Source organism: Janthinobacterium svalbardense (assembly GCF_002327145.1).
Taxonomy (GTDB): Bacteria; Pseudomonadota; Gammaproteobacteria; order Burkholderiales; family Burkholderiaceae_D; genus Janthinobacterium; species Janthinobacterium tructae.
Map to the genome: position 1 here is coordinate 4,067,646 of NZ_CP023422.1, position 914,185 is coordinate 4,981,830.

General features: G+C 61.6%; 827 protein-coding genes, 20 tRNA genes, 11 pseudogenes and 2 riboswitches (2 of these 860 only partly in view). Of the genes and pseudogenes, 308 read left to right on the forward strand and 550 right to left on the reverse strand.

Annotated features, from left to right (window positions below):
* Positions 1 to 1,252: the 3' portion of a penicillin-binding protein 1A gene (locus CNX70_RS17975; RefSeq protein WP_096235836.1), read on the forward strand. Its footprint begins 1,073 nt before the window's first position; the window shows 1,252 of its 2,325 coding nt (coding positions 1,074-2,325); the start codon falls outside the window, past its left edge; its stop codon occupies positions 1,250 to 1,252.
* Between the two features lie 72 nt (positions 1,253 to 1,324).
* On the opposite strand, the gene CNX70_RS17980 is transcribed toward CNX70_RS17975, so the two are convergent.
* Positions 1,325 to 2,038 carry a TetR/AcrR family transcriptional regulator gene (locus tag CNX70_RS17980; protein ID WP_096235837.1) on the reverse strand — a complete coding sequence of 238 codons (714 nt, stop codon included), beginning with the start codon at positions 2,036 to 2,038 and terminating at the stop codon, positions 1,325 to 1,327.
* A 319-nt stretch (positions 2,039 to 2,357) separates the two neighbouring features.
* Between CNX70_RS17980 and CNX70_RS17985 the strand changes: the two genes are divergently transcribed.
* Positions 2,358 to 3,272: a lipase family alpha/beta hydrolase gene (locus tag CNX70_RS17985; protein ID WP_096235838.1), complete on the forward strand. Its 915-nt coding sequence runs from the start codon at positions 2,358 to 2,360 to the stop codon at positions 3,270 to 3,272.
* 10 nt (positions 3,273 to 3,282) lie between these two features.
* Positions 3,283 to 4,209, forward strand: coding sequence for a lipase secretion chaperone (locus tag CNX70_RS17990; RefSeq protein WP_096235839.1), 927 nt, complete (start codon positions 3,283 to 3,285; stop codon positions 4,207 to 4,209).
* A gap of 3 nt (positions 4,210 to 4,212) precedes the next feature.
* Here CNX70_RS17990 and CNX70_RS17995 read toward each other — a convergent pair whose 3' ends face one another.
* The 4 genes from CNX70_RS17995 to CNX70_RS18010 form a co-directional block, all read right to left on the reverse strand.
* On the reverse strand, positions 4,213 to 6,990 hold the full coding sequence (locus CNX70_RS17995; RefSeq protein WP_096235840.1) for an ATP-binding protein: 2,778 nt from the start codon (positions 6,988 to 6,990) through the stop codon (positions 4,213 to 4,215).
* Between the two features lie 51 nt (positions 6,991 to 7,041).
* Entirely contained in the window at positions 7,042 to 7,938 is an 897-nt protein-coding gene (locus CNX70_RS18000; RefSeq protein WP_167389677.1) for a putative bifunctional diguanylate cyclase/phosphodiesterase, read from the reverse strand.
* Positions 7,938 to 9,536, reverse strand: a complete 1,599-nt coding sequence (locus CNX70_RS29140; RefSeq protein WP_096235842.1) for a methyl-accepting chemotaxis protein — start codon at positions 9,534 to 9,536, stop codon at positions 7,938 to 7,940. The genes CNX70_RS18000 and CNX70_RS29140 overlap by 1 nt, the downstream gene beginning before the upstream one ends.
* Positions 9,537 to 9,869: 333 nt before the next feature.
* A complete protein-coding gene (locus CNX70_RS18010) occupies positions 9,870 to 11,624 on the reverse strand; it encodes a methyl-accepting chemotaxis protein (protein ID WP_096235843.1) in 1,755 nt (584 codons plus the stop codon).
* Positions 11,625 to 11,962: 338 nt separating this feature from the next.
* Here CNX70_RS18010 and CNX70_RS18015 point away from each other — a divergent pair, with 338 nt between their 5' ends.
* From CNX70_RS18015 to CNX70_RS18045, 7 genes and pseudogenes are all read left to right on the forward strand, one after another.
* Positions 11,963 to 12,907, forward strand: a complete 945-nt coding sequence (locus CNX70_RS18015) for a 5'-nucleotidase (protein ID WP_096235844.1) — start codon at positions 11,963 to 11,965, stop codon at positions 12,905 to 12,907.
* 87 nt (positions 12,908 to 12,994) lie between these two features.
* Positions 12,995 to 16,437, forward strand: a pseudogene (gene mfd / locus CNX70_RS18020) (transcription-repair coupling factor).
* A gap of 31 nt (positions 16,438 to 16,468) precedes the next feature.
* A complete protein-coding gene (gene serB, locus CNX70_RS18025; RefSeq protein WP_425269192.1) occupies positions 16,469 to 17,335 on the forward strand; it encodes a phosphoserine phosphatase SerB in 867 nt (288 codons plus the stop codon).
* A 91-nt stretch (positions 17,336 to 17,426) separates the two neighbouring features.
* Complete coding sequence (locus tag CNX70_RS18030; protein ID WP_157751100.1) at positions 17,427 to 18,155, forward strand: nucleotidyltransferase domain-containing protein; 729 nt, start codon at positions 17,427 to 17,429, stop codon at positions 18,153 to 18,155.
* Positions 18,152 to 19,066 (forward strand): TIGR04222 domain-containing membrane protein, encoded by a 915-nt coding sequence (locus CNX70_RS18035; RefSeq protein ID WP_096235846.1) that lies wholly within the window; start codon positions 18,152 to 18,154, stop codon positions 19,064 to 19,066. Before CNX70_RS18030 ends, CNX70_RS18035 begins: the two co-directional genes overlap by 4 nt.
* Positions 19,056 to 19,913, forward strand: a complete 858-nt coding sequence (locus CNX70_RS18040) for an MbnB/TglH/ChrH family RiPP precursor modification enzyme (protein WP_157751102.1) — start codon at positions 19,056 to 19,058, stop codon at positions 19,911 to 19,913. Before CNX70_RS18035 ends, CNX70_RS18040 begins: the two co-directional genes overlap by 11 nt.
* On the forward strand, positions 19,910 to 20,167 hold the full coding sequence (locus tag CNX70_RS18045) for a hypothetical protein (protein WP_096235847.1): 258 nt from the start codon (positions 19,910 to 19,912) through the stop codon (positions 20,165 to 20,167). Before CNX70_RS18040 ends, CNX70_RS18045 begins: the two co-directional genes overlap by 4 nt.
* Before the next feature lie 4 nt (positions 20,168 to 20,171).
* Here the strand turns inward: CNX70_RS18045 and CNX70_RS28585 are convergent, their stop codons facing one another.
* Positions 20,172 to 22,037 (reverse strand): serine hydrolase domain-containing protein, encoded by a 1,866-nt coding sequence (locus CNX70_RS28585; protein WP_167389678.1) that lies wholly within the window; start codon positions 22,035 to 22,037, stop codon positions 20,172 to 20,174.
* A 92-nt stretch (positions 22,038 to 22,129) separates the two neighbouring features.
* On the opposite strand from CNX70_RS28585, the gene CNX70_RS18055 reads away from it, so the two are divergent.
* A complete protein-coding gene (locus CNX70_RS18055) occupies positions 22,130 to 22,492 on the forward strand; it encodes a DUF4870 family protein (RefSeq protein ID WP_096235849.1) in 363 nt (120 codons plus the stop codon).
* 36 nt (positions 22,493 to 22,528) lie between these two features.
* On the opposite strand, the gene CNX70_RS18060 is transcribed toward CNX70_RS18055, so the two are convergent.
* Both CNX70_RS18060 and rimO read right to left on the reverse strand, forming a co-directional pair.
* A complete protein-coding gene (locus tag CNX70_RS18060; protein ID WP_096238531.1) occupies positions 22,529 to 23,695 on the reverse strand; it encodes a cystathionine beta-lyase in 1,167 nt (388 codons plus the stop codon).
* A 96-nt stretch (positions 23,696 to 23,791) separates the two neighbouring features.
* On the reverse strand, positions 23,792 to 25,147 hold the full coding sequence (gene rimO / locus CNX70_RS18065) for a 30S ribosomal protein S12 methylthiotransferase RimO (protein ID WP_096238532.1): 1,356 nt from the start codon (positions 25,145 to 25,147) through the stop codon (positions 23,792 to 23,794).
* Between the two features lie 310 nt (positions 25,148 to 25,457).
* Here rimO and CNX70_RS18070 point away from each other — a divergent pair, with 310 nt between their 5' ends.
* Positions 25,458 to 27,053, forward strand: a complete 1,596-nt coding sequence (locus CNX70_RS18070; RefSeq protein WP_157751104.1) for a hypothetical protein — start codon at positions 25,458 to 25,460, stop codon at positions 27,051 to 27,053.
* Between the two features lie 91 nt (positions 27,054 to 27,144).
* Here CNX70_RS18070 and phaR read toward each other — a convergent pair whose 3' ends face one another.
* Positions 27,145 to 27,708 carry a polyhydroxyalkanoate synthesis repressor PhaR gene (phaR, locus tag CNX70_RS18075; protein ID WP_071076767.1) on the reverse strand — a complete coding sequence of 188 codons (564 nt, stop codon included), beginning with the start codon at positions 27,706 to 27,708 and terminating at the stop codon, positions 27,145 to 27,147.
* 225 nt (positions 27,709 to 27,933) lie between these two features.
* Positions 27,934 to 29,649 carry a class I poly(R)-hydroxyalkanoic acid synthase gene (gene phaC / locus CNX70_RS18080; protein ID WP_096235851.1) on the reverse strand — a complete coding sequence of 572 codons (1,716 nt, stop codon included), beginning with the start codon at positions 29,647 to 29,649 and terminating at the stop codon, positions 27,934 to 27,936.
* Between the two features lie 248 nt (positions 29,650 to 29,897).
* Here phaC and CNX70_RS18085 point away from each other — a divergent pair, with 248 nt between their 5' ends.
* A complete protein-coding gene (locus CNX70_RS18085) occupies positions 29,898 to 30,122 on the forward strand; it encodes a hypothetical protein (protein WP_243420269.1) in 225 nt (74 codons plus the stop codon).
* A gap of 16 nt (positions 30,123 to 30,138) precedes the next feature.
* Here CNX70_RS18085 and pgeF read toward each other — a convergent pair whose 3' ends face one another.
* Both pgeF and CNX70_RS18095 read right to left on the reverse strand, forming a co-directional pair.
* Positions 30,139 to 30,924 (reverse strand): peptidoglycan editing factor PgeF, encoded by a 786-nt coding sequence (gene pgeF, locus CNX70_RS18090; RefSeq protein WP_096235852.1) that lies wholly within the window; start codon positions 30,922 to 30,924, stop codon positions 30,139 to 30,141.
* Positions 30,924 to 31,949: an RluA family pseudouridine synthase gene (locus tag CNX70_RS18095; RefSeq protein WP_071076764.1), complete on the reverse strand. Its 1,026-nt coding sequence runs from the start codon at positions 31,947 to 31,949 to the stop codon at positions 30,924 to 30,926. Before CNX70_RS18095 ends, pgeF begins: the two co-directional genes overlap by 1 nt.
* Before the next feature lie 89 nt (positions 31,950 to 32,038).
* On the opposite strand from CNX70_RS18095, the gene CNX70_RS18100 reads away from it, so the two are divergent.
* Positions 32,039 to 32,842 (forward strand): outer membrane protein assembly factor BamD, encoded by an 804-nt coding sequence (locus CNX70_RS18100; protein ID WP_071076763.1) that lies wholly within the window; start codon positions 32,039 to 32,041, stop codon positions 32,840 to 32,842.
* A 37-nt stretch (positions 32,843 to 32,879) separates the two neighbouring features.
* Here CNX70_RS18100 and yaaA read toward each other — a convergent pair whose 3' ends face one another.
* Entirely contained in the window at positions 32,880 to 33,650 is a 771-nt protein-coding gene (gene yaaA, locus CNX70_RS18105; protein WP_096235853.1) for a peroxide stress protein YaaA, read from the reverse strand.
* A gap of 30 nt (positions 33,651 to 33,680) precedes the next feature.
* Here yaaA and CNX70_RS18110 point away from each other — a divergent pair, with 30 nt between their 5' ends.
* The 3 genes from CNX70_RS18110 (at position 33,681) to CNX70_RS18120 (ending at position 36,528) form a co-directional block, all read left to right on the forward strand.
* On the forward strand, positions 33,681 to 34,115 hold the full coding sequence (locus tag CNX70_RS18110) for a putative toxin-antitoxin system toxin component, PIN family (protein ID WP_096235854.1): 435 nt from the start codon (positions 33,681 to 33,683) through the stop codon (positions 34,113 to 34,115).
* A gap of 83 nt (positions 34,116 to 34,198) precedes the next feature.
* The gene (locus CNX70_RS18115; RefSeq protein WP_096235855.1) at positions 34,199 to 35,377 is read left to right on the forward strand and encodes a pyridoxal phosphate-dependent aminotransferase; all 1,179 of its coding nucleotides are present in this window, start codon (positions 34,199 to 34,201) and stop codon (positions 35,375 to 35,377) included.
* A gap of 47 nt (positions 35,378 to 35,424) precedes the next feature.
* Positions 35,425 to 36,528 (forward strand): HD-GYP domain-containing protein, encoded by a 1,104-nt coding sequence (locus CNX70_RS18120; protein WP_096235856.1) that lies wholly within the window; start codon positions 35,425 to 35,427, stop codon positions 36,526 to 36,528.
* A gap of 39 nt (positions 36,529 to 36,567) precedes the next feature.
* Here the strand turns inward: CNX70_RS18120 and CNX70_RS18125 are convergent, their stop codons facing one another.
* Positions 36,568 to 37,026 carry a nuclear transport factor 2 family protein gene (locus CNX70_RS18125; protein ID WP_157751106.1) on the reverse strand — a complete coding sequence of 153 codons (459 nt, stop codon included), beginning with the start codon at positions 37,024 to 37,026 and terminating at the stop codon, positions 36,568 to 36,570.
* 262 nt (positions 37,027 to 37,288) lie between these two features.
* Positions 37,289 to 38,080, reverse strand: coding sequence for a DUF2625 family protein (locus CNX70_RS18130; protein ID WP_244198847.1), 792 nt, complete (start codon positions 38,078 to 38,080; stop codon positions 37,289 to 37,291).
* A 183-nt stretch (positions 38,081 to 38,263) separates the two neighbouring features.
* Here CNX70_RS18130 and CNX70_RS18135 point away from each other — a divergent pair, with 183 nt between their 5' ends.
* The gene (locus CNX70_RS18135) at positions 38,264 to 39,115 is read left to right on the forward strand and encodes a helix-turn-helix transcriptional regulator (protein ID WP_096235859.1); all 852 of its coding nucleotides are present in this window, start codon (positions 38,264 to 38,266) and stop codon (positions 39,113 to 39,115) included.
* 29 nt (positions 39,116 to 39,144) lie between these two features.
* On the forward strand, positions 39,145 to 40,179 hold the full coding sequence (locus CNX70_RS18140) for a serine hydrolase domain-containing protein (protein WP_096235860.1): 1,035 nt from the start codon (positions 39,145 to 39,147) through the stop codon (positions 40,177 to 40,179).
* Between the two features lie 7 nt (positions 40,180 to 40,186).
* On the opposite strand, the gene CNX70_RS18145 is transcribed toward CNX70_RS18140, so the two are convergent.
* From CNX70_RS18145 to CNX70_RS18230, 18 genes are all read right to left on the reverse strand, one after another.
* Complete coding sequence (locus CNX70_RS18145; RefSeq protein WP_244198848.1) at positions 40,187 to 40,987, reverse strand: alpha/beta hydrolase; 801 nt, start codon at positions 40,985 to 40,987, stop codon at positions 40,187 to 40,189.
* Positions 40,988 to 41,115: 128 nt separating this feature from the next.
* On the reverse strand, positions 41,116 to 41,763 hold the full coding sequence (locus CNX70_RS18150; protein WP_157751108.1) for a hypothetical protein: 648 nt from the start codon (positions 41,761 to 41,763) through the stop codon (positions 41,116 to 41,118).
* Between the two features lie 53 nt (positions 41,764 to 41,816).
* On the reverse strand, positions 41,817 to 42,908 hold the full coding sequence (locus tag CNX70_RS18155) for a tetratricopeptide repeat protein (protein ID WP_244198849.1): 1,092 nt from the start codon (positions 42,906 to 42,908) through the stop codon (positions 41,817 to 41,819).
* 17 nt (positions 42,909 to 42,925) lie between these two features.
* Positions 42,926 to 43,831, reverse strand: a complete 906-nt coding sequence (locus tag CNX70_RS18160; protein ID WP_096235864.1) for an ExeA family protein — start codon at positions 43,829 to 43,831, stop codon at positions 42,926 to 42,928.
* Positions 43,832 to 45,613 (reverse strand): pilus (MSHA type) biogenesis protein MshL, encoded by a 1,782-nt coding sequence (mshL, locus tag CNX70_RS18165; RefSeq protein WP_096235866.1) that lies wholly within the window; start codon positions 45,611 to 45,613, stop codon positions 43,832 to 43,834. It abuts the gene before it with no gap.
* Between the two features lie 13 nt (positions 45,614 to 45,626).
* The gene (locus tag CNX70_RS18170) at positions 45,627 to 46,025 is read right to left on the reverse strand and encodes an MSHA biogenesis protein MshK (RefSeq protein WP_244198850.1); all 399 of its coding nucleotides are present in this window, start codon (positions 46,023 to 46,025) and stop codon (positions 45,627 to 45,629) included.
* On the reverse strand, positions 46,010 to 46,732 hold the full coding sequence (locus CNX70_RS18175; protein WP_096235870.1) for a type II secretion system protein M: 723 nt from the start codon (positions 46,730 to 46,732) through the stop codon (positions 46,010 to 46,012). The genes CNX70_RS18170 and CNX70_RS18175 overlap by 16 nt, the downstream gene beginning before the upstream one ends.
* Positions 46,729 to 47,403: an MSHA biogenesis protein MshA gene (locus tag CNX70_RS18180; RefSeq protein WP_096235872.1), complete on the reverse strand. Its 675-nt coding sequence runs from the start codon at positions 47,401 to 47,403 to the stop codon at positions 46,729 to 46,731. The genes CNX70_RS18175 and CNX70_RS18180 overlap by 4 nt, the downstream gene beginning before the upstream one ends.
* Positions 47,400 to 48,344, reverse strand: coding sequence for a type IV pilus biogenesis protein PilM (pilM, locus tag CNX70_RS18185; protein WP_096235874.1), 945 nt, complete (start codon positions 48,342 to 48,344; stop codon positions 47,400 to 47,402). Before pilM ends, CNX70_RS18180 begins: the two co-directional genes overlap by 4 nt.
* Positions 48,345 to 48,512: 168 nt before the next feature.
* Positions 48,513 to 52,232 (reverse strand): LamG domain-containing protein, encoded by a 3,720-nt coding sequence (locus CNX70_RS18190; protein WP_096235876.1) that lies wholly within the window; start codon positions 52,230 to 52,232, stop codon positions 48,513 to 48,515.
* Between the two features lie 23 nt (positions 52,233 to 52,255).
* The gene (locus CNX70_RS18195; protein ID WP_096235878.1) at positions 52,256 to 52,705 is read right to left on the reverse strand and encodes an agglutinin biogenesis protein MshP; all 450 of its coding nucleotides are present in this window, start codon (positions 52,703 to 52,705) and stop codon (positions 52,256 to 52,258) included.
* Positions 52,702 to 53,592 carry a prepilin-type N-terminal cleavage/methylation domain-containing protein gene (locus CNX70_RS18200; RefSeq protein ID WP_096235880.1) on the reverse strand — a complete coding sequence of 297 codons (891 nt, stop codon included), beginning with the start codon at positions 53,590 to 53,592 and terminating at the stop codon, positions 52,702 to 52,704. The genes CNX70_RS18195 and CNX70_RS18200 overlap by 4 nt, the downstream gene beginning before the upstream one ends.
* Positions 53,589 to 54,218: a PilV family protein gene (locus tag CNX70_RS18205; RefSeq protein WP_244198851.1), complete on the reverse strand. Its 630-nt coding sequence runs from the start codon at positions 54,216 to 54,218 to the stop codon at positions 53,589 to 53,591. The genes CNX70_RS18200 and CNX70_RS18205 overlap by 4 nt, the downstream gene beginning before the upstream one ends.
* Positions 54,205 to 54,783: a pilus assembly FimT family protein gene (locus tag CNX70_RS18210; protein ID WP_096235884.1), complete on the reverse strand. Its 579-nt coding sequence runs from the start codon at positions 54,781 to 54,783 to the stop codon at positions 54,205 to 54,207. Before CNX70_RS18210 ends, CNX70_RS18205 begins: the two co-directional genes overlap by 14 nt.
* 123 nt (positions 54,784 to 54,906) lie before the next feature.
* Positions 54,907 to 55,392 carry a type II secretion system protein gene (locus CNX70_RS29145; RefSeq protein WP_096235886.1) on the reverse strand — a complete coding sequence of 162 codons (486 nt, stop codon included), beginning with the start codon at positions 55,390 to 55,392 and terminating at the stop codon, positions 54,907 to 54,909.
* 61 nt (positions 55,393 to 55,453) lie between these two features.
* A complete protein-coding gene (locus CNX70_RS18220; protein WP_167389680.1) occupies positions 55,454 to 55,975 on the reverse strand; it encodes a prepilin-type N-terminal cleavage/methylation domain-containing protein in 522 nt (173 codons plus the stop codon).
* A 26-nt stretch (positions 55,976 to 56,001) separates the two neighbouring features.
* Positions 56,002 to 57,234, reverse strand: a complete 1,233-nt coding sequence (locus tag CNX70_RS18225; RefSeq protein ID WP_096235890.1) for a type II secretion system F family protein — start codon at positions 57,232 to 57,234, stop codon at positions 56,002 to 56,004.
* A 1-nt stretch (position 57,235) separates the two neighbouring features.
* On the reverse strand, positions 57,236 to 58,939 hold the full coding sequence (locus CNX70_RS18230) for a GspE/PulE family protein (RefSeq protein WP_096235892.1): 1,704 nt from the start codon (positions 58,937 to 58,939) through the stop codon (positions 57,236 to 57,238).
* Between the two features lie 233 nt (positions 58,940 to 59,172).
* Here CNX70_RS18230 and CNX70_RS18235 point away from each other — a divergent pair, with 233 nt between their 5' ends.
* The 3 genes from CNX70_RS18235 to CNX70_RS18245 all read left to right on the forward strand — a co-directional run bounded on the left by CNX70_RS18235 (position 59,173) and on the right by CNX70_RS18245 (position 65,191).
* A complete protein-coding gene (locus tag CNX70_RS18235) occupies positions 59,173 to 59,538 on the forward strand; it encodes a YgiW/YdeI family stress tolerance OB fold protein (RefSeq protein ID WP_096235894.1) in 366 nt (121 codons plus the stop codon).
* A gap of 233 nt (positions 59,539 to 59,771) precedes the next feature.
* On the forward strand, positions 59,772 to 64,271 hold the full coding sequence (locus CNX70_RS18240; RefSeq protein ID WP_157751112.1) for a PAS domain-containing protein: 4,500 nt from the start codon (positions 59,772 to 59,774) through the stop codon (positions 64,269 to 64,271).
* Positions 64,268 to 65,191 (forward strand): diguanylate cyclase domain-containing protein, encoded by a 924-nt coding sequence (locus CNX70_RS18245; protein ID WP_096235898.1) that lies wholly within the window; start codon positions 64,268 to 64,270, stop codon positions 65,189 to 65,191. The genes CNX70_RS18240 and CNX70_RS18245 overlap by 4 nt, the downstream gene beginning before the upstream one ends.
* Before the next feature lie 363 nt (positions 65,192 to 65,554).
* Here the strand turns inward: CNX70_RS18245 and CNX70_RS18250 are convergent, their stop codons facing one another.
* The 10 genes from CNX70_RS18250 to aceE form a co-directional block, all read right to left on the reverse strand.
* Positions 65,555 to 66,763, reverse strand: a complete 1,209-nt coding sequence (locus CNX70_RS18250) for a PDDEXK-like family protein (RefSeq protein WP_096235900.1) — start codon at positions 66,761 to 66,763, stop codon at positions 65,555 to 65,557.
* 300 nt (positions 66,764 to 67,063) lie between these two features.
* Positions 67,064 to 67,519 (reverse strand): MaoC family dehydratase, encoded by a 456-nt coding sequence (locus tag CNX70_RS18255; RefSeq protein WP_096235902.1) that lies wholly within the window; start codon positions 67,517 to 67,519, stop codon positions 67,064 to 67,066.
* Positions 67,512 to 68,000 (reverse strand): MaoC family dehydratase, encoded by a 489-nt coding sequence (locus CNX70_RS18260; RefSeq protein WP_096235904.1) that lies wholly within the window; start codon positions 67,998 to 68,000, stop codon positions 67,512 to 67,514. Before CNX70_RS18260 ends, CNX70_RS18255 begins: the two co-directional genes overlap by 8 nt.
* Entirely contained in the window at positions 67,997 to 69,142 is a 1,146-nt protein-coding gene (locus CNX70_RS18265) for an acyl-CoA dehydrogenase family protein (RefSeq protein WP_096235906.1), read from the reverse strand. The genes CNX70_RS18260 and CNX70_RS18265 overlap by 4 nt, the downstream gene beginning before the upstream one ends.
* Before the next feature lie 16 nt (positions 69,143 to 69,158).
* Complete coding sequence (locus CNX70_RS18270; RefSeq protein ID WP_096235908.1) at positions 69,159 to 70,349, reverse strand: acyl-CoA dehydrogenase family protein; 1,191 nt, start codon at positions 70,347 to 70,349, stop codon at positions 69,159 to 69,161.
* 239 nt (positions 70,350 to 70,588) lie between these two features.
* Positions 70,589 to 70,978 carry a hypothetical protein gene (locus CNX70_RS18275; protein WP_096235910.1) on the reverse strand — a complete coding sequence of 130 codons (390 nt, stop codon included), beginning with the start codon at positions 70,976 to 70,978 and terminating at the stop codon, positions 70,589 to 70,591.
* Between the two features lie 174 nt (positions 70,979 to 71,152).
* Entirely contained in the window at positions 71,153 to 71,368 is a 216-nt protein-coding gene (locus CNX70_RS28285; RefSeq protein WP_157751114.1) for a hypothetical protein, read from the reverse strand.
* A 212-nt stretch (positions 71,369 to 71,580) separates the two neighbouring features.
* Complete coding sequence (locus tag CNX70_RS18280) at positions 71,581 to 73,170, reverse strand: aspartate:alanine exchanger family transporter (protein WP_071076735.1); 1,590 nt, start codon at positions 73,168 to 73,170, stop codon at positions 71,581 to 71,583.
* A gap of 241 nt (positions 73,171 to 73,411) precedes the next feature.
* Complete coding sequence (gene gstA, locus CNX70_RS18285) at positions 73,412 to 74,038, reverse strand: glutathione transferase GstA (RefSeq protein ID WP_096235912.1); 627 nt, start codon at positions 74,036 to 74,038, stop codon at positions 73,412 to 73,414.
* Positions 74,039 to 74,056: 18 nt separating this feature from the next.
* Positions 74,057 to 76,723 (reverse strand): pyruvate dehydrogenase (acetyl-transferring), homodimeric type, encoded by a 2,667-nt coding sequence (gene aceE / locus CNX70_RS18290; protein WP_096235914.1) that lies wholly within the window; start codon positions 76,721 to 76,723, stop codon positions 74,057 to 74,059.
* A gap of 134 nt (positions 76,724 to 76,857) precedes the next feature.
* Between aceE and CNX70_RS18295 the strand changes: the two genes are divergently transcribed.
* The gene (locus tag CNX70_RS18295; protein ID WP_096235916.1) at positions 76,858 to 77,337 is read left to right on the forward strand and encodes a MarR family winged helix-turn-helix transcriptional regulator; all 480 of its coding nucleotides are present in this window, start codon (positions 76,858 to 76,860) and stop codon (positions 77,335 to 77,337) included.
* Here the strand turns inward: CNX70_RS18295 and CNX70_RS18300 are convergent.
* Positions 77,322 to 78,443, reverse strand: a complete 1,122-nt coding sequence (locus tag CNX70_RS18300) for a transketolase-like TK C-terminal-containing protein (RefSeq protein ID WP_096235918.1) — start codon at positions 78,441 to 78,443, stop codon at positions 77,322 to 77,324. The genes CNX70_RS18295 and CNX70_RS18300 overlap by 16 nt on opposite strands.
* A gap of 137 nt (positions 78,444 to 78,580) precedes the next feature.
* Between CNX70_RS18300 and CNX70_RS28290 the strand changes: the two genes are divergently transcribed.
* Complete coding sequence (locus CNX70_RS28290) at positions 78,581 to 78,769, forward strand: hypothetical protein (protein WP_157751116.1); 189 nt, start codon at positions 78,581 to 78,583, stop codon at positions 78,767 to 78,769.
* Positions 78,770 to 78,878: 109 nt separating this feature from the next.
* Here CNX70_RS28290 and ltrA read toward each other — a convergent pair whose 3' ends face one another.
* From ltrA to alaC, 3 genes are all read right to left on the reverse strand, one after another.
* A complete protein-coding gene (gene ltrA, locus CNX70_RS18305; RefSeq protein WP_096235920.1) occupies positions 78,879 to 80,246 on the reverse strand; it encodes a group II intron reverse transcriptase/maturase in 1,368 nt (455 codons plus the stop codon).
* A 574-nt stretch (positions 80,247 to 80,820) separates the two neighbouring features.
* Positions 80,821 to 81,723, reverse strand: a complete 903-nt coding sequence (locus CNX70_RS18315; protein ID WP_096235922.1) for an HNH endonuclease — start codon at positions 81,721 to 81,723, stop codon at positions 80,821 to 80,823.
* A gap of 262 nt (positions 81,724 to 81,985) precedes the next feature.
* Entirely contained in the window at positions 81,986 to 83,203 is a 1,218-nt protein-coding gene (gene alaC / locus CNX70_RS18320) for an alanine transaminase (RefSeq protein ID WP_096235924.1), read from the reverse strand.
* 309 nt (positions 83,204 to 83,512) lie between these two features.
* On the opposite strand from alaC, the gene CNX70_RS18325 reads away from it, so the two are divergent.
* Positions 83,513 to 84,196: a pentapeptide repeat-containing protein gene (locus CNX70_RS18325; RefSeq protein WP_244198852.1), complete on the forward strand. Its 684-nt coding sequence runs from the start codon at positions 83,513 to 83,515 to the stop codon at positions 84,194 to 84,196.
* Between the two features lie 164 nt (positions 84,197 to 84,360).
* Here CNX70_RS18325 and CNX70_RS18330 read toward each other — a convergent pair whose 3' ends face one another.
* On the reverse strand, positions 84,361 to 85,581 hold the full coding sequence (locus CNX70_RS18330; protein WP_096235928.1) for an MFS transporter: 1,221 nt from the start codon (positions 85,579 to 85,581) through the stop codon (positions 84,361 to 84,363).
* A 114-nt stretch (positions 85,582 to 85,695) separates the two neighbouring features.
* Between CNX70_RS18330 and CNX70_RS18335 the strand changes: the two genes are divergently transcribed.
* Complete coding sequence (locus CNX70_RS18335) at positions 85,696 to 86,622, forward strand: LysR family transcriptional regulator (protein WP_096235930.1); 927 nt, start codon at positions 85,696 to 85,698, stop codon at positions 86,620 to 86,622.
* A 158-nt stretch (positions 86,623 to 86,780) separates the two neighbouring features.
* Here CNX70_RS18335 and CNX70_RS18340 read toward each other — a convergent pair whose 3' ends face one another.
* On the reverse strand, positions 86,781 to 88,478 hold the full coding sequence (locus CNX70_RS18340) for a glycosyltransferase family 39 protein (protein ID WP_096235932.1): 1,698 nt from the start codon (positions 88,476 to 88,478) through the stop codon (positions 86,781 to 86,783).
* A 130-nt stretch (positions 88,479 to 88,608) separates the two neighbouring features.
* Positions 88,609 to 90,879: a carboxy terminal-processing peptidase gene (locus CNX70_RS18345; RefSeq protein WP_096235934.1), complete on the reverse strand. Its 2,271-nt coding sequence runs from the start codon at positions 90,877 to 90,879 to the stop codon at positions 88,609 to 88,611.
* A 518-nt stretch (positions 90,880 to 91,397) separates the two neighbouring features.
* On the opposite strand from CNX70_RS18345, the gene CNX70_RS18350 reads away from it, so the two are divergent.
* Entirely contained in the window at positions 91,398 to 93,368 is a 1,971-nt protein-coding gene (locus CNX70_RS18350) for a methyl-accepting chemotaxis protein (RefSeq protein ID WP_167389681.1), read from the forward strand.
* 50 nt (positions 93,369 to 93,418) lie between these two features.
* Positions 93,419 to 93,691, forward strand: coding sequence for a putative signal transducing protein (locus tag CNX70_RS18355; protein WP_046684157.1), 273 nt, complete (start codon positions 93,419 to 93,421; stop codon positions 93,689 to 93,691).
* A 1-nt stretch (position 93,692) separates the two neighbouring features.
* On the opposite strand, the gene CNX70_RS18360 is transcribed toward CNX70_RS18355, so the two are convergent.
* Entirely contained in the window at positions 93,693 to 94,211 is a 519-nt protein-coding gene (locus CNX70_RS18360) for a thymidine kinase (RefSeq protein WP_096238536.1), read from the reverse strand.
* 333 nt (positions 94,212 to 94,544) lie between these two features.
* The gene (locus CNX70_RS18365) at positions 94,545 to 94,835 is read right to left on the reverse strand and encodes a helix-turn-helix domain-containing protein (protein WP_341865521.1); all 291 of its coding nucleotides are present in this window, start codon (positions 94,833 to 94,835) and stop codon (positions 94,545 to 94,547) included.
* A 135-nt stretch (positions 94,836 to 94,970) separates the two neighbouring features.
* Between CNX70_RS18365 and CNX70_RS18370 the strand changes: the two genes are divergently transcribed.
* The 4 genes from CNX70_RS18370 to CNX70_RS18385 all read left to right on the forward strand — a co-directional run bounded on the left by CNX70_RS18370 (position 94,971) and on the right by CNX70_RS18385 (position 99,055).
* On the forward strand, positions 94,971 to 95,684 hold the full coding sequence (locus tag CNX70_RS18370; RefSeq protein WP_157751118.1) for a hypothetical protein: 714 nt from the start codon (positions 94,971 to 94,973) through the stop codon (positions 95,682 to 95,684).
* Between the two features lie 809 nt (positions 95,685 to 96,493).
* Positions 96,494 to 97,642, forward strand: a complete 1,149-nt coding sequence (locus tag CNX70_RS18375; RefSeq protein ID WP_157751120.1) for a hypothetical protein — start codon at positions 96,494 to 96,496, stop codon at positions 97,640 to 97,642.
* Between the two features lie 95 nt (positions 97,643 to 97,737).
* The gene (locus tag CNX70_RS18380) at positions 97,738 to 98,328 is read left to right on the forward strand and encodes an HAD domain-containing protein (protein WP_096235940.1); all 591 of its coding nucleotides are present in this window, start codon (positions 97,738 to 97,740) and stop codon (positions 98,326 to 98,328) included.
* 205 nt (positions 98,329 to 98,533) lie between these two features.
* Complete coding sequence (locus tag CNX70_RS18385; protein ID WP_096235942.1) at positions 98,534 to 99,055, forward strand: HAD domain-containing protein; 522 nt, start codon at positions 98,534 to 98,536, stop codon at positions 99,053 to 99,055.
* Between the two features lie 343 nt (positions 99,056 to 99,398).
* Here CNX70_RS18385 and CNX70_RS18390 read toward each other — a convergent pair whose 3' ends face one another.
* Both CNX70_RS18390 and CNX70_RS18395 read right to left on the reverse strand, forming a co-directional pair.
* Complete coding sequence (locus CNX70_RS18390) at positions 99,399 to 99,560, reverse strand: hypothetical protein (protein WP_157751122.1); 162 nt, start codon at positions 99,558 to 99,560, stop codon at positions 99,399 to 99,401.
* A gap of 119 nt (positions 99,561 to 99,679) precedes the next feature.
* A protein-coding gene (locus CNX70_RS18395) for an IS3 family transposase (protein ID WP_244198854.1) occupies positions 99,680 to 100,932 on the reverse strand; the annotation gives its coding sequence in 2 pieces (ribosomal slippage) (positions 99,680 to 100,653 and positions 100,653 to 100,932; 1,254 coding nt in all).
* A gap of 134 nt (positions 100,933 to 101,066) precedes the next feature.
* Between CNX70_RS18395 and CNX70_RS18400 the strand changes: the two genes are divergently transcribed.
* A complete protein-coding gene (locus CNX70_RS18400; protein ID WP_096235946.1) occupies positions 101,067 to 101,612 on the forward strand; it encodes an RNA 2'-phosphotransferase in 546 nt (181 codons plus the stop codon).
* A gap of 179 nt (positions 101,613 to 101,791) precedes the next feature.
* Here the strand turns inward: CNX70_RS18400 and CNX70_RS28590 are convergent, their stop codons facing one another.
* Complete coding sequence (locus CNX70_RS28590) at positions 101,792 to 101,965, reverse strand: hypothetical protein (protein WP_167389682.1); 174 nt, start codon at positions 101,963 to 101,965, stop codon at positions 101,792 to 101,794.
* Between the two features lie 47 nt (positions 101,966 to 102,012).
* Positions 102,013 to 103,140 carry a Fic family protein gene (locus CNX70_RS18405; protein ID WP_208624441.1) on the reverse strand — a complete coding sequence of 376 codons (1,128 nt, stop codon included), beginning with the start codon at positions 103,138 to 103,140 and terminating at the stop codon, positions 102,013 to 102,015.
* 1,601 nt (positions 103,141 to 104,741) lie between these two features.
* Between CNX70_RS18405 and CNX70_RS18410 the strand changes: the two genes are divergently transcribed.
* Entirely contained in the window at positions 104,742 to 105,308 is a 567-nt protein-coding gene (locus CNX70_RS18410) for a hypothetical protein (protein WP_157751123.1), read from the forward strand.
* A gap of 313 nt (positions 105,309 to 105,621) precedes the next feature.
* A complete protein-coding gene (locus tag CNX70_RS28965) occupies positions 105,622 to 105,828 on the forward strand; it encodes an RNA 2'-phosphotransferase (protein ID WP_279629359.1) in 207 nt (68 codons plus the stop codon).
* A gap of 224 nt (positions 105,829 to 106,052) precedes the next feature.
* Here CNX70_RS28965 and CNX70_RS18415 read toward each other — a convergent pair whose 3' ends face one another.
* Positions 106,053 to 106,409 carry a hypothetical protein gene (locus CNX70_RS18415; protein ID WP_096235952.1) on the reverse strand — a complete coding sequence of 119 codons (357 nt, stop codon included), beginning with the start codon at positions 106,407 to 106,409 and terminating at the stop codon, positions 106,053 to 106,055.
* 431 nt (positions 106,410 to 106,840) lie between these two features.
* Here CNX70_RS18415 and CNX70_RS18420 point away from each other — a divergent pair, with 431 nt between their 5' ends.
* On the forward strand, positions 106,841 to 107,917 hold the full coding sequence (locus tag CNX70_RS18420) for a type VI immunity family protein (protein ID WP_096235954.1): 1,077 nt from the start codon (positions 106,841 to 106,843) through the stop codon (positions 107,915 to 107,917).
* A gap of 174 nt (positions 107,918 to 108,091) precedes the next feature.
* Here the strand turns inward: CNX70_RS18420 and CNX70_RS28300 are convergent, their stop codons facing one another.
* The 5 genes and pseudogenes from CNX70_RS28300 to CNX70_RS29290 form a co-directional block, all read right to left on the reverse strand.
* The gene (locus CNX70_RS28300) at positions 108,092 to 108,406 is read right to left on the reverse strand and encodes a hypothetical protein (protein WP_157751125.1); all 315 of its coding nucleotides are present in this window, start codon (positions 108,404 to 108,406) and stop codon (positions 108,092 to 108,094) included.
* Between the two features lie 331 nt (positions 108,407 to 108,737).
* Complete coding sequence (gene trfA / locus CNX70_RS18425) at positions 108,738 to 109,565, reverse strand: plasmid replication initiator TrfA (protein ID WP_096235956.1); 828 nt, start codon at positions 109,563 to 109,565, stop codon at positions 108,738 to 108,740.
* A gap of 1,008 nt (positions 109,566 to 110,573) precedes the next feature.
* Positions 110,574 to 111,730, reverse strand: a pseudogene (gene istA, locus CNX70_RS28970) (IS21 family transposase); the annotation flags it as partial.
* A 275-nt stretch (positions 111,731 to 112,005) separates the two neighbouring features.
* On the reverse strand, positions 112,006 to 113,160 hold the full coding sequence (locus CNX70_RS18435; RefSeq protein WP_341865522.1) for a sensor histidine kinase: 1,155 nt from the start codon (positions 113,158 to 113,160) through the stop codon (positions 112,006 to 112,008).
* 149 nt (positions 113,161 to 113,309) lie between these two features.
* Positions 113,310 to 113,510 carry a helix-turn-helix domain-containing protein gene (locus CNX70_RS29290; RefSeq protein ID WP_157751129.1) on the reverse strand — a complete coding sequence of 67 codons (201 nt, stop codon included), beginning with the start codon at positions 113,508 to 113,510 and terminating at the stop codon, positions 113,310 to 113,312.
* Positions 113,511 to 113,985: 475 nt separating this feature from the next.
* On the opposite strand from CNX70_RS29290, the gene CNX70_RS18440 reads away from it, so the two are divergent.
* The 9 genes from CNX70_RS18440 to CNX70_RS28320 all read left to right on the forward strand — a co-directional run bounded on the left by CNX70_RS18440 (position 113,986) and on the right by CNX70_RS28320 (position 121,891).
* Positions 113,986 to 115,431 (forward strand): AAA family ATPase, encoded by a 1,446-nt coding sequence (locus CNX70_RS18440; RefSeq protein WP_096235960.1) that lies wholly within the window; start codon positions 113,986 to 113,988, stop codon positions 115,429 to 115,431.
* Positions 115,432 to 115,475: 44 nt separating this feature from the next.
* The gene (locus tag CNX70_RS18445) at positions 115,476 to 116,291 is read left to right on the forward strand and encodes an AAA family ATPase (RefSeq protein ID WP_096235962.1); all 816 of its coding nucleotides are present in this window, start codon (positions 115,476 to 115,478) and stop codon (positions 116,289 to 116,291) included.
* A 67-nt stretch (positions 116,292 to 116,358) separates the two neighbouring features.
* On the forward strand, positions 116,359 to 116,667 hold the full coding sequence (locus tag CNX70_RS18450; RefSeq protein ID WP_208624442.1) for a type I restriction enzyme subunit R domain-containing protein: 309 nt from the start codon (positions 116,359 to 116,361) through the stop codon (positions 116,665 to 116,667).
* Between the two features lie 76 nt (positions 116,668 to 116,743).
* Entirely contained in the window at positions 116,744 to 118,231 is a 1,488-nt protein-coding gene (locus CNX70_RS18455) for a DUF8370 family protein (protein WP_096235964.1), read from the forward strand.
* A 701-nt stretch (positions 118,232 to 118,932) separates the two neighbouring features.
* Entirely contained in the window at positions 118,933 to 119,331 is a 399-nt protein-coding gene (locus CNX70_RS18460; protein ID WP_096235966.1) for a hypothetical protein, read from the forward strand.
* Between the two features lie 487 nt (positions 119,332 to 119,818).
* A complete protein-coding gene (locus tag CNX70_RS18470; protein WP_157751131.1) occupies positions 119,819 to 120,181 on the forward strand; it encodes a cupin domain-containing protein in 363 nt (120 codons plus the stop codon).
* Positions 120,182 to 120,293: 112 nt separating this feature from the next.
* On the forward strand, positions 120,294 to 120,698 hold the full coding sequence (locus tag CNX70_RS28315) for a hypothetical protein (protein ID WP_157751133.1): 405 nt from the start codon (positions 120,294 to 120,296) through the stop codon (positions 120,696 to 120,698).
* A gap of 193 nt (positions 120,699 to 120,891) precedes the next feature.
* The gene (locus CNX70_RS18475; protein WP_096238539.1) at positions 120,892 to 121,287 is read left to right on the forward strand and encodes a VOC family protein; all 396 of its coding nucleotides are present in this window, start codon (positions 120,892 to 120,894) and stop codon (positions 121,285 to 121,287) included.
* A 181-nt stretch (positions 121,288 to 121,468) separates the two neighbouring features.
* On the forward strand, positions 121,469 to 121,891 hold the full coding sequence (locus CNX70_RS28320) for a hypothetical protein (protein WP_157751135.1): 423 nt from the start codon (positions 121,469 to 121,471) through the stop codon (positions 121,889 to 121,891).
* A 216-nt stretch (positions 121,892 to 122,107) separates the two neighbouring features.
* On the opposite strand, the gene CNX70_RS18485 is transcribed toward CNX70_RS28320, so the two are convergent.
* Both CNX70_RS18485 and CNX70_RS18490 read right to left on the reverse strand, forming a co-directional pair.
* The gene (locus CNX70_RS18485; protein WP_096235974.1) at positions 122,108 to 122,623 is read right to left on the reverse strand and encodes a glycine zipper 2TM domain-containing protein; all 516 of its coding nucleotides are present in this window, start codon (positions 122,621 to 122,623) and stop codon (positions 122,108 to 122,110) included.
* 37 nt (positions 122,624 to 122,660) lie between these two features.
* Positions 122,661 to 123,188, reverse strand: a complete 528-nt coding sequence (locus tag CNX70_RS18490; RefSeq protein WP_096235976.1) for a glycine zipper 2TM domain-containing protein — start codon at positions 123,186 to 123,188, stop codon at positions 122,661 to 122,663.
* 197 nt (positions 123,189 to 123,385) lie between these two features.
* Between CNX70_RS18490 and CNX70_RS18495 the strand changes: the two genes are divergently transcribed.
* Positions 123,386 to 123,967, forward strand: coding sequence for a DUF4337 domain-containing protein (locus tag CNX70_RS18495; protein ID WP_244198856.1), 582 nt, complete (start codon positions 123,386 to 123,388; stop codon positions 123,965 to 123,967).
* A gap of 360 nt (positions 123,968 to 124,327) precedes the next feature.
* On the opposite strand, the gene CNX70_RS18500 is transcribed toward CNX70_RS18495, so the two are convergent.
* The 8 genes from CNX70_RS18500 to CNX70_RS18535 form a co-directional block, all read right to left on the reverse strand.
* Positions 124,328 to 125,722: a hypothetical protein gene (locus tag CNX70_RS18500; protein ID WP_244198857.1), complete on the reverse strand. Its 1,395-nt coding sequence runs from the start codon at positions 125,720 to 125,722 to the stop codon at positions 124,328 to 124,330.
* A gap of 51 nt (positions 125,723 to 125,773) precedes the next feature.
* Positions 125,774 to 128,152, reverse strand: a complete 2,379-nt coding sequence (locus CNX70_RS18505; protein WP_096238542.1) for a heavy metal translocating P-type ATPase — start codon at positions 128,150 to 128,152, stop codon at positions 125,774 to 125,776.
* Positions 128,153 to 128,383: 231 nt separating this feature from the next.
* A complete protein-coding gene (locus tag CNX70_RS18510) occupies positions 128,384 to 129,283 on the reverse strand; it encodes a CopD family protein (RefSeq protein ID WP_096235978.1) in 900 nt (299 codons plus the stop codon).
* On the reverse strand, positions 129,284 to 129,652 hold the full coding sequence (locus CNX70_RS18515; protein ID WP_096238543.1) for a copper resistance CopC family protein: 369 nt from the start codon (positions 129,650 to 129,652) through the stop codon (positions 129,284 to 129,286).
* A 21-nt stretch (positions 129,653 to 129,673) separates the two neighbouring features.
* A complete protein-coding gene (locus tag CNX70_RS18520; protein ID WP_096235980.1) occupies positions 129,674 to 130,003 on the reverse strand; it encodes a copper-binding protein in 330 nt (109 codons plus the stop codon).
* A 28-nt stretch (positions 130,004 to 130,031) separates the two neighbouring features.
* A complete protein-coding gene (locus tag CNX70_RS18525; protein ID WP_096235982.1) occupies positions 130,032 to 131,423 on the reverse strand; it encodes a multicopper oxidase family protein in 1,392 nt (463 codons plus the stop codon).
* On the reverse strand, positions 131,420 to 132,793 hold the full coding sequence (locus tag CNX70_RS18530; RefSeq protein WP_096235984.1) for a TolC family protein: 1,374 nt from the start codon (positions 132,791 to 132,793) through the stop codon (positions 131,420 to 131,422). Before CNX70_RS18530 ends, CNX70_RS18525 begins: the two co-directional genes overlap by 4 nt.
* A 1-nt stretch (position 132,794) precedes the next feature.
* On the reverse strand, positions 132,795 to 133,139 hold the full coding sequence (locus CNX70_RS18535) for a hypothetical protein (RefSeq protein WP_157751137.1): 345 nt from the start codon (positions 133,137 to 133,139) through the stop codon (positions 132,795 to 132,797).
* A 1,265-nt stretch (positions 133,140 to 134,404) separates the two neighbouring features.
* Here CNX70_RS18535 and CNX70_RS18545 point away from each other — a divergent pair.
* A pseudogene (locus CNX70_RS18545) lies at positions 134,405 to 135,455 on the forward strand (DMT family transporter).
* 45 nt (positions 135,456 to 135,500) lie between these two features.
* Here CNX70_RS18545 and CNX70_RS18550 read toward each other — a convergent pair.
* Positions 135,501 to 136,668 (reverse strand): annotated as a pseudogene (locus CNX70_RS18550) (IS3 family transposase).
* Between the two features lie 141 nt (positions 136,669 to 136,809).
* Here CNX70_RS18550 and CNX70_RS18555 point away from each other — a divergent pair.
* The 4 genes from CNX70_RS18555 (at position 136,810) to CNX70_RS18570 (ending at position 143,225) form a co-directional block, all read left to right on the forward strand.
* A complete protein-coding gene (locus CNX70_RS18555) occupies positions 136,810 to 137,190 on the forward strand; it encodes a hypothetical protein (RefSeq protein ID WP_096235990.1) in 381 nt (126 codons plus the stop codon).
* A gap of 70 nt (positions 137,191 to 137,260) precedes the next feature.
* A complete protein-coding gene (locus CNX70_RS18560) occupies positions 137,261 to 138,577 on the forward strand; it encodes a TolC family protein (protein WP_096235991.1) in 1,317 nt (438 codons plus the stop codon).
* Positions 138,574 to 140,085: an efflux RND transporter periplasmic adaptor subunit gene (locus CNX70_RS18565; protein WP_096235992.1), complete on the forward strand. Its 1,512-nt coding sequence runs from the start codon at positions 138,574 to 138,576 to the stop codon at positions 140,083 to 140,085. The genes CNX70_RS18560 and CNX70_RS18565 overlap by 4 nt, the downstream gene beginning before the upstream one ends.
* Positions 140,082 to 143,225: an efflux RND transporter permease subunit gene (locus CNX70_RS18570; protein WP_096235993.1), complete on the forward strand. Its 3,144-nt coding sequence runs from the start codon at positions 140,082 to 140,084 to the stop codon at positions 143,223 to 143,225. Before CNX70_RS18565 ends, CNX70_RS18570 begins: the two co-directional genes overlap by 4 nt.
* Positions 143,226 to 143,506: 281 nt before the next feature.
* Here the strand turns inward: CNX70_RS18570 and CNX70_RS18575 are convergent, their stop codons facing one another.
* On the reverse strand, positions 143,507 to 143,800 hold the full coding sequence (locus tag CNX70_RS18575; RefSeq protein WP_096235994.1) for an H-NS histone family protein: 294 nt from the start codon (positions 143,798 to 143,800) through the stop codon (positions 143,507 to 143,509).
* Between the two features lie 189 nt (positions 143,801 to 143,989).
* Here CNX70_RS18575 and CNX70_RS28325 point away from each other — a divergent pair, with 189 nt between their 5' ends.
* Together CNX70_RS28325 and CNX70_RS18580 are read left to right on the forward strand one after the other, a co-directional pair.
* Positions 143,990 to 144,223 (forward strand): hypothetical protein, encoded by a 234-nt coding sequence (locus CNX70_RS28325; RefSeq protein ID WP_157751139.1) that lies wholly within the window; start codon positions 143,990 to 143,992, stop codon positions 144,221 to 144,223.
* Between the two features lie 1,384 nt (positions 144,224 to 145,607).
* Positions 145,608 to 146,126 (forward strand): glycine zipper 2TM domain-containing protein, encoded by a 519-nt coding sequence (locus tag CNX70_RS18580; protein ID WP_096238544.1) that lies wholly within the window; start codon positions 145,608 to 145,610, stop codon positions 146,124 to 146,126.
* Between the two features lie 905 nt (positions 146,127 to 147,031).
* Here the strand turns inward: CNX70_RS18580 and CNX70_RS18585 are convergent.
* On the reverse strand, positions 147,032 to 147,436 hold the full coding sequence (locus CNX70_RS18585) for a hypothetical protein (protein ID WP_096235995.1): 405 nt from the start codon (positions 147,434 to 147,436) through the stop codon (positions 147,032 to 147,034).
* A 387-nt stretch (positions 147,437 to 147,823) separates the two neighbouring features.
* On the opposite strand from CNX70_RS18585, the gene CNX70_RS18590 reads away from it, so the two are divergent.
* From CNX70_RS18590 to CNX70_RS18600, 3 genes are read left to right on the forward strand one after another with little or no spacing between them, the layout of a single operon-like run.
* Positions 147,824 to 148,405, forward strand: coding sequence for a PAAR domain-containing protein (locus tag CNX70_RS18590; RefSeq protein WP_244198858.1), 582 nt, complete (start codon positions 147,824 to 147,826; stop codon positions 148,403 to 148,405).
* 59 nt (positions 148,406 to 148,464) lie between these two features.
* On the forward strand, positions 148,465 to 149,133 hold the full coding sequence (locus CNX70_RS18595) for a VRR-NUC domain-containing protein (RefSeq protein WP_244198859.1): 669 nt from the start codon (positions 148,465 to 148,467) through the stop codon (positions 149,131 to 149,133).
* A gap of 9 nt (positions 149,134 to 149,142) precedes the next feature.
* Positions 149,143 to 150,219, forward strand: coding sequence for a type VI immunity family protein (locus tag CNX70_RS18600; RefSeq protein WP_096235999.1), 1,077 nt, complete (start codon positions 149,143 to 149,145; stop codon positions 150,217 to 150,219).
* A 171-nt stretch (positions 150,220 to 150,390) separates the two neighbouring features.
* Here CNX70_RS18600 and CNX70_RS18605 read toward each other — a convergent pair whose 3' ends face one another.
* A complete protein-coding gene (locus tag CNX70_RS18605) occupies positions 150,391 to 151,053 on the reverse strand; it encodes an SOS response-associated peptidase (protein ID WP_096236001.1) in 663 nt (220 codons plus the stop codon).
* 1,893 nt (positions 151,054 to 152,946) lie between these two features.
* Between CNX70_RS18605 and CNX70_RS18620 the strand changes: the two genes are divergently transcribed.
* Together CNX70_RS18620 and CNX70_RS18625 are read left to right on the forward strand one after the other, a co-directional pair.
* Positions 152,947 to 154,716 (forward strand): ATP-dependent nuclease, encoded by a 1,770-nt coding sequence (locus tag CNX70_RS18620; RefSeq protein ID WP_244198860.1) that lies wholly within the window; start codon positions 152,947 to 152,949, stop codon positions 154,714 to 154,716.
* On the forward strand, positions 154,703 to 156,127 hold the full coding sequence (locus CNX70_RS18625; RefSeq protein ID WP_096236005.1) for a UvrD-helicase domain-containing protein: 1,425 nt from the start codon (positions 154,703 to 154,705) through the stop codon (positions 156,125 to 156,127). The genes CNX70_RS18620 and CNX70_RS18625 overlap by 14 nt, the downstream gene beginning before the upstream one ends.
* Before the next feature lie 92 nt (positions 156,128 to 156,219).
* On the opposite strand, the gene CNX70_RS18630 is transcribed toward CNX70_RS18625, so the two are convergent.
* From CNX70_RS18630 to CNX70_RS18640, 3 genes are all read right to left on the reverse strand, one after another.
* Complete coding sequence (locus CNX70_RS18630) at positions 156,220 to 158,016, reverse strand: hypothetical protein (protein WP_096236007.1); 1,797 nt, start codon at positions 158,014 to 158,016, stop codon at positions 156,220 to 156,222.
* 2 nt (positions 158,017 to 158,018) lie between these two features.
* Positions 158,019 to 160,595, reverse strand: coding sequence for a phospholipase D-like domain-containing protein (locus CNX70_RS18635; protein WP_096236009.1), 2,577 nt, complete (start codon positions 160,593 to 160,595; stop codon positions 158,019 to 158,021).
* 277 nt (positions 160,596 to 160,872) lie between these two features.
* Positions 160,873 to 161,277: a hypothetical protein gene (locus CNX70_RS18640; protein WP_096236011.1), complete on the reverse strand. Its 405-nt coding sequence runs from the start codon at positions 161,275 to 161,277 to the stop codon at positions 160,873 to 160,875.
* Between the two features lie 241 nt (positions 161,278 to 161,518).
* Between CNX70_RS18640 and CNX70_RS29295 the strand changes: the two genes are divergently transcribed.
* Together CNX70_RS29295 and CNX70_RS28330 are read left to right on the forward strand one after the other, a co-directional pair.
* Positions 161,519 to 161,749: a type VI immunity family protein gene (locus tag CNX70_RS29295; protein ID WP_096236013.1), complete on the forward strand. Its 231-nt coding sequence runs from the start codon at positions 161,519 to 161,521 to the stop codon at positions 161,747 to 161,749.
* Between the two features lie 696 nt (positions 161,750 to 162,445).
* Positions 162,446 to 162,955, forward strand: a complete 510-nt coding sequence (locus CNX70_RS28330) for a hypothetical protein (protein ID WP_157751141.1) — start codon at positions 162,446 to 162,448, stop codon at positions 162,953 to 162,955.
* Positions 162,956 to 163,018: 63 nt separating this feature from the next.
* Here CNX70_RS28330 and CNX70_RS18655 read toward each other — a convergent pair whose 3' ends face one another.
* From CNX70_RS18655 to CNX70_RS18675, 4 genes are all read right to left on the reverse strand, one after another.
* Positions 163,019 to 166,183: an error-prone DNA polymerase gene (locus CNX70_RS18655; RefSeq protein ID WP_096236017.1), complete on the reverse strand. Its 3,165-nt coding sequence runs from the start codon at positions 166,181 to 166,183 to the stop codon at positions 163,019 to 163,021.
* A 3-nt stretch (positions 166,184 to 166,186) separates the two neighbouring features.
* Positions 166,187 to 167,656, reverse strand: a complete 1,470-nt coding sequence (locus tag CNX70_RS18660; protein ID WP_096236019.1) for a Y-family DNA polymerase — start codon at positions 167,654 to 167,656, stop codon at positions 166,187 to 166,189.
* The gene (gene imuA, locus CNX70_RS18665) at positions 167,589 to 168,332 is read right to left on the reverse strand and encodes a translesion DNA synthesis-associated protein ImuA (RefSeq protein WP_096236021.1); all 744 of its coding nucleotides are present in this window, start codon (positions 168,330 to 168,332) and stop codon (positions 167,589 to 167,591) included. The genes CNX70_RS18660 and imuA overlap by 68 nt, the downstream gene beginning before the upstream one ends.
* A gap of 530 nt (positions 168,333 to 168,862) precedes the next feature.
* Entirely contained in the window at positions 168,863 to 169,216 is a 354-nt protein-coding gene (locus CNX70_RS18675; RefSeq protein ID WP_157751143.1) for a helix-turn-helix domain-containing protein, read from the reverse strand.
* A 219-nt stretch (positions 169,217 to 169,435) separates the two neighbouring features.
* Here CNX70_RS18675 and CNX70_RS18680 point away from each other — a divergent pair, with 219 nt between their 5' ends.
* The 4 genes from CNX70_RS18680 to CNX70_RS29300 are packed head-to-tail and all read left to right on the forward strand — an operon-like array spanning position 169,436 to position 173,694.
* On the forward strand, positions 169,436 to 170,470 hold the full coding sequence (locus CNX70_RS18680; protein WP_096236027.1) for a CBASS cGAMP-activated phospholipase: 1,035 nt from the start codon (positions 169,436 to 169,438) through the stop codon (positions 170,468 to 170,470).
* Positions 170,463 to 171,596, forward strand: coding sequence for a CBASS cGAMP synthase (locus CNX70_RS18685; protein WP_096236029.1), 1,134 nt, complete (start codon positions 170,463 to 170,465; stop codon positions 171,594 to 171,596). The genes CNX70_RS18680 and CNX70_RS18685 overlap by 8 nt, the downstream gene beginning before the upstream one ends.
* Positions 171,593 to 173,224: a ThiF family adenylyltransferase gene (locus CNX70_RS18690; protein WP_096236031.1), complete on the forward strand. Its 1,632-nt coding sequence runs from the start codon at positions 171,593 to 171,595 to the stop codon at positions 173,222 to 173,224. Before CNX70_RS18685 ends, CNX70_RS18690 begins: the two co-directional genes overlap by 4 nt.
* 11 nt (positions 173,225 to 173,235) lie before the next feature.
* Positions 173,236 to 173,694 (forward strand): Mov34/MPN/PAD-1 family protein, encoded by a 459-nt coding sequence (locus CNX70_RS29300; RefSeq protein WP_167389683.1) that lies wholly within the window; start codon positions 173,236 to 173,238, stop codon positions 173,692 to 173,694.
* A 173-nt stretch (positions 173,695 to 173,867) separates the two neighbouring features.
* On the opposite strand, the gene gmtX is transcribed toward CNX70_RS29300, so the two are convergent.
* The 4 genes from gmtX to CNX70_RS18715 form a co-directional block, all read right to left on the reverse strand.
* Positions 173,868 to 174,497 carry a gamma-mobile-trio protein GmtX gene (gene gmtX, locus CNX70_RS18700; RefSeq protein ID WP_096236035.1) on the reverse strand — a complete coding sequence of 210 codons (630 nt, stop codon included), beginning with the start codon at positions 174,495 to 174,497 and terminating at the stop codon, positions 173,868 to 173,870.
* Complete coding sequence (gene gmtZ / locus CNX70_RS18705; RefSeq protein ID WP_244199190.1) at positions 174,481 to 177,618, reverse strand: gamma-mobile-trio integrase GmtZ; 3,138 nt, start codon at positions 177,616 to 177,618, stop codon at positions 174,481 to 174,483. Before gmtZ ends, gmtX begins: the two co-directional genes overlap by 17 nt.
* Positions 177,619 to 177,633: 15 nt before the next feature.
* A complete protein-coding gene (gene gmtY / locus CNX70_RS18710; protein WP_096236039.1) occupies positions 177,634 to 179,010 on the reverse strand; it encodes a gamma-mobile-trio recombinase GmtY in 1,377 nt (458 codons plus the stop codon).
* 156 nt (positions 179,011 to 179,166) lie between these two features.
* On the reverse strand, positions 179,167 to 179,721 hold the full coding sequence (locus CNX70_RS18715; protein ID WP_096236041.1) for a thymidine kinase: 555 nt from the start codon (positions 179,719 to 179,721) through the stop codon (positions 179,167 to 179,169).
* A 518-nt stretch (positions 179,722 to 180,239) separates the two neighbouring features.
* Here CNX70_RS18715 and CNX70_RS18720 point away from each other — a divergent pair.
* Both CNX70_RS18720 and CNX70_RS18725 read left to right on the forward strand, forming a co-directional pair.
* A complete protein-coding gene (locus CNX70_RS18720) occupies positions 180,240 to 181,631 on the forward strand; it encodes a pyridoxal-phosphate dependent enzyme (RefSeq protein ID WP_425269193.1) in 1,392 nt (463 codons plus the stop codon).
* Entirely contained in the window at positions 181,628 to 182,809 is a 1,182-nt protein-coding gene (locus CNX70_RS18725) for a trans-sulfuration enzyme family protein (protein WP_096236045.1), read from the forward strand. The genes CNX70_RS18720 and CNX70_RS18725 overlap by 4 nt, the downstream gene beginning before the upstream one ends.
* A gap of 66 nt (positions 182,810 to 182,875) precedes the next feature.
* On the opposite strand, the gene CNX70_RS18730 is transcribed toward CNX70_RS18725, so the two are convergent.
* Complete coding sequence (locus tag CNX70_RS18730) at positions 182,876 to 185,095, reverse strand: penicillin acylase family protein (RefSeq protein ID WP_096236047.1); 2,220 nt, start codon at positions 185,093 to 185,095, stop codon at positions 182,876 to 182,878.
* A 15-nt stretch (positions 185,096 to 185,110) separates the two neighbouring features.
* Positions 185,111 to 185,950, reverse strand: coding sequence for a hypothetical protein (locus CNX70_RS18735; RefSeq protein WP_096236049.1), 840 nt, complete (start codon positions 185,948 to 185,950; stop codon positions 185,111 to 185,113).
* 112 nt (positions 185,951 to 186,062) lie between these two features.
* Here CNX70_RS18735 and CNX70_RS18740 point away from each other — a divergent pair, with 112 nt between their 5' ends.
* From CNX70_RS18740 to CNX70_RS29150, 4 genes are all read left to right on the forward strand, one after another.
* On the forward strand, positions 186,063 to 186,509 hold the full coding sequence (locus CNX70_RS18740) for a DUF2939 domain-containing protein (protein WP_096236051.1): 447 nt from the start codon (positions 186,063 to 186,065) through the stop codon (positions 186,507 to 186,509).
* Between the two features lie 125 nt (positions 186,510 to 186,634).
* Positions 186,635 to 187,138 carry a DUF2939 domain-containing protein gene (locus tag CNX70_RS18745; RefSeq protein ID WP_157751147.1) on the forward strand — a complete coding sequence of 168 codons (504 nt, stop codon included), beginning with the start codon at positions 186,635 to 186,637 and terminating at the stop codon, positions 187,136 to 187,138.
* Positions 187,139 to 187,187: 49 nt separating this feature from the next.
* A complete protein-coding gene (locus CNX70_RS18750) occupies positions 187,188 to 187,400 on the forward strand; it encodes a hypothetical protein (RefSeq protein WP_099763360.1) in 213 nt (70 codons plus the stop codon).
* Between the two features lie 336 nt (positions 187,401 to 187,736).
* On the forward strand, positions 187,737 to 189,467 hold the full coding sequence (locus CNX70_RS29150) for a methyl-accepting chemotaxis protein (RefSeq protein ID WP_096236055.1): 1,731 nt from the start codon (positions 187,737 to 187,739) through the stop codon (positions 189,465 to 189,467).
* 101 nt (positions 189,468 to 189,568) lie between these two features.
* Here the strand turns inward: CNX70_RS29150 and CNX70_RS18760 are convergent, their stop codons facing one another.
* Entirely contained in the window at positions 189,569 to 190,939 is a 1,371-nt protein-coding gene (locus CNX70_RS18760; RefSeq protein WP_096236057.1) for an HD-GYP domain-containing protein, read from the reverse strand.
* Between the two features lie 497 nt (positions 190,940 to 191,436).
* Here CNX70_RS18760 and CNX70_RS18765 point away from each other — a divergent pair, with 497 nt between their 5' ends.
* Complete coding sequence (locus CNX70_RS18765; protein WP_096238547.1) at positions 191,437 to 193,719, forward strand: TonB-dependent receptor; 2,283 nt, start codon at positions 191,437 to 191,439, stop codon at positions 193,717 to 193,719.
* A gap of 196 nt (positions 193,720 to 193,915) precedes the next feature.
* Positions 193,916 to 194,371, forward strand: a complete 456-nt coding sequence (locus tag CNX70_RS18770; RefSeq protein WP_096236059.1) for a hypothetical protein — start codon at positions 193,916 to 193,918, stop codon at positions 194,369 to 194,371.
* 253 nt (positions 194,372 to 194,624) lie between these two features.
* On the opposite strand, the gene CNX70_RS28335 is transcribed toward CNX70_RS18770, so the two are convergent.
* A complete protein-coding gene (locus tag CNX70_RS28335) occupies positions 194,625 to 195,410 on the reverse strand; it encodes a hypothetical protein (RefSeq protein WP_167389684.1) in 786 nt (261 codons plus the stop codon).
* A gap of 181 nt (positions 195,411 to 195,591) precedes the next feature.
* Here CNX70_RS28335 and CNX70_RS18775 point away from each other — a divergent pair.
* Positions 195,592 to 195,678: transfer RNA gene (locus tag CNX70_RS18775), tRNA-Leu, on the forward strand.
* A 354-nt stretch (positions 195,679 to 196,032) separates the two neighbouring features.
* Positions 196,033 to 201,075, forward strand: coding sequence for a diguanylate cyclase domain-containing protein (locus CNX70_RS18780; RefSeq protein WP_096236061.1), 5,043 nt, complete (start codon positions 196,033 to 196,035; stop codon positions 201,073 to 201,075).
* Between the two features lie 27 nt (positions 201,076 to 201,102).
* Here CNX70_RS18780 and CNX70_RS18785 read toward each other — a convergent pair whose 3' ends face one another.
* The 3 genes from CNX70_RS18785 to CNX70_RS18795 all read right to left on the reverse strand — a co-directional run bounded on the left by CNX70_RS18785 (position 201,103) and on the right by CNX70_RS18795 (position 203,799).
* A complete protein-coding gene (locus CNX70_RS18785; RefSeq protein ID WP_244198861.1) occupies positions 201,103 to 202,602 on the reverse strand; it encodes a nucleobase:cation symporter-2 family protein in 1,500 nt (499 codons plus the stop codon).
* 276 nt (positions 202,603 to 202,878) lie between these two features.
* On the reverse strand, positions 202,879 to 203,307 hold the full coding sequence (locus CNX70_RS18790) for a hypothetical protein (protein ID WP_071076698.1): 429 nt from the start codon (positions 203,305 to 203,307) through the stop codon (positions 202,879 to 202,881).
* 81 nt (positions 203,308 to 203,388) lie between these two features.
* Positions 203,389 to 203,799 (reverse strand): FeoC-like transcriptional regulator, encoded by a 411-nt coding sequence (locus CNX70_RS18795; protein WP_157751151.1) that lies wholly within the window; start codon positions 203,797 to 203,799, stop codon positions 203,389 to 203,391.
* 149 nt (positions 203,800 to 203,948) lie between these two features.
* Between CNX70_RS18795 and CNX70_RS18800 the strand changes: the two genes are divergently transcribed.
* The gene (locus tag CNX70_RS18800; protein ID WP_096236065.1) at positions 203,949 to 204,662 is read left to right on the forward strand and encodes a S24 family peptidase; all 714 of its coding nucleotides are present in this window, start codon (positions 203,949 to 203,951) and stop codon (positions 204,660 to 204,662) included.
* 44 nt (positions 204,663 to 204,706) lie between these two features.
* On the opposite strand, the gene CNX70_RS18805 is transcribed toward CNX70_RS18800, so the two are convergent.
* The 7 genes from CNX70_RS18805 to CNX70_RS18835 form a co-directional block, all read right to left on the reverse strand.
* Positions 204,707 to 206,593 (reverse strand): propionate--CoA ligase, encoded by a 1,887-nt coding sequence (locus CNX70_RS18805; RefSeq protein WP_096236067.1) that lies wholly within the window; start codon positions 206,591 to 206,593, stop codon positions 204,707 to 204,709.
* Positions 206,594 to 206,695: 102 nt separating this feature from the next.
* A complete protein-coding gene (gene prpF / locus CNX70_RS18810; RefSeq protein ID WP_096236069.1) occupies positions 206,696 to 207,895 on the reverse strand; it encodes a 2-methylaconitate cis-trans isomerase PrpF in 1,200 nt (399 codons plus the stop codon).
* Positions 207,896 to 208,009: 114 nt separating this feature from the next.
* A complete protein-coding gene (gene acnD / locus CNX70_RS18815) occupies positions 208,010 to 210,604 on the reverse strand; it encodes a Fe/S-dependent 2-methylisocitrate dehydratase AcnD (RefSeq protein ID WP_096236071.1) in 2,595 nt (864 codons plus the stop codon).
* 23 nt (positions 210,605 to 210,627) lie between these two features.
* On the reverse strand, positions 210,628 to 211,782 hold the full coding sequence (prpC, locus tag CNX70_RS18820; RefSeq protein WP_096236073.1) for a bifunctional 2-methylcitrate synthase/citrate synthase: 1,155 nt from the start codon (positions 211,780 to 211,782) through the stop codon (positions 210,628 to 210,630).
* Between the two features lie 75 nt (positions 211,783 to 211,857).
* Complete coding sequence (prpB, locus tag CNX70_RS18825) at positions 211,858 to 212,745, reverse strand: methylisocitrate lyase (protein ID WP_096236075.1); 888 nt, start codon at positions 212,743 to 212,745, stop codon at positions 211,858 to 211,860.
* A 339-nt stretch (positions 212,746 to 213,084) separates the two neighbouring features.
* Positions 213,085 to 213,333, reverse strand: coding sequence for a hypothetical protein (locus CNX70_RS18830; protein ID WP_096236077.1), 249 nt, complete (start codon positions 213,331 to 213,333; stop codon positions 213,085 to 213,087).
* Positions 213,334 to 213,456: 123 nt separating this feature from the next.
* Positions 213,457 to 213,693 (reverse strand): hypothetical protein, encoded by a 237-nt coding sequence (locus tag CNX70_RS18835; RefSeq protein WP_096236079.1) that lies wholly within the window; start codon positions 213,691 to 213,693, stop codon positions 213,457 to 213,459.
* 165 nt (positions 213,694 to 213,858) lie between these two features.
* On the opposite strand from CNX70_RS18835, the gene CNX70_RS18840 reads away from it, so the two are divergent.
* The 4 genes from CNX70_RS18840 to CNX70_RS18855 all read left to right on the forward strand — a co-directional run bounded on the left by CNX70_RS18840 (position 213,859) and on the right by CNX70_RS18855 (position 220,008).
* The gene (locus CNX70_RS18840; RefSeq protein WP_096236081.1) at positions 213,859 to 214,716 is read left to right on the forward strand and encodes an MBL fold metallo-hydrolase; all 858 of its coding nucleotides are present in this window, start codon (positions 213,859 to 213,861) and stop codon (positions 214,714 to 214,716) included.
* Between the two features lie 141 nt (positions 214,717 to 214,857).
* Positions 214,858 to 216,993 carry a T6SS effector phospholipase Tle3 domain-containing protein gene (locus tag CNX70_RS18845; RefSeq protein ID WP_096236083.1) on the forward strand — a complete coding sequence of 712 codons (2,136 nt, stop codon included), beginning with the start codon at positions 214,858 to 214,860 and terminating at the stop codon, positions 216,991 to 216,993.
* Entirely contained in the window at positions 216,986 to 218,452 is a 1,467-nt protein-coding gene (locus CNX70_RS18850; protein ID WP_096236085.1) for a virulence factor, read from the forward strand. Before CNX70_RS18845 ends, CNX70_RS18850 begins: the two co-directional genes overlap by 8 nt.
* Before the next feature lie 122 nt (positions 218,453 to 218,574).
* A complete protein-coding gene (locus tag CNX70_RS18855) occupies positions 218,575 to 220,008 on the forward strand; it encodes an MFS transporter (RefSeq protein ID WP_096236087.1) in 1,434 nt (477 codons plus the stop codon).
* A 19-nt stretch (positions 220,009 to 220,027) separates the two neighbouring features.
* Here CNX70_RS18855 and CNX70_RS18860 read toward each other — a convergent pair whose 3' ends face one another.
* Together CNX70_RS18860 and CNX70_RS18865 are read right to left on the reverse strand one after the other, a co-directional pair.
* Positions 220,028 to 220,933: a LysR family transcriptional regulator gene (locus CNX70_RS18860; RefSeq protein WP_096236089.1), complete on the reverse strand. Its 906-nt coding sequence runs from the start codon at positions 220,931 to 220,933 to the stop codon at positions 220,028 to 220,030.
* Between the two features lie 6 nt (positions 220,934 to 220,939).
* A complete protein-coding gene (locus CNX70_RS18865) occupies positions 220,940 to 222,388 on the reverse strand; it encodes a M20/M25/M40 family metallo-hydrolase (RefSeq protein WP_096236091.1) in 1,449 nt (482 codons plus the stop codon).
* 173 nt (positions 222,389 to 222,561) lie between these two features.
* Between CNX70_RS18865 and CNX70_RS18870 the strand changes: the two genes are divergently transcribed.
* From CNX70_RS18870 to CNX70_RS18880, 3 genes are all read left to right on the forward strand, one after another.
* Entirely contained in the window at positions 222,562 to 223,092 is a 531-nt protein-coding gene (locus CNX70_RS18870) for a GNAT family N-acetyltransferase (protein ID WP_096236093.1), read from the forward strand.
* Positions 223,093 to 223,212: 120 nt separating this feature from the next.
* Positions 223,213 to 223,659, forward strand: a complete 447-nt coding sequence (locus CNX70_RS18875; protein ID WP_096236095.1) for a glycine zipper 2TM domain-containing protein — start codon at positions 223,213 to 223,215, stop codon at positions 223,657 to 223,659.
* 140 nt (positions 223,660 to 223,799) lie between these two features.
* Positions 223,800 to 224,750 (forward strand): PP2C family protein-serine/threonine phosphatase, encoded by a 951-nt coding sequence (locus tag CNX70_RS18880; RefSeq protein ID WP_096236096.1) that lies wholly within the window; start codon positions 223,800 to 223,802, stop codon positions 224,748 to 224,750.
* Here CNX70_RS18880 and CNX70_RS18885 read toward each other — a convergent pair.
* Complete coding sequence (locus CNX70_RS18885) at positions 224,731 to 225,150, reverse strand: DUF2177 family protein (RefSeq protein ID WP_096236098.1); 420 nt, start codon at positions 225,148 to 225,150, stop codon at positions 224,731 to 224,733. The genes CNX70_RS18880 and CNX70_RS18885 overlap by 20 nt on opposite strands.
* 336 nt (positions 225,151 to 225,486) lie before the next feature.
* On the opposite strand from CNX70_RS18885, the gene CNX70_RS18890 reads away from it, so the two are divergent.
* The 5 genes from CNX70_RS18890 to CNX70_RS18910 all read left to right on the forward strand — a co-directional run bounded on the left by CNX70_RS18890 (position 225,487) and on the right by CNX70_RS18910 (position 232,269).
* The gene (locus CNX70_RS18890; protein ID WP_244198863.1) at positions 225,487 to 227,085 is read left to right on the forward strand and encodes an FHA domain-containing protein; all 1,599 of its coding nucleotides are present in this window, start codon (positions 225,487 to 225,489) and stop codon (positions 227,083 to 227,085) included.
* 391 nt (positions 227,086 to 227,476) lie between these two features.
* Positions 227,477 to 228,070, forward strand: coding sequence for a metal-dependent hydrolase (locus CNX70_RS18895; RefSeq protein WP_096236100.1), 594 nt, complete (start codon positions 227,477 to 227,479; stop codon positions 228,068 to 228,070).
* 115 nt (positions 228,071 to 228,185) lie between these two features.
* A complete protein-coding gene (locus CNX70_RS18900; protein ID WP_244198864.1) occupies positions 228,186 to 228,704 on the forward strand; it encodes a sigma-70 family RNA polymerase sigma factor in 519 nt (172 codons plus the stop codon).
* Entirely contained in the window at positions 228,704 to 229,672 is a 969-nt protein-coding gene (locus CNX70_RS18905) for a FecR domain-containing protein (RefSeq protein WP_167389685.1), read from the forward strand. Before CNX70_RS18900 ends, CNX70_RS18905 begins: the two co-directional genes overlap by 1 nt.
* 113 nt (positions 229,673 to 229,785) lie before the next feature.
* Positions 229,786 to 232,269 (forward strand): TonB-dependent siderophore receptor, encoded by a 2,484-nt coding sequence (locus tag CNX70_RS18910; protein WP_096236106.1) that lies wholly within the window; start codon positions 229,786 to 229,788, stop codon positions 232,267 to 232,269.
* A gap of 9 nt (positions 232,270 to 232,278) precedes the next feature.
* Here CNX70_RS18910 and CNX70_RS18915 read toward each other — a convergent pair whose 3' ends face one another.
* From CNX70_RS18915 to CNX70_RS18930, 4 genes are all read right to left on the reverse strand, one after another.
* Complete coding sequence (locus tag CNX70_RS18915) at positions 232,279 to 233,166, reverse strand: pirin family protein (protein ID WP_096236108.1); 888 nt, start codon at positions 233,164 to 233,166, stop codon at positions 232,279 to 232,281.
* Positions 233,163 to 233,561, reverse strand: coding sequence for an OsmC family protein (locus CNX70_RS18920; protein ID WP_096236110.1), 399 nt, complete (start codon positions 233,559 to 233,561; stop codon positions 233,163 to 233,165). Before CNX70_RS18920 ends, CNX70_RS18915 begins: the two co-directional genes overlap by 4 nt.
* A 159-nt stretch (positions 233,562 to 233,720) precedes the next feature.
* Positions 233,721 to 236,042, reverse strand: coding sequence for an SUMF1/EgtB/PvdO family nonheme iron enzyme (locus tag CNX70_RS18925; RefSeq protein WP_096236112.1), 2,322 nt, complete (start codon positions 236,040 to 236,042; stop codon positions 233,721 to 233,723).
* A gap of 19 nt (positions 236,043 to 236,061) precedes the next feature.
* Complete coding sequence (locus CNX70_RS18930) at positions 236,062 to 238,377, reverse strand: coiled-coil domain-containing protein (RefSeq protein WP_096236114.1); 2,316 nt, start codon at positions 238,375 to 238,377, stop codon at positions 236,062 to 236,064.
* Between the two features lie 363 nt (positions 238,378 to 238,740).
* Here CNX70_RS18930 and CNX70_RS18935 point away from each other — a divergent pair, with 363 nt between their 5' ends.
* The 3 genes from CNX70_RS18935 to CNX70_RS18945 all read left to right on the forward strand — a co-directional run bounded on the left by CNX70_RS18935 (position 238,741) and on the right by CNX70_RS18945 (position 241,008).
* On the forward strand, positions 238,741 to 238,977 hold the full coding sequence (locus CNX70_RS18935) for a hypothetical protein (RefSeq protein ID WP_096236116.1): 237 nt from the start codon (positions 238,741 to 238,743) through the stop codon (positions 238,975 to 238,977).
* A gap of 187 nt (positions 238,978 to 239,164) precedes the next feature.
* Positions 239,165 to 239,863 (forward strand): YXWGXW repeat-containing protein, encoded by a 699-nt coding sequence (locus tag CNX70_RS28985; protein WP_244198865.1) that lies wholly within the window; start codon positions 239,165 to 239,167, stop codon positions 239,861 to 239,863.
* Between the two features lie 116 nt (positions 239,864 to 239,979).
* Positions 239,980 to 241,008: a transporter gene (locus tag CNX70_RS18945; RefSeq protein ID WP_208624444.1), complete on the forward strand. Its 1,029-nt coding sequence runs from the start codon at positions 239,980 to 239,982 to the stop codon at positions 241,006 to 241,008.
* A 56-nt stretch (positions 241,009 to 241,064) separates the two neighbouring features.
* Here the strand turns inward: CNX70_RS18945 and rnk are convergent, their stop codons facing one another.
* On the reverse strand, positions 241,065 to 241,472 hold the full coding sequence (gene rnk / locus CNX70_RS18950) for a nucleoside diphosphate kinase regulator (protein ID WP_167389686.1): 408 nt from the start codon (positions 241,470 to 241,472) through the stop codon (positions 241,065 to 241,067).
* A 580-nt stretch (positions 241,473 to 242,052) separates the two neighbouring features.
* On the opposite strand from rnk, the gene CNX70_RS18955 reads away from it, so the two are divergent.
* The gene (locus tag CNX70_RS18955; RefSeq protein WP_096236120.1) at positions 242,053 to 243,945 is read left to right on the forward strand and encodes a putative bifunctional diguanylate cyclase/phosphodiesterase; all 1,893 of its coding nucleotides are present in this window, start codon (positions 242,053 to 242,055) and stop codon (positions 243,943 to 243,945) included.
* A 62-nt stretch (positions 243,946 to 244,007) separates the two neighbouring features.
* On the opposite strand, the gene CNX70_RS18960 is transcribed toward CNX70_RS18955, so the two are convergent.
* Positions 244,008 to 245,696, reverse strand: a complete 1,689-nt coding sequence (locus CNX70_RS18960) for a peptide chain release factor 3 (protein WP_373629862.1) — start codon at positions 245,694 to 245,696, stop codon at positions 244,008 to 244,010.
* A gap of 162 nt (positions 245,697 to 245,858) precedes the next feature.
* Here CNX70_RS18960 and CNX70_RS18965 point away from each other — a divergent pair, with 162 nt between their 5' ends.
* Both CNX70_RS18965 and CNX70_RS18970 read left to right on the forward strand, forming a co-directional pair.
* The gene (locus CNX70_RS18965) at positions 245,859 to 247,916 is read left to right on the forward strand and encodes a methyl-accepting chemotaxis protein (RefSeq protein WP_096236122.1); all 2,058 of its coding nucleotides are present in this window, start codon (positions 245,859 to 245,861) and stop codon (positions 247,914 to 247,916) included.
* 226 nt (positions 247,917 to 248,142) lie between these two features.
* The gene (locus tag CNX70_RS18970) at positions 248,143 to 248,952 is read left to right on the forward strand and encodes a Crp/Fnr family transcriptional regulator (protein ID WP_096236124.1); all 810 of its coding nucleotides are present in this window, start codon (positions 248,143 to 248,145) and stop codon (positions 248,950 to 248,952) included.
* A gap of 60 nt (positions 248,953 to 249,012) precedes the next feature.
* Here the strand turns inward: CNX70_RS18970 and CNX70_RS18975 are convergent, their stop codons facing one another.
* The 12 genes from CNX70_RS18975 to CNX70_RS19030 all read right to left on the reverse strand — a co-directional run bounded on the left by CNX70_RS18975 (position 249,013) and on the right by CNX70_RS19030 (position 259,737).
* Complete coding sequence (locus CNX70_RS18975) at positions 249,013 to 250,428, reverse strand: sensor histidine kinase (protein WP_096236126.1); 1,416 nt, start codon at positions 250,426 to 250,428, stop codon at positions 249,013 to 249,015.
* Positions 250,429 to 250,572: 144 nt separating this feature from the next.
* Positions 250,573 to 251,205, reverse strand: coding sequence for a response regulator (locus CNX70_RS18980; protein WP_096236128.1), 633 nt, complete (start codon positions 251,203 to 251,205; stop codon positions 250,573 to 250,575).
* Between the two features lie 197 nt (positions 251,206 to 251,402).
* The gene (locus CNX70_RS18985) at positions 251,403 to 251,807 is read right to left on the reverse strand and encodes a MerR family transcriptional regulator (protein WP_096236130.1); all 405 of its coding nucleotides are present in this window, start codon (positions 251,805 to 251,807) and stop codon (positions 251,403 to 251,405) included.
* 10 nt (positions 251,808 to 251,817) lie between these two features.
* On the reverse strand, positions 251,818 to 252,165 hold the full coding sequence (locus CNX70_RS18990) for an integration host factor subunit alpha (protein WP_010399205.1): 348 nt from the start codon (positions 252,163 to 252,165) through the stop codon (positions 251,818 to 251,820).
* A 169-nt stretch (positions 252,166 to 252,334) separates the two neighbouring features.
* Entirely contained in the window at positions 252,335 to 254,761 is a 2,427-nt protein-coding gene (pheT, locus tag CNX70_RS18995; RefSeq protein ID WP_096236132.1) for a phenylalanine--tRNA ligase subunit beta, read from the reverse strand.
* A gap of 78 nt (positions 254,762 to 254,839) precedes the next feature.
* Positions 254,840 to 255,856 carry a phenylalanine--tRNA ligase subunit alpha gene (gene pheS, locus CNX70_RS19000; RefSeq protein ID WP_010399212.1) on the reverse strand — a complete coding sequence of 339 codons (1,017 nt, stop codon included), beginning with the start codon at positions 255,854 to 255,856 and terminating at the stop codon, positions 254,840 to 254,842.
* 145 nt (positions 255,857 to 256,001) lie between these two features.
* Positions 256,002 to 256,361, reverse strand: coding sequence for a 50S ribosomal protein L20 (rplT, locus tag CNX70_RS19005; RefSeq protein ID WP_010399214.1), 360 nt, complete (start codon positions 256,359 to 256,361; stop codon positions 256,002 to 256,004).
* A gap of 26 nt (positions 256,362 to 256,387) precedes the next feature.
* A complete protein-coding gene (rpmI, locus tag CNX70_RS19010) occupies positions 256,388 to 256,585 on the reverse strand; it encodes a 50S ribosomal protein L35 (protein ID WP_010399216.1) in 198 nt (65 codons plus the stop codon).
* 227 nt (positions 256,586 to 256,812) lie between these two features.
* Positions 256,813 to 257,373, reverse strand: coding sequence for a translation initiation factor IF-3 (gene infC, locus CNX70_RS19015; protein ID WP_373629882.1), 561 nt, complete (start codon positions 257,371 to 257,373; stop codon positions 256,813 to 256,815).
* 12 nt (positions 257,374 to 257,385) lie between these two features.
* Positions 257,386 to 259,293 carry a threonine--tRNA ligase gene (gene thrS / locus CNX70_RS19020; RefSeq protein WP_096238553.1) on the reverse strand — a complete coding sequence of 636 codons (1,908 nt, stop codon included), beginning with the start codon at positions 259,291 to 259,293 and terminating at the stop codon, positions 257,386 to 257,388.
* 211 nt (positions 259,294 to 259,504) lie between these two features.
* Positions 259,505 to 259,581: transfer RNA gene (locus CNX70_RS19025), tRNA-Val, on the reverse strand.
* 79 nt (positions 259,582 to 259,660) lie between these two features.
* Positions 259,661 to 259,737 (reverse strand) — tRNA-Val (locus CNX70_RS19030).
* Between the two features lie 148 nt (positions 259,738 to 259,885).
* On the opposite strand from CNX70_RS19030, the gene CNX70_RS19035 reads away from it, so the two are divergent.
* Positions 259,886 to 260,350, forward strand: a complete 465-nt coding sequence (locus tag CNX70_RS19035) for a hypothetical protein (RefSeq protein ID WP_096236134.1) — start codon at positions 259,886 to 259,888, stop codon at positions 260,348 to 260,350.
* Positions 260,351 to 260,353: 3 nt separating this feature from the next.
* Here CNX70_RS19035 and CNX70_RS19040 read toward each other — a convergent pair whose 3' ends face one another.
* On the reverse strand, positions 260,354 to 261,466 hold the full coding sequence (locus tag CNX70_RS19040) for an acyltransferase family protein (RefSeq protein WP_167389687.1): 1,113 nt from the start codon (positions 261,464 to 261,466) through the stop codon (positions 260,354 to 260,356).
* A 137-nt stretch (positions 261,467 to 261,603) separates the two neighbouring features.
* Here CNX70_RS19040 and CNX70_RS19045 point away from each other — a divergent pair, with 137 nt between their 5' ends.
* Positions 261,604 to 262,566 (forward strand): M14 family metallopeptidase, encoded by a 963-nt coding sequence (locus tag CNX70_RS19045; protein WP_096236135.1) that lies wholly within the window; start codon positions 261,604 to 261,606, stop codon positions 262,564 to 262,566.
* Here CNX70_RS19045 and CNX70_RS19050 read toward each other — a convergent pair whose 3' ends face one another.
* Positions 262,567 to 262,896, reverse strand: coding sequence for an SMR family transporter (locus tag CNX70_RS19050; protein WP_070280339.1), 330 nt, complete (start codon positions 262,894 to 262,896; stop codon positions 262,567 to 262,569).
* A gap of 23 nt (positions 262,897 to 262,919) precedes the next feature.
* On the reverse strand, positions 262,920 to 263,240 hold the full coding sequence (gene sugE, locus CNX70_RS19055; protein WP_070217981.1) for a quaternary ammonium compound efflux SMR transporter SugE: 321 nt from the start codon (positions 263,238 to 263,240) through the stop codon (positions 262,920 to 262,922).
* A 194-nt stretch (positions 263,241 to 263,434) separates the two neighbouring features.
* Between sugE and CNX70_RS19060 the strand changes: the two genes are divergently transcribed.
* The 3 genes from CNX70_RS19060 to CNX70_RS19070 all read left to right on the forward strand — a co-directional run bounded on the left by CNX70_RS19060 (position 263,435) and on the right by CNX70_RS19070 (position 265,375).
* Complete coding sequence (locus CNX70_RS19060) at positions 263,435 to 263,797, forward strand: DUF1304 domain-containing protein (protein ID WP_425269194.1); 363 nt, start codon at positions 263,435 to 263,437, stop codon at positions 263,795 to 263,797.
* Positions 263,798 to 263,957: 160 nt separating this feature from the next.
* Entirely contained in the window at positions 263,958 to 264,254 is a 297-nt protein-coding gene (locus tag CNX70_RS19065) for an ArsR/SmtB family transcription factor (RefSeq protein WP_096236136.1), read from the forward strand.
* A gap of 56 nt (positions 264,255 to 264,310) precedes the next feature.
* Positions 264,311 to 265,375: an alkene reductase gene (locus CNX70_RS19070; protein WP_096236137.1), complete on the forward strand. Its 1,065-nt coding sequence runs from the start codon at positions 264,311 to 264,313 to the stop codon at positions 265,373 to 265,375.
* A gap of 49 nt (positions 265,376 to 265,424) precedes the next feature.
* On the opposite strand, the gene CNX70_RS19075 is transcribed toward CNX70_RS19070, so the two are convergent.
* A complete protein-coding gene (locus CNX70_RS19075; RefSeq protein ID WP_157751152.1) occupies positions 265,425 to 265,646 on the reverse strand; it encodes a hypothetical protein in 222 nt (73 codons plus the stop codon).
* A 250-nt stretch (positions 265,647 to 265,896) separates the two neighbouring features.
* On the opposite strand from CNX70_RS19075, the gene CNX70_RS19080 reads away from it, so the two are divergent.
* Complete coding sequence (locus tag CNX70_RS19080) at positions 265,897 to 266,508, forward strand: 1-acyl-sn-glycerol-3-phosphate acyltransferase (protein ID WP_096236140.1); 612 nt, start codon at positions 265,897 to 265,899, stop codon at positions 266,506 to 266,508.
* Here CNX70_RS19080 and CNX70_RS19085 read toward each other — a convergent pair.
* The 12 genes from CNX70_RS19085 to tssK (CNX70_RS19140) all read right to left on the reverse strand — a co-directional run bounded on the left by CNX70_RS19085 (position 266,505) and on the right by tssK (CNX70_RS19140) (position 281,523).
* Positions 266,505 to 267,065 carry a HupE/UreJ family protein gene (locus CNX70_RS19085; RefSeq protein WP_244198867.1) on the reverse strand — a complete coding sequence of 187 codons (561 nt, stop codon included), beginning with the start codon at positions 267,063 to 267,065 and terminating at the stop codon, positions 266,505 to 266,507. The genes CNX70_RS19080 and CNX70_RS19085 overlap by 4 nt on opposite strands.
* The gene (gene ureG, locus CNX70_RS19090) at positions 267,062 to 267,700 is read right to left on the reverse strand and encodes an urease accessory protein UreG (protein ID WP_096236144.1); all 639 of its coding nucleotides are present in this window, start codon (positions 267,698 to 267,700) and stop codon (positions 267,062 to 267,064) included. The genes CNX70_RS19085 and ureG overlap by 4 nt, the downstream gene beginning before the upstream one ends.
* 22 nt (positions 267,701 to 267,722) lie before the next feature.
* A complete protein-coding gene (locus CNX70_RS19095; RefSeq protein WP_096238556.1) occupies positions 267,723 to 268,403 on the reverse strand; it encodes an urease accessory protein UreF in 681 nt (226 codons plus the stop codon).
* The gene (gene ureE / locus CNX70_RS19100) at positions 268,403 to 268,927 is read right to left on the reverse strand and encodes an urease accessory protein UreE (protein WP_096236146.1); all 525 of its coding nucleotides are present in this window, start codon (positions 268,925 to 268,927) and stop codon (positions 268,403 to 268,405) included. Before ureE ends, CNX70_RS19095 begins: the two co-directional genes overlap by 1 nt.
* A gap of 13 nt (positions 268,928 to 268,940) precedes the next feature.
* Complete coding sequence (gene ureC, locus CNX70_RS19105; RefSeq protein ID WP_096236148.1) at positions 268,941 to 270,641, reverse strand: urease subunit alpha; 1,701 nt, start codon at positions 270,639 to 270,641, stop codon at positions 268,941 to 268,943.
* Position 270,642: 1 nt separating this feature from the next.
* Positions 270,643 to 270,972: an urease subunit beta gene (locus tag CNX70_RS19110; protein ID WP_071076649.1), complete on the reverse strand. Its 330-nt coding sequence runs from the start codon at positions 270,970 to 270,972 to the stop codon at positions 270,643 to 270,645.
* Positions 270,973 to 271,002: 30 nt separating this feature from the next.
* Positions 271,003 to 271,305: an urease subunit gamma gene (locus CNX70_RS19115; protein ID WP_034751936.1), complete on the reverse strand. Its 303-nt coding sequence runs from the start codon at positions 271,303 to 271,305 to the stop codon at positions 271,003 to 271,005.
* Between the two features lie 23 nt (positions 271,306 to 271,328).
* On the reverse strand, positions 271,329 to 272,171 hold the full coding sequence (locus CNX70_RS19120; RefSeq protein ID WP_244198868.1) for an urease accessory protein UreD: 843 nt from the start codon (positions 272,169 to 272,171) through the stop codon (positions 271,329 to 271,331).
* Between the two features lie 160 nt (positions 272,172 to 272,331).
* Entirely contained in the window at positions 272,332 to 274,536 is a 2,205-nt protein-coding gene (locus tag CNX70_RS19125) for an EAL domain-containing response regulator (protein WP_096236150.1), read from the reverse strand.
* Between the two features lie 175 nt (positions 274,537 to 274,711).
* Positions 274,712 to 276,877 (reverse strand): sensor histidine kinase, encoded by a 2,166-nt coding sequence (locus CNX70_RS19130; protein ID WP_096236152.1) that lies wholly within the window; start codon positions 276,875 to 276,877, stop codon positions 274,712 to 274,714.
* Entirely contained in the window at positions 276,874 to 279,954 is a 3,081-nt protein-coding gene (locus CNX70_RS19135) for a PAS domain-containing hybrid sensor histidine kinase/response regulator (protein WP_096236154.1), read from the reverse strand. The genes CNX70_RS19130 and CNX70_RS19135 overlap by 4 nt, the downstream gene beginning before the upstream one ends.
* Positions 279,955 to 280,116: 162 nt before the next feature.
* The gene (gene tssK, locus CNX70_RS19140) at positions 280,117 to 281,523 is read right to left on the reverse strand and encodes a type VI secretion system baseplate subunit TssK (RefSeq protein ID WP_341865523.1); all 1,407 of its coding nucleotides are present in this window, start codon (positions 281,521 to 281,523) and stop codon (positions 280,117 to 280,119) included.
* Between the two features lie 115 nt (positions 281,524 to 281,638).
* Between tssK (CNX70_RS19140) and tssF the strand changes: the two genes are divergently transcribed.
* The 7 genes from tssF (at position 281,639) to CNX70_RS19175 (ending at position 290,895) form a co-directional block, all read left to right on the forward strand.
* Positions 281,639 to 283,444 carry a type VI secretion system baseplate subunit TssF gene (gene tssF, locus CNX70_RS19145; RefSeq protein WP_096236156.1) on the forward strand — a complete coding sequence of 602 codons (1,806 nt, stop codon included), beginning with the start codon at positions 281,639 to 281,641 and terminating at the stop codon, positions 283,442 to 283,444.
* Entirely contained in the window at positions 283,441 to 284,433 is a 993-nt protein-coding gene (tssG, locus tag CNX70_RS19150) for a type VI secretion system baseplate subunit TssG (protein ID WP_157751157.1), read from the forward strand. Before tssF ends, tssG begins: the two co-directional genes overlap by 4 nt.
* A gap of 28 nt (positions 284,434 to 284,461) precedes the next feature.
* Positions 284,462 to 284,716, forward strand: coding sequence for a PAAR domain-containing protein (locus CNX70_RS19155; RefSeq protein ID WP_096236160.1), 255 nt, complete (start codon positions 284,462 to 284,464; stop codon positions 284,714 to 284,716).
* 12 nt (positions 284,717 to 284,728) lie between these two features.
* Positions 284,729 to 287,326: a type VI secretion system Vgr family protein gene (locus tag CNX70_RS19160; protein WP_096236162.1), complete on the forward strand. Its 2,598-nt coding sequence runs from the start codon at positions 284,729 to 284,731 to the stop codon at positions 287,324 to 287,326.
* Positions 287,323 to 289,245 carry an esterase/lipase family protein gene (locus CNX70_RS19165; RefSeq protein WP_096236164.1) on the forward strand — a complete coding sequence of 641 codons (1,923 nt, stop codon included), beginning with the start codon at positions 287,323 to 287,325 and terminating at the stop codon, positions 289,243 to 289,245. The genes CNX70_RS19160 and CNX70_RS19165 overlap by 4 nt, the downstream gene beginning before the upstream one ends.
* Positions 289,246 to 289,334: 89 nt before the next feature.
* The gene (locus CNX70_RS28600; RefSeq protein ID WP_167389689.1) at positions 289,335 to 290,354 is read left to right on the forward strand and encodes a T6SS immunity protein Tli4 family protein; all 1,020 of its coding nucleotides are present in this window, start codon (positions 289,335 to 289,337) and stop codon (positions 290,352 to 290,354) included.
* A gap of 64 nt (positions 290,355 to 290,418) precedes the next feature.
* Complete coding sequence (locus CNX70_RS19175; protein WP_096236166.1) at positions 290,419 to 290,895, forward strand: GNAT family N-acetyltransferase; 477 nt, start codon at positions 290,419 to 290,421, stop codon at positions 290,893 to 290,895.
* A 4-nt stretch (positions 290,896 to 290,899) separates the two neighbouring features.
* On the opposite strand, the gene CNX70_RS28340 is transcribed toward CNX70_RS19175, so the two are convergent.
* The 6 genes from CNX70_RS28340 to CNX70_RS19200 form a co-directional block, all read right to left on the reverse strand.
* Positions 290,900 to 291,073, reverse strand: a complete 174-nt coding sequence (locus tag CNX70_RS28340) for a hypothetical protein (RefSeq protein ID WP_157751159.1) — start codon at positions 291,071 to 291,073, stop codon at positions 290,900 to 290,902.
* A complete protein-coding gene (locus CNX70_RS19180) occupies positions 291,066 to 291,443 on the reverse strand; it encodes a DUF2750 domain-containing protein (RefSeq protein WP_096236168.1) in 378 nt (125 codons plus the stop codon). The genes CNX70_RS28340 and CNX70_RS19180 overlap by 8 nt, the downstream gene beginning before the upstream one ends.
* Positions 291,433 to 291,726, reverse strand: coding sequence for a hypothetical protein (locus CNX70_RS19185; protein WP_096236170.1), 294 nt, complete (start codon positions 291,724 to 291,726; stop codon positions 291,433 to 291,435). Before CNX70_RS19185 ends, CNX70_RS19180 begins: the two co-directional genes overlap by 11 nt.
* 1 nt (position 291,727) lies before the next feature.
* Positions 291,728 to 292,117, reverse strand: coding sequence for an Imm1 family immunity protein (locus tag CNX70_RS19190; protein WP_096236172.1), 390 nt, complete (start codon positions 292,115 to 292,117; stop codon positions 291,728 to 291,730).
* A complete protein-coding gene (locus CNX70_RS19195; protein WP_096236174.1) occupies positions 292,114 to 293,754 on the reverse strand; it encodes a SulP family inorganic anion transporter in 1,641 nt (546 codons plus the stop codon). The genes CNX70_RS19190 and CNX70_RS19195 overlap by 4 nt, the downstream gene beginning before the upstream one ends.
* A 66-nt stretch (positions 293,755 to 293,820) precedes the next feature.
* Positions 293,821 to 294,390, reverse strand: a complete 570-nt coding sequence (locus CNX70_RS19200) for a TetR/AcrR family transcriptional regulator (protein ID WP_096236176.1) — start codon at positions 294,388 to 294,390, stop codon at positions 293,821 to 293,823.
* A 125-nt stretch (positions 294,391 to 294,515) separates the two neighbouring features.
* Here CNX70_RS19200 and CNX70_RS19205 point away from each other — a divergent pair, with 125 nt between their 5' ends.
* The 3 genes from CNX70_RS19205 to CNX70_RS19215 all read left to right on the forward strand — a co-directional run bounded on the left by CNX70_RS19205 (position 294,516) and on the right by CNX70_RS19215 (position 298,806).
* Complete coding sequence (locus CNX70_RS19205) at positions 294,516 to 295,493, forward strand: SDR family oxidoreductase (RefSeq protein WP_096238560.1); 978 nt, start codon at positions 294,516 to 294,518, stop codon at positions 295,491 to 295,493.
* Between the two features lie 3 nt (positions 295,494 to 295,496).
* Positions 295,497 to 296,372 carry a non-homologous end joining protein Ku gene (gene ku, locus CNX70_RS19210; protein WP_096236178.1) on the forward strand — a complete coding sequence of 292 codons (876 nt, stop codon included), beginning with the start codon at positions 295,497 to 295,499 and terminating at the stop codon, positions 296,370 to 296,372.
* Positions 296,373 to 296,493: 121 nt separating this feature from the next.
* Positions 296,494 to 298,806 carry a PAS domain S-box protein gene (locus tag CNX70_RS19215; RefSeq protein ID WP_157751161.1) on the forward strand — a complete coding sequence of 771 codons (2,313 nt, stop codon included), beginning with the start codon at positions 296,494 to 296,496 and terminating at the stop codon, positions 298,804 to 298,806.
* Here CNX70_RS19215 and ligD read toward each other — a convergent pair.
* Positions 298,790 to 301,279 (reverse strand): DNA ligase D, encoded by a 2,490-nt coding sequence (gene ligD, locus CNX70_RS19220; RefSeq protein WP_096236180.1) that lies wholly within the window; start codon positions 301,277 to 301,279, stop codon positions 298,790 to 298,792. The two genes, CNX70_RS19215 and ligD, sit on opposite strands and share 17 nt — an antisense overlap.
* Before the next feature lie 217 nt (positions 301,280 to 301,496).
* On the opposite strand from ligD, the gene CNX70_RS19225 reads away from it, so the two are divergent.
* Positions 301,497 to 301,820 carry a hypothetical protein gene (locus CNX70_RS19225; RefSeq protein WP_096236182.1) on the forward strand — a complete coding sequence of 108 codons (324 nt, stop codon included), beginning with the start codon at positions 301,497 to 301,499 and terminating at the stop codon, positions 301,818 to 301,820.
* 74 nt (positions 301,821 to 301,894) lie between these two features.
* On the opposite strand, the gene CNX70_RS19230 is transcribed toward CNX70_RS19225, so the two are convergent.
* Both CNX70_RS19230 and CNX70_RS19235 read right to left on the reverse strand, forming a co-directional pair.
* Positions 301,895 to 302,629 carry a LytR/AlgR family response regulator transcription factor gene (locus CNX70_RS19230; protein ID WP_096236184.1) on the reverse strand — a complete coding sequence of 245 codons (735 nt, stop codon included), beginning with the start codon at positions 302,627 to 302,629 and terminating at the stop codon, positions 301,895 to 301,897.
* On the reverse strand, positions 302,629 to 303,924 hold the full coding sequence (locus CNX70_RS19235) for a sensor histidine kinase (protein ID WP_096236186.1): 1,296 nt from the start codon (positions 303,922 to 303,924) through the stop codon (positions 302,629 to 302,631). Before CNX70_RS19235 ends, CNX70_RS19230 begins: the two co-directional genes overlap by 1 nt.
* A gap of 253 nt (positions 303,925 to 304,177) precedes the next feature.
* Between CNX70_RS19235 and CNX70_RS19240 the strand changes: the two genes are divergently transcribed.
* The 5 genes from CNX70_RS19240 to CNX70_RS19260 all read left to right on the forward strand — a co-directional run bounded on the left by CNX70_RS19240 (position 304,178) and on the right by CNX70_RS19260 (position 306,903).
* Positions 304,178 to 304,534 (forward strand): hypothetical protein, encoded by a 357-nt coding sequence (locus CNX70_RS19240; RefSeq protein WP_096236188.1) that lies wholly within the window; start codon positions 304,178 to 304,180, stop codon positions 304,532 to 304,534.
* A 40-nt stretch (positions 304,535 to 304,574) separates the two neighbouring features.
* Positions 304,575 to 304,907, forward strand: coding sequence for a hypothetical protein (locus tag CNX70_RS19245; protein WP_096236190.1), 333 nt, complete (start codon positions 304,575 to 304,577; stop codon positions 304,905 to 304,907).
* Between the two features lie 213 nt (positions 304,908 to 305,120).
* The gene (locus CNX70_RS19250) at positions 305,121 to 306,140 is read left to right on the forward strand and encodes a serine hydrolase domain-containing protein (protein WP_157751163.1); all 1,020 of its coding nucleotides are present in this window, start codon (positions 305,121 to 305,123) and stop codon (positions 306,138 to 306,140) included.
* Between the two features lie 115 nt (positions 306,141 to 306,255).
* Complete coding sequence (locus CNX70_RS19255; RefSeq protein ID WP_096236194.1) at positions 306,256 to 306,609, forward strand: hypothetical protein; 354 nt, start codon at positions 306,256 to 306,258, stop codon at positions 306,607 to 306,609.
* Between the two features lie 42 nt (positions 306,610 to 306,651).
* Complete coding sequence (locus CNX70_RS19260) at positions 306,652 to 306,903, forward strand: hypothetical protein (protein WP_096236196.1); 252 nt, start codon at positions 306,652 to 306,654, stop codon at positions 306,901 to 306,903.
* A gap of 66 nt (positions 306,904 to 306,969) precedes the next feature.
* Here CNX70_RS19260 and CNX70_RS19265 read toward each other — a convergent pair whose 3' ends face one another.
* The 6 genes from CNX70_RS19265 to CNX70_RS28345 form a co-directional block, all read right to left on the reverse strand.
* The gene (locus tag CNX70_RS19265; RefSeq protein WP_208624445.1) at positions 306,970 to 307,527 is read right to left on the reverse strand and encodes a fasciclin domain-containing protein; all 558 of its coding nucleotides are present in this window, start codon (positions 307,525 to 307,527) and stop codon (positions 306,970 to 306,972) included.
* A gap of 177 nt (positions 307,528 to 307,704) precedes the next feature.
* Positions 307,705 to 309,147 (reverse strand): efflux transporter outer membrane subunit, encoded by a 1,443-nt coding sequence (locus tag CNX70_RS19270; RefSeq protein ID WP_096238562.1) that lies wholly within the window; start codon positions 309,145 to 309,147, stop codon positions 307,705 to 307,707.
* A 44-nt stretch (positions 309,148 to 309,191) separates the two neighbouring features.
* The gene (locus CNX70_RS19275) at positions 309,192 to 312,389 is read right to left on the reverse strand and encodes an efflux RND transporter permease subunit (protein WP_096236198.1); all 3,198 of its coding nucleotides are present in this window, start codon (positions 312,387 to 312,389) and stop codon (positions 309,192 to 309,194) included.
* A gap of 2 nt (positions 312,390 to 312,391) precedes the next feature.
* On the reverse strand, positions 312,392 to 313,636 hold the full coding sequence (locus tag CNX70_RS19280; protein ID WP_096236200.1) for an efflux RND transporter periplasmic adaptor subunit: 1,245 nt from the start codon (positions 313,634 to 313,636) through the stop codon (positions 312,392 to 312,394).
* Positions 313,637 to 313,917: 281 nt separating this feature from the next.
* Complete coding sequence (locus CNX70_RS19285; RefSeq protein WP_096236202.1) at positions 313,918 to 314,778, reverse strand: alpha/beta hydrolase; 861 nt, start codon at positions 314,776 to 314,778, stop codon at positions 313,918 to 313,920.
* A complete protein-coding gene (locus tag CNX70_RS28345) occupies positions 314,775 to 314,987 on the reverse strand; it encodes a hypothetical protein (RefSeq protein WP_157751165.1) in 213 nt (70 codons plus the stop codon). The genes CNX70_RS19285 and CNX70_RS28345 overlap by 4 nt, the downstream gene beginning before the upstream one ends.
* A gap of 149 nt (positions 314,988 to 315,136) precedes the next feature.
* Here CNX70_RS28345 and CNX70_RS19290 point away from each other — a divergent pair, with 149 nt between their 5' ends.
* The 3 genes from CNX70_RS19290 to CNX70_RS19300 are packed head-to-tail and all read left to right on the forward strand — an operon-like array spanning position 315,137 to position 317,531.
* Complete coding sequence (locus CNX70_RS19290) at positions 315,137 to 316,096, forward strand: LysR family transcriptional regulator (protein WP_096236204.1); 960 nt, start codon at positions 315,137 to 315,139, stop codon at positions 316,094 to 316,096.
* On the forward strand, positions 316,093 to 317,076 hold the full coding sequence (locus tag CNX70_RS19295) for a D-2-hydroxyacid dehydrogenase (protein ID WP_096236206.1): 984 nt from the start codon (positions 316,093 to 316,095) through the stop codon (positions 317,074 to 317,076). Before CNX70_RS19290 ends, CNX70_RS19295 begins: the two co-directional genes overlap by 4 nt.
* Positions 317,073 to 317,531: a hypothetical protein gene (locus CNX70_RS19300; RefSeq protein ID WP_096236208.1), complete on the forward strand. Its 459-nt coding sequence runs from the start codon at positions 317,073 to 317,075 to the stop codon at positions 317,529 to 317,531. Before CNX70_RS19295 ends, CNX70_RS19300 begins: the two co-directional genes overlap by 4 nt.
* A 3-nt stretch (positions 317,532 to 317,534) precedes the next feature.
* Here the strand turns inward: CNX70_RS19300 and CNX70_RS19305 are convergent, their stop codons facing one another.
* The 7 genes from CNX70_RS19305 to CNX70_RS19335 form a co-directional block, all read right to left on the reverse strand.
* The gene (locus CNX70_RS19305; RefSeq protein WP_244198869.1) at positions 317,535 to 318,047 is read right to left on the reverse strand and encodes a DUF1993 family protein; all 513 of its coding nucleotides are present in this window, start codon (positions 318,045 to 318,047) and stop codon (positions 317,535 to 317,537) included.
* A complete protein-coding gene (locus tag CNX70_RS19310; protein WP_096236210.1) occupies positions 318,044 to 318,508 on the reverse strand; it encodes a hypothetical protein in 465 nt (154 codons plus the stop codon). The genes CNX70_RS19305 and CNX70_RS19310 overlap by 4 nt, the downstream gene beginning before the upstream one ends.
* Positions 318,509 to 318,602: 94 nt before the next feature.
* On the reverse strand, positions 318,603 to 319,478 hold the full coding sequence (locus CNX70_RS19315) for an extracellular catalytic domain type 1 short-chain-length polyhydroxyalkanoate depolymerase (protein WP_096238564.1): 876 nt from the start codon (positions 319,476 to 319,478) through the stop codon (positions 318,603 to 318,605).
* A gap of 73 nt (positions 319,479 to 319,551) precedes the next feature.
* Positions 319,552 to 320,769 (reverse strand): sensor histidine kinase, encoded by a 1,218-nt coding sequence (locus CNX70_RS19320; protein WP_096236212.1) that lies wholly within the window; start codon positions 320,767 to 320,769, stop codon positions 319,552 to 319,554.
* Complete coding sequence (locus tag CNX70_RS19325) at positions 320,766 to 321,467, reverse strand: response regulator transcription factor (RefSeq protein ID WP_096236214.1); 702 nt, start codon at positions 321,465 to 321,467, stop codon at positions 320,766 to 320,768. Before CNX70_RS19325 ends, CNX70_RS19320 begins: the two co-directional genes overlap by 4 nt.
* Complete coding sequence (locus tag CNX70_RS19330; RefSeq protein WP_244198870.1) at positions 321,464 to 321,988, reverse strand: GNAT family N-acetyltransferase; 525 nt, start codon at positions 321,986 to 321,988, stop codon at positions 321,464 to 321,466. The genes CNX70_RS19325 and CNX70_RS19330 overlap by 4 nt, the downstream gene beginning before the upstream one ends.
* A 20-nt stretch (positions 321,989 to 322,008) precedes the next feature.
* The gene (locus CNX70_RS19335; RefSeq protein WP_096236218.1) at positions 322,009 to 322,572 is read right to left on the reverse strand and encodes a GNAT family N-acetyltransferase; all 564 of its coding nucleotides are present in this window, start codon (positions 322,570 to 322,572) and stop codon (positions 322,009 to 322,011) included.
* Positions 322,573 to 322,750: 178 nt separating this feature from the next.
* Between CNX70_RS19335 and CNX70_RS19340 the strand changes: the two genes are divergently transcribed.
* From CNX70_RS19340 to CNX70_RS19350, 3 genes are all read left to right on the forward strand, one after another.
* Positions 322,751 to 323,518 carry a CPBP family intramembrane glutamic endopeptidase gene (locus tag CNX70_RS19340; RefSeq protein WP_157751167.1) on the forward strand — a complete coding sequence of 256 codons (768 nt, stop codon included), beginning with the start codon at positions 322,751 to 322,753 and terminating at the stop codon, positions 323,516 to 323,518.
* A gap of 9 nt (positions 323,519 to 323,527) precedes the next feature.
* Positions 323,528 to 324,175, forward strand: coding sequence for a hypothetical protein (locus CNX70_RS19345; RefSeq protein ID WP_096236222.1), 648 nt, complete (start codon positions 323,528 to 323,530; stop codon positions 324,173 to 324,175).
* A 164-nt stretch (positions 324,176 to 324,339) separates the two neighbouring features.
* Positions 324,340 to 324,846, forward strand: a complete 507-nt coding sequence (locus CNX70_RS19350; protein WP_096236224.1) for a P-loop nucleotide/nucleoside kinase family protein — start codon at positions 324,340 to 324,342, stop codon at positions 324,844 to 324,846.
* Here the strand turns inward: CNX70_RS19350 and CNX70_RS19355 are convergent.
* Together CNX70_RS19355 and CNX70_RS19360 are read right to left on the reverse strand one after the other, a co-directional pair.
* Positions 324,843 to 325,988, reverse strand: coding sequence for an alpha-hydroxy acid oxidase (locus CNX70_RS19355; protein ID WP_096236226.1), 1,146 nt, complete (start codon positions 325,986 to 325,988; stop codon positions 324,843 to 324,845). The two genes, CNX70_RS19350 and CNX70_RS19355, sit on opposite strands and share 4 nt — an antisense overlap.
* 104 nt (positions 325,989 to 326,092) lie before the next feature.
* Positions 326,093 to 327,049: a phytanoyl-CoA dioxygenase family protein gene (locus tag CNX70_RS19360; RefSeq protein ID WP_096236228.1), complete on the reverse strand. Its 957-nt coding sequence runs from the start codon at positions 327,047 to 327,049 to the stop codon at positions 326,093 to 326,095.
* 115 nt (positions 327,050 to 327,164) lie between these two features.
* Here CNX70_RS19360 and CNX70_RS19365 point away from each other — a divergent pair, with 115 nt between their 5' ends.
* Positions 327,165 to 328,037, forward strand: a complete 873-nt coding sequence (locus tag CNX70_RS19365; RefSeq protein WP_096236230.1) for a helix-turn-helix domain-containing protein — start codon at positions 327,165 to 327,167, stop codon at positions 328,035 to 328,037.
* Positions 328,038 to 328,092: 55 nt separating this feature from the next.
* Here the strand turns inward: CNX70_RS19365 and CNX70_RS19370 are convergent.
* The 4 genes from CNX70_RS19370 to CNX70_RS19385 all read right to left on the reverse strand — a co-directional run bounded on the left by CNX70_RS19370 (position 328,093) and on the right by CNX70_RS19385 (position 328,720).
* A tRNA-Arg gene (locus CNX70_RS19370) sits at positions 328,093 to 328,169 on the reverse strand.
* A 160-nt stretch (positions 328,170 to 328,329) separates the two neighbouring features.
* Positions 328,330 to 328,406 (reverse strand) — tRNA-Arg (locus CNX70_RS19375).
* Between the two features lie 78 nt (positions 328,407 to 328,484).
* A tRNA-Arg gene (locus CNX70_RS19380) sits at positions 328,485 to 328,561 on the reverse strand.
* Between the two features lie 82 nt (positions 328,562 to 328,643).
* A tRNA-Arg gene (locus tag CNX70_RS19385) sits at positions 328,644 to 328,720 on the reverse strand.
* Between the two features lie 425 nt (positions 328,721 to 329,145).
* Here CNX70_RS19385 and CNX70_RS19390 point away from each other — a divergent pair.
* Together CNX70_RS19390 and CNX70_RS19395 are read left to right on the forward strand one after the other, a co-directional pair.
* Entirely contained in the window at positions 329,146 to 331,623 is a 2,478-nt protein-coding gene (locus CNX70_RS19390; RefSeq protein WP_096236232.1) for a hybrid sensor histidine kinase/response regulator, read from the forward strand.
* A 309-nt stretch (positions 331,624 to 331,932) separates the two neighbouring features.
* Positions 331,933 to 332,916, forward strand: a complete 984-nt coding sequence (locus CNX70_RS19395; RefSeq protein ID WP_096236234.1) for a GGDEF domain-containing response regulator — start codon at positions 331,933 to 331,935, stop codon at positions 332,914 to 332,916.
* Between the two features lie 75 nt (positions 332,917 to 332,991).
* Here the strand turns inward: CNX70_RS19395 and CNX70_RS19400 are convergent, their stop codons facing one another.
* Positions 332,992 to 333,387, reverse strand: a complete 396-nt coding sequence (locus CNX70_RS19400) for a hypothetical protein (RefSeq protein ID WP_096236236.1) — start codon at positions 333,385 to 333,387, stop codon at positions 332,992 to 332,994.
* Positions 333,388 to 333,696: 309 nt separating this feature from the next.
* Here CNX70_RS19400 and CNX70_RS19405 point away from each other — a divergent pair, with 309 nt between their 5' ends.
* A complete protein-coding gene (locus CNX70_RS19405; protein WP_096236238.1) occupies positions 333,697 to 334,410 on the forward strand; it encodes a sensor histidine kinase in 714 nt (237 codons plus the stop codon).
* A gap of 50 nt (positions 334,411 to 334,460) precedes the next feature.
* Positions 334,461 to 334,976 (forward strand): DUF6265 family protein, encoded by a 516-nt coding sequence (locus CNX70_RS19410; protein ID WP_096236240.1) that lies wholly within the window; start codon positions 334,461 to 334,463, stop codon positions 334,974 to 334,976.
* 42 nt (positions 334,977 to 335,018) lie between these two features.
* On the opposite strand, the gene CNX70_RS19415 is transcribed toward CNX70_RS19410, so the two are convergent.
* The 16 genes from CNX70_RS19415 to CNX70_RS19490 form a co-directional block, all read right to left on the reverse strand.
* Positions 335,019 to 336,317, reverse strand: coding sequence for an NAD(P)/FAD-dependent oxidoreductase (locus CNX70_RS19415; protein ID WP_096236242.1), 1,299 nt, complete (start codon positions 336,315 to 336,317; stop codon positions 335,019 to 335,021).
* Positions 336,318 to 336,337: 20 nt separating this feature from the next.
* A complete protein-coding gene (locus CNX70_RS19420; RefSeq protein WP_096236244.1) occupies positions 336,338 to 336,832 on the reverse strand; it encodes a hypothetical protein in 495 nt (164 codons plus the stop codon).
* A gap of 92 nt (positions 336,833 to 336,924) precedes the next feature.
* Positions 336,925 to 337,692 (reverse strand): transporter, encoded by a 768-nt coding sequence (locus tag CNX70_RS19425; RefSeq protein WP_244198871.1) that lies wholly within the window; start codon positions 337,690 to 337,692, stop codon positions 336,925 to 336,927.
* An 83-nt stretch (positions 337,693 to 337,775) separates the two neighbouring features.
* Positions 337,776 to 339,431: a methyl-accepting chemotaxis protein gene (locus CNX70_RS29155; RefSeq protein ID WP_157751169.1), complete on the reverse strand. Its 1,656-nt coding sequence runs from the start codon at positions 339,429 to 339,431 to the stop codon at positions 337,776 to 337,778.
* A 192-nt stretch (positions 339,432 to 339,623) separates the two neighbouring features.
* On the reverse strand, positions 339,624 to 341,003 hold the full coding sequence (locus CNX70_RS19435; protein WP_096236246.1) for a multicopper oxidase family protein: 1,380 nt from the start codon (positions 341,001 to 341,003) through the stop codon (positions 339,624 to 339,626).
* Between the two features lie 2 nt (positions 341,004 to 341,005).
* Positions 341,006 to 342,364, reverse strand: coding sequence for a TolC family protein (locus CNX70_RS19440; RefSeq protein WP_244198872.1), 1,359 nt, complete (start codon positions 342,362 to 342,364; stop codon positions 341,006 to 341,008).
* 1 nt (position 342,365) lies between these two features.
* Complete coding sequence (locus CNX70_RS19445; RefSeq protein ID WP_096236250.1) at positions 342,366 to 342,698, reverse strand: hypothetical protein; 333 nt, start codon at positions 342,696 to 342,698, stop codon at positions 342,366 to 342,368.
* 113 nt (positions 342,699 to 342,811) lie between these two features.
* Positions 342,812 to 343,240 (reverse strand): hypothetical protein, encoded by a 429-nt coding sequence (locus CNX70_RS19450; RefSeq protein ID WP_096236252.1) that lies wholly within the window; start codon positions 343,238 to 343,240, stop codon positions 342,812 to 342,814.
* 41 nt (positions 343,241 to 343,281) lie between these two features.
* A complete protein-coding gene (locus tag CNX70_RS28605) occupies positions 343,282 to 343,845 on the reverse strand; it encodes a hypothetical protein (protein WP_167389690.1) in 564 nt (187 codons plus the stop codon).
* Positions 343,800 to 343,943, reverse strand: a complete 144-nt coding sequence (locus tag CNX70_RS29305; protein WP_096236256.1) for a DUF2474 domain-containing protein — start codon at positions 343,941 to 343,943, stop codon at positions 343,800 to 343,802. Before CNX70_RS29305 ends, CNX70_RS28605 begins: the two co-directional genes overlap by 46 nt.
* A complete protein-coding gene (gene cydB, locus CNX70_RS19465; protein WP_096236258.1) occupies positions 343,943 to 344,950 on the reverse strand; it encodes a cytochrome d ubiquinol oxidase subunit II in 1,008 nt (335 codons plus the stop codon). Before cydB ends, CNX70_RS29305 begins: the two co-directional genes overlap by 1 nt.
* Positions 344,940 to 346,355, reverse strand: a complete 1,416-nt coding sequence (locus CNX70_RS19470; protein WP_096236260.1) for a cytochrome ubiquinol oxidase subunit I — start codon at positions 346,353 to 346,355, stop codon at positions 344,940 to 344,942. Before CNX70_RS19470 ends, cydB begins: the two co-directional genes overlap by 11 nt.
* 156 nt (positions 346,356 to 346,511) lie before the next feature.
* Positions 346,512 to 348,137: a sensor domain-containing diguanylate cyclase gene (locus CNX70_RS19475; RefSeq protein WP_341865525.1), complete on the reverse strand. Its 1,626-nt coding sequence runs from the start codon at positions 348,135 to 348,137 to the stop codon at positions 346,512 to 346,514.
* An 81-nt stretch (positions 348,138 to 348,218) separates the two neighbouring features.
* Positions 348,219 to 348,776 carry an NADPH-dependent FMN reductase gene (locus tag CNX70_RS19480; protein ID WP_096236264.1) on the reverse strand — a complete coding sequence of 186 codons (558 nt, stop codon included), beginning with the start codon at positions 348,774 to 348,776 and terminating at the stop codon, positions 348,219 to 348,221.
* 89 nt (positions 348,777 to 348,865) lie between these two features.
* Positions 348,866 to 349,993: an alanine racemase gene (gene alr, locus CNX70_RS19485; protein WP_096236266.1), complete on the reverse strand. Its 1,128-nt coding sequence runs from the start codon at positions 349,991 to 349,993 to the stop codon at positions 348,866 to 348,868.
* Between the two features lies 1 nt (position 349,994).
* A complete protein-coding gene (locus tag CNX70_RS19490) occupies positions 349,995 to 351,284 on the reverse strand; it encodes a D-amino acid dehydrogenase (protein ID WP_096236268.1) in 1,290 nt (429 codons plus the stop codon).
* 105 nt (positions 351,285 to 351,389) lie between these two features.
* Here CNX70_RS19490 and CNX70_RS19495 point away from each other — a divergent pair, with 105 nt between their 5' ends.
* The 3 genes from CNX70_RS19495 to CNX70_RS19505 all read left to right on the forward strand — a co-directional run bounded on the left by CNX70_RS19495 (position 351,390) and on the right by CNX70_RS19505 (position 353,325).
* Entirely contained in the window at positions 351,390 to 351,890 is a 501-nt protein-coding gene (locus CNX70_RS19495) for an Lrp/AsnC ligand binding domain-containing protein (RefSeq protein ID WP_034754979.1), read from the forward strand.
* Positions 351,891 to 352,037: 147 nt separating this feature from the next.
* The gene (locus CNX70_RS19500) at positions 352,038 to 352,385 is read left to right on the forward strand and encodes a hypothetical protein (RefSeq protein ID WP_096236270.1); all 348 of its coding nucleotides are present in this window, start codon (positions 352,038 to 352,040) and stop codon (positions 352,383 to 352,385) included.
* A gap of 79 nt (positions 352,386 to 352,464) precedes the next feature.
* Positions 352,465 to 353,325 (forward strand): tetratricopeptide repeat protein, encoded by an 861-nt coding sequence (locus tag CNX70_RS19505; RefSeq protein ID WP_157751171.1) that lies wholly within the window; start codon positions 352,465 to 352,467, stop codon positions 353,323 to 353,325.
* Here the strand turns inward: CNX70_RS19505 and CNX70_RS19510 are convergent.
* Positions 353,308 to 354,270 carry a GlxA family transcriptional regulator gene (locus tag CNX70_RS19510; protein WP_096236274.1) on the reverse strand — a complete coding sequence of 321 codons (963 nt, stop codon included), beginning with the start codon at positions 354,268 to 354,270 and terminating at the stop codon, positions 353,308 to 353,310. The genes CNX70_RS19505 and CNX70_RS19510 overlap by 18 nt on opposite strands.
* 142 nt (positions 354,271 to 354,412) lie before the next feature.
* Between CNX70_RS19510 and CNX70_RS19515 the strand changes: the two genes are divergently transcribed.
* Together CNX70_RS19515 and CNX70_RS19520 are read left to right on the forward strand one after the other, a co-directional pair.
* Complete coding sequence (locus CNX70_RS19515) at positions 354,413 to 355,051, forward strand: cysteine hydrolase family protein (RefSeq protein WP_096236276.1); 639 nt, start codon at positions 354,413 to 354,415, stop codon at positions 355,049 to 355,051.
* Positions 355,052 to 355,105: 54 nt separating this feature from the next.
* Positions 355,106 to 355,666 carry a YdcF family protein gene (locus CNX70_RS19520; RefSeq protein ID WP_244198873.1) on the forward strand — a complete coding sequence of 187 codons (561 nt, stop codon included), beginning with the start codon at positions 355,106 to 355,108 and terminating at the stop codon, positions 355,664 to 355,666.
* A 135-nt stretch (positions 355,667 to 355,801) separates the two neighbouring features.
* Here the strand turns inward: CNX70_RS19520 and CNX70_RS19525 are convergent, their stop codons facing one another.
* Positions 355,802 to 356,728 (reverse strand): viperin family antiviral radical SAM protein, encoded by a 927-nt coding sequence (locus tag CNX70_RS19525; RefSeq protein WP_208624446.1) that lies wholly within the window; start codon positions 356,726 to 356,728, stop codon positions 355,802 to 355,804.
* 203 nt (positions 356,729 to 356,931) lie between these two features.
* Between CNX70_RS19525 and CNX70_RS19530 the strand changes: the two genes are divergently transcribed.
* Positions 356,932 to 359,670: an ankyrin repeat domain-containing protein gene (locus CNX70_RS19530; protein ID WP_157751173.1), complete on the forward strand. Its 2,739-nt coding sequence runs from the start codon at positions 356,932 to 356,934 to the stop codon at positions 359,668 to 359,670.
* On the opposite strand, the gene glpK is transcribed toward CNX70_RS19530, so the two are convergent.
* The 8 genes from glpK to glpD all read right to left on the reverse strand — a co-directional run bounded on the left by glpK (position 359,671) and on the right by glpD (position 368,887).
* On the reverse strand, positions 359,671 to 361,164 hold the full coding sequence (glpK, locus tag CNX70_RS19535; protein WP_096236282.1) for a glycerol kinase GlpK: 1,494 nt from the start codon (positions 361,162 to 361,164) through the stop codon (positions 359,671 to 359,673).
* Positions 361,165 to 361,244: 80 nt separating this feature from the next.
* The gene (locus CNX70_RS19540; RefSeq protein WP_096236284.1) at positions 361,245 to 362,972 is read right to left on the reverse strand and encodes an ABC transporter substrate-binding protein; all 1,728 of its coding nucleotides are present in this window, start codon (positions 362,970 to 362,972) and stop codon (positions 361,245 to 361,247) included.
* Between the two features lie 72 nt (positions 362,973 to 363,044).
* Positions 363,045 to 363,320: a DUF2160 domain-containing protein gene (locus CNX70_RS19545; protein ID WP_096238567.1), complete on the reverse strand. Its 276-nt coding sequence runs from the start codon at positions 363,318 to 363,320 to the stop codon at positions 363,045 to 363,047.
* A gap of 31 nt (positions 363,321 to 363,351) precedes the next feature.
* Positions 363,352 to 364,158, reverse strand: coding sequence for a carbohydrate ABC transporter permease (locus CNX70_RS19550; protein ID WP_096236286.1), 807 nt, complete (start codon positions 364,156 to 364,158; stop codon positions 363,352 to 363,354).
* The gene (locus CNX70_RS19555) at positions 364,155 to 365,039 is read right to left on the reverse strand and encodes a carbohydrate ABC transporter permease (protein ID WP_096236288.1); all 885 of its coding nucleotides are present in this window, start codon (positions 365,037 to 365,039) and stop codon (positions 364,155 to 364,157) included. The genes CNX70_RS19550 and CNX70_RS19555 overlap by 4 nt, the downstream gene beginning before the upstream one ends.
* Positions 365,039 to 366,130: an ABC transporter ATP-binding protein gene (locus CNX70_RS19560; RefSeq protein WP_096236290.1), complete on the reverse strand. Its 1,092-nt coding sequence runs from the start codon at positions 366,128 to 366,130 to the stop codon at positions 365,039 to 365,041. Before CNX70_RS19560 ends, CNX70_RS19555 begins: the two co-directional genes overlap by 1 nt.
* Before the next feature lies 1 nt (position 366,131).
* Positions 366,132 to 367,226 carry an ABC transporter ATP-binding protein gene (locus CNX70_RS19565; protein WP_096236292.1) on the reverse strand — a complete coding sequence of 365 codons (1,095 nt, stop codon included), beginning with the start codon at positions 367,224 to 367,226 and terminating at the stop codon, positions 366,132 to 366,134.
* Between the two features lie 74 nt (positions 367,227 to 367,300).
* Entirely contained in the window at positions 367,301 to 368,887 is a 1,587-nt protein-coding gene (gene glpD, locus CNX70_RS19570) for a glycerol-3-phosphate dehydrogenase (RefSeq protein WP_244198875.1), read from the reverse strand.
* 194 nt (positions 368,888 to 369,081) lie between these two features.
* Between glpD and CNX70_RS19575 the strand changes: the two genes are divergently transcribed.
* The 3 genes from CNX70_RS19575 to CNX70_RS19585 all read left to right on the forward strand — a co-directional run bounded on the left by CNX70_RS19575 (position 369,082) and on the right by CNX70_RS19585 (position 371,698).
* Positions 369,082 to 369,840, forward strand: a complete 759-nt coding sequence (locus CNX70_RS19575) for a DeoR/GlpR family DNA-binding transcription regulator (RefSeq protein ID WP_096236294.1) — start codon at positions 369,082 to 369,084, stop codon at positions 369,838 to 369,840.
* A gap of 357 nt (positions 369,841 to 370,197) precedes the next feature.
* Positions 370,198 to 370,701, forward strand: a complete 504-nt coding sequence (locus tag CNX70_RS19580) for a MarR family winged helix-turn-helix transcriptional regulator (protein ID WP_096236296.1) — start codon at positions 370,198 to 370,200, stop codon at positions 370,699 to 370,701.
* Between the two features lie 79 nt (positions 370,702 to 370,780).
* On the forward strand, positions 370,781 to 371,698 hold the full coding sequence (locus tag CNX70_RS19585) for a pyridoxal-phosphate dependent enzyme (protein ID WP_096236297.1): 918 nt from the start codon (positions 370,781 to 370,783) through the stop codon (positions 371,696 to 371,698).
* A gap of 6 nt (positions 371,699 to 371,704) precedes the next feature.
* Here CNX70_RS19585 and CNX70_RS19590 read toward each other — a convergent pair whose 3' ends face one another.
* The 7 genes from CNX70_RS19590 to CNX70_RS19620 all read right to left on the reverse strand — a co-directional run bounded on the left by CNX70_RS19590 (position 371,705) and on the right by CNX70_RS19620 (position 382,458).
* Entirely contained in the window at positions 371,705 to 373,705 is a 2,001-nt protein-coding gene (locus tag CNX70_RS19590) for a diguanylate cyclase domain-containing protein (RefSeq protein ID WP_167389692.1), read from the reverse strand.
* Between the two features lie 19 nt (positions 373,706 to 373,724).
* On the reverse strand, positions 373,725 to 374,255 hold the full coding sequence (cysC, locus tag CNX70_RS19595) for an adenylyl-sulfate kinase (protein ID WP_096236299.1): 531 nt from the start codon (positions 374,253 to 374,255) through the stop codon (positions 373,725 to 373,727).
* Between the two features lie 62 nt (positions 374,256 to 374,317).
* Positions 374,318 to 376,987 (reverse strand): nitrate reductase, encoded by a 2,670-nt coding sequence (locus CNX70_RS19600; RefSeq protein ID WP_096236300.1) that lies wholly within the window; start codon positions 376,985 to 376,987, stop codon positions 374,318 to 374,320.
* 11 nt (positions 376,988 to 376,998) lie between these two features.
* Complete coding sequence (locus CNX70_RS19605; protein WP_096236301.1) at positions 376,999 to 378,225, reverse strand: NAD(P)/FAD-dependent oxidoreductase; 1,227 nt, start codon at positions 378,223 to 378,225, stop codon at positions 376,999 to 377,001.
* Positions 378,222 to 378,575 (reverse strand): nitrite reductase small subunit NirD, encoded by a 354-nt coding sequence (gene nirD, locus CNX70_RS19610; RefSeq protein WP_096236303.1) that lies wholly within the window; start codon positions 378,573 to 378,575, stop codon positions 378,222 to 378,224. Before nirD ends, CNX70_RS19605 begins: the two co-directional genes overlap by 4 nt.
* A 12-nt stretch (positions 378,576 to 378,587) precedes the next feature.
* Positions 378,588 to 381,140 (reverse strand): nitrite reductase large subunit NirB, encoded by a 2,553-nt coding sequence (gene nirB / locus CNX70_RS19615; RefSeq protein ID WP_096236305.1) that lies wholly within the window; start codon positions 381,138 to 381,140, stop codon positions 378,588 to 378,590.
* Between the two features lie 10 nt (positions 381,141 to 381,150).
* Positions 381,151 to 382,458: an MFS transporter gene (locus CNX70_RS19620; RefSeq protein WP_096236307.1), complete on the reverse strand. Its 1,308-nt coding sequence runs from the start codon at positions 382,456 to 382,458 to the stop codon at positions 381,151 to 381,153.
* A 335-nt stretch (positions 382,459 to 382,793) separates the two neighbouring features.
* On the opposite strand from CNX70_RS19620, the gene CNX70_RS19625 reads away from it, so the two are divergent.
* Positions 382,794 to 384,494 (forward strand): CehA/McbA family metallohydrolase, encoded by a 1,701-nt coding sequence (locus tag CNX70_RS19625; RefSeq protein ID WP_096236309.1) that lies wholly within the window; start codon positions 382,794 to 382,796, stop codon positions 384,492 to 384,494.
* On the opposite strand, the gene CNX70_RS19630 is transcribed toward CNX70_RS19625, so the two are convergent.
* Complete coding sequence (locus CNX70_RS19630; RefSeq protein ID WP_096236311.1) at positions 384,478 to 385,410, reverse strand: LysR family transcriptional regulator; 933 nt, start codon at positions 385,408 to 385,410, stop codon at positions 384,478 to 384,480. The two genes, CNX70_RS19625 and CNX70_RS19630, sit on opposite strands and share 17 nt — an antisense overlap.
* Positions 385,411 to 385,553: 143 nt before the next feature.
* On the opposite strand from CNX70_RS19630, the gene CNX70_RS19635 reads away from it, so the two are divergent.
* The 4 genes from CNX70_RS19635 (at position 385,554) to CNX70_RS19650 (ending at position 389,699) form a co-directional block, all read left to right on the forward strand.
* Positions 385,554 to 385,982, forward strand: a complete 429-nt coding sequence (locus CNX70_RS19635; RefSeq protein ID WP_096238569.1) for a RidA family protein — start codon at positions 385,554 to 385,556, stop codon at positions 385,980 to 385,982.
* A 118-nt stretch (positions 385,983 to 386,100) separates the two neighbouring features.
* Positions 386,101 to 386,736 (forward strand): hypothetical protein, encoded by a 636-nt coding sequence (locus CNX70_RS19640; RefSeq protein ID WP_096236313.1) that lies wholly within the window; start codon positions 386,101 to 386,103, stop codon positions 386,734 to 386,736.
* 12 nt (positions 386,737 to 386,748) lie between these two features.
* A complete protein-coding gene (locus CNX70_RS19645; RefSeq protein WP_157751175.1) occupies positions 386,749 to 387,408 on the forward strand; it encodes a hypothetical protein in 660 nt (219 codons plus the stop codon).
* Between the two features lie 179 nt (positions 387,409 to 387,587).
* A complete protein-coding gene (locus tag CNX70_RS19650) occupies positions 387,588 to 389,699 on the forward strand; it encodes a prolyl oligopeptidase family serine peptidase (RefSeq protein ID WP_096236317.1) in 2,112 nt (703 codons plus the stop codon).
* A 153-nt stretch (positions 389,700 to 389,852) separates the two neighbouring features.
* On the opposite strand, the gene CNX70_RS19655 is transcribed toward CNX70_RS19650, so the two are convergent.
* On the reverse strand, positions 389,853 to 390,476 hold the full coding sequence (locus tag CNX70_RS19655) for a glutathione S-transferase family protein (RefSeq protein ID WP_096236319.1): 624 nt from the start codon (positions 390,474 to 390,476) through the stop codon (positions 389,853 to 389,855).
* A 210-nt stretch (positions 390,477 to 390,686) separates the two neighbouring features.
* Here CNX70_RS19655 and CNX70_RS19660 point away from each other — a divergent pair, with 210 nt between their 5' ends.
* A complete protein-coding gene (locus CNX70_RS19660; protein WP_096236321.1) occupies positions 390,687 to 393,392 on the forward strand; it encodes a M1 family metallopeptidase in 2,706 nt (901 codons plus the stop codon).
* A gap of 539 nt (positions 393,393 to 393,931) precedes the next feature.
* Positions 393,932 to 394,678 carry a YceI family protein gene (locus CNX70_RS19665; protein WP_244198877.1) on the forward strand — a complete coding sequence of 249 codons (747 nt, stop codon included), beginning with the start codon at positions 393,932 to 393,934 and terminating at the stop codon, positions 394,676 to 394,678.
* Here CNX70_RS19665 and CNX70_RS19670 read toward each other — a convergent pair.
* Positions 394,641 to 395,270 carry a LysE family translocator gene (locus CNX70_RS19670; RefSeq protein ID WP_096238570.1) on the reverse strand — a complete coding sequence of 210 codons (630 nt, stop codon included), beginning with the start codon at positions 395,268 to 395,270 and terminating at the stop codon, positions 394,641 to 394,643. The two genes, CNX70_RS19665 and CNX70_RS19670, sit on opposite strands and share 38 nt — an antisense overlap.
* A 154-nt stretch (positions 395,271 to 395,424) precedes the next feature.
* On the opposite strand from CNX70_RS19670, the gene CNX70_RS19675 reads away from it, so the two are divergent.
* Positions 395,425 to 398,316 (forward strand): hybrid sensor histidine kinase/response regulator, encoded by a 2,892-nt coding sequence (locus CNX70_RS19675; RefSeq protein ID WP_244198878.1) that lies wholly within the window; start codon positions 395,425 to 395,427, stop codon positions 398,314 to 398,316.
* Positions 398,317 to 398,371: 55 nt separating this feature from the next.
* On the opposite strand, the gene CNX70_RS19680 is transcribed toward CNX70_RS19675, so the two are convergent.
* Entirely contained in the window at positions 398,372 to 401,515 is a 3,144-nt protein-coding gene (locus CNX70_RS19680; RefSeq protein WP_244198879.1) for an NAD(P)-binding protein, read from the reverse strand.
* Between the two features lie 193 nt (positions 401,516 to 401,708).
* On the opposite strand from CNX70_RS19680, the gene CNX70_RS19685 reads away from it, so the two are divergent.
* Positions 401,709 to 402,251: a phosphohydrolase gene (locus CNX70_RS19685; protein ID WP_096236323.1), complete on the forward strand. Its 543-nt coding sequence runs from the start codon at positions 401,709 to 401,711 to the stop codon at positions 402,249 to 402,251.
* 362 nt (positions 402,252 to 402,613) lie between these two features.
* Positions 402,614 to 403,213 (forward strand): response regulator, encoded by a 600-nt coding sequence (locus CNX70_RS19690; RefSeq protein ID WP_244198880.1) that lies wholly within the window; start codon positions 402,614 to 402,616, stop codon positions 403,211 to 403,213.
* Positions 403,214 to 403,641: 428 nt separating this feature from the next.
* On the opposite strand, the gene CNX70_RS19695 is transcribed toward CNX70_RS19690, so the two are convergent.
* The gene (locus tag CNX70_RS19695; protein ID WP_096236325.1) at positions 403,642 to 403,851 is read right to left on the reverse strand and encodes a hypothetical protein; all 210 of its coding nucleotides are present in this window, start codon (positions 403,849 to 403,851) and stop codon (positions 403,642 to 403,644) included.
* 220 nt (positions 403,852 to 404,071) lie between these two features.
* Between CNX70_RS19695 and CNX70_RS19700 the strand changes: the two genes are divergently transcribed.
* Together CNX70_RS19700 and CNX70_RS19705 are read left to right on the forward strand one after the other, a co-directional pair.
* A complete protein-coding gene (locus CNX70_RS19700; protein WP_096236327.1) occupies positions 404,072 to 404,665 on the forward strand; it encodes a chromate transporter in 594 nt (197 codons plus the stop codon).
* A complete protein-coding gene (locus CNX70_RS19705) occupies positions 404,662 to 405,246 on the forward strand; it encodes a chromate transporter (RefSeq protein WP_096236329.1) in 585 nt (194 codons plus the stop codon). Before CNX70_RS19700 ends, CNX70_RS19705 begins: the two co-directional genes overlap by 4 nt.
* A 1-nt stretch (position 405,247) precedes the next feature.
* On the opposite strand, the gene urtE is transcribed toward CNX70_RS19705, so the two are convergent.
* The 6 genes from urtE to CNX70_RS19735 all read right to left on the reverse strand — a co-directional run bounded on the left by urtE (position 405,248) and on the right by CNX70_RS19735 (position 411,788).
* Positions 405,248 to 405,946 carry an urea ABC transporter ATP-binding subunit UrtE gene (gene urtE, locus CNX70_RS19710; protein ID WP_096236331.1) on the reverse strand — a complete coding sequence of 233 codons (699 nt, stop codon included), beginning with the start codon at positions 405,944 to 405,946 and terminating at the stop codon, positions 405,248 to 405,250.
* A 2-nt stretch (positions 405,947 to 405,948) separates the two neighbouring features.
* Positions 405,949 to 406,779 carry an urea ABC transporter ATP-binding protein UrtD gene (urtD, locus tag CNX70_RS19715; protein ID WP_096236333.1) on the reverse strand — a complete coding sequence of 277 codons (831 nt, stop codon included), beginning with the start codon at positions 406,777 to 406,779 and terminating at the stop codon, positions 405,949 to 405,951.
* A complete protein-coding gene (urtC, locus tag CNX70_RS19720; protein ID WP_096236335.1) occupies positions 406,776 to 407,891 on the reverse strand; it encodes an urea ABC transporter permease subunit UrtC in 1,116 nt (371 codons plus the stop codon). The genes urtD and urtC overlap by 4 nt, the downstream gene beginning before the upstream one ends.
* Positions 407,888 to 409,471 (reverse strand): urea ABC transporter permease subunit UrtB, encoded by a 1,584-nt coding sequence (urtB, locus tag CNX70_RS19725; RefSeq protein WP_096236337.1) that lies wholly within the window; start codon positions 409,469 to 409,471, stop codon positions 407,888 to 407,890. Before urtB ends, urtC begins: the two co-directional genes overlap by 4 nt.
* 88 nt (positions 409,472 to 409,559) lie before the next feature.
* A complete protein-coding gene (gene urtA, locus CNX70_RS19730; protein WP_096236339.1) occupies positions 409,560 to 410,813 on the reverse strand; it encodes an urea ABC transporter substrate-binding protein in 1,254 nt (417 codons plus the stop codon).
* A gap of 186 nt (positions 410,814 to 410,999) precedes the next feature.
* Complete coding sequence (locus CNX70_RS19735; protein WP_096236341.1) at positions 411,000 to 411,788, reverse strand: DUF4349 domain-containing protein; 789 nt, start codon at positions 411,786 to 411,788, stop codon at positions 411,000 to 411,002.
* A gap of 296 nt (positions 411,789 to 412,084) precedes the next feature.
* On the opposite strand from CNX70_RS19735, the gene CNX70_RS19740 reads away from it, so the two are divergent.
* Genes CNX70_RS19740 through CNX70_RS19750 form a run of 3 tightly spaced genes read left to right on the forward strand, consistent with a single transcriptional unit; the run spans position 412,085 to position 417,305 of the window.
* Positions 412,085 to 412,663, forward strand: a complete 579-nt coding sequence (locus CNX70_RS19740) for a DUF2760 domain-containing protein (RefSeq protein WP_096236343.1) — start codon at positions 412,085 to 412,087, stop codon at positions 412,661 to 412,663.
* Positions 412,660 to 414,531, forward strand: coding sequence for an Hsp70 family protein (locus tag CNX70_RS19745; RefSeq protein WP_244198881.1), 1,872 nt, complete (start codon positions 412,660 to 412,662; stop codon positions 414,529 to 414,531). The genes CNX70_RS19740 and CNX70_RS19745 overlap by 4 nt, the downstream gene beginning before the upstream one ends.
* Before the next feature lie 2 nt (positions 414,532 to 414,533).
* Positions 414,534 to 417,305 (forward strand): Hsp70 family protein, encoded by a 2,772-nt coding sequence (locus CNX70_RS19750; RefSeq protein ID WP_096236345.1) that lies wholly within the window; start codon positions 414,534 to 414,536, stop codon positions 417,303 to 417,305.
* 24 nt (positions 417,306 to 417,329) lie between these two features.
* Here the strand turns inward: CNX70_RS19750 and CNX70_RS19755 are convergent, their stop codons facing one another.
* Both CNX70_RS19755 and CNX70_RS19760 read right to left on the reverse strand, forming a co-directional pair.
* On the reverse strand, positions 417,330 to 418,898 hold the full coding sequence (locus tag CNX70_RS19755) for a CHASE2 domain-containing protein (RefSeq protein ID WP_096236347.1): 1,569 nt from the start codon (positions 418,896 to 418,898) through the stop codon (positions 417,330 to 417,332).
* 79 nt (positions 418,899 to 418,977) lie between these two features.
* Entirely contained in the window at positions 418,978 to 420,174 is a 1,197-nt protein-coding gene (locus CNX70_RS19760; protein ID WP_244199191.1) for a serine hydrolase domain-containing protein, read from the reverse strand.
* Between the two features lie 368 nt (positions 420,175 to 420,542).
* On the opposite strand from CNX70_RS19760, the gene CNX70_RS19765 reads away from it, so the two are divergent.
* Together CNX70_RS19765 and CNX70_RS19770 are read left to right on the forward strand one after the other, a co-directional pair.
* Positions 420,543 to 421,685, forward strand: a complete 1,143-nt coding sequence (locus CNX70_RS19765) for a sigma-54-dependent Fis family transcriptional regulator (RefSeq protein ID WP_096236351.1) — start codon at positions 420,543 to 420,545, stop codon at positions 421,683 to 421,685.
* 143 nt (positions 421,686 to 421,828) lie between these two features.
* Positions 421,829 to 423,637, forward strand: coding sequence for an NAD(P)/FAD-dependent oxidoreductase (locus tag CNX70_RS19770; RefSeq protein WP_096236353.1), 1,809 nt, complete (start codon positions 421,829 to 421,831; stop codon positions 423,635 to 423,637).
* Positions 423,638 to 423,766: 129 nt separating this feature from the next.
* Here the strand turns inward: CNX70_RS19770 and CNX70_RS19775 are convergent, their stop codons facing one another.
* A complete protein-coding gene (locus CNX70_RS19775; protein ID WP_096236355.1) occupies positions 423,767 to 424,333 on the reverse strand; it encodes a YceI family protein in 567 nt (188 codons plus the stop codon).
* A 273-nt stretch (positions 424,334 to 424,606) separates the two neighbouring features.
* Between CNX70_RS19775 and CNX70_RS19785 the strand changes: the two genes are divergently transcribed.
* The 5 genes from CNX70_RS19785 to CNX70_RS19805 all read left to right on the forward strand — a co-directional run bounded on the left by CNX70_RS19785 (position 424,607) and on the right by CNX70_RS19805 (position 427,965).
* On the forward strand, positions 424,607 to 424,846 hold the full coding sequence (locus CNX70_RS19785; protein ID WP_157751177.1) for a hypothetical protein: 240 nt from the start codon (positions 424,607 to 424,609) through the stop codon (positions 424,844 to 424,846).
* Complete coding sequence (locus CNX70_RS19790) at positions 424,846 to 425,304, forward strand: YbaN family protein (RefSeq protein ID WP_096236361.1); 459 nt, start codon at positions 424,846 to 424,848, stop codon at positions 425,302 to 425,304. The genes CNX70_RS19785 and CNX70_RS19790 overlap by 1 nt, the downstream gene beginning before the upstream one ends.
* Before the next feature lie 324 nt (positions 425,305 to 425,628).
* On the forward strand, positions 425,629 to 426,438 hold the full coding sequence (locus tag CNX70_RS19795; protein ID WP_096236363.1) for a methionine ABC transporter ATP-binding protein: 810 nt from the start codon (positions 425,629 to 425,631) through the stop codon (positions 426,436 to 426,438).
* A complete protein-coding gene (locus CNX70_RS19800; RefSeq protein ID WP_096236365.1) occupies positions 426,431 to 427,105 on the forward strand; it encodes a methionine ABC transporter permease in 675 nt (224 codons plus the stop codon). Before CNX70_RS19795 ends, CNX70_RS19800 begins: the two co-directional genes overlap by 8 nt.
* 32 nt (positions 427,106 to 427,137) lie before the next feature.
* Entirely contained in the window at positions 427,138 to 427,965 is an 828-nt protein-coding gene (locus CNX70_RS19805) for a MetQ/NlpA family ABC transporter substrate-binding protein (protein WP_096236367.1), read from the forward strand.
* A gap of 211 nt (positions 427,966 to 428,176) precedes the next feature.
* On the opposite strand, the gene CNX70_RS19810 is transcribed toward CNX70_RS19805, so the two are convergent.
* Positions 428,177 to 428,794: an OmpW/AlkL family protein gene (locus tag CNX70_RS19810; protein WP_096236369.1), complete on the reverse strand. Its 618-nt coding sequence runs from the start codon at positions 428,792 to 428,794 to the stop codon at positions 428,177 to 428,179.
* A gap of 379 nt (positions 428,795 to 429,173) precedes the next feature.
* Here CNX70_RS19810 and fur point away from each other — a divergent pair, with 379 nt between their 5' ends.
* The 7 genes from fur to CNX70_RS19845 all read left to right on the forward strand — a co-directional run bounded on the left by fur (position 429,174) and on the right by CNX70_RS19845 (position 433,898).
* On the forward strand, positions 429,174 to 429,614 hold the full coding sequence (gene fur / locus CNX70_RS19815; protein WP_071076512.1) for a ferric iron uptake transcriptional regulator: 441 nt from the start codon (positions 429,174 to 429,176) through the stop codon (positions 429,612 to 429,614).
* Between the two features lie 74 nt (positions 429,615 to 429,688).
* A complete protein-coding gene (locus tag CNX70_RS19820) occupies positions 429,689 to 430,054 on the forward strand; it encodes a MerR family transcriptional regulator (protein WP_096236370.1) in 366 nt (121 codons plus the stop codon).
* 59 nt (positions 430,055 to 430,113) lie between these two features.
* The gene (locus CNX70_RS19825; protein WP_167389693.1) at positions 430,114 to 430,704 is read left to right on the forward strand and encodes an NAD(P)H-dependent oxidoreductase; all 591 of its coding nucleotides are present in this window, start codon (positions 430,114 to 430,116) and stop codon (positions 430,702 to 430,704) included.
* Positions 430,705 to 430,895: 191 nt separating this feature from the next.
* Positions 430,896 to 432,110 (forward strand): SpoIIE family protein phosphatase, encoded by a 1,215-nt coding sequence (locus CNX70_RS19830; protein WP_208624447.1) that lies wholly within the window; start codon positions 430,896 to 430,898, stop codon positions 432,108 to 432,110.
* Positions 432,111 to 432,175: 65 nt separating this feature from the next.
* Positions 432,176 to 432,733 carry a SiaB family protein kinase gene (locus CNX70_RS19835; RefSeq protein WP_096236374.1) on the forward strand — a complete coding sequence of 186 codons (558 nt, stop codon included), beginning with the start codon at positions 432,176 to 432,178 and terminating at the stop codon, positions 432,731 to 432,733.
* Between the two features lie 22 nt (positions 432,734 to 432,755).
* Positions 432,756 to 433,154, forward strand: coding sequence for a DUF1987 domain-containing protein (locus CNX70_RS19840; RefSeq protein ID WP_096236376.1), 399 nt, complete (start codon positions 432,756 to 432,758; stop codon positions 433,152 to 433,154).
* A gap of 3 nt (positions 433,155 to 433,157) precedes the next feature.
* Complete coding sequence (locus CNX70_RS19845) at positions 433,158 to 433,898, forward strand: GGDEF domain-containing protein (protein WP_096236378.1); 741 nt, start codon at positions 433,158 to 433,160, stop codon at positions 433,896 to 433,898.
* 14 nt (positions 433,899 to 433,912) lie between these two features.
* On the opposite strand, the gene CNX70_RS19850 is transcribed toward CNX70_RS19845, so the two are convergent.
* From CNX70_RS19850 to CNX70_RS19865, 4 genes and pseudogenes are all read right to left on the reverse strand, one after another.
* Positions 433,913 to 434,626 (reverse strand): substrate-binding periplasmic protein, encoded by a 714-nt coding sequence (locus tag CNX70_RS19850; RefSeq protein WP_244198882.1) that lies wholly within the window; start codon positions 434,624 to 434,626, stop codon positions 433,913 to 433,915.
* 84 nt (positions 434,627 to 434,710) lie between these two features.
* A pseudogene (locus tag CNX70_RS19855) lies at positions 434,711 to 435,424 on the reverse strand (LysR substrate-binding domain-containing protein); the annotation flags it as partial.
* Between the two features lie 17 nt (positions 435,425 to 435,441).
* Positions 435,442 to 436,662, reverse strand: coding sequence for an IS256 family transposase (locus tag CNX70_RS19860; RefSeq protein ID WP_096236382.1), 1,221 nt, complete (start codon positions 436,660 to 436,662; stop codon positions 435,442 to 435,444).
* A 66-nt stretch (positions 436,663 to 436,728) separates the two neighbouring features.
* Positions 436,729 to 436,917: pseudogene (locus CNX70_RS19865) on the reverse strand (helix-turn-helix domain-containing protein); the annotation flags it as partial.
* A 144-nt stretch (positions 436,918 to 437,061) separates the two neighbouring features.
* Here CNX70_RS19865 and CNX70_RS19870 point away from each other — a divergent pair.
* Together CNX70_RS19870 and CNX70_RS19875 are read left to right on the forward strand one after the other, a co-directional pair.
* Positions 437,062 to 437,487 (forward strand): VOC family protein, encoded by a 426-nt coding sequence (locus tag CNX70_RS19870; RefSeq protein WP_096236384.1) that lies wholly within the window; start codon positions 437,062 to 437,064, stop codon positions 437,485 to 437,487.
* Positions 437,488 to 437,545: 58 nt separating this feature from the next.
* On the forward strand, positions 437,546 to 438,802 hold the full coding sequence (locus tag CNX70_RS19875) for a cation:dicarboxylate symporter family transporter (protein ID WP_096236386.1): 1,257 nt from the start codon (positions 437,546 to 437,548) through the stop codon (positions 438,800 to 438,802).
* Between the two features lie 46 nt (positions 438,803 to 438,848).
* Here the strand turns inward: CNX70_RS19875 and CNX70_RS19880 are convergent, their stop codons facing one another.
* A complete protein-coding gene (locus CNX70_RS19880) occupies positions 438,849 to 439,094 on the reverse strand; it encodes a hypothetical protein (RefSeq protein WP_096236388.1) in 246 nt (81 codons plus the stop codon).
* A gap of 72 nt (positions 439,095 to 439,166) precedes the next feature.
* Positions 439,167 to 439,550, reverse strand: coding sequence for a nuclear transport factor 2 family protein (locus tag CNX70_RS19885; RefSeq protein ID WP_096236390.1), 384 nt, complete (start codon positions 439,548 to 439,550; stop codon positions 439,167 to 439,169).
* Positions 439,551 to 439,782: 232 nt separating this feature from the next.
* Between CNX70_RS19885 and CNX70_RS19890 the strand changes: the two genes are divergently transcribed.
* The 3 genes from CNX70_RS19890 to CNX70_RS19900 are packed head-to-tail and all read left to right on the forward strand — an operon-like array spanning position 439,783 to position 442,075.
* Positions 439,783 to 440,886 carry an alkene reductase gene (locus tag CNX70_RS19890; RefSeq protein WP_096236392.1) on the forward strand — a complete coding sequence of 368 codons (1,104 nt, stop codon included), beginning with the start codon at positions 439,783 to 439,785 and terminating at the stop codon, positions 440,884 to 440,886.
* Between the two features lie 25 nt (positions 440,887 to 440,911).
* The gene (locus CNX70_RS19895) at positions 440,912 to 441,421 is read left to right on the forward strand and encodes an SDR family oxidoreductase (protein ID WP_096236394.1); all 510 of its coding nucleotides are present in this window, start codon (positions 440,912 to 440,914) and stop codon (positions 441,419 to 441,421) included.
* A gap of 18 nt (positions 441,422 to 441,439) precedes the next feature.
* A complete protein-coding gene (locus CNX70_RS19900) occupies positions 441,440 to 442,075 on the forward strand; it encodes a TetR/AcrR family transcriptional regulator (protein ID WP_096236396.1) in 636 nt (211 codons plus the stop codon).
* A 25-nt stretch (positions 442,076 to 442,100) separates the two neighbouring features.
* On the opposite strand, the gene CNX70_RS19905 is transcribed toward CNX70_RS19900, so the two are convergent.
* From CNX70_RS19905 to CNX70_RS19920, 4 genes are all read right to left on the reverse strand, one after another.
* Positions 442,101 to 442,601 carry a nuclear transport factor 2 family protein gene (locus CNX70_RS19905; protein WP_244198883.1) on the reverse strand — a complete coding sequence of 167 codons (501 nt, stop codon included), beginning with the start codon at positions 442,599 to 442,601 and terminating at the stop codon, positions 442,101 to 442,103.
* Between the two features lie 109 nt (positions 442,602 to 442,710).
* Positions 442,711 to 443,094: a nuclear transport factor 2 family protein gene (locus CNX70_RS19910; protein WP_096236398.1), complete on the reverse strand. Its 384-nt coding sequence runs from the start codon at positions 443,092 to 443,094 to the stop codon at positions 442,711 to 442,713.
* A gap of 56 nt (positions 443,095 to 443,150) precedes the next feature.
* Positions 443,151 to 444,320: an NADH:flavin oxidoreductase/NADH oxidase gene (locus CNX70_RS19915; RefSeq protein WP_096236399.1), complete on the reverse strand. Its 1,170-nt coding sequence runs from the start codon at positions 444,318 to 444,320 to the stop codon at positions 443,151 to 443,153.
* A 95-nt stretch (positions 444,321 to 444,415) separates the two neighbouring features.
* Entirely contained in the window at positions 444,416 to 445,435 is a 1,020-nt protein-coding gene (locus CNX70_RS19920; protein ID WP_096236400.1) for an alpha/beta hydrolase, read from the reverse strand.
* A gap of 110 nt (positions 445,436 to 445,545) precedes the next feature.
* Here CNX70_RS19920 and CNX70_RS19925 point away from each other — a divergent pair, with 110 nt between their 5' ends.
* Positions 445,546 to 446,517 carry a LysR family transcriptional regulator gene (locus CNX70_RS19925; RefSeq protein WP_096236401.1) on the forward strand — a complete coding sequence of 324 codons (972 nt, stop codon included), beginning with the start codon at positions 445,546 to 445,548 and terminating at the stop codon, positions 446,515 to 446,517.
* Between the two features lie 108 nt (positions 446,518 to 446,625).
* Here the strand turns inward: CNX70_RS19925 and CNX70_RS19930 are convergent.
* The 8 genes from CNX70_RS19930 to CNX70_RS19965 all read right to left on the reverse strand — a co-directional run bounded on the left by CNX70_RS19930 (position 446,626) and on the right by CNX70_RS19965 (position 458,376).
* Positions 446,626 to 446,721: transfer RNA gene (locus CNX70_RS19930), tRNA-Sec, on the reverse strand.
* Positions 446,722 to 446,740: 19 nt separating this feature from the next.
* Complete coding sequence (gene selB / locus CNX70_RS19935) at positions 446,741 to 448,696, reverse strand: selenocysteine-specific translation elongation factor (RefSeq protein ID WP_096236402.1); 1,956 nt, start codon at positions 448,694 to 448,696, stop codon at positions 446,741 to 446,743.
* On the reverse strand, positions 448,693 to 450,102 hold the full coding sequence (selA, locus tag CNX70_RS19940) for an L-seryl-tRNA(Sec) selenium transferase (protein ID WP_096236404.1): 1,410 nt from the start codon (positions 450,100 to 450,102) through the stop codon (positions 448,693 to 448,695). The genes selB and selA overlap by 4 nt, the downstream gene beginning before the upstream one ends.
* The gene (gene fdhE / locus CNX70_RS19945) at positions 450,099 to 451,166 is read right to left on the reverse strand and encodes a formate dehydrogenase accessory protein FdhE (protein ID WP_167389694.1); all 1,068 of its coding nucleotides are present in this window, start codon (positions 451,164 to 451,166) and stop codon (positions 450,099 to 450,101) included. Before fdhE ends, selA begins: the two co-directional genes overlap by 4 nt.
* A gap of 97 nt (positions 451,167 to 451,263) precedes the next feature.
* On the reverse strand, positions 451,264 to 451,947 hold the full coding sequence (locus CNX70_RS19950; protein WP_208624448.1) for a formate dehydrogenase subunit gamma: 684 nt from the start codon (positions 451,945 to 451,947) through the stop codon (positions 451,264 to 451,266).
* Positions 451,934 to 452,857, reverse strand: coding sequence for a formate dehydrogenase subunit beta (fdxH, locus tag CNX70_RS19955; protein ID WP_096236408.1), 924 nt, complete (start codon positions 452,855 to 452,857; stop codon positions 451,934 to 451,936). Before fdxH ends, CNX70_RS19950 begins: the two co-directional genes overlap by 14 nt.
* A 13-nt stretch (positions 452,858 to 452,870) precedes the next feature.
* Entirely contained in the window at positions 452,871 to 455,942 is a 3,072-nt protein-coding gene (fdnG, locus tag CNX70_RS19960) for a formate dehydrogenase-N subunit alpha (protein ID WP_096236410.1), read from the reverse strand.
* A gap of 283 nt (positions 455,943 to 456,225) precedes the next feature.
* Positions 456,226 to 458,376 (reverse strand): TonB-dependent receptor, encoded by a 2,151-nt coding sequence (locus CNX70_RS19965; RefSeq protein WP_096236412.1) that lies wholly within the window; start codon positions 458,374 to 458,376, stop codon positions 456,226 to 456,228.
* Between the two features lie 381 nt (positions 458,377 to 458,757).
* On the opposite strand from CNX70_RS19965, the gene CNX70_RS19970 reads away from it, so the two are divergent.
* Entirely contained in the window at positions 458,758 to 460,473 is a 1,716-nt protein-coding gene (locus tag CNX70_RS19970) for a methyl-accepting chemotaxis protein (protein ID WP_096236414.1), read from the forward strand.
* A 23-nt stretch (positions 460,474 to 460,496) separates the two neighbouring features.
* Here the strand turns inward: CNX70_RS19970 and CNX70_RS19975 are convergent, their stop codons facing one another.
* From CNX70_RS19975 to CNX70_RS20130, 34 genes and pseudogenes are all read right to left on the reverse strand, one after another.
* A complete protein-coding gene (locus CNX70_RS19975) occupies positions 460,497 to 461,297 on the reverse strand; it encodes a S41 family peptidase (RefSeq protein ID WP_096236416.1) in 801 nt (266 codons plus the stop codon).
* A 145-nt stretch (positions 461,298 to 461,442) separates the two neighbouring features.
* Entirely contained in the window at positions 461,443 to 462,417 is a 975-nt protein-coding gene (locus tag CNX70_RS19980) for a S41 family peptidase (protein WP_157751179.1), read from the reverse strand.
* A gap of 23 nt (positions 462,418 to 462,440) precedes the next feature.
* Positions 462,441 to 462,893: a hypothetical protein gene (locus CNX70_RS19985; RefSeq protein WP_096236420.1), complete on the reverse strand. Its 453-nt coding sequence runs from the start codon at positions 462,891 to 462,893 to the stop codon at positions 462,441 to 462,443.
* A gap of 33 nt (positions 462,894 to 462,926) precedes the next feature.
* On the reverse strand, positions 462,927 to 464,414 hold the full coding sequence (locus tag CNX70_RS19990) for a SulP family inorganic anion transporter (RefSeq protein ID WP_096236422.1): 1,488 nt from the start codon (positions 464,412 to 464,414) through the stop codon (positions 462,927 to 462,929).
* 257 nt (positions 464,415 to 464,671) lie between these two features.
* Positions 464,672 to 464,745: transfer RNA gene (locus tag CNX70_RS19995), tRNA-Cys, on the reverse strand.
* A 40-nt stretch (positions 464,746 to 464,785) separates the two neighbouring features.
* Positions 464,786 to 464,861, reverse strand: a tRNA-Gly gene (locus CNX70_RS20000).
* A gap of 97 nt (positions 464,862 to 464,958) precedes the next feature.
* Positions 464,959 to 465,034 (reverse strand) — tRNA-Gly (locus CNX70_RS20005).
* A 56-nt stretch (positions 465,035 to 465,090) separates the two neighbouring features.
* Positions 465,091 to 465,166 (reverse strand) — tRNA-Gly (locus CNX70_RS20010).
* 70 nt (positions 465,167 to 465,236) lie between these two features.
* Positions 465,237 to 465,312 (reverse strand) — tRNA-Gly (locus tag CNX70_RS20015).
* A 92-nt stretch (positions 465,313 to 465,404) separates the two neighbouring features.
* A tRNA-Gly gene (locus tag CNX70_RS20020) sits at positions 465,405 to 465,480 on the reverse strand.
* A gap of 163 nt (positions 465,481 to 465,643) precedes the next feature.
* The gene (gene pgsA, locus CNX70_RS20025) at positions 465,644 to 466,228 is read right to left on the reverse strand and encodes a CDP-diacylglycerol--glycerol-3-phosphate 3-phosphatidyltransferase (protein WP_071076491.1); all 585 of its coding nucleotides are present in this window, start codon (positions 466,226 to 466,228) and stop codon (positions 465,644 to 465,646) included.
* 127 nt (positions 466,229 to 466,355) lie between these two features.
* Positions 466,356 to 466,536 (reverse strand): annotated as a pseudogene (locus tag CNX70_RS29310) (helix-hairpin-helix domain-containing protein); the annotation flags it as partial.
* Positions 466,537 to 466,550: 14 nt separating this feature from the next.
* A pseudogene (locus CNX70_RS29315) lies at positions 466,551 to 466,731 on the reverse strand (helix-hairpin-helix domain-containing protein); the annotation flags it as partial.
* Between the two features lie 14 nt (positions 466,732 to 466,745).
* Entirely contained in the window at positions 466,746 to 468,626 is a 1,881-nt protein-coding gene (uvrC, locus tag CNX70_RS20030; RefSeq protein ID WP_096236424.1) for an excinuclease ABC subunit UvrC, read from the reverse strand.
* 7 nt (positions 468,627 to 468,633) lie between these two features.
* Positions 468,634 to 469,035, reverse strand: coding sequence for a holo-ACP synthase (gene acpS / locus CNX70_RS20035; RefSeq protein WP_096236426.1), 402 nt, complete (start codon positions 469,033 to 469,035; stop codon positions 468,634 to 468,636).
* Positions 469,036 to 469,058: 23 nt separating this feature from the next.
* Positions 469,059 to 469,820 carry a pyridoxine 5'-phosphate synthase gene (gene pdxJ / locus CNX70_RS20040; protein ID WP_096236428.1) on the reverse strand — a complete coding sequence of 254 codons (762 nt, stop codon included), beginning with the start codon at positions 469,818 to 469,820 and terminating at the stop codon, positions 469,059 to 469,061.
* A gap of 42 nt (positions 469,821 to 469,862) precedes the next feature.
* Positions 469,863 to 470,725 (reverse strand): annotated as a pseudogene (gene recO / locus CNX70_RS20045) (DNA repair protein RecO).
* Between the two features lie 28 nt (positions 470,726 to 470,753).
* Positions 470,754 to 471,656, reverse strand: a complete 903-nt coding sequence (gene era / locus CNX70_RS20050; protein WP_096236430.1) for a GTPase Era — start codon at positions 471,654 to 471,656, stop codon at positions 470,754 to 470,756.
* Position 471,657: 1 nt separating this feature from the next.
* The gene (rnc, locus tag CNX70_RS20055; RefSeq protein WP_086140332.1) at positions 471,658 to 472,473 is read right to left on the reverse strand and encodes a ribonuclease III; all 816 of its coding nucleotides are present in this window, start codon (positions 472,471 to 472,473) and stop codon (positions 471,658 to 471,660) included.
* A gap of 74 nt (positions 472,474 to 472,547) precedes the next feature.
* Positions 472,548 to 473,465 (reverse strand): signal peptidase I, encoded by a 918-nt coding sequence (lepB, locus tag CNX70_RS20060; protein WP_096236432.1) that lies wholly within the window; start codon positions 473,463 to 473,465, stop codon positions 472,548 to 472,550.
* 3 nt (positions 473,466 to 473,468) lie between these two features.
* On the reverse strand, positions 473,469 to 475,259 hold the full coding sequence (gene lepA / locus CNX70_RS20065) for a translation elongation factor 4 (protein WP_096236434.1): 1,791 nt from the start codon (positions 475,257 to 475,259) through the stop codon (positions 473,469 to 473,471).
* A 315-nt stretch (positions 475,260 to 475,574) separates the two neighbouring features.
* A complete protein-coding gene (locus CNX70_RS20070) occupies positions 475,575 to 475,820 on the reverse strand; it encodes a glutaredoxin family protein (RefSeq protein WP_096236436.1) in 246 nt (81 codons plus the stop codon).
* Positions 475,821 to 475,873: 53 nt separating this feature from the next.
* A complete protein-coding gene (locus CNX70_RS20075) occupies positions 475,874 to 477,370 on the reverse strand; it encodes a DegQ family serine endoprotease (protein ID WP_096236438.1) in 1,497 nt (498 codons plus the stop codon).
* Positions 477,371 to 477,628: 258 nt separating this feature from the next.
* The gene (locus CNX70_RS20080; protein ID WP_096236440.1) at positions 477,629 to 477,952 is read right to left on the reverse strand and encodes a sigma-E factor negative regulatory protein; all 324 of its coding nucleotides are present in this window, start codon (positions 477,950 to 477,952) and stop codon (positions 477,629 to 477,631) included.
* A 71-nt stretch (positions 477,953 to 478,023) separates the two neighbouring features.
* Positions 478,024 to 478,647 carry an RNA polymerase sigma factor RpoE gene (rpoE, locus tag CNX70_RS20085; RefSeq protein WP_167389695.1) on the reverse strand — a complete coding sequence of 208 codons (624 nt, stop codon included), beginning with the start codon at positions 478,645 to 478,647 and terminating at the stop codon, positions 478,024 to 478,026.
* Between the two features lie 85 nt (positions 478,648 to 478,732).
* The gene (locus tag CNX70_RS20090; RefSeq protein ID WP_096236444.1) at positions 478,733 to 479,251 is read right to left on the reverse strand and encodes a hypothetical protein; all 519 of its coding nucleotides are present in this window, start codon (positions 479,249 to 479,251) and stop codon (positions 478,733 to 478,735) included.
* A 130-nt stretch (positions 479,252 to 479,381) separates the two neighbouring features.
* Complete coding sequence (fabF, locus tag CNX70_RS20095) at positions 479,382 to 480,632, reverse strand: beta-ketoacyl-ACP synthase II (protein WP_071076479.1); 1,251 nt, start codon at positions 480,630 to 480,632, stop codon at positions 479,382 to 479,384.
* Between the two features lie 29 nt (positions 480,633 to 480,661).
* Entirely contained in the window at positions 480,662 to 480,901 is a 240-nt protein-coding gene (acpP, locus tag CNX70_RS20100) for an acyl carrier protein (RefSeq protein ID WP_008449912.1), read from the reverse strand.
* Between the two features lie 178 nt (positions 480,902 to 481,079).
* Complete coding sequence (gene fabG, locus CNX70_RS20105; protein WP_096236446.1) at positions 481,080 to 481,823, reverse strand: 3-oxoacyl-ACP reductase FabG; 744 nt, start codon at positions 481,821 to 481,823, stop codon at positions 481,080 to 481,082.
* A gap of 49 nt (positions 481,824 to 481,872) precedes the next feature.
* Complete coding sequence (gene fabD, locus CNX70_RS20110) at positions 481,873 to 482,814, reverse strand: ACP S-malonyltransferase (RefSeq protein WP_096236448.1); 942 nt, start codon at positions 482,812 to 482,814, stop codon at positions 481,873 to 481,875.
* Positions 482,815 to 482,925: 111 nt separating this feature from the next.
* Positions 482,926 to 483,924: a beta-ketoacyl-ACP synthase III gene (locus CNX70_RS20115; RefSeq protein WP_096236450.1), complete on the reverse strand. Its 999-nt coding sequence runs from the start codon at positions 483,922 to 483,924 to the stop codon at positions 482,926 to 482,928.
* A 15-nt stretch (positions 483,925 to 483,939) separates the two neighbouring features.
* Complete coding sequence (gene plsX, locus CNX70_RS20120; RefSeq protein ID WP_071076475.1) at positions 483,940 to 485,007, reverse strand: phosphate acyltransferase PlsX; 1,068 nt, start codon at positions 485,005 to 485,007, stop codon at positions 483,940 to 483,942.
* Positions 485,008 to 485,217: 210 nt separating this feature from the next.
* Positions 485,218 to 485,400, reverse strand: a complete 183-nt coding sequence (gene rpmF / locus CNX70_RS20125; RefSeq protein WP_010399517.1) for a 50S ribosomal protein L32 — start codon at positions 485,398 to 485,400, stop codon at positions 485,218 to 485,220.
* A gap of 199 nt (positions 485,401 to 485,599) precedes the next feature.
* Positions 485,600 to 486,097: a YceD family protein gene (locus CNX70_RS20130; RefSeq protein WP_071076474.1), complete on the reverse strand. Its 498-nt coding sequence runs from the start codon at positions 486,095 to 486,097 to the stop codon at positions 485,600 to 485,602.
* Between the two features lie 222 nt (positions 486,098 to 486,319).
* On the opposite strand from CNX70_RS20130, the gene CNX70_RS20135 reads away from it, so the two are divergent.
* Entirely contained in the window at positions 486,320 to 486,928 is a 609-nt protein-coding gene (locus CNX70_RS20135) for a Maf-like protein (RefSeq protein ID WP_096236452.1), read from the forward strand.
* Positions 486,929 to 486,945: 17 nt separating this feature from the next.
* Positions 486,946 to 487,695 (forward strand): SAM-dependent methyltransferase, encoded by a 750-nt coding sequence (locus tag CNX70_RS20140; RefSeq protein WP_096236454.1) that lies wholly within the window; start codon positions 486,946 to 486,948, stop codon positions 487,693 to 487,695.
* A gap of 181 nt (positions 487,696 to 487,876) precedes the next feature.
* Here the strand turns inward: CNX70_RS20140 and CNX70_RS20145 are convergent, their stop codons facing one another.
* Positions 487,877 to 488,794 (reverse strand): 23S rRNA (adenine(2030)-N(6))-methyltransferase RlmJ, encoded by a 918-nt coding sequence (locus CNX70_RS20145; RefSeq protein ID WP_096236456.1) that lies wholly within the window; start codon positions 488,792 to 488,794, stop codon positions 487,877 to 487,879.
* 277 nt (positions 488,795 to 489,071) lie between these two features.
* On the opposite strand from CNX70_RS20145, the gene CNX70_RS20150 reads away from it, so the two are divergent.
* A complete protein-coding gene (locus CNX70_RS20150) occupies positions 489,072 to 489,500 on the forward strand; it encodes a thioredoxin family protein (protein WP_096236458.1) in 429 nt (142 codons plus the stop codon).
* A 6-nt stretch (positions 489,501 to 489,506) separates the two neighbouring features.
* Here the strand turns inward: CNX70_RS20150 and CNX70_RS20155 are convergent, their stop codons facing one another.
* Positions 489,507 to 491,780, reverse strand: coding sequence for a xanthine dehydrogenase family protein molybdopterin-binding subunit (locus CNX70_RS20155; RefSeq protein ID WP_208624449.1), 2,274 nt, complete (start codon positions 491,778 to 491,780; stop codon positions 489,507 to 489,509).
* A 10-nt stretch (positions 491,781 to 491,790) separates the two neighbouring features.
* Positions 491,791 to 494,928 carry an EAL domain-containing protein gene (locus CNX70_RS20160; RefSeq protein WP_096236460.1) on the reverse strand — a complete coding sequence of 1,046 codons (3,138 nt, stop codon included), beginning with the start codon at positions 494,926 to 494,928 and terminating at the stop codon, positions 491,791 to 491,793.
* Between the two features lie 261 nt (positions 494,929 to 495,189).
* Here CNX70_RS20160 and CNX70_RS20165 point away from each other — a divergent pair, with 261 nt between their 5' ends.
* Complete coding sequence (locus CNX70_RS20165) at positions 495,190 to 495,696, forward strand: DUF1993 domain-containing protein (protein WP_071322895.1); 507 nt, start codon at positions 495,190 to 495,192, stop codon at positions 495,694 to 495,696.
* A gap of 156 nt (positions 495,697 to 495,852) precedes the next feature.
* Here the strand turns inward: CNX70_RS20165 and CNX70_RS20170 are convergent, their stop codons facing one another.
* Positions 495,853 to 496,047 carry a DUF1289 domain-containing protein gene (locus CNX70_RS20170; protein WP_096236462.1) on the reverse strand — a complete coding sequence of 65 codons (195 nt, stop codon included), beginning with the start codon at positions 496,045 to 496,047 and terminating at the stop codon, positions 495,853 to 495,855.
* The gene (locus CNX70_RS20175; RefSeq protein WP_425269197.1) at positions 496,047 to 496,625 is read right to left on the reverse strand and encodes a DUF1415 domain-containing protein; all 579 of its coding nucleotides are present in this window, start codon (positions 496,623 to 496,625) and stop codon (positions 496,047 to 496,049) included. Before CNX70_RS20175 ends, CNX70_RS20170 begins: the two co-directional genes overlap by 1 nt.
* 333 nt (positions 496,626 to 496,958) lie before the next feature.
* Between CNX70_RS20175 and CNX70_RS20180 the strand changes: the two genes are divergently transcribed.
* From CNX70_RS20180 to CNX70_RS20200, 5 genes are all read left to right on the forward strand, one after another.
* Complete coding sequence (locus CNX70_RS20180) at positions 496,959 to 498,371, forward strand: transglycosylase SLT domain-containing protein (RefSeq protein ID WP_096236464.1); 1,413 nt, start codon at positions 496,959 to 496,961, stop codon at positions 498,369 to 498,371.
* A 103-nt stretch (positions 498,372 to 498,474) separates the two neighbouring features.
* A complete protein-coding gene (gene fabI / locus CNX70_RS20185) occupies positions 498,475 to 499,263 on the forward strand; it encodes an enoyl-ACP reductase FabI (RefSeq protein WP_096236466.1) in 789 nt (262 codons plus the stop codon).
* 72 nt (positions 499,264 to 499,335) lie between these two features.
* The gene (locus CNX70_RS20190) at positions 499,336 to 499,614 is read left to right on the forward strand and encodes a hypothetical protein (RefSeq protein WP_096236468.1); all 279 of its coding nucleotides are present in this window, start codon (positions 499,336 to 499,338) and stop codon (positions 499,612 to 499,614) included.
* A gap of 5 nt (positions 499,615 to 499,619) precedes the next feature.
* The gene (locus CNX70_RS20195; protein ID WP_096236470.1) at positions 499,620 to 500,141 is read left to right on the forward strand and encodes a helix-turn-helix transcriptional regulator; all 522 of its coding nucleotides are present in this window, start codon (positions 499,620 to 499,622) and stop codon (positions 500,139 to 500,141) included.
* A gap of 382 nt (positions 500,142 to 500,523) precedes the next feature.
* Positions 500,524 to 501,930: a DEAD/DEAH box helicase gene (locus tag CNX70_RS20200; protein ID WP_071076465.1), complete on the forward strand. Its 1,407-nt coding sequence runs from the start codon at positions 500,524 to 500,526 to the stop codon at positions 501,928 to 501,930.
* An 88-nt stretch (positions 501,931 to 502,018) separates the two neighbouring features.
* On the opposite strand, the gene CNX70_RS20205 is transcribed toward CNX70_RS20200, so the two are convergent.
* The 4 genes from CNX70_RS20205 to CNX70_RS28615 all read right to left on the reverse strand — a co-directional run bounded on the left by CNX70_RS20205 (position 502,019) and on the right by CNX70_RS28615 (position 503,652).
* Positions 502,019 to 502,477, reverse strand: a complete 459-nt coding sequence (locus tag CNX70_RS20205) for an acyl-CoA thioesterase (protein WP_096238581.1) — start codon at positions 502,475 to 502,477, stop codon at positions 502,019 to 502,021.
* Positions 502,478 to 502,604: 127 nt separating this feature from the next.
* Entirely contained in the window at positions 502,605 to 502,973 is a 369-nt protein-coding gene (locus tag CNX70_RS20210; RefSeq protein ID WP_096236472.1) for a hypothetical protein, read from the reverse strand.
* Between the two features lie 129 nt (positions 502,974 to 503,102).
* A complete protein-coding gene (locus CNX70_RS28610; protein ID WP_167389696.1) occupies positions 503,103 to 503,240 on the reverse strand; it encodes a hypothetical protein in 138 nt (45 codons plus the stop codon).
* Between the two features lie 238 nt (positions 503,241 to 503,478).
* Positions 503,479 to 503,652: a hypothetical protein gene (locus tag CNX70_RS28615; RefSeq protein ID WP_167389697.1), complete on the reverse strand. Its 174-nt coding sequence runs from the start codon at positions 503,650 to 503,652 to the stop codon at positions 503,479 to 503,481.
* Between the two features lie 248 nt (positions 503,653 to 503,900).
* On the opposite strand from CNX70_RS28615, the gene pepA reads away from it, so the two are divergent.
* Positions 503,901 to 504,734 (forward strand): flocculation-associated PEP-CTERM protein PepA, encoded by an 834-nt coding sequence (gene pepA, locus CNX70_RS20215; RefSeq protein WP_096236474.1) that lies wholly within the window; start codon positions 503,901 to 503,903, stop codon positions 504,732 to 504,734.
* A gap of 78 nt (positions 504,735 to 504,812) precedes the next feature.
* On the opposite strand, the gene CNX70_RS20220 is transcribed toward pepA, so the two are convergent.
* From CNX70_RS20220 to CNX70_RS20240, 5 genes are all read right to left on the reverse strand, one after another.
* A complete protein-coding gene (locus CNX70_RS20220; protein WP_341865526.1) occupies positions 504,813 to 505,934 on the reverse strand; it encodes a nitroreductase family protein in 1,122 nt (373 codons plus the stop codon).
* Complete coding sequence (locus CNX70_RS20225) at positions 505,931 to 506,800, reverse strand: ThiF family adenylyltransferase (RefSeq protein ID WP_096236476.1); 870 nt, start codon at positions 506,798 to 506,800, stop codon at positions 505,931 to 505,933. The genes CNX70_RS20220 and CNX70_RS20225 overlap by 4 nt, the downstream gene beginning before the upstream one ends.
* An 82-nt stretch (positions 506,801 to 506,882) precedes the next feature.
* Positions 506,883 to 508,469, reverse strand: a complete 1,587-nt coding sequence (locus tag CNX70_RS20230) for a methyl-accepting chemotaxis protein (protein ID WP_096236478.1) — start codon at positions 508,467 to 508,469, stop codon at positions 506,883 to 506,885.
* Between the two features lie 144 nt (positions 508,470 to 508,613).
* Positions 508,614 to 508,811, reverse strand: a complete 198-nt coding sequence (locus CNX70_RS20235) for a hypothetical protein (RefSeq protein WP_010399555.1) — start codon at positions 508,809 to 508,811, stop codon at positions 508,614 to 508,616.
* A gap of 93 nt (positions 508,812 to 508,904) precedes the next feature.
* The gene (locus CNX70_RS20240; RefSeq protein WP_096236480.1) at positions 508,905 to 511,739 is read right to left on the reverse strand and encodes a M16 family metallopeptidase; all 2,835 of its coding nucleotides are present in this window, start codon (positions 511,737 to 511,739) and stop codon (positions 508,905 to 508,907) included.
* A 183-nt stretch (positions 511,740 to 511,922) separates the two neighbouring features.
* Positions 511,923 to 512,073: riboswitch (FMN riboswitch) on the forward strand.
* 95 nt (positions 512,074 to 512,168) lie between these two features.
* Between CNX70_RS20240 and ribB the strand changes: the two genes are divergently transcribed.
* On the forward strand, positions 512,169 to 512,816 hold the full coding sequence (ribB, locus tag CNX70_RS20245; protein WP_096236482.1) for a 3,4-dihydroxy-2-butanone-4-phosphate synthase: 648 nt from the start codon (positions 512,169 to 512,171) through the stop codon (positions 512,814 to 512,816).
* 7 nt (positions 512,817 to 512,823) lie between these two features.
* On the opposite strand, the gene CNX70_RS20250 is transcribed toward ribB, so the two are convergent.
* Entirely contained in the window at positions 512,824 to 514,194 is a 1,371-nt protein-coding gene (locus CNX70_RS20250; protein WP_096236484.1) for an MFS transporter, read from the reverse strand.
* 143 nt (positions 514,195 to 514,337) lie between these two features.
* Between CNX70_RS20250 and CNX70_RS20255 the strand changes: the two genes are divergently transcribed.
* From CNX70_RS20255 to CNX70_RS20275, 5 genes are all read left to right on the forward strand, one after another.
* Positions 514,338 to 515,192 carry a LysR family transcriptional regulator gene (locus CNX70_RS20255; RefSeq protein WP_244199193.1) on the forward strand — a complete coding sequence of 285 codons (855 nt, stop codon included), beginning with the start codon at positions 514,338 to 514,340 and terminating at the stop codon, positions 515,190 to 515,192.
* Positions 515,193 to 515,262: 70 nt separating this feature from the next.
* A complete protein-coding gene (locus CNX70_RS20260; RefSeq protein WP_096238583.1) occupies positions 515,263 to 516,078 on the forward strand; it encodes an MlaE family ABC transporter permease in 816 nt (271 codons plus the stop codon).
* Positions 516,079 to 516,133: 55 nt separating this feature from the next.
* A complete protein-coding gene (locus tag CNX70_RS20265; RefSeq protein WP_096236486.1) occupies positions 516,134 to 517,165 on the forward strand; it encodes an MlaD family protein in 1,032 nt (343 codons plus the stop codon).
* Positions 517,162 to 517,833, forward strand: coding sequence for a hypothetical protein (locus CNX70_RS20270; protein WP_096236488.1), 672 nt, complete (start codon positions 517,162 to 517,164; stop codon positions 517,831 to 517,833). Before CNX70_RS20265 ends, CNX70_RS20270 begins: the two co-directional genes overlap by 4 nt.
* Before the next feature lie 87 nt (positions 517,834 to 517,920).
* Positions 517,921 to 519,246, forward strand: a complete 1,326-nt coding sequence (locus CNX70_RS20275) for an ATP-binding protein (RefSeq protein WP_096236489.1) — start codon at positions 517,921 to 517,923, stop codon at positions 519,244 to 519,246.
* Here CNX70_RS20275 and nosR read toward each other — a convergent pair.
* From nosR to CNX70_RS20315, 8 genes are all read right to left on the reverse strand, one after another.
* On the reverse strand, positions 519,243 to 520,568 hold the full coding sequence (gene nosR / locus CNX70_RS20280) for a response regulator c-di-GMP phosphodiesterase, NosR family (protein WP_096238584.1): 1,326 nt from the start codon (positions 520,566 to 520,568) through the stop codon (positions 519,243 to 519,245). The two genes, CNX70_RS20275 and nosR, sit on opposite strands and share 4 nt — an antisense overlap.
* 14 nt (positions 520,569 to 520,582) lie before the next feature.
* Positions 520,583 to 522,064, reverse strand: a complete 1,482-nt coding sequence (locus CNX70_RS20285; protein ID WP_244198885.1) for a PAS domain-containing sensor histidine kinase — start codon at positions 522,062 to 522,064, stop codon at positions 520,583 to 520,585.
* A complete protein-coding gene (locus CNX70_RS20290) occupies positions 522,061 to 522,900 on the reverse strand; it encodes an HDOD domain-containing protein (protein ID WP_096236491.1) in 840 nt (279 codons plus the stop codon). Before CNX70_RS20290 ends, CNX70_RS20285 begins: the two co-directional genes overlap by 4 nt.
* Positions 522,897 to 523,241 carry a hypothetical protein gene (locus tag CNX70_RS20295; RefSeq protein ID WP_096236493.1) on the reverse strand — a complete coding sequence of 115 codons (345 nt, stop codon included), beginning with the start codon at positions 523,239 to 523,241 and terminating at the stop codon, positions 522,897 to 522,899. The genes CNX70_RS20290 and CNX70_RS20295 overlap by 4 nt, the downstream gene beginning before the upstream one ends.
* Positions 523,238 to 524,071: a response regulator gene (locus CNX70_RS20300; RefSeq protein ID WP_096236494.1), complete on the reverse strand. Its 834-nt coding sequence runs from the start codon at positions 524,069 to 524,071 to the stop codon at positions 523,238 to 523,240. Before CNX70_RS20300 ends, CNX70_RS20295 begins: the two co-directional genes overlap by 4 nt.
* A gap of 171 nt (positions 524,072 to 524,242) precedes the next feature.
* Complete coding sequence (locus CNX70_RS20305) at positions 524,243 to 524,713, reverse strand: hypothetical protein (RefSeq protein WP_157751181.1); 471 nt, start codon at positions 524,711 to 524,713, stop codon at positions 524,243 to 524,245.
* 87 nt (positions 524,714 to 524,800) lie between these two features.
* The gene (locus CNX70_RS20310) at positions 524,801 to 526,063 is read right to left on the reverse strand and encodes a DEAD/DEAH box helicase (protein ID WP_096236498.1); all 1,263 of its coding nucleotides are present in this window, start codon (positions 526,061 to 526,063) and stop codon (positions 524,801 to 524,803) included.
* Between the two features lie 79 nt (positions 526,064 to 526,142).
* The gene (locus tag CNX70_RS20315; RefSeq protein ID WP_167389698.1) at positions 526,143 to 527,201 is read right to left on the reverse strand and encodes an Lnb N-terminal periplasmic domain-containing protein; all 1,059 of its coding nucleotides are present in this window, start codon (positions 527,199 to 527,201) and stop codon (positions 526,143 to 526,145) included.
* 72 nt (positions 527,202 to 527,273) lie between these two features.
* Between CNX70_RS20315 and CNX70_RS20320 the strand changes: the two genes are divergently transcribed.
* The 4 genes from CNX70_RS20320 (at position 527,274) to motA (ending at position 530,014) form a co-directional block, all read left to right on the forward strand.
* A complete protein-coding gene (locus tag CNX70_RS20320) occupies positions 527,274 to 527,795 on the forward strand; it encodes a hypothetical protein (protein ID WP_157751183.1) in 522 nt (173 codons plus the stop codon).
* 27 nt (positions 527,796 to 527,822) lie between these two features.
* Positions 527,823 to 528,527 carry a hypothetical protein gene (locus CNX70_RS20325; RefSeq protein ID WP_096236504.1) on the forward strand — a complete coding sequence of 235 codons (705 nt, stop codon included), beginning with the start codon at positions 527,823 to 527,825 and terminating at the stop codon, positions 528,525 to 528,527.
* 135 nt (positions 528,528 to 528,662) lie between these two features.
* Positions 528,663 to 529,019, forward strand: coding sequence for a glyoxalase superfamily protein (locus CNX70_RS20330; protein WP_096236506.1), 357 nt, complete (start codon positions 528,663 to 528,665; stop codon positions 529,017 to 529,019).
* Between the two features lie 131 nt (positions 529,020 to 529,150).
* Positions 529,151 to 530,014, forward strand: a complete 864-nt coding sequence (motA, locus tag CNX70_RS20335; RefSeq protein WP_071076441.1) for a flagellar motor stator protein MotA — start codon at positions 529,151 to 529,153, stop codon at positions 530,012 to 530,014.
* 81 nt (positions 530,015 to 530,095) lie between these two features.
* Here the strand turns inward: motA and CNX70_RS20340 are convergent, their stop codons facing one another.
* The gene (locus CNX70_RS20340; RefSeq protein ID WP_096236508.1) at positions 530,096 to 530,695 is read right to left on the reverse strand and encodes a TetR/AcrR family transcriptional regulator; all 600 of its coding nucleotides are present in this window, start codon (positions 530,693 to 530,695) and stop codon (positions 530,096 to 530,098) included.
* A 199-nt stretch (positions 530,696 to 530,894) separates the two neighbouring features.
* Between CNX70_RS20340 and CNX70_RS20345 the strand changes: the two genes are divergently transcribed.
* A complete protein-coding gene (locus CNX70_RS20345; RefSeq protein ID WP_096236510.1) occupies positions 530,895 to 532,118 on the forward strand; it encodes an MFS transporter in 1,224 nt (407 codons plus the stop codon).
* Positions 532,119 to 532,295: 177 nt separating this feature from the next.
* On the opposite strand, the gene CNX70_RS20350 is transcribed toward CNX70_RS20345, so the two are convergent.
* Together CNX70_RS20350 and CNX70_RS20355 are read right to left on the reverse strand one after the other, a co-directional pair.
* Positions 532,296 to 532,781, reverse strand: coding sequence for a hypothetical protein (locus tag CNX70_RS20350; protein ID WP_096236512.1), 486 nt, complete (start codon positions 532,779 to 532,781; stop codon positions 532,296 to 532,298).
* A gap of 2 nt (positions 532,782 to 532,783) precedes the next feature.
* On the reverse strand, positions 532,784 to 533,479 hold the full coding sequence (locus tag CNX70_RS20355) for a CPBP family intramembrane glutamic endopeptidase (protein ID WP_096236514.1): 696 nt from the start codon (positions 533,477 to 533,479) through the stop codon (positions 532,784 to 532,786).
* Between the two features lie 322 nt (positions 533,480 to 533,801).
* Here CNX70_RS20355 and CNX70_RS20360 point away from each other — a divergent pair, with 322 nt between their 5' ends.
* Both CNX70_RS20360 and CNX70_RS20365 read left to right on the forward strand, forming a co-directional pair.
* Positions 533,802 to 536,276, forward strand: coding sequence for a mechanosensitive ion channel family protein (locus CNX70_RS20360; RefSeq protein ID WP_096236516.1), 2,475 nt, complete (start codon positions 533,802 to 533,804; stop codon positions 536,274 to 536,276).
* Between the two features lie 104 nt (positions 536,277 to 536,380).
* Positions 536,381 to 536,932, forward strand: a complete 552-nt coding sequence (locus CNX70_RS20365; protein WP_096236518.1) for a hypothetical protein — start codon at positions 536,381 to 536,383, stop codon at positions 536,930 to 536,932.
* 95 nt (positions 536,933 to 537,027) lie between these two features.
* On the opposite strand, the gene CNX70_RS28360 is transcribed toward CNX70_RS20365, so the two are convergent.
* From CNX70_RS28360 to CNX70_RS20375, 3 genes are all read right to left on the reverse strand, one after another.
* Positions 537,028 to 537,174, reverse strand: coding sequence for an ASCH domain-containing protein (locus CNX70_RS28360; protein WP_157751186.1), 147 nt, complete (start codon positions 537,172 to 537,174; stop codon positions 537,028 to 537,030).
* Between the two features lie 400 nt (positions 537,175 to 537,574).
* Positions 537,575 to 539,392, reverse strand: coding sequence for a DUF4153 domain-containing protein (locus CNX70_RS20370; RefSeq protein WP_096236520.1), 1,818 nt, complete (start codon positions 539,390 to 539,392; stop codon positions 537,575 to 537,577).
* 102 nt (positions 539,393 to 539,494) lie between these two features.
* Positions 539,495 to 539,932, reverse strand: a complete 438-nt coding sequence (locus CNX70_RS20375; protein WP_096236521.1) for a hypothetical protein — start codon at positions 539,930 to 539,932, stop codon at positions 539,495 to 539,497.
* Positions 539,933 to 540,012: 80 nt separating this feature from the next.
* On the opposite strand from CNX70_RS20375, the gene CNX70_RS20380 reads away from it, so the two are divergent.
* Positions 540,013 to 540,408: a MerR family transcriptional regulator gene (locus CNX70_RS20380; protein WP_096236522.1), complete on the forward strand. Its 396-nt coding sequence runs from the start codon at positions 540,013 to 540,015 to the stop codon at positions 540,406 to 540,408.
* 52 nt (positions 540,409 to 540,460) lie between these two features.
* Here CNX70_RS20380 and CNX70_RS20385 read toward each other — a convergent pair whose 3' ends face one another.
* The 3 genes from CNX70_RS20385 to CNX70_RS20395 form a co-directional block, all read right to left on the reverse strand.
* Positions 540,461 to 541,102 (reverse strand): choice-of-anchor C family PEP-CTERM protein, encoded by a 642-nt coding sequence (locus tag CNX70_RS20385; protein WP_244198886.1) that lies wholly within the window; start codon positions 541,100 to 541,102, stop codon positions 540,461 to 540,463.
* 152 nt (positions 541,103 to 541,254) lie between these two features.
* Entirely contained in the window at positions 541,255 to 541,749 is a 495-nt protein-coding gene (gene rraA, locus CNX70_RS20390) for a ribonuclease E activity regulator RraA (RefSeq protein WP_096236524.1), read from the reverse strand.
* Between the two features lie 32 nt (positions 541,750 to 541,781).
* Entirely contained in the window at positions 541,782 to 543,032 is a 1,251-nt protein-coding gene (locus CNX70_RS20395; RefSeq protein ID WP_096236526.1) for an MFS transporter, read from the reverse strand.
* A gap of 100 nt (positions 543,033 to 543,132) precedes the next feature.
* Here CNX70_RS20395 and CNX70_RS20400 point away from each other — a divergent pair, with 100 nt between their 5' ends.
* The gene (locus tag CNX70_RS20400) at positions 543,133 to 543,933 is read left to right on the forward strand and encodes an AraC family transcriptional regulator (RefSeq protein ID WP_167389699.1); all 801 of its coding nucleotides are present in this window, start codon (positions 543,133 to 543,135) and stop codon (positions 543,931 to 543,933) included.
* On the opposite strand, the gene fliD is transcribed toward CNX70_RS20400, so the two are convergent.
* From fliD to alr (CNX70_RS20420), 4 genes are all read right to left on the reverse strand, one after another.
* Positions 543,930 to 545,315: a flagellar filament capping protein FliD gene (gene fliD, locus CNX70_RS20405; protein WP_096238586.1), complete on the reverse strand. Its 1,386-nt coding sequence runs from the start codon at positions 545,313 to 545,315 to the stop codon at positions 543,930 to 543,932. The genes CNX70_RS20400 and fliD overlap by 4 nt on opposite strands.
* 232 nt (positions 545,316 to 545,547) lie before the next feature.
* Positions 545,548 to 545,868, reverse strand: coding sequence for a PilZ domain-containing protein (locus tag CNX70_RS20410; RefSeq protein ID WP_279629320.1), 321 nt, complete (start codon positions 545,866 to 545,868; stop codon positions 545,548 to 545,550).
* Between the two features lie 131 nt (positions 545,869 to 545,999).
* On the reverse strand, positions 546,000 to 547,376 hold the full coding sequence (gene radA / locus CNX70_RS20415) for a DNA repair protein RadA (protein ID WP_096236532.1): 1,377 nt from the start codon (positions 547,374 to 547,376) through the stop codon (positions 546,000 to 546,002).
* 85 nt (positions 547,377 to 547,461) lie between these two features.
* Positions 547,462 to 548,553, reverse strand: coding sequence for an alanine racemase (gene alr, locus CNX70_RS20420; RefSeq protein WP_096236534.1), 1,092 nt, complete (start codon positions 548,551 to 548,553; stop codon positions 547,462 to 547,464).
* A 246-nt stretch (positions 548,554 to 548,799) separates the two neighbouring features.
* Between alr (CNX70_RS20420) and lplT the strand changes: the two genes are divergently transcribed.
* Positions 548,800 to 550,062 (forward strand): lysophospholipid transporter LplT, encoded by a 1,263-nt coding sequence (gene lplT, locus CNX70_RS20425; RefSeq protein ID WP_096236536.1) that lies wholly within the window; start codon positions 548,800 to 548,802, stop codon positions 550,060 to 550,062.
* 35 nt (positions 550,063 to 550,097) lie between these two features.
* Here the strand turns inward: lplT and CNX70_RS20430 are convergent, their stop codons facing one another.
* Genes CNX70_RS20430 through tsaB form a run of 4 tightly spaced genes read right to left on the reverse strand, consistent with a single transcriptional unit; the run spans position 550,098 to position 553,114 of the window.
* The gene (locus CNX70_RS20430) at positions 550,098 to 551,036 is read right to left on the reverse strand and encodes a DUF1853 family protein (RefSeq protein ID WP_096236538.1); all 939 of its coding nucleotides are present in this window, start codon (positions 551,034 to 551,036) and stop codon (positions 550,098 to 550,100) included.
* Positions 551,029 to 551,886: a uracil-DNA glycosylase gene (locus CNX70_RS20435; RefSeq protein WP_096236540.1), complete on the reverse strand. Its 858-nt coding sequence runs from the start codon at positions 551,884 to 551,886 to the stop codon at positions 551,029 to 551,031. The genes CNX70_RS20430 and CNX70_RS20435 overlap by 8 nt, the downstream gene beginning before the upstream one ends.
* Positions 551,883 to 552,392, reverse strand: a complete 510-nt coding sequence (gene rimI / locus CNX70_RS20440) for a ribosomal protein S18-alanine N-acetyltransferase (RefSeq protein WP_096236542.1) — start codon at positions 552,390 to 552,392, stop codon at positions 551,883 to 551,885. Before rimI ends, CNX70_RS20435 begins: the two co-directional genes overlap by 4 nt.
* Positions 552,389 to 553,114 carry a tRNA (adenosine(37)-N6)-threonylcarbamoyltransferase complex dimerization subunit type 1 TsaB gene (tsaB, locus tag CNX70_RS20445; protein ID WP_167389700.1) on the reverse strand — a complete coding sequence of 242 codons (726 nt, stop codon included), beginning with the start codon at positions 553,112 to 553,114 and terminating at the stop codon, positions 552,389 to 552,391. The genes rimI and tsaB overlap by 4 nt, the downstream gene beginning before the upstream one ends.
* Positions 553,115 to 553,339: 225 nt before the next feature.
* Here tsaB and dapC point away from each other — a divergent pair, with 225 nt between their 5' ends.
* From dapC to CNX70_RS20490, 9 genes are all read left to right on the forward strand, one after another.
* Positions 553,340 to 554,569, forward strand: a complete 1,230-nt coding sequence (gene dapC, locus CNX70_RS20450) for a succinyldiaminopimelate transaminase (protein ID WP_096236544.1) — start codon at positions 553,340 to 553,342, stop codon at positions 554,567 to 554,569.
* A 17-nt stretch (positions 554,570 to 554,586) separates the two neighbouring features.
* Entirely contained in the window at positions 554,587 to 555,414 is an 828-nt protein-coding gene (gene dapD, locus CNX70_RS20455) for a 2,3,4,5-tetrahydropyridine-2,6-dicarboxylate N-succinyltransferase (protein WP_070223998.1), read from the forward strand.
* A gap of 121 nt (positions 555,415 to 555,535) precedes the next feature.
* Positions 555,536 to 557,083 (forward strand): FAD-dependent monooxygenase, encoded by a 1,548-nt coding sequence (locus tag CNX70_RS20460; RefSeq protein WP_096236546.1) that lies wholly within the window; start codon positions 555,536 to 555,538, stop codon positions 557,081 to 557,083.
* A gap of 114 nt (positions 557,084 to 557,197) precedes the next feature.
* Positions 557,198 to 557,905: a hypothetical protein gene (locus CNX70_RS20465; protein ID WP_096236548.1), complete on the forward strand. Its 708-nt coding sequence runs from the start codon at positions 557,198 to 557,200 to the stop codon at positions 557,903 to 557,905.
* Between the two features lie 10 nt (positions 557,906 to 557,915).
* Positions 557,916 to 558,524, forward strand: coding sequence for an RES family NAD+ phosphorylase (locus CNX70_RS20470; protein ID WP_157751188.1), 609 nt, complete (start codon positions 557,916 to 557,918; stop codon positions 558,522 to 558,524).
* 149 nt (positions 558,525 to 558,673) lie between these two features.
* Complete coding sequence (locus tag CNX70_RS20475) at positions 558,674 to 559,030, forward strand: ArsC family reductase (protein WP_096236552.1); 357 nt, start codon at positions 558,674 to 558,676, stop codon at positions 559,028 to 559,030.
* 34 nt (positions 559,031 to 559,064) lie between these two features.
* Positions 559,065 to 560,201 (forward strand): succinyl-diaminopimelate desuccinylase, encoded by a 1,137-nt coding sequence (gene dapE / locus CNX70_RS20480; RefSeq protein ID WP_096236554.1) that lies wholly within the window; start codon positions 559,065 to 559,067, stop codon positions 560,199 to 560,201.
* 54 nt (positions 560,202 to 560,255) lie between these two features.
* Positions 560,256 to 561,146 (forward strand): 50S ribosomal protein L3 N(5)-glutamine methyltransferase, encoded by an 891-nt coding sequence (prmB, locus tag CNX70_RS20485; RefSeq protein WP_096236556.1) that lies wholly within the window; start codon positions 560,256 to 560,258, stop codon positions 561,144 to 561,146.
* Between the two features lie 104 nt (positions 561,147 to 561,250).
* Complete coding sequence (locus CNX70_RS20490; RefSeq protein WP_096236558.1) at positions 561,251 to 563,254, forward strand: ATP-binding cassette domain-containing protein; 2,004 nt, start codon at positions 561,251 to 561,253, stop codon at positions 563,252 to 563,254.
* Between the two features lie 41 nt (positions 563,255 to 563,295).
* Here the strand turns inward: CNX70_RS20490 and CNX70_RS20495 are convergent, their stop codons facing one another.
* A complete protein-coding gene (locus tag CNX70_RS20495; RefSeq protein WP_096236560.1) occupies positions 563,296 to 563,766 on the reverse strand; it encodes a chemotaxis protein CheW in 471 nt (156 codons plus the stop codon).
* 196 nt (positions 563,767 to 563,962) lie between these two features.
* On the opposite strand from CNX70_RS20495, the gene arfB reads away from it, so the two are divergent.
* A complete protein-coding gene (gene arfB, locus CNX70_RS20500) occupies positions 563,963 to 564,361 on the forward strand; it encodes an alternative ribosome rescue aminoacyl-tRNA hydrolase ArfB (RefSeq protein WP_034779396.1) in 399 nt (132 codons plus the stop codon).
* Between the two features lie 3 nt (positions 564,362 to 564,364).
* On the opposite strand, the gene CNX70_RS20505 is transcribed toward arfB, so the two are convergent.
* Positions 564,365 to 566,224 (reverse strand): flagellar assembly protein A, encoded by a 1,860-nt coding sequence (locus tag CNX70_RS20505; protein ID WP_244198887.1) that lies wholly within the window; start codon positions 566,222 to 566,224, stop codon positions 564,365 to 564,367.
* A gap of 161 nt (positions 566,225 to 566,385) precedes the next feature.
* Entirely contained in the window at positions 566,386 to 566,775 is a 390-nt protein-coding gene (locus tag CNX70_RS20510) for a hypothetical protein (RefSeq protein ID WP_096236564.1), read from the reverse strand.
* Between the two features lie 264 nt (positions 566,776 to 567,039).
* On the opposite strand from CNX70_RS20510, the gene ompR reads away from it, so the two are divergent.
* Both ompR and CNX70_RS20520 read left to right on the forward strand, forming a co-directional pair.
* Positions 567,040 to 567,741, forward strand: a complete 702-nt coding sequence (ompR, locus tag CNX70_RS20515) for an osmolarity response regulator transcription factor OmpR (RefSeq protein ID WP_244199194.1) — start codon at positions 567,040 to 567,042, stop codon at positions 567,739 to 567,741.
* A gap of 13 nt (positions 567,742 to 567,754) precedes the next feature.
* Complete coding sequence (locus CNX70_RS20520) at positions 567,755 to 569,113, forward strand: sensor histidine kinase family protein (RefSeq protein ID WP_096236568.1); 1,359 nt, start codon at positions 567,755 to 567,757, stop codon at positions 569,111 to 569,113.
* Positions 569,114 to 569,144: 31 nt separating this feature from the next.
* On the opposite strand, the gene CNX70_RS20525 is transcribed toward CNX70_RS20520, so the two are convergent.
* The gene (locus CNX70_RS20525; protein ID WP_096236570.1) at positions 569,145 to 569,627 is read right to left on the reverse strand and encodes an Imm26 family immunity protein; all 483 of its coding nucleotides are present in this window, start codon (positions 569,625 to 569,627) and stop codon (positions 569,145 to 569,147) included.
* Positions 569,628 to 569,720: 93 nt separating this feature from the next.
* Entirely contained in the window at positions 569,721 to 570,026 is a 306-nt protein-coding gene (locus CNX70_RS20530) for a ferritin family protein (protein WP_244198888.1), read from the reverse strand.
* A gap of 142 nt (positions 570,027 to 570,168) precedes the next feature.
* On the opposite strand from CNX70_RS20530, the gene CNX70_RS20535 reads away from it, so the two are divergent.
* Both CNX70_RS20535 and CNX70_RS20540 read left to right on the forward strand, forming a co-directional pair.
* The gene (locus CNX70_RS20535) at positions 570,169 to 571,326 is read left to right on the forward strand and encodes an iron-containing alcohol dehydrogenase (RefSeq protein ID WP_096236574.1); all 1,158 of its coding nucleotides are present in this window, start codon (positions 570,169 to 570,171) and stop codon (positions 571,324 to 571,326) included.
* Positions 571,327 to 571,392: 66 nt separating this feature from the next.
* Positions 571,393 to 571,490, forward strand: a riboswitch (TPP riboswitch).
* Positions 571,491 to 571,576: 86 nt separating this feature from the next.
* Entirely contained in the window at positions 571,577 to 573,721 is a 2,145-nt protein-coding gene (locus tag CNX70_RS20540; RefSeq protein ID WP_096236576.1) for a TonB-dependent siderophore receptor, read from the forward strand.
* On the opposite strand, the gene CNX70_RS20545 is transcribed toward CNX70_RS20540, so the two are convergent.
* The 3 genes from CNX70_RS20545 to CNX70_RS20555 all read right to left on the reverse strand — a co-directional run bounded on the left by CNX70_RS20545 (position 573,718) and on the right by CNX70_RS20555 (position 575,481).
* Positions 573,718 to 574,266 (reverse strand): AAA family ATPase, encoded by a 549-nt coding sequence (locus CNX70_RS20545; RefSeq protein WP_096236578.1) that lies wholly within the window; start codon positions 574,264 to 574,266, stop codon positions 573,718 to 573,720. The two genes, CNX70_RS20540 and CNX70_RS20545, sit on opposite strands and share 4 nt — an antisense overlap.
* Complete coding sequence (pnuC, locus tag CNX70_RS20550) at positions 574,266 to 574,877, reverse strand: nicotinamide riboside transporter PnuC (RefSeq protein WP_096238588.1); 612 nt, start codon at positions 574,875 to 574,877, stop codon at positions 574,266 to 574,268. Before pnuC ends, CNX70_RS20545 begins: the two co-directional genes overlap by 1 nt.
* A gap of 85 nt (positions 574,878 to 574,962) precedes the next feature.
* Positions 574,963 to 575,481: a DUF2867 domain-containing protein gene (locus tag CNX70_RS20555; protein WP_096236580.1), complete on the reverse strand. Its 519-nt coding sequence runs from the start codon at positions 575,479 to 575,481 to the stop codon at positions 574,963 to 574,965.
* A gap of 67 nt (positions 575,482 to 575,548) precedes the next feature.
* Between CNX70_RS20555 and CNX70_RS20560 the strand changes: the two genes are divergently transcribed.
* Entirely contained in the window at positions 575,549 to 576,196 is a 648-nt protein-coding gene (locus tag CNX70_RS20560; protein WP_096236582.1) for a TetR/AcrR family transcriptional regulator, read from the forward strand.
* A 39-nt stretch (positions 576,197 to 576,235) separates the two neighbouring features.
* Here the strand turns inward: CNX70_RS20560 and CNX70_RS20565 are convergent, their stop codons facing one another.
* From CNX70_RS20565 to CNX70_RS20660, 19 genes and pseudogenes are all read right to left on the reverse strand, one after another.
* Positions 576,236 to 576,844, reverse strand: a complete 609-nt coding sequence (locus CNX70_RS20565) for a hypothetical protein (protein ID WP_167389701.1) — start codon at positions 576,842 to 576,844, stop codon at positions 576,236 to 576,238.
* Positions 576,845 to 576,892: 48 nt separating this feature from the next.
* Entirely contained in the window at positions 576,893 to 577,645 is a 753-nt protein-coding gene (locus tag CNX70_RS20570) for a substrate-binding periplasmic protein (RefSeq protein WP_157751190.1), read from the reverse strand.
* Positions 577,646 to 577,775: 130 nt separating this feature from the next.
* Positions 577,776 to 579,284, reverse strand: coding sequence for a tetratricopeptide repeat protein (locus CNX70_RS28365; RefSeq protein WP_157751192.1), 1,509 nt, complete (start codon positions 579,282 to 579,284; stop codon positions 577,776 to 577,778).
* Positions 579,285 to 579,395: 111 nt separating this feature from the next.
* A complete protein-coding gene (locus CNX70_RS28370; RefSeq protein WP_157751194.1) occupies positions 579,396 to 580,994 on the reverse strand; it encodes a tetratricopeptide repeat protein in 1,599 nt (532 codons plus the stop codon).
* Between the two features lie 2 nt (positions 580,995 to 580,996).
* Positions 580,997 to 583,054, reverse strand: coding sequence for a phospholipase D-like domain-containing protein (locus CNX70_RS20590; protein WP_096236594.1), 2,058 nt, complete (start codon positions 583,052 to 583,054; stop codon positions 580,997 to 580,999).
* Between the two features lie 25 nt (positions 583,055 to 583,079).
* On the reverse strand, positions 583,080 to 585,851 hold the full coding sequence (locus tag CNX70_RS20595; protein WP_244198889.1) for a type VI secretion system Vgr family protein: 2,772 nt from the start codon (positions 585,849 to 585,851) through the stop codon (positions 583,080 to 583,082).
* 144 nt (positions 585,852 to 585,995) lie between these two features.
* Positions 585,996 to 588,143, reverse strand: coding sequence for a S46 family peptidase (locus tag CNX70_RS20600; RefSeq protein ID WP_425269199.1), 2,148 nt, complete (start codon positions 588,141 to 588,143; stop codon positions 585,996 to 585,998).
* 85 nt (positions 588,144 to 588,228) lie between these two features.
* A complete protein-coding gene (locus CNX70_RS20605) occupies positions 588,229 to 590,358 on the reverse strand; it encodes a sensor histidine kinase (protein ID WP_244198890.1) in 2,130 nt (709 codons plus the stop codon).
* Complete coding sequence (locus CNX70_RS20610; protein ID WP_244198891.1) at positions 590,355 to 592,910, reverse strand: chemotaxis protein CheB; 2,556 nt, start codon at positions 592,908 to 592,910, stop codon at positions 590,355 to 590,357. Before CNX70_RS20610 ends, CNX70_RS20605 begins: the two co-directional genes overlap by 4 nt.
* 155 nt (positions 592,911 to 593,065) lie before the next feature.
* The gene (locus CNX70_RS20615) at positions 593,066 to 594,490 is read right to left on the reverse strand and encodes an efflux transporter outer membrane subunit (RefSeq protein WP_096236598.1); all 1,425 of its coding nucleotides are present in this window, start codon (positions 594,488 to 594,490) and stop codon (positions 593,066 to 593,068) included.
* Complete coding sequence (locus CNX70_RS20620) at positions 594,487 to 597,726, reverse strand: efflux RND transporter permease subunit (protein WP_096236600.1); 3,240 nt, start codon at positions 597,724 to 597,726, stop codon at positions 594,487 to 594,489. Before CNX70_RS20620 ends, CNX70_RS20615 begins: the two co-directional genes overlap by 4 nt.
* Entirely contained in the window at positions 597,723 to 600,842 is a 3,120-nt protein-coding gene (locus tag CNX70_RS20625; protein WP_096236602.1) for an efflux RND transporter permease subunit, read from the reverse strand. The genes CNX70_RS20620 and CNX70_RS20625 overlap by 4 nt, the downstream gene beginning before the upstream one ends.
* Positions 600,839 to 602,214, reverse strand: a pseudogene (locus CNX70_RS20630) (efflux RND transporter periplasmic adaptor subunit). The gene CNX70_RS20625 and the pseudogene CNX70_RS20630 overlap by 4 nt, the downstream one beginning before the upstream one ends.
* Positions 602,215 to 602,650: 436 nt before the next feature.
* Positions 602,651 to 602,815 carry a hypothetical protein gene (locus CNX70_RS20635; protein WP_157751196.1) on the reverse strand — a complete coding sequence of 55 codons (165 nt, stop codon included), beginning with the start codon at positions 602,813 to 602,815 and terminating at the stop codon, positions 602,651 to 602,653.
* Between the two features lie 94 nt (positions 602,816 to 602,909).
* A complete protein-coding gene (gene sppA / locus CNX70_RS20640) occupies positions 602,910 to 604,784 on the reverse strand; it encodes a signal peptide peptidase SppA (protein ID WP_096236606.1) in 1,875 nt (624 codons plus the stop codon).
* A 63-nt stretch (positions 604,785 to 604,847) separates the two neighbouring features.
* Positions 604,848 to 606,326 carry a sodium:solute symporter gene (locus CNX70_RS20645; protein ID WP_096236608.1) on the reverse strand — a complete coding sequence of 493 codons (1,479 nt, stop codon included), beginning with the start codon at positions 606,324 to 606,326 and terminating at the stop codon, positions 604,848 to 604,850.
* 68 nt (positions 606,327 to 606,394) lie between these two features.
* Positions 606,395 to 607,612 carry a YeeE/YedE family protein gene (locus tag CNX70_RS20650; RefSeq protein ID WP_096236610.1) on the reverse strand — a complete coding sequence of 406 codons (1,218 nt, stop codon included), beginning with the start codon at positions 607,610 to 607,612 and terminating at the stop codon, positions 606,395 to 606,397.
* A gap of 145 nt (positions 607,613 to 607,757) precedes the next feature.
* Entirely contained in the window at positions 607,758 to 609,758 is a 2,001-nt protein-coding gene (locus tag CNX70_RS20655) for a PhoX family protein (protein ID WP_096236612.1), read from the reverse strand.
* Between the two features lie 130 nt (positions 609,759 to 609,888).
* A complete protein-coding gene (locus CNX70_RS20660) occupies positions 609,889 to 611,100 on the reverse strand; it encodes an MFS transporter (protein ID WP_096236614.1) in 1,212 nt (403 codons plus the stop codon).
* A 144-nt stretch (positions 611,101 to 611,244) separates the two neighbouring features.
* On the opposite strand from CNX70_RS20660, the gene CNX70_RS20665 reads away from it, so the two are divergent.
* On the forward strand, positions 611,245 to 611,481 hold the full coding sequence (locus tag CNX70_RS20665) for a DUF3820 family protein (protein ID WP_071076391.1): 237 nt from the start codon (positions 611,245 to 611,247) through the stop codon (positions 611,479 to 611,481).
* Between the two features lie 17 nt (positions 611,482 to 611,498).
* On the opposite strand, the gene CNX70_RS20670 is transcribed toward CNX70_RS20665, so the two are convergent.
* The 4 genes from CNX70_RS20670 to CNX70_RS20685 form a co-directional block, all read right to left on the reverse strand.
* Positions 611,499 to 611,882, reverse strand: coding sequence for a glutaredoxin (locus CNX70_RS20670; RefSeq protein WP_071076390.1), 384 nt, complete (start codon positions 611,880 to 611,882; stop codon positions 611,499 to 611,501).
* A 109-nt stretch (positions 611,883 to 611,991) separates the two neighbouring features.
* Positions 611,992 to 612,639 carry a GNAT family N-acetyltransferase gene (locus CNX70_RS28375; RefSeq protein ID WP_157751198.1) on the reverse strand — a complete coding sequence of 216 codons (648 nt, stop codon included), beginning with the start codon at positions 612,637 to 612,639 and terminating at the stop codon, positions 611,992 to 611,994.
* Positions 612,640 to 612,706: 67 nt separating this feature from the next.
* Positions 612,707 to 613,537 carry an APH(3') family aminoglycoside O-phosphotransferase gene (locus CNX70_RS20680; RefSeq protein WP_096236617.1) on the reverse strand — a complete coding sequence of 277 codons (831 nt, stop codon included), beginning with the start codon at positions 613,535 to 613,537 and terminating at the stop codon, positions 612,707 to 612,709.
* A gap of 4 nt (positions 613,538 to 613,541) precedes the next feature.
* Complete coding sequence (locus CNX70_RS20685; protein WP_096236619.1) at positions 613,542 to 614,030, reverse strand: Lrp/AsnC family transcriptional regulator; 489 nt, start codon at positions 614,028 to 614,030, stop codon at positions 613,542 to 613,544.
* A 77-nt stretch (positions 614,031 to 614,107) separates the two neighbouring features.
* On the opposite strand from CNX70_RS20685, the gene CNX70_RS20690 reads away from it, so the two are divergent.
* On the forward strand, positions 614,108 to 614,998 hold the full coding sequence (locus CNX70_RS20690) for an EamA family transporter (protein ID WP_096236621.1): 891 nt from the start codon (positions 614,108 to 614,110) through the stop codon (positions 614,996 to 614,998).
* Between the two features lie 3 nt (positions 614,999 to 615,001).
* Here CNX70_RS20690 and CNX70_RS20695 read toward each other — a convergent pair whose 3' ends face one another.
* The gene (locus CNX70_RS20695) at positions 615,002 to 616,225 is read right to left on the reverse strand and encodes an MFS transporter (protein ID WP_208624450.1); all 1,224 of its coding nucleotides are present in this window, start codon (positions 616,223 to 616,225) and stop codon (positions 615,002 to 615,004) included.
* A gap of 97 nt (positions 616,226 to 616,322) precedes the next feature.
* Here CNX70_RS20695 and CNX70_RS20700 point away from each other — a divergent pair, with 97 nt between their 5' ends.
* Positions 616,323 to 617,237, forward strand: a complete 915-nt coding sequence (locus CNX70_RS20700; protein ID WP_096236625.1) for a LysR family transcriptional regulator — start codon at positions 616,323 to 616,325, stop codon at positions 617,235 to 617,237.
* On the opposite strand, the gene CNX70_RS20705 is transcribed toward CNX70_RS20700, so the two are convergent.
* On the reverse strand, positions 617,234 to 619,393 hold the full coding sequence (locus CNX70_RS20705; protein WP_096236627.1) for a putative bifunctional diguanylate cyclase/phosphodiesterase: 2,160 nt from the start codon (positions 619,391 to 619,393) through the stop codon (positions 617,234 to 617,236). The two genes, CNX70_RS20700 and CNX70_RS20705, sit on opposite strands and share 4 nt — an antisense overlap.
* Before the next feature lie 165 nt (positions 619,394 to 619,558).
* Positions 619,559 to 620,485 carry a LysR family transcriptional regulator gene (locus tag CNX70_RS20710; protein ID WP_096236629.1) on the reverse strand — a complete coding sequence of 309 codons (927 nt, stop codon included), beginning with the start codon at positions 620,483 to 620,485 and terminating at the stop codon, positions 619,559 to 619,561.
* 167 nt (positions 620,486 to 620,652) lie between these two features.
* On the opposite strand from CNX70_RS20710, the gene CNX70_RS20715 reads away from it, so the two are divergent.
* From CNX70_RS20715 to CNX70_RS20730, 4 genes are all read left to right on the forward strand, one after another.
* Positions 620,653 to 621,354 carry a pirin family protein gene (locus tag CNX70_RS20715; protein ID WP_096236631.1) on the forward strand — a complete coding sequence of 234 codons (702 nt, stop codon included), beginning with the start codon at positions 620,653 to 620,655 and terminating at the stop codon, positions 621,352 to 621,354.
* 236 nt (positions 621,355 to 621,590) lie between these two features.
* Positions 621,591 to 622,244: a GTP cyclohydrolase II gene (ribA, locus tag CNX70_RS20720; protein WP_096236633.1), complete on the forward strand. Its 654-nt coding sequence runs from the start codon at positions 621,591 to 621,593 to the stop codon at positions 622,242 to 622,244.
* A 76-nt stretch (positions 622,245 to 622,320) separates the two neighbouring features.
* A complete protein-coding gene (locus tag CNX70_RS20725) occupies positions 622,321 to 623,700 on the forward strand; it encodes a S1 family peptidase (protein WP_096236635.1) in 1,380 nt (459 codons plus the stop codon).
* Positions 623,697 to 624,677: an FHA domain-containing protein gene (locus CNX70_RS20730; RefSeq protein ID WP_096236636.1), complete on the forward strand. Its 981-nt coding sequence runs from the start codon at positions 623,697 to 623,699 to the stop codon at positions 624,675 to 624,677. The genes CNX70_RS20725 and CNX70_RS20730 overlap by 4 nt, the downstream gene beginning before the upstream one ends.
* A gap of 98 nt (positions 624,678 to 624,775) precedes the next feature.
* Here the strand turns inward: CNX70_RS20730 and CNX70_RS20735 are convergent, their stop codons facing one another.
* Positions 624,776 to 625,432, reverse strand: a complete 657-nt coding sequence (locus CNX70_RS20735) for a CCXG family PEP-CTERM protein (RefSeq protein WP_096236637.1) — start codon at positions 625,430 to 625,432, stop codon at positions 624,776 to 624,778.
* A 461-nt stretch (positions 625,433 to 625,893) separates the two neighbouring features.
* On the opposite strand from CNX70_RS20735, the gene CNX70_RS20745 reads away from it, so the two are divergent.
* Positions 625,894 to 626,232 (forward strand): MmcQ/YjbR family DNA-binding protein, encoded by a 339-nt coding sequence (locus CNX70_RS20745; protein ID WP_096236640.1) that lies wholly within the window; start codon positions 625,894 to 625,896, stop codon positions 626,230 to 626,232.
* Here CNX70_RS20745 and CNX70_RS20750 read toward each other — a convergent pair whose 3' ends face one another.
* On the reverse strand, positions 626,233 to 626,853 hold the full coding sequence (locus tag CNX70_RS20750) for a TetR/AcrR family transcriptional regulator (protein WP_096236642.1): 621 nt from the start codon (positions 626,851 to 626,853) through the stop codon (positions 626,233 to 626,235).
* Positions 626,854 to 626,945: 92 nt separating this feature from the next.
* On the opposite strand from CNX70_RS20750, the gene CNX70_RS20755 reads away from it, so the two are divergent.
* Entirely contained in the window at positions 626,946 to 628,154 is a 1,209-nt protein-coding gene (locus tag CNX70_RS20755) for an MFS transporter (protein ID WP_096236644.1), read from the forward strand.
* A gap of 10 nt (positions 628,155 to 628,164) precedes the next feature.
* Here CNX70_RS20755 and CNX70_RS20760 read toward each other — a convergent pair whose 3' ends face one another.
* The 32 genes from CNX70_RS20760 to CNX70_RS20910 all read right to left on the reverse strand — a co-directional run bounded on the left by CNX70_RS20760 (position 628,165) and on the right by CNX70_RS20910 (position 654,987).
* Positions 628,165 to 628,467: a hypothetical protein gene (locus CNX70_RS20760; RefSeq protein ID WP_167389702.1), complete on the reverse strand. Its 303-nt coding sequence runs from the start codon at positions 628,465 to 628,467 to the stop codon at positions 628,165 to 628,167.
* Positions 628,468 to 628,524: 57 nt separating this feature from the next.
* Positions 628,525 to 629,688, reverse strand: coding sequence for a PQQ-dependent sugar dehydrogenase (locus tag CNX70_RS20765; RefSeq protein ID WP_096236648.1), 1,164 nt, complete (start codon positions 629,686 to 629,688; stop codon positions 628,525 to 628,527).
* A 35-nt stretch (positions 629,689 to 629,723) separates the two neighbouring features.
* On the reverse strand, positions 629,724 to 630,224 hold the full coding sequence (gene ispF / locus CNX70_RS20770) for a 2-C-methyl-D-erythritol 2,4-cyclodiphosphate synthase (RefSeq protein WP_096236650.1): 501 nt from the start codon (positions 630,222 to 630,224) through the stop codon (positions 629,724 to 629,726).
* A gap of 17 nt (positions 630,225 to 630,241) precedes the next feature.
* Positions 630,242 to 630,952 (reverse strand): 2-C-methyl-D-erythritol 4-phosphate cytidylyltransferase, encoded by a 711-nt coding sequence (ispD, locus tag CNX70_RS20775; RefSeq protein ID WP_096236652.1) that lies wholly within the window; start codon positions 630,950 to 630,952, stop codon positions 630,242 to 630,244.
* Positions 630,953 to 630,968: 16 nt separating this feature from the next.
* Complete coding sequence (locus CNX70_RS20780) at positions 630,969 to 631,679, reverse strand: hypothetical protein (RefSeq protein ID WP_071076368.1); 711 nt, start codon at positions 631,677 to 631,679, stop codon at positions 630,969 to 630,971.
* On the reverse strand, positions 631,676 to 632,233 hold the full coding sequence (locus tag CNX70_RS20785) for an NUDIX domain-containing protein (RefSeq protein WP_096236654.1): 558 nt from the start codon (positions 632,231 to 632,233) through the stop codon (positions 631,676 to 631,678). Before CNX70_RS20785 ends, CNX70_RS20780 begins: the two co-directional genes overlap by 4 nt.
* 58 nt (positions 632,234 to 632,291) lie before the next feature.
* Positions 632,292 to 632,615: a DUF2818 family protein gene (locus CNX70_RS20790; RefSeq protein WP_070288753.1), complete on the reverse strand. Its 324-nt coding sequence runs from the start codon at positions 632,613 to 632,615 to the stop codon at positions 632,292 to 632,294.
* A gap of 3 nt (positions 632,616 to 632,618) precedes the next feature.
* Complete coding sequence (nuoN, locus tag CNX70_RS20795) at positions 632,619 to 634,121, reverse strand: NADH-quinone oxidoreductase subunit NuoN (protein WP_096236656.1); 1,503 nt, start codon at positions 634,119 to 634,121, stop codon at positions 632,619 to 632,621.
* A gap of 16 nt (positions 634,122 to 634,137) precedes the next feature.
* Positions 634,138 to 635,637, reverse strand: coding sequence for an NADH-quinone oxidoreductase subunit M (locus tag CNX70_RS20800; RefSeq protein WP_096236658.1), 1,500 nt, complete (start codon positions 635,635 to 635,637; stop codon positions 634,138 to 634,140).
* A gap of 29 nt (positions 635,638 to 635,666) precedes the next feature.
* A complete protein-coding gene (nuoL, locus tag CNX70_RS20805) occupies positions 635,667 to 637,751 on the reverse strand; it encodes an NADH-quinone oxidoreductase subunit L (RefSeq protein WP_096236660.1) in 2,085 nt (694 codons plus the stop codon).
* Between the two features lie 46 nt (positions 637,752 to 637,797).
* Positions 637,798 to 638,106, reverse strand: coding sequence for an NADH-quinone oxidoreductase subunit NuoK (gene nuoK / locus CNX70_RS20810; protein WP_010399724.1), 309 nt, complete (start codon positions 638,104 to 638,106; stop codon positions 637,798 to 637,800).
* Positions 638,103 to 638,735 (reverse strand): NADH-quinone oxidoreductase subunit J, encoded by a 633-nt coding sequence (locus tag CNX70_RS20815; RefSeq protein ID WP_096236662.1) that lies wholly within the window; start codon positions 638,733 to 638,735, stop codon positions 638,103 to 638,105. The genes nuoK and CNX70_RS20815 overlap by 4 nt, the downstream gene beginning before the upstream one ends.
* A 66-nt stretch (positions 638,736 to 638,801) precedes the next feature.
* Positions 638,802 to 639,290 (reverse strand): NADH-quinone oxidoreductase subunit NuoI, encoded by a 489-nt coding sequence (gene nuoI / locus CNX70_RS20820; RefSeq protein ID WP_096236664.1) that lies wholly within the window; start codon positions 639,288 to 639,290, stop codon positions 638,802 to 638,804.
* Between the two features lie 14 nt (positions 639,291 to 639,304).
* Positions 639,305 to 640,387, reverse strand: coding sequence for an NADH-quinone oxidoreductase subunit NuoH (nuoH, locus tag CNX70_RS20825; RefSeq protein WP_096236666.1), 1,083 nt, complete (start codon positions 640,385 to 640,387; stop codon positions 639,305 to 639,307).
* A complete protein-coding gene (nuoG, locus tag CNX70_RS20830; RefSeq protein WP_096236668.1) occupies positions 640,387 to 642,720 on the reverse strand; it encodes an NADH-quinone oxidoreductase subunit NuoG in 2,334 nt (777 codons plus the stop codon). The genes nuoH and nuoG overlap by 1 nt, the downstream gene beginning before the upstream one ends.
* A gap of 22 nt (positions 642,721 to 642,742) precedes the next feature.
* Positions 642,743 to 644,038: an NADH-quinone oxidoreductase subunit NuoF gene (gene nuoF, locus CNX70_RS20835; protein ID WP_096236670.1), complete on the reverse strand. Its 1,296-nt coding sequence runs from the start codon at positions 644,036 to 644,038 to the stop codon at positions 642,743 to 642,745.
* Positions 644,035 to 644,514: an NADH-quinone oxidoreductase subunit NuoE gene (gene nuoE, locus CNX70_RS20840; RefSeq protein WP_071076360.1), complete on the reverse strand. Its 480-nt coding sequence runs from the start codon at positions 644,512 to 644,514 to the stop codon at positions 644,035 to 644,037. Before nuoE ends, nuoF begins: the two co-directional genes overlap by 4 nt.
* A gap of 12 nt (positions 644,515 to 644,526) precedes the next feature.
* A complete protein-coding gene (locus CNX70_RS20845) occupies positions 644,527 to 645,780 on the reverse strand; it encodes an NADH-quinone oxidoreductase subunit D (protein ID WP_010399731.1) in 1,254 nt (417 codons plus the stop codon).
* Positions 645,780 to 646,373, reverse strand: a complete 594-nt coding sequence (locus CNX70_RS20850; protein WP_096236672.1) for an NADH-quinone oxidoreductase subunit C — start codon at positions 646,371 to 646,373, stop codon at positions 645,780 to 645,782. The genes CNX70_RS20845 and CNX70_RS20850 overlap by 1 nt, the downstream gene beginning before the upstream one ends.
* A gap of 17 nt (positions 646,374 to 646,390) precedes the next feature.
* A complete protein-coding gene (locus CNX70_RS20855; protein ID WP_010399733.1) occupies positions 646,391 to 646,867 on the reverse strand; it encodes a NuoB/complex I 20 kDa subunit family protein in 477 nt (158 codons plus the stop codon).
* Positions 646,868 to 646,870: 3 nt separating this feature from the next.
* Positions 646,871 to 647,230 (reverse strand): NADH-quinone oxidoreductase subunit A, encoded by a 360-nt coding sequence (locus tag CNX70_RS20860; protein ID WP_071076971.1) that lies wholly within the window; start codon positions 647,228 to 647,230, stop codon positions 646,871 to 646,873.
* A 177-nt stretch (positions 647,231 to 647,407) separates the two neighbouring features.
* Positions 647,408 to 647,492: transfer RNA gene (locus tag CNX70_RS20865), tRNA-Leu, on the reverse strand.
* A gap of 212 nt (positions 647,493 to 647,704) precedes the next feature.
* A complete protein-coding gene (gene secG / locus CNX70_RS20870) occupies positions 647,705 to 648,109 on the reverse strand; it encodes a preprotein translocase subunit SecG (RefSeq protein WP_071076357.1) in 405 nt (134 codons plus the stop codon).
* Between the two features lie 28 nt (positions 648,110 to 648,137).
* Complete coding sequence (gene tpiA, locus CNX70_RS20875) at positions 648,138 to 648,887, reverse strand: triose-phosphate isomerase (RefSeq protein WP_096236674.1); 750 nt, start codon at positions 648,885 to 648,887, stop codon at positions 648,138 to 648,140.
* Positions 648,888 to 648,959: 72 nt separating this feature from the next.
* Entirely contained in the window at positions 648,960 to 649,940 is a 981-nt protein-coding gene (locus CNX70_RS20880; protein ID WP_096236676.1) for an NAD(P)H-quinone oxidoreductase, read from the reverse strand.
* Positions 649,941 to 650,013: 73 nt separating this feature from the next.
* On the reverse strand, positions 650,014 to 650,622 hold the full coding sequence (locus CNX70_RS20885) for a tetratricopeptide repeat protein (RefSeq protein ID WP_096236678.1): 609 nt from the start codon (positions 650,620 to 650,622) through the stop codon (positions 650,014 to 650,016).
* 62 nt (positions 650,623 to 650,684) lie between these two features.
* Complete coding sequence (locus CNX70_RS29000; RefSeq protein WP_425269200.1) at positions 650,685 to 650,987, reverse strand: GIN domain-containing protein; 303 nt, start codon at positions 650,985 to 650,987, stop codon at positions 650,685 to 650,687.
* Entirely contained in the window at positions 650,897 to 651,445 is a 549-nt protein-coding gene (locus CNX70_RS20890) for a GIN domain-containing protein (protein WP_244198893.1), read from the reverse strand. Before CNX70_RS20890 ends, CNX70_RS29000 begins: the two co-directional genes overlap by 91 nt.
* 108 nt (positions 651,446 to 651,553) lie before the next feature.
* On the reverse strand, positions 651,554 to 651,763 hold the full coding sequence (locus CNX70_RS20895; protein ID WP_096236680.1) for a hypothetical protein: 210 nt from the start codon (positions 651,761 to 651,763) through the stop codon (positions 651,554 to 651,556).
* 154 nt (positions 651,764 to 651,917) lie between these two features.
* Complete coding sequence (locus tag CNX70_RS20900; RefSeq protein WP_167389703.1) at positions 651,918 to 653,864, reverse strand: methyl-accepting chemotaxis protein; 1,947 nt, start codon at positions 653,862 to 653,864, stop codon at positions 651,918 to 651,920.
* A 121-nt stretch (positions 653,865 to 653,985) separates the two neighbouring features.
* Positions 653,986 to 654,285: a hypothetical protein gene (locus CNX70_RS20905; RefSeq protein ID WP_157751200.1), complete on the reverse strand. Its 300-nt coding sequence runs from the start codon at positions 654,283 to 654,285 to the stop codon at positions 653,986 to 653,988.
* A gap of 6 nt (positions 654,286 to 654,291) precedes the next feature.
* Positions 654,292 to 654,987 (reverse strand): hypothetical protein, encoded by a 696-nt coding sequence (locus CNX70_RS20910; RefSeq protein ID WP_096236684.1) that lies wholly within the window; start codon positions 654,985 to 654,987, stop codon positions 654,292 to 654,294.
* Here CNX70_RS20910 and CNX70_RS28380 point away from each other — a divergent pair.
* Positions 654,986 to 655,195, forward strand: coding sequence for a hypothetical protein (locus CNX70_RS28380; protein WP_157751202.1), 210 nt, complete (start codon positions 654,986 to 654,988; stop codon positions 655,193 to 655,195). The genes CNX70_RS20910 and CNX70_RS28380 overlap by 2 nt on opposite strands.
* Here the strand turns inward: CNX70_RS28380 and pnp are convergent.
* Positions 655,192 to 657,309, reverse strand: a complete 2,118-nt coding sequence (pnp, locus tag CNX70_RS20915; RefSeq protein WP_071076349.1) for a polyribonucleotide nucleotidyltransferase — start codon at positions 657,307 to 657,309, stop codon at positions 655,192 to 655,194. The two genes, CNX70_RS28380 and pnp, sit on opposite strands and share 4 nt — an antisense overlap.
* 221 nt (positions 657,310 to 657,530) lie before the next feature.
* Positions 657,531 to 657,800, reverse strand: a complete 270-nt coding sequence (rpsO, locus tag CNX70_RS20920; protein WP_071076969.1) for a 30S ribosomal protein S15 — start codon at positions 657,798 to 657,800, stop codon at positions 657,531 to 657,533.
* A gap of 185 nt (positions 657,801 to 657,985) precedes the next feature.
* Between rpsO and bamE the strand changes: the two genes are divergently transcribed.
* Positions 657,986 to 658,483, forward strand: a complete 498-nt coding sequence (gene bamE / locus CNX70_RS20925) for an outer membrane protein assembly factor BamE domain-containing protein (protein WP_096236686.1) — start codon at positions 657,986 to 657,988, stop codon at positions 658,481 to 658,483.
* An 8-nt stretch (positions 658,484 to 658,491) separates the two neighbouring features.
* On the opposite strand, the gene CNX70_RS20930 is transcribed toward bamE, so the two are convergent.
* The 9 genes from CNX70_RS20930 to CNX70_RS20970 form a co-directional block, all read right to left on the reverse strand.
* Positions 658,492 to 660,036 (reverse strand): 2-isopropylmalate synthase, encoded by a 1,545-nt coding sequence (locus tag CNX70_RS20930; protein ID WP_096236688.1) that lies wholly within the window; start codon positions 660,034 to 660,036, stop codon positions 658,492 to 658,494.
* A 48-nt stretch (positions 660,037 to 660,084) separates the two neighbouring features.
* Positions 660,085 to 660,936, reverse strand: a complete 852-nt coding sequence (pssA, locus tag CNX70_RS20935; RefSeq protein ID WP_096236690.1) for a CDP-diacylglycerol--serine O-phosphatidyltransferase — start codon at positions 660,934 to 660,936, stop codon at positions 660,085 to 660,087.
* 156 nt (positions 660,937 to 661,092) lie between these two features.
* The gene (locus tag CNX70_RS20940) at positions 661,093 to 661,857 is read right to left on the reverse strand and encodes an SIMPL domain-containing protein (RefSeq protein ID WP_096236692.1); all 765 of its coding nucleotides are present in this window, start codon (positions 661,855 to 661,857) and stop codon (positions 661,093 to 661,095) included.
* 113 nt (positions 661,858 to 661,970) lie between these two features.
* Complete coding sequence (locus tag CNX70_RS20945; RefSeq protein ID WP_096236694.1) at positions 661,971 to 662,726, reverse strand: SIMPL domain-containing protein; 756 nt, start codon at positions 662,724 to 662,726, stop codon at positions 661,971 to 661,973.
* Positions 662,727 to 662,932: 206 nt separating this feature from the next.
* Positions 662,933 to 664,159: an MFS transporter gene (locus tag CNX70_RS20950; protein WP_096236696.1), complete on the reverse strand. Its 1,227-nt coding sequence runs from the start codon at positions 664,157 to 664,159 to the stop codon at positions 662,933 to 662,935.
* 180 nt (positions 664,160 to 664,339) lie between these two features.
* On the reverse strand, positions 664,340 to 664,789 hold the full coding sequence (locus CNX70_RS20955; protein ID WP_096236698.1) for a hypothetical protein: 450 nt from the start codon (positions 664,787 to 664,789) through the stop codon (positions 664,340 to 664,342).
* Positions 664,790 to 664,871: 82 nt separating this feature from the next.
* Positions 664,872 to 665,888, reverse strand: a complete 1,017-nt coding sequence (gene ilvC, locus CNX70_RS20960) for a ketol-acid reductoisomerase (RefSeq protein ID WP_096236700.1) — start codon at positions 665,886 to 665,888, stop codon at positions 664,872 to 664,874.
* A 76-nt stretch (positions 665,889 to 665,964) separates the two neighbouring features.
* Positions 665,965 to 666,456, reverse strand: coding sequence for an acetolactate synthase small subunit (gene ilvN / locus CNX70_RS20965; protein ID WP_071076341.1), 492 nt, complete (start codon positions 666,454 to 666,456; stop codon positions 665,965 to 665,967).
* 2 nt (positions 666,457 to 666,458) lie between these two features.
* A complete protein-coding gene (locus CNX70_RS20970; RefSeq protein WP_096236702.1) occupies positions 666,459 to 668,189 on the reverse strand; it encodes an acetolactate synthase 3 catalytic subunit in 1,731 nt (576 codons plus the stop codon).
* Positions 668,190 to 668,684: 495 nt separating this feature from the next.
* Between CNX70_RS20970 and CNX70_RS20980 the strand changes: the two genes are divergently transcribed.
* From CNX70_RS20980 to CNX70_RS21000, 5 genes and pseudogenes are all read left to right on the forward strand, one after another.
* Positions 668,685 to 669,254, forward strand: a complete 570-nt coding sequence (locus CNX70_RS20980) for an RNA polymerase sigma factor (protein ID WP_034750048.1) — start codon at positions 668,685 to 668,687, stop codon at positions 669,252 to 669,254.
* Positions 669,251 to 669,655 (forward strand): DUF3619 family protein, encoded by a 405-nt coding sequence (locus CNX70_RS20985; RefSeq protein ID WP_071076339.1) that lies wholly within the window; start codon positions 669,251 to 669,253, stop codon positions 669,653 to 669,655. The genes CNX70_RS20980 and CNX70_RS20985 overlap by 4 nt, the downstream gene beginning before the upstream one ends.
* Positions 669,656 to 669,657: 2 nt before the next feature.
* Positions 669,658 to 670,401 (forward strand): DUF3106 domain-containing protein, encoded by a 744-nt coding sequence (locus CNX70_RS20990; protein WP_096236706.1) that lies wholly within the window; start codon positions 669,658 to 669,660, stop codon positions 670,399 to 670,401.
* A complete protein-coding gene (locus CNX70_RS20995; protein ID WP_096236707.1) occupies positions 670,391 to 670,936 on the forward strand; it encodes an RDD family protein in 546 nt (181 codons plus the stop codon). The genes CNX70_RS20990 and CNX70_RS20995 overlap by 11 nt, the downstream gene beginning before the upstream one ends.
* A gap of 125 nt (positions 670,937 to 671,061) precedes the next feature.
* Positions 671,062 to 671,427 (forward strand): annotated as a pseudogene (locus tag CNX70_RS21000) (group III truncated hemoglobin); the annotation flags it as partial.
* On the opposite strand, the gene CNX70_RS21005 reads toward CNX70_RS21000, so the two are convergent.
* The 12 genes from CNX70_RS21005 to CNX70_RS21060 form a co-directional block, all read right to left on the reverse strand.
* Positions 671,424 to 672,182, reverse strand: coding sequence for an rRNA pseudouridine synthase (locus CNX70_RS21005; RefSeq protein WP_096236708.1), 759 nt, complete (start codon positions 672,180 to 672,182; stop codon positions 671,424 to 671,426). The pseudogene CNX70_RS21000 and the gene CNX70_RS21005 sit on opposite strands and share 4 nt — an antisense overlap.
* Positions 672,183 to 672,264: 82 nt before the next feature.
* Positions 672,265 to 673,182 (reverse strand): class I SAM-dependent methyltransferase, encoded by a 918-nt coding sequence (locus CNX70_RS21010; protein WP_096236709.1) that lies wholly within the window; start codon positions 673,180 to 673,182, stop codon positions 672,265 to 672,267.
* Positions 673,169 to 673,363, reverse strand: a complete 195-nt coding sequence (iscX, locus tag CNX70_RS21015; RefSeq protein ID WP_071076333.1) for a Fe-S cluster assembly protein IscX — start codon at positions 673,361 to 673,363, stop codon at positions 673,169 to 673,171. The genes CNX70_RS21010 and iscX overlap by 14 nt, the downstream gene beginning before the upstream one ends.
* 1 nt (position 673,364) lies before the next feature.
* The gene (fdx, locus tag CNX70_RS21020) at positions 673,365 to 673,706 is read right to left on the reverse strand and encodes an ISC system 2Fe-2S type ferredoxin (protein ID WP_035820570.1); all 342 of its coding nucleotides are present in this window, start codon (positions 673,704 to 673,706) and stop codon (positions 673,365 to 673,367) included.
* A 67-nt stretch (positions 673,707 to 673,773) separates the two neighbouring features.
* Complete coding sequence (hscA, locus tag CNX70_RS21025; RefSeq protein ID WP_096236711.1) at positions 673,774 to 675,654, reverse strand: Fe-S protein assembly chaperone HscA; 1,881 nt, start codon at positions 675,652 to 675,654, stop codon at positions 673,774 to 673,776.
* Positions 675,655 to 675,742: 88 nt separating this feature from the next.
* The gene (hscB, locus tag CNX70_RS21030; RefSeq protein ID WP_096236713.1) at positions 675,743 to 676,258 is read right to left on the reverse strand and encodes a Fe-S protein assembly co-chaperone HscB; all 516 of its coding nucleotides are present in this window, start codon (positions 676,256 to 676,258) and stop codon (positions 675,743 to 675,745) included.
* Between the two features lie 66 nt (positions 676,259 to 676,324).
* Positions 676,325 to 676,645, reverse strand: coding sequence for an iron-sulfur cluster assembly protein IscA (iscA, locus tag CNX70_RS21035; protein ID WP_010399774.1), 321 nt, complete (start codon positions 676,643 to 676,645; stop codon positions 676,325 to 676,327).
* Positions 676,646 to 676,696: 51 nt separating this feature from the next.
* Positions 676,697 to 677,086, reverse strand: coding sequence for a Fe-S cluster assembly scaffold IscU (gene iscU, locus CNX70_RS21040; RefSeq protein WP_010399775.1), 390 nt, complete (start codon positions 677,084 to 677,086; stop codon positions 676,697 to 676,699).
* A 54-nt stretch (positions 677,087 to 677,140) separates the two neighbouring features.
* Positions 677,141 to 678,397: an IscS subfamily cysteine desulfurase gene (locus CNX70_RS21045; RefSeq protein WP_096236715.1), complete on the reverse strand. Its 1,257-nt coding sequence runs from the start codon at positions 678,395 to 678,397 to the stop codon at positions 677,141 to 677,143.
* A 42-nt stretch (positions 678,398 to 678,439) separates the two neighbouring features.
* On the reverse strand, positions 678,440 to 678,916 hold the full coding sequence (iscR, locus tag CNX70_RS21050) for a Fe-S cluster assembly transcriptional regulator IscR (protein WP_034779566.1): 477 nt from the start codon (positions 678,914 to 678,916) through the stop codon (positions 678,440 to 678,442).
* 200 nt (positions 678,917 to 679,116) lie between these two features.
* Positions 679,117 to 679,668 (reverse strand): riboflavin biosynthesis intermediates N-glycosidase, encoded by a 552-nt coding sequence (locus CNX70_RS21055; protein WP_096236717.1) that lies wholly within the window; start codon positions 679,666 to 679,668, stop codon positions 679,117 to 679,119.
* 38 nt (positions 679,669 to 679,706) lie between these two features.
* Positions 679,707 to 680,486, reverse strand: a complete 780-nt coding sequence (locus tag CNX70_RS21060) for a uracil-DNA glycosylase family protein (protein ID WP_096236719.1) — start codon at positions 680,484 to 680,486, stop codon at positions 679,707 to 679,709.
* Between the two features lie 265 nt (positions 680,487 to 680,751).
* Between CNX70_RS21060 and CNX70_RS21065 the strand changes: the two genes are divergently transcribed.
* Positions 680,752 to 682,491 carry a GGDEF domain-containing protein gene (locus CNX70_RS21065; RefSeq protein WP_244198894.1) on the forward strand — a complete coding sequence of 580 codons (1,740 nt, stop codon included), beginning with the start codon at positions 680,752 to 680,754 and terminating at the stop codon, positions 682,489 to 682,491.
* 27 nt (positions 682,492 to 682,518) lie between these two features.
* Here the strand turns inward: CNX70_RS21065 and maiA are convergent, their stop codons facing one another.
* Genes maiA through CNX70_RS21080 form a run of 3 tightly spaced genes read right to left on the reverse strand, consistent with a single transcriptional unit; the run spans position 682,519 to position 684,796 of the window.
* On the reverse strand, positions 682,519 to 683,169 hold the full coding sequence (gene maiA / locus CNX70_RS21070) for a maleylacetoacetate isomerase (protein ID WP_096238594.1): 651 nt from the start codon (positions 683,167 to 683,169) through the stop codon (positions 682,519 to 682,521).
* 20 nt (positions 683,170 to 683,189) lie between these two features.
* A complete protein-coding gene (locus CNX70_RS21075; RefSeq protein ID WP_096236721.1) occupies positions 683,190 to 684,212 on the reverse strand; it encodes a fumarylacetoacetate hydrolase family protein in 1,023 nt (340 codons plus the stop codon).
* Positions 684,213 to 684,262: 50 nt separating this feature from the next.
* Entirely contained in the window at positions 684,263 to 684,796 is a 534-nt protein-coding gene (locus tag CNX70_RS21080; RefSeq protein WP_070311278.1) for a VOC family protein, read from the reverse strand.
* Between the two features lie 126 nt (positions 684,797 to 684,922).
* On the opposite strand from CNX70_RS21080, the gene CNX70_RS21085 reads away from it, so the two are divergent.
* From CNX70_RS21085 to CNX70_RS21115, 8 genes are all read left to right on the forward strand, one after another.
* A complete protein-coding gene (locus CNX70_RS21085; protein ID WP_096236723.1) occupies positions 684,923 to 685,858 on the forward strand; it encodes a LysR family transcriptional regulator in 936 nt (311 codons plus the stop codon).
* 53 nt (positions 685,859 to 685,911) lie between these two features.
* Positions 685,912 to 686,496, forward strand: coding sequence for a gamma-glutamylcyclotransferase (locus CNX70_RS21090; protein WP_096238595.1), 585 nt, complete (start codon positions 685,912 to 685,914; stop codon positions 686,494 to 686,496).
* 231 nt (positions 686,497 to 686,727) lie between these two features.
* Complete coding sequence (locus CNX70_RS21095; protein WP_244198895.1) at positions 686,728 to 689,130, forward strand: sigma-54-dependent transcriptional regulator; 2,403 nt, start codon at positions 686,728 to 686,730, stop codon at positions 689,128 to 689,130.
* Complete coding sequence (locus CNX70_RS21100; protein ID WP_096236727.1) at positions 689,105 to 690,325, forward strand: DUF917 domain-containing protein; 1,221 nt, start codon at positions 689,105 to 689,107, stop codon at positions 690,323 to 690,325. The genes CNX70_RS21095 and CNX70_RS21100 overlap by 26 nt, the downstream gene beginning before the upstream one ends.
* Positions 690,322 to 691,035 (forward strand): aspartate/glutamate racemase family protein, encoded by a 714-nt coding sequence (locus CNX70_RS21105; protein WP_096236729.1) that lies wholly within the window; start codon positions 690,322 to 690,324, stop codon positions 691,033 to 691,035. The genes CNX70_RS21100 and CNX70_RS21105 overlap by 4 nt, the downstream gene beginning before the upstream one ends.
* 293 nt (positions 691,036 to 691,328) lie before the next feature.
* Entirely contained in the window at positions 691,329 to 693,245 is a 1,917-nt protein-coding gene (locus CNX70_RS21110) for a PatA/PatG family cyanobactin maturation protease (RefSeq protein WP_208624451.1), read from the forward strand.
* A 153-nt stretch (positions 693,246 to 693,398) separates the two neighbouring features.
* Entirely contained in the window at positions 693,399 to 693,575 is a 177-nt protein-coding gene (locus tag CNX70_RS28385; protein WP_157751204.1) for a hypothetical protein, read from the forward strand.
* A gap of 112 nt (positions 693,576 to 693,687) precedes the next feature.
* Complete coding sequence (locus tag CNX70_RS21115) at positions 693,688 to 693,939, forward strand: hypothetical protein (RefSeq protein WP_096236733.1); 252 nt, start codon at positions 693,688 to 693,690, stop codon at positions 693,937 to 693,939.
* Positions 693,940 to 694,025: 86 nt separating this feature from the next.
* Here the strand turns inward: CNX70_RS21115 and CNX70_RS21120 are convergent, their stop codons facing one another.
* From CNX70_RS21120 to CNX70_RS21175, 12 genes are all read right to left on the reverse strand, one after another.
* On the reverse strand, positions 694,026 to 695,213 hold the full coding sequence (locus tag CNX70_RS21120; RefSeq protein WP_425269201.1) for a PA0069 family radical SAM protein: 1,188 nt from the start codon (positions 695,211 to 695,213) through the stop codon (positions 694,026 to 694,028).
* Between the two features lie 80 nt (positions 695,214 to 695,293).
* The gene (locus CNX70_RS21125) at positions 695,294 to 695,986 is read right to left on the reverse strand and encodes a tRNA-uridine aminocarboxypropyltransferase (protein ID WP_096236736.1); all 693 of its coding nucleotides are present in this window, start codon (positions 695,984 to 695,986) and stop codon (positions 695,294 to 695,296) included.
* Between the two features lie 71 nt (positions 695,987 to 696,057).
* Positions 696,058 to 697,809 (reverse strand): methyl-accepting chemotaxis protein, encoded by a 1,752-nt coding sequence (locus tag CNX70_RS21130; RefSeq protein WP_096236738.1) that lies wholly within the window; start codon positions 697,807 to 697,809, stop codon positions 696,058 to 696,060.
* A 268-nt stretch (positions 697,810 to 698,077) separates the two neighbouring features.
* Positions 698,078 to 698,590 (reverse strand): lipocalin family protein, encoded by a 513-nt coding sequence (locus CNX70_RS21135; protein WP_096236741.1) that lies wholly within the window; start codon positions 698,588 to 698,590, stop codon positions 698,078 to 698,080.
* Between the two features lie 20 nt (positions 698,591 to 698,610).
* On the reverse strand, positions 698,611 to 699,402 hold the full coding sequence (locus CNX70_RS21140; RefSeq protein WP_244198896.1) for a substrate-binding periplasmic protein: 792 nt from the start codon (positions 699,400 to 699,402) through the stop codon (positions 698,611 to 698,613).
* A gap of 42 nt (positions 699,403 to 699,444) precedes the next feature.
* Positions 699,445 to 700,476, reverse strand: coding sequence for a type VI secretion system protein TssA (tssA, locus tag CNX70_RS21145; RefSeq protein ID WP_096236744.1), 1,032 nt, complete (start codon positions 700,474 to 700,476; stop codon positions 699,445 to 699,447).
* A 20-nt stretch (positions 700,477 to 700,496) separates the two neighbouring features.
* On the reverse strand, positions 700,497 to 703,136 hold the full coding sequence (gene tssH / locus CNX70_RS21150) for a type VI secretion system ATPase TssH (protein WP_096236747.1): 2,640 nt from the start codon (positions 703,134 to 703,136) through the stop codon (positions 700,497 to 700,499).
* The gene (tssE, locus tag CNX70_RS21155; protein WP_096236750.1) at positions 703,133 to 703,606 is read right to left on the reverse strand and encodes a type VI secretion system baseplate subunit TssE; all 474 of its coding nucleotides are present in this window, start codon (positions 703,604 to 703,606) and stop codon (positions 703,133 to 703,135) included. Before tssE ends, tssH begins: the two co-directional genes overlap by 4 nt.
* A 67-nt stretch (positions 703,607 to 703,673) precedes the next feature.
* Positions 703,674 to 704,165 (reverse strand): Hcp family type VI secretion system effector, encoded by a 492-nt coding sequence (locus CNX70_RS21160; protein ID WP_034750126.1) that lies wholly within the window; start codon positions 704,163 to 704,165, stop codon positions 703,674 to 703,676.
* A gap of 31 nt (positions 704,166 to 704,196) precedes the next feature.
* Positions 704,197 to 705,687 carry a type VI secretion system contractile sheath large subunit gene (gene tssC / locus CNX70_RS21165; RefSeq protein ID WP_096236752.1) on the reverse strand — a complete coding sequence of 497 codons (1,491 nt, stop codon included), beginning with the start codon at positions 705,685 to 705,687 and terminating at the stop codon, positions 704,197 to 704,199.
* Position 705,688: 1 nt separating this feature from the next.
* Complete coding sequence (gene tssB, locus CNX70_RS21170; protein ID WP_096236755.1) at positions 705,689 to 706,198, reverse strand: type VI secretion system contractile sheath small subunit; 510 nt, start codon at positions 706,196 to 706,198, stop codon at positions 705,689 to 705,691.
* A gap of 37 nt (positions 706,199 to 706,235) precedes the next feature.
* Positions 706,236 to 706,826: a tetratricopeptide repeat protein gene (locus CNX70_RS21175; RefSeq protein WP_244198897.1), complete on the reverse strand. Its 591-nt coding sequence runs from the start codon at positions 706,824 to 706,826 to the stop codon at positions 706,236 to 706,238.
* Positions 706,827 to 707,101: 275 nt separating this feature from the next.
* Here CNX70_RS21175 and tssJ point away from each other — a divergent pair, with 275 nt between their 5' ends.
* Genes tssJ through icmH form a run of 3 tightly spaced genes read left to right on the forward strand, consistent with a single transcriptional unit; the run spans position 707,102 to position 709,890 of the window.
* Complete coding sequence (tssJ, locus tag CNX70_RS21180; RefSeq protein ID WP_096236760.1) at positions 707,102 to 707,686, forward strand: type VI secretion system lipoprotein TssJ; 585 nt, start codon at positions 707,102 to 707,104, stop codon at positions 707,684 to 707,686.
* A gap of 51 nt (positions 707,687 to 707,737) precedes the next feature.
* Positions 707,738 to 709,108 (forward strand): type VI secretion system baseplate subunit TssK, encoded by a 1,371-nt coding sequence (gene tssK / locus CNX70_RS21185; RefSeq protein ID WP_096236763.1) that lies wholly within the window; start codon positions 707,738 to 707,740, stop codon positions 709,106 to 709,108.
* Positions 709,105 to 709,890 carry a type IVB secretion system protein IcmH/DotU gene (icmH, locus tag CNX70_RS21190; RefSeq protein ID WP_096236766.1) on the forward strand — a complete coding sequence of 262 codons (786 nt, stop codon included), beginning with the start codon at positions 709,105 to 709,107 and terminating at the stop codon, positions 709,888 to 709,890. Before tssK (CNX70_RS21185) ends, icmH begins: the two co-directional genes overlap by 4 nt.
* 14 nt (positions 709,891 to 709,904) lie before the next feature.
* On the opposite strand, the gene CNX70_RS21195 is transcribed toward icmH, so the two are convergent.
* The 4 genes from CNX70_RS21195 to CNX70_RS21210 form a co-directional block, all read right to left on the reverse strand.
* Complete coding sequence (locus tag CNX70_RS21195; RefSeq protein ID WP_096236769.1) at positions 709,905 to 710,690, reverse strand: OmpA family protein; 786 nt, start codon at positions 710,688 to 710,690, stop codon at positions 709,905 to 709,907.
* Between the two features lie 9 nt (positions 710,691 to 710,699).
* On the reverse strand, positions 710,700 to 711,680 hold the full coding sequence (gene tagF, locus CNX70_RS21200; RefSeq protein WP_096236771.1) for a type VI secretion system-associated protein TagF: 981 nt from the start codon (positions 711,678 to 711,680) through the stop codon (positions 710,700 to 710,702).
* Positions 711,677 to 715,489, reverse strand: a complete 3,813-nt coding sequence (gene tssM / locus CNX70_RS21205; RefSeq protein ID WP_096236774.1) for a type VI secretion system membrane subunit TssM — start codon at positions 715,487 to 715,489, stop codon at positions 711,677 to 711,679. The genes tagF and tssM overlap by 4 nt, the downstream gene beginning before the upstream one ends.
* 195 nt (positions 715,490 to 715,684) lie before the next feature.
* Positions 715,685 to 716,524, reverse strand: a complete 840-nt coding sequence (locus tag CNX70_RS21210) for a M15 family metallopeptidase (RefSeq protein WP_096236777.1) — start codon at positions 716,522 to 716,524, stop codon at positions 715,685 to 715,687.
* 139 nt (positions 716,525 to 716,663) lie between these two features.
* On the opposite strand from CNX70_RS21210, the gene CNX70_RS21215 reads away from it, so the two are divergent.
* Entirely contained in the window at positions 716,664 to 717,332 is a 669-nt protein-coding gene (locus tag CNX70_RS21215; RefSeq protein WP_244198898.1) for a hypothetical protein, read from the forward strand.
* A 24-nt stretch (positions 717,333 to 717,356) separates the two neighbouring features.
* Here CNX70_RS21215 and CNX70_RS21220 read toward each other — a convergent pair whose 3' ends face one another.
* On the reverse strand, positions 717,357 to 718,160 hold the full coding sequence (locus CNX70_RS21220; RefSeq protein ID WP_096236780.1) for an alpha/beta fold hydrolase: 804 nt from the start codon (positions 718,158 to 718,160) through the stop codon (positions 717,357 to 717,359).
* 338 nt (positions 718,161 to 718,498) lie between these two features.
* On the opposite strand from CNX70_RS21220, the gene CNX70_RS21225 reads away from it, so the two are divergent.
* Positions 718,499 to 718,882, forward strand: a complete 384-nt coding sequence (locus CNX70_RS21225; protein ID WP_244198899.1) for a hypothetical protein — start codon at positions 718,499 to 718,501, stop codon at positions 718,880 to 718,882.
* Positions 718,883 to 719,034: 152 nt separating this feature from the next.
* On the opposite strand, the gene CNX70_RS21230 is transcribed toward CNX70_RS21225, so the two are convergent.
* A tRNA-Asn gene (locus CNX70_RS21230) sits at positions 719,035 to 719,110 on the reverse strand.
* Positions 719,111 to 719,367: 257 nt separating this feature from the next.
* Here CNX70_RS21230 and CNX70_RS21235 point away from each other — a divergent pair.
* On the forward strand, positions 719,368 to 720,075 hold the full coding sequence (locus CNX70_RS21235) for a GntR family transcriptional regulator (protein WP_096236786.1): 708 nt from the start codon (positions 719,368 to 719,370) through the stop codon (positions 720,073 to 720,075).
* A gap of 82 nt (positions 720,076 to 720,157) precedes the next feature.
* Here CNX70_RS21235 and CNX70_RS21240 read toward each other — a convergent pair whose 3' ends face one another.
* From CNX70_RS21240 to CNX70_RS21285, 10 genes are all read right to left on the reverse strand, one after another.
* Positions 720,158 to 721,456, reverse strand: coding sequence for an NCS2 family permease (locus CNX70_RS21240; RefSeq protein WP_096236789.1), 1,299 nt, complete (start codon positions 721,454 to 721,456; stop codon positions 720,158 to 720,160).
* 75 nt (positions 721,457 to 721,531) lie between these two features.
* On the reverse strand, positions 721,532 to 721,933 hold the full coding sequence (locus CNX70_RS21245; RefSeq protein WP_096236792.1) for a GtrA family protein: 402 nt from the start codon (positions 721,931 to 721,933) through the stop codon (positions 721,532 to 721,534).
* Positions 721,934 to 722,188: 255 nt separating this feature from the next.
* Positions 722,189 to 723,649: a c-type cytochrome gene (locus CNX70_RS21250; RefSeq protein ID WP_341865527.1), complete on the reverse strand. Its 1,461-nt coding sequence runs from the start codon at positions 723,647 to 723,649 to the stop codon at positions 722,189 to 722,191.
* On the reverse strand, positions 723,646 to 725,304 hold the full coding sequence (locus CNX70_RS21255) for a GMC family oxidoreductase (RefSeq protein ID WP_096236795.1): 1,659 nt from the start codon (positions 725,302 to 725,304) through the stop codon (positions 723,646 to 723,648). The genes CNX70_RS21250 and CNX70_RS21255 overlap by 4 nt, the downstream gene beginning before the upstream one ends.
* Entirely contained in the window at positions 725,301 to 725,960 is a 660-nt protein-coding gene (locus CNX70_RS21260) for a sugar dehydrogenase complex small subunit (RefSeq protein ID WP_096236798.1), read from the reverse strand. Before CNX70_RS21260 ends, CNX70_RS21255 begins: the two co-directional genes overlap by 4 nt.
* Positions 725,961 to 726,364: 404 nt before the next feature.
* Positions 726,365 to 726,440 (reverse strand) — tRNA-Asn (locus tag CNX70_RS21265).
* An 88-nt stretch (positions 726,441 to 726,528) separates the two neighbouring features.
* Complete coding sequence (locus tag CNX70_RS21270) at positions 726,529 to 726,855, reverse strand: Dabb family protein (protein ID WP_096236802.1); 327 nt, start codon at positions 726,853 to 726,855, stop codon at positions 726,529 to 726,531.
* A 123-nt stretch (positions 726,856 to 726,978) separates the two neighbouring features.
* A tRNA-Asn gene (locus CNX70_RS21275) sits at positions 726,979 to 727,054 on the reverse strand.
* Positions 727,055 to 727,186: 132 nt separating this feature from the next.
* A tRNA-Asn gene (locus CNX70_RS21280) sits at positions 727,187 to 727,262 on the reverse strand.
* Positions 727,263 to 727,393: 131 nt separating this feature from the next.
* A complete protein-coding gene (locus CNX70_RS21285) occupies positions 727,394 to 728,608 on the reverse strand; it encodes an amino acid aminotransferase (RefSeq protein WP_208624452.1) in 1,215 nt (404 codons plus the stop codon).
* Between the two features lie 112 nt (positions 728,609 to 728,720).
* Here CNX70_RS21285 and uvrB point away from each other — a divergent pair, with 112 nt between their 5' ends.
* The gene (gene uvrB, locus CNX70_RS21290; protein WP_096236805.1) at positions 728,721 to 730,808 is read left to right on the forward strand and encodes an excinuclease ABC subunit UvrB; all 2,088 of its coding nucleotides are present in this window, start codon (positions 728,721 to 728,723) and stop codon (positions 730,806 to 730,808) included.
* Positions 730,809 to 730,941: 133 nt separating this feature from the next.
* Here the strand turns inward: uvrB and CNX70_RS21295 are convergent, their stop codons facing one another.
* The 4 genes from CNX70_RS21295 to CNX70_RS21310 all read right to left on the reverse strand — a co-directional run bounded on the left by CNX70_RS21295 (position 730,942) and on the right by CNX70_RS21310 (position 733,334).
* Positions 730,942 to 731,892 carry an alpha/beta hydrolase gene (locus CNX70_RS21295; protein ID WP_244198900.1) on the reverse strand — a complete coding sequence of 317 codons (951 nt, stop codon included), beginning with the start codon at positions 731,890 to 731,892 and terminating at the stop codon, positions 730,942 to 730,944.
* Between the two features lie 12 nt (positions 731,893 to 731,904).
* Entirely contained in the window at positions 731,905 to 732,561 is a 657-nt protein-coding gene (locus CNX70_RS21300; protein WP_244198901.1) for an SdpI family protein, read from the reverse strand.
* Complete coding sequence (locus CNX70_RS21305) at positions 732,558 to 732,842, reverse strand: autorepressor SdpR family transcription factor (protein ID WP_096236809.1); 285 nt, start codon at positions 732,840 to 732,842, stop codon at positions 732,558 to 732,560. The genes CNX70_RS21300 and CNX70_RS21305 overlap by 4 nt, the downstream gene beginning before the upstream one ends.
* A 93-nt stretch (positions 732,843 to 732,935) precedes the next feature.
* The gene (locus CNX70_RS21310; RefSeq protein WP_096236812.1) at positions 732,936 to 733,334 is read right to left on the reverse strand and encodes a DUF3224 domain-containing protein; all 399 of its coding nucleotides are present in this window, start codon (positions 733,332 to 733,334) and stop codon (positions 732,936 to 732,938) included.
* Between the two features lie 152 nt (positions 733,335 to 733,486).
* Here CNX70_RS21310 and CNX70_RS21315 point away from each other — a divergent pair, with 152 nt between their 5' ends.
* The gene (locus CNX70_RS21315) at positions 733,487 to 734,329 is read left to right on the forward strand and encodes a helix-turn-helix domain-containing protein (RefSeq protein WP_244198902.1); all 843 of its coding nucleotides are present in this window, start codon (positions 733,487 to 733,489) and stop codon (positions 734,327 to 734,329) included.
* A gap of 36 nt (positions 734,330 to 734,365) precedes the next feature.
* Here CNX70_RS21315 and CNX70_RS21320 read toward each other — a convergent pair whose 3' ends face one another.
* Positions 734,366 to 735,280 carry a LysR family transcriptional regulator gene (locus tag CNX70_RS21320; RefSeq protein ID WP_096236818.1) on the reverse strand — a complete coding sequence of 305 codons (915 nt, stop codon included), beginning with the start codon at positions 735,278 to 735,280 and terminating at the stop codon, positions 734,366 to 734,368.
* 109 nt (positions 735,281 to 735,389) lie between these two features.
* Between CNX70_RS21320 and CNX70_RS21325 the strand changes: the two genes are divergently transcribed.
* From CNX70_RS21325 to tcuC, 3 genes are read left to right on the forward strand one after another with little or no spacing between them, the layout of a single operon-like run.
* Positions 735,390 to 736,481, forward strand: coding sequence for a porin (locus CNX70_RS21325; protein WP_096236820.1), 1,092 nt, complete (start codon positions 735,390 to 735,392; stop codon positions 736,479 to 736,481).
* 17 nt (positions 736,482 to 736,498) lie between these two features.
* Positions 736,499 to 737,302: a substrate-binding domain-containing protein gene (locus tag CNX70_RS21330; protein ID WP_096236823.1), complete on the forward strand. Its 804-nt coding sequence runs from the start codon at positions 736,499 to 736,501 to the stop codon at positions 737,300 to 737,302.
* Between the two features lie 32 nt (positions 737,303 to 737,334).
* A complete protein-coding gene (tcuC, locus tag CNX70_RS21335) occupies positions 737,335 to 738,669 on the forward strand; it encodes an MFS transporter (protein ID WP_096236826.1) in 1,335 nt (444 codons plus the stop codon).
* A 2-nt stretch (positions 738,670 to 738,671) separates the two neighbouring features.
* Here the strand turns inward: tcuC and CNX70_RS21340 are convergent, their stop codons facing one another.
* A complete protein-coding gene (locus CNX70_RS21340; RefSeq protein ID WP_096236829.1) occupies positions 738,672 to 739,298 on the reverse strand; it encodes a flavin reductase family protein in 627 nt (208 codons plus the stop codon).
* 207 nt (positions 739,299 to 739,505) lie between these two features.
* Here CNX70_RS21340 and CNX70_RS21345 point away from each other — a divergent pair, with 207 nt between their 5' ends.
* Positions 739,506 to 740,567: an AI-2E family transporter gene (locus CNX70_RS21345; protein ID WP_096236832.1), complete on the forward strand. Its 1,062-nt coding sequence runs from the start codon at positions 739,506 to 739,508 to the stop codon at positions 740,565 to 740,567.
* A gap of 30 nt (positions 740,568 to 740,597) precedes the next feature.
* Positions 740,598 to 741,305: a hypothetical protein gene (locus CNX70_RS21350; protein WP_096236835.1), complete on the forward strand. Its 708-nt coding sequence runs from the start codon at positions 740,598 to 740,600 to the stop codon at positions 741,303 to 741,305.
* A gap of 29 nt (positions 741,306 to 741,334) precedes the next feature.
* On the opposite strand, the gene CNX70_RS21355 is transcribed toward CNX70_RS21350, so the two are convergent.
* The 19 genes from CNX70_RS21355 to ndk form a co-directional block, all read right to left on the reverse strand.
* The gene (locus tag CNX70_RS21355) at positions 741,335 to 741,640 is read right to left on the reverse strand and encodes an NIPSNAP family protein (RefSeq protein WP_096236837.1); all 306 of its coding nucleotides are present in this window, start codon (positions 741,638 to 741,640) and stop codon (positions 741,335 to 741,337) included.
* Positions 741,637 to 742,554, reverse strand: coding sequence for a WD40 repeat domain-containing protein (locus tag CNX70_RS21360; protein ID WP_096236838.1), 918 nt, complete (start codon positions 742,552 to 742,554; stop codon positions 741,637 to 741,639). The genes CNX70_RS21355 and CNX70_RS21360 overlap by 4 nt, the downstream gene beginning before the upstream one ends.
* Positions 742,555 to 742,559: 5 nt before the next feature.
* Positions 742,560 to 743,069: a GNAT family N-acetyltransferase gene (locus tag CNX70_RS21365; RefSeq protein WP_096236841.1), complete on the reverse strand. Its 510-nt coding sequence runs from the start codon at positions 743,067 to 743,069 to the stop codon at positions 742,560 to 742,562.
* A gap of 67 nt (positions 743,070 to 743,136) precedes the next feature.
* On the reverse strand, positions 743,137 to 743,682 hold the full coding sequence (locus CNX70_RS21370; RefSeq protein ID WP_034752020.1) for a phosphoribosyltransferase: 546 nt from the start codon (positions 743,680 to 743,682) through the stop codon (positions 743,137 to 743,139).
* A 66-nt stretch (positions 743,683 to 743,748) separates the two neighbouring features.
* Positions 743,749 to 745,062, reverse strand: coding sequence for an adenylosuccinate synthase (locus CNX70_RS21375; RefSeq protein ID WP_096236844.1), 1,314 nt, complete (start codon positions 745,060 to 745,062; stop codon positions 743,749 to 743,751).
* 3 nt (positions 745,063 to 745,065) lie between these two features.
* Positions 745,066 to 746,238 carry an ATP phosphoribosyltransferase regulatory subunit gene (locus tag CNX70_RS21380; protein WP_096236847.1) on the reverse strand — a complete coding sequence of 391 codons (1,173 nt, stop codon included), beginning with the start codon at positions 746,236 to 746,238 and terminating at the stop codon, positions 745,066 to 745,068.
* A 282-nt stretch (positions 746,239 to 746,520) separates the two neighbouring features.
* Complete coding sequence (hflC, locus tag CNX70_RS21385) at positions 746,521 to 747,408, reverse strand: protease modulator HflC (protein ID WP_096236850.1); 888 nt, start codon at positions 747,406 to 747,408, stop codon at positions 746,521 to 746,523.
* Positions 747,408 to 748,703 carry an FtsH protease activity modulator HflK gene (hflK, locus tag CNX70_RS21390; RefSeq protein WP_096236853.1) on the reverse strand — a complete coding sequence of 432 codons (1,296 nt, stop codon included), beginning with the start codon at positions 748,701 to 748,703 and terminating at the stop codon, positions 747,408 to 747,410. The genes hflC and hflK overlap by 1 nt, the downstream gene beginning before the upstream one ends.
* Positions 748,704 to 748,705: 2 nt before the next feature.
* Entirely contained in the window at positions 748,706 to 749,929 is a 1,224-nt protein-coding gene (gene hflX, locus CNX70_RS21395; protein ID WP_096238603.1) for a GTPase HflX, read from the reverse strand.
* A 114-nt stretch (positions 749,930 to 750,043) separates the two neighbouring features.
* Positions 750,044 to 750,280 (reverse strand): RNA chaperone Hfq, encoded by a 237-nt coding sequence (hfq, locus tag CNX70_RS21400; protein WP_008450615.1) that lies wholly within the window; start codon positions 750,278 to 750,280, stop codon positions 750,044 to 750,046.
* Between the two features lie 240 nt (positions 750,281 to 750,520).
* Positions 750,521 to 751,867 (reverse strand): ribosome biogenesis GTPase Der, encoded by a 1,347-nt coding sequence (der, locus tag CNX70_RS21405; protein ID WP_010399874.1) that lies wholly within the window; start codon positions 751,865 to 751,867, stop codon positions 750,521 to 750,523.
* 4 nt (positions 751,868 to 751,871) lie between these two features.
* Complete coding sequence (gene bamB, locus CNX70_RS21410) at positions 751,872 to 753,017, reverse strand: outer membrane protein assembly factor BamB (RefSeq protein ID WP_096236856.1); 1,146 nt, start codon at positions 753,015 to 753,017, stop codon at positions 751,872 to 751,874.
* A gap of 85 nt (positions 753,018 to 753,102) precedes the next feature.
* On the reverse strand, positions 753,103 to 753,771 hold the full coding sequence (locus tag CNX70_RS21415; RefSeq protein WP_092710303.1) for a YfgM family protein: 669 nt from the start codon (positions 753,769 to 753,771) through the stop codon (positions 753,103 to 753,105).
* A 54-nt stretch (positions 753,772 to 753,825) separates the two neighbouring features.
* Entirely contained in the window at positions 753,826 to 755,187 is a 1,362-nt protein-coding gene (gene hisS, locus CNX70_RS21420) for a histidine--tRNA ligase (protein ID WP_096236860.1), read from the reverse strand.
* A gap of 33 nt (positions 755,188 to 755,220) precedes the next feature.
* Positions 755,221 to 756,489: a flavodoxin-dependent (E)-4-hydroxy-3-methylbut-2-enyl-diphosphate synthase gene (ispG, locus tag CNX70_RS21425; RefSeq protein WP_096236863.1), complete on the reverse strand. Its 1,269-nt coding sequence runs from the start codon at positions 756,487 to 756,489 to the stop codon at positions 755,221 to 755,223.
* Positions 756,490 to 756,527: 38 nt separating this feature from the next.
* Complete coding sequence (locus CNX70_RS21430) at positions 756,528 to 757,439, reverse strand: helix-turn-helix domain-containing protein (protein WP_341865528.1); 912 nt, start codon at positions 757,437 to 757,439, stop codon at positions 756,528 to 756,530.
* Between the two features lie 67 nt (positions 757,440 to 757,506).
* The gene (gene pilW, locus CNX70_RS21435; protein WP_157751206.1) at positions 757,507 to 758,238 is read right to left on the reverse strand and encodes a type IV pilus biogenesis/stability protein PilW; all 732 of its coding nucleotides are present in this window, start codon (positions 758,236 to 758,238) and stop codon (positions 757,507 to 757,509) included.
* Positions 758,239 to 758,294: 56 nt separating this feature from the next.
* Positions 758,295 to 759,470 (reverse strand): dual-specificity RNA methyltransferase RlmN, encoded by a 1,176-nt coding sequence (rlmN, locus tag CNX70_RS21440; RefSeq protein ID WP_071076956.1) that lies wholly within the window; start codon positions 759,468 to 759,470, stop codon positions 758,295 to 758,297.
* A 125-nt stretch (positions 759,471 to 759,595) separates the two neighbouring features.
* Positions 759,596 to 760,012, reverse strand: a complete 417-nt coding sequence (ndk, locus tag CNX70_RS21445) for a nucleoside-diphosphate kinase (protein WP_070223377.1) — start codon at positions 760,010 to 760,012, stop codon at positions 759,596 to 759,598.
* Positions 760,013 to 760,245: 233 nt separating this feature from the next.
* Here ndk and CNX70_RS21450 point away from each other — a divergent pair, with 233 nt between their 5' ends.
* The gene (locus tag CNX70_RS21450; protein WP_411268305.1) at positions 760,246 to 760,920 is read left to right on the forward strand and encodes a Bax inhibitor-1/YccA family protein; all 675 of its coding nucleotides are present in this window, start codon (positions 760,246 to 760,248) and stop codon (positions 760,918 to 760,920) included.
* Between the two features lie 72 nt (positions 760,921 to 760,992).
* On the opposite strand, the gene CNX70_RS21455 is transcribed toward CNX70_RS21450, so the two are convergent.
* From CNX70_RS21455 to CNX70_RS21550, 20 genes are all read right to left on the reverse strand, one after another.
* Positions 760,993 to 761,838 carry a LysR family transcriptional regulator gene (locus CNX70_RS21455; protein WP_096236872.1) on the reverse strand — a complete coding sequence of 282 codons (846 nt, stop codon included), beginning with the start codon at positions 761,836 to 761,838 and terminating at the stop codon, positions 760,993 to 760,995.
* A gap of 28 nt (positions 761,839 to 761,866) precedes the next feature.
* Positions 761,867 to 763,024: a cyclopropane fatty acyl phospholipid synthase gene (gene cfa, locus CNX70_RS21460; RefSeq protein WP_096236875.1), complete on the reverse strand. Its 1,158-nt coding sequence runs from the start codon at positions 763,022 to 763,024 to the stop codon at positions 761,867 to 761,869.
* Between the two features lie 287 nt (positions 763,025 to 763,311).
* Positions 763,312 to 764,358, reverse strand: a complete 1,047-nt coding sequence (locus CNX70_RS21465) for a cupin-like domain-containing protein (protein WP_096236877.1) — start codon at positions 764,356 to 764,358, stop codon at positions 763,312 to 763,314.
* Positions 764,359 to 764,433: 75 nt separating this feature from the next.
* Positions 764,434 to 766,404 (reverse strand): glycosyl hydrolase family 18 protein, encoded by a 1,971-nt coding sequence (locus tag CNX70_RS21470; protein WP_279629323.1) that lies wholly within the window; start codon positions 766,402 to 766,404, stop codon positions 764,434 to 764,436.
* Between the two features lie 482 nt (positions 766,405 to 766,886).
* Positions 766,887 to 768,227 carry a 23S rRNA (uracil(1939)-C(5))-methyltransferase RlmD gene (gene rlmD, locus CNX70_RS21475; RefSeq protein ID WP_096236880.1) on the reverse strand — a complete coding sequence of 447 codons (1,341 nt, stop codon included), beginning with the start codon at positions 768,225 to 768,227 and terminating at the stop codon, positions 766,887 to 766,889.
* 132 nt (positions 768,228 to 768,359) lie between these two features.
* The gene (rpoS, locus tag CNX70_RS21480; RefSeq protein WP_096236883.1) at positions 768,360 to 769,391 is read right to left on the reverse strand and encodes an RNA polymerase sigma factor RpoS; all 1,032 of its coding nucleotides are present in this window, start codon (positions 769,389 to 769,391) and stop codon (positions 768,360 to 768,362) included.
* A gap of 8 nt (positions 769,392 to 769,399) precedes the next feature.
* On the reverse strand, positions 769,400 to 770,317 hold the full coding sequence (locus CNX70_RS21485) for a peptidoglycan DD-metalloendopeptidase family protein (protein WP_096236886.1): 918 nt from the start codon (positions 770,315 to 770,317) through the stop codon (positions 769,400 to 769,402).
* A 42-nt stretch (positions 770,318 to 770,359) separates the two neighbouring features.
* Positions 770,360 to 771,250, reverse strand: a complete 891-nt coding sequence (locus CNX70_RS21490) for a protein-L-isoaspartate(D-aspartate) O-methyltransferase (RefSeq protein WP_096236889.1) — start codon at positions 771,248 to 771,250, stop codon at positions 770,360 to 770,362.
* Between the two features lie 9 nt (positions 771,251 to 771,259).
* Positions 771,260 to 771,997 carry a 5'/3'-nucleotidase SurE gene (surE, locus tag CNX70_RS21495; RefSeq protein ID WP_071076269.1) on the reverse strand — a complete coding sequence of 246 codons (738 nt, stop codon included), beginning with the start codon at positions 771,995 to 771,997 and terminating at the stop codon, positions 771,260 to 771,262.
* A gap of 94 nt (positions 771,998 to 772,091) precedes the next feature.
* Positions 772,092 to 774,560 carry a tetratricopeptide repeat protein gene (locus tag CNX70_RS21500; RefSeq protein WP_096236893.1) on the reverse strand — a complete coding sequence of 823 codons (2,469 nt, stop codon included), beginning with the start codon at positions 774,558 to 774,560 and terminating at the stop codon, positions 772,092 to 772,094.
* A gap of 19 nt (positions 774,561 to 774,579) precedes the next feature.
* On the reverse strand, positions 774,580 to 775,185 hold the full coding sequence (locus CNX70_RS21505) for a toll/interleukin-1 receptor domain-containing protein (RefSeq protein WP_096236896.1): 606 nt from the start codon (positions 775,183 to 775,185) through the stop codon (positions 774,580 to 774,582).
* Between the two features lie 283 nt (positions 775,186 to 775,468).
* Entirely contained in the window at positions 775,469 to 777,523 is a 2,055-nt protein-coding gene (gene yoaA / locus CNX70_RS21510) for a DNA repair helicase YoaA (RefSeq protein ID WP_425269202.1), read from the reverse strand.
* A gap of 43 nt (positions 777,524 to 777,566) precedes the next feature.
* Positions 777,567 to 777,767: a YdcH family protein gene (locus tag CNX70_RS21515; RefSeq protein ID WP_071076266.1), complete on the reverse strand. Its 201-nt coding sequence runs from the start codon at positions 777,765 to 777,767 to the stop codon at positions 777,567 to 777,569.
* Positions 777,768 to 777,913: 146 nt separating this feature from the next.
* On the reverse strand, positions 777,914 to 778,636 hold the full coding sequence (locus CNX70_RS21520) for a hypothetical protein (RefSeq protein ID WP_244198904.1): 723 nt from the start codon (positions 778,634 to 778,636) through the stop codon (positions 777,914 to 777,916).
* Between the two features lie 16 nt (positions 778,637 to 778,652).
* Complete coding sequence (gene zapE / locus CNX70_RS21525) at positions 778,653 to 779,750, reverse strand: cell division protein ZapE (protein ID WP_096236902.1); 1,098 nt, start codon at positions 779,748 to 779,750, stop codon at positions 778,653 to 778,655.
* Positions 779,751 to 779,820: 70 nt separating this feature from the next.
* On the reverse strand, positions 779,821 to 781,251 hold the full coding sequence (lpdA, locus tag CNX70_RS21530) for a dihydrolipoyl dehydrogenase (RefSeq protein WP_096236905.1): 1,431 nt from the start codon (positions 781,249 to 781,251) through the stop codon (positions 779,821 to 779,823).
* Positions 781,241 to 781,612: a PspC domain-containing protein gene (locus CNX70_RS21535; protein ID WP_096236908.1), complete on the reverse strand. Its 372-nt coding sequence runs from the start codon at positions 781,610 to 781,612 to the stop codon at positions 781,241 to 781,243. Before CNX70_RS21535 ends, lpdA begins: the two co-directional genes overlap by 11 nt.
* A 94-nt stretch (positions 781,613 to 781,706) precedes the next feature.
* Positions 781,707 to 782,963, reverse strand: a complete 1,257-nt coding sequence (odhB, locus tag CNX70_RS21540; RefSeq protein WP_096236911.1) for a 2-oxoglutarate dehydrogenase complex dihydrolipoyllysine-residue succinyltransferase — start codon at positions 782,961 to 782,963, stop codon at positions 781,707 to 781,709.
* Positions 782,964 to 783,080: 117 nt separating this feature from the next.
* A complete protein-coding gene (locus CNX70_RS21545; RefSeq protein WP_071076261.1) occupies positions 783,081 to 785,933 on the reverse strand; it encodes a 2-oxoglutarate dehydrogenase E1 component in 2,853 nt (950 codons plus the stop codon).
* Between the two features lie 256 nt (positions 785,934 to 786,189).
* Positions 786,190 to 787,164, reverse strand: coding sequence for a LysR family transcriptional regulator (locus CNX70_RS21550; protein WP_096236914.1), 975 nt, complete (start codon positions 787,162 to 787,164; stop codon positions 786,190 to 786,192).
* A 118-nt stretch (positions 787,165 to 787,282) separates the two neighbouring features.
* Here CNX70_RS21550 and CNX70_RS21555 point away from each other — a divergent pair, with 118 nt between their 5' ends.
* On the forward strand, positions 787,283 to 787,738 hold the full coding sequence (locus tag CNX70_RS21555; RefSeq protein ID WP_096236917.1) for an MBL fold metallo-hydrolase: 456 nt from the start codon (positions 787,283 to 787,285) through the stop codon (positions 787,736 to 787,738).
* Between the two features lie 11 nt (positions 787,739 to 787,749).
* On the opposite strand, the gene CNX70_RS21560 is transcribed toward CNX70_RS21555, so the two are convergent.
* The 9 genes from CNX70_RS21560 to CNX70_RS21600 form a co-directional block, all read right to left on the reverse strand.
* Positions 787,750 to 788,292 (reverse strand): NAD(P)H-dependent oxidoreductase, encoded by a 543-nt coding sequence (locus CNX70_RS21560; RefSeq protein WP_096238606.1) that lies wholly within the window; start codon positions 788,290 to 788,292, stop codon positions 787,750 to 787,752.
* Between the two features lie 223 nt (positions 788,293 to 788,515).
* Positions 788,516 to 788,857: a winged helix-turn-helix transcriptional regulator gene (locus tag CNX70_RS21565; protein WP_096236920.1), complete on the reverse strand. Its 342-nt coding sequence runs from the start codon at positions 788,855 to 788,857 to the stop codon at positions 788,516 to 788,518.
* A gap of 93 nt (positions 788,858 to 788,950) precedes the next feature.
* On the reverse strand, positions 788,951 to 790,252 hold the full coding sequence (gltA, locus tag CNX70_RS21570) for a citrate synthase (RefSeq protein ID WP_096236923.1): 1,302 nt from the start codon (positions 790,250 to 790,252) through the stop codon (positions 788,951 to 788,953).
* A 122-nt stretch (positions 790,253 to 790,374) separates the two neighbouring features.
* On the reverse strand, positions 790,375 to 790,656 hold the full coding sequence (locus tag CNX70_RS21575; RefSeq protein WP_034752073.1) for an FAD assembly factor SdhE: 282 nt from the start codon (positions 790,654 to 790,656) through the stop codon (positions 790,375 to 790,377).
* Positions 790,657 to 790,773: 117 nt separating this feature from the next.
* Positions 790,774 to 791,484, reverse strand: coding sequence for a succinate dehydrogenase iron-sulfur subunit (locus CNX70_RS21580; protein WP_096236926.1), 711 nt, complete (start codon positions 791,482 to 791,484; stop codon positions 790,774 to 790,776).
* A 9-nt stretch (positions 791,485 to 791,493) separates the two neighbouring features.
* Complete coding sequence (gene sdhA / locus CNX70_RS21585; protein ID WP_096236929.1) at positions 791,494 to 793,275, reverse strand: succinate dehydrogenase flavoprotein subunit; 1,782 nt, start codon at positions 793,273 to 793,275, stop codon at positions 791,494 to 791,496.
* A gap of 2 nt (positions 793,276 to 793,277) precedes the next feature.
* On the reverse strand, positions 793,278 to 793,643 hold the full coding sequence (gene sdhD, locus CNX70_RS21590) for a succinate dehydrogenase, hydrophobic membrane anchor protein (protein WP_071076254.1): 366 nt from the start codon (positions 793,641 to 793,643) through the stop codon (positions 793,278 to 793,280).
* The gene (gene sdhC / locus CNX70_RS21595; protein WP_096236932.1) at positions 793,643 to 794,065 is read right to left on the reverse strand and encodes a succinate dehydrogenase, cytochrome b556 subunit; all 423 of its coding nucleotides are present in this window, start codon (positions 794,063 to 794,065) and stop codon (positions 793,643 to 793,645) included. Before sdhC ends, sdhD begins: the two co-directional genes overlap by 1 nt.
* A gap of 306 nt (positions 794,066 to 794,371) precedes the next feature.
* Complete coding sequence (locus tag CNX70_RS21600) at positions 794,372 to 795,253, reverse strand: GntR family transcriptional regulator (protein ID WP_096236934.1); 882 nt, start codon at positions 795,251 to 795,253, stop codon at positions 794,372 to 794,374.
* Positions 795,254 to 795,557: 304 nt separating this feature from the next.
* Here CNX70_RS21600 and CNX70_RS21605 point away from each other — a divergent pair, with 304 nt between their 5' ends.
* From CNX70_RS21605 to CNX70_RS21625, 5 genes are all read left to right on the forward strand, one after another.
* Complete coding sequence (locus tag CNX70_RS21605; RefSeq protein WP_096236936.1) at positions 795,558 to 796,547, forward strand: malate dehydrogenase; 990 nt, start codon at positions 795,558 to 795,560, stop codon at positions 796,545 to 796,547.
* Positions 796,548 to 796,658: 111 nt separating this feature from the next.
* Positions 796,659 to 797,657, forward strand: a complete 999-nt coding sequence (locus CNX70_RS21610; protein ID WP_096236939.1) for an HpcH/HpaI aldolase/citrate lyase family protein — start codon at positions 796,659 to 796,661, stop codon at positions 797,655 to 797,657.
* A 13-nt stretch (positions 797,658 to 797,670) separates the two neighbouring features.
* Positions 797,671 to 798,225, forward strand: coding sequence for a hypothetical protein (locus CNX70_RS21615; protein ID WP_096236942.1), 555 nt, complete (start codon positions 797,671 to 797,673; stop codon positions 798,223 to 798,225).
* An 88-nt stretch (positions 798,226 to 798,313) separates the two neighbouring features.
* Positions 798,314 to 801,034 carry an aconitate hydratase AcnA gene (gene acnA / locus CNX70_RS21620; RefSeq protein ID WP_096236945.1) on the forward strand — a complete coding sequence of 907 codons (2,721 nt, stop codon included), beginning with the start codon at positions 798,314 to 798,316 and terminating at the stop codon, positions 801,032 to 801,034.
* 214 nt (positions 801,035 to 801,248) lie between these two features.
* Positions 801,249 to 802,502, forward strand: a complete 1,254-nt coding sequence (locus CNX70_RS21625; protein WP_096236948.1) for a DUF2863 family protein — start codon at positions 801,249 to 801,251, stop codon at positions 802,500 to 802,502.
* Positions 802,503 to 802,764: 262 nt separating this feature from the next.
* Here the strand turns inward: CNX70_RS21625 and CNX70_RS21630 are convergent, their stop codons facing one another.
* Both CNX70_RS21630 and CNX70_RS21635 read right to left on the reverse strand, forming a co-directional pair.
* Complete coding sequence (locus CNX70_RS21630) at positions 802,765 to 803,229, reverse strand: CYTH domain-containing protein (protein WP_096238607.1); 465 nt, start codon at positions 803,227 to 803,229, stop codon at positions 802,765 to 802,767.
* 12 nt (positions 803,230 to 803,241) lie between these two features.
* A complete protein-coding gene (locus CNX70_RS21635; RefSeq protein ID WP_096236951.1) occupies positions 803,242 to 804,363 on the reverse strand; it encodes a M14 family metallopeptidase in 1,122 nt (373 codons plus the stop codon).
* A gap of 313 nt (positions 804,364 to 804,676) precedes the next feature.
* On the opposite strand from CNX70_RS21635, the gene CNX70_RS21640 reads away from it, so the two are divergent.
* Positions 804,677 to 805,327 (forward strand): TetR/AcrR family transcriptional regulator, encoded by a 651-nt coding sequence (locus CNX70_RS21640; RefSeq protein WP_244198905.1) that lies wholly within the window; start codon positions 804,677 to 804,679, stop codon positions 805,325 to 805,327.
* Positions 805,328 to 805,407: 80 nt separating this feature from the next.
* On the opposite strand, the gene CNX70_RS21645 is transcribed toward CNX70_RS21640, so the two are convergent.
* Positions 805,408 to 806,901 carry a succinyl-CoA:acetate CoA-transferase ScpC gene (locus CNX70_RS21645; protein WP_096236956.1) on the reverse strand — a complete coding sequence of 498 codons (1,494 nt, stop codon included), beginning with the start codon at positions 806,899 to 806,901 and terminating at the stop codon, positions 805,408 to 805,410.
* 159 nt (positions 806,902 to 807,060) lie between these two features.
* On the opposite strand from CNX70_RS21645, the gene CNX70_RS21650 reads away from it, so the two are divergent.
* A complete protein-coding gene (locus CNX70_RS21650) occupies positions 807,061 to 807,954 on the forward strand; it encodes a LysR substrate-binding domain-containing protein (RefSeq protein ID WP_096236959.1) in 894 nt (297 codons plus the stop codon).
* 51 nt (positions 807,955 to 808,005) lie between these two features.
* On the opposite strand, the gene fucP is transcribed toward CNX70_RS21650, so the two are convergent.
* Positions 808,006 to 809,307: an L-fucose:H+ symporter permease gene (gene fucP, locus CNX70_RS21655; RefSeq protein WP_096236962.1), complete on the reverse strand. Its 1,302-nt coding sequence runs from the start codon at positions 809,305 to 809,307 to the stop codon at positions 808,006 to 808,008.
* Between the two features lie 304 nt (positions 809,308 to 809,611).
* Between fucP and CNX70_RS29320 the strand changes: the two genes are divergently transcribed.
* Together CNX70_RS29320 and CNX70_RS21665 are read left to right on the forward strand one after the other, a co-directional pair.
* Positions 809,612 to 809,845 carry a DUF3563 family protein gene (locus tag CNX70_RS29320; RefSeq protein WP_096236965.1) on the forward strand — a complete coding sequence of 78 codons (234 nt, stop codon included), beginning with the start codon at positions 809,612 to 809,614 and terminating at the stop codon, positions 809,843 to 809,845.
* 98 nt (positions 809,846 to 809,943) lie between these two features.
* On the forward strand, positions 809,944 to 810,471 hold the full coding sequence (locus tag CNX70_RS21665; RefSeq protein ID WP_096238608.1) for an NADPH-dependent FMN reductase: 528 nt from the start codon (positions 809,944 to 809,946) through the stop codon (positions 810,469 to 810,471).
* 58 nt (positions 810,472 to 810,529) lie between these two features.
* On the opposite strand, the gene CNX70_RS21670 is transcribed toward CNX70_RS21665, so the two are convergent.
* From CNX70_RS21670 to CNX70_RS21685, 4 genes are all read right to left on the reverse strand, one after another.
* Entirely contained in the window at positions 810,530 to 812,236 is a 1,707-nt protein-coding gene (locus CNX70_RS21670) for a lactate permease LctP family transporter (RefSeq protein WP_096236968.1), read from the reverse strand.
* Between the two features lie 93 nt (positions 812,237 to 812,329).
* A complete protein-coding gene (locus CNX70_RS21675) occupies positions 812,330 to 813,775 on the reverse strand; it encodes a LutB/LldF family L-lactate oxidation iron-sulfur protein (protein WP_096236971.1) in 1,446 nt (481 codons plus the stop codon).
* The gene (locus tag CNX70_RS21680) at positions 813,772 to 814,488 is read right to left on the reverse strand and encodes a LutC/YkgG family protein (RefSeq protein WP_096236975.1); all 717 of its coding nucleotides are present in this window, start codon (positions 814,486 to 814,488) and stop codon (positions 813,772 to 813,774) included. Before CNX70_RS21680 ends, CNX70_RS21675 begins: the two co-directional genes overlap by 4 nt.
* Entirely contained in the window at positions 814,485 to 815,282 is a 798-nt protein-coding gene (locus CNX70_RS21685; RefSeq protein WP_096236978.1) for a (Fe-S)-binding protein, read from the reverse strand. The genes CNX70_RS21680 and CNX70_RS21685 overlap by 4 nt, the downstream gene beginning before the upstream one ends.
* Positions 815,283 to 815,436: 154 nt before the next feature.
* Here CNX70_RS21685 and CNX70_RS21690 point away from each other — a divergent pair, with 154 nt between their 5' ends.
* The 11 genes from CNX70_RS21690 to CNX70_RS21740 all read left to right on the forward strand — a co-directional run bounded on the left by CNX70_RS21690 (position 815,437) and on the right by CNX70_RS21740 (position 826,088).
* The gene (locus CNX70_RS21690) at positions 815,437 to 816,135 is read left to right on the forward strand and encodes a FadR/GntR family transcriptional regulator (protein ID WP_244198906.1); all 699 of its coding nucleotides are present in this window, start codon (positions 815,437 to 815,439) and stop codon (positions 816,133 to 816,135) included.
* A 108-nt stretch (positions 816,136 to 816,243) separates the two neighbouring features.
* Positions 816,244 to 817,266, forward strand: a complete 1,023-nt coding sequence (locus CNX70_RS21695) for a GGDEF domain-containing protein (protein ID WP_157751208.1) — start codon at positions 816,244 to 816,246, stop codon at positions 817,264 to 817,266.
* An 82-nt stretch (positions 817,267 to 817,348) separates the two neighbouring features.
* Positions 817,349 to 818,368: a helix-turn-helix transcriptional regulator gene (locus tag CNX70_RS21700; RefSeq protein ID WP_096236987.1), complete on the forward strand. Its 1,020-nt coding sequence runs from the start codon at positions 817,349 to 817,351 to the stop codon at positions 818,366 to 818,368.
* A gap of 63 nt (positions 818,369 to 818,431) precedes the next feature.
* The gene (locus CNX70_RS21705) at positions 818,432 to 818,854 is read left to right on the forward strand and encodes a hypothetical protein (protein WP_096236990.1); all 423 of its coding nucleotides are present in this window, start codon (positions 818,432 to 818,434) and stop codon (positions 818,852 to 818,854) included.
* 241 nt (positions 818,855 to 819,095) lie between these two features.
* Positions 819,096 to 819,887, forward strand: coding sequence for a TorF family putative porin (locus CNX70_RS21710; protein WP_244198907.1), 792 nt, complete (start codon positions 819,096 to 819,098; stop codon positions 819,885 to 819,887).
* A gap of 56 nt (positions 819,888 to 819,943) precedes the next feature.
* Entirely contained in the window at positions 819,944 to 822,022 is a 2,079-nt protein-coding gene (locus CNX70_RS21715) for a methyl-accepting chemotaxis protein (RefSeq protein WP_096236996.1), read from the forward strand.
* A gap of 149 nt (positions 822,023 to 822,171) precedes the next feature.
* Positions 822,172 to 822,789, forward strand: coding sequence for a hypothetical protein (locus CNX70_RS21720; protein WP_096236999.1), 618 nt, complete (start codon positions 822,172 to 822,174; stop codon positions 822,787 to 822,789).
* Positions 822,790 to 822,933: 144 nt separating this feature from the next.
* Positions 822,934 to 823,962, forward strand: a complete 1,029-nt coding sequence (locus CNX70_RS21725) for an acyl-CoA dehydrogenase family protein (RefSeq protein ID WP_157751210.1) — start codon at positions 822,934 to 822,936, stop codon at positions 823,960 to 823,962.
* 1 nt (position 823,963) lies between these two features.
* Entirely contained in the window at positions 823,964 to 824,734 is a 771-nt protein-coding gene (locus CNX70_RS21730) for a PIG-L deacetylase family protein (protein ID WP_096237005.1), read from the forward strand.
* Complete coding sequence (locus CNX70_RS21735; RefSeq protein ID WP_096237008.1) at positions 824,731 to 825,375, forward strand: class I SAM-dependent methyltransferase; 645 nt, start codon at positions 824,731 to 824,733, stop codon at positions 825,373 to 825,375. Before CNX70_RS21730 ends, CNX70_RS21735 begins: the two co-directional genes overlap by 4 nt.
* Positions 825,372 to 826,088, forward strand: a complete 717-nt coding sequence (locus CNX70_RS21740; RefSeq protein ID WP_096237011.1) for a glycosyltransferase family 2 protein — start codon at positions 825,372 to 825,374, stop codon at positions 826,086 to 826,088. The genes CNX70_RS21735 and CNX70_RS21740 overlap by 4 nt, the downstream gene beginning before the upstream one ends.
* Here the strand turns inward: CNX70_RS21740 and CNX70_RS21745 are convergent.
* The 4 genes from CNX70_RS21745 to CNX70_RS21760 form a co-directional block, all read right to left on the reverse strand.
* The gene (locus tag CNX70_RS21745) at positions 826,085 to 828,097 is read right to left on the reverse strand and encodes a S9 family peptidase (protein ID WP_096237013.1); all 2,013 of its coding nucleotides are present in this window, start codon (positions 828,095 to 828,097) and stop codon (positions 826,085 to 826,087) included. The genes CNX70_RS21740 and CNX70_RS21745 overlap by 4 nt on opposite strands.
* Positions 828,098 to 828,352: 255 nt before the next feature.
* Positions 828,353 to 828,760, reverse strand: a complete 408-nt coding sequence (locus tag CNX70_RS21750; protein WP_096237016.1) for an RNA polymerase sigma factor — start codon at positions 828,758 to 828,760, stop codon at positions 828,353 to 828,355.
* Positions 828,697 to 829,203, reverse strand: coding sequence for an RNA polymerase sigma factor (locus CNX70_RS21755; RefSeq protein WP_096237019.1), 507 nt, complete (start codon positions 829,201 to 829,203; stop codon positions 828,697 to 828,699). The genes CNX70_RS21750 and CNX70_RS21755 overlap by 64 nt, the downstream gene beginning before the upstream one ends.
* Before the next feature lie 2 nt (positions 829,204 to 829,205).
* A complete protein-coding gene (locus tag CNX70_RS21760; RefSeq protein ID WP_096237023.1) occupies positions 829,206 to 829,868 on the reverse strand; it encodes a TonB C-terminal domain-containing protein in 663 nt (220 codons plus the stop codon).
* A gap of 196 nt (positions 829,869 to 830,064) precedes the next feature.
* On the opposite strand from CNX70_RS21760, the gene CNX70_RS28620 reads away from it, so the two are divergent.
* A complete protein-coding gene (locus CNX70_RS28620) occupies positions 830,065 to 830,472 on the forward strand; it encodes a site-specific integrase (protein WP_167389587.1) in 408 nt (135 codons plus the stop codon).
* Complete coding sequence (locus CNX70_RS21765; protein WP_244198908.1) at positions 830,432 to 830,650, forward strand: hypothetical protein; 219 nt, start codon at positions 830,432 to 830,434, stop codon at positions 830,648 to 830,650. Before CNX70_RS28620 ends, CNX70_RS21765 begins: the two co-directional genes overlap by 41 nt.
* Before the next feature lie 188 nt (positions 830,651 to 830,838).
* Here CNX70_RS21765 and CNX70_RS28390 read toward each other — a convergent pair whose 3' ends face one another.
* Positions 830,839 to 832,179, reverse strand: a complete 1,341-nt coding sequence (locus CNX70_RS28390; RefSeq protein ID WP_157751212.1) for a helix-turn-helix domain-containing protein — start codon at positions 832,177 to 832,179, stop codon at positions 830,839 to 830,841.
* A 482-nt stretch (positions 832,180 to 832,661) separates the two neighbouring features.
* Here CNX70_RS28390 and CNX70_RS21770 point away from each other — a divergent pair, with 482 nt between their 5' ends.
* Positions 832,662 to 834,089, forward strand: a complete 1,428-nt coding sequence (locus CNX70_RS21770) for a tyrosine-type recombinase/integrase (RefSeq protein WP_096237027.1) — start codon at positions 832,662 to 832,664, stop codon at positions 834,087 to 834,089.
* A 55-nt stretch (positions 834,090 to 834,144) separates the two neighbouring features.
* Complete coding sequence (locus tag CNX70_RS28725; protein WP_208624453.1) at positions 834,145 to 834,435, forward strand: excisionase family protein; 291 nt, start codon at positions 834,145 to 834,147, stop codon at positions 834,433 to 834,435.
* Positions 834,436 to 834,874: 439 nt separating this feature from the next.
* On the opposite strand, the gene CNX70_RS21780 is transcribed toward CNX70_RS28725, so the two are convergent.
* From CNX70_RS21780 to CNX70_RS29010, 4 genes are all read right to left on the reverse strand, one after another.
* Positions 834,875 to 835,117: a hypothetical protein gene (locus CNX70_RS21780; RefSeq protein WP_096237029.1), complete on the reverse strand. Its 243-nt coding sequence runs from the start codon at positions 835,115 to 835,117 to the stop codon at positions 834,875 to 834,877.
* 10 nt (positions 835,118 to 835,127) lie between these two features.
* Positions 835,128 to 835,310, reverse strand: a complete 183-nt coding sequence (locus tag CNX70_RS21785) for a hypothetical protein (protein WP_167389704.1) — start codon at positions 835,308 to 835,310, stop codon at positions 835,128 to 835,130.
* A gap of 68 nt (positions 835,311 to 835,378) precedes the next feature.
* Positions 835,379 to 835,849 carry a hypothetical protein gene (locus CNX70_RS21790; RefSeq protein ID WP_157751214.1) on the reverse strand — a complete coding sequence of 157 codons (471 nt, stop codon included), beginning with the start codon at positions 835,847 to 835,849 and terminating at the stop codon, positions 835,379 to 835,381.
* 31 nt (positions 835,850 to 835,880) lie between these two features.
* Positions 835,881 to 836,063 carry an SOS response-associated peptidase family protein gene (locus CNX70_RS29010; RefSeq protein WP_244198909.1) on the reverse strand — a complete coding sequence of 61 codons (183 nt, stop codon included), beginning with the start codon at positions 836,061 to 836,063 and terminating at the stop codon, positions 835,881 to 835,883.
* Positions 836,064 to 836,358: 295 nt separating this feature from the next.
* Here CNX70_RS29010 and CNX70_RS21800 point away from each other — a divergent pair, with 295 nt between their 5' ends.
* Together CNX70_RS21800 and CNX70_RS28395 are read left to right on the forward strand one after the other, a co-directional pair.
* On the forward strand, positions 836,359 to 836,649 hold the full coding sequence (locus tag CNX70_RS21800) for a hypothetical protein (protein ID WP_157751216.1): 291 nt from the start codon (positions 836,359 to 836,361) through the stop codon (positions 836,647 to 836,649).
* Positions 836,650 to 836,779: 130 nt separating this feature from the next.
* A complete protein-coding gene (locus CNX70_RS28395) occupies positions 836,780 to 837,067 on the forward strand; it encodes a hypothetical protein (protein WP_157751218.1) in 288 nt (95 codons plus the stop codon).
* 688 nt (positions 837,068 to 837,755) lie between these two features.
* Here CNX70_RS28395 and CNX70_RS21810 read toward each other — a convergent pair.
* The 28 genes from CNX70_RS21810 to CNX70_RS21940 all read right to left on the reverse strand — a co-directional run bounded on the left by CNX70_RS21810 (position 837,756) and on the right by CNX70_RS21940 (position 863,055).
* Positions 837,756 to 838,052 (reverse strand): hypothetical protein, encoded by a 297-nt coding sequence (locus tag CNX70_RS21810; RefSeq protein WP_096237039.1) that lies wholly within the window; start codon positions 838,050 to 838,052, stop codon positions 837,756 to 837,758.
* Positions 838,049 to 838,444, reverse strand: coding sequence for a hypothetical protein (locus tag CNX70_RS21815; protein WP_096237041.1), 396 nt, complete (start codon positions 838,442 to 838,444; stop codon positions 838,049 to 838,051). Before CNX70_RS21815 ends, CNX70_RS21810 begins: the two co-directional genes overlap by 4 nt.
* Positions 838,441 to 838,905 (reverse strand): D-Ala-D-Ala carboxypeptidase family metallohydrolase, encoded by a 465-nt coding sequence (locus CNX70_RS21820; protein WP_096237043.1) that lies wholly within the window; start codon positions 838,903 to 838,905, stop codon positions 838,441 to 838,443. Before CNX70_RS21820 ends, CNX70_RS21815 begins: the two co-directional genes overlap by 4 nt.
* Positions 838,902 to 839,141: a hypothetical protein gene (locus CNX70_RS21825; protein ID WP_096237045.1), complete on the reverse strand. Its 240-nt coding sequence runs from the start codon at positions 839,139 to 839,141 to the stop codon at positions 838,902 to 838,904. Before CNX70_RS21825 ends, CNX70_RS21820 begins: the two co-directional genes overlap by 4 nt.
* A gap of 2 nt (positions 839,142 to 839,143) precedes the next feature.
* Positions 839,144 to 839,476, reverse strand: a complete 333-nt coding sequence (locus tag CNX70_RS21830) for a peptidase M48, Ste24p (RefSeq protein WP_096237047.1) — start codon at positions 839,474 to 839,476, stop codon at positions 839,144 to 839,146.
* 67 nt (positions 839,477 to 839,543) lie between these two features.
* Entirely contained in the window at positions 839,544 to 840,698 is a 1,155-nt protein-coding gene (locus tag CNX70_RS21835) for a tail fiber domain-containing protein (protein ID WP_096237049.1), read from the reverse strand.
* Positions 840,699 to 841,553, reverse strand: a complete 855-nt coding sequence (locus CNX70_RS21840; protein ID WP_096237051.1) for a hypothetical protein — start codon at positions 841,551 to 841,553, stop codon at positions 840,699 to 840,701.
* A gap of 1 nt (position 841,554) precedes the next feature.
* Complete coding sequence (locus CNX70_RS21845) at positions 841,555 to 844,143, reverse strand: hypothetical protein (RefSeq protein WP_096237053.1); 2,589 nt, start codon at positions 844,141 to 844,143, stop codon at positions 841,555 to 841,557.
* A complete protein-coding gene (locus CNX70_RS21850) occupies positions 844,140 to 845,609 on the reverse strand; it encodes a hypothetical protein (protein ID WP_096237055.1) in 1,470 nt (489 codons plus the stop codon). Before CNX70_RS21850 ends, CNX70_RS21845 begins: the two co-directional genes overlap by 4 nt.
* On the reverse strand, positions 845,606 to 850,783 hold the full coding sequence (locus tag CNX70_RS21855) for a tape measure protein (RefSeq protein ID WP_096237057.1): 5,178 nt from the start codon (positions 850,781 to 850,783) through the stop codon (positions 845,606 to 845,608). Before CNX70_RS21855 ends, CNX70_RS21850 begins: the two co-directional genes overlap by 4 nt.
* Before the next feature lie 66 nt (positions 850,784 to 850,849).
* Positions 850,850 to 851,239 carry a hypothetical protein gene (locus CNX70_RS21860; RefSeq protein WP_096237059.1) on the reverse strand — a complete coding sequence of 130 codons (390 nt, stop codon included), beginning with the start codon at positions 851,237 to 851,239 and terminating at the stop codon, positions 850,850 to 850,852.
* A gap of 35 nt (positions 851,240 to 851,274) precedes the next feature.
* Positions 851,275 to 851,700, reverse strand: coding sequence for a hypothetical protein (locus CNX70_RS21865; protein ID WP_096237061.1), 426 nt, complete (start codon positions 851,698 to 851,700; stop codon positions 851,275 to 851,277).
* 115 nt (positions 851,701 to 851,815) lie between these two features.
* Positions 851,816 to 852,268: a hypothetical protein gene (locus CNX70_RS21870; protein ID WP_096237062.1), complete on the reverse strand. Its 453-nt coding sequence runs from the start codon at positions 852,266 to 852,268 to the stop codon at positions 851,816 to 851,818.
* 81 nt (positions 852,269 to 852,349) lie between these two features.
* The gene (gene gp17, locus CNX70_RS21875) at positions 852,350 to 852,757 is read right to left on the reverse strand and encodes a tail completion protein gp17 (RefSeq protein WP_096237064.1); all 408 of its coding nucleotides are present in this window, start codon (positions 852,755 to 852,757) and stop codon (positions 852,350 to 852,352) included.
* Positions 852,754 to 852,972: a hypothetical protein gene (locus tag CNX70_RS21880; RefSeq protein WP_096237066.1), complete on the reverse strand. Its 219-nt coding sequence runs from the start codon at positions 852,970 to 852,972 to the stop codon at positions 852,754 to 852,756. Before CNX70_RS21880 ends, gp17 begins: the two co-directional genes overlap by 4 nt.
* A gap of 7 nt (positions 852,973 to 852,979) precedes the next feature.
* Positions 852,980 to 853,465: an HK97-gp10 family putative phage morphogenesis protein gene (locus tag CNX70_RS21885; RefSeq protein ID WP_157751220.1), complete on the reverse strand. Its 486-nt coding sequence runs from the start codon at positions 853,463 to 853,465 to the stop codon at positions 852,980 to 852,982.
* Positions 853,465 to 853,812 carry a head-tail adaptor protein gene (locus CNX70_RS21890; RefSeq protein ID WP_096237070.1) on the reverse strand — a complete coding sequence of 116 codons (348 nt, stop codon included), beginning with the start codon at positions 853,810 to 853,812 and terminating at the stop codon, positions 853,465 to 853,467. The genes CNX70_RS21885 and CNX70_RS21890 overlap by 1 nt, the downstream gene beginning before the upstream one ends.
* The gene (locus CNX70_RS21895) at positions 853,812 to 854,153 is read right to left on the reverse strand and encodes a head-tail connector protein (RefSeq protein WP_096237072.1); all 342 of its coding nucleotides are present in this window, start codon (positions 854,151 to 854,153) and stop codon (positions 853,812 to 853,814) included. The genes CNX70_RS21890 and CNX70_RS21895 overlap by 1 nt, the downstream gene beginning before the upstream one ends.
* Positions 854,154 to 854,156: 3 nt before the next feature.
* Positions 854,157 to 854,318 (reverse strand): hypothetical protein, encoded by a 162-nt coding sequence (locus CNX70_RS28625; RefSeq protein ID WP_167389705.1) that lies wholly within the window; start codon positions 854,316 to 854,318, stop codon positions 854,157 to 854,159.
* Between the two features lie 52 nt (positions 854,319 to 854,370).
* A complete protein-coding gene (locus tag CNX70_RS21900; protein ID WP_425269203.1) occupies positions 854,371 to 855,657 on the reverse strand; it encodes a phage major capsid protein in 1,287 nt (428 codons plus the stop codon).
* Positions 855,654 to 856,505, reverse strand: coding sequence for a head maturation protease, ClpP-related (locus CNX70_RS21905; RefSeq protein WP_096237074.1), 852 nt, complete (start codon positions 856,503 to 856,505; stop codon positions 855,654 to 855,656). Before CNX70_RS21905 ends, CNX70_RS21900 begins: the two co-directional genes overlap by 4 nt.
* Positions 856,483 to 857,796 (reverse strand): phage portal protein, encoded by a 1,314-nt coding sequence (locus CNX70_RS21910; protein ID WP_096237076.1) that lies wholly within the window; start codon positions 857,794 to 857,796, stop codon positions 856,483 to 856,485. The genes CNX70_RS21905 and CNX70_RS21910 overlap by 23 nt, the downstream gene beginning before the upstream one ends.
* 3 nt (positions 857,797 to 857,799) lie before the next feature.
* Positions 857,800 to 859,491, reverse strand: a complete 1,692-nt coding sequence (locus CNX70_RS21915; protein ID WP_341865529.1) for a terminase large subunit — start codon at positions 859,489 to 859,491, stop codon at positions 857,800 to 857,802.
* Positions 859,488 to 859,901 (reverse strand): hypothetical protein, encoded by a 414-nt coding sequence (locus CNX70_RS21920; protein WP_096237078.1) that lies wholly within the window; start codon positions 859,899 to 859,901, stop codon positions 859,488 to 859,490. Before CNX70_RS21920 ends, CNX70_RS21915 begins: the two co-directional genes overlap by 4 nt.
* A 203-nt stretch (positions 859,902 to 860,104) precedes the next feature.
* Entirely contained in the window at positions 860,105 to 860,512 is a 408-nt protein-coding gene (locus CNX70_RS21925; RefSeq protein ID WP_096237080.1) for an HNH endonuclease, read from the reverse strand.
* Between the two features lie 316 nt (positions 860,513 to 860,828).
* The gene (locus tag CNX70_RS21930) at positions 860,829 to 862,331 is read right to left on the reverse strand and encodes a hypothetical protein (protein WP_096237082.1); all 1,503 of its coding nucleotides are present in this window, start codon (positions 862,329 to 862,331) and stop codon (positions 860,829 to 860,831) included.
* Entirely contained in the window at positions 862,328 to 862,852 is a 525-nt protein-coding gene (locus CNX70_RS21935) for a hypothetical protein (RefSeq protein WP_096237084.1), read from the reverse strand. Before CNX70_RS21935 ends, CNX70_RS21930 begins: the two co-directional genes overlap by 4 nt.
* Entirely contained in the window at positions 862,849 to 863,055 is a 207-nt protein-coding gene (locus CNX70_RS21940) for a hypothetical protein (protein WP_096237086.1), read from the reverse strand. The genes CNX70_RS21935 and CNX70_RS21940 overlap by 4 nt, the downstream gene beginning before the upstream one ends.
* Positions 863,056 to 863,256: 201 nt before the next feature.
* Between CNX70_RS21940 and CNX70_RS21945 the strand changes: the two genes are divergently transcribed.
* Together CNX70_RS21945 and CNX70_RS28400 are read left to right on the forward strand one after the other, a co-directional pair.
* Entirely contained in the window at positions 863,257 to 863,619 is a 363-nt protein-coding gene (locus CNX70_RS21945) for a DUF2513 domain-containing protein (RefSeq protein ID WP_096237088.1), read from the forward strand.
* A 649-nt stretch (positions 863,620 to 864,268) separates the two neighbouring features.
* The gene (locus tag CNX70_RS28400; RefSeq protein ID WP_157751222.1) at positions 864,269 to 864,472 is read left to right on the forward strand and encodes a hypothetical protein; all 204 of its coding nucleotides are present in this window, start codon (positions 864,269 to 864,271) and stop codon (positions 864,470 to 864,472) included.
* A gap of 194 nt (positions 864,473 to 864,666) precedes the next feature.
* Here CNX70_RS28400 and CNX70_RS21950 read toward each other — a convergent pair whose 3' ends face one another.
* From CNX70_RS21950 to CNX70_RS21985, 8 genes are all read right to left on the reverse strand, one after another.
* Positions 864,667 to 865,170: a hypothetical protein gene (locus CNX70_RS21950; protein ID WP_096237090.1), complete on the reverse strand. Its 504-nt coding sequence runs from the start codon at positions 865,168 to 865,170 to the stop codon at positions 864,667 to 864,669.
* Positions 865,171 to 865,192: 22 nt separating this feature from the next.
* Positions 865,193 to 865,585, reverse strand: a complete 393-nt coding sequence (locus CNX70_RS28730) for a hypothetical protein (RefSeq protein WP_208624454.1) — start codon at positions 865,583 to 865,585, stop codon at positions 865,193 to 865,195.
* Entirely contained in the window at positions 865,582 to 866,385 is an 804-nt protein-coding gene (locus tag CNX70_RS21960) for an ATP-binding protein (protein WP_096237092.1), read from the reverse strand. The genes CNX70_RS28730 and CNX70_RS21960 overlap by 4 nt, the downstream gene beginning before the upstream one ends.
* Positions 866,369 to 867,211 (reverse strand): phage replication initiator YdaU family protein, encoded by an 843-nt coding sequence (locus tag CNX70_RS21965; protein ID WP_096237094.1) that lies wholly within the window; start codon positions 867,209 to 867,211, stop codon positions 866,369 to 866,371. The genes CNX70_RS21960 and CNX70_RS21965 overlap by 17 nt, the downstream gene beginning before the upstream one ends.
* Positions 867,212 to 867,396: 185 nt before the next feature.
* The gene (locus CNX70_RS21970) at positions 867,397 to 867,681 is read right to left on the reverse strand and encodes a DUF6440 family protein (protein WP_157751224.1); all 285 of its coding nucleotides are present in this window, start codon (positions 867,679 to 867,681) and stop codon (positions 867,397 to 867,399) included.
* A gap of 5 nt (positions 867,682 to 867,686) precedes the next feature.
* On the reverse strand, positions 867,687 to 868,025 hold the full coding sequence (locus CNX70_RS21975) for a hypothetical protein (protein WP_096237098.1): 339 nt from the start codon (positions 868,023 to 868,025) through the stop codon (positions 867,687 to 867,689).
* Entirely contained in the window at positions 868,022 to 868,717 is a 696-nt protein-coding gene (locus CNX70_RS21980; RefSeq protein WP_096237100.1) for a KilA-N domain-containing protein, read from the reverse strand. The genes CNX70_RS21975 and CNX70_RS21980 overlap by 4 nt, the downstream gene beginning before the upstream one ends.
* Positions 868,714 to 868,971: a helix-turn-helix domain-containing protein gene (locus CNX70_RS21985; protein ID WP_096237102.1), complete on the reverse strand. Its 258-nt coding sequence runs from the start codon at positions 868,969 to 868,971 to the stop codon at positions 868,714 to 868,716. The genes CNX70_RS21980 and CNX70_RS21985 overlap by 4 nt, the downstream gene beginning before the upstream one ends.
* A 127-nt stretch (positions 868,972 to 869,098) precedes the next feature.
* Between CNX70_RS21985 and CNX70_RS21990 the strand changes: the two genes are divergently transcribed.
* From CNX70_RS21990 to CNX70_RS22030, 9 genes are all read left to right on the forward strand, one after another.
* Positions 869,099 to 869,929: a helix-turn-helix domain-containing protein gene (locus CNX70_RS21990; protein ID WP_096237104.1), complete on the forward strand. Its 831-nt coding sequence runs from the start codon at positions 869,099 to 869,101 to the stop codon at positions 869,927 to 869,929.
* A 141-nt stretch (positions 869,930 to 870,070) separates the two neighbouring features.
* A complete protein-coding gene (locus CNX70_RS21995) occupies positions 870,071 to 870,484 on the forward strand; it encodes a helix-turn-helix domain-containing protein (protein ID WP_096237106.1) in 414 nt (137 codons plus the stop codon).
* Positions 870,481 to 871,182: an ORF6N domain-containing protein gene (locus CNX70_RS22000; RefSeq protein WP_096237108.1), complete on the forward strand. Its 702-nt coding sequence runs from the start codon at positions 870,481 to 870,483 to the stop codon at positions 871,180 to 871,182. Before CNX70_RS21995 ends, CNX70_RS22000 begins: the two co-directional genes overlap by 4 nt.
* 155 nt (positions 871,183 to 871,337) lie before the next feature.
* Positions 871,338 to 871,790, forward strand: a complete 453-nt coding sequence (locus CNX70_RS22005) for a hypothetical protein (RefSeq protein WP_096237109.1) — start codon at positions 871,338 to 871,340, stop codon at positions 871,788 to 871,790.
* A complete protein-coding gene (locus CNX70_RS22010; protein WP_096237111.1) occupies positions 871,787 to 871,975 on the forward strand; it encodes a hypothetical protein in 189 nt (62 codons plus the stop codon). Before CNX70_RS22005 ends, CNX70_RS22010 begins: the two co-directional genes overlap by 4 nt.
* Complete coding sequence (locus CNX70_RS22015; protein ID WP_096237113.1) at positions 871,972 to 872,652, forward strand: hypothetical protein; 681 nt, start codon at positions 871,972 to 871,974, stop codon at positions 872,650 to 872,652. Before CNX70_RS22010 ends, CNX70_RS22015 begins: the two co-directional genes overlap by 4 nt.
* A gap of 44 nt (positions 872,653 to 872,696) precedes the next feature.
* Entirely contained in the window at positions 872,697 to 872,975 is a 279-nt protein-coding gene (locus CNX70_RS22020; RefSeq protein ID WP_167389706.1) for a hypothetical protein, read from the forward strand.
* Positions 872,972 to 873,556: a hypothetical protein gene (locus tag CNX70_RS22025; RefSeq protein WP_096237117.1), complete on the forward strand. Its 585-nt coding sequence runs from the start codon at positions 872,972 to 872,974 to the stop codon at positions 873,554 to 873,556. Before CNX70_RS22020 ends, CNX70_RS22025 begins: the two co-directional genes overlap by 4 nt.
* An 18-nt stretch (positions 873,557 to 873,574) precedes the next feature.
* Complete coding sequence (locus CNX70_RS22030) at positions 873,575 to 873,766, forward strand: AlpA family phage regulatory protein (protein WP_096238612.1); 192 nt, start codon at positions 873,575 to 873,577, stop codon at positions 873,764 to 873,766.
* Between the two features lie 119 nt (positions 873,767 to 873,885).
* On the opposite strand, the gene CNX70_RS22035 is transcribed toward CNX70_RS22030, so the two are convergent.
* The 5 genes from CNX70_RS22035 to CNX70_RS22055 all read right to left on the reverse strand — a co-directional run bounded on the left by CNX70_RS22035 (position 873,886) and on the right by CNX70_RS22055 (position 880,587).
* Positions 873,886 to 873,962: transfer RNA gene (locus CNX70_RS22035), tRNA-Pro, on the reverse strand.
* Positions 873,963 to 874,065: 103 nt separating this feature from the next.
* Entirely contained in the window at positions 874,066 to 874,680 is a 615-nt protein-coding gene (locus CNX70_RS22040; RefSeq protein WP_096237119.1) for a TetR/AcrR family transcriptional regulator, read from the reverse strand.
* Between the two features lie 68 nt (positions 874,681 to 874,748).
* A complete protein-coding gene (adeC, locus tag CNX70_RS22045; protein WP_096237121.1) occupies positions 874,749 to 876,197 on the reverse strand; it encodes an AdeC/AdeK/OprM family multidrug efflux complex outer membrane factor in 1,449 nt (482 codons plus the stop codon).
* Position 876,198: 1 nt separating this feature from the next.
* Positions 876,199 to 879,363 (reverse strand): efflux RND transporter permease subunit, encoded by a 3,165-nt coding sequence (locus CNX70_RS22050; RefSeq protein ID WP_096237123.1) that lies wholly within the window; start codon positions 879,361 to 879,363, stop codon positions 876,199 to 876,201.
* A gap of 15 nt (positions 879,364 to 879,378) precedes the next feature.
* The gene (locus CNX70_RS22055; protein WP_096237125.1) at positions 879,379 to 880,587 is read right to left on the reverse strand and encodes an efflux RND transporter periplasmic adaptor subunit; all 1,209 of its coding nucleotides are present in this window, start codon (positions 880,585 to 880,587) and stop codon (positions 879,379 to 879,381) included.
* Between the two features lie 423 nt (positions 880,588 to 881,010).
* Between CNX70_RS22055 and CNX70_RS22060 the strand changes: the two genes are divergently transcribed.
* Positions 881,011 to 882,519 (forward strand): ATPase domain-containing protein, encoded by a 1,509-nt coding sequence (locus CNX70_RS22060; protein ID WP_096238613.1) that lies wholly within the window; start codon positions 881,011 to 881,013, stop codon positions 882,517 to 882,519.
* A gap of 8 nt (positions 882,520 to 882,527) precedes the next feature.
* Positions 882,528 to 884,069 carry a hybrid sensor histidine kinase/response regulator gene (locus CNX70_RS22065; protein ID WP_096237127.1) on the forward strand — a complete coding sequence of 514 codons (1,542 nt, stop codon included), beginning with the start codon at positions 882,528 to 882,530 and terminating at the stop codon, positions 884,067 to 884,069.
* Positions 884,070 to 884,072: 3 nt separating this feature from the next.
* Here the strand turns inward: CNX70_RS22065 and CNX70_RS22070 are convergent, their stop codons facing one another.
* The gene (locus CNX70_RS22070) at positions 884,073 to 885,959 is read right to left on the reverse strand and encodes an MFS transporter (protein WP_096237129.1); all 1,887 of its coding nucleotides are present in this window, start codon (positions 885,957 to 885,959) and stop codon (positions 884,073 to 884,075) included.
* Between the two features lie 254 nt (positions 885,960 to 886,213).
* On the opposite strand from CNX70_RS22070, the gene CNX70_RS22075 reads away from it, so the two are divergent.
* Both CNX70_RS22075 and CNX70_RS22080 read left to right on the forward strand, forming a co-directional pair.
* Positions 886,214 to 889,417: a DUF2339 domain-containing protein gene (locus CNX70_RS22075; RefSeq protein ID WP_244198911.1), complete on the forward strand. Its 3,204-nt coding sequence runs from the start codon at positions 886,214 to 886,216 to the stop codon at positions 889,415 to 889,417.
* The gene (locus CNX70_RS22080) at positions 889,414 to 890,868 is read left to right on the forward strand and encodes a DUF3999 family protein (RefSeq protein WP_096237133.1); all 1,455 of its coding nucleotides are present in this window, start codon (positions 889,414 to 889,416) and stop codon (positions 890,866 to 890,868) included. The genes CNX70_RS22075 and CNX70_RS22080 overlap by 4 nt, the downstream gene beginning before the upstream one ends.
* A gap of 22 nt (positions 890,869 to 890,890) precedes the next feature.
* On the opposite strand, the gene CNX70_RS22085 is transcribed toward CNX70_RS22080, so the two are convergent.
* A complete protein-coding gene (locus CNX70_RS22085; RefSeq protein ID WP_071076149.1) occupies positions 890,891 to 891,634 on the reverse strand; it encodes a helix-turn-helix domain-containing protein in 744 nt (247 codons plus the stop codon).
* 160 nt (positions 891,635 to 891,794) lie between these two features.
* Between CNX70_RS22085 and CNX70_RS22090 the strand changes: the two genes are divergently transcribed.
* From CNX70_RS22090 to CNX70_RS22100, 3 genes are read left to right on the forward strand one after another with little or no spacing between them, the layout of a single operon-like run.
* Positions 891,795 to 892,214 carry a hypothetical protein gene (locus tag CNX70_RS22090; RefSeq protein WP_096237134.1) on the forward strand — a complete coding sequence of 140 codons (420 nt, stop codon included), beginning with the start codon at positions 891,795 to 891,797 and terminating at the stop codon, positions 892,212 to 892,214.
* Between the two features lie 25 nt (positions 892,215 to 892,239).
* Complete coding sequence (locus CNX70_RS22095) at positions 892,240 to 892,650, forward strand: hypothetical protein (protein ID WP_096237136.1); 411 nt, start codon at positions 892,240 to 892,242, stop codon at positions 892,648 to 892,650.
* A gap of 5 nt (positions 892,651 to 892,655) precedes the next feature.
* Entirely contained in the window at positions 892,656 to 893,441 is a 786-nt protein-coding gene (locus tag CNX70_RS22100) for a DUF2145 domain-containing protein (protein WP_096237138.1), read from the forward strand.
* A gap of 48 nt (positions 893,442 to 893,489) precedes the next feature.
* On the opposite strand, the gene CNX70_RS22105 is transcribed toward CNX70_RS22100, so the two are convergent.
* The 5 genes from CNX70_RS22105 to CNX70_RS22125 all read right to left on the reverse strand — a co-directional run bounded on the left by CNX70_RS22105 (position 893,490) and on the right by CNX70_RS22125 (position 899,669).
* The gene (locus tag CNX70_RS22105) at positions 893,490 to 894,563 is read right to left on the reverse strand and encodes an ABC transporter ATP-binding protein (protein ID WP_096237140.1); all 1,074 of its coding nucleotides are present in this window, start codon (positions 894,561 to 894,563) and stop codon (positions 893,490 to 893,492) included.
* Between the two features lie 29 nt (positions 894,564 to 894,592).
* Positions 894,593 to 896,383 (reverse strand): ABC transporter permease, encoded by a 1,791-nt coding sequence (locus tag CNX70_RS22110; RefSeq protein WP_096237142.1) that lies wholly within the window; start codon positions 896,381 to 896,383, stop codon positions 894,593 to 894,595.
* A 78-nt stretch (positions 896,384 to 896,461) separates the two neighbouring features.
* Positions 896,462 to 897,559 (reverse strand): ABC transporter substrate-binding protein, encoded by a 1,098-nt coding sequence (locus CNX70_RS22115; protein WP_096237144.1) that lies wholly within the window; start codon positions 897,557 to 897,559, stop codon positions 896,462 to 896,464.
* A gap of 46 nt (positions 897,560 to 897,605) precedes the next feature.
* Positions 897,606 to 898,604, reverse strand: a complete 999-nt coding sequence (locus tag CNX70_RS22120; protein WP_425269204.1) for a Bug family tripartite tricarboxylate transporter substrate binding protein — start codon at positions 898,602 to 898,604, stop codon at positions 897,606 to 897,608.
* A 3-nt stretch (positions 898,605 to 898,607) separates the two neighbouring features.
* Positions 898,608 to 899,669, reverse strand: a complete 1,062-nt coding sequence (locus tag CNX70_RS22125; protein ID WP_096237148.1) for a porin — start codon at positions 899,667 to 899,669, stop codon at positions 898,608 to 898,610.
* Positions 899,670 to 899,871: 202 nt separating this feature from the next.
* Here CNX70_RS22125 and CNX70_RS22130 point away from each other — a divergent pair, with 202 nt between their 5' ends.
* The 4 genes from CNX70_RS22130 (at position 899,872) to CNX70_RS22145 (ending at position 903,325) form a co-directional block, all read left to right on the forward strand.
* Positions 899,872 to 900,594 carry a response regulator gene (locus CNX70_RS22130; RefSeq protein WP_096238615.1) on the forward strand — a complete coding sequence of 241 codons (723 nt, stop codon included), beginning with the start codon at positions 899,872 to 899,874 and terminating at the stop codon, positions 900,592 to 900,594.
* Positions 900,591 to 902,084, forward strand: coding sequence for a sensor histidine kinase (locus tag CNX70_RS22135; RefSeq protein ID WP_244198912.1), 1,494 nt, complete (start codon positions 900,591 to 900,593; stop codon positions 902,082 to 902,084). The genes CNX70_RS22130 and CNX70_RS22135 overlap by 4 nt, the downstream gene beginning before the upstream one ends.
* Positions 902,085 to 902,252: 168 nt before the next feature.
* Positions 902,253 to 902,813 (forward strand): outer membrane beta-barrel protein, encoded by a 561-nt coding sequence (locus CNX70_RS22140; RefSeq protein ID WP_096237150.1) that lies wholly within the window; start codon positions 902,253 to 902,255, stop codon positions 902,811 to 902,813.
* Positions 902,814 to 902,959: 146 nt separating this feature from the next.
* Entirely contained in the window at positions 902,960 to 903,325 is a 366-nt protein-coding gene (locus CNX70_RS22145; protein WP_096237152.1) for a ribonuclease E inhibitor RraB, read from the forward strand.
* Between the two features lie 63 nt (positions 903,326 to 903,388).
* Here the strand turns inward: CNX70_RS22145 and CNX70_RS22150 are convergent, their stop codons facing one another.
* Both CNX70_RS22150 and CNX70_RS22155 read right to left on the reverse strand, forming a co-directional pair.
* Positions 903,389 to 904,711 carry a homoserine dehydrogenase gene (locus tag CNX70_RS22150; RefSeq protein ID WP_096237154.1) on the reverse strand — a complete coding sequence of 441 codons (1,323 nt, stop codon included), beginning with the start codon at positions 904,709 to 904,711 and terminating at the stop codon, positions 903,389 to 903,391.
* 73 nt (positions 904,712 to 904,784) lie between these two features.
* Complete coding sequence (locus CNX70_RS22155; RefSeq protein WP_071076139.1) at positions 904,785 to 906,014, reverse strand: pyridoxal phosphate-dependent aminotransferase; 1,230 nt, start codon at positions 906,012 to 906,014, stop codon at positions 904,785 to 904,787.
* 422 nt (positions 906,015 to 906,436) lie between these two features.
* Between CNX70_RS22155 and CNX70_RS22160 the strand changes: the two genes are divergently transcribed.
* The 8 genes from CNX70_RS22160 to CNX70_RS22195 form a co-directional block, all read left to right on the forward strand.
* Entirely contained in the window at positions 906,437 to 906,829 is a 393-nt protein-coding gene (locus CNX70_RS22160; RefSeq protein WP_096238617.1) for an Mth938-like domain-containing protein, read from the forward strand.
* Positions 906,826 to 908,499 (forward strand): glycosyltransferase family 39 protein, encoded by a 1,674-nt coding sequence (locus tag CNX70_RS22165; protein WP_096237156.1) that lies wholly within the window; start codon positions 906,826 to 906,828, stop codon positions 908,497 to 908,499. Before CNX70_RS22160 ends, CNX70_RS22165 begins: the two co-directional genes overlap by 4 nt.
* A 195-nt stretch (positions 908,500 to 908,694) precedes the next feature.
* Positions 908,695 to 909,831: a DegT/DnrJ/EryC1/StrS family aminotransferase gene (locus CNX70_RS22170; RefSeq protein ID WP_096237157.1), complete on the forward strand. Its 1,137-nt coding sequence runs from the start codon at positions 908,695 to 908,697 to the stop codon at positions 909,829 to 909,831.
* 11 nt (positions 909,832 to 909,842) lie between these two features.
* Positions 909,843 to 910,838, forward strand: a complete 996-nt coding sequence (locus CNX70_RS22175) for a glycosyltransferase (protein WP_096238618.1) — start codon at positions 909,843 to 909,845, stop codon at positions 910,836 to 910,838.
* Positions 910,838 to 911,755, forward strand: a complete 918-nt coding sequence (locus CNX70_RS22180; RefSeq protein WP_096237159.1) for a formyltransferase — start codon at positions 910,838 to 910,840, stop codon at positions 911,753 to 911,755. The genes CNX70_RS22175 and CNX70_RS22180 overlap by 1 nt, the downstream gene beginning before the upstream one ends.
* A gap of 21 nt (positions 911,756 to 911,776) precedes the next feature.
* The gene (locus CNX70_RS22185) at positions 911,777 to 912,829 is read left to right on the forward strand and encodes a bifunctional UDP-4-keto-pentose/UDP-xylose synthase (protein ID WP_096237160.1); all 1,053 of its coding nucleotides are present in this window, start codon (positions 911,777 to 911,779) and stop codon (positions 912,827 to 912,829) included.
* Complete coding sequence (locus tag CNX70_RS22190) at positions 912,829 to 913,788, forward strand: polysaccharide deacetylase family protein (protein WP_096237161.1); 960 nt, start codon at positions 912,829 to 912,831, stop codon at positions 913,786 to 913,788. The genes CNX70_RS22185 and CNX70_RS22190 overlap by 1 nt, the downstream gene beginning before the upstream one ends.
* A gap of 76 nt (positions 913,789 to 913,864) precedes the next feature.
* Positions 913,865 to 914,185, forward strand: the 5' portion of a protein-coding gene (locus CNX70_RS22195) for a peroxiredoxin (protein ID WP_167389708.1). It continues 150 nt past the right edge of the window; only the first 321 of its 471 coding nucleotides appear in the window; it begins with the start codon at positions 913,865 to 913,867; its stop codon lies beyond the right edge, outside the window.

Sequence of the window (914,185 nt, forward strand, 5' to 3'; positions counted from 1 at the left end):
GGACAGCGATGGCCTGATCGCCGCCGTCGTCACGGACGTTGCCAGCGGCAAGGTGGTGGCCGACACGGGCGACGGCGACGCCAAGGCCATCACGGGTGAGGGCCTGCGCTTTGCCGCCCCTGCCCTGTCCGCCAAGGCAAGCGCCGGCATCAAGCTGCGCCCGGGCGCCGTGATCCGCATCAGCCAGGATGCCAAGGGCAACTGGGCCATCACGCAAGTGCCGCTGGTAGCCGCCGCCTTCGTCTCGCTCGATGCCGACACGGGCGCCTACCACGCCATGGTGGGCGGCTTCGACTACAACCTGCAAAAGTTCAACCACGTCACGCAGGCCTGGCGCCAACCCGGTTCGGCCATGAAGCCCTTCGTGTATTCGGCGGCGCTGGAAAAAGGCTTTTCACCGGCCACCCTGATCAACGACGTGCCCCTGGAAATGCAGGCGGGCGGCAAGGTGTGGGCGCCGCAGAATGACGACTTCAAGTTCGACGGCCCGATCACCATGCGCTATGCGCTGGCGCAATCGAAGAACGTGGCCTCGGTGCGCATCCTGCGCGCGCTGGGCGTGTCGTACACGCACGATTTCCTGGAAAAATTCGGCTTCGACCCTGCGCGCCAGCCCAGCAACCTGACCATGGCGCTGGGTACGGGTTCCGTCACGCCGGTGCAGATGGCAGGCGCCTATGCCCTGTTCGCCAATGGCGGCCACCAGGTGGAACCGTATCTGATCGACCGCATCGTCGACGCCAAGGGCACGGTGCTGATGCAGACCAAGCCGCCCGCGCCAAACGACGACAAGACGCTGGCGCTGGACCCGCGCAACGCCTTCGTGATGGACAGCATGCTGCGCGAAGTGGCCCGCACCGGCACGGGCGCGGCGGCGACGAAAAAACTGGGGCGCAGCGACATCGCCGGCAAGACGGGCACCACCAGCGATGCCGTCGACGGCTGGTTCGCCGGCTACGGCGGCGGCATCGTGGCGGTGGCGTGGATGGGCTATGACGAGCCGAAATCGCTGGGCGGGCGCGAATTTGGTTCCACCCTGGCCATGCCGATCTGGATCGACTACATGCGCACCGCCCTGTCGACGCGCCCGCAAGTGACGCGCGCCGTGCCGGCAGGCCTGAGCCAGGTCGATGGCGAGTGGCTGTACGACGAGTTCATCGACATGAATGGCGTCAAGACGCTGGACCTGGACGTGGAGACGCCGACGGATCCGGCGGCAGTGCCGGAGACGGTGCCGGTTGAGGCAAATTAAAGCCTGACGAACCCGTAGGTCGGGTTAGCCGGAACGGCGTAACCCGACAAGCCGCCGTCGGCTCTTGTCGGATTACGCTGCGCTAATCCGACAAGAGCCGCCCATATTCAAATACCCGCGCACCGTACTGACGACGCTGTCGGCGAAATCGTCGACATTGACCTTCGCTGCGCGGTACTTCCAGCGCTTCACGTACCAGTCCTGGAACAGGGCCAGGCAGTGGGCGGCCAGCAAGGTGGGATCGCCCTGCGGCTTCGGCTCGATTTCCCCGATGGTGGCGGCGATCAGGGTCTGTACATACAGCTCCGAATTCTTCGCCATGCTGCGCTGCTCCACCTGCAGCACGCGCGAATCCATGAAGACAAAATAAAACCACGGCTGCAGCACCTCGGACAGGTAGATCGACGAGCGTATCATCGCCTCCAGCCGGTCCAGCGGCGACTTCACTTCGGCAAACAGCAGCGGCAAGGCTTGCGTGGCGTGGCGCACCACGTCCTCGATCATTTCGGCCAGTTGGTCCTTGCTGGTGATGTAGCCATACAGGCCGCCCATCGACAGCCCCGTCTCGCTGCACAGGTCGCGCAAGCTCATGGCGCGGAAGCCCACGTCATTGGCCAGGCGGAAGGTGGCGACGAAGATGCGTTCGAGATTTTCCAGCGCCGGCTTGCGGCGTTTGACGCCAATACGTTCCGCGTGGCGGTCAAGAATATATTCCCAGATGTTTTCGCCATTTAAAGGCGTCATCTGCTGAAACTGTTCAAAATTGAAATGGGTCGACAAGTGCATTCCCAAGTAACGGTGTATGAGCAATGTAAGACAGCGCCTGAACGGCGCTGCAAGACGGCGGGACGGCTGATGCCGGGCCGATTATAGCTCAGGAAAACAACTATTTGACCTTTCAACTATGCAATGGGCATAGACGCAACGCCAAATTCCCACAGTTATTGCGCTGCACCATGCAATTCACAGCAATTTAAATTCAGCGGTGCTACATTCAAAAAACCGAGCGCTCGCTATATTTAATGCATCGATAGAATGTACAGCGGCGCACGGCACATCGCTACAGCATCGACATTTCCATACTATTTCAAATAACGGAGACAAAATGAAGACACGCTTTTGGCAACTGCTGTCCACCCTGCTGCTTTCCCTCGCCATCCTGCCCGGCAGCGCCAGCGCCGCCGGCTACACGCAAACCAAGTACCCGATCGTGCTGGTGCACGGCCTGTTCGGCTTCGACAAGCTCGGCCCCGTCGAATATTTCTATGGCGTGCCCGCCGCCCTGCGCAGCGGCGGCGCGCAAGTGTACGTGACCACCGTGTCGGCCGCCAACAGCACGGAAGTACGCGGCGAGCAGCTGCTGTCGCAGGTGCGGCAAATCCTCGCCGCCACGGGCGCGGCCAAGGTCAACTTGATCGGCCACAGCCACGGCGGCCCCACGGCCCGCTATGTCGCTTCCGTGCGGCCCGACCTGGTGGCGTCCGTCACCAGCGTGGCCGGCGTCAACAAGGGGTCGAAAGTAGCCGACATCCTCAGCGGCGCCATTCCCAACACCAGCGGCGCGCTGGGCAATGCGCTCGCCTCCCTGATCGGCATTTTGTCCGGCAACAAGGGACTGCCGCAAAACGCGGGCGCCTCGCTCACCTCCCTGTCCACGGCCGGCTCGCTGGCCTTCAATAGCCGCCATCCGCAAGGCGTGCCCACCTCGGCCTGCGGCGAAGGCGCCTACCAGGTGCAAGGCGTGCATTACTTTTCGTGGAGCGGCGCGCAACCGTACACGAATGTGCTCGACGTGGGTGACCCGGCCCTGGCGGCCATCAGCCTGGCCTTCGGCGGCGTCAAGAACGATGGCCTGGTCAGCAGCTGCTCCAGCCACTTGGGCAAGGTGATCCGCGACGACTACGCCATGAACCACCTCGATGAAGTCAACCAGTTCGTCGGCATCGTCAACCTGTTCGAGACGAACCCCGTCACCGTCTTCCGCCAGCAGGCCAACCGCCTGCAAGGCCTGGGACTGTAAGGAGGCAACGATGCGCACGAACGCGAAATGGATCATCGGCGCCAGCCTGGCGGCCCTGGCCCTGTATCTGGTACTGCGCCCGGGCGAACCGCCCGCTCCGCCGCCGGAAAAAACGGAGCCGGACCTGTTCGCGTTCGTGCGCTCGATGCAAGGCACGCGGCCCGACGGCAACGTGACGGTGGCCCCAGGCGACAAGCTGGTGGTCGACGCGGAACTGGGCCACCTGTTCGACTACTATCTGGCGGGTCTCGGCGAAAAGCCGCTGGCCGCCATCCGCAGCCAGATCGAGGCGGAACTCGACAAGCGCCTGGCGCCCGTTCCCGCCCGCGAAGCGAAGCGCCTGCTGGGCGCTTACCTGGCCTACAAGCAGGCGCTGGCCGGCACGGAGCAAGCCTTGCCGGCGCAAGCCGATCCCGCCCTGGCGGCGCGCGTGCGCCTGCAAGCGATGCGCGCCTTGCGCGGCAATTACTTCACAGCGGAAGAAAGCGCGGGTCTGTTCGGCGCCAGCGACGCGTATGACGACGATGCCGTAGCGCGCATGGCGATACTCGGCGACGCCACGCTGGACGAGGCGCAGCGCCAAGCGCAACTGGCCATGCTGGACCAGAAAATGTCGCCGGCCCAGCGCGCCGCGCGCGATGCGCCGCTGCAGGTGGCACAGCTGGATGAATCCGTGAAGGCGCTGCGGGCCCAGGGCGCAGGCGAAAATGAAGTCTACCGCCTGCGCGCCAACACCTTCACACCGGCGGCGGCAGCACGCCTGGCGGAACTGGACCGCGAGGAATCGCAGTGGCAGCAGCGCATCCTCGCGTATCAAGCGCAGAAGGCGCAGCAGGCGGGCCTGCCCGGCGGCGCACAGGATGCGGCAGCGCTGCAACAGCTGCGCGACGCCAGTTTCACGCCGGAGGAACAGCGCCGGCTGGGCGCCTACGAATAGCCATCAAGCCAGTTGTGCCAGCAAAGCTGCTGCCGCCATCACGTCCGTCGTGTCGTGCCCCTGCGCGTAGCCGGCATGCACAGGGGCCAGCAAGGCATGTGCGGCGGCGCCGTGGCCTTGCGCCTGCAGCACGGCCGCCAGGCTGGTGGCGCAGCGCAGCTCCCAGCCCGGCGCCTGCTGGCCCCTGGCCAGCTGCAGCGCCTCTTCCAGCTGCACGCGAACCACTTCCAGGCCGGCCGCATCGCCTGGCGCCAGCGCTCGCCAGCGGTGATGCGCATCGCGGCGCAGCACTTCCGGCGCGCTCCACGGCGCCTGCCCCGTGCGTGCGCGCCGCAGCGCCTGGCTATCGGCGGCGGCGTCGTGCAAGGTGGCCATCAAATCGATCTGTATCGGCCAGCTGCGCACCGAGGGCCAGGGAAATTCCGTCATCGCCTCGCCCGCATCAAGCAGGCGCTGGTAGGCGGCGCCCCAGGCGCTCCAGTACAACAGGCCATAGCGGGCCGCATGCTCGCACAGCAGGCAAGTCCAGGCATGCGCCAGTCCCCGCTGCCCGCACCACAGGGAGACGGGGATGGCATTGATGGCCAGCGCCACGCACAGCGTGACGCCATTGTGTTCGAAGCCCACCGTCACCGCCTCGCGCGCCAGCGCCAGGGCATCGTCGGGGCGACCCTGCATCCACAGGCAGCGCGCCAGCGTGCCGCGCAGGCAAACCTGGTGATCGGCCAGCAAGGCACTGTTAAAGCCAAGCTGTCCGGCGCCCTCGGGGTGCGCCAGCACCATGCGCGCCAGCGCCGCCGACTGCGCGTAGCGCCCGCGCAGATACGCGCCCGCCGAGCGCATGCGCGCCAGTACCAGCCGCATCGCCGTGTCATCACGCGCTGCGCACAGGGCGGCCAACTGCTCCACGTAACTGTCGGCGCCCTGAAAATCGGCCATCTTCAGGCTGCAGATCCACATGCCGCAAATCGCCTCAAAACGGCGGCTGTCGTCGTCCGTGCGCATGGCCAGCGCATAGCCGTGCTGGAACGAACGCAGCATGGTGCCAGTGACGCCCTGCGTATGCAGCAGCAGGTGCGCCAGCGAGGCGTGCAGCTGCATCTCGCTGTCGGGGTCCTCCAGCGCATGCCTGTGCATGCATGCGAGCGCCCGCTCGACGCGCACGCGGTACTCATCCATCAGCGACAGCTGATAGAACAGGGTTTGCGTGGCCAGGGTCAGGGCCACGCCCAGCGCCACGTCGCCGTCCTCGCCGAAAGCCCAGTCGATGGCGGCGCGCAGGTCATCGACATGGCGGCCATAGCGCGCGCTCCAGTGCGCCGGTGCCATGCTTTCCCAGTCGGCAGCGATGCGGCTTGCGAGGCCCAGGCAATGGCGCGCATGGCGCAGCAGCACGGCGCCGGCGCCCCCGCTCCCCGACAGCTGCGCCGCAGCGTAGGCGCGCGTGGTGTCGAGCAGCCGGTAATACACGTGCTGGCGGCAAAACTCGATGCTGACCAAAGACTTGGCCGCCAGGTCGGCCAGCGTATCGAACACGTCGCAGCCCGCCACGGCGCTGGCCGACTCCAGGCGGAAACGGCTCTTGAACACGCTCAGCGCCTGCAGTACCTGGCGCTCTTGCGCATCGAGCAAGCCGTAGCTCCAGTCCAGGGTGGCGCGCAGGGTCTGGTGGCGCAAGGGCATGTTGCGTGCGCCGCGCGTGAGCAGGCGAAAGCGGTCATCGAGCTGGCGGCGCAACTCGTGCAAGCCGAAATGGCCGATGCGCCCGGCCGCCAGCTCCAGCGCCAGCGGGATGCCATCGAGGCGCCGGCAGATATCCACCACCACGGGCACATCGGCGTCGGCCAGCACGAAAGCCTCGTCGACGGCCGCGCAGCGTTCGCAAAACAGCTGCACCGCGGCGAAATGCCGCGCCGCAGCCGCATCGGGCACGGCATCGGCCGGCGGCAATTCCAGCGCCGGCAGGCGTAGCAGCTGCTCGCTGGTGATGCGCAGCGGCTCGCGGCTGGTGGCCAGCACGTGCAGCAGTGGTGCGCCCTTGAGCAAGGCATCGACCAGCGTGGCGGCAGCGCCGATCACGTGTTCGCAGTTATCGAGCACGATCAGCATGTGGCGCTGGCGCAGGTAGGCCAGCAGGACCGGCATGGCGTCGCCGGCCGGCACCGCCACACCCAGCGCCGTGGCCAGCGCCAGCGGCACCAGGCGGCCCTCGTCCAGAGGCGCCAGGTCGACGAAACACACGCCGTCGGCATAGCGGCGCAGCACGCGCGTGGCCAGGACGACGGCCAGCGTGGTCTTGCCGATGCCGCCCGGACCGGCAATGCACAGCAGGCGCAATTGCAGCAGCTGGTTGGCCATCGTTTGCAGTGCCTCGGCGCGGCCCAGCATGCGCGTCAGCATGACGGGCAGGTTATGCCGCGGCTCCACGCCCGCCATACCGGGCGCCGGCCGGCCCGTGTGCGCCAGCGGCGCCAGGAAGCCGTAGCCGCGCCCAGGGATGGTGGTGATGTAGCGCTGGCCATCACGGCCATCGCCGAGCGCCTTGCGTAGCGCCGCCAGGTGCACGCGCAAGGTCGCGTCATCGACCACGGCATGGGGCCAGACGATGGTCACCAGTTCATGCTTGTCGACGATGTCGCCGGCGCGCTCCAGCAGGGCCAGCAGCAAGTCCATGGCCCTGCTGCCCAGGCGCAGCGCGCGGTCGCCCTCGAACAGCAGCCGCTCCAGCGGCAAAAGGCGAAACGGGCCGAAGACATAGGCCGGGACGGGACTGTTTATCATTCTTGCGTGGGGGAGTAGGTGTTAAAGCACGCGGCTTGCAGAGGACCTATTTTACTGAGCATCCGCGCCATGCCGCATGGCGCCTTGTTGCGACGCTGTTACACGGCCGGCCGGCGCGCCAGCGGCCAGCAGCGCGGCCACCTCGGCCACGGGCGCCGGCCGGTGCAGGTAGAAGCCCTGGACCTGGGGGCAGCCCAGGCGCCGCAGCTGCGCCAGCTGTTCGCCGTCTTCCACGCCCTCGGCCAGCACCTGCAAGCCCAGGCCGCGCGCCATGGCAATCGTCGAGGCGACGATCACAGTGTCACAATCAGCGCTGCCACCGCTGCCCAAGTCGCGGATGAAGGAGCGGTCGATCTTGATGGTGTGAATCGGCAGCATTCTGACATGACTCAATCCCGCATGACCGGTGCCATAATCGTCGAGCGAAATGGCCAGGCCCAGCGCGCGCAGCCGGCGCAGGCCCAGCGTCGCCTGCGCCATGTCGTCGATGCAGCAGCTTTCCGTCACTTCCAGCTCCAGCAGGCCGGGAGGAATGGCATGGCGCTGCAGGCAGCGCAGCACGAAGTCGGGCAAGTGCGCCTGGCACAGCTGGCGCGCCGAGACATTCACGGCAACAGGCACCAGGGGCAAGCCCGCCGCGCGCCACTGCACCAGCTGGCGGCAGGCGGCGTCGATGCCCCAGTTGCCCAGCGCGACGATGGCGTCAGTCTGCTCGGCCAGGCCGATGAAGGCGTTCGGGTAAATCAGGCCATGGCGCGGATGGTCCCAGCGCAGCAGCGCTTCCAGGCCGACCAGGCGCAGTTGCGCCGTATCGAACTTGCCCTGGTAGTGGAAGCAGAATTCGCCGTTGTCGATGGCGCTGTCCAAGCGCGCCTGCAGCTCGCGCGCCTGGCGCCGCGCCCGCCACAGCGCGACGCAGCCGAGCCAGAACCTTGCCAGGCGCGCCACTAGGCCAGCAGGCGCGGCACGGCCGGAGCGCGCCCGCGTGGCAAGGTGCGCGCCGGCGCCTGCTGCAGGCGAAATACGCTGACCACCTGCTGCAGCTTCGCCGCCTCGCCTTCCAGCGATTGCGATGCGGCGGCCGCCTCTTCCACCAGGGCGGCATTCTGCTGCGTCACTTCATCCATCTGCAGCACCGCCTGGCTGACCTGGCCGATGCCCGTGCTTTGCTCGGCGCTGGCGGCCGTGATGTCGGCCACCATCTGGCTCACGCGCCCCACGGCCGCCACCACTTCCTGCATGGTGGCGCCGGCCTGCGCCACCAGTGCCGTCCCCACATCGACCTGTTGCGTGGAATTGGCGATCAGGGCGCGAATATCGCGCGCCGCCGCCGCGCTGCGCTGCGCCAGGCTGCGCACTTCCGTCGCCACGACGGCAAAGCCGCGCCCCTGCTCGCCTGCGCGCGCCGCTTCCACGGCCGCGTTCAGCGCCAGGATATTCGTCTGGAAGGCCAGCATGTCGATCACGCCGATGATGTCGGCAATCTGCGCCGAGGACGCGCTGATGGCGTCCATCGTGTGAATGACCTGCCCCACGGCCTGCCCGCCGGCACCGGCAATATTCGCCGCCTCGATGGCCAGCACGCTGGCATGGCGCGCATTGTCCGCGTTCTGCTGCACGGTGGAGCTCAGTTCCTCCATCGCCGACGCGGTCTGTTCGAGCGCGCTGGCCTGCTCCTCGGTGCGCGAGGACAGGTCGATATTGCCGGCCGCGATCTGCAACGAGGCCGTGGCGATGGTGTCCGTGCCGCCGCGCACCTGCTGCACGATCTCGAGCAGGTTGCCGTTCATGCTGCACAGCGCGTCGAGCAGCTTGCCCGTTTCATCGCCGCCATGGCCGCCGAAGGTCGATGTCAGGTCGCCGGCGGCCACGGTCTGCGCCACGTTCAAGGCATAGTGCAGGGGCTTGACAATGCTGCGCGTGACCAGCCAGGCCGTAACGAGCGAGAAGAGCACGGCCAGCGTGCTCAGCGCCAGCAACATGTTGCGCGCCGTGGCGTATTCCGCGTCCACCTGGGCACCGGCCTCCTCCATCAAGTCATGCTGGTACGTGATGAGCGTTTCCAGCGCCGCCATATAGCGCAGCTGCTCGCCGCGCACCGTGCCGAGCAGCAAACTGGCCGCTGCGTCGCGCGCGCCCTCTTGCAGCAGGGCCAGTACCTTGTCGCGCCCGCCGTTGAAGGCGGCGCCCGCCTGCTTCACGGCCACCATCATCTGGCGGCCCTGCGGCGACAGCACCACCTTTTCCAGCTGCGCCAGTTCCTTTTCCGTTTCGGCGCCCGCGCGGGCGATGCGGTCGCGTTCCTGCGCCAACTGCTGCGGCTCGCTCATCAAGAGCAGATTGCGCGAGGAGCGCGCGATGATGTTGACATTCTTGATGATGTCGTTGGCCAGCACGGTTTTCGGATATTTGTCATCGATCACGTCGCGCATGCGCAGTTCCAGGCTCGACAAGCGCAGCATGCCCAGCACGGCAGTCGCCAGCAGCAGCAAGGTCAACAACGCAAAGGAGCAGCGCAGACGCGTGCCGATTTTCATATTTGCCATCTATTCGCATCCTTCAGTATGGTGCATCGGTCATCGCGCCTGACTCGCATGCAAGGCTGACGGCAATGGCTGCCGCCTGCCACGTATGGCCGGACGCAACAGGCGAAGGGGTCAGCCGGGATGTGGCCGAGACGGAAACAAGGGGTAGTACGGCAGGCAGTGTGAGTTATCTCACAAGCAATGTCGCGTTAAGTTTTGAAAAGATTTGCTTAGATGACAAAACAGCTATTCTCATAACGATATTTTTTTAACAAATATCAACCGCAGTGCGCGCAGGTAAAAACGGCCGCACAAGGCGGCCGTCCGGTAGCGCAGGCTGGCGCCGTCACGCCATCAAAACACTTCCCACTCGTCATCGCGCGGCGCGCTCTGACGCTGGGATGGTACGGCGTGCAGGGCCGGGCGTCCCGCGGTGGGACGTGGCGGCGCCGGACGCTTCGGCGCGGCGCTGGCGACCACGCGGCGCGGCGCGGCCGCTTTGGCATGCGTGGCCGGTGCCAGTGCGCCATCGAGCTTGAAGACGCTGACCACCCCGGCCAGCTGGCCCGATTGCTCCTGCAGCGATTCGGCCGCGGCGGCCGCCTCTTCCACCAGGGCCGCATTTTGCTGCGTCACCTGGTCCATCTGGCCGATGGCCTGGTTGATCTGGTCGATGCCCGAGCTTTGCTCCTGCGTCGCCAGGCTGATTTCCGCCATGATGTCCGTCACGCGCTGCACGCTGGAGACGATTTCGGCCATCGTGCTGCCCGCCTCGGCCACCAGCTTGCTGCCCGCGTCGACCGCCACCACGGAGTCGCCGATCAGGGTCTTGATTTCCTTGGCCGCCGCCGCCGAGCGTTGCGCCAGGTTGCGTACCTCGCTGGCCACCACGGCGAAACCGCGCCCCTGCTCGCCCGCGCGCGCCGCTTCCACGGCCGCATTCAAGGCCAGGATATTCGTCTGGAAGGCAATGCCGTCGATGACGGAAATGATGTCGACGATCTTGCGCGACGAATCGTTGATGGCGTCCATGGTCTCGACCACCTTGCCCACCACCTCACCGCCCTTGACGGCAACGCCGGAAGCGGAGAGCGCCAGCTGGTTGGCCTGCTGGGCATTGTCGGCGTTCTGCCGCACGGTGGCCGTCAGCTCCTCCATCGACGATGCCGTCTCTTCCAGCGAACTGGCCTGCTCTTCCGTGCGCGAGGACAGGTCCAAATTGCCGCTGGCAATTTCCGACGACGCCGTGGCAATGGTTTCCGTGCCGCTGCGCACCTGGCCGACGATGTTGACCAGGCTGGAATTCATGTCTTTCAGCGCCTGCAGCAGCTGGCCCGTCTCTTCCGTCGTGTGCACCTCGATGTGGCTGGTCAGGTCGCCCGAAGCCACCGTTTGCGCCACTTTCACGGCCGCATTGATCGGCTGCGTGATGGCGCGCGTGATGTAGGCGGCGCAACCCATGCCCAGCGCGGAGGCCAGCAAGCCGAGGATCAGCATCAGGCTTTCCGAGCGGATCACTGCCGCTCTGCCATCCTTGACGCTGGCGTCGGCCACGCCGTTATTGAGCTTGATGATCTCGTTGAGCGTGGCTTCGGCCTTGCCGAACAGGCTGCGCGAAGCCTGGTACTGCTGGTAGAACGCCACGAACAGCTCTTTCTGCCGCGGCTCGTCGCGGTTCTCGGCCAGCTGGCGCAGGATGGCGCGCACCTTGTCGTCGTCCGCCTTCCAGGCAGTCCACTCGCCCTGGAAGCGCTGCCACAGCACGGCTTCCTCGGGCGTTTGCGGCAGCGGCTCGTACAGCTTGCGGCCCGCCTCGATATTGCTCCAGGCCTTGGTGCGCAACTGCAGCGCTTCCGCGAACTTGTCTTGTGCCTGGTAATTGTTTTCATAGATGGCGGCCGTCAGGGTAGCGGCGGCGACGGCCGTCTGGCCCTCGTTCATCATCATCAAGCCCTGGATCGACGGCAGGCGCACCACGCCGATCTCGTTGACGGCGTTGCCCACGGTGGCGATGCCCGTGTAACCGCAGATGCCCACCACCAGCATTGCCGCCATCATCACGGCGACGAGGGTCGCCAACTTCCATTTGATCAGTAAATTCTTAAACATGGCTAGGTCCTTTATTAGTCAAAACTGCTGCTGGCAAGGCTGAGGCTGGCATGTTCAGGTAAAACGGCTGACATTTGTATAAAGGTGGCGGGGGTGGGGCGTACGCTTCGTTACAATTGGCGAGAATTCATAATTGCAAGCATAGAGGAAAAATATCTTTCTGGCTGCTACATACTTGATACAGAACAAGATTTATTTCTTTGCTGTGGCGCGCCTTGCACAGCGGACAAAAAAATGGCCTGGCGCCCTGCTTTGGTGCAAAAAATCGCCGCGTGCCACTATTGGCTGCGCAGTTGATAGTCGTATAAGATGCGCAACAAGCAAACAACAGGCAGACCATGGCATATCCTATTGAACACAAACTGGTGATCGGGGTCGCTTCCAGCGCCCTGTTCGACCTGGCCGAATCGCATCAGGTCTACCTCGACAACGGCCCCGAGGAATACCGCAAGTACCAGGAAACGCATATCGACACGGTCTTGCCGCGCGGCGTGGCCTTTCCCTTCATCCGCCGCTTCCTGAACATCAACAAACACTATCCGCGCCAGTCGCCTGTGGAAGTGGTGCTGTTTTCGCGCAATTCGCCGGAAACGGGTTTGCGCGTGATGCACTCGATCGCCCACTACGGTCTGGATATTTCGCGCGCCGCCTTCATGACGGGCAAGTCGCCCTACCCCTACCTGCCGGCCTTCAACGCCTCGCTCTTCCTCAGCGCGAATGAACACGACGTGCGCAGCGCGCTGGCCTGCAACTATCCGGCCGGCCTGGTGCTGCCGTCGCGCACGGAAGACGACGAGAACGACGAAGAGCTGCGCGTGGCCTTCGATTTCGACGGCGTGATCGCCGACGACGAAGCGGAAACCGTGTTCAAGCGCAACAATGACGTCGATGAATTCCACGCCCATGAAACCCTGAACGTGGGCACGCCGCACCGCCCTGGCCCGCTGGCCGACCTGTTCCAGAAGCTGGCCACCATGCAGCGTCTGGAAGAAAAGGCGCAGCGGCGCGACCCCGGCTACAAGAAGATCCTGCGCATCGCCATCATCACGGCGCGCAACGCGCCCTCGCACGAGCGAGTCGTGACGACCCTGAAAAGCTGGGGCGTGGCGGCCGACGAGACGTTTTTCCTGGGTGGCATGGACAAGTCGCGCGTGCTGTCCGTGTTCAAGCCGCATATCTTCTTCGACGACCAGCTGAGCCATTTGAAGTCAGCCGGCGGGACGATACCGATGGTGCATGTTCCTTTCGGGATTGCAAATATCCGCGCTGGCGATGGTCTATAATCTCGCCTGTCAGCGCCGTCACTGGCGGCGCTGCGCGCACCACAGCTGTTCCACTCAACTGCCTCTGCCACTAGTGTCATCGCCTGCATGTCCTTAGACTTAACAAAAGCCCTCCCCAAGCCCGGCAACCGCTACGCGCTGCCCGCCCTGTATGGTTCATCCGACGCCTATGCCCTGGCGCTGGCCGCTTTGGCATTGAAAGCGCGGGGCCAGATGCTGGCCGTGGTGGTGGCGCAGGCCAGCGACGGCCAGCGCCTGCTCGATGAAATCCCGTGGTTTGGCGGCAAGGAACTGCGCTGCCATCTGCTGCCGGACTGGGAAACCCTGCCCTACGACGCCTTTTCGCCGCACCAGGACCTGGTCTCCGAGCGACTGGCCACCCTGCACGAAATCCAGACACGCCAGTGCGACGTGCTGATCGTGCCGGCCACCACGGCGCTGGTGCGCCTGGCGCCGCCGTCCTTTTTGGCGGCCTACACCTTCTTCTTCAAGAAGGGCGAAAAGCTCGACGAAGCACGGCTGAAGTCGCAGCTGACCCTGGCCGGCTACAGCCATGTGTCGCAAGTGATGTCGCCCGGCGAATACTCGGTGCGCGGCGGCTTGCTCGACCTGTTCCCCATGGGTTCGGCCCTGCCCTACCGCCTGGACCTGTTCGGCGACACCATCGAGACCATCCGCACGTTTGACGCCGACACCCAGCGCTCGCTGTACCCCGTGCACGAAGTGCGCTTGCTGCCGGGGCGTGAATTCCCCATGGACGAGGCGGCGCGCACCACTTTCCGCAACCGCTGGCGCGAACAGTTCGAGGGCGATCCTTCTCGCTCGGTGGTCTACAAGGACATCAGCAGCGGCATCGCCTCGGCCGGCATCGAATACTATCTGCCCCTGTTCTTCGAGCAGACGGCCACCCTGTTCGACTACCTGCCGCCCGACGCTTCGCTGGCCCTGGTGGGCGAGATCGACGCTGCCATCGGGCGCTTCTGGACCGATACCCAGTCGCGCTACCGCTTTTTGAAAGCGGACCGCGAGCGGCCTATTTTGCCGCCCGAATCGCTGTTCCTGTCCGACGAGCAGTTCTTCGGCCTGGCCAAGCCCTATCCGCGCCTGGCGATTGCGAAATCGAACGACGCGCTGGCCTCCGAACTGTCGGCGCCCGTGCCGAACATCGCCGTCAACCGCCGCGCCGACGATCCGCTGGCCAACCTGCGCAGCTATCTGCTGCAAGCGGGCCGCCGCGTGATGATCTGCGCCGAATCGAACGGCCGCCGCGAAACCTTGCAGCAGTACTTCACCGAATACGATCTGCACCTGATGCCGGTGGAAGGCAGCGACGGTTTTCTGCAGTCCGACGCCAAGCTGATGCTCGGCGTGGCGCCGCTGCATTCGGGCTTCGAGCTATTCACGCCCGAGGGCAATCTGGCCTTCATCACGGAAACGGAGCTGTATGCCGGTTCCGGCCGCAGGGTCGGCAGCAAGAAGCAGGAAGGCGTGACGCAGGTCGAATCGATGGTGCGCGACCTGTCCGAGCTGAAAATCGGCGATCCCGTGGTGCACATCAACCACGGCATCGGGCGCTACATGGGCCTGACCAGCATGGACCTGGGCGAAGGCGAGACGGAATTTTTGCACCTCGAATACGCGAAGGACACGAAACTTTATGTTCCGGTGTCGCAGCTGCATGTGATCTCGCGCTACTCGGGCGCTTCGCCGGAAGACGCGCCGCTGCATTCGCTCGGCTCGGGACAGTGGGAAAAAGCGAAAAAGCGCGCCGCCGAACAGGTGCGCGACACGGCCGCCGAGCTGCTCAACCTGTATGCGCGCCGCGCGCTGCGCCAGGGCCACTCCTTCGAGTTCTCGTCGCACGACTACCAGCGCTTCGCCGACAGCTTCGGCTTCGACGAGACGCCGGACCAGGCCGAGGCCATCCGCAACGTCATCAAGGACATGACCTCGGGCAAACCGATGGACCGCCTGGTATGCGGCGACGTCGGCTTCGGCAAGACGGAAGTGGCGCTGCGCGCGGCCTTCATCGCCGTGATGGGCGGCAAGCAGGTGGCCATTCTGGCGCCCACCACCCTGCTGGCCGAGCAGCATGCGCAAACCTTCGCCGACCGCTTCGCCGACTGGCCGGTGCGCATCGCGGAATTGTCGCGCTTCCGCAGCGGCAAGGAGATCACGCAGGCGTTCAAGGGCATGGCCGACGGCACCATCGACATCGTCATCGGCACGCATAAACTGCTCTCAAGCGACGTGAAATTCACGCGTCTGGGCCTGGTCATCATCGACGAAGAACACCGCTTCGGCGTGCGCCAGAAGGAAGCCTTGAAAGCCTTGCGCGCGGAAGTGGACGTGCTGACCCTGACGGCCACGCCGATTCCCCGCACCCTGGGCATGGCGCTGGAAGGCTTGCGCGACTTTTCCATCATCGCCACGGCGCCGCAAAAGCGCCTGGCCATCAAGACGTTCGTGCGCAGCGAAGGCGAAGCCATCATCCGCGAAGCGTGTCTGCGCGAACTCAAACGCGGTGGCCAGATCTACTTCCTGCACAACGAGGTGGAAACCATCCAGAACCGCCTGGCCATGCTGACGGAACTGCTGCCCGAGGCGCGCATCGCCGTGGCGCACGGCCAGATGCACGAGCGTGACCTGGAAAAGGTCATGCGCGACTTCGTCGCCCAGCGTTTCAACATTTTGCTGTGCACGACCATCATCGAAACGGGTATCGATGTGCCGACGGCGAACACCATCATCATGCACCGCGCCGACAAGTTCGGCCTGGCGCAGCTGCACCAGTTGCGCGGCCGCGTGGGCCGTTCGCATCACCAGGCCTACGCCTACCTGCTGGTGCACGACGTGCAAGGCCTGACAAAACTGGCGCAGCGCCGCCTGGACGCCATTCAGCAGATGGAAGAACTGGGCAGCGGCTTTTACCTGGCCATGCACGACCTGGAAATCCGCGGCGCCGGCGAGGTGCTGGGCGAGAGCCAGTCGGGCGAGATGACGGAAATCGGCTTCCAGCTGTATTCGGACATGCTGCACGAAGCCGTGCGCTCGCTGAAGGCCGGCAAGGAGCCGGACCTGGCCGCGCCGCTGGCCTCGACGACGGAAATCAACCTGCACGTGCCGGCCCTGCTGCCAGCCGATTTTTGCGGCGACGTGCACGAGCGCCTGTCGATCTACAAGCGCCTGGCCAACTGCGCCACGCCAGAGAAGATCGACGATATCCAGGAAGAGCTGATCGACCGCTTCGGCAAGCTGCCCGACCCCGTGAAAGCGCTGATCGAGACGCACCGCCTGCGCATCGCGGCGAAAACCGTGGGCATCGTCAAGATCGACGTGCATGGCGAAGCGGCCACCCTGCAATTCATGGCCAAGCCCCCATCGACCCGATGCGCATCATCGAGCTGATCCAGAAGAACCGCCATATCAAGCTGCATGGCCAGGACAAGCTGAAAATCACGGCCGCCATGCCGGACCTGGCCGCGCGCGTGACGCAGATCAAGAGCACCATCAAGCAATTGACGGTGTAGACCATTTCGACCATTTATGCAGGATAGCCCCATGACCAACACGACTTCCATCACCATGAACCTGATCCTGCAGGGCCTGGACGGCGACACCGCCCGCCTCGATCGCATAGCCGCGCTGGCCGCGCCCACGTCCGTCACGCGCCTCGGTCCGAACGCCGTGCGCTGCGAGCAGATCGCCTATTCGCCCGCGCTGCGCCCCACCATCGAAGTGGCGGCCCAGGCGGCGCAGCTGGACGCCACCTACATGATGGGCCAGCGCGAACTGAGTGAATTCAAGCTCGTGGCGATGGACATGGATTCGACCCTGATCACCATCGAGTGCATCGATGAAATCGCCGACATGCAGGGCCTCAAACCGCAAGTGGCGGCCATCACGGAAGCGGCCATGCGCGGCGAGCTCGATTTTGCGGCCAGCCTGAAGCAGCGCGTAGCCCTGCTCGAAGGCCTCGATGCATCGGCCCTGCAGCGCGTCTACGACGAACGTTTACAACTGTCGCCGGGCGCGGAAACCATGCTGGCAGCCGTGCAGAAGGCCGGCCTGAAAACCCTGCTGGTGTCGGGCGGCTTTACCTTCTTCACCGAGCGCCTGAAGGAACGCCTGGGCCTCGACTACACGCACGCGAACGAACTGGAAATCGTCGACGGCAAGCTGACGGGCCGGGTTTTGGGAGGCATCGTCGACGCCGAGGAAAAACAGCGCACGGTGGAGCGCGTGTGCGCGCAGATGGGCATTACGCCAGCGCAAGCCATCGTCATGGGCGACGGCGCCAACGACTTGAAAATGATGGGTATCGCCGGCCTGTCCGTGGCCTTCCGCGCCAAGCCCGTGGTGCGTTCGCAAGCCGATGTGGCGCTGAACTTCGTGGGACTCGATGGCTTGCTGAACGTCTTGACCTGAGTTGGCGCCTGGCGGTGCGCGCACGATGGCATATTTTTGCTATATTGCAAACTTGTGACTACCAAGCTTGCCCATCGTGAAAGAACACCGCATGCCGCCATCGCTGCCAGAAGAGATACAACGCCACCTGGATGTGTTCGTCGCCGCCGCGCAAACGGCCTTCGGGGATGACCTTGCCGCTGCCGTGCTGTTTGGCTCGGCCGCCGATGGGCAGGTACGCGCCACCTCCGACGTCAACCTGCTGTTGCTGCTCAAGCGCTTTACGCCGCAGGCGGCCGATGCGCTGCGCGGGCCCTTGCGCATGGCGCACGCCGCCATCGATTTGCAGGTCATGTTCCTGCAAGAAGACGAATTGACGCAGGCCGCCGAGGCCTTCGCCGTCAAGTTCGCCGACATCATCGCGCGCCATCGAGTACTGCTGGGCAATGATCCTTTCGCCAGCCTGCACACCAGCCGCGACGCCGTGCTGCGCCGACTGCGGCAAGTGCTGCTGAACCAGCAGGTGCGCATGCGCGAACGGTATATGCTATTGAGCCTGAATGAAGAACAGCTGGCCGGCGCCATCGCCGACGCGGCCGGCCCGCTGCGTGCGGCCGCCGCCTCGCTGGCGCAGCTGGAGGGCAAGTCGGCGCAGTCCGGCAAGCAGGCGCTCGAAGCGTTTGTCGACCAACTGGGCGACCCGGCCCTGCACACGGCCCTGCAAGCCATGTCGGAGGCGCGCGAAACGGCGCGCCTGGCGCCGGGGCAGGCCCTGCCCGCCTTCACCAGCCTGATGGCCATTACCGGACACTTGCGCGAACACGCGGAGACCATGCGGTGAACGGCGTCAATCCGTTCGACTGGAGCGGTCCCTGGTTCCTGCTGGCCTACCTGATCTTCGGCGCGCTCGTGTATTACAGCGTGCGCGAACTGCTGATCCGCATGGAATTGCGCAATCCGCATGCCCAGCTGTCGCTCGCCGATGATCCCTACCGCATCGCTTTTTTGCGCGGCGGCGCCCTCGAAGCCGTGAAAATCGCCGCCATCGTACTGGTCGACCGCGGCTTGCTGCGCGCCGATGGCCCGCTGCTGGAAACGGCCAGCGCCGACAGCCTGCGCTTTGCCACTCACGACATCGAACGCGACGTGCTGCGGCTGTACCTGGGCCGCCAGGGCCACAGCAAGGAACTGGCCGCGCAGGCAGACATGCTGCCAGCGTGCCGCGCCTACCAGGACAGCTTGACGCAGCAGGAATTGCTGGTCGGCCCGCCGCTGCTGCGCCGGCGCGAACGCATCACCTGGCCCGCGCACTATTTGCTGCTGACGGTGGCCGCCGTCAAGGCCGTCATCGCCATCAGCCGCCAGCACTACAACCTGCTGTTCCTGGCGCTGCTGCTGGCGATCTTCCTGCTCATGCTGCGCGGCTTGCGCACCCAGCCGACCAGCTGGAGCGCGCAGCGGCTGCTGACCGACTTGCGCATGCTGTTTGGCCGGCTGAACCAGCGCGCGTCGCGCCTGCAGGCGGGCAGCAGCAGCACCGACATGGCCCTGCTGGCCGCCATCTTCGGCCTCGGCGCCCTGCCCTTGTCCGTGTACGCGTATGTCGCCGAGCTGTACCCGGTATCCCGGCAAGGCACGGGCAGCGACTCCACGTCCGGCAGCACGGACGACTCGTCATCGGGCGGCGGTGATAGCGGCGGCGGCGATGGCGGCGGCAGCGGCTGTGGCGGTTGCGGCGGCTGTGGCAGTTAGCCAGGAAACCGCGCGCGACCGCGTCGGCCTGGGCTGGCGCGGCGAACTGGCTGCCGGCATCCTGTCCAACCTGGCGCAGATCGATGTGCTGGAAGTGATCGCCGACGATTATTACCGCGCCTCGCGCGCCGGCATCGCGGCCTTGAGCAGCCTGGCGCGCCAGGTGCCGGTGAGCCTGCACGGCGTCGGCATGGGGCTAGCCTCGACGATTCCCGCCGACCCGCGCCGCCTGCATGCGATGGCGCGCCTGATGAAGACGGTACAGGCGGAGTCGTGGTCAGAGCACCTGAGTTTCGTGCGCGCCGGCGGCGTGGAAATCGGCCACCTGGCGGCGCCGCCGCGTACGCCGCTCAGCGCCGCCGGCGCGATCGCCAATATCGCACTGGCCACGCGCATCGTCGGCAGCGCGCCGCTGATGGAAAACATCGCCACCCTGGTCCAGCCGCCCGCCAGCACGATGGACGAAGCCGCATGGCTGGCGCAGATTATCCACGGCGCGCACGTGCCGCTGCTGCTGGACCTGCACAACCTGTATGCGAATGCCGTCAATTTTGGGGAAGCGCCGGAGCAATTGCTGCTGCGCCTGCCCCTGCACCGGGTCGGCGCCGTGCACCTGAGTGGCGGCCACTGGATCGAAGCACCGGACGGCGCCGGCAAGCGCTTGCTGGACGACCATCTGCACGACGTGCCGCCCGCCGTCTTCGCTTTATTGACCCAGCTGGCGCGCCATGCGCCGCAGCCCCTGACGGTGATCGTCGAACGCGATGGCAATTACCCGTCGTTCGAGCATGTGCTGGGCCAGCTGGAGCTGGCGCGCGCTGCCTTGCGCGCGGGGCGAGACGCATGAGTTCTGCCGCACTGGAAACCTATTTGGCAAGGCTGTACACGGACGACGCCCTGCGTACCGCCTTCCTGCTCGATCCCCGGGCGCAAGCCTTGCTGCATGGCTTGTCGCCGCAGGAAGCGGAGGCGATGGCGGCGATGGATCGCGTCGGCCTGCAAATGGCGGCAGCCAGCTATCGCACCAAGCGGGCCGCGCACGGTAGCAGGGCCTCGCCGGCGCAGCGCTGGTGGCGCCGGCTTCTGGCTGCCTGGACCTGAAAGCCTACAGCTGCCACAGACGCAGCGGCAGCAGTCCCCACCAGGCCAGCACCAGCAGCAGTTGCAGCGCCGCCAGCAAGGCGATCCAATCCCATTTCGCCCACGAGCCCGCCTCGGCAGCCGTGCCACGGCTGCGCCAGCAGCGCGCCAGGCCGAACGCCATGGCCAGCGGCAACGCGCCCGTGACCAGCGCCAGCAGCACGCTGGCCACGCTGACATCGCCCAGGCGCAGGTAAGACTGAAAATAGAAAAACGGCAGCGGCAAGAGCAGCGCCAGCTGCGACAGCAGGGGCGCGAACAGATGGTCGCCCCGCCCCAGGCGGCGCAGCGCGGCGCGCCAGACGCCCACCACCAGCACATACAGCAAGCCCGCCATGCCCAGCGCCAGGCTGCCCCACAAGACCAGCATGCGCAGCATCGACACCCGCTCATAGCTGCGCAAGCCGTCGCTGAGGATATGCTTGCCATCCTCCTGCAGCAGCACGTGCGATGGCGTGCTGCGGTCGCTGGCGCGGAACAGCAAGCCGCCCACCGGTTCCAGTTCCTTCGGCTCGCCCTGGAACGGGATCAGGAACAGCGACTCGCCATCCCATTTCAGGCGCGTGAAGCCGAAAACGGCATCGACCCAGGCCATGCTGGCCATGGGGCTGGGTGACGGCACATACACACCCTGCCAGTTTTCCACCGTGGGCGCGGGCGTGCCCTGCGGGGCTGGCGCGCGCAGCGGCAGTTCCAGGTCGCGCAGCAGCAGGCGGTTGAAGCGTTCATAGTCGGCCTGCTCGGCATCCGTATTGAAGGCCACGAAGAAGGCGCTGTCCTGCTCCGGATAGATGCACAGCATGGCGCGAAAACCCACGGCCGTGCCAGGGTGGCAGGCGCCCACCACGTTGTGGCGGTCGCGCACGGCCAAGGCCAGGCCATGGCCCGTTTCCAGGCCCGCCTGCGCCGCATCCGTGCCGGCCGGTGCGGACAAGGCGCCCATCAGCGCCGGGTCGATGAAACGCTTGTCCTGCAGCTTGCCATCGCCCATCAGGAATTGCGCCAGCTTGCCCATGTCGGCCGCCGTGGTGGTGAACTGCGCGGCTGGCCGCAGGTACTGCGGTACGGCCGCTTGCGCCACGCCATGCTCGAAGTGGCCCATGGCCAGGCGCGGATCGGCATGCGATCCCGCCTGCGTGACGAAAGTAAAAGTGCTGTCCGCCATGCCCAGCGGCTGCAGCAGTTGCGCATCGAGGTAGCGTTCATACGGCTGGCCCGTGACCTTCTCGATCACCATGCCCAGCAAGCCATAGCCCATGTTCGAATATGCGTAGCGGCTGCCGGGCCGCGCGCGCACGCGCAGCAGATTGCGCCCGCCGTCAAAGGCGGCGGCCAGCGGCGTCTGCGGCGCCGGGTTCAGGCTGAACGCCTGCCAGAAGCGCACGTTATCGAGGCCGGACGTGTGCGCCAGCAGGTGGCGGATGCGCACGGGGTCGCTGCTTTGCCACGGGTTTTTCAGCGCCAGTTCCGGCAGCACCTGCTGCACGGGCGTGTCGAGCGTGAGCCGGTCTTCGCTGACCAGGCGCAAGACGCCCAACGCCAGCGCCACCTTGCCCACGGAGCCCACTTGCACGCGCGTGTCCGCCTGCATGGGTAGGTGCTTGGCGGCATCGCGCTGGCCCGACGCGCCGACTTTGACTGTGCCATCGGGCAAGACTTCGCTCCAGACGGCGCCCGCCAGGCCCTCTTCCTTCAAGCCAGCGGCAAACTCCGCCTCCAGGGTGGGGCCGGCGGCATGGGCCGCCGTGGCGCACAGCAGCAAGGCCGGCACGGCGCGCCGCAGCCATGACCCGGCGCGCGCGGCCCAGGTGGGATGTGGATGTGCTTTCAACAATGTATTTCGCCTTTTTCCATGGATTGCGCTCCCGTTCAACAGAGCTTGTTACAATAAAAACCTGAGCAAACAATCAAGCAGGAGCCTGCATGTCACAAGATATTATTCTCGATAGCCAACTCCAGCAGAGCAAAAACCTGGCCTGGTGGTTGTACCTGATACATGGCGCCAGCTTCGTGTTTTCGCTGGGCGCGTTTTCCTTCATTCCGCTCATCATCAATTATGTGAAGCGGGACGAGGCGGCCGGGACCTTCGTGTACAGCCATCACAGCTGGATGATCCGTTCCTTCTGGTGGTACGTGGCCTGGATCGTCGTCGGCGCCGTGCTATGGATTACCATTATCGGCATTCCGCTGGCGTTCCTCGTGTGGGGCGTGGCCTGGCTGTGGAAAGCCTACCGCTTGCTGCGCGGCTTCCTCGATCTGAACAACAACACCCCCGTACCCATGTAAAAGGTACTTCGCGGCAAGCCAACGGCTTGCCGCTGCCTACATCGCCGCGAACGCCCGTTCGATATCGGCGATCAAGTCCTGCGGATCTTCCAGCCCCACATTCAGACGCACCAGCTGGCCCGGCAACTGCCAGCCCTTGCGCATGGCGGCGATGCGGTACGGCATCACCAGGCTGTTCGCGCCGCCCCAGCTGTAGCCTATCTTGAACAACTGCAAGGCGTCGACGAAACGGTCCGTCTGCTGCTCCGTGTAGCGGGAATCGAACAGCACGGAAAACAGGCCGCCCGCGCCCGTGAAATCGCGCTGCCAGATGGCGTGACCGGGGCAATCCTCGAAGGCCGGATGCAGCACCGTGGCGATCTCGCTTCTTCCCTTGAGCCAGCTGGCCACCGTGTGCGCGCCCGCATCGTGGGCGTCGAAGCGCAGCTTCATGGTGGGCAAGCCGCGCAGCACCAGGTAGGCGTCATCGGCGCCCACGCCCATGCCTAGGCGCATATGCGCCAGGGCCAGGCGCTCGTGCAGCGCCCTGTCCCGCGTGATCAGAGCGCCCATCAGCACGTCCGAGCCGCCCGACTGGTATTTCGTCAGCGCCTGCATGATGATGTCCACCCCCAGCTCAAAGCCGCGCAGGGCCAGACCGGCCGACCAGGTGTTGTCCAAAGCCACCAGCACGCCGCGCGCGTGGGCGGCCGCGCAGATGGCGGGCAAGTCCGGCACTTCCATCGTCACGGAACCCGGCGCTTCCGTCCAGATGAGTTTGGTATTCTCCTGGATCAAGGCGGCGATGCCGGCGCCGATCAGCGGGTCGTAATAGCGTGCCGTGATGCCGAAATCCTGCGCCAGCCAGCGTCCCAGTTCACGGTTCGGGTTGTAGATATTTTCCGGCAACAAAACGTCATCGCCCGTTTTCAGCAGCGCAAAATCCGCCATGGCGATGGCCGCCAGGCCCGATGGCGCCAGCAGGCAGTACTTGCCCCCTTCGATCTCGGCCAGCCGCGCTTCCAAGGTGAACGTGGTAGGCGTGCCGTGCAAGCCGTAGGTGTAGGCGTTCTTCTCTTTCCAGTCGCCCGAACGCATGGCCGCCACGTCCTTGAACAACACGGTCGATGCGTGATGGATGGCGTTGGGAAAGGCGGCAAAGCCTTGCGGCGCCTGGTAATCGCTGTGGATCAGCGCCGTCTGGGGGGATTTGATTGTGGTCATGGCGTCGGGAAATAAAAAAAGGCGGGCCAGCAATTGCTGGTCCGCCTTGATTGTAAGGGCTTTACGCCCTGTACGCCGTACGACTGTTACACCTGCTTACTCGGCAGCGCCCCACAGGTCGTGCGCGTCCGCTGAAGTAATTTTTACATCAAAGAACTGGCCCACGGCCAGCTTGCGGTGCGGCTCGAACGGCGGCTTGACATATACGACGCCATCGATTTCCGGCGCGTCGGCGGAGGAGCGGCCCACGCCGCCGGAGCGGGTGACTTCATCGATCAGCACGCGCACGGTCTTGCCGACCTTGGCTTGCAGACGTTTCTTGGAAATTTCTTCCTGCAGCAGCATCACGCGGCCACGGCGCTCTTCACGCAGCTCTTCCGGCACGGGATTTTCGATCGCATTGGCCGTCGCGCCTTCAACAGGCGAATAGGCGAAGCAGCCGAGGCGGTCGATCTGCGCTTCCTTGAGGAAGTCCAGCAAGTACTCGAATTCCGCTTCCGTTTCGCCAGGAAAACCGGCGATGAAGGTCGAGCGGATGGTCAGGTCCGGGTTGATGGCGCGCCAGGCCTGGATGCGGTCGAGGTTTTTCTCGCCGCTGGCCGGGCGCTTCATGCGTTTCAGCACGTCCGGGTGCGCGTGCTGCATCGGAATATCGAGGTAGGGCAGGATGTGGCCGCCGCTCATCATCGGGATGATCTGGTCCACGTGCGGGTACGGATACACATAGTGCAAGCGCACCCAGGCGCCGTAGGTCTTGGCCAGCTCGCCCAGCGCTTCCGTCAACTGCGTCATGTGCGTCTTCACGGGACGGCCATTCCAGAAGCCGGAACGGAATTTCACGTCCACGCCATACGCCGAGGTATCTTGCGAAATGACCAGCAATTCCTTGACGCCGGCCTTGAACAGGTTTTCCGCTTCGATCATCAGTTCGCCGATCGGACGCGAGACCAGGTCGCCGCGCATCGATGGGATGATGCAGAAGCTGCAACGGTGGTTACAGCCTTCGGAAATTTTCAGGTAGGCATAGTGCTTCGGCGTCAGCTTGATGCCTTGCGGCGGCACCAGGTCGAGGAAGGGCGCATGCGGCTTCGGCAGGTGAAAATGGACGGAATCCATCACTTCGGCCAGCGCGTGCGGACCCGTGACGGCCAGCACTTTCGGGTGCACCTTCATGATGATGTCGTCGCCGGCAGCATCTTTCTTCGCGCCCAGGCAACCGGTCACGATGACCTTGCCGTTTTCAGCCAGCGCTTCGCCGATGGCGTCGAGCGACTCTTGCACGGCAGCATCGATAAAACCGCAGGTATTGACGATCACCAGATCGGCGCCAGCGTAGGATTTCGCCGTTTCGTAGCCTTCGGCGCGCAGTTGGGTCAGGATTTGTTCGGAGTCGACCAGCGCTTTCGGGCAGCCGAGCGAGACAAAGCCCACTTTCGGCGCCGCACCTGGCATGGCCAGCATGGCCTCTGGCTTGGCGGAAGGAACGGGAATACGGTGAATTTCAGACATAGTTGGCAGCTAGTAAAATGGTGAGGCGAATCGGCTATTGTACCCCGAGCCGCCCCTTGCTGTCAGCGCCGGCTTCTTTTGCTGGCGCATCTGCAACGCTACCACCCCAGCTTTGTTCCGGCCGCTGCCATCGTGGCGATGGTCGAACAAGGCCCGGCCACACATTCCAGGTATCAAGAAAGTCAAAATAATGCCTAAAGGAAATTAATGGCATGACATATAATTTTGTTTTTTATAAAACTAAATGAATCCCATGTCTTTTTCCTTTTCCAATTTGACAGCGCGGCGCCGGGCTGTCGCCGCTTGCGGCTTGACTGTATTGCTACTGAGCGGCTGCGTCGTCAACACGGCGGTGGTTGATCCACTGAAAATGAGCGCACAATCGGGAGAAACCCCGGTGGTGGTCAGCATCACGTCGAATACCAAAGATATTTACGGTTTCAACACCATCAAGTTACGCCGTGTGGTGGCGGGGGAGCAGCGCAGCGATTTCAAGCTGGTCTCCGCAAATCTGGTGATGAAAAAGGTCGAGAGCGCGATGGCAGGCGATACTTCCCTGTTCATTGGCGCACTACCGCCTGGCGAGTATGAGTTTGTCGAACTGATCGACACGCGGGCCAACAAGCTCTTGCATGTGTACTCGAGCATCGTGGGAAGCTTCAACATCGAAGCGGGAAAATCGGCGGATCTGGGGCGGCTGATTGTGACACGCGGCGATTTCGGCGTGCAATACGGTCGCAGCGCGCAGGTAGTATCCAATGCGCAATTGCTCCAGCGCTTTGCCCCCGACTACAGCAAGCTATTCGGCGCTGCTGCCAGCCCAGGCTGGAGCACTCCGCACCACGCGCAGGACGATGTCGAGCAATTTGCCCGCGCCCACCCGGCCGGGGCCGAGTGCGCCACTGAAATGCCCGATGGCCGGGTGGCTGCCGCCAGCCGCATGGGCGCCGTCCTGCTGCGCTCGACGCAAGGGCTATGGAAGATCATCAATGCGCCCTCGGTGGAGTCGCTGTCTTGCGTCTTTCCCGTAGACCTGCCCAATGCCGAGTTGATCGCGGTAGGCGAATCGGGCTCCCTGCTACGCAAAGCGCGTGACAGCGACAAGCTGCTTCCTGTCGATACAGGCAACCTGCCGCCCGGCAATCTGCTGCGCATCGGCGGCAACCCCCAGGATGGCTGGTACGTGATGCATCACAAGGGAGATGAATTGAACATTTTCCGTGCGAATCAACTGGACGCCGGCGACTGGCGATCCGTGTACCACTCCACCTTGCCCGGATCGTGGCTGCATGGCCCGGGCTTATTGTGGACGTGGCAAGACGCGGAGCGGATCGGCTATGCGCTGGAAAGCGGCTTGATCGGCGAACTCGATTACCGCACGGGCAAGTTGACCGAGCGCTTTAGTCCGCACAAGAAAAGCTTGACGCAGTTTATCCATCAAGCCAATGGCACGCAAAGCGTTCTGGTAGCGGCTGGTCTGGGAGGACGCTTTCCCGACGCCTATGTTTCACGGGATCGCGGCCAGAACTGGACGACTATCGTTTCGCCCTTCAAAGTCCTGATGTCGCCAGTGGCGCCGCTCAATGACGGCCGCTTGCTGATGGAAGCCGGCATGTATAACGAGGGCGCCCTGCTGGTCAGCAGCGATGAAGGCAAGACCTGGGCGCCGTATGTCCCATACAGTCTGCGCAACGCCCCGTTGATATTCCCTTCCGGCCTGGCGCTCAATATCCAGGAAGATTTCAAGGGTAACGTCAGCATTTACAGCTCCATGGACAATGCCAGGACATGGAAGCTCGAGCATTCAAACCAGGACCTGCTTTCCACGCTGCAACAACGGAAGCAATAACATGCAGCATCGGCAGCCGGCGGCATGACGCCCGCAAAGCACAACGGCACAGGAGATCCTGTGCCGTTGTGTGGCCCGCATTGGATGCGGCTTACTTTTTGTCGGTCGGTGGGACCGGCGGTACGAACGGGAACGTGCCGAACAGATTCTTGCTCTGGCTCTGCATCTGTTCCTGCATCTGCACGAACAGGCTCTTGCTCTGGTCGATGTAGTTGTTCATCATGCCTTGCATCATCGGGCCCTGGACATTCATGAACTGGGTCCACATTTCCGGGCTGAATGGCTTGCCTTCGAAACTGCCGGCCGACGTGCCCGTGAATTTGTGCTGGATATCGGTGAACGCTTGCACGTTCTTTTCCAGGTAGGATCCCATCATGCCCTGCATGGCGTGGCCATAGTAGCGGATGATCTGCGACAACACGCTGCTCGAAAACATGGGCGCGCCGTTCGCTTCCTCTTCCAAAATGATTTGCAGCAAGATGCTGCGCGTCAAATCTTCACTGGATTTGGCATCGACGACGGTAAACACCTCATTGTCCAACACCAGCTGCTTGACGTCCGTCAAGGTGATGTAGGAACTGGTTTGCGTGTCATACAGACGGCGGTTGGGATATTTTTTAATCAGGCGGTCTATACTTTTTTTTGCACTACTCATCACAAGTTCCACTTATTGCGCCGCAGCGCATACTGAGTTAATCCGAAAAAAAAGCGAACGTGGGTCCGCTTTCGCACCTGCCTACTTTTTCCATTATAGAGTGGAAAACGGCTCCATTACACATCAGGGTAGTAGATTCCCGCATTTATTGCAACGCAACTAAAAGTAGATTCCTGACAAGACCGATGATTACGCCGGCCTTGCCAGGCAAAAACGCTTTGTGACTTAATCTGCCCTGACTTTAACATACCGCCCCGGCGCCGGCTCGATTGCCGCGTGCCGTTTGTTGCCCGGCTTGCCGGGTGCCCTCACCTGCGCGCCGCCGTGTTCGGCCAGGAAGGCCGCCCATTCGGGCCACCAACTGCCCGCGTGCTCGGTCGCACCTTCCATCCACTGCTCGGCGCTCAAGGGCTTGGCTTTCGCCGTGCGCGGCTGGTCATTGCTCCAGTAACTGCGCTTTTTCTTCGACGCCGGATTGATCACGCCGGCGATATGGCCCGAAGCACCCAGGATAAAACGGTTGGCTTTCGGCTTTTTCGGGTTCAGCAGGGCCGTGCTGGCGTAGGCCGCGCCCCAGGGCACGATATGGTCTTCGCGCGAACCGTAGATGAAGGCGGGCGCATCGATGCTGCTCAGGTCGACCTGCTCTCCGGCCACCGTCAGCTTGCCCGGCACTTTCAGGCTGTTTTCCAGATAAGTATTGCGCAGATACCAGCAGAACATGGGGCCCGGCAAGCCCGTGCCGTCACCATTCCAGTACAGCAAGTCGAACGCGGGCGGCTCCTTGCCCTTCAGGTAATTCGACTGCACGTAGTTCCACACCAGGTCGTTCGGCCGCAGGCTTGAGAAAGTGCTGCCCAGGTCGCGGCCCGACATCAGGCCGCCCTTGGCCAGACTCTGCTCGCGCAGCGCCACTTGCTGCTCGTCAATAAAGACGTCGAGCGCGCCCGTGTCGCAGAAATCGAGGAAGGTGGTCAGCAATGTCAGGCTGGCGGCAGGATTCTCGCCGCGCGCCTTGAGTACGGCCAGCGCCGTCGAGACGATGGTGCCGCCCACGCAAAAGCCGAACATATTGAGCTTGTCCTGGCCGGAAATGTCCTGCGTGACACGGATGGCTTCGATCACGCCTTGCTCGACGTAATCGTCCCACGTCAGGTGCTGCATGCTCAGGTCCGGATTGCGCCAGGACATCAAAAACACGGTATTGCCCTGCTCTACCGCATAGCGCACGAGCGAGTTTTCCGGCTGCAAGTCAAGGATATAGAATTTATTGATGCATGGCGGCACCATCAGCAGCGGCCGCTGGTGTACCGTGGCCGTCGTCGGCGTGTACTGGATCAGCTGGAACAGGGCATTTTCAAACACTACCGTGCCCGGCGTGGTGGCCACGTTGCGGCCCACTTCGAAGGCCGACTCATCGGACTGCGAGATGCGGCCCTTCTGCATATCGGCCAGCATGTTCGTCAAGCCCTTGGCCAGGCTTTCGCCCTTGGTCTCGATCAGGGTTTGCTGGGCGTCAGGGTTGGTGGCCAGAAAGTTGGCGGGCGACATGGCGTCAACGATTTGCTGCACCGCAAACGCAATCTTTTGCTTCTGGTGCGGCGTCGCTTCGACGGCATCGGCCATGGCGCTGAGAAACTCCGCGTTCAGCAGGTAGGCGGCCGCATTGAAGGCTGACAGTGGGCTGGCGTGCCAGGCGGGCGCGGCGAAGCGGCGGTCTTTCAGCTCCGGCGCCTTGCCGGCCATAAAGTCAGCCCACAAGCCCGTCAGCTTGGCCACATAGGCATTTTTCAGTTGCTCGATCGCTTCCGGCTTGATGCTGGCGCCCGCATCCTGCAAAATGCCGGCAATTGGATTGCCCTGGGGCTGCGGTACCATGTTGAACCACGTCTTCCACTGCTCAGGATTGCTGATCTGCGCCATCCATTCCTTGGTCATCATTTGAGGATCGGGCATATTCATAGATATATGTAAGTCCATTCAAGATTGAGGGACGCCGAACAAAACCTACTGCGCGTCGGTGTAGGCGGCCTGCGATGCTCACCGTACTAGAGTACGGTTGCGCTTCTTAGCCACCTCTCCCTTCCGCTCGCTACGGTTTTGTTAGGCGCCGAAACGTAGTCGAAAAATAAATACTTTTGGATCACCTGCATGCAAACTCTTACTGACTGCCAATACCAATGATGCTCATGACCGCTGTTGCCTGGATCTATGTCGTCGGCCTCATGGCGCTGACGGAACCGTCCATCGTTGCCGGGGTAATGACCTTCGTGCTGTACTGCGTCATCCCGCTGTCCATCCTATTCTATCTGACGGGCTCGCGGCGACGCAAACGCAAGGCTGAGCGCGTCGCTGAATTGAAGGCGCGCGCGCTCGCCTCAGCAGACGATAAAACAAAAACGGCAGACACATAAGTGTCTGCCGTGCAGATTATTTGCGCCAGATCAAACTGGCCTGTCTTCCTGTGACGCCATCGCGCCGGTACGAGTAAAACTGCGCCGCATCGCTGACGGTGCAATATTCCCCGCCCGCCACTTGCGCCACGCCATCACGCAGCAACATGGTGCGCGCCAGCGCATAGATATCGGCCAGGTACTTGCCCGGCTTGCCATCGATGGCGGCGAATGCATTCGATAACACTTGCCGCTCGGCAGCGTCGCGCGCACCGTCGCGAAACGCTTGCAGCACGTCCTGTCCCACTTCGAATTGCTGCGGGCCAATCGCTGGCCCCAGCCAGGCGAGGATTTCCCCCGCGCCCTGCGCCCGCATGCTGGACACCGTGTGCTGCAAGACGCCGTTGGCCAGGCCGCGCCAGCCCGCGTGGGCCGCGCCAACGACCAGGCCGTCCGTCGAGCAGAACAGCACGGGCAGGCAATCGGCCGTCATCACGACGCACACGGCGCCAGGCTGCGTGGCGATGCTGGCGTCGGCATCGGGCACGCAGCCGTCCAGGCTGGCCGCGTCCGCCACGGCCACGCCATGCACCTGCGACAGCCAGGCCGGTGCGGACGGCAGCATGGCCGCCAGCCGCGCGCGGTTGGCCGCCACGTGCGCGGGCTCGTCGCCCACGTGCGTGCCCAGGTTCAAGCCACCGCCGCCCTGCCCGTCACCATATGCTTCCTGGCTGACGCCACCCGCGCGCACGGTCGCCAGCGCGCCCACGTTCGCGGGCAGGCCGGGCCAATGGGGAGTAATGCAAGGCAACGGTGACGTCATCAGACCTGTTCCGGCTCGGGAATGCCGGCGGTGGCAATCAGTTGCGCAAAATCATCGGCCAGCGGCACGATCCATTCGCACGCTTCCAGGGTGCCCGGATGCACGAGGCCCAGGCGGCGCGCCTGCAATGCCTGGCGCGAGAAGACGGATACCAGGTGCTGCTTGCCGTACACGGAGTCACCGACCAGCGCAAAGCCCAGGTGCTGCATGTGCACGCGAATCTGGTGCGTGCGGCCTGTTTCCAGACGGCATTGCATCAGACTCACGGGACGGCGGTCGAGTTCGCCGCTGCCGATCAATTCATAGTGCGTGATGGCAGGCTTGGCGGTAAAGTTTTCCGAGACAGCCATCTTGACCCGGTCGCGCGGGTGGCGCGCGATGGAGGCGTCGATGGTGCCCGCCATTTTCGGCGTGCCCCACACCAGCGCAAAATACTCGCGCTTGACGGTGCGCGCCTGCAACTGGCGCACCAGGTCCGTCTGCGAAGCGAGGGTCTTGCCGACCACCATCAGGCCGCTGGTATCCTTGTCCAGGCGGTGCACGATGCCGGCGCGCGGCACGCCCGCCAGTTGCGGACAGTGGTGCAGCAAGCCGTTGAGCAAGGTGCCCGACCAGTTGCCGGGGCCCGGATGCACGACCAGTCCGGCCGGTTTGTTGATCACGATGATATGCTCATCTTCGTGCACGATGTTCAATTCCATCGCTTCCGGCTTAAAAGCCTCGTCTTCCGGCGCGCTTTGCGGCAGAATGACGATCTTCTCGTCGCCATAGGCGGTCATGTTGCGTTTGGCAACTTTTCCATCGACGGTCACGAAACCGGCTTCCAGCCACAGTTGCAAGCGGCTGCGCGAGTATTGCGGCACCAGCTGGGCGATGACTTTATCGAGGCGGTGGCCGCAGGCGTCCGGCGTCAGTTCCAATGTAATCGGGGCCATGATCTCGAAGGCGTCGTCGGCGGCAAAATCGCCGTCAAACGCATCTTCGGCGCCATGGTCAGAAAGGGAGTCAAACGCGGAGTCAGCCAAATTAGGCTTCGGAGTTAATATCACAGCATTCCCATCGGCTATAATCAGCCTATTGTAAAATCTTGGTTAAAACCTTCTTGCAAAACGTCATGCAAAAAAAATTATCGTTGGTAGTCGCTTCAGTCGTTCTGCTCGGCATGTCCGCTTGCAGCTTGTTGCCTGAAAAAGTGGATGAGACCAAAAACTGGTCCGTTACGAAATTATACTCGGAGGCGCGTGAAGAAATGGCCGGGCAGCACTATGAAGCTGCAATCGGCCTGTTCCAGAAGCTGGAGGCTAACTATCCTTTCGGCAACTATGCCCTGCAAGCGCAGATGGAGATCGCTTACGCGTATTATAAGGCGGGAGACCAGGCGCAGGCACTGGCTGCCGTCGAACGCTTCATCAAGTTGCATCCGAACCACGCCAATGTAGACTATATGTACTACTTGCGCGGCCTGATCAGCTTTAACGACCAGATCAGCTTCCTGAACTTCCTGTACGAGCAAGATCCGACCGAACGCGACCCGAAAGCCACGCGCGAAGCGTTTGCGGCCTTCAAGCAACTGGTCGACAAGTTTCCAAATAGTAAATATGCGCCCGATTCGCTGGCCCGCATGAACTATTTGATCGATGCAATGGCGAAATATGAAGTGCACGTGGCGCGTTATTACTATCGCCGCGGCGCCTACCTGGCCGCCGCCAACCGCGCACAAACGACGGTCAGCGACTTTGCCGCTTCGCCCGCCATCGAAGAAGCGCTGTTCATCATGTACCGCTCGTATGACAAGCTGGGCTTGACCGACCTGCGCGACGACACCTTGCGCGTGCTGACCAAGAACTACCCGAACACGGCATTCCTCAGCCCGGAAGGGGTGAACAAGGAACGCAAGTGGTGGAAATTCTGGCAGTAAGCTGCAATAAAAAACCGGGCTAGCCCGGTTTTTTTACTTATTCAGCTACTTTGCGCCGGAACACCCAGCTCTTGTCGTTTGACGCTTCCGGCACGAAACCGTAGCCATCGACGTCGAACTGCTTCAGCTGTTCGGGATCGCGGATGGCGTTGACGGCAGCATAGCGGGCCAGCATGCCGCGCGCGCGCTTGGCATAGAACGAGATGATTTTATATTTGCCGTTCTTCCAGTCCTCGAACACGGGCGCGATGACGGGCACGTCCAGCTGGCGCGGCTTGACGGATTTGAAGTATTCTTCGGACGCAAGATTAACCAGCACTTTCGCGCCCTGCTCTTGCGCAGTACGGTTCAGGCCGTTGGTGATGGTGTCACCCCAGAACGCATACAAATCCTTGCCGCGCGCAGTCGACAAACGCGTGCCCATTTCCAGGCGGTGCGGGTGGATCAGGTCCAGCGGGCGCAGCAAGCCGTACAGGCCCGACAGGATGCGCACGCGCGACTGGGCATAGTCGAGCTGGGCCGGCTGCAGGCTGCGCGCGCCGAAGCCCGTGTACACGTCGCCATTGAAGGCCATGATCGCCTGGTGCGCATCGGTCAACTGCGGTGTCCAGGACGCGTAGCGGGCCACGTTGAGGGCCGACAAGGCGTCGGAAATACCCATCAGGCTGCCCACTTCGCCAGGAGAAAACTGGCGCATGCGCTCGATCAGCTGGGCAGAATGGTCGAGAAAATCGGGGGTGCTGTGCAACGTGGTCGTTGGCGGCGTCTCCAGGTCGAGACTCTTGGCGGGCGAAAGCACGATCAACATAAATTATCACTACAAAATAGAATTGCCGACATGATACCTGCTCCACAAAAACTCGTCCTCGACACCAACGTTTGCCTCGACCTGTTCGTCTTCAACGACCCGCGCTGGGCGGGCCTGCTGGCAGCCATGGAAAGCGGCGCCGTGCACGCCATCACGCGCGAAGATTGCCGCGCAGAATATCTGGTCGTATTGCATTACAAACATCTGCCGCTCGATGAAGCCAGCCGCGCCGTTGCCGCCGCCCGCTTCGACGCCCACATCAGCGTGGTGGCGCCGCCCGTGTCGGGCGTGCGCCTGCCCGTCTGCACGGACAAGGATGACCAGAAATTCCTCGAACTGGCACGCGACGCCAACGCCGACATCCTCATCACCAAAGACAAGGCGCTGCTGAAACTGGCCCGCAAGACGGCCAAGGCCGGCATGTTCAAGATCATGCTGCCGGAAGGCTGGGCCTTGCCAGGCTGAGCCGCCAAAGCCCCACACGCGACGGGGCGCGCTGCGCTAGAATGGGACACGATTCCACTTTACGCACCGCGACCCTACCGTTCATGAACAGCCCGTCCCTGCCCTGCACGACTCCCACCCTGACCTCGCGCCTGCCTCTCGTGGGCACCACCGTGTTTACCCGCATGTCCAGCTTGGCGGCCCGGCATGGCGCCGTCAACCTGGGCCAGGGCTTTCCCGACTTCGATTGCGACCCGGCCCTGGTCGATCTCGTCAGCGACGCCATGCGCGCCGGCCACAACCAGTACCCGCAGATGACGGGCGCCGCCCCCTTGCGCGAGGCGATTGCCGCGAAGATCGCCAGCCTGTACGGCCACGGCTATGATGCCGGCACGGAAATCACCGTCACGGCCGGCGCCACGCAGGCTCTCACCACGGCCATTTTGTGCTGCGTGCACCCGGGCGACGAAGTCATCGTCATCGAACCGGCCTACGACAGCTATCTGCCGGCCATCGCGCTGGCCGGCGGCGTGCCCGTGCTGGTCTCCATGGAGGTGGGTGAACAGGGCTACAGCGTGCCGTGGGACAAGCTGGCCGCTGCCGTCAGCGCAAAAACGCGCCTGATCATCATCAATACACCGCACAATCCGACGGGCACCATCCTGCGCCCTGCCGACGTGGCCGCGCTGGCCGACATCGTGCGCGGCACGCAAATTTTGATTTTGTCCGACGAAGTCTACGAGCACATGGTGTATGACGGCGTGCGCCATGAGTCGCTCGCGCGCCACCCGGAACTGGCGGCGCGCAGCTTCATCGTTTCCAGCTTCGGCAAGACATATCATGTGACGGGCTGGAAAGTCGGCTATGTGGCGGCGCCCGCAGCCCTGACGGCGGAATTTCGCAAGGTACACCAGTACAACGTATTTACCGTCAACACGCCGATGCAGCACGGCATTGCCAGCTACATGGCCAAGCCGCAGCCCTACCTGGACTTGCCCGCGTTTTACCAGCGCAAGCGCGATTTGTTCCGCGACGGCCTGGCGGGCAGCCGCTTCAGCCTGCTGCCGGCCGACGGCACGTATTTCCAGTGCGTGCGCTACGATGCCATTTCGCAAGAGACCGAAGCGCAGTTCGCCGAATGGCTGACGGCCGAGATCAAGGTGGCCGCCATCCCCGTCTCCGCGTTTTATGCGCAGGGCAAGGAATCGGGCATCGTGCGTTTCTGCTTTGCCAAGCAGGACGACACCTTGCGCCTGGCGCTGGAACGCCTGCGCAGCATATAACCGAACACTGAGCATGGCTTCGCCACGGCGGAGCAAAGGATGACAGCATGGTACAGCGTCGCATCGGCCCGGCCGACCTGGTTCCCGGCGAACCCCTGCCCTGGGATCTGTTTCTGGCTGACCAGAGTGCCGGCCCGCAACTGCGCAAGGGGCAGATCATCACGGATGGCGCGCAGCTGGGCCGCTTGCTGCAACTGGGTCTGTACGTGGGCACGCCGGAGCAGCCGTCCGTCTTGCGCTTGCTCAATGAAGCGGCGCAGCGCCTGGAACGCTTGCTGCTGGACTTGCGCAGCGAAAGCAATGCCGAGCGCGATGTGCGCGACATCGCCCGCGACCTGCTGCGCGCGCTCGGGCACGATGCCGATATCGCCCTGGCCAGCATCCTGCTCAACCAGATCGCCGGTACCTACGCCGTGCGCCACTGCATCGAAACGGCGCTGCTGGCCATGCTGGTGGGGCGCAGCATGCACAAGTCCCACGATGAACTGTTACTGATCGGCGCCGCCGCGCTGACGATGAACGTGGGCATGCTGCGCCACCACGACAGCTTCCAGGACCGGCGCGGCCCCCTGAATGACGAAGAAATGCGCATCGTGCGTCTGCACCCGCAGGAAAGCACGGAACTGCTGCGCTGCGCCGGCGTCGACGACGAGGAATGGCTCAGTTGCGTGCTCTTGCACCATGAAAACGACGACGGCAGCGGCTACCCGCAGGGGCGCACGGCCGATGAAATCTTGCAAAACGCGAAATTGATCGGCCTGGCCGACCGCTACTGCGCCCGTGTCTCGGCGCGCAACTACCGCCGTTCCATCGTGCCCGACCAGGCGCTGCAGCACATCTTCCTCGAGCAGGGCCTACCCATCGACCCACTGCTGGGGGAGCAGTTCGTCAAGCTGCTGGGCAAATATCCGCCCGGCACATTAGTCCGCCTGCGCAGCGGCGAACTGGGCGTCGTCACGCAGCGGGGCGCCGCCCACGTGCATCCACTCAGCGACCCGCTGGGCGCGCCGCTGCCTGCCGCCCAGTTGGCGCAGATGACGCCGCGCGACACGGGCGACAGCCAGTTCGCCATCGTCTCGTCGCTGCATGAAGACGATGCGGGCGTGCATTTCAGCATGCGCAATGTGTGGGGCGATGAGGCGCGGCTATAGGCTGCCTGGATAACGCCGGGCGCCAGACCAAATGTCAGCTCACGGTTTCGGTGGACGGATGCCCGTGTACTGTGCGCTGACGAGTAGCCATTGCTTGTCGACAAGCCGAGCCACATACCCGGCGCGCAGGGCGAAGGTACGGACAGCCGCGTCCTGATTGACGCGGTAGGACAGCCGTGTCGAGATGACCGCCGTATCGCCAAAAAGACGCACCACCGGCTCATCGACTTGGAGTTGAGGACTCGGCCGTTTCTGCTCTGGCGCATAGAAGGAGAGCATTTTTTCACGCCCGTCCACCTCGCCGACCGGCGATATTTCCACATAATTCTCGACCGTGGTGGCTCTCAAGGCGACTTGATCAAAATTATTCTGCGCCTGTGCATGGCGCTGCACCAAAGCCAGCAGTTCGGCATCGGCGGGAGCCGCCTGCGCACCACCGATCGCGCCCAAGGTGCCAAGCAGGCAGGTAGAAAGAATATGTGAAAGGGTCAATTTCATGCGTATTTCATCCAGGTCGAGGTCATGAAGAAGCATCCGTTGATGACTGCGGCAGCGCCAGTCTCGAACACTCGCTTGCGGCCAACTCATCATGAGGAAGCCCACTGTATGCTATCCGATTGCCATTTTCTGGCACATGCCAGTGCGACAAACTGCTCAATTGGGGGATTGAAACGCCATTTCGCCGCATCGATTGCACGCTCGCCATTGCGGTATCGGGATGCTCACCGCGATGCTTTCAAATACGCCCGCAAGCCATGCGTCAGCTCGCGCTAACAGGTGCATCCAGCAACTTCTGTTTCAGATCAAGGTTGAGCGCCCACTGCTCTTCCACCGGAATGGCGCGCCGCGAACTGGTCTTGAGGGAACCCTCTTGCGTCCACAGAAATGGATAAAAATTCAGGCATAGCTCGCCGGACAAGGGCAATTCTTCAAAGCCATCCGCATCGCCAGGCTGCCGGCCGTAAAACTGCCGCAACTGGCTGGTAAAGGCCCATTCGACAAACGTCGTGAAGCCCATCTCCAGCGCTTCCCACTCCAGCGTCTCGGGGGCCAGGTAATACATATTGCCCTGATCGGGCCCGAGCGCGCCGCCATTGATGGCGAAAAAGCCGCCGAGCACGTCATCGGCCACCAGCAGAAAACCCTCGACCTTTCCTTCATTCCACATAGCAATGTTCCGGGCCAGCTTGCCATGACCAGACCCCAATATGCGTAACCAGCCATCGTCCACTAGGATGCCCCCGGTTTCATAGGCAATCGCGCCGAGGGGAGAACGCGTGCTTACCTGCAGGCTCAGCAGCACGTCCTCCCTGCCGGCCGAGGGAGGCAGCAATTCCACCGGCAAGTCGGCCTCGCTGGCCCATTGCCTGATCAGCGGAAACGCCGGGTCTTCACTCTCCAATAATTCATTCAATGTACGCATTGCACCGGCCCTTATCGACGACCGCTCCCGGCGGTCGGAGAATACATGACGAAGCTGGCACTGTCTGGCGCTCACCGCCAGGCATTCCTGCCGCTCGCCCCTGGCGCGATCCAGTATCGATGACGACATCTGAATGCTCCGCAGATTTTACACATACCCTTCCCTGCACGGCTGCCGCCGGCCCCGGAAAGCCGGCTCGGTGGCGCCGTCCGACATCCCGCGCATTCCCCTGAATCGACCGCTCATCCTGCGTCTGGCGCTATTCGTCGGCCCGCGCTCGCCCATCCGGGCGGGCGCACATACCATGCCGATATGACCACTCCACTCCAGTTCAAGTCCGGCCAATTCTATGGCGATGTGCATCACGGAGCGCGCGGCAGCATCTTCGATATCCGCCGCCTGAAGGCCACGCGTGGCGAGGACGAAGTCGAAACGCAACGGCATGACGATGCCCACTTCGTCTTCGTGCTGTCCGGCACGTATATTTCCAGCGCCCTCCACGCCCCGGCACGCGCGCCGTCACCCACCCTCGTCTTCAATCCTGCAGGCACGACGCACCGCGACCGCTTCGTCGATGGCAAAGGCGGCTTCATGACTGTATCGCTCGACCCAGCCCAGCTGTCGGGCGCCGAAGAATTGCATGCGGCCCAGGAATGCGCCACCGTGTTGCGCGATACCGCCAGCGCGGCTGCCGCCTTCCGGCTCGCGCGCGAAATCGGTCGCGGCGGCGATGCCGCGCTGCTGGAAGCGGGCGCGTGGGAGATGCTGGCCAGCCTACACAGGACGCCCCAGAAGACGCGCCCATCGCTGCCCGCCTGGGCCCACCAAGCCTATGAAGCGGTGATGGACCTGGCCAACGACAGGCATCTGCGTATTGCCGACGTGGCCGCTGCCCTGGGCGTGCATCCCGTGCACCTGGCCCGCGTCTTCCGCCAGGCCTGGGGCTGTTCGCCGGGAGACCTGCTGCGCTGGCGCCGCGTCGATCAAGCCTGCGGCCTGCTGCACCGTCCGGAACTGAGCATGGCCGACGTGGCGCTGAGCGTGGGCTTCGCCGACCAGAGCCACATGAGCCGCGCCTTCCAGGCCCGCTACGGCATGACACCCAGCAACTATCGCCGCCAAATGTTTCAAACGTCCAAGACAATGCTTGGTTTGCAAGACTAGACTGGCCTTTTCCAACTCAGGAGTACACCATGTTGCGATACCTCCCCCTTCTTCTGGCCTGCGGCAGCAACGTCCACGCGGGCGAACTGGACGGCGTTACCACCGCCATCGACGCGGGCGACTTCAAGCAGGTCACCAGCGTCGTCGTGGCACAGCATGGCAAACTGCTCTACGAACACTACTTCGACAAGGATGGCGCCGACAGCCTGCGCAACACGCGCTCGGTTGGCAAGACGGTGGCGGGCATGCTGGTCGGCCTGGCCATCGAGCGCAAGCTGTTGCGCGCCGATACTCCCGTGCTGCCACACTTTCCGGAACTGCGGCCGCTGGCCCATGCCGACCCGCGCAAGGACAAGATCACGGTCGAGGACTTATTGACCATGAGCTCGCTGCTCGAATGCGACGACGACAACCAGCATTCGCGCGGCAACGAAGAGCGCATGTATCTGGTGGAAGACTGGAGCCGTTTCGTGGCCGACCTGCCGATCCGCGGCTTTCCCGAATGGCAGCCCCGCCCCGAGCAATCGCCGCATGGCCGCGCCTGGAGCTACTGCACGGCAGGCGTAACCCTGCTGGGACCGCTGCTTGAAAAAGTGAGCAGCCAGAGCGTGCCGGACTTCGCTGCCGCCAACCTGTTCAAGCCGCTTGGCATCGACAAGGTGAAATGGCAACTCCAGCCCAAGGGCAGCGCCATGACGGGCGGCGGACTGCAACTGCGCAGCGTGGACCTGATGAAGCTTGGCCAGCTCTACCTCGACGGCGGACGCTGGAATGGCAAGCAGGTGATACCGGCTGAATGGGTCAAGCGCTCGATCGCGCCCCATGCCAACGCGCGTGAAGGCATGGACTACGGTTATCTGTGGTGGTTGCAACCGTTCACGGCCAATGGCCGCACGGTGCAAAGCTATGGGATGGCAGGTTCTGGCGGCAATAAAGTGCTCGTCCTGCCGGAACTCGATGCGGTGGTCGTCATCACCACGACCAACTTCCAGGTACGCGACGCCCACGCGCTCAGCGAAAAATTGCTGACCAAGCTGATCATGCCGGCATTGATGCGCCCCTGAGCGCCTTTCATTTTGCGGACGTCAAATACGCCCGCAAGCCATGCGTCAGCACAAAAGGAAACACGCTCGCGTGATCTTCATCCTCGAAGACGCGCAGGCGCGTCTTCAGGCCGGGGTACTTGTGCGATTTCCACTTCCCGTCGAACTCGCGCACGTCCGCCAACATGTCGGCCTCTTCCTCCGAACGCGAACGCTTTTTGCCTGGCGCCAGCTTTTCCAGGCCGCCGATGCCGAAGAACACGGACGCGGGCAAGTCCTTGTGGCTGGCGGCATACGCCTGCTCGCGCTCGAACATGATGCCGGCGTCGTACCACAGCGACGGACTGCCGAGGATGTAGTGCTCGAAGGTGCGCGGTTCGGTGAGCAGAAATTGCAGGCCCAGCAGGCTGCCGTAGGAGTGGCCGATAAACACCTTGCGCTGCATGTTCACGCGGTAATGTTGGGCAATGAAGGGGAACACCTCGCCCGAGACGAACTGGCCGTAGGCCTTCGCTTCGCCGAACGCCGGTTGCCGCCCCGGCATGTCCGAGCGGTAGTCGTGCTTGCGCGGCGTGGTCGGCGTGTAATCGCGGCGGCGGCTGTACACCCCGCCATCGCCGTTGGCGTACGACAGGCCGACCACTACCACCTCTTCCATTCCCGCATGCCTGTTCAGGCGCTGCGCGATATTGCGCACGATGGCGAACGCGTAATTGGCGTCGACGACGAACAGCACCGGATAGCGATTATTTCCCTGCCGATAGGAATCGGGCAAGGCGACATATACCTGGTAGTCGCGCTTCAAAGCTTGCGCTCTGATGTCGCGCACTTCCGTATTGTCCAGAACGTAGCTGGCAGGGGCAGCCAAAGCGCCATTGGAAAAAAAACACACCGCAATGAGCAGGCCTGCGGTAACGAAACAGGCACCTTCGCGTTCGTGTCGCACGGCGCTTCCTTTCATGCCTGTTCACGAGCAAGGTCTGCCACATGCACGGGATGAAACGCGATCAGGTCGCCGTATCTGGCGGCCAAATGCTGTGGATCATTCTCGATGGTGCCGGTGTAGCAGCCTTCCTCTTCATCGATACCGGTCACTCGTACCCACATTCTTTCGCACTGGCCATCAGCGCGCGCACCTTCTTCGGCGGCGAAGCGAAAAACCAGTTTTACGTACGCACCGATGGGTAGCGCATCGCGTACTGCGGCCGGCGGTGGCTGGATATCTGTCAAGTACTGGGCAAGCCAGATGGCGTCTTCCAGGTAATAGCCTTGCTCGGCAAACGAGGGAAATGGATGGTCCTTGAAACGCTCCCAGTTTCCCGCGCCAGCATTCCAGTGCGCGCTCCAGCCATAGGGCAGGTCATGCAGGTCTGCCAGCAAGTCATTCGTGCCGATCAGAGCAGCCAGACTGGCGATCTTGGCGGAACTCGACGCCGTTGCGTCGGACGCGCCGTAAAATTGCCAATCCCCTTCGTAATCATGGGAGACATGCACGATGGGAGCACCGTTCAATACTTCCGTGGTCGTGAAGCAGGCAGTGTTGGGAGCATCGTGGAATTTCCAGGCAGTGGTCATCTTGTTTGCGGAGTCACCCGTTTCAGTCATGTGGTACAAGTCCGCCCCACAGCCCGCGATGTCGCTTGCGGTGGAGGTGAAAGTTACTTCGTCGCAGCCGCCGTCAACTGCACCAGCTTGCGCTCGACAAACGCCTGCAACTGGGGCGACAGGGTTTGCAAGCCCTTGGCCCGCTCGAACGCCTGGCGCGCCTGGGCCGGGTGGTTGTCCGCTTGCAAGGCGATGCCCAGGCCCATCCACCAGACGCTGTTGTCGGGCGCCGTCTGCAGGGCCAGCTGATAGTGTTCGGCCGCTTCGCGGTAGCGCTGCTCGCGCTGCAGCACGCCGGCCAGGAAGGCGCGGTAATCGCCGTTATCGGCGGCGTACGGCAGGCTGCGCGTGAGGGTATCGAGGGCCGCCGCACCGCCGTTGGCTTTGTCCAGCTGCAAGCGGGCCAGCATCATCGCCTGCGCCGGCTGTTTCGGGTCGAATGCCAGACTCAACTGCAATTGGCGCGCCGCGTCGTCGGGGCGCTGCGCTTCGAGCAGCAGACGCACCAGGGTTTCGCGCGCGCCCTGGTGGCGCGGGTCCAGCTGCAGGGTCTGCTGCAAGCCGGCCAGCGCTTCCGAGACGCGGCCATCCTGCAACTGGCCCAGCGCGCGCCGGTATTCATTCTCTACGCGCTGCTGCGGCGTGACTTGTTTGCCGTCGAGGATGCGTTCGCTGGCGGCGGGCGCTGGCGTCTTCAGCACGGGCGCGGCGGCAGGCCTGGCGGGTTGTTGCGTGATGCGGCGCATTTCGGCAGCGCGCAGCTTGGCTGGCGCGACCGTCTCCGCGGCCTGCAACACCGGCTCGGGTGCCAGCGGCGCCGTAGCGACCGGCGCCGGCGCAGCGACCGGCGCAACCACAGGCGCAGATACCGGTACGGGTAGCGGCACGGGTAGCGGTGCCGCCACCGGCAGCGGCGTGTTGGCCACGCTGACCAGCACGGGCGGCACGGCCGGGCGCTTCAGGTAAACCCAGCCGAGGGCGATGGCGGCAGCCGTCAGGCCGGCCGCGCCGCCGAAGACCAGCGCGCGCGAAACGCCCCGGCCCCGCTCGCGTTCGGGCACGGAGCGGATGCCGGCTGCGTCGCCGCGCCCATCGGGGGTGCCGCGCGCATCGAGGTCTTGCAACATCTTGTTAATCAGGCTCATCTACAGGCTCATCTTCGTCATCGGTTCAATAAGGTCCAGCTCACGCCGCAGGCGGCGGCCAGCACGCCGGTGCCAGCCAGCCAAGGCCACGGCCGCTGCCAGAAGCGGCGCGGCTTGCTGGCCAGAGTATCGCTGGCGGCCAGCGCCACGTGGCGTGCGCTGACCTGCTGCCGGCCTTCGCCGTACGCCACCATCAGCGCCTTGTGCGCCATGATGTTGATCAGGCGCGGGATGCCGCCGGAAGCCTTGTACAGCTTGCTCACGCCGCCACGGCTGAACAGGCGCGCGCCATCGAAACCGGCCACGCGCAGGCGGTGCGACACATAAAAATCCACGTCGTCGCGCGACAAGGGCCCCAGGTGATAGTGAAAGGTGATGCGCTGCGTCAGCTGGCGGATTTCCGGCAGGGCCAGCTTGACGTCCAGCTCGGGCTGGCCGAACAGCACGATTTGCAACAGCTTGCGCTTTTCCGTTTCCAGGTTCGTCAGCAGGCGCAAGGCTTCCAGGCTGTCGACGGGAATCGCCTGCGCTTCATCCAGGCACAGCAGCACGCGCTTGCCCTGCGCCGCCAGGTTGAGCAAACGCAAGTTGAGCGACTTGAGCAGCTGATGCTGATCAGCATCTTTCTCCAGCAGCACATCGAGGTCGTCCGCCAGGGCCCTGATCAGCGAACGGGGCGGCAAGTTCGGATTCGGGATGTAGGCCGTGACGAAATCCGGCCCCAGCGATTGCATGAACTTGCGGCACAAAAAGGTTTTACCAGTACCCACTTCGCCAGTGATCTTGATGAAGCCCTCGCCATTGCGCGCCGCCACCAGCAAGGTGTTGAGCGCCTTTTGCGACTGCGGGCCGTTGAAGAAGAAACTGGTATCGGGCGTGAGGCCGAACGGCGCCTCGCGCAAGCCGAAATGGGCCTGGTACATTTAGCGCCGCTCCGATGGACGGCGCGGGTCGAGCGCCTCGATGCGCTTGCCCGAATCGAGCAAATCCTCGTTCCAGCTGTTGGCGCCCTCGACGATGGTCGGCTTGATCAGCACCACCAGTTCGCGCTTCTGTATCACTTGCCCCGTGTTGCGGAACAAGGCGCCCAGTACGGGAATATCACCCGCGCCCGGCACTTGCGAGCGGTCCGAGGTGGTGGCCTGGCGCATCAGGCCGCCGATGGCGACGATGCGTCCATCCTGGCTGCGCACCATGCTGTCCATCTCGGACGTGCTGGAGGCGGCCAGCGGCAATTTCAGCGAACCGGCGCTGCCCAGGTCGATTTGCTTGTTGACGGTGGTGACCTGGCTGACGGACGGATGCACGTGCAGGATGATATTGCCCTGCTCGTCGATCTGCGGCGTCACGTCCAGCACCACCCCGGAAAAGAAGGGCTGCAGGGTGACGTTCGGGCTGGAGGTGGTGCCGCCCGCAGTGCCGGTCGACGTCACGGTGGTGCTCACGCCGGTGACGAAGAATTCGTCCGTGCCTATCTTCAGCACGGCCTTCTGGTTGTTCATGGTGGCGATGCGCGGGCTCGACAGCACGTGCACGGCACCTTGCGATTCCAGGAAGGTAATCATGGCGGCAAAGTTGGCTGTCTGGAAGGCCAGGCCGAACATCGAGCCGGCCGCCGTGGCTGCCGAGCTCAAGCCAAAACCACTGCTGGCCGTCAGGCCGCTGCCATTCGTCATGTTCGGCGGCTGGCCGCCGTTGAACGGCAGCGGCGCCAGGGTACCGCCCGGCTGGATGAATCCCGTCGAGATGCGGTTCGTGTGGCCGCTCTTGATGGAGGCAAACGAGGCCCAGTTGATGCCGGTCTGGAAATTATCGTTCAGTTCCACTTCGAGAATCTTGGCTTCCAGGATCACCTGGCGGTCCACCGACAACTGCGTCGCCTTCAGGTACAGATCGACGGCGCGCAATTCGTCGGGCATGCCGCGCACCACGACGACGCCGGACTGCGGGCTGATCACCACCTTGCGGCCGTCGGCCGTACCGCCAATGATGGCGCCCAGCGACTCCTTCAGTTCGACCCAGAAATTGCTGTCCGACGTGGTACTCAGGTTGGAACTATCGAGCGCCACCTGGCTGCCGGGCTGGCCTGGCTGGCCTGGCTGCTGCGGCTGGCTCTGCTGGCTGGACTGCCCCGACTGGTTATTGCTGGGACCGGCATTCCCCACTGATGTCGATGAGACGCGCAAATTCGACGTGCCCTTGCGGTTGCCCGTCAGGTAATTGACCTGGAACATGCGGGTTTGCATGGTCAGGGGCCGAATCGCAATGCGCGTGCCATCGACCTTGTAATCATAGCCATACATCTCGCGCACGGCGTCGAGCGCCTCGAACAGCGTCACATCTTTCAGGTTGGCGGAAATGTTGCCCTGCACATCCGGATGCACGAGCATGTTGTAGCGCGTGCCGTTGACCAGCGAGTGAAAGAACTGGCGTGCCGGGACGTTGTTGAATGCGACATTGAAACGCTCGTCCAGCACGCCGCGCGCCTTGGGCAACTGCGCTGCCAGCGCGGACGCCGGCGGCAGCAGCGCGTTTTCCACCGCTGCCGACTGCGCCGCCGGGCTGGTGGTGGCCACTGCGCCGGCCACTTGCTCCTTGATCGCATTGTAGGTATCGCGCTTCACAGGCGCGACGTTGCAGGCGCACAAACCCGCAGCAAGTCCCAGGACGCTTGCCCGCTTGCTTATTTCAAATATCTTCCGCATTCCCGCCTTGTGTTTATTGGGTGACATGAACCTGTTTCCTTCGTACATGCATTGCATCATTGGCGTCGACCGTCTGCGGAGTCAGCCGCAGCGTTTCCAGGGTCTTGCCGCGCCGCAGCACCACGCTCGCTTCGCCTATGCTGACGACGACTGCACCGCCCACCTTGTCACCCGCGCGCACGCTGCGGCCATCGATCACGGCCAGGCGCCGCCCGCCAGGCTGATTCGAAATGAGCACCGATTGCAGCTGCGGCCGCGCCGCGCCGGCAGAGGCCGCACTACCGAGGACAGGCGCCGCATCGGGCGGCCGCGTGGGATCGGCCAGCGCCTGGGCAAACACCCCCGGCGCCAAGGCCAGCAGCGCGCCCGCAAGGAGCACGCAACGACGGGCGCGCATCACAGCGCGATCCATTTCTCGTCCAGGCTGAGCGTGTACAAGGTCAGGCTCAGCGTGGCATTCGGGTACTGCTCGACTTGCATATTGAGCTTGCCCCAGAACACATGGGACGGCATGGCCTCCACGGCATCCATATAATTCACCATATCCAGATAATTTCCACGCAAGACGATTTCCACACCATGACGGTAGAGCACGGCCGGCGCCTTCGCCGGCTCGGCGTCCGCTGGCGACTGCCCGACAGGCGCGGCGGCAGATGCGGACGCCGCCGCCTTGCTGGCGACATGGCCGCCCTGCCCCATGGCGCCGGATGGCAAGGTGGCCAGCGACACCAGGCGCAAATTGGCCTGCTGTTTCAGCAATTGCTGCAGCATCGGCACGATGCGCTCGGGCGCCACCAGGCCGTTTTGCGTCGATTGCAGGGCCTGCCGCATCTGCTGCACTTCCTGCCTGATCCGTTCGAGCCGGATGCGGTCCTGCAAGTTGGGGTCGCCCGCATGCGCGGCCATCCTTTGCGCCATCTCGGTATCGATGGCCGCGACGGCCAGTTGCCGCTGGGCAATCGTGTCGGTCAGCGCCTTGCGCTTGGCCAACTGCGGATTGACGGCCAGATACACAACCATGAAAATCAGCAGCGCGGCACTGGCGCCAAAGACCATGAACCGTTCCCGCACGCTGAGCGCATCAAATTTCAGGGCAAATTGTTGCCATTGCTGTTTCATTGCTTGACCGCCCCTGCGCCGCTGGCGGGTGCCGCCGACGATTGCAAACTGAATTCGATAAAGCGCGGCGCCGGTGCTGCCACGCCAGCGGCCGGCGCCGACATGGCGCCCGGGGCAGGAAGCTGCGCGGTGGCCATGTCCAGGCGCGCGAAGGATTTGCCCTGCAACGCCGATTCCCTAGACAAGGCGCTGATGTACTGGGGCAGCAAGTCCGGCTGCACGACGCGCCCCTGCAAGCCGATCTCCTTGCCGGCGCCGGCGATGCTCGCTCCCGTCAGCCACAAGCCATTGACCCTGGCGCGTGCGAAGGCGCGGAAATAATCGGCATAGCCGTGTGTATTGCCCAGTTCGCCGCCCTGCAGAATTTGCCCGGCTTCCAGCAAGGCGCTGCGGTCAGCCTCTGCCTGGCCCAGCGCGCCCGCGATCAGCGGGTCCTTGCCGGGCACGGGAAACCGCGCGAACACATCCGCCCGCTTCGCCTCGCGTGCATCGAGCACGACCTTGGCGTCGGCCGCCGTCCGCTCCAGCGCGGCCACCTGGCGCGCGCCGAACCAGACCACTGCGGCACTGGCGGCAAGGACCAGCCCCAGGCCCCGCAGCAAGCCCACTGCCGACAGCGCCTGCTTGCGTTTTTCAAACGCAGGGTTGAACAGATTGATTTGCTGGCTCACGCTGGCATCTCCTCTTGCCGCAGGGCCGCACCCAAAGCCAGGAAAAAGCGCGCCTGGCCGGCAACGGCCAACAGCTCCGGCACTTTGGAAAAATCAAACAGGGCCGTCAGATCCAGCACCTCGACCGGCATGTACAAATTGTCCGCCAGGTAAGCATGCAGGCCGTCGCTGCCGGTCGGCGCCAGGACCAGCCTGGCAACGGAAATAAAATGGAATTGACGGTCGAAGTGGTCAAAGGAACGCTGCAGTTCCAGCGTGATCTTGTCGTAATACTGCTGCCGCTGGGCGTCGCTGGTATCGGCCAGCTGCACCACGGTGACGTCGATGCGGCGCGCCAGGTACAGTTCGCCATCGAACGTCACGGTCAACAGCCCCCCTTCGCCATCGAAAGACAGCATGGCCAGGCCGCGGCCCTGCGTTTCCATCAAGCCCGCGATATTGCGCTGGGCCATTTCCGGGATATCGATGACCGACAGGGCGATCTTGCATTCGCCATACAGCGCCTGGCGCTGGGCCACGGCAATGTTGCGCGCCGCGACGGCGAACAGCGATTGCGCGCGTCCCGGCCCGTTCTTGTCGGCGGGAATATCGATGACGTCGACGGTGGCGTCCGCCGCCGGAAAGTCGAGCATGTCCTTCAGGCGCCAGCGCACGGCGGTTTTGAGCTCTTCCGGCGGCACGTTCGGCGCGTCGAGCGTCAGTATCTGATACTCGCCCGCGCCCAGCAAAGTGGTGTTTCGATATGACTGGGCATGCATATCCCGGTGCATTTTTTCCAGGGTCGCCGCCGCCAGCGGCTTGCGTCCGGGATACATGACCGCCGCCTGCACCAGCGGCTTGTCGTCCGCGCGCCGCTTGACCACGGCAGCGCACACACCTTCCGCTGAAAATGATGTAGCCAGCCAACCCTCGTGTTTTTTTGCTTTTGCGAATAAACCCATGCCACCGATCCAGATAATGAAATGCTACGACAGCGGTGCCGTCCGAATGATGCATTGAATCAATTTTAATTCATAGCAGGTATGAACAGGCTAAAAAAGAAATAATTGACAACATATTTTCAGGAAAACACCACGATTGTCACAGCGCGCCAAAAAATCACGCGCCCTTCAATATATTTCACGCATGAAGAACATAGGCTCGCTCTTGAATGCGCCTATGGTTTCGCGCGCCTGTCCCGGCAGGTACGGTATCAGCGACTGTAGCGTAAGCGTGGCTTTTTTCGTCACGGGTGCGGCGGGTTTAGCCATCAGCACGCTGCCGCCGCCCTGCTGCAGCAAGCCACTATCGAGCGGCAAGGTGCTCGCGGCCGGCAACTGCGCATCCGTCAGGTTGAGATAATCCTTCAAGACGAAATTCTTGCGCAGCAAGGCCGTGCAATTGTCCAGCGTATTGGCGGCATAGGCGCTGCCGTTCCAGTACTGCGCGACCAGGGGCACCCGCAGCGCGCGCTGTTCCGAGCCATACATATTGTTGATGCGCAAGCGGCCATGACGCAGCCGGGTATCGCCGATGGCGACACTGGCGGCGGGCGCGACCGCCAGGCCATTCACGCTGGAAATGAGCGCGCCGTCGCTGTCGCTGATGCCCACCACCAGCGAAAAATCATCGTACGGGCCATCCTGGCCGCTGGCCAGCCGGTCAAAGCTGTGCAGTACCGTGATGCCGGTCGCGCCGCTGGGAATCGCCTGCTGCAGGCCAGGCGCGGCGAGCGTGATGCTGCCCGCGCCGGCAGTGCCTGCCTGCACCGTGTAGATGGCACCGTCGCCGCCAAATTTGATCAGTTCGCCCGCCGACAGGCCGCCGCTGCCTGCCACCACCACTTGCGTGCTGCCGGCGGCATACGCGCCACCATCGGTCGTGTAGGAACGCCCGCTGCGCCCCTGGTTCCAGGCAAAGGTGGGCAAGGCTGGCGCCAGGCGGCTGATGGACAGTGCCGCGCCGGCATTGCCGGCGCCCACGCTGACGCTGGCGAGTCCGGGATAGGCGCTGCCATAGCGCGCCAGAATCTGCTTGCCCTTGCTCAATGCCGTCGCGCCCAGCACGACACCCAGTTCGCGCTGGCCCAGGTAGGTGAAGTCGCCGCAGGCCGCCGTCAGCGCACCCGTGAGCGCGTAGTGGTCAGGGAAAAAGCGGCCGAAGACGGGGACCGGGCTTTGCGCCTGATTGGCGATATTGCAGCCGAACTTGCCATTCACGGCCGTATTGTTGCTGCTGCCGATCACGCAGTCGCCAGGCTGGTCGACGCTGGTGTAGGCATTGTCGAGCACCGCCTCGGGCAGCATGCGGAAGGTGCCGACATCGCCGTACGTCACGCCGCTGTTACTGGCCAGGCCACTGGCCAGTACCGCCTGCCCCAGCGGGAACGGGCTGGCATTGGATGTCGACGCGAGGCGGTCGGTGTAGTCGGTGGCACTGAGGAAACCGGTGATTTTCTGGCCGGCCACGGAATTGTCGACCAGCGGCGTGCCGTCATAGCCGGCCGCCGCGGCAGCGGCCAGGGAAAACTGGGCGCCCGCCGCCAGGCTGGGCGTACCGCTCAGGGCGCTGTTGCTCATGTTGGAACTGAGCGTGAACTGCTGTGGACGCACGGCGAAATTATCGGTCGAACAACCCACATTGGCCGTGCCGCACACGGCCGCGGTGCAAGTCACGCGCACGCGCACGTCACGGTAGGCGCTGTACCTGGGCGCCACGGCGCTGATGGCGGTGGCCGGGATGCTCACATTCGCGCTCGAATAGCCACCCGTAAACGCCACCAGGCCCAGCGGAATCACGGCCGTCTGGGTGAGCGGGCAGTTATTCGCCCCCAGCGTGACGCCGGTGGCGGTATTGACCAGCAAATCCACCGTGGCCGCGCCAGCGAACGTCGTTTCCAGGCTGGCATCGGTCTTCAGCTTGACCAGGTCGAGCTTGAAGGCCGTGTCGGCCAGCTTGGTATTCAGGCGGGCATAAGTGATGCTGCTGGTACTGGGCACGCAACGGGGCGAAGTTGCCTCGCAGGCGTTGAAGCGCGCCACCGCACAGGCCTTGATCACCAGCGACTGGTCTTCCTGCTCCGTGAACTGCCCATCCGTCACATTCACGCTGACGGTGGCGGCCGTGCCGCTGCTCAGGCCAAACACGGCCTGGTACTCGCCGTTGAACAGATAGGTCGCCACGCCGTCGTTCAGCGTGCCATTCGACAGCACACCATAGCCCGCGATCAGGGCCCAGTCGCCGATGCCGTTCGAGGTAGTCAGCAGGATTTGCGTGGTGTTGTTCGGCATCACGATATTGTTGTGATTGACGTCATGCGCCGTGACCGTGAGCGTGCTTTGCTGGCACGTCAGGCCCGACCCCGTATTCGTCACAGCGTAATGGCTCAGGCAGCCGGCCTGGCTGAGATTCTGGTCGCGCTGCACCAGCGCCAGGCCGCCCTCATAATTATAGGCACGCAATTCGTCGATGGCGCCATCGGTGGAATTGCCGCTGCCGTTCTGTCCCGTCACCGCGCTGCGGTTGTCGCCAATGAACAGGCTGCCGATGCGCGGCGAGACCACCGCTGCGGTAGTAAACGCCGACTCCTTTTGCAGCACGCCATCGACGTAGATGCGCAGGCGGTCGCTATTGGAGGCCGCCAGCGCATTGAAGCTCCAGCTCACTGCGATATGCTTCCAGGTGCCGGCGGGCACGCTATTGGCAGCCGTTTCCACCACGCGCACGTTGCCCAGGCTGTCCGTGACGACGAAGCGCAGGGCGCCCGTACTGCGCCGCACGAGAAAAAACCACTCATTGTTCATCTGCGTGGCGTCGAGCAGTTGCGCATCGCGCGTGCCGCTGCCGGACCAGGCCGTGTTGGCCTTGTACCAGAAAGTGATGGTACCAGCGCCGCCCATGGTGCCGGGCACCGACAGCCCGCTGTCGACCGCATCGATGGCGGCGGTGCTGGTATTGAGGGGGAAACTGGCGGCGCGGCAGACGCGGCCGGCAGCGATCGTCTGCGCGCCACCCAGCACCGTGCCGTCGCGCCCGTTGCCGCTGGTATCTGACACCTGCCCGGGTGTATTGTTCCAGCTGGGCTGCTCCATGCGGTACTCGACCACGGGGCGGGGAATGTAAAACTTGATCGCCGAATTGGTGACCGGAAAACCGGTTTGCGGCGTGTCGTAATCGTTGCTGTCCGCCTGCCAGCCGATCTGCCCCAGCTTGGCGGAAGGTCCCGCCACTGCCGTGCCGTACTGGTAGATGAATTCGCCGTTTTCCTGCAAGATCAATTGCAGGCTGTAAGAGCCAGTGGTACTGGTGCCCGTGGTCCATTCCGGCACATTATTCCAGGTCACCACGAAGCTGCGGTACGGCGCCGTGCCGATGGTGGCGTAGCTGACGTAACAAGTCAGGCGGCTGGCGCAGGCGGTATTGTAGGTGGGTACTTCCAGTTTCGAGGTGGGATCAAGGTCGTTGCCATAAATGCGCATGGTGTAATTCAAGCTGCTGTTCGGATACGGCAGCGTCTGCACCGGGCTGCCATAGCCGCAGGTGACATTGTTATTGAACTGCACCCGGCCGTTCGTCATCACGCGCAGGGTGCTGAAGGCCACGCCCGAATACATGAAACTGAAACCGATGGGCAAGGCATCGCTGAGCGTGTCGTCGAGGACGGGCGGCGAGGTACCGCAGCCGGCGGAACCGTTGAATCGGTAGGGCGTTGTGTTATAGCCGAGCTTGGCATGATTGCTGGCGTCGATCCAGCTGTAGGCAAAACTGGTGTTGGCGTAGGTTGCCGCCTGGACCGGCGCGCAAGCAAGCAGGGCCACAACGGCTATCCATACGGCGATGATTGCCTGCATATTGCTCCTTGAGAGTAGCGTGTTTAAAACTCCGCCTGCACGACGCGCTGCACATAATCGGGATTATTGGTGGCATTGGCAGTGGCGCAAACGCCACCCACAGGCTGGTTGCAGGCGGTGGCAATCACCTGGAAACGGGGCAATGCGCCTGCCGCCTGCGTGCAGCGCACGGTGACCCTGAAACCGTTCAGTGCGCCATTCGCGGGCAAGGCAAAATCGCTGCTGGTAATGCATTTGCCGTCGACGCGCTGCCGGTACACGCCCCACTCCATGCCGGCGCGGGCCGCCTGGTAGGCGCGCGCGCCCTGCACGTCCAGCGCCGACTCGGCATGCTGCATGGTGGAGATGGAGAGCAGCGCCACGCCCAGCGCGGACAGCACCACCAGCAGGAAGATGGCGGTGACGATGCTGAAGCCGCGCGCCGGACGGCCTGGCCGCCGTCTACGCGGCATGGAGAATAGGGATATGCTCATGGCGAATTATTGACCTGTGCCTGTTGCACCAGCGTGATCTGGCCTGCGTTGCCGCCGGGCGCGCCCAGGGTCAGGCTGACACTGACCAGGCCGCGCTGCAGGTTGGGCAGGGTATCGAAGGAAAAGTCGCAAGCGGCCACCTGATTGGCCATCAGCGCCGCGGACGGCGCGCCGGTCAGCGCCGCTGTGCTCACCGGCTGGGCCGCCTGGATCACATAACCGGCATAGCGCGTCAGCGTGCCCGTGCCGTTCGCATTCGGCGCGCAATGATAGGTGACGACCGTACTGACCACCTGGAAACGATAGCTGAGGGAAGGCATGGACGGCGTTTGCGCGACAAAGGGATTATTCACCAGCGTGACGTTGCTGCCGCTGATGGAAGCGACCTGGGCGCGGTTGCACTGTCCGCTGCAATCATAGGCGTCCACAGGAGGCTGAGCGCCCAGATTGTTGACAACGATAAAGTCGCCGGGAACGATGGTCTGCACGCCGGACGGCGCGGCGCCGACGATGGTGAAAATATCCCGGTTGACCACCGGCGTGCCGGGATCGAAAGCCAGTACATTGCCCGGTATCGTGTCCGGGTCGTCTTCCGACAGATAGCGTCCGCCCGTCTTGGTCAGCAGCAGCTCCAGAAAACTGCCGCTGCTATTGCTCGTCACGCGCACGCTGTTGGGCAAGGCCAGGCGCACGTCGCGCGTGATGCGGCGTGTCGCCAAATCAGCCGAGTCCGCCAGCTCGGCGCGGGCGGCTACATCCAGGTAACTTTGCACGGGGGCACGAATGAACAGCGTCACCATGCCGGCGACGATGGCCGTGATGACGATCACCACGATCAGTTCGATCAAGGTAAAACCGCGCTGCCGGGGGCGTAAAGAAATCATCATGGGACGGCATTGCCTGCGTAGCGCGTGCGGTAGCCGGCCAGCACGAGCTGTTGATTCGTGGCATAAGTCACGGTGACCGTGATGCGCAAGACATTCATGTTGATCGGCGTGGCGTCCGAAGGCAGCATGGCGGCTGCCGGCCCCAGTCCCGCGTCGGGGCTGATGGTCACGCTCACCTTATAGCCGGCAGGAAAGGCATTCCCGGCCGCGTCGTCCGTGTAGCTCACGGCAGTGTTGAAGGCACGCACATAGTCGCTGACGTTGTAATACGGCCCCCTCGTGTCGGGCGCCGTCGCGCTGACATTTTGCGGCGTGTTGCAGCCGGTGGGATTGGTGGCACTGTCGAACGGTGCGGCATTCGTCGCCATATCGGCGGCCGGATCGGCGAGCGGATCGCAAAACGTAAAGCGTGCCCCTTCGATCTCATCGAGCATGGCTTCGGCGATAGCCAGCGCCTGCTTGCGCAATTGCGGATCGGCGCTGCTGGCCGTGGTGCGGGCGAAAATTTGCAACAGGCCCACCACGGCGATGCTGACCACCACGATGAAAATGACAAGCTCGATCAGGGTCACGCCGCGCTGCGCCGTCCCGCGCGCCGCCATGGCGACGCCCTTAGTAATGGACATAGCCGGTCTCCCCTTCGACCACGATAGTACGCGGGATGCCGCCGCCGCTGATGCCGATGCTGACGCGCGCAGGAAAGGTCGAGACGGGTTCGGTGTCAGTGGACTTGTAAGGACGCCCCAGGGCATTGAAGTAAAAAGCGGCGGCGCCCAAAGGCACGCTATAGCTGATCTTGTTGGGCGCCGCTTCGCACAGCCAGGCCGTGGCATTCCCGCAGGCGGCCAGGGTGGCCGTGCGGCCACTGTTGCCGCCCGCAGGCGGCAAGACGCGGTTGGCCGCGTCGCAGGCAGTATTGAAACACAGGGCGATGCGGCTGCCGTTGAGCAAGACGAAGACGGGCCGGTTTTGTGCGATCGCCAGTTTTTGCGCATAGCGCAGCATGCTCACGTTTTGATCGGCAAAGCTGCGCGCATCAAAACTGTCTTGCTGAAAGAAACGCGGCATGGCGACGGCTGCCAGCAGGCCACCCACGATCAGCACGACGATCAGCTCGACCAGGGTGAAGCCGCGCTGCTGGCGCCCACGGCTGGCCGGTCCGGCAAACATCAAACCTGCTGCAGACAGCATCGTGGACACCTGTGGCAATGAGCGGCATGCCGGCTGAAGCATGCCAGGAAGAATAAAAAACGCCTGGCGAACCAGGCGGATTGCATGCGGCGCGACCTGCCGCCGCATGCGGGGCTTACGCTATTAACAATCTGTCTTGGCAGCGGCAGCAGTAGGTGCAGCACTCACCGCCGGCGCGCCATTGGCTGCGGCAGCCGCATAGGTGAACGAGCAGGCGGTATGGGTGGCGTCAGCGGCGATTGTTAACGGCCCCGTGCCCGTCACGCTAAAATCCGGTGCCCCGATGCCGGCCGCCGCGAGGATGCCGGCGGCGTCAGCGGTAGGATAGCCGTTCGCCAGAGTAACGGCAACGCCTTCCATTAGCACCGAGGGAGCCGCGGCGACCGCACCATTGACCAGCCATTGCGCATGGGCCAGGGCTGCGCCTGCCTGGACCGATGCACGGGCGCCATTGATTTTCGCCAGACGGGCATCAGCCGACAAATTGATAAAACGGGGAATCGCGGTGGCCGCCAGTATGCCCAGGATGACGATGACGACGATTAACTCGATCAGCGTAAAACCCGCTTGGCTACCTTGTTGAAAACGACGAATTGACTGCAGTTTCATGCTGATCTCCAAAAAATCAAAAAAACAATGCTGGCAAAATTTGCCCGCAGAATAAAAAAAGCTATTTCAGCCCGCCCGCCTCGCCCAACTGTATCAGCGCCACCTCGGGCGCATCAACCGGGCTTGAGGACTGGACTTGGGTAGCGGATGCTTGCCGCAAGCTTACCTTGAATCGAAGCAACTCGGAATGCCTGGCAGCGAAACTGTTGCTTCGATTTAATATATATATCAATTCTGCATTACTTCTATTAAAAAACCAATGACTTTGGGGAAGTTTTTCCATCTCCAGTGCGCCATATGCGCCCAAATAGTTGGCCGGCTTTTCAGCCAGCCAATCGATGGGGTTTTGCCCCGCCAGCGCCGGCACCTGGTTTTGCCGGTCGGACGCATACAGTTCCAGCACTTGCATGCGCAGCCCCGCGCGCAGCGCCAGCAGCGTTTGCTGCACGGCGACCCGTTCCGCTTCCTGCTGTACCACTGCCATGCGGCCCAGCAGCACGACCACCAGCACGGCGATGACGGACACGGCGACGGCCAGTTCAAACAAGGTAAAGCCGCGCTGCCCTGCCTTGCCAGCCAACATGTTGTTTTTTGGCGAAATGCGCGGCTTCATTTATGCAAGGCAACCTTGCCCAGGTCCCACACGGGCAGGAAGATACCCAGCGCCAGCACCAGCACCATGAGGCCAAGAAAGGTGATCAGGATCGGTTCGATCTGCGCGGACAAGGTCTTCAATTCGTAATCCACTTCGCGTTCGTACATCTGGGCGATTTCATCCATCAGCTCATCCAGCGAACCGGACTCTTCACCGACGGCGATCATTTGCAGCACCACCGGCGTGAAGACGCCTGCCGTCACCGAAGTGCGCAAGATGCTGTCGCCGCGCTCGACGCCGTCGCGCATCTGCTCGACGCGGGCGCACAGATAGGCGTTATCCACCGTCTGTGACACCACCGTCAGTGCCTGCACGATGGGCACGCCGCTGGTGCTGGACAGGGCGAAGCTGCGCGCGAAACGCGCCATGGTGCCTTTCAGGATGATCTTGCCGGCGATGGGAAATTTCAACTTGTAGCGATCCCACGTATAGCGGCCGGGAATGGTGCGCAACCAGGCCCGGAAAGCGGCTATCGATGCAATAGTCGCGACCAGCAACACAGGCCAGTAGTTGACCATGAAAGCCGACGTGCCGATCAGGATGCGCGTCATCAAGGGCAGTTCGGCGTTGAAGCTGGCGAACACTTTCACGAACTGGGGAATCACGAACATATTGACGATGACCATGGCGACGAGCATGGCCACGATCACGAAACTCGGGTAGCGCGTCGCCGACTTCACGCGCGCGCGCATGTCGCGGTCGAACTCCAGGTGGTCGAACAATCGCAGGAAGACTTCATCGAGGCGCCCCGTCATTTCGCCCACGCGCACCATCGACAGGTAAAACGGCGTAAACACGGCGGGGTGGCGCGCCATGGCGGCCGACAGTTCGCGGCCCGCGTCGAGCGATTCGCGCACATCCTTGATGATGCGCCCGAACGCGGGGCTGATGGCGGACTCCTGCAAGCCGGCCAGGCCGCGCATGATGGGCACCCCCGCCTTGAGCAGGGTGTACAGCTGGCGGCTGAACAGCTGCACGTCCATCGAACTGACTTTTTTCTCCGTCAGTTTTTGCCACCAGCCGATATCGGCGCCGGTAGTGGCGGCTTTTTTGGTCACCAGGATTTCCACCGGCGTCGCACCGGTGGAAAACAACTGATCGGCCACGGCGCCGCTGTCGGCGCCTTCCATCACGCCGGTCAGCAGCTCGCCGCTGGCGTTGCGCGCCTTGTAAGCAAAAAATGGCACCTCAATCCTCGCTCTGGTTGCTGATGCGCATCGCTTCCATCACCGTCGTGCGGCCCTGTACCACCAGCTGCACGGCGTGGCGGCGCAGGGTGTCGCCCGCCATCTGCGCCGTCGCCACCTTCATGAAGTGGGACGGATCGGCATGATTGGCGGCATCGGCCACGGCGCGCGTGATTTCCAGCAATTCGTACACGCCCGTGCGCCCCCGGTAACCCATGCCATTGCAATGCGAGCAGCCCTTGCCATGGAAATACTGGTTACGCTCGACCAGCTCGCCCAGCTCCAGGCGCAGCCATTCGTATTCGTTCGGCGTGGGCACGTAGGGCGTGCTGCAGCTTTCGCAGATCACACGCACCAGGCGCTGTGCCAGCACGGCTTGCAGCGAGCTGCCCACCATATAGCGTGGCACGCCCATGTCCATCAGTCGCAGCGGTGTGCTGATGGCGTCGTTGGTGTGCAGGGTCGACAGCACCAGGTGACCCGTCATGGCGGCGCGCAAGCCGATTTGCGCCGTTTCCTGGTCGCGCATCTCGCCGACGAGCACGATATCGGGATCTTGCCGCAGGGCTGAACGCAGCACGCGGGCAAAGCTCAGCTCGATCTTCTCGTTCACTTGCACCTGGTTGATGCCGGACAAGCGGTACTCGACGGGGTCTTCCACCGTAATGAGCTTTTTTTCCACGGAATTGAGTTCGGCCAGGGCGCAGTACAAGGTCGTCGTCTTGCCGCTACCGGTCGGCCCCGTCACCAGCACCAGGCCGTTGGGGCGGTTGACGATGGCGCGGAAGCGTTCCACCAGCTTGGGCGGCATGCCGATGGCGTCCAGGCGCAAGGTCGTGCCGCCCTGGTTCAACAGCCGCATCACCACCGATTCGCCGTACTGCGTCGGCATGGTGGAGATACGCACATCGATGCGCTGGTTTTTCACGCGGATGGCGAAGCGGCCATCCTGCGGCAAGCGTTTCTCGGAAATATCCAGGTCCGACATCAGTTTTAGCCGCAGCGCCAGCGAACTGGCGATCTTGCTGTCCGCTTCCGTCTGCAGGTGCAGCACGCCGTCGATGCGGAAACGGATCTGCAGCCGGCCTTCCTGCGGTTCGATGTGGATGTCCGAGGCGCGCACCTGCGTGGCATCCTCGAACACAGATTGCAGCAGCTTGACGATGGGCGCCTCTTCCAGGCCCGGATTGGCGGCCAGCGCGCCAAAGTCGACCGACACGTCGCCCAGGTCCTGCTCCAGCTCGCGTGTCAGGGTGGAGATATCTTCCGTGCGGCGGTAGATGCGGTCGATGGCGGCCAGCACTTCCGTTTCATTGACGACAGCGAGCTCGATATGGCGCTTGACCAGGCGCGAGATTTCATCGTACGCGAACAGGTCGGTGGGATCGGACATACCGACCAGCAAGCCCTCGCGCCGGTCTTCCAGCACCAGCGCGCGAAAGCGCCGCGCCTGGGTTTCCGGCAACAGCCGCACCAGTTCGGGATTGATGTTGAAAAACTTCAGGTTGATGTAGGGAATGTCGAGCTGGCGCGCCAGTGCGCCCGAAATCTGCTCTTCCGTGACAAAGCCGTGCTCGACAAAAACGCGGCCCAGCTTGCGCCCCGAGCGCTTCTGTTCCGTCAAGGCCTGGCCCAACTGTTCTTCCGTCAGCAATTTCTGCTGCACCAAAATTTCACCGAGCCGGACTTTCTCTGGCCTTGCCATGCTTGCTCCTCGACAAATTCTTCAGACGATGCACGCCAGCGGCGTGCGGGGGTATTTTATTCCAGAACCTGTTGTTTCTTAAAGAAAATACATTCCGTGGCTTGATTTTCGCGCATTTCAACACCCTGGGCACGGGCAGCGTGCGGGCGAACGTAGCCTAGAGCAATACCGGTGCTATCATTTCCCATACCGCCGTGTTTTTCTGACAAGGCCGTCACTATCAAAGGAATACCATGTCTCTGCACCGCAAACTCATCGTCTCCCTGGCCGCCGCCAGCGCCTTGCTGGCCGGCAGCGCGCAAGCCCAATACGTGGGGCCGACAGCCGGCGCCACCGCGCCCAGCAGCGTGGCCGCCATCCTGAAAAATCCCGTCGATGACCAGGCTGTCGTGCTGCGCGGCCATTTGCTGCGCAAAGTGAGCAAGGAAAAATACACCTTCTCCGATGGCACGGCGGAAATCCGCGTGGACATCGATGACAAGGTCTTCATGAACCGCAAGATCGACGCCAAAACCCAGGTGGAAATCCGTGGCGAAGTGGAAAAAGACTTCATGGAAAGCCCGGAAATCGATGTCGATGTGCTGACCGTCGTCCCGTAAGCTGCATTGCCATCCCGCCGCCACGGCGGGATGGGTGTCACCCCTCTTCTGTATACCTTGCACAAGCTTTTTTCCATCACAGAAACTAGGCTTGTCAGCGCAATCAATTTCGTCTAGCATCTTTTCATTCAAGATCAGCCAGCGCCAGCGTGAGCCTGCCTGTCGACTCATCCATTCTGGGAGCTTTCCGGGTGCAAGATTTGCCTTCGATACGCTCAAGAATTTCATGGCTGGTGCTCGCCTGGGTCATGCCGACGGCGCTCGTGTTTCTGCTGCTCGTGGCGCAAAGCTACACGCGCGAACGCGAGCATGTCGTCAGCGAAACGGCGCAGGCGGCGCGGGCAGTCGCCGCCGCCGTCGAACGCGACATGAACGGCGCCCAGATGGCCGCGCGCATCCTCGCCGCCTCGCCCGCCCTGCAAGCGGACGACATCGGCGCCCTGCGCATCCTGGCCGACAGCCTGTTGCAGCCAGGCATGGCCGTCAGCGCCTTCATCGTCTCCGACGCCAGGGGACGCCAGCTGATCAATACTGCCCTGCCCGCCAGCCAGGCACCACCTCCCTTGCCGCAAAAATGGGCCGCCAGCATGGAACGCACGCGCGAGTACGGCAAGCCGCGGCTGACCAGCCTGCTCATGGCGCCGGACGAGGTGCCGCGGCTGGCGCTGAACCTGCCCTTGCCGCGTGCCCAGGGTGCCGCCCATGTATTGATCGCGCTGTACCCGCCCGACTACCTGCCCTTGCTGCTGCGCGAACTGCACCTGCCTGCCTACCTGGGTGCGGCCATCATCAATGCCGACGGCATCAACGTGGCGCGCACCCTGGCGCCGCAGCGCTACGTGGGCCAGCGCAGTGTGGCGCCCCTGCTGGAACAGATACGCCAGGCGCGCGAAGGCGTGCTGCGCCATGCCACCCTGGAAAACCTGGACGTCTACACGGGCTTTCGCCGCGCTCCCGACGACAGCTGGACGGTGACCGTCACCATGCGCACCAGCACGGTGGCCGAAGCGCTGCTGGGCTCGGTAGTCACGGGTTCCGTCATCCTGGCCCTGCTGCTGGGTGCCGGCTTTGCCCTGGCCTGGCGCGTGGGAAGCCGCCTGGCCCACACCCTGCAGGAACTGACCTTGCAGATCCACGCGCTGGCGCAGGGAAAAGCCTTGCTCTCGAACAAACACGCGGACCGCGAATCGGCCGACATGGCCAGTGCCTTGGGCGCGCTGGAACGCGACCTGCGGCGCCACCGCACGCAGCTCGAGAGCCTGGTGGCCGAACGCACCTTGGCCCTGGAAAAATCCACGCGCCTGCTGGAAACCGTGTACGCGACGGCACCCATCGGCATGCTGTTCGTGGGCCTGGACTTGCGCATCGTCATGATCAACCACTACCTGGCCGCCATCCACGGCGCCAGCGTGACGCAGCATCTGGGCCGTCCCGTGGGCGCCATGCTGTGCGACGACGCCGTGCGCGCAGACGTGGAGCGCTGCGTGCGCCAGGTGCTGCAGACGGGCATGCCCATCGTCGACATCGAATTGAAAGGCCACAGCGGGCAGCAGCGCGAACAGCTGAGTCACTGGATCGTCTCGTATCACCCGATTTTCGGTCCCGAGCAGCAATTGCTGGGCGTGTCGGGCCTGTGGCTGGACATTACCGAGCGCAAGCGCAGCGAAGCGGAATTCCGCCGCTCGAAACATCTGTTCGGCACCATCATCGAAAACATCCCGGCCATGGTCTTCGTCAAGCGCGCCGACAAGCTGAGCTTTGAAATGGTCAACCGCCACGCGGAACTGACGCTGGGACGCTCGCGCGAGCAATTGCTGGGCAAGACCGACCACGACTTCTTCCCGCCGCAGCAGGCTGCCGCCTTCGTCAGCGCCGACCGCAAGTTGCTGGCCACGGGGCAGATGGTGGAAATCGAACAGGAAGCGATCAATACGGCCGACGGCACCACGCGCTACTTCACCACGCGCAAGGTGGTCTTGCGCGACGATGCGGGACGCGCCAGCCACGTGCTGGGGGTCTCGATCGATATCACGGAACGCAAGCGCGCCACCGAGGTGCTGCATGCCACCACCTTGCGCCTGGAACAGAACGAGCGCTTCATCCGCACCGTCACCGACAACCTGCCCGGCATGGTGTCGTACTGGGGCGCCGATCTGCGTTGTCGCTTCGCAAATAAATTCTATAACGAATGGTTTGGCCGCAGCAGCGCCGAACTGGCCGGCATCCACATGCGCGAATTGCTGGGGCAGGAACTGTTCGACGTGTATGCACACCATGTCGAAGGCGTGCTGGCGGGCCGGCCGCAAAGCTTCGAGCGCGACCTGCTCGATCCCACGGGCCAGGTGTGCCATACGTGGACCAACTACATCCCCGATGTCGACGACAGCGGCGGCGTGCGCGGCTTCTTCGTGATGGCCTCGGACGTATCCGAACTCAAGCGCACGGAATTGCGCCTGCACGAACTCAACGAGCAGATGCTACGCGCACGCGACAAGGCCGAGGCGGCCAGCACGGCGAAGAGCGAATTCGTCGCCAACATGAGCCATGAAATCCGCACGCCGATGAACGCCATCATCGGCCTGGCACGCCTGCTGGAAGAGTCGCCGCTGGAACGGCGCGAGCGCAGCTATGTCGGCAAGATCCAGATGGCGACCCAGTCGCTGCTCAATATCGTCAACGACGTGCTGGACTTTTCCAAGATCGAGGCGGGACAGATGGTGCTGGAACAGCGTCGCTTCCAGCTCGATCGCCTGCTGGGCAGCGTCAGCGTGCTGCTGGCCAACAGCGCCTGGGCGCGCGGCGTGGAGCCCGTCTTCGTGCTCGACCCCGGCGTGCCGGAAGAACTGATCGGCGACGCCCTGCGCGTGGAACAGATCCTCCTCAACCTGGTGGGCAACGCCGTCAAATTCACCGCGCATGGCGAAGTGGTGTTGTCCATCGGCATGGTGGCCGAGGATGCGGCCAGCGCCACGCTGGAGTTTTCCGTGCGCGACACGGGTATCGGCATAGCCGCGGCCGAACAGGAACGCATCTTCGAGGCGTTTTCCCAGGGCGACAGCGGTACCAGCCGCAAATACGGCGGCACGGGCCTGGGGCTGGCCATCTGCCGGCGCATGGTGGAATTGATGGGGGGCAAACTCAGCGTGACAAGCGCGCTGGGCCAGGGTTCCGACTTCCGCTTCAGCTGCCGCTTCGGGAAGGTGGCGCCGCCACCCGAGCCGCCCGGCAAGAGTACACCCAGGGCCCTGTCGCTGCTGATCATCGACGACAATGCCAGCGTGCGCGCCATGCTGGAAGACTGGTGCGCGGCGCAGGGCTGGCACAGCCGCAGCGCCGACAGCGGCGCGGCCGGCCTGGCGCTACTGCGCGCCAGCGCCAGCGGCCTGGACGGCTTGCCGCCGGCCGCTCACGTGGATATTGTGCTGCTCGACGCGGCCATGCCCGGCATGGATGGCATTTCCATGCTCACCGAGGCACGCACCGACGAACACCTGGTGCTGCCGCCCGTGATCATGCTGGTGGCCGACCAGGACAGCGAAAACCTCGAACGCCTGGCCGACAGCCTGATGCTGGCCGGCATCGTTTCGAAACCGGCCACGCCGGCGCGCCTGCTGGCGGCCGTGACGGCCGTGCGGGATGGACGCAATGGCCGCAGCGCCCCGTCCGCGCAGCCCGTGTCCACTCCCCTGTCGGGCTTGCTGGAAGGCATGCGCGTGCTGCTGGTGGAAGACAATGAAATCAACCAGGAAGTGGCGCAGTACATCTTGCTGCACTCGGGTGCGCAGGTGGCCATGGCCGCTAACGGCCAGCTGGCCGTCGACTTGCTCACCAACACGCCGCACGCCTGGGACGTGGTGCTGATGGATTTGCAGATGCCCGTCATGAATGGCTATGACGCCACGCTGGCCATCCGCGCGCTGGGCTTGCCGGACTTGCCCATCATCGCCATGACGGCCAATGCCATGCACGAGGACCGCCTGCGCGCCATCGCCAGCGGCATGAATGCGCACGTGGCCAAGCCCATCGATGTCGACGAAATGATCGAGACCCTGATCCGGCTGGTGCCGGCGCCCTTGGGTGGCGGCGACAACGCCGTGCAGGCAGGCAACGCCGTCGCGGAAACGCCGGACCTGCCGGCCACGGTGCCCGGCATCGACCTGGCAGCGGCCCTGCAGCGCTTCGGCGGCGACTACGGCGCCTTCCTGGCCCTGCTCAAGCGCTTTGAGAATTCGCAAGGCGATGCAGTCGAGGAAACCCGGCGCCTGCTGGCCGCTGGCCAGACGCAGCAGGCGGCCCAGTTGCTGCACCGCGTCTGCGGCGTGGCGGCCAACCTGGGCGCCACGCACGTCGCCCGCCTGGCCGCCGAGGCGGAAAAGGCGCTGAAAACGGGGCCATCGCACGCCACGGCCGCCTTGCTGGGGCAGCTGGAACTGGCGATGGCCGAAGTCATCAAAGCGACGCGGGCCCTGCCCTCGCCCCTGCGGCGCGGCCAGCCGCCAGTTGCCGCGCACGGCAGCGCGCCACTCGACGTGCGCGCCGGCCTGGCCGAACTGCTTGTATTGATCCGCAACAATAACCTGAAGGCGCTGGCGCACTTCCACGCCCTGCAGCCCGCCCTGCAACAGTCAGACCGGGAAGCGGCGCTGGCGATGGCAAACGCGATCGAGACCTTGAATTTTTCCGAAGCGGAAAAACTCGTGCTCGATCAGCTGAAACGAGAGGAAAACAAGTGAGCTGGACCAACCTTGCCATGAACGGGCGCATCCTCATCGTCGATGACGCCATGGAAAACATCCAGATCCTGCACCAGTTGCTGCGCGAGGAACACGAGGTGCTGTTCGCCCTGAGCGGTGTAAAGGCGCTGGAAATTGCGCAGAATCAACTGCCGGACCTGATCCTGCTCGACGCCGTCATGCCCGGCATGGATGGCTATGCCGTGTGCAGCGCCTTACGCGAATCTGCCCTCCTCTGCGCCATTCCCGTCATCTTCGTCACGGCCCTGAACCAGCCCGAAGACGAAACAAGGGCGCTGGAAGCGGGTGCCGTCGATTTCATCACAAAGCCGTTCAACGCAGCCGTCGTGCGGGCCCGCGTGCGCAGCCAGCTGACCATCAAGCGCCAGGCTGACGCCATGCGCGAACTGTCGCTGACGGACTCGCTGACGGGCGTGGCCAACCGGCGCAGCTTCAACGAAACCATGGACAGCGAGTGGCGGCGCTGCGCACGCGACGGCGTGCCGATGGCCCTCATCATGGCCGATATCGACCACTTCAAGGACTACAACGATACGTATGGCCACCAGGCGGGCGACCTGTGCCTGCAGCAGGTGAGCGCCGCCCTGCGCCGCTGCGCCGTGCGCCCGCCCGACCTGCTGGCGCGCTATGGCGGCGAGGAATTCATCATCCTGCTGCCGCAGGAAACGCGCGACGGCGCCCAAGTGGTGGCCCAGCGCATCCTCGAGGAAGTGCGCGCCCTGGAAATTGCCCACGCCAGGTCCAGTGTCGGCCCGCACGTCACCGTCAGCCTGGGCATGGCCAGCGTCATGCCGACCGAAGGCATGGACCCCAGCACCCTGATCCGCGCCGCCGACGCCCTGCTGTACCGCGCCAAGCAGTCGGGGCGGGACAGGTATTGCGCGTCGGAGGGGGAGTGATCAGGCAGGCTATCGGCTCTTTGCAGGCGGGGCGTTGGAGCGCTTGCCGCCGGATGGCCGTCCCGTTGTACTCGGCCAGCCGCCCGCATTGCCCGGACCGGGACCTCTGCCCGTAGCGCTGCCGCCCTTGGCGGCCTCCTTGCCAGCGCCACGGCTTCCACTGCTTGCGTTGCTAGACATCATCCACTCCTTCGCCGGAAAGCGCCGACGCGCCACCAGCGTACACCTGACGCACGCACAAAAGCGCACGATTGTCTGCATGCGCGCCGCCGGCCACGACACTGTGCAGTCAAATGAGCTCTCCCGCCAGACGCGGGTTTCGTATCGCCGTCGCGTGCCATGGTTACTGCGCAGGTATGAGCTTTACTTACTATTCACGAACACACGCCAAAGCTCGATAACATCTTCCGCACAGGTGCTGGCGAACTCGCGACGTTTTTTTTCATCACATAACATTGCCAACGTCGTTTCATCCGGGTCCTGGAGATTATATTGCCCAGGAGACCAGCGCCAGAATGGAGCGCCGGCATTATGTTGTCCATGAATATCTGCATCAGCAAGCATTTTTTTTGCCTGTTCATACCCTGCTGGCTGCTGCAGACCATCGCAAATTACGGCGGAATAGAGGCTCGATTCAATTTCAATTCCTATCGAAACCAACGGAAATTCAGGCGGCGAAAAATACAAACCATAATGTTTATTGTTGCGCGCACCGGGTCGATAAAAGTTATTAATCAGTGATTTCCGCTCAGCCAACACATTCAACGAAGCCGTTGTCGGGTATTCAGTAATTTGAGCATCGATATCACTCAATGCGGCCTCGATATCAGTCCACAGCCTGTCTTGTAATTCCACCAGACCATGCGTATAGGCTGAACGGACATCTCGCGCCAAACGCATATTTTCACCAATGAGCAATGTTTCAACGAGTCCGTTCATATATGTCTCTTCTTGATCACTTCCGGTTAAGCTATTGATGACTGCCAGGTATTGCGAAATACTTTCTCTGACAGGGATATCCCGTGTCGCCATACGCTCGCCACTTTCCAACCATCCACGTATGTGTTTGGCGTAGCTGATGCACTGGTAGCCATTATCTGGAAGTTCCTTATCCAAGCCGGACAAGCTATCTTCTGCTGGAGCATGACCATCAATCGTAAGATAACGCACAAAAACAGGGGAAAATTTCCGCGCCAAAAGCTCGTCATGATAGCGACGTAGTTGTTTTTCTTGGTCGCCCGCAAATATTTTATTTTCAATCAATACAGCCTGACGATCCGCATTGGTGATCAGCAGATCGATTCCCATATGTTCGACCTGGACCCTCAGTCCAAGAAGGGAAAAGCTGTCCGGCCCGGCGATCGGCACTTCAATTTCCCGTAGAAAATTAATCAACAATTCATGCCCTAAAACATGATTTTCAGGATCGAGCAAAGCACCAATAAAGCGTGAATGGAGTCGCACTTCATCCCCGGCGCCGCGGAGAGCTAAAAAAAGGTTAAAGCGTGGGGTTTTCGGTACGCTGCGGCGCAATAACGCCACAAGCAGCAAGAGGTCGGTATGTTTTTGCATTAAATTCTTATTTTTTGATCGACTGACATATGGAAACCAGCAAATTAAGCGTGAAATACTCCCCTTAAATATGGCCACGCTCGCATCACGTGGCAAAATTTTCCTCAATCATCAAAACAATTTTTTTATCAACCAAATATTATCGTGAGAAATGTCTGATATCCCATTTCTACAAAAAGGAACTTCGCCACCACTACCATGGCTCCGTTAGAAAGCCAGCCTTCGACGTTGAACATTGAAGGCTGGCTTTGGAGATAGCGCACATTGTCGACCATCGACCTCTGCACCTGCCAGCAATTGTTATGGATAGCAGCGCATCAGGAACTCCGCCACGCACACGGGTTTCGTGTCGCCTTCCCGCTCCATGGTGACGGCCCAGTTCACTTGCGCGCCTTCCGGCAGGTCGTCTACGGAGAGGATGTCGAGTCGCGCGCGCAGGCGGCTGCCGACGGGCACGGGCGCGGGAAAGCGCACCTTGTTCAGGCCGTAGTTGATGGCCATGCGGATGCCGGCCATATTCAAAGCGCCCTGCAGCATGGCGGGCAGCAAGGACAGTGTGAGAAAGCCGTGCGCCACGGTGCAGCCATATGGCGACTCGCGCGCGCAGCGCTCGGCGTCCACATGAATCCACTGGTGGTCGTCCGTGGCATCGGCGAAGGTGTCGATGCGCTGCTGGGTGATGGTGAGCCAGTCGGAGACGGCCACGTGCTGACCCTCCAGCGCCTGAAAACCGGCGATGCCGGCGATATCACGCATGCTTTTCTCCTGCCGGACGGCGGCCGAACATGCCCATGCCTTCGACGGTGGTCACCACCTCGCCATGCTGGTTGCGCACGCTCCACACGGAAATGACGATGCCGCGGTCTGGCTTCGACGTGGATGGCCGCACTTCCTTGACCTGGTAGGTCAGCTGCAGGGTATCGCCGGCGCGCACGGGTTTGAGCCAGCGGATGCTGTCCAGGCCGGGCGAGCCCATGCTGGACGAGTGCTTGAGCAGGTTGTCCACCACCAGGCGCATCATCATGCCGCAGGTATGCCAGCCGCTGGCGATGACGCCCTTGAAGATGGTTTTCTCCGCAGCGGCATGGTCAACGTGAAACGGCTGCGGGTCGAAATCCGTGGCGAAGGCGATGATTTCCTTCTCCGTCACGTGGCGCTGGCCCAGGTCGATTTCCAGGCCCTGCGTAAAGTCTTCGAAATACCAATGCTTGGGTTTAATTTCCGTCAATGCGGTCATGCGGTCTCCGTCGGCAAAAAGCCCGGCTGGGCGATAAAGCGCTCGATATGGTGCTCCACGTCGCCCAGGGTCAGGGCGATCATGCTCAAACGCTTGAAATGGTGGGCGGCGGGCAATTCGTCCGTCACACCCACGCCGCCATGCAATTGCACGGCTTGCTGGCCGACAAATGTGGCCGCCAGTCCCACGCGTGCCTTGGCGGCAGAGACCGTGCGGCGGCGCTCAGACGCATCCGCGCTGTCGACCTTGGCGGCGGCCAGCATGGCCATCGAACGGGCCTGCTCCAGGTGAATGAACATGTCGGCCATGCGGTGCTGCAAGGCCTGGAACTTGCCGATTGGGGCGCCGAACTGCTGGCGCGTCTTCAAGTAGTCGAGCGTGGCGGCAAAGATGGCATCCATGGCGCCCACGGCTTCCGCGCACAGCAGCGCGGCGCCATAGTCGAGCGCGGCGTCGAGCACGGGCCAGCCCTGCCCCGCCTGGCCCACCAGCGCGTCATGCCCCAGCACCACTTGCACCAGAGTCACGGTGGCGGCGCGCTGGCCGTCGATGGTGCGGTAGTCGCGCACGGAAACGCCGGGCGCGTCAACGGGCACGAGGAATAGCGAAATGCCATCCGTGTCATCCTGGCTGCCACTGCTGCGCGCCGAGACGATCAACGCACCCGCCTGCGCGCCATGGATGACGACGGTTTTCTCGCCATCGAGCACGAAACCGTCGCCGCTGGCGATGGCCGTGGTGGCGATAGCGTGCATGTCGTGGCGCGACTGGCGCTCGCCCAGTGCGCAAGCGAGCTTCAGGCTGCCGCTGGCCACCTGTTCCAGCACGCCATCGTGGCCGCCCGCCAACGTGAGGAACCGCGCGCCCAGCACGGTGGCGAAATACGGTTCGACCACCAGGCCACGGCCCAGTTCCTGCATCACCAGCAGCATGTCGACGGCCGTGCCGTCGAAGCCGCCCGCGCCGGCCGGCAGCGGCAAGGCCGTCATGCCCAGCTCGGCCAGGGTGGCCCAGGCCGCGTCGGACGTGCCCGTGGCCGAGTGGACGATCTGCTTGCGCGTATCAAATGGGTAATCCTTGTCGACCCAGCGCCTGAGCGCGTCGGCAAATTGCTGCTGTTCCTGATTAAAATGGAAGTCCATGTCGTCTCCTTCTGGCTTACAGGCCCAGGATCATCTGCGTGATGATGTTTTTCTGGATTTCATTCGAGCCGCCATAGATCGATGTCTTGCGGTAGTTGAAGTAATACGCGGCCAGCGGCGCGGCCAGGTCGTCGCCGCCACTGCTGTGCGGCTCGCTGCCGTCAAGAAATGCCGGGTCGAAGGGCAAGGCTTGCGGGCCGATGGCTTCCACCATCAGTTCCGTCAGTTGCTGCTGCAGCTCCGAGCCGCGCACCTTCAGCATCGAGGCCTGCGGTCCCGGCCCCTTGCCTTCGTCGCTGATGACGCGCAAGACCGTCATTTCCAGCGCCATCAATTCGATTTCCAGGGTAGCGACCTTGGCGGCAAAGGCGGGATCGTGCAACAGCGGCGCACCGCGCTTGCTTTGCTGCATGGCCAGCTGCTTGAGGAAAGTCAGCTCGCGCTTCGAGCGTCCCACGGCGGCGATGCCCGTGCGCTCGTGGCCCAGCAGATACTTGGCGTAAGTCCAGCCCTTGTTTTCCTGGCCGACCAAGTTGCTGACAGGCACGCGCACGTTGTCAAAAAAGACTTCGTTCACTTCATGTTCTTCATCTAGCATGATGATGGGGCGCACGGTGATGCCCGGCGTTTTCATGTCGATTAGCAAGAAACTGATGCCTTCCTGCTTGCGCACCGTGCTATCCGTGCGCACCAGGCAAAAAATCATGTCGGCGTGCTGGCCCAGCGTGGTCCAGGTTTTCTGGCCATTCACGATGTAATGCTCGCCGTCGCGCTCGGCCGTGGTTTTCAGGGAAGCCAGGTCGGACCCGGCACCGGGCTCGGAATATCCCTGGCACCACCAGTCGTCGCAGTTCAAAATGCGCGGTAAATAATATGCTTTTTGCTCCGCGTTAGCGAAAGCCATGATGACGGGCGCCACCATGTTGACGCCGAAGGGCAGGATGGGCGGCGTGGCGGCACGCGCGCACTCATCTTCCCAGATGTGGCGCTGCACGGACGTCCAGCCCGTGCCGCCATGTTCGACGGGCCAGGCCGGCGCGGCCCAACCTTGCTGCGCGACAATCTTGTGCCAGCGCACGTAATCATCCTTGGCCAGACGCAAATGCTGGCGCACCTTGCGCTGCAAGTCCGCCGGCAGATGGGTGTCGAGGAAGGCGCGCACCGTGTCGCGGAAAGCCGTCTCCTCGGCCGTGTAATGCAGGTCCATGTCTGTCTCCTTGTTCTTATCGGTTGCCGTGATGAGTGCACGCAAGGAAGCTCAGCGCACAAAAAAGCACGACCGTTCTCAAGGATTGTACAACAGATTGGGAATGGCGCCAGCGGTTTTACATGGGCTGGCGCGAAGAGGAAAATTTGACTGGAATTGGCCAGCCGCCGCAGACGGCGACCAGTGAGCGCATGCCTGACTGTAATGGCAGACACAGCCGCCATAGCTTCGCGACACAGTCAGGAATGCATATCCCAGAGTGAAGGAATAGGCCAAAACGGCATGTACTCATGCCAACCCACGAAGAATGAGAAGACTGCGTGGATTGCCGGCGACGAAGCAAAGGCCAGCAACACATACCAAGCGAACTCGCTGCGATGCATGCGGAACGCCAGCGGAGGAAGCACAAGTGTTGCGGCGGCCGGGACGCCATAGTAGACCGGCCATGGCAACCCGGTGGTCGCACCGAACTTGGCAAAACACATGCCGACAACTACGACGACGAAAGCAATGCCGCAAGTGAGGCCAGCGGTAGGCATAACCGGTCTGGCGCGCAAGGTCCAGCGCAGGATGCCGATGAATACGAGCAATGAAACCACAATGAAGATGAAGAAACGCGTCGGTGGCAAGTTTATTCCTTCAAATAGGTGTTCATTACAGCCCGCTTTTGGCCGATAGTCGAAGTTCTCAGGAGCCTCGCCCACGCGTGTCGGTATTTACTGGCGGTTAACTGGCCTTATTGTCGATCGATGGCCGAAAAAATCATGGCAAACATGGGTATTGCGGGAATATTCTCTCGCAGCCTACGGATGATCTTGAATGCACTTTACGCCCTCGGCGACGTGCTCCGCCCAACCGGTTTTATGCGTTGCAAACCATGCCTCAATTTGTGGCTTTGTAGCACCACAATCCAAGGCAATTTTTTCAATTTCTTCCGGACTCTTCTCGGGCGGAGATTCGCTACATCCGGAAATGAAAGATACCAAAATAACAGTACCCAGCCATAAATTATTGCTCATCAATTTCCTTCCTGCTTCAGTAGCACCACCACAGTAGATCCACCAGCGCGGTCATCAGTTTGAGCGGCTCCGGCAGGATGCAGCCCCAGAGCTTAACGAATTACCAATAAGAAAAATTCACACATTGTCACTTCGATGCGAATATCTGCTGTTGGCCTATTGCATTGAAAGACGCGGGTAAGCTGAAGTTCAGATAGAAATCCAGGCCAGAATCACCCATACAAATGCAGCAGCACCTGCACGGCGACGATCTTGACGATGGTCATGCTGGGGAAAATCATGGCGTAGCCCAGGTTCGGGCGGTCCGACTTGGCCAGGCGGTTGGCGAATACCAGCACGGCCGGGTTGCCGGTGGCGCCGGCCGCGATGCCGAGCAGTTCAGGAAACGGCAGGCGCAGGAAGATCTTGCCCAGAATCACCACCAATGCCACCACCACCAGCACTGTCACGGCACCGAGCACCAGCATGGGCAAGCCATCGGCACCCACCTGCTGCACGAACGGCAAACCGGAGGCCATGCCGACGGAGGCGAGGAAAATCGTCAAGCCATAGTTGCGCATGACCAGGTTGGCTGACAGCGGCAAGCGCCAGCTGATCTTGCCGACACGGCCCAGGCGCCCCAGGATCAGCGCCATCACCAGCGGTCCGCCCGCCAAACCCAGGCTGAACGAGCCTATCCACGGCAACGGGATCGGCACCAGGCCCAGCAGCACACCCAGCACCATGCCCATGCCCAGCGAGACATAGCTGAACTCGGCCGTGGCCGTGATGGAATTGCCGAACAGCTTGCGCACGTCGGCCGCGTGTTTCGCTGGCGCAATGGCCATCACCCTGTCGCCGAATTCCAGCGTCAGGAACGGGTGCGGCAAGATCATGGCGTCGCCACGGCGGATGAACGCGATCTGCAGGGGGAAGTCTTTTGCCAGGTTCAGCTCACCCAGGGGCACGCCGACGATTTCCGCGTCCGACACGAACACTTCCGTGCCGTCGAACGCGCTGCGGTCCTTCATCAAGCGGCCCGGATCCAGGTGGCCCAGCGCCGTGCGCGCCGCTTCCACGCCCGCCACCGTGCCCGACACCATCAGCGCGTCGCCCACACCGAGCACCAGGCCCGGATCGGGCAAGCGGTTCTGGTGGCCCTGGCGCACGCCGATCACTTGCACGCCCGCCAGCGGGCCATCGGCCAGTTCGGACAGGGCCGCGCCCGCCAATTTCGCTTCGTCGATGGTAATTTCCGACACGACGATGGGCGCGGGCGGCGGCGTCAGCACGGGTTTCAGTATGCGCCCGGCCAGGTACAGGCCTAGCATGGGGCCGACCACGCCGAACGGATACGCGACGGCATAGCCGACGGCCGCATCGCCATTGCCGTGCGACGCTTCCAGCGCCGCCTGCAAGGCCGCTGTGCTGGTCATGGCACCGGCAAACACGCCGCTGGCCATGCGCAGCGAGATATCGATCCACTGCCCGCCCCAGACGGACACGGCCAGGCCGCCCATGACGGCGGCAAAGGCGATCAGATTGTGTTTCTGCCCCGCGCCGCGCAAGCCGGCGAAAAATTGCACGCCATACTGCACGCCTATGCCATACAGAAACAACAGCAAGCCGATGGAGCCGACCATCGGCGGCGGTACGGCCCCGGGAGCAAAGGCGCCCAGCGCCAGCCCCGCGAACAGCACGCCACCCACGCCCAGCGAAAAGCCGAACACGCTGATGCGCCCCAGCGCATAACCGGCGCCGATGACGAGAAACAGGGCGAGGATCGGTGTGGACTCCAGCGTGTGGCGAAATAATTGAAGCATCAAACAACCTTGATCTGGAGAAAGCCCAGTTTAGCATGCACAAAAGCAACACGATGACCATGATGACAAGCAAGCGTGCGCACGTTGATGCGGTCAAAAACGCACAAAAAAAAGCCCGCTACGGGAGCGGGCTGAATCTAATTCCTGTGAGGAAGTAGAGGAGACAGGTGCAATGATGCCGCGTTGCAGCATATAAGTCTAATTGTATGTTGTGATGATAGAAATATGCTTTATCAATATCTCACGCCCGTTGCCGCGATGCTTCCCTGTGAATGGCTTCGCGCACGGCCGGTCTGGCGCCTATGCTTGCCAGCAACGCCCTCACCTGCGGGAAAGCGTCCAGGTCGACTCTGGCAACATCCGACCAGCTGAGGATGGTGTACAGATAGGCATCGGCCACGGTAAAAGTGTCACCCAGCAGGTATGGCCCGCCGCTGGCCAAGTGCCGCTCCACATGGTCGAGCCGGGCGGCGATGCGCGAGCGGGCCACGTCCTGCGCCTGGGTGCCGTATTCCGGGTGGAACAGCCAGGGACTAAAGGCCTTGTGCAGCTCGGTGGCGATAAACCCCAGCCACGCTTGCAGCCGCACGCGCGCCAATGAGCCCGGCGGCGGCGCCAGGCCGCTGTCCGGCGCCAGGTCGGCCAGGTACTGCACGATGGCCGTGCCTTCCAGCAAGATAGTGCCATCGTCCAGCGCCAGTGCGGGCACATACAGGTTCGGGTTCACCTGCGCGTAATCGGCGCCCGTTTCCGTGACGCGTGGAATCTTGCGGATATCGACTCTTTCCAGCTCCAGCGCGATGCCCGCCTCGATGGCCACGATGTGCGGCGACAGGGAGCACGTTCCCGTTGCGTAATACAGTTTCATGCTGCACTCCTCGAAAAGTTAGACGGATGTGGGATCAAGTTTTTCCACGTCGATGCCGTATCGGGCGATGGCCTCGCTAACCTTGCTGCGCGGCAGTTGTCCTCCGTCGGCCAGTGCCGTCAGCGCGGCCAGCACGATGAAATGGCGGTCCACCTCGAAGAAGGTACGCAGGGATTCGCGCGTATCGGAACGGCCGAAGCCATCCGTGCCCAGGGCAACAAAGCGCCGGTCCGTCACGAAGGGGCGCACCTGGTCAGCCACGATCTTCATGTAGTCGGTGGCGATCACCACGGGGCCTTGCCGGCCGGCCAGGCATTGCTGGATATACGGCACGCGCGGTTCGCTGCCAGGGTGCAACATGTTCCAGCGCTCCACCGCCAGGCCGTCGCGCCGCACTTGCGTCAGGCTGGTGGCGCTCCACACATCAGCCGCCACGCCGAAATCCTGCTGCAGCAGCGCGCTGGCTGCCTGCACTTCGCGCAGGATGGAGCCGCTGCCCATCAGCTGCACGCGTGGCACAGCGGCTTCCGGGCTTTCCTGCAGCAAATACAAGCCCTGCAAGATGCCCGCCTCGGCTCCTGCCGGCATGGCCGGATGGGGATAGTTTTCGTTGAGCAAGGTGATGTAATAAAAAATGTCTTCCTGCTCGGCAAACATGCGGCGCATGCCATCCTGGATGATCACCGCCAACTCGTAGGCATAGGTGGGATCGTAGGAAATGCAGTTGGGAATCACGGATGACAGCACGTGGCTGTGACCATCGTCGTGCTGGAGGCCTTCGCCCATCAGCGTCGTGCGGCCCGAGGTAGCGCCCAGCAGGAATCCCCGTGTGCGGGCATCGGCCGCTGCCCAGGCCAGGTCGCCCACGCGCTGCAAGCCGAACATCGAATAAAAGATGTAGAACGGAATGGTCGCCAGACCATGGTTGCTGTAGGATGTGCCGGCCGCGATCCACGAGGAAATCGCACCCGATTCGTTGATGCCCTCCTGCAAGATCTGCCCATCCTTGGCTTCCTTGTAATAGCTGAGCTGGCCCGCATCCTGCGGCGTGTACAGCTGGCCCAGGTAGGAATGGATGCCGATCTGGCGGAACAGGCCCTCCATGCCGAAGGTGCGCGACTCGTCCGGCACGATGGGCACGATGATCTTGCTCAAGGCGGGGTCTTTCAGCAGGGCGCCCAAAATGCGCACGAAGGCCATGGTGGTGGACGCGCCCCGCTCGCCGCTATCCTTGAGCTGGGTGGCGAATGTGGACAGCGGCGGTATGGGCAGCGGCGCCACCTTGCTGATGCGGGCGGGAATGTAGCCGCCCAGCTGCGCCCGGCGCGCGGCGAAGTAGCGCGCTTCCTCGCTGTCCGGCGCCGGTTTCAGATACGGCATCTCTTCCAGCTGGGCATCGCTGACGGGCAGCGCGAAGCGGTCGCGGAACGCGCGCACGGCGTCGGCGCTCATCTTTTTCAGTTGATGGTTGATGTTCTGCCCTTCGCCCGCCTCGCCCATGCCGAAACCCTTGACGGTTTTCGCCAGGATCACGGTCGGGCGCCCCGGCGTGCGCATGGCTTCCGCGTAAGCCGCGTGGACTTTCTCCGGGTCGTGGCCGCCGCGCGTCAGTTGCCAGATGTCGTCGTCGGACATGTGCGCCACCAGCGCCAACAGTTCCGGATACTTGCCAAAGAAATGCTCGCGCACATACGCGCCATTCTGCGATTTGAAGGTCTGGTAATCGCCGTCCACGCATTCCATCATGCGCTGGCGCAACAAACCGCTCGTGTCGCGCGCCAATAAGTCATCCCAACCGCTGCCCCAGATAACCTTGATGACATGCCAGCCCGCCGCGCGGAAGGTGCCTTCCAGTTCCTGGATGACTTTGCTGTTCCCGCGCACGGGACCGTCCAGGCGCTGCAAGTTGCAGTTGACGACGAAGATCAGGTTATCCAGGCGCTCGCGGCCGCCCAGGGAAATGGCGGCCAGCGATTCCGGCTGGTCCATCTCGCCGTCGCCGAGGAAAGCCCACACCTTGCGGCCCTGGTGCGGCTTCAAGTCGCGGTACTCCAGGTAGCGCATGAAACGGGCCTGGTAGGCGGCCGTCAGCGGCCCCAGTCCCATCGATACCGTGGGGAATTGCCAGAAATCGGGCATCAAACGGGGATGCGGATACGAGGACAGGCCCTCGCGCCCCGCTTCGCGGCGGTAATTGTCCAGCTGCGCTTGCGTGATGCGGCCTTCCAGATAGGCGCGGCCGTAGATGCCCGGCGCGGAATGGCCCTGGATGTAGACCAGGTCGCCGGCAAACTGGTCCGTATGACCGCGGAAGAAATGGTTGAAGCCCACGTCGTACAGCACGGCCGCCGACTGGTAAGTCGCGATGTGGCCGCCCACGTTCGAATGCTTGGCCGCGCGCAACACCATCACCATGGCGTTCCAGCGGATGTAGGCATTCAGGCGGCGCTCGATGGCCAGGTCGCCAGGGTATGCGGGCTGGCGCGCCGTGGCGATGCTGTTGGTGTAGGCAGTGGTGACGCGGCCGTGCATGCCGCCGTGCTGCGCGGCATCAATATCGACCAGCTGGTCGAGCAGGTAGTGGGCGCGCGGACGCCCTTCCACGGCGACGACGGCCTGCATCGCCTCCAGCCATTCTTTGGTTTCCTGCGGATCGATATCGGGTACAGCAAGGGATGAGGTCATGGCAGTCTCCTGGGGGTGGGCATTCATCGTCATGATCGATTGCTACTGCAATCATTGCATTTGCAATCGTTATGCCGGCCATTGTATAGCGCTATAATTGCATTTGCAACTGTGATCGTTTTGGAGGAATACCGATGTCCGCAACTGAGTCTGCAAGCAAGTCTGCAACCGCGCCCGACCTGTGGTTTTCGTTCGTGCGCACGCACCGTTTGATGATCCGCGAGATCGAGCGCCGCCTGGCGGCGGCCGACCTGCCCGTGTATGCGTGGTATGACGTGCTGTGGGGACTCGAAAGCGGCCCGGACGGTTCGCGCCGCATGCACGAACTGGCCGACGCGCTGGCCATCGAACGCTACAACCTGACGCGCCTGGTAGACAAGCTGGAAACGGACCGGCTGGTGACGCGCACGCGCTCGCAGGAAGACGGGCGCGCCGCCTTCGTGTCCATCACGGAAGATGGCAAGGTCTTGCGCAAGAAGATGTGGACCGTGTACCAGGCCACGGTAGCCGACCTGTTCCTGGCGCAATTTACCGGCGGCGAGCAGCAGGACTTCAGCGCCGCCCTGGCCCGCGCCGCCGAGGCGGCACGCGGCGCCGCTCAGAGCAAGGCGTAACGCCGCAGCGCGTATTCGACGAACTGCAGGGGCAGCGCACCATCGTCGGCCAGGGCCTTCAAGGCGGTGACGGCCAGCCATGGCGCGCTGACCTCCATCATGGCATCCGCGCCGACGGCGATGAAGCGCCCGCGCACATGGCCGCCGATCTGCCCCGCGATGTGCTGCCCGTAGCCGGTGACGGCGATGACGGGTGCGGCACTGTCGTCGAGGCAGCGCCGCACATGGGCCAGTCTTGGAGCGGCGCGCGGGTGACGCAGGTTCCACTGCTCCGCCGCCTGTGCATCGCGCGCCAGGCGCGTGTAGCTGGGGCAACTCCACACTTGCGTGGCGATATCCCAGTCCTCCTTCAGCAAGCGGGCGGCATCGGCAACGACGGCCAGCATCCTGCCTGCTCCGCACAGGCGCACCCGGCATGGCGCCGGACTCGGCGGCGACACTCGGTACATGCCAAGACTGGCCGCTGCCGCATCGGCGGCCGACAAGGGCGCCGTCGCATCTTCATCCGCACCTTCGTCCGCATCTTCGTCATGTATGGCCAGATAGTAATAGCCTGACTGCTGCTCCACGTACAGCGTTTCCAGCGCCGAGCGCAGGATGGCGCGCACTTCCTCGCCCGTCGCCGGATCGAACGGGGTGCAATTGTGCTGCGCGGCCAGCCAGGCGGGCAGTGCGGGCTGCACGCCTTTCGGCCAGCGCGAGGCGTGCGTTTCCGCATCATTGCAGACGATGCCGCGCTCACCCGACTCGACCAGCAACCCGCGCAAGGCCTGCAGCGAGGCGGGGCTGCACAGGTAGAGCAGCGGCTTTTCCGCTTGCGTCGCGGCCGGGCGATAGCGCACAGCCCAGGCGCCCGCGGACGCTCCCACCTCCCACGCGTCCCCGTCCAGGCATGGCGGCGCCTGCGTACCCACGCTGCGCATCCGCGCCACCAGCGCACCGCCCTGCTTCAGGCTGCCGGCCAAGGCGCCCAGCGCGCGGCGCGGCGAAGCAGGTGGTAGTGGCAAGCCTGACGTTGGCACCAGCGCGGCCAGGCAGGCTTGAAAGGCGTGGCCCGTTTCGCCGCCTGGCAGTGGCGGCTGGGAAAATGAAGGGGGCATATGCATGGCGGCTCCTGTCTCGGTATCGCTTGCGCATGGCAGACATTGCCTATACGATTGCAACTACAATGATTGTAATTGCAATCCTTTGCGCGAGCAAGGGACACACGAGCCAACCGAAATTCCTGCCTTCAAGGTGAACAATGACACTGAATAATTCTGAAACCGTGCGCATGGCCTATGCCGTGAAGCTGACGGATGCGCAAGTCGAGGCGGCCAAGCGCCTGTATGCCGCGCATTTTGGCAGCACGGACAACCCGCAGGCGCTGGCCGCCATCATCGCAGCGCTGGCGCGCAACTACAGTTCCGCCGTGGCGGCGAACGTGCTGTAGCGAACGACGCATGACGCGAGCATCGGCATAGGGGCGGCCAGTAATTGACCGGTCCCCTGCCACACCACCCGGCATGCGGGTCCGCACCGGGCGGTTCGAGTAGTTGAGGTTATGAGAGGCGAGGCACGCCAAGACCATCAAAGTAGGCAATCGTCAGCACGTTGTTCAGCGCCAGACGACTGTTGTGCCACCAGCGGCGGCTGTTCGCCGCCACCAGTCGCGCCACCTTTGCCGAAGCCCCCAAGGCCAGCAATTCACGATACATCGTCTTGCCACGTTTCCAATGCTTGAGCTGAATCGCCCGCAATCGGTGACGTATCCATTCATCCAGCCTGCGCCAGACTCCCGGTGTTTGCGCCAATCCAAAGTAGGCTTTCCAGCCGAGCATGTAGCGCCGCAGCGGTTCGATCAGCTCGGTCATGCTGCGCCCACAGGTGCGCCGGGTCAGTTCCCGGATACGCTGCTTGAACGTTGCCTGCGCCTTATACGATACCGCACGTTTGATCTCGTCTCTTGGGCCTTGCCATAGCTCGTACCCCAGAAACTTGCGGCCGAACGCACTGGCCACCGCGCTTTTCGATACATTGATCGTCAGGCGCAGCTTGTCGTATAAACGCTTGAGCAGGGCCATCACCCGTTCGCCCGCTTTCCGGCTGCGTACATAAATATTGCAGTCATCAGCATAACGGGCAAAGCGATGCCCCCGGCGTTCAAGCTCCCGATCCACCTCGTCGAGCAACACATTGGCCAACAGCGGTGACAGCGGCCCGCCTTGCGGCGTACCCCGTTCGCGCTCGGCCAGCACGCCGTTGTGCATGATGCCGGCGTTCAGAAATGACCGGATCAGCCGGATCATGCCGGCGTCCCCAATGCGTTTCATCAGTCGCTCGATCAGCACATCGTGATTGACGCGATCGAAGAACTTCTCCAGATCGACATCGACCACCACCCGGTAGCCTTGCTGCACGTACTGCTGTGCGGCGAGCACGGCGTCGCGTGCGCGACGCCCCGGACGGAAGCCGTGGCTGTGTTCACTAAAAGTAGGATCGAGCAGCGGTTGCAACACTTGCAGGACGGCCTGTTGAATCAGCCGGTCGACCACGGTGGGTATCCCCAGTTCACGTTCGCTGCCATCGGGCTTGGGAATGCCGACGCGACGCACCGGACTGGGCCGGTACGTGCCTGCCATCACTTGATCGCGGATGGTCGGCAATGCGGTTACCAGATAGCGGCCGGTCGCGGCGATGTCCAGACCGTCCACGCCTGCTGCACCTTTATTCGCCTTCACGCGTTTCCACGCGCGTTGCATGTTCTCTCTCGCCAACACCTGCGCAAGCAGGTTTGGTCCTGCGCCCACGGTGCCATGCCGCGTGGGACGAGCTTCATCGCTGCGTGCTCCAACGATGGCTTCACCATCGCCTGCCGCACACCGCTCCGCTGACGCGGACATCTGATGCAATGCCTTTCCCATCGACATGGTGTTTGACGCTCCTTCTCGTTCGGCCCTTCACCTAAAAAAAAAAAAAACCAGGCTACTATGGCCTCTGCTGACTTCTCGCTCCGGCTTCCGCCGTCGCCCTTTCAGGCATGAGGCGAGATCTCTCCAGGTAAGAACGCACTCCTTCTCTGCACAACCGCCGGATTTACGACGCCGGGCCTTGACCACAAGAGCTTCGCGGTTTCTCGCCCGCTCGCCCTGACCGGCACCGCCTTCTATCCGATTCTTGTACATCGGCTCGCAGATTCGCTCCACGCTTCCTCTCCACGGTCGGTCACCCTTCCGCAGTTGCGCTTCACTTCGTTCGCTGTGGCCAACTCACGACGGGACTTGCACCCGCAAGAGTGCGTCCATGCTGGACGCACAAAAAAAAGCCCGCTGCGGGAGCGGGCTGAATCTATTTTCTTGGAGGAAGATAGAGGAGACAGATGCATGATGCCGCATTGCAGCATATCAATCCAATTACATGTTGTGATAGCGGAGATATGAATTATCCATATCTCGTACAAGTTGCGAAACAGGCAGCGACATCAACGGCAGTTGCGGCCACTATTCAATCCTGGGGCGGCGAACAAAAGGCAAAGCGTTGCCGATGCATGCGCAGATAATATTTCTGTTCTTCCCTCAAAACGATACGCAACGGAGCAGGTAAACCGATGAGTTCACGATGCCGCCCCAGCAGCGAGGGGGAGCAGAACATGGCACCATCATCAGCAAAGCTGATCAGGCCCCGATCGAACAAGGCATCCAGGGTCGCGATCAGCGGCAAGCCATTATGCGGATCAAGGCGCTGCTGATCAGTGGCCCCTTGCCAGGACAGCGCATGCGAAGCACGCAGAACCGGCTCAAGATCGCACCCCGTCACCGCACATTTTCTATCCCACAATGCGAGCAATTCGTCCCGATACCTGCCTTGGCCCCGCCGGGCCTGGCACAGTATTTCTATCTCCGTTGATCGCCCCTTCCCCCTCGAAAGCAAATCATGGATATCATTTTGCTCCACCCTGCTGGCGATCAATGCGAGGATGGCTTCCTTCCCTTTGTTCAAGGCCCCGAAAGCTTGTCGGGGATTGGTGCCGTGAAAAACGACGACTTCGGCCGAGGAAACAGGCGTACTGCGCAGATCAGCATACCAGCGCACCATGCGGTGATACTCTTCTGGTTCATTCGGACTGACCACTCCTCCGCCGCGATACACGATGACTGGCGCGTCATCGAGCACTGTGCCAGCAGCAACGATGCCTATCTTGTTTACCCATAACAGCAGGGTGTCACCGCGCTTGGGCCGCTTGATCTTTTCCAGGAACTCGGGGCCGCCACTGGTCACCGCAACGCCCCTGACTAACCATTCGTTATGAAAACTGAACTCATTATTGGACGTTGCATCGCTATTGATGAAAAACGTGTCCGCCTCAGGAACTTTTTGCTGTCCTTTGCTCAGATTTTCATGTGCCATGTCGGACTTTCATAGGAGGATAGCCGCGCATTGAAACATGCATTGCCACCAACGTCCACAGAATACTCTTCAGACAACAAATATGAATTTCCAGGCAAAAAAAGCCCGCTGCAGGAGCGGGCTGAATCTATTTCCTTGGAGGAAGATAGAGGAGACAGATGCATGATGCCGCGTCGCAGCATATAAAACCACTTTATATTCGTGATGTCAGAAATACGCGGCAGTGATATTAGGGGCAACAATTAATTCCATGCGGCAATTTTTATGCTGTCGCTTCCGTTTTTGCGTCGCCGGAGCGCAACATATTCTTGATGCCCCGCAACGCCTGCCGCACGCGGGCCTCGTTTTCGATCAGGGCGAAGCGCACGTATTCATCGCCGTATTCGCCGAAGCCGATGCCGGGCGAGACGCTCACCTTGGCTTTTTGCAGCAGCAGTTTGGCAAACTCCAGCGAACCCAGGTGGCGATAAGCCTCGGGGATATGCGCCCAGATGTACATCGAAGCCTTCGGCTTTTCCACCATCCAGCCCGCTTCATGCAAACCTTTCACCAGCACGTCGCGGCGGCGCTGGTATTGCGCGCAGATTTCCGTCACGCAGCTTTGATCACCTTCCAGCGCGGCAATGGCCGCCACTTGCACGGGCGTAAAACTGCCGTAGTCGTGATAGCTCTTGATGCGCGCCAGGGCCGACACCAGTTCCGCGTTGCCGACCATGAAACCGATGCGCCAGCCCGCCATGTTGTAGCTTTTCGACATGGTAAAGAACTCCACGGCCACATCGCGCGCGCCGGGCACCTGCATGATGGACGGCGCCTTCCAGCCATCGAAAGTGATGTCGGCATACGCCAGGTCATGCACCACCAGAATATTGTGCTGCTTCGCCAGCGCGACGACGCGCTCGAAAAACTCCAGTTCCACGCATTGCGCCGTGGGGTTGGACGGAAAACCCAGCACCATCATCTTCGGTTTCGGGTAGCTTTCGCGGATGGCCCGTTCCAGTTCGGCAAAGAAATCCACGCCCGGCCCCATGCGCACGGAACGGATATCGGCGCCCGCGATCACGGCGCCCCAGATGTGAATCGGGTAGCTGGGATTGGGTACCAGCACCGTATCGCCACGATCGAGCGTCGCCAGCATCAAATGCGCCAGGCCCTCTTTCGAGCCGATGGTGACGATGGCTTCGCTGTCCGGGTCGATATCGACCTCGTAGCGCTTCTTGTACCAATGGGCAATGGCGCGGCGCAACCGCGGAATACCTTTTGACGCGGAATAGCCGTGCGTGTCGGGGCGTTTCACCGTTTCGATCAGCTTGTCCACGATGTGGGCCGGGGTGGCGCCATCGGGATTGCCCATCGACATGTCGATGATGTCCTCGCCACGGCGGCGCGCGGCCATCTTGAGCTCGGCGGTGATATTGAAAACGTAGGGGGGAAGGCGATTGATGCGCGAAAAGCTGCGCGGAGCTTGGCTGTCGGTCATGATATCTCTATACGTAAGCGCCCGGATCCGTCCGAGCGACGTTGGCACAATGAGTGCGCCTGCAACGATACTAACGCAGTTTATCCGGCACTGGCAAGGGTGCTGCAGAGCCGTTACAATGCAGGCTGATCGAAAATGAGCGCACCGGTTGGTAACCCGGTAAGTGCCCGGCACAGTCCGGCATGCTCCCGCCCACGCGGACCCACGGCGCTGACCCTTGGCTGTACCACCAGCCGGGGAGGTGTTCTGGTTCGTGCATTTCCCGCCGCGCCATCCCTCCCCTGCTTTTTTACTTTAGGAATGAGACGGATGGCAACACACGACACCGCAGCAAGCAGCATGACCCTGGACCGCGCCGGCATCGAGCAGCAACTGGCGCAATCAGTGCACCACTTCATCGAGTGCGCCTTCGACGGCGAAGACTTGTCGCGCCTCGATTTGCAGGGCTGCACGTTTGAACGCTGCACCTTTGCCGAAACGAACTTGTTTGCCAGCAAGCTGGCGCGCAGCACCTGGCGCCGCTGCCGCGCCGGCAGCGCCGATTTCGAATCCGTCGACGCCGTCGACGCCACGTTCGAAGGCTGCGACCTGAACAACACAAAATGGCGGCGCGCCAAGCTGGCCTCGGTCACCTACCGGGGCTGCAAGCTGACGGGGGCGTCTTTCGAGGAAGTAGCCCACCTGGGCCTCACCTTCGAAGACAGCCTGCTGGTGGGCGCCGATTTGCGCGGCTTCTCGTTCCGCAAGGCCATCTTGAAACAGCTGGATTTTTCCGATGCCTACCTGGCCGGCTGCGACTTCCGCGACGCCGTCTTCGAAGGGGGCAGCTTGCGCAACGCCACCATCAAACTGGCAAAGTTCCAGGGCGCGGACTTGCGCGGCGCCGATATCGACGGTTTCAAACTGAGCGAAGCGGCGCTGCTGAAAGGCGCCGTCATCACGCATGCGCAGGCAGCCAACTTCATGCGCGCGCTCGATCTGGTGGTGATTTAATCTGAAAAGACAAAAAAAAAGCCCGCTGCGGGAGCGGGCTGAATCTATTTCCTTGGAGGAGATAGAGGAGACAAGAGCATCTTGCGGCATCGCGGCATATCACGCCACTTTATATTCATGATGATAGAAATTCCTGGCAGTGATAATGAGACGGCATCAGGGTTTCAAGCCGGGCGGCGCGTGGCCAGCGGTAAAAATTCTGCCAGCCACACCAGCAGGGCCAGGCCCGGAAATGCCATGCCGGTCAGCAAGGTCGCCGGCCAGCCGTAGCTGGCATACACCCAGGCACCGATGGCCGAGCCGGCCGCGCCGCCGGCAAAGAACAGCGCAAAATACAGACCGTTCAGGCGGCCCCGCACTTCCGCACCCAGACTGAAGATGGCGCGCTGGCCCAGCACCAGATTCGCCGCCACGCCCATGTCGAGCACGATAGAAGCCACCACCAGCAAGCCCAGCGCCAGGTGCTTCGATGTTGGCGCGAACATCGGCAAGGCAAACGCGACGATGCCCAGCGCCAGCGCGGCAGCCGTGGCCGGCAAGGTATGGCCCGCATCGGCCAGGCGGCCGGCGATGGGCGAGGCAATGGCGCCCGCCATGCCCACCAGGGCAAAGATGGCGATGCCCGTTTGCGACAGGCCGAACGCGGGGCTGGCCAGCACCAGCGGCGTGACGGTCCAGAACAGGCTGAAGGCGCCAAACAGTCCCGCGTGATAGGCGGCGCGGCGGCGCAGCACGGGTGTGCCCAGCAGCAAGTGCCACAGCGAGGCCATCAGGGCCGGATACTTCATGTTCGAGACAGGCTGGCGTACGGGCAAGGCGCGGCGCAACACCAGCGCCAGCAGCAGCATCAGCACGGCGGCGCCGCCAAACACCACGTGCCAGCTGGCGTGCGCGGCCACCAATGACGCCACGGGACGGGCCAGCATGATGCCCAGCAACAAACCGCTGACCACCTTGCCCACCGTCTGGCCCCGCGTCGCTTCCTGCGACAGGTGGGCGGCAAACGGCACGATCACTTGCGCCGCCACGGAACCCAAGCCGATGGCCAGCGCAGCGGCCAGGAACACGATGGCGCCCGTGCTCATGGCCGCGACCACCAGGGCGGTAGCCGTCACCAGCAAGGCCGTGATGATCAGGCGGCGGTTTTCCAGCAAATCACCGAGGGGCACGACAAACAGCAGCCCTAGGGTATAGCCCACTTGCGTCAGGGTAACGATCAGTCCGGCCGCCTTGGCCGACAGGCCCGTCGAGGCGCTGATGGGCCCGACGAGGGTTTGCGCGTAATACAGATTGGCCACGATCAGGCCGGAAGCGACGGCCAGCAGCAGCACCATGGCGGGCGCAATGTCGTGGGGAGTAATAGATGAAGATGAGGCCTTGTTCATGTTGTTTCCTCGGTTCGGTAGAGATGTTGCCATTCTAGGCAAAACCGGGGCAAAGATAATTAGCGCATAATCCACCTACACTTTTCACATAAGATGAACAACGGAAGCTATCCTATGGACAAGATCAAGGCCATGCAGACCTTCGTGCGCATCGTCGAAGCCAACAGCTTTTCCAAGGCGGCCGAGACATTGAATTTGCCGCGCGCCGCGCTGACGGCCACCCTGCAAAAACTGGAAGCCTACCTGGGCACGCAATTGCTGCAGCGAACCACACGCCGCCTGTCCCTGACGCCGGAAGGGGCCGAGTACTTTCGCCACTGCATCGATATCCTGAAGGCTGTCGACACGGCGGAACTGGCGTTTCGCGGCCCCGACGCGAAAAAACCGCGCGGCTTGTTGCGCATCAACTTGCCCAATACGGTAGGCCGCACGCTGGTCGTGCCGCATATCGCGCATTTCCACGCCGCCTGGCCGGACGTGCAATTGCAGCTGAGCCTGACGGACCGCCTGGTCGACCTGACGCAGGAAGGCATCGATTGCGCCTTGCGCGTGGGCACCTTGCAAGATTCCGCCTTCATCGGCAAGCAGGTCGGCCTGATGCGCTTTGTCACGTGCGCCTCGCCGGCCTACCTGGCGCAGCACGGCACGCCGCACACCCTGGCAGACCTGTCCACGCACAGCGGCGTCATGCATTACTCGGGCCGCACGGGACGCGCTTTCGACTGGGATTTTCAACAAGGCAAGGAGGTCGTGCGCGTGCAGATGGCCGGTCCCATCGCCGTCAACGATGCCGACGCCAGCGTCGCCTGCGCCTTGCAGGGGCTGGGACTGGCGCAGGCGGCCGTGTACCAGGTACGCGAGCACCTCGACAGCGGCGCGCTGGTCGCCGTACTGGCCGACCACCCGCCGACGCCCATGCCCATGTCGCTGCTGACGCCGCAAGGGCGGCTGGCCACGCCCAAGCTGCAAGCGTTTGCCGGCTGGCTCACGGCACTGCTGGCCGCCCAGCACGACGTGCAGTTGCCCACACACAAAATCTGAGGCAAAAAAAGCCCGCTACGAGAGCGGGCTGAATCTATTTTCTTGGAGGAGAATAGAGGAGACAGACGCATCATGCCGCAGCGCCGGCAGCAACGCCAATTGTCATTGATGATGAGGATCATATGAACTGGTGATAACGGCTGCCCCCACCCCACTCATCACTGCGGCATGACATAGGCGATGCCAAACTGATGCGGCAGCTTGCCCGTGACCGTCACCGACGGTTGCAGCACGGCGCCAGGGAAGCGGCTGGCCAGATAGGCAGGCAGCGCCGCCCCTTCCAGCTTCACATTCCACACGATGACGGCGCCGGCTTGCCGGACGTCACCGGCCTCGGCCCAGGGACTGAGGCGCTGATCTCCATGGGAAAAAATCACGGAGGGCCGGTCACGGGCATAGAACGCCACGTTGCCGGCAGTCCAGGTATTGCCCACGACATATTTCAAGGGCCGTCCAGTCATCGTCCTCCAGCGCGTATTGATGGCCTGTCCAAGACTGTTTCCCGGAAAGTTGACGGCCTGCTCGTTGCCCGTGATGGCCGTGCCAAATTTCTTTTCCGCCACAAAATACACCATCGGAAACAGCAGCAGTAGCAGCCAGGCGCGGCGCAGGCAGTGCAGGCGTTGCCGCGTGATCACGGGCCTGAGCAGCAGGACGATGAACAGGCCCAGGAAAAGCCAGAGCGGCGCGCCCCACATTGCCCGCAGGGGCCGCTGTGCGGAAAACGAGAGCACGAGCGAGAATACGGCCGGTCCCAGCGCCAGCGTGGCGATATACGAAAAATCAAAATCCTCCCAGCGCACGCGCAGCCAGTGCTTTGTCGCCCGCCAGCGCCACAGCAGTAGCGACACCAGCAGCAAGGGCAGCAAGGCCAGCACTTGCGCGCCGATAAAGGCCATGTATTGCGTGAGGAAGCTCACGGTATCGTGGACTTGCGGCGCCCTGTGGCCCACATATTTCAGCGATATAAAATCGGTTTCAACAATCCAGTACAGATGCGGCAAAAACAGCAGCGTGCAGACCAGAATGAGGAACCACGGGCCCTTTGAACGCAAACGGCTGCGGGAAAAAGGATGGATCACGGCGAAGATGGCGATTGGCACGATGTAAGCGCCCATGGAATAGCGCGACCACAGGCCCAGGCTGGCCACGACGCCGGCCAGTATCCAGTCGGCCAGCCTGTCCGCGCGTATCGCCTTGTGCAGCAGCCAGCCGAACAAGGCGGAAAATGGCATTTGCAGGACGATGTCGTTCAATTCCAGCGTGGGCAGGCTCAGGTAATACACGCCTTCGAGCAGCAAGGCGCCGATGAGCGCTTCCAGTACCGAAGCGACGCGCTGCCCAAGCTGCCAGACAGCAAAGAAGACCGTGGCAACGCACAACTGCCCCGCCAGATAGCTGATCCACAGTCCCTTGCCGGACCATTGGGTGAGGACCTGTATTACCCAAGGAAACAAGGGTGGATCTTTCTCGTATCCCAGCTGCCACTCCTTGCCCCACGCCAAGCCCTCCAGCATGTCCAGCGCCGCGTTGCTTTGCAAAAATAACGGCAGCACGGTCCAGCAGAAAAGGTGCGCCAGCACGGCGATGACGAAGTATTTCCTGACGGTGGCGGGGCTGATATCAGCCTGTGGCTGCTGCACCTGCATCATTGCTAATCTCATAGACTCTGCATTTTTAAATATCTCTCTCACGACACGAAAATCAATCGTATCTTCCATGGCAATACGCTCGGCGGCCGAGCGTCCCGGCGCAAGCTCGGCGACCGGCAAATCATAGTGAGCAAAAATGGAGTATCGATGAAGGTAAGATGAATTTTTCCTGAATGCCAAATTGGAAAATTGACACGCATTCATCGTCTTGCCCGTGTAGCGCAGGGCAAGAAGCGCCAGTCAAGGGAGACAGGCGCTGCCCCAATGGGGCGGGACGTCAAAAAAAAGGGCCGCCCCATACGGAGCGGCCCCATTCGGCACCGTCAAACCAGCGCTATTTCGCTGTCGCCGCCACCGGACTGACCTTGCCGTCTGCACCATACGGCAAAACCTTCGATGCCATGCGGGTATCGGCCTTGATCAGCGCCACTTCGTCGGCCAGGATGCGCGCCGCTTCGTTCAGCAGCACGTCCTTGGCGCTTTTCGCGGCCGTTTCGGCATCGAGTTCCGCGCTGAGGGCCCGCTCGTCGCCCTGCAAGCCGTCGTCGGTGCGCAAGGCGCCCTTCACGGCGGCGATCTGCTTGGCCGTCTTGCTTGCCGCTTTCGTACCCTTCAGCACGTCTTTCGGATCCGGAATCACCACCAGATCTTCGGCAGGATTCGAAATTTGCGCGATCAGGCGTTTTTCACGCGCCTTGGCGCGCGCTTCCTGGGCATCGCGCTCCTTGCGGCGCACGGTTTCATTGAGCGAAATCTGGTTTTCCTTGCGCTGCTTGACGACCAGAGCTATGTCATCGAGCAAGTACTGGAAATCCTTGTCCTTGGCCACGCGCGCTTCATGTTTCTTGTCCAGCAGCGGCACGATATCCTTCAGGTCGCCCGTCGGTATGTAGGGCGCCGGCTTGATGGCCACCCATGGCAAGGCATTGTCATAGCTCGATTCGCCAAAGTTTTCCGTGTCCGACATGGCTGGCAGCTTGATGTCGGGGGTGACGCCGCGCAACTGCGTGGTGCCGCCATTGATGCGGAAAAATTGCGCGATGGTCATTTTCAACTCGCCGAAGCGGGCTTTCTCGCTGCCGCCGAAACGGTCGAGGTTGAACAAGGTTTGTACGGTACCCTTGCCGAAGCTGCCTTCGCCGATGATGACGCCACGGCCGTAGTCCTGCACGGCGGCGGCGAAAATTTCGGAAGCGGAAGCGGAGCCTCGGTTGATCAGCACGCCCATCGGGCCGTCCCAGGCCAGGCCCGCATTCGTATCGCTTTCCACGTCGACCTTGCCTTCGGCATTGCGCTGCATCACGACCGGGCCCTTGTCGATGAACAGGCCCGTCAGTTCGACGGCTTCGTTCAGCGAACCGCCGCCGTTGTTGCGCAAGTCGATCAGGACGTTGTCGACCTTATCCTTCTTCAACTCGGCCAGCAAACGGCTGACGTCGCGCGTGGCGCTTTTAAAGTCTTTGTCGCCACGGCGGCGCGCTTCGAAGTCCTGGTAGAAGGTCGGCAGCGCAATGACGCCGATGCGGCGCTTGACGCCGTTTTCCCGCACTTCAATGACCGATTTCTTCGCCGCCTGCTCTTCCATGCTGATTTTCTTGCGCACCAGCGGCAAGACCAGGTGCTTGGCGTCCGGGCCGGCGTCGGCCGGCAGGATGTCGAGGCGCACCACGGAATCCTTGGCGCCGCGGATCAGCTGCACCACGTCGTCGATGCGCATGCCCAGCACTTCGGTGATGGGGCCGCTTTCGCCCTGCCCCACGCCGACGATGCGGTCGCCCACTTTCAGCTTGCCCGACAAGCCGGCCGGGCTGCCCGGCACGACTTCGCGCACCACCGTGTATTCATCGCGCGTCTGCAGCACGGCACCGATGCCTTCGAGCGACAAACGCATGGCGATGTCGAAGTTGTCCGAAGCGCGCGGGCCCAGGTAATTGGTATGCGGCTCGATCGACATGGCGTAAGCGTTCATGAAGATCTGGAACACGTCTTCGCTGTTGAGCTTGCGCGAACGGGTCGTGTAGCTTTCATAGCGCTTGTCCAGCGTTTCGCGGATGGCCTTGTCTTCCTTGCCCGCCAGTTTCAGGCGCAGCCAGTCGTTCTTGACACGCTTGCGCCACAAGTCGCGCACTTCTTCGTCGTTCTTCGGCCAGGCAGCCTTTTCGCGGTCGATCTGGTAGCTCTCGTCGGCCGTAAAATCGAACTTGGTTTTGAGTAATTCACGCGCATACGCCATACGCTCATCGAAACGCTGCTGGTACAGGTTGTAGATGGCAAACGGCGCCGTCAGATCTTCATTGATGATGGCGTCATCGAGCCTGGTGCGCAGCGGGGCGAAACGGTCGATGTCGGCCTGCACGAAAAACAGTTTTTCCGCGTCCAGGGATTTGAAATAGCGGTCGAAGATTTTCTCCGACATGGCGTCATCGAGCGGCATGGCCTTGTAATGGACGCGCGTCAAGACGCGCGATGCCCACAAGGCGGCCTGCGTTTGCTGGGCCAGCGGCTTCATGGTGAGCGGAGGAGCGGCGCTCTTGTCCGTCTGGGCTGCGCCAGCGTGGGCTGACAGGGCAAGCACCAGGGTGACCAGCATCATTTGCTTCTTCATCGGCTTCTCCGAGTTTAGTTGAATCAATTCCAGGCGGCGCAGCTATGCATGCGCCAGCCAGCAAGACAGTAAGGGGAATACACGACTGGTCTGCATATTATTCTACAGGATACGGCCAGGCAGTCTCCCATGGAAGATCAGTTTCTTCCTGGAAGCTTAAACGCGGATTAAAGGCCGCGTCTCATTCATTACAAAGTGAAACATTCGTGACAAAAATCGCATCCCCCGCCAGCGGCGAATATCAACATGCTCCATTAAAATCAAAAAAGTCAATAGGCCGCTTTCGCGATCCTTGATGCAGACGATGTTTTTACGCGAAAAATTGATTCCTGCGGGAAACACTTAGTAACAAAAGGCAAGCAACATGCTATCATCGCGCCCTGAAATTTTGCTTGCCTGCGCGCAGCTCCCGAACGGGCACGCCTCCGCTTCAAGCGCATTCCCACCAGATCCCCTCCCCGCGTGTCATGTCATGACCAGGAATGGCCGAGCTGATTACCCTTTGCCAGACTCAAACTATGCCTACAAAATCGTTCTCCCCCCGCCACTGGAGTGTCGGGGGCAAGATTACCGTCTTCACGTTTGCGCTCGTCAGCCTGATCCTCGCCAGCCTGACGACCTTGATCGGTATCCGCACCTCAAATGTCCTGGAACAGCGCGCTGAAGCGGCCGTCACCAGCGAACTCAATAGCGTCATGACGACTACGCAAGTGTTTCATACCGCCATGGTGAACGAGGCGGCCAGCTTCGCGCGCCTGTTCGCGGCCGAATTTCCCGGCCCATTCACGGTCGACACGGGCGCCATGGTGGCCGTGGCCGGCAAAGCCACGCCCGCCCTGGCCAACGGCGGCAAGGTGCTCAACCTCGACACGGCCGTGGTCGACCGCTACACGGCGCAGACGGGCGTGATCGCCACCATCTTTGCCGCCAACGGCGATGAATTCGTGCGCATCAGCACCTCGCTGAAAAAGCAGGATGGCGAACGGGCCATCGGTACCCAGCTCGACCACAATCACCCCAGCTATGCGCCGCTGTGCGCAGGCCAGCGCTTCGTTGGCATGGCCACCTTGTTTGGCAAGCAATACATCACCCAGTACGACCCCGTGCGCGATGCGGGCGGCAAGGTGGTGGGCGTGCTGTTCATCGGCCTCGATATCAGCAAGAATCTGGCCATGCTGAAAGAGAAGATTCGCCAGGTCAAGATCGGCCAGACGGGCTACATCTATATCGTCGACACGGCCCCCGGCGCCAATTACGGCCACCTGGTGCTGCACCCGAACAGCGAAGGCAAGAGCGCGCTCGAGTTCAAGGCCAGCGACGGGCGCCTGTTCATCCAGGAAATGCTGGCGCAAAAAGACGGCGCCATGCGTTATACGTGGACGGCGCCGGGCGAAACGAGTGCCAGCGCGCGCGAAAAGCAGCTGTATTACCGTCAATTCAAGGATTGGCAATGGATCATCGCGGGCGGCACGTTCACGGACGAGATCACCCTGGAAGCGCGCCAGCTGCGCAACCAGCTGGCCATTTCCGGCTTCATCGCCCTGCTCGTCTTCGCCCTGTTGCTGTACTGGCTGGTGCGCACGCTCGTGTCGCGCCCGCTGGCCGCCGCCGAAACGGCCGCCGCGCAAATCGCCGCCGGCGACCTGACGGTGCACCTCGATACGACCAGCCTGGACGAAATCGGCCGCCTGCTGCGCGCCATGAACCGCATCAGCGACAAGCTGTCGCAAGTGGTCGGCAATGTGCGCGGCAGCGCCGGGCAGATCGCCACCGCGTCCGGTGAAATCGCCAGCGGCAACCTGGATTTGTCTAGCCGCACGGAACAGCAAGCCAGTTCGCTGGAAGAAACGGCCGCCTCGATGGAAGAACTCAGTTCCACCGTGCGCCAGAACGTCGATCACGCGCAGCAGGCAAGCCGGCTGGCGCGCGATTCGTCGACCCTGGCAGCCGAAGGCGGCGCGGCCGTGGCGCAAGTGGCCAGCACCATGGACGCCATCCGCAGCTCCTCAAACAAGATCGCCGACATCATCGGCGTCATCGACGGCATCGCCTTCCAGACGAATATCCTGGCCTTGAACGCGGCCGTGGAAGCGGCGCGGGCCGGCGAGCAGGGACGCGGCTTTGCCGTCGTCGCCACCGAGGTGCGCACCCTGGCGCAGCGCTCGACGGCCGCCGCGAAAGACATCAAGGATTTGATCCAGGCGTCCGCCAGCACGGTGGACCTGGGCCACGCGCAAGTGAGCGAAGCCAGCGCCACCATGGACACGGTGGTGGCCAGCGTGCAGCAACTGAGCACCATCATGGCCGAGATCGCGCAGGCGAGCGACGAGCAGCGCAGCGGCATCGAGCAAGTCAATCAGGCCATCGCCCAGATGGACCAGGTGACCCAGCAGAACGCAGCCCTGGTGGAGGAAGCGGCCGCAGCGGCAGACGCCTTGCAGGAGCAGGCGCAGGAGCTGAACCAGGTGGTGGGCGTGTTCAAGCTGTAGTTCAAACCTGATGCTAAGATGGGGACGAATCCACCTTGCCAGGAGGCACCATGCATGACGACTACGTTTTAATTGCCCGGCTGATGATCCCCACGGATGCGCACGTCATCCGCGGCTGCCTGGCAGCGGCCGGCATAGACGTGCTGCTGACGGACGACCAGCACATGCAGGCCGACATGCTGCTGGCGGCCGCCATCGGCGGCGCCCGCGTGATGGTGCGCGAACACGACGTGGCGCGCGCGAATGAAATCCTGGCCGCCTTCGAGCGGGGCGACTTGGCCCTGTCCGACGATGCCGATGTAGGCGCGCCCGTCGCCGATTAATTTACGAGTAGAAACAGCGCCCGCACGCCTGGCGGTAACTCTCGTTGCCGCCAATACTGATCTGCTCGCCTTCCTTGATGCGGTGGCCCTGCTCATCCACGCGGATGTTCATCGTGGCCTTCTTGCCGCAGGTACAGATATTTTTCAATTCCTCGATATCGTCGGCCAGCGCCAGCAGATAGGCCGAGCCGGGGAACGGTTCGCCCTTGAAATCCGTGCGCAAGCCGTAGCAGATGACGGGCACGCCCTTCACTTGCGCCAGCTGGTGCAGTTGCTGCACCTGCGCCGTGCTGAGAAATTGCGCCTCATCGACCAGCAAACAAGCGACCTGGGGTATATCGTCGAGGAAATTCGTGTCGGCATGGAAGATATCGACCTGGCGCTGCGGGCCCAGGCGCGAGGTGACGCGGCCTACGCCGTAGCGGCTGTCGATGGCGGCCGTGTACAGGCGCACCTGCTGGCCCTGCTCTTCATAGTTGTGCGCGACTTGCAACAAGGCCGTCGACTTGCCCGCGTTCATGCTGCGTATTAATCCCAAATAATACATAGATAAGGCTCACCAGTCAGCTTCCCCCTAACAATCATGGACTTATAAAATTCTATAGCACAATGCATACATACATTGATATACATTGTTTGACCATGGCAGGACTCCACGAAACCTTGACGACCTCAAGCGCAGCGCAGGGTGTCAGCGTTACTAAACGGCCTTTGATAAGTATCGTCGACTATCTCCATTTTTTAAGTAGAAAGGGGCATTGAATCCGACCGCGTCACTCATGTAGTTGCCATCGTGGTATAGCGAATCAAGCATTCGATATCGGCGTATTAGAGGGGCAGCTAGCTTGAATTGCTAGTGATGCAACAAATCTAAGATATCAACCTTCAGCACCTCGGCCAATTTCTCAATATTGTCGAGAGACACGGTCTCGAGAGCTCCCTCGATGCGAGAAAGAAACACCCGGGAAAGACCCGAATGCTCTGCCAAAACATCTTGGCTCATACCTCTTTTTGCACGCCAATCCCTTAGATTACGAGCGAGTCGTTCTCGGGCTGTTTTGACTGTGTAAGGGCTGCTCATGACAGCCATAGCATGAGTTATATACTTTACTCGGTCTATAAAGTATACGATACAATATTTCATAATGCGGCAAACCAAGCTTGCGGCGTCCTTCTACGCCTGTTCTCCGCTCGGTTTTTTCTGCCGCCATAGGGGTAAAGAAGTTTGGCGCAGTTGTGCTCCTTCTCATTTACTAGCAGAACGCATCCACATAACGCTTTGACCAAGGCAATTTTTAACTACGAAATGACTTCAGCTCAATTCCTTTCTTCCTACTGCATTTTTTCAGCTGCAGTGGGTGCATCCCGTGCAGGCCTGCCCTCGGGCCGGGCCGACGCCGATAGCAAAGCGGTGGCAAAAGCGTTCAAGGAGGCCACCAAGGGGCTGGCACGGTCAGACTTGGCCAGCATCACGGAGTACTTGCATTGGATAACTACGCAGCCTGGGTGCGTTGAAAGTAACCTGACCCAGGCCTATGCGACTGAGTTCCGTCTCGACCGTGCCATGGGAAGACGTGGGCCTGAATTAATTGAGGATGGCACCTTAATCACCGCAACTGAGCTGTGTCTTCGTGCTGGCTTCACCGAAGCTCGCCTACTCGAGTTGGTACGTGAACGAAAGTTCTTCACGATGCCGCATTGGGTTGACGGTGTTTTCGGCGATGACTATTACCCCGCTTTTTTTGCTGAATCGCAGTACGACCCGGCCTGTCTTGCCGCTGTCTCAAAAGGACTACTTGGCATTGACGGAGTTCGTAAGTTTCGTTTTTTCACAACCGAGCACGCGGACTTGGGCAACCAGACACCGTTAAAAATATTGGAGACAGCTGGGGCGCATGGTGGTGCCGTAGCGTACGAGCAGAGACTTGAGCAGGTGCTGCTGGCAGCAAAGCAATTTCGACGACGAGTACCTAAAGCGAGGTTAAGCCTATGACACGGCATGACGGAGCTCACTCTCTTTGCACATCCGCAAATCTTGCGGACGCCGGGATGGAACGCGAAGTACGCAGTCATCAGCTTGGCTTTGCTAGGAGGGGCTGGCGGTTTCTGCTGCTATTAGTGGCTACCCTCACCCCGCTGGCCAGTCAAGCTTACACCGCCATTGCACAGGTCGACGGAATACCACACGGCACGATTTACGCCGCGTGGGGTTACGCAACTCAAAAAGGGGCTGACTTGGCTGCAGTAAAAGGATGTAGAGCCTATGCAAAAGAAAGCGGCCTGGCTAAGAGGGCGGCAACGTGCGCCGTAATACATAGGCAAAAAGGATTCGGCGGCGGTGCGATGGTGTGCGGGGTAAGAGGATGTGCAATGAGCACAGGTGTCGACACGCAGCAGGACGCCGTAGACCGAGCATTTCGCCAATGTGAGGAAAAGAAGCTGGGTGATTGTCAAACTACTGATGTCACCAGTTGGTGGGACGAGGCAGGATATATCCAGCCAAGTACGCCGAAGCGGGAGGCAAAGTCGAATTGCGGCCCGCCACCAGGACGAACAGTTCGGTCTACCTACCAGTGCATTAACGGCGACTGCGTACGTACCTTTGAAAATGGCTGCACGCAGCGGTTCCAAGCTCAGTATTGCCACGACCCCATCAGTGGGAAATGGGACTGGAAACCGGATGGATGCTAGCCAAAGGTGCGCTTCAGCCGCCCTAAGCGAAACAATTCTTCACCGATGACCTCAGCTACAAAAGTCATACCTCTGCCCGCGAGGGCCTACGCTTGTCCATCCTTAAGAAAAATGAAAACTATACAAAAAATTTCAGCAACCGCCGCCATGCTTATCATTGCTGGATGCGGCGGAGGGGGTTCCAGTAGCAATGCCGGCCCGTCCGCGCCACCAACAACGGTGACACCGCCAGTAACGGCGGCGCCAACGACCGTAACCAACATTTTGACCGGCGCGGCTGCGCCAGGCGTCGCTACCCAGACTATTCGAGGCACCGCATATGTCGGCGCCTCCGTGACCGCGTACAGCGTGCAGGCGGATGGCAGCTCCGGGGCAGCCTTGGGCGCGCCGGCTAATGCGGACGTCAACGGCCAGTTCGCCATCACAGCAACCGCCGCCCCTTTGGGACCGGTACGCCTTGTGGCGGTTGGCGGAACAGTAGCCCGTGCTGCAGACAACACAATCCAGCCTGGCGGTTCGCTGGAACTGATAACGCCGTTCGTGACCACTGAGTACAACAACTTCAAAATTAGCCCGCTAACTGATATCGCGGCTAATGCGATGACGGCGAGCGCACGGAAAGGTGCGCCATTGGCCAACGCATTTGTCGAGGGTATGCAGCGCCTGCTCGAGCTAGATGTTGCGAACGCCGTTTTCCTGCAGGACAAGTCGGTATACCTGAATGTGCTGAAAGGGTCAGTCAAGAGCGACACGACATTTTACGGTGCCCAATCATTGCAAGGCCAAGAACTGCTGAATGGACTGGAGTACCTCGGTGTGATGCTGGACCTGCCAGCCACAGCGGTGGTCAAGGCCGTCGGCGCCTCAGCTCAGAGCAGCTACGCGTTGGCCAATGTCGATGGCTCGGGCTCGGCCGTCAGTGTCGGGACATGGGCGAACGGCGCGTTTAACCCCGGAGCGACAGTGACGCTGAAGGCCCTTCGAGACGCTAAAACGCCCGATGCACAAAAAGTAGCGGGGCCTGCGGGTACTAGCGTTGCTCCTCGGCTAAACGAATACGTGAGTCGCTACTTGATTATGGACTTCGTCATGGATACTGCGTGCCGCAGCAATGCATCGCTGTATTTCACTAGCCGCTATCCGTACTACCAGGTTGATGCTCAAGGAAAAATGCCCGCAGCCGATTGCAGCGCGGCAGCGCAGCGCATCGCTGACATCAAGGCCCGCATCGCAACTAACAATAGCACTCGAATGAAGTAACAGGTTCAGGCGCGATGCGGCTGCCATCACCGCGGAGCGATATTTGGAAGCGCTTTGTCGCAGGCGCACAGTAACGAGCAAATCAAAGGAGAGCTGTGAAGCCGCTGGTATTTCTCGATTTTGACGATGTCATTGCTATCCACCCTGACTACACGTCAGGAGTGGTCGTGGCAGCGCTCAGGTCCGGCAATCCGCATCTGGCAATAGAGCTCTGGGCAAACGTATTTCATCAAGAATTGAGGGCTAACCTAGCGCGGCTTCACGATGAGTTCGAACCTAGTTACGTAATCAGCTCGACTTGGTCGACATATCTGTCACGCGACGAAATTCAGGAGGCGCTCATGCGAGGTGGTCTAGGTTTCGTCGCCGCGTCGTTGCATTCAAACTGGCGGAGCGCAACTGAGGTAGGCTCATATCGGGTTACAGATATCGTGGCGTGGTTACAGGCAAACGGTGCCACGCGACCGTTTGCGTACGTCATCCTCGACGATTTCTCGAGCGGCCGCACTCTGCTCGACTCGGTCTTGGGGCCAAAGACCGTGTTCTGCGATGAATGGGTTGGGTTCACAGAAATCCAATTGGAGCGTGCCAGAGCAATTCTCCTGGCACAACGGAAGCATGAGCCGACACAGGGGGATACCGCCACGTTGGCCAAAGGCGTTACCTTTAGAATGCCGGGCTCATGATGCATTACCGGCGTTGCCAAATGCAACTGATGCGCGACAGTGAAAGCGCAGGTCAAGAGAAGCTCTGGGTCTGCTACTGTGATTTCGACGAACTATGCAGTCTTTCTGGAGTGTTGCGAATTTTTCAGGGGCGCCCCAACCTTTCGTTGGCCAAGGGCCTTGCCTTTGCAGTTAGTCACTTTTGTTGCCTTACTGGAGCGTCAAAATGCAACAGTTGAATGGCCATGAAGGCGTGCCTGGTGGGCCGTTATGGGTCTGCTATTGCGACTTCGACGGAGTGACGCATTTTGACTCTGTCTACGTAAGTTCCAGCCGTGGGATTCATATGACGGCGCACGGACACGAACTTTTCGAATGGGCACCGATTTTGGAACGGCTGCTACAACCATTTCCAGAAGTTGAAATCGTACTGAGTACATCGTGGGTGCGCGCCCGAAGTCTTGAGTTTGCTAAGGCTCAGCTTTCCCCAGCACTTCAGGCAAGAGTGGTTGGTGCAACCTTCGACAATCGCGTAACCCAAAAGCTGGATTTCGACCTGATGCCGAGAGGCCTGCAGGTATGGCGGGACGTCGAGCGCCGCAAGCCAACAAGGTGGTTCGCGATTGATAATGACGACCGAGGCTGGCCAGCGTGGTGCAGAGACCGTCTCATTAAAACGGAAGACCATCTTGGACTGAGCGACATCGGTGTGCAGAAAGCAATTCGCAAGGTCTTAGCTTCTTTCTGATTCGTCCGAGATTATCGCTGCAAGGGGTATGTTCCTAATCGAATGAAGGGTACCGGGATACACGCATGGAATCGCCTGCAGCAACTGTCGCTGCGAGTCAGCCAGCTCAGTCAGCGTGGTCCTCGCCAGCGCCTGACAGAGGTCCGCCATCGGCGGCGGATACTGTTGAGTCGGCGACGCACGAGCGCGGCCGCAAAGTGAAACGACCAGTGTTGGCCGACCACTAAGCCTTGCGGTGCACGCCGCGCCGTGACGCTCTTACAAACCGACGGGCGGGTGGTTATCGTCTCGTCACACTCTAGGACTCCGGAGCAGCGAGTGAGACCACGGAACCGCCTTTGCTCTATCTCAATGCCAGCCAACGATTCACTGTGTCGAGCTTGCCCCGCTTGGCGTACCCGCCATAAATCCATAACCCGTAGGAGAAATAAATATGTGTGCAACCGCCCTCAAAAAAGCCGCCCAGCGCGGCCGTGTTCTCCTGCCACAGCAGTTCGAGTGTCACGCCCTTGCTCCTCAGTTCGTTGTGTACTGTCGGCTGAGCTGATGCCAACGGCTGCACAGACGACTGTTCGCCTGGCGGCATAAAGTGGATCCATCAGTCAAGACACTTTGCCGACTAATTTAAGCTGTGCCCGTTTCCACTGCTTCAGCTGCCCGGCGCTGACCCGTATTGCTCTTTTCCTGTGACTTTTTATCGTCGTCACCGAACCGGTCGACGATCAGCGCACCGCCGCCGACGCCGTCGCGGTAGACTTGGTCGGGCGTCTGGTAGCTGAGCGACTGGTGCGGTCGCTCGGCGTTATAGAACGCGAAATACTGCGCCAGGCCCACCATCAATTCCGCCATATTGGCGTACCCCTTCAGGTACACATCCTCGTACTTCACGTTGCGCCACAGCCGCTCGACGAAGATGTTGTCCAGCGCTCGTCCACGCCCGTCCATGCTGATGGCGACGCCTTCGCGCTTGAGCACATCGGTGAAAGCCGTGCTGGTGAACTGCGAACCTTGATCGCTGTTGAACACCTCAGGCCTTCCATGGCGGCGCACGGCATCGTCCAGGCAGTCCACGCAGAACGACGCGTCCATGCTGTTGCTGATGCGCCAAGACAGCACCTTGCGGCTGTACCAGTCGATGATTGCCACCAGATACGCGAAGCCCCGCGCCAATCGAATGTAAGTGATATCTGTCGACCACACCTGGTTCGGCCGCGTCACCGGCACGCCGCGCAACAGGTACGGATAAACCTTGTGCAGAGGATGCGCACGGCTCGTGTTAGGCCCCGGCGCCATACCCGCCAAGCCCATGCCGCGCATCAGGCGCTGCACGCGCTTGCGGTTGACCACGTAGCCGGCCACACGCAAGGACACAACCATCCGCCTGCTGCCATAAAAAGGCCGGCTGGTGTATTCCTCGTCGATCAGCGTGCGCAGCTGCAGGTCGCTCTCGTCTTCACATGCCTGCCTGGATGCAGCGTCGATCTGCCGGTACACCGTCGCGCGCGGCACGCTTGCCAGCTCGCATTGGCGCGTCACGGGCAGCTTCTCGTGCCCGGTTTCGATCCAGCCCAAGCGCTCCTCCCGGCTCACGGCCCCAGCTTTTTTTTAAGCCAATCCACTTCCATCTTCAGCCGACCGATCTCACCGTACAGCTTATCCTCGGGGCTGCTTTCATCGATCGGCTTGGGGCCGCGCTTGGTGTCGAACAGCACCCCCGCGTTCTCCAGGATTTCCTTTTTCCACTGTCCCACCAGCACCGGATGCACGCCGAACTCTTGCGCGATCTCCGTCACCGTCTTGACACCGCGAACGGCCTCCAGACCGACCTTGGCCTTGAACTCAGCCGTGTGTACCCGACGTTTTTTTCCTTCACTCATTTGCTGTCATCCCTTTCGCGGACCACAGCTTAAACCATCGTCTCAGATTCGGGATCCACTATAGCAAGAGCAGCAACTCCAAGTGAATTCCGAAAAACGCAGGGCGCGTTTATGAATTGAAAGCGAAAAACGAAATGACCACTTTGGAACAGAAAAGCAAATTGTTGTCCCGCTGGCTTCGTCACCGGCCGGACGCTATCGGTCTTGAAATAGATAAACGTGGATGGGTTGACGTTGCTGAGTTGCTTGTGAAATCAGCGGGCGCCGGCATCGCACTCACTCAAGACGAGCTGATGCAAATAGTGGCCGAGAGCGACAAGCAGCGGTTTTCGTTGAGTGAGGACCGGATGCGTATCCGCGCGGCACAAGGGCACTCTGTCGACGTTGACCTGAAGCTTCCGGTTAAAACTCCGCCTCCGGTACTATTTCACGGTACGGTGCAAACGTTTATGGCATCGATTCGCCGGCAAGGTCTGCTGCCAGGAACTCGGCGAGACGTACATCTGTCTGCGACGAAACAAACTGCAGAAGAAGTAGGTGCGCGACGCGGTATGCCGGTTGTGCTCCTCGTGGAAACATTCCCTCTGCTCCGTGATGGGTACCAGTTCAGATGCTCGGACAACGGCGTGTGGTTGCTTCCAAACGTCCCTCCAAAGTACATTAGGTTTCCAGATAAATAAATGCATTGGCGGCTTACTAGGGCGGCGTTGCGACACGAGTTAAACGCTCGACTGTAAGCACTACTTGCGAACAAGGTCGCTGTGGCAGAACGGCATCCTGCGCATCGATAGCATCTTTCACCAGGTCCGCCTCGTCGAGGTTGACTATAAGACCTAAGATGTCGCCAAGGCCTACGTGACTACCAGTAGCGACTTTGGGCGACGTGCCACGCTTTGCAGCCGTCACCTAATTGGCCGGCGTGCCCTTGGGGATGGTCAGGCGCAGTTGCGCCTTCCAGCGTCAGGCCCTGCGTCCTGACCAGTTTTACCGCTTCTTCACGAAGCGCCGGTGTGTAGGTTTTTGAGCGTGTCATAAGTTCTCCAGTTGGTTAAGTTTGCCAAACCAGAGTGTCCGAAAAAGTCACGGTACCTCAGGGGTTAGTAACCTGAACCGCGTCAATGATTTTTCGAACGCATTGCAGGCTTTCATTTCAGCAATCACTTTATCGACATCCTCGTAGTCAAATGCACTTGTCCACTTGTGTATCTTTTGCATTGCGTCCAAGAAGGGAACAGGATTGCCTTCGCGTGTCAGTACGCGCAAGCAATCGAGGTACTCCTCCCGAAACAAGGTTGGGACAATAATCCGGCAGATGCCCATAACTGATAGCTCCGCGTTCATCACGAGTCGCGCCAGCCGGCCATTTCCATCGCTGAACGGATGGACTTCGGAAACAAGAAACATCGCAAACAGTGCTCTTGCGATACCTGGCGGCACGGTGGGGAGGAGTTGTGAGCCTTCCGTCAGCGTTCCTCGAACAAGGCGCGGCACCACAAACTCAGTATTTCCCGCCCGGTTCGCTGTCGCTTTGAATTCCCCTGGCCCCACCTCGGGTCGCTCCCTCATCTGGTCGGCATGTCGCTCTTGCAATTGCGTGAGGATAGAGCGTCCGGAGCTTAACGTCTGATTGGCCCAACCTTGGTTTAGCGCCTGACGGAAGACACGGAGAATGTCATGCGAGTCTTTCGGCCTTTCTGTGATTGGCTTGCCTTCCAAGACAAAACCCTTTGCTTCCGCAACTTCGAATTCCGTTCCTTCTATGAAGTTGCTGAAATAGGACTCGAGGAACGCGAAGTGCGTTCGGCCTTGCTCCGTTTTTACGACGGTGGGTGGTTGAGGCAAAGGAGTGGAGCGAAGGTGCTGAGCAAGCTTCTCAAAAAGGGCTAACCTGTTGGCATCGTAAGGAATCGTGGCTACCATTGCCTTGCCGGCGACGGTGGACATCTCCGATTTTCTTGTGCCCAGAATTCCTCCGATGAGCCCGTCAAGGATAGCGAACTCTCGCTCCAACTTAATTGTCGGCGCCAGAGCCCTTGCGCTATCGCGCAGAGCGCCAAGTTGCTCCTCACCACGAGCTTCGCAGATTTCAATAAGGCGCTGCTCAACGGCAGCTCGGCCTACAGACTTCTGGACCTTTCCCCGAGAAACTGTGAGGTTTTCGAGAAGGACGCGCGCGCCGGAAGGGAAATAGAGCTGACGACCCATCATGGGCATATCTCCCGGCGCCGGCGCCGGCCCATCTAGTAATTGCACAGCCAACCCCGGCAATTGCACACGTTTTGTGTACGTGTATGAGAGATAGATAACTCCGTCGCTCGGCGCTCCCCCTGAAAAGGCGCTCCGTGGACCGATAACTGCATCTGGGTATAGAGCAGCTAGTACTCGTATCCGCTCGCGAGCGATTAGGGCAGGCCAAGACCCTTCAGGGAGGCAGGTGAGAATACCGGTGGCGACCCGTTTTAGCTCACCGCTTTTTTGACGCCGTTGAGCAGCTCGAATGTCCGATGGTGTCAGCTCTGCATAGAGTACTAGCGTGTCGTCTATTGTCGTTTTTTTTTGTGATTGAGCCATATCCGGTCCTTTTTTTTCGTGTTTTTTTAATTTAAAATCTTTTATTGTCGCGTTTTTTTATTTTTATCATCACAGGTGGCACGACATGGGCCGGTCGCATTTTTTCAATGTAGGGAACACAGCAACCACTACTTGTCGCGTTAATTATATTATAAGGAATATTTTGTCGTAAATACTTAAATAAATGGACGATTACTTTACCTATAATTAGCAAGGTGCTGACCTATTAACGACGGGGCTTCTTGTACCGCTCCTGATGTGGACCCGCCGGCATAAAAGGGAGTCGTATACGCGATTGTTGGAGGAGACGGCTCGACACATCGCAGCCGACAGACGTAAGCGCGCCAAGCGGGATATCAAGGGTGCACACTGGGCAGAAGCTAGCGGTAGGGACGGGCTACTCCGTCTGAAGTCTGGCTTAGTCCTGGCACAGTTGCGCGACCTAGGATGCTCGTTTGGTTTGGCTCAAGCATTGCCAACCCATCCGCTCAATTTGCGATGTTTGCGCTACGCAGACTGAAGGGGCACTCTGGCGCGGGATACGACTTCTACAACAATAAGCTTGTTTGATAGTTGCATAAGAAGAAATGATTTTATTCTTATAACCGAGTGCTGTGACCAAGAAGCGTACGGGGTGCCCATCGTGCATTTGGTACAGAGGCACGCAAGGTGCACTCACGTACCAAGCCGCAGGCTTGCCGAGCGTGCGCGGCAGCGTGTGAACGCATGGCGGCTACCGCCTAACGTCTAGCGTACTCGGTATCCTCGGCGGCGGAGTCGGGTTGAGCTTCGCCCGCCGCAGGCGCAACGCAAGCGCTTCGCCATCGCGTTCGGTCTCTTCGTGTTCGACCAGCAGGCCAAGGTGCGAGCATTTCCTCGCGCCATTCGTCGTTGACTTCAATAGGCGTGCGGAACCAGTCGAACGAAATTTGTCGAGACACCGTGATGTAGTTGACAAACATGTTCAATCTCCGTAATCCCTGCTCGGTTTTTGGAAGGCTAACACACGCGGTGCTCTTTTGGCTTTGGAGGGAGCTTACTTAGCTGTGCTGGTTGGTGACTTAGTTGACGGTGCCAGAGCCGAGCACAGGTCGGGTCTAGTAGCAATCGCGCAGAAATTCGGAAGTCAGAAGCAGCCGCCTCAGCTTGAAGTCAAAGTTGTAGGCAAGTTAATCACCACTCAATAAATAGAAAAACCCTACCTATTTTTTTTGATGTAAGACCTTTGTCGGGATATAGTGATTATCCTTTCCGCCGGAGAATACATTATGGGATACAAGGTTGTAGGTACCAACAAAGATGATTTTTCTAGGCGTATGCTTAAACGACAGGACATTTCGCCATCCGAATATGAACTCGTTCCACGCTGGAAGAAAACAGGGATTGCTGTTCGCAAAAGCAAAGGTTGGAATCGACGTGTAATTAACGAAAAGACGGTTCCGCGCCTCGATGCTGATGCCAATGTCACCACGTTCATTCAGCAGGCTTATGACACCTGCTCAACGGACGTGCAGGGTGAGGGTATTACTTTTCACGTCATCGATAAGGCAACAAAGAAGTCTGTTGACGGTAACACGCACATGAAAAACATCCGTGCAAAGCCAGAAAATGAGCGTGAGCCTACCGATATGGATGGCTTAGTAGAGTTTCTCGATAACCTCGGGTTGGGTGAAGTTTCCTTAGGTGAGCTTGGAGAGCTTCATGGGGTGTTGCAAGACCTCGTGGGTAAGGAATTAGATGCGCTACTGGTGAAGTATGCCAAGAAAATGCGCCGACGCCGACGCCACGAAGATAGTTCAGCCTAACTCATCTTGGTGGCCCGACGTCTTGCTATTGCCGTTGCACATTGGTATTAGAGTTAAATCTTTATTGGCGTGTAATTTAAACGTCGTAATGGGCAGTACTCTGCTATGCGGACTCGATGCTCCAAGGAGGCAGGACGACACCAATCCCGTGATGTGCTTGATGGTAAGAACAATCCGATTCCCGCCTCGTTATGATGAGCGTAGCAATTGTTGACGTCGCCGCTGACGCAGGGCATACCTCATCTGTGTACGCTGCGCGCAGGCCTCGGACGGCCGCAGTAGACGTTCAGGGTCTGCGGAATTGGCATTTAAATTGCTGCCAGGCACGCGACGAGACGTACATTTGTCTGCAACGAAACAAACTGCATCCGCGGTAGGAGCGCGACGGGGTACGCCGGTCGTGCTCCTCGTGGAAACATTTCCACTGCTCCGTGACGGGTACCGATTCAGGTGCTCGGACAACGGCGTGTGGTTGATTCCGAACGTCCCTGCTAGATACATTCGGTTTCCAGATAAATGAATGCACTGGCGACGCTCAAAGCCTCCGTCGCGCCATGACACTTTTGCACACCGACGGCCCTCAGTTTCACCACTAAACCCATGACTTGTCCTCGTCCGATGCAGTGGGATGCATCAAAGGGAGCGGCGACGGGCGCGAGAAAATATGAGGGACATGCTGGTAGCACGCCCCTCATCAAATTATTAAATATCCTTCAACATGATTTCATCGGTGCCTTACTGAGTTTACGGCGCACCGAAGGTTGCAGATTTTCGGGCTTCCTCGAGCGCGTGAAAACACTTCTTTGCGGCTTTATGGGCATTTTGATATACCGCGTCAGCGTGCCGGTGCGAGGCTTCTGTCTCCCGCTGCATAATCATCAGCACACGGTAAACAGGGGTATAAGCCTCTTCACTTTCAAGAAGCCTATTCTTCTCCAATGCACGCTGCAAATTGATGGCGTGCTCACACACCTCCAATGTTGTGCGAAAGCGGAAGTCGGCCGAGTTTGCCGTTTCTCTTGCAGCACTAAGGTTTTCAACTGCAGCGTTGTATTCAGTTTCGAGTTTAACGAGGTTCGACAGGTCGGAGGTTGTCAGCATAATTTTGTCCTTTGGGAAATTATTTTCGGGGCGCAAGAGGCGCCTACCTTTGGTATAGGCACAAGGGAGCGAATTTTGTTATATGCGTTGAAAATATTTTTTATCGGCCGATTCATTGGAAATCCGGAGGCCAATGCGGTCTGCCGTGCTGCGCAGTGCCCTCGGAACGCGTTTCCGCTAGCGGCGGCTCGGTGGAGCCAGTCACGAAGGCTGGGCAGTCATGTGACGCGCCGGGAGGCCTGCGTCCAGCGGGACGGCGTTTTCGTTATAGGCATCGGAAGAGACTTGGCCGCTCCCGCTTGGCCAGTCTGAACGGGAATCGAGACTGGTCGGAGCCGATGCACTGGTTCAAAGGATATTCTTGGGATAATCGACATGGTTTCTTTAAAAAACCACCGCCTGGCGGCGTGCCCGCATACTGAGGATTTGACATGACTGACTTGCCATTTGCGCTGCTGACACGGATGCGTGAAAACCCGGAGACCATGAATATACCTGGAGGCTTGCTTACCAAGAAGGGGCCACAGGACTATGTCGGTGGCGTGCCGGCAATTGCCGGCACGCTTTTTTTCAAGGATGCACATCTGCCAGCCGTCCGCGATGCCATCAGCGCTTGTTTCGAAGAGTTCCTAGCCAGGGCAAAACCTACGCTGACCTGGCTCTACCGGGAGGAACCGCCAGAGGGCCCGGAAAAAATGACTTATGTGAAGGCAAAACCGCTGAACAAAATGCTGGCGGCTATGGACGCGGACGATGCTGTGAGTTTTCACTACACCAGTGGCGTGAAGGCGCAGGACGCGGGTCCATGGGAGTTTCAAGTCGTCGGTGTTCGGGCCTGGCGAGCGGCGATGGGAGGTTGGGGATTGTGCGGGCTGCGATTCAGCCTTCCCGTCTTGTTTAGCGAAGAAAATCCTGGGCTTTTCCAGGAGCTGTTCGTCAGCTTCGCGCGTCGCCTGTGCGCTGTACACGGGTATGGCGGCTACAGTCTCATCCTGTCGGCAACTCGCTATGACGAGAACCAGGCATTTGAGACATTTCTGTCGTCAAAGTTCAAGGGGTTTGATGCAGGCCATCTTGTCGCCGGCTCAGCCACTGCGCACTTGGGCATCAAGACGGTAAGCTGGCTCACGGCCATAGACAATGATTACGTAGAAAAAGTCGGAGGCATATCAACCATTCGTTCGGAATTACCCATGGACTGGTTTGGCCTGTTTGACTATGGAACTGGGCTTGTCATTCAGGGCGGCCCCCAACCCGACGCCGCGCCTGCTGACTTGCCGATGCCCGCACGGTTGGTGCTTCCCGATATGCTCCTCAAACCCTTCAGAACCACGAAGCCTCGAATGCATTACGCATCTGCGGGGATTGAGCCGCGATTGATTGGTGCGGCTGCTGATGAATGGATGAAACGCTTCGATGTCGAAGACAACGAGCTAATGGCGTACAAGGCTAAACTGCTGGACGAGCCGAAATTTACTGAGCTACCAACGCTTCCGACTCTCCGCTGACTGTTTAAACAGCGGGAATTGACCCTGGCCGACATGAAAAACCTCCACGGCGGTGAGCACGTGGAGGTGGAATTTTCCGGTGCGCCCACGGCAGCTTGCCTAAGAATGTCCGGTCAGGCGCCGAGCACGAACCCGCTTGTACTTGGTCCAAGAACCTTGGCCATACCCGATGGGTCAGCCATCACACAATAAATTGCTATTGACTCGTAGGTTGTAATCGCCGTCCAGCCCCGCGATGAACAGCGCTTGCTCCCCGCTTTCAACAAGCGACTGTACTGAAAATAGATTTCCTAGTGTGAACGGAAAGCTGCACTCGAATCCGTTTTTTGTGCCCATGACCTGCAGTTTTTTTATCGCATGAGAGTGCAGAGCTGCGTTAATTTCGGCAGGATGAATCGACGTCAGGTTAAGGCGGCCGAAGATGCATACGTGCCCGACTGCGGTGCCGTCATCCTCAGACGTAAGCGATAATACTGCGGTATTTTTCATAATTGATGACCTTGTAAGAGTTAGAACCTCGTGTAGCGGATGGATTTATATGCAGGCAGCGACTCGTCTAGTCAAGGTAGCCAAATGCAAGGATGAGTGTTCTATATATAGCTCCAAACTAATTTACCAGGGTGCCGCAAGGCACCAAATCGAGGAAATGGGCGCCGACAAGTGCCGGGATGCGTCATCAAGTGACAGCCCGGGTAGCGGACGGATTTATATGCGGATTTTTGGGCTTGGCGGACACTCGCACATACATGAATTTGAAGCCGCAGGCGTATCGAGTGCGCGCGTACGCCGCTGGGATGACGACAGGCGAGTGGAGCGCAACCTAAGCGGTGGTACTTTTCAGCTGTTTCCCGTGTTTTTTGGTGACAAGCACGCCACGCTTTTTCGAGTGTCCGCATTTAGCAAGCTCGAACTTAACGATGGCGCCAGCCGCGACGAGGCGGCTGAGCGCCGCCCTGACGTAGTCGACAAATTGTTTCGGGTCTTCGTCCGGTCGTCCGCAGGCCTCGCGCAGCGCGGCGTACGTCATCACCATCTTGCAATCGTTGGAGCTGATGTAGTCGTACAGCCAGGTTTGCAGGCCGGTCGTCAACTGCTTACGAGTGTCAATGTTCAGGTAAGTGTAATGGCGAGTTGGAAACAAATTCGTAACTTCGTCGTGCAGGGCGGCTGTCCATCTGTCGCCGTCCCACTTGAAGTCAGATAGCAAGTGAAACATAGCACCACTGGTTGTGGTCTTGTCGAGGCGGAGTGTGCCTTCAGTCAAGCGCTCAAGACACTTACGCAAACGCTCGCTGCTCTCGCTGTTGCGGGACCAGCCCATGCGTGCGAATAGCTTGGACGGCGCAAATTCTATTTCGCCAGCAAACATGTTGCGGCGCTGGTGAATCAGTTCGAGCAGGACTGCTTTGTCGTCTTGACGCAGCTCCGGACCTTTGTAAGTAACACGTCCGCCGTTGGTGGCGTCGAAGACCTTCTTAACGTACTCAAGGCGCTCTAGGCTACGGAGGGTGCCGAAGACGGCGCAGCAGTTCATGGTCGTGTTCATGCCGTAGGTTGAGGCTGATAGGCGTGGGAGAGTAGCTGGGCAATCGCCGTCCGGAGGGGCTTTCCTTTTTTCGGCATCAGCCTGCGCTTTGAGGGCGAGCATTTGTTCGGCGGTAAGATTTGGGGTAAAAACATGCGACGAGCTCTTGTTTATTGTTGGCGATTCTCCGTATAGTTACGCCGCCCAATATTTTGCTAAAAGTTTCCGCCACGATGCAGGAATATGCCCGCATGAGCCAGCAGCGTGGTGCGCTTTTACACCCCCTTTCAGTCCAAAAATCAAAAAAAACGTGCGCTTCTACACCCCCATGGATGCGCTTCTACACCCCCACAAATGCGCCTTTACACCCCTCCGAAACACCGGGAAGCCTTATTGCATCAGGGCTCCCAGCGGGGTAATCCTAGTAATCCTCTTTAATCCAGGCGGCGCGGCATGAGCGGGCAGGGCTATCCGTGCCACTCGCATTTCGGGTGCCGACGATGAGGCTCCGCCTCCTCCCGAGACCCCCTCAGCTGCGGAACGGGAGCTGGAAAAAGTAGTCGGCGTGAGGTAAGCGTGGTTTGTGTAAAAGCAGTGGTGCTGGCGTGAGCTGCGGCGCAGTGGTTTTTATGAGAGTGGGTGCTAGGAACGAGTTGCTCCGCGTCACAACCTTGGCATACCGGTTTTAGAGGCAGTTGGCCAAGCGTTGCGGTTGCGCGTATCGGCATCGGCATCGGAACAGCTTATCGCCATTCGGCAGCTGGTAAACCGTAGTTCGCTAACACCACTCCTGAAAAAATTAGGCTTTTGAGTCATTCAGCTTCCCCCGCCGAAAAACACGTCGAGGACAGAGTAATCCAGGCATCTCTTTTTCAGAATAGTGCGCTACTCCGCGATGGTGAGATGCGCCGCATTTGGGCCGGCGAGCGCGCACCGGTAGCCGGCACAGGCCGTAGTGCTCAGCCAGGTAGCGACAAGTAGGGTTGACGCCCGGTTTGTGGTCCGATGCATTTGGCACGTCGCTGTGCGGGTTGCCGGTCAACCGGTAGCCGCGATGCTCGTCCAGGTCGGAAGGGTTTCAATTCTGACATGTATTGTTCGGAGAAGGTGGTACTACGCCGCATTCTGCACCAGTGACATCACGCCCAGGCAACTGCTGTATGCATGCTGAGGATGTTGCATCTGACCCAGCAGCGCGCAGCGCGGCCCCGCCGCTTCGGCCCGCACCGTCAGCGTCTGCGCGTTTCAGCCGGCCACTTCGCGATGCGCCGGTGGCATGTGCGCGGCCACCGTCGTGTGGCGCCCCTTGAAGGCGCACTGGGCGTGGCTGGCGATGCGCTGGCCGCGCGGAAACACCTCGACCGTGGTGCGCGTCATACGTACATCGACCTGAGCTCGCGCACGCTGGCACGACACCGAGTAGTAGTGGCCGTCGACCTCGACGTGGTAGTCGACGCCGACCCGCGCCACCTTCCATTCGGCGTATCCTTAGCGCCACTCCGGCGGCGCGCGCAGGGCCGGTTGGTCCATCTCGGCAAAGGCGCTGGCGCGGCTGCCGGGCAACTTCTTTAAGGGCCGCTGGTTCAGGTCGGCGAGCAGCGTGCGCAGCGACCGGTTTAGTTCGTTCAGGCTGAAGAAGCGCTGGTGGCGCAGCCGCGCCAGCACCCAGCGCGTGACCACCAGCACGCCGTTCTCCACCTTGGCCTTGTCCTTGGGACGGCGCGCGCGGGCCGGCAGCACCGCCACGCCGTAATGCTCGGCCAGGTCCTGGTAGGTGGGGTTGACGTCCGGCTCGTAGCGCGAAGCTTTCGACACGCCGCTGCGCAGGTTATCGGGCACCCACAGCTCGGTGCAGCCGCCGAAGAACGCCAGCGCCTCACGTGGCTGCCTGTCCAGTCTGGCAGTTGCTGGCTCAAAGTGGCTTCGATGTAGGTGTAGTTCGACGCACCCAGCACGTCCACGAACACCTGGGCGCTGCGGATTTCGTCGGTGCTGCCGTCGGTCACGCCGACGGTCTGTCCGGCGTAATCGATGAACAGCCGCTCGCCCGGTGTTTGGGTTTGCCGCATCGATGTCGTCAGTTACTGGCGCCAACGCCAGTATTGCTCGCAGAACGCGCTGTACTGGTAGCCGTCCGGCTGCTCGGCTTTGTACTCCTGTCACAGCAGTTCCAGCATCACCCCTTTGCGACGCAGCTCGTTGTGCACGGTCGGCCAGGCTGGCGCGGGCCGCTGCACGGACGATGGCTCGCGGGGCGGGAACAGCAGCCGCTTCAGGGGCGCGTTGTTGCATGGACGTAGTAGCTCGACATTGCGAGGGTAACTGTTTCGTCGACTTGTGCCTTTGTCCAACCGGCAGCACACGCGGCGCAGCCGAAATCGGCGAGCTGTTCTTGAATCGGACGCCTATCAGAGAACCGCAAGCGTCTTCGCCCCGCCGGCATCCATTTACTGTCGCGTTAGTAGGTAGTTTTAAATGCACGCGAATTGGCGTTGAAATCTGCCGCTCCCTGTTTTTGTCTGCGCCCAGGCAATGTGCATTGTTGTGATTCTGAGTGTAGTCGTTAAGCGTCAGGTTTGTCTCGAATTTGAAGCGAATGACGTGGAAGGCTAATTGTAAAAACGCACCCGACCGTCGGCAGGTTTTCTACAGTCAAGGACCCTCCGCTGTTCATAACACTTTGTCGAGCAATTGTAAGGCCAAGTCCCAAGCCTGTCTTGTCGTCGCTTCGTTGAGTAAATGGCGTGAACATCCGCTCTGCATTCCCTTCCGGGAGCCCGCCGCAGTGGTCGCTCACGTCAATGAGTATGAGTTCGCCATGTGCATGCGCTCTCAGCGTAACCTGTGAATGAGGAGCGGTGAACTTGAACGCGTTATGTAGCAAGTTGGCAAGCGCGGCGAGCAGTAAGTCCCTATTTCCGACTATTCCAAGGCTCGACTCGACTGAAACCGCCATGAATTTACAGCCGCGCCTTGTGGCGTCAAATTGCGCTGATTCAGTTGCCTCGCTTATGAATTCTGCTAACGAAAATACGGTGGTAAGTTCTGATTCGCGACCGTTGCTACGTACCTCGTCGAGCGAATTCTCGATGAGTCGTACCATCGCGGCATGGCTCCGCTTTAATACACTTCCAGTTGCGCCCCCGATTGACAGTCCTCCGGCCTCAAGAGCTCTAACAGCCATCGTCGCGACGTTTAGCGAATTGCGAAGCTCGTGCACTAGAAAGCCCAATCGCTCATTTACGTCAACAGACTGCTGAAGGGCTACCGCAACATCTCGCTGAAAACTGAATTCCGTGACTGCATCAGCAATCGCATTATCCAAACAGCGGTTTAATGTACGAAATTCATCAACCGTGAACGGCGCGTCACGCTCCACCGCCAAATCGGTGATTGCTTGGCAAAGGTCTCCATAGTCGTGAACAACTTGGTCGACCGTATAGCCCAACTCGAGTAAAGCTGTTCCGTGCGCAGCAGCAGCGACCCCCATCTCAGAGAGCGCTGTTCCATCTCCACCAGAGGCGCCTGATATTACTTTTCCCGCAGCAGCGCCATCTTCTTGTTCCGCTTCTAGGGTGCGCGTCAGCTGCTCGAGAAACATAGGTATTCCATTGCGAAGCTGCTCCTCTGTTGCGTTTCGCTTCGGGCGTTGTGCAACTTTGTCAACACACCGCTCGATAAGTTCGCTGCGATTGTTAGCGAGAAAATCATGCATCATGGCAGACCTCATTTTAGGAGTGGACCGCGCGGGTTTGACAGCGGTAGGAGCAAAATCAGCGTCGATTGTAACCCTATTCACGTCACTGCCTAAGGCTCAGAACGCGCTGTACTGATAGCGGATGGATTTATATGCGGGCAGCGACTCGTCTACCTGTTCCTGCCAGCTCGGTATTCTGTTTCAGCTACCCAGGAAACCACTTCCGTACGTCGCCATCGCAGAAGTTCCTCAAACCCGTGCGCCCTGGGCGGTAACTCCCACGCTCGCCACCGGAGCCGTCTCCGTACGGTCGCGACGCTCAGGCCCAACATCTCCGCCAGTTCGACGACATCAAGGTAATTTGTTGGCATTTGGTCTCGAAGAGGCGCGTTCAGTTGAAATTGTTACCTCGTGTAGAGAGCTTATTTATCGGCGAACACAAGCTACCCGCAGCAGCGGTATTCAGCGAATGGCTGGTTGGCATCGGCGCTAGAAGCCTCGGAGCGTTACGGCGCCTGCCACGAAACTTGCGGTCGTCGCCGCCGGAATCGCCTAGGCTACGAATTCAGTGCCTGAGGTGGTTATTTGTGAAGTTTTGCTTGAGAGCAATGTGCTATTGTTGTGTGCTTACGCGAGGGCACTCCTCATAGCTGAGGCGCTCCTGCGGTCACTGACCTCAATGTTCAAGGACCGCTGGGTAGCCTTGCACCGCTCCGGGTCACTCAGATTGTTGAGGTGCTTAACCAAATACGTGAACGGGCTGTCGCATAGCTTGCTAGGTGACGGCGCTCGCATATGTCGTTATTGTTGCGGCCACAACAATGAACCGGACTAATCGGAGGGGCAGTGCTCGAAAAAATCATTAGCATCGACAACATCGGTGTCATCAAAAGCGGTGTCCCTCGTCCGCTCGCTCTAGAGAAAGTCACACTTGTCTACGCAGATAATGCACGGGGCAAATCAACCTTAGCGGCCTTGCTGAATGCGTGTGCGTCAGCGAACGCACCTGAGCTCGTCAGACGCAAGACGGTTGGCGTTCAAAAAGACCAGAAAATCCTGTTGCGATTTAAGGCGCCTGCAGGTGATTTTAATGCCCAATTTGATGGCAAAGTGTGGGCCGGCCAGCAGCCGAACCTGCACGTCTTCAACCAGGATTTCGTTGAACGGAATGTTTACGCAAGCGCCGGTGTGACTCCCGAGCAGCGTGCTTCGCTGCTTGAGCTGGCTATTGGTGATGCTGCGGTTGCCGCACAAGCCGAGTTCTCCAAGCTAAGCGAACTACAGCGGATTAAAGCGGGCGAAGTCCGGGAGGCTGAGGGGGCTCTGACCGGCTTCTGCGGTACCCTGCCTGTAGGCCTTTTCATTGCGCTAGCTGAGACGCCCAACGCTGCTGCCGAAATCCAGGTCTTGGAGAAACAAATCGCGGATGCCGAAGGAATGGCAGCCATCCTCGCTAAGCCTGACTTTAAGAAATTGACTGCACCGACGTTCGACCTGGCGCAGTTCAAAGGAATCGCGAGCAGCGAGTTGGAACAATTGCAAGACGGTGCCGATGCGTTGGTGAAGAAGCACTTAGAAGCTCATCTAGGCGCGGCGACAGAGCGCTGGGTCTCCACTGGGTTGCATCACAAACCTGAGCCAGAGTGTCCGTTCTGTGGCCAAAATACTGATGGACTTGAACTCATCCAAGCTTACAGGACCTATTTCAATCAGGCTTACAAGGGGCATTTGGCGCAAGTCGAATACATGAAAGACCTGGTGAATCAAGGTGTTTCTGTAGCCTCTATCTCAAGCTGGGGAGGCATTCTGGCCTTCAATGAAGGCGCGATGGGCAACTGGGTCGGTATTATAGAGTTTGCACTTCCGACCGTCGACATCGATGCGGCGGAGAAGGTCATCCAAGGGGTTCAGCAGTCTCTGGTTGAGATTGCCGAGTATAAAAAGGCGTTTCCGCTCGAAGCCATCAAAGGCAGCCTCGTTGCCGAGATTGAGGCTAAACTCGCCACCGTCATCGAAATGGCGGAAACCTTCAACGCTGAAATCGATGCTGTTAACCAGAAGATTGGCTCTTACAAGAAGACAGTATCCGCTATCGACGTGCAGGCGCTGGCAACTAAGCAGACGACGATGAAGCTTCAGATGGTTCGCCATGACCCGAAGGTGAAGGTTCTGGTGGAGGCGGTGATAACTGCACGAAACGAATATAAGAATACGGAGAAGGCTAAGAACGATGCCAAGGCCAACCTCAATGGCTTGATGGTTAATTTGCTTATAACCTTCCAGGGGCTATAAACAATTGGTTGATTCGTTTTGGCGTGCCGTTCAGCATAGAGAAAATGACGACGTCTTATGCGGGTGGAGACCCTCGCGGTCACTATGTAATCAACGTGCGTGGGGCAAAGGTCAACGTCGGTCCCGGCGCAGACGGCGAGATTTCTTTCCATGCGGCGCTGAGTGAAGGTGACAAGCGCACCTTGGCGTTTGCATTCTTCCTGGCCAAGCTCTTTGCTGACCCGAACCGTGCCCATGCTGCCGTGGTGCTTGACGACGTATTCACCAGCTTGGACCACCACCGCCGACACAACACCGCAGAGGCAGCAATCAAGATGGCCCAGGAGTGCGCCCAAGTCATCGTTTTAGGGCATGATGCTCACTTCTTGCGAGACCTGCGCAAGCGAGTGAAGCGCAAGAACGTAGGGGAGACCTTGGAGCTTTGTCTGCATCGCGACGCCGAGAACTACAGCTTGCTTGCGGAATTTGACCTAGACGAATTTTGCGCTTCGGACTACTACAAAAACTATCTCTTGACGGAGAGGTTTCTTGCCGGAGAAGTGCCGCCGGAGAATCTTCTGGATGTAGCTAAGGCGCTTCGTCCGCTGATTGAAGGGCACATGCACAAGTCATTCCCTAAGCGCTTTAAGGACGGGCAGACGGTTGGACAAATGCTTGACTTGGTGAGAAACGCCACCAGCCCCAATCCATTGGTGTCTTTGCAACCGCTGCATGAGGACCTTTGCGACTTCAATGACTTTGCTGCTTCCTACCACCACGACACATCTGGGGGCCATCCGCGTGCAGATATCAATGATGCCGAGTTGCGGCAGTACGCGCTGGCCGCCTTGAGCTTCATCCAATCTCGTAAGCTCCGATAGCCGAAAAGCCGCTGTTCGGTACAAACTTGCTTTCGACAAGTACATTAAAGAACGTGGTTACACGGACTTGCAGGCGCTCGTGGCGTATTCGGGCAAGATGTCCGATGAAGAGTCCGGCCCAGGCGAATTTACTGAAGCTAACATGAACCTAGGCATTGGCGGTCGGGAGCCTTCCGAAGCGTTCAAAGAGGACCAGTACCGCGTCCCCCTCGTGGCGAACAAGTATCAAACCGGCTTCGACCAGCCCCTGCTTCACACGATGTACGTGGACAAGCGCCTGTCGGGTGGCCGAATATTCGCTGCCATGCAGGCCATGCAGGCCATGAGAGCCTCTGCGGTCGACAAGGTCTTCCAGGCGAATCGGGCGGGGCCATGAGTGGCACCCGGCCTCTGGAGCCGGCGCTGCTTAGCCCTACCTTGCTGCTGTCTGTGCGTAATTCTTTGGAGCCAAAATGATTGGTCGTGAATACATTCCTCAAGTTTACTTTTCTGACGTTTTCCAAGTGAGCGCAGAGACTGTCGATGCGTACGGGGCGTTTGACGTGGCGTTAGTCAACGACCTCCCGCTGTTCGTGGACCCGTTTCTTCTCTTTGACAGTGAGGATGACAAGTACAAGGAACTGCACAGCTCAATCATTCGATACCTGGTTTTTCTTCGGGACCGGGCTTGCGCAGATGACTTGACGGAGGGCAACATCACCCATTGGCTTTTGTTCAAAGAGGTGAAGCAGAACTGGTTGGGGTTCAGCAAGGCAGGCAACCGAGGCACTGGCCTCGGCCGAACTTTTGCGAACGCGTTGGCTCGAAATTTGAGGTCCGTGTTCAAGAATTTCGGAACGGAAACCCTGACGTCGAGTAGCCACATTGAAAAGCTCAGCCTTCTCAACGGAGGCGTCGGCCGTGACCATCTCAGCGATTTCACAACGAACCTAATTTTTGGTTTTCTCCTCGACTACACCGAGAAGTTCGCCAAGACACATCTGCGACCCGACCAGTACCGCCGCTTCAGGCTCGACAAAGTGGTCTTTGACTACGACACCCGGCGCTGGAAATCTGCGTACTTTGACCTGCCGTTCTTCGAAGGAGATTTCGTACTGCTAACGCCCAAAGACATGCTCACCCGGGACGAGTCGTGGATTAACCAAGGCGATTTGATTCACCAGTTCACCCAAATCCGGAAGTCGCTTCCAGATTCATTTCTCCGCAGTCAAGTCGATGAGCACTTCTACTCACAAATAGACAACTTTTCTAGTGCTGAAGAGCGGAAGGAGGCGGTCTTACGTACCGTCGAAAAATACCCTGATGTACTCGACTACTACATCTTGAATAAAGAGGAGAACGCGCCTGCGGCACATGCATTGAGCGACCTGAAGGTGAACGAGACTCATGTTCAGTTTGTCGAGAACGTCAAGGAACTCATTGGCGACCACCTGTCCAAAACCGCTTTCTACGAAGTAGGCGACTCATACGATGAGTGTCATCAGCGCATTGCGTACCTCAAACATGTGATTGAAGACAATGACGGGTATCGTCTGTTTTACCTCAAGGGTGTCCCGATGAAGCGCGAGTCGGACCTCCAAACCTTGTTCCGATTGACTTGGTTCAGAACGACGTACGACGTCAATAGCGAGGTGAACAACGGCCGCGGTCCGGTGGACTACAAGGTATCTCGGGGCCGGAAAGACGCCTGCCTAGTTGAGTTCAAGCTGGCAAGCAACTCAGGCTTGAAGCGAAATCTCGCCCATCAAGTGAATGTTTACGCCAAGGCCAATGAAACCAGTAAGGCAATCAAGGTCATCCTGTATTTCTCTGACGCAGAGCGTGAGAAAGTGCTGAAGGTACTCAAAGAACTTTGCCTAGAAAAGTGCCCCGATGTGGTTTTAATCGATGCAAGCCCCGAAACCAAGGCGTCTGGCTCGAAGGCTACGAGCTCGGATTGAGTTGCGAGCTACATTAAGAGTGTCCCTCTTGTGCGACGTCAGGCTGATACCGATGCGAGAGCCCCTGCAACGCTTAGAACTATCACGAGCGCCGTAGAATTTCGCCTTCAACAGGGAGGCGATGGTATACCAGCCAGATGTCACGTAGCAGAATTCAAGCGACAGCACTGCGAATTGAACGGTTCACAACGGCCATTGAGTCATCCCGGGTATGGGTCGCATGCAGGTTTTTCAACTGGTTCCGAACATGCAAGTTCACAATCGCAGCAGACCACCGATACCCCCCCGGAAGGACTCAAACCTAGCAATTCCGGCCTTGGGTATCATTCCCAGCAGTGATACATCTCATTACAAATGATGATTGGCGAGATATGGCGCAGTGCAGCATAATGCACCTGTCTCCTCCAGTTCCTCCAAGAATTGGATTCAACCCGCCCCAGTTGGCGGGTTTTTTTTAGCCAAAAATTTCAGCTTCGGGGCGGATGCCGGTGGCCAGCAGGAGGCCGGGGGGGCGTGGCGTCGGGCTGCGTTCAGTAGCCAAGCGGGACAGTGACTTACTGTGATGCAACGTACTGGATGCGGCAACTGCACTGGACGTTCCGAAAGAGATGCCCCTGGGAATTGAAAAGTCGGCTCAGCCGTATCCGAAGTGCTAGACTGGACTGAGCAAGCAATTCCGTTTTGCATACGGAGATGAAGCTATGGCTGTCTGGCAGTTCGACCTTCACCTGATACCGGTCAACATGCGCGCGCGTGATGCAAGCAACGAAGGTTGGGGAACGCCTGCACTGTCGCAAAAGCAGGTGCGCACTCTACAGGAGACGTTGGCGCATTATTTTGGGCCTCCTTGGTTGATGCTAGAGGACTGGTTAGTGTTTGGCCCTGAAAATGGTAACCGGGCCGACATTGAGTTCGACGATGTTGGCGCCAGTATGTTTGTGCGGTGTGATGTGCGTATAGAAGCACCGCAGTTTCTTGTACTTGTGGCCGAACTGGCGCGTTCAAACGGATGCCGATTCCTTCGCCCGGCAACCGCAGAATTAATTGAACCTGAATTGCATCAACTTCTTCAAGCTATGGCTCGTGCTCGTCTAAGTTAGCAGTAACTGAAAGGTACTGATGCACGACGATTTTGAAACGTTTGGCGTACCTGCCGAAAATATTACGGCCGCTCAGAAGTGGGCAAATCTGCACGGCAAAAGGTACGAGTACATACCCAAGTTCCTACAAGAAAAGAAGTTCTTACGTTACCCATTCAGTTATTATCACCTTTACTCATCGGTTGGATGGTGCATAGCCCTATCGAAATTGTTCCTAGTCGCATTCAAGTCGAACAGGTAATTGCGCTCTTACGACAACGTGCGGACGCAGAGGGGCTGAAAAATCTGCTCGATATGTGTCGACACTACGCGAACAATGAGTGAGCCTGTGAATAGCCACGATTCCACTAGACCCCGCTGAACTGCTCACAAGCTTTTACCGAGCGTCGGATGCAAACGGCAAGCAAAGAGTGCGTTGAGGTGGAATATGCTAACGACGCCAGCCGGCCAAGAGCTGTCGTTCACATACCTATGACATGGAGCTATATTGATTCATCATCGAAAACTGCCTAACTACTCGACGTTGTTGCCCGGACGATTACCGCCTGATGACGTTGGCTTAAAATCAAGCCAGTTTCAGATTTGGTATAACAATACCAACGAGAGTTGGGTCGGTGACGGTGAACGACTTCATTTTCATACATCCAGTGATGAATGTTTTATTGTGCTCAAAGGAGCTATAGAGGTCGAGGTGGAAGGGGTACGCACAATTATCAAAGAAAGAGAATTTTGCTTTTTTCCCGTCGGCGTTTTTCACACAGTGACGAAAGTATTTCCTCCAGTTGAGACCTTAATGCTGCATGCCCCCTCGGTCGAAGACAAGATATATCAGGAGGAAAAGCCGCTTTAATTTTATTTAAAATTAATCAACTTCTGCTGTGGGGCTTAAGCCACCAACGACAGCAGCTGGCCAGAAGCAGACGGAGCCAAACACTGCCAGTAATTAATTTTCGGAGATTCTTATGTCGTATGACTTAACGGTATATCTAAAACGAAGCGATATGCCGGCGCCTAGTGTATGGAGAGAAGCGATAACCGATGCAGGTTTTTCGGTTATTTTGGACGATGATTTTGATGTTTTTTCTTTCACTGGTTTTCTTCCTTGCCCCGTCAATGGAGAGCTAGCGGGGTTTGAATATTACGTTGCTCCGACCTCTTCGGAGGATATAGCCGAACTTGGATTGGCACCTGAACTGGGCTTCTCTGTTCAGTTTGTCATCGGTTCTCGACCGCTGGAATTGACTGCTGCACTTGCCGCTTCAAGCGTGCTCGCATCGATATCCGGCGGTGTTCTTGTTGACCCGCAAGAGGGCGAAGTTATAGGTGCAAACGACGCCATAAATTGGGCAAACGTTCAGCTAGGGTGAGTCAGCCGTAATCGGCCAGGAGCGGTCACTCGTGTTTTTGTGATAATGTATGAGTTTTTCGTTTTGATAGTTTTCTATCCTCTATGGCTGCTGTTTGCAGCCAGCACTGAACTGTTGATAACATCTGAAAATCTCATGAAAATTCACCAACCCGATACTTTCGTTTTACTTAACCTAATGCAAAGGTGAGTTGATGCAATTATCCAATTATCTTTTCTTTACTACGACTTGCGAACAAGCACTGGCGTTTTACACTCAGTGCGGGCTAGGAAAAATAACCGATGTATCGCGATTTGGCGTTGATGGTATGCCGGTCCGTAATGAATCCATGCGAGGGAAAGTCATGCATGCAAGATTTGAGGGTCCAGGTGTTTTGTTCTTCGCTTCTGACAATGATGATGCGGAGCCAATGCGAGGGTCTGCACATATTTTGCAGATGAATGACCGGCAGTTAACGAAACAGATTTTTGACAAGTTGGCGGATAGAGGTGTGGTCACTACACCTCTAGATATACAGATTTGGGGTGATTACTTCGGTAAATTGACCGACCAGTTTGGTGTGCAGTGGATGCTGAACTGTTCGCCCTGAATTACTCTTACTGAGAGTGACCAGGTCTGATGTCAGGAAGCGGCCAAGAGCAGCCATTCGCGTTGACGTGACAATGCGTGGCTTTTCTCGCTCGGCATTTCGCTATGCTCATGGGCCGCTAGCGGCCAAAAGCGATTCACGCGACTTTATTAATTACCATCAGTCAGGTTTGGGGCCATTCATGATTCAAGTAGAAGTTCTCGACGAAAGCGTTTCATGGCCATTCACAATTCCTCCCGGCCGAAGCAATAACGAAGGGGTTCCTCCGCGTGTGGCCGAATTCAGTGTAAATACCAAGTCTTGGCATTTAATCGGGTGGAATGACTGTAGTTCGAACTCAATTGGAATAGCCAGAAAAAACCAAGTAATTTCAATTGACGCTGAAAACGTAGAGGCCTTATCGGTCTGCTTCATGCGCAGAGAAAAGGGTCCCGGCTTTGTTTCATTTGAGGTAAAGATGCTGGAAAATCGACGCCCTGTGGTCTTCTTCGTTGCGGACCATTTTAATGAGGATGCGTTACTCTGGCTTCAGAGCAATACCGATAGACTTGCGGCCTTATTTGGTATGCCGATTACAATCAACGACTGTGGCTTGGACTACTAGCTATCAGTCCAATCGCGAAGTTCGGCTTTGGGGCGCAAGCTGCCAATAGCTACAATTGGTCGCGGATTCAATCAGGTAGACCAACGCCGCCTGGACAGGCTGAGCATGGACAGGGTAAATCACAGGGGCACCAAAAGCTAACCGTCTCAGGTAGCGACCTCGAGACAGATATGTGAAGTGCTCGCCGCCTAGTAGAAAGTTGACGAGCCACCTGGATTAATCTTCGTCTTCATGGTGGTGGCGGTGCTCATCTCGGTCATGGCGCCGCTCATGCCAACCGTCGTGGTCCCAGTGCTCCCGACGTTCGCGTTCGCCAGGCCGAACGTAGTAGTACTCCGCGCGCGGTACGTACACCGGTTGCTCCTCAACCCATACCTGGGCTGGTTCGCGATAGACTGGTACTTGAACACGTTCAATGACGGTGCGGCAGCGTTGCACACTCTGGGTGTAGTAGCTTGGCTGGGACGACATACGCTCACCGACCATTGCGCCTGTTATCGCGCCAACGGCGGTGGCTGCGGTGCGGCCGTTTCCATGGCCGACCTGGTTGCCGAGCAAACCTCCAGCAATGCCTCCAATGATTGTGCCGCCGGCGTCGTAGCCACGCTGCTGCACTTGAACTTGTTCGTTCCAGCACTCTTGGCGAGGACGTTCAACTGTCCGATATTCGGTTGCGAAGGCCGCCATCGGTAGAGCGAGGGCTAAAAGTGCCAAGCTGGATTTGGTTTTCATGATGCTTCCTCACATTCTTTCTGACGTCGGTCCGGCGTTATTGCTGGCCGACGAACTGGTTACGCTTGGCGATTTCGTTGCCCACATAGCCGCCGCCAACGGCGCCGGCTATTGCTGCCAAGGTGCGGCCGTTGCCGCCACCAACATGACTACCGACCAAGCCGCCGACCAGGGCACCAATGCCTATGCCAAGCGGGCTGTTCTGGGCGACAGGAGCTGGCTGCTGATATGCCGTAGTCTGCCGATAATCGCGAGATTGGTCAGCTTGAGCTAACTGGGCGTGGTCGCTGTCACGGGTGGACTGGTGACGACGGGGATACTCATGGTGCACGACGGTTTTGTATCGCACAATTTCCCGCACGACCGGGGCGGGTACGGACTGCTGTGCCAGCGGGGCACTACTACTGCTCATTTGTTCTGCGGTCGGACTAGTGACGGCTGCGCTATGAGAGTTTGGCAAAATCCCTGCAATCGCGGCGGCACCGACCAGGCTGACCAGAGTAAGCGAGACAGCGGCGGCGGCCATCAGTGGATGAATGCGATTCGACGTGGTGGTAGTTTCCATTTTTGTTCTCCGGTATGGCGCTGACGTCGCGCTTATAGAGCATTAACGGATGAAGCCGCGAACGGGATGTATGGGAGATGTTTCTGGGGTAAGCATACGTAACAAAAACAATGTCAAATTATGGTCAAATGCGCAGCGGCCGGATGGAAATTGCACGCTGAGACCCAGGTTCGCGGGATGTGCCGCACGTATGGTCCATGTCGACGCTGCCGTTTACAATGCTGGCTTTTTCAATGAAGAGGCAAGCGATGGCGGAAGAAATCAAGGCACCCTGGCTCAATACGATGGCGCTTGCGACGGTAATCCTTGCAGTGTGCGCGACCTTGTCTACCTTTAAAGGTGGCGGGTATTCCACCCAAAGCGTGATAAGCCAGGCTCTGGCCTCGGACCAGTGGTCGTTTTACCAGGCGAAAAGCACCAAGCAGCATCTGTATGAATTGCAAGCAGAACAACTAAAATTGCAGGCCATGGCGCTGTCAAAGGGAAATCCTGCGAGTGCCGCCTATGCTGAAAAAGAGGCTGAGTACCGTGCTGCCATCGGTCGCTATGCTAGCGAGAAACAGGGCATTCAAACGCACGCACACGAGCTTGAACAGCAGCGCGATGCCGCCAAGCAACACGGCAAGCCATTTGGTATCGCAGTGATATTCCTTCAGGTATCGATTCTGCTTAACTCCATAGCGGGGCTGATGAAGGCTCGGCGTATTTGGTGGGCTTCCATTCCGGTAGGTATTGCAGGCGTAGCGTGTTTTGCTGACGGTTTCCTGATGCTTGTATAAAGTAAGGGCGATGCATGTACGGCTGGGCCCGGCTCATCCCTGTTATTAGGATTGTGGGAGCGGTGGTTTTGTCCGTCTGGGCAAAAGGCCTTATCGTTTAGAAATGTAAGGTGCCACTGGACCCGTAAATGGACCATCCAGTGGTCACGGAAATTCGCGAAGCAGTCGAGACGATAGCACGCGGCCATGGGCCAAAGGTTGTTGACCTCCATGTCTGGCAGGTTGGGAAAGGCTCGTACTCATGTGCACTGAGCATCGTCACAAGCGACCCGACATTGCTTCCGCGGAGGCTACGCGAACAAATAACCATCCACGAAGAAGTCGTTCAAACTACCATCGGGGTACATCATCAATGAAATTTCACGAACAGTTTCCAATGCAGCAGTTAAGGGACTCGCTCGACTTCGACCCAAGCGCATCAAGTTCGGCTTTGGCACACTCGTCAGCCAAGCTGTAGACTGGCGCGAATCCACCACCTGGTGTGCGGAAGTTCGTAGTCTGGCCTTGATACACGCGTGCAGCAGTCCACTGCACGCTGCCATGGTAGACGTAGCAGCGCAGCTCAAATTTGAGTGATTCTGGGTTGGCCGACGTACCATTGATGCGTTCGCCAGGTGGGACGAGCATCTGCGCAATGTAGTTCCCAGCAAGGATATCCCCCCAGACGCGCTTCGTAAGTTTTTCACCTCTGTAAGCAGCCTTACCTCCATAGCCCGCTGTCGGCTTGAAGAATAGTTTTCTGCGGTTCGCCCAGAGTTGGTCCGCATTGTCTGCCGTGACCAGCTCAGTCGGCGGGACACTTTCAAGAAGGACTTGCCGAACTTCGCTAGCGACGCCGAGTTCCACGAGCTTAGCTTCATTTGACAGCAGCACCAGATTGCCCTTGTTCGCGTACAGAGCATGCGCCTGGGGATGAGGGGTAAGGACAACCGCCTGCTCGCGATAAGCATCGCGAAGGGGCTGGTTCACTGCTGCTTCAAGCATGAAGTCGGTAAGCCGGTTGTACACCAAGTCGATTGCCACACCTTGGCAACGCAACACACCACCTTGGAACGTTAGCTCGCCTGGTGCCGCGATAACGGCCTGCACGCCATGCCGTTCGAACAGACGCTGAAAAAGGAGGAACTCCGGATACAGGTACTGCTGCTCGGGAGCGTCGTCCACGATGGCGATTGTACGGAGCGGGCGCTGATGCATCGAGGTGCCCCACTCAGCTTCGAACATCTTAAAGATACTATCCTCTAGCGCGGCGCCGGATGCGATGGCTGCGGCTAGGGCCGGAGCGCTCAAGCAACAGGACCGATGTGCCTTGGCCGTAACAGCGTTAAGCATCGCACCACCGGCGTTGGTGTTAATCTCGATAAGCGCTAAGACACCACCGTTTAAATGGAAATCGTAGCCGAAAAACACACCCTTTGCACCGCCCGGGTCCTGCCTCGCGATTTCGGGGGCATCTGCCAGCACCTTGGCCCGGTAGGCTGGCATGCTGATGACCGACTCAAGGGCTTCAATGACTCGTGCGATGCGAGCGGACTGGCTATCTGAGACAAACACAGGCCTGGAAGAAAAGAGATACGGACACCGGGATTCGACGAGTTCGAACAGTTCGGGGGAATCCAGGTCATCCGACAGTGCCTGACGAAGGGCATCCCTATCCAGGCTGCTGCAGAAGCACCCAGAATTGAGCATCTCCGCGGGCAGTAAAGCGCCGGTGGCCATGGTCTCGCCGGCGAGTTCGAATTTGAGCGCTTCCAATACTTCCTCCTATCTCTCGGCGGAGTGCATGCCCGCCGCCGTTTGTATTCGCTACTTGGCCTTACGCAGCCGCAGAGCGTTTGTAATCACAGACACTGAGCTCAAGCTCATCGCTAGAGCTGCAATCATGGGAGACAGCAGCTGGCCGGTAAAGGGATAGAGCACGCCGGCAGCCAAAGGTATTCCAAGCGCGTTGTACACAAACGCAAAGCCCAGGTTCTGCCACATGTTGCGTACGGTATCGACCGAAATGGTACGCGCCTGTGCTATGCCCCGGAGGTCGCCTTTTACCAGCGTCAAGTGCGCGCTGTTGATGGCGACGTCTGTTCCGGTACCCATCGCTATGCCGACGCTAGCCTTGGCAAGTGCCGGCGCGTCGTTGATACCATCGCCGGCCATTGCGACCACCTTGCCCTCTTTTTGCAGCTTCTCGACCAGTGCGAGCTTATCCTTCGGCTTGACCTCCCCATAGTACTCCTTGATACCGAGCTTGCTTGCGACGGACATCGCTGTAGTAACGCCGTCGCCGGTAGCCATAATTACGGTCAGTCCATCAGCCAGCAGCCCCTGTAACGCTTCTTGAGCGCTAGCCTTGATAGGGTCGGACACTGCTATCAGGCCTATCAAACTGCCCTGAGACGCCAAATACATGACGCTTGCCCCCTCAACTCGCAGGCTTTCGGCTGCGTCAGACAACGGCTTCCAATTAACACCTTCGGCGTCCATAAGTGCAGTGTTTCCGAGGGCTATTTTATCTCCATTCAAAACTCCGCGAACACCGATTCCGCTGGCTGACTCAAAGGCATCTGGTTTGGTCAATACCATCTTCCTCTTGTTAGCCTCGCTTACGATGGCGTGTGCCAACGGGTGTTCACTACCCTGGTCAATACTCGCGGCAATCTGCAAGACATCGTCTTCCTTGAAACCCAAGGCGGCTACTACTCTGTTAAAGGATGGCTTGCCTTCTGTAAGCGTTCCTGTCTTATCGACAATAAGCGTATCGACTTTCTTCAGGTCCTCGATGGCAGCAGCGTCTCGGAATAGAATTCCCATTGTAGCTGCGCGTCCGGTAGCCGCCATGATTGACATCGGCGTGGCCAGCCCTAACGCACATGGACAAGCAATGATGAGCACCGCTACGGCATTTACAAAGCCGAACACCCAGCTAGGTTCGGGGCCGTACACACCCCAAACTATAAACGTAAGTAAAGCTATGCCTACCACTACAACCACAAAGTAGCCGGCCACGCTGTCAGCTAGGCGCTGCATCGGCGCACGTGAGCGTTGTGCCTGGGCGACCATCTGCACAATTTGAGACAGCATTGTGTCACTGCCTATTTTCTCCGCACGCATGATAAGACTGCCGCTGGTATTGATGGTTGCGCCAATCAATTGGTCCCCGGCGCGTTTGGTAACGGGCAGCGGTTCTCCGGTCAACATCGATTCGTCCAAAGAGCTCTCCCCTTCGGCGACAACACCGTCAACCGGGACTTTTTCACCAGGACGGACACGAAGCGTATCACCAACGTGGACATTTGCGAGTGGAATGTCCTCCTCCGTCCCATCATCGCGAATACGGCGCGCTATCTTGGGGGCTAAACCGAGTAGAGACTTGATTGCAGCAGATGTTTGAGAGCGCGCGCGTAACTCCAGTATCTGCCCTAAGAGCGTCAGCGAGACGATGACTGCTGCTGCCTCAAAGTAGACGTCGACACTGCCGTGAGCAGCAAACGCCGGCGGGAATATCTGCGGCGCAAGAGTTGCTAGGACGCTGTATCCGTAAGCAGCGATAACGCCGGTGCCAATGAGCGTCCACATGTTGGGGCTCATACGAAGCAGTGATTTTGCCCAACGCTCGAAGAAGGGCCAACCCGCCCAAATGACCACCGGAGTGCTCAACGCAAATTCAATCCAATTCTGGCCGGGCAAAGCTCCCTGGAAAAGCATGTGGCCGAACATCGCCAGGGTAAAAACGATAGCCGTGAAAGGTAATGTCCACCAAAAACGATGTCGAAAATCGACCAGTTCGGGATTTTCTTCATCTTCCAAAGTAGGCATTAAAGGCTCAAGAGCCATACCGCAAATCGGGCAGCTGCCAGGCGCCGCCTGCCGAATTTCAGGATGCATCGGACAGGTGTACACGGTGCCATTTTGCAACGTCGCCGCTGGCGGTACTTCCGCTTTTTCTTTTGCGAGATAGGCCTCTGGGCTGGTGCTGAACATCTCCATGCACTTCGCACTACAAAAATGGTAGACCACGCTGTTGTACGAAATCTCTCGCTCCCTATCAGGCCCCACCTTCATCCCGCATATTGGGTCTGTGAACGGCTTATCGACAACAGCCTGTGGACCAATGTTGTCCACAGATTTCATGGTGTCATGGTTATTGCCGTGTTCATTTTCTCGTTGCGGAATTTCGTTGCCGTTCATGAGCCACCCCTCATCAATTTGTGAACCAGACCGTACTTGCATCTTAGACGCAACCTGTTTGGGGAAGCGCGTGTTTGGCCGAAGGGCTACTTGGCGGCCACCACGAATTGCCCCTTTATACCCGCCTCAAGGTGTCCCGGTTGCAGACATGCGAATCTACTTTGCCCGAATTCCCGAATTTCGAGAGGATGCTTCCTGCCTTCCCTGGCGCTACTCGAAGCTGCAACTTCATTAAATTGCGGCTGGTGGCTGTTGAGACGTAAGAATTGCGGCAGCAAAAAGAGCACCGAGTAACAGAATGCTTTCAATCCGCAGGGCCACACGAACTAACCTAACGCCGGCGTGTGAGCGACTTGCGAAAGGCAATCCAAAAAATTTGTTATAGCCTCCCAGCGCGATAGCCATTAAGACTAGACTTACCTTTACCAGCAGCGTCATGCCATAGGAGGTATGAAATAGATGGTTCGAAGTTCCTACTCTGTGCCATGCACTAAAAGTGCCAGTGACAACAATTCCAATCACGGCGACCATCGCAGCTTGCGACATCAGGTCCAGGTATCGGTCAGCGGCACCAATTTCGAAGGCGGCTATTCGCATCTCACTAAGTGCGAACCAAGCCGAGACCAGAACTGCGCCTGTCCACAATCCGATTGCGGAAAAGTGTACGGCTTCTGCTGCCAATGCTATCGTCCAGAAGCCTTCTTCACCCGCATGCCCCATCGATGCACGAGTCACAGCGAATGTAGTTAAGGTCAGTGCCACTGCAATATCGCTCGAGCGACCAGCGCTACCCATCCACCGAATACAAAACAGGATAGTCATGGCCAAGGTCGCGATGGAGCCCGCATGCCCATAGTCTGTGCTCGATACCATCATCCAAAACATAGGGCAGGCTTCTCGCAGTCCGACACCGCCCATCACGGCAGTCGCAGCCAGAAGCGCAGTTGCGCTGCCGACTGCACTTAGTCCCGAAGCCAGTAAGTCGAGCTTGCGAAGCGCCGGCTCAAAACTGTCACGTCTGGTTCCGTTTGCCCCTATCCAGTAGCGTGCAAACCATGAGCCGACGAGCCAAGCGAACCCGGCGTTAAGCAAAAATGCCGAACCTATCTGTAGCAACGAAACCGCATCCATTTATTTCACCGTGAATTTAAAATCACCCTTACGGCGGTGGCCATCGTGTCCGGCAACCGCCCAGGTCACAGTATAAGAACCCGCCGACAGTGCCGGAACATCCATGCGCAAAATGGCAGGATTTGCCGCGTCGACTTTTGCCTTTTCTGCGGTGACTACGTTGCCTTGACCGTCAGCCAAGGTAATGGTGCTAAAAGCGACTTCAACTTTCTCGTTGAAGGTGAGCGCAATCTCCTTTGGTGCCACAGGAAGTGTGGTGCCAGCCACTGGGTTGGAGCTCTTCAAGCTTGCATGTGCCGAGGCAAACGGGCTTGCGAACGTTGCCGTTGTCACAGCAGTTGCAAAAATCATGGTTTGTAGTGCTTTCATTCTCATTTCTCCTTGTTGAAATCACTTTCCTGTTTCAATTGCGGTGACCATGAGTGCGCCGCCTACTTTTTCCGCGACGAAACGAACTTTGTCTCCCTGTTTTACCCGTTCCAACATGGCAAGGTCTTGTACCTTGAACACCATCGTCATTCCGGGCATACCCAGATTTTTCAGTTCGCCGTGCTTGATGGTGAGTTTCCCGGCGTCCTTATCAATTTTCTTAATTTCACCCTCGCTCATCGCAGCTTGAATAGCGGGGGAGGACGCTTGCTGGGCGTAGGCCACGGAGCCCGCCGAAGCGAACGAGAAGCCGAGGGCGGCGGCGAGGACAAATTTTTGTAGATGATTCATGGTTCTTCCTTTTGAGTAAAATAGAAAACTAGTGTTCGCCATGTCCAGACGGCTTTCGGACCGTCATCTCGACATTTGGCTTATTCATTGCCGGCATAGATTGGCCTCCAGCATTGGAGTTGCGCTGAGGCTCGGGCAGTGCGCCGGTCCATTCGTACGCTAATGTCCCTGTGGGATGCTTGTACCAGCCCGGGTCAGAGTAGTCGCCGCGCTTCTGGTCCTTACGAACCTTCAACACGGTAAACATGCCGCCCATCTCAACCCCGCCGAATGGCCCCTCGCCTGACATCATCGGCAGCGTGTTTTCTGGAATAGGCATTTCCATACCGCCCATCGAAGCGCCTTTGTCTCCCATCGCCATGTAGTCGGGCACAATCTTGTTAATCTTCTCGGCCACCCCTCGCTGGTCCACGCCTATCATTGTTGGGACGTCATGTCCCATCGCGTTCATCGTGTGATGGGACTTGTGGCAGTGGAAGGCCCAATCGCCCAAGTCTGTGGCGACGAATTCGATGGCGCGCATCTGGCCCACTGCGATGTCCGTAGTGACCTCTGGCCAGCGAGATGCAGGTGGTGTCCACCCACCGTCGGTACCGGTGACGAAGAACTCGTGCCCATGCACATGGATTGGGTGATTTGTCATCGTCAGATTGCCGACACGAATACGCACCTTATCGCCCTGCCGCACGGGCATCGAGTCGATGCCTGGGAAGACTCGACTGTTGAAGGTCCACAAATTGAAATCCAGCATCGTGTTGATTTTCGGCGTATAGCTTCCAGGAGAAACGTCATAGGCGTTGAGCAGGAACACAAAATCTCGGTCGACGGCATGCAACAATGGGTCTTTCGGGTGAGTGACCCAGAACCCCATCATTCCCATAGCCATCTGCGCCATTTCGTCCGCGTGCGGGTGATACATAAACGTACCTGGGCGCTTCGCCACGAACTCGTACACAAACGTCTTGCCCGGGGTGATGCCAGGCTGCGTCAAGCCCGTTACACCATCCATGCCGTTAGGCAAGCGTTGGCCATGCCAATGCACGCTGGTATGTTCAGGCAGTTTGTTGGTCACGAAAATACGCACGCGGTCGCCCTCAACCACTTCAATCGTTGGACCGGGTGACTGACCGTTGTAGCCCCACAAATTGGCCTTCATTCCCGGCGCAAGTTCGCGCACCACGGGCTCGGCGACCAGGTGAAACTCCTTGACACCGTTGTTCACGCGCCAGGGAAGCGACCAGCCATTCAGCGTCACGACAGGATTGAAGGGCCGGCCGTTGGGCGGTAGCGGGGGAACTTGCGTATTCGCGTGGTTCATCAACATAGCTTCGGGCAGCGTCGCTGCGCCAGCTTTGCTGACAGCTGCAGCGCTTACCGCAACTGCACCCGCACCTTTGAAAAAATCTCTACGTGAAATCATGGCATGGTCCTCGTGTCGGTAGTGCTCGCGCCGCCGATGGCGGTTTGCAGCTTGGTTTCGGCTATCCAGAAATCGCGCTGGGTCTCGATAGCGGTGTTCACACTCATGAGTTGTTCACGCGAATCGGCCAACAGCTCAAATACGCTTGCCAACATGCCGTTGTACCGAAGGAGCACCTCGTCAGATATTTTCTTACGAAGAGGGACCACGTCGTCCCGATAGTGGCGCGCGATATCGTAGGTGGTGCGGTAAGAGGAGTAGGCTTCCCGCACCTCAGAACGAGCGCGTACGGCAGTGTCTGTGGTCCGGTGTACAGACTGCATGTATAGGGCCTGAGCCCGGGCCACCTTTGCACCGCCCCAATCAAAAATGGGTAGCTCAAGAGACACTTGGTATCCGTTCTCACGCGGCAATCCTGATGTACTTTTATTTGCGTAACCAGCGTCGAAGACGTTGATAAACGCTGTTGCCTTTGTCAAACCCAGTGCGGATGCCGTCGCTTCAGTGTCACGCCGAGCTGCCAGAACATCCAATCGCTGCGACATCGCCCACGCTTCTGCATTGGTCATCTCTAGTGGCTGAACAGGTAGGTCAGGGAGCCGGTCGGGCAGCGTGAATTCCTGCTGCGAGCCCCAAAGGCCCAACAAACGAATGAGCTGCTCGCGACTTGCTGTAGCGTCATTCCTCGACCTGGCTAACTGTGTGACCGCGTCTTGGTAGAAGGCCCTCTCACGAGCCTGGTCAAGCTTACTCCAATTGCCCACCTTGGCCATGCTTTCAGCGAGTTCGGATGAGGCTTCAGCTGCACCGCGTACTTGTTCGGCGAACGCCGCAGACTGGGCGGCAGCGACGGCGACGAAATACGCCCGACGAGTGTCGGAAGCCAGTTGTATCGCTTGCGCAGCGGCTTGCAGTTTGGCCTGTTCGAACCGCCCTTTTTCAATGCGAGTTCGTGTCGGCAGCGTCAATAGCCCCGCAATGTCGAACATCACACTTCGGTCGATTTCGGCGTCACCTCCGCCTCTTACACGTCCAAAGCTGAAACTTGGATTCCGCATGCGGCCTGCCTGGACAAAATCGGCTTCCGCGACACCCAACTCAGCAAAGGAGGCCTTCAATGCAGAATTGTTGAGCAGAGCAATCTGAACAGCTGAATCAGCACTCATCGGCTTACCCAGCAGTACCTGAATTTCATTGTCGTTGTTGCGGTCGTCTTTCTGGAACTGGATGGACTGACCTATTCGACTTTTCGTCAGGGAGGAGACGTCATCCAACCCGCCATCGGAAGAAAGGCTGGCGCATCCTGCGAGGAAGATGGTGGACAGGCCGACCGCCGTGCGGCCAAGCAGAGTCATATGAAGTCGGAGCATGTTATTGACCTTTCATATTCATGTGGTGCTCTTTATGAGGGTCGGCGGCGGGAGCCGCGGCTGACTTGGGCGACTCCTTTAGCAGAGGCGACATCTGCATTGACGTACCTGCATGGGAACCGTGCTCAGACTGTCCAGAGACCTCCTTATTTGCATCAATCCATACCTTGTCTGGGGTGGATTGAGACTCTGCAGATGGTTTGTAGTCGGTGTAGGCAGATTGATATTTCTGCCGTGGTACTGCGGCGTTGGCATCCGTCACAGCAGTCGAAATTCCAACCGGCTGTGCGTGAATGACCAATGGCGCGCTTACCAATGCAAGAAGCATTAGATGGAAGCGTTTCATGATAGCCCTCAAAAATGTACTGTTACCTGGGCGCATTAACCCATAGCGTTGCGGACTTCAGTCCACGACTTCAGCGATTTAGGAGTGACGACGAGGCGGTCGCTCGAGAGTGGCGGGGATATAAGCAGTCATCGCAGGTTCAACTGCGACTGTGGCGAAGGTGGAGAACGTGGCAGGCAACAGCTCGGACGGGATAGCAGGTGGCGCCGCAGCGCCCACGCAGCAGCTCGCACAATGGCTACATTTGCCATGTTGGCTCCCTGCATGGTCGGAACCACTTTCGCCGCAATGCCCGTGATACGCATCAGCATGAGCCTCGGTAGTGCCGTCGTCTTTATGATGCGGCTGCGGGTCGGTTTGTCCGGAACCGGGGTTGCAAGCCATGAAAGCAACAGCTCCCCCTTGCAACGGGAGGGTTGCTATCAAAATCCAGAGCAGGTAGCGGACAAATAAACGCATAAGTTTCGAAATGGTACGTCAGACAAACGAACAGTGCTAGCCACTCAAAGTACACCTTCCCACAGGAGGAAGGTCAAGGGTTTCTTTAGGGCGCCAACGTATATCGGCATTGCCAGAGCTTCTGGAATGCTCTCACGACGGTACAACCGTTCTTTTATTTGTAGAAGTTACATCCCTCGGGCCAAAGTGCCCCCTACCATTTGCACTTTGCAAACGTCGCACGTTGACCCGATGGCTTAGCGATACTTTCAGCCAAACCACACGAGCATTCTGGGTCACGCAACTGCGCCAGAACCGTAAGCCAGACTTTAAGCGGATGTTGCCCACTCCTACCTCACCTCTAGCTTCTGCCCAGTGCGCGCCCTTGGTATCCCGCTTGGCGCTCTTACTTCTGTCGGCCGCGGGGTATCGAGCCCTCTCCTCCAACAATCACGTATACGATTCACACTTATATCCGTCGGCATTCCCTCTAAGTGCAAAATCCTTCTCAAAACCAAACGTCTGTGGAACATACCTAGCAGCCCAACGAAATTGCCAATAAGTAATTTTTCACGATATCTCATTTTTATGTGTTTCATACAACTAATTGGTTGTCGGCGTAAGTTACCGCAATGGCCAACTAGGCGGCGCGCACTGCGTTCATGACGAAGCCCGCTTGATGCCTGTGCGTCTTTCTGCTGCAGGATGGGAGAGCATTCTTCTCCAACGAGATGGGAATGAATCGTCTGTTTATGTCCCGCGGGAATCCGTTGCCTGTGACGAAGTTTGGCATACAATTACAAAGCCCAACCAACGAGCTAACCAATATGCGAAAAGGTGTCACCTACGCGCTTCTTGCCGCCATCACCTTCGGAGCCAGCACTCCTTTTGCAAAGCTGCTAGTAGGTCAAGTAGCACCACTCGAGCTTGCTGGACTCCTGTACCTCGGAAGTGGTATTGGGCTGTCAATCTGGTTCGGGATTCGTGCCCTAGCTACCAACCGCCAAAAGACCTCCGGCGACCGAATCAACTCCCGTGACGTACCATGGTTGGCTGGAGCGACCCTGTTCGGTGGGGTTGCAGGTCCCGCGCTCCTTATGCTTGGCCTAGCGCTCACTCCGGGCTCGTACGCATCCCTGCTTCTCAACATGGAAGGGGTATTGACCTCGCTACTTGCCTGGTTCGTATTCAAAGAAAATTTTGACCGCAGAATATTTATCGGCATGTTGCTGATAGTCGCTGGCGGCGTAGCACTGACCTGGGACCAAATACCTGCAGAGGGACTACCATGGGGCTCGTTTGCCATTATTGGCGCCTGCCTTTGCTGGGGCATCGATAACAACCTCACTCGCAAGGTCTCCGCCAGCGACGCGGTGCAAATAGCTGCAACAAAAGGATTGGTCGCCGGCGCGGTAAATCTTGCCATCGGCGCCTCGCTAGGGCTTAAGTTACCTGCGTTTACAACCGCGTTGATGGCGGGCTTGGTCGGTTTCTGTGGATACGGCCTTAGCCTGGTGCTCTTTGTCCTTGCCCTTCGTAACTTGGGGACCGCCCGCACCGGCGCGTATTTTTCGGCCGCACCCTTTGTTGGTGCCATGGTTTCACTCATGCTGCTTGGTGAAACGCCAGCCGCCGGATTTTGGCTAGCTGCGGCGCTGATGGGGGCCGGCATTTGGCTGCACCTCACAGAAAGTCATGGCCACGAGCATACCCATGAGGAAATGGAGCATGCTCACCAGCACTCACACGACGAACACCATGAACATGAACATGATTTCCCGTGGGATGGCAAAGGCTCGCATACTCACCCATAGACATTTCCCGCAGACACATATGCACGCACACTACCCGGACATCCATCACCGACATCGTCACTGAGCCTAGTCAAAGTGAGGTGTACTGTCAATAGCGGACACTCTTGTTTCAAGCCGCCCGTGGCTGTTTGCTGAATTTTTCAGCGAACAACGCGGGCGGAACATTGCCGAGGCGCGAGTGGCGCCGCTGGCGGTTGTAAAAGCTTTCGATGTATTCCTGTATTGCGGCTTTCGCGTCTGCCCGGGTGGCGTAACGTTGATGGTGCACCAGCTCGTTTTTCAGGCTACCCCAGAAGCTTTCCATGGGCGCGTTGTCATAGCAGTTTCCCCTGCGCGACATGGACGGCTGCATGCCGAACTGCTTCACCAGTTTTTGATAGTCATGGGCGCAGTACTGACTGCCACGGTCGGAGTGGTGAATCAGGCCCGGCGAGGGGCGTTTGTTGCGCACGGCTTTCCACAGCGCCGTTGCTGTCAGCGTTTGTGTCATGCGCTCGTCCATCGCGTAGCCCACCAGCTCGCAGGTGAACACGTCCTTGATGCCGGCCAGGTAAAGCCATCCCTCGCCGGTGGCCACATAGGTGATGTCAGTCACCCAGGCTTCGTTCGGCCGGGTCGGTGCAAAGGTCTGATTGAGCAGGTTATCGGCCACCGGCAGGTCATGATTCGAGTTCGTAGTGGCCTTGAACTTGCGCTTCTGCTTGCAGCGCAAGGCGAGTTCGCGACGCAGGCGGACGATGCGGTCACGCCCCGCCGGAAAGCCCTGCGACGTCAATTCCGGCTGCATGCGCAGAGGGCCGTAGGTCTGCCGACTCTGCGCGTGCACCGCCTCGATGGCCACTTTCAGGCGTGCGTCGTCCTGTGCCCGCTGCGATGGTTTGCCATTCGCCCAAGCATAAAAACCACTGCGCGACACGTCAAAGACGCGGCACATGACGGTGACGGGAAATTCGAATCGCAACGTCTTCATGAACGCGTACTTGGCAGCGACTCCCGCGCAAAGTACGCTGCCGCCTTTTTTACGATATCGCGCTCCATGCGGGCTTCTGCGAGCTCTTTGCGCAGCTTGCTTACCTCGGCCTCAAGCTCCGGCACCGAGCGGCTCCCGGGGCTACTTTGGGCGAGGTGCCGCGCTTTGCCGCCGTCACCCAATTGGCCAGCGTGCCCTTGGGGATGGTCAGGCGCAGTGCCGCGTCTTCCAGCGTCAGGCCCTGCGTCAGGACCAGTTTTACCGCTTCTTCACGAAGCTCCGGTGTGTAGGTTTTTGAGCGTGTCATAAGTTCTCCAGTTGGTGAAGTTTACCAAACTAGAGTGTCCGAAAAAGTCAGGGTACCTCAAAGAATGACCGTCCCCCCATAAAGAGTGCATGCTCCCAAAAATTTTCCGAAATTTACATGCTCTCAGTTTAGAATGTACGCATGCTCCGCGCCTTTCCTTCACTTTTTCGCTTGATTTCATTGTTCCTGGTCATGACCATCATGAGCTCGGGAATGGTGATGGCCGCGTACGTCTGCCCGCAACTGACGACGAGTCCGGTACAAGCGCGTCTGATGGCGGGGATGCCGTGCGCCGACATGGACAAAGAGAGTCCTGCACAGTGCGCGGAATATAAGTCCGGCGCCAAAGCCTCCTCCGACCACTTGAGTTCCCCTCCAGTGTTGGCGCCAATCTCGGTGGCGTTCATTACTCCAGCATCCGCCCTCATCGTTCCCACCAAGGTCGAAGCGGTTCTGACAGACATCATCGCATTACCTGGTACTGACCCGCCCTACCTGCAGACTCAGCGCCTCAGAATCTAAGACTTCCCTGATTGGTCTCCTCGCCGGCTTGCTGCCGGCGTCGGTGTTCGTCTTCAATCATGAGGCTTTTATGTTCTCAAAATTCGCAACGCATTCATTCGCAAGTTCGCATTTCAAAAAAGCGAGCTTTAATGCCGTAATCGCGGCTTGCGCTTTTATACCAGTCTTCTCCTACGCCGAATCAGCAAGCCTGACACTGGACCAGGCGCTTCAGATGGCAACGCTGGCCTCGGCGTCGAACAAGGCCGCGCAAGCATCCGTGTTGGCCAGCACAGAGGCCTCAGCGAAGGCCAACCAATTGCCTGACCCGACACTGAAGGTCGGCCTGGATAACCTTCCTGTGACCGGGCGAGATAAATTCAGTACCACTGCCGACTTCATGACCATGCGCCGCATTGGTATCGAGCAGCAGTGGGTCTCTTCGGACAAGCGCAAGGCCCGCCTGGACCGCTCTAAACGAGCTATTGAGGCCGAGGAAGGCGGTTACCTTGAGAACGTAGCCAAGGTCCGCGAAGAAGCCGGCAGCGCTTGGATTTCCGTCTTATACGCCCAGCGAGCCGCCGGGCTTTATAAGCTCATTGAGAAGGAGATGGCCGAGGACCTCAACGCGGCCCAAGCTTCACACCGGAGCGCCAAAGGAACAGCAAGCGACGTCCTCCAATCACAGTTGGAACTGGTTCAGGGAAAGGACGATACCCGCAAAGCCGAACAGGCTTCCAGGGCGGCCCGCATTGGACTATCCCGCTGGCTGCGCGTGCCGGTTGATTCCGTGGCAGATGAAACCCCAACACTGGTTACGCATGTTGCCGACATTCCGCTCGCTGACCTGGAGAAATACCACCCGATAGTTCTCTTGGCCCGCCGCGCGGTAAGCCTCGCAGATGCCGACACCAATGTGGCCGCCAAGGAGCGCAGTCCTGATTGGTCGTTTGAGGCCGGATTCGCTCAGCGGGGAAGCCAATATTCAAACATGATTTCCATCGGTATCAGCATCCCACTAACCGTGAATAGACCCCAGCGACAGGACCGGGACATTGCGGAAAAGTCGGCGATGGGAACGAAAGCGCGCCTGCAATACGAAGACGCCGTATTGGAGCAGCAGACTCAAATTCAAATGCTTTCGGCAGACTTGGAGAGCCTCAAGGAGCGCATCTCTGAGTTGAAATCGACCCTGCTCCCGCCATCCCGTCAACAAGTTGATTTGGCCGTTGCAGCCTATCGTTCTGGTGCTGGCACCTTGACGTCCGTGTTCAAGGCGAAACGCGCATCGCTCGAGAAGCAATTGCTAATAAACGAACTTGAAAAGGAGGCGGCCCTGACTTGGGCAAAGCTGGAGCTCCACGTTATCCCCCACGACATGCCTAGTTCGACAAGGAACGTACAATGAACTCAAATTTCAATTTGAAGGCAATAGCGTTGGTTATAGCCGGTGTGGCTCTGGCTTCGGGCGGTTACTGGGTAGGGTCCCGTGGCAATTCGGACGCAGGAAGAATGGCTCCGCCCGGCGACACTGGCCTCGACTCCAAAACTGGGAAGAAAGTCCTCTATTGGCATGACCCAATGGTGCCTGCGACCAAATTCGACAAGCCTGGTAAGAGCCCCTTCATGGACATGCAGCTTGTGCCGGTCTACGCCGATGGCGGGGGCGAGGAAGTAGGTGTAAAAATTTCATCGACGCTTCAACAGAATCTGGGTATCCGTTTCGCAAATGTACGTCGCGTAGACAGCAGAGACTCCCTTGAATTGGTTGGTACAACCCAGTTTGATGAAAGCATCGCGGAAGTCGTGCAGAGCCGAGTTACAGGCTACATTGACCATCTCTATGCCCGTTCGCCCATGCAGCGAGTCAAGCGAGGCGAGCCAATAGCGTTGCTGTTCGTTCCCGACTGGATAGCGCCGCAGGAGGAGTACCTCGCGCTCAGACAAAGTGGCAACGAGACCCTTGCCGGCGCCGCGCGCCAGCGCATGCGCACGATGTCAATTCCGGATGCACTTGTTGCGCAGGCAGAACGCACTGGCAAGGCTCAGAGCCACTTCACACTTGTCTCTCCTGTAAGCGGCATCGTCTCGGAGTTGGGGGTGCGTGAAGGTGCAATGGTTTCGCCAGGCATTACCGTGGCGAAGATTGCGGGCACAAACAAGGTATGGCTGCTGGCAGAAGTTCCGGAGGCGTTGGCCAACCGCGCACGTGCTGGGATGTCCGTGACCGCCATATCCTCGTCGGACCCTCTTCGTAAATATACAGGTAAGGTGCGCGAAATAATTCCGGGAGTGAGCACAGCCACGCGCACCGTCCAGGCACGTCTGGAATTGGACAACAAAGATGGGAGCCTTCTTCCAGGACAGCTGATGCGAATTCAGCTGGAAGCAGCAACGTCTGTCTCGCGCCTGGTAGTCCCTTCCGAAGCCGTCATCACAAGTGGAAAACGGTCAGTCGTATTGGTCGCGGACGCCAGTAACAATATGCGACCGGTCATTGTCACGCTCGGTCGAGAGAGCAGCGGGGATACCGAAGTCACCAGCGGGCTTATTGAGGGTCAGAAGGTTGTCGCCTCCGGGCAGTTCCTGATTGACTCCGAAGCGAATCTGAAAGGCATTTTGCCGAAGTTCTCGAACGTTGACGAGATGAAGCCAGCGCAAGCCGCACCGATGGAATCCGGCCCCGTTCTTCATGGCGTAGCCAGGATTGAAAAAGTATCGAATGACGCACTTACGCTGTCGCATCAGCCGATTCCTGAACTCCAATGGGGAGCTATGACAATGGATTTTAAGAAGCCGCGGCCGGATTCCTTTGCAGGCGTTAAGCAAGGGGACAATGTCGAGTTCTCGTTCAGGGATGGTAAGGACGGTTATACCCTGGAGAACGTGAAGATGACCGGCGGAGGCAAGAAATGATAGCCAGGATAATTCGGGAATCCATCGCCAACCGAATCTGGGTCCTGATTGCTGCAGTGCTCATAGCAGGATGGGGGCTAATATCCCTGCAAAAGACGTCACTGGACGCGCTGCCAGACCTGTCGGACACTCAAGTCATCATCCGCGCACAGTACCCCGGGAAAGCACCGCAGGTCGTCGAGGACCAGGTCACCTATCCGCTGACGACAGCGCTACTGTCGGTTCCGGGCGCGAAGACGGTCCGCGGATATTCATTCTTCGGTGATTCGTTCGTTTACGTTCTTTTTGACGATTCGACCGACCTATACTGGGCCCGCTCTCGCGTAGTCGAATACGTCAACCAGGTCCAGAGCCGCCTGCCACAAGGCGTGCGTGCTGAACTCGGGCCGGATGGCACCGGCGTTGGGTGGGTCTATGAATATGCGCTCGTAGACCGCACGGGACGCAACGACCTTGGTCAACTGCGTGCGCTAAACGACTGGTTCCTCAAGTTCGAGTTGAAGACCGTACCTGACGTAGCGGAGGTGGCCAGTATTGGGGGAATGGTCAAGCAGTACCAAATCGTGTTGGACCCGGATAAGCTGCGTGCGTTCCGGATGTCTCACGCCAAGGTACTCGATGCTGTGACTAAGGCGAACCAGGAATCCGGCGGGTCCGTAATCGAAATGGCGGAAACCGAATACATGGTGCGCTCACACGGCTATCTGCGGTCGCTGGACGACTTCAGGAATATACTGCTGTCGGCAAGCGATGCCGGCACACCGGTGCTACTCAAGGACGTAGCCATCATTCGCCTCGGTCCTGAGATGCGCCGCGGTATCGCTGAGTTGAACGGTGAGGGCGAAGTCACCGGCGGCGTTGTAGTCATGCGCTCAGGTAAAAATGCGCTTGACACTATCAAGGCCGTCAAGGCCAAGTTGGGCACGCTCAAGGCGTCACTACCGAAGGGCGTCGAAATTGTGACTACCTACGACCGCTCTACGCTGATATCAGCGTCCATTGACAATCTAAGCCATAAACTGATTGAAGAATTCGTGGTCGTCGCAATCGTCTGCGCCGTCTTTCTATTCCACATCCGGAGCGCCCTGGTAGCAATCGTTTCGTTGCCACTCGGCGTGCTCGCCGCATTTATCGTCATGCGTTACCAGGGCGTTAACGCCAACATCATGTCTCTGGGGGGAATAGCCATTGCAGTCGGCGCAGCGACCGACGCAGCGCTCGTGCTCATTGAGAATGCCCACAAGCATCTTGAAGCTTTTGCGCACGAACATCCTGGAAAGCCAATTTCTGGCGACGAACGCTGGCACATCATCACCAAAGCATCCGTCGAAGTGGGGCCGGCACTCTTTTTCTCGCTACTCATTGTGACCCTGTCCTTCATCCCTGTGTTTGGCCTTGAGGCGCAAGAGGGCAAGCTCTTCGCGCCTCTGGCTTACACAAAGACCTATACGTTGGCAGCTGCAGCAGGGCTCGCGATTACGCTTGTGCCCGTGCTGATGGGATACCTCATTCGTGGGCGAATTCCGAGTGAGGCCTCCAACCCAATCAACCGCGCCCTCATTCGAGCGTACCGACCGCTGCTGAATGCGAGCCTTAAACATCCTGGCTGGACTATCGGAATCGCAGTAATCGCACTGATTGCGACCGCCATACCCATCTCGCGCCTGGGCGGAGAATTTCTCCCTCCATTGAACGAGGGTGATTTGCTTTACATGCCCTCTGCACTGCCCGGTCTATCGGCAGCAAAGGCGAGTGAGCTCCTGCAGCAGACTGACCGGCTCATAAAAACAGTACCGGAGGTCGCGACAGTTTTTGGTAAGGCAGGTCGAGCGGAAACTGCAACCGACCCCGCGCCTATGGAGATGTTCGAAACGACTATTCAGTTCAAGCCGAGGGAACAATGGCGTGCAGGAATGACACCGACAAAGCTAATCGATGAGCTCGACCGGGTCGTAAAGGTCCCAGGCCTGTCAAACGTCTGGGTTCCGCCAATTTTCAACCGCATCAGCATGGTATCCACTGGAATCAAGACCCCTGTGGGGGTCAAGGTTTCGGGTGCCAGTCTCGACGAAATCGACAAAATAACGACCCAGATTGAAGCAGCAGTGAAGGGCGTACCAGGGGTGACCTCGGCGCTTGCGGAGCGCCTAAGTGGTGGGCGTTACATTGACGTCAGTATCGACCGCCTGCGCGCATCTCGTTATGGGCTAACGGTTACCGACGTTCAGTCTGTCGTCTCGTCTGCTATTGGCGGCGAAACGGTTGGTGAGGTGGTAGATGGCCGCCAGCGGTTCCCCATCAACGTGCGCTATCCGCAGGACTACCGCGACTCAGTTCAATCCTTGCGAGAGCTGCCGATTGTGACTGAACGTGGTGCACAAGTACGTCTCACGGACGTGGCCGATATTGTGGTCAATGATGGGCCTCCGATGATACGCAGCGAGAATGCGAGGCTCTCTGGCTGGGTCTATGTCGACGTTCGAGGGTCCGACCTGTTGACCGCTGTGCGAGCGATGCAGGCCCGAGTTGGCCAACAGGTCAAACTGCCGCCCGGTTATTCGATTGGCTGGTCGGGACAGTTCGAATACCTGGAGCGAGCGACGGCGAAGCTCAAGACCGTTGTTCCCTTGACCTTGCTGGTAATCTTCTTGCTGTTGTACTTCGCCTTTAGGTCTACTGCGGAAGCCGCTCTGCTGATGCTGACAGTGCCATTCGCGCTCATCGGTGGCTTCTGGTTCATCTGGCTGCTTGGCCACGCCGTGTCTGTCGCTACAGCCGTTGGTTTTATCGCGCTCGCGGGGCTCGCCGCAGAATTTGGAGTCGTCATGCTCGTCTATCTACGCAACGCGTTAGATGCACGTTTAGCCGCTGGCCGGCCAATGACATCCGAGCTGATACTAGAGGCGATACGGGAAGGGGCCGTACTCCGGGTCCGCCCCAAGGCGATGACTGTCGCCGTCATCTTGGCAGGTCTGCTGCCTATGCTGTTCGGGAGCGGCGCCGGGTCCGAGGCGATTGCACGCATCGCAGCACCTATGGTCGGGGGCATGATTACGGCCCCACTGCTTTCCCTGTTCGTCATACCTGCGGCGTGGCAGATGCTACAGAATTGGAAGTTGCGCCGCAGTGTCCCGAACTAGTGGTTCACATGTTTTAGAACTGACTGCATACTTTCCGAGTTCGGAAGCGTGCAAGCGGTCGGTGAACGTTCGCATTCTCACAATTGCTTAATTGTCCGCTTCGCCTCAAGCAACTGCTCGTTGCTCCCTAGCCGACCCGGCTTCGGCGATGATGATGTCTCGCGAGTAGGGCCGACGGTAAGGATGTTCTTCCACTCACCGATGAACGCTTGCCCAGTCGCTAAATACGAAATGCAGAAATTTAAATATGGATTGAGAGTTGGGTCGGCCGCTCAAAACCATCAATTCGCGATGCGGAACTGTTCCTTGTCCTTGCCATCCAGCCACCGCGGTGCTCGGCCACGCCCAGTCCACGTATCACCTGTTTCAGGGTTCTTGAATTGCGCAGCAACCGAGCCCTTGGCTTTTGCTGGTTTCGCACGTCCTCCGGCGGCGAGGTCCTCCACGGTAATTCCATGCAGCTGCATCAGTTCCTTAATTTTCTGAATTGCGCCACTGAGTTCATCTTTGCGGGCAGCTTCGGCGAGAGATTGCAATTTTGCGATTTGTTCAACATACTCTGCATACGACGTCATAGTTTCTCCAAGCGATAGGTGATTCAAACGGTTTGAATATAGGCGCAATCTAACACAGCACCGCACATAACAAGATGCAAAACCTTAAGCAAGCAAGATACTACATTGTATGGCGCTGGCCGGATACGGCCAAAAGCAGACCTGATTTAATACTTTACAACGCGCTTACTCAAAGGGAACGGGGTCAATATGAACTATCAGAAAGTCGGCAAATTCATCTATGGAGCATGCCGAAATGGCGCCGTACCGATGGATATTGAGAATTGGATGGCCGACGATTTAGGGGTTGCTCGCATACAAGCTGGCGATGATGTTGCAGCCGGTAACCTAATGAGTGCGTTTTTTGCTAAGTACGACGGGAGTGAAAAGCTTCAGGCAAACTACGACAATTTCGTAGAAGCACTAAACAGCCGAAATCCATAACGCTTCCTGGTATGCCCTTCAGGGCGCAATCTGCCAGCGGCAGCAGTCGGCGAGAAGCGGGCCTGCCTCTTCGCTGCCTTAACCCGACAGGAAAAAATGATAACTAAATTACACCTGCTTTGCGCTTTTGTGCTTTGTTTAACAGGTTGCTACTCTGTAGACGACCAACGTTTTTCTGCGCACGTTGATACCCTTGTGCGACCTACCATGCCTCTAAACGAGGCCATTTTCACACTTCAAAACGATGGGTTTAAATGTGATTCAATGCTTCCAGTGCCGTCAAAAACTTGCAGCAAGACGCGCCAGCGAATCTTGCCATCAACATGTATTGAACGGGTAAATTTGTATACATCCGCCAATCGTCCTGATGTTGAGCGTGTAGAAGTAGAAAAAATCATGTGCGCGGGCTTTTAACTCATGTCTGCTGTGGGACCGAACCGGCCAACGACGACAGTCGGCCAAAAGCAGCCACTTCATCAAACTCACTCGTTTCACGTCTACATGTCTGAACACATCCATAGTTTTGATGCCTGGCCTTTTCCTGACGACGTACAAACCGCTGCATACTGCACGGCCAAAGTCGCGCGTGAGCGTTCCCCGCGCTCCAAGCGTCGCACGACCATGGCGGCGACTGGCAATTTCTGGATGCAACCACAGATGAGCCAAGCGAGTGCTTCTTGCTATGCTTGGGCTGTGTCTACGAAAGAGATTCAACCTTGTCAGAAGTCGCAGACCTACCGCGAGGTTGGATTGCATTTCGTCCCAGCCTATATGCGACGTGGGAGCGTTGGGAGAACCCGCCTGAGGCGGACGACGTCGATGAATTGGAATAGTTGACGAACTGAACCCAGCGAGAAGGACTTCATTGGGGCATTATCAGTCCCTCGCGATAAGCACAATCCGGCTACCATGACTCAAGCCGTCACAGCGCGAAGGTTGGCTCGTACCAGTCCGTCATACTCGCCTCTGATTACTAAAAACACCGGGCGTTGGCCCCGGCGTAAGGCGTTCGACTGCGGTGCTGCGGCATTGCACATTTTGGGTGTGGTAGCTTCGCTGCGACGACCTAGCTTTCCTTAAATTCCTGGCGTCTTCAGTAGTTACAACTGCTTACCAGTGATACAGCTCTACGGCTACCGAGTTGACGTGGTGCGTATTACTCTGTCTGTACACTACATCACATGTACATTCACTGGGGTCCCGGCAAGAAATGAATCAAATTGTTGCGGCCACCGATAGACGGATATGTTGGCAGTGCCGCCAAATGCAATCCCTAAATTTAATCCAAACCAATGCTGCCCCCCCCCAACCGACGAATTTTCCAGGATATCGATGCGATGGTGATTAGGTTGCCGAACCGTTTCAAATTTATATGATTGCCCCTATGCTAAAAACTAAACTCGGCTGGATAGCTGTCCTCGGCCTGTCCTTGACGGGCTGCGCCACCCAATATCGGAGCGCGGAACAGCCCTGGCCCCGATATGGTACCGTTGGACAGCCGGAATACCAGACCTTCGAACAACCACGAACCGAATATCGAACCGTCGAGTCCCCTCGGCAGGATTGCTGGAATGAACAAGTTCCGGTCCAATCGGTGGACTCGGGCTACGGCGGTGCCATTCTCGGCGGTATTGCCGGGGGAATTCTGGGAAATCAGATTGGCCGCGGTAATGGCAAGACAGCCGCCACCGCGGTAGGTGCTATCGCCGGCGCAATGGCCGGTGACCGCATATCTTCGGATTCGGCCGGCTACAGGACGGTTCAGCGGTGTCGCACGGTGATTGACCGTAAACAAATCCCTGTGGTAATCGAACAGGGGCGGGACCTTCGCCAGGCTCCTGATGAGGAGTGTTATTACAACGACCGCGATGACCGCCGCCGGCGCAATGAAGGGAGCTATTGAGTATTCGAGTGTCCCGTGACGCGGGCAGGCAGGTGACTGGCGATTCCGCCCAGAAGGAAGGCGGAAGTTTCCGCTTTTTGTTGTCGGCGAAGTAGTAAAAGCCGTGGTTCTTCAGTTTCGCACTGTGCGGTTTCCTGACATTAAACAAACGGCTGTCAAATTCGCTATCCACATCCAAACCAGCCCGAAAAGCTTGCTGCGGGATTCACCAGGGTGCCGGTATTGCCAGAGCTTCTGGAATGCTCTCGCGACGGCACACCCATTCTTTTATTTGTAGAAGTTACATCCCTCGGGCCAAAGTGCCCCCTACCATTTGCACTTTGCAAACGTCGCACGTTGACCCGATGGTTTAGCGATATTTTCAGCCAAGCCACACGAGCATTCTGGGTCACGCAACTGCGCCAGAACCGTAAGCCAGACTTTAAGCGGATGTTGCCCGCTCCTACCTCACCTCTAGCTTCTGCCCAGTGTGCGCCCTTGGTATCCCGCTTGGCGCTCTTACTTCTGTCGGCCGCGGGGTGTTGAGCCCTCTCCTCCAACAAACTCGTATACGATTCACAGTTATATCCGGCGGCCTTCCCTCCAGGTGCAATATCCTACTCAAAACCAAACGGCTTCCGATAGCGCAAGCAGCGACCTAGCTCAAAGGTAGTGTGACCTGCGCAAACGCCATTTCAAGGAGTTTGCACCGTCGATGTCCCACTTTGAAGAAGCATCGATGGCGCGTACTCTAAAAAAAGTTCTCGAAAAGTGGCTGAGCGAGATGGAAATGCCGGAGACGATTGCACCCTAAGCCCAAGACATAAATGACGAAGCCACCTGAGGGTGGCTTTCGTTTAACTCACGGCGGCTTGGTACGGATGTGGTCGGATTATCATCGCCATGTGCTCCGGTCATGAAGCAAGTCAGGGGAACGCGGATGGCGGAACCTGCCATCCGACCAGTTCGGCGGTTCGGCGCATTACCCACTTGGCCTCTGGCTCGGATACCCAGCCCGTTGCAATCAGCCGCGGCAAATATTGGTCGAGAATCTCAGTCTCTGACATGTGCGAGCGCGCCCCGGCTTTAGACTCAAGGGACTTAACGGAAAGCTGTTGTGCTAGGTCTTCGCAGTTGTTCCAGCGCTCGAGTAGCTCCGGCGGCGTGCAGCCAGGGCTGTAGAACCGGCCTTGGTAGCGAGTCATCGAGAACTTGGCCTGGGCGCCTGAAACGGCGCCTAGGTTGGTTGGACGTGGGAAATCTGATGGCAGAGCGGCAAAGAGCGCCGCTTCCGATTCGTCTTGCGGCTTATCGCCGAGTTCAATATTCATAGTGCCTTTTGCCTCGATATTAGCCTCTCGCCATCATACTCCAGCGTCGAGTTGTCGGCCTAGAAGGCGGCGATGAATACTCTCCGCTATCCTCAATCGATTGACCCGACTCGGCACACCCACGACGGTGGCCACGGGATAACTCAATCTGGGGTCTAGGTACGACGCTATCAATTTATTTGTGCAACATAGCCATCTGAATCGGTCAAAAAGCATGTTTTAAAAAGATGCCCGACTAGGGGGGGGCGAGTCTGCGAACCTCGGCACAGAATGCGAGTTGCCGGCCGACGGCATTTCGCTGTGGGATTTCGACCATAGAGGTGACGTAAACGTCGAGATTAACAATTGTGCTAATATTGCCTAAAAAATATTGAAAGGAAAAAAATCTTGAGCAATCCCGTAATCGTGCTGGGCGATAAGACGAGCCACGGTGGCACCGTCGTCACCTGCTCACCGTTATCGGATACTCATGGCAAAGGCTGGGCTCGTGTCGGTGATATGGTCTCTTGCCCCCGGTGCAAGGGAGTGTTTCCCATCAGCCAAGGTGACACCAGCCTCATCGATGCGGGCAAGGCTGTGGCCTACCATGGCTGTAAGACCGCTTGTGGCGCCACGCTACTCTCGAGCCAGCTGTACACCCTTACGACACCATCGGGCGGCGCCGCGCCGGGCGCCCACGGCAGTCTCCCACCGATGGCCCTGATGCAGGGCTTTGGTATTATCCACACCGGGTTGGCCAGCAGGTATCAAGATGAGCCCGTGGCGGATGAAGCTGAACGCTTTCGCGGCCGCTTTCAGGTGGTCGACGCTACAACAGGTGACCCCGTGCGCAGCTTGGCTGTACGCGTACGGTCGACCGATGGCCAGTACATCACGGGCAGTACGGACGAGGAGGGCTTCACCCAGTGGGTGGAACGGGACGGCCTTGAGTCGCTTGCATTCGACTTGATTCAGGATGGTGACGCATGACGGGGCCGAATAACACCCCGCCCGCAGGGCAAGCGCCGTTGGCCGTGGGAGGCATGAGCATGGAAGGCGCCACGACCGTCGTGCCGATTAACAAGCCGCAGCTCGATTTCTCTGATAAGAAGGTCTTGTGCTCGGCCGTGTGCAAATGCAAAAGCATGCCGGCAATCGGTGCAGACGGCCGGTCGCTGAAACAAGAATGCGTCTCGGCTCGATTGAAAGCTCTCGATGTGGTTCTTGACCACCGAAGTCTATACAAGGCAGAGTTCACATACGATATGACGAAACGGCCGCCAGAGCCTTTTCTGGATAAGGTCGTGGATACGAAAAGCAGAACCCTATGGCCCGGCTGGACGAAAACACTTTGGCCGAAAGACTCAAGCCACCCTGTGCCTTATAAGCCCGGCCGGGGCTACACACGGAGGCCTGACGTCATTATCGTCAAGGACCCGATGAAGCCCCCAACGCAGGACAATATCAAACAAGTCGTGGAAATAAAATTCCCTGGAGACCCGTTCCGCCCCCGCCAGCGAGAGGACTATATCGTCATCGCCGGAGACGAAATGAAAATGGTGCCGTTGGCATCTGATGAGTGCGACTGCGACCGGGCCGAGCTCGAGCCCTCAAAAATCCCGGTCGAGCAGCTCGGGAAGGCAGCCGCTCTTCTTAGGTTAATCTATATGGTTGTTGTTACGAAACGGCCACCGCTTGGTGGCCTGCCCGCGTATTAAGGACTGAACATGACTGAATTACCATTGGACTTGCTGGAACTTCTGCGCGAGAACCCTGATGCAATGAATGTACCTGGGGGCTTGCTCACTAAGCAGGGGCCACAGGACTATGTCGGCAGCGTACCTGCAATCGCTGGCACGCTCTTCTTCAAGGATGCGCATCTCCCGGCGGTTCGCGATGCCATCAGCGCTTGCTTCGAAGAGTTCCAGGTCAAGGCTGAGCCTAAATTCACCTGGCTCTACCGGGAAGACCCGCCAGAAGGGCCGGATAAGATGGCCTACGCGGAGGCAAAACCGCTGAACAAAATGCTGGTACGTATGGACCCAGACGATGCGGTGAGTTTTCATTACACCAGTGGCGTGCTGGCGCAGGACGCGGGTCCATGGGAGTTTCAGGTCGTCGGCCTACCCGCTTGGCGGGCGGAAATGGGAGGCTGGGGCTTATGCGGGCTGCGGTTTAGCATGCCCATTTTGTTCGTCGAAGAAAATCCCGGACTTTTCCAGACGCTCTTCGTGAGCTTCGCCCGACGCCTATGTGCCGTCCACGGGTACGGCGGCCACAGTCTAATACTGTCGGCCGCTCGCTATGACGAGAACCAGGCATTCGAGGCATTCCTGACGTCCAAGCTCCGAGGGTTTGATGCCGGCAACCTTGTCAGCGGCGCAGTCAATGCGCACCTGGGCATTAAAACAGTGGGCTGGCTCACAGCGATAGACAATGATTATGTCGAAAAAGTCGGAGGTATATCGGCCATTCGTTCGGCATTACCGATGGACTGGTTTGGCCTATTCGACTATGGAACTGGACTTGTAATCCAGGGCGGCGCCCAACCCGAAGCCGCACCTGCTGACTCGCCGATGCCCGCGCGGTTGGTGCTTCCCAATATGCTCCTCAAGCCCATCAGGACACCGAAAGTCCGGATGCATTACGCATCCGCTGGGAGCGAGCCGCGGTTGATTGGCCGAGCTGCGGAGGAATGGCTGAATCGTTTCGATGTCGCGGACAATGAGCTATTGGCGTACAAGGCTAAACTGCTAGACGAACCGAAATTTGCTGGGCTACCAGACCTTCCTACTCGCCTCTGATTGCTTAAAACGGCGGGCATTGGTCTCGGCCGACATGAAAAGCCTCCACGGCGGTGAGTACGTGGAGGAGAGGTCTGGTGGTGCGCGCGCCGGCCACGCCTCCAATGATTGCTGCACCGTGATATATCACTTGAACCTGCTCGTTTCTCCACTTTAGCGACAAAGTTCGGCTCAAAAAAGTTCGCGTTGCTTGAAAACAGGTGTCTTCGGTGCCGGCTCTCCACACATCAAGTCGGCCGGATACGGCTGAAGATATGTCCTTGCGCGTTCTGGGTCCTTGCAACCAAGCCATTCGTCGTATTCGCAGGTTGGGACAATGACTAACGAACGCTTCTCCTCTCCAGGGCGATGGAAACGATTCATAAGGGGATTGTTATCGGCGTTAATGGTCAGCTGGGTGAACGAAAATGTTTGCGTCCCATCCTCCTCGACCCATTCCCGGTATAGGCCGGCGACGGCAAATGGTTCGCCGGTGGCCATTCCAATAGCCCATCGCACATGCGTTGGTTGTTCCCAGTTTGGCTCGAAGAAGCGGAGCATTGGAACGAGGCAAAGTTGAGACTTGGCCCAAGCGGACTTGTACGTCCTCAGTTGGCCAACTGTCTCTGCGCGGGCGTTCATCGTCGTGAGGCGCTGGCCAGGTGGCATGTGCCGCTTGGGGATGAATCCGTATGTGCCAGTCAGACCGTTGCGATTGCCGGCTTCGTCATGAACGATGATTGGGCCAACGTAGTCCTGGTAGAGCTCATCACGCCAATCTTCGCTTTCCTCCATTGACGTGCGGAAGAAGTCGAAGGCCAGTTGTCGTGAGACAGTTACGTAGTTGACGCACATGGCGTTCTCCGGGTTGAATGCAGATATTCGATTTTATCCAAGTATCTCGTCAGGAACTATCCATCTATGATGGCGCTCGTCTATTCCGAACTGGACCAGGCGACTACCAAGAAGCATTTCGACAACCTATTGTTGTGCGGTACCGCGGAGCCGTTCCGACCATCGGTTCCCTGCCAGCAGCAGCTATTCATGTTGACGTGACAATGTGTGACTTTTCCCGCATGGCAATTGGTTATCCTCATGGGCCGGGAGCGGCCATTAGCTGCCGTTGGCGTGAGAATCTGAATCCGCTTCAAGAAATTGATTATATGGAGTACTCAATGCGAGCCAAATTTTACTTCCTTTTGTGCCTCATGTTGTGCTTCTCACTGGCTTTCGCCGGACCAAGAGGTAGTGGCGCACCAGTCGCCGTCAGAGGGTATGTCAAAAAAGACGGAACCTATGTCCAGCCTCATATGCGGTCTGCTCCTGACGGTAACTTTTCCAACAACTGGAGCACGGTAGGCAACGTGAATCCGTACACAGGTGCCGCAGGTACGAAGACCACGCCGTCGAGCTCTTCTCCCGAATCCAATAGCGCTTCTGTGAGTCCGGGACCGGAAGCGCAATCAGGCATCAGTTTAGTGCCTGGCACATATTCCCCGAATGTAGAACCAATATCTGGTAGTGCCTCGGCGGCCCCACCGGCAGGACATTCAAATAGTTCTAAACTGCCGCCCCATGCTAAGCTCAATTACTTAGGTAATGATTGGGAATGCATGCGCGGATATTATCGGACTGCGCAGCAATGTGTCGCCGTTGCATTGCCCTCAAACACAAAACTGAACTACCTAGGCAACGGATGGGAATGTGTCCCTGGGTATCGCCAATCCGGTCAGGAATGTGTCGCGGTTAAGCTGCCTGCGAACGCGAAGCTGAACTACTTAGGCAATGGGTGGGAATGCCAGCGCGGTTATCGGCAGTCTGGGCAAGAATGTGTCATTGTTGGGTTGCCTATGAACGCGAAGCTGAACTACTTGGGCAATGGATGGGAATGCCAGCATGGCTACCGGCAGAGTGTTGGAGAGTGTATCGCCGTTGCATTGCCCCCAAACACGAAGCTGAACTATCTAGGCAACGGATGGGAATGTGTCCACGGATATCGCCAATCCGGTCAGGAATGTATCGTTGTCGAGTTGCCTGTGAACGCGAAGTTGAACTACTTGGGCAATGGGTGGGAATGTCAGAGGGGCTTCCGGCAGAGTGGTGGAGAGTGTGTCGCCGTTCGCTAACGGTTGCAACATCTTTTTTAGTTCGTTGCGAGCCCCAGTAGCAGACCTTTACCTCCTAACAACCTAGGCCTCATATGTTCCCGCGCATCCTGTACGTAAACGAAGAACGCTCCTTGGAGATGAATTGGTTCGGTTTGGGCGCGCTCCAAATGCGAAACCGGCAGGGAGGTCTCCGGCGGGCCCACCCTATTCAGAGGGCGCTATTTCTACGAGTGATTCAGGTCTTCGAGAGCGCGGGCCAGCCTGTGCACCCATCAAATCCGAGATGCTCTGTTTTAATGAAAGATTTTGCCGAGCTTTTGGAGCAACCTATATCCAGTCTGACATGGCAAACAATGCTTGCGGCCGACCACACTGAAGTTGGCAGGTCCTATGCGCAGGAATAGTTGTGCCAGGACTGATGGGCTGGTTAGGCGCGGCTAAGAGGTTTAGTGCCCCCTTCGGAACGGAACCGGCCAATTACGGCAATCGGCCAAATGCAGAAGTTCGCTAAGTCAACTTTAACGTCGGATGTGGGCTGCTTGTGATGCGTGGACAACTGGACTCCCGGCGCCGGTTTTCCTAAGGGAGTTGCGTTCGGAGAATCTGACGAGTACTTGTGCCCCCTTGAGCAGCTTTTGTCATGTGGAATTACCTGTTCGACTACCAGAGAGAGCTTATGACGCGTATCCGCCGTATCGAAATTCAAAATTTCCGTTCGATACAGACGTTCGACTGGGCACCATCCAACGGCGTGAACTGCCTTATAGGCCCAGGTGACAGCGGCAAGTCGACCATCCTTGATGCTATCGACCTTTGCCTAGGAGCGCGGAGGAACGTACCTTTCGGCGACACGGACTTTTTCGCCCTGGACGTAACCAGAACCATCGTGATTGCGGTCACGATTGGTGCACTACCCGATGCGCTGAAGAATATCGACACCTACGGAGAGTTCCTTCGTGGATTTGACTTTGCTACTGGGCTTCCTGAAGACGAGCCGCGCGCAGGACTGGAAACAGTTCTGACGCTGAAGCTCGAGGTCAACGCCGACCTCGAACCGAGTTGGACGCTTCATTCCGACCGAGCCGCTCGGCAACAACTGGAGCGGTTTCTGGCCTGGAAGGACCGTAGCCTCCTAGCACCAGCCCGAATCGGCACCTATGCAAACACGAACCTTTCTTGGGCTAGGGGCTCGGTGCTGAACCGGCTCACGGAAGAGCGCGCTAATCTTGGCTCGGAACTCGCCGACGCGGCACGCGCCGCCCGAGCCACCTTCGGCGCACAAGCTGGCCCTCAGCTCGCTCAGACCCTGCAAGTGGTCACCCAGACAGCTACCACTCTTGGCGTAGCTATCGGTGCGAGCGCTCAGGCGCTACTTGATGCTCACTCGGTGTCGATTGGCGACGGTGCTATCGCCCTCCACAGCGAGACCGGCATTCCTTTGCGGTCGCTGGGTACCGGTTCGGGGCGACTCCTTGTAGCGGGTTTGCAGAGGGCCGCAGCGGCGGCTGCCACCGTCGCCTTGGTAGACGAAGTTGAGTACGGACTCGAGCCTCACCGGCTCATGCGCCTACTCGACTCGCTCGGCGCGAAGGACACGGCCCAGCCGCTGCAGGTCTTTATGACAACCCATTCGCCAGTAACGCTCAGGGAACTCGCTGGCGACCAGCTTTTCGTCGTGCGCCAGCGTCCGGGTCTCCACACGGCCACATGCGCGGGTACCGACGACGGCATTCAGGGTACTTTGCGAAAATCGGCCGAGGCCTTTCTGTCCAAGTCTGTCATCATTTGCGAAGGCGCTAGCGAGGTCGGATTCGCTCGCGGGATGGACCAGTGGTGGGTTCAATGTGGTGCCACGTCATTCTTGGCCCTTGGAGGCGCATACGTGGACGCAGGCGGAGGAAGCCCTGACCAATGCTTCACCCGTGGAGAGGCGTTCCTCAAGTTGGGCTATCGTGTCCTTGTCTTCGTTGACGCGGACAAGCCTGTTTCGACAGTCGGATTAATTGAGAGATTCGTCGCAGCTGGCGGTCTGTTCGTCACTTGGCGTGCCGGCTTGGCGCTCGAGGACGAGTTGTTCCTCTATTCAAGCAATGACGCGGTGCATGCGCTGCTGAATAAGGCAGACGAGATGGTCGGCCGCGAGCTAATGGCTGAGCACGTAAAATCGAAGTCGAACGGACAAGTCACCTTGGCTGCAATAGAGGCCGAAAGAATGAATGGCGGTTACACACCGGCTAGTCGAGCATTGCTTGGACTTGCCGCCCGCAACAACAAGAACGGCTGGTTCAAGTCGGTAACGGGTTTTCAAGAAATCGCTAAAGATATCGTCGGCCCCCACATTGTGAACGCAGACCCGGGCTTCGTCGAAATTACGGACAAACTATGGGGGTGGACGAGTGCCGCAGCCTGAAATCGACATCTTTCAAGCGCGTCTGGGCTCAGTTACCGCCCCAGCCGGATGCGGCAAGACCCAACTCATCGCGGACGCATTGACTCAACACACCGACAGCAAACCAGTCTTGGTGCTAACGCACACCAACGCTGGAGTCACCGCGCTACGTGCCAGGCTCCAGCGTGGTGGTGTCGCGAGCTCGGCGTACAGAGTGTCGACCATCGACGGTTTCGCTATGCGGTTAGCGGCAAAGTTTCCACTACGTGCTGGGCTCAACGCACGCGTTCTCGAACTAGCCAACCCGAACGCTGACTACCCAGCCATTCGAGTAGCCGTGCAAGGGTTCTTACAGGCAGGTCACATCAGTGACCTCATCGCCTCGACTTATTCACGCTTGCTGGTGGATGAGTACCAAGATTGCAATGCCGCACAGCATGCCATCATCTGTTCCATCGCACAGACGCTGCCCACTTGCGTTCTCGGAGACCCAATGCAGGCGATATTTGGCTTCCGCGACCCACTTGTTCACTGGGCACGTGAGGCTCAGGCTGCGTTCCCGCCCATCGGCGCGCTGCAGACCCCTTGGCGATGGCGGCTCGCAGGCATGGATGAACTAGGCGCTTGGCTACTTCAAGCCCGAGTTTCATTGCAGGCGGGGCAGCCTGTAGACCTGCGTGAAGCGCCAGAGGGCGTCCAGTGGGTTCAACTGACCCAAGGTATGGAAGTGCAGCAGCGACTGGTGGCCGCCCGGACGGAGGCGCCAAACCGAGATGGACGGGTTCTTGTAATTGGCGACTCCATGAATGTCAATGGTCGCCATCAACTCACCATGCAGACGCCGGGCGCTACCTCCGTCGAGGCGGTCGACCTGAAAGACCTATTGAACTTCGCGCGCCAGTTCGACTTAGCGAGTCCCAATGCGCTGCGGCTGCTGGCCGAGTTCGCCACTTCGTTGATGACCGAGGTGGGGACTGCAAACTTGCTCGCGCGGGTAGAAACAATACGAGGAGGCCGAGCTCGCACGCCCGCTACGCCTGCGGAAGCCGCAGCAGTGACTTTCGTGACGACTCCCAACCACACGACCTCGATTGACCTCCTCCAGTCGCTTGCAGACCAACGCGGTGCGCGTGTCTACCGCCCGGAAGTACTGCACTGCTGTATCTCAGCGCTGAGAGCAGCTGGGGGAGAGGGCGGGTTTACTGGCGCGGCGATGCAGATGCGCGAGCGCAACCGCCATCTGGGTCGGCCGCTGGGCCGGCGCGCCGTTGGAAGCACACTTTTACTGAAAGGGCTGGAGGCTGATGTTGCGGTCATTCTTGAGCCCGAGCGAATGACCGCGCAACACCTCTACGTGGCCCTCACGCGAGGCGCGAGGCGAGTCGTGGTTTGCTCGTTGACACCTCTACTAACGCCCGCCGCTGGCCGCTAGCGAAGCTAATTCAACGACTCTTGCATCTGGTGACGGTCGGGCCTTCAACGACCGCTCCGCGACCAAAATTGGCTATATGCTGCTGATGAATGCTACTCGGTCTCGTCGAGTCCTTCGTTTTCATTTTGCGCTTCGAGCTCATCTTTTTCTAATTCACCTAGATTGCCAGATGAATTGAGCTCTTCGATTTCCTCCGGAGACAAGGGCGGTTCATACTGAGCAACGCGCTCAAGGCCTTCTTCAGTGATAGCAAACAGACCTTCGTCATCGAGCTTAACCAGGCCGCATTGGTCAAGGAGATACAGGGCGTGTTCGAGTAGGTCCTGGAGCTCGGCGGGTTCGTAGAGATTGCTCGCGTGAAGGGCTCGTTCCAATCCATTGTCGCCATTCATGAATCGGAAGCGGTTGTGGAAGTCTTGAGTACGGCGGCGAATGACCTTGAAGTGCTGGGAGATGATGTTGTGTTGAACAACATGCGCCATTAGCTGAGCAGGAGACTTGTTCTCGAAGTTGCGTAACATTTTGCAAAACGGGGCCAAGGGCAGGTCTTCGGTGCCTTTATGTTGCAACATAAAGTGCGGGTTTTTCTCAAGGCTTTCTACTTCCAGCATGCAAAACAGTAGTGTGTAGTAGGCAATACTCAAGGCTTCCGTTTCCTCATCCGACCCGGTGGTGAAGGACTCCAAGTTGCGCAGCTTCTCCTGGAAATTCCAGAGGCGCAACTGCGGTACGGTAGGAGCTGCCGCGCCCATAGAAGGGAAATCCCCGCGCAGCTCTTCGAACATAGTGATGGTGCGGGATACGAAGGAGCGGTGTTCCTCAGGTAGAGCCTGCTCGAGCTTCAGTCCGAGGCTTTGCGCACAGTCCGGAATCTGGCGGGGCCTTTGATAGATTTCCGCGTCTTTAATCCAGCTTTCGACACAGCGAACCAGCACATCCATCGCTTTCCGAAATACTTGCCGCAACTGTAGACTAGACCAGATGCCATGGATGCCTTCGATGTTCGTCAGGTCCAACGGCTTGCCATCGCGCGCGATGCCTGAAGCCATCGTGTGCCGAATAACATCCATGTTGACCGGGCGACCCTTGCTGTGACTGTTTTCCACTGTCTCAGCTGCCGCTGCGCGTAACGCCAGGGTGAGGCCCGCATGGCGGTTTCGCCAGTTGGGAGCCCGAAACCTGTAGTCCGCCGCCGGGTAGTAGTGTGTGAGAAAGGCCTGCTTCTCGCCCGGGGAAGGTTCCAGCAGGTTCAGCATCTTCGACATCTTCTTGACGTCCTCGTACGATGCAAAGTTCTTACTCAAGTCCCCCAGCCAAGCGCGAAGCGGGTGCTTGCCGATTGCATTCTCGTACGCTGCGGCCATTTCTTCGCCGGAAGGATTGAGGTGATACGTGCCGTGTACTTGGCGGGACATCTTTACGAACGCAAAACCGTTTATTAGGCTGGGGCGATATTGGGCGGCTTTGAGGAAGTGGCCGCCTTCTGCGATTTTTGCGTCGGGGTTCATCTCCAGCGCGATACGAGCGTTGTTGTCCAGCAGCGTATGAAAACGTAGCTCCACGGGAACCGCGTCCTTGGTGAAGACACGGCCGTTGCCTGCCAGACCTTTGAGTCCTTGGCCCCAATAGTGCCACGAGATAAGGAGCTGGATTTTCTCAAGGCCGATGTTTGTGAGCTCTAGCAGTGACTTACTCCTATCACGGGAAGCAGTCTCCTGAATGATGCCAATCATCCAGCAAAGCGCACTGTACACGCGGATGAATTCGATAACGTTATTTACCGCCGGCAAGGTGGTGCGATACAGCATCTCATTAACTGGGGAGGTGCCGAGCGGGTCACCGCCGCCAGTCACGGGCGGTATTTGGCCAAAGCGAGGATGGTCGAGCATAGTTAAGTAGTCCTGAAGTGGTCGCCCAAGCCGAGCTCTTTGAGTTCAGTCGTGGGAAGACCGTAGAACAGTGGTGTTTGACACCTGACGTCGCTGCACTTGAAGTAACGGTTCACCCGCAATGAGCGCATGTCTTCTTTGCTGATGGTGCTGCTACATACCGGGCAGTGAGGGTTTGACTCGTCTGCGCTTTGGACAACGGCAAACTTCTTGTTTCCGAGCCGCGTGCTCTTGGCCCGGCTCCGGAGCTCCACAAACGCTGGGGCGTAAGTGTCAGGCACTCGGGTCGAGGTTGCACCATAAATAAAGAGGTCTCGCAGCAGCGTGGTGAGTTGATGTGTGACCGTCATTGCCTCGGAAATCTGAGTGGCCATTCCGATGATAGCATCGTGGTCCGCCGAGGGCACGCGACGGAATCCGGCGGAGGTCAGCCCCAACCGTGCTGAGGCCCTTATCTCTTCCGCTGGTACGAACCTCTGGGCCAGCGCCTGGATGGCTTCGTTAAGCGTCTCAGGTGCCGTATTGGGATTGTAATGCAACGTGGCGCATGCCAATGCGCAGAATGTTGACAGTAAGCCATCGCGATTGCGCGGGCTATAGCTGAACTTCGAGTATTTCGTAAGCCAGAATTCCGTTGCCCGGCGAACGATGTAGCGTGCGTCTCCTTTATCGACACCTGGGTATGGCAGAGGTGTGGCAAGCGTGCGCTTTAGGGCTTGGCCAGCCGATAGCATTACAACCATTGCAGCCATTGCTGATGCGTTGTCGCGCTCCAGAGCCCAAGGAACGCTCTCAAGCAGCTTGTTGTACAGCTCCTCGCCTTTGAGGTTCGCCTGCTCCTGTTTGTTGGCCGACGAATCATTCGGGCGGTATTCGGACCTAGCAGTGTCCAGCAGATTGATATCACTTCCGAGGGACGGCTTTGTCTTTGGCTCTGAATCAGTTTTCTTCGCGGGAGCTTTATCGGCAGAATGAGGCGACAAGTCGCGATTGAGCCAAGCATATGCCGCAGCCATGCTTATTCGTGTCACGTTGACTGTGGATGCACCATAGTTGTCGGTGAGCGCCTCGCGGAACCATTCATCGTAATCGTCAAGCGTCGTTACCGTCGTGGAAACGTCTTCGACCGTTTGCTCACCGCTGCTGGACTTCGTCCTTGAGGAACCTGAGTTGACACTGCGTGCAAGCAAACTTTCCATCCACGCGAAGAGGGTTTTGAGTTCGACTTCTGAGAAATCGCCCGAGAGGAGCTTGTTTGCCGACCTCAACAGACTTCTGTCTAAAAGAGAGCCTCCCAGGGCGTACTCTATGTTGAGCCAACCGCGCGCACAAAGCTCTGCATCTTCCAGTTGGAGGACCAATGCGTCTTCCGTGTTCGGCACGGTCGTCATCCGAACCTTGAATGCCCCGTCAGCTGTCACCGCAATATGCTCATGCGTGGTGAGGCACGTGTCACCGTCCCAGATAGACAAGTCCATAGTCCGGGCCGCCTTGGCAGGCGTGAGCGTACCCTCGACCCAATTGGTGCTGGTCCACGAGGCTTGAAGTGCGTACAGGTTCTCTGTGTTCGTTTCGTCCCTGAATACGCAAGGTTCAAAACTTGCCGGGGTAACTTCTTTCCAATCGAGCAGCGACACCGGCACTTTACGAACTAGGGAAATCTCAACGTTCTTACAGGTCTCCAAGCTCTGCACCGTGGCGTTGACGGAACCGGTCATCAGCAAGGAGGCTTCTGCGGACCGCACTTCAAAATGCTTGGCGTGGGCGAACCGGTCGCCATTAGCAGTCAGCGGGATGACATACTTGACGTCATCAGGAAGTTCAAGACTGTCTTCCTCAAAGGGGGCAACCGAGCGGCCGCCACTCAGTGCGATAGAGATGTCGGTAACCCCGATTTCGCGTGCCAGGTGCGCGACAGGACTGCCTGACGGTGCATGGTAAGGAGCCAGCACCCTAAGAAACTCCGGATGTTCTAGCGTTCCCATCACGAGGTCGGCAAACTGACTCGAGGCTGGATGACTCAAGGAGTGGATGAGCCACGTTGTGCGGGACTCGTGGTCCGCAGGCAGGTCGGTCTTACCTTTGAGTCGCGCGCGAGCTTCGAAGTGTCTTAGAGCCTTCAGGTTCTCCGTGGAGAACTGGCAGCGCGCTTGAAGCTCGGCCATAAAATCAGCGAACTCACCGAACACATGGGGATGCCGGTCATGAGCTACGCCATCGAAGATTTCCAGGTTTTTCCCTTGACCTGCGTGAGTGAGATTGCCACTACCTATGAGAAGGGTATCGAAGGCTTCGATTTCGGAATGTTCGAAGTAAGCAATCTTCGGGTGAAAAATTCCTCTCCCGGTCATTGGCACAGGAATAACCCTGTATGCGCTGCCCGCATATTGGCTTGCAGTTTCCTGTGTAGAGTCGTTAGCCCTGCGACAGTCAATGAGCAAGTCAATCTGCTCGCAGCCATTGCGCATTAACGCGGGCAGGGCGAAGGTCTCGAACCACGAGACACTGAATGTGTAACTGGTGAGGAGGGCACGGCGGGGGCGATGCTGCTGAATGAGGGAAACGAGCGATGTTTGCATTGACTCAATTGCTGTTGATATTGCCAAATTGCAACAATAGCAACTTGGTGCGCAAATGTCACGACAATTGACTACGATTCGCGAACGTCCTTGCCTCCAGCTCAGTTTAACAGACCACATTTATCCACTTGCCGTGGGCCCTACTCAGGCCACTTCAAACTGTCCAGTTTGGAGCGCAATCAGTGACCAGTTTGACGTGAAACATCTGTCCAGTTTGGCGCCGAAAACGCAACAGGTTGCCACGAGCTATACGAAAGCCGCCTGAGTGCGGCTTTCGTTAACTCGCGGCGGATGGAGGAACGTGCCATCCGACCAGTTCAGCGGTTCGACGTATTACCCACCTCGCCTCTGGCTCGGATACCCAGCCCGTTGCAATCAGCCGCGGCAAATATTGGTCGAGAATCTCAGTCTCTGACATGTGCGAGCGTTTCCCGGCCTTGGACTCAAGGGACGTTACGGCGAGTTGTTGCGCAAGGTCTTCGCAGTTGTTCCAGCGCTCGAGTAGCTCCGGCGGCGAGCAGCCAGGGCTGTAGAAACGGCCTTGGTACCGATTCATGGAAAATTTAGGCTGGGCGCCTGAAATGGCCCCTAAGTTGCTTGGACGTGGGAAATCTAATGGCAGCGCGGCAAAGAGCGCCGCTTCCGATTCGTCTTGCGCCTCATCGCCGAGTTCAATATTCATAGTGCCTTTTGCATCGATATTAGCCTCTCGCCATCATACTCCAGCGTCGAGTTGTCGGCCTATAAGGCCGGCGATGAATATCCTCGAATGCTCATGCTGGATTGCGGATTCAATCGGTCAACGCAACACAATGTTCAAATCGTTGAGCCGGTGTTCGGTAGTGTAGAGTCTTCCTGGGGCGCTCGTTTAGTGGTTTAGTTCTTCTCGTGGTTGGCCAAGCTATGCTGGTGGCAAACCTCACTTGGGCATTAAAACCGTAGGCTGGCTCACAGCGATAGAAAATGATTATGTGGAAAAAGTTGGAGGTATATCGGCCATTCGTTCGGCATTACCAATGGACTGGTTTGGCCTATTCAACTATGGAACTGGACTTGTAATCCAGGGCGGCGCCCAACCCGACGCCGCGCCTGCTGACTCGCCGATGCCCGCGCGGTTGGCAGTCGCGGCGGGGCTCTTCCCACGACCTACCTAGTTGCCCGGCAAACCGCCAGCAATGCCTCCGATGATTGCCACGCCGTGAAATAGCACTTGAACCTGCCCATTACGCCACTTTTGGCGAGAACCTTCTCCGAGTTGAATGTAGATGTTTAATTTTATCCGGCATTTTGGAATACCGGCGTCCATTGTTTTTTCATTCTCAGTAAAGAGAATTTGACTTCTGTACATTGCATGTGGACCCGGATATTCTTTACGTACTATATCTGGGTAGTCTGGCAGGATTGCATATCGTTCCTCGATGGCCGTTTGGAATCTGCACTTCCCCCGGCCGAGCGACGCCAGTTACTCTAAGGTATGGAACGTGCCAACAGTTGCTATTGTTCAGAACGGCAGAATATCAAATATGAAAGGTTTTATGAGTGAATCAGCTCTCGACCCTCAACAGTTCGTGTTTTTAGACCATGAGTCACTAGGTCTTCCTACGGCCCATGCTCGCTCATTGCAGCTATTTAGGGATATCGTAGTCCTTCCATCGCTGCGGGCGTTAGACCGCGAGATTGAAGAGAGCGTGCGAAGCGGCGAGCCTGGCTCTGTGTTTTACGAGAGTCATCTAGCTGACCTGTTTCAGACGACCGTCGAGAGTTACGTTCTCGCGGTTCAATCAATGTGGGAGCGAGGGCTCCGTAGCTTACTCATCTCCCGAGAGAGGCGTCTAAATGGTGGAAGCGAAATGGATAAGCTGCAAAATGCTAGCTGGTCCACTGAATCCACTGCGCCCATCAGGTATACTAGGCCCACTAAGGCTGATAGCCTGCAGTGTCATTTTCAGCGGCTGCTCACTGTCCCCATGATAGCGTTCGATTCGTATAATGACCTTGATTTGTTACAGCATCTTGGAAACGCAATACGGCATGGTGATGGTCGTTCAGCAAAGCGTGTGCACGAGCTAGCACCCACATTGTGGTTCGGCTGGCTTGCGCCTGGTACCGTTATTCAGGCCGGCCTGTTTAACATTTCTGTGCCACATGACGCACCGAAACACCCATCATTTGATAACGTTACCGTCCAGAAAATTGTTTTGGAGCAAATGATTCAATCTGTTACCGATTTTTGGGACGATTTGGAATGCATGCGATGCAACTCTTTCCGTAGCAAGGATGAGGTAGTTGTCCAACATTTGCAATCTTATCTCGAAGAGCGACGTGGCCGGTACGACAAGAGATTGTGGACAGTGGAATAACTACGAGCGTCGACGGCTAGCCGCCGAATGCCATCTTTGGATGGGTTCTTCCGCCGCTCGAATTCAATGAAAATTCCGAGATTTGGTGTCCAGCTCCCCGAGCATGTGGCTCAGGTCCACAAGCCTCTTTGCAACCAGGTGCCGTACGTTGCGCTCACATTGCCACACACCGTAGACGCCAAGTAGCTTGGCACCCATCAGCTCCCTGCGCTGCTGCTCGACAAGGTTGGGCCAGCAAATGACGTTCACGGTGCCGGACTCATCTTCAATTGTCACGAATACCACGCCCTTGGCGGTCTCCGGCCGCTGGCGCACCGTGACGATGCCGCAGCCGCGGGCCAATCGACCATTGTCGAATTGGTTCAAGATTTCCGTAGGTAGGAACTTCATTGCAGCGAGTCGCGGGCGCAGGAGTGCAAGCGGGTGGCGTCCCAGTGTCAGTCCCAGGTGCCTGTAGTCGGCCACGATGTTTTCCGCTTCACTCGGCGCTTCCATCTCGACTGGCTCTTCAACGACCGTGGCGGACCGTAGCAGCCCTTTGTCAGGCACGCTTGCTACCGCTTCCCACAATGCTTGGCGGCGGTTGCCAGAGAGCGATTCAAGGGCGTTGGCGCTCGCCAGTGCGTTGAGGTGGCCGGCATTCAGATTCGCGCGTGCCGCCAGGTCGGACGTGTTTTCGAACGGCTCAATGGCGCGCGCCTCCTCAATGCGCCAGGCCGCCTCCTGTTCGAGGCCCTTGATGTTGTTGAGGCCCAGGCGTACAGCCGGCGGCGAACCGTCGGAAATGGGTTCGAGCTGGGCATCCCAGTTGCTAACAGACACATCGACTGGGCGCACCACGACGCCGTGGCGGCAGGCATCCTGTACGAGAGATGAACGCGAGTAGAACCCCATTGGCTGACTGTTCAGCAGCGCGGTCAGGAACGCTGCTGGCTCATGGCACTTCAGCCAACTTGACGCATACGCCAGGAGCGCAAAAGAAGCGGCATGAGACTCGGGGAAACCGTACTCGGCGAACCCTCTGATTTGGCCGATGATGGATGTCGAGAACTCCTCTGTGTAGCCCCTATCCGCCATGCCGTGCATGAGTTTGTCTTCAAACTGCTCGAGACCGCCTTTGCGCTTCCATGCCGCCATAGCTCTGCGCAAGGCGTCAGCTTCCCCAGGTGAAAATCCTGCTGCAACCATGGCGATTTGCATGACCTGTTCCTGGAAAATCGGAATGCCCAAGGTGCGTTCAAGGACCGATTCTATTTCAGGGCTCGGGTACGACACCGGGTCGATACCCTGCCGCCGACGAAGAAACGGATGAATCATCCCGCCCTGAATTGGCCCTGGACGAATGATGGCGACCTCAATGACCAGGTCGTAAAACGTGCGGGGCTGAAGCCGCGGCAGCATCGACATCTGCGCGCGCGACTCGATTTGGAATACACCTACAGTGTCGGCTTGGCAAATCATCTCGTATGTCGCGGGGTCCTCAGCAGGAACGTCGCCGAGTTCGAACCGCGCTCCACGCTGCTCAGACACTAAGTCAAGTGCGCGCCGAATGCACGACAGCATCCCGAGTGCGAGCACGTCGACCTTGAGGAGACCGACGGCATCGATGTCGTCCTTGTCCCACTGGATAATGCTACGTTCCGCCATCGCAGCGTTTTCGATAGGCACCAGCCTGGACAACTTGGTGTGGGAGATGACGAACCCGCCCGGATGTTGTGAAAGGTGGCGCGGGAAACGCATCAACCTGTCGGCCAGCTCCGCCCACTTCTCAGCGATGGGTGAGTTTGGGTCGAAGCCGCATGAGACCAGGCGCTCTTGAAGGTCTGATTTCCCACCCCAGCCGTGGGAGGCCTTCGCGACCTTATCGACGACCGAGAGGTCAACGCCCAGGGCCTTTCCGACATCGCGTAGCACGCTGCGCGGTCGATACGAAATGACCACGGCGGTAAGGGCGGCACGCATCCGACCGTATTTCTTGTAAATGTACTGAATGACCTCTTCACGCCGCTGGTGCTCGAAATCGATGTCGATGTCAGGCGGCTCGTTTCTCTCCTTTGAGATGAACCGTTCGAACAATAGCGTGCCGCGCGACGGGTCCACTTCCGTGACACCCAGGCAATAGCATACAGCCGAGTTTGCGGCCGAGCCACGGCCCTGGCAGAGGATATGCTGAGACCTGGCGAACCGCACGATGTCAAAGACAGTTAGAAAATACGATTCGTACTGGAGTTCGGCGATGATGGCCAGTTCGCGTTCCAGTAGCGCCTGGACGTTCTCTGGGATACCTGCCGGAAAGCGCCAGTGCGCGCCAATGTATGCCTCCTTGCGAAGGTACGACGTCGCCGTTTCGCCGTCAGGAACCAATTCTTGCGGATATTCATATCGCAGCTCATCGAGTGAGAATTCACAAAGCTGCGCGACCCGGACCGATTCGTCGAGCGCTTCCCGCGAGTAGAGGTTACCCAGGCGTACTCGGGAACGCAGATGTTGCTCAGCGTTTGGCGCCAGCCGGTACCCGCATTGCGCGACCGGAACGCCATGGCGGATGGCGGTCATCGTGTCCTGAAGCGGTTTGTATGAACGGACGTGCATGCAGACATCGCCGGTCGCGACGATGGGCATCCCGAACTCCTCAGATATACCGGACACCAGTTGCCGATGCTTTTCGTCTTGGGCGCGGTGGTGTAAGGTGAGCGCGATGCGAGCGCGACCGGGAACGCACTGGATTAACCACGCAGCTTGGCGTTCCACCTCATCGTAGCTGGCGTTGTATTTCGGCACGAGAATGAACTGACAATCTGGCAGGCTCCGTAGATGTACCAGGTCACCAACCGGCGAGGCCATATCGCGGGGCAGCACCAGGTAAGTCCCTTTTTCTGAACGAGTTCGTGCGACGGTAATCAATTCGCTGAGGTTCCCGTATCCATTTTTATTCGTCGCCAGGATGATGAGAACGAAGGGCGGACTGCCATCCTCTGGTGTCACAGTCATCTGGCTGCCGATGACAAGGTGGATTCCGAGCTCCTTGGCGGCGGTGTGTGCCTTGACGACACCGGCCAATGTGCATTCGTCTGTAATCGCAATGGCGGCGTACCCGAGCTTTGCGGCGCGCGCGACCAGCTGCTCGGGAGCCGATGCTCCCCGCAAGAACGTGTAGTGGCTGAAAACCTGAAGCTCGGCATAGTCTGGCAGTACTGGAGCCGGCGATGGGAGGTGGGATGTGCTCATAGCTCAGGCGTACAGGCCATGTAGATACCAGCGGGCTTCCTTCGTCCGTTCGAGATAGACCCAGTAGCAGGACGCGTCGGTGCCCTGCGCAATGAAATAGTCGCGTGCCGCCGTTTGGTCGTTCCACCATCCTGCCTCGAGACGCTCCGGACCTTGAATAATTTTCAACGGGCTCCCGTAGAACGGCCGCTCGCCACGCATCAACAGTGGAATCGGTTTTGGCAGGAGCCAGAACGGGCGTCCTTCCAGGACTTCATCGCCATCCAATTTGCGATACTTTTCCGTAAGTGGCACCCATTCGTTGCAGACCTCGGGCCGGTAATCCTGCATTGCCGCCGGCGTCAGCACGTTCTCGGCACCGAGGCGTGCAGTAAGCAGCTCAAGCAGCCGGTGGAAGTCCTGTGGCGCCCCACCTGGCTCTGGGAACAGGGACTCGTTAGGAGGAAGCATTGGTTCAATTTTTTTGGCGTCGAGTCGCAATGCGATAACCGGCGCGATGAGCTCAACCTTGCTAAGGCGCTCCTTGAGTAAGCGCACCAAGTGGGCCTCGTGCCAGGCTGGCTCTGCAAGCGCGATTTCGAGTTCAGTCGGAGGCATCGCCGCACGCCCGCGCTCATGCTCCAAAACAATGGTGAAAACACGGACCGCTTGTTGGAGTGACGTCAGCCAACCCACGAGTTGGAGGATAAGTCGCGTGGCGCCATGCAGCAGTGCATCAGCATGTTCGATACGGTCAAAGGTCTCAACCCGTTCGGAGAACGTCAACGGGACCTTAATCCACTCGAACATCTCCGGTGCCTGGCCATACGCTCGGTCGAGGTTCGCAAGCAGGTCCTTGCTAGTGCGTCGAAGAAGGCCGGTGCGTGGCAGACGTTGCAATGCACCGAGGTTCTTGGCTCCAATGCCGGCCAGCCATTCGTCGTATGCTGCGGCGGCGGGTAGTAATCCGCACGGCAGTCTGTCGAGCATGCGTTCCAGCGATTTCATAGTCAGCGCGCGCCGGCGGAACACGGTACCTTTGCGGCGAAAACTCCTGGCAAGCAGCCACGCTCCTTGCGCGGTAGGCGCGGCCCCAAGGCGCGCGGTGAAACCCAGCGCAGCAATACTGCGAGCTATGGCCCCGCAGATGGCATGCGGCCCTTTGAACAAACGCAGGCTGGCGCTCACATCCATCAGGATGGAGAAGTCATCTTGAAGCGTTACCTCTGGGGTGTACTGCAACAAAGCCATAGCGATGGCATCCCGCGCCAAGGCCTCCTTCTCAAGACTGCGCTCTAGTATCACCGTAGCAGGTGCGATGGCCGACACGCCCCCAATGCGCATCCCCAAGCGCACGCCGCTGTGCGCGGCACCGGGCGATATTGCCAAGACCTGCTCCTGATGCATTACTGCATACGGACCTGGCTCAGACCAGGATGGCCGCAGCGTTTCTAATGGCAGTAGTGGAAGGTACACGCTTAACAGTAATTTCATGGTCTACATCCAGATGCTGACGACCAGCGGGCATGTCCGCAAGCGGTATAAAAAAGGGGTTTTCACAATGAGGCCCCCGACGTTTGATAATGTCGACCGACACACCGCCAAGGGCCGGCCGAAGCGCGATTCGAAGCGGTGACGGCGACGAGTCGGCGCTGCTTGAAAGCGGTCGCATCAGCCAAAGCCAGGTGTCGGTGCTTTGGGCTGCCAGGTTCAACCGCCTTAAGGACTCTGCGCGGACGTTCGACTGCCAAAGCACGACGGCACCGCACGAGCCATTTTTCAAGATTTGCTCCGCTGACCAGAGAGCATCGGCCGAACTGCTCGGCCGAAGCCAAAGCAGGTTGCGGTCGACAAGACCCCAGGATTTGCACGTCATAGCGTGCGGTAGATATGGCGGCTGAATCAATGCGATGCGTTGCGTGATTGCCAACTTGGCGAGAGCAGGTTTGAGTAACTGCATTTCGCCGATGCCCGCCTGTTGAAGCAGTACCTCCACCAAAGCGGACCTAGGCCATCCACCGTTTGGCAGCTCCGCATCCAAAATCGCATGGCCGGTTGTGCAGGTCGTCGACCTCGACAGAGCGAGTTCGCTCGCACGCCATACGTCCTGTAGAGGCAGTTGTAAAAGCGCGCGAGCGGAATCGCTCTGGGTGAGGGGTGGGCACAGCATTGAATTTAGTCACGTGGTTAGGGTTGGAAGATTTTTTGCAAAAATACTGTATGTACATACAGTATAATTCATGAGGCGAAAAAAGACACCCTTGATTTAACTGCATAAAAAGAAACATTATCGATGTGAAATTGTTTTGTGATGATGAAACGCCATCTTCCAGCGCGGATTTGCTCACTAGAGTCGGCAACCTCGTCGGGTTTAGGGTACAAAATGTTAGTCAAAGCAAAACAGCTTCGGCGCCTACACTGCATTTCGAGTACGGCCGCTCCAAGCGGGAAATCGCCCGCATCATCAACGTCTCGCATTCCATGGTGTCCGACCAAGTGGCCCACGCCACGATGCCCGGGCTAACATCGCCGTTGCCGGTCGATTGCGACGACGCAGTCCTGGAGCGGCGGCTGTTTCTGCCCAGCCAGACGTTGTCGGTGCAGCGGCCGTCCGTGCACCCGAACTGCGTCGCAAGGGTGTGACGCTGGAACTGCTGTGAAAAGATTACAAGGCCGAGCAACCTGATGTCTAAGCACCTACTACAGGTTTTCGGTCTTGCGTTTCTCCAGGTTTTTCTCCAATCGAGCTAGCACGGCATTAATCCCTCGAGGCTGGGGATTTAACGGTTGCGGAGGGAATATGGAATCGAAACCGCGTGCACGGCCAAACCCTTGCGCAATCTTTACCAATAGTTCAATGGAGCCGGTTCCTGTGGACTCGTAGCGCTTAAACGTTCGCAACGGGATGCCACAGCTTTCGGCGAAGGCCGCCTGCGACAACTTTTGTCGACGACGTTCGAATCGTACTCTGTCGCGAAGCAGAATTATCAGATTTTCGGTATCAAGGGCTCCTGCGGAGCCGAAGTCAGGTATGGCCATATTGAAAAGTGCCATTTCTGGCCCCAAAATTGTGGATAACAGTAATGTTACCATTTTTTTAGTGTAAGCTGTTTTATATCAATTCATGGTAAATGGCATGTTTTCTTTCCGTTAAAACTCATTCTTAAGCCGTATTTTTCCGTATGTTGATTTTATTTTCCATTATTATCTATATGTAGTGGTTGTTTAATTTTAATCTAATTGTGGATAAGATTTTTTGTCAAGGGGCGTTAGATGTCATTTTTAGAAAAATATGAAAGCGCTCCGGACGATGATGTCCCGGAGTACCATGTTCTTGCCCTATCAGGGGGCGGGTATCGAGGTTTGTACACTGCGACCATACTCAATCAGCTCGAGTCACTCTTAGGAAAGCCATTAGCGAGCCACTTCGACTTGATATGTGGCACGTCGGCAGGTGGGTTGCTTGCACTTGGCTTGGCTGCAGAAGTTCCCGCAGAACAGTTGCAGGCGATGTTCGAGGTTCACGGCAAGAAGATTTTCGGGAATCGCAATCTGTTGCGTCGATGGGCAGGGTTCCTTTGCATGGCGAAACACTCAAACCACGGGTTACGAGACTTACTTGGTCAAACTTTCGGCAACAAGACAATAGGTGATTTACGTCATCGTGTACTCATCCCGACCGTAAACTACTCAACCGGTATGGGGCAATTCTTTAAAACCCCACACCACCCATCCTTTGAGCTGGACCATCGCATGAGCTTGACGGACGTAGGGTTGGCCACGTCGGCGGCGCCGACATACTTCCCGATTGCTCAAAACAATCGGGGCGTGTATGTGGACGGCGGGTTGGTTGGAAACGCTCCTGGACTTTTCGGATTACATGAGGTGCACCAGTTTATCGCGCCAGCAAGGAAGATTCGCGTCCGTGTTCTGTCGATTGGCACTATGACAAGCGGAGCCACCATGCCATATAGCTCAACGCTCGACAGGGGAATTTGGCAGTGGCGAGAAAGCCTGTTCAGTTTGGTCATATCAGCACAGGAGTCGTCGGTCGACTACATGCTTAAACAACTTTTGGGCACTGATTATGTATCCCTCGATGAAAAGCCCACTCCAGAACAAAGTACTGATATTAAAAAACTCGATAAGGTCTCAGCGGCGGCCACAAATACGCTAAAGGACCGAGCAAACCATACCTTCCAACGGTCAATCGGCGAGGCGAATTTCCAAGTCTTCCGTAAGCACATAGCTCAAAAACCAGCTTTTTACCACGGCCCAAATAAAAATTCGGAGATACCTAATGCTTAATTTAAGTGTCCTTTTTAGCAACAATAACGAAGAGCGCCCAGCCTTTCTGGATGCGCTGACCTTAGACCCTTATCAAAAATTCATACTTGAAAGTGCTCGTAAAGAGATTCGCGAGTGTCTGAAGCTTGGTCTACCTAAAGTATTGCGGGCACGCGGCTATGAGTCGGACGTCCCTACTCCGCGATTTTTCACCCAAGGCTCATGGTCTTACAAAACCCTCAATGCACCCGCGCAAATGCCGCAACAGTGCGATTTGGATGACGGCGCATATCTGCCAATGGGTTTTGTGACTCAAACTAAGCGTCCGAGCAAGGCCGCCTCTCTATTCTTTAGCGCAGCAGAAGAAGCGCTGTCCCCACTGGTCAAAATGCGTGGATGGAAGCAATCTGAGAGGCCAACGTGCATCCGGATTGAAGTGTCATCCGACGCTCACGTGGATATCCCGCTTTATGCTATTCCAGATGCCGAATTTGAGCTGTTGAAAGCGCGCGCGTCTTATGTTATGGATAGTGTTGAAGAAGCCGTGTCACGTTCGGAGCGTGACGCATGGACGGCACTACCAAACGACCAAGTGCTTCTTGCACACCGCGAGAAGGACTGGATTGAGTCTGACCCTCGACCTCTGAAAAACTGGTTCTTAGATGAAGTAGATGCAAAAGGTGAACAGCTTCGCCGCGTGGTTCGCTATTTGAAGGCATATCGCGATTGGCGTTGGAGTCAGGGCGGCCCAACTTCCATTTTGCTGATGGCTGCAGCGTCGCCGCTGTTCGAGGCAAAGCACGGCCGAGATGATTTGGCATTACTTGAGGTATGCAAAGCTTTACCCAGAGCGTTGCGGGAAGGCGTGGATAATCCTACTGAGGAGTCGGAGTCGCTGACGGCACGGCTGGGTATTGAGGGCGTTGAAGAGGCCGCCAAAGCGTTCGAAAAGTTCGCAAACATCCTGGACGCGGCAATCAGCTGCTCAGATGCGTCACTGGCTTGTCGCTGGCTTCAGGAACAGTTGGGCCAGAGGTTTCCATTTCAACCTTATTGGGTACCTACACCCTCGGCCCGTGAAGCTGTACTTGCAGCGGCGGCTATTCCAGGACCATCCGAAATCATCGGGCGCAACAAGTCTGCATGACCAAAATGACAGCCACAAACAAGATATCCGAGGTGGTCGAGGCCCTCTCGCATTATGAGTTCAGATACGAGAGTACTTCAGATGGCTTTTTAGAATTCCAAGGAGTACTTCGACACGAGGAGTGTGCATACGATTGTGAAATGTATATTGCTAAGGATTTTGCATCGCTTCCGCTGATTCGACTGAAAGCGATTCCGGGTATCTTGGGAGCAGTGGCTCCTCATTTAAGCGCAATGGGTTGGCTCTGCTACCTTTCTCGGTCCTCTACAGTAATCAACATTTTTGACCCTGTTGGTCAAACCATTGCGTTCGTTAAGCGGGCCGAATACGTCTTGGGTCAGATACTTGATGGTTCGGTAGTGGACGACTTGGCTGATGAGTTCTTCGCTTACTGGGGGAGCAGCAGCAATAGCTGTTTCTTTGACGTAGACGACTTTGAATCAAAATCGTTGCATTTGCTTTGGGGATTTGAAAAATCCGAAAGCAATCAGGCGTTTCTTTCTAATGACCTAGTCCGAACGAAGATGAAGGCGGCTGCACTTGGCCGGAATATCTTCCAAAATCGAATCCCGGTTTTGGCTTTTGTGTCACCGATACCGCCCCAAGCGAGCTTAGTACATTGGCCCATCTCAAATTTGGGAGAGTTTCTGAGTTGGCAGCGCCATCTTGATGGCCCAACATCTTATCGAATTGAAGCCGCTATAAAGAACACCGTTCGCTGCGGCGCACCTGGCGTAGTGGTAGCAATAAAGTCGCCTCGGTTTATCTATAGCTTGGTGATTCTCTTCACTAAATCCGGGAAACTGAAGGAAAAAAAAGTTTCGTTGGATGAGCTGCGTGAAAGTATAGCCATGCCATATTTTGGAAGCAGGATTGATGACAAATTTATTGTGGAAAGGAACGTGCCTTCAATGAAGACGCTGGCAGAAAAACGGATTGCTCTGGTAGGCTGCGGAACAATTGGAGGGTATCTCGCTGACCTGCTAGTGCGCGCTGGAGCTGGTAGCGGCGGTGGCGAGTTAGTGCTGATTGATAACGATATTCTTACTACAGGAAACTTGGGGCGTCACATCCTGGGATTTTCGGACGTCGGGAAAAATAAGGCTAGAGGAATGGCTCGGAAGTTTCTTCGCGATACACCAGGCGCTAATGTTAAATCTATCCAGCTTGATGCTAAGGAAGTCAACCTGACGAAGATGGACCTTGTCATCGACGCGACCGGGGAGGAGTCACTCGGGTATATCCTAGAGCCTAAATATCGTGCAGCGCAGGCACGCCTGTCCGCTTGGATTGAAGGTCCTGGAATAGCCGTCCGTGGGCATCTAAAAACGGAAAGGGGCCAAGCATGTGGCTACTGCTTAGCAAATTACGCGCAGGAAGGTCAGTATCATGCAACCGTAGAGCCCATGCCCAAAATCTATGCCGGACAGGGCTGCGAACAAGAGTATGTGCCCTTCCCGGCGACTGTATCGATTCAAGCGGCGTGCCTAGCCTTAGACATGGCGTTAGATTGGGCAGCAGGAAATCAAACCAGCACGTTGCGGACAAGAGTGGTGGTACCGGGCTACACTTGCCAACCCGATTCCTCTCCGCCGAGTATCGAAGGTTGCCCAGCGTGCGATTCGTAGATTTGTGGCAGATGCCAAGCCAAAAGATATATGTATTGTTTCAAGCATCAGTGCTCGAAACCTTTGATGTATATCGCCAAAATTCTCGGACTGCGACTGAGGCAGGCGGCGTACTGCTAGGTCACGTCCGTGGTGAGCACCTAGAGGTTATACAAGCCACTCCGCCTCTGGCTGGGGATGTTCGGCATCGGATGCAATATGAGCGCAACGACCCAGCTCATCAAACGATTGCCGACCTCATGTGGAGACAAAGCGATGGGGAAACTCGGTATCTAGGTGAATGGCACACCCATCCGGAAGATAGACCGAGCCCTTCAAGGGTGGATATGAATGGCTGGACGCATCGAGCCCTAGCTCGTCAGGACGGGCGTGCGACCTTGGCCGTTATCGTAGGCCGCGTTGGCCTGTATGTTTCGCTCGTCGATGGGGCGGGCGAGACAGCCCTTTTTCTGGAGTGCCAATCCTCGTGATATGCACCAAGATATATTTTTAACGTAACATTGTGACGCCTTGGGGAGGCCGTGAAATTCCTATTAACTAAGCCTCTGGCTAAAGCACGTCTTTTGGAAAGGGAGGGTCGACTAGAATGACTCTCCGTCGGACGCAAAGCGTTACACTCTCAGTATATTTTTGCAACAAAGCCTCAATGACCTAGCATTTTTCTCACTGCCGTCGCAAATCCCGGGTCGAACACTGTACGCCCTTTGGAGTTGACTACCTCGCCAAAGTTAGCCTCACGCCATCCTTGACTTTCAAGAAAATCGGGAGAGACTGCCTTGAGCAGAGCCTTGCGCTCTGAATCGGTAAAAAGTGTAGAAACGGAAGAATTACTTCCTTGCAATGTCGGCCTTCGGTCCACAACAATGGTTGTGGCCGCTTTTAAAGTATTAAGCTGCGCCTTAAGCTTATTTCTTTGCACTATGACCCCTTGGACAATTGCGCGGATAGCGGGGTCATCGATGCGGCTGAGATAGTCTTCACTTGCAAGTTGCTTCGGCGGCTTTGGCGCTGCCGGGCCCGCGAAATCAGACCAAGCTAGAATCAAAACCTTGTAATCAACCATGCCCTCATTATAAAGCCCACGGGCCGTGAGCAACCCGTCACGCTCACATAGCTTTCCTATAGTTGAGATGGAAATGTCTCGTAAGCCAGCTTCATATTGTCTGCGGCAGAGTTCGTGGATTGCGCGAAGGTTGCGAAGCTTTAGCGGTCGCCCTCCTTTTGCAAGCAACTCGTCCAACAACGAGTCAGGGTTGCTAGTTTTTGACTTCATCTACAATTCTCGTAATTGGTATGACTTTGTTAGCGTTCAAGTGATTTGGAAACGTGGCTAGGTAGGTTTCACCCAAATCGATGCCAAGATGCTCACTGAGTTTTTTTCCGGCATCAATAAGCTCAATTACTTCTCGTTTGCCAAGAATAGGATTTTCAGGATTCGCACTTATAGCAAGGCGGTGTAGGAATGCATTTCCTACCAACAGCTGCTCACGTTCGGATAGTCTCATGAACATGGGTGACACGCCTTCGTTATAGAGCGCCGAGTCAAGCAGTTGACTACGTCGGATTACTGCCTTATCAGCTTCAAGGTCGGGATACAATTCTAAGTTCTCGCACACACCCGACAGTTGCAAAAGTTCGGATTCAGTTTCTTCAAATACAGCGCGTACTCGCCCAACAGCACCGTGCACTAAGAACTTTTGTGCGGCGCCCTGTGGTGTGTCTAGTAGGACTTGACACCGTTCTATCAAGCGCCAGCAAGCCACTAAGTCTTCGGCTAGGTCGCTAAATCGTTTGATTGATGTCTCCCATAAACGTTCAGCATTGCGAAGTGCCTCGTGTTCCATGAAGGACGGCCCGACTGCCGTAACCTCCTTGCGCGCCTTCTCTCGCTTTAACTCCTGTAGTGTCTGCTCGGCAGCCATCGACTTGTTTCGAGCCTCGTCAAAGTGATAGGCCAGTGTGTTGAAGTGCGCAGCCAACGATGGTAGGTAATGTGGTTCCGTGACAAACCAACGACACCGTATGCAATTCCGGCTACCACCAGGAACTGGGCCGAACAATGGCTTGCTCTCAGAACCAAGGTTAGCACCACCGTTATAACATCCTCCAACCTTATTATTGTCTTCCAGTTCACTGGCATTTCCACCAACCAGGCATAACCCTATGTGTAGAAGCATCCAGCCGGCAGCATTTCGTGAGGCCGGATGTTCAGGAAGTGATGCTGCCAAGGTTGCTTGGCTATTACAAACGGCCTTTTCAACCAATTCTTCGTACTCAGCATTCAGTAAGAACTCGCTAACGGCTTTTTCCTTTTCTGCTGACAGCTTTTCAGCCGCCTTAGTCAATACCGATTTGATTCGTACCGCTCCTGGCTTCGTGTAATAAAGTGTCATAAGGAGCCGACTGTGACCAACTAGCTTCTGCATGATAGGGAAAGGGACGGCGCCGTCAAGGACAAAAGCAGTCACCAACGACACCCTCAAACTGTGCATCGGAAACTGCGTGCTAAGCCGTCCATTACTATCCTGAAACACTAGACGTACTTTCGAACCATTCGCATGTAGTTCGCCCCTAGCAGCCAGCCGCTCTTGATAGTTCTCAAGTAAATTACACCATGCGCTATATAAAACGGCATCGGTTATTGGTAAATGACACTCCTTTTCGTGGCCTTCGGCCAGCCGGAAAAGAAAAGAGGCCTTTGGGTAGCTGGATAACTGTTGCTGGCTCTTAAGGGGTATATGCCGCGCATCAAGCTCAGCCCAATGAGTCGTGCATGAAATAGGGTTGTACTTCATCTGCCAGTCGCGCAACTTCTCGAGCCAATAATAGATGTCTTCGTTGAGTGTATGTGAAGTGTGCCACTCAACCTCGAGGCCCTTGTCTGGGCCGTCCTTAACAATATCGGCTGTTTTATTCGTATTGACGTAAAGCACGTTCTGTTCAGAACCGTCCAACTCGTTTATCTTTCTGCGTAAAACACCCTGGCACCGCGGTCTGCCACCGCTGACTAATGGTTCCGCATTCGAGTTCAGCGACCACTTGCCTTTTGCAAATACCCACATATCGAACTCTCCGGAATCCAAAAGGCGAACTTGAGCCGTTCGCATGGGCACAATAAGCTTCACCAGTACTGCTACCCACCGAACCGGGCTCCACATCTGCAGCACATTCTCGCAAATATTATTTTTGTACCTTGGTCGTACTCGCAATACGCAATCAGGGTCATCGCGGTCAACCATGTCATCAGTGACGTCAAACCAATCCCTGCCCGGCGCACCCTTCTCGCCAATATCTGCTCCTAGTGCCTGTTGTGCAAATTTCCAATCGCGGAAGTGCTGGCCAGCAGCCAAGATGTGGCGTAGTTCCTCGATATATCCATAAGGTAACGGGCGACGGACACTCTCACTTGGAACGTATGTTCCACCTGAATTCCTGACGATAGATACTGGGTTACGAAAGGCAGGGGAAATAACACGCGCCCCGTCATCCGAAACAAAGCTGAACTCCTTCAAAAGCACCCAATTAATCATCTCATGAATGCAGTTGTTGTAGCTAACACTTGCGCTCGAACCGGGACACGCCGTTTCTTTGAAATCTGGGAGCTGCGCTCCACGCAATAGCATGTCTCTGGGTTTCTTTGGCACCTTCGGGTGCGTCAGATACACGTCGAAAAAAGCAATTATCGCTGCCATTCTATGACCAAGACCTGATTTCTCACCTTTAAGCCACTCCACAGCTAGCGCTTGCCAATCCGCCAAGGCTGGATGGTCACGTGCTACCCATGTTAGCTCGAGGTCGTGTGCTTTCTGGACACGCTTTGGAGGCAAAATGGGATTTCCCGCTTTGACGTGCCACGGGCGCGCGAACGCATCCCAAGCAAGAATCAAATTCCGGTGGTCCTCGAAATCTTTGCTCTTTAAACTTGCCCGCTTTAGAATTCCTTCCTGCTCGCAGATGTTTCCAACTGTTCCGAAGCCGAAATCCAATGAACTCGTCGCATGATGTTTGCGACAAACATCATTCAACGCGCGTAAACTGCGCTGCTTATGAGCGCGACTTCCTTTTGCAAGCAACTTTCGAAGTACGACCTCCGGGTGACCTTCGGGAAGTTGCTTGAGTTCGTCAACGGACATTGGCTCAGCAAATGCTGCCCATGCACCAATTAGGTCCCGATGCGCCTCGCAACCCTTGTTATACAAGCCCCTGGCGGAAATGATATTTTCCGCTTCGCATAGTCGCCCGATGTGACTAATGGAGAAATCCTGCTCTCCAGCTTGGAAACGAGCTTCGCACAGCGCGTTTATCGCGGACAACTTATTCCGTCGCGAGACTGAGGTTATCGTCGTTAATATTATTTCCAGAACTTTAGACGGTTTTTTTGGTTCAAATGTCATCAATGCCAAGCCATTTCAAGGGAGGGGGACTGATATCCCTAAGTTTGGGTTTGCGATACGTAACCTTTCCGCAGCGACTAAAAGCGCGTTTCGGGTTTCCTGAGCGGTCGGAGTGGTGTAAACTTTCTGACTCTCTTCAGAACTATGATGCATGAACTTTTGCAAAAAGAAAGTAGTCACGCCTGCATTCTTGAGTCGACGTCCGTAAGCGTGCCTGTGGCCGTGCGTAGTGGTCCCTAGGTCTTTGCGCACAACTAGGCCAATGCGCCTGCACGCTTGAGCATGCGCCTTGTTAAACTGGCTTAATGTGTACATATCACCAATTGGCTCCCTACTTAGGTTGATAAAGGCGAATGGGTGAGTCCTGTTGACTTGCGCCACGGTGCGCAGGTATTTATTCCAGACGGTCAAAAACAGCTCTCCGAGCTCGGGCTCAAACCAATAGGCTTCTTTATAATATTCTCCATCGTGCAGTCCCCCTTTCCAACCGGCTGACTGACTGCTTAACATCAGATTGCGAGGTAGCAACCCAAACCGCTCAGCCAAGTAGGTGGCCCTATTGGCTTTGCGCTCCCGACCCAATGCGTCACGCCAGCCATGGGGAGAAAAACCTTGCGAAGGATGATGGATGCGAACTAACGCGGACTTTGGATTTGAAGGGTCCGGCACGACATCTTCGATGTAGAGGTGGAAAGGCTCTGATTCCCGAAAGCCTGCGCCGTGACAAAGCAAGCTTATGAGGATGCCCCGGTAGTCATAACGAGCACCGACTTTGAATCCGCTATCAAGCAGTTCCCTGAACCTATCGTCTGGGAACGAAGGAGGGTCAGAACTGGTTACCCGGGGCCGCCGTTGTGCCCGCACCCTAAAGCCCGCAGGCGACGGACCGGCATTGGCTCCCCAAGTATGGCCCAGCAATCCAGCATCACGTCGATGATTGTAAGCAGCGCCGTCGCATGCTTGGTCAAATGCATTACCTACATATCTCGGATTGACTTGAGCGGCATTCGGCCTCTCCTTGCTAAGCCATTCGAAGAAAAGGGTGAGGTCAGTAATTATATGTTGTGCGTCCGCTGCGGAACGAGCTGGCCAAGCCAGCCAACTTGGGTCGAACCCCGATTTCAAGTCGAAGGTGCCGGTGTAAAGCCGCTGCGCGAAGTTTCGAAATAAGACATGCGTATCCCGCTCGAGCGGGTTGACATGCATGTACTCAAGGAACATCTGCACTGACCTGACCACTTTCCCCATCCAAACAAGGCTTCTGTCGTGAGCACGGGTAAGGCAGTAGTCGAGTAGAGGTGTCAGCACGCCCTCTGGAGTCAGAAGGCCAGGCAAATCTGTGTACGCGCCCGTCTCGTCCGTCAAGACACGAATTTTGGATGAGACGAACATTTCGACCTTCGACGTGGAATATACGGACAGAGAAGGATTGCCAGAGGCCTCACATCTCGCTCCACTAATAGTCATAACAATTGAGATGGGTACGGTGAGAAGGCAACCCAAAACACAAAAGCCCTTACCCCCGGAGAGAGATAACGACTACATGAATCAGTTGTAAAAACACCTTGCGCATACTTGACGATAGCGGCTGTTTCCCCCAATGAGGACTTGGTCGCCCTCACGAACCCGAACTCCATTTTCATCCGTTCGTATGTTCATGGTGGCCTTCTTGCCGCACTTACAGATAGTCTTAATTTCTTCAAGACTATCGGCCAAAGCGAGGAGCGCCGCTGAGCCAGGGAACGGGTCGCCCCGAAAATCAGAGCGGATACCAAAGCACATGACCGGGGTATTCCTAGTATGAACCCACTTATGAAGCTGATGGACTTGGTCAACAGACAAAAACTGAGCTTCATCCACAAGAACACAAGACACATCAGCATCTTGCAATAGCACATCGAAGTCAGTTTCTGGACTGTAGGTCGTCGCATCGCTCTTGAGTCCAATACGCGATGCAATCACCCCATATCCATCGCGGCCATCAAGTGCAGATGTTAGGAGCAGGACTCTCATCCCGTTCTCGTTGTAGTTGTGCGCTACTTGGAGCAGGTAGGTACTTTTACCGGCATTCATGGCTGAAAATCTATAGTGGAGGCTGGACATTTTAGCAATCTTTCTTGCGAGTGGTGGCGTCCGCGACGTTACTACCCGATACATAGTTTGGCACTATAGGGTATAGCAATGAATATATCAATGCATTCGAGTAAGGAAATTTTGAAAATTTTCGCGGTATATGCAGGTTTCCCATTCGCTTTTTAGAGCTTTTTGTCCAAAGTGTGTAGTTTGGTAGGGGTGAATAATCGCGGAATACCGGAAATAAAGTTTTGCCACTGCCGCCTGCCCTGTCTGAGTAATTTCAATACTATTTAGTATCTTTTCGAGGCGTGATTATAAATCGCAATGGAGGACTTGCGGCAGCTTAATAGTCCTGCCTTTGGCGCGGCAAGCGGGCGAAAAACGGCGCATACTCGCATCGCGCACCTTGCCGCCGATATGCGCAGGGCGCATATGCAAGCATATAAACATTCGTTCGCCGCACTCGTCCACCCGCCTACACTGCGCGGCACGGAAGGCTGCTCGGGACACAATCCGGAGCGGCTGTTTCTCTGACAGGAGCCACCATGAATGATCGAATGCCATCCCCATCCCAGCCGCCAGCGCTATACACGCTGATCGGCAATACCCCGCTGGTCGAAGTCACCAGGCTCGACACAGGCCGGTGCCAGCTGTTCCTGAAACTGGAATCGCAAAACCCCGGCGGTTCCATCAAGGACCGCATCGGCCTGTCCATCATCGAAGCGGCCGAAGCCGACGGCCGCTTGCAGCCGGGCGGCACCATCGTCGAGGCCACCGCCGGCAACACCGGCATCGGCCTGGCGCTGGTCGGCCGCATCAAGGGCTACCGCGTGATTTTAGTCGTGCCCGACAAGATGTCGACGGAAAAAGTGCTGCACCTGAAGGCCCTGGGCGCGGAAGTGCACACCACGCGCTCGGATGTGGGCAAGGGCCATCCCGAGTACTACCAGGATTACGCGGCACGCCTGGCGCGCGAACTGCCGGGCGCCTTCTTCGCCGACCAGTTCAACAATCCCGCCAATCCGCTGGCCCACGAAACGACGACGGCGCCCGAAATCTGGGAGCAAAGCGGCCATGACGTGGACGCCATCGTCGTCGGCGTCGGTTCCTCCGGCACCCTGACGGGCCTGACGCGCTACTTCCGCAAGGCGCAGCCCAAGCTGGAATTCGTGCTGGCCGACCCGCAGGGCTCCATCCTCACCGAATACATCGACACGGGCAAGGTGTCGGACACGAGCGGCTCGTGGGCCGTCGAAGGCATCGGCGAAGATTTTATCCCGTCGATTGCCGACATGGACAGCGTCACGCGGGCCTACACCATCACGGACCAGGAAAGTTTTGATTCCGCGCGCGCCCTGCTGCGCGCCGAAGGCATTTTAGGCGGCTCGTCCACCGGCACCCTGCTGGCAGCCGCCCTCAAGTACTGCCGCGAACAAACCACGCCAAAGCGCGTCGTCACGTTTGTGTGCGACACGGGGACGCGCTATTTATCCAAAGTCTACAACGACGGCTGGATGCGCGACCAGGGCCTGTTGCAGCGGGCGCCCTCGGGCGACTTGCGCGACCTGATCGGGCGCCGCTACGACGAGGGCGACGTCGTCAGCGTGGCGCCGGGCGACACCCTGCTGACCGCCTTCAACCGCATGCGCGCCAGCGACCTGGCGCAGCTGCCCGTCATCGATAACGGCCAGCTGGTGGGCATCCTCGATGAATCGGACTTGCTGCTGCACGTCTCGGGCGACGCCGCCCATTTCGCCGGTCTGGTGGGCGCCACCATGACGACGCAGATCGAAACCCTGGCGCCCTCAAGCGGCTTGCCCGCCCTGCGCGCCACCCTGGACCGGGGCTTGACGGCCGTCGTCGCCGACGATACCGCCTTCTATGGCCTGATCACCCGCTTCGACCTTCTCAATCACTTACGCAGGACACTATCTTGAGCCAAGAAACCACCCGCAAGAGCCACCTCGCCACGCGCGTCATCCACGCCGGCCAGTCGCCCGACCCGTCGACGGGCGCCATCATGCCGCCCATTTACGCCACCTCCACCTTCGTGCAAGAGAGTCCCGGCGTGCACAAGGGCCTCGATTATGGCCGCTCGCACAATCCCACGCGCTGGGCGCTGGAGCGCTGCGTGGCTGACCTGGAAGGCGGCAGCGCGGCCTTCGCGTTCGCCTCGGGCCTGGCCGCCATCTCGTCCGTACTGGAATTGCTGGACGCTGGCAGCCACATCGTCGCCGGCGACGACATGTACGGCGGCACCTACCGTTTATTTGAGCGCGTGCGCCGCCGCTCGGCCGGCCACGAATTTACGTATGTGGATTTGACCAATCCGGAAAACCTGCTGGCCGCGCTGCGCCCGGAAACGAAGATGGTGTGGGTGGAAACGCCCACCAACCCCATGCTGAAACTGGCCGACCTGCGCGCGATTGCCGACATCTGCCGCGCACGGGGCATCATCGCCGTGGCCGACAACACCTTCGCCAGCCCGCTGGTGCAGCGCCCCCTGGAACACGGTTTTGATATCGTCGTGCACTCGACCACCAAGTATCTGAACGGCCACTCGGACATCATCGGCGGCATCGCCATCGTCGGCGCGGAAGAACGCCAGGCCGAATGGCGCGAGCAGCTGGGCTTCTTGCAAAACTCGGTGGGTGCGATTGCCGGGCCTTTCGACAGCTTTTTGGCTTTGCGCGGCATCAAGACGCTGGCCATCCGCATGCAGCGCCATTGCGCCAGCGCGCTAGCGCTGGCGCAATGGCTGGAGCGGCAAAAGGAAGTGAAAAGCGTGTTTTATCCGGGCCTGGCATCGCACCCGCAGCACGCGCTGGCGCAGCGCCAGATGGATGGCTTCGGCGGCATCATCTCCATCGACCTCGATACGGATCTGGCCGGCGCGCGCCGCTTCCTGGAGCGCTGTGAAGTGTTCGCCCTGGCCGAAAGCCTGGGCGGCGTGGAAAGCCTGATCGAACACCCAGCCCTGATGACGCACGCCAGCATCCCGACCGAACAGCGGGCCAAGCTGGGCATCGGCGACGGCTTGATCCGCCTGTCGGTGGGCATCGAAGACATCGAAGACCTGCGGCATGACTTGCGCACGGCGCTGGACGCGATTTGATATTTCAAATCAACCCAAGACCAGAACTACTGGGGTCGTACCCTGAGGGTACGACCCCGGCGTTTGCTATGGGGCTGCCTCATTCCCCGGCCGGTACCTGCGCTCCAGGTGCTGTTCCACCTGCTCGGGATAAAACAGCACGTCCTTGAATTCCCCGCGCGCATACATGGCTGCCTGGTCCTGGAAGTGCGGCGACTTCGGGTCGCCGCTCTGGCCACCGGCAAGGATGCTTTTCGCCTTGATGCGGGGGCCGAATTCCACGGCCGCCACAAAGCTGTTGCCACGCTCGCCATAGATGCGTCGCGTCGTGCTCTTGCTGCTCTGGCCATACGCCGCCAGCGCACCCCAGTTGCCCGACGCGTAAGGCACGGGCAAGCTGGCTTGCGCATCGTCAAACGGCTGCACCACGTCGCCCGTCAAGCGCTGGTAGCGGTTGATCTCGCCCCATGGCGTTTGCCAGTGGCCGAAATCGCGCTGCAGTTTATCGGCGGCGCCGGCCAAGGCCGCCAGGCGCTGCGCCGCCGTGACCTTCTCCGTCGCCATGAAATCGACCACGGGCACGCCCTGCTCGCGCGCCTGTTTACCCGTCAGTTCCGCCAGCTCCTGGCCCCAGAACACGGCCAGCGAAGTGGCCGTGGACGTCAGCGCATAGCGCCAGTCCCAGGCCCGCAGCAGCGCGACCTTGTCGGCCAGCGCCAGCTGTTGCGCGTCGCCGGCCGGCAGCGCATCGTATGCCGCGAACAGTGGCGGCAGCAGCGCTTCGAAGGCCGTCAGTTCGCTGTCGTAGGACGCGGCGATCAGGCTATCCAGGGTAAAACCCGTCCTATTCTGGAAGACCTTGACCGCATGCAGGCCGCGCGCGTTTTCACCGTAGACCGACATGTAGGCGGGATAGTCCTGCTGGCGTGGGCTGTTGGCGCCAGCCGCCGAATACGGCCAGTTGTTGGTGTTCTGTATCCAGCCATTCTTCGGATTGAACAGGGTGATGGTTTGCGCCACGGTGTGCAGCCCTTGCCATTCCGTGGCCGGATCGCTGCCGTCGACGGGCTGCTTCCAGTTGAAGCGCGGGTCGCGCACGGGAATGAAATTACCGTGAAAATAGGCGATATTGCCGTCCGCATCCGCATATACCGTGTTGTTCGACGAATTCGTGCGCAGTTCCATGCTCTTGTAAAACGCCGCGTAATCGCGCGCCTTGGTGCGCGTGTACGATTGCATGAGCGCCTTCAAGGGCGAGTGCATCAGGCGCACGGCCACCCAGCGCCCGTCCTGCGCGCGCACGATGGGACCGTGGTGGCTGTAATAGACGGTGATGGTTTTCGCCCCCATGGCGCCACTCGCCAGCTTATATGGCACGGTAATCGGCACGGCTTTCAAGGGGCGCAGCGCGCCGTCATAGCGGTAGAACCATGCGCCATCCCGCTCGACGATGCTTTCCAGGTATTCGTCGATGACGTCGCCGCCGCCCGAGGTGTGCATCCAGCCCAGGCGCTCGTTGAAGCCCTGGTAGACGAAGAACTGGCCCCAGGTGACGGCGCCATACGCATTCAGGCCCTCGCCACTGGTCATCTGCACTTCGGGACGGAAGTAAAAGGACGTGTGCGGATTGATCATCAGCAGCGCGTGGCCATTTTTCGTGATGGCGGGCGCGATGGCAAAGCCGTTCGAACCGCTCGGTTCGGGGTCCAAGCCCGTTTCCAGGCTGGCCAGCGCCACCGTGAAGGGCCTGGCTTGCTGCCCATAAAACGCTTCGAGCTGCGCCAGGTTGACGGACTCGATATCGCCGCCGATGCTGCCTTCGCTGAAACTGAGGGCCATCCACGGCTCGAAATGCGCGATCAGCCGCGGTTTCACGTGCGGGTGCGTGGCCAGGTAAAAATTGAGGCCATCGGCAAAGGCATCCATCAATGTGCGCAGCCACGGCGGGCTGGCGCCGTACTGCGCTTGCAGCTCAAGCGGGTCGATGAAGAGCTTCATGCGCAGGTCGCGGTACAGTTCCCGCTCGCCCTCCACCTCCGCCAGCCGCCCCATGGCGTTGATGTAATTGAGCTCCACGCGGGGAAAATCATCCTCGGCTTGCGCATACATCAAGCCGAAGACGGCATCGGCATCGCTCTTGCCCGTCACATGGGGAATGCCCCACGTATCGCGCGCAATGCTGACGTTGGCGGCCTGCGCCTGCCAGCGGGCCATGTCAGCAACAGAAGCGGCGGGTGCTGCCAGTACCGGGGGAACGGCGACGGCGCCGCAGGCGATGGCGGCGAACAGGGCACAGCGAGCTGGCATGCACTACTCCAATAGTCAGGATGCGTCGATCAAGGCAGCTATGCGCTGGTTCAACTCCGTATTCTCCGCCTGCAGCTGCGCCACCCGCTGTTTCAGGCTGGCGATCTCGCCGCGCAGGCGTTCCGCTTCGGACGGCGCCTGGGCTGCATTCTCGGCCCACGGCTCATTGCCCGTTTCCGGCGTGTCCTGCGACACGTGAGGCGCTTTCGGCTCGCGCGGCGTGCGCGTGGCGGCGCGCTGTTCGCGGATTTCCTTGGCCGCCTGGCGTAATAATTTCTTGCCACCGGCGACGGCCGCCACCTGCTCTTCCGGCGGCAGCGACGCCACGGTGGCCGCCGCATTGATCGAGATCGTGCCCGAACGGACGGCTTCCACCAGCTCCGGCGCGGCCGCCTTCTGGATTTTTTCGATCTGGCTGATCTGGTTGCTGCTCAAGCGCGCCGCCTTGGCCACCTCTTCGCGCGTGCTCATGGGGGGTTTCGGCGCGTTTTCGCCGTCCGGCGCGTCAGCCGCGCTAACGGGCGCCGGGCTGCGCGCGGCGACGATTTCTTTCTTGCGCAAGGCCAGCACGCCGCGCTGGAAGTCCGACACGCTGCGGCGCGCCAAATGATTGTCGATCATCCACAGCATGACGTCGTCAAGCGAAGTAAAGCTGGTGTTCTGGATGGTCTTGAATTCGATGCCGTGCTGGCGGCAGATGGCGTAGCGGTTATGCCCGTCGATCAGCACGTCGTTCCACAGCACCAGCGCGTCGCGGCAGCCTTCGGCCAGCAGGCTGCGTTCGAGCGCCGCGTATTCGCTGGCGGTGAGCGGGTCGATATACGACTGCAGCACCTGATTGATAGTGATATTCATGGTTGTCCTCAATAATGCGGCGCGATGGTCCGCGCCGGCACGAATGCTACACCATCCATCGCCCCTGGCCGGGTAAAATCACGGCGGCACAGCTCATACAAAAACACGGACCATGAAAAGAAAGTACGCCACCGCGATCATTTTTAGCGTTGCCGCCATCGGCTTCACCTGGGTCAGCCCCTATATCGCCATGTACCGCATCAGCATCGCGGCGAAATCCGTGCGCCTGGAAAACCTGGCGCAGCAGGCCGACCTGCCCGCCGTGCGCGCCAGCGTGGCGCGCCAGTTGCGGGCGGCCGGCGAAACGGCCGGCGACGACGATTTCAAGGAAATGCTCGACACCATCGTCTCGCCGCCCGGTATCACGCTGCTGATCCTGCACGGCAAGCAAGGGGCGGATGGCAAGCGCCACGACTTCGGCATGGCGTACCGCTCGTGGAACGAAGTGGTGCTGCGGCGCAGCGGCGCCGGCCCCGCCGCCAGCCAGTTTTTGCTGCGCCGGCATGGCATCTGGGATTGGAAATTGGCGGATATTACCTTGCCGCCGGAATTACTCTGACGAAACTTGATCTAAAACAACACTTACCTGAACCGTCATATTGATTTTTGGAAATATTATGTAGAATGCCAACACTTCAGGCGCAGCGGGTCGCCAGGCATCCGAGAGATTGCACGATGAAAAGAATGTTGCTTCTCGCTCTAGTGGCACTGGTCGCGCTGGCCGGCGCCTTCTATGGCAGCCCGTATTTCACCATGAACAAGATCCGCGCGGCAACCATGGACGAGGATACCCAGGCTCTGGCTGCGCAAATCGACCTGGCGCAGCTGCGCGGCAGCCTGGGGCAGCAACTGCATGCCCTGTTCTCGGCGCCGGAAGTGGCCGACGACATCAGCCCCGACGTCATCGACCCCTTGCTCGATACCATGCTGATGCCTGAAGGCATCGTCGCCTTGATGAAGCTCAATGACCGCTACGAAAAGCCGATCGCCAAGGTCAGCGACATCAGCGGCCGCAAGCGCAATGCCAAACCCGACTACAAGCTGCGCTACACCGCGTGGGACAAGGTCGTGGTGCAGCGCGCCCATAGCAAGAGCCATATCGGCGAGCTGACCCTGACGCGCGACGGCCTGTGGCGCTGGAAACTGGTGTCGGTGGCGCTGCCCAAGAATCTGCTGGCCGACGCGTAAGGCGCGGGTACACTGCTATCATCGGGTTTTGATTTCCATCGGAGGCAGCATGTCAGACCTGGTACAACACGCACTGGCCCACGCGGGCAAACCGGCCACCACGCCCTGGGTGGTGACCCTGGTCAGCGGCGAAAAACTCACCGGCCCCATTTCCCCGCTCAGCGATGGCTGCTACGCCATCGGCCTGGGACAAATCAAGTACTTTTCCAGCGACAAGGTCGCCTGCCTGAATGTATCGGGCGCGGGCGCGTTTCCCATCTGATCACAGACCGCCAGGGTCAACGGCCTTCACGCCCGTTGCCGCTGGACTGTCTCGCCGGCCGGTGCCCCCCCGGCATTGGACGTCCATGCTAAAAAGTTGTTTTTTGGCACGAAAATCTCATTGATTTACTGATTTTTTTATGCAACGATGAATTCAATAAATAAAACAAATAAATTATTGAAATCAGTTTTTAAGTAACGCGATCCTCACACCACGAATCCGTGTTCTGGATAGAGATGCACTGCGCAAGGCGCGGCCCATTGGCCAACGATATATGGCTACCGGCACCACACGAGCGCCGTTTCTAATTTCATAACGTATTCTGGGAGAGGCATCATGAATCAATTAACTGTTCGCAAGCAACTGACTCTGGCCTTCGGCCTGCTGGTCTTTTTCCTCATCGGCATCTCGATCCTGTCCATACGGAGTTTTTCCAACTCCAACGACAGCTTTGAGCAGTATGTCACCGGCATCACAGCCCGCGCCAATACGGCGCACCGCGTGCGTGACGCGATCGACATGCGCGCCGTGGCGGCCAGGAACCTGGTGCTCGTCACCAAGCCGGAAGACCTGGAAATCGAGCGCCAACACGTGTTGCAGGCGCAGGCCGATGTCGTCAAGGACATGCAGCGCCTGCTGCAGCTGGCACAGAAGCCGGAGGTATCGGACGAGGTGCGCAGCAGTATCAACAAGATCGACAGCATCGAAAAACGCTATGCTCCCGTGGCGCTGGCCATCGTGGACCTGGCGCTGCAAAAGAAAACCGAACTAGCCATCGTCAAGATGAACGAGGAATGCCGTCCGCTGCTGGCCGCTCTCGTCGCCGCCACCGATGAATATTTCACGCTGACAGACCAGCGCTCCGCCCTCATCCTGCAGGAAGACGACGCGCAGTACATTCTCAACCGGAACATCCTCATCGGCGCCAGCATGCTGTCCATCGTGCTGGCGGCCCTGGCGGGCTGGCTCATCACGCGCCACTTGCTCAAGGCACTCGGTGCCGAACCGCGCCAATTGTGCGACGCCGTCAGCCTGCTTGCCGGCGGCGACCTGACAGGAAAACTCAGCGTCGCGGCGAACGATAGCGTCAGCGTGCTGTCGGCGCTGCAACGCATGCAAGTGTCGCTGACCTCGGTAGTCTCATCCGTGCGCCAGGATTCCGACACGGTAGCCCTGGCCGCCGCGGAGATTTCCACCGGCAACAACGATCTTTCCATGCGCACGGAACAACAAGCCAGTTCACTGGAAGAAACGGCTTCCTCAATGGAAGAGCTCACCAGCACCGTGCGCAAGAATGCGGAAAATGCCCGCGAAGCCAATGTGCTGGCGACAACCGCATCGGACGTCGCCAGCAAGGGCGGCGCCGTGGTGGGGCAAGTGATGGGCACCATGGACCTGATCAGCGAATCGTCGCGCAAGATTGTCGACATCATCAGCGTCATCGACGGCATCGCCTTCCAGACCAATATCCTGGCCCTGAATGCCGCAGTGGAAGCGGCGCGTGCCGGCGAACAGGGCCGTGGCTTCGCCGTCGTGGCAACCGAGGTGCGCGGCCTGGCCCAGCGCAGCGCCAGCGCGGCCAAGGAAATCAAGACGTTGATCGACGATTCCGTGAGCCGCGTCGATGCGGGCGCCAAGCTGGCGGCGCAAGCGGGCACGACGATGTCCGAGGTAGTCGCCAGTGTCGCCAGCGTCAGCAACATCATCGCTGAAATCACGATGGCCAGCCAGGAACAGTCCGCCGGCATCGAGCAGATCAATCAGGCGGTGGCGCAGATGGATAGCGTCACGCAACAAAATGCGGCGCTGGTGGAAGAAGCGGCGGCGGCCGCAGAATCGCTGCGCGACCAGGCCAGCAACCTGGTGCAAACCGTGAGTATCTTCAAGACGCACGACGGCCAGGTGGCGGCACCGGCGCGCACGACGGCGGCAGCACGCGCCAGCGCAAAACCGCTGCGCCTGGTACCGGCTGCGGCCAGCAGCACCGTCAAGCGCCAGGCCGCGCCGGCAAAACCCCGTGCGGTGCAAGCGCAAGCCGTGACGGCCGGCGATTGGGAAGAGTTTTAAGCAGATCACAGGCACAGGGGAAAGCCGCAACTGGCACCTCCCCTGTCACGTTGCAACAACACGCCAGCCCGCGCTGACGCCACCAGGCACTCGCTCTCCGGCTACGTGAGTTCGGGCAAGCGCTCCAGCGCCACTTTCAAGGCGGCAAAACACTGCGCGTCGATGGCTGTGCCCACAGTCTCGCCCATGATCTCGAGCGCCTGCGGAATGGGAATTGGCCCCCGATATGGCCGGTCGGCCGTGATGGCGTCGAAAATATCGGCCGTGGTGATGATGCGCGTTTCCAGGCTGATGTCGTCGGCCGTCAAGCCGCGCGGATAGCCCTTGCCATCGAGCCGCTCATGGTGCGCAGCGGCCACGACAGCCAGTTCGGCAAACGCATCAATGCGTGACAAAATCGTTTGCGTATAGTGTGCGTGCTGCTGCACGGCCAGCCACTCATCCGCGTCGAGTTTGCCGGCCTTGTCCAGCACGCTATTGCTGACGCCAAGTTTCCCGACGTCATGCAGCAAGGCACCCCGCTTGAGCCAGCGGCGCCGCTCCGGCGTCACGCCCAAGGTTTCGGCGATCATGTCCGCATACAAGGCTACCCTGGCGCTGTGCCCGCTCGTGTACGGGCTTTTCGAATCGACCACCTGACCGAACGCGGCAGCGATGTCGTCGAGATAATCCTCATCCACCGGCACGGAATGGTTGGCGGGCTCCAGCGCCGCCACGGCGGCCGTCAGGTCCTGCGAGCGCAACATGGACCAGAAGGCGGCCGACTGCGCCACCCGCTCGAACGCCTGCACCAATTGCGGGTCAAACCAGCTGCCCGTGCGCTGGCGCACCTCGGCCTGGGCGGCGCGCGCCCCATCGGCCGTATGAAACACGTCGATCACCTGTGCCAGCAGGGCAATGCGCGAAAACAAGGGAATCGCCTGGCCTGCCAGTTTGTCCGGCTTGCCCTGGCCATTGTGGTGTTCGTCGAGGCTGTAGATGCCCTGCGCCACGGATTCCGGAAAGCGCAGCAGGCGCGCGATGTCGGCGCCGCGCTGGCAGCGCGTGGCGATCAGTTCCTGCGCGATGTGCGCGCCGTCGCGCAAGATCGTCATCACGGCGCGGAATCGCTCGGCCAGGCCCGCCTTCAGGCCCGTGTGCTTGAGGACGAATTTGAGCACTTGCGGCAGACTGTCGCCCACCGTCTTGAAGCCTTGTTTGAAAGACAGATCATCCGTCAGGTAGAGCTCGCAGATGCGCGCGGCATTGCTGCTGCAGCCCAGGTCCTTGAGCAGCAGGGTGTAATACAGATTCCACAGGTCTTCATCCGCCATGCCCAGTTCGCGTCCCACGTGCATGCCGATCCAGCAACAGCGGATGCAATGGCCTTCTGGCTGTCCCTCCGTGATGTCCAGGGCCTGGCTCAGGGCGGCGATCAGCTCGGAAAGCCGGACGCCGTCAACGGGCGGCGTACTTGCGGAAAAGATTAACATGGTAGAAATATAAGTTTCTCATTTGCAATGAATTATATTCTACGCCAGATCTTGCCTGTAACTACCTTGTGGCAACATCATTGTTCGTGCATGCGCCGCGCCCAGCAACTGGCAGGCAAGATGCCATTCCATGATGTGGCAATACAACAACATCGCATGGCAGAAGAAAAAAGGGGAATTGTCGTATTTTCCGCACTGCACACTGAGCGCTGGCACGCCATGGCGCCGGCATGTTTGCGCTGTAGCAGGGAAAGATTTCGGTGGCCAAGCCATCCTTTGCGCTGGCACAAGCCTGCCGGCACCCCCACTATGCACCCGCCCGATATTGACGACAAATACGATTTTATTCACGTATTGAGTCGAAACACATATAAATAGTCTTGCCTGGAAAATGGCATGAATACCAAAACTTTCCGTGCTAGCATGATTTTTCGTCTAGCGGACTTGCGCCTGCCTGGACCTTACGAACAACCTTGACCGACAGGAGCCGTTTCATGATGACACCGCATGCCAGCACACACGCCAGCACCATCCGCCACAGCCTGATTGCCTTGGCAATCACTGCCGCCTTTCCCCTGCAGGCAATGGCGCAGGACAGCGTCCCGGCGCCGGCCGCACCAGCGGCACAGGCTGGTCCTGGCCAGCTGGAAACGGTGATCGTGACGGCCCAGCGGCGCGCGGAAAACATCAAGGACGTGCCCATGTCCATCGCCACCCTGAAAGGCGACAAGCTCGACACCCTGACGGCCGGCGGCGCCGACATCCGCTTCCTCAACAGCCGCTCGCCCAGCGTCTCGGTCGAGTCGGATTACGGCCGTACCTTTCCCCGCTTCTACATTCGCGGCCTGGGCAACACCGACTTCGACCTGAACGCCTCCCAGCCAGTGGGTCTGGTGATGGACGACGTGGTGCAGGAAAACGCCATGCTCAAGGGTTTTCCCGTGTTCGACGTGGATCAGGTCGAGGTACTGCGCGGCCCGCAAGGCACCTTGTTTGGCCGCAACTCGCCGGCCGGCGTGATCAAGTTCGATTCCGCCAAGCCGGTCTTCAAGACGGAAGGCTACCTGAGCGGCGGCTTCGGCAAGGATGGCATGAAGAACCTGGAAGGCGCCTTCAACGTGCCCGTCAGCGACACCGTGGCCCTGCGCTTTTCCGGCCAGACGCAGCGCCGCGGCGACCGCGTGCATAACCCGCGTCCCACCGGCACGCGCGACTTCGAAGGCTATGAAGACAGCGCCGCCCGCCTGCAACTGCTGGTCAAGCCCACGCGCGACTTCACCGCCCTGTTCAACGTGCACGCGCGCAACCTCGATGGCACGGCCACCTTGTTCCGCGCCAACATCCTGAAACAGGGCACCAACGACCTGGTCGACAATTTCGATTATGGCTCCTACCCGACCGATGGCATCAACCGCCAGCACCTGAAAACCAAGGGTGGCAGCATGCGCCTGAAATGGGACTTGCCCGGCGTCACCCTGCATTCCGTCACCGGCTACGAAAAACTCGATTTCTTCAGCCGCGCCGACGTCGACGGCGGCTATGGCGCCGTGTACGCGCCGCCGATGGGCCCCGGCTTCATTCCTTTCGTCGTGGAAACGGCCGACGTGATTCCCAACCACAAGCAGATTTCACAGGAATTCCGCGCCGAATCGAGCGCAAAAGGCCCGCTGCAATGGATAGGCGGCCTGTTCTACTTCAAGGAAGACATCCAGATCGACAGCATCAGCTTTGACAGCCTGGCGCCCGGCAATCCGCAAAACAGCGCCTACGCCACGCAAAACCAGAGCTCGAAGTCGTACGCGGCCTTCGGCTCGCTCAACTACACGGTCTCTGACGCCCTGAAACTGCGCGCCGGCCTGCGCTACACGAGCGACAAGAAGGATTTCTCGGCCAAGCGCGTGGAAGCGACCACGGCCGGCCCGTTCAACCTGAATGACACCTCGCACAACGTCAGCTGGGACCTGAGCGGCACCTATGTGCTGACGCCGGAAACGAACGCCTACGCGCGCATCGCCACCGGCTACCGCGCGCCATCGATGCAGGGCCGCCTGAACGGCTTGGCCGACCGCCCCTCGCAGGCCGGCGCCGAAAAAGTGCTGTCGCTGGAAGCGGGCATCAAGCAAGACCTGTTCGACAAGCGTGCCCGCCTGAGCCTGGCCGTATTCCAGTACCGCGTGAAAGACAAGCAATTGACGGCCGGCAGCGGCGTGGTCAACATGAACCGCCTGCTCAATGCCGAGAAGGCCACCGGCCAGGGCGTGGAGCTGGACTTCCAGGCCAACCTCAGCGACTCGCTCAGCATGACCCTGGGCGGCAGCTATAACCACACCGAGATCCAGGACAAAAAGCTGTACGTGCAAAGCTGCGGCAACGCCCAGAACACCCCGGCCAGCGGCTGCACCGTCACCGACCCCGTCGGCCCCTTCGTCGGCACGGCCTACATCGACGGTAACCCGCTGCCGCGCGCGCCCGAATGGCAAACCAACTTCACCTTGAAATACAGCATCCCCCTCGCCAATGGCGAGTTCTACGCCTACACGGACTGGGCCTACCGCACCAGCTACAACTTCTTCCTGTATGAAGCGAAGGAATACAAGGCCAAGGAACTGCTCGAAGGCGGCTTGCGCGTCGGCTACAAATGGGACCGCTACGAACTCTCCGCGTACGGCCGCAACATCACCAACCAGGTCCAGGCCTTGGGCGCCATCGAATTCAACAACCTGACCGGCATCGTCAACGAGCCGCGCACGTATGGGGTGCAGTTCAAGGCGACGTTTTGATGCTTGATCGGCACCAATAAAACTCAAGCCATGCTCGTGTTGGAGCCAATCACTCCAACACGGCGTCAATTCCATGTTCAACGCAAGCTGCGCGCTACATTGGATGTACTACTGGCAAAATATTGCAACAATTGGATAGATTTCCAGTTGTTGATTTTTCATACAATCTGGCTCCAGGATTACTTCGGCGTCTTACATGAAAAAATATTGGTTTGCGGTAGCCCTCGCTCTCGCGCAGCCTACCGTACATGCAGAAGAAAAATCAGATCCTCTTGATGCCTTCCGCGTACAGACGCAGTTTCAAACATTAATGTGCCGCATGGAGACCCATGCCGCTATCTTGCAAGTTCAACTTGGGAAGCTGGATGATGCGGTCCCGCCCATGCGAATTTGCATCAAAAAGGCCAAGGCAGATTTAAAGAAGATCTACCCAGCTGCATTGAAGGTCGTTGCAAAAAAACCTCCGCAGAAAAATTACTCAAAGATTACTACGCCTCGTCGCTCACGGCACTCGAAGGTGTCGCTCCAAATACGAGCGAAACGAAACAGGGCTATGCTCACCCCGTTATACACAAGTATCCAAGAAAATCTCGGAATCACCGTCCATGTCAAAAATTGCCTAAAATTCGAGCAATTTACGGCTGAAAGCTAAGAAAAATAGCATTTTTCTGGCGCCACCACTGTGGGGTACGCGCTGAAGAAATTGCTGTAACCCTTTGATTTTAAAGTGGTAAAAAGTTGTGTATAACGAGGTGGGCTATGCTATGCGCCAGGATGCTGCGGATGCCAAAAACAGAGAGGTCTGGAATCGCTTTGAAATTGAAGCTGGAATCCAGGACTGATTCAATGATCACATCGTTCGCGGCGCTGTCCTGCCAACCCGCGCATGAGGCGATGTTACTAAATTAGTGAATTGAGGCCCCTTCGCAATACACAGGACGAGCATAGTGGCCAGTATTCCCAAAGATGAGCGCAATGCATGAGACTCTAACTGCTTTACCTATTTTTGATTCGTCAGCTCTCTTGACTGCGGAACTCTCAATTTGCACCTCTCTGACGAAATCAATATTCGGCTTGCCTTCATCACCGTTTTCACCGGTCATGCCTGTGTTTTTTTCTAAACGAACAGAATAAAAATTAGCATTTTCAGCTACGCCAGAGGTACAACAGTTGGAAAATTGTCCTCGCATCAATATCCCTTTCAGAACTGCGGGTTTATTCCACATAAATTGTCTCAAAGGTGCAGGTTGGAGGCCCAATGTCGGATTCTGTTTTTTCACGACATTAGGCGGCTCTACAAAACTGAGGCCAGGAATACTACGTAACTGTCGAGAAGCTATGGCGTGAATAAATTGATCAGCTTCCGCCGCTGGCCGCTTTAATGATTCGATCATAAAGTTTCGCAGAAATGGACCACAAACCTCCTTTATCCAAGCCATAATTTTTTCACTATCACGAATTCCCTGCAATAGTGCTCCACGCGCCCTTACTTCCATACAGGAGACAGTATTGGAAGTGAACGCCTCAAACTGTTCGGCTCTTACTTGTGCGTAAGGATCGTAATTAATGTCATCTGAAGAAAAAGCGGAGAAGCTGATACCCAGTAAAGTAATGCATGCCACATACTTCAAGTATAGGGAAATTGATTTTTTGACAAAATATATACATTGCATAAAACACTCATTTTCCATGCTGAAGCGAATATCTCATTTTACAACACACATCAGTCACGCCAGAACGAATAGCAGGACCGTCATACCCAACGCATAGCCGGCGGGCGATCAAAAACAATGAAGAACGCCGACCATCGATCTAGCAGACAGGCACAAGATGGCGTAACAAGCATCACCTGTGCTAGAATCTCGCCGCGCTGCCCGGATGGTGAAACTGGTAGACACTGGAGACTTAAAATCTCCCGCCTGTAAGGGCGTGCCGGTTCGATTCCGGCTCCGGGCACCAGCGCACATGCCACTTCCAGAGATAGTACTCACTATTTTTCTCGTTCCCGCCAGTTCCGTAAAACTGGCTTTGTTCCGCAAAAAATCTCCAGCCACTATATTTCAGGTTTCACAAGTTGGCCCGGCGATGGCGCACCCACTGTCCCGTCCTGGTCGTTATTGCCACGCTATCGGCACCGCCATCGCACTCGTTTCCCGCATCCGAACTCGCCTGCCGGCCGACATTTTTGCAACAACACCCTTCGCTCCTCTCGCCTCGCCGCCACTGCCTACTGATATAATACTTGCAACGAAGTAAGACATTCGAAATGTGCGCCTCAAGGCTCCCGCAACCGTCCGTGTACCGCAACAGCCCATGCGCTCCCTTTTCGACCACGAGATCATCAAACAGCTGCACAGCGGTGGCCGCTCGCGGGTGTATCGCGCCAAGGCCACTGATGGCACTGCGCTAATCGTCAAGAAGCCCAATCAGCAGTTCCCTTCCTTTCAGCAACTGGCACAATTCAAGCGCGAGTATGCGATCGCGCGCCGCTGCCGCCATCCTGGCGTGGTGCATCCGCTGGCACTGCAGCTGCACGGCGGGTGCTGGACGATGATCCTGGAAGATAGCGGTGGCCAGGCGCTCGACCAGATTTTGCGCGCGCAGGCGGCGGTGCGCAGGACGCCGGCGCAGCCTGCGTTGGCGCTGGACGATTTTTTCGACATCGCGCTGCAACTGTGCGCGGCGCTGGAAGAGGTCCATCGTCATGGCGTGATCCACAAGGACATCAATCCCTCCAATCTGGTGTGGAATGCCGACCGGCGTCTGCTGCAGCTGACCGATTTCGGCATCGCCTGTGAACTGCCCTACGAAAGCCATGGCATCGTCAATCTCCAGGCCCTGGAAGGCACCTTGCGCTACATGGCGCCGGAACAGACGGGGCGCATGAATCGGCGGGTCGACTGGCGCGCCGATTTCTATGCGCTCGGCGCCACTTTCTACGAACTGCTGGCCGGCCAGGCGCCGTTCGAGGCGGGCGACGCGATGGAACTCGTGCATTGCCACATTGCCCGCAGTCCCGACTGGTCGCACCCGGCACTCGCAAACTTGCCGGGCCAGCTGCTGCCGATCATCCAGCGCCTGCTGGAAAAAAATGCCGAGCAACGCTACCAGAGCTTGCAAGGCCTGCGCAGCGACCTCGCAGCATGCCGTGCGGACCAGCCGGCGCAGGCGCTCAGGCTGTCCGACCACAATGGCCGCTTCCTGGTGCCGCAAACGCTGCATGGGCGCGAAGATGCCATCGCCGTGCTGCTGGCGGCGTTTGAACGCAGTGCCGCGGGTCGCTGCGAGATGCTGCTGCTGGCCGGCCATTCTGGCATCGGCAAGTCCGCGGTCGTCAACGAAGTGCAGAAACCGATCGTCGCCCGGCGCGGCTGCTTCCTGTCCGGCAAATTTGACCAGCTCCAGCGCGACGTACCGTATGCCTCGCTGATCCAGGCTTTCCAGGGCCTGGTGCGCCAGCTGCTGGGCCAGCCCGAAGCAACGCTGCGGCAGTGGTCCGCAAAACTGCACGGCGCCCTGGGCGATGGCATCGGCGTACTGGTCGAACTGATTCCCCAACTGGCGTTGATCGTCGGCCCCACCGACGCCATGCCCGCGCCGGCGCCGGTCCAGGCCCAGCTGCGCCTGGACCGGCTGTTCCCCCGCTTCGTCGAAGTCTTCGCCTGCGCCGGGCATCCGCTGGTACTGTTCCTGGACGACCTGCAATGGGCCGATGCGGCCACGCTGCGGATGATCGAGCTGCTCATGCTCTCCTGCGACAAATGCTGCCTGCTGTTCATCGGCGCGTACCGCGACAACGAAGTGAGCGCCGCGCATCCCCTCATGGCGCTGCGCGACAAGCTGCACGCACGCGAGGTGCGCCTGTCCACGCTGTTTTTGAGCCCCCTGAGCGAAGCGCAGGTTGCGCAAATGGTCGCGGCCACCGTGCGCGTGGCGGTGCCTGACTGCGCGCCACTGACCCGCATTTGCTACACCAAGACGGCCGGCAATCCATTTTTCCTCAACCAGTTCCTCGCTACGCTCAATGAGACGGGCCACCTGCGCTACCGCGCAGCCGACGATTGCTGGGACTGGGACCTGCCCGCGATACAACAAGTCAAATATACCGACAACGTGGTCGAAGTGCTGCTGGAGAAAATCCACCGCCTGCCGACGGCAACGCAACACCTGCTGCAATTGGCCGCCTCCAGCGGCAACCGCTTCACGCTCGACACGCTGGCGCTGGCAGTGGACCGCTCGCCACGGCACACGCAGCAAGCCTTGTGGCCGGCGCTGCATGCAGGACTGGTCCAGCCGCTCGACGAACGCTATAAATACGTCAATGGCGACACCCGTGCCGGCCAGAGCGGCGTCCATTACCGCTTCCTGCACGACCGGGTGCAGCAGGCAGCCTACCTGGTCGCCGAAGCCGCTACCCGCGCGGCCAACCATCTTCGCATCGGCCGCCTGCTGCTGCGGCATGCCACGTTGGGGCACCAGGACGAGACGCTGTTCGAGATCGTCGAACAGCTCAACGCCGGCCGTGCGCTGCTCGACGATGCAGAGGAGCGCGTGCAGTTGGCGGCGCTCAATCTGCAGGCCGGCGTCAAGGCACGACGCTCGGCCGCGTTCCAGGCCACGCTGGAGCACATGCGAATTGGTCTGGGCCTGCTGCCGGCAGAGGCGTGGAGCGTCCACGCCGACCTCTGGCTCGACCTGCAGCTGGGCGCGGCCGAAGCGGCGTACCTGTGCGGGCAGTTCGATGCCGCCGAGGCGATCTATCCGCTGGTGCGCGCCCGCGCCTTGCACCCGCTGCTGCAGGTACGCTGCATTGCCATCCAGGCGCACCAGTATCAATTGCAGGGCCGCCTGCTCGACGCCATCGCCGTGCAGCGCGAAGGCCTGGCGCAGTTGAACATCGCCATTCCGCACGATGTCGCGCACATGAAGGCGCGTTTCGACGACATCCGTGCCGACATCGGGCAGCAGCCAGGCGCGCAGGCGCCCGACACCTTGCTGGCGGCCGGCGACATGTGCGCGCCGGACGCGGTGGCCGCGATGCAGATGATGCAGGGCCTGTGGATGGCCAGCTATTACGCCGGTCAGCAGGATCTCAGCGCGCTGATGGTGGTATCGATGACGCGGCTGTCCATGCAGCGGGGGAACAGCGATTTCAGCGCCGTCGCCTATGTCGGCTACGCGCTGATGCTGGCACTGTACGGCGGCGACGTGGCGCGCGGCTACGATTTCGGCGCGATGGCGATGGCGCTGGCCAGGCGGCGTGCCAATCTGCAGACGCGCACACTCACGGGCCTGATGTTCGGTGCGCTCATCAGCCACTGGACGCAGCCCCTGCGCAGCTCCGACGCCCTGTACGAAGAAGCCTTTGGCTGGGCGCTGGAAATCGCCGATTTCGTGCAGGTCGGCGTGGTGGCGGCCGTGCGCGCCACCGAACGGATGATCCTCGGCGACTACCTGCCGCACCTGATGCAAGACATCGAGCACGACCTGGCGCTGATGCGCGCCAACGGCCAGCAGGCGATGGCCGATTGCTGCGTCGCCGCCGCGGTCCAGCCAATCAAATGCCTGATGGGCCTGCTGCCCCGTCACGACAGCTACAATGATGCGACGTTCAGCGAGGCGCGCTTCCTGGAACAGTATGGCGATTCGCAGCTGTACCGCGCCTACTATTTGCAAGGCAAGATCCGCAACGCCTACCTGTTCGACGGCGCCGACGCCGAGCTGCTGGCCGGCCAGCTCGGCATCGTCACCCAGATCATGCGCGGCCAGGCCAAGGTTGCCGAGTCGAGCTTCTACGCCGCGCTGATATGGCTGCGTGCCTTGCGGTGCGACCCGGCGCGACCCGATGCGGGCGCTGTGCTGAGCATGATCGATGCACTGCAGGCGAGCCTCACCGAGTGGGCCAGGCAAGGCTCGGACAATAGCGCTGCCAAACATCTGCTGGTGATGGCCGAGATGGCACGCTACCGGGACGAGCTGCAGCTGGCCACACGCCATTACCGGCAGGCGATCGACGCCGCCGGCCTGGCAGGCTATGTCAACGTGCAAGCGCTGGGCAATGAGCTGTGCGGCGAATACTGGTCCGAGCAGGGCCACGCGCGCGTGGCCGGCGTCTTCATCCAGGACGCCATCGCGCACTACGGCCAGTGGGGTGCAGAGGGCAAGGTGACGCAACTGCGGGCGCGCCACGCTGCGCTGCTGTCACGGATGGATGGCCGCAGCACGCTGTCGCATGTGGGCCCACACACGCACGGCAGTTCCGCGCTCGACCTGGTGTCGCTGCTGAAGGCGGCACAGATCCTGTCGAACGAAGTCGGCCTGCGCAATGTGCTGACGCGCCTCATTTCCATCGTATGCGAAAACGCTGGCGGGCAAGTGGCGCGCCTGCTGCTGCTGTCCGAGGGCAGCTACCAGCTGGAGGCCAATCTCGATGGCGATGGCGTCACCGTCCTGCAAGCGCGGCGGCTCGACCTGAACGCCGCCAGCGACCCGCAGTTCCCGCTGTCGCTGCTGCGCTACGTGATCCGCACTGGCGCGGAGGTGATCGAAGACAGCATCACGGGCGTGTCGCGCTTTGCCGCCGACCCGTACGTGCAGCTGCACCTGCCGCGTGCCGTCATGTGCCTGCCGATCCGGCACGGCGGACAGATCGACGGCATCCTGTATTTCGAGAACCGGCTTGCAGAAGCCTCGTTCACACAGGAGCGCGTCGCCTTCCTGCGCATGCTCGGTGTACAGGCGATGATTTCGATCTCCAGCGCCAGGCTGCATGACAGCCTGGAACGGCGCGTTGCCGAACGCACGGAACAGCTGGAGGACGCCAACCGCAAACTGGCAACCCTGTCCATCACCGACGGCCTGACGGGCCTGTCGAACCGACGCCATTTCGACGACGTGCTGCGCGCCGAATGTGCGCGCGCCACGCGCGTCGGCCAGCCGCTGGCCGTCATCATGCTCGATGTCGACTACTTCAAGCGCTTCAACGACAGGCATGGCCACCAGGCCGGCGACGCGTGCCTGATCCGGGTCGCGCAGGCGCTGGCGGCCGGCATGCGGCGCGCAGGCGACCTGACGGCGCGCTACGGCGGCGAAGAGTTTTCGATCGTGCTGCCGAACACGGGCGCAGACGACGCGCGCCAGATCGGCGAAGCGCTGCGGCGCGCCATCGAAGATCTGGGCATCCCCCATGCGAGTGCGGATGCAGCACAGGTGACGATCAGCGTCGGCATCGCGCTCCAGTCGCCACCGGGCGCCGCAGATCCCGACGCCCTGCTGCGCCTGGCCGACGCCGCGCTGTACCACGCCAAGGACGCGGGGCGCAATTGTGTGATGCTGAGGATGCTGCCGTCCGGCTGATCCGCATTCACGCTACAGGGCGGCGCCTCAATCGCTGCCGTGACTATTTTCGCGCGCCTGCTCCCTCGCTTTTTCGCTTGAGGCCAGGCCGTTGAAGAACAGATTGAGCAGCACGGCAACGATGGCGGCCAGTAAGATGCCGCTGTGCAGCAACGGCGACAGGGCCTTGGGCATGTGCTGCGCATATTGCTCTGCCACCAGCGGCAGCATGCCAAAGCCGATCGACAAGGCCACGATGAACAGGTTGTTGCGGTTGCTCTTGTAGTCAACGCCGGCCAGGATGCGGATGCCGGTGGCGGCCACCATGCCGAACATCACCAGCCCCGCCCCGCCCAGCACGAACGCCGGCACGGACTCGGCCGTCTGCGCGATCTTCGGGATCACGCCCATGACCAGCAGGATGAGACCGGCCGCCACGCAGACCCAGCGGCTGCGCACGCCCGTCACGCCCACCAGGCCTACGTTTTGCGAGAACGAGGTGTACGGGAAGGTATTGAAGATGCCGCCGATCAGGGTGCCCAGGCCATCGACGCGCAAGCCGCGGCTGATGTCGTCTTGCGTGATGCGCTTGTCCGTCATTTCGCCCAGCGCCAAAAACATGCCCAGCGACTCGATCATGACGACGATCATCACCAGGCTCATGGTCACGATGGCGACCACGTCGAAGGTCGGCATGCCGAACTGGAACGGCGTGACGATGGCAAAGGCCTTGGCGCCGGCCACCTTGGCAAAATCGGCCTTGCCCAGCGCAAACGACAGGGCCGTGCCGGCGATGATGCCGATCAATACCGCGATATTCGACAGGAAGCCGCGGCCATACTTGGCCACCAGCAAGATGACGGCCAGCACGAAAAAGGCGATGCCCATGTTATCCAGCGCGCCGTAGCCGGGGTTGGCAATCAGCGGCACGGGGCCAAGCGGCGCAGGCAAGCCGGCCGCCGTGGCGGCAGCGGCCATCTTGAGGAAGGCGGGATCGGCAATTTGCGCCATGGCGGGCGGTCCGCCCATGGCCCAGTTCACGCCCACGCGCATCAGCGACACGCCGATCACGGCGATGATGCTGCCGGTGACCACGGGCGGAAACAGGGCCAGCAGGCGGCTGATGAAGGGCGCGATCAGTATGGAAACCACGCCGGCGCCGATCACGGCGCCAAAGATGCCAGTGATGCCCAGGGCCGGGTTGTTCGCCATGGCCAGTATGGGACTGACGGCGGCAAAGGTCACGCCCATCATCACGGGCAAGCGGATGCCGAAGTACTTGCCGATGCCCAGGGACTGGATCAGGGTCACCAGGCCGCAGCAGAACAGGTCGGCACTGATCAATGCCGCCACCTGCTCGGGCGGCAGCTTGAGGGCACGGCCGACGATCAGCGGCACGGCGATGGCACCTGCATACATGACGAGCACATGTTGCAAGCCCAGGGTGAACAGCTTGCCGGCTGGCAGGATTTCATCGACAGGCGATGGCGCGGCAGGCGTACTGCCCGGAACGCTGCGGTGGATGGATTTCAAGCGGTGAGAGGCCATTTACGCTCCATTTCCTGGGTTACTGCGGCCCGGATGGGTGCAGGTGAAAGGGAAAAGCAAGAGAGAAACGGGACGACAGGAACACACTGGCGGTGGATGATGCATGCGAAGCTCCTTGGATGGGATGGCCAAGGTATGCCATGCACGCTTCGTGCCAGGTGGAATTGTATACAGTTTGTGGCGACAAACTAGCATGAGGCGCATGGCGCCCTCTCCCTTCGCACCGATTTCAGGCGCGCCGCCGTCAGCATGCACTAAAAGGGGACGCCAGCGCCGTCAGCGCCGCGTCCGCACCTCCTTGACGGCAGCGGCCGCATCCGCCGCCAGTTCCCCGATATCCTTGTCGCGGCGCCGGTCGAACCAGCGCACGCTGGCACTCACCAGCCACCACGCCGGCAAACCGACGAGCGCCATCAGCGGTGCGGCAATGAACAGAAAGCCCGTGGCCGGATCACAGCCATACAGCGCCGCCACCGTTTGCGCGCTGTCAAACAAGCCGGGCCACCACGCCAGCACCGCCGACACCAGGACGGGACCGGCAAACGTGGCAATGATGATGCTGGAGCAAATACGGATGAGCGCCTCCTTGCAGTTGCGTGGCCACATGACCATGAAGCTGAGCAAGGTGGCAAAGAAGGCGGCGAGCAAGGGGACGCCCAGCAGCTTGATCCAGGCAGCCCCTGCGGCGGTGATATCGATATGCATGATGTGCTTTCCGTTGCGGCAAAGAAAGCTGCGCTTGGCAGCTTGCTTGCTGTCATTCATTTGAGAAGGCGGCTTGCTGCCCTACCCTTGCGCCGGTCCGAACAAGGCCGCCACCAGCGGATCGCGGCGCGCCGCACCGCGTGGCCAGCACGCGGTGCGGCGCACTTGCGGTGGCAGTTCGGCCCAGCCGTCGACCTCCTCGTCCGGCTCGCCCAGCGCGTACAGTGCGGACCGCTGGCGTCCCGGTTCGGTGCAATGGCGCTGCGCCAGGTGGATCTGTCCCATGCCGCACATGTGGCGCAAATAGCGGCTCATGGTGCCCGCATCGAGTCCCAGCAAGGCGGACAATTGCGCCGCGCTGGCCTGGCCCTGCTCGCGTATGTATTGCGCGATGCGGGCGATATGCAGCTGCGACTTCCTGCTGCGTCCCTGTAACTGGCGCCCCTGGCGCGGCGCCACCCTGCTTTCCACCAACTGACTGCTGTTCAACATCTGCCTGACCTCCCGTGGTGTCGCCCATCGGCAGACGCTGTAGTGCGTTTGCGACAGGCAACGAGTGGACTTTATCAATCGCTAATGTTAAAGTCAAGCATTTGGTAATTTATCAAACGGTAAATTTCGGGTTTAATGTGGAGATGAATATGTATCAATACAGACGCGACCGCCTGCTGGCCCTGATCCGCGAGCACTACGACAACACGCGCAAGAAAATTTCCGATGTCAGCGGCTGGAGCGAGGCGCGCATCTCGCAAATCCTCTCGCCCACCTACCGCGAAGGACGCGCCTTCAGCGAAAAAATCGCGCGCAAGCTGGAAGCCGACCTGCAACTCGACAGCATGTACTTCGACCAAGGGGCGGCACCCGACCAGGCAGAGCTGGCGGCACGCGCGCTGGGTGAGGTACAGCCTGTGGTGGTGCTCGATGGCGAAGATGCGCGCTTCTACCCGATCCGCAAGGTGAAATTGCGCCTGTCGGCCGGCATCACGGGCTTTGCCATCGAACCGGAAACGCACGACGGCAGCACCATCAGCGTGCCGCGCAGCTGGGTCGAGCGCAATGGCTACCACCCTGAAAAACTGGTGGCCATCAAGGTCAAGGGCGAGAGCATGGAGCCGGCCCTGTACGAGGACGACGTGGTGATCATCAATACGGCCGACAAGCGGCCGGCCGATGGCATTGTGTTTGCCATCAATTACGAAGGCGAACCGGTGGTCAAGCGCATGGCGCGCGATATCGGAGAATGGTGGCTGACCTCGGACAACCCGGACCAGCGCAAATACCACCGCAAGCTATGCCGCGGCAATGAATGCCTGATCGTGGGCAGGGTCGTGCGCAAGGAAAGCGACCGGATTTGAGAATAATGTTTATCGTTTGATAAACTCTATTCTCATCATGGCGTTTACACCAACGCTGCCTGGATCTGCTGCAGCGATGCCGGATCGTCCATCGACGTCAGGTCCCCCGGGCTGCGCCCTTCGCAGATGGCCTGGATCGAGCGGCGCAGCAGCTTGCCCGAACGCGTCTTCGGCAACTGCGCCACAAACAGCACGCGCGCGGGCCGCGCCACGGCGCCCAGCTGGCGGTCTACCACAGCCATCACTTCGCGTTCCAGTGCCGCTTTCGCTTCAACGCTGTCGAAACCCTGCGGGTTTTTCAGGATCACAAAAGCCATCGCCACCTGGCCTTTGAGCTTGTCTTCCACGCCCACCACCGCCACTTCCGACACGTTCGGATGGCTGGTGATGCTTTCCTCGATTTCGCGCGTGCCCAGGCGGTGGCCGGCCACGTTGATCACGTCATCGGTGCGGCCCAGGATGAAGTAATAGCCGTCCGCATCGCGCACGCCCCAGTCGAAGGTGGAATACACTTGCCGGCCGCTGAAGGTGGACCAGTAGGTCTCGACGAAACGCTCGTCGTCGCCGTACACCGTCTGCATGCAGCCGGGCGGCAGCGGGCCCTCCAGCACCAGCACGCCCTTCTCGTTGGCACCGCACTCCTCGCCCGTCGCTTCGTTGAGCAGCTTGACCTGGTAGCCGTACATGGCCATGCCCGGGCTGCCCAGGCGCGTCGGCGTATCGGCCACGCCTTTTGCCACCGAGAGGATCGGCCAGCCCGTCTCCGTCTGCCAATAGTTGTCGATGATGTCCACTTTGAGTTCATCGGCGATCCATTGCGAGGTGGTTTCATCGAGCGGCTCGCCCGCCAGGTACAGCGCCTTCAGGGAAGACAGGTCGTACTTGCGCATCAGTTCCACAGGATGCTTGCGCAGCACGCGGATGGCCGTGGGCGCCGAGAACATGCGCGTGACCTTGTATTTTTCAACGATGCTCCACCAGATGCCCGCATCGGGACAGATCGGCAAACCCTCGTACAGAATGGTGGCCATGCCGGCGATCAGCGGGCCATACACGATGTAGGAATGGCCCACCACCCAGCCGATATCCGAGGTGGCAAAGAAGGTTTCGCCGGGCTTGCCGCAGAAGTTGTACTGCATCGACGACGCCAGCGCCACTGCATAGCCGCCCACGTCGCGCTGCACGCCCTTCGGTTTACCCGTCGTGCCCGAGGTGTACAGCACGTACGACGGCTCGTTCGATTCGAGCCAGGTGACGGGCACCTGCGCATCCAGGTGCTGCTCGCGCAGGGTCGCGTAATCGACATCGCGGCCCGGCGTCAGTTGCATGGGCACCAGGTGGCGGTCGACCAGCAGCACCTGCTGCGGCTTGTGCGCCGCGATGCGAATGGCTTCGTCAAGCAGCGGCTTGTAGGCGATCGCCTTGCCATTGCGCGAACCGGCATCGGCGGAGAACACCAGTTTTGGCTGCGCATCGTCGATGCGGCTGGCCAGGCTGTTGGCGGCAAAACCGCCGAACACCACGGAATGCACGGCGCCGATGCGGGCACACGCCAGCATGGCGAAGGCCGCCTCGGCGATCATCGGCATGTAAATCAGGACGCGGTCGCCCTTGTCCACGCCCAGCGACAGCAAAATAGCGGCGCAGCGCTCCACTTCGCGCTGCAGCTCGCGAAAGCTGTAAGTGCGCTCGGTATTCGTTTCGGTGGAAATGGCGATCAGCGCGGCGGCATCGCCCTGGCTGTCCACCCAGCGGTCGACGGCGTTGTGGCACAAATTGGTGGTGCCGCCGACGAACCATTTGGCGAACGGCGGGCGGGAATAATCAAGCACTTGCGAAAACGGGGTATGCCAATCGATCTTTTCCGCTTCGTCGCGCCAAAAAGCGTCAGGCGTGTCGATCGAGCGTTGATAAAATGCTGCGAATTTCATGTCTCCTCCGGTAGGCGTGCAATCTGTGTCGGACCTGGGCCAACTGGCCTGGCCGCCGCATTATGTGTACGATCTGTGTAGCATCTGCCTGCGTATTTCTGCCTAAAACGCGTCGCCGGGAATGCGCACGACACCTTCCATCAGCACGCGCGCGCTGCGGCTCATGATGGCTTTGGTGACGCTCCATGCGCCATCGACCAGCGCCGCTTCCGCGCCCACCATCAGGGTGCCGGACGGGTGGCCGAAACGCACGCTGGTTTTTTCGCCGCCGCCCGCCGCCAGGTTCACCAGGGTGCCGGGAATGGCTGCCGCCGTGCCGATGGCGACAGCGGCCGTGCCCATCATGGCGTGGTGCAGTTTACCCATCGACATGGCGCGCACCAGCAGGTCGATCTCGCCCGCTGCCACCTGCTTGCCGCTGGACGAGACATAGCTGGCCGGCTTGGCGACAAAAGCCACCTTCGGCGTGTGCTGGCGCTTCGCCGCTTCATCCAGGTGGGCAATGAGACCCATGCGCAGGGCGCCATGCGCGCGGATGGTCTCGAAACGGGCCAGTGCGGCCGGATCGCCATTGATGGCGTCCTGCAGTTCCGTGCCCGTGTAACCGATGGCCTGCGCATCGACAAAAATCGTCGGGATGCCGGCGTTGATCAGCGTGACTTTCAAGGTGCCGATGCCGGGCACGTCGAGGTCATCGACCAGGTTGCCGGTCGGGAACATGGCAGATGTGCTACCGTCGCCGCCCTCTTCCTCCGCGGCCGGATCGAGGAATTCCAGTTTCACTTCGGCGGCCGGGAAGGTCACGCCATCGAGCTCGAAGTCGCCCGTTTCCTGCACCTCGCCATGCGTCACGGGGACGTGGGCGATGATGGTCTTGCCGATATTGGCTTGCCAGATGCGCACCGTGGCGACACCATTTGCGGGCACGCGCGCGGCGTCCATCAGGCCGCTGGCAATGGCGAACGAGCCGACTGCCGCCGACAGGTTGCCGCAATTGCCGCTCCAGTCGACAAACGGCTTGTCGATGGAGACCTGGCCGAACAGGTAGTCGACGTCGTGCTCCGGCTTGCTACTTTTCGCCAGGATCACCGTCTTGCTGGTGCTCGAGGTGGCGCCGCCCATGCCGTCGATCTGCTTGCCGTACGGGTCGGGGCTGCCGATCACGCGCAGCAGCAGCGCATCGCGCGCGGCTCCCGGCACTTGCGCGCTGGCGGGCAAATCCTGCAGGCGGAAAAACACGCCCTTGCTGGTGCCGCCACGCATGTAGGTGGCGGGGATGTTGATTTGGGGTACGTGGGTCATGGAAGTTCCTGCGTTGAATGGCTGATTAAACCCAACGGCGAAATGCTGGGGTCGGACCCTGAGGGTCCGACCCCAGACCTTGCGTTTGGGGTGAATTGCGCGGTCACATCGCCATTACGCTGCCTTCGACGACTCGAGGAAGTCTTGCGCGAAGCGCTGCAGCACGCCGCCCGCCTCGTAGATCGACACCTCTTCCGCCGTGTCGAGGCGGCAGGTGACGGGCACTTCGAGCGTTTCGCCGTTCTTGCGGTGAATGAGCAGGGTCAACGTGGAGCGCGGCGTGCGCTCGCCCACGACGTCGTAGGTTTCGCTGCCATCGAGGCCCAGGGTCTTGCGATTCACGCCTGGCAAAAACTCCAGCGGCAGCACGCCCATGCCCACCAGGTTGGTGCGGTGGATGCGCTCGAAGCCTTCGGCCACGATGGCTTCAACGCCGGCCAGGCGCACGCCCTTGGCGGCCCAGTCGCGCGAGGAACCCTGGCCGTAGTCGGCGCCAGCGATGATGATCAGGGGCTGCTTGCGCTCCATATACACCTCGATGGCTTCCCACATGCGCGAAATCGTGCCTTCCGGCTCGATGCGCGTGAGCGAACCAGCTTTGACTTTGCCATCCTCGATGACCATCTCGTTCTTCAGGGTCGGGTTGGCAAACGTGGCGCGCTGCGCCGTCAGATGGTCGCCCCGGTGCGTGGCGTAGGAATTGAAGTCTTCCTCGGGCAAACCCATCTTCGCCAGATACTCGCCCGCCGCGCTATCGAGCATGATGGCGTTCGATGGCGACAAATGATCGGTCGTGATGTTGTCGCCCAACACAGCCAGCGGACGCATGCCTTTCAATGGGCGTGCGCCAGCCAGCGCGCCTTCCCAGTATGGCGGACGGCGGATGTACGTCGTCTGCGGACGCCAGTCATACAGGGGGCTGACCTTGATGCCGTCGTCCACCTGCGCGGCAAACATCGGGATGTACACCTTGCGGAACTGCTCCGGCTTGACGCTGGAGGCGACGATGGCGTCGATTTCCTCATCGGATGGCCAGATATCCTTCAACTGGATAGCCTTGCCGTCCGGCGCGATGCCCAGCACGTCCTTTTCGATATCGAAGCGGATGGTGCCGGCAATCGCGTAGGCCACCACCAGCGGCGGCGAGGCGAGGAAAGCCTGTTTCGCGTACGGGTGGATGCGGCCGTCGAAATTGCGGTTGCCCGACAAAACGGCCGTGGCGTACAGATCGCGCGACACCACTTCTTCCTGGATGACAGGATCGAGCGCGCCCGACATGCCGTTGCACGAGGTGCAGGCAAACGCCACGATGCCGAAGCCCAGTTGCTCCAGCTCGGTCATCAGGCCCGCTTCCTGCAGGTACAGCTCCACCGTTTTCGAGCCCGGCGCCAGCGACGATTTGACCCAAGGTTTGCGGGTCAGGCCCAGGCGGTTCGCATTGCGCGCGATCAGACCGGCGGCGATCATGTTGCGCGGATTGTTCGTGTTGGTGCAACTGGTGATGGCCGCGATGATGACGGCGCCGTCCGGCATCTTGCCCGGCTCGTTTTCCACCACGCCGGAAATGCCGCGTGCAGCCAGTTCCGACGTCGGCACGCGGTTGTGCGGATTCGACGGCCCGGCGATATTGCGCACCACGGACGACAGATCGAAAGTCAGCACGCGCTCATATTGCGCGTCGACCAGGCTGTCGGCCCACAGGCCAGTCTCTTTGGCGTACAGCTCCACCAGTTTCACCAGTTCGTCGTCGCGGCCCGTCAGTTTCAAATACTTGATGGTTTGCGCATCGATGTAGAACATGGCAGCCGTGGCGCCAAATTCCGGCGCCATATTGGAAATCGTGGCGCGGTCGCCCAGGGTCAGGTGCGACGCTCCCTCGCCGTAGAATTCCAGGTAGGACGAGACGACCTTCTGCTTGCGCAAAAATTCCGTCAGCGCCAGCACGGTATCGGTGGCCGTGATGCCCGGCTGCGGTTTGCCCGTCAGCTTGACGCCGATGATGTCGGGCAGGCGCATCCAAGAGGCGCGGCCCAGCATCACGCTTTCCGCTTCCAGGCCACCCACCCCGATGGCGATCACGCCCAGCGCATCGACCATCGGCGTGTGCGAATCCGTGCCCACCAGGGTATCGGGATAGGCGACGCCATTTTGCACCTGGATCACGGGCGACATGCGCTCCAGATTGATCTGGTGCAGGATGCCGTTGCCTGGCGGGATCACGTCGACGTTTTTAAAGGCTTTCTTGGTCCAGTCGATGAAGTCGAAACGGTCTTCGTTGCGGCGGTCTTCGATGGCGCGGTTCTTGGCGAAGGCGTCGGGGTCAAAACCACCGCATTCGACGGCCAGCGAGTGGTCGACCACCAGCTGCGTCGGCACGACGGGGTTGACCAGGGCCGGGTCGCCGCCCTGGGCCGCGATGGCGTCGCGCAGGCCGGCCAGATCGACCAGGGCCGTCTGGCCCAGGATGTCATGGCAGACGACGCGGGCCGGGAACCATGGAAAGTCCAGGTCGCGGCGGCGTTCGATGAACTGGCTCAGCGAGGCGTTCAGGGTGGCAGGGTCGCAGCGGCGCACAAGGTTTTCGGCCAGTACGCGCGAGGTATAGGGCAAAGTGGCGTAGGCGCCTGGCTGGATCGCATCGACGGCGGCGCGCGTGTCGAAGTAGTCTAGCTGGGTGCCCGGCAAGGGCTTGCGGTGCAGCGTATTCATCGGGGTAGTCATTGCAGTGCTCATTATTTGCGGTCCTTGATCGGCACGAATTCCAGGTCTTCCGGGCCCACGTAGTTGGCGCTCGGGCGGATGATCTTGTTATCGATGCGCTGTTCGATGATGTGGGCGGCCCAGCCCGAGGTGCGCGAAATGACGAACAGCGGCGTGAACATCGCCGTCGGCACGCCCATCATGTGGTACGACACGGCCGAGAACCAGTCCAGGTTCGGGAACATGTTCTTGATTTCCCACATCACCGATTCCAGGCGCTCGGCGATGTCGAACATTTTTGTCGAACCGGCTTCCTGCGACAGATTGCGCGCCACTTCCTTGATGACTTTATTGCGCGGGTCCGAAATCGTGTACACGGGGTGGCCGAAGCCGATCACCACTTCCTTGTTGGCGACGCGTTCGCGGATGTCCGCTTCCGCTTCATCGGCGTTGTCGTAGCGTTTCTGGATGTCCAGCGCCACTTCGTTCGCGCCGCCGTGTTTCGGGCCGCGCAGCGCGCCGATGGCGCCCGTGATGGCCGAATGGATGTCCGAACCCGTGCCGGCGATGACGCGGCTGGTGAAGGTCGAGGCGTTGAATTCGTGTTCCGCGTACAGGATCAAGGACGTGTGCATGGCTTTTTCCCACGACGCCGACGGTTTTTCGCCATGCAGCAGGTGCAGGAAGTGGCCGCCGATCGAGTCGTCGTCCGTTTCCACTTCAATGCGCTTGCCGTTATGGCTGTAGTGGTACCAGTACAGCAGCATGGAGCCGAACGACGCCATCAGGCGGTCGGCGATGTCGCGCGCGCCCGGCGCGTTATGGTCGTCTTTTTCCGGCAGGGTGCAGCCCAGCACGGACACGCCCGTGCGCATCACGTCCATCGGGTGGGCGGCGGCCGGCAGCGCTTCCAGGGCCGACTTGACAGCCGACGGCAAGCCGCGCAGGGATTTCAGCTTGGCTTTGTAGCCTTTCAATTCGGCGGCGGTCGGCAGCTTGCCGTGCACCAGCAGGTAGGCGATTTCCTCGAACTCGCAGCTGTCGGCCACGTCCAGGATGTCATAGCCGCGGTAGTGCAAATCGTTGCCGGTCTTACCGACCGAGCACAGCGCCGTATTGCCGGCAGTAACGCCGGACAGGGCGACGGATTTTTTAGGCTTGAAAGTAGCGACTTGCGGTGCGGTCATAGTGTTCTCCAGAAGATGATTGTCAGTCCAGTGCGGCGGGCTTGGGCCTCCCAAGGCCCGCTCTTGTATAGGTGCTTACTTCTTTTGCGCGGCGAACAGCGCATCGAGCTTTTGCTCGAAGTCGTGGTAATTGATCGATTCATACAGCTCCATGCGCGTCTGCATGGTGTCGACGACATTTTTTTGCGTGCCGTCGCGGCGCAGGGCGCGGTAGACGTTGTCGGCCGCCTTGTTCATGGCGCGGAAAGCCGACAGCGGATACAGGGCCAGGCCCACGTGGGCGCTGCGCAATTCGTCCAGCGTGAACAGCGGCGTGGAACCAAATTCCGTGATGTTGGCCAGGATAGGCACGTTGACGGCCTTGGCGAACGTGGCATACATGTCCAGGTCCGTGATGGCTTCCGGGAAGATCATGTCGGCACCCGCTTCGACGCAGGCGACAGCGCGTTCCAGTGCCGCTTCCAGGCCATCGACGGCCAGCGCATCGGTGCGCGCCATGATGACGAAGTTCGGGTCCGTGCGCGCATCGACGGCCGCCTTGATGCGGTCCACCATTTCTTCCTTGCTGACGATTTCCTTGCCCGGACGGTGGCCGCAGCGCTTGGCGCCCACCTGGTCTTCGATGTGCAGGCCGGCAGCGCCGAACTTGATCATCGATTTCACGGTGCGCGCCACGTTGAAGGCGGACGAACCGAAGCCCGTGTCGGCATCGACCAGCAGCGGCAGGTCGCACACGTCGGTGATGCGGCGGATATCGGTCAGCACGTCGTCCAGGCTGGAAATGCCCAGGTCGGGCAAGCCCAGCGAGCCGGCCGCGACACCGCCGCCGGACAAATAGATGGCTTTATAACCGGCGCGCTTGGCCAGCAAGGCGTGGTTGGCGTTGATGGCGCCGACGACTTGCAACGGGGATTCTTCCTGGACGGCCTTGCGGAATGCGGCACCTGCGGAGTATTGAGTCATGTGTTCACCTTATGGGATTCGGGTCGTCCCGAATGTTTCATGGACTTGCTATGAGCATCACTATTGCAAATGCCGTGCCAGGGCCGCGCGTCCACCCGGAAAGTACGCCAGTACGCAGTGAGATCAGGGGGAAGCGGCCATGTATCGGCATGGCGTGCAGTGTCACGCAAGGGAACAGCCATGTCACGATGCATGTCAATGATGTTTCAAATATGTTTCAATCATTCCATTTGAAACATTGAAACATGAAACAGAGCAGGCTGCCACCGGGCGGAACGCCGGGCGCACCATAAAAAAAGCCGGCGGGCGCCGGCTGCAGGTTTGCTGGAAATGCAGGAGCTAAGCCAGCCGCACCAGCGGGTTGGCGATGATGTTGTCGATCTGGCGCACGGCTTCTTCGCAGGCGGCGGCAATGGCGCCATCCTCGTCGTCGCGCACGAATTGCATGGTCGAGCCTTCGAATACTTCCAGGCCTTCCGCGGTGGCGCGTTCGATGTCGCAACTGGCCGACCATTTGCCATCGGTAGTGGGCACGGCCAGGGGAACAATTTCCCAGCCCTTATAGTGAATTTTAGAACTGTTTTCCATGGGGTGCCTCCTTGTGACTGACTCAATAATGGAAATCGTAGCATGAAGCGCGGCCGCTAGCGACGTGTTTCAGGCGCCAGCGCGCGGTCAGGCTGACTTTCGGGCTAAACGATTTACCTTGGTTCAAGGGCGCAGCAGATTATCCACTTCCGTCCTGGCCACTTCTATCCCGGCCGTGCAAGCCGTTTCGGGCGCCGCGTAGCCGCCCAAGGTGCGGCTACGCGTGATCGCTTGCGCCGCGCTCTCGCCCTCGCGCTGCAGGTGGTAGGTAAAATCCCATAAATCGTCGTTGTCCTTTTGCGGGGTCACCGAAATCGTAAAACCGCGGTATTGTTCGCTGCGTGCAGTATTATCGTTCATGAATTTCTCCTTGTAGGATGAGGTTACCACGCTGCAAGCGCCAGGGTGCGCACGACTGCCGCGCACTCCTTATCTGTTTTTCGCATGCCAAAGGTCAATTCTCAGCATTTTTTTAGCGTACTCTGGCGATATAATGCCCTTCCCTGTCCGTACTTTGCCGCCGCGATGACCCCACAAATCCAAGCTTTCTTCGATCCCGCCACCGCCACCGTCACCTATGTGGTGTATGAGGCCGATGGCCAGGACTGCGCCATCATCGATTCCGTGCTCGACTACGACCCGAAGGCGGGCCGCACCTCGACCACCTCGGCCGACAAAGTGATCGCCTTCGTGCGCGAACACGGCTTGCAGTGCCGCTGGCTGCTGGAAACCCACGCGCATGCCGATCACCTGTCCGCCGCGCCCTACCTGCAACAGCAGCTGGGCGGCGACGTGGCCATCGGTGCCGCCATCCAGACGGTGCAGCAGGCGTTCGCCGCCGTCTACCACCAGGACGGCGCCAGGGCCGACGGCTCGCAGTTCAACCAGCTGTTCGCGCCCGACCAGGTGTTTCATATTGGTAAGTTGGAAGTGCGCGCGCTGCACGTGCCCGGCCACACGCCGGCCGACCTGGCTTACCAGATCGGCGACGCCGTCTTCGTCGGCGACACCCTGTTCATGCCGGACGTGGGTTCGGCCCGCTGCGACTTTCCAGGCGGCTCCGCGTCCCTGCTGTACCGCTCCGTGCGGCGCCTGCTGGCGCTGCCGCCGCAAACGCGGCTGTTCATGTGCCACGACTACCCGCCCAACGGCCGCGCGCCGCGCTGGGAAGTGACGGTGGCCGAACAGCGCGCCAGCAACATCCACTTGCGCGACGGCATCACGGAAGAACAGTTCGTGGCCATGCGCACGGGCCGCGACGCCACGCTGGACATGCCGACCCTGATCCTGCCCGCCATCCAGGTCAACATCAACGCGGGCAAGCTGCCCGAGCCGGAAGACAACGGCGTGCGCTACCTCAAAATACCGCTGAACGCGATCTGATTGCCTCGGGCACTCCCCGCCCCTCGCACCGCCTTTCTTGACACCACGCAAGTCCCACCTCAGGCAATCCGCATACAGTGCAGATTGCCTGAGTTCACTTTGGCGCCGCCTTTTCCTGCTTGACGCTGACGGAGCGCCCGCATGTCGCCCGACCCTACGCTCGACAATAATTGCATCCTGCTCGCCGAAGCCGAAGGCACGACCTTGTTCAGCCATGCGCTGCTCAAGGCCGTCACGCGCCTGCCGCGTCCCGGCATCATCATCTTTGTGCACGGCGTCAATTCCGACGGTGAATGGTATGAGCAGGCGGAACAAGGCCTGTGCGACGGACTGAATGCCCGCCTGAAACGCCGCGATGATGACCTGGCGATACCTGGCCCGGCCGCCGGGCAGATGCAGGCTGCGACATACGCGCGCGAATTGACGGATGACGGTTTCCTCAATCCCAAGCGCAACGCCACCACCTTTCTGCAGGCGGACGATGCCAATTCGCCCGTGATCCGCTTTCGCTGGGGCTACAAGGCCAACGGCGAAGAGTTGCAGGCATTCGGCGACGGCATCTATCTCAACGAAAAGAATTACTGGGGCGGCGGGCCGTTCGCCAACGGCTGCAGCGCCCTGCCTGACCTGTGGGGCCAGGGTTTGTCGGAAGAATTGTTCCTGTGGATGCATATCCAGCACATGAACCCGACGAATGACCGGCAAGTGTATGCCTGCCCGCCGCGCCCGTATTTTGTGTTCGCCGCGTGGCGCCTGGCGCGTCTCGTACAATCGATACGCGCTTGCCAGCACGATGCACCCGTCACCATCGTCTGCCATAGCCAGGGCAATATGGTGGCCATGGCGGCCGCCTTTCTCGGTGAAACGCTGGGGCCGTCCGCCGTGGCCGACAGTTATGTGCTGTGCAATCCACCCTACAGCCTGCTCGATAGCAATTTCACGGAAAACTGGGTCAGCGGCCATCTGAAGGATGAGCATGGCAATACGGGCCGGCAAAAGTACGAAGCCCGCACGCAAACCTTGAAAGCGTTTTTCAACATCCTGCGCACACGCTCGGCCATGCAGCAGGATGCCGCCTTTGTCGACGAGTGCAGCGCCAATCGCAAGCCTGAACGCAAGGACAGCTACACGGCCGCGTTCGACCGCGCAAACTACGGCTTGCATGGCTCCACCTATGGCAGGGTCACCCTGTATTTCAATCCGCACGACCAGGTGATTTCGGCCACCCCCGTGCAGGGCATAGGCTGGCGCGGCATGTCGGCGCAGGAAATTGCCGATACGGGTGGCGAAGGCGTCTTCACGCAGCGCGTGTTTGCGCAAAACCACCTTGTCGGCCAGGAAAATGAAAAGGACTACGATATCTGGCAGCGCAATGGCCAGCCATTGACGCCGGACAGCCTCGATTTCTGGCACCCGCGTTCACTGGTCGCCGAATACTCGATCGAAAAGGGCATGCGGGCCAGCAAAGGCATCGGGCGCAAGATACTGACCTTTTTGTTCGCGCCCATCGTCATCATTCTCGCCAAGACTGCCGGCACGCGCATCAACGCCCTGCCACCCAAGTCCTGGCGGCTGCCGATGAAAGCGCCCAAGCTGCCCGAGGCATTCCTGCCGCACTCGAAGCGCTTTGCCGACACCAGCGAACAATTTGACGAAGGCTGCGATGCCCCGGCCGACTCCCTGCACAAGGACCGTGCCGCCGAAGCCGATGACGCGTACGCGCCTTACCGTTCCCAGGGCAAGGGCGATGCGCAAACCGAGGCGGCGCTGCGCTACGAACAGAACGGCATGCTGCGCATGCAGGCCAGGCGCGACGGCTGGGTCGAAAAAGGCAAGCCTGTGACGGCGGTGGACAAGCCGGAGGAGGCTAGCAAGGAATTCAATGCCTGGCGCAAGAACGAAATCCAGAACTACCTGGCCGCCAACATCGACACCCACGCCACCGATCACTCGACCATCATGACCAATCCCGAGCATGCGCAGAAGGCGCTGGCGTATGACGTGGCGGTGGGCGTGTGCACGATCAGGCAGGAGGCGTTGCGCAAGTTACGGGTGGCGGCGGATTGGAGGTTGTTAGAGCCTCTCAATGCCAACGATGATAGCGCCGAATTTTTTGAGTATTACGACAGCGGAGAATTCAAAAAAACATCTTTATACAAATGGGCTAACGCCAAAGACAGCCCTGCCAGAAAACCAAAAAGCATCGTTGACGAGCGCCAGAACGCCAAGCCTGCCGACCCTTCCACCAACTTTGCGCTGAGGACTGACGGTGCGTAAATTCATTGCCACGACGCGCCAGCGATTGGCCTGGGCGCTCGCCACATCTTTCATAGTCATTTGCCTTGCGCTCTGGCTCAACTGGCCAAGCTATGCAGGTCACCAGACTATCCATTCACCTGGAGAACTCATGAAACCGTTCCTTGCACTGCCCATGCTCGCCGCTTTCTCCATGTTTGCGCTATTGACGGCCTGCACCGTGCAACCTGCGCAGAAAGAAGACGATCTCCCAACAATCACGGCCCACGTTCCATTCCGGGCACAAGTGGTGGGCCTGCAGTGGCTCAATCCACTGCAGCGGCTCGACTATCCAACGGAGTGGCAACTGCTATGGACGTTGGGGCTGGCCAAACCCAACAAGAATGACGATATGGTCAGGACGGATCCCAGGGGCTTCAGTACCTTGCAGGCCGTCGCCCCCATTGCTCACGATCTCGATGGCACGGAAACGTTCAAGGGCTATCAATATAAATATGTGCGAAAATTAACCAGCCTATTTCATGACATTTACTATTCCAGCCCCACCTACTTTTATCGGGTCTATCCCAAGGATCAAAAACAGAACTGGCGCGAACTGGCAGGCATCCGCGTCGAATATGCCCTGCCTGCTGGTAAGTTGGACTCAGAAGAGGCAAAAAACACTACACGCGAACGCATCATCGACACCTTCAACATCGGCAATGTCAATTTCCCCACCCTCTGGACCCGCGCCACCCCACCCGACGTGCGCATCACCCTGGGCGGCAACAATGCGGGCTTCATCTCCCTGCACGCCGCGCTGGCCTATCTGGAAGCGCATCCGAAGGAAACCGTGTGGGTCATGAACTGGGATGCGCCGAGCCGACCGAAAACCATGCAGATCAATGAAAACCTGGTGCTGCTGGTGCTGGCCGGCCCTGATTACAAAACGGAGCGGGCGGCGCTGGCGTGGATAGGCTATCCGGCCACGAAAAGCGTGGCGGACTTTGAACTGGCCAAGGACCAGCCGCCGCGCGCCGTGCAGGCCTGGCAAGCCGTATTTGCCGAAGCGGCGCGCCATGGCGGCAAGACGGAGACCGACATCGGCTACGTCATCCACGACGCCAGCAAGACCCTGCCCACCTCCTCCGACCGGCTGGGCCAGCTGGCGCATGCCTTGACCCTGGAAGTGCCGGGCTTCGACTTCCTGCCACAGACTTTTAATACGCCGGCGCTGCTGGGCGAAATGGGCACCGGCACGGCGCTGACCAATGTCGCCCTGGGCATCGCCCATGCGAACCACGTCGGCAAGAGCGTGCTGGTGGCGGGCACCAGCGATCCTGCCAGCGTCACGGGCGTGCTGGTCACGCCGCCTGACAAAGTACGCCCTATCGACCAAGACAAGCCGTGGTTCCGCGCGCGCGGCGAAAACCATGCGTATCTGCCGTGGTGGGGCATCCGCCACGACGCGGCGGACGCTATGCAAGGTTATTCAGATTGAAGTCCGAAGGCACCGCTCCTCACATGGCGTCAAACGCAATAACATAATGCAAATGATGCGTCTTCCGCTATGCCAGATCCCTCAGTACCATGTGGTGACCCTATTCGAGGATCAGCCACGCCATGCAACCACCGTCAAAACCCGCTCCACCCGAGCAGCAGGCCACCGAAGCCGGTAGCGTCACCACACCCGTGCGCGGCGCGCTTGCCAGCCTGTCCCTGGCAATGCTGCTGCCGGCGCTGGGCACCAGCATCGCCAACGTGGGCCTGCCCGACATGGCCAAGGCCCTGCATGCGCCATTCCAGGACGTGCAATGGATCGTGCTGGCGTACCTGCTGGCCATCACCGCGCTGATCGTCAGCGTGGGGCGGCTCGGCGACATGCTCGGCCGGCGCCGCCTGCTGCTGGCCGGCATCGCGCTGTTTGCCGTCGCCTCCGCCCTGTGCGCCCTGGCGCCCACCCTGTGGCTGCTGGTCGCCGCGCGCGCCCTGCAGGGCCTGGCCGCTTCCGTCATGATGGCCCTGACCATGGCCTTTGTCGGCAGCACCGTGCCCAAGGCCAGGACGGGCAGCGCCATGGGCCTGCTCGGCACCATGTCGGCGGTCGGCACCACGCTCGGCCCCGCGCTGGGCGGCCTGCTGATCGCGCACTTCGGCTGGCCAGCCATTTTCCTCGTCAACGTGCCGCTGGCTGCCGTGGCGCTGCTGCTGGCCTGGCGCTACCTGCCGGCGGACCGGGGCGGCGCGCACGCCAAGCGTCCCGTGTTCGACCACCGCGGCACCGTGCTGCTGGCGCTGACCCTGGGCGCCTATGCGCTGGCCATGACGCTGGGCCGCGGCCATTTCGGCGCACGCAATGTGGCGCTGTTGCTGGCCGCCTGCGTCGGCGCCATCCTGTTCGTCCGGGTCGAACTGAAGGCGCCGGGGCCGCTGATACGCCTGGCCATGCTGCGCGCGCCCGTGCTCGGCGCAGGCCTGGCGACCAGCATGCTGGTATCGACGGTCATGATGTCCACCCTGGTGGTCGGCCCCTTCTACCTGGCGCGCGGCCTGGGCCTGGGCACGGCCGTCACCGGCATGGTGCTGGCGGCCGGACCGCTGGTGGCGGCGTTCTGCGGCGTGCCGTCCGGCTGGCTGGTGGACCGCTACGGCGCGCAGCGCATGGGCGGCGCGGGCCTGTGCGGCGCGGCCGCCGCCTGCCTGGCGCTGTCCCTGCTGCCCGCCAGCCTGGGCATCCCCGGCTACGTCGCGCCCATCATGCTGCTCACGGCCAGCTACGCGCTGTTCCAGGCTGCCAACAATACCGCCGTGATGGGCGATATCGTTCCCGACCAGCGCGGCGTTATCTCCGGCATGCTCAATCTGTCGCGCAATCTGGGCCTCGTCACGGGCGCCTCCGTGATGGGTGCCGTCTTCGCTGCCGGTACCAGCGATATCACCGGCGCCCAGCCAGCCGCCATGATCCGTGGCATGCACGCCAGCTTTGCCGTCGCCAGCGCGCTGATACTCGCCGCGCTGGCCATTTTCGTGCTCGGCCGCGCTCTGAGCAAGCCCTGACCTGCCGCTGCCGGCGGCATCAGCCGGCGTTGATCCGGGCCGCGCAGGCGTCGACCACGCAGCCGCGCATCCAGCGGTGGGCCGGGTCGGCATCCATGCGCGGATGCCACATCAGCGATACGGTCAGGTCGGGCATGCCTAGCGGCAGCGCAAAGCTGAACATGCCGGCACGCAGATTGCCCGTATGCCGTTCCGGCACGGTGGCGATCAGGTCGGAGCCGGCGGCCAGCGCCAGCGCCGCAGTAAAGCCACCGACGATGCTGGCGATCGTGCGCTGCAGTCCCAGCGCGGCCAGGGCGTCGTCCATCGGCCCCGTATCCTGGTCGCGCCGCGCCACCAGCACATGCTGGCCGGCCGCATAACGCTCGGCGCTGATGTCGCCTTGCGCCAGCGCATGGCCGCTGCGCACCACGCCCACGAAGCGGTCGCCGAACAGCCTGCGCGTGCGCACTTCCGGACTGGTGAGGCTGCCGATCACGCCCGTTTCCAGGTCGATGCTGCCCTCGCGCAGCTGCACGCTTTCCCGGTCGACCTTTTGCACGAAGCGCAGGCGCACGCCAGGCGCTTGCGCGCCGATGTGCGCGAGCAGCGCCGGGCCGAAATTTTCCACAAAGCCGTCGCTCGCACGCAGCGTGAATGTTTGCGCCAGCTGGCGTGGGTCCAGCTGCTCCGCCGGACGCAATACGGCCAGCACCTCGCCTAACAGGGGCCCCACTCTTGCGCGCAGCTCCAGCGCGCGCGGCGTGGGCACCAGTTCACGCCCGGCACGCACCAGCAACGGATCGCCGGTCGTCTCGCGCAGGCGCGCCAGGGCGCGGCTCATGGCCGATGGACTCAAACGCAAGCGCCGCGCCGCGCGCGTGACGCTGCCTTCGGCCAGCAGGACATCGAGCGCGATTAATAGGTTCAGGTCGGGTAGCGACATAGGCGCTTACTCGCCCTGCTCCGGCGCGCGGCCGATCTCGCCGTCGATATTGGCCAGGAACCAGGCCAGCGACGACATCAGCGCCACGTTGCGCTTCAGGTTTTCCGGGTCGACCTTGTCCAGGGTGTCGGCCGGCGTGTGGTGGTAGTGGAAGTAGCTGTGGCTGTCGACCAGCGGCTCGAAGCTGGGCACGCCGCCCGTTTCCAGGCGGTGCAAGTCGCCCGTACCCAGCGCGTCGCGGCGCGTGAACGCGTGCGCGCCCATCGGTTGCAGGGCGGCCAGCAACGGCGCAAACAGTTTTTCCGCCTTCGGCCCCACGCTGGCCTTGATGCCGAACGGACGGCCGGCGCCGCTATCCATCTCGATGGCCGCATATTGCTTGCCGAGCGCCTGCTTGTGGGCCTCGAAATAGGCCTGGCCGCCACGGCCGCCGTTTTCCTCGTTCATCCAGGCGATCACGCGGATGGTGCGGCGCGGGCGGTAGTCGAGCTTTTTCAGGGTTTCCACCACACCCATGGCCGCCACCACGCCGGCGCCGTCGTCGTGCGCGCCCGTCGCCAGGTCCCAGGAATCGAGGTGGCCCGAGACCACTACCACTTCGTCGGCCTTGTCCGTGCCCGGCCAGTCGGCGATGACGTTGTAGCTGTCCGCCTCGGGCAGGTTTTGTGGCGTCAGGGTCAGGTGCATTTTCATCGGGCCGCGTGCGGCCAGACGGCCGATCAGCAAGGCGTCTTCCACCGTGACGGCAGCGGCGGGAATGCGTTTGTTGTCATCGAGGCCAGTGGCGCCCGCATGCGGGATGCGGAAGTTCGCGCCGCCGATCGAACGCACCAGCGCGGCGACCGCGCCCAGGTCGGCCGCCGCCTTCGGTCCATTGAAACGGAAGCGCGAACCCTGGCCGTAGGTGACGCCGGCCAGGCCCCGCTCGGCCATCTCCTGGTCGAACGGCGTGTCGATCAGCACGATGGCGCCCTTCACTTGCGCCGCGCGCGCCTTGAGTTCCTCGAAGCTTTTGACGATGATGAGGCGCGCCGTCAGGCCGGCGGCCGGGGTGGCGCCCGAACCGCCCAGGGCGGTCAGCACCACGCGCTGCGATACGCCCTGCGGACGGCCCGCGTAGTCGACGATGTCCGCCGTTTCCACGCCACGCACCCAGTGCGGCACTTTCACGGGCTGCAAGGTGACGGTGGCGCCCAGTTGGCGCATGGTCTCTGCCACCTGCTGCACGGCGGCCGCCGCGCCGGCGGAACCGGACAGGCGCGGGCCGATCAGATCCGTCATGTCGGCCAGGCGGGCATACGCCCAGTCGCTTTGCAGCGCCGTGTCGCGCACCTGCGCCAGCGCTTGCGGCGCATTGCCTGGCGCGGCGGCAAAGGCGCCGGCACTGACGATGCAGCCAAGAGCAAGGGATACAGCGGAACGGCGCAGTGGCGCGCCAGTCAGGATGGTATGCATGTAAGGTCAAGTCCAGTCAACAAGGTCGATGCGGATACGCCGTGGCCAGGGGCAAGGCGCGGCATTCTACGATAGCGTATTTGTTCTGTCATTGCAGCAACTTTTACGGCATCGATTGCCTCTCCCCCCAGAGTCGATTACCATCAAGATCGTGATCGCTAACGGATACCGCCATGCTCAAGGGAACCCTCTGTACCGTCCGGCATGTGCAGGCCGCCGACCTGAATGCCTATATTTCCCTCGTCAACGACCTGCCCTCGCGCGGCGAGTTTTTCTCGATGCAATTCAAGTCGCCCGAGGCCATGCGGCGCGACTTCCTGCAATCGGGTTTTGTCACCGAGGACAGCGAATTGTTCCTCATCGAAGACAAAGCCCAGCACATCATCGGCACGATCACGCACTTCAAGAGCCGCACGCCAGCCTCGCGCGAGATCGGCTACCGCCTGTTCGACCGGCAGCGCGACGGGCGAGGCTACATCAGCGAAGCGACGCGCCTGCTGGTCGATTACCTGTTCAACGCCTATGCGTATCATCGGCTGGAGCTGCTGATGGACCCGCTGAACATCGGCTCCGAGCGCATCGCGCAAAAGAATGGCTTTACCGAGGAAGGCTTGCTGCGCCAGGCGTTTTTTATCAATGGCGCGATGCGCGATGTCAAAATGTACAGCCTGCTGCGGCCCGAATGGCAGGCGCGCCTGCGCTGACTTGTTACCATCGGGGCAGGAATGTAAGAAGTTGTATTAGACGTGGAACAAGCTGGTGACAGCAGCTATAGTCCATTCCATGCAGATCATTGTGATCTCGCCGGAATGGAAGGAAATGCCATGTTGAACAAGAAACTCCTGGGTGCGGTAATGGTAGCGGCAGTGGCTGTGTCTTCGGCCGCAGTCGCCGGTGACCGCGACTTCAATACCGTTGCAGGCGCCGTTGTCGGAGCGGCCATTGGCAACAGCACCGGCGGGCGCAATGGCGCGATCGTCGGTGGCGTGCTTGGCGCCGCCGTCGGCAACAGCATCAGCACGAATGACCGCCATTATGACCGTGGCGGCTATCGCGGCGGCTACCGCGAAACCTATTATGCACCTGCACCGCAACCGGTGTACTACGCGCCGGCACCGCAGCCCGTGTATTACGCGCCGCCCCCGCGCTACTACGGCCCACCGGCTGTCGTCTACGTGCAACCGGGCCGCGGCTACTACCGCGACCATGGCCGCCGCGACTACTATGACCGCGGCCACGGCCACGGTCACGGCTGGGGCCATCGTCGCTGATCGCCACCCGCCCCTCTAAAACCTGCGCCAGCCTGCTGCCGCAGGTTTTTTTGTTAGATAAGCAAGGTATCGCCCCTGCACAATTTCGGCTAAGCTGTGTCCTATGTTCAACATTGCTGGCCGCCTGGACCGTTCAACCGATGCATTTAATCAAAGACGCGCTTGACTTCGGCCCCTGGCTCGATGCCGCCGCCGGCAGCAGCGTGGGCGCTGGCCCCCTGCCGCGGCGCGAAAACCAGGACAACTTCCTGCTGATCGATGCCAGCGGCCACGCCGTCTGCCTGTCGCGGCAGGCGCCGTTCCACTGCCAGGTGCCGGGCTGGCCGCGCGGCCATGTGCGCGCAGCCGTGCTCGACGGCATGGGCGGCCATGGCCAGGGGCGCGAGGCGGCGGAAGCGGCCGTGCAAGGCTTGCTGGCGATGCCTGCCTGCCTCGACCCGGCCAGCCTGGCAGCCAGGCTCGACGCTCTGCACACGCGCTTGCAGGATGGTTTCGCCAGGAGCACACCCGCCCAGGCGCGTCCGCCGGGCACCACCCTGACCTTGCTGGAAGTGCCGCCCGGCGAAGCGCCGCTGCTGTATCACGTGGGCGATTCACGCCTGTATGAACTTGCCGATGGAGTGGCCAGCATCCTCACCGTCGACCACGTACCGGCCACCGTGTACGCCATGCGCGGCGCGCTCGACGAGACGCGCTGGCGCGCCGCCGTGCACGGCGAACACCATCCGCAAATCTCGCAGGCATTTATTTTAGGCAACGCCCTGAGCGACAGCTTGCAGCTCGACAAGCCCCTGCGCGGCCTCGATGCATCCACCTTGCCTCCCTTTCTGGCGCATCTGGGCGACCGCCGCGTGCTGCGCGTGCGCCCCGGCGCCCACTATGTGCTGGCCAGCGACGGCTTCTGGGCCTGTGACGATCCGCTGGCGCTCACGGCCCGCTGGCCCGCCTTATGTGCCGGCAAGAGTGCTGCCCAGGCCGTCAGCGCCCTGTTCGACGACTTCCTCTCCGATCCGCCAACAGGTTTGCATAGCGACAACATTACCTTGCTGGCGCTGCGCTTCGAGGCGGCGTTCAGCGCCCCAGTCGGCTAGCCGATAGATAACCGGCCGTCGCCGACACGGCCGACAGCACGGCGCCCCAGGCCATGTCGATCGCCGTCAGGCCCAGCGGCCAGTCGCGCAAGGTGGCATAGTTGCTCAAATCATAGGTGCCATAGGCAAGCAGTCCAAGCAGCGCCCCCAGTGCCGCCGCCGTGCGCCCGCGCCGCGCGCGCAAGCCCGGCAAAATGGCAAACACCAGCAGCCCCGCCACGTACAGCAGATAAAACAACACGGCCGGCGCCCAGCGCGGAGACTCCGCCAGCAGCGGCCCCAGCGCCGCCGCGTACACAGGCTTCATCAGCACTGCCAGCCACAGGGCATCGATGGCCAGGAAGACGCACAAGGTGGCGCCATAGGCAATGGCAAGCTGGAGCGGGCGTTGGACAGGCATGCTCTTCTCTCGATTCAAGCGTTAGGAGGAACGGCCAGCATAAGGCATAACGCCCCTGGCTCGCATCGCGGGCGTAAAAATGCCCGGCCGGCGCGCACGCGCATTAACGGGAAGCGACTCCATGCAATATCAAAATAACATATCCAGAAAGACATAATATATGTTTTTGAGCAATAGTTTCCGTGGCATACATGACGGGGTGTGACCAGGGACATGAATTTGGGCAAAAAGTGCGCATTCCGGGGCCGCGAAAGTTGCCAAGCAGGCGCAAAAGCGCGTAAGCTCTCATGTAGACCAGAGGGCAGAATGTCCCCGCTCGATTCGAGTCAGAATGTCATGAAAAAATGCAGCAACCCGGAGCACCCGCACTGTACGTTCTGGGTCTTGCCTGGGGATACAGTCTGTGCGGGCAACCACCCGCAAGCGACGACTGCTCCCAGCAGCTACGACCTGTTGACCGCACTGCGCAGCGCCCGTTCCGAGCCATCGGCAACGGCGCTTTCGCACGCCCCTGCGCATGATTCTGATATTCGTGATGCTGTTATTCGCGATGCTGCCATTCAAACGGCAAGCCGCTCCTCACCGGCCGCCGCCGCCCCGGCATTCACGCCAGCGCCCGTTGCGCCGGCAACGGTGCCGCCCGCCTACCAGCCGGTGCAAGCCCACCTGCACATCAGCGGCTTCGATCCGCGCGCGGCAGGCGGACGGCAAACCCTGAAAATGGAATTGCGCGGCATGAGCGCCGCCTGCGCGCCGCAGCTGACCTTGCGCCTGCGCTCGGACCTGATCCCCCGTGGCCAAGTACAGCATGATTTCGTGCGCACCACGCGCGGCGACTGGCGCCCCGTGTTTGTCGAGTTTTCCTCGCGCAACAAGGAACACGGGCAATACCAGATCGAAGTGGAAGTGCACAGCCATGTCGATGGCGCCGTGGCGCAAAAATGGGTGTGCACCTTCGTCATCCTGGTGCCGCGCCGCGACGCCACCCTGACGGAAATCCACCAGATCTTCCTCAGCACGCACAAGAACGTGCGCGTGATGGCGGACGACGCGTCGATCGCCCGCGTGACGGGCGGCGACGGCTGCAACCTCGACGTGACGGCGCGCAATGCCGGCATCGCCCACGTGGATTTATCTGCGCCGCAAGGCAAGATCGACATGGGTTTTACCACCATTGCCTGGGACGAGGAGTTGATCGAAGTCGACCTGCCCGCCGCCAGCCACTGCCATCCGCACCCGAGCCAGGCCGCCTGCCTCGTCAATGCGGCGCCGGAAGCGGGCGAGCAGCGCCAGATCCGCCTGTTCGCGCTGGAAGAATGCATGCTGGGCCGCTTCGAACTGGTGGACCCGGAAGCGGACGTGCTGCTCAGCCATTTCAGTCCCGACGGCCAGGACAACAATGGCTTGACGCGCCGCCTGTCAGGCCGCCACGCCATCATCCGGCGCAGCGGGCAAGGTTTTGAAATCGAGGATGTATCGCGCTATGGCGTGCTGCTCGACGGCGTGTGGCCTGGCAAGCACAAACCGGTCGCCCTGCGCCTGGGCATGCGCATCGAATTGTCTGCCAGCATCAAGGGCATCGTCGTGCTCAGCGTCACGGCCCTCCTCGCGCACGGCGTAATCCTGCACCGCATCGACCACGGGGCCCGCGCCGAATGCTTTTACCTGCTGCTGCCGGAAGCCCAGCCTTCGCTGGCCAGCCACCTGGCCACGCCGCAGGCCAGCTGCCTGCCCGTGCTATTCCACCGCAACGGCGGTTTCTGGCATATCGATACCGCCAGCGGCAAGGAAACCGCGCTGGCCCCCGCCACTGCGCTGGATAAACTCAGCGGCTTCGCGCGGCACAACCGCTTCGCCAGCGAACCGTATCCGGAATGCTGGATCATCCGCACCGAGGGTGCGGCGCTGTGCGATAGCAGCGCGCTGACCGCCTGACAACGCTTCCTGGCACCTCGCTACCCGCTAGCGGGGAACGAGCACCAGGAAAATCATCGACAAGCCCAGAATAAACACCGCTTCCAGCGTAAACACGATGGCGGGAATCTGCAATTCGCGCGGGATTTTCATGGCGAGACCTCTTCAAAACGTGGGACTACTTTCAGCATAGCGCGCCCTGCGCCAATTACATTATCAACCGCACAACACACTTGAGCGTCCGGCATGACTTGCCGAGTTCGCTAGCCAGGCCCTGCCGACACACAATTTAACAAATTCTCACCAGATATTCTCCAAATAGCACCCCTCCAAGCCCTTGCATACTGTATATTCATCCAGTTAATATCCCCCTGCATTTCACACAACGCCCGCATGGCGTTTTACATTTTCTATGGCTTCCAACAAAGCGCATCATGCGACCGGTTGGGCTGCCGGCGTGATCGCCGCGGCCCTGGTCGCGCACGCTGGCGCCGGTGGCCCCTACCAAGTGCTGAGCATGCTCGCCTTTGTCATGGGCGCACTGGGCGGCACGGCGCCGGACTGGCTGGAAGTGGCCTGGTGGGCGCGCACGCACCGGCTGTGGATCACGCACCGCACCTGGACGCACTGGGGCCTGGCCTGGATCGCCCTGCTCGTCTACACGTATCTGCAATTGCCGCACCACCTGTGGGCGCCGCCCCTGTTCGGCTTTGCCGCCGGCGGCATCATGCATCTGCTGGCCGACTGGCCCAATCCGCTGGGCGTGCCGTGGATTTTCCGCCGCCACTCGCTGCGCTGGTGGAAAAGCGGCCGCCACGACATCATCGTCATCCTCGCCGCCTGGCTGGCCGCCACCGTCGTGGCTGACCACGTGTTTTTCGATGGCATCCACCTGCGCCGCACCGTGCTGGCATTTGACAGCCTGCTGCACTGGTCCGCTGGCGCACTCCAGACGACCTGGGCGAATCTGCAACAGTGGCAAGAGCGCTGGCGCCTGGGCGGCTGACGCGAATTGACGCCGGCGGCATGGCAATGTGATAATGAGTATCATTCTCAAACAGCCCAGCCAGCCGGCACCCCGCGTTCCGTCAGCCCAGCTCATCCCTTGCCTGGAGAACGCAGTGAGCACCGTCAGTCCCACCCATGCCAGCCCCCTGACCACCCTGTACAGCGAACACCATGGCTGGCTGTATGGCTGGCTGCGCGGCAAGCTGGGCAACCGCGCCGAGGCGGCCGACCTGGCGCAGGACACATTTTTACGCCTGCTGGGCAAGCGCGAGGTGACACCGCTGGCGCCCCTGCGCGAGCCGCGCGGCTACCTGGCGACCATCGCGCGCGGCTTGCTGATCGACCGCTACCGGCGCCAGGCGCTGGAGCACGCCTACCTGGAAGCGCTGGCGCAGCAGGCCGAGCCGGCATCGATGTGCGCCGAAACGCATGCCATCATCATCGAAACCCTGCTCGCCGTCGACCGCCTGCTCGACCGCCTGGGGGCGCGCACGCGGACCATCTTCCTGCTGGCGCAAATCGAGGAGCTCAGCTATGTGGAGATCAGCCGGCGCCTCGGCGTCTCCCTGCCCACCGTCAAGAAGCACCTGGTGCGCGCCTACACGGAATGCCTGCTGCTGGCGGCAGCCTGATGTTCACCGCATCCGCCCCCGTTTCATCGCCTATCCCCCGCAAGGTGCTGGCCGCCGCCGCCCACTGGCACGTGGAACTCCAGTGCGGCAGTGCAGACGCAGCCGCCGTGCAAGCCTGGCGCGACGCCAGCGCCGAGCATGAACGGGCCTGGCAGCTGCTGCAGCGCCTGGATGGCCAGCTGGGCGCGATACCGGCAGCGCTGGCGATTCCCGCGCTGCAGGCGGCGCAGCAGCGCCGGCGCGCGGCCGCCAAGATACTCGCCGTGCTGGTAGCGGCCGGCGGCGGCATCGCGCTGGGCCAGGCGGGCCTGCAATCAGGCCCATGGCAAGCCCTGACGGCGTCCTTGCGCACGGCGCCGGGCCAGCGCCGCCACGTGACCCTGGCCGATGGCGGGCGCCTGGAGATGAATACGGATAGCGCCGTGGATGTCGCTTACAGCGCCACACAGCGTCGGATCCGCCTGCACCAGGGCGAAATCATGATCACGACGGCATCCGATCCGCGCCCCTTCCTGGTCGACACCCCGCACGGCGTGATACGCGCGCTGGGCACGCGCTTCGGCGTGCGCAGCGACGGCGATGGCAGCACCGTCAGCGTCTTCGAGCATGCGGTGGAAGTGCGCTGCACGGCGCGCCCGGACGCCGTGCGGCGCCTGGAAGCGGGCCAGCAGTTGCGCTTCTCCGACACCGGCTTGGCAGCCGTGCTGGCCATGCCCGCGCACCAGGACAGCTGGCTGCGCGGCATGCTGGTGGCCGCCGACTGGCCCCTGCAGCAACTGGTACGGGAACTGGCGCGCTACCGGCGCGGGCGTCTCGTCTGCGATGCCGGCGTGGCGCGGCGCCCCGTCACGGGCACCTACCGCCTCGACGATATCGACGCCGTGCTGGAAAGCCTGTGCGCCTCGCACGGGCTGCAAGTGACGTACTTCACGCGCTACTGGGCCACGGTGGCGGCCCGTTCAACCTGATTATTTTCAGTTTTTTTGCGCCAGGGGTTGGTGTTTCGCTGCGCTGCTTCGGCTTCATGGATAAGTAGCCGATTCATCTTCCATTGACCATACCCTGAACAGAAAGACCGAGCATGCAGCTGACCACCCCCGTCCTCCATCCCGCCGCGCGCGCCATCCGCCTGGCCGTCCTCGCCATGGCGTGCGCCGCCCCTGTCGTCTTTGTCGCCGCGCCCGCGCTGGCGCAAGGCCAGGCCGCCGCTTCAAACGCTGCGCCGCAAGCCTACGCCATTGCGGCCGGCCCGCTGGCCACCGCCCTCAACGATTTTGCCGTCGCCGCCGGCGTCAGCCTGTCGACCGATCCCGCGCAGACGCGCGGCCTGCGCTCGCCCGGCGTGCGCGGCAGCGTCAACGTGGCCCAGGGTTTTGCCCAGGTGCTGGCCGGCAGCGGCCTGGAAGCGGTACAACTGCCGAACGGCGCCTACGTGCTGCGCCAGGCGGCGCCCTCCACCGCCTCGGCGACCGGCGTGGAAAAGACCATGGCGCCCGTGATGGTCAGCGCCAGCATGGAGCGCGACCCTGTCAGTGAACACAGCAACTCGTACGCGGCGCGCGCCGTCACCGTCGGCAAGGGCGTGCAAACCCTGCGCGAGATTCCGCTATCGGTCAGCGTCGTCACGCGGCAGAAGATGGATGACCAGAACCTCAACACCATCGACGCCGTGCTGGCCAACACCACCGGCGTCACCATGTACGACAGCCCCATGGGCGGACGCTATGTGTATTCGCGCGGCTTCATGGTCGAAACGTACCAGTTCGACGGCGTGAACCGCGCCATGTACTACCCGCAGGCGAACAGCTTTACCAGCAATACGGCCATGCTCGATCGCGTGGAAATCGTGCGCGGCGCCACGGGACTGCTGCAGGGCACGGGCTCGCCGGGTGCGGCCATCAACATGGTGCGCAAACGCCCGCTGGCGGAAAAGCAGGTGCAGTTGGCGCTCGGCGCGGGGCGCTGGAACGACGTGCGTGGCGAAGTCGACGTCACCGGTCCCCTGAATGAATCGGGCAGCATCCGCGGCCGCGCCGTGGCCTCCATGGAGCAGCGCGATTATTTCTATGACGTCGCTGACAGCCGCACGGACGTGCTGTACGGCGTGCTGGAATTCGACCTGGCGCCGGGCAGCAAGCTGACGACGGGCGCCAGCCATGAAAAACTGAAGTCAACGCCGTTTTTCTCGGGCATGCCCCGCTACCGCGATGGCAGCGACCCGAAACTGCCCCGCGAGACCTTCCTCGGCGCCGACTGGAACCGCTGGAATAGCAAGCAAACGGCCGTCTTCGCCGAATTCGAACACCGCTTCGACGCCGACTGGTCGCTGAAAGCCAGCGCCAACACCACGCGCGAGCGACATGACGTGAAATACATGTTCAGCCAGGGTGCACTCGATCCCGCCACCCTGGCCGGCATGATGATGTACGGCGGCGTGTTCGACTACGGCAGCACCAACAAGGGCATCGACCTGTCGCTCGATGGCAAATTCAACGCCTTCGGCCGCCGCCACGGTTTCAGCGCCGGTGTCAGCACCAACCGCCTGGAAAGCGACAGCGATTTCAGTCTGGCCCTGCTGCAGAAGCCGAACAACCCGCTGCAACCGAATCACGGTGTGGCCGAGCCGAGCGACACCTGGTTCCGCGAACATAGCTACCGGGGCGACCCCAGCGTAACGAAGATGACGCAGAAGGGCGCGTATGGCGTGGCCCGTTTCAGCGTCAGCGATCCGCTCACCGTGGTGGCCGGCGCGCGCGTCTCGAACTACAAATGGAGCAGCGTGTACCGCGACACGGGCGAGGTGTATATCGATCCGTACCGCGAAAACGGTGTCGTCACGCCATATGGCGGTGTGATCTACGCATTCGACAAGCGCTGGTCCGGCTACGCCAGCGTCTCCGACATCTTCCAGCCGCAGAACCAGCGCACGGCCGAAGGCGCCCTGCTCGACCCGCTCAAGGGGCGCAACCTGGAAGTGGGCGTGAAAGGTGAACTGTTCGACGGCAAGGTGAATGCCTCGCTGGCCCTGTTCCGCATCGAGCAGCGCAACCGCGCGGAGCTCGACCTGGTCAACACCTGTTCCAGCGGCACGGAGTGCTATTTCTCGGCGGGCAAGGTGCGCAGCGAAGGCCTCGATGCGGAAATCAGCGGCGAAGTGGCGCCGGGCTGGCAGCTGTTCGCCGGCTACACCCTGAACAATTTCAAGTACCTGGAGCAGACCTCGAATGCGGGCGTGATGTTTGCCAGTACCTACTCGCCGCGCCACATGCTGCGCGCGTGGAGCGACTACCGCCTGCCCGGTGCCTTGCAGAAGTGGAGCGTAGGCGGCGGCGTGAACTTCCAGACGCAGAGCTCGCGCGTGACGCGCGACGTGACCGTGGCGCAAGGGGCGTATGCACTGTGGAGCGCGCGCGCCGCCTGGCAGATCGACCGCAACTGGACGGCGGCACTCTCCGTGACGAATCTGCTCGACAAGCGCTACTACCAGACGGTGGGCGCGCCTGCGTGGGGCAATTTCTATGGCGAGCCGCGCAAGGCGCAGCTGACCCTGCGCGCGCGCTTCTAAACCAAGCGCCTAGGTTGCCGGGCGCAGGGGCGCCTTCGGCAACGGGATGAATTCCGTCTCGCCCGGCACTTGCCCCATGCGCTGGGCGCTCCAGTCGTCGGCCGCCTGCGACAAACGCTCCTTACTCGACGAGACGAAATTCCAGAACAGGAAGCGGTGGCCGTCCAGCGGCTCGCCGCCGATGACCACGAACTGCACCGGGCCGCTGCCTGCCGTCACCACGGGCACGGCGCCGGCCTCCAGCAGCGCCATGGTATGCGGCACCAGCGCCACGCCATCGAGCAGCACCTCTCCGCTGATCGGATACACCGCCGCTTCCGCCGGCAAGCCCTCCAGGCGCAGCTCGCGCCCCGCCTGCAGCGCCACGTCCAGGTACAAGGTCTGCATGTAGGTGCGCACGGGCGAGGTCTGGCCAAAGGCCGTGCCGATCAACACCTTCACCACGGCGCCATCGAGCGCCACGACGGGAATGTCGGCCTGAGGCGTGTGCGTGAAACTTGGTTCGTCTTCTTCATGCGCCTTGGGCAGCGCGGCCCACAGCTGCAAGCCGTGCGTGCGGTGCGGCTGGCCCGCCAAGTCGTGCGGCGTGCGCTCGGAATGCACGATGCCGCGCCCGGCCGTCATCCAGTTGATGGCACCCGGCTCGATGCGCTGGTACGAGCCGATGCTGTCGCGGTGGTCGATCGCGCCTTCGAACAGATAGGTGACGGTGGCCAGGCCGATATGCGGATGGGGGCGCACGTCGTGGTTGGCATCGGGCGCCACGTCGATGGGGCCGAAATGGTCAAAGAAAATGAAGGGGCCGACGGCCTGTTTTACGGCGGACGGCAGCAAACGCCGCACGACAAAGCCGCCGCCCAGGTCCTTTTCGTGGCTTTTCAGGATGGCCGCGCTCATGCCAGCACCGTCGTCACTTCGGTGGTCACAGCCGTCATCAATTTATGCAGCGGGCATTTGCCGGCCGCGGCCAGCAATTCCTGGCGCTGCGCGTCGCTCAAGTCACCGCTCAGGTGCAGGGTGGTGGCCAGGCGGTACACGCCCTTGCGCTCGTCGCTGGCATCGCGCTCGGTCGACACTTCCACATGCTCCAGAGGGATGCCCTTGTGTTTGGCGTACCAGACCACCGTGAGCGCCTTGCAGGCCGACAGGGCCGCGTCATACAGGTCGTGCGGCGAGGGACCGGCATCGCCGCCGCCTTCAGCCACCGAGGCGTCGGCGGAAATGATGTGATCGCGCACGTGCACGATGTGGCGCATGGGTTGCGACTGGTCGCGGATGGCTTTGATGGTCATGGCGTTCCTTGGTGCGTTTGGAAAGCCACAATTTACACCGTTTGCCCGCTTTGCGCAGCCAGCTCCCCTGCTACCTGGTCATATGATACGGAAGACGGTGTCGGCCATCAGCGCCATTTCTCCGGGTTCCGGCGTGACGACGCCATGCGCCGTACTCGCCTAATCGAGCGTGCGCGCCACGCGGAAGCCCACGATATCGTTCGACAGCACGGTGGAAAAAGCGTTGCGCAGGGCCGAGCGCAGATAGCGCGGGTGATACAGCCAGGAGCCGCCGCGCAGGATGCGCCGGCTGCTGTCGCTGCCCTCTTCCCACGCGCTGCCGTCGACTGGCGCGCCGTCGTAATTGTCGTGCACCACATCCTGCACCCATTCCCACACATTGCCATGCATGTCGAACAGGCCCCAGGAATTCGGCGCGAAGCTGCCCAGCGGCGTGGTGCCGCCCCGGTACACGCCGCGCGGGCCGCCGTTGTAGACGTACAGGCCGTCGTAATTGGCTTGCTCGGTGCTGATCGTGTCGCCCACGTTGAAGGCCGTGCGCGTGCCGGCGCGGCAGGCGTATTCCCACTCCGCTTCGCTGGGCAGGCGATACTGCCGCCCGGTGCGCTCGCTGAGCCACGCCAGGTACAGCTGCGCGTCATTCCAGCTCACGCCGACCACCGGGTGCAGATCGGTTTGCACGAAACCGGGATTGTCCCAGTCCGTTTCGGAACCGCCCGCCCAGCCGGTCGCCTTGACGAAAGCGCGCCATTCGCCCACGCTGACGGGGTGGCGCGCCAGCGCGAACGGGCGCTCGATGCCGACCCAGTGCTGCGGCGTCTCGCGCTCCAGCCAGGCCTGCTGCGAGCCGGCCTGGATGGCGGCCTTGTGTTCCGTCTCGTGCGCGCCCATCTGGAAGCGGCCACTGGGAATGAGCACCAGTTCCGGCCCCTGTCCCGCGCCATCGAGGAAATCGTCGCGCAAGATGCCTTCGGCATTGGCCACCGCTTCCACTTGTTCCGCTTCTGGCGCCGGCGCGGAGGCCGGCGCAGGGACCGCTGCTGCTGCTGCGCGGCTGGCCTCTGCGCGACGCGCGCGTTCCTGCTCGGCGCGATAGGCCGCCTCCGCCTTGGCGACGATGGCCTTGCGCTGCAATTCCTGATGCTCCTGCAAGGCCGTGGCGGCATCGGCTTCGCGGCGCGCGCGCAACTGGCCGCGCAGCGCTTCCTTGCGCAGCTTGCGCGCCTCTTCCGCTTCGAAATGGCGCTGCGCCTCCTGTTCGCGGCGCAGTTTGTCCTGCCGCTGCTTTTCCAGCGCAGCGGCATGGATTTCCGCCTTGCGGCGCTGGTCCAGTTCTTCCTGGCGAATCCGCGCCCGCTTGATCTCTTCCTCGCGCGCCTGTTCGGCGGCCAGCGCCGCCTGCCGTTGTTGCTGCGCCTGCTGCGCCGTGCGCGCCTGCTGCTGGCGTGCCTGTTCCGCCAGTTCTTCGGGCGACGGCCCGGCAGCACGCTCCAGATTTTCCAGCAAGGCTTGCACCGATAGCGGCCGCAATTCCGCCGTCAGCGAAAAACCGTTCTGCAGCACCTGCCACTGCGCCGCATTGAGCGCCTGCGGTGGCGAGGGCAGATGGCTGGCGCTGCGCGCATCGTCGAAAGGCATGCGCCCTTCCAGCATCTGGTAAATCATCACGGCCACTGCATACACGTCCAGGCGCGGGCTGGGCTGGCGCTGGTTGGCGCCTGCCTCGGGCGCCCGATAACCGTGCGTGCCCGCATTCGGCATGTCCAACGCCAGGCTGCTGTCCGCATTGCGCACGCGCGTCGCGATGCCGTAATCGAGCAATTTGATATCTCCCTTCGCCGTCAGGAAGACATTGCCCGGCTTGATGTCGCGGTGCACCAGATTGTGCTTTTCCCACGCATACGACAGGGCCTCGGCCACCGGCTGCAGCAATTGCTGCACCCTGGAGAGCGGCAGCGCACCCTGGCGGCCCAGGTAGTGCTCGAGGTCTTCGCCATCGAGGCATTCCATGATGATGAAATAGCTGGCCGTGGCCGGATCCTGCGCCCACTCGTAGACGCGCACGATGTTCTCATGCGCGAGTTTTCTCGCCTGGGTCGCTTCCTCGATCAGCAGCTTGGCGTGCGTGGCGCTTTGCGTCAGCTGCGGCGGCAAGATCTTCAGCGCCACCATTTCGCTGCTGCCCAGCTCCGCGTGCGTGGCCAGGTCGGTGGCTTGCCACACCTGCCCCATGCCGCCCGTTCCGATCAGCCGTTCGAGCCGGTAGCGGCGGTTTTGCGGGCCGATTTCCTGGCCCGTCATGAAGCCCAGTTCCGTGCCCTGGCGCACCGGCAGCGGCGCGGCCACGGGTGCAGCGCCGGGCGGCGCGTACTCGGCGTCGAGGATAGCGTTTTTGCGGCGTTCAAATTCCTGCTCGCTGAGCAGCCCGTCGTCATGGAGGGCGCGCAGTTCCCGCAGTTTGTCTCGTGCTTTTTGCATCATCTGGGGTGAAACGCTTCCATCAAGGCTGCAGGGCGACGCCACAGGCGGCGCAGAATTTATCTTCCGGATGGCCAGCGCGCTGCACGTGGCCGTTCTTGCAGCGCAGCGACGCCGCGCTGGCCGCACCTGGCTGCAGCGCCTGCGCCACGGCCACGCCCAGCTGCGCCTGCGCCGACAGGCCATGCGCATGCGCCGCGTTCTGCAGGTTGATCAGGTCGAGCTGCTGGCGCCGTTCGCGTTCCGCCTGGCCTTCCAGGTAGCTGCGCTCCTGCGCCACGCTGTCCTGTGCCATGCGCATGGCGTCCAGCGGCGCGACGCTGTTCTCGGCCGCCGCCAGCGCCGCCAGCGCGTGAATCTGCTCGGCGCTCATGCCCGCCTGCAGCTGCGTTTTCAGCACTTGCGCCAGCGCGGCCGCGTTCTGCCCGGCGGCCATGGCCAGCTTGCCCGTGTCGCTCAAGCTGCCGATTTTCTCGATGCGGTCGATATCGATGCGCGCCAGTTCTGCCGCATGCGCCTGCTGCGCCAGCAAGGCTTCGTATTCGCCTTTCCAGCGCGCGTAATCGCTTTCGCGCTGCTGCGCCATGGCCAGCAAATCGCGCTGCCATTGCGCTTCCTGTTCCAGCTGGCGCAGCTGCTGGCGCTGTTCCTCGATGGCCAGCGCGTCGAGCTGCGCCAGCTGCGTTTGCTGCTGCAGCTGGCGCGCGTGCACGCCGTCGGCCTCGATGGTGCGCAACAGCTTTTCCTGCTGCGCGATGGCGTCTTCGCGCGCGCCGCCGCGCCGCAGCGCCGCCACTTTTTCCGCGATTTCCGCCGCCTGCACCTGCGCCGCTTCATCCTTGTGCGCCTCGGCGCGCAGCAATTCGCGCCGGCGCGCCAGCTGCATCTGGTCTTCCCACTCCTGCACCCGCTCCGCTTCGCGCTTGCGCGCCGCATTCGCCAGCATCAGGCCCTGCCAGGCGGCCTGGTGCTGCTCCGCCTCCAGCTGCGCCTCGCGCTGGGCCGCATCCGCTTGCGCCTGGCGCAGGCGCGCCAGCTGGGTGCGGCGGCCCGTCTCGTCGTCGATCAGCAACGCGCTTTCGATCTGCTGCGCAATCGACTGCAAGTGCACCTGATGCGTAAAGCGCTGCTGCGCCAGCTGGATCTGTTCACGCCCATGCAGCTGCGACAGTTCCAGCTCGCTGCGCATCTTGATGGCGGCCAGCGCGCGCACGTGTTCCCAGTTGGCCGTTTCATCGGCGCGCTGTGCACCCTTCTGCGCCAGTTCCTGTTCCAGCTCGCCCAGCGCCAGCGCGGCGCCGTGGTCGAGCGCCTGGCGCCGCGATTTCGCTTCCAGGATGCGGCCATACAGGTCGATCTGGCGTCCGCGCAGCGCCTGCAGGCGCTCCGCTTCCTGGTGGCCCAGCTCCGCTTTTTCCAGCGTCGCATCCTGCCGCAGTTCGGCGCGCCGGTGCGCGTGGCGCGCCGCCAGTTCTTCGCGGCGGATGCGCTGCCACTCTTCCTCGTCATACAGCTGGTCGAGCTGTTTCATGCGTTCCAGGCTGTGCTGCTCCAGTTCCTGCGCCGGCAAGCCGCCCAGCCACAGGGTGCCGATGGCGGCGTCGGCGTTGCCGTCGCGCTTGTCATGGCGTAGCGCCAGCGTCTCCACGCGCGCCACGGCCAGGCCGGATGGCGCCAGGCGCTGGGTCAGGGCCGATTGCAGGCGTTCGTTCAATTCCGGCCGCAGATCCGCATTCGCGTCCATCTCGCGCAGCGCGCGGCTGCCGATGAATTCCAGCGCAATCTGGCGCACGGACGGCAGCAGCAAGGCGTGCAGGTGGGCGCGCGTGACGGCACCGGGCGCGCGCATGAACTGGCGCGCGAATGCATCGGGCTGGCCCAGCGCGATATCGATACGCAAGGACGCGGCGACGTTGAGCAGTTCCGTGCTGGCCAGGCCGGGCAGGTCGAATTCGAGATGCATGGCGTCGGCGCGCGCGATCAGCACTTCGGCCGGGCGCGCCGGCAGCAGCGCGGGCAGGCGCGCAAAGAAGGCGGCGCTGTCGTAGTCGCCGGCCGGTATCAAGGTGAAAGCGTCCGATTGCACGATCCAGGCGCGTGACTCGGCGGGCACCTGCAGGAGGCGCGCCGCGCTGCCGAACAGCGAGGACAGCTCGCGCACGCCAAAGAACAGGGCCAGTTGCCCATCAGCAAGATGCCATTGGTTGGCATGCAGCACCGCGTCGCTGTCGGGGGCGCCCAGCGACAAGCCGCATTGCGCGCAATAGCCGGCGGCAGCGCCGTTCTTGTGCTCGCAGCGCGGGCAGCGGGCGCCGCCAAAACCAAACAATTGGAACATGTGTGACTCCTGATGAGAATGATTGTGTGCGCAAGTGTGCGCAACACGGCTGCCATGCCGATTCTAGCAGGACAGCTCGCAGCACCTGCCGCGCGCCGCGTGTGCAGAACACGGCGCACAACAGGCGCACAACACTGTGCAGTGTCAAATAATGCCATAGAGCAATTGCATTCATATGCACGGATACAGGGCTAATTAGGCCTCAATTCAAGCGGTCGCCCGCCAGCCCTGGCGCAGGCATTTCAGCGCCGTTTTTTTGCAGGCCATCCCGCCAAAACCACGGCTGGTCGCATCTGCATGGCGCGCTGGCGCGCCCTTGGCTACAGTGCATGCATACCCACCCGCCACCCGAAAGGAACCATCATGAAAACTTTGAAAAACATGGAAGCCATCTTCACCGTCGCCATCGCCATCGCTTGCGGCGCCAGCTATGTCAGCTTCATGCAGCCATCAGCAGCCAGGACCGCCGCTGTGGCGCAAGCGAGCGCCATCCCCGTCGTGGTGGTCAGCGCCAAGCGCCTGACGGAACAGGAAAAGAAAATCTCGCTGATCGAGGAACGGCAAGCCTTGCTGGGCAACGCCACCGCCAGCACCTTGTGAGCCATCCATGCTGACTGTATGCCGCCTGGCGCAGCGTAAATAGCCACGCGCCAGGCCGCCATTTGTATCCGCCACGGATACACGGACACACAGCATTGTGTCAATTGTAATAAGTTGAATCAAAGGCGAAAAACCGCCAGCAAACGCCTATAGTCCATTTCACGCAATCACCGAAATGGAGCACACCATGAAACCCATCGCACTCTACGCAGCAGCCATGCTTGCCATCAGCACCGCGGCTTTTTTGCCGGCGCAGGCGATGGCACAGAATCAGCTCGGCGTGAGCATAGTCGTCGGCAACGCCCCGCCTCCACCACGCTTTGAAAGCGCCCCCGCACCACGCGCCGGCTATGTCTGGGCACCGGGCTACTGGAACTGGGACGGCCAGCGCCATGTCTGGAGCGGCGGCGAATGGCTGCGCGAACGCGGCGGCAACCAGTACCGCCGCGCCGCCTGGATACAAGAGAACAACCGTTGGCGCCTGGACCGTGGCGGCTGGGTCGCCGCGCAAGTGCAGCCCGTGCGCTATGACGACATCCGCATCGCCCCGCCGCCACCGCGCCGCGAAGCCATCCCGCGCGCCCGCCACGGCTACACCTGGGCGCCCGGCCACTGGGAATGGCGCAGCCAGCGCTACGCCTGGACACCCGGCGTGTGGATCGCCGAACGCCCCGGCTATGCGTATGCGCCACCCGCCTGGAACCAGCGCGATGGCCGCTGGCAGATGGAGCAAGGCCGCTGGTCGCCACGCGGCCCGAACGGCGACCGCGACCGCGACGGCATCCCCAATCGCTATGACCGCGACAATGGCAACCGCCACGACCGCGACGGCGATGGCATCCCCAACCGCGACGACCGGCGCCCCGACAATCCGCGCCGCGACTAAAATGCAGTTGTAGTACCCACCAAGGCCACCCATCGCGGTGGCCTTGTCATTTTCCGGACACATCCGTGTATTAACATCGCGCGACGATCAATCACACTGCGCGAGAAAGATTCACGATGGCGATGGAAACTGCCGGTTTTACCTACGGCTCGGACACCTCTGGCCTGGTCTGGGGCTTCCTGTTTGGCCGCGAGGCGCAACCGCTGGCGCTCGACTCGGCGGCGGCGCTGGTCTGGCTGGCCGATGGCGCGGCCAGGCCGGCGCAGGAATTCGTCTGGCTGCATTTCAATTTATCGCACGCGGCCAGCGAAAAATGGCTGATGACGCATACGCAGCTGGCCGACGAATTCTATGAGACGCTGCACCAGGGTTCCCGCTCGACGCGCATCGAACAGGCGGAAAACACCCTGATCGCCGTGGTCAACGACGTGGTGCACAATTTCTCGTTCGAAGCGTCCGACATTTCCACCATGTGGGCCAGCGTGGCGCAAGACCTCGTCATCACGGCGCGCCGCGCGCCGCTGCAGTCGATCGAGCGCTTGCGCCAGGCCGTCATCAAGAACCACGAGCCGATCCGCTCGTCGGTGGAATTGCTGATCCATTTGCTGCGCGACCAGGCCGACGTGCTGGTCAACATCGTGCGCGATGCCGTGGCGCGGGTCGACGATATCGAAGACCACTTGCTGGCCGGGCGCCTGGTGCCCAAGCGCGAAGACCTGGGCGCCATGCGGCGCGTGCTGGTGCGGCTGCAGCGCCTGCTGGCGCCGGAACCGGCAGCCCTGTTCCGCCTGCTGCAACGCCCGCCTTCATGGGTGTCGGAGCTGGACAGTCTGGAATTGCGCCAGTCGACGGAAGAATTTTCCGTGGTGCTCAGCGATATGTCGTCCTTGCAGGAACGCATCAAGCTGCTGCAGGAAGAGATTGCCGCCAGGGTCAACGAGGAAAACAGCCGCAGCCTGTTCGTGCTGACCATCGTCACCGTGCTGGCCTTGCCGATCAATATCATCGCCGGCATGCTGGGCATGAATGTGGGGGGAATTCCGCTGGCCCAGCACCCGCAGGGCTTCTGGATCATCGTTGCCATCATCGTCACGTTTACCGTCGTGGCGGGATGGCTGGTGGTGCGCGTGCAGAGAAACAGTTAACTCCGGTCCCGGCACGGCCTGGCAGGCGAACGGCAGGCGCCGTCCGCCATCAACACTTAACGGTGGTATTCGCCGGCCCGTTCAGGCTGATACACGATTTCCTCGATCTTCACCTTCACCACGCCACCAGGCATGGGCCAGGCGATGCTGTCGCCCACAGACAAGCCCAGCAGCGCGCTGCCGACTGGCGCCAGCACGGAAATGCGGTCGGCCTGGCCGTCCACATCCTTCGGATACACGAGCGTCAGGCAGAATTCCTCCTTGTTTTCCACCGTGAAGCGCACGGTGGAATTCATCGTCACAACGGTGGGCGGTATTTCTTGCGGCTCAAGCACCTCGGCACGGCCCAGCTCATCGAGCAAGGCGGCCTTGTCCGGCGACAAGTTATTTCCCAAGGCATACAACAACGCTTCCAGTCGTTCCAGGTCTTGTGACGACAAAATAATTTTTGGTTTTTTTTCCAAGATATCCTCACTATTGATCATTAGGGCGACGTCCGGTTTTGCTGGCGGCAGTTTACTTGGCCGCAGCAGACAAAATAAACAGCATCAGAACGTCCATCATCAGCGGATTATGGACGAACTCGCGGAGCAAGGCCATAGCATTCTCGCATTCTTCATTAAAATTTATTAAAATCAATGACTTGCAATGGCCGATACGGACAAAAAGTTAATCCCTGCCGTGACGGCTGCAGGCATTCAAGTTACTCTGCATGACATTTTGTTTGCCTGCAGCATGTTTTTAGGGAAAAAAACCAGCCGCTAAAAAAAGGATTAAAATTCAGATTACATTATTATTAGAAAGACACGCCCCGCCTTTTCCGCCTGATTTGTCGCCTTGCATGCGGCTACCGGCCTGCGGCATCGCGACTAAATTGCCGCGTGCCCTGTACTTTCACGCTGCGAAATGACAATATATCGGCCTTAACAACACGTTGAGAGTTCCGGCTCACTTCGGTTTTCATCAGACTGGAACGACAAGTATGGCAGGGCGAGGCAGGATCACACGGGGCGGCGGCAAGCGTGGCCGGCAGGAGAATGCGTCATGATGGTGCCATTGATGCTGCCCTCGGTGCAGTTGCGCGGTGACCGGATAGCCAGGCTGAACCTGCTGGCCGCAGCGGCCATGCTGGCCACGGCGAGCCTGCTGCTGATCCTCTTCCAGTTGTTTTCCCTCCAGGCATCGCTCCAGCGCGACCTGCGCATCCAGGCCGACATGCTGGCGCCAGCCGCTGCCCAGGCCATGCGCCACGATGATCGCCTTGCGGCGCAACAGGTGCTCGCTCCCCTCGCCGCCGCCCCGCATGTGCGGCAAGCACTGCTCTACAGTCCGTATGGCACGCCATTCGCCCGCTACGCGCGCAGCGCCAGCGATACCGTGCCCACGGCGCCGCGCAACGGTCAGCAAATCGATTACCTGGACGGCAGCGCCGCCCTCCTGCAAAACCTGCCCGGCGGCGGCGCACTGTATCTGCGCGCCAGCCTGGCGCCGCTGTTCGGCAGCCTGGCGCAATTTGCCGCCTTCACCCTGCTGGTCTGCCTGTGTGCGTTCAGCCTGACGGTCCTGATGGTGCGCCGCACGCGCACCGCCGCCCAGCATGCGGAAAGCCATTTGCACTACCTGGCCCACGTCGACCCAGTCACGCAACTGCCGAACCGCCATGAATTCAACGGCGCCCTGGCCTACGCGCTGGCGCGTGCCGACCGCCAGGACAGCAGCGTGGGACTGCTGCTGCTGGACCTGGACAACTTCAAGGTGGTCAACGACACGCTGGGCCACCACTGCGGCGACCAGCTGCTCAAACTCGTCGCCGAGCGCCTGGTGGAGATCCTGCGCGGCACCGACATCATCTGCCGCATCGGCGGCGACGAATTCGTCGTCATCGTCGAACCTGCCGACGACGCCTCGGAAATGGCCAGCGTGGCGCGCAAGATCCTCACCGTGCTGGCCGCGCCGTTCGCGCTGGAAGGCCACCAGCTGTATGTCAGCGCCAGCATCGGCGTGAGCCTGTATCCGTTCGATGCGCAGGACGTGGCCACCCTGACGCGCAATGCCGACACGGCCATGTACCACGCCAAGCACCAGGGCAAGAACCGCTATGCCGTGTTCAAGGCCGAAATGGAATTGCGCGCCCAGCGCCGCCTGCGCATGGAAGCGAACCTGCGCCGCGCCCTGCAAAACGAGGAACTGTATCTGCACTACCAGCCGCAGATCGACTTGCGCAGCGGGCGCATCGTCGGCGTGGAAGCGCTGATACGCTGGAACTGCCGCGAGATGGGGCAGCTCAGCCCCAGCGAATTCATCCCCGTGGCCGAGGAAAGCGGCATCATCGTCGAGCTGGGACGCTGGGTGCTGCAAAGCGCCTGCCGCCAGGCGGCCAGCTGGTGCAAGGCCGGCCTGCTCGATTCGCTCGAACACGTGGCCGTCAACCTGTCGGCCTGCCAGGCGCGCGACCCGGGATTGATGGACGATATCCGCGCCATCCTGCACGAGACGCAGCTGCCGCATGGCTTGCTGGAGCTGGAAATCACGGAAGGGGTATTGATGGACAATATCCACGCCAACGTGGAACTGATGCGGCGCCTGCAGGACACGGGCATCCACCTGTCGATCGACGATTTCGGCACCGGCTATTCCTCGATGTCGTACCTGAAGCGCCTGCCGATCGATCAATTGAAAATCGACCGCAGCTTCGTGCACGACCTGCCCGGCGAAGGCGAAGCCATCGTCACGGCCATCATCGCCATGGCGCACAGCCTGCATCTGAAAGTGGTGGCCGAAGGCGTGGAAACGCTGCAGCAGGTGGAGTTTTTAAGAAAAGCCGGCTGCGACAACGTGCAGGGCTTTTTCTTTGCGCGCCCGATGACGGCGGCGCAGTTGACGGCATTGCTGCTGGAGCGGCGCGACTGGAGTACGCGCACGATCTTGCCGGCTTGAATTGCGCCAACGATGGTGTCGGATTACGGCCGTTGGCCTAATCCGACACCACCAGCGCTACATCAAGCCAGCTTGGCCGAATGCTCGCGCGTCGCGTGGAACGTCAGCTTCGGCCAGCGCTCTTCCGTCAGGCGCAGGTTCACGCCCGACGTGGCCAGATAAGCCATGTTGCCGGCCGCATCGTAGGCCACGTTGTGGCCCAGCGCGTTTTCGAAGTCCTGCAGGATGCGCTTGTCGTCGCAGCTGACCCAGCGCGCGCTGCTGATGCTGGTGCCTTCGAACACGGCGTCGACGCCATACTCGTTGAGCAAGCGGCTCGCCACCACCTCGAACTGCAGCACGCCGACGGCGCCCAGTACCAGTTCGCCGCCCTGCACCGGCTTGAAGACCTGCACCGCGCCCTCTTCGCCCAGCTGCTGCAAGCCCTTGTGCAACTGCTTGATCTTCAAGGGATTACGGATGCGCACGGAGCGGAAGAAGTCTGGTGCGAAGTAGGGAATGCCGGTAAAGGTCAGCATCTCGCCTTCGGAAAAACTGTCGCCGATCTGCATGTTGCCGTGGTTCGGCAAGCCGATGATGTCGCCCGCGTACGCTTCTTCCACCTGTTCGCGCGAGGAAGCCATGAAGGTCACCACGTTCGACACCTTGATCTCGCGCCCCAGGCGCAAATGCTTGACCTTCATGCCGCGCTCGAAACGTCCCGAGCACACGCGCAAAAAGGCGATGCGGTCGCGGTGCGCCGGGTCCATGTTCGCCTGGATCTTGAAGACGAAGCCCGTAAACGGCTGCTCGGACGGCGCCACCGAGCGCACGGTCGCGTCGCGCTCGCGCGGCGCCGGCGCCCAGTCGACCAGCGCCGAGAGAATCTCGCGCACGCCGAAGTTGTTGATGGCCGAACCGAAGAACACGGGCGTCTGCACGCCGGAGAGGAATTCTTCCAGGTTGAACGGGTTCGACGCGCCGTGCACCAGCTCCACTTCCATGCGCAACTGGTCCATCTCGAGCGGGAACATCTCCTGCAGGCGCGGGTTGTCGATGCCCTTGATAATTTCGAAGGCGCCGTCGGCTTTTTCTTCACCGGCCTTGAACAGCATGATCTCGTCGTTCAGCAGGTGATACACGCCGCGGAAGTTCTTGCCCATGCCGATCGGCCAGGTGACGGGCGCGCACTGGATCTTCAGCACCGATTCGAGTTCGTCGAGCAGGTCCAGCGGATCGCGCGTCTCGCGGTCCATCTTGTTCATGAAGGTGACGATGGGCGTATTGCGCATGCGGCAGACAGCCAGCAGCTTGATCGTCTGCGCTTCCACGCCCTTGGCCGCATCGATGACCATCAGCGCCGAGTCGACTGCCGTCAGCACGCGGTAGGTATCTTCCGAGAAGTCCTGGTGGCCCGGGGTGTCGAGCAGGTTGACGACGTGGCCGCGGAATTCGAACTGCATCACCGAGGAGGCGACGGAAATGCCGCGCTGCTTCTCGATCTCCATCCAGTCCGACGTCGCGTGGCGGCCCGATTTACGCGCCTTGACGGTACCGGCCATCTGGATCGCGCCCGAGAACAGCAGCAGTTTTTCCGTCAGCGTGGTCTTACCCGCATCCGGGTGGGAAATGATGCCGAAGGTGCGGCGGCGCGCCACTTCGCGCGCGATCACGGCAGGCGCCTTGCTGCTGGCTGACGCCGCGGCGTTGTCCGCATTGTCGCTGGAATCGGGGGTAGTGATGTCGTTCTCGTTGGCCATATTGGTGACCATAATATGGCCCTCGCAAAAAACCCTCGATTTTACAGAAGGATCGCACTTCCGTGTGAACTGCTTCACTCGGGCGGAAAGCAAAATTGCCCACTTCATCAAGGGGTCACAATCCGCAGGCAACATTGCATTGCAGAAATGTTGTCACCCTACCCTGGAAAACCGATGAAAATCCTCCTTACCCCCGCCATCCGCCTCATGCAGCGCTTGCGCCTGCTGCCCAAATTCATGCTGGTCTGCCTGGTCTTCCTGCTGCCGCTGGCGCTGGCGACCACCCTGCTGATCTCCGAGCTGGGCAAGTCGCTGGCGCAGGCGCAGGATGCGCAGCGGGGCGTGGCCTATGTGCGCCAGCTGCAGGAAGGCACGCGGCTGCTGCAGCAACGGCGCGGCCTGGAACACTTGCGCCTGAGCGGCAAGGCGGGCATGGACAACTCGGCCGTCAATGCGCGCATCACGGCCGCGCTGGCGTCCCTTGCGCGCTTGCCGGCCGGCGTCGGCCTGCCCCAGGCGGCCGAGCTGACGCAGCAGTGGCAAGCCCTGCTGGGCCCCCAGGCGGGCCTCGCCGCGCGCGACAGCTACGCGGCGCACACGGCGCTGCTGCGCCAGGCGGCCAAACTGGGCCAGCTGGTGGCCGACCGTTCGCACCTGAGCCTCGACCCCGACGCGGGCGCCAACCACCTGAGCGCCGTCTTCACGGCCACCCTGCCCGACCTGGCCGAGGGTCTGTCCGACATCGGCGGGCGCGGCGCCGCCTACATCGACACGGGCCTGTTCGAAGCGAACGAAGATCAACTCGTCAACGCCAACGCCCTGATCGCGCGCCACGAACTGGAACGCCTGCCGGCCCGCTTCGACGAAATCCTCGCCGCCAAGCCAGCCTTGCGCGCCAGCCTGCAGCCGGCGCTGAAAGCCGTGCCGACGGCACTGGCCTTCCTCGAGCGCACGAAAAATGAAGTGACCAATTCCTACGACCAGACCTCGGGCGCGCAATTCCACGCGGCCGGCATGCAAGCCATCGACGCCCTGCACGCGCTGTCCGGCGCCTCGGCCAGCGCGCTGGACGGCTTGCTGGCGCAGCGCATCGCGCGCGACGAGGCGCGCCGCGGCCTGATCCTGGCCGCCATGCTGCTGGTGCTGCTGGCCGCCGCCTACCTGTGCGCGGGCTTCTATGCCGCCTTCGCGCGCGACGTGACGCAATTGCGCGTGGCCGTCGGCGCGGCGGCGGCGGGCGACCTGTCGCAGCGCATCACCTCGCAGGCGCACGATGAAATCGGCGACCTGGTGCGCGACTTCGGCGCCATGACGCACGGCCTGGCCACCCTGGTGCAGGAAATCCGCGGCGGCGCGGCCGTCATCGCGGCGGCCGGCGCCGATATTGCCCAGGGCAATGCGGCCCTGTCCGGCCACACGGCCACGCAAGCGGACGCGCTGGGCGCCACGGTGGACTCGATGCGCGAGCTGACGGCCACCGTGGGCCGCAACGAAGCCCATGTAGGACAGGGACGCACGCTGGTGGCGACGGCGGCCGACGTGGCCCTGCGCGGCGGGCAAACGGTGGGTGCCGTGGTCGAGACCATGGCCTCGATCAAGGCCAGCTCGCACAAGATCGTCGACATCATCGGCGTCATCAACGGCATCGCCTTCCAGACGAATATCCTGGCCCTGAATGCGGCCGTGGAAGCGGCGCGCGCGGGCGAACAAGGACGCGGCTTTGCCGTCGTCGCCTCCGAAGTGCGCAGCCTGGCGCAGCGCTCGAACGAAGCGGCGCTGGAAATCAAGCGCCTGATCGGCGATTCCGTGGCCACCGTCGATGCGGGCGGCGAGCTCGTCAATGCCGCCGGCAACACCATGCGGCAAGTCGTCGATGCGGTTCAGCAGGTGGCCGTGGTGATCGGGCGAATCAGCAGCGCCGGCGCCGAGCAGAATGGCGAGATCGCCCGCATCAACCAGGCGCTGGCGCAAATCGACGACATGACGCGGCAGAACGCGGGCCTGGTCGACGAGGCGCGCGCCGGTTCGCAGCGCCTGCACCAGGAAGGCGAGGCGCTGACGCAGGCCGTCAGCCGCTTCCGCCTGGGCGAACACGCGGCGCCAGGCACGCGCCTGGCGAGTGCCACGAGCATGCGCGACGGCCTGCCCAGCGTGCGTCCGGCTGGCCTGTGGAGCGCCAATAAGCCGCGCGTCATATCACAAAATCGCGCAGAACGGCGCAAGGCTAGCTAGGCTAAAGTGTGCGTGTAGGACAAGGACTACAATTTCGCCTCAGAAGAGACTACAAAGTGGCGACTGCTAATCTTATGTTCGCCACTTACATAAGCTTTTAAAGTAGCTACATCGCGATCTACACCGCGCGGTTGAAAAAAAACACCGTTATCCGATGGAGGCGGCACAATTTTCAACCAGCAACGCGGCAGTCGCACTCCGATGTAAAAAGCCTGTGAGGAATACTATGAGCCATACTCAACTTATCACCCCGGTCCAGAAAAACCAGTTGCTGCCGCGCGCCATGCCGGCGGCTGGACGGGAAATCAAGCTTGCGTCGCGGGTTAGCCTCAGCAGTGCCCAACAAAATGAATTGCTGGCCGCCCTGCCACGCGCCGCGCTCGAATCGCTGTTCGAAGACTTGGAACTGGTGGAACTGCCTTTCGGCAAGGAACTGTATGCCTACGGTAACAGCCTGGAATACAGCTATTTCCCCACCACCGCCATCATTTCACTGCTGTACGTGATGGAAGATGGCGCCACGACGGAAATCGCTGTCGTCGGCCATGAAGGCGTGGCCGGTGCCTCGCTGCTGGCAGGCGAGCGCGCCATGTGCACGGCCGTCGTGCAAAGCGCAGGCTACGGTTATCGCCTGAAAACACAAAGCTTGCGCAACGCTTTCAATCAAGGCGGCGCCCTGCCCCAGTTGCTGATGCGCTACACCAATGCCCTGTTTGCACAAATGGCGCAGAACGCCGTCGGCGGCCGCCACAGCTCAATCGAGCAAAAACTGTGCCGCTGGCTGCTGGACCGCCTGGACCGTTCGCCATCGAACGAACTGAAAGTGACGCAAGAGCTCATTTCCATCATGCTGGGCGTACGCCGCGAAAGCATCACGGCCGCCGCCGGCAAGCTGCAAGATGAAGGCTTGATTCACTATCGCCGCGGCAATATCACGGTGCTGGACCGCGCCGGCCTGGAATGCTATGCGGGCGAGTGCTACAAGGTGGCCAAGACGGAATACGACCGCTTGCTGCGCGACGTATCACGCTGCTGATCTGAATAGATAAAAAAATGGCCGGGCTGCACGCCCGGCCATTTTTTCGTCCCTGCACAGTTAAACGCTGGCGTCCTCGTCGAGCTCTTCCGGCTCCGGTGTCAGCGGCAGCGGAATCACGGCTTCCACGCAAGTCCCCTTGCCTTCCGGCCCCTGGCGCACGGTGAGGGTGCCGCCCAGCAACAAGGCGCGCTCGCGCATCCCCAGCAAGCCGTGCGACATGGGTTTTTGCAGCGCATCTTCGGTGATGCCGATGCCGTCGTCGATGACGCGCAGCACCAGGCCGTGCTCATTGCGTTTCAAGGTCACGCTGACCATGCCGGCGCGCGCATATTTGAGGATATTCGTCAGCGATTCCTGCACGATACGGAACAGGGCAATCGTCAGGGTGGCTTCGCGGTTGTCGATATTGATGGCCACGTCCGTTTCGCAGCGAACCGAGCTCATGCGCGCAAAATCCTCGCAATAGCTTTCGATGGCGGCGCACAGGCCCAGGTTGTCCAGCAAGCTGGGGCGCAAATCCTCGACGATGCGGCGCTTCAGTTCCACCGTTTCCAGCAGGGTGGCCTTGGCGCGGCGCAATTGCGCGGCCAGTTCCGGCTGCGTGTGCGCCAGTTGCTGCGTGACGGCGCCCAGGTCCATGCTGATCGACGTCAAATGGGCACCCAGCTCATCGTGCAGCTCACGCGCCAGGCGCGCCTTCTCCACTTCATTGACGCTGATCAAATGGCGCGACAGCACGGATAACTGCTCCGTGCGCTTGCTGACCGTCGATTCCAGGGTGTCGTTGGCATTTTGCAGGGCATACTCGACGGCCGCGCGGTTCTGGAAGCTGCGCCGCACCAGCTGGTAAAACATGATCAGCACGAGGATGGCCAGGGCATTGATGCCGATACCGAGCAGCACGGCTTTCTGGTACTCATGATAGAAGGCGGCGCTGCCGGATGACAGCGCTTCATTCTGTTCGCGCGTCATGATCACCACCTGCAGGCGGATTTCGTCCATGGTGGCGCGGTCATCGGTCACGCGCGAGATATTGACAATTTCAGCCAGCCCGCCCTGCTTGTAGACCTCGATCGACTCTTGCAGCATCGACATCTTGCGACGGATCAAGCTCTTTAATTGGAGCAGGTTTTTCAGCTGCGTGGGACTGCCCGCGAGCAAGGTTTGCAGCTCGTTGAATTCGTTGTCGATTTCGGTGGCAGCCGTCTTCGACGGCCCCAGATACGTTTCGGAGCCGGAAATGAAATAGCCGCGCAAGCTGCTTTCCGCGTCCAGCACCAGCACGTTCAAATACTGCAGGCGGTCCGCCACGCGGGCGCTCTGGCTGAGCAGGGCGTTCGTGCCCTTCAGCGACTGCAAGTTATGATAAAGGCTGAAACCATTGAGTACAAGCAGCAAGGCGCAAGTGACGCACAGGATCGTCTTGTACAGGGGCAGGCGGTGATTCGGGGCCGGTTCAACGGTGAAATACATCCTGATGTGCATCCTTAGCAAGGTTCGGCGCAAGAAAAAGCGCCGGCGCCGGCCAATTATAGTCCTCGCTACAGACTGCTGCACTGCACAAGTCGTGCTGGCTAGCTGGCTGAGCGATCATGTTTCCATGATCGCACCGCAGCGCTAGTCAAGCAAATTGTTTTTCATTGCGTAATAGGTCAAGTCGCTGTTCGATTGCAAGCCCATTTTTTCCATGATGCGCGTACGGTAAGTACTCACCGTCTTGATGCTCAGCGACAAGGCCACGCCGATATCGGACACGGTCGCACCACGCGCCAGGCGCAGGAAGACCTGGAACTCGCGATCCGACAATTCCGTATGCAGGGCGGCATTCGTGTCGCGGTCGAACGACTGCGCCAGCAACTCGCCCACGGTGGAACTGACATAGCGGCGCCCCTGGAACACGGTGCGCACGGCGGTCATCAGCTCATCGGCTTCGCATTCCTTGTTCAGGTAGCCATTCGCGCCCATCTTGAACAGGTTCAGCGCGTATTGCTGCGCGGGATAGCCGCTGAGTATCAGCACGGGCAATTCCGGCTGGCCCTGGCGGATCGTGCGCAAGGTATCGATGCCGCTCTGATCGGGCATGGCGATATCGAGCAGCAATACATCACATATTTCGCGGCGGGCGATATCGAGCGCTTCGCGCCCCGTACCGGCTTCCGCCACCACATTGAAGTCGCTTGACGACGAAAAAATCTGCTTGAATCCAGCTCGTACTATTTGGTGATCATCACAAATGGCAACGCGTATCATTGTTTCCCCTTAAATTTTCCTGGCCTGGGAAAGACTACCGGAACCTGCACGCTGCTCCGGCTTAGCGTCACTAACAAAAACGCAACATTAACATTATATTCAAAATATGGCGCGCCGCAGACTACCGGCAGCGGGCGGCAAACCCATGCAAACTACTCGGCCGGTATCGGACAACCCGACCTATATTGGTACAAATCTTATTTTAGCAAGTTTAAAATCGCAATTAATTCATTGCGTATCCACACGCGGTCCAGCGGTATTTCCTGCGGCACGACAGGCATGGCCGGCAGCACAGGCAACTCGTCGACGATGGCATGCGATGCGCCACGGCTATCGAGTTTGTTGCGCGCGCCGCTGATGGTAAAGCCCTGTTCATACAGCAATTCGCGGATCCGGCGTATCAGCAGCACCTCATGGTGCTGATAATAACGGCGGTTGCCACGTCGTTTGACCGGCTTGAGCTGGGAAAACTCCTGCTCCCAGTAGCGCAGTACGTGCGGTTTGACGCCGCACAACTCGCTCACCTCGCCGATCGTGAAATAGCGTTTCGCCGGAATGGGCGGCAAGGCGATCAACTCGGTTTTACTGATGCGCTCGTTCATCGCCACTCACTCAGGCAGCACGTGCCAGCGGACTGGTCTCTTCGACCATGCTTTTCAGCTTCTGGCTCGCATGAAAGGTCACGACACGGCGTGCCGTGATGGGAATCTCTTCGCCCGTCTTCGGATTGCGGCCCGGCCGCTGCGGCTTGTCGCGCAACTGGAAATTGCCGAAACCGGACAGCTTGACGGCCTCGCCACGCTCGAGCGCATTGCGGATCTCGTCGAAAAAGGTCTCGACCATATCTTTCGCTTCGCGCTTGTTCAGGCCTACTTGCTCGAACAACAGTTCGGCCAGTTCCGCCTTGGTCAAGGTGGGTAAATCTTTTTCCGCTTCCTGGCGCACCTTGGCAACCAGCATGGCCCGATGCAAATCGGCGGCCAGTGCGGATTGCAGTACGGCGGAATCAACGTCGCTGTTATTAATTTTCCTGCCCTGCCTTTTCTGTGCGCCCGAACCCGCCACATGGCAAGCTCGTCTACGGTTGACGACGGAAAGGCCGTCACGCAAGGCGACGGCCAGTCCGGTATTACGAACGCAGTTTCGCGTCGTGGCCCTGCTTGGCCGCATCGATCAGGACAGCCATCAGGCCATCGACGACATCGTCTTGCAGAGTGTTTTGAGTATCTTGCAAGCTAATCCGGAAAGCAAGGCTTTTTTCATCCGTTTCCAGCCCTTTTCCACGATATTCATCAAATAAAACAATGGCTTGCACGATACGCGCTGCAGCGCTTGCCTTGGCGGCGGCTTGGAAGCTGTCGAGCAGATCCTGCACCGCCACCGATTGCTTGACGACCACGGCCAGGTCGCGGCTGGCGCCAGGGAATTTCGAGATTTCCTGGTACACAGGCACGACTCTTTGCGTCAGGGCAGCGGCGTCCACTTCGAACAGCACGGGTGCCAGCGGCAAGTCGTACTTTTGCATCCAGCGCGGGTGCAATTCGCCAATGAAACCGATGACCTTGCCATCGAGTTCCACGTTGGCCGAACGGCCCGGATGCAAGGCCGGGTGCTCCGCCTTGGTGAAACGCAAGACCAGCGGCGCGAACAGCGCTTCCAGGTCCGCCTTCACGTCGAAGAAGTCGACCGTGCGGGCGGGTTGGCCCCACTGCTCGTCGGCTACCGCGCCGTAGGCCATGGCCGCCACACGCTTCGGCTGGGCGTAGCCAGCCACCGACAAGGGGCCGTTTTCCACGCTGTCGTCGCGCTGGTAGATGGCGCCCACTTCGAAGATGCGCACGCGGTTCGTCTTGCGGTTCAGGTTATAGCGCACATTGGCGATCAGGCTGCCGATCAGCGAAGAACGCATCACGCTCATCTGGCTGGCGATCGGATTCTGCAATTTGATCGGATTGGTGTTGCCCGAGAAATCGCGCTCCCATGCCGTATCGACAAAGCTCATATTAACCACTTCCTGGAAGCCCAGGTCAGCCAGTTCATGACGTACCGCAAACAGGGAACGGGTATTTTCTGGCGCAATCTGCATCACGTTCGCGGCCACGGGCGGCAGGGTCGGGATGTTTTCAAAGCCGTACACGCGCGCCACTTCCTCGATCAGGTCTTCCTCGATCTCGATGTCGAAACGGTAGCTGGGCGACGTCACGGAAAACACGCCGTCCGCCAGGGTGAATGGCAGGGCCAGACGCGTGAAGATATCGGCGATCAGCGCATCGTTGAGCGGCACGCCGATGACCTTTTGCGCGCGCGCCGTGCGCATCGACACGGGCAGGCGCTGCGGCAGGTTCACCACGTGGTCGTCGACGGGGCCGACGGTGGTTGCCGGCGTACCGCAGATTTCCACGATCAGGGCCGTGATGCGCTCGATGTGCTCGACGGTGGTGGCGAAATCAACGCCGCGCTCGAAGCGGTGCGCCGCATCGGTCGAGAAATTCAAACGCCGCGCGCGGCCTTGAATGGCGTTAGGCCACCAGAATGCCGCTTCCAGGTAGATGCTGTCCGTATCGTCCGAGACCGAGCTGGCGTCGCCGCCCATGATGCCGGCCAGCGATTCGATTTCCTGCTCATCGGCGATGACGCCGAGCCATTCGTCGACGGCGATGGTGTTGCCATTCAACAGCTTGACGGATTCGCCCGCCTTGCCCCAACGCACGTCGAGGCTGCCATGGATCTTCGCCAGGTCAAACACGTGGCTAGGACGGCCCAGTTCCAGCATGACGTAGTTGGAAATATCGACCAGGGCCGACAGCGGACGCTGGCCGCTGCGCTCGAGGCGCTGCTTCATCCAGTCCGGCGTGGCGGCACGGGCGTTCAAACCGCGGATGACGCGGCCCGTGAAACGGCCGCACAGGTCCGGCGCGCTGACTTTGACGGGCAGGATTTCGTCGCTCGACACCGGCACGGTGCGGAACTGCGGCACATTCAGGGCCACACCCGTGAGGGCCGACACTTCGCGCGCCACGCCCAGCACGGACAGGCAGTCGGCCTTGTTCGGCGTCAACTTGATGGTGAATTTCAAGTCGTTCAAGGCAAAGTAATCGCGGAAATTCTGGCCGATCGGCGCGTCGTCCGGCAATTCCATCAAGCCGGCGTTTTCTTCCGACAATTTCAACTCGCGCGCGGAGCACAGCATGCCTTGCGACTCGACGCCGCGCAGCTGGCCCACCTTGATTTCAAACGGCTTGCCATCGGCGCCAGGCGGCAGCACGGCGCCCGCCATGGCACAGACGACTTTCAAGCCCGGGCGCACGTTGGGCGCGCCGCAGACGATGTTAAGCATGGTGCCCGTGCCGACATCGACCTGGCACACATTCAGGCGGTCCGCATTCGGATGTTTTTCCATCTCCAGGACCAGACCTACCACCACGTTCGAGAACGGCGGGGCGACGGGATCGACGTCCTCGACTTCGAGACCGGACATGGTCAGCAGATGGGCCAGTTCGTCCGAAGTCATCTTCGGATCGACCATGGTACGGAGCCAGTTTTCGGAAAATTGCATAATCAAGCCTTCAAATGGTCAAAGCTCATAGCGCGAGCGCACGGGCGCTCAAGCGCCATGAATCAAACGGAACAACGCTTAGTTGAATTGCTTCAGGAAACGCAAGTCGCCTTCATAGAACAGACGCAGGTCGTTGATGCCATAGCGCAGCATCGTCAAGCGTTCCAGGCCGGAGCCGAAAGCAAAACCGATGAATTTCTCGGGATCGAGGCCGAAGTTCTTCACCACGCTCGGATGCACCTGGCCGGCGCCCGACACTTCCAGCCAGCGGCCCTTCAAGGGACCCGAGCCGAAGGCGATGTCGATCTCGGCCGACGGTTCCGTAAACGGGAAGTACGATGGACGGAAGCGCACCTGCAAATCGTCCGTTTCAAAGAATGCCTTGACGAAGTTCAGGTACACGCCCTTCAGGTCGGCAAAGCTGATGTCTTCGGCGATCCACAGGCCTTCGACCTGGTGGAACATCGGTGAATGGGTGGCGTCACTGTCGACGCGGTAGGTGCGGCCCGGCGCGATGACCTTGATCGGTGGCGTATGCGTGCGCGCATAGCGCACCTGCATCGGGCTGGTATGCGTGCGCAGCAGCAAAGGCTTGCCATCGGTGTCGTTGCCATCGATGTAGAAGGTGTCTTGCATGGAACGGGCTGGATGGTTTTCCGGGCTGTTGAGCGCCGTGAAGTTGGTCCAGTCGTTCTCGATTTCGGGGCCGTCGGCCACGTCGAAGCCGATCGAGCGGAAGATTTCCTCGACCCGCTCCCACGTGCGCATCACGGGATGGATGCCGCCGGGCATGCGGCCACGGCCTGGCAGGGTCACGTCGATCGCTTCAGCGTTCAGACGGCCTTGCATTTGGGCATCGGCCAGTGCATCACGGCGCGCCGTCAGCGCGTCCTCGATCTGCACTTTGACGGCGTTGATCAGGGCGCCCTGCGCCTTGCGCGCGTCCGGGTCCAGCTTGCCCAGGCCCTTCATCATTTCGGTAATCTGGCCAGTCTTGCCCAAGTAGCGGGCTTTGGCGTTTTCAAGTGCGGCAGCGTCTGCGGCGGCGATAAAGTCAGCCTGGGCCGAGACGACGAGTTCTTCTAGGGAGTTCATGCGGCTTTTCCTGTTTTGGAAATCAATCCTGGATTTAGTAATCTAGAACCCAACAATCAAAAACGGAAACGGGGCATAAGGTTCACACCCCTGCCCCGCTCTTTATAACGTCACCCTACGGATGACGTTGTGCAATCACCGATGCTTACGCAGCGATTTTTGCTTTAACTGCGTTGACAATCGCAGCGAATGCTGGCTTGTCCATCACAGCCATATCGGCCAGGACTTTACGGTCCAGTTCGATATTTGCTTTTTTCAAGCCGTTCATGAATACGCTGTACGTTACGCCATGCTCACGGGAAGCGGCGTTGATACGGGCGATCCACAGGCGGCGGAAAACGCGTTTCTTGTTGCGGCGATCGCGGTAAGCGTATTGGCCAGCGCGCATAACTGCTTGCTTGGCAACACGATATACACGGCTGCGGCGACCACGGTAGCCTTTAGCTTGTACAAGAATCTTTTTATGACGGGCACGAGCTGTAACCCCACGTTTTACTCTAGGCATAGTAACTCCTTATATTGAGTGTGAGATTAAGCAGTCGGCATCATGCGGTAGACGGATTTCACGTCAGACGCAGCGACATTGGTGGTACCGCGCAGAGCGCGTTTCAGCTTGGTGGTTTTCTTGGTCAAGATGTGGCGTTTGAACGCATGACCACATTTAACAGTACCACCCGGACGCACGCGAAAACGTTTTTTCGCAGAGCTTTTGGTCTTCATTTTAGGCATAGCAATCTGTCCTCTTACGGACAGCTCCATTTATAACAGGATTGCAGGTGGCAACACGACGCTGCGCTTAGATGCCTGCTTTCACATGCTGTGCAGCGGATGCGAGTCCGCTACAGTTCGCGCGGCCCGGACATTGCTGTCAGGGCCGCGCAAATTCTGCCTGGAATCTGGTGCCGCACCAAGACTGGCGCAAATCACGTCGACTCACAGTAAAACGCTATTGTAGCTTACTTCTTCTTCTTCGGCGAAAGAACCATGATCATTTGGCGGCCTTCCATCTTCGGGAACTGCTCGACCTGGCCATACGGCTCCAGATCGGCTTTCAGACGTTCCAGCATGCGGAAGCCAATATCCTGATGCGCCATCTCACGACCGCGGAAACGCAGCGTGATTTTGGTTTTATCACCTTCATCAAGGAACTTGATGAGATTACGCAACTTGATATTGTAGTCACCATCATCAGTCCCCGGACGGAATTTGACTTCCTTCACGAGGATGATCTTTTGCTTCAATTTGGCTTCGTGAGCTTTCTTTTGCTCCGAATACTTAAATTTGCCGTAGTCCATCAAACGGCAAACCGGTGGCTGCGCGGTAGGCGCAATTTCCACCAGGTCGACGTTTGCCTCTTCCGCCAGGCGGAAGGCTTCAGCCAAACTTACGATACCGAGTGGCTCGTTATCGACCCCGCTTAAACGCATTTCAGGGGCAGTGATTTCGCCATTGATGCGATGTGACTTGTCAGTAGCTATTGTAATTTCCTTTAAAAATCTTGTAAGACGGTCGTGCAGCGAGTTTCCTCGTCAGGCCTTGGTGTCGACTTCATGTTTGAGTCGCTCAATCAGGGCATCGACGGACATAACGCCCAGATCGATATTGCCCCGCGCCCGCACGGCCACTGTATTTGCATCCCGCTCTTTGTCGCCAATTACTAAGATGTAAGGCAATTTTTGTACGGAATGTTCACGTATTTTATAGGTAATCTTCTCGTTACGCAAATCAGCCTGTACGCGCAGCCCCGCTTTGCGCAGTTTTGTTGTAACTTCCTGTACATAGTCGGCTTGAGCGTCGGAAATATTCAACACCGACACCTGCACTGGCGACAACCACAACGGCATGGCGCCCGCATAGTGTTCGATCAGGATGCCGATGAAACGTTCCAGCGAACCCACGATCGCGCGGTGCAGCATGATTGGCACCTGGCGCGTGTTGTCCACGGCCACGTATTCGGCGCCCAGACGGCCCGGCATCGACGGATCGATCTGCACGGTGCCCACTTGCCATGCGCGGCCCAGGCTGTCTTTCAGATGGTATTCGATCTTCGGACCGTAGAACGCACCCTCGCCCGGCAATTCCGTCCATTCCACGCCGCAGGCACGCAGAGCCGAACGCAAGGATTCCTCGGCGAAATCCCACGACTCTTCCGTACCGATGCGGTTATCGGGACGCAAGGCCAGCTTCACGTCGATATTCGTGAAACCAAACGCCGTGTAGACATCCATCGCCTGCTGGTGGAACGCCGTCACTTCGCCGGCGATCTGCTCTTCCAGACAGAAGATGTGACCATCATCCTGCGTAAAGCCGCGCACGCGCATCATGCCGTGCAAGGCGCCCGACGGCTCGTTGCGGTGACATTGGCCGAATTCGCCGTAGCGCAATGGCAGGTCGCGGTAGCTGCGCATGCCATTGTTGAAAATCTGGATGTGGCCGGGGCAATTCATCGGTTTCAGCGCATACGCGCGATTTTCCGATTCCGTGATGAACATGTTTTCACGGTAATTATCCCAGTGACCGGTTTTTTCCCACAGGCCACGGTCGAGAATTTGCGGCGCCTTGACTTCCTGGTAGCCGTTGACCTGGTACACATTGCGCATGTATTGCTCGACTTGCTGCCAGATCGACCAGCCTTTCGGGTGCCAGAAGATCAGGCCCGGTGCTTCTTCCTGGAAATGGAAGAAATCGAGCTGCTTGCCCAGCTTGCGGTGGTCGCGCTTTTCCGCCTCTTCCAGGTTGTGCAGGTACAGCTCCTGATCTTCCTTCTTGGCCCAGGCCGTGCCATAGATACGCTGCAGCATCTCGTTTTTCGAGTCGCCGCGCCAGTAGGCACCGGCCAGCTTCATCAGCTTGAACACTTTCAGCTTGCCGGTCGACGGCACGTGAGGACCGCGGCACAAGTCCGTGAACTTGCCTTCGGAATACAGCGACACTTCCTGGTCGGCCGGAATCGAACCGATCAGCTCTGCCTTGTAGGCTTCGCCGATACCCTTGAAGTACTCGATGGCTTCGTCGCGCGCGACAACCTTGCGCGTGACTTGCTCATCCTTCTTGGCCAGTTCCGCCATTTTCTTTTCGATCGCGACCAGATCTTCCGGCGTGAACGGACGCTTGTAGGCGAAGTCATAGTAAAAGCCGTTGTCGATCACGGGACCGATGGTCACCTGCGCGTCCGGGAACAATTCCTTGACGGCATACGCCAGCAAGTGGGCCGTCGAGTGGCGGATCACTTCCAGGCCATCGGCATCCTTGTCCGTGACAATCGCCAATTCCGCGTCTTGCTCGATCAGATAGGAGGTATCGACCAGCTTGCCGTCGACCTTGCCGGCCAGGGCAGCCTTGGCCAGGCCGGTACCAATATTGGCCGCAACCTGGGCCACGGTGACCGGGCCGTCAAATTGACGGGCGGAACCATCGGGAAGGCGGATTGTAAGCATATTGATCTCCATATCGGCGCTGGCGCCAGGTAAAACTGCGATGTGATGGGTAAAATAACTGAAAGGAAAACGCAGACGCAAAAAAACGCGGACTAGCCGCGTTTTTCACTTTCTTGAGACAAAGGAAACCCGTTCGACTAGCGTCACTCCCAAAGCTTGGTAGTAGTTCGCGGTGTCATAACCGGTTTTACCTTTCTCTCTAACTGCATTCTGGTGGGCGGTGAGGAATTCGAATCCCCGACCCCTTGGATGTCGACCAAGTATTCTAACCAGCTGAACTAACCGCCCGTAAAACTTTTGTGATCATTGTATTTCAAATGACCGCTTGCGGCTTGCGCCAGCTTAAAAACTATCTACTGCCAAATTCTGGTGGGCGGTGAGGAATTCGAATCCCCGACCCCTTGGATGTCGACCAAGTATTCTAACCAGCTGAACTAACCGCCCCGAAGACCAGCATTATAGAGAGGCTTTCCCAGAATGACAAGGGCTGTTTTACAGGAAACTTTAATCTGTTTTTGATCCGCTTCCCGGGCGTCAGCCCTCTTTATACAGAGTCGGCCCGGCGCGCGCGGAATGCCGCTAGAATCGCGGCATGAACTCCACCATATTAGCCTGGCTGAAAACCCTGAGCCGCATCTGCGGTTTTGAAACGGCCGACTCCTTCCCGCCCGGCCACCCGTATGCGCGCACGCGCTGGGACGCCGCGTATTTCGATATCGCCTCCGACGTGAAGCCCGACGAGATCGAGCGGCGCATCTGCGCGGCCATCGCCAACACGCCGAGCGTCTTCGCCTACATCACCAACCCCACGCCGCGCATGCAGCGCGCGCTGCTGAACGTGATCCACGACCGGCTGCGGCGCCAGCCCGGCGCGGGCGCCACGGACCTGGTCTTGTTATTGATCAATGCCTACGCCAGCGACCACATCACGGAAGCCGTGCCCGGCCTGCGCACCCTGATCTTCAACACGGAACATGAAGACACGAATCTGCGCGTGCATGCGATCCTGGAATTGCTGGTGGGCACGCCACGGGGACTGGACGTCATCGACATGTAGCCGTCACGCATGATTGGCGGGCACGTAGCGCGCCCGCAAGCGCATGAACGGCGTTTCCACCAATGCATATAAAAGCCAGCCCGTGGCGATACTCAACAAAATCATCACCAGCATGGCCGGCAGGCTGTCCGGCCCGTAACCGATATCCTGCAAGAGCGGGCGCAGCAGGATGCACAGCTGCTTGTGCAGCAAATAAATCGCATACGACCACAGCGCCAGGCTGGCCGCGCCCGGCACGCGCAGTTGATAGAGTGCACTGCCGGGACTCAGTGCCGCGATCAGCAGCAAAGTGAAACTGGCAGCCAGGGCCGGATAGCCGAGCACGGTCACCCAATAACCATAGTGATCGGTGAGAAACACGTAAAACATCAGCGCCGTGCCAGCGATTCCCGCCAGCAAGGTGCGATTACCGTAGGACGTGAGGCGCGTCCAGGCGATGGGATGGTAATTCTTCAGCAGCGCCAGCGCCACGCCCGCCACCAGTTCGTCGAAGCGGCACCACGAGGCATAGTAAATGTACTTGTAATAGCCGAGCCCGCTGCGCGGCACTTGCACATGCTCATCCCACAAATACGCGCGCAGCAGCATGCCGACGATCAAGCTGGCGGCCACGGCCAGCCACGCCCACAGCAGCGACTTGCGGCAGGCCGCGACAGCCAAGGCCACGGCCGGCAGCAGCACATAGAACTGTTCTTCCACGCACAAGGACCACGCATGGGAAAACGCCGTGCCCGGCGTCAGATTGATGTTTTGCGTAAAGGTCAGGAATTTCCACAGCGGCAGCAGCGCGCTGTCGCCGCGAAACGCGGGCCACAAATAATACAGGGCCAGCACGGCATAGAAACTGGGCAAGGTGCGCAGGAAACGCCGCGCATAGAAACGCGGCAAGGAAAAGCCGTGTTCGCTGCGCAAGGCCGCAAAGATCTGGTTGCCGATCAGATAACCGCTGAGGGCAAAGAACAGGTCGACGCCTGCCCAGCCGATTTCGCCCCAGAAGCCGAACGCCCCGCCGTCGCTGACGAACAACACATAATGATTCATGAAGACGAGCACGATGGCCAGCGCGCGCAAGGTATCGAGGCCATACAGGCGGGAACAATGGGAAGTGCTGGACATGAAATCGGCAAGAGAAAACAACGGTGGCGCCGATCATGCCATGCCGCACGTTAGCATGGCGAACTTTTGCAGGCGTGCACGGCGAATCCCGCTAAAATATGCCGACCCCGCTTTCCCTTCCCGCAACAGCATAGGATATGTCCAGCATGAGCAGCGCACTCCACTTCAAATCCATCAACTACACGGGCCAGGGCAGCGGCCCGCGCCTGATCGTCACGGGCGCCGTGCACGGCAATGAAACCTGCGGCACCAAGGGCATCCACCGCGTGATGGCCGAACTCGACAGCGGCGCCCTCTCCATCGTGGCCGGCAGCGTCACTTTCGTGCCCATCACCAATCCACTCGCTTATGCCAAGGGCGTGCGCAGCGGCGACCGCAACCTGAACCGCAACCTGTTCCCGAACGACCATCCACAGGATTTCGAAGACCGCATCGCCAACTGGCTGTGCCCTCTGCTGGGCCAGCACGATGTGCTGCTGGACCTGCATTCGTTCAATGCCGACAGCCAGCCCTTCGTCATGGTGGGACCGCGCAACAACGATGGCCCGCTGCAACCGTTTCAACATGAAGACAAGGAACGCGCGCTGGCGCGCCGCCTGGGCGTACGCCGCTTCGTCGATGGCTGGCTGCATGCGTATGGCCAGGGCGTGCAGCGCCGCCTGGGCAATAGCGACCAGGTGGGCCTGGTCTTGCGCTATGGCGTGGGCACCACCGAATACATGCGCTCGACGGGTGGCTATGCGCTGACCCTGGAATGCGGCCAGCACGCAGACCCGGCCGCGCCAGATGTCGCCTACCGCGCCATCATGAACACCCTGGCCTTCCTCGGCTTTATCGATGCGCCACAGCCTGAACCGATCGCCGACGCGGACATGGAAGCGCTGAACATGGTCGTCGTGCACGACAAGCTGCACGCGGACGACCGCTTCATCAAGACCTGGTCCAGCTTTGACAAGGTCAAACAGGGTGATCAAATTGGCGTGCGCGCAGACGGCACGCCCGTGACGGCCGAGTTCGACGCCTACATCCTGTTCCCGGACGTCAACGCGCAAGCCAATGCCGAGTGGTATTACCTGGCTCGGGTTGCCAGCAGTTTCTGATCAATGCCCCACGGACTTGGAAAACAGGTTAATCACCAGCACGCCGGCAATGATCAGCCCCAGGCCGATCAAGGCCGGCGTATCGAGGCTCTGCTTGAACCAGAACCAGCCGACGGCGGAAATGAGCACGATGCCCACGCCCGACCAGATCGCATACACGATGCCGGTAGGAATGACCTTCAAGGTCAGGGACAAGCACCAGAAGGCAATGCTGTAGCCAATCACGGTGATGACACTGGGCCACAAACGGCTGAAGCCCTCGGACGCCTTCAAGGCGCTGGTGGCGATGACTTCGGCGATGATGGCGATGGCCAGGTAGAAATACGTCATGGCGAGGCTCATGCTGGTATCCTTTATTGAGGGCTGAGCAGTTTCAAGCCCAGGATACCCGACACGATCAGGGCGATGCAGGCGATGCGCGCGGCGCTGGCCGGCTCACCCAGCACCATGATGCCGAAGATGGCCGTGCCCACGGTGCCGATGCCCGTCCAGATCGCGTACGCTGTGCCCAGCGGCAAGGTGCGCAAGGCCAGGCCCAGCATCACCACGCTGCCCAGCATGGAAACGGCCGTCAGTACGGACGGCACCAGGCGGGTAAACCCCGCACTGTATTTGAGGCCGATGGCCCAGCCGATTTCCAGCAAACCGGCCAGTACCAGGATGATCCACGCCATACACACTCTCCTGAGGCGGCAGGGTCGTCCCCGCCATACAGCCCCACATCGAGCGGGGTCGTCCCCACAGGAGCAAAAGGAAAAGTATACCATCGGGTGCAAGCTCTTGCCGCCAGCACATTTTTTTCCAGTGCTGTAGTCAAAAAACAGGCACTTGGCAGCATAATTGCCGCACCTATTCACTCTCGGGAACAATGATGCTACTTCTGGCCCAAATCCTTACTGCCCTCATCCTGCTGCTGCACGTCTACATCGTGCTGCTGGAAACCGTGCTGTTCGATACGCGCGGACGCAAGGTGTTTGGCCTGTCCAGGGAAAAAGCGGAGATCGTGCGTCCCGCCATGTCGAATCAGGGCTGCTACAACGGCTTTCTCGTCGCCGCGCTGGCGCTGGGCTTTTTTCACCCGGACGCGGCCATCGCCCATGCGTTCACCGTCTTCGGCCTGGCCTGCATCGCCGTGGCCGGCGTGTGGGGCGCAGTCACCGTCATGACGCGCATCCTCTACCTGCAAACGGTGCCCGCCGTCATCGCCCTGCTGCTGTTCCACTTCGCCTGATTCCTGCCGGGCGGCCCTGGCGACCGCCCAACGCCTGCCTTCCTTGAAAAATCCACGCCGCCAGCAGGCTTTTTACTTATATCGTAAAATTACGATATTGAAATTCACAAAAGACGAACCATATATCGTCTACAGACGAACATCGATCAGGAGAAACACCATGGACATCGACGCCATCCACAAGGCGCTGGCCAATCCCGTGCGGCGACAGATCCTGCAATGGCTGAAGGAGCCGGAGCAGCATTTCTCCCAGCAAGAGCATCCGCTCGACTTCGGCGTCTGTGCCGGACTGATCGACCGCAAGCTGGGTCTGTCGCAATCGACGGTCTCGGCCCACCTGGCCACCTTGCAAAAGGCCGATTTGATTTCAGCCAGGAAAGTGGGCCAATGGAGCTTTTTTAAACGTAATGAAGCCACCCTCCAGGCTTTTCTGGAACACATGCAGCAAGGTTTGTAACCGTAGCCCCTTCCATATCGCCGTCCGCGGCACTCTCGACAGGAAAGATAGCAATCATGGCAACTTTATTTAACCCCATCACCATTGGCAGCCTGCAACTGAAAAACCGCATCATCATGGCGCCGCTGACGCGTTCGCGCGCCGGCAATCCGGGCCGCGTACCCAACGCCCTGATGGCCGAGTACTACACGCAGCGCGCTTCGGCCGGCATGATCATCTCGGAAGCGACGGCCGTCACGCCGCAGGGCGTGGGCTATGCGGACACGCCGGGCATCTGGTCCGAGGAACAGGTGGAAGGCTGGAAACACATCACCAAGGCCGTGCATGACGCGGGCGGCCTGATCGTGCTGCAACTATGGCATGTGGGCCGCATTTCCGCGCCCGTTTTCCTCGACGGAGACTTGCCCGTGGCGCCCAGCGCCGTCAAGCCGGCCGGCCATGTCAGCCTGCTGCGCCCGCAACAGGAATTCGTCACGCCGCGCGCGCTCGATACGGAAGAGATTCCCGGCATCGTGGCGGCCTACCGCCTGGGTGCCGAGAATGCGAAAAAAGCCGGTTTCGACGGCGTGGAAATCCACGGCGCGAATGGTTATTTGCTCGACCAGTTCCTGCAAGACAGCACTAACTTGCGCACCGACAACTACGGCGGTTCGATTGAAAACCGTGCCCGCCTGATGCTGGAAGTGACCGATGCGTGCATCGAGGTATGGGGCGCCGACAAGGTGGGCATGCATTTGGCGCCGCGCCGCGATGCGCACGACATGGGCGACTCCGACCCGCGCGCCACCTTCGGCTATGTGGCACGCGAGCTGGGCAAGCGCGGCATCGCCTTCATCTGCGCACGCGAAGCGCTCGGTGAAGACCGCCTGGGCCCGTACCTGAAACAGGAATTTGGCGGCGTGTACATTGCCAACGAAAAAATGGACAAGGCGGCGGCCGAAGCCCTGCTGGCCAAGGGCGAAGCCGATGCCGTCGCCTTCGGCCTGTGGTTCATCGCCAATCCCGACCTGCCCATCCGCCTGCACAGTGACGCGCCCTTGAATCCCCTGAACCCGGACACCCTGTACGCACCCGATGCGGCCGGCTACACGGATTACCCTGCACTGGCGGCACAAGCTTAACCAGCACTGCGGACGACAGCAGCGGCACGTCGTCGCTGTTGCCTGCCCTTCAGCGCCATCGGCGCCGGGCCGGCCGGGCCGGACGGCGCGCCTGCACGCTGCTGAACACACGGCGTATCACTTCGGCCGGCACAGCGTGCTCACGCAAGTAAGCTGTCGCCACCGTCCGCCCCAGGGCGTGATGAAACGCCACGCCACGCTCGACGAGCTCGGCCATCACTTTGTCCGTTCGGACATGCTCCCCACAACCATCCTCGATACTGTTTTTCATGCCATGGCTCCCTGTCGGGTGGATCAATGCTGCATCAAGGTTTGACCACATTGTGTGCATTTAGTGCCCGCCACAGTGGCAAAGCATCGTTAAAATAGCAGCAACAGCCGGCCCGACACCGCATGGATAGCGGCCTCGGCTGCTTGTCGCCACCGCCAGCCCCGTATAGAATGCCTGCGCAGAATTTTTGCTTCAAGGAAAATGGCCAGCAGCGCCATCCGATTAAAAACAGTGTCACTGAAGGGTATCAATGGACGATTTATTTGTACAAGCGGGCGACTTGCCGACCTGGCACCAGCGCTGCGCATTGCGCGTGCTGCGGCTGTTTGGCTGGCGCATGCGCTTCCGTCCCCTGCCGGGGCCGCGCGGCATCGTCGTCGTCTACCCGCACACGTCGAACTGGGATTTCATGGTGGGCCTGTTCGGCAAATGGGCGCTGTCGCTGCCGTTCCACTGGCTGGCCAAGGATACCCTGTTCCGCGGCCCGATGGGCAAGGTGCTGCGCTACCTGGGCGGCGAACCCGTCGACCGCAGCACCACCAGCGGCACGATTCAACGCCAGGCCGAGCGCATGCTGGCCGCCGACTGGTACTGGCTGGCCATCACGCCGGAAGCGACGCGCAGCTACCGTCCGAACTGGAAGAGCGGCTTTTATCACCTGGCCCTGGCCGCCAAGGTGCCGCTGTTGCTGGTGTATATCGACTACCCGAACAAGGTGCTGGGCGTCGTCGACCATATCTACTTGACGGGCGACAAGGAGGCCGACATGGCCGCGATTGCCGCCGTGTATGCGGGCCATCAGGGCTTGCACCCGGAAAAGGCGGCGCCCATCGTGCTGTCCGACAAGCGCCCCGGCGCTTAGTTCACGCCCATCAGCACCACGCCGGCGGCCGTCAAGGCCACGCCGGCCACGCGCAGCACGCGCCCGGCCAGCACCTGGCCGGCGCAACGTCCCGTACACAGCAGCGTGGCCGAAGCCAGCAGGAAGCCGCACGCGGCCGATGCAGCCGGCAATTCCTGGCCATGCGCATTGCCATGCGCCAGCGCAAACACACCCACGAGCAGCATGCCGAGCCAGTTCGGCAGCGCCAGCGCCAGCGCGATGGCCAGCCCCACCAGGGCCACCGTGGCGGCGATACCCGTTTCCAGACCGGGCACCGTCAAGCCCGCCATGCCGGCCAGCGCGCCGAGCAGCATCATGCCGAGGAAAGTGGCGGGCTGGGCCAGGCTGCGGCGCTGCTGGCCGCCCCAGAGGCCCACGCCCAGCATGGCCAGCAAGTGGTCGATGCCCGTGAACGGATGGGCGAAGCCGGCCAGGAAGCCGACGCTGTCGCCATGGCCGGGGTGGGCCATCGCAGGTAAAGCCAGCAGGCACAGCGCCGCCACGGCGGCCGTTTTTGTCATCAGTCTTGCGCTCATTGCAGCTCCTTGCCTGGTTGATCGAGCAAACCTTGCTCGCGGATAAAATCGATGACCACCTGCACGCCGTCGCCGCTGCGCAAGTTGGTAAACACGAAGGGGCGCTCGCCGCGCATGCGCTTGGCGTCCTGCGCCATCACGTCGAGATTGGCACCCACATACGGCGCCAGGTCCGTCTTGTTGATAATGAGCAAATCGGAGCGCGTGATGCCGGGCCCGCCCTTGCGCGGGATTTTTTCGCCGCCCGCCACGTCGATCACGTAAATCGTCAGGTCCGACAGTTCCGGACTGAAGGTAGCGGCCAGGTTGTCGCCGCCCGATTCGACCAGGATCAAGTCGAGATGCGGAAAATCTGCCTGCATGCGCGCAATCGCTTCCAGGTTGATCGACGCGTCTTCGCGAATCGCCGTGTGCGGGCAGCCGCCCGTTTCCACGCCCATCAGGCGCTCGGCCGGCAAGGCGTCCGCGCGCAGCAGGATTTCCATGTCTTCCTTGGTGTAGATGTCATTCGTGATGACGGCCATGTCGTAGCGCTCGCGCATGCCCTTGCACAGCATTTCGCACAGGGCCGTCTTGCCCGAGCCGACCGGGCCGCCGATGCCCACGCGCAGGGGATTGGAGGTAATCGATGTCATGTTTGCTCTCTCATTGAATAGTTCAGGAACGGTACAGGCGGCTGTACTGCACTTCGTGCCGCATCGACAGCAGCGACAGGCCGGGCGCCCAGTTGCCCATCTCGTCGTCTTGCAAGGTTTGCGCCGTCAGCGCCGCCGCTTCCAGCTCCGGGCGCAGCGACAGCAGCAAACGCTGGCCCGCCACCTGCCCCAGCGGCACGGATTTCACGCAGACGAGCACCTGGTTTTCCGCCCAGGCGAACAGCATGGCCAGCAGCGCCTCTTCGCGCGGAATCGCCAGCGCCACCACGGCGCAGGCATAGGCGGTGGGCAGCGCGACTTCCGGCTGCCCCTGCAGCATGTCGATCAGCACGCCGTCGGCCACGCCCAGCTCGGCCAGCAATTTGGTCAAGGAATACCCCATCTGGATGGTTTCGGCGCGAAATTCCGCCGTGTCGCGCGAAGCGATGAAACGCTCGCTCCAGCGCTGCACGGCGCACAGATCCTGCGCTGCAAACGCCTGCATCAAGCGCCAGCACAGAGGCGCTTCCCAGCGCGCCACCACCAAGGTCAGATGCTGGGCGATCCACGCGCGCGCCGTGGCCGCGTCGTGCACCAGGCCAGATTCGAGCGCCGCTTCCAGCCCCTGCGAATAGCTGTAGGCGCCGATCGGCAAGGCCGGGCTGGCGAACTGCAGCAGATGCAGCAGGGCCGACGCCTGCATCATGCGGCGCCTGGCACATCGCCGGGACGGTGGATTTTCTGCCGCAGCGGCACGGGCGCCAGCAAATGCGGGCCGTGGCCATCGTGGTGGCCATGGCCGCCGCCATACGCGCCCGCCTCCGGTTCGAACGGCGCGCTTTCCTCCGCCACGGTCGCCTGCAAGCCTTGCAGCATCTCTTTTAAAACGGGGTCTTTGCGGATGCGCAGAAAGCCCTCGCCCACCTGCGCCTGCGTGTGGCGATTCCCCAGGTGGAAAGCGCAGCGCAGCAGGGTGTGCGCATCGGCGCAGCGTACCAGGTAGGTCGGTTCGCGCGCGGCGACGATCTGCACCACCTGCCCTTCCGGCCCCGTCATGCGCTCGCCGTCGCGCAGCACCGTGCCGCGCACGGTGAACACGGCCACCTCGTCGCCATTCGACAGCACGGCGCGCAGCCGGCATTTTTCGCGCTGGTCGTAGGGCAACACAAGTTGGGCAAACGGCGTACGTTCATCGCCAGGTCCCAGTTTGGTATGCAATGTGAGCATGCTTGTCTCCTGCTTAAAATAGAAAATAGCGCTGCGCCATGGGCAGCACGGCCGCCGCCTCGCACACCAGCAGCTGGCCGTCGGCGCGCACGGCGTAGGTTTCCGGGTCCACTTCCATGTGCGGCGTGGCGCTGTTATGGATCATGTCGTGCTTGCGCAAGCCGCGCATGTTTTTCACGGCGATGACGGATTTGTTCAGCTTCAGCTGATGGCCGATATCGAGGTCGTAGGCCGCCTGCGAGACAAAGGTGAACGACTTTTTCAGGCCGCCGCCGAAGGCGCCGAACATCATGCGGTAATGCACGGGCTGCGGCGTGGGAATCGAGGCGTTCGGGTCGCCCATCTGCGCGGCGGCGATCATGCCGCCCTTTAAAATCATCGACGGCTTGACGCCGAAAAAAGCCGGCTTCCACAGCACGAGGTCGGCGATCTTGCCCGCCTCGATGGAACCGACCACGTGCGCAATGCCATGCGTGATGGCCGGGTTGATCGTGTACTTGGCAATGTAGCGCTTGGCGCGGAAATTGTCGCTGCGCGCCGTGTCGGGCGCCAGCGGCCCCCGCTGCACCTTCATCTTGTGCGCCGTCTGCCAGGTGCGCATGATCACTTCACCCACGCGGCCCATGGCTTGCGAGTCGGACGACATCATCGAGATGGCGCCGATGTCGTGCAAAATGTCTTCGGCGGCGATGGTTTCGCGGCGGATGCGCGACTCGGCAAACGCCACGTCTTCGGCAATCGCCGGGTCCAGGTGGTGGCACACCATCAGCATGTCCAGGTGCTCGTCGAGCGTGTTGACGGTAAACGGGCGCGTCGGGTTGGTCGACGACGGCAGCACGTTGGCCTGTCCCACGGCGGCGATGATGTCGGGCGCATGGCCGCCGCCCGCCCCTTCCGTGTGAAAGGTGTGGATGGTGCGGTCCTTGAAGGCGGCCAGGGTGTGCTCCAGAAAGCCGCCCTCGTTGAGGGTGTCGCTGTGCAGCGCCACCTGCACGTCCATGCGGTCCGCGACGGACAGGCAGTTGTCGATGGCGGCCGGCGTGCTGCCCCAGTCCTCGTGCAGTTTCAGGCCGATGGCACCCGCGCGCACCTGTTCTTCCAGCGGTAGCGGCAGGCTGACGTTACCTTTCCCCATGAAGCCCAGGTTCATCGGGAAGGCGTCGGCGGCCGCCAGCATGGCGTGCAAATGCCATGGCCCCGGCGTGCAGGTGGTCGCGGCCGTGCCCACGGCCGGTCCCGTGCCGCCGCCCAGCATGGTGGTCACGCCGCTCATCAACGCTTCCTCTATCTGCTGCGGACAGATGAAGTGGATGTGCGTGTCGACGCCGCCAGCCGTGACGATCAGGCCCTCGCCGGCGATGATCTCGGTGGCGCCGCCGATGGGCAAGGTCACGCCAGGCTGGATGTCGGGGTTGCCCGCCTTGCCGATGCCGAAAATCAGCCCGTTTTTCAGGCCGATATCGGCTTTCACGATGCCCCAGTGGTCGAGGATGACGGCATTCGTGATGACGGTGTCCATCACCTCGGCCGCGCAGCGCTGCGACTGGCCCATGCCGTCGCGGATCACCTTGCCGCCGCCGAATTTCACTTCTTCGCCGTAGATCGCGTAGTCATGCTCGATCTCGATGAACAATTCCGTGTCGGCCAGGCGGATGCGGTCGCCCTTGGTGGGGCCGAACATTTCGGCATACGCGCTGCGGGGAATGCTGGCCATCTCAATCCTTTCCCGGTGGAGTGTCTTGCAGGTCGCCCATCACTGCACCATTGAAGCCGTAGACCTTGCGTTCGCCCGCCAGCGCCACCAGTTCCACCGTGCGCTGCTGGCCCGGTTCGAAGCGCACGGCCGTGCCGGCCGTGATATTGAGGCGCATGCCGTAGGCGCGCCAGCGCTCGAAGGCCAGCGCCGGATTGACTTCAAAAAAGTGAAAGTGCGAGCCCACCTGGATCGGACGGTCGCCCCGGTTGGCCACCACCACGGTGGCCGTGGCGCGCCCGGCATTCAAGCTGATTTCGCCTTCTTCCAATTTGTATTCACCTGGGGTCATGAGGGGCTCCTGTCAATGTCGCTTGTGTGCTTACGGTATCGGATGGTGCACGGTCACCAGCTTGCTGCCATCGGGGAAGGTCGCTTCCACCTGGATATCGGGGATCATCTCGGCGATGCCGTCCATGACGTCGGCGCGCGAGAGTATCTTGGTACCGTCCGACATCAGCTGCGCCACCGACTTGCCATCGCGCGCGCCTTCCATGATGGCAGCGCTGATCAGGGCCACCGCTTCCGGATAATTCAATTTCAAGCCGCGCGCCAGGCGCCGTTCGGCCAGCAGCGCGGCCGTAAAAATGAGCAGCTTGTCTTTTTCTCGGGGAGTCAGGTCCATGGTTTTCCTTGTCTTTCCTGTTCTTATGTGTTCCAACTGCGGGGCACGACGGCGTCGCGTCCCAGCATGGCGGGGCGCAGCAGCAGCCAGGCGGCCAGCATGATCGTGCGCGACGCCTCGCTGTCGCCGCACAGCAGGCGCACCACCACCAGCGCTTTCATGTGCGTGGCGCCAAACACGGCGCCAGCCGGCACGGCGATCTCGCGCACGGCTGCCAGTACGGATGGAGAAACGGGTGTGCCGACGGCGATCAGGGTGGCGCATACCGTGTGGCCAGCCAGCCCCAGGGGACTGGCCATCAAGGCGCCGCCTCCCGCCAGCACGCCCTGCTCCCACCACAGCAGCTTGCCGCCACGGCGGATCTGCACCTGCTGGCTGATGCTGCCCGTGTTGAAAACTTCGCCCGAGGCGCTGCGCCCCAGGCAGACGATGTCGCAGCCGATATAGCTGGCGTCCTGCGCCAGTTCCACTTCATGGCGCAGGTGCACGCAAGCCTGGTCGAAGAAAATGCTTTCCTGCGGCAGCCACTCGATGGCGGCGCCGCTACCGGCGCGCAGCACGATGTGCTGACCCGAGACGTGGCCATTCGCGCGGTACCACTTGGCGGCGCCCGGCGAGGTCAGCAAGGCATGCGCGCCTGTGCCCACCGTGGCGTCGACGGCCAGCTGGTCGCCGCCCACCACGCCGCCTGGCGGATGGATGATGATGGCGTGGCAGACGGCATCGCCTTCCGGATACAGGGGCTTTTGCACGCGCAAAGGGCCGCTATGCGTGCGCTCGACCAGGCGGCTGACGCCATCGTGCAGCGCAAAGCCCAGGCGCAAATGCGCCTGCCAGGCGCCGTGTGCGCTGGGCTGTGAAGACATGGCTGGATGGGTACTGTCTGGCATGCGGGGCAATCGCGTAAATAAGCGATTACCTAAGCAGGATATGTGCCAGCGTCAGGGGATGGAAAAGTGAGCATCCTGCACCGCGCTGCTGCGAATGCACCGGCATGGTGCAGCAGCCGCACCGCGGCGTGTATGCTCAGGCCACGGCCAGGGAGCGCCGTTCGCGCAGCAAGGCCGTGAATGGTGCGGCAGCCAGGGGTCGGCTGAAATAATAGCCCTGCATTTCGTCGCAGCCGTGTTCCGTCAGGAAGTCCACCTGTTCGCGCGTTTCCACGCCTTCGGCGATGACGCGCATGTCCAGGTTATGTGCCAGCGAGATGACGGAACGGGCGATGGCCGCGTCGCTGCTGCTGGTGGTGACGTCGTCGACGAAGGATTTGTCGATCTTCAGCACATCGATGGGAAAACGCTTCAGGTAGCCCAGGCTGGAATAGCCTGTGCCGAAGTCGTCGAGCGAAATACCCACGCCGATATCCTTCAGGCGCGTCAGCGCCGCCACCGCCTTGTCCGGGTCGCCCATCACCGTGCTTTCCGTGATCTCGATGCCGAGGCAGGCGGGTGCGATGCCGTATTTACGCAATACCGCCTCGACGAAAGGCACCGTGCGATCCTGCGCGAACTGTTTACCGGACAGGTTGACGGCCACCTTGATGCTGCCCAGGCCTGCGTCGTGCCAGGCGCGGATCTGCGCGCAGACGCTTTCCAGCACCCATTCGCCGATGGCCGTGATCAAGCCGTACTCCTCGGCTAGCGCGATGAACAGGCCGGGCGACACCTTGCCCAGCACCGGGTTCTCCCAGCGCAGCAGGGCTTCCGCGCCCAGCAAGGCGCCCGTGCGCAAGCACATCTGCGGCTGGTAGTGCACTGCGAATTCATCGCGGCAGATGGCGCCGCGCAGCTGCTGCTGCATGGCCAGGCGGGCGCGGATATCGCTGCCCATGCGCTCCGTGAAGAAGGCGTAATGGTCGCGCCCCATTTCCTTGGCGCGCACCAGGGCCGTGTCAGCGTGGCGCAGCACGTCATCGAGGCTGTCGCCATCGGCCGGGCACATGGCGATGCCGATGCTGGTGGTCAGCGCCAGGCGCTCGCCACCGACATTGAGCTCTTCGCGCAAGCCGGCCAGAATGGTTTGCGCCAGCGCCAGCGTGCGGCCCAGCAGGGCATCGTCCTGCAGCAGGATCTGGAATTCGTCGCCGCCCTGGCGCACCACCGTGTCACCCTCGCGCACGCAGCCGGAGAGGAAACGCGCCACCACTTGCAGCGCCTTGTCGCCCACCGCCTGGCCGTGCGAATCGTTGATGTTCTTGAAGCGGTCCAGGTCCAGACACATCAGCACCACTTGCTGGCTGTCGCGCAGGGCGTTGGCGCGCGCCTGTTCAAAACGTTCGCGCAGCAGCACGCGGTTCGGCAAACCCGTCAGCGCGTCGTGGTAGGAGAGGAAATCGATCAAGTGCTGCTCGGCCTTGCGCTCGCTGATATCGAGGAAGACGCCGATGTAGTTAACGACGGCGCCATCGGGCCCGTGCACGGTGGAGGCGCTGAGCAGACAGGGATAGGTGTCGCCGCTCTTGCGCCGCGTTTGTACTTCACCCGACCAGCAGCCGCTGCTGCGCAAGCCCTGGCGCAGGGCCTGCAACACCGCTTCGCCCGTGTGTCCGGCATGCAGGCGCATGATGTCCGTGCCCACCACTTCCTGCGCCGCATAGCCGGTGATGCGTGTAAAGGCGGGATTGGCCGTGACGATGGTGCCGGCCGGATCGGTGATCAGGATGGCGTCCTGGGTGGCTTCGAAGACTTGGCCGGACAGGCGCAGCAATTCTTCATTGGCGCGGCGGATCTGCACTTCGCGCGCCAGGGTGCTGGCCACCTGCTCCAGTTCCGCCGTGCGTTCGGCCACGCGCCGCTCCAGATTGGCGCGCTCCTGCGCCAGCTGCAGCTGCGCCCGCGCCAGGCGCACGTGCGCGTCGGTGCGGGCGAGGATTTCCTCGGCCTGGAAGGGCTTGGCGATGAAATCGACGGCGCCCAGCGCAAAGCCGCGCACCTTGTCGTCCGTATCGTACTGGGCCGACAGGAAAATCACCGGCACCTGGCGCAGGGACGGTATCTCCTTCAGGCGGCGGCAGACTTCAAAGCCGTCGAGGCCCGGCATGCGCACGTCGAGCAGGATCAGCTCCGGCGGGCGCGCCTGGGCCGTCCACAGGGCCAGTTCACCGTTCGGCGCCTGGCGTACCGCATAGCCGGCGCCGCCCAGCAAATCGCTCAACAGCTTGAGCGAAGCCGGCGTATCTTCAACGATCAGTACTTCGCCCTTAGCATTCACTTCGGAAAAATCGCGGTGCATGTAGCAGTTCTCTCAGCTTTGGATGAGGCGCGGCGCTCGATTGCCACGCTGGACAAGACATTTCTTTGCGATGAACTACGTATTATCATCATAATCTTTATTGCAATTTAGCACCATCCATCCACGACACTTAGTCCGTCTTTTCATCGAATCCGATGTTGTCAGTCCACACTATTCAAGCGCGCACCAGCAGGCCCTCGCTCTCCAGCAAGACGCACAGCTGACGGTACTGGTGCTGCTCGAGCATGGCCTGCAGCGGCGCCAGCAACGGCGCCGCCGACGCCGGCAGGGCCGCCAGCAGCTGCGCCACCCTGGCCAGGTTCAATTCGCGCAGCGCCACCAGCAAGGCGGCGCGCTCGTCCCCGGCCAGCAGCAGCAAGTCTTGCGCCTGCAGTGCCGGCAGCACTGCCGCCTGCGCCGACATGGCCGGCAGCGCGGATGCCTGCACTGGCGCCTGCGCCGCCTGCGCGGGTATGCTGAAACGGAAGGTGGCACCCTGCCCCGGCGTGGACTCCAGCGTCAGTTCGCCTTTCATCAACTGCACCAATTCGCGCGAGATGGCCAGGCCCAGGCCCGTGCCATCCTTCGGCCCCGCGCTGTCGGCCTGCACGAAGGGCTCAAAAATGCGCTGCTGGTCTTCCAGCGCGATGCCGATGCCCGTGTCGCTGACGGCGAACGACAGGCGCCACGTGACGTCATCGCGCCGCTCGCCGCGCACGCGCAAGGTGACCTCGCCGCTGCCGGCGAACTTGACGGCATTCGACATCAGATTCAGCAGCACCTGGCGCAAGCGCGTCGCATCGAGCAGCACCGCCGCCGGCAGGTCCGCGCAATCGAGGCGCAGGGTCAGGCCCTGCTGCTCGGCGCGCATGCCCAGCATGTCCATCACTTCCTGCAACAGGGGCGCCAGCGCCACCACGGTCGCCTGCGCCTGCAAGCGCCCCGCCTCGCCCTTCGACAGTTCGAGGATTTCATTGATCAGGGTGAGCAAATGATTGCCGGAGCGGTGGATGATGGCCAGGTTGCGCTTTTCATCGTCCTGCATGTTGGGCGAGGCGGCCATCAGGCGCGAAAAGCCGATCACGGAATTCAAGGGCGTGCGCAGTTCATGGCTCATGTTCGCCAGGAAGGTGCTCTTGGCGCGGTTCGCCGCCTGCGCCTGGCTGACGGCCACCGACAGGGCGCTCGTGCGCTCGGCCACCAGTTCTTCCAGGTGATGGCGGTGGCGCAGCAGTTCCAGTTCGGCCTCGCGGTGCGCCGTAATATCATAGTTGGAGCCCACCAGGCGCATGGGCAAGCCCCGCCCGTCGCGGAAGATCACGGCGTCGGCCTTGATGTAGCGGATGGCGCCATCGGGCCACAGGATGCGGTATTCGTGCGTGAACGCCTGGCCGGCGCCCAGCGCGGCGCGCAGGGCCTCCTTGGCCGCCGGCACATCGTCCGGCATCAGCGCCGCGCGCCAGATCGCCGCCGGCGACACGGTGCTGGCCGCATCGGCCTTGAACTGCGCGTACATCTGCTCATCCCACTGCAAGGCATCGCTGCTGACGTTCCAGTCCCAGATGCCGATGCTGGCCGCACCCGTCGCCATCTGCACGCGCTCCTCGCTGCGCTGCAGGGCGCGGTAACGGCTGTCGAGCAGCGCCACCATGTCGCGGATGGAGCGGTACAGGGTGCGCAGCTCGCCCAGGAACCAGGCTTTCGGCGGCGTGCCGAACGCTTCGCCCTGCCCCGCCTTGACGCCGGCCGCGTACTGGCCGATGGCCTTCAACGGCTTGAGCATCAGGCACCACAGGAGCAGCCAGATGCAGGCTACCAGGATCACGTCAAGCGCCACGATCATGGCGCCGATGCCCAGCGCGCGCTGGCGCAGCTGCGCGTGCAGCAGGGCCGGCGTGGCATACACGGCAACGCTGCCGATGACTTGTCCGCCTGCCGTCACAGAGCGCCGCTGCACCAGCCAGCCCGCTTCGGCGGACAGCGCGGCGCGGCTCTCGATGGCGCCGTCCGCAGTGCGGCGCAGGACCAGCGCCTCCTTGCCGATGCCCGGCGTGAGGGAGCTGGCCACCAGTTCGCGCTTGCCCAGCATGCTGCGCATGATGGCCTGCATCTGCTTTTCGTCCAGGTTCCACAAGGGCAGTTCGATGGCCACGGCCAGCTGGTCCGCGCTGACGGCCAGGCTGCGATGCAGCTGCTGCCAGCGCTGCTCGCGTTCGGACTGGTAAAACAGCACGGCAAACACCAGCAGCAGCGCAGTGACGACACAGGTCAGCGCCACGCTGACGGCCAGCACGATGGATACGCTGCCCAGGTGCCAGCCCTTGGGTAGGTGAAAAGTCATGCGTCTTCGCCCTGCGGTTCGCTGGCCAGCTGCGCCAGCAAGGCGCACAGCGGCTGGTACTGGTGCTGTTCCAGCATGGCGGCGATGTGCGCGGACAGCTGCGGCAGGCCAGTCGCCACGCTGGCCAGCACGATGGCGCTGCGCCGCAAATCGAGGGCTTGCACGGATTCGAGCAGCGCCTGCCGTTCGGCTGCGCCCAGCTGGCCCAGCGCCTGCTGCAAGTCAAAGGCTGGCGCCGGCACGCGCGGCGGCGCGGCAGCGGTGCGCTGGAAACGCACGCCCAGTTGCTGCTCCAGCATGGCGAACAGGTGTTCCTGCTCGATCGGCTTGCGCAGGAAGCCGTCGGCGCCGGCCGCCAGCGCCTCCTGCTTTTCTTCTTCGAAGGCGGAGGCGGTCATGATCACCAGGCGCGGCTGCACCAGCGCCGGCTGTGCGCGCAGCCAGCGCGTCAGCGCCAGACCATCCATGTCCGGCATGCGCCAGTCACTCAGCACCATGTCATAGCGCTGCACCGCCAGCATGGCTTGCGCCTGCGCGCCGCCCGCCGCTTCCTGCAGCTGGAAACCCAGCGGCGCCAGCAAGCCGGCCAGCAGCTTGCGGCAGTTGTCGTCATCGTCGACCAGCAGCACCATGCGCCCGCGCTGGCCCGGCGGCAGGCGCGCCACGCGGCCCGGCGCCAGCGCCGCGATCGCCGGCTGCTGCAGCACCGGTGCGCGCAGGTCAAAACGGAATACGGAGCCCGCTCCCAAGGTGGAGTCGACGCGCAGCTCGCCGCCCATCAGGCGCACGAATTCGCGCGAAATGGTCAGCCCAAGCCCTGTGCCGGCCTGCGCCACGGCGCTGTCGGCCTGCACGAACGGTTCAAAGATGCGCTCCAGGTCCGCTTGCGCGATGCCGCTGCCCGTATCGCGCACGGCGAAGGCCAGCGCCATCTGCCCACCTTCCGTCGCCTGGCACGCCAGCGACAAGGTCACGCTGCCCTGCTCGATGAACTTGAGCGCGTTCGACAGCAAATTGAGCAGCACCTGGCGCAGCTTGGCGCCATCGAGGCGCACCAGCGGCGGCACGCCGGAACGTTCGAGCTGCAGCGCGATGCCCTGGTCGCTCGAGCGCATGCGCACCATCTCGAGCACCTCGTCGAGCAAGCCATTCAAGTCCACGGGTCCCGTTTGCAGCTGCATGCGGCCCGCTTCGATTTTTGACAGTTCGAGGATGTCGTTGATCAGGGTCAGCAAATGATGGCCGGCGCGGTTGATGATGGCCAGGTTATGCTTTTCTTCCTCGAACATGCTGCTCGAATCGGCCATCATCTGCGAAAAACCGATCACGGAATTCAAGGGCGTGCGCAATTCGTGGCTCATGTTGGCCAGGAAGACGCTTTTCGCGCGATTTGCCGATTCGGCCTCGGTGACGGCCACCGACAGGGCCGCCGTGCGCTGCTGCACCAGTTCTTCCAGGTGGTCGCGGTAGCCAAGCAATTCCTGCTCGCCGTGCTTGCGCTCGGAAATGTCGACGATGCCGCTGCGCACCAGGCGCCGCCCTTCCATGGGCAATTTGACCAGCCGCACCTCGCAGGGAAAAATGCTGCCGTCGGCACGCCGCACATTGCGCTCCACCAGGATAGGCTCGCCCAGCATGGCGCGGCGCAGATGCTCTTCCATCATCAGCCCCAGCGGCAAGCCATCGGGCTGCTTGCCGGCATACAGGTCGAACGGCCCGCGTGCCAGCAGTGCTGCGCGCGACAGGCCCAGCATGCGCTGCGCGCTGCTGTTGGCGTCGACGAAGCGGTCCAGGTCCAGGTCGTACACCAGAATGGCTTCCGGCGCATGCTCGACCAGGATGCGGAAGCGCTGCTCGCTCTCGCGCGCCTCGCTCTCGGCGCGCCGCAGGCGCCGCCGCTGTAGCAGCAAGGCGCTCAGCAAGCAGGCCATCACGATAAAAACGCCGCCCACCAGCAGCACGGCAACGCGGTGCTCGTCCCACAGTTCCGGCGGCCGGTTGAAGAACAGTGTGTGTGGCGGCAGGCGGCTGATGTCGGCATCCCAGCGCTGCAGCTGTTCCCAGTCATACATGGGCACCGGGCGGGCCGGCGGCAGCAAGGCTCCCGGCGCGGCGGGCGCCTTGCCATCCAACACGGCCAGCGACATCTGCGCCACCTGCTGCGCGGCCTGTTCGATGTGCAGGATGGAGCCACCCAGGATGCCCTTGCCGACCGTCGCGTTGTACATGCCGAAGGTGGGCACATTCGCCAGCCGCGCCAGCTGCACGGAAAACGGCACGGGCGTGGCGATGCTGCCGGCCACGTCGCGGTTGACATTGCCCGCCACCAGCACGGCATCGGCGGGTAGGTGCGCCACCGCCGCGCGCATCTGCTCCAGGGTCAGGTCATCGAGGTAGCGCATGGCCACCTTGCCCTGCCATGCCAGCGCCGCCTGCTGCATGTTGCGCTTCAAGGCCTGGTCGGCCTCGCTGGTGCCGACGGCCATGACGATGGTTTTGGTTTCCGGGAACAGCGCCATGGCTTGCGCCAGCGTGCCGGGAAAATCGACATTCGCCTTTTGCTGCCAGATGGCAGCCGGACTGCCGGCCGGCAAGGCCATGCCCGAGGTGTTAATCGCCAGCACGGGCACGCCGCGCGCCAGCGGCGCCAGGTCCGACAGCAAAAAATCGAGCGCGGGCTGCTGCATGGCGATGATCAGGTCGGCCTTGCGCCCCATCATCTGGGTGTATCTTAAAAGCAACAAATCGCGCATCTCGTTGCGCAGCGCCGGGTCGCCCTGGGTATTCAGGTTGAGGTGCTCGACCATGATGTCCTCGCTAGCCAGGCCCGCGGCGACCATGGCGGTCACATAGGTGCGCGTGTACGATTCCACGCCGGCACGGCCATAATCGTAAGCGTTAAGGAACAGCACGCGCTGGCCCTGGTGCGGCGGCGCAACGGTGGGCGCCGCTGCCGGCGAGGCGGCGCAGGGCGCGGCGACACACAACGCCAGCAGCAATGCGCGGCAGCAGCGGCGCACCGCTGCCCTGCCCTGCCCGCCGCCCGGCCGCAAGCCGCCCGGCACATCACGCATCATTCGCCATGCCCATGCTCGCTCCCGCCTGTCACCATGTTTCACCCATGCGCTGGCTGATCAGCCACCGACACTTACAAAAACATGATAACGTCAACTGCAGGGGCAAGTCTATTCCTTAGGGCAATCTTTTGACAATCCACCCACTCGCCACGCCAAGCTTCGTTACGCGGCGGTACCGCTGATACCGAATAATTCCAGCTTCAACCCTTTTATGCCAGACGGCACATAAATCGCAATCGCCTGGGCCTTGATCATGCTGTCATAAATACTCCCCTTGCCAGCGATGGAAAAATAATAGGTGTTCGGCCGCACCGGCACTTCAGCAGGAACCTGGGCCATATGACGCAACTCGGCACCCGGAAGTGCCCGGCCCAGTAATAGGTCGATATTGTCCGGAGATGAAATCTTGAATTGCAACGGCACCGTGGCGACCAGTTCCAGCGCCGGCATATCGGCGTTTACCGCAAGACAGAGTTCGGTCTGGCGGTCAATCCGCTTGGCATCGAGCAAGCCGTGATAGTGGGTGTTTTGTTGCGCGTCGTTGGACAGCGCAATCGGGAAGTAACGCGACAGCAGCACCGTATCGATCAGGTCGCGAATGATGCCATCGAGCTTGCCGAAACCGGGAGCCGCGTCATCATGAGAATATGCCGGCAAGTCGCTCAGTGTGTATTTTTTCGAAAACGTCATCAAGCCACCGGCCAATGCCATCAATTTTTCAAATAAGTACACGGGATGATGGCGCCGGTAACTGGCGCAATGACTGAGCGTGGCGCTGGCCGTGCTCAATGTATTGAGCATCCAGAACGAGGAAACATCGCCGCCATGAAATTCAACCGTATGGTTACCGGGCTGGCGGTGGCGGCTGTACAGCGCTTCAATTTTCGCGCCCATGCGGTCGATCAGCGACTCGAGCATTTTCTGCAGCGAAGACTCGGCGCTGATGGTCAGGCCAGGTGGAATGAAGGAAGTATCGACTTCGAAGCCGCCGTTGCCGGCACGGTACAAACGAATCACCGGGATGGCAAGGTAATCATTCAGGGGGTCCAGTTGCGACAGCAGGTACACGCGTTTTTTCAGGTAAGCCACCTCGATGCTGACTGCTTCGCTGTACAGATCCGGAGTCTCGATATCGGCCTGGACATAGCGCGCGCCTGCAGAGCTCACATTGCCGCCATGTGCTTGCAGCGCCGGTAGCGCGGCATAAAAAGTAAAGCTATGTTCGCTGGAAGGCAGCTTGGACAGGTCAACGGCACTGGGCAATATATCGCCAAGCGGCGCCTCAAACAGTTCTCCATCCTGAAAGACGAGCGACATGGCGTCCGCCCGCAGGCTATTGTTGGCCAGTGCATCCGCATTCCAGCTGACGCCATGCACGCCCCATAAATGGGGATTAATCAACGAGGCCAGACGCTGCAGGCGCGCTTCATGGTAGCGGTCCAGTTGCTGGAATTGCTGGGGACCGATGGCCAGGCCTTCGGACCAAAGTAATTTGGATGGCAATGTCATGGCGTTCTCCATGTTGACCGTTGGAATCATGCTGCCTTGCCAGTCTGATGTTGCCAGCATGGAAGTCCTTGATGTTGCGCAGCAACCCAGTTCAATTATTTGCGCAAACGCAATTTACCGTTGAGAAAACGCTCGGATACTGGCCATTCCGCCGCAAAGACACAGGAAAAGAGAGATGGAGGATTTGCTGCCGTATTTCGAACGCGAGCTGGTGATGCTGCGGCGACATTGCCGTGAGTTTGCCGAACGCTATCCGAGAATCGCCGGCAAATTGCACATGTCCGGCGAAGCTTGCGAAGATCCGCACGTCGAACACCTGATCGAATCGGTGGCCATGCTGGCGGCGCGCATCTCAAAACGTCTCGATGACGACTATCCGCAATTTACCGAAGCCTTGTTCGAAGCCCTGTTCCCACATTATCTGCGGCCCTTTCCATCGTGCAGCATCGTGCACCAGCCCGCCCCGGCGGCTGGAGCGGGCGTCTTGCACCTGCCAGCCGGCAGTGAAATGGATGCTACGCCCGTGCGCGGCGTGCGCTGCCGCTTCAAGACGGTCTACCACATGACGACAGGAGCATCGGTACTGGAAAGCGCGGCTTTCGATGCCATGATCAAGGCGCCGCCAGGCGTACGCCTGCCTGCATCAGCAACTTCCTCGCTGAACATCGGCATCCGGCATCTCGACGTGGCACCCGCGTCGCTGCGCGTTTTCATCGATGGCGAAGCGTCTTTTTCTGCCGCATTGCGCGATGCCTTGTTCATGCATACCGTCTGCGCTTTCGTGTCGATCGACGCGCTGCAATGGATGGCCTTGTCCGCCGTGCCTGTGATGCCCGTCGGCTTCGCCGACACGGATGCCTTGATACCTTTCGGTGCGCGCTCGCAGCCCGCCTACCGCGTGCTGAGCGAGTATTTTGCATATCCGGAAAAATTCAATTTCTTTGACATCGATATCGCGGCGCTGAGTGCTGCCCTGCCGCCTGCTTGCCAGCGCTTTACCCTGCATCTGTGCATGGCCGGATTGCGGCCCGATTCGGCTACGGCGCGCATGTTGTCCAGCATTTCCAGCGAAAACTTGAGGCTGGGCTGCAGTCCGGCGGTCAATCTCTTCCGCCAGGAAGGCGTGCCGATTTCCGTCACCCGGCAGAAAACCGACTACTCCGTGCTGGCCCATGCTACCCATGCGCATGGCTATGAAGTCGTCTCCGTCGATGCGGTGCGTTTGCTGCGCCAACGGGGAGGCGAAAGCACGCTGAGCGAATTTCGCCCCCTGTACAGCCTGCGCCATGGCGAGGGGGCGGCGCAACAGGGCCATTACTGGGTCATGCGCCACGATACGGCGTTGGCCATCAAAAGTCCTGGTCACGAAAAGAAAATCACGCTGGTCGACAGCGACTTCAATCCCTTGATCCATGAAAAGGCCAGCTTGTCGCTGTCGCTGACGTGCAGCAACCGCGATCTACCGCTGTCGCTCAAATACGGCCAGCCGCAAGGAGACTTGCAACCGTGCGGCGGCGGCCCCATGCTGCACATGCTGCGACGCCCCAGCCAGCCGCGCCGCTTTTCGCCGGGCGCGGGCCTGCACTGGCGCCTGATTTCGCACCTGGCGCTGAATCATCACGCGCTGGTCCAGGAGGGCCTGCCGGCGCTGCGCGAAATGCTGACGCTGTATGACTTGTCCCAATCGGCAAGCTCGCAACGCCAGATCGGCGGCATCGCCGCGCTGGCGCACTCGCCGACCACGACATGGCTGCGGCACAAGCGCGGCACCTCGCTGGCGCATGGCGTGGAGGTGCGCATCACGCTGGACGAGGAAGCGTTCGTCGGCAGCGGCATGCACCTGTTTGTGCAAGTGATCGATCACTTCCTTGGGCTGTATGTACAAATCAACAGTTTCATCGAACTGGTGGTGCTGTCACTGCAAAGCGGAGAGGAGCTGATCCGATGCAAACCAAGAAGCGGACTGCAGAATCTGGTGTGATCCAACACTTGCTGGCCGAGCCATACCGCTACCAGTTCATCCAGGCGGTGCGTATTCTGCTGTGCTGGCTACGCAGCAAGAACGTGTCCCATGTACAAGCTTTCGGCCAGGTATTGCGCTTCAAAAACAGCTTGTCCTTGAGTTTTCCCGCCAGTGAAATCGAACAGCTCTCGCTCGACGAGCATGAACAACTGGCCCTGGTACCGACGTTCATGCGTTTTCTGGGCGTCGGCGGCACCTTGCCCTTGCATCACTCGGAACGCATCGCCGCCTACCGCTTGTCGAGCAAGGATGCCGGCGTCTCGGCCTTTCTCGATATCTTTTCGCACCGCATGGTCGCGCTGTATTACCAGGCGTGGGAAAAGTATCGGCTGGAATCGACGCTCCAGACCCAGGCAACCGATGCACAATTGCCTTTGCTGCTGGCACTGGGCGGCGTGCGGCGCACTGCGCTGCCGCCGAGGGCCGAACCGGATGCCGTGACGCAGGACGTCGCGGCCTGGTACGCGGGTCTGCTGCGCTGCCGTCCCGTCTCCGCGCAAGCGATTGGCCGCGTGCTGGCCGAATACTGCGGCGTACCCGTCACCTTGCAACAATTTGTCGGTGGCTGGGACTATCTGGAAAAAAACCGGCGCAGCCTGCTAGGCAGTGTCAACTTTACCCTGGCGCGCGGCGCAACGCTGGGCCTGCGGCTGTGGCGCCAGGACAGGCGCGTCTGCCTGCATATCGGCCCGCTCGATCCTGCTGGCCTGCAACGCTTCCTGCCGCGCAGCGCAGGTGCGGCGGCACTGGCAAAGATGCTGACGCTGTTTGGCGTGCCGGACTTGCAATATGAAGTGCGGCTGATACTGAGTCCGCCATGCATTACCCCCCTGCTCCTGAGCGCCAACCCGTCAGAAAGACGGCACCTTGGCTGGACGACGTTCTTGCAGACCGCACAAGGCAAGGCAGGCGGCGCCGAAGTACCTTATTTGCTGCAACTGGCTTGAGCAGTCATCCCTGGAAAGCGAGGCAAGCATGAAACATGCGGGACGCGGCGTCATCCGGCTCGGAGACGCAACCGATCATGGCGGCAAGGTCATCAGCGCATCATCCGGCACCACCGTGATGGGAAAGACGGCGGCGCTGGCCGATGACACCACCTTCTGCCCCAAGTGCAAGGGCAACTTTCCCATCACGCCGGACGGCGCAGGCGCAAAACACATGGGCAAGCCGTACGCCTATGACGGCGACACCACCGCCTGCGGCGCCCACCTGATCACATCGCTATAACGGAGGCAGGCCATGCATGCAAGCATCCAGGCGGCGCTATCGGCCTTCGACCTCGCCGCGCAAGAGCAGCGCCTGCTGAAGATCGAGTTCCCCCATGAAGATGGGCCAGCCGGCGCCATCCTGCTGGTCAATTCTCTGACTGCAAGGGAAGAGGTATCGCGCGACTTCCGTTTCGAAGCCGAATTGCTGTCCGATGACGCGCACATCGCGCTCAAGGCCATGATGGGCCGCATGGTGAGCATTTCCATGCTGCGCGACGATGGCACGCTGCGCCACTTTAACGGCTATGTGGGCGAGTTTTGCCTGCTGCGCGCCGATGGCGGCTTTGCGTGGTACCGCATGGTGCTGCAACCATGGCTGGCCTTTGCGCGGCTGCGCCAGGACAATGTGTCCTTTCATGGCCAAAGCGTGATGCAGCTGACCGAAACAACGTTTGCGCACTACGGGCAGCGCGACTGGAAAACCAGCCTCCATGGCGACGATCCACAGCTCACCTGCGCCAATCAGCACAACGAAACCGACTACAACCACCTGCACCGGCGCTGGGAAGCGCTGGGCTGGCATTACTGGTACGAACACCGCGCCGATGGCCATACGCTGTGGCTCGCGGACAACAGCACCCTGGCGGACACGATCGCCACGGCATCCGGTGACGGCGCCATGCGTTTCCACGCCGAGTCGGGCTCCATGGAAGACGATGGCCTGCAGCAGTGGCAAGCCGTGCGCCGGATCGGCTCCGGGCAGCTGACCTTGGCCAGTTTCGACTATAAGAATCCGCAGCCACGCCTTGCCAGCGGCTACTCCCTGAATCGCCAGGGTGATGTATTTGCCCACGAACTGTACGAAAACACGGGCGCCTATGGCTACAAGAATGTCGATGACGGGGAGGCTCTGGCACAACGCCGCATGGAAGAAAACGACCATCTGCGCCAGTATTTCGAGGCGGCCGGCAATCACCGTGGCGCACAGCCTGGCCTTTGTTTCCGGCTCGATGGCCATTTCAGCGCCGAAGAAAAACGCTACCAGCCTGGCCAGGAGCGCCCTGACAGTATTGCCGAACGCGACTACCTGATCCTGTCAGTGCTGCATAGCGCCAGCAATAATTATCAGGTCGGCCCGAACGCCCCCTCCCACTATGTCAACAATATGCTGTGCGTGCGCCGGGACATCCGCTGGCGGCCGGGCCGTGGCTACAACAGCACGCCATGCATCGTTGCCGGCGTGCAGACGGCGCTGGTGGTCGGGCCGCCCGGGGAGGAAATCCATACCGATGCACTGGGACGCATCCGCCTGCAATTTCACTGGGACCGCCTGGGTACATTCGATGAACGCAGCTCGCCATGGATAAGAGTCATGATGCCGATGGCGGGCCCGCAAATGGGGCAAATCGCCTTGCCCCGTGTAGGCCAGGAAGTCGTCGTGCAATTCCAGGACGGCAATATCGACCACCCCATCGTCATCGGCGTGGTCTACAACAGCGCCAATCCGCCGCCATGGCAATTGCCACAGCAACGCGCCCTGTCCGGCTTGCGCAGCCGCGAACTGGGCGCCCGCAGCGCCAACCACCTGGTGCTCGACGATACCAAGGGCGCGATCCAGACACAGCTGCGCAGCGCGCACCAGGATAGCCGGCTTTCATTGGGCAACATCACCCGCATCGACGACAACGCCGGCCGCAAGGAGGCGCGCGGCGTCGGCTTTGAATTGGCCAGCAACGCCTGGGGTGCACTGCGTGCAGCCAAAGGCATGCTGATCACCACCGAAACATCAACAGGAACGGGATCAGTCAAACAGCTCGACGAAACACAAGCCCGCCTGGCGCAGGCACGCCAACTGCAAGAGGGACTGGCCGGCATGGCCGTCGACGCGGGTGCACAAGACAGCGCCGCACAACAGGGCGCCGTAGCCGATTCCATCCAGCGGCAAAACACCGCCATCAAAGGCGCCGGCGGCGATTTCCCGGAGCTGTCCGAAGCGCATTTGCTGCTGGCCAGCCCTGCCGGCATCGAGCTGAGCACGGCCCAGTCCATCCACCTGGCCGCCAGCGAGCATGTGGCGCTCACCAGCAGCAAGCATATTTCACTCGCCAGCGGCGACAGCATGTTTGCCAGCATCGCCAGGAGCTTCAGCCTGTTCGTGCACAAGGCCGGCATGAAACTGATCGCTGCTAGCGGCAAGGTCTCCATCGAAGCGCACAGCGACGAGGTGGAAATCCTCGCCCAAAAAGTGCTGTCGCTGATCAGCGAAGCGGACTGGGTCAACATCAAGGGCAAGAAAGGCATCCGCCTGCACGGCGCCAACCACATGCTGGAAATCAGCGACAAGGTGCAGTTCTTCACCTCATCCCCGGTGCTCTTCAACGGCAACCTGGAAACCCTGGCGCCGAAGAGCGTGTCGCAGGAATTTAATGAGCGGCCAGTAGCGCGTTTTGATCAGGCCGTTCGACTGCTGCAAGTCGATGGCACACCAGCTCCCGATATAGCTTTTGAGTTAATACGCGAAGATGGCCACAGAATCAGTGAAAAGAGTAGCAGTGACGGGCACACCCCAGTACAGAAAGGAGACGGCATGGATAGCTACACAATACGCTATAAGGGAGAACTTCCATGAATGACGATACGGATTTGAATGAGCATGGCAATCATCAAGGCGAGTTTCGGCAGACTGTTGGTGGGTGGGCTGAATACACCGTCAATATGACAGAAATCAACGACACGATCCGTCATGACGTAACCATTCCCCCAGGAAAAATAATTCCTATCATCTTTTTACCAGGCGTGATGGGTAGTAATTTACGCATGAGCAAGGTGCGCCAGAAAGAGTTGGACAAAAGCGATAACATCTCCTGGAGGCCAGATGACATGATGAGCGTGGCCGGAAAATGGAGTGTCGTAGAAGGTTATGGCATCGGTGGATGGTATAAAAATGCATCACCGAGAGATCGACAGATGGCCCTCGATCCAAATGAAACCGAGGTCGAATATTATATTTACAGCACAAATCAAGGAAGATTTGAACCAAGTGGCAACATCACAGGACTTTCCGATTTTCGTCACACCAACATTCCACATGATTTTGCTGGAGTGCCGCCATTGATTGCCATTAGTCCAAGAAAAATAAAAGAGAATGCAAAGTACAACATTCCAGGAATAGTAGATACCTCCTTACCCCCAGCCTTGCGTGAAACACCGGCACAAATTGCACGTTGGCGCGGCTGGAGCGAGATACTTTTTATTGGGGCTTATGGTGAAATGCTAAAGACTGCCGAATTTTTCATGAATAACATTATCAGAGAAAAAAATATTCTTCCCCATTGGCAGATAAGAGATATTCATTCTAAGAAAAATCAAGGTCCATATCCTGAAATTTCAAAATTAGTGCTACAAGCACCCAGCTCCTTCGGTGCCACATCCGGTGCTGCAATTACCGAGTCTGATCTAAAAAAAATATCTCCATGCTGGTATCCTGTTCACGCCATGGGCTACAACTTCTTGCAGAGCAATGCTATCTCCGCCGGCGTCATCGCTGAGCGGATACGTGGGCTTGTCAAAGGCTATGTGGGCTGCGGATTCAAATGCGAAGAGGTCATTCTCGTCACACATAGCATGGGAGGTCTGCTTGCACGCACCTTAATGCATCCAAGTTATGGAAATCTTGTTAACGACAAGGAAGTAAAAGTACTTGGCGTCTATCATAACGTCATGCCGTCGATAGGTGCGGCAAGCGCCTATAAACGTATGCGCTTCGGTTTTCTGGAAAAATCTGGCCCATTCAATAAAAAGACGGCACAAGTTCTGGGAATTAACGGAGAGCATGCAACTGCAATGGTAGCAAATGCTCCAGCTGCATTGGAAATGATGCCGAGCATTGCCTACGGCGCGAATTGGCTCAAAGTCGTGGACGACAAAGATCGAATTTTATGGAGCTGGCCGCAAGAAGGTCAGAACGCACTCGATAGCATTTATCTACGACCAAGCAGTAATTGGTGGCGTCTAATTAATCCAATGTGGGTAAATCCAGCAAACATTTCCCATGAAAAAGGTGGCGGATTAAAAAATGTAACCCAACGAATAAAAGATGCTTTTGCATTTTCACACTCCATCGAAAAATACTTCCACAAACAAACATACGCTAGTTACTGCGAATCAAAAGACTACCTGTCCTATGGCGAGATAATCTTCAAAGTTCCTGATGGCATGGGTGGTGGACTGACAGATTTTTTTAAGAAATTTACTCCTCCTCATGCAGAGAAATGGAAACTAATCAACGATGATGCAAAAGGAATCCTAACCGTTCAAACTGGATCACGCATACTAAAACTCAAGTTGCAGCCTGCAAAAGAGCTTGGAGATGAAACAGTTCCAGCAATCCGGTCTGCCCGCCATATTACAGGAAATATTTTTCGTCATGGATTAGCAGATGGTAGCGGCTATGAACACCAAAATAGTTACTTGAACAAAAACGTGCTTGCATCTATGCTTTACTCCATAATTCAAATTGCAAAATTAGCAAATTGGGATAAAAAATGAAATCAATTTTTATTAAATATATTTTAATAATTTTCATATTTTCCCCAATAATTGCTTGCACAAAAAATTCTATGATTAAGGAGGAAATTATGCCTGAAAAAACGAAATTAAATGGACGATTGGAAAAAATGTTTTTAAAAACTAAATTATTATGTTTCGGACGCTATGCCTTGGAAGTTCCAGTCGAATCAAAACTTATTATTGGAAGCAATACTATTGACGTGGAAAAAATAACAACAAATAATTTGCATTTTAAAATAGAAAAAGACATAGAAGAAATTCTTAAAAAAAACAATAGCGCAGAAATCACATACAACCTTGAAGGCCCAATTAAAAATAGTTGGCAATTACGCTATTACAACAGCATTCATGCAAAGGAAATGAAATTTCTATTTTTTAAAACTTACATTACAAAAGGAGATTTTACATTTATTGCTGGAGATGCTGTAGATGTGGATATCGGGGAACGAGAAGAAGAAATTGCTCGTCGACAACTGCTTCTCGCAAAAAACATACGGCTGCGTGATACGGACGAAATTCCTTCAGACCCTGGGGTTTGCTTCGAACATGGCTTCCTGGCAGAAAATTTATATAAAGAGCAAGAGATTGACAACGTCGGAATTCATTTCCCAAGCATCCCTGATATAACTTTTTCGGTGAGTTCCAATAAGGATGCATACGGCGATTACTCTTCAGAAGAATTTGAGAAGCGACTGCGTGGCGAATTATCCTTGCTCAACCGCATACAGAGTGCAAAAGACATACAGGGGGCGACTTATCCCAAACGGAACTTGTTACGCGAAGGGAAGCGGGACGTTCAGCATTGGAAGGGGGAAGAGTCACTCATCCTGCGCCCCGACGGAGTACATGATTTTGAATGGGCATTGGTAGGCAAGCCGAAAGACATCGCAAATCCATCTGTACTGGAAGTCAAGATGTACACCAAAGTCGCCCACAACATGGTCGGCGCCGCCGAAGCCGCGTCGCTGACGGACGAAGAGGCCATCGCCTTGTGGGACAAGCTGCTGTCCGGCATGAAGTTCCGGGTGAAAGTGCCGGGAGCGCCACCTGGTTCCTACTATATCGATCCGGATAAGCCCGCGCAGTAACAAGAAAGCATGCTGGCGCATGTGGCGGCATTGCGCTAGCATGGGCTTTTCTCAAGACTCAACGATGATTCATCTTCGCCCCGCCCTGCCCTTTGACATCGACGCCCTGTGGACCCTGCGCACGGTGGCCGTGCGCGTCGGTTGCGCCACGCACTATGCGCCGGAACAAATTGCAGTATGGACGGCCTCGCCCGTACCGGACTCTTATGCGGCCATGCTGGCTGCCGGTGGCGGCATCGTGGCGATGCAGGACGAGGCCATTGCCGGCTACGCCATGCTCGATGCGGACAAGCAGGAAGTCGATGCCGTGTTTGTCGATCCGGCGCGCACGGGGCTGGGCATCGGCAAGCGCTTGCTGGCGGCGCTGGAGCAGCTGGCGCGCCAGCGCGGCGTCGTCCGCCTGCACCTGTCCGCGTCGCTCAATGCCGTGCCGTTTTACGCTGCCGCCGGCTTCATCGCCCTGCGCGAGGAAGCGTATGCGCATCCGAGCGGCATCAGCCTGGCTAGCGTGGCGATGGAAAAGGTGCTGGCGGCCGCCTGAGCCGTCAGTCTTCTGTGGCAGCAGCTTCGGACTCGGCCAGACAGTGCTGCAGCTTCGCGATCAGCGCGCGCACTTCGTCGTTCCCCAGGTCCAGCGGGTCGCCGTGTGCACCGACGGCGATCAGGCAGATGGCCGAGCCATCGTACCAGGCGTCGAGGCGTTCTTCCTGATTATTCATATTGTCTGGCTTCCCCTCGCAGGTCGGCAAGCAGATCGGCAGGCGCCGCGACGCTGGCGCTGCCTTGCGACACGGGGAATACGAAAGCCTGTTGATCATTACCCCCCATGCCGGGCAGCCACTTGGCCAAAAAATCGCCGAGAGCGATGGCGCGTGGCTGGAAACCGGCCCAGTCGCCGCTGGCGCACGCTTGCGCAAACGCGGCTTCCGGCCAGAACGGGATGGCGACCTTGCCGTCGACTTGTGCCGTGGCCCAGCCGTCCTGGTGCAAGCCCCACACTTCTTGCGTATCGGCCACCTTGCGCACAAAGTAGGCATGGCGTTCGGCCGATGGCAGCCGCGCCACCTGCTTGAACTTTTCAGGATGCACGGTTTTCCCCTGCCCCGTCCCACACCCGCAGCTGCGGCGTGCACCAGCCCGTCACCATGTCGAGGGCGTCCAGTATCACGTCTTCCAGCGGGCCCTCCTGCGCGCCGTCCTGCATAGACGGGCGCAGTTCCTGCAGCAAGGCGGCCACCTGCGCCGCCGTCACGCCGCTGGCCTTATAGCGCAGCAGGATGGCGCGCAGCGTCAATAAACCTGCCCTGGCGTCCAGCGCGGCGAGCAAGTCCCTGTCGATGTCGGCGAGGATGGTTTGCGTGGTTTGCAGCATCTCAATCCGCTTCCCACGCGATACCGGCCGGCCGCGCGCCGCCTGTCCTGAAAAACGCGACGAAGGCACGCTGGCAATGTTCCACCTCCACGCACCAGGCTTCCGGATACTCGTCCACCTGGCCATTCGACAGCAGATAGCTGCAAACGCCGTCTGCCTCCTCATCGCCCAGCGAGTGAAAACTCAGGTCATCCTGCCCCGACAGATACATCAGCCAGGCGTTGCCGCCGTTGCGCAGCAGGCACAGGGCTGGCCCCTGCTCCGCATCAGTCGCCAGGGTCAGCCACAGTTCGCACTGCGCCAGCGCGCGCGCTTGCTGCAGCGCCTGCTCCAGCGCAAGGAGGCTATCCATCACATGCGGCTCGCCATGCAGATTCAGTTCCATCCTCATGCATGTTCTCCACTTAAATCAGCCGTCGCCAGCGCCGTGCTCAGGTATAGCTTGCCGCTCAGGCCTTTCAATAAACTGCTCTGGCGCAAACGGTCCATCACAGGCCCCTTCACTTCAGCCAGGTTCAGGCTGATGCCGCGCTTGGCCAGCGCGCTATTGAGCTCGATCAAGCCCAGCAAGGCCGTGCTGTCGATCTGGTTGACGGCCGACAACACCAGCACCAGGTGGCGCGCCGTCGGATGGCCGCGCAGTTCGTCTTCCACGCGCTCCGTGACGGCTTCGACATTGCCAAAGAACAGGCCCGCATCGATGCGCAGCAGCAAGACGTCGGGCAGGGTTTGCGCCTCGTAGCGCTCCACGTTGCGGAAGTGCTCGCTATTCGGAATGCGCCCCAGCACGGCAATGTGCGGACGGCTGGCGCGCCAGATCAGGGTACCCATCGACAGCAGCACGCCGATCACCACGCCCGCTTCCACGCCCAGCACCAGCACGCCGGCCGTGGTCGCCAGCAGGGCCAGCGCATCGCTGCGGTCGTAGCGCCACGACAGTTTCAAGGTGTCCCAGTCCAGCAGGCTGGCCACGGCAAAGATGATGGTGGCCGCCAGGACCGGCAGCGGCAGCAGGGCCAGCCAGCCCGTGGGCGCCACCAGCGCCAGCGCCAGCAAGCCCGCCGTGATGATGCTGGCCAGCGGCGTGTTGGCGCCCGCCTGAAAATTGACGGCCGAGCGCGAGATGGAACCGGTGACGGGAAAGCCGCCCGACAGCGCGCTGGCCACGTTGGCCGCGCCCAGGCCCAGCAGTTCGCGGTTCGTATGCAATTTTTCACCGCGCTTTTGCGCCAGGGTCTGGGCGGCGGACATGCTCATCAAAAAGATGATGAAGGCGATCAAGAGCGCCGGCGACAGCAAGGTGCGCCAATGGGTACCAGAGGTGGCCAGGTTCAGGCCCGGCAAGCCGCTGGGCACGTGGCCCGTCGTCTGCACGCCCATCGCTTCCAGGCCGCCATAGGCAACAAGCGCGATGCCGGCCAGCACCAGCGCCATCGGCGCCAGGCGCGCGCCCACGTCGGCCGCCACCTGGTTCAAGCCACAGCGCGCAAGCAGGCGCGACGCGTAACGCTTGGCCAGCCACAGGAACAGCAGACCGCACAACCCGAGGACCAGGCTGGGCGTGTGCCAGTGGGGAATGCTGGCGCCCAGCAAGGGCGTGATCTGGCCCCAGATGATCAGGATGGCCGCGCCATTGCTGAAACCGCTGATCACGGGACGCGACAAAAAGCTGGCCATGAAGCCCAGGCGCAGCACGCCACACAGCAGCAGGACCAGGCCACTGATGAAGGCCAGCTGGGCCGCCAGGACGATATACAAGGAGGAGCCGGGGTCGGCCAGCGGCGCCAGGGCGGCGGCCGTCATCAGCGAGACGATAGCCATGGGCCCCACCGATTGCGTCATGCTGCTGCCGAACAAGGCGTACAACACGGGCGGCAAGATGCTGGCATAGATGCCCACCACGGGCGGCAAGCCGGCCACCAGCGCGTAGGCCATGCCCTGCGGCACCATCATCATGGCGACAACGATACCGGCGGTAATGTCTCCGGCCAACAGAGGACGCCGGTATTGCCTGAGCCAGAGCAGCATGAATGATCCCGAAATCTGAAAACCGAAGCCTATCATGCGACGCGGCCGGCTGACAGGGGGATATGTTCAGTCTGGCAGCAATTGCGCCTTCACGGCGTCGAGGATTTCGGCCGACAGGGCCTCGTCATCGACGCAGCGGGCCAGCACCATGGCGCCCACCATGGCCGCAAACGTGGCGATCGCCTGCTGGCGCAGCTCTTCCGGTGCGCCGTCGGGCAGCAAGCCTTGCAGCAAGGCGAACTGCTGCTGCGTGGCTTGCGTAAACGCGGGACGCGCGCCGGGCGACATGCGCGCCGCATCGACGCCCATGGCCGCCGCCGGACACCCGCCGCCGGGCTGGTCGCGGTGCCTGATGGTCAGATAGTTCTCGATAATGGCCGGCAGCGCGCGCTGCGGGTCGCTGGCGACCTTCGCCCGCCAGCCTTCCAGCGACTTGTTCAAGGCATGCTGGCAGGCTTCGATCATCAAGTCTTCCTTGGACGCGAAATGGCCATAGAAGCCGCCATGCGTGAGACCCGCGCTCTTCATCAGGTCGGCCACGCCGATGCCGTCGTAACCTTTTTCGCGGAACAATCTGGCCGCCACGTCCACGATGCGCTCGCGGTTCAGCGCCGCCTGTTCCCTGCTCACTTTCATGCCGCCTCCACTATGATGTTAATCATCATCTAATTTTACACCCGTTTGCGCCACTCTGTTAGCAAGCGCACCGTTCGATGCTGGTGCCGCGCCGATACTGGATCTTCGTTTCCACGGAGGCCAGCATGAACGAGAACAAGGACCAGTCCGCCGGTAACTTGCAGCGCGCCATCCAGCAGGAGCAGGATGGCCGCGACGCCGCAGCAGAAAGCAAGCGGGACAGCAAACCTGCCGTGCAAACGGGCAGTCGCAGCCAGCCGATTCCTCCCCTGCCCGCCCAGCACCTGGCCAAGCCCGGCAGCGAAGCACAGATGCAATTGAAGCCCCGCTTCCTGGCGCCCGACTACTGCGGCAGCGGCAAGCTGGCCGGCATGGTGGCCATCATCACGGGCGGCGATTCGGGCATCGGCCGCGCCGTGGCCGTGCTGTATGCGCGCGAAGGGGCCGATGTCGTCATCATTTACCTGAACGAACATGCGGACGCCAATGAAACGAAGCGCTATGTGGAAGCGGAAGGCCAGAGCTGCCTGTTGATACCCGGCGACGTGCGCGAGCAGGGCTTTTGCCAGCAAGCCGTCAACCAGGTGCTGGAACGGTTCACGCACATCGACATACTGGTGAACAACGCCGCCTTCCAGGAACACGCGCAGTCCTTGCTGGACCTCTCCGAGGAACGCTTCGACCTCACCATGAAAACCAATGTCTACGGTTACTTTCACATGGCCAAGGCCGTGTTGCCCCATCTGCAGCGCGGTGCATCCATCATCAACACGGGGTCCGTGACGGGTTTGCATGGTTCCAAACACTTGCTCGATTATTCCACCACCAAGGGCGCCATCCATGCGTTTACCATGGCGCTGGCCGGCAACCTGCTCGACAAGGGCATCCGCGTCAACGCCATCGCACCGGGACCCGTCTGGACGCCGCTCAACCCGGCCGACAAGTCGCCCGAGGACATCGCGAAATTCGGTGCCGACACGGACATGCGCCGCCCGGCCCAGCCCGAGGAATTGTCGCCCGCCTACGTCTTCCTGGCCTCGCCCGCCTGTTCCAGCTACATCACGGGCATCATCCTGCCCGTCACCGGCAGCGTGGGGAACTAGGCCATGGCGCGCGCATTGTGGAAAGGCGCCATCAGCTTTGGCCTCGTGCACATCCCCGTCGAACTGATTTCAGCCAGTCTCGACCATGAACTGGATTTATCCATGCTGGACCGGCGCGACTTCGCACCCATCGGCTACAAGCGCTACAACAAGCGCACGGGCAAGGAAGTCGAGTGGGACGACATCATCAAGGGCTATGAATACAAGACCGATGAGTACGTGGTGCTGTCCGAAGAAGACTTGAAACAGGCGAATGTGAAGGCCACGCAAACCATCGCCATCGACACCTTTGTCGATGCGGTCGAAGTGCCGCTGACCTTTTACGCGCACCCGTATTATTTGCTGCCGGCCAAGGGCGGCGAGAAAGTCTATGCGCTGCTGCGCGAAACCTTGCGCAAGGCCGATAAAGTGGCTATCGCCAGCGTAGTCATGCGCACCAAGCTGCATTTGTGTGCGCTCGTCTGTGTCGGTGACGCCATCGTGCTCAACACCCTGCGCTACGCCGATGAGCTGCGCCCCACGGATGATCTGAACTTGCCCGGCACTACCATGAAGGCGGCGGGCATTACCGACAAGGAACTCAAGATGGCCCTGTCGCTGGTGGAGGGAATGAGCGAAACGTGGCAACCCGGGCAATACCACGACAGCTATCGCGAAGACGTGCTGGCGCTGGTCAAGAAAAAAATCAAGGCGAAACAGACCAAGACCATCACGCCGCCCGCACCCACGCCGGAAGCAGAGCGCGGCAGCAATGTGATCGACCTGGTCGCCCTGCTGCAGCAAAGTCTGGGCAAGAAGGCGCCCGCCGTGCCCACCCGCAAGCGCGCGGCCTCGTCCGCCTCCCGCAAACCGCCGCCAGCCAGGCGCAAGACGGCCTGACGCCCATCCCGGCCAGCGTAAATAGTCAAGCATATAAATGCATTGACTTTGATCAGGCTTCTCGCTAGCGTATGCACACAGCCTGCCGTCCGGCAAGCCATGTCATGCGTGCGGGAAAACAATGGATGCCGAGTTAGATCAGCTTATCCTCAGTGGCGCCCCTGGCGGCGTTGTCATCACAAGTGAAGACCATGTTGTCGTGCGCTGGACGATAGGCGCGCAGCGCATCTTCGGCTATGCCAGCGATGAGGCACTGGGCCGCACGCTGTGGGAACTGATCTCGCTGCCGGGGCAGGCCGAAGCGGCCCCGCTGATCGACGAGAAACTGGCGCTGCAGGACAGCTATGACTGCGAATCGCTGCGGCGGCGCAAGGATGGCGAACTCATCTACGTCGATGTGGCCTGCCAGGCCGCGCGCGCCACGCCGGACGCCCCCGGCTACCTGATTTCCACCATGAAGGACACGACCGTGCTGAAGGCGGCGCGCGACGCCCAGTTTGTCGGCGTGCGCTACCGGGTGCTGTTCGAATCGACGCCGGACAGCGTCATCATGGTCAATGCCACGGGCGCCATCGTGCTGGCCAACCAGCAGGCGCAGCGCCTGTTCGGCTATGCGGAAGGCGAATTGAGCGGCAGGCAAATCGATACCCTGTTGCCACAACGCCTGCGCCACGCGCACGTGGGCCACCGCGCGCGCTATTTCGACCAGCCCCGTACGCGCACCATGGGCGCCGACCTGGAATTGCTGGGTTTGCGCAAGGACAACGTCGAGTTTCCCGTCGAAATCAGCCTCTCGCCCATCCAGACGGAGATCGGCACCTTCGTCATCAGCGCCATCCGCGACGTCAGCGACCGGCGCCGGGCCGAGCAAAAGTTTCGCGGCTTGCTCGAATCGGCGCCGGACGCCATCGTCATCGTCAATGGCGATGGCGAGATCGTGCTCGTCAACTCGCAAACGGAACGCCTGTTCGGCTATTCGCGCGCGGAGCTGCTGGGACGCAACGTGGAAGTACTGATCCCTGCCCGCTACGCGCATGATCATCCGCACCACCGGCAAGCCTTTTCCACGGCGCCGCGCGCCCGCTCCATGGGCGCGGGCCTGGAACTGTATGGCTTGCGCCGCGACGGTACCGAATTTCCCGTCGAAATCAGCCTGTCGCCGCTGGAAACGGACGAAGGCGTGCTGGTGTCGTCCGCCATCCGCGACATCACCGAGCGCAAGCGCATCGAACACACGCTCAATGAACAGAAAATCGAACTGCAGCGGGCCAGCCAGGCAAAGGACCGCTTTCTCACCAGCATGTCGCACGAGTTACGCACGCCACTGAATGCCATCCTCGGTTTTGCCCAGCTGCTGGCCAACGAATCGCTGCCCGCGACGGTGCAGCAAAAACGCGCCTTCGTGCAAAACATCGTCACCTCGGGCCGCCACCTGCTCACCTTGATCAATGAAATCCTCGATCTGGCAAAGATCGAGTCAGGCAGCCTGAGCCTGTCGATCGAGGCGGTGGCGCTGCCCGCGCTGATCGAGGAAGTGCGCGTGATGGTGGAAGAACAGGCGCAGCAGCGCCAGCTCGAGATGGTCTTTTCGGTCTGCGCGCCGCTGACCGTCAGGGCCGACCATACACGCCTCAAGCAGGTGCTGCTGAACCTGCTGTCGAACGCCATCAAGTACAACCGCCCGGCCGGCAAGGTGGCGCTGGAAATCTCGCAACCCGCTGCGCAGCGCGTGCGCATCGCCATCCGCGACACAGGCAAGGGCCTGGATGACGCGCAGATGGCGGAACTATTTCAGCCGTTTAACCGGCTGGGCCAGGAGGCGGGCAGCGAGGAAGGCACGGGCATCGGCCTGGTCGTCACCAAGCGCCTGATCGAGCTGATGGGCGGCGCCATGGGCGTGCACAGCTGCGTCGGCGTGGGCAGCGTCTTCTGGATCGAACTCGACACCATGCCCGCGCCGCCCGCCAGGATGCCGCTGGACATAGAGGGGCTGGCCGAACCTGTTGGCGACGCCGCCGACGATGCCGGCGGCCAGGCCCTGCTGCTGTACGTGGAAGACAATCCGGCCAGCCTGCGGCTGGTGGAAGACATCATCAGCTTCCTGCCCCATCTGCGCATGATCTCGGCCACCGACGCGCGCCATGGCATTGCGCTGGCACTGGAGCGCCGCCCCGATGTGATCTTGATGGATATCAACCTGCCCGGCATGAATGGCAACCAGGCGCAGCGCATCCTGCGCAACGATCCGCGCACGGCGCACATCCCCGTCATCGCGCTGACGGCCAATGCCATGAAGGGCGACATCCACCACGGCCTGGCTGCGGGCTTTTTCCGCTACCTGACCAAACCCGTCGAGATTCCCCAGCTCAACGCTGCCATCGACGAAGCCCTGCAACTGGCGCGCGCCGCCCAGCCGTTCAAGCCGGAGGCGTAAAAGCCAGTTTTTTCATCGCCGCATCGAGGCCCCTGGCGCTGCGCGCATAGCCAGCCCAGGGCGCATTGCCCACGTCGAGGCGGCTGTGGACATTGCCCACGTTCCATTGATCGCCCGCCTTCAGCTTGTCGAGCTCCTCCCAGGCCAGCGGTACGGAAATGCCCAGCCCGGAGCGCGTGCGGGCCGACCACGCGCACACGGTGGTGGCGCCCCGTCCGTTGCGCAAATAATCGATGAAGATCTTGCCGACGCGGTTGGCGGGACCGCTCTTGACGACAAAACGCGCCGGTATCTGCTGCGCCATGTGCGCCACGATAGCTTGCGAAAACGCCTTGACCGTGTCCCAGTCGTATTTCGGGCGGATCGGCACGACCACGTGCAAGCCCTTGCCGCCGCTGGTTTTCAGCCAGGCGGGCAAGCCCAGCTCCGTCAGGAAGGCGCGCAGCAGCACGGCCGCTTCGCAGATGGCGGGCCAGGCCACGCCCTTGCCCGGGTCCAGGTCGAACACCAGACGGTTCGGCGTGTCGTAGGCGCTGGCCAGCGCGTTCTGCGTGTGAAACTCCACCACATTCCACTGCGCCGCCGACAGCAATCCCTGTACGCTGGCCACTTCCAGCATGGCGGCATGCTCGGGATCGAGGCCGGGATCGAGCTGTTTGACACCCGGCATGGTCGACGTATCGGCATGCTTCTGGAAAAACAGCTCGCCGCCCACGCCGGCAGGCGCGCGCACCAGCGACACGGGACGGCCCCGCAAATGCACAAGCATCAGCTTGCCCACCAGCGCGTAATAGCGCACCAGATCGATCTTGCGCGCGCCGCTGTCCTTGTCGATCACCCGCTCCGCATGGCTAACCTTGAAACTGGCCGGCAAGACGCTGTCCGGCGTAGATTGGTTCTGCATCGTCTTCTCCCTGTCGATCCGCTGTGCCCGCTCGCGCACGATGGCGGCCGGTTTTTTATCTTCGCGCAAGCCGTGAAACACGGCATGGCGCACGGCGCCGCCACTGGTCCATTGCGCAAAACCAACCTCGGCCACCAGCTGCGGCTTGACCCAGATGGGTTGGCGCACGCCGCCCGCCTTCCCCGCGAAGGGACTGGCATCAACGGCCAGCGCATCGAGGCGGCGGCGCAAGTCACGCAGGGCCGCATCGTCAAAGCCGCTGCCCACATTGCCCGCGTAGCGCAGCTTGCCCTGCGCATCGTGCACGCCCAGCAGCAGCGACCCGATTCCCTCGCGCGCGCCCTGCGGCGCCGTATAGCCGCCGATGACGAATTCCTGGCGCAGCCCGCATTTGAGCTTGATCCATTCACCGGAACGCCGCGCGACGTAGGGCGAACCGCGCCGCTTGCCGATCACCCCTTCCAGCCCCAGGCGGCAAGCATGGGCCAGCAACTTCTGCGGCGCAGCATCGAGCGTCTCGCTGAAACGCACCAGCGGCGAGGCGGGCAATTGTTCCAGCAGCCCCTGCAGCAGAGCCCTGCGCGCCTCGACAGGCTGGCCCCGCACATCGTGGCCATCGAAATATGCCACGTCGAACAGGTAATACACGATGGCGCTGGTCGCTTCCGCATCGAACGCGCGCTGCAAGGCGCCGAAATCCGGGTGACCGCTGGCGTCGTTGACGACGATTTCACCGTCATACCAGCCTGGCGGCAAGCCCAGCTGTTCCAGCGCCTGACGCAGCTTCGGCAATTTGGCCGTCCAGTCATTGCCATTGCGCGTCATCAAGCTGACCTGTTCGCCATCGCAACGTGCAAGGATGCGGTAGCCGTCGAATTTCGCCTCGAAAATCCAGTCTTGCACGTCTGGCGGCGGCGCATCGACGAGGGTCGCCAGCTGCGGCGACAGGGTGGCGGGTAAATCGGCATCCGCCGGCGCGGCAGCCACCTTGTGCCTGGGCATGGCCTTGTGCTTGACGCTGTCGGGGAATTCGTCCACGACAGAAAACTCCAGTGCCGGCCGGGCATAGCCGTCTTTTTCCTTGATCAGCAGCCAGGCTGGCTGCTTTTCGCTGCGCTTGTCACCTCTACCCTTCATGCGCACCAGCACCCACTTGCCCTGCATCTTGTGGCCATGCAGGGTGAATTTCAGTTCGCCGTCCGCCAGCGCGGCGCGTGCGTCCGGCGTGGCCGCCTGCGCTTGCCATGTGCCCTTGTCCCAGATGATGACCTTGCCCGCGCCATACTGTTTTTCCGGGATCGTGCCTTCAAAACTGGCGTAGGCCAGGGGATGGTCTTCCACCTGCACCGCCATGCGCTTGTCGCGCGGGTCGTAGCTGGGCCCTTTCGGCACGGCCCAGCTTTTCAGCGTGCCATCGAGTTCCAGGCGAAAATCATAGTGCAAACGGCTGGCCCAGTGCTTCTGGATGACGAAGGTGAGCACCTCGCCCGCGACCTCGCCGCCACCTGCCGGCTCGGGCGTGACGGTGAAATTGCGCTTGGCTTGATAGGTTTTCAGGGCGGCTTTCATGGCGGACCCATGCGGTGAGGATGGCATCGAGTCTAGGCTGCCGCTTGGCGTAGCGCGGTACGCCAGCTAACAGAGTGCGGAGACGCCACAGGCCATGCTGCAAGTGTAAGCATTTGTAATAGCGTGTCAACGCAATTGCCGCACGGCGCGTTTTTGGCTCAGTGACAGGGGAAATGCATCTCCTGAACTACAAACCCACTTCTCGAGGAACTGCATCATGAAAAAACGCATTGTCAACCTGACTGCTACTCTGATCGCCGGCTTGTTCGCTACTGCAGCCTTTGCTCAAACGCCAGCCGCGCCTGCCAAGGCCGAAGCCAAGCACACCAAGGAAGTGGCAAAAGCAGAAGCAAAAGAAACCAAGGCCGTCGTGAAAGCCGATGCGAAAGAAGCCGTCGTCGCAGCCGATGCGAAAGCCGATGTCGCCAGCGCCAAGGCTGACGCCAAAGCCACCAAGGCCAAAGCCCATCATAAAGCGAAAAAAGCCAAGGCCAAGGCTGACGAAGCCAAAACTGAAGCGACCGCAGCAGCAGCCAAATAATCAGTTCCGCGCTTTTTCCGCGCCACTCAAAAAGACAGCTTCGGCTGTCTTTTTGTGCATGGACAGCGCTGTCGCTACATCTGCCGGAACTGGCGCGCAAACGCTTCACTGACAGAGAGTGAGCCATGTCCGCCCTTCAGACGGATATACATCGCCGTACCATCTTTGTCGATGCGTTCGATCGCATGCAGGTTGACGATGCTGCTGCGATGGATCTGCACAAACTGCGCCGGGTCCAGTTGCTCCAGCAATTCCTTCAGGCTCAGACGGATCAAGCTTGCGCCGCCAGCGCTGGCCACGCGCGTGTATTTTCCTTCGGATTGGAAAAAATCGATCTCGCTCACCAGCAGCAGGCGCAAGGTATTGCCGGCCGACGCCTTGATCCATTTCAGGTAGGACGGCGGCGGCGCAAACACTTGCTGCCACACGGCGGCCGCCGGCGGCGCTGCTGCCGCGCCGCGCGCCTGCAAGCGCCGTATCATCTGCAGCAGCCGCGCCGTCGCCAGCGGTTTAACCAGATAATCAACTGCTCCCGCATCGAACGCCGACAGCGCGTATTCCGCATATGCGGTAACAAAAACCACCTGGCAGCGGGCAGGCAGATGCTGTGCCACTTCCAGGCCATTCAAGCCTGGCATCTGTATATCGAGAAAAACGATGTCCGGCTGCTGCTCCGTGATCAAGGCCAGGGCCGCGATACCGTCGCCTGCCTCGCCCGCAATCTGCAAGGATGGCCACAGCAACTGCAACTGGTCGCGCAGCTCCGCGCGCAGCAGCGGCTCATCTTCAACGATCAAGGCGCGCGGCATCAGATAGCTCCTGACGAAACCGGCAAGCGCACGATGGCCGTCACTCCGCGCGGCTGTGCCTGCAGCACCTGCAGCGTGGCCGCATCGCCATACAATAATGCCAGTCGGGCGTGGATATTCGACAGCCCCACTCCATGGCCATGTCCCGTGCTACCACCCAGACCAGCGCCGTCATCGTGGACAGTCACTTCCAGCGTGCCACTTTGCAGCACGGCGCCAATACGCAGCGAACCTGGATGCGGCAATCCCTGCAATCCATGCCGCAGCGCATTCTCCACCAGCGAAATGAGCATGGCCGGCGGCATCGGCAAGGCGCGCAGACCTTCCGGCACGTCGATAAAAAAGCGCAGACGCTGGCCCATGCGTATCTGCATGAGCGACAGGTAGGCGCGCGCTAAATCGATTTCGCGACCCAGTGTCGACGATATCGAGCGCATGTCGGGCAAGGCATTCTGCAGATAGCCGATCAGATGGTCGAGCATCTCCAGTGCCGCGGACGTGTCCGTGCGCATCAGGTATTTCAAATTGGCCAGGGTATTGAACAGGAAATGCGGTTCCACTTGTGCCTGCAGGGCAGACAGGCGTGCCTGCAAAGCTTCGCGTTCGGCCGCCTGTTCGCGCAACACGGCATCCTGAGCATGCCGACGCCGCGCAAGGCTGGCTTGCAATTGTGTTGTTACCGCTTCCACGGCGCGCAATGCGCTACCGGTCTGCATGCACAGGCATTGCGCACTCAGGATGCGCCGCACGCGGATGCGCACGCCTTGTCCTTCTTCGGCACATAGGCGCACCTCCGTGGCACCGAAAATAAAAAATGGGCGCGATCTTCCCAGCACGATGATGCGTTTGAACGGATCGTGCGCAAAGGCCGGCGGCCCCGCCAGACCCAGCGCCTGGCCCGTGGCCAAACCGGAAAGCGCTTCCGCGCACAGGTCGAAACTGGTGAAGATATCGAAGGGCGAGGCCAGCTCGCGCGAGACGCGGGCCCAGATCAACTCCTCGCTGAAGGTAACGCCTTCTTCGCTGAACTTGCGCAACTGCTGAAGCACCATGGAGCGGGTGCCGATCGCAGGTAACAGCAGCATGTAAACACCACTCACCAGTTGCACCCAGCTGACCGCTCCGCCTTTCGGCAAGTACATCAACAACAGCATCATCATCACCATTACTGGCGCCAGCGGCAACAGTATTGCGCCGTAAATACGCAGCAGGGTCTGCCGCATGTACAGGCGTACCAGGCGCGGATCGTGGCGTACGGGCGGCGCGGCAAAGGAAGGGAAAGAAGGCTTGGACATGGCAGGCGTTTGAGTGAATTTATCGTCATTCTAGCGCCCATGTCCCGGCACCAGGGAGGCATGCGACGGGCGGGTGCCGGTACGGCATGAAGTCCCCTCTCCGGAGCATCAGTACCACCTGCATGGATCGGAGTGTAAGCGATTGTAAGGTCCGTCAACGAAAGCGTTCGGGGGCGCGTTTTATGCTCAGTGACACGGGAATCATCCCGGCACCAACAGACATACCAGACAAACCACCACTGAGGACTGCACCATGAAAAACGTAATCGCTACCCTGATCGCCGGCCTGTTCGCTACCGCAGCCTTCGCCCAAACCCCTGCCACCCCGGCAGCGCCTGCGAAAGTGGAAGCGGCCCACACCAAGGCTGTCGTGAAAGCCGACGCCAAGGAAGCGCAAGCCGTCGTGAAAGCCGATGCCAAAGAAGCGAAAGCCGTCGTCGCCGCGAAAACGGAAGTGGCCAGCGCCAAAACGGAAGCAGTCACCACGAAAGCCAAGGCACACCACAAGGCCAAGCACAGCAAGGCCAAGGCCGATGCAAAACTGGCTTCGGCCACCGCTGCAGCACCTACACCTGCTCCAGCACCAGCAGCAGCAGCAGCAGCCAAGTAATCCTCGACACACCATCACTTACACTCGCCAGGAAAATAAAATGAAAAAAGTTATCGCCACCCTCGTCGCCAGCCTGTTCGCTACCGCAGCCTTCGCTCAAACCCCTGCCGCCCCGGCAGCCTCCGTTCCCGCCAAGGCGGAAGCGGCCCACACGAAAGCCGTGGCCAAGGCTGAAGCCAAGGAAACCAAGGCTGTCGTAAAAGCCGACGCGAAAGAAGCGGTTGTCGCCGCCGATGCGAAAGCCGATGTCGCCAGCGCCAAGGCCGATGCCAAAGCCACCAAGGCCAAGGCGCATCACAAGGCCAGCAAAGCCAAAGTGAAAGCGGATGCAGCCAAAGCAGACGCAGCAGTTGCTGCCGCACCAGCGAAGTAATCGCGAACATTGCCACGGGAGCGCGCCCGCCGGGTCTGCGCTAACGTGGCCACTTCGCCTGCACTACCAGGGACAGCTTCGGCTGTCCTTTTTGCATGTTGCCTCTTGCACTGCGCCTTCATGCAAACTTCATCGAACAGGCCAGCTTGCGCGCGACAAAGCGACGCACATGAGGCACACTGGCACTCCGACCATCGCCGCGAAATCTATCCAATGCGCCACCTGCCCTTGTCATTGATTGCCATCCTGTGCCTGCCCTGCGCCGCCAATGCGCAAGACACCCCCACAACCCTGGAACAAGTCCTGCAAGCCCAGGACCGCGACAGCCATGGCGACTTGCGCGCCGTCGTCGTGCTGCGCGAGGGCGCCATCGTGGCCGAACGCTATTACAACGGCGAGACGGCCGAGACCCTGCACGACATCCGTTCGGCCGGCAAGAGCATCACCGCGCTGCTGCTGGGCGCGGCCGTGGCACGGGGCCAACTGGCGACAACAAAAACGGTGGGCGAGTATTGGCCCGAAGTGGCTGGCAGCCCTGCGGGCAAGGTCGCCCTCGACGACTTGCTGACCATGCGTTCGGGCCTGGCCGCCTTTGATGAAGACGAACAGTCGCCGGGCAATGAAGACAAGCTCGATGCGGCGCCCGATCCCGCCGCCTTCGTGCGCGGCGTGCCGGCCGCAACAAAGCCGGGCAGCACCTATCGCTACAACTCGCTGGGTTCCTACATCGCGGGGAGAGTGGTGGAAAACGCCAGCGGCGCCGACCTGGAAGACTACGCCGCCAAGGTGCTGTTCGCACCGCTGGGCATCACGCGCTGGAGCTGGGGCCGCGACGTGGCCAGGCACCCGAAAGGCCAGGGCAATCTGTCGCTGCGGGCGCGCGACACGGCGAAGATTGGCCAGATGGTGCTCGACGACGGCGTGGTCGATGGCCGGCCGGTGATCGATGCGGCATGGATCAAGGCCGCGCTGGCGCCGCGCGTGGCCATCGGCGCCGTGGACCGCTACGCCGACAGCTATGGCTATTTCTGGTACGCGAAGACGCAGGACATCGGGGGACAAAAGATCGCCGTGCATTTCGCCTCGGGCAATGGCGGCAACAAGATCTATGTGATCCCCGCGCGCCGCATGGTCGTCAGCATCGCCTCGAGCGCGTATGGCAAGAGTTATGGGCAGCGCCGCTCGGAAGACATCCTCAAAGCCATTCTGAAGGCGGATGCAACGCAGATGTAAGCGTTTGTAATGACCGTCAACGCAAGCGTCCGGGGGCGCGTTTTATGCTCAGTGACACGGGAATCATCCCGTCACCAACAGACATACCAGACAAACCACCACCGAGGACTGCACCATGAAAAAAGTAATTGCTACCCTGATCGCCGGCCTGTTCGCAACCGCAGCCTTCGCTCAAACGCCCGCAGCTCCGGCAGCGCATGCTACCGCAGCAGCCTCGGTTCCCGCCAAAGTGGAAGCGGCCCATACCAAGGCCGTCGTGAAAGCGGACGCCAAGGAAGCGCAAACGGTCGTCAAAGCGGATGCGAAAGAAGCGAAAGCAGTCGTCGCCGCCAAAACGGACGTCGCCAGCGCCAAAGCGGAAGCGGCCACCACGAAAGCCAAGGCGCACCACACTGCGAAAAAAACCAAAGCCAAGGCTGACGAAAAGCTGGCATCGGCCACCGCCGCTGCACCAGCTCCAGCCAAGTAATTCCGACACACCTGACTGACCACATATACCTAGGATCTTAAAATGAAAAAAGTTATCGCCACCCTGATCGCCAGCCTGTTCGCCACCGCCGCTTTCGCCCAGACGCCAGCCGTCGCGCCAGTCGCGCCAGTAGCACCGATTCCTGTCGTCGCCCCTGTCGTCAAGGCCGAAGCACCGGCGGCAGCCAAGCCGGCGACGCACAAGAAAGCCAAGCATCACAAAGCAAAGAAAGCCGCGCCGGCCGACAAGGCAGCGCCTGCGGAACCAGCAGTACCGGCAGCGCCAGCCAAGTAATCGCGGCCGCGCAAGCCAAAAAGACAGGGTTTTCCCTGTCTTTTTTTCGTCCGCTTTTTTGTTCGCTTATTTCGGCATCAGCACCGTGTCGATCACATTGATCACGCCATTCGACTGGTACACGTCATAGGTGCTGATGTTGGCGCTGTTGCCGCCCTCGTCCATCATGACGATATTGTGCATGCCGTTCATGGCGAACATCAGCTTGCCCCCGCTGGCCGTGGGCAAGGTGGCTTTCCCGTCGTGCATCTTGATTTCCCTGGCCAGCGCCTTGAAGTCGTATTTGCCGGGCACCACGTGGTAGGTGAGGATTTTCGTCAGCGTCGCCTTGCTTTCCGGTTTGACCAGGGTCTCGACAGTGCCGGCCGGCAGCTTGCCGAACGCCGCATTCGTCGGCGCGAACACGGTAAACGGCCCCTTGCCTTTCAGGGTATCGACCAGACCGGCCGCCTTGACGGCGGCGACCAGAGTCGTGTGGTCGGCCGAATTGACGGCGTTATCGACGATGTCCTTGGACGGATACATGCTCTGGCCACCGACCATGGTCGTCATATCGGCGGCAAACGGGGCGCTGGCGGCCAGCATGGATGTAAAGAACAGTGCTGCGGGAACGAAGGTGCGCATGATGATATCTCCTGAATGACTGCGTTTGCGTGATTGCAGGAGTACTTACGCGGTCTGTCCGCAAACGGATTCAACTGGCTGAAAACAAAAAAACGGCGCCGTGCAAGCGCACGACGCCGTTCCCGATATGCATCCCTTGCCGCGGGCCGGATTGATCCAGCCCGCGGTGCCAGGAAACTAGTTGGCCGCGACCTGCGGCTCCGTCTCGCCCCAGCCGCCGCCCAGGGCGCGGATCAGCGCCACCGTGGTGACGGCGCGGTTGCCGCGCAGTTGCACGGCATTGCGCTCGATGGCCGCCAGGTTGCGCTGCGCGTCGAGCAGATCGAGGTAGCTGGAACGGCCTGCGTCGTACAGCTTTTGCGCCAGGTCGGCCGAGCGGCGCGCCGAGACGACGGCTTCGTCGATCTGCTGCGTCTGGCCCGACAGGATGCGCAGGCCGGCCAGGTTGTCTTCCACCTCGGCGAAGGCTACCAGCACGCTCTGGCGATACGTTGCCACCGACTCTTCCAGCTGCGCTTCGCTGCGGCTCACGGCCGCCTTGTTGCGGCCACCGTCGATGATGGGCATCGACATCAGGGCGCCCAGCAGCCAGGAGCGGCTGCTCCACTTGAAGATGTCCGAGAAGGTATCGGACGCGCCGCCGCCGGAGGCGTTCAGGGTCAACGCGGGGAACATGGCCGATTTGGCCACGCCGATGCGCGCATTCGACGCTTCCATGGTGCGCTGCGCCGAGGCGATGTCGGGACGGCGCTCCAGCAGGGACGACGGCATGCCCGCCGGGATCACGGGCAGGAAGCCGCTGTCCTGCAAGGGGTTGACGCCCGCCGTGAAACTGGCGGCCGGTTTGCCCAGCAGGACGGCCAGCGCATGCTCGCCGGTGGCGCGCTGGCGCTGCAGGCCGATGGCTTCGGCGCGCACCGTCGACAGCTCCGTACGGGCACGCGACAGATCGAATTCGCCGATGTCGCCCAGGTCATAGCGGCGCTGGTTCACATGCACGCTTTCTTCGCGCAGGCGCACCGTCTGTTCCAGGGTCGCCAGTTCGGCGTCCGTGGCGCGCAGCTGGAAATACGTCTGCGCCACGTCAGCCTGCAGCGACAACAGCACGGAACGGTAGGTCGCTTCCACGGCCAGCGCATCGCTGCGCGAGGCGCTGACGTTCGATGCCACGCGGCCGAACAGATCGACTTCGTAGCTGGCCGTCAGGCTGGCCTGGTAGACATTCGTGGCCGCTACCGGCGCGCCGTTCGGCAAGCCGAGCGACACGGCGGAAGCGCGGTTGCGCTGGCCGCCCACGTTGACGCCCACTTGCGGGATGCGGTCCGCTTCGGCGATACCGGCAATCGCCCTCGCCTGCTTGACGCGGGCGGCGGCCACCGCCAGGTTGGCATTCGCCTGCGTGGCTTCGCTGATCAGGCCAGTCAAGGCCGGATCGTTAAACGCCAGCCACCATTCGCCGCGCGCCTGGCGCTCGGCTGGCACGCCCTGCTTCCAGCGCGTGCCGTCGGCCGCCGTCTGCACGGCAGGCGCTTGCGCTTCCTTGAACGCCGTCGGCGTCTCGATCTGCGGCTGCTTGAACTCCGGCGCCGCACAGGCGGCCAGCAGCACGGCTGCTGCCATGGCGGTCAGCACGGGCTTGACGCGCCAGATGATTTCCTTGGTTTTCAATATATATCTCCTTCCAGGTCCAGCGCTGGCGCGACAGGCTTGGCGACAGCGGCGGCTGGTTTTTTCTCAAAACGCTGCGCCAGGGTGCGCAGCAGTACGTAGAACACGGGCGTCAGGAACAGGCCGAAGAAGGTCACGCCCAGCATGCCGGCAAACACCGCCACACCCATCGCATGGCGCATTTCCGAACCGGCGCCGTGCGAGAACACCAGGGGCACCACGCCCATGATGAAGGCGATCGACGTCATCAGAATCGGACGCAGACGCAGACGGCACGCTTCCAGCGCCGCTTGCACGACAGTGCGGCCATGCTCTTCCAGTTCGCGGGCAAATTCCACGATCAGGATCGCATTCTTCGACGCCAGCCCCACCAGCACGAACAGCGCGATCTGGGTGAACACATTGTTGTCGCCGCCGGTCAGTTTCACGCCAAGGAGCGCGCAGAGGATCGACATCGGCACAATCAGGATCACGGCCAGCGGCAGGGTCCAGCTTTCGTACTGGGCGGCCAGCACCAGGAACACCAGCAGCACGCACAGCGGGAAGACATAGATCATCGTATTGCCGGACAAGATGTCCTGGTAGGTCAGCTCCGTCCATTCATACGAAATCCCTTGCGGCAGCACTTCCTTGGCGATGCGTTCCAGCGCGGCTTGCGCCTGGCCGCTCGATACGCCAGGGGCGGCGCCGCCGTTGAAATCGGCTGCGGCGTAGGCGTTGTAGCGCTGCACGCGGTCAGGACCATAGCTATCCTTGACGCGCATCAGCGACGACAGCGGGATCATTTCGCCTTTGTTACTGCGCACCTTCAGCTGCGCGATATCCTGCGCATGCGAACGGAACATCGCATCAGCCTGCACGCGCACCTGGTAGGTGCGGCCAAACTGGTTGAAGTCATTCACGTACAGCGAACCGAGGTTGATCTGCAAGGTCTGGTAGATGGTCGCCAGCGGCACGCCCATCTGCTTGGCTTTCACGCGGTCGACGTCGGCAAACAGCTGCGGCACGTTGATCTGGTAGCCCGAGAACACGCCCGCCAGTTCCGGCGTCTGGTAGGCCTTGGCGGCCAGCGCCTGGGTGGCGTTGTACAGCGCGTCGTAACCGAGGTTGCCACGGTCTTCGATCATCATCTTGAAGCCGCCGATGGTACCGAGGCCGTTGACCGGTGGTGGCGGGAAGACCATGATGAAGGCGTCCTGGATGCCGCCCAGGCGCTTGTTGATCTCGGCCGCGATGGCACCGCCCGACAATTCCTTGGTAGTGCGTTCGTCGAACGGCTTCAAGGTGGCGAAGACGATGCCGGCGTTCGGCGCATTGGTGAAGTCGTTGATCGACAGGCCGGGGAAGGCGATGGTCGATTCGACGCCGGGCACCGATTTGATGACGTCGGACATGCGGCGCACGACATCTTCCGTGCGGTCCAGCGAAGCGGCGTCAGGCAATTGCGCAAAGCCCACCAGGTATTGCTTGTCCTGCGCTGGCACGAAACCGGCCGGCACGGACTTGAAGGTGAAGATGGCGGCGACGACCAGCAGCGCATACACGCCCAGCGAGGCGCTCTTGCGGCCCAACACACCTTTCACGCCCGCTTCATAGCGGTGCGAAGCGCGGCCGAAGAAGCGGTTGAACCAGGCGAAGAAGCGGCCGAAGACCATGTCCATGCCGCGCGTCAGTGCGTCTTTCGGCGCATCGTGCGGCTTCAACAGGGCGGCCGACAGGGCCGGCGCCAGCGTCAGCGAGCTGAAAGCGGAGATCACCGTCGAAATGGCGATGGTCAGCGCGAACTGGCGGTAGAACTCGCCCGACAGGCCAGGTACGAAGGCGATCGGCACGAACACGGCGCACAGCACCAGGGCGATGGCGACGATAGGACCGCTGACTTCTTTCATGGCCTGGATGGTGGCGTCGCGCGGAGAGAGGCCTTCCTCGATGTTGCGCTCGACGTTTTCCACCACCACGATGGCGTCATCGACGACGATACCGATGGCCAGCACGAGGCCGAACAGCGACAGCGTGTTGATCGAGAAGCCAAAGCCCAGCATCACGGCAAAGGTACCGACGATCGACACGGGAACGGCCAAGAGCGGAATGATCGAGGCGCGCCAGGTTTGCAGGAAGATGATCACCACCAGCACCACCAGGGCAATCGCTTCGAGCAGGGTATGAATCACCGCTTCGATGGACGAGCGCACGAACTGCGTGGGGTCGTACTCGATGCGGTATTCCACGCCTTGCGGGAAGTCTTTTTTCAGCTCTTCCATCTTGGAACGTACGTCGGACGACAATTGCAGCGCGTTGGCATTCGGCGCTTCGAAAATACCCATGCCAACGGCCGGATTATTGTTCAGCAGCGAACGCAGCGAGTAGCTGTTGGCGCCCATTTCCACGCGCGCCACGTCTTTCAGCTGCGTGATGGCGCCGTCGGCATTCGTGCGCACGATGATGGCGCCGAATTCCTCGGGCGTCTGCAGGCGGCCCTGGGTATTGACGGTCAGCTGGAAGTCCGAGTTCTTCGCTGGCGAGGCGCCGATCACGCCGGCGGCCACCTGCACGTTCTGCTCGCGGATGGCATCGACGACGTCGTTCGCCGTCATGCCGCGCGCGGCCACTTTTTGCGGGTCGAGCCAGATGCGCATGGCATAGTCGCCGGCGCCGAAGATCTGGATGTCGCCCATGCCGGGTAAGCGGGCCAATTGATCCTTGACGTTCAGCACCGCGTAGTTACGCAGGTACATATCGTCATAGCGCTTGTTCGGCGAAACCAGGTGCACCACCATGGTCAGATTCGGCGACGATTTCACCGTCGTCACGCCGATCTGGCGCACTTCCTCGGGCAGGCGCGGCAAGGCGCGCTGCACGCGGTTCTGCACCTGCGTCTCGGCCTGCTCCACGTTGGTACCGATCTTGAAGGTCACGGTCAGCATCATCGAACCATCGGAGGTGTTTTGCGAGGACATGTAGAGCATGTTCTCGACACCGTTGATCTGCTCTTCGAGCGGCGCGGCGACGGTTTCGGCGATCACTTTCGGGTTGGCGCCTGGGTATTGCGCGCGCACCACCACCGATGGCGGCACGACGTCGGGATACTCGGAGATGGGCAGGCCGAATATCGACAGCAGCCCGGCCACGAATATGACGATCGACAGCACCGCCGCGAAAATCGGCTTGTCGATGAAAAAGCGGGAAAAATTCATGTTTATTCCTTCGAAGTCGATGCTGCTTTGGCGGCGATCTTGGCGTCTTTTACTTCAGGTTTTGCAGGGGCGACGGGTGCGGTCGGATCGAAATCCATGGCCACCATCTGCGGCGTCACCGGGGCGCCAGGGCGCACGCGCTGCAAGCCGTTGACGACGATCTTTTCACCCGCTTTCAAGCCTTCGCGCACCACGCGCAAGCCGTCCGAGTTCGGGCCCAGCTTGACGGCGCGGTACTCGGCCTTGTTGTCAGCGCCCACCACGTAGACATACTTGCGGCTCTGGTCCGTGCCGACGGCGCGGTCGCTGATCAACAGCGCCGTGCTTTGCGCCTGCGGACCGTTGCCACCGTCGAGCAAGATGCGCGCGAACAAGCCTGGCACCAGCTGGCGCTCGGCGTTGGCGAAGGTGGCGCGCATGCGCACGCTGCCCGTGGCCGGGTCGAGCTGGTTGTCGACGAATTCCAGCTTGCCTTCGTGCGGGAAGCCCGTTTCATTGGCCAGGCCCACCTTGACGGTGACGGGCGTGCCCTTTTGCGCCGTGCCGGCCACGCGCAGATACGTATCTTCATCGCCGTCGAAGCTGGCGTAGATGCGGTCCGTCGACACCACCGAAGTGAGGATGGCGGAAGCGTCGATCAGGTTGCCGACGGTGATTTCCGCCTTGCTGACACGGCCGCTGATCGGCGCCTGCACCTGCGTGTACGACAGGTTCAGCTTGGCCGCTTCATACGCGGCTTGCGCCGAGCGGGCGTTCGCGTCCAGCTCTTTCAGGCCCGAGGCCTTTTCATCGAATTCACGCTGGGCGATGGCTTTTTCGGCCAGCAGTTTTTCAGCGCGCGACAGTTCCAGCTTGGCCAGTTCGGCCTTGGCGCGGGCGGAAGCTGCCGTGCCTTCGGCGCGCGACACTTCGGCCTGGAACGGACGCGGATCGATGACGAACAGCACCTCGCCCTTTTTCACTTCGCTGCCCGGCTTGAAATTGACGGCGGTGATGAAGCCGCCGACTCTCGAACGGATTTCCACTCGCTCGATCGCTTCCAGGCGGCCCGAGAATTCCTGCGTTTCCGTGATCTGTTTTTCAACGACGGCAGCGGCCGAGACGGGCGGGCCGCCGGCTGCTGGCGCGTCGGGCACCTTGCTGTTGGCCGAATCGCAGCCGGCCAGGCTCACGGCCACCAGTCCTGCCAGCGCGAGCGAGGCCGCCAGGGGCTTGAGCAGAGCGGAAAATTGTTGAACGTTTTTCATTTTACTTCCCTGTTTTATGAAAATTTCTAATGGTATGGGCGGCAGGAAGCAACCCAGCTAAAAGTGGAAACTGCAGCGTATGGTGGTGCCATGGCGCCCGACGGCGCTCGATCAAAGGTAAACAGGCCGCCAGCGGGTTAAAAGCGGACGGGGACGACGAAGCTGGCTGTGCGAGCGCACAACGCAGACAAGATGGGAACTACACTGCATAGTGTAGCAACCGAAACTCAAAAAGTAAACTAGTTAGTGTAAGTTTTTTTGCGGTGCCGCAGATGGCGGCTTCATGACTCGGGCTCTTGCCCCAGTCCAGCGACAAAGCTGGCGATCTCACTCAATACCTGCACCTTGCAAGCGCACTCATTGCGTGCGCTTGCATCCTGCAGCGGCGCGGCGGCCATGCGCCGCACGGTGGTCTTGATGCCGCAGGCGATCAGTTTGCTGCCGTATTGTTCAGCTTCGTCGCGCAATGGATCATCTTCGCTGGACAAGATCAAGGCTGGCGGCAGGTTCTTCAGGCGGCTCGACTGCAATGGCGACGCGTACGGATGGGTACGGTCAGCGGCATTCGGCAGGTAGCCACGGTAGGCGGCGGCGCACTGGTCGGCCACTTCCGCCAGGTCGGGACAACTGGGCAAGCTGCGCATCGAGCACGTCGACAGGCCGGGGTCGAGCATGGGCATGATCAGCACCTGGCCCGCGAGGGGCGGTCCGCCCCGGTCGCGCGACATCATGGCGCACACGGCGGCCAGGTTGGCGCCCGCTTCGATGCCCGACACCACCATCTGCTTGCCCGTCCAGCCCAGCTTGGACTTGTGCTTTTTTGCCCACAGCAACACGGCATGCGCGTCTTCCACGGCGGCGGGGAATGGCCGCACCTTCGCCAAGGTGTAGTTCGCGGCCAGCACCACGTGGTCCGGGTTGCTCAGCACGAGGCAGCGCAGGAAGTCGTCCGCGTCCTCCAGGTCGCCGGCGACGAAGCCGCCACCGTGGAAGAAGACGATCAGGCTCGATTGCCTGGCGCCCGGCACGCCGGCCGTGTAGACGCGCGCGGCGAGCGCATCCTGCGCGCCCTGCACCTCGATGTCGCGTATCTTCAGCGCCTGGCCAGGTGCCAGCTCGGCCGCAGTGTCGGCAACGCTCATTGCGCCACCACCGGCTGCACCGCAACATCGCGCACCGTGTCTTTCAGGCACAACAGGGCGATACCGCCCACTTCATGGGTCAAGGCGCTATACGCACTGGCTTCGCTTTGCGCCGCCAACGAGTAGGCATCCGTCGATACCATCGCGGCCAGAGCGAGCGCAACCGCAACCAACGCGGGTACTGCAAAGTGTCCATTCCGATGACCCATGATCTTTCTCCTGTTGACCTTCCTGCGGCAATCACATTTATGCTGCAGTACAACAACTATAGACTTGATCTACAATCTGATAAAGAGTGCAATGACGAATTGATTGTTCAGGATTACGAACAATCGTGCATAACATGCTAAGGAATCAAGTGAACAAGCTGCAAGCCATGGAAGTTTTCATCCAAGTCGTCGATGCGGGCGGCTTTACGCGCGCGGCGGAAAACATGCAGTTGCCGAAAGCCACCGTGTCGACCCTGATCCAGTCGCTGGAAGCGAGCTTGTCGGTTAAATTGCTCAACCGCACCACGCGCCACGTCAGCATCACCTCCGACGGCGCCGCGTATTACGAACGCTGCGTGCGCATCCTGTCGGACGTGCGCGAAGCCGAGGAATCGCTGTCGCGCACGCGCTTGAGCCCCAGCGGGCGGCTGCGCGTGGATGCGCCCACGGCCCTGGCCAGCGAACTGATCATCCCCGCCCTGCCCGACTTTTTTGCCCGCTACCCCGACATCTCGCTGGAGCTCGGCTGCAGCGACCGGCCCGTCGACCTGATCGAGGAAGGCGTCGATTGCGCCGTGCGCGGCGGCGAACTGGGCGATTTGAACTTGATCGCGCGCCGCGTTGGCGTGCTGCATTTCATCACCTGCGCCGCGCCCGGCTATCTGGCGCGGTATGGCACGCCGCAGCACCCGAACGACCTGGCGCAGCACCGGGGCGTGAATTTTTTCTCCGCCAAGACGGGCAAGACCTTTGAATGGGATTTCACGCGCGCGGGCGAACGCATCCAGATGTCCATGCCCAGCCATATCGCCCTGAACGACTCGAACGCCTACGCGGCGGCCGGCCTGGCGGGCCTGGGCATCGTGCAAATGACGCATTTCATGCTTGCGCCGCTGATGGAACAGGGCAAAATGGTGGAATTGCTCGATGAATGGGAATCCGACCCGCTGCCCATCCACGTGATCTATCCGCCCAACCGCCATCTGTCCGCCAAGGTGCGCGTGTTTGTCGAGTGGGTCGCCGACATGTTTACCAACCACCCGGCCACGCAACTGAAGGGCAAGAGCAATCTTCCCGCGCGTGCCGCCCAGACCGAGGCCCAGCCATGACCGCAGCAAGCACACCGCCGCACCTGCACCCGCACCGCATCGTCTTTCTCGACCGCGACAGCCTGATCGCCACTGTGCGTCCGCCCGCCTTCGCGCACAGCTGGGAAGAGTATGCGCACACCAAGGGCAGCGAACAGACGGTGTCCCGCCTGCAAGGCGCCAGCATCGCCATCACGAACAAGGTGCCGCTGCGCGCAGCCGAGCTGGCCCAGTTGCCGGACCTGAAGATGATCGCCGTGGCCGCCACCGGCACGGATATCCTCGACCTGGCCGCCTGCCGCGAACGGGGCATCGTGGTGGCGAATATCCGCGACTATGCGCGCGCCACCGTGCCCGAGCATACCCTGGCCCTGATGCTGGCCCTGCGCCGCCAGCTGGTCGCCTACCGGGCCGACGTGGAGGCGGGCCTGTGGCAGGCATCCGAACGCTTCTGCCTGTTCGGCCACCCGATCCGCGACCTGGCCGGCAGCCGCCTGGGTTTGCTCGGTTACGGCGCGCTGGGAAAATCCGTGGCCCAGCTGGGGCGCGCCTTCGGCATGCAAGTGCAGGTGCACAACCGCTCGCCCATCGAGGACGACGGCGTGACGCAGGTGAGTTTCGACGAATTGCTGGCCACTTCCGACGTGCTGAGCCTGCACCTGCCGCTGACAGACAAGACGCGCAACATCATCGGTGCGCAAGAACTGGCGCGCATGCAGCCGACGTCGCTGCTGATCAACACGGCGCGGGGCGGCCTGGTCGATGAAGCTGCGCTGGCCGACGCGTTAAAAAACGGCGTCATCGCCGGCGCCGGTTTCGACGTGTTATCGAAGGAGCCGCCACTACCGGACAACCCGCTTTTACGTTTGCGCCTGCCCAACTTCATCCTCACGCCGCACACGGCCTGGGCCAGTGGCGAGGCCATGCAGAAGCTGGCCGACATCTTGATCGGCAACGTGGAAGCGTTCGAGCGGGGCGCGCCCGTGAACGTGGTGGCATGAGCGACTTGCAGGAACTCGATGAACTGCTGTGCAGCGACGACGATGAATACGAGCGCCTCGACCTGTTTCAGGAGGCGGACGAGCTGATCGGGCAACTGCAGATCGCCGACGTGCCCGCGCTGCTGGCCTTGTGGCCCCAACGCAGCCTGTGCTGGCAACAACGCTACACGCAAGCGAGCAGCAACATCGACGGCGCCGTGCTGCGCGCCCTGCTGGCCGGTTTGCTGCAGATCAAGGAGACGACCCACGGCGTGTTCGAACTGATGTCGCGCCTGCCTGCGACAGCCGACGCCTCTGCGCTCAGCGACGCGCTGCTCGATTATGCCGAGCAAGCCTGGCATGCGCAGGGGCCGGCGCGTCACCGGCATATCCAGATCAGTTGCTGGAGCTGCGGGCTGTCGGGCCGGCTGTTGAAGCGGCTCGGGCTGTCTGCGTGGAAGGATGCGGGGCTGTAGGAACTATGGCGCGGCCGGCCGCTCAAAGCTGAAATCCGGCGCATAAGAGTGATAACCGTCGAAATCGCCCTTGCCGATGGCCGCACCGCTGCTGCGGGCGATCGCATAGGCCATGCCGAAGTGAAAATAGAAATTCGGCAGGATGTATAAATTCAAGTATTCATCGGCTGGCAGCGCGATGTCGGCAAAGCCGGCGCGGTCGCGGCAGAGACGGCCTGACGGCCCGTCAAAGCGCTCCGCAGGGATGGCCTGGAGGTAGCGCATGGTCTGCGCGATCTGTTCCTGCAGGCTGGCGGCGGCGCTGAAATCGGCCACATCCAGGCCCGCCAGCGGGCAGCAGCCGCGCAGCGAAAAGCTCACGGCCGCGCGCACCTGCTGGGCGAAGGGCAGCATGTCCGGGTGCAGGCGCGCCGCCAGCAGCTGTGGCGCGGTGCCGGTCTTGTCGAGCATGGCGGACAGCTGCGCCAGCGAGCGGCAAAAGATGGCGGCGGGGTGGATCTGCATTACGTCCTTCATGACTGGCCTTCTTGCGCGGCGACCTTCTTCAGCACGCGGATCAGCCGGCGTTCATGGCGGCCCACGGCGTCCCAGTGCCAGGCGTCGGTCGGACCGAATGCCGGGTAGTGGCGCTGCCATTTTTCCGCGCGCTTCTGCGAATTGGCGCCCACGTTCGAGTCCAGGCCCTTGCCGCTGGACAAGCGCAGATACACGCGGATGACGCCCCAGCCTTCGCACACATAACGATACGTGAGGCCGCCGCACTTGGCCGGGTCGAGCGCGATACGGGTCGGGGCAAAGTGTCCGCCCATGTCCGGGTAATGCACGGCCAGCAGCACCTCGCTGGCCCCTTCGGCCTCCAGCCTGGCGGCATACGCGCACAGCTCGGCGGGCGAGTGAAAATGCAGCGTTTCCTGTTCCGCCTCCGAATACACTTCTGCCACGGCCGCACCGGGCTTGGCGAAGATTGCCTCGGCCATGGCCGCGATACCTGCCTCTGACATTGCCACCGTGCTCCCCCTCCCCTGATTTGCCGCATAGCACTGCAGCGATGGCCGTCATCCTAGCATGGCGTCAACGGCGATGGCGGCTGAAAAATTCCCACATCACCTCATTCGCGTCGATGGCGCGCGTGGTCTTGCCGATGGGCAGGCCAATATTAAACGCATCGGCGCCGGGCCACGTGTGGCCGCCTTCCTTGACGGTGAGCAAGGCCACCTGCTGCGCGCCATTGCCCTGCTCCACATGCGTCACTTGCGTATCGTCACCTGGCACGCTGGCCAGCATGCGCGCCGGTGGTGCGGCGCCTTCGAGGCGGTTCTGCTTGCGCCAGTAGGCGAACGTGTCCTCGGCGGATAGATAGCCGCCATCCTTGCCCCCATACAAGACCACCTGGTCGGCCGTGCCCTGTATCAACAGCATGCCCACCGGCGAAGGCACGGTATGGTGGTTGATGACGGGCACGGGCATGGGCGCGCCCACGGAAGCGACGGCCGCGAACTGCTGCGGCAGCTCGGCCGCCAGGCGCAGGGCAAAGAAGCCGCCGCGCGACAGGCCCGTGGCATACACGCGCTTGTCATCGATGCGGTAATCCTGCTTGAGTTTACGCAACATCGCTTGCGTAAAACCGACATCATCGGTGCCCGCCAGGTAATCCATGCCAAAGCCCACGTTCCAGTCCTGCTTGATGCCTTGCGGATACACAACAATGAACCGGTGCCGCTCGGCCGCCTTGTTCATCTGCGTGTACAGCATGTGTTCCGCCATGCTCATGCCGCCGCCATGGAAATTGAAGACGACGGGAAACGCTTGCTGCGGCTGGCGTTGATAAGCGGCAGGCGTATAGACGATGTAGCGGCGTTTTTCGTCTTTGTGAACGAGGCTGGTCACTTGCGCCAGCGCAGGAAGGCAAGTGCAGGCCAGCACCAGCAGGCTGATAAACAATTTCATGCGGCTTTCTCCGTTGATCAAGAGCTTGCAGCTTAGGCAAGCGCAGGTGAAATCGCGGTGAAATCCGGCGCCTTTATTGCACCACCATGATGGCGACACGGTACTCCCTCTCGCCGGGATGGAAAGCAATGTCCCAGCGCATGGCTTGTGCCAGGCGCAACAGCAGGTTCTGTCCATGCGCGAAGCCCTGGACACGCCGTGGCTGGCCCGCCGGCACGGTATTGACTATGCTCAGGCAGCCTTGCGCAAACGTAATACTGATGCGGCAGGCCGGGCCGCCATGGAACAGGGCATTCGCCAGGCAATTATTGATAAGCAACATCGTCAGCTGTCCGTTGCCGAGCACCTCCAGCCGCTCGGGCAGCTCCAGGATCAGCAGGCTGGCATCCCAGGGATGGTCGTCCAGCAGGCGCAGCAGGCATTGCTCGATGCAGCCGCGCAACTCCACCAGCTCGCCGGGCAGCTGCTCGGCCCGTGCCAGCGCGAACAGCACCTCGATGGTGGCGCGCATCTCGTCCGTGGATTGCTGAAGCTGCGCCTGCTCCTGCCCGCCCAGGGGCTGCGCATTCGCCAGTGCCAGCGTGTTGTGCATCAAGGTCAGCGGCGTGCGCAGTTCGTGGCTGACGTCGCGGGTAAATGCCTGTTCGCGCTGCAAGACCGCCTGCAGTTCGGCAAAGGTGGTTTCCAGGCGGCGCGCCAGGAAACCGATCTCGTCGGGGCGATCGCGCGCGCTGAAATGCACGGCGCTGCCGGGCGCCAGCTGGCGCGCTTCCTGGGCCAGTCTCTGCAAGGGCCGCACGAGACGCCGCGCCAGCCAGTAGGCCAGCAGCAGGGCCAGGGCGATCAGCGCCAGCGCCATGCCAGCGACGACACCGCCCACTTCCTGCGCCAGGCGCGACACCACCAGCACGGGTGCCACGTCGGCCAGCAAATACACGCGCTGCGGCTGGCCAGCGGCAACGTGGTCCAGCGCCAGCACGTGATAATGCCGGCCCGTCGTCGTGAACACCTCCCCGCGCGGGGCGGACGGCGGCACTTGCGCACGTACCGCTTGAGGCAATGCCAGGTAGCCGCCATAAACCGTGATGAGGTCGCTGCCAGACGGTGTCAGCTCACCGTGCTGGCGCCAGCGCTGGCTGACGGCCGCCGCTTCGCGCTCGAGCAGGCGCTGCACCAGCATGTCTTCCGTCACATACGCGATCACCAGCGCCAGGCCCGTGTAGCACAGGCACAGCAAGACGGTGAAGCCGGCCAGGGCGGCGAACAGCTGGTGGCGGATCGACTTGCTCACGGAGACGCCGCAGAGTCGAAGGCAAGGCGGTAGCCCAGCTGCGGGATGGTCACCAGCATACCCGCCGCGCCTGCCAACTCCAGCTGCTTGCGCAGCGCGTAGATGTGCGATTTGAGCGCGTCGCTGTCGGGCGGCTGGCTGCCCCACAGCTGCTGCAGCAAGGCCGAGCGCGATACGGCATGCGGATGTTCGCGGCACAGCAGCAGCAAGATTTTAAAGCCCGTCTGCGTCAGCGGCAGCGCCGCATCGCCAAGCAGGGCGCGTCCTGCGCGCGTCTGCAAGGTGAATGGCCCCACGCGCATTTCCTGGTGCACGTGCAACTGCTGCCGGCGCGCCAGCGCTTCGCAGCGCAAAGCCAGTTCGCGCAAGTCGAAGGGCTTGGTCAAATAATCGTCGGCGCCATCGCGAAAACCGCGTGCCTTGTCTTCATACGCGTCGCGTGCCGTCAGCATCAGAATCGGCACATTGCTGGGCGCGCCCGCCTTGATGGCGCGGCACACTTGCAAGCCATCGATGTCGGGCAGGTTCAGGTCCAGCAGCACCACGTCATAATTGTTGCGCGTGGCCAATTGCACCGCCAGCGCACCCGTGCCAGCATGGTCCGTCTGCCAGCCCAAGCCATCGAGAAAGTCGAGCACCTGGCGCGCGATGGCCAGGTGGTCTTCCACCAGCAGGATGCTCAGGGGAAGCTTGTTCATGGAACGCCGGCAATGCGCGCATACAGCCAGAAGTTGCCGGATTTTCCACGGATCTGCCGGTAGCAGCGCAGATAACCTTCCCGCTCGAAAGCGCAGCGTTCGAGCACGCGGATCGAACGTGCATTGCTCTCCAGCACGGTCGCCTGGATGCGCAACAAGCCCAGACGCTGGAAACCCCAGTCCACCACAGCGTTCACGATGGCCGTGGCCACGCCCTGGCCCCAGACGGCAGGCGACAGATCGTAGGCGATTTCCGCCGTGCGGTGCTGCGGGGAAATGGCATTCAAGCCGATGGTGCCCACCAGTTGGCCACCGTCGCGCAGCACCACGGCCAGGCGCATGGGCGAGGACGGCTGGGTCGATGCATAGTCATCGAAATTGGACTGCAAGTCGTCGATGCTGCGCAAGTCCCAGCTCGTGTGCTCCACGACAACGGGGTCGGCCAGATAGGCATACCAGGCGGGCGCGTCGCTAAGCTCCAGGTGGCGCAAGGTCACCAGGGAATGATCGATGAGCGGCAATCGCGGCTTCCCGCAGTGGCTCACGCGGCGCCCTTGCGCCGCGCTTCCCATTCGCGCCTTAACAAACCGTACAAAGCCGAATCGCTGACCTGCCCGCCCACGATCCAGCGTTCGGGCAGGAAGCCTTCCTTGTTGAAACCCTGGCGTTCCAGGGCGCTGGCCGAAGCGGCGTTGTGCGGATCGATGTCGGCTTCCAGGCGGTTCAGGTCGCGCTCGACGAAGGCGAATTCCAGCAGCGCGGACAAGGCTTCGTGCATATAGCCACGGCCCCAGTACGGACGGCCCAGCGCGTAGCCGATTTCGGCGCGGCGGTTCTGGCGGTGCTCGGAGAACAGGCTGCAGCTGCCCAGGTATTCGCCCGTCGCTTTCAGCTCGACGGCGAAGCGGAAGAATTCCTCTTTCTCGAAAGCGGCACTGTCTTCGGCAATCTGGCGCGTGGCGCGGCTGGCATCGGTCCACGGCGGTTCGCTGAAATAGCGCATCACTTCGGGGTCGGCATGCATGGCGAATTGGGCCGCTTCATCGGATGGCTGCGGCTTGCGCAGGATCAGGCGTGCAGTGGTGAGGATTTTCGTGTAGGCCATGCAACTCCAATCGACGGTTGAAACGGACAATGCTTATTATTCCATGCAATTGTAATGATGTGGCAACTTTGCGGCACTGCTTTTAATGTACTATGGCAATGTTTCTCCATATCATAGATGCAACTTCATGATCCGCTCATGCACGCAGTAAACGATGCAGCACACACCGAAGCCGACCATGTCGATCCCTAGAATCCACCTCACCATGCCGCTCGCCATCGGCGCATTGGCCATCTGGCTGGGCCTGAGTCTGGCAGGTCGCTGGCTGGAAGCGGCCGGCTACGCCTTGCCGGGCGCAGCCGTCACCGGCCGTATCGGCCTGTCGTGGGCGCTGGCCGCCATGTTCGCACTGGCGCTGCTGTTGGCATCAAACCGGCGCCACGAAGCGGGCCTGTGCGCGCCGCAGCCATGGAAAACGCTGTGGCTGGTCTGGCCGCCGCTGCTGTATGCCTTGCTGATGTTGCTGCTGGCCTGGGCCGGCGGCTGGCCGCAGCCGCGCGTACTGCTGATCGTGGCGTGCAATGCGGCGCTGGTGGCCATCTCGGAAGAACTGATGTTCCGCGCCATTTTGCTGCAAGGCATGCTGGACCGCTACGCCGTCTGGCCCGCCGTCCTGATGTCATCGGCGCTGTTCGGCCTGGCCCACTTGGCCAACGGGCTGGCCACGGGCGACGTCAGCGGCGCCCTGTGGCAAGCCGTCGCCGCCACCCTGCAGGGCGTCGGCTATGCGGCCATCCGCCTGCGCACCCGCTCGGTATGGCCCATGGTCCTCGTGCATGGACTGTGGGACTACGCGCTGGTGACGGCCACCTTGCCGAACCCGGCCGAAGACGGCGCGTCCATCCTGCCGACTATCGCCCTGCTGGCCGTGCTGCCCCTGTGCCTGTATGGCGTGTACCTGCTGCGTCCCAGCCAGAGGGCGGCCATATCTCAACTGCAACCATAAGGAAGCTGCATGGCGTTTTTTTCCCGTGATTATGAGGTATTCCTGCTGCTGGCCGCGCCCGATGCGCCGCCGCTGTGGAATGCGGCGCAATGGACGCCGTTTGCCGCCAGCCTCGATGGCCTCATGGCGCAAGCGCGGGGCAAGGCCGGCGTGCGCTGCCATCAATACAATCCCAAGGGCAAGCTGATTTCCTTTGGCCGCCTGGGCTGGGACGCCAAATCGCACGCGAAGTGGACGCACACGGCGGCCACGACGCAAGCCCGTTTCGTGACCCTGGAAGCGTGGGCCCCCACCTGGACCATTTGCGAAAAAGACGACCAGGCGCCCGATGTGTTCCTCGCCCTGGCCAACGAATCGCTGCTGGGCCGGGCCGGCAAGCCCCTGCAATTCGGCCAGCGCCTGGTGTGCGCCATTGCCACGGACACGGGGCCGCAAGCGGCCGCCACCTTGCAGGCTGCGCTGGCGCAACTGGCAGCGCGACAAAACGCCGTCGTCTTCGCCCACACGCGGCGCCAGTGGGGCCGCGCCGCGCATGGCGGCTTCACGGGCGCCATCCAGGATATGCTGATCGGCGGCCTGTTCCAGCCCGACGACCCGCATGCGCGGCCGCTCGATGCGGCCACATTCCGCGAGCCATGGACGCGCATCAGCAATTGACAGCGCCAGCCATGCAATCGCCATTCCCGCCCCTGTCATCGATTATTGCCACCATTCAAACCATGGTGGCTAGGCAGGAATGACATTGACCAAGCCGCCTGCAAGGCGGCTTGGCTTCATCTGGCGTCTCGCAGGCTTTGTTTCTCCCACCTGAGCGAGCGACCATGTTTCCTACTTCCAGCACCACCGTGTCCCCCACGCTGCACCTCGTGTGCGGCAAGATCGCTTCCGGAAAATCCACATTGACCAGCCAGCTTGCGCAAACGCCGCAGACCGTGCGCATCAGCGAAGACAGCTTGCTGGCGCAGCTGTATCCGGGCCAGATCGCCAACCTGGCCGACTATGTGGCCTGCGCGGCGCGGCTACGCGCAGCCATCGCCCCTTTGTGCCTGCAGATGCTGCAGGCGGGCGCGTCCGTCGTGCTCGATTTCCCTGCGAATACACCGGCCAGCCGTGCCTGGATGCGCGAATTGTTCCAGCAGGCTGGCGTGCCGCACGTGCTGCACTACCTCGACGTGACGGATGAAGAATGCAAGGCGCGCTTGCGCCAGCGCAATGCCAGCGGGCTGCACCCGTTCTCCACCAGCGATGCCGATTTTGACGCCATCACGCGCCACTTCGTGCCCCCCGCCGCATCGGAAGGTTTTCACGTCGTGCGCGTGACGGCTTAAAACGTCCCCGGCAGCAGGATCTTCTTATCTACCTGCTGCAAGTCGCGCAAGCCGCAAAAAGCCATCGTCAGGTCGAGTTCATTGCGGATGATGTCCAGGCACTTGGTCACGCCCGGGCCGCCCATGGCGCCCAGGCCGTACAGGAACGGGCGGCCGATGTACACGGCTTTGGCGCCCAGCGCCACGGCCTTGATCACGTCCTGGCCCGAGCGGATGCCGCCATCCATGTGCACTTCGATCTGGCTGCCGACGGCGTCGACGATGGCGGGCAAGGCTTCGATCGACGATTGCGCGCCGTCGAGCTGGCGCCCGCCGTGGTTCGAGACGATCAGCGCGTCGGCGCCACTGTTGACGGCCAGGCGCGCGTCTTCCGGGTCCATGATGCCCTTGATGATGAGTTTGCCGCCCCAGCGCTGCTTGATCCATTCCACATCCGCCCACGACAGGCTCAGGTCGAACTGCTGCTGCGTCCAGGCCGACAGCGACGACATGTCCGACACGGACGTGGCGTGGCCGACGATGTTGCCGAAGCCGCGCCGCTTCGTGCCCAGCATGCCCGCCACCCAGCGCGGCTTGGTGGCCATGTTGATGATGTTGGGAATCGTCAATTTCGGTGGCGCCGACAGGCCGTTGCGCAAGTCCTTGTGGCGCTGGCCCAGCACCTGCAAGTCGAGCGTCAATACCAGCGCGCCGCACTTGGCCGCCTTGGCGCGGTCGATCAGGCGGTTGATGAATTCGCGGTCCTTCATCACGTACAGCTGGAACCAGAACGGTTTTGTCGTGTTCGCCGCCACGTCTTCGATCGAGCAAATGCTCATGGTCGACAGGGTGAACGGCACGCCGAATTTTTCAGCGGCCTGGGCCGCGAGGATTTCGCCATCCGCATGCTGCATGCCCGTCAAGCCCGTGGGCGACAGGGCCACCGGCATGGAAACCGCCTGTCCGACCATGGTCGAGGCCAGGCTGCGGTTTTCCAGGTTGACGGCCACGCGCTGGCGGAACTTGATTTTGGCGAAATCGCTGTTGTTGGCGCGGTACGTCGATTCCGTCCAGGAACCGGAATCGGCGTAGTCGTAAAACATGCGCGGCACCCGTTTCTGGGCCAGCACGCGCAAGTCTTCGATGCAGGTGATGATACTCATGCGTTTCCTCGGTCGATGGCAAGTCGAACCATGATCGTGCATTTACCGGCAATTGTCTATCCGGCAGGCAAGACTTGCGGACCGGGCGTGGCTTAGCGCGTGGCTTACCAGTCGCGCGCGCCGAGGATCCGCTCGCCCAGCGCAGTCAAACGCGCCTGCGGATAGCGCAGCTTTTCCTTTTCTTCGGGGTCGCCGGGAAAGGCGTAGCCCTGCGGCGCGCTGCGCTCGCGCCAGCTTTGCACGCGCCAGTCGCGCAAGGCCTGATTGTCTTCCTGGGCGGGCGTGAAGGAAATATATTGCGCCAGGCGTACCTGCTCCGTGGACGTGTTCGGGCGGATGCCGTGCGCCAGCAGGCTGTTGAAGATCAGCAGTTCCCCCTTCTTCATGGCGATGAATTGCATCGGATACGGCACCGTCGCCAGGTCCGGCTGCCACGGGTTGCGGTCAAGCGGCACGCTCTTGCGCCACGCCAGCAAGTTGTTGAACAGTTCCGGATAGCATTGAAAACCGCCGCTCTCGGGCGAGGTATCGGACAGGGCCAGCACGCCCTGCACGTTGACGGGCAGCGGGTCGAGCGTGGTGTCGGCATCCCAGTGGATGAAGCCGCCAAACTTGCGCTTGCCATGGTTCGGCGTGTTCAGGTTGGCGCGGTCGATGGTCACCCACAAATCCTGACGGTCCCAGATGTCGACGAAGGCGTCATATACCCGTTGGGTCTGGCGGTTATCCCACAGGGTCTGGTGGTGATAGGCCTCGACCATGCCGGAACCGTTGAGTTCCTTCATCGCATGGTCGCGCAACTGGTCCCGGTTCCAGGTGGCAGGATCATGCTGGTCCAGTCCTTGAAACTCCCACAGGAAATCGGTGGTGCGCCGCACCTGTTCGGTAGGCACCGCATCCTTGACGATGACATAACCGTAGGTTTGCCAGTGCAAAAAGTCGCTGTCGGACAGCACGCGCAGGGGCAGCTGTTTCTCGATGTCGCGCAACTGGGTCTGTTCCGTGTAGGCCACGGACGGGTTGCCGGGACGGTCTTCGCCGTATTGATATGTGTCTTGCATCGCTGTCTCCTGTATTGGTGTGAGACAGATTGTGCGATGGCACGGCGCCATGAAATGCGCGCTGAGCGGCCAATACTGATACTATCCTGACTATTCATACGCTTCAAACGTCACAATGACGCCTTTATTCGAACAAGTCACGATACCGACGGGCCACTCCTGGGGCTTGCTGTGGCGCGAACTCGACACCATCCCCTTCATCTGGCATTACCACCCGCAGTTCGAACTGACCCTGACAGTGAATGCCCGGGGACAACGCTACATCGGCGACCACCTGGGCGACTTCGAGCCGGGCGACCTGGTGCTGCTGGGGCCGAATTTGCCGCACACTTGGTCGGCCAGCGAGCGCATCGACGGCGCGCAGCCGATGCTGGCCGTCGTCGTGTGGTTTTCCTTGGAATGGGTGGAGCAGCTGGCGGCTTGTTTTCCCGAGTTGCACAGCTTGCGGCAACTGGCGGCCCGCGCCGGCCCTGCTTTGCACTTTTCGCCGGCAGCGAGCGTGCGCAGCGCAGATAAACTGCTGCAACTGCATGCCCTGCCCGTACCGCAGCGCTTGCCGCTGCTGCTCGACGTGCTGCTGGAACTGGCCAGTGATGGCGGCGCGCGGCCGCTGGCCTCGATGGCGCAGGCGCCGCTGCCCGATGGGCAGCACACGCGCATGGCGAGTGTGTTTGATTTCATGCAAGCGCATTTCCGGGAAGAAATCGCGCTGGAAAGCCTGGCTCAGCGGGCGGCCCTGTCGCTGGGCGCGTTTCACCGCTGTTTCAAGCGCCACGCGCATTGCACGCCGGGCGAGTACCTGGCGCGGCTGCGCATCGGCCGCGCCTGCCAACAGCTGATCGAGAGCAATCTCGCCATCGCCGTCATCGCGCAAGAGGCGGGCTACCGCAACCTCGCGCATTTCAACCGCCAGTTTCGCGCCGCCAGGCACGTCACTCCGCGCGCGTTCCGCCTGCAATACCGGCGCGGCGCCACAGGCGCAGCGTAAAACCATTCGGCAACGAAAAAGGGGATCAGATTTTACAATCTGATCCCCGATATTCTGGTGCGGCTGGCAGGAATTGAACCCACGACCCCTTGGTTCGTAGCCAAGTACTCTATCCAGCTGAGCTACAGCCGCCTAAGACAAGATTATAGCAGGGCTTTGCAGAATGGCAAAGGGCGCCATGCGGAAATTTCACAATTGCCCAGGCCGCCAGCATGACCGCTGTCTGCCTGCCGCGAGGACGAAAAAAAACCCGGAAAGCGAACTTTCCGGGTTTTTTCACTACTGCTGATACTGGTGCGGCTGGCAGGAATTGAACCCACGACCCCTTGGTTCGTAGCCAAGTACTCTATCCAGCTGAGCTACAGCCGCAAACTCTGACACACTTCGCCGGACGGCGCGAAGCTTGAAACTTTCATCAAAACGCAGCGAACTGCGTTTTTGTAATACTGGTGCGGCTGGCAGGAATTGAACCCACGACCCCTTGGTTCGTAGCCAAGTACTCTATCCAGCTGAGCTACAGCCGCAAAACTTCTACAACATTCCATTAACCACATGGAGGTGAAACTTGTTACAACAAAACCAGGCAAAGTCTGATTTTCAGTATTCTGGTGCGGCTGGCAGGAATTGAACCCACGACCCCTTGGTTCGTAGCCAAGTACTCTATCCAGCTGAGCTACAGCCGCGCAGGCAAACATTATAGCGTATTCATTTCGCTTTGAAAAGTTCGATTTTTCAATCGCTTAGCTGATTTTGCAGAATACCGCCCCGCACCATCAGCCATCTTTTCACTACAGAAAAGCGCACGCCTTGCATCGATGGACACAACAGCTTTCACAGTGGCATCCAGCGCATCGAGAAGTTGCTACCTCGAAAGAAGCGGGATTATAGGGACTGCCTTCCCGCCTGTCCAGTGCTATCTGCAGGCGGCACGCAAGCGTGCGGTGGCGGCGCGCCGCTTGGAGCTACAATACCAGCCAGACAGGGGCGCTTGTGCCTCCTCTCTTGCATGACGGCAGGCAGTTCCATCATGCCCCACTCACTGAGCTTGGCGATGGCGGCCAGGCGGGGCAACAGCCTGTGCGGCAGACTCACCGTTGCAGGATTTCCGATGGCTAAGCATGACCGCAAGCAAGATCTGCTCCCTCCATCAGCGCCGCTGAGCCTGTCAGACGAGCGCCTGGCCAACTTACTGGAGAGTATTACCGACGGCTTCTGCCTGCTCAACCACGACTGGACCATCCGCTACATCAATACGCGCGGCGCCGACATGCTCGCACCGCAGCGTCCGCCCGGCAGCCAGCTGGCGGGCAACAGCCTGTGGCAAGCCTGCCCCCACTTGCCGGGCACGGAACTGGAAGTGCAGTACCGGCGCAGCATGGCGCAGCAGCACAGCTGCAGTTTCGAGCTGCTGTATCGGCCGCTGGGGCGCTGGCTGGAAGTGCGCATCTTTCCGTCCAGCGAAGGCTTGAGCACGTATATCCAGGACATCAGTGAGCGCAAGGCGGCCGAGGAAAGCTTGCGCCACAGCGAAGAAGACTTGCGCGCGCTGGCCAATTCCATCCCGCAACTGGCCTGGATCGCCAGCTTCGACGGCACCATCGCCTGGTACAACCAGCGCTGGCACGACTACACGGGCACCAGCGCCGAACAGATGGCGGGCGAGGGCTGGAGCATCGCCTATGACGCGCAGCACTTGCCGCCCATGCTGCAAGGCTGGAAAGCTGCCTTGCGCGATGGCACGCCCTTCGAAATGGAGTTCCCCATCCGCGGCGCCGACGGCCAGTACCGCTGGTTCCTGACGCGCGCCAATCCCGTGCGCGACCGGGGCGGCCAACTGCTGCGCTGGTTTGGCACGAGCACCGACGTTGACCAGGTCAAGCGCGCGCAGGAAGCCTTGCGCGACGAGACGCGCGTACTGGAATTGCTCAACAACACGGGCGCGGCCCTGGCCAGCACCCTCGACTTGCCTGCCCTGCTGCAGGAAACCGTCGATGCGGCCACGCGCATCAGCGGCGCGCGCTTCGGCGCCTTTTATTATGACGAGGCGGGTGATGTCCACGACCACCCCGGCGCCCTGCCGGCGCCGCGCGCCGTCAACGGCATCAGCCTGCGTCAGGCCGACACCATCGCCGCGGAACTGCGGCAGGGACCGGCCATGCGCCAGAACGACTTGCTGGCCGCACCCGACGCCAGGCCCGATGACGCGCCGCCGTTGCGCAGTTGCCTGAGCCTGCCCGTCAGCTCGCGCTCGGGCCTGTTGCTGGGCCGCTTGCTGCTCGGTCATCCACAGGCGGGCATGTTCAGCGCGCGCAGCGAACGCATCGTCTCGGCCATCGCGGCACAGGCCGCCGTCGCGCTCGACAATACGCGCCTGTACGCGGCCGCCACGCGCGCCGCCGACGAGCGCAAGGTGCTGCTCGACAGCGAACGCGAGGCGCGCGCCGAGGCCGAGCGCACGAATCGGCTGAAAGATGATTTTCTCGCCACCCTGTCGCATGAACTGCGCACGCCGCTGTCGGCCATCCTGGGCTGGGCCCAGGTGCTGCGGCGCGGCACGCGCGACCAGGCCGACCTGCACCGTGGCTTGCAAAGCATCGAACGCAATGCGCGCGCACAGGCGCAACTGATCGAAGACTTGCTCGACATGAACCGCATCACCTCCGACAAGGTGCTGCTCGACCTGCAGCCCCTTGCGCCCGCCAGCGTCATCGCCTCGGCCATCGAAACCCTGCGCCCGGCAGCCGACGCCAAGCACATCGCCATCCACAGCAGCATCGCCAGCGATGCGGTCACATTCATGGGCGATCCCGGCCGTATCCAGCAAGTGATCTGGAACCTGCTGTCGAATGCCCTGAAGTTCACACCGCAAGGGGGACGGGTCGATATCGGCGTGCGCCACGAGGCGAGCCGCCTGGCCATCACGGTGGCCGACAACGGCGTAGGCATCAAGAAAGACTTCCTGCCCCACGTATTTGACCGCTTCCGCCAGGCAGACGCCTCCACCACGCGCCGGCACGGCGGCCTGGGGCTGGGACTGGCGATCGTCAAGCACCTGGTGGAACAGCATGGCGGCACGGTCACGGCCAGCAGCGCCGGCGACATGCAGGGCGCCAGCTTTACCGTGCGCCTGCCCCTGGGTACGCCCACCGCCGCCGCGCGCCAGGCGGGCGATGCCCCGTCCGCCAGCCCTGACTTGCGCGGCGTCAGGGTGCTGCTGGTCGATGACGAAGCCGATGCGCGCGAATTGACGGAACGCATCCTGCGCGATCACCACGCCGAAGTGCATGTCGCCGGCAGCGTGGCGCAAGCGCTGCAACTGCTGGAGCAGGTGCGCCCGCACGTACTGGTCAGCGACATCGGCATGCCCGATGCCGACGGTTTCGACTTGCTGGCGCACATCCGCGCGCACGCTCCCCCTGACGCCGCCCGCCTGCCCGCGCTGGCGCTGACGGCATTCGCGCAACCGCAGGATCGCCAGCGGGCGCTGGCCAACGGCTTCCAGGCCTGGGTCTCGAAACCGCTGGACCCGGCCGAATTGGTGGCGGCCGTGGCGCAACTGGCTACGGCGCACGTCACGCCCCCTTAAAAAGATAATGCAAAGAAATACATAGTGCAGAACAAAATGACTATTTTCGTGGGTTGGCCTTCCTACTTCCAGACGCGGCACTGTCCTACAAGCAACTAAGCTGAAGTTTGCTACACTGAAATGCAGAAGCACCACCTGCACGGCAGGCAGGAGACAGGCAGCCTTGGCTGCCATCAGTGGCAGAAGCGAGTTCAAGCGCTGTTGTGCGCCGTATCTTGTTGCAAGGCGCTACTATCCTTCCCACCGCCGTCAGCCGATCATCAGCGGTAGAAGCCAGCGTTGCATAGACCGTATTAACCGAGACCCTACATGCCCAGCCAAGATGAGATTTTGAAAGCCAAAATTTTGGTCGTTGACGATTCGCCCGACAATGTCGACCTGATGCTGGAAATCCTGCGCGATGCCGGCTATACCAATGTCACGGCCACCATGCGTCCAGCCCAGGTCTGCCCCCTGCACCGGGAGCATTGCTACGACCTGATCTTGCTGGATCTGCAAATGCCAGAACTGAATGGTTTCCAGGTCATGAAAGGCTTGAAGGAAATCGAGCATGGCGGCTACCTGCCCGTGCTGGCCCTGACGGCACAGCCGAGTTTCAAGATCGCCGCCCTGGAAGCGGGGGCGCGCGACTTCATCAGCAAACCGTTCGACCTGATGGAAGTGCACAAGCGCATCCACAACATGCTGGAAGTGCGCCTGCTGTACAAGGAACTGGCGCAATACAGCAAGCAGCAGCAGGAACTGGCGCTGCACGACCCGCTGACGGGCTTGCCGAACCGGCGCCTGCTGGAAGACCGCATCGAACACACCTTGCAGCAATCGGCCCGCAGCCGCGGCAAGTCGGCCATCCTGTATCTGGACCTGGACGGTTTCAAGACCATCAACGACAGTTACGGCCACGGCTATGGCGACGAGATCCTGAAAATGGTGGCAGCCCGCCTGGTGGGCGCGTCGCGCAAGGAAGACACGGTAGCGCGCATCGGTGGCGACGAATTCGTCATCGTGCTGGGCAACCTGGCCGGCAAGGGCGATGCGCGCGAACCGGCCGCCAAGCTGATCGAAGTCATTTCGGAGCCGTATTTCATCAACGACCTGACCTTGCGCCTGTCGACCAGCATCGGCATCGCCATCTACCCGGACGACGCCAGCACCGTCGAATCCCTGCTGGGCGCGGCCGACACGGCCCTGTATGAAGCCAAGCGCGCCGGCAAGAACCGCTTTTGCTGCTCGCCCCACGAAGTGATCGCGTCGCAGGTCAACATGCAGAAAAGCAGCGTCGCCTCGATCGCCTGAAATTAATTCCGCGCGGCACATAAAAAAACCGGCTGGCCATCATCGGCCTGCCGGTTTTTTTCTGCCTGGCAGGCGTTATTTCTTGCCAGCCGTCACTTCATGCTGACCCGCATGCTGGTGGTCTGTTTGTGCATTCACGGTGTCCGGCGCCACTTCGATGCGCGTGATGCCGGCATCGACGGAAATCGGGTCGCTGGCGGGGAATGTCATTTCGACGGCATCGTCGAGCAATTCTTCCTTGGCCCGTTCTTCGCCGCTCATGCCCTCTTCATCGGCCAGGATGGCCAGCGCACTGGCCCATTTGACGAAATTGAGGTTGGACAGTTCGCGCACGGTGGTCACGCCGAACGCTTGCTGCAAGGCCTTGGCATCCTTGGCGCTGACGCCGCGCAGGGCGCTGATGGGGGCGTTGACGATGTCGCGGAAGCTTTTGTCGAGGTATTCCTTGTCGACGATGGTTTCGATATTCATGGCATGTCCTTTCGTTTCGGTAAACGGGCCGGTGCTGCGCCCTGCGCCGCGGAGCGGCTATGCTGCATGGGGAGAATGCATGCCCCCACTATGGCAGCGCGCGGCGCCCCGGTATGTGCGCAGCCGTACGCAACGGCGGGAACGGCACCCCTGGCGCAAACGATAATCTTGCCTACGATATAAAAATAATGGGCGGAGATTAAAATTGTCGAAAAGACAGAAATTTTCCATCCATGCGCCTTGCGATGAAATCCTCATGTATGATCCACCACTTGAATTTGGTCCACCTTTCACCATTCACGGGGCGCTATGTCCGCACAAACAGATCCGAACAAGGAAGCGGCCCAGGCCGATGCGGAACGCGCCGCCGATCTCAGCGAGTTGCTCGGCCATGTCAACACCAGCTGGGACAATGAACGGCGCGCCCTGTCGCGCCAGCTGCACGACAGCCTCGGTTCCTCGCTGACGGCGCTGACCATGCACCTGTCGCTGCTGACGCAAAAAATGCCGCAGGAAGCGGCCTTGCTCGACCGTGCGGCGACCATGAAGCAATTGCTGTTGAATGTGATTGAAACCAACCGGCAAATGCAGATGAAGCTGTGGAACGACAAGCTGGAGTTTCTCGGCGTCAATGTCGCGCTGGGCGAACTGGCCGCACAATTTGCCGACCAGCACAAAATTACCGTGCGCTGCAGCCTGCCCGAGGATGAGCTGATTTGCCCGCGCAACGTGGGCGTGGCCCTGCTGCGTACCCTGGAAGAAGCGCTCAGCAACATCGCCACGCACGCCAACGCCACAGAAGTGGACATCATCATCGACGACAACGACGAAGCACTGATGATGACGGTCAAGGATAACGGCGTGGGGCTGCCGGTCAGCGAACCCGTCGAAATGAGCAAGCACGGCCTGCGCTCCGTGCGCGAACGCGTGCATTACCTGGGCGGCAACCTGAGCCTGGCCGCCAATCCGCAAGGCGGCACGGCGCTGACCGTCGTCTTGCCGCGCATTAATCCGAAAGAATAGTCCTTGCCAGGCGCCCTCATACGCTGAACGCTTCGACGACAGGAGACCGAATGCAAAGACTGATCCCCACCCTGCTGGCAGCACTGCTGACCCTGGGCAGCGCCCAGGCCGCCGACAAAACCGTGGCGCCGCCGGAAACCGTGGACAAGCTGGCCTGGCTGGCCGGCTGCTGGAATGTCGACGGCGCCGAACCCGGCTCCGGGGAGCAATGGAGCACGGCCGCCGGCGGCACCATCCTGGGCACCAGCCGCACCGTCAAGGGCGGCAAGACAACAGCCTTTGAATTCGTGCAAATCCGCCTGACGGAACCGGGTCAACTGGCCTACATCGTGCAACCGTCGGGCCAGCCGCCCGTGATCTTCAATCTGCTACGCCAGGACAAGCCGAATGAATTCATCTTCGCCAATCTGGACAATGACTTTCCGAGCCGCATCCTCTACCGCCACGACAGCGAGCGCGTCGTGCACGCCAGCATCACCGGCACTTTGAAAGGCAAGCTCACCACCATCGCCTTCCCCATGACGCGGGGCCGCTGCGAAGCGGCGCCGATTACGCGCAGCAAATAAAAAGGGGCCGCAAGGCCCCTTTCTGCTCTGACACCCACTCAATTAATGCAGCTTCACCTGCGGCGAGCTGCGCTTGATCAGGAAACGCCCCATGGCCATGACGGCCGTGCGCACGCTGCCCAGCACGGCGTTGTGGTGCATCAGGTGCAGGCTGACATACATCATGCGCGCCACAAAGCCTTCGACGAACCAGCTCAGGCCCTTCAGCGAACCCATCAGGGTGCCCACCGAGGTGGTGCGGCCGAACGACACGAGCGAACCGTAGTCGAGGTACTCGTACGGCTTGGTGTGCGGCGGCTTGCCCTTGGCTTGCAGCAAAAAGGTTTTCAGCAGGTAATCGGCTTGCTGGTGGGCTGCCTGGGCGCGTGGCGGCACCAGTTTGCCGTCCGGTCCCATACAGGCGGCGCAATCGCCGAGCGCGAAGATATTCGCATGACCCTGCACATTGAGCATGCCCGTCACTTCCAGCTGTCCGGCGCGGTTGGTCGGCAAGCCCAAAGTGGCCAGGAATTCCGGCGCGCGGATACCGGCGGCCCACACGCAGATGTCGGCCGCATAGCTGGTGCCGCTGGCCACCGTCACCTTGTCGGCTTCGATCGTGGTGACGCGCGTATCGGTCACCACGCTGATGCCATGTTGATGCAGCAGTTTCAAGGCGGCGATGGAGACGCGCTCGGGCAACGGTGCCAGGATGCGCGGCGCCCCTTCGAGCAGGGTGATGCGCACATCCTTGATGGCGTTGAGATTCTGGAAACCATACGCGGCATACACGCCGCTCGCTTCGCGTAATTCGGCCGCCAGCTCCACGCCCGTGGCGCCGCCGCCGATGATGACGATATCGACACCGGGATGGCCCGCGTCACCCTGGCGCTGCTCGGCCATGGCCAGCAGTTTCAGCAGGGTCAGACGGAAACGCTCGGCGTCTTCCGTGGCATTCAGGGAAATCGTGTTTTCCTTGGCACCGGGCACGCCGAAGTAATTCGAGGTGCTGCCCACGGCTAGCACCAGCTGATCATAGTGGACCGTGCGCTGCGGCAAGAGCTGCTCATGCTTGTCGGTGGCGATGGCGCCCACGGTGAGGCTGTTCGACGCGGCGTCGAGCGCGATCAGGGGGCCATAGACATAGGTAAAACCATTGTCATGCGCCAACATCTGGTACGACAGACCCTCCTGGTGTATATCCAGGGTGCCGGCCGCCACCTCATGCAGCGACGGTTTCCAGATATGGTACAGGCGGCTGTCGACCAGGGTCACCTGGCCGGGGCCGAGCTTGCGGCTGAGTTTGCAGGCCAGCTCCAGGCCGCCTGCGCCGCCACCTACGATGACGATTTTACTATGCAAAGATCCTCCTGTTTATTTGTTTAGTCCCTATGCCCGTTGCCATTGCCGTGACCATTGCCATTGCCTCGGCCCGGCTTGTCATCATGTTTGTCGCGCTTGTCATCATGTTTATCGCGCTTGTCATAGTGCTTGTCATGCTTGTCGTCATGACGGCCGCGGTCGCCGTAATCGGGACGGCCATGGTCGCCATGCTGCTGGCGATAGCGGGGCGCATATTGGTTGTTATACCAACTATCTTGGACAAAATAGACCTCTTGGTTACAGGCATTATACTTGCGGCAGTGCTTGGACCAGTTTTTCGCATGGCCGGGCGGCACGCGCAGGTAGATGGGGCGGGCTGAATAATATTGCGGGCGCTGCACGATGACGGGCTGGGCGTAGATCAATTGCGGCGCGGGATAGTCGCCTATGTCGATGCGTCCGTAAAAGCCGGGCTGGCCGATGGTGACGGAGACCTGGGCAACAGCGGCGGTAGCGGCCGACAGCAAGACGGCGGCAAGAATCAGGGTTTTCATGGGACACTCCTTTTATCAGTTATGCCTCGATTGTAGACCTCGTGCGCCACGCTGTTTGTTCGCAAGGACACATAAGGACCAGCGTTACCATCTCACCACAGTTTGCCCAAAGGCACGACCAGCCCGCTGAACAGCGACCAGTCCGGCGACGCCGCCGTCAAGCCGCGCGCCATGCCGATGTCGATGGCCAGCCGTGGCGTGGGACTGTAAGTGGCCGCCAGCAAGAGCTGCGCCGTAGCCGGCGCGCCGCGCAAACGCGTGCCCGACACTTCCGCCGTGGCACCCCAGCGCGCGCTGACGGGCGTGGAAAAGGAGGCCGCCCAGCCCGTTTGCACCCGGCCCGTGCCTGGCTCGGATGCGCCCAGGCGCGTGGCGTTCAGGTTGGCGTCCATGTGCACGGCGCCCAGGTCGCGGCTGAAAATGCCGTTCAGCGACACGTCGCTCTTGCCGCTGCCGATGCTGTCCTTGGCCGTCGGCAACTTCCAGCCCAGTTCCAGGCCCAGCGCCGTGGCGCTGTCGAGCAAGAAGGCGCGCTTGAGCACGACGCTCGTGTCGCCCACGCCCGTCTCGCGCCGGCCCGTGTCATCGCGCGCGCGCACGATGCCCTCGCCTTCGAGCAGCACGCCCCATTCGGACGTAAACGCCAGTTTGAACGTATAGGGCAGGCTGGCGCGGCGCATATCGTCCGTTTTGGACAGCAAGCCGCCGGCCTCAAATTCCAGCTGGCCCGGCACGGGCAGCTGGGCGGGACTGGCCACGGAAGGCCGGTAAGGCAGGACGGGATCGCCCTCCTGCGCCTGCGCCAATGGTGCCAGGGACAGCAGGGAGAAACACAGCAACGGCAAGCAGAGAGAAGACATGGAAGACCCGGAAGTGGCCAATACGCAATAGCGACAGCCTACCACCAAGCCCAGGTGTGCGTGTTGCGCCGATCCTGCCGGGTTCAGGCCAGGCGCCGCACGCCAAGCCTGGCGGCGGGCACGGGCCGGCGCAGCGGCGAGACATTGCTGGCCGGCGCCACGGGCAGCTGTTGCGCCCGGGCATGCAGGTGGAACACGCCCACCAAGTCCGTCAGGATCTGCGCCTGGTCTTGCAGCGATGCGGCGGCAGCCGCCGCTTCTTCCACCAGGGCCGCGTTCTGCTGCGTCACCTGGTCCATTTGCAGCACGGCCTGGTTGACTTGCTCGATGCCGGCGCTCTGTTCGGCGCTGGCGGCCGTGATTTCCTGCATGATGTCGGCCACCTGGCGCACGCTGGTGACCACTTCATCCATCGTCTTGCCCGCGTCATGCACGAGCCTGGAGCCGATTTCCACCTGCTCGACGGAGGCGCCGATCAGGGTCTTGATTTCCTTGGCGGCACTGGCCGAGCGCTGGGCCAGGTTGCGCACCTCGGACGCCACGACGGCGAAACCGCGCCCCTCCTCGCCCGCCCTGGCCGCTTCCACGGCCGCGTTCAAGGCGAGGATGTTGGTCTGGAAGGCGATGCCGTCGATGACGCTGATGATGTCGACGATCTTGCGCGAGGAGGCATTGATCGATTCCATCGTCTGCACCACCTGCCCCACCGCCGCGCCGCCCTTGCCGGCCACGTCAGAGGCGGCGCCAGCCAGCGCATTGGCCTGGCGCGCATTGTCCGCATTCTGCCGCACGGCCGAGGTCAGCTGCTCCATCGAGGATGCCGTCTCTTCCAGCGAACTGGCCTGTTCTTCCGTGCGCGACGACAGGTCGAGATTGCCCTGGGCGATTTCACTGGAGGCCGTATGGATGGTGTCCGTGCCCGAGCGCACCTGGCTGACGATGCCCACCAGCTTGTCGCGCATGGCTTTCATGGCAAACAACAGGCTGGCGTTGTCATGGCTGGCCGTGCGGATATCGACAGTCAGGTCGCCCTCGGCGATGGCGCCTGCGATCTTGACGGCATACGCCGGTTCGCCGCCCAGCTGACGCGTCAGTCCGCGCGTGATCAGCACGCCCAGCGCCAGGCCGGCCGCCATGCTGCCCAGCACCAGCGCGAGCATGAAGCTGCGGCTGGCCTGATACACACCGGACGCCTGCTCGGCCGCCGCCTTGGCGCGCTCTTCCTTCTGCAGCGACAATTTATCCAGCACGCCGTCGAGTTCGTCCGCATGCTGACGCGTCTTGTTGAGCAGTTCGACCAGTTGCGCGCTGCGCTGGGCCAGCGGCTCGGCCGAGGCCAGCGCCAGCGCCTGCTGCATGGTGACAATATAGTCCGCTTGGACGGCGGCAAAGCGGGCAAACAATTCCTTGGCGGCCAGCGTGACGAACAGCGGCTGGGCCTTGGCCAGGTGGCTTTTATTTAATTCGAGGAATTTGACGATGTCGGCCTGGCGCGTGGCGCGCTCCTCGGCGGTAGTGGCCAGCAAGAAATTACTACGGGCACGGCCCACCTTGATCAAGGCAATATTGGCTTCCTTGATATGCGACAGACCCAGCAACTCATTGTGGTACATCTGCCCGGCCATGGCGTCGATCTTGCCCATGTTAAAGATGCCGATTCCGGCCACGCTGGCCCCCATCAGTGCCACGCAAAAAAACGCCGCGATCAGGCGCGTGCCCACCTTCATCTGACTCAACATGATTCCCCCATAGTCCGGCCACCAGTGCTCGAAGAAGCAGCGGAATGTCTTGAATATAAAGAAAATAGCGGGGTAGAAATACGCGCATTGTCACTAAACGACAATAGCTTGATCTATAACAACAAGCACCAGGGCTTGCCGTGCTAGGCAAGCCCTTAATATTGATTTAAAAATAATAATATCATTGAGACATTAATGATCGTGCCTGAGCGGCTTGCGCACCGTCATCTCGACGCTGCCTTTCGACGCCGCCTTGCCTGCACCCTGGCTGCGCACCGGTTCCGGCAAGGCGCCCGTCCATTCATAGGCCAGCGTGCCGGCCGGGTGCTTGTACCAGCCCGGATCGCGGTAGTCGCCCGGCTTCTGCTCCTTGCGCACCTTTACCGTGGTAAACATGCCGCCCATGCCGATGGCGCCGAACGGGCCGTCGCCGGCCATCATCGGCAAGGTGTTGTCGGGAATCGGCATCTGCATCTCGCCCATGTCTGCCATGCCCCGCTCGCCCATCACCATGTAGCCGGGCACGAGCTGGTTGATCTTCGCCGCCACGCCCTGGTGGTCGACGCCGATCATGGTGGGCACGTCATGCCCCATGGCATTCATCGTGTGGTGCGACTTGTGGCAGTGGAAAGCCCAGTCGCCCAGGTCGGTGGCCGTAAATTCCACGGCGCGCATCTGCCCCACGGCCACGTCCGTCGTCACTTCGGGCCAGCGCGATTCGGGCCGGGTCCAGCCGCCATCCGTGCCCGTCACCTCGAATTCATGGCCATGCATGTGAATCGGGTGGTTGGTCATGGTCAGATTACCCACGCGCACGCGCACCTTGTCGCCCTGGCGCACCACCATGGGGTCGATGCCGGGGAAGACGCGGCTATTAAACGTGAACAGATTAAAATCCGTCATGGTCATGATCTTCGGCGTGTAGCTGCCCGGATCGATATCGTAGTTGCTGAGCAGGAAGACGAAATCGCGGTCCACCTTCATGAAGTTCGGGTCTTTCGGGTGCGTCACCCAGAAACCCATCATGCCCATGGCCATCTGCGTCATTTCATCGGCATGCGGGTGATACATGAAGGTGCCGGGCCGCTTGGCAACAAACTCGTACACGAAAGTCTTGCCGGGAGCAATGCCCGGCTGGGTCAGGCCCGTGACGCCATCCATGCCGTTGGGCAAGCGCTGTCCATGCCAGTGCACGCTCGTGTGTTCCGGCAATTTATTCGTGACAAAGATGCGCACGCGGTCGCCCTCCACCACTTCGATGGTGGGCCCCGGTGACTGGCCGTTGTAGCCCCACAGGTTGGCCTGCATGCCGGGTGCCAGCTCGCGCACGACGGGTTCGGCCACCAGGTGGAATTCCTTGACGTTGTTGTTCATGCGCCAGGGCAAGGACCAGCCATTCAGGGTGACGACGGGATTGTATGGCCGCCCGTTCGGCGGCGGTGGCGGCGCTTTCGTTTCCGCGCCAGCCATGCTGACGGCGTCCGGCAACGATGCCGCACCGACCCTGCTGACGGCCGCGGCACTGAGGGCGACGGCGCCCGCATTCATGAAAAAGTTTCTACGTGTAATCATCATTATTCCTTGTCGGCAGGGCCGCTGCCATTGATGGCCGATTGCAATGCCGTTTGGGCGATCCAGAAATCGCGCTGGGTCTCGATGGCGCTGTTCACGCTGGCGACCTGCTCGCGCGCGTCGGCCAGCAACTCGAACACGCTGGCCAGCATGCCGTTGTAACGCAGCAATACTTCATGCGAAATCGTCTTGCGTAGCGGCACGACTTCATCGCGGTAGTGGCGCGCCAGGTCGTAGGCCGTGCGGTAGCTGGAATACGCCTCGCGCACTTCCGAGCGGGCCCGCACCGCCGTGCCCGCCGTGCGCTGCAGCGACTGCTCGTACAGGGCTTGCGCCTTCGCATTGCGCGCCGAACCCCAGTCGAACAGGGGCAACTCCAAGGACACTGCGTAGCCGTTTTCGCGCGGCGCCTCGCTGCTGCTCTTGTTGGTATAGCCCACGTCGAGCACATTGACGAAACCCGTCACTTTAGACAGGCCCAGCGCGCTGGCCGTGGCATGCACATCGAGTTTCGCTCTTTGCACGTCGAGGCGCTGCTCCATCGCCTGCGCCTCGATATTGCCCGCCTCAGCCGCCTGGGCCGGCAAGTCGGGCAAACGCGACGGTAAAGTGAAAGCCGTCTGCTTGCCCCACAGGCCCAGCAAGCGCGTCAGGTGCTCGCGCGTGGCGGTGGCCTGATGCCGGGCGCGGGCCAGGTCGCCGACGGCGTCCGCGTAAAACACTTGCTGGCGCGCCTGGTCGAGGCGGCTCCAGTTGCCCGCCTGCCGCAAGCGCGTGGCCAGTTCGGCACCCGCCTCGGCAGACAGCAGCGCCCGCTGCATGAACGCTTCCGTCTGCACGGCAGCCACGGCATTGAAGTAGGCGCGGCGCGTGTCGGCCGCCAGTTGCACGGCGCTGCTGGCGGCCTGCAGCTTGGCTTGCTCGAAACGGCCCCGCTCGATGTTGACGCGCATCGGCATGGTCAGCAGTCCCGCCAGGTCGAAGCTGACGCTGCGGTCGATTTCATTGCCGTGGCTACCGTGCGAGCGGCCGAACGACAGTCCCGGGTTGCGCAAGCGCCCCGCCTGCACCAGGTCCGCCTCGGACGCGCCCAGCTGGGCCAGCGCCACTTTCATGCCGTGGTTGTTCATCAGGGCAATGCGCACGGCACTGTCGGCGTCCAGGGGCTGGGCCAGCAGGGAGGCCAGCTTTTCCTCGCCGCCCTTGTCCGTCAATGCCGCAGGGGCACCCGTGCGGACGTCGGCCAGCGTGGACACCGTCCGCATGCCGCCATCCTCGCTGAAACTGGCGCAGCCACTGAGCAGCAGGACGGCTGCCAGCGCCAGCGGCGTGAGGCAAGTTGATTGTGTGAAGCGGGCCATGTCAATGTCCTTCATGCTGGTGTTGCTGATGTTGCGGGGCCGGCTGGGCGGCCGGCTTCGCCTCCGGCTTGGGCTTGGCATGCTGCATCGGCATCTTATGGCCTTCCATCTTCATCATGCCCATGTGGCCGCCGGCCTTGCCGACTTTCTCGTTGACGGCGCGCCAGGCCTGATCGGGCGTGGCGTCTTCCTCGGCGGCGGGACGGTAGCCGGCGAAGGCGGAGTGGTAAGTGGTGGCGGGCACGGATGCTTGCGCCTCTTGCGGGGCGGACGGGGACTGCGCTGCGGCGGCCTGCGGCAGTACAGCCAGCACGAAGCTGAACAGGTGTTTCATGGTATTCCTTGATTGACAGGGGATAGCGCGGCAGGTGCGCGACTGGAACGCTGGCGCGGCCGCTGCAACGTGCAGGGACGTGCGACGGCGGCACCGCCAGGTTCAACGGGCGGTCAGGCGGAGTGCGTGCTTCTCGGGGGACGTTCGGGACCAGGCGGGATATGCCCGGCGAACAGGGAATCGGGCGCCAGCGCCGGTGGTGGCGCGCGCAGGGTCAAGGCGTGCGAGGCGGGTATGCCGGGCGGCGCCGTGGCGCCCACGGTGCAGGCGCCATGGTTGCTGCAATCGTGGCCATGCTGCGTGGCACCGCCATCATCCATGGCCATTGTCATCGGCTGGTGCGCGATCTGCATGTCGGCCATGTCGCCCACCTCGTTCATAGCATGGCACTGGGGCGCCTGCGCTGCCACAACGGTGACCGCTGCCGTCAGCTCGTCCGCGCAGCAGCTGCGCATGGCCGACGCAAAGCCCTGCAAGGGCAAGGTGACGGCCAGCAGCCAGAGCAGCGAGCGGGCGAGTGAGCGGAGAAAGGCACGGTTCATGGCACAACTATAAACCTTCCCACGCGAGGAAGGTCAAGTCCCTATTTGCGCACGTAGCCGTGGGTCAGCCAGATGACGTACTCGCCGTAATATCCCTGCCCTTCGAACAGGGCCTGGCCATCGGCAAAAGTCACTTTCTGCACTTCATTGATGGTGAAATACGCGCGGCCATCAGCCGCCTCCATGTCGCCCCAATGGCGCGCGCGCGGTGGCCGGTAGCCGCTGGCGCGCCCGATGGCGGCCAGCAGGTCGCCGATCATGAAGTCGAGCAACATGTCGGCCAGCAGCGGCCGGTGGCCCGCCAGCATGGCCGTGATGTCCGGGTAGCCCGCCTGCTTGAGTTCGGGCAAGTCGCTTTCCTCGTATTGCAAGTCGTCTACGCGACAAGTCTGGATAAAATGGTTGAACGGTTCGTCGAGCAGGCCCGCCAGCGCCGCTTCCGGCACGCTCAGGCGGAACGGCTGCAGCGGCAGCACGCTGTGCTGGCCATAGTTGAGTTCGCGGCAGCCGAGCAAGGCCAGCGGGTGCAACTGGTCACCGACCTCGCAGCGGATGCCTGTCAGCTGCCCATCCCCGCCGCCCGCATCAGCATGCGCATCGCCCACGCGGCCAGGCCCAGGGTGGCCACGCTGGCCAGCCAGATGCCGGCCAGCCAAGCCAGTCGTTTGCACCATGATTGTTGTCCCTGTTTAAATTGTTTCATCAGTGATAGCCATCTTCCGGGTGGACTTTGCCACGAAACACATAATATGACCACACCGTATACATCAGGATAACGGGGATGATGAACAGCGCCCCCACCAGGGTAAAACCCTGGCTTTGCGGCGGCGACGACGCCTCCCATATCGATACCGACGGCGGGATGATATTGGGCCACACGCTGATGCCCAGGCCGCTGTAGCCGAGAAAAACCAGCGCCAGGGTCAGCAGGAAAGGCGCCGTCTGCCGCCCGCGCCGCAGGGAGCGCAGCAGCAGCCAGCCCGCGCCCAGTACCAGCAGCGGCACGGGCAGAAACCAGAACAGTTGCGGCAGCGCAAACCAGCGCGCGGCGATGGCCGGATCGACAAAAGGCGTCCAGAGACTGATGACGGCGATCACGCCCAGCAGCAGCCAGACGAGCGTGCGCGTGATGCGCCCCGCGCGCGCCTGCAGGCTGCCCTGCGTCTTCATGATCAGCCAGGTGCTGCCCAGCAAGGCATACGCCACCACCAGTCCCACACCCGTGAACAGCGAGAACGGCGTGAGCCAGTCCAGCGCGCCGCCCGCATAGCTGCGCTGGACTACCGGCATGCCCTGGATGTAGGCGCCCAGAGTCACGCCCTGAAAAAAGGCGGCCGCCACCGAGCCGCCGATAAACGCCTTGTCCCACACATGGCGCTCATGCTCACGCGCCTTGAAGCGGAATTCGAAGGCCACGCCGCGGAAGATCAGGCCCATCAGCATGAAGCTGAGCGGCAGATAGCAGGCGCTCAGCACCACGGAATAGGCGAGCGGAAAGGCCGCCAGCATGCCCGCGCCGCCCAGCACCAGCCAGGTTTCATTGCCGTCCCAGACGGGCGCGACCGTATTCATCATCACGTCGCGCTCGCTCTTCTCCTGGAAAAACGGATACAGGATGCCGATGCCCAGGTCAAAGCCATCCATCACCACATACATCATGATGCTGAACAAGATAATAATGGCCCACAGTAGTGGCAGATCAATGCCCATGCGAATTTCCTCCTTGTGCTGCAGAGAGTGGCCGCGCGGGTGTACGCTGTTGGCCCGGTCCGCCGTGCTCGACGCGCTCGCCCTCATGCGGCTGCGGCCCCACGCGGATCAAGCGCAGCAGGTAGCCGATGCCCGTGCCGAAGACGGCAAAATAAATGACGATGAACAACACCAGGGTGATGCCCAATTGCGTGGCGCCGTGCGCCGAGACGGCGTCTTGCGTGCGCAGCAAGCCGTACACGGTCCACGGCTGGCGGCCGATTTCCGTCGTGTACCAGCCGGCCAGCATGGCCACCAGGCCGCTGGGGCCCATCCACAGGGCGCAGCGCAGGAACAGGCGCGAGCGCCACAGGGTGCCGCGCCAGCGCAGCCACGCACTCCAGATGCCCAGCGCGATCATCAGCATGCCCAGCCCCGCCATGATGCGGAAAGACCAGAACACGACGGCGGAAGGGGGCCGGTCGCGCGGCGCGAATTCTTTCAAGGCGGGAATCGTGCCATTCCAGTCATGCGCGAGGATCAGGCCGCCCAGGCGGGGGATTTCCACCTTGTACAGGGTTTCCTCGCGCGCCATGTCGGGCCAGCCGAACAGGATCAGCGGCGTGCCCTCGCTGCCCGTATTTTCCCAGTGGCCTTCCATGGCGGCGATCTTCGCCGGCTGGTGCTCCAGGGTATTCAAGCCATGCAGGTCGCCGATTACGGCCTGGATGGGCGCGACGATCAGCAGCATCGACAAGCCCATCGTCATCATCTTGCGGATGGCCGCATTGTCATTGCCGCGCAGCAAATGCCAGGCGGCCGACGCCACCACCAGCAGGGCCGTGGCGAGGAAGGCGGCCACGCTCATGTGCAGCAGCCGGTAGGGGAACGAGGGATTGAAGATGACGGCCAGCCAGTCCACGGGCACGACCCGGCCGTCGATGATTTCATGGCCTTGCGGCGTCTGCATCCAGCTGTTCGAGGCGATGATCCAGGTGGCCGAGATCAAGGTGCCCAGCGCCACCATGGCCGTAGCGAACATGTGCAGGCCTGGCCCCACGCGGTGCCAGCCGAACAGCATCACGCCGAGGAAACCCGCTTCCAGGAAAAAGGCAGTCAGCACTTCATAGGCCAGCAGCGGGCCCGTGATGCTGCCCGCATAATCGGAAAAGAAACTCCAGTTGGTGCCGAACTGGTAAGCCATGACGAGGCCGGAAACGACGCCCATGCCGAAATTGACGGCGAAAATCTTCGACCAGAAGTGGTACAGGTCGCGGTACACGCCATCCTGCGTGCGCAGCCACGCCGCCTCCAGCACCGCCAGGTAACTGGCCAGGCCAATGGTGATGGCAGGAAAAATGATGTGGAATGAGATGGTGAAGCCGAACTGGACGCGCGCCAGTTCCAGTGCAGTGAGTCCTAGCATATACAGCCTTCCCGACGTCTTGCGTCTGTGTTTTACCCAGGCCTCCACTCTAGGCTTTTCGAGTAAAACATAACAGACTCAGAGATCGAAGAAAACATAGGATCAGTTTGACGTTTGCCGAATGACAAGGTCAATCTGATCCGGCACAAAAACGCCTCAGGCAGGCTCGGCGAGGCCCACGCGGTTGCGGCCATTTTCCTTGGCCACATACAGGGCCGCGTCGGCCGCCAGCAGCACGGCGTCCGCACCGAGCACCTTGCCCGCCCCCTGCTCCGACGACACGACGCCCAGCGACACCGTGACGGGACCGGCGCCGGGGATCTCGGCGGCGGCCACGCGGGCGCGCAGGCGCTCGGCCACCTGCAGCGCCACGTCGAGGTCGGCCTCGGGCAGCAGCATGATGAATTCATCGCCGCCATTGCGGCACAGCACGTCGGCATCGCGCGAGCAGGCGCGCATCAGTTGCGCCAGGTGCAGGATGACTTCATCGCCCACCGCATGGCCCCAGCGGTCGTTGACTTGCTTGAAATGGTCGATGTCGATGGCGATGACGGAAAACGGCCGCGCCTGGGCCTGCCAGGCATCCAGCGCCGCCGCCATGCCGCGCCGGTTTGACAGGCCCGTCAGCGGGTCCGTCTGCACGTCGAATTTCAGCTTGCCGATCTTTTTCTGCAGCAAGGACATTCCCACCAGCAAGGCGCGCTTGATCTGCGACGCTTCCAGATACCAGGCGCGGATGCCGTCGATGCGCTCGGCCATGCCGGGCGCGTCCATGCGGCTGGCGCCTTCGGCCAGCTGCACCAGGGGCCGTGAAATGAGGCGCGCCAGCCACCAGATGAACGGCAGGCTGAGCAAGGCAATGGGCAAGGAATACCACAGGGTGTTGAGCATCAGCTGGTTCAGCGGGGCCAAAGTGGCGGCCTTGGGCCGCTGGGCCACGATGCCCCAGCCCGTTGACGGCAGCACGGCATAGCCGGCCAGCATCTCCGTGCCCCGGCTGTTGACGGTGCTTCCGCTGCCGCTTTCCTGGCGCACGATGGCGTCGATCACGGTATTCTTGCCGGCCACTTCGCCGACCCGCGAGGGATCGGGATGGTACAGCAGGCGCCGGCTCTGGTCGACCACATATAAATACGAACCATCGCGGTAGTAATGCTGTCCCAGCAAGGTGAACAGGATGTTTTTCTGCTTCAGGTAAATCGAACCGCCCACATAGCCCAGATAGCGTCCACCGTGATCGAAGACGGGATGGGAAATGAAGACCACCAGGTTGCCCACCGACGACATATACGGACGGGTGATCAGCGGGCGGCGTTCGCGCAGCGCCAGGCGCGCCCCTTCCGAGGCCAGCTGGCTGTTCTGCAGGCCCAGCGTCTCGGGCGACACGCCCAGCACCTTGCCCTGCGCGTCGACGATCAGGACGGAATTGAAGGTGTTGGTCTGCCCGCGCAAGCGTTCGGCTTCCGTCTTGAGGGCGGCAGGGTCGGCAAAATGCCGGGGCAGCTGGCTGGCGCTGTAGGCCAGTTGCTGGCGCGCCGCCAGCAGGAAGTTCTCCGTGCTGCTGGCCAGCTTCAGCGCATACGCGTAGTTCGCCTCCAGGGTCGTATCGATCAGCAACTGGCGCTGCACCTGATACGTGGCATAAAAGCTGTTAGCCAGGGAGATGACGGCGCTGGCAAACGCCACCAGCACGATCAGACGGCGCAGATTGATGCGCAACAAAGGTTGCGCCACAGGTTGAAGCGGCATGGAAGAGACGGGGCAGCGTAGGATTGCGCCCATTATACATGTCCTTACAGCAACAAAGTGCCATGGCCGACGGTTTATTGCCCCATTTATCCCCGCCCGACAAGCCTAGGCCATTCAGGCATGCACGGCGTGCTTGCGTACCCAGTCCGCGTAGCGCTGCATCCAGCCCTGGAAGAAGCCCAGGCTGGCCGGGCCGATGCCGCCATGCTCGTCGAACAGGCCTTCCTTGGCCTGGATAAACATTTCTGGCTGGCCCAGCAGCGGCACGTCCAGGTAAGCGAGCACATTGCGCAAATGCTGCTGCGCCAGGGCCGTGCCCGTGGCGCCCACGGAGACGCCCAGCACGGCGCCCGGCTTGCCGCCCCACACGCTCTGGCCATACGGGCGCGAGCCGTGGTCGAGAGCGTTTTTCAGCACGCCGGGGATGGAACGGTTGTATTCGGGGGTGAGGAAGAGCAAGGCTTGCGATGCGGAAATGTCGGATTTGAGGCGCAACACCTGTTCGGCTTGCGCGCCATCGTCATCCTGGTTGTACAGCGGCAAGTCACCGATCTCGATATGTTTGAAGGAAAACTCGGGCGGCGCCAGCTTGATGATGGCGTCGGCCAGCTTGCGGTTGAAGGAATCCTTGCGCAGGCTGCCGACGATGATTGCGACTTGATATTGGCTCATGAAAATCCCCGATGATGGTTAAGAAAAAGCCCTGAGGTGCGATGCACGCCAGGGCTATCTTGCCACACAATCATCGGTTTTGCGTTGCCTTAGCGTGCGCCAGCCAATCCCTGGTATTCGCGATAGTAGCGTCCGCCCAGGTTCGTCAAGACCTCATAGCCGATGGTATGGGCCATGGCAGCCACGGCATCGACCGGGTGTTCGGCGCAGATCAGGTCGACCAGGCTGCCCGGCACGATGCGTTCCTGCGCGATGGCGCTGACGTCCAGGGTGATCGAATCCATCGAGATGGCGCCGATCTGCGGCACTTTCACGCCATCGACGATGGCCAGGCCCTGGTTGCTCATGCTGCGCAGCCAGCCATCGGCATAGCCGACGGAAATCGTCGCCACCTGGCGCGGCTCGCTGGCCGTGTAGCGGCGGCTGTAGCCCACGTGGTCGCCGGCGGCGATGGTGCGCGTCTGCATGACCTTGCCTTGCAGCCGGACCACGGAGCGCAGCGGATTCGGTTCGCCGCCCTGCGGCGCGATGCCGTACAGGGCCGCACCGGGGCGCACCAGGTCGAAGTGATAGTCAGGCGACAAAAAGATGCCCGATGAATTGGCCAGGCTGGCGCGGTACTGCGGCAAACGGGCGCGGATGGCGATGAAACGGGCCAGCTGCTCGCCATTCATGGGGTTGCTGCGTTCGTCGGCGCACGCCAGGTGGCTCATGATGTAGCGCACCTTGATGCCGTCAAGAAAGTGGGCATCCAGCAGCCAGGCGTCGATTTCCTGCGGCGACAAGCCCATGCGCGACATGCCCGTGTCCACCTGCACGATGGCGTCCAGGGTTTTCCCCAATGCCTTGGCGTGTGCGCGCCAGCCCGCCACCTGCGGCTCGCTGTTGAGCACTGGCGTCAGGCCATGGGCCGTGAATTCGCCTTCCGTATCGACGGGCGGGCCGTGCAGCACGAAGATGGCCGCGTCCGGCGCCGCGTGCGGGCGCAGGCTGATGCCCTCTTCCAGATGCGCCACAAAAAAGTGCCGGCAACCCTCTTCATACAGGGCTGCGCCCACTTGCGCGGCGCCCAGGCCATAGGCGTCGGATTTGACGACGGCCGAGCAGGCGGCCGGATGTGCCTTGTCGCGCAGCAAGCGGTAGTTGGCGCGCACGGCGTCCAGGTCCACCGTCAGGATGGCGCCGCTCCGTTCCTTTGCAGGCGTACAGGCCGCCATCTCAGGCCACCGCGTGTTGCAGTTTGCCGCCGCGCTGCGCGCCGCTGTAGCGGCTGACGGACAGGTCGTCGGCCAGAATCGCCGGCTGTTTCGACGACATCAGGTCGGCCAGCAATTGCGCCGAACCGCAGGACATGGTCCAGCCCAAGGTGCCGTGGCCCGTGTTGAGGAACAGGTTGCGCAGCGGCGTGCGGCCGACAATCGGCGTGCCGTCCGGCGTCATCGGGCGCAAACCCGTCCAGAACGTGGCTTCGGCCGTGTTGCCGCCGCCGGGGAACAGGTCGTTGACGACCATTTCCAGGGTTTCGCGGCGGCGCGGGTTCAGATCCAGGTTGTAGCCGGCGATTTCCGCCATGCCGCCCACGCGGATGCGGTCGTCGAAACGCGTCACGGCAATCTTGTAGGTTTCATCGAGAATGGTCGACACGGGCGCCTTGGCCGCATTGACGATCGGTACGGTGATCGAATAGCCCTTCAATGGATACACGGGAATGTCCAGCAGCGGCTGCATGAAGCCCGTCGAGTAGGAACCGAGGGCCACCACGTAGGAGTCGGCCTTGACGATTTCCGCGCCGCATTGCACGCCAGCGATTTCATCACCTTGGGTCAGCAGCGCGTCGATGGACACGCCATAGCGGAACTTCACGCCCAGCGCCACGGCCATTTCCGACAGGCGCGTGGTAAACAGCTGGCAATCGCCCGTTTCGTCGTTGGGCAAGCGCAAGCCGCCGAACAGTTTATCCTTGACCGCTTCGAGGGCCGGCTCGGCGCGCGACAGCTCATTGCGCTGCAGCACTTCATACGGCACACCCGCGTCTTTCAACACTTCGATATCCTTGGCGGCGTCGTTGTATTGCTTTTCCGTGCGGAACAATTGCATCGTGCCTTGCTGGCGGCCTTCATACGTGATGCCCGCTTCGGCGCGCAGCACCTTGAAGCAGTCGCGGCTGTATTCAGCCAGGCGCACCATGCGTTCCTTGTTCACCGCATACGCTTCCGGTGTGCAATTACGCAACATCTGCCACATCCATTTGAGCTGGGCAGCGCTGCCGTCGAGCGAGATGGCCAGGGGCGCGTGGCGCTGCATCATCCACTTCACGGCTTTCAGGGGAATACCGGGCGCGGCCCATGGCGAAGCGTAGCCGGGCGAGATTTGCCCCGCATTCGCGAAGCTGGTTTCCAGTGCCGGGCCCGGCTGGCGGTCGATGACGGTCACCTCATGTCCTGCCTTGGCCAGATAGTAAGCACTGGTGACGCCGATGACGCCGCTACCCAGAATCACGATACGCATAGTTTCCTCATTATATTTTTTAGGCTATTGCCAGATTAACCGCTATCATATTGGGAAAGAGCCAGTATTTGTTCACGTATAAATCGAGATATTCAGCAATAAATCATGAGAATCCTTAAAGAATCGGCACGTGGCCTCGACAAGCTGGACCGCCACATCCTGCGCATCCTGCAGCAGGATGGCCGCATCTCGATGAAAGACCTGGGCGAACAGGTGGGCCTGTCGATCACGCCCTGCATCGAGCGGGTCAAGCGCATGGAGCGCGACGGCGTCATCACGGGCTACCATGCCAAGGTGAACCCGGCCGCGCTGGGCGCCAAGCTGCTCGTCTTCGTAGAGATTACTCTCAATCAAAAGTCGGCGTCCGCCTTCGAGCAATTCCGCCGCGAAGTGTTGCAGATTCCCGAAGTGCAAGAATGCCATCTGGTGTCGGGCGACTTCGATTACCTGATCAAGGCGCGCATCCATGAAATGGCCGAGTACCGCAAACTGCTGGGCGACATGCTGCTGCAGCTGCCGGGCGCCGCGCAATCGAAAAGCTATGTGGTGATGGAAGAAATCAAGGAAACCCTGGCACTCTCGACCGACGTGCTGCAGAGCCGCTAAAGGTAGCACCAGCCGGCACCAAAGGCATCATTTTGTGCGCCTTTGTATAATCTTGTAGCACATTCGGCGCGACCCAAGCACACTCCCTCCTGACATCACGCCCGTCCCCTCTGAGATTGGGAGCAGTGATGCACACTGGGAGTCCGTATGAACACATTGATAAAACTGGCAGCTTCCTGCCTCGCGGGCCTGGCCGTGGCCATGTGCACCGCCAGTGAATACAAGGTCAACCGCGCGCCGGACAATGGCGCCATCTATCAGAACATCCAGGTCGGCAAGACCACCCGCCTCGACCTCGACGCGGCCCTGGGCAGCGCCACTGTGGTCAGCTTCGATCCCGGCTATGAAGTCTGGGTCTACAAGAACCAGTTGCAAGCGCCCAAGGTGACACGGCTGCTCCCCCTGCTGGGCGAAAAAGGCACGCGCGAAGTGGCCGTCATGTTCGACCAGGCGGGTGTCGTCAGGAAATTCCGGATACACGAGCCGCGCAAGTAGGTCGCGCAAGCAAGCCATGGGGACGCGCCCGCCGCGCCCTCTTGTTCTACACTGGCGTTTTATACTCCGGTGCCCCCCCATGCAACTACCCGCAAGCCTCGCTCACATTTCGGTGGAACAAGACTGGCAACACACGACAGCGTATCCACCGCTCGGCTTCACTCCCTTCGCCGAAGGCGCACTGGGCAATGGCGACACCTTCGGCCTGTACTGGCCCATCGGCCGCGAAGCGTCCGAACCGATCGTGGTCGAGACCTGGCACGACGAGTGGCGCCTCCAGCCGCACTTTTCCAGCCTGGCCACGTTTTTGCAAGCCTACGCGGCAGCGGAGGACGAGTATGTCGGCACGCCCTCGCTGGCCGACGACCCGACTTCGCCGCGCGCCGCCTATCTGGAAGCCAAGGAATTGATTGCGCAGCGCAACCCGGACGCGGCCATCGCGCTGCTGGAAGCGGCGCTGGCCATCGTGCCCGAATATACGGACGCCCTGGTGCTGCTGCATGGCCAGTATGTGCGCGCGGGAAGAATCGATGCAGCCGTCAAGGTGGCCATCGAGGCGATCATATCGCCACCGTCCTTTGGCGGCCCGCCATTCAAGGCCTTGCAATGGCTGCGCACGCAGCCAGTGCCGGACGGGGAGCCTGACCCCATCTGGCGCGCCTGCGGGCAGTTGTCGTTCAACTTTGGCGGCAGCAAGGAAAATGCCGATTATCCCGTGCTGCTGGGCGCCATAGCCACCTACGTGGAGCAGGGCAACTACCTGCGCGCCTCGACCCTGATGCAGACGTATGCCGAACTGATGAGTGCGGAAACCGTGTCCTTCCAGGAACGCTACGCCTTCGATGCCACCGCTTTCATCGGGCGGCAAATCGCCGTCAGCGCGATGCTGCCCCAAGGCAGCCGGGACCCGGCCACACTATGGTCAAGCGACCTGGCCTGATTGCTGCCGGAACAGCTTGCGGTACGCCGACGGCGACGTCTGCAAGTTGGCCCGGAAATGCTGGCGCAGCGACAACGCCGTGCCGAAGCCGGCCTCTTGCGCCACGACGTCGATCGAGGCCGCGCTTTTTTCCAGCAGGCCTTGCGCATGCGCCAGGCGCTGGTTCAGCAGCCATTGCTTGAAGGACGTACCCGTGGCCTGGCGGAAATGGCGCGTAAAATTGCGCCGGCTCATGGCGGCCCGTTCGGCCAGCGTGTCGATACTGTGCGCCTGGCCCAGGCTGGCCGTCACGCAGGCGAGCACCTCGGCAAAGCGCCCTTCGCTGCCGGACACGGGCAGCGGGCGCTCGATGAATTGCGCCTGCCCACCCTGGCGGTGCGGCGCCACCAGCAGCCGGCGCGCCACGCGGTTGGCCACCTCGGCGCCCGCCAGCTGGCGCAGCAAATACAAACAGCAATCGAGGCCGGCCGCCACGCCGGCCGACGTCAGCACGCCGCCATCATCCACGTACAGCACTTCCCGGTCCACCCTGACCTTGGGATAGCTGGCCGCCAGCCGGTCCGCCATGCCCCAGTGCGTGGCAGCGCTCTTGCCATCCAACAAGCCCGCCTGCGCCAGGGGAAACGCGCCCAGGCACAGGCCCACCATGCGCGCGCCGCGCCGGCTAGCCGCCTGCAGCGCCGCGACCAGCGACGGTGCGGCATCGCGGCAATCGTCGTGCCAGGCCGGCATGATGACGATATCGGCGCCCTCCAGCCCTTCCAGTCCGAACTCGGGCGTGATGCCGAAGCCGGCCGCCGTGCGCAAGGGCGCGGGATCGGCGGCGCAGACGCGCACGTGAAAAGGCGGCAGGTCCGCCTCGTCCGTCTGGGCGCCAAACACGAGGCAAGGCACGGACAAGTGAAATGGCGTCATGCCGTCAAAGGCGATCACGGCCACGCTCAAGGGGGAGGTAGATGCAGTAATAGTAGGCATGGCCCGATTTTATCTCAGATAGGCCTTCGGGCCACTTTTCATTTCAATCACGCGGCCTGAGAATGGCGTTATCGAGGAGGCCCTTCCTCTTTCAACCATTCAGGAGTCACGCATGTCCAACACTACCGCACCACGCCGCGCCCTGCTCGTCATCGATGTACAAAATGAATACTTCACGGGCGACATGCCCATCGAATATCCGTCCGTCGACATTTCCCTGCCCAACATCGTCCAGGCCATGGCCGCCGCCCGCGCCGCCGGCGTGCCCGTGATCGTCGTCCAGCACGATGCACCGGAAGCCTCCCCCATCTTCGCCAGGGGCAGCGACGGCTGGCAATTGCATCCGGCCGTCTCGGCAATCCCTGCCGACCACCGCATCAACAAGAGCATGGGCAGCGCCTTTGCGGGCACGGACTTGCGCGCCTGGCTGGAAAACCACAACATCGACACCCTGACGGTGACCGGCTACATGACGCACAACTGCGACGCCGCCACCATCTACCACGCCGCGCACGACGGCTTGCAAGTCGAATTCCTGCAAGACGCTACCGGCACCCTGCCCTACGCGAATGCGGGCGGCACGGCCAGCGCCGAGGAAATCCACCGCGTCTTCAGTACCGTGTTCCATTCGAATTTCGCCGCCGTCGCCAGCACGCAGGATTGGCTGGCTGCCGTGCGCGAGGGCAAGCCGCTGGAAAAGGACAATATTTATCTGTCGAGCCAGCGCGCGCGCAAGGCGCAGGCGAACTGACGCCAGCGGGAATGGCCGGGTATCATGCGTCCATTCCCTACTTGATGATGAACGATGCGAAAAATAACTGTGCTGGTTTCAAGCACTGCCGGTGTTTTCCTGCTGGCCACCGCCACCCTGGTGCTGGCGGGCCTGCACGACAAACTGGCGCCCGCCGACGTGATCGTCGTGCCCGGCAACACCATCCTGCCCGACGGCACGCCCAGCCCCCGCCTGCAGGCGCGGCTCGATGCTGCGCTGACGCAATTCCAGGCTGGACTGGCGCCGCGCATCCTCGTCAGCGGAGCGACAGGCAAGGAAGGTTTTGACGAAGCCGCGTCGATGGCACGCTATCTGCTCAAGCGCGGCGTGCCGGCCAGCGCCATCATCGAAGATAGTCAAGGCTGGACCACGGACGCCACGGCCCGCAACGCGGCGCTTCTCATGCGCCAGCACGGCTGGAAGACGGCCATGGTCGCCACACAATATTTTCATGTCCCCCGCTTCCGTCTGGCTTTGGCGCGGGCCGGCATCGCCGTCAGCGGCCAGGTGCACGCGCCCTATTTCGAGCTGCGTGACCTGTATTCCGTGCCGCGCGAAACGGTGGGTTATGCCGTGTATTTCGCGCGGCCATAAATAAACACTACGCATTCTTGAGATGGAGGCCTGCCTACCCCAAACGGGCGCCAGTGGTGGCTGACATGGACAACTAAGGCGTTCATCAACCCTGCGCCAGAGTAAGTACGGTAAAAGGACAGGCGGGCCACCATTTCATGCCTGCAGCTCCCCCAACTCGCCTGCGTAGCGGGAGCAGAACTTCCTTGTCGACACATTGACCTGAGAAAAGGCCCGGGCGGCACCTACGTCGAGAATGGAATCGCTATATCGATAGCCTTTTTCCCCAGGTATGTTCTGAAAGAAGCGACCATAGGGGTCAATCATCAAATAGGACTCGGTCATGTCAGCGTTATCCTCCACTCGGACGCCATGATCAAGGTCCGCGTGACGCTGGACGAAAGTGTCAAACTGCGCGTCAGACAAGGCCAGGTCATCCGTAATTTTGGGCAGCATGCGCAGGATTTTCCATTTCTCCGGCGCCAGACGGCCAATCAACTTGCCCATGTCCTCCTGCCAGTTCAATGTGTTAACGACAGTATTGATCTTTAGCCGAAGCCGGGGATTGATCTGCCTGCCCAAAGCAATCATGTCAACCAACTCAGGCATCGACAGCGTGCGCAACTGGCGATCAACTCGTCCGATGCCAAGATTGGTCTTCTCTTGCGAGGAGTCCAGGCTCAGCCCCAATATGGCAAGATGGGGCGCCAGCGCTTGCATCAAGGCAGGAGTCAGGCGGCTGCCATTACTGATAATGGAGGTCTCAAGACCCAATCGCCGGGCATGCAGGATGACGCCCAGCGACTTCTCGGCATACAGCAGCGGTTCCCCACCAGCTAGGTTCAGCCGCAACAATTCCCAATGCATACTCGGCCACAGCGGATTGTCCGAATTGCCAGGTTTAAAAAAACGTCCGACCTCCTCGACCAATGCCTTAATGGCGCTACCATCGTGTATCAATTCCTGCGTCGAATCGCCATCCTCCCACTTTGCATAGCAATAGCGGCAACCATAATTACACACTTCGGTAACATGCCAATTGATGACGAGTTCGCGTACACACATGGTGGGGGTAAGGCTCACGGCACACTCCGGTTGTTTGATAGGCCCTCACTTTGCCCAAGAAGTTACTCAAACGCCATGAAAAACCCCGCCCCCTCCCCCGCGAGATTTGACATTTACTGCAAATATCCATCGGAATGGGGGGGGGACGAGAAGTTTCCGTGACACTGGTACGAACGACGTGGGAACATTGTTGCAATCAAACCAATGAAAGCGAAAACACAATGGCAACCATTCCCTCCTTTGAAGCGCTGTTACTTGAAATCCATCAAAGCCTCGATTTAGTTCCTTATTCAAGCAAGGTCAAGGAGAAATTCGCCAATCTCGGAATGCGTAACAAAAACCATCAGGAGATGGCGACTGACGTTTGCAGCGCCATTTTTAATAGCCTGGATATGGATGCAGCAGCTTGCCATGATGCGGTCCGGGGAATGAGCGAATGGGAGGGTTACCACAAGGCTGTTGAACTCAACACCTGGACCTCGAATGCAGACCAGCGCCAAGTGGTATGGCATCTTCTCGGATACTGCTATGTTCCAAACCTGGCCCGCAGAATCGCGGTTTGGAATCTCGACGGGGCTTTCGACAAAGGAATGCCAGGCGGAGCATTCTGGTTCTTGCCCCACGTGAACGTTACCACGGGAACAATGGAGCTGCCTGTGCCGCACGTCGTAGACTGGCTCATCGACCTGCTGGACTGCTCCATCGGCAAGGCAGGCGTCGGGACAGAATCGCTTGGTGACGGCAATACCGACAGGGACTCCATCGTCAGGAACTTATACAACTGGAAAAACGCATCTATCCCGCGCGTCACGTCGATCAATGAATACTTCTCTGACGACGCCAACCTGGTATTCAAAGGCGTATTTGAACTTGCAGAAGACCTTGCTGAGCAAGTCAAATTTGAAGCCGCCCTCGCCTTCGTTCAATCCAGGAATTTATCTGCGGACGACCTCCGCGACCAAATTCCGATGACGCAGCCCGGGCGGCTTGAGTCTGTCATGGATGAATCCGCCAGCGATGAGGAGAAACAGCTTTTCGTGCAGGCACTGTTGACACGTTATGCAAAACCAGGCATGGCCATGATACGGCAGCGATTGCGAGTCGCCCGCATGGTGCAGGATGGATACATCAGATTGCTGAAGTTCCTCTGCCCGGGCGTACAGGCAACTTGTACAGCCCCCTCTCAAAACAAGCTGCTGCAATTGGCGGGCATCTTCGGCACCATCTACAACCTGACCGTTGATGCCTGGAAAAATTCCGACACCCAGGATGAGGAAGACATCTTGTTCGAGTCACGGCTGCCCCCCTGGGACAAGGCGGATGTCTTTCTGTCGATCTTGCCTTCCATTAAGGACGGGGGGCATCTCCCCGTGGCCGACCTGCTGACGCGCCGGTTCGCGAAACTCGCTGAAGGCGATGCTCTGGAAGACCTCGTAGCGCTCGACATGCACACTGCCACAACCCTTATCGCAAGCAAATGTCGGCGATTGAAGGAAGAACATGAAGAAAACACCCGATTACAGTCCTTGCTGGAGCGAGTCCGTACCGCCTCCCCTTGGCGGACGCTCCAGGGTGAAGCCAGCTATGCCGTCGTCAGCCATGTTGCAAAATCGACTTCCTTACCCTTGAAAACCAGGCTGCTGGCGATTCAACGGTTGCGGGAATTGGCTGCAACGCCTGCTGAAATGGTGGGCGCCAGCATCCTGGAACTGGCCGAGCTTTTGAATTGCCGCCACACGAACAGGTCAAACGATGTCCAGCACAGGGTGGAAGCGCTCCTTGCAGAAGCCGAAGCCAGCGCTGGCCATGCGACATGGAAAGCGCCCTTGCTGCAGTACCGCGCCAAGCACCTGCTGGCGCAAAATGCGTTCGACGACGCGGCAAAGCTGATGCGGGCGGCCCTCGACGCCTGCGACGACGGAAATTTTGGCACTCTGCGCGGTGAAATCGCCAAGGATGCGTTTGCCATCGAAGTTGCCAATCTGGGCTTGATTCCTAACAATCATGAAAAATACCATCGCAATATGCTCGCCTATGGCATGTTTCAGCACCAAGTGACATCACTGGAAGACACCGCCATATGTGTTTCCGACTACTTCTGGGACGAACTCTACAAACCCTACCCGTGCATAGAGAGCGCTCAGCCACTAGCAAAAGAACAGGCCAAAACATTCATCCAGGAAGCTCTGCCTATCATCATCGAAGGCAAATGGGATGCCTTGAAGCAGTGGATGAGACGCAATGCCAAAACGCTCAAACAAGGCACTATCCGTGAGGTGCGCAGCAACACCGTGCTCATGGCGTGGCTGAAGATGCAGGATGAATTTGCAAGACAGCTGCCCATATTGCGTGCTGCGGTCTCTTCCGACCTGCAAGGCGAAGTAAGCAAGATGGAAAGGGGCTTGGCCCATTGGCGCCACGCCATTCATCTGCTGGCTGAAGCGTGGCCCAAACAGGTCAACATGGCAGACTTCAAAGGACAGACACCCTTGATGATGGTGGCCGATGCCAGCGATGAGCAACTGACTCTGGCGTTCCTGAGTGCCGGCGCCGATGTGAATGCCCAGGACTACCTGGGACGCACCGCCTTGCATGCGGCGGTTACTGCCCGGTCAAAAAACTGTGTTTCCATGCTGTTGACACATCAGGCGGACACGTCCAGAGTCACCTACGATGAAGCGAACACCGCACTCCATACGGCCGCGCGCATGGGCTACGCCGACATCGTAGCCCTTGTGATCGAACATCATGCACACCTCGTAGCAAAAGAAAACTCTTTTCACCAGACACCGTTGGAATTGGCAAAAAAAATCCTGATTGACTTGCCAGGCTTCCGGAACATGATGGCAACACACCATAGGCGCAGCATTGGATCAAAACAGGATTTCGATCAAATTATTGCAATGCTGACAGACGCTGCACGCGATGCACAACTCGGCGAAAGGGCAAATGCCAGTTAGTCACTCGCTCCAGTCGCGCGAGCGTTCCACGGCGCGCTGCCATTTGTGCAGCCGCGTCAGGCGTTCGTCGGCGGCCATGGCCGGTTCGAAGCGGCGTCCCACCTGCCACTGGGCGGCGATTTCTTCCTGCGATGCCCAGAAACCCACGGCCAGGCCCGCCAGGTAGGCGGCGCCCAAGGCCGTCGTTTCCGTCACCACGGGACGCACCACGGGCACATTCAAGATGTCGGCCTGGAACTGCATCAGCATGTCGTTGCGCGCCGCGCCGCCATCGACGCGCAGCTCGCTCAAGGCGATGCCCGCATCGTCCTGCATGGCGGACAGCACATCGACGTTCTGGTAAGCCACGCCTTCCAATGCGGCGCGCGCGATGTGCGCCTTGCCCGTGCCGCGCGTGATGCCGATCAGGGTGCCGCGCGCATACGGATCCCAGTACGGCGCGCCGAGGCCCGCGAAGGCGGGCACGAAGACCAGGCCGCCCGAATCGGGCACGCTGGTGGCCAGTGCTTCCACTTCGGACGAATCGCGGATGATGCCCAGCCCATCGCGCATCCACTGCACGGCTGCGCCCGCGATAAAGGCGCTGCCTTCGAGCAAGTAGTCGGTCTTGTCGCTGCCCGCGCCCAGGCTCCAGCCCACCGTCGTCAACAGCCGGTTTTTCGATGGCAAGGGGCGCTTGCCCACGTTCATCAGCATGAAGCAGCCCGTGCCGTAGGTATTCTTCGCCATGCCCGGCTTCAGACACACCTGGCCGAACGTCGCGGCCTGCTGGTCGCCCGCGATGCCGGCGATCGGCACGGAGATACCCAGCAAGTCAACGTGCGTGTGCGCGGCCACGCCGCTCGATGGCACGACGTCGGGCAGCAGCGAGGCGGGAATGCCCTGCAGCGCCAGCAGATCCGTGTCCCACTGTAAAGTATGAATGTTGAACAGCATGGTGCGCGCCGCGTTGCTCGTATCCGTCAAGTGGGCGCCGCTCATCTTGTAGATCAGCCAGCTGTCGATGGTGCCGAAGGCCAGTTCTCCCCGCTCGGCGCGCGCGCGGGCGCCGGGAACGTTGTCGAGCAGCCATTTCAATTTGGTCGCGGAAAAATAGGCGTCCAGCACAAGACCCGTCTTGCGCTGGATGAGGTCCGCCTTGCCCTGCCCGACCAGTTGCTCGCAATAGGCGGCATTTCTCCGGTCTTGCCAGACGATGGCGTTGGCGACGGGCTCGCCCGTGGCGCGGTCCCACAGCACCGTCGTTTCACGCTGGTTGGTCACGCCGATGGCAGCCACGTCGGATGCGGCCACGCCGCTGTCGCGCAGCACCTGCTGCAGCACGCCTTCTTGCGAGGCCCAGATTTCGTTCGCGTCATGCTCGACCCAGCCCGGCTGGGGGAAAATCTGGCGAAATTCGCGCTGCGCGCTGGCGTGCGGCCGGCCCGCATGGTCAAACAGGATGGCACGCGAACTGGTGGTGCCCTGGTCTAAAGCAAGTATGTATTTGGTCATGATCGCTACTACGTCTATACAGTGAAGGGGCACGGGAAAACGCCCGTGCCCCGGGACAACGGCGGCAGAAGTTTACACGACTACCTTACCTTGCCCTCTTTCCAAGCCTGCAATAATTTATCGTAGGCAATCGTTTCACCCTTCGGTTTTTCATTCGCCAGCTTCTTCCATGGGGCATGCTGGTCCGACAGATACTGGTTCGGATCGCCCTTGGCATTGAGCTTGGGCGCGCACGCCTTCATGCCCGCCCGCTGCAAGCGCGCCATGACCTGGTCCATTTCCTCGGCCAGGTTATCCATGGCGGCTTGCGGCGTCTTTTCCGCCGTGATGGCCGTGGCCACGTTCTTCCACCACAGCTGCGCCAGCTTCGGATAGTCGGGCACGTTGTTGCCTGTCGGCGTCCACGCTACTCTGGCTGGGCTGCGGTAGAACTCGATCAAGCCGCCGTACTCGTTCGTGTGTTTCGTAAAATAATCGTGGCGGATATCGGAATCGCGAATAAAAGTCAGGCCGACGATGGATTTCTTCAGCGACACGGTTTTCGAGGTGACGAATTGCGCATACAGCCAGGCGGCGGCCTTGCGGTCGTCCGGCGTGGACTTGAACAGGAACCAGGAACCCACGTCCTGATAGCCATTCTGCATGCCCTCCTTCCAGTACGGGCCGTGCGGCGACGGCGCCATGCGCCATTTCGGCGTGCCGTCCTTGTTGACCACCGGCAAGCCCGGTTTCGTCATGCCAGCCGTAAACGCCGTGTACCAAAAGATTTGCTGGGCGATTTCACCCTGCGCCGGCACGGGACCCGATTCCGAGAAATTCATGCCGTTCGCCTGCGGCGGCGCGTATTTCTTCATCCAGTCGATGTATTTCGTCAGCGCAAAGACGGCCGCCGGCGAATTGGTGGCGCCGCCGCGTGAAACGGACGCGCCGACAGGCGTGCACTTGTCGGCCGCGACCTTGATGCCCCATTCGTCGACGGGCATGCCGTTCGGAATACCCTTGTCGGCTGCGCCAGCCATCGACAGCCACGCATCCGTGAAGCGCCAGCCCAGCGACGGATCTTTCTTGCCGTAATCCATGTGGCCATACACTTTCTTGCCGTCCAGTTCCTTCACGTCATTGGTAAAAAAGTCGGCGATATCTTCATACGCGGACCAGTTTTGCGGCACGCCCAGTTCGTAGCCATACTTGGCCTTGAACTTGGCTTGCAAATCCTTGCGCGCGAACCAGTCGGCGCGGAACCAGTACAGGTTGGCAAACTGCTGGTCGGGCAACTGGTACACCTTGCCGTCCGGCGCCGTGGTAAAGCTGATGCCGATGAAATCTTTCAAGTCCAGGCCGGGATTGGTAAATTCCTTGCCCTTGGCGGCCATGTAGTCGGACAGCGGTTCGACGGCGCCATAGCGGTAGTGCGTGCCGATCAGGTCGGAATCGGAAATCCAGCCGTCATAGATGCTCTTGCCGGACTGCATGGAGGTTTGCAGCTTTTCCACCACGTCGCCTTCCTGGATGATGTCGTGGCGTACCTTGATGCCCGTGATTTCCTCGAAAGCCTTGGCCAGGGTCTTCGATTCGTAGACGTGGGTGTCGATGGTTTCCGAGACCACGGAAATTTCCTTGATGCCCTTGGCTTTCAGCTTGGCCGCCGCATCGATGAACCACTGCATTTCAGCAAGCTGTTGCTGCTTGCTCAGGCTGGATGGCTGGAATTCCTTGTCGATCCAGGTTTGCGCCTGTTTGGCGTCGGCCAGGGCCGCATTCGACACGAGCATGGCCACCGCCGCGAAGACCGTGAACTTCAATTTCATCGTGAATCTCCTTTTATTGTATTGCCGGCCGCCTGCTGACGGTCCGGCCTCCATCAACACCGGCAAGCCGGCTCACCCCCAACGCATTACCACTAATAAAAGTACAAAACTGATGGCAGCACCAATCGCTTGCTGCATTTCCGTAAACCCCGCCCAGGCCAGATTCACATACGCGGCCGTGAGCAAGCCGATGAACAAACGGTCGCCACGCGTGGTGGGCATGGGCAAGAAGCCCTTGCGCGCGATGCTGGGCGAACGGCATTGCCACACCGTCATGCCAGCGAGCATCAAGCCGATACAGATGAAGAAGATGGCCACTTCCGGCGTCCAGGCCATCCAGCCGAACAGGCTGGCTGTGCTATCACTCGTATTTTCCATGTCACACTCTCCCCATCGCGAAACCCTTGGCGATGTAATGGCGCACGAACCAGATCACCAGCGCACCGGGCACGATGGTCAAGACGCCCGCCGCCGCCAGCACGCCCCAGTCCATGCCAGCTGCCGACACGGTGCGTGTCATGGTGGCGGCAATCGGCTTGGCATTGACGGAGGTCAAGGTACGCGCCAGCAACAGTTCCACCCAGCTGAACATGAAACAGAAGAAGGCCGTCACGCCCACGCCCGACTTAATCATCGGCAAGAAGATGCGGATGAAGAAGCGCGGAAAGCTGTAGCCGTCGATATACGCCGTCTCGTCGATTTCCTTCGGCACGCCGGACATGAAACCCTCCAGTATCCACACGGCCAGCGGCACGTTGAAGACCATGTGCGCCAGCGCCACGGCCAGATGCGTATCCATCAGGCCCACCGTCGAATACAGCTGGAAGAAGGGTACGAGGAAGACGGCGGGCGGCGTCATGCGGTTGGTCAACAGCCAGAAGAACAGATGCTTGTCGCCGACAAAGTTATAGCGCGAAAACGCATACGCGGCCGGCAAGGCCACCGTGACCGACATCACCATGTTCAGCGCCACGTAAATCATGGAATTGATGTAGCCGCTGTACCACGATGGGTCCGTAAAGATGGTCTTGTAGTTGGCGAACGTCAGGTGTTCGGGCCACAGGCTCAGCACGCCGACGATTTCCTCGTTGGTCTTGAGCGACATGTTGAGCATCCAGTAGATGGGCAATAGCGAGCCCAGCAGGAAGACGATCAGGATGGTGGCACTGATTTTCTTGTGCATCATTTCTGGTCTCCCGTGCCGACGCGCTGCATCCACGTGTACAGCACAAAGCAGAACAGCAGGATGATCAGGAAGTAAATCAATGAGAACGCCGAAGCCGGCCCCAGGTCGAACTGGCCCACGGCCTTTTGCGTCAGGTATTGCGACAAAAAGGTGGTGGCATTGCCGGGTCCGCCACCGGTCAGCACGAACGGTTCCGTGTAGATCATGAAACTGTCCATGAAGCGCAGCAAGACGGCGATCATCAGCACATTGCGCAGTTTCGGCAGCTGGATGTAGCGGAACACGGCCAGGCGCGAGGCGCCGTCGATGCGCGCCGCCTGGTAATACGCGTCGGGAATGGCGCGCAGACCCGCATAGCACAGCAGCACGACCAATGGCGTCCAGTGCCAGATATCCATCACCATCACCGTCAGCCAGGCGTCGAGCGAGTTGCCGTTGTAATTGTAGTCAACACCCAATTGATTCAAGGTGTAGCCCATCAGGCCGATGTCGCCACGGCCAAAGATTTGCCAGATGGTGCCCACCACGTTCCACGGTATCAGCAAGGGCAGCGCGATCAGCACCAGCGCCAGCGACGCCTTCCAGCCCTCGGCCGGCATGCACAGGGCAATCAAAATACCGAGCGGAATCTGGATCGCCAGCACGGAGCCGGAAAACAGCAGCTGGCGCAGCAAGGCGCTGTGCAAGTCGCCGTCGAGCATGACCATGCGGAACCACTCAGTGCCGACGAATACCTTTTGCGTGGGGCTCAGGATATCTTGCACGGAATAGTTCACCACCGTCATCAGCGGCAGGATGGCGGAAAAGGCCACGCACAGCAGCACGGGCAAGATCAGCAGCCAGGCGCGGCGGTTGTTATCGGTTTTACCGTTATGTATCATCAGGCCACCCGCTTATCGTTGACGTAGTACAAGGTGCGTTGCGGCGGAAAGCGCAGCCGTACAGCCTCCCCCGCCACCGCGTCGATGGCGCGCAGCTTGGCCGCCACCGTGGCGCCGCCCAGCTGAAATTGCGCCAGGTAATGCGTGCCCATGTTGCGTACGGCAGTCACCGTGGCGTCCAGCGTATCCTCCCCACCCTCGCCCGCTTTCAGGCATTCGACGAATTCCGGCCGCACGCCGAGCGTGATCTTGCCTTGCGCGCCAGCCAGGGCCGCGCGGGTGGCGGCGGACACGGCCAGCGGCTGGCCCGCCACTCTCGCCCCGCCATCGTCCAGGGTGCAATCGAGCAAGTTCATGCCCGGATTGCCGATGAAATAGCCGACAAAGGTGTGCTCGGGTTCCTCGAACAGCGCTTGTGCGCTGCCCGTCTGCACCACTTCGCCCTGCGTCATGACGACCACCTGGTCGGCAAAGGTCAGCGCTTCCACCTGGTCGTGCGTGACATAGATCAAGGATAACTTCAGTTCGTGGTGGATTTCCTTCAACTTTCTGCGCAACAGCCATTTCAAATGCGGATCGATCACCGTCAGCGGTTCGTCGAACAGCACGGCTGCCACATCGGGGCGCACGAGACCGCGTCCCAGCGAAATCTTTTGCTTCGCGTCCACGGACAAGCCACTGGCGCGCAGTTTCAGGTCGCCCGTCAATTCCAGCATCTGCGCCACCTGCTGCACGCGCTTTTTCACCTCGATCTCTTTCCAGCCGCGATTGCGCAGCGGAAACGCCAGGTTGTCGTGCACGGTCATGGTGTCGTAAATGACGGGAAACTGGAACACTTGCGCGATATTCCTCGCCTCGGTCGGCAGCTGCGTGACGTCCTTGCCGTCGAACAGCACCTTGCCATGCGACGGCTTTACCAGGCCGGAGATGATATTGAGCAAGGTCGTCTTGCCGCAGCCGGATGGCCCCAGCAAGGCGTAGGCGCCGCCGTCATGCCACGCCATGCTCATCGGCCGCAGCGCATAGTCGGCGGGTGCCGTGGGGTTCGGTTTGTAGGCGTGGGCCAGGTCGACCAGTTCGATGCGCGCCATGTCACACTCCTCCTTGCACAGGGGCGAACAGCAGACCGCCATCGTCCGCAAAGATCAGCAAGGCATGCGGCTGGCAATACACGGTGCAGGCGCTGCCGATCTCCAGGTTGTGCACGCCACCGAGTTGCGCCACCAGGGCCAAGTCGCCACGGCGCGCATGCACATAGGTTTCCGAGCCGCTGATTTCGGCCAGGTCCACCGTAGCTGCGATGGCCACGTCGCCATCGGACTGGGGCGACAGATGCAGGCTGTGCGCGCGCACGCCGAGGATCACCTGCGTGCTGTCGCCCAGGCCGGCACGCTGTTCGCCGCTCAGGTTTATCGCCAGGCCGTCCGCCGCCCGCGCCACGCCCTGCGCATCGACGCGCGCGGGAATCAGGTTGATGGGCGGGTCACTGAAGGTGCGCGCCACGGCAATGGAATTGGGCGCGTTGAAGACGTCCAGCGTCGGCCCCTGCTGCAGCAAGCGTCCCTCGTGCAGCACGGCCACGTGGCCGCCCAGCTGCAGCGCTTCCAGCGGTTCCGTGGTGGCGTACACGACCGTCGTGCTGCCGCTGGAAAACAGTTCCGTCAATTCGCGGCGCAATTCCTCGCGCAATTTGTAGTCGAGGTTCACCAATGGCTCGTCGAGCAGCAACAGGGACGCATCCTTGATCAGCGCGCGCCCCAGCGCCGTGCGCTGCTGCTGGCCGCCCGACAGTTCCCCGGGCGTGCGCTGCAGATACGGCGTGATATGCAGGCGCTCGGCCAGCGCCAGCACCTTGGTTCGTATCTGTTCCTCGGGCACCTTGCGCAAGCGCAAGGGCGAAGCGATATTATCGTACACCGTAAAGGCCGGATAGTTGATGAATTGCTGGTACACCATGGCCAGATTGCGCTTACTGACGGGCACGCCCGTCACGTCGACGCCATCGGCCGTGACGGTGCCCCCGCTGGGCTTGTCCAGGCCCGCCATCACGCGCATCAGGGTGGTCTTGCCGGCACGCGTGGTGCCCAGCAAGACGTTGATGGCGCCCGGCACCAGCGCCAGCGACATCGGATATAAATAATCGTCAGCCCCCTGCTTCCTGCTGATCTTGTCCAGTACCAGTTGCACGCGCGTCTCCTCCAGTGATGGTTTCTTATTCTTCGCGGCACCCTCTGCGGGGCGTGGTCGCCAACGTGTGCTGCTTACGACAAAGGGTGCTGCAACAGCCAGGCGTCGAGCCTGCCCGCCGTCTCGCGCGGCAGGTGCAGGCCCAGCTTGGAGCGCCGCCACAGGATGTCGGCCGCGCTGACGGCCCATTCATGGCGCCGCAAATAGTCCACTTCCGCCCCGTACAGGCCGGCGGCGATTTCCTCGCCCATGGCCGCCACATCCTTGCGCCCATCGAGCAGCAGATGGATGCGCGTGCCGTAGGCGCGCGCATAGCGTGCCACCAGCGCCGCCGGCAGCCACGCATAGTCGCGCTGCAAGCCCTGCACGAACTGGCCGAATTCGCGCACTGACCGGTTCTGCGGCACGCTGCCGAACACGTCGCCACCGGGCAGGCAGGCGCTGGCCGTCCAGGCCCGCCGCCTCTTGCCTGGCTCGGGCACCAGCAACGGTTCGAGCAAATCGAGCGCTTCCTCGGCCAGCTTGCGAAAGGTGGTGATCTTGCCGCCGAAGATACTCAGCAGCGGCGCTCCTTCCTGGTCCAGTTCGAAGCAGTAATCGCGCGTGACGGCCTTGGCGTCGGCGGACGCGTCTTCCACCAGCGGGCGCACGCCCGCATACGTCCAGACCACGTCAGCAGGATTGATGGGCTTGCTGAAATAGTAACTGGAAAGCTCGCACAAGTAACGAATTTCCGCGTCATCGATTTCCACCTTGCCGCGCTCGCCCTGGTAGTCGAGGTCGGTGGTGCCGATCAGGGTGAAGTCTGTCTCATACGGAATGGCAAACACGATGCGCCCGTCCGGATGCTGGAAGATATACGCATGATCATGCGCGAACAGACGCTTGACGACGATATGGCTGCCCTTGATCAAACGCAAATGCCGGCCCTGTCCACCGGGCACGGCCTGCTGCAGGAACTCGGCCGTCCACGGCCCGGCCGCATTGACGACGCTGCGCGCGCGCACGGCCAACTCACGTCCATCGCCTTGCTGCAGGGTCGCCTGCCAGGCAGCGTCCGCACCCGCGCCATCGCGCCGCAGGGCCGTGCAGCGCGTCTGCGTCAGCACGTGCGCGCCCTTGTCCGCCGCGTCGATGGCGTTCAGCACCACCAGGCGCGCATCGTCGACCCAGCCGTCGGAATACACGAAACCGCGCTTGAACTCAGGTTTTAATGGTTGTCCCGCCGCGTGCCGCGTCAGGTCGATACCTTGCGAGGCAGGCAGGATTTGGCGCTTCGCCAGCATGTCGTAGAGAAACAGGCCGGCACGTATCAGCCAGGCGGGGCGCTGGCCTTGCGCATGCGGCATGACAAAGCGCAAGGGCCACATGATGTGCGGCGCCGAGCGCAGCAGCACTTCGCGCTCGATCAGCGCCTTGCGCACGAGGCCGAACTCATAGTATTCGAGGTAGCGCAGGCCGCCGTGTATCAGCTTGGTGGACGCGGACGAGGTGTGTGCGGCGAGGTCGTCTTTTTCGCACAGCACCACGGACAAGCCCCGCCCGGCCGCATCGCGCGCGATGCCGGCGCCGTTGATGCCGCCACCCACCACCAGCACGTCGCATGCCATCGCCGGCTGCGGCTGCGGCACTGCGTCGATTCCCTGCTGCATTGAGGCCATCGGGACTCCATCGTTATCAAGGACAAGCGACCAAGAAAGACTAGGCACACCCGGCGACTGTGGTTAAGATCAATACGGATGTCATACGAATGCAATATGGATAAGATTACGCCATAAATCGAACTCATAGCAACATGTTTTCACCCAAATTTGTTCGATTTTGTTCGCTTATGGAATTTTAAAGAGACACGCCCATGAATTTGAATCCCCGCCAGCGCCGCTTGCTTGAAGTGGTGCGCCAGAAAGTCACCATGTCGGTCGAGGAGTTGGCCCAGCAACTCGACGTCACGCCGCAAACCGTGCGGCGCGACGTCAAGCAGATGGAAGAAGCGCGCCTGCTGGCCCGCTATCACGGCGGCGTGGGCTTGCCCTCGTCCGTGGAAAACATCGATTACAGCCAGCGCCAGGTATTCAACAGCGACGCCAAGCGGCGCATCGCCACCGCCGTGGCGGCGCAAGTGCCGCATGGCTGTTCGCTCCTGATCAATATCGGCACCACCACCGAAGAAGTGGCGCGCGCGCTGGGACAGCACACGGGCTTGCACGTGGTGACGAACAACCTGAACGTGGCCGCCATCCTGGCTGACAACGGCGCCTGCGAAGTCATCGTGGCCGGCGGCGTGGTGCGCGGACGCGACCGTGGCATCGTGGGTGAAGCCACCATCGACTTCATCCGCCAGTTCAAGGTCGACATCGGCATCATCGGCATTTCCAGCATCGACGAAGACGGCAGCCTGCGCGACTTCGATGCGCGCGAGGTAAAGGTGGCGCAGGCCATCATCGAGCAGTCGCGCGAAGTGTGGCTGGTGGCTGACCAGCATAAATTCGGCCGCAAGGCGCTGGTGCGCCTGGCCGATCTGGCGCAAATCGATATCTTGTTTACGGATGCGCCGCCGCCAGCCCGCTTTGCCGACGTACTGCGCGACGCGGGCGTAAAGGTGGTGGTGGCCTGAGCAGCCAGTACGTCTGCATGAAAACTTCGCACTCTCGCGTGGGCAATGCGGCAGGTAGGGGCAAGCGCAGCGCATGATCTGAAATATTTATCAATTCGGCAAAAAAAGCTGTTACCATTGAGGCAACATGAGTTATTTTTTTAATCTTCCTCTCCGGCAATACGATTATTTGCTTGATATTGCTTTTTATCTATCCAGAGCAAGGAAATAAGGAAAAACTCTTTGCTGGTCAGTGATTTCCTGTGAAAACAGTGTTAAAACTACCTCAAGCACGATGATTGTTCCCAAACAAACCACTCGACAGCCAGCGTGAAGGCCTTGACCATGCCGGTAACGCCGCCCAGTGAAGGAAAAGTAATGAGCCATAATTTTGAAACGGCCGCCTCGCCGCAAGCCGCCCATCCCAACAGCGTTCCCGTCAGCGAGCTGGAAGCCCATCTCGGCTACTGGCTGCGTTTCGTCTCCAACCACGTATCCCACAGCTTCCAGAAAAAGGCGGAAGCCAACGGCGTGACGGTGTCCGAATGGGTGGTGCTGCGCGAAATGTTCCGCCTGGGCTGCACCTCGCCCACGGTGCTGGCGCAAGTGTCCGGCATGAGCAAGGGCGCCGTGTCGAAGCTGATCGACCGCCTGGAAAGCAAGGGCATGGTCAGCAAGTCGATCCTGCTGGCGGACCGCCGCCAGCATTCGATCGAACTGACCACGGAAGGCGAAGCGCTGGTGCCCGTGCTGGCCGGGATGGCCGACCAGAACGACGAGGAGTTCTTCGGCAAGCTGCCGCGCCAGCTGCGCGACGACCTGCTCGCAGCAATGAAGCAAGTGGCGCACACGCATCAGCTCAAGAGCGCGCCCCTGAATTAAAGCGGCTTGCGGCAAGGGTGGCACGGTGGCAAGGGCGCTTCGGCTATGATGCTGGCCTGACCGTTTACCAGGAACACGCATGGCCCTGCACATCGAAACCCCTCTGCTCAACTCGCGCGCCCTGAGCCTGCACAGCGACCGCGCCATCTGGCTCAAGCTTGAAGCCTTGCAGCCGCCCGGCTCCTTCAAGATCCGCGGCATCGGCCTCGCCTGCGAAGAATACGCGCGGCGCGGCGCCAGCCGTTTCATCTCTTCTTCCGGCGGCAATGCCGGCATCGCCGTCGCCTATGCGGGACGCCAGCTGGGCATTCCCGTCATCGTCGTGGTGCCGGAAACGACCAGCGCGCGGGCCAGGGCCCTGATCGCCCAGGAAGGCGCCGAAGTCATCGTGCACGGCGCCGCCTGGCAAGAGGCCAACGCGCTGGCGCAAGCCATGCTCACGCCGCAAGACGCTTTCCTGCATCCGTTCGACGACCCACTGCTGTGGCAGGGCCATGCGGGCATGATCGATGAAGTGGCCAGCGCGGGCCTGAAACCGGACGCGGTGGTGCTGTCGGTGGGCGGCGGCGGCCTGCTGGCCGGCGTGGCAGAAGGCTTGCAGCGCAACGGCTGGGACGACGTGGCGCTGCTGGCCGTGGAAACCGAAGGCGCGGCCTCGCTGGCCGCCGCCGTGGCCGCGCGCGAACACGTGGCCCTGCCCGCCGTGAGCAGCATCGCCACTTCGCTGGCCGCGCGCCAGGTGTGCGCGCAAGCCTACGCCATCAGCCAGACGCGCCTGCTGCACAGCGTGGTGGTCTCGGACAAGGCCGCCGTCGATGCCTGCCAGCGCTTTATTGACGACCAGCGCCTGGTAGTGGAGCCGGCCTGCGGCGCGGCGCTGGCTGCCGTCTACGGCAAGGTGCCGCAACTGGCGCCCTACCGCAATGTGCTGGTCATCGTCTGCGGCGGCGTCACGGCCACCACGCAGCAGCTCGACCACTGGAGCGCCACCCTGTAACTGCGGCTACGTCACCGCCTCGCGCAGCGCCACGCCATCGCGGCCCTGTCCCTTGGCGGCATACAGGGCCTGGTCCGCCAGGTCCAGCAATTGCGCCGGCGTCAGCGCGCCTTCGCGGAAGATGGCGATGCCGACGCTGGTCGTCACCGGCAGCGGGCCGCTGGCCAGCTCGAAGGGCTGGCGGATGGCGTCGATGATCTTCGCGCCGATCTGGCGCACTTCTGCCGCGCTGTTCACGCCCTCAAAAATGATCACGAATTCATCGCCGGCCAGGCGCGCCACCAGGTCGCTGGCGCGCACGCTGCGCACCAGCCGCGCGGCGAATTCCTTCAGCACCTCGTCGCCCGCCTTGTGCCCCAGGCTGTCGTTGATGGCCTTGAAGCGGTCGATATCGAGATAGGCCAGCGCCATCGGCGCGCGCGTCACGCGCGTGCGCTGCATGCTTTGCGCCAGCTGTTCGTCGAAGCGGCGCCGGTTGGCGATGCCCGTCAAGGTGTCGGTGGCGGCGGCAAACTGCAGCGCCGTATGCTCTGCCTTGGTCTTGGTGATTTCGTGGATCAGGCCATACACGCCTTCCACCGCGCCGCTCTCGCCCACATCGGGCACATAGCTGGTCTGGAAGGCGCGCCGGCCCGCCTTCCCCTCGCCGTCGATGGTGAATTCATACTCGACCGCCTCGCCCGAGAAGGCGCGCTGCAAGTAGGCTTCGCGCAATTGATACGCTTCTTCGCCCAGCACGTCACGTATCGACTGCATCATGCTTTCCTTGCGCGACCGGCCGAACCATTTTTCAAACGTCGCGTTGATGAACTGGTAGCGGTGCTCGCGGTCGATGTAGACGATCACCACGGGGACATGGTCCGTCAGCAGCTTCAAGCGCCGTTCGCTGTCGCGCGTCTGCGCCTCGGCGATTTCGCGCTCGGCCACCAGCGAGTAAAAATCGCGGCTCAAGTCGCCGATTTCGTCGCGCCGCTCGATTTGCAGCGCCCCGATGCCCAGGCGCTGGCGCCGGATTTCATGCACATGGTGGCGCAGGCGCTCCAAAGGCTGCAACAGGCGCAGCACCACGCGCCAACCGGCCAGCCCCGCCAGTGCCGCCAGCAACACGGCGGCCAGCAGGATCTTGCTGCGGATGGCGTGCAGCGGCGCGAACGCGTCGCTCATGGGATAGACGGACGCCAGTATCCAGCCCGTCGAGGCGATGCGGTGATAGGCGAACAAGGCATCGACGCCTTGCGTGGTGGTGCCCGTCAGCCAGCCCTCGAAGCCCTGCATGGCGCGCCGCGTCGGTTCGCTGACGGGGCCATGCGCGTCGATATGCTGCATGATGCGCGACTTGTCGGGATGCTCGACGATGACGCCTTCGCTGGTCATGATGTACAGATAGCCACCCGTGCCCGGCTTGAGTACGCCCAGACGCCCGAGGAAATCGGGCTGGCGCAGGTTCACGCTGGCCGCCAGCACATAGCGCATGGCGCCGTGCGCGTCGAACACGGGCTGCGTCACCACCACCAGCGGCATGCCCGAAATGCTGCCGTTGAGCGGCGCGGAAATCACCGAACGCCGGGTCGCCAGCGTCTGGTCGAAATACGGGCGGCCTTTCAGGGTCATCCCCGCCTGCGGCTTGACGGGGCCCATGCTGGCCAGCAGGGAGCCATCGGTGGCCGCCACGCCGGCCGTGTAGAACTCCTTGCCCAGCACCGTTTGCGCGGCCAGGAAGCGCTGCAGGCCGGCGTCATCGTGCGCGCCGCTGGCCGCCAGGCTGTCCGCCATCGCGCGCAGCACATTGCGCTTGGCGTCGAGTTCTTCATCGATGAAAACGGCGGCGCTGGCCAGCGATACATACTGCTGGCGTCCCGTCACGTCGCGCATGCCGCGCTCGGCCACGCTCAGGGTGGCCAGTGCCAGCGAGGCCACGGCCGTCAGCACGAGCAGGAAGACGACCACGCTCATGCGCGCCTTCAGGCTGGCAGGCAGGCGCCGGCGCAGCAATTTGCGCAATCTCATACGCATCGTCACCACGCCGTCACAACCGCTGCTGCAAATGCCGGCACAGGCGCTCGACCGATTCTTGCAGCGCCAGCACCCCGGTGTCGAGGCTCAGCGCGGGCGACAGCGGCGCCTCGTAGGGAGCGGAGACACCCGTGAATTGCGCGATCTGCCCCGCGCGCGCCTTTGCATACAGGCCTTTCGGATCGCGCGCCTCGCACTCGGCCAGCGGCGTGCTGACATGGACTTCGATGAAATGCGCCGCGCCGATAATGTCGGCGGCCATGGCCCGGTCGGCGCGGTACGGCGAAATGAAGGCGGCGATGACGGTCAATCCCGCCGCGTTCATCAGGCGCGCCACTTCGGCCGTGCGGCGGATGTTTTCATGCCGGTCTTGCGGTGTAAAACCAAGGTCGCGGTTCAATCCATGGCGCAGCTGGTCGCCGTCGAGCAGCGCCACGGCGCGGCCCTGCGCCTTGAGTGCTTGCGCCAGCGCCAGCGCGATGCTGGTCTTGCCGGCGCCGCTCAAGCCCGTCAGCCAGACCGTGGGGTGTTGTGCTGCTGTCATCACACTGCCTCTCTGTTATAGAGCTGGCAATATAACAAAGCCGTGCCGGAAAGGACAGATTTTCAGGCCGTGCTGCGCGCCTCAAACAGCAACTGTCGTATCTCGGGCACGCAGGAGCCGCAATTGCCGCCCGCCTTGACGCAGGCCGTCACCTGCGCCGTCGTCGTCAGCTTTTGCTCGGCGATGGCGGCACAAATGGTGTTGCGCCCCACGCCAAAGCACGAGCACACAGTGGGCCCGGCGTCGACGCCCTTGCCGATGGGCTGGCCCAGCAGCACGCCGGCGCGGTCCGCCGCATCCATTTGCGCATGCGCAAACAGGCCCGCCAGCCAGCTGCGCGACGGCAGGTCGGGACGGGGCGAGACATACACGCATTGCGCGATGCGCCCTTCGTCCAGGTGCACGGCGCGGTACACGCCGGCGCTGGCGTCGGCGTAATCGAGCCAGTCGGCGTTTTCGTCCGTGACGCCGAGCAGCGCGCGCGCCCAGGCGCCCAGGTCTTCAATGCGCTGGCGGCCGGCCAGCTCGTAGCGCAGGAATTGCTCGCCCTGGATGCGCGTCCAATGCGCCACGCCGTCCAGGTTCAAGGGCGTGCGGCTCAACACGAAAGCATGCCAGTGCACGCGGAACTGCTCGATGCGCACGGGCGTGTGCTTGAATTCGGGCTCGCCCGAGACGGGATCAACGACCGGGTTGACGACGGCGCCCACGCGCGCATCGGACGCATTCGCGTCGCTCCAGTGGATCGGCACAAAGACCTGGCCGCGCGCGATGCCGCCGCCATGCACGACGCGCGCCACCATCGCGCCCCAGGCGCTGGAAATGCGCGCCAGCTCGCCTTCGCGCACGCTGTACAGCAGCGCATCCTGCGGGTGAAGGTCGATGAAGGCCTCGGCGACGTGACCGGACAATTTCGCCGCCTTGCCCGTGCGCGTCATCGTATGCCACTGGTCGCGCACCCGGCCCGTGTTGAGGATCAGCGGATACTCTGCATCGGGAGCATTGCGCGGCGCGCGCGGCGGAGTGGGCACGAAACGCGCGCGGCCATCCGCATGGGCGAAACGGCCGTCGCCGAACAGCCGTGCCCTGCCCTGCGGCCACTGCTGCGGCGCCAGCGCGTCGTATTGCGCCGCATCCAGCTTGTCCAGGCCCGCCAGATTGAACAGGCGCGCCTGCTCGCCCACATTGCGGAAGGTGGACAGGCGCGCGTGTTCGTCGAAGATAGCCTGCGGCGAGGTGAAATCGAAGCCCGCATAGCCCATGCGCGTGGCCACCTCGCACAGCACGTCCCAGTCGGCGCGCGCCTCGCCGGGCGCCGGCAAGAAGGCGCGCTGGCGCGAGATGCGCCGCTCGGAATTGGTCACCGTGCCATCTTTCTCGCCCCAGCCCAACGCGGGCAGCAGCACGTCGGCATGCGCATTCGTGTCCGATTCGGCGCTGATGTCCGACACCACCACCAGTTCGCACTTGGCCAGCGCGCGGCGCACCTGGTCCGCGTCCGGCATGCTGACCAGGGGATTGGTGGCGATGATCCACACGGCTTTGACCTTGCCCGCTTCGATCGCGTGGAACAGGTCCACGGCTTTCAGGCCAGGCTTGTGCGCCATGCGCGGCGAGTCCCAGAACGTCTGCACGGTGTCGCGGTGCAGCGGATTATCCAGTTCCAGGTGCGCCGCCAGCATATTGGCTAGCCCCCCCACTTCGCGCCCGCCCATGGCGTTCGGCTGGCCCGTCAGCGAAAACGGCCCCATGCCGGGCTGGCCGATGCGCCCCGTCGCCAGGTGGCAGTTGATGATGCTGTTGACCTTGTCCGTGCCGGAGGACGACTGGTTCACGCCCTGCGAAAAGGCCGTGACGACCTTGCGCGTGGCGGCAAACGCCTGGTAAAACGCCAGCAAGGCGTGCGCATCGACCTTGCAGATTTTCGCCACCTGCAGCGGATCGCTGCAATCCACGTGCGCGGCCGCCAGCGCTGCGTCGAGTCCCGCACTGTGCTGCGTGACGAACGCATCGTCGATCACGCCTTCCTGCGCCAGATAGCACAGCAAGCCGTTGAACAGCCACACGTCGGTGCCGGGCTTCACGGGCAAATGAACATCGGCCAGCTCGCAGGTGGCCGTGCGGCGCGGGTCGATCACCACCAGTTTCATCTCCGGCCGGCTTTCCTTGATGCGGGCGATGCGCTGAAACAGGATCGGATGGCACCAGGCCGTGTTCGACCCCACCAGCACCACCATGTCGGCCAGTTCCAGGTCTTCATAGCAGCCCGGCACGATATCCTCGCCGAACGCCCGCTTGTGTCCCGCCACGGCCGACGACATGCACAGGCGCGAATTGGTGTCGATATTCGCGCTGCCCACATAGCCCTTCATGAACTTGTTGGCCACGTAATAATCTTCCGTCAGCAGCTGGCCCGAGACATACAGGGCCACGGCGTCGGGTCCGTGTGCATCGATGATGGCGCGCAAGCCGCCGGCCACCTTGTCCAGCGCAGCATCCCAGGAAGCGCGCTGCAACGTACCATCGACGCGCACCTGCGGCTGCAGCAGGCGCTTCTCGGGCCCGAGGGTATCGCCCAGCGCCGAGCCTTTCACGCACAGCTTGCCCAGGTTGGCCGGGTGGCCGCTATCGCCGGCGATGCGGATGGCGCCATCGGGCAAGCGTGTCGCTTCCACGCCGCAGCCGACGCCGCAGTACGGGCAAGTAGTTTTTACGGCCGTGCAGCTTGTCATGAGATGTCCTGTCAGGCAGCCTGGCCACACAGGGCCTGGCCAAACAATAAATGGGAACGCAGCGCGCTGATGTCGCGGCGCTGCTGGATCAGGTCGAAATACCAGGGACCGTCCTGCACCTCGCCATACAGCACGGCGCCCACCAGGCGGCTGCCCTGCACCACCAGGCGCTTGTAAACACCGCGGCGCGGATCGCGCAGCACCAGGTCTTCGCTGCCTTCGCCGCCAATGATGTCGCCGGCCGAGTACAGGTCGATGCCCGTCACTTTCAATTTGGTGGCGCTGGCCTGCTGCACGTAGCGCCGGTGTCCCGCGCCGGCCAGGTGCGCGCCGCACACGCGCGCCTGCTCCCAGATGGGCGCGACCAGGCCGAAGGTGGCGCGCCGGTGCTGCACGCATTCGCCCACCGCATACACGCGTGGGTCATAGCTTTGCAGGCAATCGTCGACGACGATGGCCCGTTCACAGTGCAGGCCGGCCGCTTGCGCCAGCGCGATGTTGGGGCGCACGCCGGCCGTCATCACCACGAGGTCGGCGGGGATCGACGTACCGTCGGCAAAGCGAACGCCCTGCACCCGGTCGGTACCGAGGATTTCCGCCGTTTGCGCCTGCATCAAAAACCGCAGGCCGCGCGCTTCCAGCGCCGTTTTCAGCAGCATCGATGCGGGGGCATCGAGCTGCTGGTTCATCAGGGCACCGCTCATGTGCACCACCGTCACGTCCATGCCCTGGCGCTGCAAGCCGTTGGCCGCTTCCAGCCCCAGCAGGCCGCCGCCGATGACCACCGCGTGGCGGTGCGTACGCGCCGCCTGCAGCATGGTGTCGACGTCGCTGATGTCGCGAAAACCGATCACGCCGGGCAGCGCGTGGCCCGGCACGGGCACGATGAACGGCGTCGATCCTGTGGCCAGCAGCAGGCGGTCGTAGGCTACCGTGATGCCCGACCGCGATTGCACGGTGCGCGCCTGGCGGTCGATGCGCACCACGGGGTCGCCCGCGTGCAGGGTGATGCCGTTTTGCGCATACCAATGGCGCGTGTGCAGCATGATGTCGTCCACCGTCTTTTCGCCGGCCAGCACGGGCGACAGCAAAATGCGGTTGTAATTGCCGTGCGGTTCGGCGCCGAAGACGGTGATGTCGTACAGGTCGGGGGCCAGTTTCAGCAACTCCTCGACCGTGCGCATGCCGGCCATGCCATTGCCGACCACGACTAAAGACGGCCGTGCGGCGGCGTTCACAGGGCCACCCACACCATGCCGCCGAAGACGCGCGCGGGCCAGGCGGCGACCGAATGCTCGGGAGCCTCGATGCACTCGCCGCTGGCCAGGTCGAAGTGCTGCTTGTAGATGGGCGAGGCGACGACGACGCGCTCGCCGATGCTGCCCACCAGTCCCCGCGAGAGCACGGAAGCGCCCGCGTTCGGGTCGACATTGTCAATCGCGTACACGCGCGGCGCGGCATCGCCGACGCGGAACACGGCCACGTGGCGCCCGTTCAACAATGCGCACACGCCCGTGTCGGGCACGATGTCGGTCAAGGGGCAGATGGCCACCCAGTTGTCGGCGCTGGCGCCGGACAGTTCATTCATCGCATTCATGGCTCAAGCCTCCACGGCAAGGATGGGGATCACGCTGCTGCGGCGTTCACTCGGCGTGGCGGGCCGGATCTGGCCCCGCTCTTCGACGAACACCACGTTTTCATCGTGCTTCTCGCTGTTGACGAAATGGCGGAAGCGCTGGCGCACGGCGGGGTCGGTGACGGCCGCTTTCCATTCGCAAGCATAGGTGTTGACCACGTGCTGCATGTCCGCTTCCAGCTCGTGGGCGATGCCCAGGCGGTCGGCTACGACGACGGCTTTCAGGTAATCGAGGCCCCCTTCCAGGTTGTCGCGCCACACGCTGGTGCGCTGCAGGCGGTCGGCCGTGCGCACGTAAAACATCAGGAAGCGGTCGACGTAGCGCACCAGGGTGGCTTCATCGAGATCGGACGCCAGCAGTTCCGCGTGGCGCGGCTTCATGCCGCCATTGCCGCACACGTACAGGTTCCAGCCCTTTTCCGTGGCGATCAGGCCGATATCCTTGCCCTGCGCCTCGGCGCATTCGCGCGTGCAGCCGGAGACGCCGAACTTGATCTTGTGCGGCGTGCGCAAGCCCTTGTAGCGGTTTTCCAGCTGGATGGCAAAGCCCACGCTGTCGGCCACGCCATAACGGCACCAGGTGGAACCGACGCATGATTTCACGGTGCGCAAGGATTTGCCGTAGGCGTGGCCCGATTCGAAGCCGGCCGCGATCAGCTCTTCCCAGATGGCCGGCAACTGGTCGACGCGCGCGCCGAACAGGTCGACCCGCTGGCCGCCCGTGATCTTGGTGTATAGCCCGTATTTTTTCGCCACCATGCCCACGGCGATCAAGCCGTCAGCCGTCACTTCGCCGCCCGGCATGCGCGGCACCACCGAATACGTGCCATCCTTCTGTATATTGCCAAGGAAATAATCGTTACTGTCCTGCAGGCTGGCGTGCACGGGCGACAGGACGAAATCGTTCCAGCACGAGGCCAGGATATTTGCCGCCACGGGCTTGCACACGTCGCACCCCAAACCCTGGCCATGCGCGCCCAGGAGTTCTCCGAAGCTGCGGATCTTGCCGACACGCACCAGATGGTGCAGCTCCTGGCGCGAGTAGGCAAAGTGTTCGCACACGTGATTGTTCACCATCAGGCCCTGCTTCTGCATTTCCGCCTTCATGATCTGCGTCACCAGCGGCACGCAGCCGCCGCAGGCGGTGCCCGCCTTGGTGCAGCTTTTGAGCGCGACTATGCTGGTGGCGCCCGCGGCGACGGCGGCGCACAGCGCACCTTTCGACACATCGTTGCACGAGCAGATTTGCGCCGCATCGGGCAAGGCATCGACGCCCAGGCCCACCTTTTGCTGGCCGTCGGCCTGCGGCAGGATCAGGAATTCGGGGGATGCCGGCAGCTCGATTTTATTCAGCATCATTTGCAAGAGCGTGCCGTATTCGCTGGCGTCACCCACCATCACGCCGCCCAGCAGGTATTTGCCGCAATCGGAGACGACGATCTTCTTGTAGATCTGCTTGCGCTCGTCCATGAACTGGTAGGAGCGGCTGCCCGGTGCATTGCCGTGCGGGTCGCCCAGGCTAGCCACGTCCACGCCCATCAGTTTGAGCTTGGTGCTCATGTCGGCGCCCTTGAACGATGCTTCGCCCTCCTCCTGCAGCACGTGGCGCGCCGCGATGCGCGCCATTTCATAGCCGGGCGCCACCAGGCCGAACACCTGGCCACCCCACAGCGCGCATTCGCCGATGGCATAAATATCGGGGTCGGAGGTGACGCAGCGGTCGTCGATGGCGATGCCGCCGCGCGGCCCCACGTCCAGGCCGCAGGCGCGCGCCAGTTCGTCACGGGGACGGATGCCGGCCGAGAAGACGATCATGTCCGCTTCCAGGTGGCTGCCGTCGGCAAACTGCATGCGGTGCGTGGCCGCTACACCGTCGACGATGGCCAGGGTGTTCTTTTGCGTGTGCACGGTCACGCCCAGCTCTTCGATCTTGCGGCGCAGGACGCGCGCGCCACCTTCATCGACTTGCACGGCCATCAGGCGCGGCGCGAACTCCACCACGTGGGTGTCGAGCTTCAAATCGCGCAAGGCTTTCGCGCATTCGAGGCCCAGCAAGCCGCCGCCGATGACCACCCCCGTCTTTGATTTTCCGCCCCAGGCCAGCATGGCTTCCAGGTCTTCGATGGTGCGGTAGACGAAGCAGCCATCGCGCTCCTTGCCCGGCAGCGGTGGCACGAACGGCATGGAGCCGGTGGCAAACACCAGTTTGTCGTAGGCTAGCACTTCGCCCGTGCTGGCAGTGACGCTTTTCGCCACGCGGTCGATGGACACGGCCCGCGCATTCAGTTTCAGCACGACGTTGCCCTTGTCGAAGAAGCCGGGTGCCACCAGCGACAGATCCTCGGCCGATTTGCCGTTGAAAAATTCGGACAGGTGCACGCGATCGTAGGCGGGGCGCGGCTCTTCGCACAAGACCGTGACGTGCAGGTGCGGCGCGTTTTCCAGGGCCAGGCGTTCGAGGAATTTGTGCCCGACCATGCCATGGCCGAGGACGACGATCTTCAGGGGGTGGTTCATTGCGCTCTCCTCAGGCCGCGGCCATGTTCGGTTCGGCCGCCAGCCCCGTAAATCGGGCGGCGATGGCGCACAGGGCCGAGATCACCACCAGCGCGCTGAGGATGATCAGGGTCTGGCGGATGTCGCCCGTGCCCTTCATCAGGAAACCGGCCGCCACGGCGCCCACGTTGCCGCCGGCGCCGATGATGCCGGCCACGCCGCCGAGCGCCTTACTGTCGATGAAGGGCACCAGTGCATACGTGGCGCCGCACGCCATGTGGGTGAACAGGCCGAAGACCAGCATGGCGATGACGGCATAGGTGACGCTGTCGACTTTGGCAAACCACAGCAAGCCCACGCCTTCGCCGATCATCAGCATGAACAGCAGGGTCACGCGGCTGTTCAAGTTGCCGCGCAGGGCCAGTTTGTCGGACATCCAGCCACCCAGGGCGCGGGCAAACAGCGCCAGCAAGCCGAAGCTGCCGGCGGCCAGGCCCGCCGACTTCAGCGACAGGCCGAAATGGTCGACGTAGTACACGGCGGCGATGTTGTGGATGAAAATTTCGATGCCGAAGCAGGCGCCGTAGGTGACGAACAGCAGCCACACGCGATAGTTGGAGCTGGCCGCCTTGAAGCTGGCCCAGCCGCCGCTTTTGCCACCACCTTTGCCGCCTTCGATGGCGGTACCGGCGGCGCGCAAGTCCGAGTAATTGCCTTCAGGGCAATCCTGCGTATAGCGCCAGTACAGCACGGCCATCACCAGCATCAGCACGCCAGGCACCAGCAGGGCGATGCGCCAGCCCAGCGATTCGGACACGCCCAGCATCAGCACGGCGCCGAGCAGCAACGGCATCAGCGCCTGCGCCGCGCCGCCACCCGCATTGCCCCAGCCGGCGGCGGCGGCATTCGCCGTGCCCACCACGCGGGGCGCAAACATCACGGAGGTGTGATATTGCGTAATGACAAAGCTGGCACCCACGGCGCCGATGCCCAGGCGGAAGAACAGAAAGCTTTCATAGCTTTGCGAGGCGGCCACGCCCAGCACGGGAATGGCGCCCAGCAGCAGCAAGCCCGTGTACGTCTTGCGCGGGCCGTAGCGGTCGCACAAGGGGCCGACGATCAGGCGCACGAGGATGGTGATGGCGACGGCCGCGATATTGATATTCGCCACTTGCGCCAGGGAAAGGCCGAACTCGCCCTTGATGACCGGCATCAGCGGCGCGCAGGCGAACCAGGCGAAGAAACACACGAAAAATGCCATCCACGTCAGGTGGAATGCCCGCATGGGCGGCGTGGCGAGGGAGAAGAGCGCGATGCGCGTTGCTTTTTGGCTGGCCATGATAGGTTCCCGAAGTATCCCGAAAATAACAAAAATGCAAACAAAAACGGCGCCCGCCCCCGCCGATGAAAAAAATCAGCCAGAGCGGACGCCGTTGTCCAGGTGGTCCGTCGTTGGACCGTTGTGCGTTTATTCAGGGGATCGCCGTTGATCCGTATCTCTTGTCTAGCAAGCGCCGTGCCAGCTTCCCTGAGGGCACGCAGCACCATTCGCCCTGGATTTGCGCCAGATCATGGCACCTGACGGTGCAAGGGCGCCACTTGCTGGTGCATGCGGGAACCAGTACGTGGCAATTCTTGTCTAACTGCCATCTGAAGCAGTCGCGGGAGGCCACGATGATCAAGACACGGCGCCGCCGCTTACGGTCACCTCGGCCACCGTGGCTGGCTTGCGCGTGCGCCGGCGTGCTGCTCATTACGTGGAGCAACACTGCCGCAGCGCAAGAGCCGAAGGAACACAGCGAACTCGATGCCACCGTCGTCGCGCCCTTCCGCGCTGCAGCCGGTGCGCGGACAACGCAGGCGCGCACATTTGTCGTGCGGCTCGCCTACCCGGACGGAATCCGCGCGCATGCCGTGCACTGGACACTGACCTTGTCCGGCCCCGGCCCGCAAGGGGCCGTGCTGCGGCGCTGGTCAGGCACGCAACAGGTGGGCGCCGACGGCCAGAGCATAACCCTGCCCTGGGATGGCCGCGCCGACGCCGATGCGCGCGAACGGCGCATGCTGGCACCGGACGGCTTGTACCAGTTGCGCCTGCTGGCCGTGGCCGATGCGGGCACGCCGCAAGAGGCGCAAGTGGAGCAGCAATGGCAAATCCAGGTGCAGCGGGGCGCCAGCACGGCGCCCCGGGTGCCCGCCTTCCAGGCGGGCCTGCAACAACTGTCCCGCCTGGATGGGCAGGTGGATTACCGCATCGTCTACGCCAATCTGCACAGCCAGACGCGCCACAGCGACGGCGGCGCGGCTCTGGACGCTTGCCGTGGTGCGCAGGAACCGCAAACGGCGCCCTTCGGCCCCATCGATGCGTACAAGTATGCACAAGATCACGGCCTGGACGCCTTGCTGACATCCGAGCACAACCATATGTATGACGGCTCGGACGGCACCAACGCCGCTGCCGTGCCGGCAGAAGCCAAGGCCCTGTACCAGACGGGACTGGCCGAAGCGGCCGCCTACACGGCTGCCCACCCGGGATTCCTGGCCCTGTACGGCATGGAATGGGGCGTCATCAACAAGGGCGGCCACCTGAACATTATCAACAGCGACCAGTTGCTGGGCTGGGAAAGGAATGCCGGCGGAGAATTGCTGGCCGATGTGGAAACGCCGAAAAGCGACTACGCCGCCCTGTATGCGCTGATGCGCGAACGGGGCTGGCTGGGCCAGTTCAACCACCCGGCGCAAACGGGCCAGTTTCTCGTCAACGGCCAGCCGCTGGGCTACACACAAGATGGCGACGCGGCCATGGTGCTGTGCGAGGTGATGAACACCTCCGCCTTTTCCACCAACGACAAGGAAACGGAGACGCGGCGCAGCAATTACGAGGCGGCCTGCAACCGGGCCCTGGCAGCCGGCTACCACGTGGCCTTCAGCAGCAACCAGGACAACCACTGCGCCAACTGGGGCGCGTCCTACGGCAACCGCACGGCCGTGCTGGTGGCCAGCCCGGCCGCCGGCATGCCCGTTTCACGCGACAGCTTCCTCGAAGCGCTGCGCGCGCGCCGCGTGTTTGCCACCATGGACAAGCACGCGCAACTGCTGTTCACGGCCAACGGCAAGCTGATGGGCGAGCGTTTCGACAACCACGGTCCCTTGCACCTGGCCACCCATTTCAGCAACAGCGCGGGCCGGCAGGTGGCCGTCGTCGCCATTTTCCACGGCGTGCCGGGCGGCAACGGTTCCGTGACGCCCATATCGGACCAGGCCGAGGTCACCTTCACGCCCGCGCCCGGGGCCCATTTCTATTACGCACGCCTCACGCAGGATGACGGCAACAGCGTCTGGTCCGCACCCGTGTGGGTCAATCAGTTGCCGTGATGGTGACGGGGTGGACGGAGTGCCGGGCCATCAGTTCGGCCACCCAGTCGATAAAGACGCGCAGTTTCTTGCTGACATGGCGGTTCGGCGGATAGGCGAGATAGAGCGGCATGGCGTCGACCGTCCATGCCTCGAACAGCGGCAGCAGCTCGCCCCTGGCCACATGCGGCCGCGCCATATAATCGGGCAGCCACAGTACGCCCAGCCCCGCTACCCCGGCCGCCAGGTAGGCGTTGCCGTCGTCGATCGACAGCACGTACTGGCCATGGATCTTGACGCTCCTGCCCTCGTGGTGCATCACATATGGAAAGCCGTTGCCGCTGCGGGCCCAGCGAAAGCGCACGATGCGGTGCGCGCTATCCTGCAAGTCCAGCGGATGCAAGGGCGTGCCTACGCGTTGCAGATAGGCCGGCGCCGCATACACGCCCAGTGGCAAGTCGGCGAGCTTGCGCGCCATCAGCGACTGGTCGGTGACATCACCGCCGCGTATCACGCAATCGACATTCTCGCCGATCACGTCGACCATGCGGTCGCTGGCGCCCATGTCGAGCACAATATCGGGATACAGCGCATGAAACCCGGGCAGCGCCGGCACCAGCAGCAAGGCGGCGAGCGGACTGGGCACGTCCACCCGCAACTGGCCCCGCGGCAAGGCGGCGGCATGCGGCAAGCTCGTTTCGATTTCTTCCAGGCTATCGAGCACCTGGACGATGCGCTCGTAGTAGGCGGCGCCATCGGCCGTCACATTGACCTTGCGCGTGGTGCGGTTCAGCAGTTTCAGGCGCAGCCGCGCCTCGAGCTGCTGCACCAGCTGTGTCACCGTGGTGCGGCTCATGTGCAAGGTCGCGGCCGCCCGCGTAAAACTGCCCGTCTCGACCACCCGCACGAACGCCTTCATCGCATCAAACCTGTCCATCGACACCTCCGCCACCCGATTGTTTGGATTATACAAATAGTCCAGGCCGATCTTGCCGCTTTATCCGCAGGCGAACGGTGATTACAGTGTTCTCCATGCAGCAACTTCGCTGCAAGACCAAGGAGCACGCAATGAACTCGGAAATGAACACACGCGACGCCGTATTCCCGCCGGGCCGCCAAGCCCTGTATGAACAGAACCGCTATTCCCCTGCCGTGCGGGCCAACGGCCTGCTGTTCGTGTCGGGGCAGGTCGGCAGCCGCGAGGACGGCACGCCCGAACCCGGGCTCGAGGCCCAGGTCCGGCGTGCGTTCGACAACCTGAACGCCATCTTGCAAGCCGCCGGCTGCACCTTCGGCGACGTGCAGGACGTGACCATTTTCATGCTCGATCCGCAATCGAACTTCCAGCGCATCTGGGATATCGTGCAGGCCGGGTATTGGGGCGACGCGCCCCACCCGACGGTCACGGCCGTGGGCGTAACGTGGTTGTATGGTTTCCAGTTCGAGATCAAGGTAGTAGCCAGGCTGCCTGGCCACCATGCTGCTTCGGGAAGCGTGCAGGAAAAATAGCGGCAGTTTTTCCTTCGCACGATTGCCCGTCGCAGCGTTCACAGGCACTGATCTATGGCAACATGGCAGCGCCGTTTTGACAGCAAGGCGGCGCAACCGACCAATGCCAGGAAACGCAATGAAGCCAAAAGCGCTGATCATCGCCAATATTGAAGAGTACTTGCTGGAGCCGCTGACCGCAGCGGGCTTCAAGTTCTCGCCAGGCCAGCTGACCTTCAAGCGACCACAGAACGAATTCGTCCAGGCCATCCATTTCCAGGCCAACCGCCATAACGAAGAGCATGTCTGTGCGGCATTCTGGAGCCACTATCAGGTTTCGTCCAGATCCTACACATCGTGGCACAAGGCACGTTACGGTCACGAATCTGCCAACAATATCGTTGGCGGCGTGGCGGACTGGAATATCAGGAACTGGCAATTCCCTGTCATCGATGGCAAGGAGAACAAAGAACACCAGCTCGTCGATCCATCCCATCGGGCGACAGTCATGGTTTGCCTGCGGGACAATCTGCTGGAGTTGGCCCTCCCCTGGCTTGAACACCTTTCCCATTGGGAAAATGCGGCCCTGGCCCTGGTCGAAACGCAAGACTCGCATGCCAGGGCCTGCGATTTTTATCTGCTGGCAGGCAAGCAAGAAAAAGCCTTGTGGGCCTTGAACGAAGGCATTGCCTACTGGGACAGAAATCCCAAGGCATCATATCCGCAAGAAAAAGAGGAGATCGCTTTGCGGATGGAGAAATACTTCAATGCTTAAACACTCTACACCATGACCGGGATCACTTGCCCCTACGATGGCGACTGCGGACACCACTTCGACAGCAGCGCAATGGATGCCCCGGATGGCGCGTTTTTGAAAACGGCCATCGGCAAAAAAATGACGTTCATGTTCCTGCACTGCCCCGAATGTTCAAGGATGTTCCAGTTCAATCCAGTCGCATGGACAGCGCAGGCTTGCGAGGCGGTCGCGCCCAAGGCCGCCAGGGGAGCGAAGAAAAGCGCCAGGCAGCTGGAAAAATTGCTGGCAAGGGAAAATGTGGCCCTGCCCCAGGCCTATCTCGATCACCTCCGCAACGGAAAGTCACGTCCCGACGTGGCGATTTTCAGGGACGAAGATCCCTTTACGCTGTACAGCCTGGACGAGCTGTGCAAAGACGTCGATGTGGACGGGACCAGGTATCCGGCAGTCAGGCAGCTGGCAGGTTTTGCGCAGGCGCTGGCACAAGCGGCGGGAGCAGGTTCGAAGCAGGCAGCACCGTTCAGTCCTGCCGAGCTGGCGGCTTGCCTGGCCATCGGCGAGGAAAACACGCGCATCCTGTTCATCGACAGCCGCGACAACGATGCATTGTGGATTTATCACCTTGACGGCGGCGATGTTGAAAAGACGCGGTTCACCCTGACCTCCCTGATTGGGCCCGGCGTATCCTGAAAGGCGCAACACGCCGCAGATTCTGCGGCCTGCTTCCATTCCAGCAAACAATATTGGAAAAGCATGCTATTTTTTAAGTGGTCGTCCATAGACACTGGTTCCTCACAGCAATCCATGGCACCATGGCTGCGCCGTTTTGCCTGCAACGCGGCCTCCATCGGACCAACCAGGAACCCACCATGTCGTCATATCGCAATCTCGCCGGCAGCATGCTGCTCGGCCTGGCCGCAGCGGGCATCGCCCATGCACAAGCACCCACGCCCGCCGCGTCCACTTCTCCCGCCGATCCCCACCTGTGGCTGGAAGAAGTCCTCGGCGACAAGCCGCTGGCCTGGGTCAAGCAGCACAATGCCGTCACCACCAAAGAGCTGGAAGCCCAGCCTGGCTTCCCGGCCCTTCAGGCGCGCCTGAAAACCATCCTCAATTCCAAGGAACGCATTCCCTACGTCAGCAAGGAAGGCGAGTATTACTACAATTTCTGGCGCGACGCCCAGCATGTGCGCGGCATCTGGCGCCGCACCACGCTGGCGCAATACCAGCTGGCCGAACCCGCGTGGGAAACCGTGATCGACCTCGACCAGCTGGCCGCCGGCGAGCATGAAAACTGGGTCTGGGGCGGCGCCTCCTGCCTGTATCCGAAGGGCGAACGCTGCCTCATTTCCCTGTCACGCGGCGGCGGCGACGCCAAGGTGGTGCGCGAATACGACGTGGCCAAGCGCGCCTTTGTCGACGGCGGCTTCACCCTGCCCGAAGCGAAGGGCAGCGCCAGCTGGATCGACGCCGATACCCTGTTCGTGTCCACCGATTTCGGCCCCGGCACGATGACCAGCTCGGGCTACCCGCGCATCATCAAGGAGTGGCAGCGCGGCACGCCGCTGGCGCAGGCGCACACCTTGTATGAAGCCAAGGCCGACGACCTGAGCGCGGGCGCCTACAAGGATTTCACGCCCGGCTACGAACACCAGTTCATCGAGCGGCAAATCGATTTCTACAGCGGTGAAATGTTCCTGCGCGACGGCGCCGACTTGAAGAAAGTGCCGAAGCCGGACGACGCGACGGCCTTCACCGTACGCGACCAATTGATCATCACCCTGCGCTCGGACTGGAAAGTGAACGGCAAGACCTACCTGCAAGGCTCGTTGCTGGCGACCGACTTCAAGGCCTTCATGCAGGGCAAGCAGGAGCTGGAAGTGCTATACGCGCCCACGGCCACGTCGTCGCTGGACAATGTCACGCCGACCAGGTCAGCCATCCTCGTGACGACTCTGGACAAGGTCAAGAACCGCCTGACGGAACTGCGCCACGTGAACGGCAAGTGGCAGCGCCGCGCCGTCGATGCGCCGAAACTGGGCACCCTGGCCGTCAGCGCGCTCGATCCCGTCGACTCGGACCAGTACTTCCTGACGGTGACGGACTTCCTCAACCCGACCACCCTGTACCTGGCCACGGCGCAGAGCGACAAGCGCACGAAAATCAAGTCGCTGCCCGCCTACTACGACGCGGCGCCGTACAAGGTGGAGCAATTCGAATCGACGTCGAAGGACGGCACGAAGGTGCCGTATTTCGCCATCATGGGCAAGAAGACGAAGTTCGACGGCAGCAACCCCACCGTGCTGTATGGCTACGGCGGCTTTGAAGTATCGCTCAAACCAAGCTACAGCGGCACCACGGGCGTGGCGTGGCTGGAAAAAGGCGGCGTGTACGTGCTGGCAAATATCCGCGGCGGCGGCGAATTCGGCCCCCGCTGGCACCAGGCGGCCTTGAAGGAAAACCGCCAGCGCGCATATGACGACTTCATCTCCGTGGCGCAAGACCTGATCAAGCGCAAGGTCACCAGTCCGCGCCACCTGGGCATTATGGGCGGCAGCAATGGCGGCCTGCTGACGGGCGCCGTGCTGGTGCAGCGTCCCGACCTGTTCAACGCCGTCGTCAGCCAGGTGCCGCTGCTCGACATGCGCCGCTATAACAAGATGCTGGCGGGCGCCTCGTGGATGGGAGAGTACGGCGACCCGGACGTGGCGGAACAATGGGCCTACATCAGCAAGTACTCGCCGTACCAGAACGTCTTCAAGGACAAAAAGTATCCGCGCGTGCTGTTTACCACCTCCACGCGCGACGACCGGGTCCACCCCGGCCATGCGCGCAAGATGGTGGCAAAGATGGAAGAGCAAGGCCACGACGTGCTGTACTGGGAAAACACGGAAGGCGGCCATGCAGGCGCCGCCAACAACGACCAGCAAGCGCTGATGTGGGCGCTGACCTACACCTTCCTGCTGGAGCAGTTGAAGTAATGTGGTGGTGTCGGTAGGCGTAGGTCGGCGTAGGTCGGCTTAGCCCAACGGGCGTAAGCCGACAACATTGTTGGCCCGCCCGCGATGATGTCGGATTACGCGTTCCGCTAATCCGACCTACCGGGCTACCGGACTACCCGGCTGCGGCATTCCTTATTTCGCCTGCGCGCTGGGGCGCTCGGCGATGCGGTCGCGGTAGGCTTGCAGGTTCTGTAACCCTTCCGCGCCCGGCCGGTACTTCATCAGGCCGCGCGCAAATTCCAGCGCGCAGAAGGCCGTGATGTCGGCAATCGTAAAGCGCTCGCCGGCGATGTAGGGCTGGCCGGCCAGCACCTGGTCCAGCCATTGCGCCGTTTCGCGCAGCTTGCCCGCCTGCACCGTGGCGAAATCGGGAAACTGCGGGTTTTCCAGCGCCACCAGGGCCGGATGGCCATGGCGTACCCAGTTGGCGGCGGCGCTGAACAGGTGCAGTTCCACGCGGCGGTCGGCCATTTCAATGAAGGCGCGCTCCTCGAAGCCTTCGCCCATCAGGTTGGGCTGCGGCTGCAAGCCTTCCAGGTAGGTGCAGATGGCGCGCGTCTCGGTCAGCACGCGCCCGTCCGCCAGTTCCAGCACGGGCACGCGGCCCAGCGGGTTTATCGCCAGGAAGGCGGGGTCGCGGTGCTGGCCCGCCATCAGGTCGAGCGCCACTTCCTCGATGCCGGTGATGCCTTTCTCGGCGATGAACATGGTGACGCGGCGCGGATTGGGCGTGCGGGGGCTGATAGTCAGTTTCATGTGCTGGTCTCGTCTCGTTATGGTAGTTGACAATCATACCAGCGCGCGGCAGCCACGCGCCGCCCCTGGCGCGTTGACTTTGCCTCCGTTTCGCCTTAGATTGCGCTACGGGAACGCTGGCCACCAGTTCCAGCGATGTCCCCCAACCGTCATCAACGCCCGCAACCTATCCGGCTGGCGGGCGTTTTATCCATGAATCAAGGGCATACCATGCATCGCACACCGACTCCGCGCTTCCGGCGCAGCCAACTGGCCGCCGCCGTCCTGGCACTGGCTTCCATCACCGCACTCCACCCTGGCCACGCCGCTCCCGCTGTCAAGTACGCCTCGGCCAGCCATGCCGTCAGCACCACCACGCAGCTGCCGCGCGGCGTCACGCCCTTGCACTATATTGTGTCGATCACGCCGGACGCTGCCGCCTCCACCTTCAAGGGTGAAGCCGCCATCAAGGTGGCCGTCGACACGCCAACGGCCAGCATCACCTTCAATGCCCTGAACCTGGCGTTTACGGCCGCCGCCATCGAAGGCCAGGGCGGCAGCAAGCAGGTGACGCGCAAGATCGAGTTCGATGCGGACAAGCAGACGGCCAGCGTGCATTTTGCCGAGCCACTGGCCAAGGGCGAGTACCTGTTGCGCATCGATTACAGCGGCAAGATCGGCACGCAGGCCACGGGCCTGTTCTCGCTCGACTACGACACGCCGCAAGGGCGCCAGCGCGCGCTGTACACGCAGTTCGAAAATTCCGATGCGCGCAGCATGCTGCCGTCGTGGGATGAGCCGGACTACAAGGCCACCTTCGATCTCAGTGTGGTCGTGCCGAGCAGCCAGATGGCCGTCAGCAACATGCCGATTGCCCGCAGCGAGGAGATGGGCTATGGCATGAAGCACGTGACCTTCGCCACCACGCCGCGCATGTCGACGTATCTGCTGTTCTTCGGCCTGGGCGACTTCGAGCGCGCCACGGCCATGAGCGACGGTACGGAAATAGGCGTCATCACGAAGAAAGGCGCGCTGGCGCAAAGCCGCTTCGCGCTCGACGAGTCAGCCGCCCTGCTGCGCGAATACAACGATTATTTTGGCGTGCGCTACCCGCTGCCCAAGCTCGACAACATCGCCGCGCCGGGCCGCAGCCAGTTCTTCGGCGCCATGGAAAACTGGGGTGCCGTCTTCACCTTCGAATATGGCCTGCTGCTCGACCCGGCCATTTCGACCCAGTCGGACAAGGAAAACATCTACACCACGCTGTCGCATGAAATGGCGCACCAGTGGTTCGGCGACCTGGTCACCATGCGCTGGTGGGACGACCTGTGGCTCAACGAGGGTTTTGCGTCGTGGATGGAAAGCCGCACCACGGAACGTCTGCACCCGGAGTGGAACACGGCCCTGTCCAACGTGGGCGGGCGCGAAGCGGCCATGAGCCAGGACGCGCTGCGCACCACGCACCCGGTGGTGCAGCGCATCGCCACCGTGGAGCAAGCCAGCCAGGCCTTCGACGGCATCACCTATCAAAAGGGCGAAGCGGTGATCCGCATGCTCGAAGCATACGTGGGCGCCGATACCTGGCGCACGGCCGTGCGCAGCTACATGCGCAAGCATGCGTATGGCAATACGGTGTCGGACGACCTGTGGCGCGAAGTCGATGCCGCCGCCGGCAAGCCTGTCAGCGCCATCGCCCATGATTTCACCCTGCAGCCGGGCGTGCCGATGATAACGGTGGGCCAAGCCGTGTGCAGGAAAGGCAGCACGCGCGTGACTCTGACGCAGACAGAATTTTCCAAGGACCAGCCGGACAAGAAAGCGCTGTCGTGGAAAGTGCCGGTGATCGCTTCGACGGTCGGCAACGGCAAGCTGGCCCGCGTGCTGGTCAGGAATGGCAAGGCCACCCTGAACGTGCCCGGTTGCGGCGCCCTGCTGGTGAACGCGGGCCAGAGCGGCTACTACCGCACCCTGTACGCGCCAGCCGGCACGCGCGCGCTGGCGCGCAGCTTCGCGCGCCTGGCGCCGATCGACCAACTGGGCTTGCTGGCAGACAGCCAGTCGCTGGGCATGGCGGGCTTGCAAGATCCGGCCGGCTTCCTGGAACTGATCAAAGCCACGCCGCTGTCAGCCGACCCGCAGGTGCTGGGCAAGGTGGCCGGCGCCCTGGGCGGCCTGTACGAACAGTATGCCGGCGATAGCACGGAGAGCAAAGCGCGCCAGCAGGCGTTCGGCCGCTACGCCATGGCGCGCCTGGCGCCGATGATGGCGCAGACGGGCTGGGAAGCGCGCGTGGGCGAAGCATCGAGCGTGGCGACCCTGCGCGGCCAGCTAATCGCCATCCTCGGCGACATGGGTGAGCCGGGCGTGCTGGCCGAGGCGCGCCGCCGCTATGCGGCCAGCGAACAAGACCCTGCCGCCATGCCAGCGCCGCTGCGCCGCACCATCCTGGGCGTGGTGGCGCAGCATGCGGACGCCGCCACCTGGGAGCAGCTGCACGCCAGGGCGCAGCAGGAAAAAACGCCGCTGGTGAAGAACCAGCTGTACGACCTGCTCGCCTCGAGCGACGACACGGCCCTGGCGCAGCGCGCGCTGGCGCTGGCGCTGACGGAGGAACCGGGCGTGACCAACAGCCCGGCCATGATCTCGCGCGTCTCGCGCACGCATCCGGAACTGGCCTTCGACTTCGCGCTGGCGCACCTGGAGCAAGTCAATGCGCGCATCGACGCCAGTTCGCGCAGCCGCTACTTCCCGCGCCTGGCCGCCGGCTCGGCGCAGCCGCAGATGATCGCCAAGCTGAAGGCGTACGCGCAGGCCAACCTGCCCGAAGGCGCGCGCGGCGACGCCGACAGTTCCGTGGCCGGCATCGAGTACCGCATCAAGGTACGCGCCGAGCGCCTGCCTGCCATCGATGCGTGGCTGGCGAAGCAAACGGGCTAAGTGGCATTCCCGGCGCCGTAGCGCCGGGAGGCGATGAAAACCGATGAAAACGCAGGCAAAAAAAAACCGGCTTCGCAGATTGCGGTAGCCGGTTGAAACGCTGTTTCAGAGCGCAGGGATAAACTGGGAAAAACAAGAAAGCGGAAATCGTGCCGGTCATTGAGGTGTCCGGCAACCCTGCGCCCGGGGTTTCCGTGCGCCATGACTCCACTATGCCAGCCCTTCGTTGAGACAGGCTTAGGACTTCATTAAATCCCCGCACTATCCCTGCATTTCTCCTGCCCCACCCTGCGATTATTACTATAAAACAAGTTTCACGTGTCTGGTGCCGATGGTTGAGCTCACCGGCTAAGCTGTTGAGTCATGCCTGCATCCTATCGCTCCCGGAACGTAGTGATGTGCGCAACGCATGCTGTGTGCCAACAAACGCATCATAGCAGCGCCATATGACCGCCTTATGACGTAGCGCTAACATTGCACACGCGCCACCGCGCCGATCGCGTACTATTCCCCCATCGCCTCTGCCCTCGTATCTGCCCATGCCCAGCCAGCACCACCGCCTGCCGTCCGCCATCCGCACCACGTTCCTGCTCGCCTGCGCCGTGCTGGCGGCCTGCACGCCCTTGCCGCCCGCTCCTGCCCCCGCTTCCGCTCCGGCCTCCCCTGCAGCCATGCCCGCGCCCGCATGGCAGCGGCAAGGCGTGCAACTGCTGCACATCGCGCCCGAAGAATCCCTGCTGACCATCACCGTGCGGCGCGGCGGCGCGCTGGCGCGGCTGGGGCATGACCACGTGATCGCCAGCCGCACCTTGCAGGGCGTGGTGGCGCCCGCGCCGGGGCGCGCGCAATTCCAGTTCCGGCTCGACGAGATGAGTGTGGATGAAGAAGGCTTGCGCCAGGCGGCCGGGCTGACGACGACGCCGTCGGCCGACGCCGTCGCCGGCACGCGCCACAACATGCTGGTGCGCGTGCTGGACGCCGAGCGTTATCCGTGGGTCAGCATCGAGGCCCGGCGCACCGGCGACAAAGAGGTGTTTGAAGCCGCCATCACCCTGCATGGCGTGACGCGCACAGTGCAGTTGCCGGTGCGCATCGAGCAAGCGGCCGATGGACGCCGCCTGCAGGCCAGCGGCAGCCTGCTGCTGAAACAGAGCGACTTCGGCATCATGCCGTTCGCCATCCTGGGCGGCGCCATGGCTGTGCAGGACCAGATGGAACTGGCGTTTCGCATTGCCGCCCGGCAAGAACTCAGCGCGCCAGGATCAGGCGCAAGCCCAGGCCGATGAAGATGGTGCCGGCCACGCGGTCCAGCCACAGGCCGGCGCGCGGGCGGCGGTTGAGCCACAGGCCGACGGCGCCGGAAAAATAGCCGAGCAGGCTGAACAGCACGCAAGCCTGCGCCGTGAAGACCAGGCCCAGCTGCGCCGTCTGCCAGCTGGCATTGCCCTGGCCCGCGACGATAAACTGCGGCAAGAACGAGAGAAAAAACAGCACGACTTTCGGATTGATACTGTTGGCAAACAGTCCTTTGCCGAACAAGCGCAGCAAGGACTCGTCGGGCAAGGCGCCCGCGCCATCGACTCTGGCGCCGCCACGGCTGCGCAAGGCGCCGATGCCCAGCCACACCAGGTACAGGCCGCCAGCCACTTTCAGCGCCGTAAATGCCGTGGGCGAGGCGGCCAGCAGGGCCGACACGCCGATGGTCGCCAGCAGCGTGTGCGTGAGGCAGCCGAGGGCACAGCCCAGGCCGAATACCATGCCCTGGCGGCGCCCGCGCGACATGCCCACGCCCAGCACCATCAGGTTGTCGGGGCCGGGACTGGCGGTGATCAAAACGGCGGCGGCCAGGAAGGCCAGGAACTGGTCGGGACTGAGCATGAATATCTCGCGGGCAAAAGGCGCCATGATACCGGAGCGGGCGCCATGCCGGCAGGACATGAGTGCCCGTGCGCCACCGAGAGTCGATTAAAATGGCTACTCCACAGCAAACGGCGTTGCCGCCACTCCCGCGCGACCATCACCACACTCATCGATGCCTATCCACCCGCCCCCCTCCAGCCACCGCGCTTCGCGCTCCCGCGTCAGCGCCTGGCTATGCGGCTGGGCGCTCCTGTTCGGCCTGCTGTTCGGTCTGCTGGGCCTGGCGGGTGCGGCGCAGGCGGCGCCATTACCCCTGGGCAAGCAAGGCATCGCGCACCTGGGCAGCGGCGGGCAACTGTTTTTCGCCGGAAATGAAGCCGCGCCTGCCGATGCCACCGCCCTGCCCGCCTGGCTGGCGCGCCAGCGCCCGGCCGAACGGGTCGACCTGTTCGGCGGCGCCTACTGGCTGCATGCGCAGGTGCGCAACGACAGCGGCGTCGCGGCCTGGGTCATCGACCCGAACGATACCCTGATCGATCTGGTCGACCTGTACGTGTATGGCCCCGGACCGCACGCGGCGCCACATACCTTGCTGACGGGCTACCAGCGCCCGCACGAATATTTGCTGCACTATGGCAGTAACGTACAGCTGGCGCCGGGCGCCACGTATGACATCCTGATCCGCTTTTCCAGCCCCTACTACGCGCGCGCCCCCCAGTTCGGCGTGAGGACGCAGCAAGACTACCGCAAGCTGGTGGCCAAGGAAAACTTCCTGATGGTCGCTTCCATCGGCGCCCTGCTGGCGCTGGGCCTGTTTAATTTCTTCATCTTTTCCATCACCCTGGAAAAAGCCTCGGCGTATTACGCGCTGTACGTGCTGACGTATGGCCTGGCCTGGGCCATGACCTTCCACGTCTTTGCCGACCTGTTCGACTGGCACCAGTTGCAGCTGCATTACGTGCCGTTTTTCCTGCTGCCCGTCTTCAGCACCCTGTTTTACATGCATTTCCTGCGCCTGCGCGACTACTCGCCCCTGCTGTACCGCCTCAGCAAGGTCAACCTGGCGCTGCCCCTGCTGCTCTTGCCCAGCTGCTTCTTCGCCCTGGCGTATGCGCACACCCTGGCCACCATCGCCATCAGCATCTGGATGCTGCTGGCGCTGATCTGCGGCATCGTCGTCTGGTGCCGCGGCTACCAGCCGGCGCGCTTTTTCGTGCTGGCCTTCGTCGCCCTGATGCTGCCCGGCTTCCTGATCCTGCCGGCCAACCTGGGCCTGATGCCGGCCATGGTGGCCAACGCCCAGCTGGTGACCCTGCTCGGCGGCACGTTCGACGGCTTGCTGCTGGCCTTTGCCCTGGCCGACCAGATCCGCCTGCTGCGCAACAACCTGGAACAGCGCGTGCAGGAGCGTACCCTGGCCCTGACCCTCAGCAACGACGCCCTGCTGAAGGCCAAGGAGCATGCGGAAGTGGTCAGCCGCCACCGCATCGATTTTCTGTCCGCCATGAGCCACGACATCCGCACGCCGCTGGCCGGCGTGATCGGCATGCTGAAGTTCGCCCTGCGCGACCAGTCCGTCAAAGGCCGCACGCAGGAATACCTGCGCATCGGCCTGCACAATGGCGTGTCGCTGCTGACCATCCTCAATGACATCCTCGATTTCTCGAAGATCGACGCGGGCAAGCTGACCCTGGAAACGGTGGACTTCGACCTGCTGGCGCTGATCGGCGACGCGGCCGGCATCGTGCAGGGCCAGGCCGACGCCAAGAGCCTGCTGCTGCGCCGCGAACTGGCGCTGGACCTGCCCCGCTACGTGCGCGCCGATCCCACGCGCCTGCGGCAAATCCTCATCAACCTGCTGGGCAATGCCTTGAAGTTCACGGCGAACGGCGAAGTGCTGCTGGAAGTGCGGCGCGCCCGCACGCCGCCGCGCCGCGATGGCCGCAGCGAGATCGACTTCATCATCAGCGACACGGGCCCCGGCATCGACGCGGACACCTTGCCGCGTTTGTTCCAGAAATTCGAGCAGGCCGACCATTCCACCACGCGCCGCTATGGCGGCACGGGACTGGGCCTGGCCATCTGCAAGGAACTGGTCGAATTGATGCAAGGCAGTATCGGCGTGGAAAGCCGGGTCGGCATCGGCTCGCGCTTCCATTTCACCTTGCCGCTGCATGACGGCAGCGCGCCGGCGGCCGACGCGCGCCGGCCCACGCACCAGGCGCGCCATGCCTGTCGCCTGCGCATCCTGTGCGCCGAAGACGTGCGCACCAACCAGATCATCATCGGCACCCTGCTCGAAAGCATGGGCCATGCCGTGACCATCGTGGAAAATGGCGAACAGGCGCTGCACGCGCTGGGCACCGGCGCCTACGACTGCGTGCTGATGGATGGCCGCATGCCGCTGATGGATGGCGAACAGGCCGCGCGCCTGATCCGCGACGGCGGCAACGCGCAATTCCCCATTCCCGACGCGCACATCCCCATCCTCGCGCTGACGGCCAACGCCAGCGAACATGACCGGCAACGCTACCTGGCCTGCGGCATGGACGACTTCCTCAGCAAGCCCGTCGACGAAGCGCTGCTGTTCCAGAAAATCGACGCCATCATCGACCTGCTGCTGGCGCGCGGCCACGCCCTGCCGCCGGCCGTGCCCACCGGGGACGATACCCTGGCGCGCCAGTTCGGCCTGGACGCCGCCGACGACGAGTCACCCGCGCCGGCCGATCCCATGATGGCGCCCGTGCACATCCTGCCGCTGGCAGGCCTGTCGCCGCAGCACTTGCAGCGCATCGCGCAAGCGTTCCTGATGGAAGCGCCACGGCGCCTGGACCTGGCCTGCCACGCCGTGCGCGATGGCAACGCCAGCGCGGCCGCCGCCGCCTTCCACGCCTTGAAAGGCAGCGCCGGCTACCTGAGCCGCCCCACCCTGCACGGCCTGTGCCACCAGATGGAAACCCTGGCCTCGAACGGCCAGCTCGATAACGTGGAGCCATTCCTGCCGCAGCTGCAGGCGGCGCTGGACGTGGCGCGGCGCGACCTGGAAGCTCAACCGGGAGCTTGAAGCGCCCGCGCGCGGTTGAACGTGACACGACCCGACAGCATCAGGCGTCGCATGGCTAGAAGTCCTTTTCGCCCTGGATCACGGCCGGATAACCGGTCATCGCGCGCGAGGTCTGCATGCCCGCCATCACGGCCGCTTCCACGCAGCCCGCGTTGAGGCCCGTCTTGATCCAGTCGCCCGTCAGGAACAGGTTACTGAAGCCCGACTGGTCGGTGGCCAGCCGGTACTGCGTGCTGCCCACCACCGACATGACGTAGCGCTCGGACGGGTCGACGTTGGCGCGCCAGTACTGGCTGTCGAAGCGCGCCGGCCCCGTGCCGGCTTTCGCATCGACCAGCCATTGCCACGGAAACGCGCCAGGCGCGCCCGCCTCTGGCCACAGCGCACCGATTTCCCGCTCCAGCTGGTGCAGTGCGCCCTGTTTCGCCCTGGCCGCGCAGCGGGCGGGAAAGCCCGTGTCGGTGACGGGCGGGTAGCTGTCGACGGGGAAGGCGCTGCAAAAATACGACACGTTTTTCGGTTCCAGCCCCGCCGGCCAGTCTTCGTGCGCCAGCAATTGATCCATCGGCGCCCACGTGTCGTACGGCTCCGTGAAGGCCGACAGCACCGGTTGCTGCCCTTTCGGCTGCGTGGTCCAGCCCATCTGCGCCAGGTTTTTGTTCAGCCACACCTGATAGGCCTGCGTGGCCACGGTTTTTACCTTCTCGGCCGCCACTTGCAGGGCCGGGCTTTGCGCCAGCAGTTGCGGGCACAGGGCGGGCAGCGAGCCGATGGAAATGCCGAACACCACTTTGTCGAAATCGACGCCCTTCTTCAAGACCGTGGCCGGCAGCTGGCGGCCGAACGCCTGCTGGTACTGCTGCGGCCAGTCGCTCCAGTACGATTCCAGGTTGACTTCCTGCGCTTGCAGCAGCGCCGCCTGGGCCGGCTCGATCTGTGCGTAATCGGGCGCGCTGGGCCAGCAAGCCATGCCTTTCACGTCCACCAGCGGCGCGTAGCCGGCGGCAGGGTCCTTCAATTGCACCTGCTGCGTGATGCGGATGCTGTCGATGTCGCCCGCGCCCGGTACCAGCTCTTCCACGCGCTGGAAGAATTTGAATTCCACGCCCCTTTTTTTCAGCACCTCGTACAGCGGCGTAAAAATCGTGTCGCCCATACCGGCCTGCATCTTGAACATGATGCCGCCCTTGTAGGCCAGACCGATGCGCGCCATCGCCCGCAACAAGGTGCCCGCCTCGATGTTCGGCTTGGCAAAATCGCCGCCCTCGTAGGCAAACACCAGGTCATAAAAACCCCGCACGGGCGCCGAATTGACGCTGAACTGCTCGTCGCCGCCATGTTTTTTCAGCCAGGCGCGGAAATCGATGTCGTTGATGACGTCAAAGCCGTGCTTGAACACGCCATCTTCGAACATGCCCTTCATGACCGTGATGCCCAGGTCCAGGCAGGTGAACAGGCGGCGCAATTCATCGTCGCCGTCGATCAGCGCGCGGTAGCGCAGGCGCAGCCAGGCGCGGATGCCGTTCAGGGTGCTGGCCAGCAGCTGGTGGCGGGCCTGGTCGTGGCGTGTGGAGTCCGGCGCCAGGTCGGCCACCAGCGCCGCCAGCGCGCCCACGGACAGGCCCACGTCGAGCCCCAGTTCATCGGCCTGCCCCACCACTTCGTCGGCCAGGCGGCGCAGCCAGCCCGGCCACACGCCTTCGCCTTGCGAGGCGCTGGCAGTGGCACGCTCAATGCGCGCGTCGGCGTCCGCCACTTGCCGGATCTGGCGCAGCCACTGCTCGATCCAGCCCACCATGGCGATGGCCATCTGCCACAGGGTGATGTCTTCGCCGCCCTCGCCCGGCTCGCCCGGCAAGGTGGGAAAGACGATGGACCAGTTGCGCCACTGGCCCTTGACGTCTTCCGACAGGGCCACGTAATCGTGCTGCTTGAAAGCGTCGCGCCAGGTGGCCAGCGGCGCGCCGGGCGGGCGTTCCAGGCTCGCATACGCTTCCTTGATCATCTTGAAGGCGTTCGCGTAAAAGCCGAACCAGATGTGCAGGCCGTGCTCCTCGATGCGCTGGCCCACTTGCGCGTTGCGGCCGCTGGCGCCCTTGCCGCCCAGGCGCCAGCCCAGCTGATAGACGGTGATGGCGTGCCGGTTTTGCCAGCCCGGCTGGCTCGTCAAATAATACGCGGCGGTCATGGCCGCCACGCCGCCGCCGAGGATGGCGATCTTTTCCGGCGCGATGCGGGAATTGTCGACCAGTTCCTCGCCCGGCATGGCCGTGAAGTCGAAGTTCACATGGAACGGCAATATCGCCGCCTGCGGCCCCAGCTGCAAGCCCAGGGTCTGGTCCAGCGGAAAGCTGTCAAACGCGTGCAAGGTGCATTCATACTCGTAGCCGAGCAGGCGCGCGCTGTGCAGGCGGTTGATTTCGGCCGGCGCAGCCAGCAAGGCCTGGTACACCGCTTTCACGCCAGCGCTGTCGGGGAATTGCTTGAGGAAGATCTGGTCGATGCGCGGCTTGCGCAGCAGCGACAGGATGTCCGCCCAGCCGGCCTGGTCCATGTCGAAGAAATCGGGGATGGACAGGAAAATCGTGAAAGCCTGCTCGATGAGTTCCAGGAAGCTGTTGACGCTCTTGTGCGCTCCCGTCTGCACGGTGGCGTTGACTTCCAGCAGCGGGTGCAGGGCCAGTTTCGTTTCCGGCGAAAAATGCTGGAAACCCTTGGCGGCGACGGAGCAGCGCAGCGGCTCGCTGCCGGCGGCGGGAATCGCGTATTCGCACAGGTATTTCGGATAGCCGAACAGCTCGCGCCCGTTGATCAGGGCCATCGCGTCATCGACGAAAATATGGCACGGGTACCAATAGATATGCGCGAGCTTGCCGTGCTCATCCATCTGGCCCACCATGATCCAGGTGACGATGTCGACTTCCGTGATCCAGCCCTTGGCCTGGTCGACGGGATTGCTTGAATCCGCATGGTTGACGCGCGTAAACGTCAGCATCACGTACGGCGACAGCGCTTTCAGGGTCATGCGCTGGCCCGCCACCTGGTTCAAGGTGGTATTCACGGTGGCCTGCAGCCTGGCCAGGTCGCCCCTGACGAAATAGCCGTACATTTCCGACTGTTTCAATTGCAGCGGCGAGTGCATCATCACCGAACCGCCCTGATAGATATACGAAGGTCTTGCCGAAGGTTGCGCCGTCATTGCCCTGCCCCTGTGAAGTTTCAGACAAACAAGATTGCTATAGTGTATTGAGAAAGAACAATGAATGATATGAAATAAATGCAAGGATTTGCCAAGATGCATAGGCTCAGCAGCGCGCCACACGCGTCGCGGCCGGGGCAAGCCTGTGCCATCGGGTGTACGATGAGCCATCTTGCAACTCCGAGCACAGGCAATGATTACCACCGACTACGTTTCCACTTATTCCGGCAACCGTTTTTATCCCTTGCGTCCGCATATCGACAAGGTAGTCATTGAAGACATTGCCCACGGCCTGGCGTACCAGTGCCGCTTCAATGGACAGACGCAAGTGTTTTACTCGGTCGCCCAGCACAGCCTGATCGTCGCCGGACTGGTGCCGCCCCATTTGCGCCTGGCCGCCCTGCTGCACGACGCGGCCGAAGCCTACCTGGGCGACATGGTGAAGCCCTTGAAAGTGCTGCTGCCGGAATTTGCCGTCCTGGAAGACAAGGTCAGCGCCATCATCGCCACCACGTATGGCCTGGATTTTTCCGATTACGCGCCCATCAAGCGGGCCGACCTGATCGCACTGGCCACGGAAAAGCGCGACCTGATGCCCCACTCGGCCGAGCGCTGGGCCTACCTTGACGGCATCGCCCCCTTGCCCGGTATAATCGAAGCCATGGGTCCAGCCGAAGCCAAGCAGCGCTTCCTGCATGCCTTTGCCCAGTTTGGCGGGCTGGGGCTGGCGGCGTGAATGCTTCCACCCTGCCGCACGAACGGGCGCTAAGCCCCGGTTTTTGCACGGCTTTTTCAGATATCCACAGCAACTGTGGATAAAGTTGTTGATAAGCCCCTCTTGACAAGCCGCAACGCGAGTATAGATGCGGCTTTCAACAATTTGCTGATTTCACAGGCAATTTTTTACCCCAATGAAATCAATGACTTAGAATCATGATTTTACGCCAGAGCAAAGTTACTCGAACACCATGAAAATATATTTTGCTGTGCATACGCAATCCTGCTCCAGGCTGCCTTGCCTGAACCGCATTGTTTTGACAAACCCCGCAGACTGGCATAGTGTGGAGTGAGTGAGCACGATCAACGGTGGATAAATGCATGAATATGGATAGCGACAATGCCGCCACGGGAGCGGACGAACCCGACTGGCTGGTCGAGGAGCCACTCGGGCGGGCAGAGGCGGCAGCAGAGTCCGCCAACACGGCGCCATGGCGCGTGCTGATTGTCGATGATGATGTCGATGTGCACGTGGTGACCAAGTTCGCCCTCAGCCAGGCCAGTTTCCAGGGCCGCAGGCTGAGCTTTCTGCACGCGTATTCAGGCGCCGAGGCGCTCGCCTTGCTGCGCAGCACACAAGATATCGCCGTGGTGCTGCTCGATGTCATCATGGAAACCCAGGATGCGGGGCTGCAAGTGGCGCGCCAGATCCGCGAAGACTTGCACAACAGCGCCGTGCGCATCATCCTGCGCACGGGCCAGCCTGGCCAGGCGCTGGAACACCGCATCATCATCGACTACGACATCAATGATTTCTGGTGCAAGACCGACCTGACCACACGCAAGCTGTTTACCACCGTGATCGCCTCGCTGCGCACCTACGCCACCTTGCGCGAAGCGCAGCAACAAGTCGCCGACCTCGCCGCCGCCCTGGCCCACTGCGGCGACGCGCCAGCGGAACCGGCCGGCGGCACGCCCTGACCATCCGCCGCTACTTTCAGTCATCAAAACAAGAGCACTGGATAGGCATACAGGCTTGTGGCATGCCCCATTCTGGCCCATTTTGCTGGCCGATGGCATGCGCTGACCGGCCCCACTTCCTAAGTAGCGGATTGTTAAGCGCTTTTTCAGATATCCACACGGACTGTGGATATCTTTGTGGATAAGCGCCTATTGACAGGCCTCAAAGCCACAGCCCGTGCGGCTTTCAATAAACTGCTCAATCAAACAGCAAAAATAAAATCCATTAAAATCAACTACTTAGAAATCCACACATCATCACAAGAAAATTATTTCGCCAGTTTCGCTAACCCATCATTTGTGCATAACTGAGCCGCAATGATCAATCCGACAACACCAGAGTGGCGCTGCCGGCAACACAGTTGCCGTGTGGATACTCAATGCATAGTCTAGCGGCGCTGCTCCGGATGCAGCAGCACGCGCTCGATCAGTTCCGGGGCGACATTGTATGACTTCAGGTATTCCAGCGCACACAAGGTACTGAAGGCGGCCTGCACGGCGATGCCCAGATTGACGATGTCGCACATCTTTTGATCGACCCGGGCATGCGGCACCACGGTTTTGACGGGCATATGCAGCGTTTCTGTGGAATTAAGCATGATGAACAACTCCTGCGAAGGGGAACGGAGGGAGGGAGACGGCGTAGCGCTACGAACCGCACCCGCGCTGACAGGAACAGTGGTCGTGCTGCCGATAAAGTATTGCTGATAAACTCACGATGTCAATGGCAGGGAAACATGAGCCACAGTTTTTTTCTTGCAGGCACAACTGGAGCCGAAAGCGATGGACAAGCGCAATCGGCCACGGCGATAATCAGCCATGCCCTCATCCCCCCTTGCCGCCCTCCCGCCCGACCTGCCCCGTCCGCAACCGGCCTCGCTGGCCGACCTGTGCTTCTCGTTCACCTGGCTGGCCTTGCAGGGGTTCGGCGGCGTGCTGGCCGTGATCCAGCGCGAAATGGTCGAGCGCAAGCGCTGGCTGACGCAGGAAGAATTTCTGGAAGACTGGGCCGTGGCGCAAATCATGCCCGGACCGAATGTCGTCAACCTGTCGCTGATGGTGGGCGGGCGCTATTTCGGCTTGCGCGGCGCGCTGGCGGCGCTGGCCGGCATGCTGGCCGTACCCCTCGTCATCGTGCTGCTGCTCGGTGTGCTGTACACGCGCTTTGGCGACAACCCGCAGATGGCGGGCGCCTTGCGCGGCATGGCCGCCGTGTCGGCCGGCATGATCGCCGCCACGGGCGTGAAACTGGCGACCGCGCTGATCAAGCATCCGCTGCCCCTGTGGCTGACCTTGTCCATCTGCGCGCTGGGCGTGCTGATGGTGGCCGTGCTGCGCTGGCCCCTGCTGTACATCCTGCTGGGCCTGGGCGGCATCGGCTGCCTGCTGACGTATCGAAAGCTGTCCGCATGAATCCGCCACTGCAACTGGTGCTGAGCACGGGCGACTGGCTGAACCTGTTCGGCCACTACCTGATGCTGTCGCTGATGTCGATCGGCGGCGCCATCTCCACCACCTCCGAAATGCACCGCTTCCTCGTCGAGCAGCATGGCTGGCTGACGCAGGCGCAATTCAATGAATCGATTGCCATCGCGCAAGCCGCGCCCGGCCCGAACGTGCTGTTCGTCGCCCTGATGGGCTGGAACGTGGGCATGAATGCGGGCAGCTACACAGCCGCGTACCTGGGCGTGCTGGTGACCATGGTGGGCATCATGCTGCCCAGCACCACCCTCACCTACGTGGCAGCCCAGTGGGGCTACCGCAACCGCGACCTGCGCCCCGTGCGTGCCTTCAAGCAAGGCATGGCGCCCATCGTCGTCGCCCTGCTGATTTCCACGGGCATGATTTTGGGCGGCGCCAATCACGACCTCCGCACGGACTGGCCCCTGTGGAGCCTGTCCATCGTGGCCAGCCTGATCATCTGGCGCACGAAGATCCATTTGTTGTGGCTGCTGGCGGCCGGCGCCGTACTGGGCTGGCTGCAGCTGGTGTAAGCTACACGGCCAGGTGCCGCTTCACATCGTCACCATCCATCTGTTCCGCCGTGCCGCTGGCCACCACACTGCCGCGCGACAGCACGATGAAGTCGTCGGCCAGTTCGCGGGCAAAATCAAAATACTGTTCGCACAGCACGATGGCCATGTCGCCACGCTGCTTCAACAAGGCAATGACACGGCCAATATCCTTGATGACGGAAGGCTGAATGCCTTCCGTGGGCTCGTCGAAGATGATCAATTGCGGTTCGGCCAGCAGCGCGCGGGCGATGGCCAACTGCTGCTGTTGCCCACCCGACAAATCGCCGCCACGCCGCTGCAGCATCTCTTTTAATACCGGAAACAACTCATACACGTGGGGATCGATGCGCGAGGCTTGCCTGCCCCGCTTCACCGCCATACCCATCAGCAAGTTTTCCTCGACCGTCAGGCGCGCAAAGATGTCGCGCCCCTGCGGTACGTAGGCGATGCCCAGCTTTGCCCGCGAATGCGGCGCCAGCTTCGTGATGTCGCGCCCGTTAAAGGCCACCGTGCCCTGCGCCACGGGCAGCACGCCCATCAGACATTTCAACAAGGTCGTCTTGCCCACGCCATTCCTGCCCAGCAAGGCCAGACACTCGCCCTTGCGCGCCGACAGGTTGATGCCGCGCAAGGTGTGCGAGGAGCCATAGTATTGATTTAACTGTTGCACTTCGAGCATGGTTACCTCCCCAGATAGACTTCGATGACCCGCTCGTCGGCTTGCACTTCGTCCATGCGGCCCTGCGCCAGCACGGCACCTTCATGCAGCACGGTGACGATGCCTTGCTGGGCAATGTCCGTGACGAAACCCATGTCGTGTTCGACTACCATGATCGAATGCTTGCCGCGCAATTCATTGAGCAACTCCGCCGTGCGCGCCGTTTCCGCGTCCGACATGCCGGCCACCGGTTCGTCCAACAGGATCAGCTGCGGCTCCTGCATCAAGAGCATGCCGATTTCCAGCCACTGCTTTTGCCCGTGCGACAGCAAGCCAGCTGGCCGCGCCTCGTGGCCGTTGAGGCGGATCAAACGCAATATGGCTTCGATCTTGCCTGCCTGCTCCGACGTGAGGCGGGCAAACAGGGTGGGCGCCACGCGCTTGTCCATCTTCATGGCCAGTTCCAGGTTATCGAACACCGTGTGCTGCTCGAACACGGTAGGGCGCTGGAACTTGCGGCCGATGCCCGCGTGGGCGATTTGCGCTTCCGTCATCGTCGCCAGATTCATGGTCTGGCCGAACCAGGCCGTGCCGGACGTGGGCCGCGTCTTGCCCGTAATGACGTCCATCATCGTCGTCTTGCCCGCCCCGTTAGGGCCGATGATGCAGCGCAACTCGCCCACGGAAATATCGAGGCTCAGCTTGTTAATCGCCTTGAAGCCGTCGAACGACACGCTGATGTCTTCCAGATACAAAATGGCGCCATGCGTCGTATCGACGCCCTCGCCTTTCACGCGCGAATACGTGGGGCCAGCTTCGGCGCTGGCCATGCCGGGCAACATGCGGATGCTCATGCAGCCTCCTCTGCCACGACGGGCTTGCGTTTGAGCTTGCTCAACACACCCAGCATGCCTTGCTGCATGAACAGCGTGACGACGATGAACAGCAGGCCCAGCGCGAACAGCCACAGCTCCGGCAAGGCCGCCGTGAACCAGCTTTTCAAGCCGTTGACGGTGAAGGCGCCCACAATCGGGCCTAGCAGGGTGCCGCGCCCGCCGACGGCCACCCACACGACCATTTCGATGGAGTTGGCGGGCGACATTTCGGACGGATTGATGATGCCCACCTGCGGCACGTACAGGGCACCGGCGATGCCGCACAGCACGGCGGATAAGGTCCACACGAACAGCTTGAACCACAGCGGGTTGTAGCCAAGAAACATCAGCCGCGCCTCGCTGTCGCGCACGCCCTGCAGCACCCGGCCCAATTTCGAGCGGACGATGGCGCGCGCGCCCACCAGCGCCGCCAGCAGGAAGGCCAGGGTCAGCAGGAACAGCACGGCCCGGGTAGCAGGCGCCGTGACGCTATGGCCGAGGATGGTCTTGAAATCCGTGAAACCGTTGTTGCCGCCAAAGCCGGTGTCATTCCGGAAGAACAAGAGCATGAACGCATACGTCATCGCTTGCGTGATGATAGAAAAATACACGCCCTTGATGCGCGAGCGAAACGCAAAGTAACCGAAGACAAAAGCCAGCACGCCCGGCACCAGCACGACGAGGGCCATGCAGTACCAGAAATGTTCGGTAAATGCCCAGTACCACGGGTAAGTTTTCCAGTCGAGAAACACCATGAAGTCGGGCAAGCTGCTGTGGTACTGGCCCTGGTCGCCGATGGCGCGCATCAGATACATGCCGTGCGCATATGCGCCCAGGGCAAAGAACACGCCGTGCCCCAGCGACAGGATGCCCGTGTAGCCCCAGACGAGGTCCAGCGCCAGCGCGGCCAGCGCGTAGCACATGAACTTGCCCACCAGCGCCACCGTATAGGCGGACACGTGCAGCGCATGCCCTTCGGCAAACGCCAGGTTAAAAATCGGCAACAGTGCCGCCAGCACCGTGCATGCGGCAATGGCCAGCCAGACGGGCCGCGTAAACAGGCCCTGCTTTATCGGATAGGAGGTAGTCATTCGACGCTGCGTCCCTTCATGGCAAACAGGCCCTGCGGCCGGCGCTGGATGAAAATGATGATGAATACGAGAATGGCGATCTTCGCCAGCACGGCGCCCGCCACCGGTTCGAGGAATTTGTTCACTTCGCCCAGGCCCAGCGCGGCGATCACGGTGCCGGCCAGCTGGCCCACGCCGCCCAGCACCACCACCATGAAGGAGTCGACGATATAGCTTTGGCCCAGGTCCGGCCCCACATTGCCTAGCTGCGACAGCGCTACGCCGCCCAGTCCCGCGATGCCGGAACCGAGGCCGAAAGTCAGCATGTCGACCTTGCCCGTGGCCACGCCCACGCAATCGGCCATGCGGCGGTTTTGCGTCACGGCCCGCACGAACAGGCCCAGCCGAGTTTTGTTGAGGATCACCCACACGGCCACCACCACGACGACGGCAAAGCCGATGATGGCCAGGCGGTTGTACGGCAGCACCAGGCCGCCCAGCACGCTGACGCCGCCCGACATCCAGGCGGGATTGGCCACTTCCACGTTTTGCGCACCGAAGATCGTACGCACCGTCTGCATCAGGATCAGGCTGATGCCCCAGGTGGCCAGCAGGGTTTCCAGCGGCCGCCCGTACAGCCAGCGGATCACCGTGCGTTCCAGCACCACGCCCACCAGGCCGGCGACGAAGAAAGCGGCCGGCAGCGCGGCCAGCAGGTACGCCTCCTGCATGCCGGGCAGGTAGGTACGGAAAAACAGCTGGCACAGATACGTCGTGTAAGCGCCTATCATCAGCAATTCGCCATGCGCCATGTTGATGATGCCCATCAAGCCGAAGGTGATGGCCAGGCCCAGCGCGGCCAGCAGCAGCACGCTTCCCAGGGAAATGCCGTAGAACACATTGCCGGCAAATTCCATGCGCGACACTCTTCCCTTGATCTGGCGCATGGTCTCGATGGCGGCCAGCTGCACAGTCTCGTCGGGCTCCCCCCCTTTCTCCAGCATGGCTTGCAGCACGGGCAACAAGCGCGCATCGCTGCTCCCGGCCAGGTCCTGCACGGCGGCCTTGCGCGTGGCGGCGTCCGGCGCATGCAGGTTGGCGCTGGCGATCAGCACTTGCAAGATCTGTTTGATGTCAGCATCGTTTTCCCGTGCCAGCGCCGTACGGATCAGGGGTATTTGCGCGGGATCGACCGCCTTTTGCAAGGCTTGCGCGGCCGCCAGCCGTACCGTTCGTTCCGGCGCCAGCAACTGCAAGCCCGACAGCGCCCCCGCCACGGCCGCGCGCAAGCGGTTGTTGACCATCACGCCGTCGATGCCGTCGGGCAGCGGCACGTTCTGGCCGCTTGCCGGGTCATATGCATGTTCACCGTCGACGACATACACCTTGCCATCGGGCGCGGCATACAAGGCATCGTCCTGCAAGGCTTGCAGAACCTTGGCGGCCTCGGGCGTGGCCAGGGCGGCGATCTGGGCGACGGCAGCGACTCTGGTATCGGGGTCGTCGCCGGATAGCGGTTTGAGCAATTCTGGAGGGATGGCGGCCTGCGCGAACGGTGGTAGCAGGCACAGTAATAACAAAATACGACGTAGCAGACGCATGCGGAAAGACCTCTCATCGTTACTTCAGCCCAAGCGAAAATCTGGGGTCAGACCCGTCGGGTCTGACCCCGGCCTTTCTGCCGCTAACTCATAACTTCTGCTTGCCCTCATTGCCCTTGATAAACGGGCTCCACGGCTGGGCGCGGATCGGTTCCTTGGTTTTCCACACGACATTGAATTGCCCATCGGCCTTGATCTCGCCGATCATCACGGGCTTGTGCAAGTGGTGGTTCGTTGCATCCATGGTGAGGGTGAAGCCCGATGGTGCTTTCATGCTCTGGCCAGCCATGGCGGCGATCACCTTGTCCGTGTCCGTCGACTTGGCCTTTTCCACCGCTTGCGCCCACATGTGGATGCCCACATAGGTCGCTTCCATGGGGTCGTTCGTCACGACGGAACCCGCGTTCGGCAACTTTTGCGCCACCGCATACGTTTTCCACTGCTTGATGAAAGCCGTATTCACGGGATTCTTGACGGATTCAAAATAATTCCAGGCCGCCAGGTGACCGAGCAGCGGCTTGGTATCGATGCCGCGCAGCTCTTCCTCACCCACGGAAAACGCGACGACGGGTACATCCGTGGCTTTCAAGCCCGCATTGCCCAGCTCCTTGTAGAACGGCACGTTGGAATCGCCATTGATGGTGGAAATGACGGCCGTCTTGCCGCCCGTGGAAAACTTCTTGATGTTGGCGACGATGGTTTGATAGTCGGCGTGGCCGAACGGCGTGTAGACCTCGCTGATGTCGCTATCCTTGACCCCTTTGCTTTTCAGGAAGGCGCGCAAGATCTTGTTGGTGGTGCGCGGATACACATAGTCCGTACCCAGCAGCACGAAACGCTTGGCGCCGCCGCCATCCTTGCTCATCAGGTATTCCACCGCCGGGATCGCCTGCTGGTTCGGCGCGGCGCCCGTATAAAACACATTCTTTTCCAGCTCCTCGCCCTCGTATTGCACGGGGTAAAACAGCAGGCTGTTGAGTTCCTTGAAGACGGGTAAAACCGACTTGCGCGACACGGATGTCCAGCAGCCGAACACGACAGCTACTTTATCCTGCGCCACCAGTTGCCGCGCTTTTTCCGCGAACAGGGGCCAGTTCGACGCGGGATCGACCACCACGGCTTCCAGCTTCTTGCCCAGCACGCCACCCTTGGCATTGATCTCGGCGATCGTCATCAGCGCCACATCCTTGAGCGACGTTTCGGAAATGGCCATGGTGCCCGACAGGGAGTGCAAGATGCCCACCTTGATGGTGTCGGCGGCCAAGGCTGCCTGCATGTAAGTGGACGTGGCCAGGGCGAATGCGCCGGCGGCGGCCGCTTTCAGGATGATGCGTCGTGACATGGGGACTCCTGTGAATGATTCGTGGGGGACGGACTGGGACTACGATGTTGTTAAAGCAGAATGCATGCCAGCGCCGGCAGGCGTCCGCCATGGTGCACGCGACCAGCGCCGCACGAAAAAAAACCTGGCTGCACAAGGACTGTGCAGCCAGGTTTCAAATTGCCGTAAAAAGGTGCGCGGCAGACTTTAATCCTTGCGCGGTGTTCCTCTCAGGCGGCGCCAGCCCTTGCGTCCCAGCGGGAACAGCAGCACGAAAGCGATCAGCCACGGCAGGATATACGCCATGGCCGTGATGGCGTTGGCCACGCCTTCCGACAGGTTTTCCGTGAAGTTACCCAGCGCCCGCTTGACGGGACGCCAGAACGACTGCTTGCCTTCGGCGCTGATGGCCACGTTCAGCAAGTCCGTGTCGATGCGCTGCATCAATAGCGCATTGGCCGCCGTCGCCTGCTCCAGTTCCACTTGCACGGTGGCCAGTTCCTTGGTCACCTTGATCAAGGCATCGACGTTCGCGCCCGAGAGCTTTTCCAGGTCCTGCAATTGCGCCTGGTACTGCTTGAGCATCTCCAGGCGTTTCTTGCTGTCGAGCACGGGGCGCCCCAGGTCTTCCACCTTGGTGCCCTGGCTGGTGACGTCGCCGCCGGCCGCGACCAGCGCGACGAGCTTTTTGATGCCGGCCGGCTTGGCGCGCATGCTGATGCGCGCGTGCACGTAGCGGCCGCCGTCGATGCTGGAATCGAGCAGCAAGCAGCCGTTTTCCGTGTCGGCCTTGCAGGCGGCGACCACTTTTTCATACAGGGGCCGTACTTGCGCCTCATTCGTATCGACGCTGACATTGTGTTCATAGGCAAGAAACTCGCTGCCCTTTTCCTTGCCATCGAGACGCGCAGCGCTGGACTGGCCCGCGCTCTCGCCCTTGCCGCCGCAACCGGCCAGCAGCATCAGACCGAACAGACATATGGATAAATTTTTCATGATTTCTTTCTGGGGATTATCATGGCAACAAGGTCAGGCGAAAAGTTAATGCGCGATTCTAGTCGAAACGGCACGAAATCGAGCGTTTCCTTGCGCAGGAACAAAGAAAATCCATGCGTCAGGCTGGCTGCGCCGGGGCCGGCGGCTTTGGCGGCGGCCCGGTAGCTGGTATCATGCGGGCAAACGCAGCCGGCCCGATATGTACGACGGGCCCGGCACATGCACTACCCTGCGAAGCGGCCCCGCCACCCGGCGCGCCGCCGACGCCACCCTACAGATCAGAGAAACGAGTTCCTATGAGCACACCATCGTCCCACCCATCGTTCTGGCGCCGCGTCCCGCTGGCTTTCGGCGCCTTCTTCAGCACCCTGTCGGACGCCGCCTATGCGGCCCGCGTGGAAAAACTGTCCTTGCCCGAGGTGGCGCCGGTGGCCCCTGCTCCTGCGCCTGCCCCCGTGCCAACGCCGGCCGCCGCGCCCGTCATATTAAAAGAAGCCACGCCGGACGCCGCCCTGCAATTGCTGGCCCTGCTGCAACGCGAAGCGCGATTGATCGATTTCACCCAGGAAAACTTGGGCAGCCATGCCGATGCCGACATTGGCGCGGCCGCCCGCGTGGTGCACGAAGGCTGCGCCAAGGTCATGCGCGAGTATTTCACCATCGAGGCCGTGCGCCAGGAAGCCGAGGGCAGCCGCATCGTGCTCCACGATGGTTTTGATTCCGCGCAAGTACGCCTGACGGGCAACGTCGTCGGCTCGGCGCCATTCACGGGCACCCTGAGCCACCGCGGCTGGCGCGCTTCGAGCGTGCGCCTGCCGAAACTGAGCGGGCAGCACGACGCCGCCATCCTGGCCCCGGCCGAGGTGGAACTGTGAACGATACCATCAACCCTGGCCCGCGCTACGCCATCGGCATCGACCTGGGCACCACCCACAGCGCCCTGTCGTATGTGAACCTGGTCGAGAGCGACGGCGAAAAGTCCAGCCACGGCGTGCTGAAAGTGCCGCAACTGTCGGCGCCAGGCACGGTAGAAGAATTGTCGCTGCTGCCATCGTTCGTGTATCTGCCGCACGCCGACGAAGTGACGGCGGGCGACCTGGCCCTGCCCTGGGTCACCGAGGAAGCCGAAGCGCCGTTCGTCGTCGGCGAAATGGCCCGCAGCCGGGGCGCCACCACGCCCATCCGTCTGGTCTCCAGTGCGAAAAGCTGGCTGTGCCACCCGGGCGTGGACCGCCGCGCGGCGATTTTGCCGAATGACGCGCCGGCCGAAGTGGCGCGCATTTCACCGATCACGGCCGCCACGCGCTACCTGACGCACTTGCGCCAGGCCTGGGACAACGCCCACCCGCAAGCGCCGTTCGCGCAGCAGGAAATCACCGTCACCATCCCCGCCTCGTTCGATCCGGCCGCGCGCGAGCTGACGATGGAAGCGGCGCAGGCGGCCGGCTACACCTCGCTGACCCTGCTGGAAGAGCCGCAGGCAGCCCTGTACAGCTGGATCCAGACCAGCGAAGGACGCTGGCGCAAGGAAGTCAAGCCGGGCGACATCATTTTAGTCGTCGACGTGGGCGGCGGCACCAGCGACTTTTCGCTGATCGCCGTGCTGGAACGCGATGGCGTGCTGGAACCGCACCGCGTGGCCGTTGGTGAACACATCCTGCTTGGTGGCGACAATATGGATCTGGCGCTGGCCCACCTGGTGGCCCGTAAGCTGGCCGTCAACGGCACGCAGCTGGACGCCTGGCAAATGCGCGCGCTCACTTACGGCTGCCGCAGCGCCAAGGAAAGCCTGCTGGCCGACAGCGGCCTCGATGTGGCACCGATCGTCGTGCCGAGCCGCGGCTCGAAACTGATCGGCGGCTCCATCCGCACGGAACTGACGCGCGCCGAAGTGTCCACCTTCATTCTCGACGGCTTCTTCCCGCAAGTGGAAGCATCGAGCCGCCCTGCCGTGCGCACGCGCGCCGGCCTGACGCAACTGGGCTTGCCATATGCGCAGGACGCGGCCATCACGCGCCACCTGGCGGCGTTTTTGGGCCGGCAAGTGGCGGCAACCAGCGAACTGGAAGGCTTTGCGGGCCGCCAGTCGCAAGATGCCAGCTTCTTGCACCCGACGGCCGTGCTGTTCAACGGCGGCGTCTTCAAGTCCGACTTGCTGGTGCAGCGCATCATGGCGACCGTCAACGACTGGCTATACCTGGAAGGCGCGGAACCGGCACGCATGCTGGCCGGGGCCGACCTGGACCTGGCCGTGGCGCGTGGCGCGGCCTACTACAGCTACGTGCGGCGCGGCCATGGCGTGCGCATTCGCGGCGGCACGGCCAGCGCCTTCTATGTGGCCATCGAATCGGCCATGCCGGCCATTCCCGGCATGGAACCGCCGATCCAGGCCCTGTGCGTGGCGCCGTTCGGCATGGAAGAAGGCAGCGAACTGGAACTGCCAGGCCAGCAATTCGGCCTGGTGGTGGGCGAGCCCGTACACTTCCGCTTCTTCGCCTCGTCCACGCGGCGCAACGACCAGATCGGCGACTTGCTGGACTTCTGGGGTCCCGATGAATTGCAGGAGCTGAGCGAAATCCAGGCGACGTTATCGGCCGAAGGCCGCTCGGCTGGCGACGTGGTGCAGGTGAAATTGCACGCACGCGTGACAGAAGCGGGCACGCTGGAGCTGCTGGCCGTTTCCCCTGACGGCGCCGAGCGCTGGAAAGTGGAATTCGACGTGCGCGGCACGCCGCAGCCATAAACATGCGCAGCGCTGTGGGCAAGCCGGCCTTCCTGGTCGGCATCGACCTGGGCACCACCAACACGGTGGTGGCGTATGCGGCGGCTGGCGATGCGCAGGCAGAAATCAACCTGTTCGCCATCGAGCAGCTGCTCGCTCCCGGCGAAGTGGGCGCACGCCCCCTGCTGCCCTCGCTGCGCTACCACCCTGCCCCTGGCGAACTGGCGGCGGGCGACTTGCAGCTGCCGTGGCCACAGGGCGATGTCACCAGCGCGGAACACCCCGTGCTGGGCGCCCTGGCGCGCCAGCTCGGCGCGCAAGTGCCGGGCCGGCTCGTTTCCAGCGCGAAGAGCTGGCTGTCGCATGCGAACGTGGATCGCCAGGCGCCGATTTTGCCATGGGGTGCCGACGCCGACGTGGCCAAGGTGTCGCCCGTGGCGGCCAGCGCCAGCTACCTCGCGTATGTGCGCGCCGCGTGGAATCACCGCTTCCCGGATTCTCCGCTCGAAGAGCAGGAACTGGTGCTGACCATCCCTGCCTCGTTCGACGAGGGTGCGCGCGCACTCACACTGGAGGCAGCCCGCCTGGCGGGCTTGCCCACCTTGCGCCTGGTGGAAGAACCGCAGGCCGCCTTTTATGATTATTTGCAGCGCAGGCGCACCACCTTGCGCGACGACCTGGCCAATACGCGCCGCATTCTAGTCTGCGACGTGGGCGGCGGCACCACCGATTTCAGCCTGATCGACGTCGCCTTCGATGACGATGGCGAACCCCAGCTCACACGCAGCAGCGTGGGCAACCATTTGATACTCGGCGGCGACAATATGGACCTGGCGCTGGCCCACCTGGTGGAAACGCGCATGGCGGCAGGCGTCGAAGGTGGCATGAAGCTGTCCGCCGCGCGATTGTCGCAGCTGATGGAGCGCTGCCGCGCCGCCAAGGAACTGCTACTCTCCAGCGACGCACCAGACAAGGCCAGCGTAACCCTGCTGGGCGCCGGCTCGCGCCTGATAGGCGCCAGCCGTTCCGTCGACATCACGCGCGAGGAAGTGGCGGCCCTGGTGGTCGATGGCTTTTTCCCGAAGGTGGAACTGGGCGATACGGCGAAAAAAGGCCGCGCCGGCATCGTCGAATTCGGCTTGCCGTATGCGCAGGACGCGGCCATCACGCGCCACCTGGCCAGCTTTTTGCAACAGCATCAAGGCGCACTGCCCGACACCTTGCTGCTGAACGGCGGCGTGTTCCGCGCCGACGCGCTGGCGCGCCGCCTGGCCGACACGCTCGCGCACTGGCGGGGTCAGCCCCTCACCATCCTGCACAACGAAAATCCCGACGTGGCCGTGGCGCGTGGCGCCGTCGCCTACGCGCTGGCCCGACGCGGCCAGGCGCCGCGCATCGGCGGCGGCTCGCCGCGCAGCTATTTTCTCGTGCTGGGCGAGGCGGGCAAGGAACACCGCGCCGTATGCATCCTGCCCCGTGGCAGCGCCAGCGGCGAAGAAATCCGCCTGAGCGAGCGGCTGTTCGCGCTGCGCCTGGGCCGGCCCGTGCGCTTCCACCTGGCCACTTCCCTCGCTGAAGCAGAAGCGCCGCCCAAGCTGGGCGAGCTCGTCGACCTGGACGCGGGCGAGTATCTGCGCCTGCCGCCGCTGGCCAGCGTGCTGCATGATAAACAGGATGCCGGCGACAAGCGCGACATCACCGTGCAACTGGCGACAGTCATGACCGAAGTAGGGACTTTGGAAGTGCACTGCGTAGCCGCAGCCGATGCCGGCCAGCGCTGGCTGCTGGAATTCCAGTTACGGGGCGAAGAGGAAAACCACGCCGTAACGTCCACTGCCTTGCCGCGCGTGAAGGAAGCCATCGAAAAAATCGAGCGCATCTTCGGCGGCAAGGCGCAAAAGGTCGACACCAAGGAAGTGCGCCAGCTGCGCCAGCACCTGGAACGGGGGCTGGGCGGACGCGAAAGCTGGGAAACGCCGCTGCTGCGCCAGCTGTTCGACGCCTTGCTACAACGCGCGCGTGGCCGGCGCCGCTCCGCCGAACATGAGCGTGTCTGGCTGAACCTGGCCGGCTACTGTTTGCGTCCCGGCTATGGCGACGCGCTCGACCCGTGGCGCATCGAGCAACTGTGGGCCCTGTTCGACACGGGCATCCAGCACCACAAGGACAACCAGGTGTGCGCCGAATGGTGGACCCTGTGGCGCAGGGTGGCCGGCGGCTTGAGCACGCAGCAGCAACTGCGCCTGCTCGACGACTTCGCCTTCAACCTGCAAGCCGATGCGGCCCAGCGCGGCAGCCGCCCCGTCACATTGGTCGACGGCAGCGATGACGACATGCTGCGCCTGGGCGCCTCGCTTGAGCGCATCCCCGGTGCCTACAAGGCCGAAGTGGGCGCCTGGCTGATCAAGCGTCTGCAGAAGGCGGATAGCGAAGCGGCGGGTACGAATACCCTGTGGGCGCTGGCCAGGGTCGGCGCGCGCCAGCCCTTCCACGGCAGCGCGCACGAAGTGGTCGACAGCGACACCGTGGCCGAATGGCTCACCATGCTGCTGGCGCTGGACTGGAAAAAGGTGGAGCCGGCGGCGTTTGCCGCCACCCACCTGGCGCGCATGACGGGCGACCGCTCGCGCGACATCGCCGACGACTTGCGCGCCACCGTGTTGGCGCGCCTGAAAGCCGCCGGCGCCCCGCACCTGTGGCAAGCGATGGTCAGCGAAGTGACGCAGCTGGACGAAGCTGTTACCCGCCGCATGCTGGGCGAGGCGCTGCCGCCGGGCTTGAAACTGATCGGCTGATCGGCATCAAGCGCAGCTGCCCCCCTACACCAGCGCCACCACCAACAGCAGCACCGCCAGCGGCGCCTGCACCAGCACGATGCCGGGATGCGTGCGGCGCAGCTGGGCCCACACAGACAGGCCGGGCACTTCTTCGTGCGGGTGGTGGGCTTCGTCGCGCAGCGACATCGCGTGCAGGAACATGCCGGCGATCAGGGGGCCGGGGTTGACCCACCAGCCCTGCTCCAGCAAGCCGCGCGACAGGTAGATGGCCAGCGCGCCGATGACAAACGGCGAGGCCCACACCAGCACCAGCATCAGGCGGATGCCATAGAATTCAAACAAAGTACCCAGGCGGTGCAGGCGGCTGAAATCGTGGCCTTCCATGCGCGTGTCGATGGCCAGTTCGGCGCGGCCGTACAAGGTCCACAGGCCGCCGAACAGGCAGCCCAGCAGCACGCCGATGACGATGTCGGCCACGAACACCGCATATTTGTTGACGTCGGCCGTACCGATGCCCAGCGAGGTGTGGGCGGCCGCGTGCAGGTGCAGGCCGGCCTGTTCGCCTTCGGCCGTCGTATAGCGGTCGCGCACGTCATAGGTGCTGCCGATATACACAACGTTCTTGCGTAGTGCATTCGCCGCCACGCCGGCCAGGCCATCGATCAGTTGGACGCGCGTGCGCGTGGGGTTCAGGAATGGCGGCGCCACGGCGGCCGGGTGAAACGGCGCCGTGACGGCGTTCTGCTCCGCCGCATCCTTCGCGTCGCCGTGGATGACGGGCTCGAACGCCCAGCGCGCCAATTCCTTTTCACTGTCCGTGCGCCGCGCCAGCTGGCACACGCGGCCGGCCAGCGCCAGCCCTTCCTTTTGCTGGGACAATGCGGCCGGCATCGGTTGCTGCTGCTCCTGCTCGTCGGCGCCATGCGCCAGCTCGAAGGCCACGGCCGCCAGCACGGGGCTTTTCAGCTCGATGCGCGTGACGGCGCCCATGCGTTCGCGGATCCGCGGGCTGGCGAAGTGAATGCCGGCCGCGCAGCGCGCGCGTATCCACGGCAGGTTCGCGTTCTGGTCCGATTGTTCGGGCAGGATCAGCACCAGTTGCCGGCCATCGGCGGCCAGCTGGTCGAGCAGGCGGTCCAGCGGCCGCTCGCCCGCCTTGTGCTGTTCATACACGGCCGGCGCCAGGTCCAGGTCGATGGCCAGCACCTTGCTGCCGCGCGCGGCAGCACTCGCAATCAATTGCTCCAGGCGCGAGCGCTCCAGCGGTTCGCGTTCGTCGAAGACCTGTTCGAACGCGGGCTGGTCGATTTCGATGATGCCGGGCCGGTAGGCGGCGCCCGGGTCCTTGCCCCGCTCCAGCAGCTGCCCCTGTTCCGCGCTGGCGCGCAGCATGGCCGCATCGAGCCATTCAAGCACGTGAAAACCTTCCAGCACCAGCATCAGCGCGGCGATCAGGCTGGCGCCGATCACGTGGTGCAGCAGATGCGTGCCCGTCAGCTTGAAGGCCGAGCCAAGCTGGGCAACCGGCCACAGCAGGCGCCGCCAGAGCGGCGGGCGCGGTTGATCTGGCGAGCTGGTTTCCACGGTGTGCTTCCCTTGCGTGCGCTGCATGAATTACTATTCAGGCAACAATTAGTGACGAAAGGACAGTGTATTCCAGTTGTGCCCAGCCCGCCGCACGGCTGGCAGCCTATTTCGGCTTGGCCAACAGCAGCTTGCCCAGCGCTTCGAAGGCCGGCGTGGTGGTCGGATCGTTGGCCGCATTAGCCGCCGTCGGCGTCGAGGCGAAGCGCACGATCACCATTTCCGCCTTCGGATCGACATAGATGCGCTGGCCGTACACGCCGCGCGCCATGTAGGCGCCATGGTCGTTATGCGTGACCCACCACATGTCGCGGTAGCTCCAGCCCTTGAGCAAATCATAGCCGCCCTTGGCGAACAGCTGCTTGTCGCCGCCGCGGCGGATATCGTCGACTGCCGCCTTGGGCAGTATCTGCTGGCCGTTGTAGCGGCCATCGTTGCGCAGCATCTCGCCGAAGCGGGCCAGGTCGCGCAAGCCCGCATTCAAGCCGCCGCCGGCAAACGGCGTGCCCGTCGAATCGACCGTCATGTAGGCATCCTGCTCGGCGCCCAGCTTTTGCCAGACGCGCTCGGACAGATAGTCGTTGACGTTCTGCCCCGTGACGCGGGCGATGATCCAGCCCAGCACGTCGGAGTTGACGGTGCGGTAGCCGAACGCCTCGCCGTGCCGGCCTTCGTGCTGCACCGTTTGCAGGTACTCGAAATAGCTGCGCGGCCCCGTGTAATCCTTCGGCTTGGGCAGCGGGCTGCCGGCCGCCGCGTGCTGCCACACTTCCGCTTTCGGGTCGGCGTAATCTTCGCTGAATTTCAGGCCCGTGGTCATGTCGAGCACCTGGCGCACGGTGGCGTCGCCAAACGCCGACTTGGCCAGTTCCGGTACATACTCGGCCACTTTCTTGTCAGGATCGAGCTTGCCTTCGGCCACCAGCGCCGCGCCGATGGTGCCCATCACGGACTTCGTCACCGACATGGCGCCATGCTGGCCGCTTTCCTTCAGCACGCCAAGGTAACGCTCATACACGATGCGGCCCCGGTGCAGCACCACGATGCCGTCCGTGTAGTTGGCACCCAGCGACTGCTCCCAGGTCATCGCGTCCTTCGCGCCCAGGGGCGTGAAGCGCAGGCTGTCGATATCCTTGCGCAGCGCGCGCGGCAGAGGCACAGGCGCCTTCAAGCCGCGCGCGACGTCCACCGTCGGCATCAACTGGCGGAAGTGCGACACGCTCCAGCGCAGCTGGGGGAAATTGAAATAGCTGCCATCGTCGAAGCGGATGATTTTATCGGCCGGCGGCGGCGCGCCCACCATCCATTGCAGGCTAGCCGGATCGCTGGCGGCGGCCGACAGCGGCGTGGCAGCCACCTTGCTCGTCTCGGCTGCGTGCGCACCGGCGGCCAGCGCCAGGCAGGCGGCAGCCAGGGCCAGGCGCTGGATTTGTGGCAATTGTTTCATGCGATGCTCTCCCGTCATGGTTGACACCGACAATGGCGTTCACTTCATGCCTGAATGCTAACAGAGAAACTTTTTAATCTTGTTCCACGGCATCCTATTGTGCGGCCTCATACGCTGAGACAAACGTCTCAGGTGCACGCCATGCTGCAGCGCAGGATGCGCCATCCCCGCCTTCATGCTACAAACAGGCAACCATACAAAATATCGAGACACCGGAGAGCACCATGCCCTACGTCCGCCAGACCAGCCATATCGAGCGCGTGCGCGACCTGATCGCCGGCCGTATCGTCAATCCTGGGGCCGACACGGCCAGACTGGCCTCGTCGTACCGGCGCTCGCTGGACGACTACCGGCTCGACCCCGCCTCCACCACGGGGCCGCGCATCCTGACGGGTGCCGAACTGCGCGCCATCCAGCAGTCAGAAGAAAATTTTCTGCGCTCCACGGGCCAGTGCCTGCCGCGCCTGCACGCCATGGTGCGCGAAGCGGGCTACTGCGTCATCCTCGCCAATGCGCGCGGCGTGACGATCGACTACGTGGTCGACACGGACCAGCGCAAGGACTTCAAGAAGGCCGGCCTGTATCCAGGTTCGTGCTGGTCGGAAGAGGAAGAAGGCACGTGCGGCATTGCCTCCGTGCTGCTCGACCAGGAAGCCATCACCGTGCACAAGAGCGACCATTTTCGCGCCGCGTTCACGGGCCTCACCTGCAGCGCCGCGCCGATTTTTTCGCCGCACGGCGACTTGATCGGCGTGCTCGATGCGTCGGCCTTGAACTCGCCCGACGCGCGCGACAGCCAGCGCCTGGTGAAACAACTGGTGCGCCAGGGCGCGACCCTGATCGAGGATGGCTTCTTTCTCAAGTCCTACAGCCATTGCTGCATCCTGCTGGCGCACCGCAACCGCCACTTCGTGGAAGTGCAGCCGGAGATGCTGCTGGCCATCGACGAGCATGGCGACATCGTCGCCGCCAACGGCTGCGCGCGCGACATCATCGGGGGGCTCGACACCCTGCCGCGCCCCATCGCCGAGGTGCTGGAAGTGCGCGCCGAGCGGCTGTTCGACGCGCGCGCGGGACACAATCTGCTGTCGCTGCGCCTGGCTGGCGGCAGCACCTGGCTGCACGCCCGCGTGCGCGCGCCGCTGCGCCAGGCCAGCGCGCGCCTGCGCGCCACACGCGAGGCGCCCGTCGCGGTCGGCGTACCGGAATACACGCCGCCGGAGCTGGCCGAGCGCACGCGCATCGTGCACGCCATGAACGCCGCCAAATGGCATCCGCTGCAGGCGGCCGCCATGCTGGGCGTCTCGCGCGCCACGCTGTACCGGCGCCTCAAGCACTTGAAAATCGTGGCGCCGCACCGCCAGTGAGGCATCCGGCAAGCTGAGATTTCCGTCTCATATTCCGCCATGCTGCGCTGCAGGATGCGGGGCCAGAACGCCAGTGTTACAACATCGTCAGCGGCAACACAGCCGCATCCCATCATAAAGTCAGCAGACTTGGAGGAGACACGATGCAAACCGATAGCAACCCGCACGACCTGGCAGTGGCCGGCATCCTGGAGCAGCTCGAAGGCTGTCTTCGCGCCAGTGACAGCACGGGCGCAGCACAGCTGTTCGAACCAGACGGCTACTGGCGCGACCTGGTGCTGTTTACCTGGAACCTGAAAACCCTGGAAGGCCGCGAGCAGATCGCCGCCATGCTGGCCGCCCAGCTGGGCGCCGTGCAGCCCGTTTCCATCCGCATCGCCGACGGCGAACATGCGGTGGAAGCGGGCGGCGTACTGCAAAGCTGGATCACGGTAGAAACGAACGTGGCGCGCGGCGTGGGCTTCATCCGCATCCGCGACGGCAAGATCTGGACCCTGCTCACCACCATGAGCGAATTGAAGGGTTTTGAAGAAGCCAAGGGCGGCCGGCGGCCCATGGGCGCCGAACATGGCGCGCGCACTGACCGCAGCAGCTGGCTGGAACAGCGCGAGCAGGAAGCAAAGGAACTGGGCTACGCGCGCCAGCCCTACTGCGTCATCATCGGCGGCGGCCAGGGCGGCATCGCGCTCGGCGCGCGGCTGCGCCAGCTGAACGTCCCCACCATCATCATCGAGAAAAATGCGCGTCCCGGTGACAGCTGGCGCAAGCGCTACAAGTCCTTGTGCCTGCACGACCCCGTCTGGTACGACCACATGCCGTATATCCCATTCCCCGACAACTGGCCCGTCTTCACACCGAAGGACAAGGTCGGCGACTGGCTGGAGATGTACACCAAGGTGATGGAGCTGAACTACTGGGGTTCGACGTCATGCGAATCGGCCAGCTTCGACGCAGCCAGCGGCGAGTGGACGGTGCAAGTGCTGCGCGATGGCCAGCCCGTCACCCTGAAACCGAAACAGCTGGTGCTGGCCACGGGCATGTCGGGCAAGGCGAACATGCCGAAGTTCAAGGGCATGGACGTGTTCCAGGGCGAGCAGCAGCACTCGTCGCAGCATCCGGGGCCGGACGCGTATGCGGGCAAGAAGGTGGTGGTGGTCGGCGCGAACAATTCCGCGCACGATATCTGCGCCGCCCTGTGGGAAGCGGGCGTGGACGTGACCATGGTGCAGCGCTCGTCGACGCACATCGTCAAGTCCGATTCCTTGATGGACCTGGCCTTGGGCGACCTGTATTCGGAACGGGCACTGGCGGCCGGCATGACCACAAACAAGGCCGACCTGACGTTCGCCTCGATCCCCTATAAAATCCTGGCCAACTTCCAGAAACCCGTCTTCAAGGCCATCCGCGAGCGCGATGCGGACTTTTATGCGCGCCTGGAAGAACGGGGCTTCATGCTCGATTTCGGCGACGACGATTCCGGTCTGTTCATGAAATACCTGCGCCGCGGCTCCGGCTATTACATCGACGTGGGCGCCTCGGAGCTGGTCGCCGAAGGCAAGATCAAGCTGAAAAGCGGCGTCGGCGTGCAGGAGCTGAAAAGCCATTCCATCGTGCTGTCCGACGGCACGGAACTGCCGGCCGACCTGGTGGTGTACGCCACCGGCTACGGCTCCATGAATGGCTGGGCGGCCGACCTGATCTCGCCCGAAGTGGCCAACAAAGTGGGCAAGGTATGGGGACTGGGTTCGGCCACGACGAAGGACCCGGGTCCGTGGGAGGGTGAGCAGCGCAATATGTGGAAGCCCACGCAGCAGCAAGCGCTGTGGTTCCACGGCGGCAACCTGCACCAGTCGCGCCACTATTCGCAGTACTTGTCGCTGCAGCTGAAAGCGCGCATGGAAGGTTTGAACACGCCCGTGTATGGGCAGCAGGAGGTGCATCACTTGTCGTGATCGTAACCAGCAGGGCGAAAAAAAGCGGCGGGCTTTGGCCCGCCGCTTTTTCAATTTCACCCCAAGAGCAAATACTGGGGTCGGACCCTCAGGGTCCGACCCCGGCAGTGCAGATTTTGGGTTTAAAAATTACTGCTTGATCGCTTCGATAGCGAAAGTCAAGGTCACATCATCGCTGACGGCTGGCGCATATTTGCCGGCGTTGAATTCCGAGCGCTTGATCTTGGCCGTGGCGTTGGCGCCGCAAGCGTCTTTCTTCAGCATCGGGTGCGGTGCGCAGGCGAACGAGGTGACGCTCAGTGTCACTGGCTTGGTCACGCCTTTCAGGGTCAGGTTGCCTTCCACGGAGGCCAGCTTGTCACCGTCGAAATTGAACTTGGTCGATTTGTAGGTGGCGACCGGGTACTTGGCCGTGTCGAGGAAATCTTCACCCTGGATGTGCGAGTTGAACAGGGTCGAACCTGTGTCGACGGACTTGGTGTCGATCAGCACTTCGACGGCGCCCGTCTTCGCGGCGCGGTCCAGCGTAACCTTGCCGGTGGTGTTATTGAAACGGCTTTGCTGCGTCGAGAAGCCCATGTGGGTGTACTCGAAACGGGGGAAAGTGTGGCTGCCATCGATGACATAGACTTCAGGCGCGGCAACGGCGGACAGCGAGAAGCCGGCGGCGGCGATAAAAGCGAGCAGTTTTTTCATTGTAGATTCCTGATAGAAAGTGGAGGATGTCAAAACCGCAAGCAGCTGCAAGCGAACGACGCATGCGGCTGATTGTCTGGCTTCAGTTACAACAGATTATGCATGGCATGAAGATCGATGTAAAACGCAAAATATACCTAGTTAGTATCGATAAAATCGATAATAACAACGATGATGTCCACAACAGCGCCTTCTGCTGCCGATTATTGTCTGCATTGCCCAAAATATCCAGCGTTATCCGGCGCCGCAGCATGCATTAAATGAGAATGATTCTTGTTATTATTCTATGGGATGAGTATCATCGCGGCCTTGGCGCGCATGCAGCGTCGCCTTGATTCATCCATAATAGAGCCAAAAGCAGAGCCAAAAGCAGAGCCGAAAACAGAGCAGAACCCAGAGCAGAAAAACATGACGGACACCCGCCACACCCGCCACGCTATGCGCACCTTGAACGCCCATCCTGCCGCCTTCCCGCTCCGCAGCCAGGGCTTGAGCGCCCGCGCCTTCGCCTGATGCAGGAGCCGCACGCCCAGGCGCCACTGCGCGAAGCGCACGGCGTGCGTCTGCGCCGCTGGGCCTGGACCGCTGCCGGCGCCCTGATGGTGCTGCTGGGGATCATCGGCGCCATGCTGCCCGTCATGCCGACGACGATTTTCCTGATCCTCGCCCTGGCCTGCTTCAGCCGCGCCTCGCCGCGCCTCGAGCACTGGCTGCTGCAGCATCCCCGCTTCGGCCCGCCGCTGCGCCAGTGGCGCGAACACCGCGCCGTCTCGCGGCGCGGCAAGGCCATGGCTTGCCTGGGCATGGCCATCGGCTTTGTCGCCATGTGCCTGGGCCATCCGCCGTGGTGGGTCATCGCCATGGTGGGCGCCATGGAAATCGCCGTCCTCATCTACCTGTTGCGGCGGCCCGAAGGCCCTGCCGCCAGCGGAGCAGAATCTGCCCGCGAAGAGGACCATGGCAGGCAATAAACGGCCCTGCCTGCCTCAAAAAAACGCCAAGTCAGCCAAGCTTCACATAAAAACACCGCGATGCCCACGCAGGGCGCGTCGAACTTTTCACCAAGATGCGGCTTCGCTGCGCCAGTCCACGCGATTAAATTCGGCAATAGCGCCACTTTCCCGCTTTTTCAACTTGAAAACCGGCGCATAGACATTATTTGCATATTCAAAGCAAGATTCTGTCGTAGGAGTAATAACACGATCGGAGGTATACTACGCAACCGACGTAGCAGGCCGGGCGATTTGGCCCCTGCAAGCAAGCCTGTCACGGTCCAATAAAAAAGGAAACACTGCATGACCACACCACACCGTACGCCGGTGATTCGCATCGATGGCGCCAACAAGACCTTCGCGCTGCCCAAGGGCGAACAATTCCACGCGGTCAAATCGGTCACGCTGGACGTCTATCCCGGTGATATTTTCGGCCTGATCGGCAAAAGCGGCGCCGGCAAATCCACCTTGCTGCGCCTGATTAACCTGCTGGAGCGTCCCGACAGCGGCACCATTACCGTGGCCGGGCGCGAACTGACCCGTCTGGGCAAGAGCGAACTGCGCGACGCGCGCCAGAACATCGGCATGATTTTCCAGCAATTCAATCTGCTGCAAAATGCCAGCGTCTTCGACAACGTCGCCTTCCCCTTGAAAATCCATGGCACCGCCAAGGGCGAGCAGATCGCCGCCAGGGTCGAGGAATGCCTGGCGCTGGTGGGCTTGTCCGACAAGCTGCACAGCTATCCGGCGCAGTTGTCCGGCGGGCAGAAGCAGCGCGTGGCGATCGCGCGCGCCCTGGCCAGCCACCCCGACGTGCTGCTGTGCGACGAGCCGACGTCCGCGCTGGACGCGGAAACCACGCGCGCCCTGCTCGACACCCTGCGCGACATCAACGCGCGCCTTGGCGTGACCATCGTCATCGTCAGCCATGAGCTGTCGGTGCTGGGCGCCATCTGCAACCGCGTCGCCGTCGTGGAAAACGGCGCCATCGCCGAACAATTCGATTTGAGCGACACGGCCACCCCGCGCAAGACGGCGCTGGGACGCGAGCTGGCGTATTACGGCACCGAGGCGTTTGAAGCCACCGCATGGAAGGATGCAACACATGTTTGAAGAATCGATCAATAACGTCGTCAACCTGCTACCGGAAATCTCGGTGGCGCTGGGCCAGACCATGACCATGCTGAGCATCGGATTGAGCGCCGCCATCCTGATCGGCGGCCCGCTGGGCATTGTGCTGTTCCTCGTCTCGGAAGGCCAGTCGCTGGAAAACCGTCCGCTGTCGATGATCCTCGGCTGGCTGGTGAATACCGTGCGCAGCTTCCCCTTCATCATCTTGCTGGTCGCCCTGACGCCGTTTACACGCATCATCGCGGGTACCTCGATCGGCCCGCTGGCAGCTGCCGTGCCGCTGTCGTTCGCCGCCATTCCCTACCTGGCGCGCCTGGTGGAACAGAACCTGCGCGAAGTGCCGCGCGGCGTGATCGAGGCGGCGCACGCCATGGGCGCGTCGGAAATGCAGATCATTTTCCGCGTGCTGCTGGTGGAAGCGCGCTCCGGCCTGGTGCTGGCCCTGACCGTGTTGTCGATCAGCTTCCTGTCGTATTCGGCCGTGGCTGGCGTGGTGGGCGGCGGCGGCATCGGCGACCTGGCCATCCGCTACGGCTACTACCGCTTCGAGACGGACATCATGGTCGTCACCGTGGCCATCCTGATCGTGCTGGTGCAAACCATCCAGTTCGCCGGCACGCGCATCGCCAAGCGCCTCGACAAACGTTAATTCATATTCAGTATTTCAGTACAAGGAAAAGCATGAAACAACTTCGCCGCAATCTGCTCCTGGCCGCCGCCAGCCTGGCCTTCGCCACCGCCGCCCACGCCAAGGACCCGAAAGAGCTCGTCATCGGTACCAGTTCCGGCCCGTATTCGGACCAGCTGAAGCTGGGCATCAAGCCTATCCTGGAAAAACAGGGCTACAAGGTCAGGATCGTCGAATTCAACGACTATGTGCAGCCGAACTACGCGCTGGCCGAGGGCTCGCTGGACGCCAACGTGTTCCAGCACATCGTGTATCTGACCAAGTTCGCCACCGATAACAAGCTGCCCTTGAGCGCATTGATCACCGTGCCGACCATGCCGATCGGCCTGTACGGCGGCAAGCAAAAAACCCTGGCGGAAGTCAAAAACGGCGCCACCATCACCATGCCGAACGACCCGACCAACCAGGCGCGCGCGCTGGTGATGCTGGCCAAGATGGGCTGGATCAAGCTGAAACCGAACGCCGACCCGCTGCGCGCTTCCGAACGCGACGTGCTGGAAAACCCGAAGAAGCTGAAACTGGTGCCGCTGGAAGCGGCGCAGCTGCCGCGTTCGCTGGCCGACGCCGACTACGCCTTTGTGAACGGCAACTTCGCCCTGGCCGCCGGCATGAAGCTGACCTCGGCCCTCGCCGTGGAAAAGATCTCGGACAGCTATATCAACCTGGTGGCGATCCGCACGGCGGACAAGGCCAAGCCATGGGTCAAGGACCTGGAAGCGGCCTACCGTTCGCGCGCCTTCCTCGACGCGACGAACAAATACCTGGCCGGCTACGAAAAGACGGACTACCAGCTGGCGCTGGAAAAGACGCTGAAAAAATAGACTGCTAGATGTAATGCAAAAAGGACGGCCAGGTACAAACCCGGCCGTCCTTTTTTTCGCCCGCGCTACGCGGGTATCTTCAACACTTGCAACGCCTAACAAAACCGTAGCGAGCGGAAGTAAGTTGTGGTTGAGAAGCGCAACTGTACGAAGGTACAGTGAGCATCGCAGACCGCAAATTACGACGCGCAGTAGGTTTTGATAGGTGTCCCTAGAAACGGTAGCCGACGCCTACGCCGATCAGGATAGGATCGATCTTGACTTCGCTGATCTTGGCGCCACCGGCCAGTACGTCGCTGCGGATCTGGACTTTTTTGATGTCAAAGTTCAGCGACCAGTTTTTATCGAGCTTGTAGTCGACGCCAGCTTGCAGCGAGAAGCCCCAGCTGTCATGCTCCAGGCGGCCAGCGCCGTTCAGCAATTTGACGTCCGAGATATTCGTGTAGTTCACGCCAGCGCCCACGTAAGGGCTCAACTGTTTTTCAGGCATGAAGTGGTATTGCAGCGACAGGGTCGGTGGCAGATGCTTGAAGCTGCCAATCTTCGTCCCGGACAAGGTGACGTCATGCTTTTGCGGATACGTCAGGATCAGCTCGGCAGCGATATTCGGCGTGAAGAAGTACGAAATATCGATTTCAGGAATCGTCTTGCTGCTGACATGAATCAGGTCGGATGCGCCGACGCCACCAACAGGAGCAGATTTGTTGGCCGGATCGATGTGCACGGCGCGCGCGCGCACCAGCCATGGGCTTTCCTGCGCCATTGCATTACCGGCGAATGCGCCGATGGCGGCCAGGACGATTGCTGCTGCAGTTGCGGACTTCTTCATTCTAGTTCCCTCTTTTTGTCGTTAAGTAACGCTGCGAAGTTTAAGAGTGCAGTGCAACAAAAACTTTGATCCACATCAAATAGTGCTAGATGGCATCACTAGAGGGATTTTTTTCTTTACCAAGGTCAAGAAAATGCGGCATTGCGGCGTGGCCGCGCGCATTGCCCCCGTTTCTCCAACGGCCAGCTTGCCGCGCCATGCGGATCCCAGTTGCCCGCCACGCAATGGCCACTTGCGCCGATGTCACTGGATACCCAACTGACTACACCGCATACTATTTCCAGTTCACACATGCGAATGGTAATGATTATCATTTGCGATATAATGCAGGCTCACGCTTAAGCGCTCGCTCAGGCGATCATAAAAAGGAATGGGAGACATGGATATATTGAGGGAACTGCGTGAATCTGGCTTGAAAGTGACCATCCCCCGCTTGCGGATTCTGCAGCTATTCCAAGAAGGCACAATCAAGCACCTGAGTGCGGACGATGTCTACAAACTCTTGCTGGCTGAAAAAATCGACGTGGGCCTGGCCACCATCTACCGCGTGCTGATGCAGTTTGCCGAAGCGGGCATTTTGTTTCGCCGGCATTTCGAATCGGGCCATGCCGTCTTCGAACTGAATGAAGGCCAGCACCACGATCATCTGGTCTGTACGGGCTGCGGCAAGGTCGATGAATTTGTCGATGAAGGCATCGAACTGCGCCAGAACGAGATCGCCACCGAGCGGGGCTTCGTGCTGCACGAGCACGCGCTGTCGCTGTACGGCACCTGCGCCGAATGCACGGCGAAGAAAGTCCCGCCGCGCAAAGCCTCCTGAGGCAGCGCGCAAGGTAGCGCCTGGCAAGCCACCTGCGCTACACTGCGTGCGCCGCAGCTCAACAAGGGACAAGCATGTACATCGGAGAAATCGCCCGCCTGGCGGGCACCTCGCCCAAGGCCTTGCGCCACTATGAAGCGCTGGGCTTGCTGGGCGACGTGCGCCGTTCCGGCGCCTACCGCGTCTACACGCAGCAAGACCTGGCGCAAGTCAGACTGATACGCCAGGCGCAGGCGCTGGGCTTCCGCCTGGCCGAACTGCTGCCCATCCTGGCCGGTGACGAGACCGACTGGGCCGCCCTGTCGCAGCACATCGCCGCCAAGCGCGCCCAGATACAGCAGGAGTTCGCCCGCCTGCGCCAGCTCGACGCGCAATTGGCCGACATCGACACGGAAATTCGCGACTGCCTGACGCGCCAGCACCTTCCAGCGGCCGCTTGACTCTGCCACTAGGGGCAGGCTTTAGCATGCAAGCTGTTCTTTAACGGAAAGCCTGCAACATGAGCAAAATTACACCGAAGCGCATTTTAATTCTCCTCGGACACCCGTCCAGCGACAGTTTCTGCGCCGCCCTGGCCGACGCCTACGCCGCCACGGCCCGCAGCGCAGGCCACAGCGTGCGCGAACTGCGCCTGGGCCAGCTGGACTTCGACCCCATCCTGCACGAAGGCTACCGCCAGGTACAGCCGCTGGAAGCGGACTTGCTGGCGGCGCAGGAAGCCATCAGCTGGGCCGAACACCTGGTGTTCGCCTACCCGATCTGGTGGGGCGGCGCGCCGGCCCTGCTGAAAGGCTTTGTCGACCGCGTCTTCCTGCCCGGCTTTGCCTTCAAGTACCGCCCGGGCAAGGCTTTCCCGGCCCAGCTGCTGAAGGGCCGCACGGCCCAGCTGCTGGTGACGATGGATACGCCGCCCTGGTATTTCCGCTGGGTCTACCACATGCCCGGCATCCACCAGCTGCGCAAGACGACGCTGGAATTTTGCGGCGTCAAGCCCGTCAAGGTGGCCAGCTTCGGCCCCATCCTCAATTCCACCGAAGTGCAGCGCGCGCGCTGGCTGGAACAGGCGCAGGCGCTGGCCCGGCGCCTGTAGGGCCGAAAACGGCTTGCCATCGGCTTGCCATGCAGCCATCTTGCATACGGTTTTGACAAGCTGGTAATCAAGCCGTCACATTCGACAGTTACCATGCTGATATTGCCTGTTTGTCAGTCGCCTTGCCGTCGCGACAACAAGGGTCAGCTCGTCATGTAAAGGTAGCCGCTGTGGAGTTCAACGCTTCTCGATTGCATCTTCCCCGTTATCGCACCTCCGTGGCGTTTGATCTGTGCATACCCACGGAATCGGTGCAGGCCGACGCCAGCAATTTCGCCGTGCTGGAACTGTTCACGGAACGGCGCGACATGATGAGCCTGCCCGTCACGGAGCAGCACAAGCCCATCGGCTTGATCAGCCGCAATATCTTCATGTCGCAGATGTCCAAGCCCTTCTATCACGAGGTGTACGGCAAGAAGAGCTGCATCGCCTTCATGGACAAGGAACCGCTGATCGTCGATGGCGCCATGAGCATCGAGGACCTCACCTTCCGCGCCGTGGAAGCGGGCGAAAAGGCGCTGGCCGACGGCTTCATCATCACCGTGGATGGCGCGCTGGCCGGCGTGGGCTTCGGCTTGCAGCTGATGAACGTGGTGGCCACCATGCAGGCGGAAAAGAACCGGCAAATCATGCACAGCATCGATTACGCCAGCGTGATCCAGCGCGCCCGGCTGCGCACATCGGACGCGGAATTGCGCGCCACCCTGCCCGACGCGCACCTGGAATGGCAGCCGCGCGACGTCGTCGGCGGCGATTTTTACTTCTTCGAGCGCCACGCGGGCGGCTGGTTCGCCGCCATCGCCGACTGCACCGGCCATGGCGTGCCGGGCGCCTTCATGACCTTGATCGCCTCGTCGGCCCTGAGCCAGGCACTGCGCGAACTGGGGCCACGCGATCCGGCCGCCCTGATCGGCGCCGTCAGCCGCTCCATCAAGACCTTGCTGGGCCAGGATGGCGCCGGCAGCGACAACGCTGGCCACGCCGGTTCGAACGACGGCATGGATTGCGCCTTCCTGTGTTACGACGACGCCAGCGCCAGCCTGCGTTTCGCGGGGGCGAAACTGGCGCTGTACGTGGTCGCGCCGGATGCCGACAGCGTGCGCGCCATCGACGGCGCGCGCATGGGCGTGGGCTATGTCGACACGCCGCCCAGCTACTGCTGGCACAACGAGACGCTCGCCATACCCGCCGGCAGCCTGCTGTTCATCACGACCGACGGCTTGCTCGACCAGATCGGCGGCGCGCGCGACATCGCCTACGGCAAGCGGCGCATGCGCGAGCAGCTGCTGGCGCAGCGCGATGCGCCCGCCAGCGACGTGGCGGCGGCGCTGCTGCAGGACAGCGCCGCCTGGCAAGGCAAGCAGCCGCGCCGCGACGACCTGACCTTTTTCTGTTTCCGCCTGTAGTTTTGGCGCCATCGCACCACCTTATCAACAAGAAACCGGGTCACCGGCTAGCCAGGAGCACGGACGTGCTGTACGAAGAATTCAACGAGTTTTGGGATGTGGCGCGCAAGCGCAACATCATCTTTTTTTACGTGGGCTATTTCTCGCAGCACGTGGTGAGCGCCATTTCCGAAACCATCAAGGCGCGCCTCGATACGGCCGGCGCGGCCGGACCCACGCGGCGGCGCATCTTTTCCTCGTTCATCGAGATGTCGCAAAACATCATGCACTATTCCGCCGACAGCCTGACGCCCGATGCGCAGCTGGACCAGCAGATGCGGCGCGGCTCGTTTTGCATCGGCACGCGCGGCGACAGCTTTTTTCTGCTGTGCGCCAACCCCGTCTCGACGGACAACGTGGCGCAGATCCGCGCCCGCTTGGAGCCGCTGCACACGATGACGATGGAAGAAATCCGCCTCGCCTACAAGAAGGCCCTGCGCGAGGAAGCGCCGGCCGACAGCAAGGGTGCCGGCCTGGGTTTTCTCACCATGGCACGCGACGCCAGCGAGCCGCTGGAATTCGAATTCGTCCAGGACCTACAGGAGCCGGGGCTCACCATCTTCTGCATCAAAGCCATCATTTGAAAGAGCCGACTCAGGAAAGCATATGCAATTACCGTCACCACTGTTCATCGCCGCGACCCCGTGCTCGCCCGAAATCGACTTCCGTTTCGAGCAGCACACCCTGTCGATCAAGGGCGAGTCCTATCCGGAAAACGCGGCTGCCTTCTATGGCCCGCTGATCGCCACCGTGCGCACCTACCTGGACGCCTGCCGCGAGAGCGCCATCACCGTCAACGTCTCGCTGGCCTACTTCAACAGCTCCAGCACGAAGATGCTGTTTACCCTGTTCGACACCCTGAACCAGGCGGCCATCGATGGCAACCAGGTGCGCCTGAACTGGTATCACGACGAAGACGACGACACCATCCTGGAGTTCGGCCAGGAGCTGCAGCAGGATTTCACGGCGCTCGATTTCTGCGACCATCCCGTGCGAGGCAGCTAGAGCATGCACGCCGCCATCTCCGAGTCCGGCCTGGAACCCGACCTGTTCACCGTGGAAGCGGCGGCGCTGGCTGCCGCACGCCGCATGCACGCCGACGTCCATGCCAGCGGCGAGGCGCAGCGCCGCGTGCTCGGTGAATTGATCAATCACTACGAACGGCTGATGCGCGAGACACGGCGCCTGATCGGCCGCAGCGACCGCGCCGAGCGCGACATGCATTTGCTGAACCGGCAATTGCAAACCCTGGCCGGCCAGCTCGAATACCGCGCCACGCACGACCCGCTGACGGGCGCCCTGAACCGCGGCGCCGTGATCGAGCATGCCTCGCACTGCCTGGCGAAGGGCGACATGGCCCTGATCGTGCTCGACATCGACCTGTTCAAGCAGGTCAATGACGATTTCGGCCACCCGGCCGGCGACGGCGTGATCCAGGCCGTGGTCGACTGTCTGAAGGGATTATTGGGACAGGAGACGGCCATCGGCCGGGTCGGCGGTGAAGAGTTTTCCGTGGTCTGGCCCACCTCTTCGCGCGACGAGGCGGCGCAAATCGCGCAGCGCATCTGCGAGAGCGTCGGCCGCCAGCGCCATGCGGCGCCCATCACGCGCGCCATCACCGTCAGCGTGGGCCTGAGCTGGAACCGCGCCGGCACGCCGTTCGAGACGGCCTACAGCCATGCGGACCAGGCCCTGTACCAGGCCAAGCGTGAAGGACGCAACTGCGTGCGCCAGTGGCTGGAGAGCTGAATCAGTGCACTGCATCAGCGCAGCTGTTCGCGCGCCATGCTGCCGTCGCGGCGCATGGCGGCAGCGGCGCGCTGCATGGCAGCCACCTGCGCCTCGGGTACCTTGAGGTTACAGGCCAGGTAAGTCTGCACGCGATTAAAGGTCAGCAACGGCTCCACCTTGCCCTCCCACTCCTTGCCGGCAAACGGCTTGCTGCCCACCGCCATGCCCACGGCCCACAGGTCGATGCGCCCCAGCAGCAGCTTTTGCGGATTGAGCCACTCCTGCGTCACGGGCGCCACGTTCAGGCCATGCTGGCGCAGGTAGTCATCGCGCGCGTCGCCCAGCACCGTGCCGATCACCAGGCCGCGCGCATCGGCTAGCGTGCGCAGCGTCAGATGCCGCTCGGCCAGGCCATACAGCACCCACTCCGCTTCGTTGAGGGGGCCGATCCAGCGAAATTGCGCTTCGCGCTCCTGCGTGCGGCTGGTGGAAAAGATGCAGGTGTCGGCTTCGCGCAGCGCCTGCGCGTACGCGCGCTTCCACGGCAACAAATCGATGCTGTAGGCGATGCCGGCGCGCGCCATGATGTCGCGCACCTTCGTCGTTTCGCGTCCCACGACGACATTGCCTTTCATCATGCTCGATGGCGGCAAGTGCTCGCCGACGATGCGCAGACCAGCCGCCGCGGCCAGCGCCGGCATCAGCAGCGCCACTGCCACCAGCCGTGCCATGCTTGCTTGTTTCATGCTTGCTTTCATCTGCGACAGGGGATTCAAGCGAATGTTACCATCGGCCCGCTGTTACGTCAGAAGTGAAGCTTGAATCTCCTCTCATTGTTTTACCAGCAGATCGACCAGCATGCGCGCAGGAGCGCTGAGGCTCGCCTGAGAACGGTGTACCAATCCAATATCCCGATGGAAGGTGTGTGGCCCCAGGTCGATAACGCGTATTGCAGCCGGCCAACGCCGGTGGGCAGCAGTTTGTGGCAGCAAAGCAACGCCAACGCGATTGGCCACGAGCTTGATGATCGCATCGAGTTCGTCGACTTCGCATACTTCGCGCAAAGGCAAATGCATTTTCCGCAGAAAGCGATCGACCTGGCGCCCGCCAAACGAGGCGCGGTCATAACGGACAAAAGGCTGCTGCGACAATAACTCCACCCAGTCATCACCAGGCACGTCCCGTGGCACGATCAAACGGAACGGTTCGCGCGCCAGCGTGGTCCAGCGCAAGTCGCTCTGCAGTGCAAAAGGTGGGCGAATGATGAGCGCCATGTCGATCTCGCCCGCGTCGACCATATTCAACAACTCCATTGACAACCCAGGTAAAACGCGCGTGCGGCAATCGGGCAATTGCTGGTGCAGCGCGGCCAAGGCATCCGGCAGGAAGGAACGCTGTACTGAGGCGATCGCGCCTATGGTCACTTTGGCGGCCGGCGCACCGGCGCTTGCGGAGCCCAGGTTGTCGTACAGGCGTAACAACTCCTGGGTCTGCTCCAGTATCTGAGGGAGTGTCAGGATTTTTGTGTGTCCGGAGTCATTTAGCTAATTTCAATGGTTGGTCACAGGTGCGCCGTAAAGCGCTCGGCGAACAGAATGGCGAATTGGTTTTTCGCGGCACGCCAAGTGATGGCTGGCATTTTCCAATTTTTCGCGATGTTGCGCAAGGCTAGCCAGATCAGTTTTGTCGCCGCCTCGTCGTTAGGAAAGTGGCCACGATTCTTGATGACCTTACGCACTTGCATATTGAGGCTTTCGATGGCGTTGGTTGTGTACATAATCCGGCGCACTTCCATCGGATACGCGAAGAAGGGAATCACCTCTTGCCACTGGCGCCGCCAGATCGCGGTGATGGTCGGGTACTTCAGCCCCCAGGGGCCGCTGGCGAACGCCTCAAGGGCCCGCTGCGCCTCGTCCTCGGTGGTGGCGCGGTAGATGTTTTTCAGTTCGGCGGCGACCAGTTTGCGCTCTTTCCAGCCGACGAATTCCAGGCTATTGCGGATCAGGTGCACGATGCAGGTCTGGACCTGCGCCTGCGGGAAAACAGCGTTGATGGCCTGCGGGAAGCCTTTCAGGCCGTCAACCACGGCGATCAGCACATCCTCGACGCCACGGTTTTTCAATTCGGTCATGACGCGCAGCCAGAACTTGGCACCCTCGGTCTGCTCGATCCAGATGCCCAAAATCTCCTTGGTGCCGTCGGCGCGCACGCCAAGCGCCAGATACACCGCCTTGTTCTTGACGGTGCCCTCGTCGCGTATCTTGACCCGCAGCGCGTCAAAGAAGACCAGTGGATACATGGGTTCGAGCGGCCGGTTCTGCCATTCGATGACCTCGTCCATCACCTCGCCAGTGATAGTGGAAATGAGATCGGGCGACACCTCCAGCCCGTACAGCTCGGTCAGGTGACCTTGGATTTCGCGCACCGGCAGGCCGCGCGCGTACAGCGCGATTACCTTGTCGTCAAAGCCTGGCAAACGCCTTTGGTGCTTGGCCACGAGCTGCGGCTCGAAGCTGCCATCGCGGTCGCGCGGAATGTTGAGTTCAAGTCTGGTTTCGGCGGCTAGCACCGATTTCTTGCTGCTGCCGTTACGGTGATTACGCGTCTGCTCTGGACTATTGCGTTGCTGCTCCAGGTGGTGCGTGAGCTCGGCCTGGAGCATTCTTTCTGCAAGCGCTTTTTTCAACTGGCCGAACAGCCCGGCGTCGGTGAACATGGACTGTGGGTTGTGCGGGTCTACGCCCTCAAGCAGTTTGTCGAGTGTGGCTTTGTCGATGGTCATACGTATCCTTTCCAGGGATAAATTTTATCGTATGACTTCTTTCACACAAAATTTCTGACAGGCTCGTATCTGATGCCCCATCTTGTTGAGCCGCGCGGAGCGCCCCGCGCGGTCGAACAAGGACAAACCCAGTTCGGCCTGCAGGCGCTGCATCTGTGCGCTGACCGCTGCTTGCGTCAGGCCGATCTTGTCACCGGCAGCCGCAAACGTGCCTTCGCGCGCGACGGAGACCAGGGTCTTGAGCTCTCGTATCATTCATCAATCCTATTTGTGTTTATGGAAAAAATATATTGATTATTTTTTTCATTTCAAGATTCTACAATACTTGAGCAGCGTCATTGACTTCCCCGCATCGCGCCGGATCACGACGCCGACCACACACCAACAGGAGATTTCACGATGAGCCTTTCACCTTTCCACCTTGCCATTCCCGTATACGACTTGCCGGCAGCGCGCCGCTTCTACAGCGATGTGTTCGGCCTGGATGAGGGACGCTCCAGCACGCAATGGGTGGACTACAACTTCTTCGGCCATCAACTGGTGATCCATGAACATCCGAAGACCGCCTCCCAGGAACACGTGCATTCCAACCCCGTCGATGGACATGACGTGCCGGTGCCGCACTTCGGCGTCGTACTCGGCTGGAGCGAATGGGAAGACCTGGCCGAGCGCCTGAAAACCTTCGGCACCAAGTTCGTCATCGAACCGTACATCCGCTTCAAGGGCCAGGTGGGTGAGCAGGCCACCATGTTTTTGTTTGACCCATGCGGTAATGCCCTCGAGTTCAAGGCCTTCCAGAACATCGACCAGCTGTTCGCCAAGTAATACCGGTGGCACGGGTTTCGCCCGTGCACAATTGCCATAAAACAAAACGGGGACAGGCATGAAACGGATTTCTTTGGTTGTACAAATCGCCATCGGACTGGCGCTGGGCATACTGGTCGGCTGGTATTTCAACACGCATCCCTTGCACCAGGACTGGGTCAGCTTGCAAGTGCTCAAGCCCCTGGGCGATATCTTTATCAAGATGATGAAGATGGTGGTGGTACCACTGGTGTTCTGCTGCATGGTGCTGGGCATTGCGGGCGGCGACAACAAGTCGTTCGGGCGCATGGGCATCAAGTCCATCGGCTACTTTTTTGCCATCACCAGCCTGGCCATCGTCGTAGGCCTGCTGCTGGCTAATCTGTTCCAGCCTGGCACGGGTACCGATATCTCCTCCATGGTCCATGGCGGTACGGCCATGAAGATGGAGCCGCCCAAAGGCGCACTGGTGATCCTGCAAAATATCGTCCCTGAGAATATTTTCGTGGCCCTGGCGGAAGGCAAATTGCTGTCCATCCTGTTCTTTGCCGTGCTGTTCGGCCTGTCCCTCAATTCCCTGCCGCAGGCCAGAAGCGCGCCAGTGGTGGCAGTGCTGCAAGGCATACTCGATACCATGTTCAAGGTGGTGCGCATCGTCATGGCGTATGCGCCAATCGGCGTATTCGGCATGATAGGGGCGACCGTCTGCAGTTTCGGCTTCGCGTCGCTGTTGCCGCTGGTAAAACTGATCGGCGTGGTCTACTTGGCGCTACTGTTGTTCGCACTGGTGGTGCTGGGCGGCATCTGCTACTTGATCGGCGAAAACATCTTCAAGCTGATCCGTTATTTCAGGGATGAGTTGCTGTTGGCCTTTTCCAGCGCAGCGTCGGCCGCTGTGATGCCGCAACTGATGGAAAAACTGGAAGCCTATGGCGTGCCACGTCGCATCGTCAGCTTCGTGGTGCCGGTCGGCTATGCCTTCAACCTGGACGGCGCGGCCATCTTCCTTGGCGTGGCGACCATCTTTATCGCGCAGCTGTATGGCATCGACCTGTCGGTGACGCAACAAGCCATGCTGGTGATCACCATGGTGCTGACGTCGAAAGGGGCAGCTGGGGTGCCGGGCTTTGCCATCATCATTTTTTCCGCCACGCTGGCCTCGGCCGGACTGCCACTGGAAGGCGTGGCCCTGATCGCCGGGATTTTCAGGATCATCGACAGTGGCACGACGACCCTCAATGTGCTGGGCAATGCCGTCGCGCCGCTGGTCATCGCGCGCTGGGAAAAAGTAGCTTTGCTGCCGCAACAGGCGGTGGCGGGAATGGCCCGCCCTTGAGGAAAAAAGGCTTGCGAACGCGTCAGCGCCGCAAGCCTCGCTGGCTTCAGCCAAGTTCGAGCCCTGCCAGACAGGACTGCAAGCTCAGATGCCCGCCGACGATCAACGTGTATATCGCCGCCGATTGCTGCTGCTGCGGATCAGGCTCGCGCAGATCGAAGGTGGCCTTCCAGGCGATCAGCGTCTTCGCCTGGCCCCTCACTGGCGTCAGGCGGATAGGCTTGTGCAACGCCTTCGCTACTACCAGCGCGCAAGCCGTCGACATATTGCTGGGCAACAGCGATGACGGCATCGTATTGGCTGGTGGCTACTGCCTTGATATTGTTGGTCATGATGGTTCCTTGTCGGTCAATGAAAAAATGATTCAGAGGGCGGCGTGCGTGTGATAGATCTTGCTCACCACTGTCCACTTGCCTGCCACTTTCAGCAGGTTGAAGAAGTCGGTAAAGCAGAAGCCGGAAATATCATTGGTATCGATGCGGGCGCTGGCGGCCGAGCCTACGATGTCGATGCGGGCAATCACTGCCCGCGCCTCTGGCGACGGCCGAAATGCCGTGCCGATGACATCGAACAAGCCCGAAATGGCGCCACCCGTCAGCTCACCATCCGCAGTGACACCGAAGATGGTGGCCTGCTCGCTGAAGGCGGGCTTCATGATGCTGCTGTTGGCCTGTTTGCCACCTTCGTTGTACTGATTGAGCACGTCGACGATGGCGCTGTATTCCTGCACATAGCTGGGTTGGGACATGGATCGCTCCTTGGAGATGAATGGATGACCGGCGCATGCCAGAGCAGCTGCCGGCATATATCTGTAGCAATCGCTACTGAATGTATGTATTATATAGTGATTGATACAGAACATGTCATTCAATGCGATTCAGCCGTGTCTGCAGGATTGCCGGGGCACCCTATATCACCAAAGGCCAGCGCAAGCGGGCCACTCAATTAGCGACCTGAACTGGTCGAGACAAGGAAAACACATGAAAGATAACGCCAGCCATACCGATTTATTTTCGCCCGTCAACATGGGCGCCATCGAACTTGCCAACCGTATCGTGATGGCACCAGTCACGCGCAGCCGCTACAGCGAGGAGGGCATCCCCGATGACATGCATGCGCTGTACTATGCCCAGCGCGCCAGTGCCGGCCTGATCGTGGCCGAGGCAAGCAATATCTCGCCGCAGGGACGCGGCTATGCCGCCACTCCCGGTATCTGGAGCGACGCGCAGGTGGCAGGCTGGAAAAAGGTCACCGATGCCGTGCATGCGGCCGGCGGCAAGATCGTCAGCCAGCTGTGGCACGTGGGCCGCTTTTCGAATGTTGCTCTGCAGCCGGATGGCGCGTCTCCCGTAGCGCCTTCCGCCATCCAGGCCGAAGGCAACACCTACACCGCTGAGGGCTTCGTGCCGGTATCGATGCCGCGCGCGCTGGAAACGTCCGAGATCCCGGGCATCATCGAGCAGTACAGAATTGCCGCGCGCAACGCAAAACGTGCCGGCTTCGATGGCGTCGAGGTGCATTCGGCGAACAGTTATCTACTAGATCAGTTCCTTCGCGACTCCACCAACCACCGCACTGACGCTTACGGCGGTTCCATCGAAAAACGCGCCCGCCTGACGCTCGAAGTGACGGCCGCAATCGTCGAGATATGGGGTAGCGATCGCGTCGGCATCCGTTTGTCGCCGGTCACGCCCGATGCAGGCAATACGCCGCCGGACAGCAACGTCATGGCCATGTACGGCTACCTGATCCGTGAGCTGAACCACTTTAACCTGGCGTATCTGCATTTCGTCGAAGGCGCGACTGCGACCTCGCGCGAGGTGCCGGAGGGTATCGACCTCGATGCCTTGAGCGCGCAATTCAACGGCCAGTTTATCGGCAACAACAACTACGACCTGGCGATGGCGGAACAGCGCCGCGCGGCAGGCAAGATTGACGCTGTTGCCTTTGGGCGCTTGTTTATTTCGAATCCGGACCTGGTGCACCGCCTGCAGTCCGGTATTGAACTGGTGATTGCGCCGCACGAGTCCTACTACGGCGGCGGCGCCAAGGGCTACACCGACTGGCCAACGGCCGCCGGCTGATTCGCCAACAATTTAGCGCCATTTAGTGCCCGGCATCGTGTGCGATGTCACCAGTCCAGCCGAGATGAAGTCCCTGGCGCAAGCGGCGCACGACCGTTTCAGCGCGGTCGATATTCTCGTCAATAACGCCGGCCTGATGCTCTTCTCCAACTGGACCGACCTGGCAGTCGACGATTGGGAGAAGATGATCAACGTTAACATCAAGGGCCATCTGAATGCGATCGCCGCCGTGCTGCCATTCATGCTGGCGCAAAAGTCCGGCCAGATACTGAACATGGATTCGGTCGCAGGTCATCAGCTGGGGCCGGCGGCGGGCGTCTACAGCGCCACGAAATTTTTTGTACAGGCGATGACGGAATCGATGCGCAAGGAGCTCGGTGTCCAGCATGACATTCGCGTCAACACTGTCAGCCCCGGCGTGATCAACACGGGGTGGGCCGACAAGGTCACCGATCCGGCGGCCTGTTTGCATTGCGGTTGCCGGGCGATGGCCGGTATACTCGGCACCGAGCAGTCTTATGTGCAGCAGATTTGAAAAGAGGCGGTAATCCCGATGTCCAGCACTGAAAATCTTCCATCGACCACTAAACTCAAGGGCCGACCGCGTGGCTTCGACCGCGCCGAGGCCCTGGTGCGCGCACTCGATGTGTTCTGGCGCCGTGGCTACGAACCGGCCTCGCTGGCCGAGTTGTGCTCGGCCATGGGTATCAATCCGCCCAGTTTGTATGCCGCCTTCGGCAACAAGGCCAAGCTGTTTCTCGAAGCCGTCGATTTCTATGAGCGTACCTACTGGGATGCGCCGTGGGCACGCATGGCCGACGAGCCGGACGTCCATCGCGCGATTGACCGCTTCTTCAAAGAATCGGGCGAGATACTGCTGTCGCCACAAGTGCCCTGCGGCTGCCTGGTGGTGCTGGCCGCCATCAATGTGTCGGCGGAGTCGGTCGAAGTGTTCGACGCCGTCAAGGCCTTGCGGCAAGAAGGCATCGCACACTTCAGCAAGCGGCTAAAAAAAGGCATCAAGGACGGCCAGTTGCCCGCCAGGACCGATGTCAAATCGCTGGCGGCCGTGCTCAACACCTTGTTGGAAGGTATGTCGATTCATGTGCGCGATGGCGTGACGTTAAGCGAAATGACCAAGCTTGCTGCGTACGCAGTAAGGCTTCTTCCGACAAACGCTCTTGCTTGAGCGCTATGCAACGCATGCGCAGCGCTCAGGGCGCGACGTGGGTATGGAATATCTTGCTGACGATCATCCACTTGCCATCGACCTTAAGCAGATGGAAGAAGTCGCTGAACGAGAAACCCGAGACATCGTTGGAGTCGACGCGCGCACTGGCAGCGGTGCCGACGATATCGACTTTGACGATCACGCTTTGAGCGTCAGGTGAGGGGCGAAATGGCGGGTTGTCGATAGCCTTAAACAGTTCCTGGATCGAGCCGCCAGTCAGCTTGCCCTTGGCATCGACGCTGAAGATGGTGGCTTTTTCACTGAAGGCTGGCTTCATGACCGTACTGCTAGCCTGTTTGCAGCCGTCTATGTATTTGTTCAGTACCTCCGCGATGGCTTGATAATCCTGCACATAGCCAGGTTTGCTGATGGCCGTGCTACTGGCAACTTGCTGACCCCTTTGCAGGTCTGCGGCTTGAGCAGTGGCGCCAAAGCCGGAAATGATTGCAGCGAACAACAAGGTCTTGAAGAGGGTCTTTTTCATGTAGTCACTCGTGATAATGGTTGCAACTGCTGATGAAGGTAGCAGACCTGGCGGGAGGCCCGATCTGCTATGCATGTTCATTGCGGACTGGACAATGCACGCCGGAAGTTCAGGGTGCAATGTGGGTGTGGAAGATTTTGCTCACTACCGTCCACTTGCCTTCCACTTTCAGCAAGTGGAAGAAGTCGGTGAAGCAGAAGCCAGAAACATCGTTCGTGTCGATGCGCGCACTGGCAGCGGTGCCGACGATGTCGACTCTGACGATTGCCCCCTGTGCTTCAGGCGATGGTTGGAATGCGGTGTCGATGCCGTCGAACAGATTGTGGATACCTCCGCCAGCCAGCTTGCCTTCTGCGTCAACGCTGAACATCGTTGCCTGCTCGCTGAAGGCCGGTTTCATGATGCTGCTATCGGCTTGCTTGCAGCCATCGTTGTACTTGTTCAGCACTTCGACGATGGCCTGATAGTCTTGCACGTAGGTCGGTTTGCTCATGTTGTTACTCCTGGTTATTGCTACTAAAAAACCGGCCACCGTGGCCGGCATGGGGTTCAATCCTTGTGGCTGGACGCGGTAGCAGCCGGTGCCGGGGACCATGCACCCAACTGTGTCAACTTGCTGGCGCGGTGGTTGAGCCACCAGCCGGCCTGGATATTCCAGTTGGCATAGGCTGCGTCCGGGTTAGCCGCTCCCAGCGCCTGCTGTGCATGCAGGGGGAAGTGCGGATCGTGCAGCGCCGCATGGCCCAGTGCGACCAGGTCGGCCTGGCCGGAAGCGATGATGGCTTCGGCCTGCGCCGGATCGACGATGATGCCGACGGCCATGGTGCCAATATGGGCTTCGCGGCGGATTTGCGCGGCGAACGGCACCTGGAAGGCATAGCCGTTCGGGTACTCATAGACGCCGAAACCGCCGGATGAGCAGTCGATGACGTCGACACCGACCGCCTTCAGGGCTTCGGCCAGAGCGACGCTGTCGCCGATAGTCCAGCCAGTGCTGCTGCCATCGACCGCCGACAGGCGCACGAACAGCGGCTTGTCCTGCGGCCAGACCGCGCGCACTTCGCGGGCGATTGCCAAGGGTAAGCGGATGCGGTTCTCGAAGCTGCCGCCGTATTCATCCGTGCGATCATTGGTCAGCGGTGAGAGGAAAGCGTTGAGCAGAAAGCCGTGCGCATAGTGCAGCTCGAGTACATCGAAACCTGCCTCCAGCGCGCGGCGGGCCGCAGCAACAAAATCGGCTCGGACCTTGGCGATACCGTTTGCATCAAGGGCGGTGGGCAGCAGCCAACCGTCGGCCACCGGACGCGCGCTGGGCGACACCACTTCCCAAGGGGTCTCACCGCGTGCGGCGTCCGCGTCATTCAAGGGACCGTTGCCTTCAAACGCGCGCTGGATGCTTGCCTTGGGACCGGCATGGCCAATCTGGATGCCAGGCGTGGCACCATAGCTCTTGGCAAAGGCAGCGATGCGCGCCAGGCCGACGATATGCGCGTCTTCCCACAGGCCCAGGTCGCCATGCGTGATTCGTCCTTCTGGCGAGACGGCGGTCGCCTCGACCATCATCAGGCCGAAGCCTCCCAGCGCGAAACGGCCGTAGTGGACGGCGTGGTAGTCGCTTGCGTAGCCGTCTTTTGCCGTGTACTGGCACATCGGACTCAGGGCATAGCGGTTGCGCAGGGTGACACCCCGCAGTCTCAGGGGCTCAAATATTTTGCTCATGGTTCTTTTCTCGAAAGGTGTCGGGCGTAAGCAGATGGATTTGTTTATGTGATTTATGCCGCTGCTACGACTTCCAGTTCTGCTCGCCTTTGAAATTAATTGCCCAGATTGCTCTTGAGCTCTTGCGATGCCTGCGCTATCGCGCTGCGGATCGCTGGCACATGGCTATTCACGTTCAACAGCCCGAAATCGTGAATCAGGCCGTTGTAGCGCACCGATTTCACATGCACGCCCGCAGCGTCGAGCTTGCGGCCGTAAGCTTCGGCTTCATCGCGCAGGACATCGAATTCGGCAGTCTGGATCAGTGTCGGCGGCAATCCCTTGAGCTGCTCTGTCGTCGCCTGCAGCGGCGAAGCGTAGATCTGCTTGCGTGCGTTGGCGTCCGTCGTGTAATTGTCCCAGAACCACGCCATCAAGTCCTTTGTCAGGAAGTAGCCGTTGGCAAACTGCTTGTATGACTGCGTGTCGAAGTTTGCATCCGTCACAGGACACAGCAATACTTGCGAACGCAGTGCAGGTGCACCCTTTTCATTGGCCATCAAGGCAACCACGGCAGCGATGTTTCCGCCCGCGCTGTTGCCGGCGACGGCAAGGCGTTTGCCGTCCACGTTGATCTCCTTGCCATGCTCGGCCACCCATTTGGTTGCGGCATAGCCTTGCTCGATGGCGACACCGTATTTCGCCTCCGGCGACAGACTATAGTTGACGAAAACCGCCACGGCGCCCGAGCCTGCCACAAGGTCGCGCACCAGCCGCTCGTGGGTTTGGAAGTCGCCAAGCACCCACCCGCCACCATGGAAGTACATGAACGCGGGCAGGGTCTTCTGTTTGCTGCCTGCCGGGCGCACGATGGTCAGCTTCAGGTCGCTGCCATTGACGTGGATTGTCTTCTCGCTGACGTCAGCCGCCGGCAACGCCATATTGGCGCCAGCTTGCGCGCTCACCAGCATGGCGCGGGCATCGACCGGCGTCATGGTCTCGAGCGGTTTGCTGCCTTCAAGGGATTGCAAGAATTTTGCCGTGCTCTGTTCGACGCCGGGCAGGCTTGCTGCAAAAACATTGCCTTGAGCCAGGGCCACGATGGAAAGGGCGAGAGCGGAGCGGAGGGGTTTCATGAGGTTTCCTTTTCTCGAAAAACGGCTTGCCTAGCCGGATTGATTTGTTTGATGTGATCAGTATGCAGATAGGCGATAATGAAGTAAATAATCATAACTTGAGATATTGTATGAACAAAAAAGTCATAATTGATCACTCAGGCCAAGTTGAGGGCATTGAAGGCGTCATCTCTACGTCGCCGCTGTATCTTCCGGGTCTGCTGACCTTTGAGGCCGCCGCAAGGCATTTGAATTTCGCGCGCACTGCCGCAGAAATAGGCGTCACGCCGACTGCCGTATCACGCACAATCAAAAACTTAGAAGCACAATTGAATGTGCGGCTGTTCAATCGCACCACACGTAGTGTCGGTTTGACCGAGGCTGGCGCGTCATTGAACGCGACATTGGCGCCTGCACTTGCCTTGATTAGAAACTCGCTGTCACAAGCTTTGCTCGCGACGGATCAACCGTCGGGCATGTTGCGCGTCAGTTCATCCTATGTCGCCTACCATATCTTGATCGAGCCGCACATGGCATCGTTCCTGGAACAATTTCCGCTCATCAATGTCGAGATCTCGCTCGATAATCAGCTGACCGATATCGTCAGCGCCGGCTTTGATATCGGCATACGCATGGGGCGGAAACTGCAAAATGACATGATTTCTGTACAACTGGGAACAGTACAAAAGAGAATCGTGGTGGCAGCGCCCGATTATTTCCGCGAGCGCAGTGAACCACAAACGCTGGCTGAACTGCTCAAGCACAACTGCCTGCGCCAGCGCTATTGCGTCGGCGGGAGGCTGTATGAATGGAAGTTCGAAGATCGCGGTCAGATGGTACAAATCGAGGTACAAGGGCGCAATATCTTTGACGAAATGCGATCCGTGCTCGACGCTGCAATACAAGGCCAGGGCATCGCGTTCATCCTGGAAGATTTTGCGAAGCAGGAGCTGGCCAGCGGCATGCTGCGGCAGATACTGAGTCAGCACTGGGCATTGGATGACGCTTTTCATCTCTACTATCCACATCGCGAGCATATGCCCGGAAAGCTGCGTGCATTCGTTGATTTCATGCGCGCTGCCAATCAAACGAAAACGTCTTGATTTAATGGCGACTATTGCAGTGTGAATCTGCGGCAACGTGGCAACAAGCCAACGCCGGGAGAGCGCAATGAGAGCGGCATCAGGGAAAGGGGTCGAAGGAAAAGTAAGTGGCGGAAAACAGTAGGAGTCGAACCTACGGGAGAACGTCTGACGCCCTCCACCGGGTTTGAAGCCCGGCCACATCACCGGATGAGTGTGCTTTCCGCGGTGCCTGAGCTAGTACTTAGCTGTTGGGCAAGGCTGCAGTATAGGACCACAGCGCTTGCGGACGTAATAGATGCCCATTGCCAACACGGCGAGTATAACCGACGCGGTCAAAGAATTCCAAGACCTGGATCGCCCGCTTGCGGCCCAGACCACTGGCATCGCGGAAGGCGGCTGCGCCCACGGCGCCGGAACCGGGCGCCAGATTCTCGTCCAGCTCCGCTTTTTCGGTCAGAGTGCGTACCAGTTGCGCCAGCTCGGCCAGCGCCGCCTGGTGATAAAACAGGTCGTGCACCACCTGGCTGATCTGCCCTGCCTTGGCAAGTTTACGCAACAGCCGGCGCGCGTCATCCTCGGCCAGGCCGAAGTCGCGCGCCAGGTCGCGCGTCCACGGCGGCTCGAAGCGCCCCTGTTCCAACGCTGCCAGCAAGGGCTCGGCCAGCGCCTGCTCCTGCGGCGTCAGTTCCACGCTGTGCGTCGGCAGATGCAGGCTGGCGCCGCGCGCCAGGAGCTCGCCGCGCGCCAGCAAGGCTTCGACCAGATGGCTCCACAAGGCGTCTTCCATCTCCGCATCGACGATGCGCTTCAGGCGCCACAGTTCCGGCCCAGCCTCGTCGGGGGCGCGCGCATGGAACACCGCCAGGGCAACCAGCACCCGCTGTTCCAGCGCCAGCAGCGCCGGCGGCGCCAGCAGCAGGGCGTCGCCACCGCGCAGGGCGATGCGCCGCGTCTCGGCCGGCAGCGCGATGGCGTTCGCCGGCAGCAGCGACAGGCGCACCAGCAGCGACTCGCGCAGCCCCAGCGGGCTTTGCGCCAGCAGGGCAGCAATATCGCCCTGTGCGACAAAAGCGGCCAGGGCATCCAGCCAGGCCAGCCTGGCCGGGCTGCGGCGCTTGCGCGCGGGGCCGAACGGGTCGAGCACCATGCCGCCGCCCACCGTCTGCGTCGCTTGCGCATTGCGCACGACGAAGCGGTCGCCCGGCACGCCGTGCATGGGAGACTCGAACACCAGTTGTACCCTGCCCGTCTGCCCCGGCGACAGGGTTTCGCCATCGAGCATGACGGCGCGCGCCAGCTGGTGCGCCGCGCCCAGGTGTACATGCAGCGGCGACCAGGCTTTCAATTGCACGCCGGCGTCGGGCAGCAAGGTCAGTTCCACGTCGAGGCGTTCGGAACACTGCGCCAGCTCGGGCGCGACGATCCAGTTGCCCCGTTCGATGCGTTCGCGCTCGATGCCGGCCAGGTTCAGCGCCAGACGCTGGCCCGCCATGCCCGTCTCGGCTGCGCGGTTCTGTGCATGGATGCTGCGCACGCGCGCGCCTGCGCCGCCGGGCGCCAGCTGCAGCATGTCACCCACCTGCGCGCGTCCCGCCAGCGCCGTGCCGGTGACGATGGTGCCCTGTCCCGACAAGGTAAACACGCGGTCCACGCCCAGGCGGAACAAGCGCCGTTCATCGCGCTGCGGCAGGCTGCGCGCCACCTGCGTCAGGTGCGCCAGCAAGGCGGCCACGCCGGGATCGTTGTCGCGGCTGGCGGCCGTGGGGAAGATGGGACTGCCCGCCAGCGGCGTGCCGGCCAGCAGCGCCTCGATCTCAAGCTCCACCTGCGCCACGCGGGCGCCATCGGCGCGGTCGATCTTGGTCAGCGCCACGGCGCCGCGCGTCACGCCCAGCAGCTGCAAGATCGCCAGGTGCTCGTGCGTCTGCGGCATGATGCCGTCGTCAGCCGCCACCACCAGCAGGGCAAAGTCGATGCCCGTCACGCCGGAGGCCATGGTACGGATGAATTTTTCGTGCCCCGGCACGTCGATCACGCCCAGCACCGTGCCGTTCGCCAGCGGCAGATAGGCATAGCCGAGTTCAATCGAGATGCCGCGCGCCTGTTCTTCCTTCAGGCGGTCCGTGTGTACGCCCGTCAGCGCGCGCGTGAGCGTCGTCTTGCCATGGTCGATATGGCCAGCGGTGCCGACGATCATGCGGACAACTCGCCGAGCTGCGCGATGAAGGCCGTCTCGTACGCCACTTCCAGGCAGCGCAGGTCCAGCCACAGAGTGTCTTGGCCGATGCGCCCGATCACGGGACACGGCAAGGCGCGCAGGCGCTGTTCCAGCACGCCCAATGGATTGCTCAGGCGCGAACCGGGTGCGCTACGGACGGCCAGGCCAAAGCTGGGCAACTGGTCAACGGGCAAGGCGCCGCTGCCGATCTGGCTTTGCATGGCTTCGGCCGTCACCACGTACTGCATGCCCAGCGCGCCTTGCAGCAGCGGCAGCAGGGTTTGCGCCTGCGCGCGCATGGCGCAAGCGGGGCGCGTCAGCAAGCGCAAGGTGGTCAGGCGTTCGGCCAGCAAGTCCGGCGCGCGGTACAGCTGCAGCACCGGGGCCAATGCCGCCAGGGTCAGTTTGCCCACACGCAGCGCGCGTTTCAGGGGGTTGCGCTTGATCTTCGCGATCAGATCGGCGCGTCCGACGATGACGCCGCACTGGGGCCCGCCCAGCAATTTATCGCCGCTGAAGGTCACCAGGTCGGCGCCCGCTTCGATGGTTTCGCGCACCGTCGTTTCATGTGGCAGGCCGTATTGCGCCAGGTCGACCAGGGTGCCGCTGCCCAGGTCCACGGCCGTCGGCACGCCGTGTTTTGCCGCCAGCGGCACCAGTTCATCGAGTTCCACGCTTTTCGTGAAACCGGTAATGGCGTAATTGCTGCAATGGACCTTCATCAAGAGGGCCGTGTCTTCATTCACGCCATTGGCGTAATCGGCCAGGTGGGTGCGGTTGGTGCTGCCCACTTCGCGCAGCACGGCGCCCGCGCGCGTCATCACGTCGGGGATGCGGAAGGCGCCGCCGATTTCCACCAGTTCGCCGCGCGAGACGACGACCTCCTTACCCTGCGCCAGGGTGTTCAACATCAGCAGCACGGCGGCCGCGTTGTTGTTGACGACGGTGGCCGCTTCGGCGCCCGTCAATTCGCGCAGCAATTCCTCGACCAGGTCGTCGCGGTCGCCGCGCTTGCCCGTCTCCAGGTCGAATTCCAGGTTCATCGGCCACTGCAGCGCTTCCACCACGGCTTGCACGGCGGCGTCGGGCAGCAGCGCGCGGCCCAGATTCGTGTGCAGCACGGTGCCCGTAAGGTTGAACACGGCGCGCAGCTGCGAGCGCGCTTGCGCCTGCAGCCGTTCGGCCATGTGCACGGCGATGGCGGCGATCGATGCGCCCTCCTCGCACACTGCGCCGGCCAGCATGGCCGTGCGCAGTTCGGCCAGCACGGCGCGCGCGCAGGCCAGGGTTTGCACGCGGCCGTAATGTGCTATCAGGTCCAGGCAAGCCGCGTCGCCCAGGATGCGGTCTACCGACGGCAGGCGCACGGTTTGCCCCGTTGTCATGCTGGCTGGCCTTCGCCGCTGTCGTTCTTCCCCAGCCACAGCAGCGGATTGCCGCTGGCGCGCTGGTAGCCCGCTTCGCCCACCAGCAGGTCGAGCATCAGGCTGGCCAGGTCGTCGGCCAGCGGTTCGACGTTGTAATCGTGTTCCTGGTTGAAGACTTTTCGATAGGTATGGCAGTCGTCGCAGGTTTCCGCGCGCGCCACCTTCTTCGGATCATTCGCCTTGTTGGGCAATTTGTCGTCCTTCGCCGCCACGGGGTCGAACGGTGCCGCATCGGCCGCGTCCAGGCCCTGGTAGGCGATCTTGCCATTCTGTTCGCAGGTCGAGCACTTCACGCGCACCATATGCCATTCGCTTTCGCAAATGCCGCAGTGCAGGTAGCGGTAACCTTGCGACTGGCCGCCGATGCGGATCACGCTGGCGACGGGGTGCGAACCGCAGACAGGACACAGGGTACCCGTTTCCAGGTCCGGCACGCGCGCGGCGCGCAGTTCGCTGGCCGACACCGACCACAGGATTTGCAGCGCGGCGGCGACGAACGGCGCGTGCATGGGATTGAGGTTGTCGCCGTTTTCATCGAGCACGGCATCGGCGCAGGCGTCCAGCGCAGATGCATCAAGCGCGCGCAGCTGGGCCAGCACCTGGGTCAGGCCGCCCGATAATGCCGGCTGGCTGGCCGCCGTGGCGGCCAATTCATCGAGCAGGTTGGCAAAGATGTCGCGCCAGACGGGCGGACGGGCGCCATTCACGGGCAGCACCGGCATGCGGTGCTGCATCGCGCGGCGCAGCGCGTCGGGGTCGGCGGCAGGCACGGCGCCGGGCGCCAGTTTTCCCACCACGGCGGCCTGCGCGTCGGCCAGCGCGGCCATCAGCACCAGGTAACCCTGCATGCCCGCGTCGACGGGGATGCCCTTGATATTGCCTTTCGCCAGCTCGCGCAAGCGCAAGGCACGCGCCTTGAACAGGCTGTCAGGCTGCGGCAGCAGCAGGCGCGGAATCGCGTTGTGGTCCAGGCCTTCGATTTCGCCTGGCTGAAGAATGCGTTGTACCAATGGAGTTCCCATCAAAAAAGGGGATGTAAAAGTATTCTAATCGATAAAAAGAAAGGGGTCAGTCCTGGGACTGACCCCGGGTCATGCCGGTGGCATCAATATCAAGAACTTAGTCTTTTGTATTGCGAATGACCGCCTCAAACCACTTCGGATGGTGCTTGCGCGCCCAGCCGTAGGTGACGGTGCCGCGCACCATGGCGCCGATCGAGCCCTTGACCCACAGCGCCGCATAGATATGCACGATGATGGCGCAGATGATGGCGAAGGCGCAACCGGCATGCAGCAAGGCGGCAAAGCGCACTACGTCGATCGGGAAGTAGAACGCGAAATACGCGCGCCAGATCACGATGCCCGACAGCAGCAAGCCGATCATGCTGACCAGCAACACGAAGAACAGGATCTTCTGGCCGGCATTGTATTTGCCGATCTTCGGCAGCTTTTCCTCACGGTTGTTGAGCACGTCGTCCATTTGCTTGAGCCACTGCTTGTCGCCGTCCTCGAACTTGTTGTGGTGCCAGAAACGCACCACCAGGATCGCGAACGAGACAAACATCACCAGGCCGGCAAACGGATGCAAGATGCGCGTCCATTGCCCGCCGCCGAACAGGTTCGCCAGCCACGCCATCGAGGGATGGAACATGGCCAGGCCGGACAGGGCCAGCATGACGAAAGTGATGGCGGTGACCCAGTGATTCGTGCGCTCGTTCGGGTTGTAGCGTTCGATCAAGGGATTGCCATCCTTGTCGCGCAGCTTGCCATCGTGATGTTCACTATGCTGTTCACTGTGATTCATGCTGTTCCTCCCGGATGCGCTTGGCCTCTTCCAGCGCTTCGTGCTCTTCGTCCTTGCTCACTTCGTTCGGACCGACACGCGTGTAATGGAACAGGCCTGCCAGCGCCGTGACAGCCATGCCGGCGACTGCCAGCGGCTTGGACCAACCCTTCCAGAAGCCCACCATCGGGCTGATGCGCGGACGTTCCGGCAAGTTCGAATACAGCTTCGGCTTGTCGGCATGGTGCAGCACGTACATCACGTGCGTGCCGCCCACGCCCAGCGGATCGTACAGGCCCGCGTTGTCGAAACCGCGCGACTTCAGGTCGACGATGCGCTCTTCCGCATGCACCTTCATGTCTTCCTTGGTGCCGAAGAGGATGGCGCCCGTCGGACAGGTTTTCACGCAGGCCGGTTCCTGGCCCACGGCCACGCGGTCCGAGCACAGCGTGCATTTGTAGGCGCGGTCGTCCTTTTTCGAAATGCGGGGCACGTCGAAAGGACAGCCGGCCACGCAGTAGCCGCAGCCGATGCAGTTTTCCTGGTGGAAATCGACGATGCCGTTCGTGTATTGCACGATGGCGCCCGGCGCCGGGCACGCCTTCAGGCAGCCCGGGTCCTCGCAGTGCATGCAGCCATCCTTGCGGATCAGCCACTCGAGGTTGCCGTCATTGTCTTCGTGTTCGGCAAAACGCATCACCGTCCACGATTGCGGCGTCAAGTCCGTCGGATTGTCATAGGTGCCATGGTTTTCGCCGACTTCGTCGCGCAAGTCGTTCCATTCCATGCACGCCGTCTGGCAAGCCTTGCAGCCGATGCACTTCGACACATCGATCAGCTTGGCCACGGTGCCCGTCACCGGGCTGCGCGCTTGCGGCGGCGTCACCGTGGTAGCCGACAGGCGCCGGATATCTAAGGATTGCAGTGCCATTATTGAGCTCCCATCATGCTTTTTCCACCTTCACGAGGAAGGACTTGAATTCCGGCGTTTGCGAATTCGCATCCCCCACGCCCGGTGTCAGGGTATTGATCAGATACCCCGGCTTGGCCACGCCCGTAAAGCCCCAGTGCAGCGGCAGGCCGACGGTATGCACCTGCTTGCCCTCGATCATCAAGGCCTTGATGCGCTTGGTGACCACGGCCTTGGCGATGATGTGCCCGCGCTTGGAACTGACACGCACTTCCCCGCCGGCGACGACGCCGATGCTCTTGGCCAGCTCTTCGCCGATTTCAACGAATTGCTGCGGCTGGATGATGGCATTCAGGCGCGCATGCTTGGTCCAGTAATGGAAATGCTCGGTCAGGCGGTAGCTGGTCGCCACATGCGGATATTCCTCGTGCGTGCCGAACAGCTTCCGATCATCGGCGAACACGCGCGCGGCCGGATTGCTGGTCGCTAGCGGGTTTTTCGGATGCATGGGGTTGTAGCCCAGCGGATTTTCGAACGGCTCGTAATGCTCGGGGAACGGCCCTTCGGCCATGGCGCCACGCGCAAAGAAGCGCGCCACGCCTTCGCCCAGCATGATGAACGGACCCATGCCGTTTTCCGGCGGTTCGTCGACCTTGAAGTCGGGAATATCGGCCCCGCTCCAATTGGTGCCATTCCATTCAATGAGCTTGCGGGTCGGGTCGAAAGGCTTGCCCTTCAAGTCGCACGAAGCGCGGTTGTACAGCACGCGGCGGTTCGCCGGCCACGCCCAGGCCCAGCCCAGCGTCTGGCCGATGCCGGTCGGGTCGCTATTGTCGCGCCGTCCCATCTGGTTGCCCGCCTGCGTCCAGCTGCCGGTGAAGATCCAGCAACCGCTGGTGGTGGTGCCATCGTCGCGCAATTGCGCAAACGAGGCCAGCTGCTCGCCCTTTTTCACCAGCAGCTTGGTCGGATCCTTCAGATCGTACAAGTCGGCCAGCGCGCGGCCGTTGAATTCGCGGGCGATTTCTTCCGGCTGCGGGTTATGCGGCTGCGCATAATTCCACGTCAGGTTGAGAATAGGATCGGGGAACTTGCCGCCCTCTTTCTGGTACATGCTACGCATGCGCAAGAACAGGCCCGACATGATCTCCAGGTCGCTGCGCGCCTGGCCCGGCGGTTCGGCCGCCTGCCAGTGCCACTGCAGCACGCGCGAGGAACTCACCAGCGAACCGCGCTCTTCGGCGAAGCAGCTGGTCGGCAAGCGAAACACTTCCGTCATGATCTTGGTGGGATCGACTTCGTGGTATTGCCCGTGCGGCTTCCAGAATTCGCCCGTTTCCACGGCCAGCGGGTCCATGATGACGAGGAACTTCAGCTTAGCCAGCGCTTCCGTGACCTTCTGCTTGTTCGGCGCGGACGCCAGCACATTGAAGCCCTGGCAGATATAGCCCGTCATCTTGCCTTGGTGCATGTTCTCGATGGCTTGCATCAAGTCATACGGCTTGTCGAGTTTCGGCAGGTAGTCGAACGCGTAATTGTTCTCGGCCGTGGCGAAATCACCCCACCACGTTTTCATGAAGCTGACGTGGAACTTGCGGTAATTGCTCCAGTAGCTGAGCTGGTTCGGCCGCAGCGGCTTGGTGGCGCGCGCGCCGATATACGCATCGAAGTCCTGTTCGGCTTCGTTCGGCAGGGTCATATAACCTGGCAACAGGTTCGACATCAGGCCCAGATCGGTCAAGCCCTGGATGTTCGAGTGGCCGCGCAAGGCGTTCATGCCGCCGCCCGCGATACCCATATTACCCAACAGCAACTGCACCATGGCGCCCGTGCGGATGGTTTGCGCGCCCGTCGAGTGGTGCGTCCAGCCCAGTGCGTACAGGATGGTGCCGGCGCGTCCCGGCACGGCGGTCGAAGCCAGGGCTTCCGCCACCTTGTGGAACTTGTCGGGCGACACGCCGCACGTCCGTTCGACCATCTCGGTCGTGTAGCGTGCGTAGTGCTTCTTCATCATCTGGTAGACGCAGCGCGGATGTTCCAGGGTCGGGTCGACCTTGGCGTAGCCGTCGTCGCCGATCTCGTAATCCCAGGTGGCCTTGTTGGTGTACTTGCCTTTTTCTTTGTCGAAACCCGAGAACAGACCATCTTCGAACGCATAGTCTTCGCGCACGATGAAAGGCATGTCCGTGTAGTTGCGCACGTACTCATGCTGGATCTTGTCGTTCGTCAGCAGATAATTGATGATCGCGCCGAGGAAGACGATGTCCGTGCCGGTACGCGTGGCGCAGTAGTAATCTGCCACGGATGCGGTACGGGTAAAACGCGGATCGACAACGATCAGCTTGGCCTTGTTATGCGCCTTCGCTTCCGTTACCCATTTGAATCCGCAAGGATGTGCTTCTGCTGCATTGCCGCCCATGACCAAAATCACATCGGCATTCTTGATATCGACCCAATGATTCGTCATCGCGCCACGGCCAAACGTCGGGGCAAGACCTGCCACCGTCGGTCCGTGTCATACACGCGCCTGATTATCAAAGGTCAGCATTCCCATGCTGCGCACTGTCTTGTGGGTCAGGTAACCGACCTCGTTGCTGCCGGCGGACGCGGCCAGCATGCCGGTGGAGAGCCAGCGGTTGACGGTCTTGCCGTCGGCATTCTTTTCGATCAGGTTGGCATCGCGGTCATCCTTCATCAGGCGCGCGATCTTGTCGAGCGCCACATCCCAGGAGATCGGCTGCCATTCCGTGCCACCCGGTGCGCGGTATTCGGGCACTTTCAGGCGGTTCGGGCTGTGGATGAAGTCGACCAGACTGGCGCCTTTCGGGCACAGGGTGCCGCGGTTCACCGGGTGATCGGCATCGCCTTCCACGTGGATGATGCTGGAGACGGCATTTTTTGCGCCGTCGCCCAGACCATACAGCAGGACGCCACATCCTACCGAACAGTAAGGACAGGTATTGCGTGTCTCGGTGGTGCGAGACAGCTTGTATTGCCGCACTTCCGCCATCGCCTGGCCCGGTGCGAAACCGAGCAGGGCGAGGCTGGAACCAGCAATGGTCGCGCCAGTTACCCGAAGGAACTGGCGCCTGGACATCTGAACCATATTCAGGCCTCTATGATGTGAGTAAATAAAAAGTCATACAACGTCGTAGTGGTGTCACTCACTAAGATATAAGCACCATGCCTGTGCCGTATGAGAGTATTTTACCCCTCAAACCCCGTCAAGGCTCAGTCCGCCGGAGAAAATTGCACATAGTCAACATTATTTGAGCGGTACCGAATAGTTCCTCTAAACAATGCCAGCCTGCCCGACGCAGCTCCCGCCCATGAAAAAACCCGCTCGTGAGCGGGTTTTGGGGATGGGACCGAACTTACTACAAGCTGATTTACAGGCTGTAGCGCAAGGTCAGCGCCACGTTGCGCGGCGCGCCCGGCAAGCTCAGGTTCGGGCTGGAACCGTGGCCGGAAACGATGTAGCGCGTATCGCCGATATTGTTGACGTTCAGCTGCACTTCATAGCGGCCCGTGCGGTACGCAGCCATGGCGTCGGCCGTCACGTAGCCGGGCAAGACCACCGTGTTGCCCGGATTGGCGAAACGGCTGCCGACGGCATTCGCGCCGCCGCCCACGGTGAAGCCGTGGCCCAAGTCTTTCGTCAGCCACAAGTTGGCCGTATTGCGCGCGGTCAGGGTGGCGCGCTTGCCCTTGATGGCGACGGAACTGGCCGTCGTCGTGCCCGGCGCATTCACGCTCTTGTCGACGGCGATGGAATCGGTGATCGTGGCGTCCAGATACGCATAGCCGGCCATCATTTTCCAGCCATCGTGCAAATCCGCGTTGAAGGTCAGTTCCAGGCCGTCCGTGCGCTGCGTGCCGACGGGCACGATGCGGTTCGTGATCGGATCGCTGGTCTTGATGTTGTCGCGCTCCAGGCGGAACAGCGACACGGTGGCGTTGGCGCGGCCGCCCCACAGGTCGTACTTGGCGCCCACTTCCGTGTTGCGCGTGGTTTCCGGCGCCAGGTCGGCGTTATTCGCGGCCAGGGCGAAGTTCTCGCCGCTGGGCTGGAAGGAACGGCTCCACGAGGCGTAGTACGACTGCGCCGCGCTGGGTTGCCAGACGAGGCCGGCGCGGGGGCTGTAGGCCGAATCCGTGCGCGACAGGTCTGCCGTCGTCACTCCAAGCGCATTGACCAGGCGCGACTGCTGCTGGTAGCGGTCATAGCGCAAGCCGGCCAGCGCCTTCCACTCGTCGCTGAAGGCGATGGCATCCTGCACGTAGGCGGCTGCCGTGTCGTAGGTACCGAAAGTATCGCTGCGCGCGCTCAGCTTGCTGCGGTTGACCACAGGCAGGACGGGATGGAAGATCGAGACATTCGTCGCCACCACGGTCGAGGCCCAGCTGTTGGCATCCTTGTTTTGCTTGCCGAACTCGGCGCCATACAGCACTTCATGGCGCAAGGTGCCCGTGACCAGCTTTTGCGTCAGTTCCGTCTGGTTGAACCAGCCGCTTTCATCGCGGTTCAGCTTGGCGTGACCGAGGCTCATCGTGCCCTTGACTTCGTTGACGTTGCCGGAAATATTCGTGTTGTTGCGGTCCAGGTGGTAATCGTAATAGCGGAAGGCATTACGCAGCGACAAGCTATCGCTGAACTTGTGCGTCAGCGTGGCGGCCGTGGAGACCACGCGCGACTGGCTGAAGTCCGCATCGCGGGCATTGGCGGCGCCATAATAGGTGCCCGCATCGACGGCGACGGGACGGCCGTGCCAGGACGGGATGCCGAAGTCCGTCAGGCGGCGGTCTTCCAGGTAGTCACCCTGCAACAGCAGCTTGGTGGCGCCAGAGAGGCGGATGGCCACGGAAGGCGCCAGCGCCGTGCGGTTGATGAATTGCTGCTCGCGGTAGCTGTCGGACAATTCGCGCGCGCCCGTGACACGCCAGTCCACCGTCTCGCCCACTCTGCCCACGTCGACTTCGCCGCGGCGCCCTTTTGTATTCGTCAGGCTGAGGGCCACGTCCGTGATATCGATACCCGGTTTTTTGGTGATGCGGTTGACCAGGCCGCCCGAGGAACCGCGGCCGTACAGCACGGCGGCGGGCCCCTTGATCACTTCCAGCCGCTCCACATTCGACAGGTCGCGGAAATACAGCGCGTCATCGCGGAAGCCGTCGACGAACTGGTCGCCGATGGCCGTGAAGCCGCGGATGAACACCTGGTCGCGCTGGCCATCGCCGGTGGACAAGCCCACGCCGGGGATGTTCTTCATGATGTCCTGGATCGACATGGCGTTCTGGTCGCGGATGACGGCAGCCGGCACCACGTTGATCGTCTGCGGCACGTCGCGCAGGGCCATTTCCGTCTTGGTGCCGCTGGCGGACGTGGCGGCGACATAGGCATTGTTATCCTTCGATGCCGTCACGGTGACGGCGGGCAAGCTTTCCTGCGCCCAGGCCGCCAATGGCACGGCGCCGAAGGTCAAGGCGCTCAGTACGGCGAGCGTGATCGGTTTACATCCTGGCTTGTGCTGTTGCTGCATACAATTCCCTGGTCGATTATTTAATACGAATGATTATCATTAGTATTTTATCAGCCGGCGCCGCGAAAAGGTAGGCGAAATGTAAGTGATAGTACTTATGAACTAGGTACTTGATGTAAAAAAGCAACAATGAATTAATATCAATAAGTAATTAAAATTGCTTTGAAAAACTATTTCCGTGCGTCAATGCTATACTTGCGGTTGCTGGTCAGCGGCTCCCCACGCCGCCACACCCCTTGCTTTACCTCCAACGCCGTGCACAGCGCGGCGCGCCGCAATGTAATCACGCGGCACCTGAAGACCCCGATCCCCTGCGCCTTGCGGCGCCTGTCCGCCCCTGCTGGCGGCGGCGATCATGACTATTAAACTGTTAGGAATTACATGAAAAACCTGAACATCGGCAGCCGCCTTGGCGTCGGCTTTGCTGTCGTATTGCTGTTGCTTGCCGCCTTGACCATCACCGCCCTGGTGCGCATGCAAACGGCCAGCGACCTGACCTACCGCCTCATCAATACCAGCATCAAGAACCAGCGCATGGTGGCCGAATGGTCGAAGATCATTGAACTCAACAGCGTGCGCGGCGTGGCCTCGTTTGAAATCACCGATCCCATCGTGCGCGCCAAGATCGAGGAAGACTTGAAAGTCGATGCGGAGCGTTCCAGCAAGCTGCAGGACGACATCATCGCCTCGCTGCTCAACCCGGCCGTGATCGAGCAATTCAAGGTCGTGCGCAAGGTGCGCACCGACTATGTCACGACGCGCGCCCGCGCCTTCAAGATGAAGGCCGATGGCGACGTGGCGGGCGCCAGGGAAGTGTTCGACAAGGAAGTCGCGCCGATCACCGTGGCTTACCTGGCCGAAGTGAAACGTTTTGCCGGCATGCAGATCAAGGCCGCCGACGGCGTCGGCAACAGCATCATCGAAGCCTACAGCAGCACCCGCATTTTCCTTATCACCATGGGCGTGCTGGCCGTGCTGATGGGCATCGGTTTCGCCTGGTGGATCACGCGTTCGATCACCGGCCCCATCCGCGCCGCCGTGAAAGTGGCGGAAACCGTGGCAGCAGGCGACCTGAGCAGCGTCATCACGGCGCAAGGCCGTGATGAAACGGGCCAGCTGATGCATGCCCTGAAAACCATGAACGACAGCCTGGTGGGCATCGTCGGCCAGGTACGCAGCGGCACCGACACCATCGCCACGGCGTCCGCAGAAATTGCCGCCGGCAACCAGGACCTGTCGTCGCGCACGGAACAGCAAGCCAGCTCGCTGGAAGAAACCGCGTCGTCGATGGAAGAACTGACCAGCACCGTGAAGCAGAATGCGGACAATGCGCGCCAGGCAAATAAACTGGCCGGCGACGCCGCCGGCATCGCCAGCCGCGGCGGCGCCGTGGTGGCCGAAGTGGTTGCCACCATGGGCGAGATCAATACCTCGTCGAAGAAAATCGTCGACATCATTTCCGTCATCGACGGCATCGCCTTCCAGACCAACATCCTGGCCCTGAACGCGGCCGTGGAAGCGGCACGCGCCGGCGAACAGGGTCGCGGCTTTGCCGTGGTGGCAACAGAGGTGCGCAACCTGGCGCAGCGCTCGGCAGCGGCGGCGAAAGAAATCAAGGGACTGATCGACGACTCCGTGCAAAAGGTCGACGTGGGCACGGACCTGGTCGACAAGGCCGGCAAGACGATGGAAGAAATCGTGCAAAGCATAGCCTTCGTCACCTCCATCATGAGCGAGATCAGCAACGCCAGCGAAGAGCAGAGCGCCGGCATCGAGCAAGTCAACCAGGCCATTTCCGAAATGGACCAGGTGACGCAGCAAAATGCGGCCCTGGTGGAAGAAGCCTCGGCAGCAGCAGAAGCGATGCAGGAACAGGCGAGCGAACTGGCGCAGGTGGTCAGCGTCTTCCGCCTGGACGCCAACGCGGCCGCAACCGACCGCTTCAGCATGAAAGCGGCGCAGCGCAGCGTGCCGGCAGCGCCAGCACCTTCGGCCGCACCTGCCCGCAAGGCCTCCATCCCTGCCCTGCGCCTGCCCGTGATGCGCAAGAGCGGCAAGGCGCCGGCGCCGGTCGAAGGCGAGTGGGAAGAGTTTTAAGTCCGCAGCAACAGCAAGAACAGCTATTGCCGGCGTATCTCGGCAATAGCCGCCTCCAGCACCTCGTCGCGTCCGGCCCGTATGCCGCCAAGCGTAGGCCTGACCTCGATATCGGGGATGATGCCCACGCGCTGCGTGGGGCGCCGGTCCGGATAAAACACGCCGATGCCGCTGATCAGGGTGCTCAAGCCGCCCGGCAGCGCAAACGGCGACATATTCCCATCCGCGCCAGCCGTGGTGCTGCCGATCACCTTCGCGCGCGGCGCCACGCGCAAGGCCATGGCCGTGTATTCGGCCTGGCTCTGGCTGACTTCATCGACCAGCAGCATGACCTTGCCCGCATAGCGCAGCGCTTGCGGGTACAAGGCTATGGCATTGGTCCAATGGAAGGCGCCGGGGTTGCCAAGGTCGCCCTTGGTAAAGCGGGCAAACTCCGTAGGCCGCTCGACCAGGTAAGACCCCAGGGCAAAGACGACAAACTCGCGCGGGTAGTTGCGTATATCGATAATCAGGCCGCGGCTGCCCGCCGCCGCTGCCATATGCGCCGCCACGTCAGCCCGCTTGAGGCTAGACAGCTTGAGGTAGGCGATATCGTCGCCCAGGCGCTGGAACGTTTCCCCGTCCCTGTCATGCGTATCCTGCCTCGCTTGCCGCCCGGCTGGCACGCGCTGCGCCGTCAATTCCACGTCCCCCTGCTCGCGGCGTACCTGCAGCCGGGTTGCACCGCAAGCGCCAGTGGTCAGCTTGCCCGCCATGTCGCGCAGCCGCGCCGCTTCATTCGATGCCGCATAGTAGGGCCGCCAGGCGGCGACCAGTTGCGCCACTAAGTAATCCTCAGGAAATTATTGTGAATTTATGACGAACAGAACCGGATGCTATGCAAGGCGCTCGCTGCGACGCAGTGCGAGCACTGCTAGCAGCGGGCAACGCCGCAGAGCGCCGGTTATGGAAGTCAGAAATCACAATAATTTATTGGGGGTTACTCAGCACGCCATCGATGCTGGCGATGACATCGCCGGCCTGCAATCGCGTCGCCGCCCCGGCCTCGGCCTCACGGTAGCCCACCACCACTGCACTGTTATCGATGAAGCGAAGCTTGACTGGCAGATGGCATTGCCCCACAGGCGGACGCACGTGCAGCGAACTCCACAGATTCGTGTGGGAATCGTTCAGGCGCGCAATCACGGCCATCATTTCCAGCTGATAGCCGGCGTGGTCGCTGGCCAGCGCGATGCGCGGCAGCGACTGGCGCAGGACCTCATCCCAGTTTTCGCCTGTCGTAGCGCGATAGGGCGACCAGTATTCGATGATATTCCAGAAGCGAAACAAGGCCAGCAACTGAAAGCCGGCATCGGGCAGCGCAATATTCGCGTAGGCGATCTCATGCTCAAAGACGGAATTGCCCACCTGCACATCCAAACGCAGATAAAACTGGCTGGCCGACGCCGGCCGGCGCAGATAAATGTGCCGCAAATCGGCGCGCAAGCCGGCGCCCAGCAAGCTCGCATCATCGAGCCATTGCAGTGCGGGACGCAGATGCAGCTCGCCCTGCGCCGGGACGGCACAAGGGTCGCAGTCGCCAAGTGTCCCAAGACCGGCGATCCATTCCCGCAGCACAGCATCGCCCGCCGCCCTGTCAGGCGCGGCCAGCATGCGGGGCATGACACGCAAGAGTTCGTAGTCCCATTGCCGCCCGCCTGCAGTGATCAAGGGGTGATGGTATTTCAGGAACCCCCATACCTTGCCGAGCACGGCGAGATTGTCGACTTGCACCGGCGTCACGGTATCGAGCCCGATACGCGAGCCGGCGTCGAATGCGTGATCGGTGTCAAACGCGGTGTGGCGGCCATCCTGCGAAAAAGCCAGGGGTGCCATACCGACGAGCACAATGGCAATGGCTGGCATGCACCAGCGCGCCAGTCTCAGACAGGGTATCCATTTCATCGAGCATCCTTATCGACAGCCATTCAGCTCAGGCGGGCTTGCGCATCCGCGACCAGGGTCGCCAGCTCACGCGGCACGGATTGCCCCAGAAATTCCAGCGCCAGTTGTTCCGGATCGATGGCGGCATCCGACGGCAAGCCATGCTCGAAGCCCCCCACCATGGTGCGGCAAAAATGCGGCGATTCGGCCCGCGTTTCCACATACCAGCAGCCGGCATGGCCCTGCACGAAGTATTCGCCGATAAAGTAGCCAAGCATGGTTTTCACCCACTGCCAGCTCTCGTCGCGGATGACGATGGTGCGCATGGCCGCATCGATGTACGGCAGGTATTCGGCCGCGTTCGTCAACACTTCGTGCGCCGGCTGGATGCCCAGGCGCTCGACGAAGCTCACCAGCGAGGCGCCCAGCGCGTCATAGTAGGCATCGAAACCCGTTTGGCTTTGTTGCAGCAATTGCTCTTGTTCGTTCGACAGCATTTACACTCCACAGGCATTCAACAATCCCCTATTTTACGCCACGCTCACATCCACTCCGGCCCGCTGCAGCAAGGCCTCATTGCGGGCGGATAACTGCGTCACCTGCAGGTGCTTGCCGGCCTTGTCGTAGCGCTCATACAGGGATTCGATGGCGGCGATGGCCGAGTGATCGGCCATGTGCAGGTGCCGGCAATCGAGGATGACGCGGGCCGGGTCCGACGCCAACTGGAACAGTTCCTGGAAATGCGTGGCCGAGGCGAAAAACAGGGTGCCGTGCGGCAGGTACACGCGCATGCCAGGGCTGCTGTCATCGATGTCGGCACGCATGTCGCGTGCATGTTGCCAGGCAAAATTCAAGGCGGCGATGACGATGCCGCACAGCACGGCCGTCGCCAGGTCCGTGAACACCGTGATGACCGTCACGGCGACGATCACCAGCGCATCCTGCAACGGCACCTTGCCCAACACGCGCAAGGAACCCCAGGCAAACGTCTGCTGCGCCACCACGAACATCACGCCCACCAGGGCGGCCAGCGGGATGCGCTCGATCAAGGGCGACAGGAACAGGATGAACAATAAAATCATCACGCCGGCCGTCACGCCGGACAGGCGCGAGCGGCCGCCCGAACTCAGGTTGATCATGGTTTGCCCGATCATGGCGCAGCCGCCCATGCCGCCAAACAGGCCCGACACGACATTCGAGGCACCGAGGGCGATGCATTCGCGGTTGGGCTGGCCCCGCGTTTCAGTCATCTCATCGGTGAGATTGAAAGTGAGCAAGGTTTCCAGCAAGCCCACCATGGCCATCAGCGCCGCATACGGAAAAATGATGTGCAAGGTGGCCATGTCCAGCGGCACACTGGGCCAATGCAGGGCCGGCAAGCCGCCGGCGATATGCGCGAGGTCGCCCAGAGTGCGCGTGGGCAAGTGCAGGAAATGGCTGAGCACGCCCACGCCCAGGATGGCCACCAGCGCGGGCGGCACGGCCTTCGTGATGCGCGGCAGCACGTAGACGATGGCCATGGTCATTGCCACCAGCGCACCCATGACGTACAAGGGCGTGCCTTGCAGCCAGGTTTCGCCGTGCGGCGTGGCCTGGCGAAAGTGTTCCAGTTGCGCCATGGCGATGACGATGGCCAGGCCATTCACAAAGCCCAGCATCACCGGGTATGGCACCATGCGGATCAGCTTACCCAGACGCAAGATGCCGAACAGCGCCATCAGGATGCCACTCAGCACGACTGTGGCCAGCAGATACTGCACGCCATGCTGGGCCACCAGCGCCACGATGACGACGGCCATGGAACCTGCGGCCCCCGAAATCATGCCGGGGCGCCCGCCAAAGATGGCCGTCAGGGCGCAAATGATGAAGGCGCCATACAGGCCCATCAGGGGATTCAACTGCGCCACCAAGGCAAAGGCGATGCATTCGGGCACCAGGGCAAACGAGGTGGTCAGGCCCGCCAGGACATTTTTTTGCAGGTTCGGGAACCACTCATCCCGAAAAGTTGTGTTGATCATTGATGCGTATCCAAAGTCGGAACAGGAAAATGCCGGCCTGATGGACAATAATCAGGCGCAGCCATGCCAGCGGGCGTCACAAAAAAGCTGCGCTGAGGTTGAACGGAGCAGGAAAGTCGTCAGTGACTACATGGGGTTGGCGGAATGGGGGAAGTTTCATCAAGACGCCAGGCGGCGCGGCTGAGCTTGCTGGCATTATACAAGATGCACAGCGGGCAAAAAAATAGCCCACTCGAAAGTGGGCTATTTTTTTCATCTGGAGGCGAGGACGGGAATCGAACCCGTCTAAACGGCTTTGCAGGCCGCTGCATAACCTCTTTGCTACCTCGCCAGAGGAACTGCTGCGATATGCCTTCCGGCACATCTGAAACTGGAGCGGGAGAAGAGTCTCGAACTCTCGACCTCAACCTTGGCAAGGTTGCGCTCTACCAACTGAGCTACTCCCGCATGGAGCTAGTCACTACATAATCACACTGCGCGCCAAATACAAACTACATTGCAGCGGATAAAAAAAGGAAGCCAGCTTAGCTTCCCCTTAGAATTCTGGAGCGGGAGAAGAGGCTCGAACTCTCGACCTCAACCTTGGCAAGGTTGCGCTCTACCAACTGAGCTACTCCCGCATGGAGCTTTCATTTACTGTTACTACGCCAATTACTGTACTGCTTCGAGCTTTTACTGGAGCGGGAGAAGAGGCTCGAACTCTCGACCTCAACCTTGGCAAGGTTGCGCTCTACCAACTGAGCTACTCCCGCTTTGCAACATCATTCTACTTCTTTTTACTACGCCATTACTACCTTCGAGCACTGCTGAACCAGCATACACTGGAGCGGGAGAAGAGGCTCGAACTCTCGACCTCAACCTTGGCAAGGTTGCGCTCTACCAACTGAGCTACTCCCGCAGTGGACAACATTGTATCAGAAGCTCTATCACATCGCCAGTACTACTTTTTACTGCATCTGCTGTTTTTACCTATGACACGATCCAGAAAACTGGAGCGGGAGAAGAGGCTCGAACTCTCGACCTCAACCTTGGCAAGGTTGCGCTCTACCAACTGAGCTACTCCCGCGTCATCAACAACAGGCCAGCATTGTAAAGGATTTACAGGGGCTGTCAACGGGCAATATCTGGTGTTTTGCAAAATATTTGGGGTCAGACCCGACGGGTCTGACCCCAGCTCCTGCGTTTGGGCTAAAAAGACGCCAGCCCAACACTATCAGCATCCACCCGCCTTAATGCAAATTGCCAGCCTTTTCCTTGATCAAGGGCCATGCCAGGCGCAAGTAATAGAACATCGACCACACCGTCAGCACGCTGGCGATCCACAACAGGCGCTCGCCCCACACATGCGTGTCGATCGCGCCAAAGATCACTTCGTGGTACAGCAGCAAGGGAATGGCCGTCATCTGCGCGGCCGTCTTGATCTTGCCGATCGAGCTGACAGCCACCGATTTCGATGCGCCGATCTGCGCCATCCATTCGCGCAAGGCGGAAATGGTGATTTCGCGGCCGATGATGATGAAGGCCAGCACGGCATTGACACGGTCCAGCTGCACCAGCACCAGCAAGGCACCCGCCACCATCAGCTTGTCTGCCACGGGGTCGAGGAAGGCGCCGAAGGCCGAGGTCTGGTTCCAGCGCCGCGCGAGAAAGCCATCGAACCAGTCGGTGACGGCGGCAACGATAAAGACCAAGGTGGCAACCAGGTTCTGGTCGCCATGCAGCAGCATCGACGGCGGCAGGTAAAACACGCCGACGACGAGCGGGATCAGGGCCACGCGCAGCCAGGTCAAAAGGATGGGAATATTAAAAGGCATAAGGAAGCAATCGGCCGACGGGTAAATTGAACATGAAGAAAGCGTGAAGAAAGCGCCACTAGTCTACATGGCCCCAGGGTATTAGCCTAGTCCGGTTGCCGCAGCCCCGGACCAGACCATGCAGTCATTAGTGCAGCTGCTTGTAAATCTCTTCTGCCAGTTGAGTCGAAATCCCCTCCACCGACATCAAATCCTCGACGCTCGCATCGACCACGCCGCGCAAACCACCAAAGCGCGACAGCAGTTTCTGCCGGCGCTTGGCGCCGCATTGTGCCCCTTTCGATCTCTTCCAGGCGCGAGGTCTGGCGCACCCATACGAGCACTAATGCAACTGCTTGTAAATCTCTTCTGCAAGTTGAGTCGAAATCCCCTCCACCGACATCAGATCCTCGACGCTCGCATCGACCACGCCGCGCAAACCGCCAAAGCGCGACAGCAGTTTCTGCCGGCGCTTGGCGCCGCATTGTGCCCCTTTCGATCTCTTCCAGGCGCGAGGTCTGGCGCACCCATACGAGCACTAATGCAACTGCTTGTAAATCTCTTCTGCAAGTTGAGTCGAAATCCCCTCCACCGACATCAGATCCTCGACGCTCGCATCGACTACGCCGCGCAAGCCGCCAAAGCGCGACAGCAGTTTCTGGCGGCGCTTGGCGCCTATGCCTTCTATCTCTTCCAGGCGCGAAGTCTGGCGCGTCTTGGCGCGCTTGGCGCGCATGCCGGTAATGGCGAAGCGGTGCGCCTCGTCGCGGATCTGCGCGATCAGCATCAGCGCCGCCGATTCCTTGCCCAGCTCCTGCGCCGCGCGGCCATCGACGAACAGCAGGGTTTCCAGGCCCACCTTGCGCCCTTCCCCCTTGGCCACACCGACAATCAAGCTGATATCGAGTCCCAGCTCGGCAAACACCTGGCGCGCCATCTCGATCTGTCCCTTGCCGCCATCGATCAGCACCACGTCGGGCATCACGCCGTCGCCATTCGCCACTTTTTCGTAGCGGCGCATCAGGACCTGGCGCATGGCCGCGTAATCGTCGCCGGGCGTGATGTCGTTGATGTTGTAGCGCCGGTATTCGCCATTCTGCATGGCGTGATGGTGGAATACCACGCACGAGGCCTGCGTCGCCTCGCCCTGCGTGTGGCTGATGTCGAAACACTCGACGCGCAGACTGTCGAGGTCTTCCGCTTCCAGGCGCAGCGCCTCGGCCAGCGCGCGCGTGCGCGACTGCTGCGAACCCTGCTCCGACAACAAGCGCGCCAGCGAAATCTCGGCGCCCTTTTGCGCCATCTCCAGCCACTGGCGGCGCTGTCCCTGCGGCTGGAAGATCAGGTTGATGCGGTGGCCGCACTGTTCCATCAGCGCCACCATCAGGGCCGGCTGGTCGAATTCAATATTCAGGATCAGGGTGCCGGGGATGAATTTTTCCGTGTAATGCTGGGCCAGGAAGGCGGCCAGCACTTCCACCTCGATGGGTTCTTCGGCAATCGCCGCCGCATCGCTGAGCTGGCTGGGGAAATAGGCGCGGTCGCCCAGATGACGCCCGCCGCGCACCATGGCCAGGTTGACGCAGGCGCGCCCGCCCTGCACCAGCACGGCGAGGATGTCGACGTCGGCGTCGCCCGTCGTTTCCATGCTTTGCTGGTGCAGCACGCGCGACAGCGAAGCGATCTGGTTGCGCACCACCACCGCCTGCTCGAACTTCAGTTCGGCGGCAAACGCATGCATCTTCTTTTCCAGGTCCGCCATCACTTCGCTCTGGCGCCCGCGCAGGAAGCGCGCCGCGTTTTCCACGTCGTTTTTATAGTCTTCCTTGCTGATCAGGTCCACGCACGGCGCGCTGCAGCGGCCGATCTGGTGCAGCAGGCAGGGACGCGTGCGGTTCGCGTAGACGCTGTCCTCGCAGGTGCGGATGAGAAACACCTTCTGCAGGATCTGCATCGATTCCTTGACGGCCCAGGAACTGGGGAACGGCCCGAAATACTGATTTTTCTTGTCCACCGCACCCCGGTAATACACCATGCGCGGCGCATCACCGCCGGTGATTTTCAGATACGGATACGATTTATCGTCGCGGAACAGGATGTTGTAGCGCGGCTGCAACGCCTTGATCAGGTTGTTTTCCAGGATCAGCGCTTCCGCCTCGCTGTGCGTGACGGTCGTTTCCAGGCGCGCGATGCGCTCGACCATCATGGCGATGCGGGGGCTGGCCAGATTCTTCTGGAAATAGCTGGAAACGCGCTTTTTGAGGTCGCGCGCCTTGCCGACATACAACACCTTGTCGGCGGCGTCGAAATAGCGGTACACGCCGGGCAAATTCGGCAGCTTGGCGACGGTGGCCATCACCTGTGCGCGCGGGTCGGGTGGCGCCTCTATGGCATTGAGGTCGGGGTTTGCTTCAGTCATTGCTGGCTCATTCTTGCGCTGCCTGTTCCACGATCACGAACGCGACCGCATACTCTTCTTCATCGCTGATGGTCACTTGCGCGCTCAGCCGGTTTGCTGCCATGAAGTCCGCCAGCACGCCGCTGCAGACGATCATCGGTTTGCCGCTGGGATGATTCAGCATCTGCGCGGCAGGCCACGTCATCGGCATGCGCAAGCCCAGGCCGATGGCCTTGGAGAACGCCTCCTTGGCCGCGAAGCGGGTGGCCAGGAAGCGCACGCCGCGCACGGCGTTTTTCGCACTGCGGGCGCGGAATTTCTCCATCTCCTGCGGCCCCAGTATTTTCTGCGCAAAACGCTCGCCATGGCGCGCCAATGCCGCCTCGATGCGGGGAATCTTGCAGATATCGGTGCCGATGCCGTAGATCATGGCGGTCTCCCTTGTGCGCGCGTTTATGCTTTGTTGCCCAGGCGCGCAGCCACCATGATGGCCTTCATTTCGCGCACGGCGTTTTCCCAGCCGACAAACACGGCGTGCGCGACGATGGCATGGCCGATGTTCAGCTCAGTAATGTCAGGAATGGCGGCGATCGCCTGCACGTTGGTGTAATGCAAGCCGTGGCCCGCATTGACTTTCAAGCCGCGGCCCACGCCAAACAGTACGCCCGCCTTGATGCGCTCCAGCTCCGCCAACTGCTCGGCGCCTGCCGTATCGGCGTAGCGGCCCGTGTGCAACTCGATCACGGGCGCACCGAGTTCGGCAGCGGCGGCGATCTGTTGCTCGTCGGCATCGATGAACAGGCTCACGCGGATGCCTTCGCCTTGTAATTGCTGCACCGCCGCCTGTACTTCCTTGAAGTAGCGCACCACGTCCAGGCCCCCTTCGGTAGTCACTTCCGTGCGTTTTTCCGGCACCAGGCAGACATCTGCCGGTCGGATGCGGCAGGCGAAGGCTATCATTTCCTGTGTCACGGCCGCTTCCAGATTCATGCGCGTGAGCAATTGCGGCGCGATGGCGATCACGTCCGCATCCTTGATGTGGCGGCGGTCTTCGCGCAAATGCAGGGTGATGGCGTCGGCGCCCGCCTGCTCGGCCAGCAAGGCCGCGCGGATCGGGTCCGGATAGGCGGTGCCGCGCGCATTGCGCAAGGTGGCCACGTGGTCGATATTGACGCCCAGGTCGATGACGGGGCCGGAAGGCTGCAAAAAGCTCATAGTGATGGTATCCGTAAAGTGCTGTTGTGCGGCAAACCGCCGCTACAGCTGCATTAAATCGATCAGTATCTGGCGCGTGTTCAAGGTGGCGCCCCCGAGTTGATGGGCCAGCAAAAAGCGCATCAGCAGCTTGCTTTGCGCCTGCGTGGCCACATCGAGATAATCTTCGCGCTCCATGTCGAGCAGGGTCTTGCCCGTGATCTTCGGCCAGGCATCGCTGGCGCGCGCCGGACGCGGCCCCCGTTCCGGGTCGACCACGTACACCTGCCCCGCCTCGACGGCCTGGCGCGTACCGGTGCAGCGCGTCAGGTCGGCCGCCACGCCCGTTTCCTTGAGCAGCGCGCGCTCGAACTTGCGCAGCACGATGGGTGGCGGCTCATTGTGCGCCAGCTGATTCAAGGTAGCAACGTAGTGGTCGAACAGGACGGGATGCGGATCGTCGCGCGCCAGCAGTTTGACCAGCAATTCGTTCAGATAAAAGCCGCACAGCAGCGCCGTCTTTTCCAGCGGCAACATGCCGCCCACCCATTCGGCGCCCGTCAAGATGCGCAGCTCGGATTTGCCCGTCCAGCCCGCCTGCAGCGGTTGAAACGTCTGCAGCACGCCGCGCAACTGCGAATGGGGCCGCTTGGCGCCCTTGGCGACGAGCGCGATGCGGCCATATTCGCGTGTAAACACGTCGACGATGAGGCTGGTTTCTTTATGCGGATAGCTGTGCAGCACGAAGGCGGGCTGGCCCGTGATGCGGCCGTCGCGCGTGGGCGGGCGGCTGCGCCGGGGGCCGCCGAGGTGGGCTGTGCAGAAGGTGCGGCCGGCTGCGCGATGGCCACCGGCGCGGGAACAGGTGCAGATGCAGCAGATGAAGCTGGCGCGATGGCAGGCTGCGCTGGCGTGGTGGTGCTCATGCGTGTAGCGTCGCCCCCGGGTTGCGGATTACTCGTAGCCGTAGGCGCGCAAGCCCGCCTCGTTATCGGCCCAGCCCGATTTGACCTTGATCCAGATTTCCAGGTACACGGGGCCGCCAAACAGTTTTTCCATATCCAGGCGGGCCTGGGTGGAAACTTCCTTCAGGCGCGCGCCCTTGTTGCCGATGACCATGGATTTATGCGTATCGCGCTCGACCAGGATGGCGGCGAACACGCGGCGCAGATCGCCTTCCTGCTCGAATTTCTCGATCAGCACGGTGCTCGTGTACGGCAGTTCGTCACCCACGAAGCGGAAGAGTTTTTCGCGCACGATTTCCGAGGCGAGGAATTTTTCGCTGCGGTCCGTGATGTCGTCCGGGCCAAAGATGGGCTGGTTTTCCGGCAAGAAGCGCTTGATCTCGTTCTGCAAGCCTTCCAACTGGAAATGCAGCTTGGCGGAGACGGGCACGATGGCAGCAAAGTCGCGCATGGCGGCGATCTTTTGCGCAAACGGCAACAATACAGCCTTGTCCTTGACGCGGTCGGACTTATTGATGACGAGGATGCATGGCACTTCCTTCGGCAGCAGGTCCATCACTTGCTGGTCGGCCGGGCCAAACGTGCCCGCCTCGATCACGTACAGGATGACGTCCGAGGAAATCAGGGTGTTGGTGACGGTCTTGTTCAGCGTCTTGTTCAGCGCGTTCGAGTGGCGCGTCTGGAAGCCGGGCGTGTCGACGTAGATGAACTGCGCGTCCGGCACCGTCTGGATGCCCGTGATGCGGTGACGCGTGGTTTGCGCCTTGCGCGAAGTGATGCTGACCTTCGCGCCGATCAGCACGTTCATCAGGGTCGATTTGCCCACGTTGGGGCGGCCCACGATGGCGATATAGCCACAGCGGAAGTTGTCGGGCATTTTGGTGGCTGTCATGCTAGTGTCGATTCTGTTTAGTGTGAGCGGCGATCGCCGGGGCTGCAGGAGCTTGCGCGTCGTCGCTCTGGATGGTGGCAATGCCGGCCAGCTTGAGCTGGGCGGCGCGCGGTTTGGGCTTGCGGCTGGCGGCAGGCGATTTCAACAGCGCCTGCTCGGCCACGTCCAGCGCCAGTTTGGCGGCGGCTTGCTCACCGGCGCGGCGGCTTCCGCCACGACCGTAGACCTGGATATTCAATTTCGGCACCAGGCATTCGATCTCGAATTCCTGGCTGTGGGCGGCGCCGTGGGTGGCCACCACGTTGTACTGTGGCAGCGAAATTTTCTTGCTTTGCAAAAACTCCTGCAGCAGGGTCTTGGCATCCTTGCCCAGGGTTTGGGGATCGACCGAGTCGAGGATGGGAATGTAGAAGGCGCGGATCACCGTGCTGGCCGCATCAAAACCCGTATCGAGGAAAATCGCACCCAGCAAGGCTTCCAGGGTATCGGCGAGGATCGAAGGACGGCGGAAACCGCCCGATTTGAGCTCACCTTCACCCAGGCGCAGGAATTGCGACAACTCCAGCTTTTGCGCGATTTCATACAGCGACTGCTGTTTCACCAAATTCGCACGCAAGCGCGACAAATCGCCCTCGTCGATGGTCTTGAAGCGTTCGTACAGGATGGAAGCGACCACGCAGTTGAGAATGGAGTCGCCGAGGAATTCCAGCCGCTCATTATGCAAACTGCTGTGGCTACGATGCGTCAAGGCTTGCTGCAACAGGCCAGCATCCTGGAACGTATAGCCTAAACGGGTTTGCAATAGCTGAAGATTCATTGTTGTTTCTGTATCATCTGAGTAATTCGGCTGGCCGCCGCGCGGGGAATCGGCGCGGCAGCCATAGAGGCGGCCTAGTGGATGCCGCCCACGCGTTTCGGGTTGCTGAAGTTCATCCACACCAGGAAAGCCTTGCCGACGATGTTCTCGTTCGGCACGAAGCCCCAGTAGCGGCTGTCTGCGCTATTGTCGCGGTTATCGCCCATCATGAAGTAATTGCCTTGTGGCACCACACACGTAAAACCGTCTTCGTTGTAGTTACACGCATCCTTGTGCGGGAAATCCTTCACTTCGCGCAAGTTCAACGTGGGAGCAGGCTCGTCGTTGAGGATGCGGTGGCTCACGCCCGTCAGATTTTCTTCCAGCTGCTTGTGGTAGACAGTGCTTTCATCGTCCAGGTAGTCGTCCAGCGGGGTGTACTGCACTTCCTTGCCGTTGACCGTCAAGCGCTTGTTTTCATAGGTGATTTTATCACCGGGTACGCCGATCACGCGCTTGATGTAGTCTTGCGACATATCTTTCGGGTACTTGAACACCATCACGTCGCCGCGCTGCGGATCGTTGACTTCAATGATGCGCTTGTTGACGATCGGCAAACGAATGCCATAGGTGAACTTGTTGACCAGGATAAGGTCGCCCACCAGCAAGGTCGGCACCATCGAGCTCGACGGGATCTTGAATGGCTCGTACAGGAACGAGCGCAGGCAGAACACCAGGGCGATGACGGGGAAGAAGCTGCCCGAATACTCGACCCAGGTCGGCTGGCGCAACAGCGCTGCCTCGATGGTCGCGCGGCTGCCGCCTGCATCGGACTTGATGCCCTCGGCAGCCAGCTTGGACTGGCGTGCATCGAACTCAGCCAGGGCGCGGTCGGCCGCCTTGCGGCGCTGCTTGGACAGGTAAAACACATCCAGGCACCAGACCAGGCCCGTCAACACCATCAGCACGAACAGGATTAAAGCGAAATTTCCTAAAATCACTTGCAGGTTCATTGATCAACCATCCACTTGTAAAATTGCCAGGAATGCCTCTTGCGGGATCTCCACAGAACCCACTTGCTTCATGCGTTTCTTACCCGCTTTTTGCTTTTCCAGCAATTTTTTCTTGCGGCTGATGTCGCCGCCATAGCACTTGGCCAGCACGTTTTTGCGCAAGGCTTTGACGTTCTCGCGCGAAATGATATTCGCGCCGATGGTCGCCTGGATGGCCACGTCGAACATCTGGCGCGGGATCAGTTCGCGCATCTTGGCGGCCACCTGGCGGCCACGGTACTGGCTGTTCGAACGGTGCACGATGATAGCCAGCGCATCGACTTTTTCGCTGTTGATCAGCATGTCGACCTTGACCACATCGGCCGCGCGGTATTCCTTGAACTCGTAATCCATCGAGGCATAGCCGCGCGACGTCGATTTCAGGCGGTCGAAGAAGTCCAGCACGATCTCGGCCATCGGCATTTCGTAGACCAGTTTGACCTGGCGGCCGTGGTAGCTCATGTCCATCTGGATGCCGCGCTTGCCGATACACAGGGTAATCACGGAGCCCACGTATTCTTGCGGCATGTACAGATTGACCGTGACGATAGGCTCGCGCACTTCCTCGATGCGCGACGGATCGGGCATCTTCGATGGATTGTCGACGTTGATCAAGGTACCGTCACGCTGGATCACTTCGTACACCACGGTGGGCGCCGTGGTGATCAGGTCCATGTCGAATTCGCGCTCAAGGCGTTCCTGCACGATTTCCATGTGCAGCAAGCCTAGGAAGCCGCAGCGGAAGCCGAAGCCCAGCGCCTGCGACACTTCCGGCTCGTACATCAGGGCCGCGTCGTTCAGTTTCAGCTTTTCCAGCGAATCGCGCAGCGCGTCGTACTGGTTCGCTTCGACCGGGAACAGACCGGCGAACACTTGCGGCTGCACTTCCTTGAAGCCGGGCAATGGCGCGGCGGCAGGACGGCTGACCAGGGTGACGGTATCGCCCACTTTCGCCGCTTTCAATTCCTTGATGCCAGCGATGATGAAGCCCACCTGGCCTGCCGACAATTGCGGCAGCGATTGCGAACGGGGCGAGAACACGCCGATGTCTTCCACCAGTTGCACCGAATCGGTGGCCATCAGGCGGATCTTGTCTTTCGGTTTCAGGGTGCCGTTGACCACGCGCACCAGCATCACCACACCCACATAGGCGTCATACCAGGAGTCGACGATCAGCGCCTGCAGCGGCGCATCGGGGTCGCCCTTCGGTGGTGGCACCTTGACGATCAGTTGCTCGAGCACGTCCAGCACGCCGAAGCCTGTCTTGGCCGAGCAATGCACAGCGTCGGCCGCGTCAATGCCGATCACGTCTTCGATCTCGGCAATGGCGTTCGGTGGGTCTGCGTTAGGCAAGTCGATCTTGTTCAGGACGGGCACCACTTCCACGCCCAGGTCCAGCGCCGTGTAGCAGTTGGCGACCGTTTGCGCTTCCACGCCTTGCGACGCGTCAACCACCAGCAGCGCGCCTTCGCACGCCGACAGCGAGCGCGACACTTCATAGCTGAAGTCGACGTGGCCTGGCGTATCGATCAGATTCAGGTTGTAGATCTGGCCGTTGCGCGCCTTGTAGTGCAGGGCCGCCGTTTGCGCCTTGATGGTAATGCCGCGCTCGCGCTCCAGATCCATCGAATCGAGCACCTGCGCCTCCATCTCGCGGTCGGACAAGCCGCCGCACAATTGAATGATGCGGTCAGCCAGGGTCGATTTACCGTGGTCAATATGGGCGATGATGGAGAAGTTGCGTATGTTATTCATTAACTAATATATGTGCGAGTGACAACACTGCTTTAACAGGAATCAAGGGGATCATGTCCGGGCCAAACAGGGCCAAAACCAGGCGCCCCACTCATGATGAAAAAAGCGCTCCGAGCAGGACATCTGCATGCCCAGGCGAGCGCTTTTGAAGCGACAGAAGCTGCTGCCTCGGACAGTAGCTTTTTCGACCTCCCCATTTTACCGGATTTCAGAGCGGAAAGCCCGTCTTTCAGCGGCCGGCAGCGGGCAAGCCGATATTTTCAGCTGTTTCCAGCAGCGGAATGCTGCAATGCAGTGTCAATATTGATATTTAAGCTACGCCAGGCAGCGCCGGACGGCGGCCTCGTCCAGAAAATAATGGCATAGCTCGGGTTGGGCCAGGTCGCCAAACAGCACCGGCACCAGCTCATCGAAGCGGACCAGCAAGCTCGCATCGGGCGACGCATCGATATCGATCACCTCGACCGTGAAGGGAGTAGCGGGCGGCTGCAGCAGGAGCAAGGCATCGAGCATATCCTGGCAAAGGTGGCAGTAACTGCGGGAATAGAGAGTGAAATGCATGGCGGGCAGGATACCGCATCCCGGCTGTGGCCGGAATGCGGGATGATCACATTTTACTTCGCCGACGGACGCAGCGAAACGAATAGCGCCACATCGCCGCGGCGCACCAGCACGGCCGACGACTTCTTCGGATCGAGCTTGGCCACCAGGGCATTGAACTGCTTGGCATCTTTCACGGCAACGTTGTTCAATTGCAAGATCACATCGCCAGGCTGCAGGCCGGCCAGGGCCGCCACGCCATCCGCGTCGTCGACCAGCACGCCCGCATCGATCTTCAGCTCCTGCTTCTTCGCGGCCGGCACCTCGCTGACCTTCAGTCCCAGTGCATTGACGGCTTGCGCTTCCCGCTCCTTGGTCCCCTTTTTCGCCGTTTTTTCGGCTTCCAGTTCGACGACGGTGACAGCAATATCCTGTTGCGCGCCCTTGCGCCAGACGGTGACCGTGGACTTGCCATTGACGGCGGCGCCGCCTACCAGGCGCGGCAGATCGGACGAACGCTCGATCTGGGCGCCATTGAACTTCAGGATGATGTCGCCCGGCTTGATGCCCGCCTTGTCGGCAGGACCGCCCTCTTCCACCATCGACACTTGCGCGCCCTTGGCGTTGGGCAAGCCCAGCGATTGCGCCACATCCTTGCTCACTTCGCCGATCTGCACGCCGATACGGCCGCGCACCACTTTACCCGTCTTTTTCAGCTGCTCGCCCACGCGCATGGCTTCATCGATGGGCACGGCAAACGAAATGCCATTGTAGGCGCCGGACAAGGTGGCGATCTGCGAATTGATGCCGATCACTTCGCCGCGCATATTGATCAGAGGACCGCCCGAGTTGCCGGGGTTGACGGCCACGTCGCTTTGAATCAGGGGCAGGTAGTCGCCCGTGTCGCGGGACTTGGCGGAAATGATGCCGGCCGTCACCGTGTTTTCCAGGTTGAATGGCGAGCCGATGGCGATCACCCACTCGCCCACGCGGATCTTGTTCGAGTCGCCGATGGTCAGACGCGGCAGATTGGCGCCCTCGATTTTCAGCAGGGCCACGTCGGTGCGGGCGTCAGCGCCAATCACCTTGGCCTTGAATTCGCGCTTGTCCGTCAGGGTCACGTAGACTTCATCGGCGCCGTCGACCACGTGGGCATTGCTCAGCACGTAGCCATCAGCCGAAATAATGAAGCCGGAACCGACACCGCGCTGCACTTCCTGCTCTTGCGGCACGGCGCGACGGCCGCCGCGCGGCGCCTGCTGGCGCGGCGTTGGCATGGCGCCGCCAAAGAAGCGGCGCAAAAATTCCTGCATTTCCTGCTCATCCTGGCCGCCCGCGCCGGGCGCAGTCATCTTCAGGCGCTCGGTGGTGCGGATATTCACCACGGCCGGGCCAACGGCGTCGACCAGGTCCGAGAAATCAGGCAGTTTCACGGCCGGCACGGCGGCCTGCGCCTGTGGCGCCAGGCCCAGCATGGTCGGGGCGAAAAAGACGCCAGCCGTACCGAACAATAAGGCGGAAAGCGTCTTCACTGAAAACGACTTGCTGGCGACACATATGTTTTTTTTCATGGAAAGGATCTTTTCGAGTATATAAACGGATCAAAACGCGGATCGGCGATTGCCTGCGTGCATGATTGGCCGTCACGACGGAATCCCAGGGGCAACCACACCTGGTAGCGCGCATAGCAAACAATGCAACAATATATCGCAAAAGCAAGATATTGCCTGCACACAGTGTCAATCGTAGCGAAGTCCAGTGTCAAGAGGGCCAGGAGCAGCTTAAGAGTCAAGACCCGCCTGGCATAAGATGCCGCAGATACGGCAGCGCTAGCGTTGCGCCAGCGGTCCCGCCTCCAGCGGCTCGGCGGCGCCCGGCGGCACGATGGCAACGGACAGTGGCAAGTGGACAGCCGGCTCGTCAGGCGCCGCCTCGGCGGCCAGGCGGCTCGTCAGGCGCGCGTCGAATTCGGTGCTCAGGGCATGGCCGCACTGCTCCGAGCGCAGCATGTCGCCGATCAGGCGATAGGCATCCCAGGCTTGCCGCCCCTCATCCGTGTCGAGGGCGGCAAAAGCCAGTTCGAGTTCGCTCGCCGCCAGCTCGCCATCGGCCAGGGCGGAAATCGTCTCGTGCAATCGTGTATGCGTATCCATGATGGGTCCTGCCATTTCAAGAGGGTCGGCGCGGAACCGGACGCAGCCATGCCAACCTCATACTCCCCAGATTACCAGCGCTTGTCAATCGGCATATCCAACAATGGCTTCAATTTCTCGGCGATCACTTCGCGCGCACGAAAAATACGGCTGCGCACGGTGCCGATGGGGCACGCCATGATCTCCGAGATTTCTTCATAGCTGAGGCCCTCGATCTCGCGCAGCACGATGGCAGTGCGCAGTTCGATGGGCAGCACCTCCATGGCCGCGTTGACTGTGGCTGCAATTTGCTTGCTGGCCAGTACCGATTCGGGCGTATTGTTGTCACGCAATTTATTGCCGTCATCGAAGGACTCCGCCTGCTCGGCGTCGGCGTCGCTGGACGTGGCGCCGCGCCGCCCCTGCGTAACGAGATAATTCTTCGCCGTATTGATGCCGATGCGATACAACCAGGTATAGAAGGCGGCATCGCCGCGAAAATGGCGCAGCGCCCGGTATGCCTTGATAAAGGTTTCCTGCACCACATCTTCGGCCTCCGCCGGGTCATGCACAAGTCGCGACACCAGGCGCATCAAGCGGCGCTGATATTTCGATACCAGCACATCGAATGCCCGTTTGTCGCCAGCCTGCACCCGCTCGACCAGCAACTGATCATACTCGCGCTCTGTCCTCACGCCCGATGTCCCTGTTCGCATGCAGCGTGGGCGCCTGTATGGATATAGAGTTGGCCCGCTGCAAGAAGTTCAGTGTTCGCCCCACTTTTATTCTTCCCCCACTGCGTTATTCTTCCCCACTGCGCGCCGCGATGGCCCGGCACGCCACGGCCAGCGGGCGGAAGGTGGCGCAAGCGCTGCCACGCTGCGCCAGCACCTGCGTGCGCCGCCCTGCGGCATCGGCCAGGCACAGCACCAGCAGCGAGGGCCACAGGGTCGAGCCCGGTAACAGGCGCAGCACCGGCGGCACCAGCGGCCCAGCGCCGGACGGCGCCCCGCCATGCTCCAGATATACCGCCAGCCGCAACTGGCCGACCGGCGAAATATCAAGCACCTGCGGCTTTCTGCGCTGGCGCAGCAAAGCCAGCAAAAACACGCCGCCAGCCGCACTCGATAGCGCAGCGGGCCAGCCCAGCGCATAACCGCCCACCAACTGGCCGAAGCCGGGGCCATGGCCAGACAGGGCCGCAACATGCCACGCGCCGCTCAAGGGCCAGGCGGCCAGCACCGCGCACAGCCCCAGCACCGCTTGCAACAGGCGCAAACAGACAGGCGTGCGAATGACAGCCGCTACCGCGATCGACATATTGCCAACTCAAAGGGAAAAACATCAGGCGCGCCGGCACCATGCCGGGCAAATTCAGGCACCAACGAACGTTGGCACCGAATCAGCGCTCACTACGGTTTGACCGTAGTGAGCGCTTGAAAGTTCCTGCTTATTTCGCTTTACCGAAAATCAGCGTGCCATTCGTTCCGCCGAAGCCGAACGAATTCTTCACTGCATAATCGATCTTCATATCCCGCGCCGTGTTGGCACAGAAATCGAGATCGCAAGCGGGATCCTGGTTGAAGATGTTGATGGTCGGTGGCGACACCTGATGGTGCAATGCCAGGACCGTAAACACCGCTTCCAGACCGCCCGCGCCGCCCAGCAAATGGCCCGTCATCGACTTCGTCGAGTTGACGACCATATGCTTGGCATGCTCGCCGAAGGTGCGTTTGATGCCCATCACTTCCGCCACGTCGCCTTGCGGGGTCGACGTGCCGTGCGCGTTCAGGTACTGAATCTGATCCGGGTTCAAGCCTGCGTTGTTGAGGGCCGCGATCACCGATTTGCTGCCGCCGCTACCATCTTCCAGCGGCGAGGTCATGTGATAAGCATCTGCGCTCATCCCGAAACCATGCACTTCGGCATAAATCTTGGCACCACGGGCCACCGCTTGCTCATACTCTTCCAGCACCATGACGCCAGCACCCTCGCCCAGCACGAAGCCATCGCGGTCGGTATCCCACGGACGCGATGCCGTTGCCGGATCGTCGTTGCGGGTCGACAAGGCACGTGCCGAGGCGAAACCGCCCAGGCCCAGCGGCGACACGGTCGATTCAGCACCGCCGGCAATCATGACGTCGGCATCGCCGTACTCGATCATGCGCGCGGCAGCGCCGATGCTGTGCAAACCGGTGGTACACGCCGTCACGATCGCCAGGTTCGGACCCTTCAGACCATATTTGATCGAAAGATTGCCAGAAATCATGTTAATGATCGAGGCAGGCACAAAAAATGGCGAGATACGGCGCGGACCGCGCTTTTCGTACTCGGATTTGGTTTCCTCGATCAGCGGCAAGCCACCGATACCGGAACCGATGATCACGCCGATGCGCTCGGCGTTTTCCTCGGTCACTTCCAGACCGGAGTCCTGCATCGCCTGGATGCCTGCAGCCATGCCGTAATGGATAAAGGTATCCATGTGGCGGGCTTCCTTACCGGAGATGTACTCTTCGATATTGAAACCTTTGACTTCACCGGCAAAATGCGTGGTGAAGGGCAATGCATCAAACTTGGTAATCGTGGCAATGCCGGATTTACCTTCGGTAATTGCGCTCCACGCCTCGGCAATAGTATTGCCGACAGGTGAAACACAGCCCAGGCCGGTTACAACAACACGACGGTTTTTAGAACGGCTCAAGCGATTCTCCTGAAGTCGGTCAAACAGGCTTAGGCCTTGACGTGTGCGGTGGCGTAGTCGATCGCCTGTTGCACGGTGGTGATTTTTTCAGCTTGTTCGTCAGGGATTTCCATTTCGAATTCGTCTTCCAGGGCCATGACCAGTTCCACGGTGTCCAGGGAATCGGCGCCGAGATCGTCGACGAAGGAGGATTCGATTTTGATGTCTGCTTCTGCAACGCCCAGTTGCTCAGCGACGATTTTCTTAACGCGTTGTTCGATATCCGACATGTTATGGCTCCAAAGTGTGTGTTACGGAAAGTGCGCGCATTTTATCAGGTTTGCGCGTCCGAATACTAATTTCGGTGTCTGCTGCTAATTCGACCGAAGCTGCTGCTAAAAGATGCGATTATAGACAAAAACGACCGTTGAATCATGCCACAAACGCCCGCCCTGTCTAGCTTTCACATCAATTCATGTACATTCCGCCGTTCACGTGCAGGGTCGTGCCCGTGATATACGCCGCTTGTGGCGAGGCCAAAAAGGCCACCGCCGCTGCCACGTCTTCCGGTTTGCCCAGGCGGGACAGGGGAATTTGCGTCAACAGGGCCGCGTGCTGCTCTTCGCTCAGGGCCTTGGTCATGTCGGTATCGATGAAGCCGGGGGCGATGCAGTTCACGGTAATGTTGCGGCTGCCGATTTCGCGCGCCAGGGCGCGGCTCATGCCTTCCACGCCGGCCTTGGCCGCCGCGTAATTCATTTGTCCCGGATTGCCCGACGAAGCCACCACCGACGTAATATTAATGATACGCCCAGCCTTGGCTTTCATCATGCCACGCAGTACGGCGCGCGACAGGCGTCCGACGGCCGACAGGTTGGTGGAAATGACGCTATCCCACTCGTCATCCTTCATGCGCATGGCCAGCTGGTCTTGCGTGATGCCCGCATTGTTGACGAGGATCGACAGGCTGCCGTAGGTTTTCTGCACTTCGTCGACGACGGCCGCACAGCGCGCCGCATCGGTCACGTTCAGCACCAGCCCCTTGCCCGCCACGCCTTCGGCGGCCAGGTAATCGGTGATGGCTTGCGCGCCGCTTTCCGAGGTGGCGGTGCCGACCACGATGGCGCCCTGCTTGCCCAGTTCGGTGGCGATGGCACGGCCGATGCCGCGCGAGGCGCCCGTGACCAGCACGACTTGATTTGCTAAATTCATGAGTATCCTTTAAAGCAAGTGCGGCAGGCAGGCTGCCGCAATCTGATGTTTATTTGAGCTGCGTCAAAATGCGTTCCAGCGATGCCTGGTCGACGATGGCGTCGCCCACCAGCACGGGATCGATGCGCTTGGCCAGGCCCATCAGGACCTTGCCCGGACCGCATTCGATCACTTGCGTGATGCCCTCAAGCGCCACTTTCTGCATCGTTTCCACCCAGCGCACGGGGCTCGCTGCCTGGCGCACCAGCGCATCCTTGATGCCGGCGACATCGTTGACGATGGCCACATCGACGTTGTTGATCAGCGCGATCTGCGGTGCGGCGAACGTCAGGCCGGCCATATACTCGCGCAAACGGTCGGATGCGGGTTTGAGCAGCGACGAGTGGAATGGCGCCGAGACGGGCAGCTTCATGGCGCGCTTGGCGCCCTTGGCCTTGGCCAGTTCGCAGGCGCGCTCGACGGCCGCCGTATGGCCGGCGATGACCACTTGCGCAGGCGCATTGAAATTGACGGGCTCGACCACCAGGGCCGGGTTTTCCGCCGTCGCCTCCGCACAGGCGGCGCGCACGTCGTCATCCGACAGGCCCAGCACGACAGCCATCGTGCCCTGCCCCACGGGCACGGCTTCCTGCATGGCTTGCGCACGGAAACGCACGAGCGGTACGGCATCCTTGAACGAAATGACGCCGGCGGCGACCAGCGCCGAGTATTCACCGAGGCTATGGCCGGCCACGACGTTCGGCACGGGGCCGCCCGCTGCCAGCCAGGCGCGATAGAAGGCCACGGCCGCCGTCAGCATCACGGGTTGCGTGTTGGTGGTGAGATCCAGCTCTTCCTTCGGACCTTCGGCGATCAGCTTGCCCAGGTCAAATTGCAGGGCGTCCGACGCTTCGGCCACGGTTTGCGCCACCACGGGGTTGCCGGCGAAGCCGTCGAGCATCGCAATCGCTTGCGAGCCTTGGCCTGGGAAAACAAATGCAAATTGTGTCATGGTGACTCCGTTTTGAATTTTTGGTATTCGAGTTGCCGTAAAGTAGTTTCTTTACCCAAAAGGCAAAGGCTGGGGTCAGACCCAGCGGGTCTGACCCCGGTACTAACCAGTTTACATTCTTGCGAGCACGGCGCCCCAGGTAAAGCCGCCGCCCACGCCTTCCATCATGACGTTGTCGCCCGGCTTGACACGGCCATCGCGCACGGCGATGTCGAGCGCCAGCGGGATCGACGCGGCCGAGGTGTTGCCATGCTGGTCGACGGTGACGACCATCTTGTTGAGCGGCAAGCCAAGCTTCTTGGCCGTGCTGTTCATGATGCGGATATTCGCCTGGTGCGGGATCAACCAGTCGATCTGGTCCGCCGTCATGTTGGCGTGCGCCAATGCTTCGTGCGCGACCTTTTCCAGCACGGACACGGCCAGCTTGAACACGGCCGGGCCATCCATGTACAGGAAGGCACTGCCGGCCAACGCACCGCCAGCCACACTGCCCGGTACGCTGAGGATGTTCGAGTGGCGGCCGTCCGCGTGCAGCTTGGTGGCCAGAATGCCTGGCTCGGTGGAGGCCGTCATGACGATGGCGCCGGCGCCGTCACCGAACAGCACGCAGGTGCCACGGTCATCGAAATTGAGGATGCGCGAAAACACTTCGGCGCCGATCACCAGCACATTCTTGTGCATGCCAGATTGAATAAAACTATCGGCCGTGGCGACTGCATACACGAAACCGCTGCAGACGGCTTGCACGTCGACGGCGGCGCAGTTGTTCGTGATGCCCAGCTTGCTCTGCACGATGCAGGCGGTGCTGGGGAAGCTACCGAAGAAATCGGGGGTCGAGCTGGCGACGATGATCAGGTCCAGATCGTTGCCGCTCAGGCCCGCCATCTCCAGGGCTTTTTTGGCCGCTTCCACGCCCAGGTCCGAGGAGTTTTGCATTGGTGCCGCGTAATGGCGCGCCGAGATACCGCTGCGCGAGAAGATCCATTCATCCGACGTCTCGATGCCCTTGGCGGCGAGCTGTTCGGTCAAGTCCTGGTTGGTGACGCGCTTCTCCGGCAAGTAGCTGCCGGTGCCGATAATTTTGCTGTAAGTTTTGCTAAAAACAGTCATGCAAGTACCCGTCCACTAAATGGTAGAGCTTGTTGAAGTAGGTTCGTCCGGTACTGGCGTGCGCGGCATCAGCTCGGCGATCAGGCTGGCCAGCTGTGCTTGCACGTCATTTTTTGCCGCGTCAAAGGCGCGGCGCAAGGCCCATTCAAACGAATAGGCATCGGCGCTGCCATGGCTCTTGAAGACGAGGCCACGCAAGCCCAGCAGGCTGGCGCCGTTGTAACGCGATGGATTCAGGCGGTTGCCGATGGCTTTCAGGGCCCCGCGGGCGATCAGCGCGCCCAGCATGGTGATCGGATTGCGCTTGAATTCGGTAGTCAGCACGTCCTTCATGAGGCGCGCCAGGCCTTCGATGGCTTTCAGGGTCACATTGCCGACAAAACCGTCGCAGACGACGATATCGGTGGTGCCTTTGAAGATATCGTTGCCCTCCACGTTGCCGTAGAAGTTCAGCGCGCCACGCTCGTGGTCGGCCTGCAACAGCTTCGCGGTGAGTTTCACCACTTCATTGCCCTTGATATCTTCCGTGCCCACGTTCAGCAAGCCGATCGTCGGGCGGGCTATGCCTTCCATGGCGGACACCAGCACGGAGCCCATGATGGCGAACTGGTGCAAGTGATGCGGTTCGCAATCGACGTTGGCACCCAGGTCCAGCATGTAGGTCGGGCCGTTCTTTTGATTCGGCAAGATGCTGCAGATGGCCGGGCGGTCGACGCCGGACATGGTTTTCAAGACATAGCGCGACACGGCCATCAGGGCTGCCGTATTACCGGCGGAAACGGAGGCTTGCGCCGCGCCGCTCTTGACCTGTTCGATGGCCACGCGCATGGAGGAATCCTTCTTGCGGCGCAGGGCCACTTCCAGGGGATCGTCCATCGTAACTTGTTCGGAGGCATGCAATACCGACAGGCGCGGATGCGTGTCGGCTTTATGTTTTTTCAGTTCGGCACGGATCACGTCTTCCAATCCAACAAGGATCAGTTCGGCTTCAGGCTCATGTTTTACGAAGGAAATTGCTGCAGGGATAGTGACTGAGGGACCATGATCTCCGCCCATGCAGTCGATAGAAATTTTGATTGTCATTTGTGTTGATTCAATACCGCTGCGGGCGTGCGGCAAGATGTGAATCGGACTGGAGCATATGCAGGGCGCAGCATGTCATGCACAGACCTGGACAGCGTGATTCAAAATGACGGGTGCGCAAGATGAATTGCAGCCGATAAAAAAGAAGAAGCGGCGCCACGCCGAATAACCACGCAACACCGCTTTCATCTTACCCAACAAAAACGTCGATTACTCGTCGTTTTTGGTCTTCAACACTTTACGGCCACGATAGAAGCCGTTAGGGCTGATATGGTGACGCAGGTGTGTTTCGCCGGTAACTGGCTCGACGCTCAATTGCGGCGCGACCAGGAAGTCGTGCGAACGGTGCATGCCGCGCTTGGAAGGGGTTTTCTTGTTCTGTTGAACTGCCATGATGACTCCTAATACATAAGTTCTAAAATTTTAGCACAATCGATTGGCAAATACATGCGAATCGAGTATCCCAGCGGCAAAGACTACCCGAAAATAGCCCGGACCGACATCGTTTATTACAATTACATTTCACTACACTTGCCATACTCGATTACAACACGCGTTTGACACGTCTTTTACGTACTACAAAATACAAAAATTATTCTGGCTTCAAGTCCTTCAGTGCCGCAAACGGCGACTGCTTTTCAGTCTTGAGAGCATCGAGCTGCGCCGTATCGGGGCAGACGTCGTGTTTGGGCACCTGCGGCAGGGCCAGCAAGGCTTCATCTTCGATCAGGGCCGCGGCATCCATGCTGCGGCTGCCGACGATCACGTCGATCGATTCATCGTTGATGATTTCTTCGATCTCGTCCGCCTGCTCGTCATCCTTGCCCAGCATCAGAGTAGTCGTCGAATCAATTGCGTAAGCATACGGAGTCAGGCAGCGCTGGCAAACCAGCTGAACAGTGCCGTTGACCGACAAGGTCAGTTGTGGGTAGCCCAGCTTGCTGGTGCCGCCGACGATCTTCCAGGCGATGTCGCCGGAAGCATCTGCACAATCCTTGGTCAACCGGGTCATTTCAGCGACAGGAGTTACACCCTCGCGGCTCCCGCTGATACGACAAAAATCAAAGGCGTCGATCACAAAAGCATTCATTGGTAGAAAATTTCCCCGGAAAACCTGCGATAATAACAGGGTTTTGAGCACGGAGTCAAAGGCTAAGCATCTTTTTTGACGCAATCTTTGCCATAAACATGACAACTTCATCAACACCGTCATGCCGCATGGAGCCTCAGTTATGGGCTCTGCGCCCTGGAACTACGTGACATTCCACTGACATCGACCAGCGCGGCCATGCCGGCCGCCATCCACTACCGAATGATACCAACTTCCGCCCCATTGCGCTTGATTCTTGCATCGAGTTCGACCTACCGCAAGGAATTGCTGCAACGCCTGCGCCTGCCTTTCGAGGTGGCCGCGCCCGATCTCGACGAAAGCCCGCTGCCCGGTGAAAGCCCCAGCGCCACGGCCCTGCGCCTGGCCCAGGCCAAGGCGCAGGCCGTGCTCGACCTTTACCCTGGCAGCCTCGTCATCGGCTCCGACCAAGTCGCCACCCTGGATGGCGCGCAGATCGGCAAGCCGGGCAACCATACCAATGCCCTGCTGCAACTGCAAACCATGCGCGGGCGCGAGACCGTGTTCCATACGGCACTGTGCCTGCTCGACGGACGCCAGTCGCCCGCCGCGGCGCAAGTGGAAGATATCCAGACCCGCGTCACCGTGCGCGACTTGCCCGATGCCGAACTGGACGCCTACCTGCGCATCGAGCAACCGTATGATTGCGCCGGCAGCGCCAAGAACGAAGGCCTGGGCATCGCCCTGCTCGAATGCATCGCCACCACCGACCCGACCGCCCTCACCGGCTTGCCGCTGATCGCCCTGACGGGCATGCTGCGCAAGGCGGGCGTGGCGTTTTTTACCATTTAATTACCGACAAGAAGAATATGACCGGCACCCTGTACCTGATCCCCAATCACCTCGGCCTGTCCGAAGGCGCAATCGATCCGCTATCCCACATCATTCCCGAGCAGGTGCGCCAAATCACCTCGCAGCTCGATTATTTCGTTGCGGAAAACGCCAAGACGGCGCGCGCCTTCCTGAAATTGATCGGCAACCAGCATCCGCTGGCCAAACCGCTGCAGGAAATCACGATTTCCGAACTCAACGTCAATACCCCGGCGCAAGCGCTGGCCGGCTTGCTGGCGCCGCTGCTAGCGGGGCGCGATGCGGGTCTCGTCTCGGAAGCGGGCGTGCCCGCCGTGGCCGACCCCGGCGCCGACCTGGTGCGCCTGGCGCATCAGCACGGCATTAAAGTGCGCCCGCTGGTGGGCCCGTCGTCGATCTTGCTGGCCGTGATGGCCAGCGGCTTGAATGGCCAGAGCTTCGCCTTCAACGGCTATCTGCCCACCGATGCAGCCCTGCGCGCCAAGCGCCTGAAGGAACTGGAAAGCCGGTCGCGCAATGAAAAGCAGACCCAGCTATTCATCGAAACGCCCTACCGCAACGCCGCCATGCTCGAAGCGCTGGTAGCCCAATGCGCGCCGTCGACCCTGATCTGCGTCGCCACCGACCTGAGCCTGGACACGGAAAGCGTGCAAACGTGGAATGGCGCGCAGTGGAAGAAACAATTGGCGGCAGGTAAGGCACCGGACTTCCACAAGAAACCGACCGTGTTCTTGTTGTTGGGACAGTAAACGACAAACGCCACGAACATATTTGCCGTGGCGTTTACTTTGTTCAACTACGATAGTTACGACACCTGACAAAACCGTAGCGAGCGGAAGGGAGAGGTGGCTAAGAAGCGCAACCGTACTCTAGTACGGTGAGCATCGCAGGCCGCCTATACCGACGCGCAGTAGGTTTGGTCAGGTGTCCTCAGACTCTTCTGGTACCGGTATTCTTTTGACCGCCCTTACCCGTTTCCAATACGAACTTGGCGCCATCATCGCGGCCCAATACCTTGACCAGGTACGGCATGACTTCGCGCAACATCGGCTCCAGCGTGTACGGCGGGTTCAGGATGAACATGCCGCTGCTGTGCAAGCCGAAGCCGTCCGGCGACGGCGTGTTGACCGTCAAGGTCACGTGCAGCCAGTCCGAGCTGGGCAGTTGCTTGAGCTTGTCGGCGAACTGGCGCGATTCCATGCGCTGCAGCACCGGGTACCAGACGGCGTAGATGCCCGACGGGAAGCGCACGAGGGCGTCGGCCAGGGTGTCCTTGACCTTGCGGTAATCCATCTTGTCTTCATACGGCGGGTCGATCAGGACCAGCGCACGGCGCGATGGCGGCGGCAGCAGGGCTTTCAGGCTCTGGAAGCCGTCAGCCTTGGTGATGAGCACGCGCTTGCCGCGCACGCTAGGACGCTCGCCCTGGGCCAGCGCATGCGCCTCGACCTTGCGGAAGTTGTCAGCCAGAATCTTGGCATCGGCGGGATGCAGCTCGAACAGGCGCAGACGGTCTTGCTCGCGGCTGACCTTGTCGGCGCAGTACGGCGAACCCGGGTAGTAGCGCATCTTGCCGCTCGGATTCATTTCCTTGATCAGCTTCATGTACTCGGCCAGCGAGGCTGGCAAGTCCGTGCGGTCCCACAGGGGCGCGATGCCCGTTTCGTATTCCGCGTTTTTCGCGGCATAACCACCGTCGAGCGCATACACACCCGCGCCGGAATGGGTATCGATATAACTATAGGCGGTATCTTTTTGATTCAGATATTGCAACAACTGAATCTGCACATAATGCTTCAACACATCGGCGTGATTACCCGCGTGAAAGGCGTGGCGGTAACTCAACATAAGCTGGCTAATTCCATAATAAAAATAAACAAAGGCGGGAGCGCTGACACCGGGCAGGGCATGAAAACAGACTGGAGGGGGTCAGGCTGCGGGGCCAGGAAACAGCATGGACCAGCGTAATCAGCGCGCAATTATCAGCATTATCCACCAGAAAGGGCGATTGCATCAAAAAACACCGATAAACAAGCGCATGCATTCTCGGGACTGGCGTGGCCGGGCGCGGTAGAATACGCGCATCGGGCGCCCCGCGCCCATCCGTCCACTAATAGATACGAGCATGCACAGCCTGACCCTCACGACCGATAACCGCGCCGACGTCGCGGCAGCCCTGGCCTGCCCACGCTGGACCGTGGCTTGCCTGTGTGCGCTATGGTGCGGCACCTGCGGCAGCTACCGCGCCACGTTCGAGGAACTGGCCGCGCGCCACCCGGACACGCTCTTCGTCTGGATCGACATCGAAGACCAGGCCGACGTGGTGGGTGACCTTGACATCGACAACTTCCCCACGCTGCTGATCCAGCGCGAGGACAACGTGGCCTTCTTCGGCACCGTACTGCCCGACGGCGGCCTGGCGCACCGCATGGTGCAGGCGCAGCAGGCGCTCAGCGTGGACGAACTGGCAGCGCTGGCCGGCAGCACGCAGGAGCGGCGCGACTGGCAGCGCGACTGCAATTTGCGCAACATGCTGGCCGCCACCCTCGCCTGAGCCACCTCAAGCCAGGCGCAGCGGCAGGCTGCGCAGCCGTTTCCCCGTCAAGATGAAGATGGCGTTGCCCACTGCCGGCGCAATCGGCGGCGTACCGGGCTCACCCACGCCTTCCGGATGCTCGGCGCTGGCGATGATGATGGTTTCCACTTCCGGCGTTTGCCCCATGCGCAACACGGGATAGTCGTGGAAATTGCCCTGCTCCACTTTGCCATCCTTGAAGGTGATCTCGCCGCCCAGCGCCGCCGACAGGCCGAACAGCACGGCCGACTCCATCTGCTGGGCGATGATGTTCGGATTGACGGCGATGCCGCAATCGATGGCGCACACCACGCGCTGCACGCGAATTTCGCCGTTTTCCACGGACACCTGCGCCACCTGCGCCACGATGCTGCCGAACGACTGGTGCAAGGCCACGCCATGCGCATGGCCGGGCGGCGCACTGCCCGCCCTGGCGACTGCCGCATCGAGCACGGCCAGGTGGCGCGGATGGTTCAATAACATGGCGCGACGGAAGGCGATGCCGTCCTGCCCGGCCGCATGCGCCAGCTCGTCGATAAAGCTTTCCTTGAAGAACGCATTGTGCGAATGCCCCACGGAGCGCCAGTAGCCGATGGGAACGGCACTGTCGGCGATCACGTGGGCGATGCGCTGGTTGGCGATTTCATACGGCATGTCGAATTCGCCTTCGGCCGTGGTCTTGTCCGGCCCCGCCCCCGGCAAGCCGAAGTTGCGCTGCAAAAACTGATGCGTGATGGAACCACTGACGGATTTATTATCCCAGGACGCGATGCGGCCGTGCTCGTCGAGGCGTGCCGCAAAGCGGGCCAGCGCGGCGGGACGGTACATATCGTGCCGTGTGTCCTGTTCGCGCGTCCACACCAGCTGCACCGGTGCGCCATCGCACTGCAGCGCGATGGCTACGGCTTGCGCCACCATGTCCACCTCCAGGCGGCGGCCAAAACCGCCACCCAGCAGCAGCACCTCGATCGTCACATCCTTCGCGTCGACGCCGGCCACTTTCGCCGCCACGTCGACGGCGATGCCAGGTGCCTGCGTCGAAACCCACAGCATCACCTTGCCATTGCTCACCTGCGCGGTGCAGTTGACGGGTTCCATGGCCGCGTGCGCGAGGAACGGCGCGCGATACTCGGCGCTGACCTGCCGCAAGCCCTGCGCGACCTTGCCCTCGACCTCGCCGCTGGCGTGGTACGCATAACCGGCTTCGGTATCTAACAGGCGGGCAAACTGCGCATACACGCCGGCGCTGGACAAGTTCGCTTGCGGGCCGGCCTTCCACTGCGTCGGCAAGGCGGCGGCTGCCTGCCTGGCGCGCCACCAGGTGTCGGCCACCACGGCGGCACACGAAACGCTGCGCTGAGCCAGGTGCGGCGTCAGGTCCAGCACTTTTTTGATGCCGGGCATGGCCAAGATGGGTGCCGCGTCGAACGCGGCCAAGGTGTCGCCCAGGCGCGGCGGCAGATGCAGGGCCGCGTACAGCATGCCGGGCGGGCGCGCATCGATGCCGAAGCGCGCACTGCCATTCACTTTGGAGGGCGTGTCGCGGCGCGGCGCCGGCTGGCCGATCAGCTTGAAATCCTGGGGCAGTTTCAGCACGGGCGTGCCCGGATCGATGGCGGCGGCGCGCTGCGCCAGGCTGGCGTAGCTGGCGCGCCGGCCATCGGGGTGCAGCACTTCGCCATCCTGCGTGCGGCATTGCGCGGCCGGCACCTGCCACTGCGCGGCGGCGACGGCCACCAGCATGGCGCGCGCGGACGCGCCCGCTTCGCGCATGGGACCCCAGCCATCCTTCACGCTGGACGAGCCGCCCGTGACGATCACGCCCAGTTCGCGCGCCGCCTTGGCCACCGTCCACTGCGCCAGCGCTTTTACGCGGCCCTGGTCGTCCGGGTGGAACGGCAGGCTGTCCTTGAGCATGGCCACATTGCCGAAGATTTTATCCATCGGCGCCTGGATCAGTTTGACGCTGGCCAGCGGTACGTCGAGTTCCTCGGCCACCAGCATGGGCAAGGCCGTATGCACGCCCTGCCCCATCTCGCTGCGCGGCATGGCCAGGGTCACCATGCCGTCCGTACCGATGGCCAGCCAGCCGTTCAAGGCCACGGCGCCATCCTGCAGCGGCAGCGGCGCGCTGCCGCGCAGGCGCTGGCGCGGCGGCAGCACGCCCCAGCCCAGCACCAGGGCGCCCACGCCGGCCACGCCGAGGCCCAGGCCGCCGAGCAGGAAACGGCGGCGCGAGGTGTTTTTTTCTCCGGCCATGGGATACCTTTTAATTAGTTAGTGGTGGTTCCAGCGGGTCGAGCCAGCGCTCCAGCATATCCTCTGCCAGCACCGGGCGGCTATAAAAATAACCTTGCGCCAGCTTGCAGCCATGGCGCAGCAGGAAAGCGGCCTGCTCTTCCGTCTCCACGCCCTCGGCGATCACCGACAAGTGCATGCTCTTGCCCAACTGGATGATGGCAATCGCAATCGCCTCGTCGTTCACATCCGTCGAGATATCCTTGATGAAGGAGCGGTCGATCTTCAAGGTCTGCACGGGTAGCTGTTTCAGGTACGCGAGCGAGGAATAGCCGGTGCCGAAGTCGTCGATGGCCAGTCCCACGCCGATGGCGTGCAGATCGTTGATGAAGCCCAGCGCGTCGCCCGTGTTCATGATCACCGATTCCGTCACTTCCAGCTGCAGGCGCTGCGGCTCCAGCCCCGTTTCCTTCAGAATGTCGGCCACCATGCCGGCAATGCTGCCCCGCTCGAACTGTTTCACCGACAGGTTGACGGCCATCTTCGGCACGTGCAAGCCCTGCGCCTGCCAGCGCATCATCTGGCGGCATGCTTCGTCGAGCACCCATTTGCCCAGCTGGTTGATGAAACCGCTGTCCTCGGCCAGCGGGATGAAGCGCACCGGTGGCACCAGGCCCAGTTCCGGGTGGTTCCAGCGCACCAGCGCCTCCACGCCGACCAGGCGGCCCGTGTCGATTTCCACCTGCGGCTGGTAATTCAGGAACATCTCGTTCTTTTCCAGCGAGCGGCGCAGGAAGGTTTCCAGGCGCAGGCGCTCGACGCCCTCGCCCGTCATCGACGGCGCATAGAAGCGGTAGCCATTACGCCCGCGCGCCTTGGCCTGGTACATGGCCACGTCGGCATTGCGGATCAGCATATTCAAGTCCAGCGCATCGTCCGGATACAGGCTGATGCCCACGCTGCACGTGACGAACAATTCATGGCCGGCCACCGTGAACGGCTGCTCGAACATGGTCATCAGCTTTTCCGCCACCTGCGTGGCGCCGTATTCGCCATCGACGCGCTCGAGCAGCACGATGAATTCGTCGCCGCCCAGGCGCGCCAGCGTATCGCCCTCGCGCAGGCGGGCCGCCAGCTGGCCGGCCACCTTTTGCAGCAATTCATCGCCGATATGGTGGCCCAGGGTGTCGTTGACGTTCTTGAAACGGTCCAGGTCGATGAACAGCACGGCCAGCTGCTCCTGCTCGCGCGCAGCGCGCAGCAAGGCGTGCTGCAGGCGGTCGTGGAACAGCAGGCGGTTCGGCAGCGCCGTCAGCGGATCGTGGTGCGCCATGTGGTCGAGCTTTTCCTGCGACTCCCTGAGCAGGGTGATATCGCTGAACACGCCCACATAATGCGTGGTGACGCCATGCGTGTCGCGCACGGCGCTGATGGTCAGCCACTCCAGGTAGATGTCGCCGTTCTTGCGCTGGTGCCAGATCTCGCCGCGCCAGAAGCCCGAGGCGATCAATGCATCCCACATGGCCTGGTAAAACGCCGCGTCGTGGCGCTGCGAACGCGTCAGCGACGAGTGCCGTCCCAGCGCCTCGGCTTCATGGTAGCCCGTGATCTGCGTGAAGGCCGGGTTGACGGCGACGATGATACCGGCGGGATCGACCACCATCACGCCATCGGCGATATGTTCCAGCACGGTGGCCGACAGGCGCAGCTTTTCCTCGGCTTCCTTGCGCGAGGTGATGTCGGCATACACCCAGATGCTGCCGTCGTTGGGGTGCAGCGGATCGAGCGCACAACCGCTGACCAGGGCCCAGAACTGGCTGCCGTCCTGGCGCAGGTAGTGGCGCTCCTCGCTGAAGTCGCCGCCAGCCGCCAGGGCCGGATACTGGCGCTCGCCCGCCGCCTCGAACTCGAAGTGCGAGGGGAAGACGATGGCGGTCGAACAGCCCGTCATTTCGGCGTGAGCGTAGCCGAACAGCTCCTCGCAGCGGCGGTTGACGGAAATGATGCGGCGGTGGCGCACGAACATCACGCCGAACATCACATTGTCGAGGATGGCGCTTTGCTCCGTCAGCAGCGCCTCGATGCGCATCTCGTGGTGCTTGCGCTGGCTGATGTCGGCAATGATGCCGTCGACCCAGACGACGCCCTGCTCACCGGCCTGCGGCTGGCCATTCTCGGCCACCCAGCGCTCGATGCCGAAGGCGTCGATGATGCGGTATTCCAGCGCATACGGGCGCACCTCAAGCACCGCCTGGCGCACGGCGCGGCGGTGTTCGCGGCGGTCTTCCGGGCAGATCAGGTCGGCCCAGGCGTACGTGCTGCCGCGCATGAACTGGCGCGCAGAATAGCCGGCGATGTCTTCGATGGCATCGCTGACGAAATCGATGGGCCCGTCGGGCCGGTAGCGGAAAACGGCGCCCGGCACTTGCGTGACGATGGTGCGGAAACGCTCTTCGCGCTGGCCCACGTCCTCGAACAGCTGGCGAATGGCCGCGCGCATTTGCTCGAGTTGGGCCGTCAGGCGGCCCAACTCGTCATTGCTATGCGAGGCCAGCGGCGTGTCAAAATCGCCGTGCGACAGGCGGTCGGAAAAGCGCGTCAGGCGGCGCAGGGGTTTCAACAGGCGGCGGTTCAGGAACAGCACGATCAGCGCCATCGACACGGCCAGCTGTGCGCCCAGCACGAAAATATAGGACATCTGCTTTTCGCGCAGCTCCTGCTGGCTGCGCGCATCGTCCATCTCGACGACGATGTGGCCGATGCGTTCGCCACGCACGAGGATGTCGCGCTCGGCGCGGTACAGATTGCCCACGGGCCGCTGCGGCGCCTGCAGGCTGATGAATTCCGTGTCGCCCTGCCCCAGCACCTTCACCAGCAGCACGGCGCGGTCGCGCATTACCGACTCGACCAGCGAATGGGCCGATTCCGCATTCATGTTCCACAGCGATTCCTGCATGCCCAGCGCCAGGATGTCGGCATTGCGCTGCAAGGCTTCGTTCAGGCTGGTGCGCGCCGACTGGCGTTCATGCACGCCGACCAGCAGATAGCTGCCGAAAATGGCGGGCACGACCAGGCCGCCAAACACCACCAGCAGCAAGGCGCCATAGATCGACGAGCCGTACAGCACACGCAGGCTGGCGCGCAAGCGCTGATAGGGCGAATTAAACATGCGGCAACAGGGCAACAGGGATCAGGCAGGCGATCATGGAACTTTACAGGGGAATCCGGGTGATAAGGCGGGAAGAAACTTTTTCAGGAGCAATTATGCATGGAAAAAGCGGGGGAAGTCACCAACAAACACGCACCAACGGCAACCTCATGCCATATACACAGGGCTGAAAAACCACACGCGGGCTGGCGCGCCCGGCCAGCGCCAGCAGAAAAACGCGCAGCTTGCTATCATCGCGCCACTTTACCTCGAGGAACCACCATGACCTTCTCTATCTACTCCGCTTCCATCCCCGTCTTCAAACAGATCCTGGGCAGCCTGGCCGCCATCCTGGACAAGGCGGAAACGCACGCGCAAGACAAGAAAATCGACCCTAACGCCCTGCTGCAATTCCGTTTGTTCCCGGACATGCTGCCCTTCGTGCGCCAGATCCAGATCGCCACCGACTTCGCCAAGGGCTGCGGCGCGCGCCTGGCCGGCGTGGCCGTGCCACCGTATGAAGACAGCGAACAGAGCTTTGCAGAGCTGAAAGCGCGCATCGTGAAAACCATCGCCTTCCTGGAAAGCCTGCCGCAAGCGGACATCGACGGCAGCGAAACGCGCGCCATCACCACCGGCAGCGGCGAAAAGACCAAGCACTTCACGGGCCAGACGTATCTGTTCCACTACGCGCTGCCGCACTTCTTCTTCCACGCGACGACGGCGTACGACATCCTGCGCCACAATGGCATCGAAGTGGGCAAGAAAGACTTTATCGGCAGTTTCTGAGACGCATAAGCAAATCTACTGCGCGGCGCGCTTTGCGGCCTGCGATGCTCGCCGTACTTGAGTACGGCTGCGCTTCTTAGCCACAAATCATCGCCGCTCGCTACGATTTGCTTAAGCGTCGACGCAATAGGGGGATACTGCTCTATTGCGTCGCTATTAAGTATTCCGGCGCGGATACCCTTGAGAAAGAATCCGCACCCACACCACTTCCTTCTCTTCCTCCGTCATCGACACCCAGTGGGCCACTTCCACCACGCTGCGGCCGCAGCCGCGGCAGATTTCGTCGAAGGTGGTCGAGCAGACCGCCACGCACGGCGTATCGGGACGCGGCGGCAATTCCTTGTCAGCCATCAGGATACCTTCGGCAAGCCGAGCTTTTCCCAGCCTTCGACGCCCAGCGCTTCCAGTGTGGCGATATTCTTGTCAAAAATTTCCGACGCTTCCGGGAACGCTTCGACGGCGCGCTCGATGCTGTCTTCGCGCAGCAAGTGCAGGGTCGGATACGGCGAGCGGTTGGTGTAGTTGCTGATGTCGTCCTCGAACGTCTCGGCAAACTGGTAGTGCGGATGGAAACTGGCCACTTGCAATTCGCCGGCCAGGTGCATGTCTTCCACGGCCGCATCGGCCACATCGAGAAACTCGTTGTAGTCGAGGAAATCGTTGAGGGTGTACGGATGGATCAGCAAGGTCGTGTCGATCTGCTCGGGGTCCGTGTCGGCCAGCGTTTGCAGCTCGTCCATCAGCATCGCCAGCAGATCTTCCGGATTGCTCGATTCGCACACCACATAGCGGATCTGCTTCTTGACGTGCACGGCCTTGGCGAACGGGCACAGGTTCAGGCCGATCACGGCCTTTTCCAGCCAGGCAACGGTATTGGCGATGATGACGGCGTTGTCGTCGTCGTGGCGCGGCGGGGTGTTCATATGCATGACTCTCTATCAATATGGCGGCCGGCAGCTCAATGGCCGGCCAAAGCCAAATTGTACGCACTCTTTGCGCAGTCTCATACTCGACGGCTGCCAGGCTTGCGCCATCGCCCCCGCCATGTATGCTATAACAGCGGCCGAATCGCGCATCGGGCAAATTAAATTTGCAATAATGACAGCATCTGCGAATGGAAACCTTGTCGTTTCCCACTTATTGCCGCGTATTTCCTGTCATCATGCTGACATAATTCTTGACTCCGGCATGTGGATATACGTACACTCGCAGCTTGATCATGGGTCAGTCCGATGTTTCTCCGACGACAACAATGGAACACTATGCACGAAAACTCCTTTAAATCTACCGTCCTGGCGGCGTTGGCCCTGGCGCTTGCGCCCGCCCTCAGCCAGGCGTACGAAGCCGGTGTTGAGAGCGATAACGCGCCAGTCGCTGCAACCACACCCGCCCTGATCCCGATGACCGCCCAGGTCACGGCGAAACTCCCTACCCTCGACAACCGCCTGCAAAAGACCGACCGCCTGCTGAAAAACCTCAGCGACAATTCCGATCCGCTGCGCGAAGCCGACGTCTGGGGCCGCATCCGCAGCGGTTATGCGATTCCCGACATCAACAACCAGCTGGTGGCGAACCACGTCAACTGGTATGCCACCCGCCCCGACCACCTGGCTCGCACCACGGCGCGCGCCTCGCGTTATATCTTCCACGTGGTGCAGGAACTGGAAAAGCGCGGCATGCCGACGGAACTGGCCTTGCTGCCGTTTATCGAGTCCGCCTTCAACCCGCAGGCATTCTCCAGCGCCAGTGCGGCCGGCCTGTGGCAATTCGTGCCGGCCACCGGACGCGATTTCAACCTCAAGCAAACCATGTTCAAGGACGACCGCCGCGGCGTGCTGGCCTCGACCGATGCGGCATTGACGTACCTGCAGCGCCTGTATGACATGTTTGGCGACTGGCAACTGGCGCTGGCCGCCTACAACTGGGGCGAAGGCTCGGTGCAGCGTGCCATCAAGAAAAGCCAGGCGCTGGGCAAACCGACCGACTTCGAAAGCCTGGCCGACCTGATGCCGGCCGAAACGCGCAACTACGTGCCGAAACTGCAAGCGGTGAAAAACATCATCGCCAATCCGGCCCAGTTCGGCCTGACCCTGCCCGTGGTCGACAACCAGCCGTATTTCACGGCCATCGACAAGACCAGCGACATCGACATCACCGTCGCGGCCCAGCTGGCCGAACTGTCGACCGACGAATTCAAGGCGCTGAACCCGCAATTCAACCGCCCCGTCATCATCGGCGGCGAAAAGACCAAGATTTTGTTGCCACAGGAAAATGCGGCCAAGTTCACCACCAACCTGGCGCAATGGGGCCATGCCTTGTCGAGCTGGACGACGCACAAGATCACCAATGCGCGCGAACGCATCGAAACCCTGGCGTCGAAATTCGGCACCACGGCCGATGTGCTGCGCCAGGCCAACAACATCCCCCAGCGCACCAGCCTGCGCGCCGGCTCCACCATCCTCGTGCCGAAGACTTCGGCCACGATGAACAAGGATATCACCCAGGAAATCGCCGACAGCGCCACCATGCTGCTGGAAGCGGACCGTCCGGAACGGGCCGCCAAGACACTGCGCCGCGTCGCCAAGGGCGGCAAGGTGCAAGCTGCGCCAATTTCCCTGGTAAAACCGCGCATCCAGCGCGGCGGCGGCAACAGCCGGGCAAAAGCGCGTCACTGATCGCCTGAGTTGTATTGACGCACCTCACCGGCCGCCACAGCTTTGCTGTCGCGGCCGGTTGCACATCCGCCTTACCCGCCCACCACCCCAGACAGGAGTCGTCATGGCTTTCTTGCAAGGCAAAAAAATCCTCATCACGGGCCTGCTGTCGAACCGCTCCATCGCCTACGGCATCGCCAAGGCTTGCCACCGCGAAGGCGCGACCCTCGCCTTCACGTATGTGGGCGAGCGCTTCAAGGAACGCATCACGGAATTTGCGGCCGAATTCGGCAGCGCACTGGTCTTCGACTGCGACGTATCCAGCGATGATCAGATCAGCGCCGTCTTCAGCGACCTGGCGCAGCATTGGGAACACCTCGATGGCTTGGTGCACGCCATCGGCTTTGCGCCGCGCGAGGCGATTGCCGGCGACTTCCTCGACGGCCTGTCGCGCGACAGCTTCCGCATCGCGCACGATATTTCCGCCTACAGTTTTCCTGCCATGGCCAAGGCCGCCCTGCCCCTGCTGCATCCGGGCGCCTCGGTCCTGACCCTGACTTACCTGGGCGCCGTGCGCGCCGTGCCCTATTACAACACCATGGGCCTGGCCAAGGCGTCGCTGGAAGCGTCCGTGCGCTACCTGGCCGAGTCGCTGGGCCCGCGCGGCATCCGCGCCAACGGCATCTCCGCCGGCCCCATCAAGACCCTGGCCGCCTCCGGCATCAAGGATTTCAGTAAACTGCTGGGCTTTGTGGCGGAACACGCCCCGCTGCGCCGCAACGTCACCATCGAAGAAGTGGGCAACACGGCGGCCTTTTTGCTATCCGACCTGGCCTCAGGCATCACGGGCGAGATTACCTACGTCGATGGCGGCTTTTCGCAAGTGATGGCCGTCAATCCCGAAGTAGAGTAATGCGGTGATGGCCGATATTTTTCGGTTGTCACTTGACAACTGAAAAATGTTGACATACATTGGAGACATCACATGGCGCGCTCCTCGCACCCGAAGAAAGAAATCGAAGCGGCGCTGCGCCACGCGGAAAGCCAGGGCTGGCGCGTGGAAGTCGGTGGCAGCCATGCCTGGGGGAAAATCTATTGCCCCTACAATGACGACGGCTGCCGCTGCGGCGAGTTTTGCATCGCCTGCATCTGGAGCACACCAAAGAATCCGGGCAACCACGCACGAGCGATCCGGCGAGTAGTAGATAATTGCACTTTCAATAAACTGATGCACGACTGCATGCAACGCAAATCCCGGGGATAGCCATCATGGATTACATCTTTACGCTCAAGTATCGCCTGCCCGACCACGAACACGACCTCGACGCGCTGGTCGAGCGCCTGGGCAGTGGCGGTTGCGACGACGCCTTGGCTGGCATCGGGCAAGCGGGACGGCTGGCGTTGGAATTCACGCGCGAGGCCAGCAATGCCAACGAAGCGCTGCTGAGCGCCCTGGCCGACGTCAAGGTCATCGTACCCGATGCCGTGTTGTTCGAGGCCGCGCCCGACTTCGTGGGCTTGACGGACGTGGCGCAGGTACTGGGCCTGTCCCGCCAAAACCTGCACAAGCTGATGAGCAAACACCGCCATAGCTTCCCCGTGCCCGTGCATGAGGGCAGCGCCAGCATCTGGCACCTGGCCGACGTACTGGCATGGCTGCATGCCAAGGGAACATATCAGCTGGAACCCGGCCTGGCCGAACTGGCGCAGGTCACCCGGCAAATCAACCTGGCCAGGGAAACGGCACAGGCACCCCCACTGCCCGCCGACATCGTGGCCATGCTCAATTAAATCAACGAAAACTACGTATTCTTACTTATTTCGCATAGGAAACATATTCAAAACGTGGTAGGACTGTCGTTTCTTCCCATTTAGGCCGTGCAAAACGGCGGCAAATACGGTATAGTGTCGTTGTGCGCTGCAATATGTTCGCTTGAAGCGATGGCAACACCGCAGTAACATGCAATTACAAACTTAGCAGCTTCGCAAGCCTTAGCGCATCCACAGGATGCCGCTTATAAAGCCCTCCCGCCTTGTGTGTCGCACCTGACACCGTCCCGGCGCAAAGCTTTTGTGCCGAAATTTCTTTCTAGTTGAGTCATTTCGTTTTGGTTGGCGTTGCTATTTTGCGTTCTGCTTTTTGCAAGAACGCTGATTTTTACGAAAGAAAAGAATGACATTTGAATCCTTAGGCCTGCATCCGTCCATCATCGCCGCTCTGACCGAATCGGGCTACACCGCGCCAACCGCGGTACAGTCGCAAGCGATTCCAGCCGCGATTGAAGGCCGTGACCTGCTGGTCTCGTCGCAGACCGGTTCGGGCAAGACCGCAGCTTTCATGCTGCCGTCGCTGCACAAACTGGCCAGCGCCGAACAAAGCGCCGCCAGCAAGACGCCGAACCAGGAAATGCAAGCATCGCGCGCCCGCGGTGAGCGTCCACGCTTCAAGGCTGCCCAGCCAAAAATGCTGGTGCTGACGCCAACGCGCGAACTGGCCCTGCAAGTGACCACCAACACAGACAAGTACAGCACCGGCATCCGCCGCATCAAGGCTGTGTCGATCCTGGGTGGCATGCCTTACCCTAAACAGATGCAATTGCTGGCCAAGAATCCTGAGATTCTGGTCGCCACCCCTGGCCGTCTGATCGACCACATGGACTCGGGCAAGATCGACTTCTCGCAACTGGAAATCCTGGTGCTGGACGAAGCCGACCGCATGCTGGACATGGGTTTCATCGACGACATCGAAAAAATCGTGGACGCGACGCCAGAAGGCCGTCAAACCATGCTGTTCTCGGCAACGCTGGACGGCGTGGTTGGCAACATGGCCCGCCGCATCACGAAAAACCCGCTGGTCATCCAGATCGCCGGTTCGTCGAACAAGCATGAAAACATCACCCAACGCGTCCACTTCGTCGACGATCTGTCGCACAAGAATCGCCTGCTGGATCACCTGCTGCGCGACGAAACCCTGGACCAGGCTGTTGTGTTTACCGCCACCAAGCGTGACGCCGACACCATCGCCGACCGTCTGAACATCGCCGGCTTCTCGGCTGCCGCCTTGCACGGCGACATGCATCAGGGCGCGCGTAACCGCACCCTGGACGGCATGCGCCGCGGCCAGGTCAAAGTGCTGGTCGCCACCGACGTTGCCGCCCGCGGCATCGACGTACCGACGATCACCCACGTGTTCAACTACGATCTGCCGAAGTTCCCGGAAGACTACGTCCACCGCATCGGCCGTACCGGCCGCGCTGGCCGCAATGGCCTGGCCATCTCGCTGGTGAACCACGCTGAAGGCATGAACGTCAAACGCATCGAACGCTTCACCAAGCAATTGATCCCGGTCAATGTCATCGAAGGTTTCGAGCCTAAGAAAACGGCGTCGGCACCACGTTCGAGCGCCCGTCCAGGCGGCTGGAAACCAGGCGACAACCGTGGCGGCGCGAAGCCAGCGCAACGCACGTTCAGCAAGCCAGGCGCACCACGCAAAGACGGCGCACCTAGCACCGGCGGCGGCTACAAGGGTTCCAACCCGCGCAGCACCGACGGCGCACGCCGCAGCTACGGCGACCGTTAATCACGGCGCCATGCCGCCAGCAGGCGGCAGGCAATAAAAAAACGGCCACCAGATCGCTCTGGTGGCCGTTTTTTCATGTCCGCTGGATTTATTTCTTCGACACCTTCTGGCGCGACAGCTTGCGCAGCTTGGCTTGCTCGAAGCGCACCTGCTGCTCCGGCGTTTCCAGCACCAGCGGCGGCACGGCCACGGGCTTGCGATTGGCGTCCACGGCGACCATCGTGAAATAGCAGCTGTTGGCGTGGCGCACCAGGCGCTGCTGGATGTTTTCCGTCACCACGCGGATGCCCACTTCCATCGAGGTCGTTCCCGTGTAATTGATCGAGGCGAGGAACGTCACCAGCTCCCCCACGTGGATAGGCTGCAGGAACATCACCTGATCCACCGACAGGGTCACCACGTAGCTGCCCGAATAGCGGCTGGCGCAGGCGTAGGCGACGCTATCGAGGTATTTCAGGATGGTGCCGCCGTGCACGTTGCCGGAAAAGTTGGCCATATCGGGCGTCATCAGGACCGTCATCGTCAGTTCGTGGGCCGACCAGTTCATCGCGCTGTCCAAAGTGTTCTCCAAAGGGGAAATAAGAAAAAGAGTGGGATGTGAAAACCGGCCTCAGGGGCCGGTGGCAAAGCGCAGCGTCTATCCCGGCAGGGGGCGTCTTCTGCTGGGATAGGCTCTACAGGCCCAGGGTGTCGATGTCGGCCAGCGAGTCGCGGCCCTTGTCGGAAATGTCGTGCCCCTCGCCTTCCGCGCGTGCCACGATGTGGGCTTTCTTGCCCAGGAAATAGGCCACGTCCGATTCCAGCTTGGTCAGCGGATCGGCGGCGACGGCGCGCAGCCCCATGATGCAGCGGCGCAGGAACAGCAGCTGCTGTGCTTTCTCGGTGATGGATAAACGGCCATCGCGTGCATAGCTGAGCAGCTTCAGGCCGGACAGGCGCTTGGCATTGCGGGCAACGCAAGCACTGGGGCGCTCGGTCTTGATGCCGCGTGCAACTTGCTCCAGCGCGTCATATTCATCGGTTGTTAATTTCTCGTTCTTCATTACTTTTCCATAAAAGGCCAGGTGTTCGGCCCCCATGGTACGCGCCCCGCTGCGCATCGGCAACAGGCAACGTGAATCTAGCGCCGCCCGCCAGCCGGCCAGGCGGCGGAAACACGGGCGTGATGAGCGTTATTTATAGCTGCGCAGCAGCAGCCATGCCAGTCCGCAACCAGCCACGGCGCCCGCCAGCGCCAGCGCTGCGAGGTTTTTGCTGGTCATCACAGGGCGCCGGCCCAGGTAGATTTTGTTATGCAAGGAATTGCCCATGATGGTCTCCTGTACAAGAATTTTTATGATGTCTCATTATAAGAACAGAATCGTGACGGCCGCATGACACACAGCAGTTAGCGCTTGATTTGTATCCACTCGGCAACGTTTATTGGTATTTTTGTTGTTTAATTGGCGTAGCGATCCCGCCGCCCGCGCAATCCATTTCCGGTCAGAAATAAACAGCGCGCGGCAGTGGCATCGCCGCTCAGGTGCGCTCAGGCGTGCGACGACTTGGTTAGCCCATCCTGACGGGCGGCGGCGGTGGCGTCGGTTCCTCGACAGGCACGGGCTCCGTGTGCGGCGGCTTTTCCGGCGGCGGCATCAAAGGATCGCCTTCGGGTGGCGGCGGGATATCCGGTTCAGGCGTGCTATGCCCACGCAGCGCTGCATGACGGGATGGTAGTTGCATGGTGACCTCCTTTGCCCCACTCTAGCCGATGACAGGAAAAACTGGCGCCCGCGAGCCGCGCCATAGGCCGGCTAAAACGTCGATTTTTTTTACACAAGCACGAAAAATGGCATCCCTGTTTTTATAAGCTGTTGAATTCAAATACAAATATTACATGGTACGAATTCTGCTTCAAGGGCGTATGAGGTTATCTGAGGCAGCCGCCACAGTGACCTGGTCCGATCAACCCTCACGCTGAAGGAAATGCCATGAAACCGCTGTCTTCATTCCTGCGTTTCGCTATCTCCGCGGCCGCCATCGGCGCCGCGCTGATCAGTGCTCCCGCATTCGCTGGTCCCTTGTTTACCGTCAATGAAGGTTCCGTCCCCGGCACAGCAGCCAATCTGGTGGTGGCCGACCGCATCAGCTTTGAATATCACGCGCGCGTCGAACAAACCATCGTTGGCGGCTTGGGTGGCGGCAACGATCCCTTCACTCAAACAGGCTTTCTGACCAAGGCCGCTTTCGGCAGTCCCACCGGCGGCAGCGTGCCATCGCAACTGAACGCCCTGAATGGCTATGGCATCTATGGCCTGTTCAGCATCACCGGTCAGTCCGATACGCTGGCGGGCGGGATCCACGCTACATTTCAAACCCTGACCATGACCTTGTACATCGACCCCAACCAGGACACGTCACTGTCGGTCAGTAACGTTGCAGGCTCGCCGGTGAATGTGGGTGGTGCCGCCGGGGATGACTTTGCGATCGTGACCTACACGCTCGACGTGGGCGAAGCACACATTTTCGCCGGCCTGGCCCAGGGCGACTTCAAAGCCTTGCTTAACGCCACATTGACACCGCAAGGACAGTTGTTCTTCGTCAACCCCAACCCGTTTTTCCCGCTGGAGTCCCTCAGCGGGAATACCAACAGCTTCATCGGCGGCAGCCTGACCGACAGTTTCGTCGCGATGGCCGACGGTGGCGGCCTGGAATTATTCCAGGCAGCTGTACCTGAACCAGGCACCATCGCCCTGCTCGGTATCGGCCTGTTTGGCCTGGGCATGACTGCGCGCCGCCAGCAACGCGGGCAGCGCCAGGCTTGACATGCGATCATCCCGTCTGAAAGCCGCTGATGTCCTCAGCGGCTTTTTTCGCTGCGGCAGCCGGCAAGCCCATGCCGTTCACGCAAGCGTCCTCCCGTTGACCGGTGCCACCAGCAAGTCTTGCAACGGCCGGCGCAAGGAGCGCGCCTGCGCCGCCTGGCCGGCGCCGATGCGGCCAAGGAACACGGCCCGATCAAACGCCACCGCACCCAGCACGGCCTGGCATTGCAGCGCCAGTTCCTGCGCCAGCTCCAGCATGCCGTCGGTGCGCGAAAAGGCCCGCCGTTCGCGCACATAACGGGCGAAGATCAGCGGCGTCAGTTCCGGCTGTAACTGCAGGCCCAGCTGCGTAGCCGTCAGCCAGAAGCGCTGCATGGCCCTGCCCGCCGCCACGTAATCGTCGATGTGACGCGGCGGCACCTCGGCCAGCAGCACGAAATGCGCAGCGCAATACAGGCCCGGCAGCAAGTCCATCTGCAACCGGGGCGCGACGGTGCCAGCCAGCCAGGTGTTGAAAAAATCCACGCGGCGCCAGCTGTGCATGACCCAGCGCATCAGCCGCGCCGTCATCGGGTCGACACCGAGCGCCTGCTCCGGGATGCGGTCGGCGCTGAAGCGCGCGCCCCATTCGATGACGTCGCGGTGCACCTTGTGCGCTTCGGGCATGGTCAGGCGCAGCTTCGCATTGTCGAACATCAGGCGCGCGCAGGCCAGGCGCATGCGCCAGCCTTCGAACCACTGCACGCTGTAGCCGGGCGGCAAGCTGGCCGCCAGCGCCGCTTTTTCACTGGCGCGCAGGCGGCGCGTGCTCAGCCGTCGCCGCTGCACGCTGCGCTGCGGCAGGAAGGCCGCCAGCGGGTCGGGCAGCATGCCGGGACTAGCAACAAAGTGCACATCAAACGTGGGCAAGGTGTCGGGCAAGCCGCCGTGCCGTCGCGCTTCCATGCGCAAGCCATGGCTGCTGGCCGCCAGCGCCATACTTTCGAGCAAGGCACCCAGCGACAGCTGGCTGGGATGGCCGTCGAGGTCGTACACGCAGTGGCTGCGCGTATCGAAGCCATGCACGACGACATGGCGCGGATCCACGACTTCAAAGCGCCACGGCTGCGTATTGTCGCCGCTGGGTGCCCAGCGCGCCAGGTCGAGGATGTTTTCCAGCACAGAATCGATCTGCGCGATCAGCGGTGCTTGTGCCATCATGCCCCCTGCGCCGCGCGCCGCCGCTTGATGATGGCCATCGTCAGGCGTTGCAGCGGATGACGGTTGCCACCGGGACGCCAGGTACGCACGAGCTTGTTGCGGTAGGCGTCGAAATGCATGCCGTGCGGCGCCGCCATCACCTTGCCGCGCTTCAAGAGTATTTTCAGCGCCTCGGTGGCGGCCGCGCCTGCGCACAGCTGGCAACCCATGATGGTCGACGGTCCGCGCCGCTCCTTCAGGTTGATGGCCGACGGGTCGACCAGGTAGGGGCCGTGCAAGCCCGCCGGCGCCAGCCCGACGAGAAAGCGCAAAGCTTTTTCTTCCTCGGGCAAGTCGCCCCAGCCAAAATACTCTTCGAACGTCATGCCGCCCGGCATGAAGCTGAGCACGGCCGTGCCCATGCCCAGCGGCGCGGCCGTGATGGCGGGGATACCCAGACGCGCGCAGGTGGCGAAGGTGGCCTGGCGCGCAGGAAAGGCAAAGAAATCCAGGCCGTCCACATACAGGTCGACACCGGCAAAAAACTCCGCCAGGTTGCTGTCGTGTATGCCGTCAGGAAATTGTTTAATCTCCAGTTCGGGATTGATGTCCATCGCCATCTGCGCCAGCACGGCCACCTTGGGCTGGCCCAGGGTGGACATCATGGCGCCGGCCTGGCGATTGAAGTTGGCGATATCGAAGGTATCGAAATCGGCGATGTGAAAGGCGCCGATGCCCAGCCGCGCCAAGGTCAGCAAATGCACCCCGCCCACGCCGCCCATGCCGGCAATGGCCACGCGCTTGCCGCGCAAGCTGTCCTGCTCCGCCTGCGTGACCCAGCCCAGGTTGCGGGCAAACGCCGCCTGATAGGAAAAACCGTCTGTCATGCTCACCTCTTCTGTGCATCCGCTAAGGACCAAGAATGGTTTGACAGACGCTCGGGCGATAAGTTCCCGCTATGACGACAGCTTAGCGCGCCAGACGGCGCGGCGCTGCCGGCGCCGTGCGCAAGGGCGCCGCCGCCTGCCGCGCCACGGCACCGACCTTGAACACGCTGACGATCTGCGCCAGCCCGGCCGCCTGCTCGTTCATGGCCTGCGCCGCCGCCGAAGCCTGCTCGACCAGGGCCGAGTTTTGCTGCGTCATGTTATCCATCTCGACGATGGCCTGGTTGATCTGCTCGATGCCGGCGCTCTGCTCGGCGCTGGCCGAGGAAATCTCGGCCACGATATCGGTCACATGCTGCACGCTGGAAACGACTTTCTCCATCGTCTCGCCCGCCAGCGCCACGAGTTTTTCACCGGCCCCCACTTGCTCGGCGGAACTGTCGATCAATTGCTTGATTTCCTTGGCGGCGGCAGCCGAACGCTGCGCCAGGTTGCGCACCTCGCTGGCGACGACGGCGAAGCCACGCCCCTGCTCGCCCGCGCGCGCCGCTTCCACGGCCGCATTCAAGGCCAAAATATTCGTCTGGAAGGCGATGCCGTCGATGACGGCGATGATGTCGCCGATCTTTTTCGACGAGGCATTGATGGCGCCCATGGTGTCGACCACCTGGCTCACCACGCCGCCCGCCTGCGTCGCCACTTGCGAGGCAGAAATAGCCAGCTGGTTGGCCTGGCGCGCATTGTCCGCATTCTGGCGCACCGTCGAGGTCATTTCTTCCATGGTCGACGCTGTTTCTTCCAGCGAGCCCGCCTGCTGTTCCGTGCGCGCCGACAGGTCGTGGTTGCCGGAAGCGATCTCGCCGGACGCCGTGGAAATGGATTCCGCATCGTTGCGCACCTGGCTCACCAGATGCGCCAGGTTGTCGCGCATGGCCTTGATCGCCATCAGCAAACTCGACGTGTCGCCGGGGCGCGTATCGATCTGCGTGGTCAGATCGCCCTGGGCAATTTGCGCCACGATGGCCGCTGCATAGTCGGGCTCACCACCGAGCTGGGCCAGGATACGGCGCAGCATCAGCGCCGCCAGGGCGCCCACCACCAGCATCAGCGCGCCGCCGATGGCCAGCAGCACGCCGGCCTGGGCCCAGAACTTGTGGTTGATGTCATCGATGTAGGTGCCCGTGCCGATCAGCCAATCCCATGGCGCAAATTTCACCACCGCATACATCTTCGCCACCGGGTCCTTCACGCCGGGACGCGTGCCGTCCGCCTGCACCAGGCCGATGCGGCTGGTGGCCAGCGCGGCGCGGTAACGGTCGCCCGACTGCTTCATGTTCTTTTGCGGCGTGCCGATGCGCGACGCATTCGGATGCACGTACAGCAAGTCGGTGCTGAAATCGCGCACGAAATAATACATCTCGTCCTTGACGAAGCTGCCGATGACCAGCTTGGCCTGCTGCTGGGCTTGCTCACGCGTGAGCTTGCCCGACTGTTCCAGCGCATACGCCTTTTCCACGGACGCGTTGGCCAATTCCACCAGCACCGTCAATTGCTCCACCCTTTCCGCCATCATGGTCTGGCGCAAGGAATACAGGGAAAACGAGGCGATGAGGACGATGCCCAGCAAGGTGCTGAAACACAGGAGGAGAATGCGCGAACGGAGTGTCATGGGAGCCTGGGTAGAAAATAAAGCGTGGAATTATAAACAATTTCCCAATGGAAATCTTTTCAGAAAAGCAAAGCGGGCGGCGCTACCAGGCTGATGCCTGGCAGGCACCGCCCGCTTTATTGCTACTCGCTTGTTACTGGAGGATCACGCCAGCGCTTCCTTGGCCGCCTCTTCCGGCGTCAAGCCGTCGTAGAACTGGTCGGTAAACCACTCGACCTGCTCTTCAATGTGGTCTTGCGCCTGTGCCACGGTGGCGCCGCCGGCCACCAGGAAGCCTTCAACCTCGATACACCAGTTGATCAATTCCAGGGTTTCCGGATCGAGTTCTTCTTTCTTAGCCATCGTATTTCCTTGCTTGTCAAATTGCGATCACATCACCAAGCAGCAGTTTAACAGCTTCGCCGCCCTGCCGCCCCTGCAGTTCAACAATGAAGATTACTTGGCTGCAACGTTTTTACGTTCCGGATATAGCACCACCTGCACATAATTGTGCAGGTCCAGGTAGCGCTGCGCCGCCAGTTTGACGGCTTGCGGCGTGATGGCACGCACGCGCTGCTCGTAGCGCAAAATCTGCGCGGGATCGCGGCCTTGCGTCACCGAACCCATCAGTTGGTTCATCCAGTAATTATTTTCCCGCAAGGATTTCTGCTGGCGCGTGATCCAGTTCAGCTTGACCTTTTCCAGGTCGGCCACGGACGGCCCCTCGGCCTTCATCTTGTTGATTTCGGCAAAGGCGGCGGCGATCACCTTGTCCACATTTTCCGGCCCCGTCGGCAAGTTCAGCGCCACCGAATAATGACCATATGGATGCTGGCCCATGGACGTTTCGAAGCCGCCGCCATAGATCATGCTCATCTTTTCGCGCAGCACTTCGATGACTTTCAGGTTCAACACCTCGCCCAGCGCCTGCAGGGTCAGCTTTTGCTCGTCCGAATACGCCACGTCGCCATTGAAGGTGATGGAAATCGTGCTTTTGGGCTCGCTGCCCATGTAGATATCCTTCTTGACGATCCCTGTCACCGGGCGCATGCCCACGTCGCGGTAGGCGTGCGGCACCTCCGCCACGGGCAAGGTGCCCAGGTAGCTGGCGATCAGGGGTTTGATCTTCTCGAGCTCGAAGCTGCCCGTGAAGATGAAGGTCATGTTGCGCGCGCTGGAAAAGCGCTGGCGGAAGATGTCCAGCGAGCGCTCCAGGCCCACCTTGTCGAAGTCGGCCGCGCGCGGCACGCCATCGACGCGCGGGTTGTCGCCAAACGTGGCGTGCTGGACGGCATCGTAAAACACGGCTTCCGGCTGCGCCATGCTGTTTTTCGCCAGGTCCTGCTGCTTGCCGATGAAGGATTGGTACAGGCCCGCATCCTTGCGCACGTCATGGAAATACAGATACACGAGTTGTAGCATGGCTTCCACGTCGGCGCTGCTGGCCGAGCCGCCAAAGCCTTCGCTCAGTTCGCCCAGCGAGGCGCCCACGTTGACCGTCTTGCCGGCCAACACCTTTTGCAAGTCCAGCGGCGCCAGATCCTTCAAGCCCATGCTGCCGACCACGGCGCTGGCATAGCGGGCGCTGTAGATGTCGGCGTCGCCGAACAGCGACTGGCCGCCGAAGCGGGTCGAGCCCATCAGCACCTGGTCATTCTTGAAATCCGTCGGTTTCAGCAGCACGCGCACGCCATTGCCCAGGGTCAGTTCCGTCACGCCGATGGCGCTATTCAACTTTTCAGCGACGATGCTGCCGCCGGCCGGCGGACCATCCATCAGCTTGCTGGCCAGCACTTTCTCCGTGCGCGGTTCGACCTTTTGCCGCTCGGCTTGCGCCACGGCGTCGAGCAATTGCTGCTGCGTCGGGACGCTGGCGCCCGCTTTCGGCTCGGCGCCCATGAAGACCACCAGTTTCTTTTGCTGGTCGGGAATCACCCTTGCCACCGTCTCGTTGATTTCCTGCAAGGTCACCTGCGGCAAGAGTTCCTGCGCGTACAGCAATTCATTGGCGATGCCGGGAATGGCTTCCTGCTCCAGGAAGTTGCGCGAATACTCGGCCACGAAGCCGGACGAATCGGACTTGTCGCGTTCGCTGTATGCGCGCTCGTAATTGCGCAGCATGTTCTTGCGCGCGCGGTCCAGCTCATCCTGGCTGAAACCGAAGCGGCGCGCCCGCTCATCTTCTTGCATCAGCGCGTCGACGGCCGGCTGCACGCCGCCCTTGCCCAGCAGGGCATACGCGCTGAACGACTCGTAGCCGCGCACCAGCTTGCCCATGCTGCTGCCGCCCTGGATGAAGGGCGGGTTCGCCTGCTGCGTCAATTCCTGCATGCGCGCGCTGAGCATCTGGCCATACAGGTTTTCGATCATCTGGCGGCGGTAATCGGCAATGGTGACGGGCTCCTGCGCGGCGCGGATCGGATAGCGGATGAAGACGGTGTCGTCCGGCGCTTCCTTGTCCGTGATCACCAGCGCTTCCGTCTGCGAGCGCTGCGGCACTTCCGCATACAGGCGCGGACGCGGTTGCGCGGGATTTTTCAGCTTGCCGAAATGCTGCTGGATGAGCTTTTCAGCCTGTTTCGGCTCCACGTCACCGACCACCATCACGGCCATCAGGTCGGGCCGGTACCAATCCTTGTAGAAACGCTTGATGGCTTCCGGCTTGAACGTTTTCAAGACGGATTCCTTGCCGATCGGCATGCGCTGCGCATAGCGCGACCCGTTCAGCAGCTTCGGATACAGCACCTTGTTCATGCGGTCGCTGGCGCCCTTGCCCAGGCGCGCCTCTTCCAGCACGATGCCGCGCTCGCTGTTGATGTCGGCCGGGTTGAATTTCAAGCCATGTGCCCAGTCTTCCAGCACGAGAAAACCCTTTTCCAGGTTGTCCTTCTTGTTCGTCGGAATCGGCAGCACGTACACGGTTTCATCGAAGCTCGTGTAGGCATTCAAGTCGGCGCCGAACTTCACGCCGATCGATTGCAAATAGGAAATGAGCTCATTGCGCTTGAAATGCGTGGAGCCATTGAAGGCCATGTGTTCCGTGAAATGCGCCAGGCCTTGCTGGTCGTCATCTTCCAGGATGGAGCCGGCTTTCACCACCAGGCGCAATTCCACTTTCTGCGCGGGACGGGCATTTTTCTTGATGTAATAGGTCAAGCCATTCGGCAATTTTCCGACGGTCACTTCTGGTGCCAGCGGCAGGGGATCGGTCAAACGGATTTCTGCTTGCGCCATACAGGCGCACGCCAGCAAGACGGCGCCCGAGATCAGGCGTAATTTACTCAGCTTCATGTATTCTCAACGGTAAGATTCAGTAGACATACCTTACACTGAAATCGTCTTTCCGCCATTAAAAACAGCTTAGGAAAAACCGCTTTCCCCAAGCAACTTTGCCGAATGACAAACTCAACAGTGACCTGCCCCTTTTTTTCATCTGTGCTAAAGTATTGCCGCCGGTCATGTGGACCGGCACAACGACGTCTTCGGGGCGGGGTGCGATTCCCCACCGGCGGTAAGACCGGCAACGGTCAAGCCCGCGAGCGCTTGTCAGGTTTCGCCTGATGAGGTCAGCAGATCTGGTGTAACTCCAGAGCCGACGGTATAGTCCGGATGCAAGAAGATGTGCAGTAAACGCGATGTCCCATCGACCTGTCGATGCGGCCGGCTGCGTCTATTCGCTTGCCCTGCAGCGTTTTTCGCCTATGCGAGGAGCGTTTCACCATGTTAGTCAACAGCTATACCCTGCTTTCCAACGACCTGGAAGGTCGCATCCAGTCCGCCCTGGCCGCCATGCGCGCCGGCATTCCCGTCATCCTGCTCGACGATTTCGACCGTGAAAACGAAGCCGACCTGATCCTGTCTGCCGAGAAACTCACACACGAAACCATGGCCCTCTTGATCCGCGAATGCAGCGGCATCGTCTGCCTGTGCCTGCCCACGGACGTCGTCAGCGCGCTGGAATTGCCGCCCATGTCGCCCGACAACGGCAGCCGCTACGGCACGCCGTTTACGGTGTCCATCGAGGCGCGCGACGGCGTCACGACGGGCGTGTCGGCCGCTGACCGCGTGACCACCATCCGCGCCGCCATCGCGCCGAACGCCAAGCCGGCCGATCTGGTGCGCCCCGGCCACGTGTTCCCCCTGCGCGCCGCGCCCGGTGGCGTGCTCGAGCGCCGTGGCCACACGGAAGGCTCCGTCGACCTGTCACGCATGGCGGGCCTGAACCCGGCCGCCGTGCTGTGCGAACTGATGAACCCGGACGGCAGCATGATGCGCGGCGACGATATCGAACGCTTCGCCGAGCTGCATGGCATGCCGATTCTGACCATCGAAGAGTTGGTGGAATGGCGCAGCACGCGCGGACAGTAAGCTATCTTCAGGCGGGCACGGCCTTCGGCCGATGCACGTGCCGATACACGAGGCCCGCCGCCAGGCCATACGCGACGGCAATGGTCGCGTAGGCCAGCGGCAAGCGCAGCGACCAGTCGGGCAGCATGTGCAGGATGCTGCCGATCAGGGCCACGCCCACCAGCGCGCCAATCTGGCGGTTCGCATTCAGGGCCGCCGCCGCGCTGTTCGCATGCTGCTTGCCAGCCACCCGCATCACGGTGGCCGTCATGGCGGGAATGGCAATGCCGATGGCCACGTTCATCACGGCCGTGCCCAGCGCCAGCCAGCCATATGGCGTGCCCGGACGCAAGCCCACCAGCAGCAAGGCCATCACGGCCCCCACCAGCAAGCCGGCCAGCATGGGCAAGCGCGTGCCATGACGCGCCGCGATACCGCCTGCCATGAAGTTCCCCACCGTATAGGCCGCCATCATCGGCAGCAATCGCAAGCCCGACTGCAGGGCATCGGCACCGCTAGATTGCTGCAGGAACAGGCTCAATAAAAACAGCTGGCCGAAGACGCAGAAATTGATCAAAAAACCCACGCCATTGGCCGCGCCAAAGCTGCTGCTGTGAAACAGTTCACGCGGCAACAGCGGATGGCTGCCGCTGCGTTCGCGCCGCAGCAATTGCCCGGCCGACAGCACCGTCAATGCGACCGCCGCCAGCACGCCGGGCGACAGCCAGCCCAGCACGGGGCCTTCGATCAAGACAAAACTTAAACCGGCCAGCGCCGCCACACCCAGCGCATGGCTGAGCAGCGACAGATCGCGCGGCTGGCGCGCCGGTGCGGCCAGCAGCAGCTGCGCCATGACAATGGCCAGCACGCCCAGCGGCACGTTGACCCAGAATACGCTGCGCCAGCCGAACTGGTGCACGAGGATGCCGCCGATCAGCGGGCCGGACGCGCCAGCCACGCCCACCAGCGCCGACCAGGCGCCCAGCATGCGCGTACGTTCGCGCTCGTCGTCAAAGCTGTGCGTCAGCAGGCTGAGCGAACTGGGCATGAACAGCGCCGCACCCGCGCCCTGCAGCAAACGCGCCGCCGTCAAAAAATGCCCGTCGGGCGCGGCGCCGCACAACACCGAGCCGAGGATGAAGACGCAAAGGCCGGCCTGGTACACGGCTTTCGGCCCGTAGCGGTCGGCCAGCGCGCCGCCGGCCAGCAGCAGCGCGGCAAACGTCAAGGTGTAGCCGTCGACCACCCAGACCAGGCCCGTCAGCGGGATGCTCAAGTCCAGGGCGATATCGGACAGCGCCACGTTGACGGCCGTGACGTCGAGCATGGCCATGACGAAGCCTAAGGCCAGGGTCAGCAGGATCAAGCCGCTGGCGCGGTGTGGTGTAGGGACAGACATGATATTTCCTTGCTGGGACAGCGGGCAGCCATTATGCGAGCGTTGAATAATGCAGTAAACAGGCATAAAATCGGCGCATTGATGCAAAAATGCATCAGCAAACAAGGACAAGGACTGGGCTCATGGATTAGGATAACGCGCGCATCTTTCTCGCCATCGGCCGCGCCGGCACCCTGCGCGGCGCAGCCGCCCTGCTGCGCATCGACCAAGCCACCTGCGGGCGCCGCCTGGCCGCACTGGAAAGCTCGCTGGGCGCCACCCTGTTCCTGCGCACGCCGTCCGGCTACGTGCCCACGCCGGCCGGTGAACTGGCGCTGACGGCGGCCGAAGCCATGGAGCGGGCGGCCGACAAGCTGCAACGCGAGATGCAGGGCGTCGACAACCGTTTAAGCGGCCTGGTACGCGTGGCCACCACCGACACCATGGCCAGCCATTTCGTCATCCGCGCCATGCAGCAGTTGCACGCGGCCCACCCGGACATCCGCATCGTGCTCAACGTGGCGCCCGCGCTGGCCAGCCTGACGCGGCGCGAAGCGGACCTGGCCGTGCGCGGCGTGCGCCCCACCGACCCGGACCTCATTTCGCGCCACCTGGTCAAGCGCAGCCTGGGCCTGTATGCGTCGAAAAGCTACCTGGCGGAGCGGGGCGAGCCCGTACGCGGCACGGCGCTGGCCGGCCACGACATCGTCATCTACCACCATTCCGTGACGCCGCGCCATGGGGAAAAAATCGCCGGCGAACCCGTCGCCAACGCCAGGGTCGCCATGGAAGTGAACTCGGCGGCGATGCTGCAGGAAGCCACGCGCGCGGGCTTGGGCGTGGCCGAGCTGGCCACCCACCTGGGCGATATCGACCCGCAACTGGTGCGCATCTGGCCCGAGCGGGCGGAAAGCTACGACGTGTGGCTGGTCATGCATGCGGACCTGAACCGTTCGGCACGCGTGCGCGCGGCGGCCGATGCGATCATCCACAGCGTCGCCAGCGTAGCCGGGCAATAGGGTAGCCCGCGCACGGCCGCACGACTGGACAATCGCTTGTATCGAACGCATCCAATGTTAAGATGCCATGATGACCCTCTCCGTCTCCCTCATCATCAGCCTGCGCCGCCTGCACCGGGCCACCATGGCCTGGCTGGTCAGCTGGTGGCGCATGCTGCATTTCGCCACCCTCGTGTTTTCGCTGGCCCTGTCGCCGTCGAGCTATAACCGCGACAACCGCCCCATCCTCGCGCACCGCCTGGTGACGAATACGGCCCCCAATCTCGTGTGGTTCAGCGTGGCTTGCGCGCTGGTCAGCCTGGTGCTGATCCGCATCGTCGTCGTCAGCGCGCAAAGCTACGGCCTGTCGCGCTATGCGCTGGAAATGGTGGTGCGCGTGCTGGTGCTGGAACTGATACCGCTGACGGCCGCCCTGTTCGTGGCCCTGCGCCTGACCCTGCCAGACGGCATTGCGTTTGCGCAAATGCGCTCTTCCGGCATGCTCGACACCATGCAGCGCCAGGGCGTCGACCTGCTGCGCCGTGAATACTTTCCGCGCGTCATGTCGGGCATCTTCGCCGTGTGGATGCTGGCCATCGTCAGCTGCGTCACCTCGCTGATCCTCGCCTACCTCACCATCTACGGTTTTACGCCGTGGGCGCTGCAAGGCTACACGCGGGTGGTGGGGCAAATCTTCAATCCGGCCGTGGCCCTGATCCTGATGCTCAAAGTCATCTTCTTCAGCTTTGCCGTGGCCCTGATCCCGCTGGCTTCCTCGTACTATCCGGAGGAGCTGCACAGCCGGCGCAACCGCCTGTGGGCCGCGCACGGCCTGTCCGAAATGCTGCGCCTGTTTTCCGTCATCCTGCTGATCGAAGTGGCTTCGCTGATGGGCAATTACTACTGATGCCCCGCCGCCACCGCCAGCGATCCCCGAACCACCCATACGAGAGCCAGAATCCATGAGCCAGAGCCAGCCACCCAATCCCGACCAGGTCGACGTCACGGCGCCCGCCGGTCTCACGCCAGATGCCGTGCTGCCCGCCCCGCCGCCCGTGCGCCACGCCGAACTGAAGGCGGCCATCCTGCTCGTCTTCATGTTCGTGCTGGTGGTCGGCTCCGTTATCTACCTGATGTATGCGCGCGGCGCCTTCGAAGCCACGCAAACGCTGGTGCTGACGGCCGACGATTCGGACGGCGTGGGCGTGGGCGCCGACCTGACCTTTTCCGGCTTTCCCATCGGCCGCGTGCAGCGCATCGAACTGGCGCCGGACGGCCGCGCGCGCGTCATCATCGACGTGCCGCGCAAAGACGCGCACTGGCTGCGCAGCAGTTCCATCTTCACGCTGGAACGGGGTATCGTGGGCGGCGCCAAGCTGCGCGCCTACAGCGGCATCCTGACGGACCCGCCGCTGCCCGACGACGCCACGCGCGACTTGCTGGTGGGCGACATGGCGGCGGAAATCCCGCGCCTGCTGGCCGCCGCGAAAGACTTGCTGAACAACCTGGGCAGCCTGACGGGCACCGATTCTCCACTCGACGGCACCCTGCGCAATGTGCAGGCCGTGACGGGCAAATTGAGCGGCCCGGGCGGCGCCATGGGCTTGCTGACGGGCGACGACAAGCAGTCGCGCCTGCTGGTCGAGCGGGCCAACGCCTTATTGGTCACGGCGGACCAGCTGGCGCGCCGCACGGATGGCCTGGTGGCCAATGCCGACACGCGCGTCTTCGGCGAAAAAGGCGTGATGACGGATGCGCAGGCCACCATCGTGCAGCTGAACGCCCTGCTGGCCGACACCCGCAACAGCCTGAAAAAAGTCGACGCCGTGCTGGTCGAGGCGCAAGCCGTGGGCGCCAACGCCAGGGCGGCGACAGCCGACCTGGGCCCGCTGCGCGCGGACGTGGAAAGCAATCTGCGCAAGGTCGAACAGCTGGTCAATGAAATCAACCGCAAATGGCCGTTCAAGCGCAATCCGGAGATCAAACTGCCATGACAATATCCCGCCCCGCCATCTCCGCCTTGCTGTGCACCTTGCTCGCCGCCTGCTCCAGCGGCCCGCCCGTGCCAGACTGGAAAATGAATGCGCAAAGTTCCGTCGAACGCTTCCAGGCGGCCTACCTGGGCGGCAACGCCCTGGTCGAGCAGACGGAATTTCGCCGCGCCCGCAGCCAGGTAGCCGGCACGGGCAAGCTCGAGCTCGTGGCACGCATTGAACTGCTGCGTTGCGCCGCGCGCGTGGCCAGCCTGGCCTTCGAGGACTGTGCCGGCTTCGACGCCCTGCAAGCGGACGCGAATGACGCCGACCGCGCGTATGCGGCTTACCTGGCCGGCAAGGCGCAAGCGTCCGACATCGCCCTGCTGCCGCAAGCGCAGCGCGCGCCAGCCGGTGCCGGCGCCGACACGGCCGCCGCCAGCGCCGTGGCGGCCATCAAGGACCCGCTGTCGCAACTGGTGGCGGCCGGCGTGCTGCTGCGCTCGGGCCGCGCCACGCCGGAGCTGCTCGACACGGCCGTGGCCACCGCCTCGGACCAGGGCTGGCGCCGCCCGCTGCTGGCGTGGCTGGGCGTGCAGCGCCTGCGCGCCGAACAGGCGGGCGACACGCAAGCGGCGCAGCGCATTGCGCGGCGCATGGCGATCGTCGAGCAGCCGCTGGCCCCCTGAGCGTGCCGATGGCGGCCCAAGGCAGGCAGAATCAGGCATAATCAAGTCAGGATGATGGCAATGCGGTGCAGGCAGCGAGGTGTGACGATGCAGTTCGAGGATTTCGACTTTTCCAACCCCGAGGCCGGCAAGCACGGCGAGGGGCCACCTGGCGATGGCACACCGGCCGCCACGGCCGTACGCCTGCAATACCTGCTCGACAATACGCCCTCCATCATCTATTGCACCGTGCCCAGCGGCGACTTCAAGATGACCTTCGTCAGCAACAATGCCTTGAACGTGCTGGGCTACCAGCCCGAAGACATGGTGGCCGACCCCAACTTCTGGTTCGACCACATCCACCCCGACGATGCGCCCGGCATTTTTTCCAGCCTGGCGCAGATCTTCGTCGAAGGCGCGCGCGCCTATGAATACCGTTTCCGCGTGCGCGACGGCAGCTATCTGTGGATGCACGACAGCCTGCGCCTGGTGCGCGACGAGCATGGCGTGCCGTTCGAGGTGATCGGCTCGCTGACGGACATCACGGAACGCAAGCGCATGGAAGCGATGCTGCAGGCGCGCGGCGAAGAACAGCAACTACTGATCAGCAAGTTGCAGGAAGCGCACGACCAGTTGCTGCAATCGGAAAAAATGGCCTCCATCGGCCAGCTGGCAGCCGGTATCGCGCATGAAATCAACAACCCGATCGGCTTCGTCAATTCCAACATGAGTTCGCTGCAAGGCTATGTCGGCACCCTGTTCGGCGTGATCGGGCAATATGAAGCGGCGATGCGCGAGACGCCCGACGGCCCTGCACTGGCCGCACGCGTGGCCGAGGTGCGCGCGCAGGCCGATCTGGCCTTCCTGCAGGACGACATGGTGGACCTGGTGCGCGAATCGATGGATGGCTTGAAGCGCGTGCGCGACATCGTGCAGGCGCTGAAGGATTTTTCCCATGTGGGCGAGACGGACTGGCAAGTGGCCTGCCTGCACGCGGGCCTGGACAGCACCCTCAATATCGTCGCCAACGAATTGAAATACAAGGCGCGCATCGAGAAACAGTATGGCGAACTGCCGCCGATACTGTGCCTGGCGTCGCAGCTGAACCAGGTGTTCATGAACCTGCTCGTCAACGCGGGCCAGGCCATCAGCAGCGACGGCGTGATCAGCATCCGCACCGGTCATGCGGACAACTGGGTATGGGTGGAAATCGGCGACACGGGCGCCGGCATCGCGCCCGAGCACCTGAACCGCATCTTCGAGCCATTCTTCACCACCAAGGCCGTGGGCAGCGGCACGGGTCTGGGGCTGTCGCTGTCATATGGCATCGTCAACAAGCATGGCGGGCGCATCGAGGTGGCGTCCGAAGTGGGCCAGGGCACGCGCTTTACCGTGCACCTGCCGCTGCAGCCGCCTGGCGCCACGCACGCCTAGGCGTCTTTCGGCGGCGCGTACACGCGGATGCTCAGGCGCCCGCCATTCTTGCCTTCGAAATCGAGCAGCTGGGCAATCACGCGGGCCGTCAGCACGTGCTCGGCCGCCAGCAGCATCAAGCCATCGCGACTGATCAGGTCGCGCGACAGCGTCATGCCCGGCTCCAGCTGGCCTGACAGCACGGTCAGGTCGCGCGCCGCCGGCTCCGTCTCCTCCATGATGCTGCGGAACGCGGCCACCACGGCCGGGTCGTAGCGCTTGCCGACACTGTCGTAGATCAGAGTGCGCGCTTCGTCGGCGCGCAGGCTGCGCTGCACCATGGCGCCGATCTGCAAGCCGTCGTAGTCGGACGCCAGCGCCAGGATGCGCGCGCCCATGGGAATGGCCAGGCCCACCAGGCCATCTGGAAAGCCGCCGCCGTCGAAGCGCTCCAGCTGCGAGCGCAGGATAACGGAGACGGCGCGCAGCTCGTCGAGCGCCATCAATAATTGTTCGGCGCGCAGCGGATGCTTGCGGAACGCGGCCAGCTGCTCGCCCGTCCAGGCGCTGGCCGGCAGTTCGAGTACATCGTCACTCAAACTGAGCTTGCCGATATCCTTGAGCAGGGCCGCGATGAACACGTCGCGCGCCTCCTGCCCTTCCAGGCCCAGCGCCTGCGCCAGCTTGCGCGACAGCTCGGCCACCCGCCGCGCATGGCCGACGAGCTTGCCGCCGCGCATCTCGATCAGGTTGGAAAACACCTTGATCGTCGTCACGAACGTGGCCTTCAGGCGCTCATTGGCCGCCTGCACCTCGTCGTGCGACTGTTTCAGCTGCTGCGTGCGCGTGGCCACCTTCGCTTCCAGGCTGGCGTTGAGCGCCTGCAGCTGCACGTTCTGGCTGGCCGTCAGCGCTTCCAGGCGCAGTTTTTCCTGTTCCAGCGCGCGCCGTTCCAGCGCGTGGCGCACCACCAGCACGATATCGTTCTCGTCCCACGGCTTGGTCACGTAGCGGTAGATTTCGCCCTGGTTGATGGCGTCGAGGATGGACTGGATATCGGCATAGCCCGTCAGCAGCAAGCGTATGGTGCCGGGCCAGCGCTGGCGCACCTGGGCCAGGAATTGCGCGCCATCCATGTGCGGCATGCGCATGTCGGAGATGACCAGGTCCACCGTCTCGCTCTCGAGCAGGGCCAGGCCCGCCGCGCCGCCGTCGGCCGTCAGCACGCGGTAGCCGTGCGGGCGGAACAGCCGCCGCAGCGACGAGAGGATATTCGGTTCGTCGTCGACGCACAGGATGGTCGGTGGCGCGGCCGCGGTGCTGGCGCTGGTGCTGGAGCTCATGCTGTCCTGTTCGGTCATGGTACGGCGGCCTGCGCCTGGCGCACGGGCAAGGTGATGCGGAAGGTGGTGCCGCGGCCGATGACGCTGCGTACGTCGATGCGGCCGTGGTGCTTTTGCACCGTGGTGTAGGCCAGCGACAGGCCCAGTCCCGTGCCCTTGCCCACGGCCTTGGTGGTAAAGAACGGATCGAAGATGCGCGACAGGTGTTCGGGCGCGATGCCGCCGCCCGTGTCCTCGACCTCGATCCACACTTCCGTCGCGTTATCGCTGCCCGTGCGCAAGGTGATGCGTCCGTGCTCCTCGCCCATGGCGTGGGCCGCGTTGACGACCAGGTTCATGATTACCTGGTTCAGCTCGGAAGGCTGGCATTCGATATCAGGAATGTCGCCATATTCGCGCACCACGTCGGCCTTGTACTTGACCTCGTTATTCACGATATTGAGCGTGGTATCGATGCCCTGGCGCAGGTCGGCCCAGACCCACTCCTGGTGCGCATCCGTGCGCGAAAAATCCTTCAGGTCCTGCACGATGCGGCGCACGCGCGAAATGCCTTCCTTCGATTCGCCCATCAGCATCGGTATGTCGGTGCGCAGGAAGTCCAGGTCGATCTGTTCGCGCAAGGCGCGCAGGCGCGCCGCCACCACGGCGTCGGCCACGGCCGGCTCGGCTTCCTCGTAGGCGTCGAGCATGCTGAACAGGTCATCCAGGTAGCCTTCCAAGGTGCCGACATTCGAAAACACATAGCCGATGGGATTGTTGATCTCGTGCGCCACGCCGGCGGCCAGCTGGCCGATCGAGGCCAGCTTTTCCGACTGCAGCAGCTTTTGCTGGGCCAGCGACAGCTTGCTGTTCAATTCCGTCAGGGCCAGGTTCCGTTCGCGCAATTCGAGATCGGCGAGCTGGCGCTGGCGGATATCGTCAGCCAGGCGCTCATTCATTTCGGCCAGCTGGGCCGTGCGCTTGGCCACCAGGTGTTCCAGGTTGTCGTGCGCCTTGCGCAGCGCCAGTTCGGCCAGGCGCCGCTCGCTCACGTCGCGCAGGGTTTCGATGGCGCCCACCAGACGTCCCTGGCGGTCGCGCAGGGGCGCCGCCGTGAAATGCAGCCAGTGGCCGTCAGGGCCGATATCGGCAAAGAAGTCCTCGGCCTCGAAGGCGCCGGGAATCACGGGGGAGCGCTTCAGCTTGCCAAGGTAAAGGTCATTTTCACCGAGCGCGATATCGTCGGCCACCAGCAGGTCGGCCAGGCAGGCGCGCGGCTGCGGATAAAACGCCTTCCAGTGGTCGCGCGTGCCGACCATCTCGGCGGCCGTAAAGCCCAGCAGCTGTTCGCAGGCGCTGTTCCAGTGCGTCACCACGTGGTCCGTGTCGATGGCGAAGGTGGCCACCGGATGGCCATCGAAAAATGCCGATAGGGCGATAGTGTCGCCCTGGCGGCGTTCCGGCGTGGCGGGCAGCGCCTGCCCTGCATCTGTTTCCATGGCCTCTTTCTTGTTCATGCCAGCATGATCCGCGACATTTCATCGAAGGTGTGTTCGGTTTGCCCCAGCAGCGCCTGCCAGGCCTGCTCATCCAGGGCAAGGCTGCGCCAGACTGCGGGCGACAGGGCCGGCACCAGCGCATCGTCGATACCGGCCAGGTCGAGCGCCAGGGCGACGGCATTGGCCATGTGCACGGCCAGCGGCAAGCCGCCCGCCTCCAGGCGGTCGATGGCGTGGTGGTCGGCCACCGCCTGCTGTATCGCCTCGGGAAACTTCCAGTAGGCGGCCAGGGCGCTGCCCACTTGCGCGTGATCGATGCCGATGACGGCCAGTTCAGCCTCGGCCATCTGGCAGTCATGCGCCTGGCGGTAGCTGCGCACGAGCGCGTGGTCGGCCGGGAAGCGCGTCACCAGCACCAGGGTACCCAGGTCGTGCAGCAGGCCGGCCGTGAACGCCGTCTCGGGATTGACGCGCAGGTGCGGCGCCAGCAGGCGCGCGGCGATGGCCGTGGCCAGCGAGTGGCGCCAGAACGCCTTGAAATCGAAGCCGCCGGCCACGGGCGCGAAGCTGCCCGTCAGGGCGCAGGCCGTGACGACGGTGCGGATGCTGTGAAAGCCCAGCACGGAAACGGCTTGCGGAATGCTGGTGACCTTCGATTGCATGCCGTAGAACGAGGAGTTGGCGATGCGCAAGGTCTTTGCCGCCAGGGCCTGGTCCAGCTCGATCTTTTGCGCCAGCACATGCACGTCCGTATCGTCCTGGTCCATGCTCGACAGCAGCTCCAGCACCACCACCGGCAGCGACGGCAGTTCCTGTATCTGGCGGATGATATGTTCAAAATTAAGCCGATTCATGCCGCGCCCCCTCGCCGGTAGCGCTGCAGCAGCGCCAGCAGTTCCGCCCCGGCGGAATCGGGCGGCGTGGCGCGGAACAGTACGGCCAGCCGTGCCAGGCGGCGCAAGCGCTCCTGCTCGGCATGCGCCTGCGCGGCGGGGTCGACCTCGTCTTCGGCAACGACGTGGCAGCGCTCAACATTGCGCCTGCGCAAGGCTGTCAGGCTGGCCGCCGTCAGGGTGGCGCCCCGGGCCAGCAGCACGGCGCCGCTGGCGTCGCTCAGCGCCTGCGCCAGCACCATGCCTTCCTGCGCCTGCTCCATGGAAATCTCGCGTCCGCTTTCACTCACGCTTTCACTCATGTATCGGCTCCATGACGACTCAGGGTGACCAGGCTGCCGCGCGAGCGAGAATGCAAGCCCATGGGATGGACTGCCACGACATACGGCTGGCCGTCGATGGCGACCAGGCGGGGCGTGTCCTGCCCGTCGAACAGTTGCGGCAAGACCAGCGCCGCCTCGTTGCCCAGCAGGGCCGCGCCCCGCTCGAACAAATTGGCTGCCGCCGCGTTAATGAAGGCGATCATGCCTTCGTCGTCGAGCCCGATCACGGGCAGCGGCAGAAATTGCAGTACTTCGCGCGCGATGCCCAGGCTGACTTCATCGCGGCTGATCTGGTGCTGCTGCTGGCTCACCAGCGCCTGCATGGCGGCATTCGCCGCCGCCAGCGCCTGGTTGGCGTCGCGCAGTTGCGCATTCAGGCACACATTGTCGTCGTCGATGCCCTTCAGGCGAAAGGCTTCGGCGATATGCCCGCGCAGCTGTTGGTCTTCCCAGGGCTTGGTGAGGAACTTGAAGATGGCGCCCTCGTTGACGGCGTCCGTGACGGCCTGCAACTCGGTATAGCCCGACAACATTATGCGGATGGTTTGCGGACACAGCAGCTTGGCCTTGCGCAGGAAGTCGGCGCCCAGCATGCCAGGCATGCGCTGGTCCGACACAATCACGTCGACTGCATTGCTGGCCAGCACGTCCAGTCCTTCCTGGCCGCTGTTGGCCGTGAGAATATGGTAGCCATCGGGCCGCAGCAGACGCTTGAGGGAAGCGAGGATATTCGGCTCGTCATCGACCAGCAGCAAGGTGCGCGGCTGCGCCGCAGCCCTTGGCATACCATGCTCGTCGTGCACATCCATCGGACCATCCTCTCATCGCCACGGCGATATGGGAGCTTACCTGGAGCGGGAATCTGCCGCGCGGCACACTCTTGCGCGGCAGCCAGCTTGCGCTGAAATTATACGACTAAATGTTCCCGTATGACACTAATCCCGCACTTATCCGGCACTTATCCGGCACTTATCCGGCACTTATCCGCGCAGTGCCGGACAAGGCGTGTCGCGGTAAAACACAAAGCCGCCCAGACCGATGGCTTGCGTATCGGCCTTCACTGAGTACACCAGCGTGTTCGTGGCCGCCTCGACTCTCAGCAGATTCTGGTGCAGCACCGTTTGCGCGTGCGACAGGGCCAAAGATGGCGTCGGTGCCAGCTGCAAACGCAGTTCGGAGGTGGCCGCATCATACGCCCAGCGGCCCGGGTTGAAGAAAGCGAAGCCGCCGTCGAAACGCAAGCTGCCATCCTTGAACTGGGTCAGGCAAATGCCGGGAAATTCGCTGGGCGGGTTATACCAAGTGGCGGCCACGGCGGCATCAGCCGGCGTTTTGCCCGGCATCTGCATGCCGGCCTTGCCATCGGGCTTGTCACCGCTTCCGCCCATGCCGGCGCAAGCAGCCAGCGCCAGCGCGCAAACCAGTGCGCCCGCGCGCGTGATGAATGTCATGTGCATTCCCATCCCCTTGCTTTATAGAAACACAATCTTAGTCCGGGAAACCTGGCCGTTCAAGCGGCCAGCGCACATAAGGCGGATTTAATTCCCCCCGGCCGCCTTCGCAACCAAGGCTGCAGCCTCGCGCAATTTGTCCTTTTTGCTTTTGCGCGCGCCCTTCACGCCGCCGTTCACCGTATCGGTAACGGGATGCACGGGCGCGGGCAGTTCCGTCGGCTCGAAACCGGCCACCACTTCGCGCACGATGCGCAAGTCGTTGCGGTTTTCGATCAGGCGGAAATGCGCTTCCGTATCGGCCGAGACAAAACTGATGGCCGTGCCGCTTTCGCCGGCGCGGCCCGTGCGTCCGATGCGGTGCGTGTAGTCGACGGCCGAGCGGGGCAAGTCGTAATTGACGACGGCCGGCAAGCCGGCGATGTCGATGCCGCGCGCGGCCACATCGGTGGCCACCAGCACCTGCAAGCGCCCTGCCTTGAAGTCGGCCAGCAGCTGGCTGCGCGTGCCCTGGCTGAATTCGCCGTGGAAGGCGCCCACGTGCAGGCCCGCGCGCTGCAGCTTGTCGGCCACATGTTCGGCCGCATACTTGGTAGCGACGAACACCAGCACCCGATCCCACTGCTGCTGCAGGATCAGGTAGCGCAGCAGCTGCGTGCGGCGCGGCACGTCGACCGTGATGGCGCGCTGCACGATGTCGGGCTTGTCCTGCGGTTCGGACGCCACTTCGATGCGCACGGGTTCCTTGAGCAGGCTGTCGGCCAGCGCCTGCACGCTGTCGGGGAAGGTGGCGGAAAAGAACAGGTTTTGCCGCTTGCCCGGCAGCAGCGCCAGGATGGCGTTGATTTCCTCGCTAAAACCCATGTCGAGCAAACGGTCTGCTTCGTCGAGCACGCACAGCGACACGCCGCCCAGTTTCACGGCATTTTGCCGCACCAGGTCCAGCAATCGGCCCGGCGTGGCGACGACGATATCGGCGCCGCCACGCAAGTCCATCATCTGCGGATTGATCGAGACGCCGCCAAACAGCACGGAAATCTTCAGTTTGATCGGCAATGGCTTGGCCAGCGCGTGCACCGTCTGCCCCACCTGCGCCGCCAGCTCGCGCGTGGGCACGAGGATCAGCGCGCGCACCTGGCGCGGGCCGGCAGCGGGCGCCATCAGCGCCTGCAGCAGTGGCAGCGCGTAGGCGGCCGTCTTGCCGGAACCCGTCTGCGCCGCGCCGAGCACGTCGCTGCCGCGCAAGATGGCGGGAATGGCGGCTGCCTGGATGGCCGTCGGCGCGGCATAGCCGGCCTTGTCGACGGCGCGGACCAGGGCGGGAATCAGACCCAGTGAGGAAAATGGCATAGCGGGCCTTCTTTATTCGTAAAGTGAGACCGGCCGCGAAAGGCGGCCGGTCGGAATTGCGACAGTATAAGGCAGAGCGCTACTGGCGTGGCATTTGCAGTTTCGGAAAGCCCGCTTCATCGTAGCCCGGCATGCCGCGGCGGATCGCGTGCGAAAAGTCCGCGTCGTCGTTGGCGGCCCGCGCGCGCGCCGTGACGTGGCCGCCCTCGCGCAGCTGCTGGAAGCTCTGGCCGGGCACCAGGCCCTTGACGTCAAACAGATAGCGGTCCAGGTAGCCCGAGGCCATCAGCCGGTAGTCGAACGGCAGGCCCGGCACGATGCGGCGCACCATCTCGAAGACGATGGTGGTGCAGTTGGCCGTCAGGGTGTTGTAGAACTGCGGCTTGGCCTTCAGCGCTTGCGCTTCGTCCAGGTAGGCCAGGAACAGCGAGCGCATGGCCGCTTTCGGCATCATCACGCGGTACAGATGCATATCCTCGCCGCGCGCATTCGTGCGCACGCGCAGGATGTCGCGCTCGTCGGCGGCGATCAGGCTCATCTCGAAATGCTTGAAGAAGCCGCCGATGGCGGAAAAGCTCTCGCCCTTTTCCTTGCGGATCTCGATGGAAAACGTCAGGAAGCGGCCGTCGGCAAAACCGAAGGAAATCAGGGTATGCGCAATGTAGGGCCCCGTCCAGTACGACAGCGCCGTGTCCACCGTGCGCAGCTCATCGAGGTCGTAGCTGCGCTGCTCCCACTTGACCGTGTAATCGTCATCGCTGCGCCAGTCGAAATTGCGCACATTGTCCAGCGTGACCAAATTGCCCGTCACCGTGCCCGTGACATTGCGCGCCACGTCGTCGGCCCACACGCGCTGCTGCTTCGGCGTGATCAGACTCCACCACAGGAGCAGCAGGATAAAACCGGCCGCATACGGCAGCAGCACGCGCACATCGCCGCGCGTCCACCACAGCACCACGCTGGCCACGCCCAGCGCGCCCCACAGCAGCGCGCCGATGGCTTGCGCCGCCGTGCCGCCGGACAGCTGGTACCAGAGCGCCAGCGCGCCCCACAGTGCAGTCAACAGAAGAATCAGGGAAACGGCCATTTTGCCGAGGGTGGCCAGCACGGAGCGGGCACGCAGTGATAAGAAAGTCATGCCCTGATTATAAGGGCAAGTGAAGATGGGCAAGTATTTCGGACGTGCCATCCTATCTTGGGACAGGTCACGATGTTATTTCGATGGCATAATGATTTCTTTTGCAATCAATTCTGCCTGCGTATGCAACTCCATGGTTTTTCCATCCTCAAGGGTTTAACCAAAATATTGCTTGAAGGGCAAGAACTTGACCTGCACAACGATTACGAATTCACACAGATCGACTACCGCATCGCTGCACGGCAACTGCAGCTGCATTGGGTACGCAGTGCCGGCGACTGGGTCAGGCCATCCATGCCCCCGGCGCTGACACTGGTGTGCGCAGGCGTGCAGGTGCTGAAAATCCGGGAATCCAGCGAAGATGAGCATGTTGACGGGGAGAAATGCCTGTCCTCCATCGGCTTCATGTGGAATGCCATGCGCGATGACATGGACGGCGTCGCATCGCATGAGGCGAGCCAAGGCTGCACGGATCTCGCGTTGATTTTCATGAGTGACCTGAGCATCAAGATTGCCGCCGCCGAGGCACGCATCCTTGTTGGCGCCGGGCCGGCCAATCAGGCCGCATCCATCGCAGCAGAGCAACAACGATAACAAGCACAACAACATTCAGGTGACACTTTGCAGCATCAAACGCTCTACGCCCTCGCCGGCAGCCTCAACTCCCTCTTCATCGTCGTCAGCTTGTACGGCCTGTGGTCGCAGCTGCAAAAGATCTGGCAGCGCAAGCACGACGCCAGCCTGGGCGCCGGCCAGACGACGGACATCCTGTCGCTCAACCAGTTCAGCGTCAGCTTTCTTGCGTATTGCGCGTTCTTCGTCTACGGCTATTCGATCACGCCGTTCAACCATTACATCGTCTGGCCCCGCTTGATCGCTTCGCTGATCGCGCTGGCCATCCTGTATGAAATCGACCGCGACCGCCGCAGCCTGGCATCGCGCAATGCACTGCTGGCCTGCGCGCTGCTGCTGTGCGCGGGCGTGGCGGGGCTGGCGTTCGGCCCCACCTTCACCGATGAAAAGCGCGTGATCTCGCAAAGCCTGATCGTCGCCGTCACCGTGCTGCTGGCGCAGGGCTATGCGCACCAGATCCGATTAATCTGGCGCTCAGGCAAGACGGGCGCCGTGTCGGTGAAAATGAGCCAGTTCATCCTGGCGATGGATGTCAGCACCATCTTCTTTGCCTGCGTCATGGGGCTGAAAACCGGCTGGCCCCTGCTGCTGCTCGCCTGCGTCAGCGCCACCACCAAGCTGATCATCATGTGGCTGTTCCGCTGGGAGAAGACCAGCGCCGCCGCGCGGATCAAACGGCAAGTGCCGGCCTGAGGCTAAGTAACAGTGCTCGCACTGCGTCGCTGCAGGCGCCTTGCACCGCATCCGGTTCTGTTCGTCATAAATTTACAATAATTTCCCGAGCATTACTTAGAATGGCGGGATCGCCACCATGTTGAAAGCGCCGCCATGCATGCTCCCATTCCTATCCTGCGCAGCTTCTCCGAAGCCAAGGCGCGTGAGTTCTACCTCGATTTCCTCGGTTTTACCCTGGACTGGGAACACCGCTTCGTGCCCACGGCGCCGCTGTACCTGCAGGTGACGCGGGGCAATCTCGTGCTGCACCTGAGCGAGCACTACGGCGACGCCACGCCCGGTGCGGCGCTGCTGATCCCCGTCGACGACATCGCCGCCCTGCACGCGGAGCTGCAGGGCAAGGATTACCCGTATGCGCGGCCCGGCATCCGCGACGAGGACTGGGGCCGCATCCTGGAAGTGGCGGACCCGTTCGGCAACCGGCTGCGCTTCTGGCAGCGCAGCGAATAACGCCTATTGTCCGCTCAGAGCGCGCTTTTATCAATTTTCTCGGCCAGCAGTTGCAGCCGGAAGCGGCCACGGCAGCCGAATCAGGTTAAACTACAATATTGCGATATGGCAATATTATGAAGGAGTAAGTTTTGCTAGTCATACTCGGATTTCTCGTCGTGCTGTTTTCCGTCTTCGGCGGCTTCGCCATGCAGGGCGGCCACCTGGCGGCCCTGTTCCAGCCGCTGGAATTGCTGATGATCGGCGGCGCCGCGCTGGGCACCTTCTTTGTCGGCAACGACGCCAAGGCCATCCGCGCCACGTTCGCCGCGCTGCCCACCCTGTTCCACGGTTCGCAATACACAAAGGCGCGCTATATGGAGCTGATGGGACTGATGTATGAAATCCTCAGCAAGATCCGCAAGGAAGGCCTGATGTCGGTCGAGGACGATATCGACGATCCCTACCGCAGCGCCATCTTCGTGAAATACCCGTACACGCTCGGTGACGAGCACATCCTGGAATTCATCACCGATTATTTGCGCCTGATGGTGTCGGGCAATATGGACGCTTACCAGATCGAAAACCTGATGGATAACGAGATCGAGACGCACCATGAAGATGCGGAAATGCCGATCCAGACGATTTCGCAGCTGGCCGACGCCATGCCCGCCTTCGGCATCGTGGCCGCCGTGATGGGCGTGGTGCATACCATGGCTTCCGTCGGTCTGCCGCCAGCCGAGCTGGGCGTGCTGATTGCGCAGGCGCTGGTGGGCACCTTCATCGGCATCTTGCTGGCCTACGGCTTCATCGCCCCGCTGGCCAGCTTGCTGCGCCGCAAGCACCATGAAACGGCGAAGATGTACCAGTGCGTGAAAGTGACCTTATTGGCCAGCCTGAACGGCTATGCACCGGCGCTGGCCGTGGAATTCGGCCGCAAGGTCATTTCCGCCACGGAACGCCCCTCGTTCAGCGAACTGGAAAACCACGTGCGCCAGGTGCGCACGAAGAACTGAGCCGGCCAGTTTCGCTTGCCCGGCGCGTCAGGCATCCGGCGACGGCAGCGGATACGCCAGTGCGCTTCTGGCGGCTTGCTGTCATTGGCGCGATGACCTTGTAACCAACAGCCCGCGTAGTAGCAATTCCAAGGCAGCAACTCCCTCGATCAATCGCGCCGTGCCTTCGTCACCGTCTGCGATCCAGAACGCCGCTTCTGCCAGACTGCCGTAAATCAGCAAAGCCAGTGCCCTTGGGCTAGCGTCTGCCACGATGCCTTGATGAATCAGCTCCTGGATAATGCCCTGCATCGACGCGACGCAATGGCGCTGCGAGTCCGGTGAGGCACCACCCAGGACCGCCCTGGCATCGCGTAAAACGATGCGCTGAATTTCCGGCTCCAGGGCCATCTCCAGATAGGCACGGCAGCGACTGCGAAAACCTTCCCACAGATCGTCGGCGCGTTCGGAGATGGTTTGCAGGCGGCCATCCATTTCCGCGTCGATCTGTTCCACCACCGCGAGCAGCAAGCCCTTCTTGTCGCCAAAGTGGTGATACAGCGCACCACGCGTCAGCCCTGCCTGCGCGGTGAGGTCATCCATTGATGTGTCGGCATAACCGCGCTCGCTGAACACTTTGCGGGCAGTGGCCAGCAACGATGCACGGGTTTCTTCCATTTCGGCACGGGTGCGGCGAACCATTGCTTTCTCCTTACATACGTAGCGCATGATTGTTTACATACAGTGCGTATGAATATATACTTATTCATACGCGATGTATGTATTATCACTGTGACGTGTCTCCATTGCAAGCTGGGCATGCCATTGCATGGCAGTGACCCGACGCCGCCGGATGCCGCCACACGCCATTTATCGAACGATCCAATGAAGGAAATGAAGCATGAGTACGTCTCCCTGCGCTGCAACAGCAACCGCTGTCCGTCACCCGTGGCTGGCGGTCACCGCCATAGGCATGGCCACCTTCTCGGTAGTGACAACGGAAATGCTCCCGGTCGGCCTGTTGACGCCGATTGCTGACACGCTGGACACCTCCACCGGAACCGCCGGCCTGATGATCTCGCTGCCAGCATTCCTGGCGGCCTTGTTCGCGCCGCTGGTCGTGATCGCATCGGCAAGCCTGGACAGGCGCAAAATTCTCTGTGGTTTGCTGAGTGTGTTAGTGATCGCGAACATTGCCTCGGCATTGGCACAAAACATGGCGTGGATGCTGGCTGCACGTGTACTCGTCGGTTTTTGCATGGGCGGCATCTGGGCCATTGCCGGCGGCCTGGCTTCCCGCCTTGTTCCGGCGCCCTCAATCGGTCTGGCAACGTCGATTATCTTCGGCGGAGTAGCGATCGCTTCCGTGCTGGGCGTACCGCTAGGCGCACAAATCGGCGACTTTGCAGGATGGCGCTGGGCCTTTGGCGCCATGGCGCTGTTGAGCGGCCTGGTACTGGCGCTGCATCTGGCCGTCATTCCGGCGCTGCCTGCTGCCAGTGCGGCGACCGTGCGCCAATTCGGCAAGCAGTTGCGCAACCGCCAATTGCAAGCGGGGCTGCTGCTAACCCTGTTGCTGGTGGCGAGCCATTTCATGGCCTTCACCTTTGTGCGTCCGTTGTTGCTGTCAGTGTCGGGGTTTGATGCGCAATGGCTGGGCGCACTGCTGTTTTTCTATGGCTTCGCTGGTATCATTGGAAACTTCCTGGCCGGTGCCGTTGCGCTGCGGCGCACGGCGCCCACCATCATCGCCATCTCGGCTGGACTGCTGCTCACGCCGCTACTCTTCCTGGCAGCCGGCGACTCCCGCATCGGCGGCGGCGCGGTGTTGCTGGCCTGGGGACTTGCCTACGGTGGTGTATCGGTCGGCCTGATGACCTTGATGATGAAGGCGGCGCCCCGGGCCGTGGAGATAGTCGCCGCGCTGTACGTGAGTGTCTTCAATGTTGCCATTGCGCTCGGGGCATGGGCCGGTGGACAGGCCGTCGACAGACTAGGCCTTTCCGCCAACCTCTGGCTCGCCGCAGGATTCGCCGCTGCTGCCTTGTTGCTGTCGTTCAGGATCCGCTTTATTGAACACGCAATGAAAGCTGCTGATAGGCAGCTTGGCTCTGCAACGGACTGAGGCAATAAAATCTGTCATGAAAGCTTCTGGCTGCTTGCCGTTGCTGGCAGGTTCCGCCCCATAGCGAACGTTGCGAACTAATTGCAAAAATTTTCCAACCCAGATGGGTGTAAATTGGTACGCTCAATTTAGCGCATGACGCTTGAATGGTTCAGCTTTCCTCACACATCAACAGAATCAGAACTTTCGGTGGCCATCGTCGGCTTCGCATCGCCCATTAAATGTCATCAAGCCCTCGATTGTCATGTCTCCGGATCGGCGGTCAATGGATAGCGTAGGTTTGTTTAGCCCATTTAACTGAAATTGGCCACGAATCTGGTTGTGGCCAACAATAAGGTCGTTAATACGCCACCAACCGTCGTCACTTCCACCACTATTGAGTGGCGGAATGAGACTTTTAGGAATATGAATGCTTCCCTGATCGTCATGAATCGATACGACAATGGACGCATCCTGATTAGTTTTCCCCGTTTCCCATCCCAACTTGGGAACGAATTTGTGCTGCTTTTCGTCCCATTCATAGCCAGAGCGGCTTTGCAAAGTAGTCTTCTCGGCTTGGCCGTAGCATTGCAACTGAATGTCTTCACCACGGGCTTGCTCAAAGGGCTGTGCATTCGCATAAACGACCGAAATAGTGAGCAGAACGGAGATCCATACTTTCATCTTCAAGCTCCTTTTGAGACGGCAGGGATCATTGCATGGCCGCGAATTCCACGAAGTAGATAGAGGCCATACAAAAATATGGGGAGCACGGCCAGTAGTCCGGCGTAAGGAAGCGATGGGCTGCCTTTGGCTGCCCCGTTAGACAGCGCGGAGATCATCAGCGAAAAGTCCCAAAGTCCGTGAACCACTACCATTGGCCATACTGAACGAGTCCGTACCCTAATCGCAGCATATGCGAGTCCTTGCATAAAGGCAGCTACACTCTGCCACAATGCATCGCTAAACTCACCAGTAACAAATCCATTCAACGCATGCACTGCGCCAAAGATGGCCGATGACATCAACAAAGCCGGCCACATCGTATATTTTGTTAGAAACCCTTGCAGCAGAACAGCACGAAACATCAGCTCTTCGGACAGGCCGACCAGGGCCGTATTGCAGGCAACGATCCATATCATGCTAAGTGGAGGCAGACCGCTAATCCAGGCAATCACCAACATCAGGATCGCATACAGCAAAGGAAGCCATCCGAACCACACTGTCCTGGCCGGATCAGGCAAGAGAATGCCAGTTGCGCGCCGATCATTGGAGGCCAGCGTCACTACCATGACAAATATCGCGGCCAACGCTAGGGGGATACTTATTGCGCCGCTGACACCATCAGCGAGCGAGTGCTTGGCGTCATCTGTTGTGAACAAGGAAGCACTTAGTGTCAATACGAGCCAGATAGCAAGGGCTCCTAACGAAAGCGGTAGAGTTATACGCACTTTTTCCTCACGTTATGAAGTGGGAGCATGGAAAGCTAGAACATCCTTTTTGTAAGACTAACAGAAATCATAAATCGGTTTTTATATCTTTTCGTAAGAAAGTATTCCAAAATAGTTAATGATCTTAAAAGGTATTCGTATGGAGTAAGCGACCAGGATGTAAAGCCGTCATTTGGATGGTGCGGATAGCAAATATAGTAGGGCACCTGGCAACAGTCACGTGATGAGGCGCCGCTTAATTTTCCCGTAGAGCATGGAGGTATTTGCAGTGCCGGACATCAGACATTTCAACTTAAACAAAACCTGCCGCTGGCTGCTTGTGCACATCGCGATTGTGCTGTCTGGACTATCGGCCGCAGCGCCACCTGAAATGTCAGCCCACTCAACTACCGCCTCTCAGCTCGCGAACGCAGCTGCACCTATTGCACCGCTTGATATCGCGGCAAGAGCGAATGAAGAGCAACAATTGATCGACCGGGCCCGGCAACTGCTGGATCAGCCCGACACTGTGGCTACATTACGCAGTTCGCTAGACGATATCGCGCACACGGTTGACGCGAAGATGGGTATCACCACAGGTGTCGCGCTGCGCGACCTGCCCGTCATGCGGCTCGAAAGCTTAGCCAAGCACTGGGAATTTGATGCCCGGCGCTTCGAGCGATGGGAATTCCAGAGTCGGCAAGCACTGGACCCATTCGCGGCTACTGCCATTCAACTGTCGCAACACAGGACGGCATGGTCCACTACGCGCGCCGAAGGCATGCTGGACGGTCTGCCGCCAATGATGACGGAGCGGATAGATAGCATACTCTCGCAGATAGACAGCGTCGAGAGCGCCCTCGAAGATGCGCTGGGACGTCAATTTGCATTGACACGCCGCGCCAGCGAACTCAAGGCGCGTATTCAGGCTGGCCGCAAGAATGTCGATACTGCCATAGACGACATTGACCGTCGACTACTTGCCATCGATACCCTGCCGATTTGGATGGGTATCGGCGGCAACGCAGATACGAAGGAGGCTCTCAGCGCCATGAACTACGGTTTCGAGATAGAAAAGCAGTTTGCGCTCGACTACCATGCCGCACAGACCGGCAACCAACAGTCATTGCGGCTGGTGCAATTTCTTTTGCTGCCATTGATTCTGTGGCTATTCCTGCGCAGCAAGCGCTCTCCTGGCCAGGACGTTGCGACAGACAAGGTAGCCCGCGCAATGCGCCGGCCCATTTCCATCTGGGTGCTGCTGTCGATGCTCGCAGTCCTCATCCTGGAACCTGATGCACCATTGCTGGTTCAAGAATGTGCGCTACTGCTGACGATAATCCCCGCGCTACGCCTGTTACCGCCAGGAACGATCCGCGCGCTCGGCGCCTGGCCATACCTCGCCACTGGACTATATGCGCTTGATCGCCTGTGCGTGGCCGCCGTAACCGACAGCGGCTGGTACCGTTTGCTGCTTCTCGTATTGAACCTGCTCGCCTTAGGTTTTACTTTCTGGTTAAGCCGCAAGCCGCTCGCCTCTGTATCCCCTGGATACCGCAAATTAAGGAACGCAGTGCGTAATGCCGGTTGGATCGCGTTGGTAATACTGGTGGTTGCCGCCGTGTCGAATGTCGTCGGCAACGTGTCACTTGCAGAGACGCTGACGAGCGGTGTGATTGATAGCGGTTACATGGCCTTGCTGCTGTATTCCGGCGTAAATGCCTGTCTCGCCATAGGGCGCGCGTTGCTGCTTCAACCAGAGCTTGCTGATCGTGGCTTCCTGCGCCGGCACATGGTAGTACTGCAGCAGATTTGTGCCCGACTGCTGCTCGTCGGTGCCGTGTTGGGCTGGCTGTTATACACCGGTGACCGTTTCCGCCTCTTGCGCCCCCTGTATCACGTTGGTGGCATGATCATGGCGCTTGGCGTAAATATCGGCGAGGTTTCCATACACTTGGGCGACGTCGTCGTATTCGCGTTCGCTAGCTGGCTCGCCCTCAGAGTGGCGAAAGGTGTGCGAAGCTTGCTTCATGATGAACTGCCTAACCATGCTGCATTGCCACGGGGCGTAGGCAATAGCATCACATCTCTGAGCTACTACGGCGTGCTGATACTAGGCTTGGCTATTGCATTAGCGGCCGCTGGCTTCAGGTTGAGCCAAATGGCTATCGTTTTCGGAGCCCTTGGTGTCGGTATCGGATTTGGCCTGCAAAATGTCGTCAACAACTTTGTTTCAGGCCTGGTGTTGATGTTCGAACGGCCAATTCAGCCAGGCGACCTGGTCGATACTGCTGGCGCTTCCGGTACCGTAAGTGAGATACGCCTGCGCTCGACCACCATACGCACATTCGATGGAGCCGATGTGGTTGTGCCCAATGGCCTGCTGCTTAGTGGGAACCTGACCAACTGGACGATGCACGATCAATACCGGCGTATCGAGGTCACGGTCGGTGTGGAATATTCAGCCAAACCGGAAGAGGTCCTGCTTCTGCTTGATGCCGCAGCACGTGAAACACCGGGAGTAGCGGCACAACCTGGGCCTGTGGTGTTGATGACTGGTTTTGGCGAAATAGCGTTGATGTTCTCGATACGCGTCTGGACCGATGATATTAACGATTGGCCGAGCATCCGCAGTGATCTCTACGCACGTACCCTTGCAACTTTACAGAACGCAGGAATTTCGATTCCGTATAAAGAAGTCAATATTTCCCTTCGCACAGAATTCGAGCAGCCTTCAACACAAGACTAAAGAGTGTTTACATTGGACGATTTTGTGGTCGCTGGTTGTTGCTCACCGCTCGGCTACGATTGCCCAGGCGAATCGAGTTTTAAAAATTGAGAATTTTGGAATTTATGAATTTTTTAAATAGGATTGATATGAGAAATATATTTCAGTGTTTTATCGCCGCTGCATTATTTGCGTTAGCTACTGTTTCATCGGCGGCTAGTGGCGCTACCAATTTCCAAAAGATAAGGTTAAGTCTTGATATGTCGGAAATTGAAGATGTACAACTTAAATCGATGACATTAGATGCTGCTAACGACATATCTAATACAATTGGCGGATTAGCGCACGTCGTTTTACACAAGGAAGAAATTGCGAAAAAAATTGGCTGGGACCAGGCGAGTAGCCTGTTACTTGCTCCTGAGTCGAGTTGCGGCGCTGGAGTCGGCATGATTACCCCGGAAGGCCGCCCCATCATTCGCGCAACTTATGCATTCATGAAAGGTTATTCTTGGCGTGGCGAGGGTAATAATTCGTTGTCTTTTTTGGCTGAGTTTGAAGATCCTGTTGTACAAGAAAACGTGGCTATATTTAGATATTTTTTTGCGAAGAAAGATGGCGCTTGGCGCTTGGTTAAGCAGGAGGTAGTTAGAAAAAATATCGTTCAGACGAAATGTTAAGGTGCGAAATTAAATGTGTTTCCGGAGGGTATCGTCAACGGCTCTGGTGCAAATTTTTAGAATTTCAAAGAAACGGGTGATTTTTCCGCCCCAGCTTATGCCCATGTTCCCGCATCCCCTCGATCATTACCATTGGCGGCCACGGCGGCCTTGACATGCCATTCGCCGAAGCGGATCGTTGACCTCTTGTTGCCATTTAGCAAGTCTGGAAAAAGTCGAGAGACCACCATCAAAGTTTGCATGCTTGACTCCTTGATAAGCAGATAAAACGGTACCTGGGCGCAGTGGCAGATCTGGAAAAAAGCACGCGATGGCCGTATTTTCATTCGCATCGAGGAGTTGGATCGGTGGGTCGAGAGCTCTCCGCAGGAAGCGGCCCAGAGGCCGAGCCAAAAAACATACGGGTATCGAAATCCACGGCAATAGCGGATGCTTCTTGCTGCGCTACTCAGGTTTTTTCGCTACGCCCGAGCCGGTCCACCGCTATCATATTGCCGAATTGCCATTGAAAGGTGATCCCAGTTTTTCCGTATGTCCGCTTCTGGCCGATAGCCAACGGTCGGAATGACTCAGCGCACGAAGTTATTGCCTTCATGACAAGCAAGAGGTGCTATTCGGCGCGCCAACTCCTCTCTCTGCCATTTACAGGCCCGGCACCGTCTCATCCGGGCAGCTGACCTCGTCCTCTGGCGTATATAAAGTCATCGGCACGCGCTGGCCATCGACTTCCAGCTCGCGTACCTTCGGCGGCACCAGCTGGAACTCGCCTGCCTGCAACTTCTCGCGCAGGGGCTTGCAGCGCAGGGCATCCGTGGGGATTTGCCCGCGCGCGGTCCAGCTGCCGTCTTCCTTTTCCGCCAGCAAGACCGACGAGGCGCGCGGGTCATTGCTGATCAGCAGCACGTCCTCTTTGCCATCACCATCGAAATCCATCAGATACGCGTCGCACTGGGGCCCTGCCCGCTTCAAACAGGCGGGCAGGCGCCAGGCCGGGCTCACTTGCGTCCAGTCCTGGCGCAGGAAACTGTCCGGCAACTTCGCCGTGGCCGGGCGCAGGGTCAGGTTGATCGACACGTCGCTCAGCGCGCCCGTTTCGTCGAGGCGGTTCTGGCGCTTGAGCATGGCCTCGGCGCGGGCCCGCACGATGGCCGCATCCGGCCCCGTCGTGCGTTTCGTCAATTCCTGCAGGGCCGCCTGGCCATAGCGGGCGCCCTGGAAGCGCAGGTATTCGAAATCGAACTTGTCCACGCTTACTTTACCGCTGTCCAGGCGCGCCATCTGGCTGGCCACGGAAATGCGCGCCGGGTCCGCCAGCGGCGAAAACAGGGCGAACAGCACCAGCAGGGTGACAAAGGCGGTGGCCACGTTGACGTTGGCGATCAGGTGCAGCCAGTCGCCATACTTGCTGGCCGCCCAGGCATAGCCGGCGGCGTAGCAAGTGGCGACCAGCAGGCAGGCGGCAGCGATCAGGCGGTCGGCCGTCCAGCCATGCGACATCACGCGCAGGGTCAGCGCATAGATGGCGATGCCCACCACCCATGGCAGCAGCAGGCAAGCCAGGCGCGTGCCCAGGCGGATGCCGCGCGCCACGCCATGGCCCACTTCGCCATTCTGGAAGGCGGCATTGATCAGCACCACCAGCACGCCGGCCATGCCCAGCAGCACGGACGCCGCGTGGCGCGTGGCCCACAGGCGCTCGAAGCCGATGAAGGGCAAGGTCAGCAGGAAACCGGAGACGAGCACGGCGGCAATCGGCATCAACCACGACAGCAGCACCAGCAGCAGGGTGCGGATGCCGCGCACGATGGATGGGCGCACGTCCGTGATGTGGATGGCGAACGAGAACGCGAAGCAGATGACGGGAATCACGAACCAGGCCTGGCCCAGCAATTTTTTCAGGAAACTGAGCTTGATCAGCAGGAACAATTGTCCGCCCAGCCACAGCACCAGCCACAGGCCCAGCACGAACAGCAGCGAAAACAGCAGCTGGATGCCCAGCTTCCAGGCGATTTCAAAATACGTGGTATAGCGGGCGATGCGCTGGCCATCCTGGGCGCCGGCCAGCACCAGCGCGTGAGCGATATAGAAACCGACCACGCAAAAACCGAACAGCTGGGCGGAAATGACGCGCAGCGGCGCGCCCGGCTTGTAATTGCCCCAGATCACGTGTTCCGCGCCGCGCGCCACGTCATGCCAGGCCAGCACGGCCAGCACGACGGCCGCGCCGGCCATCCACAGGCCGATGCGCTTCGCTGACATGTGGCCCAGGCTGGACACCAGCAAAATGGGCAACAGCAGGCTGATCAGCATCAATGGCCCCAGCAGGTAGGCTTCCGTGGCGGGCCACACCTTGTCTTGCGCCGTGCTGTACAGCCAGTACAGCAGCAAGCCTTGCAGCAGGCCCGTCACCAGGCGCGTCACCGCGATGCGCGGCGCCACCACCGGATCGAGCAACGCCATGTTTTTTCCTGCGGCATCCTGCTGCATAGTCATCCTCTTAATAGTCGTTCATTGCAGTCGTTGCTGTACTGCGAGCACGGCCATTATTGCATTTCGTTATCGTCATCTCAACAGCGATTCGTGCGGTTGCCCTCCCCGCGTGCCTACGCCGGGGCGCAATGGCAGGCTTTGCGCCAGGCCCCAGGCCAGTTCCGGCACGATGAACAGCCACAGCACGGGCTGGCCCGTGACCAGCAAGGCCCACGCCATCCAGGTGGAAAACAGGTAGCGCGCCGCCGCGTCATAGCGGCCGAAGCGCGGCTGCGGGTCGACGATGCGCAGCACCGACCAGACCATCACCACGCTGCCCAGCAGGCTGCTGATGAGCAAATGAAACGGCTCGAACACCGGCAGCGGCACGCCGCCCATGGATACATTGAGGGAACTCAGTTGCTCGCGCAACAGCAAAAATGTCCACGGCGTGGCAAACGCGGCCGTCATGAGCACATCATAAATGGCGCTGGCGCGCACCAGGCGGCGGAAAGTAGAAACGGACAACATGGCAACTCCTGTCATTGGAAAGTGTCCATGATCAAGGCTGGAGTACACTCCATGGTCAAGCATTTTATGAAAGAAAACCCATGCAGATCGGCGAAATGGCACAGGCGACGGGCTTGAGCCGCGATACCCTGCGCTTCTATGAAAAACGGGGCTTGCTGCGCGCGCGGCGCGGCGCGAATGGCTACCGCGACTACCCGCCCGAGGCGGCCGACTGGCTGCGCTACCTGCGCACGGCGCAGCAGCTGGGCTTTACCCTGGCCGAAATCGAAGCGGACATGCCGCTGTTGGCGGCCGCCAGCGATCCCGCCACGGCGGAACTGCTGCGCGCGGCGCTGGCGCGCAAGCTGCTTGACATCGATGCGCGCATCGCGGGATTGACGCAGTTGCGCGGAGAGTTGGCGCGGCGGCTGGAGCCGCAAGCGGCGGCGTGTCCGTTACGGGGAAAGGCCGATGCAGCTCAACTCAACCTGGCGTAAAAAAACCGCCTGTGCATGGCAGCAGGCGGTTTGATCTCGGACAAAACCAGGCTTACTTGGCGGCCTTGCGGCGGCGCAGGAAACCCATCAGGCCCAGGCCAGCGAGCAGCATGGCGTAGGTTTCCGGTTCCGGCACGGCGGTCATCACGGACACGTTGTCGATCACGGCGCCCGAGAATTTGTCGAGCGGCGTGCCGGCTTTGGCGGCGCTGGCAAACGACAGGGTCGCCAGGCCGGTGGTGGCAGCCGTGAAACTCAGGGTATTGCTGTACAAGGTGTTCGAGGCGGCAGCCGTCGAGTAGAAATTGCCTGCCGCGCCACCGAAGCTGACGGCCACGCCCTGGCCTGCGGGGCCGCCGGAATTGCGCGCCATGTCAAAGCTCAGGTTATATGTCTGGCCGGCAATGACACTGAAACTTTGCGAGAGGAAACCCGGACCCGGTGTGCCCAGCATATCGACGCTGTAGCCATCGATGGCATTGTAGGCATTGCGGATCAGGTCGACGGAACTGGCGCCCACGGTCCAACCCGTAAGGGCCGACGAACCGCTGTTGATGACTTTAAAACCGCTGTTGAGGGTATAGCCGGTAGCGACCGTTTCAAAATTGCCATTCGTGATCAGGTTGACGGGGCTGGCGCTGGCGGTGCCTGCTGCAAACAGAGCGACAACTGCTGCGATGGTGGCGATTTTCATGATCTGATTTCCTTGCTCTGTTGATATTAAAGTTACCTTAAGTGAAATCATATCTCAGCCATGATGAAAATCAAAGAACTTTGCAAAAATATATTTAACGTGGGCAATATGCAACATCTTCCGGCGCACTTCCCGTCCCGCAGGAGAACAGTTCAATCGAGTTCCTGGCGCGCCACCAGGATGCCATCCGCATCGGCGTAGATCCAGTCGCCCGGCTGCACGGCCACGCCGCTGAGCTGGACGCGCACGTCGCGCTGGCCGGCGCCCGTCTTGTTGCTCTTGCGCGGATGCGTGGCCAGCGCGCGTACGCCGATCTGGCAGACATTGATTTCTTCGCTGTCGCGGATGCAGCCGTCGACGACGATGCCGGCCCAGCCGTTGCTTTCAGCTAACACACCCAAATGGCCGCCCACCAGCGCGCGGCGCAGGCTGCCGCCGCCATCGATCACCAGCACATGGCCCTGGCCCGGCGTTTCCAGGGTGCTGCGCACGAGGGCATTGTCTTCGAACACTTGCAAGGTGGTGGCCGGGCCGCTGAAGCGCACGCGCTGGCCGAAAGCGCGGTACACGGGCGGCAGCACGGCCAGGGTGCCATCGTCCAGCATGGCTGCATGGTCGTCGCACAGATCGGTGGTGGCAAAGGTCATGGGAACTCCTTGAGTGGCAGATGGCAACGATTCTATGCCTTTTGCAGCGCCGCGGCGCGTGTTTTACCGCCCACGCCCACGGCCGTGGCAATCGCCAGCGCCTGGAATACGCCGATGAAGACGAACAGCAAGGCCGGATGGTCGCCATCCATCAGCGCGCCAAAGAACAGGGGCCCCACTGCCAGGCCGCTGTCGAGGCCCGAATACACGACGCCATACACGCGCCCGGTGGCATTCTTCGGCGCCGCCGCGCGTATCATCAGGTCGCGCGACGGTCCCGCTACGCCCGACGTCAGGCCGATGGCGCCCATCAGCACCACCGCACCCCAGGCCGGCACGACGGCCATGGCCAGCAGCACGGCCAGCAGCGCGGCGGCGGAAAAGGCGATCGCCACGTTGCGGTCCGGCTGCTTGCTGCGCGCGCCCACTACGCCACCGGCCAGCATGCCCACGGCCGAGGCCAGCATGTAGGCCGTGTAAGCGCTGGTGGCAAGCGCCAGGCTCATGCCGTACAGCTTGACCAGGGCCACGCTGGCAAAGCTCTGGATGCCGCCCAGGGCGATGGCGGTAATGAAGAAAAAGGCAAAACACATCCATACGGCCGGCAAACGCAAAAAGTCCAGCGTGCCCTCGCCGCCGGCCGCCTGGCCCGGCGCGGCCTGCTTGACAGGCTCGGGACGGATGGCATGGCGGTTCAAAAACAGGATCAGCAGCACGCCAAACGGCAGCACGGCCGAGCATTGCAGCGCCACTCGCCAGTCATACTGGGTGGCAACGTACGTCATGAACAAAGGCGCCAGGGCCCAGCCGATGTTGCCGCTGATGCCATGCACGGAAAAACCGTAAGCCACGCGGGCCGCCGAGACGCGCTGGTTGAGGATCGTATAGTCGGCCGGATGGAACACGCTGTTACCCATGCCGGCGAGCATGGCGCCCAGCATCAGCGCCGCATAGCTGTGCGCGGTGGACAGGGCCAGCGCCGACACGCCCAGCAGGAAAATACCGGAAAACAGCACGGCACGCGCGCCGAAGCGGTCGACGACAAAGCCGGCCAGCGCCTGCCCCACGCCCGAGATGATGAAAAACACCGTCATCAGCAGGCCCAGCTCCGCATACGACAGGTCGAAGGCCGGTTTCAGCCAGACGAACAGGGCCGCGAGGATCAGGTGGTAGAAGTGCGAAATGCCATGCGCCAGCCCCACCAGGGCGATGACGCGTGCGTCGCTGCGCAAGGTTGGCGGTGACTGCGGTGGCAAGTGCTTTGCCGAGTTAGTTGTTATCATGTCATACCCTGTCTTATACTGGTAAAGCTCAAGTGTATGCAAAATACCATCGTCTGCTTTCCGACAGAACGACATAATTTATCGAATTAAGGCCAAGCTGATGGGTGTACCTATCCTCCACCATACCCGCATGTGTCCGCCAAGGGAGGCGCCCAGTGCGACCATCCCCGTGACCATGGTCGCACGCGACCTGCAATCCGATGAATTTTTATTACCGCACAGCCACCCCTGGGGCCAGGTGACGATGGCGCTCGAAGGCGTGCTGCGCATTACCGCCAACAACAGCAGCTGGGTGCTGCCGCCCATGCGCGCCATCTGGATCGCGCCGAACGTGGAGCATGCCGTCACGATACTGGAAAAAACCCGCTTGCGCCCCCTGTGCATCCATGCCGCGCGCGCGCCGTTCGCGGGCCGCGACTGCAAGGTGCTGGAAGTGTCAAACCTGCTGCGCCAGCTGATCATGGCGCTGGAACAGCTGGACCCGGGCCAGGAGCCGGCGCGCGAGGCGCTGCTGGCCGAACTGATACTCGACGAGCTGAAACGCTCGGACACGCGTCCCATCCGTGTGCCCTTGCCCAGCGACAAACGCCTGAAGACCCTGTGCGACAGCCTGATCGACAAGCCCGGCTTGAACCAGACGCTGGAACACTGGGCGCAGCAGGTCGGCGCCTCGGAGCGTACCCTGGCGCGGCTGTTCGAACGGGAATTGGGCATGAGTTTTGGCCAGTGGCGCCAGCAGGTGCGCCTGGCGCACGCGGCGCCCCTGATCGCGCGCGGCGTGCCGCTGTCGCAGGTGGCCGAAGAACTGGGCTACGCCAGCCAGTCGGCCTTTTCCGCCATGTTCAAGAAGACCTTCGGCAGTTCGCCATCGGCCTTCTTTGCGCAGGGCGAGCGCTCTTAAGCCATGAAGTCGAAGAGGGAATTCTTGCCGGTATAACCCGGCAAGGCCGAGTTCGTGCCCATCTGTTCCTGGGCCGAATACGCCTTCACCAGCGCCTGCGCCTGCGCCGTCAGCGCCTTGGCCAGCACGGCTTTCTTGTTGTTCAGCGTGGTGATGTCCTTGCCCACCGATTGCACTTCCTTGCGGATGATGCTCGTTTCGCCCGTCAGCTCGCCGATCTTGCTGGAAAACTGGTCCGCCACGCCCTTGCCGTTATTCGTAAACAGCTTGCTGACGGCGTCCGGATCGGCGGCGATGGCGGCCTTGAGTTTTTTATCGTCGAGTACCAGCTCGCCGCTCTTGCCCAGGGTCACGCCAGCGCTGCCCAGGATGGAAGCGGGCACGCCCGTGCTGGCGGTGCGCAGCACTTGCTCCATCTGCGAACGCACCTGGCCCAGGGCCGTGTCGGACTTCAAATCGCCCTGCTGCAGGCTCTGCAGCTTGCTGTTGAGCTCATTGTAGGCCGTGACGAAGCTGGCCACGTTGCTGGCGATCTGGCTGCTGTCCTTGGCGATGACGAGGTCCGTCGTGCCTGTTTTCTTCAATTCGATGGTGGCGCCCTCGACGGCCGTCGTCAGGGTATTCGTGGCGCTCTTGATGTCCTTGCCGTCGACGGTGAACAGCGCATCCTGCGCGGCGGCCGTCTGTTGCAGGCCCTTGCCGGCGCCGGGCGCATAGCTGAGCAGGTTGCTGACGGCCGCGTCGCCGGACACGCTGATGCGCATGCTGCTATCGGCGCCGCTCTTGCCGTTCAGGGCCAGCGCATAGCCATCCGGCCCCTTCACCACGCTGGCGTCGATGCCCTGCTGCTTGAGCGCGGCGGCGATGCCGTCGAGGCTATTGTTGCTGCTGTCTATCGTCAGCGAAATGACCTTGCCGCTGCCGGGGGTAAATTGCTTGCCGTCGGTCGCGCCCACTTCGATCTTGACCAGCGCGGGCGCCCCCGTGCCGATCGCCGCACTCGAGGTTTTCTGCGCGCCGCTCTGCAGGGTCTGTCCCTGTGCCAGCTGCTTGACGTTCAATGCATGGCTGCCGCTGGCAGCCTTGTCGGTGGTGGTGGCGCTCAGCACATCCTTGCTGCTGGAGGTGGCCGAAGTGGCCAGGCCGCTGCCGGCCATGTTCTTGGCCACGTTCTGGAATTTCGCCAGCGCCGATTGCAACTGCCCCAGGCCCGAGAACTTGGCCTGGTCGCGCGCCAGGCTGGCATTGAGCTTGACGACGCCCGTGTTCTGCGACTGCATCTGGCGCTCCACCTTCGCATACACATCGGCCGAGATACTGCCCTGCGTCGTCTGTTGCGTGTTGTTGGTGTAAGCCTTGCTGTTGATGGTCGAATTAAACATGGTGGGCATTCCCGTCGGGTGTAAGGTCATGGCACACGGTTCAGGTCATGACCGCGCGCTGCGCTGGAAACGGACAGCAAGCGCGCGTGGCGCGGCAAGGTCCCTCTTCTGGTTGATAATTATGCAGTATTACCGGAATATCAAAACAGCGAACAGAACAAGTTTTTCCTGACTGCAAACCCATATGCACCATGATAGCGCATTTCATGTGCCGCCCCTCTGCGGGCATGCCTCAGCGCATGAATTTCGAAATGGCGCTGCTGACAGCCATGTCCAGTTGCAGGAAAGTGAGTCCCACCTTGAAACCTGCACTGCTGAAAATGCAGTGCGAGACGGACACCCGCGCCTCGATAATGTGCGCCGAGCCATCGTAAAACAACTCGAACAGCACCTTGCCCTGTTTGCCTGTCGGCACCGGTTCCGCGATGATGGCCGCCATGCCGCCCGGCCCCACATCGAGGGTGCGCGCCGCCACGGGCCCCGCGCCATCCATTACCAACATTGCCTTGGCACGCAATATCTTGCGTGCGCCCTGCCTTTGCTCAACTGACACTGTATTCCGCTTCTCTCACTATGCATTGTCGATGCGAACTCGCTGCGCGAATCCATCGGACGAATATTATAGTTCTAAACGGAAATTTTGTTTGACTTGTCTCAAACTTGGCATTTACACCATACCAACTCTTACTCCAGGTCGCGCAGTTTGTTGAACGCCTCGTCGATACGCTCGACGCCGATGACCTTGAGCCCCTCGATCGCTTGCTTGGGCAGGTTGGACTTCGGCACCACGGCCAGCGTAAAGCCCAGCTTGGCCGCTTCGCGCAAGCGTTCCTGACCCCGTGGCGCAGGGCGGATCTCGCCGGCCAGCCCCACTTCGCCAAACACCACGAGTCCGCGCGGCAAGGGTTTGTTGCGCATCGACGAGTTAATCGCCAACAACACGGCCAGGTCGGCCGCCGGCTCTGTAATTTTGACGCCACCGACGGCGTTGATGAACACATCCTGGTCGAAGGCGGCGATGCCCGCGTGGCGGTGCGCCACGGCCAGCAGCATGGCCAGGCGGTTCTGCTCCAGGCCGACGGACAGGCGGCGCGCATTCGGCAAGTGGCTGGTGTCGACCAGGGCCTGGATTTCCACCAGCAGCGGACGCGTGCCTTCCTGCGTCACCATCACGCAGGAACCGGGCACCTGGTTGTCGTGCTGCGACAGGAACAGCGCCGACGGGTTCGACACCCCTTTCAGCCCCTTTTCCGTCATGGCGAACACGCCCAGTTCGTTGACGGCGCCGAAACGGTTCTTGATGGCGCGCACCAGGCGGAAGCTGGAATGGGCGTCGCCCTCGAAATACAGCACCGTGTCGACGATGTGTTCGAGCACGCGGGGGCCGGCCAGCGCGCCCTCTTTCGTCACGTGCCCCACCAGGATGATGGTCACTCCCGTCTGCTTGGCCGCGCGCGTCAGCTGCGCCGCGCATTCGCGCACTTGCGCCACGGAACCGGGCGCCGAGCTGAGCGCGTCCGAATACACGGTCTGGATCGAATCGATCACCACCACTTCCGGCTTCAGGTCAGCCAGGGTGCCGAGGATTTTTTCCAGCTGGATCTCGGCCTGCAATTTGAGTTCCTTGGCATCGATGACGAGACGCTTGGCGCGCAGGGCGATCTGCGCGCCGGACTCTTCACCACTGACATACAGCACGCGCTTGTGGTGCGACATGTTGGCCAGCGCCTGCAGCAGCAGGGTCGACTTGCCGATGCCGGGATCGCCGCCGATCAGTACCACGCCGCCAGCCACCATGCCGCCGCCCAGCACGCGGTCGAATTCTTCGATGCCCGTGCCGAAGCGGGGCACGTCGATGGCATCGATATCGTCGAGCGACAGCACGGGCGCCGTCTGCGCCAGCGACATGTGCTGCGGGTTCGAATAGCGGTTGTTGCCGCCCGTTTCGGGCAGGGTTTCCACCATGGTGTTCCACTGGTTGCACGAGGTGCATTGCCCCATCCATTTATTACTGATGGCGCCGCAATCGCTGCAGGTGTAGATGGTCTTGACTTTTGCCATGGTGTACTTTGCTCAGGTAAAATGAAACAGCTGGTTATATATACAGTAAATTCACAGTATATACAAACCGCGCTACCGCGTCACCCTACGCTTCGTTCACCGGTACGCGCGGCGCCAGTGCGCACATCAGCTCGTAGCCGATGGTGCCGGCGGCCAGCGCCACCTCGTCGATCGGCAGGCCCTGGCCCCACAAGGTCACGCTGCTGCCGACCCGCGCACCGGGCACGTGCGTCAAGTCGACCATCAGCATGTCCATCGAGACCCGTCCGATGAGCCCCGTGCGCACGCCGTCGACCAGCACGGGCGTGCCTTCGGGCGCGTGGCGCGGGTAACCATCCGCATAGCCGCAAGCCACCACCCCCACCTGGATATTGCCGGCCGCCTCGTAGCGGCTGCCATAACCCACCACTTCGCCGGCGGCGATATGCTGGATGCCGATAATGCTGCTGCGCAAGGTCATCGTGGGCAGCAAGCCGAACGCTTGCGCCGACGTGCCGCCGGGAGCGCCGCTGGGCGTGCCGCCATACAGCATGATGCCGGGGCGCACCCAGTCGCTGTCCAGATGGTGCAGCAGCAAGCCGGCCGAATTGCACAGGCTGCGCGGCAAAGCCGTACCGATGCTGGCCGCGCCCGCTTCAAAACGCAGCATCTGCTGGGCCAGCGGCAAGCGCGTGGGCGCCGCCTCGTCCGCATTGGCGAAATGCGTCATCAGGGTGATCGTGCCGATATGCGGCATGGCGCGCAGGCGCGCATACGCAGCCGCCACGGCATCTGGCGTAAAGCCCAGGCGGTTCATGCCCGTATTCATCTTCAGGTGCACATCGATTTTATTTGGCAAGCGCGCCGCTGCCAGCATGGCGATCTGTTCTTCGCAATGCACGCTGCCATTCAAGCCGTATTGCGCCATGACCGGCAAATCGCTGGCGTCGAAAAAGCCTTCCAGCAGCAAGATGGGCTTGCTCCAGCCCAGTTCGCGCAAGCGCACGGCGTAGTCGACCTCGACCAGCGCCAGGCCATCGGCGTCGGCAAAGCCCCGCATGGCCCGTTCCAGGCCGTGGCCATAGGCATTCGCCTTGACGACGGCCCACACCTTGGCGCCACGGGCGCAGGCACGCGCGCGCGCCAGATTCTGTTGCATGGCATCCAGATGGATGGTGGCGATGAGGGGCCTGGGCATATGCGTCGTTCACGGCGAGTGGGAAAGCCGTATTTTACCGGATGCACAGTAAGCGGACACTGCCGATGCCCACGATCGTGTGCAGAGGACATCATTTACAAAATGCTCACATGTGATGTATTTTTCTACGGCAGAAAAATTAAGCTTCGCTTAGGCAAGACTATGCAAAGCGACCCCGCCCAAACTTGGGGTTTGCCGTTTTTTCGTGGTATAAAGCAAGCCAGATATGATTTCAGGCAATCCAGAATGAATCGTGGTTTTTATACCATCATGGCGGCGCAGTTCTTTTCCTCGCTGGCAGATAACGCCCTCTTTTTTGTCGCCGTCGATTTATTGGTGTCCATGAAATCCCCGGCGTGGATCACGCCGCTGCTCAAATTGTCGTTCGTACTGTTTTACGTGCTGTTGGCCGCTTTTGTCGGCGCCTTCGCGGATGCATTGCCGAAAGGCAAGGTCATGTTCATCGCCAACATGGTCAAGATCTTCGGCTGCGCCCTCGTCTTCTTCCATATACACCCGCTGCTGGCCTACGCCGTCGTGGGTTTTGGCGCGGCCGTGTATTCACCCGCCAAGTACGGCATCCTGACGGAACTGCTGCCACCGGAAAAGCTCGTCGCGGCGAATGGCTGGATCGAAGGCTTGACCGTCACCTCCATCATCCTCGGCACCGTCATGGGCGGCGCGCTTGTCAGCGGCCACGTGTCCGACATGCTGCTGTCGATCGACATCCCGCTGATCGACACGGGCATCGCCAACAAGACGGAAGCGGCCCTGTGCGTGGTGGTGGGCATTTATGTGCTGGCAACCCTGGCCAACCTGAAGATTCCCGACACGGGCTGCGTGTATGCGCATCAGGAACGCAATCCTATCAAACTGATCACCGATTTTGCCAATTGCTATTCCATCCTGTGGAAAGACAAGCTGGGCCAGATCACTCTGGCCGTGACGACCCTGTTCTGGGGCGCTGGCGCCACCTTGCAACTGATCGTGCTGGAATGGGCCAAGCAGTCGCTGAACATGCCGTTCGACAAGGCCACCAGCCTGGTGGGCGTGGTCGCCATCGGCGTGGCCGCCGGCGCCGTGCTGTCGGCGCGTTTCATCCCGCTGCGCAAGTCGCTGACCGTCATTCCGCTGGGCATCGCCATGGGCGTGATCGTCATGATGATGACGCAAGTGCACTCCGTGTGGATCGCCTACCCGCTGCTGATACTGATCGGCGCACTGTCCGGCTTCTTCGTCGTGCCCATGAATGCCCTGCTGCAACACCGCGGCCACGTCCTGATGAGCGCGGGCCATTCCATCGCCGTGCAGAACTTCAATGAAAACCTGTCGATTCTCACCATGCTGGCCGTATATTCCATCATGATCCGCCTGCACCTGCCGCTCAATATCATCATCACCCTGTTCGGCCTGTTCGTCGCCGGCACCATGTACATGATCATGCGCAGGCACAAGCTGAACCAGTTGGAACACGACAGTCTGTCCTTGATCGGCGAGCATAAGCATTAATTTGGGGGTCAGACCCGGCGGGTCTGACCCCAGCATTACGCTGGCAGCAAACCAGCCAGCCGCCGCGCCGCAGCCTGCTGCGTCCAGTCATGGGGCACGACAAAACCGCGCGTGCGCTCCACCTCCCAGCCTTCGACATGGTCCACCGTGGCCACCATCACCGGTTGCGCCAGATCAGACAACTGCGCGCGCAAGGTATCGACGTCCAGCACTGCCACCTCGCGCCCCTTGAACGGCGCCAGCCATTGCAATCGCGGCAGCACGACATAGCGCTGCGCCGGCAATTGTGTTGGCGTGCACCAGAAGCCGTGTCCATGTTCCGGGGAAATACCATCCATGCCGGGCGTGGTGCCCGGAGCATAAAACAGCCAGCCCTTGACCAGCGCCTGCGCCGCGCGCACGGGCTGCGCCAGCAAGCTTTGCGCAGCCGGGTGGCGAGACAAGGCGAGTTGCTTGTCGAGAATCTTGCGCATCTTCAATCCCAAAGTGTCGGCCAGGTTGGGGCCGATCAAGTGGTTGAAGACACCGGGATCGGGCGCGCCTTCCAGCAGGTAGAACTTGGTGGCGAATTCCCAGTGCAGCAAACCATCTCCGTGACGCAGCAAGAAATCGAACTCGCCTACCGTGTCGTTGCGGTTCACCTGCACTTGCAAGCCATGCGCTTGCAATACACCATGCTGCTCAAAATAAAAGGCCAGCAGCTTTTCAGCGTACAGGCCCAAGCGGGAATAGAATTTCGGCCCCAATGCCGCATCGAGCGGCGACGGGTCATCTTGCAGCGCCCCGAGCCAGGCCGCCACGGCAGGCGTGACGGGAGGCAAGCTGGCGATGCGCCCGCCCCAGTGGGCGCTGGCCGGGTCGAGCAAGTCGGGCGAGTCGAGCAGCCAGGCCAGCGCCCGCACGCGGGGGTGCGTCAGATGGCCCCAGCGCTGCTCGAAGCGGACCTGGAAGGTGGCGACAGCCGTATCAACCACTGTGCGTGCTTTTCGCCAGGCACAGGTCGGCCCAGGCACGCGCCTTGGCCTTGCCCGTCTCGTCCTGCAGCAACATTTCCGGGTGAAAAGTAGCCACGACGGACGCGCTGCCCAGCTGGCGCACCTTGCCGCGTACGGGTTTTTCGCCGGGATTGATGCCGGCAGCGGTCATGGAACCGAGGGTGACGATGGTGCGCGGTTGCAGCAGGGCCAGTTCACGCTCGAAATACGGGCGGCAGGCGGCCGACTCTGATTCGGTGGGCAAGCGCTCCTGCCCCGCCTCGTCGAGCGGACGGCATTTCAGCAAGTGCGTGATGTACACGTCGCGGCCCGCTTCGAGGTCGATGGCTTTGAGCATATTGTCGAGCAATTTGCCCTGCTCGCCCGGCAGGGCGCGCCCTTCGCGCTCTTCCGCACGCGAGGGGCTGCTGGCCAGCATCAGCCAGGCGCCCTGGCGGTCGCCACGGCCCATGACGACGCCCTTGCGCGTCTTGCACAAGTCGCAGCGCGCGCATTTGGCGACGGCGGCCGTCAAGCCATCCCAGTCGAGCGTGGCGATATCGGCGTCACTGAGCTGCTTGACTGGCGCGGGTGCGGGCGCATCGTCGAACCAGGCCGTGTCGTCAGGGACGGGCGTAGCGGCAATGGCGACAAATGCCTCGACTTCCACGACTTCCACCTCGGCAAACACTTCGACCACGGCAGCAGGCGCAGCAAGCTCGGCCACGGCCACCGCCATCTCCACGGCAGCCTCGGCGGCGACATCAAGCGCCTCGGGTGCGGCGCCCTGGCGCAAGCGCCACAATGGGCCGACGCCCATTTCATCGAGGAAAACGGCGCTGCGGCTCATAAGGTATAACGCATCACGATGGCGTCCTCACGTTGCGAGTTGGCCGCCGGATAGTATCCCTTGCGCCGGCCGATCTGTTCAAATCCATAACGCTGATAAATATCGAGCGCGCGCGCGTTCGACGGGCGCACTTCCAGCAGCATCGATTCCATGCCCAGCTGGCGCGCACAGGCGCAGGACTGCTGCAGCAGGAAGCGGCCCAGTCCCTGGCCCTGGATGGCGCCTTCGACGGCCACATTCAGCAAGTGCGCCTCGTCGACCACCAGCATCAATAAAAAGTAGCCGAGCAGGGTGCCGTCCACGTCGCGCAAGACCCAGGCCGGGTAGCCACTCTTGAGCGAATCGACGAAGTTGCCGTGCGTCCAGGGATGTGGATACACGCGCTGTTCCAGCGCCAGCACTTCGACCAGGTCTGCTTCGAGCATCGGCTGATAGTCGAGGCGCAGCAAGTCCCAGCCTGCCGCGCTGTCGTCCTGCGTCACTGCATCCTTGCCCTCCTCCATCATTGCGCCGACTCCGCAGCGGCCTTGGCCAGTTGCATCTCGTGCCGTTCCGCGCTCGTATAGGCGATCTTGTTGCGTAAATACAAAGGCTGCGCCTCGGCCGCTGTCACGAACTGACCGGCGGCAAAGGCGATGCGCGCCAGCTGCGCCACTTGCACGGCGTGCGGCATGACGGCCGCGTCGGCCGTGGCGGCGCACGGCAGTGCGGCCAGCGCTTCGGCGTAGGCACCAAAACCGTTACCGCAGCCGACGACGTCGCCTTGCGGCGCCACGCCGGCCGGCGCGCTCAGAGCCGGTGGCAACACGGCCCGCAAGCCATCCTGGTAATCATATTGCGCCCAGTACACTTCGCCCATGCGGGCGTCGAGCACCGTCACGATGTGCTGTGCGCCATGCTGCTGGTGGCACGCGAGCGCCATGGCGTCGAGCGTGACGACGGGCACGACAGGCAGCTTGGCACCGTAGGCCAGGCCTTGCGCGATACCGCAGGCCGTGCGCACGCCCGTAAACGAGCCGGGACCGGAGCCGTAGGCGATGGCGTCCACGTCCGCCAGGGTCACGCCCGCTTCGGCCAGTAATTCCTGCACCATCGGCAAGATCGACTGGGAATGCGTACGCACGCCCGACGAGGCACGGGACAAGACGACATCGCCGCGCAACAAGGCGCAGGAAGCGAGTTCGGACGAAGTTTCAATAGCAAGCAGGGTGGGAAGTAAGATAGGCATGGCGTATTTTACCTTGCCGCGCCATGGTGCGGCACTCCCCGCTGCGGCATGCCTGGAGCAGCCGGACAGCGATCAGGCCGATGCGGCTTGCACAGCGGGCCCGCGAGGACGGCTATAATGAAAGACGCAGCTTATTAATTGACCGGCATCACCTCTGCCGCGCCAAGCAACTGTTCAGTAATCACTTAGCCACATCGCCTTTCCACTCTTGCCCTGGTCCGTTCCGTGAATCCACTTCTTGCTAAACTGCAACCATATCCATTCGAAAAGCTGCGCCAGCTGTTTGCCGGCGTGCCGGTCAACCCCGAGTATGCGCCCATCAGCCTGGGCATGGGTGAACCCAAGCATCCGACGCCGGCCTTCATCGAGCAAGCCTTGGTCGACAATATCCACGGCCTGGCCAGCTATCCGACCACCATCGGTTCGGAAGCCTTGCGTAGCGCCATCGCCGGCTGGCTGGAACGCCGCTATGGCATCCCCAAGCTCAATCCTGCCACGCAAATCCTGCCCGTGAACGGTTCGCGCGAAGCGCTGTTTGCGCTGGCGCAAACGGTGATCGATCCGTCGGCCGGCTCGCTGGTGATCAGCCCGAATCCGTTTTACCAGATCTATGAAGGCGCGGCCTACCTGGCTGGCGCCGAACCGTATTTCGTCAATTCCGATCCGGCGCGCAATTTCGGCTGCGACTACGACAGCGTGCCCGCCTCGGTATGGGAAAAGGTCAAGCTGCTGTTCCTGTGTTCGCCGGGCAACCCGACGGGCGCCGTGCTGACCCTGACGGACTGGGAACACCTGTTCGCCCTGTCCGAGCGCTACGACTTCGTCATCGCCGCCGACGAGTGCTATTCCGAAATTTACCACGGCGACACGCCCCCGCTGGGCGCGCTGCAGGCGGCGCACATGCTGGGCCTGTCCACCATCGAACGTCCGTATGCGCGCCTGGTGGTGTTTTCCAGCCTGTCGAAGCGCTCGAACGTGCCCGGCATGCGCTCGGGCTTCGTCGCCGGCGACGCGGAAGTACTGAAAAAATTCCTGCTCTACCGAACCTACCACGGCGGCGCCATGAGCCCTGCCGTGCAGGCGGCCTCCGTCGCGGCCTGGAACGACGAAACCCATGTCGAGGAAAATCGCGCCAAGTACCGCGCCAAGTTCGACGCCATCACGCCGCTGCTGCAAGCGGTGATGGACGTGCAATTGCCGGACGCCGGCTTCTACCTGTGGGCCGACGTCAGCCGCACGGGCCTGTCCGACACCGAATTCGCGCAACGCTTGTACGCCGAATATAATGTGACGGTATTGCCTGGCAGCTACCTGGCGCGCGACGCGCACGGCATCAATCCGGGCCGCAACCGCATCCGCATGGCCCTGGTGGCCGAAACGGCCGAAGGGCTGGAAGCGGCACTGCGCATAGTAAAATTCTGCCAGCAGCTTTCCGCATCCGCATCAACCAACTAAATATACAAGACATCATCATGAGCCAACAACTGCAAACCATCATCGACCAGGCCTGGGAAAACCGCGCCGAGATCAATCCGCGCAACGGCACGGCCGAACTGCGCGACGCCGTCTCCCACGTCATCAATGGCCTGGATAACGGCAGCATCCGCGTGGCGGAAAAAACCTCGGGCGACTGGGTCGTCAACCAGTGGGTCAAGAAAGCCGTGCTGCTGTCGTTCCGCCTGGAAGACAACGTCGTCCTGCCATCCGATGGCACGATGCAGTTCTACGACAAGGTGCCGACCAAGTTCGCCAACTACACCGCCGAAGACTTCGCCAAGGGCGGTTTCCGCGTGGTGCCGCCAGCCGTCGCCCGCCGTGGCAGCTTCATCGCCAAGAACGTCGTGCTGATGCCGTCCTACGTCAACATCGGCGCCTACGTCGATGAAGGCGCCATGGTCGATACCTGGGCCACCGTCGGCTCCTGCGCGCAGATCGGCAAGAACGTCCACCTGTCCGGCGGCGTCGGCATCGGCGGCGTGCTGGAACCGATGCAAGCGAACCCGACCATCATCGAAGACAATTGCTTCATCGGCGCCCGTTCGGAAATCGTCGAAGGCGTGATCGTCGAAGAGAACTCGGTCATCTCGATGGGCGTGTACATCGGCCAGTCGACCAAGATCTACGACCGCGCCACGGGCGAAGTGACCTACGGCCGCGTACCTGCCGGCTCCGTCGTGGTCTCGGGCAACCTGCCTTCGGAAGACGGCAAATACTCGCTGTACTGCGCCGTGATCGTCAAGCGCGTGGATGCAAAAACCCGCGCCAAGACCGGTATCAACGAACTCCTGCGCGGCATCTAATTACTGCGCTGTGAAGTATCAGTAAGGCCAGAATGTCCCGCCCCGGCGGGACATTTTCATTTCTGGCGAGCAACTTCAATCGTCCCGCCCCCGCTTCTCATCCTGTCCTATACTGGATGGCATGAATACTCCTCCCGTATTGATCGTCGGCGCCGGTCCTACCGGCCTCATGCTTGCCTTGCGCCTGGCACGCCATGGCGTCGATTGCCGCATCATCGATAAAAACAGCGGTCCGGGGCAGGCGTCGCGGGCCATGGCCGTGCATGCGCGCACCCTGGAGTTTTACCAGCAACTGGGCTTTGCCGACGAACTGATCGGCCTGGGCATCAAGATCAATGCCATGCACATCCACGAAGGCGGCGAGGAGCTGGTAAAACTGGCGCTGGGCGAGATCGGCGAGGGGCTGAGCCCCTACCCTTTCGTGCTGAGCCTGCCCCAGGACGAGCATGAACGCTTTCTTATCAGCAAGCTGGCGGCGGACGGCGTGCACGTGGAATGGAATGTGGCGCTGGACCTGTGGACGCAGGACGATAGCGAAGTGCAAGCCATCCTGCTCAAGGATGATGAGCGACAATATTGCACGTTTGACTATATCTGCGGCTGCGACGGCGCCCGCAGCAAGGTCCGCGAAATCGCCGGTGTCGACTTTTCCGGCGGTACCTACGACCACCTGTACTATGTTGCCGATGCGCAAGTGGCTGGCAACAATACGGATTTGCACGCCCACCTGGGCGCGAACTCTTTCGCCCTGATGCTGCCCGTGCGCACCAGCGGCATGCAGCGCCTGATCGGCATCCTGCCGGACCGTCCCGATGGCGCGCCGGCGCCCGTTTTCGACGATGTGCGCGGCGACGTGGAAACCCTGCTCGGCATCCAGGTCGAGCATGTGAACTGGTTTTCCACCTATAAAGCGCATCACCGCGTGGCGGCGCAGTTTCGCGCGCGGCGCTGCTTCATCCTCGGCGATGCGGCCCACCTGCACAGTCCCGTGGGCGGCCAGGGCATGAACACGGGCCTGGGCGACGCCGTCAACCTAGCGTGGAAACTGGCGCAAAAGCTGCATGGCCAGAGCAGCGACGCCCTGCTCGACACCTATGAAAGCGAGCGCATCGTGTTTGCCCGCAAGCTCGTCGCCACCACCGACCGCGCCTTCCAGGCCATCGTCGCGCAAGGCATGGCCGGGCAATTCCTGCGGCGCTGGCTGGTGCCGCATGCGCTGCCCTTCCTGTCCGGCTTCGGGCGAGCGCGCCGTTTGCTGTTCCAGACGGTGTCGCAAATCCAGATCAGCTATGAAGACAGCGCCCTTTCTGCGGGCCATGCGCAATATCTGCGCGGCGGTGACCGCCTGCCGTGGTTCTCGGACGGCACGCAAGACAACTTTACGGCCCTGCGCAGCATGGATTGGCAATTGCACATCTATGGCGAGCCGGCGCCCGAATTGCTGAACGAGGCCGGCGTGCTGAAACTGCCCGTGCATTGCTATACCTATAACGTGGCCGCCAAGCTAGCGGGCCTTGGGCGCGATGCGGCCTACCTGGTGCGCCCCGACGGCCACATCGCGCTGGCCCTGCACCAGCAGGAAAGCGGCGCCCTGCGTGCCCTGGCTTTGCGACTGGGCCTGCATTTCGGGCCGCAAGAGATGGACAAGGCGGCGCCACGGCCTGTGTAAGAAACAAGGCGCAGGTTTGTGCTGCATCAAGGCGGATAGATTTAATTTCCTTGCTTTGTTTGCTTTGTTTGACTTCGTGTCCTATGCTGAACTATGCGTTTCAAGGATATAACCATGTCGAACACACGCTCCCCTGCCAGCAATGACGACACCGGCACAATTGATGAGGCAGCCACCGAAACCGAACATGCCCCAGCCACACCCTCGCTGGCCAGGCAGTTGGCGGACACGCTGGCTGCCAGCGCCACTGGCTTGGGTTTCAACATTGCACAAGATACGTTCCAGGAAGCCTATGCATCGTTGCTCGACGCCGTGCCGCGCGACGACCGCCCCGCGCTGCTGGCGCAAATGCGGCGCGACCTCGATATCGTGGCCGAGCGCGAACTGAACCTGGCTTCAGGCAACGACGCGCAGACAGGCCACGTCAGCACCCGGCAATTCATGCGCGATCTGGAAGAGCAGGAACGGCAGCAGCGTGAAAAAGACCTGACCTCGCACAGCTTGCTGCCTGGCGCCGAATTGCGCGCCCGGCTGGAAGTCACGCCGCAGGCACTCAGTGCGGCACTCAAAGCCAGACGCCTGTTCGCCCTGCGCGGCGCTTCGGGTGAATATGTCTATCCGGCATTTTTCGCCGATCCCCGCCACGACCGCCACACCCTGGAAAAAATCAGCAAAATCCTCGGCGACTTGCCGGGCGCCGCCAAATGGGATTTTTTTACCATCCCGCGCCTGTCGCTGGGCGGCAAGTCACCGCTGGAAGCCTTGGCCAAAGGCAAACTTGATGCCGTGATAGCGGCCGCCCACGCCTACGCTGACGAATAGCACCGCGACCGTGGCAATCTTGCGCCTGCCCCGTCTGCCGCAACTGCCCACAGCGCTGCAGACGGTGCGCTGCGATCCCGCCACCTTGTACCGAGTTTCCGGCCATGCCACGGATGAGCCTTATTTTGGCAGGGCGAATACCTACCGCTTCGACGATCCCCACCCACAAGTAGCGGCCCGCTTCGGCACCTGCTACCTGGGCGCGTCGCTGGCCGTGGCGCTGGCCGAAACCCTGCTGCACGACCGCAACCCCATCCACAACCACTTCATGGTCGGCCTGGCCGTGATACAAGCACGCTTTGTCATTCGGCTCACGGGAGAAATGCTTATCCTGGCCAATTTGACGGGTGCCGCCCTCAGGAAGCTGGGCGACCACGCGGGACTCAGCGGCACGTCGTCGTATGCAACGACCAAAGCCTGGTCGGCGGCCATCCATGCGCATCCGGACGCGGTCGATGGCATGCTCTACATGTCGCGCCACAAGAATGATGAAACGGCACTGGTGCTGTTCCACCGCGCAGCGCCCAAGCTGGCGATGGCGTCCGCCACGCCGCTATCCGTCCATCCGGACTTCGGTCAGGTGGCCACGCAACTGGGCATCCGCAGCGCCTGGCCCTGAACCTGCCCAGAACATGCAACCGTGTTGCACTGCCGCATCGACTGCGCATCGACTGCGCATCGACAGTATAATGGCGGCTAGCATCGCATTTTTCCCTGGCGCAAGCGCCGCGATCAAGCGAACCGCATTCATTCCCCTTAACCCTACCCATGACGACCATTACACTCTACGGTATCCCCAATTGCGATACCGTCAAAAAAGCCCGCACCTGGCTGGCCGCGCAACAACTCGATTTCACCTTCCACGATTTCAAAAAGCAGGGCCTGGAACGCGCCACCGTCGAGGCATGGCTACAGCAATTGCCGTGGGATGTGCTGGTCAACAGGAAAGGCACGACCTGGCGCGCCCTGTCCGACGAGCGCAAAGCATCGATCACGGATGCGGCCAGCGCCCTGGAGCTGATGCTGGAAAACCCGTCCATCATCAAGCGCCCCGTGCTGGACAAGGATGGCAAGTTCAGCGTGGCGTTTTCAGATGCACAGTACGCAGCCATTTTCGGGCTGTAATTTTTACTTAGACAGAAGCACCCCGCTCTACACCATGACCACCTCCAAAACCCTCGCCCTGACCGAAAAACTGATCGCCCTGTCTTCGGTCACGCCCGATGACAAGGGCTGCCAGCAGCACCTGATCGACATCCTCACGCCGCTGGGCTTTGTCTGCGAGACGATACAGTCGAACGACGTCACCAATCTGTGGGCACGCCGTGGCACGACGTCCCCCGTGTTCGTCTTTGCCGGCCATACGGACGTGGTGCCCACGGGCCCCGTCGAGCAATGGCGCTCGCAGCCGTTCATCCCCACGCAGCGCGACGGCAAGCTGTACGGCCGTGGCGCGGCCGACATGAAGACCTCGATCGCCGCCATGGTGGTCGCTTGCGAGGAATTCATCGCCGCCACGCCCGAGCACACGGGTTCGATCGCTTTTTTGATCACCAGCGACGAGGAAGGCCCGGCCACGGACGGCACCGTCATCGTCTGCGACAAGTTGAAAGAGCGCGGCGAGCAGATCGATTATTGCCTGGTGGGCGAGCCGACGTCGAGCGCGCAGCTGGGTGACATGATCAAGAACGGCCGGCGCGGTTCGCTGTCGGGCCGGCTGACGATCAAGGGCGTGCAAGGCCATATCGCCTACCCGCACCTGGCAAAAAACCCGATCCATGAAGCGGCGCAGGCGCTGGCCGACCTGGTCGAGGAAAAATGGGATGCGGGCAACGAGTACTACCTGCCGACCTCGTGGCAAATGTCCAACATCAATGCGGGCACGGGCGCCAACAACGTGATTCCCGGCGACATGGTGATCGATTTCAATTTCCGCTTTTCCACGGCCAGCACGGCGGAAAACCTGCAGGAAAGAGTTCACGCCATCCTCGACAGGCATGACTTGCAATACGATATGCACTGGACCCTGAGCGGCCTGCCCTTCCTCACGCCACGCGGCACCCTCTCCGATGCGCTGTCGTCCGCGATTCACGCGGAAACGGGCATGGTGACGCAGCTGTCGACCACGGGCGGCACCTCGGATGGCCGGTTTATCGCGCAAATCTGCCCCCAAGTGATAGAATTCGGGCCGCCCAATGCCAGTATTCACAAGATCGACGAGCACATCGAACTGCGCCACATCGATCCCCTGAAGAATATTTACCGGCGCACGCTGGAGCATTTGCTGCCCGTCTGAACCAGCACCGAGGCCCGTCACGGCGGGCCAGAACACCGTCTTTTCGAGAATGCCATGACCCCGAACCCGTTTTCCACGCCACGCGACCTGCTGCGCTACGCCGTTACCCGTTTTAATACCGCCAAGCTGTTTTTCGGCCACGGCAGCGCCGAAGCGTTCGACGAAGCGGCCTATCTGATCCTGCACACGTTGAAGTTGCCGCTCGACAAGCTCGAACCGTTCCTCGACGCCAAGCTGCTGCCGTCGGAAATTGCCAGCGTGATGACGGTCATCGACCGCCGCAGCATCGACCGCGTGCCGGCCGCCTACATCACCAAGGAAGGCTGGCTGGGCACGTACAATTTCTATGTCGACGAGCGCGTGATCGTGCCCCGCTCCTTCATCGCCGAGCTGATTCCTGAATACTTTTCGCCATGGGTGGCGGAACCGGAAGCGGTGGAAAACATCCTGGAACTGTGCACCGGTTCGGGTTGCCTGTCGATCATGATGGCCGACGCCTTCCCCAACGCCGCAGTGGATGCGGTGGACATTTCCGCCGACGCGCTGGCCGTCGCCAAGCGCAACGTCGACACGTATAAATTACAGGACCGCGTCAACTTGATCGAATCGGACCTGTACACCAACGTGCCGGCCAAGAAATACGACTTGATCATCAGCAACCCGCCATACGTGAATTCCGCGTCGATGGGCACGCTACCCCAGGAATACCTGGCCGAACCGCAAATCGCTCTCGACGGCGGCAGCGACGGCATGGACCTGGTGCGCAAGATCATCGCCGGCGCGGCCGAACGCCTGACGGACGACGGCATCCTGATGATTGAAATCGGCAATGAACGCGCCTACGCGGAAGCGGCCTTCGGCGAGCTGGGCCTGACCTGGCTGACGACCAGCGCTGGCGACGACATGGTATTCCTGCTGACGGCCGAGCAGCTCAAGCTGGGTTAATTGACAAACGCACGACCTCACTCAACCCAACAGCAAATGCTGGGGTCGTACCCTCAGGGTACGACCCCAGGTTTCCGCCTTTGGGTTAAAACACAAAGAAAAAAATGATACGTTTCCTACAAGTAAGCCTGATGCGCGGCATCAAACCGTTGCTCGAACAAGTCGATGTCACCCTCAATCCGGGCGACAAGATCGGCCTGATCGGCGCCAATGGCGCGGGCAAATCGAGCCTGTTCGCCATGATGCGTGGCGAATTGCACCCTGACCAGGGCGAGATCGATTTCCCCGCCAAATGGCGCGTGGCTTACGTGGCGCAGGAAACGCCGCCGCTGGACCGTGCCGCGCTCGACTACGCGATCGATGGCGACATCACCCTGCGCAAACTGGAAGCGGAGCTGGCGCATCTCGAGTCGCAACCGGAAAGCACGGAAAACGGCATCGCCATCGGCAACATGTACAGCGCGCTGGCCGATGCCGACGCCTACACCGTACAGTCGCGCGGCGAGCAGTTGCTGCTGGGCCTGGGCTTCACGCTGGACCAGATGCAGCAACCGGTCGCCAGCTTCTCGGGCGGCTGGCGCATGCGGCTGAACCTGGCGCAAGCGCTGATGTGTCCGTCCGACCTGCTGCTGCTCGATGAACCGACCAATCACCTGGATCTGGACGCCATCATCTGGCTGGAAGACTGGCTCAAGCGCTATGCCGGCACCTTATTAATCATTTCCCATGACCGCGACTTCCTCGATGAAGTGGTCAACGTCGTCGTGCATATCGACGAACGCAAGCTGAAACGCTACTCGGGCAACTATTCGAGCTTCGAGCGCCAACGCGCGGCGCAGATGATCCTGGCCGCCGGCGCGCTGGAAAAGCAGCAGCGCAAGCGTGCCCACCTGGAATCGTTCGTGAACCGCTTCAAGGCGCAAGCCTCGAAAGCGCGCCAGGCGCAAAGCCGCATGAAGGCGCTGGCGAAGATGGAAGAGCTGGCGCCCTTGCGCGCCGCCGCCGAATTCTCGTTCGAATTCCGCGAGCCCTTGAGCGCGCCGAACCCGCTGATGGTGATGGAAGACGTCGACGCGGGCTACAAGATCGAAAACGAAGCGACGGGCGAAATCACGCATAAAACCATCGTCAACGGCATCAAGTTTTCACTGCAGATCGGCCAGCGCATCGGCTTGCTGGGCCAGAACGGCGCCGGCAAGTCGACGCTGATCAAGACCATCGCCGGCGAACTGATGCCGCTGACGGGCGACGCCACCATGGGCAAGGGCCTCAACATCGGCTACTTCGCCCAGCACCAGGTGGAAATGCTGCGCCACGACGAATCGCCACTGTGGCATCTGTCGAAGATCGCCCCTACCGTGCGCGAGCAGGAACTGCGCAACTTCCTGGGCGGCTTCAACTTCCCCGGCAACATGGTCACCGCCTCGATCGCCCCATTTTCGGGCGGCGAAAAAGCCCGCCTGGCCCTGGCCCTGATCGTCTGGCAGCGTCCGAACCTGCTGCTGCTCGATGAACCGACCAACCATCTGGATCTGGAAACGCGCGAAGCGCTGACGGAAGCGCTGGCGCAGTTCGAAGGCACCTTGGTCGTCGTTTCCCATGATCGCCATTTGCTGCGCGCCACCACCGACGAATTCATCATCGTGGCCGACGGCAAGCTGCAACCGTTCGACGGCGACCTGGACGATTACAAGGATTGGCTGTTCAAGACCAAGCTGGGCAAGGGCACGGACGTGCTGCCGGCCGCCGGCAAGGCCAACAAGACGGACTTCCCTGTGACGTCTTCCATACCTTCGCCGGCAGCGGTAGCCGCCGCCCCTGCCGCGCCCGTGCGCGACAAGCGCCAGGAAGCGGAAGACCGCCAGAAGGCCGCCGCCCTGCGCAAGCCGATCGAAAACAAGATCAAGCGCCAGGAAGAGCAGATCGCCAAGCGCAACGCGCAAAAGGCGGAAACGGAAGCCAAGCTGGGCGAACCGACCATCTACGACGCCGCCAACAAGGCCAAGCTGAAGCAATTGCTGGCCGACCAGACCTTCTTCACCAAGGACCTGGCGCAACTGGAAGCGGAATGGCTCGATTTGCAGGATCAGCTGGAAAAGCTCGGTTAATCAGGCAACGACAAGAGACGACCTCCGGGTCGTCTTTTTTTTCAGGCCGCCTGCATGGGGCTGGGGCTGCGGATGGCCATCAGGCGGTCGATGTCGACGAGGATCAATCTGCGTCCCGCCAGCGTGCCCAGGCCCAGCAGATAATCGGCTTCCGCCGCGCCCAGGCCGGGAACGGCGGCGATGTCGCTGGCGGCCAGGCTGACGATGTCGGTGACGCCATCGACCACCATGCCCATCACGCCATTACTCAGCTGCAAGATGATCACGTCGGTGGACGGGTCGGGCGTACCCTGGGCGCTGCCGAACGCGGCGCGCATGTCGACGATGGGGATGATCACGCCGCGCGAGACGGCCACGCTGCGCAGCACCTCCCCTTCCGAGGAAAAACGGTCGAGTTCCTTCAGCGGGCGCAATTCCCGCACACAGCGGTAATCGAGGCCGTATTCCAGGCCGCCCAACCGGAAGCTCAGGTATTGGGCCGTTGCGGAGTCAGGCGTCGTCGTGGGCTGCATGGTGTTCCTTTCATCCGGTAAGCGCTGCCAGGATGCGCAGTGGCGCAACGTTGGCCCCATGCTAACCAGCATCACCGCAGGCGGCGTTGAGAAACATCAACTTTCCCGGAAGGCATGCGTACTCTCACTGCCCAGGCTTGCGCCGGCGCAGCCATCTTCCCTTACAATACCCACATCGTTTCCCCACAGGCAGGCCATGCAACACCTCGTCAATCCCGCTGAAGTTGAATTTTCCGCCATCCGCGCCCAAGGGCCGGGCGGGCAGAACGTCAACAAGGTGTCCAGCGCCATCCATTTGCGCTTCCCCATCGCCGCCTCGTCGCTGCCGGAAGCGTACAAGGAGCGGCTGCTGGCCCTGCGCGACAGCCGCATCAGCAAGGATGGCGTGCTGGTGCTCAAGGCGCAGCAGTCGCGCAGCCAGGAGCAGAACAAGGAAGAAGCCTTGCGGCGCTTGCAGGAAATCATCGACAGCGTGACTTTCCTGCCCGCCGTGCGCCGCGCCACCAAGCCCACGCGCAGCTCGCAGCGGCGCCGCCTCGACAGCAAGAGCACGCACAGCGTGCTCAAGCAATCACGTGGCAAGGTGATCGACTAAGCGTTACGGCGGCGGTGCATACGTCCAGTCCAGGCTGCCTGTGCTGTCCGCAAACACGCTCTGCGTGGCCGGCGTGGCGCTGCGCAACAGCGCCTTGATCTCCTTCGGCGGCCGGTCGTAGACCTTGGCCGGCCCGGGCGGCACGACCATGGCGCGCACCGCCGTTTCACCGTCGACCAGTCCCAGGCTGCAGCGCGACTGGCCGGCCGTCGCCTGGCGCTGCTGGCGCACTTGCGCCACCAGGGCCAGCATTTGCGCCTGCAGGATTTCCGACTGTTTCACTTCCACCCGCAGGCGCGCCACTTCCTTCAATACGGGGGCGATGCGTGCCGCCAGCTTGTCGTACTGCAGCTGCTGCGCCGGCTGCAGCTGCAGCTCGCCGCGCCGCAGCTGGCCCGCCAGGGTCAGGTAGTTGCGCACTTCTGGCAAGTGCGCAATGGCATCGATTTCCTGCTGGCGCTTGTGCTGCAGCTGCTGGTAGTGCGCGGCCCTGGCCAGGCTTTCCGCGATCTGTTGGTCCAGCACGCTCAAATCGGGCACCAGCGGGAACAGCAGCATCTCCACCTGCTTGCGCGGACCGGCGCTGCCGATGCGGATGGTGCGTGCCGCCACGGCGCAGCCTTCGGCCAGCTCGATGACGACCTCGTCGGCGATGATCTCGCAATTGCTGGCATGCTCGATCACCACGCGCGTGCCGGCGATGACGCAGCTTTCCGCGCGCTTCATGTGGACTTCGCCGCTCAGCGCCTGCAGCACGGAACCGGAAGCGACGCCCTCGACGCGCACGTCGCCGTGCTCGTTGAAGGCCGTGCCGCCCACCAGGTTGCGCTGTAACAGGATCAGCCCGCCATGCGAGTGCAGGTGGCCATACACGTCACCATGGATGGTGATGTCGCTGCCGTCGAGCTGGCGCTGCTCCTGCACTTCGCCATATTCTTCATACGCGGCCCGCAGCTTCAAATTGCCCGTGGTGCGGCTGCTGACGCCCTCGCGGCTGACGATCTTGTTTTCGATGGAGAGCTTGCCGTGCGCATCGACATTCACATAGCCATCCTGAGTGGCGACCACGTAATCGCCATCGCTGAAGCGCTCGACCGCCGTGCCCACCCCTGCCACCGCCGCCGGGTCCAGCTCCAGCGGCGCGGGCGGCGGCAGCAGTGTGCCGTCCAGGTCGTAGCCGGGCGAGCCGGGGGCACCGGGCAACAGCCGCAGCAGGCGCGCATATTTTTTTACTTGCGGAAAACGGTTCTTGAAACTGAGCAAATCCAGGCGACCATCGGAGCGTTCGCGCGGCGCATCGTCGCGGTGGATACCTTGCGACACTTCGACCAGCTGGGCGTCGCGCCCCGGCTGTGGCGCCAGTGCGCGCGCCACCGTGATGCGCTCGGCCTTGCCGCTGCCGAGAATGGCGCGCACGGCCGCACCATCGATGCCATAGCGCACGCCCTTGCACCACAGGTCGGCCACCAGCTCGTCAAACTCGCGGCGCGCCGGCACCTGGCCATCCGCGTCAGGCGACAACGCTTCAAAGTAGAACTCGGCGCTGTCGCCGCGAATCTTGATTTGTTTATACAGCGCACGGCGCTGGGGCGGAAATGGCGCCACGCGTGCGGCAATGCGCAGCAAGGCATCGCTCTTGGGCGCGGCGCGGGGCGCGGGGGCATGGAACAGGGTCAGCAGGAACAAGGCGTAGTCGAGACCGGCCAGCAGCTGCCCCGACTGGAACAGCTGGTCGATGGCGACGCGCAACTGTGCGGGCGCCAGGGACAGGTCCAGACACACGCCCTCGTCGCGCTGCACCAGGCCGCGCGGCAAGCTGCCTGCGGGGACCGCCTCAGGAACGGGTGTGTCGTCGTCGCTCACCACTTGCCTCCCCAAAACCAGGAATTGTCTCAGTGCACTAGAACAATATCACGGGGCGTGGCGGCGTGCCTGACTGAGCAACAATGTTGGTGGGCAGATGCCAACAGGGCCATGTCTTGCGAGATGGCCCTGTTGGATGGGGGTGCGCGATGTCTAAATAATTAGCGGCGTGGAGGATTCGAGTAAATATCCTGGCCCACTTCGTTGATCTGGCGGCGCAGGTCGCGGCGCTCGTCGGGCGTCATGCGGCCCGTGCGGCGCGAGGCGTCGGCGCCTTCGCTGGCGCGGCGCTGCTCTTCGGCGCGCGTGTCAAAACTGCGTGTGTCACGCTGTTCGCGCAGTCGCGTATCATTGCTATTGCTGCGCTGCACCTGTTCATAGCGCTGGGCCTGCACTTGCGGCTGGTCGTCACGGCGTGGCGGCGGCTGGTTTTGTGCCAGCGCCAGGCTGGCGGCAAACACGGAGCAAACGGCAAATGCGGACAGCACAGTCGTACGTGCGGCAATAGCTGCGCTGGGAGCGGTGTGAATTTTTTTAGTAAAGATATTCATTGAGTTCCTCTTCCGCGATGCCGCATAAACTTAAAGCTGATTTCCACTGTGGCCCCAGTGTATGATGCTTTACACGGTGCAGTAAGAGTAATTGGGTAAAGTTTGTAACACTTTGTAATGGGTCGCCATCACCCCTTGCCGACGCAGCGCGAGGCGTTACTATAGCAACTAATATAAGATAACACGACACCTTAAATGACCACAACCTCCACTTCCGGCAGCAACACGCCTACGCAATCGATCCACGGCCACCAGGCAAAAATCATGGTGGTCGATGACGATGTGCGCCTGCGCGACTTGCTGCGCCGCTACCTGACCGAACAGGGTTTCAATGTCTTCACGGCAGAGAGCGCGACGGCCATGAACAAGCTGTGGCTGCGCGAACGCTACGACTTGCTGGTGCTCGATTTGATGCTGCCCGGCGAAGACGGCCTGTCGATCTGCCGCCGCCTGCGCGGCGCGGGCGACCAGACGCCGATCATCATGCTGACGGCCAAGGGCGAGGACGTGGACCGTATCGTGGGCCTGGAAATGGGCGCCGACGACTACCTGCCAAAACCGTTCAACCCGCGTGAACTGGTGGCCCGCATCGGCGCCGTGCTGCGCCGCAAGGGTCCCGATGAAATCCCGGGCGCACCGTCGGAAACGCCGCAAACCTTTGAATTCGGCAACTTCGTGCTGGACCTGGGCACGCGCACATTGAAAAAGAGTGGCGAAACGGTGCCGCTGACCACCGGTGAATTTTCTGTGCTGAAAGTGTTTGCCCGCCATGCGCGCCAGCCGCTGTCGCGCGAAAAACTCATGGAACTGGCGCGCGGCCGCGAATACGAAGTGTTCGACCGCAGCCTGGATGTGCAAATCTCGCGCCTGCGCAAACTGATCGAACCCGATCCGTCGAGCCCGCTGTTCATCCAGACAGTGTGGGGCCTCGGCTACGTATTCATCCCGGACGGACAGCCGCGCTGATCGCAGGCGAGGCATGATGAAGCTTGTTCCCGATATCAGCCTGGCACGGCTGAAAAGCGGCTTGTTCTGGCGCACCTTTTTGCTGCTCGGCACCTTGACAACGGTCAGCATGATCACCTGGATCGGCATGATTTCCGTCATCCAGCGTGAGCCGCAGGCGCAGCAGATTTCCGCCCAGATCATTTCCGTCGTCACCATCACGCATGCGGCACTGACGCACTCGGCGCCCGAGCTGCGGCGCGAGCTGCTGTTCGACCTCGTCAGTAATGAAGGCATCCGCATCTTCTCGCTGGAAGAGGACGACCGCATCGAGCCGCCGCCCGACAATTACCTGATGCCCGAGATCGAGGCGCAGGTGAAAGCCAAGCTGGGCAAGGATACGCGCTTTTCCGCGCGCGTCAACGGCGTGGCCGGTTTCTGGGTCAGCTTCAAGATCGACGACGATGAATACTGGCTGATGCTGGACCGCGAGCGCCTGCGTGGCCTGACGGGCTTCCAGTGGCTGGGCTGGGCCAGCCTGGTGTCCCTGCTGTCCCTGCTGGGAGCGGCCATCATTTCCAGCCTGATCAATCTGCCGCTGTCGCGCTTGACGGCGGCCGCACGCGACATCGCCAAGGGCAAGCAGCCGGCGCCGCTGCCGGAAAAAGGCCCGATCGAAATCATCGAGGCGAACCGCAGCTTCAACCAGATGGTCGATGATTTGAAGCAGGTGGAATCAGACCGTGCCGTGATTTTGGCCGGCATTTCGCACGACTTGCGCACGCCGCTGGCGCGCATGCAGTTGGAAGTGGAAATGGCCAACCTGTCGGACGAGGCGCGCGAAGGCATCCAATCCGATATCGGGCAAATGGACGCCATCATCGGCCAGTTCCTCGACTATGCCAAGCCGACGGAAACGTCGAGCTTTACGGATGTGGACCTGAGCGGCTTGCTGCTCGACATGACGCGCGAAGCGATGCGCCTGCCGGACGTGAAAATCAACGCCAGCATCGCCGAAGGCGCGCATGCGATGGGCAACCCCACCGACTTGCGCCGCGTGCTGAACAACCTGATCGAGAATGCGCGCCGCTATGGCAAGACGCCGGAAAGCGACGTGACGGAAATCGATATCGCCTGCCATGTGCGCACCAGCCACGGCGCGAAAAAGGTGATTATCGAGGTGCAAGACCACGGCACGGGCGTGCCGACAGAAAAGATAGAGCAACTGATGAAACCGTTCACCCGCCTCGACACGGCGCGCGGGCAGGCAAATGGCGCCGGCCTGGGCCTGGCCATCGTCGACCGCGTGCTGCTGCGCCACGGCGCCGAATTGCAGGTGCGCAACCGCGAGGGCGGCGGCCTGGCGTTTCAGATCAGCTTGCCAGCGGCGTAGGTCGGATTACGGCCTTGCGGCCTAATCCGACCTACGCTGCCGACGCCGCTTCCTGCGCCAGCAATTTATTCATCAACAATTCCGTCGCCCCATAGCCGTACAGGGAATCGCTTTCCATGCCCGGCGTATCGAAGGGGATCGACTCCTCACGGTTCAGCTTGGCAGGATCGGCATCCGCATAGCTGGCGCGCCAGGCGCGCTGCAAGGATTCATTGCGGCGGATAAAGGCCGGCATGGGCCAGGTATCGCGCTCCCAGTGGGGGCTGTCGCCCAGCAGGGGCCAGCGCTCGTTGAGCAGGGCCATGTCGCCCGTGCGCAGGCGGCGCACGGCCTGTTCCGGCCGCAAGCCTTCCAGTTCTTCCAGCGCAGGCAGGCTGTCGCGCTTCGGCCCGAACATATACGCCAGCATGATGCGCCCGGCGGGCGCGCGGCGCGCCACCACGCCGACGGCATAGCCGCCGCCCGGCAAGGGCACAGCAAACCAGCTGCCTTCCCGGTATGGTAATGATTTCATTTCTGCAAACTCCCCCAAAATCGTGTTCGGGGCACAGTCTACGCGAAGCAAGGGCTATGTGGCGCATGGTACGCCACAGCAACAAACCAATAGTTACACTATTTTCTCGTCATAGTGATACTGAGCAACAATCGGCCCCGCCTTGAACAGCGCTTCCTTCATGGCCGTATCCAGGCGCGCGTCGCGGCGGCGCATCCATTCGAGCAGCATGGCCGCTTCCTTGCGGCTGGTGTCGCCCGCATGCGCGAGCACGCGGCGCAATTCCGGGTCCGTGCACGCCTCGAAACGCTGGCTGTTCAAGTCCAGCGCGTGCAGCGCGGCGATGGTGGCGCCGATGGCGCGATGCATGTCGAGTGCCGTGGCCGGCAAACCCGATTCTTCCAGTGAGACGGTGGTCATGCGCATTCCTTTTCGCGTGGTGGTGACATCGGCTGCATTCTCCACCGTGCGGGCGAAAAGCTCAAGCGTCCACGACACGTTTCCACCCGTTCGGCCATAATCATGGCTCAGCAACAGCCTAAACCTCGGCAGCGGGAGCCCCATGTTCAATTTCGACTTTTACAATCCAACGCAAATCCTCTTCGGCCAGGGCCAGATCGCCGCCATCGCCGGCCTGATCCCGCCGCAGGCGCGGGTCCTGATGACCTACGGCGGCGGCAGCATCAAGCGCAACGGCGTCTACGATGAAGTCAGGGCGGCGCTGGCCGGCCACACGGTGCTGGAATTTGCCGGCATCGAACCCAATCCCAGCTATGAAACCCTGATGCAGGCCGTGGCCCTCGTAAAAAGCGAGCGCATCGATTTCCTGCTGGCCGTCGGCGGCGGCTCCGTGGTCGATGGCACCAAGTTCATCGCCGCCGCCGCCCTGCACGAGGGCGAGGCGTGGGACATCCTGGCGAAAGGCGGCAAGATCGTCGAGGCCGCCCTGCCCTTCGGCACAGTGCTCACGTTGCCGGCCACGGGTTCCGAAATGAATGGCTCGGCCGTGATCACGCGCAAGGCCACGCAGGAAAAGCGCTCGTTCATGAGCCGCAAGGTGTATCCGAAGTTCTCCGTACTGGACCCGTCGAAAACGTTCACCTTGCCGCTGCGCCAGGTGGGCAATGGCGTCGTCGATGCGTTTGCGCATGTGATGGAACAGTATCTGACCACCCCCGTGAACGCGTCAGTGCAGGACCGCTTCGCCGAAGGCATCCTGCTGACCCTGATCGAGGAAGGCCCGAAAGCCCTGTCGCACCCGGACGACTATGACGTGCGCGCCAACGTGATGTGGAGTGCCACCCTGGCCTTGAACGGCCTGATCGGCGTGGGCGTGCCGCAGGACTGGTCCACGCACGCCATCGGCCACGAATTGACGGCCCTGTACGAGCTCGACCATGCGCAAACGCTGGCCATCATCCTGCCCAGCATGCTGCGCGTGCGCAAGCAGGCCAAGCGCGCCAAGCTGCTGCAATACGCGGCCCGCGTCTGGGGCCTCGATGGCGGCGACGAGGATGGCCGCATCGAGGCAGCCATCGCACGCACGGAATTCTTCTTCCGCCACATGGGCGTCAAGACGCGCCTGGCCGACTACGGCCTGAACCATGCCAGCGTGGACGCCGTCGTCGCCGCCCTGGAAGCGCACGGCATGACGGCGCTGGGCGAACAGCGCGAAGTGACGCCTGCCGTCAGCCGCAAGGTGCTCGAACTCAGTTTGTAGATGCGCACCACACTGTTGTAAAACGGTCAGCCAGCGGGACAGCTGGCCGTGCTTCATGCTAAGCTGTCATTTCGCTAGGGGTCCTGGAGCAGTCATCCGGGTGAGAGATACCCTTCGTACCTGATCTGGATAATGCCAGCGAAGGAAAGCGCAAAGTACCTCCCTCCTTTGATAGCTCCTGCGTTGGCGCCAGCCGAACAAGCAGCCTGCCGTGCTCTTTCCCAGACACGGCTTGAACCACGAGCAATCTATGTCCACACCGAATTTATCTATTTCCGTTTTGACCCTGGCCATCCTGCACGCATTTGCCGCGCCCGCCCTGGCCGCGAATGACAGCGCCGAAGCGCCGGCCGACACGCCAAGCATGGCTGAAGTCGTCGTCACGGCCAGCAAGGCACCGGCCGCCAAGCGCGCTTCCGTGGGCGGCTTTGCCGACGCGCCGCTGCTGCAGACGCCCGCGTCCGTCACCGTCATTTCGCAAAAAGACATGCAGGACTTGCAAATCCGCAATCTCAGCGATGCCGTCAAGCTCGACACCAGCATCAACGACGCCTACAACGCCGTCGGCTATGCGGAGCAATTTTCCATCCGCGGCTTCAAGCTCGACAACAATTCCAGCTACCGCAAGGATGGCGTGGCCATTCCCGGAGACACGCAAATTCCGCTGGAAAACAAGGAACGCATCGAAGTGCTGAAGGGCCTGGCCGGCTTGCAGGCAGGCGTGGCCGCACCGGGTGGCGTGATCGACTTCATCGTCAAGCGCCCGACGAACACGCCGCTGCGCACCGTCACCGTGGAAACGCGCGAACGAGGCACCCTGTACGGTGCCGTCGACCTGGGCGGCCGCCTGGAAGACACGCGCTTCGGCTACCGTGTCAACGTGGCAGCCGAGCGCCTGCGCTCCTACATCAAGGGTGCGGATGGCAACCGCAAGTTCATTTCCGGCGCCTTCGACTGGCAAATCTCGCCGCAAGCGCTGCTGCAGCTCGATGCCGACTACCAGGACAAGGCGCAGGCGACGGCGCCCGGCTTCCAGCTGCTGAATAACACCACCTTGCCGACCGGCATCAGCGCCGATGCCATGCTCAACCGGCAGCCGTGGACACGCCCCGTGGAAACCGTCACCAGCAACATCGGCCTGCGCTTCCAGTACGCCTTCAATGACGACTGGCACGCCACCCTGTCGGCCAACCAGCACTCGTTCAAGCGCGATGACTACACAGCCTTCCCGTATGGTTGCAGCGGGCAAGACCTGTACCCTGGCTTCTGCGGCAATGGCGACTATGACGTGTACGACTACCGCAGCCTGGGCGAGACGAAAAAGCCCCTGAGCGCACAAGCCATGATCCAGGGCAAGTTCGCCACCGGCGCCCTGCGCCATGACTTCACGGCCGGCGTCTCGACCTTCCGCCGCAAGGACCGCGCCGGCCTGTACGTGTACGACTGGGTGGGCGTGAGCAACATCTATCAGCCGCAGATCGTCGGCACGTCGCCCGGCGTCACGGGCCCCGTGCGCCTGGTGCGCAAGGATACGGAAAACTCCGTCTTCGTGCAGGACATCGTCAGCCTGGCCCAAAACTGGAAGCTGCATGGCGGCTTGCGCCATATCAATGTCGACGGCTACCAGTATGTCTTGAAGGCCGACAAGGAAATCCGCGCCAAGCATGACTTCCTGCTGCCCAACGTATCGCTCGTCTACACCCCGATCGACAATGTCTCCGTGTATGCGGCCTACTCGCAGGGCATGGAACATGGCGGCACGGCCGACCGCAAGGCGATGAATGCCAACGAAGAGCTGACACCCAGCCGCTCGAAGCAGATCGAATTGGGCGTGAAGATGGATGTGACGCCGGACTTCATGCTGGCAGCCAGCCTGTTCCAGATCCGCAAGGGCCTGGAATTCCAGAACGCCGCCGGCTACTTCGTGCGTGAAGGCCAGGCGCAGCACCGTGGCCTGGAATTATCCGCGCAAGGCAAGGCGACCCGCGACCTGAACCTGGGCGTCTCGCTGACGGCCCTGAACAGCCAGCAATCGAACACAGGCGAAGCGTCGCTCGACGGCAAGCGCGTACCCAACGTGCCCGCGTTCAAGGCTGCCGTGCATGCGGATTATGCCGTGCAACAGGTGGCGGGCTTGAGCGTGAATGGCAGCTGGGAATATGCCAGCAAGAAAGCGTTTGAGTACAACAACACCACTTTCGTGCCGTCATACCACGTGTTCAACCTGGGCGCCGCCTGGGCCACGCGCATCGCCGGCAAGACAGCCGTGCTGCGCGCCGCCGTCAACAACGTGGCCGACAAGTTCTACTGGCGCGACGTGACGCCGGAATCGGATGGTTATCTGTATCCGGGCGCCAGCCGCACGTTCAAGGTGTCGGCGCAGTTTGACTTTTAATTGAGGGAAATGGCAGGCGCTGCAGCGAGCGCCTGCAGCAGCAAAGGCGCCGCCTGTTCCAGGCGCGCCTCCAGGTTGTCGCGCAGCACGTGGTAGACGATGCCGCGCGCGTCGAGCTCGTCGAGCAGGTAGCGGTAGATCAACTGGCGCACGGCTTCCGACTCGCGCTGCAAGCCGTCGGCCACCCACGGGCTGTCGGGCGCCGTCACCAACGTCACATCGTACTGCGTGGCATCGGCCAGCGCCGCCAGCTGCGCGTCCGCACCATCAAAATAATGGCGGCTGTAGACCACCGTCATCAAGGGCGTCGTGTCGCAAAACAGGAAGTGACGCGCCTGCGCGGCGGCTGCCGCTTCGCGTTCGACTTGCGTACGCGCAATACCATACTGGTCGGCCGCGACGGGCACCCTGCCCTGCGTTGCCACGAATTCGCGCAAGTATTCCGGCACCCAGACGGTGCCGTAGCACTCTGCCAGGGCGGCCGCCAGGGTCGACTTGCCCGACGATTCCGCGCCCAGGATCGCCACGCGCACGCAAGGCGCCATCACTTGAGGACCATCGCATCGGGCGCGGCCGGTGCCGACTTTTTCCACGCCAGCAAGCCGATGATGGCCATCACGACGAAGAAGCCATACAGCACGGCCGTCAGGGTCAGGCCCTTGTGCAGGTACAGCCAGACATACAGCACGTCGACGACGATCCAGGCAATCCAGTTTTCCAGTTTCTTGCGCGACAACAGGAATTGCCCCACCAGGCTACCTGCCGTGAGGAAACCATCCGCATGCGGCACGTCCGTGTCCGTCGTCGTCAGCAGCCAGGCAATCAGCAGGAAACCGATCAGCCAGCCCGCGGCGCAGGCCAGCCAGCCGCGACCATCGAGGCGCGTCACGGGCAGGGTCTTGCCTCCGCTGGCCGGATGCAGCCACTGGTACCAGCCCCAGAACGAGACGCTGATGAACAGCAGTTGCAAGGCCATGTCGCCGTACAGGCGCGACTCGAAAAACACGAAACCGTAGGCGGCCGAGGAAATGATGGCGAACAGCCACGCCCAGTGGTTCTGGCGGATGTTCAGCGCAACGGTTGTCAGTGCCAGGACAAAGGAAATCAGTTCAAGCGGCGTGGTGGCAAAACCCAGCAGGAGAAGCGTATCGTTCATGGGAATCGTGATGAGGCTGGTGGCGCAGTATGCAATACCGGCCATGAATAAGCAAGATTGCCCGCGCCGTCACGCCCCTTCCCCCTCAGGCAAAGCGGCCCTTGGCGGCGCGCGCCAGCGAACGCTGCACGATCAGCTTGTGGAAAGGCCGAATCAGCAGAATGTAGGCGCGTCCCACCCAATTGTGGCAATGCACGACGCTGGCCACGGTCACGTGGCCATGCCTCCCCGTGTCGCGGTTGCGCAGCACCGCCAAGCGGAAGTCCAGGTGGCTGTCATCCTCGCCCAAGATGATCTCGTCGTCGCTGACGGCAAAGATGCGGAAGATGCCGATGCGTTTGCCTGGCCTGGCTTCCATCTGCTTTGCCGTCCGGATGCCGAAGCGCGCCACGATGGCGTCGCGCAGCACCATCAGGCTCTGCGCCCAGCCCGGCTGGCTGCCCAGCAGCTGGCGCGCCAGGCTTTCCATGTCCATCTGGCGCGCCTGCGCAGTCGGCAAGTCGACGGCATACGCATCGGCCAGGTTGCTGCCCGGGTACAAGGGGGCGATGCTGGCGCCGGGCGGCAAGGCCACGGCGCGGACGGCGATGTTCATCTCTTGCATGTGCTCTCCATGTGTTCAGTGATAACATGGCCATCATACACGACAATGTGAACAGCGATAACATAGAATGACAACAACGAGCACCTATCACCACGGCAACTTGCGCGATACCCTGGTCGCCACCGCCATCGCGCAACTGGCGCAGCAGCACGACGCCGCCCTGTCGCTGCGCGAACTGGCGCGCACGGTGGGCGTATCGATCGCCGCCGTGTACCGCCACTTCCCCAGCAAGGAAGCCTTGCTGGCCGATGTGGCGGCGGCCGGCTTCGCCAGCCTGATCGCCAAATGGGAAACGGAATTGCCGCCGCCCGGCAGCCTGCCTGCCGAGCAGCGTTTTCAGCTGCTGGGCCAGCAATACATCGAATTCGCCCTGGCCGCGCCTGCCCACTACCGGCTGATGTTCGAGCACCAGGACGTGCGCCAGTTCCCCGCCCTGCAGGAAGCGGCGCAAGCGTGCTTCCAATATGTGCTGCAGACGGCCGGCGCCGCCGTGCGCGAAGCGGGCCTCGATGCGCGCTGGGACAAGGCCGCCGCCAGCGCCGGCTGGTCGCTGGGCCACGGCTACGTGATGCTGCTGCTGAGCGGCCGCCTGGCCATGGCGGACAGCGGCGACGAGCTGTCGCCAGCGATGGTGCCGCGCTTTTTTCAGTTGCCGGTGGCGGCCTTGCGGCAGGCTGCCCTGCCAGACGGCACAACCGTCATCAAATCAAATTGAACCAGTTATCGGCAGGCGCCAGCTTCAGGAGCTGAGGATTCAGTCATGCATGAGCCGCACCTGCTCAAGCAGCCGCTCCTCTTCATCCGTATCGGCATCGACTTGCGTGACCACGGTCCAGAATCGCGTGCACGTCTTGATTTGCTCGAAAGCCTGGCTCGCTTCCAGCCGCACCATCGTTTTCCTCAGGCTGTGCAGATAGCCCTCTTCGATGGCGCAGAGCAGTTCGTCATCGGCAGCGTCGATCAGCTCGCGCAGCGCGCCTTCGATCCTTGCGTGGCCCGCCTCCCAGAGTTGGCCGATTTCCGGCACATCGTCTTCCATGCACTCGTTCGACCAGTCCGGAGGATAGTCATCGCGCTGCCGGTTATCGGGATCGGTGTCAAAGCTCAGCGAAAGGGACGGGAACGATACGGCGTTGAAGGCAAATGCTGAAAATGCCTGATCCTTGAATGGGGACGCGCCAAGCACTGCCAGCGAGGCGCTGGCCAGCCTGAACCAGGTTGCTTCAACGTCATAGGCCGTTTCAAATGCGTGCCAATCCGGCGGCAAATCGGGAGTCTGGGGCATGGGGGCCTGTCGAAAAAGAATGGCGGTAAATGGTAAAGCAATTATACGTGGCACTTCCCGCGCGGCAGGCGGCAGCATGTGTGCAGTGTGCAGTGTGCAGTGCGCGCATGGGCGCCAGGGGACGGTTTATCTCTGTGGCAGACTGAATGACTTGCTGTACTTGCTCATGATCTGTTTGATCTCACCGCTAGACGAGAGCTTATCGAGCGCCTCTTTCAGTGCCCGAGTCGTTTCCGGCTTTGCGGTTTTCTTGGAAACAAACAAAATGAAATCGTTGCTGCCCAGGACGAGCGGAACGCCTATGTCTTCCGGTTTCACGCCGGCCATGTACGCGCCATAAAACAGGCCCATACTCGATCCCACTCCCGCGTCCAAACGTCGCATTGCCAACATTTTTGCCATGGTGACATAGTCATTGACGGGATACTTCTGGATCGCCTTGTCGGTGTCGAATTGCTCCACATATTTGCTGGTGCGTACCACGCCGACGGTCTTGCCGCGCAATTCGCTCAGCTTGCTGTAGTGCTTGCCGGATGGGCCCACGAGGATGATAGGCATGGACACGACGACACCTGCCGGCACGGCGCCGCGCGTCATTTGATCGTTGCCGAAGCGTATGGTCACATCGGCGCTCCCGTTTTCAATATCGGCGGCGGTTCTGGGATAAGGGACAAGGGAATTGCTATAGCGCAGCCCGGCAACTTCCGCGATGCGATTGCCGATTTCGTACATCATGCCGGTGGGCTGGCCGTCATGCCCCATGAATCCCCATGGCGGGCCGAGAATGGTGGCAATCTTGAGCGGTTCGCCGAGCGCCTGGCCAGGCAGCGCCAGCAAGATAGCGAGAATGGCTAACAGCCTGACAACTTTCATTTTCATCACTTTTTTAGATGCGTGAATTCCATGGATCCCGCGCATAGTGTATGCCCGATTTGCCTGGATGCACTACATGATGATCAATTTTCCATCAGCTTTGTGCTGCTGGAAGGGGCGCGCCTGGTGCGCCGCCCTATCCGATATCAGGGAGGGACATATCCATTAAATGCCACGTCACCTCGTCGTCCGGCAAATCGAGCAGCCAGTCGCGGCGCGGTCGCGGGAACGGCGCGCCCTGGGTCAGCCAGGCCTGGCGCCAGTACTGGTTGACGATGGCCTGCAGCGGATGGTCGCCCGCTACCCACGGTTGCCAGACGCCGCTGACCGGACAGGCTTGCCCGCAAGCGCAGCTCAACCATGGCTCGGGCCGCGCCACCTCGCGCAGCAAGCTGTACGCCGCGCGCGGTTCCACTGCCCCATGGTTGTGCCGTATCGTTAGGCACTGCTCCCATGTCACGCCACCATAACGGCTCTTGCCATCGGCATCGTGCACGCTGAAATGGCGGAACTCTTCGCCGTCACCGATCAGCCGGGCCGGCTCCGTCAAGCCCTGGCCACTGGCGGGTTGCCAGTATGCGGAAAACGGCGCAGTCGGCGCGTCGCTGTGCAAGCTGGTGGGGCGCAGCGCATAGTCGGCGGCCAGGAAATACGGTTTTTGCAACAGCGAGGCGGCGCTTGGCTTTGGGATGGCTGGCGGTGGACGGACACCCTTGGCGGCATGCAGCAAGGTATCTCTGTCGCCATTCCAGGGCGGCAGATCGGCGGGCGGGAGCGGCAAGACCGTGTCCAGATTAGGAAAGCGCGCATTGGGATTGAATCCCAGTTCATTACTAAGTACCGCGTAACGTTCACCGCGAGCTTTGTCCACATACGGCGCCAGCATATCGGCAAGATCAAAAGGAGAACCAAATTCAATTGCCAATGCGCTCGCACACTCCGCGCAGCCAAACTTGACTCCCTCATGCAATACATTTAGAGCACGCTGTTTGGTTGCAGGAGTTCGATCGCCAATCTCATCGCCATTCGCAGCTCTTGGTATTGCATACAAATAGTGCAGGTTAAACGCAGCAGGCCCGTATCCCTGAGAAAGCGCACATGCCATCATTTTTATCGCTACAGGAATATTGGCCCAATATCCAGGAATAGCACCGTCTGTTCCCGCTCTTAATTTCTCTCCTAAAAATGCCATCGCCTGAGGATTTCCCATGACAGCCGCCTTTTGCCAGAACGCATAGGCCCGCGTGCTATCACCAACCACGCCTGTGCCATTTGCATAAAACGTGCCCATCCGGTCATAAGCCGCCGGAATTCCGAGCCGCATCGCCTTTTCCACCAGTTGAACCGCTTCTTCATTACCGTATAGGGGATCACGCCCTTCCACATACAGGCTGGCCAGATTGAGCATCGCCTTCCAGTGCAATCGCTCTGCCGCTTGACGCGTCAGATCGACGATTTTTTTGTAATCGCGGTCTTCCACGGCAATTTCGGGATCTTCCATGGCGCGCGCTTCGAGGAACCAATCCTCGGCTTGCGCATCGATGGGCGGCACCTTGTTCGCCTCGGTTTCACAGATAAAATCCGCGACATGCGGATTGAAAAGTGGCAGGCTTTGGTTGCGTGGCCAAACTTTTTCGTCTGGCATTTTGCAGGCAAGCAGGCAGCACAAGAAAATAGACGATGGGAGGCGTCGTCTCGTCGCAGCCATTCTGGATTGATTCCTATCCATTGCATCCTCCATCGCTGCCGCGCCGCCCTATCCGATATCAGGAAGAGACATATCCATCAAATGCCACGTCACCTCGTCGTCCGGCAAATCGAGCAGCCAGTCGCGGCGTGGTCGCGGGAACGGCGCGCCCTGGGTCAGCCAGGCCTGGCGCCAGTAGTGGTTGACGATGGCCTGCAGCGGATGGTCGGCCGCTACCCACGGTTGCCAGACGCCGCTGACCGGACAGGCTTGCCCGCAAGCGCAGCTCAACCATGGCTCGGGCCGCGCCACCTCGCGCAGCACACCGCGCGCCGCACGCGGTTCCACTGCACCATGGTTATGCCGTATCGTCAGGCACTGCTCCCATGTCACGCCACCATAACGGCTCTTGCCAGCGGCATCGAGCACGCTGAAATGGCGGAACTCTTCACCTTTGTGAAATAGCCGGGCCGGCTCCGTCACACCCTGCCCAGCGGCCGGTTGCCAGTATGCGGAAAACGGCGCGGTCGGCGCGTCGCTGTGCAAGCCGGTGGGACGCAGCGCATAGTCGGCGGCCAGGAAATATGGTTTTTGCAACAGCGACGCGGCGCTTGGCTGCGGGGTGGGTGGCGGCGGGCGCACGCCCTTGGCGGCATGCAGCAAGGTATCCCTGTCGCCATTCCAGGGCGGCAGATCGGCGGGGGGCAGTGGCAATACCTTGTCCAGATTAGGAAAGCGCGCATTGGGATTGAATCCCAGTTCACGATTAAGTACGCCGTAACGTTCCGCTCTCGCTTTATCAATGTAAGGAACCAGCATGTTTGCAAGATCAAATGGATCGCCGAATTCAATCTCCAGTTTGTTTGCGCACTTTCCGCAGCCGAATGCTACTCCCTCATGTAGTACTTTAAGAGCAAGTGCTTTAGTTTCTGGCGTACGCGGCCCGCTAACTCTCCCTGTGGCCATTCTCGGGGAGGCATACATGTAAGATAAATTATATGCAACTGGTCCGTACCCTTGGGAAAATGCACATTCCATCATTTTTATTGCGACAGGAATATTAGCCCAATACCCTGCGCCTTCATTTGCAGGACCCACATTTAGTTTATCTGACAAAAAATCCATCGCTTGAGGATTACCCATCTGTGCTGCCTTTTGCCAGAAGGCATAGGCACGCGTGATGTCGCCGTTGACACCCGTGCCATTCGCGTAATACGTCCCCATCCGGTCATATGCCGCCGGTATCCCGAGTCGCATCGCCTTTTCCACCAGTTGCACCGCTTCTTCCTCTCCATGCAAGGGATCGCGCCCTTCCACATACAAGCTGGCCAGATTGAGCATCGCCTTCCAGTGCAATCGCTCTGCCGCTTGACGCGTCAGATCAACGATTTTTTTGTAATCGCGGTCTTCCACGAAAATTTCAGGGTCTTCCATGGCGCGCGCTTCGAGAAACCAGTCCTCCGCTTGCGCATCGATGGGTGGCACCTTGCTCGCCTCGGTTTCACAGATAAAATCCGCGACATGCGGATTGAAAAGCGGCAGGCTTTGGTTGCGTGGCAAGACTTCTTTCGTGTCGTTCGACATTTTGCAGGCGCCTAAAGAGAAACTCAGGATAACTGCCGTGATAAAAAATGACAGGGGAAGGGGGAAATTTTTATACTTCTTCATGCTCAACCCAAACGTAACGTTGAACTACGGTTATCTTCCAAGGGAAGCAAAAAACCGGTCATTTTCTTGTGGTCCGCACTTGCAGAATCAGATTTTTTCCTGCCGCGATTTTCTCCCATCAATTCAACCCATTTCCCGAACGCCGACACAATCTCCCCCTTCGTCCCGCCCCCGCCATCGACCAATCCCCCGCTATGCATGCGCCACACCCGCTTGCGCAAATCGCAGGCCACGCGGCGGTCGATGGTAGCGATATTGATTTCGCTGTCGACGGCCATACTGCGCTGGTTCAGGTTGGCGCTGCCCAGCGTCATGAACACGTCGTCGACCAGCATCAATTTGGAATGGATGTAGATTTCACGGTAACGCCAGCGGTCATTGTCAAACGCGCTGACATTGAGCATGGCCACCGATACCTTCAGCCCGAATTCGCTCTCGAGCGTCATCACACCGGGTTTGTTGATGCCATTGGAATGCTGCACCACGTCGGGCAACTTGACTTCCGCCTCGGTGGAAATACCGAATCCTGCCCTGACACGCCGGGTTTTCGGTCGCTTGTTGTAGTCGTCGATCATGGTGTTTTGCCCCGTCATGCCACCGTGCTGCCCCAGTGCCGCCAGCGTGTCATGGGTGCGCGGCACCATCTGCGCGCGTTCCGGCACCGGAATGACGATGAACACGTGCATGACGGGCATATCACGCATGGTCTTGCCAGCTTTCAGGCTTCCGGCCTTCCAGGCGGCGACCACCTTCTTGCGCTCGGCCAGCAAGTGCCGGGCCCATTCTTCATACTGGAAATACTGGTTTTCCACATACAGGTAGCCGGCCGCCAGGCTGGCCTGGGTCACGGCGCGAAAATAGGTTTCCTTGATCGTCTTGTCCTGCTCCTCGGGCTGCGTCAGGACGATCTGCACGGTGGAGTCATCCGGCCCGGCCTTGCGCAACAGCTGCGCCGGCGGGTTTTTACATGACGAATACCAACTCACGCATTCCCCGGCGGCCTGATGCGTGCGGTCGTCGATCGCGCGGTCCCATGCCTTCACGAAATTGTTGTACAGCGCGATGAGCGCACGGCCGCCGTCGATGCGGCAGGCATAATCCTGATACGGTTTCAGCGTGGCGAACCCGCCGTCCGCAGCCATTCCCTGCAAACACTCGCGCCGCTCGTTGACACCGCCCTGTTCGCGGCGCGTATCGTCGAGCAGATGGGCCGTCGTGTCCCAATAATCGGTCACCGAGTTCAGGCCCATCACATAGCCGACGGCCTTCGCCCCCTCTTCATGGGCGAAATCGATCAGGACCGTCTTCTGGTGGTGCGTGCCCAAGTAGCTCATGCCAGGCTTTTCAATTTCCCCCATCGTCAGGCCGTGCGGCTGGCTTGTTTCGGTCGCGATACTCTTGCCTATAGCATGGCTGTTGCCGTGTCGCAGGTGAATCGTCAAGCGCCCCAACAAGCCATGGAACGCGGCCGCATACCAGCTGTGGCAATATTCTTCACGCGCCAGCATCGGGATATCCTCGGGCCGGACTCTATCGCCCCTGTAACCGACGCTCAATACCGGTTTCCTGGCGACCGCGTCCTGCAACATCGCCAGGCTGGCTTTGGCGCTGATGTCGTCGGCACGCTGTCCACCGGTTTTCCATGGCGAGGTACCGTGCGAATGGCCCGGCATATTGTGCACCATCGGCGAACCGATCCGGTCATACCAGATCAGCAGGCGCACCCTGACGTGACGCCGCGTGGTGGCGTCGATCAGCAAGTCGCCAAACGTGTCGCCACGCGGCCAGGTGGCGCTGTTGCCGCGCACCAGTTCCATGCCCGGGTCGAAGCCCCAGCAGCACAGGTCGATCGAATCTTTAGCCCTGGCGATCTCGGCAGCGATGTCGGCGAACCCCTCCTGTCCGCAAATGAACAGCGTCAGCTTGTTGTTATGCGTGATCGGGTGGCTGGCCATGCCCTTCAGATTGCGGTTTTCCAGCAGCCACTGGAGCGAACTCGTCGCAGTGCGTCCGACTTCGTCGATATGGGTGGTTTCGATGCGGCCGCTCGATTCCGGCATGGCGCTCTCCCGTCAGTGTGGTGAATCATTGAACCCCGCGGCCATCAGCGGTGTCGTCGAATGCGCGCAAGCCGCGGTTCGACAGCTTGTGTTCGCCGTCCGGCGCCGCGTTCGGGTCGAAGCGTGCGCTCGCTTGCAATACAAACTCTTCGCCATTGCCAAGGACGACACGGTAGCGCGGCGTGCCGTCCTGGTGCGCGATCAGGATGCGGCCGAATTCGTCGGTCAGGCCTTGCTCGACTTCGGCTTCCCCGTTGTACAGCGTGTACGGCATATTGGCGTACTGGCCGCCATCCGCATGGGCCTGTATCGTATGCTGCAATTGCCCCGCTACCGGCGCGATGGGCGGCTCCAGCTCCGGTTGCGGCCGGTTCTTGGGCGCCAGCGTTTCCAGGTTTCCATGAAACAGCGTCGGCGACGCGGTAAAAAACTGTACCTTGTCGCTAATTTCAAGCATGCAATCGGCGCCATGCAGGCGCACGCCTTTGCGGCCGCGAATATTCACCCAGTCGGCCTGGCTGATCAATTCCAGCACCTTGTTGGCGACGATATCGACCGCATCGGTTTGCGCCGCGATCTGCACCGGGCCAGCTGCGGCGATCAGTTTCATGCCCGCCTTGTGGACGAACAGGCGCAGCGCAGCGCCGATGCTGGCGAACAGGCCGCCGCCGGCCGCCAGCGACAGGTCGCGCCCGGTCGTCAGCGCGGTGTGCTCGGCGCTGGCGATGTGCGTCGATTGCGCGCTCGTCGTTTCGATACCGGCCGGACTGGCCAACACCAGATGCGGCTTCGACAATTCGGGAAATGCGTTTTCGCCATTGCCGGCGCCCCGGATCCCGGCATGCTGGGCATGGAGTACATCGGCGGCGGCGCCTTGCTGGGCGGCGCTTTCTTGCGCGCCATGATGCTGCGCCAGGGCGGCAAGCGCCTTGTGCCGCTCGGCAGCCTCGGCCAACCGGCGCAAGGTTTCATCCATGCTCTTGATATGCGAGGCGGCGCCAGGGCGCGCTTCGGTGGTCAGCAACATGCCGCGGCCGGCGCGCGCCACGCCCCAGGCGTCTGACGCCAGTTCCCAGCCCTCGCCACGCGCATCCTTGCGCCCGCTGGCGTCTTCGATGCGGCTGATGCAGCCGAGCGACAATTGGCTGTGCTGATGATCGCTTTTCAGTTGCGCCTGGATGTGCTGGTGCGTATCGTCGAGTACCAACTGGTTGCCGCGCACGCCGTAGCCGCCGCCAGGCATCAGCTCGGCGCTGCGCCAGCCGCCCAGTACGCGTTGCCCCGGCAAATTCCACGGCGGCGCATGCTTGCCGTTGTACACCGCGCCGACAATGACGGGACGGTCGATATTGCCGTCGAGAAACTGGATCAGCACTTCCTGGCCGATGCGCGGCAACGCGATCTGGCCGAAGGCCTGGCCCGCCCATGGCGTCATGACCCTGATCCATGCCGAACTGCCCGCGTCGAACTTGCCCAGCCGGTCCCAGTGGAATTGCACCTTCACCCGGCCCAGCGCGTCGGTATGGATGGTTTCGCCTGCCGGCCCGGTGACAATCGCCGTCTGCACGCCGGGCAAGGCACAAGGCGTGCTGTTGAACTGCCGCCCCGGATACCAGCGGATGCTCTTGCGGATGCAGCGAAAACGGTTTTCATAATGCGACTTCGCGCCCATCCCTGCCTGGTAATTGTTGCTGGCGATATGATCGACCGACAGGATCAGGTATTCGCGCGAGCCGATGTCCGGGCGCGCCGCTTCACCTCTGGCCGGTATGGCTTGCTTGCCGCTGAAGTGTCCGCCCAGCGTGAAACTGCGCCCGGCCTGGGCGCAGCGGTGATTGCCGCCAGCGTCGAAGTATTGCGCCTGGCAGTTCTGCTCCTCCAGGCGGCGTTGCGCCAGCGCTTCGCCGTCGCCCATGCCGGCATAGCCATAGCCAGTGTTTTGATACAGTTCATGGGCAAACACGTCGCCCTGCTGGTGCAGCGCATAGCCGCTGGCGCGGCTGGCATACGGCTGCTTGTAGTTGAAGCTGGCCAGCGTGAGCGAGCCTGAAGCGATCTTCCGTATTGCCTGCCAATCGCGTATGCCGTCGCACTCCTGCGAGCCCGCGCCGCTGCGAAACACGATCTCGTCGGCCTCGCTGGCATCGCCGTCGCCTGGATCGATGCTGTCGCTCAGCCAGGTATTGTCGCCCAAACAGAGCGTATGACCGTCGGCGCGATGTTCATACCAGTAATGGAGTCCCTGGTCTTCCCAGCGCCGGTGCAGATGGTTGTAATCGGTTTCATTATGCTGGTTGGCGCAGCTTAATATCGCTTTTTCCTCATGCAGCCGGTTTTGCCAATCGCGCTGCAAATAATGATCGAAGGTCGTTTCGCTGATGTCGATGACCGTGCGTTCGTGGAACGAAACGTTGTCCATGCGCAGCCTGGAAAACGCCAGCCAGGGTTGCAGCACCATCTGGTAGAACGCGAAACCGCCATCGCTGCGCAACAAGCGAAATTGGCCGACATAACCATTGAAATGGCGCAAGCTGCCGTCATCGCGCACAATCGAAATCGTGACCATGCGTCCCATCATCGCTGTCAGGGGAACGTGGAGATTGTCGGACAGCAGTTCGACGTCGAAGCGGAAGTCGCGTGACATTTCCTCGTGTGCCCGCAAACTGTTGACCAGCAGCGCGGTATCGGGTGGACCATCGTCGCGCGGAAAATCCATGCGCAGCAAGCGGCTGTCCTGGACTCGGCTGCCCGCTGCGAAAAGGCGCGCCAGATCGGCTGCCAGTCCACCATCATCCATATCGCCTCCTTCGCACTTGACTCCATCGCCCATGCTAACCAGGGTGAACACCGGCGTATTGATGGACCTCAAGCTAGTTGCCTACACGTAAAAAAGCCGCATCGGCCTTACGGCGGATGCGGCTTTTATTTCAACTAAGAAAGATTATTTCTTGGTTGCCTTCGGATACTTGATCGTCATTTCCTTGAGCAAGTTATCCGCATGGTCCACTTCCTTCATCACCCACAGCATGTAGCGGATGTCGAGGTGGATGGCGCGCGTGATGGCCGTGTCGAAGTACCAGTCCTTGGTGATCGATTCATACGTGGAGTCGAAGTTCAGGCCGATCAGCTCGCCGCGCTTGTTCATCACGGCCGAGCCGGAATTGCCGCCCGTGGTGTCCGCGCTGGTCAAAAAGTTGACGGGAACCGTACCCAGCACCGGGTCGCGGAACTGGCCATAGCGTTTTTCCTTCACGGCGTCGATCAAGCCTTGCGGCGCTTCGAACGGGGCCTTGCCCGTGACTTTCTCGACGATGCCTTCCACGGTCGTGAACGGTCCCTTGCTCAGCCCGTCGCGCGGCGAGTACGGCGAGACGGTACCGTACGTGACGCGCAGGGTCGAGTTAGCGTCAGGATACACTGGCTTGCCTTGTGACTTTTTCCAGGCGATCACGGCTTGCATGTATTGCGGAATCACGCGTTCCAGGTTGCCGTCGATTTCCTTGCGGCGCTCTTCCAGCGCCATTTCCACTGGCTGCAACTTGACGGCCAGCTGCATGAAGGCGTCGTCAGAGCGGACCACGGCAGCCTGATCCTTTTCCAGCCAGGCCAGGCGCTTGGCCGTGTCAGCCAGTTGCGTCTGCTGGTACAGGGCCGGCACGGCCGCTGGCGCCGGCAGCAGCGCGTCCAGGCCTTGCGGATGGCTCTTCGCGGCCAGTTGCGCGTAACGCTTCAGGCCCGCTGCAAAACGCGCCTGGTCGACCTGGTTGACATACGACTGTTCCAGACGGGCCAGACGGGCCTTGATGAAGGCCAGGTCGCGCTGCTGGAAGCCCGATTCGCGCTCGGCATCCGCTTTCTGGCGCTCCAGCGACAAGCGGTAGATGGTGCGCGCGCTTTTCAGCAAGTCGCTGTTGGCGGCCACGGACCAGGCGAACTCTTCTTCGCTCAAGGCCATGTCGCTGGCGATCGCCGCGTCCAGTTCGGCCAGCAGGGTGGTCGACACGTTCGGCTGCTTGGCGTACCAGGCGCGGAATTCGGCATCCTGCACGTCCTTGATGGCGGCGATGTCCTTGCGCGCGAAACCGTCGAGCAAGCCCTGGGTTTTCTTCAGCACGTTGTTGATGCTTTTCACCACGCTGGCGTAGCGCACGCCGGCGGCCGCGTCACCCTGCGTCGCATCGGCCATCACGGCCAGGTCGGCTTGCAGTTCGGACACTTTCAGGGGGAAGGCCGTATCGCGCGCGAAGCGGATTTCCGCCGGCAGCTTGTAGCGGCTGGTGCGGCCGGGGTAGCCCGCCAGCAAAATGCCATCGCCGGCTTTCAAGCCTTCGGCCGAGACCACCAGGAAGTCCTTCGATTTATACGGCACGTTGTCGGGCGACGGGTCGGCCGGACGGCCATCCTTGCCCACGTAGGCGCGCAGGAACGAGTAGTCGCCCGTGTGGCGCGGCCATTCGTAGTTGTCGATGTCGCCGCCGAAGTTGCCGATCTTGTCCGATGGCGCGTACACCAGGCGCACGTCGCGTATCATCATCTGGCGGATGCGGTAGTACTCGAGGCCGCGGTGGAAGGCGGGCACGGAGCAGCGGTACATCTTGTCCGTTTCGCATTCGGCGATCAAGTCCTTGACGCGCTTTTCCACCGCTTCGTGGCGCGCGCGGCCCGTCATGTCGGCCGTCAAGCCTTTCAGCACGCGCTCGCTGACGTTCTCCACCTTGTCGGTCACATACACGAGGCTGTTCGGACCGCCCGGCAACTCGCCAGCGCGCGTCTTGGCCAGAAAGCCGTTGGTGATGTAATTGTGTTCCGGCGTGGAATTGCGCTGCACGGCGCCATACGCGCAATGGTGGTTCGTCACCACCAGGCCCGCGTCGGAGACGAAAGCGGCCGAGCAGCCACCGAGCGAGACGATGGCGCTCATCGGATGCTTGCTCAGGTCGGCCAGTTTTTCTGCAGGAATTTCGATGCCGACCCGTTTCAGGTCAGCTTTCAGCTGTGGCAGCTGGTGTGGTTGCCACTGCCCTTCGTCGGCGTGTACGCCGGCGAACGCGCCCAACAAGGCGACTGGTAAAACGATTGTTTTGAACAAGATATGCCCCTCCATAAATAGCAGGCGAAAGTATAGCCTGTCACAGGGGCCTGAGTCGGCAAAAATTAACGCATTGCACTCTGTATCAGGCGGCCGGCCGCCCCGCTCCCGGCAAGGGAATCTGCAGGGACAAACGGCAACCGGCGCCCGAGGCCGGCATGCCCACCTCGAAGTGGCCGCCCAGCGCCGTCACGCGCTCGGCAATGCCGATCAGGCCAAAGCACTGCTTCTTGCGCTGCTGCTGCGGCGTGATGCCGATGCCGTTGTCGCTGATGACCACATACACGGCGCAGGCATCCGAACTGAGCTCGATCTCGACGACGCTGGCCTGCGCATGGCGGATGACGTTGCTGAGCGCTTCCTGCACGATGCGGAACAGCACGATCTCGACCTGGCTGCCGATGGCGGCAAACAGGGCCTCGTCGCGTATCAGCAGGCGGCAAGCGACGCCGCTGCGCTTGCGGAAGTCGCCTACCTGCCATTCGATGGCAGCCTGCAAGCCCAGGTCCAGCGCCATCGGGCGCAGCTCGTTCATGATGCCACGCACGCTCTTGATGGTGGTGTCGACATTGCTGAGCACGGCGCCAACGCGGCGGTGCAGGCGCGGATGGGAACCTTCCGTGCGCGCGCTGAGCATGGAAATATCGATGCGCAGCGCCAGCAGGTTTTGCCCCAGTTCATCATGGATATCGCGCGAAATGCGCTTGCGCTCGTCTTCCTTGGCCGTTTCCAGGTGCAGCGCCAGCTGGCGCAGCTGCGCATGCGACTGGCGCAACGCGCTATCCATCAACTTGCGCTCGGTAATGTCCGTGTGCGCCACCACCACGCGCAGCGGCCCTTCGCCGAGGAAACGGCTGATCCTGGCCTGCGACCAGCGGGGGCCTGAGCGCGTGGTAAATTCATACTCGAGCGCAAACGTGTCGGCCGTGCCCGCAATCACGGCGCGGATGCCGGCGGACAGCTCGCGTCCGGCGCTGCGCTGCCAGCGTGGGTCCGTCTCACAGAATTCCAGGTACTGCAGCGGCCGTGGCGTGTGCCCGACAAAGGCCAGGCACGCCTGGTTGGCATGCACGACGCTGCCGGCCCGGTCCAGCACCAGCACCCGGTCCGTCAGCGAATCGATGGTGGCGTGAAAGAAGCGCTCGGCATCGCGCAAGGCTTCCTGTGCCCGCTCGCGCTGCTGCACTTCCAGCTGCAGATGCTGGTTGGCGCGCAGCAATTCGGCCGTGCGGTCGATGACGCGCTGGTCCAGTTCGCGGTGCAACTCGCGCAAGTCGGCTTCGGCCAGCTTGCGCTCCGTGATATCGGAAAACACGCCGACAAAGTGGCTGATGCTGCCATCCTGGCTGCGCATGGGCGTGATCGACAGCGACTCGACGAAGCGTTCGCCATTCTTGCGCCGGTTCACCAGTTCGCCATACCAGCTGCCATCCTGGTGCAGGCTGCGCCACATGGCGGTATAAAAATGCGGCAAATGCGTGCCACCGCCGAGGAAGGATGGATCGCGCCCGATGGCTTCCTCCGCCTGGTAGCCGGTGATGGCGGTGAAGGCGGGGTTGACGGAAATGATGCGGTTGGCGCTGTCCGTCACCAGCACGCCTTCGCGGATGCTGTTGAGGATGACGAAGGCGCGCCGCAAGGCCGATTCGCGCGCATGCTCGTCGCCCAGGTCCGTCACCAGCATGCGTGCCGTGGCGCTGGCCGCGTCGACATTGGCCTCGATGCGCACCATGCCGCCCATGCCGCGCGCTTCGCCTTCGAACAATTGCGCTTCGAGCACCTGGCGCGCGCCGCTGCTGAAGACGGCTTCTAGGAAGCGGCGGAAACTGCCTTGCGCCTGTGGCGCAACGAATTGCTCGAAGCGCCGCCCCAGCAGCTGCTTCTTGTCGCGTTGCAACAAGCCGCAGGCCGCCACGTTGACACGCGTGATGACGCCCTCGCGCGCCAGCGAAAAATAGCTGACGGGCGCCTGTTCATACAGCTGCGCATAATGGTCGCGGCTGCGTTCAAATTCATTCTTCAAGCGCTCCAGTTCGGCCAGTGCCGCACTCTGCATTTCCAGCTCGATCTGGCTGACCTGCAATTCATGCAGCTGGCGCATCACCTCTTCATTCGACTGCGGCGGCGCTACGGACTGGCGCTGCTGCGCCGCCAATTGCTCGGCCTGCTCTCGCAAGCTGGCCGGCCCACACCCGGCGTCGAATGGTTCGCTCATGACGCGCTCTCTCCTGCTTTCCCGTCAGCCGCGGCGCCGGACTGGATTTGCCGCAACTGGGCTTCCAGCAGTTTCGATTCTGTAATGTTGATGAAAGTTACCACCACGCCATCGATCACATTTTCCACCGTGCGGTACGGCATGATGCGCACGTTGTACCAGCGTCCCGTCTTGGTTTCCACTTGCCGCTCGCAAAACACCAGGCTGCGGATCACTTCCAGCGCATCGTCTTCCAGGCTCGGATAATCGAGGTCGTTGACGATGTCGCTGAGCGGGCGGCGCAAGTCCGTCTGGATCAGCTTGTAGATTTGCGTGGCCGGCGCCGTGAAGCGGCGGATGCGCAGCTCGCTGTCGAGGAAAATGGTGGCGATATCGGTACTATTGAGCAGATTTTTCATGTCGCTGTTGACCAGCGACAAATCATCGACCTTCGATTGCAGCTCGGCATTGACGGTGTACAACTCCTCATTGAGCGACTGCATTTCTTCCTTCGACGTCGTCAGCTCTTCGTTCGCCGATTGCAACTCTTCATTGGTCGACTGCAATTCCTCGTTGGCCGATTTGAGCTCTTCGCGCGAGGTCTGCATTTCGTCGCGCACGGCCTGGATTTCATTGCGCGCCTGCATCAGCTGCTGCTCCAGTTCCAGCATCTTGGGACTCGACGAGCGGCCCCGGCGCGGCGTCGCCGCCAGCGGCGTGCAGGCAAACGTGACGAAGACCATGCCGCTCACCGCTTCGGGCTGGCGCAAGGCTTCCGCCGTCAAGTCCACGCCTTGCACCTGCCCTGCGTGATCCGTGAGCACCAGACCTGACTGGCGTACCACGCTGTCGCTCTGCAGCGCCTGCGTGATCAGGCCCGCCAGCTCGTAGCGCAAGCCCTCGCGCGCCATCGCGTGAATATTCCAGTTGGCCTTGCCTGCCGCCGGTTCCAGAAAGGCGCCCGTGCGGCCATTGATATACAGGATATCCCCATCCTGGTTCAGCAGCACGGCCGCAGGCGAATATTTCTGGAGCAATAGTTGCTCGACCTGGGATTGGATTTTTCCGGGCATGCTGACGTCTCTCGTATCGCTGGGAGTAGGGGGAGTGGCCGACGATACCTTCGTGGGAAAGTACGTCAGCAAGCGCTGGCGCGCCAGGTTGTCGAGGCGCCGGTACAGCCGGGTCGATGTGGTCAGGGGTGAAAACAGCTCGGAAAAATGTCCCGGCGTGTCGGCGCTGCCCAACAGCAAAACGCCATCGCGGTTCAAGGCGTAATGAAACAGGGGAATCAAACGCTGTTGCAGCTTGGCATTGAGGTAAATCAACAGGTTGCGGCAGCACAGGATATCGAGCTTGGTGAACGGTGGATCGGAAATGATGTTTTGCTGGGCAAAGATGATCATGTTGCGGATCTCTTTCCTGACCAGGTAATCGCTCTTGTCCTGCAAGAAAAACCGTTCCAGGCGCTCCGTCGACACCTCGCTGCTGATCGTTGGCGGAAAACGGCCCTGGCGCGCGCGGTCGATAGCGTCGGCCGACAGGTCGGTGGCAAAAATCTGCAGGCTGTATTTCGACGGCGGGTTGCTGCGGGCCACCACTTCATGGAACACCATGGCCAGCGAATAGGCTTCCTCGCCCGTGGAACAGGCCGGTATCCAGGCCTTGAAGGCGCGCCCGTCCGGGTGGGCCGCCAGCATTTGCGGCAAGACCACCATCTTCAGGTACTCCCACACTTTCGGATCGCGAAAAAAATTCGTCACGCCGATCAGCAATTCCTTGAACAGCAGGTCGATTTCCGCAGGATTGTTGCGCAGATAGGGAATGTACTCTTCCATCGACGTCATCTGGTACAAGCTCATGCGGCGCTCGATACGGCGCAGCACCGTATTGATCTTGTAGTCCGAGAAGCTGTTGCCCGTATGTTCGGACAGCAAGGCGACAATTTCCTGCAATGCATTGCGGCCTCTCGGCTCCTTGTCCGGCAACGCCAGGAAGCTGCTGCGAAACAGGTAACTGACGATCTTTTCCGGCATCTTGTCGGGAAAATCGACGAGATCCACTGCCTCGGCGGCGATGGCGCTTTGCGGCATCATGTCGAACTTGGCCGTATCGGGATGCTGCGCCAGGGTCAAACCACCGGCCTGCTTGATGGCTTGCATGCCGCGCGTACCGTCGCTGCCCATGCCGGACAGAATCACGCCCACGGCCAGTTCGCCCAGCTCGGCCGCCAGGCTTTCGAAGAAAGCATTGATGGGCAAACGGTGTCCGCGCAGTTGCAACGGCTCGCTGAGCACAAAGTGTCCCTTGGACAGGCCCAGGTCCGCATTGGACGGGATCACATAGATATGGTTCGGCTGCAGTGCGGCGCGCTGCGTGATTTCCGTGACGGGGATGCTGGTGGCACGCTGCAGCAGTTCCGGCAACATGGCTTTTTGCGTGGGATCGAGGTGCTGGATCACCACATAGGCGATGCCGCTCTGCGGCGACACATGCGTCAGGAAAGCGACAATGGGGTCGAGACCACCGGCCGACGCGCCGATGGCCACCACGGGAAAATCGATGGTGGACACCTCAGGCGCTGGAGCTTTGCTGTGTTTGCTGCGTGTCATCGTCGGCAAGAATGCAGCCACGGCACGTGCGCCAGGCTGGCGGATGGATAATCTTGCATTCTAGCATCCAAGACGCACGGCAAAAATGCGAATTTGGCGCGGGGGCTGCTTACCCCTTACTGCGCCTGCGGCACATGCCAGCCGCCGCCCAGCGACTGGATCAGGGCCACGGCCGTCGTCTGGCGGTCCGCCTGCGCCTGCACCAGCGAACGGCGCGCCGACAACGCCGTCACTTGCGCCGTCACCACGTCCGTATAGCCGACCTGGCCCGCGTTGTAGCGGTTCAGCATCTGCTGCTCCACCTGGTCGGCGGCGGACGACGCCTGCTGGCGCAAGGCCAGCTGCTCGGCCAGCGCGCGCGTGGCCGACAACTGGTCTTCCACGGCGCCAAAGGCACTCAATACCGTCTGGCGGTAGCGCGCCACGGCCGCCTCATGCCCCGCTCTGGCCGCGTCCACGCTGGCCGAGGTGGCGCCCGCGTTGAACAGCGTTTGCGCGGCCGACACGCCCAGCGACCACAGGCTCGACGATGCATTGAACAGGTCGCCCACACGGCTGGCGCCGGAACCGTAGGAACCCGTCAGGTTCAGGCTGGGATAGTAGGCGGAGCGGGCGATGCCGATCTGCTCGTTGGCCACGGCCACCCTGCGCTCGGCGGCCGCGATGTCGGGACGGCGCTGCAGCAGGGTCGACGGCACGCCCAGCGGCACCTCGGGCACGGTCAGGGTCCACGGCGCCACGGCCAGGCTGAAGTCGGACGGCGCCTTCCCCAACAGGATGGCGATCGCGTGTTCCAGCTGCGCGCGGGCGCGCGTCTGGCTGGACAGATCGATCTGCGCATTGGCCAGCTGCGTCTGCGCCTGCAGCAGGTCGGACCTGGCGGCGATGCCCGAGTTAAAGCGGTTGCTGGTGATGTCGAGCACGCGCTTGTAGCCGTCTATGGTCGAATTGAGCAGCGCGATCTGCGCATCGCTCTGGCGCAGCGAAAAATAATTGATGGCCAGTTCGCCCTGCGCCGACAGGCGCGCCGCTGCCAGGTCGGCCGCGCTGGCGGCGGCGCTGGCGTCCGCCCCCGTCACGCCGGCGCGCAGGCGGCCCCAGATGTCCGGTTCCCACGAGGCGCCGATGGCGGCCTTGAAGTTGTTGTTCGTCTGCTGCTCGCCCCCGCCGCCGGAGCGGGCGCCGCTGCCCGTCAGGTTCACGGTCGGGAACAGCGAGGCGCGCTGTTCGCGCACCAGCGCGCGCGCCTGCTCGTACGAGGCGATGGCAGCGGCCACATTCTGGTTCGATATCTCGATGCTGTCGGCCAGCTGATTCAGCTGCGCGTCGCCGAACAGGGTCCACCAGGGACCGCGCTCCAGCGTGTCGGCCGGCGCGGCAGGCTGCCAGCCGGCCGCCTCCTTGAACGTTTGCGGCGCGACGGCCGTCGGCGTTTCATACGCGGGACTGACGGCGCAGCCGGCCAGGAGAACTGCGGCCGCCGCCAATGCCAGCAGGTGGCGTGCGGGGACGGTCGATACGATAGGTTTTACTTGCTTCATGATTGTGTGCTCGGGTTATCTGGCCCAGGAATGCGGCTCAATTGCTGCTCGTCGGCGCTGCGCGTGCGCAGCTTGTCGAGCAGGATGTAGACCACCGGGGTGGTCAGCAATGTGAGTAACTGGCTGGCAATCAGGCCGCCGATGATGGCGACCCCCAAGGGCTGGCGTAGCTCTGACCCCTCGCCGAAACCGATCGCCAGCGGCAAGGCGCCAAGCGCCGCCGCCAGGGTGGTCATCAGAATGGGGCGGAAACGCAGCAAACATGCCTCGCGCACCGCTTCTACCGCTGTCAAGCCGCGCGAACGCTCGGCCTCCAGCGCGAAGTCGATGATCAATATAGCATTTTTCTTGACGATACCGATCAACAGGAACACGCCGATCAGGGCGATGATGGAAAACTCCATGCGGAACAGCAGCAAGGCCAGCACGGCGCCCACGCCCGCCGACGGCAAAGTCGACAGCACGGTAATCGGGTGGATCAGGCTTTCGTACAGGATGCCCAGCACGATGTAGATCACCACGATGGCCGCCAGGATCAACAGCGGCTGCTCCTTGTTGCTGTCCTGCGCGCTCTTGGCCGAACCCTGGAAGCTGCCGCGCACATTCACCGGCATGCCGATTTCCGACTCCGCCTGGGCTACGGCCGCCTGCCCGTCGCTGAGCGGATAGCCGTCGGCCAGGTTGAACGACACGGTGGTGGCCAGTTCCCCGCCCTGGTGGTTGATGGAGGTCGCCGTCGAGCTTTCGGCAAAGCTGCTGAACGAGGACAGCGGCACCATGTGCGCCAGGGTCGTGGACAGGGCCGAGCCGCTGGACGGATCGCGCGCCGCCGTCGTGTTGGACGCCGTCGCGGTGACGGTACTGGTGGTGGCGGTCGTACCGGTGGCCGCGACGGCGGCCGCGTTCGAGGCCGGCACATACACGGAGCGCAGCGCTTCCGGGCTTTGCGCATAGCGCGGCGCCACTTCCATGATCACGTGGTACTGGTTCAGCTCATCGTAGATGGTCGCCACCTGGCGCTGGCCGAAGCTGTTGTACAGCGCATTGTCGATATCCTTGACTTGCACGCCGAGCTGCGTGGCGCGGTCCTTGTCGATGGAAACATAGGTTTCCACGCCGTTTTCCGCCTGGTCCGTGTCGACGTCAATCAGGGCCGGCTGCAGCTTCATCTGGTCGGCCAGTTTCGCCGCCCATTTTTTCAGGTCCGCCTGGTTGTCGCTGATCAGGGTGTACTGGTAGGTCGAGTTGCTGGAACGCCCGCCCATGCGCAAATCCTGCACCGGGTTGAGGAACAGGGAAATGCCCGTCACCTTGGCCAGTTGCGGGCGCAGGCGCGCGATCACGGCCTGCCCCTTGTCGCTGCGCTGCGAGGCTGGCTTCAGATCGATGAACATGAAGCCGCCCCCTGCCCTGCCACCGCCGGTGAACCCCACGACGGTGGCGACGGCAGGATCGTCCTTGATGATGTCGACCAGCTGACGCAATTTACTTTGCATGGCCTGGAACGAGATGCTCTGGTCGGCGCGCATGCCGCCATTGATCTGGCCCGTATCCTGCTGCGGGAAGAAGCCTTTCGGCGCGGCGGCGAACAAATACACGTTCAGGCCGACGACGAACACCAGGATGGCCATCACCAGCGCGGCGCTGGACAGGGCCCAGTCCAGGCAATGTTCATACACTGTCAGCATGCGCTCGAAACCGCGTTCAAACCAGCGCGCGATAGCACCCGGCGGCTTGTGCTGCTGGCCGCTTTTCAGCAGCCAGGCGCACATCATCGGCGTGGTGGTCAAAGAAATGACCAGCGAAATCATCACGGCGGCCGACAAGGTGACGGCAAATTCGCGGAACAGCCGCCCCACCTGCCCGCCCATGAACAGCAGCGGGATGAAAACGGCCACCAGCGACAGGCTGATCGACAGTACGGTAAAACCCACTTCGCGCGCGCCCAGCAGGGCCGCCTTGAAACGGTCCATGCCAGCCTCGATGTGGCGCTGCGTGTTTTCCAGCACCACGATGGCATCGTCGACGACAAAGCCCGTGGCCACCGTCAGCGCCATCAGGGACAGGTTGTTCAGGGAAAAGCCCAGCATGTACATCACGCCAAAGGTGCCCAGCAAGGAAACGATGGTGGCGACAGCCGGGATGATGGTGGCGCGCACGCTGCGCAAAAATGCGCTGACCACCAGCACGACGAGCACGATGGATAGGATCAAGGTGAATTCGATCTCGTGCAGCGAGGAGCGGATGGAGTTGGTGCTGTCGGACGCCACCTGCAGCTTGATGTCGCCGGGCAGCTGCGCCTGCAATTGCGGCAGCAGCGCGCGCACGCCATCGACCGTGGCGATGACGTTGGCGCCCGGCTGACGCGTGATCAGCACGATGACGGCCGGGTCGCCATTGAACAGGCCCAGGGTATTGTTGTTTTCCACGCCGTCGACCACTTCGGCCACGTCGTCGAGGCGGATGGCGGCGCCGTCGCGCCAGGCCACCACCAAGCTGCGGTAGTCGGCTGCGCTGCGCCCGCCCGAGGCCGTGCTGGCGCCCGAATAGATCTGCAGCCTGCGCGCATCGCCGGAAATCGCCCCCTTGGGACGGTTGGCGTTGCTGGCCTGGATGGCGGCGCGCACGTCTTCCATCGACACGGCATAGTGATTGAGCTGATACGGCAGCAATTCCACGCGCACGGCCGGCAGCGAACCGCCGCCCAGTTCCACGTCGCCCACGCCTTTGACTTGCGCCACCTTTTGCTGCACCAGGTTCGACACGGCATCGTATATCTGGCCCGGCGTACGCGTTTTCGACGTCAGCGCCAGGATGATCACGGGTGCGTCGGATGGATTGGCCTTGCGGTAGGTGGGGTTGCTGCGCAGGGTGGCCGGCAAATCCACGCGCGCGGCGGCAATGGCCGCCTGCACTTCGCGCGCGGCCGAATCGATCTTGCGGTTCAGGTCGAACTGCAGGTTGATGCGCGCCGAACCCGTGCCCGACGACGACGTCATCTCGTTCACACCCGAGATCACGCCCAGGCGCCGCTCCAGCGGCGTGGCTACCGAGGTTGCCATGGTCGCGGGGCTGGCGCCGGGCAGGCTGGCGCTGACGGAAATGGTCGGATAGTCGACCTGCGGCAGCGGCGAGACGGGCAGCACGAAGAAAGCGCCGATGCCCGCCAGCGCGATGCCGATGGTCAGCAGCACGGTGGCGATGGGGCGCTTGACGAACGGTTCGGACAGGTTCACGCGGCGCTCCCCGTATTATCGGCCGGCTTGTCCAGGCTCACGGCACGCGTCTTCGACGCGAAACGCTGGCCCAGGCGGTCGAAGCCCAGGTAGATGACGGGCGTGGTAAACAGCGTCAGCACCTGGCTGACGATCAGGCCACCGAAGATGGCCAGGCCCAGCGGACGGCGCAACTCGGCGCCCTCGCCCCAGCCCAGCATCAGCGGCACGGCCGCGAACAGGGCCGCCAGGGTGGTCATCAGGATCGGACGGAAACGCAGCAGCGCCGCCTGGTGGATGGCTTCCTGCGGGCTTTTCCCTTCGTCGCGTTCGGCCTCGATGGCGAAGTCGATCATCATGATGGCGTTCTTCTTGACGATGCCGATCAAGAGAATGATGCCGATGATACCGATCACGCCCAGGTCCTGCCCGGAAATCATCAGCGCCAGCAAGGCGCCCACGCCGGCCGACGGCAGCGTCGACAAAATCGTCAGCGGGTGGATGTAGCTTTCGTACAGCACGCCCAGCACGATGTACACGCAGACGACAGCGGCGAGAATCAGCCACAGCTGGTTCGACAGCGAATTTTCATATGCGCCAGCCGCACCGAGGAACGTCAATGTCACCGATGGCGGCAAGGCGATGTCTTGCGCCGCCGCGCGGATGGCGTCGACGGCGCTGCCCAGCGCCACGCCTTGCACCGTATCGAAGCCCAGCGTCGTGGCCGGGTACTGCGCCACGTGCGTGATTTGCAGCGGCGCCTGTTTTTCACTGACGCTGGCAAACGCGGACAGCGGCGTCGACTTGCCGGAACCCGTGCGCACCTGCAGTTCCGACAGGTCGGCCGGCGTGGTGACGATGCCGGGCTGCGCTTCGAGAATCACGCGGTACTGGTTGGTTTCCGTGAAAATGGTCGAGATGATGCGCTGGCCGAAGGCGTTATACAAGGCGTCGTCGACGGTTGCCGTGGTCACGGACATGCGCGCGGCGCTGTCGCGGTCGATGGACACGCTGACGGCGGCGCCCGTGGCGCCCGCATCCGTGACGACGTTGCGCAGCTGCGATTTCTCGCGCATGCGCGCCGCCAGCTTGCCGGCCCACTCGGTGACGGTGGCCGTATCGGCCCCTTCCAGCGAGACGCGGTACTGCGTCGGGCCCGATTCCGCATCGATGGTCAGATCCTGCGTCGGCTGCAGATACAGCGTCACGCCGGCCACCTTGGCCACACGGTTGCGCAAGCGCTCCATGATCTCGTCCTGATTGCCGCTGCGCGGGCGTTTCAGGTTGATCAACATGCTGCCCGTGTGCAGCATGGTGTTGTTGGCCGCATCCACGCCCACCAGGGAACTCAAGGTATCGACAGCGGGGTCTTCCAGCAACGCGCTGGCGGCGGCCTGCTGCAAGGTGGCCATGCGCTCGTACGAGACGGCTTGCGACGCTTCGATGCGCGCCTTCAGCTGCCCCGTATCCTGCGTGGGGAACAGGCCTTTCGGGATGGTGATGTACAGGATGACGGTCAGCAGCAAGGTGGCCAGGGCCACCAGCAAGGTCAGTCCCTGGCGTTGCAAGACCCACACCAGCGCATGGTCGTACTGCACAATCACGCGGTCGAGGAAAGCCTGGATGCGCTGGCCCGTGGCGCTGACCTTTTCACCGGCACGGCTTTTCAGCCAGCGCGCCGACATCATCGGCACCAGGGTCAGCGAGACCACGGCGCTAATCAAGATGGTGATGGCCAGGGTCATGGCAAATTCGCGGAACAAGCGGCCCACCACGTCGCCCATGAACAGCAGGGGAATCAGCACGGCGATCAGCGAGACCGTCAGCGAGATGATGGTAAAGCCGATCTGCGACGCGCCCTTCAGGGCGGCCGCCATCGGCGTCTCGCCCTCTTCGATGTAGCGGGCGATGTTTTCAATCATGACGATGGCGTCATCGACGACAAAGCCGGTGGCGATGGTCAAGGCCATCAGGGAGAGGTTGTTCAGGCTGTAGCCGAGCAAATACATGACGCCGCAGGCGCCGATCAGCGAAATTGGCACGGACAGGCTGGCGATCACGGTGGCGCGCATGCTGTGCAGGAAGGCGAAGATCACCAGCACCACCAGCAGCACGGACAATAGCAGTTCCATTTCCACGTGCTCGACAGAGGCGCGGATGCCCGTGGTCCGGTCGCTCAGCACATCGAGCTTCATGGCCGCCGGCAGGCTGGCCTGCAAGTCCGGCAGCAGGGCCTTGATGGCGTCAACCGTCTTGATGACGTTGGCACCGGGCTGGCGCTGCACGTTCAGGATGATGGCCGGCCGCTTGCCCGACCAGGCGCCCAGGCGCGTGTTTTCCGCGCTGTCGATGACATTGGCCACATCAAGCAGGCGCACGGGCGCGCCGTTTTTATAGGTGATGATCAGGCGCTTGTAGTCTTCCGCCGTCACCAGCTGGTCGTTGGCGTTGATGGTAAACGAGCGCGTGGGACCGTCGAAACTGCCCTTGGCGCTATTGACGTTGGCTGCTGCGATGGCGGTGCGCAGGCTGTCGAGGCCCAGGCCGTACGAGGCCAGCAATTTGGTGTCGCCCTGGATGCGCACGGCGGGACGCTGGCCGCCCGACAGCGAGACCAGGCCGACGCCATTGACCTGGCTGATCTTCAGCGCCAAACGCGTGTTGACGATGTTTTGCACTTGCGTCAGCGGCATCGTGTCGGACGTGATGGCCAGCGTCAGCACGGGCGCATCGGCCGGATTGATCTTCGCGTACACGGGTGGCGCCGGCAAGTCGGTGGGCAGCAGCGAGCCGCCCGCGTTGATGGCGGCTTGCACTTCCTGCTCGGCCACATCCAAGGTCTGGCCCAGGGTAAATTGCAGGGTGATGAGGGAGACGCCGGCCGCGCTGGTGGAACTCATGCGCTGCAAGCCCGACATTTGCCCGAACTGGCGTTCCAGCGGCGCCGTCACGGTCTGCCCCATGACTTCGGGACTGGCGCCCGGGTACAGGGTCTGCACCTGGATGGTGGGGAAGTCCACCTGCGGCAAGGCGGCCAGCGGCAGGAACTTGAAGCCGACCAGCCCCGCCAGCACGATGGCCAGCATCAGCAGCGCCGTTGCGACGGGGCGCTTGATGAAGGGAGTCGATGGACTCATTGCGCTGCGCCCTTCGCTGGCGCGCTAGCTGGCACTGCGGCTGGCGCAGATGCCGATGCCGCTGCCGATGCGCTGGCCGCGCCGTCAGCCTGCTGGCGGCGGTGGCGGCGTTCGCCGTTCGCGCCCGTTGCGCCGCCCGCGCCGGCACCGCGCGCGCCGGCAGGCTTGTCGCCCGCCAGCGTGACTTTCGCGCCTTCCTTCAGGCGGTCGGCGCCTTCCGTGATGACTTGCTCTCCCGCTTCCAGTCCGGCGCGGATTTCCACCATGTCGGTAGTGGCCTGGCCGCGCGTGACCATGCGCACGGTGACGGTTTTATCCGCTTTCAGCACATACACGAAGTCGCCATTATTGCTGTGGCGCAGGGCCGTGACGGGCACCAGCACGGCGCCCGTGATATTACCCAGTTCCAGGCGCACGTTGACGAACTGGCTGGGGAACAGGGCCATCTTGTCATTCGCGTAGCGGGCCTTGGCGCGCACGGTACCCGTCTGCACGTCGACCTGGTTGTCCAGCGCGCTCAGGCTGCCCTTGTCCAGCGTATGCGTGCGCGTGCGGTCCAGCGCCAGCGCCGCCAGGGCCGAGCCGGCATTCAGGCGCTCCTGGATGGTCTGCACTTTATCCTGTGGCACGGAAAACTGCACGTCGATGGGCGACAGCTGCGTCACCACCACCACGCCGCCCGCGTCGCTGGTGCTCACCAGATTGCCGATATCGACCACCTTCAAACCTGCGCGGCCGCTGATCGGCGACACCACTTTTGTATAACCGAGGTTCAGTCTGGCCGTGCCTTCGGCGGCGCGGTCCGTCATGACGGTGCCTTCCAGCTGTTTCACCAAGGCGGCCTGCGTATCGACATCCTGGCGCGCGATGGAATCCTGGCCCAGCAGGGTTTGATAGCGCTTCAGGGTCAGGCGCGCGTTTTCCAGCTGCGCTTCATCGCGCTGGCGCTGGCCCGTGGCCTGCATCAGCGCCATCTCAAACTGCGCCGGGTCGATCTGCGCCACCACCTGGCCCGCCTTGACCATGCCGCCTTCCTTGAATTTCAGCTCCTTCAAAATGCCCGACACTTGCGGGCGCACCGTCACGGTGGACGCGGCCGTCACCGTGCCCAGCGCATCGAGCACCACGGGCAGGTCGGACTTCACAGCCGTGGCCACGCCCACGGTGGTCGATGGGCCGCCACGGCGTCCGCCGGGGCCACCGGGCCCGCCAGGGCCGCCCATGCCGGGGCCGCCCTGGACGCTGGTGCCGGAGTGGGTCAGGTACCAGGCACCGCCCCCAGCGCAGCCATGACGGCCAGCGCGATGACCGTGCCGACGATTTTCGAACGGCGGCTGCGCCGCGGGGTAGGGGGTGTTGTCTGCGAATCCATCGCTTATCCTTGTATACGCCGCTGGCACGGCGAGTCTGTGGCGCCGGCCGAGGTGGAGCACACTCAGGCCGGACGACCGTTTTTCGGGGTTGTTTCGGTACACAGCCGGGGGAGTCAAGAGCTGAAAATCAGCTGAAAAAACATCGCTCCCTAGCGTAAAACGACTCTAGCATAGTCATGTTTCTGTTTCATTTCTACTTGAAACAATTACACATAGCCAGGCTGGCATGGGAGGATCAGGAAGAGCGGCTGGCGTGCCGCCGCTGTGGCGAAACGGTGGAAAAATCAGGCTTGCGGGGCGTCGCACCCCGGCGCCAGCGGTACGCGGGCGACTCGCATGCAGATACAAACTCGCTACAAATCTCCCGCCATCGGCCTTGACCTGGCGCCGCGCGGCTGCTCAGGCGGCGCAAACTCTTTACCTGGATTTACAAGCTCATGCCGAGGATGACATCCTGATAATCGGTGCGGCCCACGCGGAAGGTGCGCCGCCGGGCGTAGCCTCGGCCAGCCACAGCCGCATGGCCGACAGCGCCGGCGCCTGTTCATCGCCGTTGACGCAAGGACGTATGGTGGTCGTCATGTCAGTGTGTGCACTCATGTCGCTTGCCATGCCTTGCCCCTCATCGCAGCGCTGCATATGCAACAAGCCGGACGAATCCGGCTTGGGTGTCAATCATGTGTTGCGCCTGGACTTACTTGCCGCCCAAAGGCACCTCGCACAGGCAGTGCGTGAGGGCCATGAACGGTTTGTGTTCGCGCGTGATGCCCGACAGCCAGGAGAGGTCCTGCGCCATGCCCAGCGCCGCGTCGGCCGGCAAGCCCGTCGTGGCCAGGCCCAGCTTCACGTGCTCGCCCAGGCCCAGCGAGGCCAGGGCCTTGGAGCCGAACATGCCGATTAGCCGGTCCACGTTCGACGTTTCCTGTTCCAGGTACGTCACGCGGTAGTCGCTGCCCAGCTTGGCGCGCTTGGCGGCCGATGCCAGCGCATCACCATAGCTGCCGATGCGGTCGACCAGATTGCGCTCTTTCGCCTGCAAGCCTGTCCAGACGCGGCCCTGCGCGACTTCATTGATCTTTTCCGGCGTCGTCTTGCGCGCCTTGGCGGCCAGGTTCAGGAAGTCGCCATACACGTGGTTGATCGAACCCTGGATCACTTGCGCGAAGCGGGGGTCGAGCGGGCGCAATGGGTTGCCCGCGTCGGCCAGCCAGGTGGTGGGCGAACCGGCCGTGTGGATACCCAGCTTTTCCACCACCTTGTCGGCCGTCGGCAGAATCGCGAACACGCCGATGGAACCGGTGATGGTGGCCGCGTCGGCGATCACTTCATCGGACGAGGTGCTGATCCAGTAACCGCCCGAAGCGGCCACGTTGCCCATCGAGACGACCACCGGCTTGCCGGCGGCGCGCGTCAGTTCCAGTTCGCGGCGGATCAATTCCGAGCCGAAGGCGCTGCCGCCCGGCGAATCGACGCGCAGCACGATGGCCTTGATCGATTTGTCTTCGCGTGCCTGGCGGATCAAACGCGAGGTGGACAGGCCGCCGATGGCGCCCGGTGGCGCGATACCGTCGCCGATTTCACCGGAAGCGACAACCACGCCGACGGCGTCGCCGATGTGCACGGGGCGCAGGCGCGCCAGGTAATCGGTGTAGTTCACCTGGCGGAAGTTCGTGCCTTCCGTATTTTTGGCGCCGCGCGCCATCATGAACTGGCGCAGTTCATCGCGCGTTTTCAGGCCGTCGACCAGCTTGGCGTCCAGCGACAGCTTGCCCAGGTCGCCGCCAGCGGCCGTCATCAGCGCGGGCAGCGCATCGATAGATTGCATGATGGTGCCGGCCGGCAGCTTGCGCGCCTTTTCCACGTCCGTCGTGTAGGTGGTCCACAGGCCGTTGTTCAGGTAGCGGTCCGCTTCGGCCGCCGCTTCGGATGGGCCGTTGGCGATGAAAGGCTCGGCTGCGCTTTTATACGTGCCCACTTTCAGCAGGTTGACCGTCACGCCCACTTTGTCGAGTGCGTCGCGGTAGTAATTGCGGTAGCGGCCAAAGCCTTCCAGCATGACGCCGCCCATCGGGTGCAGGAATACCTCGTCGGCCTTGGCCGCCACCAGGTACTGGCGCTGGTTGTAGCTCGAACCCCAGGCCGTGACTTTCTTGCCCGTGGCGCGGAAACGCTCCACGCCGGCCGCCACTTCGCGCAGCGAAGCCAGGCCACCGCCCTGCATTTCGTCGAGCAGGATCACCATGGAACCGATGTTCTTGTCCTTGGCCGCCGTGTCGAGCACCGCCAGCACGTCGCGCAACTGCACGTTTTTCTTGACTTCGCCGCTGACATTGGCCAGCACCGCTTCGCGCACGCCGCCCGGGGTTTCCTCGACCAGCGGGCCTTGCAAGTCCAGCACCAGGGTGGTCTTTTCCGCCAGGGGCTTGGCGCCGCCGCCAAAGATGGCGATCAGGATGGCGATGACGATCAGCAGGAAAATCAGGTTGATGACCGCGCGGCGGGTGGCGTCCAGCGCGCGCCAGAAGGCGCCAAAGCCGCGGCGCAGCGGCGGGAAGGGGTTGAGTGACATTGATGCTCCGTGGGTTTGTGTACCGAAAGGAAACCAATATAACTGAAAACGGGCTGAATCGTCTTATTTTGACAAGTGTGCCGCGCCTTTGATGGCCTGCCCTGCCGGCGTGGAAATGAGGAACAGGCCGCCCAGCACCAGGGCGCCATTCAGGATCAGCAATTCCAGGCCGATGCGGTAATGTTCGAACAGCCGCGCCTGCTCTCCTTCGATCAGCGCACACAGCAAGGGCCCCGCCACGGCCACCAGCGGCACCCAGCGGTCGCGCACGCCGCGCTTGCAGAGCAGGCCGAAGGCGAACAAGCCCAGCAGCGGACCATAGGTATAGCTGGCCAGCTTCAGGATCACGACGATCATGCTGGGATCGTCCAGCCACTTGAAGGCCATGATCAGGATCAAAAACAGTGCGGTAAAGCCCAGGTGCACACGGCGGCGCCAGCGCACCTGCGCACTTGCACTTAATTCCTTCTTGCGCTGCAGGCCCAGGATATCGATGCAAAAAGTCGAGGTGAGCGCCGTCAGCGCCCCATCCACGCTGGGGAACAGGGCGGAAATGAGGGCGATGAAGAAGATCAGCTGCACCACGGCGGGGAAATGCCCGAGCACGACGGCGGGGAACAGTTTATCCCCCGTGGCCGTCACGCCAGCCAGCGGCGCGTACAGGTGCAGCAGTCCGCCCAAAAACAGGAACAGCAGCAGCACGCCGGTCAGCACCACGGTCAGGCTGAGCATGTTCTTTTGCGAATCGCGCAAGGTGCGCACGGAAATGTTCTTTTGCATCATTTCCTGGTCCATGCCCGTCATGGCGATCGTGATGAACATGCCGGCGAGAATGTGCTTCCACACATACGCGGGGCTGTCCGGGTCGACGGTGAAGATGCGCGTGAGGCCTTGCGCGCGCATGCGCTCCAGGCTGTCGATGAAGGACAGATCCATCTCGCGCAACAAAAACACGCTGCAGATGATGAGACCGGCCAGCATGCACGCCGTTTGCAGGGTATCGGTCCAGACGATGGTTTTCACGCCGCCCTCGACCGTGTAAAGCAGGATCAGCAGCAGCACGACGCACGACGTCAGCCAGAACGGCACGCCCAGGCTGTCGAGAATGGTGGCTTGCAGAATATTGACCACCAGATACAGCCGCGCCGTGGCGCCCAGCAGGCGCGACAGGATGAAAAATGCCGCCCCGCTCTGGTAGGAACGCCGTCCCAAACGCCATTCCAGGTAGCGGTAAATGGAAGTCAGCTGCAGCCGGTAGTACAGCGGCAGCAAGATGAACGTGATGGCCAAGTAGCCGAGGACGTAGCCGATCATCAGCTGGATGTAACCGAAACCGTTGCTGCCCACGGCGCCGGGCACGCTAATGAAGGTCACGCCCGTGAGCGTGGTGCCCACCATGCCGAAGGCCACCAGCATCCAGTTGCTGTCCTTGTTGCCGATGAAAAAACTGTCGTTGGTGGCGTGGCGCGAGGTGCGCCATGCCACGCCCAGCAGGATCAGGAAATACGCGAGGACGACGGCAAACAGGATGAGGGGCGACATGGACGTTGCACGGCGGCAAAGAGGAACAGGGGCAGAAATATACAGCAAAGCCCCTGTTGACGCCGGTGTCAGCAGCCGCTCGGCTTGACTTTCTCCACTTCCAGGCCGAACCACGGACGCAGGCGCGTGCCGACGACGTTGCCGACGAAGGCGCACACCAGCCACAGCCAGCCGTGCAAGCTGCCAGAGATGATGCCGCTGAAATACGCGCCGATATTGCAGCCATAGGCCAGGCGCGCGCCGTAGCCGAGCAGCAGGCCGCCCACCACGGCTGCCACGATCGAGCGCCGCGGGATGCGCCACACGGGCGCATAGCGGCCGGCCAGGGCCGCTGCCAGCATGGCGCCCAGCACGATGCCGATGTCCATCACGGACGTCTTGTCTTGCGTCAACGGCGCGGCCAAGGCGGCGGCGTTGGCCTTGGTCGACCAGTAGGCCCAGCTGGCCGTGTCGATGCCGACCACGGACGCCGCTTTCGCGCCCCACAGGGCAAACGCGGACGTCACGCCCCACGGCTTGCCCGACAGCGCCAGGGTGGCGAAGTTCAGTACGACGAGGGCGACGGCGCCCGCCACCAGCGGCCACGGGCCGTGCAGCCAGGGCGACGACTGCGCCGGGCGCAGCGGCGTGGCGACGAGCTTGCCATGGCGGCGCTTTTCAACGAAGACCGTGATGCCGGCGATCAGCGCGAAGACGATCCAGTTCAGCGCCAGCGCGGGCATCAGGCCCAGGCTGGTGACGAGGGAAATGGGTTTCAATTGCGGCAGCGAAGTCCAGAACGGCATGTGCGCCGTGCCGATCACGGAGCCGACGATGAAGGCGGCCAAGGTGATGAGCATGCGCGTGCTGCCGCCACCGACCGTATATAAAGTGCCGGAGGCGCAACCGCCGCCCAGCTGCATGCCGATGCCGAAGATGAAGGCGCCGAAGATCACCGAGGTGCCGGCGGGAGAAACCAGGCCCGAGACGGGCGTGCCGAACAGGGTGCCGGCCGACAGCGCGGGGAAGAACAGCGCCACGCCGACAGCCAGCATCAGCATTTGCGCGCGCAAGCCGTCGCCGCGGCCATCGGCGATGAAGACGCGCCAGGCGGACGTGAAACCGAAGGCCGCGTGATACAGCGTAATGCCGAGCAAGGCGCCCACCACGTACAGCGCGGACTGGGTGGCCCCGACGGTCAACGCCAGATACCAGGCACCCAGCACGATGAGCAACAGGGCAATGCCCAGCGGTTTTGGATTGATAGCGGTGCGCAGGCGTAGCGGTGAAGTTGCAGTATCGGACATGGTAGTGGACGCCAAAGGAAGAGAAGCGCCATTTTCCCCCGTTTTGCTGTTTTCTGCCAAAAAGTTACTTGGCCTTCCAGCGCAGGGCAAGCAAGGTCAGCGCCTCCCTGCCCTGCGTGCCCGCAGCCAGATCAGCTGACGCGCATCATTTCGACAGTTTCACCTGCGCCAGTTCCGCCGTCAGATAGCCGACAGCGGCACTGGCCTTGCCGTTGTAGTTGCTGTTAATGAGGATGTTGATCTGATCCTTCAGCGCCGATGGCAAGCCGGGGAAGCGATTCCATTCGTCACCCGGATGCTGGAAGTTGCTCATCACATAGGTCCAGCCGTTGATTTCATCGACCGCATGCAGGCCCGTCGATTCCGCGCCGGCCGGGCAGGACAGCAAACGTTCCAGCTTCTTGGTATCGACGTTATACGCCCACAGGAAGTTGTTCAGGTGGTTGCCGCTGTCCTCGCCGATGAACAGGGTACGCAGTTTTTCCGAGAACTTCAGGTTGTCGGGACTGGCGATCTTGGCCGGGTTGGCCGTATTGCCCAGGCCATCGGCCGCGATGTCTTCGCCTGCGATCAGCAGGGTCGATTCGCTCGGCACCCATTCGCTGTCGATCGCCGCGCCCGTGTCATCCTTCTGTCCGCCCGCCAGCTTGTGCGACACGACGCCGCCCGCCACCAGTTTCTTGAACTTGACGTTGTTGCCGGCCACGTAGCCCGCACCGCCTTCGACCATCGAATCCTGGATGTTGGCATACGCCGAGTAGGCAATCTTGTCCTTGGCGTTGACCGTCGTGCCTTCATTCTTGGTAAAGGCCATGCTGCCCCCCTTGAGGGCGGCGTAACGGTGGGTTTCCAGGAAAGCCGCGGCCTTTTCCTGGCCGGCCTTGACTCTGACCCAGGCGGTTTTCTTGTTCAGGACAATCTTCGTGTAGCTGGCGTCGGACGGATCGGCCAAGGTCGAATCCATGATATCGGTAGCCTTGATGCCACCGTCGACCAGCGCCTTGATTTCGGCGTGCGTCGCATGGCCCAGCTTGACCCATTGCAGCTTGCCGGTGGTGGTCTCGGTCAGCTGGGTGATGTATTTGGCGACGTACAGGGTGCCGCCTGCCGCCAGGTCGGCGACCTTGTCGGCCACGAACATGAACAGCCCGCCATTCGTATAGTCGTCGCCGCCCAGGATGGTGCGCTGGTCTGGCATCACCTGCACCAGTTCGCGCGAGTAGCGGCCCAGGCAGTAGTGCTTCTTGATGCTGCCCGTGCCGTCCGGGTTCACCGACACTTCCGGCAAGTGGCCGTAGTCATACGCATTGGCGGTAGCCGCATCGCCGAAGACGTTCTTGCTGAATTCCTTGAGCACGGCCAGAGACTGGCCACCCAGGCCCTGGTCGAAGGCATCGGGTTCATATTCTTCGCTCGACAGATGGGTGTTCCACGGCGACAGGCTGGCGCCGCAGGTAATCCACAGGCCCTTGACGGACGAGGTATCGACATTGTGGTATTTCACCAGCGACAACTTGCCGGTGGTCTGGTCCTGGTCCAGGGTCAGCACGGCGATCGGCGACGGCAGCGTGCCGTAGGTGGACGCGCCGGCCTGGTTGAACGAGTTGTATTCAAACTGCACCACGGCAAACACAGGCTTGCCCTTGACGCCGGTCACGCTGGCGTTGGCCACCGTCAGCATCGAACTGCCATCTGGCGAGTCCGAGAAGAACTGGCGTTCCTTGCCCGGCACCGAACTGTCGATGATGGGCTGGTTCTTGATGTCGAAATAAGCGCCCGCAATCACGGTGCCGCCCTTGCCGTCCGGCACCCGGTCGCCGGTCAGGAAGAATGGCTGGTACGCCAGGTTATAGCTGTTGCTGCTGCCATCGCTGAAATTGACCTTGAGCTTGGAGCCGACGGTGGTCGAGGCCAGCGCGGCAGGCGCGCTCGCCAGCGGCGCCGCCATGCCGGTGAATTCTGCCGTGGTAAACGTGGCGGTGGGCGTGACTGGCACGGTCACCGGCGGCAGGTCGTTATCGGAACTGCCGCCACAACCGGACAGAAAGGCGCTGACACCGGTCAAGCCGGCCAAAGGCAGCATGGGGGCACCGGCAAACAGTTGCAACAGGCGGCGGCGTGAGGACTCAGGGGCGTAATTCGACATTTTTTGTTTCTTCCGTTATAAATAAATATCGTGGGACAGACCAGCTTGATTACGAGGCCGGAGCATAAACGACAAATATTTCAGCTTGATTACAGGCAAGCTGTTCCGGGAAGCAAGGGCAAGCGGGCTGTCAATGGCCTGTCGCATGCATCGATTTCTCGCCAGCAACCCGCACGGGAATCGGGTTCAATCGGTCCAGGCGGCCGCTCAGGGCCGTCAAGCCGAATGCACCGAGCACGACCAGGGCGCCGATCCAGCCCGTATGCACCAGGCCCAGGTGTTCGACGATCAGGCCGCCGCCCCAGGCGCCACCGGCGATGCCCAGATTAAAAGCGGCGATATTCAGGCCCGAGGCCACGTCGACGGCGCGGGGCGTGAAGTGCCCCGCCTGCTGCACCACATACACTTGCAGTCCAGCGACATTACCGAAGGCCACGGCGCCCCACAGCAGCACGGTGATGACGACCAGCACGGGATGCGGCGCCGTGAAGGTCAACAGCAGCAACACCAACGCCAGCAGCAAAAAGATCAGTTTCAGGGCGCTGACAGGACCCTTCTGGTCGGCCAGCTTGCCGCCCCAGATATTGCCGAAGGCCACGGAGACGCCATACACGAGCATCACCGCACCCACGGCGCCGGCGCTGAAACCCGATACTTGCTGCAGGATCGGCGCGAGGTAAGTAAAGGCGATGAAGGAGCCGCCATAGCCGACGGCCGTCATGGCGTATACCAGCAGCAGGCGCGGCTGGGCCAGCACCTGCACTTGCTGCAACAGTGATGCGGGCTTGCTGTGCTTGATGCTCGATGGCACGTACAGCAGGCTGCCGACAAAGGCCACCAGGCCCAGCGCGGAGACGGCGAGGAAGGTTTCGCGCCAGCCGACATGCTGGCCGATGAAGGTGCCCAGCGGCACGCCCGTCACCAGGGCCACGGTCAATCCCGTAAACATGATGGCAATCGCGCTGGCCGCCTTGTCTTTCGGCACCAGCGAGGTGGCAATGGTCGAGCCGATGGAAAAGAACACGCCATGCGCCAGCCCCGTCAGGATGCGGGCGATGACGAGGGTTTCGTAGCCGGGCGACTTCCAGGCCAGCAAATTGCCCAGGGTGAACAGGACCATCAGCGACAACAACAAGGTTTTGCGCGGGATCTTGCCCGTCAGGGCAGTCAGCACGGGCGCGCCGACGGCGACGCCCAGCGCATACAGGCTGACCAGCAAGCCGGCCGACGGCAGGTTGACGCCCAGGTCGGCGGCGATGGTGGGCAACAGCCCCACGATGACAAACTCGGTGGTTCCGATGGCAAAAGCGCTGAGGGTCAGCGCGAGCAAGGCAATGGGCATGACAAACTCCGATAAATGATGGTGGCATGCAGTATCGGAGTTTTCTTTGTGGCGAAAAATACCTCATCAGGCAGAAGATACTTGCGCGCAGATCAACAATGTACATATCTGCTACACTGACCCGATCAAAACCGGAGCTGTCGCATGAATTCAGAAAAACTGGCGCTGCTGGTCACGCGCGAAATGCCCTATGGGAAATATCAGGGACGCTTGCTGGCCGACTTGCCGGGACACTACCTGGGCTGGTTCGCGCGCGAGGGCTTCCCCTCGGGCGAACTGGGCAGTTTAATTGCGCTGATGTACGAGCTCGACCATAACGATTTGCGCGGCTTGCTCGACCCCTTGCGCACGCGCAAGTCGCCGTGGCGGCCGGGCGAGTAAGGAAAGTAAGGCAGGTCTTAAAACTGGCGCACCTTCTTCGCCAGCATGGCGCTGAACTCGCCATTTCCCACCAGCGTTTGCAGCTCGCTGGCGCCACCGATGAGCACGCCATTGACAAAGACCATGGGAAACGTGGGCCAGCCCGTCCACATTTTCAGCGCATTGCGGCGATGCCACTGGTTCAGATAACTGCCGTACTGCAGGTACTGGTAGGGCGTGCCCAGCACGTCGAGGATCTTGCGCGCCTTGCGCGGAAACGGATTGAGCGCCATGCCAACCACCACCACCTGGTGCGCGGCGATGGCGGCCTGCACTTCGCGCACGATGTCCTGGTGCTTGCTGCCGATCAAAGGGCGGGCGGCGGGATGGATCTGGGCTTCGTCGAGGATGGCGCGGGTCATGAAAGTCCTGGGATGAGTGGCACGTGGCGTGCGGGTCACGCATTGTGACACGCACACGGGCTGGCGTGGGCGACACCGCGCTTCCCGTCTCTTCGCGCATGTCCCGACATTAAATGATCGTTGCCGTCGAATACGCTGATTGAATATGCCAGCCCAGGCTCGCATACAATTTCAAGCCATCCTCGGTTGCCACCAGCACCGGGCGCGCGCTGCCCGATCTCTGCCTGGCCGCCAGCGCGGCGATCAGTGCTCGCCCCAATCCCCTGCGTCGATGCGCGGCTTCGGTGACGATACGGTCAAACACAAAGACGCCGGCATGTTCCACGGCATGACCGCTGGCGGCAACGGTGCCGTCGCCGGTGAAAATACGCGCCGTCGTGATTGCCTGCGACGTTGCCACGTCAAGCCGGTAGCCGGCCGGCACAGCTGGCGCCTGCAGACTGCCGTCATGGATCATGAAAAATCCGCCAGGGAGCAGTTGCCATCGAGGCGGTAAAAGCTTGAGCAATTGCGCCCCAGAACCACACATCTTGATGAAGATATGCGGACGGTGAATCGACGTCGCCACCGCGCTGATGCCTGGAACAGGCCCTGGAAAAACGTAGCGCCGGATTTCCCCGGGCAAGCCCGTCTCGACGCGCCACCCGCCGTGATCGGGCACGGGCAGCGCCAAACCACGTGCAATGGAACGGGCGGCCAGCCAGGCAGCAAGAAGGCCGGGCTCAGGCAGATGCGAATTTTCTTGCTCCCCCATCATTCGGCTCCCACATTCGTCCCCGCTGATTATGCCAGAGCGCAGGCGGCCGCTACCCGCTGGATCGCATTCAGAACAGCTCGTCGAGCAGCAAGTGAAACTGCAGCTTGCCTTGATCGATATCAAGGAGCCCATATTGCTCAACAAACCTTTGCTGTAGCGCGGCGTCCAACTCACCGAGAGCACGCCATGCGATGGCCAGATCCTGGTAACGGTCGGCGACGCCCGCCCGTCCCACGTCGATGCAAGCGACGACGACGCCTTCCTGCATCACAATATTTTCCAGCGAGAAGTCGCCATGCGTGACAACGAGGTCGGGCACCAGGGGCTGGCAATCCTGCAGCGCCGTCCACACCTGTTCCGCTGTCCAGCCCTGGCGCCCGGCATCGAAATCGTCGGCATCGACCAGGCCCGCATCGATGCGCTGGCGCGCCTGGGCAAGCCGAACGGCATGGCCGGCGTCGAACGGACAGTCGCTCACGGGCAGCGCATGCAGGCGGCGCAGGAAGGCCGCCAGCGCATCGACCACGACGTGACCCAGTGCGGGGTTTGCTTCCAGCACTGCGGACGCCGTTGTGCCTGGCAAGGCCGTCAGCAGCAGCCATGCCTGCTCCGGGTCTGCCACGCGGGCGAACTGGACCACGGCCGGCACGGGCAGGTATGGCGCCAGCCAGCGCAGGCGCGCCAGTTCATCGGCGAGGTCGGCGGCGGCGCTACCCCTGCCGTGCTTCAGGTACAGGTCCGGCGCAGCGTCCCTGCCCTGCAGCCGGTAGACGGCAGCGTCCGAATCACCGACGCTGTCGCGCGTCCATTGCGTCGATTGATAAGCAGCCACGGCGGCGCGAAGGCTGGCGGGCATGGCTGCAGTCACAGAGGATTGCATCTTGTCGGAGGTGCTCATCGCTCTATCCTAGCGGCACGTGCAAGCCCATCTTGAGGCAAGTCAAGGCCACCGAGGTGCGGTAGCGCCGGATATTGTCGTCGCCGCCAAACAGGCGTTCCGTCAGCGCCTCATATTCGGCCATGCTGCTGGCCGTGATGAGCAGCAGGTAATCGGCCTCGCCCGTGATGCCGTAGCACTGCTGGATGGCAGGCTCGGCCATGATGCGCGCGCGCAGGCCGGCCGTGCGCTGCGGGTGCTCGTCGTGCAGATGCACTTCCACCGTGAGTATCAAGGGGCGGCCCAGGCGGCTGGCGTCGAGCACGGCCACTTCCTGACGGATCACCCCGCTTTCGCGCAGGCGCCGGATGCGCCGCTGCACGGCGGGCGCAGACAAATGCACGGCCTGGGCGATTTCGCGCTGCGAGGTCGTGTTATCGCGCTGCAAGATGTCGAGGATCGCCAGGTCGAAGGCATCGAGGGAGAGGGAAGGCGTGAGCGAAAGTTGCGTCATGAGGGTCAAAATGCAGTGCAAATATCGGAGCAGACACAATAAACTTTCACCATTCCGATATCAAGCCTTTTATCACCATGCCATTACGCCGCTTTTCCTCGCTGATTCCCCTGCTCGCCATCCTCGGCTCCGTCACCTGCCTGGGACTGGGCACCTCGTGGGCCAAGCACAGCCTGTTTCCGCTGGTCGGCGCGCAAGGCACGACGGCCGTGCGCGTGGGCTTTTCCGCCCTGCTGCTGTTGCTGTTCTGGCGCCCCTGGCGCTGGCAGCTGAGCCGCGCCGACCTGCGCACGGTGGCCCTGTACGGCGCGGCGCTGGGGCTGACGAACCTGTGTTTCTATATGGCGCTGCGCACGATACCGTTCGGCATCGCCGTGGCGATCGAGTTTTCCGGCCCGCTGGCCGTGGCCCTGCTGGCCTCGCGCCGGCCGGTCGATTTCGTCTGGGTGGCCCTGGCCGTGGCGGGACTGGCGCTGCTGTTGCCGCTCGGCCACGACGTCAGCAATCTCGATCCCACGGGCGTGCTGTTCGCCCTGGGCGCCGCCGTCTGCTGGGCCAGCTATATCCTCTTCGGCAAGCGCGCCAGCCATTTGCATGCGGGTCACTCCGTCTCGCTGGGCCTGGCCATGGCCGCGCTGGTGGTGGTGCCCGTGGGCGTGATGCATAGCGGCGCCGCCCTGCTCTCGCCCGTCGTGCTGGGCGTAGGCTTAGGGGTAGCGCTCATTTCCAGCGCGATACCGATCTCGCTGGAAATGGTGGCCCTGAAGCGGCTGACGCCGCAAGCGTTCGGCATCATGAGCAGCATGGAACCGGCCGTAGCCGCCATGCTGGCGTACATCCTGCTTGACGAGCGGCTGGGGGCCGGGCAGTGGCTGGCCATCGCCATGATCATGGCCGCGTCGATGGGCAGTTCCTACATGGCGCAGCGCCAGAGACGCGGTGCGCCCTGCGCCTCCGTGCATACCTGAACCTCAGTGCGCGGCCGCGCCCGCCACGTGGGCAGCCAGGTTGCGGCGCGCCAGCCACGCCAGCGGCAGCAGTGCCAGCAAGGCGGCGGCCACGCCGGCCCACGGTGACGACGCCATCAGCTGGCGCGACACCATCAGCGCGCCCAGCATGGAGCCGAAGGAAATGCCCAGGTTGAATGCGGAAATGTTCAGGCCCGAGGCGAAGTCGACGGCTTGCGGCGTGTAGCGCTCGGCCGTAGCCAGCATGCCGGCCTGCAGGGCGGGCGACAGGCCGAAGGCGAACACGCCCCAGACAAACAGCATCACCGTCATCATCCATGGCGAGCTGATGCTCAGGGCCACGCCCACTTGCGTGACGGCCAGCAACAGCAGCATCAATCGCAAGGCCTTTTGCCAGCCCAGGTGGCTGGTCAGGTAACCGCCCGCCAGGTTGCCGGCAAAGGTGGCGATGCCGAACACGATCAGCAGCGCGCTGGCCATGGTGGCGGAAAAGCCCGTCACATCCGTCAGGATGGGCGTAATAAAAGTGAAGGCGGCAAAGCTGCTGCCAAAGCCAAACGTGGTGACGGCCATCATGGTCAGGATGGGGCCGCTGCCCAGGGCCGCCAGCTGCGTCATGGCCTTGCCGCCCTTGCCCTGCTGCAAACCGGCCGGCAGCCAGCGCGCCATGGCGCCCAGACCCACGGCGGCCAGCACGACGACGGCAAAAAACGGCAAGCGCCAGCCCATCAGGTTGCCGAGGAAACTGCCGAGCGGCACGCCGATCACCATGGCCAAAGTCAATCCCGCAAACATCACGGAAATCGCCCTGCCCGCCTGCGCCTTGGCGACCAGGCTGGCGGCCACGGTGGCGCCGATGGCAAAGAAGGTGCCGTGCGCCACGGCCGTGATGACCCGTCCCACCAGCAACCATTCAAACGTATGGGAAAAGGCCGCCAGCAAGTTACCGGCCAGAAAAACGCTCATCAGCCCCAGCAAGGCCGCCTTGCGCGGCAGGCGCGACATCAGCAGCACCAGCAGCGGCGTGCCGATGGCCAGCGCCAGCGCATACAGGCTGACCAGCGAGCCGGCCGATTCGATGGAAATCTGCAAATCCTTGGCGATGCTGGGCAGGATGCCGACGACGATGAATTCGGTGACGCCGATGGCAAAGGCGCCGACGGCCAGCGCCAGCACGCCGGGCGGCATCTTGCTGGCTGAAGTGGAAACAGGGCTTGCGGTGGTCATGATGGCTCCGACAATGGTTCAAGCCGGCCAGTGTATCGATGCAAACGCTTTTGATATAGACTCTAATAATGGAAACACCTGTGAAATGGATTCAATAATGTCCAGGCAAGACATCAACCGCGCGTTCGAGATGGCCGTGTTTGTGGCCGTGGTGGAAACGGGCGCCTTTTCCGCCGCCGCGCGCCGCCTGGTTCTGACGCCGTCGGCCGTCAGCAAGCTGGTCAGCCGGCTGGAAGCGCGGCTCGGTGCGCGTTTGCTCCAGCGCAGCACGCGGCAATTGCACACCACGCCCGAGGGCGACGCCTTCTTCGTGCAATGCAAGCGCATCCTCGACGATATCGATGGCGCCGAGCGCGAAGCGGCGCAGGGCGCGGCGCCGCGCGGACGCTTGCGCATTAACTGTTTCGTGCCGTTCGGCGTGCGCCATCTGCTGCCCATCCTGCCCGAGTTCGCGCAGCGCTATCCCGACATCGTGCTTGACGTGGTCGTCAGCGACGCCATCGTCGACTTGCTGGAAGACCGCACCGACATCGCCATCCGCACGGGCAAGCTGAAGGAATCGAACCTGGTGGCGCGCAAACTGGGCGAAGACGCGATGGTCGTGGTGGCGTCGCCGGCTTACGTGGCGCACCACGGCCTGCCGCGCACGCCGCTGGAATTATCCGAACACAATTTATTGGCCTTCAACTTCCGCTGCCAGAACGAAACCTGGCCCTTCCTCGACGGGAGCGGAGGAAGCTTGCAGGTAGCGCCGCAGGGCAATACCTGCGTCAGCGATGGCGAAAGCATGCGCCAGCTGGTGCTGGCGGGCATGGGACTGGGACGCTTTTCGCGCCAGCATGTGCTGCGCGATATCGAGCTAGGGCATTTAATACCCTTGCTGCAGGACTACAATCCGGGCGATCGTGAACTCGTGCACGCCGTCTTCGTGGGACCGGGCTTGCAAGTGCCGGCCCGGGTGCGCGTGATGCTCGACTATCTGCTGGAAAAAGTGCAGCTGGGTAGCGTTTAAATCGCTTCCGCTTCCAGGCGCAGCTGCCGCCCATCGCCCAGCATCACTTCGAATTCGGCCGCCGGCACGGCAGGACTGAACAGATAACCTTGCAGCTGGTCGCAACCGAGTTCGCGCAAGAAGCGCATCTGCTCGGCCGTTTCCACCCCTTCGGCGACGATTTCCTGGCGCAGTTGCTGCGCCATGGTGACGATGGCGCGGGCGATGGCGCAATCGTTTTCATCGAACGGCAAGCCGACGACAAACGAGCGGTCGATTTTCAGGGTGCTGATGGGGAATTTCTTCAAATACGCCAGGCTGGAATAACCGGTGCCGAAGTCGTCCAGCGCCAGCGCCAGGCCCATGGCCACCAGCTGGTTCATGATGTCGATCACCTTGTCGGCGCCGCGCATCAGCAGGCTTTCCGTGATTTCCAGCATGATCTGGTCGGGCCGCACGCCATAGCGTTCCAGCACGGCCGCTATGCGCGCCGGCAACTGTTCATCGAACTGGCGCGCCGACAGGTTGACGGCGATGGCCGGCATGTGCAGGCCACGGTCTTCCCAGTTGCGGATCTGGCGGCAAGCCTCGTCCAGAACCCAAGTGCCCAGTTCGAGAATCAAACTGGTTTCCTCGGCAACGGGAATGAAGAGGCCGGGCGAGACCATGCCGCGCATCGGATGCTTCCAGCGCAGCAAGGCTTCCGCGCCCACGATGCGCCCGCTGGCCAGGCTCACTTTCGGCTGGTAATGCAATTCCAGTTCCTTGTCGCCCAGGGCCAGGCGCATTTCGCTTTCCAGGCGCAAATGTTCCTTGGCCCGCCGGTTCATGTCTTCGCGGTAAAACAGGAAAGTCGATTCGATGGTCTGCCCCGCCTTGGCCACGGCCACGTCGGCAAAGCGGAACAGGGCCGGCGCTTCCAGGCCATCTTCCGGATACACGGTGATGCCGATGCTGGCGCCCACGTGCAGCGCGTGCGCATCGATATTGATCGGCGCTTCCAACAGGTTGAGCAGCTTTTGCGCCACGTTCGCCGCATGTTCGCGCTTTTCGATATGCAACAGCGCCACGACGAACTTGCTGTTGTCGACCCGCGCCAGGATGTCCGCGTCGCGCAGGGCGCCACGGAACAACTGGCCGATGGCGATCACCAGCTGGTCGCCCACTTCGTGGCCCAAGGTGTCGCTGATGGAACCGATGCGGCTGATGTCGATGACCATCAGCGCGCCATGCGTGCCTTGCCGTTTCGCTTCAGCCAGGCCCTGGCCCACCAGCTGGTTCAGCAGGCAGCGGTTGGGCAAGCCCGTCAGGCTGTCGTAATTGGCCATGCGCTGCATGCGCGCTTCGGCATCCTTGTGCACCGAGATATCGGAAAACAGGGAAAACACATGACTGATCTCGCCATACTCGTCGCGCACGACGCTGATGGTGACGTCTTGCGGGAACAGTTCGCCATTCTTGCGCTTGCCGATGATTTCGCCGCGCCAGGAGCCGTGCCCCCGCATGGCGGCGCGCACCTTGGCGCGGAAATCGGGGTCGTGCACGCCCGAGCGCAGCAAGTCAGGCGTGCGGCCGATGGCTTCGGCCGGCGAAAAGCCGGTGATGCGGGAAAACGAACTGTTGATGGAGACGATGCGCTCTTCTGCGTCCGTGATCAGCACGGCTTGCTCGCTATCTTCGATGATGCGTGCGTGCAACCTCACCTTGTCCACGTCGGACAGCGGTTCGCTCATGGCCGACAGGCGCACGGCCATGCCGCACGCCTTGCCCGCCTGGTCGTGGATCACGTGGCGGTGCATGCGCAGCCACGTCACCATGCCCGACTTCTTGCGCCGGCGCACATCGGTGGCCACGTCGCCCTGCTTGAAATGCAGTTCCAGCACGCTCGCTTCCGCATCGTCTTCGGGATACAAAAACAGGATGTGCTGGCCCAGCGCTTCCAGTTCGGAATAGCCGAACATCTGTTCAGCGCCATGGTTCCAGCCGATCAGGAAGCCATCGGGATCGATTTCCAGCAAGGCGTCGGCGAGCGCCACGCGCACCACGGGCCGGCTGGCGCCGCGCAGCCGCTCCAGCTCTTCCTGCAGCCGCGCCAGAGTGGCGGCCTGCTGCGGCCCCGCCTGTTCACGGGCGTCCTGCGCCAGGCTCAGGCACAGCGCGACCTTCGCCTCAAGCATGGCAGCCCCGCGCGTGTGCCAGGTCAGGGGAACATATCAGGGGCGCTGCGGTGTGTGTCATCATCAAAATCCCACGATGGGGCATGCAAGTCGGAGCAGAAAGACGGTCGAAATACTATGAATATGATAACTTAAAAATGTTGGCATATGTCAACATTTTAAGACCTAGGCCGAATGGCCCGGCAGATGCTGCGCCAGGCGGGCAAACACATCCGGTTCGCGCATGCGCGCCATCCACCAGCGCAACGCGGCGCCATCCTCGCCCACTCTCCACGCCAGGTAAAACGTTTCCGACGGTTTCGGCTCTTCCACGGCCTTTTCCACCAACTGGCCGCGCGCAATGGCGGCGCGCGCGCACGGTCCCGGCAGGAAGCCAAAGCCCAGTCCCAGCACCTGGTAGTCGAACTTGACCTGCATGCTCGGCACGCTCAAGGCATCTTGTCCCAGCAGCAACCCTACGGTGCGCGGCGCCATCTGGCGCGCCGAGTCGGCCACCACCACGGCCCGGTACTGCTGCAGATGGCCGCGCGAGAGGGGCTCTGCCACCTGCGCCAGCGGATGCGTGGGCGCCACGGCAAAGACGAAGTCGAGCATACCGATCGGCTGCGCGATATAGCCGCCGCCCGCCGGCCCGTCGCCGGGTGCGCCCACCAGCAAGTCGACCCGGCGGTCCAGCAACGCTTCCCAGGTGCCCGACAAGGTGTCTTGCGACAGGCGCAGGCGCGTCTGCTGCGCCACGTCATAGAAGGCGCGCACGTCATCGGCCAGGGCCACGGCGGAAAACATGGAATCGATGCCGATGGACAATTCCGTTTCCCAGCCGGACGCCACCCTGCGCACGCGGTGCTCGAGGTCCTGCGCCGCCTTCAGCAGATAGCGGCCCTCTTTGAGCAATTCCTGGCCGGCCGCCGTCAGCATGATTTTCGGACCGTTGCGCTGGAACACTTGCACGCCCAGGTCGTCTTCCAGCTTGGCCACCGTATAGGAAATGGTGGACGGCACTTTATGCAACTCCTTGCCGGCCGACGAGAACGATCCGCAGCGGTCGATGGCGTCGACGATTTGCAAGGCATCCAGGCTTAGTCTTAACATTCGATTTTTTCGATCATAGCTCGCAAGATTTTCCGTTTTTCTTTCTCTGCACAGGGGCCTATACTTGCTCCATCGTACAGCGAAGGGCAGCATCGGCGCGAAGGCACAGCGTCAGGCAACAGCCATTCGAAATTATCGCACATTCATTCATAGAAACGGAGTCCACCATGTTACAGATTCGTCATAGCGAAGAACGCGGCGCCGCCAACCACGGCTGGCTCAATTCCCACCACAGCTTTTCCTTCGGCAGCTACCACGATCCGTTGCACATGGGTTTTGGCCCCTTGCTGGTGATCAATGAAGACCGCGTCACGCCGGGCCAGGGTTTCGGCACGCACGGCCACCGCGACATGGAAATCATTTCGTATGTGCTCGACGGCGCGCTGGAGCACAAGGACAGCATGGGCACCGGTTCCGTGCTGCACTACGGCGATGTGCAGCGCATGAGCGCCGGCAGCGGCGTGCGCCACAGCGAGTTCAATCATTCCGCCACGGACGGCTTGCACTTCCTGCAGATCTGGATCCAGCCGAACGTGACGGGCATAGCGCCCAGCTATGAAGAGAAACATTTTACGCCGGAAAGCAAACGGGGCAAGCTGCGTCTGATCGCCTCGTCCGACGGGCGCCAGGGTTCCGTGCTGATTCACCAGGATGCGGCCATCTACGCCAGCATCCTGCAGGAAGGCGAGCAAGCCGAACATGCGCTGGACGAAGGCCGCATCGCGTATGTGCACCTGATCCGCGGCAGCCTGGTGGTCAACGGCACGCCCCTGAAAGCGGGCGATGCGCTGAAATTGACACAAGAGGCCGCAGTGACGTTGACGCAGGCCGAGGATGCCGAGGTGCTGGTCTTCGATCTGCCTCGATAAGGATCGCTGGCCAAACCCGCATGCGGTTGCTGGTGGAACGGGGCTTCGGCAAGGCCAGCCGTCTTGCAAAAGGCTGATCCGGCCGCAATTAGAGGGATAGTACCAGGCATTCCAGCCTTCAAATCTCAGCCAGGGGAAATGGATGCCCCTGCTTTTTGGTATGATGACAGCGCGCGCCGGCACCGCAGTGGTACGGCGCGCCTCTATTTTTGACAATTACCTATATGAGCACAACCATGCAAAGCGGCGCAGACCTCCTGGCGACAGGCGAATTGGATTACACGACTTCCTGCGCACTGCCGACGCCGTGGGCCCAGTTCACCCTGCACGCCTTTGTCGAACACGCCACGGGCAAGGAACACCTGGCCATGGTGCTGGGCGATGTCGGCAACGGCGAACCGGTACTGGCGCGCGTGCATTCCGAGTGCCTGACGGGCGACGTGCTGTTTTCGCAGCGCTGCGACTGCGGCGCCCAGCTCGAAGGCGCCTTGAAGCGCATCGCCGAGGAAGGCCGCGGCATTTTGCTGTATCTGCGCCAGGAAGGGCGCGGCATCGGCCTGATCAACAAGATCCGCGCCTATCGCCTGCAAGAGGCAGGCGCCGACACGGTGCAGGCGAATGAACAGCTGGGCTTCAAGGCCGACGCGCGCAACTACACCTTGTGCAAACCCATGTTTGCGCAATTCGGCATCCACAGCCTGCGTTTGATGACGAACAACCCGCGCAAGATCGCCGCCATGGAAGGGCTGGGCATCACGGTGGCCGAACGGGTGCCGCTGCTGGTCAATCGCAACGCCTTCAACCAGCACTACCTGAACACCAAGCAAAGCAAGCTCGGTCACATGATGACGCCGGAAACGGCGCCGGCGCTGGAAGACGGCGCCCTGTAATTGCCCGGGCTGGCGCGGAATGGCGCGTCACTTGGGCGCCGGGCCGGCCTCGCTCCGGCTCACGCACAAAGGATGCATGAAATTATCTAACTTCGCCTTCTTGCTGGCCAGCCTATGCGCTGCCGCAGGCGCCCACGCGGCCCCCACTGCCTCGACTCCCCCCGCCAAGCCGCCACCGGCCACCGCCGCACCCGCTGCCACCGAACATGCAGCCTTGCCGCCGCCCTCGTCCGCCGCGCAAAAACTGTACACGGCCGCGCGCGCCGACATCCTGCAAGTGCGCGTGCTGCTGAAAAACGGCCGCACGCAATCGTCGGTGGGCTCGGGCTTTTTGATCGGCACGGGCGACCTGGTAGTGAGCAACTATCATGTCGTGTCGCAATTCGCGCTCGACCCCGATACCTACGTGGGCGAATGGGTCGACACCAGCGGCCAGCGGGGCAATGTGGAATTGCTGGCCGTCGACGTGCTGCACGACCTGGCGGTGCTGCGCGTGAACCGCCATGGCACGGGCTTTTTCAAGATGCCGGAATCGCTGGCGCCCCTGACGCAGGGCCAGTACCTGTATTCGATGGGCAATCCGCTGGACCTGGGCTTCGCCATCTCGGAAGGCTCGTACAACGGCGTCGTCACGCGCAGCTTCTACGACCAGCTGATGTTTACGGGACCGATCAATGCCGGCATGAGCGGCGGCCCCAGCGTCACGGCCAGCGGCGACGTCGCCGGCGTGAACGTCTCGAAACGCCTCGATGGCGAACTCGTCAGTTTTCTCGTGCCGGCCCGCTATGCCCAGCAATTGCTGGCCAAGGTGGCCCAGCAGGGCAAGCCGCCGAAAGACTTCAAGCCGCTGGTGACGGCGCAGTTGCTGGCGCACCAGGAAGTGATGCTGGCGCGCCTGCTCGACACGCCCTTGAGCCTGAAAGCCATGGGCCCGTATCGCGTGCCCGTGCGCGAATCGGACCAGATGCGCTGCTGGGGCCGCTCCAACGTCAAGTCCGACAAGCCCTACATGCTCGACAACACCAGCTGCGCCATGGAATCGGCCATCTTCATCTCGGGCGCCCTGCAGACGGGGCAAGTGTCGATGCGCCACGAATTCCTGCGCAGCAGCGAACTGGGTGCACTGCGCTTTTCCGAGCTGGCCAGCGCCTCGTTCAAGAATGAAAGTTTTGGCAGCTACAAAAGCGTGCACCTGACGGGCCCCCATTGCACCGAACAATTCGTCAAGAACCAGACCTTGCCCTTGCGCGCCGTGCTGTGCGTGCGCGCCTACCGCAAGTTTACCGGCCTGTACGACTTTGCCCTGCTGGCCGCCAGTACCGATGAACCACTGATGAGCCTGCAAAGCCGCATCGACGCGCGCGGCGTGTCCTACGCCAACGGCATGCGCGTCACGCGCACCTTCCTCGACGCGCTGTCGCGCGCACCATCGACCACCGGGACGCGCAAGCCATGACAGCACCGTATTTCATCGAAATCCTCACCGAGAATGGCGAAGTACAGCAGCGCCAGCGCATCGATGCCTTGCCGATCCGCATCGGCCGCGGCTACGACAACGACTTCATCCTCGACGACGCGCACACGGCGGCCAGGCACGCCATTGTCGAAGACGATGGCGCAGGCGGCCTGCTGCTGCGCGACCTGGGCAGCCAGAATGGCGTGATCCACCGGGGCCAACGGCAACTGCAAGTGGCCCTGAGCGGCAACAGCATCGTGCGCCTGGGCCACACGCGCCTGCGCGTGCGCGCCAGCGACCAGCCTGTTGCGCCTGAATTGAGTGATACCACCAGGCACGACTGGGAAGGCTTGCGCCCCGCCGTCGCCGGCCTGGCCATGATCGGCGCCTCGGCCGCCTTTAGCAACTGGCTCAGTGATGCCGACGCCTTCGAGCCGATTTCCTACCTGATGATCATCGCCTACGCACTGGCCGGCGGCCTCGTGTGGGCGTCGATCTGGGCCGTGGCGAACCGGCTGTTCGGCCATGTGGCGCGCTTCGGCCGCCACCTGTTCATCATCGGCTGCGGCTTGCTGGCCATGGAAGTATGGGAACTGGGCAGCAATGTGGCGGCGTATGCACTGTCGCTGGAAGTGCTGACGCGCTACGGGCGGCATATGTTCATCGTCATCGTCTGCGCCATGATCTACTACCATTTGCGCACGATCAAACCCCAGCATCCGCGCCGCTTCGGCCTCGTCGCCGTCGTGCTGGCCATCCTCGGCTCGACCCTGATCCTGCTGAGCAACCTGCAGACCAGCGGCCGCCTGGCCGACGAGGCCTACATGTCGGTGATCTACCCGCCGGCACTGCGCCTGAGTCCAAATCAAACGACGCAGGCCTTCTTCCGCGATGCGGCCGGCCTGCAGCGCGCCGTCGACGCCGAGCGCGGCAAGGTGGCCAGGGGTGCCGACGAAGACGAGGACAGCGGCGATTAACAAAGCGCATGCAAAAAGCCCGCCGGTCTGTCAAGACACGGCGGGCTTTTTTACGTGCGCCGCAAGGCGCGCAGAGTATCGCTGCTTGGAACTTGCGCTTAAAACTTCGCGTCCTGCTTGCGGCGCGCCGTGAAGCCCAGCAAGCCCAGACCGATCAGCAGCATGGCATAGGTGCTTGGCTCCGGCACGGCCGAGACCAGGCCATCGGTGCTGGAAAAGCTGGTGAAATTGCTGTTGCCCGCCTTGAACTGCGCTTGCTGGCCGCCATCGCAGCAGTTTTCCAGGCCATAGATGCTCAGAGTATGGTTGCCGGCCGCCAGCAAGCTCGAACCGCTGAGGAACTGGCTGCCATTGTTGTAGTTGCCTGCCCACCACATGTCGTTGCTCTTGAAGTCCAGCGCCACGCCGTCGAGGAACAGGGCGCCGCCCTTGCCGAAATCGACGCCGGTACGGAAGCTCCAGGCACCCGCATCGGCTGCGCTGACGCCAAAATTGACCACCGACTTGAAGGCGATGTTCGAACCATTGCCGAACAGGCTGCTATTCGTGACATTGTCGTAGCTGGCAATCGTCGTCGTGCCATAACCTGCACCCGGCGTAGCCACGGCGGCATTCACCACGGACTGGTAAGCGGCGGCGGAAGCTTGCGCGCTGGCGTTCGAGAAACCGGTGGACACGGTGACGGTGCTGGCGTTCGCGTGGGCAAACACACCGACAGCGATCAGGGACAGGGCGATTTTAGGCAAATTTTTCATGATTATATCCAGTAGTTATTCAGTAGGCGTGCGGGCGCTTGGATTCAATGCACGCTGCACTGAGGCGTGTTGGTGGGAGCGCTAGAGACTGCAAAGATGAGCGGTCGGGGGCTGGAACTACCGCGCAAGATCGCGGACTTGCTACGCAATTGCACTGCGCTGCAAGCGTCCTGGAAAGGGTTCGGGTTTCCGGGACAGGTTCAGACGGTTGACGGGTCGGGCAAGACGATGAAGCTATTTTATACTAATTTTCTTTTAAGAAAAGTATTTTTCTTTTAACCACTAAAGATTCTATTATAACAAGCATCATCCCCTGCCCCGATTGTCGCGACCACGCCACAGATGGCGCCGCCACTGTCGCATGGTGCGCATTTCTTTTCACATGCCGCTGCACCACGGGGCGAAACAGCATGGCAAAATGCAGTCATGCAGCTATCTGTCCGATGAGGGGGAAAGAGGAAATGGTCGACCTGGAAGAACTACGCTATCTGGCACTGTCGTTTCCCGACACCACCGAGGAAGAACACCACGACCGTCCAGCCTTCCGCGTGGGCGGGAAGATCTTTGCCACCCTGCCCGACGACGAGCACATCAACGTGCTGCTCGATGCGGAAGCGGCGCATATCGCCACCGTCATCACACCGTCCGGCTGTCAAAAGCTGTGGTGGGGCGAGCGCCTTGCCGGCATCACGGTGCGCCTGGCGGATGCCGAGCTGGACATGCTGGCCGCCGCCCTGACAGCCGCCTGGCGGCGCAAGGCGCCCAGCGACCTGGCCAAGACCATCGCCCCGACGGGGTAGTTACATCGGCCAATTGCGCAGCAGCAAGCCCACCATCTGCTGCAATTGCTCGCGCGATACGCCCGCCGCCGCCTGGATGGCCATGCCCTGCGACAAAGTCACGACAAAGCGCGCCTGCTGCTCGGGACAGGAATCGAGCGGCAAATCGCCCTCCTCCCTGGCGCGCCGCAAGCGGTCGCGCAATTTGATTTCACCGCGCAGCCGGCGCGCAAACAATTCATCGCGGATCGGCAAGGCATCGTCGCTGCAGGCGAGCGCTGCATTGACGCCCATGCAGCCGTGCGGGCCGTCCGGCATGGTTTGCGCATCGACATACTGCGTCAACAGGGCTTCCACCACCTGGCGCGCCGTCGGCTGTTCCAGCGCCGCATCAAAAAACTGCATGCGCGTGTCGCTGTAGCGTTCGAGCGCCTTGTGGAATAGCTGCTCCTTGTTGCCGAAGACGGCATACAGGCTGGGCCGGTTCATGCCCATGGCTTTCGTCAATTCCGGCAGGGAACTGCCTTCATAGCCTTTTTCCCAGAACACTTTCATGGCGCAATCGAGCGCTTCATCCGCGTCGAAGGTGCGTGGCCGGCCCGTTTTCGCCTTGACCGCTGGCTCTTTTTTATCTTGTTTCATACCGTTCGGTAAAAAATTATTGACAACACTGTCTGCCTGCCCTGATTATATACCGACCGGTTAAAAACCTCCCGGCTTTTCAGGAACCTCATATGCAAACACTTTCCAACGCTACTGACGACGATACCACCGTGGCGCCCTGGCTGGCCGTCTTATCTGTCGGCATCGGCGCCTTCGCCCTCGTCACGTCCGAATTCCTGCCCGTCGGGCTGCTGCCTGCCATGGCAGCCGAACTGGCCATCAGCAAGGGCCAGGCGGGACTGATGATCACCACGCCCGGCATCGTTGCCGCGTTTGCCGCCATCTTCGTCACCGTCGGCTCGGGCCGCCTGGACCGCCGCACCGTGCTGCTGGCCCTCACCGCCCTGCTGGTCGTTTCGAACCTGCTGGTGGCGCTGGCCCCCTCGTATGCGTGGATACTGCTGGGCCGCGCCATGCTGGGTGTGGGCGTGGGCGGCTTCTGGGCCATCGGCAGCGCCATCGGCCCGCGTCTGGTGGCACCGCAGCATGCGTCGCGCGCCATGTCCATCATCTTTGCCGGCGTCTCGATGGGTACGGTGGCGGGCGTGCCGGCCGGTGCGCTGGTGGGCGAGCTGGTCGGCTGGCGGGTCGCTTTCGGCGCGGCCAGCGCCATTGCCGTACTGGTCTTCCTCGGGCAGTTGCTGCTGTTGCCCAAGCTGCCACCGACGCAAGCCATCCGCCTGCGCCAGTTGCCGATGATTTTCAGCATCCGCAAGGCCAGGCTGGGCCTGATCGCCACGGCCATGCTCTTCACGGGCCAATTCGCCGCCTACACGTATATCGCGCCCTTCCTCACGCAGATTTCACACCTGGCGGCCGGCACGGTCAGCGCCATGCTGCTGGTATATGGCGCTTCCGGCTTCATCGGCAACCTGGTGGGCGGCTGGGCCGCCGGCCGCTACGAACGGGCCGCGCTGATGCTGACGGGCGCCGTGCTGGGCTTGTCCACCTTGGCGCTGGCCGCATTCGGCAGCCATTCGGTGACGGCGATGCTGCTGGTGGCCGTGTGGGGCTTCGGTTTTGGCGCCATGCCGATCGCCGTGCAGACGTGGATGTTCAAGGCCGCGCCACACTTGATGGAAGGCAGCAGCGCGCTGTTTGTCGCCATCGTGCAAGTGTCGCTGGCATCAGGCGCCTTGCTCGGTGGCATGGCCGTCGACCGGCTGGGCGTGTCCAGCGCAATGGTGCTGGGCGGCGTGTTCGCCCTCGGCTGCGCCTTGACGATCGCACTCTTCGGCAAGCCGCAAGCCAGCGCCGGCGCGGCATGCCCAGCGTCGTAGGACCGTGCCTTCAGATGCGCCCGCGGCGAAATTCGCCGAGGAATTTCGTCACGTCGGACGGCGTCATCGGCGCGTCCGCGTCGCCATGATATGCATACAGGAAGGGCGTGCCGCCCAGGCGGTCCGTCAGCTTGGCAAAGAGTAAAAAACGGCTGCCCAGCGGATAGCGCTGCAGGTCGACCAGGCGGCGCGAGCACTGCACGGCCAGTTCCGGCGAAAAGGCCTGGCCCGGCACGGGACGGATTTCCACGCGGCCATTGATCGCGCGCGATTCGACGGCGACGTGCCGGTATGCATAAGTATCACGGGCCATGCCGCCACCTTGAATGAAGTAAAGGCGCCATCTTAAGCGAAGTGGGCGCCGGCCGTGCTACTGCGCCACGATGCGCAGCAAACGCCCGTTGTCTTCGTCCGTCAGCGCATACAGGTAGCCGTCCGGTCCCTGGCGCACGTCGCGCACGCGCGCGCCGATGGCCAGGCGGTCCTGCCCCGTCACCTTGCCGTTCGCATCGACGGCGATGCGGCGGATATCCTTGGCCGCCAGGCCGCCGCTGAAGATGCTGCCGCGCCAGGCGGCAATCTTGTCGCCCGTGTAGACGGCCAGCCCCGACGGGGCCGGCGATGGCACCCAGGCCACGCTGGGGTTGAGCATGCCCGGCACTTCATGCTGGCCAACGGGTTCATGCGTCTTGTAGTCGGCGCCATAGCTTTGCAGGGGCCAGCCATAGTTGCCGCCCGCCACCACCAGGTTCAGCTCGTCGCCGCCATACGGACCGTGCTCCGTGGCCCACACGCGGCCCGAAACGGGGTCGAGCGCCAGGCCCTGCACGTTGCGGTGGCCATATGACCAGATTTCCGGCAAGGCGCCCTTGGCGGCCAGCGGATTGCCGGGCGCGGGTTTGCCATCTTCCGTCAGGCGCAGGATGGAACCCTGGTGCGTGGCCAGGTTTTGCGCCTGCTCGCGCGCCAGACGGTCGCCTATGCGCAGCGGCGGATTGCCACCGTCGGCCACGCTCATCAGCAAAGTGCCATCCGGCAGCCACAGCAGGCGTGAACCAAAATGCTGGCCGCCGCTCTTGTCGGTGGCCACCTTGAACAGGGTCTGGATGCCCGTCACACGCTTGCCATCGAACACGCCGCGCACCAGGGTCGTGCGGTTCGCGTCATTCGTGCCCGTCGATACGGTCATGTACACGCGCGGGTTCGGCTTGTCGGCATCTTGCGGATGCAGCACGATATCGAGCAAGCCGCCCTGCCCGCCCGTAAACACCTTGGGCATGCCTTCCAGCGCCACGTCCTCGAATTTCTTGCCATTCAGCAGATGCAAGGTGCCCTGCTTGCTGGTGACCAGCGCGCGGCCCTCGCCCAGCCAGGCGATGCCCCACGGCTGGCGCACGCCCTGCGCGACGGTCTCGGCCTTCCAGCCCTGCTTGGCGGCGGGCGGCTCTCCCGTGGCTTGCAGTTCGGCCCAGGCCGATGGCGCGGCCGTCAATGCCCATGCAAGCAAGATGCTGATGCGGCGTAACTGGAACATGCTCTCTCCTGTCGGTGGATGCTGCGAAGGTGGAATCAGGCGCGCAGCAGCAAGGCCACGGCTTCGGCCGCGATGCCCTCTTCCCGGCCCAGGTAGCCCAGCTTTTCATTCGTCTTGGCCTTGATGTTCACCTGGCCCACACTCACGCCCAAATCGTCGGCCACGTTGACGCACATGGCGGCGATGTGCGGCGCCATCTTCGGGCGCTGGGCGATGATGGTGGCGTCGATATTGCCGATGATATAACCGGTGGCTTGCACGCGGCGCACGGCTTCGCGCAGCAGGGTGCGCGAATCGGCGCCCTTGAATTGCGCATCCGTGTCGGGGAAATGGCGGCCGATGTCGCCCAGCGCGGCGGCGCCGAAGATGGCGTCGGTAATCGCGTGCAGCAGCACGTCCGCGTCGGAATGGCCGAGCAAGCCCAGGTGATGGGGAATCTTCACGCCGCCGATGATCAGGTCGCGGTGCTCTACCAGCGCGTGGCAGTCATAGCCCTGGCCGATGCGAAATGGGAGTACGGGTGTCGTTGTGTGCATGCGAGTCTCTCTGGAATTCAAGGATGGGACAAATACAGCTCGGCTGTGTGTATGTCGCGCGGCAAGGTTACCTTCAGGTTGCGCGGGTGGCCTTCGACCAGCCGGGGCGCCAGGCCCAGCGCTTCGACGGCGGAAGCGTCGTCCGTGATGGCCTGCGGATCGGGCGCTTGCGACAGCGCCCGGTGCAGCAAGGCATAGCTGAACATCTGCGGCGTCTGCGCCAGCCACAGGCCGTCGCGCGGCACCGTTTGCGCCGACAGGCTGCCCGGCCCGGCCCGCTTGACGGTGTCGACCACGGGCAAGGCCAGCAAGCCGCCGGCCGGATGTGCACCCACTTCGGTAATGAGCTTGGCGATCAGCGCCGGCGTCAGGCCAGGCCGCGCCGCGTCGTGCACCAGCACCTGGTCGTGTGCATCGATGCTGCCGTGCAGCGCCTGCAGGGCATTCAAGATCGTTTCCATGCGCGTGGCGCCGCCGCAGCGCAGCACAGTCACGCCGCTGTTGTTCCCTTGCGGCACGACGGCATCTATCTGGCCATCCTCCGCGCTGACGACGACATACGTATGCGCGATCAGGGGGCTGGCGAGAAAGGCGTCGAGCGCGTGGCGCAGCATGGGCTTGCCGGCGATGGGTAAATATTGCTTGGGACTACCCGCCTCCATGCGCGCGCCCACGCCGGCGGCGGGGATCAGCGCAAAATAACGGGGATGATTCGATACTGCTGTCATGCGCTTCCTTGTCTTGTCACTGCTGGGCGGACTGTACCTTGCCCGCCAATATGTTCTGGATTTCGCCTTTGCACGCCTTGCCCAGGCGCGCATATTCCTGCGGCGAATCGATGGCCGCCTGCAAGACTTCCACCTTGCGCATCTCGGCCTTGATATACGGCAACCAGCCCGTATCGATCTCGCGCGCCAGCGCCGCCCTGGCCGTGCCGCTGGGCGCGTACAGGGGCCGCGCCTCGAAACGCCTGGCCAGCGCGGCGCGCACGGTCTTTTCCACGCGCGGCAAATGTTCCATATACGTTTTCATGTGCCGCAGCTCATGCGCGAGTATCTCATCATACGCGCATGTGCCCGGGGCAAATTCACGGCCGATATAGATCACCACGGGAGCGTAGTTGAGCTTGACGGAAATCTGCGGCGCCACGCATTCGTAGCCGCTGGCAGGATCTTGCAGCATGGGCCCGGCCAGGCCAATTTGCACTTGCGACTCGGTCTTCGTCAGGCCCAGCACCCAGGTATTCGCGCGCGCTGTGCCCTTCATGACGGTCAGCGCCTTGTACGGCAGATGCGTATCGATGCTGTAGCCGTTCTGTTGCGCCGTCAGCACGGACACCGTCTTGCTGATCGTGTCTTCGCAGCGCACCTGGAACGGCGTGCGCGCCTGCGCCTGTGCACCCAGGGTGACACAGGCGAGCAGCAGGAAAATGGGCAGGCGCAGGCGCAAGATCAAGCCGCTTGCCAGGCGCCGCTGGTGATCTTGTCGAGCCAGAAGATGCCGATGACGGTTTTCACATCGGTGATCGTGCCATCCTTGACCCAGTCGAGCAGCTGCGGCACGGTGGCCGTAAACGTTTCCAGGAACTCGCCCTCGTCCAGACGGCGCTCGCCGGCTACGAGGCCCCGCGCCAAAAACAGTTCCAGGTGTTCATCCGAATACGCGATGGCGTTATGGATGGTGGAGACGAATTTCCAGTCGCTGGCCGTGTAGCCCGTTTCTTCCAGCAACTCGCGCTGGGCGCAGGCCAGGTGCGATTCGCCTGCGTCGATCTTGCCGGCGGGGAATTCAATAAAGACCCTGTCCAGCGGATAGCGGTACTGGCGTTCCATCAGCACCATGCCGTCGTCGAGCAGCGGCAGGATGACGACGGCGCCCGGATGCAGGATGAATTCGCGCACCGTGATCTTGCCGTCCGGCAGGGTCACGCGGTCGCGCTGCACGCGCAGGAAGCCGCCTTGATAAACGAGCTCGCCGTCCACCTTGGTTTCAATCAGATTCGTATCCATGGGATTCCTTTATTCAATAAAAAACGGCGCCAGAGGCGCCGCTTTCGGAGGATGGTGCCTAGCGGCGTTTACGCAGATAACGAGTCACGAAACCTGGAAAAGCCAACACCAGGAACAGACATCCGGTGATGGCATAAAACTCCCACGTCTGCGGAAAACCGTTGCCGATGCGCGCTTCGAGCGCGAACGCCACGGCGCCGACAATGAAGTACAGAATCACCATCTCCAGCAGGCGCAGCGCCAGAGGCTTGCGCCAGCCTTGCTCTGCCTGCGCCGCTTTTTTCAGCGGCACGGCGGCAAACAGTTTCTCATTCAGAAATGGCAGGTTGGCGCCCAGGATACCCAGGGCGATCACCAGCCAGCTCGAGGCGGTGACATCCATCGGTCAGGACGCCAGCGTCTTGGTAATCGCCGTCGCGCAAGCAGCCAGGATGCTGTTAGGCATCACACCGAGGGCCAGGACGAACACGCCGTTCAGGGCCAGCACGACGCGCATGTCGCCATGCACGACCAGCGCGTTGGTGTCCGTCGGCTCGTCAAACCACATCATCTTCACGACGCGCAGGTAGTAGAAGGCGCCGATCAGCGAGAACAGCACGGCAGCGATGGTCAGCCACAGCTGGCCCGTGGCCAGCACGGAAGCGAGCACCGAGTACTTGGCCATGAAGCCCATCAGCGGCGGCACGCCGGCCAGCGAGAACATGAACAGGGTCATCACCAGCGCGAAGATCGGGCTGCGTTTGCCCAGACCCTTGAAGTCGGCCAGTTCTTCTGCTTCGAAACCATTACGTGCCAGCAACATGATCACGCCAAAGGTACCCAGCGTGGTGAACACGTAGGTGATGACGTAGTACATCGAGGCGCCGTAGGCGGTGGCTGCGCCAGCCGCGTTCAGGGTGTTGTTCGGCGCATCGACGGTACCAGACAGCAGGCCCAGCAGCACGAAGCCCATTTGCGCGATGGTCGAGTACGCCAACATGCGCTTCAGGTTCGTTTGCGCGATGGCGGTGAAGTTACCGATGGCCAGCGACATCACGGCCAGCACCAGCAGCATTTGCTGCCAGTCATGCGCCATCGGCAGCAAGCCCTCGCCCAGCAAACGCAGGGTGATGGCAAACGCGGCCAGTTTCGGCGCGCCGCCCAACAGCAAGGTCACGGCCGTTGGCGAACCTTGATACACGTCAGGCACCCACATGTGGAATGGCACGACGCCCAGTTTGAAGGCCAGTCCAGCTACCAGGAAGACCAGGCCAAAGACCATGATGGTGCCGTTGGTCTTGCCGTTTTCCAGCGCCACGCGCAGTTCGCCCAGGTCCAGCGTGCCGGAGGCGCCGTACAGCATCGAGATACCGTACAACATGAAACCGGAAGCCAGCGCGCCCAGGATGAAGTATTTCATGGCCGCTTCCGTGGCCTTGGCATTGTCACGGCGCAAGGCGATCAGTGCGTACAGCGACAGCGACATCAGTTCCAGACCCAGGTAGATGATCAGGAAGTTGTTGGCCGAGATCATGATCATCTGGCCCAGCAGTGCAAACAGGGCCAGCACATAGAATTCGCCGCCCAGATTACCCGACAGCATGCTGCGGTCGGTGGCATAGGCACGCGAGTAGATCAGGGTCAGCGCCACGGCGCCGTACGAGAACAGTTTCAGCAGCTGCGACATCGGGTCCGACACGAACATGTTATGGAACGTGTAGACGGTGGTGCCCGCGTTGAAGTCGCCGACGGTCAGCAAGGCGCAGCCTGCCAAAGTCAGCAGCGACAGCGCATAGGTGATCGAACGCTTCGCCGCAGGCAAGAACATATCGATCAGCAAGAGCGCCGACGTGGCGATCAGCAGAAAGATTTCCGCGTACAGCGGTACCAGATTAGGTGCATTAGTCATGTTATCGGTCTTCTATTTAAGGCAACTTGCTGATGGCGACATGCTGCAGCAGGTCGGCAACCGAAGTTTGCATCGTGTCGGTGAACGGGGCTGGGTACAGACCCATCACGAGCACGGCGATGGCCAGCACAGCAAGCATGAAGAATTCACGTTTGTTGATGTCGGTCAGTTCGGCCACATGCTTGTTCTTGATCTTGCCGAACACCACGCGCTTGGCCATCCACAGCGAGTACGCCGCGCCCCAGATCAGTGCCGTTGCAGCCAACAGACCGATCCAGAAGTTGTATTGCACCGCGCCCAGGATCACCATGAACTCGCCGACGAAGCCGGAAGTCGCTGGCAGACCGCAGTTGGCCATCGAGAACAGCACGAACAAGGCGGCAAATTTCGGCATGCGGTTCACGACGCCGCCGTAGTCGGCGATGTTGCGGGTATGCATGCGGTCATACAGCACGCCGATGCACAGGAACATCGCAGCGGAGATGAAACCGTGCGAGACCATCTGCACGATACCGCCCTGCACCGAAATGTCGTTGAACATGAAGAAGCCCAGGGTCACAAAACCCATGTGCGCGATCGACGAATAGGCGACCAGTTTTTTCATGTCCGTTTGCACCAGGGCAACCAGACCGATGTAGATGACGGCGATCAGCGACAAGGCGATCATGAAACCCGACAGGTAGTGGCTGGCGTCCGGCGTGATCGGCAGCGAAAAACGCAGGAAACCATACGCGCCCAGTTTCAGCATGATGGCGGCCAGCACGGCGGAACCGCCCGTAGGCGCTTCCACGTGGACGTCCGGCAACCACGTGTGGACGGGGAACATCGGCACTTTCACCGCGAAGGCCATCAGGAAGGCCAGGAAGATGAAGATCTGTTCATTCATCGTCAGCTTGAACGCATGCCAGGCCAGGATGTCGAAGGTACCCGACACATTGCGCAGGTAGATGATGGCAACCAGGGTCAGCAGCGAACCGAAGAAGGTGTACAGGAAGAACTTGAACGACGCGTACACGCGGTTTGAGCCGCCCCAGATACCGATGATGATGAACATCGGGATCAGGGTTGCTTCAAAGAAGAAGTAGAACAGCAAGCCGTCCAGCGCGCAGAACACGCCGATCATCAGACCCGACAGGATCAAGAAGGCACCCATGTACTGGGCGATGCGCTTCTCGATCACTTGCCAGGCCGAAATGACGACGATGACCGTGATGAAGGCCGTCAGTGGAATGAACCACAGCGACAGGCCATCGATACCCAGCGAGTACCAGATATTGAAAGTTTCAACCCACGGTGCTTTTTCGACAAATTGCATGCCGTGTGCGGCGTTGTCGAAATGCTGGATCAGCGGCAAGGTGCACAGCATGCTGAGCACGGCGCCAGCCAGCGACAGCCAGCGGGTAAAACCCGCTTTGCTGTCACGGCCAAGAGCCAGGACCAGGACGCCGCAAATGATCGGCACCCAGATCGACAGACTCAGGTAAGGAGGTAGTGTAGAAATCGTAGACTGCATCATGGTTCTCAGTATTCTTTTATCAGGTCAGCTTACTTAGCGGGCCAGAATGGCAGGAAATAGATCAGGAAGCCCAGCACGCCCAGGATCATCACGAATGCATAGTGATAGATGTAGCCGGTCTGCAAGCCTCGCGACAGCGAGGACAGCCAGGCGACGACCTTGGCGCTGCCATTGACGACGAAACCGTCGATCAGCTTCTTGTCACCGAAGTTCCACAGGCCATTACCCAGCAAACGGGCACCGCCGGCGAACACGACTTCATTGAACTTGTCCAGGTAGTACTTGTTGTCGAGCAGGGTGTGGATCGCGTGGAACTTGGCAAAGAACCAGGCCGGTACACGCGGGTTGACCATGTAGCAGTAGTAGGCTGCCACCACGCCGGACAATGCCAGCCAGAACGGTGCCGTCGACAGGCCGTGGATCGCCATCGCCATTGCGCCGTGGAATTCATGCGACAACTCTTCCATTGCCGGATGGTTTTCGCCGACAAAAATCACGCCCTTGAAGAAATCGCCATGCAGCATCGGGCCGATCGTCAGGTAACCGATCAGCAGCGACGGGATCGCCAGCATCACCAGCGGGAACCACACGACGAATGGGGATTCATGCGGCTTCTGGCCAGGTTCCAGACCGTGGTGCGCGTGGTCGTCTTCGTCTTCTTCATCGTGCGCGTCCGAATCATGCTTGGCCGCAGGCGCGTGGTGGTCGTCATGGCCGTGCGCATGCGCCTGGCCGAAACGTTCCTTGCCGTGGAAGACCAGGAAATACATGCGGAACGAGTAGAAAGCAGTGACGAACACGCCAGCCAGCACGGCGAACTGGGCAAAGCCAGCACCCCAGATGTGCGTCGCTTCGACGGCTTCGATGATGCTGTCTTTCGAGTAGAAACCGGAGAACAGCGGCGTGCCGATCAGGGCCAGCGAACCGACCAGGGAAGTGATCCAGGTGATCGGCATGTACTTGCGCAGGCCGCCCATGTTGCGGATGTCCTGGTCGTGGTGCATGCCGATGATGACGGAACCGGCGCCCAGGAACAGCAGTGCCTTGAAGAAGGCGTGCGTCATCAGGTGGAACACGGCCACCGAGTACGCGGACGAACCCAGCGCGACGGTCATATAGCCAAGCTGCGACAGGGTCGAGTAAGCGACGACGCGCTTGATGTCGTTCTGGATGATGCCCAAAAAGCCCATGAACAGCGCCGTGATGGAACCGATCACCAGGATGAAGGACAGTGCCGTGTCGGACAGTTCGAACAGCGGCGACATGCGCGAGACCATGAAGATACCGGCCGTCACCATCGTCGCGGCGTGAATCAGTGCCGAGATCGGGGTAGGACCTTCCATCGAGTCAGGCAGCCACACGTGCAGCGGGAACTGCGCCGATTTGCCCATCGCGCCGATGAACAGGCAGATGCAGGCAACGGTCAGCAGGGCCCAGTCGGTACCTGGCAGTGTCAGGAGGGACAAGGCTTCCTTCTTGGCGAAGATTTCCTGGTAATCCAGCGATTGACCATACGCCAGCAGCAGGCCGATGCCCAGGATGAAGCCGAAGTCGCCCACGCGGTTGACCAGGAAAGCCTTCATGTTGGCCACGATGGCCGTCGGACGCTGGTACCAGAAACCGATCAGCAGGTAAGAGACCAGGCCCACGGCTTCCCAACCGAAGAACAGTTGCAGGAAGTTGTTGGCCATGACCAGCATCAGCATCGAGAACGTGAACAGCGAGATGTAGGCGAAGAAGCGGTTGTAGCCTTCGTCATCCTTCATGTAGCCGATCGTGTAGATGTGCACCATCAGGGAGACGAAGGTGACCACGCACATCATCATCGCCGACAGCGAATCGATCTGGAAGCCCACTTCCATCTTCAGGGTGCCGATCGTCATCCAGTTATAGATCGTGCCATTGAATGTCGCGCCATCCATCACTGCCAGCAGTGTCTGCACGGACAGGATGAACGCAATCAGTACGCCCAGGATCGTCGCGGTATGCGACGTCTTGCGTCCGACCAAATTACCCAGGAACTGGGTGCCAAGCAAACCTGCAATCGCGGCACCGGCCAGCGGCGCCAGCGGTACGGCAAGAAGGAGGTTAGGGTTGAGGAGTTGCCCCGCCATGATGAACCTTAATCGTTATTATTCGAGAGATCGAGTCTGAAAAACATCAGCCTTTGAGGCTGTCCAGGTCTTCGACGTTGATGGTATCCAGATTACGGAACATCACCACCAGAATAGCCAGACCGATAGCCGACTCAGCGGCGGCAACCGTCAGGATGAAGAAAACGAAGATCTGACCGGCCGCGTCGCCCATGAAATGGGAGAACGCGATGAAATTCATATTCACCGCCAGCAGCATCAATTCGATTGCCATCAGCAATACGATGATGTTCTTGCGGTTCAGGAAAATACCGACGATCGAGATTGCGAACAGGATCGCGCCCAGGACCAAAAAATGTGTGAGCGATAATGTCATGGTGCCTCCTTAACTTCCGGCTCAGCCGCAGGACGCTCGACCACCGCGTCCATCTTGATGATCTTCAGGCGGTCGTTGCGCTTGACGCGTACCGCATCGCCTGGAGCAAAATGCTTGGTGTCCTTGCGTTTGCGCAGGGTCAGTGCAACGGCGGCAACGATGGCCACCAGCAGCACGACGGCAGCGATCTCGAAGGCGAACACATATTTCGTGTAGATCAGCAGGCCCAGTTCCTTGGTGCCACCCAGGTTGACGTTCACCGGAGCAATGCTAGGCGTAAAGTTGCGGAAACCGTGCCACAGGACAGCGGCCATTTCCAGCACGATAATCACGCCCACCGTCACCGACAAAGGCAGGTAGCCCCAGAAACCTTCGCGCATGCGGTCGATATTGATATCGAGCATCATGACGACGAAGAGGAACAGCACCATCACGGCGCCGACATACACCAATACCAGCACGATGGCCAGGAATTCAGCTTGCAGCAGCATCCAGATGCCCGCTGCGGAAAAGAAGGACAGCACCAAAAACAGTACTGCGTGGACCGGATTACGGGCCGTGATGACGCGCGTCGCTGCCAGAATCAAGATCAGCGCGAAGGCGTAAAACAAAATTGTTTTAAAGTCCATAAAAAACCCAATAGACGTACAGATGAACGAGGGGCGCGCCGCAGCTTTGGGGCTGCGGCGCATCCATCAGCGATAAGGTGCGTCGGCGGCGCGCGCAGCGGCGATGTCATTTTCATAACGATCACCCACGGCCAGCAACATCTCTTTCGTGTAATACAAATCCCCGCGTTTCTCGCCGTGGTATTCCAGGATTTGCGTCTCGACGATCGAATCGACCGGGCAGGACTCTTCGCAGAAACCGCAGAAGATGCACTTGGTCAAGTCAATATCGTAACGCGTGGTGCGGCGCGAACCGTCGTCACGCTGTTCCGATTCGATCGTGATGGCCATCGCCGGGCAAACCGCTTCGCACAGTTTGCAGGCGATGCAACGTTCCTCGCCGTTCGGGTAGCGGCGCAGCGCGTGCAAGCCACGGAAACGCGGCGAGATCGGTGTCTTCTCTTCCGGGAATTGCACCGTGATCTTGCGCGAAAACATGTACTTGCCTGTCAACGCCATGCCCTTGATCAGCTCGCCCAACAACAGGCTGCTGAGGAAATCTTTTACCTTATCCATTCGTATGCACTCTCTTACTTCCAAATATTCCAGGATGTCTGCATCCAGGCAGCGACGAAGACCAGGTAGACCAGCGTCAACGGGATAAACACTTTCCAGCCGAGGCGCATGATCTGGTCATAACGGTAGCGTGGGAAAGTACCGCGTACCCAGATGAACACCGAGACGATGAAGAAGGTCTTGGCGAACAGCCAGAAGAAGCCGCCGAAACCACCCCAGAACTCGAGGAAGGCAAATGGTGCAGACCAGCCACCGAGGAACATGATCGCAGCCAGCGTGCCGATCAGGATCATGTTGGCGTATTCGGCCAGCATGAACATGGCGTAGGCCATGCCCGAGTACTCGACCATGTGGCCGGCAACGATTTCCGACTCGCCTTCGACGACGTCGAACGGGTGACGGTTGGCTTCAGCCAGGCCCGACACCAGGTAGATGACGAACATCGGCAGCAGCGGCAGCCAGTTCCACGACATGAAGTTCACGCCCTTGTCGGCGAAGTAGCCGATTTGCTGGCCGCCAACGATGTCGATGAAGTTCAGGCTGCCCGACACCATCAGCACGATGACCATCACGAAGCCCATCGGGATTTCATACGAAATCATCTGTGCCGAAGCGCGCATGGCGCCCATGAACGAGTACTTCGAGTTCGAGGCCCAGCCGGCGATGATGATGCCGTAGACTTCCATCGAGGTAATCGCCAGCAGCAGCAGCAAGCCCGCGTTGACGTTGGCCAGCACAGCTTCCGGACCGAACGGCACGACCGACCAGGCAGCCAGGGCCGGCATGATGGTCATGATCGGACCGATGACGAACAGGCCCTTGGCGGCCTTGGCCGGGATGATGATCTCTTTGAACAAGAGTTTCAGTGCATCGGCGATCGGTTGCAGCAAGCCCAAGGGGCCGACGCGGTTCGGGCCGACGCGGATCTGGATCCAGCCGATCAGCTTGCGCTCCCACAAGGTGGCGTAAGCAACCAGGCCCATCAGTGGCAACAGCACGCACAGGATCTTGATCAGGGTCCAGAAGAACGGCCAGGTACCGCCCAGCAAATCCTGGCCGGTACTGTTGATGACGTTTACAAATTCAGGCAGAGCCATCAGATTTTCCCCTCTGCTGTTTCAACTGTGATGTCACCGAACATGCCGCCCAGGCTAGCCGTCGAGGCATGCGCCGCCGACACTTTAACCACATTGGCTGGCAGGCCGGCATGGATTGCCGCCACCAGGATGGCGCTGCCGGAGCCTTGCGCCACTTTGACCTTGTCGCCCGCCTTGATGCCCAGCTTGCCAGCCAGTTCGGCGGACAAATGGGCTTGCGGCGCGGCGCCATCGACCGTGCGCAGCAGCGGTTCGGAGCGGCGTACCAGCGCGTCGGCGAAGTAGATCGGCACGTCGGCGATGCGTTGCAGCGCTGGCGAAGCCGGTGCGTAGCTTGCCGCTGCCGGTGCGTTCTTGGCGATGTTGTTCAGCTGTGCCGACAGGTCAAGCACGCCGGCACCAAACGCTTCGTCGCGGATCGCTTCGGAGGTGTCGTAGTCGAAACCGGCCAGGCCCAGGATGTTGCCCAGGACGCGCAGCACTTTCCAGGCTGGACGGGTATCGGCCAGCGGTTTCACGGTGCCGTTGAAGCTTTGCGCGCGGCCTTCGCAGTTGACGAAGGTGCCCGAGGTTTCAGCGAACGGGGCGATCGGCAGCAAGACGTCGGCGTAATCCATGCCGTGCTTGAAGGCGGACATGGCCACGACCATCTCGGCGCTGTCGAGCGCGGCGCGGGCAGCCTGTGGATTGGCGCTATCCAATTCCGGCTCGGCGTGCAGCAGCACGTAAGCTTTTTTCGGCACGGCAAACGCTGCTTGCACATTGGTGCGCGGCTTGGCGACCAGGTGCGCGCCTACCGTGTTGGCCGCTTCCGTCAGGTAACCGAGCTTGGCGCCCGTCTGTTCGGCGATCCATTGCGCGGCAGCATGCAGTTGCGACGCTTGCGGGTGTTGCGTTGCCGCGTTACCCAGCAGCACGGCGCCATGGTCGCCGGCCATCAGGCTGGCAGCGATGGCGACAGCCACGTCCGAAGCGACAATCGCTTCAAAACCGTTTGGTGCGGCGATTTCTTTCGCCTTAGCAACAGCGACGAGCACTTCCGACAAGGCCGCCAGCCAATCGCTTGGTGCCACGATCATCTTGTTGGCGATGCTGATCAATTGATCATCGTCAGAGGCGTGCAGGATCGACAGCTTGGCGCCGCCCTTGACGGACGCGCGCAAACGCGTGGCCAGCAAGGGGTGATCCTTGCGCAGGAACGAGCCGATGACGAAGGCGCGCTTGATCTGGCCAAATTCGCTGATCGGCATGCCCAGCCATGGTTTCACACTGGCGTCGAGTGCGAAGTCGGTCTGGCGCAGGCGGAAGTCGACGTTCTCGGAACCGAGGCCGTGGGCGACTTTTTGCAGCAGGACCAGCTCTTCGACCGTCGAATGCGGGGTGGCCAGCGCGGCGATGGCGTCAGCGCCATGCTCATGCTTGATGTTTTTCAAACCGTGCGCCACGTATTCCAGCGCGGTCTGCCAATCGACTTCTTTCCACTCGTTGCCTTGTTTCAGCATCGGGGAAGTCAGGCGTTCGGCACTGTCCAGCGCTTCGTACGAGAAACGGTCCTTGTCCGAGATCCAGCACTCGTTGACGGCTTCGTTTTCCAGCGGCAATACGCGCTTGACCTTGCCAGCTTTCACTTGCACGATCAGGTTGGTACCCAGGCCGTCATGCGGGCTGACCGATTTGCGGCGCGACAGTTCCCACGTACGGGCGCTGTAGCGGAACGGCTTCGAGGTCAGTGCGCCAACCGGGCACAGGTCGATCATGTTGCCCGACAGTTCGGAGTCGACCGTCTGGCCGACGAAGGACACGATTTCCGAGTGTTCGCCGCGGCCGATCATGCCCAGCTCCATCACGCCGGCCACTTCCTGGCCAAAGCGTACGCAGCGGGTGCACTGGATGCAGCGCGACATTTCCTGCATGGACACCAGCGGACCGGCTTCCTTCGGCTGCACCACGCGCTTGTCTTCCTTGTAGCGCGATTCGCTCTTGCCGTAGCCCACTGCCAAGTCTTGCAACTGGCATTCGCCGCCCTGATCGCAGATCGGGCAATCGAGCGGGTGGTTAATCAGCAAGAATTCCATGACCGACTTTTGCGCCTGCACAGCTTTATCGCTGGCGGAGCGCACGATCATGCCGGCACTGACCGGGGTCGCACAAGCGGGCAAAGGCTTAGGCGCCTTTTCCACTTCGACCAGGCACATGCGGCAGTTCGCTGCGATCGACAATTTCTTGTGATAGCAGAAGTGCGGAATGTAGGTTCCCAATTTGTTGGCGGCGTCCATCACCATGCTACCAGCAGGGACTTCGACTTTTTTGCCGTCTATTTCGATTTCAACCATGGTGATCGTTACCTGACGCAGCTTAGATATATGCGGGCACTAAGCAATGCTTGTGCTCGATATGATATTCAAATTCTTCACGGAAATTCTTAATGAAGGCCCGTACCGGCATGGCAGCCGCATCACCCAGCGCGCAGATGGTGCGGCCCTGGATGTTGTCGGCGATCGAGTTGAGCATGTCCAGGTCGTCTGGACGACCCTGCCCCTGCTCGATGCGGTGCACCATGCGGTACATCCAGCCTGTGCCTTCACGGCAAGGCGTACACTGGCCGCACGATTCTTCAAAGTAGAAGTAGGACAGGCGCTCCAGCGCCTTCACCATGCAGCGTGTTTCGTCCATCACGATGATGGCGCCCGAACCCAACATCGAACCGGCTTTCGCGATCGAGTCGTAGTCCAGGTCGGTCTGCATCATGATGTCGCCGCGGATCACCGGCGCGGACGAGCCGCCAGGGATCACGGCCTTGATCTTTTTGCCACCGCGCATGCCACCTGCCAGTTCCAGCAGTGTGGCGAACGGCGTGCCGAGCGGCACTTCGTAGTTGCCCGGCAATTCCACGTCGCCCGAGATCGAGAAGATCTTCGAACCGCCATTGTTCGGCTTGCCCATCGCCAGATATTTCTCTGGGCCGATGTTCAGCACGAATGGCACGGCCGCGAAGGTTTCCGTGTTGTTGATCGTCGTCGGCTTGCCGTACAGGCCAAACGAGGCAGGGAAAGGCGGCTTGAAGCGCGGCTGGCCTTTCTTGCCTTCCAGGGATTCCAGCAGGGCCGTTTCTTCGCCGCAGATGTAGGCGCCATAACCATGGTGCGCATGCAACTGGAACGAGAACTCGCTGCCCATGATCTTGTCACCCAGGAAACCGGCGGCGCGCGCCTCTTCCAGCGCTTCTTCGAAACGGGCGTACTCGGCCCAGATTTCGCCGTGGATATAGTTATAGCCGACGGTGATACCCATCGCATAAGCGCCAATGGCCATGCCTTCGATCAGCGCATGGGGATTGTAACGAATGATGTCGCGGTCCTTGAAAGTGCCCGGTTCGCCTTCATCTGTATTGCAGACGAGGTATTTTTGACCTGGGAACTGGCGCGGCATGAAGCTCCATTTCAAGCCGGTAGGGAAACCCGCGCCGCCACGGCCGCGCAAGGACGAAGCCTTGAGGTCGGCGATGATCTGTTCCGGCGTGATTTTCTCTTCCAGGATACGCCGCAGGGCGCTATAGCCGCCGCGGTTCACATAATCTTGCAAATGCCAGTTCTTGCCATCCAGATCCTTCAGGATCAATGGATCGATATGGCGGTTGTGGAGTGACGTCATTTCTTGAGTTCCTCCAGCATGGCGTCGATTTTCTCGTTCGACATCCAGCTGCACATGGTTTTATTACTGACCAGCAAGACCGGCGCATCGCCGCAAGCACCCATGCACTCGCCTTCAACCAGGGTGAACTGGCCGTCTGCGGTGGTTTCGCGGAAATCGATACCCAGTTTCTGCTTCAGGTACTCTGCAGCGCGCACGCCACCCGACAGCGCGCATGGCAGGTTGGTGCACACGGTGATCTTGTGCTTGCCCACGGGTTTCACGTTGTACATATTGTAGAACGTGGCCACTTCCTGCACGGCAATCGCCGGCATGCCGATGTAATCGGCCAGTTCCTTCATGGTGTCCGGCGCCAGCCAGCCCAGTTCATCCTGGGCGTGGGCCAGCGCGGCCATGACGGCCGACTGACGCTGGTCGGCCGGGTACTTGGCCAGCTCGCGGTCAATTTTCTTATAGCATTGCTCTGATAACAACATACTTTTTGCCTCTTAGCGGTCAATACTGCCGAACACGATATCTTGCGTCCCGATGATGGTCACGGCGTCGGCAAGCATGTGCCCACGCGCCATCTCGTCGAGCGACTGCAAGTGAGCGTAGTCTGGCGCGCGCAGTTTCATGCGGTACGGCTTGTTGGCGCCATCGGACACCAGGTACACGCCGAACTCGCCCTTCGGATGTTCCACGGCGCTGTAGGCCTCGCCTGGCGGTACGTGGAAACCTTCCGTGAACAGCTTGAAGTGGTGAATCAAGGACTCCATGTTGGTCTTCATGTCGACGCGGCCCGGAGGCGCCACCTTGCGGTTGCTGGTCATGACAGGACCTTCATTGTTGCGCAGCCACTCCACGCATTGCTTGATGATGCGGTTCGACTGGCGCAACTCTTCCACGCGGACCAGGTAACGGTCGTAGCAATCGCCGTTGGTGCCGATAGGAATGTCGAAATCCATCAGGTCGTACACTTCGTACGGCTGTTTCTTGCGCAAATCCCACTGCACACCCGAGCCGCGCAGCATGGCGCCCGTGAAGCCCATGGCCAGCGCATCTTCCGGCGAGACCACGCCGATGCCGACGGTACGCTGTTTCCAGATACGGTTGTCGGTCAGCAGCGTTTCGTACTCGTCCACGGAATTCGGGAAACGGCGCGCGAAGTCTTCGATGAAGTCCAGCAGGGAACCCTGGCGGTTTTCATTCAACTTGCTGATCGCCTTGGCGTTGCGGATGATCGAGGCCTTGTGCTGCGGCATCGCATCCGGCAAGTCGCGGTACACGCCGCCCGGACGGTAGTAAGCCGCGTGCATGCGCGCGCCCGAGACTGCCTCGTAGGCGTCGAACAAGTCTTCGCGGTCACGGAAGCAATACAGGAACGGACCCATGGCGCCGACGTCCAGCGCGTGGGTACCGAGCCACATCAGGTGATTCAGGATGCGCGTCATCTCGTCGAACATGACGCGGATGTATTGCGCGCGCAGCGGCACTTCCAGGCCCAGCATCTTTTCGATGGCCATCACGTACGCATGTTCATTGCACATCATCGACACATAGTCGAGACGGTCCATGTACGGCACGGATTGCAGGTAGGTCTTCTGTTCGGCCAGCTTTTCGGTAGCGCGGTGCAGCAGGCCGATATGCGGGTCGGCACGCTGGATGACTTCGCCATCCATCTCCAGCACCAGGCGCAGCACACCGTGCGCGGCCGGATGCTGTGGCCCAAAGTTCAGGGTGTAGTTCTTAATCTCAGCCATTATTTCATCCCGTAATGTTCTTCGCGGATCACGCGCGGCACGTTTTCCCGCGGCTCGATCGTCACGGGCTGGTAAATCACGCGCTTCTGTTCCGGATCGTAACGCATCTCGACATAGCCGGAGACGGGGAAATCCTTGCGGAACGGATGGCCGATGAAACCATAGTCGGTCAGCAGGCGGCGCAAGTCGTTGTGGCCTTCGAAGAGGATACCCAGCAGGTCGAACGCTTCGCGCTCATACCAGTTGACGGCACGCCAGATGTTCACCACGGACGGCAGCAACGGCATGTCATCGTCGGGCGCGAACACGCGCACGCGCACGCGCCAGTTGTGCTTGACCGACAGCAAGTGCGAGACGGCCGCGAAACGCAGGCCATCCCAGCTACCGTCGCCATAGGTCGAGTAGTCGACGCCGCACAGGTCGAGCATTTGCTCAAAATGCAGGGTCGGATCGTCGCGCAAGGTCTGCATCACGGCCAGGTAGTCCCCGGCCTTGACGACCAGGGTGACTTCGCCCAGTGCAACCGTGGTGCTAACGCGATCGCCCAGGGCAGTGCCGAGGGCGTTTTGCAATACTTCTAAATGTGTTGTCATAATCTGAAGCGGCCCGGTTAGCGTGCGATCGTGCTGGTACGCTTGATCTTGTTCTGCAACTGCATGATGCCGTACAGCAAGGCTTCAGCGGTCGGAGGACAGCCAGGCACATACACGTCGACGGGCACGATGCGGTCGCAACCGCGCACCACGGAATAGGAGTAATGGTAGTACCCGCCGCCATTGGCGCAGGAACCCATCGAGATGACCCAGCGTGGCTCTGCCATCTGGTCGTAGACCTTGCGCAGGGCCGGCGCCATCTTGTTGCACAGGGTGCCGGCAACGATCATGACGTCGGACTGACGCGGCGACGGACGAAACACGACGCCGAAACGGTCCATATCGTAGCGGGCTGCGCCCACATGCATCATTTCGACCGCACAGCAGGCCAGACCGAACGTCATCGGGAACATAGACCCGGTGCGCGCCCAGTTGATCAGCTTGTCGGCCGAGGTGGTGATGAAACCTTCGCTTAATACGCCTTCAATAGCCATGGCTTATTCCCAGTCAAGGGCACCTTTCTTCCAAATGTACCAAAATCCGACCACGAATTCAGCGATGAACACCATCATCGTGACGAAACCGGCCCAGCCCAGGTCGCGCATTGCAACGCCCCATGGGAAAAAGAATGCCGTTTCCAGATCGAACAAAATAAACAGGATTGCGACCAGATAGTAGCGCACATCAAATTTCATGCGCGCGTCTTCGAATGCTTCAAAGCCACATTCGTACGGGGAGAGTTTTGCTGCGTCAGGCTTGTGAGGGCCTAACAGGCGCCCCAGGAGCTGGGGAGCGATACCGACACCAAGGCCGATAATAATAAACAGCAGGACGGGGAAGTAATTTTCGAGGTTCACGATTGATAAGCTTATATTGAACGATCGGTTAAATGAGGACGCTGCGATCATTTGCAGCGTATCTAACGCACGACCCCAATCAAAGCTAAGACCAGGATCGAACGACACATCCTCGTAAAAAAAGCCAGCAACTTTGTACGAGCCATGGCTCGTGCGCCGTTGCTGGCTTCTGATTTCTGGTGCCGACGACGAGACTCGAACTCGTACAGCTTGCGCCACTACCCCCTCAAGATAGCGTGTCTACCAATTTCACCACGTCGGCGGTAAGGCCCGTATTCTACTCTGCTTTGCCGCTAAAGTTAATGCACAAATGCATCAAAACACAGATAAAAACGATAAATTTTTACATCTTCCAGCGCACCACGATTTTTTCCTGCTGCGCTGCCAAAACATTGAGCAATAATCTGCCCGTAATGAGAATTACTCTCGATGAGGTATCGCGCGAGTACTCATTGACTACTCAGTGACACTGAATTACTTCGGAATCGCGCCTGCCGGGGTGCTGGCAACAGGGGCTGCTGCCGCTGGGGCGCTGGCCGCTGGAGCCGCAGCAGGTACCGCCGTCGGGATCGCGCCCGCGCCGGTGACTGGCACTGGCTTGACGACTTTATCCATCACGCCGCCGCCCACCGTGGTGGCGCGCTGATTGGCCATCAGCGACAGGGCCAGGGTAGCGCCGAAGAAGATCGCGGCGGCAACGCCCGTCGATTTCGACATGAAGTTCGACGAACCCGTCGCACCGAACAGACTGCCCGAGGCGCCTGAACCAAACGCGGCACCCATGTCGGCGCCCTTGCCGTGCTGCAGCAACACCAGCGCGATAATCGATAATGCCGAAATAACCTGTACTACCACTACCAGATTGAACATCATGTTCATTGCAATTCCATTCTTAGTTTAAATTAATTCAATCAGCGGCGTGAATAATCGCCAGGAAATCCGCCGCCTTCAATGCCGCCCCACCGATCAGACCGCCATCGATATCCGGCATCGCCATCAATTCTTTTGCGTTCTCCGGCTTCATGCTGCCGCCGTACAGGATTTGCACGCCGGCGGCCGCTACCGCATTCTTTGTCGCCAGTTGCGCGCGCAATACCTGGTGCACATCCTGCGCCATTTGCGGCGTGGCTGTCTTGCCCGTGCCGATGGCCCAGACCGGCTCATAGGCCAGCACCAGTTTCGCCACGTCGTCGGCGGAAATCGCCGCCAGCACGACGCCCAGCTGCTGCGCCACGACCGCGTCGGTCTGGCCCGCTTCGCGCTGCGCCAGCGTCTCGCCGATGCAGACGATAGGCGTGATGCCCGCCGCCAGCGCGGCAACCGTCTTGGCCGCCACCTGTGCATCGCTCTCGCCGTGGTAGGCGCGGCGCTCGGAATGCCCGATCACCACATAGCCGCAGCCGAAATCCTGCAGCATGGCGACCGAGATTTCTCCCGTGTAGGCACCGCTGGCGTGCGCGGAAACATCTTGCGCACCCCAGCCAAGAGGCGAACCTGCCAATTGCGCCTGGCACTGCGCCAGATATGGCGCGGGCACACAGACGGCGCTGGCGGCGCCAGAGGCAGCCAGGCCAGCAACTATTTCAGACAATAACACCGCGTTCGAGGTGCGACTGCCGTTCATTTTCCAATTTCCGACGACGAGTTTGCGACGCATAGTAGCCTAAATTTTAATAACCCGTCATTCTAACCCCGGCACCGATGCCGGTCAAACAGGCAGCGCCCCGTTTCAGGCAACTTGCAACATGATCTTGCCCACGTGCGTGCTCGCTTCCATCAAGGCATGCGCCTCGTTGGCTTTTTCCAACGGGAAAGTCTGATAGATCACGGGCTTGATCTTGCCCGCCTCGATCAGCGGCCAGACGGTCGTGCGCAAGTGGTGCGCAATGGCGGCCTTGAAGGCGACCGGGCGCGGACGCAGGGTCGAGCCGCTGACGCTCAGGCGGCGGCGCAGCACTTGCCCCAGGTCCAGGGTGGCCTTGCTGCCGCCCTGCACGGCGATCAGGCCGATGCGGCCGTCGTCGGCCAGGCAATCGATCTCGCGCGGCAGGTAGTCGCCACCCACCATGTCGAGGATGACATCGACACCCTTGCCATCAGTTAACTCCTTGACGACGGCGACGAAATCTTCCGTGCGGTAATTGATGCCCCGTTCGGCGCCCAGCGCCTCGCAGGCGCGCGCCTTTTCATCGCTGCCGGCCGTGGCGAAGACGCGATGGCCGAGCGCAGCGGCCAATTGAATGGCCGCCACGCCGATGCCGGACGTGCCGCCCTGCACCAGCAAGGTTTCACCATCGGCCAGCGCGCAGCGGTCGAACACATTGCTCCACACGGTAAAGAAGTTTTCCGGCAAGGAGGCGCCTTCCAGCGCCGTCAAGCCTTTGGGCAAGGGCAGGCACTGGCCGCTTGGGGCGGCGCAGTATTCGGCATAGCCGCCGCCCTGCACCAGCGCACAGACCAGGTCGCCTTTTTTGAATTCAGTATTGCTCAAGTCGCCATCGACGACTTCACCCGCCACTTCCAGGCCCGGCAAGTCGGACGCGCCGGCGGGCGGCGCGTACTTGCCCAGGCGCTGCAGCACGTCAGGGCGGTTGATGCCGGCCGCGTGCACCTTGATCAGCAGTTCGCCCGCCTTGTATTGCGGCATGGGACGTTCCGCGATCTGCAAAACGTCGGCGGGACCTGGCTGGCTGATGGCAACTGCACGCATGGCGGGACTCTTTCAAGGGAAAACGGCGATTGTACGCCAAGCCGCCAGCCCTTGCAGACTGCCACCTCACCCGTCAGGCGCCACCCGTCTTCGACTGGCGCGGCAGCGGCGTGCCTGGCTTCCATTTGGCCGACAGGGCTTGTCCTTCCTCGACTTGCTCATGCGTCATCTTGCGCACCACGGCGGCGCGCTGGTCGGCCGCATTCGCGTTGCCATTCGCCGCCGCCAGGTTCCACAGCATGTAGGCGATGACGTTATCCTGCGGCACGCCGCCCATGTGGTAGCGGTACATCAGACCCAGCACCTGCTGCGCCTCCGCATGGTTCTGCTCGGCCGCCTTGCGGAACCAGCCGACGGCCTGCTTGTGATCCTGCAGCACGGCGTTGCCCGTGTAATACATGGCGCCCACCACGTACTGGGCATCGGCCTTGCCCTGCTCGGCCGCCTTGCGGTGCCAGAACATGGCTTGCTTGTAATCCTGCGGCAAGCCCCGTCCCATGTAGTACATCAAGCCCAGCAAATGCTGGGCATCGGCGTTGCCGGTCTTAGCAAGGGGTAATATTTCCTTGTAAGCCAGCGAGTAATTCTTGTTGTTGTAGGCGCTGGCGCCTTCGGCGAAGCCAGCCCGCGCGGGGTGCTGTATCGTCAACAGCATGAGTAATGTAATGATCAGTTTTTTCATCGGAATGGGATGTGGTCTGACTACTTGTTCTTGTCCTGCAGAAGGCCTGCGGCAGGATGCTTTTACTTCCAGCTAACTTTGCCCAGGCCCTCGACGCTGACATCGCGGTTGGCCGGCTTGCCGTACACCACCACCGAACCGAGTCCGCTCAGGTTCAGCTTGGCATTCGTATGGGCATTCACCGTGGCATTGCCGAGGCCGCTCAATTCCAGGTTGACGGCGTCCGCCTCGAATTGCTGCGCATTCAGGCTGCCCAGGCCGCCCAGGCTGGCTTTCAGGATGCGCCCGCGTCCGCCCAGCACCACCGAGCCAGCGCCCTGCAAGTCCAGCTCGGCGCGTTCATTGTTGCCGATCCAGAGCTGCATGCTGCCCACACCGCCCAGGCTGGCATTGAGCTTGCGGTAGTCGCCCACCAGCTTGATGCTGCCCGCCCTTCCAGCGACAGGGTCAGCTCTTCGCCCTTGAAACCCGTGATGTCCGTGCTGCCAAAGCCTTCCGAGCTCAGCTCGCGCAAGTTCGGCAAGACCAGGTCGGCGCGGATCGACGAGGGGCCGATCTTGAAGCCGCGCACTTCCGTCTCGATGTGCAGGGTGTCGCCGCTTTGCGCCGTGCTGACATCGGCGATGTAGCGCTTGTCGGCCGTGATGCTCAGCGAAGGCACGTTGCCCTGGCGAATGCGCACCTCCATCACGCCGTCGAGCTTGACGCGTACCACGCGCGCGTCGATGTTGCGCATTTCCAGCAAGCGGGTCTCGGCGGCCACGCCGCGCACCAGGCCAAAAGTCGCCAGGAACAGCAGCGCCAGTTGCAGTATCTTCTTCATGTAGTGCATCCTCGGTATCTTGTTTTTATGTATTGCGGCGCCCGCGTTGGGCGACCGGCATTGCCACTGGCTGCCACTGTAGCAGCAGCAAAAATTGCTGACAATCAATTATGCGAAACGGGCTTTTTCGGTAGCGCTCAGGCGCTTGGCCTTGACCACCACCACGTGCATGGCAGTCTTGCCCGCTGGCGCGGCCAGGGTGGCCGTGGAGCTGGCCACTTGCAGGGCCGGGGCGGCCGGGGCGATGGCGTAGCAGCTGGCGCCGAGCACGATGGCGGCGGCAACGGCGATGACTTCCATGTTTTTAGCGACGTTCATGTTGTTCTCCTCGGGTGTCTGGCAGTGGGCTTGCGGTATGGTGTCACTATAGCCATACCGCCCCCGGCCAACACGCCGATTGCGACGAACTGCGCTTTTGGCAGGCTGGCCTGACAAAAACGCGGATAAACGCGCAGGTCGCTACGCTTGCAACTTAAAACTCTTCCCACTCGTCGGCGCCGGACTTGGCTGCCTTGACGGGCTTGGCCGCCGACAGCGCGCGGGCCGGCGCACGTGGCACCGATGCGGCCGGCTTCGCCTTGAGGCGCGTCACGGGCGCGGGCGCTGCAGCAGGGCCGGCATCACCGAGGCGGAACATGCCGACGGCCTGCGCTAGGTCCACGGCCTGCTCCTGCAGGCTTTCCGCAGCAGCGGCGGCTTGCTCGACGAGGGCCGCATTTTGCTGTGTCATGGTATCCATGTGCGTGACAGCCGTATTGATCTCGCCGATACCGGCGCTCTGTTCGCGGCTGGCCACCGTGATCTCGCTCATGATGGTCGTCAATTGCTGCACCGAGGCCACCACCTGATCCATGGTCTGGCCCGCTTCATTGACGAGGCGCCCGCCCGCATCGACTTTTTCCACCGAGTCGCCGATCAGCTCCTTGATTTCCTTCGCCGCGCCAGCGGAGCGTTGCGCCAGGTTGCGCACTTCGGACGCCACCACGGCAAAGCCCCTGCCCTGCTCGCCCGCGCGCGCCGCCTCGACGGCCGCGTTCAAGGCCAGGATATTCGTCTGGAATGCGATGCCGTCGATGACGCCGATGATGTCGACGATCTTGCGCGAGCTTTCCTGGATGCCGGCCATCGTGCCCACCACTTGCTGCACCACGCGGCCGCCCTTGGCCGCCACTTCCGAGGCGGACATGGCCAGTTCGTTGGCCGCATGCGCGTTTTCCGCATTCTGCTTGACGGTCGAGGTCAGCTCATCCATCGAACTGGCCGTTTCTTCCAGCGCGCCCGCCTGCGCTTCCGTGCGCGAGGACAGGTCGGCGTTGCCGGCAGCAATATCGGCCGACTCGCTGCGCACCAGGGTGCTGATGCTGCGGATCTGCACCAGCACGGTGGCGATCTTTTCGACGAACAAATTGAAGGCCTTGGCGATCTGCGCCAGTTCGTCACTACCTTCCGCGTCGAGGCGGCTGGTCAGGTCGCCGTCGCCCGTGGCGATCGCTTCCATCGCATCGCGCACCAGGCCCAGGCGGCGCAGGGCGCGCGCCACCAGCACACTCAATACTGCGGCGGCCAGGGCCAGCACCAGCAAGGCCGTCAGGGCCGAGGCGCGCAGCATGGAGGTCAATGCTTGCGTCGCTTCCGCGCGGTCGAGCACGGTAGCCAGCAACCAGTCGCTGCCCGGCACTTTACTCACATGCAAGATGCCGTTACGTTCGCCGAGGCGAATGGCGGCGCCGTCGCCGCTCTTTTCGATATCGGCCAGCGCCTGCGCGCTCAGGCCCGGGTCCAGCTCGGCCAGCGGTTTCAGGGTCAGCTTGCCGTCAGGATGGGCGATGATCTTGCCGCCGCCATCGACGAGAAAGCCGTAGCTGGACGCCGTCGGCTTGATCGAGGCGACGTTTTGCACCACGGCATCCATCATCACATCGGCCGCCATCACGCCCGTCACGCTGCCCTTGCCGCCCAGCGGCTCGGCAAACGTCACCACCAGCTTGCCCGTGCTGGCACCGATATACGGCGCAGTGATGACGGGGCCGCCCGTTTCGGACGCCAGCTTGTACCAGGGCCGCGCCGTGGGATCGTAGTCGGCGGCACGCTGGCGCTCCTGCGAAAAGACGGCGTGCTTGTCGGCAAAGCCGATGTACGCCATGTCGAACGTGCCCGCCTGCTCGGCCGCCTTCAGGGCCGGCAGCGGATCGGCCGCCGTGGCGCCCTGCTTGAGCGAAGCGACGACAGCTTGCTTGGAACGCAGCCATTCGGCGATCGCCTGCGCGTGGCTGTGCGACAACTGCAGCATCTGCGTGTCGAGCGCGGCCAGGGTGCTGGAGCGCGTAGTGAAGAAATTGGCGATGGCCACAGCCAGCATGGCCAGCACGACGATGGAAACGGCGATGGCGATCAGCCGCGCCTTAAGGGAGGACAACATGGTGCATCCAATAAAAAAGGGGAAATCGGGAGGGATACACCATGGTCGGGGAATAAGATTTTGTCGTCAAGCAATACTGACTCTCAATTACCCAGAAACAACAATTGATACCAAATATTAATTACATCTCGCCGCGCAGCTTGCGCAAGGCGGGCGATTCGCCGCCCGTCGCTTCGATGCGGAAGCGGGCAAATGCCTGTTCCAGCTCAGGGTACTGGCGCAAGCCGCCTTCCGTAAAATAACGCCCGCCGGGGATATCGCCCCATGGCAGGGGCGCGCTCAAGGCGCCGCTGCCCGCCAGGGCCAGCAGCGGCTCGAGCGCGCTGCGCAAGTCGGCCACCTCCCCATCGAAGAGCGCCAGGCGCGCCAGCAACTGTTCCAGTTCGGTAGCAAGGGTTTGCAAGCGCTGCTGCTCCATCATCTCTCCTCAGTTCCTGATCGTGCCGATCAGCACAGGGACTGACCACAAGTTGCGATTTGGCAATAAATACTGTTGCGCCCCGCCACGGCGCCGCACCAGCCCGCCCAGCTCTTGCGTGGGCGCCACCGAGCTGACGAACACGTTCACCGTGCCCTTGGGCATGATCTGGTACACATCATACAGCGGCGCCTCGCTCTTCAGGGGCAAGCCGAAACAGTCGGCCAGGCTGGCGCACTGGCTAGATGCCAGCTGCAATTGCGCGCTGGTGGTGAAATACGGCGAATACGGCGACACATTCTGGCCATGCGGCACGATTTTTACCAGTGCGGCCGACGTGGCTTGCAAGTCGGGCAAGGTGCCGCCGGAAGCGAGCTGCTCGACCGCGCGCGCATAAATCGTCTCGGTCGGGGCGGCCGGGTCGGCGGCGCGCAGTTCGCGCAGGAACTGCTGTCCTGGTCCGCTATCGAGATAGGAGTCGATCGCTTCGCGCTGCAAGCCCGCCGTCTTGAAGGTGCTGAGGTCATTGATTTCGCGCGCGTGCACGGTGCGCAAGGCGTCGATATCCTGCGCCGGCATGGCCGTGGATGCGGCGGCGATGGGAATGGGCAGCGGCACCGGCATGGGCGCGTTGTCCAGCTGGGCCCGGACGCCGGGCGCGACGGCAAGCAGAAAGGCGGCGGCCAGCCCGCAGAATGTGCGCATGCTGCATCTCCTTGGAAGACTCGTTCAGGGGAAGATCCCCTCCCGAATCTACAAGGCGCACAACTGGCCAATGCGAGCTGGATCAAGGCCGATGCGCAAAGTGGCATCTACCTTGATGCAGCACAAACGCGGCGCAAAAAAAACCGCCAGGGCTTGCGCGCTGGCGGTTGTTGAGCATGCGGCCGAGGCCGCAGTCAGCCTGATTTAAGCGGCTGGCGCTTCGTTGCCTTCAGCAGCTTTCATCGACAGCTTCAGACGACCACGGTCATCCGTTTCCAGCACTTTGACGCGGACCAGCTGGCCTTCTTTCAGGTAATCGGCGACCGCGTTGACGCGCTCGTTGGCGATCTGGCTGATGTGCAGCAAGCCGTCTTTGCCTGGCATGACTTGCACGATGGCGCCGAAGTCCAGCAGTTTCAGCACGGTGCCTTCGTAGGTCTTGCCCACTTCGACGGAAGCGGTCAGTTCTTCGATGCGGCGCTTGGCTTCCTGGCCGGCAGCAGCGTCGACGGAAGCGATGGTGACCACGCCTTCGTCGCTGATGTCGATCTGGGTGCCCGTCTCTTCGGTCAGCGCGCGAATCACGGCGCCGCCCTTGCCGATCACGTCACGGATTTTTTCCGGGTTGATCTTGATGGTGATCAGACGCGGTGCGAAATCGGACAGTTCGGTTTTGACGTGCGGCATGGCTTTTTGCATTTCGCCCAGGATGTGCTCGCGGCCTTCCTTGGCTTGCGCCAGTGCCACTTGCATGATTTCCTTGGTGATGCCCATGATCTTGATGTCCATCTGCAGCGCCGTGATACCGTTGCGGGTACCGGCTACCTTGAAGTCCATGTCGCCCAGGTGATCTTCGTCGCCCAGGATGTCGGACAGCACGGCAAACTTGCCGCCTTCCTTGATCAGGCCCATGGCGATACCGGCCACGTGTTCTTTCATCGGCACGCCGGCGTCCATCAGTGCCAGGCAGCCGCCGCACACCGAAGCCATCGACGAAGAACCGTTCGATTCCGTGATTTCCGATACCAGGCGCACCGAGTAGCTGAACTCTTCAGCTGCTGGCAGGGCGGCGATCAGCGCGCGCTTGGCCAGACGGCCGTGGCCGATTTCGCGGCGTTTAGGCGTACCGACACGGCCCGTTTCGCCCGTGGCGAACGGAGGCATGTTGTAATGCAGCATGAACGAATCGGTGAACTCGCCCATCAGCGCATCGATCTTCTGGCTGTCGCGGGCGGTGCCCAGGGTAGCGACGACCAGCGCTTGCGTTTCGCCGCGCGTGAACAGGGCCGAACCGTGGGTGCGTGGCAGCACGCTGGTGCGGATCGAGATCGGACGCACGGTGCGCGTGTCGCGGCCGTCGATGCGTGGCTCGCCGTCGAGGATTTGCGTACGCACGATTTTCGCTTCGATGTCGAACAGGATGTTGTTCACTTCAGCGCTGTCGATCGACGCGCCGCCGTTGGCGGCAGCTTCAGCCGACAGATCGGCGATCACTTCCGACGTCGCTGCTTTCAGCTTGGCCGTACGCTCTTGCTTGTCCTTGGTTTGATACGCGTCATTGATCTTGGCGTTGGCGAAATGTGCGACGCGAGCGATCAGAGCTTCGTTTTTCGGCGCAGGCGCCCATTCCACTTCCGGCTTGCCGCCGTCACGCACCAGGTCATGAATCGCGTCGATGACGACTTTCATCTGGTCGTGGCCAAAGACCACGGCGCCCAGCATGATTTCTTCGGACAGCTGTTTCGCTTCCGATTCGACCATCAGCACGGCCGTTTCGGTACCGGCGACCACCAGGTCCATTTCCGACGTTTTCAGTTGCTGGACGGTCGGGTTCAGGATGTACTGGCCATTCGCGTAACCGACGCGCGCAGCGCCGATCGGGCCGCTGAAAGGCACGCCCGATACGCACAGGGCAGCCGAGGCGCCGATCATGGCGGCGATGTCCGGATCGATTTCAGGGTTGACCGACAACACGTGAATGATGACTTGCACTTCATTCAGGTAGCCTTCCGGGAACAGCGGACGGATAGGACGGTCGATCAGACGGGATGTCAGTGTTTCTTTTTCGGAAGGACGGCCTTCGCGCTTGAAAAAACCGCCCGGGATTTTACCGGCAGCATAGGTTTTTTCAACATAATCTACCGTCAAAGGGAAGAAATCCTGGCCTGGTTTGGCATCTTTGCGTGCCACTACCGTTGCCAGAACGACGGTATCTTCGATCGACACCAGCACTGCGCCGGATGCCTGACGTGCGATTTCGCCGGTTTCCAGGGTCACTTGGTGTTGACCGTACTGGAAGGTTTTCGTAACTTTGTTAAACATGGGGTATCCCTTTTCTAATTGCCGACAGATTTTCAGGGGCTGTCGTTCACCTCACCACAGGCGGTGGAAAAACCGTTGCCGCCTTTACTACTTTACTTTTAAAACATGATATCGGTAGGAGCATACTGCACTTACCGATATAAATCCGGAATTCAAATGACAAAATGCCCGCGTCAGCGAACTGGCGCAGGCATTTCTGTATAAACCTTGTACGGCAAAAATTACTTGCGCAGACCAAGTTTAGCGATCAGGTCGCGATAACGGGTAGCGTCTTTCGACTTCAGGTACGACAACAGGCTCTTACGACGGTTGACCATCATGATCAGGCCGCGGCGGGAGTGGTGATCTTTCGAGTGGGCTTTGAAGTGGCCGTTCAGTTCGTTGATGCGAGCTGTCAGCAGTGCAACTTGCACTTCAGGGGAGCCGGTGTCGTTTTGACCACGTGCGTTGTCCGCGATGATAGCGGCTTTGTTGATGTTTTCTACTGTCATGATAAACCTTTCACATGCGGTGCACAGAGTCTGAACCCTATCCACCGTGAACTACGATTATTAAAATACTGGCCTATGCTTCCAACCAGACGCGCAAGTATATCGGAAAAAAGCCCGCCTGTATCCTGCCGCGCGGCCTTTTCTCGGCGCATGATAGGATTTTCCTGTATTTCAGGAGGATAAACATGAAAAAACTGCTCAAACTAGCAACAGCTGTGCTGCTGGCCGTGCTGGCCGGCTGCGCCAACTGGAACGCTCCTCCGCCGCAAGCGGGCGAGCCGCGCGCCGCCGTGGAAGCGCGCCTGGGCCATCCCACGGCCATCTACCAGCTGGCCACGGGGCCGGAACTGGAATACGCCACAGGGCCGTACGGCCAGACCACGTATATGGCCCGCTTCGGCCCTGACGACAAGTTGATTTCCTACGAGCAAGTGCTCGACACGCCGGGCTTTGCCCGCATCAAGGTAGGCGTGTCGACCCAGCAAGACGTGCTGCACACGCTGGGCCGCCCAACGGAAACATCGTATCTGGCACTGCCGAAACTGCACGTCTGGTCTTACCGCTACAAGGAATCGGGCGTGTGGGATTCCATGATGCATGTGCACTTCGACCACGACGGCATCGTGCGCATGATGATGAACGGTCCCGACCCGGCCAAGGAAGAGCGCCGGTTTTTCTGGTGAAGACAGCCTTATGGCTGGGGATCGATCCGCTCATCTTTGGCGTGCAGTTTATTTAACGCCGACAAATACGCCTTGGCCGAGGCGACGATGATGTCCGGGTCGGCGCCCACGCCATTGACGATGCGCCCGTCGCGCGACAAGCGCATGGTGACTTCGCCCTGCGACTGCGTGCCCGTGCTGATGGCATTGACGGAGAACAACACCAGCTCCGCGCCGCTGGCGGCCGCGCTTTCGATGGCGTTGACGGTGGCGTCGACGGGGCCGTCGCCCTGCCCTTCGCAGCTGAGTTGCTTGCCGCCGACGAGGAATTCCACGCGCGCATGCGGCACGGCGCCCGTCGTCGACTGCTGCGTCAGCGCAATAAAACGGTAGTGCTCACTCTCCTGCGCCTGCTGTTCTTCGCTGACGAGGGCCATGATGTCTTCATCGAAAATCTCGGACTTGCGGTCAGCCAGCTCCTTGAAACGCAGGAAGGCGGCGTTGACTTCCGCCTCCGATTCCAGCGCGATGCCCAGCTCATGCAACCGCTGCTTGAAGGCATTGCGGCCCGACAGTTTGCCCAGGACGATCTTGTTGGCGGTCCAGCCCACGTCTTCGGCGCGCATGATTTCATACGTCTCGCGCGCCTTTAAAATGCCGTCCTGGTGGATGCCGGAGGCGTGCGCAAAGGCGTTCGCCCCCACGACGGCCTTGTTCGGCTGCACGGCAAAGCCCGTTATCTGCGACACCATTTTCGAGGCCGCCACGATTTGCGTCGTGTCGATGCCGACCGTCAAATTGTAATAGGCGGCGCGCGTGCGCAGCGCCATCACCACCTCTTCCAGCGCCGTGTTGCCAGCCCGCTCGCCGAGGCCATTGACGGTACACTCGATCTGCCGCGCGCCGCCGATCATGACGCCGGCCAGCGAATTGGCCACAGCCAGGCCCAGGTCGTTATGACAATGCACGGACCAGATGGCTTTATCCGAGTTCGGTATGCGTTCGCGCAAACGCTTGATGGTATTGCCGAAGATCTCAGGCACGGCGTAACCGACCGTGTCGGGAAAATTGATGGTAGTGGCGCCCTCGGCGATCACCGCTTCCAGCACGCGGCACAGAAAATCTTCGTCCGAGCGGCTGCCGTCTTCGGGGCTGAATTCGATATCGTCCGTGAACTGGCGCGCGTAGCGCACGGCGTTCTGCGCCTGCGTCAGCACTTGCTCGGGCGTCATGCGCAGCTTCATCTGCATGTGCAGGGGCGAGGTGGCAATGAAAGTGTGGATGCGCTTGCGCTCGGCAGGCGCCAGCGCTTCGGCGGCGCGCGCGATGTCGCGGTCGTTGGCGCGCGACAGCGAGCAGATGGTGGACTCGCGCACGGCGCCGGCAATCGCCCGTATCGACTCGAAGTCGCCTTGCGAGGCGGCGGCGAAGCCCGCCTCGATCACATCGACCTTCATGCGCTCGAGCTGCTTGGCGATGCGCAGCTTTTCCTCGCGCGTCATGGAGGCGCCCGGCGATTGCTCGCCGTCGCGCAAGGTGGTGTCAAAAATGATGAGTCGGTTGCTGGTGTTCATGACTGCTCCTGGCTGGCTGAAGACTGGCGACGCTACCGACTCAGCGCATTAATGCTCGGGGTCGGTCTGGATGATGCTGACGGGCTTGCCCTTCGCCATGCGCCAAAAAAACACGGCGTAGCCGGACAGGCCATAGGCGACGAAAATCGGGAACAGCACTTTCGGCGGGTCGATGGAAATGAGCGCAAAGAACAATGCCAGCAGGAATACCACGATGAAGGGCACGGACTTGCGGAAATTCACATCCTTGAAGCTGTAGAACGGTACATTCGTGACCATGGTCAGGCCGGAGAACAGGGCGATCGTCCACGATACCCAGGCCAGCTGGTTGCCGGCAAATTCCAGGTCGTTCATCAGCAGGATGAAGCCGGCCACCATGGCCGCCGCTGCCGGGCTGGGCAAACCCTGGAAGAAGCGCTTGTCGACCACGGCGATATTCGTGTTGAAGCGGGCCAGGCGCAAGGCGGCACCGGCGCAATACACGAAGGCGGCCAGCCAGCCCAGCTTGCCCATGCCGCGCAGCGACCATTCATAGATCACCAGCGCCGGGGCGGCGCCGAACGACACCATGTCGGACAGGCTATCGTACTGGGCGCCGAATTCGCTCTGCGTATTCGTCAGGCGGGCGATGCGGCCATCGAGGCCGTCGAGGATCATGGCAATGAAGATGGCCCAGGCCGCGTGTTCGAATTTCTGGTTCATGGCCATGACGATGGCGTAGAAGCCGCAAAACAGGGCTGCCGTCGTGAAGGCATTCGGCAACAGGTAGATGCCGCGGCGGCGCAAGGTTTTCTTGCCACTGCCATCGGTCACCGGCTGGCGCACGAATTTGCTGAAGCGGGACGCTTTGGATGCTGCAGGAGTGCCGTTCTTGCCTCTACGACGGGGGAAGTTTGCCATGTTGTTCCATATCTTGTGTACTGCGGGGATTCGGTGCCAGATGGCAGGCGCATTCATCTTGCGGCATGCACCTGCCGATCTTGCCATTATAGAGGAGCCACCGCCAAAGAAAAGCGCGGCGACGTCAAGCTGGCAATATTGACGCTTGTTCAAACATTATTTGAACTTGATCTTGGCCACCAGGCCCATGTTCAGCGTCGTTTCGCCGGCCTCAAAACTCGGCTCGGCCACCTGGTTGCCGCCATAACCCATGGAGTCGGCACTCATGTTGCGCGCCCCCGTCACGCTGACGCGCTGCGCATAGTTGCCCGAACCTTCAAAATCGATGGTGTCGATCACGGCGTCATTGACATTGCGGCCCATGGCGCCGGCAATGGCGGCCACGCGTTCATTCAGGTTCTTGTAGGCGGCGGCGATGCGCTGGTCGTCGAGCTTGCGGATGGTGGCGGGCGCCAGGCCGAAGTTCAAACGGTTCAGGGTCAGTACGCCTTGTGCTGCGGAAACTGTTTTCGGCAAGGCGGCCAGATTCGTCGTCGTCACCTGCAAGTACTGGCCCACTCGCCAGCCCGTAGCTACGCGCGGCTTGGCGGAGACACCCGGCGGCAAGGGCGCCGTTTCCGGGTACACGGCGTACGTGTAGTAGCCCTGGGTCTTCAGCACGGCTTGCGGGTCGGCTTTCTTGACGATGGCCGCGCCCTGGTTCATCTTCTGGTTCACGCGCGAAGCGGCGGCGGCCTTGTCCTTGTCCTGCTCTTCGATGGCCAGGGTGACGGTCACCTGGTCGTTCGCATGCACCACTTCGCCATTCGCGGGCACCACCACGAGGGTGCCGAGGGTGGCAGAGGCGGGCAAGGTCTGGGCGTGTGCGCTCAGGGCAACGGTAGCGGCGGCCGCAGCCAGCAGCGATTTCATGACGGTCATAGTGTTCTCCTGGAAAATGGGGGGGGGCAAAAACGATCATGGGGCCAACAGCCCCATGATTTTTAAAACAGTCTAACGCGAAAACTTTTCCACGTTGACGAGCTTACTCGCACTTACTTGAACTTGACCTTGCCGACGACACGCATGTCGAGCGTCGTTTCACCCGGCTCGAAGCTCGGCTCGGCGACGGTACTGTCTTCGGCCATCTTGCCGCTGCGCATCATCATCGGGGCGGCGGCAGGACGGCTTTCCGTGGCGTAGTTGCCCGAACCTTCGAAGTCCACCGTATCGAGCACGGCGTCGGAAACGTTGCGGCCCATGGCCTTGGCGATGGCTGCCACGCGCTCATTGAGGTTCTTGTACGTGGCGGCGATGCGCTGGTCATCGAGCAGGCGGATGGTTTCCGGCTTCAGGCCGAAATTCAAGCCATTCAGGGTCAGCACGCCTTGCGCCGCCGATACGGTTTTTGGCAGCGACGCCAGGTTGGCCGTCGTCACTTCCAGGTACTGGCCGACTCTCCAGGCCGTTGGCAAACGCGGCTTGGCGACAGCGCCGGCCGGCAATGGGCGCTCTTCCGGATACACGGGATAGGTGTAGTAGCCATACGATTTCAGCGCTGCCGAAGGGTCGGCCTGCTTGACGATGGCGATGCCCTTGTTCATCTTCTGGTTGACTCTCGACGCAGCGGCGGCCTTGTCCTTGTCCTGTTCTTCGATGGCCAGGGTAGCGACCACCTGATCATTGACATGCTTGACTTCGCCAAATGCGGGGACCACCACCAGGGTGCCGGAAGTTGGCAAGGTTTGCGCTTGTGCGCTCAGGGCAACGGTGGCTGCGGCGGCAACAAGGACGGATTTCATCATGGTCATGGGGGTACTCCTAGGTAGTTAATATGGCTGACAGCCCGCGAAAGGGAGGCTTTTGCCATCCCTTTCGCCTGAGAAACTTGTCAAACTGTGTAGATTCTAACGCCTCATTCATTCCCGTGGCGCAAATTAACAAATCGTCACAAAATGCGTCTGCCAGTCACATCTGCTCACATTTCAATACACTGTCATCATAAATAACAATGTTATTAGTGACCTACGACCGCGCCACCGCTGCGCCGGCCCGGCTTGAAGCTGTGGCGGTGCGCGCGCCAGGCAATGGTCAACGCCACCAGCAGCAAGGCCAGCATGGCCCACGGGAACGATGCCACGCCATAGCCGTCGAGCAGCATGCCGCCCGCCAGGCCGCCGCCCGCGATGGCCACGTTCCAGATGGTCGCCACCATCGCCTGCGCCACATCCATGCCGTCGCCGGCCGCGTCCGCCGACGCCGTCTGCAGCAAGGTGCCGGCGCCGCCGAAGGTGATGCCCCAGATGGCCATGCTGACATAGATGACGATAGCGGAGTCCATCGCCAGGCCCAACGCCACTACCACCAGGGCAAAGGCGGCGATGCAGCCCAGCACGAGCGGGCGCAGCCAGCGGTCGATCAGCTGGCTGACCAGCCAGATACCGGCCAGCGAGCCCACGCCATATACGAGCAGCACCAGGTCGACGCGGGGGCGCAAGCCGGACGGCGCCAGGAACGGCGCGATAAAGGTATACAAAATGTTATGCGCCAGCATCCAGGCGACGATCACAAACAGAATCGGCCGCACGCCCGGCGTCACGAACACCTGGCGGATCGACAGGCGTTCGCCATTCTTTTGCCCCGGATAATCGGGCACGACCAGCAATACCCAGGCGACCAGCACCACGGCCATGCCGGACATGATGCCAAAGATGCTGCGCCAGCCCAGCACGCCGCCCATCAGGGTGCCCAGCGGCACGCCCAGCGACAGGGCCAGCGGCGTGCCGATCATGGCAATGGCCATCGCCCTGCCCTGCTGCTCGGGACGCACCATGCGGCGCGCATAGCCTGCCATCAAGCCCCAGGCCAGCCCGGCGGCCATGCCGGTGACGAAGCGCGCGACCAGGGCGACCATATAGTTGGGTGCCAGGGCCGTCGCCGTATTGAAGATCAGGAAGCCGATGATGGCCAGCAGCAAGACATTGCGCCGGCGCCAGGTACTGGTGAGCGCCGTCAGGGGAATCGCCGTCAGGATCGAGCCGATGGCGTACACGGTCACCAGCTGGCCCGTCATGACTTCGGAAATATTGAGATCCCTGGCAATCTGCGGCAACAAGCCGGCCGGCAAGGTTTCCGACAGGAGGGCGAGGAACGCCGTCATGGCCAGGGCCAGCAAGGCGAGGATGGGAATGGAAGAGTCAACAGCAGCCTGCGAGGGCGCCGTGGCGGTGATACGGTCAGTCATGGGGGGGGTCCTTCTTCTTGCGCAAGCGGCTAAGAAACTAGCGCCTGGCGTGCTACAAAAGCGGTGATGCGCGTTGCGGTCGGCAGATACCGAAACAGATGCAGTCCATAGGAAACTGCAAAGGAAGGGCGGAATTGTAAAGCAAACGCAGCAACAGCGTGCGTACGAAAACAACCGTGCTCAGGCTGGCGTCATGCAGGCATCATTGGCCGCCTTGCGTGGCGAAAACCAGGCATTCGATTTCGGACTGTACAGCAAGGCGCAGATGACGGCGAACGTGAGCGCGCCAGGCAAGACGTGCATCTTGAGCGGCAAGGTCGCCAGGCAGAACGCAATGTCGATCACGCCCCACACCAGATACACCGTGCGCGCGCCACGCTGCCTTTGCAGCATGGCCAGCGCAGCCACCAGGGTAATGCCCTGGCTGAAGAGCAAAATCGCGTATTGCGCCTCGGCGGGAATCACGCTGTGCCCCATTCCGGCCAGCATGGCAGGATCGTTGCGGCCGAGGTAGGACGACACCAGCGCTGACAGCGAGCCGATAATCAGAAACCAGCAGCCGATGGCAACCGAGACGGGACGCTTGACGACATGCAGATTGCCGACAAAAACTTTAGAAAAAACAAGCATGGTGCTCACGGTATGGTTGAATGGCCCTGATTGTAATAAAAAAAGCCGGCTTGCGCCGGCTTCTTCGTGGAACGACTGCTGCTTAGTTCTTCGACTGGTCAACCATCTTGTTCTTGGCGATCCAAGGCATCATGGCGCGCAGTTTGGCGCCCACTTCTTCGATCGGGTGCTCGGACGTCAAACGGCGGCGCGAGATCAGGGTCGGAGCGCCTGCCTTGTTTTCCAGGATGAAGCTCTTCGCGTATTCGCCCGTTTGAATATCTTTCAGGCATTGACGCATCGCATCCTTGGTGGCCGAGGTCACAACCTTAGGACCGGTCACGTATTCGCCGTATTCGGCGTTGTTCGAGATCGAGTAGTTCATGTTGGCGATGCCGCCTTCATAGATCAGGTCGACGATCAGTTTCAGTTCGTGCAAGCACTCGAAATACGCCATTTCAGGCGCGTAACCGGCTTCCGTCAGGGTTTCGAAACCGGCCTTGATCAGTTCCACGGCGCCGCCGCACAGCACGGCTTGTTCGCCGAACAAATCCGTTTCGGTTTCTTCACGGAAGTTCGTTTCGATGATGCCGGCACGGCCGCCGCCGTTGGCCGATGCGTACGACAGGGCGATATCGCGGGCGATGCCCGATTTGTCCTGGTACACGGCGATCAGGTGGGGCACGCCGCCACCCTGGGTGTAGGTGGCGCGCACGGTGTGGCCCGGAGCTTTCGGCGCAACCATGATCACGTCCAGATCGGCGCGTGGCACGACTTGGCCATAATGCACGTTGAAGCCGTGGGCGAAGGCCAGTACGGCGCCTTGCTTGGCGAACGGGGCGATGTTTTCGTTGTAGACCTGAGCGATGTTTTCATCCGGCAGCAAGATCATGATGACGTCGGCTGCTTTCACGGCGTCGTTGACTTCTGCTACTTTCAGGCCGGCTTGCTCGACCTTGGTCCACGAAGCGCCGCCCTTGCGCAGGCCGACGGTAACGTTGACACCCGAATCGTTCAGGTTTTGTGCGTGTGCGTGGCCTTGCGAACCGTAGCCGATGATGGCAACGTTTTTGCCTTTGATCAAGGAGAGGTCAGCGTCTTTGTCGTAAAAAACTTTCATGGTATTTCCTATAATTTGATGATGCGTTGTTGTTTTAAATGCGGCGCCAGGGCCGCGTAGTGCTGCGTCTATGCTTTTATACTTTGAGGATGCGTTCGCCGCGGCCGATGCCGGAACCACCCGTGCGGACGGTTTCCAGGATGGAGGCGCGGTCGATCGAATCGATGAACGCGTCGAGCTTGACCTTGTTGCCGGTCAGTTCGATCGTGTACGTCTTTTCGGTGACATCGATGATGCGGCCACGGAAGATATCGGCGGTACGCTTCATTTCCTCGCGCTCCTTGCCCACGGCACGGACCTTGATCAGCATCAACTCGCGTTCGATATGCTGGCCTTCGGTCAGGTCGACCACCTTCACCACTTCAATCAGACGATTCAGGTGCTTGGTGATCTGCTCGATGATATCGTCCGAGCCGCTGGTGACGATGGTCATGCGCGACAGGGTCGAGTCTTCCGTCGGCGCCACCGTCAAGGTTTCGATGTTGTAGCCGCGCGCCGAGAACAGGCCCACCACGCGCGACAGGGCGCCCGCTTCGTTTTCCAGCAAGACAGAAATAATATGGCGCATGATTAGAGATCCTCCGAACCGAGCATCATTTCGGACAGGCCCTTGCCGGCTTTCACCATTGGCCACACGTTTTCGGACTGGTCGGTAATGAAGTTCATGAATACCAGCCTGTCTTTCATCGCAAACGCCTCTTTCAGGGCGCCGTCGACGTCGCCCGGCTTTTCAATTTTCATGCCCACGTGGCCGTATGCTTCAGCCAGCTTTTCGAAGTCAGGCAGCGAATCCATGTACGACTCGGAATAGCGCGAACCGTAATCGATTTCCTGCCACTGGCGCACCATGCCGAGGAAACGGTTGTTGAGCATGATGATCTTCGGCGTCAGGTGATACTGCTTGCACGTGGCAAGTTCCTGGATGCACATCTGGATCGAGCCTTCGCCGGTAATACAAGCAACGGTGGCGTCCGGGTTGGCCATCTGCACGCCCATGGCGTACGGCAAGCCGACACCCATGGTGCCCAGGCCGCCGGAATTGATCCAGCGGCGCGGCTTGTCGAAACCATAGTATTGCGCCGCCCACATCTGGTGCTGGCCCACGTCGGAGGTGATGAAGGCATCGCCCTTGGTGAGCTGGAAGACTTTTTCCACCACCGATTGCGGCTTGATGACCAGGTCGGAAGTCGGATATTTCAGGCATTCGCGGCCACGCCATTCGGCGATCTGCTTCCACCAGTTGCTCAATGCATTGACGTTCGGCTTGGCTTCGGCCGCGTCGAGTTGCGCGAGGAACTCGATCAGCACGTCCTTGACGTTGCCGACGATGGGGATATCGACCTTGACGCGCTTGGAAATCGACGATGGATCGATGTCCACGTGGATGATCTTGCGCGGATGCGAGGCGAAATGTTTCGGGTTGCCGATCACGCGGTCATCGAAACGGGCGCCGATGGCGATCAGCACGTCGCAATTCTGCATCGCCATGTTCGCTTCATAGGTGCCGTGCATGCCGGGCATGCCGACATACTGCTCACTCGATGCGCGGTAGCCGCCCAGGCCCATCAAGGTGTTGGTGCATGGGAAACCCAGGCGGTCGACCAGCTTGTTCAGCTCGGGAGCCGCATTCGCCAGGATCACGCCGCCGCCCGTGTAGATCATCGGGCGTTCGGCTTGCAGCAACAGCTGCACGGCCTTGCGGATCTGGCCCGAATGGCCCTTGTCGACGGGACGGTAGGAACGCATCTCGACTTCCTTCGGATAGTCGAAATGGCATTTGTGCATGCTGATATCCTTGGGGATATCGACCAGCACGGGTCCCGGACGGCCGGTACGGGCGATGAAGAAAGCTTTCTTGATCGTCGCTGCCAGGTCCTTGACGTCCTTGACGAGGAAGTTGTGCTTGACCACGGGGCGGGTGATGCCGACCGTGTCGCATTCCTGGAACGCATCCTGGCCGATGGCGTGGCTCGGCACCTGGCCGGAGATCACCACCATGGGAATCGAGTCCATGTACGCGGTCGACAGGCCCGTGACGGCATTCGTGACACCCGGACCGGACGTGACGATGGCGACACCGACTTTGTTCGAGCTGCGCGAATAGGCATCGGCGGCGTGGATCGCGGCCTGCTCGTGGCGTACCAGGATATGCTGGAATTTGTTTTGCTGGAAGATGGCGTCGTAGATGTAGAGTACGGCTCCGCCCGGGTATCCAAAGACGTGCTCGACGCCCTCTTCAGCCAGACAGCGCACGACAATTTCTGCGCCGGTAATTGGTCCTGCTGCTGCTTCGGTATTCATGAAACATTCCTTTCAAGGTCCATTGGAGATTGATCGGATGTTCTTTCCTGACGAAGTTCGCTGTGCGCGACAGTGCTCCTGCTTCCCTTTTCATGCGGTCACGCAATTTCTTTGGGCACCCATAGATACCTTACAAAACAACGCTTAACGCAACTCGTTTGGCCGGAGTTTCTGTGGCGCCTGTACGAACCGCTCGCGCTTGTGGCACGGGTTAGAACAAACTGCCTACAAATGAAAGCGCGTCTTGCCGCGGATGGCCTTGTGTGCCGGTCGCGACCTGACCATAGGGCTTTGGGGTGTTCAAAGCGTCCCATACGTTATCGCGTTGCACCATTATGGTCAAGGAAAATGTCAGCATCGCTGCACTTTTGCTCGCACGACGTGCAAAAACCCTGCGGAAACGCACATTTTTTGCTAGCATGCACGGGGTTGCAAAAAGCATACCCACCCCCAATTCGCCCACCGCACCCGCAGCCGCTAAGATCCCCATACCGCATGGCAACAGACAAAGAATTATCCGACTTTCTAGAAAATGTCGAGCGGCGCGCTTTCAAGCAGGCCGCCTACGCGGTCCGCAAGGAAGAATCGGCACTCGACATCGTGCAGGATGCCATGATCAAGCTGGCCGAAAAATACGGCGACAAGCCGGCCGCCGAGCTGCCGATGCTGTTCCAGCGCATCTTGCAAAACACCATCCTTGATTATTTCCGCCGAGAAAAAGTTCGCAACACCTGGGTCAGCCTGTTTTCCGGCATGAAACCCTCGGGCGACGAGCATGAAGATTTTGATATACTTGACACGTATGAATCGGAACAGGGTTCGAGTGCCGCCGAATCGTCGGCCGACCAGGTCGAACGCGCGCAAATGCTTGATTTGATTGATGCAGAGGTACAAAAACTGCCGTCACGTCAACGCGAAGCCTTCCTCATGCGTTACTGGCAGGACATGGATGTGGCTGAAACAGCGGAAGCGATGGGTTGCTCCGAAGGTAGCGTGAAAACACATTGCTCTAGAGCTACCCACACGCTCGCCGAATCGCTGAAAGCCAAGGGAATAAAATTATGAACACCGACGATCTCAATTTCGCTTACAAAGTGCGCCATGCACTGAACGAAAAACTCGACGACCTGCCCGCATCGGCCACCGATCGCCTGGCAGCAGCACGCAAGCTGGCCCTGTCGCGCAAGAAGGCGGACGCGCCCGCCGCCGTTGCCGTGCGCCAGAACGTGCTGGCCGGCGTCGCCAGCAGCCTGTTTATCGAGCCGCTGTCGTGGCTGGGACGCATGAGCGTGATCATCCCCCTGCTGCTGCTGGTCGGCGGCCTGGTGGGCATCTATCAGTTTGAGCAAGAACAACATATTGCCGAACTGGCAGAAATCGACGCCGCCGTACTGTCGGACGAATTGCCGCTCTCCGCCTACATGGACCATGGCTTCAACGCCTACCTGACGAAACGCGAGCAATAAGCATGGCACGCTTGAGCGTACGCAAAGGCTGGCTGGTGGGCGGCATCGGCCTGGGTGCCTGCGCCCTGGCTGGCGCCGCATGGGTAGGCGCGCAACAACATCCTGCGCCCGCGACCCCTGCCGTGGTGGCGGCGCCCGTGGTGGCGCCGGCGCCAGCCGTCAAGCCCGGCTCGGCCCGCACGGCCGGCAAGGGTGGCACGCCACCCAAGGCCAGCGACAACCCGTCCTGGAACAAGCTGTCGCACGCGCAGCAGGAAGCCCTGCAGCCGCTGGCGGGCGAATGGAACAAGCTGGAACCGCTGCGCAAGCAAAAATGGCTCGATATCGCCAGCCGCTTTGCCTCCATGTTGCCCGACGAACAAAGCCGCGTGCATGAACGCATGCGTGTATGGGTCAAGCTGACGCCGGAACAGCGCCGCCTGGTGCGCGAAAACTATACACGCACGAAGAAGATTGATCCTGGCCAAAAAACCGCGCAGTGGGAGCAGTACCAGCAATTGCCGGAAGATCAAAAGAAAAAGCTGGCAACGGAACTGGTGCCGAAAAAGCCGCTGGAGAAAGTGCCGGCGATCAATTCGAACACCAGCAAGCCAGCCGTGATCCTGGCCCCGGCCGCGCCCGTCCTGCCGCCCGCTCCCGCAGCGACGGCAGTGCCGGCCAACGACCCAGCCGCGGTCGCGGCCCCCGCCACCGTGCCTGTCACGCCACCTGCCACGCCTGCCCCACTGCCAACCAATGCCAAATAGCACCAATAGCACGCCCGCCGCCAGCATCACTTCCCATCCCACGATCAAGCGCCGCCTGATTTCCATGGTGTACGAGTCGCTGCTGGCCCTGGCCGTGCTGTTTTTGCCTTTCCTGCTGTTTGAGCTGGCCGTGCAGGGCGCGCATACACCGTTGACGGAACACATGCGCCAGTGCCTGGCCTTCCTCGTCATGGGGGCGTATTTCATCCATCAATGGAGCCGCGAAGGGCAAACCCTGGCCATGAAGACCTGGCGCCTGAAAGTCGTTCTGCCAGGCCACACCCACGTGCCGCTGCGCGTGGCCGCCTTCCGCTACATCCTGTCATGGATGTGGCTGCTGCCAGCCCTGCTGGTGTCGTATGCATTCGATTTGCAGCACTGGACTGCCCTGGGCGCCATCGGCGTGGGCATCCTGGCCTGGTCAGCCACGGCCCTGTTGACGGGCAATGGACAATTCCTGCACGACAAGCTGGCGGGCACGCAGATCGTGCAACTGCCCGCCCCGGCGAAGAAGTCGAAGAAAGTCGCCGCCTGAGTTTTTACGCGGCTTGACCTGGGTCATTGAAGCGCCACGGGGGCTCTGCGATCATGGCATGCCATGAATAATACCGCCCCCTCCCCCACACACGCTTCGAGCCCTACCGCGAGGAAGTCTGCAGCGAAGACGACGTCAAGCATCTCGTCCACACCTTTTATGCGGCCGCGCGCGATGACGCCATGCTGGGCCCCATCTTTGCCGCCGAGGTCAAGGATTGGGATGCCCATCTGGCAACACTGGTCGATTTCTGGTCAGGCTTGCTGCGTGGCACCATGCGCTACCACGGCAAGCCGCTGGCCCAGCACGCGAAAATGGAACACTTGACACCGTGCATGTTCCGCCGCTGGCTGACCCTGTTCTTCGCCACGACCGAGAGCATGGGCAACCCGGCCCTGCAAGAGAAGGCCGATACCATCGCCTTGAATATTGCAGAACGGCTATGGAAAAGCTTTGCGGAAAGCCACGCCATCGTGGCGCCGCAGCTTTAAAACCGCTCGTAACCCTGCAGATAGCGCCACTGACCTGACGGCATGGCGCCCATCGGGATGCGGCCGATGCGCAAGCGCTTCATGGCGACCACGTCCAGCCCCACCATTTTGCACATGTGGGCGATCTGGCCTGGCTGCACGTTTTTCAGGGCGAAGCGCAGGCGCGTTTCGTTCTGCCAGCTGACCTTGATCGGCGGCAAAGGCTTGCCATTGAAAGGCAAGCCGTGATTCAGCAGCGCCAGGCCGTTTTCCGCGATATCGCCCGACACTTCCACGATGAATTCCTGCTCCACCGTTTTCGCTTCGTCGACCAGCTTGCGGGCGACGCGGAAATCTTGCGTGAACACCAGCAGGCCGGAAGCCATGGTGTCGAGCGGATTAGTAATGGTCAGGCCGATCAGGTGACGCTTGAGGAAGCGCGTGACGGCGCTGGGCAGCACGTTTTCGGGGGTGAACAACTCTTCGGGACGCAAACAGGCCAGGGCCGGCTTGCCTTCGCTGCCCACGCCGCCGTTGATGCCGGCCGGCTTGTGCAGCAGGATCGTCACGGGCGGCATTTCTTCCAGCGTCGCATTCGGCAGCAGCACCACTGCCTGATTGTCGGCCACGCGCGCGCCCGACTCTTCCACCAGCACGCCATCGACCGTGACCCAGCCGCCCTCGATATACAGTTCGGCCTCGCGGCGCGAACAGGGTACGTCTTCAGACAGGCGCTTGGCCAGGCGGACGGTGGGCATTTCGTGTGGTGTGGTCATGGGGAGGCGCAAAAAGCAAGAGGAGGAGAAAGCCGGTATTGTAACCGACCCGCTCCTCCCCTCGTTTGCCATCACCAATGACTTATGCGCCGGCCTTGGCCAATTCCTCAGCAAAGAAGCGGTGGCCCATCTCTTCCAGGCCCAGCGTCTGCAGCACTTCCTGCAGGCGCTCCGTCGGACGCTGGCGCGGCAAGTTCTTGTAGCTGGCGATGATCAGTTCATTCTTCATCGAATGCTCCCAGCCCACCAGTTCCGTCACGCTGACCTGGTAGCCGTGCGCTTCCAGCTGCAGACAGCGCAGCACGTTGGTGATCTGGCTGCCGAACTCGCGCGTGTGCAGCGGGTGGCGCCACAATTCCGTCAAGGCACTCTTGCCCAGGCTCTTGCCCTTGTTTTTCTTCAAGACAGACGCGACTTCGGCCTGGCAGCACGGCACCAGCACCATGAATTTCGCCTTCTTCTTCAGGGCGAAGTGAATCGCGTCATCGGTGGCCGTGTTGCACGCATGCAAGGCCGTGACGATGTCGATCTGCTGCGGCAGCAAGCTCGACTCCGTCGATTCGGCCACGGACAGGGGCAGGAAGGACATGCCGGGGAACTTGAATTTTTTGGCCAGCTCTTGCGAGCGCTGCACCAGCTCTTCGCGCGTCTCGATGCCGTAGATGTGCGAACCGTCGTTGCCGTTCTTGAAGAACAGGTCGTACAGGATGAAGCCCAGGTAGGACTTGCCGGCCCCATGGTCGACCAAGGAGACGCCAGGGTGGTCGAGCTGTACTTCGCGCAACAGCGGCTCGATGAACTGCGTCAGGTGGTACACCTGCTTGAGCTTGCGGCGGCTGTCCTGGTTCATCTTGCCGTCGCGCGTCAGGATATGCAATTCCTGCAGCAAGGCGACCGACTGGCCATCCTTGATCTCGGGCATGTTGCTGGCGGCCGTGATGACGTCTTTCGGCGCAGCGACTACGGTGGCGGCAGCTGCCGCGCCCTTAGCGCGCTTCATCGATCCACGCCATCTGTATCGCTTCGAGCACTTTTTCGCCGCCGCGCGTATGGTCGTCGTCGAAGCCGTCCAGTTCCACCACCCAGTTATGCAGGTCGGTGAAACGCACGGTCAGCGGGTCGATGTCCGGATGCGCGTCGTACAGCGCTTCGGCGATCGCATGAATATCGGACCATTTCATGTTAGTGACTGCCTTCGCTGACCTGGTTGATCGTGTATTTCGGGATTTCGACGACGAGGTCGGCGTCGGCCACGATGGACTGGCACGACAGGCGCGACACGGCTTCCAGGCCCCAGGCCTTGTCCAGCATGTCTTCTTCCAGTTCCGTCGCCTCGTTCAGCGATTCGATGCCTTCACGCACCAGCACGTGACAAGTGGTGCAGGCGCACGATTTTTCGCAGGCGTGCTCGATGTCGATGTCGTTTTCCAGCAAGATGTCGCAGATGGACTTGCCGGCCGGGGCTTCGATGACGGCGCCGTCCGGGCAAAGCTTGGCGTGCGGCAGGATAACGATTTGTGGCATGGTTTCTTCTTTCAGTCTGTCATTCGGAGCGCGGCCGCAGCATCGGCGGCGCGCTGTTCAATTAGTTTTATACGACTTGATCCAGGGACTTGCCCTTCAGAGCACTGCGCACGCTGCGGTCCATGCGGCGCGAGGCGAAATCCTCGGTGCCGTCGGCCAGCGCCTCGATTGCCAGCTTCAAAGCCTGGTGGTCGATGGCGCCGCTTTGCGATTGCGCAATGGCGTCGCGCACCTTGTTCATCAAGCCATCCACGGTGGCGCGCTCAAGCGAGTCGAGCAAGCCGCCGTCTTCATCCAGCGCCGACTGCGTGGCCAGCAGGATGCGTTCCGCTTCCACCTGCTCTTCGCGCAGCGCGCGCGCCACCATGTCGGTGTCGGCCGAGGTGTACGAATCCTGCAGCATGCGCGCGATGTCGTCGTCGCCCAGGCCATAGGCAGGCTTGACGCTGATCGACGCTTCCACGCCCGAGCGCAGTTCGCGCGCCGACACCGACAGCAAGCCATCCGCATCGACCTGATACGTGATGCGGATGCGCGCGGCGCCCGCCACCATCGGCGGAATGCCGCGCAATTCAAAGCGCGCCAGCGAGCGGCAATCGCTGACCAGTTCGCGCTCGCCCTGCAGCACGTGCACGGCCAGCGCCGTCTGGCCATCTTTAAATGTCGTGAATTCCTGCGCGCGTGCGCACGGTATCGTCGAATTGCGCGGGATAATTTTTTCCACCAGGCCGCCCATGGTCTCGATACCCAACGACAGCGGGATCACGTCCAGCAGCAGCCAGTCGTCGCCGGCGGCACGGTTGCCAGCCAGCAAGTTCGCCTGGATGGCGGCGCCCAGCGCCACCACTTTGTCCGGGTCGATATTCGCGTGCGGCGTCGTGTGGAAGAATTCGCTGACGGCGCGCTGCACGTGTGGCATGCGCGTGGCGCCACCGACCATCACCACGCCGTCGACGTCGTCCGCATCCACGTTCGCGTCGCGCAAGGCTTTCTTGATGGCGTTCATGGTCTTGCCCACCAGGTGCTGCGTCATGGCTGCAAATTCCGTCGCCGTGATACGCAAGTGGATTTCTTCGCCCGAGTTCAGGGCCGCATCGATCATCGTTTCCGACTTGGTCGACAGCGTTTCCTTGATCTCGCGCGCTTTTACCATCAGGATGGCCGTGTCTTCGTCCGACAGGGGCGCCAGCTTGGCGTGCTCGCTGATCCAGCAGAACAGGCGGCGGTCGAAATCGTCGCCGCCCAGGGCCGAGTCGCCGCCCGTGGACAAGACTTCAAAGACACCCTTGCTCAGTTTCAGGATCGAGATGTCGAAGGTGCCGCCGCCGAGGTCATACACGGCGTACACGCCTTCGGAGGCGTTGTCGAGGCCATACGCGATGGCGGCGGCCGTCGGCTCGCTGAGCAGACGCAAGACATTGATGCCGGCCAGTTGCGCCGCATCTTTCGTCGCCTGGCGCTGCGCGTCGTCAAAGTAGGCCGGCACGGTGATCACGGCGCCGACCAGGTCGTCACCGAGGGAATCTTCCGCGCGCTGGCGCAGGGTGGCGAGAATTTGCGCCGACACTTCGACCGGGCTTTTCACGCCGGCCACGGTTTTCAGCTGCACCATGCCAGGCGTATCCTGGAAGTCGTAGGGCAGGTTTTCCGCGTAGGCGATGTCGGCCAGGCCACGGCCCATGAAGCGCTTGACGGACACGATGGTGTTCTTCGGGTCGGTGGTTTGCGCGGACAGGGCCTTGTAGCCGATGTTCGCATGGCCGTTCGGCAGGTAGCGCACGACGGAGGGCAGCAGGGAGCGCCCGTCTTCGTCATTGAGCACCTCGGGAATGCTGTTGCGGACGGTGGCGACCAGGGAATTGGTGGTGCCCAGATCGATGCCGACGGCCAGGCGGTGCTGGTGCGGCGCGGTCGACATGCCTGGTTCGGAAATTTGCAGAAGTGCCATTGTATTCGTGCCTCGATTAATTTTGTGCGTGGTGCTGCTGATGCCTGTCGCGCATTATAAGACGCGCGCCGGACTGGCGCTTGGGCAGTCAGGCTTCCATGGCTTCGTATGCAAAACGGACTTCCTCGCCGAATTTGTCGAGGAACATCAGGGCGCGCACGCTTTGCGCGGCATTCACATAGTCGGCGGCGTCGAGCTGGGCCGCCACCTGGGCCAGCAAGGCCTTGCGTTCACCGCGCAACTGGCGGTCCAGGGCGTCGAGCGCGTCGGCATCCTTGCCTGCACGCGCATCGCCCAGCTCTTCGCGCCATTCCATCTGCTGCATCAGGAAGCTGACGGGCATGGCCGTATTCGATTCCGTCTGCAAATCGACGCCATTCAGTTCGCACAGGTATTGCGCGCGCTTTTGCGGGCTTTTCAGGGTTTGATAGGCTTCATTGGCGCGCGTGGCCCATTGCATCGCCACGCGCTTCTCGGCGCTGCTGGCGTTGATGAAGCGGTCCGGGTGGACCTTGCCCTGCACGTCGCGGTAGGCAGAGTCGAGCGCGCTCATGTCGAGCCCGAACTGCGCCGGCAACTGGAATAATTCGAAGTGATTTTGCATAATGGTCGGTGGTCGCTGTACCGCAATCGATGGGTACAGCGCACCGACCGGGGTCTTGCCAGCTGTTTAAATCCTGAAGGACTCGCCGCAGCCGCAGGCGTCTTTTTCGTTCGGATTGTGGAACTTGAAGCCTTCGTTCAAGCCTTCGCGCGCGAAATCGAGTTCCGTGCCGTCGATGTAAGGCAAGCTTTTCGGGTCGACGAAGACTTTCACGCCGTGCGACTCAAAAACGCTGTCTTCGGCCGCCACTTCATCGACATATTCGAGCTTGTAAGCCAGGCCCGAGCAGCCTGTGGTGCGCACGCCAAAGCGCAAGCCCATGCCCTTGCCGCGCCGTTCGATATAACGGTTGATGTGTTTCGCCGCTTTTTCGGTCAGTGTGATCATGTATTTCTCCGCAACTGCCCCGGCCTTGCGGCTGGGGCGGGCTGCCAACGTTTAAGCTGCTACTGGATGGCGGGTCTGGTAATCCAGCACTGCCGCCTTGATGGCGTCTTCCGCCAGGATGGAGCAGTGGATTTTCACTGGTGGCAGGGCCAGTTCTTCGGCGATCTGCGTATTCTTGATGGCCAGTGCCTGGTCCAGGGTTTTACCTTTGACCCATTCGGTCACCAGCGAGCTCGACGCGATGGCCGAACCGCAGCCGTAGGTCTTGAATTTCGCGTCTTCGATCAGGCCATCGGCGCCGACCTTGATCTGCAGTTTCATCACGTCGCCGCAGGCGGGCGCGCCCACCATGCCGGTGCCGATGGTGTCATCACCCTTGTCGAAAGCGCCCACGTTGCGCGGGTTTTCGTAGTGATCGAGTACTTTGTCCGAGTAAGCCATTTTGATGCTCCTTAAATATTCTTGCCGGCCCCATTCACGAGGCCAGGGTGTTGGTTAGTGGGCTGCCCATTGGATCGAGTTGATGTCGATCCCTTCCTTGAACATGTCCCACAGCGGCGACAGCTCACGCAATTTGTGTACTTTCGATTTCAGCAAGTTCACGGCGAAGTCGATGTCTTCCTCGGTCGAGAAGCGGCCGATGGTGAAGCGGATCGAGCTGTGCGCCAGTTCGTCGCTGCGGCCCAGGGCGCGCAGCACGTACGATGGTTCCAGGCTGGCCGAGGTGCAGGCCGAACCGGACGACACGGCGATATCCTTGATCGCCATGATCAGCGACTCGCCTTCAACGTAGTTGAAGCTGACGTTCAGGTTGTGCGGCACGCGGTGCTCCATGTCGCCGTTGATGTAGACTTCTTCGATCTCTTGCAAGCCCTTCGCCAGGCGGTCGCGCAAGGCCTTGATGCGGCCGATTTCGCTGTCCATTTCTTCCTTGGCGATGCGGAAGCACTCGCCCATGCCGACGATCTGGTGCGTCGGCAGGGTGCCCGAACGCAGGCCGCGCTCATGACCGCCACCGTGCATCTGCGCTTCCAGGCGCACGCGCGGCTTGCGGCAGACATACAGGGCGCCCACGCCTTTCGGGCCGTAGGTTTTGTGCGCCGTGAAGGTCATCAGGTCGACCTTGGTCTTTTGCAGGTCGATGACGACCTTGCCCGTCGCTTGCGCGGCGTCGCAATGGAAGATGATGCCTTTCGAGCGGCAGAACACGCCGATCTCGTCGATCGGCTGGATCACGCCGATTTCGTTGTTCACCAGCATCACCGACACGAGGATGGTGTCCGGGCGCACGGCCGCGGCCAACTGCTCGACGGTGATCAGGCCGTTGTCCTGCGGTTCCAGATAGGTCGCTTCGAAGCCGATGCGTTCCAGTTCGCGCACTGTGTCGAGCACCGATTTATGCTCGGTCTTGACGGTGATGATGTGCTTGCCCTTGGTCTTGTAGAACTGTGCCGCGCCCTTGATGGCCAGGTTGTTGCTTTCCGTCGCGCCGGAAGTCCAGATGATTTCGCGCGGATCGGCGTTCACCAGGGCCGCCACGTAACCACGTGCCTCTTCCACGGCTTTTTCCGCCGTCCAGCCATACATGTGGCTGCGCGATGCCGGGTTGCCGAACTGCTCGCGCAGGTAAGGAATCATCTTGTCGGCGACGCGTGGATCGATCGGCGTGGTGGCCGAGTAATCCATGTAGATCGGAAAATGCGGTGCGGTTTCAAAGTGCACTTGGCCTACGTTTTTTTCAGGGGCGTTCATCAATAACTCCAATGCAATCAGCAACTTAGTATTTTGTATTGTTCAACCGAGGGCGGCGTGGTTACGGTGCATCACCATCACGCTTTGCTCGGCAATCTTTTGTCTCTGCTGGTCGACCAGGTCCTGCAGCGACACAGAATCCAGATAATCGACCATTTTTTCGTTGAGTGTGGACCACAGCTCATGCGTCATGCAGCGCGCACCCGTGGCCGCGTCGGCGCCGTGGCAATGTTCCTTGCCGCCGCACTGCGTGGCGTCCAGCGGCTCATCGACGGCGATGATGATGTCGGCCACCGTTACTTTGTCGGCACGACGCGCCAGGCTGTAGCCGCCGCCCGGGCCACGGATCGATTCGACGATCTCATGCCGGCGCAACTTGCCGAACAGCTGTTCCAGGTAGGACAGGGAAATCGACTGCCGCTGGCTGATGCCGGACAAGGTGACCGGCCCCTTGCCCTGGCGCAGGGCAAGATCGATCATTGCAGTCACGGCAAAACGACCTTTTGTAGTCAGACGCATACATCCTCGGCTCAACTGTTCAATAACTAGTTTAAAATATTGCGGCTTTTCAACTTCTCAAACCCTGAGTAGTTGAATGATTTAGTCAAGTATAACAAATTCGGCGGGGTTTGTCAGAGCGCCCCTCGATGACCACAGGGCTGGCAGGGGCATGGCCGGCCGCGCCAGGCGCGGCGGCATCAGGAAAACAACAGTACGGCTCAAGCGCGCAAGGCGCTCCTCACTTTCATCAACTCGAAACCGAGCAGGTTCAAGCCGTCCCAGGTGGCGGGGTCCAGGATGCGCGAATTGTCCGAGGCCAGGCCCACGCCCCAGATGCGGTCGACGGGACTGGCTTCGACGATGACGCGCTCGCCCGTTCCCAGCAGAAACTTGCGCAGCGCAGCCTTTTGCGAGAACTTGGCAAAGTTGCCATCGAAGACGATGCCGGCGCGCGCCGCTTCCCATACCTTGGCGTCAAAGTTCGCCACTTCGCGCCCCAGCTTCTTCACTTCCGACGGCCGCCCGGCCGCCACGATGCGCGCCTGCACCGAGGTATCGCCAAACAGGGCCGCCTTTTGCGCCATCATGTAGTGCTCGGCCGTCGCATACGTCACGCCAGCGAGACTGAACGGCGACGGAAACCACTGGCTGAAGCAACTTTTGTCAGGCACCTGCGGCTGCGCCGGCGTGTGGCCCCAGAAATACAGATAGTCGGGCACGCCGCCCGCCGCTATCCACGCCTTCAATTCTTCCACATTACTGATTTGCATATTCCCCGCACTTCCGCCAGACAGGCGCCAATTCAATCTCAAGCACGCAACAGTTGCATCGGGCCAAACAAGGCCTGCATGTCGCTGTTGCCGATAAAGGACAGATTATACGGATGTTCCGCCGTCACCTGCGGCAGCATTGCCGCCACCGGCAAGCGTTTGATGAGCTCGGCAATCTTGCCCCACAACACCAGTTGCGGCAAGGCCGCCCCGCCCTGCTGCGCCAGCGCTTCCAGCACCACTTGCAGGAAAGGCAGCCAGCCGCGCGCATCCTGCACGGGCGGCACGTGGGCACGGAACACCAGCGCCGCGTTGAGCAGCAAAAAACCCTGCTGCGTCATCTTGCGCTGCAAGTCGGGCAGGGTCTGGATCACCCCGCTGCCGGCTTGCAGCGCGGCGGCCGCCACGGGCGCCATGGCCGCGCCGGACGTGTCACCGCCTTGCAGCTGGCCATCGGCCACCAGCAGCATCTTCATGAAGTTGCGCAGGGACGTGGCGCGGTTGACGGGCTTCGACAGCCCCGTCGCCGACCACAGACTGCCGACAGCGCCATCCATGAAGCACACGCCCGTAGCGCTGTCGGCGCGCGGATACGGCCCCTCGCCCACCAGCACGTAGCGCACCTGCGCCAGCGGCAGAGCAAAAGCGGCGAACAGCCGGCCCTGCGTGGGCAGATAATCGTCGACGGCCAGCGTCGGCAGATAGGCGGGATCGGCCGCCATCACCGCGTGCAAGCCACGCAGCAGGATGGGATGCCAGGAAACATGCGCCAGGGACAGGGCATCGGTGATGCTGGCAGGAACTGTGGGTGCGGTCATGAGGCGTGAAGTATTTGGGTAAACGCAAATTGTAGCGCACCGATACACCTGCGTTGTTGAATGGGCACCATTCCCACACTCCGCAGCAATACCAATATCGCAACAAGCGTATCGAAAATTGCACGCCACCTGCGCCAATCGAGGCCGGCAATGCTAGACTGGTTTCCGTGGGAATTGAGCCACATCAAGATATAGTGCCTACCGGCTTCTTCGATCCACTAACGCTCATTGCGCCTGGGCAAGTTCTCAACACACTGCCCTGTCCATGCCCCGTCCCTACCTCATCCGATTGCGCGCCGCGCTACGCCTGACCTGCCTGAGCTTTCTGCTATGGCTATGTTGCAACGCCCCCGTCCATGCGCTAGACCTGGCGGAGATCAGCGCACCGCGTTTTGCGCCAAGGCAAGTGCTGGTACTGTATTCGCTGGGCAGCGATGCCTCCTCGCAGTGGCAAACGCTGATCCACAAGGGCATGAGCGCTGAACTGGCCAACGAGAACTGGCACCTCGCGCCCGGCATCTATGAGGAGCGGCTCGATTCCGTGCGCGTGGGCGAACAGCCTGCCGTCGCCGGGCTGGAAACCTATCTGCAAACCAAGTACAGGATGGTGCAATTCGACGCCATCATCACGGAAAACTACCTGGCGGCCCAGTTCCTGAGCCAGCATCCGCAGCTGTTTCCCGGCGTGCCGCGCTACTATGTGAATCAGGGACGGCAGGACTGGACGCCTGCCGACGGCATCAATCTCGATGTGCGCCACGATTTCGGCAAGGCCATCGCCATCATGCTGCAAGTGACGCCAGGACTGCGCCATATCGCCGTCGTCGGCGACGGCAGCGCACGCGGCCAGGCGTGGATCGCCGCCATCCGCGACGCCATCGCGCCCTACCAGGACCGTCTCAAGGCAGATTTCTGGGATCACCTGAGCCAGGAAGAGTTGTGGCGCCGCACCGGCACGCTGGGACCGGGCAGCGCCATCTACCTGCTGCCCGTGTATCGCGACGAACTGGGGCAGCGCACCACGCCGCCCGCCATGGCGCGCGACCTGGCCTCGCGCAGCGCCGTGCCCATTTTCACCAGCGTGGAATCGCTGATACTGCCCGGCGTGGTGGGCGGCTATGTCATCAGCGGAGAGAAAGTGGGGCGCACCATTGCGCGCATTCTGCTGGGCAGAACGCCCAACCCGGATGGCATGCAGGCAACTATCTTCGACGATGCCGCGGTACAGCGTTTCGGCTTGCGCAATCTGCCCGGCGAGTCGCGCATCCTGAACCGGCCACAGGGTGTATGGGCGCAATATCACTGGCAGATCATCGCCGGACTGTCGCTGATCGCGCTGCAAGCGGCGCTGATCACGGCCCTGCTACTGGCCCGGCGCAGCCGCCGCGCCAGCGTGGCGGCGCTGCATGCGGAGCGCGACATGCTCGAGGAACGGGTCTTGCAGCGCACCCTGGAACTGCTGGTGGCCAACTCCCGGCTGGAGCAGCAAGCCACGACCGACCCGCTGACGGGCCTGGGGAACCGCCGCATGATGACCCTGCGGCTGACAGAGGAACTTGAACGCGCCCAACGCTTCGGCCATACGCTGTCGCTGCTGATGATCGATATCGACCACTTCAAGCGCATCAATGACGACCATGGCCACGACGCGGGTGACCGCGCCATCGCTGCCGTCGCGCAAGTGCTGCGCAGCGTCACACGGGGCATGGATACGGCGGCGCGCTTCGGGGGCGAGGAATTCGTGCTGCTGATGCCGGAGACGCCGCTGCCAGTGGCGCTGGAAGCGGCCGAGCGCCTGCGCCTGGCGGCAGCCAGCTTGCGCGTGGAATGCGATGACGGCCAACTGGTCAGCCTGACCATCAGCATCGGCGTGACATGCAACACACCGCAATCGACCGCAGCAACCAGGCGGGAAGCGGACAACATGACCGATCTGCTGATCCGCGCCGACCAGGCCCTGTACCGCGCCAAACATGGCGGACGGGACAGGGTTGAGTGGAGCTGAACCTGCTCCCCTTGTTGACCTGATGCCTTATTCGGCGTCAGGCTGCCGCGATGGATGGGCGGCGGCAAAGGCCGGCAAGCCGGCACAATGCGCGTGGATGCGCGCCACGCGCGGGTACGGCGCCAGGTCGATGGCGAAACGCTGCGCATTGAACACTTGCGGCACCAGGCAGCAATCGGCCATCGTCGGGCTGTCGCCATGGCAGAACAGGCCCGTGCCGGCCGGGTCGCCCTGCGCCAGCAGCGCTTCCACGGCCGCCAGTCCCTCGGCCATCCAGTGGCGGTACCACTCCTGTTTGGCCTCGTCCGACAGGCCCAGGGTGTTTTTCAGGTATTTCAGGACGCGCAGATTCGTCAGCGGATGCGCATCGCAGGCGATCGCCAGCGCCAGCGCGCGCACGCGGGCGCGTCCCAGCGCATCGCCCGGCAGCAGCGGCACGGCCGGCCGCGTTTCGTCCAGGTATTCGAGCATCGCCAGCGACTGCGTCAGGATGGCGCCATCGTCATCGAGCGCCGGCACCAGCGCCGACGGATTCACGGCGCGGTAGGCCGGCAGCAACTGCTGGCCGCCATCCTGCAGCAGATGCACGGGGATGCTGTCGTAATCGATGCCCTTTACATTCAAGGCAATGCGCACGCGGTAGGCCGCCGAACTGCGAAAGTAGGTGTACAGCTTCAGGCTCATGGCGGGGCGTCCTTTCAGGCGCGGCCGGCGTACAGCGCGACCGTCTGCTCGATGCTGCCGAAGATGCTGGCGCCGGCCGCGTCGCGCATCTCGATGCGCACCGTGTCGCCGAACTGCAGGTACGCCGTTTTCGGTGCACCATGTTCGATGGTTTCATACATGCGCACTTCGGCCAGGCAGCAATAGCCCACGCCGCCGTTCTCGATGCTGGAGCCGAACAGGTTGCCCTGCTTGTTCGATACGGTGCCCGAGCCGACGATGCTGCCGGCGCCCAGTTCGCGCGTCCTGGCCGCATGGGCGACGAGTTGCGCAAAATTGAAGGTCATGTCTTCGCCGGCATTCGGCTTGCCGAACGGTTTGTCGTTCAGCTCCACCAGCAGCGGCAAATGCAGCTTGCTGTCGGCCCAGTCGGCACCGAGTTCATCGGGCGTGATGGCGACGGGCGAAAACGCGCTGGCCGCCTTCGACTGGAAGAAACCGAAACCCTTGGCCAATTCGCCCGGAATCAGGTTGCGCAGCGAGACATCGTTGACCAGCATCACCAGGCGAATCGCTTGCGCCGCATCGTCCACGCTGGCGCCCATGGCCACGTCACCCGTGACGACGGCCACTTCCGCTTCCAGGTCGATGCCCCACTCTTCCGACAGGGCGAAGATCGGGTCGCGCGGGCCGATGAAGCTGTCCGAGCCGCCCTGGTACATCAGCGGGTCCGTGTAGAACGAGGCCGGCACTTCCGCGTTGCGCGCCTTGCGCACCAGTTCCACATGGTTGATGTAGGCGGAACCGTCGGCCCACTGGTAGGCGCGCGGCAGCGGCGAGTGGCACAGATTGGCGTCAAACGGCTGCGCGTCCGGCGCCTGGCCCGCATTCAAGTCGGCGTAGGCCTGTTCCAGTTTCGGCGCCACGGCGTCCCAGTTGTCGAGCGCCGCCTGCAGGGTGGGGGCGATGGCGGCCACGCGCTGGTACTGGCGCAGATCGCGGCTGACGAGGATCAGGGCGCCATCGCGGCTGCCGTTTTTCAGGGTTGCGAATTTCATGGTGTTCCTTGTTCGGTGGTTGTTTCAGAGAGGTTGCCGATCCGGGGCGCTCAGGCATCGGCCGGCGCGTGCATCCAGGCGGCGTGCTTCGGTGCGCGGCGCGTCTGCGACCATTCTTCCAGCATTTCCCATTTGACGGCGTCCAGTTTGGCCATCATCTCGGGCGTGCCCACGTTGGCCGCCAGTTCCAGACGGTGGCCGTTCGGGTCGAAGAAGTAAATCGACTGGAAGATGGCGTGGTTGACGGGGCCCAGTACCTCGATGCCGGCAGCCACCAGGCGCTCCTTGGCGGCCAGCAGTTCCTCCATGCTGCCCACTTCCAGCGCCAGGTGCTGCACCCAGGCCGGGGTATTGCGGTCGCGGTCCATCGGCGGCTGCGTCGGCAGCTCGAAGAAGGCCAGCACATTGCCCTGGCCCGCGTCGAGGAAGACGTGCATGTACGGGTCCGGCGCCTTGGTCGACGGCACCAGGTCTTCGGCGATGGCGAGGACGAAATTCATGTTCAAATGCTTGACGTACCACTCGACGGTTTTCTTCGCGTCGATGCAGCGGTAGGCGACGTGGTGGATTTGCTTGATTTTCATGGTGTTTGTCTCCAATGGATGCGCCCTGGGCGCGATGGCTGGCCTGTTTTTCAGCTTTTCACCATTAGAATCGAGTTACAGCTATCATACAAACAATTTTTAACCATTGATTTATCGGATTGTCTTATGAGTCCCAGTCTGCGACAGATGCGCGCCTTCGTGGCGCTGGCCAAGACCGGCAGTTTCACCCTGGCCGCCGAATACCTGCACGTGACCCAGTCCGCCTTGAGCGGCTTGATCAAGGAACTGGAAAGCGTGCTGGGCGTGCGCGTGGTCGAGCGCAGCACGCGCAAGACGCAGCTGTCGGAAATCGGCCGCGAGCTGTATCCGCTGTTTGAAAAGATGATCGAGGACCTCGATGGCGCCATGGCCGGCATCGCCCAGCGCAAGGCCCTGAAAACGGGCCTGGTGCGCATCGCCGCGCCGCAAATGATGGCCTGCACCCTGCTGCCGGAAGTCATCGCCGCCTACCGCCAGGCCCATCCGGACGTGCAGCTGCGCCTGGTCGATTGCCCCGTAGAAAACGTGTCGGCGCGCGTCTTCAGCGGCGAAGTCGATTTCGGCATCGGGCCCGAGCGTGACCCGACGGCGGAAATTGCCGCGCAAGTACTGTTCGAAATGCCCTTCGTGCTGGTCTTCCCCGAGCAGCACCCGCTGCAACAAAAAGAACGAGTCACCTGGGCCGACGTGGGCGACTACCCGTTCATTTCGCTGCAGGGCCAGTTCACGGAGCGCCTGCTGCGCGACATGCACGGCGCGTTTCGCGAGCTGTCGCTCAATCCCTACAACGAGGTGACCTTCATGACGACGGCGCTGGCCATGGTCAGCGCCAACCTCGGCATCACGGTCTGCCTGCCGTACGCGGAACCGATGGTCAAGCTGTACCAACTGCAGATGCGCGCCCTGCACGAGCCGGAACTGACGCGGCGCTTTTTCGTCTACACGAAGACGGGCCGTTCGCTGTCGCCGGCCGCCGAAAGCTTCATGGCCTTCCTGTTCCAGTTCGTCGAGACGCACGAATGGAACGTGGCAGCGGGCGGCGCTGCTGGCGCACCTTTATAATCCATCATCGCCCCCTCACCGCTTGCACCATGACCCAGCCTGACCTGTCCGCCATCGACGCCGCCACCATCGCCATCAACCAGCGCATGAACAAATTCGACGGCCATGCACAGGTCTGGCTGTTCGGCTACGGCTCGCTGATCTACAAGGCCGACTTTCCCTATCTTGAACGCCGCCCCGCCAGCATCGCCGGCTGGACACGGCGCTTCTGGCAGGGATCGCACGACCATCGGGGCACGCCGATGGCGCCGGGCCGGGTTGCCACCATCGTGCCGCAGGCGGGCGCCGTGTGCGATGGCATGGCTTATCTGATCACGCCCGAAGTCTTCGCCCACCTCGACCACCGCGAAAAGAACGGCTATTTACGCCTGGCCACCGACATCACCTTCGACGATGGCAGCAAGGTCGAAGGCCTGGTGTACATCGCCAACGAGGAAAACGCCGCCTTCCTCGGTGCCGCGCCGGAACTCGACATCGCGCGCCAGATCGCCCGATCAAACGGCCCCAGTGGCCCGAACAGCGAATACCTGCTGCACCTGGCCAGCGCCCTGCGCGAACTGGGCAAGAGCGATCCGCATGTCTTTGCCATCGAGCAACATCTGGCGCAATTGAAGGATGCTCCGCCTGCAGCGCAGTGAGTTGCGGCGGGCGAGCGCCTGGCCCCAAAACTTGCGCCTGGCTGCGGGCCGCCAACTTGCATGATGCAAGCGATGAATATCTTTGTATTGTGACAATTGGCGACTATCCCCCGTTTCATTAGCGACCATAATCGGAACGCGCGATTCCTTTAGCAATGGTACGCGTCAGCAGGCCGCGGGCAGAACCACGGCCCTGCATGATCGGAGCGAAATCACCGGAGTGAGACGACCATGTCCGAAACGTCTATGCTGCAACAGCATGGGAGGCAGCCGCATTACGTTCTTCCCGGTCCGGGCGCCATTGCTCCCGTGCATGCCGCCATTCCCCGCGGTAGCGTCGGAGGCGGGCTGAACATCATCGGCAGCGCCCCGATATTCCAGCGCCTGCTGCGCATGGTCGAAGCGGTCGCACCGACCCGCAGCACAGTGCTCATCAGCGGCCCCACCGGTTCCGGCAAGGAAATCATCGCCCAGCTCGTGCACCGGCAAAGCGGCGATCCCGGTGCGCCATTTGTCGATCTCAACTGCGGCGCCTTGCCGGAACACTTGATCGACGCGGAACTCTTCGGCCATACCAAAGGAGCGTTTACGGGAGCGTTCAACAGCCGCGCCGGTTTTTTCGCCCAGGCGGGACAAGGCACGCTGTTTCTCGATGAAATAGGCGAACTGCCATTGGCGGTACAGAGCAAGCTGCTGCGCGTGCTCGAATCGCGCTGTTTCCGGCCGCTGGGCGGAGGTGATACCCAGCCTTTCAACGGCCGCATCGTGGCCGCCACCCACTGCGACCTGGCCGCGATGGTGCAAGCGGGCCGTTTCCGCGAAGACCTGTATTACCGGCTGGCGGTAGTGAAACTCGACGTACCGGGCCTGGACCAGCGCCGCAGCGACGTCGCCGCCCTCGCCGCGCACTTTGCCAGCCAGCAGAAGCGGCCCATCCGCTTCACCGCCACCGCCGTGGAACGCCTGTGCCGGCATGTCTGGCCCGGCCATATCCGCGAACTGCGCAACCTGATTGAACGGCTGTCGATACTGGCAGAATCAGCGCTGATCGATGCCCACAGCCTGGAAGCCTTTCTATCGGCGGGCACACCGGAGGACACCGATCACACACTACTGGCAGAAGCCCTCATGCGGCTGGACGGAGATGACAAGCTGGCTGCTGCGCAACAATTGCTGATCGACTATGCGATGCGCATTGCCGATGGCAACAAGACGATCGCTGCCCGCCACCTGGGTATCAACCGCAAGGTCATCGAACGCCGCCTGCATGGCGACGAGGAGCGCAGCAATTTCGCCCGCGTTTGCCTGCTGGAGGGGCGCGCACTGATCGAGGCGGCCCGCTTCAAGGAAGCCATCGAAGTGTTGCGCCGCGGCCTTACGCTGCTGGCCGCCGATGCGCACCCCGGCACGGCGCGCCGCCTGAGCTGCGACCTGCACCGCTGGCTGGCCATCTCGCACCGCGGCATCAGCGGATGGCAAAGCGCCGAAGCGCTCGCCTGCTATCAGCAGGCATTGCAGGAGGCGGCGGCGCTGGGCGACGAGGTGGAAATCACCGCCCTGCGGTTCGGCATCTGGAGTTCGCAGCTGATGGCGCTGGACCTGGTGGCGGCCCGGGCAACAGCGCAGGACATGCTGCAGCGGGCGCAGGCGATAGGGGACACGGACTTGCTGTCCCAGGCCCACCTGGCCCTGGCCAACACGCTGTTCTGGCTCGGCGACTACCGCGAGACGCTGGCCTGCCTGGAGCGCGGACACCTGCTCTGCGGCGCGGCATCGACCGAAGCCGGGGGACAGGGCCTGGATATCGCCGGGTTGTCCGCCACCTTCGAAGGCCTGTCCTACTTCCAGGGCGGCGCCTTCCGGCGCGCGCGCCTGGTGATGGAGCAACTGATCTTGCGCGGCAGCGCCGACAACCCGCATCCCTTCCACCGCGTCATCGCGCTGCAGGGCGCCGCATGGCTGGCCTGCATGTTCGAAGATTGGGCCAGACTGGCCAACCTGGCGGCGGACCTGAAAACCGTCGCCAGCGAATATGGCTATCAATTCTACCTTGGCGTAGGCCAGATATTCCACGCCTGCGCACTGGCGCCGGGCAACGCCCATGCGCAAACCGAGCAGCGCATCGCCGACGGCTACCAGCACTACATGCTGTGTGAAGGCGGCATGCTCTTCCATTCATTCCAGGCCTGGAAGCGGGGCGAACTGCTGCTGTCGGCAGGCCAGCCTTTGCAAGCCCGGCAGTTGCTGCACGGCGCCATCGAAATGGCGCTGGAGCATGGCGAACGGGCCTATCTGGTCGAACTGCTCGACATGCACGCCAGGACGTGGATCGCGGTGGGCGACCTGGACAACGCGGAACGCGAGCTGGGCAGTGCGCTGTCGACAGCCAAGGCGCTGGGCGCAGCGGCCGGCAGCCTGCTGGTGGCGACCCGCCTGGCGCAACTGCTGCTGCAGCGCGGACGCCGGCCCGAAGCACTGGCGCACCTCACGCGCGCCTTGCGCAGCGTGGAACCTGACACGGCTCTCCCCCGGTTTGCCCAGGCGCTGCAGTTGCAGGCCACCCTGGCGCAGGCCATTTCCATGCCATGCCAACCTGAGGATACGCAACATGAGCTATCTGTTGAACCACGATGACCTTGAATCGCTGCTGCTGGGAGCTTGCTTCTTCGGCAGCGGTGGCGGCGGCACGCTCACGTCCGCGCGCAGCCTGCTGGCCCAGTTCCACGCCGGCGATTATTATCCGCGCGCCCAGGTGCGCGTGGTCAGCGTCGACGAAGCGACGGATGGCGATACGGTCATGGTGGCTTACCTGGGTTCGCCCGTGGCGATCAATGGCGCCCACTTTCCGCAGGGGCCCGTGGGTGCCGTAATCGCGGTCAGGGAGCGCCTGGCGCGGGAAAAGCGCACGCTGTCCTACCTGGCGCCGCCGGAAAGCGGAGCACTGGGTTTTCTCGTCGCCTGCCTGGTCGCCGCCCACCTGGGGCTGGCGGTGATCGACGCCGACGGCGCCGGCCGCGCCGTACCCTCGCTGCCTCAGCTGACGTATGCGGCTGCGCAGATCAGTCCGCGTCCGGCCTTCCTCGTCAGCCAGTCGGGACTGCGCGTGGAACTCGACGTCGAACCCAGCGAGGGCGAGAACGGCGCTCAGTCCCAACGGCAGGACGTGGCAACCATCATCGACCAGATGATGCGCCCCATCGTCTCGCAAGCCGATTTCAAGCAGTTCGGCGGGCTGGCCATGTGGATCATGGCACCGGCAGAGCTGGCCCGCGCGCTGCCGGTGCGCGGCACCTTGGGGCGTGCCCTGCGCCTGGGCCGCGAACTGCAGGCAGGCCGCTTGCGCAGCGCTGACGAACTGGTCAACTATCTGGCGCTGCAATTCGACGTGCGCGCCCGGCCGCTGTTTCCGCAGGGTACATTCGTCGCTGCCGAAGCGGAATCGCGCAATGGCTTCGACCTTGGGAAGATCACCATCCGCGCGGGCGACCGGCTCTGTACGGTCCTGTACCAGAACGAATCGCTGCTGGTCTGGGACAGCAGCCGCAGCAGCCCCATCTGCATGGCGCCCGACACCATCAGCTACTTTGTCGAGGGCGATGGCCAGGCCGTGTATTCGAATGGCGACTTGCTGCTGCCTGACGGCACGCTCAACCCGGCTCTGCTGCAGCGCAAGGTGACGCTGCTGGGCCTGGAAGCCAATCCGGTACTGCGTGAACGCAACGGCCTGATACTGAACAGCTTCATGCAACTGCTCAACACCATCGGCTACCTGGGGCCCTATGTGCCGCTCACTGGCAATGCCAGCACAGCAGCAGGGAGCGCCGCATGAAACCGCTGCGCATCTGCATCGTCGCGCCGGTAGCCACCGCCGCCTACAACCAGCACCTGCTCGACGCCGTCCAGCCCGTGATGCCGCCCGATGTCGAAGTGTCCGTGCGCAACATTTCGACCGGGCACGACTGCATCGAGTACCGCCTCGACTGGCTGCAAAACGGCTATCCGGTGGTACAACTGGCCAGAGAAATCGAACGCGAAGGCCACGACGGCATCTGGCTCAGCGACTTCGACATGTGCGGCGTGGAAGCAGCGCGCGAAGTGATCGACATCCCCATCCTCGGCGGCTTCCCGCCAGCCGCCTTTACCGCGCTGGCACTCAGCGAGCGCCTGTCGATCATGACGATACTGCCCAGCACGCTCGCCATGCAGCAGGGCCACATGCAGGCCTACGGCTTGCAGGACAGCTTCGCCTCCATCCGCTCCATCGACTGTCCCGTCGGCGACCTCGACAAGCTGGACAAGGTGGTCGAAAAAACCTTCCAGGCCGCCATGCTGGCCGTACAGGAAGACGGTGCCCAGTCCATCCTGCTCGGTTGCACAGGCTTTGTTGGCGTCGCCGCGCGCGTCACCGCCCTGCTGGAGGACGCGCTGCACACCTATGTGCCGGTGATCGATCCGAACCAGGCAGGCTTCAGCTTCCTCGTTTCCCTCGTGCGCATGCGCCTGCGTCCCAGCCGCGCCTGCTACAGCAAGCATAGCTGATGCACCGCACGCGCCCGGGCCACGCCATGCCGTGACCGGGCACGCCCCCGCCCTTCCCCGCCTGCCGTTTTCGTCCATCCGCGTCAAAGATAGTGGACGATATCCGCCATCATTGTTGCGTCACGACAATGCAAATCAACCCTTCCCCTTGCAAATCAAGCACTTGGCCTTCTGGCACATCCCTTGCTAAAGATCATCCTATCGGTGCCTGACCAGCAGACACCGCAGCTGGCGGGCGGAGCACCTCAAACGGTGTGCCGCACGCCACCCAAGACCCAGCAAGGAGCCGCGCCGTGCCGACGACTATGGAAGAATCCACCACCCACGACAGCCTGGCCAATCACGGCTTGTTGCCCGGCCTGGCTGCCTTGCTAGAAGGCAACGCCGGCTGTGCCGATATCTGCATCGCCGTGCTCGACGGTCCCGTCGATACCAGCCACCCCTGTTTTGCCGGCGCCAACCTGCAACTGCTTGACACCCTCGCCACGGGCTCCAGCGGCAATGGCCGGGCATCGCAGCACGGCACCCACGTCGCCAGCATCATCTTTGGCCAGCCAGGCAGCCCCGTCACGGGCCTGGCCCCCCGTTGCCGGGGTTTGATCCTGCCCATCTTTGCCGACCGCGCCGACGGCGCACTCACGCAATGTACGCAACTCGACCTGGCCCGCGCCATCACCCAGGCCGTCGAGCATGGCGCACACATCATCAACGTCAGCGGCGGTGAACTGTCCGACAGCGGCGCCGCCGATGGCCTGCTGCAAAAAGCCATACAGCTGTGCCATGAACGCAACGTCCTGCTGGTCGCTGCGGCAGGCAATGACGGCTGCGATTGCTTGCATATCCCCGCCTCCATCGAGTACACCCTGGTGGTCGGCGCCCTGGACCGGCAAGGCGCTCCCATGCCCAACAGCAACTGGGGCGAGGCCTATCGCGCGCGCGGCATCATGGCGCCCGGCACCGACATCCTCGGTGCCGCCCCCGCAGGGCGCGTGCTTGTCAACAGCGGCACCAGCTTTGCCACCCCGATCGTCTCGGCCATTGCAGCCTTGCTGCTATGCCGACAACACCAACATGGGGATCGTCCTGACCCTCGTGGAGTTTGCAGCGCACTGCTGCAAAGCGCAACGCGTTGCAACACCAATGGCGAGCTGGACTGTCGCCGCCTCCTGACTGGGACATTGAATGTGCCGGGCGCCACTCAACTTATATTATTAAAAGGGAAAATTGAAATGTCAGACGATACTGTGATTGAAGCGAGCCCAGCCAATGCCGACACTTCCGCGCAGGCGCATCCGCTCAGCGTTCCCATGCGGGAAACCCCCTCCCTGGCCAACCTCGCGGCCCCTTCCGGCGCAACGCGCCAAGGCATCAGCGCCTCCGGCATCGATGCCTCAGATTGCGGCTGCGGCGGCGGTGCCGCCAAGGGCCCGACGCTGGTATATGCGCTGGGCAACCTGGGCATCGACTTCGGCAGCGAAGCGCGCCACGATTCCTTTGTCCAGGCCATGCCACCGGGCAGGAACAACCCGGACGATCCGCAGCAATTGATCGAATTCCTGCGCGCAAAGCCATATTTCCGCCAATCACTGACCTGGACTGTCAACCTGGACGCCACGCCGATTTACGCGATCGTGCCCGTCGGTCCGTATGCCGACCTGACCTATGAACTGCTGTTCGAGGCCTTTGTCGGCACGATCGATGGCAAGGTCGTCATGAATTCGTTTCCCGGCGTAATTGCGGGTGCCGCCAGGCTGATGTCCGGCCAGGTCGTGCCCGTGATTCAGCCAGCCATACGGGGCATGTTCAGCTGGAATGTCCCGGAACTGATCAGCAGCCTGATGGCGGCACAGGACAACCAGGAACTGAACAGCGACAACACGGGCGCGCGCCTGGAAAACTTCCTGAACCGTATCTACTACGACTTCCGCAACCTGGGCGTCACGGGCATGGACCGCGCCCTCAACTTCTCGGCCACGAATGCCATGCAGGCTGCGGAAATGCTGGCCAAAACCACCGGCATGCAGCTCGATACCATCGTGGTGCAACAGAGTCCCGTATGCCGCCCGGGCTCCGAGTGCTACGACATCATCATGACCTTCTTCAACCCGGAAAATCTGCAGGTAGCCAACACGGTCGCCCGCTTCGCCGTCGACGTCAGCGATGTGATACCGGTCAGCGTCGGACCCGTGCGCTACTGGTCGCAGCGCTGACTGCAACACCAGTGAATTGTCGGGGCACGTGGGCGCAGCGATGCGTGCACGCGCTTCAGCATACGGTCGTTGGCGGGAAACGATCAGCACCGTACTTCGGTACGCACACCCATTGCCGTTGCCCGCAGCGGCGCCACCACAAGGAGTTTTGAAATGAACAATCTGCCATTGCAAGCCAAAGCCGTTCAACGCAACCCCAGCATCTCCAGCATCAGCCAGGGTGTCGCCCCTTCCGGCATTGCCTGCACCCTGTGCCAAATGGGTTGCAGCGCCTTGAGCGGTACCGCACAGCAAGTCTGCCTGGCTGCTTGCGCCGCCACCGTTTGCTGATCAAGCCAGCAAGATAAAGCCATCCCGGCTCAACCCGGCATGCCTGCGGGCGATGAGTTTCTCGTCGCCCGTTCAGCGGGCCGGCATCATCCACAATTGAGGAATGACAGCGATGCGACTCCCATTACAAAGCCCGCCTGTTTCGCGCAGCGCGCGTGGCTCCATCAACGCACAAGCCAACGGCACGCACGCCAGCGGCATGCAGCCGTCCGCCTGCGGACCGACCAACACCGGCCAGGGCCAGTGCTTCGATGCGAACGGACCGATAGGCGGACCGAAGGCCCACAATTGCAGCGCCTGCTGCGCCCGGCGCGGTGCGATTCACTGGCAAGGCGTGAATGGCACCTTTGCCATCTGCCACTGAGCACCGATTCGGCTCGCCAGATTCCCGCCTTCTGGCCTCCGCCAGAAGCGGGAACTGCATAGACCGCAGTCCGGTCACGCCATGCGCTAAAACAAATCCAGCTGCCCCGCATTGCCCCCTTTGGCCGAGTTCCCCAACGGCGGCACCACCAGTGGCCGGCGGAACTGGGTGCAATCGAGCTGCTTGAAGCGGCCACCCTTGCCGTGCAAGCCCAGCCGATGCACGGCCTTTTCAAAGCGCTGACGGATGAGGTCGGCCCACACGCCTTCGCCCCGCATGCGCGTGCCGAACGCGCTGTCGTAATCCTTGCCGCCACGCATTTCGCGCACCCGGTTCATCACGCGCTGGGCCCGTTCCGGGAAGTGCGCTTCCAGCCATTGCTGGAACAAAGGGCTCACTTCCCACGGCAGGCGCAGCACCACGTAATGGGCGTGGATGGCGCCCGCGTCGCGCACGGCTTCGAGCAGCTGCTCGATTTCCGGCTCCGTCACGAAAGGAATGATGGGCGCGATGCTCACGCCCACGGGGATACCCGCCTCCGTCAGGGTGCGGATGGTGCGCAGCCGCCGCGCCGGGGCGGCCGCGCGCGGCTCCAGCGTGCGCGCGATGGCGGGATCGAGCGTGGTGACAGTGACGGCCACGGCGGCCAGGCGCCTGGCCGCCATGGGCGCGAGAATGTCGATGTCGCGTTCGATCAGCGACGATTTGGTGATCAGCGCCACAGGATGATCGCACTCGTGCAGCACTTCCAGCACGCGCCGCGTCAGCTGCCGTTCGCGTTCGCACGGCTGATACGCATCGGTATTGACGCCCAGGGCGATCGGTTCGGGCACATACGACGGCTTGGCCAATTCGCGCCGCAACAGCTCAGGGGCGTTCACCTTGGCGTAGATGCGGCTTTCGAAATCCAGGCCCGGCGACAGGCCCAGATAGCTGTGCGTGGGACGGGCAAAGCAGTAAATGCAGCCGTGTTCGCACCCCCGGTACGGATTCAGCGACACATTGAAAGGCAAATCGGGCGAAGCATTGCGCGTGAGGATGGTGCGCGCCTGCTCGTCGCTGACCTGCGTTTTCCAGCCCGGCGCCGCCTCCCCCTCCGCCGCATCCAGGCCGCCCACGCTCCAGCCGTCATCAAAACCGGCGCGCGCCTGCGCCTCGTAGCGCCCTTGCAGGTTCGACACCGCACCGCGCCCCTTGTGGGCTTTCAGCGATTGCGGCGGCAACATGGCTTGCCCGGCGAAGCTGTCATCGTGCTCTGGAATGATTGCTTTCATGAACGGCCTCATTAACTGTATATACGTACAGTATACTATGCCGCTGTGCGGGCAAGATCAAGGGCTGGCGTGCTGCCGTTTCACGCTTTTTCAGCATGCGGCATGACATAACTCAACTGCTGTTCGACAAAGCCGTCAAATGCCGTGATCAGGGGAACGAAGCGGGGCGCGTCCTGCTCCAACTGCATCAGGGCATAGCAGGTCGCTTCCAGGGTCGATAACTGGTCTGGCGCGTGCGCCTTGCGGATCAGGTAATGGGAAGCGGGCGTATCGCGCAGGGGCAGGCGCGGCAACTGTTGCAACGAGGGATTCAGGTACAGCATCTTGCGGCTCTTGCGCCAGGTGGCGTCCAGCACCACCAGCTGCAATTGGCTCAAAAATCGGGCCGGATCGAGCAAGATGGCAGGGTCGAGCGCTGGCGGTGGCGCGATGCCCAGCGAACGGTCGCCGGGCGTATCCGGATACAGCAGCACATTGTGCTTGTCGGCCAGCAGTGCGGCGAGCGTGTCCGGGGCAAACTGCTCGCCCGTCAGCATGCGGCTGTTGGGCAGGCTCAGGTGCAGCAAGCGGGCACTGCCCTTGGCGTTGTGGACTTCCAGCGGATGCTGCAGGATCAGCACGTCCACTGCATGGGCCACGGTGGCGATCCAGCGGCAGATGCAGCTGCTTGCGGCGCGCAGGCAGACTGGGCAGCGTGCGCGTTTGGCGGGTTCAGCCAGGGAGGACGATGCGAAGGTAGAACTGGTAGAACTGGAGGTACGGCGGGTGGTCATGGCGGAGCGCGTTCGCGGCTGTCTTCAAGCCGCGATTGTAGCGCCCGCGCCAGGCCACGGGGAATCTGCGCTTAAAACTCTTCCCATTCGTCGGCGCCAGACGCTACCGGCGCCTTCGGCGCGCGTGCGCGCACAGCTTCCGCTGGCGCCGCCTTGCCCGGCGCGGCTGCGGGCTGTGCCGGCGCACGCCGCACGGCGGGCCGCATGACAGGCCGCACGGCAGTTTTGACCGGCGCAGGCGCTTTCACAGACGGGGCAGCACTGGTAGAAACATAGTGCTGCGTGGCATCGAGCTTGAACACGCCCACCACGTCGGCCAGCTTGGCCGCCTGTTCCTGCATGGATTCGGCCGCTGCGGCGGCCTCTTCCACCAGGGCCGCGTTTTGCTGCGTCACCTGATCCATCTGGCCGATGGCCTGGTTGACTTGTTCGATGCCTGTGCGCTGCTCATCGCTGGCATCGGTGATCTGGTTCATGATCTGCGTCACGTGGCTGATGCTTTGCACGATTTCATCCATGGTGCGTCCCGCCTTGTCCACCAGTTGCGAACCGGCCTCGACCTTTTGCACGGAATCGTCGATCAAGCCCTTGATTTCCTTGGCAGCCGCGCTGGAGCGCTGCGCCAGGTTGCGCACCTCGGAAGCCACCACGGCAAAACCGCGGCCCTGCTCGCCAGCCCTGGCCGCTTCCACGGCCGCGTTCAGGGCCAGGATATTCGTCTGGAAGGCGATGGCGTCGATGACGCTGATGATGTCGACGATCTTGCGCGAGGAATCGTTGATCGAGCCCATGGTGCTGACCACTTCCGACACCACCACGCCGCCCTTGCTGGCGATCTGCGAGGCGTCGATGGCCAGTTGATTCGCGCTGCGCGCATTGTCGGCATTGCGTTTCACGGTCGAGGTCAGCTCTTCCATCGAAGAAGCCGTCTCTTCCAGCGAGCTGGCCTGCTCTTCCGTGCGCGATGACAAGTCCAGGTTGCCGGCGGCAATTTCGCTCGACGCCGTGCTGATCGATTCGGTGCCGACGCGCACTTGGCCCACGATACTGACCAGTTTATCGTTCATGTTTTTCAGCGCATGCATCAGTTGCCCCGTTTCATCGCGGCTGTCCACCACGATATGGCTGGTCAGGTCGCCAGCGGAAACGGCTTCCGCCACTTCGACGGCGCGCGTGATGGGACGCGTGATCGAGCGCGTGATCCAGTAGGCGCAGGCGATGCCCAGCAAAATGGCGACCGCGCCCAGCGAGATCAGCAGCAAACGGCCGTTTTCGTAGCGCGAACGGATTTGCGCGGCCGCTTCATCGAGCAATCTGGTTTCCAGCACGGCCAGCTTGTTCAGCGACGCCAGGTAAATGTCGCGCTTGCTGGCCATGTCGCCTTCATACAGGCGCTTGCCCAGTTCCAGGTCGCCCGCATTCTTGGCCTTGAACACATTCTTGCGCACGTCCGTGTACGCCTTGCGCGTGCTCAGCACTTCCTGGTACAGCGCCTGCTCTTCGGCGTTCAGCTCGCTCTTGCCGATGGCATTCTGGATTTCCGTGGCGCGCGCCGACGAGACCGCCATTTCCTGTTCAAACTGCTTCTGGTGTTCGGGATCGCCCACTTTCCAGGCGGCCGCCGTGCGCGCCGCATTCACCTCGATGACCTTGGTCCATTCACCGATCAGGCGCTCATTGCGCACCTTGACATTGACCAGTGCATCGGTTTCCTTGCTGGCGCTTTGCATCTGCACGATGCCCACCACGGTCAGGCTCGTCAACAGCAGCAGGACGGCGGCAAAGGCGCCACCGAGGCGTACGCCGATTTTGAGGTTTTTCATTGCGTGATTCCTATCTGAAAAAAACAATGCACAGACGCCACGAAACCGACTTGCTGCTACGTACCAATCAATATAGCAGGCATCTGCCGTGCGGCAATCACGAGCGGTGACGCAGCGCTACCCGCGTCACCAGAATGGCAGCGCGCCGCAGCGCACCACTTTGGAGCAGATTGTGAGTGAATCAGGATGGTATTGCAAGAAATAACATGCAGAAAAGCAACAATTTCAAGGCGCTATGCCGCCACGCACGGGCGGTAGGCAAGCAAGGTCAGTGTTGCTTCACATAGATCAATTTTGACGTATCGAAACCCAGCCCCCGGGCTTTCTCGACCAGCCGCTGCTGCAAGGCAGGGTCCATGGTCGGCGTGCGCGACAGCAACCACAAATATGATTTGTCGGGGCCGCTGATCATGGAATAGCTGTAATCTTGCTGGTCCAGGTCAAACACAATGTAGGAACCATAGAAGGGACCGAAAAACGATACTTTCAGGTAGCCCACGTCTTTCTTGTCGACGAAATACGCCTTGCCTTCGGCTTCCTTCCACTTCGCGTCCGCGTCCTTGTAGCCACGATTGAGCACTTTCAGGCCGCCATCCTGACGCAGGCTATAGTCAGCCGTCACATGGCTCAGGCCCCGTTCGAACGAGTGGTCGAGGCGCGCGATCTCATACCACTTCCCCAGATAGCGGGCCGTATCGAAGTTGCTAACAGGCACAATATTCTCGGGCCGGCCGACACAGCCGGCCAGCACGAGCAGACACAGGAACAACAGTTTTTTCATGCTCTTCTCCATAGCTAAAATCAGGGTAACAATGCGCGGTCGACGATGCGGCGGATCGCGCCACTATTTTGCATGCGCACGATGGCGGCATTGAATTGTGCGATAAAGTCATCGCGATAGGGGTAGGCGGCCGGCCGGCGCGCCGTAAAACCCAGGTGGCCCTGCTGGCTGGCCAGCTGCGCCGTTTCCTCGATTGCCTGCATCGGCGTGCCCGGCGGACTCTCGCGCCCGATGCGCTGCAATTCCCACTGCGCCGACAGGCGGTCGCTGACATAGCAATCGATGCGCCCGCGCATCAGCTTGAGCAGATTCGTGCGCGTGCCCTTGGCCGGGTCGAGCACGATTTTTTCGGCGCGCAAGGACGCCGTCAGTGCCGCATCCCCAAGCAGGAAACCCGCGTTCACGCCGATGTGCAGGCCGCCATAATCGGCGGGCCACTGCCGCAGCGCGCGCCTGGCCAGCACGTCCTGATTGCACAGCACCACCAGCTGTTCCATCAGCAGCGGCACGGAATAGCGCACATACGGCCGTTCGCTGCGCCACGAATACGGCGGGTACAGGGCGAAGGCCTCGCCCGTCTGCAGCATCAGCAGCCCCCGCTTCCAGGGCACGGGGCGCAGCTGCACCGCATACTGCGGCATCGCTTGCAGCGCTTCGCGCACGATCTGCGTGTAGATGCCTTTCAGCTGGCCATTCTCGACGTAGGAGTACGGCGGATAATCGTCGTCGCCGTAGATCACCAGCGGCGTCGGCGTCCCGGCCTGCGCGCTGGCAGCGATGAACAGGCATAGCGCGGCAGGCAACATGGGCATTCTGAGCATGCCCAAAGATTAGCATGGAAGCGCGACAAGCGATCATCCGTTCGCGCTGTTCGTGCCCAGCATCTCGTCGAGCTGCGCCAGGGTGCCCGAGTCCTTCACGACGGCGCGCAGCCACAGGTGCAGCGGCAGCTCGCCCCAGCTGGCGGCCTTGTCGGCCAGGTAGGCAACGGGGCTGTGCGGCTCCGTGCGGCGGAAGAAATCGGCCACCTGGCGCAGTTGGGCCAGCGCCTGCTGGCGCTGCACGATGGCGCCCCCGCCCCCGTCGGTGCCCTGGCCGGCGGGGGCCGGCGCAGCAGCGAAGTCCGCGCCGGGCGACAGCGGCGCGATGAAATGAATGACGTTTTCCAGCGCTTCGCGCGCGGCGCGAAAACTCGGGCCATCGGCGCCGAAACGCGCATCGACGCTGCGTTCGAACGCCAGAAGCGACTGCATGCAGTACTGTGCATCGGCCAGCAAGCCGTCGGAAAAGGCGCGCGTATTCCTTTGCCGTGCCGCCTCCATCTGCGCCAGGGTCGCAGCGTCGTCGTGGCGCGTATCGCCCCAGCCCTGCTCCGCTGCGCCCTGCGCCAGGCTGGCCGCCGCGCGCTGGCGCGCCGCATCGAAATCCTGCAGCGCAAACAGGCCATCGGTGCCTTCCGTCAGCGGGATCTGGCGCAACAGCTGCGGCGTGCGCGACAGCAACCAGAAGACATTGCCAATGCGCTGTTCCTGGTCGCCCTCTTCCGCCGGCGGGTACAGGCCTTCCCAATAGCGCTCACACAGGCCGGCCAGCAGCGCGTAGCCATCGCCCAGACCACGGAAGTGGCGCGTCTTCGCGTGCGCCTCGGCCAGCCACACGGCCACGCGCAAATCCTTGCTGCGCGCTGCGATCAGCTGTTCGCAGCGCGTCGCCACGAAAGGCCAGTCGGCTTCCTTCAGCGCCGTTACCCACTCGCCCTGGTCCAGGCTCGGGTCATCGTGCTGGCGCGCGCGCGCGATGGCGTCGAGCTCCTGGCTGAAGGTGATGTCTTCGCCACAGGGACTGACGGCGCTGACGGGATGCAGCAACTGCTCCAGGTTGAACATGGCGCTCTCCGCAAGGTGGATTATCGGACCGTGTACTTGAACTGCCCCTGCTTGCCGGCGCTGACGCGTATCGAGGTGATCGGCTCGCCTTCGGCCATGCGCGCCAGCACCGCTTCGGCAATCGCCGGCAGCAGGCTGCCGTTGAGAATTTGATCGACATTGCGCGCGCCCGAATCGACCTCGGTGCAGCGCGCCAGCACGGCGTCGATCAGGCCCGCGTCATGGCTGAACTGCGCCTGGTGGTTGCGTGCGATGCGCGCGCCGATATGCGCCAGTTTCAGGGCGATGATCTCGGCCAGCACCGCGTCGTTCAGGGGATAGAACGGCAGCACCTTCAGGCGCCCCAGCAAGGCCGGCTTGAAATGCGCCACCAGTTGCGGGCGCACCAATTCTTCCAGCGCGGCCGGCGTGGGCAAGTCTTGCGCCGCCCGGTTCAGGCAGGCGGCCATCATGGCGCCGGAACCCAGGTTCGAGGTGGCGATGATGATGGTGTTGCGAAAATCGACTTCGCGCCCTTCCGCATCATCGAGCACGCCCTTGTCGAAGACCTGGAAGAACAATTCGAGCACGTCGGGATGGGCCTTTTCCGCTTCATCGAGCAGCACCACGCTGTAGGGCTGGCGCCGCACGGCTTCCGTCAGCACGCCGCCCTCGCCATAGCCGACATAGCCGGGCGGCGAGCCTTTCAGGCCGGCCACGCTGTGCGCCTCCTGGTATTCGCTCATGTTGATGGTAATGAGCTTGCGCTCGCCGCCATACAGCAGGTCGGCCAGCGCCAGCGCCGTCTCCGTCTTGCCCGTGCCGGACGGTCCCGTGAACAGGAACACGGCTTGCGGCTTGTTCGGGTCATCCAGGCTGGCGCGCGCCGTGCGCACGCGCTGCGCCACCGCCGCGATGACGTGGTCCTGTCCCAGCACCCGTTCGCGCAACGCGCCGTCCAGGGTCAGCACCGTGCGGATCTCGTCCTTGAGCATTTTCCCCAGCGGGATGCCGGTCCAGCCGGCGACGATGCCGGCCACCACCTGGGCATCGACTTCCAGCGGCGACAGCGGTGTTTCTCCCTGCAGGGCCGCCAGTTCTTCCTTCAGCGCCAGCAGGCGCGCCGCGCCCACTTCGCCCGGCCGCTCGCCGCGCAGCTGCGCGCGCAAGTCGCCGATCTGCGCCACCAGCGTTTTTTCGTGCGCCCAGCGCTGTGCCAGCGCCGCGACTACCGCCTGTCCTTCGTCATGCTCGCGCCGCAGCTGCACCAGGCGCGCGGCGCCCGCTTTGTCGGGCGCTTCGCCATCGGCCGCCTCACGGCCCAAGGCGGCGATTTCCGCGCCGATGCGTTCCTGCCGCCGGTTCGCGTTTTCCAGCTGCGCCGGCGTGGCGCGCTGGCCCAGCGCCACCTTGGCGCAGGCCGTATCGAGCACGCTGATGGCCTTGTCGGGCAGCTGGCGCCCGCTGATGTAACGGTGCGACAGGCGCACCGCCTCGACGATGGCGGCGTCGCGCACGCGGATGCCGAAATGGCGCTCCATCAGCGGCGCCATGGCGCGCAGCATGGCGCAGGCGATATCTTCGTCCGGTTCTTCCACCTTCACCACCTGGAAGCGCCGCGCCAGCGCCGCATCCTTTTCAAAGTATTTTTTGTACTCGCTCCAGGTGGTGGCGGCAATGGTGCGCAGGGCGCCGCGCGCCAGCGCCGGTTTCAGCAGATTGGCCGCGTCGTTCTGCCCCGCCTGGCCACCGGCGCCGATCATGGTGTGCGCCTCGTCGATGAAGAGGATGACGGGGTGCGGACTTTTCGCCACCTCGTCGATGACATTTTTCAGCCGGCTTTCAAATTCTCCCTTCACGCTGGCGCCGGCCTGCAGCAAACCCATGTCGAGCGCGTGGATGTGCGCGCCCTGCAGCACCTCGGGCACGTCGCCGGCGGCGATGCGCAAGGCCAGGCCTTCCACCACGGCCGTCTTGCCCACGCCCGCCTCGCCCGTGAGTATCGGATTGTTCTGGCGCCGGCGCAGCAGAATGTCGACGGCCTGACGGATTTCCGCCTCGCGGCCGATCACGGGATCGAGCTTGCCGTCGCGCGCCAGCTGCGTCAGGTCGGTGGTGAACTGGTCCAGCGCCGGGGTTTTTCTGGCCAAAGTCGCAAGCGGATCGTCGGGTGTTTCGGAAAGCTGCGGCACGGCCGCGCTTTCCTCCACGGAGCCGGCCGTCAGCTTGTCCGGATGGTGCTTCAATTGCTCGACGCTGAAGCGGGCGAACAGCTTCGAGCCGCGGTACGCGAGCTGCGACAGTTCCGGCTCCGTCAGCAGCGCCAACAACAGATGGCGGCTGCGGATGGGTCCCGGCTGCGCCGTATCGAGCGAAGCGACCAGCCAGGCATGCTCGAACAGCAGCGGCAAATGGGGAGAGAAGACGGGCGTGCGCGCACTGCCCGTGCGGAAGCCTCCGATCTCGCGGCGCAGGTCCGCCTCCAGCGCCGTCAGGCTGATTTCACTGCGCCGCGCGATGGTGACGAAATCGCTGCGCTCCTGCTCCAGCAGGGCCAGGAACAGGTGTTCGACATCGACTTCATACTGCCCCAGTCCCACGCAGATGCCGGCGGCGCGGGTGGCGGCCGTGCGCGACGTGTCATTGAATTTGGCGATCAGGGTTTTCAAATGATTGCTCATGCGGCGGCTCCCTTGCGGTTGATCGAATAGCGCAGCGACGACGGCTGCAGCACGGCGTCGAAATTGACCGTCTCGCCACCGGACATCACGGCCAGGGTGCCACTGATGACGAAGCCGACGCGATTGATGCTGCCCGCTTCGCGCTCCAGGCGGGCGCGCACATTGCGCAGGCGCGGTTCGTGGCGTTCGATGGCCGCCTTCAGCGCGGCGCAGATGCGGGCGCGGTCTTCGCTGCTGGACAAACACATGCCGGCGAAATCGATCAAGCCATAGTTGACGATGGACGCCGCGCATTCCGGATAGGCGTCCAGCGCACCGGGCGGCAGGGCCACGCGCGTGTTGAGCAGCTCTTCCAGGTCGCGCGCCACCGCATCCTTCAATTGTTCCAGCGACAGGCGCGCCGCCACGCCGCCCGCCGCAGCGCCGTCGCCCATCAGGCGGTCGAACAGGCCAGGTACATAACTGTCCATGCGCTCTCCTGAAAAGTCGGCGCGGCGCGCGCAGGAGGATGTCCGCCGCGCGCCGCGCAAGGATGGATCAAGCCACGCGGTTCGCGGCCAGGTCCCAGCCGCCCGAGGTATTGCCGCCGGCGCCGCCCGTCACTTTTTGCTGTGTGTATTTCCACTTCACTTTCGAGAACTTGAAGCCGACGTGTTCACCGAGGATGTCGCCTTCTTCCACGTTCGGCGTGACGGCGCCGATCAAGACATTCTCGATTTCGATTTCAAAGTACTTGACGCGCTCGCCCTGGCCGTCGGCGCGCATGAATTCGAAGCGCGCCTTGGGAATGGTCTTGCCGGCAGAGCAGGTCTGCAGCAGCACCGGCGAGGCCAGGTCGGCCAGCTTGGAGATGACGATGTCCTTGTGCTCGCAGCGTTCGGCCGTGTGGCCGCCGCCCGTCGAGGCGGTGGCCGACTTCGGCTGCTCGACGCTCCAGCTGACCGATTTGCACTCGATCCAGTCTTTGTGCTTGTCATCGGTGGACTCGCCCTTGATGCCGTCTATCTGCAGATATACATCGATTGCCATGGTGTGCTCCTCTGGTTGAAAGATGGGTGGATCATGAATTGGTCGACTTCGGCAACTCCGCGACCAGTCGGAGCGAAACGGATAATTCATCGAGCTGGAAATGGGGACGCAGGAACGACACTGCGCGGTACACGCCGGGCCGGCCCGGCACTTCATGCACCTGCACGGACGCCTCGCGCAGGGGGAACTGCGCCTTCTGCTCCTGGCTGGCGTTATCGTCGAGCAGCACGTACTGCATCAGCCAGCGGTTCAAAAAATCTTCCACGTTGGAAGCGGCGGCAAAGCTGCCGATCTTGTCGCGCATCATGGCCTTCATGTAGTGGGCGATGCGCGAGACGGCAAAGATGTACTGCAGCTGCGACGACAGCACCGCGTTGGCATTGGCCGCGTCGCTGTTGTACTTGCGGCTCTTCTGCGCCGACTGCGCGCCGAAAAACGCCGCGTACGCCGTGTTCTTGCAGTGCACCAGCGAGATGAAGCCCAGATCCGACAATTCCTTTTCGCGGCGGTCGGTGATCGCCACTTCGGCCGGGCATTTCAGGGCCACGTCGCCCTCGTCCGTCTTGAAGGTGTGGGTCGGCAGGTCGTCCACCAGGCCGCCGCCCTCCACGCCGCGGATGGCGGCGCACCAGCCGTAATCGGCAAACGCGCGCGTCAGCTTGCTGCCGAACGCATACGCGGCGTTACACCACAGGTATTTGTGATGGTCGCTGCCGTCGACTTCCTCGACAAAGTTAAAACCTTCGACAGTGGTGCCGTCGACGGGATTGAACGGCAGCCGGCCCAGGAAGCGCGGCAAGGTCAGTCCCACGTAGCGCGCATCCTCGGATTCGCGGAAGGCTTTCCATTTTGCGTACTCGATGGTGTCGAAGACTTTCGCCAGGTCACGCGGTTTGCCCAGGTCGCCGTAGCTTTCCAGGCCAAACAGTTCCGGCGCGGCTGAGGCGATGAACGGTGCGTGCGCGGCGGCGGCGATGTGCGACATCTGCTCGACGAAATACATGTCTTCCGGCTGGCGCGAGATGGCGAAGTCGCCCAGCAGCGCGGCAAACGGCGCGCCGCCGAAGGTGCCGAATTCCTCTTCATACACCTTCTTGAACATGCTGCTCTGGTCGAACTCCAGCGCGGCCTGGAAATCCTTCACCAGCTCGCGCTTGGTGGCGTTGAACATGCGGATCTGCAGGCGCGTGCCCGTATCGGAATTGCCGACCAGGTAGCGCAGCCCCGTCCAGCTTTGTTCGAGCTGCTGGAACGGCGCCGCGTGCATGATTTCGCTGAGCTGGGTGGAGATCAGGCGGTCGATTTCCGCCACGCGCGCGTCCAGCGTTGCCGACAGGCTGGTCGACATCAGCACCGTGCCGTCGAGCACCTGCGCCACCAGTTCCGAGATCAGGTCGCGCGCGCGCGCATGCTCGGCGCCGGACTTGGCGACGCGGCTTTGCTCGACGATCTGGTCCAGCAAGTCGGTCGCGGCCGGCGCATCGGCGGTGGATACTGCTAGGGCTTCTGCCTGGGCGCTCATCTCAATCCTCCTGCGCTGGGAACTGCGGTTTCAGGGTGGCCAGGCTGTCCGTGTTGTTCAGCACTTCCGTCAGCAAGTCTTCCAGCTTGTCGTTGCCGGCCAGCTTGTTGCGCAAGTCGGCCAGCTTGGTGCGCGCCTCGAGCAGCTTGCGCAAGGGATCGACCTGGCGCACCACCGATTCCGGGCGGAAGTCATCCATCGAGCGGAAGTGCAGATCGACGGCGAACGTGCCGCCCGCCTCGCTGATGCGGTTCGGCACGGCGAAACGCGCCACCGGCTCCACGCCGGCCAGCACTTCGTCGAAGTTATCGCTGTCGATGGCGACGAACTTGCGGTCCTTCAGGCGTTTTTTCTCGCTGTCCGGATTGCCGCCAAAGTCGCCCAGTACGCCCACCACGAAGGGCAGCTCCTTGTTTTCAATCGCGTCGCCAATCTCGACGTCATAGGTCATTTGCACGCGCGGTGCGCGTATCTTTTGCAGGCGTTTTTGCACGCTGTCGGACTTGGGCATGTCGCTTCCTTTGCAAAGGGATGGTGGGGATGCTGGCTTATTTCAAGCCGCTGAACGGGTCGGCCGCGCTGCCTGGCGCTGCCGCGCCCTTCGCCGCCGGCGTGCCAGAACCGGCAGCGCGCTTGCCGGCCGCTGGCGGACGCCTGGCCGGCGGCACTAGCACGTCTTCGCCGATGCTGGCACGCAGCAGCTTGGCCAGCTCCTGCGCTTCCGAGCGCAGCGAACCATTCAGATTGTTTTGCCGCGACAGGTCGGACAGCGCCTTGCCGGACAGGCGCAAACCGCTGACGGCGACGATGCTGTTGGCGACCTTGTCGTCCGGATCGCGTTCCAGCGCTTCGAGTGCATGGCCGATGGCGTCGCCGTATTGGCCGCGGTCGAACTTCATCTGCGCCATCTGCAGCCACGGCGCCTTGTCGGCCGGGTAGCTGCTGCCACCGGCCTTGAGCAGGGTCATGGCGCGTTCGTACTGGCCGGCGCGCGCGGCCGCATCGGCGTCGCTCATCACTTGCGCCAGGGTCGGCGCGGCAGGTTTGGTGGGCGCCGGCTGGTCTGGCGTGGCGCAGGCGGCCAGCAGCAAGGCGCTGGCGAGGCAGGCAATACGGGGCAACATGGTGGCTGGCTTCATCGGGCATTCCTTCACGTGGAGGACGCTACCGCTGGGAAAGATGGGCGGCGCCTTGGTGGAGGCCATTATTGATCGCTAATTTTTTTGCCAGATTGAGATTAATCAGCAAAGAAGAAGTTCCATGCCACAGCGGCGGACAGCTCCATGAATCCTGATCTGGCGCAGGAACTGCGTTGATCGCAGGCGGACTTTGCGCCAACGCAAGTAGATCGCCGGTGCATGGGATTAAATGGCAGCAACACTTTTATTTCCCCCTCCCTTTGTAAAGCAAACCCATGCCATCTGACGCCTCTCTCCGCCTGGCCCACGCCACCGCACTACTGCTGCCGGCCCTTCTGCTGGCTGGCTGCGCGGGCGGCGCCATCGGCACCCTGGCCAACGCGGCGCTGCAAATGGCCGGCGTGGCCAAGCCGCCGCCCGAACTGCCGGACGCGCAAAAACCGCCGCGCAACGTCAGCATCCGCCTGCACGCGGCGCAGCGCCTCAACACCGATGCCGAAGGCCGGCCGCTGGCGCTGGTGGCGCGCATCTACAAACTGCGCCAGAGCGCCGCCTTCGAGCAGGCACCATACGACAGCTTCCTCGACGCGCAGCGCGAAAAAGCCGCACTGGGCACCGACCTGATGGAAGTGAAGGAAGTGCTGCTGGTGCCGGGCCAGCGCTACGAAGTGCAGGAAAAAGTCAGCAAGGAAGCGTATTTCATCGGCGTCGTGGCGCTGTTCCGCGCGCCAGCGGCGCAGCGCTGGCGCGCCACCTTTGGCGCCGCCGACGCGGAACGCGGCGGCATCACCGTCGGCCTGCACGCCTGCGCACTGAGCATCAGCGGCACGTCCACGCTGTCAAGCCCGCGCTGCCAGTAGCGCAAATGAATGAAGCACACCCGCACGCCACACACTCAAAGGAGAAACGCGATGGGCATGGCAGCGAAAGTCTTGTGGGGAGAAGGCCTGTTCCTGCGGCCGCAGCATTTCCAGCGCCAGGATCAGTATCACGAAGCGCGCCTGCATCACACGGCCAGCGCGCTGCATCCCTACCTGTGGGGCGTGGCGCACATGGAATGGGATCTGGCGGCGCTGCAGACGGGCACCCTGCGCCTGCACGCCCTGTCGGCGATCTTCCGCGACGGCGAAGTGTTCGAGGCGCTGGGCGACGGTGCACCCGGCAGCGACACCCTGCCCCCGCCGGTGGACCTGGCAGCGCTGCCGCCGGCGGTGCAGGAAGTGACGTACTACGCGGCGCTGCCCATCCTCAACCGCGAGGGCATGAATTACACGGCGCAGGCGTCAACGGCAGGCACGCCTGCAGCCACGCGCTTTGCGCACGCCATGCGCGCCACGCCCGACCTGTTTACGGAGTCCGCCGTGGCCGACGTGGCGTACCTGAAGAAGACCGTGCGCCTGATTCCCGACAGCGAAGCGCGCGGCTCCTACGACTGCCTGCCGCTGATCGCCCTGCGGCGCACGGTGTCGGGCGGCTTCGAGCCCGTGCCATCGTTCATGGCGCCCAGCCTGGCGATCGCCGGCGCGCCGCGCCTGCAAAGCGTGCTGGAACACCTGCTCGACGCGCTGCAGGCGAAAGTGAGCGCGCTGCACGGCCACCACCGCGAGCCGAGCCGCAACGTGATCGAATTCCGCTCGGGCGACGTATCCTCGTTCTGGCTGCTGCACACGGTCAGCACGGCCGCCGCCGCGCTGATGCACTACGTGCGCCATCCGGCCCTGCATCCGGAGCGCCTGTACGAGGCGCTGCTGGGTCTGGCGGGCGGCCTGCTCAGCTACTCCAAGCACTACACCCTGGCCAGCCTGCCCGCCTACGACCACGCGCAGCCGGGCGCCTGCTTCGACGCCATCGACGCGATCATCCGCGAACTGCTCGACACCGTCATCTCGTCGAAGTATTTTTCCATCGCCCTGCTGGAAGACAAGCCGTCGTATTACCTGGGCAAGCTCGATTCGGGCAAGATCGACCAGCACACCACCTTGTACCTGGCGATACGCGCCGCCATGCCCGCCATCGAACTGGTGGACGTGGTGCCCGTGCGCGTGAAAGTGGGCGCGCCCGACGACGTGGAAAAATGCGTGCTCACGGCCATGCCCGGCCTCAAATTGTCGCATGCGCCGCAAGTGCCGGCGGCCATTCCCGTGCGCCCCGACACCTACTATTTTGCGCTTGAAAACCGCGGTGCCCTGTATGAACAGATGCTCAAGGCGCAGTCGATTTCCGTCTACGTACCGGCCGGCATACGCGACCTGCAGCTGGAACTGATCGCGGTGACGGCATGAGCCAGCTCATCGAACGGCGCGCGGCGCCCTCCCTGCTGGGACCACGTGGTGCCGCCCCTGCAGGCAACAGCCGACATGCCGGCAGCGCCCTGCTGGACCTGATGCACGAAGGCTTTTACATGCTGTTCATGCTGAAGCACGGTTCGGCGCCTGGCGACGAGCAAAGCTTCATGGAGCGCATCACGGCCTTTCTCGGCGACTTCGAACGCGAAGCGAAAAAGATCCGCGCCGATGGCGACGATATCGAGGCGGCCAAGTATGCATTCTGCGCGGCGGTCGATGAAATCATCCTGGCCTCGCCTTTCACCCTGCGCAAGCAGTGGGAGCGGCGCCCGCTGCAGCTGCTGATCTTCGGTGACCAGCTGGCGGGCGAACATTTTTTCGACCGCCTCGACGCCTTGCGCGGCAAGGGCGCCATGCGCGTACAGGCGCTGCAAGTGTTCCACATGTGTTTATTACTGGGATTCCAGGGCAAGTATGCGATCGACGGCGGCGAAAAACTCAGCTACCTGACGGCGCGCCTGGGCGACGAGATTGCCCACATCAAGGGCAAGAGCCGTGGCTTCGCGCCGCGCGCGGAACGCCCCGACCAGGTGGTCAACAAACGCGGCAGCGACGTGCCGCTATGGGCGCTGTCGAGCTTTTTCGCCCTGCTGGCCATCTGCGCCTACCTGGGCCTGAAAACGCATCTGACGCGCAGCACGCAAACGACGCTGGCCGCGTACGCGGACCTGGTCAAACTGGCGCCACGCCCGGCGAATTTGACCATCACCCTGCCTTGATTATTATGCGCTGATCATTGCACGATTCTGAACTCGATGCGCCGGTTTCTCGCCCGGCCATCGGCCGTGGCGTTGCTGGCCACGGGGCGGTCCGGACCCTGGCCCGACACCAGCACCGACTCGGCCACGATGCCCTTGCTGGCCAGGTAGGCGCGCACGGCTTCGGCGCGCGCCTGGCTCAAGGCCACATTGCTGGCGCGCAGGCCTGTGTCGTCCGTGTGGCCGATCACCTCCACCTTGCGGCCCCGCAGCTTGAGCATGACGGCCGCCATCTCGTCGAGGATGGCCAGACCGGCCGGCGTGATGGACGCCTTGCCGCTGTCGAATTCGATGATGCGTTTATCCAGCGCCGCATCGAGCAAGCCCTGCTCGGCCTCGGCCGCCTTGACGCGCAAGCCATTGTTGACGACATACGTGGGATTGAGGCTGGTGGCGATGTCGCTGGCGATCTGCTGGCGCTGCGCCTCGTTCGCCACTTCGCCACGCACGCTGACGTTGTTGCCGGCGATGCTGATCTGCCCCCGTGAAATGAGCTTCAGGTTCGGCGCGATCAATTTTTTCACGTAGGCGTTCCAGTTGGCCGGCACGGCCACGTTGCCGATGGCGATCTGGTCGACCACGCGCTCGGCGCCATACAGTTCGCGCAGGCGGGCCAGCACGGCCGCCTTGCCCGCCTCGTCGGCCAGGGTGCCCGTGACGAGGATCTGTCCCGGCATCGGCGTCTGAGGCGCTTGCGTCTGCGCCTGCGCGTGAAAGGGAACGGCTGCAGCAAGCAGCAGGAAAAAAACGGTCGGCTTCATCGCAATCCTTCAGGCAAAGGTATCGGCAAACATGGCGCAGGCCGAGCGCAGCGACAGCTGCTCCTGCTGCAGGCAGGCGGAAAACTGGCGCAGCGCCGCAGTGCGTCCCAGCTGCTCCTCGACCCAGTCGAGCTGGTCGAACACGATCAGCCGTTCGCTGCCGGCCTGCGGATCGATCAGCGCGCGCAAGCCGTGCGGGTCGGCGCCGCAAAAACCGATCACCAGCACGGGCGCCTCGTCGAGGTGAGAGAAAAACAGCGCCAGTTCGAAATCGGCCTGGTGCAGGAAAGGCGCAATCAAATGCAGCCAGAAGCTGGCCACCAGCTCGCGCAGCTGCACTTCCTGCGGCAGCGGCAGCACCAGGCTTTTCTCCAGGCGCGGCAAGCCGCTCTGGCGCACCGGCTGCAGCAGCAGGCCCAGACCCAGCAGCAGTTCGCGCACCGTCACCGGAAACGCGGGCGAAGCCAGCATGGTCTGCAAGCCGTGCACGGTCTGCGCCTGCAAAAAGGCGGCCAGCCGCGCCGCGTGGCATGGGGCGGCCGGTTCGACTTCGACCACGTTGCCGGCCAGCGCCAGCAGGGCCGGACCCGGTTCGGCGCTGGTCACAATGCCTTGCGAGAGCTGCTCCACGCGCTGCCACAGCGGCGCCAGCGCCAGCGGGCTGCAAGCGACAAAGGCTTCGGCGTTATCGACTTCCAGCGCGCCCATGGCCATGAAAGGAAAGCGCCGCAGCGACTGGTCGTTGCTCGCTTCCAGGCGTCCGGCGATGGCGCGCCGGCTGCGCGTGCCGACAAAGGCAAAGCGCAGCGGCGGCAAGGCGTCGTAATTGAGCTTCCAGCGCGGTTCCACCGTCAGGGCAGTCATGACCTGCGCCAGCCAGTCGTCGAGCAGCTGCACCAGCGCGTGATTGTCGCAAGCCTTGATGAAATCGCCGCGCGCGGGGATCTTGCCGAAGTAGCCGAGGCGCACCTGCTGTTGCGCGCGCGTCATGGCGACACTCCCGCCGACGCTGCAATGACCGGCGCGGGTACTGGAACGCCGACGATGGTCTCGGGCAGCTGCATGCCGCGAAAGCCCTGCTCCTGCAACGCAGTGGCGGCACCAGCGCCCGTCGTTTCCGCGCTGCTGGTAATTTTCAGGTCGACCGCCACGGCCACCTCGCCGCGCGTCCAGCGCAGTTCGAACACGCCGCCGTCCTTGCGCTTTTTGGCCGCCGCATCGATCATGCGCTTCAGGCCGAATTGCCCCGGCTCGTTGAACAGTTCCACCGTGCGCCCGTCGAAGGTGACGGCCGTGATGCGCGCCCCTTGCATGCCCGATGCGCCCTGCGGGCCGGGATGGAGCATGTTCGTCCACTGCGCCGGCGTGTTACGGTAGCGCAGCTGCTGGCCGTCGATCTCCACCGTGTATTCCAGGGTGCCGGGCGCGGGCGACGGCTGGATCTGGAACACGGTTTGCGCCGCCGTCGAGGTGGCCGCCACGCCGCCCGCGCCCAGCGGCGCGATCCAGCCGGGAAAACGCGCCACCACCTGCGGCGACAGGCTGATGCCCATGTCGGCCCAGGTGCGCGGTGCCAGCACGTCGCCGCGCCGCACCACCAATGGCCCCATCGAGGTGGTGACGAATTTCGCCACCAGGCCTTCCGGACCGAAGAACTGGCCGATCTCCAGGTTGCTCGCCTCGATGCGCGCCGTGGGCGCGAACGGATATTTGTTCGCCAGCGATTTCTGGAACGGTTCATATACCTGCGCCGCCCAGGTCTTGTTGATATCGAGTTCGGCCGGCGCGACGATGACGGCAAAGGTCTGCATCAGCGGGCGCACGAGAATGGGGCGAATCGCCTGCTTTTGCGCGTCGCTCATCCCCGTGAGCACCTGCTCGTCGACCAGCTTCAGGGCGTCGGCCAGCTCGGAACCACTGCCTTCCAGGGTCTGCTGCATGAACTGGCGCGCACCCGGCCCCGCGTCGCCCTGGTTCTTCAGCAAGTTCAAACGGCTGCGCAGTTTCGACAGCGCTTCCAGGTAGGCGCGCATCAGCGAGGCATTGTTGTCTCTGGCCGCCACCAGCTTGCCCACGCCGGCAAATTCGCGCCCCACGGGCCCCATGGGTTTATCCAGGCGGGCCGGGTCGATCTGCGCATTCACGCCAGGATTGGCCGTCAGCTGCGATGGCGCGCGGCGCAGCACGGTTTCCTTGAACCAGGCGATGATGCCCCGCTCGGCCTTGCGCAATTGCGCATTCTGCAGCGCCGGGTTGTCCCACGAGGTTTCCTCGTAAATGGTCGTCAGCAGTTTGGCAATCGGCGACGACTGCGGGTCGCCCAGGCGATTCATCGCTTGCACGGCACCGTCAAAGCCTTTCAGGTCCGCGACGGCGACGCCCTGCACGAATTTTTGCCATTCACGCGCGTAGTCGGCCTTGTACATGGCCACCAGGTTTTTCTCGATCTGTTCCGGACTGCCTTCCAGGGTCAGGTCGTCGGTGGACGCGCTTTTCAGCACCCAGTCGGCGCTTTGCAGCTCACGGTTGGCGGCGTCGCGAAAGGCGCCCTCGACGAACTTTTCCCAAGCCTGGCGCGTAAAGGCGCCGGAGACGGCGTAACTGCCCGCCAGCAGCGCCTGATCCTGTTCGCCGACGATGCGCGCCACCGTCATGCCGGGAAAACGCGTCGAGGCGCGCGCGCGAATGTCGGCATACACGCGCTCGCGCGCCGGCATGCCGCGCACCACGCGGCGCAGGTTTTCGCGCGCCTGGTCGACCAGCGCCAGCTTCTGCTCGATGCGCGGCCAGGACGGATCGCCGATCTGCGCCAGGTAAAACGTCAGCAGCCGTTCGGCGCTGCGTATCATCTGCTCGCGCGGCATGGCACCCCGGTTGCCCTCCAGCCAGCCGCGCCAGAAGCGCGTCAACTGATCATTCAAATGGCTGCTCTCGGCATGCGTCTTATCGGCCAGCATCAGATAGGTTTTCAGCGCGTTGTAGGCATCTTCCACATTTGTCGGCGACGCAGCCTGGTACTGGAACGAGCGCGTAGCTGGCGATGCGGCAGCTGGCGCGGCGGCCGGGGTCTGCGGCGTGCGCGCCGTGGGCTGCAACTGGTCGGCGCTGGCGTTCATCTCGAACAGCAAGGCTTCCAGCGCGCCCGCCACGGGGTCCAGCATGACCTGGCGCGCGCCGGCAAAATACTCTTCGCGCAGCTTGCGCTCAAGCAACTCGCCCTGGTACAGGCCCAGGCGCAAGGACCACGGTCGTTGCGTGCGGTACGCTTCCAGCTGCTCGATGCGGTCCTGCAAGATCTCCAGCGCTTCCAGGCGCGACTGCAAGTCCAGCCGGCGCTCCTGCAGCTTCACCACTTTGTTCAGATCGGCCTCGACATTGGCCACCAGTTGCCGGTTGCCCAGGTAGGACCAGCTCCAGCCGCCCAGGCAGGCGCCCAGCGACACGGTGGCAGCAAAGAACACGGCATATTTGAAGCGCAGCTTGGCGCGGTTGGCATAGTTGGCCACCAGGTGCTTGTCGGCAAAAATCACCTTGCGGAACAGTTCCAGCAGGAAATAGCCATGCTGGCGCACATCGGACGGCGCTGCGACTTGGGCCGGCGCGTAGGCCAGGTCGAAGCGGCGCGCCACCTGCTGCGAAGAGGCACTCACGGGCTCGCCCTCCTGCAGCGCGCTGGTAAAGTAAAAGCCGCGGAACACGGGCTGGAACTGGAACGGGTTTTCCTCGAACAGGGTGGCGATGAAGGCGCGCAGGGCCGGCTTGACGGCGGCAAATTCCAGCGGAAAAGTAAATACGCCGGGCGCCATCGTCTTGCGTTGCCGGTGTGCCATGTTGGCCAGGCTCAGCTCCGTCAAGCCATCGTGCAATTCATCGAAACTCTGGTCGAAAAACGCCAGCAAGTCGGCCGTGGGCAGCTTGCGCTGATAGGGCATGGTGGCGCCCCAAACGCGCTCGCGCTCGCTGCGCTCGGCATCGGCAAAAAATTCCGTGAAGCCGGCGATCAGGTCTGCCTTGGTAAACACGATGTACAGGGGCGCGAACACTTCCAGGCGTTCGATGACGTCCTGCACGCGCTTGCGCAGGCTGCGCGCCAGTTGCATGCCCACGTCGGGGTCGCCTTTCAATTCGGCGATGCTGACGGCGATGAGGATGCCGTTGATGGGCGCCTTGCGCCGGTATTTTTTCAGCAGGTCGAGAAAGCCGAACCACTCGCCGCGGTGCTCGTCAACGACGGAGTAGCGTCCCGCCGTATCGAGCACGATGCCGTCCGTGGTGAAAAACCAGTCGCAGTTGCGCGTGCCGCCCACGCCTTGCACCACCTTGCCGTCGGCGAAAGGGAATTGCAGGCCAGAATGCAGAATGGCGCTGCTCTTGCCGGCGGCCGGATTGCCGATGATCATGTACCACGGCAATTCGTACAGGGCGGCGGCGCCCGATTTGAGGCCCAGCTTGGACGTCTTGATGGTCTCGATGGCAGCCAGCATGCCCGTGCGCACCGCGTCGAGTTCACCCTGCTGGGTGCTGTTGGCCGTCGAGGCCGAGGCCGCTTGCGCGGCGGCGATCTCGGCCTCGTTGAGGATGGCTTGCCCCAGCGCCTGGGCATTGCGCCGCGCGCGGCGCCGGCGCCACAGCCACAAGCCCAGCCAGGTGACAAAGGCCAGCAGCAGCAAGGCCAGCGCCCAGATCAGCGCCACTTCCAGCACCTCGGCCCCCAGGTACAGGAACACGGCCAGCGCCACGAAGCCGAGGATGGTCAGATTGCGGCTGTCAGTGAGGAAATACCAGATTCGTCGCAGCATGATAAGCCCAGGGTGAGGTCGCAAAGCAAGGCGGATTCGGCCCATGCTGACAGCAAGTCGGCGCGCCTTTGTTGACATATGACAAGTACCAGGCGCCAGCGCACGGCAGGCGCTGGCGTGCCATTGACGCTGCGCAAGCAAGCTTGCAGCGGTGAAAATGATGGCGCCGCGCGGCGCTAGAATGGCTGGCGCGGCTTACTTGCCCAGCACGCGCGGTTGCGGCAATTCCGTGTGGCCAAAATCCATCATGGTCCAGCGCCCGCCCCAGCGCAGGCCGACCGATTCGGCCGTCACGCCATATAAACGGTAGCCGCGCATGGCCCAGGCATTTTTTTCAGAAATGATGAGCTTTCCTTCATGCATGAATGCGCAATCGGCCGCCAGGCCATACTGGTGATAGCTTTGAAACGCCCTGGCGTTGGTCACGTTCGGGCCCGCCGCCGCCAGCTGGTCCTGGCGCGCGGGGCTGCGATAGCCTTCCAGCAAGACCATGTCGTAGCCATGCACGTCCTTCATGATCTTGAAGACCAGCAACAGGCGCTGCGCGTAGTCGTGGTCGAGCAATTGCCAGTTGCGGCTGGCGCCGCCCAGCAGCGGGCGCAATTGCGTCACTTCCGCCGTGGAAAACAGCAGCGGCGGCAAGGTTGGCGGCGGCACCAGCTGCTCGCCTTTCAGCAAGTCGCTGACCTGGTCGTTGATGACGTGCTGCCGGTCTGCATAGCCGCGCAGGGCGATGCGGTCGCTGGACAACCACGCCAGCAAGGGCGGCACGATGACCAGCACGCTGCCTGCCAGGCTCAGCCAACGATGCCGCAACAGCAGCTGCCAGGCGCGCGCCGTGCCCGAGCCCGTGTGCTGCCGCACGCGCCGCCACTGCGCGCCGCTGCCGCCCTTCAGGTACTGCGCGCGCCGCTGCACGCGCCATCCCAGGTTGACGAGTGTATGCAGCACGATGGCGCGACCGCCGGGAAACAGCAGCAGCCAGCAGGCAAAACAGGCAAGCAGGAAATACATCAGGACCAGGGCGACAAACATGGGGCGCTCCGTGACAGGGATCGGCGTGGGCCGGACAGCAATTTCCCGGCGGTATCGCTAGATCGTAGGCGTCCGCGGCCCGCATGAGCGCGGTTTACATCAAGGTCAGTCGAGTTTGATCCACTGCGGAGGTGATATTTTGTCTCTATTGAAAACCGGGGATGGCCAGGCGCACGGTCCTGACCTGCTGAGCAAGGCCGGCGTGCACAGCGACGGCAAGGGCATCCTGTCGCAGCTCGAACACGGCGTCACCGCGCCTGCGGCCAGGCCCGCCCTGCGCTGGCGCCCCGGCTGGCGGCACTGGGCCGCTGGCGCGCTGTGCCTGGCGGTGCTAGCCGTGCTAGCTTATGACACGAGCAGCATGCCCCCGGCACCCGCCACGGCCGTGACTGTGGCTCCGCCCGCACTGCCGGCGCCATCCGCCCCAATTGTGCCCCCGCACGCGGCGCAGGCGGCCACCATCGTCAATACGGTGGCCCCGCCCTTGCCTGCGCTCGCTGCCACAACGGCAAGCGCGCGCGCCAGTGCGCCACGCAAGGCAGCACCGCCCGCGCGTCCGCAGGGGCCGAGGCCGGCTGCAGCGCCCGGCGACAGCGACGTCGCCTTGCTGACGGCAATGGTGGCCCATGCGCACCGGCAGGAAGGCACGGCAAAGCCCGTGCGCGACGTGGTGCAGCGCAGGCAGGAGCAGGAACACGAAACGGCGGAACTGTTGCGGCGCTGCAAGCAGTTGGGCCTGATCGAAGGCATGCTGTGCCGCTCGCGCATCTGCTCGGGCCGCTGGGACAGCGATCCTGCCTGCCATTGAGCACCTGTGCGCGTGGCGGGCCAGTCAGCCCTGGGCAGGCAGGATAGCCTGGTGAGCAGCCGCGTCCATGCGGCCTTGCAAAAAGCCTTCCATCAGCGCCAGCAATGCCTGCGGCTGCTCCTGGTGCGGTGCATGGCCGCATTGTTCGACCATGGCGGGCACGGCGTTGAGGGCCTGCGCCACGATGGTGTCGACCTGGGCCGCACTGCCGTACTGGTCCTCGCTGCCCTGCAGCACCAGCGCCGGGCATTCGACAGAGGGCAGCAGGTATTCGATGTTCCAGAACTGGAAACCATAGCTGAGCCAAGTGTTCGACCAGGCCTTGAAGATGGATTCCGTCTTGTCGCCATGGTATTTCGCCAGCGCGCGCAGCTTGCCCGCGCCAAACGCCGCGTCCGCCACCCGAATGCCATCGAGCGTCACGCCCTCGACAAACACGTGCGCCGCTTCGGTGATGATGCCACGCAAGCGCGGTGGCTGCTGCGCCGCATAAATGAGGGCAATGCTGCCGCCATCGGAGTGGCCGATGAGAAAATGGTCCTGCCCCGGCAGCAGTGCGGCGAGCACTTGTGGCAGCTCGCACAGCGCGTAGTCGTGCAAATAATGGAGTTGGCGGCGCGCCGCCAGCGGCGACGATTGCCCATAGCCGTGGCGGTCATACAGCAAGCCGCGGCAGCCCGTCGCCTGGCATAGCTGCGCGGGAAAATCTTTCCACATCGCACAACAGCCGAGCCCCTCGTGCAGGAATACCAGGCAGGGCTTGGCGGGGTCGCCATCGATCAATTCGTAATAGATATCGGTTTCGGCACTCAGGTTCAGTATCGGCATGGGCTAGGCTCGCAACGGGTTGCGTATCGACAGGTCGGCTGCGCCTATTGTGCCATTGTCCAGCCCGGCATGCGTGGCGCCCGCATAAAAATAGCCTGCGGGAAAAGATCTTGCGATTTGCCTGCAAGGTGTTTGCGCCAGCACAAGTTAGCGCCGTTTTTCCGGTGGTGCGGCGCGCTTTTTGCCCGCGCGTTTGCCTAGAATGGCTTACTCCAACAGCATGGAGCAGGCGGCTACCTTATCAGCCAGGACGTGACACTGGCCGTCACGGCAACAGATAGGGCGTCTTGCCGCACGACGACAGGCGCGGCATCCAAACTATCGATCAGGAGACCATCATGGATATGAAAGTAGAACATCGCACCGGCAGCAACCTGGCACTGGAAGAAACCGATGCGCCGATGGAGCAGGAAGGAAAAAGCGCAAAAGGCGCGGCCGCACAGGACTTGAACCTGAGCGCCGCCGCCTTCACCACCTATTACGTGTGGACGGCGAATGGCGTGCATCCTTCGGTCAACTTCGCCAATGCCAACGTGAAGGCCAATTCGCGCGTATTGCTCAACATCAGCGAGTATGGCGCGACTCCCCAGGACCGTTTTATTGGTTCAGCCCGCATGGCCGTGTACAACATCGCGCCGTACAACGGCGGCTTCCGTGCCTGGGTGGATATCTCGTGGGGCAGCCCGCTCAAGGTGCGTTTCGACGTGTTTGTCGATCCCTGATCCGGGAAACACTGCGCGTGCCCCTGCCACCAGCAGGCCGGCACCACGCATGTCGTTAAGACACTGAAGGGAGGGCAAGCGTGAACGGGAAACCGTGCGCGCAAAACAAAAGGGCCACGTGTTGCCACGTGGCCCTTTGCTACTGCTTGTTCTGGCTCCCCGACCTGGACTCGAACCAGGGACCTGCGGATTAACAGTCCGTCGCTCTACCAACTGAGCTATCAGGGAAAGGAGGCCGAATTATATACGTCAAAATTTCTCATGTCCAGTTTCAATCTGCATGGCCAGCAAAATACGCCGCCAGGGAACCAGCCTTGCCAGGCGGCTGCGTCCGTCTGCGCGGCGCCACGCAAGATAGTAGAATAGCCAAGCCTTGCCGACACGCAAGGCGCTAACGGCATGCCGGCAGCGGGCGTCGACCACCCCGCTGCCAGCATGCGCTTGCAAGGCTCATCCTTGCCCCTGGCTGACTGCTCTCACTCGACATGACAGAATCAAGCGCATCCCTGGTGGACAAGCCCGGCAGCGGCGACAGCTCGGCGGAAATTGCCGAGCATATGGCGGCCGCCATCGTGGCGCGCCAATTGCCGCCCGGTACGCGGCTGCGCGAAGAGGCGCTGTGCCGGCTGTATGGCGTCAGCCGCACCAAGATCCGTGCCGCCCTGCTGATCCTGTCCAAAGACAAACTCATACGCATGGTGCCCGACAAGGGCGCCTTCGTCAGCCAGCCGACCGAAGCGGAAGCGCGCGACATCTTCGCCGCGCGGCGCATCATCGAAGCGGCCCTGGCGCGCGAATTCGTCGCGCGGGCCAAATCCGCCGACTACCGTATGCTGGAGCGACACCTGAAAGCGGAGCGCCTGGCGCTGGCACAAGCGACGCCGCTGCGCTCGCAACTGCTGGGCGACTTCCACGTCTTGCTGGCCGACATCGCCGGCAACGCCGTGCTGCGCGATATCGTGCGCGAACTGGTGGGGCGCAGCTCGCTGATCACCATGCTGTACCAGTCCGGCCACGCTGCCGCCTGCTCGTACGACGAACACGGCCGCTTTCTTGAGGCGGCGCGCAGTGGCGACGCAGACCTGGCGGCGCGCCTGATGGTCGAGCACCTGGCGCATGTGGAAGCAGCCTTGCGCTTCGATGGCAGCGCCGGCGACACCAAAAAAGACCTGGTGGCGGCGCTGCTGATGTAAACCGCCCCATCAAAAAAGGCCGCCGATGCGGATGCACGGGCGGCCTTGTCATTGCGCCGGCAACTGCTTGCCAGCAACCGGGCTATTCGCCCAGGTAAATAAACTTGAACAGGAAGATGGCGGCGATGATGTAAGCCACCACGGACACTTGCTTGCCCTTGCCCGTCAACAGTTTCAATACCGCATAGGTGATGAAGCCGAACGCCACGCCGCTGGCCACCGAATAGGTAAACGGCATCATCAGCGCCGTGATGGCGGCTGGAATGCTTTCCGTGCTGTCATCCCAATCGATGAAGGTCAGTTCGCGCAGCATCAGACACGCCACGTACAGCAGTGCTGGCGCCGTCGCGTACGGCGGCACCGTGTGCGCCAGCGGGGCGAAGAACAGGCTGCCCAGGAACAATAGCGCGACGGCCACGGCCGTCAAGCCCGTGCGGCCACCCGCTTGCACGCCGGCCGCGCTTTCCACGAAAGCCGTGGTGCTGGACGTGCCCAGGCAGGCGCCGGCGGCAATCGCCGTGCTGTCGGCCAGCAAGGCCTTGTTCATGCGTTCCATCTTGCCGTCTTTCAACAAGCCAGCACGGTTGGCCACGCCCATCAGGGTGCCCGTCGCATCAAACAATTCCACCAAGAAAAACACCAGCACCACATTGACGATGCCGATCGACAGCGCGCCCATGATGTCGAGCTTGAACAGGGTCGGCTCGATGGCGGGGGGCGCAGAGACGATGCCGTTGAATTGGTTGCCGCCAAAGAAGAAGCTGGCGATGGTGATGGTGAGGATGCCGATCAGAATGGCGCCCGGCACTTTCAGGCGGTCCAGCGCGACGATGATGAAGAAACCGAGGATGGCCAGGATGGGCGCAGCCTGGTGCAAATCGCCCAGCGCGATGATGGTGGCCGGGTTCGATACCACGATACCGGCGCTTTTCAGCGAAATGATGGCCAGGAACAGGCCGATACCGACCGTGATCGCCGTGCGCAGCGCGGGCGGGATGCTATTGATGATCATCTCGCGCACCTTGAACAGGCTGACCAGGATGAACAGGCAGCCGGAAATGAAGACGGCGCCCAGCGCCACTTCCCAGCTCATGCCCATGCCCTTGACCACCGTGTACGAGAAATACGCGTTCAAGCCCATGCCCGGCGCCAGCGCGATCGGATAGTTCGCGTACAAGCCCATGATCAGGGTGCCGATGGCGGCTGCCAGGCAGGTGGCAACAAAAACGGCGTCTTTCGGCATGCCCGCGTCGCCCAGGATGGACGGGTTGACGAAGATGATGTAGGCCATCGTCAGGAACGTGGTCAGGCCGGCCAGCAGCTCCGTGCGCACATTGGTCCCATTGTCCTTCAGTTTGAAATAGCGTTCCAGGAACTGCATGATTAACCCCTTGTTTTGGTAAAACCGCGCGCCGGGTCTTGGCCCAGGCGCATCTTTTTTTCTTGCAACAACTGTTTACTTGGTCGTTACGCTGGCCGGCTTGAAGGCCCACCAGCGGCTGCCCGCAAAATTCCAGACCAGCCCGATACCGGTGGCCAGCACCTGCGCCAGCCAGTAATACCAGCCCAGCTGGTGTACCAGCAGCCACATCAGGCCCGTATTGATGCACCAGCCGATGCCCAGCAAGGTGAAATACTTGGACGCCGCCTCGCCATGGCCCTTGTCGCTTTTAAACGTGAAAAAGTAATTGAGGAGGTAGTTGACGACGGAACCCAGGATGTAGCCGATGCCGGAAGCGGCAGCGGCGCTGATGCCGGCCCATTCCACGCCGCCCCACAGCACGCTGTATTGCACGGCCGTGCCGGAAGCGCCGACGGCGGCGAAACGCAAAAATTGGTGATGCAGGGAATGGGACATTGTCAATTTTCAAATGAGCGAAAGCAGGATAGTGCCAGAATAAAAAATGGCTACGATTGCTCGTAACCATTTTTCAGCCTGCATTTTACTGCAAGTTGCGCCCAACGTTCATATTCGCCGCCGATTCGACACTTACAACGCCTAACAAAACCGTAGCGAGCGGAAGGAAGTTGTGGTTGAGAAGCGCAACTGTACGAAGGTACAGTGAGCATCGCAGACCGCAAATTACGACGCGCAGTAGGTTTTGATAGGCGTTCACCCCTGGCGCCGGCGCAGCCATACAAACAGCGCGATCAGCAGCAAGATGCCCACGATGCCGCCCGGCAGCATGAACGGCTGCATGCTCGCCAGCACGGGCTTCTCGCCACCGCTGCGCGCCTGCGCCACGTAGGCGGGCGTGACGGACACATCCGGGTTGCCGTACTGCTTCAGCACGTAGTTGGCGATCGAAGCGATCTGCTCGTCCGTCAATGGCTGCACGTAGGAACGCTGGTCGAAACGGGGCATGAACGCTTCGTGCTCTTCCCCTTCGATCTTGCGCTCGACGCCAAACAGCATGGCCGAAACCAGATTGGCCGGCGTGTTGCCGCCCGTCGCCGTGTTGTGGAACAGGGCCGGATAGGCCTGACCCGTGCTGCCGGCGCCGCTGGCCGAATGGCAACTGGCGCAATAGCCGGAAAACAGCACGGCGCCGCTATTCAGGGAATGGTGCTCGGTGGAACTGGCCATGCCGCGCAGCGCAGCTTCTTCGCTGGCGGCGCTGCCGTGGCTGAAAGCAGCCTTGGTCTGTCCCGGCGCGCGCACGGCCGGCACCGTGCGCAAGTACGCCACGATGGCGGCCACGTCATCATCGCGCAAAAATTGCAGACTGTTCTGGATGGCTTCGGCCATGCCGCCCGCTGCCTGCCCCTTGCCTTCCACGTGGCCCGTCTTCAGGTAAGCCGTGAGTTCTGCATCCGTCCAGGCGCCGATGCCGCTGACCTTGTCGGACGTGATGTTCGGCGCATGCCAGGAACCGAGCGACGCGCCGGCCAGGGTCTGGCTGCCGATTTCGGCCATCAGCGCGTTGCGCGGCGTATGGCAGGCACTGCAGTGCGCCAGGCCTTCGGCCAGGTAGGCGCCGCGGTTGATCTGCGCGCTCTTCGCCGGATCGGGCACGAAGCGTTTATTGTCGAGGAACAAGGTATTCCAGCCCAGCATGGACAGGCGCACGTTGAACGGGAATGGCAGGGCCGTCTGGCGCGCCGGTTCATCGACGGGCTGGACGGCCTGCATGAAGTAGTAATACAGGTCGCCCACGTCCGCATCCGTCAGCATCGCATAGCTGGTGTAGGGCATGGCCGGATACAGATGGCTGCCATCGGCGCGCACGCCGTCACGCAGCGCGCGCGCAAAGTCCGCTTCGCTGTAATGCCCGATGCCGCCTTTTTTCGACGGCGTGATATTCGTCGCATAAATCGTGCCCAGCGGCGAATCGATGGCGTAGCCACCCGCATACGGCTTGCCGCCCGCTGCCGTATGGCACGCCATGCAGTCGGCGGCGATGGCCAGGTAGCGGCCACGCTCCAGACGTGCATCGGGCTTGCCGACCACGGGGGCGGCCGGGCGGTCCGGCGTCAGGGTGGCGGGTGGCGCCGGCGGCACAGGTGGTAAAGCACGCGCGGCCAGCGGCAAGCCGGCCGCCAGCATCAGACTCAGTAACAAACGGCGCATCATGCTGCCTCCCTTGCCAGGGTGCGGGCAATGTCGTCGGCCGCGCGCAAGCCGAGCGCGGCCATGCTGAGGGTGGTGTTGACGACGCTGGCCGACGGCATGGCGCCGCCGCCCGGCAGCCACAAATTGGCATGGTCGTGGGCGCGGCAATTGCCGTCGACCACTGAATCGGCGCGGTTCGAACCCATGATGACGCCGCCCATGATGTGGTTATTCGCATTCAGGCTGTCGGTGATATGGAATTCCACGGCGCCGAACAGCTTGCCGATGTGTTCGAGCTGCGCATGCGCAGCCTTCGCGCCATGGCGCACGTAATCGCCCACGTCATAATAAATGTCAGGGCAGGCCAGGCCCAGCGGGTCCTTGCGCGTCTTGCTCAAGGTCAAGCGGTTGTGCGCCTCGGGCAGCGGTTCCAGGCTGATCGACAGGTCCACGCCAAACGCGGCGCGGCGGCGGATTTCATCGTCGAGGTCCTTGCCCACCAGGCCCAGCTTCAAGGATTGCTGCGTGGCAGGCCCCACCCTGGTGATATTGTTCAGGATCATCTTGTTGGCCGAATACTGCGCGCGGAAGGCACCGTCGCGCGGTCCCACCAGGCAGCTGCTCTGCGCGGGGCCACGGCCCGTCCAGATCGGTTCATTGGCCAGGAAGGTACAGTGGAAGCCCGAGTGATCCATCATGTTGCGACCGACCTGGTCCGAACTGTTGGCGATGCCGTTCGGATTATTCTGGTTGGCTGCCAGGAGTAAAAGGCGCGGCGTCTCGATGCCGTTGCAGGCGATCACGAAGGCCTTGCCCGTCGCCATGTGCGACTGTTTTTTCGCGTCATACCAGTGCACGGCCGTCACGCGGTTGTTCTGGTCCGTGTCGATGCGGTAGACGACAGCCTCGGCCAGCACACTAGCGCCTTTCAGCTCGGCCCGCTCCACATGGTGGATGCCGTTGTACATGGCGCCGATGGGGCAGATCGGCTGGCAATTGTTATTGCCGCAGCAGGTGGGACGGCCCTGCCATGGGCGCGTCGAGCGGCCTTGCGGGATCGGCACGGAGCGGTAGCCGTGCGGGTTGACGACTTCGGCGAAGCGCTTGTCGCCATAACCCCAGGGTACCATGTCCATCGGGTACGGTTTGCTGCGCTCGCTGGGCGACTGCTGCGCCGGATCGTTGGGGCCGGCCACGCCCATTTCCTGCTCGGCGCGGCAATAGTACGGTTCCAGCTCAGCGTAGGAAATGGCCCAGTCGCGCCCTACCCCGTAATCGCTTTTCATGCGCATGTCGGTCGGCAAATGGCGCCAGCACGACGCGGCCCAGTGCCAGGTCGTGCCGCCCACCGTGCGCAGATAGCCCTGCTGGAAACTGCTGCCGCTGGGGCCGGACAATTCCACATAGTTGTTCTTTGGGAAATACAGGGGCGCGGGCGCATTGTCCGCCTGCGGATACAGGCCCTGGAAGTCGGAGCCGACGCGGTTCTCGAACGGCATGTTGCGCCAGTTTTCCACGGCTTGCCCCCGCTCGATGCGCAAGCCCGCTTCCAGCATGATCACGGAATGGCCTAGCGCGGCCAGCTGGTCGGCCATCATGGCGCCCACGACGCCCGTGCCGACGATGACGACATCGGCGACGACGTCGCCATTACTCTTGAATTGCGGTGATTTCATTTTGCTTGCTTGCCTTTCGGTTCGGGAGTGCCGGTGGTAGCCGGGGCCGGTACGGGTTTCGGCGCCACGGGCGCGGAGACGCGTACGGCCGGCGGCGCCTTCAGCCACCACAGGGGGCCGTAATTGCAATACGTGGGCACGACCTGGCCATCGGCCACCGTGCGGTACATCAAGGCTTCCGCATACGCGACGACGATGGACTTCGTGCCCTGCGCCGCGTTGCCGGCGACCGTGCCCGTGTACCAGGCGGCCACGATGTCCAGCGCCAGCTCACGCAAGCTGGCATCGGCAGCGGTGGCGGCCGCCAGCAGCGCCTTGGCTTCCTGGCCCGTGACGAGCAGCGCGCCCAGCCGTGGCAAATGATCGGCAAAGCCGGGCACGTTGCTGCGCATGGCTTGCTCGATGCGCGCCGCCGTACCGGCGGACAGGTCGCGGTGGCCCGTAATCGTTTGCGACAAGGTATAGAACAGCATGGTGGCCGGTGCCAGGCCGGTCGCCGCAGCGCTGGCCGGCGCCTGCATGGCGGCGGACAGGGGATTGCTCCAGAAACCGGCCTGCGCCAGCAAGGCGGCCAGACCGATCAGGGCGTGGCGGCGGCTGATGCGGGGAAGGGATGAAACGGATGTTGCAGATGGTTCGCTGCCTGGATGGTTCATGAGACTCCCGCAAGACTTGTTGTTTTGTTGACTTGGATGATTGCGTTACATTGCATTTGCGCATAAATGGAACCGGTTCCACATTATCCTACATAACTAAATTGTTTGCCAATGGAGTATAAAAGTCGCCATTGTGGTGGGCAATTGGTGAGACACGGCCTTCGCCGCCGCGTGGCACTGCGCCACGCCCGATGATCTGCGGCAGATGCCGGCCGGGCCTGCCCTCGTCGAAGAATTGATCGCCATGCAGCGGCGCATGCAGTCGCATTGCCAGCCAAGCCGAAGGACCAGGCAATCCCCACCGCCCAACGGCCTCGGCACGGCCCGCCATGCGCAAATAAACAGGCGCGCAAAACGCAAAAAGCCCAACCGTTCAAGGCTGGGCTTTCTGCTACTACATGTTCTGGCTCCCCGACCTGGACTCGAACCAGGGACCTGCGGATTAACAGTCCGTCGCTCTACCAACTGAGCTATCAGGGAAAAGAGGCCGCATTTTATAGGGTAAATTTTGCGATGTCCAGATTTCCCCCGAAAAAGGTGCATTTTTCTGCCTCACCTTGCCCGGCGGTCAGCCAGGATGCTCTTGCGGATAGTAGTCAAATACCAGCACGCGGCCCAGCCATGGCTTGAGCTGTTCGACAAAGGCCATGTGGGCCGGATGGGTCAGATACACGTCGCGCGCGCCGGCATCGTCGAAGGTCAGGGTAAAGCAATCGGTAAAGCCATCATCGAGGCCTTCCGGGCTGACGTTCGGCCCCCATTCAAATTGCCGCACGCCGGGAATGCGATGTTTCAGCTGGGAAAATTCGTAGACGAGCTCGGCATGTTTGGCGGAGGTGATGCCATCGAGGAAGTCGCACAGGACGATATGGCGCAAGGCGGAGGTACAAGTCATGGGAAGGGGCTCCTGAAGTGATGCATTCAGGATAGCGCAAAATGCGATCACGCACAGGCCAGCCCTGCTGACGGCGCCGGAAAACAAAAAAGGCCATGTTTTTCAACATGGCCTTCCGAATTCTGGCTCCCCGACCTGGACTCGAACCAGGGACCTGCGGATTAACAGTCCGTCGCTCTACCAACTGAGCTATCAGGGAAAAGAGGCCGTATTATATAGGTCAACTATTCAGATGTCCAGATTCCCATAGGGAAATTCCACTTTTGCCACCACTCGCGCCTGCGTCGAAAAACAAAAAAGGCCACGTTTTTCAACGTGGCCTTCCGAATTCTGGCTCCCCGACCTGGACTCGAACCAGGGACCTGCGGATTAACAGTCCGTCGCTCTACCAACTGAGCTATCAGGGAAAAGAGGCAATATTATATGTCGGTTGCTTCGTATTTGCAAGACTCGTACTGCATCTCGACAAACACGGCCATCGCCGACTTTCCACTGCCATCAGCGCCACACTTGCATGCAGCGCCGAAGAAGCAAGATCTTAAAGCACTTTGGCGATCGCGTCAATGACGATGTCGATATTGCGCGAATTCAACGCTGCCACACAGATACGGCCCGTGTCGACGGCGTAGATCGATTGCTCGCGCAGGGTCGCTACCTGCTCCTTGGTGAGGCCCGAGTACGAGAACATGCCGATTTGCTGGCGCACGAATTCGAAGTCGTGGCCTGGTGCCTTGACCTTCAGTTTTTCCACGAAGGCATTGCGCATTTCACGGATGCGCACGCGCATGCCGGCCAGCTCCTCTTCCCACAACTGGCGCAGTTCCGGCGTGGCCAGGACGGTGGCGACCACCTTGCCGCCGTGTACTGGCGGGTTCGAGTAGTTGGTGCGCACGACGCGTTTCAATTGCGATAACAGACGGGACGCTTCGTCGGCGCTCGATGCGACGACGCTCAGGGCGCCCACGCGCTCGCCGTACAGCGAGAACGATTTCGAGAACGAGTTCGATACCAGCAGCGGGCCGCCCGCGTCGGCAAAGCGGCGCACCACGGCGCCGTCTTCGGCGATGCCGTTGGCAAAGCCCTGATAGGCCATGTCCAGGAACGGCACCAGGCCGCGCGACGTCACGACGGCGATGATCTGGTCCCACTCGGCCACGCTCAGGTCGGCGCCGGTCGGGTTGTGGCAGCAGGCGTGCAGCACGACGATAGAGCCGGCTGGCATGGCGTTCAGGCTGGCCAGCATGCCGCCGAAGTTCACGCCATGGGTGACGGCATCGTAGTAGGTGTAATTATTCACGACGAAACCGGCGCTTTCGAACAGCGCGCGGTGGTTTTCCCAGCTCGGGTCGCTGATGTAGACTTGCGCACCCGGCGCGAAGCGCTGCAGGAAGTCGGCGCCGATCTTCAGTGCACCCGTGCCGCCGATGGCTTGCACGGTGATGGCGCGGCGCTCTTGAATAACGGCGCTATCGGCGCCAAATACGAGTTCTTGCACCGCCTTGTCGTAGGCAGCCAGGCCTTCGATCGGCAGATAGGTGCGTGGCGAAGCCTGTTCGATCAGGATGGCTTCTGCCTTGCGTACGCAAGCTAACAGAGGCACTTTACCGTTGTCGTCATAATAGACGCCAACGCCCAGATTGATTTTGGCGGGATTCTGGTCCGCGTTAAATGCTTCGGTGATGCCCAGGATCGGGTCGCGTGGGGCCATCTCGATGGCGCTAAACAGACTGGCAGAAACAGTTGGGTTCGTCATGATAAGATTGGATTCGATTGGAAGCAGGTTCACAGCGGAGTTGTAGACAGCGCCCCAAAATACAACGCCAGGGCCGCCAGCAGAGCACTATTCTAACAAAGGTCTGATTCACATGCCCGAATTATCTACCGCCAGCGAGGCGGAAAGCGCAATTATCTCTTTCCCGGATTCCCCCTTCAAGCTGCACCAGCCCTTCTCTCCGGCCGGTGATCAGCCGGCGGCGATCACCCAGTTATCCGAGGGCATTGCCGATGGCCTGGCCTTCCAGACCCTGCTGGGCGTGACCGGTTCCGGCAAGACCTACACCATGGCCAACGTCATCGCGCGCATGGGCCGGCCCGCCATCGTCTTCGCCCCCAACAAGACGCTGGCGGCGCAGCTGTACAGCGAATTCCGCGACTTTTTCCCGCAAAATGCGGTCGAATACTTCGTCAGCTACTACGATTACTACCAGCCCGAAGCCTACGTGCCACAGCGCGACCTGTTCATCGAAAAGGACTCGTCGATCAACGAGCATATCGAACAGATGCGTTTGTCGTGCACCAAGTCGCTGATGGAGCGGCGCGACGTCATCATCGTCGCCACCGTCTCGGCCATCTACGGTATCGGTAACCCCAACGAATACCACCAGATGATTCTGACGTTGCGCGTAAAAGACAGAGTCAGCCAGCGCGACGTCATCGCGCGCCTGATCCAGATGCAATACACGCGCAACGAAGTCGACTTCGGCCGCGGCACCTTCCGCGTGCGCGGCGATACCATCGACATCTTCCCCGCCGAGCATGCGGAACTGGCCGTGCGCCTGGAAATGTTCGACGACGAGATCGAATCGATCCAGCTGTTCGACCCGCTGACGGGCCGCGTGCGGCAAAAAATCCCCCGCTTCACCGTGTACCCGGGTTCGCACTATGTGACGCCCCGCTCCACCGTGCTGCGCGCCGTGGAAACCATCAAGGACGAGCTGCGCGAGCGCCTCGAGTTCTTCCGCAAGGAAAACAAATTGATCGAAGAACAGCGGATCGAGCAGCGCACGCGCTTCGACCTGGAAATGATGGCCGAAATCGGTTTCACCAAGGGCATCGAGAACTACTCGCGCCACCTGTCCGGTGCGCTGCCGGGCGAACCGCCGCCGACCCTGGTCGACTATCTGCCGCCCGACGCATTGATGTTCCTCGACGAGTCACACGTGCTGACGGGCCAGCTGAGCGCCATGTACAACGGCGACCGCTCGCGCAAAACGAACCTGGTCGACTATGGCTTCCGCCTGCCATCGGCGCTGGACAACCGGCCCTTGAAATTCGAGGAATTCGAACAAAAGATGCGCCAGACGGTGTTCGTCTCGGCCACGCCGGGCGACTACGAAAAAAACCATTCCGACCAGGTGGTCGAGCAGGTGGTCCGCCCCACGGGCCTGGTCGACCCGCAGATCATCGTGCGCCCCGCCAGCACGCAGGTGGACGACCTGATGTCGGAAATCGTCGAGCGCATCAAGAAGGACGAGCGCGTGCTGGTGACCACGCTTACCAAGCGCATGTCGGAGCAATTGACGGAATACCTGGGCGACCATGGCATCAAGGTGCGCTACCTGCACAGCGATATCGAAACGGTGGAGCGCGTGGAAATCCTGCGCGACCTGCGCCTGGGCACTTTCGACGTGCTGGTGGGGATCAACCTGCTGCGCGAGGGCCTGGACTTGCCGGAAGTGTCGCTGGTCGCCATCCTCGACGCGGACAAGGAAGGCTTCTTGCGCTCCGAGCGCAGCCTGATCCAGACCATCGGGCGCGCCGCGCGTAACCTGAACGGTACGGCGATCCTGTACGGCGACCGCATCACGGACTCCATGCGCCGCGCCATCGACGAGACGGAACGCCGTCGCGCCAAGCAGATCGCTTTCAATACGGCCAACAACATCATCCCGATCGGCGTCAAAAAATCGATCCGCGAAATGATCGACGGCGTCTACAGCCCGCAGGAAGCGCGCGACAACCTGCAAGTGGCGCAGGAAGCGGCGAAGTTCGAAGCCATGAGCGAAAAGCAGGTCAGCAAGGAAATCAAGCGCCTGGAAAAACTGATGCTCGACCACGCCAAGAACCTGGAGTTCGAAAAGGCGGCGCAGGTGCGCGACCAGTTGCACATCCTCAAGCAGCAGCTGTTCGGCGCACCGGGCACGGACAATGTGGCGTCGATACTGGGCAAATGAATACCACGCCATGCGTAGGTCGGATTAGGCCCTGTGGGCCGTAATCCGACAACATTGTTGGCGCTGGTAGTGGTGTCGGATTACGCGGCCTTGCCGCTAATCCGACCTACGCGGCGACCCGACCTGCCGGTTTTCAACGTTCCTGAACAAACGCCGTCACTGCGTCAACCAGCGCGGGCGCCAGCGGCAACGCTGGGTCGCCATACGACGGCATCTGCTGCGCCAAATCGCCACTGACCATTTTCAATACATGGTTCATGCCCGGCACAATCACCAGTCTGGCCGCCGGTGCGGCGGCCGACAAGGCCTGCGCATCGGCCACCGACACCTGCAAATCGGTCGCCCCCTGCAGTATCAATACCGGCATGCGCAAGGCACCTACCGCCGCGCGCGGATCGACCTTCAGCGATGAAATCAGATACGGCTGCACCGAAGGCCGGTACAGCGCCAGCAAGGCTGGCGGCACGTCGCTTACCCGCTCGCCCCGCTTAAGCGCCAGCAGGATGCGCTCATTTTGCGCATACAGGTCTGGTGGCAGACGCGGCTTCAATTGTACCCGCAGGATATCGTCGAGCGCCTTGCCGGCGCCGGCAATCAGCACACAGCCATCAAGCTGCGCTTTCTGGCAAGCCACCATCGCGATCAGCGCCCCCTCGCTATGCCCGGCCATCAGCACATTCGTAAAGCGCGGGTCGGCGCGCAACTGACGCAACCACGCCGTGGCGTCATCGATATAGTCGTCCAAGCGCAGGTCGGCTTCGCGCAACCCAGCCGATGCACTGGCGCCGATCCCGCGCTTGTCATAGCGCAGCGTAGCGATGCCATTGCGCGCCAGCGCGTCGGCCAGCATGCGCAACGTATTATTCTGGCCCGGCAGCATGGCGCTATTGCCATTGCGATCGGTCGGACCGGAGCCCGCATGCAGCAGCACCACTGGCACTTTCCCTTGCCGATCCGGCATCGACAGCGTGCCATGCAAGACGCCACCAGCCACCGCCAGCGCCACCTCCTGTTCACCTCCAGTGGTGGCGCGTACCGGCAAGCACACCATCAAGACCAGCATTCCCAGCATCCATCGCAACATCACCCCCTCCTGTCAGTGCATTTCCAGTTGATCTTTATCCAGCCGCTTGTACTGCACGAGCGAGTACAGGATGGCCAGCGGCGCCCAGGCGAACACCAGCACCAGCAGCAGCCAGCCCGGTGCGCCACACGCCAGCGCGGCCAGTCCCAGCAAGCCGCTGCCCACCATCAGCCTGGCGGCCAGCCGGTGCGTGGCATACCAGACGCGCTCACTGGCCAGTGTCCACGGGGTGCGGATACCCAGATAAAAATTGCGCCGCACCTTGCCCATGGGATTGCCTGCCAGGATCAGCATCACGCACAGGCCCGCCGGTACCGCCCGGCCGATGGGCACCGCCACGCCAGCGGCACTGGCCAGTACCAGCCCATGCACATACGCCAGCAGGCCCAGCACGACGCCGAAGCTGTAGTAGAAGGTCGACTCGAACGGCTGTACCTCGAAGCGGCGCGGCGACAGCGAGGGCAGCACGAGCGCCAGCATCAGCATGCACGCCATCAGGCCCGGCCCGAGCAACCACAGCACGGCGCGCGGCGCATAGCCGTCCACCTCGCCGCGGTAATTCCAATGCACGGCCACCACCTCCGGCAACTGCGGCCATGCATACAGGGTGGCCGCACTGACGGCCACGATCATCAACAGGCTCAGGGCGATAAAGCGCGCTTTCATCATTTGCTCTCCTTGTGGTCGGTATCGGTCAGGTCCAGCATCCAGGCCAGTACGTCCTGCAGCACCGTGGTATTCAAGCCATACCAGATGGTCTGCCCTTCGCGCCGGCGCGTGATCAGATCGGCATCCGCCAGCACCGCAAAATGATGCGACATGGTCGGCTTGCTCATGTCAAACCGGGCGGCCAGGTCGCCGGCCGTCATTTCACCGGTCCGCAGCAGCCGCAGTATCTCGCGCCGTGCAGGATCGGCGATGGCCTTGAAGGCGCTGTTGGTGGCACTCATATTGAGACAAACGCCTAATTAGATAACCATCTAAATATAAAGACAAGTGCGACGGAGGTCAAGCGATTTCCAGCGCCCGCCCCGTCCCTACGCCTACTCCGGCAGCGAGTAATCGATGTCGTAGAAATGCTGGCCGTTTTCAATGCGGATGGCCAGCGTGCCGCTGATGCCCGTCAGTTGCCCCGTGCCGGAATGCGGCACGATGACGATGGACAGCGCCTGCCGGCCCTCGGCCATCGTGCCCGCATGCTGCGCCACGAAGCTGCCCTCCCTGCCCTGCAGCACGCCCGTGATGGCTTCCATCGCGACATAGCCGGCCGCGCCTTGGGTGTCGGTCACGGCATTGAGCATTTCGCCCTTGGCCGTGGCGACCAGGTCGCCCACATACACCTTGTCAAGCAGCACCCTTCCCAAGCTTGTGCGCCCCGCGCGCTGCGGCGCCGTGGCCGGCGTCATGCTGATACTAAAACTTCCCGTAGCGTGCGCGTGCATGCGATGATCTCCCTCTGCAGACGAGGCGGCGCCGGCTGGCGCCACCGATAGACAACATGCGGCCATTATCAGGCCCGACCAACTGTGTGATTTCATGATTCCCTTCCGATCAATGCGAGAGGGCCAGCTTAAGGCCGCGCAGGAGACAAATATTGGATAAAACCGACAGTACGATGAATCTGCTCGCCGTGCGCGGCCAGGCGCCGAAAGGCATCGTCGACCCGCAGGCGGCGGCGCGCCGCATACGCCTGGCGACCTATCCACCAGCTGCCGCGCTGGCGCCGTTTGTCGACTACTTCTGGGTGGTGGAATGGGACCGGCGGGGCTGCGCGCCGGAGACGCAGCGCGTGCTGCCGTATCCGAACGCCCACCTGGTATTCGAGCTTGGGCGCAGCGCCATCCACGGCGTGGTGCGCGGCGCCTTTGACCGGCCGTTGACCGGTGCGGGCAAAGTATTGGGCGTGCGTTTCGCGCCGGGCGGCCTGCGCCCGTTCATCACGCAGCCACTGTCAACCTTCACCGACACGACCATCGCGGCCGATGCGCTGCTGGGCATGCCTGCAGGCGAAGCCGAGGCGCGGGTGTTGGGCGAGTCCGACGATCTGGCCATGCTGGCGCAGGCACAGACACTGCTGCTGGCAAGGCTGCCGCAGGTCGATGACGCCGCCCTGCTGGCCGCCAGGCTGACCGCGGCGGCGGCGGCCCACAACGGTCCGGCAAGCGTGGCGCAACTGTGCGAAAACATGGCAATTGGCGAACGCAGGCTGCAGCGCCTGTTCGCCAACTACGTGGGCGTGCCGCCGAAATGGGTGATCCAGCGCTACCGCCTGCAGGAGGCGATCTGGCGCCTGGCGCAGCCCGATGCGCCCGACCTGGCCAGCCTGGCGCATGCGCTGGGCTTTTTTGACCAGGCCCATTTCAGCCGCAGTTTTGCGGAACTCGTGGGCAGCACGCCGCTCGACTATCGCCGCTCGCAACTGGCGACAGTCGCCTAGCCCAGGCTTCGGCGCACTCATTGCACCGCACTGCGCTCATGCCCGCCGCCCCTGCTTGCCGATGCTCGCGCTCATCATGTCGAACAGGGTGCGCGACGCGGGTGGCATCGCGTGCTGATGCCGGCTGATCAAGCCCAGTGTCCGCTTCACGGCGGGATTGACGAGCGGCACGCCGACCACCGTGCTTTGCCGCTCCGGCAGAATGGACAGCCCCGGCACCGCTGCCACGCCCAGGCCCGACTCCACCAGCGCCAATATGCCTGAAACGTGGTTGATCTCGCACGAGATCCACGGGTGCTTTTCCACGCCAGCCAGCGCCGCATCGAGCACGCTGCGGTTGCCGCTCGACTTGGCCACCGAGATATAGCGTTCGTCGACGGTATCCTTCCAGCTCAGCTTCTTGCGCTTGGCCAGCCGGTGATCGTTGCGCATCGCCAGTACGTAGGTCTCGACGTAGATGGGCTGGAAATGGATCTCCGGATTTTCCGCACCCGTGAAGCTGATGCCGAAGTCCGCCTCGCCCGACAGCACGAGGTTGAGCACGTCCTGCGCGCTTTCGTCATGCACGCGCACGCGGATCTTCGGAAACTGCGCACTGAAGCGCTTGAGCACATCCGGCAGGAAATGCCACACGGCCGAAGGCACGCAGGCAAACGTCACAGTCCCGGTACGGTGCGCGGCAAGGTCGGCGACCCCCAGCACGGCATCCTCGAGACCGTTGAGCGCATCGCGTACGTTCACCAGAAACACCTGCCCCACATTGGTCAGCTGCACGCGCCGGGTGGTGCGCTCAAACAGCTTGACCCCCAGCGCATCCTCGAGTTTTTCAATGCGGCGGCTGAGCGCCGGCTGCGACAGGAACAGGTCGGCCGCGGCCTGGCGAAAGCTGTTGCGCTCCGCCACGGCGACGAAGGCCTGCAAATCATGAAGTTCGTAATTGATGCGCTGCATGCATTAATCCCCGGAAAAATTGCAATTATCAAATTATGCCATTTCAACGATGATGGGGTCTTAATGCTGAGCCTCGCCAAGAAGGCATCACAAAAAAAGAGGAGACACCATGCGTCATTATTCCACGTTCGCGCTGTTATGCGCGGCCAGCGGTACTTGCCTGGGCCAGAGCGGCGCGGTGTTGTATGGCATCGCCGATGCCGGCATCCGCTATGCCAACGGCTTGAACGCCGCTAACGCGCCCACCGCCAGCGGCGCCATGCCCGCCGTCAGCAGCGGCATCGACAACACAAGCCGCTGGGGCCTGCGCGGCCAGGAAGACCTGGGCGGCGGCTGGCAGGCGCTGTACCGCCTGGAAGGCGGGCTGAACCTGGACACGGGCAGCGCAGCCAAAGCCGACAAGCTGTTCGACCGGCAGGCCTGGGTCGGGTTCAAGTCGCCGCTGGGATCGGTGACCCTGGGGCGCCAGGCGACCTTGCTGGCCGACGCCATCGCGCCGGTCGATCCACTGGGCATCCGCTACGCCGCATTCAATCCGAACGTCAACATCACCGGCTTGAGCAACACCGCTTTTGGCCGGCATGCATTCGGCCAGCAATACGGCAGCAGCGGCTATGCCGACAACTTCTACCGGCTCGACAACATGGTGAAAACCAGCGCCAGCCTCGGGCCGGTGGTGGCGCGCGCCGCCTATTCCTTCGGCGAGGTGGCGGGCGCCACGTCGCCATTGTCGACCTGGGGCGGCGCCCTGGCGTACCAGCAGGCGGGGCTGGCCGTCTCCGGGGCGGCGATGCGCTTGCGCAATCGCGACAACCTCAACCTCGACGCCGCCACCGTGGGTGCCGCCTACAAGATGGACACCTGGCAGTTCAAGGCCAATCTGGGCGTCAATCGCGCCGACGTGGGCGCCGGCAAGTCCGTCCGGCAGGGTGTGCTGTCCGCCGGCGTGAGCCGGCAAATGGCGCAGGACCTGCTGCTCACGACCGCCTACTACAAGGTACGGCGCAGCGCCACGGGCCACATCGACGACGGCTTCCAGCGCGCCTTCGCGTACCTGGAAAAAACGCTCTCGCCGCGCTCGACCCTGTACCTCGAATCGGACTACACCTTGTGGCAGGGCGATGCCGCCGGCGTCACGGGGACGCGGGCAAACGACCGCAAAGGCATGGGCTTGACGCTTGGCCTCATGCACAAATTCTAACGACAGGAGAAACGACGATGCTTCAACATATCCTGGTGCGGCGATCCGCCCCCATACTGGCCGCCTGCATGCTGCTCGCCGCCGGCGCGGCCCATGCCGCCGACATCCGCGTGGTCAGCTCGGGCGGTTTTTCCCAGGCCTACAAAAACCTGGCGCCCGCCTACGAACGCGCCAGCGGCGACCATCTGCTGTCCGAATGGGGACCGTCGATGGGCACCACCAGGAATGCGATCCCGGCACGCCTGGCACGCGGCGAACCGATCGACGTCGTCATCATGGTGGGCGACGCGCTCGACAAGCTGATGCAGGAGGGCCGACTGGTCGCCGGCAGCAAGGTGATCCTGGCCAATTCGCCGATTGCCTGCGCCGTGCGGCGCGGCGCGGCAAAGCCCGACATCAGCACCACCGAGGGCTTGCGCAGCGCTTTCCTGCAGGCGAACAAGGTGGCCTATTCGGACAGCGCCAGCGGCGAATACATCGAGAAACAACTGATGAAGAGGCTGCACATCTCGGAACAGATGCAGGGCAAGGCCGCCAAAATTCCCGCCACCCCCGTCGGTGAAATCATCGCGCACGGCGAGGCCGATTTTGGCTGCCAGCAGCGCAGCGAGCTGCTGCCGGTCGAGGGCATCGACATCGTCGGCCTGCTGCCGCCGGAAGTGCAGCTGATGACGCAGTTTTCGGCGGCGCTGGTCCCGGGCGGCAAAGAGCCGGAAGCCGGCCGCGCCTTGCTGCGCTTCCTCGCCGCCCCTGCCAACGCCGGCGTGATCGGAGCGACCGGACTGGAACCGGCATCGGCACCGATGCCAATAACCCACTAGACAACATCACTCATCTTTCATCGAGGTAAACCATGGCCATTCCATCCAGCGCCACGCCCATCGCCGAGGCCGCACCGCCGCGCGCGCAGGTGCGCCCTCCCTCGCGCATCGCCACCGTCATCCGGGTGACGAGCGGGAACTTCATCGAAATGTACGATTTTTTCCTGTTCGGCTTTTACGCGACATATATCGCCAAGGCCTTCTTCCCCGCCACCAGCGAATACGCGGCCCTGATGATGACGTTCGCCACCTTCGGCGCGGGGTTTTTCATGCGGCCGCTGGGCGCCATCATCCTCGGCAGCTATATCGACCGCATCGGCCGCCGCAAGGGCCTGGTGCTGACCCTGGCCATCATGGCTTCCGGCACGGCGCTGATCGCCTTCGTGCCCGGCTATGCAAGCATCGGCCTGCTGGCACCATTGCTCGTGCTGATCGGGCGTTTGCTGCAAGGCTTCTCCGCCGGCGTGGAGCTGGGCGGCGTATCGGTCTACCTGTCCGAGATGGCGACACCTGGCAACAAGGGCTATTACGTCAGCTGGCAATCGGCCAGCCAGCAGGTCGCCATTATCTTTTCCGCCGCGCTGGGCTACTATCTCAATGAAACCTTGAGCAAGGAATTCATCGCGGACTGGGGCTGGCGCATCCCGTTCTTCATCGGTTGCTCCATCATCCCTGTGGTGTTCTACATCCGCCGTTCGCTGCAGGAGACCGAGGCCTATCTGACGCGCAAGTCGCATCCGACGTTCCGCCAGATGCTCAAGACTATCACCCTCAACTGGCCGCTGGTCGGTGCCGGCGCGATGCTGATCGTGCTGACGACGGTCGCGTTCTACCTGATCACCGTGTATACGCCGACCTTCGGCAAGAGCGTGCTCAAACTGAGCACCGAAGACAGCCTGCTCGTCACCTTGTGCATCGGCCTGTCGAACTTCCTCTGGCTGCCCGTCATGGGGGCGCTGTCCGACCGCATCGGGCGCTGGCCGATCATGGCTGCGTGCGCGGCGCTGACGATGCTGACCGCGTACCCGGCCTTGTCCTGGCTGGTCGCCCATCCCAGTTTCGAGCACATGCTCATGGTGGAGTTGTGGCTGTCCTTCCTGTACGGCAGCTACAACGGGGCCACCATCGTCGCGCTGACGGAAATCATCCCTGCCAGCGTCAGGACCACGGGCTTTTCGCTGGCCTACAGCCTGGCCACCGCGCTGTTCGGCGGCATGACACCGCTGGTATCGACCTTGCTGATCGAGAGCACCGGCGACAAGGCAGCGCCAGGCTACTGGATGGCAGGCGCCGGCGCCATCAGCCTGCTGGCGACGTGGCTGATCTATCGCGGCATCGTCAAGGAGCGTCATCCGCTCCCGGCGTGATGTTACGGCCAGGCGGGCCGGCGCATGTGGAATAGGCTGTCCGGGCCGATCTCGAAATAGTCGGCCGGACCGCCACCGCGCAATATCGGCGCGGCGGCGGCCGTGTCGTACACGCCATCGGTCAGCAGATGGCGCGCGATATGCACGCCCACCACTTCCCCCAGCACCAGCCAGCTGCCGACGCCGTCCCCATTCAATCCTTGCAGCTCGATGATCTGCGTGCGCCGGCATTCGAAGGACACGGGACTCTCGGCCACGCGCGGCACCTTGACAATGCGCGAGGCAGCCGGCGTCAGGCCGGCGAGCGCAAATTCGTCGACCTCGGGCGGCGCCGGCGCGCAGCTGGCATTCATCGCCTCGGCCAGCGGCCGCGTCGCCAGGTTCCACACGAATTCACCCGTCTGCTCGATATTGCGCAAGGTATCCTTGCGGCCGATGCTGGAAAAACCGATCAGCGGCGGCGTGTAATTGAACGCATTGAAAAAACTGTAGGGCGCCAGATTGAGCACGCCTGCGCTGCTGCGCGTGGCGATCCAGCCGATCGGACGCGGTCCCACGATGGCGTTGAAGGGATCGTGCGGCAGGCCGTGGCCCTGCGCAGGTTCATAAAAGTGAATGGGGTCAAGCACGCGCGCTCCTGAAGTCAAAAGAAATCAAAGGCACCCGGGGATGGAATGCCTGCAACGACAGCTTACTGGAATTGCCACCACCGCGTGCCAGCCCGCCGGCGCCAGGCGTGCCCGCGCACAGACTACCAGCGCGACAATTGTATGGCACGCGGCACGCGGCCTCGCTTATGATGAGGCAACTCAACCCTTATCATTGCGCTACCGCCCATGCATACCCTCACGCTGCACCAGAAAGTATTCTTGCTCCTCTTGAGCATCGTCACCATCAGCTTCGGCTGGATACTTGCGCCGTATGCGGGCGCCATCTTCTGGGGCGTCGTCCTGGCGATCCTGTTCGCGCCCGTGTACCGCTGGCTGCTGCGGAAAACCAGGGGCCGCGCCGGCCTGGCGTCGCTGCTGACCTTGCTGCTCATCGTCGTCATCGTGATCCTGCCGCTGTCGCTCATTTCCGTGTCGCTGGTGAACCAGGCGGCCAGCGTCGTGGAGATGGTACGTTCGGGCGAAATCACGGTCGGCATGTTCTTCAATAAAATCATGGCAGTACTGCCGCAATGGTCGATCAACTTGCTAGACCGCTTCCACCTGAGCAGCCTGGCCAGCCTGCAGGACAAGCTGGCCGAGGGCGCCACACAGGTGAGCCAGGTGGTGGCGGTGAAAGCCATCAATCTGGGCCTGTACACCTTCGAATTCCTCACCAGCCTGTGCATCATGCTGTACCTGCTGTTTTTCCTCATGCGCGATGGCTCCACCCTGTCGGCCCGCATCAAGGGCGCCGTGCCGCTGAGCCGCAAGTACAAGCAGCGCCTGTTTACCAATTTCACGACAGTGATCCGCGCCACGGTGAAGGGCAATATCCTCGTGGCGATCGCCCAGGGTGCCCTCGGCGGCCTGGCATTCTGGTTCCTCGACGTGCCAGCCCCCCTGCTGTGGGCCGTGCTGATGGCATTCCTGTCACTGCTGCCGGCCGTCGGCGCCGCCCTCGTCTGGGCACCCGTGGCCATCTACTTCCTGGCCACGGGCGCCATCTGGCAAGGTGCAGGCCTGGCCGCCTTCGGCGTCTTCGTCATCGGCCTGGTCGACAACGTGCTGCGCCCTATCCTGGTGGGCAAGGACACCAAGATGCCCGACTACGTGGTGCTGCTATCGACCGTGGGTGGCATGGCCCTGTTTGGCCTGAACGGCTTCGTTATCGGCCCCGTGGTGGCGGCCCTGTTCATCGCTTCGTGGGATCTGTTTGTCTCGGCCAGCGAATTCCAGGCCGAGGACTGAGGCGTGACGGCCTGACCAGGCGGGAAACAGATGCGCATCAACCTTGCACGACAGGAACATGATTTTTCTCTCGGCCAGCGTGCCCATGGCCGGTACATCGCCGCGATTATCCTGCTGCACCTGGCGCTGTTCTGGGCCGCCACGCGGCCCGCACACACGGGGATCGAGCACGATGACCGGGTCTGGCTACAGCTGATGCCGCCACTGCCGCCAATGAAAAGGTTCATTCCACCCACCGAGCCAGATCCGGCGCCGGCACGTCAGCCAGCCCTTCCATCGAGCGCGGCAAGCGTGTCGCCACCGAAGGAGGCGACGGCACCGGTGCAGGACCAGCCGCAAGACGATGCCCTGCCGGCAGAACCGGTGCCTGCCGCACCCAAGGCTGCCCCCCTCCCCCTGGCGCAACAGGCGCTGCAGGCAGCCGGCGCCATCGACCGCCAACTGCGCGCAGAGCATCCGCAGGAGTTCGTGGCGCCGCCCGAGACGGCGCACACGCGCCTGGCGAAAGCCTTCGCGCAAGCGCATGCGGCGGTCAAGCCGAAGTGGTTCGAAGCGGCGCGTATCGAACTGTGGAGCGCACCAAACGATCCCAAGCGCATCTACCGCGTCATCACGGCGACCGGTGAATACTGCATCTATTTGCCGGACAAAGGCAACATGACGCTCAACCTCAGCGCGCGATCCGGCTACGCCGGTTTTGGCGAAGGGACTGCGGCGCCGTGTCCCATCCGGTTTTAATAGCGGTCGATAGCGGGCAAGGCGCCGTTTCAGCCAAACACGGGGCGGAAAAAACTGCGCTCGTAGCTGACGATGCAGCGCGTCTGCTCCGCGTAGCGGAAGGCGGCCTGGCACTCGGCGTCCTGCATCGAGTCGCTGCGGTACTGTTCATACAGGGCCAGGCTGGGAAACGAGAACATGGCCAGGGCGACGTTGCTGGCGCCTTCGGACGGCAAAAAGTAGCCGTGGTGCTGGCCGCCGAAACGTTCGACCAGCGGTATCCACAGCTTGCCGTAGGCTTCGAATTCCCGCAATTTATACGGGTCGATGATGTAGCGCAAATAACAGGTGATCATGCGGTTTCCTTGTGAAGGTTCAACTCCATCAGCATGCCAGCTTCCCAGGAGCCGATGGCGGCCAGTGGCGAAGCAGGCAAAAAGTCCAGTGCGCAGGGATACGTAAAAGCGTGTTGTGCCCGCACGCCGAGGCCGGGCCAGCCGTAAAACAGCAGCTTGCCCTTGCCGATGCGTCCCAGCGCGCTGCCGCCGGGCAGCCAGCGCAAGGCGTTGCCCGTGCCGCCGCCCGCCTCCACGGGCACCTTGGCCAGACAACTGCCGTCGGCCAGCGCGTACACGGACAGATACTGCGTGCCGCTCGCGTGGTGCAGCACGGCCAAAGATTCCCCGTCCGGTGACGGCGCGCACGACATCAAGCCTGGCAGCGACAGCACCGTGCGCCCGCCGCCGTCTTGCAAGGGCCAGTCCCACACGCTGCAGTAGTCAAGCGGGTGCACCTGCCCCTCGTCCACCGATTTGACGCCATGCTGGAGCAGCAAACGCCGCCCGCCATCGATGGCGTAGACTCCCCGCAGCATCTCGCCCGGATGCTCCTGCGTGAAGAGCACCTCGCCCGTCTGCGCCGCGCGCATCCGCAGACGGCCATCCCAGCCGCCGTCGGCCAGATACTGCCCGCACGGCGACCATGCGGGACCGCAGCCTTCGCCATCCTTCTTGTTCTGTAAGTTCAGCAGCAACTGGCCCGCCTGCGCATCCACCACGGCGATCTGGCCCGTCGTGCTCTTGATGGCCAGCCGGCTGCCATCGGGCGAGAAGGCCATGCCCGACATGTGCGCGATGAATTTGCCGCGCCACAGCTTGGTCCGCGCCGCCACGTCCCACAGGACCAGGTCGCGGCCCAGCACAGCCAGGCGCGTGCCATCGGGCGAAAAGCGTACGCCGTAGCTGCAGCCCAGCTTCAGGGGCTTCTGCATTGCCGTCATGGACGCGGCAAGCGGTACACCACGCTGTCGAGGTCGTAATGGCGTTCCATGCCCACGTATTGCATGCCCAGGCGCGTCATGACCTTGATCGAGGCGGCATTGTCCGGGTGCGCCACGGCCACCACTTCGGGCGCGCCGACGACGTCGAAGGCATGCGCGACGATGGCTTGTGCCGCTTCGCTGGCATAGCCCTTGCCCCAGCCAGAGCGCGCCAGGCGCCAGCCGATTTCATGCGGCTTGGCCTTGTCGCCGCCGATATGCTGCAAGCAGGCCAGCCCCACCAGCACCTCATCTTCGGTACGCATCAAGGCCCACCACGAATAGCCCCACTCGGCCCAGCGCCCCATGATGCGGGCAACGGCGGCGCGCGTGTGCTCTTCCGTCTCCGGCTGGCCCGCATTCAGGTAGGTCATCACTTCGGTATCCGAGTTCATGGCGTGCATGGCATCGTAATGCTGCTCGGTGACGGGTTCGAGGCGCAGCCGCGCGGTGTGCAGAATGGTCATGCCAGACTCCTTCAGACGAAAAAAAAGACGATACATGATCGTCTTTTTTTTGCAAGAGTGCACGCAATTACTTGCCTGCTTCGCCCTTCTTGATCCACGCCGCCAGCTGGTGCGGACGCAGGCCGTCGTAGTCTTCGAACGGCTGATGGATCCACGGGTTGTGCGGCAGTTCGTCGAGGAAGTAGTCTGGACGCACGACGGAGCAGCCTTTCAGCCAGATCACGGCCGATTTGACTTCGGTCACGTCAGGGAAGTTTTCTTTGAGGTGGCGCGTGACCTTGTCCAGCGTGACGCCGGAATCGGCCAGGTCGTCGACCAGCAGGATGCGGCCAGCCAGCGGGCCCTTGGTCATGGTCATGTACTTGGCGATATCGAGGTCGCCGCGCACGGTGCCCGCGTCTTCACGGTAGGAGCTGGTCGACAGGATGGCCAGCGGCAAATCAAAAATGCGCGAGAACACGTCGCCAGGACGCACGCCGCCGCGCGCCAGGCACAGTACCTGGTCAAATTTCCAGCCCGATTCGTAGACCTTGAGCGCCAGGCGCTCGATCAGGCGGTGGTACTCTTCCCAGTTGACCCAGAGATGTTGATCGTTCGATTGTGGGGTAGTCATGATAGTGAAATCTTATTATTAGCGTGATTAAAAAAATCCGCCTTGCGGCGGATTGTGTCCAGCAGCTTACTCGAATGGGTGGCGCAGCACGATCGTTTCTTCACGATCGGGACCGGTCGAAACCATGTCCACCGGTACGCCGACCAGTTCTTCGATGCGCTTGATGTAAGCGCGCGCCGTCGCCGGCAAGGCAGCCAGCGATTTCGCGCCGACGGTGCTTTCCGTCCAGCCTGGCATCTCTTCGTACACCGGTACGCAACGTGCGGCTTCTTCAGCGCCCGATGGGAAGATGTCCGTGGCCACGCCGTCGATGGTGTAGCCGGTGCACAGTTTCAGCGTTTCGATACCGTCCAATACGTCCAGCTTGGTCAGGCACATGCCCGTCACACCGTTGATCTGCACGGAACGGCGCAGCAAGGCGGCGTCGAACCAGCCGCAGCGGCGGGCGCGGCCCGTCACGGTGCCGAATTCATGGCCGACTTGCGCCAGGTGGTGGCCGACGCCTGCATCCGTTGGCAGTTCCGAAGGGAACGGACCGGAACCGACGCGCGTCGTGTAAGCCTTGGTGATGCCCATGATGTAGTGCAGCATGCCTGGGCCCACGCCCGAACCGGCAGCGGCATTGCCGGCCACGCAGTTCGACGAGGTGACGAACGGATAGGTGCCGTGGTCGACGTCAAGCAGGGAACCCTGCGCGCCTTCGAACAGCAGGTTCGCGCCGGCCTTGTGCGCCTTGTACAGCGCGCTCGACACGTCGGTGACCATCGGACGCAGACGCGGCACATAGGCCAGCGCGTCGTCGAGGGTCTTCTGATAGTCGACTTTCGGTGCTTTCAGGTAGTTTTCCAGCACGAAGTTGTGGTAATCGAGGTTTTCGGCCAGCTTTTCAGCGAAGCGCTTCTCGTTCAGCAGATCGGCGATACGGATCGCGCGGCGCGCCACTTTGTCTTCATAGGCCGGGCCGATGCCCTTGCCGGTGGTACCGATCTTCGCGTCGCCACGCTTGACTTCACGCGCCAGGTCGATCGCGGTGTGGTACGGCAGGATCACGGGCGCCGCGTCCGACACTTTCAGGCGCGAGGCGACTTCGACGCCGACAGCTTCGAGCTTGTCGATTTCGCGCAGCACGTCCGGCACGGAAACGACCACGCCGTTACCGATGTAGCAGGCGACGCCTGGACGCATGATGCCCGACGGGATCAGCTGCAGCGCGGTTTTCACGCCGCCGATGACCAGCGTGTGGCCTGCATTGTGGCCGCCCTGGAAGCGCACCACACCCTGGGCGTGATCGGTCAACCAATCGACGATCTTGCCTTTACCCTCATCGCCCCATTGGGTGCCGATGACAACGACGTTCTTTGCCATAATTTTCTTTGACATCACTCAACCTAAGTTTTTAAGAATCCAGCTACTACCATTATCGGCAAGTACCAGCACGCGATCGCACTCGAACTCGTCTTGTTCATTACTGTGACCCGGCATACTCTGGATCACGACCTCGCCCGCCTTGCGCAACTCGGCGATTTTTTCCTTCAATTCTGGCGCGCTGCCCCACGGCGCGCGGATCGAATGCTTGCGTTCCGCGGTCGGCAACAGGCGCGCCAGTTCGCGCAAATCGAGCGAGAAGCCGGTCGCGGGACGTGCCCGGCCGAACGCTTCGCCGACGTGGTCATAACGGCCGCCGCGCGCAACCGCGTTCGGCAAGCCAGGTACATACAGCGCAAACATCGCGCCGCTTTCATATTGGTAGCCGCGCAGGTCGGCCAGGTCGATCGCCACTTCGGCGCGACCCAGCGCCTTAGTTTCCACAGTTGCGGCCAGCGCGGCCAGCTCGGCCAGTGCCTTCAACACGCCCGGCAGCGGCGGCAGCACTTCGCGCGCACGCGCCAGCACGTCGATGTCGCCGTACAGGTTCGGCAAGGCCAAGAGCGCATCGCGCGTGACGGGATCGTAGGCGGCCGTCAGCGCACGCAGGCCCGGTGCATCTTTCGCGCGCAGCAAGGTGTACAGCGCAGCTTCGTCGCGCACGGCAGCGGCGTCTTGCGCAATGATAGCGCGCAACAGGCCGACATGCGACAAATCCAGGCGCACCGCGTCGAAACCGGCCAGTGCCAGCGAAGCGAGCGCCAGTTCCTGGATCTCGGCATCGGCTTCCAGGCCGGCATGGCCATAGATTTCGGCGCCGATCTGCAGCGGTTCGCGGGTGGCATGCAGACCCGACGGACGGGTATGCAGCACGCTGCCGGCGTAGCACAGGCGGGTCACGGTGGCACGGTTCAGCAAATGGGCGTCGATGCGCGCCACTTGCGTCGTCATGTCGGCACGCAGGCCGAGCATGCGGCCTGACAGCTGGTCGACCAGTTTAAAGGTGCGCAGGTCGGTATCCTTGCCAGCGCCGGTCATCAGCGATTCCAGATACTCGAGCAGCGGCGGCATCACCAGTTCATATCCGTACAGACGGAAATTATCCAGCATGAGGCGGCGCAGCTCTTCGATCTTGCGCGCTTCCGACGGCAGAACATCGGCAATATTTTCGGGCAAAAGCCAATTCGGCATGAGGGAGCGAGATACGGAAGAAAGTTGAAAAAATGCATCATGCGAGGCAGCGGCGAGCGCGCCAGGCAAGAGGCCGAACCTGATATTTTACGCGAAAACACGGGCCTTTAGGGACAAGTTCTCCGAATAGCTGCCACCCAGCCCTAAAAACACCGCATTTTACGCCTTCCCGCAACAACTAAACGGGCACAAAAAAAACGGGGCCGGCATTGACGCCGGCCCCGCTGCTGCTGCCACCCGTCCTTGCGGCCAGGCGCAGCTCAGGTGCAACTGGATGCTGCCTTACTTCTTGGACGGAGCGGCCGTGCCGTTACCCTTGAAGTACTTGAAGAATTCCGAACTCGGATCGACCACCATCACGTCGCCCTTGTCCTTGAACGTGGCGCGGTAGGCTTCCAGGCTACGGTAAAACTTGTAGAACTCCGGATTCTTGCCAAACGCTTCCGCATACACCTGCGACGCCTTGGCATCGCCCTCGCCGCGGATCTTCTCGGCTTCGCGGTAGGCTTCGGCCAGGATCACCGTGCGCTGCTTGTCGGCGTCGGCGCGGATTTTCTCGGAGTCGGCCGAACCGGTCGAACGCAGCTCGTTGGCCACGCGCACGCGCTCGGACTTCATGCGCTCATACACGGAGTTATTGATCTGCTCGACGTAATCGACGCGTTTCAGGCGCACATCGACGATGCCCACGCCGATGGCCTCGGCCTCGGCCGCCACCTTGGCTTTGATCGCCTGCATCACCTTGCCACGCTCGCCCGAGATCACTTCGCGCACCGTGCGCTTGGTGATTTCATCGTTCAGGGCGGCCTTGACGATTTGCGACATGCGGTTGCGGGCGCGGCTTTCATCGCCGCCGAAGCTGCGGAAATAGGTCTTCGGATTGACGATGCGCCACTTCACATACGCGTCAACGAGGATGTTCTTCTTCTCGGCCGTGATGAAGCGTTCCGGCTCCGGCGTGTCGAGCGTCAGGATGCGTTTGTCCAGGTAGATGACGTTCTGGAACGGCGGCGGCAGCTTGAAGTACAAGCCTGGCTTGCTGATCTCGTCCTTGACTTCACCGAGGGCGAAGACGATTGCATACTTGCGCGCGTCGACCACGAACACGGTCGAGGACAAGAGCATGATCGCGATAAAGCCCGCGATCAGGGCGGCAACGATACGGTTCATTAGCGGCTCTCCCGTTCACGCGAAGAGCGGCTGTCGCGGCGCTGATTGACTTCTACTGTCGGCATGGCTTCCTGTGGCATTACGGTATTGGCTGCGGGTGCAGCCGCTGCGGCGCGCGCTGCCGCGGCCGAGGCGTCCGACGCCGCCTGCTGGGCGATCAACTTGTCGAGCGGCAGATACAGCAGATTGCTGCCCGTCTTGGCATCAAGCATGACCTTGCTGGCACTGCTGAACACTTGCTGCATCGTTTCCAGGTACATGCGGTCGCGCGTGACGGCCGGCGCCTTCTGGTACTCGACCAGCACCTGCTTGAAGCGCGACGCATTACCTTCGGAGTTCTCGGTCACCATCGAGCGGTACGCTTCGGCTTCCTGCACCAGGCGGAATGCTGCGCCGCGCGCTTTTGGAATGACGTCGTTGGCGTAAGCCTGGCCTTCATTCTTCTGGCGCTCACGGTCCTGGCCTGCCTTGACGGCATCGTCGAAGGCGGCTTGCACCTGCTCCGGCGGCTGCACGGCCTGCATCGTCACGTTGTTGATCAACACGCCAGCCTTGTAACCTTCAAGAATCTCTTGCATCAATTTCTGCGTATCGAAGGCCACTTTTTCGCGGCCTTCATACAGCACGAAGTCCATCTTGCTGCGGCCCACCACTTCGCGGATCGCCGTTTCGGCGACCTGGCGCAAGGTGTCTTCCTGGTCGCGCAGACTGAACAGCCATTCCACGGGATCTTTCAAGGTGTACTGCACCGCGAACTGGATGTCGATGATGTTTTCATCGTCCGTCAGCATCAGCGACTCGCCAGTCTGCTTGTTGCGCAGCGACTGGCGGTAACCCACTTCCACCGTGCGCACCTGCGACACGTTGACGGTTTCATCGGTCTGGAACGGATACGGCCAGCGCCAGTTGAGACCGGCCGGCGCCGTGCGCGTGTATTGGCCAAACGTCAGCACCACGCCGCTCTGGCCCTCTTGCACGATGAAGGCGCCGCTGGCGAGCCAGATGAAGACGGCGATCACGCCGACCACGCCGGCGGTGATGCCGGCGCCCTTCATGTCGGGACGCGGGCCGCTGCCGCCGCCGTTGTTATTGCCGCCGTTGTCGGGACGGTTCTTCTGTCCGAAAAAGGCGTTCAGGCGCTGATTGAAATCGCGCCACAACTGATCGAGGTCCGGCGGACCTTCGCCGGGTTTTTTGCCTTCTTGGGCTTTCTTGCCGTCGTCCTTGCGATTGCCCCAGCGGGGATCGTTCAGGGACAACTTCAAGCCTGTTTTTTTGAGTAGGGAGACAAGCATAACTATCGTGTTCCGACTTGGGAGTGGGTGGAAATCCTATCGTCCTCGCCAGGCTCTTCGTCCTGGTCCGGGGCGGCGCCATCGTGCTGGTCGTACTGACCGTCCAACTGATCTTCCTGCGGTGCTGCGTCGTTCTGATACAGGTGCGCCGAACCAGGCGCCTTCCTGGCCATCTCGACAATCGCATCGCGCAGCAGGTCGAGCCCGCTGCCCTTCTGCGCACTCACGAACACGCGACTGATCGCAGCATATTCGTCGCGCTCCACCGAAGGTTCCAGCCCGGCTGCGTCGATCTTGTTCCACACGAGGATTTGCGGAATGTGATCGGCGCCGATCTCTTTCAAGACCAGGTTGACCTGCTCGATCTGCTCCATGCGTACCGGCGACGCAGCGTCGACGACATGCAGCAGCAAATCGGCATGGATGGTTTCTTCGAGCGTGGCGCGGAAAGCGGCCACCAGCTGATGCGGCAATTCGCGCACGAAGCCGACCGTGTCCGAGATCACCACGTTGCCCACTTCCTGGCCCAGGTAAACCCGGCGCGAGGTGGTGTCGAGCGTGGCGAACAACTGGTCGGCAACATACACGCCGGCCTTGGTCACGGCATTGAACAGGGTCGACTTGCCGGCATTGGTATAGCCGACCAGGGACACCGAGAATGTGTGATTGCGGCCGCGCGCGCGGCGCTGCGTTTCGCGCTGCTTGTGCAGCTTTTCCAGGCGCGCGCGCAAGGCCTTGACACGGTCGCCGATCAGCCGGCGGTCGGTCTCGAGCTGCGTCTCGCCGGGACCGCGCAAGCCGATACCGCCCTTTTGCCGCTCAAGGTGGGTCCAGCCGCGGATCAGGCGCGTGGCCAGATGCTGCAGCTGGGCCAGCTCGACTTGCAGCTTGCCCTCGTGGCTCTTGGCGCGCTGCGCAAAGATGTCGAGGATCAGGCTGGTACGGTCGAGCACCCGCACATTCAGGCGCTTTTCCAGATTGCGCTGCTGGGCAGGTGAGAGGGCGTGATTGAAGATGACGATTTCCAGGCCATCGTTGACGACGACGTCGCCAATTTCATCGGCCTTGCCGCTGCCGACGAAATACGCGGAATCGGGACTCGAACGCTTGGCCGTGATGGTGGAAACCGGGTCCGCGCCAGCCGAACGCGACAACAGCATGAGTTCTTCCATGCTGGCGTCGAAGTCGCTGTGACCGAAGTCAACCCCGACTAGTACGGCGCGCATGATGGCATCAGACAAGTTGCGGCGGACGCCGATGCCGATGCAAACGCATCAGCGCCGCTGGCGCGGACGGAGGCGATGGAGGGTGAAAGGCGCTGGGCCTTCAAGCTCAACGCTTTACTCCGCTTCAGATTCAATATTGAGATTGACGGCACGGGCCGGCACCACTGTCGAGATGGCATGCTTGTACACCATCTGTGTCACCGTATTGCGCAGCAATACGACATATTGATCGAACGATTCGATATGGCCCTGCAATTTAATGCCATTGACCAGGTAGATCGAGACAGGAACATGCTCTTTGCGTAATGCATTGAGGAATGGGTCTTGTAACAGTTGCCCTTTGTTGCTCATAACAGCTCCGTTGTTTATGTTGTTGTGTAAGAATTGGAGGCGACTCGCTTGATTTCAAGTGCTCTCACACCTTTCAAAGAAAGAAAGATGCGTCATAGCTACTGTAACCTGTTTTCGCGATCGCTGTCGCGCATGGCGCATTAACACTTTATTATTTCCGTGCAAACAGCCATGAATGGTTGTCGGCGCCGCATTATCTCTGCGGCGCCTTAATATGCACTTAATCCAGCGCTGAACTCATTACTTGCTCGGCGTGCGTGCAAACGGGTTTTTACCCGTGCGCAATTCGATGCGCAGCGGCGTGCCGACCAGCGCAAACGTATCGCGGAAATGTTTTTCCAGATAGCGTTTGTACGGATCACCGACGGCGTCGAGCGCATTGCCGTGAATCACGATCACCGGCGGGTTCATGCCGCCCTGGTGGGCGTAGCGCAGCTTCGGACGGATCGAGCCCTTGCGGCGCGGCTCCTGCTTCTCCACGGCCTCGATCAGGGCGCGCGTCAGCTTCGGCGTCGACAGGTCGCACATGGCGGCCGCATACGCGGCGTTGAGCGACTTCATCAATGGAGCGATGTTGGTGCCCTTCAGCGCCGAAATGAAATGCATCTGCGCGAACGACAGGAAATCGAGCTTGCGGTCGATATCGATCTTGATCTCGTCACGCTCGTGCGATTGCAAGCCATCCCATTTATTCACGGCCACCACCAGCGCGCGGCCCGATTCCAGGATGAAGCCGGCGATATGCGCGTCTTGCTCGGAAATATCCTGCTGCGCGTCGAGCATCAGCACGACCACGTTGGCCTCGGAGATCGATTGCAGGGTTTTCACCACCGAGAATTTCTCGATCGCTTCAAACACCTTGCCACGGCGGCGGATACCGGCCGTGTCGATCAGCGTGTATTGCTGGCCATCGCGCTCGAACGGGATTTCGATCGAGTCGCGCGTCGTGCCCGGCATGTCGAAGGCGATCACGCGCTCTTCGCCCAGCAGGGTGTTGATCAAGGTCGACTTGCCCACGTTCGGACGGCCGACGAGGGCGATCTTGATGCCGCGGTCGGTCTTTTCCAGCTCTTCAGGCTCATCCGGACGCTGCGCGAACGCCAGGTCCAGCATCACTTCGACGAGGTCGTTGACGCCGTCGCCGTGCGCCGACGAAATCGCATACGGATCGCCCATGCCCAATTCATAGAATTCGGACACGACGGCCGTATAGCGCATGCCTTCGCTTTTGTTCACCACCAGCAAGACCGGGCGACCGCTCTTGCGCAGGAAGTCAACGATGGTCTTGTCATGCGGGGTCAGGCCTTGACGGCCGTCCACGATGAACACCACCACGTCGGCCTCGGCCACGGCCTGCTTGGTCTGCAGTGCCATCTGGTGCATGATGCCTTCCTTGGCGACGGGTTCGAAACCACCCGTATCGATGACCAGGAAGGGACGTTCGCCGACACGGCCTTCGCCATAGTGACGATCGCGCGTCAACCCAGGCAAATCCGCCACCAGCGCATCGCGCGAGCGGGTCAGACGATTGAATAAAGTCGATTTCCCAACATTGGGTCGACCTACTAGTGCAATTACCGGCTTCATTGTATTACTCGACCGCGAGAGCGGTCACTGTCCCTGATTGGGTTTGAAAAATCAAATTCGAACCGGCAACAACGGGAGCCGAAACAATCGGGCTACCATCGGTGCTGACACGACCTATTAATGCGCCATCTTCCCGTGACAGGAAGTGGATATAACCTTGATAGTCACCGACGGCGACGCTGCGGCCGAAAGAGGCCGGCGTCGACAGGCGGCGGCGCGCCAGCGCCTCGTTTTTCCAGGCGCTCTGGCCGCCTTCGCGGCTGAACGCCACCACGGCGCCCTGGGCGTCGGCGGCAAACACGAAACGCTGGTCGACGGCCACGCCCACATCGGACGAGAACGGCTTGGTCCAGCGCGGCACGCCCGTGGCGGCATCGAAGCAGCCCGCCTTGCCCTGGTACGTGACGGCGCACACTTCACCCTCGAACACCACCGGCGTGCCGGCGATGTCGGAGACGCGCTCCAGCTCGGTAGCGCCGCGCGGTTCGCTGACGACGATCTCCCAGCGTACCACACCGGTGGCCGCCGTCAGTGCCAGCAGCTTGCCGCCCGGCTGGGCCACGTAGACATTCGCGCCGCCCAGCACCATGCCCGGCGCATTGCGCAGGGTCAGTGCCGGCGTGGCGCGCTGCACCGTCCACTTGCGCTCGCCCGTCTTGGCATCGAAGCCGACGATGCGGTTGTCCACGCTGCGCACCACCACCACGCCCTGCCCCACGACGGGCGCCGTCAATACTTCGCTGGACGCCTGTGCCTTCCACAGCTGCTTGCCATCGGCATCAAACGCCAGCACGGCGCCCTTGGCAGCGCCCACGGCCACCACGCTGCCGTCGCTGCCAGCGCTCGACGTGATGTCGCTGCCGGCCTTGACGCGCCAGGTTTCACGGCCGCTGGCCGCATCCAGGCGTGCCAGCGCGCCATCGGCATTGACCACGTACAGGCTGTTGCCGGCCAGCGCAGGCGTAAACGCGTACACACCGGCCTTGCCGATCGAATACTTCCAGGCGTCGCGCACGGCAATGCTCGACTTTAACTCGACCAGCTTGGCCGGTTCGACTTTCGGGTCTTTCGAGGCGAACGGGTTCCAGGAAGAGCAACCGGCCATCAGGGCCAACAGACTTGCAGCTACCAGCTTTTCAGTGACACGCATAAGTGTTATCCAACCTTTTTCTTGTACTTGTAAGGGCAAGGCAGGCGGCGCACAACGCCGCGCGGCCGCACCATCAGTGTGCCTGTCAGGCGGCGGCCTTGTCAGCCTTGGCCTTGTCTTCTGGCACCGTACCGCCAATCGCTTCCAGTTTGACCTGGATCAGTTGACGGCCGGGATTGTTCTTGTCCGTCGCGGCTATCGCGGCCAGGTAGGCGGTGCGGGCATCGGCCAGCTTGTTTTGCGCCACCAGGATGTCGCCCTTGCGGTCGGCCACGGCGCCGGCAAATTGCGCCACGGAAGCCGTCGCCAGCACTTTCAACGCTTCATCGTAGGCTTTTTCGTCCAGCAGGACACCGGCCAGGCGCAGCTTGGCGATGGCCTTGTACTCTTCCGTGCCGTGCTCGGCTACCCATTGCAGCTGGGTCTTGGCCGTTTTCAGGTCATTCGCGTCGAACGCCACCTTGGCCGCAGCCAGCGCGCTCATCTGCGCATACGCCGTGCCGCTGAAACGCGACTGCATGTCGCCGGCCGCGCGCATCACTTTGGCCGTGTCCTTGGCGGCGATGGCGTTTTGCAGTTCGTCGTACAGCTGGCCCGCTTGCGCAGCCTGCGTGCGCTGGTAGTACTGCCAGCCAGCCCAGCCGCTATAGCCTGCCAGCGCCACGATCAGGACCCAGGAGGTCAGATTGCCATTGCGCTGCCACCAGGCCTTCAGGGTTGCCAGTTGTTCTTGTTCTTCGTGATCGTATGCCATGGGTCGTCAGTTTTAATGAGTAGTTGATCGAGGGTAGTACGGTCTTGCTTCAAATCAATGGTGGTGATGCACGTGGCCGCCAGGACCGTGGTCGTGGCCGCAATCGTGGTCGCCGATGATCTGGTCCACCACGTAATCGACGACATCGTCGAACGGCACCGTGCTCTGCTGCGCGCCTGCATCGGCTTCGCGCATGGCTTTCACCGTAGCGACGTTATTGGCGATTTCATCGTCACCCATGATCACGGCAAACGCCGCGCCGCTGGCATCGGCCTTTTTCATTTGCGTCTTGAAGCTGCCGCCGCCGTTGCTCGCTGCGCAATGTAGCACAACGTCGAGGCCCGCATCGCGAATCCGCTCGGCCAGCACGAAAGCTTGCAAGCCTGCCTGCTCGCCCTGGTGCACCAGATACACGTCGCACTGGGCCGGCGCTTCCGGCTCAGCCGCATCCTTCATCAGCAGCACCAGGCGTTCGACGCCCATGCCGAAACCGACGGCTGGCGTCGATTTGCCACCGAACATTTCCACCATGCCGTCATAGCGGCCACCGGCGCACACCGTGCCTTGCGCGCCCAGCTTGTCGCTGACCCACTCGAACACCGTGCGGTTGTAGTAATCGAGGCCGCGCACCAGGCGTGGATTGATGGTGAACGGGATATTGTTGTGGTTCAAGATCTTCTGCACGCCGTGGAAGTGGGCCAGCGATTCCTCGCCCAGGTAGTCCAGCAGCTTCGGCGCGCCATTGACCAGGTCCTGCATGGCAGGATTCTTGGTGTCGAGGATGCGCAGCGGATTGCTGTGCAGGCGGCGCTTGGCTTCTTCGTCCAGCAGTTCGCTGTGGCTTTCCAGGTAGGCGATCAGGTCGGCGCGGTGGCGCAGGCGCTCGTCCGCGTCGCCGATCGAGTTCAGTTCCAGGCGGATGCCTTCCAGGCCCAGGTCATCCCACAGGCGGCGCGATAGCATGATGATCTCGGCGTCGATATCCGGGCCCGTAAAACCGATGGCTTCCACGCCGAACTGGTGGAACTGGCGATAGCGACCCTTTTGCGGGCGCTCGTGGCGAAACATCTGGCCCTTGTACCACAGGCGTTTCGGGCCTTCGTAGACGAGGTTGTGCTCGACCACGGCGCGCACCACGCCGGCCGTGCCTTCAGGGCGCAGGGTCAGGTTGTCGCCGTTCATCGAATCGGTAAACGAGTACATTTCCTTTTCCACGATATCGGTCACGGCGCCGATGGCGCGCGCGAACAATTTCGTTTCTTCCACGATCGGCGTGCGGATCTGCTGAAAACCGTAGCTTTGCAGCACGGACTGCGCCGTATTTTCAAACAATTCCCACAGCGGGGCGTCGGCGGGCAGCACGTCATTCATGCCTTTCACGCCGGTGATTTTATCGAGCTTTTTATTTTCGGACATAGTGTTCTTCTTTGCTTTTTTATCGGATCAGGTTCAGACGGCAACCGTGTTTCCATAGTGACTCTGTACATACTTCAAGACGATGTCCTGGAATTCCTCGACGATGCGTTCGCCGCGCAGGGTGACGACTTTTTCGCCGTCGACAAAGACGGGCGCGGCCGGCGACTCGCCCGTGCCGGGCAGGCTGATGCCGATATTCGCATGCTTCGATTCACCAGGGCCGTTGACGATGCAGCCCATGACGGCCACATTCATCGCTTCCACGCCCGGATACGACTTTTTCCACTCCGGCATCTGCTCGCGCAGATACGTCTGGATGTTGTCAGCCAACTCCTGGAAGGTAGTCGACGTCGTGCGCCCGCAACCGGGGCAGGCGATCACCATCGGCGCGAACTTGCGCAAGCCCATGGTTTGCAAAATTTCCTGGCCGACGATGACTTCGCGCGTGCGGTCGCCGCCCGGCTCGGGCGTGAGCGAGATGCGGATGGTGTCGCCGATGCCTTCTTGCAGCAGCACGGACAGCGCCGCGGTGGACGCCACGATGCCCTTGCTGCCCATGCCCGCTTCTGTCAGGCCCAGGTGCAGCGGATAATCGCAGCGCTGGGCCAGTTCGCGGTACACGGCGATCAGGTCTTGCACGCCCGAGACCTTGCACGACAGGATGATCTTGTCGCGCCCCAGGCCCAGCTCTTCGGCGCGCACGGCGTTTTCAATCGCCGACGTCACCAGCGCTTCATACATGACGGCTTGCGCCGGCCACGGGTCGCTGCGGCCCGCGTTTTCATCCATGATGCGCGCCAGCAAGGCTTGATCGAGGCTGCCCCAGTTCACGCCGATGCGCACCGGCTTGTCGTACTTGCAAGCCGCTTCGATCATTTGCGCAAATTGCGTGTCGCGCTTGGCGCCCTTGCCCACGTTGCCCGGATTGATGCGGTACTTCGACAGCGCGCGCGCGCAATCGGGGTAGTCGTTGAGCAGGGTATGGCCGTTATAGTGAAAATCGCCCACCAGCGGCACGTCGATGTCCATCTTGTCGAGTTGCTCGCGGATGTACGGCACGGCGGCGGCCGCTTCCGGCCGGTCCACCGTCAGGCGCACCAGTTCCGAACCGGCACGCGCCAGTTCCTTGATCTGGATCGCCGTGCCGATGGCGTCAGCCGTATCCGTGTTCGTCATCGACTGCACCACCACGGGGGCGTCGCCGCCCACCCAGATCTGGCGCTGGCCGTGTGCGATCAGCACCTTGCGGCTGTCGCGGCGGCCGGAAGGACCGGAGCCGATCGCTGTTTTCGAGGTAGCCATAATATTATCTTCTGAGTTTGCTTGAACGATTACTGCAATTATTTGATGCTGACACGGGAAATCGTGCCACCGGCAACGGTCGGCAGATCCAGCTTGGCACCGCGCAAGGTTGCCTGCACGGCACCCGGCTTGCCCACCACCAGGGTGGCCGGGCCCGTGATATCGAACGTTTCCGTGCTGCCCGCCTTGACCATGCGCGAAATCAGCGGCGAGCTGCCCGGGCGGCGGATTTCCACCCAGGAATCCTGCTCCACCTTCAACACCAGCGTATTCGCGCCCACGGCAGCGGCGGCAACGGGCGGCGTGACGGCGGCCGTCGTCGCCGGAGCAGCTGCTGGCGGCACGGCGGCGGCAGGCGCCGAAGCCACGTTGCTGGCAGGCGCGCCTGTCTGCGTATCGTTGCCTGGCGGCGGCGGCACGGAAATCAGCGGCACGGACGGCGACTGCACGGGCGTCAAGTCCTGGCCCGGCTTGATCAGGGTCGTTTCCACGGGGCCCACGTCCGCATGCGCGGTTTCTTTCTCGGCGTGCGAGGACAACAGGCTGGCCGGCACATAGCCAAGCTTGTAGGCGCCAAAGGCGGCGGCCACGACGAGGGCCACGGCGCCGGCGATCCAGAGGGGCGTCTGGTTCGACGAGCGCTGCGTCATCGACGGGAAGCGCGATTCGGAAAACGTGGCGGAAATCTCGCGCCGCACGGGCGCGGCAGCCGGGTCTTGCGCCGGCGCCGGATGCACTTCGATCATGGCCACCAGCGGCGCCGCGTCGAGCTTGACCACCTTGGCATAGGCGCGCACGAAACCGCGCACCACGGCCAGGTTCGGCAAGGCCGCCATGTCGCCCGCTTCCAGCGCGATCACCTGGCGCGTCGCCAGCTTGAGCTGGTCGGCCACCTGCTCCACCGGCCAGCCCAGCGCTTCGCGCTGCGCCTTCAACTGTGCGCCTGCCAACGCAAGATTGCCCTGGGGCTGCTGCTGAGGCGTTTCTGCCCACTCTGAATTCATTGGTATCCCTGTCTCACTCATCAAACGCCCCATTTTGATAAGCAGCATATTCGGGGGAGCCGGAATGGTGGTTGCGCAAAAGCGCCCCCAGGCCAGCTTCCGCACCCGCATCCCCGAGCTTATGCTGCACCTTGATCCCGAGCCACAGCACATCGGCCGTCTGGCTCTCCATTGTCGCTACTTTACCGAGCCGCTCAAGGTAATGAGCCGCTTGCCGGTAGTCTTGCTGTTGGTAATACACACGCACCAGGCCGGCATAGGTGATTGCCGCACCAGGTGCGATGCGCTCCGCCTTGAGCCAGTAGCTGGCAGCGCGCGGGTAATCTTGCATGACCAGGCTGCACGCCGCCGCATTATGCAGCGCCAGTTCAGGCGTGCCATAGGCGGCATCTTGCAATGCGGCATCAAAATACGCCAGCGACTGCGCCGCGCGCCCGGTCTGGCACAGAAACTGGCCATAATTATTGCTCAACTCGGGATTGTGGGGCGCGAGGCGCAATGCGTAAAGAAAATCTTTTTCGGCAGCCACAGGTTGGCGCAGGGCAGCAAAAATCAGGGCGCGCATGCCGCGCACCTGGGCATTGTCCGGCACCAGCTGCACTGCCTGCTCCGCTTCGGTCAACGCCACCGCAAACTGGTCTTGCATATAATAGGCGCTGGCCAGCTGCAAACGCAAGGCGGCGCGCTGCTCGACAGATGCGGCTTGCTCCTTGTCCGCGGTGGAAGCACAGCCGGCCAGCAGCACGCCCAGGCTGACAACAGCCGCGGCAAGTGCGCCAGGATAAGCCATGCTTCCCCGCATCAGGAGCGGATCTCCACAATCTTGCCGAAATTGGCGCCGAATTTCTGTTGATACTCGGTCATCTTTTCCATGCGTTCCTGCACCCGCGTGCGGTCCTTGACTTCGCCGGCCAGCTGGCCGCAGGCCGCATCGATATCGTCGCCGCGCGTCTTGCGCACGGTGGTGATGATGCCGCCATCCATCAGCACCTGGGCAAACGCCTTGATGCGCGGGTTTTTCGAGCGGAACAGGCCCGACTCGGGGAAGGGGTTGAACGGGATCAGGTTGAACTTGCAGTTCACGCCAAACTCACGGTCTTGCACCAGCGCCAGCAGTTCGTGCGCGTGCTCGTCGCTGTCGTTGACGCCATCGAGCATGCAGTATTCGAAGGTAATGAAATCGCGTGGGGCGAATTCCAGGTAGCGCTTGCAGGCCGCCATCAATTCCTTCAGCGGGTATTTCTTGTTCAGTGGAATCAAACCATCGCGCAAGGCATCGTTCGAGGCGTGCAGCGAGACGGCCAGGGCCACCGGCACTTCCTGCGACAGCTTGTCCATCATCGGGACGACGCCCGAGGTCGACAAGGTCACGCGGCGGCGCGACAAGCCGTAGGCGTTATCGTCGAGCATCAATTTCAGGGCCGTGACGGTCGGCTCAAAGTTCAGCAGGGGCTCGCCCATGCCCATCATCACCACGTTGGTGATCTGGCGCTCGCCTTTGGGGCCCGGTTCGATGCCCTTGGTGCGGCGCAATTCGAATTCCGCCATCCACAGCTGGCCGATGATTTCGCCAACGCTGAGGTTGCGGTTGAAGCCCTGCTTGCCCGTCGAGCAGAAGCGGCAGTTCACGGCGCAGCCGGCCTGGGTCGAGATACACAGGGTGCCGCGGTTTTCTTCCGGAATGAACACGGTTTCCACGGCATTGCCATTGCCCACGTCGACCAGCCACTTGCGCGTGCCGTCCGTCGACGTGTGGTCGCTGATGATGGCCGGGGCGCGCACTTCGGCGCGCGTGGCCAGCTTGTCGCGCAGCGACTTGGCCAGGTCCGTCATGGCGTCGAAATCGGAAGCGCCGAACTGGTGTATCCAACGTTGCAATTGTTTCGCACGAAACGGTTTCTCTCCCAACTCGGCGCAATAGGCGATGAGTTGCGCGGGATCGAGGTCCAGCAAGTTGGTGAGGGTCGTCGTATTCATGATCATGTCTATTCTAAAAATCCGTCCCCGCGCGCATCAGGAGCAAAAACTCCACAGCGCAGCGGGAACAGGGGGTGATAAGTTATTTCACAGATAACGCCAGGAAATAACGTTATCTAAGGCAATTAAGCCTTCAGTTCTGGGAAGAAGTAAGCGATTTCCACTTTAGCAGCTTCGACAGCGTCGGAACCGTGTACGGCGTTGGCGTCGATCGAATCGGCGAAATCGGCGCGGATCGTGCCTTTTTCTGCTTTCTTCGGATCGGTCGCGCCCATCAGGTCACGGTGGGCCAGAACGGCGTTTTCGCCTTCCAGGGCTTGGATCATGACGGGACCGGAAACCATGAAGTCGACCAGATCTTTGAAGAAGCCGCGTTCTTTGTGCGCTGCGTAGAAGCCTTCAGCTTGTTCGCGCGACAGTTGGGTCATGCGTGCTGCAACGATTTTCAGGCCAGCGTTTTCAAAACGGGTGTAGATTTGACCGATTACGTTTTTTGCAACTGCGTCTGGTTTGATGATCGACAGGGTGCGTTCGATTGCCATGTGTGAAAACTCCAATAAAAAGTAAGGTTTAAAACGGTAAATTGATAACTCAATCAACCTTTGATTTTACCATACTCCACCCCATATCACCCAGACAGACAGGGGGCATGCTTCCCTGCCGCTTGAGTTTAATGAAATCTTAAGCTGCTTTTTTGGCAAATTCCGGCCCTCATGCTATCCTTGGGTAAAGCAGTAATTTGAATTGACAACACGGAGGCACTATGAATCAGAACATGCAACGCACCTTTGACCTGTCGGGGGGCATGCAGCAAGTCCGCCACCAGGTCTTGCGCAACACTTACTGGCTGCTGGCACTGTCCATGATACCGACCGTGCTGGGCGCCTTCATCGGCGTGCAAATGCACTTGCCGATGCTGACCGGCGGCATGGGCTTCATCATCTTCATGGCCGTCGCATTCGGCTTCATGTACGCGATTGAAAAGACCAAGAACTCGGGCCTGGGCGTCGCCGTCCTGCTGGGCTTCACCTTCTTCATGGGCCTGATGCTCACGCCACTGCTGACGCGCACGCTCGGCTACTCGAACGGCGGCATGCTGATCATGACGGCATTCGGCGGCACGGCCACCATCCTGGCCGTGATGGCGACGATCGCCACGGTCTCGAAGCGCGACTTCTCGGCCATGGGCAAATGGCTGTTCGCCGGCGTGATCGTGCTGATCCTGGCATCGGTAGCGAACATTTTCCTGGGCCTGTCGGCACTGTCGATCGTGATCTCCATGGTCGCCATCGCCATCTTCTCGGCCTACATCCTGTATGACGTGCAGCAAATCATCAACGGCGGCGAGACCAACTACATCTCGGCCACCCTGCGCATCTACCTGGACGTGTACAACATCTTCACCAGCCTGTTGTCGCTCCTGGGCTTCGCCGGCGGCAGCCGCGACTAAGCGCTGCGCTTATGCGCATGAAAATGAAAGTGAAAGCCGACCCTCGGGTCGGCTTTTTTACGTCTGCAGCATCTACTTGATCCTCTCCGCCACCTCGCGCAGGCAGGCGCGGGCGCGGTCCAGGGTCGTGTTGTCGCGCTGGGCCGCATACACGGCGTAGGCGGAATGCGAGAACTCGGGCGCGTCGCGCACGCGATACAGCAGGCCCGCATCGAGATAAGGTTGCGCGCTGCCGATGCGAAAGTAACTGGCGCCGCCCACTTCCAGCAGGTACACGAGGGCCAGCGGCCCCAGCGAAATCGACACAGGCGGGCTGCTCAGCTCCGGGTATGCCGCCTGGTGGTTGGCCGCGAAACTGGGGCCCCAGTCCACATACACATACGTATCGGCATGCATCTGCCCGTCGGCGCGTGTGGTCACCATCACCAGCTTTTCCTCGGCCAGCAATTCGCTGGCCAGGCCCGGGCGCTGCGGCGGGTTATACAGCACGGCAAGATCGAGCGAGCCGTCGTGCACGGCGTCGAGCAGGCGCGCGGGACTGTCGACTTCCGCGCGCAAGGCAATCTCGGGGCAATCGCGGCTCATGCGTATCAGCCAGTCCCCCAGCAGCGGCTGCCACAGGCTCAGTTCGCAGCCGATGCTGACGGCATCGTCGCGCCCCGGCGGCAAGGCCACCTGGTGGCGCGCCCGCTCCCACACCTGCACCATGGTGGCCGCATGGCGCATGAAGCGCTCGCCGGCCGACGTCAGGCGGGCGCCCGCCTTGTTACGCACGAACAACTGGCGCCCCAGCTGCTGCTCCAGGGAGCGGATACGGGCGCTGACGGCCGTTTGCGTCACGTGCATGCGCTCGGCCGCCATGATAAAGCTGCCGCAGGAAGCCACTTCCAGGAAGGTACGCGCTTGATTGATATCCATCAAGCCATGATATCAGCTGCCGCGCATATCAACTGACACGCTCATAACCACCCAATACGCCTTGCTTCGACAAGACCCATTGCCACAGCTGCAAGTCGCGCGCGCGGAAGGCACCGGCGCAAGACAGCAAATAATACGACCACATGCGATGGAAGCGCTCGCCCAGCTGGGCGGAAAACTGCGGCCACGCCTGCTCAAAATTGGCGTGCCAGGCCATCAGGGTCTGGTCGTAGTCGGCGCCGAAGTTGTGCAGATCCTCGGCCACAAACAGATCGTCCATGGCGTCGCCGATTTGCCCGATCGACGGCAAGTCGCCATTCGGGAAGATGTATTTGTCGATCCACGGGTCGCACGCGGATTGGCGCTTGTTCTTGCCGATCGTGTGCAACAGGAACAGGCCGTCGTCTTCCAGGCAGCGGTGAGCCACTTCCATGAAGGTGCGGTGATTCTTGTGGCCCACGTGCTCGAACATGCCGACGCTGACGATGCGGTCGAATTTTTCATCGGTGTCGCGGTAATCCTGCAGGCGGAAATCCAACTTGTCTCCGCCCGGCATGCCGCGCGCGTACGCAACCTGCTCTTGCGAGATGGTCACGCCCACGCATTGCACCTGGTATTTTTCCGCCGCATAACGCATGAAGCTGCCCCAGCCGCAGCCGATGTCGAGCACGCGCATGCCCGGCTCCAGCCTGAGCTTGCGGCAGATCAGATCAAGCTTGGCTTCCTGCGCCTCGGCCAGATTGGCCGCATCTTTCCAGTAGCCGCAGGTATAGGTCATGCGCGCATCGAGCATGGCCGCATAGAAGGCATTGCCCAGGTCATAGTGTTCCTTGCCCACCATCCACGCGCGGCGCTCCGTCTGCAGGTTGAACAGGCGCGCAGTCAGCGCATGCAAGGCCAGGCGCATCGGGCGCACGTCGTCGGCCACCCTGGCGCGCAGCAGATGGCAAAAGAATTCGTCGAGCTGCTTCGCATCCCAGTCGCCGTCCATGTACGCTTCGCCCAGGCCCAGGTTGCCGCTGGCGAAAGCCCGTTCCGGCACGCCCGGTTTGCGCAGCTGCATGTCCCAGGCGGCGCGCCCATTCAGGTGGATGCCGGCCCTGGCCAGCAATTCGGCCGCTTCGCGCGTCAGCCGCGTGTCGAGCTGGAGTCCGGCGCTACCGGCCGATGCTTGTTGCAACTGCATACCTGCTTGTGTCGTTTGCTGCGTGTTCATGCCCTGCCGCCTCCAGATGGTTGTGGGTGCTGGCGCGCCGGCACGTCTACTCAGAGGCCCGGCGGCGCGCCAGCAATAAAATTATCTACCCCTCATCCGCATCTGGATAATGAAACATCATAGCCATTCATATCAAAATATTTGCTGTTAAATGATTTTAATCAATTATTTTGTGGAAATATCTTATACAAGATACCTACCGTAGAATGAAAAAAGCCGCCTGTTCGGCGGCTGTTCGCGGCAAGTAAGCCCTGCAATCAAAAGTCGTGATTCGACGGATACTTGCTGTAAAAATCGTTATCCCATTTGAAGTTGGTGAACGCCACTGTCAGGGAAATATCGAGCGCTTCGACAAAATGCCAGCAGCCGACGGGCAAAAACAGGATTTCGCCCGGCGCCAGCACGCATTCGCGCACCTGCACGTCGGCCATCAGCGGATAGCGCTGCAAGTCGATATCGCGCCCGTCGACGGGGGTAAAACAGTGGCGCTGGTTGTACACGCGCGCCACCTCGCAGGCGGCCATGATGCGCAGGCGCTTGCGCCCTTTGACCTGCGCCATGAAGTTGTTCGTCAGGTCGTGGTGGAATGGCGTCACGGTGCCGGCCGGGCCAAACCACAAGAATCCCGTGCGGCCGTCATCCTGTTTCAGGTATTCGGGCAGCTGGCCGATATCGTCCCACAGCTCGTGCAGCGCCTGCCGGTTTTGCGAATTGTTGTTCGCCGTCATATAGAAATCGTTGCTCGTACCGCTGTTCTCGACCAGGCTGGCGTATTCGCAAAAGGCCATCTTGCGCTTGTGCGCCACGCTGTTCATTTCGTACTGGGCATCCGCTTCGCGGCCGAACTGCACTTCCACCTCGCGCTGCGCAAAATGTTCGCGGAAATAGGCCGGGCTCCACTTGGCCATGGCGGGCCAGTCGTCCAGCATGCCCGTGATGATCACGGGCTGGTTGGTGGAATAATATTCGTCGAGGAATTCCTGCGCGGACAGTCTCTCGCGACGGGGAATCTCGGGCGAACGCAGCTGATTCAGCTTGCGCTGGATGTCGATCACCCAGTCGCGCTTGGCCAGCCGGTTCGACAGGCGCACGGCGCCGCCCAGGTAGGGACTCTGCAGCGCGAGCTCGATTTCGCGGCGCGCCAGGGGCTCCGCGATGCCGGCCTGTTGCAGCACAGGCATCAGCGCCGACGGATGACTGCCCAGCATGAGGTTTTCCGCGATCCAGCTGCGCCATTCGCGGCTCAGCTCCGGGTCTTGCTTCTGCTGCAGCTGTTTTGCTCCCAATGTCGCTACGGCCGCCATTATCTGTCTCCTTTTTATATGCATCAGCGGCCGGACAGCATGCACCGTCCGGCCGCGCCCTACCCTAACCACGCATTACCGTACTTTCCACACCTCCGTCGCCAGCACGCCATTCGCGTCGCCATCGAGTTCCCACGAGAACGCGCCGCGCAAGCCCTGGTCCTTGACATATTTCACCTTGGTGCCGATGACGGTCGGGTCGTCATAGCTCCACCACTGGCCGCCCGCGCCCGTGTACAGGTACAGCTGCTTGGTCACGGGATGGTAGTAGCGCGTGCCGGTCTTGGCGACGAGGATTTTATAGTCCTCGATGCCCGACTCGTAGGTGCCTGGCGCCGTGCCCGTGGCCGCCTGGTACAGGCCATCGCCGTTCGGTCCTGGCGCCACGCCCGTCCAGCCGCGGCCATAGAACGGGATGCCCAGCAGCAGCTTGTCGCGCGGCACGCCGGCGGCAATCATGTATTGCACCGCCTTGTCGCCCACGTATTCGCGCGCCATGCCCGTCGACGGATCGGCAGGGTCGGCAAACAGCTGGGCGTTGAAGTTGGTGCTCGTTTCCCAGCCGCCGTGGAAGTCGTAGGTCATCAGGTTGATCCAATCCATGTACTGCGAGTACAGGGCCGGTTCCGTGTTGTCGATCTTGTCCTTGCCGGCACCGACGGCCGCCGTCAACAGGTAGCGCGTGCCGTTGGCGGCGCCCAGCGCATCGAGCTGGCTGCGAAATTCCGCCATCAGCAAGGTGAAATTGCGCTTGTCGTTCGGGCTGACCGTGTTGTAGGGCTGGCCGCCGCCCACCGGATACTCCCAGTCGATGTCGATGCCGTCAAAGATGTTGGCCGCCGCACCCACGCCACCGCGACCGCCCTGCACCGGCAAGTTGCCCTTGATGTAGATATCGATGCAGGAGCGCACCATTTGCTTGCGCAGCGCATCGGTGGCCGAACCGACGGAGAAGTTCTTCGACCAGCTCCAGCCGCCCAGCGAGATGAACAATTTCAGGTTCGGGTGCGCCGCCTTCAGTTTTTTCAGCTGCAGGAAGTTGCCCGACAATGGAGCGTCCCAAGGGATGGCCTGGCCATCGACGGTGCGCTTCGGCGTGCGGATGTAGTCGGCCTCGGCATCGCCGCCCGTGCCCGCGTCCGGCGAATTCGGATTCGTCGCGCCCGGCTCCGCCTTGGTGATCATGGCGCATTCGTAGCCGCCGTTTTTCGGATAAATGTTGCCGAAAGCGTAGTTGATGAAGGTCAGCTTGTCGGCCACGCCGCTGGAGTGCACGTTCGCCACTTCATAGTCGCGGCCATACACGCCCCACTGCGCAAAGTACGACCCCACTTCGCGGCCCGTTGGGGTCGGTGTTGGCGTTGGCGTTGGCGTTGGCGTTGGCGTTGGCGTTGGTGTCGGCGTCGGCGTCGGCGTTGGAGTAGGTGTCGGGGTTGGAGTAGGTGTCGGGGTTGGAGTAGGCGTCGGCGTCGGCGTCGGCGTCGGCGTGATGCTGCAGATCTCCTGACTGGTCCATGGCTTGCCCGTGCCGGCGGCGCCGCTGCTGGTCGACGGGTTGTCGCCCTGCGTCCAGTAGTTGGCACGGTAATTCGTGCCCGCATAGCTGACGGTGGCGCCCGCGCTGTAGGCCGTGCCCGCCACCCATGCCAGCGCGCAAGTGCCTCCGGTTGGCGTTGGTGTCGGCGTTGGAGTGGGTGTCGGGGTTGGATTCGGCGTCGGCGTCGGGGTGGGCGTCGGGGTTGGTGTGGGAGTAGGCGTCGGGGTCGGCGTGGTGCCGCCATCGCAGGTGCCGCCGGCGCTCCACAGGCTCGGCGTGGAGACGGGATTCCAACCCGAGCCCACGTGATCGGTCTGCGTCACCAGGGCCGTGTAGTTGGCGCCCAAGTAGCTGACTACCGTGCCCGCGTTATAGGTACCACCCTCTTGCCATGGCACGCAGGCGACCACCGTGCTGGCCGCCAGTAATTGCGAGCCGCCTGGTGCGCTGGCGTCCCCGCCACCGCCGCATGCCGCCAGCACGCCACCGCTGGCCAGACATACCATCATGTTCCTGATTGTTTTTTTGAGTATTAAATTTTCCACGCTGTCTCCTGTTCAGGTTTGCGGAAATACCACTCTGCTTCAATGAAAAGCTACCCTGTGATTTTGTTTTTTTGCAGTTGCAAGAACAGCATGCTGCTGAAAAAATAGGCGGTCAAGTGGTTTTGAAGTGGCCTCAAAGTGGGCAATACCACTTCACGCAGAAAGCGCAGCGGTACAGGCAAACGGCGTGTTGTCCTACTGGACAATGAAAAAACGGCAGAGGGAGGGAAAACAGGAGAGATTGATCGAGAAAAAACAGACCAATTTTATAACACGCTGTAAGTGGTATTAGGATGGAAGCAAGCGAAAAGGCGGAATCTGTACCAACGCATGAATAGCCACAGCGCGCCTGAAAAACGTTCAGAGCAAGGCGCCTTGCCGAAGACAGTACGAATAGTACGGCTAGGCAAGGCAACGCAGCTATGGACGTTTTCTCAGGTGTGCCCTCAGAGCAAATCAAATACCGCCATTGATTCGACGTGCGAGGTGTGCGGGAACATGTTCACCACGCCCGCCTTGCTCAGCACATAGCCCGCTTCCAGAGCCAGGATGCCGGCGTCGCGCGCCAGGGTCGACGGGCTGCACGAGACGTACACGATGCGTTTCGGCAACAAGTCGGGACGCACTTGCGACAGTCCGACCAGCGCCTGGCACAGGGCCATGGCGCCATCGCGGGGCGGGTCGACGAGGATGCGATCAAAACGGCCCAAGGCGATCAGGTCGTCGGTGGTGACTTCGAACAGGTTGCGCGTCGAGAACGAGGTTTTTTCCGCCAGGCCATTGGCCAGCGCGTTTTCCAGCGCCCGTTCCGTCAGGGTGGTGCTGCCTTCGATGCCCACCACTGCGCTGCATTGCGTGGCCAGCGGCAAGGTGAAATTGCCCAGGCCGCAGAACAGGTCGGCCACGCGGTCGGTCGGCTGCACTTCCAGCAAACGCAGGGCTTTCGACACCAGCACGCGGTTGATGTGGTGGTTCACCTGGGTAAAATCGACAGGCTTGAACGGCATCTTGACGCCGAATTCCGGCAGCAGGTAGTGCAATTGCTTGTCCAGCGGATAGAACGGCACGGCCGTTTCCGGCCCTTTCACCTGCAGCCACCATTGCACGCCGTATTCGTCGGCAAAGGCTTTCAATGTCGTTTCGTCGTCCGCCGTCAATGGCGCCATGATGCGCAAGACCATGGCGGTGACGTCCTCGCCCACGGCCAGCTCAATCTGCGGCATCTGCTCGAAGATCGACAGCGAAGCAATCAATCCACGCAGCGGCAGCAGCATGTTTGACACGTGCGGCGGCAAGATTTCGCAGCTATCCATGTCGGCGACAAACGCCGATTTCTTTTCATGGAAGCCCACCAGCACGGCGTCCTTCTTCTTGACGTGGCGCACCGACAGGCGCGCGCGGTAGCGGTAGCCCCACGTCGGGCCATACATGGGTCGCATGATGCTTTGCGGACGCACCTTGCCGATATGCCACAAGTTGTCTTCCAGCACGCGCTGCTTGATCGCCACCTGCGCCGACGGCTCCAGGTGCTGCATCGAGCAGCCGCCGCAGTTATCAAAATGCTTGCACTTGGGCGTCACGCGCATGGACGATTCACGGTGCAGCACCGTCATGCGGGCCATTTCCCAGTTTTTCTTTTTCTTGAACGTCACAAAGCTGACGCGCTCGCCCGGCAATGCGCCTTCGACAAACACGACCTTGCCCGGCGAGCCGTCTTCGTTCTCAATATGGCCAACGCCACGGGCGTCCATGTCGAGCGATTTGATTTCGATGATATTTTCTTGCATAGCGATCAATAGGTAAGAGTGGGCCAGGACGCAGGGCCGCGCTGGAACTTGAAAGAATGGGGGAAAGGTCAGGCGCCGCGAGCGGGGCGTATGATAGCAGATGCGGCCCCGGAAATGCCGGGAGCGGGGTCCTTAGAGCAGGGAGTCGCGCACGACGCCGCGCGCCGCCATGGCGCGCTTCAACTTAATCAGCGCTTCCTGCTGGATCTGGCGCACGCGCTCGCGCGTCACGCCCATTTCTTCGGCCAGAGTTTCCAGCGTGGCCGGATCGTCGTTGTCGAGACCGAAACGGCGCATGATCACCACGCGCTGCTTGTCGGGCAGCTTGGTCAGCCAGTCGCGCACCAGCACCGTCATTTCATGGTGTTCCGCGCGCGCGTCGGGGCTGTCTTCGCTGGCGCCGGGCAGCATGTCCATCAAGGACGACTGCGGATCGTTGTCGAGCGGCGCGTCGAGCGAGGTGGCGTGCTCGGACAGGGCCAGAATATCCTGCACCTCTTCCACGGGACGGCCCACCAGGTGGGCGATGTCTTCCGCGGTGGCATCCTTGCCGTCGTGATGCTGGGCTTCCAGGTGGTACTTGCCGCGCAAAATCTGGTTCAATTCGCGCACCATGTGCACGGGCAGGCGCACCGTACGCGCCTGGTTCATGATGGCCCGTTCGATGCTCTGGCGTATCCACCAGGTCGCATACGTGGAAAAACGGAAGCCCCGTTCGGGCTCGAACTTGTCGATGGCGCGCATCAGGCCGATGTTGCCCTCCTCGATCATGTCGAGCAAGACCACGCCGCGGTTGATGTAATGCTTGGCGATCGACACGACCAGGCGCAGGTTGTGCTCGATCATGGTTTGCCGGGCTTCGAAATTGCCCTGCTTGGCCAGGGTGGCGTAATGCACCTCTTGCGCCGCCGTCAGCAGAGGCCGCGTGCCGATCTGGTTCAGATAGTGCTGCGTGGTATCGGTCGACAGTTCGGCCGCCAGCACTTTTTTCAGTTCATCGACACTTTCGACCAGCACGCTGACGCTGGCCACCGCGCCGCCCTCGCCCGCGTCGACGGCATCAATACCGTCGAGTTCGCCGGCCTCGTCCGTCACGACTTCGTCTGCCCCGTCTTCCGGCAGTTCCGGCTCATCGTCCAGCTGATCGTGCGGCGCGTGTGTCATTGCTTTACCTAACGGTTAGGCAGGAATTTCGAAGGATCGACAGGCTTGCCCTGCTGGCGGATTTCAAAGTGCAGCTTCACGCGGTCGGCATCGGAATCGCCCATTTCGGCGATGGCCTGGCCTTTGTTGACGTTCTGCCCTTCCTTCACCAGGATGCTGCGGTTATGCGCATATGCCGACAATAAACTATTACTGTGCTTTACGATGACAAGATTACCATAACCACGGATTCCGCTCCCGGCATACATGACTTTTCCCGCACCGGCTGCCACCACCTGCTGGCCCGCCTTGCCGGCGATATCGACGCCCTTGTTCTTGCCTTCGTCGAAAGTGCCGATGACCTTGCCTTCGGAGGGCCACATCCAGCTGATCTTCTCGTCGCCAGGCGCCGATGCAGCAGGGGCTGCCGCAGCGGCGGCCGGCGCGGCGGCAACAGCTGCTGCCGGCGCTGGCGCCGGCTTGGCGTCGGCACTGCCGCCATCGGCGCGCAATTCGGCCAGGGTGGCGTCGGAATACGCGCGCTTCTCGCCGCGCGGGCCGGTTTTTTTCGGCACGACAGGGGCGGCCGGTTTGATTTCCGTGACAGGCGGCATGACGATGGCCGACGTCTGCGCGCCGCCCGTGTCGCCATTCGGCGGCAGCACACGCAATACCTGGTCGACCTTGATGTCGTTCGGGTTGCTCAAGTCATTCCAGGCCACCAGGTCGCGGTAATTCTGGCCGTGTTCCAGAGCGATGCGCAACAGGGTGTCGCCACGCTTGACCGTGTAATAGGCCGGGTCGCGGTCGCGCGGATCGCTGGCGGCGGCGCTGTTGCCCGATGGATGGCGCTCCACCACGGGCGCCTGGACGCCCGTGGTGCCGCAACCGCTCAACAGCGCGGCCAAGGTGATGCCACATAGAAGTATGTTACTTTTCTTAATCATTCGCATGTAATTGTATGTCCTGCTTGCTAGCTGATCCGGGGATCATATGGTGCCCGGGCGCAAAGGCACGAAATGGCAGTCTTCCAGGGTCTGGCTGGTCCATTCCATTTTCCCCACCCGGGTAATGAGTTGTAAGTGTTGCAATTTAGCCCCCACCGGCGCAACCAGACGCCCGCCGGGCGCCAGCTGTTCCAGCAAGGCTTGCGGGACTTCCAGGCCCGCTGCGGCAAGGATGATCCCGTCGAAGGGCGCCGCCTGCGGCAGGCCAAGCATACCATCTCCGTACTGCAAGCGCAGATTTGACACGCGCAGCGGACGCAGATTGGCCTTCGCCAGCTCGTGCAGGGGCCGGATGCGCTCGATCGAATACACCTCTTTCGCCACCAGCGACAGCACCGTCGCCTGGTAACCGCAGCCCGTGCCGATCTCCAGCACGCGCTGCAAGTTGCCGCCCTGGCGCATCACTTCGATCATGCGCGCCACGATGTACGGCTGCGAAATGGTCTGATGGTGGCCGATGGGCAAGGACGCGTCGATATACGCCTGCGATGCCAGCGCCTCGTCCATGAACAGATGGCGCGGCACGGCTTGCATGGCGTCGAGCACCACCTGGTCCTTGACGCCCTGTTTCGCGATGCGCGCCACCATGGCCCGGCGTACGGCCTCCGACACCAGCGGATTTTGCCGTGGCGGCGACAGCACCACCGGCTGCGCCCGCTCATTGGCGATGGCCTGCGCACGCGACGGCGCGATGGGCAACGCGCCAGCGTGGTACGGCGCGCCTCCCCTGGCCGCATTTTGCGCCGCATTTTGCGTCGCCGTCTGCGGCGTGGCAATGCGCGACTGCGCCAGTGACTGCCCCCCGCCCTGCCTGGCGGGCTTGCCGGCCAGCGAATCGAGGGTAAGGGGGAAGGTACGCGGCTTGTCAGTCATAGTGAGCGGTCATGCCAGGCCTTTTGCCAGTGCATCGAGTTGGGTGGTATGGGTCAGGTCGATCTGCAGCGGCGTGATCGAGACTTGTCCATGTTCAACGGCGTAAAAGTCCGTGCCCGGCCCACCTTCCTTGGCGGCGCCGGCGGGGCCGATCCAGAAGATTTCACGGCCACGGGGATCGAGGGCGCGGATCACGGGCTCGGCCGAATGACGCTTGCCCAGGCGCGTGGCCACCACGCCTTGCAATTGTTCGTATGGAATGGCGGGGATGTTTACATTCAGCAAATACGGTTTCTGCAGGGCGTCAAACTGGCGCTCGACGATTTCCCTGGCCACGCGGGCGGCCGCGTCCAGGTTGGCCCAGCCAAACTGCGACTGGGAAAAGGCGATGGCGGGAATGCCGAACAGATAGCCTTCCGTGGCGGCCGCCACGGTGCCCGAATACAGGGTGTCGTCGCCCATGTTGGGACCGTTGTTGATGCCGGAGACCACCAGGTCGGGGCGCTCGATGAGCATGCCCGTCAGCGCCACGTGCACGCAGTCGGTGGGCGTGCCGTTGACAAAATAAAAGCCGTTGGCAGCCTTGTGCACGGACAGGGGCCGGTCCAGGGACAGCGAATTGGACGCGCCCGAACGATTGCTGTCGGGCGCCACCACGACGATTTCCGCAATGGGCGCGAGCGCGTCAGCCAGGGCCGCCAGGCCTGGCGCCAGGTAACCGTCGTCGTTACTGATAAGAATTCTCATAACGAGATTTTACCTGAAGCAATGCCAACACTGCGCGTGCCATGCGCCGAATGGCGGCATTATTTATGCTGCCGCGCTGACATGGCGCACGGCGTCAGCGCTGTTCGATGCGCGCTTCCGATAATGCCCCTTCCAGCGCCTGCACTTCATCCTCCTGCAAGGCCAGCAAGGCATTCAGGTCGCCTTGCAATTTATACATTCTTTTCAGCTGCGCCATGCCGCGCCTGCGCAGCTTGCCCGGCACGCCCGGGCGCAGCAGACAGGACTTCAAATGTTCGGCCAGTTCGCCCGCCTGCGCATACTGTTCGCGCTCTATCATGCCTTGCAACATCGAGATCATGCTGGCCAGGGTGTCCGGTTCGGCCCCTTCGTGCCCGTTGGCTCGGCCAGCCAGGATGGTTTCCTGCAAATGCCGGGCGCCGTCCAGCACGCTGTCCGCATGCCCCGTGACGGGCGCATTCAACAGCCGGTCGCTGCCGCTGAGCACCGCGTCTTCCAGCAGGCGCGCCGCCTCGCTCTCGCCCTGCTGCAGCAGGGTGCCAGCCAATTGCTTCTTGCTGTGCAAGGTATCAAGGTGGTCTTCGCCCAGCAGGCGCGCATGCACTTCCAGCACCTGCTCCTGCACGCTGCGCGCCGCATCGAGCTCGCCACGCCGCAGCAGTGCCTCGGCCAGCTTGCGCTGGCTCATCAGGGTTTCAGGATGGTCGAGCCCGTGCGTGCGCTCGCGCGCCGCCACCTGGTCTTCGTGCAGCTGGCGCGCGCCAGCCCAGTCGCCCTGTCCGGCCACGATATCGGCCAGCAAGTCGCGCGTGGCCAAGGTGGCCGCATGGTCGCTGCCCAGGCGCCGCTCCTGCACCTGCAGCACGGCAACGAACAGACGCCGCGCGCCTTCCAGGTCGCCTTCTTGCCCCAGCGCCTGCGCCAGCGCCAGCTTGCTGCGCAAGGTGTCGCCATGCTCGGCGCCAAACAGGCGCTCGCGCGCCGCTACCACCGTGCCCAGCACTTGCTGCGCCTGCGCCAGCCGGCCCATGCGCAGCAAGGTGGCGGCGCGGCCATCCATCGCCTCCAGGGTCAGCGGATGCTCGCCGCCCAGCTGGCGCGCGTACGTTGCCAGCACGGTATCCTGCAGCAGCAGCGCCGCCGCCAGCTCCCCTTGCTGCAAGAGGGTTTGCGCCAGGCAGGCCCGGGCGGCCAGGGTGTCGGGATGCTCGCTGCCCAGCACGCGTTCGCGCACATCGAGCACGTCCTCTTCCAGGAAGCGGGCTTCATCGACCTTGCCCAGCTGGCGCAGCAGGCGCGCCATGCCGCTCTTGCACGCCAGGCTGTCTGGATGTTCCTCGCCCAGCAGGCGCACGCGGATCTCGACGCTCTGGCGGAAGGCCTCCAGCGCCTGCACGCCGCGCCCGTCCTTGCGGTACAGCTCGCCCAGGCGGGCCAGGTCGCGCGCCAGCGGCAAGGCCACGGCGCGGCCCGGTTCGGCCAGCAAGGCCTGGCGCGCTTCGCTGATGGCGCCCAGCAAGGCGATTTCACGGCTCGATTGCCAGGGAAAGTAGCCGCCCGTCAGCCAGTGCAAAAAGGCTTCGAAGGTACGTGTGAGGGAAAAGCGGTCGCCGCCCTGGTCGATGCGCACGGCCAGCTGCTCGCCATAGGCAAAGGTTTTCGTCTGCTGCAGCTGGACTTCGTCGAAATAGCTGTCGAGGGCAATCTGCGACAAGCCGTAGGAAGTGCGCAGCAGGCGCTCGAACAGGGGCTGGAAGCCGGCGATGCCCTTGTGCGCGTCGCCGCGGCGCCACTCGGCGCGCTGCGCCCCATCGCCCATTTCTATGCGCGAGGGCAAGGGGTAGACGAGCAGCGGACGCTGTTCGTCTTCATGGCTGCGGCGGTACTCGATGGCCCGCGTGACGAGCGCATCGACGCCTTCCAGGCTTTGCCGGTTCGGCGTGAAGACCACCACCAGCTTTTTCGGCAGCAAGGTGGTGCAGATGCCGGCGCTGTCCGTGCGGCCCGTGCGCGAATCGACCAGCACGTAGCGGAAATGCTGGGCCAGGGTATCGGCGAAGCAGCGGAACAGGGCCGGGCAGCTGTCAAACAGCTGATCCCAGCGCATCTGCGCCAGGCGTTCGCTGTAGCTGGCATCGAAACGCCCCGCGCGCATCAGGTACAGCGGGCTGCCCTGGTCGACGCGCACCACGTATTGCTGCCAGTCGATGGCGTCGAGCACGCGTTGCGCCAGTGCCGCATCGTCGCGGCCGGCATCTTCGCGTCCCCTGGCCTGCCCGCCGCCATTTTCCAGGCTGAAGCGCTCGAGCTGCTGGCGGCACGCCTCGAAGAACTCGAGCACGCCCGGCCGTTCCTCGTGCTGCTCGAAATAATGGTGCAGGCCCGGCGCTTCCATGTCCCAGTCCAGCATCAGCACGGGCACGCTGGCGTTTTCACGGCGCGCCAGCAGGACGGCGATGTTCGACAGGGCCATGGTGCGGCCGGTACCGCCCTTGTAGGAATAGAAGGTGACGACTTCGCCAGGGGCGCTCAAAGGTGGCAGGGAGAGGCGTTGGCATTCCATGACAGGACCTTTTACGTGATTAACGCGGAAAGTGAGGAGGCGGAATGGCGCGCCATTCCGGTGGAATAGCGGGCAATACGAAACGGCTGCAATCGTGGCCGGGCGGGGTCGACCGCTTGAGCAAGTGGTAATGCGTGGCGATGCGCTGCACGATGCGGTCGATGTCGGGCAGGTATTGCGGATTCGACTTCAGGTCGCCGCTGGCCAGCGTATAGCCGGAGAAATCGACGTACAGGCCCGACTCCGTGATTTGCGACGGCAAGCCGTCCGGATGGCGCGTCATGATGATGGGGATGATCAGGTGGCTGGGCAGTTCATACCAGGCGCGCCGCTCCTGTTCGATTAGTTGCATGGCAGCAAATTCACGCCGCGTATAGCCGTGCGCTTCATATTTGGGTGTGTACAGCACGATCATGCAGACGCTCTGGCACATGGCGCGCGCCACGCGCAGGTCGATATCGTCGCCACCGCCCAGTTGTTCGCTGTCGATGAACAGCACTTCCTCACGGTCGAGGTGCGGTTCCAGATAGCAAGCCAGCGCCTCGATGAGATCATTCTTGAACTTGTTCATGAACGCATATTGGCCGTGTGCATAGCTCAAGAAACAGCCGTAGCGGATCTCCATGGCATCCCCCTGTTCCCCGTGCGGCCCTGCCAACGCCGCGCCTTCATCCTGCAAGGCATGAACTCACTGTAGACCGCCCGGCAACAGCTCAGTTTGCGCTGGCGCAAAGATGTGTCTGGCGTCCTGGACATGGCAGAAAAAGCCAGAAACTGGCACGATCACGCCCGTTTCTGGCATGCCAGGCGCGCAGGCAAGCGCCGCACAGGAAACGCTAGTGGCTTGATTACAAAGGGAAATAAGCCGGCGCGCAACTGGCGCCGGCAAGCAGGACTTAAGCGAGGACTTAAGCGCCCCTGGCGGGCAGGTTGCGGAAGAATTCCACCACTTCTGCCGTATCGCGCGTGCGCTTGAACGGTGGCAGGCTTTGCCAGATGCGCTTGCCGTACGGCTTGGAAATGAGGCGCGGATCGCAGATCATCAGCACGCCCCGGTCGCCCTCGTCACGGATCAGGCGGCCCGCGCCCTGCTTCAGGTTGATGATGGCTTCCGGCAGCGAATGATGCATGAAGCCGTTCTTGCCCTGTTTTTCCATCACTTCGATGCGCGCCGCCAGCACGGGATCGTCGGGCGGCGCGAACGGCAGCTTGTCGATGATCACCAGAGAGAGCGCATCACCGCGCACGTCGACGCCTTCCCAGAAGCTCTGGCTGCCGATCAGCACGCCATTCCCGGCGGCGCGAAACTGATCGAGCAATTCCGTGCGGCCCTTGTCGCCCTGCACGAACAGGGGGTAGTTCAAGCCCCGCTGCTTGAATTCGTCGGCCAGGCGCTCGGCGGCCCGCTTGACGGCGCGCAAGGTGGTACACAGGAAGAAGGTGCGCCCGCCCGCCGCCTCGATGATGGGCAAGGCGCAGTCGATGACGGCATCCGTGTAGCCGAGCGAGTTCGGTTGCGGCAGGTTTTGCGGCACGAACAGCAAGCCCTGCTGGCCATAGTCGAAGGGGCTCGGCCAGGTGTGCGACGGTTCGCCCGTCAAGCCCATCTGTTCCGAAAAATGCTTGAAATCGTTCTTCACGGCCAGGGTGGCGGACGTGAAAATCCAGCTGCGCGGCGTGCCTTCGCGCTGGTTGTTGAAGATCGGGGCGATCGACAATGGTGTTTTATGCAACTGCAAGGAACTGGAAAACGCCTCCACCCAGAAGACGGCTTCTTCGCCAGCCGCCACTTTCGCCTTCGGATCGAACTTCCAGCCGGAGAGCTGCTGCGCCAGCTCGACGCCGCGCACTCTGCACTGCTCCAGCGTTTCCGCCCGTTCCGCCTGGGTTTCCAGCACGGCCACCATGCCATCGAGCTCATCTTTGAGCGTGTCCAGCGCGGGAAAAAAGTCGCTCGACGGGGCGATTTGCGGCAGCGACAGGCGCACGATATCCTGCGGGAAGGTCAGCCGCAGGTCGCGCGCCGCCTTTTCCACCACCGTCACCGTCTTGGCCCAGTCGATGCCGCGCGCATGCGCCAGGCCCTCGGCCAGCACGTCGCGGCACAGTTCCAGGATTTGCGACGTCGACACCGTGTTACCGAAGAACAAAGTGGCCGTATCGGGCAACTGGTGCGCCTCATCGAAGATGATGGTGTTGGCTGACGGCAGCAATTCCGCCACGCCCGTGTCCTTCAGGGCCACGTCAGCGAAGAACAAGTGATGGTTGACCACCACCACGTCGGCCTGCTGGGCTTCCTTGCGGGCCTTCATGACGAAGCAATCTTGGTAATACTGGCACTCGGCGCCCATGCAGGTATCGCGCGTGGACGTCACCAGGTTCCAGATCATGGCGTTTTCCGGCACCTTGGCCAGTTCCGCCTTGTCGCCGGAGCTGGTCATCTTGATGAAGCGCGAGATTTCGCGCAAATGCCCCACGTCGTCGCGCGAGGTCATGCGCCCGTTTTGCAGCGTGCGTTCCAGGTGATAGTGGCAGACGTAGTTCGAGCGGCCCTTCAGCAGCGCCACGGAGACGGGTGCCTGCAGCGCGGCGCGCACGGTGGGGATATCGCGCAAGAACAATTGGTCCTGCAAGTTTTTCGTGCCGGTGGAGACGATGGTCTTGCCGCCCCACATCAGAGCCGGCACCAGATAGGCGAAGGTTTTACCGGTGCCCGTGCCCGCCTCGGCGATCAGGGTGGTCTGGCTGTCGATGGCGTGCGCGATGGCCTTGGCCATTTCCGTTTGCGAACGGCGCGGCTTGTAGCTGCCCACGGCGGGACCGAGCGGGCCGCCCGCGCCGAACAGGCGCTCGATGTCGGCATCGTGCTTGCCAGGGGCCGCCTGGGGTTCGGCTGGCAGACTGGCGTGCAGATCGGCAGGCTGGCCATCTGGGTTTACAGGCAATAAATTGTGATCGGTCAAAATATACTTAAGTGAAGGCTGGACTGGACGCTACTGGCGCCCCTCAGGCGGGAACGTCGGGCACCAACTGCATTTTCAGCAAGGTGATGTGATCCTTCAATTGCAATTTGCGCTTTTTCAGGCGGCGCAGCTGCAGCTCGTCATGGTGACCATCGAGTATCAGCAACTCGATGACGGCATCGAGGTCACGGTGCTCCACGTTGAGTTCAATCAGGCGCCGCTGTATATGCTGTGCATCGCTCATGTGTTGCGTTCCAGGCAGTGTTGGTAACAGGCGCGCGCAACGTACGCAGGCAGCCATTGACGCCGGCATCACCGGCAAGTGCATAGTTTAACCCGCCGCGCGCGTTAGGGCACGCCATTTCCGGCATCCCCCCCTGCGCGGCGGTGTTATTTGGCAGGCGGCACAGGCACAGCAACGGCCGGCGCAGCGGCAGCGGCTGCGGCCGCCTTGGCAGCCTTGGCCTGCGCTTCGGCCTGGCGCTCGGCCAGGCGTTGCGCCACTCTTTTCTGGCGCGCCACGGCGTCAGCCTGCTTGCGCGCATAGTCTGCCTCGCGGGCTGCGCGGCGCGGCGCAGCGGCGGCAGCAGCGGCGGCCTGCTTCGCTTCCTTCGCCGCTTGCGCAGCCTCGCGCTCGGCAACGCTCTTGCCTTCCGGTTTGGGCGGCGCCGGCTCGGGCATGACCACTTTCACGGGCTTGGGCAAGGCCGCCGCCCGTTGCTCGGCGTCCAGGCGCGCATCTTCCTGCGTCCTGGCCAGGTCGATGTCGCGCAGGCGCACGGATTCGGCCCGCTTGAAGTAATTCGCTTCCGCGTCGACGGCGCGCAGACGCACGAGGATCAGGCGGCGCTTTTCCTTGGCCTGGTCGAGGCAGTTATTCACGAAAAACTTGTCGTAGCATTCCAGTTCGCGCGCGGCAAACTCATTTTCCGCCGCCTCGCGCTCGCTGGCTGACTGCTTCAGCTTGGCGTCCGCTTCTTCCACCGACAAGGTAGCGGGCACCTGCGGTGCGCCAACCTCATCCAATGCCGCAGCACCCTGGTGTGCGCAGGCGGACAATGCCAGGGCCAGGCCCAGTGCCGCACCCAGCTTGTATAGTGTATTTGCCATCATGTTCATGATCCCTGCCTCAAACGATCGCGTCGGCCGCGCCGCGCTGTTCTTTTTCCATGTATTCGCGCGATTGCATCTCGATGATACGCGAAACGGTACGGTGAAACTCGTTGGCCAGCATGCCGTTCGTGTACAGCTGCTCGGGCGCCACTTCAGCCGACATGATCAACTTGACTTTTTGGTCATAAAAAACGTCGATCAACCAGGTAAAGCGGCGCGCTTCGGACGACTGCGCCGCCGACATCGCCGGTATGCCGGACAATACCACCGTATGGAAGCGGCTGGCGATTTCCAGGTAATCATTTTGCGAGCGGGGACCGCCGCACAGGGTGGCGAAATCGAACCAGATGATGCCGCCGGCGCGGCGCAGGCAGTGGATTTCGCGGCTCTCGATGCGGATGCGCGCGTCTTCATCGGCCGTCTCGGCGATGCGCGTGTAGGCATCGCGCAGGGCCTTGTCGGTGGCGGCGCCCAGCGGCGTGTAGTAACTTTCCACCTGTTCCAGCGCGCGGCCGCGGTAATCGACGCCAGCGTCGACGTTCATCACGTCGAGCTTGTCCTTCAGCAGCGCGATGGTCGGCAGCATGCGGTCGCGGTGCAGGCCGTCCGGATACAGCAGGTCGGGATCGTAATTCGAAGTCATGATGAAGGACACGCCATTGGCGAACAGGGCCGACAGCAGGTTGTACAGGATCATCGCGTCGGCGATGTCGGAGACGTGGAATTCATCGAAACAGATGAGGCGGTATTTCTTGGCGATGCGCTTGGCCACTTCGTCGAGCGGGTCGGCCACGCCTTTCAATTCGTCGAGCTGCTGATGCACGCCGCGCATGAATTCGTGGAAGTGCAATCGCGTCTTGCGCACCAGGGGCACGACCGAATAAAAACTGTCCATCAGGAACGATTTGCCGCGCCCCACGCCACCCCACATATACACGCCTTTCGGCACGGCAGGACGGTTCAGCAGGCGCTTGAAGGTGCTCGAGCGCTGGCCCTTGTAGGCCACCCACTCGTCATAGCACAGCTGCAGGCGGTCGACCGCGCGCCGCTGGGCGGCATCGGCCTTGAAATCACGCTTCTGCAACGCGTGCTGGTAAAACTCTTCTACGTTCATGGGATTCGCTTTAACGCACAAGGGCGCCGGCGGAAAAAATCCGCGAGCGCCCCTGTAGGACTAACTACAATTAAAAGTTCAACGTGCGCTTGTCAACCGCCAGTGCCGCTTCCTTGGTCGCTTCCGACAAGGATGGGTGCGCGTGGCAGATGCGCGCGATGTCTTCGGCCGAGGCCTTGAATTCCATCGCCACGACGGCTTCGGAAATCAGTTCGGAGGCCATCGGGCCGACGATGTGCACACCGAGGATTTCATCGGTGGTCGCATCGGCCAGGAATTTCACCATGCCCGAAGTGTCGCCCAGCGCGCGCGCACGGCCATTGGCCATGAACGGGAAGGTACCGGCCTTGTAGGCGATGCCTTCGGCCTTCAGGGTTTGCTCGGTCTTGCCGACCCACGCGATTTCCGGCGAGGTGTAGATCACCCACGGAATCGTGTTGAAGTTGGTGTGACCGTGCTGGCCGGCGATACGCTCGGCCACGGCAACGCCTTCTTCTTCCGCCTTGTGCGCCAGCATCGGGCCGCGCACCACGTCGCCCACTGCCCACACGTTCGGCAGGTTGGTCTTGCAGTCGCCGTCGACGGCGATGAAGCCGCGTTCGTCCAGCTGCAGGCCGACCTTGTCGGCACCCAGGCCATTCGTGTTCGGCGTACGGCCGATCGAGATGATCAGTTTGTCGAACACGGCTTTTTGCGCTTCGCCCTTGGCATCCACGAATTCCACGGTGACGTCTTTCTTGCCTGGCGTGATGGCGCCGATCTTGCAACCGAGGTTGATCTTCAAGCCTTGCTTGATGAACAGCTTCGACGCTTCCTTGGCGATCTGCTCGTCGACGGCGCCCAGGAAGACCGGCAGGCCTTCAAGCACGGTGACGTCGGAACCCAGGCGGCGCCAGACGCTGCCCATTTCCAGGCCGATCACGCCGGCACCGATGACGCCCAGCTTGGCTGGTACGGCGTCGATGGTCAGTGCGCCCGTGTTCGACAGGATCAGTTTCTCGTCGAATGGTGCGCCTGGCAGTTCGCGCGCGTTCGAACCCGTGGCGATGACCACATGCTTGGCCGTCAAGGTTTCGTTGGCTGCACCTGTCACGCTGATGTCATACGTGCCAACGGCGGCGGCAGCGAAAGCGGCACGGCCGTGGAAGAAGGCGATCTTGTTCTTCTTGAACAGGTACAGGATGCCGTCGTTGTTTTGCTTGACGACGGTGTCTTTGCGCTTGAGCATCTGGCCCAGGTTCAGCTTCAGGCCGGCGACGTCGATGCCGTGCTCGGCGAAGCTGTGGCCCGCGTGTTCGAAATGCTCGGACGATTGCAGCAGTGCTTTCGACGGGATGCAGCCGACGTTGGTGCAGGTACCGCCAGGCGCGGCGCCGCCCTTGGCGTTCGACCACTCGTCGACGCAGGCGACGGAAAAGCCCAGCTGCGCTGCGCGGATGGCGGCGATGTAGCCGCCAGGGCCCGCACCAATGACCACTACGTCAAATTGTTTAGTACTCATGTTTTGTTATTCCAATCTCTTCGTCTGGTACGAAAATCCACAATAGAAGGTAAATCACCACGCCGAAGCCGAAGGTCAATGTAAACAGGACGAAAACCAGGCGCCAGATCCACGCTTCCATGCCGGAAGCGCGGCCCAGGCCGCCACAGACGCCACCGAGCCAGCGGTCGTTGCGTGAACGGCGCAGGCGGTTGAATTCCTGCACCAGGTCGTTCGACGGACCGGAGTCGGAGGGACTGTCCGATTTGTCCAGGTTGATATTGCTCAGGAGCTTGGCTTTCGCTTGCGCGAATTCCGCGTCGCTCAGGGCGCCCGCCAGGTGCAACTCGTGCAGACGCTTGATTTCTTCAGAGACGTTCATGAGAATCCTCTTTCATTGAGATCAGCCAGCTGCGTCTTCTGGCAAGGGGTATCAGCTACATTGCCCCGGCGGCGACGCCGGGGGACTACAGTGCTTACAGGTCCAGCAGCAGGCGTGCAGGATCTTCCAGCGCTTCTTTCATCGCCACCAGGCCCAGGACGGCTTCGCGGCCGTCGATGATGCGGTGGTCGTAGGACATGGCCAGGTAGTTCATCGGACGTACCACGATCTGGCCGTTTTCGACCACAGCGCGGTCCTTGGTCGCATGCACGCCCAGGATGGCCGATTGTGGCGGGTTGATGATCGGGGTCGACAGCATGGAGCCGAAGGTGCCGCCGTTCGAGATCGAGAACGTGCCGCCCGTCAGGTCGTCCAGGGTCAGCTTGCCTTCCTTGGCTTTCGCGCCGAATTCACCGATTTTTTTCTCGATGTCGGCGATCGACAGCTGGTCCGCGTTGCGGATGATAGGCACCACCAGGCCGCGTGGCGAACCGACAGCGATGCCGATGTCGAAGTAGCCGTGGTACAGGATGTCGTTGCCGTCAACGGAAGCGTTGATGATCGGGTATTTTTTCAGCGCGGCGACGGCAGCCTTGACGAAGAAGGACATGAAGCCCAGCTTGACGCCGTGCTCTTTCTCGAACTTGTCCTTGTACTTGTTGCGCAGGTCGATGACCGGCTGCATGTTCACTTCATTGAACGTGGTCAGGATGGCGTTCGTCGATTGCGATTGCAGCAGGCGCTCGGCGATACGTGCGCGCAGGCGGCTCATCGGCACGCGCTCTTCCGGACGGTCGCCCAGGCTGGCGATGGTCGGCGTGGCGACTTGCTGCAGCGCTGGCTTGGCAGCGGCTGGCGCCAGTGGCGCGACAGCTGGCTTGGCGGAAGCGGCCAGGGCGTCGCCCTTGGTCACGCGGCCATCTTTGCCGGAACCGGCGACGTCGCCAGCGGACAGGCCTTTTTCGGACAGGATCTTGGCAGCGGCAGGCATGGCGACATCGCCTTTGGTGGCAGCGGCTGGTGCCGACGCGTTAGCGGTGTCTTGCGCGGCGGCAGCCAGGGCTGGCGCAGGCACGGCCGACACTTCCATCGGGCTGACCTTGGCCGAGCCGTCGGTATCGATGATGGCGATGACTTCGCCGGCAACGACAGTGGCGCCGTCAGCCTTGATGATCTGCACGATCACGCCAGCGACGGGCGCCGGCAGTTCCAGCACCACTTTATCGGTTTCGATATCGATCATGTTTTCGTCGCGCGCAACTGGTTCGCCGACTTTCTTGTGCCATGCCAGCAGGGTCGCTTCTGCAACTGATTCCGACAACTGGGGAACTTTGACTTCGATTTGTGCCATGTAAAACTCCGTTTATTTTGTTATTGCGGCGCCGCCCCTGCGTAGCTAGGGCGGCGCTCCGTCACGATGTATGCGAACAGGCGCCATGCATACACATGGCGCCCGTTATCCTGCCACTTACTTGGTCAGGATAAAACCCTTCAGCTTCGAGAATGCCGTTTCCAGCAGATCTTTTTGCTGGGCGTAGTGCTTGTCATAATAACCGACAGCAGGCGACGCCGAAGCAGGACGGCCGGCGTAAGCCAGACGCTGACCCGATTCCAGGCCTTCGAAGATGTTGTGCTGGATCTGGAACCAGGCGCCCTGGTTTTGCGGCTCGTCCTGGGCCCATACGACTTCAACCAGGTTCGGGAACTTCTTCAGTTCAGCAGCGAACGACTTGTGCGGGAACGGATACAGCTGTTCCAGGCGCACGATGGCCGTGTCGGTCTGACCGCGTGTCTTGCGTGCGTTGACCAGGTCGTAGTAGACCTTGCCCGAGCAGGCGACGACGCGCTTGACTTTCTTGGCATCGATTTTGTCGTCGACTTCGCCGATGACGGTCTGGAAACCACCCTTGGACAGGTCGGTCAGCGGCGAACCGGCATCCTTGTTGCGCAACAGCGACTTCGGCGTCAGGATGACCAGCGGCTTGCGGAACTGGCGCACCATCTGGCGGCGCAGCAAATGGAAGATCTGCGCTGCCGTCGTCGGCTGCACCACTTGCATGTTGTTGTCTGCGCACAGCTGCAGGAAACGCTCTGGACGCGCGGACGAGTGCTCAGGACCCTGGCCTTCGTAACCGTGCGGCAGCATCATGACCAGGCCAGAAGCGCGGCCCCATTTCACTTCGCCGGAGCTGATGAATTGGTCGATTACCACTTGCGCGCCGTTGGCGAAGTCGCCGAACTGGGCTTCCCAGATCGTCAGCGTGTTCGGTTCAGCGGTCGAGTAGCCGTATTCGAAGGCCAGTACGGCTTCTTCGGACAGCACCGAGTCGATGACGGTGAACGGCGCCTGGTTTTCCGAGACGTTTTGCAGCGGAATATAGGTACCGGCATCCCAGCGCTCGCGGTTTTGATCGTGCAAGACGGCGTGACGGTGCACGAAGGTGCCGCGGCCGGCATCCTGGCCCGTCAGGCGGATGGCGTAGCCGGACGAGACCAGCGAAGCGTAGGCCAGGTGTTCGCCCATGCCCCAGTCCAGGTTCATTTCGCCACGGCCCATGGTGCCACGGTCGCCCAGTACTTTTTCAACCAGCGAGTGGACCTTGAAGTCTTCCGGCACGCTGGTGATGCGGCTGGCCAGGCGTTTCAGTTCCGTCATCGGCACGGCGGTGTCGGCCGAATCCGTCCATTTCTTGTTCAGGAACGGCAGCCAGTCGACGGCGTACTTGTTCTTGAAGTTCGAGATGACCGGATCGACGGTATGCTTGCCGGCGTCCATGGCGTCGCGGAAAGCGGCCACCATCTTGTCGCCGCCATCGGCAGGGATCACGCCTTGCGCTACCAGCTTGTCCGCGTACAGCTTGCGGGTGCCTGGATGCTGGCCGATCTTCTTGTACATCAGTGGCTGTGTCAGTGCCGGCGTATCCTGCTCATTGTGGCCCAACTTGCGGTAGCAGATGATGTCGAGGACGATGTCTTTCTTGAATTCCATGCGGTAGTCGAGCGCGATTTGCGTCGCCAGCACCACGGCTTCAGGATCATCGGCATTGATGTGCAGGACCGGTGCTTCGATCATCTTGACGACGTCCGAGCAGTACAGGGTCGAGCGGGCATCGCGCGGGTCCGAGGTGGTGAAACCGATCTGGTTGTTGATCACGATATGCACCGTGCCGCCCGTATGGTAGCCGCGGGTTTGCGCCAGATTCAGCGTTTCCATGACCACGCCCTGGCCGGCGAAAGCGGCATCGCCGTGCACCAGGATAGGCAGCACTTGCGCGCCCTGCGCGTCGCCGCGGCGATCCATGCGGGCCTTGACGGAACCTTCGACCACAGGGTTGACGATTTCCAGGTGCGACGGGTTGAACGCCAGCGACAGGTGGACCGGGCCGCCTGCAGTGGAGATGTCCGACGAGAAGCCTTGATGGTACTTCACGTCGCCGGCAGGCAGATCGTCGCCATGCTTGCCTTCGAATTCTTCGAACAGTTCCTGTGGCGCCTTGCCCAGGGTGTTCACCAGTACGTTCAGGCGGCCGCGGTGGGCCATGCCGATGACGATTTCCTGCACGCCTTTTTCGCCGGCGCGCTGGATGGTTTCATCCATCGAGGCGATGAAGGTTTCGCCGCCTTCCAGGGAGAAGCGCTTCTGGCCCACGTAACGGGTGTGCAGATAGCGTTCCAGGCCTTCAGCCGCGGTCAGGCGGTCGAGGATGTGGATTTTTTTCTCTGGGGTGAAATTCGGGGTGGAGCGGATCGATTCCAGTTTCTCTTGCAACCAGCGCTTTTCGGCCGGATCGGAGATGTACATGAATTCGGCACCGATCGAACGCGTGTAGGTGTCGCGCAGATAGTTCAGCAGATCGCGCAGGGTGGCGGTCTCGGGGCCAAAATAGGTATTGCTGATGTTGAACACGGTGTCCATGTCCGCGTCGGTGAAACCGTAGAAGCTCGGCTCGAGCTCAGGGATCATCGGACGTTCCTGGCGTTGCAGCGGATCCAGATTGGCCCAGTGCGAACCGAGGTAGCGGTAAGCGGCGATCAGTTGCGTAGCGGCAACACGTTTGCGGCCCATTTCAGCATCGAAGGAAGCGGTCACTGTGCGGATCGGACCTGCTTTTGCGCGCTCGGCGAACGAGGCGACGACGGAGGCATGCGCCACGTCAGGCTTGTTGCTGCCATCGACGGCAGGCACGTGCTGCATCGCGTCGAAGTAGGAGCGCCAGTTATCGGGTACCGAGCCTGGATTGTTCAGATACGCTTCGTACAGGTCTTCCACGTACGGAGCATTCCCACCAAACAGGTAGGAGTTGGTCGTTAATTGCTGCATATATTGCTCACCTTTCTTCGCGTTTCGCGAGGAATTAGCGGGTTAATCTAACCTTCCGCGACACGGCCTGACCGGTTAGCGGATTGCACATCAAGTTGTGGGGAAGGGCTTTTTTATTGCACCAGCATTCTGCATACCGTCATTTAGAATAGCACGCGGTATTGTAACGCAACAACGGCTAGTTGAATTTATTTGGCAAGCAAATGTAAGCTGGGTGCGTGATTTTCCCGGGCTTGCCAGCCTGTTACTGTTGCGCTTACGGCACTTTCACGCCCGCGCTGGCGTGCCGCTTGCGCCCGACTGGTCTGCCCGATGACGGCGCCGCCGCGATGGCCGCCAGCCAATCGGCATCGCCGGCAAACCAGTCCACCAGGAAGTCGAGCATGGTGCGCAGCAGCGGCGACATGTGCTGGCGCGAGGTATAGATGCCGTAGATGCCCATGTCCTGCGGCACGTAAGCGGGCAGCAGCTCCACCAGTTGCCCGCTGGCGATCAGCGGCGCGGCCGAATAGCGCGGCTGCATGGCGATGCCCGCCCCCGCCACCGTCGCCACCAGCAGCACCAGCGATTCATTCGCCGACAGGCGGCCGCTGACGGGGACAGTGAGCGCTTCCCCGTCGTGCGTGAACTGCCACAGGCTCTTGCCGAAATACGTATAGGTCAGGCAGTTATGCAGGGCCAGGTCCTGCGCCCGGCGCGGCGTGCCATGCGCCGCCAGATACGATGGTGCAGCGCACACCACCGAGGCGCAACTGGCCAGCTGGCGGGCGATCAGGTTCGGTTCGAGCGCGTTCGTGATGCGGAGCGCCAGGTCGATGCGCTGCTCCACCAGGTTGACGGCGCGGTTCTCCATCTGCAGGTCGACGGCGGCGCGCGGGTAGCGCTGCAGGTAAGCGGTCACTGCGCCAGCGAGCGCCGTCTGCGCCAGCGATTGCGAGCAGGTAATGCGCAGCAAGCCGTGCGGCGTGTCGATCTCCCCGGGCGATGCAACGGCCATGGCGCCGGCCACTTCCAGCATCTGGCGGCAGCGCGCCAGGGTCGCCTCGCCCGCATCCGTCAGGCTCAAACGACGCGTGGTGCGATGCAGCAGACGCGCCCCCGCCCACTGCTCCATCTCGGCCAGGTAACGCGTCACCATGGCGCGCGACATGTCGAGCGCCTCGCTGGCGGCCACCATGCTGCCGCGCTCGGCGATGGCGACAAATACCTGTGCGGCGGTTATGCGGTCCATTTGTGCGCTTTCATTGATTCGTCCGATCCGTGCAACTAAGTATTGCAATCTACCCTATTTGTCGCATTTGGTCGAAAGGATAATATGCAGCAAGAGTATCGAATAGCGAAAGAATCCTATGCTGGCACGCGCCCCCCTTCCTTCCCGCACGCTGGAAACCTTCCAACTGGACGTGCTGGGCTGCGCACCCTCCACCTCATTACTGTTAAGTGGGGTGACGGACGCCATCCTGATCAACGCCCAGTTCCTGCGCAACGATGCGGCGCAGTTAGCGCACACCATCGCCGCCAGCGGCAAGCGCCTGACCACCATCTATATCAGTGCGGCCGAACCGCAAGCCTATTTCGGCCTGGGCGTATTGCAGCAAGCCTTTCCGCAAGCCCACATCCTGGCCAGCGGCGCCACGGTCGAGGCGATCCGCCGCCAGGCCGGTGCCAGGGTCGCCCACTGGGGCGGCATCCTCAAACACAATGCGCCGCGCTGCATCGTCATGCCCCAGCCCTATGACGGCACCAGCCTGCAACTCGAAGGGCGGCACGTCGAACTGCATCATCTGGAAGCGGCATTCAACTGACACAAGACGCCCTACAAGGCGGCCAGGAAGCGCTCATACTCTTGCGCGCTGCGCGCCAGCCGCTCGGCATAGCCCACCTCCTTCGGCCCGTCTTCCGCACCATAAAAAGCAAAGAAGCGGCGGCTGTCGGCGCCGATATACGCCAGGGTGACATCGAACGGCGCCAGCAGCTGCGCCAGGGTGACGTTCCACTTGCCTTGCGGCGTGAAGTCCGCCTGCCGGATGCCGGCCGTGACGGCCAGCGCCACCTTGCGACCCTGGAAGGCATCGCCGCCCGTGCCGTAGGCCCATCCATACGCCAGCACCTCATCGAGCCACTGCTTCATCATGGGCGGACAGTTAAACCAGTACACGGGGAACTGCAAGACCACGTTGGCGTGCGCCTCCACCAGCGCCTGTTCGCGCGCCACGTCGATATTTCCATCAGGATAAGCCTGGTGCACATTGTGGATCGTGTAACGGTCAGGATACTGCGCCAGTTCCTGCAGCCAGCGCTTGTTGGCCACCGACGTGGCGATGGAGGGATGGAAGACGATTACGAGGGTTTTCATCATGCTGCTTTCCTGAAGTGAAATGGATGCACCGGCCCGCATGCACAGGAAAGCAGGCAAGCAGGTACCCTGCCCCGTGGCGCGCAGCATGTGGCGGCACGCCTGCAAAGGCAGAAACAGCATAGCCATGGTGAGTACTTTCCACAAGTACGCACATTGACTGCTTATACAGTAAGAAAAGTAAGCTTCAAGACCGCAAAAAGTCGCTTGAGCAAGCGTATCCGTATCAGACTGGCTGGTGCCGTTCGCCCCACTCGCACAGGGTGTGCAGCACGGGGATCAGCGATATGCCCTTGCTGGAGAGCGAGTATTCAACCTTGGGCGGCACTTGCGGATACTCCTTGCGGATGATCAGCGCGTCCGCTTCCAGCTCCTTCAGCACAACGCTGAGGGTCTTGAAGGCGATGCCGCCGAGATGGCGCTTGAGTTCGTTGTGCCGCAGCACCGTGTTTTCCGCGAGCGCGTACAGGATCAGCATCTTGTATTTGCCGCCGATCAGCGACAAGGTGTAGCCAAATGCCGTATCGCCCAGGGCCACGCCGCCGGGGGCGCAGGTTTCTTCATTCATCGCGTTGTGCTTCCTGTTGATCCAGGGGGTGAGCATAACACCATAAAAAAACGGGCCGAAGCCCGTTTTTTGTTTGCAAGGTACCGCTCTGGATTAACGCTTGTCCAGTGGCAGTACTTCGCGCGTGGTCGAACCGACGAACAGCTGGCGCGGACGGCCGATTTTCTGTTCTGGGTCGGCGATCATTTCGTTCCACTGGGCGATCCAGCCGATCGTACGGGCCATGGCGAAGATACCGGTAAACAGCGATACCGGGATGCCCAGCGCCGATTGCACGATGCCCGAGTAGAAGTCGACGTTCGGGTACAGTTTGCGCGACACGAAGTAGTCGTCGTTGAGTGCAATCTTTTCCAGTTCCATCGCCAGCTTGAACAGCGGGTCGTCTTGCAGACCCAGTTCTTGCAGCACTTCGTAGCAGGTTTCACGCATCAGCTTGGCGCGTGGATCGAAGTTTTTGTACACGCGGTGGCCAAAGCCCATCAGCTTGACGCCGGAGTTCTTGTCCTTGACTTGCTCGATGAAGGCTGGGATGTTCTCGACGGTGCCGATTTCTTTCAGCATGTTGAGTGCCGCTTCGTTGGCGCCGCCGTGGGCAGGGCCCCACAGGCAGGCGATACCGGCAGCGATACAGGCGAACGGGTTGGCGCCCGACGAACCGGCCAGACGGACGGTCGAAGTCGATGCGTTTTGCTCGTGGTCCGCGTGCAGGATCAGGATGCGATCCAGGGCGCGCACCAGCACGTCGTTGACCTTGTACTCTTCGCACGGATTGGCGAACATCATGTGCATGAAGTTGGCGCTGTACGACAGGTCGTTGCGTGGGTACACGAACGGCTGGCCGACCGAGTACTTGTAGGTCATGGCGACCAGGGTTGGCATCTTGGCGATCAGGCGGATGGCCGACACTTCGCGGTGATGCGGGTCGTTGATGTCCAGCGAATCATGGTAGAACGATGCCAGCGCGCCGACGGTGCCCACCAGGACCGACATCGGATGCGCGTCGCGGCGGAAGCCACGGAAGAAGAATTGCATCTGTTCGTGCACCATCGTGTGCTTGGTGACGGTGTCGACGAACTTGGTTTTCTGCGCCGCGTTCGGCAGTTCGCCGTTCAGCAGCAGGTAGCACGATTCCATGAAGTCGGCGTTGACGGCCAACTGTTCGATCGGGTAACCACGGTACAGCAGCTCGCCCTTGTCGCCGTCGATGTAGGTGATCGACGAGTTGCAGGCGGCCGTCGACATAAAGCCTGGGTCGTAGGTGAACTTGCCGCTACCGGCGTACAGTTTGCGGATGTCGATGACGTCCGGGCCAACCGTGCCTTTGTAGATTGGAAATTCAAGCGATGGGCTGCCATCGGAGAACGACAGGGTAGCTTTTGTGTCAGAGATATTCATGGGCTCTTCCTTCTCGGGAGTGAGTCGAAATAAAAAATCAAAAATTCTGGCTGCAATTCGCACCGCACTCGGCAGTGCTACAGCGCGCCACTCGCACCGTTTGCAATATATCGCCCAGGCGTCTAGGCAATGCGCAGTCGTTGCAGCAGTGCGCGCACATGCGGCAGATCGACTTCGCCTTCCGGCTCTTTACGGGCCAGTACCAGATCCATTAACGCATTGTCCGATAAATCCAGCAAACGCGTCAGCGCGTCAACTTCTTCATCGGTCAATTCGGTTTCATACGCATCGAGAAAACGGGTCAGGATAATGTCGTTTTCCAGCAGGCCACGGCGTGAACGCCAGCGCAGGCGGGCGCGGTTGGCCGGGTCGGCCTGATGCGAGGACAAAATTGATTCTGTCATTTGGTTTACCACTTTACGGGTGCCTTGCGGCACGGTACTGCTTTGCAGGCGCCGCCTGCAGGCAAGAGAGGATACCCTCTTCCCGCAAACGGCGCCCGGCGGATGCGATCAGACGAATCAGATCGCGCGGCGGACCATCAATTCCTTGATCTTGCCGATCGCCTTGTTCGGGTTCAAGCCTTTCGGGCAAACGTCGACGCAGTTCATGATCGAATGGCAGCGGAACAGGCGGTACGGGTCTTCCAGGTTGTCCAGACGCGCGCCGGTGGCTTCGTCGCGCGAATCGGCGATGAAGCGGTAGGCTTGCAGCAGGCCTGCCGGACCGACGAATTTGTCCGGATTCCACCAGAACGACGGGCACGACGTGGAGCAGCATGCGCACAGGATGCACTCGTACAGGCCATCGAGTTCTTCGCGCTGTTCCGGCGACTGCAGGCGTTCTTTTTCAGGCGGGATCGAATCGTTGATCAGGAACGGCTTGATCGAATCGTACTGCTTGAAAAATTGCGTCATGTCGACGATCAGATCGCGGATGACCGGCAAACCTGGCAACGGACGCAGCACGATAGGCTCCGACAGTTCGTTCAGGTTGGTGGTGCAGGCCAGGCCGTTCTTGCCGTTGATGTTCATCGCGTCCGAACCGCACACGCCTTCGCGGCACGAGCGGCGCAGGGCCAGCGAGTCATCGACGTCCGCCTTGATGCGCTGCAGTGCATCGAGCAGCATCTTGTCGGTGTCTTTCAGTTCGACCGACAGGTCTTGCATGTACGGCTTGGCATCCTGGTCAGGATCGTAGCGGTAGATTTTGAATTTGAGAGTGCGTGCCATGGTATAGCCTTAGAAAGTACGTGGTTTCGGTTTGAAGGTATCAACCGTCAGCGGCTTGGTCACGACTGGCTTGTATGCCAGTCGGTTGCCTTCCGAATACCACAGAGTGTGCTTCATCCAGTTGTCGTCGTCACGCTGTGGATAGTCGTCCTGGGCGTGGGCGCCGCGCGATTCCTTGCGGGCTGCTGCCGAAACGATGGTCGCTTTCGCCGTTTCGATCAGATTGTCCAGTTCCAGCGCTTCCACGCGGGCCGTGTTGAAGACCATCGATTTATCCTTGAAGGAGACGTGCTTGCGGCGCTCGTCGAGCTTCATGATTTCTTCGACGCCCTTGTTCAGCATCTCGTCCGTACGGAACACGCCGCAGTACTTCTGCATCGTTGCGCGGATGTCGTTCGCCACGCCCTGCACGGTTTCCGTGCCGGTCGAGTTTTCCAGGCGCGCCAGGCGGCCCATGGCAAATTCGGCAGCATCGGCTGGCAAAGGCTTGTTTTCCTTGGCTTTCAGGCCACTGTTGACGATGTGGTTGCCGGCCGCGCGGCCGAAGACCACCAGGTCGAGCAGTGAGTTCGTGCCCAGGCGGTTGGCGCCGTGCACCGACACGCAGGCGCATTCGCCGATCGCGTACAGGCCGTTGACGACTTGCGCCGAATTATCCGGACCGGTCGGGGTGACGACCTGGCCGTGGATGTTCGTTGGAATGCCGCCCATCTGGTAGTGAATCGTCGGCACGACAGGAATCGGTTCCTTGGTGGCGTCGACGTTGGCGAACTTGTGGCCGATTTCCAGGATCGACGGCAGGCGCTTGGCGATGGTGTCGGCGCCAATATGGCGCAGGTCCAGCATCACGTGGTCCTTGTTCGGACCGCAGCCGCGGCCTTCCTTGATTTCCTGGTCCATCGAACGCGAGACGAAGTCGCGCGGCGCCAGATCCTTCAGGGTCGGCGCATAGCGCTCCATGAAGCGTTCGCCTTCGCTATTGATCAGGATGCCGCCTTCGCCGCGCACGCCTTCGGTGATCAAGACGCCCGCGCCGGCCACGCCGGTCGGGTGGAACTGCCAGAATTCCATGTCTTGCAGCGGCAGGCCGGCGCGTGCCGCCATGCCCATGCCGTCGCCGGTGTTGATGAAGGCATTCGTCGAGGCGGCGAAGATGCGGCCTGCGCCGCCCGTTGCCATGACCGTCGTCTTTGCTTCCAGGATCATGCATTCGCCGGTTTCCATTTCCAGCGCTACAACACCGATCACGTCGCCTTCGGCGTCACGGATCAGGTCGATTGCCATCCATTCGACGAAGAAATGCGTACGCGCACGCACGTTGCGCTGGTACAGCGTGTGCAACAGGGCGTGACCGGTACGGTCAGCTGCCGCGCAAGCGCGCTGCACCGGCTTTTCGCCGAAGTGGGCCGTGTGGCCGCCGAAGGGACGCTGATAGATGGTGCCGTCAGGGTTGCGGTCGAATGGCATGCCGAAGTGTTCCAGTTCGTACACGACCTTCGGTGCTTCGCGGCACATGAATTCGATGGCATCCTGGTCGCCCAGATAGTCGCCGCCCTTGACGGTGTCGAACATGTGCCAGAACCAGTTGTCTTCGGCCATGTTGCCGAGCGACGCGCCGATACCGCCCTGCGCCGCCACGGTGTGCGAGCGGGTCGGGAAAACTTTCGACAGGACAGCGACGTTCAGACCGGCTTCAGCCAGTTGCAACGACGCGCGCATGCCGGAACCGCCGGCACCAACGATGACCGCATCAAAGCGGCGGGTAGGAATTGCAGATTTATATGCTGCCACGATTACACACTCCAGAGTATCTGCACCGTCCAAGCGGCACAAGCGATCAACCACAGCATGGTGGCAATTTGCAGCGTCAGACGGAGGCCAGCGCTTTTCACGTAGTCCATCCAGATGTCGCGTACGCCAACCCATGCGTGGTAAAACAGGGCGACGAAAGTCACCAGGCTGAACAATTTAAACCACTGCTGTGCGAACAGACCAGCCCAGCCTTCATAGCTGAAGTTGCTGCCAGTCAAGAAAGAAATCAGCAGGATGGCCACATAAGCCACCATGACGATGGCGGTGACGCGTTGCGCCAGCCAGTCGCGCAAGCCGTAATGGGCACCGACGACGAGGCGTTTCGGTCCGATGTTATTGTCTGCCATTAAAATACTCCAAACAGTTTCAAAGCGACCAATGCCGTCAACACCACGCTCACGACCAGTACGGACGTCGCGGTCTTGCGAGCCGAATCTTTTTCGATAGCAACGTGCACATCCATGAACAGGTGACGGATGCCGGCGCAGAAGTGGTGCAGGAAGGCCCAGACCAGAGCCAGGGTGATCAGCTTGACGAACCAGTGCGAGGCGATGCCCTGGAAGTAAGCGTAGGACATTTCGGAACGCAAGCTCAGTTCCAGCATGTACAGGATGCAGGGCAGCAGGGCGAACATGATGAAACCGCTGATGCGATGCAGGATCGAGACGATGGCGCCGACGGCCATGCGGTAGTTCGACAATTCGGTAACATGAATGTTACGGAATTCCGGCCGTTCTTTTTTTGGTACTTCTCTTACGGCTTCAGACATAACAAAAACCTCCCCTTGATAACTAAATATTGAAGCGAAGCCGCGATTTTCGCCGATTTTCGCAACCCACACCAATATCTATTGTTGCATATAACCAAAATGGTTTTTTACTACAAAATATCGCGCTACTTTCCGTAGTTCACGTAATTTAATTACAGAATCGCCGGCAAAGCACGGCCCGCCGGAGCGGGCCATGCTTTAGCTGCGCTTTCTGCTGTCTCCGCTGCCCGCCTTGCGGCAGGCATCTTGCAAGCGATGCACTTCAGCCTTGCTGCTTGTCCGGGCACCCGCAGGCGCCCCGCCGCTTCAGCTGAGTTCATTCTGATAATGATGGCGACTGGTCAGATACAAGCCGCGGCGCAGTTCGACCGGCTTGTCGCCGTAGGTAAACGACACGCGCTCGGAACTGAGCAAGGGCGTGCCGAGGTCAATATTTAACAATTGCGCGGCGCCCGCGTCGGCGCACACGGCGCGGATCTGCTCGGACGCGCGGATCATGCGCGTGCCGAATTCCGTTTCGAACAGGCCGTACATGGGCCCCTTGTATTCGACCAGGCGCTCGGCCGTCAGGCCCTTGAAGATCAGGCCGGGCAGCCACAGCTCCTCGACGATGGTCGGCACGCCGTCGAAATACTGCACGCGCTTGATGAAGATGACGGCGTCGCCGGACTTCAGGTCCATCAGGCGCGCCACGTCGGCCGGCGCGCGCACGCGCTTGACTTCGATAAATTTACTTTCGGGATAATGCGGCACGCCTTCGTCCGGCACCAGGCGCAGGAAGCGGAAATGCGCGCGCGCCTCATGGTGGGTGGAAACGAAGGTGCCCTTGCCCTGGCGGCGCATGACGAGGTTCTCGGCGGCCAGTTCATCGATGGCCTTGCGCACCGTGCCCTGGCTGACCTTGAAGCGCCCTGCCAGCTCGACTTCGCTGGGAATGAGCTCGCCCGGCTTCCACTCGCCCGATTGCAGGCTCTGCGTAATGAGCGCCTTGATCTGCTGGTACAGGGGACTGAAGGTGGGTGCAGCGCTGGCGACGGGCATCGCCGTAGTGGTATTGCTGCTGGCCACTGCGGTGACGGGCGTGCTGGCCGCTGCGGCGACGGGCGTGGCCGGGGCGCCCGCGGTCGGACTGACCGCCCCGCTTGCAGCAGTGGCATTGTTGGTCAGATTGGACGAGGCGGGATTCATAGTCCGACATTTCAACACAAATCACTGCCCGCGTCCAGTAAAACACTCGTAGTTATCTGTCTTATATAAGACATAAGATATGATTGACAGATACAGATCGGAGGCCTAAACTGCCCTCGATAAAACTTCTGAGCCAGCGTTTTATGTTGTCGGCCAGCCACTCTGGCCTCGTGCAGCACGAGCGTGACGGCAGCGTACACCAGCAATTCGGTGGCGCGTGCCGGTTTTGGTATCATTATAGTTTTTCCGGATAAGCGTAAGCCCAGCTTCAAGCCCGTTTTCTTTCCCACTTTGGAGATTCATCATGGCTAAAACCCCAATGCGTGTTGCAGTGACCGGCGCCGCCGGCCAGATCGGCTACGCCCTGTTGTTCCGCATCGCCAATGGCGACATGCTCGGTAAAGACCAGCCTGTCATCTTGCAACTGCTTGAAATCCCGGACGAAAAAGCCCAGAAGGCGCTCAAGGGCGTGATGATGGAAATCGACGACTGCGCCTTCCCGCTGCTGACGGAAATGACCGCCCACTCCGATCCGCTGACCGCATTCAAGGATGTCGACGTGGCCGTACTGGTTGGCGCGCGTCCACGCGGCCCAGGCATGGAACGCAAGGACCTGCTGGAAGCGAACGCGCAGATCTTCACGGTACAAGGCAAGGCGCTCGACGCCGTCGCTTCGCGCAATGTCAAAGTCTTGGTGGTCGGCAACCCTGCCAACACCAACGCTTACATCGCCATGAAATCGGCACCGTCGCTGCCGGCGAAAAACTTCACCGCCATGCTGCGCCTGGACCACAACCGCGCGCTGTCGCAAGTCGCGGCCAAGACCGGCACCGCCGTCAAGGATATCGAGAAGCTGACCGTGTGGGGCAACCACTCGCCAACCATGTACGCCGACTACCGTTTCGCCACCGTGAACGGCAAGGCCGTCAAGGACCTGATCAACGACCAGGAATGGAATGCCAACACCTTCCTGCCAACCGTCGGCAAGCGCGGCGCGGCCATCATCGAAGCGCGCGGCCTGTCGTCGGCAGCGTCGGCAGCGAACGCCGCCATCGACCACATCCATGACTGGATGCTGGGCACGGCTGGCAAGTGGACCACCATGGGCGTACCTTCCGATGGCTCGTATGGCATCCCTGAAGGCACCATCTTCGGCTTCCCGGTCACCACCGACAACGGTGAGTACACCATCGTTCAAGGTCTGGAAATCGATGCATTCTCGCAAGAACGCATCAACCTGACCCTGAAAGAACTGACCGAAGAGCGCGAAGGCGTGAAACACCTGCTGGCATAAATCCAGTATTGGCGGCGCGGCCTGAGCGCCGCCCGCCAAGAAGGCCGCCCCGCGAGATTCGCGGCGCGGCTGTTTTATCAAGTAGTCTTTACCTGCAGAAATGCCTTAAGCATGCACCCTTCCGAGGTTTTATTCCAAGGCAAACGCCAGCCGCTGTTGCTCGCCGCTTGCGACCACTACGCCGGCTCTGAAAAGCTGATGCGTAAATCGATTGCTTTGCAACAAGAGCTTGGGCCCCTGTTCGACATCACGTTCGACTGCGAAGACGGCGCCAGCGCCGGCAATGAAGAGTCGCACGCCCACATGATCGCCGGCCTGCTGGCCAGCGACGAGAACCAGTTCAACCGCATCGGCGTGCGCGTGCACGACGTCGACAGCCCGTTTTTCGCGCGCGACGTGGAAATCATCTGCAGCGCCGCAGCCCGCCTGGCCTACATCGCCGTGCCCAAGGTGGGCGGCGTGCAGGATGCCATGCTGGCCATCGACCTGATCAATCTGCATGCGCACCGCGCCGGCCGCGACAACCTGCCCGTGCACATCCTGATCGAAACGCATGGCGCACTGCGCGACGCCTACGCCATCGCCGCCCTGCCCCAGGTCGAATGCCTGTCCTTCGGCATCATGGATTTCGTTTCGGCCCATTACGGCGCCATTCCCGCCGCCGCCATGCGCACGCCGGGCCAGTTTACGCACCCGCTGGTGGTGCGCGCCAAGCTCGAAGTGGCGGCCGCCTGCCACGCGCACGGCAAGGTGCCGTCGCATAACGTGACGACGGACGTGCGCGATTCGGCCGTGGTGGCAAATGACGCCCAGCGCGCGACGGCCGAGTTCGGCTACACGCGCATGTGGAGCATCCACCCGGACCAGATCAAGCCCATCATCAAGGCCTTCACGCCGCGCCTGTCCGAAGTCAACGAGGCCAGCAACATCCTGAATGAAGCGCTGCGCGCCAACTGGGGACCGATTGCGCAAAATGGCCGCTTGCATGACCGCGCCAGCTACCGATATTATTGGACCGTTTTGCAACGCGCCAAACTGGCGGGCCTGGGCCTGCCCGAGGCGGCCGCTGCATTACTCAACGCCCCCTCTTCCAGCACCACTGAAAACTGACAGGAATTACACGATGTCCCTCTCCAAATTAGCCATTGCATGCAGCGTCGCGCTGGGCGCCATGACCCTCACGCTGGCGCCAGCCAGCTTCGCCGCCACGGCAGAGGCAAATCCCAAGGCAGTCAAGGCAGTCAAGGCCAAGCCAAAGGCCAAGACCACCAAGGCCAAGGCTGCCGTCAAGGAAGCCCATCCGCTCGCCATGTCGGTCGCCGACAAGGAAGAAGCCGATGAACCGAACACCGCAGGCTCGGCCTCCACCGATTTCAATTGTGAACTTGGTAATAAAATTACCATCTACACCAATGCTACTGACGACAAACACATCGCCCTGCGCTGGAAGAAGCGCCTGCACCGCCTGAGCCGCGTTGGCACCACCACCGGCGCCAACCGCTTCGAGAACCGCTTGTACGGCCTGGTCTGGATCGGTATTCCGGCCAAAGGCATGCTGCTCGATTCCAAGCAGGGCCGCCAACTGGCCAATGAATGCAAGGATGCGGAGCAAGCCAAGCCGGCAGCCTTGGTGGAAGCCCCGCCATCGCTGGGCGTCTTGCCAGTCACCGGCGGCTGATGTGCGTAGCAAGGGCCTCTTCGGGGGCTCAGTCATGTTTTGTAATTTGAATCATCAATAAATAGACGATACCCAACAAGGAGAGGTCATGTCCCGCAACACTCTGAACACGCTCAAGGACTTTAATATTTCGGATAGCAAAAAGGGCAAGCTGTATTCCCTGCCGGCACTGGAAAAAAGCCTGGGCATCAATGTCTCCCGCCTGCCAGTGTCGATTCGCATCGTGCTCGAATCGGTATTGCGCAACTGCGACGGCAAAAAAGTCACCGAAGAACACGTCAAGCAATTGGCGAGCTGGGGCCCGACCGCCGAGCGCACCGACGAGATCCCGTTCGTAGTGGCGCGCGTCGTGCTGCAAGACTTCACCGGCGTTCCCCTGCTGGCCGACCTGGCAGCGATGCGCAACGTGGCCGCCAAGATGGGTATCGACGCCAAGAAGATCGAGCCGCTGGTGCCGGTCGACCTGGTGGTCGACCACTCGGTGACCATCGATCACTACCGCGAAAAGAAAGCGCTGGACCTGAACATGAAACTGGAATTCTCGCGTAACAACGAGCGTTACCAGTTCATGAAATGGGGCATGCAGGCCTTCGACACCTTCGGCGTCGTGCCACCAGGCTTCGGCATCGTCCACCAGGTCAACCTGGAATACCTGGCACGCGGCGTGCACCACGCAGGCAAGAAAGCCGGCGACGTGTACTACCCTGACACCCTGGTCGGCACCGACTCGCACACCACCATGATCAACGGTATCGGCGTGGTCGGCTGGGGCGTGGGCGGCATCGAGGCGGAAGCGGGCATGCTGGGCCAACCGGTCTACTTCCTGACGCCTGACGTCATCGGCGTGAACCTGACCGGCGCGCTGCGCGAAGGCTGCACCGCCACCGATCTGGTACTGACCATCACCGAATTGCTGCGCAAAGAGAAAGTCGTCGGCAAGTTCGTCGAATTCTTCGGCGAAGGCACCGAATCGCTGACCCTGACGGACCGCGCGACGATCGCCAACATGGCACCGGAATACGGCGCGACCATGGGCTTCTTCCCGGTCGACGACGCGACCATCGATTACTTCAAGGGCACCGGCCGCAGCAAGGCTGAAATCGCCGCGTTCGAAAGCTACTTCAAGGCGCAAAACCTGTACGGTATTCCAAAAGCGGGCGACATCGACTACACCCGCGTGGTGGAACTGAACCTGGCCACGGTCGCACCGTCGCTGGCCGGCCCGAAACGCCCGCAAGACCGTATCGAAATCGGCAACGTCAAGGCGAACTTCGCCGAACTGTTCGCCAAGCCAACCTCGGAAAACGGCTTCAACAAGAATCCAGCCGACCTGAACGCCGTGTACGAAACGACGAATGGCGTGAAAGTATCGAACGGCGACGTGCTGATCGCCGCGATCACTTCGTGCACCAACACCTCGAACCCGAGCGTGATGCTGGCTGCCGGCCTGCTGGCCAAGAAAGCCGTCGAAGCCGGCCTGAAAGTCGCGCCACACATCAAGACCTCGCTGGCTCCCGGCTCGCGCGTCGTCACCGAGTACCTGACCGCTGCCGGCCTGCTGCCGTACCTGGAAAAACTGGGCTTCGGCGTGACCGCCTACGGCTGCACCACCTGTATCGGCAATGCGGGCGACCTGACGCCTGAGCTGAACGCAGCGATTGCCACGCACGACATCGTCGCGTCGGCCGTGCTGTCGGGCAACCGCAACTTCGAAGCGCGTATTCACCCGAACATCCGCTCGAACTTCCTGGCCTCGCCACCGCTGGTCGTCGCCTACGCCATCGCCGGCAACATGACGCGCGACCTGATGACGGAACCAGTCGGCAAGGGCAAGGGCGGCAAGGACGTCTACCTGGGCGACATCTGGCCGACCTCGGCTGAAGTGTCGGCCATGATGAAGTTCGCCATGAACGCCAAGGTGTTCAAGGACAACTACGCGGACGTCAAGGGCGCGCCAGGCAAGCTGTGGGAAAAAGTCACCACCGTCTCCGGCCAAGTCTACAACTGGCCGAAATCGACCTACATCGCGGAACCACCGTTCTTCGACAACTTCTCGATGACGCCAGCGGCAGTGGCCACCGGTATCGAAGGCGCGCGCGCACTGGGCGTGTTCGGCGATTCCATCACCACCGACCACATCTCGCCAGCCGGCTCGATCCAGGAAAACGGTCCTGCAGGCAAATGGCTGAAGGAAAACGGCGTCCTGAAAGCGGACTTCAACTCCTACGGCTCGCGTCGCGGCAACCATGAAATCATGATGCGCGGCACGTTTGCCAACGTGCGTATCAAAAACCGCATGATCCCTGCCAAGGCAGACGGTTCGGCGGTCGAAGGCGGCATCACGATCCACCAGCCTTCCGGCGAAGAAATGTCGATCTACGACGCAGCGATGAAATATGTTGCTGAAGGCACGCCAACCATGGTCTTCGGCGGCGAAGAGTACGGTACGGGCTCGTCGCGCGACTGGGCAGCCAAAGGTACGCAACTGCTGGGCGTGAAAGCCGTGATCACCCGTTCGTTCGAGCGTATTCACCGCTCGAACCTGGTGGGCATGGGCGTGCTGCCGCTGCAATTCATCGGCGACGACAGCGTGCAAACCCTGGGCATCACCGGCAATGAAACCTTCGACCTGAAAGGCCTCGAAGGCGAAATCAAGCCACAGCAACTGGCTACCCTGGTGATCCACCGCGCCGACGGCACCAGCGTCGACGTGAAAGTGCTGCTGCGCATCGATACGCCGATCGAAGTCGATTACTACAAACATGGCGGTATCCTGCCATTCGTATTGCGTCAACTGCTGGCCGAGTAATCAGCCCAGCTGTAAGGCAAGATAAGAGCGCCGGTTTCGACCGGCGCTTTTTTTTCGTCCTGCTGCCCCGTTTTTACTTGAATTTTCGACTATTGGCATGATCTAGGAACAGCTTACGTATTGCGTGCGGCCGAATCCTCTACAATACGGTTATAAGGGTTTATCATTGTTTGACTGATCCATTTTTTTCACTTTCCGAGACTCTTATCCCGCTATGCGTCGTCCTTCCAAAGATTCATCCCATAAACTGACTGCCGACAGCCAGCGCCTGGTCACCTTTGCCCAGGCGATCGTACAGGCAGCCAGCCGTCTCGAAGAGCGGTCCTGGGAACACAGCCTGGATACGCAGCTCCAGAAATTACTCAAAACCGGCCACCAGGACACCATCGACAACACCCTGGGCAGCCTGTTCAAGGAAGACTTGAACGCCTACGACGTGCTGATGGACTGCGTTGAAGCCGTCAGCGAATCGACCGTCATCGTGCACGAAGACGTGCGCTACGACGCCCTGCTCGTCGCCGTGCCCATCCTCGCGTGGACGCGCTTTTCCATCGCTTCCGGCCCGATGGCCGGCGATGCGCACGGCGTATTGTCCGCGCATTTCGCCGCCCACCTGCTGGCCGACGGCACGAAGATGGCCATGGCGCCGACCCTGTACTCGATCGACCAGCTGCCGCGCAGCCACGTCGAGACGTATGTCAAGACGCAGAAGCTGGCACTGGCCGCGCTGAAAGGCACGGCCGTCAAGCCCTCAAGCAAAGAGGCGGAAACGGCGCCCTTCCTGGCCGACACGCGCTACCTGCTGGTGGCCGTGGTGGCGCCTGCTGGCGCACCGCTGTTCCGCTGGCAGACGCCAGCAAGCCAGCTCGACTTCATCGCCGAGCGCAGCGCCGCCCTGGAACAATGGCGCGAGCAGGCGACGCCGACCATCGCCCGCCTGCTGCCCGGCTGCGGCCTGGAACTGCTGCTGCCGGAAGCGTACTACGTGGCCTGCCGCGAAGCGGACAAGCTGATACGCCCCGTCTCCGTGCGCGCCGCGGTGCACTACCTGACGCACACCCTGGCCATCGAGCCGTCGGAACTGCGCGCCGTCATTGCCGGCTTCGGCGAAGAAGCGGCCGATAGCCAGGTGGACGAGTACCGCATCGCCTTCACCCTGCGCCAGGCGCCGGACGTCATCTACGGCATCGTCTGGCCACTGTACGGCCAGGAAGACGAGGATGGCACGCCGATCGAAGGCCTGATCCAGGTCGGCATCGCCGCGCTGGACAAGCAAAAGACGCCCGTCGATGAAATCATCGAGCACCTGAACGCCGCCGGCGTGACGCAGATCAAACGCCACGCGGAACGTTTTGTCGGCGAATACTGCGACGATTGCGGTGCGCCTTTGTTTGCCGACCCGGTCGGTGAGCTGGCGCATGCGGAAATGCCGGAAGATACGCCGCAGGGTACAGAGCATTTCCACTGATCTGATGACACGCTCTTCAAACCTACTGCGCAGCCCGCTCTCGGGTCGGCGTTACTCGCTGTACTTTAGTACAGCTGCGTTACTCAACCCGATATCGGGCTTGCTCGCTACGGTTTGAAGAGGTGTCGATGCAATGATTGAAAGGCAGGCCGTAGGTCGGATTAGCCGGCACGGCGTAATCCGACAACACCACCAGCGCATGCAAAAAAAGGCGGAACCCCGGTTCCGCCTTTTTGCATTTCACGCCGCGTTTATCACCGCATCACCACTGTGAAAACGGGTGGCGGATCAGGTTCGCGTTGTAATAGCGCGCATCGCCCGACACTTCCACGCCGATCCACTCGGGTTTCTCGAAAGGCTGGTCTTCCGAGGCCAGTTCGATCTCGGCCACGATCAAACCCGCATTCGCGCCGAGGAACTCGTCGACTTCCCACAGCATGCCCGCGTGCTCGATGCGGTGGCGGACTTTTTCGATCAGCGGCTGTTCGCACAGGCCGTCGAGCAATTCGGCGGCGTCGGCCAGCGGAATCGGATACTCCCACTCGCCGCGCGTCGCGCCCACGTTCGCGCCCTTGATGGTCAGCATCGCCTGTTCGCCCTCGATGCGCACGCGCACCACGCGCTCTCGCGCGGACGACAGATAGCCCTGGCGCAGCAGCACCGCCTGGCCAAGGCCGCGCCAGGCATCGCCTTGCAACAGGAATTTACGCTCGATCTCGACGCCCATGATCAACGCCGCTCAATCCAGCGACAGCAGGATAGGCTGCAGCATGGCTGCGCCCAGGGCCGCGCTGCGCGCGCCGTTCCAGCCTACACTTGGGTCCGGCAAGTCGGCATTTTCCTTGAATGGCATTTCCAGCGTCAGCGCCAGGCAGCCGAAGTGGTGGCCGATGTATTTCGACGCCAGGGTCAGCATGTCCGACTTGTACTTGCTGGCCGCGTAGCCGAACTTGTCCTGGAAGTCGGGGCTGGCCTGCTTGTAGCGCTCGATGAAGGCTTTCTGGTGCGCGGCCTGGGCCGGCGTGAAGTTTTCCAGCATTTCGTTGCCGGCCACGAAGTTGTACGGCAACGCTTCATCGCCGTGGATGTCGAAGAACATGTCGACGCCCGTTTCGTGGATCTTGTTTTTCACGCACAGCACTTCCGGGCTGGACGCCAGCGAAGGCGTCATCCATTCGCGGTTCAGGTTGGCGCCGGCCGCATTCGTGCGCAGGTTGCCGCGGATGGAGCCGTCCGGGTTCATGTTCGGCACGATGTGGAACACGGCGCGCTGCAGGAGCTTGCGCGCGATCGGATTGGCGTCGTCCAGCAGCGAGTCGATCAAGCCTTCGACGAACCATTCGGCCATCGATTCGCCCGGATGCTGGCGCGCGATGACCCAGATTTTCTTTTCCGCCTGCGGGTTGCCGATGGTGACCATATTCATGTCGCGGCCGTCGACCGTGCTGCCCAGGTCGGACACGCGCGCCAGCGGATGCTCGGCCACTTCGCCCAGCAGGCGCAGATGGCGTTCCCACGAATACGGTTCGAAATACGCGTAGTACACGCTGTCGAGTTCCGGCGTATGCGAAATCGTCATGACCTGGCCGTCGAACGCGGTCGGCACGCGGAACCAGTTTTCGCTGTCGTAGCTGGCCACGGCCTGGTAGTCTTCATAGCCGGCCGGATACGTGGCCTGGCCCGCGTTCAGGATGCGCAGCGTGCATGCCTGGTCCCGCGCGCCCTGCAGGCGGAAGTGGAACCACTGATGGATGTCGGCGTGGCTATCCTTGCGCAAGTTCAGGTCGATGGCGCCGGCACTGGTGGCGCTTACCACCTCGATGGCGCCCGAGTCGAAGTTCTGGCTGATTTTAATGGTCATGTGATGATCCCGTCCAAATGTAAGAGTTCCGGCGTCGCCTCGTGGGCTGGCGCCGTCGCGCTAAAAACGCAGTGTAAGCTATCCCGCTATTTTCCGCCCTTTGGCCCCGTTCGCAAAGCCTGGGCGGGCGATTTGTGCACCAATCCGGGGCATCGATGGCAAAGCGCCGGGCAAAAGGGCGAAAAATCGGTACTCTGTCGCCTCGACCGGACAAAAAACTGAATTGTAACAATGCCAGACACATTGGCAGCCCATCGCCATCCTATAATTCTTGCTTTCATTGAGTCGCCAGGAAAGAGTCGTGGACAAGAAGTTGACCAATATTCAAGAAAGAAAGTTACGCGAGGCCCAGGCGCGGCGCGAGCACATCATCGACGTCGTGAAAGACCTCATCAAGAAAGGCGGCGCGCGCGCCGTCTCCATCCGCAAAGTGGCCGAGGCGGCCGGTTTTTCCACCACCGTCGTGTACGCCCTGTTCCGCGACAAGGCTACCCTGATCGCCCAGGCCATGGACAAGGACTTGCTGGAACTGGTGCGCGCCATGCGTGCCGCCTGCGCCAACAGCATGGACCCCTGGGAACGCATCAGCCTGGTCGGCCGCGCCTACATCGAGTACGGTTTCCAGCATCCCGACGAATATTCGCTGATCTTCATGGAGCTGCGTCCGCATGCGGAAATCGACGCCGTCGACGTGGAACACGGCAATATCGAACAAGACCCGTATGCCTACGCGCTGCACCTGTTCGGCGAACTGGCCCAGGCGGGCAAGGTGCGCCAGGACGAGCCGGCGCTGCATACGATGACGCAAATCTTCTGGCAATCGCTGCACGGCCTCGTGTCGCTGCGCATCGTCATGGATGCGGGCGACCCATGGACGCCGCACCCGGAAATGCAGGCGCATATCGACGACTTGCTGGCCGTCGTCACGCAAGGCATCCGCCTGCGCTTTGCGCCGGATGCCTGACAACACCATTCGACACCGACGTAAAAAAGGCAGGCGCGGTACTGCACCGCCCTGCCCTGTCTTGCTGTTAGCGCAGCTTGCTACGCTTCAAGCATGCTCTGCGTTTCCTGGTAGCGCGTATGCCACGACAGCGCCTGCTCCAGGAGGTGCGGCGTGTGGCCGCCGCGCTGGCATGCTGCGTCAAAATACGCGCGCAATTGATCGCGGTAATCGGGGTGCGTGCAGCGCTCGATGATCAGCGGCGCCCGCTCGCGCGGCGCCAGGCCACGCAAGTCCGCATAGCCCCACTCCGTCACCAGCACGTCGACGTCATGTTCCGTATGGTCCACATGCGAAACCATCGGCACGACACTGGAAATGCGTCCGCCCTTGGCCGCCGATTTCGACACGAACATCGACACTTGCCCATTGCGCGCAAAGTCGCCCGAGCCGCCGATGCCGTTCATCATGTGCGTGCCGCACACATGCGTGGAATTGACGTTACCGTAGATATCGAACTCGAGCGCCGTATTCAGCGCAATGATGCCCAGGCGGCGCACGATTTCCGGATGGTTGCTGATCTCTTGCGGGCGCAGCACGATTTTTGAGCGGTAATGGTCGATATTGTCCATCAGCTTCTGGTGCACGGCGGCCGACAGGGTGATCGACGAGGCCGAGGCAAACGCCAGCTGGCCCGAATCGAGCAGCTCGATGGCGCTGTCCTGCAGCACTTCCGAATACATCGTCATGTTCTGGAAGGGCGAACCGATCAGGCCGTGCAGCACGGCGTTGGCGATGGTGCCAATGCCCGCCTGCAGCGGCAGCAATTCCGGGCCCATGCGCCCGGCCGCGACTTCGCCCTCTAAAAAGGCGATCACGTGGCCGGCAATCGCCTGCGTTTCCGCGTCGGGCGGCAAGGCGTTCGACGGGCTGTCGGGGCTGTCCGTGATGACGATGGCGGCGATGCGGGCCGGATCGATGGCGATGGCCGTGCTGCCCAGACGCTGGTCGACGCGCGTGAGGGGAATCGGCTCGCGCCCCGGCAAGGCCTGGGGCACATAGATGTCGTGCAAGCCTTCCAGCGCCAGCGGCGTGGACAGGTTGATTTCGATGATGACCTGCGTTGCCTGCTGGGCGAAGGCGGCGGAGTTGCCCACTGACATGGTCGGGATGATGGCACCGGCCGCCGTGATGGCCGTCGCTTCGATGACGGCGATGTCGACGGCGGCCAGGTTACCGGAACGCAACTGCTCGGCTGTCTCCGACAGATGCTGGTCGATGAACATGACTTCGCCGTTATTGATCTTGCCGCGCAAGACCGGGTCGACCTGGAACGGCATGCGGCGCGCCAGCACGCCCGCCTCGGCCATCAGGCCGTCGCTGCCATTGCCCAGCGAGGCGCCCGTGATCAGGGTCAGGCTCAAGGGATCTTGCAGGGCGCGCTCGGCCAGCGCGCGCGGCAGGGCCTTGGCGTCGCCGGCACGGGTGAACCCGCTCATGCCGACACGCATGCCGTTGTGGAACAATTTGGCTGCCTCATCGGCGCTCATGATTTTGCTGAGCAAGCCTGGGTGGCGGATACGGTCCTCGTACATCGTGATGCTCCTGATATTCTTAATATTCTCAAACTGGATGGCTGTCATACACCAACCCCATAAGTGGATTCAGTATAAAATCCCGCTTACATGCATGGCATGAATTAATTTCGCCAAACCCAGTCGATATTTTCATGCTTCGCCGAGGCGAGCCCCATCTTGGATATCCGTTCCCTGCGCTATTTTGTCGAAACCGTGCGCCTGTCGAGCTTTACGCAGGCGGCAGAATCGCTGCACCTGACCCAGTCGACCATCAGCAAGATGGTGCGCCAGCTGGAAGAGGAAGTGGGCGCCCAGCTGCTGGTGCGCGACGGGCGCAAGCTGACGCTCACCGACACGGGCCGCATCGTCTACCAGCACGGCCAGGAAATGCTGGCGAACATGCGCCAGCTGACCCTGGAAGTGCGCGACACCCAGGCCTTGCAGCGCGGCAGCCTGACGGTCGGCATCCCGCCCATGATCAATGTGCTGTTTACGCCCGTATTGAAGGCCTTCCGCGCGCGCCACCCGAACATCAGCCTGACCCTGCAGGAAGACACGGGCCAGCAGATCGAGCGCAAGGTGGCGGCCGGCGAGCTGGAAATCGGCATGACGGTGCTGCCGGCGGACCCGGAACTCGATCTCGTGGCCGTGGAAGTGGCCAGCTACCCGATCTGGGCCCTGGCCGAACCGGGCACGTTCCAGAAAAACCGCACGACACTCCCCTTCAAGGCGCTGGCCGAGCTGCCGCTGGTATTATTGAAGGATGATTTCGCCCTCACGCGCAGCCTGCGCCAGCATTTCGCGCAGGCGGGCTTCACGCCGACCGTCGCGGCGCAGAGCGGCCAGTGGGACTGGCTGGTGGCGATGGCCTCGGCCGGCCTGGGCGTGGCGCTGCTGCCCGAGCCGTTCATCCACCGCCTGGCTGGCGAACCTCTGGAGGCGGTGCGCCTCGTCGAACCGGAAGTGGCGTGGCAGGTGGCGCATGTCTGGAGCGGGCGCTATCTGTCGCACGCGGCGCGCGCCTGGCTCGAGGTGTGCCAGGACGTGCTGGGCACGCAGTTCGCGCACTGACGTAAAAAAGGGTGGCCGAGGCCACCCTTTATATTGATAACGCTACATTGCTTACTTGGCGTCGTCGTTGTACATGCTGGCGTATTTCCAGCCGAAGTACAGAATAAACGTGTAGCACAGGGCCGGCACGAGGAACGACAGCTGCAGGTTGATGTGGTCGGCCAGGAAGCCCTGGATGAACGGCACGATGGCGCCGCCGACGATGGCCATGCACAGGATGCCCGAACCTTGTCCCGTTTGCGCACCCAGCTTGTTCAGGGCCATGCTGAAGATGGTCGGGAACATGATGGAGTTGAACAGGCCGACGGCGATCAAGGCCCACATGGCCGTGTGACCACTGGAGAACACGGCGACGAGGATCAGCGCGATGACGATGGCGGCGTTGAAGGCCAGGGTCTTGCCCGGGCTGACGTAGCGCATCACGGCAAAGCCGACGAAGCGGCCCAGCATGGCGCCACCCCAGTAATAGCTGACGAAATAGGCGGCGTCGGCGTGGCTCAGGCCAGCGATATGGCTCTCGCCCAGGAAGTTGATCAGGAAGCTGCCGATGCTGACTTCACCGCCCACGTACAGGAAGATGGCCAGCGCGCCCAGCACCAGGTGGCGGTGCGACCAGATCGATACCTTGTGGCCATCCTGCGCCAGGGCGGCCGCATCGTCGGCATGCGAAATCTTCGGCAATTTTGCCAGCGCGAACAGCACCGCCAGGATCACCAGGGTGGCGGCCAGCACCAGGTATGGGCCTTGCACGGAAGCGGCTTCCTTGGCGCGGTAGGCCAGCTGCTCGGCGGCCGGCAGCAGGTCGAACTGCTGCACCGTCAGCACGGTGCCGGACAAAATCAGCATGCCGCCCAAGGCTGGCGCCACGGTGGTGCCCAGCGCGTTGAAGGCCTGCGTCAGGGTCAAACGGCTCGACGCCGTCTGCGGGTCGCCCAGTTCCGTCACGTACGGGTTGGCTGCCACCTGCAGCACGGTGATGCCGGCCGCCAGGATGAAGAAGGACAAGAGGAACAGCGCATAGCTGCCGGTGGAGGCCGGATAGAACATGGCACAGCCGGCGGCCGCGATCAGCAAGCCGGCGACGACGCCGCGCTGGTAGCCGATCTTCTTGATCAGCATGCCGGCCGGCAGCGAGACGATGGCGTAGGCGCCAAAGAAGCAGAACTGCACCAGCATCGCCTGGACATAGGTCAGGGTGTAGATCGAGCGCAGATGGGGAATCAGCACATCATTAAGCGAGGTCAGCAATCCCCACATGAAAAACAGCACCGTGACAATGATCAGGGCGCCTGTATTGTTTTGCGTGCCGGCCTGTGCGCGCGGTGCGCCCAGTCCCTGCTTTACGTGTTCCATACTTTCTCCATTGTTCTATCCAAGATTGTCGTGCCCTGCCCTGGCCCATCGCTTGCGTGGGCACCGCCAGGCAGCGGCCGCGTTCGTGTTTGAAAGCAACATCTTCGCAAGGCCGAGCGCGTAGTAAAACTACCTTGCTGCGGCCGCATTATGCCCGAAAGGCCCCGGATTGCGCAGGTTTCCCATCAGTTATTTGATAATTGAATAGCTGACATTCGAAATCAAAAGTAGCCTTATAACTTGAAATCGCTATACTTATATTGCAGTGCAGCACAACGCGGCACGCCACTCAAAGGAGTCTGCCATGTCTACCGCATTTACTTACCACACCACGCAAAACAGCAATATCATCGCCACCCTGGTGCACGCCGCCAAGCGCGTCGGTGCCTGGCTGAACCACAGCAGCGACCGCCGCGAACGCGCTTACGAAGAAGCCTACCTGGCCGAATCGACCGACCGCTACGACCTGGAATACCGCATGCGCGAACTGGCCCGTGCCAACCCGCAGCCTAGCTGGATGAGCGGCCTGAGCCGTTAAGAGTAGCGCAATACCCAGCTACTCATCGGCTGTTGCAATATCCATAGCGCCATCCTGCTCGCCTTGCGCTTGAGCACAGGATGGGCTATACAGGCGCAATGAAAACGCCCATTACCATCCTCGCCATCGCCGGCAGCCTGCGCGCCGCTTCCCTGAACGCCGCCCTGCTGCACGCCATCGCCCGGCTTGCCCCAGCGGACTATGCCATCCGCATCTATCCGGGAGTGGGAGAGTTACCCCTGTTCAATCCCGACCTCGACGCCGACAGCCTGCCGGCAGTGACGGGCCTGCGCGACGCCATCCTGGCGGCTGACGTGCTGCTGCTGGCCAGCCCCGAGTACGCGCACGGCGTGAGCGGCCCGATGAAAAACGCGCTGGACTGGATGGTGGGAAATGAATCGTTCATCGACAAGCCGCTGGTGCTGCTGAACGCCTCGCCGCGCGCCACGCATGCGCAGGCGGCCTTGCGCGAAACGGTGCGCACCATGTCGGCGCGCCTGATCGACGAGGCCTGCATCAGCCTGCCTTTACTGGGGTCGGGTCTCGATGCCGACGGCATCGCTGCGGACCCGGCATTGCGCCGGGCCATCCTTGATATGCTGCAGTGCATCAGGTCATTTTCATGACCTTCTGCACGTTTCACTATCAGTTCATCTAGTTTTACTACGTACTTCTACGGAACGCTCAGTGCGGGATCATGCCGGTGAAAACGTAGGCTTGCAGCATGGTGATGATGCCGATGATCACGGCAAACAACAGGCTGTGCTTCAAGGTGAAGCGGAACAGGTCCGATTCCTTGCCCACCAGGCCCGTTGCGGCGCAGGCGACGGCGATCGATTGGGGCGAGATCATCTTCGCCGTCACGCCACCCGTCGTATTGGCCGCCACCAGCAAGGTGTCGGACACGCCGATCTGGTGCGCCGTGGTGTTTTGCAAAGAGCAGAACAAGGCGTTCGAGGACGTATCAGACCCCGTCAGGAAGACGCCCAGCCAGCCGAGGAATGGCGAAAAGAACGGGAAAGCGGCGCCACTGCCGGCCAGCAGCAGGGCCAGGGTAGACGACATGCCCGAGTAATTGGCAACGAAGGCAAACGCCAGCACCAGGCCGATCGACAGCACGGGACGGCGCAATTCCACCACGGTTTCCACGAAGGCCTTGATGCCATCGCGCGGCTTCATGCGCAGCATCAGCATCGACAGCACGGCCGTCAGCAAGATCGCCGTGCCCACGGCCGACAGCAGGTCCAGCTTGAACACGGCGTCATACGCCTTCGGCACTGTCACGATGGGCATGCTCTTGATCACCAGCTGGTCCAGGTACGGCACGTGGATCTTGATGACCAGGCTCGATAGCGCCCCGCCGGCGGCAAACAGTGCCTTGAAGCCGGGCAGGCTCCACACGGTGACGATGGCAGTCAACAGGCCGAACGGCGCCCAGGCGCGCATGGTCTGCGCCATCGTATAGGGCGAGGCGGCGCGGTTACCGCTGCCGCGCACGTCCGCATTACCTGCGCCGCCGCCAAAACCGGACAGCGCGGCCGTGCCGCCGCCGACGGCATGGGCCACTTTCGCATTCTTCGGCTGCCACACTTTCAGGAACAAGGTCAGCGACACCAGGCTGACGAGGGCCGAAGTGATGTCCGGCAGTTCAGGGCCGATATGGTTGGACGTGAAGTACTGGGTGACGGCAAAGCTCAAACCCGTCACCAGCGCGGCCGGCCATACTTCGCGCACGCCGCGGAAACCATCCATCATGAACACCAGCCAGAACGGCACCAGCAGCGACAGCAGCGGCAACTGGCGGCCCGCCATGGCGCCGATCAGGAACGGGTCGATGCCCGTCACCTGGCCCGCCACGATGATGGGAATGCCCATGGCGCCAAAGGCTACGGGTGCGGTGTTGGCGATCAGGCACAGGCCGGCCGCGTACAACGGGTTGAAGCCCAGGCCCACCAGCAGCGCCGAGGTGATGGCCACGGGCGCGCCGAAACCGGCCGCCCCTTCCAGGAACGCGCCGAAGGCAAAGCCGATCAGCAGCACCTGCAGGCGCTGGTCGTCCGTGACCGACAGCACGGAGGCGCGGATGATGTCGATCTGCCCCGTCTTGACGACAATTTTATACAGGAAGACGGCCGTGACGATGATCCAGGCGATCGGCCACAAGCCGTAGGCGAAGCCATAGCCGGCTGCCGCCAGCGCCTGCGGCACGGGCATGCCGTAGGCGAAAATCGCCACGGCCAGCGCCAGCGCCAGGGTGACAGCGGCCGCCACGTGGCCCTTGATGCGCAGCGCCGCCAGGGCGATGAAGAAGAAGATGATGGGCACGGCTGCCGCCAGTGACGACAGCCACAAGCTGCCGAGCGGGGTGTAAAGTTGGGTCCAGGTTTGCATGTCGGGTCTCCTCCGGTGGATGCGGGTTAAGTGAAAAAACGGCTTTTGATATAATTTTGTGTAGCGTGTTTTTTGCGGTATGGCGGAGCGTCGCTATTCTTCCTGCCCGCGCGCATTGAGCAGGTCGGCCAGGCTGCGCGGCGCCGGCGTCAACGGCTTGCGGTGCTGCGTCCAGCCCAGTTGCGCGCGCGGCGTCAGCAGCCGCAGCCGCGTGGCGGCCCAGCGGAACAGGCGGTAGCTGGCAGGGCGCGCAAAGGCGCCGCTCCAGAAACGCCAGATCAGGCTTTCGCCGCGACTGAACTTGGCGCCCTGGCCGCGCAACGGATGCGTCACTTCCTCCTGCGGATTGCGGTTGGCCTCCGTGCGCAGGCGCACCAGCAGCTGCGGAATCGGGATGCGCACGGGGCACACCTCGCCGCAGGCGCCGCACAGGCTCGACGCCGTGGCCAGGTCGGCCGTCGCGTCCAGCCCCAGCAAATGCGGCGAAATGATCTTGCCGATCGGCCCCGGATACGTGGTGCCGTAGGCGTGGCCGCCGATGCGCGTGTAGACGGGACAGTGGTTCATGCAGGCGCCGCAGCGTATGCATTGCAGGGTGGCGCGCAGCTGCTCGTCCGCGTAGGCCTGGCTGCGGCCGTTATCGAGCAAGACCAGGTGCACTTCGCGCGGCCCATCTTTTTCACCTTCGCGGCGCGGGCCGGAAATCAGGTTGAAATAGGTGGTGATGGCTTGCCCCGTGGCCGAGCGCGTCAACAAGCTGGCCAGCGGCACGATGTGTTCGAGCTTGGCCACCACCTTTTCCATGCCCATGATGGCGATGTGCACCTCGGGCACGGACGTGGTCAGGCGGCCATTGCCCTCGTTTTCCACCAGCCACAGGGTGCCCGTGTCGGCCGCCGCGAAGTTCACGCCCGACAGGCCGATGTCGGCCTCGACGAAAGCCTGGCGCAGGGCGCGGCGCCCCGTCTGGATCAGGCTGTCGACGTCTTCCGTGTAGGGCGCGTCGGGAATGTGCTCGGCGAACAGGCCGGCGATGTCCGCGCGGGTCTTGTGTATCGCCGGCATGACGATGTGCGACGGCTTCTCGCCGGCCAGCTGCACGATGTACTCGCCCATGTCCGACTCCAGGCAGGTCATGCCGCGCGCTTGCATGTAGTGATTGAGCTCGATCTCCTCGCTGGCCATCGACTTGCCCTTGACGAAGCGCGTCGCCTGGTTGCGCTGCGCGATGGCGTGGATGATGGCGTTGGCCTGCTCGCCATCCTCGGCCCAGTGCACCTGCACGCCGGCCGCCGTCAGCTTGTCTTCCAGCTGCACCAGCAGGTCGGGCAGGCGCGCCAGCGCGTGCTGGCGCACGGCTTCGCCGATGTCGCGCAGGCGTTCCAGCTCGTCGCCGTCGGGGAACTGGGCGCTGCGCTTGTCCTGCAAAAAATCCATGGCGCCGCGAAAGCTCTGGCGCAGCTTCGGATCGTCCAGCGCGGCGCGGGCACGCGCGTGGAAGTCTGCCGGTTTGACGAATTGCAAGGGCTTGGCGTTCATGGCTGGCCTCCTTCATGGGCTGACAGATCATCGATGATCAGCACCCACAGCCAGCGCGGGCCGTGTGCGCCATAGGCCAGCGTTTGCTGGATATCGGAGGTTTTCGAGGGACCCGACACCAGCACCAGGTTCGCTGGCATGCAGTCCGCCCAGCGCTCGGCGCGCGCCGCGGCATGCAAGTCCGCATGCAGCGTGCTGATGTATACAAGGCAAACGTGCAGCGGTGGCGCCAGCGACACCGTGCGCGGCGTGGCCGCGTCGGGCGCGATGACCAGGGTGCCCGTGGCGGCGATGCCGGAACGCGCGACGGTGAAGCCCGCATCGACGCTGTCGAACAATTCACCCTTCCACTGCGCCAGCGGACGCTCAAAAGACAGCGTTTCCACGCCAGCGGGCAAGGCGGCGCGCAAGGCCTGCCCTTCCACGCTGGCGCTATCGATCAGCAAACGGCGCACGCCGTGCGCACCGAGGCGCTGCGCCAGCAGGGCCGGCCAGGCGTCCATGCTCACGCAATCGACTTCTGCATGCGCGGCGCGCAGGGCTGCCTGCATGGCGTCGAGCTGCTGGCGCGCCGACTGCGGCGCTGCGGCGCGGCGCGCCTGGTAATGGCTGTCGATGGCCGTATCGATGGCCTCCACCGCTGCGGGCGCGGAAGGCGCGGCGGCCCGCAGCCGTCCCAGCATGCGTTCGCGGGCAGTCAATGCCGTACTCATGCCGCACCTCCCGTGCGGCGCCACAAAAAGCTGGCCAGGTGCTCGACGGGCAGCGGCGCGCCCTGGTGCTGCGCGGCGTGGCCGATATTGAGCAGGCAGCCGCAGTCGGCCGAGACGAGCCGGTCGCAGCCCGTGGCGCAGGCCGAGGCGATCTTGTCGCTGACCATGGCGCCGGAAATGTCCGGGTGTTTCAATGAAAACGTGCCGCCAAAACCGCAGCATTCCGATTCGCGCTGGTGCTCGATGCGCGTCACGCCGGGCAAGGCGTCGACCAGCGCCACGCCGTGCAGCCGGGTGCCCATTTCGCGGCGCGCGCCGCACGAGGTATGCAGCACCACGCTTTCATCAGCCTGCGCGGCGGCGGCCAGGGCCAGGCCGGCCAGGTCGAGTTGCAGTACGCAGACGAGAAATTCGCTCAGCTCATACACGCGTTCAGCCAGTTCCAGCGCCTTGGGACCGGCTACGGGGTCATCCTGGAACAGCTGCGGCCAGTGGTGGCGCATCATGCCGGCACAGGAGCCGGATGGCACGATCACGGGCCACGGTTGCGCAAACAGGTCGAGCTGGGCACGCGCCACGGCACGCGCCTGCTCCGGGTTGCCGCTGCTGTAGGCAGGCTGGCCGCAGCAGCTCTGGCCGCGCGGGTAATGCACCAGCAAGCCTTCCCGCTCCAGCAGGCGCACCGCGTCGAGCCCCGCCTGCGGCACGAACAGGTCGACCAGGCAGGTGGCGAACAGGTACACCTGGAGCGGTGCGGGTGGGTAGTGGCGTGGCTGGCGCGGGTCTGGCTGCATGACTATGTCTCCCCGGCGCTCTGTGTGTTGCTGCGGCGCCGCTGTGTGTTGTTAAGAATGACTGCTTCACGCATAATTCCAGCTTCTTCGAGCCACTTCAAATTGCTCGGACCACTTGAAAACAACAAACGAGACAACAACGATGGCGACAGGCATGCAAACGCGGGGCAGGGTCGACACGGTGATGCGCAGGCTGGAGACGGCCCTGCTGGACGGCAGCTTGCCGGCGGGCGCACAGCTGCCGGCCGAGCGCTTGCTGGCGCTGCAATATGGGGTCTCGCGCAATACCGTGCGCGAAGCGGTGCAGCGGCTGGCGGCGCGCGGGCTGGTGCGCAGCCGGCGCGGCGCTGGTGTCTTTGTGACGGATCAATTACGCACCGGCATGGCTTCGCCGTGGAGCCAGCTGGTGGCCGACCACCCCGCCCTGCGCGACGATATCCTGGAATTTCGCCGCGTGCTGGAAGGGGCAACGGCCTATTTTGCGGCGCAACGGGCCAGCACGGACGAGCGCACGCAAATCATGGCGCTGCTGGCCGAGCTGGAACAGGCGCGCGCCAGCGACGACAAGCACGGCGAAGCGCAGGCCGATGCACGGCTGCACGAAGTCATCGCGCAAGCGTCGCACAACACCATGTTCCTGCACCTGCACACCAGCATCATCGGCATGCTGCGCGAACATATCACCCTCAATGGCACGGGCTTGCGCCAGCAGGACGACGCCACCTCGCTGCAACTGCTGTCGCAGCACCGCACCCTGTGCGAGGCCATCTGCGCCAGCCAGCCCGAGGAAGCGCGCACGGCCATGCAAAGCCACATCGATTTCGTGCGCACGCGCGTCACCAGCGAGGAATAGGACGACTGGTAGGACCAATTTGATATGCAGCATGGTGGGGCAATGCGTCGTGGCTTGTCGCAGGGGCGGGCAAGAATGGAGGCCCGATTCGCTATCCGACAGGTTTCCATGCATTTGCACCATGCCACTGACGCTATCCGCAGGCCTGCGCCGCATTCCTTACTGGCCCTGCATGCCGGCGCCAGCGCCATCTTTGCCGTCGCGCTGTTGCCACCGGCCGACTGGCCGCTGGCCCTGGCCTGCTGCCTGGCCATCCTGGCCATGCTGCTGCGGGCCTGGCGCGCATCAGCAACACAGCCTGGCCGCAGCAGCGCCTCCGGCAGCGCGCTGCTGGCGCTGGACCTGGCCGTATTCCTGCTCTGCTATGCCTTGCGCGACACCGATGCCGGCTGGCATGCGGCCGCCTTTTGCATCCTGCTCGCCGCGCCCTATGCCGGCATCACGCGGCACCTGCTGGGCGGCGCCAGCCTGGCCATCGTGGCGAGCCTGGCCTGGCTCGGCCTGCAGGACGAACTCCAGGCCGGCAGCGCCGCCACTTTGCTGCTGCTCAACCTGACCGGCCTCTGTGCCGGCCATGGCCAGCTGCGCCAGCACCGCGAACACTTGCTGCAACACGCCATCCTCGCCGAACAGGCCGTGCGGGACCACCTGACCGGCTGCTACAACCGCCGCTACCTCGATGAGCACTTGCTGGACGCCGAACTTGCACGCTCACAACGCCATGGCCTGTGCCTGACGGCCATCCTGTGCGATCTCGACCACTTCAAGCGCATCAACGACGCGCACGGCCATGCCGCAGGCGATGCCGTGCTGCGCACCTTTGCCGCTCTGCTCGGCAACGCCACGCGCCGTGGCATCGACAGCGTGGTGCGCCACGGCGGCGAGGAGTTCCTGCTGATCCTGCCCGAAACGGACCTGGCTGGCGGCGTGCGCCTGGCCGAACGCTTGCGCGACGGCCTGGTACAGCACATCGGGACAACGGCCAGCTTCGGCGTCGCCTCCCTCGCGTGCGCACCCGGCAGCCAGGCGCCCGGCGCCGCCGCCCTCGTCGCGGCGGCCGACCGCCTGCTGTACCAGGCCAAGCACGCGGGACGCAATTGCGTCAGGGCGACCATGCTCGACGCCCTGTAATTGCCATCGAATCAATGTTACCATTCGTTAACTTATGTACTCATTAGTACACATCCCGCCACTGAAACAGAACGGAACCACCATGTCCGAACACGCGCCCCGCCCTTCCACCATCATGCGCCAATGGCAAATGCTGCGCCTGATACCGCAGGCGCCCCGCACCATCACCGTCGCCGAATTGCACGACAAGCTCAAGGCCATCGACTTTGCCATCGGCGTGCGCACGATCCAGCGCGATTTGCTGGACCTGGCCACGATTTTCCCGCTCACCAATCCAGCCGACAGCAGGCCGTTTGGCTGGTGCTGGATGGAAAATGCGGCGCGCATGGACATGCCGGGCCTGTCGACGCCTGCCGCGCTGACCCTGGCCCTGATGGAACAGCACATGCGCCATGCGTTGCCGCCGTCTACCCTCGACAGCATGCAGCCGTATTTCAGCGCTGCACGCCAGACCCTGAACGCGGCCAGCGAGCGGGCCAGCGCGTCCGCCTGGCTGGGCAAGATACGCGTCATCGCCCCCATGCAGCGGCTGCTGGCACCCCACATCGACGAAGCTTGCCAGCGCACCGTGTATGAAGCGCTGATGCAGAATCGCCAGCTCAAGCTGAGCTACAAGAAGCGCGACAACGATAAGCTCGTCAGCTATGACGCCGTCCATCCGCTGGCCATCGTGCAGCGCGGCCAGCTGCTCTACCTGGTATGCCTGTTCGCCGACTACCACGACGTGCGCACCCTGGTCCTGCACCGCGTGCAGCAGGCGGAAATGCTCTTCCTATCCGCGCGCGCGCAGCCAGGCTTCGACATCGACGCGTATATTGCCTCCGGCGCCATGGGCATCCGCGAGGGCGAACCGCTGCGGCTGGAAGCCGTGTTTGCCCGGCGCAGCGGCGAACACCTGTACGAGACGCCGCTGAGCGCGGACCAGCAAGTGCAGGCACGCGCCGATGGCTCGCTGCACCTGACCGCCACCGTGCCCAGCACGCGCGAACTGCAATGGTGGCTGCTGGGCCTGGGCGATGGCGTGGAAGTGCTGGCGCCCGCCGCGCTGCGTGAACAGATGAAAAGCACCATTGCCAGCATGGCCAGCCGCTACACCAGTTGAGGACAGCCCCCGGCGGCGGCAAAAACTGCTACCATCGCGCGCCGCCACTTACTTCACCCTCGCATGACCGTCCTCGCCCACACGCATCCGCTGGTACTCCAGCTGGAAAACGACTTGCTGCCCCTGTTCCGCGCCGCCCTGCCGCCACTCGCGGCCGCCGCGCCGCAGGTGCTCGCCTCCGTCTTCGCCTTTTCCAGCGGTACGGCCAGCGCTTTCGAGGATTATCATTTCGGCATTTCCTGCCTGCTCGCAGACGTGTCCGAAGTGCCTGAGGATGCCCCGGAAGAAGTCGCCCTGCTGGTCAGCGTCACTGGACTCGACGCCGGCGCCCGGCTGAGCGCACAGGTCGTCTGGGGCCAGCCATCGGGCCTGGTGGAAGCGCACGCCGAGCTGGATGCTGGCGACCTGCCTGCCCTGCATGCGGCCCTGCCCCGCCTGCTGGCCAGCTTGCGACAGGCAGCCAGCCGTGGCGCGCCCGCAATATGACAGGCGCATGAAAAAGTTCCAGGAAACAACAACTTACGATTTCTGTAGCGCAACTTTATTGACTTCCACTAGCCCTAGCCCCTATCCTTTCAGTTACGTTTGGTGAGAATGTTTGCATGTTGCTGTGAACCTGCAAACGGCGTCGCCTTGCTTGCGCAAAGTCCTCCCGCATTTAATTTATTGCAACCATCAGGGCAACGTGCCTGGACGGCCGCTGCCAGCAAATACGGAGCCGACTGCCATGCCATCGAACCGCCATTTTCCTGCAACATCCTTGCTGGGCTGTGTCTTCCTGCTCGCCGCGCTGCCCCTGCAGGCGCAGACCACGGACAGCACTGCCGCCACCTTCAGCGCGAATGCCAGCCTCACCTCGCAATACATTTCGCGCGGCTTTCGCCAGACCTGGGGTAAGCCGGCCCTGCAAGCGGGTGCCGACTACGCGCACCCGAGCGGCTGGTCGCTGGGAACCTGGGCGTCCACCGTCAGCGACCGCTATGTCGAGGACGCAACCGTCGAATGGGACCTGTACGGCGGCTACAGCGGCACGCTGGGCGAACTGGGCTACAGCGTACTGGCGTATTACTACAAGTATCCGGGCGCCGTCTACCGCGCCACAGGCGTCAAGTACGACTATGGCGAACTGTCGCTGGGCCTGAGCTACAAGATGCTGTACGCCAAGTACAACCATACCGTCACGCGGGACTTCTTTGGCATTACGAATGCGCGCGGCACGGGCTACCTGGACGTGGGCGCGAATGTCGACCTGGGTAATGCCTGGACCTTGAATCTGCACGCCGGCAATGGCCGGGTGGCGGGCACGGGTAATGCCATCTGGAACTGGCGCGACGCCAAGGTCGGCGTCACCAGGGCCTTCGATGGCGGCTGGAGCCTGAGTGGTGCCGTGACGCGCGCCTGGGGCGCCACCGATGCCTACGATCATTACACGCTGGGCATCCCGAATGCGGCGGGCCAGTTCGACACCTCGAACCCCGCCGCGACGACCTTCGTGCTGGCCATCAGCAAGACGTTCTAGGCGCGCTACCCGCGACGCCCGAGACACCGCTACCTCTCCCATCAAGGAACAGCATCATGCAACTTTCTCTCAACAGCAAAATCTGCGTCGCCGCCACCGCGCTCGCCATCCTCAGCCTGGGCGTCACGGCGGCGGTGATCGGCTACAAGAGCAGCGCCAGCGCCGAGGCGGCCGCACTGGAACTGGCGCGCACGTCGGCACGCGAAGTGTCGGGCGCCCTGCAGGCACGCATCGCCAGCAACCTGGCCAGCGTTTCCAGCCTGGCTGGCGCCATGCGCGGCACCAAAAGCGCCAGCCTGCCCCTGCAGCGCGAGCAGATCAATGAACTGACCAAGGCCACCCTGAGCAGTTCGGAAGACTTGCTGGGCGCTGCCGTGACGTGGGAACCCAACGCGCTCGACGGCAAGGACGCGGAATTTGCCAACCAGAAGCCGTACTACGACGCCAGCGGCCGCTTCATGCCCTACTGGACGCGGGGCGCCGGCGGCAAGCTGCAAGTCGAACCCATCGTCTTCGACCCGAAGCCGGGCGCCAACGACTGGTATGACGTCCCCAAGCGCACCGGCAAGACGTACTTTACGGAACCGTATATTTATCCCGTCGATGGCAAGGATGTGCTGATGGCTTCGCTGGTGGCGCCCATCATGATCGACGGCGGCTTCAAGGGCGTGGCCAGCGCCGACTTCATGCTCACGCGCCTGGCGAAAATCCTGGCCGGCCTGAAAGTGATCGAGGGCGGCAAGCTGGCCCTGATCTCGAACGGTGGTCTGTACGCCAGCCACCCAGTACCTGAGCGGCTGGGCAAGAAGGCCGACGACGTGCCGGCAGCCGGCCTGGAAAAGGTACGCCAGGGCCAGCCGTATGAATACGAGGATGGCCAGGGCTACATCCATTTGCTGCAGCCCTTGCAGATCCACCCCGATATCGCGCCCTGGAGCGTGGAACTGAATTTCCCGAAAAGCGTGGCCATCGCCTCGGCGCGCGACCTGATGACCTACACCCTGATCGTCGCCCTGCTGTGCGCGGCCGCCACGGCCGGCATTTTGATCCTCGTCGTCAACCAGCTGACGCGACCGCTCCGCACCCTGGGCCGCACCATGACGGACCTGTCCAGCGGCGACGCCGACCTGCGCGTGAAGCTGGAAGTCAAGGGCACGGACGAGCTGGCCGTCATCGGCAAGGGCTTCAACGCCTTCGTGGAAAAGATCCACGCCGTGCTGCTGCAAGTGCAAGCCAGCGCCGACAATGTGGCGCGTGCCAGCGCGGAAATTGCGCAAGGCAATAACGACCTGTCGGCGCGCACGGAACAGCAAGCCAGTTCGCTGGAAGAGACGGCCGCCTCGGTGGAAGAGCTGACGGGCACGGTGAAGGAAAACGCCGACCATGCGCGCCAGGCGAATCAACTGGCCGCTTCCGCATCGAGCGTGGCGCAAAAGAGCGGCGAAGTGGTTGGCAAAGTCATCGCAACCATGACCTCGATCAATGACTCGTCGAACAAGATCGTCGACATCATCAGCGTCATCGATGGCATCGCCTTCCAGACGAATATCCTGGCGCTGAACGCGGCCGTGGAAGCGGCGCGCGCGGGTGAACAGGGGCGTGGCTTCGCCGTCGTTGCCACGGAAGTGCGCAACCTGGCGCAACGCTCGGCGGCGGCGGCCAAGGAAATCAAGCTGCTGATCGACGATTCCGTGGGCAAGGTGGCCGCCGGCAGCAAACTCGTCGATGAAGCGGGCGCCACCATGGAGCAGGTGGTCGACAGCGTGCGCAAGGTTACCGCCATCATGGCCGACATCAGCGTCGCCACCACCGAGCAAAGCGACGGCATCGCCCAGGTCAACCAGGCGCTGGCGCAGATGGATGGCGTGACGCAACAGAACGCGGCCCTGGTCGAGGAAGCGGCAGCCGCTGCCGAAAGCCTGCAAGACCAGGCCAGCCATCTGGCCCAGGTCGTGAGCGTGTTCAAGCTGGGTGAGCAGGTGCGCCAGACGGCACCGGCAGCAAGCGTGGCCACGCCGCGCACCGTGACGCCAACAACACCAGCGCCCGCCAAGCGCCTGGCAGTTGCCAAGCCGCAAGCAACGCCGCGCGCGGCCGCCAAGGCACCGGCCGGCGATGACTGGGAAGAGTTTTAAGCGTGCCAGCCTGCCGGCCTGCCGGCAGCGAGTTGCTCTTGATTTAAATCAAGTCACCAATAGATTCGGTGAGAATTGAACCCCATCCGTCCTCCTATAATCAGGCAGCGCTTACGGCACGCGCCGCTGCCGGATGAAAAGGAAGATGGATGAAAAAACTATTGGCAGTATTGGCGGGTTCGGCCACGGCACTCCTGACCGGCTGCGGTGGCGGTGGCGGTACGACACAGCAGCTTGCCGGCGATTCCGGCAGCGCCTCGCCGCTGGCCGCATATATCGGCACCTGGCAGTCGGCCTGCGACCATCACGACCGTCAAACGCTGGTCATCGCCATCAAGAGCGACGGCAGCGGTTCGCTGGAACTGACGCCAACCGGCGAAACCTACTTCAAGGCCGATTGCTCCGGCCCCGTGGTCGCGACAGACAGCATCAACGCGAAGATCACCGGCAAGCCGGACGGCACCGCCGACATGCTGATCAAGCTGGCGGAAAACGCCGCCGCAACGAGCTTGCGCGTCGACAAGATCACCTCGTCGATCCCTGCCTATACCTTCCAGCGGACCGGTACCACCGTGAAATATGTACTGCGGGATGGCAAGAACAACTGGTGCGTCGACGTGGACAATGGCGATTCCTGCATGCAGGACGACGGCATGCAGCCAGCACTCAGCGTTCCCGGCGGCCTGTCCTTGCGCGGCAACGACCTGTACACGGTGATGCTGGACAAGGGTGCGTATGTGCTGGACATGCACTACGTGAAAAAATAAGCGCTGGATCTGCTGCGGGGCCACCCGGCCCTGCGGCTTGCCGCGACCGCGCCATAAACTTGAGGCCGTTAGCGAGTGTATGTGCAAAATCGAACATACATTGCGAAAACAGAAAGCTATTCTGTTGAAAAACAGGAGCTTGCCATGTCGCCCAACGCTTTCCCCCTACCCTCCCACGCTGCGCTGGCCGCGCTGCTGCAGCCACAGGACGGCGCTTTCCACCCAATAGAAGGCTTGCGGCGTTTGCGCGGCGCGGGGCTCGACCAACTGCCCCTGCCCGGTCACGGCGCCACCCTGCAGCGCTGGCAAATGCTGGCCGCCATCGCCGCCATCGACCTTTCCCTGCTCAAGCTGTACGAGGGCCATACCGATGCGCTGGCCATCCTGGCGGAAATCGACGGCCCCGGCGTCCCGGCCGGCAGCAGCTGGGGCGTATGGTGCGCGGAAATGCCGGGCGCGCGCGTGCAGTTGCAGCAGGCGGCCGATGGCCGCCATGTGCTCGAGGGCCGCAAGGCCTGGTGCTCCGGGGCGAATGGACTCAGCCATGCCTTGATCAGCTGCTGGAATGAGGACGGCCAGGCTTGCCTGGCATCCGTGGCGCTGTCGCAGCCCGGTGTGCACGTCACGGATGAAGGCTGGCAAGCCGTCGGCATGCTCGCCTGCGCCAGCGTCGATGTGACTTTTTCCGGCGCGCGGGCCTTTCCCGTGGGCGCTCCGGGCGCCTACCTGGAGCGTCCCGGCTTCTGGCATGGCGGCGCCGGCATCGCGGCCGCCTGGTATGGCGCGGCCTGCGCCGTCGCCAGCCACCTGCATGCGCGCGCGCAGCACGCCGCGCCCGATCCCGTGCGCCTGGCGCAACTGGGGCAGATCGACTGCGCGCTGCGCGCCACCGGCGCCCTGCTGCGCGAAGGCGCCGCCGAAATCGACAGGCATCCGCAAAGCGATGCGATGGCCCTGGCGCTGCGCCTGCGCCTGACGGTGGAAGACGCCGCCACCCAAGTCCTGCACCTGGCCACGCGCGCGCTGGGCGCCGGCCCCCTGTGCCGCGATGCCCGCTTCGCGCGCCTGGCGGCCGACCTGCCCGTCTTCCTGCGCCAGAGCCATGCGGAACGCGACCAGGCCGTGCTGGGCGGCATCGTCGCCGGCGCCGAAGACCATCCGTGGGCGCTCTGACATGCTGGCCCAATCCGATAGGCAAGCGCGCCGCATCGAAGGCAGCGGTACGCCGGACCAGGTGTGGCTATCCTGGCCGGGGCTGAACGACCTGCCCGGCATCGACGCGCACGCCCTGGTGCCGCCGGGGGCGCGCGCCGTCATCGTCGCGCCCCATCCCGACGATGAAATCCTCGCCTGCGGCGGCTTGCTGCAACTGCTGGCGGCGCAGGGCAGCCAATTGCTGTTGATCGCCGTCACCGATGGCGACGCCAGCCACCCGGGCTCGCCCCTCTGGCCGCAGGAACGCCTGCGCCAGGTGCGTCCGCAAGAATCCGCGCAGGCGCTGGCCACGCTGGGACTGGCGTCGCCCGCATGGCTGCGCCTGCAGCTGCCCGATGGCGGCGTGGCCGGCATGACGCCGCAGCTGAGCGCCACATTGGCAGCCCAGCTGCGTCCCGGCGACAGGGTCTTCACCACCTGGCGCCTGGACGGCCATCCGGACCATGAAGCATGCGGCCGGGCCTGCGCTTCGGCCTGCGCGGCCAGCGGCGCCACCCTGGTGGAAATGCCCGTCTGGGGCTGGCACTGGGCCGCGCCGGGCGACACGCGCGTGCCGTGGCACCGCGCGCGCCGCCTGCCCTTGCCGGCCCCCATCCTGCAGCGCAAGCGCGCGGCCCTGCGCTGCTTCGCCAGCCAGATGCAAGACGACCCGTCGACGGGCCGCCCCGCCATCGTCGCCGGCGACGCCTTGCAACGCCTGCTACATGCCTGGGAGGTGTATTTTTTATGAACCCATCTTCCACACCGGACGATCAGCGCGGCAGCTATTTCGAACAGCTGTACCGCCAGGATAGCGATCCGTGGCGGGTGCGCCAGCGCTGGTACGAGGAGAGAAAGCGCGCCCTGCTGCTGGCCAGCCTGCCGCAGCGGCGCTACTGCCACGCCTATGAACCGGGCTGCGGCAATGGCGAGCTGACGCTCGAACTGGCGCGGCGCTGCGAGCGCGTGCTGGCGGCCGACCTCTCGGCCGAAGCGATGGGGCTGGCGCAGCAGCGCCTGCTGGACGCGGGGTGCGGCGCCAACGTCAGCCTGGCGCAGCACCGGCTGCCGCAGGACTGGCCGCGCATCCTGCCCGGCGCCGAGAAGTTCGACCTGATCGTCCTGAGCGAGATCGCCTATTACCTGTCGGTGCAAGAGCTGGCGCGCGTGGTCGAACACAGCATCGCCAGCCTGGCGCCGGGTGGCAGCATCGTCCTGTGCCACTGGCGCGCGCCGTTCGCGCAGCGCATCGTCTCGACCGTGCGCGTACATGCGGCCTTCCAGGACGCGCCCGGCCTGCACCGCGTGCTGCGGCACGAAGAAAGCGACTTCCTGCTGGGGATCTGGTCAAACGATGCGCGCTCGGTGGCGCAACGCGAGGGCTTCGCATGATCGGCGTGGTGGTGCCCGTGCATAACGAGGAAGCGTGCCTGGGCGCCTGCCTGGAAGCGTTGCGCCTTGCCGCCACCTGTCCCTTGCTGCATGGCGAGGCGGTGTGCATCGTCGTCGTGCTCGATGCCTGCAGCGACCAGTCGCAGCGCATCGTGCTGGCGCATGCCATGCAGGCGGACCTGCGCTGGCGGCTCGACTGCCTCGCCATCCATGCGCAGAACGTGGGTAGCGCGCGCGCCGCCGGCGCGCAGCAGCTGCTGCAGCGCGGCGCCCGCTGGCTGGCCTTTACAGATGCGGATACGCGCGTATCGCCCTCCTGGCTGAGCACCCAGCTGGGCCTGGACGCCGATGCCGTCTGCGGCACGGTGGCGGTGGACGACTGGTCGCCGCACGGGCCCAGTGCCGCTGCGCTGCGCCGGCACTTCGCCCATACCTATACCGATGCCGACGGCCACCGCCACATCCATGGCGCCAACTTCGGCGTGCGCGCCAGCGCCTACCTGCGCGCCGGCGGCTTTGCCCCATTGGCCTGCAGCGAGGACGTGGCCATGGTCGCCGCGCTGCAAGCGTGCGGTGCACACATCGCCTGGAGCGCCGCACCGCGCGTCACCACCAGCGCCCGCCGCCATGCCAGGGCACGCGGAGGCTTTGGCGATACCTTGCTGCAGGTGGTGGCGGCGCTGGAAGCCTCCACGCACCTGACGCCGACCTAGCGCATCGCCTCCTGCAAACCCGGCGCAAATTCGGCGCCGTGCTTGACCTGCGCGGTGGATGCCTTCAGGGTCGCGCCGATCGGCTCGGCGCGGCCAGCCAGGCACTGCCCCAGGAAGTTTTCCGTCACCGCATTGAAGGCGATGTTGTTGACGGGCCGGGCAAAGCCATGGCCTTCGTCGGGGAACAGCACATACGTGACGGGGATATTCTTGGCCGCCATGGCCGCCACGATCTGGTCCGATTCCGCCACGTTCACGCGCGGGTCGTTCGCCCCCTGGCCGATCAGCAGCGGGCGCTGGATATTCTGCGCAAAGTTCAGCGGCGAGCGCTCCTTCAGCAGCGCGCGGCCTTCTTCCGTGGTCGGGTCGCCCATGCGCTTGTAAAACTGCTGCTTGCCCGCTTCCCAGTACGGCGGAATCGTTTGCAGCAGAGTAAACAGGTTCGACGGGCCGACGATGTCGACGCCGCAGGCGAACGTGGTGGGCGTGAATGCCATGCCGGCCAGGGTGGCGTAGCCGCCATATGAGCCGCCCATGATGGCCACCTTGTCGGCTGTGGTCACGCCGCTTTTGACGGCCCATTGCACGGCGTCGAGCAAGTCGTCATGCATCTTGCGGCCCCACTGCAGGTCGCCGGCCGAGATGAATTGCTTGCCGAAGCCCGTCGAACCCCGGTAATTCACCGACAGCACCGCATAGCCGCGGTTGGCCAGCCACTGGTGGTAGCCGTTGTAGCCATAGGTATCACGCGCCCATGGCCCGCCGTGCACCAGCAGCACCATCGGCACCGCCTGCGATGGCACGCCGCCGGCGCCCGCCTTCGATGCCTGCGGCAAAGTCAGGTAAGACACCAGGGTCAGGCCGTCGCGTGCCTTGATTTCCTGTGGGTACATGGGCAGCAGCAGCGCGCCTTCCAGTTCCGGCCGCGTGACGTACAGTTGCGTCAGCTTTTTGGTCTTGCGCTCGTACAGCCAGCTCGATGGCGGCGCCGTGACCGCATCGACGGCCACCAGCCATTTATCGTCGGCATCCGTGCGCGACATCACCGTGAACTGGCCTTGCGTATTTTTTTTCAGGAAGGCCAGGTCGCCTTTCAACTCGTCCGCCAGCGGCAAGTATTGCTGCTGCAGATAATTGACCGTATACGCTTGCACCTTGCCCGTGCGCATATCGTACAGCGCGTTCGCAATGTCCGCGCGCGGGTCTTGCGCCACCAGCGTGGTCTTGCCGCTGGCGACGTCCTGCGCCAGCAGCGCCGAGGTATTGCGGCCGCGCGAATCGGTCCAGTACAGGGTCTTGCCATCGACCGTGAACGCCAGCGGCTCCGTGGTCTGCGCATCTTCCAGGCCCACCTCGGCTAGCGGCGTGCTCTCGGCCTTGCCATCGGTCAGGCGAAAATACTGCATGCCGCCATCGGCACGCGCCTTGCTGGCGATGCGCAGCTTGAGCTGCCCGTCGGCCAGGTAGTCGCCATAGCCGTCATTTTGCTGCACCAGGGTCAGCTTGCCGCTGGCCAGGTCCAGGCTGTACACGTCGTGCCAGCGCGCATCGCGGTTATTGATGCCCACCAGGATGCGGTCCTTCACCTTGCTGCTGATGTGGATGATACGCACGCGCGTTTTCTCGAATGGCGTGTAATTGACCAGCTTGCCGCTCGCCACGTTGACGCCATACAGCAGGAAGTTTTCATCACCGCCCTTGTCCTGGATGAACAGCAGGGTCTTGGAATCGGGCGACCAGAAACTGCTGCGGATGGGCCGCACTTTCTCTTCGGTGAGCGGCCGCGCCTGCGCCAGGTCGCCGGCCGGCGCCACCCACACATTGAGCACGCCATCGCGCGGCGCGATCCACGACAGCCACTTGCCATCCGGGCTGAGCTTGCCACCGGACTTGCTGGGATTGCCGAACAACTTGGTCCGCTCGATCAGCGGCGTTTCCTCGACAGGGACTTGGGCGTGCGCCGGCAGCGCGGCGGCAAACAACAGGACGGGCAGGACATAGCGAATCATGGACACCTCATGGTTGATGAATGAAGGGAAAGATCACATTGCATGTGCCAGCAAATCATAGGCCAAAGCCGTGTTGCCAGGTTGACTACAGCGACAGAGGACGGAAATCGGGGGATAGAAGGGCGAAAACGGGGGATGACAGGTGCGTCAAGTCACTGACGCAAGCGCGGCCAGGAGCTTACTTAGAGCCTACCCCGGTAGATGAATACATCCCCTGCTGGGATAGGCTCTTGGCAAACGCCGCCAGCCTCCTTGTCAGTGCCGGATGCCGCGTCGTTCGCGCGCCATCGCAGTGGGCTCTGCAGCGAGCACCTTGGCCTGCCAGCGGCGCGAGAAACCTCGCCGGGACTGGCTGATGCCCCCGATCGCATTCTGCCCGGTTTCCTGGGCACAGTGGTCCAGGGCCTGGCGCAGCATCGTATCGACGCTGGTCAGGGAAACCTGATACTCGTCCGCGACTTCCTGGCGCGTCCTTTCGTCGATCCTAAGGGCAAGCAGAACAGAACGGTGCCGATACGGCATGCGCTGCATCGCGCGCTCGACCGCGGCCAAATCGGAACGGGCCAAAGCAATCAGGTCCGGACCGGGGGCCGGGTCGGTCAGATGCTCGATTGCAGCGTCATCGTCGTACTGCGAAGAGCGCTTGCCGCGCAGCTGGTCCATCGCGACGTTGCAAGCCGTTGTGCGGCCTCTTTTTGCGTCACGCCTTCTGCATGCACGAGCAGCGCGACGGCCCGACGGCGCTCGGGCATCCGATCAAGAAGCTGGAACAAGCCATCGAGGTCCGAGCGTATCTCGGCGGTCCGGGCCGGCCCGGGCGCCGGATCCACCATTTCCTCCAGCAATGCATCGATATTATCGCCTGACAGCAGGCGGCTGTGCCGGCGCTGGACATCCACCGCAATGTTGATCGCCATGCGGGACAGGTAGGCACCCGGGTTCTGAATCGGCCCTTGGGCCTCGCTGCCCTTCAGCCGCAGCCAGGTGTCGTGCAGCGCATCGCCGGCATCCTCGGCATTGCCCAGCTTGCGCGTCAGGCGCTGTTTGATGGATGTGTAGTGCTTGCCCAGATAGTTCAGCAAGAACAGCTGCGTGCCGTCGGACATGGCTAGCCCGCCCCCGCTTGCCGCTCGCACTGCGGCCCGGCATCCGGGGCATTCGGTGCAACCAGCATGGTCAAGCGCTGCCGCGCGATCGCCGCTGGCGGCAGGCGGCCGGTGTGCACGGCGCGCAGCGTGTGCAGCAACGCGGCATCGCGGCGGGCATCGCCGCTGCTGCCGAGAAGACGCACGGCGCCGATGCGGCCATCCGGCTCCAGGTAAAACTGCAGCAAGGAAGTATAGTTGCCCGGCCGGGTACGCGCATCCGAGCACAGCGCTTGCCAGATACGCATCTGGACCAGTCCGGCGTAACCATCCTCACGGAACAGTTCGGCCAAGCCATGGCGCGGCACTGCGGATGCCGGCGCTGCCGCTGCCATGCCGGCCTCTTTCAGAATGAATGTCTGGCCCAGGCCAGAACTGCGCTTGTCCGCCATCAGCCCCGTACCTTGCAGCAGGATGCGCAATGCGCCTTCGGCCGAGTGAAGGCCGTGTACCGGCGTGGAGGTACGGGCATGCACGAGATCGCTGGGAAACAAGGCCAGTTGTCCGGTGCTGTCCGCATACTGGTTCAGTGCCGCATTCAGCGGCTGCGCCGGGATGTTGAAAGCAATCGCAGGCGTAGCCGCGTCAGGAACGGGATTGCCACGTGCAACGCCCGCGGGCGGCATCTCAGGAGAAGCGCCAAGGGCGTCTGCCGCTGATCCGATAAGCCCACCCAGTACCCAGAAGAGCGCCATCGCGCTACAGCTCAACGCGCCGCTGTACACACGCCCGCAACGGTGCTGCAAGGGCCATGGCAGGAGGACGGAGCGAATCGGCAAGGTAGGCACACCATTCTGAAAAGGTGCATGGTGGCATTCAAATGTGACGCTGTCGTTACATCAATACCAGTCAATCCTGGGGCTGGCGGAACGCAATGGCACGGGCTTGAGCATCCCGACGGCCAGCCGCCCCATGTTCGCCTGCCTCATCGACATGTCCTATCTACTGTTGGCGCGCGGCATCGATATCCGCATGCTGAAAGAATCGCAGATCGAGGATGGACGGATCAGGATCAAGCCAAGCAAGACACAAAAAACCAGCGGCAAGGCCGTCGACATTATCGTCACGCCTGAGATTGCCGAAGTGATCGCCCGCGCCCGTGGACTGAAAATCAAGTATGGGCTTGATCAGTCAGTTCGTGTTTCCGACGCAAAAAGGCGGCGCATACACCCGCTCGTGCCTTGGTTCGATGTGGGATCGCGCAAAGGAGCGCATTGGCATGAAGGATGATGTGGTATTCCGCGATATCCGGGCGCTGGCGGCAAGGGATGCGGCACGGCGCGGCGAGAACCGCAGCGACATTCAAAAGCGCCTGGTACACACTTCAGGCAAGACCACGGATATTTACATCAAGGAAGTGATTGCCGATGTTTCCGAGATTCCGATGTCCTTACCGTGGATTAAGTGATGCAAACCGCACCTTTCTCACAAGCAGATATCCCGCTTGCAAAAAATTCGGTGCGGTTCTTACCAGTCGGCTATGAACATGGCTCACATTGCATTTACTCAACAAATTAGATAGCGAATACATCAACACTTATTATCTCAGGTTGAATAAACCAACTAGTCTAGCAACTTACGGCATTGTGAACAAATTCATAATGGGAGGACCGCTTGAGCTGGCACTTGCGGGGCAGCTCTTTGGCTACGCACAACCCATCCGCGGGAAGTGATATTGATCGTTCTGCGACGATCATCGGTTTCGTCGATTGCGCTTTCAACCAAATTAGCTTCCTCCAGATCTTTGATGTGCGGACGTAAAGCTTGTGGACTCTCGAACCCATAATCGCCAAATTCGCTTGGCGACATGCCTCCGCCTTTTATAGCTAAGTCATCAAATACTTTCCAAGCTCGCCCCTTTACACCAACAGTCGCCTTCAAGTACCTTGTAGCCATCTCAGTCATCCATTCCTCTAATTTTGCCAGTTTTTCAGAGGGGGTCAACTGAATTAGGATATTTTCAGCAGTTGAAATAGAAAAATCTTCGCTATACTTCATTGCATTACGCAAATTATTATTACCAATTCGATAAACGTAATCAAAGCCCATTTCATCAACTGGGGCTACCATTTTCTGGACTACGCCGTTCACTTCGCCTAGCTCAAATACTTTAAGTCGAGCCGCGATAAGTTTTTTAATGCAGTCATGACCTATAGGATTGATATCCGTTGGTTCCGAAAGAACACCCTGCATACGCTGAGTCGACGCAGCGGCCCTTACTATTCCACGAGCTCCACATAAAACCCAACGAAGCCCCGTGACACTTAGCACTTCATCACGAATTTCCTCTAACAAATTTCTGGCATTCTTTGAGGTCTCAAGAAGCTCTAGATTATCTATAACACATAAAAAACCACCCGAAGACTTTTCGGGGAAACACTCTTTCAACCATTGTGTGACCGTAGCAATAAAACCAGCCTCGGTAAAACCCGTAGATGAGTTCGTTGTAGTACTAACTGTAGCATTACCTCCAACGCCCAAAATACTAATACCACCACCAACAGAGCCGAATGTAGGTGAATTCAGCCAGAGATTGATATTTTCGACATCAGGAACCTTGAATCCATTACTCTTCAGAAGCTGATGATTATCAATGAAAGCTTGAGCAATCACAAAGAAAACACGCCTCTTAAATGTTGCAGAAGTATCATTCGTGGTAAGTTGAAATGGTGTGGCCAAAGGCAAAATTGCTTGCTTCGTAGCACCAGTAATAAATTCTGTCTTTAACTTATAACCGGCCACTCCAACCAAACTGGTTTTTCCTACCCCATTAGGGCCTTCCAGTGTCGGGTGAGTGTCAGAGTTCCTGATGTATTTTATTAATAAATCAAGTTCATCTTCTCGTCCAACCAAGAGCTTCTCCCCTCGTGCATCAGCAGGGATAGGCATTGGGCTGTATGGATTTTGCGAAAAACCCAATCGTTTCCAAAGTGTCATAAATTCCTAGTTGTAGTATTTGTTGAATTACATTGACCAACTAAACCGTTACTTGATGATTTTTTAGAGCGTGCCAAGGATGCAACGGACTGAGTAAGAATCTTTGTGTCGATACCTGAAAATCGATGAAACTAAATACATTCGGAACAACATCTCCGCGTCTAGTGACACGCAATTTTATGTCGAGAAAACGGAAAAACCCAGCACCGATATTATACAAACGTATAATATACAGTACTGGGTTTCTATACAGCTTGCGCTGTAACTCCTTGAATCTTATGGTCGGGACGGGAAGATTCGAACTTCCGACCCCATGCACCCCATGTGAAAAAATGATGTACGAGCACGTACATCAATATCAAACAATGCAACAAATAATCATTAAAATTCAACGGCTTAGAAAATTTACATGTACGGCGACGTATGAGGAGATACACTAGCAACCAATATTATTTAAGGCACGGTTAAGGCACGGAATCGATATGGCGAAAATGACGGCGAATCAGGTGGCTGCACTCAAGCCCAAGGAGAGGCCCTATAAGCAAACCGTGGATACCGGATTGCAGTTGCGCGTTGCCACTAATGGCGTGAAGACTTGGGTGATCCAGTATGTAGTTTCAGGCAGGCAGCGCGAGCTTCGATTGGCGCGTCCGTTCGGCACCACCACCAGCGATGGCTACATTTCGCTCGCAGATGCGCGAGATGAAGCGGCGAAGGTTCGTGCAATGGCGCGCGCCGGTATCGATATTCAGGTTCAGGAGAAAGAACGGCGCGCCGCCATCGGGCAGGCCAAGGCCGAGGCAGCCGCTGCGCAGTCTGCGATGGAAGCCATCAGCAAGGCCTCGGCCCTTACGGTACAAGATATGTTCGATGCTTGGATAACCGACGGCGTGCGCCGCAAGGATGGCAACGCCATGCTCAAGCGCATGTTCGCCACCGACGTGCTGCCGGCGATAGGCGCCGTGGCCATCAAAGACGTGACAGAGCACCACTTGCGCGCCGTGCTGCGCGCCATGGTCGAGCGAGGCGTCAATAGGTCGGCCGTGATGCAGCGAAACAGCCTGACGCAAATGTTCGCCTGGGCCCGCAAGCGGCAGCCGTGGCGCAAGCTACTGGTCGACGGCGATCCGATGGAACTGATCGAAATCGACAAGATCGTCAGCCCCGACTATGACCTCGGCAATATACGGGACCGCATCCTGTCGGCCGACGAGATCCGCGAGCTGCACACCATCATAGCCAGGATGCACACGGATTACGACGCCGCGCCGAACAAGCGCATAGTGCAGCAGCCGCTAGAAGCGACGACCGAGCGCGCTATCTGGATCATGCTGTCGACCATGTGCCGCGTCGGCGAAACCGCGAAGGCACGCTGGGAGCATGTGGACCTGGCCGCCGGCACTTGGTTTATCCCGAAAGAAAACGTCAAGGATAACGTGGCCGACCTGACCGTCTACCTGTCGGCGTTCGCACTGGACCAGTTCCAGCAGCTGCACGCGCACACTGGCCATAGCGCCTGGTGCTTCCCAGCCCGGAACAATGAAGTCAGCATTGAGGGCAAGTCGATCAGCAAGCAAGTCGGCGACCGCCAGTCGATGTTCAAGAAGAACAAGGACGGCATGCCACGCGCGCCACTGAAGAATCGACGCAGCGACGACACTCTGGTGCTGGCCGGTGGCAAGAATGGCGCCTGGACACCGCACGACCTACGCCGCACGGGCGCGACGATGATGCAGGCGCTGGGCATTTCGTTGGAGTTGATCGACCGCTGCCAGAACCATGTGCTGCCGGGCAGCAAGGTGCGGCGGCATTACATGCTGCACGACTATGCGGATGAGAAGCGGGCGGCTTGGGCGGCACTGGGAGCAAAGCTGGAAGGGGTGATCGTCGGCCAAACCTTCGGCCAATGATTGTCAGCAAGCAACGTGCTCATTTTTGAGCGGGTCATCACCAATAGAGATTCGGATGAGCATTGAGGATCAACTAGAGGCGGCGCACGAGGCGTTGCGTTGCATCGCAAAGGAATGGCGTGCCCAAGTCTTGCGCCGCGAGCCCGAGATAAAAACCATCGAGAACTATCCCTTGGAATGGGTCAAGCTCGAACGGTATGCGGAAATTTCCGGCGATACCGTCGACGCCGTCCAGGCGCGACGTAAGGCTGGAAAATGGCTCAACGGAAGGGAATGCAAGCTGGTGGATGGCCGGCTCTGGATAAATATTCCTGCAGTGTCACAATGGATTGAAGAATGGAAATAACCTTGGAGGGATAAGGGGTGCTAGCAACCGAAATGAACCGTCAGCAGATCTGTGCCGCACTCGGCGTAAGCGAGTCGACCATTCGCAGGTTGGAACGAGCCGGGCTACCTTTTACACCTGTTGGGCCCCGCTCTAAACGCTACAATTTTGACGAGTGCAAGGCATGGCTGAGAGAAACCTATCGGCCAAGTGTAGCGAAACCGGGCAATGGCACTAGCGCAGAAAACCTATCGAGAATGGGAAGAGAGTTCTCGGAATCCTGCAGAAAGGTGCGCTTGCGAGTAATGCCGAGCTCTTAGCATCAGGGCGAAATCTGCAGCTCAACTACGGCAGCGCGGCCATCGGCTGCCAGGTCATCGTGCTGGTCGATCAACAACAGCGCGTGTCAGGCCGGGCATCCGCCGGGCGATCTTGCCCGGCACGCTGATCGGCCGTCGGCTCATTCAGGTGGTTGCATTATGGCAAAGCAAGGCTCGCCGTCCAGCCGCACCCGAAGCGAGGCACGGATCAGCCCGGACATGCCGACGCGCGGCCCCAAGCTGCGCTCCAATTCATCGGCCGCCGCTGCGATCTCACGCAGGCGCCGAACCTCCCATAAAAGCACGCGCACATCGGCCGAGTCGTTGCGACCTTGGATTTCTTTCAGTTGCTCGATGCTGAGCGGCGCCCGAATCCTACTCATTACCACCTCTTCATAGCACGTTTAGATCGGTCCACATCAGTTCTGCAATGGATGGCTCCTCGTCCAGCTCAGCACGCAAAACATCACGGATCATCGCTGCCGCACCATCAGTTGGCCCCAGGCTGCGCTCCAGCTGGTCCGCCTTGGATACGATTGCGCGCAGGCGCCTGATCTCACGCAGCACGGCGCGCATGTCCCGCGAATCGCTACGGAGCCGAATTTCCACCAGCTCGACTGTAGTTAGGGGCGTTTGAGAATTTCTCATGACCGCATCGGTCGAACGTTCCTGGTATCGGTTTCCAGCTCTGGCATGGCCAGATCCACCGCGCAAAGCCACGACTGCGCAAACTCGACCACCTGACCTTCCGCGTTCGTTGTTCGCTCGAAGCCGGCCAAAGTGAATTTCCCGTCGTTCGCCCATACGATGTGCGGATCAAGTAGCTCCATGTAGGGGCCTGGCCTGCCGGGCTGCGTAAGTCGCGCCACCTTCACAGGACGCCGTAGCCCTTGGTCGGTTACGTCCATGATAACCAAGCAGCCGGAATACTTGACGGTATATCGGTCGGACAGCATGCGCCGCTCGACGGCCACGCCAGCCTTCCGCATCAGAACCACTCTTACTTTCATAGTAATAACACCAAATAACTGTATATAAACACAGTATATTCTCGGGCATTGAAAACCAGAAGGCGAAATTTGTAACTGGAAGAGACCGCCCTGCTCCGCTGACATGCATGCGCCGGCAAGGGCCAGCGGTCCACCGTCAGCGCACGGGCTTGCCGGTTGCATAAGTGGACTCAAAGAAATTGGCGACAGGGATAGTGCAGAACTGCTTGCGCTTACAGGCACTACGGAAAGATGGCTTGCTGGCCACCGTCTCGGTGCGGGCGTTGTAGGTCTGACAGGCCAGCTTGTGTTCGGCCCAGTGGGGCACCATGCTGAACATGGCGGGGGGCGACTTCCAGCTCACCAGGGACTTCGTACGAGGCGCACAGGATTGGAGCCATGTAGCCGGGCCAAGCCTCGGGCGGCAAGTCGAGCAGCGGCTATGCTGTCCGCAACCCTTCTCCGACCTACTTTTTAAGGTCGGGACGTAGTGGGCATACATGTCACTACATCAACTGTTTTTTTGCAAGAGTTCGACTCAGCTATAATAACAAAACAGTATTTTCAGCTATCGGAATTGGTACTAAAATGTTTCTGCAAATCTACCCCTATCAGCCAACTTGATGGAGATACCCTTGGATAGCAATCAAACGGTGCAACATGGTGAATATGAGTATCGCATCGCCAGCTACAGGAGGTCGGACGGAATGTATCAGGGGGTGATCCTGCTTACCGCTCATGCAGGCATCCAATACTCTCCAATTATTGAAATCCCAACACCTAGCGTATTTAAGGCGGATCGCGCGGCAAGGATCGAAGCTTCGGCTCTCGCTTGCCAACTTATAGAAACTGGCGCGATGATTGCGCTCGTGCCACAGGATGGCAAAACCAGTTCTTGGCCGGTGGAGTCTGCGCCCTCTCTATAGGGCAGGTGGAAATTTTACCTATGCTTGATTTATATCAAGATTACGTTAAATATAAAGGGAGCCGATGACATATGATTACCGCTAACCTCATCCCGGCGCATGTAGTCATCACAACACAATCGAAGAGCCTATGGACACAGCGAAACTGAATCACCTGAACGGCTACGATTATCAGTTAAATGCGTACCTAACGGCAGAAGGCACCTTTCGCGGAATGATTTTATTTACTGCAATCTCGGGCAAAGCGCTCGTTCCTCACGTTAAAATTCCGACTCCCACCACCTTCAAATCAGATCGTGCCGCGCGAATTGAAGCCTCAGCGTTGGCGTTTCAACTGATACACACTGGTGCGATCAGAGTACTTCTCCCCCATGATGATGCGCAGAGTTCGACGGCGTCACTGCAGACAACCTCTTAGATTTCCAGTTTTCAGTAGGCAGCAACTGGCCGCATCCGTCGTCCTTCATATGCCCAGAGGATTGTCTATTACGAACACTTGGCAAGCCCGGGCCGTTGCAGCCACTTCCTCCGTCCGAAGGATCAAGGCTTGAATATCTTGCGCCACTGTGTCAGGAAGTAGTCAGCCGGCGGTATCGGCTGTAGCGCCTCCTTCGGCGCCACTGCCACCGGCCGGGGCGGCAGGTCCAGCACTTGCACAGAAGGCGGGCTTGCGCATGCGCTCAGCAGCAAGGCGAGCGAATATGGGCAATGGGCTTTCGTGAAGCGGCGCAAAAAGGCGCTCGGATAATATATGATGAAAATCACAAGAAAGTAACCTATAATCAGCAGGGAATTGCGCACTAGGTAGCGCAAACATATTTTACGGAGAAGCTCATGGAGCCGAGTCAGTTGTACTCCCTAGAAGGATATGATTACCAATTGGCTGCATATCCAACACCGCAAGGCGGCCATCGAGGATTAATTCTTCTTCAGTCATTTTCTGGAACGCCGTTCTCCGCGGCAATTAAAATTCCGACCCCAACCAATTTTCGAACAGATCGAGCAGCAAGAATCGAGGCATCGGCACTAGCGTATCAGCTGATACTTACGGGCGCGATCAAGACACTTATCCCGCATGATGAGAGCCCGAAATAGGCAGGAAGCAATCAGTGATCGACATCGGCTACTGACTGGGTGCATCCGGCGACAATTGCCTCCAGCTCACCCTCAGACTTCCGGCCACGCGGCCAATCTCGCGCCATCGCCAAGACGATCTCGCCGTCCGTGGCCGCCGGCGTCAGTCTGTCGAATTCGTAGACTGGGCGCTGCGGCAGCACCTTTAAACATGGCGTAAAGACAGGAACTTCGACCAGCTGCGGCGCCGACGGCAGGCTGCCGCAGCCGGCCAGCAGCGCGGCAAGAATAATTTTTGGAATAATTTGTCGCGCCATTCGGTGTTTCATCGCAAGCCCTCCAGCAGCAGCCTGACGGCCGGCATCGCCTCGTCGCAAGTCGTAGCGCGCGCGCCTGCGATCTGCGCCAGCGCCACGTCGTACTTCTTTCCCTTGGCAGCGGCGGCCGCCTGCGCCGCCGCGCCACGCTCCTGCGCCGCCAGGGTTGCCTTGGCCATGCCATCGATGGCGCGGTTTTGCTCGCTGATCGACGCGCGTAGCTGCGCGCTGATGCCCTGCTCCTGCACCAACGCAGCGCGCGCGGCGTCACGGTCGCCGGCTGTCAGCCACCAGCCGGTGCCAGTGGCACTGGCCACCAGAAGCAACGCGGCGGCCAGGATGATGGCAGCTGCCTTCCAGATGCCGCTGACGGCGCCGGCCGCCAAAGCGCCCAGAGCGCTCATGGCCGCACCTGCAAGATGCCAGCGCGCGTGCCGTGGCGGTCGATGGTGATGATGCGGTTGATCGGCTTGGCCACCATCTTTGTGCTGACATGCACCCAAGTAAGCTCGTTGATGATCTGGCCGATGCCGAACTCGTCCAATTTCGGCAGCAGCGCCTGGCATACCTGGTATGGCGTCATGCGCAGGGCCTTGAAATCAGCTGCGCAGCCGCGCACATGGTCGCTGCCATCGCTGCTGCCGATGCCCCGATTCACTGGAATCGAGCGGTAGCCGCTGATATTGGTCAGCGGCGTATCGATGCCGGTGCTGGCCGTCAGGTAATTGCGGATGCGCTGCAGCAGCTCGGCCGTACGCCGCAATTCCGCCAGCACGGCCGGTGTCGGCGTGTTTTCGACGCCATGGCGCGCGGCCCAGTCGGACGCGGTGAGTTCCTGCAGGGTGAAGTTTTTCGTCAGATTCATTTTGCACCTCGACGGTTGAGCGTCATATTCACCGCCACGCCTGCAGCGATCATCAGCTCGAAAATCTCCCGATCAGAGATAGCCGACATAATCCCGCACGCCGAGCCGCACGCCAGGACGACATTCCCGACGCGGGAGATCATCGCCGTTTCGCCATCCATTTTGTTCAGTATGACGACGCACAGGTACAGGACGTAGAGCCAGACTGCCGCCTGGATGATTGAAATAATTGTCATGATTATTCCTTTGTCTCAGGTTGATCGGGCAAGATCGGCAGCTTGGCGCTACGCGTGCGGTCGATCAGGGCGAAAAATACAGGCACGGCGCGCATGGCGCCCAGCCCCCAAAAGAACGCCATGGCGCCGGCCAGCTCGGCAGGCGCGCCCAGGTAGTGAATGGCTAGCGGTGTGGCCGCGCAGGAAACAGCGCCGCCGACGAGGAACGCCGCGACCGCCTGTTTTTTCGTCATTTCCTTGGCGTAGCTCAGCGACGCGGCCGAGCCGATAAATCCGCCGATCAGCACGGCGTAGGAAATGCCGGCGACGGTATTGCTTTGTGCATCAGGTGCCATAAGGCCTCTCAGGTGGTGGAAATGAAAAAACCCGCCGAAGCGGGTTTGTGGTGGTGCGCTGAATTTACTACGCAGATTCCAGCGCGGCCAGCCGCGCCTCGTGTCCGGCCGCGATAAACATGGCCAGCTCGTCGTAGCGGAACGCGTATCGGTCGCTGGCTTCTCGCGTGACTTCCGTATACGCGGGATGAGCGTCAATGGCGGGATGATCTCCGTGGGCAGGCCGCGCCTCAACTGCGGGATGCTCGATAACCTGCTGCTCCCACGTGTCGTGGCAGATAAAGCCGTAATTAAACGGGTCCAAGCCATGAGCCAGCATAATCTCGATAGCGGCCTGCACAGTCGGGCCGATATGCTCGCGCGCCGCATCGCCCTTGCAGTCGACAGCATCCCGCCAGCGGTAGACACCGATGGCGCGAGCCAAGTGACGGGCGGCCGCGATCTCGGCCGAGGTCAGATCGCGAAAATCGCATTTCAACCGGGCATCAGACGTATTGATCGTACCGGTGCGCGCGTAGATAGTTCTATATGCAGTAGCAGCTAACCCGATGTCATAGGTATTATCAGTCAGCGGCGAAATATCATGGGAAATGATTCGCGTGTCAAAATAAGTTATCGAAGGCGTTACTGTAATCACATTTGTCGTGCCCAGCTTCAGCCCCCACATGCGAATCGCCGAAATAGCGTCAGCCGGAGGATTGACCCCGCTACCTAAAAACTCGATTGGTTGCGGGAGCCACATTGTGGATTCCATGTACAACCCGAGCACAAAGTATTGCCCTACATAAACATATACGGTCCCGTCAGCGCCAAATTTCACATCCGCGATAGTGTTATTCGTCAATCCGCCGATGGAATAAAACGAGCCGCGAAATTTTCCGTCGTTATCATTGCGCACCAAGATAGTCGTCACCATCGCATTAGACGAACCATCCAGTGCAACATAGGGACTAGTGCCTGACAGCCGAATGGTTGCCTCCGTCGAAATTTTCTGAGGATCGAGTTTTGCCACTTTCCACCATCCATTCAACAGGGCCGTCCCTGTGCTGCCCGGAGCAGCCTCAGTGCAGGCAATGCTTATGGTAGACGATGATACAACCGGGCCTGTGAGCGTACCGCCCGTCAGCGGCAGGGAGTTGTACGGCCCGGCTGCAAATGCGCTATACAGCTGGTTCAACCGCTCATTGACGTTCGGCATGCCATCGTAAAAATAATCAGCCATTTAAATTCCTTCGATTTGGAGTGGTGCAGAATAGGTTTCAAAGTACGGCGTGGCCACCGCATCGATATTGCTGGCCTTGCCATACAGCATGTGGTCCTGCTCCAGCAGCGGATCCGGGTTTTCCGGGAATAGGCTGAACAGCATGGCCCGATCCTTGCCGTTCTCGCGCAGGATGCGCATGAATCGGGCGCGGTCGGTCGGCGTCAGGTGCGCCAGGTTGATGCTCAGCTTGTCGCTGGTCGGGCGAATTTGCGTCTTGAGGTCGCCGGCACCCGTGCGGTAGTCTTCGCTGGCATCCTGCAGTTGCAGCTGCGCGCCATACTCGGCGTTGTGTTCCGGCGACCAGTAGTTGCCCGCCACCAGGCGCGATATTTCCAGGTAGCCTTCCGGGCTTTGCGGGGCAGATACCTCGATCACCAGTTGGCGCACACGCACTGGTGCGAACCAGGCCACGCCGTCGGCGCCGCCGCCGCGCGCCCAGGTACTCACGCCTCCCCATTTGTAGGCGTTCCAGCCCAGCGGCAACACGCCCCAGGGATAGGAGCCATGCACGGCAGCCGGGCATGGGAAGATGCTGCCTGTATCGAACACCGGCGCGGCGTCGCCTGGCTGGGCGTAGCAGCGAACGCGCATGCGCGCGCTTCTGGTCATGTTTGTGAAGATCAGCGCCACGCAGGCAATGGACTCTTGTGTGGGCCAGGTGGCGGTGATCGTTTGCGCGGTGCCGGTAGCACGCAGCACCGCTGACTTGCGTTCGCGCTGCAGGTTGGCCGGGCCCAGTGCGCCAGCCTGGCTCGATGCCGTCAGCACTGCCCTGTCGGCGGCGTTGTCATAGATGATGCGTAGGTTGGTCATGTCACTCCGTTGTAATAAGGGTCAGTCGCTGATAAAACGCATCGGGATCTTCTCCACCGCCACCAGGGCGAGGCGTCATGGTGATGTTCTGCTGGCTGATCGCCACCACTGCGCGGTAAGTGCGATTTTGCGTGCTGGCGGCCGTGTCGGTATAGGTAAATGAGCCGTCGATCGTCCGAGCGCATGTCGATGACGTATCCGGATCATTCGAATTGACAATGCTGGTCCCGCCGGTGAAGGTTGCGGTTTGCACCAATGCCTCGGCGCCGCTGCCAATGGTGCGATACAGCCAGATTGTCACCGTATTGCTGCCACTTCCGGCTGTATAGGTATGTCCCCGCGATGCCTTGTCGAAGCGCCAGGAAAGGCTGCACACCACGTTAATCGTGCCGCCGTTCGAGCCGAACGGTCCGCCGACCAGTTGTGCCGCAGGGTCAAACGACGGATTAGTGACGGCCGTCTTCAAAATACCCGCAGACAGGGAGCCGCCGAAATAGCCAGAACCGGATCGTTTCAGATAGAAAATGGCGTTGACGTCATTCTTGACGCCAGTACCTGCCCACATGGCATACACCGGATCATCCGGCCCCATTTCGACGCGAAAGCCAGTTCCAACACCTGAGACGACGTTGCCCGAAAAGGTAGCCCGTCCACCTTCTATTTTCAATCCTGGCATAGCCACAAAGCCATCACTGCGCATCTCAATATATTTCCCAAGGGAATAGTTCCCGAGTAACAAGCCTGCGGAACTCAAATGAAAGCCCTGGCCGTCGTTGCTCGGCCACGTATACGCATTGGTTGGATACCCCGCGCCGCCATGCAGCGTCGTTCCGTACAGGTCGCCAGCGACCACATTCCCCAGATTCGCGTTGATTGCCGCCAGGTTATCCACTGACAACGCTTTGGCCGCCACCGATCCATCCACCAGCAAATTGCCATTCAGCACCGTGCCCAGCACCAGCCATGCGCCATTATCAAAATACTTCGTCATCGCATGCGTGGCGTCGTATAGCGTGACCACGTCGCGGTTGATCGGGGCGCCATAGCCTGCATGGCCCAGCTCATACACGGCCGAGGCATCCGACCAGGTGGAATAGCCGGGCGCCGTGACCGTCACGGTACCGCGCTGGCCGGTGGCACCATCAGCTGCCAGGCGCGCCGCCGCCGACCATTCACTGGCCGGGATGTCATCGGTGGCACCGCGCGAGGCGGCCGTGGCGCCCGAGGTGAACAGGTAGGCGCCGCCCGCCGTCGGCACCTGCGTAGCCCAGCCGTTGTTCAGGCCGGCGAGCGCGCCCGTGGCAAAGGTGAACGTGCACGCCGCGCTCGGCAGCTCCGGCGCAATACTGGTCGCGCCGCGCTGGTAGATGCGCACAGGGGCCACGTTCAGGCCATCCACGCCATTTTCACCATCAGCCGCCATGCGCGTCGCCACCGCCCATTCACTGGCAGGGATATCATCGGTGGCGGCCTTCGACGCGGCTGCGGCGCCCGACGTGAACAAATAGGCGCCGCCCGCCGTCGGCACCTGCGTCGACCAGCCATTATTCAAGCCTGTGAGTACGCCCGTGGCAAAGGTGAGCGTGCAAGTAGCGCTTGGCAGCGCTGGCGCCACATTGACGGCGGCACGCTGATAAATACGCACGGGCGCCACGTTCACACCGTTCTGGCCAGGCGTGCCATCCTGGGCCAGCAGCACGGCAGCCGTCCATTCGTTGGCGGCAATGCCATCCGTGGCGCTGCGCGAACTGGCCGCTGCTACGCGCACGTACAGCGGTGCCGTGCCGGCCGGGATGGTCTTGGTCCAGCCATTGGCCAGATCGTTGCCGACCGGCGTGGTGATGGCTGCACTGGAGAACGTGTAGACCACATCGCCGGGCGAGTCGCCGGGCGCGGATGCCGCCCGCTTATAAGCGAAGGCCTGTGCCGTGTTCATGCCATCAGCACCGGTGGCGCCGTCCCTGGCCAGCTGCACGGCCGACGACCACTCGTTTGCGACAATATTGTCCGTGGCATTGCGCGAGCTGGCGGCGGCCACGCGCACGTACAGCGGCGCCGAGCCAGCCGGGATATTCTTCGACCAGCCATTGGCCAGGTCGTTGCCGGCCGGCGTGGTGATGGAGGCCGTGGCAAAGGTAAAGATCACGTCGCCCGGCGTATCGACCGGCAGCGCCGCCGCGCGCTTGTAGGCGAAGGCCTGACCCGTATTCAGCCCTGCCAGGCCGGTGTCGCCATTGATGCCGTCGAAGACCTTGCTAATCATGTAATTGGCGATGTAGTCGACGCCGAATTCGCGGATGCGTGCCTGCACCAGGGCCGTATCGTTGGTCATGTTGGCAAAATCGACCGTGGCCACGTTGCCGTTGACGGTCAGCTGCGTGCCGGCAGACACCGAAAACACGATATCACCCACCACGTTCACCGGCTTGGCGGTAATCGCAATCGAGCCGGGCGCGCCGGCGCCGGCGCTGTTCACACGAAACACAGGCGTGCTGCCAGCCAGCAAGATCGCCTTGCCGTCGGCCGTCGTGCTGAAGCGCTCCGCCGTCGCCTGCAGCAGCGTATCGCGCGCACCGCCGATGGCCGTCATACCAGCACCCCTACCGTCACGCGCCCGGCCAGCCATTGGTGCGACAGCAGCACCACCACACCAGGCACGCCGTCCTGCAGGCCGAAGCGGTCATCGCGCAGCACCACGGGCTGCCCCAGTTCCAGCATCATCATCTCAGGTTCTCCGTCAAATTCGTAAATCGTGCGTTGCACCTTGTTCAGGGCCAGGCGCCGCGCAGCTTCCGCCTGCGCGTCTGCGTTGGTCTTGAGGCAGGTGTCGATCTGCGGCGGGTCGTCCGTCAGGCGGTAGCGCGCGCGCACCGCCTCGTCGACCGCCGTTTCGGTCAACCACTCCGTGGCATACAGGTCGGCATGCGCCGGCGGGATGCTGGTGGTCAGGTTCGTCTGCACCGTCCAGTTTTTGTCAAAACCGATCTTGACGGCCGCCACCACGGGCAAGCGCTGCACCGGACGCAGGGAATCGAGCCGCATGTGTTCGGGGCCGATTTCCACCGGCACGCCGGCGGCCGGCAGCGCGATCTGCACCAGGCGCAGCTGGCCCGTGCGCGACATGATCGCCTGGGCGCCCACGCTGGCCGCCAGCTGCTGGATAGCCTGCGCCTGGTTCGTCCGGTCCGCAACGTACAGGCCCACCAACTGCGGGTGGGCGGCATCGAAGGCGGCCAGATTGGCCAGATCGAGATCGGCCAGGGTGAAGCGATCCGATGCCTTGCCGTAGGCGGTGGCGATGCGCCGCACCAGCGGGGCGATGCGCGGTGCATACCCGTCGCCCTTGTCGCCCTGCACGCTGACCGTGATCGCCATCGAGTACGGCGGAGTGGTCAGGTTGAAACGCCCGGCCTGGTCATTCAGGGCCACGGCAATCGGCTTGCCGTTGGTGCGCACCTCGAAACTCGACTCCACCGCGCCCAGGAAGCCATACTCCAGCGTGACCGGGTTGGTCAGCAATGGCGTGACGTTGTGGCATTCGCCGAACGGGATCGGCAAGGTGGCGTCCTTGTTGGGCGAGGTGCCGCCCAGCTTCGCCTCGGCAATCGGCGTGTCCAGCCGCTGCAGCTTGTCGCGCAACGACAGGTTGATCGATTCGCGCGCCGAACTGCCGATATCGGCGACGATGCCGTCAAAGATCAGCCGGAAGTCGCTGCGTGGCCAGGCCGGATCGCCGGACCAGGCCTTGATGGGGCGGTTGCGCCAGACGTCGGCGAGCCAGCCATCGAGCGCGCCATCTCCGTTGTCCAGTTCAACATCACCGCCCGACAGGCCAGCCTCGCCGGTCAGGCTGACCTGCTCGGTGAAGGCCAGCCCGCCAGTGGCCAGCGGCAAGTACTCGATGTTGGGCGGGACGTCGGCCGGGCCGGTGACATACGGCCAGGAGGAAATAAACCGCGTCACTTCGACGCCGCCCACATTCACCTGCACCTCGATCAGCACCATACGGATGGCCGACGGGCTTTGCAGCCATGCCAGAAACTGCGCGTCTGTCATTGCGAGTACTCCACTTGTTTCGCCCAGGCGGATGCCTTGGCGGATTTATCGACACCGGCCACAACCGTCTTGGCTGCCTTGTCGTTCGATTCGACGGTGGCCCTGATCGCCGCGCCGGTCTGATCCTTCTGCTCCGCGCGCAAACCCTTGACCTCTTCCCGCAGGCCCTTGATTTCCGCCACCAGCGCATCCGTGTTGCCGCCACCCTGACTTGGCGCGCCGCCGAAGTAACGGCGCATTACAGAGGCAGCTGGCGCATCCATCACCACTTCACCGCGGTGCAGCTCGGCTGCGTAACCGTCAAACGGCACGTTGGACAGGCCGCCGGCATGCGAGCCGTCGAACTTCACGCCCAGCCCCGTGGCCGTGCCCATCGCCGCATGCAGGTTGGCGATGGCTTGCGCCACCGTCAGCACGCTGTCGTTGATGGTGACCAGACCCGACACCTGGGCCTTGAGGGCATCCAGGCTGGCCTGCTGCACGTCGACCTGCACCGAGGCCCATTTCAGTGCCTCGTTGTTGGCCGCCAGCACGCGGGCGTAATCTGCCGCATAGCGGGCGTCCGAGGCGTTGACCACCTGCGAAGCCGTCAGGAAAGCCTGTTCGGCGGCAGACAGCCCGGACTGCGCCGTCGTGTCGCCGGCATTGGCCGCCGCCAGGGTCTTCTCGAACTGGGCCCGGGCCTCGGCATACTTCTGCTCCGGCGTCAGGATGGACTGGTTGCCCAGGGCCATGCTGGCGTTCAGGCCGTTGAGCGTGGTCACCCACGACTTCGACTTGTCCAGCGCCGTTTGAGCAGCTGCCGCCTCTCGGTCATAGGCCTTGCCCAGCGCATCCTTGGCCGATACCACGGCTTTGGCCGCCTGCACCTGGTCGAACAGCGCGCGGTTGACGGCGGCGATGCTGGAGCGCTGGATGGCCAGCAGTTCCGTTTCGCTTTTCGTCAATTCGTTCAGCTGCTTTTGCAGCTCCATGCGCTCGCTGGCGATCTCGCTGGCGGTCTTGACCACGGCCGCATAGTTGCCGGTCGCAGCGGCCAGCTGGTTGGTGTGGTCGGCTGCTGCCTTGAATGCAGGGGCCAAGGCGAGGAGCTTGATATACATTTCCTGCCCGCCCGTGCTGGCCAAGTCCAGGCCAAGCACCACGTCCTTGTACTGCTCCACCGATTTGACGCCGGACAGACCCAGCTTGCTCAGCGTATCGGCCACGGTCGACAGCACGGGCGCCATCTGCTCCGCTTCCGTCAGGAAGTTTTCAGCAAAGAAGCTGGTCCCGCTGGTGAGCGAGTCCAGGCTGCCTGCCAACTTGATCAGGTTCTCGCGCGCGCCAATGGTGGCCACGCCCACGGCTCCAAAGGCGTCTTGGGACGTACGGCCGATCAGCTGCAGCGCCGCGTCGACGCCAGCGTAATCACCGGCCACGCGCTGCAGGGTCGTGCTCAGGTCTTCGTTGCCGACCTTGAACTGACCGAGACTCGGGACCAGTTCCAGCGCAATCGCATTGCCCACACCCTCAAAAAACTTGGTGACGGCGCCCAACCTGTCCGCTTCTGTGGTGAGGCCAGTCAGGTTGATATTCAGCGCCTGGGCGCGCGTGGCCAGGCTGGCCGTGTCAACGCCGAGCGTATTGGCCAGCGTGGCTGAGACATTGCGGATGGCAGCGTATGTTTCCACGAACGCATTGGACGTCGTAGCATCGACGGCTTTGCGGTCCGTATCTTTCTTGTCGCTGCGAAACCAGCCCCCTTTCTGCGTCCACTTGGCGTATTCCTCACCTGTGAATCCGGAGCCAGATAGCGTCCCCGTAATGCCCGTTTCCCCGTATTTCTTGTCGCCCATGCCGAAGGCACGGTTTGCAATCCCACCGATAGCCCCGCCGATAGCGCCACCGATAGCAGCACCAAACGGGCCGCCGAAGATCGCGCCTGCCACGGTTCCGATGCCGGTGCCGACATTCACCGTTGCATTGCTACCGTACTGACCCGAAATTGCACGTCCACCCAGCACGCCAGCCGCAATACCTGCAGCCGCAGCTACGATGGGCGCAGCGGCGGCGCCGGCCGTCAGGGCCGAACCCGTGCCAGCCATGCCGGCCGAGCCGTATGCGGCAGATGCCGTGGCAGCCTGCGCGCCCGTCAGGCCCATGCCTGTTCCGAAAGCCGACACGGCAGATGAGCCGAAGAGATTGCCCAGGGTGGCGATACTGCCGCCGATGCCAGCGGCCACGCCGGAAAACCCCTGTGTGGCAATGGTGTAGGCCGTTTTCGCGCTCTGCGCCAGGCTGGAAATACCACCCATACCTCCGCCAGCCGCGCCACCGCTCAGGCCCAAGCCCTCGGCGGATGCGAGGCCAGCGGCACCTGCCCCGGACACCGACGCGCCAATGTTCAGGATCCATTTCTTGATCGTCATCTGGTACAGCAGATCCAGCAGGCCGTTTTTCAGGGTGTCGCGCAGGCGGTCGAAAGCCGACTTGCCCGAATCGAAGATGGACACGAACGTATCGTGTGCAGTCGTATCGATCGATTCCCACATCTTGCGGTTGGCTTCGATCTCGGGCTTGGCCAGCTGGTTGCTGTACCAGGTCGTATATTCTTCCTGCAGGCGTTTCTGTGCGTCCGTGCCGGCGCCAGCCAGGGCAATGCGCTCCTGCCACATGGCGGCGTCAATTTTCAGCAGCGCGGCAGCACGGTCCTTTTCGTTGAACAACGATTCAGCGGCGAAGCGGCGGTTCTCGTCGGCCAGCTGGGCGGCATAGCCCAGCGCCTTGGTCTGCGCCAGCGTGGCCTGCTCGACGCGCACGCGCGCAGCCGCTTCGTCCGTCAGGCGCTTGATCTCCTCGTCGGTGACGACCTTTCCGGCCAACTTCTCCTGCAGCAGGAATTTCTCCAGCGCTGTTTGCTCGCGCACTGCCACCATGGCCAGTTCGCGAGCATCGCTGGACTTGCCCATCATTTGGTATTCCGCCGCCAACGCCGCCGCGGAGTCCTGGCGCGCCAGCGTGCTTTCCTGAATGCGCGCGGATACGTCCTTTTCCGTGGCACGGGCCTTGGCGATCTTTTCCTCAGCTGCCAGCTCGTCCAACGCCGCGCGCGCCACAACCAGGTGCGCGTCGGCCAGTTTCAGCTTGCCTGTCTTGATTTCCTCTTCCAGCTTGATGCGCAGCTTCTGGCTCTCGGTCGCATCGACGTCGGTGGCATTCTCCAAGCGCCCGGCCTCGATCTTCTCGCGAATGCTGGCGATCAGGGTCACATAGGCCTGCTCCTCCTTTTTCAGTCCGGCCGCGCCACTCTTGTCGGCATACTTCAAATTAATGCGCCCCAGCATCTCAGCGTACTGCGCAGCATTCATGTTGCGCGATTTCAGGTCCGCGATCTCGGCGGCGCGCTGCTCCTCTCGGGTGGCGTAGATCTTTTTCCACTCGTTATAGGCCTCGTTTCCAGTGACCTTCGCAACATCGGCGGCACCTTTGGTGGCTTTCGCTTGCTTTTCCAGCAGTTCATTAATTTGCTTGGTCAGTTCGATACGCTTGAACAGAGCATCGTCATTGCTGATGCTGGCGAAGTCGCCGGTGCGGGCGTTCAATTCCCCCATTCGCTTGGAGGCCGCCTCCAGTTGCTTGATAATCGGCAGCTCCTTCTCGGCCTGCTGATTCGTCAGGCCCAAGTTTTTCAGCTGCAGCAGGTTTTCCTGCTTGTCGATTTGGGCATCCAGGGCTTTGATGATCCTGGCATGCGACTCTTCAAAAGATTCTGCCGCTTGTTCGTTGGCTTCTTTGGCCTTTTTTCCGAAAAGCTCCCACGCCAAAGCAGCGGCGCCAAGCAAAAGAATGATCGCGCCAATAGGTCCGCCGAGGAATGCGGTGGCAGCGCGCAGCGCGCCCATTGCGCGCGACAGGATGCCGGTTGCCGCAGCAAGACCCGTTTTTGCCGCAGTCTGCGCTACATCAGCTGCAGCAATTTGAGCACTGATTCTCGCCTGCTGCTGACCTAAAATCGCCAATTCCGCGAGCATGGCGACACGAGCCGCCTCAGCTACAGCTAACTCTGCAGTTGCGGTCCTGAGTACCATAAGCGCGTAGCTTTGAGCGCCCGCGGCAGACGCTGCGGCAATGGCGGATCGCGCTGCCTGGACATTCGCGTTGGCCTGGGCTAGGCGTGCCATCATTTCACCCCGAGCCTCTACGATCGCCAATTGCGTGACGGCAAGTTGCGCCACTTGCGCATCAGCACGCAGCACCTCTGACTGCATCGTCGCGAGGGTCGCTGCCTTCAGTGCAAGATGCGCCGTTACCTGCCCGTATGTCTTGACTGTCCATCCGGCCAGCCACGTGCCGATTTGATAGGCCATCAACGTTTTAAGGATAATGACAAGCGACGTCAGATTTTCAGACAGCAGCCGAATAGCACCAGTGATAAGCGCCACAGTTCCGTTCGCCTGCGCCTGCATGCCGAAAAACTCCAGCATTTCATTCTTAAGCACCGTGAAAGCACCAGAGATCGTCTGGATATTCTTGCTTTCCTCGCGCAACGATTCCAGCGCCTTCGGCAGCACCGTGGCCATGATGTTGGAAGTGATCAGCCCCTCGCCTGCCATCGCCTTGAGCGCCCCAACCGGCAAGCCCATGCCATCGGCCAGCGCCTTCATCAGGCGCGGCGCCGCCTCGTTCACCGCATTGAATTCCTCGCCGCGCAGCGTGCCGGAGGCGAATGCCTGCGACAACTGCAGCTGGGCCGATGCCGACTCAGTCGCCGTTGCGCCGCTCACGCGCAGCGCCAAGTTGACGGTCTCGGTAATGGCGGCCACTTGCTTTTGCGTTGTCCCGAGCTCGCGCGTGCCGTTGGCAATTCGGGCGTACAGCACCCCTGTGCTGGCCAGATCCTGCTGAGAGGTTTTCGCAATGCGTTTGACGGCGTCGTAGGACGCGGCATAGTCTGCGACCGACGTCGATGCCAGGCGCAGCTGTGCTGTGAATTTGGCGTATTCATCAGCCATCTTGATGATTTCGGCCAGGCCCGCACCGATACCGATGCCTGCCAGCGCCGTTTTCATGGCATTGGCGGCCGCGTTGATCCTGTCCTGGGTTTCCGTGACAGTACGGCGCGCCTGCGTCATATCAGCCTGCAACCGGGCAATATCCGCCCTCAAGCGAATTTCAAGATCACCGACGACCATCGCGTATCCAATACAAAAGCCGCCTCAAGGGCAGCAGACGAAAAAAAAGACCGCCACATGGACGGTCTATGCAAGAAACAACTCAAGGGCGCATGCTGCTGCGCGGTCGTGGCTGACGCGCACGGCAGCCGATCCACCCCAAGGCGGCTGGCAGTCGCACTGCGTGGCGCGGTGCGATTCGGCCAGGTAGTCGACGGACAAGCGGCGCAGTAGCCGCGCCTCCCACGGTTCGATCTCGAAACCGCGCGCGGCCTGCCAGGCGACCAGCTCGGCAAAGGTCACCGGGCCGGCGCCCATGCCGGCCGCCACGGTCGGGCCCAGCTCATACAGGTAGCCAATCAGGTATTCGCCCTGATCGACGGGCGGCATTTCGATTTCGCCGCCATCACGCTCGATACGCTCGCGGCGCGACAGCTTGGCGCTCTCGGCGCGCGCGCCGGCCGTAGGTTCCGGCACGGCGCCGAGCCAAGCGCTTTGCCGGACGAACAGGCTTAGCTGTTCGCCGACGGCTTCGTAAAATTTGCCCAGTCATTCAGGTGGGCGTTGAGCTGCGAGTTGACGAAGCCCAGTTCCAGGTCGGAATACACGGCCTTGTACAGCGCTTCGCCGGACAGTCCGTCGAGTTCGATGTTTTCGAAGGAGGCCGTGCAAGCTGCCAGCGTGTCGGCCGCCTCCTGGGTGCGCTCTTCGGCGGTCTGGTTGTCCTTGCCCTTTTTCCTCATGCGCGCCATCAGCGCATTGGTGTTGGCGGCGCTGGCCTTGGCGAATTGCTTCGAGCCCGGGCCGAACAGGGTGACGCGCATCGGACGGTTCAGGTCCGGCTTGCCGTCGACGCCATCGGCATACATCAGTTCGTCGCTGCCGTCTTTCAGGTGGACGACGGAGATGGTTGCGACTGCATATTTTTTGATCGACATGGTGGTTTCTTTCTTCGAGGGTAGGTAAATGCCCGTGCCAGGCCCGCCCGCCCCCTCGAGGGGCGAAGCGGACCAGGTCGGTGCTGGGGTGGCCTGTGGCCGTGATGGTTTCCGCTTACGCGGTGAGGGTGTCGCTCTGGCGCAGCAGAGTGAAAGCGCCCTTGACGGTGTCGTTGCTGCCGCCCAGGTTTTCGACAAACTTCATCACCTGGGCGGTGAAGTAGCGAATGCCGCCACCCTGTTTGACGACCTTGAACGCCGGAATGGTGTAGTCGTTGGCCGCCGCTTCGATCAGGATCTGGCCGGCGTCGTCTTCGACCCAGGCGCATTCCATTTCTGCATTTGGCAGCTTGTAGCTGCCTTTCTTTTCGCGGTCGTGCGCGTTGCTGACGGTCGACAGCGTCGAGGCGCTGTACTCGCGCCCCTTTACGCCGCCCACGTTGGTGATGTCGCCCACCTCGATCCAGGTGAGGGCCGCATAAGCCGCCACCGTATCAGCAGCGGGGCGGGCCGCGCAGACGTACAGCTTGGTGCCCGCAACTGTCTCGAAATCATTTTCGAATGCCATTTTGATACCTTTCATTAAAAAAGCCCGCACGCAGGATTGCGGTACGGGCGGGCTGGAAAACCTTGGAAACTGCTAATTCGCTTAATTCGCTTCGACGTAGACAACTTTGAAGTCGCGAGACTGCTGATAGACGCCAGCATCGTCGTCGGTCATATCCGGGCCGACGATGTCGCGCATCACACTGCGCACCTCAATCCCGGCCACGGTGCCGGTGTGCGTGCCAGGGCCCAGCTTGGCCGCCTGCAGCACAGCCTTCTGTTCTGGATAGGCGCTGGCGTGCACCGTGACCTGGATGCGCGCGGTGACCAGCACGGCGCGCTGGCCCAGCGATACGGTGGGCAGTTCAACCCGGCTGATCTCCGTCAGGCCAATGGCTGGCAGCGGCGTGCCCTGCGGCACAGTACCGGCCACGATCCGCGCCGCCGGCACCAGGGCCAGAATCGGCGCATGCGCGATCAGCAGCGCGCGGATGACTTTGATGGCGCTCATTTCTTGCTGCGCGCCTTGCCAGCGACCGCCTGGGCCGGCACTACCTCGGCAGTGCCGGCTACTACTTCGACGGCCTCGCTGCGGCGGAAATAGGCGGCGGCGCGGCGCCGCCCGCGGGCGGCGTCGGTCATGGTGTATTCAGCGCCGGCCTGCAGTTCGATCACGGTCACGCCGTCGGTCGAGCCAGGCACGGTCTTGAGCATCTTGATTTTCATGGTGGTCCTAATCGGTTTCAGCCGCAGGCACGTTGATGCCCTCGGCGGTCAGGCGCTTGCGGATCTGCGCGCCCACGGCGGCGATGGCGGCGTCCGGCTTGGTGTCGAACGCCGGGCGAATGAAGGGGTGCGCCTTGGCGCCAGGGTGGTCCACCACCATGGCGCGGGTCTGGCCAATGACCAGGGCGCCCTTCTTTTTCGGCACGATCTTGTGCGGCTTGGTGCCGAACTCGACCATGTGGCCATACCAGGCGCGCTTGTTGCCAACGCGCACGGATGCTGTCACGCGGCCGCTCTTTGCCTTCGTGACCACGCGCACGCTGCGGCGCAGCTCACCACTGTCGACCGGGATGTTTTCACGTACCTCCGCCTTGAACACGTTGGCGCCCTGGCGCAGGGCCGAGCGCATGATGTTGCGCTCGATCTTGGCCGGCAGGGACTTGAGGAAGTCGTCCAGCGCCTTGCCGCCGGTGATGTTGCGGTCGTCTGCCATTATTGCCCCTGGGTTGAATACTGCTCGATGGTCATTTCCAGCCATTTCCGGCGGCCGATCTCGGCCGGGCCACCAACGATCTGGAAAACCACATCGGTGTCGCCATGCAGCGTGATGCGCATGTCGGAGGTGATGCCACGCAAGTAGCGCATGCGCAGGCGCGCCGGGCGCGTGGCCACAGCTAGACCGTCTTGAACCGTTTCCGACTTGCTGGGCAAGGCATCCTGCACCTGGGCCGGAACGCGCGCGGCGAACGGCGCCCAGCCGCCAGGCTGCGGTCCATATTCGCCTTCGATCATGCCCGGGCGCTCGATGGTGACGCGCCGATCCAGTTGGCCGGCGCGCATCAGACGCCATTCCCGATGCGGTGCGGGCGCAGCAGCTCTTTAGAGCTCAGCGGCAACCGCGCCACTGACACGGCCAGCACGCTGTCCTCGCGGTTCTCGTACATGTCGCCGAAGATTTTCAACATGCCGAGCTTGATATCATCCTCGATTACCATCGGAAACTCGCCGGCGGTACCGGCCACGATGGCCGCATCCATGGCGGCAATGTCGGCGAACACCTGGCGGTTCAGGTAGACCAGCGCGGCGCGCTCAGCGGCCGAAAGGATCAGGTCGATCACAGCGTCCTCATCGTTGCCTACGATGCGCTGGTAGCCCTTGGCCAGTTCAGGTGTCAAGAACATGGATTACTTTTCCTTTTTCTTCGACTCGACCGGTTCAGGCACTTCGAGCACTTCCAGGCTCAGCGCCGCATCGACCAGCTCGGGCGGGCATTCCTCGCCCGGCTGGAACGTTTCGGGATAGATTTCGCCGTCGCGCACGCCACGGAACTCTTTGCTGAAAATCATGGTGATTCCTTTCAAAGGTCGCACCGGGGCTGGTAGACCCGGTGCTGGTGGTTTAGGCTGCGACCGTCAAGGCCTTGAGCACGTCGGGGTTCATCAGGCCGCCGCCGACGCGCTTGGTGGTGTAGAAGTGCACGTACGGCTTGTTGGTAAACGGGTCGCGCAGCACGCGTACGCCGGTGCGGTCGACGATCATGTAGCCGCGCTTGAAGTCGCCAAACACGATCGGTTTGGAGTTGGCGGCGACGTCGGGCATGCCCGCCATCTCGGCAATGCCATAACCCAACACAGTCGCGGGGGCGCCCGCTTCGAAAGACGGCTGCCACAGGTAATTGCCCTGGCCGTCTTTCAATTTGCGGATGGCAGCCTGCGTGTTGCGGTTCATCGCCGCACGTGCATTGGCCGTATACTCGCCCGGCAAGGCATACACTAGGTCGATCAGGCCGTCGGCGGTCAGCGTCGACGCCGCACCGCTCTTGACGGTCTTGATGTCACCCCAGGGGTGGGCCGCCGCGTTGGCGCCGCCGGTGATGTAGGTCAGCAAGCCGTTCGGTTTGTTGGTGCCATTGCCGGTCAGGAAGGCAACACCTTCCTGGATCGAAAACTCGGTTTCGACTTCCGACGCCAGCCATGCTTCCAGGTTCACAGCGGAATCATCCAGCATCTGCTGTGTAGCGGCCGGGTTCGCGTACAGCTCGCCCGTGTTGTAGGCCAGGCTGCCCAGCGTCGGTCCGTTGGTTTCAGGACGTGACGCCGTTTCGCCCACCCAACCAGAATTCGTGCCGCGGTTGTTGAACAGCTTGCTGAAACCATTGGTGCTGATGTCCTGGATGAAGCACAGGGCGCGCATCGGCGACACTACCAGCAGGCGGTCGGTGATGGTGCGATCCCATTCGACCGGCGCCAGATAGCCGCCTTCGCTGGCCGTGCCTTTGTTCAGCGATGCCTGCACTTCGCCTTTCTTGAAGTGAGCGCTGAAGGCTTCAGTGTATTCCTTGTCCTTCAACTGATTTGCGCCGCCATTCATGGCTGCCGCAACCATGCGCTCATTGGCCGCATCAACCGACGCTTGCAGCTGGGCAATATCCGCATTGATGTTGTCGACCTTCAGCGCCTGCAAGGCATCAGCATTGCCCTTTTTGATGTCTGCCAGTTGCTGGGTATGCTCTTCCTTGAACGCGTGAAATGCCTTGTTCAGGTCGGTGATCAGCGTATTGACGTCGCCGTCGGCGCGCACGATGACGATGCCACGCGGGATGGGTTGGCCACCTTGGCAGGCGTGCGCCGCCAGCGCGCTGGCGATCATGGCCGTGGCGATGCTGGTCATCATTACTTTTTTCATTTTGTGCCTTTCAGATTGTTGATCAGGGTTTGCAGTGACGCTGCTACTTCTTTGGTGCCAGCGCTCGGCGTGGCGATTTTTCCAGCAGCGCCCGGCATGCCAGAAAACAGGGACTTGATGGCTTCGCGGCGCACCGAGCGGGAATGCCCCGCCCGGGCCATGGCCGCTTCCACCATCGCAAGATATTTCGTGTCGGCGCTGGCCTCGGGATCGTGGCCCATCTGCTCGCGCGCCAGGATTCCGCTGGCAAAGCCTTGCTCGACGGCTTGGGCTGCGCCCAGCCAGCTTTCCTTGTCCATCATGGAGGCCGCTTCGGCCGCGCTCAGCCCGGAACGGGCGGCGTAAACCGAGGCCATGGCCGCATCGAACGGCGCCAGCTGCTCGGATGCCTTGATCATGTCGTGGCGGTTGCCGATCGCCATTGCCCATGCGTTATGGATCATCAGGAAGGCGCCGTCGCCCATCAGGATCTCGTCACCGGCCATGGCGATCACGGAGGCGGCCGAGGCGGCGATGCCCATCACCTTGACGGTCACCTTGGCCTTGTGCTCGCGCAGCAGGTTATAGATGGCCACGCCCTGGAAGAAGTCGCCGCCAGGCGAATTGACGTTCACCGTCACGTCGCGCGCGCCGATATTGCGCAGTGCGGCCGAAATGCGCTTGGCGGTCACGCCCTCGCCGTCATACGACTCGCCGATGCGGTCATAGATCGAAATGCTGGTGCCGTTGTCGTCAGCAGCGGCACGAATGCCCGGCTCCCAGCGTTCCAGCGCATCAGGGCGCATGTCGAACTGGATGGCGCTCAGACCTTGCGCGGCATTGATCTTAGGTAGTTGCAACAGGCTCATTGGCTTTCTTTCCTTGATTGGCGGGCGCACGCAGCTCATCGGCGCCCTTGTCGGTGGATCGCGCCAGGTCTTGCAGCTCGCGCACTTCGTTTTGCGTCATCCATGGCGCGTGGCCACCGGAGCCCAGCGCCTTGGTAAAGAATTCGGCCTGGTCCTTCAGGGTGCCGCGCAGCAGCGCGCGCTCGTTGAACTTGGCGCGCAGCTTCTTGTTGTCGTCCTTCGACAGCAGCGTGCGCTCGATGCCCTGCTCCCAGATGGTGAACCAGTGCTGCAGCGAGAACTGGATAAACAGGATGGCCAGCTGCTCGATACCGCTGCCCCAGGACGTATCGTCCATCATCAGCAGCGGGCGCGGCACGCCCATGGCGCGGGCAATTTCTTCGATCTGGTGATTCCGGTTTTCGATGTGCTGAGCATCGGCGGCCGTATTGGCCCATTGTTCAGCCTTCAAGCCCTCTTCGAGGATCATCCACTTGCCAGCGTTTTCCGCGCCGGTCTTGTCGGTGATCGAATCCTGCAAGCGCCCGAAGGCCTTGTCAGTGAGCGCGTTGGGCGCTGACAGCGCGCCGCCGGCCATGACGCCGTTCTTGAACAGGCGCGCGGCGGCCTTCTCGGCCTGCTGCGCGATGCCGAGAGCTTCATGGGCCAAGCGTACACGCGACAGGCCCGTCACGCCGTCTTCCGACAGGTCGCGCAGGTGGAATACTTCTTCCGCTGGCAGCGGGATCTGGTGTCCATCCTTGCGGGTGAACTTGTAGACCATGTTCCAGCTGTCGTCCAGCTCCGCCGTCACCCGCTTCGGGCACATTGGGATCAGTCGCAGCACCTGACCGCGCGACCAGATCACGCGCGCATAGGCGTTGCCATGCATCATGACGCGCATCTGCATCAGCGCCTTGAATTCGTAGGTGGTCTGCCAGCCGTTCGGTTTGGCCTTCAAAATGTCGTATAGCGGATGCTCGGTGGCATAGCGTTTTTCGTCGCCGCGCTCGACCAGGTTGAGCGGCAGCATGCCGATCGATTCCGAGATCAGCGTGACGCAGCGCAGCAGGGCCATGTTTTGCAGCGCCTTCGACGCGTTGACGTAAGCGCCCGAGGCGGTTTCGCCACCTGTGCGCATGAAGGCCAGCAGGTCGGGGTCATCCAGGCCGGCAAACAGCTGGCCAGTCGATGCCTGGACTTTCGGCGCAGCCGGCGCTGCCGCGACCGGCGCCGGTTCGACTTCGTGATCGGCCGGGCGTGACTGTGCCTCCGGCGCTGCTGCTGGCCGGAAGAAATCTAAAAAGCTCATAGGTTATACGGTCCTTATGCCGCGCGATTCGTACACCGAATTCCCCTTGCCCACAGGGTTCAGTGCCATCAGCGAGACTGCGTTGAAAAGTGCCATCAGCGGGTCGATCTTGGCCTTGCCCGATGCGGCTTTGGTCACAAGGATGGCATTGCCTTTATCCTCAATGCGCGCATTACCGACGCACCAATTCATAATCGGCCGACCGGAGTGCACCAGCGTCTTCGCTGCCACCTGACGCTCGGTCGACTTGATGGCGCCGTTCAGCGAATAGCCTTGGCGGATCGAGATAATCTGCTCCATCGTAATGCCGCGATCCGAGCTCACCAACTCCGTTACGATGTCGATGATCCCGGCGGCATCCACGCCGATGGCCATCTTCTCCGGCAAAAGGCCAGCGTCGTTTAGCTGGCATACGTAGTCGGCCACCTGTATGACATCGTCGCCTGGCATCCTTACTATCGTCAGGTCACCCTGATTTGCAAAGTCGAGCAGCGCCGGCGCAATTTCCTTCCGGCGCTCGAGCGCGATCTCGTGAGCCCAAGCATGGAACCAGGCCATCAGGCGCCCCGTTCCGCGCTCGCGCCCGGTTACAGTCAGGCCAAGCAGATCGTCAAGTCCGCCACCGTCAATTCCCACTGTTGCCACGTCGCAGCGCTCGATCAGTTCTTCCAGAGTAAAGACAGGAATCGCGGCAGCTTCCCAGAAATCGGCACCGGCCCAGCGATCAGATCGCAGGTTGAGTCCGATTTCCACATTCAGGTGCTTGGCCAGGAACCCCTTGAATTCCTGCTCGCCCCCCTCTTTGGCCTGGGCGTGCAGTTGAGTGATTCGCTCGATATCAACCGATGCCCCCCAGTTCGGATTCGTGATGTAAGCGTTCTCCAGGTTCCGGTACGCACCGCTCTCGATCATCGTGCGCGGGAATTCGTATATCAGCGGTAGAAATTTCCGGTCCACCACCACGCCGTCGCGCACTTTGCGAGCGTAATCCAGCTTCGATTTGAACACGCCTGCTGGCGGCTCCGCCGACTGAGTGGTCGCGTAGATCACGAAGCCCTCGGGGCGCGAGGCAAGACCGCCTGTGGCTTCCAACAGCATATTTGAGGCCTTGGCCTGTTTTCCGAATTCGTGCAGTTCATCCACAAACACGAAGCTGGCTTTTTTGCCGCTGACGGTGTCGCTGTCAGCAGCTACCACCTTCAACGTGGCGCCAGTTTCCAAATGGGTGATCATTCGCCAATATGGCTGCACCTTGAGCATCCCCGAAAGTTCATCGCTGGCGTTGATGAAATCCTGAATCGGCTTGAAACTGTTGTCCGCAATTTCCTTGGTTGGACTGAGGAGTAGTAATTCCGCGGACTGGCGCCAGTTCATCAGCAGTGCAGTGAGCATGATGCCGGCGGCAATCGTGCTTTTTGCGTTCTTCTTACTGACCATTAGAAAATATTCATTGATCAGTCGGCGGCCGTCTTCCGGGTTCTCGGCCCCAAATACCGTCATCACCAGGTCACGCAACCATGGCAGCGACGCATCCCCGAGTAGAGGCTGCCCGATCACATCTACCAACCGGAAATCACTGCACCGACTCCAAGCGTCTTCGGCCACCTCGGGGAACAGCGGAGGGCAGACGATTAGCGATTCGCGCGCAACGATGCGACGCTCCCAATCGGGACATGCTGTTGTCCATTCCATCATTTATTCGAAACCGCTAGGCGGGGCCCTTGGCGAACTGCATTTTTACCACTACTGGCCGCAGCACGCGCACGCGCCCCAGCCTCATCTTTCTTGCTGACCTCGCCTTTTTTCGCATGTGTGTATTGCACCGCCGCGATCGCTGCCCGCACCTGGGTAGTGCTTGCATCGACACGTCCCAATGCGATGTCCTGCAGTAACTGGAGCATGTCCCTCTCAGATATCTCGACCGGCTCGGTCTTTGACCGTTTGAGCGCACCGCCACGTTCCTGAGGCTCAAGCTCGGTAGTCGCGCCATGAGTTTTGCCGTTTGCTGATTCGCCAGGAGGGCTCTTGGGCTTTCGGCCAGCACCGGGCCGGGCACCTCCCGCATTGGGGCGGGCGCCGCCGCTCTTTCCTTTGACGCCTGCCATTTGCTGAATTCCTTTTTTTCAAAACCGGGGATTTTTTTGCGCGTGGGAGAGGACGCGGTCTAGGTCGGCGAGGGGTCGAGGACTTTTCGCCCCCCTCCCCTGATATTGCTTTTTTGAAATGTTTCTTTTGACGCATGTTGTTATTTTGCAACATATGAAATATTTCCATTTTGAAATATTTCTTGATGTTGCTTTGGTGCCATCTATTCGCCGCGCCGTTGGGCCGCCTCTTCGCGCTGCTTGTCCGCGCTGTGGTGGGTCCCGCAAAGCGACTGCCAGTTGGCCTTGTTCCAGAACAGCGCTTGGTCGCCTCGATGCGGCTCGATGTGATCGACCACGGACGCCATGGGCACAGCCAAGCCCACGTCTGCACAGTGCAAAATGGCCGTGCTGGGCACCATGCCACGAATGGCGGCATAGAGCGGATCACGCAGGCAATACACGCAAAACGGGTGGCTGCGCAAATAGCCGACACGGGCCTTCTGCCAGGCGTAGCCGTAGCCGCGCTTGGTGCTGCTGGCAGTAGACGAGCGCCACGAGCCTGCGGCCAGCACTGGGACGCTGCCAGGCAGAACTGCAAGGCGAGACTTCAGGGTAGTGAGGCGCACCATCAGATGGCTACCGGCTTGAACGTCAAGCCCTTGCGAATCCAGTAGTCGACTCGATCCATGTTCGGCTCAACGTCGAGTAGGAGAGACAGTGCGCGGACTGTGTTCAGATAGGGGAAAAGCCACCATGCTACGCGAATCTCGATACGCCCCACGGTGACGCTCACTCTTGGACACCCAGACTGGCACAGCGCACGTCTGCTGCGGCGATGCTGGCGTAGGATTCGGCGTCAGGCAGGCCTTCGCCAGTTTCGGTTGTGAGCATGTGGATCCTGATTGTGGAATGCCGCCGTGCGACAGCGTTGTTTGACCAGATGGGTTATGCCCAAGGGGGCATGCCGCAAAAGGCGCGGATATCACGGGCAATGAGCTTGTACTGATTGGTGCTTGGATGGTTCTGGTTAGCCGGGGCGCCAAGCGCTGCGCCATCGAGCGAAGCCGGCATACTTGCCGCATTCCCCCATAGCCAACGCTTCCCTGGCCAGTGCATTTCCGGCGGGTCAATTACCGCGTCGATCCCGCCTGCAACTCCAACCTGACCAAGCAGCCAATCGCGGTAAAGCGTTTCGACCTTCTGTCCTTCGCCATACTCAGTTCCAGGCGTCTGGTTTATGTCGGTGATGTAGCCGTCGGTAGACACCGTGCTTGGCGGCTTGCTCAGCACAAATAGTTTGATCGTAGGATTAATGGCACGCAGGTCGGCATACAGTCCGCGCAGATTGGTCTGGATACCGGCGTATTTGGCAACATCGCTTGTGGCGTCGGCAGAGCCGAGATCATTGCCGCCTGGGCTAAGCTCCAAATTTGTCATCCATGCAACAGTACAATAGCTGCGTTTATTGGAGCCAGTCATGTCATCTAGCCCGTTGCCCGAAGCCGCCACTACCAGACCGGCGTAGGGGTTGCTCACGCCATCTTTGTCAAAGGTCGCGCGCATCATTCCGCGCCCGCTGTTCATTGGCGCCGACCATGTAGTATCGGTTGCGCCATGCTCCATCGATGCGCCGAAGAGGCCCAAAACAATGATGCCAGCCTCGTTGACGAATTCCCCCAGCAAGATCGGGTCGAAGCCTGTCGCTTCCGCAAAGAGTGTGCCAACCGCGCCAGTGCGGGTCAGCGTGATGGGGCCGGTAGCATACACATCTGGAATCGCGTTGACGGAATCGGGTTTGAAGCGAAATGACGCGCCGCTCGTGTCCTGGCTCATTAAGCGAGTAATGCCGTAATGTACCGTGCGATCAGCGCGGATCATGCGCCCCCGCTTCCATACTTTGTCGCCACGATTCAGGTGATCCTTGCCAAACGCGGCAAGCAACTGTGCTGGCGTGATTGGATCAGACAAAACGCCAGCTACAGGCTGCGGCTGTCCGATGATAGTGGTCATCTCGCCTTCGAGCACCTGACGCGTCTCGACGCCGCCGTAAGTAAATTTGGCGGTGGCGCCATTGAACTCCAGAGCGGAGCTGTGAATCTGGAAGGCCCCCAGCGGCTCGTCGCCGTTATTGCCGTTACCCCACGTCGGCCAGAAGAGGCGCAAGTTGCGCGCATCGCCGCTGCCGATGAATGTGGGCTGGCGGAAAATACTTTCTGGGGTATCGGTGCCGGCCGGAATCGGATTGCTGACGGGGCCGATGATGCCACCCAGCCAGCGCTGGTTGGTTCCCACGTTGAGCAACCGTGCTGTGCCGGGCATGACCAGCACATTCCGATAAGCCCCGCCAACCTTCGCAAAACAACCGGCCACGGCAGAGCATACGCCGTTTTTCTTGCGCTGCATGCCGACGATGCCCGCGTACGCGCCAGTGTTTTTGGTCTTTATCATGCTGTCTGGATATAAATGGTGCCGTCGGGGCGGCCGTCATTGTTGTTTGGTGCGGCGCTGGATACGACGATCATCGGCGCCATTGCCGCAGCAGCATTCACTGCAGCATCCACACGTCCCGCAGAGCACGTCACCAGGAAGCGTTGCAGGCCGGCATAAGGCCCGATCTGCGCTAACGCACCAGTGCCGATGGCCCACGATTGCAGTGAATTCGTGCCACCCAGCACAGGATCAAGGCGGTAGATGACACCAGCCGTTCCGGCCGAGCCGCTGATATTCAGGACCTGCCCCTCGGGCAGCAGCACGGGCGCTTGCTCGGCGGCGCGTAACGTCAGTGAGCCAACAGCGATCTGTGCCGCCTGCAAACGTAGACCCGGACGAGGAATAAAGTATTCGAACCCGCCAGTTAGATTGGCTGACGCTTGGCCCGACGCGATCATGCCCGCTTCGGTGCTTGCTTCGAATGTGGCGATAGCGCCTGCAGGGCGTTGGGCGTATGGTTTCAGTAGACGGACGGTCATGGGTTTCTTTCAGTTGGAAGTGCTTGCGGCACCAGGGCGGCGGTGGCACTCGCCGACAGTCCGGCCACGCCATAGCCGTTGGCGCGCAGGATTTCCTTGGCGCGCTCAGCATCTACCACATGCTCGACGATCAGGCCGAGTGTCTTGCCGTCGGTCTCGCCAACAGCGCGGATGATCATGTCGCGATAGTGGCGCGAGTTCATCGAGCACCTCAAATAAAAAGGCCGCTGGCGCACAGTTGCGGTCAGCGGCTAAAGCCCAGGGAAAGGCGTGGAGAACTGAAGTAGACGGCTACTCACCAGATGCGTGAGCATTGGTGACATTTCAAATTGTCAATTTCGCTACAATGAGACGCGCCGATTGCTTTCCGGCTCCGTGCGCATCCATCAACTACGAAAGAAAAAATGAAACGAGACTTCGACCTTATCCGAATAATTCTGCTGGAGTTTGAAGCGCGACCGCCCAGCAACATCCCATTGAAATTCACGCATGCGGACTACGACCCAGAAATCATTAATGCTCACATGACCCTCCTCATTGAGGCGGGACTCTTGGATGGTACGGTGCATAGTGGGATGAACAGTCCGAAGCACGCATTCCCGATCGGCCTGACCTGGGAGGGCCATGATTTTATTGACTCAATCAAGGACCCAACTTTATGGGAAAAGGCGAAGAAGAATGTGATCGCACCATTCGGCGGCGTCGCCTTCGGCGTCCTCAAGGAGTGGGCGGTAACGGAGGCGAAGACGCGTTTAGGGCTGCCGTAAGTTCCTCGGAGCAGTTGAAATAAATCATCGCGGCGCTATTCATGGCGCACTTCCCTTCCGGGTCGTTCGTCAGATCTGCGCACCGGTAACGTGCGCGTGCACATGTTCGCCATGACTCTACCAGCGCGCGCAGTGCATCATTCTGGCTGGCCGGCAGGGCTTGGCGCAGCGCCGCCAGTGACGCTGGGTCTATCATGCGTACGTCGAGCGGAGCATCCAGGCGGCCAACGCAGCCGGCGTGCTCGGCGCCGACACCCTCATCACTTTCAACAGCGTTTTGCATGACAGACCTTTCGGGTTACGGTTGTTCTGGCTTGCGGCCCGGTGCCTTGGTCTACTCGGCCAAGCATGCGATAAAACTGGATCGGGCGACGGGAATCGAATCTGCATCGCCGGCTTGGAAGGCCCGCGCTCTACCATTGAGCTACGCCTGCAATGACCGCACGGTTGGCTGCTGGAGGTTGAGCGATTTCAGGTCTCGGCCTGAATTTGTCGCAACAGGTATAAATGTGATCGTTGGTAGCACTACTAAGACAAAAACAACGAAATGAAAAAAATAAAGCGCACAGCGCCAATCACAAAACAGTCGTGACGCTATCGTGGAATCACCGCGCCGATTGGAGCGGCAACCAAACTGGGCAAAAAAAAAATGAACAACTTATCGACGGCAGCAAAAGAAATTCAATCAACGCGAACCATCTTCGACCCCAACAACCCTATCCACGCTGAGCTAATCCAGGGAGAACTGGTAAAACAGATGCCACGCGGAACAACGATGGCAAATTATCGCGGCCAACCTGTAGACCTACTTGTACTGACGACAAAAGGGCTGCAACTGATTGGCGTCAAATAATGCAAAAGCCCCGCGACCGTTAGGCAGAGGGGCTTTCATTTGGGCGCGACAAGTCATCAACGGTCTCGGCTTCAGGTTTGCCGCTGCCCTGCACGGCGCTGGGCCGGCTTGAATTATGCGCGCCGGGTGATTCGTAAGACGCGCAGTGCATCAATTATATACCTGTGTTTACGACCAGTGGTGATATTTCCGCTTCAGAACTCCATTTCCTCAGCCAGGCGCTTTATGGTCTGCCCAGCTGCATGCTTGCACATCGCATGCAGCGCCTCAACCATATCCTCCACCAGGTGCAGCAGCTTGTGCTGGACCTGCACCGCGCGCGTGCCGGTGCCAGCGCAGGCCTTGCAGCTGACGTCCGACAACACCGTCGCCTGGCCGCGCACCGGCTCATAGCAGCGGCCAGTGCAAGCCGGGCACACATCGTTCAGCCAGTGATCGAGCGACAGCTTCGCCACCTTGGCCGGGCTGACATCGGCTGGCCATGTGCGGTGCGCCGCCTTCGTCTTCACGATCTCGCGCCAGGCGTCGAGTAGCGAGGCGTAGCTGGTGGCGTCGCCGGCATACTTCACGCGAAACAGCTTGGTGCCCAGGTCGCGGCACAGCGCTGCTGCAGCCAACACCTCGGTGCTGTGGTGGTGGGCGTCGTCGCGCAGGTTTGATGAGCCGATGGCGCGGGTGTATTTCTGGATTACGTTCATTTATGGTCCTGTGGTATTGCAATTAATCCGACGAGCAGCTGCTGCCGCTGTCAGACGATCCTGACGACGAATCGCTGCTGCTGGCCGAGCAGCTTGATCCGCCCCAGTCGCCGGATGCGCCACCGCCGTCGAACGTGCCGCTACCACCGCCCATCGGCGCCGTGGCGCTTGCTGGTGCACCAGCGAGCAAGCCGCCTTGCGCGGTGTAGCCGTCGAATGGCACGCTGGCCAGGCCGGCGCGGCGCGGTGGCTCGATGGCGCTGGCGCGCGCACGTTGCGCATCAAGGCGGCACCGATCCTCGGCACGTTTGCCGGCGTCGATGATGGCGCGCCAGGCCGCATCATCACGCGCCTTTTGCTCAGCCGCCTGGCGCGCTTCGCGGCGCTTGGTCCATGGGAATTTGAAGTTAATCATGCTGCAGCCTTTCCTCGATGCGACTCCCAATCGAACGTCACCCACTGGCCACCCTCGCGCAGCCGGTCAAAGCTTCGATCGCCCAGGAACGTCTTCATGCCGGCCTTGTTCTGATTCGTCAGCAGGATCATCGGCATCATGTCGCGGTACCGCTTGTCGATGATGTCAAACAGGCTGACCTGCTCGGCCTCGGTACCGTATTGCACGCCTACCTCGTCGATGATGAGCAAGCCGACCGTCGCCAGCGCTTCCAGCACCTGGGATTCGGTTTTCGGCGAGTCCCGGCGCCACGTGTCGCGGATCATGCGCACGGCATCGATGGCGGAGGTGTAGAGCACCGTGCCGCGCTCCATTAGCGCTTGGCCGATAGCAATGGCCAGATGGCTCTTGCCAGTGCCTGGCGGGCCGGAAAAGACCATGGTGGTGCCTTTGTCGTAATGCTGGCCGATGTTCTGCACGAATTCCATTGCCACGGCCAGCGCTTTTTCCTTGCCGTCGGTGTCGGCGACGAACGTCGAAAAGTCCTTGGTGCGATAGCGCAGCGGGATGCCCGAGCGGCTGAGTGTCGCCTCGATGTTGAGCTGCTTCCGCTTGGCCAGGTCCGCTGCCTCGGCGTCTTCCGCAGCAAGCCTGGCAGCGTCAGCGCAGGCCGGGCAGCCCATCCAGCGCGTGGTGCGACCGATGATGAAGCCCTTGCTCACGTATTCGCCATGGGTGTCGCAGTTGGCAGGCTTTTCTTCCTGGCCGATGGTCAAGCGCGGCGCCTTGGGCGCTTCGCCGCTTTCAGGTAATTCGTCCATTTTCGATCCCTTCCGAATAGTTGATATTTTCAAAACCACTGTGCCTCGATGTTAGCTGGGGGCCGGCACGCGGGGAGCCGGTCGACGGTTGCAGCACCCAGTCGGCCTTGAACCCGCGCCAGCCACGTTCGCAGCAGATGCGCAAAGCGCCTTCCAGGGATGTGCCGGCTTTGTCCGCCTCGCGCAAAATTCCATCAATCGCGGTTTTCGTGATCGGCGCTTTGTGCTTGGCCCGTAGTGCTTTGAAATCGATAACGACCTGCGGATCAACGCCGAGGAAGAGATCATCGGGAGCCGAAGGCGACTTATCTTTTGTTTTTGACTTTGTCTGTATCTTCTCTTCTCTACTCTTCTCTTCTCTAGGCGTTTCCGTGCCGTTACTGGCGTTACATGGCGTTACACCGTCAGCGAAAGCAGCAGTAGGCGCAAGTGAAGGAGCGGGCGCGGTAGCAGCAGCTGCAGCTTTGCGTGCACGGTGTGCGGCAACGCGATCTGCACTACTGTCCTCGGCACGCTCACGCTTCGTCTGGCGCTTATCCCATTCAGCAATACACCCATCAGCAAGCATCCTGCGATCTTCGAGCGCAGCGATGATGTCGGCGGTGCGAGTTTCAGCGGGCGGGAAATTGAAGAGGCAATCCACCGCCTCGGTGTCGATGTCGCCATAGCACCCGCGAGGCGAGGCAGCGCTGGCCGATTCGAGCAAGAACGCCCACACCGCAAGGACGTCAGGAACCGACGCACCAGAGCGGCGCGCAACAAGTTGAAATTTGGGATCGGTCACGCTGCCGTGATGCCAGCGAAACCAGTCGATACCGTTACTCACTTGTCGGCTCCAGACGTGTGATGTCCGTGCGGGCAGGCACTTGATATTCGCTGTAGTCCACTTCGATCCTGTTGCTGCATTTGTTATTTCAACCTTCTTCAGCCTGGTATAGGGTCGGGGCGTGACCAGCGGGCTGAAATCGCTTGGTCGCGGCTGCGCAGCCGCTGCCCCGTCGGTGATCGGGACTACTTATTCTCTGGCTGGCTTGGCTGAGCACCAGCTGGGCGCAGGCACACCTGTTTGCCATCACGATCCATGCGCGGCACCAGCGCCTGCAGGGCGTCGGTAGTGAGGTAATGGCATCCCGTTTCGTTGTCGACGTAAAGGATTGGCGCGTAGGCCATCGTCGCTGGACGATCAGGCGTGCCTGTTCGAGGTGGAGGGGCAACTGCAGGCGCCGGCTCGGCGTTGTAGGTCGCCAGCATATACGTCGTCGGCAACAGGGCCGTCAGCAGCATCGGTGCAATCATGGGCTTCACGACAGCACCGCCGCGCCGCGCGAAAAGCGATCCGATGCCTGCTCGGCGCGCATACCGCGCAGCTCGGCCAGCACCAGCAGCTGCACCACCAGGTCGGCCGGCTGCTGCAGCTGGTCGGCCGCGGTGAGCAGCTCGCGCTTGATCTGCGCCAGGGCAGAGTTATCGCGCGGCGCCACCGGCGTGCAAGCATGCGCTGGAACTTCGGCGCGCGCCGGACTGGCGGCCAGCACACCGTCGACATATGCAAGCGCATCGAGGGCGTGCTGGTTGCCGGCGAAGACCTGGCGCGCTTCCGCGAGGGCAGCGTCGATGGTAGTGCTGTCGATGGAGGTCATGATGCTTCCTTGGTGGGGTTGTAGAGCGCCGAGTCGGCGAAGGTCAGTTCCAGTTGGGCGCCACCACGCAGCGCCTTGCCGCTGATGTGCAGCAGGTCCCAATCGGCTTGCGTGTCAGCCTGATTCTTGATGCGCAGCATAAGTGGCACCAAGAACGCGAGATTGCACATCGTCATGCTTGGGAAGTCGTCGGCACCGGCGGCCGCGCTGATGGCTACATAGATTTTGGGAAAGCAGGCACCAGTGCGCTGGTAGATGTACGGCAAGGCCATGTGCAGCGGGATGCGATCCGTGGGAGTGGTGAGTCGGTCGTCGACGGTCGGTAGCGGCGCGCCGCGCAAGATAATCTCAATTTTTTCATCGGCCCAGAGAGCGAAGTCAATATCGATCCAGCGCGTAAAAACAACAGCAAGTTTCGGGTGAAGCCACGTTCCGCCGCGCTTCCCGCGCTTCGTTTCTAAATACGGGAAATTCCCGTATTTACGTTCCAAGGCCGCGATATAGACCGCAGCCTCTTGTGATCGCGTCCACTCGTGCGCATCTTTGCCGCGCCGCTTCGCCGCCTCGGTCGCATTGAACCAGCCATCGGCGCGGAAAGAGTAGATCTTGCCTTCGTATTCGGCGGTGATGAGCGCGCCGCTGGCCTTGGAGGTCGCCTCGGCCAGCAGCTCGTGCGGAGGGTGGCCGCTCATGGCTGGCTTTCGGTGGGGGTGGTTGGATTGGTCGCGGTGCCGACCAGGGCGAGAATCTTGGGGTTGAGCAGGCGGGCGCGTGCGATGCCGTAACGGGATTCGATCTGACCGGCACGCATCAAGGGCACCCAGCCCTGCTGGTGCCACTTGTTGATCGCCTGCTGACTTACACCGAGCTGCTGGCCGAGACTAACTTGCGTGCCTGCGGCAGCAACGGCGGCGGCGATGCCGGTGGGACTCAATCGTTTAGACATCTTTTGATCCTGCGAAAGTTGGATTTAATCAAGAATATCACAACCTTTGATGAAACAACAGTGAGATTTTACTTGTCACGAAATTCGGTGTACACTTTGAAGTAATTACAACTTAATAGGTGTTCATATGGAAGGCGAATTCGGTGCCGTCGTTCAACGGTATCGCGAGCGCGCTGGGCTGACGCAGGATGAGTTAGCGGAACGCTTGCAGGTGACCCAGCAAACCGTTGGGAAGTGGGAGTCTGGAAAAGCATATCCTCGACCTGGCGTATTTGCACGGTTGAATCAGGTGCTTTCCATCCCCGCTGCTGAAATCATGGATTTGTATGGCGATAGCAAAGGTGCTAGATCGCCAAGTGGACCATATTCTAGTCATGTCCTGAAGCAGATTGGCGATGACAGAAAGCGTCAAACCGAAGCTCTTTCTGAGCTTGCTGTAAAATATTCTGCCAAAGAAAAAGTGGATAGACTTACTAAGTCCGCAAACAGATTTGAATCAAAAAAAACCATTTTGGCCGAGTTAAAGCCCTTGCTTGAAAAGACTCAAAAGAGCTTTCAATGGGGCGCCGGGGTAGTCGGTGGCTCGCTAGCTTGGCTCGTCGACTACATTGATAAAGACGTAGTGGCTGAGTTCGCCTATGCAGAATCACCACTAGAGCTATCGTTAGAGCTGGAAGATTTCATTCCAAAATTATTATGGAACCTGGCAACGCTCCGTGCCCATCTAAGGGATACGCGAAGCTATTTGCTAATAATAATAATGCCTGGATATGTTGGCATGGATTACCCGGATGACGATCCAGAAAAAAATCTTGTGAAGCGCCTTCCAAATGAGGTCGTTTTGCGGAGAAAAACAGCTGAGGCGGCCCTTCTTGGGATTTCGATCTTCGTCACTAATACGCCGCGACAGGTGATTCCCCTCCTCGCCTCGCACGGAAATGAGGATATTGATACCTGATCACCATCCTGTCCGCAGCTCAATTACGCCCTACGGGGCGTTTTTTTTCGTCTTTTTTACGAAATTTAAAATACAAAGGTTGTATTACGAAATTTGTTATGCTAAAGTTGTTTCATTACCTGAACTCATGAGGCGAACGACATGACCAGCTCCACCACCAGCAGCACCGGCAAAATGCAGCCCGGCAGCCTGGCCGAAGGCATCCGCGCCAAGCGGCTCTGCGCCGGCTTCAGCTTGGCTGACGTCGCCCAGCGCATCGGCGTCAGCCCTCAAGCGGTCCACAAGTGGGAGTGCGGCACCTCTACCCCACGCCAAAAAAATCACGATGCTTTATCCGGCCTCCTGGGGATGGCTGGTGAGCCGCATGGCGTCACGGCAGGAACCGCCGTCGACCAAATCAAAGCCGCCGGTGGCCGCCTTGGCGCCGCTGCTGCGCTGCTGAGCGTGATCGATATCCTGCCGGTGGCCGAGCGCCTTGCGACGCTGGAAACTTGCGCCGGCCTGGCCGCTGATGCGGCACGTGATCTGGCTACTTTTGTTGGCGGTGCTGTATGAGTCACCTTCCATCCAACGCGGAGCAGCTTGCGCTGCGCGCTGCGAGCGTCGCCGCAATCCCGGCGATCACTTGGCGCGGCCATAAAGTCCTGACCACCGAGTTGCTGGCTCAGCTTTACGGCACCGACGAGGTGAACGTCCGGATGAACCACTCGCGAAACGCGGCGCGGTTCGATGAAGGCATTCACTTTTTTAAGGTTTCCGGAAAAGCACTTTCGGATTTGCGAGTAACTTTAAGTGACTCACAAATTTCGGCGAAAGCGCGCAGCCTGCATCTGTGGACCGAGCGGGGTGCGGCGCGCCACGCGAAGATGATCGAAACCGACCAGGCCTGGGATGTATTCGCCGTGCTGGAAGATCATTATTTCCGGCAGCCGCAAGTAGACGAAGATCAGGAGCTGACCACCTCAGCAGAAAGAAGACCTTTGCACTACGCTGCAGTCGATACGGCGTTGCTGCATGGCGTTCTAGTCTCCACAGCTCACACCGCGCACAACGCGGCGGCAGGTTCAAAGCATTACGACGAAATGACGCGCGCGCAGCTCAAGAAAGCAATTCCTATAGCGCAGCGGCTTGCCAATGGCACCGCCACTCCACGCGACTTTGCCCTGCTTGATGCAAGTAAGCACAGCTTGGAGCATGCGCAGGCCCAACTGGTTCTTGACTTGCACGATCCGCCAGACGACGCCATCGAATAACTGCCTAAGCCGGAACTGATTCGGCCCCACAAAAAGAAAAAGCCCAACCGGTGTTGACGCACCGGCCGGACTGTTGCGCCCTAATTTTTTGGAGAAAGACCATGGCGAATAGTAACAATACCACAATATTGCCGCCTGACACAAGTGGCCAAGGCTTGATGCAGGCCAAACGCCGCTACTTCGAAGGCTTTCCACCTGGCGCCCTCGATGGCAGCGAGCCGACGTTGCAATTCGGCGGTGGCTCACTGGGCTTCGGCGGCGACCGTGCTGACGTCATGGTCAGTTTTGGCGACAAAGTGCGCCGCGTCCCGGCCGAGCGTGCCCTGTTCCATCTGGATCGCTTTATCGAATCAAGTCGTGCGCGCCTCGTATTGATGGCTGGCTGTCACTACGGCGTGACGCTGGATCGCGAAGCTGCGGTAGAGCCGCTGTACGACATGTTCAACAGCGAAGGCACTCGCCTGCTCGCCGGCGTCGAACTCGACACCGCCCATCAGATCCGTGACGAGCACCAAGCCGAGCCAGACGTCTATCCCGAATGGCAAGGCGAAATCACCCTCCGCCTGATCCGGGGAGCATATCTCGACAAGCGGGCGCCGACGAAATGACGACCGGCCCATCCCGCGCCACCACCATCAAGCGCTTGGCCGGCCTCGCCGACGTCGTCGGGGCGCTGCTGGCCGCAATCGAAATCATGGAACCGGCATCCCAGCCGGAAGCACTGGAAACCTGCGCCACGCTGGCCAGCGATATCGCTGACAGCCTGGACAAACTGACGAGGACCTCAGAATGAAAAAAGCATATATCGAGCAACTTGAAGCTGCAAGGGCTGGCTGCCTGAACTCGATCATCACCGAATTCCTCTTCACCCGCCTCCTGGCTCGCCAGATAGGCTGTATGCAACAGAACTACTGGAGTTTCTTGGGCCCTGCGCGGCGTCAGGTAGTCAAGCTGAAGCAAAGCCCTTTCAACGCCCATCGCGCAGAATCGATCCGCGTCTTGTTGCGCGAGGGCGATAAGCAGTGCGACGAGCTCGGCGTGGCGCAGCGCCAGCTTGGCGAGGCCCTGGTCAAGATGGCGCCGGAGTTCGATGCCGCCACCACGTTCGAGCAGCGGTGCGAGCTGCTGGGCGTGAACGTGGTCGACCGCGCGCAACTGCCGGCCGACAGCGGCATGGTCCACATCGCCTCAGCCTACGGCCTGGAGGATTCCGCCGCCGGCCGCAGCCTGCCCCACAAGAGCGGCCCGCTTTGCGGCGCAATTCAGGCGCACATGAACCACATCATGTTCACGACGCCAGAGGGCCGCGCGGCAATGGATGAAATGTGGGAAAAGCTGACCGAGCCCGGCGGCCTTTTCCAAGGCCTGCCGCTTTACGACAAAGACGCCGACGGCACGATGGTGCGCCGGCCGCCAAACCTGGTTGTGGTCACAACACCACCAGCGGATAAGACGGGCGGTGCGCAATGAGTACCGCGCGCCTCGTACAGCTAGTGGCGATCGGAGAACTGGCCATGGATCAGTGGCGCGCCCAAGAGGCGGCCGTCAATGCCGAGCATGCCTATCACCTCGCCATTCGCGCCTACGAGCGCGAGCACGGGCACCTCAACAAGCGAATCAGCGCGGACGATCCGGAGCATGCCGCCGCGCGCGAATTCACGGCGCCGAAATACAAGCTGCTGCAGCAGGCCCGGCGCCGGACCTATGCATTGAAAACGCGCATGGCCAAGGCCTGCGCAAAGCTGGCCAGAATCTCGGCCGCCAGACCAACCCAACCTGAAAGCAAACAATGAAATACGTGAATTTTTACAGCGGCATGGCCCTGGTGATGATCGCCTCCATTCTCGGCAGCCTGGGCAGCGCCACCGGCGAACTTGCGCCACCGCTGATCCTCGGCGCCCTGCTCTTTACCGTGCTGGTGCTGGGCTGGGCCGGCGGCGCCAGCGATGCACGCCACGAGCTCGACAGGCTGACCAGGCTGGAAAGCGGCCGGCAGTTGCTGGCGCAATCGCACATCAGGCAGCGCGATCAACTCGAAGAGGCGAATGAAACACTGCGCGCGAAGCTCAAGGACTGCCAGGCGGCCATCGAGCGATTCACCGCGGCGCAGGCCGGGACCATGGTTCGCATCACGGCGCTGGAAGGTGAGAATGCGGAGCTGCGTAAGCGGCCGTCCAGCGAAGTCATGATGGCGACGGCCCGGCGGCTTATTGCCGAACTTAACGATGAGCCCGACGATGTGGATGAAGATTGCCGCAATTGCCAAGCGCGCGGCATTGGCTACCTTCATTCCGAGCTGTTGATGCACATGGAGGTGGCACCACTAGAACAGAGCGCGTGTGGTCGACCTGATCAAAATACAAAAATCAACTGAAAGTGAAAAATGAGCGATATGAGCGAAGTGAAAAAATTCATGCGCATGCCGGCGGTGATTGAGGCAACCGGAAAGGCGCGCCAGACCATCTACGACAACATGAAGGCGGGAACCTTTCCCAAGGCGGTTCGCATCGGCCCAAGGTCCATTGCCTGGGATGCTGGCGAGATCGCGGCGTGGCAAAAAAAGGTGCGCGACGAGCGCCAATAGTCCAACTATGTACGGAAAAGTACGGCAACAGCCCATATTATTTAAGGCACCGCTAAGGCACGAAGCGCCCGGATATGAAAAAGGCCAATCCGAAGATTGGCCTAAGTCTTTGATTCTTATGGTCGGGACGGGAAGATTCGAACTTCCGACCCCATGCACCCCATGCATGTACGCTACCAGGCTGCGCTACGCCCCGACGAGGTGAGAATTATAGCAGAGGCTTTTAGGTTTTTGCCATGCTTTGCGCAGGATTCATAGCGAACTGCGCAAAGTTTTTTTTCAGCCTGTGGCACAGCGTTCTACTCGCCCAGCAGCAATGCCGTCAGGACGATGCGGAAACCGGCGATCAAGGGTTCGACCTTCATGTCCGGATTGTGCACCGCCCGCACGGGCAAGCCCTGGTACATGGCGATCATGGCATTCAGTCGCCCTTTCAGCATCTCTGCGTCGGCCGGCAAGCCGCGCTTGATGCGCGCATCACGTATGATCGAAAGTAACAGCTTGCGCGAACGTTCATCCGCACAGTGCAACATTTCCGCGATGGCGGGGTTGCGCGACGCTTCGGCAAAAATCTCCAGCGGCATCACCCAGGTTTTCGGGTCCAAGCTTTCCAGCACATGCTCGCCAGCATTGTCGACCACGGCCTGCAGCGGGTCTTCGCGCTGCGCCAGATCCTGCATCAGGTTGGTGACCCGCTCCATGTTCTTCAGGACGAAGGCGGCGATGATCGCATCCTTGCTGTCAAAATAATTATAGATGTGGCCCGCGCTCATGCCGGCCGCCTTGGATATCTCGGCCATACTGGCGCCGTGGAAGCCGCGGCGGCTGAAACAGCTTTCGGCCGCATCGAGCACCTGCTTGCGCCGCGTGTTGGCGCGCTCGGGATCCGGATGCTTCTTTTCAACTTGGTTCATGATTTTCCAGTAGCGCGCCGGCCCTGCCCCTGCGGACAAGGGCAAGGCCGGCGTCGGCGTCCCCGTGATTATTGGACGCTGCCAGCCGCCGCAACGGCTGTCTGCTCAGGCTGCCAACCGCCGCCCAGCACCTTGTACAAGGTCACCAGGTTGGTCGATTTGGCCAGGCGCGCCGTGATCAGGCTTTGCTGCGCCGTGTACAGCGCGCGCTGGGCCACCAGGGCGTTCAGGTAGGACTCGGCGCCCTGCTTGTAGCGCGCATCGTGGATGGTGTAGCTCTTCGTCGACGCTTCGACCAGCGACACCTGCGATTGCAGGCGCTCATCGATGGTGCCGCGCTGGGCCAGCGCATCGGACACTTCACGGAAGGCGACCTGGATCGCCTTTTCGTATTGCGCCACGGAGATTTCACGCTGCACCTTGGCGATATCGAGGTTGGCGCGATTCACGCCGCCATCGAAGATCGGCAAGCTGATCTGTGGAATGAAACTCCACGTGCCACTGCCCGCCTTGAACAGGCCCGACAGGTTGTCGCTCAGCGAACCTGCCGTGGCCGTCAGCGAAATGCGCGGGAAGAAGGCCGCGCGCGCCGCGCCGATGTTGGCGTTGGCCGCGCGCAAGGTGCGCTCGGCCGCCAGCACGTCGGGACGGCGTTGCAGCACGTCCGACGGCACGCCGGACGGAATGTCCGCCAGGGCCGTCACGGCGCCGAACTCGGCTGGCGGCAGCAAGTCGGCCGGCACGGGGCCGCCCACCAGCAGGACCAGCGCGTTTTGATCCAGCGCCACCTGACTCGTGAATACAGCCACGTCGGAACGGGCCGACTCGACGCTGGTCTGGGCATCGTACTTGTCCAGGCCGGAAGTCGCGCCGGCACTGAAGCGGCGCACGGCCAGGTCATACGACGACTGCTGGCTCTTCAAAGTATCTTGCGCCACGCGCAGGCGCTGCTGGTCGGCCACCAGGTTCAGATAGGTGCTGGCCACTTCGCCCACCAGGCTGATCTGCTGTGCACGGCGTGCTTCTTCCGTGCCCAGATATTGTTCCAGCGCACTGTCGGACAGGCTGCGCACGCGGCCGAAGAAGTCCAGCTCGTAGGCCGAGACGCCCAGGTTCGCCGTGTACTGGCGATTGATGGACGCTTCGCCGTTGGCGCTGGCGTTCTTCGGCACGCGGCTGGCCGACTGACCGCCCGACGCCGACAGGGTCGGGATCAGCGCGGCGCGTTCGATGCCATACGTGGCGCGCGCCTTCTCGATGTTGAGGATCGAGACGCGCAGGTCGCGGTTGTTGGCCAGCGCCAGTTCCAGTACCTGGCGCAGGCGCGCATCGGCAAAGAACTCGCGCCAGGCGACGTCCGCCACCGGCTTGGCGTCGGCGGCGGCCGTGTCGGCCTTGTAGGAAGGACCGGTCGGCCACGCCGTGGGCGCCGGCGCTGCCGGACGCTCATACGTGGGAGCCAGGCTGCAACCGGCCAGCAAGGCCAGTGCCGCCATGGAGAGTAGTGATTTTTTCATATTAATGTGCATCCTTGGAAAGCGTGACGGCTGGCGAACCAGGCGTCGCCGGCGTGGCTGGCGCGTCCGGCTTCGAGAAGAAGCCGCGCACCAGCACGAAGAACACCGGCACGAAGAAGATACCGAGGAAGGTGGCCGTCAACATGCCGCCCAGCACGCCGATACCGATGGCGTTCTGGCTGCCGGAACCGGCGCCGCTGGAGATGGCCAGTGGCAACACGCCCAGGCCGAAGGCAATCGAGGTCATCAGAATCGGACGCAGACGCAGACGCACCGCATGCAAGGTCGCGTCCAGCAGCGACATGCCCGATTCCTGCATTTCCTTGGCAAATTCCACAATCAGAATCGCATTCTTCGCCGACAGGCCCACCACCGTGAGCAAGCCCACCTGGAAGTACACGTCATTCGACAGGCCGAACATCCACGTACCGAGCACGGCGCCGATCACGCCCAGCGGAACCACCAGCAGCACGGAGAACGGAATCGACCAGCTTTCATACAGCGCAGCCAGGCACAGGAACACGATCAGCAGCGACAGCGCATACAGCTGCGGCGTTTGCGAACCGGATTCGCGCTCTTCCAGCGAGACGCCGGTCCAGCTGAAACCGATGCCAGGCGGCAACTTGGCGACCATTTCTTCCATCGCGTTCATGGCGGCGCCCGTGCTTTGGCCCGGCGCCGGCGTACCCAGGATCTCTACCGACGGCAAGCCGTTGTAGCGTTCCAGGCGTGGCGATGCGTAAATCCACTTGCCGGTGGCAAAGGCCGAGAACGGCACCATCTGACCAGCGGTATTGCGCACGAACCACTTGTTCAAGTCTTCCGGCAACATGCGCGATTCGGCATTGCCTTGCATGAAGACTTTCTTCACGCGACCACGGTCGAGGAAGTCGTTGACATACGAACTACCCCAGCCCACGCTCAGCACGCGGTTGATTTCCGAGAGCTGCAAGCCCAGCGCAGTCGCTTTCTGCTGGTCGATGTCGATCTTGTACTGCGGCGTATCTTCCTGGCCGTTCGGGCGCACGCCCACCATGGCCGGATTCTGCGACGCCATGCCCAGCAACTGGTTACGCGCCGCCATCAGGGCGTCATGCCCGACACCGCCGATATCTTGCAGCTGCATGTCGAAACCGGTGGCGTTACCCAGTTCCAGCACGGCAGGCGGGGCGAACGTAAACACCATCGCATCCTTGATCTGCAACAACTTGCCCATGGCGCGACCGGCCACGGCCGGCGCTTTTTGCGCCACGTCCTTGCGCAGCGACCAGTCCTTCAGGCGCACGAAGGCGATACCCGTATTCTGGCCGTTACCACCGAAGCTGAAACCGGCGACGGCAAACACGGATGCGACGTTGTCTTTCTCGCTGTTCATGAAGTGCTCTTCGACCTGCTCGATCACTTTCAGGGTGCGCTCTTGCGTGGCGCCCGTCGGCAATTGAATCTGCGTAAACAGGATGCCCTGGTCTTCTTCCGGCAGGAAGGAGGTCGGCAGGCGCATGAAGACGAATACCAGGCCGGCCAGCAAGATGACATACAACAGCATCGAACGGCCGCGGTGACGGATCATGCTGCCAACCAGGCTCTGGTACTTGTTGCTGCTGCTGTCGAAGCTGCGGTTGAACCAGCCGAAGAAACCCTTGTTGCTGGCGTGATGGCCTTTTTCGACCGGCTTGAGCAAGGTGGCGCACAAGGCTGGCGTGAATACCAGCGCAACGATGACGGACAGCACCATCGACGAGACGATGGTGATCGAGAACTGGCGGTAAATCACGCCCGTCGAACCGCCAAAGAAGGCCATCGGCACAAACACGGCCGACAGCACCATGGCGATACCGACCAGCGCGCCCGTGATCTGCGTCATGGACTTGCGCGTCGCTTCCAGCGGCGACAAGCCCTCTTCGCTCATCACGCGCTCGACGTTTTCCACCACCACGATGGCATCATCGACCAGCAGACCGATGGCCAGCACCATGGCGAACATGGTGAGCGTGTTGATCGAATAGCCGAACGCGTTCAAGATACCGAAGGTACCGAGCAGCACGACCGGCACGGCCATGGTCGGGATCAGCGTGGCGCGGAAGTTTTGCAGGAACAGATACATCACCAGGAACACCAGGATGACCGCTTCGACCAGGGTCTTGACCACTTCTTCGATCGACAGTTTCACGAACGGGGTGGTGTCGAACGCTACCTGGTAGCTCATGCCTTCAGGGAATTGCTTGCTCAGGTTGCCCAGCATGGCTTTCGCCGCATTGGCCGTATCGAGTGCATTCGCGCCCGTTGCCAGCTTGATCGCCACGCCGGTGGCCGCATGGCCGTTGTAGCGGGCAACGGTGTTGTAGTTCTCACGGCCCAGTTCCATGCTGGCCACGTCCTTCAGGTACACCATGGCACCGTTGGTCGAGGTTTTCAGCAAGATGGCGCCGAACTGCTCCACCGTTTGCAAGCGGCTTTGCGCCGACACGGTCGCGTTCAGCTGCTGGCCCTTGACGGACGGCGTGCCGCCCAGTTCACCGGCCGACACTTCGGCATTCTGCGCCTGCACGGCCGTGATCACATCCGCCGGGGTCAGGTTGAAGCTTTGCAGCTTGGCCGGATCGAGCCAGATACGCATGGCGTACTGCGAACCGAACAGGGTCACATCGCCCACGCCGGCAACACGGCTGAGCGGATCGACGACGTTGGCGGCCACATAATCGCTCAAGTCGGTCTGGTCCATCTTGCCGTTTTCGGAAATGAAGCCGAACACCATCAGGAAGTTCTTCGTCGCTTTCGACACGACCAGGCCTTGCTGCGTGACAGCCGTCGGCAGCAGTGGCGTGGCCAGCTGCAGCTTGTTCTGTACCTGCACCTGGGCGATGTCGGGATTGGTGCCGCTGCTAAACGTCAGCGTGATGCTGATGCCGCCAGTGGCATCGCTCGACGAGGCCATGTAGCGCAAGCCGTCGATACCCTTCATCTTTTGTTCGATGACCTGGGTGACAGCATCTTCCACGGTCTTGGCGGAGGCGCCAGGGTAGGAGCCGCTGATCGAAATCGACGGCGGAGCGATACTCGGGTACTGCGCGATCGGCAGGCTGAGGATCGAAATCACGCCGGCAAGCATGATGACGATCGCGACCACCCAGGCAAAAATCGGGCGGTCAATGAAAAAACGGGCCATTAATATTCTCCTGAATTAGTGGGCGCTGGCAGCCGATGCGGCGGCAGAAGCGGCGGCGGCAGGAGCAGCGTCGGCCTTGGCAGGTACGGCAACGGCTGGCGCACCTGGCTTGACTTTTTGCAAGCCTTCCACGATCACGCGGTCGCCTGCGGCCAGGCCGGACGTCACCAGCCAGTTGGTGCCGACGGTGCCGCTGGTGGTCAGCACGCGCTGCTCGACCTTGTTTTCCTTGTTCAGGATCAAGGCGGTCGCCTGGCCCTTCTGGTTGCGCGTCACGCCCACTTGCGGCACGGTGATGGCTTTTTCATCCACGCCCGTTTCCAGCTGCGCACGCACGTACATGCCTGGCAGCAATTCGCCTTTCGGGTTCGGGAACAGCGCACGCAAGATCACGTTGCCGGTGGTCGGATCGACCGTCACGCCGGCGAACTGCAGCTTGCCCGGTTCGCTGTATTTGCTGCCGTCCGGCAGGATCAGGTCGACCTTGGCCTGGCCTTCGCCCACTTTCTTCAGCGAGCCGTCAGCCATCTGGCGTTTCAGGCGCAGCAGGTCGGTGCTCGACTGGGTCACGTCGACATACATCGGATCGAGTTGCTGCACCGTGGTCAGCGCTTCGGCCTGGCCTGCCGTCACCAGCGCGCCGGCCGTCACGGACGAGCGGCTGGTGCGGCCGCTGATCGGTGCCGTCACGGTGCTGTAGCGCAGATTGATGTTGGCCGATTCCAGCGCCGCGGTGGCGGACTCGACGTCTGCCTTGGCTTGCTCGAACGCAGCGATGGCATCATCGTATTCCTGGCGGCTCACGCCTTCGATGGCAACCAGTTCCTTGTAGCGCGAGGCTTTCGGACCGGCCGTCAGCAAGTTGGCCTTGGCTTTCGACAGGGCGGCCTTGGCCGAATTGGCGGCAGCCTGGTAGGTGGCGGAATCGATCTGGTACAGGGCCGTGCCCGCTTTCACATCGCTACCCTCGACAAACAGGCGCTTCTGGATCAAACCGCCGACTTGCGGGCGCACATCGGCGACTTGGTAGGCATTCGTACGGCCGGGCAATTCGGCGCTCATCGGCAACGCGGCCGGATTAACAGTAAACACGACCACCTGCGGCGCTTGCTGCGCGTGAGGTGCTTCCTGTTTTTTACCGCAGCCGGCCATGATTACAGTGGCGCACAGAACGGCAATAGCGCCGCTCGTACGCGGCGACGTCAATGAAAAGGTTGGTTGCATCTTGGACTTTCTGAAAAAGAAGCTGGCTAGTGTCGTTAGAAATGACTAAATTTATTAACGCAGATCAAAGAATGAACGATCATTCTAAAATCGTCAAGCATCGTTACAATTGAAACATAGCAACTAAGAAGCAAATTGAATTATCAATACAGCAATAAATAGAGGACAGCAACAGCGTCGGCACACCAGCAAAGTCAAACAAAAACCTGGTGGACGGCGGCAATATGGCAAAGCGGGAAGGTTGGATTGAATGAATACTGTAGCAGGGTAATGCGTTTTTTGCTGAATCGGCGATCATGTGCGCAACACTTCCCTGCACGGCCAAGCCCACCGCCATGAATATTTACCAATGGTATCGAAAAGACATGTCCCGGCATTCGCGCTACTATCCTGTCCACGGCGTGGCAAAGCGGGGGCGCGATGATGACAGCACAGGCGCAAGGGCAGGTGCAAGGAGCGCAAGGAACGGCGCAACACGGGGGCGCGAGCGGCCCGGACGCGCCGCCACTGCTGTCGACGGGCGTTCCCGGCCTCGACACCGTACTCACGGGCGGCTTGCTGGCCGAGCGCCTGTACCTGGTCGAAGGCGTGCCAGGCACAGGCAAGACCACCCTGGCGCTGCAATTTCTGGCTGAAGGCGCGCGCAGCGGCGCGCCCGTGCTGTATCTCGCCCTGGCGGAGTCCGAGATCGAGCTGCGCGGCGCCGCGCTGTCGCACGGCTGGGACCTGGCCGGCATCGCCATCGAAGAGGTGGCGCCCAGCGACGACATGCTCGACCCCGAGCGCCAGTACACCATCTTCCATCCGTCCGAAATCGAGCTGGCCTCGACCAACCAGCGCATCCTGGCCGCCATCGACAAGCACCGTCCGGCGCGCCTGGTGCTCGATTCGCTATCCGAACTGCAGTTGCTGGCGGAAAATCCCCTGCGCTACCGGCGCCAGGTAGTGGCATTGAAGCAATACCTGGCCAGCCGGCACTGCACCACCATCCTGATCGATGACCGTTCCCCGCTCGACGACGGCTTGCAAGTGCGTAGCGTGGCCCATTGCGTGATCTCGCTGGAGCTGCAAAACCAGGCGTATGGCAATGACCGGCGCCGCGTGCGGGTGGTGAAATACCGGGGCGTGCCGTTTCGCAGCGGCACCCACGACTACAAGATCGCCCGTGACGGCCTGGTCGTCTATCCGCGCCTGGTGGCGGCCGACACGCGGCGCGATGGCGACCATCGGCGCCTGTCGAGCGGCGTGCCCGAACTCGACGCCATGACAGGCGGCGGCCTGGAAGAAGGCACGAGCACCCTCATTTCCGGCCCCGCCGGCAGCGGCAAGTCCACCCTGGCGGCGCAATTCGTGCACGCGGCAACAAAGCGCGGCGAACCGTGCGCCATGTTCCTGTTCGAGGAAGCACGCAGCAAGCTGCTGAACCGGGCCGACAACGTGGGCATGCGCCTGCAGGCGGCGCTCGACACAGGCTTGCTGAGCGCACAGCAGATCGATCCGGCCGAGCTGACACCGGGCGAATTCGCCCAGGCAGTGGTCGACGCAGCGCAGCGCGGCGCCCGCGTGATCGTCATCGATAGCCTGAACGGCTACATGCATGCGGTGCCCGACGAGCGCTTCCAGAGCACCTATCTGCATGAACTGCTCAATTACCTGGGCCAGTGCGGCGTGGTCACCCTGCTGGTCGGCGTGCAGCAAAACATGCTGGGCACCTGCATGACCACCTCGGCCGACGCCAGCTACCTGGCCGACAGCGTCATCATGCTGCGCTATTACGAAACGGAAGGCGAGGTGCGGCAAGCCATTTCCATCTTCAAGGAACGCGGCTGCGCGCACGAACGCAGCAGCCGCCACTTCGAAATCAGCCCTCAGGGCATCCGCATCGGCCCGGCCCTGGCCGGTTTTCACGGCATCCTGTCGGGCTTGCCCTAGAAATTGCCATGGAGCAGCGCATCCTGATCTACGCGCCTGCCGGCCAGGATGCCGCTCTGGCCGGCACGGTATTCGCAAGCAGCGCCATCGCCAGCCACGCCTGCCACTCTCCCGGCGATTTGGCCGAGCAGCTGGCGCTGGGCGCCGGCGGCGTGCTGACGGTGGACGAGGCGCTGCAAGCAGGCGTCTACTCCGTGCTCGACGCTTACGCCCGGCAGCAGCCGGACTGGTCCGACTTGCCCATCATCCTGCTGACGCACGCGGGGCTCGATTCCCTGTCTTTGCGGCAAGCCATTACCACCCTGGGCAATCTGACCCTGCTGGAACGCCCCGTGCACATCTTGACCCTGATCACGTCGGCGCATGCCATGCTGCGCGCGCGCCAGCGCCAGTACCAAGTGCGCGAGACGCAGCGGCGCAAAGATGAATTCCTTGCCAGCCTCGGACATGAACTGCGCAACCCGCTGGCGCCCATCAAGTCCGCCGTGGCCCTGCTCAAGCACATGTTTCCAGCATCGGAACAGGTCGGCAAGGTGAGCGACGTGATCGAGCGCCAGGTGACGCACCTGACGCGGCTGGTGGATGACTTGCTCGACGTGGCGCGCATCAGCAGCGGCAAGGTGTTGCTGCAACGCAAGGAGTTCAAGCTACAGCAAGTGCTCGACCATGTGAGCGAGTTGTGCCAGCCTGCGGCCAGCAAGCGGCACATCCGCATCACCCTCGATCTGCCACCGCATGCGGTGACCTTGCACGCCGACTACGCCAGGGTGGTGCAAATCTTTGCCAACATCGTCTCGAATGCCGTGAAGTTCACGCCGGACGGCGGCCACATCCACATTACGGCACACCAGGCGCAAGGCCAGTTACAGGTGGTCATCGAAGACAATGGCATCGGCATCGAGCCGGACGCCATCGCGCGCATCTTTTCCATGTTCGAACAGGGACGCACGGTAGCGGGCGAAATGACCAGCGGCCTGGGCATTGGCCTCAGCCTGGCGCGCCAATTTGCCGAGCTGCACGGTGGTAGCATCGACGCCTGCAGCGACGGCCCCGGCCGTGGCAGCCGCTTCATCGTCACCTTGCCGGCCAGCGCCAGCGACATCCCGGCCGCCGCGCCGGCCGCCACAGACAGCGCGTCGCCCGCCAGCGCGCACCAGCCGCTGCAAGTGCTGGTGGTGGACGACAACCGCGATGCGGCCGATACCTTGCAAAGCCTGTTCCAGCTGGAGGGCTATGCCGCCAAGGTCGCGTATGGCGGCGCGCAGGCGCTGGCAGCCGTCGACATGGCCTGGCCACAACTGGTCGTGATGGATCTGGGCATGCCGGGCATGGATGGCTACGAAGCGGCCCGCCAGATCCGCCAGCGCGCGCAAGGGCGCGACGTGCTGCTGATCGCCCTGACGGGCTGGGGCCAAGGCGAAGCGCGCGCACGGACGGAGCAAGCCGGTTTCGACCACCACCTGACGAAGCCGGTGGATTTCGCCACCATCGCCGCCCTGCTGCACGCGCACCTGGCGCGGCGCGCGGGAGCCGCTACGCGAGCGGAATGACGTTTATTTCCACTTGCCGCGCAATTCCTGCACCTTTTGCTGCAGCAATTCCGGCGTGGCGGCCTCGGGCGCCACAGGCATGCCCACGGCCAGCGACAGACGCGAGCGCAAGCCCGCCTTGAAGGCGCGCTCGAACAAATGGCCATTGCGGTGGCTCAACAGATGGCCCCACAAGCCGCGCAGCGCCAGCGGAATCACGGGCACCTTGCTGCGCTCGACGATCTTGGCGATGCCGCCCTTGAATTCGCTGATCTGGCCCGTGCGCGTCAGCTTGCCTTCGGGGAAGATGCACACCAGTTCGCCCTGGTGCAGCGCTTGCGCAATGTCGATGAAGGCCTTTTCCATCAGGAAAGGATCTTCCTTGGCCGGCGCGATGGGTATCGCCTTGGCCGTGCGGAAAATCCAGCCCATCAGCGGCATCTTGAAGATGCGGTGGTCCATGACGAAGCGGATCGGGCGGGGGCTGGCCGCCATGATGACGATGGCGTCCACATAGCTGACGTGATTGCACACCAGCACCGCCGCCCCTTCCGTGGGGATGCGCTCGCCATCGACGACTTTGACCCTGTGCACGGTCTGGATGAGTATCCACGCCAGGAAGCGCATGAGGAATTCCGGCACCAGCGAGAAGATGTAGGTCGCCACCAGCGCGTTCAGGATGGCCGTGACGAGGAACAACTGCGGTATGGTAAAGCCTTGGCCCAGCAGCACGATGGCCACGCCGGCCGCCGCCACCATGAACAGGGCGTTCAGGATATTCATGCCGGCGATCGTGCGCGAAATGTGTTTCGGGTCGCAGCGCGTCTGGATCAGGGCGAACAGGGGCACGATGAAGAAGCCGCCAAACACGCCGATCATGACGATGTCGAGCAGAATGCGCGGCACGCCCGCCTGGCCCACGAAAGCCAGCGCGTCGACCACTTGCGTATTCGCATACGCATTGCTGGCGAAATACAGGTCGATGCCGAACAGCGACAAGCCGATGGAGCCGAACGGCACCAGGCCGATCTCGATCTTGTGGCCAGACAAGCGTTCGCACAGCAGGGAGCCGGTGCCGATGCCGACGGAAAACACCGTCAGCAACAGTACAAACACGCTGTGGTCGCCATGCAGGAAATCCTTCGAATACACGGGGAACTGGGCCAGGATCAGGGCGCCGTAAAACCAGAACCAGGAGTTGCCCAGCATGGCCAGGAAGACGGGACGGTTCTTGCGCGAAAAATTCAGGTTGCGGAACGATTCAGCGACAAAGTTCAAACTCACCTTCAAGTCCGGCTCGGGGGCGGGCGTGCGCGGCACGCGGTAGCTGGCGATCAGTCCGAAAATGGCCACGGCAATCGTCGCGCCGGCCACCAGTTCCACGCCCAGCGGCTTGTGCACGATCAAGACGGCGCCGAGGATTTCGCCCAATAAAATGCCGACAAAGGTGCCCATCTCGATCAGGCCATTACCGCCGACCAACTCCTCGCGTTTCAGCTGCTGCGGCAGATACGCATACTTGACAGGACCAAACAGGGTCGAATGCACGCCCATGCCCACCACGGCCGCCACCAGCAGCCACAGGGTATGCGTCATCCAGCCTGCGGCGGCCACGGCCATGATGGCCAGTTCCATCCATTTGACGAAACGCGCCAGGCCCGCCTTTTCGAATTTATCCGCCAGCTGGCCCGCCGTGGCAGAAAACACCACGTAGGGCAGGATGAACAGGCCGGGGATCAGGTTGGTGATGGTGGACGGGTCAAGCGTGGTCCAGCTCAGCGCGTCATAGGCGAGGATCACCATCAGCGCCGTCTTGAACAGATTGTCGTTGAAGGCGCCAAAGAACTGGGTCCAGAAAAAGGGCCCGAAACGGCGCTGCGACAATAAGGAAAACTGGCTGCTTTGACTCATGGCATGGGGAACTGGCAATTAAGGAATTGCTAAAATACAGCACTATCTTGCGCACGACAATCTGAATGTCATCATCTTGCTTGGCATCAATACGAAAAACAGCCTGCCGCGTCATGCTCGCCTTGCCGCCGCACACGTTTCCTGGCACTTGCCCTGGCACGACAAAAATCGCTTGTTTCTTGATAATAAGGTAATGTGCGCATATCGCTGGCGCCCCTGCCTGCCCCTCCCGGAAAGCTGCCTCCATGTTTGGAATGACATCATTGACCATCCTGGCCTTGCTGGTCACCGCCTTCGTGCTGGTGCTGCAGCACCGCAGGAAAGTAGCGGATCTGGAATTGCTGACGGCGCGCTTGCGCAAGGAAGTCGACGCCATCGGGCAGCGCCTGCGAGCACTCGAAGGCCAGGCCGAAGCGCCGGCCACGCCCGTCGTGCCCATCGCACCCGCCGTACCCACCGTACCCGCTAGCGCGGCGCCAGTGGCAGTGCCGACACCCTTGCCGCCGCCCACACCCTTGCCGCAAGCGGCCGCGATCAAGGTGGTCGAGCTGGCGCAGGTCGCGCCGGCTGCAGTCCCCGCACCTGCCGCACCCTTGCCGCCGAAACCATCCCCGCCGATTCCAGCCAAGCCAGCTCCTGCCGCCCCCAACACCCCATCCTGGATCGCGCACCCGGACGGCCTCGTTGCCAAGGCGAAGAACTGGTTATTTACCGGCAACCTGGTTGCCAAGCTGGGCTTGCTGATCCTCTTCCTCGGCGTCAGCTTCCTGCTCAAATACGTGTCGGCACAGGTGACGCTGCCCATCGAGCTGCGCCTGGCCGGCATCGCACTGGCCGACATTGCCCTGCTGGCCTGGGCCTGGCGCATCCGCATCAAACGCCCTGGCATCAGCTTGCCGCTGCAGGGCACGGCGCTGGCGATATTGATGCTGGTGACGTTTGGCGCCTTCCGCCTGTATGAACTGATCCCGGCGGGCCTGGCGTTTGCCGTGCTGTTCGTGCTGACGGCGTTCACGTGTTTGCTGGCCGTGCTGCAAAACGCCGTCTGGCTGGCCGTCTTCGGCATCGTCGGCGGTTTTGCCGTGCCCTTGCTCGTGTCGACGGGCAGCGGCAACCATATCGGCCTGTTCAGCTATTACGCGCTGCTCAATGCGGGCGTCTTCGCCATCGCCCTGAAACGCGCCTGGCGCGTGCTGAATGTGCTGAGCTTTGGCTTCACCTTCATCGTCGCCACCACCTGGGGCCTGCTGCGCTATACGCCCGAGCACTACCTGTCGACGCAGCTGTTTTTGATCCTGTTCGTGCTGTTCTATATCGGCATCGCGATTGCCTACTGCGCACGCCAGGCGCCGCGCCTCAAGCATTACGTGGATGGCACCCTCGTGTTCGGCACGCCGCTGGCGGCCATGGGCTTGCAATACGGACTGGTGCGGGACTTTGAATTTGGCCTGGCGTTTTCCGCGCTGCTTGCCGGCTTGACCTACACAGGACTGGCCGTGGCCCTCTGGCGCCGTGTTGGCTTCCGCCTGCTGGCCGAAGCCTTCCTGGCGCTGGGCATCGTCTTCGGCACCTTGGCCATCCCGTTCGCCCTCGATGGCCGCTGGACGTCGGCCGCCTGGGCGCTGGAAGGCGCGGGCATCGTCTGGGTCGGCTTGCGCCAGCGCCAGACACTGGCCTGGGCTTTCGGCCTGCTGGTGCAGGCGGGCGCATGGATCTCCTTCCTGTTCATCCTGCAGGGACTTGATGCGGCTAGGGCCATGCAGGCCAACCTCTGGCTCGGCTGCCTGCTGCTGGCGGCCGCCGCGCTGGTAATGGCCTACAATTTCCGCCGCCACGCCAGCCACTTGCATCCGGAGTTCATGCGCAGCCTGTCGGTGCTGTTCCTGACGGCGGCCACGGCCTGGCTGCTGGGCGGCGTATGGAATGAAATCCTGCTGCGCACGGATGCCGTCACGCAATTGAACCTGCTCACCGTCAGCGCCCTGGGCGTGGCCGCCCTGCTGGCGGCGCTGGCGCGGCGCGAACAATGGCATGCGCCGCGCGCCCTGCTGCTGGCCGTGCAGGTACTGGCTGGCATGGTCATGCTGAGCCGCGCCAGCTGGGCCTGGGACCAGCATCCGGCCAACCTGTTCCACGGTTCCTTCCTCAGCGCCCTGCTGCTGGGCGCCGCCGCCTTTGCCAGCGCCCGTTTCCTGGCGCTGCGCGCGCGCGGCGGCGACGCGCTGCTGGCCCTGGTCGCACAGCCGCTGCTGGTCTGGAGCGGCTTGCTGTGGTTTGCCGCCATCCTCGTGCCCTTCACCAGCTGGCTGCTGCGCCTGATCGACGGCGACTTGGAGCTGCAAGCGCATGCTGGCGAGCACTGGCTGGCGCTGTACCTGATCGCCGTGTGCGTCACGACGCCCGTATTCGCCATCCTGGCGCGGCGCCTCGAGTGGCCGCCACTGCGCTGGTTCAGCGTGGCCGCCTGGCTCGGTTTGGGCGTGTGGAGCGCCAACCTGCTGCTGGCGCTGTACCTGCGCGACTACCTGCCGACGGGCTTGAGCTGGCTGGCCCTGGCCGGCGCCCTGGCGGCCGGCGAATACCTGCTGCTGGCCTGGCCGCATGCGGGTTGGCAACTCGACGTGCGGGCGCTGCGTTTCTTGCATACGCTGCGCACGGCAGCTCCCTGGCTGATGCTGTGGCCCGTGGGCGCCATGTACGTCAACGCCTGGCTGGCGCGCCACGAAGACAGCGTCAGCCCCGCCTGGGCCCGCTACTTGCCAGCCTGGGCCATGATGCTGGCGCTGGCCTGGCTGATCCGCCGCTGCAGAACAGGGGCCTGGCCGGTGGCGCCGATTGCCGCGTGGTACCAGCGCACCCTGATACCGCTGGGCGCGCTGTGGTCGCTGCTGCTGATCGCCGTGTGGAATATTGTCGACGACGGCGCCATGGCACCGCTGCCCTATTTGCCACTGCTCAATCCGCTGGACCTGAGCACGGGCTTTGCCATCTTGCTGGCCATCGCCAGCTACCGCTTGCTGCCAGCAAAACAAGTGCTGCTGCCCGCCCTGTGGCAAGCACGTTTGCCCGCCGTAGCCGCCTGCTGCGTGTATGTCTGGTTCAACCTCATGCTGCTGCGCACGGTCTCGCACTATCTGGGCGTGCCGTACACCTTTGACGCCATGCTGGCCTCGCAGTTCGTGCAAGCCATGCTGTCGCTGGTGTGGAGCGTCACGGCCCTGCTGCTGATGCGCCACGCGGCGCGCCAGCAGCAGCGCCAGCAATGGAGCATGGGCGCCGTGCTGCTGGGGTTGGTTGTCTTGAAACTGTTCCTGATCGACCTGTCGAACGTGGGCGGCATCGAACGCATCATCTCCTTTGTCGGTGTCGGCTTGCTGATGGTCTTGATCGGCTACCTGGCGCCCTTCCCCAAGGCTGCCGCGCAAGCGCCAGCCGAACCTCAGCAAGGAGCCGCATGAAAGCCTCATTGATCTGCTGCAGCCTGCTGGTGGCAGGCGCCGCGCTGGCCGCGCCTGGCCAGGACCGGCCACAGGACTATGCCTGGAACATGCCCATCCAGTCGCCGGCCGGCGCCGGCATCGTGCAGCTAACATTGCCCAGGGAAGTTTACCTGCACGCCAGCTCGGCCAGCCTGGCCGACCTGCGCCTGTTCGATGCCGACGGCAAGCGCCTGGCCTATGCCATCGGCGCGCCGCCGGCGCAATCGGCCACGCAGCGCACGAACATTCCCGCCCGCATTTTCCCCGTGACGGGCGCGCCGGCAACTGGCGATGGCTTGCAAGGCATCGACATCCGCACGGCCGACGATGGCCGGCTGCTGTCGGTCAGCACGCGGGCTGGCACGGCAGCGGCCACGGCGGCGCTGCAAGCGCTGATCCTCGACCTGGGCAAGCAAGCGCAAGACAAGCGTATCGCCGCCTTGCGCTTCACGCCGCCGGCCCGCACGGACAATTACAGTGCGCAAGTGCTGCTGGAAGTGAGCGATGACCTGAAGCAATGGGACGCCATCGGCACCACCACCCTGAATTGGCTCAGCAACAGCGACACGCAAACTCTGGCCAACGACAGCATCGCCTTTGCGCCGCGCGCTTTTCGCTACGCGCGCCTGAGCTGGCAAGCGGGGGAACCGCTGGCCTTTGCGGCGATTACGGCGCAAGCCGTCAGCGAAACGGACATCGCCGCGCCGCGCGCCAGCGTCGTGCTGCAAGGCTTGCCCGGCAAGCAGGCGAATGAATGGCGCTACGCCACGCCCCTCGCCATGCCCGCCGACAGCATCGCCCTGCAATTGACGCAGACCAATACGGTGCTGCCCGTGACTCTGGGCGTATATCGCCAGAACAGCTATGTTCCCCGGCACCGGCTGCACCTGCGCCAACAGGCGCGTCCCGCGCAAGGCGCCTATTTCGATCCCCTGCTGAGCACCACGTTTTACCGCATCGGCCTCGATGGCAAGGAACGGATCTCGGGTGACCTGGCCATGCCCGTGACGCAAACAAACGAATGGGTGCTGCAGACATCCACGGAACACCCGCTCTCCGCCGACAATGCACCCGCCTTGCGCCTGAGCTGGACACCCGCCACCGTCGTTTTCCTGGCCAGCGGCAAGCCGCCCTATCAGTTGGCATTCGGCAACGGCAACGCCGCCGCCGTTGCGCAGCCGCTGGCGCAGGTGGCCCCCGGCTTCAGGGCGGACGAGCTGCTGGCTCTCAAGACTGCCAGCGCCGGTCAGCTCAAACCCAACGGGGGAGTGGCGGCGCCAGCCCCCGCCACAAAGGACGGCGCAGGCTTGCGCCTGACCGCGCTATGGGCCGCACTGCTGCTGGGCGTGGCTGTGCTGGGCTTTTTTGCCTGGCGCTTGCTGTCCCAGATGAAAGAGGAACAAGGCAGTACCGACAAGCACGAGCATTAGCCTGGCCGCCACATCGCTACCGCTACTGCCGCAGCAGCGCCTTGAACGTCTGCGGCATCCACGGCCGCGCCGCCAGCATGAAGCTGATGGCCAGGCGCTCATCGCCAGGCAGGCGCGCGTCTTCCTGGTGCTGCTGCGAAAACTCCACCGCCACTTGCTTCAAGCGCTCCAGCAAGGCCGCCGTGGATTTCTTCGACAACATCACGTTCACCAGACGCAGCAATTCTGTCTCGCCATCGAATTGCGAATTGAGATAATCGCCATACGCTTCCTTTTTGAAATAGGTATGAATCGGGCCATTCGGTATCCACGCAAACGTGCGCGCCACCAGCAGTTTGACCCGGTTATTCGGCAGCAGTTCCAGGAAACCGATCTTGTCGAGGCGCAGCAAATATTTGACGGCTTGCGCCTCGCTGATGTCATAGATGGCGACGATCTGTTCCAGCGGCAACAGGTTCAGGGCGGACACGGCCACCACGAACAAGCGGGTGTCGTCGATGATTTCCTTTTCCTGCGCATATGTCAGCCCCGTGATCAGGGTGGGCGCGGCCTGCGCCGTCTGCACGGCCAGCGCCAGCTGCTGGAAATCGCTGCCGATGGCGACCAGTATCTGGTCCAGGCGCTGCAGGGTGAATTGCTTTTGCGAAAACATCCGCTTGACGCTGGCTTCGGACACGCCGATGCGCTGGGCCAGTTCGGCGTACGTGACGGCGCGCGCTTTCAACAGGCGTTTCAAGGCTTCGATCAAGGCGTGGGTTTGCGGCATGCACTTCCTTTATAAAAATTGCATCGGTTCCAACGGCAAAAAAGTAGCGCAATACGCTACCTGCGGTATGCCTGCCCGCTACGAGTAGCGTTTTCATTGACCAATTGCCCACAGTCTACAATGATGGCGTTGCCACTTGGCACACTTGAAGGAGAAACACATGAAACGCTTGCTGCCCCTCTGCCTGTCCCTGTCGCTGTTGTTCGCTACTGCCGCGCCCGGCCTGGTCCATGCCGCCGCCTCGGAGAACCTGTCGAAAGGCTCGCAAAACCTCAGCCAGGGCTCCGCCGTCGTCGTCGCAGGTTCCATGTCGATGCTGGTCGCTTCCGGCCAGGTGGTCGTCGCCAGCGTGGAAACGGTGGGCGAAGGCATCGTCATCGTGCTGAAAGGCGCGTCCGAAGCGGGCGGCGCTTCCATCCAGATGAGCACGCAAGCAGCCAAGGGCCTGTCGCTGGCGGCCGGCACCGTGGTCAACGTGGTGGCGCTGTCCACCGGCCATATGCTGGTTCTTTCCGGCAAGGCCATCGCCTTTATCCCAAACGAACTGGGCAAGGCCCTGCTGCACCACTCCAAAGTGTAACTCCCCCATGCAAAGCCACTATCCCATGAAACATCTGCTCGCCATCGCCGTGCTGTGCGCTGCCACCCTGCATGTCCAGGCCGCCAACTCCGACACCACCAATGCCTCCGACAACGCCAGCATGGCCTCGGCCATCGTGCTGGTCGGCTCCATGTCGGTGCTGGCCGCCGCCGGTGAAATCGTCATCGACAAGGTGGAAGACGTGGCCGACGGCAGCGTCCTCGTGCTGAAAAGCGCAGCCAGGGGCGCATCTTCCGCCGCCACGGCCTCCGTCAAGCTGAGCCAGAAGGCCACGCAAGGCCTGTCACTGGCAGCCGGCACGGTGGTCGAGGTGGTGGCCGTCTCGACGGGCCACATGCTGCTGCTGTCGGGCAAGGCCATCGCCTATGTGCCGAACGCGGCCGGCAATGCCATCCTCCACCATTCGAAAGCGTGAATCCCATGAAACGCCTGACCGTGATGATCATCAGCCTGGCCCTGGCCGGCGCCGCCCATGCGGGGCGCTCGTGCGAGGACAAGCCAACGGATGCGAGCACCCTCGTCAAATCGATGGAGCTGGCGCAAAAGACCCTGCAGGCGCTCGATGCCTCCGGCGCGCAAGTGGCGCTGGTGGCGCGCGCAGGGCAAGACCTGTCGAAGTACAATTTGCGCTATTCGCACATGGCGCTGGCCTGGCGCGACCACCCGAAGGGACGCTGGCTGGTGGTGCATGAACTCAATGAGTGCGGTACGGCGGAGTCGTCGCTGTACAACGAAGGCTTGGGCAATTTCTTCATGGACGACGTGTTCATGTATGAAACCCTGATCCTGGTTCCCGGCCAGGATACGCAGCAGCAACTGGCGCGCCTGCTGACCAGCAACACGCCCAAGCGCCTGCATGAGCCACACTACAATATGCTGGCCTACCCGTTTTCCACCAAGTACCAGAACTCGAACCAGTGGGTGCTGGAAACCCTGGCCGCGGCCAGCAACGAGCCTGGCAAGATCGAAACGCGCGCCGAAGCGCAAGGCTGGCTGCGCAGCGCCAGCTACGCGCCGCAAACGCTGAGCATCCCCGCCGCCACGCGCCTGGGCGCGCGCATGTTCCGCGCGAATATCGCTTTCGACGATCACCCGTTCGAGCGCCGCATGACGCGCCAGATCGACGTCGTCACCGTCGACTCGATCGTGCGCTTCATGCGCCAGCGCGAACCGAAGGCGCAGGAAATCGTCGTGCGGGGAAATTAAGGACGTTGCAGCACGGACGAGGTGGCCAGGATGGCCACCTCGTCACCGTTAAAACACCCAGAGTTTATCGGCCGGCATGTGCAGCCAGTACTTGCCCGCTTCGAGCTTGTGGCGCGAATACGCGCGCAGGCTGATATTCTCGGCACCGCCGCGCTCAAACAGGCATTCCCAGCGGTCGCCCAGGTACATGCAGGTCAGCAGCGGCAGCTCGATGGCATTGTCCACCTGCGTGGCGCTGATCTTCACTTCCTCGACGCGGATCATGGTGGTCACCTCCGTGCCCACGTTGGCGCCGCGCGCCACGCCCTGCATGGAGGCGCCGTCGACCAGCAAGCGCACCTGATTGCCATCGCGCTGCACCACCTTGCCGGGCAAGCGGTTGTTACTGCCCATGAATTCGGCCGTAAACAGGGTGTCGGGCGTTTCATACATGCTTTGCGGCGTTCCCTGCTGCTCGATCTTGCCGTTATTCAGCAGCAGGATGCGGTCGGAAATGGCCATCGCCTCGCCCTGGTCGTGCGTCACCATCAGGGCCGACAGGCCCAGGCGCACGATCAGTTCGCGCAGGAAGGCGCGCGCTTCCTCGCGCAGCTTGGCGTCCAGGTTCGACAGCGGTTCGTCGAGCAGGATCACGGGCGGGTTGTACACCAGTGCGCGGGCGATCGCCACGCGCTGCTGCTGGCCGCCTGACAGCTGATGCGGATAGCGTTCGCCCAGGTGCCCCAGGCCCAGCTGCGTCAGCACTTCCTTGATGCGCGCGGCGATCTCCGTGCTGCCCATCTTGCGCAATTTGAGACCGTAGGCGACGTTGTCGAACACGGTCTTGTGCGGCCACAGCGCGTACGACTGGAACACCAGTCCCAGGTTGCGATGCTCGGCCGGCATCTCGAAGTGTTTCGCGCCATCGTAGACATTACGCTCGCCGATCTGGATGGTGCCCGCCTTCGGGCTTTCCAGCCCCGCGACGGCGCGCAGCAAGGTGGTCTTGCCGCTGCCCGAAGGCCCCAGCAAGGCGACCACTTCGCCTTTTTTCAGGTGCATCGAAACACCCTTCAGTATCTGGTTGGCGGCAGCGCCGGTGCCATAATCGAGGTACAGCTCATTGACGGTCAGTTCATTCATGATGTGGTCTCAGTCTCTAGTCTATATATTTAGTTATGTAACTTCACGCCGAAGCGCAGCGCGATGCCCAGGCCGATGGCCACCAGGGTGATATTGATGAAGGACAGCGCCGCCACCAGGTCGGTCGAGCCGCCGGCCCACAGCGATACCAGCATGGCGCCGATCACTTCCGTGCCCGGCGAGAGCAGGTACACGCCCGTCGAATATTCGCGCTCGAAGATCAGGAAGACCATCAGCCAGGCGCCCAGCAAGCCGTATTTGATCAGCGGCAGGGTCACGTCGCGCGTCACCTGGCCGCGGTTGGCGCCGACGGCGCGCGCCGCCTCTTCCAGTTCCGGTCCCACTTGCAGCAGCGCGGTGGAAATGAGGCGCATGCCGTAGGCCATCCACACCACCGAATACGCCAGCCACAAAGCGAAGATGGTCGAGCGCACTTCACGCAGCACGGGGATCACATGGCCGCTCAGCCACAGGGCCACGCCGTTGTCCATGCCCTTCAACATGCCGTCCAGCCAGGCCGGCACGAACAGGAACACCCACAGGAACGACAGGCCGGCCAGCAGGCCCGGCACGGCACGCGGCACCAGCACGCTGTAATCGAGCAGGCGCGTGATGCCGTCCTGCTTGCGGTGCATGGCCAGCGCGATGAAGCTGTAGCAACCCACGGCCAGCGCGCCGCCGACAACGCCGATCAGGATGGTGTTGACGATGCCGCGCACCAGCGACGGCTGGTCGAAAATGTCGCGGAAATGCTGCAGTGTCAGCACGTCGGCCAGGTGCACGCCTTCGCCCCAGTACTGCACGAAGGAGCGCAGCACGATGCCCGTCAATGGCAGGATGATGGTGAAAATCAGCCAGCCTGCCAGCAAGGCAAAGGCCAGCCACTTCCAGCGGCCCAGCGGCATGGCCTTGCTGCGCGCGCCCTTGCCCTTGATCGACACATACTTGTTGGCGGACTTGAGCAGCCAGCGCTGTATCATCACCAGCGGCATGGTCACCATCACCAGGCAGACGGCGACGGCGGCCATCAGGTGGTACGACGGCGTGCCGAGCTTGTTCGTCAGCTTGTACAGATAGGTCGGCAGCACCAGATGGCCTTCCGGATCACCGAGCACCAGCACCAGGCCGAATACTTCGAAGCCGAGGAAGAACACCAGCACGCCCGCATACGCCAGCGCCGGCATGATCATCGGCAGCGATACATTGAGCATCACCTGGATCGGCGAGGCGCCCGCCACGCGGGCCGCTTCCTCCACGTCCGAGCCCAGGCTTTTCAGCGCCGACGAGGCATACAGGTAGACGTGCGGCACGTGCGTCAGGCCGGCGATGATGACGATGCTGGTGAACGAGTAAATATTCCAGGGCACGAAGCCGAGCAGCTCCTTGGCCCAGATCGAGTAAAAGCCCACCGGACCCATCGAGACGACATAGCCAAAGCCCATCACCATCGGCGAGACAAAGATCGGGACCAGCAGCATCGGCGCCACCCAGCCGCGGCCCGGCAAGTCGGTGCGCACCATCAGGAAGGCCAGCATGCCGCCCAGCGGCACGGCGATGACGGTCAGGCCGAAGGCCAGCATCAGGCCATTCTTGAAGGCCATGGCGAAATCGGGATCATCGAAGATGAAACGGTAAGAGTCAAAGCCGAATTCGCGCACCGGCATGAAAAAAGGCGCGTTCAAAAAGCTCTGATAAAAAATCAGGAACAGCGGCAGGAAAATGGCGATCAGCGTGATCGTCACGACCACGCCGCGCGACCAGTTCAGGCGCGACAAGGGAGAGCGCGACCGTGCAGGCAGCGGCAAGATGGCAGTTTGCATGATGAATCCAATGAATGAAGGGTGCTGCGTGTGCCCGCAAGCCAGGCTCGCGGGCGGCCAAGACGGCGTTGGCTATTCCTATTTCTTGCCGGCTGTCTCTTTCCACTGTTTCAGGAAGGCCATGCGCTTGGCCGGTCCCAAAAATTGCAGGATGATCGGGTGCACGGGAATCGGCTTGACGTTGGCCGCGCCGATTTGCTTGATCAGGTCAGCCGACGTGGTTTCGCCCGTGACGTCGGCGCGGATGGCGAACAGCTTGGCACCGTTGGCGATGATGGTCTGGCCGCGGTGCGACAAGATGTAATCGAGCCACAGCTTGCTGGCGTTGACGTTCTTCGCGTTCTTGTTGATGAACTGCACGCGCGACAAAATCAGGGTGTAATCCTTGGGCAGCACCACGCCGATCGACGGATCGGTCTTGGCGCGCACCAGGGCATACGAGCCCAGCACGTTGTAACCGATCAGGTTTTCACCCGAGGAGATACGCTCCATCATGGTGCCCGTCGACGACTGCACGCGCACCTTGGCCGCACCAAACGCGTTTTCCAGCGCCAGGAATTGCGGATATTCCTTGGCATCCTGCGCCATGAACATGAAGCCCACGCCCGACTTTTCGATGTCGTAGGTGGTGACCTTGTCCTTGAATTTCGGCGTGGCGATCAGCTTGACGAAGTCGTCGTGGTTCTTCGGCACTTCCTTCGGGTCGAGCAAACGCTTGTTGTAGACGATGGCGGCCGGCTCGAACGTGGTGCCGTAGGCCTGGTCGTCCCACATGGCCCAGCCAGGAATCTTCGCCGCTTCGACCGATTTGTACTTCAGGGCGTAGCCGTCCGAGGCCAGGCGCATCTGCAAATCCATCGCCGACGACCACATCACGTCGGCCGTGTTGCCGCCAGCGGCCACTTCGGAAATGAAGCGGTTATACACTTCGGTCGAATTCATGTCGTTGTATTCAACGGAGATGCCGGGATACAGGGCGCTGAAGTCCTTGATCAGCGGCGCGGCGGCCTTGCTGTCGGTGGCGCTGTAGATCACCACCTTGCCTTCCTTCTTGGCCGCGTCGATGATCTTCTGGTAATCGGCCGGATAGCCGGCCGGCACTTGCGCGAAAGCGGCGCCGGCCAGGCTGGCAAACGCGGTGGCAATGGCGGCTTGAAGCAGGGTCTTGGTTTGCATGGGGTTGTCTCCGTCTGTGAAATAGTTTTTTTAAATGGGATGTCGTTCAGCGCATCAGGCCAAGCTCATTCGCCTGCCTGGCATACTCATCGACCGCCTTCTTGACATACGCGGTCAGCTTCGGCCCCGTCAGGGCGAATGGGTACAAGCCGGCCTGCGCGCGCCACTCGGCGAACTGCGGCGTGGCCATGACGCGGTCAAAGGTGGCCACCCAGCGCTGGTAGTCCGCCTCGGGCACCTGGGGTCCCATCCACACGCCACGGATGATGGGCCAGACCACGTCGAAGCCCTGCTCGCGCGCCGTCGGCACGTTCGCCAGCACGCCGGGCAGGCGTTTTTCCGACAGCACCGCCAGTACGCGCGCATGGTTGGCGCTGGCGTTCAGGGTGGCCTCCGACGTGTCGCCCGAGACCACTTGCACATAATCGGCCTGCATCGCCGTAAACACTTCGCCGCCGCCTTCGAGCGCCACGAAGCGCAGCACTTTCGGGTCGATGCCGGCGTGGCGCGCCAGCAGCGCCATCTTCAGCCAGTCCTGGCTGCCGATGGTGCCGGAGACGCCGATCAGCACCTTGTCCGGATGCTGGCGCAGCGCGGCGATCAGGTCGGCCAGGGTCTTGTAGGGCGAGTCGCTGCGCACGGCGATCATGCCGTAGTCGGCGCCCAGCGCCGCTACCCAGCGCACGTCGCCCGTCTTGGCGTTGCCGAACTTGCCTTGCGCCAGATTGAGCAGCGAACCGCCCGAAAACGCCACCAGGGTGTTCGCTTCCGCGCGGCGGCGTTGCGATGCCATCGAATGCCAGGCCACGGCGCCGATGCCGCCGGGCAGGTAGCTGATGCGCATCGCATTTGCCACGCTACCGGCCACGCCAGCCACGCCCTCCTGCGCCAGGCCTTTTTTCGCCAGCTTGCAGGTCAGGTCCATGGCGCCGCCCGGTTTGGACGGCACCACGCACTCGACCGGCGCTGACGTAGCCACCTGTGCCCCGGCAAATACGGGCAGCAGGCATGGCAGCAACAGGAACAGGATGCGCAGCATGGTCATGCCTTAGAAGCGGTGCTGGATGCCGGCGATCAGGCCACGCTGCGTGTCGCCGAAACCGGCGTCGTCACGCGACAGGCTGACCAGCTGCTTGTGCTTGGCCTTGGCGTAGGCGCCTGCCACGTACAGGTCGGTGCGCTTGGACAGCGCATAGCGCGCACGCGCCACGTACATGATCGGATCGGCATCGAGGTTGGCGGCCACGTTTTTCACGTCCTGATAGTAGATCACGCCCGTCAGGGTGATGACCGGCGTGGTCTTGTAGCTGACACCGCCCCAGTACAGGGTGCCGCGCACGTCGGCCTTGCCGGAAGCAGCCGGATCGAGCTTGTAGTCGCGCGCCGCCGCCTGCACTTTCCACGGGCCGTTGTCATACATGGCGCCCAGGTGATACACGGTGGTCTTGTCGCGCGCGCCGCCGGCGATGGTATTGCCGTTCACCTGCTCATACGTGGCCAGCAGGCTGACGGGGCCCGTCTTGTAGGTGACGGCCGTCGACAGCTTGGCGCTGTCCGAGTTGCCCGTCGACTGTTCGCCGAAACCGTACGATGCGCCGTAGCTGAAGTCGCCCGTCTTGCCCGAGTACTTGACCATATTGTCGAAGGCCGTCGTCATGCCGTATTTGCTCGGACCCGTCGCGTTGGCCGAGGTGGCCCACGAGTAGAACGGCGCATAGGCCATCGGATCGAACGGCAGCACGAAGTCATACACGGTGGTAAACGAGCGTCCCAGCACGACGCGGCCAAAAGCGCCTTCCAGGCCCACATTGGCCTGGCGCTTGAACAGCGCGCCATCGGCCGCGCCCGTGTCGACCAGAATCCCGCCTTCCAGATTGAACACGGCTTTCAGGCCACCACCCAGGTCTTCACTGCCCAGGATGCCCCAGCGCGAGGTGTTCATGCCACCCGAACTGACTTGCGTCATCGAGCTTTTGTTCGGACCGGCGTTGCTGGTATTGCTGATGCCGGCGTCCAGGCGGCCGTACAGGGTGACGTTCGACTGGGCGTGGGCACTGCCGGCAGCGGCGAGCACCGCCATGGCGGCCAGCGAGAATGCAGTTTTTTTCATGTAAAGTGTCTCCCTTAGATATAGTTATTGGTGATATGCCTGATTCATTTCGTGAATCAGGATCACACTATATAAGCGCCATCCTTTCAATTGGCTTTCAGCATGACAGGTGTCGCCGGCCAGCCACAAGGGGCGCAAACATATTCATCGCCGCCCCTGCCGCCAGGCTTACACTGCATCATTTCAAGGAATGGCGGAGACCATGCGCATATTATTAGTGGAAGACCATCTGGAGCTGTCGCACTGGCTGGCAAAAGCCCTGCGCGACGCGCACCTGACAGTGGAGACCGCCCACAACGGCGCCGATGCCGACGCCCTGTTGCACACGCAGGAATACTCGCTGGTGCTGCTCGACCTGACCCTGCCGAAGATGGACGGCCTGGACGTGCTGCGCCGCCTGCGCGCGCGCGGCGGCACGCGCGGCAAGACTCCCGTCATGATACTCACGGCGCGCGGCGGCCTCGATGACAAGGTACAGGGCCTGAACCTGGGCGCCGACGACTACATGGCCAAGCCGTTCGAGCTGGCCGAACTGGAAGCGCGCGTAAAAGCCCTGCTGCGCCGCAGCCAGGGCAACGAAGCACTCGTGCACACCTGCGGCGCGCTCAGTTTCGACACCGTCACGCGCATGTTCAGCTATGCCGGCGCCCCTTTTCCCCTGACGCCGCGCGAACACGCGGTGCTCGAGGCGCTGATCACGCGCTCGGGGCGCGCCGTATCGAAGGAAAAGCTGTTCGACGAAGTCTTCGCGCTGGCCGACGACGTCAACCTGGATGCCATCGAACTGTACATCCACAGGGTACGTAAAAAACTTGAAAACGGTGTGGAAGCCGGTTCGCCCGACGGCGCCGTCATCACCACCCTGCGCGGCATCGGCTACCTGCTGCAGCCGCGCAGCGCCATGGCGCCGGCCACGCCAAAATGAAGGCGCACGCCCCACGCCTGCCCCTGTTCGAGCGCTTGCGCCAGCGCTGGGCGCAGGGCCGGCCGCTGGGCAGCCTGCGCAGCCAGCTGCTGCGCTGGCTGCTCATCCCGCTGGTGATGCTGGTGCTGCTCGACGCTTTTTTTGTTTACCGCAATGCGCTCGACGCGGCCGACATGGCCTATGACCGCTCCTTGCTGGCGTCGACGCGGGCGCTGGCCGAGCGCGTCTCCATCGTCGGCGGCAAGGTCGTCGCCGAGGTGCCTTACGTGGCGCTCGACAGCTTCGAGACCGACACCCTTGGCCGCATCTACTACAAGGTCACGGGCATCAACGGCGAACTGGTCTCCGGCTATGGCGACTTGCCGCCCGTGCCGAAAAACGTGCCCCGCTCGCAGAACTACCCGGCCCTGGTGCGCTTCTACCACGCCGACTACCACGGCAAGCCGATCCGCATCGCCGCCCTGCTGCAACCCGTGTATGACGACTCGATGCGCGGCATCGCCCTGATACAGGTGGCTGAAACGCTCGATGCGCGGCGCGGCCTGTCGAACCAGATCCTGTTCGATACCCTGAGCTGGCAGGCGGCGATGATACTGGTGATGGGCGCGCTCGTATGGTTTGCCGTGCGCCTGGTGTTGCGGCCGCTGATGCGCTTGAAAACGGAAGTCGAGACGCGCACCCTGTCCGACCTGTCCGACGTCGATCCCGCGCTGGTGCACAAGGAAATGCGCCCGCTGGTGAGCGCCATGAACGGTTCCATGTCGCGCCTGCAGCAACTGATCGCCAGCCAGCGCCGTTTCATCGCCGACGCCTCGCACCAGCTGCGCACGCCGTTGACGGTGCTGAAAACCCAGGCCGAACTGGCCATGCGCGAATGCGACCGCCAGGCCGGCACGCCATCCGACATGGCCGCCCTGCGCGACATCGTGCGCTCGATCGCCGCCACCACGGACTCGACCGTGCTGCTGGCGAACCGCCTGCTGACCCTGGCGCGCATCGAGCATGGCAGCGACAGCCTGGCCATGGATACCGTCGCGCTGCGCGACGTGGCGCAGCAGGTAGGGCTGGAAATGGCCATGGCCGCCGTCGGCAAGAATATCGATTTATCGCTGGAAGCACCCGACGAGGCGCCTGTGCATGGGCAGGCCTTGCTGCTGCACGAACTGCTGGCCAACCTGGTCGACAATGCCCTGCGCTACACACCGCAGGGTGGCAGCGTGATCCTGCGCGTGCATGCCGCGCAGGCGGGGCACGGCGCGGTGCTGGAGGTGGAGGACAGCGGTGCCGGCATCGCGCCCGCGGAACGCGAACGCGTGCTGACGCCGTTCTACCGGGTCGGCGCGGCACTCGAGAGCAACCCGGGCGGCGCGGGGCTGGGCCTGGCCATCGTGCGCGACATCGCTGCCCTGCATGGAGCACGGCTGGAACTGGCCACGGCGGCCAACGGACGCGGATTGAAGGTCAGCGTGCATTTCAGCACGGCCACATGAGGCGCAGCGCGGATATGTCTTCAATATTTAATGTTGCTTAAAAACAACAAATGTTTAATTTCCAATGTTTTAAAAATAATTGCCTTACATAAACATATTCATCCCTATACAATTCGGCTCCCATTAAGCGGCGAGACAGTCTCTCCGCATTAATTATCTAGGATTAATATGAAAAAGCAATTGTTTTCAGTAGTCGTCGGCGCCGCCCTGGCATTCCCTTTGTTTGCACAAGCTGAAAACATTTATGTCGGCGCGAATGTCGGCCGTTCGGAATTGAAATTGTCGGGTGACGAAGTTTCGGGCAAAGAAAACAAAACCGGTTTTAAAGTTTACGCTGGCTACGATTTCACGCCTAACTTCGGCGCAGAAGCCGGCTACGTCAATTTCGGCAAACTGAAAGAAAGCGAAGGCAAGGAATCGCTGAGCATGGAAACCAGCGCTTTCTACGCAGCAGCCACGGCTACGCTGCCACTGAACGCTGAATTCTCGCTGTTTGCAAAAGCTGGCGTTACGCAAAACCGTACCAAAGTTAAATTGAACCTGGTCGGTTTCAATGCCAGCGAATCGAAAAACAAAACCGCCGCCCTGTTTGGCATCGGTGCTGCTTACAACATCAATAAAAACCTGTCGGCCGTTGCTGAATATGAAAACTTCGGCAAAACGCTGAGCCAGGATGGCATGAAACTGAAAGCCGACCTGCTGTCGATCGGCCTGCGTTACAAGTTCTAATTTACGCTCGCGCGAATCAGAATCAAGCCGTGGTTAACGGCTGATAAAAAAACCGGCTATACCGCCGGTTTTTTTATGGGCGAATGGCGCGCAGGCGGCATGGATGCTAAGATCGCGCCCTGAGATTTTAATGAAGGCCCACTGCCATGATGACCAAAGAAGATGTGACCGAACTGTTTGCCAATATCGCCGAGAACGCGCCGTGGGACCTGTCCCAGCCGCTGCTGTGGGGCTATTACTTCACCAACCCCACGTCCGAGCCGCTGGAGCAGGCCGCCACCTTGCTGGCGCTGCAGGGCTACCGCCCCGTGGAACTGTACCAGCCCGAACTGGACGACCCGGCCGCCGCCCCCGTGTGGGTGCTGCACGTGGAAAAGGCCGAAGTGCACAGCGTCGACAGCCTGCACGCGCGCAATGGCGAATTGATGGCGTTTGCCCAGGAAAACCAGCTGGCCAGCTATGACGGCATGGATGTGGGTCCCGTCGGCGCGCCCGAAGTGCCGCAGCTGTAAGACAGTCTGCCCATGAAAAAACGGCGCCCGCGGGCGCCGTTTTGCGTGGCTCGCTGAAAAAGATCAGCTCAGGTTTTCCAGGCGGATCTTGGTGACCGTGCCCACCACGCTATCGAGCGCTTCCATCTTTTCGATGGCGGCCGTGACGTTCTTTTCCTGCGTCTGGTGCGTCAGCATGATGATGTCCGTATGCGTCTCGCCCTCGGCCGGCTCTTTTTGCAGCATGGCGTCGATCGAGATGCCGCGCTCGGCCAGGATGCGCGTCAGGTCGGCCAGCACGCCCGGCTGGTCGGCCACGTGCATGCGCAGGTAGTAACTGGTGGTGATTTCCGACATCGGCAGGATGTCGATGTTGGTCATCGCGTTCGGCTGGAACGCCAGGTGCGGCACGCGGTGTTCCGGGTCGGCCGTGGCCAGGCGCGTGATGTCAACCAGGTCGGCGATCACCGACGATGCGGTCGGCTCGGCGCCCGCGCCGCGGCCCGAGTACAGGCTGGCGCCGACGGCGTCGCCGTGCACCAGCACCGCATTCATGGCGCCTTCCACATTGGCGATCAGGCGCTTGGCCGGGATCAGGGTCGGATGCACGCGCAGCTCGATGCCTTCCACGCCATTCACGGTAGCGCGCTTGGTGATGCCCAGCAGCTTGATGCGGTAGCCCAGTTGCTCGGCGTAGCGGATGTCGACGGCGTTAAGGTTGCTGATGCCTTCCACGTAGGCCTTGTCGAACTGCACCGGGATGCCGAAGGCGATGGCCGACATGATGGTGGCCTTGTGCGCGGCATCGACGCCTTCGATGTCGAAGGTGGGATCGGCTTCCGCGTAGCCGAGTTCCTGCGCCTGTTTCAGCACGGTGGCGAAATCGAGGCCCTTGTCGCGCATCTCGGACAGGATGAAATTGGTGGTGCCGTTGATGATGCCGGCGATCCATTCGATGCGGTTGGCCGTCAAGCCTTCGCGCAAAGCCTTGATGATGGGGATGCCGCCCGCGACGGCCGCTTCGAAGGCCACCATCACGCCCTTGTCCTGGGCGGCGGCGAAGATTTCGTTGCCATGCACGGCCAGCAGGGCCTTGTTGGCCGTCACCACGTGCTTGCCGTTGGCAATCGCCTGCAGCACCAGGGTTTTCGACAGATCATAGCCGCCGATCAGTTCAACGACGATGTCGATCTCGGGATCGTTGACGATGAGCATCGGGTCATTGACGACCTTGCAGGCGCCGGCGACCAGCGCTTCGGCGCGCGCCACGTCGCGCACGGCGACGGCGACGACTTCAATGCCGCGACCCGCGCGGCGCTTGATTTCTTCCTGGTTGCGTTTCAGGACGCTGAAGGTCCCGTAACCGACATTGCCCAGGCCCAGCAGGCCGATCTTGATGGATTTCATAGTTGTGCTTGACTGCTCATAAGTGGCGCCCCCTTGGGCGGCGCCAGGTTGATCGAGATTGCTGCTGGCTGATTCAGCCCCGGCCGTGACGCTTGCGGTAACCTTCGAGGAAGCGCGCGATGCGCCCCATGGCCTCGGTCAGGTCATCGGAGTTGGGCAGGAAAACGACGCGGAAATGATCGGGCGCGATCCAGTTGAAGCCCGTGCCCTGCACGATCAGGACCTTCGCTTCGGCCAGTAATTCATAGGCAAACTGCTGGTCGTCGGCGATCGGGTAGATCTCCGGGTCCAGGCGCGGGAACATGTACAGCGCGGCCTTCGGCTTGACACAGGTGACGCCCGGAATATCGGTCAGCAGCTTGTGCGCCAGGTCGCGCTGTTTCAACAGGCGCCCGCCGGGCCCCACCAGGTCTTGTATGCTCTGGTAGCCGCCAAGCGCCGTCTGGATGGCAAACTGCCCCGGCGCATTGGCGCATAGCCGCATCGAGGCCAGCATGTTGAGGCCCTCGATGTAATCTTTTGCGTGGCGCTTTTCGCCCGAGACCACCATCCAGCCGGAACGGTAGCCGCAGGAGCGGTAATTCTTCGACAGGCCGTTCATGGTGATGAACAGCACGTCGTCGGCCAGCGAGGCGATCGACACGTGCTCGGCTTCGTCGTACAGCACCTTGTCGTAGATCTCGTCGGCGAAAATGATCAATTGGTGCTGGCGCGCCAGGTCGACGATCTGCTGCAGCACGGAAACCGGGTACAGCGCGCCGGTGGGATTGTTCGGGTTGATGACGACGATGGCTTTCGTTTGCGGCGTGATCTTGCGGCGCATGTCCTCAATATCGGGATACCACTCGTTCTGCTCATCGCACACATAATGCACGGGATTGCCGCCCGACAGGCTGACAGCAGCCGTCCACAGCGGATAGTCGGGCGCCGGCACCAGCACTTCGTCGCCACTGTTGAGAAGGGCGTTCATCGACATGACGATCAGTTCCGAGGCGCCGTTGCCCAGGTAAATGTCATCGATGGTCACGCCGGCGATATTCTTGCCCTGCGTGTAATGCATGACGGCCTTGCGCGGCGCGAACATGCCTTTCGAATCCGTATAGCCGGCCGCATTCTGCAGATTGAGCATCATGTCGCGCACGATTTCATCGGGCGGATCGAAGCCGAACACGGCCAGATTGCCGATATTGAGCTTGGTGATCTTGTGGCCTTCTTCTTCCATTTGCCTGGATTTTTCCAGGACCGGGCCGCGGATGTCGTAGCAGACGTCCGCCAATTTATTCGATTTCTGAATCGGTCGCAAAATAAATCCCTGTCGTGATGCGGCGCGGCCGGCCTACGCTTGCAGCATGAAAGCCGCGCCAGAACTGTGAACCCGTGAGACTGCAATGCGAAAACAACCATTCTCGCCGAAAACAGGCCATTTTATCAAATTAAACATGGCAAATTGCAGCATTTCTCGCCGTTTATGCCACGCTGTCCGGCACGCGCGTGCTTTTCCCAGCGGACGCTCTTCATCTTCTCTTAATCTTCGCCTACTACTATGGCAAGCACCGCCTGCCACTGTTGCGCAAAAAAATTGCCCATAGATTGCAAATTGGAAAGGATGTTGCTTTTCAGTCGCTCTTTTCTGTCATTTATGGCATGCTTACGCCCTTGGCCGCAGCGCGCATCCGGACAGCGCGCGCACCGATCAACCGACACGAACAGCCCCCCGACATCGCCATGAAACTGCATGCCAGCAGCACCCAACAATACCAAACCGTCACAGGCTACGATGAAAATGGCGTGGAGATCAATGCTCAGCCGTACAACTACAGCCTGATCGTCATGCCGGAAACGCCGCCACGCGCGTGGGAAGTCGGCAGTTTCGAAGAATTGACCGAGGCGCATTTCGCGCAAATCCTGGCCGACGCGCCCGACGTGGTCATCCTCGGCACGGGCGAGCGCCAGCGTTTCGTGCATCCGAAGCTGACGGCCGCGCTGACCATGCGCCGCATCGGCGTCGAGTGCATGGATAGCCAGGCAGCCTGCCGCACCTACAACATCCTGATGGGCGAAGGCCGCAAAGTCACGCTGGCCCTGATTCTGGCTCCCGGCGCAGGCAGCGCCACATGAAAATCAATGTCAACGAACTGCACAGCTCGCGGCTGCTGATGTGGTCCCTGCTGGGCATCTTCATCGTCGTCACCCTGTATGCGCTGGGCGTGCGGACCCTGGTGCCGCCCGACGAGGGCCGCTACGCCGAGATGGCGCGCGAAATGTTCGTCACGGGCGACTGGATCACCACGCGCCTGAACGGCATCAAGTATTTTGAAAAGCCGCCGCTGCAAACGTGGATGAATGCACTCAGCTTTGCCGCCTTCGGCCTGGGCGAATGGCAGGCGCGCCTGTGGACGGGCGTGTGCGGCATCATCGGCGTGTGCATGACGGCCTATGCCGGCAAGAAAGTCTTTGGGCCGCGCGTGGGCTTGTATGCCGGCCTGGTGCTGGCGTCGAGCCTGTTCTGGCTCGCTTCCGGCCAGATCAATTCGCTGGACATGGGCCTGTCGGGCATGATGACCATCGTGCTGATGAGCCTCTTGATCGCCCAGCGCGACGAGGCCGCCCCCGCCGAGCGGCGCAACTGGATGCTGCTGTGCTGGGCAGGCATGGCGCTGGCCGTGCTGGCCAAGGGGCTGATCGGCGTCGTGCTGCCGGGCGCCGTGCTGGTGCTGTATTCGCTGTGCGCGCGCGACTGGCGCATCTGGACCCGCTTGCACCTGGTCAAGGGCTTGCTGGTGTTTTTCGCCATCGCCACGCCATGGTTCGTGCTGGTGGCCCTGCGCAATCCGGAGCAGCCGCATTTCTTCTTCATCCACGAGCACTTCCAGCGTTTCCTGATGAAGGGGCACAAGCGCGAAGGCGCCTGGTACTACTTCCTGGTCCTGCTCATTCCCGGCATCCTGCCATGGATAGGCGTGCTGCCGCAAAGCCTGGCTGCCGCCTTCAAGCGCCAGGAAGGCACCTTCCAGCCCCGTTTGATGGTGCTGATCTGGGCCCTGTTCATCACTTTCTTCTTCAGCTACTCGACCTCGAAGCTGCCCGGCTACATCGTGCCCATCTTCCCCGCGCTGGCGCTGCTGATTGCACTATTCCTGGAGTCGGCCTCGCGCCGCCAGCGCCTGTTTGCCGCCGGCCTGCTGTGCGTGCTGGGCGCCGCCATCCTGATCGGTGCGCCGATCGGCTTCAATCACGCCAGCGGACGCGATCCGGCAGAGCTGACGGCGCTGAAAGGCTACCAGCCGTGGCTGATGGCGGCCGGCTTCTTCGCCCTGGCCGGCGGTGCCCTGGCCTTGCTGCATGCGCGCCAGCTGCGCCGCGACATGACCGTGCTGACGATCGCCGGCGCCGGCTTCCTGGCCACGCACTGCATCTTGGCCGGTTCCGAACTGTATGGCCAGAACCGCGCGGGCACCGACATGCTGCCGCAGATCCAGGCCGAACTGACGGCCGATACCAAGCTCTATTCGGTCGGCATCTATGAACAGTCGCTGACGTATTATCTGCAGCGGCCCGTGATCCTCGTCGATTACTGGGATGAGTTCACGTTTGGCCTGAAACAGCAGCCGGAACTGTCCATTCCGAGCATCGAGCCTTTCATCACGCAGTGGACGAACGATGCCAACGCCGGCGTGCACGACATGGCCATTATCAGCCTGAACCGTTACAAGGAATTGCAACAACGTGGCGTGCCCATGCGTGTCGTTGCCGAAGATGCGCGCCGCATGGTCGTTGCCAATAAATAAATATTTAAAGGGGCGCGAGGCAGCACGGATCGCGCCCCCGGCCAGCTTGCCCCGCCCCCGCATCAGCAGGATTTTTCACCGCTGAACCGGCTGCGCCGCCATACTAACGATATATAACAGCCATGCCCGCCGGCGGCCTTTGACCGCATTGGCAGCCTCGGCCCCTGACAGAATACAGACCCAAGAACCGCGCCCATGACCTCTACCCTGCCCTTTTTGCCTTTTTCCAAACCCACCATCGATGAAGCGACCATCGCCGCCGTCGGCGAGGTGCTGCGCTCGGGCTGGATCACCAGCGGCCCGAAAGTGCAAGCCTTTGAAGCCCAGTTGTCCGAATATTTCGGCGGACGCCCCGTGCGCACCTTCAATTCCGGTACCTGCACCATGGAAATCGCGCTGCGCATCGCCGGCATCGGCCCAGGCGACGAAGTCATCACCACGCCCGTGTCGTGGGTAGCGACGGCCAACGTCATCATCGAAGTGGGCGCCACGCCCGTGTTTGCCGATATCGACCCCGTCACGCGCAATATCGACCTCGACAAGCTCGAAGCGGCCATCACGCCCCGCACGAAAGCCATCATTCCCGTCTACCTGTCGGGCCTGCCTGTCGACATGGACCGCCTGTACGCAATTGCTGAAAAGTACAATTTAAGAGTCGTGGAAGATGCGGCGCAAGCGTTCGGCTCCACCTGGAAGGGCAAGCGCATCGGCGCGTTTGGCGACTTCGTCTCGTTCAGCTTCCAGGCCAACAAGAACATCACCACGGGCGAAGGCGGCTGCCTCGTGCTCAACAACCTGGAAGAAGCCAGGCTGGCCGAGAAATACCGGCTGCAGGGCGTCACGCGCAGCGGCGTCGACGGCATCGACGTCGATGTGCTGGGCGGCAAATACAACATGAGCGACATCATGGCTGCCATCGGCCTGGGCCAGTTCGCCAATATCGACGCCATCACGGCCCACCGCCGCGCACTGGCACGCCATTACTTTGAGCAATTCGGCAGCGACTTCGAAGCGCAGAGCGGCGCCCAGCTGCCCGTACAGGATTTTGAAAACAGCAACTGGCATTTGTTCCAGATCATCCTGCCCGACAACGGCCCCGGCACGCGCGCCGCATTCATGCAGCAAATGGCGCAGCAAAACGTGGGAACGGGCTATCATTACGCACCGATCCACTTGTTTACCATGTACCGCGAACGCGGCTTTACCGAAGGCATGTTCCCGGTCTCGGAAAAGATTGGCCGCCTGACCGTGACCTTGCCGATGTTCTACGCCATGACGACACAGGACGTGGAACGCGCCGTCGCCACCGTCAAATCCATCCTCATCAAGTGAGCAGCGCGCCGATGAAACCCGAACTGTCGATTATCATTCCGATCTACAACGAGCAGGATGGCCTGGCCAGCCTGTTCGCGCGCCTGTATCCGGCCCTCGATGCCTTGCAGACGAGCTACGAGATCATCTTCATCAACGACGGCAGCCGCGACAACTCGGTGGCCATCCTGGCGGAGCAGTTCCGCCAGCGCCCCGACGTCACGCGTGTGATCTTGTTCAACGGCAATTATGGCCAGCACATGGCTATCCTGGCCGGCTTCGAAGCTTCGCGCGGCCAGATCATGATCACGCTCGACGCCGACCTGCAGAACCCGCCCGAGGAAATCGGCAACCTGGTGGCAAAGATGCGCGAAGGCTACGATTACGTGGGCTCGATCCGGCGCAAACGGCAAGATTCCGCCTGGCGCACCCTGGCGTCGAAAATGATGAACCGCCTGCGTGAAAAGATCACGAATATCAAAATTACCGACCAGGGCAACATGCTGCGCGCGTATGGCCGCAATGTAATCGACCTGGTCAACCAGTGCGCCGAAGTCAACACCTTCGTGCCCGCCCTGGCCTACACGTTTGCCCGCAAGCCGACGGAAATTACCGTCGAGCACGAGGAACGCTCGGCCGGCGAGTCGAAATACTCGCTGTACAGCCTGATCCGCCTCAACTTCGACCTGGTCACGGGCTTTTCGCTGATTCCCCTGCAAATCTTTTCCATGCTGGGCATGCTGCTGTCATTCAGTTCGGCCGTGCTGGTGATCTATTTGCTGGCGCGCCGCTTCCTGTTCGGCGCCGAGGCGCAGGGTGTGTTCACCCTGTTCGCCATCGCCTTCTTCCTGATGGGCGTGATCCTGTTCGGCATCGGCCTGGTGGGCGAATACGTGGGACGCATCTTCCAGCAGGTACGTGCCCGTCCCCGCTATGTGGTGCAAACCATCTTGCAGGATGGCATGGTCCAGGCGGAAGCCGAGGCGCCATCGTATGTGCGCCTGGAAAAGCGCCAGGTGGGCCGCTGATGGGCGCCCCACGCGCCGTCGTCTTCGGCTACCACAATGTGGGCGTGCGCTGCATCAAGGTGCTGCTCGCTGGCGGCGTCGATATCGCCCTGGTCGTCACGCACGAAGACAGCCCCACGGAAAACCTGTGGTTCGAATCCGTCGCCAGCCTGTGCCAGGCTGAAGGCATCCCGTACATCACGCCTCTGGACGCGCGCGCGCCCGAGCTGCTGGCGCAGGTGCAGGCGGCAGCACCAGACATGCTGTTCAGCTTTTACTACCGTCACATGCTGCCGGCCAGCATTCTGGAAGTGGCGCCTGCCTACAATATGCACGGCTCGCTGCTGCCGCAGTTCCGCGGCCGCGCGCCAGTCAACTGGGCCGTGCTGCACGGCGCCACGCAGACGGGCGCTACCCTGCATGAAATGACGGTCAAGCCCGACGCCGGCGCCATCGTGGCGCAAACGGCCGTGCCCATCCTGCCCGACGACACGGCCTTCGAAGTGTTCGGCAAGGTCACGGTCGCGGCGGAACAAACCCTGTGGGGTGTGCTGCCGGCCTTGCTGGACGGTACGGCGCCGCGCCAGTTGAACGATTTGCGCCAGGGCGGCTATTTTGGCGGACGCAAGCCGGAAGACGGCCGCATCGACTGGAAGTTACCTGCGCAACAGGTATACAACCTGCACCGGGCCGTCGCCCCGCCCTATCCCGGCGCGTTCACCGAATTCAACAATGTCATTTACGTCATCGAAACCGCCCGTTTGAGCAAGCGTTCCGCAGGAAGTTTGCCAGCGGGCTTGGCGGTAGTGGATAATTGCATCTTTGGCGTCTGCGGAGACGGCCGCATGCTGGCCATTTCCGCCCTGAGGGCTGCCGGGGAGCCGATTTCGGCTCAGCAATTGCAAGCAAGTCTGACCGCCCGCGTCAGCACACACTGATATCACTCAAGAGAATCTCACATGAAAAAAGTCCTCATCTTAGGCGTCAACGGCTTCATCGGCCACCACCTGTCCAAGCGTATCCTGGAAACCACCGACTGGCATGTCTACGGCATGGACATGAACACGGACCGCATCACGGAACTGCTGGAAAATGACAACTACAAGTCGCGCATGCACTTCTTCGAAGGCGACATCACGATCAACAAGGAATGGGTCGAGTACCACGTCAAGAAATGCGACGTGATCCTGCCGCTGGTCGCCATCGCCACGCCGTCGACCTACGTCAAGCAGCCGCTGCGCGTGTTCGAACTGGACTTCGAAGCCAACCTGCCTATCGTCCGCTCGGCCGCCAAGTACGGCAAGCACCTGGTGTTCCCGTCGACCTCGGAAGTGTATGGCATGTGCCACGACGAAGAATTCGATCCGGAAAACTCGGAACTGATCTGCGGCCCGATCAACAAGCCGCGCTGGATCTATTCGAACGCCAAGCAATTGATGGACCGCGTGATCTGGGGCTACGGCATGGAAGGCTTGAACTTCACGCTGTTCCGTCCCTTCAACTGGATCGGCGCCGGCCTGGACTCGATCCACACGCCAAAAGAAGGTTCTTCGCGGGTGGTGACGCAATTCTTCGGCCATATCGTGCGCGGCGAGAACATCTCGCTGGTCGACGGCGGCGCGCAAAAACGCGCGTTCACCTACATCGATGACGGCATCGATGCGCTGATGCGTATCATCGCCAACAAGAATGGCATCGCCAGCGGCAAGATCTACAACATTGGCAATCCGGTCAACAATTACTCGATCCGCGACCTGGCCGGCATGATGCTGACCCTGGCTGCCGAGTATCCTGAATACGCCGAAGGCGCGAAACACGTGAAAATCGTGGAAACGACGTCGGGCGCCTACTACGGTGCCGGCTACCAGGACGTGCAAAACCGCGTGCCGAAAATCACGAATACCTGCGAAGAACTGGGCTGGGCGCCAAGCACCACCATGGCCGATTCCCTGCGCAATATCTTCGATGCCTACCGCAGCCAGGTAGCCCAAGCCAAAGCCTTGATGGATTAATGTTGAGCAAGCCGTTCCTGACCCTGAAAATCGACGTCGATACCTATCGCGGCACCCGTGAAGGCATGGGCAATCTGGTGCGCATGCTGACCGCGCACCAGGCCAAGGCCACCTTTCTGTTCTCGCTGGGCCCCGACCACACGGGCTGGGCCCTGCGGCGCGCCTTGAAGCCCGGCTTTTTCAGCAAGGTGTCGCGCACCTCGGTGGTCGAGCACTACGGCTTGAAAACATTGATGTACGGCACCTTGCTGCCGGGCCCCGATATCGGCAAGCAATGCGCGGCGCAATTGCGCGCCGTGCGCGATGCCGGTTTCGAGTGCGGCATCCACACCTGGGATCACACCCTGTGGCAAGACAACGTGGCCAAGCGCAACGCTGCCTGGACCATCAACATGATGCGCAAGGCCGCCAACCGCTACGAACAGGTGTTTGGCACCAAGGCGCACACGCACGGCGCGGCCGGCTGGCAAATGAATGTCAGCGCTTTTGTCGAACACGACACGGCCGGCTATCGCTTTGCCTCCGATGGCCGTGCCATGCTCGACGCGCGCGGCGCCATGGCGCAACCGTCGCAAGGCCCGCACCGCGTGCGCAATGGCAACACCATCTTGCAATGCGTGCAACTGCCCACCACCCTGCCCACGCTGGATGAATTGCTGGGCTGCGAAATCGACGGCAAGCTGATCACGACAGGCAATGTTGCCGCGCATATATTGTCGCTGACGGCGGACAATCCGCGCGACCACGTGTATACCTTGCATGCGGAACTTGAAGGACAGAAACTTGCCCCCATTTTCGAACAACTGCTGGCTGGCTGGAAAGCCCAGGGCTACCAGTTTGCAGCGATGGGCGATTATTATGAAAAGATAAAAGAGTCGGACTTGCCCGTTTGCCCCATCACCTGGGATGAGTTGCCCGGACGTTCGGGACGCCTGATTGTGCAGGGCAAAGCGGCCTGAATGCTGTATTGTTGCACCTGGATGCGTTGCCAGATTAAAAAAACAGCGCTGATGATCACCGTTCAGGAGAGAACCTGTGGCTGATAGCCAATCCCTCGTTAGCATACCCGACTTTAGTGCCGCCATGACCAGCGGCCAGACCTTTCAGTTGCTGGGCCGTCCGGCCAAGGCCACGGTGCTGTTTTTCTATCCGAAGGACAACACCCCCGGCTGCACCACTGAAAACATCGCCTTCCGTGACGCGCATGCGCAATTTGTTGCCGCCGGCGTGGAAATCTACGGCATCAGCCGTGATTCCCTGCGCTCGCACGAAAGCTTCAAAGCCAAGCTGGAACTGCCATTCGAGCTCATTTCCGACCCGGACGAAGCCGTTTGCCTGCTGTTTAACGTCATGAAG

Excerpts from the sequence above, each read along its gene's own strand:
- CNX70_RS17980 (WP_096235837.1), bottom strand. The coding sequence starts at position 2,038 with ATGCACTTGTCGACCCATTTCAATTTTGAACAGTTTCAGCAGATGACG.
- CNX70_RS17985 (WP_096235838.1), top strand. The coding sequence starts at position 2,358 with ATGAAGACACGCTTTTGGCAACTGCTGTCCACCCTGCTGCTTTCCCTC.
- CNX70_RS17990 (WP_096235839.1), top strand. The coding sequence starts at position 3,283 with ATGCGCACGAACGCGAAATGGATCATCGGCGCCAGCCTGGCGGCCCTG.
- CNX70_RS17995 (WP_096235840.1), bottom strand. The coding sequence starts at position 6,990 with ATGATAAACAGTCCCGTCCCGGCCTATGTCTTCGGCCCGTTTCGCCTT.
- CNX70_RS29140 (WP_096235842.1), bottom strand. The coding sequence starts at position 9,536 with ATGGCAAATATGAAAATCGGCACGCGTCTGCGCTGCTCCTTTGCGTTG.
- CNX70_RS18010 (WP_096235843.1), bottom strand. The coding sequence starts at position 11,624 with ATGTTTAAGAATTTACTGATCAAATGGAAGTTGGCGACCCTCGTCGCC.
- CNX70_RS18015 (WP_096235844.1), top strand. The coding sequence starts at position 11,963 with ATGGCATATCCTATTGAACACAAACTGGTGATCGGGGTCGCTTCCAGC.
- serB (WP_425269192.1), top strand. The coding sequence starts at position 16,469 with ATGACCAACACGACTTCCATCACCATGAACCTGATCCTGCAGGGCCTG.
- CNX70_RS18030 (WP_157751100.1), top strand. The coding sequence starts at position 17,427 with ATGCCGCCATCGCTGCCAGAAGAGATACAACGCCACCTGGATGTGTTC.
- CNX70_RS18045 (WP_096235847.1), top strand. The coding sequence starts at position 19,910 with ATGAGTTCTGCCGCACTGGAAACCTATTTGGCAAGGCTGTACACGGAC.
- CNX70_RS18055 (WP_096235849.1), top strand. The coding sequence starts at position 22,130 with ATGTCACAAGATATTATTCTCGATAGCCAACTCCAGCAGAGCAAAAAC.
- CNX70_RS18060 (WP_096238531.1), bottom strand. The coding sequence starts at position 23,695 with ATGACCACAATCAAATCCCCCCAGACGGCGCTGATCCACAGCGATTAC.
- rimO (WP_096238532.1), bottom strand. The coding sequence starts at position 25,147 with ATGCCAGGTGCGGCGCCGAAAGTGGGCTTTGTCTCGCTCGGCTGCCCG.
- CNX70_RS18070 (WP_157751104.1), top strand. The coding sequence starts at position 25,458 with ATGTCTTTTTCCTTTTCCAATTTGACAGCGCGGCGCCGGGCTGTCGCC.
- phaR (WP_071076767.1), bottom strand. The coding sequence starts at position 27,708 with ATGAGTAGTGCAAAAAAAAGTATAGACCGCCTGATTAAAAAATATCCC.
- phaC (WP_096235851.1), bottom strand. The coding sequence starts at position 29,649 with ATGATGACCAAGGAATGGATGGCGCAGATCAGCAATCCTGAGCAGTGG.
- CNX70_RS18085 (WP_243420269.1), top strand. The coding sequence starts at position 29,898 with ATGACCGCTGTTGCCTGGATCTATGTCGTCGGCCTCATGGCGCTGACG.
- pgeF (WP_096235852.1), bottom strand. The coding sequence starts at position 30,924 with ATGACGTCACCGTTGCCTTGCATTACTCCCCATTGGCCCGGCCTGCCC.
- CNX70_RS18100 (WP_071076763.1), top strand. The coding sequence starts at position 32,039 with ATGCAAAAAAAATTATCGTTGGTAGTCGCTTCAGTCGTTCTGCTCGGC.
- yaaA (WP_096235853.1), bottom strand. The coding sequence starts at position 33,650 with ATGTTGATCGTGCTTTCGCCCGCCAAGAGTCTCGACCTGGAGACGCCG.
- CNX70_RS18110 (WP_096235854.1), top strand. The coding sequence starts at position 33,681 with ATGATACCTGCTCCACAAAAACTCGTCCTCGACACCAACGTTTGCCTC.
- CNX70_RS18115 (WP_096235855.1), top strand. The coding sequence starts at position 34,199 with ATGAACAGCCCGTCCCTGCCCTGCACGACTCCCACCCTGACCTCGCGC.
- CNX70_RS18120 (WP_096235856.1), top strand. The coding sequence starts at position 35,425 with ATGGTACAGCGTCGCATCGGCCCGGCCGACCTGGTTCCCGGCGAACCC.
- CNX70_RS18125 (WP_157751106.1), bottom strand. The coding sequence starts at position 37,026 with ATGAAATTGACCCTTTCACATATTCTTTCTACCTGCCTGCTTGGCACC.
- CNX70_RS18130 (WP_244198847.1), bottom strand. The coding sequence starts at position 38,080 with ATGTCGTCATCGATACTGGATCGCGCCAGGGGCGAGCGGCAGGAATGC.
- CNX70_RS18135 (WP_096235859.1), top strand. The coding sequence starts at position 38,264 with ATGACCACTCCACTCCAGTTCAAGTCCGGCCAATTCTATGGCGATGTG.
- CNX70_RS18140 (WP_096235860.1), top strand. The coding sequence starts at position 39,145 with ATGTTGCGATACCTCCCCCTTCTTCTGGCCTGCGGCAGCAACGTCCAC.
- CNX70_RS18150 (WP_157751108.1), bottom strand. The coding sequence starts at position 41,763 with ATGACTGAAACGGGTGACTCCGCAAACAAGATGACCACTGCCTGGAAA.
- CNX70_RS18155 (WP_244198849.1), bottom strand. The coding sequence starts at position 42,908 with ATGAGCCTGATTAACAAGATGTTGCAAGACCTCGATGCGCGCGGCACC.
- CNX70_RS18160 (WP_096235864.1), bottom strand. The coding sequence starts at position 43,831 with ATGTACCAGGCCCATTTCGGCTTGCGCGAGGCGCCGTTCGGCCTCACG.
- mshL (WP_096235866.1), bottom strand. The coding sequence starts at position 45,613 with ATGCGGAAGATATTTGAAATAAGCAAGCGGGCAAGCGTCCTGGGACTT.
- CNX70_RS18170 (WP_244198850.1), bottom strand. The coding sequence starts at position 46,025 with ATGGATCGCGCTGTGATGCGCGCCCGTCGTTGCGTGCTCCTTGCGGGC.
- CNX70_RS18175 (WP_096235870.1), bottom strand. The coding sequence starts at position 46,732 with ATGAAACAGCAATGGCAACAATTTGCCCTGAAATTTGATGCGCTCAGC.
- pilM (WP_096235874.1), bottom strand. The coding sequence starts at position 48,344 with ATGGGTTTATTCGCAAAAGCAAAAAAACACGAGGGTTGGCTGGCTACA.
- CNX70_RS18190 (WP_096235876.1), bottom strand. The coding sequence starts at position 52,232 with ATGCAGGCAATCATCGCCGTATGGATAGCCGTTGTGGCCCTGCTTGCT.
- CNX70_RS18195 (WP_096235878.1), bottom strand. The coding sequence starts at position 52,705 with ATGAGCATATCCCTATTCTCCATGCCGCGTAGACGGCGGCCAGGCCGT.
- CNX70_RS18200 (WP_096235880.1), bottom strand. The coding sequence starts at position 53,592 with ATGATGATTTCTTTACGCCCCCGGCAGCGCGGTTTTACCTTGATCGAA.
- CNX70_RS18205 (WP_244198851.1), bottom strand. The coding sequence starts at position 54,218 with ATGTCCATTACTAAGGGCGTCGCCATGGCGGCGCGCGGGACGGCGCAG.
- CNX70_RS18210 (WP_096235884.1), bottom strand. The coding sequence starts at position 54,783 with ATGCTGTCTGCAGCAGGTTTGATGTTTGCCGGACCGGCCAGCCGTGGG.
- CNX70_RS29145 (WP_096235886.1), bottom strand. The coding sequence starts at position 55,392 with ATGAAACTGCAGTCAATTCGTCGTTTTCAACAAGGTAGCCAAGCGGGT.
- CNX70_RS18220 (WP_167389680.1), bottom strand. The coding sequence starts at position 55,975 with ATGTTGGCTGGCAAGGCAGGGCAGCGCGGCTTTACCTTGTTTGAACTG.
- CNX70_RS18230 (WP_096235892.1), bottom strand. The coding sequence starts at position 58,939 with ATGGCAAGGCCAGAGAAAGTCCGGCTCGGTGAAATTTTGGTGCAGCAG.
- CNX70_RS18235 (WP_096235894.1), top strand. The coding sequence starts at position 59,173 with ATGTCTCTGCACCGCAAACTCATCGTCTCCCTGGCCGCCGCCAGCGCC.
- CNX70_RS18250 (WP_096235900.1), bottom strand. The coding sequence starts at position 66,763 with ATGCAAAAACATACCGACCTCTTGCTGCTTGTGGCGTTATTGCGCCGC.
- CNX70_RS18255 (WP_096235902.1), bottom strand. The coding sequence starts at position 67,519 with ATGCGTGATATCGCCGGCATCGCCGGTTTTCAGGCGCTGGAGGGTCAG.
- CNX70_RS18260 (WP_096235904.1), bottom strand. The coding sequence starts at position 68,000 with ATGACCGCATTGACGGAAATTAAACCCAAGCATTGGTATTTCGAAGAC.
- CNX70_RS18265 (WP_096235906.1), bottom strand. The coding sequence starts at position 69,142 with ATGGACTTCCATTTTAATCAGGAACAGCAGCAATTTGCCGACGCGCTC.
- CNX70_RS18270 (WP_096235908.1), bottom strand. The coding sequence starts at position 70,349 with ATGGACCTGCATTACACGGCCGAGGAGACGGCTTTCCGCGACACGGTG.
- CNX70_RS28285 (WP_157751114.1), bottom strand. The coding sequence starts at position 71,368 with ATGAGCAATAATTTATGGCTGGGTACTGTTATTTTGGTATCTTTCATT.
- CNX70_RS18280 (WP_071076735.1), bottom strand. The coding sequence starts at position 73,170 with ATGCTTCAATTATTTCGCCACACGCTGGAGTCCACACCGATCCTCGCC.
- gstA (WP_096235912.1), bottom strand. The coding sequence starts at position 74,038 with ATGAAACTGTATTACGCAACGGGAACGTGCTCCCTGTCGCCGCACATC.
- aceE (WP_096235914.1), bottom strand. The coding sequence starts at position 76,723 with ATGACCTCATCCCTTGCTGTACCCGATATCGATCCGCAGGAAACCAAA.
- CNX70_RS18295 (WP_096235916.1), top strand. The coding sequence starts at position 76,858 with ATGTCCGCAACTGAGTCTGCAAGCAAGTCTGCAACCGCGCCCGACCTG.
- CNX70_RS18300 (WP_096235918.1), bottom strand. The coding sequence starts at position 78,443 with ATGCATATGCCCCCTTCATTTTCCCAGCCGCCACTGCCAGGCGGCGAA.
- CNX70_RS28290 (WP_157751116.1), top strand. The coding sequence starts at position 78,581 with ATGACACTGAATAATTCTGAAACCGTGCGCATGGCCTATGCCGTGAAG.
- ltrA (WP_096235920.1), bottom strand. The coding sequence starts at position 80,246 with ATGTCGATGGGAAAGGCATTGCATCAGATGTCCGCGTCAGCGGAGCGG.
- CNX70_RS18315 (WP_096235922.1), bottom strand. The coding sequence starts at position 81,723 with ATGGCACATGAAAATCTGAGCAAAGGACAGCAAAAAGTTCCTGAGGCG.
- alaC (WP_096235924.1), bottom strand. The coding sequence starts at position 83,203 with ATGACCGACAGCCAAGCTCCGCGCAGCTTTTCGCGCATCAATCGCCTT.
- CNX70_RS18325 (WP_244198852.1), top strand. The coding sequence starts at position 83,513 with ATGGCAACACACGACACCGCAGCAAGCAGCATGACCCTGGACCGCGCC.
- CNX70_RS18330 (WP_096235928.1), bottom strand. The coding sequence starts at position 85,581 with ATGAACAAGGCCTCATCTTCATCTATTACTCCCCACGACATTGCGCCC.
- CNX70_RS18335 (WP_096235930.1), top strand. The coding sequence starts at position 85,696 with ATGGACAAGATCAAGGCCATGCAGACCTTCGTGCGCATCGTCGAAGCC.
- CNX70_RS18340 (WP_096235932.1), bottom strand. The coding sequence starts at position 88,478 with ATGAATGCGTGTCAATTTTCCAATTTGGCATTCAGGAAAAATTCATCT.
- CNX70_RS18345 (WP_096235934.1), bottom strand. The coding sequence starts at position 90,879 with ATGAAGAAGCAAATGATGCTGGTCACCCTGGTGCTTGCCCTGTCAGCC.
- CNX70_RS18350 (WP_167389681.1), top strand. The coding sequence starts at position 91,398 with ATGCCTACAAAATCGTTCTCCCCCCGCCACTGGAGTGTCGGGGGCAAG.
- CNX70_RS18355 (WP_046684157.1), top strand. The coding sequence starts at position 93,419 with ATGCATGACGACTACGTTTTAATTGCCCGGCTGATGATCCCCACGGAT.
- CNX70_RS18360 (WP_096238536.1), bottom strand. The coding sequence starts at position 94,211 with ATGAACGCGGGCAAGTCGACGGCCTTGTTGCAAGTCGCGCACAACTAT.
- CNX70_RS18365 (WP_341865521.1), bottom strand. The coding sequence starts at position 94,835 with ATGAAATATTGTATCGTATACTTTATAGACCGAGTAAAGTATATAACT.
- CNX70_RS18375 (WP_157751120.1), top strand. The coding sequence starts at position 96,494 with ATGAAAACTATACAAAAAATTTCAGCAACCGCCGCCATGCTTATCATT.
- CNX70_RS18385 (WP_096235942.1), top strand. The coding sequence starts at position 98,534 with ATGCAACAGTTGAATGGCCATGAAGGCGTGCCTGGTGGGCCGTTATGG.
- CNX70_RS18400 (WP_096235946.1), top strand. The coding sequence starts at position 101,067 with ATGACCACTTTGGAACAGAAAAGCAAATTGTTGTCCCGCTGGCTTCGT.
- CNX70_RS28590 (WP_167389682.1), bottom strand. The coding sequence starts at position 101,965 with ATGACACGCTCAAAAACCTACACACCGGCGCTTCGTGAAGAAGCGGTA.
- CNX70_RS18405 (WP_208624441.1), bottom strand. The coding sequence starts at position 103,140 with ATGATGGGTCGTCAGCTCTATTTCCCTTCCGGCGCGCGCGTCCTTCTC.
- CNX70_RS18415 (WP_096235952.1), bottom strand. The coding sequence starts at position 106,409 with ATGCTGACAACCTCCGACCTGTCGAACCTCGTTAAACTCGAAACTGAA.
- CNX70_RS18420 (WP_096235954.1), top strand. The coding sequence starts at position 106,841 with ATGACTGACTTGCCATTTGCGCTGCTGACACGGATGCGTGAAAACCCG.
- CNX70_RS28300 (WP_157751125.1), bottom strand. The coding sequence starts at position 108,406 with ATGAAAAATACCGCAGTATTATCGCTTACGTCTGAGGATGACGGCACC.
- trfA (WP_096235956.1), bottom strand. The coding sequence starts at position 109,565 with ATGCTCGCCCTCAAAGCGCAGGCTGATGCCGAAAAAAGGAAAGCCCCT.
- CNX70_RS18435 (WP_341865522.1), bottom strand. The coding sequence starts at position 113,160 with ATGATGCATGATTTTCTCGCTAACAATCGCAGCGAACTTATCGAGCGG.
- CNX70_RS29290 (WP_157751129.1), bottom strand. The coding sequence starts at position 113,510 with ATGCCAACAAATTACCTTGATGTCGTCGAACTGGCGGAGATGTTGGGC.
- CNX70_RS18445 (WP_096235962.1), top strand. The coding sequence starts at position 115,476 with ATGACGACGTCTTATGCGGGTGGAGACCCTCGCGGTCACTATGTAATC.
- CNX70_RS18455 (WP_096235964.1), top strand. The coding sequence starts at position 116,744 with ATGATTGGTCGTGAATACATTCCTCAAGTTTACTTTTCTGACGTTTTC.
- CNX70_RS18460 (WP_096235966.1), top strand. The coding sequence starts at position 118,933 with ATGGCTGTCTGGCAGTTCGACCTTCACCTGATACCGGTCAACATGCGC.
- CNX70_RS28315 (WP_157751133.1), top strand. The coding sequence starts at position 120,294 with ATGTCGTATGACTTAACGGTATATCTAAAACGAAGCGATATGCCGGCG.
- CNX70_RS18475 (WP_096238539.1), top strand. The coding sequence starts at position 120,892 with ATGCAATTATCCAATTATCTTTTCTTTACTACGACTTGCGAACAAGCA.
- CNX70_RS28320 (WP_157751135.1), top strand. The coding sequence starts at position 121,469 with ATGATTCAAGTAGAAGTTCTCGACGAAAGCGTTTCATGGCCATTCACA.
- CNX70_RS18485 (WP_096235974.1), bottom strand. The coding sequence starts at position 122,623 with ATGAAAACCAAATCCAGCTTGGCACTTTTAGCCCTCGCTCTACCGATG.
- CNX70_RS18490 (WP_096235976.1), bottom strand. The coding sequence starts at position 123,188 with ATGGAAACTACCACCACGTCGAATCGCATTCATCCACTGATGGCCGCC.
- CNX70_RS18495 (WP_244198856.1), top strand. The coding sequence starts at position 123,386 with ATGTCGACGCTGCCGTTTACAATGCTGGCTTTTTCAATGAAGAGGCAA.
- CNX70_RS18505 (WP_096238542.1), bottom strand. The coding sequence starts at position 128,152 with ATGAACGGCAACGAAATTCCGCAACGAGAAAATGAACACGGCAATAAC.
- CNX70_RS18510 (WP_096235978.1), bottom strand. The coding sequence starts at position 129,283 with ATGGATGCGGTTTCGTTGCTACAGATAGGTTCGGCATTTTTGCTTAAC.
- CNX70_RS18515 (WP_096238543.1), bottom strand. The coding sequence starts at position 129,652 with ATGAAAGCACTACAAACCATGATTTTTGCAACTGCTGTGACAACGGCA.
- CNX70_RS18520 (WP_096235980.1), bottom strand. The coding sequence starts at position 130,003 with ATGAATCATCTACAAAAATTTGTCCTCGCCGCCGCCCTCGGCTTCTCG.
- CNX70_RS18525 (WP_096235982.1), bottom strand. The coding sequence starts at position 131,423 with ATGATTTCACGTAGAGATTTTTTCAAAGGTGCGGGTGCAGTTGCGGTA.
- CNX70_RS18530 (WP_096235984.1), bottom strand. The coding sequence starts at position 132,793 with ATGCTCCGACTTCATATGACTCTGCTTGGCCGCACGGCGGTCGGCCTG.
- CNX70_RS18535 (WP_157751137.1), bottom strand. The coding sequence starts at position 133,139 with ATGAAACGCTTCCATCTAATGCTTCTTGCATTGGTAAGCGCGCCATTG.
- CNX70_RS18555 (WP_096235990.1), top strand. The coding sequence starts at position 136,810 with ATGCTCCGCGCCTTTCCTTCACTTTTTCGCTTGATTTCATTGTTCCTG.
- CNX70_RS18560 (WP_096235991.1), top strand. The coding sequence starts at position 137,261 with ATGTTCTCAAAATTCGCAACGCATTCATTCGCAAGTTCGCATTTCAAA.
- CNX70_RS18565 (WP_096235992.1), top strand. The coding sequence starts at position 138,574 with ATGAACTCAAATTTCAATTTGAAGGCAATAGCGTTGGTTATAGCCGGT.
- CNX70_RS18570 (WP_096235993.1), top strand. The coding sequence starts at position 140,082 with ATGATAGCCAGGATAATTCGGGAATCCATCGCCAACCGAATCTGGGTC.
- CNX70_RS18575 (WP_096235994.1), bottom strand. The coding sequence starts at position 143,800 with ATGACGTCGTATGCAGAGTATGTTGAACAAATCGCAAAATTGCAATCT.
- CNX70_RS28325 (WP_157751139.1), top strand. The coding sequence starts at position 143,990 with ATGAACTATCAGAAAGTCGGCAAATTCATCTATGGAGCATGCCGAAAT.
- CNX70_RS18580 (WP_096238544.1), top strand. The coding sequence starts at position 145,608 with ATGCTAAAAACTAAACTCGGCTGGATAGCTGTCCTCGGCCTGTCCTTG.
- CNX70_RS18585 (WP_096235995.1), bottom strand. The coding sequence starts at position 147,436 with ATGAATATTGAACTCGGCGATAAGCCGCAAGACGAATCGGAAGCGGCG.
- CNX70_RS18595 (WP_244198859.1), top strand. The coding sequence starts at position 148,465 with ATGGAAGGCGCCACGACCGTCGTGCCGATTAACAAGCCGCAGCTCGAT.
- CNX70_RS18600 (WP_096235999.1), top strand. The coding sequence starts at position 149,143 with ATGACTGAATTACCATTGGACTTGCTGGAACTTCTGCGCGAGAACCCT.
- CNX70_RS18605 (WP_096236001.1), bottom strand. The coding sequence starts at position 151,053 with ATGTGCGTCAACTACGTAACTGTCTCACGACAACTGGCCTTCGACTTC.
- CNX70_RS18620 (WP_244198860.1), top strand. The coding sequence starts at position 152,947 with ATGTGGAATTACCTGTTCGACTACCAGAGAGAGCTTATGACGCGTATC.
- CNX70_RS18630 (WP_096236007.1), bottom strand. The coding sequence starts at position 158,016 with ATGCTCGACCATCCTCGCTTTGGCCAAATACCGCCCGTGACTGGCGGC.
- CNX70_RS18635 (WP_096236009.1), bottom strand. The coding sequence starts at position 160,595 with ATGCAAACATCGCTCGTTTCCCTCATTCAGCAGCATCGCCCCCGCCGT.
- CNX70_RS18640 (WP_096236011.1), bottom strand. The coding sequence starts at position 161,277 with ATGAATATTGAACTCGGCGATGAGGCGCAAGACGAATCGGAAGCGGCG.
- CNX70_RS28330 (WP_157751141.1), top strand. The coding sequence starts at position 162,446 with ATGGATAAGCTGCAAAATGCTAGCTGGTCCACTGAATCCACTGCGCCC.
- CNX70_RS18655 (WP_096236017.1), bottom strand. The coding sequence starts at position 166,183 with ATGAGCACATCCCACCTCCCATCGCCGGCTCCAGTACTGCCAGACTAT.
- CNX70_RS18660 (WP_096236019.1), bottom strand. The coding sequence starts at position 167,656 with ATGAAATTACTGTTAAGCGTGTACCTTCCACTACTGCCATTAGAAACG.
- imuA (WP_096236021.1), bottom strand. The coding sequence starts at position 168,332 with ATGCTGTGCCCACCCCTCACCCAGAGCGATTCCGCTCGCGCGCTTTTA.
- CNX70_RS18675 (WP_157751143.1), bottom strand. The coding sequence starts at position 169,216 with ATGGCACTTTTCAATATGGCCATACCTGACTTCGGCTCCGCAGGAGCC.
- CNX70_RS18680 (WP_096236027.1), top strand. The coding sequence starts at position 169,436 with ATGTCATTTTTAGAAAAATATGAAAGCGCTCCGGACGATGATGTCCCG.
- CNX70_RS18685 (WP_096236029.1), top strand. The coding sequence starts at position 170,463 with ATGCTTAATTTAAGTGTCCTTTTTAGCAACAATAACGAAGAGCGCCCA.
- CNX70_RS18690 (WP_096236031.1), top strand. The coding sequence starts at position 171,593 with ATGACCAAAATGACAGCCACAAACAAGATATCCGAGGTGGTCGAGGCC.
- CNX70_RS29300 (WP_167389683.1), top strand. The coding sequence starts at position 173,236 with ATGCCAAGCCAAAAGATATATGTATTGTTTCAAGCATCAGTGCTCGAA.
- gmtX (WP_096236035.1), bottom strand. The coding sequence starts at position 174,497 with ATGAAGTCAAAAACTAGCAACCCTGACTCGTTGTTGGACGAGTTGCTT.
- gmtZ (WP_244199190.1), bottom strand. The coding sequence starts at position 177,618 with ATGACATTTGAACCAAAAAAACCGTCTAAAGTTCTGGAAATAATATTA.
- gmtY (WP_096236039.1), bottom strand. The coding sequence starts at position 179,010 with ATGTTCGTCTCATCCAAAATTCGTGTCTTGACGGACGAGACGGGCGCG.
- CNX70_RS18715 (WP_096236041.1), bottom strand. The coding sequence starts at position 179,721 with ATGTCCAGCCTCCACTATAGATTTTCAGCCATGAATGCCGGTAAAAGT.
- CNX70_RS18720 (WP_425269193.1), top strand. The coding sequence starts at position 180,240 with ATGAATGATCGAATGCCATCCCCATCCCAGCCGCCAGCGCTATACACG.
- CNX70_RS18730 (WP_096236047.1), bottom strand. The coding sequence starts at position 185,095 with ATGCCAGCTCGCTGTGCCCTGTTCGCCGCCATCGCCTGCGGCGCCGTC.
- CNX70_RS18735 (WP_096236049.1), bottom strand. The coding sequence starts at position 185,950 with ATGAATATCACTATCAATCAGGTGCTGCAGTCGTATATCGACCCGCTC.
- CNX70_RS18740 (WP_096236051.1), top strand. The coding sequence starts at position 186,063 with ATGAAAAGAAAGTACGCCACCGCGATCATTTTTAGCGTTGCCGCCATC.
- CNX70_RS18745 (WP_157751147.1), top strand. The coding sequence starts at position 186,635 with ATGTTGCTTCTCGCTCTAGTGGCACTGGTCGCGCTGGCCGGCGCCTTC.
- CNX70_RS18750 (WP_099763360.1), top strand. The coding sequence starts at position 187,188 with ATGTCAGACCTGGTACAACACGCACTGGCCCACGCGGGCAAACCGGCC.
- CNX70_RS29150 (WP_096236055.1), top strand. The coding sequence starts at position 187,737 with ATGAATCAATTAACTGTTCGCAAGCAACTGACTCTGGCCTTCGGCCTG.
- CNX70_RS18760 (WP_096236057.1), bottom strand. The coding sequence starts at position 190,939 with ATGTTAATCTTTTCCGCAAGTACGCCGCCCGTTGACGGCGTCCGGCTT.
- CNX70_RS18765 (WP_096238547.1), top strand. The coding sequence starts at position 191,437 with ATGACACCGCATGCCAGCACACACGCCAGCACCATCCGCCACAGCCTG.
- CNX70_RS18770 (WP_096236059.1), top strand. The coding sequence starts at position 193,916 with ATGAAAAAATATTGGTTTGCGGTAGCCCTCGCTCTCGCGCAGCCTACC.
- CNX70_RS28335 (WP_167389684.1), bottom strand. The coding sequence starts at position 195,410 with ATGGAAAATGAGTGTTTTATGCAATGTATATATTTTGTCAAAAAATCA.
- CNX70_RS18780 (WP_096236061.1), top strand. The coding sequence starts at position 196,033 with ATGCGCTCCCTTTTCGACCACGAGATCATCAAACAGCTGCACAGCGGT.
- CNX70_RS18785 (WP_244198861.1), bottom strand. The coding sequence starts at position 202,602 with ATGGCCTCTCACCGCTTGAAATCCATCCACCGCAGCGTTCCGGGCAGT.
- CNX70_RS18790 (WP_071076698.1), bottom strand. The coding sequence starts at position 203,307 with ATGCATATCGATATCACCGCCGCAGGGGCTGCCTGGATCAAGCTGCTG.
- CNX70_RS18795 (WP_157751151.1), bottom strand. The coding sequence starts at position 203,799 with ATGTTGAACAGCAGTCAGTTGGTGGAAAGCAGGGTGGCGCCGCGCCAG.
- CNX70_RS18800 (WP_096236065.1), top strand. The coding sequence starts at position 203,949 with ATGTATCAATACAGACGCGACCGCCTGCTGGCCCTGATCCGCGAGCAC.
- CNX70_RS18805 (WP_096236067.1), bottom strand. The coding sequence starts at position 206,593 with ATGAAATTCGCAGCATTTTATCAACGCTCGATCGACACGCCTGACGCT.
- prpF (WP_096236069.1), bottom strand. The coding sequence starts at position 207,895 with ATGACCCACGTACCCCAAATCAACATCCCCGCCACCTACATGCGTGGC.
- acnD (WP_096236071.1), bottom strand. The coding sequence starts at position 210,604 with ATGAATACGCTGCACCGCAAGCCCTTGCCGGGCACCCAGCTAGACTAC.
- prpC (WP_096236073.1), bottom strand. The coding sequence starts at position 211,782 with ATGACCGCACCGCAAGTCGCTACTTTCAAGCCTAAAAAATCCGTCGCC.
- prpB (WP_096236075.1), bottom strand. The coding sequence starts at position 212,745 with ATGACTCAATACTCCGCAGGTGCCGCATTCCGCAAGGCCGTCCAGGAA.
- CNX70_RS18830 (WP_096236077.1), bottom strand. The coding sequence starts at position 213,333 with ATGGAAAACAGTTCTAAAATTCACTATAAGGGCTGGGAAATTGTTCCC.
- CNX70_RS18835 (WP_096236079.1), bottom strand. The coding sequence starts at position 213,693 with ATGAACGATAATACTGCACGCAGCGAACAATACCGCGGTTTTACGATT.
- CNX70_RS18840 (WP_096236081.1), top strand. The coding sequence starts at position 213,859 with ATGACCCCACAAATCCAAGCTTTCTTCGATCCCGCCACCGCCACCGTC.
- CNX70_RS18845 (WP_096236083.1), top strand. The coding sequence starts at position 214,858 with ATGTCGCCCGACCCTACGCTCGACAATAATTGCATCCTGCTCGCCGAA.
- CNX70_RS18855 (WP_096236087.1), top strand. The coding sequence starts at position 218,575 with ATGCAACCACCGTCAAAACCCGCTCCACCCGAGCAGCAGGCCACCGAA.
- CNX70_RS18860 (WP_096236089.1), bottom strand. The coding sequence starts at position 220,933 with ATGTCGCTACCCGACCTGAACCTATTAATCGCGCTCGATGTCCTGCTG.
- CNX70_RS18865 (WP_096236091.1), bottom strand. The coding sequence starts at position 222,388 with ATGCATACCATCCTGACTGGCGCGCCACTGCGCCGTTCCGCTGTATCC.
- CNX70_RS18870 (WP_096236093.1), top strand. The coding sequence starts at position 222,562 with ATGCTCAAGGGAACCCTCTGTACCGTCCGGCATGTGCAGGCCGCCGAC.
- CNX70_RS18875 (WP_096236095.1), top strand. The coding sequence starts at position 223,213 with ATGTTGAACAAGAAACTCCTGGGTGCGGTAATGGTAGCGGCAGTGGCT.
- CNX70_RS18880 (WP_096236096.1), top strand. The coding sequence starts at position 223,800 with ATGCATTTAATCAAAGACGCGCTTGACTTCGGCCCCTGGCTCGATGCC.
- CNX70_RS18885 (WP_096236098.1), bottom strand. The coding sequence starts at position 225,150 with ATGCCTGTCCAACGCCCGCTCCAGCTTGCCATTGCCTATGGCGCCACC.
- CNX70_RS18890 (WP_244198863.1), top strand. The coding sequence starts at position 225,487 with ATGAAAAAATGCAGCAACCCGGAGCACCCGCACTGTACGTTCTGGGTC.
- CNX70_RS18895 (WP_096236100.1), top strand. The coding sequence starts at position 227,477 with ATGGCTTCCAACAAAGCGCATCATGCGACCGGTTGGGCTGCCGGCGTG.
- CNX70_RS18905 (WP_167389685.1), top strand. The coding sequence starts at position 228,704 with ATGTTCACCGCATCCGCCCCCGTTTCATCGCCTATCCCCCGCAAGGTG.
- CNX70_RS18910 (WP_096236106.1), top strand. The coding sequence starts at position 229,786 with ATGCAGCTGACCACCCCCGTCCTCCATCCCGCCGCGCGCGCCATCCGC.
- CNX70_RS18915 (WP_096236108.1), bottom strand. The coding sequence starts at position 233,166 with ATGAGCGCGGCCATCCTGAAAAGCCACGAAAAGGACCTGGGCGGCGGC.
- CNX70_RS18920 (WP_096236110.1), bottom strand. The coding sequence starts at position 233,561 with ATGACCATCAAAGCCATCCGCGACCAGTCGCAACCCATGCGCCACATC.
- CNX70_RS18925 (WP_096236112.1), bottom strand. The coding sequence starts at position 236,042 with ATGATGCAAAAAGCACGAGACAAACTGCGGGAACTGCGCGCCCTCCAT.
- CNX70_RS18930 (WP_096236114.1), bottom strand. The coding sequence starts at position 238,377 with ATGTTCCAATTGTTTGGTTTTGGCGGCGCCCGCTGCCCGCGCTGCGAG.
- CNX70_RS18935 (WP_096236116.1), top strand. The coding sequence starts at position 238,741 with ATGAAAACTTTGAAAAACATGGAAGCCATCTTCACCGTCGCCATCGCC.
- CNX70_RS28985 (WP_244198865.1), top strand. The coding sequence starts at position 239,165 with ATGAAACCCATCGCACTCTACGCAGCAGCCATGCTTGCCATCAGCACC.
- CNX70_RS18945 (WP_208624444.1), top strand. The coding sequence starts at position 239,980 with ATGGCGATGGAAACTGCCGGTTTTACCTACGGCTCGGACACCTCTGGC.
- CNX70_RS18955 (WP_096236120.1), top strand. The coding sequence starts at position 242,053 with ATGATGGTGCCATTGATGCTGCCCTCGGTGCAGTTGCGCGGTGACCGG.
- CNX70_RS18960 (WP_373629862.1), bottom strand. The coding sequence starts at position 245,696 with ATGGTCACCAATATGGCCAACGAGAACGACATCACTACCCCCGATTCC.
- CNX70_RS18965 (WP_096236122.1), top strand. The coding sequence starts at position 245,859 with ATGAAAATCCTCCTTACCCCCGCCATCCGCCTCATGCAGCGCTTGCGC.
- CNX70_RS18970 (WP_096236124.1), top strand. The coding sequence starts at position 248,143 with ATGAGCCATACTCAACTTATCACCCCGGTCCAGAAAAACCAGTTGCTG.
- CNX70_RS18975 (WP_096236126.1), bottom strand. The coding sequence starts at position 250,428 with ATGTATTTCACCGTTGAACCGGCCCCGAATCACCGCCTGCCCCTGTAC.
- CNX70_RS18980 (WP_096236128.1), bottom strand. The coding sequence starts at position 251,205 with ATGATACGCGTTGCCATTTGTGATGATCACCAAATAGTACGAGCTGGA.
- CNX70_RS18985 (WP_096236130.1), bottom strand. The coding sequence starts at position 251,807 with ATGAACGAGCGCATCAGTAAAACCGAGTTGATCGCCTTGCCGCCCATT.
- CNX70_RS18990 (WP_010399205.1), bottom strand. The coding sequence starts at position 252,165 with ATGCTGGTTGCCAAGGTGCGCCAGGAAGCGGAAAAAGATTTACCCACC.
- pheT (WP_096236132.1), bottom strand. The coding sequence starts at position 254,761 with ATGCAATTTTCCGAAAACTGGCTCCGTACCATGGTCGATCCGAAGATG.
- pheS (WP_010399212.1), bottom strand. The coding sequence starts at position 255,856 with ATGAACTCCCTAGAAGAACTCGTCGTCTCGGCCCAGGCTGACTTTATC.
- rplT (WP_010399214.1), bottom strand. The coding sequence starts at position 256,361 with ATGCCTAGAGTAAAACGTGGGGTTACAGCTCGTGCCCGTCATAAAAAG.
- rpmI (WP_010399216.1), bottom strand. The coding sequence starts at position 256,585 with ATGCCTAAAATGAAGACCAAAAGCTCTGCGAAAAAACGTTTTCGCGTG.
- thrS (WP_096238553.1), bottom strand. The coding sequence starts at position 259,293 with ATGCTTACAATCCGCCTTCCCGATGGTTCCGCCCGTCAATTTGACGGC.
- CNX70_RS19035 (WP_096236134.1), top strand. The coding sequence starts at position 259,886 with ATGAACTCCACCATATTAGCCTGGCTGAAAACCCTGAGCCGCATCTGC.
- CNX70_RS19040 (WP_167389687.1), bottom strand. The coding sequence starts at position 261,466 with ATGTCCAGCACTTCCCATTGTTCCCGCCTGTATGGCCTCGATACCTTG.
- CNX70_RS19045 (WP_096236135.1), top strand. The coding sequence starts at position 261,604 with ATGTCCAGCATGAGCAGCGCACTCCACTTCAAATCCATCAACTACACG.
- CNX70_RS19050 (WP_070280339.1), bottom strand. The coding sequence starts at position 262,896 with ATGACGTATTTCTACCTGGCCATCGCCATCATCGCCGAAGTCATCGCC.
- sugE (WP_070217981.1), bottom strand. The coding sequence starts at position 263,240 with ATGGCGTGGATCATCCTGGTACTGGCCGGTTTGCTGGAAATCGGCTGG.
- CNX70_RS19060 (WP_425269194.1), top strand. The coding sequence starts at position 263,435 with ATGATGCTACTTCTGGCCCAAATCCTTACTGCCCTCATCCTGCTGCTG.
- CNX70_RS19065 (WP_096236136.1), top strand. The coding sequence starts at position 263,958 with ATGGACATCGACGCCATCCACAAGGCGCTGGCCAATCCCGTGCGGCGA.
- CNX70_RS19070 (WP_096236137.1), top strand. The coding sequence starts at position 264,311 with ATGGCAACTTTATTTAACCCCATCACCATTGGCAGCCTGCAACTGAAA.
- CNX70_RS19075 (WP_157751152.1), bottom strand. The coding sequence starts at position 265,646 with ATGAAAAACAGTATCGAGGATGGTTGTGGGGAGCATGTCCGAACGGAC.
- CNX70_RS19080 (WP_096236140.1), top strand. The coding sequence starts at position 265,897 with ATGGACGATTTATTTGTACAAGCGGGCGACTTGCCGACCTGGCACCAG.
- CNX70_RS19085 (WP_244198867.1), bottom strand. The coding sequence starts at position 267,065 with ATGAGCGCAAGACTGATGACAAAAACGGCCGCCGTGGCGGCGCTGTGC.
- ureG (WP_096236144.1), bottom strand. The coding sequence starts at position 267,700 with ATGACATCGATTACCTCCAATCCCCTGCGCGTGGGCATCGGCGGCCCG.
- CNX70_RS19095 (WP_096238556.1), bottom strand. The coding sequence starts at position 268,403 with ATGCAGGCGTCGGCCCTGCTGCATCTGCTGCAGTTCGCCAGCCCGGCC.
- ureE (WP_096236146.1), bottom strand. The coding sequence starts at position 268,927 with ATGCTCACATTGCATACCAAACTGGGACCTGGCGATGAACGTACGCCG.
- ureC (WP_096236148.1), bottom strand. The coding sequence starts at position 270,641 with ATGGCCAGCATTCCCCGCAGCGCGTATGCCGAAATGTTCGGCCCCACC.
- CNX70_RS19110 (WP_071076649.1), bottom strand. The coding sequence starts at position 270,972 with ATGACCCCAGGTGAATACAAATTGGAAGAAGGCGAAATCAGCTTGAAT.
- CNX70_RS19115 (WP_034751936.1), bottom strand. The coding sequence starts at position 271,305 with ATGGACCTGACTCCCCGAGAAAAAGACAAGCTGCTCATTTTTACGGCC.
- CNX70_RS19120 (WP_244198868.1), bottom strand. The coding sequence starts at position 272,171 with ATGTCTTCACAGCCCAGCGCACACGGCGCCTGGCAGGCGCATTTGCGC.
- CNX70_RS19125 (WP_096236150.1), bottom strand. The coding sequence starts at position 274,536 with ATGCACCGCGATTTTTCCGAAGTGAATGCTAAGGGCGAAGTACTGATC.
- CNX70_RS19130 (WP_096236152.1), bottom strand. The coding sequence starts at position 276,877 with ATGACTTTTCACCTACCCAAGGGCTGGCACCTGGGCAGCGTATCCATC.
- CNX70_RS19135 (WP_096236154.1), bottom strand. The coding sequence starts at position 279,954 with ATGATGCGTGATGTGCCGGGCGGCTTGCGGCCGGGCGGCGGGCAGGGC.
- tssK (WP_341865523.1), bottom strand. The coding sequence starts at position 281,523 with ATGCTGGCAACATCAGACTGGCAAGGCAGCATGATTCCAACGGTCAAC.
- tssF (WP_096236156.1), top strand. The coding sequence starts at position 281,639 with ATGGAGGATTTGCTGCCGTATTTCGAACGCGAGCTGGTGATGCTGCGG.
- CNX70_RS19155 (WP_096236160.1), top strand. The coding sequence starts at position 284,462 with ATGAAACATGCGGGACGCGGCGTCATCCGGCTCGGAGACGCAACCGAT.
- CNX70_RS19160 (WP_096236162.1), top strand. The coding sequence starts at position 284,729 with ATGCATGCAAGCATCCAGGCGGCGCTATCGGCCTTCGACCTCGCCGCG.
- CNX70_RS19165 (WP_096236164.1), top strand. The coding sequence starts at position 287,323 with ATGAATGACGATACGGATTTGAATGAGCATGGCAATCATCAAGGCGAG.
- CNX70_RS28600 (WP_167389689.1), top strand. The coding sequence starts at position 289,335 with ATGCCTGAAAAAACGAAATTAAATGGACGATTGGAAAAAATGTTTTTA.
- CNX70_RS19175 (WP_096236166.1), top strand. The coding sequence starts at position 290,419 with ATGATTCATCTTCGCCCCGCCCTGCCCTTTGACATCGACGCCCTGTGG.
- CNX70_RS28340 (WP_157751159.1), bottom strand. The coding sequence starts at position 291,073 with ATGAATAATCAGGAAGAACGCCTCGACGCCTGGTACGATGGCTCGGCC.
- CNX70_RS19185 (WP_096236170.1), bottom strand. The coding sequence starts at position 291,726 with ATGCTGCAAACCACGCAAACCATCCTCGCCGACATCGACAGGGACTTG.
- CNX70_RS19190 (WP_096236172.1), bottom strand. The coding sequence starts at position 292,117 with ATGAGGATGGAACTGAATCTGCATGGCGAGCCGCATGTGATGGATAGC.
- CNX70_RS19195 (WP_096236174.1), bottom strand. The coding sequence starts at position 293,754 with ATGCTGCTCTGGCTCAGGCAATACCGGCGTCCTCTGTTGGCCGGAGAC.
- CNX70_RS19200 (WP_096236176.1), bottom strand. The coding sequence starts at position 294,390 with ATGAAAGTGAGCAGGGAACAGGCGGCGCTGAACCGCGAGCGCATCGTG.
- CNX70_RS19205 (WP_096238560.1), top strand. The coding sequence starts at position 294,516 with ATGAACGAGAACAAGGACCAGTCCGCCGGTAACTTGCAGCGCGCCATC.
- ku (WP_096236178.1), top strand. The coding sequence starts at position 295,497 with ATGGCGCGCGCATTGTGGAAAGGCGCCATCAGCTTTGGCCTCGTGCAC.
- CNX70_RS19215 (WP_157751161.1), top strand. The coding sequence starts at position 296,494 with ATGGATGCCGAGTTAGATCAGCTTATCCTCAGTGGCGCCCCTGGCGGC.
- ligD (WP_096236180.1), bottom strand. The coding sequence starts at position 301,279 with ATGAAAGCCGCCCTGAAAACCTATCAAGCCAAGCGCAATTTCACCGTC.
- CNX70_RS19225 (WP_096236182.1), top strand. The coding sequence starts at position 301,497 with ATGAAAAAACGCATTGTCAACCTGACTGCTACTCTGATCGCCGGCTTG.
- CNX70_RS19230 (WP_096236184.1), bottom strand. The coding sequence starts at position 302,629 with ATGCCGCGCGCCTTGATCGTTGAAGATGAGCCGCTGCTGCGCGCGGAG.
- CNX70_RS19235 (WP_096236186.1), bottom strand. The coding sequence starts at position 303,924 with ATGTCCAAGCCTTCTTTCCCTTCCTTTGCCGCGCCGCCCGTACGCCAC.
- CNX70_RS19240 (WP_096236188.1), top strand. The coding sequence starts at position 304,178 with ATGAAAAACGTAATCGCTACCCTGATCGCCGGCCTGTTCGCTACCGCA.
- CNX70_RS19245 (WP_096236190.1), top strand. The coding sequence starts at position 304,575 with ATGAAAAAAGTTATCGCCACCCTCGTCGCCAGCCTGTTCGCTACCGCA.
- CNX70_RS19250 (WP_157751163.1), top strand. The coding sequence starts at position 305,121 with ATGCGCCACCTGCCCTTGTCATTGATTGCCATCCTGTGCCTGCCCTGC.
- CNX70_RS19255 (WP_096236194.1), top strand. The coding sequence starts at position 306,256 with ATGAAAAAAGTAATTGCTACCCTGATCGCCGGCCTGTTCGCAACCGCA.
- CNX70_RS19260 (WP_096236196.1), top strand. The coding sequence starts at position 306,652 with ATGAAAAAAGTTATCGCCACCCTGATCGCCAGCCTGTTCGCCACCGCC.
- CNX70_RS19265 (WP_208624445.1), bottom strand. The coding sequence starts at position 307,527 with ATGCGCACCTTCGTTCCCGCAGCACTGTTCTTTACATCCATGCTGGCC.
- CNX70_RS19270 (WP_096238562.1), bottom strand. The coding sequence starts at position 309,147 with ATGGCAGCAGCCGTGCTGCTGGCCGCCTGTGCGGCGCCGGAGTTCAAG.
- CNX70_RS19275 (WP_096236198.1), bottom strand. The coding sequence starts at position 312,389 with ATGAATTTTTCCCGCTTTTTCATCGACAAGCCGATTTTCGCGGCGGTG.
- CNX70_RS19280 (WP_096236200.1), bottom strand. The coding sequence starts at position 313,636 with ATGAAAAACGTTCAACAATTTTCCGCTCTGCTCAAGCCCCTGGCGGCC.
- CNX70_RS19285 (WP_096236202.1), bottom strand. The coding sequence starts at position 314,778 with ATGAGCGTTGCCGACACTGCGGCCGAGCTGGCACCTGGCCAGGCGCTG.
- CNX70_RS28345 (WP_157751165.1), bottom strand. The coding sequence starts at position 314,987 with ATGGGTCATCGGAATGGACACTTTGCAGTACCCGCGTTGGTTGCGGTT.
- CNX70_RS19295 (WP_096236206.1), top strand. The coding sequence starts at position 316,093 with ATGACCGCAGCAAGCACACCGCCGCACCTGCACCCGCACCGCATCGTC.
- CNX70_RS19300 (WP_096236208.1), top strand. The coding sequence starts at position 317,073 with ATGAGCGACTTGCAGGAACTCGATGAACTGCTGTGCAGCGACGACGAT.
- CNX70_RS19305 (WP_244198869.1), bottom strand. The coding sequence starts at position 318,047 with ATGAAGGACGTAATGCAGATCCACCCCGCCGCCATCTTTTGCCGCTCG.
- CNX70_RS19310 (WP_096236210.1), bottom strand. The coding sequence starts at position 318,508 with ATGGCCGAGGCAATCTTCGCCAAGCCCGGTGCGGCCGTGGCAGAAGTG.
- CNX70_RS19315 (WP_096238564.1), bottom strand. The coding sequence starts at position 319,478 with ATGAAATTGTTTATCAGCCTGCTGGTGCTGGCCTGCACTTGCCTTCCT.
- CNX70_RS19325 (WP_096236214.1), bottom strand. The coding sequence starts at position 321,467 with ATGAACAAGCTTCCCCTGAGCATCCTGCTGGTGGAAGACCACCTGGCC.
- CNX70_RS19335 (WP_096236218.1), bottom strand. The coding sequence starts at position 322,572 with ATGGCCTACACGAAAATCCTCACCACTGCACGCCTGATCCTGCGCAAG.
- CNX70_RS19340 (WP_157751167.1), top strand. The coding sequence starts at position 322,751 with ATGTCGATCCCTAGAATCCACCTCACCATGCCGCTCGCCATCGGCGCA.
- CNX70_RS19345 (WP_096236222.1), top strand. The coding sequence starts at position 323,528 with ATGGCGTTTTTTTCCCGTGATTATGAGGTATTCCTGCTGCTGGCCGCG.
- CNX70_RS19350 (WP_096236224.1), top strand. The coding sequence starts at position 324,340 with ATGTTTCCTACTTCCAGCACCACCGTGTCCCCCACGCTGCACCTCGTG.
- CNX70_RS19355 (WP_096236226.1), bottom strand. The coding sequence starts at position 325,988 with ATGAGTATCATCACCTGCATCGAAGACTTGCGCGTGCTGGCCCAGAAA.
- CNX70_RS19360 (WP_096236228.1), bottom strand. The coding sequence starts at position 327,049 with ATGCAAGACACATATCAATACGGCGAAGACCGTCCCGGCAACCCGTCC.
- CNX70_RS19365 (WP_096236230.1), top strand. The coding sequence starts at position 327,165 with ATGACGCCTTTATTCGAACAAGTCACGATACCGACGGGCCACTCCTGG.
- CNX70_RS19390 (WP_096236232.1), top strand. The coding sequence starts at position 329,146 with ATGGCTAAGCATGACCGCAAGCAAGATCTGCTCCCTCCATCAGCGCCG.
- CNX70_RS19395 (WP_096236234.1), top strand. The coding sequence starts at position 331,933 with ATGCCCAGCCAAGATGAGATTTTGAAAGCCAAAATTTTGGTCGTTGAC.
- CNX70_RS19400 (WP_096236236.1), bottom strand. The coding sequence starts at position 333,387 with ATGAATATCGAAACCATCGTCGACAAGGAATACCTCGACAAAAGCTTC.
- CNX70_RS19405 (WP_096236238.1), top strand. The coding sequence starts at position 333,697 with ATGTCCGCACAAACAGATCCGAACAAGGAAGCGGCCCAGGCCGATGCG.
- CNX70_RS19410 (WP_096236240.1), top strand. The coding sequence starts at position 334,461 with ATGCAAAGACTGATCCCCACCCTGCTGGCAGCACTGCTGACCCTGGGC.
- CNX70_RS19420 (WP_096236244.1), bottom strand. The coding sequence starts at position 336,832 with ATGAAAACCCTGATTCTTGCCGCCGTCTTGCTGTCGGCCGCTACCGCC.
- CNX70_RS19425 (WP_244198871.1), bottom strand. The coding sequence starts at position 337,692 with ATGTCTTCTCTCTGCTTGCCGTTGCTGTGTTTCTCCCTGCTGTCCCTG.
- CNX70_RS29155 (WP_157751169.1), bottom strand. The coding sequence starts at position 339,431 with ATGTTGAGTCAGATGAAGGTGGGCACGCGCCTGATCGCGGCGTTTTTT.
- CNX70_RS19435 (WP_096236246.1), bottom strand. The coding sequence starts at position 341,003 with ATGATTACACGTAGAAACTTTTTCATGAATGCGGGCGCCGTCGCCCTC.
- CNX70_RS19440 (WP_244198872.1), bottom strand. The coding sequence starts at position 342,364 with ATGGCCCGCTTCACACAATCAACTTGCCTCACGCCGCTGGCGCTGGCA.
- CNX70_RS19445 (WP_096236250.1), bottom strand. The coding sequence starts at position 342,698 with ATGAAACACCTGTTCAGCTTCGTGCTGGCTGTACTGCCGCAGGCCGCC.
- CNX70_RS19450 (WP_096236252.1), bottom strand. The coding sequence starts at position 343,240 with ATGAACCGTGCCTTTCTCCGCTCACTCGCCCGCTCGCTGCTCTGGCTG.
- CNX70_RS29305 (WP_096236256.1), bottom strand. The coding sequence starts at position 343,943 with ATGAAACAATTTAAACAGGGACAACAATCATGGTGCAAACGACTGGCT.
- cydB (WP_096236258.1), bottom strand. The coding sequence starts at position 344,950 with ATGGGCATTGATCTGCCACTACTGTGGGCCATTATTATCTTGTTCAGC.
- CNX70_RS19470 (WP_096236260.1), bottom strand. The coding sequence starts at position 346,355 with ATGCTAGGACTCACTGCACTGGAACTGGCGCGCGTCCAGTTCGGCTTC.
- CNX70_RS19475 (WP_341865525.1), bottom strand. The coding sequence starts at position 348,137 with ATGGGCGCAATCCTACGCTGCCCCGTCTCTTCCATGCCGCTTCAACCT.
- CNX70_RS19480 (WP_096236264.1), bottom strand. The coding sequence starts at position 348,776 with ATGAGCCAATATCAAGTCGCAATCATCGTCGGCAGCCTGCGCAAGGAT.
- alr (WP_096236266.1), bottom strand. The coding sequence starts at position 349,993 with ATGGCGGCCTGTACGCCTGCAAAGGAACGGAGCGGCGCCATCCTGACG.
- CNX70_RS19490 (WP_096236268.1), bottom strand. The coding sequence starts at position 351,284 with ATGCGTATCGTGATTCTGGGTAGCGGCGTCATCGGCGTCACCAGTGCT.
- CNX70_RS19495 (WP_034754979.1), top strand. The coding sequence starts at position 351,390 with ATGAGAATCCTTAAAGAATCGGCACGTGGCCTCGACAAGCTGGACCGC.
- CNX70_RS19500 (WP_096236270.1), top strand. The coding sequence starts at position 352,038 with ATGAACACATTGATAAAACTGGCAGCTTCCTGCCTCGCGGGCCTGGCC.
- CNX70_RS19505 (WP_157751171.1), top strand. The coding sequence starts at position 352,465 with ATGCAACTACCCGCAAGCCTCGCTCACATTTCGGTGGAACAAGACTGG.
- CNX70_RS19515 (WP_096236276.1), top strand. The coding sequence starts at position 354,413 with ATGTCCAACACTACCGCACCACGCCGCGCCCTGCTCGTCATCGATGTA.
- CNX70_RS19520 (WP_244198873.1), top strand. The coding sequence starts at position 355,106 with ATGCGAAAAATAACTGTGCTGGTTTCAAGCACTGCCGGTGTTTTCCTG.
- CNX70_RS19530 (WP_157751173.1), top strand. The coding sequence starts at position 356,932 with ATGGCAACCATTCCCTCCTTTGAAGCGCTGTTACTTGAAATCCATCAA.
- glpK (WP_096236282.1), bottom strand. The coding sequence starts at position 361,164 with ATGACCAAATACATACTTGCTTTAGACCAGGGCACCACCAGTTCGCGT.
- CNX70_RS19540 (WP_096236284.1), bottom strand. The coding sequence starts at position 362,972 with ATGAAATTGAAGTTCACGGTCTTCGCGGCGGTGGCCATGCTCGTGTCG.
- CNX70_RS19550 (WP_096236286.1), bottom strand. The coding sequence starts at position 364,158 with ATGATGCACAAGAAAATCAGTGCCACCATCCTGATCGTCTTCCTGCTG.
- CNX70_RS19555 (WP_096236288.1), bottom strand. The coding sequence starts at position 365,039 with ATGATACATAACGGTAAAACCGATAACAACCGCCGCGCCTGGCTGCTG.
- CNX70_RS19560 (WP_096236290.1), bottom strand. The coding sequence starts at position 366,130 with ATGGCGCGCATCGAACTGGTCGACCTGGCCCACGCCTACAAACCGAAC.
- glpD (WP_244198875.1), bottom strand. The coding sequence starts at position 368,887 with ATGGCCTCAATGCAGCAGGGAATCGACGCAGTGCCGCAGCCGCAGCCG.
- CNX70_RS19575 (WP_096236294.1), top strand. The coding sequence starts at position 369,082 with ATGAATTTGAATCCCCGCCAGCGCCGCTTGCTTGAAGTGGTGCGCCAG.
- CNX70_RS19580 (WP_096236296.1), top strand. The coding sequence starts at position 370,198 with ATGAGCCATAATTTTGAAACGGCCGCCTCGCCGCAAGCCGCCCATCCC.
- CNX70_RS19585 (WP_096236297.1), top strand. The coding sequence starts at position 370,781 with ATGGCCCTGCACATCGAAACCCCTCTGCTCAACTCGCGCGCCCTGAGC.
- CNX70_RS19590 (WP_167389692.1), bottom strand. The coding sequence starts at position 373,705 with ATGAGATTGCGCAAATTGCTGCGCCGGCGCCTGCCTGCCAGCCTGAAG.
- cysC (WP_096236299.1), bottom strand. The coding sequence starts at position 374,255 with ATGACAGCAGCACAACACCCCACGGTCTGGCTGACGGGCTTGAGCGGC.
- CNX70_RS19600 (WP_096236300.1), bottom strand. The coding sequence starts at position 376,987 with ATGACAAGCTGCACGGCCGTAAAAACTACTTGCCCGTACTGCGGCGTC.
- nirD (WP_096236303.1), bottom strand. The coding sequence starts at position 378,575 with ATGAATGAACTGTCCGGCGCCAGCGCCGACAACTGGGTGGCCATCTGC.
- nirB (WP_096236305.1), bottom strand. The coding sequence starts at position 381,140 with ATGAACCACCCCCTGAAGATCGTCGTCCTCGGCCATGGCATGGTCGGG.
- CNX70_RS19620 (WP_096236307.1), bottom strand. The coding sequence starts at position 382,458 with ATGGCCAGCCAAAAAGCAACGCGCATCGCGCTCTTCTCCCTCGCCACG.
- CNX70_RS19625 (WP_096236309.1), top strand. The coding sequence starts at position 382,794 with ATGATCAAGACACGGCGCCGCCGCTTACGGTCACCTCGGCCACCGTGG.
- CNX70_RS19630 (WP_096236311.1), bottom strand. The coding sequence starts at position 385,410 with ATGGACAGGTTTGATGCGATGAAGGCGTTCGTGCGGGTGGTCGAGACG.
- CNX70_RS19635 (WP_096238569.1), top strand. The coding sequence starts at position 385,554 with ATGAACACACGCGACGCCGTATTCCCGCCGGGCCGCCAAGCCCTGTAT.
- CNX70_RS19640 (WP_096236313.1), top strand. The coding sequence starts at position 386,101 with ATGAAGCCAAAAGCGCTGATCATCGCCAATATTGAAGAGTACTTGCTG.
- CNX70_RS19645 (WP_157751175.1), top strand. The coding sequence starts at position 386,749 with ATGACCGGGATCACTTGCCCCTACGATGGCGACTGCGGACACCACTTC.
- CNX70_RS19650 (WP_096236317.1), top strand. The coding sequence starts at position 387,588 with ATGTCGTCATATCGCAATCTCGCCGGCAGCATGCTGCTCGGCCTGGCC.
- CNX70_RS19655 (WP_096236319.1), bottom strand. The coding sequence starts at position 390,476 with ATGAAACTGACTATCAGCCCCCGCACGCCCAATCCGCGCCGCGTCACC.
- CNX70_RS19660 (WP_096236321.1), top strand. The coding sequence starts at position 390,687 with ATGCATCGCACACCGACTCCGCGCTTCCGGCGCAGCCAACTGGCCGCC.
- CNX70_RS19665 (WP_244198877.1), top strand. The coding sequence starts at position 393,932 with ATGCCCAGCCAGCACCACCGCCTGCCGTCCGCCATCCGCACCACGTTC.
- CNX70_RS19670 (WP_096238570.1), bottom strand. The coding sequence starts at position 395,270 with ATGCTCAGTCCCGACCAGTTCCTGGCCTTCCTGGCCGCCGCCGTTTTG.
- CNX70_RS19675 (WP_244198878.1), top strand. The coding sequence starts at position 395,425 with ATGCCTATCCACCCGCCCCCCTCCAGCCACCGCGCTTCGCGCTCCCGC.
- CNX70_RS19680 (WP_244198879.1), bottom strand. The coding sequence starts at position 401,515 with ATGACGGCGCAACCTTCGGCAAGACCTTCGTATATCTATCAGGGCGGT.
- CNX70_RS19685 (WP_096236323.1), top strand. The coding sequence starts at position 401,709 with ATGATTACCACCGACTACGTTTCCACTTATTCCGGCAACCGTTTTTAT.
- CNX70_RS19690 (WP_244198880.1), top strand. The coding sequence starts at position 402,614 with ATGAATATGGATAGCGACAATGCCGCCACGGGAGCGGACGAACCCGAC.
- CNX70_RS19695 (WP_096236325.1), bottom strand. The coding sequence starts at position 403,851 with ATGCTTAATTCCACAGAAACGCTGCATATGCCCGTCAAAACCGTGGTG.
- CNX70_RS19700 (WP_096236327.1), top strand. The coding sequence starts at position 404,072 with ATGCCCTCATCCCCCCTTGCCGCCCTCCCGCCCGACCTGCCCCGTCCG.
- CNX70_RS19705 (WP_096236329.1), top strand. The coding sequence starts at position 404,662 with ATGAATCCGCCACTGCAACTGGTGCTGAGCACGGGCGACTGGCTGAAC.
- urtE (WP_096236331.1), bottom strand. The coding sequence starts at position 405,946 with ATGCTCGAAGTGCAACAGTTAAATCAATACTATGGCTCCTCGCACACC.
- urtD (WP_096236333.1), bottom strand. The coding sequence starts at position 406,779 with ATGAGCATCCGCATGTTGCCCGGCATGGCCAGCGCCGAAGCTGGCCCC.
- urtC (WP_096236335.1), bottom strand. The coding sequence starts at position 407,891 with ATGACTACCTCCTATCCGATAAAGCAGGGCCTGTTTACGCGGCCCGTC.
- urtB (WP_096236337.1), bottom strand. The coding sequence starts at position 409,471 with ATGCGTCTGCTACGTCGTATTTTGTTATTACTGTGCCTGCTACCACCG.
- urtA (WP_096236339.1), bottom strand. The coding sequence starts at position 410,813 with ATGTCACGACGCATCATCCTGAAAGCGGCCGCCGCCGGCGCATTCGCC.
- CNX70_RS19735 (WP_096236341.1), bottom strand. The coding sequence starts at position 411,788 with ATGAAAAATTTATCCATATGTCTGTTCGGTCTGATGCTGCTGGCCGGT.
- CNX70_RS19740 (WP_096236343.1), top strand. The coding sequence starts at position 412,085 with ATGAGCACACCATCGTCCCACCCATCGTTCTGGCGCCGCGTCCCGCTG.
- CNX70_RS19750 (WP_096236345.1), top strand. The coding sequence starts at position 414,534 with ATGCGCAGCGCTGTGGGCAAGCCGGCCTTCCTGGTCGGCATCGACCTG.
- CNX70_RS19755 (WP_096236347.1), bottom strand. The coding sequence starts at position 418,898 with ATGCAGCGCACGCAAGGGAAGCACACCGTGGAAACCAGCTCGCCAGAT.
- CNX70_RS19760 (WP_244199191.1), bottom strand. The coding sequence starts at position 420,174 with ATGGTGGGCGCGCCGCCGCCGGCCGATAAAATCATCCGCTTCGACGAT.
- CNX70_RS19765 (WP_096236351.1), top strand. The coding sequence starts at position 420,543 with ATGCCCTACGTCCGCCAGACCAGCCATATCGAGCGCGTGCGCGACCTG.
- CNX70_RS19770 (WP_096236353.1), top strand. The coding sequence starts at position 421,829 with ATGCAAACCGATAGCAACCCGCACGACCTGGCAGTGGCCGGCATCCTG.
- CNX70_RS19775 (WP_096236355.1), bottom strand. The coding sequence starts at position 424,333 with ATGAAAAAACTGCTCGCTTTTATCGCCGCCGCCGGCTTCTCGCTGTCC.
- CNX70_RS19790 (WP_096236361.1), top strand. The coding sequence starts at position 424,846 with ATGCAGGAGCCGCACGCCCAGGCGCCACTGCGCGAAGCGCACGGCGTG.
- CNX70_RS19795 (WP_096236363.1), top strand. The coding sequence starts at position 425,629 with ATGACCACACCACACCGTACGCCGGTGATTCGCATCGATGGCGCCAAC.
- CNX70_RS19800 (WP_096236365.1), top strand. The coding sequence starts at position 426,431 with ATGTTTGAAGAATCGATCAATAACGTCGTCAACCTGCTACCGGAAATC.
- CNX70_RS19805 (WP_096236367.1), top strand. The coding sequence starts at position 427,138 with ATGAAACAACTTCGCCGCAATCTGCTCCTGGCCGCCGCCAGCCTGGCC.
- CNX70_RS19810 (WP_096236369.1), bottom strand. The coding sequence starts at position 428,794 with ATGAAGAAGTCCGCAACTGCAGCAGCAATCGTCCTGGCCGCCATCGGC.
- fur (WP_071076512.1), top strand. The coding sequence starts at position 429,174 with ATGGATATATTGAGGGAACTGCGTGAATCTGGCTTGAAAGTGACCATC.
- CNX70_RS19820 (WP_096236370.1), top strand. The coding sequence starts at position 429,689 with ATGTACATCGGAGAAATCGCCCGCCTGGCGGGCACCTCGCCCAAGGCC.
- CNX70_RS19825 (WP_167389693.1), top strand. The coding sequence starts at position 430,114 with ATGAGCAAAATTACACCGAAGCGCATTTTAATTCTCCTCGGACACCCG.
- CNX70_RS19840 (WP_096236376.1), top strand. The coding sequence starts at position 432,756 with ATGCAATTACCGTCACCACTGTTCATCGCCGCGACCCCGTGCTCGCCC.
- CNX70_RS19845 (WP_096236378.1), top strand. The coding sequence starts at position 433,158 with ATGCACGCCGCCATCTCCGAGTCCGGCCTGGAACCCGACCTGTTCACC.
- CNX70_RS19850 (WP_244198882.1), bottom strand. The coding sequence starts at position 434,626 with ATGAAACAAGCAAGCATGGCACGGCTGGTGGCAGTGGCGCTGCTGATG.
- CNX70_RS19860 (WP_096236382.1), bottom strand. The coding sequence starts at position 436,662 with ATGACCATCGACAAAGCCACACTCGACAAACTGCTTGAGGGCGTAGAC.
- CNX70_RS19870 (WP_096236384.1), top strand. The coding sequence starts at position 437,062 with ATGAGCCTTTCACCTTTCCACCTTGCCATTCCCGTATACGACTTGCCG.
- CNX70_RS19875 (WP_096236386.1), top strand. The coding sequence starts at position 437,546 with ATGAAACGGATTTCTTTGGTTGTACAAATCGCCATCGGACTGGCGCTG.
- CNX70_RS19880 (WP_096236388.1), bottom strand. The coding sequence starts at position 439,094 with ATGCCGTCATCGCTGTTGCCCAGCAATATGTCGACGGCTTGCGCGCTG.
- CNX70_RS19885 (WP_096236390.1), bottom strand. The coding sequence starts at position 439,550 with ATGTCCCAACCCAGCTATGTGCAGGAATACAGCGCCATCGTCGACGTG.
- CNX70_RS19890 (WP_096236392.1), top strand. The coding sequence starts at position 439,783 with ATGAAAGATAACGCCAGCCATACCGATTTATTTTCGCCCGTCAACATG.
- CNX70_RS19900 (WP_096236396.1), top strand. The coding sequence starts at position 441,440 with ATGTCCAGCACTGAAAATCTTCCATCGACCACTAAACTCAAGGGCCGA.
- CNX70_RS19905 (WP_244198883.1), bottom strand. The coding sequence starts at position 442,601 with ATGAAAAAGACCCTCTTCAAGACCTTGTTGTTCGCTGCAATCATTTCC.
- CNX70_RS19910 (WP_096236398.1), bottom strand. The coding sequence starts at position 443,094 with ATGAGCAAACCGACCTACGTGCAAGACTATCAGGCCATCGTCGAAGTG.
- CNX70_RS19915 (WP_096236399.1), bottom strand. The coding sequence starts at position 444,320 with ATGAGCAAAATATTTGAGCCCCTGAGACTGCGGGGTGTCACCCTGCGC.
- CNX70_RS19920 (WP_096236400.1), bottom strand. The coding sequence starts at position 445,435 with ATGAAACCCCTCCGCTCCGCTCTCGCCCTTTCCATCGTGGCCCTGGCT.
- CNX70_RS19925 (WP_096236401.1), top strand. The coding sequence starts at position 445,546 with ATGAACAAAAAAGTCATAATTGATCACTCAGGCCAAGTTGAGGGCATT.
- selB (WP_096236402.1), bottom strand. The coding sequence starts at position 448,696 with ATGATCGTCGGCACCGCTGGCCATATCGACCATGGCAAGACGACGCTC.
- selA (WP_096236404.1), bottom strand. The coding sequence starts at position 450,102 with ATGACAACGGGGCAAACCGTGCGCCTGCCGTCGGTAGACCGCATCCTG.
- fdhE (WP_167389694.1), bottom strand. The coding sequence starts at position 451,166 with ATGGGAACTCCATTGGTACAACGCATTCTTCAGCCAGGCGAAATCGAA.
- CNX70_RS19950 (WP_208624448.1), bottom strand. The coding sequence starts at position 451,947 with ATGAATCACAGTGAACAGCATAGTGAACATCACGATGGCAAGCTGCGC.
- fdxH (WP_096236408.1), bottom strand. The coding sequence starts at position 452,857 with ATGGCACTGCAATCCTTAGATATCCGGCGCCTGTCGGCTACCACGGTG.
- CNX70_RS19965 (WP_096236412.1), bottom strand. The coding sequence starts at position 458,376 with ATGCAGCAACAGCACAAGCCAGGATGTAAACCGATCACGCTCGCCGTA.
- CNX70_RS19970 (WP_096236414.1), top strand. The coding sequence starts at position 458,758 with ATGAAAAACCTGAACATCGGCAGCCGCCTTGGCGTCGGCTTTGCTGTC.
- CNX70_RS19980 (WP_157751179.1), bottom strand. The coding sequence starts at position 462,417 with ATGAAATGGATACCCTGTCTGAGACTGGCGCGCTGGTGCATGCCAGCC.
- CNX70_RS19985 (WP_096236420.1), bottom strand. The coding sequence starts at position 462,893 with ATGCTGTCGAACGAACAAGAGCAATTGCTGCAACAAAGCCAAACGGGT.
- CNX70_RS19990 (WP_096236422.1), bottom strand. The coding sequence starts at position 464,414 with ATGATCAACACAACTTTTCGGGATGAGTGGTTCCCGAACCTGCAAAAA.
- pgsA (WP_071076491.1), bottom strand. The coding sequence starts at position 466,228 with ATGCCTTTTAATATTCCCATCCTTTTGACCTGGCTGCGCGTGGCCCTG.
- uvrC (WP_096236424.1), bottom strand. The coding sequence starts at position 468,626 with ATGACTGAAGCAAACCCCGACCTCAATGCCATAGAGGCGCCACCCGAC.
- acpS (WP_096236426.1), bottom strand. The coding sequence starts at position 469,035 with ATGATCTACGGCATCGGCACCGATATCTGCAAGATTCCCCGCATCGAG.
- pdxJ (WP_096236428.1), bottom strand. The coding sequence starts at position 469,820 with ATGAGCTTTTTGCAGCCTTCCGGCCCCGTCATCGACCTGGGCGTCAAT.
- era (WP_096236430.1), bottom strand. The coding sequence starts at position 471,656 with ATGACAGCCACCAAAATGCCCGACAACTTCCGCTGTGGCTATATCGCC.
- rnc (WP_086140332.1), bottom strand. The coding sequence starts at position 472,473 with ATGAATCTTCAGCTATTGCAAACCCGTTTAGGCTATACGTTCCAGGAT.
- lepB (WP_096236432.1), bottom strand. The coding sequence starts at position 473,465 with ATGAACCTGCAAGTGATTTTAGGAAATTTCGCTTTAATCCTGTTCGTG.
- lepA (WP_096236434.1), bottom strand. The coding sequence starts at position 475,259 with ATGAATAACATACGCAACTTCTCCATCATCGCCCATATTGACCACGGT.
- CNX70_RS20070 (WP_096236436.1), bottom strand. The coding sequence starts at position 475,820 with ATGCATTTCACTCTCTATTCCCGCAGTTACTGCCACCTTTGCCAGGAT.
- CNX70_RS20075 (WP_096236438.1), bottom strand. The coding sequence starts at position 477,370 with ATGAAAAAAAACATATGTGTCGCCAGCAAGTCGTTTTCAGTGAAGACG.
- CNX70_RS20080 (WP_096236440.1), bottom strand. The coding sequence starts at position 477,952 with ATGGATACGCATACACGATTGCACGAGACGATTTCCGCCCTGGCCGAT.
- rpoE (WP_167389695.1), bottom strand. The coding sequence starts at position 478,647 with ATGCGAACAGGGACATCGGGCGTGAGGACAGAGCGCGAGTATGATCAG.
- CNX70_RS20090 (WP_096236444.1), bottom strand. The coding sequence starts at position 479,251 with ATGTCGATCGCGGTAGCGGCTGTCATTCGCACGCCTGTCTGTTTGCGC.
- acpP (WP_008449912.1), bottom strand. The coding sequence starts at position 480,901 with ATGTCGGATATCGAACAACGCGTTAAGAAAATCGTCGCTGAGCAACTG.
- fabG (WP_096236446.1), bottom strand. The coding sequence starts at position 481,823 with ATGAATTTAGCAAATCAAGTCGTGCTGGTCACGGGCGCCTCGCGCGGC.
- fabD (WP_096236448.1), bottom strand. The coding sequence starts at position 482,814 with ATGACACAATTTGCATTTGTTTTCCCAGGCCAAGGCTCGCAAGCGATT.
- CNX70_RS20115 (WP_096236450.1), bottom strand. The coding sequence starts at position 483,924 with ATGACTGTTTTTAGCAAAACTTACAGCAAAATTATCGGCACCGGCAGC.
- plsX (WP_071076475.1), bottom strand. The coding sequence starts at position 485,007 with ATGACAATCAAAATTTCTATCGACTGCATGGGCGGAGATCATGGTCCC.
- rpmF (WP_010399517.1), bottom strand. The coding sequence starts at position 485,400 with ATGGCAGTTCAACAGAACAAGAAAACCCCTTCCAAGCGCGGCATGCAC.
- CNX70_RS20130 (WP_071076474.1), bottom strand. The coding sequence starts at position 486,097 with ATGAATGCTTTTGTGATCGACGCCTTTGATTTTTGTCGTATCAGCGGG.
- CNX70_RS20135 (WP_096236452.1), top strand. The coding sequence starts at position 486,320 with ATGATACCAACTTCCGCCCCATTGCGCTTGATTCTTGCATCGAGTTCG.
- CNX70_RS20140 (WP_096236454.1), top strand. The coding sequence starts at position 486,946 with ATGACCGGCACCCTGTACCTGATCCCCAATCACCTCGGCCTGTCCGAA.
- CNX70_RS20145 (WP_096236456.1), bottom strand. The coding sequence starts at position 488,794 with ATGTTGAGTTACCGCCACGCCTTTCACGCGGGTAATCACGCCGATGTG.
- CNX70_RS20150 (WP_096236458.1), top strand. The coding sequence starts at position 489,072 with ATGCACAGCCTGACCCTCACGACCGATAACCGCGCCGACGTCGCGGCA.
- CNX70_RS20155 (WP_208624449.1), bottom strand. The coding sequence starts at position 491,780 with ATGGCCGGAGAAAAAAACACCTCGCGCCGCCGTTTCCTGCTCGGCGGC.
- CNX70_RS20160 (WP_096236460.1), bottom strand. The coding sequence starts at position 494,928 with ATGTTTAATTCGCCCTATCAGCGCTTGCGCGCCAGCCTGCGTGTGCTG.
- CNX70_RS20165 (WP_071322895.1), top strand. The coding sequence starts at position 495,190 with ATGACCTTCTCTATCTACTCCGCTTCCATCCCCGTCTTCAAACAGATC.
- CNX70_RS20170 (WP_096236462.1), bottom strand. The coding sequence starts at position 496,047 with ATGGCTGACAAGGAATTGCCGCCGCGTCCCGATACGCCGTGCGTGGCG.
- CNX70_RS20175 (WP_425269197.1), bottom strand. The coding sequence starts at position 496,625 with ATGCATATGAACACCCCGCCGCGCCACGACGACGACAACGCCGTCATC.
- CNX70_RS20180 (WP_096236464.1), top strand. The coding sequence starts at position 496,959 with ATGCACGAAAACTCCTTTAAATCTACCGTCCTGGCGGCGTTGGCCCTG.
- fabI (WP_096236466.1), top strand. The coding sequence starts at position 498,475 with ATGGCTTTCTTGCAAGGCAAAAAAATCCTCATCACGGGCCTGCTGTCG.
- CNX70_RS20190 (WP_096236468.1), top strand. The coding sequence starts at position 499,336 with ATGGCGCGCTCCTCGCACCCGAAGAAAGAAATCGAAGCGGCGCTGCGC.
- CNX70_RS20195 (WP_096236470.1), top strand. The coding sequence starts at position 499,620 with ATGGATTACATCTTTACGCTCAAGTATCGCCTGCCCGACCACGAACAC.
- CNX70_RS20200 (WP_071076465.1), top strand. The coding sequence starts at position 500,524 with ATGACATTTGAATCCTTAGGCCTGCATCCGTCCATCATCGCCGCTCTG.
- CNX70_RS20205 (WP_096238581.1), bottom strand. The coding sequence starts at position 502,477 with ATGAACTGGTCGGCCCACGAACTGACGATGACGGTCCTGATGACGCCC.
- CNX70_RS20210 (WP_096236472.1), bottom strand. The coding sequence starts at position 502,973 with ATGAAGAACGAGAAATTAACAACCGATGAATATGACGCGCTGGAGCAA.
- CNX70_RS28610 (WP_167389696.1), bottom strand. The coding sequence starts at position 503,240 with ATGGGCAATTCCTTGCATAACAAAATCTACCTGGGCCGGCGCCCTGTG.
- CNX70_RS28615 (WP_167389697.1), bottom strand. The coding sequence starts at position 503,652 with ATGCAACTACCATCCCGTCATGCAGCGCTGCGTGGGCATAGCACGCCT.
- pepA (WP_096236474.1), top strand. The coding sequence starts at position 503,901 with ATGAAACCGCTGTCTTCATTCCTGCGTTTCGCTATCTCCGCGGCCGCC.
- CNX70_RS20220 (WP_341865526.1), bottom strand. The coding sequence starts at position 505,934 with ATGATGGCACAAGCACCGCTGATCGCGCAGATCGATTCTGTGCTGGAA.
- CNX70_RS20225 (WP_096236476.1), bottom strand. The coding sequence starts at position 506,800 with ATGACAGACGGTTTTTCCTATCAGGCGGCGTTTGCCCGCAACCTGGGC.
- CNX70_RS20230 (WP_096236478.1), bottom strand. The coding sequence starts at position 508,469 with ATGACACTCCGTTCGCGCATTCTCCTCCTGTGTTTCAGCACCTTGCTG.
- CNX70_RS20235 (WP_010399555.1), bottom strand. The coding sequence starts at position 508,811 with ATGGCTAAGAAAGAAGAACTCGATCCGGAAACCCTGGAATTGATCAAC.
- CNX70_RS20240 (WP_096236480.1), bottom strand. The coding sequence starts at position 511,739 with ATGAAGCTGAGTAAATTACGCCTGATCTCGGGCGCCGTCTTGCTGGCG.
- ribB (WP_096236482.1), top strand. The coding sequence starts at position 512,169 with ATGTTAGTCAACAGCTATACCCTGCTTTCCAACGACCTGGAAGGTCGC.
- CNX70_RS20250 (WP_096236484.1), bottom strand. The coding sequence starts at position 514,194 with ATGTCTGTCCCTACACCACACCGCGCCAGCGGCTTGATCCTGCTGACC.
- CNX70_RS20260 (WP_096238583.1), top strand. The coding sequence starts at position 515,263 with ATGACCCTCTCCGTCTCCCTCATCATCAGCCTGCGCCGCCTGCACCGG.
- CNX70_RS20265 (WP_096236486.1), top strand. The coding sequence starts at position 516,134 with ATGAGCCAGAGCCAGCCACCCAATCCCGACCAGGTCGACGTCACGGCG.
- CNX70_RS20270 (WP_096236488.1), top strand. The coding sequence starts at position 517,162 with ATGACAATATCCCGCCCCGCCATCTCCGCCTTGCTGTGCACCTTGCTC.
- CNX70_RS20275 (WP_096236489.1), top strand. The coding sequence starts at position 517,921 with ATGCAGTTCGAGGATTTCGACTTTTCCAACCCCGAGGCCGGCAAGCAC.
- nosR (WP_096238584.1), bottom strand. The coding sequence starts at position 520,568 with ATGAGCTCCAGCACCAGCGCCAGCACCGCGGCCGCGCCACCGACCATC.
- CNX70_RS20285 (WP_244198885.1), bottom strand. The coding sequence starts at position 522,064 with ATGAACAAGAAAGAGGCCATGGAAACAGATGCAGGGCAGGCGCTGCCC.
- CNX70_RS20290 (WP_096236491.1), bottom strand. The coding sequence starts at position 522,900 with ATGAATCGGCTTAATTTTGAACATATCATCCGCCAGATACAGGAACTG.
- CNX70_RS20295 (WP_096236493.1), bottom strand. The coding sequence starts at position 523,241 with ATGAGTGAAAGCGTGAGTGAAAGCGGACGCGAGATTTCCATGGAGCAG.
- CNX70_RS20300 (WP_096236494.1), bottom strand. The coding sequence starts at position 524,071 with ATGGATGTGCACGACGAGCATGGTATGCCAAGGGCTGCGGCGCAGCCG.
- CNX70_RS20305 (WP_157751181.1), bottom strand. The coding sequence starts at position 524,713 with ATGACATTCATCACGCGCGCGGGCGCACTGGTTTGCGCGCTGGCGCTG.
- CNX70_RS20310 (WP_096236498.1), bottom strand. The coding sequence starts at position 526,063 with ATGCCATTTTCCTCACTGGGTCTGATTCCCGCCCTGGTCCGCGCCGTC.
- CNX70_RS20315 (WP_167389698.1), bottom strand. The coding sequence starts at position 527,201 with ATGACTTTCTTATCACTGCGTGCCCGCTCCGTGCTGGCCACCCTCGGC.
- CNX70_RS20320 (WP_157751183.1), top strand. The coding sequence starts at position 527,274 with ATGTTATTTCGATGGCATAATGATTTCTTTTGCAATCAATTCTGCCTG.
- CNX70_RS20330 (WP_096236506.1), top strand. The coding sequence starts at position 528,663 with ATGCATGCTCCCATTCCTATCCTGCGCAGCTTCTCCGAAGCCAAGGCG.
- CNX70_RS20340 (WP_096236508.1), bottom strand. The coding sequence starts at position 530,695 with ATGGTTCGCCGCACCCGTGCCGAAATGGAAGAAACCCGTGCATCGTTG.
- CNX70_RS20345 (WP_096236510.1), top strand. The coding sequence starts at position 530,895 with ATGAGTACGTCTCCCTGCGCTGCAACAGCAACCGCTGTCCGTCACCCG.
- CNX70_RS20350 (WP_096236512.1), bottom strand. The coding sequence starts at position 532,781 with ATGAAAGTATGGATCTCCGTTCTGCTCACTATTTCGGTCGTTTATGCG.
- CNX70_RS20360 (WP_096236516.1), top strand. The coding sequence starts at position 533,802 with ATGGAGGTATTTGCAGTGCCGGACATCAGACATTTCAACTTAAACAAA.
- CNX70_RS20365 (WP_096236518.1), top strand. The coding sequence starts at position 536,381 with ATGAATTTTTTAAATAGGATTGATATGAGAAATATATTTCAGTGTTTT.
- CNX70_RS28360 (WP_157751186.1), bottom strand. The coding sequence starts at position 537,174 with ATGCAAACTTTGATGGTGGTCTCTCGACTTTTTCCAGACTTGCTAAAT.
- CNX70_RS20370 (WP_096236520.1), bottom strand. The coding sequence starts at position 539,392 with ATGGCGTTGCTCGATCCGGTGGTGGCGCCGCGCATCGCGGTGACGCGC.
- CNX70_RS20375 (WP_096236521.1), bottom strand. The coding sequence starts at position 539,932 with ATGTTGTCCGTTTCTACTTTCCGCCGCCTGGTGCGCGCCAGCGCCATT.
- CNX70_RS20380 (WP_096236522.1), top strand. The coding sequence starts at position 540,013 with ATGCAGATCGGCGAAATGGCACAGGCGACGGGCTTGAGCCGCGATACC.
- CNX70_RS20385 (WP_244198886.1), bottom strand. The coding sequence starts at position 541,102 with ATGAAAATCGCCACCATCGCAGCAGTTGTCGCTCTGTTTGCAGCAGGC.
- rraA (WP_096236524.1), bottom strand. The coding sequence starts at position 541,749 with ATGACCTTTGCCACCACCGATCTGTGCGACGACCATGCAGCCATGCTG.
- CNX70_RS20395 (WP_096236526.1), bottom strand. The coding sequence starts at position 543,032 with ATGATAACAACTAACTCGGCAAAGCACTTGCCACCGCAGTCACCGCCA.
- CNX70_RS20400 (WP_167389699.1), top strand. The coding sequence starts at position 543,133 with ATGGGTGTACCTATCCTCCACCATACCCGCATGTGTCCGCCAAGGGAG.
- fliD (WP_096238586.1), bottom strand. The coding sequence starts at position 545,315 with ATGTTTAATTCGACCATCAACAGCAAGGCTTACACCAACAACACGCAA.
- radA (WP_096236532.1), bottom strand. The coding sequence starts at position 547,376 with ATGGCAAAAGTCAAGACCATCTACACCTGCAGCGATTGCGGCGCCATC.
- alr (WP_096236534.1), bottom strand. The coding sequence starts at position 548,553 with ATGCCCAGGCCCCTCATCGCCACCATCCATCTGGATGCCATGCAACAG.
- lplT (WP_096236536.1), top strand. The coding sequence starts at position 548,800 with ATGAATCGTGGTTTTTATACCATCATGGCGGCGCAGTTCTTTTCCTCG.
- CNX70_RS20435 (WP_096236540.1), bottom strand. The coding sequence starts at position 551,886 with ATGAGCCGCAGCGCCGTTTTCCTCGATGAAATGGGCGTCGGCCCATTG.
- rimI (WP_096236542.1), bottom strand. The coding sequence starts at position 552,392 with ATGATGGAGGAGGGCAAGGATGCAGTGACGCAGGACGACAGCGCGGCA.
- tsaB (WP_167389700.1), bottom strand. The coding sequence starts at position 553,114 with ATGCCTATCTTACTTCCCACCCTGCTTGCTATTGAAACTTCGTCCGAA.
- dapD (WP_070223998.1), top strand. The coding sequence starts at position 554,587 with ATGAGCCAACAACTGCAAACCATCATCGACCAGGCCTGGGAAAACCGC.
- CNX70_RS20460 (WP_096236546.1), top strand. The coding sequence starts at position 555,536 with ATGAATACTCCTCCCGTATTGATCGTCGGCGCCGGTCCTACCGGCCTC.
- CNX70_RS20465 (WP_096236548.1), top strand. The coding sequence starts at position 557,198 with ATGTCGAACACACGCTCCCCTGCCAGCAATGACGACACCGGCACAATT.
- CNX70_RS20475 (WP_096236552.1), top strand. The coding sequence starts at position 558,674 with ATGACGACCATTACACTCTACGGTATCCCCAATTGCGATACCGTCAAA.
- dapE (WP_096236554.1), top strand. The coding sequence starts at position 559,065 with ATGACCACCTCCAAAACCCTCGCCCTGACCGAAAAACTGATCGCCCTG.
- prmB (WP_096236556.1), top strand. The coding sequence starts at position 560,256 with ATGACCCCGAACCCGTTTTCCACGCCACGCGACCTGCTGCGCTACGCC.
- CNX70_RS20490 (WP_096236558.1), top strand. The coding sequence starts at position 561,251 with ATGATACGTTTCCTACAAGTAAGCCTGATGCGCGGCATCAAACCGTTG.
- CNX70_RS20495 (WP_096236560.1), bottom strand. The coding sequence starts at position 563,766 with ATGCAGCCCACGACGACGCCTGACTCCGCAACGGCCCAATACCTGAGC.
- arfB (WP_034779396.1), top strand. The coding sequence starts at position 563,963 with ATGCAACACCTCGTCAATCCCGCTGAAGTTGAATTTTCCGCCATCCGC.
- CNX70_RS20510 (WP_096236564.1), bottom strand. The coding sequence starts at position 566,775 with ATGAATATCTTTACTAAAAAAATTCACACCGCTCCCAGCGCAGCTATT.
- ompR (WP_244199194.1), top strand. The coding sequence starts at position 567,040 with ATGGTGGTCGATGACGATGTGCGCCTGCGCGACTTGCTGCGCCGCTAC.
- CNX70_RS20520 (WP_096236568.1), top strand. The coding sequence starts at position 567,755 with ATGATGAAGCTTGTTCCCGATATCAGCCTGGCACGGCTGAAAAGCGGC.
- CNX70_RS20525 (WP_096236570.1), bottom strand. The coding sequence starts at position 569,627 with ATGAAATCATTACCATACCGGGAAGGCAGCTGGTTTGCTGTGCCCTTG.
- CNX70_RS20530 (WP_244198888.1), bottom strand. The coding sequence starts at position 570,026 with ATGACCACCGTCTCACTGGAAGAATCGGGTTTGCCGGCCACGGCACTC.
- CNX70_RS20535 (WP_096236574.1), top strand. The coding sequence starts at position 570,169 with ATGTTCAATTTCGACTTTTACAATCCAACGCAAATCCTCTTCGGCCAG.
- CNX70_RS20540 (WP_096236576.1), top strand. The coding sequence starts at position 571,577 with ATGTCCACACCGAATTTATCTATTTCCGTTTTGACCCTGGCCATCCTG.
- CNX70_RS20545 (WP_096236578.1), bottom strand. The coding sequence starts at position 574,266 with ATGGCGCCTTGCGTGCGCGTGGCGATCCTGGGCGCGGAATCGTCGGGC.
- pnuC (WP_096238588.1), bottom strand. The coding sequence starts at position 574,877 with ATGAACGATACGCTTCTCCTGCTGGGTTTTGCCACCACGCCGCTTGAA.
- CNX70_RS20555 (WP_096236580.1), bottom strand. The coding sequence starts at position 575,481 with ATGCAAGAGATGAACATCGCCGTCCGCGCCGTGGCCTTGCCGCCCGGC.
- CNX70_RS20560 (WP_096236582.1), top strand. The coding sequence starts at position 575,549 with ATGACAACAACGAGCACCTATCACCACGGCAACTTGCGCGATACCCTG.
- CNX70_RS20565 (WP_167389701.1), bottom strand. The coding sequence starts at position 576,844 with ATGCTGCCGCCTGCCGCGCGGGAAGTGCCACGTATAATTGCTTTACCA.
- CNX70_RS20570 (WP_157751190.1), bottom strand. The coding sequence starts at position 577,645 with ATGAAAATGAAAGTTGTCAGGCTGTTAGCCATTCTCGCTATCTTGCTG.
- CNX70_RS28365 (WP_157751192.1), bottom strand. The coding sequence starts at position 579,284 with ATGCCAGACGAAAAAGTTTGGCCACGCAACCAAAGCCTGCCACTTTTC.
- CNX70_RS28370 (WP_157751194.1), bottom strand. The coding sequence starts at position 580,994 with ATGAAGAAGTATAAAAATTTCCCCCTTCCCCTGTCATTTTTTATCACG.
- CNX70_RS20590 (WP_096236594.1), bottom strand. The coding sequence starts at position 583,054 with ATGCCGGAATCGAGCGGCCGCATCGAAACCACCCATATCGACGAAGTC.
- CNX70_RS20595 (WP_244198889.1), bottom strand. The coding sequence starts at position 585,851 with ATGGATGATGGTGGACTGGCAGCCGATCTGGCGCGCCTTTTCGCAGCG.
- CNX70_RS20605 (WP_244198890.1), bottom strand. The coding sequence starts at position 590,358 with ATGAGCGAACCATTCGACGCCGGGTGTGGGCCGGCCAGCTTGCGAGAG.
- CNX70_RS20615 (WP_096236598.1), bottom strand. The coding sequence starts at position 594,490 with ATGAAGCAAGTAAAACCTATCGTATCGACCGTCCCCGCACGCCACCTG.
- CNX70_RS20625 (WP_096236602.1), bottom strand. The coding sequence starts at position 600,842 with ATGAGTCCATCGACTCCCTTCATCAAGCGCCCCGTCGCAACGGCGCTG.
- CNX70_RS20635 (WP_157751196.1), bottom strand. The coding sequence starts at position 602,815 with ATGAGTGCACACACTGACATGACGACCACCATACGTCCTTGCGTCAAC.
- sppA (WP_096236606.1), bottom strand. The coding sequence starts at position 604,784 with ATGTCACTCAACCCCTTCCCGCCGCTGCGCCGCGGCTTTGGCGCCTTC.
- CNX70_RS20645 (WP_096236608.1), bottom strand. The coding sequence starts at position 606,326 with ATGTCGCCCCTCATCCTGTTTGCCGTCGTCCTCGCGTATTTCCTGATC.
- CNX70_RS20650 (WP_096236610.1), bottom strand. The coding sequence starts at position 607,612 with ATGTCCGATACTGCAACTTCACCGCTACGCCTGCGCACCGCTATCAAT.
- CNX70_RS20655 (WP_096236612.1), bottom strand. The coding sequence starts at position 609,758 with ATGTCGAATTACGCCCCTGAGTCCTCACGCCGCCGCCTGTTGCAACTG.
- CNX70_RS20660 (WP_096236614.1), bottom strand. The coding sequence starts at position 611,100 with ATGCCCATTGCCTTGCTCGCGCTGACCCTCAGCGCTTTTGCCATCGGA.
- CNX70_RS20665 (WP_071076391.1), top strand. The coding sequence starts at position 611,245 with ATGAATTCAGAAAAACTGGCGCTGCTGGTCACGCGCGAAATGCCCTAT.
- CNX70_RS20670 (WP_071076390.1), bottom strand. The coding sequence starts at position 611,882 with ATGACCCGCGCCATCCTCGACGAAGCCCAGATCCATCCCGCCGCCCGC.
- CNX70_RS28375 (WP_157751198.1), bottom strand. The coding sequence starts at position 612,639 with ATGATGGGGGAGCAAGAAAATTCGCATCTGCCTGAGCCCGGCCTTCTT.
- CNX70_RS20680 (WP_096236617.1), bottom strand. The coding sequence starts at position 613,537 with ATGAGCACCTCCGACAAGATGCAATCCTCTGTGACTGCAGCCATGCCC.
- CNX70_RS20685 (WP_096236619.1), bottom strand. The coding sequence starts at position 614,030 with ATGACGCAACTTTCGCTCACGCCTTCCCTCTCCCTCGATGCCTTCGAC.
- CNX70_RS20690 (WP_096236621.1), top strand. The coding sequence starts at position 614,108 with ATGCCATTACGCCGCTTTTCCTCGCTGATTCCCCTGCTCGCCATCCTC.
- CNX70_RS20695 (WP_208624450.1), bottom strand. The coding sequence starts at position 616,225 with ATGACCACCGCAAGCCCTGTTTCCACTTCAGCCAGCAAGATGCCGCCC.
- CNX70_RS20700 (WP_096236625.1), top strand. The coding sequence starts at position 616,323 with ATGTCCAGGCAAGACATCAACCGCGCGTTCGAGATGGCCGTGTTTGTG.
- CNX70_RS20705 (WP_096236627.1), bottom strand. The coding sequence starts at position 619,393 with ATGCTTGAGGCGAAGGTCGCGCTGTGCCTGAGCCTGGCGCAGGACGCC.
- CNX70_RS20710 (WP_096236629.1), bottom strand. The coding sequence starts at position 620,485 with ATGTTAAGACTAAGCCTGGATGCCTTGCAAATCGTCGACGCCATCGAC.
- CNX70_RS20715 (WP_096236631.1), top strand. The coding sequence starts at position 620,653 with ATGTTACAGATTCGTCATAGCGAAGAACGCGGCGCCGCCAACCACGGC.
- ribA (WP_096236633.1), top strand. The coding sequence starts at position 621,591 with ATGCAAAGCGGCGCAGACCTCCTGGCGACAGGCGAATTGGATTACACG.
- CNX70_RS20725 (WP_096236635.1), top strand. The coding sequence starts at position 622,321 with ATGAAATTATCTAACTTCGCCTTCTTGCTGGCCAGCCTATGCGCTGCC.
- CNX70_RS20730 (WP_096236636.1), top strand. The coding sequence starts at position 623,697 with ATGACAGCACCGTATTTCATCGAAATCCTCACCGAGAATGGCGAAGTA.
- CNX70_RS20735 (WP_096236637.1), bottom strand. The coding sequence starts at position 625,432 with ATGAAAAATTTGCCTAAAATCGCCCTGTCCCTGATCGCTGTCGGTGTG.
- CNX70_RS20745 (WP_096236640.1), top strand. The coding sequence starts at position 625,894 with ATGGTCGACCTGGAAGAACTACGCTATCTGGCACTGTCGTTTCCCGAC.
- CNX70_RS20750 (WP_096236642.1), bottom strand. The coding sequence starts at position 626,853 with ATGAAACAAGATAAAAAAGAGCCAGCGGTCAAGGCGAAAACGGGCCGG.
- CNX70_RS20755 (WP_096236644.1), top strand. The coding sequence starts at position 626,946 with ATGCAAACACTTTCCAACGCTACTGACGACGATACCACCGTGGCGCCC.
- CNX70_RS20760 (WP_167389702.1), bottom strand. The coding sequence starts at position 628,467 with ATGGCCCGTGATACTTATGCATACCGGCACGTCGCCGTCGAATCGCGC.
- CNX70_RS20765 (WP_096236648.1), bottom strand. The coding sequence starts at position 629,688 with ATGTTCCAGTTACGCCGCATCAGCATCTTGCTTGCATGGGCATTGACG.
- ispF (WP_096236650.1), bottom strand. The coding sequence starts at position 630,224 with ATGCACACAACGACACCCGTACTCCCATTTCGCATCGGCCAGGGCTAT.
- ispD (WP_096236652.1), bottom strand. The coding sequence starts at position 630,952 with ATGACAGCAGTATCGAATCATCCCCGTTATTTTGCGCTGATCCCCGCC.
- CNX70_RS20785 (WP_096236654.1), bottom strand. The coding sequence starts at position 632,233 with ATGGATACGAATCTGATTGAAACCAAGGTGGACGGCGAGCTCGTTTAT.
- CNX70_RS20790 (WP_070288753.1), bottom strand. The coding sequence starts at position 632,615 with ATGGATGTCACCGCCTCGAGCTGGCTGGTGATCGCCCTGGGTATCCTG.
- nuoN (WP_096236656.1), bottom strand. The coding sequence starts at position 634,121 with ATGACTAATGCACCTAATCTGGTACCGCTGTACGCGGAAATCTTTCTG.
- CNX70_RS20800 (WP_096236658.1), bottom strand. The coding sequence starts at position 635,637 with ATGATGCAGTCTACGATTTCTACACTACCTCCTTACCTGAGTCTGTCG.
- nuoL (WP_096236660.1), bottom strand. The coding sequence starts at position 637,751 with ATGGCGGGGCAACTCCTCAACCCTAACCTCCTTCTTGCCGTACCGCTG.
- nuoK (WP_010399724.1), bottom strand. The coding sequence starts at position 638,106 with ATGACATTATCGCTCACACATTTTTTGGTCCTGGGCGCGATCCTGTTC.
- CNX70_RS20815 (WP_096236662.1), bottom strand. The coding sequence starts at position 638,735 with ATGGACTTTAAAACAATTTTGTTTTACGCCTTCGCGCTGATCTTGATT.
- nuoI (WP_096236664.1), bottom strand. The coding sequence starts at position 639,290 with ATGGATAAGGTAAAAGATTTCCTCAGCAGCCTGTTGTTGGGCGAGCTG.
- nuoH (WP_096236666.1), bottom strand. The coding sequence starts at position 640,387 with ATGGCTCTGCCTGAATTTGTAAACGTCATCAACAGTACCGGCCAGGAT.
- nuoG (WP_096236668.1), bottom strand. The coding sequence starts at position 642,720 with ATGGTTGAAATCGAAATAGACGGCAAAAAAGTCGAAGTCCCTGCTGGT.
- nuoF (WP_096236670.1), bottom strand. The coding sequence starts at position 644,038 with ATGACGTCACTCCACAACCGCCATATCGATCCATTGATCCTGAAGGAT.
- nuoE (WP_071076360.1), bottom strand. The coding sequence starts at position 644,514 with ATGTTGTTATCAGAGCAATGCTATAAGAAAATTGACCGCGAGCTGGCC.
- CNX70_RS20845 (WP_010399731.1), bottom strand. The coding sequence starts at position 645,780 with ATGGCTGAGATTAAGAACTACACCCTGAACTTTGGGCCACAGCATCCG.
- CNX70_RS20850 (WP_096236672.1), bottom strand. The coding sequence starts at position 646,373 with ATGACAACACATTTAGAAGTATTGCAAAACGCCCTCGGCACTGCCCTG.
- CNX70_RS20855 (WP_010399733.1), bottom strand. The coding sequence starts at position 646,867 with ATGGCTATTGAAGGCGTATTAAGCGAAGGTTTCATCACCACCTCGGCC.
- secG (WP_071076357.1), bottom strand. The coding sequence starts at position 648,109 with ATGAACATGATGTTCAATCTGGTAGTGGTAGTACAGGTTATTTCGGCA.
- tpiA (WP_096236674.1), bottom strand. The coding sequence starts at position 648,887 with ATGCGTCGCAAACTCGTCGTCGGAAATTGGAAAATGAACGGCAGTCGC.
- CNX70_RS20880 (WP_096236676.1), bottom strand. The coding sequence starts at position 649,940 with ATGCGTGCAGTTGCCATCAGCCAGCCAGGTCCCGCCGACGTTTTGCAG.
- CNX70_RS20885 (WP_096236678.1), bottom strand. The coding sequence starts at position 650,622 with ATGAAAAAACTGATCATTACATTACTCATGCTGTTGACGATACAGCAC.
- CNX70_RS29000 (WP_425269200.1), bottom strand. The coding sequence starts at position 650,987 with ATGCAGCTCTGGATCGGCAACAATGAACGCGCCGAGCTGGACTTGCAG.
- CNX70_RS20890 (WP_244198893.1), bottom strand. The coding sequence starts at position 651,445 with ATGAAGAAGATACTGCAACTGGCGCTGCTGTTCCTGGCGACTTTTGGC.
- CNX70_RS20895 (WP_096236680.1), bottom strand. The coding sequence starts at position 651,763 with ATGAACGTCGCTAAAAACATGGAAGTCATCGCCGTTGCCGCCGCCATC.
- CNX70_RS20900 (WP_167389703.1), bottom strand. The coding sequence starts at position 653,864 with ATGTTGTCCTCCCTTAAGGCGCGGCTGATCGCCATCGCCGTTTCCATC.
- CNX70_RS20905 (WP_157751200.1), bottom strand. The coding sequence starts at position 654,285 with ATGATGGAGCAGCAGCGCTTGCAAACCCTTGCTACCGAACTGGAACAG.
- CNX70_RS28380 (WP_157751202.1), top strand. The coding sequence starts at position 654,986 with ATGCTGCATCTCCTTGGAAGACTCGTTCAGGGGAAGATCCCCTCCCGA.
- CNX70_RS20910 (WP_096236684.1), bottom strand. The coding sequence starts at position 654,987 with ATGCGCACATTCTGCGGGCTGGCCGCCGCCTTTCTGCTTGCCGTCGCG.
- pnp (WP_071076349.1), bottom strand. The coding sequence starts at position 657,309 with ATGTTTAACAAAGTTACGAAAACCTTCCAGTACGGTCAACACCAAGTG.
- rpsO (WP_071076969.1), bottom strand. The coding sequence starts at position 657,800 with ATGACAGTAGAAAACATCAACAAAGCCGCTATCATCGCGGACAACGCA.
- bamE (WP_096236686.1), top strand. The coding sequence starts at position 657,986 with ATGAAAAAACTGCTCAAACTAGCAACAGCTGTGCTGCTGGCCGTGCTG.
- CNX70_RS20930 (WP_096236688.1), bottom strand. The coding sequence starts at position 660,036 with ATGAACACCAGCAACCGACTCATCATTTTTGACACCACCTTGCGCGAC.
- pssA (WP_096236690.1), bottom strand. The coding sequence starts at position 660,936 with ATGGCAAACTTCCCCCGTCGTAGAGGCAAGAACGGCACTCCTGCAGCA.
- CNX70_RS20940 (WP_096236692.1), bottom strand. The coding sequence starts at position 661,857 with ATGACCGTCATGAAATCGCTGCTGGCTGCGGCCGCCGCTACCGTTGCC.
- CNX70_RS20945 (WP_096236694.1), bottom strand. The coding sequence starts at position 662,726 with ATGACCATGATGAAATCCGTCCTTGTTGCCGCCGCAGCCACCGTTGCC.
- CNX70_RS20950 (WP_096236696.1), bottom strand. The coding sequence starts at position 664,159 with ATGACTGACCGTATCACCGCCACGGCGCCCTCGCAGGCTGCTGTTGAC.
- CNX70_RS20955 (WP_096236698.1), bottom strand. The coding sequence starts at position 664,789 with ATGCTTGTTTTTTCTAAAGTTTTTGTCGGCAATCTGCATGTCGTCAAG.
- ilvC (WP_096236700.1), bottom strand. The coding sequence starts at position 665,888 with ATGAAAGTTTTTTACGACAAAGACGCTGACCTCTCCTTGATCAAAGGC.
- ilvN (WP_071076341.1), bottom strand. The coding sequence starts at position 666,456 with ATGCGCCATATTATTTCTGTCTTGCTGGAAAACGAAGCGGGCGCCCTG.
- CNX70_RS20970 (WP_096236702.1), bottom strand. The coding sequence starts at position 668,189 with ATGAATACCGAAGCAGCAGCAGGACCAATTACCGGCGCAGAAATTGTC.
- CNX70_RS20980 (WP_034750048.1), top strand. The coding sequence starts at position 668,685 with ATGGCAACAGACAAAGAATTATCCGACTTTCTAGAAAATGTCGAGCGG.
- CNX70_RS20985 (WP_071076339.1), top strand. The coding sequence starts at position 669,251 with ATGAACACCGACGATCTCAATTTCGCTTACAAAGTGCGCCATGCACTG.
- CNX70_RS20990 (WP_096236706.1), top strand. The coding sequence starts at position 669,658 with ATGGCACGCTTGAGCGTACGCAAAGGCTGGCTGGTGGGCGGCATCGGC.
- CNX70_RS20995 (WP_096236707.1), top strand. The coding sequence starts at position 670,391 with ATGCCAAATAGCACCAATAGCACGCCCGCCGCCAGCATCACTTCCCAT.
- CNX70_RS21005 (WP_096236708.1), bottom strand. The coding sequence starts at position 672,182 with ATGACCACACCACACGAAATGCCCACCGTCCGCCTGGCCAAGCGCCTG.
- CNX70_RS21010 (WP_096236709.1), bottom strand. The coding sequence starts at position 673,182 with ATGAAGCGCGCTAAGGGCGCGGCAGCTGCCGCCACCGTAGTCGCTGCG.
- iscX (WP_071076333.1), bottom strand. The coding sequence starts at position 673,363 with ATGAAATGGTCCGATATTCATGCGATCGCCGAAGCGCTGTACGACGCG.
- fdx (WP_035820570.1), bottom strand. The coding sequence starts at position 673,706 with ATGCCACAAATCGTTATCCTGCCGCACGCCAAGCTTTGCCCGGACGGC.
- hscA (WP_096236711.1), bottom strand. The coding sequence starts at position 675,654 with ATGGCACTTCTGCAAATTTCCGAACCAGGCATGTCGACCGCGCCGCAC.
- hscB (WP_096236713.1), bottom strand. The coding sequence starts at position 676,258 with ATGCAAAATCACTTCGAATTATTCCAGTTGCCGGCGCAGTTCGGGCTC.
- iscA (WP_010399774.1), bottom strand. The coding sequence starts at position 676,645 with ATGATCACACTGACCGAAAAAGCGGCGAAACACATCAACCGTTATATC.
- iscU (WP_010399775.1), bottom strand. The coding sequence starts at position 677,086 with ATGGCTTACTCGGACAAAGTACTCGATCACTACGAAAACCCGCGCAAC.
- CNX70_RS21045 (WP_096236715.1), bottom strand. The coding sequence starts at position 678,397 with ATGAACGCCCCTGAAAAAAACGTAGGCCAAGTGCACTTTGAAACCGCA.
- iscR (WP_034779566.1), bottom strand. The coding sequence starts at position 678,916 with ATGCGTCTGACTACAAAAGGTCGTTTTGCCGTGACTGCAATGATCGAT.
- CNX70_RS21055 (WP_096236717.1), bottom strand. The coding sequence starts at position 679,668 with ATGCAAATCAGTAATGTGGAAGAATTGAAGGCGTGGATAGCGGCGGGC.
- CNX70_RS21060 (WP_096236719.1), bottom strand. The coding sequence starts at position 680,486 with ATGACCGCACCCACAGTTCCTGCCAGCATCACCGATGCCCTGTCCCTG.
- CNX70_RS21065 (WP_244198894.1), top strand. The coding sequence starts at position 680,752 with ATGCCCCGTCCCTACCTCATCCGATTGCGCGCCGCGCTACGCCTGACC.
- CNX70_RS21075 (WP_096236721.1), bottom strand. The coding sequence starts at position 684,212 with ATGAAATTCGCAACCCTGAAAAACGGCAGCCGCGATGGCGCCCTGATC.
- CNX70_RS21080 (WP_070311278.1), bottom strand. The coding sequence starts at position 684,796 with ATGAAAATCAAGCAAATCCACCACGTCGCCTACCGCTGCATCGACGCG.
- CNX70_RS21085 (WP_096236723.1), top strand. The coding sequence starts at position 684,923 with ATGAGTCCCAGTCTGCGACAGATGCGCGCCTTCGTGGCGCTGGCCAAG.
- CNX70_RS21095 (WP_244198895.1), top strand. The coding sequence starts at position 686,728 with ATGTCCGAAACGTCTATGCTGCAACAGCATGGGAGGCAGCCGCATTAC.
- CNX70_RS21100 (WP_096236727.1), top strand. The coding sequence starts at position 689,105 with ATGAGCTATCTGTTGAACCACGATGACCTTGAATCGCTGCTGCTGGGA.
- CNX70_RS21105 (WP_096236729.1), top strand. The coding sequence starts at position 690,322 with ATGAAACCGCTGCGCATCTGCATCGTCGCGCCGGTAGCCACCGCCGCC.
- CNX70_RS28385 (WP_157751204.1), top strand. The coding sequence starts at position 693,399 with ATGAACAATCTGCCATTGCAAGCCAAAGCCGTTCAACGCAACCCCAGC.
- CNX70_RS21115 (WP_096236733.1), top strand. The coding sequence starts at position 693,688 with ATGCGACTCCCATTACAAAGCCCGCCTGTTTCGCGCAGCGCGCGTGGC.
- CNX70_RS21120 (WP_425269201.1), bottom strand. The coding sequence starts at position 695,213 with ATGAAAGCAATCATTCCAGAGCACGATGACAGCTTCGCCGGGCAAGCC.
- CNX70_RS21125 (WP_096236736.1), bottom strand. The coding sequence starts at position 695,986 with ATGACCACCCGCCGTACCTCCAGTTCTACCAGTTCTACCTTCGCATCG.
- CNX70_RS21130 (WP_096236738.1), bottom strand. The coding sequence starts at position 697,809 with ATGAAAAACCTCAAAATCGGCGTACGCCTCGGTGGCGCCTTTGCCGCC.
- CNX70_RS21135 (WP_096236741.1), bottom strand. The coding sequence starts at position 698,590 with ATGAAAAAACTGTTGTTCCTGTGTCTGCTCGTGCTGGCCGGCTGTGTC.
- CNX70_RS21140 (WP_244198896.1), bottom strand. The coding sequence starts at position 699,402 with ATGCCCATGTTGCCTGCCGCGCTATGCCTGTTCATCGCTGCCAGCGCG.
- tssA (WP_096236744.1), bottom strand. The coding sequence starts at position 700,476 with ATGTTCAACCTGGAGCAGTTGCTGCATCCCGTCAGCGCCGTCAGTCCC.
- tssH (WP_096236747.1), bottom strand. The coding sequence starts at position 703,136 with ATGAGCAATCATTTGAAAACCCTGATCGCCAAATTCAATGACACGTCG.
- tssE (WP_096236750.1), bottom strand. The coding sequence starts at position 703,606 with ATGGACAGTTATGTACCTGGCCTGTTCGACCGCCTGATGGGCGACGGC.
- CNX70_RS21160 (WP_034750126.1), bottom strand. The coding sequence starts at position 704,165 with ATGGCAATCGATGTATATCTGCAGATAGACGGCATCAAGGGCGAGTCC.
- tssC (WP_096236752.1), bottom strand. The coding sequence starts at position 705,687 with ATGAGCGCCCAGGCAGAAGCCCTAGCAGTATCCACCGCCGATGCGCCG.
- tssB (WP_096236755.1), bottom strand. The coding sequence starts at position 706,198 with ATGCCCAAGTCCGACAGCGTGCAAAAACGCCTGCAAAAGATACGCGCA.
- CNX70_RS21175 (WP_244198897.1), bottom strand. The coding sequence starts at position 706,826 with ATGAAGCCAGCCACCATGTTGCCCCGTATTGCCTGCCTCGCCAGCGCC.
- tssJ (WP_096236760.1), top strand. The coding sequence starts at position 707,102 with ATGCCATCTGACGCCTCTCTCCGCCTGGCCCACGCCACCGCACTACTG.
- tssK (WP_096236763.1), top strand. The coding sequence starts at position 707,738 with ATGGGCATGGCAGCGAAAGTCTTGTGGGGAGAAGGCCTGTTCCTGCGG.
- icmH (WP_096236766.1), top strand. The coding sequence starts at position 709,105 with ATGAGCCAGCTCATCGAACGGCGCGCGGCGCCCTCCCTGCTGGGACCA.
- CNX70_RS21195 (WP_096236769.1), bottom strand. The coding sequence starts at position 710,690 with ATGAAGCCGACCGTTTTTTTCCTGCTGCTTGCTGCAGCCGTTCCCTTT.
- tagF (WP_096236771.1), bottom strand. The coding sequence starts at position 711,680 with ATGACGCGCGCGCAACAGCAGGTGCGCCTCGGCTACTTCGGCAAGATC.
- tssM (WP_096236774.1), bottom strand. The coding sequence starts at position 715,489 with ATGCTGCGACGAATCTGGTATTTCCTCACTGACAGCCGCAATCTGACC.
- CNX70_RS21210 (WP_096236777.1), bottom strand. The coding sequence starts at position 716,524 with ATGTTTGTCGCCCTGGTCCTGATGTATTTCCTGCTTGCCTGTTTTGCC.
- CNX70_RS21220 (WP_096236780.1), bottom strand. The coding sequence starts at position 718,160 with ATGCCGATACTGAACCTGAGTGCCGAAACCGATATCTATTACGAATTG.
- CNX70_RS21225 (WP_244198899.1), top strand. The coding sequence starts at position 718,499 with ATGGATATGAAAGTAGAACATCGCACCGGCAGCAACCTGGCACTGGAA.
- CNX70_RS21235 (WP_096236786.1), top strand. The coding sequence starts at position 719,368 with ATGACAGAATCAAGCGCATCCCTGGTGGACAAGCCCGGCAGCGGCGAC.
- CNX70_RS21240 (WP_096236789.1), bottom strand. The coding sequence starts at position 721,456 with ATGCAGTTCCTGGAACGCTATTTCAAACTGAAGGACAATGGGACCAAT.
- CNX70_RS21245 (WP_096236792.1), bottom strand. The coding sequence starts at position 721,933 with ATGTCCCATTCCCTGCATCACCAATTTTTGCGTTTCGCCGCCGTCGGC.
- CNX70_RS21250 (WP_341865527.1), bottom strand. The coding sequence starts at position 723,649 with ATGATGCGCCGTTTGTTACTGAGTCTGATGCTGGCGGCCGGCTTGCCG.
- CNX70_RS21255 (WP_096236795.1), bottom strand. The coding sequence starts at position 725,304 with ATGAAATCACCGCAATTCAAGAGTAATGGCGACGTCGTCGCCGATGTC.
- CNX70_RS21260 (WP_096236798.1), bottom strand. The coding sequence starts at position 725,960 with ATGAACCATCCAGGCAGCGAACCATCTGCAACATCCGTTTCATCCCTT.
- CNX70_RS21270 (WP_096236802.1), bottom strand. The coding sequence starts at position 726,855 with ATGACTTGTACCTCCGCCTTGCGCCATATCGTCCTGTGCGACTTCCTC.
- CNX70_RS21285 (WP_208624452.1), bottom strand. The coding sequence starts at position 728,608 with ATGACGAACCCAACTGTTTCTGCCAGTCTGTTTAGCGCCATCGAGATG.
- uvrB (WP_096236805.1), top strand. The coding sequence starts at position 728,721 with ATGCCCGAATTATCTACCGCCAGCGAGGCGGAAAGCGCAATTATCTCT.
- CNX70_RS21295 (WP_244198900.1), bottom strand. The coding sequence starts at position 731,892 with ATGTTGCGATGGATGCTGGGAATGCTGGTCTTGATGGTGTGCTTGCCG.
- CNX70_RS21300 (WP_244198901.1), bottom strand. The coding sequence starts at position 732,561 with ATGATGAAAGCGCGCTTTATCGCCCTGAGCCTGTTGATGATCGTGGCC.
- CNX70_RS21305 (WP_096236809.1), bottom strand. The coding sequence starts at position 732,842 with ATGAGTGCCACCAACAGCGCCTTCAAGGCCATCGCCGATCCTGCACGG.
- CNX70_RS21310 (WP_096236812.1), bottom strand. The coding sequence starts at position 733,334 with ATGCACGCGCACGCTACGGGAAGTTTTAGTATCAGCATGACGCCGGCC.
- CNX70_RS21320 (WP_096236818.1), bottom strand. The coding sequence starts at position 735,280 with ATGCAGCGCATCAATTACGAACTTCATGATTTGCAGGCCTTCGTCGCC.
- CNX70_RS21325 (WP_096236820.1), top strand. The coding sequence starts at position 735,390 with ATGCGTCATTATTCCACGTTCGCGCTGTTATGCGCGGCCAGCGGTACT.
- CNX70_RS21330 (WP_096236823.1), top strand. The coding sequence starts at position 736,499 with ATGCTTCAACATATCCTGGTGCGGCGATCCGCCCCCATACTGGCCGCC.
- tcuC (WP_096236826.1), top strand. The coding sequence starts at position 737,335 with ATGGCCATTCCATCCAGCGCCACGCCCATCGCCGAGGCCGCACCGCCG.
- CNX70_RS21345 (WP_096236832.1), top strand. The coding sequence starts at position 739,506 with ATGCATACCCTCACGCTGCACCAGAAAGTATTCTTGCTCCTCTTGAGC.
- CNX70_RS21350 (WP_096236835.1), top strand. The coding sequence starts at position 740,598 with ATGCGCATCAACCTTGCACGACAGGAACATGATTTTTCTCTCGGCCAG.
- CNX70_RS21355 (WP_096236837.1), bottom strand. The coding sequence starts at position 741,640 with ATGATCACCTGTTATTTGCGCTACATCATCGACCCGTATAAATTGCGG.
- CNX70_RS21360 (WP_096236838.1), bottom strand. The coding sequence starts at position 742,554 with ATGCAGAAGCCCCTGAAGCTGGGCTGCAGCTACGGCGTACGCTTTTCG.
- CNX70_RS21365 (WP_096236841.1), bottom strand. The coding sequence starts at position 743,069 with ATGACCATTCTGCACACCGCGCGGCTGCGCCTCGAACCCGTCACCGAG.
- CNX70_RS21370 (WP_034752020.1), bottom strand. The coding sequence starts at position 743,682 with ATGACTACCCCACAATCGAACGATCAACATCTCTGGGTCAACTGGGAA.
- CNX70_RS21375 (WP_096236844.1), bottom strand. The coding sequence starts at position 745,062 with ATGTCAAAGAAAATTATGGCAAAGAACGTCGTTGTCATCGGCACCCAA.
- CNX70_RS21380 (WP_096236847.1), bottom strand. The coding sequence starts at position 746,238 with ATGCCGAATTGGCTTTTGCCCGAAAATATTGCCGATGTTCTGCCGTCG.
- hflC (WP_096236850.1), bottom strand. The coding sequence starts at position 747,408 with ATGAACCGTATCGTTGCCGCCCTGATCGCGGGCTTTATCGCGATCATG.
- hflK (WP_096236853.1), bottom strand. The coding sequence starts at position 748,703 with ATGCTTGTCTCCCTACTCAAAAAAACAGGCTTGAAGTTGTCCCTGAAC.
- hflX (WP_096238603.1), bottom strand. The coding sequence starts at position 749,929 with ATGCGCGCCGTACTAGTCGGGGTTGACTTCGGTCACAGCGACTTCGAC.
- hfq (WP_008450615.1), bottom strand. The coding sequence starts at position 750,280 with ATGAGCAACAAAGGGCAACTGTTACAAGACCCATTCCTCAATGCATTA.
- der (WP_010399874.1), bottom strand. The coding sequence starts at position 751,867 with ATGAAGCCGGTAATTGCACTAGTAGGTCGACCCAATGTTGGGAAATCG.
- bamB (WP_096236856.1), bottom strand. The coding sequence starts at position 753,017 with ATGCGTGTCACTGAAAAGCTGGTAGCTGCAAGTCTGTTGGCCCTGATG.
- CNX70_RS21415 (WP_092710303.1), bottom strand. The coding sequence starts at position 753,771 with ATGGCATACGATCACGAAGAACAAGAACAACTGGCAACCCTGAAGGCC.
- hisS (WP_096236860.1), bottom strand. The coding sequence starts at position 755,187 with ATGTCCGAAAATAAAAAGCTCGATAAAATCACCGGCGTGAAAGGCATG.
- ispG (WP_096236863.1), bottom strand. The coding sequence starts at position 756,489 with ATGGCTACCTCGAAAACAGCGATCGGCTCCGGTCCTTCCGGCCGCCGC.
- rlmN (WP_071076956.1), bottom strand. The coding sequence starts at position 759,470 with ATGAATACGACGACCCTCACCAACTTGCTGGACCTCGATCCCGCGCAA.
- ndk (WP_070223377.1), bottom strand. The coding sequence starts at position 760,012 with ATGGCAATCGAACGCACCCTGTCGATCATCAAACCAGACGCAGTTGCA.
- CNX70_RS21450 (WP_411268305.1), top strand. The coding sequence starts at position 760,246 with ATGCAACGCACCTTTGACCTGTCGGGGGGCATGCAGCAAGTCCGCCAC.
- CNX70_RS21455 (WP_096236872.1), bottom strand. The coding sequence starts at position 761,838 with ATGGATATCAATCAAGCGCGTACCTTCCTGGAAGTGGCTTCCTGCGGC.
- cfa (WP_096236875.1), bottom strand. The coding sequence starts at position 763,024 with ATGCAGTTGCAACAAGCATCGGCCGGTAGCGCCGGACTCCAGCTCGAC.
- CNX70_RS21465 (WP_096236877.1), bottom strand. The coding sequence starts at position 764,358 with ATGGCGGCCGTAGCGACATTGGGAGCAAAACAGCTGCAGCAGAAGCAA.
- CNX70_RS21470 (WP_279629323.1), bottom strand. The coding sequence starts at position 766,404 with ATGATGGTATGTCTGGCCAGCGGTGGCGTGCTGGCGGCATGCGGCGGT.
- rlmD (WP_096236880.1), bottom strand. The coding sequence starts at position 768,227 with ATGCAAGAAAATATCATCGAAATCAAATCGCTCGACATGGACGCCCGT.
- rpoS (WP_096236883.1), bottom strand. The coding sequence starts at position 769,391 with ATGACACACGCGCCGCACGATCAGCTGGACGATGAGCCGGAACTGCCG.
- CNX70_RS21485 (WP_096236886.1), bottom strand. The coding sequence starts at position 770,317 with ATGATTAAGAAAAGTAACATACTTCTATGTGGCATCACCTTGGCCGCG.
- CNX70_RS21490 (WP_096236889.1), bottom strand. The coding sequence starts at position 771,250 with ATGACTGACAAGCCGCGTACCTTCCCCCTTACCCTCGATTCGCTGGCC.
- surE (WP_071076269.1), bottom strand. The coding sequence starts at position 771,997 with ATGAGAATTCTTATCAGTAACGACGACGGTTACCTGGCGCCAGGCCTG.
- CNX70_RS21500 (WP_096236893.1), bottom strand. The coding sequence starts at position 774,560 with ATGGAATGCCAACGCCTCTCCCTGCCACCTTTGAGCGCCCCTGGCGAA.
- CNX70_RS21505 (WP_096236896.1), bottom strand. The coding sequence starts at position 775,185 with ATGGAGATCCGCTACGGCTGTTTCTTGAGCTATGCACACGGCCAATAT.
- CNX70_RS21515 (WP_071076266.1), bottom strand. The coding sequence starts at position 777,767 with ATGAGCGATGCACAGCATATACAGCGGCGCCTGATTGAACTCAACGTG.
- CNX70_RS21520 (WP_244198904.1), bottom strand. The coding sequence starts at position 778,636 with ATGATGGCAAATACACTATACAAGCTGGGTGCGGCACTGGGCCTGGCC.
- zapE (WP_096236902.1), bottom strand. The coding sequence starts at position 779,750 with ATGAACGTAGAAGAGTTTTACCAGCACGCGTTGCAGAAGCGTGATTTC.
- lpdA (WP_096236905.1), bottom strand. The coding sequence starts at position 781,251 with ATGAGTACTAAACAATTTGACGTAGTGGTCATTGGTGCGGGCCCTGGC.
- CNX70_RS21535 (WP_096236908.1), bottom strand. The coding sequence starts at position 781,612 with ATGAACGTCTCTGAAGAAATCAAGCGTCTGCACGAGTTGCACCTGGCG.
- odhB (WP_096236911.1), bottom strand. The coding sequence starts at position 782,963 with ATGGCACAAATCGAAGTCAAAGTTCCCCAGTTGTCGGAATCAGTTGCA.
- CNX70_RS21545 (WP_071076261.1), bottom strand. The coding sequence starts at position 785,933 with ATGCAGCAATTAACGACCAACTCCTACCTGTTTGGTGGGAATGCTCCG.
- CNX70_RS21550 (WP_096236914.1), bottom strand. The coding sequence starts at position 787,164 with ATGGACCGCATAACCGCCGCACAGGTATTTGTCGCCATCGCCGAGCGC.
- CNX70_RS21555 (WP_096236917.1), top strand. The coding sequence starts at position 787,283 with ATGCTGGCACGCGCCCCCCTTCCTTCCCGCACGCTGGAAACCTTCCAA.
- CNX70_RS21560 (WP_096238606.1), bottom strand. The coding sequence starts at position 788,292 with ATGATGAAAACCCTCGTAATCGTCTTCCATCCCTCCATCGCCACGTCG.
- CNX70_RS21565 (WP_096236920.1), bottom strand. The coding sequence starts at position 788,857 with ATGAATGAAGAAACCTGCGCCCCCGGCGGCGTGGCCCTGGGCGATACG.
- gltA (WP_096236923.1), bottom strand. The coding sequence starts at position 790,252 with ATGAATATCTCTGACACAAAAGCTACCCTGTCGTTCTCCGATGGCAGC.
- CNX70_RS21575 (WP_034752073.1), bottom strand. The coding sequence starts at position 790,656 with ATGACAGAATCAATTTTGTCCTCGCATCAGGCCGACCCGGCCAACCGC.
- CNX70_RS21580 (WP_096236926.1), bottom strand. The coding sequence starts at position 791,484 with ATGGCACGCACTCTCAAATTCAAAATCTACCGCTACGATCCTGACCAG.
- sdhD (WP_071076254.1), bottom strand. The coding sequence starts at position 793,643 with ATGGCAGACAATAACATCGGACCGAAACGCCTCGTCGTCGGTGCCCAT.
- sdhC (WP_096236932.1), bottom strand. The coding sequence starts at position 794,065 with ATGTCTGAAGCCGTAAGAGAAGTACCAAAAAAAGAACGGCCGGAATTC.
- CNX70_RS21600 (WP_096236934.1), bottom strand. The coding sequence starts at position 795,253 with ATGAATCCCGCCTCGTCCAATCTGACCAACAATGCCACTGCTGCAAGC.
- CNX70_RS21605 (WP_096236936.1), top strand. The coding sequence starts at position 795,558 with ATGGCTAAAACCCCAATGCGTGTTGCAGTGACCGGCGCCGCCGGCCAG.
- CNX70_RS21610 (WP_096236939.1), top strand. The coding sequence starts at position 796,659 with ATGCACCCTTCCGAGGTTTTATTCCAAGGCAAACGCCAGCCGCTGTTG.
- CNX70_RS21615 (WP_096236942.1), top strand. The coding sequence starts at position 797,671 with ATGTCCCTCTCCAAATTAGCCATTGCATGCAGCGTCGCGCTGGGCGCC.
- acnA (WP_096236945.1), top strand. The coding sequence starts at position 798,314 with ATGTCCCGCAACACTCTGAACACGCTCAAGGACTTTAATATTTCGGAT.
- CNX70_RS21625 (WP_096236948.1), top strand. The coding sequence starts at position 801,249 with ATGCGTCGTCCTTCCAAAGATTCATCCCATAAACTGACTGCCGACAGC.
- CNX70_RS21630 (WP_096238607.1), bottom strand. The coding sequence starts at position 803,229 with ATGGGCGTCGAGATCGAGCGTAAATTCCTGTTGCAAGGCGATGCCTGG.
- CNX70_RS21635 (WP_096236951.1), bottom strand. The coding sequence starts at position 804,363 with ATGACCATTAAAATCAGCCAGAACTTCGACTCGGGCGCCATCGAGGTG.
- CNX70_RS21645 (WP_096236956.1), bottom strand. The coding sequence starts at position 806,901 with ATGTACGAGGACCGTATCCGCCACCCAGGCTTGCTCAGCAAAATCATG.
- fucP (WP_096236962.1), bottom strand. The coding sequence starts at position 809,307 with ATGGAACACGTAAAGCAGGGACTGGGCGCACCGCGCGCACAGGCCGGC.
- CNX70_RS29320 (WP_096236965.1), top strand. The coding sequence starts at position 809,612 with ATGTCTACCGCATTTACTTACCACACCACGCAAAACAGCAATATCATC.
- CNX70_RS21665 (WP_096238608.1), top strand. The coding sequence starts at position 809,944 with ATGAAAACGCCCATTACCATCCTCGCCATCGCCGGCAGCCTGCGCGCC.
- CNX70_RS21670 (WP_096236968.1), bottom strand. The coding sequence starts at position 812,236 with ATGCAAACCTGGACCCAACTTTACACCCCGCTCGGCAGCTTGTGGCTG.
- CNX70_RS21675 (WP_096236971.1), bottom strand. The coding sequence starts at position 813,775 with ATGAACGCCAAGCCCTTGCAATTCGTCAAACCGGCAGACTTCCACGCG.
- CNX70_RS21680 (WP_096236975.1), bottom strand. The coding sequence starts at position 814,488 with ATGAGTACGGCATTGACTGCCCGCGAACGCATGCTGGGACGGCTGCGG.
- CNX70_RS21685 (WP_096236978.1), bottom strand. The coding sequence starts at position 815,282 with ATGCAGCCAGACCCGCGCCAGCCACGCCACTACCCACCCGCACCGCTC.
- CNX70_RS21690 (WP_244198906.1), top strand. The coding sequence starts at position 815,437 with ATGCAAACGCGGGGCAGGGTCGACACGGTGATGCGCAGGCTGGAGACG.
- CNX70_RS21695 (WP_157751208.1), top strand. The coding sequence starts at position 816,244 with ATGCATTTGCACCATGCCACTGACGCTATCCGCAGGCCTGCGCCGCAT.
- CNX70_RS21700 (WP_096236987.1), top strand. The coding sequence starts at position 817,349 with ATGTCCGAACACGCGCCCCGCCCTTCCACCATCATGCGCCAATGGCAA.
- CNX70_RS21705 (WP_096236990.1), top strand. The coding sequence starts at position 818,432 with ATGACCGTCCTCGCCCACACGCATCCGCTGGTACTCCAGCTGGAAAAC.
- CNX70_RS21710 (WP_244198907.1), top strand. The coding sequence starts at position 819,096 with ATGCCATCGAACCGCCATTTTCCTGCAACATCCTTGCTGGGCTGTGTC.
- CNX70_RS21715 (WP_096236996.1), top strand. The coding sequence starts at position 819,944 with ATGCAACTTTCTCTCAACAGCAAAATCTGCGTCGCCGCCACCGCGCTC.
- CNX70_RS21720 (WP_096236999.1), top strand. The coding sequence starts at position 822,172 with ATGAAAAAACTATTGGCAGTATTGGCGGGTTCGGCCACGGCACTCCTG.
- CNX70_RS21725 (WP_157751210.1), top strand. The coding sequence starts at position 822,934 with ATGTCGCCCAACGCTTTCCCCCTACCCTCCCACGCTGCGCTGGCCGCG.
- CNX70_RS21730 (WP_096237005.1), top strand. The coding sequence starts at position 823,964 with ATGCTGGCCCAATCCGATAGGCAAGCGCGCCGCATCGAAGGCAGCGGT.
- CNX70_RS21735 (WP_096237008.1), top strand. The coding sequence starts at position 824,731 with ATGAACCCATCTTCCACACCGGACGATCAGCGCGGCAGCTATTTCGAA.
- CNX70_RS21740 (WP_096237011.1), top strand. The coding sequence starts at position 825,372 with ATGATCGGCGTGGTGGTGCCCGTGCATAACGAGGAAGCGTGCCTGGGC.
- CNX70_RS21745 (WP_096237013.1), bottom strand. The coding sequence starts at position 828,097 with ATGATTCGCTATGTCCTGCCCGTCCTGTTGTTTGCCGCCGCGCTGCCG.
- CNX70_RS21750 (WP_096237016.1), bottom strand. The coding sequence starts at position 828,760 with ATGGACCAGCTGCGCGGCAAGCGCTCTTCGCAGTACGACGATGACGCT.
- CNX70_RS21755 (WP_096237019.1), bottom strand. The coding sequence starts at position 829,203 with ATGTCCGACGGCACGCAGCTGTTCTTGCTGAACTATCTGGGCAAGCAC.
- CNX70_RS21760 (WP_096237023.1), bottom strand. The coding sequence starts at position 829,868 with ATGCCGCCCGCGGGCGTTGCACGTGGCAATCCCGTTCCTGACGCGGCT.
- CNX70_RS21765 (WP_244198908.1), top strand. The coding sequence starts at position 830,432 with ATGTGGGATCGCGCAAAGGAGCGCATTGGCATGAAGGATGATGTGGTA.
- CNX70_RS28390 (WP_157751212.1), bottom strand. The coding sequence starts at position 832,179 with ATGACACTTTGGAAACGATTGGGTTTTTCGCAAAATCCATACAGCCCA.
- CNX70_RS21770 (WP_096237027.1), top strand. The coding sequence starts at position 832,662 with ATGGCGAAAATGACGGCGAATCAGGTGGCTGCACTCAAGCCCAAGGAG.
- CNX70_RS28725 (WP_208624453.1), top strand. The coding sequence starts at position 834,145 with ATGAGCATTGAGGATCAACTAGAGGCGGCGCACGAGGCGTTGCGTTGC.
- CNX70_RS21780 (WP_096237029.1), bottom strand. The coding sequence starts at position 835,117 with ATGAGTAGGATTCGGGCGCCGCTCAGCATCGAGCAACTGAAAGAAATC.
- CNX70_RS21785 (WP_167389704.1), bottom strand. The coding sequence starts at position 835,310 with ATGCGCGCCGTGCTGCGTGAGATCAGGCGCCTGCGCGCAATCGTATCC.
- CNX70_RS21790 (WP_157751214.1), bottom strand. The coding sequence starts at position 835,849 with ATGTCAGCGGAGCAGGGCGGTCTCTTCCAGTTACAAATTTCGCCTTCT.
- CNX70_RS29010 (WP_244198909.1), bottom strand. The coding sequence starts at position 836,063 with ATGTTCAGCATGGTGCCCCACTGGGCCGAACACAAGCTGGCCTGTCAG.
- CNX70_RS28395 (WP_157751218.1), top strand. The coding sequence starts at position 836,780 with ATGGACACAGCGAAACTGAATCACCTGAACGGCTACGATTATCAGTTA.
- CNX70_RS21810 (WP_096237039.1), bottom strand. The coding sequence starts at position 838,052 with ATGAAACACCGAATGGCGCGACAAATTATTCCAAAAATTATTCTTGCC.
- CNX70_RS21815 (WP_096237041.1), bottom strand. The coding sequence starts at position 838,444 with ATGAGCGCTCTGGGCGCTTTGGCGGCCGGCGCCGTCAGCGGCATCTGG.
- CNX70_RS21820 (WP_096237043.1), bottom strand. The coding sequence starts at position 838,905 with ATGAATCTGACGAAAAACTTCACCCTGCAGGAACTCACCGCGTCCGAC.
- CNX70_RS21825 (WP_096237045.1), bottom strand. The coding sequence starts at position 839,141 with ATGACAATTATTTCAATCATCCAGGCGGCAGTCTGGCTCTACGTCCTG.
- CNX70_RS21830 (WP_096237047.1), bottom strand. The coding sequence starts at position 839,476 with ATGGCACCTGATGCACAAAGCAATACCGTCGCCGGCATTTCCTACGCC.
- CNX70_RS21835 (WP_096237049.1), bottom strand. The coding sequence starts at position 840,698 with ATGGCTGATTATTTTTACGATGGCATGCCGAACGTCAATGAGCGGTTG.
- CNX70_RS21840 (WP_096237051.1), bottom strand. The coding sequence starts at position 841,553 with ATGACCAACCTACGCATCATCTATGACAACGCCGCCGACAGGGCAGTG.
- CNX70_RS21845 (WP_096237053.1), bottom strand. The coding sequence starts at position 844,143 with ATGACGGCCATCGGCGGTGCGCGCGATACGCTGCTGCAGGCGACGGCG.
- CNX70_RS21850 (WP_096237055.1), bottom strand. The coding sequence starts at position 845,609 with ATGACAGACGCGCAGTTTCTGGCATGGCTGCAAAGCCCGTCGGCCATC.
- CNX70_RS21855 (WP_096237057.1), bottom strand. The coding sequence starts at position 850,783 with ATGGTCGTCGGTGATCTTGAAATTCGCTTGAGGGCGGATATTGCCCGG.
- CNX70_RS21865 (WP_096237061.1), bottom strand. The coding sequence starts at position 851,700 with ATGTCGATCAAAAAATATGCAGTCGCAACCATCTCCGTCGTCCACCTG.
- CNX70_RS21870 (WP_096237062.1), bottom strand. The coding sequence starts at position 852,268 with ATGGCATTCGAAAATGATTTCGAGACAGTTGCGGGCACCAAGCTGTAC.
- gp17 (WP_096237064.1), bottom strand. The coding sequence starts at position 852,757 with ATGAGCGCCATCAAAGTCATCCGCGCGCTGCTGATCGCGCATGCGCCG.
- CNX70_RS21880 (WP_096237066.1), bottom strand. The coding sequence starts at position 852,972 with ATGAAAATCAAGATGCTCAAGACCGTGCCTGGCTCGACCGACGGCGTG.
- CNX70_RS21885 (WP_157751220.1), bottom strand. The coding sequence starts at position 853,465 with ATGGCAGACGACCGCAACATCACCGGCGGCAAGGCGCTGGACGACTTC.
- CNX70_RS21890 (WP_096237070.1), bottom strand. The coding sequence starts at position 853,812 with ATGCGCGCCGGCCAACTGGATCGGCGCGTCACCATCGAGCGCCCGGGC.
- CNX70_RS21895 (WP_096237072.1), bottom strand. The coding sequence starts at position 854,153 with ATGTTCTTGACACCTGAACTGGCCAAGGGCTACCAGCGCATCGTAGGC.
- CNX70_RS28625 (WP_167389705.1), bottom strand. The coding sequence starts at position 854,318 with ATGATTTTCAGCAAAGAGTTCCGTGGCGTGCGCGACGGCGAAATCTAT.
- CNX70_RS21900 (WP_425269203.1), bottom strand. The coding sequence starts at position 855,657 with ATGAAAAAAGTAATGATGACCAGCATCGCCACGGCCATGATCGCCAGC.
- CNX70_RS21905 (WP_096237074.1), bottom strand. The coding sequence starts at position 856,505 with ATGAGCCTGTTGCAACTACCTAAGATCAATGCCGCGCAAGGTCTGAGC.
- CNX70_RS21910 (WP_096237076.1), bottom strand. The coding sequence starts at position 857,796 with ATGAGCTTTTTAGATTTCTTCCGGCCAGCAGCAGCGCCGGAGGCACAG.
- CNX70_RS21915 (WP_341865529.1), bottom strand. The coding sequence starts at position 859,491 with ATGATGGAATGGACAACAGCATGTCCCGATTGGGAGCGTCGCATCGTT.
- CNX70_RS21920 (WP_096237078.1), bottom strand. The coding sequence starts at position 859,901 with ATGGCAGGCGTCAAAGGAAAGAGCGGCGGCGCCCGCCCCAATGCGGGA.
- CNX70_RS21925 (WP_096237080.1), bottom strand. The coding sequence starts at position 860,512 with ATGGTGCGCCTCACTACCCTGAAGTCTCGCCTTGCAGTTCTGCCTGGC.
- CNX70_RS21930 (WP_096237082.1), bottom strand. The coding sequence starts at position 862,331 with ATGATAAAGACCAAAAACACTGGCGCGTACGCGGGCATCGTCGGCATG.
- CNX70_RS21935 (WP_096237084.1), bottom strand. The coding sequence starts at position 862,852 with ATGACCGTCCGTCTACTGAAACCATACGCCCAACGCCCTGCAGGCGCT.
- CNX70_RS21940 (WP_096237086.1), bottom strand. The coding sequence starts at position 863,055 with ATGAACTCGCGCCACTATCGCGACATGATCATCCGCGCTGTTGGCGAG.
- CNX70_RS21945 (WP_096237088.1), top strand. The coding sequence starts at position 863,257 with ATGAAACGAGACTTCGACCTTATCCGAATAATTCTGCTGGAGTTTGAA.
- CNX70_RS28400 (WP_157751222.1), top strand. The coding sequence starts at position 864,269 with ATGAACAACTTATCGACGGCAGCAAAAGAAATTCAATCAACGCGAACC.
- CNX70_RS21950 (WP_096237090.1), bottom strand. The coding sequence starts at position 865,170 with ATGAACGTAATCCAGAAATACACCCGCGCCATCGGCTCATCAAACCTG.
- CNX70_RS28730 (WP_208624454.1), bottom strand. The coding sequence starts at position 865,585 with ATGATTAACTTCAAATTCCCATGGACCAAGCGCCGCGAAGCGCGCCAG.
- CNX70_RS21960 (WP_096237092.1), bottom strand. The coding sequence starts at position 866,385 with ATGGACGAATTACCTGAAAGCGGCGAAGCGCCCAAGGCGCCGCGCTTG.
- CNX70_RS21970 (WP_157751224.1), bottom strand. The coding sequence starts at position 867,681 with ATGATTGCACCGATGCTGCTGACGGCCCTGTTGCCGACGACGTATATG.
- CNX70_RS21975 (WP_096237098.1), bottom strand. The coding sequence starts at position 868,025 with ATGACCTCCATCGACAGCACTACCATCGACGCTGCCCTCGCGGAAGCG.
- CNX70_RS21980 (WP_096237100.1), bottom strand. The coding sequence starts at position 868,717 with ATGAGCGGCCACCCTCCGCACGAGCTGCTGGCCGAGGCGACCTCCAAG.
- CNX70_RS21985 (WP_096237102.1), bottom strand. The coding sequence starts at position 868,971 with ATGTCTAAACGATTGAGTCCCACCGGCATCGCCGCCGCCGTTGCTGCC.
- CNX70_RS21990 (WP_096237104.1), top strand. The coding sequence starts at position 869,099 with ATGGAAGGCGAATTCGGTGCCGTCGTTCAACGGTATCGCGAGCGCGCT.
- CNX70_RS21995 (WP_096237106.1), top strand. The coding sequence starts at position 870,071 with ATGACCAGCTCCACCACCAGCAGCACCGGCAAAATGCAGCCCGGCAGC.
- CNX70_RS22000 (WP_096237108.1), top strand. The coding sequence starts at position 870,481 with ATGAGTCACCTTCCATCCAACGCGGAGCAGCTTGCGCTGCGCGCTGCG.
- CNX70_RS22010 (WP_096237111.1), top strand. The coding sequence starts at position 871,787 with ATGACGACCGGCCCATCCCGCGCCACCACCATCAAGCGCTTGGCCGGC.
- CNX70_RS22015 (WP_096237113.1), top strand. The coding sequence starts at position 871,972 with ATGAAAAAAGCATATATCGAGCAACTTGAAGCTGCAAGGGCTGGCTGC.
- CNX70_RS22020 (WP_167389706.1), top strand. The coding sequence starts at position 872,697 with ATGGATCAGTGGCGCGCCCAAGAGGCGGCCGTCAATGCCGAGCATGCC.
- CNX70_RS22025 (WP_096237117.1), top strand. The coding sequence starts at position 872,972 with ATGAAATACGTGAATTTTTACAGCGGCATGGCCCTGGTGATGATCGCC.
- CNX70_RS22030 (WP_096238612.1), top strand. The coding sequence starts at position 873,575 with ATGAGCGAAGTGAAAAAATTCATGCGCATGCCGGCGGTGATTGAGGCA.
- CNX70_RS22040 (WP_096237119.1), bottom strand. The coding sequence starts at position 874,680 with ATGAACCAAGTTGAAAAGAAGCATCCGGATCCCGAGCGCGCCAACACG.
- adeC (WP_096237121.1), bottom strand. The coding sequence starts at position 876,197 with ATGAAAAAATCACTACTCTCCATGGCGGCACTGGCCTTGCTGGCCGGT.
- CNX70_RS22050 (WP_096237123.1), bottom strand. The coding sequence starts at position 879,363 with ATGGCCCGTTTTTTCATTGACCGCCCGATTTTTGCCTGGGTGGTCGCG.
- CNX70_RS22055 (WP_096237125.1), bottom strand. The coding sequence starts at position 880,587 with ATGCAACCAACCTTTTCATTGACGTCGCCGCGTACGAGCGGCGCTATT.
- CNX70_RS22060 (WP_096238613.1), top strand. The coding sequence starts at position 881,011 with ATGACAGCACAGGCGCAAGGGCAGGTGCAAGGAGCGCAAGGAACGGCG.
- CNX70_RS22065 (WP_096237127.1), top strand. The coding sequence starts at position 882,528 with ATGGAGCAGCGCATCCTGATCTACGCGCCTGCCGGCCAGGATGCCGCT.
- CNX70_RS22070 (WP_096237129.1), bottom strand. The coding sequence starts at position 885,959 with ATGAGTCAAAGCAGCCAGTTTTCCTTATTGTCGCAGCGCCGTTTCGGG.
- CNX70_RS22075 (WP_244198911.1), top strand. The coding sequence starts at position 886,214 with ATGACATCATTGACCATCCTGGCCTTGCTGGTCACCGCCTTCGTGCTG.
- CNX70_RS22080 (WP_096237133.1), top strand. The coding sequence starts at position 889,414 with ATGAAAGCCTCATTGATCTGCTGCAGCCTGCTGGTGGCAGGCGCCGCG.
- CNX70_RS22085 (WP_071076149.1), bottom strand. The coding sequence starts at position 891,634 with ATGCCGCAAACCCACGCCTTGATCGAAGCCTTGAAACGCCTGTTGAAA.
- CNX70_RS22090 (WP_096237134.1), top strand. The coding sequence starts at position 891,795 with ATGAAACGCTTGCTGCCCCTCTGCCTGTCCCTGTCGCTGTTGTTCGCT.
- CNX70_RS22095 (WP_096237136.1), top strand. The coding sequence starts at position 892,240 with ATGAAACATCTGCTCGCCATCGCCGTGCTGTGCGCTGCCACCCTGCAT.
- CNX70_RS22100 (WP_096237138.1), top strand. The coding sequence starts at position 892,656 with ATGAAACGCCTGACCGTGATGATCATCAGCCTGGCCCTGGCCGGCGCC.
- CNX70_RS22105 (WP_096237140.1), bottom strand. The coding sequence starts at position 894,563 with ATGAATGAACTGACCGTCAATGAGCTGTACCTCGATTATGGCACCGGC.
- CNX70_RS22110 (WP_096237142.1), bottom strand. The coding sequence starts at position 896,383 with ATGCAAACTGCCATCTTGCCGCTGCCTGCACGGTCGCGCTCTCCCTTG.
- CNX70_RS22115 (WP_096237144.1), bottom strand. The coding sequence starts at position 897,559 with ATGCAAACCAAGACCCTGCTTCAAGCCGCCATTGCCACCGCGTTTGCC.
- CNX70_RS22120 (WP_425269204.1), bottom strand. The coding sequence starts at position 898,604 with ATGACCATGCTGCGCATCCTGTTCCTGTTGCTGCCATGCCTGCTGCCC.
- CNX70_RS22125 (WP_096237148.1), bottom strand. The coding sequence starts at position 899,669 with ATGAAAAAAACTGCATTCTCGCTGGCCGCCATGGCGGTGCTCGCCGCT.
- CNX70_RS22130 (WP_096238615.1), top strand. The coding sequence starts at position 899,872 with ATGCGCATATTATTAGTGGAAGACCATCTGGAGCTGTCGCACTGGCTG.
- CNX70_RS22135 (WP_244198912.1), top strand. The coding sequence starts at position 900,591 with ATGAAGGCGCACGCCCCACGCCTGCCCCTGTTCGAGCGCTTGCGCCAG.
- CNX70_RS22140 (WP_096237150.1), top strand. The coding sequence starts at position 902,253 with ATGAAAAAGCAATTGTTTTCAGTAGTCGTCGGCGCCGCCCTGGCATTC.
- CNX70_RS22145 (WP_096237152.1), top strand. The coding sequence starts at position 902,960 with ATGATGACCAAAGAAGATGTGACCGAACTGTTTGCCAATATCGCCGAG.
- CNX70_RS22150 (WP_096237154.1), bottom strand. The coding sequence starts at position 904,711 with ATGAAATCCATCAAGATCGGCCTGCTGGGCCTGGGCAATGTCGGTTAC.
- CNX70_RS22160 (WP_096238617.1), top strand. The coding sequence starts at position 906,437 with ATGAAACTGCATGCCAGCAGCACCCAACAATACCAAACCGTCACAGGC.
- CNX70_RS22165 (WP_096237156.1), top strand. The coding sequence starts at position 906,826 with ATGAAAATCAATGTCAACGAACTGCACAGCTCGCGGCTGCTGATGTGG.
- CNX70_RS22170 (WP_096237157.1), top strand. The coding sequence starts at position 908,695 with ATGACCTCTACCCTGCCCTTTTTGCCTTTTTCCAAACCCACCATCGAT.
- CNX70_RS22175 (WP_096238618.1), top strand. The coding sequence starts at position 909,843 with ATGAAACCCGAACTGTCGATTATCATTCCGATCTACAACGAGCAGGAT.
- CNX70_RS22180 (WP_096237159.1), top strand. The coding sequence starts at position 910,838 with ATGGGCGCCCCACGCGCCGTCGTCTTCGGCTACCACAATGTGGGCGTG.
- CNX70_RS22185 (WP_096237160.1), top strand. The coding sequence starts at position 911,777 with ATGAAAAAAGTCCTCATCTTAGGCGTCAACGGCTTCATCGGCCACCAC.
- CNX70_RS22190 (WP_096237161.1), top strand. The coding sequence starts at position 912,829 with ATGTTGAGCAAGCCGTTCCTGACCCTGAAAATCGACGTCGATACCTAT.